Annotated in this window: 770 protein-coding genes, 1 tRNA gene, 5 pseudogenes and 1 riboswitch (2 of these 777 only partly in view); of the genes and pseudogenes, 437 read left to right on the top strand and 339 right to left on the bottom strand. The window is 72.7% G+C overall.

Going from position 1 to position 922,746, the window contains the following annotated elements; translation table 11 throughout:
* The 7 genes from B9W62_RS09070 to B9W62_RS09035 form a co-directional block, all read left to right on the top strand.
* Positions 1-741 carry the 3' portion of a DsbA family protein gene (locus B9W62_RS09070; RefSeq protein WP_087806690.1) on the top strand. 72 nt of this gene lie to the left of the window's left edge, so only the last 741 of its 813 coding nucleotides appear in the window; its start codon lies beyond the left edge, outside the window; its stop codon occupies positions 739-741.
* Positions 738-1,604: a cytochrome c biogenesis CcdA family protein gene (locus B9W62_RS09065; RefSeq protein ID WP_087806689.1), complete on the top strand. Its 867-nt coding sequence runs from the start codon at positions 738-740 to the stop codon at positions 1,602-1,604. Before B9W62_RS09070 ends, B9W62_RS09065 begins: the two co-directional genes overlap by 4 nt.
* 146 nt (positions 1,605-1,750) lie before the next feature.
* Positions 1,751-4,921: an amidohydrolase family protein gene (locus B9W62_RS09060; protein WP_218781984.1), complete on the top strand. Its 3,171-nt coding sequence runs from the start codon at positions 1,751-1,753 to the stop codon at positions 4,919-4,921.
* Positions 4,922-5,002: 81 nt separating this feature from the next.
* Positions 5,003-5,965: a hypothetical protein gene (locus B9W62_RS09055; RefSeq protein ID WP_087806687.1), complete on the top strand. Its 963-nt coding sequence runs from the start codon at positions 5,003-5,005 to the stop codon at positions 5,963-5,965.
* A 190-nt stretch (positions 5,966-6,155) separates the two neighbouring features.
* Positions 6,156-6,668, top strand: coding sequence for an SMI1/KNR4 family protein (locus B9W62_RS09050; RefSeq protein ID WP_087806686.1), 513 nt, complete (start codon positions 6,156-6,158; stop codon positions 6,666-6,668).
* Between the two features lie 636 nt (positions 6,669-7,304).
* A complete protein-coding gene (locus tag B9W62_RS09045; protein WP_087806685.1) occupies positions 7,305-7,823 on the top strand; it encodes a transglycosylase SLT domain-containing protein in 519 nt (172 codons plus the stop codon).
* A 724-nt stretch (positions 7,824-8,547) separates the two neighbouring features.
* Positions 8,548-8,823, top strand: coding sequence for a hypothetical protein (locus B9W62_RS09035; protein WP_087806683.1), 276 nt, complete (start codon positions 8,548-8,550; stop codon positions 8,821-8,823).
* 13 nt (positions 8,824-8,836) lie between these two features.
* On the opposite strand, the gene B9W62_RS09030 is transcribed toward B9W62_RS09035, so the two are convergent.
* From B9W62_RS09030 to B9W62_RS09015, 4 genes are all read right to left on the bottom strand, one after another.
* Entirely contained in the window at positions 8,837-11,110 is a 2,274-nt protein-coding gene (locus B9W62_RS09030) for a UvrD-helicase domain-containing protein (protein ID WP_087806682.1), read from the bottom strand.
* Positions 11,107-18,072, bottom strand: a complete 6,966-nt coding sequence (locus tag B9W62_RS09025) for a DEAD/DEAH box helicase (RefSeq protein ID WP_087806681.1) — start codon at positions 18,070-18,072, stop codon at positions 11,107-11,109. The genes B9W62_RS09030 and B9W62_RS09025 overlap by 4 nt, the downstream gene beginning before the upstream one ends.
* Positions 18,073-18,190: 118 nt before the next feature.
* The gene (locus B9W62_RS09020) at positions 18,191-18,712 is read right to left on the bottom strand and encodes a hypothetical protein (protein WP_256976247.1); all 522 of its coding nucleotides are present in this window, start codon (positions 18,710-18,712) and stop codon (positions 18,191-18,193) included.
* Between the two features lie 113 nt (positions 18,713-18,825).
* Entirely contained in the window at positions 18,826-20,088 is a 1,263-nt protein-coding gene (locus B9W62_RS09015; protein WP_256976246.1) for an AAA family ATPase, read from the bottom strand.
* Positions 20,089-20,336: 248 nt separating this feature from the next.
* Here B9W62_RS09015 and B9W62_RS09010 point away from each other — a divergent pair, with 248 nt between their 5' ends.
* Positions 20,337-21,398: a beta family protein gene (locus B9W62_RS09010; RefSeq protein WP_087806678.1), complete on the top strand. Its 1,062-nt coding sequence runs from the start codon at positions 20,337-20,339 to the stop codon at positions 21,396-21,398.
* 28 nt (positions 21,399-21,426) lie between these two features.
* Here the strand turns inward: B9W62_RS09010 and B9W62_RS09005 are convergent, their stop codons facing one another.
* The 3 genes from B9W62_RS09005 to B9W62_RS08995 form a co-directional block, all read right to left on the bottom strand.
* A complete protein-coding gene (locus tag B9W62_RS09005; RefSeq protein WP_087806677.1) occupies positions 21,427-25,347 on the bottom strand; it encodes a caspase, EACC1-associated type in 3,921 nt (1,306 codons plus the stop codon).
* A 6-nt stretch (positions 25,348-25,353) separates the two neighbouring features.
* Positions 25,354-25,785, bottom strand: coding sequence for an effector-associated constant component EACC1 (locus B9W62_RS09000; RefSeq protein WP_087806676.1), 432 nt, complete (start codon positions 25,783-25,785; stop codon positions 25,354-25,356).
* A 98-nt stretch (positions 25,786-25,883) separates the two neighbouring features.
* Complete coding sequence (locus B9W62_RS08995) at positions 25,884-26,402, bottom strand: ATP-binding protein (RefSeq protein ID WP_373433676.1); 519 nt, start codon at positions 26,400-26,402, stop codon at positions 25,884-25,886.
* 138 nt (positions 26,403-26,540) lie between these two features.
* Here B9W62_RS08995 and B9W62_RS08990 point away from each other — a divergent pair, with 138 nt between their 5' ends.
* Positions 26,541-27,404, top strand: a complete 864-nt coding sequence (locus B9W62_RS08990; protein ID WP_087811828.1) for a helix-turn-helix domain-containing protein — start codon at positions 26,541-26,543, stop codon at positions 27,402-27,404.
* A complete protein-coding gene (locus tag B9W62_RS08985) occupies positions 27,401-27,604 on the top strand; it encodes a DUF397 domain-containing protein (protein WP_087806674.1) in 204 nt (67 codons plus the stop codon). Before B9W62_RS08990 ends, B9W62_RS08985 begins: the two co-directional genes overlap by 4 nt.
* 63 nt (positions 27,605-27,667) lie before the next feature.
* Here the strand turns inward: B9W62_RS08985 and B9W62_RS08980 are convergent, their stop codons facing one another.
* The 4 genes from B9W62_RS08980 to B9W62_RS08965 all read right to left on the bottom strand — a co-directional run bounded on the left by B9W62_RS08980 (position 27,668) and on the right by B9W62_RS08965 (position 38,255).
* Positions 27,668-32,827 (bottom strand): Eco57I restriction-modification methylase domain-containing protein, encoded by a 5,160-nt coding sequence (locus B9W62_RS08980; protein WP_087806673.1) that lies wholly within the window; start codon positions 32,825-32,827, stop codon positions 27,668-27,670.
* Between the two features lie 13 nt (positions 32,828-32,840).
* On the bottom strand, positions 32,841-35,822 hold the full coding sequence (locus B9W62_RS08975) for a DEAD/DEAH box helicase (RefSeq protein WP_087806672.1): 2,982 nt from the start codon (positions 35,820-35,822) through the stop codon (positions 32,841-32,843).
* Positions 35,823-35,908: 86 nt separating this feature from the next.
* Complete coding sequence (locus tag B9W62_RS08970) at positions 35,909-37,288, bottom strand: serine/threonine-protein kinase (protein WP_087806671.1); 1,380 nt, start codon at positions 37,286-37,288, stop codon at positions 35,909-35,911.
* Between the two features lie 280 nt (positions 37,289-37,568).
* The gene (locus B9W62_RS08965; RefSeq protein WP_143665457.1) at positions 37,569-38,255 is read right to left on the bottom strand and encodes a hypothetical protein; all 687 of its coding nucleotides are present in this window, start codon (positions 38,253-38,255) and stop codon (positions 37,569-37,571) included.
* Positions 38,256-38,417: 162 nt separating this feature from the next.
* Here B9W62_RS08965 and B9W62_RS08960 point away from each other — a divergent pair, with 162 nt between their 5' ends.
* From B9W62_RS08960 to B9W62_RS08940, 5 genes are all read left to right on the top strand, one after another.
* A complete protein-coding gene (locus B9W62_RS08960) occupies positions 38,418-40,277 on the top strand; it encodes a DUF4357 domain-containing protein (protein WP_087806669.1) in 1,860 nt (619 codons plus the stop codon).
* On the top strand, positions 40,274-41,479 hold the full coding sequence (locus tag B9W62_RS08955; RefSeq protein WP_087806668.1) for an McrC family protein: 1,206 nt from the start codon (positions 40,274-40,276) through the stop codon (positions 41,477-41,479). Before B9W62_RS08960 ends, B9W62_RS08955 begins: the two co-directional genes overlap by 4 nt.
* Positions 41,480-41,787: 308 nt before the next feature.
* On the top strand, positions 41,788-42,306 hold the full coding sequence (locus B9W62_RS08950) for a VOC family protein (protein WP_143665456.1): 519 nt from the start codon (positions 41,788-41,790) through the stop codon (positions 42,304-42,306).
* A gap of 205 nt (positions 42,307-42,511) precedes the next feature.
* The gene (locus B9W62_RS08945; protein ID WP_143665455.1) at positions 42,512-44,605 is read left to right on the top strand and encodes a DUF262 domain-containing protein; all 2,094 of its coding nucleotides are present in this window, start codon (positions 42,512-42,514) and stop codon (positions 44,603-44,605) included.
* An 80-nt stretch (positions 44,606-44,685) separates the two neighbouring features.
* A complete protein-coding gene (locus tag B9W62_RS08940) occupies positions 44,686-45,471 on the top strand; it encodes an 8-oxoguanine DNA glycosylase OGG fold protein (RefSeq protein ID WP_087806665.1) in 786 nt (261 codons plus the stop codon).
* 309 nt (positions 45,472-45,780) lie between these two features.
* On the opposite strand, the gene B9W62_RS08935 is transcribed toward B9W62_RS08940, so the two are convergent.
* The gene (locus tag B9W62_RS08935) at positions 45,781-47,310 is read right to left on the bottom strand and encodes a helix-turn-helix domain-containing protein (protein WP_003972925.1); all 1,530 of its coding nucleotides are present in this window, start codon (positions 47,308-47,310) and stop codon (positions 45,781-45,783) included.
* An 86-nt stretch (positions 47,311-47,396) separates the two neighbouring features.
* Positions 47,397-47,594 (bottom strand): DUF4236 domain-containing protein, encoded by a 198-nt coding sequence (locus tag B9W62_RS08930; RefSeq protein ID WP_087806664.1) that lies wholly within the window; start codon positions 47,592-47,594, stop codon positions 47,397-47,399.
* 305 nt (positions 47,595-47,899) lie between these two features.
* Between B9W62_RS08930 and acnA the strand changes: the two genes are divergently transcribed.
* On the top strand, positions 47,900-50,617 hold the full coding sequence (gene acnA / locus B9W62_RS08925; protein WP_087806663.1) for an aconitate hydratase AcnA: 2,718 nt from the start codon (positions 47,900-47,902) through the stop codon (positions 50,615-50,617).
* A 69-nt stretch (positions 50,618-50,686) separates the two neighbouring features.
* Here acnA and B9W62_RS08920 read toward each other — a convergent pair whose 3' ends face one another.
* Positions 50,687-51,619 carry an FG-GAP repeat domain-containing protein gene (locus tag B9W62_RS08920; RefSeq protein WP_256976245.1) on the bottom strand — a complete coding sequence of 311 codons (933 nt, stop codon included), beginning with the start codon at positions 51,617-51,619 and terminating at the stop codon, positions 50,687-50,689.
* Positions 51,620-51,850: 231 nt separating this feature from the next.
* On the bottom strand, positions 51,851-55,657 hold the full coding sequence (locus B9W62_RS08915; RefSeq protein WP_087806661.1) for a GH92 family glycosyl hydrolase: 3,807 nt from the start codon (positions 55,655-55,657) through the stop codon (positions 51,851-51,853).
* Positions 55,658-56,084: 427 nt separating this feature from the next.
* On the opposite strand from B9W62_RS08915, the gene ngcE reads away from it, so the two are divergent.
* The 7 genes from ngcE to B9W62_RS08880 all read left to right on the top strand — a co-directional run bounded on the left by ngcE (position 56,085) and on the right by B9W62_RS08880 (position 64,357).
* Positions 56,085-57,533, top strand: a complete 1,449-nt coding sequence (ngcE, locus tag B9W62_RS08910) for an N-acetylglucosamine/diacetylchitobiose ABC transporter substrate-binding protein (protein ID WP_087806660.1) — start codon at positions 56,085-56,087, stop codon at positions 57,531-57,533.
* An 85-nt stretch (positions 57,534-57,618) separates the two neighbouring features.
* Positions 57,619-58,545 carry a carbohydrate ABC transporter permease gene (locus B9W62_RS08905; RefSeq protein WP_087806659.1) on the top strand — a complete coding sequence of 309 codons (927 nt, stop codon included), beginning with the start codon at positions 57,619-57,621 and terminating at the stop codon, positions 58,543-58,545.
* Between the two features lie 3 nt (positions 58,546-58,548).
* A complete protein-coding gene (locus tag B9W62_RS08900; RefSeq protein ID WP_087806658.1) occupies positions 58,549-59,472 on the top strand; it encodes a carbohydrate ABC transporter permease in 924 nt (307 codons plus the stop codon).
* A 193-nt stretch (positions 59,473-59,665) separates the two neighbouring features.
* Positions 59,666-60,877 carry an ROK family transcriptional regulator gene (locus B9W62_RS08895; protein ID WP_087806657.1) on the top strand — a complete coding sequence of 404 codons (1,212 nt, stop codon included), beginning with the start codon at positions 59,666-59,668 and terminating at the stop codon, positions 60,875-60,877.
* 133 nt (positions 60,878-61,010) lie between these two features.
* Entirely contained in the window at positions 61,011-62,114 is a 1,104-nt protein-coding gene (locus B9W62_RS08890) for an ABC transporter substrate-binding protein (protein WP_179235968.1), read from the top strand.
* Positions 62,115-62,276: 162 nt separating this feature from the next.
* Positions 62,277-63,068 carry an ATP-binding cassette domain-containing protein gene (locus B9W62_RS08885; RefSeq protein WP_179235403.1) on the top strand — a complete coding sequence of 264 codons (792 nt, stop codon included), beginning with the start codon at positions 62,277-62,279 and terminating at the stop codon, positions 63,066-63,068.
* Positions 63,065-64,357, top strand: coding sequence for a sugar ABC transporter permease (locus B9W62_RS08880; RefSeq protein ID WP_087806654.1), 1,293 nt, complete (start codon positions 63,065-63,067; stop codon positions 64,355-64,357). The genes B9W62_RS08885 and B9W62_RS08880 overlap by 4 nt, the downstream gene beginning before the upstream one ends.
* Positions 64,358-64,463: 106 nt before the next feature.
* Here the strand turns inward: B9W62_RS08880 and B9W62_RS08875 are convergent, their stop codons facing one another.
* Entirely contained in the window at positions 64,464-65,987 is a 1,524-nt protein-coding gene (locus B9W62_RS08875) for a chitinase (RefSeq protein ID WP_087806653.1), read from the bottom strand.
* Between the two features lie 383 nt (positions 65,988-66,370).
* Between B9W62_RS08875 and dxs (B9W62_RS08865) the strand changes: the two genes are divergently transcribed.
* Both dxs (B9W62_RS08865) and B9W62_RS08860 read left to right on the top strand, forming a co-directional pair.
* A complete protein-coding gene (gene dxs, locus B9W62_RS08865; protein ID WP_087806651.1) occupies positions 66,371-68,299 on the top strand; it encodes a 1-deoxy-D-xylulose-5-phosphate synthase in 1,929 nt (642 codons plus the stop codon).
* A 167-nt stretch (positions 68,300-68,466) separates the two neighbouring features.
* Positions 68,467-69,978, top strand: a complete 1,512-nt coding sequence (locus B9W62_RS08860) for an amino acid permease (RefSeq protein ID WP_087806650.1) — start codon at positions 68,467-68,469, stop codon at positions 69,976-69,978.
* Positions 69,979-70,045: 67 nt separating this feature from the next.
* Here B9W62_RS08860 and B9W62_RS08855 read toward each other — a convergent pair whose 3' ends face one another.
* Positions 70,046-70,423, bottom strand: a complete 378-nt coding sequence (locus B9W62_RS08855; protein WP_087806649.1) for a PIN domain-containing protein — start codon at positions 70,421-70,423, stop codon at positions 70,046-70,048.
* Between the two features lie 109 nt (positions 70,424-70,532).
* On the opposite strand from B9W62_RS08855, the gene B9W62_RS08850 reads away from it, so the two are divergent.
* Positions 70,533-71,558, top strand: a complete 1,026-nt coding sequence (locus tag B9W62_RS08850) for a PLL family lectin (RefSeq protein WP_087806648.1) — start codon at positions 70,533-70,535, stop codon at positions 71,556-71,558.
* Between the two features lie 58 nt (positions 71,559-71,616).
* On the opposite strand, the gene B9W62_RS08845 is transcribed toward B9W62_RS08850, so the two are convergent.
* Entirely contained in the window at positions 71,617-72,726 is a 1,110-nt protein-coding gene (locus B9W62_RS08845; protein WP_373433675.1) for an LCP family protein, read from the bottom strand.
* 333 nt (positions 72,727-73,059) lie between these two features.
* Between B9W62_RS08845 and B9W62_RS08840 the strand changes: the two genes are divergently transcribed.
* The 5 genes from B9W62_RS08840 (at position 73,060) to B9W62_RS08820 (ending at position 83,232) form a co-directional block, all read left to right on the top strand.
* Entirely contained in the window at positions 73,060-74,106 is a 1,047-nt protein-coding gene (locus B9W62_RS08840; RefSeq protein ID WP_256976244.1) for a PLL family lectin, read from the top strand.
* A gap of 296 nt (positions 74,107-74,402) precedes the next feature.
* Positions 74,403-76,193 carry a stealth family protein gene (locus tag B9W62_RS08835; protein ID WP_256976243.1) on the top strand — a complete coding sequence of 597 codons (1,791 nt, stop codon included), beginning with the start codon at positions 74,403-74,405 and terminating at the stop codon, positions 76,191-76,193.
* Positions 76,190-78,943 carry a bifunctional glycosyltransferase/CDP-glycerol:glycerophosphate glycerophosphotransferase gene (locus B9W62_RS08830; protein WP_087806646.1) on the top strand — a complete coding sequence of 918 codons (2,754 nt, stop codon included), beginning with the start codon at positions 76,190-76,192 and terminating at the stop codon, positions 78,941-78,943. Before B9W62_RS08835 ends, B9W62_RS08830 begins: the two co-directional genes overlap by 4 nt.
* A 21-nt stretch (positions 78,944-78,964) precedes the next feature.
* Positions 78,965-80,440 (top strand): glycosyltransferase family 2 protein, encoded by a 1,476-nt coding sequence (locus B9W62_RS08825; RefSeq protein ID WP_087806645.1) that lies wholly within the window; start codon positions 78,965-78,967, stop codon positions 80,438-80,440.
* 50 nt (positions 80,441-80,490) lie between these two features.
* Positions 80,491-83,232: a bifunctional glycosyltransferase/CDP-glycerol:glycerophosphate glycerophosphotransferase gene (locus B9W62_RS08820; protein ID WP_179235402.1), complete on the top strand. Its 2,742-nt coding sequence runs from the start codon at positions 80,491-80,493 to the stop codon at positions 83,230-83,232.
* Between the two features lie 76 nt (positions 83,233-83,308).
* On the opposite strand, the gene B9W62_RS08815 is transcribed toward B9W62_RS08820, so the two are convergent.
* The 5 genes from B9W62_RS08815 to B9W62_RS08795 all read right to left on the bottom strand — a co-directional run bounded on the left by B9W62_RS08815 (position 83,309) and on the right by B9W62_RS08795 (position 90,096).
* Positions 83,309-85,438: a 3-hydroxyacyl-CoA dehydrogenase NAD-binding domain-containing protein gene (locus B9W62_RS08815; protein ID WP_087806643.1), complete on the bottom strand. Its 2,130-nt coding sequence runs from the start codon at positions 85,436-85,438 to the stop codon at positions 83,309-83,311.
* Positions 85,435-86,652 carry a thiolase family protein gene (locus B9W62_RS08810; RefSeq protein WP_087806642.1) on the bottom strand — a complete coding sequence of 406 codons (1,218 nt, stop codon included), beginning with the start codon at positions 86,650-86,652 and terminating at the stop codon, positions 85,435-85,437. Before B9W62_RS08810 ends, B9W62_RS08815 begins: the two co-directional genes overlap by 4 nt.
* Before the next feature lie 297 nt (positions 86,653-86,949).
* Positions 86,950-88,236, bottom strand: coding sequence for a ribonuclease D (locus B9W62_RS08805; RefSeq protein ID WP_179235401.1), 1,287 nt, complete (start codon positions 88,234-88,236; stop codon positions 86,950-86,952).
* 188 nt (positions 88,237-88,424) lie between these two features.
* Positions 88,425-89,087 (bottom strand): response regulator transcription factor, encoded by a 663-nt coding sequence (locus B9W62_RS08800; RefSeq protein ID WP_003972894.1) that lies wholly within the window; start codon positions 89,085-89,087, stop codon positions 88,425-88,427.
* Positions 89,088-89,379: 292 nt separating this feature from the next.
* Positions 89,380-90,096: a DUF3000 domain-containing protein gene (locus B9W62_RS08795; RefSeq protein ID WP_087806640.1), complete on the bottom strand. Its 717-nt coding sequence runs from the start codon at positions 90,094-90,096 to the stop codon at positions 89,380-89,382.
* A gap of 151 nt (positions 90,097-90,247) precedes the next feature.
* Here B9W62_RS08795 and hemE point away from each other — a divergent pair, with 151 nt between their 5' ends.
* Entirely contained in the window at positions 90,248-91,315 is a 1,068-nt protein-coding gene (hemE, locus tag B9W62_RS08790) for a uroporphyrinogen decarboxylase (protein ID WP_087806639.1), read from the top strand.
* Positions 91,316-91,340: 25 nt separating this feature from the next.
* Here hemE and B9W62_RS08785 read toward each other — a convergent pair whose 3' ends face one another.
* A complete protein-coding gene (locus tag B9W62_RS08785) occupies positions 91,341-92,858 on the bottom strand; it encodes a glycoside hydrolase family 3 protein (protein ID WP_087806638.1) in 1,518 nt (505 codons plus the stop codon).
* A gap of 416 nt (positions 92,859-93,274) precedes the next feature.
* Here B9W62_RS08785 and B9W62_RS08780 point away from each other — a divergent pair, with 416 nt between their 5' ends.
* Genes B9W62_RS08780 through B9W62_RS08760 form a run of 5 tightly spaced genes read left to right on the top strand, consistent with a single transcriptional unit; the run spans position 93,275 to position 98,682 of the window.
* Positions 93,275-94,351: a phytanoyl-CoA dioxygenase family protein gene (locus B9W62_RS08780; protein ID WP_087806637.1), complete on the top strand. Its 1,077-nt coding sequence runs from the start codon at positions 93,275-93,277 to the stop codon at positions 94,349-94,351.
* Complete coding sequence (locus B9W62_RS08775) at positions 94,333-95,661, top strand: DUF6271 family protein (RefSeq protein WP_087806636.1); 1,329 nt, start codon at positions 94,333-94,335, stop codon at positions 95,659-95,661. The genes B9W62_RS08780 and B9W62_RS08775 overlap by 19 nt, the downstream gene beginning before the upstream one ends.
* Positions 95,658-96,866 (top strand): type III PLP-dependent enzyme domain-containing protein, encoded by a 1,209-nt coding sequence (locus B9W62_RS08770; RefSeq protein ID WP_087806635.1) that lies wholly within the window; start codon positions 95,658-95,660, stop codon positions 96,864-96,866. The genes B9W62_RS08775 and B9W62_RS08770 overlap by 4 nt, the downstream gene beginning before the upstream one ends.
* Entirely contained in the window at positions 96,859-97,425 is a 567-nt protein-coding gene (locus B9W62_RS08765) for a GNAT family N-acetyltransferase (protein WP_087806634.1), read from the top strand. The genes B9W62_RS08770 and B9W62_RS08765 overlap by 8 nt, the downstream gene beginning before the upstream one ends.
* A 6-nt stretch (positions 97,426-97,431) precedes the next feature.
* Positions 97,432-98,682, top strand: a complete 1,251-nt coding sequence (locus tag B9W62_RS08760; protein WP_087806633.1) for an MFS transporter — start codon at positions 97,432-97,434, stop codon at positions 98,680-98,682.
* A 58-nt stretch (positions 98,683-98,740) separates the two neighbouring features.
* On the opposite strand, the gene B9W62_RS08755 is transcribed toward B9W62_RS08760, so the two are convergent.
* Positions 98,741-99,559: a rhomboid family intramembrane serine protease gene (locus tag B9W62_RS08755; protein ID WP_052837403.1), complete on the bottom strand. Its 819-nt coding sequence runs from the start codon at positions 99,557-99,559 to the stop codon at positions 98,741-98,743.
* 135 nt (positions 99,560-99,694) lie between these two features.
* Between B9W62_RS08755 and B9W62_RS40125 the strand changes: the two genes are divergently transcribed.
* Positions 99,695-100,039: a hypothetical protein gene (locus B9W62_RS40125; RefSeq protein WP_179235400.1), complete on the top strand. Its 345-nt coding sequence runs from the start codon at positions 99,695-99,697 to the stop codon at positions 100,037-100,039.
* Positions 100,040-100,053: 14 nt separating this feature from the next.
* On the opposite strand, the gene B9W62_RS08750 is transcribed toward B9W62_RS40125, so the two are convergent.
* Together B9W62_RS08750 and B9W62_RS08745 are read right to left on the bottom strand one after the other, a co-directional pair.
* On the bottom strand, positions 100,054-101,451 hold the full coding sequence (locus B9W62_RS08750; protein WP_087811825.1) for an FAD-dependent oxidoreductase: 1,398 nt from the start codon (positions 101,449-101,451) through the stop codon (positions 100,054-100,056).
* A 33-nt stretch (positions 101,452-101,484) separates the two neighbouring features.
* Positions 101,485-102,545: pseudogene (locus tag B9W62_RS08745) on the bottom strand (DUF4349 domain-containing protein).
* Between the two features lie 137 nt (positions 102,546-102,682).
* Here B9W62_RS08745 and hemG point away from each other — a divergent pair.
* Positions 102,683-104,167, top strand: a complete 1,485-nt coding sequence (gene hemG / locus B9W62_RS08740) for a protoporphyrinogen oxidase (protein WP_087806631.1) — start codon at positions 102,683-102,685, stop codon at positions 104,165-104,167.
* A 4-nt stretch (positions 104,168-104,171) separates the two neighbouring features.
* Positions 104,172-104,903: a hydrogen peroxide-dependent heme synthase gene (gene hemQ, locus B9W62_RS08735; RefSeq protein WP_003972879.1), complete on the top strand. Its 732-nt coding sequence runs from the start codon at positions 104,172-104,174 to the stop codon at positions 104,901-104,903.
* On the opposite strand, the gene B9W62_RS08730 is transcribed toward hemQ, so the two are convergent.
* The 5 genes from B9W62_RS08730 to B9W62_RS08710 all read right to left on the bottom strand — a co-directional run bounded on the left by B9W62_RS08730 (position 104,904) and on the right by B9W62_RS08710 (position 111,244).
* The gene (locus B9W62_RS08730) at positions 104,904-106,487 is read right to left on the bottom strand and encodes an alpha/beta hydrolase (RefSeq protein ID WP_087806630.1); all 1,584 of its coding nucleotides are present in this window, start codon (positions 106,485-106,487) and stop codon (positions 104,904-104,906) included.
* Positions 106,488-106,611: 124 nt separating this feature from the next.
* Positions 106,612-107,409, bottom strand: a complete 798-nt coding sequence (locus B9W62_RS08725; RefSeq protein ID WP_087806629.1) for a TIGR04222 domain-containing membrane protein — start codon at positions 107,407-107,409, stop codon at positions 106,612-106,614.
* A gap of 111 nt (positions 107,410-107,520) precedes the next feature.
* Complete coding sequence (locus B9W62_RS08720) at positions 107,521-108,741, bottom strand: RNA-guided endonuclease InsQ/TnpB family protein (protein ID WP_087806628.1); 1,221 nt, start codon at positions 108,739-108,741, stop codon at positions 107,521-107,523.
* 296 nt (positions 108,742-109,037) lie between these two features.
* Positions 109,038-110,357 (bottom strand): MbnB/TglH/ChrH family RiPP precursor modification enzyme, encoded by a 1,320-nt coding sequence (locus B9W62_RS08715; RefSeq protein WP_087806627.1) that lies wholly within the window; start codon positions 110,355-110,357, stop codon positions 109,038-109,040.
* Between the two features lie 137 nt (positions 110,358-110,494).
* Entirely contained in the window at positions 110,495-111,244 is a 750-nt protein-coding gene (locus tag B9W62_RS08710) for a peptidyl-tRNA hydrolase (RefSeq protein WP_087806626.1), read from the bottom strand.
* Between the two features lie 44 nt (positions 111,245-111,288).
* Between B9W62_RS08710 and B9W62_RS08705 the strand changes: the two are divergent.
* Both B9W62_RS08705 and B9W62_RS08700 read left to right on the top strand, forming a co-directional pair.
* Positions 111,289-112,175 (top strand): annotated as a pseudogene (locus B9W62_RS08705) (ATP-binding cassette domain-containing protein).
* On the top strand, positions 112,172-112,846 hold the full coding sequence (locus B9W62_RS08700; RefSeq protein WP_087806625.1) for an ABC transporter: 675 nt from the start codon (positions 112,172-112,174) through the stop codon (positions 112,844-112,846). The pseudogene B9W62_RS08705 and the gene B9W62_RS08700 overlap by 4 nt, the downstream one beginning before the upstream one ends.
* Here the strand turns inward: B9W62_RS08700 and B9W62_RS08695 are convergent.
* The 9 genes from B9W62_RS08695 to zapE form a co-directional block, all read right to left on the bottom strand.
* A complete protein-coding gene (locus tag B9W62_RS08695) occupies positions 112,838-113,065 on the bottom strand; it encodes a hypothetical protein (protein WP_087806624.1) in 228 nt (75 codons plus the stop codon). The genes B9W62_RS08700 and B9W62_RS08695 overlap by 9 nt on opposite strands.
* A 17-nt stretch (positions 113,066-113,082) precedes the next feature.
* A complete protein-coding gene (locus tag B9W62_RS08690) occupies positions 113,083-113,967 on the bottom strand; it encodes a polysaccharide deacetylase family protein (protein WP_087806623.1) in 885 nt (294 codons plus the stop codon).
* An 86-nt stretch (positions 113,968-114,053) separates the two neighbouring features.
* Positions 114,054-115,577, bottom strand: coding sequence for an FAD-dependent oxidoreductase (locus tag B9W62_RS08685; RefSeq protein WP_179235399.1), 1,524 nt, complete (start codon positions 115,575-115,577; stop codon positions 114,054-114,056).
* Positions 115,578-115,645: 68 nt separating this feature from the next.
* On the bottom strand, positions 115,646-117,028 hold the full coding sequence (locus B9W62_RS08680; protein WP_087806621.1) for a PhoX family protein: 1,383 nt from the start codon (positions 117,026-117,028) through the stop codon (positions 115,646-115,648).
* 89 nt (positions 117,029-117,117) lie between these two features.
* On the bottom strand, positions 117,118-117,903 hold the full coding sequence (locus B9W62_RS08675; RefSeq protein WP_087806620.1) for a slipin family protein: 786 nt from the start codon (positions 117,901-117,903) through the stop codon (positions 117,118-117,120).
* 145 nt (positions 117,904-118,048) lie between these two features.
* Positions 118,049-119,539: a SulP family inorganic anion transporter gene (locus tag B9W62_RS08670; protein WP_087811824.1), complete on the bottom strand. Its 1,491-nt coding sequence runs from the start codon at positions 119,537-119,539 to the stop codon at positions 118,049-118,051.
* An 8-nt stretch (positions 119,540-119,547) separates the two neighbouring features.
* The gene (locus tag B9W62_RS08665; protein ID WP_087806619.1) at positions 119,548-120,129 is read right to left on the bottom strand and encodes a carbonic anhydrase; all 582 of its coding nucleotides are present in this window, start codon (positions 120,127-120,129) and stop codon (positions 119,548-119,550) included.
* Between the two features lie 88 nt (positions 120,130-120,217).
* On the bottom strand, positions 120,218-120,619 hold the full coding sequence (locus B9W62_RS08660) for a hypothetical protein (RefSeq protein WP_087806618.1): 402 nt from the start codon (positions 120,617-120,619) through the stop codon (positions 120,218-120,220).
* Positions 120,620-120,807: 188 nt separating this feature from the next.
* Positions 120,808-121,920: a cell division protein ZapE gene (gene zapE / locus B9W62_RS08655; protein ID WP_179235398.1), complete on the bottom strand. Its 1,113-nt coding sequence runs from the start codon at positions 121,918-121,920 to the stop codon at positions 120,808-120,810.
* A gap of 552 nt (positions 121,921-122,472) precedes the next feature.
* Here zapE and B9W62_RS08650 point away from each other — a divergent pair.
* The 8 genes from B9W62_RS08650 to B9W62_RS08615 all read left to right on the top strand — a co-directional run bounded on the left by B9W62_RS08650 (position 122,473) and on the right by B9W62_RS08615 (position 129,631).
* Complete coding sequence (locus tag B9W62_RS08650) at positions 122,473-123,273, top strand: pyrimidine reductase family protein (protein ID WP_087806617.1); 801 nt, start codon at positions 122,473-122,475, stop codon at positions 123,271-123,273.
* A gap of 216 nt (positions 123,274-123,489) precedes the next feature.
* A complete protein-coding gene (locus B9W62_RS08645; protein WP_179235397.1) occupies positions 123,490-123,963 on the top strand; it encodes an indole-3-glycerol phosphate synthase in 474 nt (157 codons plus the stop codon).
* Positions 123,964-124,037: 74 nt separating this feature from the next.
* Positions 124,038-125,426, top strand: a complete 1,389-nt coding sequence (gene murC / locus B9W62_RS08640; protein ID WP_087806615.1) for a UDP-N-acetylmuramate--L-alanine ligase — start codon at positions 124,038-124,040, stop codon at positions 125,424-125,426.
* Between the two features lie 13 nt (positions 125,427-125,439).
* Positions 125,440-125,847 carry a peptide-methionine (R)-S-oxide reductase MsrB gene (gene msrB, locus B9W62_RS08635; protein WP_087806614.1) on the top strand — a complete coding sequence of 136 codons (408 nt, stop codon included), beginning with the start codon at positions 125,440-125,442 and terminating at the stop codon, positions 125,845-125,847.
* Positions 125,848-126,076: 229 nt separating this feature from the next.
* Positions 126,077-127,234 (top strand): ABC transporter ATP-binding protein, encoded by a 1,158-nt coding sequence (locus B9W62_RS08630; RefSeq protein WP_179235396.1) that lies wholly within the window; start codon positions 126,077-126,079, stop codon positions 127,232-127,234.
* A complete protein-coding gene (locus B9W62_RS08625; protein WP_087806612.1) occupies positions 127,231-127,932 on the top strand; it encodes an ABC transporter permease in 702 nt (233 codons plus the stop codon). The genes B9W62_RS08630 and B9W62_RS08625 overlap by 4 nt, the downstream gene beginning before the upstream one ends.
* Positions 127,929-128,594 carry an ABC transporter permease gene (locus B9W62_RS08620; protein WP_087806611.1) on the top strand — a complete coding sequence of 222 codons (666 nt, stop codon included), beginning with the start codon at positions 127,929-127,931 and terminating at the stop codon, positions 128,592-128,594. Before B9W62_RS08625 ends, B9W62_RS08620 begins: the two co-directional genes overlap by 4 nt.
* 74 nt (positions 128,595-128,668) lie before the next feature.
* Complete coding sequence (locus tag B9W62_RS08615; protein WP_087806610.1) at positions 128,669-129,631, top strand: ABC transporter substrate-binding protein; 963 nt, start codon at positions 128,669-128,671, stop codon at positions 129,629-129,631.
* 41 nt (positions 129,632-129,672) lie between these two features.
* On the opposite strand, the gene B9W62_RS08610 is transcribed toward B9W62_RS08615, so the two are convergent.
* The 5 genes from B9W62_RS08610 to B9W62_RS08590 form a co-directional block, all read right to left on the bottom strand.
* Entirely contained in the window at positions 129,673-130,284 is a 612-nt protein-coding gene (locus B9W62_RS08610) for a GTP-binding protein (protein WP_164883795.1), read from the bottom strand.
* Entirely contained in the window at positions 130,271-130,630 is a 360-nt protein-coding gene (locus B9W62_RS08605; protein ID WP_059298299.1) for a DUF742 domain-containing protein, read from the bottom strand. Before B9W62_RS08605 ends, B9W62_RS08610 begins: the two co-directional genes overlap by 14 nt.
* A gap of 1 nt (position 130,631) precedes the next feature.
* Positions 130,632-131,051: a roadblock/LC7 domain-containing protein gene (locus tag B9W62_RS08600; protein ID WP_003972853.1), complete on the bottom strand. Its 420-nt coding sequence runs from the start codon at positions 131,049-131,051 to the stop codon at positions 130,632-130,634.
* Positions 131,048-133,765 carry a sensor histidine kinase gene (locus tag B9W62_RS08595; RefSeq protein WP_087806609.1) on the bottom strand — a complete coding sequence of 906 codons (2,718 nt, stop codon included), beginning with the start codon at positions 133,763-133,765 and terminating at the stop codon, positions 131,048-131,050. The genes B9W62_RS08600 and B9W62_RS08595 overlap by 4 nt, the downstream gene beginning before the upstream one ends.
* 71 nt (positions 133,766-133,836) lie before the next feature.
* A complete protein-coding gene (locus B9W62_RS08590) occupies positions 133,837-134,850 on the bottom strand; it encodes a substrate-binding domain-containing protein (protein WP_087806608.1) in 1,014 nt (337 codons plus the stop codon).
* Between the two features lie 456 nt (positions 134,851-135,306).
* On the opposite strand from B9W62_RS08590, the gene B9W62_RS08585 reads away from it, so the two are divergent.
* The 4 genes from B9W62_RS08585 (at position 135,307) to B9W62_RS08570 (ending at position 140,258) form a co-directional block, all read left to right on the top strand.
* The gene (locus B9W62_RS08585) at positions 135,307-135,954 is read left to right on the top strand and encodes a ScbR family autoregulator-binding transcription factor (RefSeq protein ID WP_087806607.1); all 648 of its coding nucleotides are present in this window, start codon (positions 135,307-135,309) and stop codon (positions 135,952-135,954) included.
* Positions 135,955-135,971: 17 nt separating this feature from the next.
* Positions 135,972-137,189 (top strand): damage-control phosphatase ARMT1 family protein, encoded by a 1,218-nt coding sequence (locus B9W62_RS08580; RefSeq protein WP_087806606.1) that lies wholly within the window; start codon positions 135,972-135,974, stop codon positions 137,187-137,189.
* A gap of 148 nt (positions 137,190-137,337) precedes the next feature.
* On the top strand, positions 137,338-139,548 hold the full coding sequence (gene cyc2, locus B9W62_RS08575) for a germacradienol/geosmin synthase Cyc2 (RefSeq protein ID WP_087806605.1): 2,211 nt from the start codon (positions 137,338-137,340) through the stop codon (positions 139,546-139,548).
* Between the two features lie 83 nt (positions 139,549-139,631).
* A complete protein-coding gene (locus B9W62_RS08570; RefSeq protein ID WP_179235395.1) occupies positions 139,632-140,258 on the top strand; it encodes a PDZ domain-containing protein in 627 nt (208 codons plus the stop codon).
* Positions 140,259-140,346: 88 nt separating this feature from the next.
* Here the strand turns inward: B9W62_RS08570 and B9W62_RS08565 are convergent, their stop codons facing one another.
* A complete protein-coding gene (locus B9W62_RS08565) occupies positions 140,347-141,102 on the bottom strand; it encodes a phosphodiesterase (RefSeq protein WP_179235394.1) in 756 nt (251 codons plus the stop codon).
* Between the two features lie 174 nt (positions 141,103-141,276).
* Between B9W62_RS08565 and B9W62_RS08560 the strand changes: the two genes are divergently transcribed.
* Positions 141,277-142,407 (top strand): aminopeptidase P family protein, encoded by a 1,131-nt coding sequence (locus B9W62_RS08560; RefSeq protein ID WP_087806602.1) that lies wholly within the window; start codon positions 141,277-141,279, stop codon positions 142,405-142,407.
* A 55-nt stretch (positions 142,408-142,462) separates the two neighbouring features.
* Positions 142,463-143,407, top strand: a complete 945-nt coding sequence (locus B9W62_RS08555) for an aminoglycoside phosphotransferase family protein (protein ID WP_087806601.1) — start codon at positions 142,463-142,465, stop codon at positions 143,405-143,407.
* Positions 143,408-143,425: 18 nt separating this feature from the next.
* Here the strand turns inward: B9W62_RS08555 and treZ are convergent, their stop codons facing one another.
* A complete protein-coding gene (gene treZ, locus B9W62_RS08550) occupies positions 143,426-145,171 on the bottom strand; it encodes a malto-oligosyltrehalose trehalohydrolase (protein WP_087806600.1) in 1,746 nt (581 codons plus the stop codon).
* A 179-nt stretch (positions 145,172-145,350) separates the two neighbouring features.
* Here treZ and B9W62_RS08545 point away from each other — a divergent pair, with 179 nt between their 5' ends.
* Complete coding sequence (locus B9W62_RS08545) at positions 145,351-145,902, top strand: DUF1707 and FHA domain-containing protein (protein WP_087806599.1); 552 nt, start codon at positions 145,351-145,353, stop codon at positions 145,900-145,902.
* Between the two features lie 238 nt (positions 145,903-146,140).
* Positions 146,141-147,466, top strand: coding sequence for a M14 family zinc carboxypeptidase (locus B9W62_RS08540; RefSeq protein WP_087806598.1), 1,326 nt, complete (start codon positions 146,141-146,143; stop codon positions 147,464-147,466).
* Positions 147,467-147,608: 142 nt separating this feature from the next.
* Here the strand turns inward: B9W62_RS08540 and treY are convergent, their stop codons facing one another.
* Positions 147,609-150,023, bottom strand: a complete 2,415-nt coding sequence (gene treY, locus B9W62_RS08535) for a malto-oligosyltrehalose synthase (protein ID WP_087806597.1) — start codon at positions 150,021-150,023, stop codon at positions 147,609-147,611.
* Between the two features lie 86 nt (positions 150,024-150,109).
* Complete coding sequence (glgX, locus tag B9W62_RS08530) at positions 150,110-152,218, bottom strand: glycogen debranching protein GlgX (RefSeq protein ID WP_087811821.1); 2,109 nt, start codon at positions 152,216-152,218, stop codon at positions 150,110-150,112.
* Positions 152,219-152,611: 393 nt separating this feature from the next.
* On the opposite strand from glgX, the gene B9W62_RS08525 reads away from it, so the two are divergent.
* Both B9W62_RS08525 and B9W62_RS08520 read left to right on the top strand, forming a co-directional pair.
* Positions 152,612-153,859 carry an SAV2148 family HEPN domain-containing protein gene (locus B9W62_RS08525; protein WP_087806596.1) on the top strand — a complete coding sequence of 416 codons (1,248 nt, stop codon included), beginning with the start codon at positions 152,612-152,614 and terminating at the stop codon, positions 153,857-153,859.
* A 115-nt stretch (positions 153,860-153,974) separates the two neighbouring features.
* Positions 153,975-154,706, top strand: coding sequence for a 3'-5' exonuclease (locus B9W62_RS08520; protein WP_087806595.1), 732 nt, complete (start codon positions 153,975-153,977; stop codon positions 154,704-154,706).
* Positions 154,707-154,809: 103 nt separating this feature from the next.
* On the opposite strand, the gene B9W62_RS08515 is transcribed toward B9W62_RS08520, so the two are convergent.
* Complete coding sequence (locus B9W62_RS08515) at positions 154,810-155,676, bottom strand: phosphotransferase enzyme family protein (protein ID WP_087806594.1); 867 nt, start codon at positions 155,674-155,676, stop codon at positions 154,810-154,812.
* Between the two features lie 151 nt (positions 155,677-155,827).
* Between B9W62_RS08515 and B9W62_RS08510 the strand changes: the two genes are divergently transcribed.
* The 5 genes from B9W62_RS08510 (at position 155,828) to B9W62_RS08490 (ending at position 161,362) form a co-directional block, all read left to right on the top strand.
* On the top strand, positions 155,828-156,775 hold the full coding sequence (locus B9W62_RS08510; protein ID WP_087806593.1) for a carbohydrate ABC transporter permease: 948 nt from the start codon (positions 155,828-155,830) through the stop codon (positions 156,773-156,775).
* On the top strand, positions 156,772-157,605 hold the full coding sequence (locus tag B9W62_RS08505; protein WP_087806592.1) for a carbohydrate ABC transporter permease: 834 nt from the start codon (positions 156,772-156,774) through the stop codon (positions 157,603-157,605). The genes B9W62_RS08510 and B9W62_RS08505 overlap by 4 nt, the downstream gene beginning before the upstream one ends.
* On the top strand, positions 157,605-158,897 hold the full coding sequence (locus B9W62_RS08500; protein ID WP_087806591.1) for an ABC transporter substrate-binding protein: 1,293 nt from the start codon (positions 157,605-157,607) through the stop codon (positions 158,895-158,897). Before B9W62_RS08505 ends, B9W62_RS08500 begins: the two co-directional genes overlap by 1 nt.
* Before the next feature lie 429 nt (positions 158,898-159,326).
* A complete protein-coding gene (gene erm(O), locus B9W62_RS08495) occupies positions 159,327-160,109 on the top strand; it encodes a 23S rRNA (adenine(2058)-N(6))-methyltransferase Erm(O) (protein WP_087806590.1) in 783 nt (260 codons plus the stop codon).
* Positions 160,106-161,362 (top strand): glycosyltransferase, encoded by a 1,257-nt coding sequence (locus B9W62_RS08490; protein WP_087806589.1) that lies wholly within the window; start codon positions 160,106-160,108, stop codon positions 161,360-161,362. Before erm(O) ends, B9W62_RS08490 begins: the two co-directional genes overlap by 4 nt.
* Positions 161,363-161,437: 75 nt before the next feature.
* On the opposite strand, the gene B9W62_RS08485 is transcribed toward B9W62_RS08490, so the two are convergent.
* Complete coding sequence (locus B9W62_RS08485) at positions 161,438-163,708, bottom strand: MMPL family transporter (RefSeq protein ID WP_087806588.1); 2,271 nt, start codon at positions 163,706-163,708, stop codon at positions 161,438-161,440.
* Positions 163,709-163,928: 220 nt separating this feature from the next.
* Entirely contained in the window at positions 163,929-166,862 is a 2,934-nt protein-coding gene (locus B9W62_RS08480; protein WP_087806587.1) for an AfsR/SARP family transcriptional regulator, read from the bottom strand.
* 133 nt (positions 166,863-166,995) lie between these two features.
* Between B9W62_RS08480 and B9W62_RS08475 the strand changes: the two genes are divergently transcribed.
* The 4 genes from B9W62_RS08475 to B9W62_RS08460 all read left to right on the top strand — a co-directional run bounded on the left by B9W62_RS08475 (position 166,996) and on the right by B9W62_RS08460 (position 170,883).
* Positions 166,996-168,171: a tryptophan dimethylallyltransferase family protein gene (locus B9W62_RS08475; RefSeq protein WP_256976241.1), complete on the top strand. Its 1,176-nt coding sequence runs from the start codon at positions 166,996-166,998 to the stop codon at positions 168,169-168,171.
* Positions 168,172-168,189: 18 nt separating this feature from the next.
* Entirely contained in the window at positions 168,190-169,620 is a 1,431-nt protein-coding gene (locus B9W62_RS08470) for a tryptophanase (protein ID WP_256976239.1), read from the top strand.
* A gap of 97 nt (positions 169,621-169,717) precedes the next feature.
* Positions 169,718-170,059, top strand: a complete 342-nt coding sequence (locus B9W62_RS08465; protein WP_087806586.1) for a hypothetical protein — start codon at positions 169,718-169,720, stop codon at positions 170,057-170,059.
* Positions 170,060-170,334: 275 nt separating this feature from the next.
* On the top strand, positions 170,335-170,883 hold the full coding sequence (locus B9W62_RS08460; RefSeq protein ID WP_087806585.1) for a DUF1697 domain-containing protein: 549 nt from the start codon (positions 170,335-170,337) through the stop codon (positions 170,881-170,883).
* A 21-nt stretch (positions 170,884-170,904) separates the two neighbouring features.
* Here B9W62_RS08460 and B9W62_RS08455 read toward each other — a convergent pair whose 3' ends face one another.
* From B9W62_RS08455 to B9W62_RS08385, 15 genes are all read right to left on the bottom strand, one after another.
* Complete coding sequence (locus B9W62_RS08455) at positions 170,905-171,651, bottom strand: sirohydrochlorin chelatase (RefSeq protein WP_087806584.1); 747 nt, start codon at positions 171,649-171,651, stop codon at positions 170,905-170,907.
* Between the two features lie 8 nt (positions 171,652-171,659).
* Positions 171,660-172,571, bottom strand: coding sequence for an ABC transporter permease (locus B9W62_RS08450; protein WP_087806583.1), 912 nt, complete (start codon positions 172,569-172,571; stop codon positions 171,660-171,662).
* On the bottom strand, positions 172,558-173,352 hold the full coding sequence (locus B9W62_RS08445) for an ABC transporter ATP-binding protein (RefSeq protein ID WP_087806582.1): 795 nt from the start codon (positions 173,350-173,352) through the stop codon (positions 172,558-172,560). Before B9W62_RS08445 ends, B9W62_RS08450 begins: the two co-directional genes overlap by 14 nt.
* 33 nt (positions 173,353-173,385) lie before the next feature.
* Positions 173,386-174,489 (bottom strand): aliphatic sulfonate ABC transporter substrate-binding protein, encoded by a 1,104-nt coding sequence (locus tag B9W62_RS08440; protein ID WP_087806581.1) that lies wholly within the window; start codon positions 174,487-174,489, stop codon positions 173,386-173,388.
* A gap of 233 nt (positions 174,490-174,722) precedes the next feature.
* Positions 174,723-176,078: a sulfate adenylyltransferase subunit 1 gene (locus B9W62_RS08430; RefSeq protein WP_087806579.1), complete on the bottom strand. Its 1,356-nt coding sequence runs from the start codon at positions 176,076-176,078 to the stop codon at positions 174,723-174,725.
* 2 nt (positions 176,079-176,080) lie between these two features.
* Complete coding sequence (gene cysD, locus B9W62_RS08425) at positions 176,081-177,019, bottom strand: sulfate adenylyltransferase subunit CysD (protein WP_087806578.1); 939 nt, start codon at positions 177,017-177,019, stop codon at positions 176,081-176,083.
* Positions 177,016-177,609: an adenylyl-sulfate kinase gene (cysC, locus tag B9W62_RS08420; RefSeq protein WP_179235393.1), complete on the bottom strand. Its 594-nt coding sequence runs from the start codon at positions 177,607-177,609 to the stop codon at positions 177,016-177,018. Before cysC ends, cysD begins: the two co-directional genes overlap by 4 nt.
* Position 177,610: 1 nt before the next feature.
* On the bottom strand, positions 177,611-178,321 hold the full coding sequence (locus tag B9W62_RS08415; protein ID WP_087806576.1) for a phosphoadenylyl-sulfate reductase: 711 nt from the start codon (positions 178,319-178,321) through the stop codon (positions 177,611-177,613).
* Positions 178,318-178,497: a hypothetical protein gene (locus B9W62_RS08410; RefSeq protein ID WP_059298364.1), complete on the bottom strand. Its 180-nt coding sequence runs from the start codon at positions 178,495-178,497 to the stop codon at positions 178,318-178,320. The genes B9W62_RS08415 and B9W62_RS08410 overlap by 4 nt, the downstream gene beginning before the upstream one ends.
* On the bottom strand, positions 178,494-180,191 hold the full coding sequence (gene sirA, locus B9W62_RS08405; protein ID WP_087806575.1) for a sulfite reductase SirA: 1,698 nt from the start codon (positions 180,189-180,191) through the stop codon (positions 178,494-178,496). Before sirA ends, B9W62_RS08410 begins: the two co-directional genes overlap by 4 nt.
* A 205-nt stretch (positions 180,192-180,396) precedes the next feature.
* Entirely contained in the window at positions 180,397-180,480 is an 84-nt protein-coding gene (locus B9W62_RS41200; protein ID WP_309475039.1) for a putative leader peptide, read from the bottom strand.
* A gap of 150 nt (positions 180,481-180,630) precedes the next feature.
* Complete coding sequence (locus B9W62_RS08400) at positions 180,631-181,203, bottom strand: GNAT family N-acetyltransferase (RefSeq protein WP_087806574.1); 573 nt, start codon at positions 181,201-181,203, stop codon at positions 180,631-180,633.
* An 88-nt stretch (positions 181,204-181,291) separates the two neighbouring features.
* Entirely contained in the window at positions 181,292-182,605 is a 1,314-nt protein-coding gene (locus tag B9W62_RS08395; RefSeq protein ID WP_087806573.1) for a hypothetical protein, read from the bottom strand.
* 194 nt (positions 182,606-182,799) lie between these two features.
* Entirely contained in the window at positions 182,800-184,089 is a 1,290-nt protein-coding gene (locus tag B9W62_RS08390) for a GAF domain-containing protein (protein ID WP_087806572.1), read from the bottom strand.
* Between the two features lie 242 nt (positions 184,090-184,331).
* Positions 184,332-185,975: an acyl-CoA dehydrogenase family protein gene (locus B9W62_RS08385; RefSeq protein ID WP_087806571.1), complete on the bottom strand. Its 1,644-nt coding sequence runs from the start codon at positions 185,973-185,975 to the stop codon at positions 184,332-184,334.
* A 100-nt stretch (positions 185,976-186,075) separates the two neighbouring features.
* Between B9W62_RS08385 and B9W62_RS08380 the strand changes: the two genes are divergently transcribed.
* Entirely contained in the window at positions 186,076-187,245 is a 1,170-nt protein-coding gene (locus B9W62_RS08380; protein WP_179235392.1) for a YihY/virulence factor BrkB family protein, read from the top strand.
* On the opposite strand, the gene B9W62_RS08375 is transcribed toward B9W62_RS08380, so the two are convergent.
* From B9W62_RS08375 to B9W62_RS08355, 5 genes are all read right to left on the bottom strand, one after another.
* Positions 187,242-188,192: an ROK family protein gene (locus B9W62_RS08375; RefSeq protein ID WP_087806569.1), complete on the bottom strand. Its 951-nt coding sequence runs from the start codon at positions 188,190-188,192 to the stop codon at positions 187,242-187,244. The genes B9W62_RS08380 and B9W62_RS08375 overlap by 4 nt on opposite strands.
* Positions 188,189-189,931 carry a dipeptide ABC transporter ATP-binding protein gene (locus B9W62_RS08370; RefSeq protein WP_087806568.1) on the bottom strand — a complete coding sequence of 581 codons (1,743 nt, stop codon included), beginning with the start codon at positions 189,929-189,931 and terminating at the stop codon, positions 188,189-188,191. Before B9W62_RS08370 ends, B9W62_RS08375 begins: the two co-directional genes overlap by 4 nt.
* A complete protein-coding gene (locus B9W62_RS08365; RefSeq protein ID WP_087806567.1) occupies positions 189,928-190,824 on the bottom strand; it encodes an ABC transporter permease in 897 nt (298 codons plus the stop codon). Before B9W62_RS08365 ends, B9W62_RS08370 begins: the two co-directional genes overlap by 4 nt.
* Positions 190,821-191,780, bottom strand: a complete 960-nt coding sequence (locus tag B9W62_RS08360) for an ABC transporter permease (protein WP_087806566.1) — start codon at positions 191,778-191,780, stop codon at positions 190,821-190,823. Before B9W62_RS08360 ends, B9W62_RS08365 begins: the two co-directional genes overlap by 4 nt.
* A 67-nt stretch (positions 191,781-191,847) precedes the next feature.
* Positions 191,848-193,656: a peptide ABC transporter substrate-binding protein gene (locus tag B9W62_RS08355; RefSeq protein WP_087806565.1), complete on the bottom strand. Its 1,809-nt coding sequence runs from the start codon at positions 193,654-193,656 to the stop codon at positions 191,848-191,850.
* 211 nt (positions 193,657-193,867) lie between these two features.
* On the opposite strand from B9W62_RS08355, the gene B9W62_RS08350 reads away from it, so the two are divergent.
* The 6 genes from B9W62_RS08350 to B9W62_RS08320 all read left to right on the top strand — a co-directional run bounded on the left by B9W62_RS08350 (position 193,868) and on the right by B9W62_RS08320 (position 201,082).
* Entirely contained in the window at positions 193,868-195,097 is a 1,230-nt protein-coding gene (locus B9W62_RS08350; RefSeq protein WP_087806564.1) for an ROK family protein, read from the top strand.
* A 46-nt stretch (positions 195,098-195,143) separates the two neighbouring features.
* Positions 195,144-196,715 carry a M81 family metallopeptidase gene (locus tag B9W62_RS08345; RefSeq protein WP_087806563.1) on the top strand — a complete coding sequence of 524 codons (1,572 nt, stop codon included), beginning with the start codon at positions 195,144-195,146 and terminating at the stop codon, positions 196,713-196,715.
* The gene (locus B9W62_RS08340) at positions 196,712-197,482 is read left to right on the top strand and encodes a copper homeostasis protein CutC (protein ID WP_087806562.1); all 771 of its coding nucleotides are present in this window, start codon (positions 196,712-196,714) and stop codon (positions 197,480-197,482) included. The genes B9W62_RS08345 and B9W62_RS08340 overlap by 4 nt, the downstream gene beginning before the upstream one ends.
* Positions 197,483-197,632: 150 nt before the next feature.
* Positions 197,633-199,186, top strand: a complete 1,554-nt coding sequence (locus tag B9W62_RS08335) for an alpha/beta hydrolase (RefSeq protein ID WP_087806561.1) — start codon at positions 197,633-197,635, stop codon at positions 199,184-199,186.
* 89 nt (positions 199,187-199,275) lie between these two features.
* Entirely contained in the window at positions 199,276-200,202 is a 927-nt protein-coding gene (locus B9W62_RS08330; RefSeq protein ID WP_087806560.1) for an AraC family transcriptional regulator, read from the top strand.
* 193 nt (positions 200,203-200,395) lie between these two features.
* A complete protein-coding gene (locus tag B9W62_RS08320; RefSeq protein WP_087806559.1) occupies positions 200,396-201,082 on the top strand; it encodes a helix-turn-helix transcriptional regulator in 687 nt (228 codons plus the stop codon).
* 33 nt (positions 201,083-201,115) lie between these two features.
* On the opposite strand, the gene B9W62_RS08315 is transcribed toward B9W62_RS08320, so the two are convergent.
* Both B9W62_RS08315 and B9W62_RS08310 read right to left on the bottom strand, forming a co-directional pair.
* Positions 201,116-201,298, bottom strand: coding sequence for a hypothetical protein (locus B9W62_RS08315; RefSeq protein ID WP_087806558.1), 183 nt, complete (start codon positions 201,296-201,298; stop codon positions 201,116-201,118).
* Positions 201,299-201,391: 93 nt separating this feature from the next.
* Positions 201,392-201,784 carry a VOC family protein gene (locus tag B9W62_RS08310; protein ID WP_087811819.1) on the bottom strand — a complete coding sequence of 131 codons (393 nt, stop codon included), beginning with the start codon at positions 201,782-201,784 and terminating at the stop codon, positions 201,392-201,394.
* Between the two features lie 123 nt (positions 201,785-201,907).
* Between B9W62_RS08310 and B9W62_RS08305 the strand changes: the two genes are divergently transcribed.
* Complete coding sequence (locus B9W62_RS08305) at positions 201,908-202,237, top strand: hypothetical protein (protein ID WP_087806557.1); 330 nt, start codon at positions 201,908-201,910, stop codon at positions 202,235-202,237.
* Between the two features lie 87 nt (positions 202,238-202,324).
* Here B9W62_RS08305 and B9W62_RS08300 read toward each other — a convergent pair whose 3' ends face one another.
* Together B9W62_RS08300 and B9W62_RS08295 are read right to left on the bottom strand one after the other, a co-directional pair.
* Complete coding sequence (locus tag B9W62_RS08300; RefSeq protein WP_087806556.1) at positions 202,325-202,948, bottom strand: SUKH-4 family immunity protein; 624 nt, start codon at positions 202,946-202,948, stop codon at positions 202,325-202,327.
* A gap of 112 nt (positions 202,949-203,060) precedes the next feature.
* Positions 203,061-203,849 (bottom strand): tetratricopeptide repeat protein, encoded by a 789-nt coding sequence (locus B9W62_RS08295; protein WP_179235962.1) that lies wholly within the window; start codon positions 203,847-203,849, stop codon positions 203,061-203,063.
* A gap of 215 nt (positions 203,850-204,064) precedes the next feature.
* On the opposite strand from B9W62_RS08295, the gene B9W62_RS08290 reads away from it, so the two are divergent.
* Positions 204,065-204,622 (top strand): GNAT family N-acetyltransferase, encoded by a 558-nt coding sequence (locus B9W62_RS08290; RefSeq protein ID WP_087806555.1) that lies wholly within the window; start codon positions 204,065-204,067, stop codon positions 204,620-204,622.
* Positions 204,623-204,785: 163 nt separating this feature from the next.
* Positions 204,786-205,499, top strand: coding sequence for a hypothetical protein (locus B9W62_RS08285; RefSeq protein WP_087806554.1), 714 nt, complete (start codon positions 204,786-204,788; stop codon positions 205,497-205,499).
* 15 nt (positions 205,500-205,514) lie between these two features.
* Here the strand turns inward: B9W62_RS08285 and B9W62_RS08280 are convergent, their stop codons facing one another.
* Entirely contained in the window at positions 205,515-206,153 is a 639-nt protein-coding gene (locus tag B9W62_RS08280; protein WP_087811817.1) for a TetR/AcrR family transcriptional regulator, read from the bottom strand.
* A gap of 65 nt (positions 206,154-206,218) precedes the next feature.
* Here B9W62_RS08280 and B9W62_RS08275 point away from each other — a divergent pair, with 65 nt between their 5' ends.
* On the top strand, positions 206,219-207,097 hold the full coding sequence (locus B9W62_RS08275; protein WP_087806553.1) for an SDR family NAD(P)-dependent oxidoreductase: 879 nt from the start codon (positions 206,219-206,221) through the stop codon (positions 207,095-207,097).
* Between the two features lie 17 nt (positions 207,098-207,114).
* Here B9W62_RS08275 and B9W62_RS08270 read toward each other — a convergent pair whose 3' ends face one another.
* Positions 207,115-207,429: an STAS domain-containing protein gene (locus B9W62_RS08270; RefSeq protein ID WP_087806552.1), complete on the bottom strand. Its 315-nt coding sequence runs from the start codon at positions 207,427-207,429 to the stop codon at positions 207,115-207,117.
* A gap of 150 nt (positions 207,430-207,579) precedes the next feature.
* Between B9W62_RS08270 and B9W62_RS08265 the strand changes: the two genes are divergently transcribed.
* Positions 207,580-209,097 carry a carboxylesterase/lipase family protein gene (locus B9W62_RS08265; RefSeq protein ID WP_087806551.1) on the top strand — a complete coding sequence of 506 codons (1,518 nt, stop codon included), beginning with the start codon at positions 207,580-207,582 and terminating at the stop codon, positions 209,095-209,097.
* Here B9W62_RS08265 and B9W62_RS08260 read toward each other — a convergent pair.
* Together B9W62_RS08260 and B9W62_RS08255 are read right to left on the bottom strand one after the other, a co-directional pair.
* Positions 209,042-209,284, bottom strand: coding sequence for a DUF397 domain-containing protein (locus B9W62_RS08260; RefSeq protein ID WP_087806550.1), 243 nt, complete (start codon positions 209,282-209,284; stop codon positions 209,042-209,044). The genes B9W62_RS08265 and B9W62_RS08260 overlap by 56 nt on opposite strands.
* Complete coding sequence (locus B9W62_RS08255) at positions 209,281-210,099, bottom strand: helix-turn-helix domain-containing protein (RefSeq protein ID WP_179235391.1); 819 nt, start codon at positions 210,097-210,099, stop codon at positions 209,281-209,283. The genes B9W62_RS08260 and B9W62_RS08255 overlap by 4 nt, the downstream gene beginning before the upstream one ends.
* Before the next feature lie 85 nt (positions 210,100-210,184).
* On the opposite strand from B9W62_RS08255, the gene B9W62_RS08250 reads away from it, so the two are divergent.
* Positions 210,185-210,628 carry an ATP-binding protein gene (locus B9W62_RS08250; RefSeq protein ID WP_087806548.1) on the top strand — a complete coding sequence of 148 codons (444 nt, stop codon included), beginning with the start codon at positions 210,185-210,187 and terminating at the stop codon, positions 210,626-210,628.
* A gap of 65 nt (positions 210,629-210,693) precedes the next feature.
* Here B9W62_RS08250 and dacB read toward each other — a convergent pair whose 3' ends face one another.
* From dacB to mmuM, 7 genes are all read right to left on the bottom strand, one after another.
* Positions 210,694-212,049 (bottom strand): D-alanyl-D-alanine carboxypeptidase/D-alanyl-D-alanine endopeptidase, encoded by a 1,356-nt coding sequence (gene dacB / locus B9W62_RS08245; protein ID WP_087806547.1) that lies wholly within the window; start codon positions 212,047-212,049, stop codon positions 210,694-210,696.
* Positions 212,050-212,241: 192 nt separating this feature from the next.
* A complete protein-coding gene (locus tag B9W62_RS08240; RefSeq protein WP_087806546.1) occupies positions 212,242-212,835 on the bottom strand; it encodes a hypothetical protein in 594 nt (197 codons plus the stop codon).
* Positions 212,832-214,172, bottom strand: coding sequence for a DUF58 domain-containing protein (locus B9W62_RS08235; protein ID WP_256976236.1), 1,341 nt, complete (start codon positions 214,170-214,172; stop codon positions 212,832-212,834). Before B9W62_RS08235 ends, B9W62_RS08240 begins: the two co-directional genes overlap by 4 nt.
* Before the next feature lie 56 nt (positions 214,173-214,228).
* Complete coding sequence (locus B9W62_RS08230; protein WP_087806544.1) at positions 214,229-215,227, bottom strand: AAA family ATPase; 999 nt, start codon at positions 215,225-215,227, stop codon at positions 214,229-214,231.
* A complete protein-coding gene (locus tag B9W62_RS08225; RefSeq protein WP_256976235.1) occupies positions 215,224-215,787 on the bottom strand; it encodes a hypothetical protein in 564 nt (187 codons plus the stop codon). The genes B9W62_RS08230 and B9W62_RS08225 overlap by 4 nt, the downstream gene beginning before the upstream one ends.
* Before the next feature lie 32 nt (positions 215,788-215,819).
* Entirely contained in the window at positions 215,820-216,818 is a 999-nt protein-coding gene (locus tag B9W62_RS08220; RefSeq protein ID WP_087806542.1) for a DUF4129 domain-containing protein, read from the bottom strand.
* Positions 216,819-216,885: 67 nt separating this feature from the next.
* Positions 216,886-217,800, bottom strand: coding sequence for a homocysteine S-methyltransferase (mmuM, locus tag B9W62_RS08215; protein ID WP_087806541.1), 915 nt, complete (start codon positions 217,798-217,800; stop codon positions 216,886-216,888).
* 162 nt (positions 217,801-217,962) lie between these two features.
* Here mmuM and B9W62_RS08210 point away from each other — a divergent pair, with 162 nt between their 5' ends.
* The 3 genes from B9W62_RS08210 to B9W62_RS08200 are packed head-to-tail and all read left to right on the top strand — an operon-like array spanning position 217,963 to position 220,624.
* Positions 217,963-218,805 (top strand): CPBP family intramembrane glutamic endopeptidase, encoded by an 843-nt coding sequence (locus B9W62_RS08210; RefSeq protein ID WP_087806540.1) that lies wholly within the window; start codon positions 217,963-217,965, stop codon positions 218,803-218,805.
* Positions 218,802-219,968 carry a sensor histidine kinase gene (locus tag B9W62_RS08205; protein ID WP_087806539.1) on the top strand — a complete coding sequence of 389 codons (1,167 nt, stop codon included), beginning with the start codon at positions 218,802-218,804 and terminating at the stop codon, positions 219,966-219,968. Before B9W62_RS08210 ends, B9W62_RS08205 begins: the two co-directional genes overlap by 4 nt.
* Complete coding sequence (locus B9W62_RS08200; RefSeq protein WP_087806538.1) at positions 219,965-220,624, top strand: response regulator; 660 nt, start codon at positions 219,965-219,967, stop codon at positions 220,622-220,624. The genes B9W62_RS08205 and B9W62_RS08200 overlap by 4 nt, the downstream gene beginning before the upstream one ends.
* 25 nt (positions 220,625-220,649) lie before the next feature.
* Here the strand turns inward: B9W62_RS08200 and B9W62_RS08195 are convergent, their stop codons facing one another.
* Positions 220,650-221,186 (bottom strand): hypothetical protein, encoded by a 537-nt coding sequence (locus B9W62_RS08195; RefSeq protein WP_256976234.1) that lies wholly within the window; start codon positions 221,184-221,186, stop codon positions 220,650-220,652.
* Between the two features lie 107 nt (positions 221,187-221,293).
* Between B9W62_RS08195 and B9W62_RS08190 the strand changes: the two genes are divergently transcribed.
* Together B9W62_RS08190 and B9W62_RS08185 are read left to right on the top strand one after the other, a co-directional pair.
* Positions 221,294-221,818: a hypothetical protein gene (locus B9W62_RS08190; RefSeq protein WP_373433674.1), complete on the top strand. Its 525-nt coding sequence runs from the start codon at positions 221,294-221,296 to the stop codon at positions 221,816-221,818.
* Positions 221,815-222,576 carry an isocitrate lyase/PEP mutase family protein gene (locus B9W62_RS08185; protein ID WP_087806536.1) on the top strand — a complete coding sequence of 254 codons (762 nt, stop codon included), beginning with the start codon at positions 221,815-221,817 and terminating at the stop codon, positions 222,574-222,576. Before B9W62_RS08190 ends, B9W62_RS08185 begins: the two co-directional genes overlap by 4 nt.
* Here B9W62_RS08185 and B9W62_RS08180 read toward each other — a convergent pair.
* The 3 genes from B9W62_RS08180 to B9W62_RS08170 all read right to left on the bottom strand — a co-directional run bounded on the left by B9W62_RS08180 (position 222,573) and on the right by B9W62_RS08170 (position 225,853).
* Positions 222,573-223,988: a purine-cytosine permease family protein gene (locus tag B9W62_RS08180; protein WP_087806535.1), complete on the bottom strand. Its 1,416-nt coding sequence runs from the start codon at positions 223,986-223,988 to the stop codon at positions 222,573-222,575. The two genes, B9W62_RS08185 and B9W62_RS08180, sit on opposite strands and share 4 nt — an antisense overlap.
* A 139-nt stretch (positions 223,989-224,127) precedes the next feature.
* A complete protein-coding gene (locus tag B9W62_RS08175; RefSeq protein WP_087806534.1) occupies positions 224,128-225,243 on the bottom strand; it encodes a BUD32 family EKC/KEOPS complex subunit in 1,116 nt (371 codons plus the stop codon).
* Between the two features lie 40 nt (positions 225,244-225,283).
* Positions 225,284-225,853, bottom strand: coding sequence for a TetR/AcrR family transcriptional regulator (locus tag B9W62_RS08170; RefSeq protein WP_087806533.1), 570 nt, complete (start codon positions 225,851-225,853; stop codon positions 225,284-225,286).
* A gap of 151 nt (positions 225,854-226,004) precedes the next feature.
* On the opposite strand from B9W62_RS08170, the gene B9W62_RS08165 reads away from it, so the two are divergent.
* The 3 genes from B9W62_RS08165 to B9W62_RS08155 all read left to right on the top strand — a co-directional run bounded on the left by B9W62_RS08165 (position 226,005) and on the right by B9W62_RS08155 (position 229,618).
* Entirely contained in the window at positions 226,005-227,717 is a 1,713-nt protein-coding gene (locus B9W62_RS08165; protein ID WP_087806532.1) for a PHP domain-containing protein, read from the top strand.
* Positions 227,714-228,238 carry a hypothetical protein gene (locus tag B9W62_RS08160; protein WP_087806531.1) on the top strand — a complete coding sequence of 175 codons (525 nt, stop codon included), beginning with the start codon at positions 227,714-227,716 and terminating at the stop codon, positions 228,236-228,238. Before B9W62_RS08165 ends, B9W62_RS08160 begins: the two co-directional genes overlap by 4 nt.
* A gap of 117 nt (positions 228,239-228,355) precedes the next feature.
* Positions 228,356-229,618, top strand: coding sequence for an MFS transporter (locus B9W62_RS08155; RefSeq protein ID WP_087806530.1), 1,263 nt, complete (start codon positions 228,356-228,358; stop codon positions 229,616-229,618).
* Positions 229,619-229,634: 16 nt separating this feature from the next.
* Here the strand turns inward: B9W62_RS08155 and aldO are convergent, their stop codons facing one another.
* On the bottom strand, positions 229,635-230,891 hold the full coding sequence (aldO, locus tag B9W62_RS08150; protein ID WP_087806529.1) for an alditol oxidase: 1,257 nt from the start codon (positions 230,889-230,891) through the stop codon (positions 229,635-229,637).
* Positions 230,892-230,997: 106 nt separating this feature from the next.
* On the opposite strand from aldO, the gene B9W62_RS08145 reads away from it, so the two are divergent.
* The 4 genes from B9W62_RS08145 (at position 230,998) to B9W62_RS08130 (ending at position 235,720) form a co-directional block, all read left to right on the top strand.
* Entirely contained in the window at positions 230,998-232,317 is a 1,320-nt protein-coding gene (locus tag B9W62_RS08145) for a radical SAM protein (RefSeq protein ID WP_087806528.1), read from the top strand.
* Between the two features lie 248 nt (positions 232,318-232,565).
* Complete coding sequence (gene rsgA, locus B9W62_RS08140; protein WP_087806527.1) at positions 232,566-233,666, top strand: ribosome small subunit-dependent GTPase A; 1,101 nt, start codon at positions 232,566-232,568, stop codon at positions 233,664-233,666.
* A gap of 21 nt (positions 233,667-233,687) precedes the next feature.
* The gene (locus B9W62_RS08135) at positions 233,688-235,199 is read left to right on the top strand and encodes a DNA-3-methyladenine glycosylase 2 family protein (RefSeq protein WP_373433673.1); all 1,512 of its coding nucleotides are present in this window, start codon (positions 233,688-233,690) and stop codon (positions 235,197-235,199) included.
* Positions 235,196-235,720, top strand: coding sequence for a methylated-DNA--[protein]-cysteine S-methyltransferase (locus B9W62_RS08130; protein ID WP_087806525.1), 525 nt, complete (start codon positions 235,196-235,198; stop codon positions 235,718-235,720). Before B9W62_RS08135 ends, B9W62_RS08130 begins: the two co-directional genes overlap by 4 nt.
* On the opposite strand, the gene B9W62_RS08125 is transcribed toward B9W62_RS08130, so the two are convergent.
* Complete coding sequence (locus B9W62_RS08125) at positions 235,683-236,165, bottom strand: DUF456 domain-containing protein (RefSeq protein WP_087806524.1); 483 nt, start codon at positions 236,163-236,165, stop codon at positions 235,683-235,685. The two genes, B9W62_RS08130 and B9W62_RS08125, sit on opposite strands and share 38 nt — an antisense overlap.
* Before the next feature lie 72 nt (positions 236,166-236,237).
* Positions 236,238-237,221 carry a helix-turn-helix domain-containing protein gene (locus B9W62_RS08120; RefSeq protein ID WP_087806523.1) on the bottom strand — a complete coding sequence of 328 codons (984 nt, stop codon included), beginning with the start codon at positions 237,219-237,221 and terminating at the stop codon, positions 236,238-236,240.
* Positions 237,222-238,399: 1,178 nt separating this feature from the next.
* On the opposite strand from B9W62_RS08120, the gene B9W62_RS41195 reads away from it, so the two are divergent.
* The 3 genes from B9W62_RS41195 (at position 238,400) to B9W62_RS08105 (ending at position 241,777) form a co-directional block, all read left to right on the top strand.
* Positions 238,400-239,464, top strand: a complete 1,065-nt coding sequence (locus B9W62_RS41195; protein WP_373433672.1) for a protein phosphatase 2C domain-containing protein — start codon at positions 238,400-238,402, stop codon at positions 239,462-239,464.
* 28 nt (positions 239,465-239,492) lie between these two features.
* Positions 239,493-241,235, top strand: a complete 1,743-nt coding sequence (locus B9W62_RS08110; RefSeq protein WP_087806521.1) for a pyruvate dehydrogenase — start codon at positions 239,493-239,495, stop codon at positions 241,233-241,235.
* Positions 241,236-241,378: 143 nt separating this feature from the next.
* The gene (locus tag B9W62_RS08105; RefSeq protein ID WP_087811815.1) at positions 241,379-241,777 is read left to right on the top strand and encodes an ATP-binding protein; all 399 of its coding nucleotides are present in this window, start codon (positions 241,379-241,381) and stop codon (positions 241,775-241,777) included.
* 277 nt (positions 241,778-242,054) lie between these two features.
* Here the strand turns inward: B9W62_RS08105 and B9W62_RS08095 are convergent, their stop codons facing one another.
* Together B9W62_RS08095 and B9W62_RS08090 are read right to left on the bottom strand one after the other, a co-directional pair.
* Complete coding sequence (locus tag B9W62_RS08095; protein ID WP_087806520.1) at positions 242,055-243,119, bottom strand: DUF2637 domain-containing protein; 1,065 nt, start codon at positions 243,117-243,119, stop codon at positions 242,055-242,057.
* 256 nt (positions 243,120-243,375) lie between these two features.
* Positions 243,376-244,221 (bottom strand): (2Fe-2S)-binding protein, encoded by an 846-nt coding sequence (locus tag B9W62_RS08090; protein ID WP_087806519.1) that lies wholly within the window; start codon positions 244,219-244,221, stop codon positions 243,376-243,378.
* A 169-nt stretch (positions 244,222-244,390) separates the two neighbouring features.
* Between B9W62_RS08090 and B9W62_RS08085 the strand changes: the two genes are divergently transcribed.
* Entirely contained in the window at positions 244,391-245,224 is an 834-nt protein-coding gene (locus B9W62_RS08085; RefSeq protein ID WP_087806518.1) for a GntR family transcriptional regulator, read from the top strand.
* A 241-nt stretch (positions 245,225-245,465) separates the two neighbouring features.
* Here B9W62_RS08085 and secD read toward each other — a convergent pair whose 3' ends face one another.
* The 4 genes from secD to B9W62_RS08065 all read right to left on the bottom strand — a co-directional run bounded on the left by secD (position 245,466) and on the right by B9W62_RS08065 (position 250,205).
* Positions 245,466-247,907: a protein translocase subunit SecD gene (gene secD, locus B9W62_RS08080; RefSeq protein WP_373433671.1), complete on the bottom strand. Its 2,442-nt coding sequence runs from the start codon at positions 247,905-247,907 to the stop codon at positions 245,466-245,468.
* Positions 247,908-247,989: 82 nt separating this feature from the next.
* Entirely contained in the window at positions 247,990-248,454 is a 465-nt protein-coding gene (locus B9W62_RS08075; RefSeq protein ID WP_179235390.1) for a hypothetical protein, read from the bottom strand.
* Positions 248,455-248,472: 18 nt separating this feature from the next.
* Positions 248,473-249,249 carry a response regulator gene (locus B9W62_RS08070; protein WP_087806517.1) on the bottom strand — a complete coding sequence of 259 codons (777 nt, stop codon included), beginning with the start codon at positions 249,247-249,249 and terminating at the stop codon, positions 248,473-248,475.
* A gap of 8 nt (positions 249,250-249,257) precedes the next feature.
* Positions 249,258-250,205, bottom strand: a complete 948-nt coding sequence (locus B9W62_RS08065) for a HAMP domain-containing sensor histidine kinase (RefSeq protein WP_179235389.1) — start codon at positions 250,203-250,205, stop codon at positions 249,258-249,260.
* Between the two features lie 344 nt (positions 250,206-250,549).
* On the opposite strand from B9W62_RS08065, the gene B9W62_RS08060 reads away from it, so the two are divergent.
* The 4 genes from B9W62_RS08060 (at position 250,550) to B9W62_RS08045 (ending at position 253,164) form a co-directional block, all read left to right on the top strand.
* The gene (locus B9W62_RS08060; RefSeq protein WP_087806516.1) at positions 250,550-250,876 is read left to right on the top strand and encodes a TraR/DksA family transcriptional regulator; all 327 of its coding nucleotides are present in this window, start codon (positions 250,550-250,552) and stop codon (positions 250,874-250,876) included.
* A gap of 82 nt (positions 250,877-250,958) precedes the next feature.
* Positions 250,959-251,363, top strand: a complete 405-nt coding sequence (locus B9W62_RS08055; protein ID WP_373433670.1) for a TraR/DksA family transcriptional regulator — start codon at positions 250,959-250,961, stop codon at positions 251,361-251,363.
* On the top strand, positions 251,360-252,184 hold the full coding sequence (locus tag B9W62_RS08050) for a rod shape-determining protein (protein WP_179235388.1): 825 nt from the start codon (positions 251,360-251,362) through the stop codon (positions 252,182-252,184). The genes B9W62_RS08055 and B9W62_RS08050 overlap by 4 nt, the downstream gene beginning before the upstream one ends.
* Before the next feature lie 335 nt (positions 252,185-252,519).
* The gene (locus tag B9W62_RS08045; protein ID WP_087806514.1) at positions 252,520-253,164 is read left to right on the top strand and encodes an Rv1733c family protein; all 645 of its coding nucleotides are present in this window, start codon (positions 252,520-252,522) and stop codon (positions 253,162-253,164) included.
* A gap of 22 nt (positions 253,165-253,186) precedes the next feature.
* On the opposite strand, the gene B9W62_RS08040 is transcribed toward B9W62_RS08045, so the two are convergent.
* Both B9W62_RS08040 and B9W62_RS08035 read right to left on the bottom strand, forming a co-directional pair.
* Entirely contained in the window at positions 253,187-253,975 is a 789-nt protein-coding gene (locus B9W62_RS08040) for a hypothetical protein (RefSeq protein ID WP_087806513.1), read from the bottom strand.
* A 212-nt stretch (positions 253,976-254,187) separates the two neighbouring features.
* Complete coding sequence (locus tag B9W62_RS08035; protein ID WP_087806512.1) at positions 254,188-255,897, bottom strand: PucR family transcriptional regulator; 1,710 nt, start codon at positions 255,895-255,897, stop codon at positions 254,188-254,190.
* A 403-nt stretch (positions 255,898-256,300) separates the two neighbouring features.
* Between B9W62_RS08035 and B9W62_RS08025 the strand changes: the two genes are divergently transcribed.
* The 5 genes from B9W62_RS08025 (at position 256,301) to B9W62_RS08005 (ending at position 263,119) form a co-directional block, all read left to right on the top strand.
* Entirely contained in the window at positions 256,301-257,191 is an 891-nt protein-coding gene (locus B9W62_RS08025) for an FAD binding domain-containing protein (RefSeq protein WP_087806510.1), read from the top strand.
* Positions 257,191-257,787: a (2Fe-2S)-binding protein gene (locus B9W62_RS08020; RefSeq protein WP_087806509.1), complete on the top strand. Its 597-nt coding sequence runs from the start codon at positions 257,191-257,193 to the stop codon at positions 257,785-257,787. Before B9W62_RS08025 ends, B9W62_RS08020 begins: the two co-directional genes overlap by 1 nt.
* Positions 257,784-260,258, top strand: a complete 2,475-nt coding sequence (locus B9W62_RS08015) for a xanthine dehydrogenase family protein molybdopterin-binding subunit (protein ID WP_087806508.1) — start codon at positions 257,784-257,786, stop codon at positions 260,256-260,258. The genes B9W62_RS08020 and B9W62_RS08015 overlap by 4 nt, the downstream gene beginning before the upstream one ends.
* A 191-nt stretch (positions 260,259-260,449) precedes the next feature.
* Entirely contained in the window at positions 260,450-261,907 is a 1,458-nt protein-coding gene (locus B9W62_RS08010; protein WP_087806507.1) for an NCS2 family permease, read from the top strand.
* Positions 261,908-261,958: 51 nt separating this feature from the next.
* Entirely contained in the window at positions 261,959-263,119 is a 1,161-nt protein-coding gene (locus B9W62_RS08005; RefSeq protein WP_087806506.1) for an XdhC family protein, read from the top strand.
* Between the two features lie 175 nt (positions 263,120-263,294).
* On the opposite strand, the gene B9W62_RS08000 is transcribed toward B9W62_RS08005, so the two are convergent.
* From B9W62_RS08000 to B9W62_RS07985, 4 genes are all read right to left on the bottom strand, one after another.
* The gene (locus B9W62_RS08000) at positions 263,295-263,879 is read right to left on the bottom strand and encodes a hypothetical protein (protein ID WP_087806505.1); all 585 of its coding nucleotides are present in this window, start codon (positions 263,877-263,879) and stop codon (positions 263,295-263,297) included.
* Positions 263,880-264,204: 325 nt separating this feature from the next.
* A complete protein-coding gene (locus tag B9W62_RS07995; protein ID WP_179235387.1) occupies positions 264,205-265,086 on the bottom strand; it encodes an endonuclease/exonuclease/phosphatase family protein in 882 nt (293 codons plus the stop codon).
* An 85-nt stretch (positions 265,087-265,171) separates the two neighbouring features.
* Complete coding sequence (locus tag B9W62_RS07990) at positions 265,172-265,612, bottom strand: SRPBCC family protein (RefSeq protein WP_087806504.1); 441 nt, start codon at positions 265,610-265,612, stop codon at positions 265,172-265,174.
* Positions 265,613-265,633: 21 nt separating this feature from the next.
* Complete coding sequence (locus tag B9W62_RS07985) at positions 265,634-266,464, bottom strand: polysaccharide deacetylase family protein (protein ID WP_256976233.1); 831 nt, start codon at positions 266,462-266,464, stop codon at positions 265,634-265,636.
* A 135-nt stretch (positions 266,465-266,599) separates the two neighbouring features.
* Here B9W62_RS07985 and B9W62_RS07980 point away from each other — a divergent pair, with 135 nt between their 5' ends.
* From B9W62_RS07980 to B9W62_RS07925, 12 genes and pseudogenes are all read left to right on the top strand, one after another.
* The gene (locus B9W62_RS07980) at positions 266,600-267,592 is read left to right on the top strand and encodes an NAD-dependent epimerase/dehydratase family protein (protein ID WP_087806503.1); all 993 of its coding nucleotides are present in this window, start codon (positions 266,600-266,602) and stop codon (positions 267,590-267,592) included.
* Positions 267,593-267,795: 203 nt separating this feature from the next.
* On the top strand, positions 267,796-269,436 hold the full coding sequence (locus B9W62_RS07975) for a carbamoyltransferase family protein (RefSeq protein WP_087806502.1): 1,641 nt from the start codon (positions 267,796-267,798) through the stop codon (positions 269,434-269,436).
* The gene (locus B9W62_RS07970; RefSeq protein WP_087806501.1) at positions 269,433-270,467 is read left to right on the top strand and encodes a glycosyltransferase family 2 protein; all 1,035 of its coding nucleotides are present in this window, start codon (positions 269,433-269,435) and stop codon (positions 270,465-270,467) included. The genes B9W62_RS07975 and B9W62_RS07970 overlap by 4 nt, the downstream gene beginning before the upstream one ends.
* Positions 270,464-271,042 (top strand): annotated as a pseudogene (locus B9W62_RS40120) (D-glycero-alpha-D-manno-heptose-1,7-bisphosphate 7-phosphatase); the annotation flags it as partial. The gene B9W62_RS07970 and the pseudogene B9W62_RS40120, both read left to right, overlap by 4 nt.
* A 335-nt stretch (positions 271,043-271,377) precedes the next feature.
* Positions 271,378-272,367: a glycosyltransferase family 9 protein gene (locus tag B9W62_RS07960; RefSeq protein ID WP_087806499.1), complete on the top strand. Its 990-nt coding sequence runs from the start codon at positions 271,378-271,380 to the stop codon at positions 272,365-272,367.
* Entirely contained in the window at positions 272,364-273,314 is a 951-nt protein-coding gene (locus B9W62_RS07955) for a glycosyltransferase (protein ID WP_087806498.1), read from the top strand. Before B9W62_RS07960 ends, B9W62_RS07955 begins: the two co-directional genes overlap by 4 nt.
* Positions 273,311-274,531: a glycosyltransferase family 4 protein gene (locus tag B9W62_RS07950; protein WP_087806497.1), complete on the top strand. Its 1,221-nt coding sequence runs from the start codon at positions 273,311-273,313 to the stop codon at positions 274,529-274,531. Before B9W62_RS07955 ends, B9W62_RS07950 begins: the two co-directional genes overlap by 4 nt.
* Complete coding sequence (locus B9W62_RS07945; RefSeq protein WP_087806496.1) at positions 274,528-275,169, top strand: D-sedoheptulose-7-phosphate isomerase; 642 nt, start codon at positions 274,528-274,530, stop codon at positions 275,167-275,169. The genes B9W62_RS07950 and B9W62_RS07945 overlap by 4 nt, the downstream gene beginning before the upstream one ends.
* A 17-nt stretch (positions 275,170-275,186) precedes the next feature.
* Positions 275,187-276,557, top strand: coding sequence for a D-glycero-beta-D-manno-heptose 1-phosphate adenylyltransferase (gene rfaE2, locus B9W62_RS07940; protein WP_179235386.1), 1,371 nt, complete (start codon positions 275,187-275,189; stop codon positions 276,555-276,557).
* Positions 276,558-277,042: 485 nt separating this feature from the next.
* The gene (locus tag B9W62_RS07935; protein WP_256976232.1) at positions 277,043-278,278 is read left to right on the top strand and encodes a glycosyltransferase family 9 protein; all 1,236 of its coding nucleotides are present in this window, start codon (positions 277,043-277,045) and stop codon (positions 278,276-278,278) included.
* Positions 278,275-279,210, top strand: a complete 936-nt coding sequence (locus B9W62_RS07930; protein ID WP_087806494.1) for a glycosyltransferase family 2 protein — start codon at positions 278,275-278,277, stop codon at positions 279,208-279,210. The genes B9W62_RS07935 and B9W62_RS07930 overlap by 4 nt, the downstream gene beginning before the upstream one ends.
* Complete coding sequence (locus B9W62_RS07925) at positions 279,207-280,103, top strand: glycosyltransferase family 2 protein (RefSeq protein WP_087806493.1); 897 nt, start codon at positions 279,207-279,209, stop codon at positions 280,101-280,103. Before B9W62_RS07930 ends, B9W62_RS07925 begins: the two co-directional genes overlap by 4 nt.
* 43 nt (positions 280,104-280,146) lie before the next feature.
* Here the strand turns inward: B9W62_RS07925 and B9W62_RS07920 are convergent, their stop codons facing one another.
* From B9W62_RS07920 to B9W62_RS07905, 4 genes are all read right to left on the bottom strand, one after another.
* Positions 280,147-280,455, bottom strand: coding sequence for a DUF3040 domain-containing protein (locus B9W62_RS07920; RefSeq protein ID WP_087806492.1), 309 nt, complete (start codon positions 280,453-280,455; stop codon positions 280,147-280,149).
* Between the two features lie 114 nt (positions 280,456-280,569).
* A complete protein-coding gene (locus tag B9W62_RS07915; RefSeq protein ID WP_256976231.1) occupies positions 280,570-281,574 on the bottom strand; it encodes a polysaccharide pyruvyl transferase family protein in 1,005 nt (334 codons plus the stop codon).
* Positions 281,575-281,720: 146 nt separating this feature from the next.
* Complete coding sequence (locus B9W62_RS07910) at positions 281,721-283,190, bottom strand: tetratricopeptide repeat protein (RefSeq protein ID WP_087806490.1); 1,470 nt, start codon at positions 283,188-283,190, stop codon at positions 281,721-281,723.
* Positions 283,187-283,573 carry a hypothetical protein gene (locus tag B9W62_RS07905; protein WP_087806489.1) on the bottom strand — a complete coding sequence of 129 codons (387 nt, stop codon included), beginning with the start codon at positions 283,571-283,573 and terminating at the stop codon, positions 283,187-283,189. Before B9W62_RS07905 ends, B9W62_RS07910 begins: the two co-directional genes overlap by 4 nt.
* A gap of 367 nt (positions 283,574-283,940) precedes the next feature.
* Here B9W62_RS07905 and B9W62_RS07900 point away from each other — a divergent pair, with 367 nt between their 5' ends.
* On the top strand, positions 283,941-287,756 hold the full coding sequence (locus B9W62_RS07900; protein ID WP_256976230.1) for an nSTAND1 domain-containing NTPase: 3,816 nt from the start codon (positions 283,941-283,943) through the stop codon (positions 287,754-287,756).
* Positions 287,757-287,919: 163 nt separating this feature from the next.
* On the opposite strand, the gene B9W62_RS07895 is transcribed toward B9W62_RS07900, so the two are convergent.
* Genes B9W62_RS07895 through B9W62_RS07885 form a run of 3 tightly spaced genes read right to left on the bottom strand, consistent with a single transcriptional unit; the run spans position 287,920 to position 289,474 of the window.
* On the bottom strand, positions 287,920-288,258 hold the full coding sequence (locus B9W62_RS07895) for a hypothetical protein (protein ID WP_087806487.1): 339 nt from the start codon (positions 288,256-288,258) through the stop codon (positions 287,920-287,922).
* A complete protein-coding gene (locus B9W62_RS07890) occupies positions 288,255-288,941 on the bottom strand; it encodes an Asp23/Gls24 family envelope stress response protein (protein WP_087806486.1) in 687 nt (228 codons plus the stop codon). Before B9W62_RS07890 ends, B9W62_RS07895 begins: the two co-directional genes overlap by 4 nt.
* Entirely contained in the window at positions 288,932-289,474 is a 543-nt protein-coding gene (locus B9W62_RS07885) for an RNA polymerase sigma factor (protein ID WP_087806485.1), read from the bottom strand. Before B9W62_RS07885 ends, B9W62_RS07890 begins: the two co-directional genes overlap by 10 nt.
* Before the next feature lie 173 nt (positions 289,475-289,647).
* On the opposite strand from B9W62_RS07885, the gene B9W62_RS07880 reads away from it, so the two are divergent.
* From B9W62_RS07880 to B9W62_RS07860, 5 genes are all read left to right on the top strand, one after another.
* On the top strand, positions 289,648-290,154 hold the full coding sequence (locus tag B9W62_RS07880) for an Asp23/Gls24 family envelope stress response protein (protein WP_087806484.1): 507 nt from the start codon (positions 289,648-289,650) through the stop codon (positions 290,152-290,154).
* Between the two features lie 77 nt (positions 290,155-290,231).
* Positions 290,232-290,417, top strand: a complete 186-nt coding sequence (locus B9W62_RS07875) for a hypothetical protein (RefSeq protein ID WP_087806483.1) — start codon at positions 290,232-290,234, stop codon at positions 290,415-290,417.
* On the top strand, positions 290,414-291,490 hold the full coding sequence (locus B9W62_RS07870) for a DUF6286 domain-containing protein (RefSeq protein ID WP_087806482.1): 1,077 nt from the start codon (positions 290,414-290,416) through the stop codon (positions 291,488-291,490). The genes B9W62_RS07875 and B9W62_RS07870 overlap by 4 nt, the downstream gene beginning before the upstream one ends.
* On the top strand, positions 291,487-292,068 hold the full coding sequence (locus B9W62_RS07865; protein WP_087806481.1) for a hypothetical protein: 582 nt from the start codon (positions 291,487-291,489) through the stop codon (positions 292,066-292,068). The genes B9W62_RS07870 and B9W62_RS07865 overlap by 4 nt, the downstream gene beginning before the upstream one ends.
* 211 nt (positions 292,069-292,279) lie before the next feature.
* Positions 292,280-293,386 (top strand): winged helix DNA-binding domain-containing protein, encoded by a 1,107-nt coding sequence (locus B9W62_RS07860; RefSeq protein ID WP_087811807.1) that lies wholly within the window; start codon positions 292,280-292,282, stop codon positions 293,384-293,386.
* A 335-nt stretch (positions 293,387-293,721) separates the two neighbouring features.
* On the opposite strand, the gene B9W62_RS07855 is transcribed toward B9W62_RS07860, so the two are convergent.
* Both B9W62_RS07855 and B9W62_RS07850 read right to left on the bottom strand, forming a co-directional pair.
* The gene (locus B9W62_RS07855) at positions 293,722-296,553 is read right to left on the bottom strand and encodes an AAA family ATPase (protein ID WP_087806480.1); all 2,832 of its coding nucleotides are present in this window, start codon (positions 296,551-296,553) and stop codon (positions 293,722-293,724) included.
* Between the two features lie 184 nt (positions 296,554-296,737).
* The gene (locus B9W62_RS07850; protein WP_087806479.1) at positions 296,738-297,568 is read right to left on the bottom strand and encodes a helix-turn-helix transcriptional regulator; all 831 of its coding nucleotides are present in this window, start codon (positions 297,566-297,568) and stop codon (positions 296,738-296,740) included.
* A 124-nt stretch (positions 297,569-297,692) separates the two neighbouring features.
* On the opposite strand from B9W62_RS07850, the gene ibuL reads away from it, so the two are divergent.
* Together ibuL and lbuL are read left to right on the top strand one after the other, a co-directional pair.
* On the top strand, positions 297,693-299,372 hold the full coding sequence (ibuL, locus tag B9W62_RS07845; RefSeq protein WP_087806478.1) for an isobutyrate:CoA ligase IbuL: 1,680 nt from the start codon (positions 297,693-297,695) through the stop codon (positions 299,370-299,372).
* A complete protein-coding gene (gene lbuL, locus B9W62_RS07840) occupies positions 299,369-301,006 on the top strand; it encodes a linear/branched/unsaturated fatty acid:CoA ligase LbuL (protein ID WP_087806477.1) in 1,638 nt (545 codons plus the stop codon). Before ibuL ends, lbuL begins: the two co-directional genes overlap by 4 nt.
* A 6-nt stretch (positions 301,007-301,012) precedes the next feature.
* On the opposite strand, the gene B9W62_RS07835 is transcribed toward lbuL, so the two are convergent.
* From B9W62_RS07835 to B9W62_RS07825, 3 genes are all read right to left on the bottom strand, one after another.
* Positions 301,013-302,059 (bottom strand): hypothetical protein, encoded by a 1,047-nt coding sequence (locus B9W62_RS07835; protein ID WP_087806475.1) that lies wholly within the window; start codon positions 302,057-302,059, stop codon positions 301,013-301,015.
* Positions 302,060-302,090: 31 nt separating this feature from the next.
* Entirely contained in the window at positions 302,091-304,037 is a 1,947-nt protein-coding gene (locus tag B9W62_RS40115; RefSeq protein WP_256976229.1) for a DNA/RNA non-specific endonuclease, read from the bottom strand.
* A gap of 121 nt (positions 304,038-304,158) precedes the next feature.
* A complete protein-coding gene (locus B9W62_RS07825) occupies positions 304,159-307,563 on the bottom strand; it encodes an ALF repeat-containing protein (RefSeq protein ID WP_306426447.1) in 3,405 nt (1,134 codons plus the stop codon).
* A gap of 358 nt (positions 307,564-307,921) precedes the next feature.
* Here B9W62_RS07825 and B9W62_RS07820 point away from each other — a divergent pair, with 358 nt between their 5' ends.
* Together B9W62_RS07820 and B9W62_RS07815 are read left to right on the top strand one after the other, a co-directional pair.
* Complete coding sequence (locus tag B9W62_RS07820) at positions 307,922-308,464, top strand: hypothetical protein (protein WP_256976228.1); 543 nt, start codon at positions 307,922-307,924, stop codon at positions 308,462-308,464.
* A 47-nt stretch (positions 308,465-308,511) separates the two neighbouring features.
* Complete coding sequence (locus B9W62_RS07815; RefSeq protein ID WP_087806471.1) at positions 308,512-310,725, top strand: S1 family peptidase; 2,214 nt, start codon at positions 308,512-308,514, stop codon at positions 310,723-310,725.
* Positions 310,726-310,729: 4 nt separating this feature from the next.
* On the opposite strand, the gene B9W62_RS07810 is transcribed toward B9W62_RS07815, so the two are convergent.
* A complete protein-coding gene (locus B9W62_RS07810) occupies positions 310,730-311,431 on the bottom strand; it encodes a hypothetical protein (protein ID WP_087806469.1) in 702 nt (233 codons plus the stop codon).
* Between the two features lie 147 nt (positions 311,432-311,578).
* Between B9W62_RS07810 and gcl the strand changes: the two genes are divergently transcribed.
* Entirely contained in the window at positions 311,579-313,363 is a 1,785-nt protein-coding gene (gene gcl, locus B9W62_RS07805) for a glyoxylate carboligase (protein WP_087806467.1), read from the top strand.
* Between the two features lie 173 nt (positions 313,364-313,536).
* On the opposite strand, the gene B9W62_RS07800 is transcribed toward gcl, so the two are convergent.
* The 5 genes from B9W62_RS07800 to B9W62_RS07780 form a co-directional block, all read right to left on the bottom strand.
* Positions 313,537-314,193, bottom strand: a complete 657-nt coding sequence (locus tag B9W62_RS07800; protein WP_087806465.1) for a TIGR04222 domain-containing membrane protein — start codon at positions 314,191-314,193, stop codon at positions 313,537-313,539.
* Between the two features lie 69 nt (positions 314,194-314,262).
* Positions 314,263-314,538 (bottom strand): hypothetical protein, encoded by a 276-nt coding sequence (locus B9W62_RS07795; RefSeq protein ID WP_087806463.1) that lies wholly within the window; start codon positions 314,536-314,538, stop codon positions 314,263-314,265.
* A gap of 423 nt (positions 314,539-314,961) precedes the next feature.
* Positions 314,962-316,425, bottom strand: a complete 1,464-nt coding sequence (locus B9W62_RS07790; RefSeq protein ID WP_087806461.1) for a catalase — start codon at positions 316,423-316,425, stop codon at positions 314,962-314,964.
* A 197-nt stretch (positions 316,426-316,622) separates the two neighbouring features.
* Complete coding sequence (locus tag B9W62_RS07785; protein WP_087806459.1) at positions 316,623-317,513, bottom strand: 2-hydroxy-3-oxopropionate reductase; 891 nt, start codon at positions 317,511-317,513, stop codon at positions 316,623-316,625.
* 47 nt (positions 317,514-317,560) lie between these two features.
* Positions 317,561-318,400 (bottom strand): TIM barrel protein, encoded by an 840-nt coding sequence (locus tag B9W62_RS07780; RefSeq protein WP_087806457.1) that lies wholly within the window; start codon positions 318,398-318,400, stop codon positions 317,561-317,563.
* A 142-nt stretch (positions 318,401-318,542) separates the two neighbouring features.
* Here B9W62_RS07780 and B9W62_RS07775 point away from each other — a divergent pair, with 142 nt between their 5' ends.
* The 8 genes from B9W62_RS07775 (at position 318,543) to B9W62_RS07740 (ending at position 325,864) form a co-directional block, all read left to right on the top strand.
* Complete coding sequence (locus B9W62_RS07775; protein WP_373433669.1) at positions 318,543-318,869, top strand: YkoF family thiamine-binding protein; 327 nt, start codon at positions 318,543-318,545, stop codon at positions 318,867-318,869.
* On the top strand, positions 318,866-319,234 hold the full coding sequence (locus B9W62_RS07770; RefSeq protein ID WP_003972719.1) for a helix-turn-helix domain-containing protein: 369 nt from the start codon (positions 318,866-318,868) through the stop codon (positions 319,232-319,234). Before B9W62_RS07775 ends, B9W62_RS07770 begins: the two co-directional genes overlap by 4 nt.
* Before the next feature lie 149 nt (positions 319,235-319,383).
* A complete protein-coding gene (gene uraD / locus B9W62_RS07765; protein ID WP_179235385.1) occupies positions 319,384-319,899 on the top strand; it encodes a 2-oxo-4-hydroxy-4-carboxy-5-ureidoimidazoline decarboxylase in 516 nt (171 codons plus the stop codon).
* On the top strand, positions 319,896-320,297 hold the full coding sequence (uraH, locus tag B9W62_RS07760) for a hydroxyisourate hydrolase (protein ID WP_087806453.1): 402 nt from the start codon (positions 319,896-319,898) through the stop codon (positions 320,295-320,297). The genes uraD and uraH overlap by 4 nt, the downstream gene beginning before the upstream one ends.
* A 7-nt stretch (positions 320,298-320,304) precedes the next feature.
* Positions 320,305-321,240, top strand: coding sequence for a factor-independent urate hydroxylase (pucL, locus tag B9W62_RS07755; protein ID WP_087806451.1), 936 nt, complete (start codon positions 320,305-320,307; stop codon positions 321,238-321,240).
* Positions 321,241-321,304: 64 nt separating this feature from the next.
* Positions 321,305-322,720: a nucleobase:cation symporter-2 family protein gene (locus B9W62_RS07750; RefSeq protein WP_087806449.1), complete on the top strand. Its 1,416-nt coding sequence runs from the start codon at positions 321,305-321,307 to the stop codon at positions 322,718-322,720.
* Between the two features lie 72 nt (positions 322,721-322,792).
* On the top strand, positions 322,793-324,190 hold the full coding sequence (locus B9W62_RS07745; RefSeq protein WP_087806447.1) for an 8-oxoguanine deaminase: 1,398 nt from the start codon (positions 322,793-322,795) through the stop codon (positions 324,188-324,190).
* A 285-nt stretch (positions 324,191-324,475) separates the two neighbouring features.
* Entirely contained in the window at positions 324,476-325,864 is a 1,389-nt protein-coding gene (locus tag B9W62_RS07740) for a nucleobase:cation symporter-2 family protein (protein ID WP_087806445.1), read from the top strand.
* 226 nt (positions 325,865-326,090) lie between these two features.
* On the opposite strand, the gene B9W62_RS07735 is transcribed toward B9W62_RS07740, so the two are convergent.
* A complete protein-coding gene (locus B9W62_RS07735) occupies positions 326,091-327,524 on the bottom strand; it encodes an MFS transporter (protein ID WP_087806443.1) in 1,434 nt (477 codons plus the stop codon).
* Positions 327,525-327,624: 100 nt separating this feature from the next.
* On the opposite strand from B9W62_RS07735, the gene B9W62_RS07730 reads away from it, so the two are divergent.
* Positions 327,625-328,026 (top strand): winged helix-turn-helix transcriptional regulator, encoded by a 402-nt coding sequence (locus tag B9W62_RS07730; protein WP_179235384.1) that lies wholly within the window; start codon positions 327,625-327,627, stop codon positions 328,024-328,026.
* A gap of 16 nt (positions 328,027-328,042) precedes the next feature.
* Here the strand turns inward: B9W62_RS07730 and B9W62_RS07725 are convergent, their stop codons facing one another.
* From B9W62_RS07725 to B9W62_RS07715, 3 genes are read right to left on the bottom strand one after another with little or no spacing between them, the layout of a single operon-like run.
* The gene (locus B9W62_RS07725) at positions 328,043-328,465 is read right to left on the bottom strand and encodes an acyl-CoA thioesterase (protein ID WP_087806439.1); all 423 of its coding nucleotides are present in this window, start codon (positions 328,463-328,465) and stop codon (positions 328,043-328,045) included.
* Positions 328,466-328,521: 56 nt separating this feature from the next.
* A complete protein-coding gene (locus tag B9W62_RS07720) occupies positions 328,522-329,172 on the bottom strand; it encodes a hypothetical protein (RefSeq protein WP_087806437.1) in 651 nt (216 codons plus the stop codon).
* 58 nt (positions 329,173-329,230) lie between these two features.
* Positions 329,231-329,830, bottom strand: coding sequence for a histidine phosphatase family protein (locus B9W62_RS07715; protein WP_087806435.1), 600 nt, complete (start codon positions 329,828-329,830; stop codon positions 329,231-329,233).
* A gap of 105 nt (positions 329,831-329,935) precedes the next feature.
* On the opposite strand from B9W62_RS07715, the gene B9W62_RS07710 reads away from it, so the two are divergent.
* The gene (locus tag B9W62_RS07710) at positions 329,936-330,295 is read left to right on the top strand and encodes a hypothetical protein (RefSeq protein WP_256976227.1); all 360 of its coding nucleotides are present in this window, start codon (positions 329,936-329,938) and stop codon (positions 330,293-330,295) included.
* Between the two features lie 99 nt (positions 330,296-330,394).
* Here the strand turns inward: B9W62_RS07710 and B9W62_RS07705 are convergent, their stop codons facing one another.
* Positions 330,395-331,603, bottom strand: a complete 1,209-nt coding sequence (locus B9W62_RS07705; protein WP_087806434.1) for a pyridoxal phosphate-dependent aminotransferase — start codon at positions 331,601-331,603, stop codon at positions 330,395-330,397.
* An 87-nt stretch (positions 331,604-331,690) separates the two neighbouring features.
* On the opposite strand from B9W62_RS07705, the gene B9W62_RS07700 reads away from it, so the two are divergent.
* Positions 331,691-332,347: a winged helix-turn-helix transcriptional regulator gene (locus B9W62_RS07700; RefSeq protein WP_059300414.1), complete on the top strand. Its 657-nt coding sequence runs from the start codon at positions 331,691-331,693 to the stop codon at positions 332,345-332,347.
* A gap of 42 nt (positions 332,348-332,389) precedes the next feature.
* Here the strand turns inward: B9W62_RS07700 and B9W62_RS07695 are convergent, their stop codons facing one another.
* From B9W62_RS07695 to B9W62_RS07685, 3 genes are all read right to left on the bottom strand, one after another.
* Complete coding sequence (locus B9W62_RS07695) at positions 332,390-333,205, bottom strand: hypothetical protein (protein ID WP_059300413.1); 816 nt, start codon at positions 333,203-333,205, stop codon at positions 332,390-332,392.
* Positions 333,205-334,470 carry a vWA domain-containing protein gene (locus B9W62_RS07690; protein WP_087806432.1) on the bottom strand — a complete coding sequence of 422 codons (1,266 nt, stop codon included), beginning with the start codon at positions 334,468-334,470 and terminating at the stop codon, positions 333,205-333,207. The genes B9W62_RS07695 and B9W62_RS07690 overlap by 1 nt, the downstream gene beginning before the upstream one ends.
* 62 nt (positions 334,471-334,532) lie before the next feature.
* Entirely contained in the window at positions 334,533-336,059 is a 1,527-nt protein-coding gene (locus B9W62_RS07685) for an IucA/IucC family protein (RefSeq protein ID WP_087811804.1), read from the bottom strand.
* Positions 336,060-336,198: 139 nt separating this feature from the next.
* Between B9W62_RS07685 and B9W62_RS07680 the strand changes: the two genes are divergently transcribed.
* Positions 336,199-337,752, top strand: coding sequence for an IucA/IucC family protein (locus B9W62_RS07680; protein ID WP_087806430.1), 1,554 nt, complete (start codon positions 336,199-336,201; stop codon positions 337,750-337,752).
* Between the two features lie 67 nt (positions 337,753-337,819).
* On the top strand, positions 337,820-338,434 hold the full coding sequence (locus B9W62_RS07675; RefSeq protein ID WP_087811803.1) for a TOPRIM nucleotidyl transferase/hydrolase domain-containing protein: 615 nt from the start codon (positions 337,820-337,822) through the stop codon (positions 338,432-338,434).
* A 7-nt stretch (positions 338,435-338,441) separates the two neighbouring features.
* Here the strand turns inward: B9W62_RS07675 and B9W62_RS07670 are convergent, their stop codons facing one another.
* The 3 genes from B9W62_RS07670 to B9W62_RS07660 are packed head-to-tail and all read right to left on the bottom strand — an operon-like array spanning position 338,442 to position 341,647.
* The gene (locus B9W62_RS07670; RefSeq protein WP_059300410.1) at positions 338,442-339,311 is read right to left on the bottom strand and encodes a carbohydrate ABC transporter permease; all 870 of its coding nucleotides are present in this window, start codon (positions 339,309-339,311) and stop codon (positions 338,442-338,444) included.
* Positions 339,308-340,282 carry a carbohydrate ABC transporter permease gene (locus tag B9W62_RS07665; protein ID WP_059300409.1) on the bottom strand — a complete coding sequence of 325 codons (975 nt, stop codon included), beginning with the start codon at positions 340,280-340,282 and terminating at the stop codon, positions 339,308-339,310. The genes B9W62_RS07670 and B9W62_RS07665 overlap by 4 nt, the downstream gene beginning before the upstream one ends.
* A 42-nt stretch (positions 340,283-340,324) precedes the next feature.
* Positions 340,325-341,647, bottom strand: coding sequence for an ABC transporter substrate-binding protein (locus tag B9W62_RS07660; RefSeq protein WP_087806428.1), 1,323 nt, complete (start codon positions 341,645-341,647; stop codon positions 340,325-340,327).
* 271 nt (positions 341,648-341,918) lie between these two features.
* Here B9W62_RS07660 and B9W62_RS07655 point away from each other — a divergent pair, with 271 nt between their 5' ends.
* From B9W62_RS07655 to B9W62_RS07645, 3 genes are all read left to right on the top strand, one after another.
* Positions 341,919-344,381: a glycoside hydrolase family 2 protein gene (locus B9W62_RS07655; RefSeq protein ID WP_087806426.1), complete on the top strand. Its 2,463-nt coding sequence runs from the start codon at positions 341,919-341,921 to the stop codon at positions 344,379-344,381.
* Positions 344,378-345,406, top strand: coding sequence for a LacI family DNA-binding transcriptional regulator (locus tag B9W62_RS07650; protein WP_087806424.1), 1,029 nt, complete (start codon positions 344,378-344,380; stop codon positions 345,404-345,406). Before B9W62_RS07655 ends, B9W62_RS07650 begins: the two co-directional genes overlap by 4 nt.
* A 251-nt stretch (positions 345,407-345,657) precedes the next feature.
* Complete coding sequence (locus tag B9W62_RS07645) at positions 345,658-346,812, top strand: cellulase family glycosylhydrolase (RefSeq protein WP_087806421.1); 1,155 nt, start codon at positions 345,658-345,660, stop codon at positions 346,810-346,812.
* Positions 346,813-346,875: 63 nt separating this feature from the next.
* On the opposite strand, the gene B9W62_RS07640 is transcribed toward B9W62_RS07645, so the two are convergent.
* Together B9W62_RS07640 and B9W62_RS07635 are read right to left on the bottom strand one after the other, a co-directional pair.
* On the bottom strand, positions 346,876-347,121 hold the full coding sequence (locus B9W62_RS07640; protein ID WP_087806419.1) for a DUF397 domain-containing protein: 246 nt from the start codon (positions 347,119-347,121) through the stop codon (positions 346,876-346,878).
* Positions 347,118-347,960, bottom strand: coding sequence for a helix-turn-helix domain-containing protein (locus B9W62_RS07635; RefSeq protein WP_087811802.1), 843 nt, complete (start codon positions 347,958-347,960; stop codon positions 347,118-347,120). Before B9W62_RS07635 ends, B9W62_RS07640 begins: the two co-directional genes overlap by 4 nt.
* Positions 347,961-348,109: 149 nt before the next feature.
* Here B9W62_RS07635 and B9W62_RS07630 point away from each other — a divergent pair, with 149 nt between their 5' ends.
* On the top strand, positions 348,110-348,592 hold the full coding sequence (locus B9W62_RS07630; protein WP_087806417.1) for an ATP-binding protein: 483 nt from the start codon (positions 348,110-348,112) through the stop codon (positions 348,590-348,592).
* A 52-nt stretch (positions 348,593-348,644) separates the two neighbouring features.
* Positions 348,645-349,310: a maleylpyruvate isomerase family mycothiol-dependent enzyme gene (locus B9W62_RS07625; RefSeq protein ID WP_087806415.1), complete on the top strand. Its 666-nt coding sequence runs from the start codon at positions 348,645-348,647 to the stop codon at positions 349,308-349,310.
* 225 nt (positions 349,311-349,535) lie between these two features.
* Here the strand turns inward: B9W62_RS07625 and sigJ are convergent, their stop codons facing one another.
* The 3 genes from sigJ to B9W62_RS07610 all read right to left on the bottom strand — a co-directional run bounded on the left by sigJ (position 349,536) and on the right by B9W62_RS07610 (position 352,366).
* Complete coding sequence (sigJ, locus tag B9W62_RS07620) at positions 349,536-350,504, bottom strand: RNA polymerase sigma factor SigJ (protein WP_087811801.1); 969 nt, start codon at positions 350,502-350,504, stop codon at positions 349,536-349,538.
* 80 nt (positions 350,505-350,584) lie between these two features.
* On the bottom strand, positions 350,585-351,319 hold the full coding sequence (locus tag B9W62_RS07615) for an SDR family oxidoreductase (protein WP_087806413.1): 735 nt from the start codon (positions 351,317-351,319) through the stop codon (positions 350,585-350,587).
* A 171-nt stretch (positions 351,320-351,490) separates the two neighbouring features.
* Positions 351,491-352,366, bottom strand: coding sequence for a ketopantoate reductase family protein (locus B9W62_RS07610; RefSeq protein WP_087806411.1), 876 nt, complete (start codon positions 352,364-352,366; stop codon positions 351,491-351,493).
* Positions 352,367-352,434: 68 nt separating this feature from the next.
* Here B9W62_RS07610 and B9W62_RS07605 point away from each other — a divergent pair, with 68 nt between their 5' ends.
* Both B9W62_RS07605 and B9W62_RS07600 read left to right on the top strand, forming a co-directional pair.
* The gene (locus B9W62_RS07605) at positions 352,435-353,064 is read left to right on the top strand and encodes a TetR/AcrR family transcriptional regulator (RefSeq protein WP_087806409.1); all 630 of its coding nucleotides are present in this window, start codon (positions 352,435-352,437) and stop codon (positions 353,062-353,064) included.
* A 96-nt stretch (positions 353,065-353,160) separates the two neighbouring features.
* Positions 353,161-354,075, top strand: coding sequence for a HipA family kinase (locus B9W62_RS07600; protein WP_059300398.1), 915 nt, complete (start codon positions 353,161-353,163; stop codon positions 354,073-354,075).
* 66 nt (positions 354,076-354,141) lie between these two features.
* Here the strand turns inward: B9W62_RS07600 and aceB are convergent, their stop codons facing one another.
* Together aceB and B9W62_RS07590 are read right to left on the bottom strand one after the other, a co-directional pair.
* Entirely contained in the window at positions 354,142-355,764 is a 1,623-nt protein-coding gene (gene aceB / locus B9W62_RS07595) for a malate synthase A (RefSeq protein WP_087806407.1), read from the bottom strand.
* Positions 355,765-355,948: 184 nt separating this feature from the next.
* Complete coding sequence (locus tag B9W62_RS07590) at positions 355,949-356,572, bottom strand: nucleotidyltransferase family protein (RefSeq protein WP_087806405.1); 624 nt, start codon at positions 356,570-356,572, stop codon at positions 355,949-355,951.
* A gap of 162 nt (positions 356,573-356,734) precedes the next feature.
* Between B9W62_RS07590 and B9W62_RS07585 the strand changes: the two genes are divergently transcribed.
* Positions 356,735-357,049: a DUF5955 family protein gene (locus B9W62_RS07585; protein ID WP_087806404.1), complete on the top strand. Its 315-nt coding sequence runs from the start codon at positions 356,735-356,737 to the stop codon at positions 357,047-357,049.
* 25 nt (positions 357,050-357,074) lie between these two features.
* Here B9W62_RS07585 and allR read toward each other — a convergent pair whose 3' ends face one another.
* Entirely contained in the window at positions 357,075-357,896 is an 822-nt protein-coding gene (allR, locus tag B9W62_RS07580) for an allantoin degradation transcriptional regulator AllR (protein WP_087806402.1), read from the bottom strand.
* A gap of 251 nt (positions 357,897-358,147) precedes the next feature.
* Between allR and allB the strand changes: the two genes are divergently transcribed.
* Together allB and alc are read left to right on the top strand one after the other, a co-directional pair.
* Entirely contained in the window at positions 358,148-359,485 is a 1,338-nt protein-coding gene (gene allB / locus B9W62_RS07575) for an allantoinase AllB (protein WP_087806400.1), read from the top strand.
* A gap of 64 nt (positions 359,486-359,549) precedes the next feature.
* The gene (gene alc, locus B9W62_RS07570) at positions 359,550-360,680 is read left to right on the top strand and encodes an allantoicase (protein ID WP_087806398.1); all 1,131 of its coding nucleotides are present in this window, start codon (positions 359,550-359,552) and stop codon (positions 360,678-360,680) included.
* Between the two features lie 125 nt (positions 360,681-360,805).
* Here alc and B9W62_RS07565 read toward each other — a convergent pair whose 3' ends face one another.
* Positions 360,806-361,588 (bottom strand): SDR family oxidoreductase, encoded by a 783-nt coding sequence (locus B9W62_RS07565; RefSeq protein WP_087806396.1) that lies wholly within the window; start codon positions 361,586-361,588, stop codon positions 360,806-360,808.
* A 176-nt stretch (positions 361,589-361,764) separates the two neighbouring features.
* Between B9W62_RS07565 and B9W62_RS07560 the strand changes: the two genes are divergently transcribed.
* Complete coding sequence (locus B9W62_RS07560) at positions 361,765-362,160, top strand: guanyl-specific ribonuclease (RefSeq protein WP_087806395.1); 396 nt, start codon at positions 361,765-361,767, stop codon at positions 362,158-362,160.
* Between the two features lie 17 nt (positions 362,161-362,177).
* Here the strand turns inward: B9W62_RS07560 and B9W62_RS07555 are convergent, their stop codons facing one another.
* Complete coding sequence (locus tag B9W62_RS07555) at positions 362,178-362,378, bottom strand: hypothetical protein (RefSeq protein ID WP_087806393.1); 201 nt, start codon at positions 362,376-362,378, stop codon at positions 362,178-362,180.
* Positions 362,379-362,548: 170 nt separating this feature from the next.
* Between B9W62_RS07555 and B9W62_RS07550 the strand changes: the two genes are divergently transcribed.
* Together B9W62_RS07550 and B9W62_RS07545 are read left to right on the top strand one after the other, a co-directional pair.
* Positions 362,549-363,817 (top strand): sensor histidine kinase, encoded by a 1,269-nt coding sequence (locus B9W62_RS07550; protein ID WP_179235383.1) that lies wholly within the window; start codon positions 362,549-362,551, stop codon positions 363,815-363,817.
* 84 nt (positions 363,818-363,901) lie between these two features.
* Positions 363,902-364,582, top strand: coding sequence for a response regulator transcription factor (locus B9W62_RS07545; RefSeq protein WP_087806391.1), 681 nt, complete (start codon positions 363,902-363,904; stop codon positions 364,580-364,582).
* 32 nt (positions 364,583-364,614) lie between these two features.
* Here B9W62_RS07545 and B9W62_RS07540 read toward each other — a convergent pair whose 3' ends face one another.
* Positions 364,615-365,628, bottom strand: coding sequence for a Gfo/Idh/MocA family protein (locus B9W62_RS07540; protein WP_087806389.1), 1,014 nt, complete (start codon positions 365,626-365,628; stop codon positions 364,615-364,617).
* Between the two features lie 128 nt (positions 365,629-365,756).
* On the opposite strand from B9W62_RS07540, the gene B9W62_RS07535 reads away from it, so the two are divergent.
* The 13 genes from B9W62_RS07535 (at position 365,757) to B9W62_RS07475 (ending at position 382,271) form a co-directional block, all read left to right on the top strand.
* Positions 365,757-366,494, top strand: a complete 738-nt coding sequence (locus B9W62_RS07535) for a myo-inositol degradation transcriptional regulator (protein ID WP_087811799.1) — start codon at positions 365,757-365,759, stop codon at positions 366,492-366,494.
* Positions 366,495-366,742: 248 nt separating this feature from the next.
* Entirely contained in the window at positions 366,743-367,747 is a 1,005-nt protein-coding gene (locus tag B9W62_RS07530) for a sugar ABC transporter substrate-binding protein (protein WP_087806387.1), read from the top strand.
* Positions 367,744-368,784 (top strand): ABC transporter permease, encoded by a 1,041-nt coding sequence (locus tag B9W62_RS07525; protein ID WP_087806385.1) that lies wholly within the window; start codon positions 367,744-367,746, stop codon positions 368,782-368,784. The genes B9W62_RS07530 and B9W62_RS07525 overlap by 4 nt, the downstream gene beginning before the upstream one ends.
* A complete protein-coding gene (locus B9W62_RS07520; RefSeq protein ID WP_087806383.1) occupies positions 368,781-369,575 on the top strand; it encodes an ATP-binding cassette domain-containing protein in 795 nt (264 codons plus the stop codon). The genes B9W62_RS07525 and B9W62_RS07520 overlap by 4 nt, the downstream gene beginning before the upstream one ends.
* A 114-nt stretch (positions 369,576-369,689) precedes the next feature.
* Positions 369,690-370,838 (top strand): ROK family glucokinase, encoded by a 1,149-nt coding sequence (locus B9W62_RS07515; RefSeq protein ID WP_087806381.1) that lies wholly within the window; start codon positions 369,690-369,692, stop codon positions 370,836-370,838.
* The gene (locus B9W62_RS07510) at positions 370,835-371,416 is read left to right on the top strand and encodes a sugar kinase (RefSeq protein ID WP_107424196.1); all 582 of its coding nucleotides are present in this window, start codon (positions 370,835-370,837) and stop codon (positions 371,414-371,416) included. Before B9W62_RS07515 ends, B9W62_RS07510 begins: the two co-directional genes overlap by 4 nt.
* A gap of 125 nt (positions 371,417-371,541) precedes the next feature.
* Positions 371,542-374,517 carry a DEAD/DEAH box helicase gene (locus B9W62_RS07505; RefSeq protein WP_087806379.1) on the top strand — a complete coding sequence of 992 codons (2,976 nt, stop codon included), beginning with the start codon at positions 371,542-371,544 and terminating at the stop codon, positions 374,515-374,517.
* A 629-nt stretch (positions 374,518-375,146) separates the two neighbouring features.
* Positions 375,147-377,342 carry an SWIM zinc finger family protein gene (locus tag B9W62_RS40635; protein WP_256976225.1) on the top strand — a complete coding sequence of 732 codons (2,196 nt, stop codon included), beginning with the start codon at positions 375,147-375,149 and terminating at the stop codon, positions 377,340-377,342.
* 122 nt (positions 377,343-377,464) lie between these two features.
* Positions 377,465-378,631 (top strand): NAD(P)/FAD-dependent oxidoreductase, encoded by a 1,167-nt coding sequence (locus B9W62_RS07495; protein WP_087806377.1) that lies wholly within the window; start codon positions 377,465-377,467, stop codon positions 378,629-378,631.
* Positions 378,628-378,882, top strand: coding sequence for a (2Fe-2S)-binding protein (locus tag B9W62_RS07490; protein ID WP_087806375.1), 255 nt, complete (start codon positions 378,628-378,630; stop codon positions 378,880-378,882). The genes B9W62_RS07495 and B9W62_RS07490 overlap by 4 nt, the downstream gene beginning before the upstream one ends.
* Positions 378,875-380,374, top strand: coding sequence for an FAD/NAD(P)-dependent oxidoreductase (locus B9W62_RS07485; protein WP_256976224.1), 1,500 nt, complete (start codon positions 378,875-378,877; stop codon positions 380,372-380,374). Before B9W62_RS07490 ends, B9W62_RS07485 begins: the two co-directional genes overlap by 8 nt.
* Positions 380,371-381,267: a dihydrodipicolinate synthase family protein gene (locus tag B9W62_RS07480; RefSeq protein ID WP_087806373.1), complete on the top strand. Its 897-nt coding sequence runs from the start codon at positions 380,371-380,373 to the stop codon at positions 381,265-381,267. Before B9W62_RS07485 ends, B9W62_RS07480 begins: the two co-directional genes overlap by 4 nt.
* A gap of 2 nt (positions 381,268-381,269) precedes the next feature.
* Positions 381,270-382,271: a proline racemase family protein gene (locus B9W62_RS07475; RefSeq protein ID WP_087806371.1), complete on the top strand. Its 1,002-nt coding sequence runs from the start codon at positions 381,270-381,272 to the stop codon at positions 382,269-382,271.
* Here B9W62_RS07475 and B9W62_RS07470 read toward each other — a convergent pair.
* On the bottom strand, positions 382,247-382,960 hold the full coding sequence (locus tag B9W62_RS07470; RefSeq protein ID WP_087806369.1) for a GntR family transcriptional regulator: 714 nt from the start codon (positions 382,958-382,960) through the stop codon (positions 382,247-382,249). The two genes, B9W62_RS07475 and B9W62_RS07470, sit on opposite strands and share 25 nt — an antisense overlap.
* Positions 382,961-383,130: 170 nt before the next feature.
* On the opposite strand from B9W62_RS07470, the gene B9W62_RS07465 reads away from it, so the two are divergent.
* Positions 383,131-384,966, top strand: coding sequence for an ABC transporter ATP-binding protein (locus tag B9W62_RS07465; RefSeq protein ID WP_087806367.1), 1,836 nt, complete (start codon positions 383,131-383,133; stop codon positions 384,964-384,966).
* A gap of 40 nt (positions 384,967-385,006) precedes the next feature.
* Here B9W62_RS07465 and B9W62_RS07460 read toward each other — a convergent pair whose 3' ends face one another.
* The 5 genes from B9W62_RS07460 to B9W62_RS07440 all read right to left on the bottom strand — a co-directional run bounded on the left by B9W62_RS07460 (position 385,007) and on the right by B9W62_RS07440 (position 390,330).
* Positions 385,007-386,833, bottom strand: a complete 1,827-nt coding sequence (locus tag B9W62_RS07460; protein WP_087806365.1) for a glycoside hydrolase family 3 protein — start codon at positions 386,831-386,833, stop codon at positions 385,007-385,009.
* 120 nt (positions 386,834-386,953) lie between these two features.
* Positions 386,954-387,433 (bottom strand): thioesterase family protein, encoded by a 480-nt coding sequence (locus B9W62_RS07455; RefSeq protein ID WP_087806363.1) that lies wholly within the window; start codon positions 387,431-387,433, stop codon positions 386,954-386,956.
* Positions 387,430-388,506, bottom strand: a complete 1,077-nt coding sequence (locus B9W62_RS07450) for a 3-hydroxyacyl-CoA dehydrogenase NAD-binding domain-containing protein (RefSeq protein WP_256976223.1) — start codon at positions 388,504-388,506, stop codon at positions 387,430-387,432. The genes B9W62_RS07455 and B9W62_RS07450 overlap by 4 nt, the downstream gene beginning before the upstream one ends.
* A gap of 28 nt (positions 388,507-388,534) precedes the next feature.
* Complete coding sequence (locus tag B9W62_RS07445) at positions 388,535-389,428, bottom strand: beta-keto acid cleavage family enzyme (protein WP_087806360.1); 894 nt, start codon at positions 389,426-389,428, stop codon at positions 388,535-388,537.
* Between the two features lie 44 nt (positions 389,429-389,472).
* A complete protein-coding gene (locus tag B9W62_RS07440; RefSeq protein WP_087806358.1) occupies positions 389,473-390,330 on the bottom strand; it encodes a TetR/AcrR family transcriptional regulator in 858 nt (285 codons plus the stop codon).
* 233 nt (positions 390,331-390,563) lie between these two features.
* Here B9W62_RS07440 and B9W62_RS40110 point away from each other — a divergent pair, with 233 nt between their 5' ends.
* Complete coding sequence (locus B9W62_RS40110; RefSeq protein WP_179235953.1) at positions 390,564-391,526, top strand: DUF6215 domain-containing protein; 963 nt, start codon at positions 390,564-390,566, stop codon at positions 391,524-391,526.
* A 234-nt stretch (positions 391,527-391,760) separates the two neighbouring features.
* On the opposite strand, the gene B9W62_RS07430 is transcribed toward B9W62_RS40110, so the two are convergent.
* Together B9W62_RS07430 and B9W62_RS07425 are read right to left on the bottom strand one after the other, a co-directional pair.
* A complete protein-coding gene (locus B9W62_RS07430) occupies positions 391,761-392,558 on the bottom strand; it encodes a TauD/TfdA family dioxygenase (protein WP_087806356.1) in 798 nt (265 codons plus the stop codon).
* 45 nt (positions 392,559-392,603) lie between these two features.
* Positions 392,604-393,887, bottom strand: coding sequence for an MFS transporter (locus B9W62_RS07425; protein WP_373433668.1), 1,284 nt, complete (start codon positions 393,885-393,887; stop codon positions 392,604-392,606).
* A 246-nt stretch (positions 393,888-394,133) separates the two neighbouring features.
* Here B9W62_RS07425 and B9W62_RS07420 point away from each other — a divergent pair, with 246 nt between their 5' ends.
* From B9W62_RS07420 to B9W62_RS07390, 7 genes are all read left to right on the top strand, one after another.
* On the top strand, positions 394,134-395,273 hold the full coding sequence (locus tag B9W62_RS07420) for a FecCD family ABC transporter permease (protein WP_087811793.1): 1,140 nt from the start codon (positions 394,134-394,136) through the stop codon (positions 395,271-395,273).
* A gap of 1 nt (position 395,274) precedes the next feature.
* Positions 395,275-396,048, top strand: a complete 774-nt coding sequence (locus tag B9W62_RS07415; RefSeq protein WP_087806354.1) for an ABC transporter ATP-binding protein — start codon at positions 395,275-395,277, stop codon at positions 396,046-396,048.
* 14 nt (positions 396,049-396,062) lie between these two features.
* Entirely contained in the window at positions 396,063-397,073 is a 1,011-nt protein-coding gene (locus B9W62_RS07410; RefSeq protein WP_087806352.1) for an ABC transporter substrate-binding protein, read from the top strand.
* A gap of 87 nt (positions 397,074-397,160) precedes the next feature.
* Positions 397,161-397,913, top strand: a complete 753-nt coding sequence (locus B9W62_RS07405; protein ID WP_087806350.1) for a class I SAM-dependent methyltransferase — start codon at positions 397,161-397,163, stop codon at positions 397,911-397,913.
* A complete protein-coding gene (locus B9W62_RS07400; RefSeq protein WP_087806349.1) occupies positions 397,910-398,719 on the top strand; it encodes a Rossmann-like domain-containing protein in 810 nt (269 codons plus the stop codon). The genes B9W62_RS07405 and B9W62_RS07400 overlap by 4 nt, the downstream gene beginning before the upstream one ends.
* The gene (locus tag B9W62_RS07395) at positions 398,716-399,807 is read left to right on the top strand and encodes a GHMP family kinase ATP-binding protein (protein ID WP_087806347.1); all 1,092 of its coding nucleotides are present in this window, start codon (positions 398,716-398,718) and stop codon (positions 399,805-399,807) included. The genes B9W62_RS07400 and B9W62_RS07395 overlap by 4 nt, the downstream gene beginning before the upstream one ends.
* Complete coding sequence (locus tag B9W62_RS07390; RefSeq protein ID WP_087806345.1) at positions 399,765-400,778, top strand: pyridoxal-phosphate dependent enzyme; 1,014 nt, start codon at positions 399,765-399,767, stop codon at positions 400,776-400,778. The genes B9W62_RS07395 and B9W62_RS07390 overlap by 43 nt, the downstream gene beginning before the upstream one ends.
* A 17-nt stretch (positions 400,779-400,795) precedes the next feature.
* Here the strand turns inward: B9W62_RS07390 and aztA are convergent, their stop codons facing one another.
* The gene (gene aztA, locus B9W62_RS07385; RefSeq protein WP_087806343.1) at positions 400,796-401,539 is read right to left on the bottom strand and encodes a zinc ABC transporter ATP-binding protein AztA; all 744 of its coding nucleotides are present in this window, start codon (positions 401,537-401,539) and stop codon (positions 400,796-400,798) included.
* A 14-nt stretch (positions 401,540-401,553) separates the two neighbouring features.
* Between aztA and aztB the strand changes: the two genes are divergently transcribed.
* From aztB to aztD, 4 genes are all read left to right on the top strand, one after another.
* Positions 401,554-402,450 (top strand): zinc ABC transporter permease AztB, encoded by an 897-nt coding sequence (gene aztB / locus B9W62_RS07380; protein ID WP_087806341.1) that lies wholly within the window; start codon positions 401,554-401,556, stop codon positions 402,448-402,450.
* A gap of 10 nt (positions 402,451-402,460) precedes the next feature.
* Entirely contained in the window at positions 402,461-403,708 is a 1,248-nt protein-coding gene (locus B9W62_RS07375) for a hypothetical protein (protein WP_087806339.1), read from the top strand.
* The gene (gene aztC / locus B9W62_RS07370; RefSeq protein WP_087806337.1) at positions 403,705-404,664 is read left to right on the top strand and encodes a zinc ABC transporter substrate-binding protein AztC; all 960 of its coding nucleotides are present in this window, start codon (positions 403,705-403,707) and stop codon (positions 404,662-404,664) included. The genes B9W62_RS07375 and aztC overlap by 4 nt, the downstream gene beginning before the upstream one ends.
* Before the next feature lie 89 nt (positions 404,665-404,753).
* The gene (aztD, locus tag B9W62_RS07365) at positions 404,754-405,956 is read left to right on the top strand and encodes a zinc metallochaperone AztD (RefSeq protein WP_087806335.1); all 1,203 of its coding nucleotides are present in this window, start codon (positions 404,754-404,756) and stop codon (positions 405,954-405,956) included.
* A 68-nt stretch (positions 405,957-406,024) separates the two neighbouring features.
* On the opposite strand, the gene B9W62_RS07360 is transcribed toward aztD, so the two are convergent.
* From B9W62_RS07360 to B9W62_RS07350, 3 genes are all read right to left on the bottom strand, one after another.
* Positions 406,025-406,486, bottom strand: a complete 462-nt coding sequence (locus B9W62_RS07360) for a Fur family transcriptional regulator (RefSeq protein ID WP_087806333.1) — start codon at positions 406,484-406,486, stop codon at positions 406,025-406,027.
* A 137-nt stretch (positions 406,487-406,623) separates the two neighbouring features.
* Positions 406,624-406,794 carry a 50S ribosomal protein L32 gene (gene rpmF, locus B9W62_RS07355; protein ID WP_087806331.1) on the bottom strand — a complete coding sequence of 57 codons (171 nt, stop codon included), beginning with the start codon at positions 406,792-406,794 and terminating at the stop codon, positions 406,624-406,626.
* A gap of 98 nt (positions 406,795-406,892) precedes the next feature.
* Positions 406,893-407,456: a GrpB family protein gene (locus tag B9W62_RS07350; protein WP_087811792.1), complete on the bottom strand. Its 564-nt coding sequence runs from the start codon at positions 407,454-407,456 to the stop codon at positions 406,893-406,895.
* An 83-nt stretch (positions 407,457-407,539) separates the two neighbouring features.
* On the opposite strand from B9W62_RS07350, the gene B9W62_RS07345 reads away from it, so the two are divergent.
* The 3 genes from B9W62_RS07345 (at position 407,540) to B9W62_RS07335 (ending at position 409,896) form a co-directional block, all read left to right on the top strand.
* Entirely contained in the window at positions 407,540-407,986 is a 447-nt protein-coding gene (locus tag B9W62_RS07345) for a DUF6086 family protein (protein WP_087806329.1), read from the top strand.
* 78 nt (positions 407,987-408,064) lie between these two features.
* Positions 408,065-408,604 (top strand): ArsR/SmtB family transcription factor, encoded by a 540-nt coding sequence (locus B9W62_RS07340; protein ID WP_087806327.1) that lies wholly within the window; start codon positions 408,065-408,067, stop codon positions 408,602-408,604.
* A gap of 17 nt (positions 408,605-408,621) precedes the next feature.
* Entirely contained in the window at positions 408,622-409,896 is a 1,275-nt protein-coding gene (locus tag B9W62_RS07335) for an MFS transporter (protein ID WP_087811791.1), read from the top strand.
* Between the two features lie 37 nt (positions 409,897-409,933).
* Here the strand turns inward: B9W62_RS07335 and B9W62_RS07330 are convergent, their stop codons facing one another.
* Positions 409,934-410,851: an NADP-dependent oxidoreductase gene (locus B9W62_RS07330; RefSeq protein ID WP_087806325.1), complete on the bottom strand. Its 918-nt coding sequence runs from the start codon at positions 410,849-410,851 to the stop codon at positions 409,934-409,936.
* A gap of 40 nt (positions 410,852-410,891) precedes the next feature.
* Complete coding sequence (locus tag B9W62_RS07325; protein WP_087806323.1) at positions 410,892-411,983, bottom strand: alkene reductase; 1,092 nt, start codon at positions 411,981-411,983, stop codon at positions 410,892-410,894.
* Positions 411,984-412,085: 102 nt separating this feature from the next.
* Here B9W62_RS07325 and B9W62_RS07320 point away from each other — a divergent pair, with 102 nt between their 5' ends.
* The 8 genes from B9W62_RS07320 to B9W62_RS07280 all read left to right on the top strand — a co-directional run bounded on the left by B9W62_RS07320 (position 412,086) and on the right by B9W62_RS07280 (position 419,768).
* Positions 412,086-412,562, top strand: a complete 477-nt coding sequence (locus tag B9W62_RS07320) for a MarR family winged helix-turn-helix transcriptional regulator (protein WP_087806321.1) — start codon at positions 412,086-412,088, stop codon at positions 412,560-412,562.
* Positions 412,563-412,854: 292 nt separating this feature from the next.
* The gene (locus B9W62_RS07315; RefSeq protein WP_087806319.1) at positions 412,855-413,577 is read left to right on the top strand and encodes a hypothetical protein; all 723 of its coding nucleotides are present in this window, start codon (positions 412,855-412,857) and stop codon (positions 413,575-413,577) included.
* Between the two features lie 317 nt (positions 413,578-413,894).
* Positions 413,895-414,545 carry a sigma-70 family RNA polymerase sigma factor gene (locus B9W62_RS07310; protein ID WP_087811790.1) on the top strand — a complete coding sequence of 217 codons (651 nt, stop codon included), beginning with the start codon at positions 413,895-413,897 and terminating at the stop codon, positions 414,543-414,545.
* 235 nt (positions 414,546-414,780) lie between these two features.
* The gene (locus B9W62_RS07300) at positions 414,781-415,848 is read left to right on the top strand and encodes a PepSY-associated TM helix domain-containing protein (RefSeq protein ID WP_256976222.1); all 1,068 of its coding nucleotides are present in this window, start codon (positions 414,781-414,783) and stop codon (positions 415,846-415,848) included.
* Entirely contained in the window at positions 415,845-416,504 is a 660-nt protein-coding gene (locus B9W62_RS07295; RefSeq protein WP_087811789.1) for a DUF5134 domain-containing protein, read from the top strand. The genes B9W62_RS07300 and B9W62_RS07295 overlap by 4 nt, the downstream gene beginning before the upstream one ends.
* Before the next feature lie 179 nt (positions 416,505-416,683).
* Positions 416,684-416,938: a hypothetical protein gene (locus B9W62_RS07290; RefSeq protein ID WP_179235381.1), complete on the top strand. Its 255-nt coding sequence runs from the start codon at positions 416,684-416,686 to the stop codon at positions 416,936-416,938.
* On the top strand, positions 416,938-419,262 hold the full coding sequence (locus B9W62_RS07285) for a heavy metal translocating P-type ATPase (RefSeq protein WP_087806315.1): 2,325 nt from the start codon (positions 416,938-416,940) through the stop codon (positions 419,260-419,262). The genes B9W62_RS07290 and B9W62_RS07285 overlap by 1 nt, the downstream gene beginning before the upstream one ends.
* Positions 419,259-419,768 carry a copper chaperone PCu(A)C gene (locus B9W62_RS07280; RefSeq protein WP_087806313.1) on the top strand — a complete coding sequence of 170 codons (510 nt, stop codon included), beginning with the start codon at positions 419,259-419,261 and terminating at the stop codon, positions 419,766-419,768. The genes B9W62_RS07285 and B9W62_RS07280 overlap by 4 nt, the downstream gene beginning before the upstream one ends.
* Positions 419,769-419,845: 77 nt before the next feature.
* Here the strand turns inward: B9W62_RS07280 and B9W62_RS07275 are convergent, their stop codons facing one another.
* From B9W62_RS07275 to B9W62_RS07250, 4 genes are all read right to left on the bottom strand, one after another.
* A complete protein-coding gene (locus B9W62_RS07275) occupies positions 419,846-420,574 on the bottom strand; it encodes an SDR family oxidoreductase (protein WP_087806311.1) in 729 nt (242 codons plus the stop codon).
* 763 nt (positions 420,575-421,337) lie between these two features.
* Positions 421,338-421,763, bottom strand: coding sequence for a class F sortase (locus tag B9W62_RS07260; protein WP_256976220.1), 426 nt, complete (start codon positions 421,761-421,763; stop codon positions 421,338-421,340).
* Between the two features lie 223 nt (positions 421,764-421,986).
* Positions 421,987-422,823 (bottom strand): DUF4397 domain-containing protein, encoded by an 837-nt coding sequence (locus tag B9W62_RS07255; RefSeq protein WP_087806307.1) that lies wholly within the window; start codon positions 422,821-422,823, stop codon positions 421,987-421,989.
* 106 nt (positions 422,824-422,929) lie between these two features.
* Positions 422,930-423,538 carry a sigma-70 family RNA polymerase sigma factor gene (locus B9W62_RS07250; RefSeq protein ID WP_087806305.1) on the bottom strand — a complete coding sequence of 203 codons (609 nt, stop codon included), beginning with the start codon at positions 423,536-423,538 and terminating at the stop codon, positions 422,930-422,932.
* A gap of 162 nt (positions 423,539-423,700) precedes the next feature.
* Between B9W62_RS07250 and B9W62_RS07245 the strand changes: the two genes are divergently transcribed.
* The 5 genes from B9W62_RS07245 (at position 423,701) to B9W62_RS07225 (ending at position 429,989) form a co-directional block, all read left to right on the top strand.
* Positions 423,701-424,720, top strand: coding sequence for a MerR family transcriptional regulator (locus B9W62_RS07245; RefSeq protein WP_087806303.1), 1,020 nt, complete (start codon positions 423,701-423,703; stop codon positions 424,718-424,720).
* Between the two features lie 213 nt (positions 424,721-424,933).
* The gene (locus B9W62_RS07240) at positions 424,934-426,184 is read left to right on the top strand and encodes an NAD(P)/FAD-dependent oxidoreductase (protein ID WP_087806301.1); all 1,251 of its coding nucleotides are present in this window, start codon (positions 424,934-424,936) and stop codon (positions 426,182-426,184) included.
* A 249-nt stretch (positions 426,185-426,433) separates the two neighbouring features.
* On the top strand, positions 426,434-427,651 hold the full coding sequence (locus tag B9W62_RS07235) for a lycopene cyclase family protein (RefSeq protein ID WP_087806299.1): 1,218 nt from the start codon (positions 426,434-426,436) through the stop codon (positions 427,649-427,651).
* The gene (locus B9W62_RS07230; protein ID WP_087806297.1) at positions 427,648-428,424 is read left to right on the top strand and encodes a class I SAM-dependent methyltransferase; all 777 of its coding nucleotides are present in this window, start codon (positions 427,648-427,650) and stop codon (positions 428,422-428,424) included. Before B9W62_RS07235 ends, B9W62_RS07230 begins: the two co-directional genes overlap by 4 nt.
* Positions 428,421-429,989, top strand: a complete 1,569-nt coding sequence (locus B9W62_RS07225; protein WP_087806295.1) for an FAD-dependent oxidoreductase — start codon at positions 428,421-428,423, stop codon at positions 429,987-429,989. The genes B9W62_RS07230 and B9W62_RS07225 overlap by 4 nt, the downstream gene beginning before the upstream one ends.
* Before the next feature lie 22 nt (positions 429,990-430,011).
* On the opposite strand, the gene B9W62_RS07220 is transcribed toward B9W62_RS07225, so the two are convergent.
* From B9W62_RS07220 to B9W62_RS07190, 7 genes and pseudogenes are all read right to left on the bottom strand, one after another.
* On the bottom strand, positions 430,012-431,022 hold the full coding sequence (locus B9W62_RS07220; RefSeq protein ID WP_087806293.1) for a Rieske (2Fe-2S) protein: 1,011 nt from the start codon (positions 431,020-431,022) through the stop codon (positions 430,012-430,014).
* Positions 431,019-432,014 (bottom strand): phytoene/squalene synthase family protein, encoded by a 996-nt coding sequence (locus B9W62_RS07215; RefSeq protein WP_087806291.1) that lies wholly within the window; start codon positions 432,012-432,014, stop codon positions 431,019-431,021. Before B9W62_RS07215 ends, B9W62_RS07220 begins: the two co-directional genes overlap by 4 nt.
* Positions 432,001-433,572 carry a phytoene desaturase family protein gene (gene crtI, locus B9W62_RS07210; protein WP_256976219.1) on the bottom strand — a complete coding sequence of 524 codons (1,572 nt, stop codon included), beginning with the start codon at positions 433,570-433,572 and terminating at the stop codon, positions 432,001-432,003. The genes B9W62_RS07215 and crtI overlap by 14 nt, the downstream gene beginning before the upstream one ends.
* Entirely contained in the window at positions 433,569-434,711 is a 1,143-nt protein-coding gene (locus tag B9W62_RS07205) for a polyprenyl synthetase family protein (RefSeq protein WP_179235380.1), read from the bottom strand. The genes crtI and B9W62_RS07205 overlap by 4 nt, the downstream gene beginning before the upstream one ends.
* Positions 434,712-434,847: 136 nt before the next feature.
* Positions 434,848-436,344 (bottom strand): cryptochrome/photolyase family protein, encoded by a 1,497-nt coding sequence (locus B9W62_RS07200; protein ID WP_087806287.1) that lies wholly within the window; start codon positions 436,342-436,344, stop codon positions 434,848-434,850.
* Between the two features lie 13 nt (positions 436,345-436,357).
* Positions 436,358-437,731, bottom strand: a complete 1,374-nt coding sequence (locus B9W62_RS07195; RefSeq protein ID WP_087806285.1) for a cryptochrome/photolyase family protein — start codon at positions 437,729-437,731, stop codon at positions 436,358-436,360.
* Positions 437,732-437,868: 137 nt separating this feature from the next.
* A pseudogene (locus tag B9W62_RS07190) lies at positions 437,869-438,374 on the bottom strand (NAD(P)H-binding protein); the annotation flags it as partial.
* 590 nt (positions 438,375-438,964) lie between these two features.
* Here B9W62_RS07190 and B9W62_RS07180 point away from each other — a divergent pair.
* Both B9W62_RS07180 and B9W62_RS41190 read left to right on the top strand, forming a co-directional pair.
* Positions 438,965-439,282, top strand: a complete 318-nt coding sequence (locus B9W62_RS07180) for a hypothetical protein (RefSeq protein WP_087806281.1) — start codon at positions 438,965-438,967, stop codon at positions 439,280-439,282.
* A complete protein-coding gene (locus tag B9W62_RS41190; protein WP_107424195.1) occupies positions 439,279-439,806 on the top strand; it encodes a DUF4126 family protein in 528 nt (175 codons plus the stop codon). Before B9W62_RS07180 ends, B9W62_RS41190 begins: the two co-directional genes overlap by 4 nt.
* 33 nt (positions 439,807-439,839) lie before the next feature.
* On the opposite strand, the gene B9W62_RS07175 is transcribed toward B9W62_RS41190, so the two are convergent.
* Positions 439,840-440,103 carry an HU family DNA-binding protein gene (locus B9W62_RS07175; RefSeq protein ID WP_087806279.1) on the bottom strand — a complete coding sequence of 88 codons (264 nt, stop codon included), beginning with the start codon at positions 440,101-440,103 and terminating at the stop codon, positions 439,840-439,842.
* A gap of 229 nt (positions 440,104-440,332) precedes the next feature.
* Here B9W62_RS07175 and B9W62_RS07170 point away from each other — a divergent pair, with 229 nt between their 5' ends.
* The gene (locus B9W62_RS07170) at positions 440,333-440,548 is read left to right on the top strand and encodes a hypothetical protein (RefSeq protein WP_087788979.1); all 216 of its coding nucleotides are present in this window, start codon (positions 440,333-440,335) and stop codon (positions 440,546-440,548) included.
* A gap of 147 nt (positions 440,549-440,695) precedes the next feature.
* On the opposite strand, the gene B9W62_RS07165 is transcribed toward B9W62_RS07170, so the two are convergent.
* The 4 genes from B9W62_RS07165 to B9W62_RS07150 form a co-directional block, all read right to left on the bottom strand.
* The gene (locus B9W62_RS07165) at positions 440,696-441,070 is read right to left on the bottom strand and encodes a thiol-disulfide oxidoreductase DCC family protein (protein WP_373433667.1); all 375 of its coding nucleotides are present in this window, start codon (positions 441,068-441,070) and stop codon (positions 440,696-440,698) included.
* Between the two features lie 266 nt (positions 441,071-441,336).
* Positions 441,337-442,575, bottom strand: a complete 1,239-nt coding sequence (locus B9W62_RS07160; RefSeq protein WP_256976218.1) for a PP2C family protein-serine/threonine phosphatase — start codon at positions 442,573-442,575, stop codon at positions 441,337-441,339.
* A gap of 292 nt (positions 442,576-442,867) precedes the next feature.
* Positions 442,868-443,998, bottom strand: coding sequence for an acetate/propionate family kinase (locus B9W62_RS07155; RefSeq protein WP_087806275.1), 1,131 nt, complete (start codon positions 443,996-443,998; stop codon positions 442,868-442,870).
* 177 nt (positions 443,999-444,175) lie between these two features.
* On the bottom strand, positions 444,176-444,601 hold the full coding sequence (locus tag B9W62_RS07150) for a DUF2267 domain-containing protein (protein ID WP_087806273.1): 426 nt from the start codon (positions 444,599-444,601) through the stop codon (positions 444,176-444,178).
* Between the two features lie 478 nt (positions 444,602-445,079).
* Between B9W62_RS07150 and B9W62_RS07145 the strand changes: the two genes are divergently transcribed.
* Entirely contained in the window at positions 445,080-446,402 is a 1,323-nt protein-coding gene (locus B9W62_RS07145) for a zinc-dependent alcohol dehydrogenase (protein WP_087806271.1), read from the top strand.
* A 381-nt stretch (positions 446,403-446,783) separates the two neighbouring features.
* On the opposite strand, the gene B9W62_RS41185 is transcribed toward B9W62_RS07145, so the two are convergent.
* From B9W62_RS41185 to B9W62_RS07125, 3 genes are all read right to left on the bottom strand, one after another.
* Entirely contained in the window at positions 446,784-447,056 is a 273-nt protein-coding gene (locus B9W62_RS41185; protein WP_087806269.1) for a pyridoxamine 5'-phosphate oxidase family protein, read from the bottom strand.
* 1,134 nt (positions 447,057-448,190) lie between these two features.
* Positions 448,191-448,904: a cation efflux transmembrane domain-containing protein gene (locus B9W62_RS07130; RefSeq protein WP_087811785.1), complete on the bottom strand. Its 714-nt coding sequence runs from the start codon at positions 448,902-448,904 to the stop codon at positions 448,191-448,193.
* Positions 448,904-449,239 (bottom strand): ArsR/SmtB family transcription factor, encoded by a 336-nt coding sequence (locus tag B9W62_RS07125; RefSeq protein ID WP_087806267.1) that lies wholly within the window; start codon positions 449,237-449,239, stop codon positions 448,904-448,906. Before B9W62_RS07125 ends, B9W62_RS07130 begins: the two co-directional genes overlap by 1 nt.
* A 625-nt stretch (positions 449,240-449,864) precedes the next feature.
* Here B9W62_RS07125 and B9W62_RS07120 point away from each other — a divergent pair.
* Positions 449,865-450,899, top strand: a complete 1,035-nt coding sequence (locus tag B9W62_RS07120; protein WP_087806265.1) for a DNA topoisomerase IB — start codon at positions 449,865-449,867, stop codon at positions 450,897-450,899.
* Positions 450,900-451,141: 242 nt separating this feature from the next.
* Positions 451,142-451,345, top strand: a complete 204-nt coding sequence (locus B9W62_RS07115; RefSeq protein ID WP_087788970.1) for a cold-shock protein — start codon at positions 451,142-451,144, stop codon at positions 451,343-451,345.
* A gap of 566 nt (positions 451,346-451,911) precedes the next feature.
* Here the strand turns inward: B9W62_RS07115 and B9W62_RS07105 are convergent.
* Positions 451,912-452,247: a CBS domain-containing protein gene (locus tag B9W62_RS07105; RefSeq protein WP_373433666.1), complete on the bottom strand. Its 336-nt coding sequence runs from the start codon at positions 452,245-452,247 to the stop codon at positions 451,912-451,914.
* Between the two features lie 356 nt (positions 452,248-452,603).
* On the opposite strand from B9W62_RS07105, the gene B9W62_RS07100 reads away from it, so the two are divergent.
* The 7 genes from B9W62_RS07100 to B9W62_RS07075 all read left to right on the top strand — a co-directional run bounded on the left by B9W62_RS07100 (position 452,604) and on the right by B9W62_RS07075 (position 457,984).
* The gene (locus B9W62_RS07100; protein ID WP_087806261.1) at positions 452,604-453,287 is read left to right on the top strand and encodes a haloacid dehalogenase type II; all 684 of its coding nucleotides are present in this window, start codon (positions 452,604-452,606) and stop codon (positions 453,285-453,287) included.
* A 735-nt stretch (positions 453,288-454,022) separates the two neighbouring features.
* A complete protein-coding gene (locus B9W62_RS40620; protein WP_256976217.1) occupies positions 454,023-454,295 on the top strand; it encodes a hypothetical protein in 273 nt (90 codons plus the stop codon).
* Entirely contained in the window at positions 454,292-454,504 is a 213-nt protein-coding gene (locus tag B9W62_RS40615) for a transposase (protein WP_256976216.1), read from the top strand. The genes B9W62_RS40620 and B9W62_RS40615 overlap by 4 nt, the downstream gene beginning before the upstream one ends.
* A gap of 124 nt (positions 454,505-454,628) precedes the next feature.
* Positions 454,629-455,972, top strand: coding sequence for a bifunctional 3-oxoadipate enol-lactonase/4-carboxymuconolactone decarboxylase PcaDC (locus B9W62_RS07090; RefSeq protein ID WP_087806259.1), 1,344 nt, complete (start codon positions 454,629-454,631; stop codon positions 455,970-455,972).
* A gap of 44 nt (positions 455,973-456,016) precedes the next feature.
* On the top strand, positions 456,017-456,652 hold the full coding sequence (locus B9W62_RS07085; RefSeq protein WP_087806257.1) for an MBL fold metallo-hydrolase: 636 nt from the start codon (positions 456,017-456,019) through the stop codon (positions 456,650-456,652).
* 53 nt (positions 456,653-456,705) lie between these two features.
* Positions 456,706-457,485 (top strand): exodeoxyribonuclease III, encoded by a 780-nt coding sequence (locus tag B9W62_RS07080; protein WP_087806255.1) that lies wholly within the window; start codon positions 456,706-456,708, stop codon positions 457,483-457,485.
* A 91-nt stretch (positions 457,486-457,576) separates the two neighbouring features.
* The gene (locus tag B9W62_RS07075) at positions 457,577-457,984 is read left to right on the top strand and encodes a DUF6278 family protein (RefSeq protein ID WP_087806253.1); all 408 of its coding nucleotides are present in this window, start codon (positions 457,577-457,579) and stop codon (positions 457,982-457,984) included.
* Between the two features lie 233 nt (positions 457,985-458,217).
* Here B9W62_RS07075 and B9W62_RS07070 read toward each other — a convergent pair whose 3' ends face one another.
* A complete protein-coding gene (locus B9W62_RS07070) occupies positions 458,218-459,855 on the bottom strand; it encodes an amidase family protein (RefSeq protein WP_087806251.1) in 1,638 nt (545 codons plus the stop codon).
* A gap of 234 nt (positions 459,856-460,089) precedes the next feature.
* Here B9W62_RS07070 and B9W62_RS07065 point away from each other — a divergent pair, with 234 nt between their 5' ends.
* Positions 460,090-460,824, top strand: coding sequence for a lytic polysaccharide monooxygenase (locus tag B9W62_RS07065; RefSeq protein WP_087806249.1), 735 nt, complete (start codon positions 460,090-460,092; stop codon positions 460,822-460,824).
* 222 nt (positions 460,825-461,046) lie between these two features.
* Here the strand turns inward: B9W62_RS07065 and B9W62_RS40610 are convergent, their stop codons facing one another.
* Entirely contained in the window at positions 461,047-461,289 is a 243-nt protein-coding gene (locus B9W62_RS40610) for a hypothetical protein (RefSeq protein ID WP_256976215.1), read from the bottom strand.
* Between the two features lie 15 nt (positions 461,290-461,304).
* Between B9W62_RS40610 and B9W62_RS07055 the strand changes: the two genes are divergently transcribed.
* Both B9W62_RS07055 and B9W62_RS07050 read left to right on the top strand, forming a co-directional pair.
* Positions 461,305-462,111, top strand: a complete 807-nt coding sequence (locus tag B9W62_RS07055) for an SDR family oxidoreductase (RefSeq protein WP_087806247.1) — start codon at positions 461,305-461,307, stop codon at positions 462,109-462,111.
* Between the two features lie 140 nt (positions 462,112-462,251).
* Entirely contained in the window at positions 462,252-464,042 is a 1,791-nt protein-coding gene (locus B9W62_RS07050; protein WP_087806245.1) for a glycoside hydrolase family 35 protein, read from the top strand.
* A gap of 67 nt (positions 464,043-464,109) precedes the next feature.
* On the opposite strand, the gene B9W62_RS07045 is transcribed toward B9W62_RS07050, so the two are convergent.
* Positions 464,110-468,078: an endo-alpha-N-acetylgalactosaminidase family protein gene (locus B9W62_RS07045; RefSeq protein ID WP_256976214.1), complete on the bottom strand. Its 3,969-nt coding sequence runs from the start codon at positions 468,076-468,078 to the stop codon at positions 464,110-464,112.
* 325 nt (positions 468,079-468,403) lie between these two features.
* On the opposite strand from B9W62_RS07045, the gene B9W62_RS07040 reads away from it, so the two are divergent.
* Positions 468,404-469,489: a LacI family DNA-binding transcriptional regulator gene (locus tag B9W62_RS07040; protein WP_087806241.1), complete on the top strand. Its 1,086-nt coding sequence runs from the start codon at positions 468,404-468,406 to the stop codon at positions 469,487-469,489.
* A 76-nt stretch (positions 469,490-469,565) separates the two neighbouring features.
* On the opposite strand, the gene B9W62_RS07035 is transcribed toward B9W62_RS07040, so the two are convergent.
* A complete protein-coding gene (locus B9W62_RS07035; protein WP_087806239.1) occupies positions 469,566-470,153 on the bottom strand; it encodes a TetR/AcrR family transcriptional regulator in 588 nt (195 codons plus the stop codon).
* Positions 470,154-470,231: 78 nt separating this feature from the next.
* Between B9W62_RS07035 and B9W62_RS07030 the strand changes: the two genes are divergently transcribed.
* Entirely contained in the window at positions 470,232-470,930 is a 699-nt protein-coding gene (locus tag B9W62_RS07030) for an alpha/beta hydrolase (RefSeq protein ID WP_087806237.1), read from the top strand.
* Positions 470,931-470,943: 13 nt separating this feature from the next.
* On the opposite strand, the gene B9W62_RS07025 is transcribed toward B9W62_RS07030, so the two are convergent.
* Both B9W62_RS07025 and B9W62_RS07020 read right to left on the bottom strand, forming a co-directional pair.
* Positions 470,944-471,702 (bottom strand): hypothetical protein, encoded by a 759-nt coding sequence (locus B9W62_RS07025; RefSeq protein WP_087806236.1) that lies wholly within the window; start codon positions 471,700-471,702, stop codon positions 470,944-470,946.
* Between the two features lie 210 nt (positions 471,703-471,912).
* Positions 471,913-472,854: a helix-turn-helix transcriptional regulator gene (locus B9W62_RS07020; RefSeq protein WP_087806234.1), complete on the bottom strand. Its 942-nt coding sequence runs from the start codon at positions 472,852-472,854 to the stop codon at positions 471,913-471,915.
* A gap of 141 nt (positions 472,855-472,995) precedes the next feature.
* Here B9W62_RS07020 and B9W62_RS07015 point away from each other — a divergent pair, with 141 nt between their 5' ends.
* Positions 472,996-473,721 carry an SDR family NAD(P)-dependent oxidoreductase gene (locus B9W62_RS07015; RefSeq protein ID WP_087806232.1) on the top strand — a complete coding sequence of 242 codons (726 nt, stop codon included), beginning with the start codon at positions 472,996-472,998 and terminating at the stop codon, positions 473,719-473,721.
* Positions 473,722-473,862: 141 nt separating this feature from the next.
* Positions 473,863-474,006, top strand: coding sequence for a hypothetical protein (locus B9W62_RS07010; RefSeq protein WP_256976213.1), 144 nt, complete (start codon positions 473,863-473,865; stop codon positions 474,004-474,006).
* 56 nt (positions 474,007-474,062) lie between these two features.
* On the opposite strand, the gene B9W62_RS07005 is transcribed toward B9W62_RS07010, so the two are convergent.
* Entirely contained in the window at positions 474,063-474,392 is a 330-nt protein-coding gene (locus tag B9W62_RS07005) for a hypothetical protein (protein ID WP_143665454.1), read from the bottom strand.
* A 373-nt stretch (positions 474,393-474,765) separates the two neighbouring features.
* Between B9W62_RS07005 and B9W62_RS07000 the strand changes: the two genes are divergently transcribed.
* The 3 genes from B9W62_RS07000 to B9W62_RS06990 all read left to right on the top strand — a co-directional run bounded on the left by B9W62_RS07000 (position 474,766) and on the right by B9W62_RS06990 (position 479,051).
* On the top strand, positions 474,766-476,997 hold the full coding sequence (locus B9W62_RS07000) for an MMPL family transporter (RefSeq protein WP_179235379.1): 2,232 nt from the start codon (positions 474,766-474,768) through the stop codon (positions 476,995-476,997).
* A gap of 96 nt (positions 476,998-477,093) precedes the next feature.
* Positions 477,094-478,341, top strand: coding sequence for a sensor histidine kinase (locus B9W62_RS06995; RefSeq protein WP_087806226.1), 1,248 nt, complete (start codon positions 477,094-477,096; stop codon positions 478,339-478,341).
* Positions 478,338-479,051 (top strand): response regulator transcription factor, encoded by a 714-nt coding sequence (locus B9W62_RS06990; protein ID WP_087806224.1) that lies wholly within the window; start codon positions 478,338-478,340, stop codon positions 479,049-479,051. Before B9W62_RS06995 ends, B9W62_RS06990 begins: the two co-directional genes overlap by 4 nt.
* 145 nt (positions 479,052-479,196) lie before the next feature.
* Here the strand turns inward: B9W62_RS06990 and B9W62_RS06985 are convergent, their stop codons facing one another.
* Entirely contained in the window at positions 479,197-479,655 is a 459-nt protein-coding gene (locus B9W62_RS06985) for a winged helix-turn-helix transcriptional regulator (RefSeq protein ID WP_087806222.1), read from the bottom strand.
* 121 nt (positions 479,656-479,776) lie between these two features.
* On the opposite strand from B9W62_RS06985, the gene B9W62_RS06980 reads away from it, so the two are divergent.
* Entirely contained in the window at positions 479,777-480,934 is a 1,158-nt protein-coding gene (locus tag B9W62_RS06980; RefSeq protein ID WP_256976212.1) for an MFS transporter, read from the top strand.
* A 94-nt stretch (positions 480,935-481,028) separates the two neighbouring features.
* Here the strand turns inward: B9W62_RS06980 and B9W62_RS06975 are convergent, their stop codons facing one another.
* The gene (locus tag B9W62_RS06975; protein WP_087806218.1) at positions 481,029-481,754 is read right to left on the bottom strand and encodes a glycoside hydrolase family 11 protein; all 726 of its coding nucleotides are present in this window, start codon (positions 481,752-481,754) and stop codon (positions 481,029-481,031) included.
* Positions 481,755-482,164: 410 nt separating this feature from the next.
* Entirely contained in the window at positions 482,165-482,542 is a 378-nt protein-coding gene (locus B9W62_RS06970; RefSeq protein ID WP_087806217.1) for a hypothetical protein, read from the bottom strand.
* 426 nt (positions 482,543-482,968) lie between these two features.
* Between B9W62_RS06970 and ggt the strand changes: the two genes are divergently transcribed.
* Positions 482,969-484,780, top strand: a complete 1,812-nt coding sequence (gene ggt / locus B9W62_RS06960) for a gamma-glutamyltransferase (protein WP_087806215.1) — start codon at positions 482,969-482,971, stop codon at positions 484,778-484,780.
* Here the strand turns inward: ggt and B9W62_RS06955 are convergent, their stop codons facing one another.
* Positions 484,781-487,309 carry an ATP-dependent Clp protease ATP-binding subunit gene (locus B9W62_RS06955; protein ID WP_087806213.1) on the bottom strand — a complete coding sequence of 843 codons (2,529 nt, stop codon included), beginning with the start codon at positions 487,307-487,309 and terminating at the stop codon, positions 484,781-484,783.
* Positions 487,310-487,460: 151 nt separating this feature from the next.
* The gene (map, locus tag B9W62_RS06950; RefSeq protein WP_087806211.1) at positions 487,461-488,237 is read right to left on the bottom strand and encodes a type I methionyl aminopeptidase; all 777 of its coding nucleotides are present in this window, start codon (positions 488,235-488,237) and stop codon (positions 487,461-487,463) included.
* Between the two features lie 97 nt (positions 488,238-488,334).
* Between map and B9W62_RS06945 the strand changes: the two genes are divergently transcribed.
* From B9W62_RS06945 to B9W62_RS06910, 8 genes are all read left to right on the top strand, one after another.
* Entirely contained in the window at positions 488,335-488,586 is a 252-nt protein-coding gene (locus B9W62_RS06945; RefSeq protein WP_087806210.1) for a helix-turn-helix domain-containing protein, read from the top strand.
* A 156-nt stretch (positions 488,587-488,742) separates the two neighbouring features.
* Entirely contained in the window at positions 488,743-489,585 is an 843-nt protein-coding gene (locus B9W62_RS06940; protein WP_087806208.1) for a nitrilase-related carbon-nitrogen hydrolase, read from the top strand.
* The gene (locus B9W62_RS06935; protein WP_087806206.1) at positions 489,582-490,865 is read left to right on the top strand and encodes an aspartate aminotransferase family protein; all 1,284 of its coding nucleotides are present in this window, start codon (positions 489,582-489,584) and stop codon (positions 490,863-490,865) included. Before B9W62_RS06940 ends, B9W62_RS06935 begins: the two co-directional genes overlap by 4 nt.
* A 64-nt stretch (positions 490,866-490,929) precedes the next feature.
* On the top strand, positions 490,930-492,555 hold the full coding sequence (locus tag B9W62_RS06930) for a PucR family transcriptional regulator (RefSeq protein WP_087806204.1): 1,626 nt from the start codon (positions 490,930-490,932) through the stop codon (positions 492,553-492,555).
* Positions 492,556-492,657: 102 nt separating this feature from the next.
* Positions 492,658-493,500, top strand: coding sequence for a nitrilase-related carbon-nitrogen hydrolase (locus tag B9W62_RS06925; protein ID WP_087806202.1), 843 nt, complete (start codon positions 492,658-492,660; stop codon positions 493,498-493,500).
* Positions 493,501-493,538: 38 nt separating this feature from the next.
* Positions 493,539-494,981 carry a dihydropyrimidinase gene (hydA, locus tag B9W62_RS06920; RefSeq protein WP_087806200.1) on the top strand — a complete coding sequence of 481 codons (1,443 nt, stop codon included), beginning with the start codon at positions 493,539-493,541 and terminating at the stop codon, positions 494,979-494,981.
* Positions 494,982-494,992: 11 nt separating this feature from the next.
* Complete coding sequence (locus tag B9W62_RS06915) at positions 494,993-496,015, top strand: TIGR03842 family LLM class F420-dependent oxidoreductase (protein WP_087806198.1); 1,023 nt, start codon at positions 494,993-494,995, stop codon at positions 496,013-496,015.
* Positions 496,016-496,124: 109 nt separating this feature from the next.
* Complete coding sequence (locus tag B9W62_RS06910; RefSeq protein WP_179235378.1) at positions 496,125-497,678, top strand: NCS1 family nucleobase:cation symporter-1; 1,554 nt, start codon at positions 496,125-496,127, stop codon at positions 497,676-497,678.
* On the opposite strand, the gene B9W62_RS06905 is transcribed toward B9W62_RS06910, so the two are convergent.
* The 3 genes from B9W62_RS06905 to B9W62_RS06895 form a co-directional block, all read right to left on the bottom strand.
* Entirely contained in the window at positions 497,669-498,331 is a 663-nt protein-coding gene (locus B9W62_RS06905) for a hypothetical protein (protein ID WP_087806194.1), read from the bottom strand. The genes B9W62_RS06910 and B9W62_RS06905 overlap by 10 nt on opposite strands.
* A 134-nt stretch (positions 498,332-498,465) precedes the next feature.
* On the bottom strand, positions 498,466-499,293 hold the full coding sequence (locus tag B9W62_RS06900) for a class I SAM-dependent methyltransferase (protein WP_087806192.1): 828 nt from the start codon (positions 499,291-499,293) through the stop codon (positions 498,466-498,468).
* On the bottom strand, positions 499,290-500,303 hold the full coding sequence (locus tag B9W62_RS06895; protein ID WP_087806190.1) for a carboxymuconolactone decarboxylase family protein: 1,014 nt from the start codon (positions 500,301-500,303) through the stop codon (positions 499,290-499,292). The genes B9W62_RS06900 and B9W62_RS06895 overlap by 4 nt, the downstream gene beginning before the upstream one ends.
* Positions 500,304-500,470: 167 nt before the next feature.
* Between B9W62_RS06895 and B9W62_RS06890 the strand changes: the two genes are divergently transcribed.
* Positions 500,471-501,595 (top strand): sensor histidine kinase, encoded by a 1,125-nt coding sequence (locus B9W62_RS06890; protein ID WP_087806188.1) that lies wholly within the window; start codon positions 500,471-500,473, stop codon positions 501,593-501,595.
* Positions 501,592-502,266: a response regulator gene (locus tag B9W62_RS06885; protein WP_087806186.1), complete on the top strand. Its 675-nt coding sequence runs from the start codon at positions 501,592-501,594 to the stop codon at positions 502,264-502,266. Before B9W62_RS06890 ends, B9W62_RS06885 begins: the two co-directional genes overlap by 4 nt.
* 28 nt (positions 502,267-502,294) lie before the next feature.
* On the opposite strand, the gene B9W62_RS06880 is transcribed toward B9W62_RS06885, so the two are convergent.
* Both B9W62_RS06880 and B9W62_RS06875 read right to left on the bottom strand, forming a co-directional pair.
* Positions 502,295-503,359, bottom strand: coding sequence for a lipoate-protein ligase LplAB (locus tag B9W62_RS06880; RefSeq protein WP_087806184.1), 1,065 nt, complete (start codon positions 503,357-503,359; stop codon positions 502,295-502,297).
* Between the two features lie 82 nt (positions 503,360-503,441).
* The gene (locus tag B9W62_RS06875; RefSeq protein ID WP_179235377.1) at positions 503,442-504,410 is read right to left on the bottom strand and encodes a HAMP domain-containing sensor histidine kinase; all 969 of its coding nucleotides are present in this window, start codon (positions 504,408-504,410) and stop codon (positions 503,442-503,444) included.
* A 127-nt stretch (positions 504,411-504,537) separates the two neighbouring features.
* Between B9W62_RS06875 and B9W62_RS06870 the strand changes: the two genes are divergently transcribed.
* From B9W62_RS06870 to B9W62_RS06845, 6 genes are all read left to right on the top strand, one after another.
* Entirely contained in the window at positions 504,538-505,308 is a 771-nt protein-coding gene (locus tag B9W62_RS06870; protein ID WP_087806180.1) for an AraC family transcriptional regulator, read from the top strand.
* Positions 505,309-505,504: 196 nt separating this feature from the next.
* Complete coding sequence (locus B9W62_RS06865; RefSeq protein ID WP_087806178.1) at positions 505,505-506,551, top strand: iron-siderophore ABC transporter substrate-binding protein; 1,047 nt, start codon at positions 505,505-505,507, stop codon at positions 506,549-506,551.
* Between the two features lie 38 nt (positions 506,552-506,589).
* Positions 506,590-507,591, top strand: coding sequence for a FecCD family ABC transporter permease (locus B9W62_RS06860; protein ID WP_087811784.1), 1,002 nt, complete (start codon positions 506,590-506,592; stop codon positions 507,589-507,591).
* Positions 507,592-507,686: 95 nt separating this feature from the next.
* A complete protein-coding gene (locus B9W62_RS06855; protein WP_373433734.1) occupies positions 507,687-508,640 on the top strand; it encodes a FecCD family ABC transporter permease in 954 nt (317 codons plus the stop codon).
* The gene (locus B9W62_RS06850) at positions 508,637-509,503 is read left to right on the top strand and encodes an ABC transporter ATP-binding protein (protein WP_087806174.1); all 867 of its coding nucleotides are present in this window, start codon (positions 508,637-508,639) and stop codon (positions 509,501-509,503) included. The genes B9W62_RS06855 and B9W62_RS06850 overlap by 4 nt, the downstream gene beginning before the upstream one ends.
* On the top strand, positions 509,500-510,867 hold the full coding sequence (locus tag B9W62_RS06845) for an MFS transporter (RefSeq protein ID WP_256976209.1): 1,368 nt from the start codon (positions 509,500-509,502) through the stop codon (positions 510,865-510,867). The genes B9W62_RS06850 and B9W62_RS06845 overlap by 4 nt, the downstream gene beginning before the upstream one ends.
* Positions 510,868-510,944: 77 nt before the next feature.
* Here B9W62_RS06845 and B9W62_RS06840 read toward each other — a convergent pair whose 3' ends face one another.
* Both B9W62_RS06840 and B9W62_RS06835 read right to left on the bottom strand, forming a co-directional pair.
* Positions 510,945-517,853 (bottom strand): glycoside hydrolase domain-containing protein, encoded by a 6,909-nt coding sequence (locus B9W62_RS06840; protein WP_087811783.1) that lies wholly within the window; start codon positions 517,851-517,853, stop codon positions 510,945-510,947.
* Between the two features lie 147 nt (positions 517,854-518,000).
* Positions 518,001-518,843, bottom strand: coding sequence for a helix-turn-helix transcriptional regulator (locus tag B9W62_RS06835; protein ID WP_087806172.1), 843 nt, complete (start codon positions 518,841-518,843; stop codon positions 518,001-518,003).
* Positions 518,844-519,111: 268 nt separating this feature from the next.
* Between B9W62_RS06835 and B9W62_RS06830 the strand changes: the two genes are divergently transcribed.
* From B9W62_RS06830 to B9W62_RS06820, 3 genes are all read left to right on the top strand, one after another.
* A complete protein-coding gene (locus B9W62_RS06830) occupies positions 519,112-520,050 on the top strand; it encodes an SDR family oxidoreductase (RefSeq protein ID WP_087806170.1) in 939 nt (312 codons plus the stop codon).
* Between the two features lie 92 nt (positions 520,051-520,142).
* The gene (locus B9W62_RS06825) at positions 520,143-522,017 is read left to right on the top strand and encodes a gamma-glutamyltransferase family protein (protein WP_087806168.1); all 1,875 of its coding nucleotides are present in this window, start codon (positions 520,143-520,145) and stop codon (positions 522,015-522,017) included.
* Between the two features lie 116 nt (positions 522,018-522,133).
* Positions 522,134-522,979, top strand: a complete 846-nt coding sequence (locus B9W62_RS06820) for an inositol monophosphatase family protein (RefSeq protein ID WP_087806166.1) — start codon at positions 522,134-522,136, stop codon at positions 522,977-522,979.
* Positions 522,980-522,996: 17 nt separating this feature from the next.
* On the opposite strand, the gene B9W62_RS06815 is transcribed toward B9W62_RS06820, so the two are convergent.
* Complete coding sequence (locus B9W62_RS06815) at positions 522,997-523,677, bottom strand: NAD(P)H oxidoreductase (RefSeq protein ID WP_087806164.1); 681 nt, start codon at positions 523,675-523,677, stop codon at positions 522,997-522,999.
* Between the two features lie 105 nt (positions 523,678-523,782).
* On the opposite strand from B9W62_RS06815, the gene B9W62_RS06810 reads away from it, so the two are divergent.
* From B9W62_RS06810 to B9W62_RS06760, 11 genes are all read left to right on the top strand, one after another.
* The gene (locus tag B9W62_RS06810; protein WP_087806162.1) at positions 523,783-524,721 is read left to right on the top strand and encodes an AraC family transcriptional regulator; all 939 of its coding nucleotides are present in this window, start codon (positions 523,783-523,785) and stop codon (positions 524,719-524,721) included.
* 142 nt (positions 524,722-524,863) lie between these two features.
* Positions 524,864-526,273 carry a phytoene desaturase family protein gene (locus B9W62_RS06805; protein WP_087806160.1) on the top strand — a complete coding sequence of 470 codons (1,410 nt, stop codon included), beginning with the start codon at positions 524,864-524,866 and terminating at the stop codon, positions 526,271-526,273.
* On the top strand, positions 526,270-526,779 hold the full coding sequence (locus B9W62_RS06800; RefSeq protein ID WP_087806158.1) for an O-acetyl-ADP-ribose deacetylase: 510 nt from the start codon (positions 526,270-526,272) through the stop codon (positions 526,777-526,779). Before B9W62_RS06805 ends, B9W62_RS06800 begins: the two co-directional genes overlap by 4 nt.
* Before the next feature lie 113 nt (positions 526,780-526,892).
* On the top strand, positions 526,893-527,582 hold the full coding sequence (locus tag B9W62_RS06795) for a hypothetical protein (protein ID WP_087806156.1): 690 nt from the start codon (positions 526,893-526,895) through the stop codon (positions 527,580-527,582).
* A gap of 121 nt (positions 527,583-527,703) precedes the next feature.
* Entirely contained in the window at positions 527,704-529,332 is a 1,629-nt protein-coding gene (locus B9W62_RS06790; protein WP_087806154.1) for an ABC transporter substrate-binding protein, read from the top strand.
* A gap of 32 nt (positions 529,333-529,364) precedes the next feature.
* Positions 529,365-530,333, top strand: coding sequence for an ABC transporter permease (locus B9W62_RS06785; RefSeq protein WP_087811782.1), 969 nt, complete (start codon positions 529,365-529,367; stop codon positions 530,331-530,333).
* A gap of 5 nt (positions 530,334-530,338) precedes the next feature.
* Positions 530,339-531,226 carry an ABC transporter permease gene (locus B9W62_RS06780; RefSeq protein ID WP_087811781.1) on the top strand — a complete coding sequence of 296 codons (888 nt, stop codon included), beginning with the start codon at positions 530,339-530,341 and terminating at the stop codon, positions 531,224-531,226.
* Positions 531,223-532,227 (top strand): ABC transporter ATP-binding protein, encoded by a 1,005-nt coding sequence (locus B9W62_RS06775; RefSeq protein ID WP_087806152.1) that lies wholly within the window; start codon positions 531,223-531,225, stop codon positions 532,225-532,227. The genes B9W62_RS06780 and B9W62_RS06775 overlap by 4 nt, the downstream gene beginning before the upstream one ends.
* Positions 532,220-532,924, top strand: coding sequence for an ABC transporter ATP-binding protein (locus B9W62_RS06770; RefSeq protein ID WP_087806150.1), 705 nt, complete (start codon positions 532,220-532,222; stop codon positions 532,922-532,924). The genes B9W62_RS06775 and B9W62_RS06770 overlap by 8 nt, the downstream gene beginning before the upstream one ends.
* 139 nt (positions 532,925-533,063) lie before the next feature.
* On the top strand, positions 533,064-536,987 hold the full coding sequence (locus tag B9W62_RS06765) for a glycoside hydrolase family 2 TIM barrel-domain containing protein (protein WP_087806148.1): 3,924 nt from the start codon (positions 533,064-533,066) through the stop codon (positions 536,985-536,987).
* 41 nt (positions 536,988-537,028) lie between these two features.
* The gene (locus B9W62_RS06760) at positions 537,029-537,907 is read left to right on the top strand and encodes a DUF72 domain-containing protein (protein WP_087806146.1); all 879 of its coding nucleotides are present in this window, start codon (positions 537,029-537,031) and stop codon (positions 537,905-537,907) included.
* Here B9W62_RS06760 and B9W62_RS06755 read toward each other — a convergent pair.
* Positions 537,888-538,250 (bottom strand): ArsR/SmtB family transcription factor, encoded by a 363-nt coding sequence (locus B9W62_RS06755; protein WP_087806144.1) that lies wholly within the window; start codon positions 538,248-538,250, stop codon positions 537,888-537,890. The genes B9W62_RS06760 and B9W62_RS06755 overlap by 20 nt on opposite strands.
* A gap of 84 nt (positions 538,251-538,334) precedes the next feature.
* On the opposite strand from B9W62_RS06755, the gene B9W62_RS06750 reads away from it, so the two are divergent.
* The 4 genes from B9W62_RS06750 (at position 538,335) to B9W62_RS06735 (ending at position 543,495) form a co-directional block, all read left to right on the top strand.
* Entirely contained in the window at positions 538,335-540,248 is a 1,914-nt protein-coding gene (locus B9W62_RS06750) for a heavy metal translocating P-type ATPase (RefSeq protein WP_179235951.1), read from the top strand.
* Between the two features lie 145 nt (positions 540,249-540,393).
* Entirely contained in the window at positions 540,394-541,866 is a 1,473-nt protein-coding gene (locus B9W62_RS06745; RefSeq protein ID WP_087806142.1) for an AlkA N-terminal domain-containing protein, read from the top strand.
* A gap of 65 nt (positions 541,867-541,931) precedes the next feature.
* Entirely contained in the window at positions 541,932-542,426 is a 495-nt protein-coding gene (locus B9W62_RS06740) for a methylated-DNA--[protein]-cysteine S-methyltransferase (protein WP_087806140.1), read from the top strand.
* A gap of 199 nt (positions 542,427-542,625) precedes the next feature.
* Entirely contained in the window at positions 542,626-543,495 is an 870-nt protein-coding gene (locus tag B9W62_RS06735; protein WP_087806138.1) for an LLM class flavin-dependent oxidoreductase, read from the top strand.
* 34 nt (positions 543,496-543,529) lie between these two features.
* On the opposite strand, the gene B9W62_RS06730 is transcribed toward B9W62_RS06735, so the two are convergent.
* A complete protein-coding gene (locus tag B9W62_RS06730) occupies positions 543,530-544,255 on the bottom strand; it encodes an SIR2 family NAD-dependent protein deacylase (RefSeq protein WP_087806136.1) in 726 nt (241 codons plus the stop codon).
* Positions 544,256-544,295: 40 nt separating this feature from the next.
* Positions 544,296-544,790, bottom strand: a complete 495-nt coding sequence (locus B9W62_RS06725; RefSeq protein WP_087806134.1) for an NUDIX domain-containing protein — start codon at positions 544,788-544,790, stop codon at positions 544,296-544,298.
* 185 nt (positions 544,791-544,975) lie between these two features.
* Here B9W62_RS06725 and B9W62_RS06720 point away from each other — a divergent pair, with 185 nt between their 5' ends.
* A complete protein-coding gene (locus tag B9W62_RS06720) occupies positions 544,976-546,118 on the top strand; it encodes a glycerate kinase (RefSeq protein WP_087806132.1) in 1,143 nt (380 codons plus the stop codon).
* Between the two features lie 238 nt (positions 546,119-546,356).
* Here the strand turns inward: B9W62_RS06720 and pssA are convergent, their stop codons facing one another.
* The 9 genes from pssA to B9W62_RS06675 form a co-directional block, all read right to left on the bottom strand.
* Positions 546,357-547,175: a CDP-diacylglycerol--serine O-phosphatidyltransferase gene (pssA, locus tag B9W62_RS06715; protein ID WP_030178550.1), complete on the bottom strand. Its 819-nt coding sequence runs from the start codon at positions 547,173-547,175 to the stop codon at positions 546,357-546,359.
* 22 nt (positions 547,176-547,197) lie between these two features.
* On the bottom strand, positions 547,198-547,854 hold the full coding sequence (locus B9W62_RS06710) for a phosphatidylserine decarboxylase (protein ID WP_087806130.1): 657 nt from the start codon (positions 547,852-547,854) through the stop codon (positions 547,198-547,200).
* A 170-nt stretch (positions 547,855-548,024) separates the two neighbouring features.
* Positions 548,025-549,230, bottom strand: a complete 1,206-nt coding sequence (locus B9W62_RS06705; RefSeq protein WP_087806128.1) for an acyl-CoA dehydrogenase family protein — start codon at positions 549,228-549,230, stop codon at positions 548,025-548,027.
* Between the two features lie 2 nt (positions 549,231-549,232).
* Entirely contained in the window at positions 549,233-549,745 is a 513-nt protein-coding gene (locus tag B9W62_RS06700; protein WP_087806127.1) for a MaoC family dehydratase, read from the bottom strand.
* A gap of 5 nt (positions 549,746-549,750) precedes the next feature.
* Entirely contained in the window at positions 549,751-550,713 is a 963-nt protein-coding gene (locus tag B9W62_RS06695) for an HpcH/HpaI aldolase/citrate lyase family protein (RefSeq protein WP_087806125.1), read from the bottom strand.
* Positions 550,710-552,737: a protein meaA gene (locus tag B9W62_RS06690; protein WP_087806123.1), complete on the bottom strand. Its 2,028-nt coding sequence runs from the start codon at positions 552,735-552,737 to the stop codon at positions 550,710-550,712. Before B9W62_RS06690 ends, B9W62_RS06695 begins: the two co-directional genes overlap by 4 nt.
* An 18-nt stretch (positions 552,738-552,755) precedes the next feature.
* Complete coding sequence (gene ccrA / locus B9W62_RS06685; RefSeq protein WP_179235949.1) at positions 552,756-554,093, bottom strand: crotonyl-CoA carboxylase/reductase; 1,338 nt, start codon at positions 554,091-554,093, stop codon at positions 552,756-552,758.
* Positions 554,094-554,434: 341 nt separating this feature from the next.
* Complete coding sequence (locus tag B9W62_RS06680; protein ID WP_087811779.1) at positions 554,435-555,250, bottom strand: TetR family transcriptional regulator; 816 nt, start codon at positions 555,248-555,250, stop codon at positions 554,435-554,437.
* A 136-nt stretch (positions 555,251-555,386) separates the two neighbouring features.
* Positions 555,387-557,192 (bottom strand): 3-hydroxyacyl-CoA dehydrogenase family protein, encoded by a 1,806-nt coding sequence (locus B9W62_RS06675; protein WP_087806119.1) that lies wholly within the window; start codon positions 557,190-557,192, stop codon positions 555,387-555,389.
* A gap of 379 nt (positions 557,193-557,571) precedes the next feature.
* On the opposite strand from B9W62_RS06675, the gene B9W62_RS06670 reads away from it, so the two are divergent.
* Positions 557,572-558,165, top strand: a complete 594-nt coding sequence (locus B9W62_RS06670) for an adenylosuccinate lyase (protein WP_087806117.1) — start codon at positions 557,572-557,574, stop codon at positions 558,163-558,165.
* 36 nt (positions 558,166-558,201) lie between these two features.
* On the opposite strand, the gene B9W62_RS06665 is transcribed toward B9W62_RS06670, so the two are convergent.
* The 4 genes from B9W62_RS06665 to B9W62_RS06650 form a co-directional block, all read right to left on the bottom strand.
* Entirely contained in the window at positions 558,202-558,705 is a 504-nt protein-coding gene (locus tag B9W62_RS06665; protein ID WP_179235947.1) for a GNAT family N-acetyltransferase, read from the bottom strand.
* Positions 558,706-558,737: 32 nt separating this feature from the next.
* A complete protein-coding gene (locus B9W62_RS06660) occupies positions 558,738-559,136 on the bottom strand; it encodes a RidA family protein (RefSeq protein ID WP_087806113.1) in 399 nt (132 codons plus the stop codon).
* A gap of 71 nt (positions 559,137-559,207) precedes the next feature.
* Positions 559,208-560,797: an alpha/beta hydrolase gene (locus tag B9W62_RS06655; protein WP_087806111.1), complete on the bottom strand. Its 1,590-nt coding sequence runs from the start codon at positions 560,795-560,797 to the stop codon at positions 559,208-559,210.
* A gap of 211 nt (positions 560,798-561,008) precedes the next feature.
* Entirely contained in the window at positions 561,009-562,055 is a 1,047-nt protein-coding gene (locus B9W62_RS06650; protein WP_087806109.1) for an Rv2578c family radical SAM protein, read from the bottom strand.
* 160 nt (positions 562,056-562,215) lie between these two features.
* On the opposite strand from B9W62_RS06650, the gene B9W62_RS06645 reads away from it, so the two are divergent.
* The 3 genes from B9W62_RS06645 (at position 562,216) to B9W62_RS06635 (ending at position 567,890) form a co-directional block, all read left to right on the top strand.
* The gene (locus B9W62_RS06645; RefSeq protein WP_087806107.1) at positions 562,216-562,659 is read left to right on the top strand and encodes an SRPBCC family protein; all 444 of its coding nucleotides are present in this window, start codon (positions 562,216-562,218) and stop codon (positions 562,657-562,659) included.
* A gap of 150 nt (positions 562,660-562,809) precedes the next feature.
* Positions 562,810-565,257, top strand: coding sequence for an MFS transporter (locus tag B9W62_RS06640; RefSeq protein WP_087806105.1), 2,448 nt, complete (start codon positions 562,810-562,812; stop codon positions 565,255-565,257).
* A gap of 146 nt (positions 565,258-565,403) precedes the next feature.
* The gene (locus B9W62_RS06635; protein WP_179235376.1) at positions 565,404-567,890 is read left to right on the top strand and encodes an ATP-binding SpoIIE family protein phosphatase; all 2,487 of its coding nucleotides are present in this window, start codon (positions 565,404-565,406) and stop codon (positions 567,888-567,890) included.
* A gap of 51 nt (positions 567,891-567,941) precedes the next feature.
* Here B9W62_RS06635 and B9W62_RS06630 read toward each other — a convergent pair whose 3' ends face one another.
* Complete coding sequence (locus tag B9W62_RS06630) at positions 567,942-568,199, bottom strand: hypothetical protein (protein ID WP_087806101.1); 258 nt, start codon at positions 568,197-568,199, stop codon at positions 567,942-567,944.
* A 211-nt stretch (positions 568,200-568,410) separates the two neighbouring features.
* Here B9W62_RS06630 and B9W62_RS06625 point away from each other — a divergent pair, with 211 nt between their 5' ends.
* The 7 genes from B9W62_RS06625 to B9W62_RS06595 all read left to right on the top strand — a co-directional run bounded on the left by B9W62_RS06625 (position 568,411) and on the right by B9W62_RS06595 (position 577,127).
* The gene (locus B9W62_RS06625) at positions 568,411-569,133 is read left to right on the top strand and encodes a class I SAM-dependent methyltransferase (RefSeq protein WP_087806100.1); all 723 of its coding nucleotides are present in this window, start codon (positions 568,411-568,413) and stop codon (positions 569,131-569,133) included.
* Positions 569,134-569,356: 223 nt separating this feature from the next.
* Positions 569,357-570,190, top strand: coding sequence for a M55 family metallopeptidase (locus tag B9W62_RS06620; RefSeq protein ID WP_087806098.1), 834 nt, complete (start codon positions 569,357-569,359; stop codon positions 570,188-570,190).
* Complete coding sequence (locus tag B9W62_RS06615; RefSeq protein WP_087806096.1) at positions 570,183-571,514, top strand: M20/M25/M40 family metallo-hydrolase; 1,332 nt, start codon at positions 570,183-570,185, stop codon at positions 571,512-571,514. Before B9W62_RS06620 ends, B9W62_RS06615 begins: the two co-directional genes overlap by 8 nt.
* A 54-nt stretch (positions 571,515-571,568) precedes the next feature.
* Entirely contained in the window at positions 571,569-573,524 is a 1,956-nt protein-coding gene (locus B9W62_RS06610) for a prolyl oligopeptidase family serine peptidase (protein ID WP_256976207.1), read from the top strand.
* Positions 573,525-573,529: 5 nt separating this feature from the next.
* Complete coding sequence (locus B9W62_RS06605; RefSeq protein ID WP_087811778.1) at positions 573,530-574,462, top strand: S66 peptidase family protein; 933 nt, start codon at positions 573,530-573,532, stop codon at positions 574,460-574,462.
* Between the two features lie 9 nt (positions 574,463-574,471).
* Positions 574,472-575,062, top strand: coding sequence for a GNAT family N-acetyltransferase (locus tag B9W62_RS06600; RefSeq protein WP_087806092.1), 591 nt, complete (start codon positions 574,472-574,474; stop codon positions 575,060-575,062).
* A 70-nt stretch (positions 575,063-575,132) separates the two neighbouring features.
* A complete protein-coding gene (locus tag B9W62_RS06595; protein ID WP_087806090.1) occupies positions 575,133-577,127 on the top strand; it encodes a DUF5107 domain-containing protein in 1,995 nt (664 codons plus the stop codon).
* Positions 577,128-577,163: 36 nt separating this feature from the next.
* On the opposite strand, the gene B9W62_RS06590 is transcribed toward B9W62_RS06595, so the two are convergent.
* Positions 577,164-577,511, bottom strand: coding sequence for a VOC family protein (locus B9W62_RS06590; RefSeq protein WP_087806088.1), 348 nt, complete (start codon positions 577,509-577,511; stop codon positions 577,164-577,166).
* A 96-nt stretch (positions 577,512-577,607) separates the two neighbouring features.
* On the opposite strand from B9W62_RS06590, the gene B9W62_RS06585 reads away from it, so the two are divergent.
* Positions 577,608-578,141, top strand: a complete 534-nt coding sequence (locus tag B9W62_RS06585; protein ID WP_087806086.1) for a phage holin family protein — start codon at positions 577,608-577,610, stop codon at positions 578,139-578,141.
* Between the two features lie 81 nt (positions 578,142-578,222).
* Here B9W62_RS06585 and B9W62_RS06580 read toward each other — a convergent pair whose 3' ends face one another.
* Positions 578,223-579,185, bottom strand: a complete 963-nt coding sequence (locus tag B9W62_RS06580; RefSeq protein ID WP_087806084.1) for an LLM class F420-dependent oxidoreductase — start codon at positions 579,183-579,185, stop codon at positions 578,223-578,225.
* A gap of 180 nt (positions 579,186-579,365) precedes the next feature.
* Here B9W62_RS06580 and B9W62_RS06575 point away from each other — a divergent pair, with 180 nt between their 5' ends.
* The 13 genes from B9W62_RS06575 to B9W62_RS06515 all read left to right on the top strand — a co-directional run bounded on the left by B9W62_RS06575 (position 579,366) and on the right by B9W62_RS06515 (position 589,485).
* Entirely contained in the window at positions 579,366-581,294 is a 1,929-nt protein-coding gene (locus B9W62_RS06575; protein WP_087806082.1) for an NAD(P)/FAD-dependent oxidoreductase, read from the top strand.
* Positions 581,291-583,138, top strand: a complete 1,848-nt coding sequence (locus B9W62_RS06570) for a transketolase (RefSeq protein ID WP_087806080.1) — start codon at positions 581,291-581,293, stop codon at positions 583,136-583,138. The genes B9W62_RS06575 and B9W62_RS06570 overlap by 4 nt, the downstream gene beginning before the upstream one ends.
* 26 nt (positions 583,139-583,164) lie before the next feature.
* Complete coding sequence (ligD, locus tag B9W62_RS06565) at positions 583,165-584,070, top strand: non-homologous end-joining DNA ligase (RefSeq protein ID WP_373433733.1); 906 nt, start codon at positions 583,165-583,167, stop codon at positions 584,068-584,070.
* Positions 584,071-584,135: 65 nt separating this feature from the next.
* On the top strand, positions 584,136-584,501 hold the full coding sequence (locus tag B9W62_RS06560; protein ID WP_087811777.1) for a gas vesicle protein GvpO: 366 nt from the start codon (positions 584,136-584,138) through the stop codon (positions 584,499-584,501).
* Between the two features lie 71 nt (positions 584,502-584,572).
* Positions 584,573-585,010 carry a gas vesicle structural protein GvpA gene (locus B9W62_RS06555; protein ID WP_030178468.1) on the top strand — a complete coding sequence of 146 codons (438 nt, stop codon included), beginning with the start codon at positions 584,573-584,575 and terminating at the stop codon, positions 585,008-585,010.
* A complete protein-coding gene (locus B9W62_RS06550; RefSeq protein WP_087806075.1) occupies positions 585,007-585,780 on the top strand; it encodes a GvpL/GvpF family gas vesicle protein in 774 nt (257 codons plus the stop codon). Before B9W62_RS06555 ends, B9W62_RS06550 begins: the two co-directional genes overlap by 4 nt.
* 4 nt (positions 585,781-585,784) lie before the next feature.
* A complete protein-coding gene (locus B9W62_RS06545) occupies positions 585,785-586,048 on the top strand; it encodes a gas vesicle protein GvpG (protein WP_087811776.1) in 264 nt (87 codons plus the stop codon).
* Positions 586,045-586,767, top strand: a complete 723-nt coding sequence (locus tag B9W62_RS06540; protein WP_087806073.1) for a DNA primase — start codon at positions 586,045-586,047, stop codon at positions 586,765-586,767. Before B9W62_RS06545 ends, B9W62_RS06540 begins: the two co-directional genes overlap by 4 nt.
* Positions 586,764-587,876 carry an SRPBCC family protein gene (locus tag B9W62_RS06535; RefSeq protein ID WP_087806071.1) on the top strand — a complete coding sequence of 371 codons (1,113 nt, stop codon included), beginning with the start codon at positions 586,764-586,766 and terminating at the stop codon, positions 587,874-587,876. The genes B9W62_RS06540 and B9W62_RS06535 overlap by 4 nt, the downstream gene beginning before the upstream one ends.
* On the top strand, positions 587,873-588,199 hold the full coding sequence (locus B9W62_RS06530; RefSeq protein WP_073730590.1) for a gas vesicle protein: 327 nt from the start codon (positions 587,873-587,875) through the stop codon (positions 588,197-588,199). The genes B9W62_RS06535 and B9W62_RS06530 overlap by 4 nt, the downstream gene beginning before the upstream one ends.
* A complete protein-coding gene (locus B9W62_RS06525) occupies positions 588,196-588,990 on the top strand; it encodes a GvpL/GvpF family gas vesicle protein (protein ID WP_087806069.1) in 795 nt (264 codons plus the stop codon). Before B9W62_RS06530 ends, B9W62_RS06525 begins: the two co-directional genes overlap by 4 nt.
* Positions 588,987-589,169 carry a gas vesicle protein gene (locus tag B9W62_RS06520; RefSeq protein ID WP_003972471.1) on the top strand — a complete coding sequence of 61 codons (183 nt, stop codon included), beginning with the start codon at positions 588,987-588,989 and terminating at the stop codon, positions 589,167-589,169. The genes B9W62_RS06525 and B9W62_RS06520 overlap by 4 nt, the downstream gene beginning before the upstream one ends.
* 1 nt (position 589,170) lies before the next feature.
* Entirely contained in the window at positions 589,171-589,485 is a 315-nt protein-coding gene (locus B9W62_RS06515; RefSeq protein WP_087806067.1) for a gas vesicle protein K, read from the top strand.
* A gap of 53 nt (positions 589,486-589,538) precedes the next feature.
* On the opposite strand, the gene B9W62_RS06510 is transcribed toward B9W62_RS06515, so the two are convergent.
* From B9W62_RS06510 to B9W62_RS06500, 3 genes are all read right to left on the bottom strand, one after another.
* A complete protein-coding gene (locus tag B9W62_RS06510) occupies positions 589,539-589,709 on the bottom strand; it encodes a hydrophobic protein (RefSeq protein ID WP_087806065.1) in 171 nt (56 codons plus the stop codon).
* Positions 589,710-589,745: 36 nt separating this feature from the next.
* The gene (locus tag B9W62_RS06505) at positions 589,746-590,585 is read right to left on the bottom strand and encodes a class I SAM-dependent methyltransferase (RefSeq protein WP_087806063.1); all 840 of its coding nucleotides are present in this window, start codon (positions 590,583-590,585) and stop codon (positions 589,746-589,748) included.
* Between the two features lie 142 nt (positions 590,586-590,727).
* Entirely contained in the window at positions 590,728-592,233 is a 1,506-nt protein-coding gene (locus tag B9W62_RS06500; protein WP_087806061.1) for a bifunctional phosphatase PAP2/diacylglycerol kinase family protein, read from the bottom strand.
* A 134-nt stretch (positions 592,234-592,367) separates the two neighbouring features.
* Here B9W62_RS06500 and B9W62_RS06495 point away from each other — a divergent pair, with 134 nt between their 5' ends.
* Positions 592,368-593,987 carry an ABC-F family ATP-binding cassette domain-containing protein gene (locus tag B9W62_RS06495; protein ID WP_087806059.1) on the top strand — a complete coding sequence of 540 codons (1,620 nt, stop codon included), beginning with the start codon at positions 592,368-592,370 and terminating at the stop codon, positions 593,985-593,987.
* Between the two features lie 33 nt (positions 593,988-594,020).
* Here the strand turns inward: B9W62_RS06495 and B9W62_RS06490 are convergent, their stop codons facing one another.
* Positions 594,021-595,142 (bottom strand): baeRF2 domain-containing protein, encoded by a 1,122-nt coding sequence (locus tag B9W62_RS06490; protein ID WP_087806057.1) that lies wholly within the window; start codon positions 595,140-595,142, stop codon positions 594,021-594,023.
* Between the two features lie 62 nt (positions 595,143-595,204).
* On the opposite strand from B9W62_RS06490, the gene B9W62_RS06485 reads away from it, so the two are divergent.
* Positions 595,205-595,483: a DUF6158 family protein gene (locus B9W62_RS06485; protein ID WP_087806056.1), complete on the top strand. Its 279-nt coding sequence runs from the start codon at positions 595,205-595,207 to the stop codon at positions 595,481-595,483.
* A gap of 109 nt (positions 595,484-595,592) precedes the next feature.
* Here B9W62_RS06485 and B9W62_RS06480 read toward each other — a convergent pair whose 3' ends face one another.
* On the bottom strand, positions 595,593-596,135 hold the full coding sequence (locus B9W62_RS06480; protein WP_087806054.1) for a type 1 glutamine amidotransferase domain-containing protein: 543 nt from the start codon (positions 596,133-596,135) through the stop codon (positions 595,593-595,595).
* Positions 596,136-596,159: 24 nt separating this feature from the next.
* Complete coding sequence (locus tag B9W62_RS06475) at positions 596,160-596,558, bottom strand: DUF2795 domain-containing protein (RefSeq protein WP_087806052.1); 399 nt, start codon at positions 596,556-596,558, stop codon at positions 596,160-596,162.
* A 224-nt stretch (positions 596,559-596,782) separates the two neighbouring features.
* Between B9W62_RS06475 and B9W62_RS06470 the strand changes: the two genes are divergently transcribed.
* The 7 genes from B9W62_RS06470 to B9W62_RS06440 all read left to right on the top strand — a co-directional run bounded on the left by B9W62_RS06470 (position 596,783) and on the right by B9W62_RS06440 (position 605,393).
* Positions 596,783-599,173 carry an ATP-binding cassette domain-containing protein gene (locus tag B9W62_RS06470; RefSeq protein ID WP_087806050.1) on the top strand — a complete coding sequence of 797 codons (2,391 nt, stop codon included), beginning with the start codon at positions 596,783-596,785 and terminating at the stop codon, positions 599,171-599,173.
* A 67-nt stretch (positions 599,174-599,240) separates the two neighbouring features.
* Entirely contained in the window at positions 599,241-599,759 is a 519-nt protein-coding gene (locus B9W62_RS06465) for a helix-turn-helix transcriptional regulator (RefSeq protein ID WP_087806048.1), read from the top strand.
* Between the two features lie 5 nt (positions 599,760-599,764).
* Positions 599,765-600,181: a VOC family protein gene (locus B9W62_RS06460; RefSeq protein WP_087811775.1), complete on the top strand. Its 417-nt coding sequence runs from the start codon at positions 599,765-599,767 to the stop codon at positions 600,179-600,181.
* A gap of 289 nt (positions 600,182-600,470) precedes the next feature.
* Complete coding sequence (locus B9W62_RS06455) at positions 600,471-601,271, top strand: RNA polymerase sigma factor SigF (protein ID WP_087806046.1); 801 nt, start codon at positions 600,471-600,473, stop codon at positions 601,269-601,271.
* Between the two features lie 139 nt (positions 601,272-601,410).
* Positions 601,411-602,430, top strand: coding sequence for a hypothetical protein (locus B9W62_RS06450; protein WP_087806044.1), 1,020 nt, complete (start codon positions 601,411-601,413; stop codon positions 602,428-602,430).
* Positions 602,431-603,048: 618 nt separating this feature from the next.
* Positions 603,049-604,365 (top strand): aminotransferase class I/II-fold pyridoxal phosphate-dependent enzyme, encoded by a 1,317-nt coding sequence (locus B9W62_RS06445; protein ID WP_256976206.1) that lies wholly within the window; start codon positions 603,049-603,051, stop codon positions 604,363-604,365.
* Positions 604,362-605,393, top strand: a complete 1,032-nt coding sequence (locus tag B9W62_RS06440) for an MBL fold metallo-hydrolase (RefSeq protein WP_087806040.1) — start codon at positions 604,362-604,364, stop codon at positions 605,391-605,393. Before B9W62_RS06445 ends, B9W62_RS06440 begins: the two co-directional genes overlap by 4 nt.
* 58 nt (positions 605,394-605,451) lie before the next feature.
* Here the strand turns inward: B9W62_RS06440 and B9W62_RS06435 are convergent, their stop codons facing one another.
* Both B9W62_RS06435 and B9W62_RS06430 read right to left on the bottom strand, forming a co-directional pair.
* Positions 605,452-606,078 carry a DedA family protein gene (locus tag B9W62_RS06435; RefSeq protein WP_087806038.1) on the bottom strand — a complete coding sequence of 209 codons (627 nt, stop codon included), beginning with the start codon at positions 606,076-606,078 and terminating at the stop codon, positions 605,452-605,454.
* Complete coding sequence (locus B9W62_RS06430; protein WP_179235375.1) at positions 606,075-606,848, bottom strand: MBL fold metallo-hydrolase; 774 nt, start codon at positions 606,846-606,848, stop codon at positions 606,075-606,077. The genes B9W62_RS06435 and B9W62_RS06430 overlap by 4 nt, the downstream gene beginning before the upstream one ends.
* A gap of 94 nt (positions 606,849-606,942) precedes the next feature.
* Here B9W62_RS06430 and B9W62_RS06425 point away from each other — a divergent pair, with 94 nt between their 5' ends.
* The 6 genes from B9W62_RS06425 (at position 606,943) to B9W62_RS06400 (ending at position 614,571) form a co-directional block, all read left to right on the top strand.
* Positions 606,943-607,344, top strand: a complete 402-nt coding sequence (locus B9W62_RS06425; protein WP_087806036.1) for a hypothetical protein — start codon at positions 606,943-606,945, stop codon at positions 607,342-607,344.
* Between the two features lie 107 nt (positions 607,345-607,451).
* Positions 607,452-609,605 (top strand): phage holin family protein, encoded by a 2,154-nt coding sequence (locus tag B9W62_RS06420; protein WP_087806034.1) that lies wholly within the window; start codon positions 607,452-607,454, stop codon positions 609,603-609,605.
* An 81-nt stretch (positions 609,606-609,686) separates the two neighbouring features.
* Positions 609,687-611,111, top strand: coding sequence for an amino acid permease (locus B9W62_RS06415; RefSeq protein ID WP_087806032.1), 1,425 nt, complete (start codon positions 609,687-609,689; stop codon positions 611,109-611,111).
* 80 nt (positions 611,112-611,191) lie between these two features.
* Positions 611,192-612,253: an ATP-binding protein gene (locus B9W62_RS06410; RefSeq protein ID WP_087806030.1), complete on the top strand. Its 1,062-nt coding sequence runs from the start codon at positions 611,192-611,194 to the stop codon at positions 612,251-612,253.
* On the top strand, positions 612,250-614,058 hold the full coding sequence (locus B9W62_RS06405; RefSeq protein WP_087806028.1) for a vWA domain-containing protein: 1,809 nt from the start codon (positions 612,250-612,252) through the stop codon (positions 614,056-614,058). The genes B9W62_RS06410 and B9W62_RS06405 overlap by 4 nt, the downstream gene beginning before the upstream one ends.
* A gap of 87 nt (positions 614,059-614,145) precedes the next feature.
* Positions 614,146-614,571: an OsmC family protein gene (locus tag B9W62_RS06400; RefSeq protein WP_043377849.1), complete on the top strand. Its 426-nt coding sequence runs from the start codon at positions 614,146-614,148 to the stop codon at positions 614,569-614,571.
* 28 nt (positions 614,572-614,599) lie between these two features.
* Here the strand turns inward: B9W62_RS06400 and narI are convergent, their stop codons facing one another.
* The 6 genes from narI to B9W62_RS06370 all read right to left on the bottom strand — a co-directional run bounded on the left by narI (position 614,600) and on the right by B9W62_RS06370 (position 623,024).
* A complete protein-coding gene (narI, locus tag B9W62_RS06395; RefSeq protein ID WP_087811773.1) occupies positions 614,600-615,322 on the bottom strand; it encodes a respiratory nitrate reductase subunit gamma in 723 nt (240 codons plus the stop codon).
* The gene (gene narJ / locus B9W62_RS06390; protein ID WP_087806026.1) at positions 615,319-615,813 is read right to left on the bottom strand and encodes a nitrate reductase molybdenum cofactor assembly chaperone; all 495 of its coding nucleotides are present in this window, start codon (positions 615,811-615,813) and stop codon (positions 615,319-615,321) included. Before narJ ends, narI begins: the two co-directional genes overlap by 4 nt.
* A 4-nt stretch (positions 615,814-615,817) precedes the next feature.
* Entirely contained in the window at positions 615,818-617,413 is a 1,596-nt protein-coding gene (gene narH, locus B9W62_RS06385; RefSeq protein WP_087806024.1) for a nitrate reductase subunit beta, read from the bottom strand.
* A complete protein-coding gene (locus B9W62_RS06380) occupies positions 617,413-621,108 on the bottom strand; it encodes a nitrate reductase subunit alpha (protein ID WP_087806022.1) in 3,696 nt (1,231 codons plus the stop codon). The genes narH and B9W62_RS06380 overlap by 1 nt, the downstream gene beginning before the upstream one ends.
* Positions 621,109-621,258: 150 nt before the next feature.
* Positions 621,259-622,074: an SAM-dependent methyltransferase gene (locus tag B9W62_RS06375; protein ID WP_087806020.1), complete on the bottom strand. Its 816-nt coding sequence runs from the start codon at positions 622,072-622,074 to the stop codon at positions 621,259-621,261.
* An 86-nt stretch (positions 622,075-622,160) separates the two neighbouring features.
* Positions 622,161-623,024: a helix-turn-helix domain-containing protein gene (locus B9W62_RS06370; protein ID WP_087806018.1), complete on the bottom strand. Its 864-nt coding sequence runs from the start codon at positions 623,022-623,024 to the stop codon at positions 622,161-622,163.
* Between the two features lie 227 nt (positions 623,025-623,251).
* Here B9W62_RS06370 and B9W62_RS06365 point away from each other — a divergent pair, with 227 nt between their 5' ends.
* On the top strand, positions 623,252-623,677 hold the full coding sequence (locus B9W62_RS06365; RefSeq protein WP_087806016.1) for a hypothetical protein: 426 nt from the start codon (positions 623,252-623,254) through the stop codon (positions 623,675-623,677).
* Here the strand turns inward: B9W62_RS06365 and B9W62_RS06360 are convergent.
* Positions 623,659-624,474 carry a helix-turn-helix domain-containing protein gene (locus tag B9W62_RS06360; protein ID WP_087806013.1) on the bottom strand — a complete coding sequence of 272 codons (816 nt, stop codon included), beginning with the start codon at positions 624,472-624,474 and terminating at the stop codon, positions 623,659-623,661. The genes B9W62_RS06365 and B9W62_RS06360 overlap by 19 nt on opposite strands.
* A gap of 102 nt (positions 624,475-624,576) precedes the next feature.
* On the opposite strand from B9W62_RS06360, the gene B9W62_RS06355 reads away from it, so the two are divergent.
* The 3 genes from B9W62_RS06355 to B9W62_RS06345 all read left to right on the top strand — a co-directional run bounded on the left by B9W62_RS06355 (position 624,577) and on the right by B9W62_RS06345 (position 627,599).
* The gene (locus B9W62_RS06355) at positions 624,577-624,882 is read left to right on the top strand and encodes a 4a-hydroxytetrahydrobiopterin dehydratase (RefSeq protein ID WP_087806011.1); all 306 of its coding nucleotides are present in this window, start codon (positions 624,577-624,579) and stop codon (positions 624,880-624,882) included.
* A 4-nt stretch (positions 624,883-624,886) separates the two neighbouring features.
* Positions 624,887-625,627, top strand: coding sequence for a class I SAM-dependent methyltransferase (locus tag B9W62_RS06350; protein ID WP_087806009.1), 741 nt, complete (start codon positions 624,887-624,889; stop codon positions 625,625-625,627).
* Between the two features lie 76 nt (positions 625,628-625,703).
* Complete coding sequence (locus B9W62_RS06345) at positions 625,704-627,599, top strand: rhamnogalacturonan lyase (RefSeq protein WP_087806007.1); 1,896 nt, start codon at positions 625,704-625,706, stop codon at positions 627,597-627,599.
* Between the two features lie 3 nt (positions 627,600-627,602).
* On the opposite strand, the gene B9W62_RS06340 is transcribed toward B9W62_RS06345, so the two are convergent.
* The 3 genes from B9W62_RS06340 to B9W62_RS06325 all read right to left on the bottom strand — a co-directional run bounded on the left by B9W62_RS06340 (position 627,603) and on the right by B9W62_RS06325 (position 634,034).
* Positions 627,603-627,848 (bottom strand): hypothetical protein, encoded by a 246-nt coding sequence (locus tag B9W62_RS06340; protein WP_087806006.1) that lies wholly within the window; start codon positions 627,846-627,848, stop codon positions 627,603-627,605.
* A gap of 359 nt (positions 627,849-628,207) precedes the next feature.
* Positions 628,208-630,859 (bottom strand): xyloglucanase, encoded by a 2,652-nt coding sequence (locus tag B9W62_RS06330; protein ID WP_087806004.1) that lies wholly within the window; start codon positions 630,857-630,859, stop codon positions 628,208-628,210.
* Between the two features lie 253 nt (positions 630,860-631,112).
* Positions 631,113-634,034, bottom strand: coding sequence for a glycoside hydrolase family 48 protein (locus B9W62_RS06325; RefSeq protein WP_087806002.1), 2,922 nt, complete (start codon positions 634,032-634,034; stop codon positions 631,113-631,115).
* 518 nt (positions 634,035-634,552) lie between these two features.
* Between B9W62_RS06325 and B9W62_RS06320 the strand changes: the two genes are divergently transcribed.
* From B9W62_RS06320 to B9W62_RS06310, 3 genes are all read left to right on the top strand, one after another.
* A complete protein-coding gene (locus B9W62_RS06320) occupies positions 634,553-636,292 on the top strand; it encodes a cellulose 1,4-beta-cellobiosidase (protein ID WP_087806000.1) in 1,740 nt (579 codons plus the stop codon).
* Positions 636,293-636,452: 160 nt separating this feature from the next.
* A complete protein-coding gene (locus B9W62_RS06315; protein ID WP_087805998.1) occupies positions 636,453-637,391 on the top strand; it encodes a class I SAM-dependent methyltransferase in 939 nt (312 codons plus the stop codon).
* Positions 637,392-637,474: 83 nt separating this feature from the next.
* Positions 637,475-638,176: an SDR family oxidoreductase gene (locus tag B9W62_RS06310; RefSeq protein WP_087805996.1), complete on the top strand. Its 702-nt coding sequence runs from the start codon at positions 637,475-637,477 to the stop codon at positions 638,174-638,176.
* Between the two features lie 59 nt (positions 638,177-638,235).
* On the opposite strand, the gene B9W62_RS06305 is transcribed toward B9W62_RS06310, so the two are convergent.
* The 3 genes from B9W62_RS06305 to B9W62_RS06295 all read right to left on the bottom strand — a co-directional run bounded on the left by B9W62_RS06305 (position 638,236) and on the right by B9W62_RS06295 (position 642,722).
* Entirely contained in the window at positions 638,236-639,069 is an 834-nt protein-coding gene (locus tag B9W62_RS06305) for an aldo/keto reductase (RefSeq protein ID WP_087805994.1), read from the bottom strand.
* 83 nt (positions 639,070-639,152) lie between these two features.
* The gene (locus tag B9W62_RS06300) at positions 639,153-640,979 is read right to left on the bottom strand and encodes an AMP-dependent synthetase/ligase (RefSeq protein WP_087805993.1); all 1,827 of its coding nucleotides are present in this window, start codon (positions 640,977-640,979) and stop codon (positions 639,153-639,155) included.
* Positions 640,980-641,207: 228 nt separating this feature from the next.
* Positions 641,208-642,722, bottom strand: a complete 1,515-nt coding sequence (locus B9W62_RS06295; RefSeq protein WP_087805992.1) for an MFS transporter — start codon at positions 642,720-642,722, stop codon at positions 641,208-641,210.
* A gap of 117 nt (positions 642,723-642,839) precedes the next feature.
* Here B9W62_RS06295 and B9W62_RS06290 point away from each other — a divergent pair, with 117 nt between their 5' ends.
* A complete protein-coding gene (locus tag B9W62_RS06290) occupies positions 642,840-643,823 on the top strand; it encodes an Lrp/AsnC family transcriptional regulator (protein WP_087805990.1) in 984 nt (327 codons plus the stop codon).
* Here B9W62_RS06290 and B9W62_RS06285 read toward each other — a convergent pair.
* Positions 643,805-644,683: a LysR substrate-binding domain-containing protein gene (locus tag B9W62_RS06285; RefSeq protein WP_087805988.1), complete on the bottom strand. Its 879-nt coding sequence runs from the start codon at positions 644,681-644,683 to the stop codon at positions 643,805-643,807. The genes B9W62_RS06290 and B9W62_RS06285 overlap by 19 nt on opposite strands.
* Positions 644,684-644,875: 192 nt before the next feature.
* Between B9W62_RS06285 and B9W62_RS06280 the strand changes: the two genes are divergently transcribed.
* A complete protein-coding gene (locus B9W62_RS06280; protein ID WP_087805986.1) occupies positions 644,876-645,913 on the top strand; it encodes a bile acid:sodium symporter family protein in 1,038 nt (345 codons plus the stop codon).
* A 25-nt stretch (positions 645,914-645,938) separates the two neighbouring features.
* Here B9W62_RS06280 and B9W62_RS06275 read toward each other — a convergent pair whose 3' ends face one another.
* From B9W62_RS06275 to B9W62_RS06250, 6 genes are all read right to left on the bottom strand, one after another.
* On the bottom strand, positions 645,939-647,828 hold the full coding sequence (locus B9W62_RS06275) for an exo-alpha-sialidase (protein WP_087805984.1): 1,890 nt from the start codon (positions 647,826-647,828) through the stop codon (positions 645,939-645,941).
* A gap of 201 nt (positions 647,829-648,029) precedes the next feature.
* Complete coding sequence (fdhD, locus tag B9W62_RS06270) at positions 648,030-648,878, bottom strand: formate dehydrogenase accessory sulfurtransferase FdhD (RefSeq protein ID WP_087805982.1); 849 nt, start codon at positions 648,876-648,878, stop codon at positions 648,030-648,032.
* 31 nt (positions 648,879-648,909) lie between these two features.
* Complete coding sequence (locus tag B9W62_RS06265; RefSeq protein WP_087805980.1) at positions 648,910-649,770, bottom strand: 2Fe-2S iron-sulfur cluster-binding protein; 861 nt, start codon at positions 649,768-649,770, stop codon at positions 648,910-648,912.
* A complete protein-coding gene (locus B9W62_RS06260; protein WP_179235374.1) occupies positions 649,767-651,716 on the bottom strand; it encodes an NAD(P)H-dependent oxidoreductase subunit E in 1,950 nt (649 codons plus the stop codon). The genes B9W62_RS06265 and B9W62_RS06260 overlap by 4 nt, the downstream gene beginning before the upstream one ends.
* Positions 651,697-653,625, bottom strand: coding sequence for a molybdopterin oxidoreductase family protein (locus tag B9W62_RS06255; RefSeq protein WP_087805978.1), 1,929 nt, complete (start codon positions 653,623-653,625; stop codon positions 651,697-651,699). Before B9W62_RS06255 ends, B9W62_RS06260 begins: the two co-directional genes overlap by 20 nt.
* Complete coding sequence (locus B9W62_RS06250; protein WP_087805976.1) at positions 653,622-654,593, bottom strand: 2-dehydropantoate 2-reductase; 972 nt, start codon at positions 654,591-654,593, stop codon at positions 653,622-653,624. The genes B9W62_RS06255 and B9W62_RS06250 overlap by 4 nt, the downstream gene beginning before the upstream one ends.
* A 220-nt stretch (positions 654,594-654,813) precedes the next feature.
* Between B9W62_RS06250 and B9W62_RS06245 the strand changes: the two genes are divergently transcribed.
* The 19 genes from B9W62_RS06245 to B9W62_RS06160 all read left to right on the top strand — a co-directional run bounded on the left by B9W62_RS06245 (position 654,814) and on the right by B9W62_RS06160 (position 678,793).
* Positions 654,814-656,175 (top strand): OFA family MFS transporter, encoded by a 1,362-nt coding sequence (locus tag B9W62_RS06245; protein WP_087805974.1) that lies wholly within the window; start codon positions 654,814-654,816, stop codon positions 656,173-656,175.
* Positions 656,144-656,296: an MFS transporter small subunit gene (locus B9W62_RS40105; protein WP_171987485.1), complete on the top strand. Its 153-nt coding sequence runs from the start codon at positions 656,144-656,146 to the stop codon at positions 656,294-656,296. The genes B9W62_RS06245 and B9W62_RS40105 overlap by 32 nt, the downstream gene beginning before the upstream one ends.
* A 160-nt stretch (positions 656,297-656,456) precedes the next feature.
* Positions 656,457-657,407, top strand: a complete 951-nt coding sequence (locus tag B9W62_RS06240; RefSeq protein WP_087805972.1) for a beta-ketoacyl-ACP synthase III — start codon at positions 656,457-656,459, stop codon at positions 657,405-657,407.
* A gap of 126 nt (positions 657,408-657,533) precedes the next feature.
* A complete protein-coding gene (locus B9W62_RS06235) occupies positions 657,534-658,211 on the top strand; it encodes a GntR family transcriptional regulator (RefSeq protein WP_087805970.1) in 678 nt (225 codons plus the stop codon).
* 280 nt (positions 658,212-658,491) lie between these two features.
* Positions 658,492-659,673, top strand: coding sequence for an ROK family transcriptional regulator (locus B9W62_RS06230; protein ID WP_087805968.1), 1,182 nt, complete (start codon positions 658,492-658,494; stop codon positions 659,671-659,673).
* A 154-nt stretch (positions 659,674-659,827) separates the two neighbouring features.
* Complete coding sequence (locus tag B9W62_RS06225) at positions 659,828-661,345, top strand: sugar ABC transporter ATP-binding protein (protein ID WP_087805966.1); 1,518 nt, start codon at positions 659,828-659,830, stop codon at positions 661,343-661,345.
* Positions 661,342-662,361 (top strand): ABC transporter permease, encoded by a 1,020-nt coding sequence (locus B9W62_RS06220; protein WP_087805965.1) that lies wholly within the window; start codon positions 661,342-661,344, stop codon positions 662,359-662,361. The genes B9W62_RS06225 and B9W62_RS06220 overlap by 4 nt, the downstream gene beginning before the upstream one ends.
* A gap of 17 nt (positions 662,362-662,378) precedes the next feature.
* A complete protein-coding gene (locus B9W62_RS06215; RefSeq protein ID WP_087805963.1) occupies positions 662,379-663,425 on the top strand; it encodes a substrate-binding domain-containing protein in 1,047 nt (348 codons plus the stop codon).
* Between the two features lie 86 nt (positions 663,426-663,511).
* Positions 663,512-664,804, top strand: coding sequence for a Gfo/Idh/MocA family protein (locus B9W62_RS06210; RefSeq protein WP_087805961.1), 1,293 nt, complete (start codon positions 663,512-663,514; stop codon positions 664,802-664,804).
* A gap of 16 nt (positions 664,805-664,820) precedes the next feature.
* A complete protein-coding gene (locus tag B9W62_RS06205; RefSeq protein ID WP_087805959.1) occupies positions 664,821-665,819 on the top strand; it encodes a sugar phosphate isomerase/epimerase family protein in 999 nt (332 codons plus the stop codon).
* Positions 665,820-666,081: 262 nt separating this feature from the next.
* A complete protein-coding gene (locus B9W62_RS06200) occupies positions 666,082-669,798 on the top strand; it encodes a ThuA domain-containing protein (protein ID WP_087805957.1) in 3,717 nt (1,238 codons plus the stop codon).
* Positions 669,799-669,997: 199 nt separating this feature from the next.
* Positions 669,998-671,233, top strand: coding sequence for an inositol-3-phosphate synthase (locus B9W62_RS06195; protein WP_087805955.1), 1,236 nt, complete (start codon positions 669,998-670,000; stop codon positions 671,231-671,233).
* Positions 671,230-672,330 (top strand): SCO3242 family prenyltransferase, encoded by a 1,101-nt coding sequence (locus tag B9W62_RS06190; protein WP_087805953.1) that lies wholly within the window; start codon positions 671,230-671,232, stop codon positions 672,328-672,330. Before B9W62_RS06195 ends, B9W62_RS06190 begins: the two co-directional genes overlap by 4 nt.
* Positions 672,327-673,292, top strand: coding sequence for a sugar phosphate isomerase/epimerase family protein (locus tag B9W62_RS06185; protein ID WP_256976204.1), 966 nt, complete (start codon positions 672,327-672,329; stop codon positions 673,290-673,292). The genes B9W62_RS06190 and B9W62_RS06185 overlap by 4 nt, the downstream gene beginning before the upstream one ends.
* 13 nt (positions 673,293-673,305) lie before the next feature.
* The gene (locus B9W62_RS06180; RefSeq protein ID WP_087805951.1) at positions 673,306-674,043 is read left to right on the top strand and encodes an EboA domain-containing protein; all 738 of its coding nucleotides are present in this window, start codon (positions 673,306-673,308) and stop codon (positions 674,041-674,043) included.
* Positions 674,043-674,891, top strand: coding sequence for a TatD family hydrolase (locus tag B9W62_RS06175; protein WP_087805949.1), 849 nt, complete (start codon positions 674,043-674,045; stop codon positions 674,889-674,891). The genes B9W62_RS06180 and B9W62_RS06175 overlap by 1 nt, the downstream gene beginning before the upstream one ends.
* Before the next feature lie 3 nt (positions 674,892-674,894).
* Positions 674,895-676,070: a metabolite traffic protein EboE gene (eboE, locus tag B9W62_RS06170; RefSeq protein ID WP_087805947.1), complete on the top strand. Its 1,176-nt coding sequence runs from the start codon at positions 674,895-674,897 to the stop codon at positions 676,068-676,070.
* Positions 676,067-677,464: an alkaline phosphatase family protein gene (locus B9W62_RS06165; RefSeq protein WP_087805945.1), complete on the top strand. Its 1,398-nt coding sequence runs from the start codon at positions 676,067-676,069 to the stop codon at positions 677,462-677,464. Before eboE ends, B9W62_RS06165 begins: the two co-directional genes overlap by 4 nt.
* Positions 677,465-677,578: 114 nt before the next feature.
* A complete protein-coding gene (locus tag B9W62_RS06160; RefSeq protein WP_087805943.1) occupies positions 677,579-678,793 on the top strand; it encodes a sugar phosphate isomerase/epimerase family protein in 1,215 nt (404 codons plus the stop codon).
* Between the two features lie 78 nt (positions 678,794-678,871).
* On the opposite strand, the gene B9W62_RS06155 is transcribed toward B9W62_RS06160, so the two are convergent.
* From B9W62_RS06155 to B9W62_RS06140, 4 genes are all read right to left on the bottom strand, one after another.
* Positions 678,872-680,251, bottom strand: a complete 1,380-nt coding sequence (locus tag B9W62_RS06155; RefSeq protein WP_179235373.1) for an OFA family MFS transporter — start codon at positions 680,249-680,251, stop codon at positions 678,872-678,874.
* A 123-nt stretch (positions 680,252-680,374) separates the two neighbouring features.
* Positions 680,375-682,519, bottom strand: a complete 2,145-nt coding sequence (locus B9W62_RS06150) for an acetate--CoA ligase family protein (protein ID WP_087811770.1) — start codon at positions 682,517-682,519, stop codon at positions 680,375-680,377.
* Positions 682,520-682,523: 4 nt separating this feature from the next.
* Entirely contained in the window at positions 682,524-683,756 is a 1,233-nt protein-coding gene (gene frc / locus B9W62_RS06145; protein WP_087805939.1) for a formyl-CoA transferase, read from the bottom strand.
* Positions 683,757-683,767: 11 nt separating this feature from the next.
* Entirely contained in the window at positions 683,768-685,450 is a 1,683-nt protein-coding gene (locus B9W62_RS06140) for a thiamine pyrophosphate-binding protein (protein ID WP_087811769.1), read from the bottom strand.
* Positions 685,451-685,593: 143 nt separating this feature from the next.
* Here B9W62_RS06140 and sucC point away from each other — a divergent pair, with 143 nt between their 5' ends.
* The 3 genes from sucC to B9W62_RS06125 are packed head-to-tail and all read left to right on the top strand — an operon-like array spanning position 685,594 to position 689,227.
* On the top strand, positions 685,594-686,736 hold the full coding sequence (sucC, locus tag B9W62_RS06135) for an ADP-forming succinate--CoA ligase subunit beta (RefSeq protein ID WP_087805937.1): 1,143 nt from the start codon (positions 685,594-685,596) through the stop codon (positions 686,734-686,736).
* A gap of 14 nt (positions 686,737-686,750) precedes the next feature.
* Positions 686,751-687,668 (top strand): succinate--CoA ligase subunit alpha, encoded by a 918-nt coding sequence (sucD, locus tag B9W62_RS06130; protein ID WP_087805935.1) that lies wholly within the window; start codon positions 686,751-686,753, stop codon positions 687,666-687,668.
* Positions 687,665-689,227, top strand: a complete 1,563-nt coding sequence (locus tag B9W62_RS06125; protein WP_087805932.1) for an aldehyde dehydrogenase family protein — start codon at positions 687,665-687,667, stop codon at positions 689,225-689,227. Before sucD ends, B9W62_RS06125 begins: the two co-directional genes overlap by 4 nt.
* Before the next feature lie 30 nt (positions 689,228-689,257).
* On the opposite strand, the gene B9W62_RS06120 is transcribed toward B9W62_RS06125, so the two are convergent.
* Positions 689,258-690,589, bottom strand: a complete 1,332-nt coding sequence (locus B9W62_RS06120; protein ID WP_087805930.1) for a DUF2254 domain-containing protein — start codon at positions 690,587-690,589, stop codon at positions 689,258-689,260.
* 153 nt (positions 690,590-690,742) lie between these two features.
* Between B9W62_RS06120 and B9W62_RS06115 the strand changes: the two genes are divergently transcribed.
* A tRNA-Leu gene (locus B9W62_RS06115) sits at positions 690,743-690,827 on the top strand.
* Positions 690,828-691,181: 354 nt separating this feature from the next.
* Entirely contained in the window at positions 691,182-693,245 is a 2,064-nt protein-coding gene (fusA, locus tag B9W62_RS06110) for an elongation factor G (protein WP_087805928.1), read from the top strand.
* A gap of 184 nt (positions 693,246-693,429) precedes the next feature.
* Here the strand turns inward: fusA and B9W62_RS06105 are convergent, their stop codons facing one another.
* Positions 693,430-694,458: a LacI family DNA-binding transcriptional regulator gene (locus tag B9W62_RS06105; protein WP_087805926.1), complete on the bottom strand. Its 1,029-nt coding sequence runs from the start codon at positions 694,456-694,458 to the stop codon at positions 693,430-693,432.
* Positions 694,459-694,802: 344 nt separating this feature from the next.
* Here B9W62_RS06105 and B9W62_RS06100 point away from each other — a divergent pair, with 344 nt between their 5' ends.
* The 4 genes from B9W62_RS06100 (at position 694,803) to B9W62_RS06085 (ending at position 700,385) form a co-directional block, all read left to right on the top strand.
* Positions 694,803-696,113 carry an extracellular solute-binding protein gene (locus B9W62_RS06100; RefSeq protein ID WP_087805924.1) on the top strand — a complete coding sequence of 437 codons (1,311 nt, stop codon included), beginning with the start codon at positions 694,803-694,805 and terminating at the stop codon, positions 696,111-696,113.
* Positions 696,110-697,012, top strand: a complete 903-nt coding sequence (locus B9W62_RS06095) for a carbohydrate ABC transporter permease (protein ID WP_087805922.1) — start codon at positions 696,110-696,112, stop codon at positions 697,010-697,012. Before B9W62_RS06100 ends, B9W62_RS06095 begins: the two co-directional genes overlap by 4 nt.
* Before the next feature lies 1 nt (position 697,013).
* Complete coding sequence (locus tag B9W62_RS06090) at positions 697,014-697,910, top strand: carbohydrate ABC transporter permease (RefSeq protein ID WP_087805920.1); 897 nt, start codon at positions 697,014-697,016, stop codon at positions 697,908-697,910.
* An 84-nt stretch (positions 697,911-697,994) separates the two neighbouring features.
* Positions 697,995-700,385, top strand: a complete 2,391-nt coding sequence (locus B9W62_RS06085; RefSeq protein WP_087805918.1) for a beta-xylosidase/alpha-l-arabinosidase — start codon at positions 697,995-697,997, stop codon at positions 700,383-700,385.
* 12 nt (positions 700,386-700,397) lie between these two features.
* Here B9W62_RS06085 and B9W62_RS06080 read toward each other — a convergent pair whose 3' ends face one another.
* The gene (locus B9W62_RS06080; RefSeq protein WP_087805916.1) at positions 700,398-701,585 is read right to left on the bottom strand and encodes a fumarylacetoacetate hydrolase family protein; all 1,188 of its coding nucleotides are present in this window, start codon (positions 701,583-701,585) and stop codon (positions 700,398-700,400) included.
* Between the two features lie 50 nt (positions 701,586-701,635).
* Positions 701,636-703,372, bottom strand: a complete 1,737-nt coding sequence (locus B9W62_RS06075; protein WP_087805914.1) for an IlvD/Edd family dehydratase — start codon at positions 703,370-703,372, stop codon at positions 701,636-701,638.
* 106 nt (positions 703,373-703,478) lie between these two features.
* On the opposite strand from B9W62_RS06075, the gene B9W62_RS06070 reads away from it, so the two are divergent.
* Positions 703,479-704,234: a FadR/GntR family transcriptional regulator gene (locus B9W62_RS06070; protein ID WP_087805912.1), complete on the top strand. Its 756-nt coding sequence runs from the start codon at positions 703,479-703,481 to the stop codon at positions 704,232-704,234.
* A 90-nt stretch (positions 704,235-704,324) separates the two neighbouring features.
* Here B9W62_RS06070 and B9W62_RS06065 read toward each other — a convergent pair whose 3' ends face one another.
* Complete coding sequence (locus tag B9W62_RS06065; RefSeq protein WP_087805910.1) at positions 704,325-706,151, bottom strand: coagulation factor 5/8 type domain-containing protein; 1,827 nt, start codon at positions 706,149-706,151, stop codon at positions 704,325-704,327.
* A 281-nt stretch (positions 706,152-706,432) separates the two neighbouring features.
* Between B9W62_RS06065 and B9W62_RS06060 the strand changes: the two genes are divergently transcribed.
* The 4 genes from B9W62_RS06060 (at position 706,433) to B9W62_RS06045 (ending at position 713,204) form a co-directional block, all read left to right on the top strand.
* Positions 706,433-707,515, top strand: a complete 1,083-nt coding sequence (locus tag B9W62_RS06060; RefSeq protein ID WP_087805908.1) for a DUF1996 domain-containing protein — start codon at positions 706,433-706,435, stop codon at positions 707,513-707,515.
* 153 nt (positions 707,516-707,668) lie between these two features.
* Positions 707,669-709,444: a discoidin domain-containing protein gene (locus tag B9W62_RS06055; protein ID WP_087805906.1), complete on the top strand. Its 1,776-nt coding sequence runs from the start codon at positions 707,669-707,671 to the stop codon at positions 709,442-709,444.
* Between the two features lie 47 nt (positions 709,445-709,491).
* On the top strand, positions 709,492-712,107 hold the full coding sequence (locus tag B9W62_RS06050; RefSeq protein ID WP_087805904.1) for a glycoside hydrolase family 3 C-terminal domain-containing protein: 2,616 nt from the start codon (positions 709,492-709,494) through the stop codon (positions 712,105-712,107).
* Positions 712,108-712,163: 56 nt separating this feature from the next.
* Positions 712,164-713,204, top strand: a complete 1,041-nt coding sequence (locus B9W62_RS06045; RefSeq protein WP_087805902.1) for a LacI family DNA-binding transcriptional regulator — start codon at positions 712,164-712,166, stop codon at positions 713,202-713,204.
* 37 nt (positions 713,205-713,241) lie between these two features.
* Here B9W62_RS06045 and B9W62_RS06040 read toward each other — a convergent pair whose 3' ends face one another.
* Positions 713,242-713,895 carry a TetR/AcrR family transcriptional regulator gene (locus B9W62_RS06040; protein ID WP_087805900.1) on the bottom strand — a complete coding sequence of 218 codons (654 nt, stop codon included), beginning with the start codon at positions 713,893-713,895 and terminating at the stop codon, positions 713,242-713,244.
* Between the two features lie 135 nt (positions 713,896-714,030).
* Here B9W62_RS06040 and B9W62_RS06035 point away from each other — a divergent pair, with 135 nt between their 5' ends.
* Positions 714,031-714,993, top strand: coding sequence for an alpha/beta hydrolase (locus B9W62_RS06035; RefSeq protein ID WP_087811768.1), 963 nt, complete (start codon positions 714,031-714,033; stop codon positions 714,991-714,993).
* A gap of 130 nt (positions 714,994-715,123) precedes the next feature.
* Positions 715,124-715,903: an NAD(P)-binding domain-containing protein gene (locus tag B9W62_RS06030; protein ID WP_087805898.1), complete on the top strand. Its 780-nt coding sequence runs from the start codon at positions 715,124-715,126 to the stop codon at positions 715,901-715,903.
* A gap of 71 nt (positions 715,904-715,974) precedes the next feature.
* On the opposite strand, the gene B9W62_RS06025 is transcribed toward B9W62_RS06030, so the two are convergent.
* Positions 715,975-717,288, bottom strand: coding sequence for an ROK family protein (locus tag B9W62_RS06025; RefSeq protein WP_087805896.1), 1,314 nt, complete (start codon positions 717,286-717,288; stop codon positions 715,975-715,977).
* Between the two features lie 175 nt (positions 717,289-717,463).
* Between B9W62_RS06025 and B9W62_RS06020 the strand changes: the two genes are divergently transcribed.
* The 4 genes from B9W62_RS06020 (at position 717,464) to B9W62_RS06005 (ending at position 722,129) form a co-directional block, all read left to right on the top strand.
* Positions 717,464-718,780 (top strand): extracellular solute-binding protein, encoded by a 1,317-nt coding sequence (locus B9W62_RS06020; RefSeq protein ID WP_087805894.1) that lies wholly within the window; start codon positions 717,464-717,466, stop codon positions 718,778-718,780.
* A gap of 61 nt (positions 718,781-718,841) precedes the next feature.
* Positions 718,842-719,879: a carbohydrate ABC transporter permease gene (locus B9W62_RS06015; protein ID WP_087805892.1), complete on the top strand. Its 1,038-nt coding sequence runs from the start codon at positions 718,842-718,844 to the stop codon at positions 719,877-719,879.
* Between the two features lie 7 nt (positions 719,880-719,886).
* Positions 719,887-720,726, top strand: a complete 840-nt coding sequence (locus B9W62_RS06010; RefSeq protein WP_087805890.1) for a carbohydrate ABC transporter permease — start codon at positions 719,887-719,889, stop codon at positions 720,724-720,726.
* Positions 720,727-720,770: 44 nt separating this feature from the next.
* Complete coding sequence (locus B9W62_RS06005; RefSeq protein WP_087811767.1) at positions 720,771-722,129, top strand: GH1 family beta-glucosidase; 1,359 nt, start codon at positions 720,771-720,773, stop codon at positions 722,127-722,129.
* 62 nt (positions 722,130-722,191) lie between these two features.
* Here the strand turns inward: B9W62_RS06005 and B9W62_RS06000 are convergent, their stop codons facing one another.
* Positions 722,192-723,010 (bottom strand): SAM-dependent methyltransferase, encoded by an 819-nt coding sequence (locus B9W62_RS06000; protein ID WP_179235372.1) that lies wholly within the window; start codon positions 723,008-723,010, stop codon positions 722,192-722,194.
* A gap of 143 nt (positions 723,011-723,153) precedes the next feature.
* Here B9W62_RS06000 and B9W62_RS05995 point away from each other — a divergent pair, with 143 nt between their 5' ends.
* The 4 genes from B9W62_RS05995 to B9W62_RS05980 all read left to right on the top strand — a co-directional run bounded on the left by B9W62_RS05995 (position 723,154) and on the right by B9W62_RS05980 (position 728,463).
* Entirely contained in the window at positions 723,154-723,939 is a 786-nt protein-coding gene (locus B9W62_RS05995; RefSeq protein WP_087805886.1) for an SAM-dependent methyltransferase, read from the top strand.
* Between the two features lie 129 nt (positions 723,940-724,068).
* Positions 724,069-725,709, top strand: a complete 1,641-nt coding sequence (locus B9W62_RS05990; protein ID WP_087805884.1) for a phosphodiester glycosidase family protein — start codon at positions 724,069-724,071, stop codon at positions 725,707-725,709.
* A gap of 201 nt (positions 725,710-725,910) precedes the next feature.
* On the top strand, positions 725,911-726,939 hold the full coding sequence (locus B9W62_RS05985; protein WP_087805882.1) for an alpha/beta hydrolase: 1,029 nt from the start codon (positions 725,911-725,913) through the stop codon (positions 726,937-726,939).
* A gap of 177 nt (positions 726,940-727,116) precedes the next feature.
* Positions 727,117-728,463 carry a M64 family metallopeptidase gene (locus B9W62_RS05980; RefSeq protein WP_256976202.1) on the top strand — a complete coding sequence of 449 codons (1,347 nt, stop codon included), beginning with the start codon at positions 727,117-727,119 and terminating at the stop codon, positions 728,461-728,463.
* Position 728,464: 1 nt separating this feature from the next.
* Here B9W62_RS05980 and B9W62_RS05975 read toward each other — a convergent pair whose 3' ends face one another.
* Together B9W62_RS05975 and B9W62_RS05970 are read right to left on the bottom strand one after the other, a co-directional pair.
* Positions 728,465-729,055, bottom strand: coding sequence for a pyridoxamine 5'-phosphate oxidase family protein (locus tag B9W62_RS05975; protein ID WP_087805880.1), 591 nt, complete (start codon positions 729,053-729,055; stop codon positions 728,465-728,467).
* 92 nt (positions 729,056-729,147) lie between these two features.
* Entirely contained in the window at positions 729,148-729,978 is an 831-nt protein-coding gene (locus B9W62_RS05970) for an alpha/beta fold hydrolase (RefSeq protein ID WP_256976751.1), read from the bottom strand.
* Between the two features lie 195 nt (positions 729,979-730,173).
* Between B9W62_RS05970 and B9W62_RS05965 the strand changes: the two genes are divergently transcribed.
* Positions 730,174-730,587 (top strand): winged helix-turn-helix transcriptional regulator, encoded by a 414-nt coding sequence (locus B9W62_RS05965; RefSeq protein ID WP_087805877.1) that lies wholly within the window; start codon positions 730,174-730,176, stop codon positions 730,585-730,587.
* Between the two features lie 39 nt (positions 730,588-730,626).
* On the opposite strand, the gene B9W62_RS05960 is transcribed toward B9W62_RS05965, so the two are convergent.
* Complete coding sequence (locus B9W62_RS05960) at positions 730,627-731,856, bottom strand: NADH:flavin oxidoreductase/NADH oxidase family protein (protein WP_087805875.1); 1,230 nt, start codon at positions 731,854-731,856, stop codon at positions 730,627-730,629.
* Positions 731,856-732,686, bottom strand: coding sequence for an SDR family NAD(P)-dependent oxidoreductase (locus B9W62_RS05955; protein ID WP_087805873.1), 831 nt, complete (start codon positions 732,684-732,686; stop codon positions 731,856-731,858). The genes B9W62_RS05960 and B9W62_RS05955 overlap by 1 nt, the downstream gene beginning before the upstream one ends.
* A gap of 135 nt (positions 732,687-732,821) precedes the next feature.
* On the opposite strand from B9W62_RS05955, the gene B9W62_RS05950 reads away from it, so the two are divergent.
* Both B9W62_RS05950 and B9W62_RS05945 read left to right on the top strand, forming a co-directional pair.
* Entirely contained in the window at positions 732,822-733,253 is a 432-nt protein-coding gene (locus B9W62_RS05950) for a MarR family winged helix-turn-helix transcriptional regulator (protein ID WP_087805871.1), read from the top strand.
* Positions 733,254-733,491: 238 nt separating this feature from the next.
* Positions 733,492-734,757 carry a PQQ-binding-like beta-propeller repeat protein gene (locus tag B9W62_RS05945; protein ID WP_087805870.1) on the top strand — a complete coding sequence of 422 codons (1,266 nt, stop codon included), beginning with the start codon at positions 733,492-733,494 and terminating at the stop codon, positions 734,755-734,757.
* 1,071 nt (positions 734,758-735,828) lie between these two features.
* Here B9W62_RS05945 and B9W62_RS05935 read toward each other — a convergent pair.
* Complete coding sequence (locus B9W62_RS05935; protein ID WP_087805868.1) at positions 735,829-736,632, bottom strand: hypothetical protein; 804 nt, start codon at positions 736,630-736,632, stop codon at positions 735,829-735,831.
* Between the two features lie 262 nt (positions 736,633-736,894).
* Between B9W62_RS05935 and B9W62_RS40600 the strand changes: the two genes are divergently transcribed.
* Entirely contained in the window at positions 736,895-737,020 is a 126-nt protein-coding gene (locus tag B9W62_RS40600; RefSeq protein WP_256976201.1) for a hypothetical protein, read from the top strand.
* A 561-nt stretch (positions 737,021-737,581) separates the two neighbouring features.
* Here B9W62_RS40600 and B9W62_RS40595 read toward each other — a convergent pair.
* Together B9W62_RS40595 and B9W62_RS05925 are read right to left on the bottom strand one after the other, a co-directional pair.
* Positions 737,582-738,724 carry a hypothetical protein gene (locus tag B9W62_RS40595; RefSeq protein WP_256976200.1) on the bottom strand — a complete coding sequence of 381 codons (1,143 nt, stop codon included), beginning with the start codon at positions 738,722-738,724 and terminating at the stop codon, positions 737,582-737,584.
* Between the two features lie 187 nt (positions 738,725-738,911).
* Positions 738,912-739,361, bottom strand: a complete 450-nt coding sequence (locus tag B9W62_RS05925; protein ID WP_179235371.1) for a nuclear transport factor 2 family protein — start codon at positions 739,359-739,361, stop codon at positions 738,912-738,914.
* 126 nt (positions 739,362-739,487) lie between these two features.
* Between B9W62_RS05925 and B9W62_RS05920 the strand changes: the two genes are divergently transcribed.
* From B9W62_RS05920 to B9W62_RS05895, 6 genes are all read left to right on the top strand, one after another.
* Positions 739,488-741,014: a hypothetical protein gene (locus B9W62_RS05920; RefSeq protein ID WP_087805866.1), complete on the top strand. Its 1,527-nt coding sequence runs from the start codon at positions 739,488-739,490 to the stop codon at positions 741,012-741,014.
* Between the two features lie 466 nt (positions 741,015-741,480).
* Positions 741,481-741,618 carry a hypothetical protein gene (locus B9W62_RS40100; RefSeq protein ID WP_160166093.1) on the top strand — a complete coding sequence of 46 codons (138 nt, stop codon included), beginning with the start codon at positions 741,481-741,483 and terminating at the stop codon, positions 741,616-741,618.
* Positions 741,619-741,940: 322 nt separating this feature from the next.
* Complete coding sequence (locus B9W62_RS05910; protein ID WP_087805862.1) at positions 741,941-742,495, top strand: GNAT family N-acetyltransferase; 555 nt, start codon at positions 741,941-741,943, stop codon at positions 742,493-742,495.
* 122 nt (positions 742,496-742,617) lie between these two features.
* Positions 742,618-744,129, top strand: coding sequence for an ABC transporter substrate-binding protein (locus B9W62_RS05905; RefSeq protein WP_087811764.1), 1,512 nt, complete (start codon positions 742,618-742,620; stop codon positions 744,127-744,129).
* A gap of 15 nt (positions 744,130-744,144) precedes the next feature.
* Positions 744,145-745,938 (top strand): ABC transporter permease subunit, encoded by a 1,794-nt coding sequence (locus B9W62_RS05900; protein ID WP_256976199.1) that lies wholly within the window; start codon positions 744,145-744,147, stop codon positions 745,936-745,938.
* 1 nt (position 745,939) lies between these two features.
* Positions 745,940-747,268 carry an MDR family MFS transporter gene (locus tag B9W62_RS05895; protein WP_256976198.1) on the top strand — a complete coding sequence of 443 codons (1,329 nt, stop codon included), beginning with the start codon at positions 745,940-745,942 and terminating at the stop codon, positions 747,266-747,268.
* Between the two features lie 291 nt (positions 747,269-747,559).
* On the opposite strand, the gene B9W62_RS05890 is transcribed toward B9W62_RS05895, so the two are convergent.
* A complete protein-coding gene (locus B9W62_RS05890) occupies positions 747,560-748,345 on the bottom strand; it encodes a CDP-alcohol phosphatidyltransferase family protein (RefSeq protein WP_087805858.1) in 786 nt (261 codons plus the stop codon).
* Between the two features lie 109 nt (positions 748,346-748,454).
* On the opposite strand from B9W62_RS05890, the gene B9W62_RS40095 reads away from it, so the two are divergent.
* The 5 genes from B9W62_RS40095 (at position 748,455) to B9W62_RS40590 (ending at position 753,260) form a co-directional block, all read left to right on the top strand.
* Positions 748,455-749,465, top strand: coding sequence for a zinc-dependent alcohol dehydrogenase (locus B9W62_RS40095; protein WP_179235370.1), 1,011 nt, complete (start codon positions 748,455-748,457; stop codon positions 749,463-749,465).
* 114 nt (positions 749,466-749,579) lie between these two features.
* Positions 749,580-749,978, top strand: a complete 399-nt coding sequence (locus B9W62_RS05875; RefSeq protein ID WP_087805854.1) for a 6-pyruvoyl trahydropterin synthase family protein — start codon at positions 749,580-749,582, stop codon at positions 749,976-749,978.
* A complete protein-coding gene (locus B9W62_RS05870) occupies positions 749,975-751,198 on the top strand; it encodes a glycosyltransferase family 4 protein (protein ID WP_373433665.1) in 1,224 nt (407 codons plus the stop codon). Before B9W62_RS05875 ends, B9W62_RS05870 begins: the two co-directional genes overlap by 4 nt.
* Positions 751,195-752,106 (top strand): SAM-dependent methyltransferase, encoded by a 912-nt coding sequence (locus B9W62_RS40090; protein WP_179235369.1) that lies wholly within the window; start codon positions 751,195-751,197, stop codon positions 752,104-752,106. Before B9W62_RS05870 ends, B9W62_RS40090 begins: the two co-directional genes overlap by 4 nt.
* Positions 752,103-753,260, top strand: a complete 1,158-nt coding sequence (locus B9W62_RS40590; protein WP_256976197.1) for a lysylphosphatidylglycerol synthase transmembrane domain-containing protein — start codon at positions 752,103-752,105, stop codon at positions 753,258-753,260. The genes B9W62_RS40090 and B9W62_RS40590 overlap by 4 nt, the downstream gene beginning before the upstream one ends.
* Here the strand turns inward: B9W62_RS40590 and B9W62_RS05860 are convergent.
* Positions 753,143-753,856, bottom strand: a pseudogene (locus B9W62_RS05860) (creatininase family protein); the annotation flags it as partial. The gene B9W62_RS40590 and the pseudogene B9W62_RS05860 sit on opposite strands and share 118 nt — an antisense overlap.
* A gap of 53 nt (positions 753,857-753,909) precedes the next feature.
* Here B9W62_RS05860 and ribA point away from each other — a divergent pair.
* Positions 753,910-754,599, top strand: a complete 690-nt coding sequence (ribA, locus tag B9W62_RS05855; RefSeq protein WP_087805850.1) for a GTP cyclohydrolase II — start codon at positions 753,910-753,912, stop codon at positions 754,597-754,599.
* Positions 754,600-754,638: 39 nt separating this feature from the next.
* Here ribA and B9W62_RS05850 read toward each other — a convergent pair whose 3' ends face one another.
* Positions 754,639-755,868, bottom strand: a complete 1,230-nt coding sequence (locus B9W62_RS05850) for a serine hydrolase domain-containing protein (RefSeq protein ID WP_087805848.1) — start codon at positions 755,866-755,868, stop codon at positions 754,639-754,641.
* A gap of 66 nt (positions 755,869-755,934) precedes the next feature.
* Positions 755,935-756,822 carry an NAD(P)-dependent oxidoreductase gene (locus B9W62_RS05845; RefSeq protein ID WP_087805846.1) on the bottom strand — a complete coding sequence of 296 codons (888 nt, stop codon included), beginning with the start codon at positions 756,820-756,822 and terminating at the stop codon, positions 755,935-755,937.
* Positions 756,823-757,099: 277 nt separating this feature from the next.
* Here B9W62_RS05845 and B9W62_RS05840 point away from each other — a divergent pair, with 277 nt between their 5' ends.
* Positions 757,100-757,696 carry a TetR/AcrR family transcriptional regulator gene (locus tag B9W62_RS05840; protein WP_087805844.1) on the top strand — a complete coding sequence of 199 codons (597 nt, stop codon included), beginning with the start codon at positions 757,100-757,102 and terminating at the stop codon, positions 757,694-757,696.
* A 16-nt stretch (positions 757,697-757,712) separates the two neighbouring features.
* Here B9W62_RS05840 and B9W62_RS05835 read toward each other — a convergent pair whose 3' ends face one another.
* The 7 genes from B9W62_RS05835 to tkt all read right to left on the bottom strand — a co-directional run bounded on the left by B9W62_RS05835 (position 757,713) and on the right by tkt (position 767,875).
* Positions 757,713-759,233 (bottom strand): membrane-associated oxidoreductase, encoded by a 1,521-nt coding sequence (locus B9W62_RS05835; RefSeq protein WP_087805842.1) that lies wholly within the window; start codon positions 759,231-759,233, stop codon positions 757,713-757,715.
* A gap of 89 nt (positions 759,234-759,322) precedes the next feature.
* A complete protein-coding gene (gene gnd / locus B9W62_RS05830; RefSeq protein ID WP_087805840.1) occupies positions 759,323-760,204 on the bottom strand; it encodes a phosphogluconate dehydrogenase (NAD(+)-dependent, decarboxylating) in 882 nt (293 codons plus the stop codon).
* Position 760,205: 1 nt separating this feature from the next.
* The gene (gene pgi, locus B9W62_RS05825) at positions 760,206-761,858 is read right to left on the bottom strand and encodes a glucose-6-phosphate isomerase (protein WP_087805838.1); all 1,653 of its coding nucleotides are present in this window, start codon (positions 761,856-761,858) and stop codon (positions 760,206-760,208) included.
* Positions 761,851-762,786, bottom strand: a complete 936-nt coding sequence (opcA, locus tag B9W62_RS05820) for a glucose-6-phosphate dehydrogenase assembly protein OpcA (protein ID WP_087805836.1) — start codon at positions 762,784-762,786, stop codon at positions 761,851-761,853. Before opcA ends, pgi begins: the two co-directional genes overlap by 8 nt.
* Positions 762,783-764,561, bottom strand: coding sequence for a glucose-6-phosphate dehydrogenase (gene zwf / locus B9W62_RS05815; RefSeq protein WP_087805834.1), 1,779 nt, complete (start codon positions 764,559-764,561; stop codon positions 762,783-762,785). Before zwf ends, opcA begins: the two co-directional genes overlap by 4 nt.
* On the bottom strand, positions 764,558-765,703 hold the full coding sequence (gene tal, locus B9W62_RS05810; protein ID WP_087805832.1) for a transaldolase: 1,146 nt from the start codon (positions 765,701-765,703) through the stop codon (positions 764,558-764,560). Before tal ends, zwf begins: the two co-directional genes overlap by 4 nt.
* Positions 765,704-765,766: 63 nt before the next feature.
* Positions 765,767-767,875, bottom strand: coding sequence for a transketolase (gene tkt / locus B9W62_RS05805; protein WP_087805830.1), 2,109 nt, complete (start codon positions 767,873-767,875; stop codon positions 765,767-765,769).
* Between the two features lie 157 nt (positions 767,876-768,032).
* Between tkt and B9W62_RS05800 the strand changes: the two genes are divergently transcribed.
* On the top strand, positions 768,033-768,938 hold the full coding sequence (locus tag B9W62_RS05800) for a helix-turn-helix transcriptional regulator (protein ID WP_087805828.1): 906 nt from the start codon (positions 768,033-768,035) through the stop codon (positions 768,936-768,938).
* A gap of 78 nt (positions 768,939-769,016) precedes the next feature.
* On the opposite strand, the gene B9W62_RS05795 is transcribed toward B9W62_RS05800, so the two are convergent.
* From B9W62_RS05795 to B9W62_RS05775, 5 genes are all read right to left on the bottom strand, one after another.
* Entirely contained in the window at positions 769,017-770,417 is a 1,401-nt protein-coding gene (locus B9W62_RS05795; protein ID WP_087805826.1) for a glycoside hydrolase family 16 protein, read from the bottom strand.
* A gap of 370 nt (positions 770,418-770,787) precedes the next feature.
* Positions 770,788-772,899, bottom strand: coding sequence for an MMPL family transporter (locus B9W62_RS05790; RefSeq protein ID WP_087805824.1), 2,112 nt, complete (start codon positions 772,897-772,899; stop codon positions 770,788-770,790).
* Between the two features lie 135 nt (positions 772,900-773,034).
* Positions 773,035-773,703, bottom strand: a complete 669-nt coding sequence (locus B9W62_RS05785) for a response regulator (RefSeq protein ID WP_087805822.1) — start codon at positions 773,701-773,703, stop codon at positions 773,035-773,037.
* A complete protein-coding gene (locus tag B9W62_RS05780; RefSeq protein ID WP_087805820.1) occupies positions 773,700-774,923 on the bottom strand; it encodes a sensor histidine kinase in 1,224 nt (407 codons plus the stop codon). The genes B9W62_RS05785 and B9W62_RS05780 overlap by 4 nt, the downstream gene beginning before the upstream one ends.
* A 33-nt stretch (positions 774,924-774,956) precedes the next feature.
* Positions 774,957-775,742, bottom strand: coding sequence for an IclR family transcriptional regulator (locus B9W62_RS05775; RefSeq protein ID WP_087805818.1), 786 nt, complete (start codon positions 775,740-775,742; stop codon positions 774,957-774,959).
* Positions 775,743-775,892: 150 nt separating this feature from the next.
* Here B9W62_RS05775 and B9W62_RS05770 point away from each other — a divergent pair, with 150 nt between their 5' ends.
* The gene (locus B9W62_RS05770) at positions 775,893-777,230 is read left to right on the top strand and encodes a 6-phospho-beta-glucosidase (RefSeq protein ID WP_179235368.1); all 1,338 of its coding nucleotides are present in this window, start codon (positions 775,893-775,895) and stop codon (positions 777,228-777,230) included.
* On the opposite strand, the gene B9W62_RS05765 is transcribed toward B9W62_RS05770, so the two are convergent.
* A complete protein-coding gene (locus tag B9W62_RS05765; protein ID WP_087805816.1) occupies positions 777,223-778,365 on the bottom strand; it encodes an ATP-grasp domain-containing protein in 1,143 nt (380 codons plus the stop codon). The two genes, B9W62_RS05770 and B9W62_RS05765, sit on opposite strands and share 8 nt — an antisense overlap.
* Positions 778,366-778,653: 288 nt before the next feature.
* On the opposite strand from B9W62_RS05765, the gene B9W62_RS05760 reads away from it, so the two are divergent.
* Both B9W62_RS05760 and B9W62_RS05755 read left to right on the top strand, forming a co-directional pair.
* Positions 778,654-779,541 carry a metallophosphoesterase family protein gene (locus B9W62_RS05760; RefSeq protein WP_087805814.1) on the top strand — a complete coding sequence of 296 codons (888 nt, stop codon included), beginning with the start codon at positions 778,654-778,656 and terminating at the stop codon, positions 779,539-779,541.
* Positions 779,538-780,218: a 4'-phosphopantetheinyl transferase family protein gene (locus tag B9W62_RS05755; protein ID WP_087805812.1), complete on the top strand. Its 681-nt coding sequence runs from the start codon at positions 779,538-779,540 to the stop codon at positions 780,216-780,218. The genes B9W62_RS05760 and B9W62_RS05755 overlap by 4 nt, the downstream gene beginning before the upstream one ends.
* 28 nt (positions 780,219-780,246) lie before the next feature.
* Here the strand turns inward: B9W62_RS05755 and B9W62_RS05750 are convergent, their stop codons facing one another.
* On the bottom strand, positions 780,247-780,483 hold the full coding sequence (locus tag B9W62_RS05750; protein WP_087805810.1) for a hypothetical protein: 237 nt from the start codon (positions 780,481-780,483) through the stop codon (positions 780,247-780,249).
* Between the two features lie 125 nt (positions 780,484-780,608).
* A complete protein-coding gene (locus B9W62_RS05745; RefSeq protein WP_087805808.1) occupies positions 780,609-781,277 on the bottom strand; it encodes a helix-turn-helix domain-containing protein in 669 nt (222 codons plus the stop codon).
* A 231-nt stretch (positions 781,278-781,508) separates the two neighbouring features.
* Between B9W62_RS05745 and B9W62_RS05740 the strand changes: the two genes are divergently transcribed.
* Positions 781,509-782,168: an MmyB family transcriptional regulator gene (locus B9W62_RS05740; RefSeq protein ID WP_087805806.1), complete on the top strand. Its 660-nt coding sequence runs from the start codon at positions 781,509-781,511 to the stop codon at positions 782,166-782,168.
* A gap of 7 nt (positions 782,169-782,175) precedes the next feature.
* On the opposite strand, the gene B9W62_RS05735 is transcribed toward B9W62_RS05740, so the two are convergent.
* The 7 genes from B9W62_RS05735 to B9W62_RS05705 form a co-directional block, all read right to left on the bottom strand.
* Positions 782,176-782,997 carry an ABC transporter ATP-binding protein gene (locus B9W62_RS05735; protein WP_087805804.1) on the bottom strand — a complete coding sequence of 274 codons (822 nt, stop codon included), beginning with the start codon at positions 782,995-782,997 and terminating at the stop codon, positions 782,176-782,178.
* Between the two features lie 61 nt (positions 782,998-783,058).
* The gene (locus B9W62_RS05730) at positions 783,059-783,838 is read right to left on the bottom strand and encodes an ABC transporter permease (protein WP_087805802.1); all 780 of its coding nucleotides are present in this window, start codon (positions 783,836-783,838) and stop codon (positions 783,059-783,061) included.
* Entirely contained in the window at positions 783,835-784,608 is a 774-nt protein-coding gene (locus B9W62_RS05725) for an ABC transporter permease (protein ID WP_087805800.1), read from the bottom strand. The genes B9W62_RS05730 and B9W62_RS05725 overlap by 4 nt, the downstream gene beginning before the upstream one ends.
* Positions 784,605-785,576: an ABC transporter substrate-binding protein gene (locus B9W62_RS05720; protein ID WP_087805798.1), complete on the bottom strand. Its 972-nt coding sequence runs from the start codon at positions 785,574-785,576 to the stop codon at positions 784,605-784,607. The genes B9W62_RS05725 and B9W62_RS05720 overlap by 4 nt, the downstream gene beginning before the upstream one ends.
* 143 nt (positions 785,577-785,719) lie before the next feature.
* Entirely contained in the window at positions 785,720-786,661 is a 942-nt protein-coding gene (locus B9W62_RS05715) for a PDR/VanB family oxidoreductase (protein WP_087805796.1), read from the bottom strand.
* A complete protein-coding gene (locus B9W62_RS05710) occupies positions 786,658-786,828 on the bottom strand; it encodes a hypothetical protein (RefSeq protein WP_087805795.1) in 171 nt (56 codons plus the stop codon). Before B9W62_RS05710 ends, B9W62_RS05715 begins: the two co-directional genes overlap by 4 nt.
* A complete protein-coding gene (locus B9W62_RS05705; RefSeq protein WP_087805793.1) occupies positions 786,825-787,898 on the bottom strand; it encodes an aromatic ring-hydroxylating oxygenase subunit alpha in 1,074 nt (357 codons plus the stop codon). Before B9W62_RS05705 ends, B9W62_RS05710 begins: the two co-directional genes overlap by 4 nt.
* Positions 787,899-788,123: 225 nt before the next feature.
* Here B9W62_RS05705 and lanKC point away from each other — a divergent pair, with 225 nt between their 5' ends.
* The 4 genes from lanKC to B9W62_RS05685 all read left to right on the top strand — a co-directional run bounded on the left by lanKC (position 788,124) and on the right by B9W62_RS05685 (position 794,773).
* Positions 788,124-790,853: a class III lanthionine synthetase LanKC gene (lanKC, locus tag B9W62_RS05700; RefSeq protein WP_179235367.1), complete on the top strand. Its 2,730-nt coding sequence runs from the start codon at positions 788,124-788,126 to the stop codon at positions 790,851-790,853.
* A gap of 37 nt (positions 790,854-790,890) precedes the next feature.
* A complete protein-coding gene (locus B9W62_RS05695) occupies positions 790,891-791,019 on the top strand; it encodes a mycelium formation morphogenetic lantipeptide SapB (protein WP_003972313.1) in 129 nt (42 codons plus the stop codon).
* 116 nt (positions 791,020-791,135) lie between these two features.
* Positions 791,136-792,941: an ABC transporter ATP-binding protein gene (locus B9W62_RS05690; protein WP_256976195.1), complete on the top strand. Its 1,806-nt coding sequence runs from the start codon at positions 791,136-791,138 to the stop codon at positions 792,939-792,941.
* Positions 792,938-794,773, top strand: a complete 1,836-nt coding sequence (locus B9W62_RS05685; RefSeq protein ID WP_087805787.1) for an ATP-binding cassette domain-containing protein — start codon at positions 792,938-792,940, stop codon at positions 794,771-794,773. Before B9W62_RS05690 ends, B9W62_RS05685 begins: the two co-directional genes overlap by 4 nt.
* 4 nt (positions 794,774-794,777) lie before the next feature.
* On the opposite strand, the gene ramR is transcribed toward B9W62_RS05685, so the two are convergent.
* Positions 794,778-795,386 carry a two-component system response regulator RamR gene (gene ramR / locus B9W62_RS05680; RefSeq protein WP_160166096.1) on the bottom strand — a complete coding sequence of 203 codons (609 nt, stop codon included), beginning with the start codon at positions 795,384-795,386 and terminating at the stop codon, positions 794,778-794,780.
* A 527-nt stretch (positions 795,387-795,913) separates the two neighbouring features.
* On the opposite strand from ramR, the gene B9W62_RS05675 reads away from it, so the two are divergent.
* The 4 genes from B9W62_RS05675 to B9W62_RS05660 all read left to right on the top strand — a co-directional run bounded on the left by B9W62_RS05675 (position 795,914) and on the right by B9W62_RS05660 (position 807,928).
* The gene (locus B9W62_RS05675) at positions 795,914-796,795 is read left to right on the top strand and encodes a DUF4132 domain-containing protein (RefSeq protein WP_087805784.1); all 882 of its coding nucleotides are present in this window, start codon (positions 795,914-795,916) and stop codon (positions 796,793-796,795) included.
* A 40-nt stretch (positions 796,796-796,835) separates the two neighbouring features.
* On the top strand, positions 796,836-801,872 hold the full coding sequence (locus B9W62_RS05670; RefSeq protein ID WP_087805782.1) for a DNA-binding protein: 5,037 nt from the start codon (positions 796,836-796,838) through the stop codon (positions 801,870-801,872).
* A gap of 84 nt (positions 801,873-801,956) precedes the next feature.
* The gene (locus B9W62_RS05665) at positions 801,957-805,685 is read left to right on the top strand and encodes a DUF5682 family protein (RefSeq protein WP_087805780.1); all 3,729 of its coding nucleotides are present in this window, start codon (positions 801,957-801,959) and stop codon (positions 805,683-805,685) included.
* A 764-nt stretch (positions 805,686-806,449) separates the two neighbouring features.
* Positions 806,450-807,928, top strand: a complete 1,479-nt coding sequence (locus tag B9W62_RS05660; protein WP_179235278.1) for a hypothetical protein — start codon at positions 806,450-806,452, stop codon at positions 807,926-807,928.
* 90 nt (positions 807,929-808,018) lie between these two features.
* Here the strand turns inward: B9W62_RS05660 and B9W62_RS05655 are convergent, their stop codons facing one another.
* On the bottom strand, positions 808,019-809,320 hold the full coding sequence (locus tag B9W62_RS05655; RefSeq protein WP_179235366.1) for an MFS transporter: 1,302 nt from the start codon (positions 809,318-809,320) through the stop codon (positions 808,019-808,021).
* A 171-nt stretch (positions 809,321-809,491) separates the two neighbouring features.
* Between B9W62_RS05655 and B9W62_RS05650 the strand changes: the two genes are divergently transcribed.
* Complete coding sequence (locus B9W62_RS05650) at positions 809,492-811,555, top strand: phosphocholine-specific phospholipase C (protein WP_087805776.1); 2,064 nt, start codon at positions 809,492-809,494, stop codon at positions 811,553-811,555.
* Between the two features lie 242 nt (positions 811,556-811,797).
* Here B9W62_RS05650 and B9W62_RS05640 read toward each other — a convergent pair whose 3' ends face one another.
* Both B9W62_RS05640 and B9W62_RS05635 read right to left on the bottom strand, forming a co-directional pair.
* Positions 811,798-812,736 (bottom strand): DMT family protein, encoded by a 939-nt coding sequence (locus B9W62_RS05640; RefSeq protein ID WP_087805772.1) that lies wholly within the window; start codon positions 812,734-812,736, stop codon positions 811,798-811,800.
* On the bottom strand, positions 812,733-813,554 hold the full coding sequence (locus tag B9W62_RS05635) for a phosphatase PAP2 family protein (protein ID WP_087805770.1): 822 nt from the start codon (positions 813,552-813,554) through the stop codon (positions 812,733-812,735). The genes B9W62_RS05640 and B9W62_RS05635 overlap by 4 nt, the downstream gene beginning before the upstream one ends.
* 204 nt (positions 813,555-813,758) lie before the next feature.
* On the opposite strand from B9W62_RS05635, the gene B9W62_RS05630 reads away from it, so the two are divergent.
* Positions 813,759-814,373: a TetR/AcrR family transcriptional regulator gene (locus B9W62_RS05630; RefSeq protein WP_087805768.1), complete on the top strand. Its 615-nt coding sequence runs from the start codon at positions 813,759-813,761 to the stop codon at positions 814,371-814,373.
* A gap of 168 nt (positions 814,374-814,541) precedes the next feature.
* On the opposite strand, the gene B9W62_RS05625 is transcribed toward B9W62_RS05630, so the two are convergent.
* Positions 814,542-815,585, bottom strand: coding sequence for a DUF2510 domain-containing protein (locus B9W62_RS05625; RefSeq protein WP_087805766.1), 1,044 nt, complete (start codon positions 815,583-815,585; stop codon positions 814,542-814,544).
* Positions 815,586-815,848: 263 nt separating this feature from the next.
* Here B9W62_RS05625 and B9W62_RS05620 point away from each other — a divergent pair, with 263 nt between their 5' ends.
* Entirely contained in the window at positions 815,849-818,527 is a 2,679-nt protein-coding gene (locus B9W62_RS05620; RefSeq protein ID WP_087805764.1) for an ATP-binding protein, read from the top strand.
* 28 nt (positions 818,528-818,555) lie between these two features.
* Here B9W62_RS05620 and pcaD read toward each other — a convergent pair whose 3' ends face one another.
* Genes pcaD through B9W62_RS05585 form a run of 7 tightly spaced genes read right to left on the bottom strand, consistent with a single transcriptional unit; the run spans position 818,556 to position 825,079 of the window.
* Positions 818,556-819,683, bottom strand: a complete 1,128-nt coding sequence (pcaD, locus tag B9W62_RS05615; protein ID WP_087805762.1) for a bifunctional 3-oxoadipate enol-lactonase/4-carboxymuconolactone decarboxylase PcaDC — start codon at positions 819,681-819,683, stop codon at positions 818,556-818,558.
* Positions 819,680-821,044, bottom strand: a complete 1,365-nt coding sequence (gene pcaB, locus B9W62_RS05610) for a 3-carboxy-cis,cis-muconate cycloisomerase (RefSeq protein WP_087805760.1) — start codon at positions 821,042-821,044, stop codon at positions 819,680-819,682. The genes pcaD and pcaB overlap by 4 nt, the downstream gene beginning before the upstream one ends.
* Positions 821,041-821,646, bottom strand: a complete 606-nt coding sequence (gene pcaG / locus B9W62_RS05605) for a protocatechuate 3,4-dioxygenase subunit alpha (protein ID WP_087805758.1) — start codon at positions 821,644-821,646, stop codon at positions 821,041-821,043. The genes pcaB and pcaG overlap by 4 nt, the downstream gene beginning before the upstream one ends.
* A gap of 6 nt (positions 821,647-821,652) precedes the next feature.
* On the bottom strand, positions 821,653-822,426 hold the full coding sequence (gene pcaH, locus B9W62_RS05600; protein WP_087805756.1) for a protocatechuate 3,4-dioxygenase subunit beta: 774 nt from the start codon (positions 822,424-822,426) through the stop codon (positions 821,653-821,655).
* An 18-nt stretch (positions 822,427-822,444) separates the two neighbouring features.
* Complete coding sequence (locus B9W62_RS05595; protein ID WP_087805754.1) at positions 822,445-823,647, bottom strand: thiolase family protein; 1,203 nt, start codon at positions 823,645-823,647, stop codon at positions 822,445-822,447.
* The gene (locus B9W62_RS05590; RefSeq protein WP_087805752.1) at positions 823,644-824,297 is read right to left on the bottom strand and encodes a CoA transferase subunit B; all 654 of its coding nucleotides are present in this window, start codon (positions 824,295-824,297) and stop codon (positions 823,644-823,646) included. The genes B9W62_RS05595 and B9W62_RS05590 overlap by 4 nt, the downstream gene beginning before the upstream one ends.
* On the bottom strand, positions 824,297-825,079 hold the full coding sequence (locus B9W62_RS05585; protein WP_087805750.1) for a CoA transferase subunit A: 783 nt from the start codon (positions 825,077-825,079) through the stop codon (positions 824,297-824,299). Before B9W62_RS05585 ends, B9W62_RS05590 begins: the two co-directional genes overlap by 1 nt.
* 208 nt (positions 825,080-825,287) lie before the next feature.
* On the opposite strand from B9W62_RS05585, the gene B9W62_RS05580 reads away from it, so the two are divergent.
* The gene (locus tag B9W62_RS05580; protein ID WP_087805748.1) at positions 825,288-825,752 is read left to right on the top strand and encodes a MarR family winged helix-turn-helix transcriptional regulator; all 465 of its coding nucleotides are present in this window, start codon (positions 825,288-825,290) and stop codon (positions 825,750-825,752) included.
* 32 nt (positions 825,753-825,784) lie between these two features.
* Here B9W62_RS05580 and B9W62_RS05575 read toward each other — a convergent pair whose 3' ends face one another.
* The gene (locus B9W62_RS05575; RefSeq protein WP_087811759.1) at positions 825,785-826,762 is read right to left on the bottom strand and encodes a DUF3048 domain-containing protein; all 978 of its coding nucleotides are present in this window, start codon (positions 826,760-826,762) and stop codon (positions 825,785-825,787) included.
* Positions 826,763-826,973: 211 nt separating this feature from the next.
* Between B9W62_RS05575 and B9W62_RS05570 the strand changes: the two genes are divergently transcribed.
* Complete coding sequence (locus tag B9W62_RS05570; RefSeq protein ID WP_087805746.1) at positions 826,974-828,164, top strand: zinc-dependent alcohol dehydrogenase; 1,191 nt, start codon at positions 826,974-826,976, stop codon at positions 828,162-828,164.
* Between the two features lie 18 nt (positions 828,165-828,182).
* Here the strand turns inward: B9W62_RS05570 and B9W62_RS05565 are convergent, their stop codons facing one another.
* Positions 828,183-829,250 (bottom strand): ATP-dependent DNA ligase, encoded by a 1,068-nt coding sequence (locus B9W62_RS05565; RefSeq protein ID WP_087805744.1) that lies wholly within the window; start codon positions 829,248-829,250, stop codon positions 828,183-828,185.
* Positions 829,251-829,458: 208 nt separating this feature from the next.
* Here B9W62_RS05565 and B9W62_RS05560 point away from each other — a divergent pair, with 208 nt between their 5' ends.
* Together B9W62_RS05560 and ligD (B9W62_RS05555) are read left to right on the top strand one after the other, a co-directional pair.
* Positions 829,459-829,794, top strand: coding sequence for a hypothetical protein (locus B9W62_RS05560; RefSeq protein ID WP_087805742.1), 336 nt, complete (start codon positions 829,459-829,461; stop codon positions 829,792-829,794).
* A gap of 90 nt (positions 829,795-829,884) precedes the next feature.
* The gene (gene ligD, locus B9W62_RS05555; RefSeq protein ID WP_087805740.1) at positions 829,885-830,910 is read left to right on the top strand and encodes a non-homologous end-joining DNA ligase; all 1,026 of its coding nucleotides are present in this window, start codon (positions 829,885-829,887) and stop codon (positions 830,908-830,910) included.
* Positions 830,911-830,926: 16 nt separating this feature from the next.
* Here the strand turns inward: ligD (B9W62_RS05555) and B9W62_RS05550 are convergent, their stop codons facing one another.
* Entirely contained in the window at positions 830,927-833,116 is a 2,190-nt protein-coding gene (locus B9W62_RS05550) for an OmpL47-type beta-barrel domain-containing protein (RefSeq protein ID WP_087805738.1), read from the bottom strand.
* Positions 833,117-833,130: 14 nt separating this feature from the next.
* Positions 833,131-835,608, bottom strand: a complete 2,478-nt coding sequence (locus B9W62_RS05545) for a ThuA domain-containing protein (protein ID WP_179235365.1) — start codon at positions 835,606-835,608, stop codon at positions 833,131-833,133.
* Positions 835,609-835,808: 200 nt separating this feature from the next.
* On the opposite strand from B9W62_RS05545, the gene B9W62_RS05540 reads away from it, so the two are divergent.
* Both B9W62_RS05540 and B9W62_RS05535 read left to right on the top strand, forming a co-directional pair.
* A complete protein-coding gene (locus tag B9W62_RS05540; RefSeq protein WP_087805734.1) occupies positions 835,809-836,849 on the top strand; it encodes a multicopper oxidase domain-containing protein in 1,041 nt (346 codons plus the stop codon).
* 142 nt (positions 836,850-836,991) lie between these two features.
* Positions 836,992-838,050, top strand: a complete 1,059-nt coding sequence (locus tag B9W62_RS05535; protein ID WP_087805732.1) for a LacI family DNA-binding transcriptional regulator — start codon at positions 836,992-836,994, stop codon at positions 838,048-838,050.
* 636 nt (positions 838,051-838,686) lie between these two features.
* Here the strand turns inward: B9W62_RS05535 and B9W62_RS05530 are convergent.
* Positions 838,687-839,472 carry a VOC family protein gene (locus B9W62_RS05530; protein WP_087805730.1) on the bottom strand — a complete coding sequence of 262 codons (786 nt, stop codon included), beginning with the start codon at positions 839,470-839,472 and terminating at the stop codon, positions 838,687-838,689.
* A 191-nt stretch (positions 839,473-839,663) separates the two neighbouring features.
* Here B9W62_RS05530 and B9W62_RS05525 point away from each other — a divergent pair, with 191 nt between their 5' ends.
* On the top strand, positions 839,664-839,909 hold the full coding sequence (locus tag B9W62_RS05525) for a WhiB family transcriptional regulator (protein ID WP_087811758.1): 246 nt from the start codon (positions 839,664-839,666) through the stop codon (positions 839,907-839,909).
* Between the two features lie 178 nt (positions 839,910-840,087).
* Here the strand turns inward: B9W62_RS05525 and B9W62_RS05520 are convergent, their stop codons facing one another.
* The 4 genes from B9W62_RS05520 to B9W62_RS05505 all read right to left on the bottom strand — a co-directional run bounded on the left by B9W62_RS05520 (position 840,088) and on the right by B9W62_RS05505 (position 846,067).
* Positions 840,088-841,062 (bottom strand): acyl-ACP desaturase, encoded by a 975-nt coding sequence (locus B9W62_RS05520; RefSeq protein WP_087805728.1) that lies wholly within the window; start codon positions 841,060-841,062, stop codon positions 840,088-840,090.
* 208 nt (positions 841,063-841,270) lie between these two features.
* Positions 841,271-842,047 carry a dimethylargininase gene (ddaH, locus tag B9W62_RS05515; protein ID WP_087805726.1) on the bottom strand — a complete coding sequence of 259 codons (777 nt, stop codon included), beginning with the start codon at positions 842,045-842,047 and terminating at the stop codon, positions 841,271-841,273.
* 116 nt (positions 842,048-842,163) lie between these two features.
* A complete protein-coding gene (locus B9W62_RS05510; RefSeq protein WP_087805725.1) occupies positions 842,164-844,422 on the bottom strand; it encodes an ATP-binding cassette domain-containing protein in 2,259 nt (752 codons plus the stop codon).
* Between the two features lie 10 nt (positions 844,423-844,432).
* Positions 844,433-846,067, bottom strand: coding sequence for an ABC-F family ATP-binding cassette domain-containing protein (locus B9W62_RS05505; protein WP_087805723.1), 1,635 nt, complete (start codon positions 846,065-846,067; stop codon positions 844,433-844,435).
* A 299-nt stretch (positions 846,068-846,366) separates the two neighbouring features.
* On the opposite strand from B9W62_RS05505, the gene B9W62_RS05500 reads away from it, so the two are divergent.
* Positions 846,367-847,038, top strand: a complete 672-nt coding sequence (locus tag B9W62_RS05500) for a GOLPH3/VPS74 family protein (protein ID WP_087805721.1) — start codon at positions 846,367-846,369, stop codon at positions 847,036-847,038.
* 33 nt (positions 847,039-847,071) lie between these two features.
* Here B9W62_RS05500 and B9W62_RS05495 read toward each other — a convergent pair whose 3' ends face one another.
* Complete coding sequence (locus tag B9W62_RS05495; protein WP_087805720.1) at positions 847,072-847,488, bottom strand: spore wall synthesis regulator SsgD; 417 nt, start codon at positions 847,486-847,488, stop codon at positions 847,072-847,074.
* Between the two features lie 326 nt (positions 847,489-847,814).
* Here B9W62_RS05495 and B9W62_RS05490 point away from each other — a divergent pair, with 326 nt between their 5' ends.
* Positions 847,815-848,861, top strand: coding sequence for a WD40/YVTN/BNR-like repeat-containing protein (locus tag B9W62_RS05490; protein WP_087805718.1), 1,047 nt, complete (start codon positions 847,815-847,817; stop codon positions 848,859-848,861).
* A 72-nt stretch (positions 848,862-848,933) separates the two neighbouring features.
* Positions 848,934-849,263, top strand: a complete 330-nt coding sequence (locus B9W62_RS05485; protein ID WP_087805716.1) for a plasmid stabilization protein — start codon at positions 848,934-848,936, stop codon at positions 849,261-849,263.
* Between the two features lie 10 nt (positions 849,264-849,273).
* Here the strand turns inward: B9W62_RS05485 and B9W62_RS05480 are convergent, their stop codons facing one another.
* Positions 849,274-849,570: a YciI family protein gene (locus tag B9W62_RS05480; protein WP_076977403.1), complete on the bottom strand. Its 297-nt coding sequence runs from the start codon at positions 849,568-849,570 to the stop codon at positions 849,274-849,276.
* A 41-nt stretch (positions 849,571-849,611) separates the two neighbouring features.
* Between B9W62_RS05480 and B9W62_RS05475 the strand changes: the two genes are divergently transcribed.
* Positions 849,612-850,313: an endonuclease V gene (locus tag B9W62_RS05475; RefSeq protein ID WP_087805714.1), complete on the top strand. Its 702-nt coding sequence runs from the start codon at positions 849,612-849,614 to the stop codon at positions 850,311-850,313.
* On the opposite strand, the gene B9W62_RS05470 is transcribed toward B9W62_RS05475, so the two are convergent.
* A complete protein-coding gene (locus tag B9W62_RS05470; protein ID WP_107424191.1) occupies positions 850,301-850,495 on the bottom strand; it encodes a hypothetical protein in 195 nt (64 codons plus the stop codon). The genes B9W62_RS05475 and B9W62_RS05470 overlap by 13 nt on opposite strands.
* A gap of 179 nt (positions 850,496-850,674) precedes the next feature.
* Here B9W62_RS05470 and mmpA point away from each other — a divergent pair, with 179 nt between their 5' ends.
* Positions 850,675-850,821, top strand: a complete 147-nt coding sequence (mmpA, locus tag B9W62_RS05465) for a morphogenic membrane protein MmpA (protein WP_087805712.1) — start codon at positions 850,675-850,677, stop codon at positions 850,819-850,821.
* Between the two features lie 143 nt (positions 850,822-850,964).
* Here the strand turns inward: mmpA and B9W62_RS05460 are convergent, their stop codons facing one another.
* Positions 850,965-852,167: a saccharopine dehydrogenase family protein gene (locus tag B9W62_RS05460; RefSeq protein WP_087805710.1), complete on the bottom strand. Its 1,203-nt coding sequence runs from the start codon at positions 852,165-852,167 to the stop codon at positions 850,965-850,967.
* Between the two features lie 207 nt (positions 852,168-852,374).
* Between B9W62_RS05460 and B9W62_RS05455 the strand changes: the two genes are divergently transcribed.
* The 3 genes from B9W62_RS05455 (at position 852,375) to B9W62_RS05445 (ending at position 857,039) form a co-directional block, all read left to right on the top strand.
* The gene (locus tag B9W62_RS05455) at positions 852,375-853,562 is read left to right on the top strand and encodes a CaiB/BaiF CoA transferase family protein (RefSeq protein WP_087805708.1); all 1,188 of its coding nucleotides are present in this window, start codon (positions 852,375-852,377) and stop codon (positions 853,560-853,562) included.
* Between the two features lie 11 nt (positions 853,563-853,573).
* The gene (locus B9W62_RS05450; RefSeq protein WP_087805707.1) at positions 853,574-854,788 is read left to right on the top strand and encodes an acetyl-CoA C-acetyltransferase; all 1,215 of its coding nucleotides are present in this window, start codon (positions 853,574-853,576) and stop codon (positions 854,786-854,788) included.
* Between the two features lie 70 nt (positions 854,789-854,858).
* The gene (locus B9W62_RS05445; RefSeq protein WP_087811756.1) at positions 854,859-857,039 is read left to right on the top strand and encodes a 3-hydroxyacyl-CoA dehydrogenase NAD-binding domain-containing protein; all 2,181 of its coding nucleotides are present in this window, start codon (positions 854,859-854,861) and stop codon (positions 857,037-857,039) included.
* A 9-nt stretch (positions 857,040-857,048) separates the two neighbouring features.
* Here B9W62_RS05445 and B9W62_RS05440 read toward each other — a convergent pair whose 3' ends face one another.
* Positions 857,049-857,771 carry a MerR family transcriptional regulator gene (locus B9W62_RS05440; protein ID WP_179235364.1) on the bottom strand — a complete coding sequence of 241 codons (723 nt, stop codon included), beginning with the start codon at positions 857,769-857,771 and terminating at the stop codon, positions 857,049-857,051.
* A 231-nt stretch (positions 857,772-858,002) separates the two neighbouring features.
* Between B9W62_RS05440 and B9W62_RS05435 the strand changes: the two genes are divergently transcribed.
* Positions 858,003-859,469, top strand: coding sequence for an amino acid permease (locus B9W62_RS05435; protein WP_087805703.1), 1,467 nt, complete (start codon positions 858,003-858,005; stop codon positions 859,467-859,469).
* Positions 859,470-859,511: 42 nt separating this feature from the next.
* Positions 859,512-859,997 carry a macro domain-containing protein gene (locus B9W62_RS05430; protein WP_087805701.1) on the top strand — a complete coding sequence of 162 codons (486 nt, stop codon included), beginning with the start codon at positions 859,512-859,514 and terminating at the stop codon, positions 859,995-859,997.
* A gap of 12 nt (positions 859,998-860,009) precedes the next feature.
* On the opposite strand, the gene B9W62_RS05425 is transcribed toward B9W62_RS05430, so the two are convergent.
* Positions 860,010-861,506 carry a M1 family metallopeptidase gene (locus B9W62_RS05425; RefSeq protein WP_179235363.1) on the bottom strand — a complete coding sequence of 499 codons (1,497 nt, stop codon included), beginning with the start codon at positions 861,504-861,506 and terminating at the stop codon, positions 860,010-860,012.
* A gap of 431 nt (positions 861,507-861,937) precedes the next feature.
* On the opposite strand from B9W62_RS05425, the gene B9W62_RS05415 reads away from it, so the two are divergent.
* Together B9W62_RS05415 and B9W62_RS05410 are read left to right on the top strand one after the other, a co-directional pair.
* Positions 861,938-863,236 (top strand): M14 family zinc carboxypeptidase, encoded by a 1,299-nt coding sequence (locus B9W62_RS05415; RefSeq protein ID WP_087805695.1) that lies wholly within the window; start codon positions 861,938-861,940, stop codon positions 863,234-863,236.
* Between the two features lie 80 nt (positions 863,237-863,316).
* Entirely contained in the window at positions 863,317-865,053 is a 1,737-nt protein-coding gene (locus B9W62_RS05410; protein ID WP_087805693.1) for a BCCT family transporter, read from the top strand.
* A gap of 33 nt (positions 865,054-865,086) precedes the next feature.
* Here B9W62_RS05410 and B9W62_RS05405 read toward each other — a convergent pair whose 3' ends face one another.
* Positions 865,087-866,049, bottom strand: coding sequence for an FAD-dependent oxidoreductase (locus tag B9W62_RS05405; protein ID WP_087805691.1), 963 nt, complete (start codon positions 866,047-866,049; stop codon positions 865,087-865,089).
* Between the two features lie 66 nt (positions 866,050-866,115).
* Between B9W62_RS05405 and B9W62_RS05400 the strand changes: the two genes are divergently transcribed.
* Both B9W62_RS05400 and B9W62_RS05395 read left to right on the top strand, forming a co-directional pair.
* On the top strand, positions 866,116-867,162 hold the full coding sequence (locus B9W62_RS05400; RefSeq protein WP_087805689.1) for an oxidoreductase: 1,047 nt from the start codon (positions 866,116-866,118) through the stop codon (positions 867,160-867,162).
* A 35-nt stretch (positions 867,163-867,197) separates the two neighbouring features.
* The gene (locus B9W62_RS05395) at positions 867,198-868,844 is read left to right on the top strand and encodes an ABC-F family ATP-binding cassette domain-containing protein (RefSeq protein WP_087805687.1); all 1,647 of its coding nucleotides are present in this window, start codon (positions 867,198-867,200) and stop codon (positions 868,842-868,844) included.
* Positions 868,845-868,963: 119 nt separating this feature from the next.
* Here the strand turns inward: B9W62_RS05395 and B9W62_RS05390 are convergent, their stop codons facing one another.
* The 3 genes from B9W62_RS05390 to B9W62_RS05385 form a co-directional block, all read right to left on the bottom strand.
* Positions 868,964-871,306: a Tex family protein gene (locus B9W62_RS05390; RefSeq protein ID WP_087805685.1), complete on the bottom strand. Its 2,343-nt coding sequence runs from the start codon at positions 871,304-871,306 to the stop codon at positions 868,964-868,966.
* Positions 871,307-871,421: 115 nt separating this feature from the next.
* Positions 871,422-871,553: an LPFR motif small protein gene (locus tag B9W62_RS40580; protein WP_256976191.1), complete on the bottom strand. Its 132-nt coding sequence runs from the start codon at positions 871,551-871,553 to the stop codon at positions 871,422-871,424.
* A 115-nt stretch (positions 871,554-871,668) separates the two neighbouring features.
* On the bottom strand, positions 871,669-872,538 hold the full coding sequence (locus tag B9W62_RS05385; protein ID WP_179235362.1) for an SCO6745 family protein: 870 nt from the start codon (positions 872,536-872,538) through the stop codon (positions 871,669-871,671).
* 114 nt (positions 872,539-872,652) lie between these two features.
* Between B9W62_RS05385 and B9W62_RS05380 the strand changes: the two genes are divergently transcribed.
* The gene (locus B9W62_RS05380) at positions 872,653-873,624 is read left to right on the top strand and encodes a GlxA family transcriptional regulator (RefSeq protein ID WP_087805681.1); all 972 of its coding nucleotides are present in this window, start codon (positions 872,653-872,655) and stop codon (positions 873,622-873,624) included.
* A 47-nt stretch (positions 873,625-873,671) separates the two neighbouring features.
* Complete coding sequence (locus B9W62_RS05375; RefSeq protein ID WP_087805679.1) at positions 873,672-874,307, top strand: DJ-1/PfpI family protein; 636 nt, start codon at positions 873,672-873,674, stop codon at positions 874,305-874,307.
* On the opposite strand, the gene B9W62_RS05370 is transcribed toward B9W62_RS05375, so the two are convergent.
* Positions 874,294-875,049 (bottom strand): enoyl-CoA hydratase/isomerase family protein, encoded by a 756-nt coding sequence (locus B9W62_RS05370; RefSeq protein WP_179235361.1) that lies wholly within the window; start codon positions 875,047-875,049, stop codon positions 874,294-874,296. The two genes, B9W62_RS05375 and B9W62_RS05370, sit on opposite strands and share 14 nt — an antisense overlap.
* A gap of 195 nt (positions 875,050-875,244) precedes the next feature.
* Between B9W62_RS05370 and B9W62_RS05365 the strand changes: the two genes are divergently transcribed.
* Positions 875,245-875,697 carry an ATP-binding protein gene (locus B9W62_RS05365; RefSeq protein WP_164457943.1) on the top strand — a complete coding sequence of 151 codons (453 nt, stop codon included), beginning with the start codon at positions 875,245-875,247 and terminating at the stop codon, positions 875,695-875,697.
* 3 nt (positions 875,698-875,700) lie between these two features.
* Here the strand turns inward: B9W62_RS05365 and idi are convergent, their stop codons facing one another.
* Together idi and B9W62_RS05355 are read right to left on the bottom strand one after the other, a co-directional pair.
* The gene (idi, locus tag B9W62_RS05360; RefSeq protein WP_087805675.1) at positions 875,701-876,294 is read right to left on the bottom strand and encodes an isopentenyl-diphosphate Delta-isomerase; all 594 of its coding nucleotides are present in this window, start codon (positions 876,292-876,294) and stop codon (positions 875,701-875,703) included.
* A gap of 243 nt (positions 876,295-876,537) precedes the next feature.
* Positions 876,538-877,476 (bottom strand): cation diffusion facilitator family transporter, encoded by a 939-nt coding sequence (locus B9W62_RS05355; protein ID WP_087805673.1) that lies wholly within the window; start codon positions 877,474-877,476, stop codon positions 876,538-876,540.
* A 477-nt stretch (positions 877,477-877,953) separates the two neighbouring features.
* Between B9W62_RS05355 and B9W62_RS05345 the strand changes: the two genes are divergently transcribed.
* The 20 genes from B9W62_RS05345 (at position 877,954) to B9W62_RS05250 (ending at position 899,116) form a co-directional block, all read left to right on the top strand.
* The gene (locus tag B9W62_RS05345; protein ID WP_087805670.1) at positions 877,954-879,771 is read left to right on the top strand and encodes a DUF5941 domain-containing protein; all 1,818 of its coding nucleotides are present in this window, start codon (positions 877,954-877,956) and stop codon (positions 879,769-879,771) included.
* Entirely contained in the window at positions 879,768-880,520 is a 753-nt protein-coding gene (locus B9W62_RS05340) for a phosphocholine cytidylyltransferase family protein (protein WP_087805668.1), read from the top strand. The genes B9W62_RS05345 and B9W62_RS05340 overlap by 4 nt, the downstream gene beginning before the upstream one ends.
* Positions 880,508-881,569, top strand: coding sequence for an iron-containing alcohol dehydrogenase family protein (locus tag B9W62_RS05335; RefSeq protein WP_087805666.1), 1,062 nt, complete (start codon positions 880,508-880,510; stop codon positions 881,567-881,569). The genes B9W62_RS05340 and B9W62_RS05335 overlap by 13 nt, the downstream gene beginning before the upstream one ends.
* Positions 881,547-882,326 carry a CDP-alcohol phosphatidyltransferase family protein gene (locus B9W62_RS05330; RefSeq protein ID WP_179235360.1) on the top strand — a complete coding sequence of 260 codons (780 nt, stop codon included), beginning with the start codon at positions 881,547-881,549 and terminating at the stop codon, positions 882,324-882,326. Before B9W62_RS05335 ends, B9W62_RS05330 begins: the two co-directional genes overlap by 23 nt.
* An 8-nt stretch (positions 882,327-882,334) precedes the next feature.
* The gene (locus B9W62_RS05325) at positions 882,335-883,207 is read left to right on the top strand and encodes a glycosyltransferase family 2 protein (RefSeq protein ID WP_087805662.1); all 873 of its coding nucleotides are present in this window, start codon (positions 882,335-882,337) and stop codon (positions 883,205-883,207) included.
* A 98-nt stretch (positions 883,208-883,305) separates the two neighbouring features.
* Entirely contained in the window at positions 883,306-884,235 is a 930-nt protein-coding gene (locus B9W62_RS05320) for an ABC transporter permease (protein WP_087805660.1), read from the top strand.
* The gene (locus tag B9W62_RS05315; protein WP_179235359.1) at positions 884,228-885,016 is read left to right on the top strand and encodes an ABC transporter ATP-binding protein; all 789 of its coding nucleotides are present in this window, start codon (positions 884,228-884,230) and stop codon (positions 885,014-885,016) included. The genes B9W62_RS05320 and B9W62_RS05315 overlap by 8 nt, the downstream gene beginning before the upstream one ends.
* 359 nt (positions 885,017-885,375) lie before the next feature.
* A complete protein-coding gene (hpnC, locus tag B9W62_RS05310) occupies positions 885,376-886,278 on the top strand; it encodes a squalene synthase HpnC (protein ID WP_087805658.1) in 903 nt (300 codons plus the stop codon).
* Complete coding sequence (gene hpnD / locus B9W62_RS05305; RefSeq protein ID WP_373433664.1) at positions 886,275-887,225, top strand: presqualene diphosphate synthase HpnD; 951 nt, start codon at positions 886,275-886,277, stop codon at positions 887,223-887,225. Before hpnC ends, hpnD begins: the two co-directional genes overlap by 4 nt.
* Entirely contained in the window at positions 887,225-887,383 is a 159-nt protein-coding gene (locus tag B9W62_RS40575) for a DUF6380 family protein (RefSeq protein WP_087805656.1), read from the top strand. The genes hpnD and B9W62_RS40575 overlap by 1 nt, the downstream gene beginning before the upstream one ends.
* Positions 887,380-888,816, top strand: coding sequence for a hydroxysqualene dehydroxylase HpnE (hpnE, locus tag B9W62_RS05295; protein ID WP_087805654.1), 1,437 nt, complete (start codon positions 887,380-887,382; stop codon positions 888,814-888,816). The genes B9W62_RS40575 and hpnE overlap by 4 nt, the downstream gene beginning before the upstream one ends.
* Positions 888,817-888,884: 68 nt before the next feature.
* Positions 888,885-889,949, top strand: coding sequence for a polyprenyl synthetase family protein (locus tag B9W62_RS05290; RefSeq protein ID WP_179235941.1), 1,065 nt, complete (start codon positions 888,885-888,887; stop codon positions 889,947-889,949).
* Between the two features lie 114 nt (positions 889,950-890,063).
* Positions 890,064-892,106 carry a squalene--hopene cyclase gene (gene shc, locus B9W62_RS05285; protein WP_087805650.1) on the top strand — a complete coding sequence of 681 codons (2,043 nt, stop codon included), beginning with the start codon at positions 890,064-890,066 and terminating at the stop codon, positions 892,104-892,106.
* Positions 892,106-892,747, top strand: coding sequence for a phosphorylase family protein (locus B9W62_RS05280; protein ID WP_087805648.1), 642 nt, complete (start codon positions 892,106-892,108; stop codon positions 892,745-892,747). The genes shc and B9W62_RS05280 overlap by 1 nt, the downstream gene beginning before the upstream one ends.
* A gap of 6 nt (positions 892,748-892,753) precedes the next feature.
* Positions 892,754-893,776 (top strand): adenosyl-hopene transferase HpnH, encoded by a 1,023-nt coding sequence (gene hpnH, locus B9W62_RS05275; protein ID WP_087805646.1) that lies wholly within the window; start codon positions 892,754-892,756, stop codon positions 893,774-893,776.
* A 4-nt stretch (positions 893,777-893,780) separates the two neighbouring features.
* Positions 893,781-894,935 (top strand): flavodoxin-dependent (E)-4-hydroxy-3-methylbut-2-enyl-diphosphate synthase, encoded by a 1,155-nt coding sequence (gene ispG, locus B9W62_RS05270; RefSeq protein ID WP_087805644.1) that lies wholly within the window; start codon positions 893,781-893,783, stop codon positions 894,933-894,935.
* 25 nt (positions 894,936-894,960) lie between these two features.
* Entirely contained in the window at positions 894,961-896,889 is a 1,929-nt protein-coding gene (gene dxs / locus B9W62_RS05265; RefSeq protein ID WP_087805642.1) for a 1-deoxy-D-xylulose-5-phosphate synthase, read from the top strand.
* Complete coding sequence (locus B9W62_RS05260; RefSeq protein ID WP_087805640.1) at positions 896,890-898,275, top strand: aspartate aminotransferase family protein; 1,386 nt, start codon at positions 896,890-896,892, stop codon at positions 898,273-898,275.
* 98 nt (positions 898,276-898,373) lie between these two features.
* Positions 898,374-899,000, top strand: a complete 627-nt coding sequence (locus B9W62_RS05255; protein ID WP_087805638.1) for a helix-turn-helix domain-containing protein — start codon at positions 898,374-898,376, stop codon at positions 898,998-899,000.
* Positions 898,997-899,116, top strand: a complete 120-nt coding sequence (locus B9W62_RS05250; RefSeq protein ID WP_087805636.1) for a DUF6126 family protein — start codon at positions 898,997-898,999, stop codon at positions 899,114-899,116. The genes B9W62_RS05255 and B9W62_RS05250 overlap by 4 nt, the downstream gene beginning before the upstream one ends.
* Positions 899,117-899,149: 33 nt before the next feature.
* On the opposite strand, the gene B9W62_RS05245 is transcribed toward B9W62_RS05250, so the two are convergent.
* Positions 899,150-899,947 carry a tyrosine-protein phosphatase gene (locus B9W62_RS05245; RefSeq protein ID WP_087805634.1) on the bottom strand — a complete coding sequence of 266 codons (798 nt, stop codon included), beginning with the start codon at positions 899,945-899,947 and terminating at the stop codon, positions 899,150-899,152.
* A gap of 424 nt (positions 899,948-900,371) precedes the next feature.
* Positions 900,372-900,529, top strand: a riboswitch (cyclic di-AMP (ydaO/yuaA leader).
* Positions 900,530-900,533: 4 nt separating this feature from the next.
* Between B9W62_RS05245 and B9W62_RS05240 the strand changes: the two genes are divergently transcribed.
* Positions 900,534-901,481 carry a M23 family metallopeptidase gene (locus tag B9W62_RS05240; RefSeq protein WP_087805632.1) on the top strand — a complete coding sequence of 316 codons (948 nt, stop codon included), beginning with the start codon at positions 900,534-900,536 and terminating at the stop codon, positions 901,479-901,481.
* A 235-nt stretch (positions 901,482-901,716) separates the two neighbouring features.
* Entirely contained in the window at positions 901,717-902,502 is a 786-nt protein-coding gene (locus B9W62_RS05235) for an SGNH/GDSL hydrolase family protein (RefSeq protein ID WP_087805630.1), read from the top strand.
* Between the two features lie 58 nt (positions 902,503-902,560).
* Here the strand turns inward: B9W62_RS05235 and B9W62_RS05230 are convergent, their stop codons facing one another.
* A complete protein-coding gene (locus B9W62_RS05230) occupies positions 902,561-903,181 on the bottom strand; it encodes a TetR/AcrR family transcriptional regulator (protein WP_087805628.1) in 621 nt (206 codons plus the stop codon).
* Positions 903,182-903,333: 152 nt separating this feature from the next.
* Here B9W62_RS05230 and B9W62_RS05225 point away from each other — a divergent pair, with 152 nt between their 5' ends.
* Positions 903,334-904,527 carry an MBL fold metallo-hydrolase gene (locus B9W62_RS05225; RefSeq protein ID WP_179235358.1) on the top strand — a complete coding sequence of 398 codons (1,194 nt, stop codon included), beginning with the start codon at positions 903,334-903,336 and terminating at the stop codon, positions 904,525-904,527.
* Between the two features lie 250 nt (positions 904,528-904,777).
* Here B9W62_RS05225 and B9W62_RS05220 read toward each other — a convergent pair whose 3' ends face one another.
* From B9W62_RS05220 to B9W62_RS05195, 6 genes are read right to left on the bottom strand one after another with little or no spacing between them, the layout of a single operon-like run.
* Positions 904,778-905,749, bottom strand: coding sequence for a fumarylacetoacetate hydrolase family protein (locus tag B9W62_RS05220; protein ID WP_087805626.1), 972 nt, complete (start codon positions 905,747-905,749; stop codon positions 904,778-904,780).
* Positions 905,750-905,794: 45 nt separating this feature from the next.
* Positions 905,795-906,733 (bottom strand): VOC family protein, encoded by a 939-nt coding sequence (locus tag B9W62_RS05215; protein WP_087805624.1) that lies wholly within the window; start codon positions 906,731-906,733, stop codon positions 905,795-905,797.
* Positions 906,730-907,758, bottom strand: coding sequence for an amidohydrolase family protein (locus B9W62_RS05210; protein ID WP_087805622.1), 1,029 nt, complete (start codon positions 907,756-907,758; stop codon positions 906,730-906,732). Before B9W62_RS05210 ends, B9W62_RS05215 begins: the two co-directional genes overlap by 4 nt.
* Positions 907,755-908,885: an FAD-dependent oxidoreductase gene (locus tag B9W62_RS05205; protein WP_087805620.1), complete on the bottom strand. Its 1,131-nt coding sequence runs from the start codon at positions 908,883-908,885 to the stop codon at positions 907,755-907,757. The genes B9W62_RS05210 and B9W62_RS05205 overlap by 4 nt, the downstream gene beginning before the upstream one ends.
* Positions 908,886-908,907: 22 nt before the next feature.
* Positions 908,908-909,870, bottom strand: a complete 963-nt coding sequence (locus B9W62_RS05200) for a cyclase family protein (protein WP_087805618.1) — start codon at positions 909,868-909,870, stop codon at positions 908,908-908,910.
* Positions 909,867-910,868: a fumarylacetoacetate hydrolase family protein gene (locus B9W62_RS05195; RefSeq protein ID WP_087805616.1), complete on the bottom strand. Its 1,002-nt coding sequence runs from the start codon at positions 910,866-910,868 to the stop codon at positions 909,867-909,869. The genes B9W62_RS05200 and B9W62_RS05195 overlap by 4 nt, the downstream gene beginning before the upstream one ends.
* A gap of 133 nt (positions 910,869-911,001) precedes the next feature.
* Here B9W62_RS05195 and B9W62_RS05190 point away from each other — a divergent pair, with 133 nt between their 5' ends.
* Together B9W62_RS05190 and B9W62_RS05185 are read left to right on the top strand one after the other, a co-directional pair.
* Entirely contained in the window at positions 911,002-911,919 is a 918-nt protein-coding gene (locus B9W62_RS05190) for a LysR family transcriptional regulator (RefSeq protein WP_087805614.1), read from the top strand.
* A gap of 206 nt (positions 911,920-912,125) precedes the next feature.
* Positions 912,126-913,331: an oxygenase MpaB family protein gene (locus B9W62_RS05185; RefSeq protein WP_087805613.1), complete on the top strand. Its 1,206-nt coding sequence runs from the start codon at positions 912,126-912,128 to the stop codon at positions 913,329-913,331.
* 30 nt (positions 913,332-913,361) lie between these two features.
* Here the strand turns inward: B9W62_RS05185 and B9W62_RS05180 are convergent, their stop codons facing one another.
* The 4 genes from B9W62_RS05180 to B9W62_RS05165 form a co-directional block, all read right to left on the bottom strand.
* Positions 913,362-914,525, bottom strand: a complete 1,164-nt coding sequence (locus B9W62_RS05180) for a TetR/AcrR family transcriptional regulator (RefSeq protein WP_218781982.1) — start codon at positions 914,523-914,525, stop codon at positions 913,362-913,364.
* A gap of 161 nt (positions 914,526-914,686) precedes the next feature.
* On the bottom strand, positions 914,687-915,778 hold the full coding sequence (locus B9W62_RS05175; RefSeq protein ID WP_087805609.1) for an NAD(P)-dependent alcohol dehydrogenase: 1,092 nt from the start codon (positions 915,776-915,778) through the stop codon (positions 914,687-914,689).
* Positions 915,775-916,242 carry a DUF4334 domain-containing protein gene (locus B9W62_RS05170; protein WP_087805607.1) on the bottom strand — a complete coding sequence of 156 codons (468 nt, stop codon included), beginning with the start codon at positions 916,240-916,242 and terminating at the stop codon, positions 915,775-915,777. Before B9W62_RS05170 ends, B9W62_RS05175 begins: the two co-directional genes overlap by 4 nt.
* 22 nt (positions 916,243-916,264) lie before the next feature.
* Positions 916,265-916,936, bottom strand: a complete 672-nt coding sequence (locus tag B9W62_RS05165) for a TetR/AcrR family transcriptional regulator (protein WP_087805605.1) — start codon at positions 916,934-916,936, stop codon at positions 916,265-916,267.
* Between the two features lie 241 nt (positions 916,937-917,177).
* Between B9W62_RS05165 and B9W62_RS05160 the strand changes: the two genes are divergently transcribed.
* From B9W62_RS05160 to B9W62_RS05140, 5 genes are all read left to right on the top strand, one after another.
* Positions 917,178-918,341, top strand: coding sequence for a CaiB/BaiF CoA transferase family protein (locus B9W62_RS05160; protein ID WP_087805603.1), 1,164 nt, complete (start codon positions 917,178-917,180; stop codon positions 918,339-918,341).
* Positions 918,341-919,366, top strand: coding sequence for an LLM class F420-dependent oxidoreductase (locus B9W62_RS05155; RefSeq protein ID WP_087805601.1), 1,026 nt, complete (start codon positions 918,341-918,343; stop codon positions 919,364-919,366). The genes B9W62_RS05160 and B9W62_RS05155 overlap by 1 nt, the downstream gene beginning before the upstream one ends.
* A complete protein-coding gene (locus B9W62_RS05150) occupies positions 919,363-920,511 on the top strand; it encodes a long-chain specific acyl-CoA dehydrogenase (protein ID WP_087805598.1) in 1,149 nt (382 codons plus the stop codon). The genes B9W62_RS05155 and B9W62_RS05150 overlap by 4 nt, the downstream gene beginning before the upstream one ends.
* A gap of 74 nt (positions 920,512-920,585) precedes the next feature.
* Positions 920,586-921,800, top strand: a complete 1,215-nt coding sequence (locus B9W62_RS05145; protein WP_087805596.1) for an acetyl-CoA C-acetyltransferase — start codon at positions 920,586-920,588, stop codon at positions 921,798-921,800.
* Positions 921,801-921,848: 48 nt separating this feature from the next.
* Positions 921,849-922,746: the start of a 3-hydroxyacyl-CoA dehydrogenase NAD-binding domain-containing protein gene (locus B9W62_RS05140; protein ID WP_087805594.1), read on the top strand. The gene runs 1,286 nt beyond the window's last position; the window shows 898 of its 2,184 coding nt (coding positions 1-898); it begins with the start codon at positions 921,849-921,851; its stop codon lies beyond the right edge, outside the window.

The following is a 922,746-nucleotide window of genomic DNA, read 5'->3' as shown; positions in this document are numbered from 1 at the left end:
AACGCCGCCCGCCGCAACCGCAGGCGGACCGTCGGCGCCGTGGCGGTGCTCGCCGCCGCCGCGGTCACCGCGGTGTTCGCCCTCACGCTCGACGACTCGGGCGACCGCAACGAGAAGGCCGGCGGACCCGCGGCCGTCACCGGCTCCGCCGACCCCGCGCCCGCCGACGAGAGCCTGCTCGCCCTCGCCCGCCGCGACACGTCCGACCCCCTGGCGGTCGGACCCGCCGACGCCCCGGTCGTCCTGATCGAGTACTCCGACTTCCAGTGCCCGTTCTGCGGCCAGTTCGCCCGCACGACCGAGCCCGAGCTGCTGCGCTCGTACGTGGAGAAGGGAATCCTGCGCATCGAGTGGCGCAACTTCCCCATCTTCGGCGAGGAGTCCGAGCGGGCCGCGCTGGCCGGGTGGGCGGCCGGGCAGCAGAAGAAGTTCTGGGAGTTCCACGAGGTCGCCTACAGCAAGCCGCGCGAACGCAACTCCGGTGCGTTCGACGCCGAGCACCTCCTCGCCATGGCCCGTGAGGCGGGCGTCCCCGACCTCGAGCGCTTCCAGGCCGACATGGCGTCCGACCAGGCCCGCGACGCCGTGCTCGAGGACCAGGAAGAGGGCTACCACCTCGGCGTGACCAGCACCCCGGCGTTCCTGGTCAACGGCAAGCCGATCCTGGGCGCCCAGCCCACGGACACCTTCACGTCGGCCGTCGAGACGGCGGCGCGGGCGGCGAAGGCGGGCGGACGATGAGCGAGGCCGGCCTGGCGATGGCCTTCCTCGGCGGACTGCTGGCCCTGCTCAGTCCGTGCAGCGCCCTGCTGCTGCCCGCCTTCTTCGCCTACTCCTTCACCAGCCGCACCCGACTGGTGGCACGCACCGGTCTGTTCTACGTCGGACTGTGCACGACGCTCGTACCGCTCGGCGTGGCCGGCTCGTTCGCCAGCCGCCTCTTCTACGGCCACCGGGACGCCCTGGTGACCGCGGGCGGCTGGACGGTCATCGCCCTGGGCGTGGCCCAGATCGCCGGGGTGGGCTTCGGCTCCCGCCGGATGGCGCAGGCCGCGGGCGGACGCCGTTCGGGTTCGGCGCTGTCGGTCTTCGCCCTGGGTGCGGTGTACGGGCTGGCGGGATTCTGCGCCGGACCGATCCTCGGCTCCATCCTGACCGTGGCCGCCGTGGACGGCGACCCCCTGCACGGCGGGGTCCTCCTCGCCGTCTACGCGCTGGGGATGGCGGTCCCGATGTTCGTACTGGCGCTGCTCTGGGACCGGTTCGACCTGGGCCGCAGGCGCTGGCTGCGGGGCCGGACGTTCCGGCTGGGCCCGGTGCCCCTGCACAGCACCTCGCTCGTCGGAGGCCTGTTCTTCGTCGCGCTCGGGGTGGCCTTCCTGGCCTTCGACGGCACCTCGGCACTGCCGTCGGTGCTGGGCACCGACACCGAGTTCGCCCTGGAGGAACGGCTGTCCGGCATCGGCGCGGCCGTGTCCGACCGGGTACTCCTCCTGACGCTGGCCGGGGCGGCCGCGCTGACCGCCCTGCTGGTGCTGCTCCGCCCGGCCGGCCGACGGGAGGCACCACCACCGCCGGGGAGGGATCCGGCCGGGCGCGAGTAGTGCGGGACCGCGCATGAGCGCTTCGTGCCCTGCGCGAGTCTCATCGGCGGAACTTTCGCTGGAATACCCCTCGACCGGGCATGGCAACTCCTGAAGGATGCGGAGGCGTCCGATGGCGGGGCCCCGTACGGCTGAAGGGACGTGCTGTGAGCGAAGGGTTCTCCGAGGCACTGCCGGAGGAAGCCGAGTCCGGCCCACGGGCGAGGACGTCACCGGTGTCCCGGCGCGGGTTCCTGGCCGGCGCCGGCGCCGCGGTGGCGCTGACGTCCCTGGCCGGGCCGGGTGCCGTCGCCGCCGGTCCCCGCACCGGCGGTACGGGCGACCTGCGGCTGGGCACGGGCACCACGTTCGGCGCGCGGGTCTCGCCCGACGGCCGGTGGATCGCCCACGACCTGCTGGGGGTGCTGTGGGTGATGCCGGCGTCCGGCGGGCCCGCGCGACGGCTGACCAGCGACCTGTTCGACATCGCGCAGCCCGACTGGTCGCCGGACGGCAGCCGGCTGGTCTTCCAGTCCTACCGTGACGGCGTCTTCAACCTCTGGACCGTACGGCCCGACGGCAGTGGACTGCGCCGGCTGACCGAGGGCCCCTTCGACCACCGGGAGCCCCGCTGGTCGCCGGACGGTCGCACGATCGTCTTCTCGGGCGACGCGTCGGGCAGTTACGCGATCCAGACGTACGACGTCGGCAGCGGACGGATCGATGTGCTCGCCGACGGCTCGGGCGAGGAGTACGAGCCGGCCTGGTCGCCGGACGGCAACCAGGTGGCCTTCGTGGTGGACAACACCCGTATCGAGGTGGTGGACCGCACCACGGGCCGGCGCGGCACCCGTCTCACCGTGCCCGCGGGCCAGGTGATCCACCAGCCGGAATGGACTCCGGACGGCGCCGGGCTGGTCCACCACCTGACCCACGACGGGCGGTGCCGGCTGATGACCGGTGACACGCCCCTGGTGGCGGACCAGGAGGCGTTCCCGTTCCGGGTGTCCTGGCTGGATCGCGAACGCTTCCTCTACACCGCGGACGGCCGGATCCACGTGCGGTCGCTCCGCGGCCCGGGTACCCGGACCATCGGCTTCTCCGCCGCCGTGACGACCCGCAGACCGAGGTACACCAGACGCCGGACCGACTTCGAGAGCACCGGGCCGCGGCCCGTGCGCGGCATCGGCAGCCCGGTGCTGTCCCCCGACGGGGAACACATCGCCTTCCGTGCGCTCAACGACCTCTACGTCATGAAGATCGGCCGCGCGCCACGGCCGTTGACCCGCGACCACTGGTGGAAGTGCGACCCCGCCTGGTCGCCCGACGGGAAGCTGCTGGCCTACTCCACGGACCGCGGCGGGACACTCGACCTCTGGATCAGGGACCTCGGCACGGGCCGGGACCGGCAGTTGACCGACCTCGGCACGAGGGCGGCGGTCTCGGCCGCATGGTCGCCCGGCGGAGAGGAGATCGCCTTCCTGGACCAGGACGGCGCGCTGTGGACCGCCGACGTGGCGAGCGGCGACGTGCGTCAGGTCTTCACCGCGACGTTCGAGCCAGGCAGACCCACCTGGTCGCCCGACGGCAGGACGATCGCCCTGGCGGCGGTGAAGCCGTACTCGGCCAGGTTCCGCGAAGGACTCAGCCAGATCCTGCTCGTCGACAGGACCACCGGGCAGGGCAGGTACGTCGAGGCCGTGCCCGGCCGTTCCATCCAGACCCGGGGAGACGACGGACCGGTCTGGTCGCCCGACGGCAGGCACATGGCGTTCGCGGTCGCCAGCGTCCTGTACACCGTGGCGGTCGCCGCGGACGGAACGCCGGTCGGTGAACCCCGGCAGCTCACCGACGAGGTGACCGACGCCCCGTCCTGGAGCGGCGACTCGAAGCACCTCCTCTACCTCAACAACGGCAGACTCCGCCTCGTACCGGCGCAGGGCGGGCGTCCTCGTACCGTCGCCGTGCCGCTGACCTGGACCGCCGTCCGGCCGCCGGCGCGCACCGTCGTCCACGCGGGCCGGATGTGGGACGGCGCGCGCCGGGAGGTCCGGCGCGACGTCGACATCGTCGTCGAAGGACACCGGATCAGGGCCGTGGAGCCGCACGCCGAGAGCCGGGCGGGCAAGCACATCGACGCGCGCGACCGGCTGGTGATGCCCGGACTCGTCGACATGCACCACCACCGGGAGATGCAGGGCTACGCCTACGGCGACCGGCAGGGACGGCTGTGGCTCTCCCTGGGCGTGACCACCACGAGGTCCCCCGGAAGCCCCGCCTACCACATGGTCGAGGAGCGGGAGGCCACCCGGTCCGGCGCCCGGATCGCGCCCCGGTACTTCGCGACGGGCGAGGCGGTCGACGGACCGCGCATCTACTACAACTTCATGCGCCCCACGTTCACCGACGCCCAACTGAAGCTCGAACTGGAACGCGCCGAGGCCCTGGAGTACGACCTCATGAAGTGCTACGTCCGCCTGCCGGTGGCCTGGCACAAGCGGGTGATCGCCTTCGCGCACGGCGTCGGCATCCCCGCCACCTCGCACTACCACTACCCGGCCACGGCCCTCGGCGGCGACGGGATGGAACACACGGGCGCGACCAACCGCTTCGGCTACTCGCGCACCGTGACACCGCTCGGAACGGGCTACTCCGACGTCACCGATCTCTTCGTGGCCTCCGACATGGCCCGCACACCGACCCTCTTCGGCTCGACCACGCTGTACCGGGAGGACAGGTCCCTGGTCGAGGACCGCCGGGTACGGACGCTCAATCCGCCGTGGCGGTTGGCCGCCCTCCAGGAGAGCGCCGACGCCGCGAGCCGGACCGACCAGACCGCGCGGCGGGCGAACCTCCGGGCACAGGTCCGCCAGGCACTCGACGTCTACCGCCGGGGAGGCCGGGTCGTCGCCGGCACCGACGCCCCGATCGACCACGCGGCAGTCAGCCTGCACATGAACCTGCGTGCCATGGTCACCTACGGGTTCACCCCGTACGAGGCGCTGACGACGGCGACCAGCCTGGCGGGCGAGACCCTGCACGAGGACCTCGGCCGGATCGCACCCGGCATGTACGCCGACCTCGCCGTCGTCGACGGTGACCCACTCACCGACATCAAGGACGCCGCCAACGTCGAGCAGGTCCTCGTGTCGGGCACCGCACACACCGTCGACTCCCTGATGCGGCCGTTCGCCGAACCCCCGGCCGCCGGCCTCCGCGAGCCGGACGGGAGCAGCACCGTGCTCCCCCCGGTACCCGAACACCCGGCCAACGGCGGCTTCTGGTGGCACGGGCACGCCTACGTGGAGGAGGCCCGGCACGCCTGCTGCAACGGGTGAGACCCTGTGCGTCCGTTCCTCACGAAGGAACGTCGGCCGTTGGGCAACCGACGCCGGTGAGAGCCGGGCGGAGAGGAACACATGCATCATCTCGACGTCGTCCGACTACTCGGCTTCGACGCCCCCGCACGACCGGAGGACGAGTACGGCCGGGTCGTACCCGAGGACTTCGAGTTCCTGGCCGGGGCTGTACCGGCCGGTGTCTTCGCAGGGTCCGTGCTGCTCGAACGACCCGATGCCGTCCCCGTACGCTCCCTCGAGGAATTCACCCGGCCCACCTCCATGCGCATCGGAGACATGGAGCGATCGCTTCGCAGCCGCGACCAGGGGCTGTGGCTGCCGCTCCATCCGGAACCCGGCGGCATGGTGCCGTGGGGGCGCAGCGCCACCGACGGCGTGCTGCTGTGGGACACCACCGTCGGCGACACCGCGGACTGGACGACCGTCGTCACGGACGACGACTTCCAGCTGTGGCTCGACCTTCCCTTCTCCGCCTCGGAGTCCGTGGGGCGGGCGCTGCTCGGACGTCCCGAGGGGGTTCCCGCGTTCGAGACCGTCGAGGAATACGAATCCGGTTCCTTCTGGAAGGTCGCCGACGACATGCGGGCAACGGCCACGGCGCTGTCGAAACCGGACATCGGCGCGGTGGAGGAGCTCGTCGCCCGGATCCGGAACATCGGTGTTCCGGGCATCCGGCAGTACGCGCGGGAACTCGTCGACGGGGCGGCGGAGAACACGAAGACGCCGGACCTCGTGTGGCCGGAGGACTATCTGGCAGTCATGCGGGAGTTCCCCGGCGGGGTGATCGCCGGAATGCGCGTGTTTCCCGTCGCCGAGGCCGCCCGGCCGACCGAGGACCCGGTGTTTTTGCAGTGGGGCGAACTGGAGGGCAGGGCCTTCGGCTGGCTCGCCCTGACAGCCGACCCGCAGGAGTGGCGCGTCGCCTGGACCGAGCCCGGGGACACCTCGCCGACCCACCTGACGGAGCAGACCTTCGCCTCGTTCCTGCGACGCCGACTGCGGGGCGACGACTCACTGTTCTGAGTGACGATCGTCGGCAGGCGTTTCTCCCAAGGGCCCGTTGAAATGCCGGGCGAACCGATCACCATCTGGAACACTCCGAACGGCTTGAAGCCGTAGGGCGGCTCACCGGATCGAAGCAGTAACAGTGGGTGCAGGCGGCTGTCGACAGTGACGGCCGGCTGCACCCCGCATTTCTGAGAGGTAGGTTTCCATGTGGGTTCAGCGCCTGATCGACCTGACCGGATGGGAGCCGTTGGGTCTCTCCGTCGACTGGGAGGCGGTCGAAGGGGAATTGCAGGTTCCGCTGCCCGCGGACTACAAGGAGCTCTTCGAGGCTTTCGGGGGTGGCACCTTCAGTGAAAGCGTCTACTTTTTCGGGCCCTCGGGCCCCCACGCCTTCGATTTTCTCGCACAGTGGCGGGCCTCCCTCGCGGCAGGGGCAGGCGATGACGTGCAGCCGATCTACTCTCCGGGAGAGAAGGGCGTCATCGTGTGGGCGGCAACCGAATGGGCCGATGAATACGCCTGGCTCGTGGACGCGCAGAATCCTGGCGTTTGTTCCGTTCTGGTGCGCAGTGACGTCGGCGAGTGGCGCACCTATGACATGTCTACTTCTGAATTCCTCTACCGGGTGCTTGCGGATGAGGAATTCAAGCCGTTCGGTATCGCGCACCACAACCTCGACCCTGAATTCGAGCCGGGCCGCTCCCTCCCCGGCAGCTGAGCGGCGACAGAAGAGGAGGGACGTTCGTGCAACCGCAACGTGCGGGCCGCGGACTCAGGGTCGCCGCCTGGGTGCTGATTCCGGTGGGGCTGACGCTGTTGCTCGGAGCCGCCGCCGGGATCACGCGAACCGTACGTACGGCGCGACACGTTCGGTCCGGCAGGACCCCCGTACGACGTGACCGTTCCGGAGGGCCGGCTGTTCCTCCACGCCGGCCTCCAGGGCGATCCCGCAGGGTGACTCCGCCGTCTCGCCGGGTGAGGCGGCTGCCTCCGCAGGGTGACGGGAGACGACCGCCGGGTGACCGGCTCTGTGAGGGCGCGCACAGGGCTCACGTCACACGGGGCCGGGGTTAGTAGACGCCCGAAGGTGCTCACCCGCGGAATCGTCGGCCGTCCGGGCGAGTCGGGCGGTCGGTCTACGAAGCGGCGTAGTAGGTCACGCACTTGTCGCGGCGCCCAAGCGTTCCGCAAGGTGTTCGGCGTACCGGGGAGCCGAGCGCCGGGACCGGACGGGAAGAGCCCGTCCGTGATCCAGACACCGGCCCTGATGACGCGAAGCCGCGTCCAACGCGGACACCGCGTCGCCGACCCCCCGTCGGCCTCCCCATCACGTCCCGAATGGAGAGGTACACCCATGCACGCCATCCTGCGCCGCCCCAGCATCCGCAAGTCCGCCGTGGCCTCCCTCGCCGCCGCGGGCGCCGCCGCCGTCACCCTCACCCTCGCCCCGAGCCCGGCGCACGCCGCCGAACCGGCCAAGGCGTCCACCGCGCAGTCCCAGGCCCAGACCGACAAGATCGAGGCCATAGTCAAGGCCGGTAAGAAGAAGCACGGCAACGACCTCGACGGCTGGATCCGCACCGCCCTGGACGTCATGGACGCGAAGAACATCCCGGGCACCTACGAGGGCCTGCACCGCAACATCATGCGCGAGTCGTCCGGCAACCCGACCGCGCAGAACAACTGGGACGTGAACGCCCAGAACGGCATCCCCTCGAAGGGCCTGCTACAGACGATCCAGCCCACCTTCGACGCCTACCACGTCAAGGGCACCAAGGACTCCATCACCGACCCGGTCGCCAACATCGTCGCCGCCTGCAATTACGCGGCCGACAAGTACGGCTCCATGGACAACGTCGACTCCGCCTACTGACCGGCGGACCCACGAACCGCCTGAGCCCCAGGGACGACCGGTCCCGCGCGGAGGCCGGCGGGGCCCAGGCAGCACGGCGGGGCCGGAGGAACGACAGGTTCCTCCGGCCCCGCCTGCGTGCCGCCCGCAGTCCCGGATCAGCGGAAGTGGGCGCTGCGGGACCTGGTGAGCACGCTGGCACAGTGGATCCGCAGACGGCCGAGCGTGTCGCCCGGAGCCTCTCCGCGGACGAGGACGGGCGGACGTCGGCCCTGTCGCAGGTCTTCCGGTGCGTACTGAAGACTGACCTGAACGCCGCCGAACGGCTCGCCCGCACCATGGCCGACGAGGAGGATCGGGCGGGCGCCCTGCACGCCGTGGCCGCCGAGCTGCGCGATACGGACCCGGAACGGGCCCTGGCCGTCGCACGGCGCATCCCCGAGGACTGCCGGACCCTGACCCCTCGCGCACATCGCCCAGAGCCTGGCCCCCGAGCACCCAGGGCGGGCGGAGCGGCTGTACCAGGAAGCCGAACGGCTGGCGGCCGAAGTCCAGGACGAGGAACACGGCCTCGTGGCCAGGCTGTGGATCGCCGCGGCCCGGGGCTCGGCGGACCCGGAGCGCAGACGGCACGGGCTCCTGGAGTTTCCGAAGGCCGAGTACGTGTCGGGCCTGGTTCTGCTGTCCTCCGGGCTGGTGCGCGCGGCCTGCGCAGGCGCTGGAGCTGCTGGAGGAGTGCGTACGGATGGCCCGCGACCTGCCCGAGGACGACCGGATGTCGGTGCTGGAGGACCTCGTCCTGGTCGGCGCGGAGCTCGATCCGGACTGGGCGGCCCAGGTGGCCCAGGAAGCCTCGGCCCTGAAGGCCGAGTACCGTCACTACGCTCTGCAGCAGCTGGCCGGCACGCTGGTCGACATCGCCCCCGAGGCGGTCCACGCCATCCGCAAGGAGTACGGCGGCAGTACCGAAATCGTCGGCGACGCGTTGGTCACCCTGCTTGCCGGACGGCCGGGGGCCTGAGGAGGCCTCACTCTCAGGACGGCGGCGCCGACGAGGCGACCCACGATTCGTCGAGGAACGGGCTGGGCTTTCCGTGCCAGAAGACGTCCACACTGTCCCGGGCCCGCGTCGCCGCCACGAAGAGCAGGGACCGGGCACGCTGGATCTCGTGCCGGTGGCGGACGGGGTCCCTGTCGCGCAGGCTGTTGACGGCCTCGCGGGGCACGAGTCCGTCCGTCACGCCCGCGATGACCATGCGCTGGTATTCCAGCCCTTTGAACCGGAACATCGTGCCGATGTGCACCCCGGTGGAGCCGTTCGGGCCGTCGGAGCGGATCTCCACCGAGTCGATACCGTGCACCTTTAGCGTGTAGGCCATCTCGGCCGCCATCTGATTCGTCGGCACGCAGATCGCGATCTGCTCGTGCGGGATGGCCATGTCCGAGTCGGCGTCCCACTCCTCGATGAGCGCGGCCACACCTTCCCGCTCGGAAGCCCAGTCCGGGAAGGCGTGCCCCGCCGGAAGCCCTCCACTGAGCACCGACCGGTAGCCGGCCAGCGTTTCCTCGCTGCCGTCGAGGTCGTCGTACGTGGTCTCGCCCAGCACACCGAGGGCGGAACGCAGGATCTGCCGCGTCGTGCGGTAACTGAGGCTCAGCTTCGAGGACCGTCCGCGGATGTTGACACCGAGGCTGCCCAGCGTCACCTGGTTCTTGTAGATGCGCTGGTGGGTGTCGCCGACCAGGAACAGGTCGTCGGCGCCGCGAGGGGCCATCGCACGCAGCATCTTCCAGTGGGCGGGGCGCAGATCCTGCGCTTCGTCCACCACGATGTGCCGGTACCGGTGGCGCAGCCAGCCCCCTGAGCCGTCCTGGAGGTGGATGTTGTCGAGGCCGCCCGCCTCCTCCCGCTGCCGAGCGATGTTCTGGATGCGCTGTTCGCGACCGATCTCCAACCGTGCGGCCCGCTCTGCCACCTGGTCCCAGGTCTGCCGTCCGAGCCGGTCCAGCCGCTGGGTGAAACGCTCGGCGAGCTGCCAGATCTCGGCCCGCTCGGCGCGGCCGATGTTCCTGCCGCGTCCGGCGCGCCGGGCCCTGAAGTAGTCGGTGCGGGTGCCGACGGCCTGGCCGAGGATGACCTGCGTCCATTCGTCGTGCAGGAATTCCGCGTCCCAGCCGTCCTCTCCCAACTCGTCCAGCAGCCCGCGCCATTCGCGCACCGCACGGCTGTCGTCGATTGCCTGCTTGCCGTTGCCCGGTTCCGCCTCGCGGACGACGCGCAGGGCCAGCTGGTCGACGTGGCTCACCTCGACCCGGCTCAGCAGTTCCTCGCCGCCCAGCTCCAGAAGCCGAGCGCGCAGGTCGGCGGCGAGGTTCTTGTTGTACGTGGTGAGGAGGACGGGCTTGTCCCGGCCGGGGGGAAGCTGCCGTACGAGATGCCGTACACGGTGCAGGGCGACGATGGTCTTGCCGGTGCCGGGGCCGCCGCCCACCCGGGCGGGGCCGTTGTAGCGCCGTTCGACCAGTCGGGCCTGGGTGGGGTGGAGGAAGACCTTCCAACGGCCGAAGTCGCCGCTCTCCAGCGCCTCCTTCAAGGCATCGTCGGTGGTGGTGACGACCGTCGCCGGCCGTTGTGCCGCTGCCTCGAAGTCGTCCGGGTCGACCGGTTCGGTGGCGGCCACCGGCCGGGTCACCTGGTCGAGGACGTCGTCGTACGACGCACCGTCGAACAGGGCGAGGAGCACTTCCCCGGTGAGCTGCGGCGCGTACTCGACGAGGCCCAGCAACTGGTCCTCGGTGGCGAGGGTGCGGATGACGGGCAGCAGGGGTTCGGCGACACCGAGGTCCGACAGCTGCTCGTCGGACCAGTCGGCGAACAGGGGCCGTGCCGGCTCGGGCTGCGCCGGCGTGGACGGTTCGGCGCTCGCCGGGGCTTGTGCGGGCGGGGCGGGGAGGCGGCGCAGGACGCTGTCCTCGACCACCTCCAGGTCCACGTACTCGATGCCGCCGGTGACCTGGTTGACGCCGTACGACAGTCGGCTGTAGACGTCCTTGCGGTGCTTGACGGAGACGATCAGCCAGTCGTCGTCGGCGAGCCGCAGCAGCAGCGCCCGGTACTCGTCGTTGACGCGCGCCGACCAGAGTCTGCTGTCTCCCTTGAGCTGCTGAAGTTTCAGTCCGGTGGTGTGGGGGTTGCTCCGGAACTTGTGCTGGAAGTCGAAGAACGCGCCCTTGACCGTGCGGGGGAGTTTGAGGATCTCCTTGTCCGCCTTGTCGAGCAGGCGCAGTGTGACGCCGGAGGTGTTCATCGCTTCGGCTCCCCGTCCCTGATGGTGTCGCTGTCGTGCCGTCGTTCCGTGAGCCGGGCGATCATCGCCGCCCGATCCCATTCGGCGGCGGTGCCTACCGTCCAGCCTGCCGCCGAGAATGCCTTGTCCCGGTCCTGGGCCTCGTAGTCCGGCTCGTTGCCGTCCGCGCGAGGACCGAGGACCACTCCGATCCTGGCAGCGGGCCACGCCAGCTCGGCCTGCCAGCCGTGACCGTCCAGCTCGTAGCCGTCCTGAGGCGAGGGCACCGCGGCGTCGGCCAGTGCGTGGGCCAGCTCCGTGAGTCCCGGCTCCTCCGGGTCGAGGTACTCGATGACCCGGTCCCAGCCGGGGTCCCGCCCCGGTGTGTCGCCGCCGCGTGCCTCGTCCGCGGAGGGTTTCGGCGCGACCGTCTCACCACTGCCCACGGCAGGCACCGCGGGCACCGGGGCGACCCCGACGGGCGCGAGTTCGTCGGTGGGCGAGAGCACCGGCGTACGCGTCGACGTCAGCCAGCCCTCCCCGCCGGTCAGGGCGAGAACCTCGGGAGTGAAGCCGTCGAGCATGCTCGTGGTCAGCTGGGCGCTGTCGCCACCGCCGTGCTCGAGGAACTGCAGCACGTTGCTCCAGTACAGCCAGGCACGCCAGCGACGCTTGTGGGCCGGCTCGTCGGCGAGGGCCGCGTCACCGTCGTCCAGGACGGTGAGCCCCGTCCACACGGGAGGGGTGCGTCTGCCGTCGGCGGCCAGCACCAGACGGCAACCCGACGCGTCGGGACCGCAGAGCAGGCGTACGGGTCCGGTGCCCCCGGCCGGCCTGCCGTCGCGCAGCGCCGCCCTGAGCCCCTCGCCGGCCTCTTCGCCGGTGAGCGCGGCGGCTCGGACCCCGTCCGCTCCGCTGAGCCCGGCGGCGGCCGCCTCAGCTCGCCGCCTCCAGCGCTCCGGGTCGGGAGAGCGCAAATAGGCCAGCAGAAGCCGGGCCGGGTTGACCCACACCGTCTCGGAGAGCTCACCGGGCAGGCCCCGGCCCACGCGGTCGTAGTAGTCGCGGGCCCGTTGCTGTCCGGCCGCGCCGTACGGCTCCCACACGGGGTCTGCGGTGCCCGGTCCCGCGTACCCCGTGTCCTTGATCCGCTGCCGCCACTCCTTCACGTCGTGGTAGGTCAGCTGGAACACGCGAAGGCCCTCCGCCCGGAGCCTGGTGCGCTTCATCGCGTCGTCCGCCAGCCGGTTGTGCTCACGGGTGGCGTGGTACGAGTAGCCGTCGAGGTACAGGGCGACGCGCGGGCCGGGACTGTCCAGCCGTTCGAGGAGTATGTCGGGCCGGGTGCCGTCCAGGGCCCGCTGCTGGGAGACGCGCCAGCTGACGGTGGCCCCGTCGGGGGCTGTGAGTCTCAGGTCGAGGGCGTAGGTACCGGCGGAGGTCGTGTACGTGTCCGCCGCGGCCCTCGACTCGGCCAGTTTCGCCCAGTCCTGGAGAGTGTCGATGAAGAGGATCTCCAGGTCGCTCTCGGCCTGCCGCTGCAGCGGGATGTGACGGGTTGTCGCCACCGGCGAGGTGCGCCACCCCGCACCGTCGGCGCCCAGCAGTTCGTCCAGCATCTGGCGGACCTCGCTGCGGCTGACCTTGTCGTAGTCGGCGGCCGGCACGCGCCGCAGCAGGCACTGGTGGCAGCCGTCGAGTCCCTTCTCGCGGCAGGCGCAGCGCTCGATGACGTCCCGTGCCTTGAGCAGTACGTCCCGGAAGCCGTCGGCGGAGGACAGCCGGTGCAGGTAGCCCGTGCCGCCCGGCAGCCGGTCGTAGACGACGAGGAAGCGCCTCGGCCAGTCCGCGTCCAGGTCGTCCCCGTGGTCGGGCATGGTCGCCTCGGCGATGTCGATGTGGTCGGGATCGCCGCCGTAGCGAGCCGCGATCCCCACGAACAGGGCGGCGGTGAACGACGCGAGCCGCTCCTTTACGCGTGCCACCGAAGCGGGCAGCAGAATGCGTACGGCCTCGGTGGTCAGCTCGTGGGCGAGCAGCAGCGGCACGTCCTGGCCCCTGCCCTGCTGTTCGCCTGCACCGGTGACGGGCCTGCGGACACGGCGGCGCGCGCACCACAACTGATGGTGCTGCGCCGCCGGAGTGCTCGCCGCCAGCGACTCGGTGAGGGCGTGCTGCGGCGTGTCCACCACCGGCCGGCCGTCCGCCGTGGCGCCGCCGCACTCGGTGCAGACGTAGAACGGGTTGAGCCGTACGTCCTGGCCGGCCAGCGGCACCGTGCTGCTGCCGTCCTCGCGGTCCAGCCCGAGGTTCAGTGTCCGGATCGTGGCGTGGCGGGTGAAGTCCACGCCGAACACGGCGCTGTCGTGCCGCCAGGAACCGGGCGCCAGACGGTCGGGGTCGATGTCGACGGTGGTGAGGACCGCGTAGCGCCTGTGATCCCGCTCGTCGCGGTCGTCGCGGACCCGGGCGTCGTCGCGCTTGTCGCGGGACAGGACCCGCCTGGGCCGCAGGACGCGCTGGACGCACCCGGCGTCGGCGATCTCCCGGCCGTGACAGCGCGGGCACGGATCGGTGTTCCGCTCCGCGTTCTGCTCCTCGGTGCGGACATATCCGCAGGCGGGGCAGAGCCGCCACACCGACCAGGCGCGGCGCTCGGGAGTGCCGACGTCCAGGGCGCGCACCACGTGACGGTAGCCGTTGACGTAGAAGCTGTTGCCCGGGGCGAGTTCGGTCAGGGCCGGCTTGCGGGACCGTTCGTAGTCCCGCGTCTCACTGCGGTACACCTTGCGGACGGTGCCCTGCTCGGCGGCTTGGGCCCCGGCGGTGTCGTCCTCCTCGCCCGGGGTCTCCGTCCAGTACAGCGTCGCTTCCAGCCGGGTGGTGGTGTCCGTCAGGCTGTAGTTGGGCAGCAGCCCGAGGTCCACCAAGGTGGCGTGGGCGCTCGACTGGCTCAGCTCCCGCAGCAGGTCGCCGGCGCCCCGCCGCTCGGCGAGCAGTTCGCGCCGCTCCCGGGCCTGCGACTCGTCGGACTGGGCCAGTTGCTCCGCGGCTTCGTCGATCGCCGCGATCCTGCGGCGCAGCTCCTCGCGCCGCCCCGTCCAGTCCTCCTCGGCTTCCTGCAACGCCCGCGCGATCCCGCTGGTCGCGTACGCCCGGAGTTCCTCCGCCGCGTACGCGGAGACGCCCGCACCGTCAGGACCGCCGGAGTCCCGCACGTCGCTGCCGTCGGGGAACAGGGCCAGGAAATCCTCCACCAGTGCCGCCCCGTGCGTTCGCGCGGCGTCGGCGAGGTCCTCGCACCACCCGCTGGTGCCGAACAGGGCGGAGGACAGCCGGGGGAGCGGAGCCAGCACCTCGCCGTCGGAGGTCCGCAGCTCGCCGCGGGCCGCCAGGTCCAGCAGCCGCGCCGTGTACTGGCGGCGCAGGATCTCCACCGCAGACAGGTAGCAGCCCGGCGGAAGGATGGTCCCCGCGATCATCTCGCGCGGTTCGTCCAGGTAGTACAGGTCGCGTGCCTTGCGTCCGCCGAACGTGACGACCAGCGCGTTGCCCGTGCGGCGTCCGGCGCGTCCGGCCCGCTGGACGTAGTTGGCGGGGCCGGCGGGCAGGGAGCCGAGGAGGACGGCGGACAGGTCGCCGATGTCGATGCCGAGTTCCAGCGTCGGGGTGCACGACAGCACGTTGGGGTCGGTGTAGTGCGTACCCGCCTTGAACGCCCTTTCCACGCGCTCCCGTTCGGGGCGGCTGAGCATGCCCGTGTGCTCGGCGGTCACCACGCGGAACGTGCCGCCCGTCAAGTAGAGGCGGCGGTAGTAGTCGCGGGTGTAGTCCCGCTCAGGTACGAGGGGGCCCGATCCGAACCGGGACACCTCGGCCTCGGCCGCAGACCGGTCGGTGTGGGGCGCGGTCAGCCGGCCCTTGCACCGGTAGCGGGGGCACGGATGCCCGTACCAGCGGGTCCGGCGCTCGGGCGCCACGACCTGCTGCCAGCGGCAGTCCTCGCAGGCGACGAAGGCCTTGTTGACGACGGCGTCGTCGAGCAGCCGCACCTCGATGTGGCCCGGCTGCAGCCCGTAGACCCGGGTCTGCCGGTCCCGGGCGGTCCGCACCGAGAGGACGCCCGCGTTGGCGAGAGCGGGCAGCAGTCTGCGCAGGTATTCGGTGGCCCCGGCCGCGTCCAGGTCGAGGCATCTGCGGGTCCAGTCCTGGTACCACCCCAGACGTCCGGTGAGGGAGTCGAACTCGGTCCTGTCCTTCTGCCCGTCCAGCAGGAACCTCGGCGGGGCTACTCCTTCGGGGAAGGCGGGCATGCCGTCCGGCCTGCGCCCGGAGATGAGGTAGCGGTCGGCGCCGGCTTCCTTGATCCACGTGTCGAGCCACCGGTGCCGCACCGCGCCACGCAGCCGCAACCGCTCCAGCAGCCCCCGGACGTACGCGAGATACCGCTCGGGCGTGGGCAGTCCGCCGACCGCCAGCAACTGGCCGGGCAGCGACAGGTGCAGGTCCCGCGCCAGGTCCGTGACCCGCTCCGGGTCCGTCACGGCGACCTCGGCGGCGGCGGTCCGGGTCAGCTCCAGGGTCCGGCCCATGCGGCTGCGCAGCCCGAACTCCATCACCGTCGCGAACGCGAGCCGTTCTCCGATCAGCCGCCAGGTCCGCGCGTCGCCGGTGCCGCGGCCGGACAGCAGCCGGTCGACGCCCGGCTCGTCATGCAGGTCGGGGGGAACGACGGCGGCCAGCGCCTCCGGGTCGTCCACCGAGTCCAGGACGTGGCCGATCAGGTCGTTCAGCGCGGTCGGCGCGCCGGACTCGTCCAGGTTGTGGGCGAGCAGTGAGCGCAGCGAGAACTTGTACGAGGCGTTGGCGACGTATCCCGCCCGGTGTGCCGCGTCCTGCGTGGAGTCGTTGAACAGCAGCGTCTTGCGCTCCTCCGGGACGAGCGCGATGTCACCGCCGGTGAACAGCTGGGTGACCGTCGCGGAGGCGAGGGCCGCCCGGGCCGTGCCGAGGAAACGGATGCTGTTGTCGGTGTGGCAGGCCGGGCAGCGGTCGTCCTTGGCAGCCCGGTCGGCGGCCTTTTTGTCGAGCACCGCCAGCGCGAACCAGGCGTCGACGAGATCTCCGTCGTCGTCCCCGGCGGCCGGCAGTCGGTAGGTGCCCTGCCCGCCGTCCAGCACCACCACCGACAACGGGTCGACGCCACCGTCCGAGGGCCGTGCACCGGTCAGCGCGTCGAGGGCCTGCCGTCGCTCGCGGGCGGTGGCGGAGATGAAGTAGCGCAGGCGCCGCTTGTCCCGGCCCACCCCGGCCCGCCAGATCCGGTCCTGGGCCATCACCAGCTGCTGCGGGTCGGCTTCCGGGGACAGGGCGGCCCACCCCGATCGCCCGCAGTTGCGGCAGTACACGGCGGGCAGGTGCACCTGGGCCGGGCGCGGTGCGGTGTCGGCGCCCGGCAGCGGCGTGCCACTCGCCGACGACGGATAGCCGCCGGACGAGGCGTCCGGGTCTTCGTCACCGGGCGGCGCGGCGTTGAGAGCGGCCCGGCGGGCGGCCGTGCGGTCGTCCTCGTACCAGCGGAACTCGGGGGTGCGGCCCACCCCGCGCAGCACCCGGGTTACGGGCCGCACCCACAGGTGCGCCTCGATGTGCAGCAGGGGCCGGGGCCGGCGCTCGTCGGAGTCCGGGTCGCGGGCGGCCGACAGCAGCGCCACGAACCGGGACAGCGCCTGGAGTACCAGTCTCGGGTTCTCCCGCGCCGTGCGGCCCCAGGAGTAGCCGAACCGGGCGAGCCGGTCCCGCAGCGACCACTCGTCCACCGGATCACCGCTGAGCAGCGACAGCGCACCGTGGGTGAAGTCGTGCCGTTTCAGCAGCCGCCCGACGCGGAACGCGTTCAGGCCGGAGCGGCCCAGCATCCGGGTGGCGAGCGCGTCCAGGTCCAGCAGGTCGGGGCGGGCCTCCACGTCCGGTCCGCCGGACACCGCCACGACCTCCTGGGGGCTCGGCGGTTCCGGCAGTTCGTAGTCGACGGCGCCGGTGAACTCGTCGGCGGTCATCCGCTCCTCGCCGATGACGGCGTCCGCGGGGAACGGCATGCCGAACACCCGAGCCGCGACGTCGAGGATGCCTCCGCCCTCCTCGGCCTCCTTGCCCGGCGCACCCTCACCGAGCGTCGCCGAGGTCGCCACCGGGCAGATCGACCCCAGAGGCCTGCCGGGCCGGGACGCGCCGGTGGCGGCGGCCAGCCGGCGCAGCAGCATCGCCACGTCGGTGCCCTGAGCGCCGTCGTACGTGTGGAACTCGTCCAGGACGACGTACGCGGGCTCGGCGCCGTCCCACAGGCTGCGGTCCTCGCCCCGCTGCAACAGCAGGTCGAGCATCTTGTAGTTGGTGATCAGCACGTCGGGCGGCGAGACGCGCATCTCCTCGCGTCGCGTCATCACCCGCCGGAAGTCGGTGTCGGGTCGGTCGCCGATGTACAGGCCCGCCGTGACCTGGGCGAGCTCCGGCCGTGCCAGGTACTCCCCGATACGCCCGGCCTGGTCGGTGGCGAGCGCGTTCATCGGGTACAACAGAACGGCCTTGATGCCGGCCCGCCCCTCGGCCCTCTGCCGCCGGCAGTGGTCCAGTACGGGGATCAGGAAGGACTCGGTCTTGCCGGACCCGGTGCCGGTGGTCACCAGCGTCGGCTGGGCGGGCCCGTGCAGCGTGGAGAGCCGCGCCCACGCCTTGGCCTGGTGCCGCCACGGGGCGAACCCCGGGAAACCGGCCGACCACTCCAGCTCCCGCTGCCAGCCGTCGTCGGCGAGGTGGAACGGCGTCCTGATCCGCAGGTAGGGCCCGCGGAAGATACCGGTCTCGGGATGCCCGAGGAAGCGTTCGAGCGCGCCGCGGGTGTCTTCGTCGGCGAGGGCGTACGTCGTCGTGAGGTACTGCGTCAAACTGCCGCGGAGCTGCGCGGCGGCGATGGTGGGCTTCACGACGGTCCCCCTTGCGATGCCGGTGCCCTGGTGATCGATACCACCGTATAGGGGATGAGTGACAGCCCCGGTCGGTGAGGGACCGGGGCCCTGGTCCCTTCAGGGGAGTGGCCGTTTCCTACCTGTTCTTCCAGGAGGCCAGCTGGTCCGCGAAGTCTCTGAAGGACCTGTTGTTGCCGGGCGGACGTGCGCTGACCTGGCGCAGTTTCACGGCCTCCTCCATGATCCTCGGGGAGTCGGATTCCCGGTACGGAGGCTTGCCGAGGTGCTTCTTCAGGTGCTCTTTGGGGTTCGCCAGCCTGGTGAGGTCCTTACGGCGATCCTCCTGCCGCATGGACCAGCCGCGTCTCACCTTCGGAAACGCGTCCGGGAAGAGCATCAGCCAGGACTCCATCTCGACGGCGGACAGAGCCAGTGCGCTGCGGCAGGGCAGGGTCTTGCGCAGCTGGGTCGTGATTCTTTCCCGCACCTGGTCGTACGTCTTGTCCGAGACCTCATCCAGGTCGGCGTGGACGACGAAGCCGACAAGCTCCGCGTCGCACCCAGCCGCCATGCGCAGGGCACTGTCGCGCAGTGTCTCGACGCGCGGGCTGAGCTGGAGCAGCGCGGGCGCGAGCTTGATCCTGTCGTTGATCGCCACGACTTTGGGGCACCTGGGGTGGAGGGCGGGTATCAGGTGCTGGAGGACTTCGCGGTCGTTCCTGCTCTCACCGGCGACGACGATGACCGACCGTCGCCCACGCGGGGCGGGGCTCACAGTGCCCCTCCCACCGAACCCGAGAACCAGATGTTGCCCAGGGGTTCGTACTCGGCCGCCTCGACCACTCGACGGGTGTCGGAGGCCTTACGCGCGGGAATCACGGAAGCGCCGCTGGGCCGACGTTCGCAGGGCACGAACTCCTCGGGTTCCAACTCGTTGACGAAGACCGGGGAGTGCGTGGTGACCAGGTACTGGCTCCGCTCGCTCGCCTCTCGGAGGCGTTCGGCCATGAGGCTCAGCGCGTGCGGGTGGATCCCGTGGTCGATCTCCTCGATGCAGGTGAGCAGCGGGGGATTCGGGTCATGGAAGATCGCGAGCATGCACAGGATGCGTACGGTGCCCCAGGACGCCTCCGTCAGACGGGTGCGACCCCGCAGTCCCTCCTCCTCCAACTCCACCGCCGTTCGGTGGGAGGCGAAGTCGGGAGGCGTCACCAGGTGGATGTCGCGGATCTGCGGCACCACCTTCCGGACGTCCTCGAGCAGGAATTCCCAGGCGTCTCCGTCCTCCTGGAGTCCTCTCAGGAAGTCGGCGAGGTTTGCCGCGTTGCTCGCCAGGAAGCGGCCCGATTCACTGATGCCGTACGGCTTACGGGCTTCTCGTACGTCCGGGTCGAACACCCGGATCTGAGACAGATGGCGCCTGACGTTCTCCATGGCGTGTGCCGACGGGAGGCCCTCGGGCAGCGCCTGGCCCCCGTGCAGAGCGGATGCCATCGGCCCGACACTGGCAGGTCCCCAGGTCCGCTCCGCTTCCACGGGACTGTCGAGGGTCAGGAAGCCACTGGTCAGCTCGACAGACGTCTCTGCGTCGTCCACCGGATGCTGGGTGAACCGTTCCTGACGGTACGTCGTGTGCTGCGGCCTTCCACGGTCCGTCGAAGCCAGCCGACGCCGAGAGATGCTCAGTTCGTAGCGGTCCGGAGTCTCCTCCGAGGCGAAGTCGGACCAGATGCCCTCGACGCCGACCGAGATCCGTGACACCGGCTTCGCACCGCCGCGAAACGCCAGAGCCTCGAATCCGCCGCGCTCCCCGAAGGCCGGCTCGATCCCCTTCCGGGTCACGTCCCCCAGGAACTCCAATGCGTGTAACACATTCGACTTGCCCGCCGCGTTGGGCCCGACCATGACGGTCAAAGGCCCGAGCGGCAGCTTCGTGTCGGTCAAGGTGCGGAAGTTGCGCACCGTGAGACCGAGTATGCGGTGGTTCAAGCCTCGCGCCCATCGTGGAACGGCCGGGCGACGACGACCCGGCATCGAACTGGTCGGCGCACGGCGGACGGTCCCTGAGTCAGGCCTGAATGCTGCTCAGTTCTCCCCGTGAGTCGTCCACTTGGTACGTCCGACCACCGAGCATCACGAAGCGTACAACTTGCGTCACACCGTCACCAGGTACTTGCGTACTTCAGCCATCCGGACCGAAAGGGCTCTCTTTCCCGCGGCGTGAGGTTCGCGGACCCTGACGGGAAGGGAAAGCGCGCGGGCAGTGCCGAGGGGGAGCCGCGATGTCCGAACCGCTCTACGTTCCCGTACTGCCGGTCCGCCAGCATGCCCGGATGGCTTACGAGCGCCTCCGGCCCGACATACAGGCGTCGGTCGCGCCGCTCTGGAACCTCCCGCCCTCTCCGGGGACGACTCCGGCGCAGCTCGAGAAGGCCCGCTGGCAGAAGGAACTGCGCCGGGTGAGAGGCGTGCACCGGCGCCATCCGGGCTGGATCGACGCCCCGTTCGCCGAGGCCGCGCAGGCATCGGCACTCGCCGAGATCCTGGCAGAGTGCAGCGCGCTTAACCACCTGCTCCGCCCGGTGACCGGTCCGGAGCGGGGCGAGGTCCAGCAGACAGCCGCGCTGGAGACCGCCCGCCGCTGCGGCTGCGGGGTCGGTGTCCGGGTCCGCATGCCGGGGGAGTGGGACGGAGCTGTCGCCGAGGCCGTCGGGGCCCTGATGGGCCGGGTCGACCGGGAAGTGCCCGTCGATCTGCTGCTGGACCTGGGCGCCGTCCTGCCCGGCCGCCCCGACGCGGGAAAGGAGGCGCTGCGCGCTCTGGACGCCCTCGTGGCACTGGCCTGCGACTGGCGGACCGTCGCCGTACTCGGCGGGGCGTTCCCGCACGTCACCGACGACATGATGCGGTTCGGCGAGCCGCACGAGGAGCCCCGCGCCGACTGGGACGCGTGGCACGAGATACGGGCTGCCCGTCGGGATCGCCTCTCGCGGCTGAGATATGGCGACTACGGAGTGCAGCCTCCCGCAGCGCTGGCCACGGAGCCGGGTAGCGGAGGCCCGCCCTGGGGCGTCCTCCGCTACACCACCGACCGCTCGTTCGTGCTGTGCAAGGTGCTGAACGGAGGGCCGGACCGTACGGTGGGCATCCGAACAGCCGCCCGCCGGATCCGTGACCTGCCGGACTTCCGCACAGCGGTCGCGAGCGCCGGGGAGACATGGTTCCGCGACTGCGCCGACGGGCCCACGACGGACAGCGAGGGCACCGGCACGCACACTCAATGGCTCTGGGCAGGCGGCGTCCAGCACATGACACACGTCGTCCGGTCCCTGCCCGGCACCTGACCGACCCCTGTGCAAGGGCCGTTCCTGCTCAGTCGAACACCGGCGCCAGGAGCTCCTCGTCCGCCAGGACGCGCCACGCGGGAATCCGGATCACGCGGCCCACCGGGCACGTCTTCGCCCCGTGGCCCTCGGACGGAAGCCCGGTCAGGAGGTCGCCCCGCGCGTGGGTCAGCCGCAGGTGCCGTGCCGGGTCGGTACCGGGCGTCGGTCCGAGGTCGATCAGGACCGCCGTGTTCTGCCCGGCCTCGGTGAACAGCAGGTCCACCGGGTGGCCGCCGACCACCGCCGCCCGCTCCAGGTCGGTGATCCCGCGCTCGGCGAGGTACTGCTGGAGCCGGTCGGCGAGTTCCTCGCGGAACCCGGTCGCCGGCGTGGCCGCCACCACCGGCCCCTCGGCCTCGTCGGTGTCCGCCCCCACAAGCGCCGACCGGTCGGCGAGCAGGTTCGGCAGTCCGCTCTGCCCCTGCCAGAACCCGCGCGCCCCCACGGTGATCAGCTGGGACTTCGCCCGGGTCACCGCCACGTTCCACAGGTTGACCTGGCTCGCGACCCAATGGGTCGTCCTCGGCGGGGTGTTGTGCGTGGCCACGGGGCTCAGCACCATCACGTCGCGCTGCCCGCCCTGGAAGGCGTGCACGGTGCCGACCCGGACGCGGTCGTCGTCGCGCCACACCCGCGCCAACGCTTCCTTCTGCGCCCGGAAGGGCGTGACCACACCCACTGTGGCGTCCTGCGGCAGCCGCTCCAGCAGTTCGTCCACCACCCGTCGTACCGCCTCCGCCTCCGCCCGGTTGCGCCAGGACCGCCCGTTGCCACCCAGCGCCGACTCGCCGCGCGGCACGTCGACCCAGCCCAGCGCGGGCGCCGGATCGGCCGCCCCCGCCGGGTCGACGGCCGGGACCTGTCGCCGTACGTCGGTGAGCACCTGCAACTGGCCCGCGTAGCAGTAGCCGTTGACGATGTCGGCGATCCGCGGGTGGCACCGGTAGTGCTCGTCCAGGAGCAGCGCGGAGTCACCGTGCTGCTCGGCAGCGTGGTACGAGGAGTAGACGTGGTAGGTGAGCCGGTGGTGTTCCAGCTGCGCCGCGCTCAGCCCGGCCCGGACCCGCGCCCGCTGTTCCTGCTGGGGTGACACGCCGGGGATGTGCCCCAGCTGCATCGGATCGCCGATGATCAGCGCCCTTCGGGCCCGGAACAGCAGCGGAAGCACCGACGGGATGGAACACTGGCTCGCCTCGTCGATGACGACGAGGTCGAACAGCTTCGGGGTCAGCTCCAGCTGCCGCACCGAGTGCGTGCTGACGGCCCACCCCTTGATGTGCGCCATGAGGTTCTTCTGGCTGCGCTGGAAACCCGAGCGGCTCCGCAGCGCCTGGAGCCGCTGCTGCAGGAGCGCCCGCCCTCGCGTCAGCGCCTCGGCGGACAGTGCCCGCGACAGCTCCGCCGACAGTTCGGATAGCGTGCCCGCCGCCTCCAGCCGTGACCGTCGCAGCCCGTCCTCGTCCCATCCCGTCTGCCGGGGGACGAGCGCCCGCACCTCCCGTTCCACCGCCACTGTGTCCGCCAGCGACTCCAGCAACTCAGCCGGCACCGGCCGCCCGGTCGCCGACTCCGGCCACGACGGCGGGTCCGCCCGGCCCGGCATGTCCGGCCGGTCCTCTTCCGCGCCGGCGGTCGCCGCCGCGACGAGCGCGGCCAGCGCCCGTGCCCGACGCCACGGGCCGAACAGCCACCAAGGGGCACCGGCCACCTTCCGCGCCCGGTCCTCCCAGCGACCCAGGGCGGCCGAACCGTCCTCGCCCGCCGCTGCCCACACCCGTTCGAGGAGCGGCAGCGGCAGTGTCAGCGCTTCCGCCCGTTCCGCCCGGTCCCGGAGCAGCTCCAGCAGGCGCCCCTCCTCGCCGACGTGTCGCGCGGCCTGTGCCCGGAGCCCCTCGGCGGTCTTGCGCGCACTGCGCAACTGCCCGCTCACGGTGACCGAACCGCGTCGCGGCGCCTGGACGGGTTCGCCCACCAGCCCTTCCAGCTTGGCCGCCTCCCGCACCAGCGCCTCGGCGTTGCCCGTGCGCATCAGCAGCCCGGGAGCGATGTCGTCGCAGCGTTCGGCGACGACATCGACGGCCTTGTTGTTCGTCGAGGCGACCAATACGGACTGCCCGGCGGCGACACAGGTGGTGACGACGGCGGTGACGACCTCGCTCTTGCCCGTGCCGGGCGGCCCGGTCGCCACTGTCAGGGGCCGCGTCATCGCCGAGGAGATGACCGACTCCTGGCTCTCGTTGCACGGCCCCGGAGCCACCACGGGCACGGATGTGCCCCGCGCACCGCCCTCGCCGCCGCTCAGTAGCGCGTCCAGGGCGGTGCCGGGGATCTGCCCGGTCCGGGCCGACATCTGCAGCAGGTTGTCCACCAGAGCCTCGGTGGCCTTGGCCTCCACACCCGAGGGCACCAGCAGGACGGCCGCGTTGTGCGCGCCGGGTCGCAGCGCCTGCATCACCGTCCGCTCGCTGAGCGCGGACGGGTCGAGCGGCTCCAGCTCCGGCAGCCCCAGGGTCTCCAGCAACTCCCGTACGGCGCGCAGCATCTGCGCGTCGTTGCCCTCCTGCCAGGACGGCTGCCAGTGTGCGATGAGGTCGGCCGCGTCGCCCGCGTCGAGCAGTTCCGAGACGACACCCGTGTGCAGGGAGGGAACGCCACTGGGCCGGAGCACGTCCCGGCCCTCTTCGTCCGGGGCCAGTTCCATCTGCTGGATGAGCAGCGGCGCCAGCTCCACCGTCGTACGGCGTCCCCGGGCCCCGCCGTCGCGTACCGGCAGGGTGATCGCGGGATAGCCGTACCAGTACTCCGGCTGCGCTTCCGTGTCCCCGTTGCTCGCACCGGCCGACCTGCCCTGCGGCTTGGGTAAGGCCCCGGGAGCGGGAAAGACGGCACCCCGCCCGGACTGGATGGTCTCCTCGCCCTGGCCCAGCAGGAAGTACTTCGAGCCGCGTCCGCTGTCCCGGTCGGGCCGCATGCCGGCCGCCGAGGTAGCGGTGAGGCACTGCGCGTAGTACCGCAGCAGCCGCTCACAGTCGACGCCGTCCCGCGCGTCCAGCGCGGCCAGTTCCCGGGCCTTCAGCAGGGCGGGGGACCTCCGGGCCGCCTCGGCCGCGTCGCGCGGCAGCGTCGGGAGGTGCACCGGGCGGGCCACCGACCGGGCGAAGGGCAGCTGGTTCGTGGCCCTGATCGTGGACTTGGTGGGGCGCTGCTCCTCCGGTACGCCGTCCCGCCTCATCTGCGCGGTCAGGTACTCGAAGAGGTCGTCCGGCGTGATCCAGCCGCTCCCTTTGATCCACCCGTTGCGCAGCCCCTCCACGATTTCCCCGGTGAACCGGGACGTACCGAGGGTGGATCCCTCCGGCGCCATCGCGGACGGGGACTGGAGGGCGTCGGAGGCGGTGATGAAGTACACGCCCGTCGGCCGCAGCAGCGTGCTCGGCGCGGGCCGGGCGCGCTCCTCCGCCGGCCCCTTCGCGGTCCATCCCTGGACGACGGAGCCGCTGGAGCAGCAGTCCAGCAGCACCAGCTTCGAGGCGGCCCGGCACGACTGGAGCATCCGCTCCAGGAACTCCGCCGGGACCGCCGTACCTGGCAGGTCGGCCGGGTCGGTGTCCCGGGTCAGGAAGTACAGCTGGTTGTCGTCCTCGCAGAACTCGCCGTGCCCGCTGAAGTACAGCAGGGCCGTCTCGCTGGGCTGCCGCGCGCCCAGGTACGTCTCGACGGCGTGCAGCATCTCCGCGCGGGTCGGCTCGGCGACCATCGCGCAGTCGTTGTACATGCCGATCTCGGTGTTCTCCAGCACGGCCCGCATGTAGTGCAGATCGGCGCGCACGGGCGGCAGGTCCGGGTACGCGTCACTGTCGTACGTGGACACGCCCACCAGCATGGCGAACCGGTCGTTGTCGGTCATGCGCGTTCAGCCCGCCGCTGGGCTGTCATCAGGGCCCTCGAGATCCGTTCGGCAGGGTGCCTCACCGCCGCCCGCGAGGAACCGCTCGATCCGCTCGTCGTCTTCACGGGCCTCCTTCCCGGTGATGTGCAGGGTCGCCCCGTCCGGCCGCTTCACGACGATCGTCCGCTGCGGCACCCGGGCCAGCCAGATCTGCACTCCGGCGGCGACCAGCGATCCGGCGCTGATCAGCACGCCGATGGTGTCGGCCGTGAGCCCGCCCTTCAGCGACCCGTCGGCCGGCGCGCTCGTGTCCCGCCGGGGAACGTCCAGCGCCGCCCCGGGATCGGCGTCGGCGACCTGGGCGAGCAGCTCCCGCGCTTCCCTGCGCGCCCGCAACGGGTCCTCGTCGACGATGGAGATCCGGTACCCGGTCCGTTCCTCGGGCGTGGTGGTCACAGCGCGTCCCCTCGATCTGCGGTGTGCCTGGTGGAGGCGTGAGCGGACGACGATAGTCGGCGGGACTGACAGCGGGCGCGCGTGTTTCCGAAAACCCGTCAGGCGTTGGCGGGAAAGTGACTGATGGGAGACGGTGCGGGGGCCGCTCCGGGCAGCCGCAGTTCTGCCCACACGGTCTTGCCGGGGCCGTCGACGCGTGGGGTGACCGCCCAACGGGTCGCCAGTTGGGCGACGATGAGAAGGCCCCGTCCTGCCTCCTCGTCGCCGGGTGGCTCCTCGGTGGTGAGCAGTGGTACGCGTTCGGAACGGGTGTCGGTGACGTCGACGCGCAGGGTGTGCGGGCCGCCGGCGGTCTCGGAGAGACGTACGTGGAAGTCCCGCCCCGCGACATGCCCGTGCCGTACGGCGTTGGCGGCCAGCTCCGACGTGATCAGCGACAGCGTCTCGTTGGCGTACCCGGTGTACGGGTGGCCCCAGGAGTCCAGCCGGTGAGAGACGAGACGGCGGGCGAGGCGCGCGCCGCGGGTGGACGACGTGAAGCGCATCGCGAACTCGCGGCTGACAGGGCTGGGTGCCGCCCCCGGTGCGGGGGAAGTTTCGTTGTTCATGTGGTCCACGCTGACGTGCCGGTTTTACCGTGACGAGATACGACGTGCACACGGGCGGTAGCTGTAGGTGACGGGTCGGTGTGTGTAGGCGAGGCGGAGCGTGACGGTCGGTGCGGGGGCGCGTTGGCCGGGGAGGCGGTGCGGAGCATGAGCGAGGTGGCTGGGTTGGCCGAGGAGGAGTCCGGGACGGAGGGGGAGGAGCGGGAGTCGGGGGCGGGCTCCGGGATTCTGCGCGTCTTCGGGCGCCAGTTGAAGAGGTTCCGGGTACGGGCGGGGCTGGAGCGGGCCGAGTTCGGGTCCGCGACGGGCTACTCCGTGTCGACCATCGCCGCGTATGAGCAGGGGCGCCGGGTGCCGCCGCCGAGGTTCATCGACCAGGCGGATGAGGTGCTGGACGCGGGTGGGGTCCTCCAGGAGATGAAGGAGGAGGTTGCGCGGGCGCAGTTTCCGGCGTTCTTTCGGGATGCGGCCAGGTTGGAGGGGGAGGCGGTTGAGCTTCACGTGTACGCGACCAAGGCGGTGCCGGGGCTCTTGCAGTCCGAGGAGTATGCACGCGCGGTGTTCACCATGTGGCGGCCCTTGCTGCCGGACGAGGTCATCGACGAGCGGGTGACGGCTCGTCTCGCCAGGCAGGCGATCTTCGCTCGGTCGCCGCAACCCACCCTCAGCTTCGTCATCGAGGAGGCAGTGCTTCGGAGGCCACTCGGGGGCCGGACGGTCATGTGGGGCCAGCTGGAGCACATCCTGCTCTACGGGCAGCGCCGCAACGTTGAAATCCAGGTGCTGCCAACGGAGCTGGAGGAGCACGCTGGACTTGAGGGCCCCTTCACCTTGATCGAGACGCGGGACGGGCGGAGGATCGCTTACGTGGAGGGATACAAGGACAGTCGCCTGCACACGGAGCGCAAGGCAGTCCGGGAGATCGAGGAGCAGTACGGCATCCTCAGGGCTCAAGCGCTCACCCCGCGCGCATCACTGACCTTCGTCGAGAAGTTGCTGGGAGAACAATGAATGCCGAGAAGACCACTGCCGCCGTGCCTGCGTCGGCCTGGTTCAAGAGCAGCTACAGCACGGGATCGGGCGGCGAGTGCGTCGAGGTCGCCGTCTGTCCCGACACCGTCCACGTACGCGACTCCAAGGACATAGCCCGCGGTGGCCTCGCAGTCGATGCGGCGGCTTGGACGGCGTTCGTCGGCTTCGCTGTCCGGTAGGGCGTTGGGGTCTGCCCCTGGCAAGGCCCCAGGGGCAGACCTGCGTCCGGCAGGGCCGGTCAACTACGCCTGCACGGCTTCACGGGCTGGCGGTGCCCAGCGCCCGGCGGCGACCTCCGCGTCTAGCCGGGCCTGGAAGTGCGCGTGTGCTGCCCTCATCTCGGCCTCTCGGTCGGCCTTGTAGAAGGGGGCCTGGTAGTCCTCTGGGGGAGGGATGCGCTCTGGGTCCTCCAGGTAAGCGAGGAGATCGAGGTAGTCCTGCTTGGTCTGGCCGTGGCCGTACGTGTTGAAGTCGGCCGCGATCTTGCGGCCGCTGGCGTCGAAGTAGGTCGCCGACTCGTAGTCGTATAGCTGCGGGTAGCGGGACCTGAAGATCGCCGCGAGCTGGTCGGCGGTGATGCCGAGCCAGACGGCGACGAGGGCGTCGAGTTCGACCAGGGCGGCTCGGCGTTCGTGCTCGGTGCGGAGCGGGGTGCTGTAATACCAGGTCGGCTTGAGGTCGGCGGCGAGGGGCTTCAGGTGGGGCCAGTTGGGGTTGGCCCAGTCCTCGTAGCCTGCCCAGCGGGGGTCGAAGAGCTCCGTCCAGAGGGCGGCGTAGTGGGTGGTGAGGGCGTTCAGGCGAAGGGTGCGGAGGAGGAGCGCGGGGGCGAGGGGGTGCGTTGGGGCGGGTGCTGGCAGCTGCTTCGCACTAGCTGGAGTGAGATCCGCCCGCCCGGTGGTGCGCAACAGGTAGTCGAGGGGCAAGGATGCCCAGAAGCCCGCGTTAAGGGTGGTCACGTAGTCGTCTTCTAGGGCCATCGACTGCACGGTGTTGATGTGGGCCGGACCTGGCGGGATGAGGGCGGCATGTAGGCAGCGGCTGCTGTCGAAAGGAATCATTCTCCGCCAGGCCACCCGGAAATACGAGGTGGACGGCCTTCCGTGCCAGGAGTCCTGGGCAGCGAGGTACTTCGCCTCGTCGGTGGCCCGCACAAGGTTAGTCACTGGGACTTTCGCCTCGGGCAATTCCGTCGGCACGAGCAAGTCCCAGTCTCTGTTGCTCCGGCAGGGGATCCTCGGTTCCTTCGAGAAGGGAAGCGCTGATGCGAAGTGCGGCCCCTGGAGAATGACATCAGCGAGTTCGGGTACGGCCTGGTTGCCCCAGCGGATGAACCCGTTCTTCCTGGCTCCGGTTTCGTGGAATCCGCCTGAGATCATCGGGTGGTAGTCGCCCAGGCTGCTGCGATAAGCGGACAGCGCTTCGATTGCCCCTTGCTCACCAGCAAGGACCGGGTACAACAGTGGGGCGTGGGCTGCTTCACCCGTCGAGCCCGTCAAGGCCCGCCAACTGGCAAGCAAGGCCGTGTTCACATGCACCACGCGCTCGCGGTGCGGCCGGATGTCCCAGGAGCCGTTGTGCTTGATGCCCGGCGCTGTGCCTCGCCCGTCGTGGGTCAGTGAATCGGGGAGGACCTCTGCGTCGCGGAGCTCACTGAGGTGCAGGAAGTCAGGTTCCTGCGGCGTGCCGTAGATGTGCATCCCGAATTCTGCAGAACGGTTGAGGTCTTCGAACGCCCAGTTCGCCGAGTTCACAAAGTGGGCGTGGACTCGGAGTTGCCGATATGCGGCAGCTCGGATGGTGCCCTCACGCACGCCGCCGAAGTGTGTGTCCGGGTGAATCATGCCCGCGCTGCCCTGCGGTGCGATGTGCTGCCACACCTGAGCCATAAAGGCGCGGTAGAGGTCGCCCTGAGTACCGAGAAGGAGCGGATATGCGCCTGGGCTGCCCAGCACAGCGACAGCCCCCGCAAGGGCGGCCAGCTCGTCGAGGAGAAAACCCTTGCCATTCGCATGCGTGTTCAGCACCTCGTCCTTGCGGAGTCGCCACTCAGCCACGCTCGGCTTCTCCGCCAGCACGAACCAAGGTTCCAACTCTGCCAGAACCAAGTCCTCTTGCCACCTCGGCCTCACCCAAGGCGGATTCCCCACCTGCAAGTCAAACCCACCCCGCGCAAAAACCTGCGCGAACTCCAACTCCCAGTGGAAGAACCCCTGAGCCTTGGCCACATCCCTCGCCGTGGCCGCCCATAGGAACCGGTTCTCCAGCCTATGGAACCGCTCCATGCCCATCCACTCGGGCAACTCCCGCTCGTACACCGACAGGTCGTCCAGCGTCTCGAACGCCGACACCAGCGACTCACTCGGCACGTCCTGCGTCCCCAGCAACGCCTCGGCGAAGTCGAGCCAGTCGTCCAGCCCCGCCAGCGGAATCACCTCTCGGCGCTGCCCCTTGACCTGCTCCGCGCGACGCCCCGTACGGCGGCGCGACACCGAATCCCGCGTCAGAGTCATCTGCTGGGGCTCAGCCGCGAAACCCGGAAGCGCATCCGCCTCCCAGGCCATCAGAACCCCGGAGTCCTCCTCACCGGCCGCAGCCGATACCCCGGCCGCCTCGAACTCCGCCGCCCGCTCCGCCAACGCCTCGGCCCGCGCGTACCGTTCGTCCGTACCGTCCAGCAACGCAGCGCCCTGCACGGGCCAGAACCACAGCGCACACCACGCGTCCATGAGCGTCTTAAGCCGCCAGTACGGCGTGTCCTCGGCATGGAGGTCGGCCAGCACCTCGTCCCGCTGCACCGCGACCTCCGGCCGGCGCAGCCAGTCGTCCTCCGCACCCCACACCGCGATGCGCCGTGAGATGTCCCGCTCCGACAGCTCCAGCCGCCGCACGACCAGCCCCCACAGGTACTCGGCCCGCCGGGCCAGCCCCTGAAGCTTGGCCGTCTGCCTCGCCGTCGGCGATTTACTGATCGCCTTCCGCCACGCACCCAGTGCCTTGGCCGCCTCCGGAGCGAGCGCCTTCGCCTCCTTCTCGGCGGCGACCGCACCCCACTCCTTCGCCGGGAGCAGGAAGTGGTGCACCGAACCCTCGGGCAGCGCCGCACCCCCCACCGCGTCCGCCAGCGCGAACCGCTCCGGAGTGGTCCCCAGCCAGCCGCCCTTCTTCAGGCGGTCAGCGGCGTACACCTCCCGCCGTCCGCCGATCAGCGAGTTGCCGCGCCGCAGGTGCAGGCCGAACCAGGGCGCTTCCATACCGGGGTGCATCGTGTTGAGCCACAGCGACACCTCGGCCAGTTCCACGGCCGTCTCGTTGAGGTCGACGCCGTAGGAGTTGTGCAGGGCGATGTACGCCTTGGCCTTCTGGAGCTCGACGGCGTACTGCTCGGTGTCGATCGACCGGGCCAACTCGCTTTGCCTGCGTCGCAGATACTCCGCGGCGACCTGGTTGATCGCCTCGTTGAGGAACGCACCCGAGCCGAGCGCCGGCTCGCAGATCCGCCAGTTCAGCAGATCCTTCGCCTCGGTCTCCTCGGTGAGCAGTTGCTGGAGGGCCAGCTGCACGGTGACCTTCGTCAGCGACTCCGGCGTGTAGTACGAGGCGGAGGTCTGGCGGTCGCGGCCGGAGAGGCGGTACACGAACGAGCCCGGGGCGTGCCGCACCCGGACGTCCTCGCCGGTGTGCCGGTCCCGGCGCCGTACGAACACCGAGTCCGGATACTCGTCGATCTTCGACTTGGGGACCAGCCAGGAGCCGTCCTTGGGGTCGCCGCCCTTGGCGACCTCGTACAGCTCCTCGCCCGCGATGAAGCCGCTGTACGACATCAGGCCCTCGTACACCGCGCCGAGCTGGTTGATGCCGAGCTGCGCGTACGAGATGAAGCCGCCGCGTTCGCCCCGCTTTCCCCGGGTGATCATCAGGCTGTGCAGCACCTGGTGGAGCGTGGCGTTGCGCAGCCGGGTGTCCAGGTAGCGCACCGACTCGCCCCGGGCCAGGGCCTCGTCGGAGTCGAAGCGCGGGTCGGGCAGGCTGTCGTCGCCGATCAGCCGGATGGCGTCCCGCTCGAACAGCTTGCTGTGCAGCGGCTCGAAGCGCAGGCCGATGTCCTCGCTGGCCTTGGCATCGATGCCGTCCACCGTCGCCTCCACGCCGTGGGTGCGGCGCGGGCGGTAGCCGTCCTGGACCTTGCCGAAGAGCAGGTCCAGGGACTCGTAGAGGTAGAAGCCGTTGCGGGCCGTGTCGCTGATCGGCTCCCGGTCGGCGATCAGTTCGGCGAGTCGGCCGAGGCCGTACCCCTGCTGGTACTCGGGGTAGTCGGCCGGCAGGATGCCCAGCTCGGGGCGGGCCTCGGCGTAGAGGAGGAACAGGATCCGGTAGAGGTAGCGCAGCGACTCCCGGGTCAACTGGCTTCCGAGTTCCGAGAGTTCGCCGACATCCTCGGGGCGCAGGCCCTGCTCGCGCAGACGTTCCAGTACTTCGTTCGCGATGAGTTCGACGCTCTTGCGCAGGCCGTCGCGCAGTTCGCTGGAGACGCCCACCGCGTGCTTCGCGGACTTGCCGACGAGTTCCGCGAGCGGGTTCTCGCCGCCCTCCTCCGGTGTACGCAGCGAGTCCGCGCCGAACAGTGCGGCTACCGTGTCGAGTTCGCCGCCCACCCTGGTGTCGTTGCGCTGGAGTGCGGTGTCGAGGGAGACGCCGAGGGAGCGGCCCTCGCCCCACACCATCCGGTCGGCGAGGACGATCACTCCGCCGCAGAGCAGCAGCACGTACCGGGGAGGCTCCTCGCAGGCGAACAGGAACCTCGCCAGCGTGTCGCCGGTCTCCAGCGAAGGAAGACCGTCGAGGGGCACAGGCTCCAGCAGCCGGCCCCGGCCGTTCTTGTCCAGAGCGGCATCCGGTTCGGCGGCCCAGCCGCAGTCCACCGCGACCAGGCCTTTCTCGGCATGGGCAACCGGGATCTCATGGGTCTGCCCGGCGCGCACCACCGTGAGCGTGCGCGGTTTGGCGTCGTAGCCGAGAGCACGCAGCACCTCTGCGTTGAGCGCCCGCACCCGCTCCCGCCACGTCGAGTCGCCGTAGGTCACCTCTTCCTCGTCGCGTTCCCGAACCACGCGGATGCCGTCCTCGTCCTCGGGGAGGGCGAAGAAGGACCGAGCCCGGAAGTAGTCGCGGCGCAGCGCCCGCAACCCGGCGCGGGGGGTGACCGGCAGCTCGTCGGCGCCGGGCGCCGAAGCGACGAGCGCGTCGGTCTGCGTGGCAGCGGCATCTCCGGCGGGCGGCTTCGCCGCCTCCTCGCGGTCCTTCCACGCCTGCAACAGGCCCGACTTGAGGTCCTTCGGGAGTACCTCGGCCAGATAGTGGGCCGAGAAGTAGTCGCCGCGGTTGACGAGGGAGTCGTACGTCATGGCAGGGCTTCTCTCAGAACCGGGACGGGGACGCGGCCGGGGCGGTGAGGGAGACGAGCGGCGGGCCTTCGTCGCCGTCCCCGCGGTCCGGGTCCGGCACGAGCACCGCGAGGACCCGCAGCAGCGGCCGGCCCGTCGTCAGCAGGGAGTCGGCGAGATCGGCGAGGCGCTCCTTCGTGCGCTCCCCGGCGAGGGTGGGCTGCCGCCAGGTGCCGAGCCGCCGCTTGTACTGCTCGATGGGCTCGCGCAGCGGTTCGTCCCAGGCGTCTCGGTGCGTGTTGAGGAACGCCTCGGCCGTGTCCAGGACGTGGGGGAGGGCCTCGCGCAGAGGCGCGGGATCGCGGTAGCGGCGCTTGTTCGCCATGGTCGGGCCGACACCGCAGCGGCGCAGCAGCGACACCATGTCGTCGTCGACCAGGCCCTCCCGGCTCGCCTTCCGCCAGGTGACGCCCATCCACTTCACGACCGTGGGCCTGCCCAGCTTGTTCGAGTACACGCCCTGCACGAGATAGATGGGCTCCGCCACATTCGCCATGATCATCGGCGCCTCCTGGCGGCCCATCCCGACGAGGACCTTGTCGGTGAGCCACTCGACGACCGGGTGCAGGTCCGTGAGGAGGGAGATCTCCGGCCAGCTCGACGTCGACGACTCCCGGGCGCGCTGGAGGGAGTGTTCGGCGAGGCGGCGGTTGAACGTCACGAGCATGCGCTCGCGCAGCCGCTGCTCGCGAAGGTAGTCGCTCGGGAGCGCCTTCAGACGGTGGACGAGTTCCGTCGGCGGGCGGAACGAGAGCAGCCCCGATTGCTGGTCGCGGTCCAGCTCCAGACGCTCCCGGGCGTCCGGGTACACCTCGCGCAGTGCGTCGTCCAGGAAGTGCGCGGTCGAGTCGAAGAGACGGGGGAGCACGGGGCTCGCGGCGTCCCGGCCGCCCGACGCCTCCGTACCGGAAAGGGGAGTGGAGCCGGTACCTTCCGTGGGGTCCGCCGGTGGCGCTTCCTCGCCGACGGGGCCGAAGAAGTCCGTGAGGAAGTCGTCCAGGCCCGTGTCCTCGCGGTCCGCGCCGGAGCGGCGGGCGTCCAGGGACTCGTCCACGGTCCGGCCGCGCAGCAGGTCCTGGATGAGGGACTTCTCCTCCGCCTCCGCCCGGTACAGACCGGTCACCGCCTCCGCCGTTCCCAGCGAACGGTGGGCCTGGTCCTCCCGCTCCAGCAGCCGCTCGGCGACCACCGTGTCGTCCTTGGCCCCCTCGACCTCGCTGGTCAGGATCAGCGCGCGGAACTCCGGGGGCCTGGCCTGCCCGTAGCGGTCGATACGGCCGTTGCGCTGCTCGATCCGGATCAGCGACCACGGCACGTCGTAGTGCACCAGTTGGTGGCACTGCCGGTGCAGGTTGACGCCTTCGGAGGCGACGTCGCCGGTCACCAGGACCCGTACGGGTGTGTCGGCCAGGCCGAACTCCTCGACACAGGCCATCTGCTGCTCGTCGGAGAGACCACCGTGCATGATCCGGACGCAGTCCCGGGCGGCCCGGCCCTTGAAGCCCAGTGCCGCGGGAAGTACTTCGGCCAGCCACTCCAGGGTCTGCACGCGCTCGGAGAACACCACGACCCGTTCGTCGGAACCGGGCCCCACCCCGATCTCCTCGCGGAGCTGGCGCACGAGCGCGGCGAACTTCGCCGAGTCCGCCTCGGTCAGGTCGGCGGCCAGTTCCGACAGCCGGTGGAGAGCCGCCAGTTCGGCGGCGGTGCCCTGAGGGTCGTCCTTCTTCTCCAGCGTCTTGATGCGCGCTGAGACCGTGGCCCGCAGCGCCGCGTGGGAGGACAGGAACGACTTCAGCAGCGTGTACGGGAAGAGGGGCACCGAACTCACCGAGGTGCCGCCCTCACCGGGCAGCCAGACGGCCGCCAGCTCCTCGAAGATCTTCTCCTCGGCGGGGGTGGCCGGGCAGTGCACGGAGTGGGACGGGCCGCGGTCCGCCCACTGGCCCTTCATCTGCTCCCGCACCTCGGGGCTGATCTTCGTCCGGCGGATGAAGAGATGCTCGATGTCGGCCGCGCGGTAGCTCTCCGGGTCCCGGATGGCCACCGGATCCAGCAGGCCGATCAGCTCCGCGAACGACTTCGCGTCGCCGTTGTGCGGCGTCGCCGACGCGAGGATCAGGGCGTCGGTGCGGGGAGCGAGGGTGCGTGCGAGCTGGTTGCGCAGGGAACCGCGGTTGATCAGGTTGTGCGACTCGTCGATGACGACCGCGTCCCAGCGGATCTGCTCCAGATGGTGCTGGTACTGGTCGGTGTTCTTCAGGGTGTCGATGGAGACGATGACCCGCTTGAAGGAGGTGAAGGGGTTGCGGCCGGCCGGGATCTCCCGCTGGATCCGCTCGATGCCGACCGAGTCCAGCCGCACCAGCGGGATCGCGAACCGCGTCCACAGCTCGTGCTGGAACTGCTCCAGCACGTGCTGCGGGGTGACGACCAGGATGCGCTCGCCCCGGCCGCGCCGGATCAGCTCGGCCAGCGTCAGACCGATCTCCAGGGTCTTGCCGAGGCCCACCACGTCCGCGATCAGCAGGCGCGGGCGGAGGTTGGCGCCGGACAGGGCCAGCTCGGCGGGGCGCCGCTGGTACGGCAGCGGGTCCATCAGGAACGAGTCGGCCAGCGCCAGCCGACGCTCCGACTGGGGCAGCGCGGTCCGACGCAGGACCGCCTCCAGGAATAGCCGGGAGCGCCGGTAGTTCGGCGAGTCGTCCATGACGAGAGCCGTCTCCCGAGGGTCGAGCAGCTCGATGCGGTCCAGGCCGGAGAAGAACACGGCCTCCTGGTCACGGACGAACTCCGACACCCCGACGACCTCGATCCGGGTCCCGTCGTCCTCCGTCGGCATCGAGCTCCTGACCAGCCACTCCTCGTCCCGCACGAGCACCTGGGCACCGGCCGGGTACTGATCCTGGCTTGCCGTGACGCCGCTCTGCTCCGCACTTGACTGGACGGCGGTCACCCGTGGCCTCCTGAGGCGGTTCGGTCGTACATGGTCAGGCCCCCTTCAGGGCCCGCCCATTATCGCGGGTCGCAGGGGCGTACGGGTCAGAAGGGGGTACTGGCCGCGTATGCCTCACGCAACCGCTGCGCGGTGATCCGGGCCTGGGCGGAATGCCGCAGGGAACGCCGTCGGACGCTGCTGTCATCGCCGCCCAGGGTGCCCCGGCCCGCCGGGCGAAGCGAGGGCCGCGCGCTGACCCGCTCCGCCGTTGTGTCCGCCGGCGGCTGCACTGCCGCCGGGGAGGCAGGCGCGTCGTCGGCCGGTGGGGACGCGGGGGTGTCGACGCGGGCGAAGAGCAGTCGCGGATCCGTGGGCGGCGGCACCTGGGCCGACGGCTTCGGGGGCGTGGGCCGGAGCACCTCGGGATCCCGGGGGCCTGGCCGGGACCCGCTCGGCTCCTGCCGGGCCGGTCCGGGCGTTGCCATGCCCGGCTCCTGCCGAGGAGGCAGAGCGTCGACCGGGTCGCCCTTCGTGGCTCGCGTCCGGGCCGCTGACCCCTCCGCAGCCGGGCGGCTCACGGCGAGCAGGTCGTCGAGGACGTGGGCCGGAGCGGCCGTGTAGTTCGTGAGCCTGCGCCGCGCCTGGGCGACCTTCAGCCCCTGTGCCTCGATGAGCGCCCGGCACCGCCGCACGACGTCGTCGAGCGCGGGCCGGTCCTCGGGGCGGTGGGCCAGCATCGCCGTCAGCAGCGGCGCGAGTTCCTCGGGTGCGCCCGAGAGATCCGGCGCGGTCGCGGGATCGACGACCTGGTGGAACAGGAGGTGGATGTTGTCGGCGCGGTAGGGAGCATGGCCCGAGCAAGCGAACAGGAGCACGGCAGCAAGCGCGTACACGTCGACCGCGGGAGTCAGCGGCTTCTCACCGGTCGCCTGCTCGGGCGGCATGCAGGAGGGCGTGCCGACGACCGTGTTGGCCGCGGTCAGGGACACGCTGGACTCCGCGAACACCGCGAGACCGAAGTCGATCACCTTGGGTCCGTTGGGGCCGAGAAGCACGTTGGCGGGCTTGAGATCGCGGTGCAGCAGCCCCTGCTTGTGCACCGTCGCCAGCGCTTCCGCGAGCGTCGCGCCCAGCGAGGCGGTGAGCAGGGCGTCCAGCGGTCCGTGACTGGCCACGTGCCTGCTGAGGTCCAGCCCCTCGACGTACTCGGTCGCCAGCCACGGCGGGTCCGCCTCCGGGTCGGCGTCCAGGAGGGCGGCGATCCGGGCGCCCCACACCGTCTTGAGGATCTCCACCTCCTGCGCAAACCTCAGCCGCGTCTCGGAGTCCACGACGGACGGCTTGATCACCTTCACGGCTGCCGGTTCCCCGCCCGGCGACTCCCCTAGATACACCTGGCCCATGCCGCCCTGCCCGATCCGCCCGAGCAGTTCGTATCCGCCCAGCTCGGCAGGGTCGTCGGGGCTGAGGGGCGCGATGTGCACGTGGATCCTCACAATCGGGACTGGCTGCCGGGGCAGGCGTTCATCGGCACGTTAGACCACTTCGTGCAGGCGACAACGGGCGGCGCCGTGCGGCGGTTGGCACCTCTTCCCGGCGGGGTCCAACCGCGGTCGAGTCACGGTCACTGCTCGCGTCTCCGTCCGCACTCACGGGAGGTACTCCGATGAAGTCGAGATGCTCCGCATCGTCCATCCGAATATAGATCCCAACCCGCTGTTCCGGGCTGTCTTCAAGATCACCGGAGCTGTGTGAGTCCTACTTCTAGCTCAGGTCCCGTCGGCTCTCCGCCAGGCACGTCTGCCACAACGCGTGCGAGCGCTGTGCCTCGAGAAGCGACTCCGCGGCGAACCGACTGTCGGCGAAACCTGCCGCGGCGACCTGCTCCACCACGGTCACCAGGTGCGTGGCCACGCGAACGATTCGCTTCGCGTGTGCGAGTTCCAACTGGGGCCTCAATTGCTCCTCGCGGCCGGCCACCGCGAGGAGGTCCGTGTAGTCGTCGGCTTCGGCATAGGCGGACGGGAGCCTGGGGAGGTCGTCTGCGGTGAGGCGGACGACAACCGCGGGCGTGAACGCGTCCCGCTCCTCCTTTCCCAGCACACGGTTCAGGAGCCGACGGGTTTCATCGGTGCCCCGGACCCGGGCCGCTACCCTCTCCAGCTCCTCGAGCTCCGCTTGGACGTCCGCCACGGACTCTGCGGAGAGATGTACACGCAGCCTGTCCGCGATCTTCCCTCCGGCTACCGAGGCCTTGTCGATCACGGCGTCGCACGCGTCGAGTTCGGCGAAGGCCCGCTCGGCCGTCCGCACCGATGCCCGAACCATCTCAGCCGGGTCACCCTCGAAGCCGCCCACCGCCTGCACGAGTTCTGATACTGACATCCCCAGCGCGGTCGGCAGAGACTCCGCCTGTCGCTTCCCCGTCGCCGCTGTCGTTCCGCTGCGCACTGTTCCCCCCTCATGGCCCACCCTGGTCCGAACAGATCATGAGCGCTGCACGCCATGAAGGGCAATCCGGGCACCGTTCCCTGGCCGGATCGCCTCACGAGGGTGGCCAGGATCGCGGCACGCGTAGATTTCTGCCATCGGCCTGACCGAGTGGGGGAGACGATGACCGACGAGTACCCGGAGTTCTTGCTGCGCCTGCCGCGCAACGGGCCGCTGGCGCGGGGGCGATTGCTCACGGAAAAGGGAACCAATGGCAGCCAGAAGATGGTGGTCCTGGCAGGTTCGCCGGCCCGCCCCGAGGTCGTCCCCTCCTTCCCCCTTCGGATGCCGTCCTCCCATCGGCTGCGCGAAGAGCTGAGAGAACGGGGAACGATCAAGGAGACGACCACCTGGTCCGGGTGGCTGGAGGTCGTCAGTGACGTCGAGTGCAACTCCCCGTCGGCCGCTGCGGAGATCCTTCTCGGTCGCAGTGCCAACGGCTGGCTGGAGTGGAAGACGGCCGACGGCAGACCTCTCGCGGACTTCCTGGAGCAGGCTTCGGCCGGCCCCAGCCGTGCATGGCTCGTCCGCGACCCGATCATCACAAGCGCCGGTCCGGTCGATCAGATCTGGCTCTCCAATAATTGTGTGACGCTCGCCGCGGACCGGCTGAGGCCTGGAGTGACCCCGGGCATCAGCAAGGAACAGTTGCGCGTCATCGTGGACGAGGACTACGAATCGGCGGCCGCGTACAGCCAGAAGCCGCGCTTCGTGGAAGAGTTTCACGCGTTCCTCTCCCGAATGCGTCCGGGGGACACCGTGTGCGTGTTCCCTGACGGTGAGCTTTTCGTGGGAGAGGTCACGGGCGAGGCCGAGCAGGTCACCTCCGGAGACGGCCGGAGTGTTCTGCGCCGGCCGGTGGAGTGGGCGAGCGAGGGCTACCCGTACGACAAGCTCCCGGAGGAGGTTCAGCAGAAGCTGAACACCGGACACGACCTGGTCGATCTCACGGCGGTCAAGGGCATCCTCGACGGCCTCTGGTCCTCCGACGACGAACTCAAGAAGGCGGTTGAGGAGTCAACGGACACGTCCGGCGTCGCGGTTCAGGCCATCGTCGCCCGCCGCGACCTGGCCTTCCCTCAGCCCGACGAGGCGTTGCGCAAGAGGCTGAACGTCCACGACCTCGCGTGGCTGAACGAGGTCCGCGACCTGCTCTGGGAGGAACGTCAGCTGATCTTCTACGGTCCTCCTGGCACGGGCAAGACCTATCTGGCGCAGGAGCTCGCAGAATTCCTCGGCGGTGGCCCCGAGCACGTCAAGCTGATTCAGTTCCATCCCAGTTATGCGTACGAGGACTTCTTCGAGGGGTTCCGGCCCCGGGAGGACCCGGACACTCATGAGGTCGCCTTCCGGTTGACGCCGGGCCCGCTACGAGAACTGGCCGATCAAGCCCGAATGGAGGGAAACCGGCATATTCCGCACTTTCTGATCATCGACGAAATCAACCGCGCCAACCTCGCCAAGGTCTTCGGTGAGCTGTATTTCCTGCTGGAGTACCGAAAAAAGTCGGTCCGACTCACCTACTCGGGTGAGGAGTTCGCACTGCCTCGGAACCTGTTCGTGATCGGCACGATGAACACCGCAGACCGGTCCATCGCACTCGTGGACGCCGCGATGCGGCGGCGGTTCGCTTTCGTCGAGCTCTCACCGAGGGTCGAGCCGACCAGAAGACTGCTGTGGCGCTGGCTGGAAAGCGAGGAGAAAGACACCGGGCCTGCCGATCTGCTTGACGCTCTCAACGCCCGGATCGATGACGCCGACATCCGGATCGGGCCGTCATATTTGATGAAACCAGGCGTCTACCGTGAGGGCGGACTCGAACGCACCTGGCGGACAAAGATCCTCCCATTGTTGGAAGAGCACCACTACGGGGACGGCGTTGACATCGAGAAGCGCTACGGGCTGGCGGCGCTGCGGGCGACCGTTGCCGCGCGCAGAGCGCCGGCGGCGGGCGACAACGAGGGAAGCCCTGACGCCCGGTGACCGACGTTCACCTCGTCGAGCATGGACCGGCACGCATCGTCCCCCTTCCGCACGCGGCGGGGCGGGCCCTGGCAGAGTTGAAGGCCGTGGATGCCACGCCCGACCCCCACGAGCCGGAGCTGTGGCGGCTGAAGGCGGGAAGCAAGGTCGGGGCAGTGACACTCGACGTCCCAGGAGGCGAGACCGTGAGATTGCGGATCACGCCGAAACTGCCCGTTCGGCGTCTGTTCTTCCTCGTCGGTTACAGCCGCGACCCCGGCGGCTGGCGAGACGGAGACGTGGACGTCGGCGGACACGACGAACTGCTGCCCGCCATCGCCCACACCGTCGAACGACAGACGGACCGGGCGCTGCGGCAAGGGCTTCTGCAGGGCTACCGGAACACCGAAGCCACGGAGTTCGTCGTACGTGGTCGGATTCGCGAGGCCGACCAGATCCGGCGCCGGTTCGGTGCGCCGTTCCCCGCCGAGATCGCGTACGACGAGTTCAGCACGGACATCGCCGAGAACCGCATTCTGCGCGCCGCGGTGGAACGCCTCCTACGCGTGGACGGTGTGCCCGGTGCCGTACGGACACGCCTTATGCACCAGCGCGCCAGGCTCGCGGAGGTCACTCCACTGGCGAAGGGGCAGTCGCTCCCCGGCTGGCAGCCGAGTCGTTTGAACGCCCGGTATCACCGCGCTCTCCGCCTGGCGGAACTTGTACTGGCCAATGCATCTGTCGAACATCTGCCGGGCGGGGTGCGGATGAACGGCTTCCTCTTCGATATGAACACGGTCTTCGAGGACTTCGTCTGCGTCGGGCTCCGGGAGGCCCTGAGTGTGTACGGTGGGCACGCTGCGCTGCAGGCCAGTGATGTGTACCTGGATGAAGCCGAGCTCATCCGAATGCGACCGGACCTCATCTGGTACGACGATTCGGGAGCCTCACAGGTCGTGGCCGACGCCAAATACAAGCTGGGCAAGCCACACGGCTATCCCGATGCCGACCTGTACCAAATGTTGGCGTATTCCACTTCCCTGGGCCTCAACAATGGCCACCTGGTGTACGCCAAGGGCAACGCACCGCATGCGGGCCATTTGGTGAGGCACTCGGGGATCGCGCTGCATCAACATGCACTTGATCTTGACCAGCCCTCGTCGACGCTTATAAAAAGCATCCATGCACTGGCCGCACGCATGGTGCGACCTCGATCGGGTTGAACCATCGGTGGGTCGCGCCAGCGGTGCGGTTCAGCCGGCGTCGGTGCTTCCGGCCGGCGAGGCGCTCGGAGCCTCAGCTTACGAAGCAGGTCGGCGAACGCTGTCCGCTCGCGCGGGTCCCGCCGCGGTGAGGCTTGGGGCTCGGTGAGGCCGCTGCGCCGTTGAAGGCCAGGCGCTGCTCGGCGTCCCAGCGAAGGCGGTACGCGTCGACAGAACTAGCCCGCAGCGCAGCGCGCTGCCGGTAACGTCGCCCCATGTCGTCAGCGACGGCCCGAGTGCGGCCGAAGTGTAAGAGGGGGCGCTGAGCCATGGGGAAATCAGCACGGGTGTTGGGCAAAGAGTTTGGCCGGACGGCTCGAGATATGAATGCGCTTCTCAAGGAGTACGGCTATCTGGACGGAAGTCCCGGCGCTTATGGGCTCACCGAGAAGGGCCAGCAGTACGCGAAGGAGCAATACCATTCACGCGGTACGGGCGGCTACGCCCAGTACAACCCGAGCTGGGAAACTCGTACCTGGAGCGAGGAGACGGTAGCGGCGCTTAGGGCCGATATGGAAGCGAATCCCGGTGGCTGCGACGACGCAGGGTCTCCCGCTGAAGAAGACGCCACTTTCGAGCCCGAGCCGATCGTGGACCACAGCGGTAGCGGTGGCGACGATGACCCTCAGCTCAGTTGGAAAGAGTTGGCCATCGGCGGGGCCGTAGTAGTCGCAATTCTCGTCGCTCCTCATGCCAAGCCTTTCTGGAACAGCAAGGTCAAACCTGTTGCGAAGAAGATGCGGGACAAATTGACGAAACAGGAGGCCACCGAGTCCACCGAGTCCTGATGCTCATTCGTGCTTGGCTGCCGAGAGTGGCGACGACCCATGTCGCACGCCGTAGCCGTGCGCGGTTTGCTTCAGGGGCAGCTCGCGTAGGTCGGTGGAGCAGGCGTGCCACTGGTTGCGGGGTTGACGCTAGTCCCTGAATCGGCCGAGAGGACCTCAACGGCAGGTACTTGGCTCGTGTGACCAGTCCCTATTGGAGGACAGTGTGGAAGCGAAATCGATGACCCTGCGCGATCTGTTCGGGCCGGACCGGCGACTCGTCGTGCCGGTCTTTCAGAGGCCGTACGTCTGGACGGAGGACCGGAACTGGCGCCCGCTGTGGGAGGACGTCACTGCTCTGGTCCACCAAAGATTGGCGGATGAGGAAGTTCATCCGCACTTTCTTGGTGCGGTCGTGCTGGATCAGTTGCTGACACTCACGGGGTCGATGCCTGCCAGACAGGTCATCGACGGACAGCAGAGGCTGACAACAGTTCAGGTTCTGCTTGCCGCGGTGCGCGATGTCGCACGGGAGCTCGATGTCCAGGACAGGTACGTACGTGCGCTCGTCAAACTGACCGCCAACGACGACGACATGACCGACGACCCGCATGCTGCCTACAAGGTGTGGCCTACCAACATTGACCGTGATTCGTTCCGCATGGTCATGGACGGTCGGCTCCGGCGGCCGGTCGACGTCGCATTCCTCGCCGATCCAGGCGCCTCGGCGATCGTCCAGGCGTACTGGTTCTTTCGCAACCGCACGGTCGAGTGGGCACAAGAGCTGAACTACGAAAGCAAGCTGGACGAGGGCTTTGATGCCTTGGTGCGCGTGCTTCGTGACAAGTTCGAGTTGGTCGTTATCGATCTCAAGCCCGAGGACAACGCCCAGGTCATCTTCGAGGCTCTGAACGACCGAGGCACCCCGTTGCAGGCCTCCGACCTGGTCAAGAACCTAATCTTCCAGCAGGCGGAGGAGCAAGGGCTCCCGGTGGAGGAGCTGTACAGGGACCTGTGGGCGCAGCTGGAGACGCCTGACTGGCGCAAGGAGGTGCGGCAGGGAAGGCTGAAGAGGCCTCGCCTGGACGTCTTCCTCATGCAGTACCTGACGGGTGAACTAGCCGAGGAGGTGATGGCTCCCGAGCTCTTCCTGACCTTTCGCAGGTACGTCAAGGCCGCTGATACGGGCCTGGTCAATATGATGAGGCGCTTGGTGGACCGGGCAGGTGCCTACCGAAGGCTGACGGCCGAGGAACAGCCGCTGACTCCGGAAGGCCGCTTCCTGCGCACTGTTGGTGTTCTGGACGCCAACACCGTGATGCCCGTGCTCCTGTGGCTGGTGAGCCGTTTCGACGAGGACGACCGGGCCGGCGCGGTGGCCACCCTGGACTCCTACCTGGTGCGACGCACCGTCTGCCGCCTGACGACGAAGAACTACAACCGGCTCTTCTTGGAACTGCTCAAGGAGCTGAAGGCGAAAGACGACCCGTCGGTCGTGACGGACTTCCTGCTCCGACAGGAAACAGACTCCGGGTTCTGGCCCCGCGATCGCGATATCCGGGATGTCTTTCGGTCCCAGCCGTTGTACAAGCAACTCACGCGGACCCGGATGCGGCTGTTGCTGGCCGAGTTGGAGGACTCGCTGTATTCGAGCAAGACCGAGCGGCAGGTTCACAACGGGGAGTTGACGATCGAGCACCTACTGCCTCAGGCCTGGGAGGAACACTGGCCGCTTCCCGAGGGCGGAGGTCGCGGAAGCGCCGAGGCTCATGAGCGCAGGCAGTCCCTCCTCCACACCGTGGGAAATCTGACTCTGCTCACCGGCAGACTGAACACATCGGTTTCCAATGGTCCCTGGGAGCGCAAGAGGAACGACATCCTCGTGCACAGTGCTCTTTCGTTGAACCGTTCCCTGCCTGCTCAGTGGGACGAGGCGAGCATCCTGGCCCGGGCTGACCATCTGTCCGAGGCGTTCTCCCGGCGCTGGCAACGCCCGGATGGGGGCGCGCCCATCTCCTCGGGCGCAGGCTTCCCGGCACCCCGGCTGGGGGCGCGGGAGGCTACCCCCATCGGTAGGCCGGCGACGGTTCAGATGCCCCGGTCCCGGCGCGATGTCGCACGCCACATGCGAGAGGCCTTCTCCGGGCTGCCGGTCGGAAGCGTTCTGACGGTGTCGCAGATAACGGCGGTCCCCACGAGCCAGTACGAGGGCGGGGAGATCAGTCCCGGCGCTGTGGCCGCCAGACTTCGCGCCGACAACGTTCCTGGTATCCGGGCCGTACCTGGTTCCAGCCCACTTTCCGCCCGCAAGATCAGCTGACCGTCCCGCACTCGTGCGGGGGTGCGCTGCCTCGGGACAGAATCCGTCGCGAACTGGTGGAACCAAAGGAGAGGGTTCGAATGGGGTGGCGAGAGGGCGCCGGGGAACTGGACGCGCGGATGCTCAAGCGTCCGCTTCCTTCGGATGCAGTGGGAAAGCTGGGAGCCTGGCTGGCTGAAGACGGGGCGCCGTACGCGGACGGGACCGGCGCGCACGCAGTTCGCTACATCCCGGGGTCCTGGGCCGGCATCCGGCCGTGGCCCTCGGGGTTGGCTGAGCAGGTCGGACGTAAGCCAACTTTGCTGAGCCGGGCGCAGGTGTTGGCGGTGGCCCGGACTGGGGTAGCAACGGCTAGCTGGACCGAGACACTCATCGCCAGCTACGTCTGGGGACAAGGTGACAACGGGTACGGGGCCTACCGGCTGGATGAGATCCTGCGCCCAGGCCCAGTCGAGGCGGTGCTGGCTCAGGCCATTGCGCTGCTGGCCACCGATGGCGCCGTGTCGGGCTACCGCAGGCTGAGCGGCGCGATCGCAGGCCTTGGACCTGCGTTCTTTACCAAGTTCCTCTACTTCGCCGGTGGCGCCGTAGTGGATGTGCCGGGGCCGCGCCCGCTCATCCTCGACCAGCGCATAGCTCGTGTCCTGCGCGCGTACACGACACGACTGGGGGAGGAGATCGGGCTTGAGGAACCCGCGAAGCTCGCTGCCTGGCTGTGGAGTGACGGCGGATGGACCCCGCACCGCTACGACGTGTACCTGACATGGATGCGCGGCGTTACCGACCAGCTGGCCGGGTCCACGCACTGGCCGCTCGCTCCCGACCTACTTGAATTGGCACTGTTCAGCGGCGCATGGACCCCGTAGAAGGCCCCCGGGCCGTCCTCCGTGTCGGCGGGGCCGCGTCGGCCATCCTTTGGGCCCGGGCCCATGACCAATATTTTCGATCGCCCTCACGAGGCGCCTGCCTCCAGGTGGGGCGTGCAAATCTGGGGCTCGAGACGCTTCCGCCGAGTACCGCCCACTGAACGCGCCGCGTGCGCCGGACCACGACGAGACGTCGGTTGGGAGCGCAGGCTCAGGTCAGTGAAGGGTCGTGAAGGTAAGCAGTCGCAGGTCAGATGGCACGCTGCGGTGTTGTGCCCCCTGGGCTCAAGGGGCACAACACCGCACCCGTCAAATGTCCCGGAAGATCTCGATCTGCGCCCCGATCGAGTTCAGCCGCTCCGCGAGGTCCTCGTAACCGCGGTTGATGACGTACACGTTGCGCAGTACCGACGTGCCCTCGGCGGCCATCATCGCCAGGAGGACGACCACGGCGGGGCGCAGGGCGGGCGGGCACATCATCTCGGCGGCGCGCCAGCGGGTGGGGCCCTCGACCAGGACGCGGTGCGGGTCCAGGAGCTGGAGGCGGCCGCCGAGGCGGTTCAGGTCGGTGAGGTAGATGGCGCGGTTGTCGTAGACCCAGTCGTGGATGAGGGTCTGGCCCTGCGCCGAGGCCGCGATGGCCGCGAAGAAGGGGACGTTGTCGATGTTCAGGCCGGGGAAGGGCATCGGGTGGATCTTGTCGATGGGCGCCTCCAGCTTGGAGGGGCGCACCGTCAGGTCCACCAGGCGGGTGCGGCCGTTGTCGGCGAAGTACTCCGGCGTGCGGTCGTGGTCGAGGCCCATCTCCTCCAGGACCGCCAGCTCGATCTCCAGGAACTCGATGGGCACCCGGCGGACCGTCAGCTCCGACTCCGTGACCACGGCGGCGGCCAGCAGGCTCATCGCCTCTACCGGGTCCTCGGAGGGGGAGTAATCCACGTCGGCGTCGATGACCGGCATGCCGTGCACGGTGAGGGTGGTGGTGCCGATGCCCTCGACCCGGACGCCCAGGGCTTCGAGGAAGAAGCAGAGGTCCTGGACCATGTAGTTGGACGAGGCGTTGCGGATGACGGTGACGCCGTCGTGGCGGGCGGCGGCCAGGAGGGCGTTCTCCGTCACCGTGTCGCCGCGCTCGGTCAGGACGATGGGGCGGTCCGGGCGCACCTGGCGGTCGACCACCGCGTGGTAGTGGCCCTCGGTCGCGGCGACGTCCAGGCCGAACCGGCGCAGCGCGATCATGTGCGGCTCGATGGTCCGGGTGCCGAGGTCGCAGCCGCCGGCGTAGGGCAGCCGGAAGCGCTCCATGCGGTGCAGCAGCGGGCCGAGGAACATGATGATGGAGCGGGTGCGGACGGCGGCCTCCGCGTCGATGGCCTCCATGTCCAGCTCGGCCGGCGGCACGATCTCCAGGTCGGTGCCGTCGTTGATCCAGCGGGTGCGCACGCCGATGGAGTTGAGCACCTCCAGGAGGCGGTAGACCTCCTCGATGCGGGCGACCCGGCGCAGCACCGTGCGCCCCTTGTTGAGCAGCGAGGCGCACAGCAGGGCCACGCACGCGTTCTTGCTGGTCTTGACGTCGATGGCGCCGGACAGGCGACGGCCGCCGACGACACGCAGGTGCATCGGACCCGCGTAGCCCAGGGAGACGATCTCGCTGTCCAGCGCTTCGCCGATCCGGGCGATCATCTCAAGGCTGATGTTCTGGTTGCCGCGCTCGATCCGGTTGACAGCGCTCTGACTGGTGTTGAGCGCCTCCGCGAGCTGTGACTGCGTCCAGCCGCGGTGCTGCCGGGCGTCACGGATGAGTCGGCCGATGCGTACGAGGTAATCGTCTGCCATGGGGTTGAGGCTATCTCAGATATGAGATCGCGCCTCTCGGGGGGTCCGTTCGGGTGACGCGACGTCAAGTAACCCCCGGTCACGGCTCAGCGGCGCCTGCTCGTCGTCGTGCGACGCCATCCGAAAGGCCCCGGCAAATCCATCGATGTCGTACGACGTCCGGTACTGCTGCGGGTGTGCCGCGGGCCGCTGCGGCCCCCGGTCGTGATGGACCACGAGCGTTTGTTGATGTTCAGCCGCACTCCGGGGAGGATCCGGAAGCTCTTGCGGAACGTGAGCGGCATCGTGCCCCCTTCCGTGTCGCGCCGGCTCGGTCCGGCATGCGTCGGATACCCCCGTTCGGCGTAGTGATGGCCGCACGGGTCACCCGGAGTGGGGCGCACGCCACACGGCGCCCGGACATGACCGGACCGCCCCCATGTACTAGAGTTATCTCGACATCGAGATATCTGCCGAGGCGTGCCGCAGCCACACGCCGCTGTCGGTCCGACGGTAAGGGTTACCTAACTTAGCCTTACCTTAGCGGATCGGCCAAGAGGGCGTGGCGGCAGGATGCGGTGGTACGCGCACATGAATGAAGGAGACTGTCGTGTCGGCGAACAGCTTCGACGCCCGCAGCACACTGCAGGTGGGCGACGAGTCGTACGAGATCTTCCGGCTGGACAAGGTCGAGGGCTCCGCGCGCCTTCCCTACAGCCTGAAGGTCCTGCTGGAGAACCTGCTCCGCACCGAGGACGGCGCGAACATCACCGCCGACCACATCCGCGCCCTCGGCGGCTGGGACTCGCAGGCCCAGCCGTCGCAGGAGATCCAGTTCACGCCGGCCCGCGTGATCATGCAGGACTTCACCGGCGTGCCCTGTGTCGTCGACCTCGCCACCATGCGTGAGGCCGTCAAGGAGCTGGGCGGCGACCCGAACAAGATCAACCCGCTCTCCCCGGCCGAGATGGTCATCGACCACTCCGTCATCGCGGACAAGTTCGGCACCAACGACGCCTTCCAGCAGAACGTCGACCTGGAGTACGGCCGCAACAAGGAGCGCTACCAGTTCCTGCGCTGGGGCCAGACCGCCTTCGACGACTTCAAGGTCGTGCCGCCCGGCACCGGCATCGTCCACCAGGTGAACATCGAGCACCTGGCCCGCGTCGTCATGACCCGTGACGGCAAGGCCTACCCCGACACCCTGGTCGGCACCGACTCGCACACCACCATGGTCAACGGCCTCGGCGTCCTCGGCTGGGGCGTCGGCGGCATCGAGGCCGAGGCCGCGATGCTCGGCCAGCCGGTCTCCATGCTCATCCCGCGCGTCGTCGGCTTCAAGCTGACCGGTGAGCTGACCCCCGGCACCACCGCCACCGACCTGGTGCTGACCATCACCGAGATGCTGCGCAAGCACGGCGTCGTCGGCAAGTTCGTCGAGTTCTACGGCGAGGGCGTCGCCGCCACGTCGCTGGCCAACCGCGCCACCATCGGCAACATGTCGCCGGAGTTCGGCTCCACCGCCGCCATCTTCCCGGTCGACGACGAGACGCTGAACTACATGCGCCTGACCGGCCGCAGCGACCAGCAGGTCGCCCTGGTCGAGGCGTACGCCAAGCAGCAGGGCCTCTGGCTGGACCCGAAGGCCGAGCCGGACTTCTCCGAGAAGCTGGAGCTCGACCTCTCCACGGTCGTGCCCTCCATCGCCGGCCCGAAGCGCCCGCAGGACCGCATCGTCCTCGCGAACGCCGCCGAGCAGTTCAAGCAGGACGTCCGCAACTACGTGGACAGCGTGGACGAGGCCGGCGTCGAGTCCTTCCCGGCCTCCGACGCCCCGGCCGTCGCCCCCAACGGCGCCCCGTCCAACCCGGTCCCCGTGACCGCCCCCGACGGCACCACCTACGAGCTGGACCACGGTGCGGTGACGGTCGCGGCCATCACCTCCTGCACCAACACCTCCAACCCGTACGTCATGGTCGCCGCCGCCCTGGTGGCCAAGAAGGCGGTCGAGAAGGGCCTGACCCGCAAGCCGTGGGTCAAGACCACCCTCGCCCCGGGCTCCAAGGTCGTCACCGACTACTTCGAGAAGGCGGGCCTGACCCCCTACCTCGACAAGGTCGGCTTCAACCTCGTCGGCTACGGCTGCACCACCTGCATCGGCAACTCCGGCCCGCTGCCGGACGAGGTCTCCAAGGCCGTCAACGACCACGACCTCGCCGTCACCTCGGTGCTCTCCGGCAACCGCAACTTCGAGGGCCGGATCAACCCCGACGTCAAGATGAACTACCTGGCGTCCCCGCCGCTGGTCGTCGCGTACGCGCTCGCGGGCTCCATGAAGGTGGACATCACCAGGGACGCCCTGGGCGCCGACCAGGACGGCAACCCGGTCTTCCTGAAGGACATCTGGCCCTCCGAGGCCGAGGTCAACGACGTCGTCGCCAACGCCATCGGCGAGGACATGTTCGCCAAGTCCTACAGCGACGTCTTCGCGGGCGACGCCCAGTGGCAGGCGCTGTCGATCCCGACCGGCGACACCTTCGAGTGGGACGGCGAGTCCACCTACGTGCGCAAGCCCCCGTACTTCGAGGGCATGGGCATGGAGCCGGCCCCGGTCGAGGACATCTCCGGCGCCCGGGTGCTCGCCAAGCTGGGCGACTCGGTGACCACGGACCACATCTCGCCCGCCGGTGCCATCAAGGCCGACACCCCGGCCGGCAAGTACCTCACGGAGCACGGCGTCCAGCGCCGCGACTTCAACAGCTACGGCTCGCGCCGCGGCAACCACGAGATCATGATCCGCGGCACCTTCGCCAACATCCGCCTGCGCAACCAGATCGCGCCGGGCACCGAGGGCGGCTACACCCGCGACTTCACGCAGGACGGCGGGCCGGTGTCGTTCATCTACGACGCCTCCCGCAACTACATCGAGCAGGGCATCCCGCTCGTCGTCCTGGCCGGCAAGGAGTACGGCTCCGGCTCGTCCCGCGACTGGGCCGCCAAGGGCACCGCGCTCCTCGGCGTCAAGGCAGTCATCGCCGAGTCGTACGAGCGCATCCACCGCTCGAACCTCATCGGCATGGGCGTCCTGCCGCTCCAGTTCCCGGAGGGGCGGACCGCCGAGTCCCTCGGTCTGACCGGCGAGGAGTCCTTCTCCGTCTCCGGCGTGACCGAGCTGAACGACGGCACCACCCCGCGCACGGTGAAGGTCACCACCGACACCGGCGTCGAGTTCGACGCGGTCGTCCGCATCGACACCCCGGGTGAGGCGGACTACTACCGCAACGGCGGCATCCTTCAGTACGTGCTGCGCAGCCTGATCCGCAAGTAGGCGGCGGCCGCACACAAGCCGAGGGCCGCACTCCCGTCGCCGGGAGTGCGGCCCTCGCGTCTGTCCGTCCTAGAACATCAGACGGTACGTGTTCCAGCCACCGCTGCCGATCTTCACGCGGGACTTGAACGGGGAAGCGCCGTTGCCGGTGCCCTTGTACAGGTACAGCGCACCGTTCTTGTCGCGCGCGACGACGTCGGTGATGCCGTCGATGTCGATGTCGCCGACAGAGACGATGTTGTTGTACGTGTTCCAGCCACCGCCGACGCGGGTGCGGGACGTGAACGGCGCCTTGTAGTTGCCGGTGCCCTTGTAGAGCCACAGCACGCCGGACTTGTCCTTGGCGACGATGTCGGCCTTGCCGTCACCGGAGAGGTCGCCCTTGCCGGTGATGTGCGTGTAGGCGTTCCACCCGCCGCCGACCTTGTAGCGCTGGGTCAGCTTGCCGTTGCCGTAGCCCAGGTACAGGTACAGGTAACCGGAGCTGTCGCGGGCGAGCAGGTCGTCGGCGCCGGCGCCGCCCAGGTTGGCGCCGGAGAACAGCTGGTTGTATATCTTCCAGCCGTTGCCGACGAGGGTGTGCTCCTCGGCGTTCCAGGGGGCCCAGTAGAGCTGGCCCTCGGACGTGACGTGCCAGATGCCGTCCGAGAAGCCGTCGGCGTCCTGGTCGACCTGCGTCATGGCGCGGGCCGTCTGCCAGCCGTAGCCGGCGTCCCAGCGAGCGTCCAGCCCACCCTCGAAGTCGGGGTCGTAGCTCCACAGGTCACCCGCGCCGTCCACACCGAACACCGGGTTGATCGGAGCGTCTCCGGGCATGGCGGAGGTGCCGTACTTCTCGCCACCCGACGGCTTCACGTCGAGGTGCGACCGGGAAGCGCTGGCTCCCGGTCCGTCGGCGGCGACGGCGCTGCTCGCACCCGTCGCCACCAGTGCGGCAGTGAGCGCCGCAGCCGTGGCACGCGCCAGGGCGCGACGCGTGTTCAGGCCAGAGCTTTTGGCCACGTGGGTCCTCCATTTGGTCATGCGGAAGGGACCACGAACGGGTAAGTCCGCAAGATCCCGGGATACTTCGTGATCCTTACACATGACGTTCACAGGTCAATCAGATTTACGGTCGGGGACGAGAGCGGTACAGAACAGGTACGCAAGCGCAACGTGGGGCGTACAACCTTTTGCGGGGTACGCCGGTCACCCGGCGTACCCCGCGACGTCATCCTGTGCTCACCTTCGGGTTCAGGCCAGCAGTTCCACCTCCGCCAGCGTGTGCGTGCCGTCCAGGACCAGGCGGTACTTGGCGTACGAGCCCGGGGTCTTCACCGAGAACGCGCGCGTCTGCCGGTCCCAGGCGAAGGATTCGCCGGAGCGCTCGTCCAGCGTCTTCCAGGTGGTGCCGTCGGCCGAGCCCTGGAGCTTCCAGCCGGCCGGTGCCTTGGTGCGGTCCGCCGACGAGGTGAGCGTGTACTGGACCGCCTTGGCGCCCTCGCCGGACACCGGCAGATCCACCGCGGCCACGCTCGCGTCGGTCGCCGAGGTGTTGTCGAACAGCGGGCCCTGGCCCGTGACGGCGTCGGTGCGCGGGGCCGGCACCTCGTCGTCCTTGGTGATCGACGGCGGCGCAGCGTTGTCGCCCGTGCCCCACGAGGAGGGCTTCGCGCCCATGTCGAACTCCAGTACGCCGCCCTTGGCGATCAGCGAGTGGGGGAGCGAAGTGGAGTTCCAGCGCTTGCCGTTGACCTTCAGGCCCTGCACGTAGACGTTCTTCGTGCTGTTCTTCGGCGCCTTGACGACCAGCTCGCGGCCGTTCTCCAGGTGCACCGTCGCCTTCGTGAACAGCGGGGACCCGATGGCGTACTCGCCGCTGCCCATCACCAGGGGGTAGAAGCCGAGCGAGGAGAAGAGGAACCAGGCCGACTGCTCGCCGTTGTCCTCGTCGCCGTGGTAGCCCTGCCCGATGTCGCTGCCGGTGTACAGCCGCTGGAGCACCTCGCGGATGTTCTTCTGCGTCTTGTACGGCTGCCCGGCCGCGTCGTACATGTACAGGGCGTGGTGGGCGACCTGGTTGGAGTGCCCGTACATGCCCATGCGGACGTCGCGTGCCTCGACCATCTCGTGGATGACCCCGCCGTAGGAGCCCTTCAGGTCCGGGGAGGCCGTCTCCGGGGTGGAGAGGTACTCGTCGAGCTTGTCGCCGAGGCCGTCCCGGCCGCCGTACAGGTTGGCCAGGCCCCGGCTGTCCTGCGGGGCGGTGAAGGCGTAGCCCCAGCCGTTGGTCTCCGTGTAGTCGTAGCCCCACACGCGGGGGTCGTACTTCTCGGAGTCCACGCGCCAGTCGCCCTTGTTGTCCTTGCCCTGGAAGAAGCCGGCCTTGGCGTCGAAGAGGTTGACGTAGTCCTGGGCGCGGTTGAGGAAGTACGCGGACTCGTCCTTGTACCGCTTCTCGCCGGTCTCCTTGTAGAGCTTCTCGCCCATCTTCGCGATGCCGTAGTCGTTGAGGTAGCCCTCCAGCGACCACGACAGGCCCTCGTGCGTCTCGGTACCGGCGTAGCCGAGGAACGGCGAGGTCTCCATGCCCTTGCGGCCCACGCCCGAGGACGGCGGCACCACGGTGGCGTTCTTGACCGCCGCGTCGTACGCCGCCTTGGCGTCGAAGTCGACGCCCTTGACGTAGGCGTCGGCGAAGGCCACGTCGGAGGAGGTGCCGGTCATCAGGTCCGCGTAGCCGGGGGAGGACCAGCGCGAGGTCCAGCCGCCGTCCTTGTACTGCTGCACGAAGCCGTCGACCAGCTCACCGGCCTGGGAGGGGGTGAGGAAGGAGTACGCGGGCCAGGCGGTCCGGTACGTGTCCCAGAAGCCGTTGTTGACGTAGACCTTGCCGTCCACGATCTTGGCGCCGGTCTCGGTCGGCGTGTTCTCCTTGACCGCCTTGGAGAACGGGGAGGCGTACTTGTACTTTCCGTCGACCTTCTCGTGGCCCGCGTTCGGGTACAGGTACAGCCGGTAGAGGCCGGAGTACAACGTGGTCAGCTGGTCCTGCGTGGCGCCCTCCACCTCGACCTTGCCGAGGATCTTGTCCCACTGCTTCTGGGCGTCGCGCTTGACCTTGTCGAAGGAGGCGCGCTTCGGGATCTCCTGGCGCAGGTTGTCCTTCGCCTGGTCCACGCTGATCAGCGAGGTGGCGATGCGCATCGTCACGGCGTGGTCCCGGCCCGCGTCGAAGCGCAGGTGGCCCTTGACGCCGCTGGAGTCGCCGCCGGTGACCAAGCTGTCGAACTCGCCGTAGACGAAGAGGCGGGTGGCACCGGCGGAGCCGCCGGACTTGACGTCCGAGTAGCCGGTGAAGGTGCCGTTCTCCTTGTCCAGGGTCAGGCCGGCGTTGTCCTCGACGTTGTCGAAGATGACGCTGGCGTCGTCACCGGGGTAGGTGAAGCGCATCATCGCCGCGTGGTCGGTCGGCGCCATCTCGGCCTTGACGCCGTTCTCGAACCGCACGCCGTAGTAGTACGGCCTGGCCGTCTCGTTCTCGTGCCGGAAGGCCAGCTCGCGGGCGTCCCGGCCGGTGTCCGGGGTGCCGGAGGCGGCCGAGGGCATCACCTGGAAGGTCTGCCGGTCACCCATCCACGGGCTCGGCTCGTGGCTCGCGGAGAACGCCTGCACGGTGGGCAGGTTGTCGTCGTTGTTGCCGCTGGCGTACTCGTAGATCCAGCTGAGCGAACCGGCGTTGGTCACCGGCGTCCAGAAGTTGAAGCCGTGCGGCACGGCGGTCGCGGGGAAGTTGTTGCCGCGCGAGAAGCTGCCGCTGGAGTTGGTGCCGCGGGTGGTGAGCGCGTAGTCCGACAGGTGGGCCTTGGGACGCTCGGGCTTGGCCTGCTCGATCGCCACGTCGTCCAGCCAGCCGCGGAACTTCGCCGGGCCCTTGGGGGAGTCGTACGCCAGCAGGATCCGGTCGACGGTCTTGCCGGCCGCGACCGAACCGATCCCGGACTTCACACTGTTCCACTGGTTCACGTAGAGGATCTTGGCGTCGCCCTGACCGCGCGGCGTCAGCGGGAACCCGTGCTGGTCGGTGGCCTTGAGGTCGCTCAGGTAGGTGCCGTCGGTGAAGGCGAGGTCGACGGAGACGTTCGTGGCGTCGTAGTCGAGGTCGCCGTCGGCCATCGACGGGAAGACCTTGTAGGACAGCTCGCTGCGCCGGTCGACCTTGACGTTCACGTCGAAGACCTTGTTGTACGAGTAGCCCCGGCCGTCCGCGGTGTGCCGGCCCGCGTAGCGCAGCGCGTGGGTGCCGGTGAACCCGGCGTTCGCCTTCGCGGTCGGCGAGCCCACCGGTCCCTCGTCGACGAAGGAGAGCATGTCCTCGGGCGTGGGGACCTCGGTGTCGCTGGTGGCCAGCTGCACGTCGGCGAGCTGGAGCGCGTCGCCGGCCCCGTTGTTCTTGGTGATCTCCAGCCGGAAGTGCTGGAACTCGGCGGTCTCGGCGAGCTCGTAGGTCTTGGTCTGGAACCGCTCGCCGAAGTGCTCCCCGGCGCGGGTGTCCAGCGTCTGCCAGGTCTCGCCGTCCGCCGAGCCCTTCAGCGTCCAGTCCAGCGGGTCGCGTTCGTCGTGGTCGTTGGCCGAGGTGAGCGCGTACTTGGCGATCTTCGTCGGTGCGTCGAGGTCGAACTCGACCCAGCCGGTCGGCGCGAAGGTGAGCCACTTGGTGGCCGGCTCGTTGTCGACGAGGTTCTCCTTCACCTCCCGGCCGCCCGTGTTCTCGGCGCTCGCGCGCACACCGGTGACGTTCTCGGTGACGTTGCCGGGTATGCCGGTGCTGTACCCGCCGTCCACACCGGAGGCCCGCTTGCGGCCGTCCGTGCCGGTGTCCACGGTGTCGGTCCAGTCCGGAGCCGGATCGTCGGTCTCGAAGGACGACGCGAACTCCCGGTCGGCCTTCGCGGGCGCGCCCGGGAGCGCGACCGCCGCCCCCTGAGAACCCACCGCCAAGGCGAAGGCGGTCGTCATGACGACCGCCGGACCCCATCTGTGCCGAACTCTGTACTGCATGTCCTGGCCACCCTCCCTGCGCGCGGGACAACGTTGTCAAATCAACTGCGCAAGGACCAGTAGGGGTCAAGTGGCATGTGATGTCAAGGGTGTTGGATGTGGCGTTCGGGGCTTATGGCAGGTATTCCTCCGGCATGCGGTGCACGGGCCACTCATATTTCCGGGAGGTCTCAACTCGGAAAAGACGTACCGCGAACCTTGCATTCGATCTTGCTCCGCCGACGGAAAGTGGACTATACCTGTCGGCCACCGGGGGATACGGGGGGAACCGCGACGAGGAACCGCCCAAGGCGCCCGAACAGCAGTGACACCATCTGTGAGAGCACAGCAGTACCCGCATTTCCTGCACGACCCAGCGTGACCCGATCGCGGTGCCGGGGAGGATCCGGTTCACCGCCTGAGTCCTGGAGAAGGCGAGGACTTGAGCATGGGATCCACTTCCGCCGAGAACAACGGTACGGGCGTCGGCCGCCGCGATCTGATCAAGCGGTCCGCCGCGCTCGGCCTGATCTCCGTACCCACGATGAGCTTCCTGTCCGCCTGCGCGAGCGGCGGCGGGGACGACCAGGAGAAGGCCGAGGCGGGCGAGAAGTCCGCCAAGAACCCGCTCGCGGTCAACGACAGCGCCCAGATGGAATTCGTCCTCTTCGACGGCGGCTTCGGCAAGGAGTACGCCGAGGACGCCGTGAAGCTGTACGAAAAGGCCTTCCCGAAGGCCAAGGTGAAGTTCTCCGCCACCCAGAAGATCCAGTCCACCCTCCAGCCGCGCTTCAACGGCGGCAACCCGCCGGACCTCGTCGACAACTCCGGCGCCGAGCAGATGGACATGGGCGTCCTGGTCGGCAAGAAGCAGCTCGCCGACCTCACCCCGCTGCTCGACGCCCCGTCCTACGACGACCCGAACAAGAAGGTCCGCGACACGCTGCGCCCCGGCATCGTGGAGATGGGCCAGTTCGACGGCGAACCGGTCTGGATCATGTACTACGCCTACACGGTGTACGGCAACTGGTACTCCCAGAAGGCCCTGGACTCCCTGGACGCGGAGTACCCGAAGACCTGGGACGAGATGCTCGCGGTCTGCGAGAAGGCCAAGAAGAAGGGCATGGCCGGCTGGACCTACGCCGGCAAGTACCCGTACTACATCCCCTTCTCGATGTCCCCGATGATCGCCAAGGTCGGCGGCCGCGAGGTGCTCGACGCGATCGACAACCTGGAGCCCAACGCCTGGAAGCACCCGGCGGTCAAGACGGTCTTCGAGGCCTGGTACGAGCTGTACAAGAAGGGCTACGTCCTCAAGGGCACCCCGGGCCTGGACCACATCCAGTCGCAGACCGCGTGGGCCAAGGGCAAGGCCCTCTTCATCCCCAACGGCTCCTGGGTGGAGAACGAGTCGGCCAAGGTCATCCCCGCCGACTTCGACCTCGCCGTCTCCGCGCCGCCCGGCATCGACGACTCCGACAAGATGCCCTTCGGCACCATGTGGGCGTCCGGCGGCGAGCCCTTCATCGTCCCGGCCAAGGCGGCCAACGGGGCCGGCGGCATGGAGCAGCTGCGCATCATGCTCAGCGAGGGGTCCTCGAAGAACTTCACCAGCAAGGTGAAGTCCCTGAGCGCCTACAACGGCGGCACCGACGGCATCGAGCTGACCCCGGGCCTCAAGTCGGGCGTCGCGGCGCTGGAGCTGGCCGGCGACAACGTGGTGAACCCGCGCATGCAGGACTGGTACGTGCAGCTCCAGAAGGAGAAGATCGGCGTCTCCTGCCTGGGCGAGATGATGGCGGGCCGGATGACCCCGGCCGAGACCATCAAGAAGATCCAGGGCTACGCCGACGAAGCCGCCAAGGACTCGTCGATCAAGCACTACAAGCACCAGTGAGGACGCGTCACCAGGGCCTGTCCGGCGCCACCGCGCCGGGCGGGCCCTGGCGGCGCCACCCGCGCGCAGATCGGGGTCGGTAGCAATGCAGCACGGCAAGTACCGGTTCATCGTGGGGTTCCTGGCGGTTCCCCTGGGACTGTACGCGCTCTTCGTCATCTGGCCGTTCATCCAGTCCATCTACTACTCGTTCACGGACTGGACGGGGCTGAGTCCCGAGTTCAAGATGGTCGGCTTCGACAACTACTCGCGGATGCTCGACGACGACATCTTCTGGAAGTCGTTGCAACACAGCGTGATGTTCGCGCTGTTGGTGCCGCTGGTGACACTCAGCCTGGCGCTCTTCTTCGCCTTCATGATCAACGTCGGCGGACGGCGCCGCCGCGGCGGCCCGGCGATCACCGGTGTGCGCGGCTCCGGCTTCTACAAGATCGTGTACTTCTTCCCGCAGGTCCTGTCCATCGCGATCGTCGCCCTGCTGTTCCAGTTCGCGTACAACCCGGACAGCGGCGCGATCAACTCGCTGCTGCGCGGGATCGGCCTGGACTCCGTCCAGCCGCTGTGGCTCGGCGACCCCAACATCGCCCTGTGGTGCGTGATGGCCGTGCTGGTCTGGTCGACGGTCGGCTTCTTCGTGGTCCTCTTCTCCGCGGGCATGGCCTCCATCCCGGCGGAGCTGTACGAGGCCGCGCTGCTGGACGGCGCGAACCGGGCCAGCACCTTCTTCAAGGTGACCCTGCCGCTGCTGTGGGACACCGTCCAGTCCGGCTGGGTCTACATGGGCATCCTCGCGCTGGGCGCCGAGTCGTTCGCGGTCGTGCAGATCATGACGACCGGACCCGGCGGACCCGACTACTCGACCACCGTCATGGTCCTGTACGTGTACCAGAAGGCGTTCCGTGACGGTCAGGCCGCCTACGCCACCACCATCGGCGTCGCCCTGCTCCTCGTCACGCTGGCCTTCGCCGCCGTCGTGATGCGGCTGGGCCGGCGCGAGCGGCTGGAGTACTGATCAATGAAGACGACCGAGACCCCCGCCCCCGTGCCCGCCGAGCCCGGCACGCCCGTCATCAAGGCCCAGGCCGCCCCCGGCGGACTCAAGGAGGGGAAGAAGGAGGGCACCACCCTCAACGTCTTCTCCCACGGCGTCCTCGTCATCTGGGCGATCATGGTCGGCATGCCGCTGGTGTGGGCGGTGATGACCTCCTTCAAGGACGACGCCTCCATCTTCGGCTCGCCCTGGTCGCTGCCCGACAAGCTGAACTTCGACAACTGGTCGCGGGCCTGGTCCCAGGCCCACATGAGCGACTATTTCCTCAACACCGTTCTGGTGGTGGGCGGTTCCCTCATCGGCACGCTGGTGCTGGGATCCATGGCGGCCTATGTGCTGGCCCGGTTCGAGTTTCCGGGCAACCGGTTCATCTATTACTTGTTCATCGCCGGCATGAGTTTCCCGATCATGCTCGCCCTGGTCCCGTTGTTCTACGTGGTGGACAACATGGGAATGCTGAACACCATCCACGGGCTGATCCTGGTCTACATCGCCTATTCACTGCCCTTCACGGTGTTCTTCCTGACCGGGTTCTTCAGAACCCTGCCCACCTCGGTGGCCGAGGCCGCGTTCGTGGACGGTGCCTCCCACTCGCGGACCTTCTTCCAGGTCATGCTGCCGATGGCCAAGCCCGGCCTGATCAGCGTGGGAATCTTCAACTTCCTGGGCCAGTGGAACCAGTACATGCTGCCGACCGTGCTGAACACGGACCCGGACAAGCACGTCCTCACCCAGGGCCTGGTGCAGCTGGCGGTCAGCCAGGGGTACAAGGGCGACTGGTCGGGCCTGTTCGCCGGCCTGGTCATGGCGATGCTGCCGGTGCTGGCCGCGTACATCATCTTCCAGCGCCAGGTGGTCCAGGGGCTCACGGCGGGCGCCCTGAAGTAGCACACCGCGAACCCGCGCATGCCGCTCCCACAGCCCGGGGGCGGCATGCTCGTGTGTGCGCGGACGACCACGGAGGAGAGCCGGATGCGGTTCAACCTCTTGACGGGAGGTGACCCGAACGGCTCAGCTTAGAGTTCACTAGTTGGACATGGAAGGGGCCTCATCGAAGCGGCCCCGCGCGCAGGAGGTCGTCGTGGAGACTCCGGGGTCGCAGTCGTCGCTGCACCGAGCCAACCTGGAACGCGTCGTACGGGCGGTACGGCTCGCCGGTTCGCTCACGCAGGCGGAGATCGCGAGGACGACGGGCCTGTCCGCGGCCACGGTCTCGAACATCGTCCGGGAACTGAAGGACGGCGGAACCGTCGAGGTCACGCCCACCTCCGCGGGCGGCCGCCGGGCCCGCAGCGTCTCGCTGAGCGGGGACGCCGGCATCGTCATCGGCGTGGACTTCGGCCACACCCACCTGCGCGTCGCCATCGGCAACCTGGCCCACCAGGTGCTCGCCGAGGAGTCCGAGCCGCTGGACGTCGACGCCTCCTCGGACCAGGGCTTCGACCGGGCGGAACAGCTGGTCAGCCGACTGATCGCGGCCACCGGCGTGGACCGCGCCAAGATCGCCGGGGTGGGCCTGGGCGTGCCGGGCCCGATCGACGTGGAGTCCGGGACGCTGGGCTCGACCGCCATCCTGCCCGGCTGGGGCGGCATCCGGCCCGCCGAGGAGCTGCGGGGGCGGCTCGGCGTGCCGGTGCACGTGGACAACGACGCCAACCTCGGCGCCCTGGGCGAGCTGGTCTGGGGCAGCGGCCGGGGAGTGCGGGACCTGGCGTACATCAAGGTCGCCAGCGGCGTCGGCGCCGGTCTGGTGATCAACGGGAAGATCTATCGCGGCCCCGGCGGCACTGCGGGAGAAATCGGTCATATCACCCTCGATGAGGCCGGTCCCGTCTGCCGGTGCGGAAACCGGGGTTGCCTGGAGACCTTCGCGGCAGCACGCTATGTGCTTCCGCTCCTCCAGCCCGGCCACGGCACCGATCTGACGATGGAGGGCGTCGTGCGGCTGGCCCGGGACGGTGATCCCGGTTGCCGTCGGGTGATCGCCGACGTCGGCCGCCACATCGGCAGTGGAGTCGCCAATCTCTGCAACCTGCTCAACCCGAGCCGCGTCGTCCTCGGCGGCGATCTCGCCGAGGCCGGTGAGCTGGTGCTCGGGCCGATAAGGGAGTCCGTCGGGCGCTACGCCATCCCCAGCGCGGCGCGGCAACTCTCGGTGCTTCCCGGGGCCCTCGGGGGCCGTGCGGAGGTGCTCGGGGCGCTCGCCCTCGCCCTCAGCGAGATGGGCGATTCGACGCTCTTGGACGGGTCTGCGACCGGCGCTCTGCCGGCGGCCACGCCTGCCTTCACTTAGAGCACGGATGGCACCGTTGTCATCTCGTTAAGGATTTACTTCTTGACGTCGCACGTGTGGCCGAGTTGACTTCCAGCCACCTCGGCCGCAACGACGCGGCCTCGTCAGGGAGGTTTGTGAAGTGAACACGCGTATGCGTCGTGCCGCCGTTGCCGTTGCCACCACCGCGATGGCCGTCTCGCTCGCCGCCTGTGGCAGCGCCAAGGAGTCCGACGGCGGCAGCGACTCGTCCGACTCGGCGGCGAAGAAGGGCGACGACATCAAGGTCGGTCTGCTCCTTCCCGAGAACCAGACCGCGCGGTACGAGAAGTTCGACAAGCCCATGATCGAGAAGAAGGTCAAGGAGCTCACGAACAACAAGGGCGAGGTCGTCTACGCCAACGCCAAGCAGGACGCCAGCCTTCAGAACCAGCAGGTCGACACGATGGTGACCAACAAGGTCGACGTGCTGATCGTGGACGCGGTGGACTACAAGGCGATCGCGGGCTCGGTCAAGAAGGCCAAGGACGCCGGCATCAAGGTCGTCGCCTTCGACCGCCTGGCGGAGGGCCCCATCGACGCCTACACCTCGTTCGACAACGTCACCGTCGGCAAGACGCAGGGCGAGGCGCTCCTCCAGGCGCTGGGCGACAAGGCCAAGGACGCCCAGATCGTCATGATGAACGGCTCCTCCACCGACCCGAACGCCGCCCAGTTCAAGGAGGGCGCGCACGCCGCCCTCGACGGCAAGGTGAAGGTCGGCCGCGAGTACGACACCAAGGAGTGGAAGCCGGAGAACGCCAACGCCAACATGGAGGGCGCCATCTCCGCCCTCGGCAAGGACAAGATCCAGGGCGTCTACTCCGCCAACGACGGCATGGCGGGCGGCATCATCACCGCCCTGAAGGCCGCCGGCATCTCCAACGTCCCGGTTACCGGCCAGGACGCCGAGCTCGCGGGCGTGCAGCGCATCGTCACCGGTGAGCAGTACATGAGCGTCTTCAAGTCGTACCCGAAGGAGGCCGAGACCGCGGCCGAGATGGCCGTCGCGCTCGCCAAGGGCGAGTCGCTCGACTCCATCGCCAACGACAAGGTCGACTCCGCCACCGCCAAGGGCATCCCCGCGGTCATCGTCCCGGTCGTCTCGCTGACCAAGGACAACATCAAGGAGACCGTCATCAAGGACGGCTTCTACACGATCGACGAGATCTGCACGGACAAGTACAAGGCCGCCTGCGACAAGATCGGCCTCAAGTAAGCGGACCCGCGTCCCGAGCCTGCTGAGCCGCCCGGGACCGGCCGCCCCAGCTCCTCCGGCGCCCCGCACCCATCAGCCCCGCAAGCTACGCGGGGCGCCGGACGGAACACCCCCCCCCAAATACTTCTGTACAACCTCCCGCCGGGTCAGGCGGCGAAGGAGATGGTTCACGTGTCCGCTACGCCCGTGCTGGCGTTGCGCGGGGTCTCCAAGCGATTCGGTGCCGTCCAGGCGCTCACCGAGGTAGAGCTTGAGGTCCACGCCGGTGAGGTGGTCGCCCTGGTGGGCGACAACGGCGCCGGAAAGTCCACGCTGGTCAAGACGATCGCCGGCGTGCACCCCATCGATGAGGGCGCCATCGAGTGGGACGGCAAGGCCGTCTCGATCAACAGGCCGCACGACGCCCAGAACCTCGGCATCGCGACGGTCTACCAGGACCTCGCGCTGTGCGACAACATCGACGTCGTCGGCAACCTCTACCTGGGCCGGGAGGTCCGCCGCCGCGGCGTCCTGGACGAAGTGGAGATGGAGCGCCGCTCCCGCGAGCTCCTCGACACGCTGTCCATCCGCATCCCCAGCGTCCGCATCCCGATCGCCTCCCTCTCCGGCGGTCAGCGCCAGGTCGTGGCGATCGCCCGGTCCATGCTCGGCGAGCCCAAGCTGGTCATCCTGGACGAGCCCACCGCCGCCCTCGGCGTCGAGCAGACCGCGCAGGTCCTCGACCTGGTGGAGCGGCTGCGCGAGCGCGGCCACGCGGTCATCCTCATCAGCCACAACATGGCCGATGTCAAGGCGGTCGCCGACAAGGTCGCCGTCCTGCGCCTCGGGCGCAACAACGGCGTCTTCGAGGTCAAGTCGACCTCGCAGGAAGAGATCATCTCCGCCATCACGGGCGCCACGGAGAACGCCGTGACCCGTCGTGCGGCACGCGCAAATGGGGAGATCAAGAAGTGAGCATCGACAAGACCTCCACCCCCGCCGCGGACGACGCGGTGGAGAACACCGACGCGGCGGCCGCCGCCGTCACGGCCGTCGACCCCCGGCTGCTGGTGCGCGAGCAGGGCTTCGCCGGCTACCTCGGCGAGTTCAAGCGGAAGATGAAGGCCGGTGACCTCGGGTCCATACCGGTCGTCGTCGGTCTGCTGATCATCTGGGCCATCTTCACCAGCCTGAACTCCAACTTCCTCACCGCCGGCAACTTCTCCGACATGTCGGTCGCCATGGTCGGCACCGGCATGATCGCCGTCGGCATCGTCTTCGTGCTGCTGCTCGGCGAGATCGACCTGTCGGTCGGCTCGGTCAGCGGTGTCGCGGGCGCCACCTTCGCGGTGCTGAGCGTCACGCACGGGATGAACGAGTGGCTCGCCCTGCTGCTGGCGATCCTCACCGGTACCGTCGCCGGTGCCATCCACGGCTTCGTCTTCGCCCGCATCGGTGTCCCGGCCTTCGCCGTGACGCTCGCCGGACTGCTGTTCTGGCAGGGCTTCATGCTCCAGATCCTGGGCGACAACGGCACGATCAACCTCGACTCCGACGGCGTCGTGGTGAAGCTGACGAGCTACTACTTCAGCGACGTGGCCGCCGCCTACGGTCTGGCGGTCGTGGTGACCGCGGGCTACTTCCTCTCCGCGTTCTTCGACAACCGCCGCCGCGAGGCCGCCGGGGTGCCGTCCCGGCCGCTGAACGAGATCATCGTGCGCACGGTGCTGCTCGCGATCCTGGCCTTCGCCGTGGCGATCGTCTTCAACCAGTACAAGGGCCTCCCGCTGGCCGTGGTGATCTTCCTGGCGTTCCTGCTGCTCACGGACTTCGTGCTGCGCCGCACCGCCTACGGTCGCAAGATCTTCGCGCTCGGTGGCAGTGTCGAGGCGTCCCGCCGTGCCGGTATCAACGTGGAGCTGGTCCGGATCTCGGTCTTCGCCATCGCCGGCGGCTTCGCGGCGATCGGCGGCCTCTTCGTGGCGTCGAAGATCGCCTCCGCGAACCAGGGCGCGGGCACCGGTGAGTTCCTGATGAACGTCATCGCCGCGGCCGTGATCGGCGGTACGTCCCTGTTCGGCGGCCGCGGCCGCACCTGGGACGCGCTGCTCGGTGTGATGGTCATCGTCTCGATCCAGTACGGCCTCGCCCTGGAGGGCATCGCCTCGCCGGTCCAGTACATGATCACCGGTGGCGTGCTGCTGGCGACCGTCGTCATCGACGCGATCACCCGCAAGACGCAGAAGACGGCCGGCCGCGCGTAACCCGCGCCGAACGGCCGACGACGGTCCGCCCGCCCGGCTGAGCCCCGGGCGGGCGGACCGTTTCCCGTCGGTGCCGCCGCTGTGGGTGCCGTCCCGGCCGGGGCGCTCAGCAGGCGCCGAGGTCCTGCCAGACGCCCCACTGGCCGGTGGTCCCGGGCTCCTCGCCGGTCGTCCACCACTTGGCCTTCCAGGTGTGCCCCTCGTGGGAGACCTGCTGCCCGCCGGTGTAGATCGCGCCCGAGTTCCACGGGGCGGCCGTGCACTGGTTGCCGTTGCCGCCGGTGACGGTCAGCGCGTACGTGGTGCTGTGGCTGCCGGACGGGCTGGTGCCGGTGACGGTGACGGAGTACGTGCCCGAGACCGCCTGGTCGGTGGTGGCGAGGGTGAGCGTCGACTGCCCGCCCGCGGTGACCGAGGCGGGGCTGAAGGACGCGGTGACTCCTGCCGGGACCCCGCTCGCCCTGAGCTGCACCGTCTCCGCCTGACCCGACTTCACCGCGGTCTTCACCGTGGTGGTGGCCGAGGCGCCCGCGGTCACCGTGCCGGAGGCCGGGGTGGCGGAGAGGGAGAAGTCGTTCTCCGGGGCGGTGCTGCCGCTGGTGAAGGGCGCGAAGATGTGCGAGAAGTCCCAGGTGTTCTGCTGGATGCCGGAGCAGTTGTCGGCCGCGCCGCCGCCCGCGCAGCTCCCGTTGTCCCGCTGGAGCGCCCAGAAGGAGAGCGTGTTGATGCCCTGGTCCAGGGCCCAGTCGTAGACCGTGCGGGCGTTGTCCAGGGTGAAGGTCTCCGCCGGTCCGAAGTCGTCGACGCCGATCATCTCGATGACGCCGATCATGTGCCACAGCTCGGCCGAGGACTTGCCCGGGTGGAGCCGGGCCAGCACGTCGTGCAGCCCCTGGGTCGCCGTCTGCGTGTCCCGGGCCATGTCGTGCTGCTGGTTGTCGTAGTAGTCGAACGTCATGAGGTTCACGACGTCGACCCTGGTGCCGTTCGCCACGGCGTTCTCGAGCAGGGCGACCCCGTTGCTCGCCGGGCCGCGGGTGGTCGTGGGCAGCGTGTAGGAGATCTCCAGGTCGCGGCCGTTGTCGGCGGCCCAGTCCTGGACCAGCTTGATGGCCTTGTTGCGGCGGTCGATGCCCGCGGTGTTGTCCAGCGCGTCGATCTCGATGTCCATGTCGAGCCGGCTCACGTCGTAGGTCGTCACGACCTTCTCGTAGGCCGCGGCGATCTGCTGGACGTCGGTGCAGCTGTCGGCGATCTCGGTGCCCGTGGTGTCGGCCGTGTAGCCGCCGAACGAGGGGATGACGTCGCCCCCGTTCGCCTGGATGGTGTCGAAGTCGGCGCCGAAGGCCGACTGCGCGATCGGCATCGACGTGTCGCCGTTCCAGTACGGCGTGCAGGAGCCCGGGGTCGCGGTCTGGAGGAAGGCCATGGTGAGGTGCTTGGCCCCCGACTGCGCGGCCAGCGCGGCCGGGCTCTCGCCGGTCCAGGCCTCGAAGTACGGCGCGAAGACCCGGTCCGGCAGCGGGGTCGCCGCCTCGGCCGTGCCGGTGCCGGACAGCGCGAGGCCCACCGCGGCCACGGTGGTGGCGGCCGCGGTGAGGGCCGCCCGGATGGAACGCATGCGTCTCATGTCAGTCCCGGTGTGTGTGGGGTGGAACGTCGATTCCCGTGCTGTGCTGGGGTGTTGCCGGGTACGGGGATATCGCCGCGGCAACCGGGACCGCAATGGTCTGGACCAGAATGGGACTAGACCAATCCGCCGGGCCGGGCGCCACCGGGCCTGGACACCGTGCGCTCCCCGGACTGGACCACCCGGGTAAAGGTGTCCCCAAGCCGCTGCGCGACGTGCCGGACGACGCGGACGGGGAAGACGAGGTCCGGGAAGACGTAGAACGGCCCGCCCCTGGGTAAGGCCGAACGCGTGACGTACGACGCACCGCCCGGACACGTTCCGCCGGAGCGGAACATTAGACTCGACGAGCCCGGCAACAGCTCTACTGCAAGGAGGCACGGGTGCCGCTGCTGACCCGCATCACGGGACCGCGCGATCTGGACCGGCTCAGCCTGGAAGAGCTGACTCAGCTGGCCGAGGAGATCCGTACCTTCCTCGTCGACGCCGTCTCCAAGACCGGCGGCCACCTCGGCCCCAACCTCGGCGTGGTGGAACTCACCCTCGCCCTGCACCGGGTCTTCGACTCGCCGAAGGACAAGGTGCTCTGGGACACCGGCCACCAGTCCTACGTGCACAAGCTGCTCACCGGCCGCCAGGACTTCTCCAAGCTCAAGATGAAGGGCGGCCTGTCCGGCTACCCCTCGCAAGGAGAGTCCGAGCACGACGTCATCGAGAACAGCCACGCCTCCACGGTCCTCGGCTGGGCCGACGGCATCGCCAAGGCCAACCAGGTCCTCGAGCGCGACGACCACGTGGTCGCCGTCATCGGCGACGGCGCCCTCACCGGCGGCATGGCCTGGGAGGCGCTGAACAACATCGCCGCCGCCAAGGACCGCCCCCTGGTCATCGTCGTCAACGACAACGAGCGCTCCTACGCGCCCACCATCGGCGGCCTCGCCAACCACCTGGCGACCCTGCGCACCACCGACGGCTACGAGCGCTTCCTGGCCCGCACCAAGGAGGTCCTGGAGCGCACCCCGGTCGTCGGGCGCCCCCTCTACGACACCCTGCACGGCGCCAAGAAGGGCCTCAAGGACTTCATCGCCCCGCAGGGCATGTTCGAGGACCTCGGCCTCAAGTACGTCGGCCCGATCGACGGCCACGACCTGGAGGCCCTGGAGTCCGCCCTCACCCGCGCCAAGCGCTTCGGCGGCCCGGTGATCGTGCACTGCCTCACCGAGAAGGGCCGTGGCTACCAGCCCGCCCTCCAGGACGAGGCCGACCGCTTCCACGCCGTCGGCAAGATCCACCCCGACACCGGCCTGCCCATCTCCACCTCCGGCGCCGACTGGACGTCCGTCTTCGGCGACGAGATGCTCAAGCTCGGCAAGGAGCGCGAGGACGTCGTCGCCATCACGGCCGCGATGCTCCAGCCGGTCGGCCTCGACAAGTTCGCCAAGGCCTTCCCGGACCGCGTCTACGACGTCGGGATCGCCGAGCAGCACGGCGCGGTCTCCGCGGCCGGCCTCGCCCACGGCGGGGTGCACCCGGTCTTCGCCGTGTACGCCACCTTCCTCAACCGGGCCTTCGACCAGGTCCTGATGGACGTCGCCCTGCACAAGTGCGGCGTGACGTTCGTGCTGGACCGGGCCGGCGTCACCGGCACCGACGGCGCCTCCCACAACGGCATGTGGGACATGTCGATCCTCCAGGTCGTCCCCGGTCTCAGGCTCGCCGCCCCGCGCGACGCCGACCAGGTCCGCGCCCAGCTGCGCGAGGCCGTCGCGGTGGACGACGCCCCGACCGTGGTCCGCTTCTCCAAGGGCGCGGTCGGCCCCGCGGTCCCCGCCGTCGGCCGGGTCGGCGGCATGGACGTGCTGCGCGCCCCCGGCACGGACACGCCCGACGTGCTCCTGGTCTCCGTCGGCGCCCTCGCGCCGATGTGCCTGGAGATCGCCGACCTGCTGAACAAGCAGGGCATCTCCACCACCGTGGTCGACCCGCGCTGGGTCAAGCCCGTCGACGAGGCCATGGCCCCGCTCGCCGAGCGGCACCGCGTGGTCGTCACCGTCGAGGACAACTCCCGGGTCGGCGGTGTCGGCTCCGCCGTCGCCCAGGCCCTGCGCGACGCCGGCGTCGACGTACCGCTGCGCGACTTCGGCATCCCGCCGCGCTTCCTCGACCACGCCTCCCGCGCCGAGGTGCTGGCCGAGATCGGGCTCACCGCGCCCGATATCGCGCGCCAGGTCACCGGCCTGGTCGCCAAGCTCGACGGCAGGTACGACCGGGCGGGCGCCGAGGTGGACCAGGTGGAGGCCGCGCGCGACTGACACCGCCCGCCGCGGGGCTCCGCAACTCCGCACTGGGCCGGATGGGCCGGTTCCGCCACTCGATGCAGTGGCGGAACCGGCCCATCCGCGTGAAATCGCCTACGCCGGGGCATACGCAGTACGCCCCCTCTCGATCATGTCGAGGACGACAAGCGTGGGAGGTCCCCGTGAGCAACACCCTGTTCAGGACGAAGAAGATCGAGCAGTCCATCCGTGACACGGAGGAACCCGAGCACGCGCTCAAGAAATCCCTGTCCGCGCTGGACCTGACGGTCTTCGGTATCGGTGTCGTCATCGGCACCGGCATCTTCGTACTGACCGGCACCGTCGCCAAGAACAACGCCGGGCCCTCCGTGGCCCTGGCGTTCGTGGTCGCCGGCGTGGTCTGCGCGCTCGCCGCGCTGTGCTACGCCGAGTTCGCCTCCACCGTCCCGGTGGCCGGCTCCGCCTACACCTTCTCCTACGCCTCGCTGGGCGAACTGCCCGCCTGGATCATCGGCTGGGACCTGGTCCTGGAGTTCGCGCTCGGCACGGCGGTGGTGGCCGTCGGCTGGTCGGGCTACATCCGCTCGCTGATGGACAACGCGGGCTGGCACATGCCGGCCGAGCTGGGCGGGCGGGACGGCGCGGACGGGTTCGGCTTCGACATCCTCGCCGCCGCCCTGGTGCTGGTGCTCACCGCCATCCTCGTGCTCGGCATGAAGCTGTCGGCGCGGATCACCTCGCTCGTCGTCGCCATCAAGGTGGCGGTCGTCCTCATCGTGATCATCGCGGGCGCCTTCTTCGTCAAGAGCTCCAACTACGACCCCTTCATCCCGAAGTCGCAGCCCGTCGAGGCGGGCGGGGGACTGCACTCACCACTGATCCAGCTGATGTTCGGCTGGGCCCCGGCCAACTTCGGCGTGATGGGCATCTTCACGGCCGCCTCGGTCGTCTTCTTCGCCTTCATCGGCTTCGACATCGTCGCCACCGCCGCCGAGGAGACCAGGAACCCGCAGCGCGACATGCCCCGCGGCATCCTCGGCTCCCTGATCATCTGCACCATCCTCTACGTCGCGGTCTCGATCGTCGTCACCGGCATGCAGCACTACACCAAGCTGTCCGTCGACGCCCCGCTCGCGGACGCGTTCAAGGCCACCGGACATCCCTTCTTCTCGGGCGTGATCAGCTTCGGCGCGGCCGTCGGCCTGACCACGGTCTGCATGATCCTGCTCCTGGGCCAGAGCCGGGTGTTCTTCGCGATGAGCCGCGACGGACTGCTGCCGCGCTTCTTCTCCCACGTCCACCCGAAGTTCCGCACCCCCTACCGGCCGACCATCCTGCTCGGCGTGGTCATCGCGATCGTGGCCGGCTTCACCAGCCTCAGCGAGCTGGCCGAACTGGTGAACATCGGCACGCTCTTCGCCTTCGTCATCGTCGCGATCAGCGTGATCATCCTGCGCCGGACCCGGCCCGACCTGCCGCGCGCCTTCCGCACCCCGCTGGTCCCGCTGCTGCCCATCGTGTCCGTGGCCGCCTCGCTGTGGCTGATGCTGAACCTGCCCGCCGAGACCTGGGTCCGCTTCGCCATCTGGATGGCGATCGGCTTCGTCGTGTACTTCCTCTACGGCCGCACCCACAGCCGCCTGGCCCGCGGCGAGGAGACACCGGCCGAGACGCCCGCCCCCAAGGGCCCGTAACCCGTCGCAGGGCCGTGTGAGCGGCGCGGCGCGCGCACCGTCGGCCCGGGTGCGCGCGCCGCGGCCGTCACACGGGCCGTACCGTCCTCGGCCCCGCGACCTCCGCGCCCAGCTCCGTCACCCGGTCGCGCAGCCCCCGGTCGGCCGTCACCACCAGCACGGGGCGGTCGCCGGCCGCCCGCGCGACCAGCTCGACGATGCGGTCGTCCCCGCTGCCGGGCGCGGACTCCACCCGCACACCGGTCACGGACTCCACCCCGCGGGCCGCGCCCTCGACGACGAGCACGACCTCCACCGGCCCGGCCCGCCCCGGCACCCCGTCCGCCGCCAGCCGGTCCCGCAACCGCTCCGCGGCCCCGCGCCGGTCCCGCCACCAGCCGTCGGGCACCGAGCCGACCACGTTCGCGGCGTCGACGACCACGAGCAGGGACGCGTTCTCTTCCATCCCGCCAGGGTCGCACGCCCGCTCCGCCGGTCCGCTCCGCCGGCCCGGGCCGAGCGCGAGGGCCGTACCCGACCGACACGGAGCCGACGGCCCCGCTTAGAGTGATGCGGTGATTGGCGACTGGCTTCTCCTCGGCCGCGACGGCCGCCTCAGTGTGTACCTCCCGTCGGGCGACGCCGCCCTGTGGCGCGCCGAACGCGCGCCCGCGGGCCCCTGGGAGGCCCCGCGCCGCATCGGCGGCGACCAGGAACTGCACCCGGGCGGCCTCGCGGCCGGCCGGGGCCCCGACGGCTACGCCCACCTGGTCGCCTGGCGCCCGACCGGCGCCGGCCGCTGTGCCCTGGTGCACACCACGCACTTCCGGCCGCTGCTCGCGCCCCTCGACTGGCAGCCGGCCGGCCACCCCAACAAGCAGGGCGACCGCACCGGAACCCCCGCCGTCGCGGTCGACGCGCAGGGCCGCGCCCATGTCTTCGTCCGCAACGGGGGCGGCGGCATGAGCATGGTGGCCCAGCAGGAGAAGGGCGGCTGGGAGCCCTGGCGGGACCTGAAGGGCCGCGGCGTCCAGGAGTCGCCGGCCGCCGTTACGACCGACTCCGGCCTGGTCCAGCTGTACGCGCCCGTCGAGGGCGGCATCCTGCACTGGAGCCAGGACAAGGCGGGTGCGCGACCGGTGCTGGGGGAGCGTCTCGACGCGGCCGTCCGCCCGGGCACCCTGCGCGCCCTGGCGACCTCCGCGGAGCACACCACGGTCTACTTCACCGACGCCGGCACGGGTGAACTGTGCGCCTGGCGCCCCGGTGGGAAGCCGACCCCCCTGGTGGCCGCCGCCGGCCCCGGCCCCGTGGCCGCCGTCCGCACCGTCATCGACGGCCACGACTGCACGCTGCTCGCCCAGCGTTCGGCCGGCAGCGGCCGCGTCGCCTTCGCCGCGTACCCCACGGAGCTGGAGGAGATGGGCGCGGCCTGGACCGAGTCGGGCCCCGCCCTGCCGGCCGACGCGACCGTCTCCCTCACCCTGGACGCCGACGCCCGCCTGGTGGCGGCGACCCTGTCCCCGTCGTCGGGACAGCTGCTGCTGTCCCGACGGAAGGACGAGGCGGGGCTGGCGATGGGGGCGTGGGAGGCGGTCTGAGGGGGCGGCGTGCGTCAGGGGAGAGGGGCCCTCCCCTGACGGACCGGCCGGCCGAGGGTCAGGACGTCTTGCCGCCCGCGGGCGACTTCTTCGCCGACTCCGGGATGTCCTCGTCGCTGCGGATCGCCTTCCAGAGCGTGGACGCCTGCGGCTCCGCGGCCACCACCCGGTTCGGGTCGATCTTGTCGTACGCCACCGGCAGCATGATGGTCTCCATCGTGGACGGGTCCACGCCGTTCAGACTGCGTCCGAAGTCCGCGAGCGCGGTGAGCGAGGCGAGTTCGGAGTCGGTGGTGAGAGCCGCGGTGAGCGTGTCCGCGATCTTGTACGTCTTGGTCGGGCTGCCCAGGAGATCCTGCTTCTTGATCTCGCTCAGCAGGGCGATCATGAACTCCTGCTGGAGCCCGATCCGCCCGAGGTCGCTGCCGTCACCGACGCCGTGCCGGGTGCGCACGAAGGCCAGCGAGTCCGTGCCGTTCAGCTTGTGCGTGCCGGCCGCCAGGTCGAGCCCGCTGGACTTGTCGTGGATGTCCTGGTCGACGGTGACGGTGACGCCGCCTATCGCGTCCACCAGGCCCTTGAAGCCCGCGAAGTCGATCTCGACGTAGTGGTCCATGCGGACCCCGGACATCTTCTCCACCGTCTTGACCACGCACGCCGGACCGACCTGCGAGTAGACGGAGTTGAACATCACACGCTCGGCCGAGGCCACCTCGGAGCCGTCCGGCTTGGTGCACTCGGGCCGGGTCACCAGGGTGTCACGCGGAATGCTGACGGCGACGGCCTCCTTGCGGCCCTCGGGGATGTGCATCACCAGCGCCGTGTCCGAACGGGCTCCCGCGACCTTGCCGGTGTTCAGTTCGGCGTTGTCGCCCGCGCGCGAGTCGGAGCCGAGGATCAGGATGTTCTGCCCCGAGGTGGGGAGCTTCTCCGGCCGGTCCTTGCCGATGGCGTCATTGATGTCGACGCCGTCGATGTTGCCGTTGAGGTCGCTGTAGAGCCAGTAACCGGTACCGGCCGCGGCGACGACGAGTACGGCCAGGCCGAGCAGGATGTTTCGGCCGGTGCGGCGCTTCTTCTTCCCGTTCTTTCCGGCTCTTCGGCTCCCGCGCCCCTCGCGCGGCGATTGAGGGGCAGGCGGCACGGGGGTGCTCAGGTCGTGGCTCACGGCGGGTCCTCGCAACTCGTGCCCAGAGGGCAGGAGCAGCTGGCCGCTCCCGTGAGGGGCCGGGTCGGTGCTGCTCGGCTGACGCTTGGTTGGCATTGAACTATAGACACCCGATCGAGCACGCGTACGACCCGATGTGCCCGGTGTGCGCCTCGGCAGGGCGCCGGGACACCTGTTCGGTCGTGCGTATGATGTGGCGAATTCTGGAGTCATCTGTGGACACCAGGACCGGCGTAGGAGGGGACGGCACACATGCGCGGCAGAGGTGCGCAGGCGGTGGACCGGGGGACCCGAACCGGTGCCGCGGCCGAGGCGCGGCCTCAGCGCTTGTCCGTGACGTCCGCGGCCACGGGGTCGTGGCTGCTGCGCGGGACCGACGCCCGCCTCAGTGTGTACGCGCCGGTCGAAGGCGGCGTGCACCGCTGGACGGAGACCGCGGTGGGCAGCGCCCGCTTCAGCGGGCCGGACTTCTTCCCCGTCGAAGGGCTGACGTCTCTCGCCGTGGCCCAGGGGGCCAACCGCTACGCGCACTTCATCGGACGCAGGGAGCGGCCCGGCGGTGACGGACCGAAGGCCGATCTGGTCTACGCCGTGCAGTACCAGACGGGGCGGACGCTCGGCGACTGGCGCTCCCTCGGCAACCCCTTCCGCGATCCGAGGGAGGCGGCGAGCCTCGGTGCGCCGGCTGCCGCCGTCGACGGACAGGGCACGGTGCACGTCTTCGTGTCCGGCGGCCCCGGCGGGGTCATGCTGCGGCGCGAGGCCAAGAGCGGGGCCTGGGAGGCATGGAAGGACCTGCGCGGCGGCGCGGTCGCGGGCGGGCTGAGCGCCGCGGCGAGCTCGGCCGGACTGGTCGAACTGCTCGCGCCGGGACACCGCTCGGTCATGCACTGGGTGCAGACGGAACCGCGGGCGGATCTGCGCCGGGCGCAGGACCTCACCCCGGCTCCCGTACCCGGCTCGGCAGCGCTCCTCGAGACCGCGCCCGGGGTGTTCACCGCCTACTGGTCCGAACAGAGCGGGACGGGCGTCTACGCGCAGCGACCCGGTGAGTGGGCCTTCCCTGCCGGCGGGGCACCGGGAGAAGGGTCCCACGCCACGCTCCGCGCCACCGTCGACGGCTACGACTGCACGGTCCTCGCCCACCAGGGGCGGATGGGAACGGCCGTGCTGGGCGTGTGCGGCACCGGTGCCGAGTCCGGTGGGCTGTGGTGGACCGACACCGGGCTGTCCTGCGTCGGTACTCCGGCGCTGGCACTGGACGGGCACGGCCGGATCGTCATGGCGATGGTCGGCGCGGACGGCGCCGTTCTGGTGAACAGGCAGCGGCCGGAGCCGGGACTGGTCCTCTCCGACTGGGACCGCCTGCCCAGCAGTTGAGCGCACGCCTTTACAGCACGTTGCACTGAAAGTCCAGATCGACAAATGGTTGTATCCGTTGCATGTGGTGATCGTCACGCGCCACAGGCTGTCTGTCTGCTGTCTTGATCTGGACTTTTAGGAAACCATTATGTGAAAGTTTGATGGATTGCCGGTGTGTGGCGATCGCGGTCGAATCGGGGGTGATGGGCCCCCGTGTCTGGGAATGCGTGCTTCTTCTAGTCCAAGGCGCCACACGGCGAGGTGTGGATGCCCTTGGGAGGGCAGAGCTGCTGGGTACGGATGGTGGATGCCTCGTGGGTGGCTCGGACAACCCTGAAGCCGGAGCGCTGGTCTCGGCGTACCGGTCTGCGGTCCCGACCGGCGCGAGACGGCGCATCGTCCGCGGGGTGCCGACCCCCGTCCGCAAGGCGGTGAAGTCCTCGCTCACCGCTGCCGACTCCGTACGCTCGGCCGCGGTGGTCTGGGCGATGGGGGGCAAGCGCAACGCCCCCCGGCACAGCCCCGCCCACTCCCGGCGAATCGTCCGGGTGGGCCGTCGCCACATGCGCGCGCTGCTGGTCGAGGGGGCGACGGACTGGGCCGCGCGGGCGCGCAACCTCAACATCGTGGTCTCCGTCCTGGAGGCGGCGGGCATCGACTACTTCTGCGTGCGCGGTACGAACAGCGGGCTGCCCGCCGTCGCCGTCCGCGCCGCCACCCGCCCGCTGGTGGAGGAGATGCTCCGGCTTGCCTTCGACCAGGCCCCGGGCTACGTGGGACCCACCGCCGGCGGCGAGGCCCGCATGGAGCCCGGTGACGAGGAGCGTTCCTGGCGGCAGCTGCGCAACCACAGGGTGCTGAGAGTCGCCTGGTACGTGTGCGACCCGACCCAGCAGCTGGTCTTCGGCGCGGCCAGCGGATGCGACATCGAGATGTGGACGGAGCGGGACGGGGAGCTGCACGCTCCGCGGCCGAACCGGGTCATCGACGCGGTGCCGGTGAGCGCCGCGCGCAAGTCCGCGCCGCAGAGCCTCTTCAGCCCCATACCTCCGGCGTACCGGACCGGGAAGGCCCGGACGCTGGCCGAGTTCGCCGTGCCGCTTCCCGAGGACCACCAGTTCCCCATCGACGTCGTGTACACCTGGGTGGACGACTCGGACCCGGTCTGGCGGTCGTCGCGCGACCGTGCGCGCCGGGGGTTGTCCGCGGGCGGTCTGCACGAGCAGGCGGCGAACGACTCGCGGTTCACCAGCCGTGACGAACTGCGGTACTCACTGCGGTCGCTCCACCAGAACGCGCCCTGGGTACGCAACATCTACCTCGTGACGGCGGGCCAGGTGCCGTCCTGGCTCCAGACGCAGCACGCGAACCTCCGGGTGGTGGACCACCGGGAGATCTTCTCCGAGGCCACCGCCCTGCCGACGTTCAACTCGCACGCCATCGAGAGCCAACTGCACCACATCCCGGGTCTTTCGGAGTGCTTCCTCTACCTGAACGACGACGTGTTCTTCGGCCGGCCGGTCACGCCCGCGACCTTCTTCCACCCGAACGGCATCACCAAGTTCTTCACCTCGCCCGCGTTGATACCGGGAGGTGCCGCCTCCCCGGACGACCTCCCGGTCAACGCCGCCGGGAAGAACAGCCGTTGGCTCATCGCGCAGAAATTCGGGACCGCCATTTCCCAGAAGATGAAGCACACCCCGCACGCGCTGCGCAGGAGTGTGCTGCAGGAGATCGAGGAGACCTTCGTCCAGGAGCACGCCGCCACTCAGCATGCACGCTTCCGCTCGCCCGACGACGTGCCGATCGCCTCCTCGCTGCACCACTACTTCGCGTACCACTCGGCGCGGGCCACGGTAGGGGAGATCCACTACCGGTACATCGACCTCTCGGCGGATCTCGCCGAGCGGCGCCTCAACACGCTGCTCGCCAACCGGAACATGGACACCTTCTGCCTCAACGACACGGTGGAAGCGGCTGACCCGGAAGCTCAGCGGATCATGCTGGAACGTTTCCTCGCGGCCTACTTCCCGGTGCCCAGCCCCTATGAAGTGGCGGACCGCAAGAACGCCATCGAGCCTGCGAGTGAGACCCACCGCGCATGAACGCCTATGACGTCACGCTGGTCGTGCCGGTGTACAACGTGGAGCAGTATCTCCAGGAATGTCTGGATTCCATCGCCGCGCAGACGGTGTTCGAGCGCTGCGAGGTCCTGCTCGTCGACAACGGCAGCACGGACGGCTCCTACCGGCTCTGCGCCGAGTTCGCCCGCCGGCACGCCAACACCACGGTGCTGGTGCGCCGCGGCGGGGGTGCCGGAGCGGCGCGCAACCTCGGGATGGACCGGGCGACCGGCGCTCGCATCACCTTCTGCGACTCCGACGACATCCTGCCGCCCACCGCTCTGGAAAGCATGCTGGAGGCTGCCACCACGACCGGCGCCCAGGTGGTGGTGGGGATGATGGAGACATTCCCCAAGCCGACCAACTGGGCCTGGAAGGGGTATTTCGGCAAGGGCGACCGGACGTTCGCCGGCGTGGCGGAGATGCCCGAACTGGTGCACAGCGCCAGCGCCTGCAACAAACTCTTCGACCTCGCCTACCTGCGCTCCCACGGCATCCGTTTCGCGGAAGGCGTCCACTTCGAGGACGCCTACGTCGGCGTGGCCGCGCTCGTTCTCGCGACCCGCCTCGCCCTGGTCGACCGGTGTGTCTACCAGTACCGCAAGCGCGCCGCGGGCAACTCGACCATGGACGCCATCTGGACGCGGCGGCAGAACTACTGGGACCACCTGCAGTTGGTGGAGTACCTGCACCGGATGGGCGCGGGCCTGCCCCACCTCTCGCGGGCCGTCCTCGACCTCTTCCTGGTCCGCAGCTACCAGGGCTTCGCGCTCCGGGCGCCCGACCTCTTCCAGGGGGCCGAACTGGAGGACATCTACTCGCGGTGCCGTGCGGTCTACCAGGACGTCGAGCCGGACCTGATCCTCAGGGCCACCGCCGACGCCCGCCACCGCGTGGCCTACCTCGCCTTCGCCACCGGGGACTTCGCGCTCTTCGCGGACCGGGCGTCCCGACTGGGCAAGCTCTCCGTGTACGACGGCAGCGCCCATCTCCTCGGACACGTTCCGGACCGGCTGGCCCCGTTGGCACGGGCCACCCCTTTCACCGCCCACCTCGAGCACGTCCGACAGGTGCCGGGCACCGGAGTGCTGAGGCTCTCCGGGCGGTTCGACGTGGGCGGCATGCCCATGGTCCGGCCGCTGGACGGCCACCTGAGCCTGCGGGTACGCGGGAGCCGTCTCAGCGTGCCCGCCATCCAGGTCCGCCGACGGGACATGAGGAACACGCGACCGGACACCGAATGGGGCGGCTTCACCGCGGACCTGCCCCTCGCCGCCCTGCGCCAGGGCGTCCACGACCTGGAGTTCGCCGTCGACGCCGAGGGTGGCCAGGCGGTCACCCCGTGTCTGGTCGCCGCGGGCTACCTGCGCGGGGCACGCCTCGTCGAACACGGCGGGACACGGGTGGTGCCGCACTGGAAGGGGAAGAACCGGGCGATCCTGATGGTCCTCGGGACGGGCCGCCGACTCGGCGGACGCAGCGTGCTGGGGGGTCTCCTCGCCAAGGACGCCAAACACGTACTGCGCCGACGGCCCTTCTGGAAGCAGCGCCTGCTCCGGCTGCTCACGAAGCCGCTGAAGCCACTGCTCCTGGGACGGGACGTCTGGTTGTTCGGTGAGCGGGGCGACACCGCGCAGGACAACGGCTGGCATCTGTTCCGCCACGTGCGCACCGCCGGAAAGCGGCGCGGGGCGTACTACGTGATCCGGGCCGGCAGCCCGGACCGCGCCCACCTGGCCGGGCTCGGACACGTCGTCGCGCACAGTTCCTGGAAGCACAAGCTGCTGATGCTGCACGCGGCGGTGCTGGTCAACGCCTACGACATCGACACGTACATGCTGCCCGACGGCTGGGACCGGACCCGCTACCTCAAGCACCTGAACTGGCGCGTGGGCGCCCGCCGGGTCTTCCTGCAGCACGGAGTGACGGACAAGGACGTCAGCAAGGGCCTGCACCGCAACCGCACGGGGGTCGATCTCATCCTCGCGGTGAGCCGCGACGAGGGGCGGTTCCTGTCGCGGGAACTCGGCTACGAGGGACAGGTGTCGGTCAGCGGTTTCCCCCGCTTCGACGCGCTGACCCCCGGCCGCGGCAGCCGCACGATCCTGTTCATGCCGACGTGGCGCGCCTATCTGACCGTCGCCTCGTACAGCCGTGACGGCGGTGGCCGCGAGGCGCGACAGGCGGCGCGCGACCGGTTCCTGGCCTCCGGCTACCGGGACTTCATGGTCCGCTTCCTGAACAACCCGGACTTGCTGTCCGCCCTCGACCGGTACGACTACACCCTGGAATTCCTGCCGCACTACGAAATGCGCGCGATGGTCGGGGACATGGTGCCGGACCGGAAGCGGATCCGGATACTCGACCAGAACGAGATCAGCGTGCAGGAGGCCATGCGGCGTTGCGATCTCTTCATCACGGACTGGTCGTCGACCGCGTTCGACGTCGCATACCTGGGCACGCCATTGGTCTATGCGCAGTTCGATGCCCATGAATACTGGGACGGGCATTACCAGAAGGGATACTTCGACGCCCGCCGGGACGGATTCGGACCGGTGTGTGAAACCGTCGAAGAGACCGTCGCCGAAGTGGTGCGCTACATGTGGGCGGATTGTGCGCGGGAGCCCGAGTACCTGCGGCGGGCGGAGAAATTCTTCGAGTACCGGGACCAGCAGAACAATGTGAGGGCCTCGGAAGCGATCGACAGCCTCGTTCGGGGTGCGAAGCATTGATGTGGTGTTCCAGGAGGAAATATGTCCCAAGCCAACCGTGACGTGACGGTCGTCGTGCCGTTCCGCGACGTCCAGGACTACTTCGGCGCGTTTCTGGAGTCGGTGGCCGCGCAGACAGCCTTGGCGCGCGCCCATGTGATCCTCGTCGACAACGGCAGCACCGACCAGTCGGTGGCGATCGCCGGCGAGTTCGCCGGCCGGCACGCCAACGTCGACCTGGTCTCCCAGCCCGAGGGCCGGGCCGGGGACGCGCGCAACATGGGCATGGACATGGCCACAACGCCGTACATCGTCTTCTGGGACGCCGACGACATCGTGCCCGAGCGGTCCTTGGAAGTGCTCCGGAACACCATCGTCAAGACCAGGGCCACGGTCGTCGTGGGGCGGGAGAAGCACGTTCCGAAGCCGGTCAAGGCGCCGTGGCACAAGTACTTCGGCAAGAACGTCAAGACGGTGAGCAGTATCGTCGACATTCCCGACCTGATCCACTCGGCGTCCTGCTGGAACAAGATCTTCGACCTCGATCTGCTGCGCTCACAGGGCATCCGGTTCGGTACCGGCACCGCCTTCGAGGACGCCTACGTCTCGCTGCCCGCGCTGCTGCTGTCGGAGCGCATCGCGCTGGTCGACGCTCCCGTCTACGAGTACCGCAGGCGCGGTGACGGCACCTCCGTCATGGACACCATCTGGGACCTTCCGCAGAACTACGCCGACCAGTTGGTGATGCTGGAGTACCTCGCGGCCATGCGTCAGACACTCACGCCGTACCAGCAGGAGACGCTGGAACGGTTTCTGGTCCGCAGCATGCAGGGCTTCCTGCTGAGGGCGCCCCGCGTCTTCGGGGAAGCCGACTGCCGACAGCTCTTCGAGCGCTGCCGCACGCTCTACTGGGGGATCACGTCCGAGCAGTTCGCGCGCAGCACGCACGACACCAGGCACCGGCTCCCGTATCTGGCACTGCACTTCGGGGACTTCGACCTCTTCTACCGTCCGGCGTCGGTCCTCGGACCGGTCTTCGGTCGTGAAGGGGACCTCTACGTCGACTACCCGGGCACGTCGTGGGGGCTGCCGCTGACGAAGGTCACGTCGGTCCCAGCCCGGATCGAGGGTGTCTCCGCGGGCGACGGCGGGACGGCGGTGATCCACGGCCGCTTCTCGGTCAACGGGATCCCCGACGAACTGCTGGCCAAGCTGGAACTGCAGGTCTGGTTCGAACGCAGCGGCAAGACCCTCCAGGCGGTGAACCATGGGCACTCCCACGACCGGCCGGATCAGGCGGGGGCGGCCTTCAGCGTCGCCGTCGACCCCCGGCAGTTCCCCGCCGGCTCCTTCCCCGTGCGTCTGGTGGTGTGCACCCGGGGCAGGGACGTTTCGCGCCCTTGTGCCGTCTCCCCGGCCCTGACCCAGCATCCGCCCGGCAACGGATTCCACGGCCTCGCGCGGATCACCGCCGAGGGCGGCACCGCCCACCTGGTCGTCGAGTCCAGCCAGCACTGACCAACGCCCGCTCCAGAAATGGGGTATTCGTCAGAAAACAGGAGTCATTCGTGTTCGATCCCCTCTACGCCGTCGCCGTCGTCGTCCCCATCTTCAACGTGGAGAGATACCTCCCGGAGTGCCTGGACTCGCTGGCCCGCCAGACGATCTTCGACCGCTGCCAGGTGGTCCTGGTCGACAACGGCAGCAGCGACAGCTCGCCCGCGATCGCGGCGGAGTTCGCAGCGCGGCACCCCAACGTGTGGGCGTTCGTGCATGCGGAGGGAAAGGCCGGTGGGGCCAGAAACGCGGGCATGGACCTGGTCAGCGCCCGCTACATCACCTTCTGCGACTCCGACGACGTACTGCCCGACGACGCCCTGGAAACCATGTGGCGGACAGCGGTCAAGGAGCGGGTGCCGCTCACCATCGGACGGATGGAGACCTTTCCGGAGGAGACCAACTGGCCCTGGCTGCGCTACTTCGGCAAGCAGGTGCAGGTGCATCCCGGAATCGAGAACATCCCGGAGATGATCCACGGTGGAAGTGCCTGCCACAAACTCTTCGACATCGAGTTCATCCGCGCCAACAACATCCGGTTCCGTGAAGGCGTGCACTTCGAGGACGCCTTCTTCTCGGTGCCCGCCATGCTGCTCGCGGATCGCATCGCGATGGTGCCGGCCACGGTGTACAAGTACCGCAAGCGCGCGGCCGAGGACTCCACGATGGACAAGCTGTGGGAGCGCACGGCGAACTACTGGGACCACCTCCTCCTGGAGGAGTACCTGATGACCCTCCGCTCCCGCCTCTCCGGCCACCGGCAGGAGGTCCTCAACCGGTTCCTGGTGCGCAGCTACCAGGGGTTCGCCCTGCGCGCGCCGCAGGTACTGTCCGAGGAGGAGCTGTACCAGCTCTTCCAGCGCGCCCGTGCCGTCTACACACTGGTGACACCCGACGCGGTCCTGGCCTCCACCCACGACGCCCGCCACCGGGTGCCGTTCCTCGCGATGTACATGAACTGGTACGAGCTCTTCGCCCGCCCGGACCAGGCGATCAGCGGTGTGTACGGACGAGGCGGGGACCTCTACCTCGACGTGGCGGTGCCGAGCGCACTGCTTCCGCTCACGAAGATCTCCGCCACCAGCGTGCACGTGGAACGGATCCAGGCGGACCCGGAGTCCGGCGGAGTCCTGGTCGCCGGACGGTTCGTCCTCAACGGTCTCCCGATGGGCCGCCCGATGCGCAACCGACTGCAGCTGTGGGTGGAGAAGAGCGGTCAGATGGTGCCCGCCCAGCAGGTCTGGCGCAGCGACCTCGTGGCCACGCGTGACGACCTCGCCTGGGGCGGCTTCGAGGCGGTCGTCCCGGCAGGCGCGCTCAAGGACGGCGAATTCCCGCTGAAGCTGGTCTTCTGCACCTCCGGCCGAGATGTCTCGCGCCCGTGCATGACCACCACGGCGATGTTGCGCAGCGCCCGGCCGATGAAGGTCGCGGACCGCTGGGTCCTCCCGCTGTCGAAGGGCAAGGACAACGCCGTACTGGTGGTACGGGAGGCGCGGGGCCGGGACGGGGACAAGGACTGGGAGGACTTCCTGGAGGGACTGGACCAGGACCAGAAGAAGCGCAAGGCACCCTTCTGGCGCGCCCGCGCCATCCGGCGGGCCACGCTCCGTTTCTACCGCCGCAAGGAGATCTGGCTGATCGGCGAGCGCCGGGACACCGCGCAGGACAACAGCCTGCACCTGTTCACCTACCTGCGTAAGCACGAGCGCCGCCGCAAGGCCTACTACATCATCGAGAAGGGCAGCGCCGACCGGGCCAAGCTGAAGCGCATGGGGAACGTGGTGGCGCACAGCTCATGGAAGCACAAGCTCCTCATGCTGCACGCTTCCCTGCTCATCAACGCCTACGACATCGATTCGTACATGCTCCCCGACGGCTGGGACCGCACGAAGTACCTCAAGCACCTCAACTGGCGCATCGGAGCCCGGCGGGTCTTCCTCCAGCACGGAGTCACGGACGAGGACGGCAGCAAGGCGCTGCACCGGAACCGGACCGGCGTGGACCTGGTCTTCGCGACCAGTGACCGGGAAGCCCAGTACTTCTCCGAGCACATGCACTACGGCGACCAGGCCAAGGCACTGGGCTTCCCGCGCTTCGACGCCCTCCAGCCGGACCGCGGCCGCAGGCGTGTCCTGCTGATGCCCACCTGGCGCAAGTACTTGACGATCCCGTCCTACCTCCAGCAGGACGGTGCCGACCAGAACGCGGTGGACGAGATCTTCCGGGAGTCGACCTACCGCGAGTTCATGGTGCAGCTGCTCCGCCACCCGAAACTGATGGAGGCGCTGGAACACTACGACTACGTCCTCGACTTCCTTCCGCACTACGAGATGCGGAACATGATCGACGGAGTGGTGCCGGACCACCCCCGGGTGCAGCGCCTGGACCAGACGAAGGTCAGCGTGCAGACGGCGCTGCGCCAGTGCGAGCTGTTCATCACCGACTGGTCCTCGGTCCACTTCGACATGGCCTACCTCGGCACGCCGCTCGTCTACGCCCGGTTCGACCCGGACGAGTACTGGGCGAAGCACGCCAGGAAGGGGTATTTCGAAGCCGCCTACGACGGATTCGGCCCGGTGTGCGGAAACGTCGAGGACGTGGTGACCGAAGTGATCCGGTACCTCAGCAACGGGTGCGTCCGCGAGCCGGAGTACGACTACCGGGCGCGCTCCTTCTTCGCCTTCGCGGACCGCGACAACTGCGCCCGCGCGACGGCCGCGATCGCCGAACTCGCGGCGTCGAACGGGTAGGTCCGGCGCACCGGCGCGCGAACGCGAAGGGCCCCCGCCTCGGGCGGGGGCCCCTCTCAGCCTGCGAGCGACGTGTCTAGGCCGGAACGCTCGCCACGCCCTGCGCCAGGAACCGCTTCCCGGTCACCCGCTCCGAGACGCCCTCGCGGTCCAGGTACGGCGTGATGCCGCCCAGGTGGAAGGGCCAGCCGGCGCCGGTGATCAGGCAGAGGTCGATGTCCTGGGCCTCGGCGACGACGCCCTCGTCGAGCATGAGGCCGATCTCCTGGGCCACGGCGGACAGGACGCGGTCGCGGACCTGCTCCTCGGTCAGGACGGTGTCGCCCTGCTTCAGCAGCGCGGCGACCTCCGGGTCCAGCTCGGGCTTGCCGCTGTCGTAGACGTAGAAGCCGCGCTTGCCCGCCTCGACGACCGCCTTCAGGTTCGGGGAGACCGTGAAGCGCTCGGGGAAGGCCCGGTTGAGGGTCTCCGAGACGTGCAGGCCGATGGCCGGGCCGACCAGCTCCAGGAGGACCAGCGGGGACATCGGCAGGCCGAGCGGCTCCACCGCCTTCTCCGCCACCGGCACCGGGGTGCCCTCGTCGATGACGTTCTGGATCTCGCCCATGAAGCGGGTCAGGATGCGGTTGACGACGAACGCCGGGGCGTCCTTGACCAGGACCGCGGTCTTCTTCAGCTTCTTGGCGACGCCGAACGCCGTGGCCAGCGAGGCCTCGTCGGTCTGCTCGCCGCGGACGATCTCCAGCAGCGGGAGGATCGCGACCGGGTTGAAGAAGTGGAAGCCGACGACCCGCTCGGGGTGCTTGAGCTTCGACGCCATCTCCGAGACGGAGAGGGAGGAGGTGTTCGTCGCGAGGATCGCGTGCGCCGGGGCCACCGCCTCGACCTCGGCGAAGACCTTCTGCTTGACGCCCATCTCCTCGAACACGGCCTCGATGACGAAGTCCGCGTCCGCGAAGCCCTCGGCCTTGTCCAGCACACCGGTGACCAGGGCCTTGAGGCGGTTCGCCTTGTCCTGGTTGACACGGCCCTTGCCGAGCAGCTTGTCGATCTCGGCGTGGACGTAGCCCACACCCTTGTCGACGCGCTCCTGGTCGATGTCGGTCAGGACGACCGGGACCTCCAGGCGGCGCAGGAAGAGCAGCGCGAGCTGGCTGGCCATCAGGCCGGCGCCCACGACGCCCACCTTCGTCACCGGGCGGGCCAGCGACTTGTCCGGGGCGCCCGCGGGGCGCTTGCCGCGCTTCTGCACCAGGTTGAAGGCGTAGATGCCGGAGCGCAGTTCGCCGCCCATGATGAGGTCGGCGAGTGCCTGGTCCTCGGCGTCGTAGCCCTGCTGGAGGTCGCCGTTCTTGGCGGTGGCGATGATGTCCAGGGCGCGGTAGGCGGCCGGGGCGGCGCCGTGCACCTTGCCGTCCGCGATGAACCGGCCGCGCGCGACCGCCTGGTCCCAGGCCTCGCCGCGGTCGATCAGCGGACGCTCGACGGTGATCTCGCCCTTGAGGACGGACGCCGTCCACAGCAGCGACTGCTCCAGGAAGTCCGCGCCCTCGAAGATCGCGTCCGCGATGCCGAGTTCGAAGACCTGCTTGCCCTTGAGCTGCTTGTTCTGGTTGAGGCTGTTCTCGATGATCACCGAGACGGCCTTGTCGGCGCCGATCAGGTTCGGCAGCAGCGTGCAGCCGCCCCAGCCGGGGACCAGGCCGAGGAAGACCTCGGGGAGCGAGAAGGCCGGGAGGGCCGCCGACACCGTGCGGTAGGTGCAGTGCAGGCCGATCTCCACGCCGCCGCCCATGGCCGCGCCGTTGTAGTACGCGAAGGACGGCACCGCGAGGTTCGCCAGGCGCTTGAGGACGTCGTGGCCGCCCTTGCCGATGGCCAGCGCGTCCTCGTGCCGCTTCAGCAGCTCGACGCCCTTGAGGTCGGCGCCGACCGCGAAGATGAACGGCTTGCCGGTGACGCCGACGCCGACGATGTCGCCGTCCGCGGCCTCCTTCTCGACCTGGTCGAGCGCGGCGTCGATGTTCGCCAGCGACTGCGGGCCGAGCGTGGTCGGCTTGGTGTGGTCGTGGCCGTTGTCCAGGGTGATGAGCGCGAAGCGCCCGACACCCAGGGGAAGGTCGAAGTGGCGCACATGGGCGCTGGTGACGACCTCGCCGGGGAACAGCTCGGCCGCACCCTTCAGCAGCTCTGCGGTGGTGCTCACTTGTCCCCCTCGAAGTGCGGGTTCTCCCAGATGACCGTGGCGCCCATGCCGAAGCCGACGCACATGGTCGTCAGGCCGTAGCGGACGTTCGGCTGTTCCTCGAACTGACGGGCCAGCTGCGTCATCAGGCGGACGCCCGACGAGGCCAGCGGGTGGCCGAAGGCGATGGCGCCGCCGTACTGGTTGACGCGCGCGTCGTCGTCGGCGATGCCGTAGTGCTCCAGGAACGCGAGGACCTGGACGGCGAAGGCCTCGTTGATCTCGAACAGGCCGATGTCGGAGATCGACAGGCCCGCCTGCGCGAGTGCCTTCTCGGTGGCCGGGATCGGGCCGTAGCCCATGACCTCCGGCTCGACGCCCGCGAAGGAGTACGCGACCAGGCGCATCTTGACCGGCAGGTCGTTCTCGCGGGCGAAGTCCTCGCTCGCGATGAGGGAGGCGGTCGCGCCGTCGTTCAGACCGGCCGCGTTGCCCGCGGTGACCCGGCCGTGCACGCGGAACGGCGTCTTCAGGCCCGCCAGGTTCTCCAGCGTGGTGCCCGGACGCATCGGCTCGTCGGCGGTGACCAGGCCCCAGCCCGTCTCACCCGCCTCTTCGTTGGTGCGGCGCACCGAGATCGGCACCAGGTCGGCCTGGATCTGGCCGTTGGCGTACGCCTTGGCGGCCTTCTCCTGCGAGCGCACCGCGTACTCGTCGGCGCGCTGCTTGGTGATCGACGGGTAGCGGTCGTGCAGGTTCTCCGCGGTCATGCCCATGAACAGGGCCGACTCGTCGACCAGCTTCTCGCTGACGAACCGCGGGTTCGGGTCGACGCCCTCGCCCATCGGGTGGCGGCCCATGTGCTCGACACCGCCCGCGATCGCGACGTCGTACGCCCCGAAGGCGACCGAGCCGGCCACCGTGGTGACGGCGGTCAGGGCGCCCGCGCACATGCGGTCGATGGAGTAGCCCGGGACCGAGGTGGGCAGGCCCGCCAGGATGCCGGCGGTGCGGCCGATGGTCAGGCCCTGGTCGCCGATCTGCGTGGTCGCGGCGACGGCGACCTCGTCGATCTTCTTGGGGTCGAGACCGGGGTTGCGGCGCAGCAGCTCCCGGATCGCCTTCACGACCAGGTCGTCGGCGCGGGTCTCGTGGTAGATGCCCTTCGGGCCCGCCTTGCCGAACGGGGTGCGGACGCCGTCGACGAAGACGACGTCCCTGACGGTACGAGGCACGATGGCTCTCCTCCAGGGTGCGGGATGGCACTGCTGCGGCACGCATGCACTGAGCGCGCGCTCAGGCCCCATGCTACTTATGAGTAACGTAGCTGCCCAGTCCCCCCGGCGGGAGCGGCGAAGGTCACACCGTCCGTCACACCACCGGAGGAGCCGATACACCACCGGAGCAGCCGATACCCCACCGGAGGACCCGGTCACCCGGTCACCCGGGCGCCCGCTGCGGCGACCGCCCCAGGGAGCACCCCGGGCGCCCCCGGACCGCGCCGCGACCTTGGCCGGAATCCGTCCTTCCCGCTACGCCGCGTCCTGGCTCAGCGCCGCCACCAGCACCGGTGTCACCTGCTCCACCTGCCAGGGCCGGGCCCCGTGTCCGGCCAGCGCCGCGCCCACGGACTCGGCGTCGGCGACCGCGGGCGGTTCCCAGCAGACCCGGCGCACCGTGTCCGGCGTGATCAGGTTCTCCTGGGGCATGCCCAGCCGCTCGGCCAGCGCCGTCACCGCCGCGCGCGCCGCGGTCAGCCGGGCCGCGGCGGCCGGGTCCTTGTCGGCCCAGGCCCGCGGCGGCGGAGGGCCGGTGACCGGCTGGCCGGGCTGCGGCAGCTGCGACTCGGACAGCGCCCTGGCCCGGTCGACCGACTGCTGCCACTGCTCCAGCTGCCGGCGGTTCACCCGCCCGAACCCGTGCAGCGCGGCCAGTGCGTGCGCGTTGGCCGGCAGCGCGAGCGCGGCCTCGACGATGGCCGCGTCCCCGAGCACCTTGCCGGGGGAGACGTCCCGGCGCTGCGCGATCCGGTCCCGGGCCTGCCACAGCTCCCGCACCACGGCGAGCTGACGGCGCCTGCGCACCTTGTGCATGCCGGACGTACGCCGCCACGGGTCCTTGCGCGGCTCGGGCGGCGGGGCCGACGCGATCGCGTGGAACTCCTGCCGGGCCCACTCCAGCTTGCCCTGCCGGTCCAGCTCCTTCTCCAGGGCGTCGCGCAGGTCGACCAGCAGCTCGACGTCGAGCGCGGCGTAGCGCAGCCAGGGCTCGGGCAGCGGGCGCGTCGACCAGTCGACGGCCGAGTGACCCTTCTCCAGGACGAAGCCGAGGACGTTCTCCACCATCGCGCCGAGGCCGACGCGCGGGAACCCGGCGAGCCGCCCGGCCAGCTCGGTGTCGAAGATGCGGGTGGGCAGCATCCCTATTTCCCGCAGGCACGGCAGGTCCTGGGTGGCGGCGTGCAGCACCCATTCCGCGTCGGCGATCGCCGCGCCGAGACCGGAGAGGTCGGGACAGGCCACCGGGTCGATCAGCGCGGAGCCCGCGCCCGCACGGCGCAGCTGCACCAAGTAGGCGCGCTGGCCGTAGCGGTACCCGGAGGCGCGCTCGGCGTCGACGGCGACGGGGCCGCTCCCGGCGGCGAAGGCGGCGGTCACCTCGGCGAGGGCGTCCGCGTCGGCGATCACCGGCGGAATGCCCTCGCGCGGTTCGAGCAAGGGGATCGGCGCCTGACTCACAGAAGATCCGGCGTCGTCCGGAGGGGCGCCTCCGGTGGTTCGCAGTGGACGGTCTGCTGCGGTTTCGTGGGCGTCGGTCACCTGTCAAGGGTATCGGTGGATCGACCGAGCCCGCCGACGGAACGTTCCGTCGGCGGGCTCCGGGGGGTCGTAAACCAGTCAGGTCAGTGAAAGATCCGCTTCACGAGCGTCGGTGGGGAGGGAGGGAGAAGGGGGAGGTGGGGGGAGAAGGGGGAGGGGAGACGGGGGAGGAGGTGGGGGAGCGGGGGTCAGTGGATGATGCCCGTGCGCAGGGCCACCGCGACCATGCCGGCCCGGTCGCCCGTGCCGAGCTTGCGGGCGATGCGGGCCAGGTGGCTCTTGACGGTCAGGGCGGACAGGCCCATCGAGACGCCGATCGCCTTGTTCGACTGGCCCTCCGCGACCAGCCGCAGCACCTCCACCTCGCGGCCGGAGAGCTCGCGGTAGCCGCCCGGGTGGCTCGGGGCGCCCGGGGGGCGGCGGTGCAGGCGGGCGGCGGCGGCGCCGATGGGGGCGGCGCCCGGCCGGGTGGGGAGCCCGACGTTGGTGCGGGTGCCGGTGACGACGTAGCCCTTGACGCCGCCGGCGAGGGCGTTGCGGACGGCGCCGATGTCGTCGGCGGCGGACAGGGCGAGCCCGTTGGGCCAGCCCGCGGCGCGGGTCTCCGACAGCAGGGTCAGGCCGGAGCCGTCGGGGAGGTGGACGTCCGCGACGCAGATGTCGCGGGGGTTGCCGATGCGGGGACGAGCCTCCGCGACGGACGAGGCCTCGATGACATCGCGCACACCGAGCGCCCACAGGTGGCGGGTGACGGTGGATCGGACGCGCGGGTCGGCCACGACCACCATGGCGGTCGGCTTGTTCGGGCGGTAGGCGACCAGGCTTGCAGGCTGCTCGAGGAGAACGGACACCAGGCCTCCTGGGGTGCGGGGACGGGGCCGGCTCATGGGGTTGAAGCCGGGACGAACCGTGCTTTCAAGGTCACAGTCGTCTTCGGCACCGAAGGCGTCCGCCTTTAGAGAATGATCACGATCTGGTGAGTAACAATCCGAGCAATTCGGACACGCTGTCGATCATTCGAAGATCGAACGGTTTCGCACTTTGTCGATACGAGCCCGAAAGTGGCCGTGTCGACAAAGTGACGGAACCTGCTCCAGGCGAGCGGACCCCCTTGTCCGGAACGAGGAACGACGGTCGGTGCGGTCAGCGCGACTGCGGGCCGCGCCGCTGCGGCAGCGTCACGACCGAGGCGTCACCGGCGGCCGCCGGCGGCAGGCCCGCGACCTGGGCCAGCAGATCGCACCACGAGGACAGGTGCGCCGCGGTGTCCGGGACGCCGCCGAGACCCTCCCGCGGCGTCCAGGACGCCCTGATCTCGATCTGCGAGGCGGACGGGCGCGCCGAGAGCCCTCCGAAGTAGTGCGAACTCGCACGCGTGACCGTGCCGCTGGGCTCGCCGTACGTCAGCCCGCGCGCCTGGAGCGCGCCGGTCAGCCAGGACCAGCACACGTCCGGCAGCAGCGGATCCGCCGCCATCTCCGGTTCCAGCTCGGCCCGCACCAGCGTCACCAGGCGGAAGGTCCCGTGCCAGGCGTCGTGCCCGGCCGGGTCGTGCAGCAGCACCAGCCGCCCGTCCGCGAGGTCCTCGTCGCCGTCGACGACCGCGGCCTCCAGCGCGTACGCGTGCGGGGCGAGCCGCTGCGGTGCGCGGGTCGCCTCCACCTCGATCTGCGGCCGCAGCCGCGCGGCCCGCAGCGCCTCCACGGCGGCCGCGAAGGCCGGTGGTGCCGTACTTCCGCCGTTCCCGCCGTTCCCGCCACTTCCGTGGTGACTCCCCTTGTGCCGGGCCTCTTCCTCGGTCCCCTTCGCGTCGTCCATTCCGCCAGCGCCGTCCGACAGTCGTCCCTGAGCCGCAGCCATGCGGGGAACATTAAGCGGAACGGCGGCCCGGCGCAGGGAGGGACACCCGCGTGCGGACGCGATGTCCGGATCACGCGGTCTTGCGGGGGCGCGCGGGAGCCGCCCCACCCGTGGTCCGGTGCCGTTCCGGGGGCATGCGAGACTTGCCGCTGTGAGTGCCAACCAGAGCCCCGCGGGCCAGCCGCCGACCGCCACGTACGACTCCGCGTTCCTCAAGGCGTGCAGGCGTGAGCCGGTGCCGCACACCCCCGTGTGGTTCATGCGGCAGGCCGGGCGCTCACTGCCGGAGTACCTGAAGGCGCGCGAGGGCGTCCCGATGCTCGAGTCCTGCACGCGGCCGGAGCTGGTCGCCGAGATCACCCTCCAGCCGGTGCGCCGGCACGGTGTGGACGCGGCGATCTACTTCAGCGACATCGTCGTCCCGCTCAAGGCCATCGGCATCGACCTCGACATCAAGCCAGGTGTCGGCCCGGTCATCGCGAACCCGATCCGCAGCCGCGCGGACCTGGCGCAGCTGCGCGACCTCACCCCCGAGGACGTCACCTACGTCACCGAGGCCTTCGGCCTGCTCACCCGCGAGCTGGGCGCCACCCCGCTGATCGGCTTCGCGGGCGCGCCGTTCACCCTCGCGAGCTACCTCGTGGAGGGCGGCCCGTCCCGCAACCACGAGCACACCAAGGCCCTCATGTACGGCGACCCGCAGTTGTGGACCGACCTCCTGGACCGCCTGGCCGGCATCACGGCCGTCTTCCTCAAGGTGCAGATCGAGGCGGGCGCGAGCGCCGTCCAGCTCTTCGACTCCTGGGTCGGCGCGCTGTCCCCCGCGGACTACCGCCGCTCGGTGCTGCCCGCCTCCCGCAAGGTCTTCGAGGCCGTGTCCGGGTACGGCGTGCCGCGCATCCACTTCGGCGTCGGCACCGGCGAGCTGCTCGGCCTCCTGGGCGAGGCCGGTGCGGACGTCGTCGGCGTCGACTGGCGCGTCCCGCTGGACGAGGCGGCCCGCCGCGTCGGCCCCGGCAAGGCGCTCCAGGGCAACCTGGACCCGGCGGTCCTCTTCGCCGGCCGGGAGGCGGTCGAGTCCAAGGCCCGCGAGATCCTGGACGCGGCGGCGGGCCTGGAGGGCCACGTCTTCAACCTCGGCCACGGCGTCCTGCCGACCACCGACCCGGACGCGCTGACCCGCCTCGCGGAGTACGTCCACACGCAGACCGCGCGCTGACGCCCTCCGGTTCCGGCGCTCGGGCTCAGCCCGCGGCCACCTCCGTCAGGACCTCCGCCGCGGCCAGCCCCGAGGCGGCGCTCGCGCCGTGGGTGAAGATCTGGGCCGCGGCGGTGGCGGCACCCGGCAGACCCATCTCCACCACGATCGCGTCCGGGCGGGCGGCGGTCAGACCGGTCACGGCACGGCTCATCCAGGCGTGCCGGGCGGCGTCGCGGGCCACGATCACCAGCGGCCGCCCCACGGCAGGTTCGAGGGCGCAGCTCTCCAGCGCCACCGTCCCCTCCTCCAGTTCCTGACCGCGCACCCGTACGGAGGTCGTGCCGGGCAGTCGCTCCGCGAGCGGTCCCGCCACGCCCCACGGGGTCTCCTTGCCGATGGCCATGTTGGTCACCGGGGCCAGCTCGACCACGTGCGGTGCGGCGGTCAGCGGCAGGGCGGCCCGCGCGGCGCCGGTGAGCCGCACGGCACGGCGGGCGGCGACCTGCCCGATGCCCTCCCCGGTCGCGTCCTGCGCGGCCCCGGCCGCCCGCAGCCCGGCCGACCAGCGGGCGAACTCCCGGACCCGGTCCGCCGCCTCGGCCAGCCGCTCCTCGGGCAGCTCCCCGCCCGTCACCGCGGACGTCAGCGCCTTGACCAGGAGCGCGACGGTGGCCTCCTCGGCGCTCTCGCCGCCCACGCAGACGGCGTCCACTCCGGCGGCGACCGCCTTCACGGTGGCGCCGTCGATGCCGTACCGGCGGGTGACGGCGCCCATCTCGATGGCGTCGCTGACGACCAGGCCGTCGAAGCCCAGCTCGTCGCGCAGCAGGCCGTGCAGGATCCGCCGGCTCAGCGTGGCCGGCAGGTCGGGGTCGTAGGCGGGCACCAGCAGGTGGCCGCTCATGACCGCGCGCACGCCGGCCGCGACGGCGGCCCGGAACGGGGGCAGTGCCTGGGCGGCGATCTCGTCGGGCCCGGCCGGGTAGGCGGGCAGGTCGTGGTGGGAGTCGACGGCGACGTCCCCGTGGCCGGGGAAGTGCTTGGCGCAGGCGGCGACACCGGCGGACTGGAGGCCGCGGATCCACGCGGCGGTGTGGCGCGCGACCACCTCGGGGTCCGAGCCGAAGGAGCGCACGCCGATGATCGGGTTGTCCGGGTTGGAGTTGACGTCCGCGCTCGGCGCGTAGTCGAGGCTCACCCCCGCGGTGCGCAGCTGCCGGCCGAGGTCGGCGGCGACCGCCTCGGTCAGCGCCGGGTCGTCGACGGTGCCGAGGGCGAAGTTGCCCGGCCGGGACGATCCGGTGGCGGACTCGATGCGGGTGACGTCGCCCGCCTCCTCGTCGATCGCGACGATCAGGTCGGGGTTCTCGGCGCGCAGTCGGGCGGTCAGGCGGGCGACCTGCTCGGTGGAGACGATGTTGCGGGAGAAGAGCACGACGGAGGCCAGTCCGTCGCCGATGTCGCGCAGGATCCAGTCGGGGGCCTCGGTGCCCACGAAACCCGGCTGAAGAACGGAGAGCGCGAGCCGACGCAACTCGCTGCTGTGCTTGCTGGAGGACATCGGCCGCGCCTTTCGAGTCGTTTCTTGGTATAGACCAAGATGGTGCGCGTTCAGGTTAACCAGACGTGTCAAGAGTGCCCCTCGATGAACTCGGAAGTAACAACTCGACTGGTGGGAAGGGGTGTTGACACCCCGCCTTGGTCTAGTCCATTGTGAGGCGCAAGTTCGGCGAGGGACGGATGTGACACCAGTTTCCGCGCCGGGCACCTGCCGCGGCCGGACTGCCAAGACCGCCGCCGCGGCGACGACTTCCGTACGACGACTTCCGTGACGACCACCCCGGACCTCGCCCCGCTCCCGCCCCGTGCCGCGAGCGGGCCCGCTGCCACCACCCGACCTCATGTGCGACGGCCCGACCACCGTCGTGCACACCGCCGTTGCCCGCACGGGGCGACGGCGAGGATCTGGAGCACCACATGGCGACGCCCGATTCCTACCTCCACCGAGCCCCGTCGGACCTGCCCTACTTCAGCGCGGACGCCGACACCTACCTGGCCCGCACCCAGTTGCGCGACCTCGACAAGACACGTCCGCTGCGGGTGCTGTCCGAGGAGGACTTCGCCCACTGGCAGACGTACGGCTACGTCGTCGTGAAGGAGGCGATACCCGCCGACTCCGCGCGCCGACTGCTCGACTTCGCCTGGGAGTTCCAGGGGCTCGACCCCGAACGCCCCGACACCTGGTACCAGGACCGCGAGTACCGCTCCGACCTGGACCGGGAGCTGCACATCTACGGCTTCGTCGAGGCCTACCACCACCAGCTCATCTGGGACAGCCGCCAGACGCGGCGCGTCTACGACGCCTTCGTCGACGTGTGGGACTGCGAGGAGCTGTGGGTCGCCCTGGACCGGCTCAACCTCAACCCGCCCAACACGGGCAACCGCGACCGCGCCCTGATCGACAAGCCGGACCGCGGCTTCGACATCGACCTGCACTGGGACGTGGACACCACGCTCGGCGTCCTGCCGCAGCGCGTCCAGGGCATCATCGCGCTCAACGACACCAAGCCCGACCACGGCGGCTTCCAGTGCTGCCCCGAGCTGTTCCGCCGCTTCGACCGCTGGAAGGCGCTCCAGCCCGACGGCCGCGACCCCATCCGGCCCGCGATCGACCGCGAGGACATGCCCGTCGTACGGCCCGACCTGGAGGCCGGCGACCTGCTCATCTGGAACGGCCTGCTGGCCCACGGCGTCGCCCCCAACGTCTCCGGCGAGGGCGTGCGCGCCGTGCAGTACCTGTCGATGATGCCCGCGCTGGAGACCCACCGCACCCTGCGCGACTCCCGGATCGACTCCTGGCGGACCCTCGCCACCCCCGACTGGAACGCCACCCTCCTCGGCGACGCCCACCGGCACGAGTCCGAGCGCTACGGCCCCGCCGAACTGACCGAACTCGGCGCCAGGCTGCTGGGCCTGAAGTCCTGGCGCCCCGGCACCGACGCCAGTGACGAGCACGAGGCCACCGGGGACGGCGCATGCGCAGCATCTGCCTGACCCTCCCCACCAACCGGCACTGCCCGGACACCGTCGCGGCCCTCGGCGAGGAAGCCGCCTACGCGGCCGACCACTTCGACATCGATGTCCACCTGCTGGTCCTCGACTCCTGCCCGCCCGTGGACCGCGCCGCCCACGCCGCCGCGTTACGGCGTCTGCCGGCCCACCCCCGGATCACGGCCCACCACCTCGACGAGGCCGCCCAGCGCGACTTCCTGACCCGGGTCACGGCACGCTCCGGCAGCGCCAAACCCGAACTGCTCCTCGACCTGATGCTCCCCGACGGACTGTCCTACGGCGCCTGCACCAACCGCGCCTTCCTGATCGCGGCCGCGCTCGGCTGCGAGTCCGTCCACCGCCGGGACTCCGACAGCCGCTACCAGCGCGTGGACGGCCGTACCGTCTTCCCCGTCCACCACGAACTGCTGTCGCTGGGCGAACGCGCCGCCGACGCCGCGGCGGGCGTCACCGAGCCGGTCGCCCTGCCGGACGGCCTCCGTGAGCGCCGGGTCGCCATGGTCGGCAGCTCCTTCGTGGGCGAACTCTCCGTCGACATCGCGCAGATACGGGACGCCGACCCCGCTGTCTACCACGACGTCGTCTCCCTGTGGGCGCCCGAGGGCTGGTCCGCCGAGCAGAAACGCGCACTGGTCGAGGAGTCCTTCACCGGCGCGGGCACCGAACCCTTCACGGCGGACCACTCCCTGCTGACGGTGGTCGACCCGATGCGCGTGGACATGTGCAACATCGCCTTCCACGGCCCGACGGTCAGCGAACGCGTGCCGCTGCCGCCCGCCCGGGACACCATCGGCAGCGACTACTTCCTCATCCACCTCGTGCACGACGCCCGGCTGCCGGGCGTGCTGCACAACCGGAACATCGTCAACTACTACACCGGGGAACGCCGGACCGGCCCGGGCTTCCTCGCCTACCAGACGCGCTTCGCCAAGTTCCTGCTGTCGATGCTCTACTTCCACCACGTCTACGACCGCATGGCCGAGGCCGGTGACGCCCTGCTGGACGAGCACGGCCGTCTCCGCCCCGACACCGTCGCCGCCCTGGCCCGCGAGAGCACCGGCCTCGACACCGCGGAGAACGTCCGCCGGCTCGACGCCCTCGACACCGCCTACCGCCGACTCGGAGGCCGGTACACCGAGTTCGCCGACCTCCTGGCCGCCCGGCGCGCCCGCCTCCTCGACGAGGCACGCGGCGACATGGCGGACTTCGCGCTGCTCACGGAGGCGTGGGAGTCGATGGTGGCCGAGGCCCGGACCACCCCGCTCGCCCCGGCCGCGGGACAGCCCCGGTGAGCGCGGTGACGGACACGGGCCTCAGCGCACCCCTGGCCGCCGCCCTCGCCGCCGCCACCGAGGACCGGCTGGTGTACGACCTGGCCGGCATCGAGCGGCGCCACGACACGCTGCGGGACGAACTGCCCGGGGTACAGGTGCGGTTCGCGATGAAGGCCTGCCCGGTCGACGAGGTGATCGCCGCCCTCGCCCGCCGGGGCGCCGGCGCCGACGCGGCGAGCCCCGGCGAGGTCGGGCAGGCGCTGCGGGCCGGGGTGCCGGTCGGCCGCGTGCACTACGGCAACACCGTCAAGTCCGACCGGAACATCGCCGAGGCGTACCGGCTGGGCGTGCGCACCTTCGCCACCGACAGCCTCCAGGACGTGGCCGCCCTCGCCGCACACGCCCCCGGCGCCCGCGTGTTCTGCCGGGTGGCGACCGGCGGGGCGGGCGCGGTGTGGGGACTGAGCAACAAGTTCGGCTGCCCGCCCGGCGACGCCGTCCGCGTGCTGGCGGCGGCCGGGGACGCCGGGCTGGTGCCGGCGGGCCTGTCCGTGCACGTCGGCTCCCAGCAGATGACGGGAGAGGCGTGGCACGGCGCCGTCGAGGACCTGGGCGAGGTGCTGCGCGCCCTCGGCCGGCACGGCATCCGCGTCGACCACGTCAACCTCGGCGGCGGTCTGCCCGCGCTCGGCTACCGCGACCGGCGCGGCACCCCCCTCGACCCGCCGCTGGACAAGATCTTCGCGGTGATCCGGGAGGGCATGGACGAGCTGCGCCGGATCCACGGCGGCCCCCTGGAGTTCGTCGTCGAACCCGGGCGGCACCTCGTCGCCGACCACGGCGCGATCCGCGCCCACGTCGCCCGCCTCACCGAGCGCCGCGCGGCGAACGGCGAACGGCGGCACTGGCTCTACCTGAGCTGCGGCAAGTTCAACGGCCTGTACGAGATGGACGCCCTGCAATACCGGCTGGTCTTCCCGGGGCACACCGGCGGTCCGTACGTCCCGGCCGTCGTCGCCGGTCCCACCTGCGACAGCGACGACGCCTACTCCCACGAGGAGGGACTCGTCCCGGTGCCCACGGCGCTGGCCTCGGGCGACCCGGTCTGGGTGCTGTCCAGCGGGGCCTACGCGCCCAGCTACACCACCCAGGGCTTCAACGGCTTCGCCCCGCTCCCGTACGCCTTCGCGGGCCGTGCGGAGGGGAGCGGCGCCGATGACTGAGACCGTGCGCGTCCGCCCCCTCACCGCAGGGGACTGGGACGCGGTCGTGGCGCTGGAGCGGGACGCCTACACGGACCTGGGCCTGTCCGAGGGCCGGGCCGCGCTCCAGTCCAGGGCGGCGGCGTCGCCGGACACCTGCTTCGTCGTGGACGTCGGCGCCCGTACGGCCGGCTACCTGCTCGCGCTGCCCTACCCGCCGCACCGCTACCCGGACCTGACGCGGACCGAAAGGACGGGGGGCGCCTTCGAGCCCGGGAACCTCCACCTCCACGACATCGTCGTCGCACCCGGTCTGCGCCGCCGGGGGCTCGCGCGGCACCTCCTGCACCACCTCACCGCCACCGCGCGCACGCGCGGGGACGAGCGGATGTCCCTGGTCGCCGTCGGCGGGACCGAGCGGTTCTGGTCGGCGCGCGGCTTCGTGGCCGAGCCGGGGGTGGTGCCCGCCGGCGCGTACGGCGGCGGCGCCGTCTACATGTCCAAGCAGGTGGCGGCCGCCCAGACCCGGGCCCGCCCGTCCCTCTCCCCGCCCGCCCCCACCCTGCGCGAAGTGAGCTGATGGCGCGTGACCCGTCTCCACGACCCCTTCCGGCGCGGCCAGCTGGCCATCGCCGCGCTGTTCCTGTCGCTCGGCTTCCAGTACGCCACCTGGGCGGCGCGGATCCCCGCCGTCAAGGCCGACCTCGGCCTGAGCGCGGCCGAGGTGGGGGTGCTCCTGATGGCCGCCGGGGTCGGGGCGGCGGTGTCCTTCCCGGCGGTGGCCTGGCTGATGCGCCGGATGGGCTCGCGGCGGCTCGCCCTGCTGTCCCAGCTGGGCCTGGCGCTGCTGCTGCTCGCCCTGGCGGCGGCGCCGAACTACCCGGTGGCCCTGCTGGTGATGTGCGCCGACGGCGTCCTCGTGGGCTGCCTGAACGTGGCCATGAACGCGCAGGGCGCGGCCCTGGAGGCACGGCACGAACGCAACACGATGGCGCGGCTGCACGCCGTCTTCAGCGCCGGCTCCCTGCTCGCGGCCCTGCTCGCCTCCGGCATGACCGCCGCCACCGGATCGGTCACGGCGCACTTCGGCGTCGCCGTCGTCCTCCTCGCCGCGCTGGGCGTCACGGCACGCACCGGACTGCTCGACGAGGACGCCCCGGCGGACCGGCCGGGCCCCGCCGACGCGGGAGCCGCCGCCGGCGCGGAAGCCCCGGCCGCCGCACCGGCCCCCGCCGCGCCGGAGCCGGCCCGCCGCCGCTGGACCGTCCCCTCGCGCCTGACCCTGTGGATGTGCTGCGCCATGGTCTTCGGCACGGTCGCCGAGGGCGCCATGAACGACTGGTCCGCCCTCTACCTGAAGGACGTCGCCGAGGCGTCGGCGGAACTCGCCCCGCTCGGCATCGCCGTGGTGTCCGGGATGATGGTCGTCGCCCGCCTCTTCGCCGACGGCTGGCGCGGCCGCTGGGGCGACGGACGGGTCGTCCTGCTGGGCAGCGCCGTGGCCGGTACCGGTCTCGCCGTCGCCCTGGTCAGCGGCGGCGTCGCACCGGCGCTCGCCGGGTTCGCCTGCATGGGCCTGGGCATCGCGGCCGTGACCCCCTGCGTCTACGCCGCCGCCGCCCGGCAGGGCTCGGACGCGCTGACGCTGGTCGCCGCCATGGGCACCACGGGGCTGCTGGCCGGCCCGCCGCTCATCGGCTTCATCGCCGGTGCGAGCAGCCTGGCGTGGGGCATGGGCGCCGTGGCCGCCTCGGCGGGCGCCGTCGCGCTGTGCAGCACCCGCATCCGCTGGACCGCCCCGGCCCCCGTCGCGCAGAGCGAGGCGACCCCTGCCTGAGCCCGCCGCCTGAGCCCCCGCCTGAACCCGCCCCGCCCGAGCCCACCCCGCCCGCCGCTCACCACCCGGGCCGCGCCCGCCGCCCGAACAGCAGCCCGCGCGGCTCGGGCGGGGGCGGGGTGCCCCGTCGCAGCGGCCAGGCGATCAGCATGCCGACGACGAAACCGGCGACGTGGGCCACGTACGCCACGGTGCCCGCGTCGGACACAGCCCCACCGGAGGAGTAGACCGCCTGGAGCCCGAACCAGAAGCCCAGCACCAGCCAGGCCGGCAGCCGCAGCGGCAGGAAGATCAGGAAGGGCACCAGCACCCAGACGCGGGCCCTCGGATACAGCACCAGGTAGGCGCCCAGCACCCCGGCGATCGCACCGGACGCGCCGATCAGCGGGGCACCCGAGTCGGCGTTGAGGAGCGCGAAGCCGTAGGTCGCCGCGTAGCCGCAGACGCCGTAGAACAGCAGGAAGGGGACGTGGCCCATCCGGTCCTCGACGTTGTTGCCGAAGATCCACAGGAACAGCATGTTGCCCAGCAGGTGCAGCCAGCCGCCGTGCAGGAACATCGCCGTCAGGACGCTCAGCTCGGGCGACTTGTCGTAGCCGGGCGGCGCGACCACGCAGCCGGGCCCCTGCGGGCCGACCCCGACGGCACCCGTGGGCACCAGGCGGGGCATCCGGTGCTGGAGCAGCTCCTGCGGCACCGCCGCCCAGTGGTCCAGGAACGCCTGGAGGTCGCACATCTGCGCGAGGCTGCCGTCGCCCGTCGCCGACCCGGTCATGCCGGGGGTGAACAGGAACACCAGGACGTTGGCGAGGATCAGGGCGTACGTCACCCACGGGGTGCGGCGCGCCGGGTTCACGTCATGGACGGGGATGACCACGAGACAGTACTGCCCGCCCGGCGGACGGTGAACCGGTCCGCCCCGTTGAACGCCCCCGTCCGTGTGTACGTATGCCCTCTCAACCGCCCGCGGTCCGGGGAAGGCGGGCCGCGGGGACGACGTGAGGAAGTGGCGATGAACGAACGGGTCACACCGGCTCCGGCGATGCACGCCCTGCCCGACGGGGAGGCCGAGGTCGCCCTCGTCCTGCGGCTGCCCTGGGAGGACGTCGCCCGGCTCGGTCAGGAGGCGGGGCGGCTGGCGGCGCAGACGCAGCGCCCGGTGACGCTGGACGAGGCGGTGAGCCACCGGCTGCGGTCCGCGCGGGCCGCGTCGCACGCCAGGCCGGCCGGCGAGCAGCCGCCCGCGGTGAGCGCCCCGGTGCCGGCGACCGGTCCGGCCTCGGTGTCCTCACTGCCGGCGCGGCCCCCGGCCGAGCAGGCACGGCAGGCCATCGACCGCATCAACGGGACGGCCTGACCGGCGGCGGCCCCTCAGCGCCGCCGCTCGACCTCCCGCGCCGCCTTGCGCGCGGCCACCAGCACCGGGTCCCACACCGGTGAGAAGGGCGGCGCGTAGCCGAGGTCCAGGGCGGTCATCTGCTCGACCGTCATCCCGGCCGTGAGGGCCACCGCGGCGATGTCGACCCGCTTGCCCGCGCCCTCACGGCCGACGATCTGCACTCCGAGCAGCCGCCCGGTGCGCCGCTCGGCCAGCATCTTCACGGTCATGGGGGAGGCGTCCGGGTAGTAGCCCGCGCGGCTGGTGGACTCGATGGTCGCCGTCACGAACCGCAGCCCCGCCCGCAGCGCGTCCTTCTCCCTGAGGCCGGTCCGCGCGATCTCCAGGTCGCAGACCTTGCTGACCGCCGTGCCGACCACGCCCGGGAAGGTGGCGTAGCCGCCGCCCACGTTGGTGCCGACGACCTGCCCGTGCTTGTTGGCGTGGGTGCCCAGCGGAATGTGCCGCTCCTGCCCGGAGACCAGGTCGAGCACCTCCACGCAGTCGCCGCCCGCCCAGATGTTCTCGTGGCCGCGCACCCGCATCGCCAGGTCGGTCAGCAGCCCGCCGTGCGCGCCGATCGGCAGCCCCGCCGCCTCGGCGAGCCGCGTCTCGGGCCGTACGCCGATGCCGAGCACCACCACGTCCGCCGGGAACTCGGCGTCCCGCGTGGCCACGGCTCTCACCCGGCCGTCGTCCCCGGTCAGCACCTCGGTGACCTCTGCGTCGTTCACCATGGTGATGCCGAGCCCCTCCATCGCCTCGTGCACCATACGGCCCATGTCCGGGTCCAGCGTCGACATCGGCTCCCGGCCGCGGTTGACGACCGTCACCTCGTAACCGCGGTTGATCAGCGCCTCGGCCATCTCCACGCCGATGTACCCGGCGCCGACGACCACCGCGCGACGGCCGCGCGTGCGGGCCAGCGTGTCGAGCAGCGCCTGCCCGTCGTCCAGCGTCTGCACCCCGTGCACGCCGGGCGCGTCGATGCCCGGCAGCTCCGGCCGGATCGGCCGCGCCCCGGTCCCGATCACGAGCTTGTCGTACGACGTCCAGGACTGAGCCCCGGAATCGACGTCACGCGCGCGGACCCGCCCGCCGGCCACGTCGATCTCGGTGACCTCGGTGCGCGTCCTGAGGTCGATGTCCCGGGCGCGGTGCTCCTCGGGCGTGCGGGCGATCAGCGCGTCCCGTTCCGCCACGTCGCCGCCGACCCAGTACGGGATGCCGCACGCCGAGAACGAGCTGAAGTGACCGCGTTCGAACGCCACGATCTCCAGCTCGTCCGGGCCCCTCAGCCGCCGCGCCTGCGACGCCGCGGACATCCCCGCGGCGTCGCCGCCGACGACGACCAGCCGTTCCCTCGTACCGCGCGTGGCGTCCGTGCTCATGCTCATGCGAACACGCTACGTGGCGGGGATGCGTCAGTCCCGACCGGTGCCCTCCTCGGCGGGTGCCGCCTCCCCGCGCGGCGCCGCGGGCGCCGGTACCGGTACCGGCACCGGCGCCGGGCTCCGGCGGCGCGGCAGCCGGGGGCGTACGACCCGCAGCCACAGCAGCACGAGCAGCGCGGCCACCGCGGCGAACGGCAGCACGGCGCCGAACACCACCGCCACCCAGCGCAGCATCGTCACGAAGGCGTCCCAGCCGCCGGCCAGCGCGTCCAGGAAGCCGGGGTCCTCGTCGTCCTTCTTCTCGACGTGCTCGATCGGGGTCTCCGACAGGGACAGGGTGATGGTGGCCAGACTCGTGCGGTCCTTCAGGGCCGCCTGCCGGGCGAGCAGCGCCTCCAGCTCCGCCTGACGGGTGCTCAGCTCGCCCTCCAGGGTCACCACGTCGCTCAGCTTCGTCGCCCGGTCCATCAGCTCGCGGACCCGGGCCACGCTGGCGCGCTGCGACTTCACCCGGCTGTCCACGTCCACCACCTGGTCGGTGACGTCCTCGGCGGTAGCGTCGCGCTGTAGGAGCTTCCCGGCGCCCTCCAGGTCGTCCAGCACCTCCTCGTACCGCTCCACCGGCACGCGGAGCGTCACCTGGGTCTCCTCGTGGCCCTCCGTGTCGCGGGTGGTGGTCTCGTCGCCGACGTAACCGCCGGCGTTCTCGGTCGCGGTGCGGGCCGCGTCGAGCGCCTTGGGCGTGTCCTTGACCTGGACGCTCAGCGAGACGGTGCGGATGATGTGGGCCGGGGCGAGCTTCGGCGGGGCGCTCGCCCCGGTGCCGTCGGCCCCGGCCTCTCCGGCACCGGGGCGCTCGCCCCGGTGCCGTCGGCCCCGGCCTCTCCGGCAGCCCCCGCCTTGCCGTCGGCCTGCGAACCCGCCGCCCGCGAGTCCTCCCGCGGGGCGGCCGCCTTGGCGCCGGCGCCCGAGTCGGAGCCGGAGTCCGAGGCGCTGCACCCGGTGAGGGCGAGCGCCGTGACCAGCAGCAGGCCGGCCAGGGCGCGGGCGGGCGGCACGGCCCTTCTCGTGGTTGCTCGTCGTGCCTGCATCGTGGGTACCCCCCGGGTCGTAGCGACTGTTGTCCCTACGACGCGCGCGGGGGCTGCCACGACGGCGCGGAACGGTCCCGAAGAGATCACGGTCCGGACTCGCGGGACCCGTCGGTGGCGTCTGAGACGCTGGGGTCATGTGCGCAAGCGAGACCCCAACGGGTGAGTTCCCCCCGGCAGCGGGACCTGGACACGTAGTCGTCGTCGGCGCCGGCATCGCCGGACTGGCCGCCGCCCACCGCCTCCTGGAGGGCGGCGCCCGGGTGACCGTCCTGGAGGCGTCCGGCCGCGTCGGCGGCAAGCTGCTGCCCGGCGAGATCGCCGGCGTACGCGTCGACCTCGGCGCCGAGTCGATGCTGGCCCGCCGCCCCGAGGCCGTCGGCCTGGCCCGCGCGGCCGGACTCGCCGACCGCCTCCAGCCGCCGTCCACCGCCTCGGCCTCCCTGTGGACCCGCGGCGCCCTGCGCCCCATGCCCAAGGGCCACGTCATGGGCGTCCCCGGCACCGCCGCCGCCCTGTCCGGCGTGCTCTCCGAGGAAGGGCTCGCCCGCATCGAGCGCGACGCCGAGCTGCCCCGCACCGAGGTCGGCGACGACGTCGCGGTGGGCGAGTACGTCGCCGCGCGCCTCGGCCGCGAGGTCGTCGACCGCCTCGTCGAGCCGCTCCTGGGCGGCGTCTACGCGGGCGACGCCTACCGCATCTCGCTGCGCTCGGCCGTGCCGCAGCTCTTCGAGGCCGCCCGCACCCACACCTCCCTCACCGAGGCGGTCCGCGCCCTCCAGGGCCGTACCGCCACCTCCCCGCCGAGCGGCCCGGTGTTCATGGGCATCGCGGGCGGCATCGGCACCCTCCCGCCCGCCGTCGCCGAGTCGGTCCGCGCACGCGGCGGCGAGATCGTCACCGGCGCACCCGTCACGGAGCTGCGCCGCACCGCGGCCGAGGGCTGGCGGATCGTCGCCGGGGACCGGGTGCTGCACGCCGACGCGGTCGTCGTCGCCGTCCCCGCCCGCCCCGCCGCCGAGCTGCTGCGCGCCGAGGCGCCCGCCGCCGCGGCCGAGCTGTCCGCGGTCGAGTACGCCTCGATGGCCCTGATCACCCTCGCCTACCGCCGCTCGGACACCGCCGCGCTCCCCGAGGGCAGCGGCTTCCTCGTGCCGCCGGTCGACGGGCACACCATCAAGGCGTCCACCTTCGCCTCCCGCAAGTGGGGCTGGATCGCCGACGAGGACCCGGACCTGGTCGTCCTGCGCACCTCGGTGGGCCGGTACGGCGACACGGAGATCCTCGGCCGCGACGACGACGGCCTCGTCACCGTCTCCCGGCACGACCTCGCGAAGGCCACCGGGCTGACCGCCGAGCCGGTCGCCACCCGCGTCACCCGCTGGCAGGACGGCCTGCCGCAGTACCCCGTCGGCCACCACGCGCGCGTGGCCCGCGTCCGCGAGCACGTCGCGAAGCTCCCCGGCCTCGCGGTGTGCGGCGCGGCGTACGACGGCGTCGGCATCCCGGCCAGCATCGCGAGCGCGTACGCGGCCGTCGACCAGATCCGGGGCGACCTGCGGGGTGTGGAGCAGCTCACGGCCCACCCGGTGCAGAGCCTGCACGGCGGAGCGGGAGAATAGGGCCATGAGTGACGACGCCTCCACCCCCGCGGCCGAGCGCATCCCCAACAAGGGCAAGCTGGCCAAGGACCTCAACGAGGTCATCCGCTACACCCTCTGGTCCGTCTTCAAGCTCAAGGACACCCTCCCCGAGGACCGCGCCGGGTACGCCGACGAGGTCCAGGAGCTGTTCGACCAGCTGGCCGCGAAGGACGTGACGATCCGCGGCACCTACGACCTGTCCGGTCTGCGCGCCGACGCCGACCTGATGATCTGGTGGCACGCCGAGACCGCCGACCAGCTCCAGGAGGCGTACAACCTCTTCCGCCGCACGAAGCTGGGCCGTGCGCTGGAGCCGGTCTGGTCGAACATGGCGCTGCACCGCCCCGCCGAGTTCAACCGCTCGCACATCCCGGCCTTCCTGGCCGACGAGACGCCGCGCAACTACATCAGCGTCTACCCGTTCGTGCGCTCCTACGACTGGTACCTGCTGCCCGACGAGGACCGCCGCCGCATGCTCGCCGACCACGGCAAGATGGCCCGCGGCTACCCGGACGTGCGCGCCAACACGGTCGCCTCCTTCTCGCTGGGCGACTACGAGTGGATCCTCGCCTTCGAGGCCGACGAGCTGCACCGCATCGTCGACCTCATGCGCCACCTGCGCGGCTCCGAGGCGCGTCGCCACGTCCGCGAGGAGATCCCGTTCTACACGGGGCGCCGCAAGGACATCGGCGAGCTGGTCGCCGGGCTCGCCTAGTCAGGCCCTCGGCTCCGGTTCCGGGCGCGGGGCGCACGACGTGTCCCGCGCCGGGAGGCGGTCCTCCAGCAGGTACGCCTCCAGGTGGCCGTTGACGCAGTCGTTCGGGCCGCCCGCGATGCCGTGCGTCCCGGCGTCCCGCTCGGTCACCAGCACCGAGCCCGCCAGTCGCCGCCGCAGCTCCAGCGCGCCCTCGTACGGTGTCGCCGCGTCCCGCTCGGCGGCCAGGACCAGCGTCGGCGGCAGCTCACCCGGCGCGGTGCGCACGTCCAGGGGCTCCTGCCGCGGCGCCCGCCAGTAGGCGCACGGCAGGTTCGTCCACACGTTGTCCCAGGTCTCGAACGGCGCCCTGCGGGCCAGCCGGGTGTTGTCCCGGTCCCAGACCCCGAAGTCGGTCGGCCAGGGCGCGTCGTTGCACTCGACGGCCGTGTACACGGCGTTGGAGTTCTCCGCCCCGGCCGCGCCCTCCGCGGTCCGGGTGCCCGCCTGGTCGATCAGCGGCTGCGGGTCGCCCTCCAGGTATGCCGACAGCGCCTCGGCGCGGTGCGGCCAGTAGTCGTCGTAGTACCCGGCCTTCAGGAACGCCCCCTGCAACTGCGCGGGTCCCACCGTCCCGCCCGCCGGCTCCGCGGCCAGCCGCGCGCTCGCCTCCTCGTAGGCGTCCTGCACCTGCCGCGCCGTGTCCCCGAGCCCGTACACGGCGTCGTGCCCGGCGACCCACTCCTTGAAGTCGTCCCAGCGGTCCTCGAACGCCTCGGACTGGTCCAGGTTGTTGCGGTACCAGACCTGCTCCGGGTCCGGATTCACCACCGCGTCGAACACCATCCGCCGTACGTGCGAGGGGAACAGCTCGGCGTACAGCGCGCCGAGGTAGGTGCCGTACGACGCGCCCATGAACGTGAGCCGCCGCTCGCCCAGCGCGGCGCGGACGACCTCCAGGTCACGGGCGTTGTTGAGGGAGTGGTAGTGCCGCAGCGCGTCCCCGCCCCGTTCCGCGCAGTCGCGGGCGTACGCCTCGGCCTCGGCGGCGCGCTGCTCCTTGTAGGCGTCCGAGGGCCGCGTCGGGGCCGGCCGGGGCCCCTTGAAGAAGTCCCCGGGGTCCTGGCAGGACAGCGGGGCGGAGGGCGCGACCCCGCGCGGGGCGTAGCCGACGAGGTCGTAGGCGGCGGCGATGCGCTTCCACTCGGGCACCATGCCCACCAGCGGGAAGTACAGCCCGGACGCGCCGGGGCCGCCCGGGTTGTAGAGGAGGGCGCCCCGGCCGGGGACCTCGCGCTCGCCGCCGGCCGGGTCCTGGTGGGTGGCCCGCATCCGGCTGACGGTCAGCTCGATCCGCTTCCCGTCCGGGTGGGCATAGTCCAGCGGGACGGACACGGTGCCGCAGCGGATGCCGCCCGGCAGGTCCTCCGCCTTCGGGCACCTGCCGAACTCGATCCCGGCCGCCGCCGCGCGCCGGGCCGCCACGGCGGTACCGTGCGCCTCGGCGGACCCGGGCCCGGCCGGGGGCGCCGACTGGGCCGGAGTGGCGGCGAGGGTGGTCAGCAGCAAGGACCCGGCGGCCGAGTAGAGGGCGGCAGCTCGCATCGCGTATCCCTTCGGTGGCACGGGGAGTGACACAAGGGATGTTTGGGGCACCGGCCGGGCGGGGCAAGCACCGCCCGCGGGTGTCGCCGCCGAGTGCCTCCGTGCGCCCCCGGGGCCGACCGCGTCAGGCCCGGCGCTCCCCGTGGTCCCCGGCGTACTTCTCGCGGTGGGCGAAGGCCGCCCGCAGGTCCGGCTCCCCGATGGCGTGCACGCCGCGCACGGCGACCGAGGTGAGGAAGGTCCGGTCGTCCGCCGTGCCGTCGGCCTGCCGCACGAGGGCGCCGACCAGCCGCTGCCCGGCGGGCGAGGCCCAGCGCGCGTACGGGTGGATCTCCATCCGCGTGATGGCGAGGCACCCGAGCGTCAGGGCGAGCGGCAGCGCGAACCAGAGGGCGATGAGCAGCCGCGGCTCGGTGGCGGGCAGCGGCAGCGCCAGCGCCACCAGCCCGAGCGCGCACACGGTCACCGCGGCGACCCGCACCCGCCGCACCCCGGCCGCGACGCCGCCGGCGCCGCCGTCGGGCACGGCGAGGCCCGCCCCGACCAGCCGGTCGGCCAGGCTCCGTACCGCCTCGGCGGCGGCCGCGGCGGCCCGTACCGGCGCTATCCGCGACTGCCCGCCGGGCCCTATCGCCCCTATCACCGACCGCTCCATGTCGTCCCGGCCGCAGGGGTCGACGACGGTCGCCCAGCCGGTGTGCGCGAGCAGCAGCCGGCGCTGGCGCGCCATCGAGACCAGCGTCAGGTCGGCCACCCGCCGCGGACCGCCGGACAGGAACGCCGCCTCGTACAGCGTCAGCGTGTGCTCAGGAGCCGCGGCACGCGGGTCGACGGCCGCCGCGCGCACGGCCGCCAGACACAGCCGCAGGCAGGCGAGGCCCGCGACGGCCCAGGCCGACAGGAGGAAAAGGACCCAGAACATGCCGTACTTCTATGCCAAAGGCTTTCGCCGCGCCATGCCCTTTTCACATTCCGGGACGCAGTGTTGTGGGTATTTGAATCCTCCCCTCCCTGAAGGGAGGGGATTCCTGGCTCAGGCTGCCTCCTGGAGCGGCGCTCCAGGAGGTCTTCCGCCTTCGGCACCAGCCGGGTTGAGACCAGCCCGGGCGAGCATGACGCGTGCGGAATTCTTGTCCCTGGGGGACGTGGTTCCGCAGGCGGTGCAGGTGTGGGTGCGTTCACCCAGCGGCAGGGCGTGCTTGGCTCTCGCTCCGCACTGCGCGCAGTCCATCGTGGTGTACGCGGGGTGGACCAGGCGGATGTCCCGCCCGTGTTTGCGTCCCATCTCGATCAGAGCGGCCTTGGTGGCGCCGATGGCGGCGTCCGCGGCCTTGCGGGCCATCGTCGACCGGGCCAGGAACTTCGGCCTGAAGTCCTCGACCGCTACGGCATCGTGGTCGCGGACGACCTTCTTGGCCCACTTGCGGCCGGTGTCCGCACGCTGCCTGGCGACCTTCTTGTATGCCTTCGCCCGCAGCCTCTTCGCCTCACGGTAGCCCCTCGATGCGGCCGTCCCCTTCTTGGGCCTGCGGCGGGCCATCATCCGGTCGTAGCGGGTGAGTTTCTCCTTCGCCTTCCCACCGTGCGAGGAGTGCGGCAGGTCGTGCGCGTCGGTTGTCGTCGTCGCCGTCTCTCGCACACCCCAGTCGACACCGAGAACCCGGCCGGTCGCGGGCAGGGGCTGGACCTGGGCGGGGACGACGAACGAGGCGTACCAGTGCCCGAGGCTGTCCTGGTACACGCGTACGGAGGACGGCTCGGCCGGCAACTCCCGCGACCACACCGCCCTCACGACGATGCCGCCCGTCAGATGCAGTCGGCCGTCCTTCAGCCGGAAACCGCGCCGGGTGTAGTTCAGGGTCGCCAGCGACTCACGCCTGGTCTTCCATGTCGGCATCCCGGCCCGGCGCGCCACGGGCTGCCGCTCTGCGATGTCCTTGTGCGCCTTGGCGCGGGAGCGGCCGAAGTTGCGGATGACCTGCTGCTGGGGAACCGAGGAGCCCTCCCGCAGCCACGGCGTACGGGAACGGGCCTCGGTCAGCATCCTGTCCAGCTGCGCCGGGCCGCACGTGGTCTTCTCGCCGGTGGCCCTGTTGTGCAGGTGTACGGCCCTGGACTTGGCGACGCACTCGTTCCACAGCCAGCGGCACCGGCCCCACTCGGCCGCCAGCAGGGCGCGGGCCGCGGACGACACCCGCAGCCGGTACGTGTACCGGGCATGCCCGACCTTTTCATCGGCCCCCGCCTGCGCCATCTCACCCACCTCACGACCTGTGGCCAGGACACCGTGCCGTCCCGAACCCCGCAAAGGACCATACGTACGCCAGCCGCACACACACCCGCCGATCCCATAACCACCACCCCGACCAGCGACTATGGGCACACATGTACGCACTACCTTGGGTACGCCGGGCGCTCCGCGCCGAAGCGGACCACGGCGACGCTCCGCGTCGCACCATCCGGATGTGCTTCCTCCTCGGCGTGGATGCCGGAGCCTCCTTGCAAGAGGGTGATGTCCGTTGGCGATGTCCCCACGCTGCCGAGCGGGATTCAGCGCCGCAGCAGAACGCGCCTGGTCGCACGGGCCAGCCGGACCCCGGGGCGGGCCGACCGCGGCACCGGTCCCGACCGTTCCAGCCACCACTCCCGCAACTCCCGCCGCACCCCCGGGTCCTCGCCCTCCCCCGGTGGCGTCCGCAGTACGTGTTCGACGAAGCCGAGGGCGTCCCGCCGGTAGCCGCCGGTCATCGGACACCCCTGTGCGTAGGCGAGGAAGGCGGGGCGGTACCGGGCGCCCAGGAGCACCGGCAGTTCGGGCGCGACCTTCGCGACCACGTCGGCCCGCTTCCCGGCGAGCGCCCGCGCCTGCACCCCCAGCCGCACCCGGTCGAACCCCTCGGGCGCCGGCGTCCCCGCCACCAGCGCGGACAGCAGTGCGGCCTGCGCCAGCCCGAGCCGCTGCCGTACGGCGTCGTCGGCGCCGGAGGCCGCATCGGTACCGGTGCGCGGGGTGCGGGCGGCCGCTCCGGTCCCGGTGGCCGCCGCCCGGCCCTTCTCCACGGCGGCGCGGATCGCCTCCACCTCACCCCGCAACTCGTCGCCGTCGGGGAAGTTCTCGTCCCGCTCCAGCAGTACGCCCGGCGGCGCGACGCGCGAGGCGAGGTCGGTCAGGATGTCCAGCACCGGCCGCGCGACGGGGTGGGCGTGGCTGTCGTGCCAGACGCCGTCCCGCTCGAAGCCGCCCGCGACGTGGACGTAGGCGATGGCCTCCAGGGGCAGCTCGGCGAGCGCCTCGGCTGGGTCCTCACCCAGGTTGACGTGGTTGGTGTGCAGGTTCGCCACGTCGATCAGCAGCCGCACGCCGGTCCGGTCGGCCAGCTCGTACAGGAACTGCCCCTCCGTCAGCTCCTCGTCCGGCCAGGAGACGAGCGCGGCGATGTTCTCCACGGCCAGCGGCACGGGCAGCGCGTCCTGGGCGATGCGCACGTTCTCGCACAGCACGTCGAGGGCGTCGCGCGTGCGCGGCACGGGCAGCAGGTGCCCCGCCTCCAGCGGCGGCGACGCGGTCAGCGCCCCGCCCGCGCGCACGAAGGCGATGTGCTCGGTGACCAGCGGCGACCCGAGCACCTCGGCCCGCTCGGCCAGCGCCGCCAGCCGCCCCGGGTCCGGCCGGTCCGCGCCGCCGAGACCGAGCGAGACCCCGTGCGGCACGACGGTCACTCCGCGCTCGCGCAGTCGCAGCAGCGAGCCGGGCAGATGCCCGGGACACAGGTTCTCGGACACGGCCTCGACCCACTCGATGCCGGGCATCTCCTCGACGGCGTCCGCGATCTCCGGCCGCCATCCGATGCCGGTGCCCAGTCGTCGCATGGCCGATCCCTCCCTCCGCGTCGTCATGACCGGGGTATCGCCCGTGCGACCGGGCCCCAACCCCGCGGCGAGCGCCTTCAGAGGAACATTTGAGGTTCGCGTGCCACCCCGGGCACCGGCCGGCGCGCCCGCGCCGCCTACGGGCGCGGCCGCCGCAGCGCCGGATGGTCCGCCACCACCGTGCACGAACCCGGTGCGATCTCCGTGAACCCGGCGTCGCGCACCACCGGCAGCCCGCCCGTGGTGAGGCCGGTCCAGCGGGCCGGGTCCGCGGTGCGCACCGACAGCGGGTAGCCCGCCTCGCGCCACGCCGTCCGCTCGCCGTCGGACAGCTCCCACCAGGCGAGCTGCGCGCCGTGGCCCGCCTGCGCCATCGCCTTGCCCGCCGACATGTCGAGGTCCGGGTTGAGCCAGAGCACCGGCGCGGAGGGATCGGCGTCGGCCGGCGGCTCGGGGTCGTCGAGGTCGGTGCCGGAGACCTGGAGGCGGGCCAGGTCCTTGGGCCAGCCGTCCAGGGGGACGGGCGGGAAGACCCGCACCTCGGCGGTCTTGCCGGTGACCGTGATGCCGGGCAGCGCCTCGGCCCGCCGCCACTCCGCGCCCCGGGCCCGCCGCACGACCTTGCGGATGCGGGCGTCCTGCCAGTCCCGCATCGCCCGCGCCCACGCGCCGTCGCCGGTCGACCGCTCGTCGCCGAGCATCACCAGCACGGCCCGGGCCGCGGTCTCCAGCGCGTCGGTACGGGGCGGCGGCGCCGCCCGCTCGATGCGCACCACCAGCGGCAGCACGAACTGCGGCGCGAGGTCGCGGTCCCCGGGCTCCGGACGGAAGGGGCTGTCGGGGACGGGAACGGGGGCGGGGACGGGGGACGTCGGATCGTTGCTCACGTCCTACAGTCTGCCAACCCGCGCGGCTGGGAGAGTATGGCCCCATGCGACGCGAGCTGCGGCTGGACGGTGTGGGACGCCGCTACGGCCTGCGCGGCCCCTGGGTGCTGCGCGGGGTCGAGCTGGGCGTGCCGCCCGGCGCCCTCGTCCGCGTCGAAGGCGCCAACGGCACCGGCAAGTCGACCCTGCTGCGCCTCCTCGCCGGGATCGACGCCCCCACCGAGGGGCGGGTCACCGGCCGTCCGCGCACGGCCTACGTCCCCGAGCGCTTCCCGGCCGCCCTGCCCTTCACCGCCGCGCGGTACCTCACCCACCTCGGCGCCGTCCACGGGCTGTCCCGCCGGGCGGCGACCCGGGCCGCGCGGCAGTGGCTGGAGCGGCTGGGCGCCGCGGGGTACGCCGACACCCCGCTGACCAGGCTGTCCAAGGGCAGCAGCCAGAAGGTGGCGGTGGCGCAGGCGCTGCTCGCCGAGCCGGAGCTGCTGGTCCTCGACGAGGCCTGGACCGGGCTCGACGCCGACGCGCGGGCGGAACTGGAACGGGCGGTGGCCGTGGGGGTACCCCCACGCCCTTCAGGCAGTGGGGGAGGACGGCGGCCGGCGGTGCCGTCGTCTTCGTCGACCACGATCCGGGCCGCCTGGGCGGGGCGAGCGACGCCGTGCACGTCGTGCGCGACGGCACCCTGCACCGCCGTACCGGACCGGAACCGGTACCGGCCGGGCCGCGGGTCGTCGTCCGGGTGCAGGGTCCGCCCGGTGCCGCCCTGCCCGGCGACGTGCGCCGGACGGCCGCGTCGGCGCAGGAGACCGGCCCCGGTTCCCACACGCTCACCGTCCCCGCCTCGCACTCCGACGTCCTGCTGCGCACCCTGCTGACCGCCCGGCCGCCCTGGCACGTGGTGAGCGTGCACGCCCCGGAGGAGCACCGATGACCGCTCTCCTGCGCTACCAGACGGCCCTCCTGCTGCGCTCCCAGCGCTGGCTGCCGCCCGTCGTCCTGTACGCCGCCGCGCTCGGCATCGGGGTGCAGGGCGGCCAGCCCGTGCTCGACTCGCTGGGCTGGGCGGCGGCCGTGCTGCTGCCGGTCGCGGCCTGGCTGGTGCGGATCTGCGTCACGTCCGAGCCGCCCGCCGCGCGGAGTTGCGTGTCGGCGGCGCGGGGCCCGGGGCGGGCCCACCTGGCGGCCGTGCTCGCGGCGCTGGCCGTCGCCGTGGTCCTGGGCGCGGTCGCGACCGTGGTCGTGACGCTGATCAGCGACCCGGTCAGTACCGGTCACGGAACGCGCGTGCCCCCGCTCCCGGCGGCCGGTGCCGGACTGCTCGCCGCGCTGGTGTGCGCCCTGCTCGGCACCGCCGTCGGCGCGCTCACCGCCTGGCCGGTGCTGCGCTCGCCCGGACGCGCGGTCCCCGCCCTGCTGCTGGCGGCCCTGCTGGCGCTGGTGGCGTCGGGGTCCCCGGCGCGGGCGGCGGTCGGCGACCTGGTCGCCGGGTCGAAGTCGGGCGCGGTCCCGCTGCCGCTGCTGCCGCTGGCCGGGGCGGCGGTCATCGCCGTGGCCGCGGTCGCCGCGGCCTGTGCGCTCGGCTCACGCAGGCCGTCAGCCTGAGCAGGCGGTGCGCTGCGCCTCCTGCCACTCGCAGACCGGGCAGAGCGTGATGCCCTTGTACGACTCCGGGTACTCCGTGGGCTCCCGGCACTGCACGCACTCCGCGTACGGCGGGCCGTCGGCCTTCGGCGGCCGGGGCGCGTCGATCAGGCAGTAGCCGCCGGGCTCGCAGCCGGCGCCGTCCGCGCCGTCCGGGTTCTGGCCGTGGTCGCTGTTCATGTCTCCAGCGTAGGACGTCAGGCGTGCCCGTTCGCGGCGCCGATCAGTTCCGAGACCTTCGCGAAGCGGTAGCCCTGGCGGCGCAGCTCCGGCACCACCGCCCGCACCACCTCCTCGGTCACCGGGGCGGCGCTGCGCGTGCAGTGCATGACGACGACCGAACCCGGCCGTACCCCGTCGAGCACCTGCCGGGTCACCGCGTCGGCGTCCGTGGCGAAGGCGTCGCCGCTCACCACGTCCCACTGCACGGCGGTGACCCCGGTGGCCGACAGCTTCTTGAGGGCCGCCTCGTCGTAGCAGCCGCCGGGGAAGCGGAAGTACGGCATCGGGTTCGGCACCCCGGCCTTCTCGAAGGCGGTGTAGGCCCGCTCCAGGTCGGAGCGCATGCGGTCCCCGGACACGGTGGGCAGGCCGTAGCAGTCGTCGGTGTAGGCGTAGTGGCTGTAAGAGTGGTTGGCGATCTCGAACCGAGGGTCCCGGCCGATGGAGCGGGCCTCGTCCGGGTACTCCTCGGCCCAGCGGCCCGTCATGAACACCGTGGCCGGCACCTTCAGCTCCCGCAGCGCCGCGATCAGCCCCGGGTTGTCGAACCGCTCGCCCGACGCCGCCCGCGGCCCCTGGTCGGCGGTCATGTCGGCGTCGAAGGTGAGGGCGACCAGCTTGCCGTCCTCCGCGCCGTCCTTCGCGGCGCCCGTGCGCGGGCCGTGCTCGAAGACGGGGGTCAGGCCCGCCGGGCCGGGCGCGAGGGTGGGCGTGGGCGTCCGGGAGGAGGACGGGGACGGGGACGGGGCGGGGGCCGAGGGCGCCGGGCGGGGGGCCACCTCGGCGCGCGTGGTTCCGCAGGCGGTGAGGGCGGCGCCCAGGACACAGAGCGCGGTGGCACGTCGTACGAGAGAGATCACCGTACGACCGTAGAAGTGGGATGTTCGGTTTGTATGACTACGTCCGTCGACGTGCCGCCGCTCTCACCCGCCCGGTCCAGCCGGTGTCAGATGTCCCGCCGCTCCAGCGGCTTGGTCGCCGGGCCCTCCAGCACCGTGCCGTCCGTGGCGAACCGGGAGCCGTGGCAGGGGCACTCCCAGGCGCGCTCGGCCGCGTTGAAGTCGACCAGGCAGCCCAGGTGGGTGCAGCGCGGCGAGACGGCGTGCAGGGCGCCGGCCTCGTCCCGGTAGACCGCGAGCCGGTCGCCGCCCGCCCGGACCACCGCGCCCTCACCGGGAGGCAGCGCGTCCACCGGCGGCGCGGGCCGCAGCCGGTCGCCGACGAAGTGCCGGGCCACCTCGGCCTGCGTCTTGAGCAGCGCGGGCGCCTCGCGCACCGCCGTGCGCAGCCGGCGCGGGTCGTACAGCCCGCTCCAGGCGCACTCCTCGCCGGTGATCTGCGCGGTGAGCAGCCGGCCCGCCATCATGCCGCCGCTCAGTCCCCAGCCGCCGAAGCCGGTGGCGACGTAGGTGTGGTGCGCGCCCGGGTGCAGCGGACCCGCCATCGGCACGGTGTCGGTCGGGTCGATGTCCTGCGTGGCCCAGGCGTGGGTGCGCTCGACGCCGGGGAAGTGCTCGTCCGCCCAGGCGGCCAGGCGCGCGAAGCGCTCGCGGGTGTCGCCCGTGCCGGGGGTGAAGTGCTCCCCGGTGACGACGAGCAGGCGGCGGCCCGCGTCGTCCAGGGGCGCGGTACGCACCGAGCGGGTGTTGTCCTCCGGCGTGATGTACATGCCGTCGACGTCGCGGTCCGCCTCGATCGTCCCGGCGACGACCAGCTCGCGGCGCGGGGAGAGGCGGGCGAAGAGCAGCGCCCGGTCGAAGATCGGGTAGTGCGTGGCGACCACGACGTCCCGGGCGGTGACCGTCGCCCCCGCCTCGGTCCGCACCCGGCACGGCTCGCCCTCGTCCAGGCCCTGCACGGTGGTGTCCTCGAAGATCCGCCCGCCGTGCGCCTCCAGGTCCGCGGCGAGCGCCCGCAGGTACTTGAGGGGGTGGAACTGGGCCTGCCCGGTCACCTTCACGGCGCCCGCCACCGGGAACGGCAGCCCGGTCTCCGTCACGAACGACGCCGCGAGCCCCGCCTCCTTCGCGGCCGCCGCCTCCGCCCGCACCTCGTCCACCCGGCCGGGGTCGCGGACGTAGGTGTACGCGTCCCGCGTCTCCCAGTCGCAGTCGATGCTCAGCTCCGCGACGATCCCGGCGGCGCGCTCGATCGCCTCGGACTGCGAGCGGGCGTACAGGCGGGCGCCCTCGGGGCCGCGGGTGCGGCGCAGCTTGTCGTAGACCAGGGTGTGCTGGGCGGTCAGCTTGGCGCTGGTGTACCCGGTGACCCCGGCGGCGACCCGCCCGGCCTCCAGCACCGCCACACTCCGCCCGGCCCGCGCCAGCTCCCAGGCCGTGCTGAGCCCGGCGACACCCGCGCCGATCACGGCGACATCGACGTCGAGATCCTCCGCGAGCGCGGGACGGGGCGCACCGCCCGGTGCCGTCTGAAGCCAGTACGAGCCGTTGACCTGCACGTTCTGAGTCATGCGGCCCGGGTACCCCATGGCCGCGGCTTCAGTGACCGGACGGTGCGCCCCGCCGGGAACCCCGGCCGCTACCCGCGCCAGGGACCCGTCACCGCGAAGGTGGTGCCGGGCGTGTAGCAGTTGACGTACATCGTGTCGCCGTCCGGGGAGAAGGTGACACCGGCGAACTCACCCCACTCGGGCTCCTCCTCCGTGCCGATGTTCTGCGCGCCCCGGGCCATGGCGTAGACCTCGCCGCGCCGGGTCACACCGAAGACGTGCTGCGCTCCGTTGCCGTCCTCGCAGACCATGAGACCGCCGCTGGGGGCGAGGCAGATGTTGTCCGGGGACTCGCCGGGCAGCTGCACGTCGGTGTCCGGGCCGAAGACGATCACCAGGGTGAGCCGGCGCCGCTCGGGGTCGTAGCGCCAGATCTGCCCGTAGTGGTCGGCGGCCGAGCCCTCGTCGCTGTGGGCGAAGGACGACACGAAGTACACGCTGCTCCCGCCCCAGTAGCAGCCCTCCAGCTTCTGGGCGTGGGTGATGCCGCCCCGGCCGAAGTCCTGGAAGCGGATCGGCGTCCCGTCGGCCAGCGGGTCGGGGACGTCCACCCACTCGATGCGGTCGAAGGTGGCGCCCGTCTCCTGGATCGAGGAGAGGTCGGGCACGCCCGGCACGCGCATCGCCTGGAGCCTGCCGCCCGCCCGCAGCGAGCCCCGGCCGCCCAGCGGCTTCTCGGGCAGGAAGCGGTAGAAGAGGCCGAACGGCCGCTCGAAGGCGTCCTCCGTCTCGTAGACGACCCCGCGCCGCGGGTCCACGGCGATCGCCTCGTGCTGGAAGCGGCCCATCGCCGTCAGCGGCACCGCGCCGGTGCGGTGCGGGTCGGCCGGGTCGACCTCGAAGATGAAGCCGTGGTCCTTGGTGTAGCCGTTGGTCCCCGCCCGGTCCTCGGTCTCCTCGCAGGTCAGCCAGGTGTGCCAAGGCGTCGGCCCGCCCGCGCAGTTGACCGCCGTACCGGCGATGGCGACCCGCTCGGACAGGACGTGGTTGCGGGAGTCCAGCTCCAGCGCCGTACAGCCGCCCTTGCCCTCCGGGTCGTACGTCAGACCCTCGACGGTGGGGACGGGGACGCGGCCGTCGGCGCGGTTCTCGTGGTTGCGGACGAGGTGGGTGGTGCGGCCGTGTCTGCCGGAGGAACGCCCCGGGAAGGCGGCCATGCCGTCGTGGTTGGACGGCACCGGGCCCTCCCCGGAGCGCAGCCGGTCGCCCTCGCGGGACAGCACCCGGTAGCGGAAGCCCCGGGGCAGGTCGAGCAGGCCGTCGGGGTCGGGGACCAGGGGGCCGTAGCCGGTGCGGCCCAGGGACTGGGCGGCGGCGGTGCCGGCGAAGAGTTCGGACAGGGCGCCGGTGAAGGCGATGCCTGCGCCCAGGGCTCCGGTACGGGCGAGCACCTGGCGGCGGGTTGCGGACATGACGGTGACCTTCCTGCTGGCGGACAGGACTGTGACCCGCCGTGTCTATCACCTGCCAGGAGTCCCGGGAACCACGCGCGTAGCTCGTGTCACCGCCCGACCGGCTGCTCCGGGTGCTCCTGCGCCTTCTCCAGGAAGCGCAGCAGCTCCACGGGGAAGGGCAGCACCAGGGTGGAGTTCTTCTCGGCGGCGACCGCCACGACCGTCTGGAGCAGCCGCAGTTGCAGGGCCGCCGGGGTCTCGGACATCTGCCGGGCCGCCTCCGCGAGCACCTTCGACGCCTGGAGTTCGGCGTCCGCGTTGATCACCCGGGCGCGCCGCTCCCGGTCGGCCTCGGCCTGGCGGGCCATCGAGCGCTTCATGGTGTCCGGCAGCGAGACGTCCTTGATCTCGACCCGGTCGATCTGCACGCCCCAGCCGACCGCGGGGCTGTCGATCATCAGCTCAAGACCCTGGTTCAGCTTCTCGCGGTCGGACAGCAGGTCGTCCAGGTCGCTCTTGCCGATGATGGAGCGCAGCGAGGTCTGGGCCATCTGCGAGACGGCGAACCGGTAGTCCTCGACCCGGACCAGCGCGTTGGCCGCGTCGACGACCTTGAAGTACACCACCGCGTCCACCCGCACCGTGACGTTGTCGCGGGTGATGCCCTCCTGCGCGGGCACGGGCAGCGTGACGATCTGAAGGTTCACCTTGTGCAGCCGGTCCACGAACGGCACGATCATCGTGAACCCGGGACCGCGCACCTCGCCCGCGAGCCGTCCGAGCCGGAAGACCACCCCGCGTTCGTACTGCCGGACGACCCGCGCCGCCGCGGCGACGTAGAGGACGCCCGCGCTGCCGACGGCCGCGGCCGCGGTCAGAAGCTCCTGGACCATGGCGGCCTCCTCACTCGGAGGACGGTTTTTCACCCTTTCTGTCACGATAGGCCCGCCGCCGGGTCCGGGGCCATGCCCGGGACCCGGCGGCGGGCTTCCCGCCACGCGCCGGACTTCCGCGTCGCGGCCTTCCGCACCCCCGCCCCTACACCCCCGCCTTCTCCGGTTCGGTGACCTTCACCGGGTCCGTGCCGGCGGCGCTGTGCCGTTCGGCCCAGTTCTCCAGGGCCGTGCGGCAGGCGTGGTCCAGGTGGTGCAGCCCGGACAGGTCCAGCTCGACCGGGCGGTCCTGCGGCAGCGCCTCCAGGCCCTCCAGGATCTTCGGCAGCCGCAGGAAGGTCGCGTTGCCGGCCAGATGTGCCTGGACGGGGCCCGCGCCCTTGTCGACGATCTCCAGCTTGAGGTGCGAGGCCTCCCAGGCGGTCTTGACCACGGACAGGGCCAGACCGATCAGCACCCCCTCGAACATGTTGACCGCGACGATCGAGACGGCCGTGACCACCAGGATCAGCGCCTCGCCCCGGTGGTCGCGCCACAGCGGCAGGATGCTGCGGAACGGGATCAGCTTCCAGCCCGCGTGCACCAGGATGCCCGCCAGCGCGGGCAGCGGGATCAGGCCCAGCACGGACGGCAGCAGCGCCGCGAACAGCAGCAGCCACGCACCGTGCAGCACCCGGGACGCCTTGGTGCGCGCCCCCGCGGCGACGTTGGCGGAGCTGCGCACGATGACCGCGGTCATCGGCAGTGCGCCGAGGACGCCGCACACGGTGTTGCCCGCGCCCTGCGCCATCAGCTCCTTGTCGTACTCGGTGCGCGGCCCGTCGTGCAGCCGGTCCACCGCCGCGGCGCTGAACAGGCTCTCCGCCGAGGCGATCAGGGTGAAGGCGACGATCGTGCCGAGCAGACCCACGCTCGCCAGCTCGCCGAACGCGTCGGCGCCGGGCGGCTGGATCACGCCCAGCAGGCCGCTCACCTCGACGGTCGCGACCGACAGTCCGAACGCCGCCGTGACGGCCGTGGCCAGACCGACCGCGGCCAGCGCCCCCGGCACGGTCCGCGCCCGCTTCGGCAGCCGCTTCCACAGCACCAGCACCGCGACGGTGCCCGCGCCCAGGGCGAGTGAGGTCAGCGCCTGGCTGCTGCCCAGCGCGTCGGCGGCGGCACCGGGCAGCCCGGTGAGCTTGTCGATGCCGGAGGCGGGGGCCTCGAGACCGGCGGCCGAGTAGAGCTGGCCCGCGATGAGCACCAGGCCGATGCCGGCCAGCATGCCCTCGACGACCGACAGGGAGATCGCCCGGAACCAGCGCCCCAGCCTCAGGGCGCCCATCACGAGCTGGACGATCCCGGTGGCGAGCACGATCACGCCGAGCGCGGGCAGTCCGTACTGGTCGACCGCGCCGAAGACCAGCACGGTCAGCCCGGCGGCCGGGCCGGAGACCTGGAGGCTGCTGCCCGGCAGGAATCCGGTGACCAGACCGCCCACGATGCCGGTGACCAGGCCCAGTTCGGCCGGGACACCGGAGGCGACGGCCACGCCCACGCACAGCGGGAGCGCGACCAGGAACACGACGAGGGACGCGGTGAGGTCCTGCCGCCAGTGCGGGAACCTCCGGTTCCGGCCGGCTATGAGGGACATGCCGGCGCTCACAGGGTCTCGAACGCGTCGGTGTCCGCGCGGTGTGCGCGCACGAGGCCGGTGTGGACCTCGTAGTACCAGCCGTGCAGCCGCAGCCGGCCGTCCGCCAGCCGCTTCTCGACGCACGGGTAGGAGCGCAGCCGCAGCAGCTGCGCCAGTACGTGGTGCTGCACGGCCCCGGCGACCGTCGGGTCGGCGGGATCGCAGGGCTCCGGTTCGTCCGCCGCGTGCGCCAGCCAGTCGCGCACGGCGGGTACGGCGGTCAGGTCGTCACCGCGGACCAGCGCGCCGACGGCGCCGCAGTGCGAGTGGCCGCAGACCACGATGTCGCCGACGCCGAGGACCTCGACGGCGTACTCGACGGTGGCCGCCTCCCCGGAGGGGCGCTCGGAGGCGTAGGGCGGGACGATGTTGCCGGCGGTGCGCAGCTCGAAGAGCTGGCCCGGGCGGGCGCCGGTGATCAGGGCCGGTACGACCCGGGAGTCGGAGCAGGTGATGAACAGGACTTCGGGCGACTGCCCTTCGGCGTGCCCGGCGAACTCCTCAGGGCGCTGTCCGAACGTACGGGCGTTGTCGATGAGGGGCTGCATGATGCGGTTTTCCTCCTGGCGCGCGGTGGGGTGCGCGTCGGACGGGTGGGACAGAGGTGGGGGTTGTGCCGCTGGTCCGTCCGGTCCGTCAGCAGCGGAAGACCTGGAGTGCCGCGGGGGTGTGGTCCGCCGTGGATCTCGGCCGGTGCTCGGTGGCACGGCCGGACGCGACGGCGTCGGGCGCCTCCGGGGCGGTCTGCCGCGCCAGTGGGTGGCGAGGGATACCGGACTGCGGTGCGGCGGTGGTGCGGTGGCGGTCGCGGACGCGCGGCTCGGTGGTCGGCTCGCCCGGGCGGCCGCCCTCGCGGCAGGTGACGCTCTCGTCGTACCGCGCCGTGCCGGAGGGGGTGGTTCCGGGATGGGCGTGGGCCACGGCTTCACCGCTCGTATGCGCGGATGCGAAGGATGCGGTGGGAGCGAAGAACTGGAGCGCGAACAGGACGGGGGCGAGGATCGCGATCACGGTCCGGGCCGCCGTACGTCGGTACACGTGGCCCCCTCCAGGCAGTTCCTGCCGCTGGTATATGCCGGAGAACAGGTCAATGCCCGGCAAACGCATGGTCAATGCGCGGTCAAGAAACACGTTAACCCTGCAAAGGACTTTGCAGGGTTAACGGGGCGTTACGTGCCGGAGAGAGCCTCAAAATGGCGGGTGGGTTGGCGGGAACCGACTGTCTCTCAGGGCGTGTCGACCAGGCGCCCGGCGTCCCGGGCCAGCGCGGTGAGCCGGGAGATCGCCCGGAAGTACTTCTTGCGGTAGCCGCCCTTCAGCATCTCCTCGCTGAACAGCCGGTCGAAGGGCTGCCCGGAGGCCAGGACGGGCACCTCGCGGTCGTAGAGCCGGTCCGCGAGCACCACGAGCCGCAGCGCCGTCGACTGGTCCGGCACCGGACGCACCCCGGTGAGGCACACTGCCGTCAGCCCGTCGGTCAGCGCACCGTAGCGGCTGGGGTGGACGCGGGCGAGGTGGTCGAGGAGGGCCGGGAAGTCGTCCAGGGAGGCGCCCTCGGTGGCCCGCGCGGCACGGGTCACCTGGGCGTCGGAGTACGGCGCGGGGGCCTCGGGCAGACCGCGGTGGCGGTAGTCCTCGCCGTCGATGCGCAGGGCGCGGAAGTGGGCGGACAGGCCCTGGATCTCGCGCAGGAAGTCGGCCGCCGCGAACCGGCCCTCGCCGAGCTTGCCGGGCAGCGTGTTGGAGGTGGCGGCGAGCGCCACGCCGGCCTCCACGAGCCGGGCGAGCAGGCTGGAGACCAGGACGGTGTCGCCGGGGTCGTCCAGCTCGAACTCGTCGATGCACAGCAGGCGGTGACCGGAGAGGGTCTGCACGGTCTGCTGGAAGCCGAGGGCGCCGACCAGGTTGGTCAGCTCCACGAAGGTGCCGAAGGCCTTGCGGGACGGCTCCGCGGGGGTGGCGTGCCACAGGGAGGCCAGCAGGTGGGTCTTGCCGACGCCGTAGCCGCCGTCGAGGTAGACGCCGCGGGGGCCGGCGGGGGCCTTCGGGGCCCTGCCGCGGCCGAGCCCGAAGAAGCCGCGCCGGCCGGTGGCCGCCCCGGGCGCCTCGCCCAGCCCGCCCGCGAAGTCCTCCAGGACCCGGACGGCCTCGCTCTGGCTGGGCTGGTTCGGGTCCGGGATGTACGTGCCGAAGCGGACGGAGTCGAACCGGGGCGGAGGCACCATCTCGGCGACCAGGCGGTCCGCGGGGACACGGGGCTCACGGGCGCACAGCGAGAGCGCGGCCGGAGCCGTCCCGGATATCGGGGCGGGGACGGAGGCGGGGGAGGAGGACGACACGGTACTCAATGGTAGGGCCTGCCCCGGGGGGCCTTGCCGTCACCGGTGCACGGCCCGGGGGTGCGGCGCCCGGGCCCGGGCGGGCGAGCGCCCGGGACGGTCCCGTGCCCGGGGCGGCGGGCCGCGGGCCCGGGACCGTCGCCGGGGCGGCGGCCGCGCGGGCCGGGCCAGGAGGGAACGCGTCACCCGGGAAGGCGTCGCCGAGGTGACCGACGCGGGCCCGGCCCGGCCGGGTGGGCCCTGTCCGGAGCCGCCTCGCACGGGCCGGGGCGAGCGGGGGCGGGGCCGCCGGACGAGTCGGCCGGGACGGGCGGCGCCCCGATGAGCGGCCCGGCCGGGGCCCGGGGCGCGAGGGCGTGCCGCTCGGGCGTGCGGTTCGGGCGCGCGGTTCGGGCCGGCGTGACGTACGCGCCCGCTCCCGCACGGAGCAGGAGCAGCAGGCCCCGGGTCCCGCGCGGTCGCGGGACGGAGTCCGCGGGACGTTCGCGGGCCCGGTCGGCGGGGTCCCGGCCTGTGCGGTGGGGGCGTCGGACCCGTGGAACACTGCACCCCATGCGACGCCTGTTCCCCGTACCCGTACCCCCCGTGTCCGGTCCGCCCGTCGGCCCGGGCGGCTCCGAGGCCGACCGGGAGTGGAGCCTGGCCGAGCTGGCCGCCGCCTACGCGTACCCCGAGCCGGACGGGCGCCGGCGGACGTGGCTGCGGGCCAACATGGTCTCCACCCTCGACGGTGCCGCCCAGCACGACGGCCGCTCCCAGCCCATCTCCAGCGCGGCCGACATGCGTGTCTTCGGCACCCTGCGCGCCCTGGCGGACGTGGTGATCGCCGGCGCCGAGACCGTACGGCAGGAGGGGTACCGCCCGGCACGCGCGCGGGCGGACTTCGCCGAGGCGCGGCGGTCGGCCGGTCAGGCCCCCGTGCCGGCCATCGCGGTGGTCAGCGCGAGCCTGGAGCTGGACTTCTCCCTGCCGCTGTTCACCTCCCCGCTCGTGCCCACCCTGGTCCTGACCGGAGCCGCCGCGGCCCCGGACCGGATCGCGGCCGCCGAGAAGGCCGGGGCCCGGGTGGTGATCGCCGGGGACGGCGTCGGCGTGGACCCGGCCCGTGCCCTCGGCGCGCTCGCGGAGCTGGGGCACACCCGGCTGCTGACGGAGGGCGGCCCCCGGCTGCTGGGGCAGTTCGTCTCGGCCGGTGTGCTCGACGAGCTGTGCCTGACGGTCTCCCCGATGCTGACCGCGGGGGACGCGCAGCGGATCGCGGGCGGACCGGCGGTCGAGGTCCCGCGGCGGTTCGCACTGGTGTCCCTCCTGGAGGAGGAAGGTTTCCTCTTCAGCCGGTACCGGCGCGACTAGGCACGTCCCGGCCCCGGCGGGCGGCGGCGACCGGACAGGGGTTCGGTCGTTACCGCACTTCCGGTAATCGGCGGAATCTCTCGTTCCGTTTAGCTCGCGCCGGGCACACTGATTCCGGCAGTACCCGTGCGATCACGGGGCAGGATGGTTTCCGCAGGGTCTGGTACGGCCTACGGAGGGTGGGCCCGCGGGCCCTCGAAGGAGAAGGGGCGCCTGGTGTTCACAAGCGTTTTGATGATCGAGAAGGCCCTGACGTCCGCCGACGTGGAGTTCGTCACCACCTTGCACGGGGACGAGCAGGTCGGCTTCCACGTGCTGCTCCAGCCGCGCGGCGATCAGGCGGACCGGCTGCTGCGGGCCATCGACGACGTCGCCCTCGGCGAGCTCGACGACGCCGTGAGAGAGGGGGAGACCCCGGAGGGCCAGGAGGCGCAGGGCGTCGGGGAGCGGGCCCTGGAGGTGTCCCTCACGGCCCTGCGCGCGTCCGGCGCCCGGGCCGAGGGCCGGCTGATCGAGGACCACCCGCTGGACGAGCTGAAGGCCCTGGTCATGGAGATCGCGGCCGACGAGGTGATCGTCCTGACCGACCCGCACTACGTGGAGGAGTTCTTCCACCGGGACTGGGCCTCCCGGGCCCGGCACAAGGTCGGCGTGCCGGTCCTGAAACTCTTCTCCCACAGCAAGGCATAGGCTGGTGCCGCGCCCCCGCCGAGGGGGCGCGCCCGGCAACGGACCACCAACGGATCACCCTGGGAGAACAGCGCATGGCACCCGGCCTACCCACCGCCATGGACCGACCGCACTTCATCGGCATCGGCGGCGCCGGAATGTCGGGCATCGCCAAGATCCTCGCCCAGCGCGGCGCCGCGGTGGCGGGCAGCGACGCCAAGGAGTCCGCGACCGCCGACGCGCTGCGCGCGCTGGGCGCCACCGTGCACATCGGGCACGCGGCGGAGCACCTCGCCGACGACGCGAGCTGCGTGGTGGTGTCCTCGGCCATCCGCGAGGACAATCCGGAGCTGGTCCGCGCCGCCGAGCTGGGCATCCCGGTCGTGCACCGCTCCGACGCCCTCGCCGCCCTGATGAACGGCGCGCGGCCGATCGCGGTGGCCGGCACCCACGGCAAGACCACCACCACCTCGATGCTGGCGGTCTCCCTGTCCGAGCTGGGCCTCGACCCCTCGTACGCGATCGGCGGCGACCTGGACGCGCCCGGCTCCAACGCCCTGCACGGCGCCGGGGAGATCTTCGTCGCCGAGGCGGACGAAAGCGACCGCAGCTTCCACACGTACGCCCCCGAGGTCGCCATCGTCCTCAACGTCGAGCTGGACCACCACGCCAACTACGCGTCGATGGACGAGATCTACGAGTCCTTCGAGACCTTCGCCGCGAAGATCGTGCCCGGCGGCACCCTGGTGATCGCGGCCGACCACGAGGGCGCCCGGGAGCTGACGCGCAGGCTGGCCGGTTCGGTGCGGACGGTGACGTACGGGGAGTCCGAGGACGCCGACGTGCGCATCCTGTCCGTCGTCCCGCAGGGCCTCAAGAGCGAGGTCACCGTCGTCATCGACGGCGCCGAGCTGACCTTCGCCGTCTCCGTCCCCGGCCGCCACTACGCCCACAACGCCGTCGCCGCCCTCGCCGCCGGCGCGGCCCTCGGCATCCCCGCCGCCGAGCTGGCCCCCGCGCTGGCCGCCTACACGGGCGTCAAGCGGCGCCTCCAGCTCAAGGGCGAGGCGGCCGGCGTCCAGGTCGTCGACTCCTACGCGCACCACCCCACCGAGATGACCGCCGACCTGGAGGCCATGCGCGCCGCGGTGGGCGACGCCCGCATCCTGGTGCTCTTCCAGCCGCACCTCTTCTCCCGCACCCAGGAGCTGGGCAAGGAGATGGGCCAGGCACTCTCCCTCGCGGACGCCTCGGTCGTCCTCGACATCTACCCGGCCCGCGAGGACCCGGTCCCCGGGGTCACCAGCGACCTGATCATCGAGGCGGCCCGCGCGGCGGGCGCGGACGTCACACCGGTTCACGACAAGGACGCGTCCCCCGCGCTGGTCGCGGGAATGGCGAAGGCCGGTGATCTCGTTCTCACCATGGGCGCGGGCGACGTGACGGACCTCGGACCGCGCATTCTGGACGAGCTGTCGAAGTAAGGGGCTGAGACTCATGTCGTACGACGTCGAGAAGCCGGACGAGCAGTGGCGGGCCGAGCTGGCCCCGGCCGAGTACGCCGTGCTGCGCGAGGCCGCCACCGAGCCGGCCTTCACCGGTGAGTACACCGACACCAAGACCGAGGGTGTCTACTCCTGCCGCGCCTGCGGTGCGGAGCTGTTCACCTCCACCACCAAGTTCGAGTCGCACTGCGGCTGGCCGTCCTTCTACGACCCGAAGGACACCGACGCGGTCGAACTGATCGAGGACCGCTCCCACGGGATGGTGCGCACCGAGGTGCGCTGCGCCCGGTGCGGTTCGCACCTCGGACACGTCTTCGAGGGCGAGGGCTACCAGACCCCGACCGACCAGCGGTACTGCATCAACAGCATCTCGCTGCGGCTGGAGCCGACGGCGGGCTGAGCACCCGACCGGTCCGCGAGCGGCGGCCGGGAGCAGCACGGTGGACACCGTCGCTCCCGGCCGCCGTCGGTCGGTCAGATTTCCGGTGTGAACCCCCGAGCAGCGGGAAGGAGTCGCCCCGGAGCAACGGGGGCCCCGCTGACCAGCCGTCTACACTCGACCGGCGACGGCCCCACCGACCGCGGCCGGAGCGGGCAGCTTCTGCCAGACCCGAAGGGTATTCGGCGTTTTGATACGGATGGACTCAGTCACCAAGCGGTACCCGGACGGCACCGTGGCGGTCGACCGGCTGACGCTGGACATACCCGACCGCGCGATCACGGTCCTCGTCGGACCCTCGGGCTGCGGCAAGACGACCACCCTGCGGATGATCAACAGGATGGTCGAACCCACCGAGGGAACGATCCTGCTCGACGGCGAGGACCTCCAGCAGCGGCCCGTCACCACACTGCGCCGGTCGATGGGGTACGTCATCCAGAACGCCGGGCTCTTCCAGCACCGGACGATCCTCGACAACATCGCCACCGTGCCCCGCATGATCGGCTGGGGGAAGCAGAAGTCCCGCGAGCGGGCCGCCGAGCTGATGGAACGGGTGGGACTCGACACCTCGCTGGCCAAGCGGTACCCGTACCAGCTCTCCGGCGGCCAGCAGCAGCGTGTCGGCGTGGCCCGGGCGCTCGCCGCCGATCCGCCGGTGCTGCTCATGGACGAGCCGTTCTCCGCCGTCGACCCCGTCGTCCGCAAGGGGCTCCAGGACGAACTCCTGCGCATCCAGGACGAACTGGGCAAGACCATCGTCTTCGTCACCCACGACATCGACGAGGCCATCAAGCTCGGCACCATGGTCGCGGTGATGCGCACCGGCGGCCGGCTCGCCCAGTTCGCACCGCCCGCCGAGCTGCTGTCCGACCCCGCGGACGACTTCGTCGAGGACTTCCTCGGCGCCGACCGCGGCATCCGGCGGCTCTCCTTCTTCCCCTCCGCCGCCCTGGAGCTGACCACCGGCCCGGTCGTGCGCGCCGACGCCGGAGCCGAGCAGCTCGCCGCCGCCGCGGACGGAGCCGCCCACCTGCTGGTCACCGACGCGGACGGCCGGCCGCTGGGCTGGGCCGAACCGGGCGACCTGGCCGCGGGCGACCTCGCGGCCGGGCGGCTGCTGTCCTACGGGCGGCCGTTCGTGCCCGGCACCGACTCGCTGCGGGCCGCCCTCGACTGCGCCGTGCTCTCGCCCACCGGCTGGGCGGTCGCCGTGGACGCCGACGGCCGGGTGACCGGCGTCGTCTCCCAGCAGACCATCGCGGAGGCGATCCGCGCCGCGCACGGCGCGGCGGACCCCGGCGACGCGCGGACCGAGGAGCCCGCCGACGTCACGAAGGTCGCCCCGTGAACGGCTTCTTCGACATACCGAGCGACCTCGACAACACTTACTTCGGCCTGATCGGCCTGCATCTGCGCGAGGCGCTGCTGCCGGTCCTGGCCGGACTGCTCGCCGCGCTGCCCCTCGCCCAGCTGTGCGTGCGCTTCCGCTGGCTGTACCCGCCGGTGCTCGGCGTCACGACCGTCTTCTACGCCATCCCGTCGCTGGCCGTCTTCGTGGTTCTCATCGACTACACCGGGCAGACCGAGCTGACCGTGATGATCCCGCTGGCCGTCTACAGCCTGGTGGTGCTCGTCCCGGCGATCGTCGACGGCGTGCGTTCGGTGCCCGAGGAGACCCTGGCCGCGTCCACCGCCATGGGCTTCGGGCCGCTGCGCCGCTATCTCCAGGTGCAGTTGCCGATCGCGGTGCCCGCGATCCTCGCCGGGCTGCGGGTGGCCGTGTCGGCGAGCATCTCCCTGGTCAGCGTCGGCGCCCTCATCGGCAACCAGGGCGCCCTCGGCAACCTGCTCGCGGACGCCCAGAAGTACGGCAGGCCCGAGCTGGCGGTGAACTCCGTCCTCACCACCGCCGTACTGGCCATCCTGTGCGACGCGCTCCTCGTCCTGGCCCGGAACCTGCTGACCCCGTGGATGCCGCGGGGCAAGCGGCAACGCCCGAAGGAAGCCGCCGCGCGGCCCGAGCCGAAGGAGGCGGCGGCCCGGTGAACGTGCTCCACTTCGTCAACGCCTTCTTCAGCGACAGCGCCCACTGGCACGGCTACGACGGCATCCCCGGCCGCCTGCTGGAACACGTCCAGTACACGCTGATGGCCCTCGGCCTCGCCGCCGCCATCGGGCTGCCCGTGGGGCTGCTGACCGGGCACACCGGGCGCGGCGGCAACGCCGTCGCGTTCGTCGCCACCGCGGCCCGCGCCCTGCCCAGCTTCGGACTGCTGGTGCTGATCGCCGTCGCCGTCGGCATCGGCCTGCTGCCCGTGATGATCCCGCTGGTCGTGCTCGCGATCCCGCCGATCCTGGTGACCACCTACGAGGCCGTCCGCTCCGTCGACCCCTCCCCGGTGGACGCCGCGCGCGGCATGGGCATGCACGAGACCGGCATCCTCTTCCGGGTAGAACTGCCCGTCGCCCTGCCGCTGGTCCTCAGCGGGCTGCGCTCGGCCGCCATCCAGGTCGTGTCGACGGCGACCATCGCCGCCTACGTCAGCCTCGGCGGGCTCGGACGCTACATCATCGACGGCCTCTACCAGCGCGACTACGAGAAGGTGGTCGGCGGCGCCACGCTGGTCGCCCTCATGGCACTCGTCACCCTCGCCGTGTTCTGGGCGGCCGGGCGGCTGGCCGTGTCGCCGGGGGTGCGCAGACGATGACCGCGCACCGGGGCGAAGAAACCGTAACCAGGCCGTTCTTGACTGAGCGGCGACCGGATCGTTTGGATCGACGGATGAATTCCACCGCGAAAAGCAGCAGGTCCAGGACTAGGCACACCGGCGCGGCGGCCGTCGCGCTCGCCGCCGCGGCGGCGCTGCTCGCGGGCTGTTCCTCCGACTCCGGCGACACCTCCGACAACCCCCTCGCGGGGGACAAGGCGGAGGCCGGCACCGTCGTCGTCGGCTCGAACAACTTCGCCGAGAGCACACTGCTCGCCGACATCTACGGAGAGGCGCTCAAGGCCAAGGGCCTCAAGGTCACCTACAAGCACAACATCGGCAGCCGCGAGACGACGTACGGCATGATGAAGAACGGCTCCGTCACGGTGCTGCCGGAGTACAACGGCTCGCTGCTCGCCTACCTCGACCCGAAGGCCGAGCAGGGGTCCGTCGAGGCGGTGAACGAGGCGGCGAAGGCCAAGCTCGACAAGAAGCTGACGCTGCTCGAGTCGTCCCCGGCCGAGAACAAGGACTCGGTGAGCGTCAACGCCGAGACCGCGAAGAAGCACGGCCTCACCGCCGAGTCGACCCTCGCGGACCTCAAGGACGTCGCGCCGGAGCTGGTGATCGGCGGCTCGCCCGAGTTCCAGACCCGGCAGCAGGGACTCAAGGGCCTGGAGTCGGTGTACGGGCTGAAGTTCAAGTCGTTCAAGGCGCTCGACGCGGGCGGCCCGCTGACCCAGGCGGCGCTGACCAAGAACGACGTGCAGGCGGCCGACGTCTTCACCACCGACCCGACCATCATCAAGGAGAAGTTCGTCGTCCTGAAGGACCCGGAGAACCTCTTCGGCCACGCGAACGTGACCCCGCTGGTCACCAAGGACGGGCTGGACAAGGAGGGCGTGGCCACGCTCAACGCGGTCTCCGCCAAGCTGGACACCGAGACGCTCCTCGACCTGGACGCGCAGGTCCAGCTGGACAAGAAGGACCCGCTGGACGTCGCCAAGGAGTGGCTGAAGTCCGCGGGCCTCGTCTGACGGACGCCCTACGACGACGCGCTACGACGCGCTACGACGCGCTACGACGCCGCGGCCCCGGTCGCGGCGTCGATCAGCTGGTCGATCAGGGCGATGAGGACGTCCCGGCTGGAGGTCCGCTCCCGCGCGTCGCACAGCAGCACCTGGACGTGCTCCGGCAGCGCGAGGGCCTCGCGGATCTCCGCGGCCGGGTACGGGTGCCGGCCGTGGAAGCCGTTGACGGCGACGACGAACGGAATGCCCCGCCGCTCGAAGAAGTCGATCGCGGCGAAACTCGACTCGGGCCTGCGGACGTCGACCAGGACCACCGCGCCGAGCGCCCCGATCGCCAGGTCGTTCCACATGAACCAGAAGCGCTGCTGACCGGGTGTGCCGAAGAGGTACAGCACCACGTCCCGGCCGATGGTGATCCGGCCGAAGTCCAGGGCCACGGTCGTGGCCCGCTTCTCCTCGATGCCGTTGAGGTCGTCGACGTCCAGGCCGGCCGCGGTCAGCGGTTCCTCGGTGCGCAGCGGGGCGATCTCGCTGACCGACCCGACCATGGTGGTCTTGCCGACGCCGAAACCGCCCGCGATCAGGATCTTCACCGCCTCGGGTGCGGTGGAGCGGGCGGATGCCGTGGGCGTCTCGGCGACGCGCTCAGAGCCGGCCAAGGCCGTCCCTCACTTTCTGCAACAGGTCCAGGTCCTCGGTGGCGCGGGAGACGGGGTGCGGCGGCCTCGCGGTGATACGGCCGGCCTCCAGCAGGTCCGAGAGCAGGATGACGACCACGCTCACCGGCAGGTCGAGACGGGCCGCGATCTCCGCCACGGCGACCGGCCGGGCGCACAGCCGCAGGATCCGCAGGTGCTCGGGCTGCGGACGGGCCGCCCGGGCGGGCTGCGGGTCGAGCGCGGTTACCGTCGTGATGAGGGTGAAGTCGGCGCGGCTGGGCCGGGTCCGGCCGCCGGTCAGGGTGAACGGCCGTACGAGCCGGCCCCCCGCGTCGCCTCCGGTCACGTCACTCGCCGGGTCCCGCGGTGGCCCGCGGTGCCGCGCTCAGGTGCTCGCCGATCTTCTTCACCAGCATGTTCATCTGGTACGCCACCACGCCGACGTCGGCGTTCGGCCCGGTGAGCACGACCAGGTGCGCGCCGGGGCCCGCGGAGGTGAGTATCAGATAGCTGTTGGCCATCTCGATGAGCGCCTGGCGCACCGGGCCGCCCCGGAAGTCCATGCTGACCCCCTTGCTGAGGCTCATCAGGCCCGACGCGGTCGCCGCCAGCCGCTCGGCGTCGTCCCGCAGGAACCCGGTGGACTTGCTGACGACCAGTCCGTCCTCGGAGAGCACCACGGCCTGGTTCACGTCGGCGACCCGCTCCACGAGTCCGGTGAGCAACTGGTCCAGCTCGGTGTGCGTGGCGGGGGAGGGTCGGGTCATCGCGTGTCCTTCGTCGGCGGTCGGCGGTCGGCGGTCGGGTTGGAGGGGGCGGCGGAGGAGAACACGTGCCCGTCGGTGTCGGTGTCGGTGCTGGTGGTGCTGGCGGTGCCGTCCGCGCCGTCCTCGGCGGCGGTTTCGGCTGCGTCGTCGGGGGCTTGGGCCCGCAGGGTGCCGCGCTGGAAACCGGCGAGGGACGAGGCGGCGCGCTCGGCCGTGAAGTCGCCGTAGTCGTCGTCGGACGCGCCCGCCGAGCCGTCCCGGCGGCCCCCCGGGTCCTCGTCGCGCAGCTCGGCGGCGAGGCTGGTCTGCGGCACCCGGCGGGGCAGCGGCGCCAGCCCGCCGTGCCCGCCGGCGGGCCGGTCGGGCGAGGCGCCGGCGGGGTCGCCCAGGGCGCCTGCCGCGACCGCGGACCGGCTCGGGGGCGCGGGCCGGGACGACCGCACGGGCCGCGACGGCCCGTCCGGAGCGCCGGACGCGCCCCCTTCCGGTCCCGAGGCCGCCGCGGACTGTCCGGAGGGGGCGGCCGACGTGGCGGGGGCGGAGGGGTGGGGCGGGCCGGACTGCCCGAACGGGGCGGCAGCGGTGGCCGGGCCGGCCGGGTCGGTCGGGGCGATCGAGGGGGCGGGACCGGCGGGGGCGCCGGGCGCTGCCCGGTCGGCCGAGGTGCGTGCCGTGGTCCCGGCGGCCGCGGCCACCCGGCGGCCCAGCGCGCCGGCCGCCACGAGACCGGTGCCGTCCGCCCCGCCGGCCGGCTCGCGCACCACGATCTCGTGCGGGATCAGCACGATCGCCGTCGTCCCGCCGTACGGCGAGGGGCGCAGCGTGACGGTGATGCCGTGCCGGTGCGCCAGGCGGGCGACGACGAACATGCCGAGCCGCAGGTCGTCGGCGAGCGCCACCACGTCGAACTGCGGAGCCACCGCCAAGTGGGCGTTGAACGAGGCGTAGTCCTCCTCCGACAGGCCGAGCCCGCGGTCCTCGATCTCGACGGCCAGGCCCTTGGCCACCAGCGCCGCCCGCACCCCGACCGGGTTCGGCGCGGGGGAGTACGCCGTGGCGTTGTCGATCAGCTCGGCCAGCAGGTGGATCACGTCGGCGACCGCGGGCGGGGCGAGGGCCACCTCCTCGTCGGCGTGCAGCTCCACCCGCTGGTACTCGGCGACCTCGCCGACCGCGCTGCGCAGGATGTCGACCACCGACACGGGCTCGCGCCAGGTGCGCCGGGGCTGCTCGCCGCTGATGATGACGAGGTTCTCCTCGTAGCGCCGCAACTGGCTCGCCGTGGAGTCCAGTTCGTACAGCCCCTTGAGGATCTCGGGGTCCGTGTGCTCGCGCTCCAGGGTGTCCAGCTTGCTCAGCTGCATGTTGACCAGGTTCTGGCTCTGCCGCGCGATGCCCAGGATGACCTTCTGGAAGCCGCGCCGGGTGTCGGCGAGTTCGACGGCGGTGTGCACGGCGGTGCGCTGCGCCGTGTTGAACGCCTGGGCGACCTGTCCGAGTTCGTCCCGTCCGTAGTCCAGCGGCGGGGTCGCCGACTCCACGTCGACCGTCTCGCCCCGCTCCAGCCGGGCCACCACGTCGGGCAGCCGCTCCTCGGCCAGGCTCAGGGTGGCCAGCCGCAGCCCGCGCAGCCGCCGGGAGAGCGAGCGGGTGATGCGCCAGGACATCACGATGCAGAGCAGCAGGGCGATCAGGCCGCCCGCGCTGAGGGAGGCGGCCGTGATCAGCAGCCCGCGCGCCTCCTGCGCGCTGCGGTCGAGCAGCCCGTCCGTCTGCTGCCGGATGAGCTGCCCGTACTGGGTGCGGATCTTGTCGAAGGCGGTGATCCAGCGCTGTCGTGCGTCCGGCAGGCCGATCCGGGCGTCGCCGTCCCCCGAACGGGCCTCGAGCACCTGGTCCTCGACGTCCTGCATGGACTTCCACTCGGAGCTCGCGAGGATCCGCTCGGTCTGGGTCTTCGCGCTGCCGGTCAGCGAGGGGAGGATCTGGTCCTGCACCAGCCAGCGGCGGGTGTGCACCAGCTGGGCGAACCGGGACCACTGCTCCTGGTCCATCCGGCCGGACGGCCAGGCCAGGGTGAGCTGGGCGTCCTCCTGGGAGGCCAGCTCGGCGGCGTGTTCGAGGGCGACCAGCGGGCCGGCCTGCGAGGTGAGGTCGCCGTCGTCGACCTGGGACAGCTCCTGGAAGGCGTGGATCTGGTCGTCGACGATCGCGGTGTACTGGTCGAGTGCCTGCTCGGCGGTGATGTCGCTGGGGTCGTCCACCTGGTTGCGGTAGTACTCCAGGCTGCCCACCGAGCCGAGTACCGAGTACAGCCGGTCCGAGACGCGCGCGGGAGCACTCTCGATCGCGTCGGACTGGCCGACCAGCTGCGCGACCGCCTCGTCCGTCTTCTTCCGCTGTGCGTCCAGTTCCTCCCGGTCCCCGTCCGGTGCGGCCAGCCAGGCGGCCGACAGACTGCGCTCCCGTTGCAGGGCCAGGGCGGCCTCGGTGCCCATGGCACCGGTGTCGCGGCTCAACTCCGTCTGCGCGCGCAGCCGCAGGCCCTCCGAGAACATCTGGATCGTGGTGACGCCCCACACGGCCGCGAGGGTGACGCCGGGCACCAGGGCCAGGAGGATCAGGGACAGGCGTATGGAGCCGAGGCGGCGGCGGGCACCCGTCCTGCGTGCCGGCTGTGTGCTGCCCGTCTTGCGTGTCTTGCGTGCAGACATCGTCGTCCTAGGCGATCAGCGGGAGAGGGCGGCAGGAGCGCGGAGATGCCGACGGCCGCCGGGCCGTCCGGTCACCGGGTGCCGCCCGCGGCGAACTTCGCGACCGAGTCGGCGTTGGTCCGGGTCACGAACGCGGGACCGGTCAGCACGGGGGCCACCCCGCCGCCGCTGACGTTGCCGTTGGTGCGGTACAGCCACAGCGCGTCCACGGCGAGGTAGCCCTGCAAATACGGCTGCTGGTCCACGGCGAACTGGACGTCACCGCGTTCGACGGCGTCGACCAGGTCGTTGTCGAGGTCGAAGGTGGCCACGTGCGCGGAGCTGCCCGCCTCGTCGACCGACTCGACCGCGGTGAGCGCGAACGCCGCGCCGTTCATGACGACTTCGTCGATGCCGGGGTTCTGACGCAGCCGCGCCGTGACGGCCGCGCCGACCGCCTTCATGTCGGTGCCCTCGACGTAGAGCATCTCGGTCTCGCCCCCGAAGGTCTTCTTCACCCCGGCGCAGCGGGCCTCCAGCGCGACGTTGCCGCGCTCGTGGATGACGCACAGGGCGTGCTTGGCCTTGAGGTCGTCCAGCTTGTCGCCGACGGCCCGGCCCGCGACGCTCTCGTCCTGCCCGAAGTACTCCAGGAGCCCGGTGGAGCGCCAGGCGTCGATACCGGAGTTGAGACCGACCACGGGAATCCCGGCCGCCTTGGCCTCGGCGACCGGCGCCTTCATCGCCTGCGGTTTGGCCAGGGTCACGGCGATGCCGTCGGCCTTGTCGCGGATGGCGTCGCGCACCAAGTCGGCCTGGTCGGCGGTGTCGGCGTCACCTGCGTACGTCAGGTCGACGCCGTCCTTGGCGGCCGCCGCCTCGGCGCCCTTGCGCACCCGGTCCCAGAAGGCGTCGCCCTCACCGCCGTGGGTGACCATGACGATCTTCATCCGGTCGCCGCCGGACCCGCCCGCGGCGTCCGCCGCCGAGCCGTCCTCGTCCCCGCCGAGCGCGGAGCAGCCGGCCACCAGCAGACAGACGGCCGTGGCGAGGGCCACGGTGCGCGGGGTTCCGGGGGAGTGGGTGGGCGGGGGAGCTGTACTCATGGGGGCGGGGGCACCTCGCTGTGCGGCCGAGCAGGAGGAACGGGGCGGGACGGCCCGGAGTCGCGGGTCAGTGCGCCAACCGGGTGATACTCGCCTGGGCGGAGCAAACCGTGTGTGACCGCTGGTAGTCAAGTGACCAGCGAACTGCTGTGAGTTGTCGGTGCCGCATCGTGATGAACGAGGTGGCGAAAGCGGGCGGAAGCGGAATGCCGGGCGGTATGCCGGGTGGTGGGCCCGGTGGTGCGGGCCGTTCCCCGGATTCCTCGGAGTCGACCCGACGGGCGGTTCCGCCGGGCGCTCCCGCCGGGCAGTTGCACCGGGCGCTCCCGCCGGGCGCTCCCGCCGGGCGCTTCCGCCGGGCTCTTCTGACGGGCAGTTAGGTCGTGAGCTATCGTGTGCGGGGGGTAAAAACAGGCGACACGGTCTGTTGAGTTCCAGCCCAGGAGAGTTCAGCCGATGGCGAGGCAGCTACGCGCCGAGCAGACCCGCGCGACGATCGTCGGTGCGGCGGCCGACCTGTTCGACCGGTACGGCTACGAGTCGACCAGCCTGAGCGAGATCGTCGCCCACGCCGGGGTCACCAAGGGCGCCCTGTACTTCCACTTCGCGGCGAAGGAAGACCTCGCGCACGCCATCATGGAGATACAGTCCCGCACTTTGCACCGGCTGGCGAAGGACCTGGACGGGCGGGGGTACTCCTCGCTGGAGGCGCTGATGCGCCTCGCCTTCGGCATGGCGCGGCTCTGCGAGGAGGGGCCGGTGCTGCGGGCGGGGATGCGGCTCGCCACCGCGGGAGTACCGGTGCGGCCCCCGTTGCCGCACCCCTTCACCGAGTGGCGGGAGATGGCGACGTCCCGGCTGCTGAACGCCGTACGGCAGGCCGACGTGCACCCGGACATCGACGTGGGCTCCGTCGCCCACACCCTCGTCAGCTCCGTGGTCGGCACCCGCGTCGTGAGCGGCACCCTCGAACCGGCCGGGCGCCAGCCCCGGCGCCTCGCCGAGCTGTGGTACATCCTGATCCGCGGCATGGTCCCGGTGACCCGGCGCGCCCGCTACCTCACCCTCGTGACCCGCCTGGAACGGGAGACGGGCACGCCCTGACCGGTACGGTGACGGGCATGCCCGACACCCCGTCCGCGCCCGCCCCCGTCATCGTCGGCGACGAGCCCGGCTCCTTCCCGCACGGCGTGCTGGCCGAGCGGCACCCCGCCGTCGTGCGGCAGGTGCGCGACGCCTTCCCCCTCGACCCGCCACGGCGCCGGGCGCTCGACGCGCTGCTCGCGAGCTGCGCCGACGGCGTGGTCGAGCCGCTGCCCGCCGACGCCGACCCCACCGGCCGCGACCGGGACCGCTGGGCGCGGTGGGGCATGGACGCGTACGCCGGCCGCTCCTGGTACGAGGTGCCCTGGCTGTGGGCCGAGAGCCACTTCTACCGCCGGCTCCTGGACGCCGTCGGCTACTTCGGCCCCGGAGCGTGGCAGGGCGTGGACCCCTTCAGGCCCGCCAAGCTCGCCGAACTCGACGCGCCGGAGACGGACGAGGAACTCGCCGCGCTCGACGGCCTCGACACGTTGTCCCCCGAGGAGCGGGCCCGGGCCCTGCTGCACGGCTCGCTCTGGGGCAACCGCGCCGACCTCGGCTTCCGCCTCTCCGACCGGGGCGCCGGCACCGGGGGCGAGGCGGAGGCCCTCGTCGCCGACGACAGCGACGCCCTCTGGTCCCTGCTCCCGGCCTCCGGGACGGGCCCGCGGGACCGGGGGCCGGCCACCCTGTGCCTCGTCGCCGACAACGCCGGCCGCGAACTCGTCCCCGACCTGCTCCTCGTCTCACAGCTCCTCGCCGAGGGCCGCGTCGACCGGGCCGTCCTGCACGTCAAGCCGTACCCGTACTACGTCTCCGACGCCACGCCCGCCGACGTCCTCGACGCCCTGCGCCGGCTCGTGGCCGCGGGCGGCGCGGCGGCGGCCCACGGCGAGCGGCTCTGGACCGCGCTGACCGACGGCCGCGTCACCGTCCGCGCCCACCCCTTCTCCTGCGCCCCGCTGCCGTACGCCGACATGCCCGACGACCTGCGCGAGGACTTCGCCGCGGCCACCGTCACCGTACTCAAGGGCGACCTCAACTACCGGCGTCTGGTGGGCGACCGGTGGTGGCCGCCGACCACTTCCTTCGCGGACGTCACCGCGTACTTCCCCGGCCCCGTCGCGGCCCTGCGCACCCTGAAGTCCGACGTGGTCACCGGACTCGACGCGAGGACCGAGGCCGCGCTGGAGGCGAGCGGCGAGCGGCGCTGGCGGACGAGCGGGACGCACGCCCTGATCCAGGTCAGCTGCTGAGCCGGGGCAGCCGCTGCTCAGCCGGGCAGCCGCCGGGCCTGGTCAGGTGGTGCGGGAGAAGTTCCCGCATTTCGGGTTGATTCACGCGATGGTGTGATCATGTGTCGCCCGGCGGATGTGTCCGGAGGGCCGTGGGTAGTGCCCGGCCATGACGCAACAGCCCTTCCAACTCCCGCACTTCTACCTGCCGCATCCCGCGCGGCTCAACCCGCATCTCGACGAGGCCCGCGCCCACTCGACGACGTGGGCGCGCGAGATGGGCATGCTGGAGGGCTCCGGGGTCTGGGAGCAGTCCGACCTCGACGCCCACGACTACGGCCTGCTCTGCGCCTACACCCACCCCGACTGCGACGGGCCGGCGCTCTCCCTCATCACCGACTGGTACGTGTGGGTCTTCTTCTTCGACGACCACTTCCTGGAGAAGTTCAAACGCAGCCAGGACCGCCTCGCCGGCAAGGCCCACCTGGACCGGCTCCCCCTGTTCATGCCGCTCGACGACGCCGCCGAGGTGCCCGAGCCGGAGAACCCGGTCGAGGCCGGCCTCGCCGACCTGTGGACCCGCACGGTGCCCGCGATGTCGGCCGACTGGCGCCGCCGCTTCGCCGTCGCCACCGAGCACCTGCTCAACGAGTCCATGTGGGAGCTGTCCAACATCAACGAGGGGCGCGTCGCCAACCCCGTCGAGTACATCGAGATGCGCCGCAAGGTCGGCGGCGCCCCCTGGTCCGCCGGGCTCGTGGAGTACGCGACCGCCGAGGTGCCCGCCGCCGTCGCCGGGACCAGGCCGCTCCGGGTGCTCATGGAGACGTTCTCCGACGCCGTGCACCTGCGCAACGACCTGTTCTCCTACCAGCGGGAGGTCGAGGACGAGGGCGAGCTGAGCAACGGGGTGCTGGTCCTGGAGACCTTCTTCGGCTGCACCACCCAGGAGGCCGCCGAGCTGGTCAACGACGTGCTCACCTCGCGGCTGCACCAGTTCGAGCACACCGCGTTCACCGAGGTGCCCGCCGTCGCCCTGGAGAACGGCCTGACCCCGCCCCAGGCCGCCGCCGTCGCCGCGTACACGAAGGGCCTCCAGGACTGGCAGTCCGGCGGCCACGAATGGCACATGCGCTCCAGCCGCTACATGAACAAGGGCGAGCGCCCCCTGGCCGGCTGGCAGGCGCTGACCGGCCCCGGCACCTCCGCCGCCGACGTCGGCGCGCTGCTCGCCGCTGCGGCCGCCCAGCGGGCCCGCCCCTACACCAACGTGCCCTTCCAGAAGGTCGGTCCGTCCGTCATCCCCGACATCCGCATGCCCTACCCGCTGGAGCTGAGCCCGGCCCTGGAGGGTGCCCGGCGGCACCTGTCCGAGTGGTGCGCGAGGATGGGCATCCTCAGCGAGGGCGTCTGGGACGAGGACAAGCTCGAGAGCTGCGACCTGCCCCTGTGCGCCGCCGGTCTCGACCCGGACGCCACCCAGGACCAGCTCGACCTCGCCTCCGGCTGGCTGGCCTTCGGCACCTACGGCGACGACTACTACCCGCTCGTCTACGGCCACCGCCGGGACCTCGCCGCCGCCCGGCTGACCACCGCCCGGCTGTCGGCCTGCATGCCGCTCGACGGCGAGCCCGCCCCGCCGCCGGTCAACGCGATGGAACGCTCCCTGATCGACCTGTGGGTGCGCACGACGGCCGGCATGACGCCCGAGGAGCGGCGCCCGCTGCGGGCGGCCGTCGACACGATGACCGAGGCCTGGGTGTGGGAGCTGTCCAACCAGATCCAGAACCGGGTCCCCGACCCGGTGGACTACCTGGAGATGCGGCGCGCCACCTTCGGCTCCGATCTCACGCTCGGCCTGTGCCGGGCCGGACACGGCCCGGCGGTGCCGCCCGAGGTCTACCGCAGCGGCCCCGTCCGCTCCCTGGAGAACGCGGCGATCGACTACGCCTGCCTGCTCAACGACGTCTTCTCGTACCAGAAGGAGATCGAGTACGAGGGGGAGATCCACAACGCCGTCCTCGTCGTGCAGAACTTCTTCGGCGTCGACTACCCGGCCGCCCTCAACGTGGTGCAGGACCTGATGAACCAGCGCATGCGCCAGTTCGAGCACGTCGTCGCGCACGAACTGCCCGTGGTCTACGACGACTTCCAGCTGTCCGAAGAGGCGCGGACCATCATGCACGGCTACGTCGCCGACCTTCAGAACTGGATGGCCGGGATCCTCAACTGGCACCGGAACGTCCCGCGCTACAAGGCCGAGTACCTGGCGGGCCGCACCCACGGCTTCCTCCCGGACCGGATCCCGGCCGCGCCGGCGCCCACGTCGATCGCCGCGCCCGTCGCCGTGCCGAGGAGCAGTCCCGCCCTGACGCCCTGATGCCCTGACCGATGTTCAGTCTCACTCTTTCGTGGCTCGTCACGCGCCGGTGCGCCGGGTAGAGCACTTGCCGGAGGCGATCCATGGAACAGACAGCGTTGCGTCCCAAGCCGATGCCCGGCCGGGACCCGGGGCCCGGTACCGAGCCCGACAGTGTCCGGCGCCCGCACACCGGGCGCCGGCGCCGCCGGCGGCTCACCACCGTGCTGCTCGGCGTGCTCGCCGTGGCCGTGCTGCTCCTCGCGGGCGTCGGGCTCGGCACGGTGGGCGCCACGGTGATCGGCATGAGCAAGCTGGCCGAGATGCGGCAGCAGGCCGGGGCGGCGGGACCCGGAGGGGCAGGAGGAGCGGGCGGGGGCGCCGGAGCGGCGACGGGCACCCGGGGCGCCCCGGCGCACCCGTCGGCCGGTCCCTCGGCCGGCCCGTCCCCCTCCCCGGCGCCGGCCGGCGCGACCCTCGGTGTGGAGGCCGTGGACGACGAGAAGCCCGGGGCCCGGGTCGTCGGCGTCCACGTGCCGGGGCCCGGGTACACGGCGGGCCTGGTGCGGGGCGACGTGCTGCTGGCGTTCGGCAGGACCCGTGTCGACTCGGCCGCCGACCTCGCACACGCGGTGGCCCGCGCCCGCCCCGGCAAGCGGGTCACGCTCACGGTGCTCCACAGGAGCGGCGGCTACCAGCAGCTGACGGCCGTACCGGGCGTCGTCACCTGATACGGCTGTCGGACGCGCCTGCCGGCACGCGATCCTGCTGTCACGCGAGCCCGACTTCACGCGAGCGCGCCGTCACGCGAGCCCGTCGTCACGCGACCGTGCGGAAGTGGCTGGTGAGCCGTCCGGCGTCGTCCAGCACGTGGAAGGCGAGCCCGACCGGCGCGTCGCGGTCCGCGATCTCCTCGCCCTCCCAGGGCAGCCGCAGCGTCCACGTCACCCCCGGGCCGACCACCAGCGGCCGCCCGGCGAACACCGTGGCGGCGGGCGTGTGGGCGTGACCGGTGATCAGTCCGGCGATCGCGGGCCTGCGTTCCAGCAGCGCGGCGAGGCGCTCGGGGCGGCGCAGGCGGTAGGAGTCGGGCAGGGGGTGGTGCACGGCCGTCGGCGGGTGGTGGAAGGCGAGCAGGGCCGGAACACCGGCGCCGAGTCCGTCGAGCGACTCCTCGATCCAGTCGTACGTCTCCTCGTCCAGGTCGCCCTCGTCGCTGCCCGGGATGCTGGAGTCGCACATCAGGACCGCGCCGCCGTCGAAGACGTGCAGGGCGTTGACCGGGCCGTCGGCGGCGGGACGGCCGAGCAGGGCCTTGCGGTAGGGCGCGCGGCTGTCGTGGTTGCCCGGACAGGTGAGCACGGGGAAGGGCGCGGAGCCGTCGCGCAGCCCCAGGATCCGGGCGGCCTCCTCGTACTCGGCCTCGGTGCCGTGGTCCGCGATGTCCCCGGTGACCAGCAGCGCGTCCACCTGCCCGGGCAGCCGCCACAGCCGGTCGCGCACCCGCTCGGCGCGCTCCGTCGCCCGCGGGCTTGCGTCCAGGTGCAGATCGCTGATGTGCGCGAGTACGAGCACGGTGCCGGCCTCCCTCCGGGCGCCCGGACCGCGGACGCCCCCGATGCTAATGCTTGGAAGGCATCCAATCATTAGTCGCCGGGGTCGCTCCATGCCAATCGGCTCGCGTCGCCCCCGTCCTGGGGGCAGGATGCTGCCCGTGGTCCCTTCACCCTCGCGCCCCGGGAGGCCCGGATGACCGGCAGCAGGCCCGCTGCTTCCTTCACCGCCGACGACTACCGGATGCGCATGGAGCGCGCCACAGCCGCGGCCGCCGACGCCGGGCTGGCCGGGCTGCTGGTGGCGCCGGGCCCCGACCTGGTCTGGCTCACCGGCTACGCGCCCACGGCGGACACCGAACGGCTCACCCTGCTCGTCCTCGCCCCGGGACGCGACCCCGTGCTCGTCGTCCCGGCCCTGGAGGCCCCCGACGCCGCGAAGGCGGCCGGCGCACCCGTCCTGACCCTGCGGGACTGGACCGACGGCAAGGACCCCTATGCCGCCACCGCGGCCCTCCTCGACGGATCCGGACGCCTCGGCATCAGCGACAACGCCTGGGCCCTGCACCTGCTGGCGCTCCAGCGCACCCTGCCCGACACCTCCTACGCCTCCCTCACCGAGGCGCTGCCGATGCTCCGCGCCGTGAAGGACGCGGTCGAGCTGGAGCTGCTGGCGGCGGCGGGCGCGGCCGCGGACGCCGCCTTCGAGGAGATCCGGCAGGTCCGCTTCGGCGGGCGCCGGGAGTCCGAGGTCGCCGCCGACCTCGCCGGACTGCTGCGCCGCTTCGGGCACTCCCAGGTCGACTTCACCATCGTCGCCTCGGGCCCCAACGGCGCCAACCCGCACCACGAGGTCGGCGACCGCGTCATCGAGCACGGCGACATGGTCGTCCTCGACTTCGGCGGCCTCAAGGACGGCTACGGCTCGGACACCTCCCGCACCGTCCACGTCGGCGAGCCCACCGACGAGGAACGCCGGGTGCACGACCTGGTCCGCGAGGCGCAGGAGGCCGGCTTCCGGGCGGTGCGGCCCGGCGCCGCCTGCCAGGACGTCGACCGCGCCGCCCGCGCGGTCATCGCCGGCGCCGGGTACGGCGAGTACTTCATCCACCGCACCGGGCACGGCATCGGCGTCACCACGCACGAGCCGCCGTACATGATCGAGGGCGAGGAGCAGCCCCTGGTGCCCGGCATGTGCTTCTCCGTCGAGCCCGGCGTTTACCTGCCCGGCCGGTTCGGGGTACGCATCGAGGACATCGTCACCGTCACCCCGGACGGCGGCCGACGGCTCAACGACACCACCCGGGAGCTGGTCGTCGTCGAGTGACCGGTGACGGACCTACCCCGAACGCCCCGGCAGACCCGGAGGACGACGGCGCGACATGACCCAGGCACCGACCCCCACCGCGGACACCGTCCGCAGACTGGTCCGCTCCCTGCTCGGCGGCAGCACGGAACCCGACGTCCGGCCGGTCGCCGAGGGCGCCGGGCCCGGCACGTGGTGGGTCGGCACCCGGCACGTCCTGCGGCTGGCCCCCGACCGGGAGGCCGCGGTGCGCGGACGCCGCGAACTGCGGCTGCGCGAACTGGTCCGGCCGTACGTCCCGGTGGCACTGCCGGCCAGCGTGGCGCACGGCGAGTGGGCGCCGGGCCTCACCTACACGCTGGACGCCAAGGTGGCCGGCGGGTCGGGCGAGGACCACGACGTGTCCGCGCTGGGCGAGGCGGACCTCGCGGCGCTGCTCACCGGGCTGCGCGAGGTGCCGGTCCGGCAGGCCGAGACGCTCGGTGTGCCGCGGGCGGCCCCGCGCTCCCTGGAGACCCTGCGGCAGTCCGCCGAGCGCGCCGCCCGCGCCCTGGCCGCCGCCGACGAGTTCGACGCCGCACGGCCGGAGCGGCTCACCCGGGAGGCGGCGGCCCAGCTCGGTGTCCAGCCGGGCGCGGCGGTCCTCGTCCACCGCGGACTGACCGGCGGGCACCTCGTGGTCAGCGCCGACGGGCGGGTGCGCGGCGTCCTCGGCTGGAGCGACGCGGTCCTCGGCGACCCGGCCGAGGACATCGCCGGGCTCGCCCTCTCCGTCGGCTCACCGGCCGCGGTCCGCGCCGCCACCCTCGCCGGATACGGTGCCCGGCCCTGCCTGCGCGGCCTGTGGCTGGCCCGCTGCGACGCGGTCCTGCACCTCGCGGAGGCAGTCGCCGGCCACTCCGGCGAGCCGGTGCCGCCGTCCGTACCCCTGCTCAGGACCCGACTGCGACGCGCCTGGGAACCGATCCTCCTGGAACGCGTGACGGAACTGCGCGACGACGGCCGGGACGACACCGCCTGACGGCCCCGGGCCCCCTGCTCACTCCTGCACCAGCACCACGCTCGACTCGCCCGGCACCCGCAGTATTCCGTTCGCGCCCGGCCCCTCGACCGGTTCCCACGCCGCGAGCACGCGCGCGGGGCGGTTGCCCAGCGGGATCGCCGCCGGTTCGGTGCCCAGGTTGACGGCCACCCGGATGTCCCCGCGCCGGAAGGCCAGCCAGCGCGCCGCGCCGTCGTACGCCACCCTGGTGTCGGCCAGGTCCGGGTCGGTGAGGTCCGGCTGCTCGGCGCGCAGGGCGATCAGCCGCCGGTACCAGTCCAGCACGCGCGCGTGCGGCTCGCGTTCCGGCTCCGACCAGTCGAGGCAGGAACGCTCGCGCGTCGCCGGGTCCTGCGGGTCGGGCACGTCCTCCTCCCGCCAGCCGTGCGCGGCGAACTCCCGCCGCCTGCCGCGCCGTACGGCCTCGGCGAGCTGCGGATCGGTGTGGTCGGTGAAGAACTGCCACGGGGTGCCCGCCGCCCACTCCTCGCCCATGAAGAGCATCGGCGTGAACGGCGCGGTCAGTGTCAGCGTGGCCGCGCAGGCGGCGAGCCCCGGCGAGACCAGGGACGCCAGACGGTCGCCCTGGGCGCGGTTGCCGACCTGGTCGTGGGTCTGGCTGTAGCCGGTCAGCCGGTGCGCGGCGACCCGGCCGCGGTCCAGCGCACGGCCGTGCGAGCGGCCCCGGAAGCTCGAGTAGGTGCCGTCGTGGAAGTACCCCCGGGTCAGCGTCCTGGCGAGCGCCGCCAGCGGATCGCGCGCGAAGTCGGCGTAGTAGCCCTGCGACTCCCCGGTCAGTGCGGCGTGCAGCGCGTGGTGGAAGTCGTCGTTCCACTGCGCGTGCACGCCCAGGCCGCCCTCCGCGCGCGGGGTGATGATCCGCGGGTCGTTCAGATCGGACTCGGCGATCAGGAAGAGCGGCCGGTCCAGATCGGCCGCGAGACCGTCCACGGCGGCCGACAACTGCTCCAGGAAGTGGCACGCGCGCGTGTCGACCAGGGCGTGCACCGCGTCCAGGCGCAGCCCGTCGATCCGGTAGTCCCGCAGCCACGCGAGCGCGCTGTCCACCAGATACGCCCGCACCTCGTCCGAGCCGGGTGCGTCCAGGTTCACGGCGACGCCCCACGGCGTGTGGTGGGTGTCGGTGAAGTACGGGCCGAAGACGGGCAGGTAGTTGCCGGACGGGCCCAGGTGGTTGTGCACCACGTCCAGGACCACGCCGAGGCCCAGCGCGTGCGCCCGGTCGACGAACCGTTTCAACGCCTCGGGCCCGCCGTACGGCTCGTGCACCGCCCACAGCGAGACCCCCTCGTACCCCCAGCCGTGCCGGCCGGGGAAGGGGCACAGCGGCATCAGCTCGACGTGGGTGACGCCCAGTCGCACCAGGTGTTCGAGGCGGTCGGCGGCGGCGTCGAGGGTGCCCTCGGGCGTGTACGTCCCCACGTGCAGCTCGTAGAGGACCGCGCCGGGCAGCGGATGCCCGGCCCACGGGGTCCGCCACGCGTACCGCCCGTGGTCGACCACCGCGCTCAGCCCGTCGGGGCCGTCCGGCTGACGGCGCGAGCGCGGGTCAGGCAGCACCGGTCCGTCGTCCACCGCGAAGCCGTACCGCGAACCGTCCCGGGCCCGGGCCTCACCGCACCACCACCCCGGGCGCTCCGGATCGCGCTCCAGTGCGCGCGTGGCGCCGTCGCACTCCAACGTCACTCGGCCGGCCTGCGGTGCCCACACCTCGAACTGCACGGACGGTTCCCCTTCGTCTGCTCACCGTGATGTAGCAGGTCCATGTTCCAGCACGCGGGGATCATTCCGCCGGGGATTGCCCCCGCCCGTGGCGGGTGTCGTGGCGCTCGCGCGCGCGGGGCGGCCGCCGTTTTCCCGTTTTCTGGACACTCCGGCCCCGCTGACCGACAATCAGCTGCGTGACGTCGTCCTTCGAGTTCCCCACGTACCCCGCGCGGTTGTCCGACGCGGAGCGCGACAAGGCGCTGAACGTGCTCCGGGACGGCGTCGCCATGGGGCGGCTGTCGCACGACACGTTCATCCGCCGGATGGAGCTGGCGCTCGCCGCCCGCCGCCTGGACGAGCTGGCCGCGCTCACCGCCGACCTGCCCACCGAGAGCCGGCTGTCGCGGCTGGTTTTCGGCACCGTCGAGGCGGTGTCCGGGTTCGGCGTACGCCTCGGCCGGGCGTGGCGGGCCGAGCGGCTGCCCAAGCTGCTGCTGCCCCACCCGGGCGCCGGTCATCCCCTGCGCATAGGGCGCGACCCGGCGAGCGGGCTGCGGCTGAGCCACGAGACGGTCTCCCGGGTGCACGCGGAACTCAGCCTCCAGGGCGGCATGTGGGTGCTGCGTGACCTGGGCTCCACCAACGGAACCACGGTCAACGGGCGTCGGGTGATCGGCGCGGCCGTCGTCCGCGAGGGCGACCAGATCGGCTTCGGCGGGATGTCCTTCAGGCTGGCCGCGAACTGACGCCGACCGGCCTCCCCACCGGACCCGGGGCCGGGCGGTCCGGTGCCGACCACGTAGATCCCTGGCCTGCGCCTCACTGGGAGTCGTGGTCGTTTTCGTGGCGCAAATCCCTTTGCTTTTCGTGGTGTTGACGTACCCCGCAAGTCGTGACTGACTGTGCTTACACCGCGCACACCAGGTGAACCGACGGCCCGCTTCATGGAGGTGTGCCCTGCCGCCCCTCCTGCGCTACCCGACCGTGGACGAGCTGGGGGCCCGGGCCGCCGCCTTCGCCGCCCGGCATCCCCGGCACGCCCGGCTGCGCCGCGTCGGCACCTCCCGCGCGGGCACCCCGCTGCTGCTGCTCTCGGTCGGTCACGGCAGCCGCCAGGTCCTCGTCGTCGCCGGACCGCACGCGAACGAGCCCGTGGGCGGCGCCACCGTCCTGCGGCTGGCCGAGCGGGCCGTCGCCGACCCCCGGCTCACCGAGGACGCCGACGCCACCTGGAACCTGCTGCTGTGCGTCGACCCCGACGGCCTGCGCCGCAACGAGGGCTGGCTCACCGGCCCCTACACCCTGGGCCGCTACGCCCGGAACTTCTTCCGGCCCGGCTTCCTGGAACAACCCGAGTGGCTGCCCGACGGCCCCGACCGCGCCACCCTGCCCGAGACCCGCACCCTGGTCGCCCTCCAGGACGAACTGCGGCCCTTCCTGCAATGCTCCCTGCACGGCGTGGACGTCGGCGGCGGCTTCGTCGAGCTGACCCACGACCTGCCGGGCCTCGCCCAGCGCATCGCCCACACCGCGGCCCGGCTCGGCATCCCCCGCGAACTCGGCGCCTACGACACCCTGTACTGGCCCGACCTCGGGCCCGCCGTCTACCGCATCCCGCCGCCCCGCCGCGGCGACCTCACCGCCGCCATCACCGAGGCGGCCGTCGACTCGACGTGGTGCCATCCGCGGCGCCACGGCACGGTCACCGCGGTCGTCGAGGCGCCGATGTGGGCGGTGGCGGCCGTGGCGGACTCCTCGCCCCCGGCCGACCGCGACGGGGTGCTGCGCACCGTGAGCCGCACCCTTCGCCACGACACCCGGCGCCTGCACCGCGTCCTCGCCCGGCTCAGGCCCCATCTCGCCGACGTGCCGGAGGCGGCGCACCTGCTCGCACCGGTCGACGACTACCTGCTGGTCTGCCCCCGGCTCGCCGACGCGTGGGACCCGGACACCGACGACGGGACGGGCCGCTCACTGCCGCCGATGAACACGTCCCACCTGGTCGCCCTGCGGCTGGCCGGACGGCGCCTGTCGCTGCGGACGGCGGGGCTGCTGCACCAGCTGGTCACCCGGACCGGGGGCGATCCGGGGGGCGTCCTGTCCGAGCTGGACCGGCTCGTCGACGAGGGCTGCGCGGACTACCGGGACGGCTGCGCGGCGCGCTGGATCCCGGTGGGGCGGCAGGTGGAGTACCAGACGCGGGTGGTACTGGCCGCGTTCGAGCTGGCCGGGCGGCGGGTCGGCGCCGGCTCCCGCGCGGGCGAGCCCGGCAGGGGTCCCGAGGCCGCGGTACCGATGCACCGCGACTGACGCGCCCAGCCCACCTTCCGCGCGTTCTCGCTGTTGCTGTTGCCGTCCGTGGCTTGCCGTTCCCAAGGCCGCTGCCGTTGCCAAGGCCGTGGTCACGACCGTCACCGCTGCCACGACGGCTGCCGCTGCCTGCGTCGTCGCCCTATGCCGTCTCCGTTGTCTCGACCCGCTCCAGCAGGGCGACCGGCGTGTCCGCGAAGAGGTCCTCCACGCGCGCGTGGTCCGTGAACTGCCGTCCGGGCGCCAGTGTGTCGGCCCACCTGCCGGGCGGTAGCGGCAGCGTCGTGCCGCGCCAGCCCCCCGCCTCCGCCAGCCGCAGTGACAGCCGGGTCACCGCGGTCACCACCCGGCCGGAGCGGACGAACGCCGCACAGTGTGCCGCCGCCGGGCCCTCGGCGGGCAGCGGCTCATACGTCGCGTCCCCGCCGAAGGCGCCGGGCCGCCGGGAACGCAGCGCCAGCGCCGCCCGGGTCACCGCCGCCTTCTCCCCGGCACCCCCGGCCCAGCCCTCGTCCCCGGCGGCGGGGAAGTCCACCGGGCGGCGGTTGTCCGGGTCCACCAGCGCCCGGTACTCGCGCTCGGTGCCCTGGTAGAGGTCCGGTACGCCCGGCATCGTCAGGTGGACCAGGGCGGTGCCGAGGACGTTGGCCCGCACGTGCGGGGCGAGCGCCTCGCGGAGGGCGGCCACCCGCCCGCCGGGCGCGCCGCACGGCCCCGCCGCCAGGAACCGCGCCACCGCCTCCTCGTACGCGGGCTCCTGCTCCGTCCAGCTGGTGTGCGTCCCCGCCTCGCGCACGTGCTTCAGCAGCGCCTCCCGCACGCGTTCCTCGTCCGCCGGGCCCAGACCGAACACCGTCTGCCAGGCCGCCCAGGCCAGCTGCCCGTCCGGCGGCCCCTCGCCCGTGCCGCCGGCCGCCGTGCGGTCCGTGACCTCCGTCAGCACGTCCGCCCACCGCTCGGGGCACTGGGTGAGCACTGCCAGCGCCGCGCGCACGTCGGCGCTGCGCTTGGTGTCGTGGGTCGAGACGACCGTGCCCGTGGCGGGCCAGTCGCGCTGCACGTGCGCGCAGTAGGCGTGGAACTCCCGCGGCGACACGGCCGGCCGGCCGGGGTCACCGCCCACCTCGGTCGCCGACAGCAGCGGCACCCAGCGGTAGAAGGCCGTGTCCTCGACGGACTTGGCACGCAGCGCCGACGCGGTCTGCGCGAACCGCGTCCGGAACTCCGCGTGATCGGGGCCGTCCCCGTACCTCCCCAGCACCAGGCCCCGTACGACGTCCACCGCGCCGGCCTCCTCGGGCACCGTGAAGGCGAGCCGTGCCTCGGCCGCCGCCTCCTCGGTGACGACCGTCGCCGCGTCCACCGAGGTGTACGGCCGGTACACCTCCAGCCGCACCAGCAGCTCCCGCAACGCGGTGTGCAGCGCCCAGGGCGCCCGGTCGCGCAGTGCCGGGTCCGGCGCGGTGGCGCACAGGCGGTGCGCCACCCGGGTCAGCCGGTCCAGCTCGGTGGCCAGCTCGTGCGTGAGCACCTCGTACGCCGCGCGCCGCACCGTCGCCGCCCAGGCGCCGCCCAGGTCCGCCTGCGGGGCGGCGAACCCGCGGTACCGGTCGAGCAGTTCGCCGTACCCGACCGGGTCCGTGAAGAGCCCGTCGACGTGCCGCAGGGCGTCGTAGCCGGTCGTACCGGCGACGGGCCAGGCGGCGGGCAGCCGCTCCCCGTCCGCGAGGATCTTCTCCACCACCGTCCACCGGCCGCCGCTCGCCCGGTGCAGCCGCTCCAGGTAGGCGCCGGGGTCGGCGAGGCCGTCGGGGTGGTCGACGCGCAGTCCGTCGATCACCCCCTCGTGCAGCAGCCGCAGGACCGTGCCGTGCGTGGCCTCGAACACCTCCGGGTCCTCCACGCGCACGCCGATCAGCTCCGAGATGCTGAAGAAGCGCCGGTAGTTCAGCTCGGTGCGGGCCAGCCGCCACCACACCGGGCGGTACCACTGCGCGTCCAGGAGCCGCGGCAGCGGCAGCTGCGCGGTGCCGTCCCGCAGCGGGAAGGCGTGCTCGTGGTAGCGCAGCACGTCGCCGTCCACCCGGAGGTCGCCCAGCACCTCGCCGACCGGGGCGCCCAGCACCGGCAGCAGCAGCCGGCCGTCCTGCGCCTGCCAGTCGATGTCGAACCACCGCGCGTACGGCGACTCGGGCCCCTCGCGCAGCACCTCCCACAGGGCGTGGTTGTGACGCGGCGACATCGCCATGTGGTTGGGCACGATGTCCACCACCAGGCCCAGCCCGTGCTCCCGCGCGGTGCGCGACAGCGCCCGCAGCCCCTCCTCACCGCCCAGTTCCGCGCGCACGCGCGCGTGGTCGACGACGTCGTAGCCGTGGAGCGAGCCCGGGACCGCCTCCAGGACCGGAGACAGGTGCAGGTGCGACACGCCGAGCGAGGCCAGGTACGGCACGGCCGCGGCCGCGGCCTTGAAGGGGAAGGACGGCTGAAGCTGGAGCCGGTAGGTGGCCGAGGGGACGGAGGAGGGGGAGGCGGGGCCGGGTCGCTCAGGTGTCATGGAAACCTACGTACCCGCCCCGCCGCCTTTCCTGTCACCGTCCCCCTGACGGGTGCAGGGGGACGGGCCCGCACGGGCCCGCTGCCCTACACCGGCCGCTGGAGCACCGTCAGGCTCCGGTCCACCAGGGTCAGCCGGTCCCCGGCCTGCACCTTCGGGCCCGTGCCCGCGGGCACCCCCGTCGCCAGGGCGGTGTCGACGACCACCTCCCACTGCCGGCCGTGGTCGACCGGCACCACGAAGTCCAGCGGCTTCGGCGCGGCGTTGAACATCAGCAGGAAGGAGTCGTCGGCGATGCGTTCGCCGCGCGTGCCGGGCTCGGAGATCGCGTTGCCGTTCAGGAACACCGTGAGCGCGGACGCCCGCGCCGAGTTCCAGTCCCGCTGGGTCATCTCCGCGCCCTCCGGGGTGAACCAGGCGATGTCCGACAGCTCGTCGTGGGTGCCCTGCACCGGGCGCCCGTGGAAGAAGCGGCGCCGGCGGAAGACCGGGTGGTCCTTGCGCAGCCACACCATCGCGCGGGTGAACCGCAGCAGGTCGGGGTCGTCCTCGGGCCACGCCACCCACGCCAGCTCGTTGTCCTGGCAGTAGGCGTTGTTGTTGCCCCGCTGGGTGCGGGCGAACTCGTCCCCGTGGCTGATCATCGGGACGCCCTGGGAGAGCAGCAGGGTGGCGATGAAGTTGCGCATCTGCCGCGCCCGCAGCTCCAGCACCGCCGGATCGTCCGTGTCGCCCTCGACGCCGCAGTTCCAGGAGCGGTTGTGGCTCTCGCCGTCCCGGTTGTCCTCGCCGTTGGCGTGGTTGTGCTTGTCGTTGTAGGCCACCATGTCGTGCAGGGTGAAGCCGTCGTGGCAGGTCACGAAGTTGATCGAGGCCAGCGGGCGGCGCCCGTCGTCCTGGTAGAGGTCGGAGGAGCCCGTCAGCCGGGACGCGAACTCGGCCAGCGTGCGCGGCTCGCCGCGCCACAGGTCCCGCACCGTGTCCCGGTACTTGCCGTTCCACTCGGTCCACAGCGGCGGGAAGTTGCCCACCTGGTAGCCGCCCTCGCCGACGTCCCACGGCTCGGCGATCAGCTTCACCTGCGAGACCACCGGGTCCTGCTGCACCAGGTCGAAGAACGACGACAGCCGGTCCACCTCGTGGAACTGCCTCGCCAGGGTGGCCGCGAGGTCGAAGCGGAACCCGTCCACGTGCATCTCGGTGACCCAGTAGCGCAGCGAGTCCATGATCATCTGTAGGACGTGCGGGGACCGCATGAGCAGCGAGTTCCCGGTCCCCGTGGTGTCCATGTAGTAGCGGGGGTCGTCGGCCAGCCGGTAGTACGAGGGGTTGTCCAGCCCCTTGAAGGACAGCGTCGGGCCCAGGTGGTTCCCCTCGGCGGTGTGGTTGTAGACGACGTCCAGGATCACCTCGATCCCGGCCTCGTGCAGCGCCTTGACCGCCGACTTGAACTCCAGCACCTGCTGGCCGCGGTCGCCCCAGGAGGCGTACGCGTTGTGCGGGGCGAAGAATCCGACCGTGTTGTAGCCCCAGTAGTTGGCCAGGTCCATGTCCACCAGGCGGTGGTCGTTGACGAACTGGTGGACCGGCATCAGCTCCAGCGCGGTCACCCCGAGCCCGGTGAGATGCTCGATGAGCGCCGGGTGCGCGAGGGCCGCGTAGGTGCCGCGCAGTTCCTCGGGCAGGCCCGGGTGCCGCATGGTCAGGCCCTTCACATGGGCCTCGTAGATCACCGTGTGGTGGTACTCCGTCCGGGGGCGCCGGTCGTCGCCCCAGTCGAAGTACGGGTTGACCACGACCGACGTCATCGTGTGCGGGGCCGAGTCGAGGTCGTTGCGCCGTTCGGGTTCGCCGAAGTGGTAGCCGTACACCTCCTCGCCCCACTGGACCGCCCCGCTGATCGCACGCGCGTACGGGTCGAGGAGCAGCTTGGCGCTGTTGCAGCGCAGCCCGCGCTCCGGGGCGTACGGGCCGTGTACGCGGTAGCCGTACCGCTGCCCCGGCATCACGCCCGGCACGTACGCGTGCCGTACGAACGCGTCGCTCTCCCGCAGCTCGATCGCGGTCTCCGAGCCGTCGTCGTGCAGCAGACACAGCTCTACTCGGTCGGCGGCCTCCGTGAAGACCGCGAAGTTGGTGCCGGCGCCGTCGTACGTGGCACCCAGTGGATACGCCTCTCCAGGCCAGACCTGCATGAACACGACTCTTTCAGGTGTGGGGCGCCGGTGCGGACGCCTTGGCTCCGAGTCCCCCGGAAGTCTCCCCGAAAGTGAGGCGACCACCGTAGGGGCCTGTCCGGCCGGACAGGCCCTAGCACGTACGTCCTCCTACCCACCCTCCGGCGTTCTGCTCCGGCCGGGCCCCAGGCAGGCACCCGGCCTCCTGCGTCGTACCCCTCCCACGTCACCGCTATGAATCCGCTCACTCCTCGGTGTGAGCGCGGCCGGAACACCTTTGTGGATCAAGGAAGTTGGCAAAACCGGCCCGTCCATCGGGCTGCACCGCGGACCGTCGGCGGAGTACCCTTCCTTGATCGTTGGGACGGGGTGTCCCCGGCAGTGTCCGGGGGAGCGGAAGGCGGTACTCGGGTGGGCTCGGGAGGGCTGGAGCTGCCTCCTGGTGACGACGGTCACCAGGGGAACTCCACGGACGTCCCGCCCGGTGCGGTGTCCCTGGCGCGGCCCATGAACGCGGGCGCGATCGGTCCGGAGCTGGACTGGGACGCCGGGGCCTGGCACGAGGTGCGCACGCGTGCGCAGCGGGCGGGCCGGGCCTACATCTGGCTGAACCTCGTCGAGCAGCGGCTGCGCGCGGTCGTGGCCGCCGTCCTGCGCCCGGTCTACGAACCGGTCCACGGCGACGACTGGGTGGTCGCCGCCGCCGGACCCGCCGGCCAGGAGTGGGTGCAGCGCGCCGTCGCGGTGCGGGAGGTCAGCCGCCGCAAGGGCTATCTGCTCGACCCGGCCGACGACAACGTCCTCAGCTTCCTCACCCTGCCCCAGCTGCGCGAGCTGATGGTGCAGCACTGGCCCTGCTTCGAGCCCTACGTGGACGAGCGCCGCGACGTCGAACTCGCCCTGGACGAGCTGGAGGTCACCCGCAACGTCGTCTCGCGCAACCGGGCGCTGTCCGAGGCGGTCCTGAACCAGGCCGAGCGGGCCTCGGCGCGGCTCCTCGAGGTGCTCGGCGCGGGCAGCGACGTGCCGTCCGCGCGCAGGCTGCCCGTCGACGCGGTGGAGGACCTGGTCGGGGACCGCTACGCCGACGTGGTCGCCGTGCACTCGGACCGGGTGCGGCTGCTGCGCCAGTTCCCCGCCGAGGACCTGTTCGGCAGCGCCCGCCGCGTGGATGCCCTCGGTATCGGTCTCAACCTGCTCGTGCAGAACTTCTCCGGCCGCCGCCTGCTGCGGATGGCCGAGGCCGGCGGCCGGGTGCGGCTGCTCTTCCTGAACCCGGCCTCCAGCGCGATCAAGCGCCGCGAGCGCGAACTGGGCATCAAGCGGGGCGAGCTGAGCCGCGCCGTGGAGATGAACATCCTGCACATGCGCCGGGTGCGGGCCCGGCTGCGGGACCCGGGCGCCTTCGAGATCCAGGTCTTCGACGAGACGCCCCGCTTCACGGCCTACCTCGTCGACGGGGACGGCGCCGACGGCATCGCGGTCGTGCAGTCCTACCTGCGCCGCACGCGGGGCATGGAGGCACCGGTCCTCGTCCTGCGCAACGGGCGCAACGGCGGAAAGGTCGTGAAGTCGGACCGGGTCGACGAAGGCGGACTTTTCCCCACCTATCGCGAGGAGTTCGAGCTGATGTGGGCGGATGCGCGCCCGGTGTCGTGAACGCCTGCCCCGGCAGCGGCGCGGAGGTAAGCGGAATGCGATCCTCTGATTGTCAGTGGCCCGTGGGAAGGTGGAGACCACTGGGGGAAAGCACCACCGAGAAGGGGGACCGCCCATGGGCTGGCACCGGGAGCTGCTGATCGGCTTCGACCTGGAGACGACGGGCACCGATCCGCGCGAGGCGCGCATCGTCACGGGAGCCGTGATCGAGGTCAGGGGCTCGGAGACGCTCGGCCGGCGGGAGTGGCTGGCCGACCCCGGAGTGGAGATCCCGGCGGACGCGGTCGCGGTGCACGGCATCAGCAACGAACGCGCGGCCCGCGAGGGCCTGCCCGCCGACCGGGTCGCGGACGCCATCGCCGAAGTCCTCGTGGACCACTGGAAGGCGGGCGTCCCGGTCGTCGCCTACAACGCGGCCTTCGACCTCACCCTGCTCTCCGCCGAGCTGCGCCGCCACGCGCTGCCGTCGCTGCGCGAGCGCCTGGGCACGGACCCCGCCCCGGTCATCGACCCGTACACCATCGACCGGTCCGTCGACCGCTACCGGCGCGGCAAGCGCAATCTCGAAGCGGTCTGCCGGGAGTACGGCGTGCCGCTCGACGCCGCCCACGACGCGGCGGCCGACGCCCTCGCCGCGGCCCGCCTGGCCGGGGCGATAGCCGGCCGCCACCCCAAGGTCGCGGCCCTCGGCCCGGCGGACCTGCACCGCCGCCAGATCGAGTGGTACGCCGAGTGGGCGGCGGACTTCCAGAGCTTCCTGCGCCGCAAGGGCGACGCCACGGCCGTCGTCGACGGGGCCTGGCCGCTGCGGGAGTTGGCCGGGGAACCGGCCGACGAGCGGGTCTGACCCGGCCGCCGCCACCCGGCCCGCGGCCACCCGGCCCGACGCGACCCCGGGGCAGACCGGCCCGACGCGCACCCAGGGCAGACCGGCCCGACGCGATCCCGGGTCAGAAGGGGTACCAGCGCACCTCGGGGTCCCCGTCCCGCAGCGACGCCACCCTGCGTTCGAACTCGGCCAGTGCCTTGGGGTTGCTCGGCGCGTGCTGGGCCACCCAGGCACAGCTCGCGGTCTCCCGGGCGCCGCGCAGCACCGCGCAGCCGTCCCACTCGCGCACGTCCCAGCCGTAGGCCGCGGTGAAGGCGTCGTGCGCCTCGGCGGGCAGCCCGTAGCGGTCCCGGCTGAGCGCCATCACCACGAGGTCGTGCTCGCGCAGGTCGGCGGAGAAGGTCTCCAGGTCGATCAGGACCGGCCCGTCGGGACCGACGTGCACATTGCGGGGCAGCGCGTCCCCGTGGATGGGACCCGGCGTCAGGTGCGGGGTGAGCGCGGCGGCGGCCGACGCGAAGCCGTCCCGGCGCTCGCGCAGGTACGCGGCGTCCGCCGGGTCGATCACGTCGCCCGCGAGCCGCAGCCACCGTTCCACACCGCCCAGCAGCTCGCGGGGCGGCAGCTCGAAGGAGGAGGGGAGGGACAGCGCGTGGACGAGACGGAGCAGTACCGCCACGTCCCGGGGCTCGGTGGGCCGCACCGGTTCCGGCAGCCGCCGCCACACCGTCACGGGGTGCCCGTCGACGGACAGCGCCGTCGGCTCGGCCGCCCGCACCGCCGGGACGCCCGCCTCCTCCAGCCACAGCGCGACGGCCAGTTCCCGGCGCGCCCGCTCCAGGAGCTCGGCGTCGCGGCCCACCTTGACCGCCAGGTCGCCGGCGGCGAACACCGCGTTCTCGCCGAGGGCCAGCAGCCGCGCCTGCGCCGCCGGGCCGGGCAGCACCCCCGCCGCGGCCAGCACCTCCCGCGCCCGTGCCTCGTCCATCGTCCCGTGCCTCCGTGTCCGTGCGGTTCCCGCCATCCGTCGGCCAGTGTCCCATTCGCACAGGTGGGAGCATGTCCCGGGCCCTTGACGGGACGCGGTCACTTCACGACCATGACCAGGCCCGTCCGAGCCGCGCAAAGGGGTTGATTACGTGACATTGGTGACCGAGCCGAGACGACCGGCGCGCCGTGCGCCCGGCCCGGACGCCCCCCGGGGCGCGCCGGACCACGGCGCCTGGTTCCTGGTACTGCCCGCACTGATCCCGATCCTGGTGCTCAGCGTCGGTCCACTGCTCTACGGCGTCCTGCTGGCCTTCACCGACGCCCAGTCGGGCCGTACGGAGCCCACCCAGTGGATCGGCACCCTGAACTTCCAGGACCTGCTGCACGACACGCTGTTCTGGGAGTCGTTCCGGATCGGCCTGGTGTGGGCCGTCGGGGTGACCGTGCCGCAGTTCCTGCTCGCCCTCGGTCTCGCCCTGCTGCTCAACCAGAACCTCCGGATGCGCTGGCTGGCCCGGGCCCTGGCGATCATCCCGTGGGCGATGCCCGAGGTCGTCGTCGGCATCATGTGGCGGCTGGTCTACAACACGGACGCGGGCATCCTCAACGAAACTCTGCGCGACCTCGGTCTCGGCAACGGCCACGACTGGCTCAGCGGCCTCGGCACCGCCCTGCCCGCCGTCATCGTGGTCGGCGTCTGGGCCGGCATGCCGCAGACGACGGTCGCGCTGCTCGCCGGACTCCAGAACACCCCGCGCGAGCTGCACGAAGCGGCAGCGGTGGACGGCGCGGGAGCCTGGCGCCGCTTCCGCACGGTCACCTGGCCCGCCCTCAGGCCCGTCGCACTCGCCATCACCGCGCTCAACCTCATCTGGAACTTCAACTCCTTCGCCCTGGTCTACGTGCTGACCAACGGCGGCCCCGGCGGCCGCACCCGGCTGCCCATGCTCTTCGCCTACGAAGAGGCCTTCCGCTACGGTCAGTTCGGCTACGCGGCGGCCATGGGCTGCGTCATGGTCGCCGTGATCTCGATCCTGCTGGCGGTCTTCCTCGTCGGCCGGCTCCGGGGCGAAGCCAAGGGAGGTGACCAGGCGTGAGGACCTCGACCGCGGCCCGCACCGGCCAGTACGTCGCACTGCTGGCCTACCTGGTCTTCCTGGCCTTCCCGTTCCTGTGGCTGATCTCCATCGCCTTCAAACCGCCGCGCGAGCTGGCCAGACTGCACCCCACCTGGATCCCGCAGAACCCCACCCTCGACAACTTCCGGCAGGCCTTCGACGAGCAGCCGCTGCTGCGCGCCGGGCTCAACTCGCTGCTCGCCGCGCTCGGCGCCGCCGTGATCGCGGTGCTGATCGCGACCCCGATGGCGTACGTCATGGCCCGCCGCCGCGGGCGGCTCGCCAAGGCGGCCACCGGGTGGGTCGTGGTCAGCCAGGCCTTCCCCTTCGTCCTGCTGATCATCCCGCTGTTCCTGGTCCTCAAGAACCTCGGCCTGATCAACTCCGTTCCCGGGCTCGTCATGGTGTACGTCGTCTGGTCGCTGCCGTTCGCGCTGTGGATGCTCGCCGGATACGTCCGCGCCGTACCGCGCGAGCTGGAGGAGGCGGCCGCGGTCGACGGCGCCGGACGGCTGCGGACCCTGGTCTCGGTGACCGCGCCGCTGCTCGCGCCGGGGATCGTGGCCACGGCTCTGTTCGCCTTCATCACCGCGTGGAACGAGTTCTTCTTCGCCCTGGTCCTGCTGAAGACCCCGGAGAAACAGACCCTGCCCGTGATCCTCACCCACTTCATCGGCGCCGAGGGCGTCGCCGACCTCGGACCGCTCGCCGCGGCGGCCTTCCTCGCCACCCTGCCCTCGCTGCTCGTCTTCGCCCTCATCCAGCGGCGGATCACGGGCGGCATGCTCGCCGGGGCGGTGAAGAGCTGATGACGCGCACGCCCACGAGGATCCTCACCCTGTTCGCCTGTGCCGTCCTGCTGCTCGCGGGCTGCTCGGGCGGCGGCGACGGGGCGGACGACGGCCGGATCACCCTGCGCTTCCAGTCCCTGGCCTGGCAGGACGAGTCCGTGCAGGCCAACAGGGAACTGGTACGGGAGTGGAACGCCACCCACCCGGACGTGCGCGTCGAGTACGTCCAGGGCAGCTGGGACAGCGTCCACGACCAGCTGCTCACCTCCTTCGAGGGCGGCGAGGCGCCCGACATCATCCACGACGCCTCCGACGACCTCGCCGACTTCGCCTACGGCGGCTACCTCGCCGACCTCAGCGAACTGCTGCCCGCGCGGCTGAGGTCGGACATCCCGCGGCACAGCTGGGAGACGGTCACCTTCGGCGACGGCGTCTACGGCGTGCCCTTCCTCCAGGAACCGCGGGTGCTGATCGCCAACGCCACCCTGCTCGAGAAGTCCGGCGTCCGGATCCCGACGCCGGAACACCCCTGGACCTGGGAGGAGTTCCGGCAGGTGACGAAGGAGCTGAGCGGCGACGGCACGTACGGGGTGGCCTGGCCGCTCAAGGAGCCCGTCTCCGCCACGCTCAACCTCTCCCTGTCCACCGGCGGCAAGCTGTTCCACCGGGGCGCCGACGGCAGGGTGACCGTCCGCTTCGAGGAGGGCGACCAGGTGGTGCCCCGCACCATCCACGACCAGGTCGACACCGACCGCAGCGCCTCGCCGACCACCCTGGGCAGCGGCGGCTCCGACACCCTGCCCGGCTTCTTCGCGGGCAAGTACGCGATGGTGCCGCTCGGCTTCTCCTACCGCCAGCAGATCGAGCAGCAGGCACCCGAGGGCTTCGACTGGCGGGTGCTGCCCGCCCCGGCCGGCGCCGACGGGCTCGCCCAGGGGGTCAGCCCGCAGACCCTGTCCGTCGCCGAGGACAGCCCGCACAGGAAGGAGGCCGCCGCGTTCGTCGACTTCCTCCTCCAGCCGGACAACATGGTGCGCCTCGCGCTCGGCGACTGGATGCTGCCCACCGGGGAGCAGGCCCTGAAGGACCCCGCCCTGCACACGGCCGAGCACGGCTGGGCCACCGGCACCGCGCTCGCCGCCCACCTGCGCTCGGCGCCGGCGCAGTCCGTGCGGGGCTACGCCGAGTGGAAGGACAAGGTGGCGACGCCGGCGCTCCAGGAGTACTACAGCGGAGCGATCGGCGCCGACGAACTGCGCCACAGACTGGAGGAGGACGGGAACCTGGTGCTCGCCCGCTACCAGCGCTGAGGGCCGCCACCCGCGGACGGCCGCCCTGCGCTGAGGACCGCCACGCGCGGACGGCCGCCCAGCGCTGAGCCTGTTGCGCGCCGTCGCGTGCTGAGGCCTGTCGCGTGCCCGCCACGCGCTGACGGCCGTCGCGCGAAAACGGTTTGCCCGCCGGGCACCCGCCCGCCTAGCGTCGCCTCCGTGGCAGCTTTCAACGCGATCATCAACTCCGGTCTCGGCCGGGGCTGCACGTACTCCATCAGGATGCGTCGCGGCCCCGGAGCCCTGACCGGCCCGGGGTCCCCCCGCCGCTGACGCGCCCGACGCGTTCCACGCCTCCGACGCGCGCGGCGGGGCTGAGCCTCCGCATTCCCTTTTGCCTTCGTCTTCCGGTCAGGGCCTTCGGCTGCCCTTTTCCCCTCCTGTCACGGAAGACAAGGACCGCAGGCCATGGCCCGCCCCACCCCGCGTGCCCGCACGCTCTCGCAGAACTTCCTCGCCGACCGCGCCACCGCCGCACACGTCGCGCGCCTCGCCGCCCCCGATGGACGGCAGCCGCCCCTGCTGCTCGAGGTGGGCGCGGGCGACGGCGCCCTCACCGAGCCGCTCGCCCGCCGCAGCCGCGAGCTGCACGCCTACGAGATCGACCCCCGGCTCGTCCCCGGGCTCCGCGCCCGTTTCGCCCGCACCCCGCACGTCCACGTGGTCGCCGGTGACTTCCTCGCCGCCCGGCCCCCGCGCACGCCGTTCGCCGTCGCCGGGAACGTGCCCTTCTCACGCACCGCCGACATCGTCGACTGGTGCCTGGCCGCCCCAGGCCTCACCGACGCCACCCTCCTCACCCAGCTCGAGTACGCCCGCAAACGCACCGGCGACTACGGCCGCTGGACCCTCCTCACGGTCCTGACCTGGCCGCGCCACGAGTGGCGGCTGCTGGGCCGGGTGGGCCGGCACCGCTTCCGGCCGGCGCCGCGCGTCGACGCCGGCATCCTCCGCATCGCACGGCGCCGTACCCCGCTGCTCACCGGCGCCGGCGCCCGCCGCACCTGGTCCGACCTGGTCGAGCTGGGCTTCTCGGGCGTCGGCGGCTCGCTGCACGCGTCCCTGCGGCGGACCCACCCGCGGCGCCGGGTGGACGCGGCGTTCCGGGCCGCGCGGCTCGATCCCGGTGTCCTCGTCGGCGAGGTCGCACCCGACCGGTGGCTGCGGCTGCACGAGGAGCTGACGGCATGAAGCGAAAGCAGTTGCACGAGACGTCTCGTCTCGCGTACGGTCGTCGCATGACCAGTCGCCCCGCGCACATCGCCATGTTCTCCATCGCCGCCCACGGCCACGTGAACCCCAGCCTGGAGGTGATCCGCGAGCTCGTCGCGCGAGGACACCGGGTGACCTACGCGATCCCGCCCCTGCTCGCGGACAAGGTCGCCGAGGCTGGCGCCGAACCCAAGCTCTGGAACAGCACGCTGCCCGGCCCCGACGCCGACCCGGAGGCGTGGGGGAGCACCCTGCTGGACAACGTGGAGCCCTTCCTCGACGACGCCATCCAGGCACTCCCGCAGCTCGCCGAGGCGTACGAGGGGGACGAGCCGGACCTGGTCCTGCACGACATCGGCTCCTACACCGCCCGCGTGCTCGGCCGTCGCTGGGACGTGCCCGTGATCTCCCTGTCGCCCTGCATGGTCGCCTGGGAGGGGTACGAGCAGGAGGTCGGCGAGCCCATGTGGGAGGAGCCGCTGAAGACCGAGCGCGGGCAGGCGTACTACGCCCGCTTCCACGCCTGGCTCGAGGAGAACGGGATCACCGACCACCCCGACCCCTTCGTCGGCCGCCCCGACCGCTCCCTGGTGCTGATCCCCAAGGCCCTCCAGCCCAACGCCGACCGGGTGGACGAGAAGACGTACACCTTCGTCGGCGCCTGCCAGGGGGACCGCGCCGCCGAGGGCGACTGGACCCGTCCCGAGGGCGCCGAGAAGGTCGTCCTCGTCTCCCTCGGGTCCGCCTTCACCAAGCAGCCCGCGTTCTACCGGGAGTGCGTGCGGGCCTTCGGCGAGCTGCCCGGCTGGCACACCGTGCTCCAGGTGGGCCGGCACATCGACCCGGCCGAGCTGGGCGACGTACCGGACACCGTGGAAGTGCGCACCTGGGTGCCGCAGTTGGCGATCCTCCAGCAGGCCGACCTGTTCGTCACCCACGCGGGCGCCGGCGGCAGCCAGGAGGGCCTGGCGACGGCCACGCCGATGATCGCCGTACCGCAGGCCGCGGACCAGTTCGGCAACGCCGACATGCTCCAGGGCCTCGGCGTCGCCCGCACGCTCCCGACCGAGGAGGCCACCGCCGAGGCGCTGCGCACCGCCGCCCTTGCCCTGGTCGCCGACCCGGAGGCGGCGCGGCGGCTCAAGGAGATCCAGGCGCAGATGGCCCAGGAGGGCGGCACCCGGCGGGCCGCCGACCTCATCGAGGCCGAACTGGCCGCCGCGCGCGGCTGATTCCCCGCCGCACGCCGTCAGGGCCTGCCGGTTCCCCCGGAACCGGCAGGCCCTGCGGTCGTGGTGGCGCGCCGGTCAGACCCCGACCGGCTTCCCCCGCTCCCCGCGCTCGCTCTCGCCGTCCCGCTCCGGCGACGCGATCGCCTCGGGCGACTCGTCGTGGGTCAGGTCCGGCAGCCGGTGCAGCCACTTCGGCAGATACCAGTTGCGCTCACCGAGCAGCGACATCACGGCCGGCAGCAGCACACCCCGGATGATCGTCGCGTCGATCAGCACCGCCGCCGCCAGGCCCACGCCCATCTGCTTCATCGACTGCATGGACAGCGTGCCGAAGATGGCGAACACCGCGACCATGATGACGGCGGCGCTGGTGACCACCCCCGCGGTGGTGACCACGCCGTGCTGGATCGCGTCCCGGGTGGAACGCCCGCGCAGCCGGGCCTCGCGGATCCGGGAGACCACGAACACGTGGTAGTCCATCGACAGGCCGAACAGGATCACGAAGAGGAACAGCGGCAGCCACGTGATGATGGCGCCCACGCCCTCCGCACCCACCAGCGAGGCGCCCCAGCCGTGCTGGAAGACGGCGACCAGGATGCCGTACGCCGCGCCCACCGACAGCAGGTTGAGCACGATCGAGGTGAGGGCGATCGTCAGCGAGCGGAAGGACAGCAGCATCAGCAGGAAGGCGAAGACCACGACGAAGGCGAAGACCGGCAGGACCGATCCCACGAGCTGGTCGTTGAAGTCCTTGTTGCCCGCCACCTGACCGGTGATCGGCGCCTCGACGCCGTCGACCTTCCCCAGCGTCGCGGGCCGTACGTCGTCGCGCAGCTTGTCCAGGCTCTCGCCCGCCTTGTCCTGGTCGGAGCCGCCGACCAGCGGGACGTACACCAGCGCGACGTTCTGCTCGTCGTGCGTCGTGATGTCCACCGGCCCGCGCGAGGCCCCCGAACTGATGGCCCGCTCCCGGAAGTCGGCGAGCGCCGCCCGCACCTCGGGCGCGTTGATGTCGTCGGCCTTCACGACCACCTCGGCCGGGTCGGAACCGCCGGGAAAGGCCTCGTTGACCCGGTTGTAGGTCTGCACGATGGGCAGCGAGTCGCCGAACTCCTGGTCCAGCGTGAGGTTCTGCGTCTTCATGCCGAGAGCGGGCGCGGCGACGGCCAGCAGCGCGCCGACGGCGACCACGGCGGCCAGCAGGGGCCTGGCCAGGACGCGCTTGAGCACGGCCGTCCAGAACCGGCTGCCCTCACCCGTGCCACCGCTCGGCCGGCGCCGGCGCAGGAACGGCACGCGGCCCTTCTCCACCCGCTCGCCCAGCAGGGACAGCAGCGCCGGAAGGACCGTCACCGAGCCGACCATGGCGACCGCGACCACCATCAGCGAGGCCAGGCCCATCGCCTCGAACTCGGCGATGCCGGTGAACAGCATGCCCGCCATCGCCACGCACACCGTGACACCGGAGACGACGATCGCCCGGCCACTGGTGGCGGCGGCGATCCTGAGCGCCGTCCGCGCGTCCCGTCCGGCGGCGCGCTCCTCGCGCTCCCGGCGCAGGTAGAACAGGCAGTAGTCGACGCCGACGGCCAGACCGACCAGCAGCATCACGGAGTTCGCGGTCTCGCTCATCGGCTGGAAGTGGCTGACCAGGCCCATCAGCCCCATCGTCGCGATGATCGCGGTGATCGCCAGCGCCACCGGAACCAGCGCCGCCACCAGCGCGCCGAACGCGACGAGCAGGATGCCGAGGGCCACCGGCACCGCCGAGTACTCGGCCTTCTTGAAGTCGTCGCCGAACGCGTCGTCGAACGTCTTCATCATGCTGGCGCCGCCGATCTCCTCGATCCGCAGCGACGCGTGCTCCTTCTGGACCCCCTCGACCGCCTTCAGCACCGGCTCGACCCGCTCACCCGCGGTGTCCGCCTCGCCGCGCATGTCGAACTGCACCAGCGCGCTGCGGTTGTCCTTCGAGATCGTCTTCGTGTCGTACGGCGAGGTCACGCCGGTGACCTTCCCGGTGGCCTCCACCGCCGTGACGACCGCGCCGACCGCGGCCCGGAACTCGGCGTCCGTGGCCAACAGATCACCGGACTTCGCCTGGATCAGGACCGTCTCACCGGCCGGTTCGTCGATGCCGGCGTCCTCGACGATCCGCGCGGCGGTGCGGGTCTCGCCGCCCATCTGGTCGCTGTCCTTGACGTCGACCCGGCCGGCGGCCGAACCGAGCCCCATCGCCAGGACCACGAACAACACCCAGATCCCGACGGCGGCCCATCGGTGCCGGGCACTCCAGCCGCCCGCCCGGGCGGCTATGCCCCGCACCCGTGTCTCTCGGTTCCGCATGACCGGCCTGCCCCCTCGTGTGCGGTGCCGGCCCCCTGCCGCCACCTCGCGTTTCGAAGGTATGGCCCGCGTAAGGACGCCGCGTCGTGCTCCTTGGTGACGTGCCGCGGCCCCGCCCTCATCCCTCCGTACCGCCGAACTCACCGCTGAGGAGGACACCGGTCCCTTACATCTACCGGGGTCCGCGCCCGCAGACCGCCGGCCGCGCCGGGCCGGCCGGTCAGGCACCGGGATCCGTGACCTCCTCGGCGCGCGGGTCCCCGCCCGGCTCCGCACTGATGCGCAGCGCGAGGAGCACGCTGTTCTGGGCGGCGCCGTACGCCCGGGCCCGCGCGTACTCCTGGGTGGTCAGGGCCGCACGGACCCGGCGCTCGGCGGCGGCATGGGCGTCGTGGAACGGACGCAGGCCGGTCAGCGCGACGCCGGTGTCCTGCCGCAGCCGGTGCGCCGCACCGAGGAGCCGGGCGGCATCCGTGTACCGGTCCGTCTCGGCGACCGCCCAGGCCAGGGTCTCCACCCCCCAGACGGGGCCCCAGTTGTCGCCGAAGGAGTTCTGCCGGGCGAGGGCGTCGCGCAGCGGGGCCAGGGCCGCGGCCGGATCGCCGTGGCGCAGCTCGACCAGGCCCGCGCACCAGCGGGCCCAGGTGCGGGCCCATGGCGCCCGGCCGGCCTCGGCCTCGGCGGTGTACTCCCCGGCGGCCGCACGGGCCGAGACCGGGTCGCCGAGGAAGGCCTCGGCCATGGCCCACATCATGGTGGCCATGTGGGCGTCACCGCGCCGCCCGTCCCGCAGGAACTGCTCCCGCGCGGCGGCCAGCAGGGGGATCGACGCCGAGGTGCCGTCGACGAGCAGGGCGTGGGCGCCCTCGATGAAGGTGAACGGGGCCACCGCCGGGCCGTCGGAGCCCGCGGCCTGTGCGCGGCACTCGGCCAGGAACCTCTCGGCGGCCGGATTGTCCCCCTGGCACAGCGCGATCCACACCTTCATGGCCAGCGCGCCCACCGTCAGGTCGGGCGGCAGGGCAGGCGCGGCGGCGAGGAGGCGCTCCAGCCAGTAGCGGCCCTCGCCGAGCACACTGCTGAAGAACCAGCAGCGGGTCCGGGCGAGGTCGACGGCGATGGCGACCGCGGTGCCGACGTGCTCGGGCCGGGTGGCGCAGAAGTCCAGCGCGGTGCGCAGATTGGGCAGCTCCTCGCGCAGCCGCAGCAGCCAGTCGACCTCGTCGGGGCCGCACCACTCGGCGCCCGCGCGCAGGGTCATGGCCCGGTAGTGGGCGCCGTGCCGGATGCGCAGCCCGGTCTGCCGGGTCAGCTCGCCCAGCCGCTCGAGACCGTACTGGCGGATGGTCTCCAGCATGCCGTACCGGGCGCGCGGGCCGGTGCTGTCGACCGCGACCAGGGACTTGTTCACCAGCGCGGCGAGCAGGTCCAGGATCTCTTCCCGCTCGACGCCCTCACCCGCGCACACGGCTTCGGCGGCGGACAGGTCGAAGCCGCCGCTGAACACCGACAGGCGCGCCCACAGCAGGCGTTCGCGCGGGGTGCACAGCGTGTGGCTCCAGTCGATGACACCGCGCAGAGTGTGCTGGTAGCGCGTCTCGGTGCCCGGCATGTCGGGGAGGCAGAGCACACGGAAGCGGTCGTCGAGGCGTTCCAGCATCTCCTCGGCCGTCATCGCGCCGAGCCGTACCGCCGCGAGTTCGATGGCGAGGGGGATGCCGTCGAGGCGCCGGCACAGCTGGGCGACGGCGGCGCGGTTGCGGGCGGTGATGGCGAACGCCGGAGCGGACGCGGCGGCGCGCTGCACCAGGAGGCGCGCGGATTCGGAACGCTCCGGGGGCTGCCGGGCGTCGCACCCGGCGTCCGGCTCCGGCAGCGTGAGGCAGGGCACGGTCAGGATGTGCTCGCCGGGTACCCCCAGGCGGTGCCGGCTGGTGGCGAGGACGGTCAGTCCCGGTGCGGCCCGCAGCAACCGCAGGACCAGGCCCGCGACGGCGTCCGCGACGTGTTCGCAGTTGTCCAGGAGGAGGAGCAGCTGCCGGTCGCGCAGGGCGTCCACGAGGGCCTGCGCGGGCGGTCTCGCGGACTGGTCGCGCAGCCCCAGGGCTTCGGCGACGGCGCGGTCGAGCAGGTCCGGCGAGGTGAGCGCCGCGAGGTCGGCGAGATGGACACCGTCCGCGTACGAGGCGGCGAGTTGTGCCGCCGACCGCAGCGCCAGCCGTGTCTTGCCCACGCCGCCCACACCGGTGAGAGTGACCAGCCGGGCCGTCGACAGCAGGGCGCGGACCTGGGCCAGTTGCGCCTCGCGGCCGATGAAGCCGGTCGTCTCGACGGGCAGGGCGGGCCGGCCGGGAGCGGTCGGCGACGCGGCGGCCGCCGCGCCGCCCGGTGGCCGCCCGAGGTCGGGAGCTGCCGCGAGGAGCCGCGCGTGCATGTCCCGCAGCGCGGGACCGGGGGTGACTCCCAGCTCCTCGGTGAGCAGCGCGGTGACCGTGCGGTAGCACTCGAGGGCCTCGCTCTGTCGCTCACAGCGGTAGAGCGCCAGCATGCGCTGGGCCCAGAAGTGCTCACGCAGCGGATGGGCTTCGACCAGCGCCCGCAGCTCCGGCAGGACGTCCGCGGAGCGGCCCGCCGCCAGGTCCGCGTCGATGCGCAGCTCGAGCGCGGCCAGGTGCTGTTCCCGAAGCGTCAGCCGCAGCTCGGGAAAGGCGTCACCCGGCAGGTCGCACAGCGGGTCCCCGCGCCACAGCTCCAGCGCCTGCCGCAGCAGCGCCGCCGCCCGCTCGGCCGTGTTCTGCTCCAGCGCGGTCCGCCCGAGCCGGACGAGCGAGGTGAAGCGGCGCACGTCCAGCGTCTGCGGGTCGGTCTCGATCAGGTAGCCGTGGGGACGGGTCCGTACCGGGCCGGTGTCCGCGGGGCTGCCCAGCGCGCGGCGCAGACGCAGCACGTAGTTCTGAAGGGTGTTGCGGGCGCGGAGCGGAGGCGCGTCGCCCCACAGGCGGTGGACCAGGGCGTCCACGGTCACCACCCGGTCGGCCTCGACCAGCAGGGACGCCAACAGCATCCGCAGCTTGGCGGCGTTGACGTGGACCGGTGCGCCGGACCGACGGACCAGCAGCGGTCCGAGGATCCCGAACTCGTATGTGCTTCTCACTGTTCCCCCGTCGGGCCCTCGCCCGGACACCCCACAGAGTACAACGGTGCGTGACCGATCGGATACCTGCCGTAATGACCTGAGATCGCCGAGTGACCGGCGCGCGACCGGGGCGACGGCCGCGGCGGAGATCGTGGACTTCTTCCCGCGCCGCACCCCGGAGGCCGCCATGAACCCGCCCGCCCCTTCGGGCTATGCCCTTCCCCCGCGCCGGAGCACGGGCGCCGTTCCCGCCGCGCCGACGCTGCGGGAGCATCTGGCCGGGCAGCTTCGGCGACTGCTCGCCGCCGCGGACGTGACCTGCCGCTGGGCGCGGGACGCGGAGCGGCTGCTGCCCGGGCTGCTGGGCCCGGCGGCAGGACGTCCGCTGGGTGCCGGGCCGCTCTCACCGTCCTTCGTCAGCGACGACCACTCGCCGGCCGAGCTGTCCGTGTCGTTCGCCGCCGACGGTGCGCCGACGGTACGGGTGCTGGTCGAGCCGGGCTGCGGCGCCGGGACCTTCGCCGACGGCGGCCGGGCGGGGCTGCGGGCCCTGGACCGGATGGCGAGGTGCTGGGACGTCGACGCGGAGCCCGTCGCCCGGGTCACGGACCTCTTCCTTCCCGCGGCGGCCCGCGGCCCCTTCTCGCTCTGGTGCGCCATGGACCTGCGTCGGACGGGGCCGCCCGGCGTGAAGGTCTACCTCAACCCCGAGGCGCACGGCCGGGACCGCGCCGGCGAGGTCGTCGAAGAGGCGCTGACCCGCTTCGGGTTCCGGTCGGCATGGCCGGCGCTGACGGCGCGGGCCGCGTCCTGGTGCCCGGACCGGGGCAGGCTGTTGTTCTTCGCACTGGACCTCGGCCACTGGCGGGAACCACGGGTGAAGCTGTACATCGCCCATCAGGGTTTCTCCGTCGAGGAAGCGGAAGCCGCGGCCGGGCTGCTGCCCGGCGCGGACCCTCGGCGTGCGGGGGACTTCTGCCGCACGATCGGTGGTGGCACCCGTCGTTTCGACGGTCTGCCCCTGGTCTCCTGCCTGTCCTTCACCCGCCGGGACCGGGAACGTCCCAGCGGACACACCCTGCACGTCCCGGTCCGCGACTACGCCCGCGACGACCGTGTCGCCCGCGACCGGGCCGCCGCCGTACTGGGCGCGCGCGGCGGGGACGTCGCCCTGCTGGACAAGGCACTCGCCGCGATGACGTCCCGTCACCTGTCCGACGGAGTGGGGCTGATCTCCTACGTCTCGCTCGCCCGGAGCACCGGCGGCCCGCCGCGCGTGACGGTCTATCTCTCACCCGAGGCATACGCCGTCCACCCGCCGCACTGAGGAAAGCAGAGCAGCACCATGGAGCCGTACCGCATCAAGGCCGTCGAACCGATTCCCACGACCACCCGCGCACAGCGCGCCAGGGCCCTGGACCGCGTCGGGTACAACCTGTTCGGACTGCGCGCCGAGGAAGTGACGATCGACCTGCTGACGGACTCCGGCACCGGTGCTCTGTCGGCGGCCCAGTGGGCGGCCGCCGCGGCCGGGGACGAGTCGTACGCCGGCTCGCGTTCCTTCCACCGCTTCCGTGCGGCCGTCACGGAACTGACCTCCTACCCGCACGTCCTGCCGGTGCACCAGGGCCGGGCCGCGGAGCGCGTCCTGTTCTCCGCGCTGCTGGTCCCCGGCCGGATCACCCTCAGCAACACCCACTTCGACACCACGCGCGCCAACGTGGAGCTGAGCGGCTGCCAGGCCCGTGACCTGCCCTGTGCGCGGGCGCGGAACCTGCACAGCCCCGAGCCGTTCAAGGGCGACATCGACCTGGACGGCCTGGCGGCTGAACTGCGCGGCCCGGACGCCGCCCGCATCGCCCTGGTGATCATGACGCTCACCAACAACGGCGAGGGCGGCCAGCCCGTGTCCATGGACAACCTGGCCCGCGCCGCCGCCCTCTGCCGGGAGCACGGCGTCCCGCTCTTCCTGGACGCCGCCCGCTTCGCCGAGAACGCCTACCTGGTCACCCAGTGCGAGTCCGGGTACGGCGGCCGCAGTCCGACGGACGTCGCCAAGGAGGCGTTCCGCCTCGCCGACGGCTGCCTGATGAGCGCCAAGAAGGACGGCATCGTCCACATCGGCGGCTTCCTCGGTCTGCGGGACGAGGCACTGGCCCGCCGGTGCGAGCCGATCCTCATCGCCACGGAGGGCTTCCCGACCTACGGCGGACTCGCCGGACGGGACCTGGAGATGATCGTCCAGGGCCTGACCGAGGCCCTGGACCCCCACTACCTCCGCTCCCGGGCCGAAGCGGCCGCCCATCTCGCGGGGCTGTGCCGCGGCGCGGGCGTCCGCCTGGTCGAACCCCCCGGTCTGCACGCCCTCTACCTCGACGCGGGCCACCTCCTCCCGCACATCGCCCCGCACCGCTTCCCGGGGCACGCACTCGCCTGCGCGCTCTACCTGGAGGGCGGTATCCGTTCGGTGGAACTGGGCTCCCTCTACCTCGGCAAGGAGGACGGCAACGGGGACCCGGTCACCACCGCCCCGTACGAGCTGCTGCGCCTCGCGCTTCCGCGCCGGACGTACACCCGGAGCCATCTGGACCACGTCGGACAGACCCTGGAAGCGGTGGTGAAGGACAAGGACAGGGTGCCGGGGTACCGCGTCGTCGAAGACGCCCCGATCCTGCGCCACTTCCGCGCGCGACTGGAACCCGAGCCCGCAGGGCCGGGGACGGACGTCACGACCGGTGAGGCTCCTGAAGACGAAGGACGCGCCGACCACTGGTGAGGGGCCGAAGAGAGACCGACGGCACAGACGGGCAACGGCCGCACCGACCGCACTGCCGACCGCACCGACCGCACAGACTCGGACAGGAAGGCATTCCATGAACACCCGGCACACCACCGCGAAGACCGCCCCCATGACGACCGCCGCCGTACTGACGCTGACACTCCTGGGGACGGTGTTCTCCTCCCCGGCCACCGCCGCGCCACGTCAGGGCGACTTCACCGCGACCGGCGTGAAGATCCACGAGAGCTACAGCACCACCTCGTCCGCCCGGGGGCACGGCAACCCCGGCGACGGGTACACCTGGATGGGCGGACAGGCCAACGCGGAAGCGGTGCCCTGCCCGGACGGCAGCGTCAAGGACCACTGGACGTACGTCCACAACAACCGCACCGGAGTCGAGGGGTACGTCTCCGACTGCTTCATCAGGGAGTACTGACCGCGGGCGGGGCAGCCGGTGACCTGCCCCGCGAAGCCGCTCTCCACCCAGTGGTCCACCAGGTGTCACGGCCGGCCCACACGCGGCGCGACGGCCGGGGAGGGCGCGGAAGCCCGGCGGGGCCGTACTGAAACGTTGTTGATTAAGTCACAGGTGCGGGAAGTGGTTGAACCCCGCACACCGCATCGGAGAGAGTGGCGCGCACGTCCGCCCGGTGCGGACCCGGCCGTCGTGCCCACCCCCACGGGGCACGACGGCCGTTCTATGGTGTGCGGATGACGACGATGTACGCGGCACTGCTCCGCGGGATCAACGTGGGCGGCGGCCGGAAGGTCCCGATGGCCGACCTGCGCGCCCTGCTGACCTCCCTCGGCCACGACGCGGTACGCACCCATCTACAGAGCGGACAGGCCGTCTTCGCCTCCGATCACGGCGACGAGGAGTCGCTGGCCGCGGAGTTGGCCACGGCGGTCGAGGGGCGGTTCGGCTTCCCGGTGGACGTGCTCGTGCGCGACCACGCCTACCTGAAGGGGATCGTCGAGGCGTGCCCCTTCCCCGCCGCCGAGCTGGAGGCCAGGCAGCTGCACGTCACCTACTTCTCCGCCCCGGTCGACGCGGAGCGTTTCGCGGCGATCGACGCACCGGCCTTCCGCCCCGAGGAGTTCCGCCTCGGCGACCGCGCCCTCTACCTCTACGCACCGGACGGGCTGGGCCGCTCCAAGCTCGCCGAGGCTCTCGCCAGGCCCCGGGTCACCAAGGGCCTGATCGCCACCAGCCGTAACTGGAACACGGTCGCCAAACTCGTGGAGCTGACGCGGCCCTGACGCGTCGTCGTCCTCGTCCCCTCAGGCCCCGACCGCCAGCGCCACCGGCATCCGCGCCGCGTCGTACCGCTCCAGCAGGACCCGCGCCACCTCCGGTGCGGGGCCCAGCACGTCCGCCAGTACGTCCGCCTCGGCCGCGCCCCGCGCGATCCGGTCCGGCAGGAACCCGGGCGCCAGGACGTACGGGGCGACGGCGACCCGCGCACAGCCCAGCGCGCGCAGCCGCCGTACCGCGTCCTCGGTGCGCGGAAGGGATGCGGAGGCGAACGCAGGCCGCACGGCGCACCAACCGGTGTGCCGCCACTCCCGCGCGATATCAGCGATCACTGCGATCGCCTCCGGGTCGGAGGACCCCGCCGAGGCCAGCACGACCCCGGTCGAGGACTTGTCGGCGGGTGTGAGACCCGCCTCGTACAGGCGCCGCTCCAGCGCCGACAGGAGCAGGGGAGAGGGACCGAGCACCTCCGCCTGCCGGATCCTGAGCCGCGGCGGTGCCGCCGCCAGGACCGCGGGGATGTCCGCCTTGGCGTGGAAGGCGCGGGTCAGCAGCAGCGGGAGGGCGACCACGTCCCGCACGCCCTCCGTCTCCAGGGACTCCAGCACGCCCCGTACCGAGGGGACGTTGAAGTCCAGGAAGCCGGTCTCCACCCGTACGTCCGGACGCAGCGCCCGCACCCGGCGGACCAGGGCGTGCACGGCCTGGGCGTGCCGCGGGTCGCGGCTGCCGTGGGCGACGACCAGGAGGACGGGGCGGGCCGGTGCGGACATGGTGTGCCTCAGCCCTTCACCAGCAGACCGCGGCTGCGCAGCACCCAGCGCTCCAGCGGGCTGAAGATCAGCAGGTCGATGGCGATGCCGACGACCAGGATGAGCAGGATGGCTTCGAAGACCATGGCCATGTCGCTGGCGTTGCGGCCGTTCTCCAGCAACTGCCCGAGGCCGACGCCCAGGTCGGGGAAGGAGGCGATGATCTCGGCGGCCATCAGCGAGCGCCAGGAGAAGGCCCAGCCCTGCTTGAGACCGGCGACGTAGCCGGGCAGCGCGGCCGGCAGCACGATGTGCCAGGTGCCCTTCAGGCCCGTCGCGCCCAGGGTGCGCCCCGCCCGCAGGAAGATCGGGGAGACCTGGTCGACGCCGGACACCAGGCCGTTGGCGATGGAGGGCACCGCGCCGAGCAGGATGACGGCGTACATCATCGAGTTGTTCAGACCCAGCCAGATCACGGCCGGCGGCACCCAGGCCACCGACGGCAGCGACTGGAGGCCGGACAGGATCGGGCCGATCGCCGCCCGCACGAACTTCACCCGCGCCACCAGCAGCCCCAGCGGGGTGCCGATGATCAGCGCGAAGCAGAAGCCGAGCAGACCGCGCGAGACGCTGGTCCAGATGTAGCCGAGCAGTTCACCCTGGAGCCAGGCCTGGTGCAGCACGTCCCACACGTCGGACGGGGCGGGCAGCTTGGTCGGATCGTCGACGATCTTGAAGGAGACCAGTGCCTGCCAGACCGCCAGCACCAGCAGGACCGCGACGGTGGGCGGCAGGACCTTCTCGACCAGGGTCTGCCGCAGCGGTGTGCGCCCCTGCTGCACCGACTCCAGTGCGTCCAGGCCCGCCTCCAGACCGGCGAGGTCGCCGCCGTCCTTCGCGCCCGGGTCCCGGGCGGGACGCGTCGTGTCAGTGCTGGCCATGTCGGCGGATCTCCCCACGCAGTTCTTCGGTGATCTCGACGGACAGCTCCGCCACGGCGGTGTCCTCGATACGGCGCGGCTGCGGGATGCCCACCGTCCACTCGCGCGCGATGCGCCCGGGACGGGAGGACAGCAGCACCACGCGCTCGGCCAGCCGCACGGCCTCGCGGACGTTGTGCGTCACGAACAGCACGGACACCTGCGTCTCGCGCCAGATGCGGGTCAGCTCGTCGTGCAGCACGTCCCGCGTGATGGCGTCCAGCGCCGCGAACGGCTCGTCCATCAGCAGCAGCTTGCTCTCCTGGGCGAGCGCCCGGGCCATCGCGACCCGCTGGCGCATACCGCCCGACAGCTCGTGCACCCGCTTGCCGTACGCGCCCTTCAGACGGACGAGTTCGAGCAGCTCCTCCGCCTTGTCGCGGCGCTCGGCCTTGGGCACGCCCCGCAGCCGCAGGGCCAGTTCGATGTTCTTGCCCGCGGTCAGCCACGGGAACAGGGCGTGCTCCTGGAACATCAGGGCCGGCCGCCCGTCCGTGCTGATGCCGCCCGCGCTGGGCCTGTCCAGGCCCGCCACCAGGTTCAGCAGCGTGGACTTGCCGCAGCCGGAGGCTCCCAGGAGGGTGACGAACTCGCCGGGCGCGACATCGAGGGTGATGTCGTCCAGGACGAGCTGCTGCCCGGCGGGGCCCGCGAAGGACTTCGAGACGTGCTCGATGCGGGCCGCGTAGTCGGCCGACTCGGTGCCGTCGGCGGCCTTGGCGAGGGTCGTGGTCGTGGCCATGGTCGTCACCTCCTGGGTGGTCGGATCCGGGCTTTACTCGACGCCGAGCCCGGCGTCGTCGACCGCGGGCTTGCCCTTGGCCTTGAGGACCTTGTTCAGCAGCGTCAGGTCGTAGATGCCGTTCAGGTCGGGCCGGTCCAGCAGACCGGCCTTCACGGCGTGCTCCGCCTGGGCGTCGAGGGTGGAGGCCAGCGGGTCGTCGGTGAGCCTGATCGACTCCCAGGCCGGGTCCAGCACGTCGGCGGGCAGTGCCTTGCCGGAGTCCTTCGCCAGCTGCGCGTTCGCCGCGGTCTTCGCCTCGTCCGGGTGGGCCGTGATCCACTCGTTGGTGTCGACCGACGCCTTCAGGACGGCTTCGACCGCCTTCGGGTGCTCCTCGAGGAACTTCTGCGACACGATGATGTTCGTGATCACGAACTTCTTGTCGGGCCACAGCGTGGACTCGTCCAGGAGCACCTTGCCGCCCTCGGCGACCAGCTTGGACGCGGTGGGCTCGGGCACCCAGGCGCCGTCCAGGGAACCGGTCTTGTAGGCGTCCGGGGTGACCTTGTTGTCGCTGCGGACGACCGTCACGTCGCCCTTGCCGCTCTGCGCGTCGACCTTCCAGCCCTGCTCGGCGATCCAGTTGAGGAACGCCACGTCCTGCGTGTTGCCCAGCTGCGGGGTGGCGATGCGCTTGCCCTTGACGTCCTTCAGGGACTTGATCCTGTCCGGGTTCACCACGAGCTTCACGCCGCCCGAGGCCGAACCGCCGATGATGCGCAGGTTCTTGCCGTCGGACTTGGCGTAGCCGTTGACCGCCGGGGACGGGCCGATCCAGCCGATGTCGATGGAGCCGGAGTTCAGCGCCTCGATCTCGGACGGCCCCGCGTTGAAGACCGCGTACTTGGCCTCGGTCGCGCCCAGCGCCTTCTGGAAGAAGCCCTTCTGGTTGGCGACCAGCGGGGTGGCGTGCGTGATGTTGCCGAAGTAGCCGATCCGGACGGAGTCGAGACCGTCGATCTTCTCGGCGCCCTCGGCGACCTTGGCGGTGTCGTCGTCCTTCGCCTGCGAGCCGTAGCCGCAGGCGGCCAGGGTGAGCAGGGGAAGGGCGGCTATGACCGCCAGCGTGCGGCGCAGGGCGGTGGTGGCAGGCACGGGAGGTGTTCCTCTCGTTGGTCCGGCACGCACGCCTGTCGGTGGGTCCGAGGGGTCAGGGCGTGGCCGGGAGGTCGGCAGGTCTTCGGCTGCGGGGGGTGAGGGCGCGCGAGCGGTGCGCGTACGTCAGCGCACACATCGCGCCACTCCGCCCTGCCCGCTGCCCAGGGCGCCGCTGCCGACGCGGCCGCCCTCCTTGGCGAACGTGGAGTAGAAGTCGGGGGAGGACATGCTCAGAAGTCCCACCCGTCGGCGTCGGCCGCGTCCTTGACCGGCTCCGGCGCGGCGAAGGACTCGCCGACCATGCCGGCGGTGAGCGTGGTGCCGTCGCTGGGGTCGATCAGGATGAACGAGCCGGTGCGCCGCGAGTCGGCGTAGGAGTCGGCGGGCAGCGGCTCGGCGGTGCGGACCTTGACGCGGCCGATGTCGTTGGCGACCAGCTGCCCGGGGTGCGGGTGCAGCGACAGGTCGTCCAGCGTGAGCCGGGCCGGGATGTCCTTGACGATCGCCTTGACGGTGCGGGTGCCGTGCTTGAGGAGCACCCGGTGGCCCACGGTGAGCGGCGCGTCGGCGACGTGGCAGACGGTGGCCTCGACGTCCTGGCTGGTGGCCGGGGCGTCCTCGCTGGGCACGATCAGGTCGCCGCGCGAGACGTCGATGTCGTCCTCGAGCAGCAGCGTCACCGACTGCGGGGTCCAGGCGGCGTCGACGGGCTCGCCGAGCACGTCGATGGCGGACACCTTCGAGGTGCGGCCCGAGGGCAGCACGGTGACCTCGTCGCCCACCCGGAAGGTGCCGGCGGCGATCTGGCCCGCGTAGCCGCGGTAGTCGGGGTGCTCGGCGGTCTGCGGCCGGATCACGTACTGCACGGGCAGCCGGGCGTGGCAGTGCGCCAGGTCGTGGCTGACCGGCACGGTCTCCAGGTGTTCCAGCACGGTCGGGCCGCCGTACCAGTCCATGACCGCCGACGCCTCCACCACGTTGTCGCCCGCCAGGGCGGAGATGGGGATCGCGGTGACCTCCGGGACGCCCAGCTCGGTGGCGTACGCCGTGAACTCCTCGGCGATGGCCGCGAACACGGACTCCCGGTAGTCGACCAGGTCCATCTTGTTGACGGCGAGGACGACGTGCGGGACGCGCAGCAGGGCGGCGATCGCGGCGTGCCGGCGGGTCTGCTCGACGACGCCGTTGCGGGCGTCGACCAGGATGACCGTCAGCTCGGCCGTGGAGGCGCCGGTGACCATGTTCCGGGTGTACTGCACGTGGCCCGGTGTGTCGGCCAGGATGAACCGGCGGCGCGGGGTGGCGAAGTAGCGGTAGGCCACGTCGATGGTGATGCCCTGCTCGCGCTCGGCCCTGAGGCCGTCGGTGAGCAGCGCGAGGTCCGGGACGTCCTGGCCGCGGCTCGCGGAGGCCCGCTCGACGGCCTCCAGCTGGTCGGTGAGGACCGACTTGGAGTCGTGCAGCAGCCGGCCGACCAGCGTGGACTTGCCGTCGTCGACCGAGCCGGCGGTGGCGAACCGCAGCAGGGTCGTCTCCGACAGCTGCCAGACCGACAGCGGCTCGACGGGTTCAGTGGTGCTGGTCATGTCTAGAAGTACCCCTCGCGCTTGCGGTCTTCCATCGCGGCCTCGGACATCTTGTCGTCAGCGCGGGTGGCGCCGCGTTCGGTGAGCCGGGTGACGGCGATCTCGGCGATGACCTTCTCGATGCTGTCGGCGTCGGAGTCGACGGCGCCGGTGCAGGACATGTCGCCGACGGTGCGGTAGCGCACGCGTCGCTTCTCGGTCCGCTCGCCGTCCTTGGGGCCGCCCCACTCACCGGCCGTCAGCCACATGCCGGAGCGGGCGAAGACCTCGCGCTCGTGGGCGTAGTAGATCTGCGGCAGCTCGATGCCCTCGCGGGCGATGTACTGCCACACGTCCAGCTCGGTCCAGTTGGAGAGCGGGAAGACGCGGACGTGCTCGCCGGGGGCGTGCCGGCCGTTGTACAGGTTCCACAGCTCGGGGCGCTGGCGGCGCGGGTCCCACTGGGAGAACTCGTCCCGCAGCGAGAACACCCGCTCCTTGGCACGGGCCTTCTCCTCGTCGCGGCGCCCGCCGCCGAAGACCGCGTCGAACTTCTCCGCCTGGATCTTCTCGGTCAGCGGCAGCGTCTGGAGGGGGTTGCGGGTGCCGTCCGGGCGCTCCTTGAGCACCCCGCGGTCGATGTAGTCCTGCACGGAGGCGACGTGCAGGCGCAGCCCGTGCCGCTCGACCGTGCGGTCGCGGTAGTCCAGGACCTCGGGGAAGTTGTGCCCGGTGTCCACGTGCAGCAGGGAGAACGGCACGGCCGCCGGGGCGAACGCCTTCAGCGCCAGGTGCAGCATCAGGATCGAGTCCTTGCCGCCGGAGAAGAGGATCACCGGCCGCTCGAACTCGCCCGCCACCTCGCGGAAGATGTGCACGGCCTCCGATTCGAGGGCGTCGAGGTGGGAGAGGGCGTACGGGCCCGCCGTACCCTCCCGCGCCGCTGCGACGGTCGTCGTCATGCCAGTCCCCTTTCGGTGAGCAGGGCGTGGACCGCCGCGGCGGACTCCTGGACGGTCTGGTCCTGCGACTCGATGCGCAGGTCGGGCTTGACGGGCTCCTCGTACGGGTCGTCCACCCCGGTGAGCCCCGTCAGCTCGCCCGCGGCCTGCTTGGCGTACAGGCCCTTCACGTCGCGCACCGAGCACACCTCGACCGGCGTGGCCACGTGCACCTCGACGTACGCCGTGCCGTTCGCCCCGTGGCGCTCGCGCACCGCGTCGCGGCTGTCCGCGTACGGCGCGATCACCGGAACCAGCGCCGTGACGCCGTTGCGGGCGAGCAGTTCGGCGACGAAGCCGATGCGCTGCACGTTGGTGTGCCGGTCCGCGCGGTCGAAGCCGAGGCCCGCCGAGAGGAACTCGCGGATCTCGTCGCCGTCGAGCAGTTCGACGCGCCGGCCCTCCTCACGCAGGCGGTCGGCCAGCGCGCGGGCGATGGTGGTCTTGCCGGCGCTGGGCAGCCCCGTGAGCCAGACGGTGGCTCCGGTCGTCACGTGGTTCTCCCTGGATGTCGATGGTCCCGACGGCGTCGGTCCGGTGGTGGTCGTCATGTCAGCCGTGCAGTCCACACTCGGTCTTGGAGCGGCCCGCCCAGCGTCCGGCGCGGGCGTCCTCGCCCTCCAGCACACGACGGGTGCAGGGCGCGCAGCCCACGGAGGCATAGCCGTCCATCAGCAACGGGTTGGTGAGGACGCCGTGCTCGGTGACGTACGTTTGCACATCTTCCTGTGACCACTTGGCGATGGGCGAGATCTTCACCTTGCCCCGCTTCTCGTCCCAGCCGACGACCGGCGTGTTCGCCCGGGTCTTGGACTCGTCGCGGCGCAGCCCGGTCGCCCAGGCCTGGTAGCCGGCCAGCCCCTCCTCCAGCGGCTTCACCTTGCGCAGCGCGCAGCACAGGTCGGGGTCGCGGTCGTGCAGCTTCGGCCCGTACTCGGCGTCCTGCTCGGCGACGCTCTGGCGCGGGGTGAGCGTGATGACGTTCACGTCCATCACGGCCTCGACCGCGTCGCGGGTGCCGATGGTCTCCGGGAAGTGGTAGCCGGTGTCGAGGAACACCACGTCGACGCCGGGCAGGGCGCGGGAGGCGAGGTGGGCGACGACGGCGTCCTCCATGGAGGAGGTCACGCAGAAGCGGCTGCCGAACGTCTTCGCCGCCCACCGGAGGATCTCCAGCGCGGTGGCGTCCTCCAGCTCCCGGCCCGCCCGCTCGGCGAGCGCCCTGAGGTCGTCGGTCGTACGTTCTTCCTGAACGGCCGTCATATCCGTTCCCCCTCGGTCGGGTTGGGCTGAAGACCCCGGGCGAGCAGCCCGAGGAACTTCAGCTGGAATGCGCGGTTGCACGCCCCGCATTCCCAGGCGCCGTGGCCCTGCTCACCCGGACGCAGGTCCTCGTCGCCGCAGTAGGGGCAGTAGAAGGGCGCGGCGCGTTCGCTCACGACAGGGCCTCCTCGGAGGCGCGGGCCGCCCAGGTGGCGAAGCGCTCGCCGTCCTCGCGTTCGGCCTGGTAGCGCTGGAGCACGCGCTCCACGTAGTCCGGCAGTTCCTCGGCGGTGACCTTCAGGCCGCGCACCTTGCGGCCGAAGGCCGGCTCCAGGCCGAGGGCGCCGCCCAGGTGCACCTGGTAGCCCTCGACCTGCTCACCGTGCTCGTCGAGCATGAGCTGGCCCTTGAGACCGATGTCCGCGGTCTGGATGCGGGCGCAGGCGTTCGGGCAGCCGTTGAGGTTGATGGTGAGGGGCTCGTCGAAGTCGGGGAGGCGGCGCTCCAGTTCGTCGATGAGCGAGGCGCCGCGCGCCTTGGTCTCGACGATGGCGAGCTTGCAGAACTCGATGCCGGTGCAGGCCATGGTGCCGCGCCGGAAGGTGGAGGGCCGGGCGGTGAGGTCCAGCGCCTCCAGGGACTCGACCAGCGAGTCGACCTGCGCCTCCTCGACGTCGAGGACGATCATCTTCTGCTCGACGGTGGTGCGCACCCGGCCCGAGCCGTGCGCCTCGGCCAGGTCGGCGACCTTGGTCAGGATCGTGCCGTCGACGCGGCCCACGCGCGGGGCGAAACCGACGTAGTAGCGGCCGTCCTTCTGCCGGTGGACGCCGATGTGGTCGCGCCAGCGGCTGGTCGGGTCGGCGGGCGCCGGACCGTCGGTCAGCTTCCGCTTCAGGTACTCGTCCTCCAGCACCTGGCGGAACTTCTCCGCGCCCCAGTCGGCGACCAGGAACTTCAGGCGGGCGCGGTTGCGCAGCCGCCGGTAGCCGTAGTCGCGGAAGATGGAGATGACGCCCTCGTAGACGTCGGGGACGTCGTCGATCGGCACCCAGGCGTTCAGCCGCACGCCCAGCTTGGGGTTGGTGGACAGGCCGCCGCCGACCCACAGGTCGAAGCCCGGGCCGTGCTCGGGGTGCTCCACGCCGACGAAGGCCACGTCGTTGATCTCGTGCACCACGTCGAGGACCGGCGACCCGGAGATCGCGGTCTTGAACTTGCGGGGGAGGTTCGAGTACGCCGGATTGTTCAGGACCCGGCGCTTCATCTCCTCCAGCGCCGGCGTGCCGTCGATGATCTCGTCCTCGGCGATGCCCGCCACCGGGGAGCCGATCATCACGCGGGGCGTGTCGCCGCAGGCGGTCACCGTGGACAGGCCGACGCCCTCCAGGCGGTTCCAGATCTCCGGCACGTCCTCGATGCGGATCCAGTGGTACTGGACGTTCTGCCGGTCGGTGATGTCGGCCGTGCCGCGCGCGAACTCCTGCGAGATCTCACCGATGACGCGCAGCTGAGCCGTGGTCAGCGCGCCGCCGTCGATGCGGACGCGGAGCATGAAGTAGCGGTCGTCCAGCTCCTCCGGTTCGAGGATCGCCGTCTTGCCGCCGTCGATGCCCTGCCGACGCTGGGTGTACAGCCCCCACCAGCGCATCCGGCCGCGCAGGTCACCGGGGTCGATCGAGTCGAAGCCGCGCTTGGAGTAGATCGTCTCAATACGTGTCCGAACGTTGAGACCGTCGTCGTCCTTCTTGGTCTGCTCGTTCCCGTTGAGCGGGGTGAAGTGCCCGGCCGCCCACTGGCCCTCGCCGCGGTGACGGCTCACCTTGCGGCGCGGGGTCGCGGCAGCGGGCTTCGGCGGGGTGGCGGCCATGGTTGACACACGTCCTTCAAGGCAGGATCTGGCGGGGTCGGCGCGCAGCGCCGTCGATGAGGGGTGGCGGTCGGGTGGCGGGTGGGAGGCTCTGACCTGCGCGCATGGCGCATGGCCTACGTAGGGGCATACGTGAGACACGCGTGCGCGTCATTGCGCGGGAGCGAGGTGAATGCGGGGAATCCGGAGGTGCTGGAGGGTGCTCTCAGCGGCCCGGACAGATGGCGCTGGACATGCGGCCGAGGTCGACGTGCCGCCGACTCACCAAGGCAATTCCAGTTCCAGGCATGACGGAAGCGTGGCACGACGATCTGTGACTGGTCCAGCTTAATCCAAAATGTGGACACCCTTGTCTCGTACGGCGAGACAAGGGTGTCGTTGGTCACACGGACGGCGACCCGGTCGGCCGGTCGACCGAAAACAGGCGTGTGGGCACAGGTCAGGCGGGGAAAGCCCCCGGCCACGGCCCCGGAGTGGCCACGTCCGCCTCCTCCTCCACCTTGGTGTCGAACAGCCGGAAGCCGCGGCGCTGGTAGTTGTCCATGGCGTACGCGCCGTCCTTGCTGCACGTGTGCAGCCACACCCGCTTGGTGGTGGCCAGCCCCGGCCAGCGCTCCGCCAGGTCCCAGGCGCGGGCGGTGCCGTAGGAAAGGAGGTGGCCGCCGATGCGCCGGCCGCGGAAGGCCGGGATCAGGCCGAAGTACTCGATCTCCACGACCCCGTCGTCGCCGGGCGTCAGCTCCACGTACCCGGCGGGCGTGCCGCGGTCGTACGCGACCCAGGTCTCCACGCCCGGCCGCTCCAGGTGCTCCCGCCACCGCGCGTGGCTCCAGCCGAGCCGGTCCGTCCAGCGGATGTCGCCGCCCACCGAGGCGTACAGGAAACGGCTGAACTCGGGGGAGGGCACCTCGGCGCGGACGATCCGGACGTCCCCCTCCGGGGCGGCGGCCGGCAGCAGATCGGTGGGCGCTGTCTGCTCCAGGGACCACGTGGTCACGGCGATGTTGGTCATGCCGGTCAGGGAATCATCCGCTCCGCGGATCTGTCGATCCCCGCCCGGTGCGGTCCGCCGCGGCCCGGGACGACGCCCCGGCGGCGCGTCAGTCGAGCGCGTCCTCGATCGACGCCAGCGGCAGCGCGAACAGCATGCGGTCCGACTGGGACCAGACCTCGCCGGTCTGCTCCCAGTACGACATCGAGCCCGCCGGCCCGCTCCAGCATTGCTGGGACCGGTCCGCCCCGCACTCCGCGGCCTCGGCGCCCTCCGTGTCCTGGCGCCACAGGGTCCCGCGTCCGTCCTGTCCGCCGGCCGCGCGTCCCAGGTACCAGTCGGACCGGGCCGCGCCGGGCGCCCGGTGCGACAGCACGCCGCCGACCTCGGCCGCGCCGGTCTCGTACGCCTCGACCGCGTCCACGCGCCCGGCGGAGTCCGCCAGGGGCAGTCCGGAGCGGTCGGGGTCCGTGGCCGTGCGCAGCGCGTAGCGCCACAGCCGGGTGGGCCGGTCGCCGTCCGCGGCCACGTGCTCGGTGGCCACCAGGCTGTCCGGTGCCGTGCCGCGGTCCAGGGAGATCGCGCCGGGGCGGGCCGCGTCGTCGGTGTCGGGGAGCCGGTAGGAGGCGATGGCGGGCAGCACGTACCGGTGGCCGCCCGCCGCCCAGCCGCCGGGCACCCGCCCGACGGCGTCCGCCGCGGTGGTGGCGCGCTGGACCCGCTCGACGTCGTACACGTACAGCGCGTCGCGGTCCCCGGCGGCGGCGGTGACCAGCAGCTTGTCCTGGTACCAGACCATGCCGGTGACGGGGGAGGCGAGCCCCCGGTAGTCGTGGCCGCCGTCGACCGGGACGGCGAGCAGCGCCGAGGTGTAGCCGAGCCGGTCGGGGTCGTCCGCGTCGACGAAGGAGACCCGGGCCAGGCCGCCCTGGGGTGTGCCGTCGTCGCGGGACCAGGCGGAGAGGATGACGCGGTGGGCGCCCCAGCGGCCGTCCTCGTCGGCGTCCCCGGAGGTGGTGACCGCGCCGGGGCGCCAGCCGTCGGTGTCGGCCTCGTCCCAGCAGTAGGCGCGGGTGGCGGCGGGGGAGACCGGCAGTGCCTCGCGCTCCCCGGCCGTGCAGTCGGCGGCGTCGCGCAGCGTGTGGTCGGCCGAGTCGAGGACGGTGTCGACGCCCACCGGGTCGCCCATCGAGGCGGAGAGCCGGTCGAGCCAGGCGGCCGGCACCCGGTGCTCGGCCAGGCGCAGCGCGTCGGTCTCGGCGGCGGAGGTGAGGGGCTTGAGGACGCCGGGGTCGTCGGCGACCGTGGCCTGCGAGGCGCTGATCAGCGTGGCGGCACCGGTCAACGCGAGGGCCGCGCCGGTCAGGGCCCCGCGCAGCGCCCTGCCCCGTCTGCGTCGGCGGTGTCTGCCGCGCTGCTTCATAGAACCTCCACGGACACCGGACCAACTGCGCTCGACGGTGGTCGCGTTGCCCGAGGAGCGGATGGGACGGTCCATCGAGGATGCTACGGCAGACGGACGGTCCGGCGGAGGCAGACGATGCAAATATGCGGAATCAACGCGTCTTTACGGCCATCCGGGGCGCAAGGGACTCCCTAAGCGCCCCGGGCGCCCCGTCACGGCACCCCCGGCGACACCCGCCGCCGCGCCACCGCCGGAGCCGTGGAGTGGGGGAGCAGGTCCCGGAGGTCGGCGGGGAGCAGGATCTCCACCTCCGCGTCCTCGCAGAAACGATACGGCCGGTGTTCCAGGTAGGCCCCGAGGTATCTCCGCACCCGCGACATCTCGGCCCGTACCGTCACCGTGCGGGCCCGGTCGCCGAACATGTCCTCGGCCAGCCCGGCGGCGCTGCGCCCGCCCCGGTGCACCGCCAGCAGGTACAGCAACTCCGCGTGCCGCGGGCTCAGTTCCCGCGCCCAGTCCTCCGCGCCGCCCAGCACCCGGACCGACCAGCGGCGCGGCTGCCCGAGGTCGAGGACGATCCGGGTGGCGCCCTGCGGCACCGGCCCCGCCGCGGCCCGCACCAGCCAGCCCTCGGCCAGCGGCTCCACCGTGCACGCCCCGAACGCGGGCAGCCACCGCGTCCCCGCCTCCGGCGACTTGGGCAGCACCACCCGGTCCAGGTACGGCATCCCCGTCACCGCCGCCGTCCAGCCGTCCCGGTCGGCCACCAGCGCCCGCCCGCCGAGCCGGGCCAGCACCGGCGCCGCCACCGCCCGCAGCCGCTCCAGCGACTGCGTGTGCAGCTCCCGCAGCCGGGCCTCGGCCAGCTTGGCCACCGAGTCCACCCACGCCAGCGTCGCCGGATGCATCGTCTCCAGCGGCCCGCTCACGTCGACCACCCCGAGCAGCCGCCCGCTGCGCGGGTCGGTGATCGGCGCCCCGGCGCAGGTCCAGGTCGCCTGGGACCGCACGAAGTGCTCGGAGGCGAAGACCTGTACGGGTCGCCGGGTCACCGCCGGTGTCCCCACGCCGTTGGTGCCGACCACCTCCTCCCGCCAGTCCGCCCCGAGTTCGAAGCCGAGCCCGTCGGCCCGGCGCAGCACCCGCGCGCTGCCCTCCCGCCACAGCACCCGGCCGTCCTCGTCCGCGACCACCATGATGTGGTGGGCCACGTCGGCGACCGACAGCAACGACTCCCGCAGCACCGGCAGCACGTGCCGCAGTTCGGAGGCCTCGCGCCGCCGACGGATCTCCTCCGGGCCCAGCAGCCCGGAGCGGAAGTCGCGCTCCGGGTCCACTCCGCTGCGCAGCATCCGGTCCCAGGACTGCTCGATCACCGGACGCGGCGCCACCGGAGCCCGCCCGCCCGAGAGTCTCGCGGTGCGGACCTCGCTGAGCATCCGGGCCGCACGCGCCGTGTCGACGGCGGCGAACTGCGTCACGTCCATGGGCGAGAGCGCCACGGGACCTCGTCCTTCCGGAAGTCGAATGTTCGTCTCATAGTGACCGGTTGCCCACGCCGGACGGGCACAGTCCGCACACAGCCGACCGCAAGTTGCAACCCCCTGCAACCCTGGTGGAGGGCGGTGCGGGTGTCCAAACTTGAACCACGCCGTCCCGAGCGGCGTACGCGGCCTGAACAGGCCCGTGTGGCGGGGGTGGTGCCGTGTCGGCGCAGCACCACCCCCGCGCCACGCGGCGGGAATCAGACCTCGGGCCGCGCCCGCTCCACCACCGCCGCCAGGTCCAGCGTCGGCGGCAGCGTGCCGAAGGCCGCGCCCCCGTCGCCGCCCAGCCGCGCGGCGCAGAACGCGTCGGCGACCTCCGGCGGCGCGTACCGCACCAGCAGCGCCCCTTGCAGTACCAGCGCCAGCCGTTCCGCCAGCAGCCGGGCCCGCCCCTCGGCGGCCGCCAGGTCGGCCAGGTCCGTCAGCAGGTCCCGGATCGCCGCGTCCAGCCGGTGATCCGCCCCGCGCGCCGCGCCCACCTCCGTCAGGTACGCGTCCAGCGCCGCCGGTTCGCGCCCCAGCGCCCGCAGCACGTCCAGCGCCTGCACGTTCCCGGCGCCCTCCCAGACCGAGTTCAGCGGCGACTCGCGCACCAGCCGGGGCATCCCGGACTCCTCGACGTACCCGTTGCCGCCCAGGCACTCGGCCGCCTCCACCGCCACCGGCGCGCACCGCTTGGTCACCCAGTACTTGGCCGCGGGCACCGCGAGGCGCAGCAGCGCACGCTCGCCCTCGTCACCGCCCGCGGCGGCGTCGCAGGCGGCCGCCAGCCGCAGGCCGAGCGTCGTGGCCGCCTCCGACTCGATCGCCAGGTCCGCCAGGACGTTGCGCATCAGCGGCTTGTCGGCCAGCTTCCCGCCGAACGCCTCGCGGTATGCGCAGTGGTGCACCGCCTGCGCCACCGCCTGCCGCATCAGGCCCGCCGAGCCCAGCACGCAGTCCAGCCGGGTCGCCGCCACCATGTCGATGATCGTGGGTACCCCGCGCCCCTCCGCGCCGACCCGGCGGGCCCAGGTCCCGGCGAACTCGACCTCGGCGGAGGCGTTGGACCGGTTGCCCAGCTTGTCCTTGAGCCGCTGGATCAGGAACACGTTGCGGGTGCCGTCCGCCAGCACGCGCGGCACCAGGAAGCAGGTCAGCCCCCCGGGGGCCCGCGCCAGCACCAGGAAGCCGTCCGACATCGGCGCCGAGCAGAACCACTTGTGCCCGGTCAGCTCGTAGGTCCCCTCCTCGGCCAGCGGCCGCGCCGACGTGGTGTTCGCCCGTACGTCGCTGCCGCCCTGCTTCTCCGTCATGCCCATCCCGAACAGCACCCCGGCCTTCAGGTGGGCCGGCCGCAGCTCCCGGTCGTAGACCCGGGAGGTCAGCCGGGGCTCCCACTCGGCGGCCAGCTCCGGCTCGGCGCGCAGCGCCGGCACCGCCGCGTGGGTCATCGACAGCGGACAGCAGGTGCCCGCCTCCACCTGGGTCCACATCAGGAACGCGGCCGCGCGCCGCACCTGCCCGCCCGGCCGCGACCAGGCGTCGGTCAGGCCCGCCGAGACGCCCTTGCCGAGCAGCCGGTGCCACGCCGGGTGGAAGTCGACCTCGTCGACGCGGTGGCCGTAGCGGTCGTGGGTGCGCAGGACCGGCGGGTGGTCGCCCGCCTGCGCGCCCCACTCCTGGGTCTGGAACGACCCGCAGCCCCGGCCCAGCCCCGAGAGCTCGGCGAGCGCCTCCTCGCGCGGCCCCGCCGCCAGGTGCCGTCCGACCGCCTCCGTCAGGACCCGGTCGGAGGTGAAGACGTCGTAGCCGGTCAGCGGCGGCGCCTGATTCGTCACGGTGTGGGTACTGCCTGCCATGGACGTGAACCTACCGTGCCGCGGGACCCCGGCGGGCCGGGACGGGGACTGCGGGACTCCGCGGATGAGTGGCACCCCCGGCGCCGGATACCTTTAGGGCGTGCAGCCAGCAAGTGAATCCCCCGAACGGCCCTCGGGCCGGCTCCACCGCGCCCGGGTCCTGTACCGGAACGTCTCCAAACGCAGGACCGCCTGGCTGCTGCTCAAGGACACGGTCAACTCGTGCATGGAGTACCGCATCCTCGGCCTGGCCGCCGAGGCCGCGTTCTTCACCCTGCTCTCGGTGCCGCCCCTGCTGCTGAGCCTGCTCGGGCTGCTCGGCTACGTCGACTCCTGGATCGGCGCCGACACCACCGAGAGCCTGCGCACCAACATCCTGGACGCCTCCCGCGCGGTGCTCTCCGAGAAGGGCGTCAAGCAGATCACGGAGCCGATCCTGGACGACGTGATGAAGGGGGGCCGGCCCGACGTCATCTCCATCGGTTTCCTGTTCGCCCTGTGGTCGGGCTCCCGCGCGGTGAACGTCTTCATCGACACCATCACCGTGATGTACGGCCTCGACGGCGTCCGGGGCATCGTCAGGACCCGCCTGATGGCCTTCCTGCTGTTCATCGTGGCCCTGCTGATCGGGTCGATCGCGCTGCCGCTGATGGTGGCGGGACCGGACGCCGTGGTACGGGTCGTGCCCTGGTCGACGACGGTCGTCCAGGTGCTGTACTGGCCGGTCGTGATCATCCTGTCGGTGGCGTTCCTGACCACGCTGTACCACGTGTCCGTGCCGGTGCGCTCCCCGTGGATCGAGGACGTCCCCGGCGCGCTGGTCGCCCTCGCCATGTGGGTGCTCGGCAGCTTCCTGCTGCGCATCTACCTCACCAGCACCGTCGAGGGCCCCACCATCTACGGCTCCCTGGCCGCGCCCGTCGCCGTGCTGCTGTGGATCGGCGTGTCCGCGTTCGCGGTGCTCGTCGGCGCCGCGGTCAACGCGGCCATCGACCGGGTGTGGCCGGCCGCCGCGACCGCGGCCGCCCGCGAGGCCAACGAGCGGCTGCGCCAGGCCCAGGTCGCCGAGTACGTCGCCCGCACCTCGGCGAACGGCGGGGGCGACCCCGACATGCCCTCCGAGTTCCCCGAGCGCTGGTCCCGTTTCCTGCCCCCCGAGGACGTCACGGCCCGGCTGCGCACCCACCCGAAGACCCCGCCCCCGGCGAACCACACCCACCACCACGACCACGACGACGGCCACGGTCACGGCAAGCCGGAGGCCTCCTAGGACGCCGGTCCGGGGCGGGTCGGGCGGGCGGTCAGCTCGTGGCGTGCCCGGGCCGCCGCGCCCAGCGGCACCGCGTCCGCCCCCAGGGCCGCCCGCAGCAGCTTGACGGGATGGCCGCTGATCGGCGGCTCGGCGGCGAGCGGCTCCTGGATCAGCGGTTCCAGCAGCGGCCAGGCGCCGCTGACGCCGCCCCCGATCACGACCGTGGCGATGTCGACGAGGCCGGCGGTCATCACGATCGCCCGGGCGACACCCGCGCCCGCCGCCGCGTACACGGCGTGCGCGTCGGCGTCCCCGTTCCGGGCCGCCTCGGCCACCTCGCGGGCGGTCAGCTCCCGCCCGGTGCGCTCGCCGTAGCGGGCCCGCAGCGAACGGGCCGAGGCCAGCGTCTCCAGGTGGCCGCGGCCGCCGCAGGTGCACGGCAGGTCGCCGAAGCCGGGGATGTGGCCGATCTCGCCGGCCGCACCGTGCGCTCCGGTGCGCAGCGCGCCCCCCGTCCACAGCGCACCGCCCACTCCGGTGCCCAGGGTCATGCCCAGGACGTCCTCCTCGCCCGCCGCCGCACCGCACGCGATCTCGCCGCGCAGGAACGCGTTGACGTCGTTGTCGAGGAAGGCGGGCACGCCCAGTGCGGTACTCAGGGCGGCGGTCACGGGGAAACCGGCCCAGTCGGTGAACGAGTCGCTCGCCACCAGGACGTGACCGGAGGCCGCGTCGACCACTCCGGCCGCGCCCACCCCCACGGCGGTGAGCCGGCCGGGGGTGCGCGCCCGCACGACGGCGAGCGCGTCGAGGGTCGCGGCGATCATCGCCCGGCCGCCGGAACGGGCCGGAGTGGCCACCTCCGCGCGGTCGAGCACCCTCAGTTCCTCGTCGCAGAGCACCACCTGCGTGGTGGTGCCCCCGATGTCGACCCCGGCGAAGACCGCGGTGTCGGGACCGCTCACCCCTGCTCCTCCGTCCGCCCGGCCGCGAGGGTCGCCAGCCGCTCGGCCCGCCGCCCGCGCTGGACGACGGGGTCGGGCACCGGCACCGCCGCCAGCAGGCGCCGGGTGTAGTCGGTCTCGGGGTGCAGCAGGGTCGCCGACGTGAGCCCCTGCTCCTCGGCCCGCCCCGCCCGCATCACGACCACCCGGCGGGCGAACTGCTGCACCACGGCCAGGTCGTGGGAGACGAAGAGGCAGGCGAAGCCCAGCTCCTCCTGTAGTTCGCCGATCACCTCGAGGACCGCCTCCTGCACACTCACGTCCAGGGCACTGGTGGGTTCGTCCGCCACCAGCAGCCGGGGTTCGAGGACCAGGGCGCGGGCCAGGCTCACCCGCTGGCGCTGGCCGCCGGACAGCTCGCGCGGCGTGCGCCGGGCGACCTCCCGCGGCAGCCTGACCCGGTCGAGGACCGCGGCGACCAGGGACTCCCGTTCCCTGCCGGACAGTCCTCTGCGGTGGATCCGCAGCGGTTCCGCGACGCACTCGCCGACCGTCATACGGGCGTCGAGCGAGGCGACCGGGTCCTGGAGGACGACGCCGATCCCGGCCCGCAGCGCCCGCCTCGTCCGTGCCCGGGTACGGGCCAGGTCGGCGCCGAACAGGGTGACCGAGCCGTCCGTGGGCGCGATCAGGCCGAGCGCCACCCGGGACGCGGTGGACTTGCCGGAGCCGGACTCGCCCACCAGGCCGAGGGTCTCCCCGGGGTGGACGGCGAAGGAGACGCCCTTGAGGGCGTGCACCGCCTGCTTCCCGCGGCCGAAGACCACCGAGACGTCCGTCAGTTCCACCGCCGGCTGTCCGGCGGGCGCGGTGTCCGGAGCGGTGTCCGGCGCGTCGGCCCCGGCTGTCCGCCGCTCGTCGGACCCGGCGGTCTCGGCGACGGACAGCCGCGGTACGGCGGACAGCAGCCGCTTGGTGTAGTCGTGCGAGGGGCGCAGCAGGACGTCCTCGACGGGCCCGGTCTCCACGATGGCGCCCTGGTACATCACCGCGACCCGGTCGGCGAAGTCCGCGACGACCCCCATGTTGTGGGTGACCAGCAGGACACCCGTGCCGGTCTCCGCCGCGAGCCGCCGCAGCAGGTCGAGGATCTCGGCCTGCACGGTCACGTCGAGGGCGGTGGTGGGCTCGTCGGCGATCAGCAGCGCCGGTTCGTTGGCGATGGCCATGGCGATGACGACGCGCTGGCGCTGGCCGCCGGAGAGCTGGAAGGGGTAGGCGCGGGCCCGCTGCTCGGGCTCGGGGATGCCGACGCGGCGGAGCAGTTCGACGGCGCGCGCGGCGGCGTCCGCCGCGGACACCCGGCGGTGGTTGCGGATCACCTCGGCGATCTGCTTGCCGACCCGGGTGAGCGGGTCGAGCGCGGTGGCCGGTTCCTGGAACACCATGGAGACGGTCGATCCGCGCAGCCCGGACAGCCGCTCCTCGTCGGCGCCCACGATGTCCGTGCCGTCCACGACGGCCCTTCCGGTGGCCCGCGCGTTGCCGGACAGCAGCCCCATGGCCGCCAGCGCGACGGTGGACTTGCCCGAGCCCGACTCGCCGACCAGGGCGAGCGTCTCGCCGGGCGCGACGTGCAGGGACACGCCGCGCACGGCCCGCACCGGGCCGGTCTCCGTGGTGAAGACGACGCCCAGGTCGTCCAGGTCGAGGATGTGCCCGCCGAGAGTGTCGGCGGCCGGTCGTCGAACGGCGCTCACGCTCGCCCCCTCACGTCGAATGCGTCCCGGAGTCCGTCTCCGATCGCGTTGAACGCCCACACCACCAGGATGATGGCGAGGCCGGGCGGCACGATCAGCCACCAGTAGCCCGAGTAGGCGGCGGTCATCCCCGTGGAGAGCATGCCGCCCCAGTCGGTGGACGGGGGCTGGACGCCCAGGCCGAGGTAGGAGACGTAGGCCACCAGCAGGATCGCGTCGGCGACCTGGAAGGTGGCCGCCACGATGATGGTCGACACCGAGTTCGGCAGGATGTGCCGGGTGATGGCGCGGGTGTGGCCGCCGCCGATCGCGCGCAGGGTGAGGACGAAGTCCCGGTTCTTCAGCGTCAGGGTCTCCGCCCGCACCAGCCGCGACGGCACGAGCCAGGAGATGAGACCGAGGATGAGGACCAGGCCGGTCAGGTCCGGGGTGGTGATGGCGGAGACCACCAGCAGGATGAACAGGGCGGGGATGGCGATGCCCGCGTCCACCACGCGCATCATGACCGCGTCGATCCAGCCGCCCGCGTAGCCGGCCGCGGCGCCCCACAGGGTGCCGATGACGGTGGCGAGGACACCGGCCGACAGGCCGACGATCAGCGAGACCTTGCCGCCGTACATCAGCCGGCCCAGCTCGTCGTGGCCGACCGCGTCGGTACCGAGCCAGTGGGCGCCGCTGGGCGACTGGTTGACCTGCTGGAGCAGCGTGTGGGTCTGGTCGGTGGAGTAGATCAGCGGGCCGACGAAGCAGAAGAGGACGAAGAAGACCACCACGCCGAGCCCCACCACGGCGAGGCGGTTGCGCAGGAAGCGGCGGACCGCGAGCCGGGTGCCGGAGGCGGCGCGCGCGGGCTTCGCGGCGAGCCCGTCCACGGAGGCGAGGGAACTGCTCATGACCGACCTGCCTTCACTCGGGGGTCGATGACGCGTTGGAGGACGTCGGCCAGGAGGGTGCCGGTCACCGTGGCGATCGAGATGACCAGGACGCAGCCCAGCAGCACGGGATAGTCGGAGGACTGGGCTGCGGTCCAGAACAGCAGGCCCATTCCGGGGTAGTTGAAGAGCTGCTCCACCACCAGCGCGCCGCCGAAGAGGACCGGCACGTAGTAGCCGAGCATGGCCACCACGGGGGTCAGCGAGTTGCGGAAGACGTGCCGGGTCAGGACGGCCCGGGGGCGGGAGCCGCCGGCCCGCGCGGTGCGCACGTAGTCCTCGGAGAGGTTCTCCAGCGTGGCCGAGCGCATGTAGCGGCTGAAGACGGCGACCATCGTGGCCGCGCCGGCCACCACCGGCAGCACCAGTCCCTGGGGCTGGGAGAGCACATCCGAGACACTGTTGCCCTGGGGCGCCTGGGCCGGGAACCAGGGCAGGACCTGGCTGAAGACCAGGACCAGGATCAGGCCCAGGAAGTACACGGGGGTGGAGTAGGCGATGAAGCTGAGCGTGGTGATGACGTAGTCGACCGGCTTGTTGCGGCGCACGGCCTGCCACACGCCGAGCGGCACCGCGACCAGCAGGCCGACGACCGCCGACAGGACGGTCAGCAGCAGCGTCTTCGGCAGCCGTTCGGTGATCAGTTGGGAGACGGGCTCGTTGAGGGTGTACGACATGCCGAAGTCGCCGTGGATCAGCTGGTTCAGGTAGTACACGTACTGAACCGGCAGCGGCTTGTCGAGCCCCTGCTCGTGGTTGAAGGCGGCGATCTGCGAGGCGGTGGCCTGCGGGCCGAGGATGCCGCGGGCGGGGCCCCCGGGCAGGGCGTGCAGCAGGCAGAACACCACGACGGTCACGAGAAGGACCACCGCCAGGGCCTGGAGGACCCGCCTGATCAGGAAGGAGTATGTGCTCATGGGTTTCCGGGTGACTGGGTGCGGACGGGGCAGGGGCAGCTGCGGGTGAGCGGGGCCGGGCGCGGCCTCACTTCGTCCACGCCCACATGGCGGGGTGGAAGTTGGCGAGGGAGTCCTGGGCGAATCCGCCGAGTCCGTCCCTGATCACGGAGACCTGGTAGTCGGGCTCGGGGAGCCAGATGACGGGCAGGTCCTCGGCGAGGGCCTTGCTGTAGTCGAGCATGGCGTCGGGGGACGAGGAGGTGGTGGTCCGGTCGATCAGCTCGTCCACCTCGGGGTTGGAGTAGCTGCCGAAGTTGGAGCCGCCGCCGCTCGCGAACAGCGCGTCACCGCTCGGGTAGGCGGGGAAGTACCAACTGCCCGCGCTGCCGAAGAAGGAGAGCTGCCACTTGCAGGCGGGGTCGTCCTCCTCGCACTGCCCGGTCTGCGAGAGGACCGAGTTGACCGGTGCGGTCTTGATGTCGAAGTCGATGCCGGTCTCCTCGAAGGAGGACTGGAGGGCGCTCATCATGTTGTCCGTCTCCGTGGAGCCGGACTGGGAGAGCACCCGCATCCTGAACTCGGTGCCCTTCTCGACGCCTTCGCCGCAGTGCCCCGCGCCTTCGCCCGGTGAGGTGCACACCATGGTGCCGTCCTGCTCGGTCCAGCCGTGGTCGGTCAGCAGCTTGCGCGCCTCGGCGGTCGAGAACGGGTACGGCTCCGCCTTCTGCTCGCCGGAAAGGAAGGCGGACGCCTGCCCCTGCGGGACGGGGCCGTAGGTGGGTACGGCGGTGCCGTTGTAGAGCACCTTGGCCAGGGTCTTCTGGTCGACGGACATCTGGATGGCCTGCCGGGCGTAGGACTGCCGGAAGACCGCGCCCATCTCGGGGTTGTTGAAGTTGTACGGCATGTACGTGACGGCCCAGCCGGACCACCGCTCGACGTGGTAGCCGAGGTCCGTGAAGGACTTCTTGATCCCCAGGTCGGAGGCCTTGATGTAGCCGTAGTCGACCGTGCCGGCCCGCAGCGCGTTCTCCTCGGCGGCCACGGTGGTGAAGGACAGCAGGTTGATCTGCCGGACGTGGGCCGCGCCCCCGCCGTCGTACTTCTCGTTCTCGATCAGCTCGACCCGGCCGGAGGTGGAGAAGGACTTGAGCGTGTACGGCCCGCTGACCGTCTTCCACAGCGGGTCGCTCGCGTAGTGGGAGATCTTCTTGCCGGCGTCGATCAGGTACGCCCAGACCTTCTTGGCGCCGGCCGGGGTGCGGTCGAGGTCGGAGACGGCCCCCGAGTCGCCGGTCTTGTCCCACACGTGCTGCGGCATCGGGCGGATCATGCTCAGCTCGTTGGCGAGCATCCACTGCCGGTTGTAGGCGCGGTCGAAGTCGAGCGTGAAGTGCCGGTCGTCGATGGTCTCGAAGGACGACCAGACGTCCGGGGCCTTGCCCGGACTGTAGCTGGCCCACGACTTCTTGTTCTCCCTGACCAGGTTGAACCAGAACTCGACGTCCCGGGAGGTGACCGGCTCGCCGTCGCTCCAGTGGCGGTCGGCGAGGGTGATGGTGACGCTCTTGTTGTCCGCGGCGAACTTCGCGTCCGTCGCCAGCGAGTTGTCCTTGTTCCAGCCGATCTCGCCGGTGGAGCCGTCGTAGGCGATCAGGGGCTCCCACAGCACCTGGGATATGGAGGCGTTGTTCGTGTTGAGGTGCCCCGGCGTGCCGATCGGCACGATCCAGTTGGGGGTGAAGTTCGCCGGCAGCGCGTAGTTGATCTCGTTCTTCGAGCCGGAGGGCGCGGACACGCCGCCCGTGCAGCCGCTGAGCAGCACGCCCACGGCCGCGCATGCGCCGACGACGAGCGCCCGGCGTCGGCGTGTCGCTGTGCGAGCAGGGGACATGTATCTCCTCCAGGTGAGTGGCCTGGAGGTCAGCTAACGCCTGACCCGGTGCAGGTGACAAACAAAGTTTCGTAACAACTAAGTATCTCCGGTTCTGAAAAAAGTCCGGGCGCTGTCATAGCCGCGAATTACTGCACTGACCGCCATTCACGGGACGCCGTTTCAGGCGTACTGTCTGCATCGGACCGACCATGGGGAAGTAAGCACGTACATGAATGAAATAAGTACGCGGGGGCGGAAGGCGGCAGGCACCTCGGCGCTGGCGGCGCGGGCCCTCGAACTGATCGCGTCCGGACGGGCGACCTCCCGGGCCCAGCTCGCCGAGCTGCTCGGCGCCGCGGCCTCCAGCGTCTCGGTGGCCGTGGGGCAGCTCGTGGAGCACGGCCTCGTCGCCGAGGAGGGGACCCAGTCCTCCACCGGCGGACGCCCGCGCAAGGTGCTCAGGCTCGGCGGCCAGGACGAGTTCGCCGTCGCCGCCGACCTGGGCGGCAGACACGCCCGCGTCGGAGTCGTCCTGCCGGGCGGCGAGCTGCGCGACGTCTCCACCGTGCCGCTGGTGATCGCCGACGGCCCGGAGGCGGCCCTCTCCCGGCTCGCGGCCACCCTGGAGGAACTGGTCGAACGGCACGGAAGGGCACGGCTGCGCGGCGTCGGCCTCTCCCTGCCCGGCCCGGTCGACACCGCGACGGGAAGCGTCGTGCAGCCCTCCCGCATGCCGGGCTGGAACCGCTTCCCCGTCGAAGCCTGGCTCCGGGAGCGCTTCGCGGTCCCCGCCGTCGCCGACAACGACGCCAACTGCATGGCGGTCGGCGAGCACACCGCCCGCCGGGGACGCCACCAGCAGGTGATCATGGTGAAGATGGGCACCGCGATCGGCGCCGCCGCTCTCGTGGACGGCCGGCTCTACCGCGGCGGCACGGGCGCGGCGGGGGAGATCACCCACATCCGCATCGCCCGCGGCGCCCACATGCCCTGCTCCTGCGGCAACACCGACTGCCTGGAGACGGTCGCCTCCGGCGCCGCCCTCGTCCGGGTGCTGCGCGACGAGGGCGTCGACGTCAGCACCGCCGAGGACGTCGTGCGGCTGGCCACCGACGCGCACCCGGAGGCCAACCGGGCGGTGCGCAGGGCCGGGGACTACCTCGGCCAGGTGCTCGCCGCGAACGTCAACTTCTTCAATCCGGACGCCGTCTACCTGGGCGGCATCCTCTCCACCGTCGAACCGTTCGTCGCCGCCGTCCGCAGCCAGCTCTACGAGAGCTGCCACCCGCTGGTCACCGAGCACCTGGCCATCGAGCGCGCCGTGCTCGGCGCCGACGCCGGCCTCCTGGGCGCCGGGCAGTTCGCCCTCCAGCGGGCCCTGGCCCAGGCCCTGCGCCAGGTCGGCGGCGCTCAGCTGGACCCGGACCGGTTCCCGGCCCCGGCGGCCCCGGCCCCCTGAACCAACGCCCCCGCACCGCCCCGCACCACCGCACGAACGAGGAGCCATGTCGCACCCCAGCACCGCCACCAGCACCGCCACCAGCACGCCCGCCGGCACTCCCGCCGGCGTTCCCTCCCGCCGCCCCGTCGTCGCCATCGCCGGTCTGGGCATCGAGTCGTCCACCTTCTCGCCCGCCCGCACCCGGGCGCCCGCCTTCCACCCCTCCCGCGGCCAGGAGGTCCTGGACCGCTACCCCTTCCTCGCCCCCGGCGAGGAACTGCGCGAGGCGGCCGACTGGCACGGCGCCCTGGTCGGCAAGTCGCTGCCGGGCGGCACCGTCACCGCCGCCGCCTGGGAGGAACTCACCGGGGAACTCCTCACCCGGCTCGCCGCACTGCCCGCGCTGGACGGCCTCTGGTTCGACATCCACGGCGCCATGACCGTCGAGGGCATCGACGACGCCGAGGCCCTGCTCCTGGAGAAGGTGCGCTCCGTCGTCGGCGACGGCGTGATCGTCTCCACCTCCATGGACCTGCACGGCAACGTCTCCCGCGCTCTCGTCCACCGCAGCGACCTGATCACCTGCTACCGGATGGCCCCGCACGAGGACCACATGGAGACCAAGGAACGCGCCGTACGCAACCTGCTGGCGCACCTCGCCTCCGGCGCCCCCCGCCCGCTGAAGGCGTGGGTTCCCGTCCCCGTCCTGCTGGCCGGCGAGCAGACCTCCACCCGGATCGAACCCGCGAAGAGCGTGTACGGCGCCGTTGCCGGGGTCGAGGCGGCGGACGGCGTGATCGACGCGGCGATCTGGGTCGGCTACGCCTGGGCGGACGAGCCCCGCAACCGGGCCGCGGTCGTCGTCACCGGCCACGACGAGCAGGCCGTGTCCGCGGGCGCCGAGGAACTGGCCCGCGGCTTCTGGGCAGCCCGCCACGACTTCGACTTCGTCGCCCCCACCGGCACCTTCGACGCCATCCTGGACGAGGCCCTCGCGGGCGAGCGACGCCCGTACTACGTCAGCGACACCGGCGACAACCCGACCGCGGGCGGTGCCGGTGACGTGACCTGGGGCCTGACGCGGCTGCTGGCCCGCCCCGAGTTCCAGAAGGAGGACGGACCGACCGTCCTGTACGCCTCGGTGCCGGGTCCCGAGGCCGTCCGGCAGGCCGCCGCCGCGGGCGTCGGCGCCACGGTGACGGTGACGGCGGGCGCCGAGGTCGACGACCGGCACGCCGGTCCCGTCACCCTCACCGGCGTCGTGCACGCCGTCCGGCACGGGGACCGCGACGCGCGGACCGAGGCCGTGATACGGGTCGGCAGCGCGTACGTGATCCTCACCGAGCTGCGCAAGCCGTACCACCACGAGCACGACTTCACCGACCTGGACCTCGACCCGCGCGGCGCCGACATCGTCGTCGTGAAGATCGGCTACCTGGAGCCCGAGCTGTTCGCGATGGCCGCCGACTGGAAGATGGCCCTCACCCCGGGCGGCGTCGACCAGGACCTGGTCCGCCTCGGCCACCACCGCATCCGCCGGCCCATGTTCCCCTTCGACCCCGCCATGGCCGACCCGGACCTGTCCGCCCGCCTGATCCCGGCCGCGGACCAGCCCCTGACCGGAGCCGACGAATGAGCACCGACCGTCCCCCGGGCACCTCCTCCCTGGAGATCGCCGTCGTGTCCCCGGCCGGTGCCCGCACCGCCCGCGAGAACGGCGCGGACCGCGTCGAACTGTGCACGGGACTCGAACTGGGCGGCCTGACCCCCTCCACCGCGACGGTCGAGGCGGCCGTCGCGTCCGGGCCGCCCGTCCACGTCCTCGTCCGCTGCCGCCCCGGCGACTTCGTGTACGACGGCGAGGAGGTCGCCCTGATGGCCGCGGAGGTGCGCGCCGCCCTGCGCGCGGGCGCCCACGGCGTCGTCGTCGGAGCGCTGACCCCGGACGGCGCCCTCGACACGCACGCCCTCGCCGCGCTGGTGGGCAGCGCGCGGGACACCGACCCCGCCGCGCAGGTCACGCTCCACCGGGCGGTGGACCAGGCGAGCGACCCGGTGGCCGCCGTCGCGGCGCTGCCGGGACTCGGCATCACCCGCGTCCTGACCTCCGGCGGCGCGCCCACCGCGATCGAGGGCACCGCCGTGCTCACCGCGATGGCCGCCGCGGCCCCCGGCGTCGACGTGGCCGCCGGGGGCGGGGTGCGGCCCGGCGACATCGCCGGCCTGCTGGCGGCGGGCGCCGGCTCGGTGCACCTGTCCGCCAAGTCCCGGGCCACGCCCCGGCGCGCGGCCGGCTGGGTGCCGCTCGGCGCGGGCGGCACCTCCGCCGAGGACGACACCCACTTCGTCACCGACGGCACGGTCGTCGCGGCGGCGAGGCGGGCGCTGGACACGGCGGCCTGAGGGCGGGAGGGTCCGTAACCGGCGCCCGGCGTACTCTGCACCCATTCGACGATCGGTCGATCACGGGCATGCGGGCGCGGGACGGGCGTCCGCGGGCGGGTGTGCGCGGAGTGCGGGGAGCGCGGGGGTGCCGGGGGTGCGGGGGTGTCTATGAGTGACGTGCGTTCGCAACGAGGCGGCAGACCAGGTCTCTCGGTCGGTGTGCGGATCATCAGCGTGGTCGTCCTGGTCGCGATCGGGGCCGTCGGCGCCTGGCTCAAGCACGACGCCTCCGGCCGGAGTGCGCAGCCGCGTACGGAGTTCACCGCGGACAACCCGCCCCCCGGTCTGCCCGCCGGGCTCACCACCGGCCAGCGCCTGAACTGGTCCCGCTGCACCTCGCCGCCGACCGCGCGCACGGCCTACGAATGCGCCGTCATGAAGACTCCCCTCGACTACCGGAAACCGGACGGCAGGACGATCGACGTCGCCCTGATCCGCCGCAAGGCCACCGGCCCGAACGCCCGGCGTATCGGTTCGCTCGTCCTCAACTTCGGCGGTCCCGGCGTGTCCGGCGTGCGCGGACTGCCCGAACGCCTCAATCAGTACAAGCCGCTCCTCGACCGCTACGACCTGGTCTCCTTCGACCCGCGCGGCGTCGGCGCGACCATCCCCGTGCGCTGCGGGAAGACCGCGGACGACACCGGCTTCGACGGGACAGACGCCTGCGCCGAGCACTCCGGGGCGCTCTTGCCGTACATCGGCACCACGCACACCGCGCGCGACCTCGACCTGATGCGCTACCTCCTCGGCGACGAGCGGCTGCACTACTTCGGCGTCTCGTACGGAACGGCGCTCGGCGCGGCCTACGCCCACCTCTACCCGTCGCACGTCGGACGGCTCGTCCTCGAAGCGCCCGTCGATCCGACCGAGGACCTCAGCGAGGAGCAGCTGTCGCAGGTCAAGGCGGTCCAGGCGGCGTTCGACCGGTTCGCCGCGCACTGCGCGGCCCGCATCCGCCACTGCCCGACCGGCGACGGGCCCGAGGAGGCCGCGCGACGCATGGCGCGCCTGTCCGACCGCTTGGCCAAGACGCCCGCCCCGGCAGGCGGCGGAAACAACCTCGACGCCGACGACCTCGCGCACACCGTCAGCGACTATCTCGACCTCGGCACGGACGGCTGGCCGCCGCTCGCCAAGGCCCTCACCGCGCTGATCGACCACAACGACGCCGGTCCGCTGAGCGAGGGCGCGGACGGCACCGGCTCCGCCGACCGCGCGTCGAGTCCGCACGACAGCAGCCGCGCCGCCCTGATCGCGATCACCTGCGCGGACTCCAGCCTGCGCCCCGGCTTCGAACGCCTCGACAGGGACGCGGCCCGCATCGAAGCCGCCTCACCCGTCTTCGGCGAGGCCTGGTCCAACGGCGTCTACCTCTGCTACGACTGGCCGTTCGACGGCGAGCGCGTCAGGCCCCGGGTGAGTGCCGACGGTGCGGCTCCCGTCCTCGTGGTCGGCGGCACCGGAGACCCGACCACCCCGTTTCCCGGCGCCCGCCACATGGCCCGCGCGCTGGGCGACGGGGTCGGCGTGCTCCTGACGGCCGAGGAGGAGGGCCACGGAACATACCCGCAGAACCGCTGCGTCGCGGAGGCGGTGGACACCTACCTCCGCACGGGCCGCACCCCGGCCGCGGGGACGGTGTGCCGGGGCAGCATGTCCTGAGGCCCGTACGTACGGATCCGCCGGGCGGCCGTCAGCCGGAACACCGGGACACCGACACCGGGACACCGGGCCACTGGGACACTGGCACCGTGGACGCACTCGCCGGACTGCTGGAGGGCCCCCGGGCCCGTGGCGCCTTCATGATCCGCGCCTGTTTCGACCCGCCCTGGGCGGTGCGCGTCGAGGATCAGGCGCCGCTGACCGTGATGCTGATGGTCCGCGGCGACGCCTGGATCGTGCCGGACACGGGGGAGCGGCTGCGGCTGCGGGCCGGGGACCTGGCCGTCGCGCGCGGCCCCGACCCGTACGTCTGTGCCGACGACCCCGGCACCGCCCCGCAGGCGGTGATCCTGCCGGGCGGCGCGTGCAGTTACCCCGACGGGCGGCCCCTCAACGGCTCGATGGACCTCGGCGTACGCACCTGGGGCGACCGCGCCGACGGCGAGGCGGTCCTCCTCATCGGCACGTACCTGGTCCGCGGTGAGATCGGCGGCCGGCTCCTCGACGCGCTGCCTCCGCTGCTGTCCCTCACCTCCGAGGATTGGGACAACCCCCTCACACCGCTGCTGATGACGGAGGTGACGCGGGACGAGCCGGGCCAGGAGGTGGTCCTGGACCGGCTCCTGGACCTGCTGGTCATCGCCGCGCTGCGGGCCTGGTTCGCCGGCCCGTCGGCCGAGGCCCCCGCCTGGTACCGGGCCCTGGGCGACCCGGTCGTCGGCCGGGCGCTGCGGCTGCTCCAGGACGACCCGGCGCACCCGTGGACCGTCGCGTCGCTCGCCGCCAAGACCGGGGTGTCCCGTGCCGCGCTCGCCCGCCGCTTCACCGACCTGGTCGGCGAACCGCCCATGGCGTACCTCACCGGCTGGCGCCTCGCCCTGGCCGCCGACCGGCTGCGGGACGGCGAGGACACCCTCGGCGCGATCGCCCGCCGGGTCGGCTACGGCAGCGCATTCGCGCTGTCCGCGGCCTTCAAGCGGGTGTACGGGGTCAGCCCGCAGGAGTACCGGACCTGAGCTGCGGCACACCAGCCGCCCCGGCTGCGGGCAATCGTGCCGCTGGGGCGGCACGGGTGGGCGCAGCGGTACCCCGCGACGCCGGGCAACACATCCCCGCCCCCGCCCGCACCACCCGCCCCGGTCAGCCGGGACGCCCACTTCCACGTACCCTGCCCTGCCGGGGCATGGCGCCGGGGCTAACCTGGCACGCGTGTACGCGGAACGGGCGTCCCGGTTGACCGGTGCCGTGGTGTGGACCAACACCCCGACCGGGTCCGGTCCCGGACGGGTGCTGCCCGACGGCTGCATGGACCTGCTCTGGTACGACGGCCGTCTCCTGGTCGCGGGCCCCGACACCCGCGCCCACGTGACCGGGGGCGCCCCGGGCACCTGGGCCGGCGTCCGCTTCTACCCCGGCACCGCGCCCGCCCTCCTCGGCGTCCCCGCCGACGCACTGCGCGACCGGCGCGTCGACCTCACCGACCTCTGGCCGGCCGGCCGCGCACGGCACCTGACCGCCCGGGTCAACGCGGCCCCCGACCCGGCGACCGGCCTGGAGGACGCCGCGCTGTCCCGCGCCGCCGAGACCGGGCCGCCCGACCCCCTGCTGGTCCGGATCGTCGCCGCCCTCGACGCGGGCCGCCCGGTCGCCGCCACCGCCGACGCCCTCGGCATCGGAGCCCGCACGCTGCACCGCCGCTCGCTGGCCGCCTTCGGCTACGGCCCCAAGACGCTGGCCCGCGTACGGCGGCTGCAACGCGCCCTCACCCTGGCGAGGGACGGCACACCCCTCGCCGAGACGGCCGCCCTGACCGGCTTCGCGGACCAGGCCCACCTGGCCCGGGACGTACGCGACCTGGCGGGCCTGCCGCCCGGCGAACTGCTGCGCGGCCGGTAGGGCGGGTCCGGCGGAGCACGCGGTACGCGGTGATCAGTCGAGGCCCGGCGGAAAGACGTGGTGCGCTCCCCCGGGGACCAGCACCCGCCAGGCCTCGATCCGCCCCGAGCAGTCGGGGAACACCTCGAGCCGGAACCCGGGCTCCCAGCTCACGGTGAGCCCGCCCGCCCCGTCGACCCTCACGCCGTCGACACGGGGGCGGAGTTCGCCGAGCACCCGATTGACCGTGGCGGTCCGGGGCGTGCATGGGCCGAACCCCTCACTGGAGACAACGTCCCGCTCAGCCTGCGACCTCAAGTTTGGTCGAGGTCAAGCCGACGGCGCGAACAGGTCGACGCCGTGGCCGTCCGGGTCGTTGACGACGGCGTACCGCTGTCCCCAGGGGGCGTCCCAGGGCTTGCGCTCGCCCTTGCACCCGGCACCCGTCAGCTCCGCGTAGCAGGCGTCCACCTCCTCGGGCGTGTCGCACAGCAGGGCGAGGGAGTGCCGTCCGCCCCCGGCCGGTGGCTGCCAGCCGGGGGTGAAGGAACGGACGGAGTCCTCGGTGTCCAGGAGCAGCCGGATGCCGCCCGGCAGTGCGGCCTCGGCGTGCGGCTGTCCTTCGGAACCCTCGGGGAACGCGAAGCCGAGCCGGCGGTAGAAGGCCACGGAGGCGGCCATGTCGGAGACGATGAGGCCGATGGCGTTGAATCGTGCGGTCATGGGGCCACCGTAGGCGGGGCGCGCGACCCCGGTCTTGAAGAAAACGGTCACCCGGCCGCCGCGCGCCTCAGATGCTCCTCAAGTCCGTTGTACGGCACGGGGTGTCCCGGCGATCATGGCTGCATGTTCGGACGACTCGCCCCACCGGAACTCAACGTCCTCGTCCTGCGGGACACGGACGTCGTCGCCCACCGCCTCCGTCAGGCGCTCGCCGAGGCGACGCCGGAGGAACGGCCCGGACTGGAGCGCGCCGCCGCCCTGGTCGATCAGGCCGCCGCGGAGCCCGACGCCGCACTGCGCTCCCGCTGGGTGCACGAACGCCTCGCCGCGGCCGGACACGAGGGCCCCGTCGACTCCGTCCGGGCCGTCAAGACCCTGCGCGAGGCGGCCCCGGGACTCAGCCTGCGCCAGGCCGTGAAGCTGACGAAGGACGCCGCCGCCCACCAGCCCTAGTACGGCTTCGTTACGTGGGTGAGCGAGCCGCGGTTGACGGACACCGTTGTCTGCTCGGAGACGTATCGAGGCAGGCCGAGAGGGCGATCACCCGTGGAGCGAGGGGGCTCCCGGACCGGTGCCCCGGAATCGCTGGCCGGCCGCGATCTCCTCGGCGACCACCGACCAGACCGTCTCGTCGTCCTGGAACGGGAGCGGGTCGACGCTGCTCGTTTCCTGACGGATGCGCTCGACTTCGCGCTCAAGGCGCTCGAAGTCGGCTTCCTCGTCACCGTCACCGTCACCGTCACTGAAGGTGAACTCCGCCAGCAGGCGCTGGAAGCGCAGCGTGACCTGGATGAGGCATGAGACGTCCGTGTGGAGTTGTTCCACGGTCTCCTCGTCGGCGTCGAAGGCGTGCACCGCGCCGGAGGCCGGGTCGAGCGCGAGGTGGGCGTTGAGGAGCCAGCCGATGACGGGCCACGCGCCCGAGTCCTGCGGGGCGTTCTCGAAGTCCTCGATGTGGACGACCTCCTGCACGAGGGGCAGCAGGCCGTTGTCCTCGCCGGGTTGACGCAGCAGAAGCGTTCCGGTGGGCACACCGACCCTCTGGAGGAGGCGGGCGCCCGCGCTGTCCCCGGTGGGGGGCGGGAAGGCGCTGGCGGGGATGGACGCGGTCCCGTCCTCGCCGAAGACCTCGGCGAGTTCGCCGCGGGTGACGTCGAAAAGCACTGTCGGGACTCCGAAATCGGTGCGGCGAAGGTGCCGGACCGGAAGCCTACCGGCGGAAGGTGTCTGTCTCGGTGCGCATGTGCAGGACCTCGGGCCGGGGGAGACCCGTGGACTACGGGTGTGTGCCGTCGATGCGCTCGAGGAGCGTTCGGGCTTCGACGGTGCGGCGGTGGTCCGGGCCGAAGGAGGCCAGGCAGGCATCGTGGGCGACCGTGGCCTGACGACGGGCGTCGGGAACGCGCCGCAACCCGAACAGGGCATTGGCGAAGGCCAGTTCGACGGCGCCTGTTTCTGGCAGGCGCTGGGGGTCGGGAAGCGCGCGGTACAGCTCTTCCGCGCCCCGTGCCTCGGCGAGGGCGTCTTCGTGGCGGGCTTGGCCGTTGAGGCTGCGAGCCAGGCCGAGTTTCAGGACCAAGGACATCCGGTCACGCTCGCCATGGGCGGCCAGGGCCTCGCGGGCGAGCGCCTCCGCCTCCTGGTGCCGCCCCTGCGCATTGAGGGCGAAGACCAGTCCGTTTCGGGCGCCCGCTGCCAGGCGTGCCATCTCGGGGCCGGTACCGCGCACCGCGGCCCGGGCGACGGCAGCACATTCCGCCTCGCACTCGGCGTACCGGCCCAGCGAGGTCATCTGCTGGGCGCGGTCCGAGCGCAACTTCAAGGTCAGCCAGTGGTCGGCTCCGAATATCCTGCCGAAGGCGGGCAGCGCTTCGTCGTAGGTGGCGAGAGCCTCGGTGTGGCGGCCCTGGGCACCCGTCGCGATCGCGGCGATGCTCAGTGCCACGGCTCCGTACACGTCGTCGCGTGGCCGCGACCGACTCACGCTCCGGGCTTCGGCTTCCGCCTCGGCGTAACGCCCGGCCTCGTAAAGGGCCTTGGCCTCAGCCACGGGTGTCCCCGTCATTCGTTCGGCGTCGCTTCGGCCGCGCGACCGGAAGAGTCTCATGCCCGGGAGCATACGGATGCCGCACAGGCTGCTCGGCGCGCGGGCGGGTCTGGACCAGGCGATCGATTCCCAGGGGCAGCGCGACTGCCAGGACCGATTGAAGGAGACGCGTGGCGGGCGTTCGCGCGGACAGCGCCGGCTTCAGGGGTGCTGCGGTCGATTACAGTGGCGCGATGTTCGAAGGAAAGCTGGTAGGGCTGCGTGCGCTGCGCTCCGAGGACGCGGAGCATCATCTTCGGTGGCGCAACGACCCGGAGGTGGTGCGCTGGGCCACGGCCGGCGACCCGTCTTTCGGCCCGGTCACGGCGGAGGCGATCGGTCTCGGCTTCGAGACCATGCTGCGTCTGAACCCGAGGGAGTCGGCCGTGTTCACGGTCGAGGACCTGGCGGGCGGAAGCGTGATCGGCATGGCCGATTATCGGGATCTGGACCCGTACTCCGGTGTGGCCACGCTGGGAGTGACCATCGGCGAGCGGGAGTTCTGGGGGCGCGGCCACGGTAGCGACGCGCTGCGGCTGCTCGTGGACCACCTGTTCGGTGCGTATTGCCTCAGCCGGCTGGAGCTGGACACCTGGAGCGGCAACGAGCGTGCCGTGCGCGCCTTCACCAGGCTGGGCTTCCGTGAGGAGGGCCGCCGCCGGTCGGCCGTGCTGCTGGACGGGAAGCGCTACGACAGCGTGCTCTTCGGGATGCTCCGCGAGGAGTGGGCGAACCTTCGCGTGACGGTGTAGATGATCTCCGGGGACTGCCCGCGAACGCGTGAACGAGGATCACTGACCCCTCGGAATTGATCATCCAGGTCACCCAGGTCATCCGGGTCGCCCAGGTCATCCACGTCGTCCAGGTCCGACCGAAGCCGCCCCCGGGGGAACACCTGTACGGCAGGATGGCCGCATGATTCGTCACGCGCGTGTCCTGCCGGTGCTGGTGCTGGCCCCGTTGCTGGTCACCGCCTGCGGTTCCGAGAAGGCGGGCGACCCCGGCCCGTCGGCCGCCGGCTCCGCGCCTGCCTCCGCTTCCGCGCCTGCCTCCGCTTCCGCGCCTGCCTCCGCCTCCGCCGCCGGTCCGGCCGCGGCCCCCGGCACCGGCGAACTCGCCTCCCGCGCCCAGGCGATGGGGGTGGCCCCCGAGCTGGTCTACGTCACCGAGGCCCCCGGCTTCACCCTCGCCCAGCAGTCCGTCGGCGTCCTCGGCGACGACGGCTTCTCCGCCACCTGGGTCGACGGCGAGACCAACGCGCTGCTTCGGCTCGCCGTCGACCGGGGCGCCATCACCGCCGGCACCTGTCCCGAGCAGCCCGTCGGCGACATGTCCGGCGAGCACACCACCTGCGAGCGCGACGGCGGGGCCTGGTACCGCACCGGTGCCGGACGCCACGAGTACGCGCTGCCCGAGGACGGGTACGTCGTGCGCGTGTCCGCCGAGACCGACGCCGTACCGCGCGACGTCCTGCGCGCGGCCGCCCTCGCCGCCCACCGCCCGGACGCCGCCGAGACCGAACGTCTCCTGCCCTCCGCCGAACCGGCGCCCGCCACGCCGGTCGAGCGCGGCGACCTGCCCCCGTTCGGCGACGGGGCCCCCGACAACCACGTGGACGTGGGCGGCTGACCTCGACGGCCCGGTTCAGCCCTCGCTCGGCTCCGAGGGCGGGCGGGCGCCCCGCAGGAACTGCGCGACGGCGGTGTCGACGAGCCCGTCGAGCCGTTCCGCCTCGATCATGCGGCTGTTGACCATGGTGGTGATGCCCTGGACGGTGGCGTAGAGGATGATGCCGACCTCTTCGGGGTCACCCTCCCGCAGTGCGCCGTGTGCCTGGCCCTCCCTGATCAGCTCGGTCATCTGGTCGAACGCGGCGGCGGCCGCCCGCGCGACGTCGTCCGCTCCCGGGCGGTGCTTGCCGGAGTTCATCAGCTCGTAGAGGGCGGGATTCTCCGTCGCGAAGTGCGCGAACGCCGCCACGGCGTCCCGCACCCGCGCCGGGAACGGACGCTCGCCGCCGCCCTGGGCCAGCGCCGTGCGTATGGCGGCGCCCAGGCGGCCGAAGCCGGCCTCGGCGAGAGCGTCGAGCAGCGCCTGGCGATCCGCGAAATGTCGGCGCGGTGCGGCGTGACTGACGCCGATCTCCCTCGCGAGGTCCCGGAGGGAGAGCTGACCGGCGCCGCGTTCCCGCAGGCCGCGCTCCGCCGCGTCGAGGAGGGCGGAGCGGAGATTGCCGTGGTGGTAGGGCCGCTGCGGGGAGGGGTCGGAGGAGGGGTCGGGCATGCGGACCAGCATACCGAGCCAATGTTGCCATTGACTACTGTGTTTCCACTGTCTACATTGACGCCATGTCCGAATCCAGTCCGCCCAAGAAAGAGCTCGTCGTCGTCTCCGGGGCCTCGACGGGCATCGGAGCCGCGACGGCGCGCGCACTCGCCTCGACGGGCCACCACGTCCTCGCCGGCGTACGCACCGACGCCGAGGCCGACGCGATCCGCGCCGCGGGCGTCGAACCGGTCGTCCTCGACATCACCGTGCCCCGGCACATCGACGCGCTCGCGGAGCGCATCGCCGACGACCCCGAGAGACGAGCACTGCGCGCCCTGATCAACAACGCGGGCATCGAAGTCAACGCACCCGTCGAGGTGCTGCCGCTGGCGAAGTGGCGCGAGCAGTTCGAGGTCAACCTCTTCGGACACATCGCCGTCATCCAAAAACTGCTGCCGTTCCTGCGGCGGAGCCGGGGCCGGATCGTCAACATCAGCTCGGTCGGCGGGGTGGCCGCGCTCCCGATCTTCGGTGCGTACGCCGGGACGAAGTTCGCCCTCGAAGCCGCGAGCGACGCCCTGCGCCGGGAGGTCAGGGACCAGGGCGTCCAAGTGGTGGTGGTCCAGCCGGGCGGTGTGCGCACCGACATGGCCGCACACAGCGGGGACGTCTCCCTGAGACTCGCCGACGGGATGAGTCCGGAGCACCAGCGCCTCTACGGCGGCCTGGTCAGATCGACGGTCGCCTCGAACACCGCCTTCCTGAAACGCGCCCTGCCCGCGGCGAAGGCCGGGGCGAGGATCGCCGACGTGGTCACCACCCCCCGGCCGCGCACGCGGTACACCCTCGGCAGGGACGCCGCACTCACCGTCCCCCTCGCCCGCCTGCTCCCCGACCGCCTGATGGACAGGCTGCTCGCGGCCAGTCACCGGTCCCGGCGCCCGGCACGGACCCCCTGACCACGACGACCGGTGCGCTACGCCGTGAAGGCCGCCACCGTGTCAAGCCCGGCCTGCCGCAGCGTCCGGTGGACCGACGGGCGGGCACCCCGCACGGTGAGGGTGACCGGCTCCGGCGTCCGGGTCACCGTCCGCAGCAGCGCGTAGGCGCAGGCCAGGTCGATGTGTTCCAGGCCGCTCATCTCCAGGGTCCAGGCCCCCGGCTCCCGCAGCCGCGGGTCGAGCAGCAGCTCCTCCAGCACGCCCAGGGCCGGGGCGTCCAGGTCCCCGGAAAAGGCCAGCACCACGTGCCGCCCGTCGGCCTCGGCGATCCTCACGGGTGCGTCCGTCACGACAGCCTCCTCGGTGGCGCAGTGCGTACCCGGTGTGCGTCGCCTCCATTGTCCCCCAGCCGCCACGGCAGCGGCGGCCCGGAATAGATCCCGGCGGCCCGGCGCTGTGTCCTGAGCGGTACGAGAGTGCGGCGAAGGGCTGGTGGGCGCATGCGGTCAGGCCAGACGAACCCCGTGGTGAGAACGGTCCACGGTGCGGTACGCGGCAGGTACGAGCACGGAGTCGCGGTGTTCCGCGGCATCCCCTACGCGGCGCCCCCCTTCGGACCGCGCCGGTTCCGTCCACCCCTGCCTCCCGAGCCCTGGGACGGCGTCCGCGACGCCGGCTCCTTCGGCCCCACGGCGCCGAAACCGCCGTACTCCGAGGCATTCGCCCAGTACCTCTCCGACCCGGAGATCCCCGGCGACGACTGCCTCAACCTGAACGTCTGGACCCCCGAGCCCGGCCCCGGCGCCCGCCTGCCAGTCCTGGTCTGGCTGCACGGCGGTGCCCTGACCAGGGGATCCTCCGCCGTACCGGTCTACGACGGCCACACTTTCGCCCGCGACGGCGTGGTCTGCGTGTCGATCAACTACCGGCTGGGTGTGGAGGGCTACGGCCTGTTCCCGGACGCCCCCGCCAACGCCGGACTGCGCGACCAGATCGCCGCCCTCCAGTGGGTGCGGGACTCCATCGCGGCCTTCGGCGGCGACCCGGACCGGGTCACCGTCGCCGGCCAGTCCGCGGGCGCCATCAGCACCGGCGCGCTCCTCGCCGCACCCGCGGCCCAGGGGCTCTTCCGGCGGGCCGTGCTCCAGAGCGGCGCACCCGAGGCCTCCGACCGCGACAAGGTGCGGCGCATGGTCCGCCGCATGGCCTCCCGCCTGAAGATCCCCGCCACCGCCGAGGCATTCGCCGCCGCCGACCGCGGCCAGCTGCTCCGGGTCCAAGCCGAGGTGGGCCGCTTCAGCAGCCCCGTACTGGGCGGTCCCGGCTTCGGCCTCGTCGTCGACGGCGACGTCCTGCCCCGCGACCCGCTGGAGGCGCTCGTCGACGGCGACGCGGCCCCCGGCGTCGACCTCATGATGGGCTGGACCCGCGACGAGTACCGGCTCTGGCTGGTCCCCGGCGGCCTCCTCGAACGCGTCGACCGCCTCGGCGCGGTGGCCCTCGCGGGCGCCCGCGCCCGCTGCCACTGCGGCAACGAGGTGGTCCGCGGCTACCGCGCGGCGCGCCCCGACGCGGGGGCCGCCGAGATCGTGGGCCAGCTCGTCACCGACCACCTGCTGCGCATCCCGATGCACCGCGTCGCCGACGCGCGGCCCGGCTCCTCGCACGTCTACGAGTTCGCCTGGCCGTCCAACCTGCCCGACCTCGGCGCCTGCCACGCCCTGGAACTGGGCTTCGTCTTCGACTCCGGCGACGGCCCCGACGCGCGCAGGCTCGCGGGCGAGGGCGCTCCGCAGGACTTGGCCGACGCGATGCACGGGGCGTGGGTGCGGTTCGTGGAGTACGGCGACCCCGGCTGGGCGCCCTGGGACGCCACGCACCCCGTGCGGGTCTTCGGAGACGGCGACCCGCACACGGCCCACGGTCCGCTCGACGCCGCGTACGACCTGTGGAAGGCCGACGTCACCGAGCCCCGTACGCCCCGAGGAACGCGGCCCAGGCGCCTGGTCCGACGGTGACGTGTCCCTGCGGGGCTTTGGAGTCGCGGATGTGGATGGCGGTGGCTTCGACGGCCACCTCGACGCAGTTGCCGCCCTCGTCGCCGCTGTAGCTGGACCTGTGCCACTCGTAGGCGACTTCGATGCAGTTGCCGCCGTCGCTGCCGCTGTAGCTCGACTTGAACCACCGAAGTGCGGTGCTGCTCATTGCTCTCCCAGGAGACGGTCCAGCAGTTCCCTCGTGTCCTCGGGGGTGAGGGCCTGAGACCGCAGCATCGCACATTTCTGCGTAAGGATCGCCACCTCATCGGCGTCAGCGATGAGGTGGCTGCCGCGCTGATTCTCCGTGTAGGCGAGCCGCTGGTGTTCGGGCGTCTCCAGCAGCACGAATGGGCCGTTCAGCCCCGCGTGACTCGTCCGGTCCTGAGGCAGGACCTGCAACATGAGCCCCGGCAACTCCGAGCACGCGCGCAGGTGCCGCAACTGCTCGCGCCAGACCGTCCGCCCACCGATCGGTGCCCGAACGACGGGTTCCCAGACCACGAAACACGTGATCGGCGGCTCCTTGCCCTGGAGGATCCCCTGCCGCTCGATACGTGCCGCCGCCAGCCGGGCGATCGTGTCCTCGTCGTAGAAGGGCACGCGGCTGCGGAACACCGCCCACGCGTACGCCTCCGTCTGGAGCAGACCCGGCAACACCTGGTTCTCGTACGAGGAGATCGCGATGGCCTCCCGCTCCCGGTCCAGGAACTCCTCCGCCCACAACGGAACCAGGTCCACCTCCGGCATCTTGCTCAGCGCGATGGACAACGCCCCCTTGGTCCCCAGGAGTTCGTCGAGTTGCTCGGCGAGGTCCGGTTTCAGCGGGCGTCGGCCCTGTTCGATCGAGGCGATCTGCTGCTCGCCGATGACGAAGCGCTCACCCAGGGAGCGTTGGGTGTGTCCCGCCGCCTGCCGGTAGAGGGCGAGCAGCGCGCCCACCATCTTCATCGCGGAGGCGTTCCTCCGTGTCGTCGTGCCCATGAGGTCGAACTCCCCACCCGCGCGCGTACGTTCACCAACGCGCACCCGTACAGACCGGCTGTACGGCCATGCGCACTGTCTCATCATGACCACGGAGCGTGATCCTCGTCACGTGAACAACGAAACTCCACCCCCGTCCCCACGTGAGCGCTTCTACCGCCGTGAGCGCCGGTCCGTACCCGCCGCGCGGGCGTTCGCGAGGGAGACGCTCGCCGACTGGGGCGTGCGCGGGCGCGCTGACGACGTGGTGCTGTGCGTCAGCGAACTGGCGACCAACGCCCTGCTGCACGGCGTACCGCCCGGCCGGGGCTTCCTGTTGCGGCTCGGGCTGCTGCCCGGCGGGGACGGTGTACGCGTCGAGGTCCACGACAGCGGGGGCGGCGTACCGGCGGTGCCCCTGGACCCGGACGGGTCGGACGAGGGCGGGCGCGGGCTGCTGCTGGTGTCGGAGCTGGCGGACAAGTGGGGGGTGACGGAGCGGGAGCCCGGCAAGGTCGTGTGGTTCGAGTGCGGGGTCCCGGCGGACTGACGGGGCACACCCGTCTGCCCCCGGGGGCCTTCACCGGATCTCCACGCTCCGTCAGGTGCGACGGGTCAGGCCCAGCAGCCGTTCACCGTCGCGGCGAGGCCGTCCATGGCGTCCTTGATGTCGCTCGGGTCGGCCGTCGAGTTGTTCTCGATGAAGGAGAAGATCCGCCAGTCTCCGTCGTCGGTGCGGGTGACACCGCTCAGGGCGATGGCACCGGTGAGCGTGCCGGTCTTGGCGTGCACCTTGCCGACGGCGCACTCCGAGTTGGGGTCGTCGAAGCGCCCCCACTCCGGGCCGAGGCTGGCCCCGGCCTCGCCCGCGACCGGCAGTCCCTCCAGGATCGAGCCCAGGGCGGGGGACTCCGTGATCGCGTCGAGGAGCTGCGCCAGCGTCGCGGCCGGGATGCGGTCGGCACGGGAGAGGCCGCTGCCGTCGTGCATCTCGAAGTTGTCGAGGGAGATGCCGTACGAGCTGAGCACCTGGCGGACCAGCGCGGTGCCGGCCTCGAAGGTGCCCGGCTTGCCCAGCTCCACGGCGCTCATCCGCAGCAGGGTCTCGGCGATGTTGTTGTCGCTGGTCTTGAGCATCTTCTTGACGATGTCCGACAGCGGCGCCGACTTGTGCTGCGCCACCGGCACGTCGGACTGCTTCGCCGTCGTACGGCCCACCTCGCCGGTGATGGTGACGCCCTGTTCGGCGAGCTTGTTCGCGAAGACCTTGCCCGCGTCGATCGAGGTGTCCTGGACGGCGGCACCGTCGACGACGAGGGAACGGACCGGCGCGATCTCGGTGGGGTAGTAGCCCTCGTTCCAGCCCTCGGCGAGGCTCGGGTCGGCGAACAGGCTGTCGTCCACCCGGACCTGGACGTCGGTCCGGCCCGCCGCCCTGAGCCCGTCGGCGGCGGTCTTGGCCAGCGCGGCGACGTCCTCGCTCGTGAGGGTGCGGTCACCGCCGCCGACGAGGGTGAGGGTGCCCTCGCCGTAGACGACCTTGGTGGTGAACTCGTGGTGCGCGCCCAGCAGCGTCAGGGCCGTGGTGGCCGTGGCGAGCTTGGCGTTGGAGGCCGGCATGAGGGCGGTGGAGCCGTTGTGGTCCCACAGGGCGGTGTCCGAGTCGGCGTCGAGCACGACGCCGCTGACGTCGGTGCCCAGCCGCTCGTCCGCGAGGCGCTCGTTGAGGTTCTTGACCAGCTGCGCGTCGTCGGCGGCGAGGTCGTCGACCGAGATGCCCTGCGGCTTCGCGGCGGCGTCGTCGGCGGCGAAGGCCGAGGTCCCGGCCAGGGTGGCGGAGGCCACGGGCACGGCCATCGCGAGCACGAGGGCCCGGCGTGCGCCGACGCGGCTCACTCTCGCCTTGCGGTGCCTGCGCCGTCCGCCCGGGGTGAAGGTGTGAGTGGGGGTTTCGTCTGGCGTACCAGTCATGAAGTGAAGTCCAAAGATCGGTTACTTCGTTCTGTGGGGGTGAAGCGTTGGGCACGCTACCAGCCGACATATGGAGGGCCGGGACGAAAACTGACGGCATGTGAACGTCTTGCGACCGAAGGGCGGAACGGCTGTCCGAGCGAGGTCGTGACGGGGGTTCCGCTGCTGCCGGACGGGCAGTTCCGTTGCCCTTCAGTTCCCCGGGACGCGGGTCCCCGGGGCATCACCCCGCCACCGGGCGCGCAGCACCGTGCCGCCGGCCACCGCCAGACCCACCACCACCGCGGCGGCGATCACCCGGCCCAGCCCCGAGCCGGTCCCGGTCACCGGTACGGCCGCCGCTGCCGCCACCACACCCGCACCCGCGCAGGCCGCGGCCGCCTCGCCCCACACCCGGGCGGTGCCGCGCCCCCACCGCCAGGGCCAGGTCTCACTGGTCACCAGGTAGGCGACCAGCAGCACGACCACACCGGCGCCCTCCCACCAGGAGGGCTCCTCGAAGGCCGCGATCACCACGACACCCCCGGCCAGCAGCGTCGTCCGGTGGCGCAGCAGCCGGTGGGACCACCCGACGGCCACCGTGGGGCGCCGGTCCAGCGAGGGCGCCGCCCACACCGCGAAGGCGACCGCGCAGACGAAGGGCACCGCGTTCCCGGCCGTCTCCACCGTCGCCCACGGCCGCCACGCCAGTACGACGGCCGCCACCGCGAGCACCCGCACCGGCACCGTGCCGATCCAGTAACCGAGGTACTCCCGCAGGCCGGCCCGCGTGTCCGGCGCCGTCATCGGGCCCGCCCCCGTCCGCCGACCCGCCCCGCCAGCAGCGGTGCCAGCGCCAGATCCAGTGACTCGCCCTCGGTGTGCCGCAGGACCGGCACCCCGCTGTCCCGCAGGGCGAACCGCATGGCGTCGCGCTCCGCCCGCCACAGCCGCAGCCCCAACTCGCCCGCCTCGTCGCCCGGTTCCACCACCGGGTCCCCGCTCGGTATCTCCACGACGACCGGCCGGCGCCCCCGCGCCTGGAGGTCCCGCAGCACCTGAAGGATCCGTGCGTCGCTGAGCGGGGTGAACACGTACACGAGGGCACCCTCCGGCAGCGCGGGCGGCGGGACCCGCTCCAGGCCGTCGCCGCCGAAGGAGCGGTCCTTGCGGACGTCGAGGACGCTCTCCACGATGCGGTAGAACGCCGCGTCACCGGTGCCCGGCGCCAGCCACCGGGTGGTGCCGCCGGTCGAGACGACCCCCACCCGGTCGTGGGTGCGCAGATACGCCCGGGCGAGCCCGGCCGCCGCCCGTACCGTCTCGTCCAGCGACGACAGCCCGGTCACCGGGTCGGCGACGTCCCCGAACGCGTCGATCAGCATCACCGTGTCGGCGGCCCGCTCGGCCGCGAACCGGTGCAGCTGCACCGACCCGCGCCGGGTCGTCGACGGCCAGTGGATGCGCCGCTGCCGCTCCCCGGGGACCCAGGGCCCGACCCCGATGACCTCGACGCCCTCCCCGGACTGCGGCGAGGCGTGCTCGCCGAGCCGCTGCGGCAGGCGTACCGGGATCGGCGTGAACCGGGCCTGCGTGGCGCTCGGGAACACGGACACCTCGGCCGCCTCGACCCGCACGGTGCGGCGCACGGTCCCGCCGGGGTCGTACACGTCGACGTCCACCGGACCGAGCGACCAGCGGCCCCAGCGCAGCGCCGTGTGGCGCAGCGTCACCGTGGACGGACCGACGACGACCTCGTCGAGGCGCAGGCCGGGACCGAGCGTGACGCCGGGGTCCAGGCGCACGGCGTCGCCGTCGTGGGCCACCGCGATGCGGACCGTGACCGTGTCGCCCTCGAAGCAGCGCCCCGGCTCCACGGTCACCGACGTCTCGATGCGGCGGGCGTGGGCACGGGGCAGCGCGAGCGCGAGCAGCACCAGCGGTGCCGCCGCGAGCGCCAGCAGCCACGCCCGGCCGGTGAGCAGCGCGGCGGCCAGCGCCACCGAGGCCACGGTCAGCAGCCGCAGCGTGCGCTCACTGGGACGGAGACCGCCGGGCGGCGGGGGCGGCGGCTGCGTCGGGGAGGTGCGCCCCTCCAGGGCGCGGACCACCGCCGCGCCCGGCCGGGGCGCGGAATCCGGCACGGCAGTCGGTGCCGCTGCCGGTCGCGGTGCGGCCGCCGGTCGCGGTGCGGGCGCGGTCACGACGACACGGCGGCCGTACGCCGCGTCGTGGGCGTACCGACGCCGTCGACGATGTCGCGCAGCACGTCGTCCGTGGACATCTCGCGCACCCACAACTCCGGGCGCAGCGACACCCGGTGGGCCAGCGCGGGCACCGCCAGGTCCTTGACGTCCTCCGGCACGACGTAGTCGCGGCCGTCCAGCACGGCGCGGGCGCGGGCGAGCTGGACCAGGGCGAGTCCGCCGCGCGGCGAGGCGCCGATGCTGATCTGGGGGTGCCCGCGGGTCGCGCCGACGAGCGCGACGGCGTACTCCAGCAGGTCGTCGTCGATCTCCACCCGCTCCACGACGGCCCGCCAGGCCACCACGTCGTCCGGCCCGGCGAGCCTTTCCAGTACGGCCTCGGGCGCGGCCCGGTCGATCCGGGCGCGCAGCATCGCCAGCTCCTCCCCGGCGGTCAGATAGCCCATCCGCACCCGCAGCTGGAACCGGTCGAGCTGGGCCTCGGGCAGCGAGTAGGTGCCCTCGTACTCCACCGGGTTGGCCGTGGCGATCACCAGGAACGGGTCGGCGAGCGGCCGGGTCTCGCCGTCCACCGTCACCTGGGACTCGGCCATCGCCTCCAGCAGCGCGGCCTGGGTCTTCGGCGGCGTCCGGTTGATCTCGTCGGCGAGCAGCAGGTGCGTGAAGACCGGGCCCGGGTGGAACACCATCTCGCCGGTGCGCCGGTCGTACAGCGGTGTTCCGGTGACGTCGGAGGGCAGCAGGTCGGGCGTGAACTGGATGCGGCGGAAGTCCAGGCCGAGCGTGGTGGCGAAGGACCGCGCCAGGAGCGTCTTGCCGAGCCCCGGCAGGTCCTCGACGAGGACGTGGCCGCCGGCCAGCACCCCCAGCATCACGAGTTCGAGGGCGTCCGACTTGCCGACGACGGCACGGCCGATCTCGCGCAGTACGGCACCGGCCTGCTCGCCGACCTGCTCGGCGGTGCGGAGCGGGGGCGTGGAGGGAGTCGTCACGTCGCTGGGTCCTTACCGGTACGGGGGCTGCGGGGGCTGGGGGTACGAGGGTCGCGGGTTCGGGGCGCGCCGAGTGCTTCGAGCCGGTCGACGAGGCGGCGCAGCACGTCGACGGGCACCTCGCCGTCGGGTCCGGTGCCCGGTGGCACGGGGCCGAGCCACGGCCACAGCTCGGGGCCGACCAACTCGGCGGCCCGCTCGGGCTGGTGCTCCAGGGACACGTGGTGGTGCTCGGCGAGCGCGGCGGCGTACAGGCGGCGCAGCTCGGTGCGGAGCACGGCCCGGAAGTAGAGGGCGCCGTCGGGACCGGTGGAGGTGGTCACGTTCCGTCGCCACTCGCCCATGCCGGGCAGCCGGGTCCGCAGCAGCCGCACCTCGTCCCGGTACGCGGGGTCCAGGGCGCCGGCCCCGGCGACGTACCGGGCGGTGAGCAGGGCCACGGCGACGAGCAGCGCCACCAGGGCACCGGCCGCCTCGGTGCCGTCGAGGAGCAGGACGAGCAGGACGCCCGAACCGGCGACCGCGCCGCCGAGCAGCCCGAGCCGGCCCGGCGTCAGCATGTCCTCTCCGGAGCCTGTCCTCGTGGGACGGTTCATCGCCCGGCCTCCGCGGTCCGGTCGCGCGGGACGTCCGGGTTCCCGTCCCGGTCGCCTTCGCGGTCGCCCTCGCGGGCGCCGAGCAAGGACGCGATCTCCTCGAGGGCGTCCGCCGCGGCCGCCCGGTGCGAGGCGTCCATCGGGTGCGAGGAGTAGCGGGCCTCGCGGAAGAGCGCGGTGAGGCGCGGCGCCGCCGAGCCCGGCGCGAACCCGGCGCCGGCGGCGCGGGAGAGCAGGTCGGCGGGGCTGTCGGAGGCGTGCCGCGGCACACCGGACGCGGCGAGGGCGTCCTCCATCGCGGCGTAGCAGGCGATGACGGCCGCCCGGGCATCGGCACCGGTGCCCGCCAGGGCGCGGCGGCCCGAGTGCACGGCGGACAGCAGCAGCCGCGCGTCGTCGTCCTGCGTGGCGGTGCCCGCCAGGCCGGGGCGCTGCGGCACCCTCAGGCCGAACCGGCGCAGGCGCCGCACCACGGCCACCACGACGAGCACGACGGCGACCGCGGCCAGCAGCACGAGCACGAGGTGCAGCGGCAGGGAGGAATGGTCCGTCGAACCGTGCCGCTGCCCGGGCGGCCGGCCGGCGAGGGTCGGCGTGGGCATCGGGTCAGGGGCGAGCGGCGGGGGAGGGCCCGACGTGCTGTCGCCGGTGGAGAAGCGGTGCAGGACCAGGGCCAGGACGCCGACGACACCCGTCGTGGCGAGCAGCAGGGGCGCGGCCGCTTCCCGCAGCCGCTCCTCGCGCGGAGGCAGCGAGAGCCGGTCGGCGCCGAAACGGTGGCGAAGATTCTGGACGACCGTCCAGGCACCGACGGTCCAGGCGACGGACACCCCGATCGTCACGAAGCCCCAGTGGCCGAGCGGACCCCTGCCGGAGTGCAGCAGCCCTTCGGCGGGCCGCAGCGCGAGCGCGGCGACGGCCAGCGCACCGACCACCGCGGCGGCGAGCACCACCCCCGGCGCCGCCCGGTGTCCCGTCCGCTCCCCGTGTGCCACGCCGCCCCCAGCCGAACCCGTCGCCCCCGAACGCCTGTTCACGGCAATCTTGGCACACGCCGCCCGGTCAGCCGCCGGACCCGCTCCGCGCGATCGACGCGATCGTCTCCGGACCCACCCGGCAGCAGCCGCCGACCAGCCGGGCCCCGCGCTCCCGCCAGTCCCGCACCCGCTCCGCCGCGAACGACGAACGCCCGCGCCAGCTCCGGGATCCCGCATCCCACGTCTCGCCGCTGTTGGGATAGGCGACGACCGGTTTGCCGGTGACGCGGGCGGCGGTCTCCACCGCACCCGACACGTCCTCGGGGGCACAGCAGTTGACGCCCACCGCGACCACCTCCGCCGCGTCGGCGGCCAGCGCGAACGCCTCCTCCAGCGGCTGACCGGCACGCGTGCGGCCGCCCGCGACGGTGTACGACAGCCAGGCGGGCACGCCCAGTCCGCGCACCGCCCGCAGCAGGGCCGCCGCCTCGTCGGTGTCCGGGACCGTCTCCAGCGCGAGGACGTCGGGCCGGGCGGCCGCCAGGACCTCCAGGCGGGGCCGGTGGAACCGCTCCAGCTCGCCCGCGCCGAGGCCGTACCGTCCCCGGTACTCCGAGCCGTCCGCGAGCATCGCCCCGTACGGGCCGGCCGACGCCGCCACCCACAGACGGCGCCCCGGGCGGCCCGCCCGGGTCCGGCGGGCGGCCTCCCGCGCCGACTCGACGCCGAGGGCGAGCAGTTCGGCGGCCCGCTCCCGTCCGACGCCGCGCCGGGCGAAGCCCTCGAAGGTGGCCTGGTAGGTGGCGGTGATCGCGACGTCCGCGCCCGCCTCGAAGTAGGCGAGGTGGGCCCGCGTGAGCGCCTCGGGGTCCTCGGCGAGCAGCCGGGCCGACCAGAGCGCGTCGCCCAGGTCGTGCCCGGCGGCCTCCAGCTGGTTGGACAGCCCGCCGTCGAGCACGAGCGGACCGGAGGCGAGGGCGTCGGCGAAGTCGCTGGTCATGCCTCCGAGGCTACGACCGCGCCCCCGCGCTCGGGGGCCTTGTCCCCCGAGCGAGCTACGGACAGGTGTCCACCGTGAGGTGACGATCTCCGGCCGCCGGATCCGTAGCGTCCGGTGCAGCAGCCGGGGCGTCGAAGTCCCGGTCCCGACCGAGGAGTTCCCGTGAGATTTGTCTGGCAGTTCCTGGCCGTGCTGGCGGCCTACGCCGTCGGCGGTGCGGCCATGCAGGCGGTGAAGGACAACGACTGGCTCACCCTGGTCGTCGGACTCACGGCGGCCGCGCTGGTGATCTTCGTGTACGCCTGGGTGGTGCGGCGGACCGAGCGCCGCCAGGCCCTGGACGTGGCCCCGGAGGGCGCCGGCGCCAAGTTCGGCTGGGGCACGCTGATCGGCGCCGGGATGTTCTCGGCCGTCATCGTGAACCTCTTCACCTCCGGGCACTACGAGGTCGACGGACTGGGCTCGGTGCAGGGCGCGATCGGGCTGGTCGGCTTCATGGCCGGTGCCGCCGCGACGGAGGAGGTCGTCTACCGCGGGGTGCTGTTCCGGATCATCGAGGAGCACATCGGCACCTACCTCGCGCTGGGCCTGACCGGCCTGGTGTTCGGGCTCTCGCACCTGCTCAACGAGGACGCCACCCTGTGGGGCGCCGTCGCCATCGCCATCGAGGCCGGCTTCATGCTCGCCGCCGCCTACGCCGCCACCCGCAACCTGTGGCTGACGATCGGCGTGCACTTCGGCTGGAACTTCGCCGCGGGCGGCGTCTTCAGCACCGTCGTCTCCGGCAACGGCACCAGCGAGGGCCTGCTGGACGCCACGATGTCGGGTCCGAAGCTGCTCACCGGCGGCGACTTCGGCCCGGAGGGCAGCGTGTACTCGGTGGGCTTCGGGGTGCTGCTGACGCTGGTGTTCCTGTGGCTGGCGCACCGGCGCGGGAACATCGTGCCGTTCGGTGCCCGACGCCGTGCCGCGGGCGCCGACTCCGCCGCTACACTTCCCCGGTGATCGATCGCCGACGGGTCCTGGAGCGGTGGCGCCGGCTCGACGTCACGGTCCGGGACCTACCGCTCGGAGTGCTGCTCCTCGTCGCCTCGCTCCTGCCGGAGCTCCGCGGTCAGGGCACGGAGATCGGCGGCCTGCCGACCCGTCCCGCCGACGCGCTGGCCGGGGTGGCGGCCGTCCTCCAGTCCATCCCCCTGGCCGTGCGCCGGCGGTGGACACTCCTCTGCCTCGCGCTGGTCTCACTCGGCTTCGCCCTGGACCAACTGCGCGCCTACCACCTCTTCGCGGGCGCCGCGCTCCCCATCGTGCTGATCAACGCGGGCTCCTACCAGGAGAAGTACCGGCGCGCCACGCAGGTCGCCGGCACCCTGGCGTACGTGGCCATGGCCGTCGGGCTGAACGCGCGCGGCGGCGACGAAACACTGGTCGAGTACGTGACGTTCTACCTGATCCTCGCCCTGGCGTGGGGCATCGGGGCGTGGATGCGCTCGGCGCGCGCCGCGGAGGCCGAACGCCGCACCCGGGTCGCCGAGGACGCCCGCAACGCCGAACGCACCCGCATCGCCCGCGAGTTGCACGACGTCGTGACCCACCACGTGACGGCGATGGTCGTGCAGTCGGAGGCGGCCCGCTATCTGACCGCCGCGCCCGAGCGGCTGGACGAGACGCTGGCCGCCGTCAGCGACACCGGCCGCCGCGCCATCACCGACCTGCGGCACCTGCTCGACCTCCTCAACCCCGACCACGGCACCGCCGAGCCCAGGACGCCCCCCGTCGGCCGGGTGCTCACGCTGGTCGAGCAGACGCGCCGGGCCGGGCAGCCGGTGGAGTTCACCGAGGAGGGCACCCCGGCCGCGGCGACCGGCAGCTCCGACCTCGTGGCGTACCGCGTCGTGCAGGAGGCCCTGACCAACGCGCTCAAGTACGACCACGGCGGCAGGACCTCGGTCCTGGTGCGCCACGGAGAACGGGAGATCACGGTGGAAGTCGGCACGGACGGCTCCGGCACGGGCGCCGCGTCCCCCGGCGGCAGCGGGCGGGGGCTGGCCGGCCTGCGGGAGCGGGTCGACGTGCTGGGCGGCGAGTTCAGCGCGGACCGTGCGCGGGACGGCGGCTTCGTCGTTCGGGCCCGGATACCCGGGGGCAGCGGGGGGAGCACGTCATGAGCGCACCGGTCCGGGTCGTGATCTGCGACGACCAGGCACTGATCCGCACCGGTCTGTCGACCATCGTCGACGCCCAGCCCGACCTGGAGGTGGTCGGCGAGTGCGGGGACGGGCAGGCCGGGGTCGACCTGGCCCGCGCACTGCGCCCGGACGTCGTGGTGATGGACATCCGCATGCCGGTGCTCGACGGCCTGGAGGCCACCCGCCTGCTCGCCGGCGCCGGGGTGGAGCACCCCGTCAAGGTGCTCGTGGTGACGACGTTCAACCTCGACGAGTACGTCTACGAGGCGCTGCGCGCGGGCGCCAGCGGCTTCCTGCTCAAGGACGCGCCGCCGGACCGGCTGCTGCACGGCATCCGCACCGTGGCCATGGGCGCGGCCCTGCTCGACCCCGACGTGACGCGCCGCCTCGTCGGCCGGTACGCGGCCCGGATCCGCCCCGCCGAGGGCACCGCGCGGGACATCCCGCTGACTCCCCGGGAGATGGAGGTCCTGCGCCTCATCGCGGACGGCCTGTCCAACAGCGAGATCGCCGCGGCCCTGGTGATCAGCCCCGAGACCGTCAAGACCTTCGTCTCCCGCATCCTCACCAAACTCGACCTGCGCGACCGCGTCCAGGCGGTCGTCTTCGCCTACCGGCACGGGCTGGTGACCTGACCCGCCCGCCGGCCGACCCGGCCGCTCAGCTCCGCAGCCGGCCGCGCATCTGCGAAAGACGCCGGTCGAAGCGGAGGTTGTACCAGGTCAGCCAGCCCAGGAACACGACGGCCAGGCCGAGCATCAGGCTCCCGGCGCGGACCGAACCCGAGGCGAACCACAGGGCCGACGTGCCGAAGAAGATGAGGGCCAGCATCGGGAACGCCCACCAGCGGTTGCGCCGCAGCCGCTGCTGGCGCGAGTCGACCAGCGCCGCCATCTCCCGCCGCCGCTCGGGGTCCCGGGGAGCCGGTCCGCCCTTGAGGATCTGCCGCTCCATGCCGGGCACGTCCGCCGGTTCCGCACCGACCGCTCCCGCGTCGCGCACCCGCCGGCGGCGCACCCACCACACGATCCAGGCGGCGGCCGGCACCGCGCCCACCACGGCCGACGGCCACGCCGACGCGCCGTTCATGAGCAGGCGTATCCCGACGCCCACGACCAGCGCGGTCGCACCGATGGCCCAGAGACCGTCCTGCCACCGCGGCCGCGGCCGCTCGTCGCTTGTGTCTGTGCCCGCCATGTCACCTCTCCTGGGGAAGATGTGGATGTCCGGTGCAGGCCGGATACCCCCGATCCCCCGGAACACTTCGGCCGTGGCCGAAGCAACGGGCCCCTAGCGTTCGGGACATGAGCGACACGCACACCGTCACCACGCCCGCCGACACCGTCACGGCGCCTGCCGACACCGTCTCCGCGCCCGCCGACACTGTCACGGCGCCCGCCGGCGCCGTCACCGGCATGGTCGACCACGTCCTGGCCCTGGCAGCCACCTGGACCCGCTGGGACGGGAGGCCCGCCCACGTCGACGGCCGCGTCTACACCCCGCACAAGGCGGTCCGGCGGGTCGCCGACCACCTGGTGGACCACCTCGCGGAGCTGGAGGCCCGGCTGGCGGGCGAGGAGACGCAGCCCGACCACTGGCACGCCTCCCTGGTCACCACCGACGCGGATCGCGCGCCCTTCACCGCCGAGGACCTCGACGAGGCCCGCAGCCGCCTCACCCGGCTCGCCCGTATCTGGGCCAACCGCCTCGACGCGCTCACCGACGAGCAGCTCGACCACTCGCCCGGCGAGGGCTGGAGCTTCCGCCGACTCGCCGCGCACCTCGCGGAGTCCGTCTACTACGCCGACGCGGTGGGCGACCTGTCGTGACGGTGACCGCCTTCGCCGCCCTGCACCGCGCCGGTGAGCCCCTGCTGCTGCCCTGCGCCTGGGACCACGCCTCCGCGCTCGCCCTCGCGGGGCAGGGCTTTTGCGCCGTCGGCACGACCAGTCTCGGCGTCGCGGCGGCGGCCGGACTGCCCGACGGGGCGTCGGCGACCCGCGACGAGACCCTGCGGCTGGCCCTCACCCTCGGCTCGGCCCCCTTCCTGCTCTCCGTCGACGCGGAGGACGGCTTCAGCGACGACCCGGACGAGGTGGCGGAGTTCGCCCGCGAGCTGGCGGCGGTCGGCGCCGTCGGGATCAACCTGGAGGACGCCCTCGGGCCCGCGGTCCTGCACGCCGAGAAGATCGCCGCGGTCCGCGCGGCCGCCCCCGGCCTGTTCGTCAACGCCCGTACGGACACGTACTGGTCGGGCGACGGCGACCTGGCGGAGACGGTGCGGCGCCTGGAGGCCTACCGCGAGGCCGGTGCCGGCGGCGTCTTCGTCCCCGGGCTCACCGACCCCGCCCGCATCGCCTCCCTCGTCGCCCACTTCGACGTGCCCCTCAACGTCCTGTACTCGCCCGCCGGACCCACCCTGGCCCACCTGGCCGACCTCGGCGTGCGCCGCGTCAGCCTCGGCTCGCTGCTCTACCGGCGGGCACTGGGAGCCGCCCTGGAGACGGTCGCCGGCATCCGGGCGGGCCGGGCCCCGGACGGTCCGGCACCCACGTACGACGAGGTGCGCGCGCTGGTCCGGCTCTAAGGAGCCGGGGCGCCCAACGAAGCAGGGCTGTCCTCCGTCTGCTCGCCGGGCGGCCGGTCACCTGCCCGATCCCGGGCGAGCAGCCAGTACAGGGCGGCGGGCACCACGAGTCCCACGATCCATGAGACGTCCGCGCCGCCGAGCGGTCCGACGAGCGGGCCGGTGTAGAAGGCGGTGGCCAGGAACGGCAGTTGGGCGAGGAGCCCGACCGCGTACACCACGAGCGCGTCCCAGCGCCAGGCGCCGTAGCGGCCGTCCGGGTCGAAGAGGGCGGGGAGGTCGTAGCGTTCGCGGGAGATCAGGTAGTAGTCGACCAGGTTGATCGCGGACCACGGCGTGAAGAACGTCAGCAGGAACAGCAGGAAGTCCTTGAACGAGGTCAGGAAGCTGTCCTTGCCCGCGAGCGCGACGACCGTGCCCGCGACCATGATGAGGCCGATGTAGACGGCCCGGCCGCGCCGCGACAGCTCCCGCTGCCCGCGGAACCCGCTGATCCCCGTCACCATCGACATGAAACCGCCGTACGTGTTGAGGACGTTGACGGTGAGCTTGCCGAGGGCGATCACGAAGTAGAAGAACGAGGCCGCGAGTCCCGCTCCGCCGAGCGAGACCACGTACCCGACCTGGTTGTCGACGAACTTCTCGCCGGCGCTCGCCGCGACGAGCACACCGAACGCCATGGACCACTGCGAGCCGAGCGCGGAGCCCGCGAGCGTCCACCAGAACGTGGCCTTGCCGCTGGTCGTACGCGGCAGGTAGCGCGAGTAGTCGGCGACGTACGGCCCGAAGGCGAGCTGCCAGGAGGCCGACAGCGACACCGCGAGCAGGAACATCGGCAGCGAGAAGTGCGCGTCCGAGAACAGCGCCCCGACGTCGACCCGGTCGAACAGTCGGATGCCCAGGTAGACGAAGGCGAGCGCGCACACCACGCTCGCCACCCGCCCGAGCACGTGGATGACCCGGTAGCCGACGGTCGCCACGACCCCCGTGACGAGCGCGAAGACGATGATGCCCGTCGTGTCTCCGGTGTGCGTGAGCCGCGCCGTGGCCTGGCCGGCGAGCACGGTGCCGCTGGCGAAGAACCCCACGTACATCAGGATCACGAGGAGCAGCGGGACGACCGCGCCCTTCACTCCGAACTGGGCCCTGGACTGGATCATCTGCGGCAGCCCGAGCTTCGGGCCCTGCGCCGAGTGCAGCGCCATGACGGCTCCGCCGAGCACGTTGCCGAGGACGAGCCCGAGCAGCGACCAGACCACGTCGCCGCCGAAGACGACGGCGAGGGCACCGGTGACGACGGCCGTGATGTGCAGGTTCGCGCCGAGCCAGAGCGTGAACTGGTTGAAGGCGGTGCCGTGCCGTTCGCTGTCCGGGACGACGTCGATGGAGTGCTTCTCGACTACCGCTGCCATGGTCAAGGCCCTCCTACTTCTTGATCATCCGAAGGCCGGTCGTCCTGCCGCGGCCCGGCGGCACGAAGACGATCACGCCTCTGCATATAGTCATGCAGAATCCCGGTGCATGAATAACTTGTCAATGCCCCGGCGCACGTCACCGGCCCTTGCCCCGAGCCCGCTCGATCTCGGCGGCCGGAAACGGTGTCCGCTTGCTCTCGGTGAGCAGACGACGGGCGAATTCGCCGAAGACCACGGCAGTGCGGGAATGCCGGTCGATGATCGCGGCGATCTCGCGCGGGACGCCATCGGGCCGGTGGCCTGCGGTCCACTCGCGCAGGAACGCCTCGTGTTCCATAGCGCCGCGCAGGCCGTCGGGCAGGTGGTGGCGGAGCAGATGACTCACCGTGTGGCAGCGGTCATACCCGAGGTGGTCGGAGAGGAACTCCGCCTCGGTCGCCGACAGTTCGAAGCGGGAGCTCAGGGCGAGTCCGAAGTCGACGAAGTACAGCAGTCGGCCGTCGGTCAGGACATTGGCGAAGTGGGCGTCGAAGTGGACCAGTCCGTGCGAGCTCATGAAGGCGGTGCCGCGCGCCAGGGCTTGCTCCACCCACGGGTACGGCGAGTCCTCCCCGCCTTCCGGCGCGGCGGTCCGGTGGTCGTGCAGCCAGTCGGCGAGTGTCCGCGGGACGTGTTCCAGGAAGAGAACCAGGCTGGACGAAGACCGGCCGATGGCCTCCAGCCGTCCCCGTACGGCCGGTGATCCTTCCCAGTGCGCGACCGCCCCGTCGATGCCCCCGAACTCGTCGGCGACCCCCTCGGGAGGGGAGTCGGGAAGGACGCGCCAGTGGTACATCAGCGGAAAGCCCTCGTAATCATTGCCGAGGACCCAGTTGGTGGTCATGACGTGCACGGCCAACTCGCGCCAGGCCCCGAACCCCGCTGAGCCCACCCCGTACTGGTAGAACACCGGCAGTCCGAAGAGGTTCGCCGTCGACCGCGCGTTCTCCGGCCGCAACTCGGTGTCCGTCAGCGGGACCCGCTTCACGAACACCCGCGTGCCGTCGATGTCCAGCTCCGCCGACCTGCCGCCGATGCCGGACCCGAGCGGGTCGGCCGCAGTCACCACCTCGGCGAGCCGGCGGTCACTGAACAGGGACAGGCGCGTGGCTGCGGTCCCGTAGGCGGCGAGCCGCGCGGCGTACCGCGGGTCCGGGTGGTGCGTGGACGACTTCCGGTGTCCGGAACCAGGACTTCGGCGATCTCGCGACACGTTGCCGAGTCTATCCACCGGGACCTGCGGGCCCCGGGGCTCAGGCGCGCGGCCAGTTCTCCAGTGCCACGTGCAGGGCGTCGACCACCTTGTCCCAGGACGCCTGTACGTCGCGCGGGGCGCCGAAGCCGCCGGTGGCCTCCAGGGCGCAGTACCCGTGGAAGGTGGAGCGCAGCAGGCGCACCGCGTCGATGAGGTCGGGCTCGGTCAGGCCGTAGGCGCGCAGCATGCCGTGGGTGATCTCGGCGGTGCGGCGCAGGGCGGGGGAGTCGGCGACGAGGGACTGGTCGATGCGCATCTGGGTGGCGGCGTAACGTCCCGGGTGGCGCAGGGCGTACGCCCGGTAGGCCCCCGCGAAGGCGGCCAGCGCCTCCTTCCCGGCCCGGCCCGCCACCGCGTCGGCGATCTCCTCGATCAGCTCGCCGCCGGCCAGCAGCGCGACCCGCACGCGCAGGTCCTGGAGACCGCGCACGTGCGTGTACAGGCTCGCGTCCTTCACCCCGAAGTGCCGGGCGAGCGCGGAGACGGTGACCGCCTCGAAGCCGGACGCGTCGGCGAGGTCGGCGGCCGCGGCGACGACGCGGTCCGTGGTAAGACCCACTCGGGGCATGGGCCACCTTCCTGCAACCTAGGATTCCTAGGTTTCATGCTAGGTCAGGACGGGCGGCAGGCGCGGAACACCCGCAGGTCGTTCAACGTTCACCTTCCGCGCCGATTCTCCTCGAAGCCGCGCACGGCGGCGGTCTTCGGGAGGAACAGGCATGGGGCACGGACACGGACACACCCACGGTCACCACCACCACGGGCACGCGCACGACCACGCGCACGACACCGCGCCGGCCCTGCCCGCCGCCTTCGACACCAGCGTCCCCGACGAGGCCCTCAGCCCCGAACAGCAGTCGCGCCGCGGCCTGCTGCGCCGCGCCGGTCTGCTCGGCGCCGGACTGGCCGCCGGCACCGTCCTCGCCCAGACCGCCACCGCCGCCCCCGCACGGGCCGCGAGCAACGGCCGCCGCGGCAAGGGCTTCCTCTGGCTGGCCGGCGACCACCACATCCACACCCAGTACAGCAGCGACGGCAAGTACCGCGTCGTCGACCAGGTCCGCCAGGGCGCCCGGCACGGCATGGACTGGCTGGTCATCACCGACCACGGCAGCGCCACCCACGCCAAGATCGGTGTGGAGAAGGTCAACCCCGATATCCGCGAGGCCCGCGACGCCCACGAGGACACCCTCGTCTTCCAGGGCCTGGAGTGGAACATCCCGGCCGCCGAGCACGGCACCGTCTTCGTCCACCCCGGCAAGCACGAGGTCTCCGTCCTCAAGCAGTTCGAGACCGACTACGACGGCAGCGTCAAGGGCGCGGGCGACTCCACCCCCGCCAACGAGGCCCTCGCCATCGCCGGACTCTCCTTCCTCGCCGACCAGGTCAAGCGGCGCAAGGTCAAGGACGCCCTGATGCTCGCCAACCACCCGGCGCGCAAGGGCATCGACTCCCCGCACGAGATCCGCGCCTGGCGCGACGCCACCTCCCGCGGCCACCAGATCGCCGTCGGCTTCGAGGGCGCCCCCGGCCACCAGGCGGGCGGCCTGCCGAAGCCCCTGGGCCCGGGCGGCGCCCGCGGCATCTACGACGGCAGCCCCAGCGCCAACTCCTTCGCCGGCTACCCCCTGGAGAGCTACCGCACCTGGGGCGGCTTCGACTGGATGACCGCCACCGTCGGCGGCCTGTGGGACAGCCTCATCGCCGAGGGCCGCCCCTGGTGGATCACCGCCAACTCCGACTCCCACCAGGTCTACGCCGACACCGGCGCCCGCGGCGGCGGCGACTTCAACGCCAACGGCCGCTACGACGACCCGGTCTACGCCGGGCAGATCGACATCACCCAGAACGACTTCTGGCCCGGCCAGTACAGCCGCACCCATGTCGGCTCCGACGGCTTCTCCTACGCCGCCGTCATGGACGGCATCCGCGCCGGACGCGTCTGGGTCGACCACGGGCAGCTCGTCAGCGGCCTCGACGTCCGGGTCTCCGGCGGCGGCCGCTGGGCCACGCTCGGCGGCGCCCTGCACGTCCGCAAGGGCACCCGGGTCACCCTGTCCGTCGACGTCGCCCTGGCCGGCGGCCCCAACTGGGCGGGCTTCGTCCCGAAGCTGGCCCGCGTGGACGTCATCCAGGGCGACGTGACCGGCCCGGCCGCCGACAAGGACACCTTCACCGCGCCGTCCGCCCGGGTCGTCAAGTCGTACGAGGTCAACAAGGACACCGGCACCGTCCGCCTCACCTACGACCTCGGCCGCGTCGACCGCCCCGTCTACCTCCGCACCCGCGGCACCGACGGCAACCGGTCCGCCGTCGGCGCGCTGGGCGCCAAGGTCGACCCGGCGGGCCCCGCCATCGACGTCGTCGGCGACGCCGACCCGTGGCGCGACCTGTGGTTCTACTCCAACCCGGTCTGGGTTCTGCCCTCGTGACACCGCCCGCCGCGCCGTACGTCCTCGGCGTCGACACCGACACGACGACCCTGCGCGAGGCCGACCACCTGCTCCAGGCGCTGGCGGCCGAACTCGCCCTCCCCGAGGGCGTCTTCGGCTGCACGCACCTGGTGCGGGACGGCCGCCCGCGCGTCGCCCTGTCCCTCGCCGCCGGGGCGGAGCCGGTCCTGCGCACCGCCCGGGACCGGCTCACCGCCCGCGGGTACGAGGTCCGCGACGGCGCCTGGGACGAGAACGGCCGCGCCGTCCTCTTCCCCGGCGCGGCAGCCCTCACCGGCACCCTGACGCTCGCCGAGCTGCTCGCCCGCTCCGCGATCGACCGGGTGACCGTCCTCGGCACCCCGGACCGGCCCGCCCCGGACACCCGGCTGGTCACCCGGGACCACGTCCGCCCGCACTGGCAGGACGGGCGCCTGGTCCTGGCCGCCATGCCCGCGGTCGGCGGCACCCTGGTCCCCTTCGAGGACCCCGACCCCACCCCCTGCTGCGCCGACCACTGACGGGACCGAAACCCCGCTGCGCGGACCCGTGACCGCTCCGTAGGGTGGTCGCGGACTGGCGGCGGGGGACGGGGAGGCGACCGGCATGGCACGGCGACGAGGGACGGCGGCGGGCCGGTGACCCCCGAGGCACGGGACACGGGGCGGGTGGCCGAGCGGTCCGCCGGGGAGAGCCGCCCGTTGTGGCGGCAGCGGGACTTCGGCGTCTTCTGGGCCGCGCAGACCCTCTCCGTCCTCGGCGACTCCTTCGCGCTGATCGCCCTGCCGCTGCTGGTGCTGGAGGCGACCGGGTCGATCGCGCGGATGGGGCTGCTGACCGCCGTCGGCGGCGCGGCGGCCGTCCTCGCCGCCGTGTTCGCCGGAACCGTGGTCGACCGGGTGGACCGCCGCAGGCTGCTCATCGGCTGCGACCTGGTGCGGATGGTCCTGTACGGGCTGATCCCGCTGGTGTGGCTGCTCGGCCCGCGGGTCTGGCTCCTCTACGCCGTCCTGCCCCTGTGCGAGGCCGTCGGCATGTTCTTCGCCGTCGGCTACGTCACCGTAGTGCGCTCCCTGGTCGGCACCGGACAGCTCACCGAGGCCAACGGGCGGCTCAACGCCACCGCCGCCGCGGCCGGTGTCCTCGGGCCGCTGTGCGCCGGGGTGGTGGCCGCCTGGTCCGGCCCGGCCCCCGCCGTCGGTGTGGACGCGGCCAGCTTCGGCGTCTCGGCCGCCCTGGTCGCCCTGGTCCGCTTCCGGCCCCGCCCCGCCGACGACCGGGAGCCGGGCGAACGCCCGGGACTCCGGCAGGACCTGCGCACCGGCGTCGCCTTCCTGCGCCGGCACCCGGTGCTGCGCGCCCTCACCGTCCTGCTGTGCTGCTTCAGCTTCCTCACCCTCGGTCTGAACGACCTGGTGATCTACCACCTCAAGCACGACCTCGGCCACGACGACGGCACGGTCGGCACGGTCATGGCGGTCGGCGCCCTCGGCACCGTCACGGGTGCGCTGCTGGTGGCCCGGGCGCGCCGGCTGCTCGGCTTCGGACGGACCTGGACCGGCGCGGTGGCCGTGTGCGGGCTGGCGTTCGCGGGCCTCGGATGGGCCCGTGACGTGCCCGCCGTCGCCCTGCTCAGCGCCGCCTTCCTGGCCTGTGTCGGCATGGCGGGCACCTGCTCGATGTCCCTGCGGCAGGAGGTGACCCCGGAACACCTGCTCGGCCGGGTCACCTCCGCCTACTGGACCCTCCAGTACTCGGCCGCCCCCATCGGCGCGGCCGTGCTCACCTGGGCGGCGGAGGAGCGCGGCACCACACCGGTTGCCCTGGTGGCCGGAGCCTGCTGCGTCCTGATCGCGGTGGCCGCGCTGTTCACCCCGGTCCGCGGGGCCGGGCGGGCCTGACTCCGCCGGGGCGGACTCAGCCGGCCAGCACCCCGCGCACGAACGCGTTGGTGAACTTCCCCGCCGGGTCCAGCGCCGTGACCAGGGCCCGGAAGTCGCCCAGCCGCGGATACAGCGCGCGCAGTTGGTCCGCCGGGGTCGTGAACACCTTCCCCCAGTGCGGGCGGGCCGCGAACGGGGCGAGCGCCTCCTCCAGCCGCCGCACCACGGGCAGCACCGCCGCCGTGTCCTCGACCCAGGTGAAGTGCGCCGCCACCGTGTCCCGGCCGTACGCCGGGCTCAGCCACTGCGCGTCGGCGGCGACCGTGCGGATCTCGCAGGTCTGGAGCACTGGCGCGAGCGTCTCCCGTATCGCGTCCGTCGCGTGCAGGGCGGCCACCGCGTGCTCCCGGGGCATCAGGTACTCCGACTGCAACTCGGCGCCGCTGCTGGGCGTGAACTCGGCCCGGAAGTGCGGCAGCCGCTCGTGCCAGGGACCCGGCACCCCGAACTGCTCCGTGCAGTTGACCGCGGGCATGCCCGGCACCGGGTGCATCTTCTCGGCGGCCGGCGCCGCGTACGGGAAGGCGTCCAGCGGCTGGTCGGCGCGCCGCTTGAGCCACACCTGCCGGAAACCGGGCGCCCGCCAGTCGGTGAACAGGCTCACGCTGTACGCCGCCGCCATCACCGCCTCGAACGCCGCCGTGTCCAGTCCGGCCAGCGGCAGCTCGGTGAAGACGTGCTGCTCCACCTCGTAGGCCGGCTCCAGGTCGAGTGTGAGCGAGGTCACCACGCCGAGCGCGCCCAGCGAGGTCACCGCCCCGCCGAACCGCTCGTCGCCCCGCGCGATCACCACGGTCGAACCGTCCGCGGTGACCAGCTCCACCTCGCGCACCACCGACGCCAGCGAACCGTTGCCCACCCCGGAGCCGTGCGTGCCGGTCGCCACCGACCCGGCGACCGAGATGTGCGGCAGCGAGGCCATGTTCGGCAGCGCCAGGCCCCGCGCGTGGACCAGCCGGGCCAGCTCCGCGTACCGCACCCCGCCGCCGACCCGCGCCGTACGGGCCGCCGTGTCCACGTCCACCTCGGACGGCAGATCCGCCAGCGACAGCAGGACGCCCCCGTCGCCCGGCTCGGCGATCTCGTTGAAGGAGTGCCCGCTGCCCAGCACCCGCACCCGGGCGCTGTCCGCCACCAGGGCCCGCAGGGCGTCCACGGAGCGCGGTCGCAGCAGCTCCTTGGCCGTGTACGTGATGTTGCCGGCCCAGTTGGTCACCGTGATGTCGCTCATAGCGCGGAAACCTACCCGGCGCGTCTGGAGGGCCCCCGCGCGGGAAGCCTCTCCCGCGGGGGCATACCGTGAGAAGTCGAACGCCGGACCCGGGAGGAGACACGGGATGGACAGCCGTACCGCGCTGGTCGAGGATCTGATGGAGCGGTTCCCGCACGTACCGCGCGAGGCCGTCTTCAAGGAGGACCTGCTGCGCGGCGGTGTCGCCTTCGACCCCTCGGCGCTGAGCGACAACGAGTCGGGCGAGGTCAAGCCGAAGTCGTACTTCATCTTCTCCTTCGACCACGGCACCCTGCCCGAACTGGGCGAGGCCGCGCTGCGCCGCCCGCCCGAGGAGATCATCCTCACCGGCGGCCCCTACGACCTGCGCCGCACCGTCGTCTCGGTCCGCGTGAACCCGGCCTCGCCCTACCGGGTGGCCGCGGACGACGAGGGCGTCCTCGGCCTCTACCTGGACGGCAGGCGGATCGCCGACGTCGGCGTGCCGCCCATGCCCGAGTACTACCGGCACAAGCTCTCCAACGGGAAGTCGGTCATGGAGGTGGCCCCCACCATCCAGTGGGGCTACCTGATCTACCTGACGGCGTTCCGCGTCTGCCAGTACTTCGGCGCCAAGGAGGAGTGCCAGTACTGCGACATCAACCACAACTGGCGCCAGCACAAGGCGGCCGGGCGGCCGTACACGGGCGTCAAGGACGTGGACGAGGTCCTCGAGGCCCTGGAGATCATCGACAAGTACGACACGGCCAAGATCTCCACCGCGTACACGCTCACCGGCGGCGCGATCACCTCCAAGGTCCAGGGCCTGGACGAGGCCGACTTCTACGGCCGGTACGCCAAGGCCATCGAGGAGCACTTCCCCGGCCGCTGGATCGGCAAGGTCGTCGCCCAGGCCCTGCCCAAGGCGGACGTCCAGCGCTTCAAGGACTACGGCGTGCAGATCTACCACCCCAACTTCGAGGTGTGGGACGAGTACCTGTTCAAGATGTACTGCCCCGGCAAGGAGCGCTACGTCGGCCGCGACGAGTGGCACAAGCGCATCCTGGACTCCACCGAGGTCTTCGGCGCCCGCAACGTCATCCCCAACTTCGTCGCGGGCGTGGAGATGGCCGAGCCCTTCGGCTTCAAGACCGTCGACGAGGCCATCGACTCCACCACCGAGGGCCTGCGCTTCTTCATGTCGCACGGCATCACGCCCCGCTTCACCACCTGGTGCCCCGAGCCCACCACCCCGCTGGGCAAGACCAACCCCGACGGCGCCCCGCTGGAGTACCACATCCGCCTGCTCCAGGCCTACCGCCAGACCATGGAGGACTTCGGCCTCTCCTCGCCCCCCGGCTACGGCCCGCCCGGCGCCGGCAACGCGGTCTTCTCGGTCAGCTCCTTCATGGACAGCCTGCCGGCGGACGCGCCCGTGGAGGTGTGAGCGAACGGGGTTCCGGGGTTATTCGGTGGCGCGGCCCTCGGGTGCGCGGCTAAGGTGACCGATGTCCGAGCGGCGGCCCCAGCGGCCGCCGACAGGGGTCTTTTCCGAGGAGGTGTCGACCAATGGCTGTCACTGTGACGGGCGCTGCCCGCATCCAGGAGTCCATCGAGTCCACCTCCGCGGCCACCGGCTGATCTCAGCCGCTCCCTGAGTTCTCGCGCCGGGGCCGCACCCCGAAGGGTCACCCCTTGACTTCCACGTCTTCCAACTCCAGCTACTCCGCCCTGTCCTCCTTCGGCTGGGACGACTTCTGGGCCGACGCGTTCGCGCGGTACGCCGCCGAAGGGCTGCTGCCCGGCCGGGTCGTCCGGGTCGACCGCGGGCAGTGCGACGTCGTCACCGCGGACGGCGTGCTGCGCGCCGACACCGCGTTCGTCACGCCGCACGACCCGCTGCGCGTCGTCTGCACCGGCGACTGGGTCGCCGTCGAACCGGACGGCAACCCGCGCTACGTACGGACGTATCTGCCCCGCCGTACCGCCTTCGTGCGCTCCACCTCCTCCAAGCGGTCCGAGGGGCAGATCCTCGCGGCCAACGTCGACCACGCGATCGTCGCCGTGTCGCTCGCGGTCGAGCTGGACCTCGCCCGGATCGAACGATTCCTCGCCCTCGCCTGGGAGTCCGGGGCGCAGCCCGTGGTCGTCCTCACCAAGGCCGACCTCGTGCCCGACCCGGTGACCCTGGCGTACCTCGTCCAGGACGTGGAGACCGCCGCGCCCGGTGTGCCGGTGCTGTCCGTCAGCGCCGAGCGGGGCGAGGGGCTCGACGTGCTCGCCGCCGTCGTCTCCGGCGGCACGGCCGTGCTGCTCGGCCAGTCCGGCGCCGGCAAGTCCACCCTCGCCAACGCGCTGCTCGGCGAGGACGCCATGGACGTCCAGGCCACCCGCGACGTCGACGGCAAGGGCCGGCACACCACCACCACCCGCAACCTCCTCGCCCTGCCCGGCGGGGGCGTGCTGATCGACACCCCCGGGCTGCGGGGCGTCGGGCTCTTCGACGCGGGCAGCGGGGTGGACCAGGTGTTCGCCGAGATCGCGGAGATGGCCGAGGAGTGCCGGTTCCACGACTGCGCCCACGACAGCGAGCCGGGCTGCGCCGTCCTGGCCGCCATCGACAGCGGCGCGCTGCCCGAGCGGCGGCTGGAGAGCTACCGCAAGCTGATGCGAGAGAACCAGCGCATCGTCGCCAAGACCGACGCCCGGGCACGGGCCGAGATCCGGAAGGAGTTCAAGCGCCGGGGCGCCATCGGCAAGGCGGCCATGGAGGCCAAGCGGGGCGGCCTGCGGTAGCCCGGCGGCCACACCGACGCCATGTCCGATTTCCGCCAGCCCGGTCCTCCGGTCTGGCGGAGACTGGACGGCGTGACACCACAGACAGTGCAGACAGTGCGGACAACGGAGTACGCGGACGCGCACGAGGACGTCCGGTACGAGGCCGTGCGGAGCCGGGACGCCCGGTTCGACGGCGCGTTCTTCTTCGCCGTCGAGACCACCGGCATCTACTGCCGGCCCAGCTGCCCCGCGGTCACCCCGAAGCGGCGCAACGTGCGGTTCTTCGCGACGGCCGCCGCCGCGCAGGGCTCGGGCTTCCGGGCCTGCCGGCGGTGCCGTCCCGACGCCGTGCCGGGCTCCGCGGACTGGAACGTCCGCGCCGACGTCGTCGGCCGGGCCATGCGGCTGATCGGCGACGGCGTCGTCGACCGCGAGGGCGTCGCCGGACTCGCCGTCCGGCTCGGCTACAGCGCCCGCCAGGTGCAGCGGCAGCTCACCGCCGAGGTGGGCGCCGGACCCGTGGCCCTCGCCCGCGCCCAGCGGGCGCACACCGCGCGCGTCCTGCTTCAGACCACCGGCCTGCCGGTCACCGAGATCGCCTTCGCGTCCGGGTTCGCCAGCGTGCGGCAGTTCAACGACACGATCCGCGCCGTGTACGCGGCCACCCCGAGCGAGCTGCGCGCCGCCGCCCCCGCCCGCGACCGGGCCGCCCGGCGCACGGCCACGCCCTCGGCCGGTGTGCCGCTGCGGCTCGCCCACCGGGGGCCCTACCAGTCCGGCCCCGTCTTCGACCTGCTCCAGCGGGAGGCCGTCGCCGGCGTCGAGGAGGTGAGCGGCGACCTGGGCCGCCGCGTCTACCGGCGGACCCTGCGCCTGCCGTACGGCACCGGCATCGTCGCCGTCCAGGAGGCAGCGGGGCGGCCGGGGCGGCAGGGCGGGCCCGGCGCCGGCGGCGGGGGCTGGCTGGAGGCCCGCCTCCACCTCACCGACCTCCGCGACCTGACCACCTCCGTGCAGCGGCTGCGGCGGCTGTTCGACCTCGACGCCGATCCGTACGCCGTCGACGAGCGGCTCGGCGCCGACCCCCGGCTCGCCCCGCTGGTCGCGGCCCGCCCCGGACTGCGCTCACCGGGCACCGCCGACCCCGACGAACTGGCCGTACGGGCCCTGGTGGGGCGCGCGGAGGCCGAGCGGCTCGTTCAGCGGTACGGCAAGGTGCTCGACGCGCCCTGCGGCACCCTCACCCACCTCTTCCCCGAACCGGCGGTCCTCGCCGAAGCCGCGCCGCACGGCACCGCGGGCGCGCTCGCCGCCGCCCTCGCCGACGGCGCCGTACGCCTGGACCCGGGCGCCGACCGGGACGACGCCGAGCGCGCCCTGCTCGCCGTGCCCGGCCTGGACGCCCGTACCGTCGCCGTCGTGCGCACCCGCGCCCTCGGTGACCCGGACGCCGCCCCGCCCGGCGCGGCCGTCCCCGACACCTGGCGCCCCTGGCGCTCGTACGCACTGAACCACCTGCGCGCAGCAGGAGAGTGGGAGAACGACCGATGACGACCACGACGCACTGGTACGAGATGGACAGCTCCGTCGGGCGGCTGCTCCTCACCGCCGCCTCCGACGGCGCCCTCACCTCCCTCTCCGTGCCCGGACAGAAGGGCGGCCGGAGCGTCCAGGAAGGCTGGCTCCACGACCCCGGGCCCTTCCGGGCGGCCGAGGAGCAGCTCGGCGCCTACTTCGCCGGGGAGCTGACGGAGTTCCGGCTGCCGCTGCGTGCCGAGGGCACCGCCTTCCGGGAGCGGGTGTGGGCCGCCCTGGACGACGTGCCCTACGGGGCGACGACGACGTACGGCGAGATCGCCGCACGTATCGGGGCCTCGCGACCCGCGGTCCGCGCCGTCGGGGGTGCGATCGGCGCGAATCCGCTGCTGATCCTGCGCCCCTGCCACCGGGTGATCGGTGCCGACGGCTCCCTGACCGGGTACGCGGGCGGACTGGAACGCAAGACGCGGCTGCTGTCGCTGGAGGGCGCACCGGTCAGCCGGCCAGTACGGCGCCCAGCCACGCTCCGGTGATCAGCAGGCAGGCGAACAGCTCGGTCAGCAGGTCGGCGCCGCCCTGGCGCATCGCCGTCCGCAGCGACGCCATCGCCTCGCCGTGCCGCCCGAGCCGCAGCCGCTCGGCGAGGTAGATGCCGCCCATGAACCCCGGGATCGCGCCGAGCACCGGGACGAGGACGAAGCCGAGGACGGCGCCCGCGCCCGCGTAGGCCGTCAGCCGGCGCATCGCCTCGTCGCGGCGTCTCCTGCGGGTCGGCAGCGCCCAGCGCACCGCCCGGGACAGCAGCAGCACGACGGTGGAGCCGACCAGGACCGCCCACGCGAGCGGCCGCGGATCCTTCAGCGCCCACCACAGGACCCCGGCCCACACCAGCCACGCCCCGGGCACGCCGGGCAGCAGGACGCCGCACAGCCCGAGCAGAATGACCAGGCCGGCCAGCAGGAGGTCCCACGCTCCCATCTGTCCAGGGTGCAGGAGTCCGGCCGGGTCCGCAGAACTCGCGTGCGGCCGGAGCCCGGGAAGGGACTCGGATCAGAGTTTTCTGCCCACCCAGTCCCGTTCGTACGCGTGCCAGCCCAGCTGGAGCCGGGTGGTGACCCCGGTCAGCTCCATCAGGCGCTTCACCCGTCGCTGCACGGTCCGCAGGCCCAGGTCGAGCTGCTTGGCCACGCTCGCGTCGGTCAGTCCGGCGAGCAGCAGGGAGAGGATCTCCAGGTCGGTGTCGTCGGGAGCGTCCGGTCCGTGCTCGGTCACGCCGGACCCGCCCAGACGCAGCGGCAGGGCGTCCCGCCACACGGCCTCGAACAGCCCCGACAGCAGTTCCAGCAGGCCGCTGGAGTGCACCACCAGGGCGGCGGGCTCCGAGGAGTGCGCGGTGAGCGGCACCAGGGCGAGGGAGCGGTCGGCGACGACCAGCTTGGTCGGCACCCGGTCCACGACCCGGACCTGCTCGTCGCGGCCCAGCGCGGTGGTCAGCTCGGTGATGCCGGTCGGCAGGTCCAGGACCGACCGCTCGACCACCACGCGGTAGCGGACCCCGCGCCCGGTGGCCTGTTCCTCCGCGTCGTTCTCCATACCGGTCACGGCGACCGGCCTGTCGGTGACCAGGGCGCACACCTCCTCGCTCGCGCCGAGCTGGAGCTGGAGGAAGCGCTGGGCGACGGCCGCGGCGCCGGTCACCACCTCCACCAGGTCGTGCACCGCGGGCTCGGCCGCCGCCGCCCGGTACTCCTCCGCCAGCAGCGCCGCGGCCAGCTCCGCCCGCTCCAGCTCGTGCCGCTGCTGGGTGAGCAGGGCGCCCAGCGCGACGCCCGGCGGGGCCGCCACCCAGCGTCCCGGGCGGGCCGAGGACTGGGCGGCCAGCCCGGTCTGCTCCAGGCGGCGCAGCGCGCGCTCGGTGTCCCGCTCGCCGAGCGCCAGCCGCCGCGCCAGATCGGGCACGTCGGCCGCGCCCACCGACACCAGCGCCCGGTACGCCGCCTCGTGCGTGTCCTCCAGCCCCAGCACTCCCAGCATCAGGCGTCGCCCCTCCCCGAGAACGATGATCGTCACCAGCCGTGCGGGACGGCCGTGGCGGAAAACGGCCACGGCGCAAACCCGCCTCGGGACATCATCGCCGTACCGCCGGTCACTCTGCCAAGGTGGCGTCGCCGGGCGGTCCTCCCGTGGGGGGTGGGGCCGCTCGGCCACCCCACCTCGCAGGACGGTGCGACGTCGGAGGACTGTTCGACGCGTCCCCCGACACGCCGCCCGGCGCACGCCGGTCCGCCCGAATTTTCCGATGCCCCGTTTTCATCCGGCGCCGTCGGTGGACAATCAGGAGCATGAGTCAGCAGGGGGGAAGGCCCACCGGTCCCACCGGTCCCACCGGTCCTGAGGACGACTGGTGGGGGCAGCTGTACGACGACTCCACCGACGACACCGGCCCCACGGCCGCACCCGATTCCCTGGACGACCGCTTCGCCTCGGCGTCGGGAACGGTGGCCCGCGAAGCGGACCCCGGCGCCGGCCGCGCGACGAACCCACCCGGGTCGGACCCCACCGCGCCCGAACCGGGCCGGCCCTGGTGGTCCCGGCCGCAGTCCTCCACCGTCCCCGGCCCCCGCACCGCGCCACCCGGCGACGACATCCCGCCGGGGCCCACGGGCCCGCCCAAGACCGGCGACCACGCTCCGCCGGGGCCGAGGGCTCCTTGGGAGCCACCGCCCGCGACTCCGACGGGTCCGGTGAGTTTCCCGCCCGGGCCAGGGCCGGGGGCCTCCGGGGGCGCGTCGCCGCTGGGCGGGCGGGCCGGTGCCGGGACGGCCGGGGAGACCTCCGGTGCGGAGGAGACCGCGTCGCCTCAGCGGTCCGGTGGGCGTCGGGGCGGCGTACCGCCCGGTGCTCCCTCCCGCCCCGCGGGCCCGCCGGGGCCGAGGGCTCCTTGGGAGCCGCCGTCCGGGGGGCCGACGGGTCCGGTGAGCTTTCCGCCGGGGCCGCGCCCGGGGTCTGCCGGCGCCGCGTCGCCGGGAGGCCGAGGGGACGGGGCCGTACCGCCCGCGGCGGTCGGGTCCGGGGGCGGTGACGGTGCGCCCGGGGCGTCGCCGGGGCCCGGCGGGCGGCGGCCGGGCCGTGGCCCGCGTGGGCTGACCACCTCGGGGACCGGCGCCGCCGACCTCACCGAACCGCCCGACCCGGGCCCGCCGCCCCGGACCGTGTCCGACCTGCCTCCGCTGCCGCCGCCGTTCCTCCCCACGGCGGACGCCCCGGACGGCGGGCACCGCGACTACGTCGGCAGCGGGCCGCCCACCTACGACGCCGAGCCCACCGCGCTGCCGCCCGCCGATCCCGACGGCCTCGACGGACTGGTCCCGGACACCGTGCTGGAGGGCGCCCGGTACGGGACGTGCACGCTGCGGGCCGTCTCCGTGCGCGGGGACTCCGCGCGCTACCGGGGCGAGCCGCGGCGCGACGCGCTGCTCGTCGCCCGGTTCGGCGCCGGTGAGCAGGCTTTGGTCCTGGTGGCCATGGCGACCGGCGCCCGCGCCACCGCGGGTGCGCACCGGGCGGCCGCCGAGGTGTGCCGGTGGATCGGGCGGGCCGTGGGCCGCAGCCACGCGCGGCTCGCCGAGGACCTGCGGGCCGCCCGGCGCGGCGACCTGAAGTCCGGCCTGCACCGCCTCACCGACCGCAGCCTCGGCCGGCTCCGGGCCGGCGCCGCCGCACAGGGCCTCGCCCCGGACGAGTACGCGGCCACCCTGCGCTGCCTGCTGCTGCCCGCCGACCCCGAGTGCCGCACCCGGGTGTTCTTCGGCGTCGGCGCGGGCGGACTGCTCCGGCTGCGCGACGGCGCCTGGCAGGACATGGAGCCGGACGTCGGCGACGTCGCCGGTGAGCCCGTGCTCGGCTTCGGGTCGGCGCCCAGAGGCGTGTTCGGCGGCCCGCCCGGCGACGCGCCGAGCGAGACGCCCGACGGCGACCGGCTCACCATGGACCTCGGCATCACCACGCCCCCGGGCCCGTACGACGGCCCGCCCGCCGAGCCGTCGCGCGAGCCCTTCCGCTTCCGGGCCTCCGTAGCCCGCCCGGGTGACGTGCTCCTGATGTGCACCGCGGGCCTCGCCGAGCCGCTGCTGAGCGAGCCCGGGCTGGGCGAACTCCTCGCGCGGCGGTGGGCGGGCCGCCCGGCGCCCGGACCGGGGGAGTTCCTCGCCGACAGCGGTGTGCGGGTCAAGGGATACGCGGACGACCGTACGGCCGCCGCCGTTTGGGAGGCGTGAGACCGCGCGCTGTGGCATAGCTGGACCCATGGCCAAACAGAACGTCGCGGAACAGTTCGTCGACATCCTCACCCGTGCCGGGGTCGAGCGCCTCTACGGAGTCGTCGGGGACAGCCTCAACCCCGTCGTGGACGCCGTGCGCCGCCACTCCGGCATCGAATGGGTGCACGTCCGGCACGAGGAGACCGCCGCCTTCGCCGCCGGGGCGGAGGCGCAGATCACCGGAAAGCTCGCCGCGTGCGCCGGCTCCTGCGGACCCGGCAACCTCCACCTCATCAACGGGCTCTACGACGCCCACCGCTCCATGGCCCCCGTCCTCGCCCTGGCCTCCCAGATCCCGTCCAGCGAGATCGGGCTCGGCTTCTTCCAGGAGACCCACCCCGACCAGCTGTTCCGCGAGTGCAGCCACTACAGCGAGCTGATCTCCAGCCCCAAGCAGATGCCCCGGCTGCTCCAGACCGCCATCCAGCACGCCGTCGGCCAGGGCGGTGTCAGCGTCGTCTCGCTGCCCGGCGACATCGCGGACGAGCCCGCCCCGCAGGGTGCCGCCGAGACGGCCCTGGTCACCTCCCGGCCCACCGTCCGCCCCGGCGACGAGGAGATCGACCGGCTGGTGCGGATGATCGACGACGCCGACAAGGTCACCCTGTTCTGCGGCAGCGGAACCGCGGGCGCGCACGCCGAGGTCATGGAGTTCGCGGGGAAGCTCAAGGCACCCGTGGGGCACGCCCTGCGGGGCAAGGAGTTCATCCAGTACGACAACCCGTACGACGTCGGCATGAGCGGGCTGCTCGGCTACGGCGCCGCCTACGAGGCCACCCACGAGTGCGACCTGCTGCTCCTGATCGGCACCGACTTCCCGTACAACGCCTTCCTGCCCGACGACGTGAAGATCGCCCAGATCGACGTCCGGCCCGAGCACCTGGGCCGGCGCTCCAAGCTGGACCTCGCGGTGTGGGGCGACGCCCGGGAGACGCTGCGCTGCCTGATCCCCCGGATCAAGGAGAAGAAGAGCCGCCGCTTCCTCGACCGGATGCTGAAGAAGCACGCCGACGCGCTGGAGGGCGTCGTCAAGGCGTACACCCGCAAGGTCGACAAGCACGTCCCGATCCACCCCGAGTACGTGGCCGCCCTGCTGGACGAAATGGCCGACGACGACGCCGTGTTCACCGTCGACACCGGGATGTGCAACGTCTGGGCCGCCCGCTACATCTCGCCCAACGGCCGCCGCCGCATCATCGGCTCCTTCTCCCACGGCTCGATGGCGAACGCGCTGCCGATGGCGATCGGCGCCCAGTTCACCGACCGGCGCAGGCAGGTCGTGTCGATGTCCGGCGACGGCGGGTTCACCATGCTGATGGGCGACTTCCTCACCCTCGTCCAGCACGACCTGCCGGTGAAGGTCGTCCTCTTCAACAACTCCTCGCTCGGCATGGTGGAGTTGGAGATGCTCGTCGCGGGCCTGCCCTCGCACGGCGTGGCCAACAAGAACCCCGACTTCGCCGCCGTCGCCGAGGCCTGCGGCGCCTTCGGCGTGCGGGTGGAGAAGCCCAAGGACCTGGCCGGGGCGCTGAAGGCGGCGTTCAAGCACAAGGGCCCCGCCCTCGTCGACGTGGTCACCGACCCCAACGCCCTGTCCATCCCGCCGAAGATCAGTGCCGACATGGTCACCGGCTTCGCCCTGTCCGCCTCGAAGATCGTCCTGGACGGCGGCGTCGGACGCATGCTCCAGATGGCCCGCTCGAACCTGCGCAACGTCCCCCGCCCGTGACCGTACGGACAGCCGGTCCAAAACCGGATGACTGGCGAGGGTCCGAACGGGCAAGGCTTTCCCCGTGAAGATGTTCGACCGGAGCGGGACAGACGGGGGGAGCCGACATCAGCGCGCCGACGGGGGACATGAAGGAGCAGACGATGCCACAGCTCAGGCAGCGGCTCGGCCGGGCGGACCTGCGGGCGGTGCCCGAGGCCCGGCGGGCGCTGCGTGAGCTGCTGCGGCACTGGGGCGGGCCCGGGCAGTCGGAGGTCGCCGAGCTGCTCACCAGCGAGCTGGTCACCAACGCGCTCGTGCACACCGAGGAGGGCGCGGTCCTGACCGCGACGGTCGGGCCGCGCGCCCTGCGGGTCGAGGTACGGGACTTCGTGGGCCACGGGCCCCGGCCCCGGCCGCGCGCACCGCGGGAGGAGAGCACCAACGGCAGGGGACTGGTGCTGGTCGAGTCACTCGCCGACGACTGGGGCGTACGGCCCTGCGCGGTGGGCAAGTCGGTCTGGTTCGAACTGGGCGCGGAGGCGGACGCGGAAGCGGCCTGAGGCGCCGGAAACCCGGCGCCTCGGCTCATCCGTACGTCGTGTGCGTCGCGCACCTCGCTCGCGTCGCCGCACCGTGTGCGGGGCGTGCGCCCTAGGGGGTGTCGTTTGGATCTTGCCGGGGTCGCGGGGTCTGGCACGCACATCTGCGGCGTTGTCGTCGGTTGCCAACGCTCCGCGTTGTCGCCCTCCTCCGCCTTGCAGCTGCACGCACCAGACCCCGCTCGGGTCGGCCACAAGGCACCGTCGGCCGCGGCCGGCCTGATCCAAACGACACCCCCTAGCCGAACTGCTGCTCCAGGTCCTTGAGCTTGCGCTCCAGGGAGTCCAGGCGCGGCAGGGCCTGGGTGTCGTCCTCCGCGGTGAGGTCCACGGTCTCCACCGTCATCTGCTCAGACCCGCTCCGCACGGGTTGCAGCGAGGGCCGCCGGCTTCCTGCGGGCAGTTGCTCCGGGGTCGATATGGCAGGCTCCGCGGTGGCGCGTTCCGAGCCCCGCTCGACCTGCTGCACCTCGACCTCGACCTGACGGCCGCCGCGGCCCGGGAAGCCCCGGTGGCCGTGGCCCCGGCTGATCGCCTTGAGCTGCGCCCGCTCCAGGCGCTCCTGCTCGCGGCGCCGCAGCTTCTTCTCCTCCTTCTGGCGCCGGTCGTCGCGCACCTCCTCGACCGCCTCGTCCAGGCTGCGCACACCCTCCAGGAGCATCAGCGACCAGGCGCGGTACGTCTCCCGGGGCGCGCGCAGCCAGCGGACCATGCGGATCTGCGGCAGCGGACGCGGCACCAGGCCCTGTTCGCGCAGGGCGGCCCGGCGGGTCTGCTTCAGAGCCCGGTCGAACAGCACCGCCGCGCTCAGGGACATGCCCGCGAAGAAGTGCGGGGCACCCGCGTGACCCAGACCGCGGGGCGCGTGCACCCAGTTGAACCAGGCCGCGGCGAAGGCGAAGGCCCACACGAGTATCCGCGAGCCGAGCGCCGCGTCACCGTGGCTGGCCTCGCGCACCGCGAGGACGGAGCAGAACATCGCCGCGCCGTCGAGTCCGAACGGGACCAGGTACTGCCAGCCGCCGCTCAGGCCGAGGTTCTGCTCGCCGAAGCCGACCAGACCGTGGAAGGAGAGCGCCGCGGCGACCGCGGCACAGCAGAAGAGCAGGACGTAGGAGAAGGTGCCGTAGAGGGCCTCCTTGCGCCGGCGGCGCTCCTCCATGCGCTCCCACGAGTCGTCGGCGCCCGCGTCCTTCCCCGAGGAACGCTTGCCGCGCGCGAGCACCGCCACCGCCGCCAGCATGCCCAGGAGCAGCACGGCGCCCGGAAGCAGCCAGTTCAGCGATATGTCGGTCAATCTCATCAGGGGTCCCTTGCAGTGGGATAGGGCGTAACGCCCGCCATGGTGGCCCAAACCCAGCGGCCCTCAGGGGGTTTCGGGGCAAGAGGCCGCCAAGGAAGCGCAGAGGGGGTACCCAGGACGGCATTCTGCTCGAACTGCCGCATGAGGGGCGGGAGTTGAGTTCGATTAAGACTACCCGTACGAGTGGTTCGGCGGAAACTCACCGTGACGCGCGGGGGAGTTGTGAAACAACGCCGTGATCTTAGCCGACGGTCGGTCAGCCGGCCGCGGCGAGCAGCCTGCCGACGCGGTCGGCGTCGCAGGTCCGCGGGCAGGTGGCGCAGGTGTCCTCGGGGCGCAGGGTGTAGAACATGCAGCAGCTCGCCCGGTCCCGGGTGTGCAGCGGGGTGCCGTCCGGCCCCTTGAGCTCACGGAAGGCCGCGTCCCCGACGTAGGGCTTGGTGGCGCCCGGCAGCAGCAGTTCCAGCTCGTGCCGCGCCCGCTCCTGCTCGTCGAGCAGGTGGGCGACGTACCACAGGCCCTCCACGACCTCGTCGGTCGCCATCCCCCACAGGGCGCGCCCGCGGCGGCGCATCCGAGGGCCGAATCCGGCCAGGACCGGCTCCAGGTGCTCGGCGACCGCGGCCCGCACCTCGGCGCGCAGCGCCTCCTCGTCGGCGACCACCCGGGCGCCGGGCAGAGCGGCGGCGGGGTCGTCCGGGAGGCAGGCGAACGAGGTGGCGCGCACGGCCATCCGGCCCAGCGGGAGCCCGGCGGCCGTACGGTCGTAGGCCACGTGGGCCGCGGGGTGGCGGGGCACCCGGCGGTGCAGGAACCACGGCACGGTGATCAGCAGGCAGGCGGGCCAGGCGTACCGGTGCAGGCCGAAGCTCGCGATCACGTCCGGCCGGGCCCGCTGTTCGTAGTCCCGCAGCACCTGGGCCTCGTCCCAGGCCAGGAACGCCGCCAGCTCCGCCCCGCCCGCGGCGAGCGAGGCGGCCGTGACCCATCCTTCGCCGCTCGGAACCTCGTCGGCCGCGGTCAGCTCGGTGACGCCCAGCCCCGGGAGGACCTCGGACAGGCGCGCGTAGGCGTCCGTGAAGGCCGTACGGGTGACAGGCATGCGGGACCACCGATCCGCGTCGGGACAACGGGCTGCTTAGAGGTAAGCCTTACCTTACCCAAGAAGCCCGGGATGTGAACTGGCGGGTCGGTGCGCTTATGGTGCTTGACGGACAGGTGACAACCCGCCGTAATGACCCCAAGTACCGACACGTCCCGCAGGAGGACCCGTGAAGCACAGCGCGCAGGGCGCCGCAGGAACGGGTGCGGGGACGGGTGCGGGCGCCGGGCGCATTTGTACGGCCGCGGCGGCGCGGATCCCGGCGCAGCCCGGAGCGCCGGACCTGGCCCGGGGCCGGGCCCTCGGCGGCGGGGAGCCGGACGGCTCGGCGCGCGGCGAGCACACCCACGGCGAGGCACCGGCGCCCCGCCCGCGGGCCCTCGTCCAGCGTTCCTCCGTGCGCGGGCAGATCCTCGACGCCCTGCGCTCCGCGCTGGCCACCGGTGAGCTGCGGCCCGGCGGGGTCTACTCGGCGCCCGTGCTCGGCGAGCGGTTCGGCGTCTCGGCCACTCCGGTACGGGAGGCCATGCAGCAGCTCGCCCTGGAGGGCGCCGTCGAGGTCGTCCCCAACCGCGGCTTCCGCGTCGTCGAGCGGGGCGACCGCGAGCTGGCCGAGCTGGCCGAGGTCCGGGCCCTGATCGAGGCCCCGGTGTGGCTGCGGCTGGCCCGCACGGTTCCCGCCGAGCGCTGGGCAGAGCTGCGCCCCCTCGCCGAGGCCACCGTCCGGGCCGCGTCGTCCGGCTGCCCGGCCACCTACGCCGAGGCCGACCGCGCCTTCCACCGCGCGGTCCTCGCGCTGGCCGGCAACGAACAGCTCGTCCGGATCGCCGCCGACGTGCACCGCCGCGCCCAGTGGCCCCCGGCCGGCTCGCCCTCCGTGCGCGGGCGGGCCGACCTGGTCGCCGACGCCCACGAGCACACCGCACTCCTGGACGCCCTGATCGCCGGTGACCCGGACGTGGTGGGGTCCCTGGTCGAGGGGCACTTCACGGGCGCCGCCTGAGCGGGGACGGTCCGTGGGCCGGGGGCGCCTGCCCCGGCGGTATCGCCTGCCTGGCCGGGCGGTATCGCCTGCCTGGCCGGGCGGCCTGCCCCGGCGGGACCACCTGCCGGAACGCCGTCACGGGGGCGCCCGCCAGGAAGGGGCTTTCGTCGTGGTGGTGTCACCCCGCCGGGGCGGGCGGCACCGCCCCGGCGGGATCACTTGTCGTCAGAGGGTCGCCCGACCGGCGGGGCGCCCGCCGTTACGGGACCTCCTGGCGTTCCGTGCGGCGCGCGGGGGTCTGCTTCGCGGGTTGCCCGGTCTTCCCCGGGCCGCGGCTGTTGCCGCCCTTGCGGGGGCCGGCGCCGCGGCCGTGCAGTTCGACGGCGAGCGGGGAGGCGGTGAAGACCGAGGAGTACGTGCCGACCCCCACACCGATCAGCAGCGCGAGCGCGAAGTCGGTCAGCGAGTCGTCGGCGAGGACCGCCAGCGAGGCGAGGATGAGCACCGCGCCCATGCCCGTGTTGACCGTGCGCGGCAGGGTTTGCAGGATCGCGTCGTTGGTGAGCCGGTCGAAGGGTGTCCTGCGCTCCTTGCCCAGCAGTTCCCGGACGCGGTCGAACAGGACCACCGAGTCGTTGACCGAGTAGCCGATCACGGTCAGCAGCGCCGCCAGGAACACCCCGTCGATCGGCTTGCCCAGCCAGGCGAAGACCCCGACCAGGATGACCACGTCGTGGGCGAGCGCACCGACCGCGGCGGTGCCGAACAGCAGACGGAACCGGGCCGCCAGGTACGCCAGCTGGGCGGCCAGGGCGAGCCCGAGGGCGATCAGGGCGTCCCGGCGCAGTTCCTCGCCGAGGCTCGGGCCGATCAGCTCGTCGCGGACCTTCTCCGTCTCGCCGCCCAGCTCGGCGACGGCCTCGGTGACGGTCGCCGCCTCGGTGTCGGTCAGCTCCTCCGTGCGCACCGTGAGGTCGCCGTCGCCGGAGGACTGGACGACGGCGCGCGGGAAGCCCGCGTCCGCGAGGGCGTCGCGGGCCCGGTCGGGGTCGACCTGGGTGGCGGTGGAGTACTCGATGAGCCGGCCGCCGGTGAACTCGATGCCGAAGTTCAGGCCGCGCACCAGGATCCCGGAACCCGCCACCACGAGGACGACCAGCGAGGCCGCCAGCCAGCGGCGCGGGCGGCGCATCAAGAAGGGGTCGCGGCGCAGCAGGGCGTCACGGACCGGGCCGGTGGACGAGATGCCGGTGATACGGGGACGGCGGAAGACCGCCGGGCGGCTCGCGGCGAACTCGGCGAGCACCCGCGTGATCACCAGGGCGCTGACCATCGACGCGAGCACACCGATGCCGAGGGTGACGCCGAAGCCCTTCACCGGACCGGAGGCCAGGAAGAACAGCAGGGCGGCCGCGATGAGCGTGGTGATGTTGGAGTCGGCGATCGCGCTGAACGCGCTGCGGAAACCGGCGGTCAGCGCGGACCGGGTACTCGGACGGGTCCGGGCCGCCTGTTCCTCGCGGGCCCGTTCGAAGACGAGCACGTTGGCGTCCACCGCCATCCCGATCGCCAGCACGAAGCCCGCGAGGCCCGGCAGGGTCAGGGTCGCGCCGACCGCGGCCAGGGCGGCGTAGGAGATCAGGCCGTAGCAGAGCAGGGCCACGGTCGCGAGGGCACCCATCAGCCGGTAGACGACGATGATGAACAGCGCGGTCAGCGCCGTGCCGATGACGGCGGCCCAGGCCCCGGCCGAGATGGCCTCGTCGCCCAGGGTGGCGCCGATGGTGCGCTGCTCGATCGTCTCGACCGGCACCGGCAGGGCGCCGCCCTTGATGAGCAGGGCCAGTTCGCGGGCCTCGGCGTCGTCGAACGATCCGGTGATCTGCGTGGAGCCGCCGGTGATGCCCGCCCCGCAGGCCACGGACGGGTCGACCTGCGGCGAAGAGATGATCTTGTTGTCGAGCACGATGGCGACCCGGCGCTGCGGGTCGCCGGCCGGATGGCAGGCCGCCTCCCCGGTCACCCGGGCCCAGCGGTCGCTGCCGGCGTCCTTGAAGTCGACGGTGACGTGCCAGCCCGCGCCGCCCTGCTGGTCGAAGCGGGCGTCGGCGCCCTTGACGTCCTGCCCGGTCAGCGTGGCGTCCTTCAACCGCAGGGACTGCCCGGACTCGTCGGGCAGCACCCGCTCGCCGTCCGCGCCGGACGCCTTCTCGTCCTTGCCCTTGCCCTCGGCCCCGTCGGCGGCGTTCTCCGCCGGGCCGAGCACCGAGTGGACGGTGAGCTGCGCGGTGCGGCCCAGCACGTCGGCGGCCTGCTTCGGGTCCTGTACGCCCGGCAGTTCGACGACGACGCGGTTCTCGCCGGAGCGGACGATGGTCGGCTCGGCGACCCCGAGGGCGTCGATGCGGCCGCGCAGTACCTCCACGGTGCGGTCGGTGGCCTCCCGGTCGGCCTCGGTGGTGTCGGTGGACTTGGTCTCCAGCACGATCTGGGTGCCACCGCGCAGGTCGAGCCCGAGGCGGACCGGCATGGTCAGCGCGATGGCGACCGACGCGGCCATCACCGCGAGCGCGACGAGCGCCCGCACGTTCAGCGAACGGGAGCGGGAGCGGGAGCGGGAACGGGACCGCGAACCGGTCCGGGCAGAGGGACGGGTGCGGGCAGAGGGACGGGTGCGGGAAGGGGGACGGGTGCGTTTCAACACGGGCCTCCGGCGGGCATGCCGCGGCGGCGGCCGAGCGCGGCCGCGGCGAAGGAAGGTGACGGATGGTCGGGGGTGCGTCTCAGTCGCCGGAGGAGACGGGCGGCGCCCGGCCGCTGTCGTGACGCGCGCGGCCGGGCGAGACCGGTACCCGACCGGGCCCGGCCGAGGTCCGTGCGTGGGCGCCGGTGACGGCGCCCGCGGCGTGCGCGGTGGTGGCCGCGTGCGGGTCGGGTGCCGCCGGGCGCTCGCCCACCTGGTCGTGGCGGGCCCGGGGCTGGGCGGCGCAGACCGGCGTACAGCCGTCGTCCGCGTGGAGGTCGAGGGCCGGGTGGGGGACGGCCGTGGCGGCGGCCGCCGCGAGGGGACCGCCGGGGCCCACCTGGGCGCCGGCCGCGGGCCAGGCCGGGACCAGGGGCAGCAGAACGGCCAGCAGCACCGTGAGCACCGTCGCGAGGCGGTGGCGCATGAGCAGCCGTTCCCTTCCGGGGTGGGTGAGCGGGCCGGGGCCCGTGGCTCCGGCCGGGGAGTGGGCGGCCAGAGCCACGGGCGGTTCGAAGGGGCGTCAGGGCTCGATGAGCCCGGCGCGGATGGCGTACCGGGTCAGCTCCAGGCGGTCGCGCAGGCCGAGCTTCTGGAGCAGGTTCGCCCGGTGCCGCTGGACCGTCTTGATGCTGATGAAGAGGATCTCGGCGATCTCCTTCGAGGAGTGGCCCTCGGCGACGAGCTTGAGGACCTCCTCCTCGCGCGGGGTGAGGATGTGGTCGGAGGTCTCCTCGCCGTGCCGCACGCGGTCCAGGTAGTTGCGGATGAGCGCCGTCACCGCACCCGGGTACAGGAACGGCTCGTCGCGCATCGCGGCCCGGCAGGCGGCGACGAGGTCCCGGTCGGCGACCGACTTGAGCACGTATCCGCAGGCACCCGACTTCAGCGCCTGGAACAGGTACTGCTCGTTGTCGTGCATCGTCAGCATCAGGATGCGCAGCCCCGGCTTCAGCGCGGCCAGTTCGCGGGCCGCCTGGAGACCGGTGAGGCGGGGCATCGCGATGTCCAGGACCGCGAGGTCCGCCTCGTGGGCCCGCGCCATGTCGATGGCCTCCGCGCCGTCCCCGGCCTCGGCGACCACCTCGAGGTCCGGTTCCCGGTCGAGGATGAGGCGTACACCGCGGCGCACCAGCGCGTGGTCGTCGGCGAGCAGGATGCGGATCTTCGACGGGGCGGACGCCGGGGACGGCAAGCGCGGCTCGCGCGGCTCGTACGAGGACGACGGGTCGTACGAGGAGGACCGGGCGGACCGGGCGGACGGGGCGAACGGGTCGGACGGGGCGGACGGGTCGGACATGGTCAGGGCTACTTCCTGGGAAGGGGTGCGGTGAGCCGGATGCGGGTGCCGGCGCCGGGTGCCGAGGTGATGTCGAGGGCGGCCCCGATGAGCAGGGCCCGTTCCCGCATGCCGCGGATGCCGGCGCCCTCGTGCGCCGCCTCGATGCCGCGGCCGTCGTCGGTGATGGTGAGGGTCACCGCGCCGTCGGCGCGGGCCAGGCCCACCTCCAGGCGCTCGGCGTCCGCGTGGCGGGCGGCGTTGGTCAGGCTCTCCTGCGCCACCCGGTAGAGGACCAGTTCGGTCTCGTGGTCCAGGACCGGCAGGTCGGCGTCGAAACGGCGCACCACCCGCAGGCCGGTGTGGGTGGCGAAGTCGTGCGTCAGCGAGGACAGCGCGCTGATCAGGCCGAGGTCGTCCAGGACGCCGGGCCGCAGCCGGCGCACCAGGCGGCGGACCTCGTCCAGGCTCTCCCGGGTGATCTCCTGCGCCTGGTGCAGCTCGTCGCGCAGCGGCTCGTCGGCGTCGTCCGCGGCACGCCCCAGGACCAGCAGGATCGCCGTCATGCTCTGCCCGACCTCGTCGTGCAGCTCCTGGGCGATGCGGCGCCGCTCCGCCTCCTGGGCGAGCAGGACGCGGGCACTGCTGGTGGCCCGCTCGTTCTCCAGGCGGTCCAGCATGGCGTTGAACGTGCGGATCAGCTCCGGGACCTCGCCGCCGCCGGCCACCGGCAGCCGCTGGCCGGGGCGCAGCAGGTCGACCGTGGTCATCAGCCGGGTGAGCCGCTCCAGCGGCGCCAGGCCCCAGCGCAGCAGGGCGCCGTTGGCCACCAGCATGACACCCATGCCCACCACGAGGACGACGGCCTCGGTCAGCAGGATCGGCACGGAGACGGTCACCGGAGCCCACAGCAGCAGCGCCGTGGCGAAGCCCAGCACCACCGCGTTGAGCCCGAAGATCCGCCAGAACAGGGACACCGGGGGTACGCCTCCTTCGGCGACGTGTTCGTTTTGGTACGCCTCTACTGTCGGTCATCGCGCACCCTCGGTGGGAGCTGCGGCCCAGGTAGCGACCGAGCAAGCGACCAGCGTGCTCCTCCCGGACCCGTCGGGTCGATGGGGCCCGACCCCCATTTCCGGCTCGCGGCATACCCATACGGCCGCCCCGGCGCACCGCGCAGTGGATCCCGCGCCCCCGGGCAAATGGGTCCTGCGCCCGATGGGTTTCCCCGGGCGGCCCGGCCATGGTGGAGGACGACCGGGCCCGATCGGCCCGGCGCTCGGCATACCCGCAGAACCTTCCGAGAAAAGGACCCGTCACCGTGTCGCTCGACGCCTCCCGCATCGAACCCCGCCCCGAGCGGCTGACCGCTCACGAGGCGCGCCAGCGCCTCGAACACGCCCGCAACACCCGCATGACCCAGTTGCAGGCCCTCGACGAGAGCGGCCAGGCGGACGACCAGCTGATGTCCGCGCAGAAGGCCGCGATCGAGCGGGTGCTCAAGGAGATCGACGAGGCCTTCGCCCGGGTCGAGGACGGCACCTACGGCGCCTGCCTGGGCTGCGGCAAGCCCGTCCCGGGGGAGCGCCTGGAGATCCTCCCGTACACCCGGTACTGCGTCGCCTGCCAGCGCCGCGCCGCCACCTGACGGCCGCCGGCTCCGGCTCCGGCCCCGGCCCCGTCCTCGTCTCCGTCCAGAACCGTCCCTCCCGCCCTGCCCAAGGGGTGAAGTGGTGAAGAACCAGATCATCGGCGACCGCGGCACACGTCCGTCGCCCCTGTCGTCCGAGGACCTCGCCGTGCTCCGGGACGACCTCCGGGAGCAGCGGCTGTTCCGTGAGGACCAGCTGCGGCAGATCGCGGCGCTCCCGGCCCGCACCGACGAGCCGGTCCCCGGCCGCGCCGACGAGCCGGTCCGGCGGCGGTCCGCCGCGCAGACCGAGGTCCGGGTCAAGCTGGCGGCCTCGGCGCGCATGGTCCTCGCGGACGTGGAAGCGGCGCTCGACCGCATCGCCGAGGGCCGCTACGGCCGTTGCCAGCTCTGCCGGCGCGCCATCGACCGCGACCGGCTGATGATCGTGCCGCAGGCCCGCTACTGCGCCCGCTGCCAGCAGGTGCGGGAGGCCGGACGATGACCCTGCTCCGGCGGCCCGGCGCCGCCCTGTCCCGGCACCGGCCGTGGCCGCTGTGCCGGCGGTGCGGCGGCGTCGCCCTCGACATGGGCAGCGCCCGCACCCGCGCCTGGGTCGCCGGGCGCGGGATGATCCTCGACGTGCCGACGGTGACCTTCCCCGGCGCGGGCGCGGTGTACCCGATCCAGCGCGGGGCGATCGTCGACACCCGGGGCACGGCCCGGATGCTCGACCGGCTGCTGGGCCACCGGCTGCCCCGCTTCGCCCGTCCGGTGGTGGTGGTGACCGCGCCGGTGCTGGGCGGTCCGGCCTACCGGGCCCGGGCCCGTACGGCCGTGGAGGTGCTGCGCCCGCGCAGTGTGCTGACCGTTCCCAGCGCGCGGGCGGTGGCCCTCGCGGCGGGCGCCGACCTGTCCCGGCCGCTGCTCGTGATGGACAGCGGCGCGCATCTCACGGAGGTGGTGCTCCTCGTGGACGGCGCCGTCTTCGACGCCCGCCGCACCGCGCTGGGCACGGCGGACCTCGACGAGGCGACCCCGCCCGCGCGGATCGGCGAGGCGCTGGCCGACATGACGACCTCGATGCTGCGGCAGGACGGCACGTCCCTCGCGCTCGACGCGCTCGCGCGGGGGCCGCTGCTGGCGGGCGGGGGCGCGCTGCGCCCCGAGATCACCTGCCGGCTCGCCGACCGCCTGCACGTGCCGCTGCGCGCGGTGCCCGCACCGCACACGGCGGCCGTACGGGGCGCCGCGAAGCTCCTGGAGGCCGCGCACACCCACCCGTCGACCACCGGCACGGACCCACCGGACGACCACCCGCACTGACCCGCTGCCGCCGTCGGTACCGGTACCGGCACCGGCGTCTGCCATCGACCGGGCCGGGGGGAGGGGCACCGCTCGCCCCGGTCGCTGATGCCGCGCCGTGACCGGGTGCGGCACCGGACGCCCCACGGGCGTGGTCGGCCGGGCGTCCGTCATCCGCCAGGCCGGCCGGCTGCCCCGGCCGTGACCCGGGTGCCGGGCCCGTTCGCCGCGCCAGGGAACCGCGCCCCGATCCCCCATCCCGTCCCGTCCCCGTCCCGTCCGAACCCGCCCTCGACGCCGTTCGCGGCGCCTGCGGCGGCCGATCCGGCTGCCCCGAGCCAGGAAGGAGGCACACCGTGGCCGGCGAGATCCCGCAGGCTCAGCCACCACCCGCCGAACCCGGTGCCGAGAGCGCCCGACACCCCTACCTGCTGCTGTGGAGGTGGCGGCGCAACCCGCTGCGGCGGCCGAGCGACCGGCTGGGGGCGTGGATCTCGCTGGGGCTCGTGCTCGCCGTGCTGGTGGCGGCCCCGGCGGCGATGTTCGGGGTCGGCGACAGCGCCTACCGGCACTACCGGAGCACCGCCGAGCACGAGGCGCGGAGCCGGGACCACCGTCCCGCGGTCCTGACCCACGACGCCCCGCGCCATCCCGAGCCGGGGTCGGACGAGGCGAAGAAGGCTCGCTACCCGGTCCCGGTCCGCTTCACCGGCCCCGACGGGGTGCGCAGGACCGGGACGACCGAGGTCGAACCGGGGCTGCCGGCCGACAGCACCGTCCTGGTCTGGGTCGACGACGAGGGCCGGATCACCGAGCCGCCGCTGTCCGCGGAGCAGATCCGCAGCCGCACGATGGGCTGGGCGATCCTCGCCTTCCTGGGCGTGGTCCTCACCGGCCTCGCGGCGCACGCCGCCACGAGCCTCGTGCTGCACCGGCGCAACCTCGCCCAGTGGGACGCGGCCTGGGCCGGCACGGCCCCGCGCTGGAGCAGGTTCCCGTGACGCCCGGCCCGGCGCGCCTCCCTCACGCCGTCGCCGCGCCCGCCGCCGGCGGCGTCAACTGCCGCGCCAGCCACGTCGGTACGCCGCCCAGCAGCCGGAACAGCCGCCGCGCCTCCTCCCGCAGCCGGGACGCCTCCGGCTCCGACTCGGCGTCCGCGAGGGAGGCCAGCGCCGGCGCCGTACCGACGAGGTACCCCAGCTCCTCGCGGATGCGCAGCGACTCGGCGAAACCGTGCCGCGCCTCGGCCAGTTCGCCCTCCCGCAGGGCGAGTCCGGCCAGATGCCGCCAGGTGAAGGACTGGAGCAGCGGGTCGGCGTGCGCGGTGGCGCCGGCGTGGGCCCGCCGGTACGCCGCGCGGGCGGCCTGCGGCGAGCGGGTCAGGTTCTCCGCGAGCAGCCCGCGCCGAAAGTCGAGCAGCGCCCGCCCCCCGGCCCCCGGCGCGATCAGCGCCGCCGCCCGTCCCAGTGCCGCCCGCGCCTCGTCGGCCCGGTCGCGCACCCCGTGGACCGTGGCGGCGTACGCGAGCTGCCCCCGTTCGCACGCGGCGGCCCCGCGTTCGTCGTCGGTGTGGGCCAGCGCTTCCGCGGTGCGCAGCGCGTCCTCGGCGTCGGCCCAGCCCTGCTCGGTGTACAGGCACCGCTCCACCAGCAGCGCGGTCCGCTGCAAGGCGGTGTCCGCGGTGACCGGCTCCAGCAGGGCCGCAGCGTCGGCCCAGCAGCCGCGCGAGCGCAACCGCCATACCGCGGTCTGGAGCGGATCGTCACCTTCGGTCGTTCCCCAGCCAGAACCAGCCATGGCGGAATGCGCCACGTCGCCCTCCCCTTAGCACGCCATCGAGCTCTCGAGTGGTGGCCGCATCTCAGCACGGATCCGGCGGCCCGGCCAAGAGGATGGGTGAAACTTTTCACAAAGTCGTGGTCTTCGTGCCGTCGAGGTTTGGAGCCGCCCCGGACCGCCCCGGACCGCCCCGGACCGCCCCGGACCGCTCCGGGCCCCGGCGCGGCCGCGGCGCGCCCCGGGCCTCAGCTCATCCGCAGGGCCAGGAAGAAGTCGAGCTTGTCCTCCAGCCGCGACAGGTCGCGCCCCGTCAACTGCTCGATCCGCCCGACGCGGTAGCGCAGCGTGTTGACGTGCAGGTGCAGCCGGTTCGCACAGCGCGTCCAGGAGCCGTCGCTGTCGAGGAACGCCTCCAGCGTCGGGATCAGCTCGGCGCGGTGGCGGCGGTCGTAGTCCCGCAGCGGATCGAGCAGCCGGGCGGTGAAGGCGCGCCGCACGTCGTCCGGGACGAAGGGGAGCAGCAGCACGTGCGAGGCCAGCTCCTGGTGCCCGGCCGCGCAGACCCGGCCGGGGCGCGCCGCGGCGACCCGGCGCGCGTGCCGGGCCTCCTCCAGCGCCCCGCGCAGGCCTTCCGCCGAGTGCACGGCCGCGCTGACGCCGAGCGTGACCCGCCCGTCCCCGTCCAGACCGGCCGACAGCGGCTCCCGCACGGACTCGAGGAGCGTTTCCGCGAGGACCCCGGCCTCGGAACCGTCGTGCTCGCTGGAGACCGCCGGCAGCGGAACCAGGGCGACCGCCTCCTCGCCGGTGTGCGCCACGGCGATGCGGTCCGACTGCTCGGGTCCGGTGGCGTGCGGGTCGACCAGCATCTCCTCCAGCAGGGTCTGCGCGACCCGGCCGGTCTGCTCGTCGCCGTCCTCCCACTCCACCCGGGCCACCACGACCTGCCAGTGCGGTGCCGCGCCGAGACCCGGCAGCAGCACCGGCGCCGCCACCCGGAGCCGGGCCGCGATCTCGGCCGGCGCGGCGCCCGTCTGGACCAGCTCCAGGACCTCCTGGGCCAGCCGCCGCCGCACCGTGCGCGCCGCGTCCCGCCGGTCCCGTTCGACCGCGATCAGCTGGGTGACGCCGTACAGCAGGTCGAGGCGCTCCTCGGCCCAGTCACCGGCGTCCGCCTCCACCACCAGCAGCCAGTCGGACAGCACCGTCTCGCGCACGTCCCGGCCGGCGCCCGTGCCCTGGGGGGCCCGCGCACCCGGCGGCGTCGCCGGCGGCTGCCCGCGGCCGCGCACCGGGAAGAGGCTGTACGTCGTCGAACCCACGGGCACCCGGTGCGGCGCGCGCCGGCCGGTGCGGGTGGCCGCGAGGTGCTCGGCGGCCAGCTTGGCGCGGACCCCGGCGGTCGGCGCGGGCTCCGCGTCCTTCGGCCCGGCGACCTGCCGTCCGGTGGGGGAGAGCACCCAGGCCCGCAGGTCGAGGTCGGAGCCGAGCAGGTCCAGGACCACGTCGGGGCCGCCGCCCGCCGGTCCCGAGGTCATCATCCGGCGGTGCCGGTCCACCACGGCCGCGAGGTCTCCCGCCCGCTCGCCGGAGACCTGGCGCACGACGTGCTCGGTGATCGTCGCGAAGGCCACCGACTCGTGCACCGCGAACAGCGGCAGCCGGTGCCGCGCGCACGCCGCGACCAGGTCCTCGGGCACACTCCCCAGCTCCGCCTCACCGGCCGCCAGCGCCGCCACCTGGGCCTGCACCAGGAGGCGGACGAACGGTTCGGAGTCGGCGGCGTCCCGGCGCCAGGCCAGGCCGGTGAGCACCAGCTCGCCGCCCGAGAGATAGCGGCTGGGGTCCCGCAGGTCGGTGGTCATCACGCCGCGGACCGTGCGGTCCAGCTCGTCCTCGCCGCCGAGCAGCTCGAGGCCCAGCGCGTCCGTGTCCAGCAGTGCGCGCAGCCGCATTCTCGTCGCCGCCGTTCTTTGTCTCGAAGTGTTCCAGGTCACGCGGCTGTGTCGCCCGATTCCAGAGGAGAACAGGGAGGCAATTGAGCACCTCCGTTCATACGAATCTACAAGATGCCCGCCCTGGCCAGCCAACTCCTTCATGGTTTCTGCGACTGACCCTGGTGGAGCACACGACGGTGTACTGAGGCCATTCCACGTGAACAGCACATGAACGAGCCGGGCCGCGATCCATCGGATTGGCTCGATCTCCACGGCCGTCGCACGCAGACGTCCCGCACCGCAGCCGTCCCGCACGAAGCCGTCCCGCACGCAGCCGTCCCGCACACAGAGACTTCGCACCCAGAGACCCCGCACGCATCCCGCAGACACCGCCGCACGCAGACGAGGAAGAGAGCCGGGCATGGACTTCCTTCGCCCCGCCAGCTGGGAGGAGGCGCTCGCCGCCAAGGCCGAGCACCCCACCGCCGTGCCGATCGCGGGCGGTACCGACGTGATGGTCGAGATCAACTTCGACCACCGCAGGCCCGACGTCCTCATGGACCTGGGCCGCATCGGCGACCTGGCCGAGTGGGAGGTCGGCGAGGACTCCGTACGGCTCGGTGCCTCCGTGCCCTACACCCGCATCATGGAGAACCTGCGCACCGAGCTGCCGGGTCTCGCCCTCGCCTCGCACACGGTCGCCTCCCCGCAGATCCGCAACCGCGGCGGCGTGGGCGGGAACCTCGGCACCGCGTCCCCGGCCGGTGACGCCCACCCGGCGCTGCTCGCCGCCGGCGCCGAGGTCGAGGCCGCGTCGGTGCGCGGGACCCGCCGCATCCCCATCGACGCGTTCTACACCGGCGTGAAGCGCAACGCGCTGGAGCCCGACGAGCTGATCCGCGCCGTGCACATCAGGAAGGCCGACGGGCCGCAGCAGTTCTCCAAGGTCGGCACCCGCAACGCCATGGTCATCGCCGTGTGCGCCTTCGGCCTCGCCCTGCACCCCGGGAGCCGTACGGTCCGCACCGGCATCGGCTCGGCCGCGCCCACCCCGGTCCGGGCGACGGCCGCCGAGGAGTTCCTGAACGCGGCGCTCGACGAGGGCGGCTTCTGGGAGAACGGGAAGACCGTCACCCCGTCGGCGGTCACACGGTTCGCCGACCTGTGCGCCGCCGCCTGCAACCCGATCGACGACGTCCGGGGCACCGCGGACTACCGCCGCCACGCGGTCGGCGTCATGGCCCGCCGCACGCTCACCTGGACCTGGGAGTCGTACCGCGGCGCCCGCCGCACCACGGAAGGAGCCGCGTGATGCGCGTCAACCTCACCGTCAACGGACGTCCGCAGCAGGCCGACGACGTGTGGGAGGGCGAGTCCCTGCTGTACGTGCTGCGCGAGCGGATGGGCCTGCCCGGTTCCAAGAACGCCTGCGAGCAGGGCGAGTGCGGCTCCTGCACCGTCCGCCTGGACGGCGTACCGGTGTGCTCCTGCCTGGTCGCGGCCGGCCAGGCCGAGGGCCGCGAGGTCGTCACCGTCGAGGGCCTGGCGGAGTTCGCCCGGCGCCGCGCCGAGGGCGACACCGCCCGCGGTGTCCGCGGCGGGGCGAACGCGTCGCTGGACGCGGCACGGCGGTGGCAGGCCCGGGGCACCGACTCGCAGACCGGCGAGAACATCGAACTGGCCCCCATCCAGCAGGCGTTCATCGACGCCGGCGCCGTCCAGTGCGGCTTCTGCACACCCGGACTGCTGGTCGCCGCCGACGAGATGCTGGAGCGCGACCCGGACCCGTCCGACGAGGACATCCGCGAGGCGCTGTCGGGCAACCTGTGCCGCTGCACCGGCTACGAGAAGATCATGGACGCGGTCCGCCTGGCCGCGGCCCGCCGGTCCGAGGGGGCCACGACATGACGGCCGTCGGCGCACCCACCGGCCTCACCCAGGGTTCCCGCACCAAGGGCGGCATCGGCGAGTCCACGCTCCGCCCGGACGGCGTCCTCAAGGTCACCGGCGAGTTCGCGTACGCGTCCGACATGTGGCACGAGGACATGCTCTGGGGCCAGATCCTGCGCTCCACCGTCGCGCACGCCGAGATCGTCTCCATCGACACCGGCGAGGCGCTCGCCACCCCCGGCGTGTACGCCGTCATGACGTACGACGACCTGCCCACCAACGTGCGCCACTACGGGCTGGAGATCCGGGACACCCCGGTCCTCGCCCACGGCAAGGTCCGCCACCACGGTGAGCCGGTCGCGATCGTCGCCGCGGACCACCCGGAGACCGCGCGCCGCGCCGCAGCCAAGATCAAGGTGGAGTACCGGGAACTGCCCCTCGTCACCGACGAGGCCTCCGCGACCGCCCCCGGCGCGATCCTCGTCCACGAGCACCGCGACGACCACCACTCGGGCCACGTCCCGCACCCCAACATCGTGCACCGCCAGCCGATCGTGCGCGGCGACGCCGCCGCTGCCGCCGCACGCGCCGACGTGATCGTCACGGGCGACTACCACTTCGGCATGCAGGACCAGGCCTTCCTCGGTCCCGAGTCGGGTCTCGCCGTGCCCGGCGAGGACGGCGGCGTCGACCTCTACATCGCCACCCAGTGGCTCCACTCCGACCTGCGCCAGATCGCCCCCGTGCTCGGCCTGCCCGAGGACAAGGTGCGGATGACGCTGTCCGGCGTCGGCGGCGCCTTCGGCGGACGCGAGGACCTGTCGATGCAGATCCACGCCTGCCTGCTCGCACTGCGCACCGGCAAACCCGTCAAGATCGTCTACAACCGCTTCGAGTCCTTCTTCGGCCACGTCCACCGCCACCCGGCCCGGCTCCACTACGAGCACGGCGCCACCCGGGACGGCCGGCTCACCCACGTGAAGTGCCGCATCGTCCTGGACGGCGGCGCCTACGCCTCAGCCTCCCCGGCGGTCGTCGGCAACGCCGCCTCGCTGTCCGTCGGGCCGTACGTGTGCGAGGACGTGGACATCGAGGCCCTCGCCCTCTACTCCAACAACCCGCCCTGCGGCGCCATGCGGGGCTTCGGCGCGGTCCAGGCGTGCTTCGCCTACGAGGCGCAGATGGACAAGGTGGCGGCCGGACTCGGCCTGGACCCGGTGGAGTTCCGCCGGATCAACGCCATGGAGCAGGGCACGCTCATGCCCACCGGGCAGCCCGTCGACTCCCCGGCTCCGGTCGCCGAACTCCTGCGCCGCGTCAAGGCGATGCCGATGCCGCCGGAGCGCCAGTGGGAGTCCAGCGAGGGCGCCGACCTACGGCAGCTGCCCGGCGGCCTGTCCAACACCACGCACGGCGAGGGTGTCGTACGGGGCGTCGGCTACGCGGTCGGCATCAAGAACGTCGGCTTCTCCGAGGGCTTCGACGACTACTCCACCGCCCGGGTCCGCCTGGAGGTCGCGGGCGGCCGCCCCGTCGTCACCGTGCACACGGCGATGGCGGAGGTCGGCCAGGGCGGCGTCACCGTCCACGCGCAGATCGCCCGCACCGAGCTGGGCGTCGCCCAGGTCACCATCCGGCCCGCCGACACCCGGGTGGGCTCGGCCGGTTCGACGTCGGCCTCCCGGCAGACCTACGTCACCGGCGGCGCCGTGAAGCACGCTTGCGAGCTGGTGCGGGAGAAGGTCCTGGACATCGGCCGCCGCAGGTTCGGCTCCCACCACCCCGCCTGGGCCACCGCCGGACTCCGCCTGGAGGGCGGCAAGGTCGTCACCGACGGCGGCGAGGTCCTCGCCGGCCTCGTGGACGTCCTGGAGGACGAGGCGGTCGAGGTCGAGCGGGAGTGGCGGCACCGGCCGACCGAGCCCTTCGACCCGCGCACCGGACAGGGCAACGGCCACGTCCAGTACTCCTTCGCCGCGCACCGCGCCGTCGTCGAGGTCGACACCGAACTGGGCCTGGTCAAGGTGATCGAACTGGCCTGCGCCCAGGACGTCGGCAAGGCGCTGAACCCGCTCTCCGTGGTCGGCCAGATCCAGGGCGGCACCGTCCAGGGCCTGGGCATCGCGGTGATGGAGGAGATCGTCGTCGACCCCGTGACCGCCAAGGTCAGGAACCCGTCCTTCACGGACTACCTGCTCCCCACGATCCTCGACACGCCGGCCCTACCGGTCGACGTGCTCGAACTCGCCGACGATCACGCGCCCTACGGGCTGCGCGGAGTCGGCGAGGCACCCACCCTGTCGTCCACCCCGGCGGTCCTCGCGGCCATCAGGGACGCGACCGGGCTGGCGCTCGACCGCACGCCGGTACGACCGGAACACCTCACCGGTACGGCTGCGGACCAAGACCCTCCGGGCGGCGCACGGAACGTCACACCTTCCGCGCCGCCCGGAGCACCGACCAAGTCCCGCTCCGCTCGCGGCACTTGACGTACCACCCGCACCACGACCAGTACCACCAGTACCAAATACAAGTACGTGTACCAAGTACCAACCAGGACCAACCAGTACCACCACACATGCGTTCGTCTCGGGCCGTCCCCCGGGTCGTGCATATCCCAAATCCCGCGGCCGCCCCAGCGGCCGGCCGGGTGCACCTATGAACCTTGGGAGACGGCCCCATGACCCAGCAGTCAGTGGAGCCCGAGATCACCGCCGAAGACGCGGGCGCGGGCTCCCGCGTCCCCGGCGGACGGTCTTGGCTCGACCGGTACTTTCACATATCCCACCGGGGATCGACGGTCGCGCGTGAGGTGCGCGGCGGCATCACCACCTTCATGGCGATGGCGTACATCGTCCTGCTCAACCCCGTGATCCTGTCCGGCAAGGACGCGGCGGGGGACACCCTGGGCCAGAAGGCCCTGATCACCGCGACGGCGCTCGCCGCGGCGGTCACCACGCTCCTGATGGGTTTCGTCGGCAAGGTGCCGCTCGCCCTGGCCGCCGGGCTCTCGGTGTCCGGGGTGATCGCCGGGCAGGTCGTCCCGCAGATGACCTGGCCGCAGGCCATGGGCATGTGTGTGATGTACGGCGTGGTGATCATGCTGCTCGTGGTCACCGGGCTCCGCGAGATGATCATGAACGCGATCCCGCTCGCCCTCAAACACGGCATCACCATGGGCATCGGCCTGTTCATCGCCATCATCGGCCTGGTCAAGAGCGGTTTCGTGCACGCGGGCGAGGCGACCCCGCTCACCCTCGGCCCGGCCGGGGAACTGGCGGGCTGGCCGGTCCTGCTCTTCGCGGGCACCCTGCTGCTGATCTTCATGCTCCAGGCGCGCAACATGCCCGGCGCCATCCTGATCGGCATCGTCACCGGCACGATCGTGGCGGCCATCCTCAACGCCACCGGGGTCATCGACCCCAAGCAGTGGGCCAACGGCGCCCCCGAACTGCACGGCAGCGCGGTCTCCATGCCGGACTTCTCGCTCTTCGGCGACCTGGAGTTCGGCGGCTGGGGCGAGGTCGGCGCGATGACGGTCGGCATGATCGTCTTCACGCTGGTGCTCGCCGGGTTCTTCGACGCGATGGCCACCATCATCGGCGTCGGCACCGAGGCGAAGCTCGCCGACGACAAGGGCCGCATGCCGGGCCTGTCCAAGGCGCTGTTCATCGACGGCGCGGGCGGTGCCATCGGCGGCGTGGCGGGCGGCTCCGGCCAGACCGTCTTCGTCGAGTCCGCGACCGGCGTCGGCGAGGGCGCCCGCACCGGGCTCGCCTCGGTCGTCACCGGCGCGTTCTTCGCCGCCTGCCTCTTCTTCACGCCGATCACCGCGATCGTGCCGCAGGAGGTCGCCTCGGCGGCCCTGGTGGTCATCGGCGCGATGATGATGATGAACGCCCGGCACGTGGACTGGGCCGACCGGGCCACCGCGATCCCGGTCTTCCTGACCGTCGTCCTGATGCCGTTCACGTACTCCATCACGGCCGGCGTCGCCGCCGGTGTCATCTCCTACGTCGCCATCAAGGTCGCGCAGGGCAAGGCCCGGGAGATCGGCGCGTTCATGTGGGCCCTGACGGTGATCTTCGTCGTCTACTTCGCCCTCAACCCGATCGAGAGCTGGATGGGCGTGCACTAGCCGCCACGACGGGAACCCTTCACGTACCCGTCGTCCAAGGAGGACCGGAAGATGCTGGACATCGCCGAGGAACTGCACCGGTGGGTCGGGCAGGGGCGCGACTTCGCCGTGGCCACGGTGGTGGCCGTCGGCGGCAGCGCCCCCCGGCCGACCGGCGCCGCCCTCGCGGTGGACGCCGACGGCACGGTGGTCGGCTCGGTCTCCGGCGGGTGCGTGGAGGGAGCCGTGTACGAGCTGTGCCGGCAGGCCCTCCAGGACGGCGAGACCGTCCTGGAGCGCTTCGGGTACAGCGACGAGGACGCCTTCGCCGTGGGCCTGACCTGCGGCGGGGTCATCGACGTCCTCGTCGCCCCGGTACGGACGGGCGACCCCGCCCGCCCGGCCCTGGCCGCGGCCCTCGCCGCCGCCGCGCGCGGAGAGACGGCGGCCGTGGCACGCGTCGTGAGCGGCCCGGCGGCACTGCTGGGCAGCGCGCTCGTCGTCCACGCGGACGGCTCCCGCACCGGCGGCCTCGGCGGTCACCCCGAGCTGGACCGCACGGCCGCCGCCGAGGCCGGCGCCTTCCTGGCCGCGGGGCGCACCGGCACGCTGGAGATCGGCGAGCAGGGCTCGCGCTGCGGCGCACCGCTGACCCTGCTGGTCGAGTCCTCGGTCCCGCCTCCCCGCATGATCGTCTTCGGTGCGATCGACTTCGCCTCGGCACTGACGCGGGTCGGCAGGTTCCTCGGCTACCACGTGACCGTGTGCGACGCCCGCCCCGTCTTCGCCACCCGGGCCCGTTTCCCGGACGCGGACGAGATCGTCGCCGAGTGGCCCCACACGTACCTGGCCCGCACCGCCGTGGACGCCCGCACGGTGCTGTGCGTCCTGACCCACGAGGCCAAGTTCGACATCCCGCTGCTCCGGCTGGCGCTGCGCCTGCCGGTGGCGTACGTCGGTGCGATGGGCTCCCGCCGCACCCACCTGGACCGCGAGGCCCGCCTGCGCGAGGCCGGCGTGAGCGACCGGGAGCTGGCCCGCCTCAGGTCCCCGATCGGCCTCGACCTCGGCGCCCGCACCCCCGAGGAGACGGCCCTGTCCATCGCCGCCGAGATCGTCGCCACCCGCCACGCCGGCACGGGCGCTTCCCTGACCGGCGCCCACACCCCGATCCACCACGACGGCCCCACGGCACCGGCGGCCCCGAGGGGGCGCATCGGGTCGGTGGCGTAGCGGCCCCGGGCCCGGGTGCGGGGTGCGGGCGCCGGAGAGGGCGTGCCCCGCGTCGCGGACACCACGAGCCGACGCCGCGGATACTCGCCGAGGGCGGCTGCGTCCACCCGGCCGGGACCCGTGGTGGTGCTCGCCGTCCCCAGTACCTACGCCCTGCGCGGCTGACCAGCGAGCTTCACGCCTCGACGACGATGGTGCCTATCGTCGATTCGGGGCCGGGCCCGTCCGGACGGTCGACCTTCCACCAGCCCAGCGTTTCCTCGTACTCGGGCTGCGGAACCGCACGTCCTTCCGCGGTCATCAGGCGTCCTTGATACGCCTGGGCGTAACGTGCTCGAACCGAGTAGACGCCGGGTTCGTCGGGGACGACGACGTCACACGACACGTTCACCCACTCCGCTGGACCCGGGTTGTCCTCCGCCAGCGCCTGGACGCGCGTGCCGGGATTGACCACCTTCATTCCGCCCCCGCTGCGCTGCTTGCCGTTCCACACCGATGCCTGGGCCCGGTCCTGGCCCGCCAGACCGACGATCACCTGGTTGACGGCGTTGCCGCATGCCGAGCAGTCGTGCAGCACGTCGAAACTGACCTCGTGCGAACCTCCTGTGCGGACGTGCACCACGTCGGCGCCGCCATCGATCCTCACGTTCCGAATCTTGAACCGGAACCCCGCCCCGCCTCCGTACGCCTCGACCATCTCGGCGCCGGGAGCAGGAGCCGTGCTCCGATGGGCATCGCCGTAACTCATCTTGTCGGTCATACGCCAAGTAAACAGGCGGCGGGATCGTGGAAGCCGAGGTTTTTGGATCATGTGCCGGACCAACTCTGGTGCGAGGTGACCGCAGTCGGCGAACCCGAGACCGCCCGGGCCAAGGATTGCGGCATCAGCCGCGAAGGCCTCCGGTCCCCGCTGGAATCGCAAGCGCCGGTAGGGATTGATCGGGACCAACGACGCCCGAGCAAGCCTTGCCGGCCACCGTGCGGAGAGGGTGGGCGATCCGGACGCCGGTGCCGGTGCCGGTGCCGGTGCCGGGCAGGCCGGCACCGGCGATCCTGCCCCTGCCGGGGGCTCCGAGGGGTCGGTCTCACTCCCGGCCCGGGGTCCTCCTGGGCAGGGACACGTCTGCGACGACCGGGCGGTGGTCGGAGGCCGTGGGCTGTTCCGGGACCGTGGCGGTGTGTACCCGTACGTTCTCGCCCACGGTCACGTAGTCGATCCGCTTCACCGGGGCCTCGGCCGGGTACGTGCCGGGGGTGCCCGTGCCGGCGTCGCGCAGTTCCTTCCACAGCGGCGCCAGCTCGGGTGCCGAGGGCTCGGCGTTGAAGTCGCCCAGGAGGAACTGGCGGGCGCCCGGCAGTTCCGCCCGCTCCCGGGCCATGATCCGCCGGGTGTCGGCGACCTGGGCCTCGCGCACGGCCGGGTCCGCCCGGTAGTCGAGGTGGGTCACGAAGACCTGCACCGGAATCCCGCGCACCTTGAGCGTCACCTCGCCGAATCCGGGCGCGGGGGCCGGTACCGGGTTCTCGTCCTGCGTGGACAGGCGCGTGATCTCGTGGTTCGTCGCGGAACGGACCGGGAAGCGGGACAGCACCGCCACGCCGTACTCGCGCCGGGGCTCACCCGCCGTCACCGGATCCAGGCTGTAGATCGGCGCGAAGGACACCCGCATGCCGAGCCGCCGGGCCAGCTCCCCGGCCACGTCGAGCCCCTGGCTGCGGGCTCCCCAGTGCACGTCGACCTCCTGAAGGCCGATCACGTCCGCGTCGAGGGCGCGCAGCGCGGCGGCCTGCCGGTCGAGGTCGAAGACGCCGTCCGAGCCGGCCCCGGCGTGGATGTTGTAGGTGGCGATGCGCAGCGGGACCGCCTGACCCCGGTCGGCCGCGGATGCGGGCGGTGCCGCCACGGCCAGGGCCAACAGGGCGGCCGTGAGAGACAGTTGGGTGAGGGTGCGCGCTCTGGGAGACATGCCGGCACGGTACGCGGGAAATGGTGTCCGCGCGGCGCGCCGCGCGATCCCGACTGCGAGCCGTCCCCCGCCCGCAACCTCCGGTTCACGGCTCCCGGAGCAGGTGGTCGACCGTGCGGCCGAAGACATGGCGCCCCGCGCCGCCGAGGGGGCCGCCGAAGAGGGGTGGCAGGAACCTGACGTCCAGCTCCTCGCGCCACACGACACGTGCCCGGCCCCCGGGGCCCGTCGAGACCTCGATCTCCGCCCAGCCCCGGACCACCCGGCCGCGTTTGTCCAGCCGGCACCGGCCGGGGGCATCCCCGTGCGGGGGCTGCCAGACCGTCACCTCCATCGGGTCGGCGAAGGCGAGCGGTCCGGCCCCGGTGCGGGCCACGACCACCGTGCCCCGGCGGGTGGGGCCGGGCGGGGCGGTGGTGACCCGGGTCAGCGGCACGGTGTCGCCGTGCCGCTCCCACCGGGTGAGCCGGCGCCAGGCCTCGGCCGGGGTGAGCGGAACGGTGCGTTCGAGCGAGAAGACGGCCACCGGACGATCCTGGCACGTCGGTCAGCGGTAGACCTTGCCCGGCTCGGCCTTCCCCGGGGCCATCAGCTGGGGCACGGTCACGAAGACGTAGCCCCGCTTCTTGAGCGCGTCGATGATCCCGGGCACGGCGGGCACGGTGCCGTCGTAGATGTCGTGCAGCAGGATGATGCCGTCCCGGGACGACTGGTCCAGGACCCGCTCGGTGATCAGGTCGGAGTCGTTCGTCTTGTAGTCCTTGGCGGTCACGCTCCACAGCACCTCGGCCAGCCCCAGCTCGCGGCAGATGTCGTGCACCGTGTCGTCCGTGCGGCCCTGCGGTGGGCGCATCAGCGTGGGGCGCTTGCCCGTGAGGCGCTCTATCTCCTTGTTCGGACGCTCCAGCTCCTCGCGTATCTCGTCCGGTTCGGCGTCCGTGAGGATCTTGTGCGTCCAGGTGTGGCTGGCCACCTCGTGCCCCTCGTCGGACATGCGCCTGACAAGCTCGGGATAGGTGTCGATGTGCCGTTTGCCGAGCAGGAAGAAGGTCGCCGGGACCTGCTTCTCCTTGAGTATGTCGAGCAGCCGGGCGGAGTTCTCGCTCGGTCCGGCGTCGAAGGTCAGCGCGATGCACTTGGCGTGCGCGCAGTCCACGGTGCCGAGCCCGCCCGCCCTGGCCTGGGCGCCGTTCGTGGCGGCCGCCGCGTCGGCCTCGGCCGCGGACGTGTCGGCGGCGTTGCGGACGGAGCTGGGGGAATGTGTCTCCAGCTTCGTGCAGCCGCTCAGCGCGAGGGTCACCGAGGCCGCGGCCGCGAAGGTCGCGAGCACGCGCAACATGGTCCCCGTTTTCGTCATCTTCCTGGTCAGCGAAAGCATGCGAGGACTATACGCCGCGAGTATATACGCGGTTCATAGTGCCCTCTAGAACGGCCGTTCGAGGTAGGTGGGTGGCGGCCGGGCTACTCACACCGACACGCCACGACCCGTGACGGTGAGAGTGAGGAGAAGCCCGTGAGCGAGAGCCCCGGGGCCACCGGCCCCCGAAGCGGACGCGCCTGGCGCCGGGCCCTGGTGACCGGCGGAGCCGGGTTCGTCGGATCCCACCTGTGCGGTCGCCTGCTCGACGCCGGCACCGACGTCGTCTGCCTCGACAACCTGGCCACCGGCTCCCGCGCCAACGTGGCCGACCTGGAACGACGGCGCGGATTCCGGTTCGTCCGGGGCGACGCCACCGACCCGTCGGCCCTGCGCGGCCTGCCCGGCCGGTTCGACCTGGTCCTGCACTTCGCCTGCCCCGCCTCGCCCGCCGACTACCTCCGGCTGCCCCTGCAAACCCTCGATGTCGGCAGCACCGGCACCCGCAACGCCCTGGAGCGGGCCCACGCCGACGGCGCCCGCTTCCTGCTCGCCTCCACCTCCGAGGTCTACGGCGACCCGCTGGAGCACCCGCAGCGCGAGACGTACTGGGGCAACGTCAACCCGGTCGGCCCGCGCAGCGTCTACGACGAGTCCAAGCGCTTCGCCGAGGCGCTGGTCACCGCCCACCGCCAGGTGCACGGCACCGACACCGCCATCGTCCGGATCTTCAACACGTACGGCCCCCGCATGCGCACCGGCGACGGCCGCGCCGTGCCCACCTTCATCGCGCAGGCGCTGGACGGCATGCCGCTCACCGTCGCCGGCGACGGCGGCCAGACCCGCTCCCTGTGCTACGTCGACGACACCGTGGCGGGCGTCCTGGCCCTCGCCGCGTCCGGGGAGACCGGCCCGATGAACATCGGCGGCGACGACGAGATCACCATGCTGGAACTGGCCCGCCGGATCGTCGACCTCACCGGCTCCGGCTCCCGCATCCGCTTCGTCGAACGCCCCGTCGACGACCCCTGCCGACGCAAGCCGGACACCACCCTGGCCCGGGAGCGGCTGGGCTGGCGGCCGAGCGTGAGCTGGAACGAGGGGCTGGAGCGGACCATCGGCTGGTTCGCGCACGCCGTCGCCGCCTGAACGCAGCCCCGGGCGGGTGGATGAACGTAACAGGTCGAACGCGACCCCGGGCACGGCCGAGCGCAGGCCCGGGCGCGGCCGAACGCAGGCCCAAAACAGTCACTAATGGTGACAATTCACCTCATCTCCGGAAGTGACCAGTCTCCAAGTGTTTGAGGCAACCGCCCCGCGGCACCCGCGTCGCCGAGAGAGGAGTCCGCCCCATGCGCATCCTTGGTATCAACGCCCTGTTCCACGACCCGGCCGCCGCGCTCGTCGTCGACGGCCGGACCGTTGCGGCCGCCGAGGAAGAGCGGTTCAGCCGACGCAAGCACGGCAAGCGCCCGCTGCCGTTCTCCGCGTGGGAGGTCCCGGAGCTGTCCGCGCGGTGGTGCCTGGAGCACGCCGGGGTACGGCCCGGCGAACTCGACGCCGTGGCCTACTCCTTCGACCCCAAGCTCGCCCGGCCCGCCCGGGACCTGGGCCTCGACGACCCCTGGGACCCGCTGCGGCTCGAGTACGCCCGCCGGGCCCCCGAGTTCCTCGCCGAGGCGCTCCCCGGGCTCCACCCGGACCAGGTCGTCTTCGTCCCGCACCACGTGGCGCACGCCGCCTCCGCGGGACCGGCCTCGCCGCACCCCGACAACGACGTCCTCGTCCTCGACGGCCGCGGCGAGTCCGCCTCCCACCTGGCCGGCCGCTACCGCGACGGCAAGCTCGACGTCCTCGCCACCCAGGCGCTGCCGCACTCGCTCGGCCTGGTCTACGAGGAACTCACCGAGCACCTCGGCTTCCTGCGCAGCAGCGACGAGTACAAGGTGATGGCCCTCGCCTCCTACGGCACCCCCCGCCACCTCGACCGGCTCCGCGAGCACGTCCACGCCACCGGCGACGGCGGCTTCCGCGCCCACGGCGTCGACTGGGCGGCCCTCGCCCCGCCGCGCGCCAAGTGCGAGGACTGGACGAAGGACCACGCGGACCTGGCCGCGAGCACCCAGGCCGTCCTGGAGGAACTGCTCCTCGAACTCGTCCACTGGCTGCACGGCGAGGCCGGGGGCGAGGCCCTCACCATGGCGGGCGGCGTCGCCCTGAACTGCGTCGCCAACTCGAAGATCGCCGCCCGCGGCCCGTACCGGCACGTGTGGGTGCAGCCCGCCGCCGGTGACGCCGGCACGGCCCTCGGCGCCGCCCTGCACGTGGCCGCCGCCCAGGAGGGCACCGCGCCCGAGCCGATGCCCGGCGCCGACCTCGGCCGCGGCTGGCGCGACGACGAGATCCGCGCCTGGCTGGAGACGGCCGCGATCCCCTACGAGGAGCCCGAGGACATCGCCGAGACCGTCGCCGAGGAACTCGCCCGGGACGGCGTCGTCGCCTGGTTCCAGGGCCGCAGCGAGTTCGGGCCGCGCGCCCTCGGGCACCGCTCCCTGATGGCCCACCCCGGCCGCGCGGAGAACCTCGAACGCCTCAACCACGTCAAGGGCCGCGAGGAGTTCCGCCCCGTCGCGCCCATGGTGCTAGCCGACCGCGCCGCCGACATCTTCACCGGGCCGGTCCCCAGCCCGTACATGCTCTTCGTGCACGACGTCGACCCCGCCTGGCGCGACCGCATCCCCGCCGTCGTCCACGTCGACGGCACCGCCCGCATCCAGACCGTCGAGGAACGCCGCGAGCCGCTCGTCGCGCGGATGCTGGCCGCCTTCGAACGCCGCACCGGACTGCCGGTCGTCGTCAACACCAGCCTCAACACCGCCGGGCGGCCCATGGTCGACGACCCGCGCGACGCACTGGAGTGCTTCGGCTCGGCACCCGTCGACCTGCTGGCCATCGGCCCCTTCGCGGTGCGCCGGGGACGGGCGTTCGCATGAGCACCGCCCCCGGAACCGGCGGCCCGCGCACCGGCTACGCCGTCGTCGTCCCCACCCTCGTGCGCGACACGCTGGCCGACTGCCTGGCCGCGCTGGTCGCCGCGCACGGGCCCGACCCCGACGAGATCGTCCTCGTCGACGACCGGCCCGACCCCGACGCCGACTCCGGCGCGCTGGAGCACGCGCTGACCGTCCTCGGCGACCTGCGCGCACGCACGGTGGTGCTGCGCAGCGGGGGCCGCGGGCCTGCCGCCGCCCGTAACACCGGTGCCCGAGCGGTCACTTCACCCTGGACCGCGTTCCTCGACGACGACGTCCAGGTCGGCCCGCACTGGTGCGACCAGCTGATCCAGGACCTCGCCGAGGCGGCACCCGACACCGGCGCCGTGCAGGGCGTGATCGCCGTACCGCTGCCGGGGGAGCGCCGCCCCACCGACTGGGAGCGCGGCACCGCCGGTCTCGCCCAGGCCCGGTGGATCACGGCCGACATGGCGTACCGCACCGACGTGCTCAAACAGGTCGGCGGCTTCGACGAACGCTTCACCCGCGCCTTCCGCGAGGACGCCGACCTCGCGCTGCGCGTCCTCGACGCGGGCTGGCGCATCCGGCGGGGCCGCCGCACCACCCGCCACCCCGTACGCCCCGCCGCGCGCTGGGTCTCCTTGAAGCAGCAGCGCGGCAACGCTGACGACGCCCTGATGCGGCGGCTGCACGGTCCCGACTGGTGGGCCAAGGCGGTCGCGCCCCGGGGCCGGATCCGGCGCCACGCGGCGATCACCGCCGCCGGTAGCGCCGCCCTCGCCCTCGCGGCGGCCGGACACCCCCGGGCCGCCGCCCTCGCCGGGGCCGGCTGGGCCGCGGGCACCGCCGAGTTCGCCTGGGCCCGCATCGCGCCCGGGCCGCGCACCCGGCACGAGGTCGTCACCATGCTGGCCACCAGCGTGCTCATCCCGCCCGCCGCGACCTGGCACCGGCTCGGCGGACTCTGGCGCCACCGCGCCGCGCCCGCCTGGCGGGAGGTGGCCGCATGAACCCCGCCGACAACCCGGTGAAGGCCGTCCTCTTCGACCGCGACGGCACCCTCGTCCACGACGTCCCCTACAACGGCGACCCGGAGCGGGTCCGCCCCGTCGACGGCGCCCGCGAGGCGGTGGCACTGCTGCGCGCCCGCGGCATCCGCGTCGGCGTCGTCACCAACCAGTCCGGCGTGGCCCGCGGCCTGATCAGCGACGGCGACGTCCGCCGCGTCAACCGCCGTGTCGACGACCTGATCGGCCCCTTCGACGTCTGGGCCGTCTGCCCGCACGGCCCCGACGACGGCTGCCACTGCCGCAAGCCGCAGCCCGGCATGATCCTCTGGGCCGCCGGACGCGTGTGCGCCGGCCCCACCGACTGTGTCGTCGTCGGCGACATCGGCGCGGACATGGAGGCCGCCGAACGCGCCGGCGCCCGCGGCATCCTCGTCCCCAACGACCGCACCCGCCCGGAGGAGACGGCCGCCGCGGCCCACGTCGCCCCGGACCTCCTCACCGCCGTACGGGCCGTCCTCGACGGCCCGCCCACCGGCCGGATCCTGGTGAACGAGCGGCCCATCGAGGCGGCGTACGGCCCGGGCGCCGAGAACGGCCCGCGGACCCCCGCCCCCGCCGACGGCGACCGGTCCGGTCCCGTGGAGACCGCGTCCCCCACGTCTCCGGGGCGAGGCGTCTTCGCCCCGAAGACGCCTCGCCCGGCCCCCGAGGGCCCGCCCGGCGAGGCCGACGCGGACGAGCGCCGTGGCGGACCGGCCGTCGCCCCCGACCGGGGCCGGACAGCGGCTCCGGACACGGCCCGTGGCCCCGGCCGGGGCGAGGACGCCCCCGCGGAGGCCCGCTCGCGCACCGCGCCCGCCGCCGGGGCGGCAGGTAAGCGTGGCGCCGGTGACAGGCGTGGGAGGTCGGCATGAAGGCGCTCGTGACCCGGCTCGACAGCTTCGGCGACGTGCTGCTCGCGGGGCCCGCCGTGCGGGCCGTCGCCGCGCGGGCCGACCACGTGACCCTGCTGTGCGGGTCGCGCGGCGCGCCCGCCGCCCGGCTGCTGCCCGGCGTCGACGAGGTGCTGGTGTGGGAGGCCCCGTGGGGCGGGTTCGAACCGCCCGCGGTGCGGCGGGACGACATCGACGCGCTCGTGGAGCGGATCGACGCCGACACCGCGCTGGTCCTCACCTCCTTCCACCAGTCCCCGCTGCCCACCGCCCTGGTGCTGCGCCTGGCCGGCGTCCGGTACATCGCCGCCGACAGCGTGGACTACCCCGGATCGCTCCTCGACCTGCGCCACCGGCGCGCCCCGCACGCCCACGAGGCCGAGGCCGCGCTCGATCTCGCCGAGGCGGCCGGGTTCCCGGCGCCCGACGACGGACGGCTGCGCGTGCGCACGCCGCCGCGCGCCGACGCCCTCACCGGGCCCGGCCCCTACGTCGTCCTGCACCCCGGCGCCAGCGTCCCCGCCCGCGCCTGGAGCCCCGAGCGCGCCGCCGAGGCGGTACGCGAACTCGCCGCCGCCGGACACCGCGTGCTGGTCACCGGCGGCCCCGGCGAACGCGACCTCACCGCACACGTCGCAGGCCGGCACGGCACCGACCTCGGCGGCCGCACCGACGCCCCCGAGCTGGCCGGCGTCCTCGCGGGCGCCGCCGTCGTCGTCACCGGCAACACCGCACCCGCCCACCTCGCCGCCGCCGTCGGCACCCCCGTCGTCTCCCTGTTCGCCCCCGTCGTACCCGCCGAGCGCTGGCGCCCCTACGGCGTCCCCTACGTCCTGCTGGGCGACCAGGACGCGCCCTGCGCCGACAGCAGGGCCCGGGACTGCCCCGTCCCCGGACACCCCTGCCTCAACACCGTCACGGCCACCGACGTGGCCGCCGCCGTCGAGAAACTGCTGGGGGAGACATGAGGATCCTCATCTGGCACGTGCACGGGTCGTGGACCACGGCCTTCGTACAGGGCCCGCACACCTACCTCGTCCCCGTCACCCCCGACCGCGGCCCCGACGGCCTCGGCCGCGCCCGCACCTGGGACTGGCCCGACACCGTCGTGGAAGTGGCGCCCGAGCGGCTGCGGGACGAGGACGTCGACCTCGTGATCCTCCAGCGCCCGCACGAACTCGACCTGGTCGACCGGTGGCTGGGCCGCCGCCCGCCGCTGGTCTACCTGGAGCACAACGCCCCCGACGGCGACGTGCCCCGCACCCGGCACCCGGCCGCGGACATCCCCGGCGTCACCCTCGTCCACGTCACCCACTTCAACCGGCTGATGTGGGACGCGGGCACCACGCCGGCCACCGTCGTCGAGCACGGTATCGTCGACCCCGGCCACCGCTGGACCGGCGAGCTGGAACGCGCCGCCGTCGTCGTCAACGAGCCGATCCGGCGCGGGCGTACGACGGGAACCGACCTGCTGCCCGCCTTCACCCGGGCCGCTCCGCTCGACGTGTTCGGCATGCGGACCGAGGGACTCGCCGAGCACCTCGGCGTCGACCCCGGCCGCTGCCGGACCCAGGACGTCCCCCAGGGCGAGTTGCACAGCGAGCTGGCCCGCCGCCGCGTCTACGTCCACCCCGTCCGCTGGACCTCCCTCGGCCTGTCCCTGCTGGAGGCCATGCACCTGGGCATGCCCGTGGTCGCCCTCGCCACCACCGAGGTCACCGAGGCTGTGCCGCCCGGCGCCGGGGTGGTGTCCAACCGCATCGACGTACTGACCGACGCCGTACGCGACTTCCTCGCCGATCCCCTGCACGCGCGGGCGGTCGGCGAGGCGGCCCGTGCGGCGGCCCTGGCCCACTACGGGCTGCCCCGCTTCCTGGACGACTGGGAGCGGCTGCTCAAGGAGGTGACCCGATGAGGATCGCCATGGTGTCCGAGCACGCGAGCCCTCTCGCCGCGCTCGGCGGCGTCGACGCCGGTGGACAGAACGTCTACGTGGCCCGTCTCGCCGAGGAGTTGGCGGGGCGCGGCCACGACGTCACGGTCTACACCCGCCGGGACGCCACCGACCTGCCCGACCGGGTGCCCCTGCCCGGCGGCGCGGTCGTCGAACACGTGCCGGCCGGGCCACCCGTGTCCGTCCCCAAGGACGAACTCTTCCCCCACATGCCCGCCTTCGGCGCCCACCTGGCCCGCACCTGGGCCCGGGAGCGGCCCGACGTGGTGCACGCCCACTTCTGGATGTCCGGCATGGCCGCGCAGATCGGCGCGGGCCCGCACGGCATCCCCCTCGTCCAGACCTTCCACGCCCTCGGCACCGTCAAGCGCCGCCACCAGGGCATGCGGGACACCAGCCCCTACGAGCGCATCGGCATCGAACGGCAACTCGGCCGGAGCTGCGAACGGGTCCTGGCCACCTGCACCGACGAGGTCGTGGAACTCGGCGACATGGGCGTCCCGCCCCGGCAGGTCTCCGTCGTCCCCTGCGGTGTGGACGCCGAGCACTTCCACCCCGCCGCCGACACCGGCCGCACCCCCGAACGACGCCTGAGGCACCGGCTGCTCGCCTGCGGACGTCTGGTCCCCCGCAAGGGATACGACCAGGCCATCCGCGCCCTGGCGCACATCCCCGACGCGGAACTCCTCGTCGCCGGCGGCCCCCCGGCCGGCGCCTTGGAGGCCGAACCCGAGGCGCGGCGCCTGACCGGCATCGCCCACCGGGCCGGCGTCGCCGACCGGGTCCGGCTGCTCGGCGCGGTCGACCCGGACGACATGCCCGCCCTGCTCCGCAGCGCCGACCTGGTGCTGTGCACCCCGGTGTACGAACCGTTTGGCATCGTGCCCCTGGAGGCCATGGCGTGCGGCGTACCCGTCCTCGCCACCGACGTCGGCGGCCACCGCGACTCCGTCGCCGACGGCGTCACCGGCCGCCTCGTCACCCCGCAGGACCCGGGGGCCGTCGCGGACGCCGCCCGGGAACTCCTCGCCGACGAACGGCTGCGCCGCCAGTACGGCAGGAACGGCCGCGAACGCGTCCTGCGGCACTACACCTGGGCACGCGTCGCCGACGGCGCGGAACAGGTCTACCGGCTGACCCGCTCCGAGCACGCGCTGTCGACGGAGGTGGCGTCATGACCGTGCACCCGCCCGTCGTCGGGCACTGCGACGAACTCCAGGTGGCGCTCGGGGCGTTCCGCGCCTCCGCCCACGTCACCCAGCGGTGGGGCGACCGGCTCGCGGCGGTACTCAGCGGCGGCGGCCGGCTGCTCGCCGCGGGCAACGGCGGCAGCGCCGCCCAGGCCCAGCACCTGACCGCCGAACTCGTCGGCCGCTACCGCGACGACCGCCCGCCGTTCTCCGCAATCGCCCTGCACGCCGACACCTCCTCCACCACCGCCATCGCCAACGACTACGGCGTCGACGAGGTGTTCGCCCGCCAGGTCCGCGCCCACGGCCGCGACGGCGACGTCCTGATGCTGCTGTCCACGTCCGGCGCCAGCGCCAACCTGCTCTCCGCGGCCGACGCGGCCCGCGCGGCCGGGATGCGGGTCTGGGCGCTCACCGGCTGCGCCCCCAACCCGCTCATGGCGGGCAGCGACGAGTCCCTGTGCGTCGAGGCACCCTCGACGGCCACCGTCCAGGAGATCCACCTGGTCGCCGTCCACATGATCTGCGCGGCCTTCGACGCGGCCCTGGAGCGCGGTGCACGCGGCGCCCGGGCCGCCGGGAGCGCGGGACGCGCGGGACGCGCGGCACAGCGGAAGCGGAGGTGACGCGATCCATGGCTGCCATGGCTGACAGGACACCGCTGGTCGTGGTCGGCGACGCGCTGCTCGACCGGGACCTCACCGGATCCGCCGACCGGCTCGCACCGGACGCGCCGGTCCCGGTCGTCTCGGAGTGCGCCGAGCGGATCCGCCCGGGCGGCGCCGCCCTCGCCGCGTACCTCGCCGCCCGCGACGGCCGCGAGGTCACCCTGATCGCGGGCGTGGGCGACGACCCGGCCGGTCTCGCCCTGCGCGAACTGCTCGCCCCCTGGCTGACCCTGATCCCGCTTCCGCTGACCGGCACGGTGCCGGAGAAGACCCGTGTCCTCGCCCAGGACCGCCCCGTCGTCCGGCTCGACCGGGGCGGCGGCCGGGTCCGCGAGGCCACCGACGAGGCCCGCGACGCGCTGCGCTCCGCCCGCGCCGTCCTCGTCTCCGACTACGGCCGGGGCGCCGCGGACGCCCTGCGCGACGTGCTCGCCGCGCGCCCGCCGCTGGTCTGGGACCCGCACCCGCGCGGCGGGCCGCCGGTCCCCGGCACCCGTCTGGTGACGCCCGCCGAGAAGGAGGCCCACGGCTTCGCGCCCGACCGGGACCACCGGGGCGGCGGACTGCGCGCCGCCGCGCTCGACGCCGCCGCCCTCGTACGGGAGTGGCGGGCGGCCGCGGTGGCGGTGACCCTCGGCCCGCGCGGCGCCCTTCTGACCTACGGCGAACATCCCCTCCTCGTGCCCGCGCCCGCCGCCCACCACGGCGACTCCTGCGGAGCGGGGGACCGGTTCGCGGCGACCGCGGCCGGGCTGCTCGCCGACGGGGCGCTGGTGGGGGAGGCCGTCGAGGGTGCGGTGAGCGCCGCCACGGCCTTCGTCGCCGCGGGCGGCGCGGCCGCCGTACCGCCGGCCGGCTCCGAACGGGCGCTCGCCGCACTCCCCGACACCGACGACCCCGGTGCCCTGGCCACCCGGATCCGCGCCGAACACGGCACGGTCGTCGCCGCGGGCGGCTGCTTCGACCTGCTGCACGCCGGACACGTCGGCCTCCTCCAGGCCGCCCGGCGGCTCGGCGACTGCCTGGTCGTCTGCGTCAACTCCGACGCCTCCGTCCGGCGCCGCAAGGGCGGCGGACGCCCCGTCAACCCCCTCGCCGACCGCGTCCGCGTCCTGCGCGCCCTCGCCTGCGTCGACGCGGTCGCCGTCTTCGACGAGGACACCCCCGAACGCCTCCTCGGCGAACTGCGCCCCGACGTCTGGGTCAAGGGCGGCGACTACGCCGGCGCCGACCTCCCCGAGGCCGCGCTCCTCCAGGAGTGGGGCGGACAGGCGGTCCTCCTGCCCTACCTCGACGGCCGCTCCTCCACCGCCCTGCTGGCCCGCGCGGCGGAGACCCCCCGATGACCCCCGGCCCCCCGGACCGCCCCCGCACCCACCCCCTCACCGGCGCCACGCCGGGCACCCCGCCACCCGCGGCCCCCGTGCACGCCCCGCCACCCGCGGCCCCCGTGAGCTCCCCGCCGGCGCTGCCCTCGCCGACGTACGTGCTCCGCCCACCGGGGCCGCAGTCCGCACGGCACGGCACACGGCCCGCGCCGATCACGGCGTACGACCGTCCACCCGGCGGCCCGGGAGGGCCCGCCCGGGCGACGACGATGACGGGCCCGGCGACCGGCGTCCGGCCGTCCGCCGTCCCGAGAGGGCACACGAACGGCGAGGGGACGATGGCGCCGCCGGCCGGGCCGGTCCACGGAGCGCCGCCCCGGGCGGCGCGCGACGGAATCGGCGGTGCCGGGCGGCGCGGCGGGGACCGGGCCGGAGTCGGCCGGGGGCACGGAGTCCGTGCCGCCCGTGGCGCGACCCCGGCCCGGCCGGCGGACGCTCGTGACATGTCCGCGGACGGCTGGACGGCCGGTGCGGGTGCGGCGACACCGTTGCCTCAGCCCGGGGAGGGCGGCTCCGGGTTCCCCGGGTCGGCCGGCGGGCCGGTCACGGGTGACCCGGTGCATCCGCCGGTCGCCGCGACCGCGCGCCCGGGTGGTGCCGCGGCGGTGCGGGGCGAATCGGACCCCGTGGGCGGCGGGAACGGCGGCGGGGGCGTCCCCCGGGTGCTCGTGCTGCGGGCCCTCGGGCTCGGGGACCTGCTGGCCGGGGTGCCTGCCCTGCGGGCGTTGCGGCGGGCGTATCCCGGGCACGAGCTGGTGCTGGCGGCCCCCGCCGAACTGGCCCCCGTGGCCGCTGCCACCGGTGCCGTGGACCGGGTGCTGCCCGCCGCCGGACCGGGTCGTGCCGTCCCGCGCGGCCTCGACTGGACGGGACCGCCCCCGGACGTCGCCGTCGACCTGCACGGCAACGGGCCGCCCAGTCACCGCCTGCTGAGCCGGCTCGGCCCGCGGCGGCTGCTGGCGTTCGCGCACCCGGAGACCCCCGAGGTGGACGGTCCGCCCTGGTACGCCGAGGAGCACGAGCGCGAGCGGTGGTGCCGGCTGCTGCGTGCGTACGGCATCGACGCCGATCCGGCCGACCTGCGGCTGCCGCGTCCGCCGGCGCCGTCCCCCGCCCCCGGCGCGGTCGTCCTGCACCCGGGCGCCGGTGCCCCTTCCCGCTGCTGGCCAGTGGAGCGGTACGCGGCCGTCGCCGAGGCGCTGCGCGCACGCGGGCGCCGGGTCGTCGTCACCGGGGGAGCGGACGAGGCGGACCTGGTGGCCCGGCTGGCCAAGCTCGCCGGCCTGCCCGACACGGACCTCTTCGGCGGCGGCCTGCCCTACGACCGCCTCTCCGCCCTCGTCGCGGGCGCCCGCGCCGTCGTCAGCGGCGACACCGGCGTCGCCCATCTCGCCGTCGCCCACGCCACGCCCTCCGTGACCCTCTTCGGCCCGGTCCCGCCCAGCCGCTGGGGCCCGCCGCCCCACCCCCGCCACCGCGCCCTGTGGCACCCGGGCCCGGACGGCGACCCGCACGGCCACCGCACCGACCCGGCGCTGCTGCGGATCACCCCCGACGCCGTACTCGGAGCACTCGACGAGCTCGACGCACTCGACGAACTGGACGTACTCGACGAGCTGGACGCACTTGACGCACCCGACGCACCGGACACCCAGGACGCCCCGGAAGAGGGACCATGAACCACCCCGCGCACCACGGCCCCACGGCCATCCGCGAACGGGCCCGCACCGACTCCGCGAAACCCGGCCCCGTCGGCATCGTCATCGCCACCCGGAACCGCCGCGCGAGCCTCGCCGTCACCGTGCGCAACCTGCTCGCCCTGCCCGAGCGGCCCGAGGTCCTCGTCGTCGACAACGCCTCCACCGACGACACCCGCGCCATGCTGGCCCGCGACTTCCCCCAGGTCCGCGTCCTCGCCCTGCCGGTCAACCGCGGTGCCCTCGCCCGTACCCACGGCGTCCGCGCCCTGGACACCCCGTACGTCGGGTTCAGCGACGACGACTCGTGGTGGGCGCCCGGCTCCCTGCGCGCCGCCGCCCGGCACTTCGACGAGCACCCCCGGCTCGGCCTGCTCTCCGCCCGCACCCTCGTCGGCCCCGCCGACGCCGCGGACCCGCTCAACGACCTGCTCGCGCGCTCCCCGCTCGGCACCGCCACCGACCTGCCCGGCACCCAGGTGCTCGGCTTCCTCGGCTGCGCCGCCGTCGCCCGCCGCAGCGCGTACCTCGACGCGGGCGGCTACCACCCGCTGCTGTTCTTCGGCGCCGAGGAGACCCTCCTCGCCTACGACCTCGCGGCCCGCGGCTGGGGCGTCACACACTGCCCGGACGTGGTCGCCCACCACCACCCGCACCCCCGCCCCCGCACCGGCCGCCCGGCCGTCGTACGCCGCAACGAACTCCTCACCGCCTGGCTGCGCCGCCCCCTCCCGCACGCCCTGGCCCGCACCCGCCACCTGGCCGCCGACGCCCGCCGCGACCCGCACGCCCGGCACGCGCTGCGCGAGACGCTCGCCAGGCTGCCCGCCGCGCTGCGCGCCCGCAGGCCCCTGCCACCGCACGTGGAACGCGCCGCCCGGCTCCTCGACGAAGGCGGAGGCGCGGCCTCATGACGGACGCCCGGACCACCGTCGTCGTCATCACCCACAACCGGCGCCCCGAACTCCTGCGCACCCTGGACCGGCTCGCCGAACTGCCCGAGCAGCCCGCGGTGATCGTCACCGACAACGGCTCCACCGACGGCACCGCCACCGCCGTCGCCCGCCACCACCCCGGCGTACGGCTCCTGCGCCCCGGCCGCAACCTGGGCGCCGTCGGCCGCAACCTGGCGGTCCGCCAGGTGACCACCCCCTACGTCGCCTTCTGCGACGACGACTCATGGTGGGCGCCCGGCTCCCTGGCCGGGGCCGCCGACCTGCTCGACCGGTACCCGGCGGTCGGCTCGGTCACCGCCCGCATCCTGGTCGAACCGGACGGCACCGAGGACCCGATCGTCGAGGAGCTGCGCGACTCGCCCGTGCCCCGCCCCGACTGGCTTCCGGGCCCGGCGCTGGGCTCCTTCCTGGCCGCCGCGACCGTCCTGCGCACCGAAGCCTTCCGCGCCGCGGGAGGCTTCCACCCGCGGCTGTGGCTGGGCGGCGAGGAGGAGCTGCTCGCCGCCGACCTCGCCGCCAACGGCTGGTGGCTGACGTACGCCGACGACCTGAGGATCCATCACCAGCCGTCCGGCGTACGGGACTCGACCGCGCGCAGGGCGCAGGGCATCCGCAACACCCTGTGGTTCACCTGGCTGCGCCGCCCGGTCGGCCCCGCCCTGCGCCGCACCCTCCACCTGGCCCGCACCGTCCCCCGCGACACCGCGTCCCTGCGCGCCTTCGCCCAGGCGACGGCCGCCCTGCCGTGGGTGCTGCGCGAACGCCGGGTGCTGCCGCCGGAGGTGGAGGCGCGGCTGCGCTCACTGGAACCGGCCCAGCGCGACTCGACGGCCCGCAGCTACACCGGCTGACCCCCGGCCCGGGAAGCGCGGCACACCGGGCACCGACCCGCTGTCAAGCCGTCGTCCACCGGCACAGCAGCCGGAACACCGCGAACAGGGTCACCGGCCACACTCCGGCGAACGCCCAGATCACGCCGGGCGCGGAGGTGACGATGCCGACGACCATCAGCGTCACCGACACGGCGAGCAGCAGGAGGACGGTCACGGTGTGCGGCCGGTACGCCGCCAGCCGGGCGGGATCGGGGCAGCGGCGGAGCCGCAGCGTGCGCAGGCGGCGGTCGAGGCGGCGGTCGCGCCGCAGCGCCCGTTCGACCTCGTCGAGTATGCGTTGCTCGTGATCGGGGAGCCGGCCGATGGACACGTCTGTCTCCTCCCGGGGGCGGACCGATCCCCGCCGAGTGCCCGTGCCGTGCCGCGGTTAACCGCGCCGCGCACGCCGCCGCCCACCGCGTCACGCACGCCGCCGCCCACCGCGTCACGGACGCCGTCGCCCACCGCGCCGTGGCGAACCGGGCGGGGGCGCCGGCACCGCCCCGGCGCCGCCGTTCTCTCGCCCGCCGTCCGCCGCGGCCCGCAACGCGGCCACCAGGCCGTCCGCCGGGTCCGGGACCGGGTCGGCCGCCCGGAACCCCGCACCGATCCGCGTCGCCTGCGCCCGCCCGTCGGTCAGGCACCAGTGCCACCAGTCCTCCAGCACCCCCTCCGCGGACTCCCCGGTCAGCCGTTCGGCGGCCACCAGCGCCGGCCAGCCGCAGGCGCGGGCCTGCGCCGTCACCTTCGCGCCGCCCTCGACCGGATCCACCGCCAGTACGGGGACACCGGCCCGCAGCGCGAGCACCAGCCCGTGCAGCCGGTCGGTGACGACCAGGTCGAGGCGGGCCAGTACGGCCTCCAGCTGGGCCGGTGTGCCGCACAGCCGCCAGTCGTGCGCGTCGAGCCGGGTCTCCAGCTCCAGCCGGGCACAGTCCCGGCCGGCCAGCCAGCGGGTCAGCCCGGCGGCGACCTCCGCGTGCCGCCGCCGGCTCGCGTACTCGTGCTGGCCGTGGGTGAGCACCACCCCGACGACGGGCACCGCGGGGAGCACCGGAGCGCGGGCCGCGAGGTCCACGCCCGGGTCGGTCCCGGCGGCGTCCCGGGCCAGCACGCGGTGGAAACCGGTGACGGCCGGGGAGTCCGGATCGACCACGGAGACACCGACCGCGATCCGCACACAGTGCGCGAACCGCCGGTGCAGCTCCTCCACCTGCGGCCCGTGCAGCGGCCCGCACACGAACACCAGCCGGGAGTACGCCGTCGGGTCCACGTCGTCGAAGTGCGTGCCGTCGGCGCGGAAACCGGGGCTCCACACGACGTCGTGCGCCAGCCCCGCCTCCCGCAGCACCTGCTCCACCCGCGCCAGCGCCAGCACGTCCCCGGCCGTCGCCTCCCCGTGCAGGAAGCTGAACCAGCCGGTCACCAGAATCGCGTCCCGTGCGTGCACAGTGCCCCCGGGTGCCCCGCCGGTGTCCCGGCAACCCCGCGAGGGCGATCCTCGCGACGGCACCTCCTACGGCCCCCGCGACGGCACCCCCGCGACGGCACCCCCGCGTCGGCGACCGGGCGACGGCGACCGCGCCGGGGGGCCGGTCAGCGCCCGACCACCGGCCCGAAGGCGTCGCGCACGTCCCCGTTCGAGGGCGTGACGGCCATCCGCGACGGCAGCGCGTCGAAGTACCGGAGGATGCCGGGGCAGCTCTCGCCGCCCAGCTGCACCGTGCGGTCGACGACCAGCCTCCCGGTCCGCAGCGCGTAGCCCTTCACCCGGACCGCCAGCTTGTTGAACCTGACACTTCCGATGCTGCCGTTGTGGTCCCGGTACTGGCACGTCTCGACCACGTCCCCGGCCTTCGCCTCCCCGGTGCACACCACCAGGGACGTGTGGGCCGTGTCGGTCCGCCACTCCTCGGGCAGCTTGTCCGTGTACTCGGTGTCGCCGACGAACACGGCGCTGGTCCGGCCCTTGCGGTAGGCGGGGGCCTGGGAGTACTTCGCCGGTTTCCGGCAGTAGCCGGAGTCCATGGAGTCCGCCGCCGCGACCAGCTCGGTGATCCGGTCCAGCTCGATCGCCAGCCCCGCCTTCCTGACCCCCTTGCGGGCGGCGTCCGCGTGGGCGTCGTCCGGGTACTCGTCGAGCAGCCGCTGGTACCGCTCGCGCGCACCCGGCCAGTCCCGCGTGGACATGAAGCCGTCGGCGCAGTCCATCAGCGCCCGGGGGGCTATCCGGGCCGCGGTGGCGGAGGCGGGTCCGGTCAGGTCCCCGGGCCCGGGGGCCCGCTCCCGCAGCCAGTCCGCGACGGTCACGGTCAGACACCCGTCGTCGGTGGGCAGCCGGTCGAGGAAGCGGTCCAGCGTGGCCCGGACGGTCCGTTCGTTGCCGGACTCGCCGAGCACCGCGCCGAGCCGCCGGAAGCCGGTCTCCAGCGAGTCCAGGTCACCGGTCAGCCCGCCGCCGAGATAGCCCCCGGCCGTGTCCAGCCGCTCGCACGCCTCGACCACCGCGTCACCCCGGGCCGCCACCGGCGCGGCGACCAGCCGGTGCCGGAACGCCACCTCGTCCTGAGCGGCCACCGCGGCCCCGCAGTCCCCGTCCGCGCGGGCCTCGGCGACGTCGTCCTCGACCCCGTGCGCGTCGAACCGCACCCACCCGGCGGCCGCGAGGACCGGCACCGTGAGGGCGAGCGCGAGCAGCCGCTGACCGCGCCGGGGCCCCGCCGCCGGATGCCGTCGCGCGAGCCACCCGCCGTGTCCGACGGCCGTCGCCCACCACAGCACCACGAGCAGCTCGCACCACGTCTCGGCGGTCGCGTACGTCAGCCACAGCAGTGCCACGGTGACCACCGCGGCGGCCCAGAACAGCCCCCGGCGCCCCAGGATCAGGTAACCCGCCCCGAGCAGCGAGGCGTTGCCGACGGCCACGGCGAGCGGATCGGGCCGACGCGGCTCCCGGGGGGCCACCCGTCCGCAGTCCGGCCCGGGGTCCCAGGGCCCGGCCGGGCCGGGCTCCGGGAGGACGAAGGGCGGCGGGTCCGGTTCCCGGCGCGGCGGCGGCTCGCTCATCCCGCGAACTCCTCGTCGCCATCCCCGCTGCGGGCGCGCACGTACGCCTCCGCGGCCGGCCGGTACAGCAGGACCACGCCGGGAACGGCGAGCAGCGCGGCCAGCAGCAGCGTGGTGCCGCCGTACAGCGGATCGTCCAGGGCGAACGGCGCGGCGACGACGAGGATCGCCGCGGTCAGACCGCTCACCGCGGTCCGGGCGCCCCGCCGGCCGCGGCCCGCCCGGACCGCGAACCAGAAGCAGACCGCCAGCAGCAGGAGCACCAGGGTCGCCGCGCCCTGCGGGCCGGTCGCCGTCGTCGCGGCGACCAGCGTCCCCAGCATCACCAGTACGACCGCCAGCGTCACGGTCCACGGCCGGCGGGTCGCCGTCTCGGCGGTCATCGGATCACTTCCTTCAGGTGCCCTGTCCGGGCGGGTGGGTGCCTTCTGCGGACGGGGGAACGGGTGCGGGGTGGCACGCCCGTGACGGACCCGGCGGCCGTGCCGCCCCGCACTCCCCCGAGCACCGATTCCACCGCGGAACACCGTTGTTCAGCAGCCCGCACGCGCCCCTGAACAATGCGGCGGGCCCCGCGCGGCGGGCCGGACCCGTGCGGACCTCGCGTGAAGACACGGTGAACTCCCCGTGCGCCACCCCCCGGCGAGCTGCCCGGCGCTTGCCGCCCCTCCCGCGCCTCCCTACCGTGGGCGCCCGGACGGGGACCGAGAGCGACGACGGCGGGGCGGGGCACACGTGGGCGGAAACGGAGTGGGACGCCGGGAGCGGCGACTGGACCCCGCGGCCGGACCGGTGGAGCGGTTCGCCGCCGAACTGCGCGCGCTGCGCGACTCGGTGGGACGGCCGACGTACCGGACGATGGCCGACAAGGTCCCGTTCTCGGTGACCGCCCTGTCCCAGGCGGCCGCCGGACGTCAACTGCCCACCCTCGCGGTGACCCTCGCCTACGTCGACGTCTGCGGCGGCGACCCGGGGGAGTGGGAGCGGCGCTGGCGGGCGGCGAGCGCGGAGGCCGCCGCACTCGCCGGCGCCGACGAGGACGCCCGCCCGCCCTACCGGGGCCTGACCCGCTACGAACCGGACGACGCCGCCCTGTTCTTCGGCCGCGACCGACTGGTGGACCGGCTGGACGCGCTGACCCGCCGCCACCGCTTCACCGCCGTCTTCGGACCCTCGGGCAGCGGCAAGTCCTCCCTGCTGCGGGCCGGTCTGATCCCCCGCCTGCGCACGCCCCGAACGGGCGCCGACGCACCGGCCGCCCCCGCGGCCGTACGCATCCTCACCCCGGGCGTGACGCCGGTGTCCACCCACGCGGACCGGCTCGACCCCGTACCGGACACGGACGCCGACACCTGGCTGATGGTCGACCAGTTCGAGGAGCTGTACACCCTCTGCGCCGACCCGGCCGAGCGGAACGCCTTCGTCGACCGGCTGCTGACCGCCGCCGAACCCGGCAGCCGGCTGCGGGTGGTGGTCGCCGTGCGCGCCGACTTCCTCGGGCGCTGCGCCGAACACCCGGGTCTCACCGCCGCGTTGCAGGACGCGACCCTGCTGGCCGGACCGATGAGCCGGGAGGAGCTGCGGGAGGCCGTCGTCCGGCCGGCCGCCGCGTCCTCCCTGGTCGTCGAACGCGCCCTGACCACCCGGCTGCTCGACGAGGTCGAGGACGCGCCGGGCGGACTGCCGCTGATGTCGCACGCGCTGCTGGAGACCTGGCGGCACCGCTCCGGCCGCACCCTGACCGTGACCGGGTACGAGGCGGCCGGAGGACTGCGCGGCGCCGTCGTCCGCACCGCCGAGGAGGTGTACGGCGAACTCACCGCGCCCCAGGCCGACCTCGCGCGCCGGATCCTGCTGCGGCTCGTCGCCCCGGGGGACGGCACCCCCGACACCCGGCGCCCCGCCGAGCACGCGGAACTCGACCTCGGCGACGCCGACGGCACCCGCGCCGTGCTGGACCGGCTGGTCGCGGCCCGGCTGCTCACCTTCGACGACGGCACCGTGGAACTCGCCCACGAGGCCCTCATCACCGCCTGGCCGCGGCTGCGCGGCTGGATCGACGCCGAACGCGACCGGCTCCGCGTGCACCGCGCCCTGTCCGAGGCCGCCCGCACCTGGCTGGCCCTCGGCCGGGAGAACGCCGCGCTCTACGCGGGCTCACGGCTGGCCGCCGCCCGCGAGGCCTTCGTCCGCGACCCCCGGGACGGGGAACCGGCGCCGGGTGAACTGACGCCGGTGGAACGCGAGTTCCTGACCGCCTCGCTGCACCGGCGGCGGCGTGCGGTGTGGCTCAGGCGCGGCCTGTCGGCCGTCCTCGCCCTGCTGGTGCTGGTCGCCTCGGGCACCGCCGTCGTCGCGCTCAGGGCGCGGGCCACCGCCCAGGCCGAGCGGGACGACGCCGTCTTCGGCCGGATCACCGCGGAGGCCGACCGGCTGCGCGAGACCAACGCCGCCCTCTCCGCCCGGCTGGACGTCGCCGCGCTCGGCATGCGCACCACGCCCGAACTGCGCACCGCGCTCACCACGGACGCGGGCCGGGTGCTGTCCACCCGGCTGCCCGGACACGACGACATCGGCAGCGCCGTGGCCTTCGCCCCGGACGGCCGCACCCTCGCCAGCGGCGGCCACGACGGCACCGTACGGCTGTGGGACACGGCCGGGTCCGGCAAGCGGCTCGGCGAGCCGCTGCGGATCGCCGGCGGTCCGGTGGGCGCGGTGGCGTACGCCCCGGACGGCACCGTGCTGGTGGCGGCCGGGCACGACGGCGGCATCCGGCTCTGGGACACCCGGGACCGCATCCGCCCCCGGCCCCTTGGCCGTGCCCTGGTCAGCCACGCGGGCAAGTCCGTCACCTCCGTCGCCTTCGCCCCCGACGGCCGCACCCTCGCCACCGCGGGCGACGACGGCACCCTGCGCCTGTGGGACCTGAGCGATCCGGCCCGGCCCGCGCCCGCCGGCGCACCGGCCCGCGCCGACGCGCGCAGCGTCCGGGACGTCGCCTTCGCGCCGGACGGCCGCACCCTGGCCACCGCCGGTCACACCGGGACCGTACGGCTGTGGCGCGCGGACGGCGCCGACGGACCGGCCCCGCTCGGCAAGCCCACGCACGCGCACGACGCGGCGGTCTGGTCGGTGGCGTTCTCCCCGGACGGCGACACCCTCGCCACCGCCGGCTACGACGACACGGTGCGCCTGTGGGAGGTGCCGGACACGGACGGCACCGGCTCGGGCGGGTCCGGCTCGGGTGGCGGCCTGCGCCCGCTGGGCGAACCGCTGACCGGGCACACCGCCGCCGTGTGGTCGGTGGAGTTCAGCCCGGACGGCCACACCCTGGCCAGCGCCGCGCAGGACGACACCGTCATCCTGTGGAACGTGGCCAACCCCGCCTACCCGCACCGGATCGGCGAACCGCTGACCGGGCACACCGAGGGCCTGTGGGACCTGGCCTACGGCCCGGACGGCCGCACCCTCGCCACCACCGGCGCCGACCACAGCGTCCGCGTGTGGCACCTGCCGGACAGCGTCCTGACCGACTTCACCAACCCGCTCACCTCCGTGGCCTACGACCCCACGGGCAGGCTGTTCGCCGCCGCCAGCACCGACGACGCGCTGGTCCGGCTCTGGGACGTCGGCCGACCGGGGCCCCCGCGCCCGCTGCCGCGCCCTCTCACCGGCCACCGGGCCCCCGTTCTGACCGCGGCCTTCGCGCCGGACGGCCGGGCCGTCGCGTCCGGCGCCGAGGACGGCACCCTGCGGCTGTGGGACGTCTCCGACCCGGCCCGGCCCCGCCCCGCGGCCACCGTCCCGGACGCCCACCCCGGCGGCGTCCTCACCGTCGCCTTCGCGCCCGACGGCCGCACCCTCGCCACCGGCGGCGTCGACGAGCGGGTCCGCCTGTGGGACGTGCGCGACCCCGACGACGTACGCCCCGTCGGCACGGCGCTGACCGGCCACACCGACTGGGTGGGCTCCGTGGCGTTCTCCACGGACGGGCACACCCTCGCCACCGGCAGCCAGGACAAGACGGCCCGGCTGTGGGACGTGCGCGACCGCGACCGGCCCCGGCCCGTCGGCGAACCCCTGACCGCCCACGGCGACTGGGTCAACGCGGTCGCCTTCGCCCCGAAGGGGCACGTCCTCGCCACCGGCGGCCGGGACCGCACGGTACGGCTCTGGGACGTCACCGACCCCGGCCGGCCCCGCCCGCTGGGCGGCGAGCTGACCGGCCACCGCGGCGGCGTCACCTCGGTCTCCTTCGCGCCGGACGGCCGCACCCTCGCCAGCGGCGGCGAGGACCACGCGGTCCGCCTGTGGGACGTGTCCGACCCCGCCCACGCCGACGCCTTCGGCACCCCGCTCACCGGGCACCTGGACACCGTCACCTCGGTCGCCTTCGCGCCCGGCGGCGACACCCTGGCCTCGGCGGGCAACGACCTGACGGCCAGGATCTGGACCCTGGACACGGACCGGGCACTGAGCCGGGTCTGCGACCGCACCGGCGGCGACCTCACCCCGCCCCGCTGGGCGGAACTCCTGCCCGGCCTGCCCTACCGGCCGACCTGCTGACCGGACGGGCCGCCACCGGCTGCGGGTCGGTGCCTGGCCGGGCGGGCCGGGCGGACTCCCGGCCCGCCCGGCCAGGCACCGACCCGGCCTGCGGTCACCGGCCGCGACGGCACGGCGGTCACCGCGCCGCCCGCCGGGCGAACGGCGGCCTAGGGGCGGTCGTTCAGACCGCGTTGGTCACGGTCACCGTCACCTGGGCGCCGGGCGCCGCTCCGGACAGCGCGGCGGTGACCGCGTCGCGCACCGCGCGGGCCACGGCCAGCGCCCGGTGGCCGCGGCGGACGACGATCTGGACGTCCACCTCCCACGGCCCCGACCCCGAGGCCCGGCTCACCCGCACGCCCGCGGGTGCGCGCCCGGCGGCCGGCGGCGGTCCGGTCCGGGCGGCGGGGCGGAACAGGTCCACGAGGCCCGGCCGCAGGAAGGCGACACCGGGCACGTCGGCGGCGACCCGCGCGACGGTGCCGGCGAGTGCGTCCCGCTCGGTGGCGGCAGTGGTCACGGCTGAGTCCCTTCGTCCGCACCGATCGGGCCCGGGTCCGCCCCCGCCGGGTCCGCCCCGGCCGGGTCCGCCACGTCGGTGATGTGCACGTCCACATGGTCCACCGGCAGCCCCAGGGCGTCGTCCGCCGCCCCGCGCACCCGCCGCCGTACTTCCTCCGCCACGTCGCGCAGCCCCGGCGTGAGCGGTACGACGACCTCCAGCCGCACCCGGACGGGGCCCCGCGAGGGCGAGCCACCCGACTCGGCGGGCCGGATCCGGCAGGAACCGGCCCGCACCCCGGGCACGGTCTCGGCGGCGGCCCGCAACGCCTTGGCGGCCATCGCCTCCCGCACCCACAGATCCTCCTCCCGCTCCCCGAGCGGCAGCGGCCGACCGGGCCGCAGCTCCAGCCGTACGACATCCATGACCCGTTCGGTCAGCGCTCCCGCGTCCCACTCCGGTTCCCGGCCGCCGTCCGCCCCGCGCACCGCGGCGCCGAGCAGGTCCAGCTGCCGCACGGCCGCCGAGCAGTGCGGACAGGCCCGCAGGTGCGGATCGTCCGCGCCGCCCTCCGAGGCCTCCCACACCTCGGACAGCAGCCGCCCGCAGGCCAGCCGCTCGTCCTCGGTGTGCTCGTCCGCGCCGCCGGGTCCGGGACCGGTACCGGCCCCGGGCAGCTCCGCGCCGCTGTTCATCGCCATGCGGTCATCGCCTCCGTCAGGCAGCGTCGTGCGCGGAACACCCGGCCGCGGGCAGCCTCGGGGCTGATCCCGACCGTCTCCGCGATCGTCTCGTACGACTGGCCCTCCAGCTCTCTGAGCACCCAGCAGACCCGCTGCTCCGGGGAGAGCCCGGCCAGTGACCGGCCCAGCGCCACCCCGGCGGCGTGCGACTCGGCGGCCCGGGCGGGGGAGACGGCGTGGTCCGGCGCCGCCGGTTCGGGCACGCTGTCGAGATCGGCCACCGGGCGCCGGGAACGCAGCATGTTCAGGCACCGGTTGACGACGATGCGGTGCATCCAGGTGGCGAAGGCCGACTGCCCCCGGAACTCCGGGAGCCTGCGCCACGCGCTGACGAACGCGTCCTGCACCGCGTCCTCCGCCTCCGCAGGGCTGCCCAGCATGCTCGCCGCGAGCCGCAGCAGCCCGGGCGCGTGCCGCCGCACGAGCGCCTCGAAGGCGTCCTCGTCGCCCTCGGCGGCCCGCACCGCGAGCAGTCCGTCGTCTCCCGGCACACGCGCTCCTTCCCACTTCCCCACTTCGTCGTTCCCGTCCTTGGACACACCGACTGCCCACGGCGTTACGCGAGAACACGGAGAAAAGAAATTCCCGGAACCGCGTAACGCCGGGCGGCCCCCCGTGTCCAACGCCCAGAAGCACCGAACGACCACGGTTGACGGAGGACACCATGACGACGGCAACGCAGACGGGCACGACCGAGAGCAAGTCCGAGAAGAACGGGCGGACCGCGCAGGGCGGTGCGACGACGGTGAGCGGCGGCTCCACCGGCGCCGCCGAACCGGCCGCGACCCGCGGCCGCACCTCCATCGCCGACGTCGTGGTCGTGAAGATCGCGGGCATGGCGGCGCGCGAGATCCCCGGCGTGTACGACATGGGCGGCGGCCTGTCCCGCACCATCGGCGCGGTCCGCGACCGGGTGCCCGGCGGCCGGCCGAACGTCGGCCGCGGCGTCAAGGTCGAGGTCGGCGAGCGGCAGACCGCGATCGACCTGGACCTCGTCGTCGAGTACGGCGTGCCCATCGCCGACCTCGCCCGGGACGTACGGGAGAACGTCATTGACGCGGTCGAGCGGATCTCCGGCCTGGAGGTCGTCGAGGTCAACATCACGGTCAACGACGTGCACCTGCCGGACGACGAGGACCCGGAGCGCCCGGCGGAGGCGCGCGTGGAATGACGGCACGCGGGATGACGGCCCGTGAGCGGTGACGCACGGGCTTGGATCCGGAGCAGGTTTCGAGGCGGAGGTGAATGATGAGCAGAGCGGTGATCGGCATGCTGGTGGGCATGGCGCTGGCCTTCGCCGGGTGGTTCGGCGGCTTCGGCGCGTTCCTGCTGGTGGCCGCGCTGGGCACGGTCGGCGCGGTGCTGGGGCGCCTGGTGGACAACGGCACGGACTGGCGTGAGTTCCTGGCCCCCGGCGACCGGAGGACCCGGTGACGGGCACGCCGGCCGTCGGGGGACCCGCCCGTACGGCACCGGCCGAGCGGGGCCGGACCGTCGTCGCCGAACGTGCCGTGCGCCGGATCGCGGAACGGGCCGCCGCCGAGACCGACCTCGCCGGGCGGCGCGCCCGCGTGACCCACGGCACGGCCACCGTGCACGGACGGCGCGCCGACGTCTCGGTCGACGTGCGGCTTCCGTACCCGGCGGTGCTCGGCGAGGCCGGGGAGCGGGTCCGGAGCCGGTTGTCGGACCGGGTGGCCGAGCTGAGCGGTCTCACGGTGCGGGCGGCGACCGTCCGCGTCCAGTCCCTGTCCCCGGACCGGGCGGCGCCACAGCGGCCCCCGGCCCACGAGAACACCCCGTCCGGCGACCGGGCGGCGCGGCGGCCCTGGTCCGCACGCCGGTTCCCGGCCGCCCTCGTGGCCCTGGTGGCGGCGGCGGCCTGCGCGGCCCTCCTGTACGACGTCCTGTCGGTGCATCTCGCCGGCCGGCGTCCGGCGGGCCTGCGCACCGGGGCGGTCGACTGGCTGGCGACGCACGGCCCGGGGGACGCCGCCGCGGTCGCGGGCGGCGCCGTCGCCGCCGCCCTGGGCGCCTGGCTCCTCTGCCTCGCCCTCACCCCGGGCCTGCGCGGCGTGCTCCCCATGGCGCCGGTGCCGGGGCAGCACGATCAACGGGCCGTGCTGGACCGCGCCGCCGCGGCGGAACTGGTGCGGGACGCCGCGTCGGCCGTCCCCGGCGTGACCCACGTCCGGGTGCGCTGCGGCCGGCGCCGCGTACGGCTGCGGGCCCGCCTGTCCTTCGGCGACCGCACCGCGACCCGGGCCGCGCTGCGCACCACGGCCGCGGCCACCCTCACCACCCTGGGCCTGACCCGCAAGCCCAAGCTCCGGGTCACCCTCCGCCCGACCCCGCACTGGCGCCCACCCGGCACGGAGCCCGCGGCCGGGCGGCCGCCCGTTCCCGGATCGCCGGCGGCCCACCGGCCCCCGCCGTCCGGGGCGGAGGGAAAGGACGTCGGAATCCGCCCCGCACAGGGGCCCGTGGCAAAGGAGAGCGACTCGTGAACCCCTTGCGCAACACGGTCAACCGCCTGGTGCTCGCGTTGACCGGGGCGGCCCTGCTGGCGAGCGGCGGGTGGCTGGCGCTCACCTGGGGCCGGCTCGCCGGGCGACTGCCCGGGTGGTGGCCCGCCCCGGACGCGGGGACGGTGCTGCTGGACCGCGGCGGCCTCGCCGACCTGCGTACGCACGGCTGGTGGACGCCGGTCGTCGTCGCGGGCACGGCGTGCGCGCTGCTGTTGTGCCTCGCCTGGTTCCTCGCCCAGTTCCGCGGCGGCGGACGCCGGCTGCCGCTGGCCGGGCCGTCCCTCACCCTGCGTTCCCGGGCGCTGGCCGACGCCGTCGCCCGGCGCGCGGAGGCGGCCGAGGGCGTCGACCGGGCCCATGTGCACCTGCCCGCCGGGAAGAAGCGCTCCCGGGCCCGGGTACGGGTGCTGCTGGAACCCGGCGCCGCGCCCGGACCGGTCCTGGAACGGCTCACCCGCGGCCCGCTCGACGAGGCCCACGCCTCCCTCGCGCCGCACCCGCTGCGCACCCACGTCCGCATGGGCGTACGGTCCACGCGCGAGCGGCGCGCCCGATGACGGCGTACCCGGGGGCCACGACGACTCCGACCGGGTAGCCGCACTCACCGGCGCTCGGGGCTCGGGGACCAGGGGGACCGCAGGTCGGGGATCGGAATGGAGGACAAGGCCCGGGATGGAAGGCCCGGGACGGAGGACAAGGTCCGGGATGGAGGACAAGGTCCGGGATGGAGGACAGGATCCGTCCTCATTCCCCGCTAGCGTGCACGGCATGACGACCAAGGCAGGAACGACCGCCCCCGTCCTCGGCATCCGGGCCCTCAACCGCGCCACCCTCGCCCGCCAGTTGCTGCTGCGCCGCGCGGCGATGCCGGCCGAGGCCGCCGTCGCACACCTCGTCGGTCTCCAGGCCCAGAACGTGAAGCCGCCGTACTACGCGCTCGCCGCCCGCCTCGACGGCTTCACCCCCGAGGACCTGTCCGCGCCGATGGCCGACCGCCGCCTCGCCAGGCTCGTCACCCTGCGCTCGACGATCCACACCCACACCGCCGACGACTGCCTCACCCTGCGGCCCCTGGTCCAGGCCGCCCGGGAACGCGAGTTGCGGACCTTCCGCAGCGGTCTGGCCGGCGTCGACCTGGACCGGCTCACCCGTCTCTCCCGGGAACTGGTCGAGGCCGAGCCGCGCACCCTGGGGCAGTTGCGCGAGGCACTCGTCGCCGAGTGGCCCGACGCCGACCCGCTGGCCCTGTCCGTCGCCGCCCGCTGCCGGCTCCCGCTCGTCCAGGTGACGCCGCGCGGACTGTGGGGCCGCAGCGGTCAGGTCACGCTCACCACCGCCGAGCGCTGGTTCGGCCGCCCCGCGCGGCCGGCACCCGCACCCGACGACACCGTGCTGCGCTACCTCGCCGCCTTCGGACCCGCGTCGGTGAAGGACATGCAGACCTGGGCGGGCCTGACCCGGCTCCGGGACGCCTTCGAACGGCTCCGTCCCCGCCTCGTCGCCTTCCGCGACCCGGGCGGCACCGAGCTCTTCGACCTCCCCGACGCGCCGCGCCCCGACCCGGACACCCCGGCCCCGCCGCGCTTCCTGCCCGAGTTCGACAACCTGTTGCTCTCCCACGCCGACCGCGCCCGCGTCGTCCCGCCCGAGCACAAGGGTCGTACCTGGAAGAAGAACCAGGCCTACCGCGTCCTGCTCGTCGACGGCTTCGTGGCCGGACTGTGGAAGCTCGAGGACGACGCCCTGGTCGTCGAGGCCTTCGACCGCCCCTCGAAGGCGCGACGGGACGAGATCGCGGCCGAGGGCGGGCGGATGCTCGCGACGATGCACCCCGGGGGCACGTACGACATCCGCTTCGGGACCGTACGGGACTGACATGGAGAGGGGGCGCTGCGGGCCGCTCGTGGAGGCCCGCAGCGCCCCCGGTCTTGCACCTGAGGGATACTCAGGGGGTCGTTCGGCGGCCGGCCGGTCTGGAGCGGGTGGGCCCGGTCATGAGTCTCCTCAGGTGGTTGCCGGTGGGGGGTCGCACGGGCGTGGGGGGTGCACGGGAGTCTCGGGACAGACCCCCGTATGCCCGGGCGAGCGGCACGTGTTCACGCTAGAACCGGCGGTCCGGACCGCCCAATGAGGGAACCCCCTAAGGGCGTCGGGCAGGGAAAACCCTCGGTTTACCGCCGGTAAACCGACGGCCGCCAGGAAGGCCTGTCTCAGTCGGGGCGCCGGCCCGCCGCCAGCCGGACGATGTCGACCCGGGAGCGGATCCCCAGCTTGCGGTAGACCCGGGTCAGGGTCGCCTCGACGGTCTTGACGCTGACGAACAGCCGGGCGGCGATCTCCCGGTTGGTCGCGCCCTCCATCACGAGCGCGGCCACCTGGCGCTCCATCGCGGCGAGCCCCGCCAGACCGTCCGGCTCGGCGGCCGGCACCCGCGGCGGTCCGGCCGCCCGCGCCGCGACCGCCTCCTCCACCCGCCGCAGCCAGGGCAGCGCCCGGCACCGCCGGAACAGCCGCGCCGCCTCGTCGTACGACGCCGACTCCGGGGCCCGGCCCGGCCGTTCGGCGTACAGCTCGGCCAGCGCGAAGACCGCCCGGGCCTCCTCCAGGCCGAACCCCAGCCCGGCCAGACGCTCCCGCGCCGACGTCAACCGGGCCACGGCCGCCCGGTGTTCGCCCCGCGCCGCCCGCACCAGGGCCTCGGACCGGTCGAGGACGGCGAGCACGCTCTGGCGCCCGAGCCGCAGCGCGTGCGCCCGGGCGACCTCGATGACGTCCACGGCCTCGGCCGGCTCCCCGGTGCGCACCAGGGCCTCCGCGAGGTCGCCCTGCCACCGGCCGCGCGCCGGGTCGGTGATGCCCGCGCCGGCCTCCAGCTCCCGCACCCGGCGCAGCGCCCGTACCGCCGCCGCCGCGTCGCCCGCCGCCAGGTGCGCGTGCCCGAGCGCGGCCAGCGCCCGTGACAGGTACACGGCGTCGCCGTCCCCCTCGGCCCGCCGTACCGCTTCCCGCGCCAGCTCCAGGGCCCGGTCGGGCTCGCCGCCCGCGGCCTCGGCGAGCGCGGCCTGCATCGCGCCCGCACCCTCGCCGATGCCCGCGTCGCGCGCCAGGGTCAGGCTCTCCCGGGACAGTTCCAGGGCCCGGCCGCAGTGCCCGGAGTGCATCTCGGTCTCCGCGAGGAAACGCAGGTAGTGGACCTCGCTCTCGGCCATGCCGCGCCGGCGCACCTCGCGCAGCAGCGCGGTGACGGTCGTCCGTGCCTCGGCGAGCCGGTCGCTCATCACCAGCCACCGGAAGCGCGAGGAGCCCGCCCCGTTGTGGTGGCAGGCCACGCGCGGGTCCTGCGGCTCCTCGAGCGCCCGCTGGATGGTCGCCGGGGCGTCCGGATGACCCATCAGCGTCTCCGACTGCGCCTGGAAGGCGAGCGCGAGCAGCTCGGTGCGCCGGTCCCCGGCCCGCGCCGCCAGCCGGGCCGCGTGCGCGGCCTCCTCGCGGCCCTGGGCGAAGTCGCCCTGCACCACCAGGGACCGCCAGGCCAGCTGGTAGTGGACCAGGGCGAGCAGCCGCGGGTCGTCGCCCGCGTCGGCCAGCGCCTGCGGGAAGACGGCGTCGACCTCGCCGATGGCCTGCCCGGCCGCCTCGATCACCGCCATCCAGGCCCGTACCCGCTGGCCGGGCGCGGTGGCCCGGGTCAGCACCTCGCGGGCGACGTCCCGGGCGAGGTCCGGCTCACCCGCGGTGATCGCGTCCTCGGCGGCCGTCAGCCGGCGCTCGTCCGGGCCCGGGGTGCTGTCCGCCGGGGTGTGCCGGGCGGCGAGCAGCCCCAGCGAGGCGGCCACCGACGGCGCGCCGCGGTCCCGGGCCAGCGCCGCGGCCTGGGCCAGCCGGGCCGCCACCCGGGGGTCGGTGCCGGTGGTGGCCAGCGCCAGGTGCCGGGCCCGCTCGATGGGGTCGGAGGCGGCCGTGGACAGCGCCGCGTGCGCGGCCCGCCGCTCCGGCGCGGGGGCCTCGGCGTACAGCGCGGCCGAGATCAGCGGGTGCGCGAACCGTACGGCCGGGCCTTCCGGGTCGGGTGCCAGCAGCCCGAGCGCCGCCGCCTGCGCGGTCTCCGCCTCGGCGTTGCCCCGGCCGGCCGCGTGCAGCAGTGCCGGGGTGGGGCGGGCGCCGGCGCTGGCCACCAGGAGGGTGCGGCGCGCCTCGTCGGACAGCATCTCCAGGCGGGACAGGACCAGGGCGCGCAGCGAGGTCGGCACCGGCAGCGGCTCGCCCGGGCGCGGTGCCGCGGGGCTCTCGGCCAGCGCCCGGCCCAGCTCCAGGGCGAACAGCGGATTGCCGCCGCTGGTGCGGTGGATGTCCCGGACGGTGGAACGGTGCAGGCCCGAGTAGCCGCGTTCGTCGAGCAGCGTCGACACCTGGGCGCGGGTCAGCGGTCCCAGCCGTACCGCGCGGGTGTCCGGCGGCGAGGCGCGCAGATGGCGGTCGTACTCCGCGTCCCGGGTCTCGGGCCCCTCGGTGCGCACCGCGCTCAGCAGCCGTACCGGGGTGTCGCCCAGGCGGCGGGCGGCGAAGCCGAGGAGTTCCGCGCTGGCCGGATCGAGCCACTGGAGGTCGTCGGCGACGACGAGAACGGGCCCCGCGACGGCGAGGGCCCGCAGCGCGGACAGCACGGCCAGGCGCAGGGCGAGGCCGTCGCGCTGGAGGGTGGACTCGCCGCGGCCCGTCAGCGCGGACTCCAGTGCGGTGCGCTGGGCAGTGGGCAGGGTGGGGGAGACCTCGTCGAGGACCTGCCCCAGGAGGTCGGCGAGGGCGAGGAAGGGAAGGTGGGATTCGGACTCGGTGGCCGAGCAGCGCAGCACGGTGTGCGCCGTGGGGGCATATTCCGCAGCCAGGGTGCGCAGGACCGTCGACTTTCCAATTCCGGCGGGCCCGTGCAGCAACACACTGCCGCCCCGGGTGAGTTGCTCACGCGCCGCGCCGAACGACTCCTCCCGCCCGATGACCAGGTCGGAGCGGTGTCCGGCAGCGTCCGCGAAGTCCCGTGGCACGGTGACCGCTCCCCCTCGTGTGTCGTGTCCGGGCCAATGTTAGGCAACGGGGCATTGCATTACGGAGGGACGGCGAGGTGACCCGAATAACAACACCGCACCACCGAAATCAAACACCACCCGGAAATCCCCCGCGCACGGGCCGCTCCTTGCGGCCCGGGCCCGTACACGTCCGCACCGTGGGCTACGGCAGCCACCCCGTCCGGCGGGCGGCCGCGACGGCCTCCGTGCGGGTGCGGGCGCCCAGTTTGCGCATGGCCGAGCGCAGGTAGCTCTTGACGGTCTCCGGGCCCACCCCGAGCCGCTCGGCCGCCTCCCCGTTCGTCGCGCCCCCGGCCACGCAGGCCAGCACGTCCACCTCGCGCGGTGCCAGCCGGGGACCCGGGACGGGACCGTCCCCCGCCACCAGCAGGCCGCACGCGCGCAGCAGCTCGTCCCGCAGCGCCGGGTCGGTGATCCTCGGCGCCAGGGCCCGCAGCGCCGCGTGCGCCTCCCGCACCTGCTCCCAGGCCGTGCCGTGCGCCGGACCGGGCGTGGGCGCGGCCGCCGTCAGCAGCTCGTCCGCCTCGTCCCGCAGCACCAGCGCCTGCTCCGCGTCCCGTGCCGCCGCCACGGCCGCGCTCAGCGTGCGGTCGCCCAGCGGCTGGGCCGAGCGCAGGGCGCCGTACAGCACGCCGCGCACCCGGCGCCGTACGACCACCGGTACGGCCAGCACCGAGCGCAGGCCCTCGGCGGCGACGGGCAGGTCGTACTCGTGGCTGATCTGCCGGGAGACGGTGTAGTCCGTCACGGCGCACGGCCGCGACAGCGCCACCGCCCGGCCGCCGAGCCCGTTGCCGGCCGTCACCGCCAGCGCGCTGAGCGCCGTCGTGGCCGTGCCGCTCAGCTCGCTGATGCGCACCTGGCGCCGTCCGGACTCCACCAGGCCGCCGAAGGCGACGGGCAGCCCGGTCGTGTGCCGCAGCCGCGCCAGCGCGCTGCGGATCTGCGCCGCGTCCGCCGCGTCCACCGCCACTCGTTCCGCCTTCCCTCCTGGGTGTTCCGGGACGCACACCCCCGTTCGGGGGTAGTGAGACCCACATCACGGATTAGACGATGGCACGGAGCCGCCCGGCAAGGTCCGGCACCGAGGAGGACAGATGACGACGGCCACGGAGCTGTTCCGCAGCGCACGGGACTTCCTGCTGGAACACCGCGAGGACTACACCGCCGCCTACGAGGGGTTCCGGTGGCCCCGCCCCGACGCCTTCAACTGGGCGCTGGACTGGTTCGACGTCATCGCCGACGGGAACGGTCGCACCGCCCTGCACATCGTCGAGGAGGACGGCCGCGAGGTCCGGGTCTCCTTCGCCGAGATGTCCGCCCGCTCCAACCGCGTGGCGAACCGCCTGCGGGAATGGGGGGTCGGACCCGAGGACCGCATCCTCGTCATGCTCGGCAACCAGGTGGAGCTGTGGGAGACCGCGCTGGCCGCGATGAAGCTGCGCGCGGTCGTCATCCCGGCGACCACCCTGCTCGGCCCCGCCGACCTGCGCGACCGCGTCGACCGCGGCCGGGTGAAGCACGTCATCGCGCGCGCCGAGGACACCGGCAAGTTCGACGACGTGCCGGGCGACTACACGCGCGTCGCGGTCGGCGGCCCGGACGGAGCGGTACCCGGCTGGCGGGCCTACACGGACGTGCACACGGCTTCCGACGCCTTCGTCCCGGACGGCCCGACCGCCGCCGACGACCCGCTGATGCTGTACTTCACCTCGGGCACCACCGCCCGCCCGAAGCTGGTCGAGCACACCCACGTGTCGTACCCCGTGGGGCACCTGGCGACCATGTACTGGATCGGGCTGAAGCCCGGGGACGTGCACCTGAACATCTCCTCGCCGGGCTGGGCCAAGCACGCCTGGTCGAACCTGTTCGCGCCGTGGAACGCCGAGGCGACCGTCTTCCTGTACAACTACACCCGGTTCGACGCGACCCGGCTGATGGCCGAGATGGACCGGGCCGGGGTCACCACCTTCTGCGCCCCGCCGACCGTGTGGCGGATGCTCATCCAGGCCGACCTGTCCCGGCTCGCCACGCCGCCGCGCGAGGTCGTCGCCGCCGGAGAGCCCCTCAATCCCGAGGTGATCGAGCAGGTGCGCCGCCTGTGGGGGCGGACCGTCCGGGACGGCTTCGGGCAGACCGAGACCGCCGTGCAGGTCTCCAACAGCCCCGGCCAGGTGCTGAAGACCGGCTCGATGGGCCGTCCCAGCCCCGGCTACCGCGTCGAGCTGCTCGACCCGGTGACCGGCGCGCCCGGCGCCGACGAGGGCGAGATCGCCCTGGACCTGTCCGCGCGTCCCGTCGGCCTGATGACCGGCTACCACGGCGACCCCGACCGCACCGCCGAGGCGATGGCCGGCGGCTACTACCGCACCGGCGACATCGGCGCGCGCGACGCGGACGGCTACCTCACCTACGTGGGCCGGGCCGACGACGTGTTCAAGGCCTCCGACTACAAGATCAGTCCCTTCGAGCTGGAGAGCGCGCTGCTGGAGCACGAGGCGGTCGCCGAGGCCGCCGTCGTGCCCGCCCCGGACGAGCTGCGCCTGGCGGTGCCGAAGGCGTACATCGTGCTCGCGGCGGGCTGGGAGCCCGGAGAGGACACCGCGAAGGTCCTCTTCGAGCACTCCCGCCAGACCCTCGCCCCGTACAAGCGGTTGCGCCGCCTGGAGTTCGGCGAGCTGCCCAAGACCGTCTCCGGCAAGATCCGCCGCATCGCACTGCGCGAGGCCACCGCGGCCGGTTCCGCGAACGAGTACCGCGAGGAGGACTTCCGATGACCGAGCCGCAGCAGCTCTCCTACGCCCACGGCACCAGCACCACCCCGCTGCTCGGCGACACCGTCGGCGCCAACCTCCGCCGCGCCGTCGCCGCCCACCCGGACCGCGAGGCCCTCGTCGACGTACCGTCCGGACGGCGCTGGACCTACGCCGAGTTCGGCGCGGCCGTCGACGAGGTGGCGCGGGGACTGCTCGCCAAGGGCGTCACCAGGGGCGACCGGGTCGGGATCTGGGCGGTCAACTGCCCCGAGTGGGTCCTCGTCCAGTACGCCACCGCCCGCATCGGCGTCATCATGGTGAACGTCAACCCGGCTTACCGGGCGCACGAGTTGGAGTACGTCCTCCAGCAGTCCGGCATCACCCTGCTGGTCGCCTCGCTCGCCCACAAGAGCAGCGACTACCGGGCGATCGTGGACCAGGTCCGCGGCCGCTGCCCCGCGCTGCGCGAGACCGTCTACATCGGCGACCCGTCCTGGGACGCGCTCACCGCGGGCGCCGCCTCGGTGCCGCAGGAGCGGGTCGACGCGCTCGCCGCCGAGCTGAGCTGCGACGACCCGGTCAACATCCAGTACACCTCCGGCACCACCGGCTTCCCCAAGGGCGCCACCCTCTCCCACCACAACATCCTCAACAACGGCTACTGGGTGGGCCGCACGGTCGGCTACACGGAGCAGGACCGGGTCTGCCTGCCGGTGCCCTTCTACCACTGCTTCGGCATGGTGATGGGGAATCTCGGCGCCACCTCGCACGGCGCCTGCATCGTCATCCCCGCCCCGTCCTTCGACCCGGCGGCGACGCTGGATGCGGTGCAGCGGGAGCGGTGCACGTCTCTGTACGGCGTCCCGACCATGTTCATCGCGGAGTTGAACCTGCCGGACTTCGCCTCCTGGGACCTCACCTCCCTGCGCACCGGCATCATGGCGGGCTCGCCCTGCCCGGTGGAGGTCATGAAGCGGGTGGTCGCCGAGATGCACATGGAACAGGTCTCCATCTGCTACGGCATGACCGAGACCTCCCCGGTCTCCCTCCAGACCCGCATGGACGACGACCTCGAACACCGCACCGGCACCGTCGGCCGCGTCCTGCCCCACATCGAGGTGAAGGTCGTCGACCCGGTCACCGGCGTGACCCTGCCGCGCGGCGGCTCGGGCGAACTGCGCACCCGCGGCTACAGCGTGATGCTCGGCTACTGGGCGGAGCGCGAGAAGACCGCCGAGGCCATCGACCCGGGCCGCTGGATGCACACCGGGGACCTCGCGGTGATGCGCGAGGACGGGTACGTGGAGATCGTCGGCCGCATCAAGGACATGATCATCCGGGGCGGCGAGAACATCTACCCGCGCGAGGTCGAGGAGTTCCTGTACGGCCACCCGAAGATCGCGGACGTGCAGGTCGTCGGCGTACCGCACGAGCGCTACGGCGAGGAGGTGCTGGCCTGCGTCGTCCCGCGCGACGCCGCCGACCCGCTCACCCTGGAGGAACTGCGCGCCTACTGCGAGGGGCAGCTCGCCCACTACAAGGTGCCCAGCCGCCTCCAGCTCCTCGACTCCTTCCCGATGACCGTCTCGGGGAAGGTGCGCAAGGTGGAGCTGCGGGAGCGGTACGGAGCGCCGCCGGCGCCGGACGCCCGCTGAGGGCGCTCACTGGATCAGTTCGAGGTGCGGGTGGTCCGCGGACACCGGGCAGACGTGGAGCTGGAGGTCGTAGCCGCGGGCCAGGTCGATCCGGGTGTAGTTCGCCGGGGGGACGCCCGGCGGGAGCGGGTCGCGGGCCTGTTCGCCCTCCGGGACCCAGCTCCTGCTGCCGCTGTTCCACTCGGTGGAGGCGATGGTCAGCAGCGGGTCCATCGCGGTGCCGCACACCGCGCAGGCCCGGGGCACCGGATCGGTGAGGCCCCAGCGCGACCAGCCACCGGCCTTCCAGCCGGGGGAGACGGACAGCGCGCCGACGTAGAGGTCCTGCGGGGCGTCGGCGTAGGACGCGTCCGGCGCGGCGGCCTGCCACCTGCCCCAGTCCGCCAGCTCCCGCTGAAGTTCCCCTTCCAGTTCCATGAAGTGGGGGTACTCGACGACCTCCTCCGGGGCGAGCAGACACGGCTGGGGAAGGTAGCCGGGGTACTCGACCGCCGGCGGCTCGGGGGGCGCGTCGAGGACGTCGGCGACCTCCGCGGCGGACCGCCAGACCAGCGCGGTTCGGGGGTGGGCGGTGGCCGGGTGGTCGAAGGGGCACCACAGCACCTGGAGCAGATCGGCCCCGGCCCGGCCGGGCGGCCGCAGCAGGGGAACGTCGCGCGCGTAGAGCTGGGCCACGGGCAGCATGGCGACCGGGCCGCCGGTCCCGGGGAGCCCGGCGTCGGCCAGGTCGTCGGGCGACCGTTCCCCGGCCCTGTCGGCCCCGTCGGCCCCGCCGGCCTCCGGGCCCTGGTGCGGCGCACGGGCCGGGATGCCGCGGTCCGCGCGTTCCTCCGCCAGGTCGAAGGCCGCGTCCACCTGCTCCCACGGGTGCGGTTCGGGGCAGTACGGCCACGGTTCGTCGGCGGGCCACAGGAGTGGCCCGCCGACGGAACTGTCGTGCCAGGAGGGCGACCCGGGGCGGGGATGCAGCCGGGTCGCCGTGCGTGCCAGCGGGGCCAGTCGAGGGAAGAGTGCCGTGACGTCGAGCGGTCGCGGCGGGGTCGTACGACTCATTCCGGCTCCCGGAGGCGCGCGTCGGAGGGGATCAGTTGCCGAGGTTGAGCAACCCCGTGTTGCGCTGGGTGTTGGTGATGTGGACCTCGGGGAACAGCGGCTGCGTGGTGCCGTCCGCCCGCTCGACTGTAGCGCTCATCGTCACCCCCTGAGGAATGGTGCTGGTGCTGTCCACGTAGTCGGGTACGACCTGGTAGAAGATGGCGTCGTTGGGGCCGAACGCCGCGTTCGCCACCGCCGTCTGCGCCGCGAACTCGTAGGTCCGCATGCTGGGCGTCCCGGTGTTCATGCCCACCTGCCAGCAGGGGACGAGGTTGTCCTGTCCGCCGTCCCTCAGACCGCCCTTGCCGCCGAGGATGTTGGCGATCAGGTGGCACCGGGCGAGCTGGGTTCCGGGCGAGTGGACGCGGGCGAACTCCTGGGCGTCCTGCCAGCCGGTGATGTCGCCCTCGGCGGGCGAGCCCTCGACGACGTTCTTGCTGATGCACGCCTGGGCGGTGGTCGCCCGGGTGCCGGCCGGACCGGGCGGGCTGGTCGTCTTGTTCCGGTGCGGGACCGCTTGCGTGGTGTTCCTGATCCAGCCGTCGCTGGAGGGCAGTGCCCCGGTCGGCGCGCTCCGCAGGCAGGCGGCCTGCGGCTCGGCGGTCGAGCCGGTGATCTCCACCTTGAACTCGTCGGCCTCCACCACGCGCTGGCTCGCGAAGCCCTCGAAGAGCTGCGTGTCGGCCGCCTGGACGGAGGCCGACGACGCGTGCACGCGGGCACAGGGCCGGCCGCCGTCGTCGCCGTTCATCGGGTAGACGTCCCAGCCGCCGCTGCTCCAGTTGGGGACGACCTCGGCGCACCGGGCACCGTCGGTCCCTCCCTCATGGGTGGCCGCGAACGGGAACTCGCCGCACGTGTCGTCCGCGACGAGGTCCGTCCTGACCTGGAACGGCTCCGAACCCCCGCTGCCGCAGGTGCGGCTCGTGCGGTCGGCGATGCCGTCCTTCGCCCGGGTCAGCGGCTTGGCCCGCCCCCAGCCGTCGGCCAGGTTCTCCTGCGCCCAGAGGTAACCGGCCGCCGCGGAGCCCGAGCTGGACGCGGCGCTCAGCTTGACGACGGGCATGACGGAGGGCACGACGCAGCCGCGGGCGGGCGTGGTCCCGGACGCGTCCCGGACGTCGTCGTCGCAGCGGATCTCCTCCGGGTTGCTCCAGGAGGCGTTCGGGTCGGTGATCTGCGCGCCGGGGGAGGTGACGAAGAGCTGGTACGACGTGGTGAACCGCAGCTTGGCGCCGGCGGCCGGGGAGGAGGTGTAGGTCACGAAGCCGTTGACGGACTCGCCCTTGACCAGCTCACCCCCGTACCACGGAGCGGTCTTGCTCGCCTTGCAGCCGGCCGAGCACGCGGACCTGAGCTTCGCGGTCAGGGACGTGACGGCCCCGGTCGCGCCGGTCATGGTGACGGTGACGTACTCGTTCCACTTCGGGTTCGCGATGTCGGCGGGCAGCAGGGCGCTGGTCGCGACGTTCAGGGTGCCGGTGCCTATCTCCTTGCCGTTGCCGTCCTTGAGCACGTACAGCACGGTGATGCCGCTGACGCAGTAGCCGAAGCGGCTGTAGGTCCACTGCCCGGGGACCGTGACGGCACAGCTTGCCGAGTTGTCGTCGTCGGCGGCGGTCTGCGCGATCGACCGCGTCGCGGTGCGGGACTGCCGGTCCGGCTGCTTCGCCGGCGCGGCGCTCATGGTGACGCAGGCCTCCACGGCCCCCGCCCGGCGCTCGCGTGACCCGGCGCGGGTGGGCGTGCACTCCTCCGCGGACGACAGCGGGGCGGGCCGGGTCCGGGTGGGTGCGGGAGCGTCGGTCAGGTCGGCCACGTCGATCCGGTCGGCCTGGCGCCCGGAGTGTTCCCGCGCCGTCGGTGTGTCCTGCGCCGGGGCCATGGCCGTGGTGGTGGCGCCCAGGGCCAGGACGGCCAGCAGGGAGACGAGCACGCGCCGGGAGCGCGGTGTTCGAGATACTCGCGGTATTCGAGACGATGGTCTCATCGTAGGACTGTCCTTTCGGGTGTGACGAGCTGTCCGGTGGCGGCCGGTGCGCCCGGCCCGCCGCCGGTCAGAAGAAGTTGGACAGTCCGCCGGTGATCGAGGACACCAGCTCCTTGCCCTCCTCGGCGACCTTGTGCACGACCGGCGCGACCTTCCGGCCGGCCGAGACGACGAGCTTGCCCCGGCCGAAGGTGGCCAGGTTCAGGGCGGTGCCGCCGATGGACTTGACGAACTCACCGCTGGTGAAGCCGTGTTCGAGACCGGTGAACAGGGAGCCCAGCGCGCCGGCGCCGAGGGACACGTAGCCGAAGAACGCGGCCCCGGCCGCCAGCGGCGGGAAGACCAGACTGGCCAGGCCCAGCCCGGCCGCGATGAACCCGGTGGCGATGCTGACCGTGTTCGCGGCGTCGGCCCACCAGCTCGCGTCCGACCACCAGTCCTCCTTCCCGGAACCGGTGCCGTTCGGGTGGACCTCGTCGTTGGTGTCGTTGTCCGCCGGGTCGCGGCCCTCCTCGCGCTCCCGCTGCGCCTTCTCCTTGGCCCGGCGGGCCTCTTCGCGCTGCTCGGCGGCCCGCTTCTGGGCGACGATGGCGCGCGCCTGGCTGGACGCGGCGGCGGCGGCCTTGGCGTCCCGGCCGGCCTCCAGCTCCGACTGGCGGGCGCTGGCGGCCGACGCCTGCGCGCTGTAGGAGGACTGGAGTGCCGAACGGGCGGAGTCGACGGCCTTGTTGGCCGAGTAGTTGGCCGAGCGCGAGGCGCTGCGCGCGGTCGCGGCGGCCGCCTTGGCCGTGCTCGCCGAGGCCTTCGCGTCGGCGGCGGACTTGTCGGCGGCGTCGGCGTTGTCCCTGGCCTGGTCGGCGAAGGTGTCCGCCTGCTTCGCCGAGGCGATGGCCTTGTCGGCCCACTCCTTCGCCTTGTCGGCGGCGTTGCGGGCCTCGGCGGCCGCCTTCGACGCCAGCGCGGCGTCCTCCTGGGCGTGGTGGGCGATCTTTGCGGCGGCGGCGATGGCCCCGCGGATCGCGGCGACGTGGGTGGCGGAGTCGTGGTCCAGCTGCGCCGCCGTGTACTGCACGACCTGGACGAAGTTGCGGCGCATCCAGGTGGGGCCCTCCAGCGCCACCTGGGCGTACGACTTGACGTACTCGCCCCCGTTGGCGAGGGCCGTGGAGGTCGCCACCGCGTCGTCCTCGCGCACCGCCTCCGGGTAGGTGCGGTCGAAGAAGTCGGAGATCGCCTCGGGCGTCCCGGCGTCCAGGGCGTCGTTGGCCGCCTTGATGACCGCCTTGCCGGGGTTGTCGTCGAGGATGCGGGAGATCTGCACCAGGCTGTCGTCCTTCGACGCCCGGATCACCCCCGAGGTCAGGAAGTCGCCCACCGCGGTGGCGCTCTCGCTCTCCAGGGCCGCCTGCGCGGCCTCGGCGATGGCGGGGCTGGAGATCTGGGCGAGGTACAGGACGGTCTCCCGGTCGTCCTGGCCCTGGGCGAGGGCGCGGTCCAGGTCGATCCACGAGTACAGGTCGTCGTCGGTGCCGGCCAGCGCGTACTGGGCGGCCTGCCGCGTCCACGCGCCCTTCGCCTCCAGCAGGCCGGTCGCGGCCCGGCGGCCCAGGGTGGCGGCGAGCGCCAGGTCCCCGGTCTCGAACAGGGCCTTCTCCGCGGCGGCGATCGTCTCCTTGAGTGCCGCGGCGGTCTGCTCGTCCTGGGTGCGTTTGTCGTCGTACTCGGCCTGCTCCTGCGCCTCGATCTCGGCCAGCAGCCGGGCCTCGTCCATCCCCTGGAGCATGTCCTGCTCCAGCCGGGCCAACTCGGCCTCGCGCGCCGCCTTCTCGGTCGCCATGGCCTCCTCCACGGCGGTGGTGGCGTTGTTGGCGGCCTTCACGGCCTCCTCCGCGTGCGCGGTGGACTTGTTGGCGTAGTCGATCGCCTGGCCGGCGTACTTCACGGCCTCGTCGGCCGCGTCGGCCGCCTTGAGCGCGTGCTCGGCGGCCGAGTTGGCGGCGTCACGGGCCTTGCGCGCCGCGGAGGCGGCGGTGTTCGCGAGCGCCTGCGCCGTGGAGGCGGCGTTGGTGGCGCGGTTGGCGGCGGTGGTGGCGATGGCCGCCTGCCGCTTGGCCTCGTTGGCCTCGGCCTGGGAGGCGCCGGCGGCCGCGGCGGCCTGCGCGGCCGCGGTGGCGGCGGCCGCCGAGTTGCGTGCGGCGGAGGCGGCCGAGTTGCCGGCGTTGTAGGCCGCCGCGGACGCGGAGGCCGCGTAGTCGGCCGCCTTGGCGGCGGTCTTGGCCTTGTCGGCGGCGTCGCGGGCGGCGAAGGCGGCGTCCTTGGCCTGCTGGGTCTTGTTGGCGTCCTTGGACGCGGCGATGGCGGCGCTGTACGCGCGCGAGGCGGCGTTGCCGGCCGTCGCGGCGGCCTGGGAGGCGGCCGCGGCCGCCCACGAGGCGCGACGGGAGGCGACCACGGCCGCGTTGGAGGCGCTGATGGCGTCACGGGCGGCGTTCGCGGCGCCCTTGGCGGCACTCGCCGCCTTCCGCGCGGCCGCCGCCGACCTGCGCACGTCGTCCTTGGCGGCGGCGGCCTCCGCGGCGGCCTTCTCCGCGGCCTCCTTGGCCTTCTGGGCGGCGGTCTGGGCCCGCTCCGAGGCCTCGACCGCCAGGTCGGTCTCGGCCTGGGCCTGCTTGCCCTCCCGCTCGACCACGGCGACCAGTTCGGCGATGGTCGCCGACTCCTGGTCCCGGGCCCTGGCTATGTGCTGGCCGGTGTCGAGGAACCACTGGACGTCCGACGCGGTGCCGCTCAGCGCGCGGTCCGCGTACTTCTTCACCTCCGGACCCGCGCCGACCATCATGGCGGACACCAGCACCTGGGCGTCCTCCAGGGCCCCCGTGTACTGCCCTTCGACGAGGAAGTCCTCGAGGGCCTGCTGGGTGTTGGCGTCGAGTGCGGCGGACGCCTCGCGCCGGACCCCCTTGCCGCCGGTGCTCGACACGGTGGAGGTGGCGACGGCCAGGTCCTCCAGCAGGGCGGGCCGGTACCCCTCGCCCAGGAAGGCCGCGACGGCGGCGTCGCCGTTGTCCAGAGCGGCGGACGCCTCGCGACGGGTGCCCTTGCCGGCCCGGAAGATGAGCCGCGAGACGGCGACGCGGTTGTCCTCGGCGACGACCTTCGGGAGCGTTTCGGTGAGGAACGTCCGGATGTCGGCGTCGGTGCCGTAGAGCGCGTAGGCGGCGGCGGCCTTGGTGGCGCGGCCGCCCGTGGACCAGGCCTTGACCACCTTCGCCCGGTCGGTGTCCGGCAGCACGAGCGAGCCGTCCGCGGGGTCCTCCCCGTCGGCCGCGCGGGCGGGCCGCGCCAGTGAGAAGGGGGTGGCCGCCACGGCGGTGGCGGCCGCGACCGCGCCGAGCAGGCGTCTGCGGCTCCAGAACATCGTCTGCATGGGTGAGTTGTCCTCGTCCTCGTGGGTGGGCGGCAAAGAATGCACGCGATGGGCCGTGCCTATTTGAGCGCGCTTCGTTGGGGAAATCAATTGCGAATAAGAGGATGTGAGGAAGCGTCAGGAATGCCCGTTCGGTGACTCGATTGATCTGCACAGTCTCTTCACGTCTCGTCGCACAACCTTTGCAAAACGTGAGAGACGTCACTCGGCCTCCTCAAGTGGCGTCCCGTTTGGGGTAGTTAACTCGGTGGACAGTGATCACCGAGTGGCGTGACATGGTCACAGCGACGGCACCGGGGGTTCAGGAATGGTTATTCCGGCAGTCACGTACCGCGCGATTCTCGTCCCGTAATTTCGGCCGGGCGCGGACGCCCGGCTGTATCTGAATTGATTAAGGATCGGCATGAGAGAAAACGTCGTTGTCGCGGCGAATTCACGAAAGAGAAAGCGGCTCGCCGCGCGCACCCTGATCGCGGCCGCCGCCGCGGGGGCACTGGCGTGGGGCCTGCTCGCGTCCGTGCCCCAGCAGCCGGCCGGCGGCCCCTCGGTCTCCGTCGCCGACGAGGCGCCCGGGTACGCGGTGGAGGACTTCGACTACCCGCAGGCGGACAAGATCGAGGCGGAGCAGAACATCCTGCTCAAGCGGGGCGACGGTCACATCACGCTGGTGGACTGCGCCAGTGGGACGGGGTTCATCGAGGTGCGGGCGCGGCGGACCGCGGACAAGGTCTGCTTCAAGTCGGTGGGCGACTCGGGGTGGCTGACCCTGGAGATCCCCGCGGTGTACTCGATGCGGGGCAACGAGTACGAGACGCAGGTGGACATGACCGTGGGGGACGAGGAGAAGTCCTTCGACCTGGAGAAGAACACCTGGACCCCGGTGGGCGAGAGCGCCGACGAGCAGAACCGTGAGCACCTGCTCGTGGAGATCAGGACCTCCAAGTAGCGCCCAGACGACCGCCTCAGCCGGACCTCCCAGCAAGGAACCCAAGCATGCGACACACCAGACCCGTGCGCCTCGCCGCACTGGCCGCGGCCCTGACCGCGGGAACGCTCGTCCTGTCCGCCGTGCCCGCCTCCGCCGTCACGGGACCCGCCTCCGCCGCCTCCGACACCACGCACGCCTACACGGCGCAGATCGTCGTCGGCGACCACGACCGCGGCTGCTCCGGCGTCCTGGTCGACACCGAATGGCTGCTCACCGCGGCCAGTTGCTTCGCCGACAACCCCGCCGAGAGCCTCGCGGTGCCCGCGGGCAAGCCGGCCCGCACCACCACCGCGACCATCGGCCGCGCCGACCTCACCGGCACCGGCGGCGCCGTCCGTACGGTCGTCGAGCTGGTGCCCCGCACCGACCGCGACCTGGTCCTGGCCCGGCTGAACCGCCCGGTCGCGAACGTCACGCCCCTCGCCCTGGCCGGGGCCGCGCCCACCACGGGCGAGCAGCTGACGCTGGCCGGCTACGGCCGCAGCAAGACCGAGTGGGCGCCGCTGAACCTGCACACCGGGGTCTTCTCGGTGGACGCCTCCGACGCGACCACCGCGACGGTGACGGGCCAGGACGGCGTGGCGGCGTGCATGGGCGACACCGGCGGCCCGCTGGTGCGCACCGTGAACGGCACCAAGCAGCTGGCCGCCCTGAGCAGCCGCTCCTACCAGGGCGGTTGCTTCGGCATCGACGCCGCCGAGACCCGCACCGGCGGCGTGGTCACCCGAGTCGACGACCTGGGCTCCTGGGTGGCGTCCAAGGTCGGCGCCAACCGCATCACCGACTTCAACTGCGACGGCGTCGAGGACATCGCCGTGGCCGACCCCGAGGCGACCGTCGGCGGCGACGCCAAGGCGGGCCTGGTCCGCGTCGTCTACGGCGGCGGCAAGGGCACGGCGCAGATCGACCAGGACCTCGACTGGGTCCCGGGCGGCGGCGAGGCCAACGACCTCTTCGGCCAGGCCATCGACACCGTCGACTACGACGAGGACGGCTGCACGGACCTGGCGGTCGGCACCCCGGGCGAGAACCTGGGCGAGGCCGTGGACGCGGGCATGGCCGACGTCCTGCTCGGCGCCCCCGGCGGCATCGGCACCGGCGCCACCAAGGACGTCCACTTCCAGCAGGCCGCGGGCAACGGCTCCATCAGCGCCTCCACACCGGAGAGCGGCGACCTGATGGGGCAGGCGATGGTCGCGGGCACCACCGCGGCCGGCGAACCCTTCGTCGTCATCGGCGTGCCCGGCGAGGGCCTGAGCGGCGCGGCCGGGGCCGGCGAGGCGTTCTACGTGAGCGGCGGCACCAACGTCTCCGTGCACCAGGACAAGCTGGACGTCCCCGGCGCGGTGGAGGCGAACGACGGCTTCGGCGCCGTGCTGGCCGCCGACGCCAACCACCTCGCCATCGGAGCCCCCGACGAGGCCATCGGCGCCGACGCGGCCGCCGGCAACCTCGTGGTCTTCTCGCACACGCTGAACAGCGAGAAGCGGCCCACCCCGCTGTTCGGTCTCGACCAGGATCTGGACACCGTCTCCGGCGGTGCCGAGGCCGGTGACCGCTTCGGCGCCGCCCTGGCCCTCGCCCCGTACCGCCCGTCGGGCGCGGCGCGTGCCGACGAGTCGATCCTCGCGGTCGGTTCACCGGGCGAGGCCCTGAACGTGAACGGCGTCAGCAAGGCCGGGACGGGCGGCGTCACCACCTTCCGCGTCACCGCCTCGGGCACCTACAACCAGCTCGACGGATACTCCTCCGGCACCGCTGACGACGACGTCTCCGGCACCTCCGAGGCCGGCGACCACTTCGGCTCCACCCTGACGGCGGTCAACACCGCGCCGCGTGCGGTCAGCACCGAGGCGACCATGAAGATGGCCGTCGGCATCCCGGACGAGGCGATCGGCTCGGCGGCCTCCTCCGGCGCCGTGCACGTGTTCTCGATGCTCGGTGCGCCCGGCGCCAACGACAAGTGGATCGAGTCCGGCGACGGCGACGGCGTCCCCGGCGCACCGGGCGCGAACCAGCGCCTCGGCTCCAGCATCCACTTCACCGGCACCCACCTCTACGTGGGCATGCCCTACGGTCCGACCGCCACCGGCGCGCTGTACGCCCTGCCGATGTCCAACGTGACCCTCGGTGAGCCCAATGCCGCGCCCACCGTGTACCAGCCGGGTCAGGGCGGCCTCCCGGCCGCCGGTACGGCCTTCGGGCACGCGGCGAGGTAGCCGCTCAGCCTGATTCCTCCCAGCCGGCCGTGGCGTCCAGCGCCACGGCCGGCGCGTTCGCCGGGCGGGGCACGCCCGACGGATCGAGCACGAACAGCGCGACGTCCAGCCGGTCCGCGCGGACCCGGGCGCCCTCGGCGTACCCGGCGAGCGAGAAGTACACGCCCCGCGCCGACTCCGCCATGGCCGTCAGCCACAGGCACTCCACGTCACGCACCGAGGCCGGGCCCACCGTCGGATCCACCTGGACGACGATGCCGGGCGCGGCCAGGCCGATGCCGGACAGCGGACGCTGGTCGGCACGGCGCACGTCCCGGTGGCCCAGGCCGCGCAGATAGAGGACGGCGGCGGTGACCGCGTCGCGGGCGGTGCGGATCGGCACGGCCCGGTGCGCCGGCACCCGTGACCCCGGGGCGCGCCCGGACCGGCCGGTCGCGGCGGGGTGGACCGGCACGCACAGCACCGTCCCGCAGGGGCAGCCCAGCTCGGGCCGCGGCCACCGGCTCTCGGCCCCGCAGGCCGCACAGCGCACCCCGATCCACTCCTCGTCCCACGCCCGGTGGGTGACCTCGGTCGCGGCCCCGCGCGGGTCCAGCTCCGGGGCGACGGGCGCCCCGCACACACAGGGATACGACGGTGCCGTGTAGCGGTGCCGGCGCCCGCAGGCGGAGCAGCACACCGAGATGGTCTCGGACATGACCCCCATCGTCCTCTCTTGACGGCCCCCGGCCGCCCACTTACATTACTTCCAGATCGTAGAAAACAAATTTCGCTATACGGAAGTTGCTACGGAAGAAGCTCACCGCGGGGCGCGACGGGAGTGCGAATCCGACAGCCGGATCAGGAGTACTCGATGGCTCGTATGACCGCTGCCCGAGCGGCAGTTGAGATCCTCAAGCGCGAGGGCGTCACCGACGCGTTCGGTGTGCCCGGTGCGGCGATCAACCCCTTCTACGCGGCGCTCAAGGCGTCCGGCGGCGTGCAGCACACCCTCGCCCGGCACGTCGAGGGCGCCTCGCACATGGCCGAGGGCTACACCCGCACCCACCCCGGCAACATCGGCGTCTGCATCGGCACCTCCGGTCCGGCCGGCACCGACATGATCACCGGTCTCTACTCGGCGATCGGCGACTCGATCCCGATCCTGTGCATCACCGGCCAGGCGCCGACCGCGGTGATCCACAAGGAGGACTTCCAGGCCGTCGACATCGCCTCCATCGCCAAGCCGGTGACGAAGATGGCGGTCACCGTCCTGGAGGCCGCGCAGGTCCCCGGCGTCTTCCAGCAGGCCTTCCACCTGATGCGCTCCGGCCGTCCCGGCCCGGTCCTGATCGACCTGCCGATCGACGTCCAGACGACCGAAATCGAGTTCGACCCGGAGACCTACGAGCCGCTCCCGGTCTACCGGCCCACCGCCACCCGCGCCCAGGTCGAGAAGGCGATCGGCCTGCTCAACGCCGCCGAGCGGCCGCTGATCGTGGCCGGCGGCGGTGTCATCAACGCCGACGCCGCCGACCTGCTCGTGGAGTTCGCCGAGCTGACCGGCACCCCGGTCGTGCCGACCCTGATGGGCTGGGGCCTGCTGCCCGACGACCACGAGCTGAACGCCGGCATGGTCGGCCTCCAGACCTCGCACCGCTACGGCAACGCGACCTTCCTGGAGTCCGACTTCGTCCTCGGCATCGGCAACCGCTGGGCCAACCGCCACACCGGCAAGCTGGACGTCTACACCGCCGGGCGGAAGTTCGTCCACGTCGACGTCGAGCCGACCCAGATCGGCAAGATCTTCGCCCCGGACTACGGCATCGCCTCCGACGCCAAGGCGGCCCTGAAGCTGTTCGTCGAGGTCGCGCGCGAGCTGAAGGCGGCCGGCAAGCTGCCCGACCGCTCCGCCTGGGCCGCCTCCGCACAGGAGCGCAAGGCCACCCTCCAGCGCCGTACGCACTTCGACGACATCCCGATCAAGCCGCAGCGCGTCTACGAGGAGATGAACAAGGCCTTCGGCCCGGAGACCCGGTACGTCTCCACCATCGGCCTCTCCCAGATCGCCGGCGCCCAGATGCTGCACGTCTACCGCCCGCGGCACTGGATCAACTGCGGTCAGGCCGGCCCGCTCGGCTGGACCGTCCCGGCCGCCCTCGGCGTCGCCAAGGCCGACCCGGACGCCCAGGTCGTGGCGCTCTCCGGCGATTACGACTTCCAGTTCATGCTGGAGGAACTGGCCGTCGGCGCGCAGCACCAGATCCCGTACGTGCACGTCCTGGTCAACAACTCCTACCTGGGCCTGATCCGCCAGGCGCAGCGGGCGTTCGACATCGACTTCCAGGTCAACCTGGAGTTCGAGAACATCAACTCGCCCGAGCTGGGCGTCTACGGCGTCGACCACGTCAAGGTCGCCGAGGGCCTGGGCTGCAAGGCGATCCGGGTGACCGACCCGAACGAGCTGGGCGCGGCCCTGGAGCAGGCCAAGAAGCTGGCCGCCGAGCACCGGGTGCCGGTCGTCGTCGAGGCGATCCTGGAGCGCGTCACGAACATCTCCATGTCGGGCACCAACGACATCTCCAACGTGGTGGAGTTCGAGGAGGTGGCCACGGAGCCGGGGCACGCCCCGACCGCGATCAGGACGCTGAAGGTCTGACGCACCCGGACCCGGTTCCGGTCCCGGACCCGGCGCCGAGAGCCGAGAACGGCCCGTTCCTCTCCTCGGGGGGACGGGCCGTTCTCACGTGTGCGGGGACCCTGTGTGCGGGAACCCCATGTGCGCGGGCCCCATGTGCGCCGGCCCCATGTGTGCGACCCATGTGGCCGCGCTCAGTCCGAGCCGCCGCCACCGCCGCCCCCGGAGCCGCAGCCGCCCCCATGGTCCCCGTGGTGGCCGGTGCCGCCCCAGTCGCCCGAGATCGAGTCCTCGTACTCGTCGCGCCACCTCAGGAACCTGCCCCGGCCCAGGGAGAAGCGCACTCCGTCGGCCGGGGCGCCCGGGGCCGTCAGACCGGTCCGCAGCGCGAAGCGCGGCAGCAGCAGGCGCAGGGCGGCATCGCCGTGCAGGGCGACCGCGAGCAGCGTGTCGTCGTCCGTCAGCCCGTGCCTGACCGCCGGCAGCGGGTGCCGCTCCCGCCAGAACTCCACGCGCCGACGGGCACCGCGGGTCGGCCTGAGCCAGGGGTGGCCGAGCAGCCCGTCCTCGGCCAGCGGAATGCGGGTCAGGGCCACGGCGAGGCGCACGTCCGGGTGCCGGACCAGCTCACGCGCGGTGAGCGGCTCGTGCAGGCAGTCCAGGACCGTCCCCTCGAACGGCCCCAGGCCGTCCGGCTCGGGACCCGCCGCGCACAGCGTCCTGCGCGGGCCGGTCTCGACGGCCCCCAGCAAGTGCAGGGCGACCAGCGCCACCGTGACGGCGGCCGGTGGCCCGCCGCCCAGCAGCGCGATCTGATGCGGCTCCCACCCGATCTCCGTGACACCGTCCACGACCCCACCCCCGTGCGCCCCGTGTTGTGCCGGGGTTGTGCCCGCTGCGGGGGTCTCCTACGCCCGTTCTCAGCCGTGGTGCTCGTGGTGCTCTTGGTGCTCCTGGTGTTCCTGATGTTCGTGCAGCCCCGGCCAGTCCTCCGGGCCGCCGCCCTGCCACTCGACCAGGTCGCTGTCCTCCACGTCGGTCACGTAGAGGTCGGCCAGCCGCAGCAGTTCGGCGACGTCGTCGATGTGCGAGGCGACGCCCAGGGTCTGGGCGCCGGAGGTGACCCGGCGGGAGCCGTCGAGGGCGGGGGAGTGGACGACGATGTGCGGGTGCTCGGGTGGGTGTGCCGTTGCCATGTCTCCAGGCTGCTGCGCCGGAGCGGAATCCGCACCCGGTGAACGCCGGAAAGCGCCGGATGCGGGACCGTCCGCATCCGGCGCTTTCCGGCCGGTGAAGGTTCTTCACGTGGAGTCCGTCCGGCGGCGCGAGGCTGGGCGCGACAGGTCGTTCGCGCCGCCGGACGGGGCTTGCGGGCCTCTCGGAGAGAGGTGTGTGGCTGGGACCGCGGCGGTGCGACGGGCCGGAACGGCTCCTCCCCTCAGGTCGTAGGAGAAACGTCCGTGCCCTTCACCACCGCACTGGCTCGCTGGCCGCCGCGGTCCTCGCCCTGCCCGCGCCGGCACCTGGCGGTCACCCCTCATCCGGGCCGCTTCGGTGCCTGCGCGGGCCGCGCACACGGCCCCGGCCTCCCCGCCGGGTTCCGTGCGCGAGCCGGTGGGTCAGTCCTCGCGCAGGGCGCGGACCGCCTCCGCCACGCGCTTGCCGTACTCGGGGTCGGCCGCGTGGAAGTGTGCGAGGTTCTTCTCCACGACGTCGTTGCGGGAGACCTGGGACAGGCCGCCGGCGAGGTTGGCGACCAGCCGCTGCTTCTCGTCCTCGCTCATCAGCCGGTACAGCACACCGGCCTGCACGAAGGGGTCGTCCTTGGTGTGCAGCGGCGCCTCGTGCGTGCCGGTGTGGCCGGAGACCGGGAGCGGGCCGGCCAGCGGGCGGCCGGTCTCGGCCGGGCCGTCGTAGGAGTTCGGCTCGTAGTTCTTGGCGTACCGGTCCTGCGCGTTGGACGCCATCAGGCCGTCGCGGCCGTAGTTGGCGGCGCCGCCGGGCACGGCCTTCGGGGCGTTCACCGCGAGCTGGGTGTGGTTGACGCCCAGGCGGTAGCGGTGCGCGTCCGCGTAGGCGAACAGCCGGCCCTGGAGCATCTTGTCGGGGGAGGGGCCGATGCCCGGCACGAAGTTGTTCGGGGAGAACGCGGCCTGCTCGACCTCGGCGAAGACGTTGTCCGGGTTGCGGTCCAGCACCAGCCGGCCCACCCGCCTGAGCGGGTAGTCGGCGTGCGGCCACACCTTGGTCACGTCGAACGGGTTGAAGCGGTAGTTCGCCGCCTCGGCCACCGGCATCAGCTGCACGTGCAGCGTCCAGGAGGGGTACACGCCCCGCTCGATCGCCTGCACCAGGTCCGTCTGGTGCGAGGTCGGGTCCTCGCCCGCGAGCTTCGCGGCCTCGTCCGCGGTCAGGCAGCGGATGCCCTGGTCCGTCTTGAAGTGGTACTTGACGAAGAAGGACTCGCCCTTGGCGTTCGTCCACTGGTAGGTGTGCGAGCCGAAGCCGTCCATGTGGCGGTACGACGCCGGGATGCCGCGGTCGCCCATCAGCCAGGTCACCTGGTGCGTGGCCTCGGGGGAGTGCGCCCAGAAGTCGAAGACGTTGTCCGGCTCCTGACGGCCCGTGAACGGATCGCGCTTCTGCGAGTGGATGAAGTCGGGGAACTTGATCGGGTCCTTGATGAAGAACACCGGGGTGTTGTTGCCGACGAGGTCGTAGTTGCCCTCCTCGGTGTAGAACTTCACCGCGAAGCCGCGCGGGTCGCGCACCGCGTCCGCGCCGCCGAGGGAGTCGGCCACGGTGGAGAAGCGCAGGAAGACCTCGGTGCGCCTGCCGACCGTGCTCAGGAAGTCGGCGTGCGTGAAGCCGGTGACGTCGTCGGTCACCTCGAAGTGGCCGTAGGCGCCGGAGCCGCGGGCGTGCACCACGCGCTCCGGGATGCGCTCGCGGTTGAAGCGGGCGAGCTTCTCGATGAGGTGCTGGTCCTGGATCAGGAGGGGGCCGCCGATGCCGGCGGAAGCGGAGTTCTGGTTGTCGGCGACCGGGGCGCCGGACTCGGTGGTGAGCACGCGCTGCGACATCGTGGACCTTCCGTGGCCTTGCAGACGAGGGTTCAGCGGAACCGTTCAGTGGAAACAAGTTTCCGCTTCGTGGAGCCTAGATTTGGGAGAGTGGCACGTCAACAGTTTGTTGAAGTGGGTTCCGGGCGGCGCCGCCGCTCGGGCGCGACAGGACAGGTGTCAGCGACGGCGCCGCCCGGAGGTCTCGGGGAGGCGGGTCAGACCTGGGCGCCGGAGAGGCGCTCCACGGCCCGCAGCAGGGCCGAGTGGTCCAGGCCGCCGTCGCCCTGGGCGCGCAGGGACGCGACCAGCTGGGCGACCACGGCGCCGACCGGCAGGGCGGCACCGACGTTGCGGGCGGCGTCGGTGACGATGCCCATGTCCTTGTGGTGCAGGTCGATGCGGAAGCCCGGCTTGAAGTCGCGGTCCAGGAAGTTGTCCTTCTTCCGCGTCAGCACGGTGGAGCCGGCCAGACCGCCGTTGAGGACGTCCAGGGCGGCCTTCAGGTCCACGCCGGACTTCTCCAGGAAGACCACGGCCTCGGCGCACGCCTGGATGTTCACGGCGACGATCAGCTGGTTGGCGGCCTTCACGGTCTGACCCGAGCCGTGCGGGCCGCACAGCACGATGGTCTTGCCGAGCGCCTCCAGGAGCGGCTTGGCCTCGTCGAAGTCGGCCTGCTCACCGCCGACCATGATGGACAGCACGGCCTCGATCGCGCCGGCCTCGCCGCCGGAGACGGGGGCGTCCAGGACGCGGACGCCCTTGTCCTTCGCCGCCTTCGCGAGGTCCACCGAGGTCTGCGGGGTGATCGAGGACATGTCGATCAGCAGCGCGCCGGACCGCGCGTTCTCCAGGATGCCGTCGGGGCCGTAGGCGATGGCCTCGACCTGCGGCGACGCGGGCACCATGGTGACGATCACGTCGGCGTCGCGCACGGCCTCGGCGATCGAGCCGGCCGCGGTGCCGCCGGCGGCGGACAGGCGGTCCAGCTTCTCCTGCTCCAGCGTGAAGCCGGTGACCTGGTAACCCGCCTTGATCAGGTTCTCGGACATGGGGGAGCCCATGATGCCGAGACCGACCCAGGCGACCTTGGGGAGCGTGCTCATGATGGGTACCTCTCTGGAAAATCTGCGAAGAGTTCTGCGGGTGGCGCTCAGCGGGCCGCGCGGGCCCCGGCCGGCAGCCAGGTGAAGGACTGGGCACTGGGGGCGTCGCCGGGCTTGTACTCCAGGCCGACCCAGCCGTCGTACCCGGCCTTCGCGAGGCGGTCGAGCAGGTCCTCCAGCGGGAGGGAGCCCGTACCGGGGGCGCCGCGGCCCGGGTTGTCGGCGATCTGCACGTGGCCGGTCTTCGCGGCGTACGCGTCGATCACCTGCGGCAGGTCCTCGCCGTTCATGGACAGGTGGTAGAGGTCCATGAGGAACTTGGCGTTGCCGAGCCCGGTGGCCTCGTTGACCTTGTCGACGACCTCGACCGCGGCCGGCGCCGACACCAGCGGGTACAGCGGCGACTCGGGCTTGTTGAGCGCCTCGATCAGCAGGATCGCGCCGATCCGGTCGGCCGCGCGGGCGGCGAGGACCAGGTTCTCCAGCGCCAGCCTGTCCTGCTCGGCCGGGTCCACGCCCTCGACGCGGTTGCCGTACAGGGCGTTGAGCGCCGTGCAGCCGAGCGACTGCGCGAAGTCGGCGGCCACGTCGATGTTGGCGCGGAAGCGGTCCGACTCCTCACCGGGGATCGACAGCGCGCCCCGGTCGGGTCCGGGCAGCCGCCCGGCGTAGAAGTTGAGCCCGGTGAGCTGGACGCCCGCGTCCTCGATCGCCGACTTGAGGGCGTCGAGCTCGGACTGCTCGGGAGTGGGCGAGTCGATCCAGGGCCACCACAGCTCGACCGCGGTGAAGCCGGCCGCGGCGGCGGCCGCGGGGCGCTCCAGGAGCGGGAGTTCCGTGAAGAGGATCGACAGGTTGACGTTGAAGCGCTGGTCTGCGAATCCCATCGGGTGCCGCGCTCCCTTCCGCTTGAGGGTGTGTTTCCGTAATACGGAAGTTCGTTTCTGCTTGATGGAAGGTTGCCCGGGGAGCGCGGCTGTTGTCAAGAGGGGGCGGCGCAAAGCGGTCACCCCGCGTTAGGTTGACCGCGTGCGATTGAGAGTGGAGTTCACGACCGAACCCTTCGACCTCGACGAGGCGCCCGCCCATGCGGTGGTGGCCCGCGAGGTCGTCGAGGCCGCCGAGCTGGACGCGGTCGACGTCGGCCCCTTCGGCAACACCGCCGAGGGCGGCGCCGACCGGGTGCTCACCGCCGTGGACGCGCTGCTGCGCCGCTCCCTGGAGGCCGGCGCCACCCGGATCTCGCTCCAGGTCAACGTGGTCGGAGAGGGCGCCGAAGAAGCAAGCACCGAAGGGGAAAGCGCCGAAGTGGAAGGCGCCGACGGAGCAGGCACCGAAGAGGAGGGCGGGCGGTGACCGGCCCCGCCGAGGAGCCCTTCATCGCGGCGGTCAAGCCCCTGGTCGACGCCATGGGCGGCGAGATGCTGCCGCCGGACGAGGCCGGTCTGGAGGACGTCGTGCTCTCCTGGGAGGGCGCCGACGTCGTCGCCGTGCGCCTGCCCCAGCTCGCCGACTCCCTCGACCACATCCTGGCCGCCATGGAGCGCCGGCAGGGCAGGCCCCTGGCCGACCTGGACCGCCGCACCAAGCAGGAGGTCGTCCGGGCCCTGGAGGCGCGCGGCGCCTTCGCCGTACGGCACGGAGTGGAGACCGTCGCGAGCGCCCTCGGCGTCAGCCGTTTCACCGTGTACAACTACCTCAACCGTGAGAAGGGCACCTGACCTGCACGGTTCCCGCCCACCTCCAGCCGCCGTCCGGTAACCGGGCGGCGGCTTTTCTGACCCCGAATTTTCAACAAACTGTTGACGGCTTGTTTCCGAGGGCGTTAGCTATCGGCACGCCCGCTCAGCACAAGGCCACGGAGGCTCCCGTGACGTCCACTTCCGCGTCGGGCCTGGCCCGTTTCAACGCCCTCGAGGAGACCGCGGCACTCGCGGAACTCCACGAGGCGTGCGCCGCCACGGCGTGGGCCCGGCACCTGCTCGCCGCCCGCCCCTTCGCCACCCCAGAGGACCTGTACGCCGCCAGCGACGCCGCCATGGCCGAGCTGAGTGCGGAGGACCTCGCCGAGGCGATGGCCGGGCATCCGCCGATCGGCCGCCCCAAGCCGGGCGATGCGACCTCGTCCCGCGAACAGGCGGGCATGGCCGGCGCCGCCGAGGAACTCAAGGCGGAGATGCTCGAACTCAACCTGGCCTACCAGGAGAAGTTCGGCCACGTCTTCCTCATCTGCGCCACCGGCCGGACCGGTGAGCAGATGCGCGACGCGGTCAAGGAGCGGATCGGCAACTCGCCCGAGCAGGAACGGGAGATCGTCCGCACCGAACTGGGGAAGATCAACCGCATCCGCCTGACCCGACTCGTCGAACAGGACGCCCGACCATGAGCACCAGCACCACCGCCTCCGTGTCCACGCACATCCTGGACACCAGCGTCGGCCGCCCCGCCGGGGACGTCGCCGTCCGCCTCGCCGCCCGTACGGGCCGCGCGGCGGACTGGCAGGCGCTCGGCGGCTCCGCGACCGACGCCGACGGCCGGTGCAAGGACCTCCCGGCCCTGCCGGAGGGCACCACCCACGTACGGCTCGACTTCGACACCGAGACGTACTTCGCCAAGAAACAAGCCGCGGCCCAGCAGGACGCCCCCGCGCTCCGGGACAGCGAGAACGGCCGGCCCGTGTTCTTCCCCGAGGTCACCATCACCTTCGCGGTGGTGCCCGGCGAGCACTACCACGTTCCGCTGCTGCTCAACCCGTTCGGCTACTCCGTTTACCGAGGGAGCTGACCGAATCATGACCCGTTTCGTCCTGGGACAGAACCAGTACGGCAAGGCGGAGAACCGCGTCGTCAAGATCACGCGCGACGGCGACACGCACCACATCAAGGACCTGAACGTCTCCGTCGCCCTGTCCGGCGACATGGAGGAGGTCCACCGCAGCGGTTCCAACGCCAACGTCCTGCCGACCGACACCACCAAGAACACGGTGTTCGCCTTCGCCAAGGAGCACGGGATCGAGAGCGCCGAGGACCTCGGCGTCAAGCTCGCCCGCCACTTCGTGGACAACAACGAGCCGATCCACCGGGCCCGCATCCGCATCGAGGAGTTCGGCTGGGAGCGGATCGAGACGTCGAAGGGCGGCGCCCGCTTCGTCGGCGCCGACGAGATCGCCCACTCCTTCGTCCGCACCGGCCAGGAGACCCGCGTCGCCGAGATCACCTACGACGGCCACGGCATCCAGGTGCTCTCCGGCTTCAAGGACCTGACCGTCCTGAACTCGACCAACTCCGAGTTCTTCGGCTACCTGAAGGACAAGTACACGACCCTCAAGGAGGACTACGACCGGATCCTCGCCACCACCGTCTCCACCTGGTGGCGGCACAACTGGGACGGCGTCGACTCGCACGCCCCGGACTGGGACCGCTCGTACAACGGCGTGCGCAAGCACGCGCTCCAGGCGTTCGCCGAGACCTACTCGTACTCGCTCCAGCAGACCCTCTTCGAGATGGGTGTGCGGGTGCTCAACTCGCGCGACGAGGTCGACGAGATCCGCTTCTCGATGCCCAACAAGCACCACTTCCGCTCGGACCTGTCGCCCTTCGGGATCGACAACGAGGCCAAGGACGGCGCCGTGTACTACGCCGCCGACCGCCCCTACGGCCTGATCGAGGCCACCATCCTGCGCGACGGCGCCGAGCAACTCATCCCGGTCGACATGACCAACCTCTGACGCGGGACGCGCGCCACCGGCCCGGCCGCTCGGGCCGGCGGCGCGTCACACCGGAGGGAACACCATGGCACAGCCTGCAACGGAGCCGGCGAAAGGCTCAAGTTCCACCCCGTCACCGGAGCACACCGAGGACGCCGTCACGTCCGTGCACCCGGTGGACGAGAAGCTCCACCCCTCGCGGCTCGTCCCCGCCGCGCTCCAGCACATCGCCGCCATGTACGCGGGCGTCGTCACTCCTCCGCTCATCATCGGCCAGGCCTGCGGACTCGACATCGAGGGCCGCACCCGGCTGATCGCGGCCTCGCTGCTGATCGCGGGCGTCGCCACGCTGCTCCAGACTCTCGGCGTCAAGGGCTTCGTCGGCAACCGCCTGCCGTTCGTCAACGCCGCCTCCTCGGCCGGTATCGCGCCCATCCTCGCCATCGTCGAGACCAACGCGAAGGGCAGCCAACTCCCCGCCGTCTACGGCGCGGTGATGGTCGCCGGCGTCTTCTGCCTCGCCGTCGGCCCGTTCTTCGGCCGGCTGCTGCGCTTCTTCCCGCCGCTGGTCACGGGCGTCGTCATCACCCTCATCGGCGTCACGCTGATGCCGGTCCCGGTCGGCTGGGCGCAGGGCGGTGACAAGACCGCCGCCGACTTCGGCTCGATGCGCAACCTCGCGCTCGCCGCGTTCACCCTCGCCGTCATCCTCGTCATCCAGCGCTTCGGCCGGGGCTTCGTCAAGCAAGTGGCCCTGCTCTTCGGCCTGTTGATCGGCACCCTGGCGGCCATCCCCTTCGGCATGGCCGACTTCGGCGCCCTGAGGTCCGCGCCGGTCGCCGCGCTGCCCACGCCCTTCGCCTTCGGCGCCCCCGAGTTCCAGCCCGCGGCCATCCTGTCGCTCTGCATCGTCATGCTGGTCCTGATGACGGAGTCGTCCGCCGGCATGCTCGCCCTCGGCGAGATCTGCGACCGCCGCGCCGACGCCAAGGTCATCACCCGCGGCCTGCGCACCGACGGCCTCGCCACCCTGGTCGGCCCCGTCTTCGGCGGCTTCCCCACCTCCGCCTTCGCCCAGAACGTCGGCGTCGTCTCCCTCACCCGGGTACGCAGCCGCTACGTCGTCGCGGTCGCCGGTGCCACCCTGCTCGTCCTCGGTGCCTTCCCGGTCCTCGGCGCGGTCGTCTCGCTGGTGCCGATGCCGGTGCTCGGCGGCGCGGGCATCGTGCTGTTCGGCTCCATCGCCGTCAGCGGCATCCGTACGCTCTCCGAGGCCGGACTCGACGACAGCTCCAACATCATCCTGGTCGCCGTGGCGCTCGGCGCGGGCATCATCCCGCTCGCCGCGCCGACCTTCTACGCCGAGTTCCCCGCCTGGGCCCAGACCGTGCTGGGCTCCGGCATCAGCGCCGGAGCGATCGTCGCGGTCGCCCTCAACCTGTTCTTCCACCATCTCGGCACCCGGAGCCGCGGCACGGTTCCGGCACTCAAATCCTCCTAGGGTCCTGCCGTGCCCTCCCCGTGGGTACTCGACTCCCCGCCCGCGGGCCCCACCGAAAGGCAAGGAAGCAGCATGGCAGCCATGGCAGCAGCGTCGGCAACCGAACGCACCGTCATCGAGAACTGTGCGATCGCCACCGTGGACGCGGGCGACACCGAGTACGCCGCCGGTCACGTCGTGCTCGCCGGCAACCGCATCGAGTCCGTCGGCGCGGGCGGGGCACCCGAGGACCTGGAGAACGTCGTACGCCGGATCGACGCGACCGGACACCTGGCCACCCCCGGACTGGTCAACACCCACCACCACTTCTACCAGTGGCTCACCCGGGGCCTGGCCACCGACCACAAACTCTTCGACTGGCTGGTCGCCCTGTATCCGACCTGGGCGCGCCTCGACGAGCCGATGGCCCACGCGGCCGCCCAGGGCTCGCTGGCGATGATGGCCCGCGGGGGCGTCACCACCGCCGCCGACCACCACTACATCCACCCGCGGGGCGCCGGCGACCTGTCCGGCGCGATCATCCGCGCCGCCCGCGACATGGGCGTCCGCCTCACCCTCGCCCGCGGCTCCATGGACCGCGGCGAGGCCGACGGCGGGCTGCCGCCCGACTTCGCGGTGGAGAGCCTGGACGACGCGCTCGCCGCCACCGAGGCCACCGTCCGGGAGCACCACGACCCGTCCTTCGACGCGATGACCCAGGTCGCCGTCGCCCCCTGCTCGCCCTTCTCCGTCTCCACCGAACTGATGCGCCAGAGCGCCGAGCTGGCCCGCCGGCTCGGCGTGCGGCTGCACACCCACGGCTCGGAGACCGTGGAGGAGGAGAAGTTCTGCCACGAGCTGTTCGGCATGGGCCCGACCGACTACTTCGAGTCCACCGGCTGGCTCGGCGAGGACGTGTGGATGGCGCACTGCGTCCACATGAACGACTCCGACATCGCCGCCTTCGCCCGCACCGGCACCGGCGTCGCGCACTGCCCGTCCTCCAACGCCCGCCTGGCCGCGGGCATCGCCCGCGTCCCCGACCTGCTCGCCGCCGGCGTCCCGGTCGGCCTCGGCGTCGACGGCACCGCCTCCAACGAGTCCGGCGAACTCCACACCGAACTCCGCAACGCCCTGCTGATCAACCGCCTCGGCGCCCACCGCGAGGCCGCGCTGAACGCCCGCAGGGCGCTGCGCCTGGGCACCGCGGGCGGCGCCCGGGTCCTCGGCCGGTCCGCCGAGACCGGCTCCCTGGAGCCGGGCAAGCTCGCCGACCTGGTGCTGTGGCGGATGGACACCCTCGCCCACTCCTCGATCGCCGACCCGGTGGCCGCCCTGGTCCTGGGCGCCCCCGCCCCGGTCACGGCGTCGTTCGTGAACGGACGGCAGATCGTCGAGGACGGCAGGCTGCTCACGGTCGACGAGGACGCCCTCGCCCGCTCCACCCGGGACGAGGCACGACGCCTGGCGCGCATCGCCGCGCAGGGCTGAGCGCCGCGACGCGCCGAACGCGGCGGCAGGCCGAGCGCCGCGCGACACCCGTACAACTCAACACCACTTGATCTCCGGCCGGGAGGGACGGCTCCCGGCCGGTAACCGTGGACCCGAGCGGGGTCCACGGTGGCCTACTCCGGGGCGTGCGCCCCTGCGCGCACGCCCCGGAGCGGTCGCCCGTTCCCCCGAACGGTCCGTCCCGGTCCCGCACGACCACCACTAGCTCCACCTCCCTGACACCCACGTCAGAGCCGACGTGTAAACGACCGGAGGAACGCCGCCGTGGCCGACCACCCTGTTGACGAGAAACTCCCGCCACTGAAAATGGCGACGACCGGCCTGCAACACGTGGCCGCCATGTACGCCGGGGTCGTCGCCCCGCCCCTGATCGTCGGCGCGGCCATCGGCCTGAGCGCCACCGAGCTGACCTTCCTCACCGGCGCCTGCCTGTTCACCGCGGGCCTGGCGACCTTCCTCCAGACCCTGGGCATCTGGAAGATCGGCGCCCGGCTGCCCTTCGTCAACGGCGTCACCTTCGCCGGTGTCGCCCCGATGACCGCGGTGGTCGCCTCCACCGACGACAAGTCCGACGCGCTGCCGATCATCTTCGGCGCCGTCATCGTCGCCGGACTCCTCGGTTTCGTCGCCGCCCCCTTCTTCAGCAAGGCGATCCGCTTCTTCCCGCCGGTCGTCACCGGCACCGTCATCACCCTGATAGGCATATCCCTGCTGCCGGTCGCCTTCGGCTGGGCACAGGGACCCAGCCCCACCGCGGACGACTTCGGCTCGGCGACCAACCTCGGCCTGGCCGGGATCACCCTCGCCATCGTCCTCGTCCTGCGCCGCTTCACCCGCGGCTTCGTCAAGCAGATCGCCGTACTGCTCGGCCTGATCGCGGGCACGCTCGTCGCGATCCCGTTCGGCGTCACGGACTTCGGCCCGGTCGCGGACGCGGACGTCGTCGGCTTCCCGACGCCGTTCCACTTCGGCGCCCCGCAGTTCCAGATCGCCGCGATCATCTCCATGTGCGTGGTGATGGTGGTCTCGATGACCGAGTCCACGGCCGACATGCTCGCCCTCGGCGAGATCGTGGACCGCCCGGCCGACGAGAAGACCATCGCGGCCGGACTGCGCGCCGACACCCTGGGCTCGGCCCTCAGCCCGGTCTTCAACGGCTTCATGTGCAGCGCCTTCGCCCAGAACATCGGGCTGGTCGCGATGACGAAGATCCGCAGCCGCTACGTCGTCGCGGTCGGCGGCGGCTTCCTCGTCCTGATGGGCCTGTGCCCGATGGCGGCCTCGCTCATCGCCGTCGTCCCGCGCCCGGTGCTGGGCGGCGCCGGCGTGGTCCTCTTCGGCTCGGTCGCGGCCAGCGGCATCCAGACCCTGGTCCGGGCCAGCCTGGACAAGGACAACAACGTCCTGATCGTGGCGGTCTCCCTGGCCGTCGGCATCATCCCGATCGCGGCGCCGGAGTTCTACCACTCGTTCCCGGAGAACGCGCGCATCATCCTCGACTCGGGCATCTCGACCGGCTGTGTGGCCGCCGTCCTGCTCAACCTGGTCTTCAACCACATCGGCGGCCGGGAACGGGACGCGGAGGACGTCACCCACCCGATGGAGGCGGGCGACGAGATCACCGAGTCGTCCCGGGAGGCGGCGATGAAGTGACGCCGGCGTCCCGTGCGGTCTGACCGTCGGACGCGTCCCGGGCGGCACGCCGTGTGCGGGCGTGCCGCCCGGGACGAAGTGTGTGCGCGTGCCGCCCGGGACGAAGTGTGTGCGCGTGTCGCCCGTGACGAAGTGTGTGCGCGTGCCTACCGGAACGATGCGTGTGTGCGTGCCGCCCGGGACGAAGTGTGCGGGCGTGCCGCCCGCGACGGGCTGTCCCGCCCGGTCAATCGCGCGTCCCCGCGCGACGCCGCAGCACGACCGCCGCCAGGACCAGGGCGCCCGTCGCGACCACGGCCGCCACCCGGGACGCCAGTTGGTAGCCCGCGGCCGTGGCCGTCACGGCCGCCGACCCGCCGCCGAGCAGGCCGTCGGTGCGGGCCGCCGCGAGCGCCGACAACGCCGCCAGCCCCAGCGAACCGCCCACCACCTGCGTGGTGTTGAACAACCCGGACGCCAGCCCCGCGTCCTCCTCCCGAGCCCCGGACATCGCCAGCCCCGTCAACGCGGGCATCGCGGCGGCGAAGCCCGCGGCCAGGAGCAGCATCGGCGGCAGTACGTCCGTGAGGTAGCCGCCGTCCACCGGCGCGCGGCTCAGCAGCGCCATCCCGGCGACGATCAGCACCAGCCCGGCCAGCAGCACCCGGTACGCCCCGAACCGGCCGATCGTGCGGGCCGAGAGCCCCAGCATCAGCACACCGATCAGGACCGGAGCCGGCAGGAACGCGGTCCCCGTCGCCAACTCCCCGTAGCCCAGCACGCGCTGGAGGTACAGCGCGCCGATGAACTGGAAGCCGTACATCGTCGCCACCATCAGCACCTGCACGGCGTTCGCCCCCGTCAGCAGCCGCGAGCGGAACAGGCGCAGCCGCAACAGCGGGCGGGCGGCACGCGCCTGCCGCACCGCGAACGCGACGAACAGGGCGAGCGCGGCCATGGAGAGGAACACCGTCGTGACGACGGCCGACCCACCGGAACCGGTGATCGTGTACACCGTCAGCATCAGCGCACCCGTGACCAGGGCCGCCCCGGGGTAGTCCACCCCGCGGCCGGGGCCCGTGCCCTCGTCGGGCGCGAGGACCCGGACCGCCGCCGCCCAGGCGGCCACCCCGATCGGCAGGTTGATCAGAAAGATCCAGTGCCAGCTCAGCGCCTCGGTCAACGCCCCGCCGAGGAAGGTACCGAGCGCCCCGCCCGCCGCGCCGACGGCGCTGAACACCGCGATCGCGCGCGCCCGCTCTCGCGGCTCGGGGAAGAGCGCGACCACCATGCCGAGCACCACGGCCATGGTCATCGCGCCGCCCACCCCCTGGACGGCGCGGGCCGCGACCAGCACCTCCCGCCCGGTGGCCACCCCGCACAGCACGGAGGCCGCCGTGAACAGCGCGAGACCGGCGGTGAACATCCGCTTGCGGCCCACCAGGTCGCCGAGCCGGCCCGCCAGCAGCAGCAGCCCGCCGAACGGGATCAGATACGCGTTGACGACCCACGCGAGGCCCGGCCCCGTGAAGCCGAGGTCGCGCTGGACGGCGGGCATGGCGACCGTGACGATGTTGCCGTCCAGGATCGTCATCAGCGCCCCCGTGCACAGGACGACGAGCGCCGTCCAGCGGGAGTACGTCCGCCCGCGCGCCGCCGGGGACTCGGTCGTGATCGTCATGGTGACGTGGCCTCCGTTTCTCCGCGTGCCCCCTTGGGGCACGTCTTGTAACGGAGGCCATCGTGGATAACGATGAGGACCGGCATAAGGAGGCAGTTCGATGTCCCAGCGGAACACCGGTGTTACCCCGCAGGTCGTGAACGCGCACGCGTGCCCGGTCCGGGAAGTTCTTGACAGGGTGGCGGGGAAGTGGAGCGTGCAGATCCTGGTCGCCGCGGCGCACGGCCCCATCCGCTTCACCGAACTGGAGCGCGGCATCGAGGGCATCAGCCGCCGCATGCTGACCCTGACCCTGCGCAACCTGGAACGCGACGGCCTGGTGACCCGCACCGTCCACCCCACGGTGCCGCCGAAGGTGGAGTACGCCCTGACGCCCGTGGCCCGGGAACTGCACGCGTCGTTGCAGCAGTTGACGGACTGGGCCGAGCGCAACCGGCTGTACGTCGCCGAGGCCCGCGCGGCCTACGACATCGAGCACGACCCGGAGCTGACGGACGCCTGACGCGGCCCCGCCCCGCCTACAGTCCGAACAGGCCCGGCTCCGCCGCCAGTTCCTTGAAACGCTGCCGCGGGTCCGGCACCAGCCTGCGCTCGCGCAGGTCCATCAGACCGCCGAGGCCCTCGACCTCGGCGGCGACCGTGCCGTCCGCCTTGGTGATGAGCTGCCGGATCCGGAAGGTCTTGCCCTCGCCCCACTCGAAGGCGCAGGTCACCGTGACCTCGTCCCCCGCGAGCAGCTCCCGCCGGAACCGGATGGTGGTCTCCAGGGCCACCGGGCCGACCCCGCGGGCGACCAGGTCCGCCTGCCGGATCCCGGCCGCCTGGAGCAGCGACCAGCGGGCGTGCTCGGCGTAGTTGAGGTACACGGACTGGTTCAGGTGGCCCTGGGTGTCGGTCTCGTACCCGCGGACGGTCACCGGGACGGAAAACGGCTCGCTCACCGCTGCTGCCTCTCTTCGCACATCTACGGACGGGACCCGATCCTGACACGCGGACGTCACACCTTCCGCGGGGAGGCCAGCAGATAGCGAGCCCGGGTGCGCGGCTCGGTGTGCTCCCCGACCTGCCAGCCGGCCCGCTCCAGCGTCGCCGCACAGGCCCGCAGCGCGCCGCCGTCCGGCTCGTACACGGCGACGGCCTCCGGCTGCGGTGTCGCCCGCACCCGGTATCCGTCGTCGCCGCCCGGTCCGGCGGGACGGTGCCCGGCCGCCTCCAGGGCCAGCGCGGCGGCCCGCACGAGATGCGACCGCTCCCACGCGCACGGCCGGTCCGTGCTGCCGTCGGGGTGCGTCATCCGGCGCAGCTCCAGCAGCCCCTGCCAGGCGCCGCGCACCTCCCGCAGCCGCGCGGGCCCCGTGTCGCCCGGGGCGGCCTCCTCGCCGCCGACCCGCGCGGCGAACACACCCCCGCTGTCCGGTGCGGCGGGCGCCTCGGAGGGCACCGCCACCGCCTCCGGACCGTCCGTCGCCTCCCGTATCCGGTGCCCGGCCGGGGTCAGGAAGTGGTCGTGCGGCGGGCGCGGATGCCGGAAGGCGAGCCCCCGCTTCACCAGCGCCGCGAGCTGCGCCGGCGTCCCCCGCAACCGCCCGGTGACGGGATCGGCGGCGTCGATGATCCGCCGCTGCGCGGCGGTGGGGGACAGGGCCACGGCGCGGCCCCCCTTCTCTCGTCTTCTCTGGTCGGCTCACCGGTGACGCCTTCGAAGACTACGACGGGGGTCTGACATTCCAGGCGGCGATCACCGGCCGCCCGTGCTCCGTGCCCAGCCGGCACAGCGTGCCCGTGCCCAGCTGGAACAGCGCCCCGTGCGAGGGCGGAAGGCCCAGGTGCCGGGCGGTCAGCACCCGCAGGAAGTGCCCGTGCGCCACCAGCACCACGCACCCCTCGGTGTTGGCGAACGCGGCGTCCACCGTGGCCAGCACCCGGTCGGCCCGCTCACCCACCTGCTCGGGCGTCTCCCCGGGGTGGTCCGGCGGTCCGGGCGCGACCCCGTCCGTGAACAGGAACCAGTCCGGCCGGCTCCGGTGGATCTCGACGGTGGTGATCCCCTCGTAGCCGCCGTAGTCCCACTCGTGCAGGTCCGGTTCGATGCGCACGTCGTGCAGCCCGATCAGCTCGGCCGTCTCCCGCGCCCGCTGGAAGGGGCTGACGAACGCCGCCCCGATCCGGTGCGACCGGATCAACGGCACCAGACTCCGCGCCTGCTCCCGCCCCTTCTCGGTCAGCGGGACGTCCGTCAGCCCGGTGTGCCGACCCGAACGCGACCACTCGGTCTCACCGTGCCGGACCAAAAACAGATCACCCATGGACCTCCGCCTTTCCACCGTGCTCGTCAGCACGGTGTCACATGGGCAGCATGGCCCACGGAACCGACTCGGGCCCCGGCGGGTGCCCGGACCTAGGATTCCTCCGTGCTCATGACACCCTGCGCACCCGCCGTCCGCTGGACGGCCGCCGTGCTGATCACCCTGCTGGCGGCCACGGCGTGCGACGGCACCGGCGCGCGGGCCGCGACGGTCCCCGCCGACCGCGTCACCGGCGCCTGGCAGGCCGGCGACGGCACGGCCCTCACCCTGTCCGCCGACCGCACCTTCACCGCGTCCGGGCTCGACTCGGGCAAGCTCGCCGACACCGGCTGCCCCGGCGGTGACTGGGCCTTCTTCGCCGACGACGGCGACGGTCTGTACATGACCTCGCCGCGGGCCCGGTCGGATCGGAGATCGGCCAGTCCTTCGCCGAGCCGTCCGACGACCCCTGCCGGCTCACGCTGACGGTCGTCGACGACGGCGACGCCCTGTGCGCCACGTCGGACCCGGAGACCCCCTGCGACCTGGGCGTCCGCTTCACCCGGAAGGGCTGAGGCCCGGCCGCTACTGGCGGTAGCCGCTCAGGAAGCGCCCGATCCGGCCGATCGCCGCCTCCAGGTCCTCCGCGTGCGGCAGGGTCAGGATGCGGAAGTGGTCGGGGGAGGGCCAGTTGAAGCCCGTCCCCTGCACCACCTGGATCTTCTCCCGCAGCAGCAGGTCCAGGACGAAGCGCTCGTCGTCGTGGATCTTGTGGACGGCCGGGTCGATCCGCGGGAACGCGTACAGCGCGCCCTTGGGCTTGACGCAGGAGATGCCGGGGATCTCGTTGAGCTTCTCCCAGGCCACGTCCCGCTGTTCGTGCAGCCGTCCGCCGGGGGCCGTCAGCTCGCGGATGGACTGGCGGCCGCCGAGCGCGGCCTGGATGGCGTACTGGGCGGGCGCGTTGGCGCACAGGCGCATGGAGGCCAGCATGGTCAGGCCCTCCAGGTAGTCCTTCGCGTGCTGCTTCGGCCCCGTCACCACCAGCCAGCCGGAGCGGAAGCCCGCCACCCGGTACGTCTTGGACAGGCCGCAGAAGGTCAGCACCACCAGGTCGGGGGCGAGGGACGCGGCCGCGTGGTGCACGGCGTCGTCGTACAGGATCTGGTCGTAGATCTCGTCGGCGAAGACCATCAGGCCGTGCCGGCGGGCGAGGTCGAGGATGCCCTCGACGATCTCCTTGGGGTAGACGGCGCCGGTGGGGTTGTTGGGGTTGATGATGACGACCGCCTTGGTGCGGTCGGTGATCTTCGCTTCCATGTCGGCCAGGTCCGGGTACCACTCCGCCTGCTCGTCGCAGAGGTAGTGCACCGCCTTGCCGCCCGCGAGGGTGGTCACCGCCGTCCAGAGGGGGAAGTCGGGGGCGGGGATCAGGACCTCGTCGCCGTCCTCAAGCAGGGCCTGTACGGCCATGGAGATCAGCTCGGAGACGCCGTTGCCCAGGAAGACGTCGTCCACGTCCACCTCCAGGCCGAGCGCCTGGTAGCGCTGGGCGACGGCCCGGCGGGCGGAGAGGATGCCGCGCGAGTCCGTGTAGCCGTGCGCCCGGGGCAGCATTCGGATCATGTCCTGGACGATCTCCTCGGGCGCCTCGAACCCGAAGAGGGCCGGGTTGCCGGTGTTCAGGCGCAGCACGCTGTGTCCCGCCTCCTCCAGCGCGTTGGCGTGCTCGATGACCGGGCCGCGGATCTCGTAACAGACCTCGCTGAGCTTGTTCGACTGCCGGAACTCCATGCGCGGCTTCCCCTCCGGAATCTGGTGTTGCTTGGTTTTACCAAGTAGCCGCTTGGAAAGTCCAACAACTTGTCTACACTGCGTCGCATGTCACCACGTCCTCGCCGTAGCTACGACCAGTACTGTTCCGCCGCCCGCGCGCTCGACGCCGTCGGCGACCGCTGGACCCTGCTGATCGTCCGGGAGCTGCTCGCCGGGCCGCGGCGCTACACCGACCTGCACGCCGACCTGCCCGGCGTCAGCACGGACGTACTCGCCTCGCGGCTCAAGGACATGGAGCGCGAGGGACTGACGACCAGGCGCCGGCTGCCCCCGCCCGGCGCGGCGTACGTCTACGAGCTCACCGCGCGGGGACGCGGTCTGCTGCCCGTCCTGGAGGCGCTCGGCGCGTGGGGCGCCGGCGAGTTGGGGGAGCGGCGGCCCACCGACGCCGTACGGGCGCACTGGTTCGCCCTGCCCCTGCTGCGCGCCCTGCGGGCGGCCGGGGCGGGGGAGGGGCTGGTCGAAGTCCGGCTGGACGAGGGGGACTTCCACCTGTATGCCGACGCCCGCGCCGAGGGGGAGGACGGTCCCGTGTACGGCGAGGGGCCCGCACCGGGCGAGCCCGACGCCCGGCTCGTGCTGGACGCCGCGACGTGCGCGGCCCTCGGCCGCGGCGAGACGGGCCTGCGGGAGGCGGTGCGGGACGGTCGCGTCCGGGTGACCGGCGACGGCCCGGCGGCCAAGGCGCTGCGGGAGGGGTGAAACGGCAGAAGGCCCGCCGTGGGCGGGCCTTCTGAGGAGCCGTCAGGCGCCCGGCGGCACCCGGGACGGACGTCCCGAACCACGGGTCAGCGCGTAACCGCCGATGCCCGCGAGCGCGGCCAGGACGGCCCCGATCCCGCTCCACACCCAGCGGTCCGACCACCAGCCCGACGACCAGCCGTCCTCCGGCTCGATCGCGGACAGCACGGCACCCCGCTCCTCCTCGTCGTCCTCGGAGGCGCTGCTCGTGCCCGACGTCACCGCGATGCCCGGCACCAGCGGCTCGGCCAGCGAACCGTCCACCGCCGCGGCCCCGCCGATGTCCTTGGAGTCCGCCCGCACCTCGGTGGAGACCGGCACACCGAGATCGGAGGTCGGCACGTTCACCGCCGTCAGGCGGACGTAGTAGGTGCCCGGCAGCGGGTCGTTGGCCCACGGCTCGGTCCAGGCGCGCACGGTGCGCAGGACGCAGGCCAGCTCGACGGAGGAGGCGCCCGCGTCCGCGGTGCGGGCCTGCGCGCCCCACTGGCAGGCCTGGCGGCGGCGCAGCCCGTCGTACACGTCGACCCGCCAGGTCTGGGCGGCGTGCGTCTCGGGCAGCTTCACCGTGGCCTTGACGGTGGGCCGCTGCCCGGCGTCGGCCGGGAACGACCAGTACAGGTAGTCGCCCGCGGCCCCGTTCGCCGTGGCCACCTGCCCCTGCTCGAACTCGGTCGCCGTACGGAAGGACGTGCCCGCGGAGGTCGGCGCGTCAGCGTCCCCCGAAGGGCTCGCGGACGGCGAGGAGTCGGCCGCCGCGGGAGCCGCGGCGAGACCGAGCAGCACCACGGCCGCGCTCAACACTCGGGTGAATCGCATCAGTTGGTCCTCCAGATCGCGAACCGCCAGCGCGAGAGCCAGCCCCACAGCAGACCGGCGACGAAGCCGACCATCACCAGCAGGCCGAGCAGCCACCAGCCGCGCCCGAGGCCGAAGGCGGCCACGTCGTCGGAGTCGCCCGGGCCGTCCACGACGTCGACGGTCAGCTCCAGCGGCAGACCGGGCGTGGTCTTCACGCCGGAGGCCACGGAGAAGGAGTTGGTCACCTGGAGGCACACGGCCTCGGCCGGGGCGTCGTCCTCGTCGCTCTCCGCCTTCGGGTAGCGCAGCCCGGTCGAGAGCGCGTCGGTGCGGCCGTTGCCCGCCGCCTCGCCGCGCACGATCTCCCGGCCGTGCACGGTCACCGCGCGCAGCAGCACCCCGTAGGACGGGTTCACGGCGCGGTCGGCGCCCACGCTCACGGAGGCGCGCAGTTCCTGGCCGGGCTCCACGTCCACCCGGTACCAGCGCTGTTGCCCGAACTCCTCGCGGTCGGTGTACAGCCCCGACTTCAGCGTCGGCGCCTTCGCGCACGCGTCCGCGCCCTCGGTGGCCACCGGCGTCACCACGGGATCGGCCGCCCGGTCCACCAACTGGTTCACCTTGTCGGTCAGTTCGTCGGTGTGCTCGACCGAGGTGTACGTGCCGCCGGTCGCCTCGGCGATGCAGCTGAGCTGCTGCCGCATCTTGGTGTTCGGGACCAGTCCCAGCGTGTCGATGGTCAGCCCGATGCCCTTGGCGGCGATCTCGCGGGCCACCTCGCACGGGTCCAGCGGGGCGCAGGTGTCCTCGCCGTCGCTGATCAGCACGATCCGCTTGGAACCGTTGCCGCCGTCGAGGTCGTCGGCCGCCTTCAGCAGCGCGGGCCCGATCGGCGTCCAGCCGGTCGGCGCCAGGGTCGCCACCGCCGTCTTCGCCTCGGTGCGGTCCAGCGGGCCGACCGGGTAGAGCTGCGCGGTGTCCTTGCAGCCGGTCTTGCGGTCGTCGCCCGGATAGTCCGCACCGAGCGTCCGGATGCCCAGCCGCACCTCTTCCGGCGTCGCGTCGAGCACCTCGTTGAACGCCTGCTTCGCCGCCGCCATGCGCGTACCGCCGTCGATGTCCCGCGTGCGCATCGAACCGCTGACGTCGAGCACGAGGTCGACCTTCGGCGCGTCCTCACCCGGGGGTTCACCGGCGCTCGCCCCGGCCGGGAACGCCATCCCGGCCGCCAGCGCGGCGAGCAGGGCACAGGCACCCGCCGCCAGCCGTGTTCTTGTGATCATCGGCGGATCCTATTGATCAGTGGTGCCGCGCTCCAAAACGAGACCGCGCCGATGCCCCGGCTTCACCTCCACCGCAGCGGATTGGGCAGCTCCGTCCACAGATCGCCCGTGCTCCCCGGCGAAGTCCGCATCACCGTCAGCGCCTTGACCGGCAGCGGCCCCTCGCGCAGGGCCACGACGTCCTCGGTGCGGGGCAGTTCGGGCACCGCCGCCGCCAGGGCCGCCCGCAGGGCCGGACCCGAACCGGCCGTGGCCGCCAGTGCCCCTCCCACCAGCGAGCCGAACAACTTCCGGCGCAGTGCGCGCGGTTCGTCGGTCAGTACCCGCGCGGGCAGGCCGTGGGCCGCGATGCCGTGCCGGGCCAGCCGGGCCGGGGAGACGCGGATGTCGGCCAGGTCGCGGTAGACCAGGCGCAGCGGGTCGCCCTCCGCGGACAGCACGACCAGGAGGTTCTGACCGTGCGCCTCCAGGGCCACGCCCAGCTCCAGCGCGCGCAGCCCGACGGTGAGCGCCAGCCGGGCGAAGCCGGCGAGCCACGCGGGGGAACGCGGCAGTCCGGTGGTCGCCAGCGCGGCCACCGGAACGACGTGCTCGCCCGGCGAGGCGTACACCTCGGGCGCTTCGCGCAGTACGGCGGCCAGGTCGGGGGAGTGGGCGGTGGCCGCGCCCAGCGTGCGGGTCACGTGGAGCAGGCCGTCCAGACGCGCCGCCAACCGCTCCCCGAACGACGACAGATCGGCCGACGCGGCGATCGAGGCGACCGAGATGTCCCGCACCGAGGACGTCAGCCGGGCACTCAGCGCGGTCTTGACGTGCACCGAGCCGGGCACGGCGAGGGTCCGCAGGGACATCAGCGGATGCGCGGCGGGCCCGGCCGCGTACGACTGCTTGAGCACGTGCGCGGCCTGCCAGGGATGCACCGGGACCAGCACCCGCGCCCCGTCCCGCAGCTCCCCGGGCCACACCCCCGTCACCAGGCACTCCGCCACCGGGACCGGCACGAGCCCCAGCTCCACCACCGGCCCGTGCTCGGGCCCGTAGGCGAGCTGCTCCGCCACCGAGAAGCCGGGCCGCGCACGGCAACCGGGGTGGTACGGGTGCCCGTCGACCACCCGCCGCTCCCAGCCCCAGCCGCTGTCCGGCCACTCGTCCGGGTGATTCTCGGGCAGCCCCTCCCGGACCGCCCGCGGCTGTGCCGCACGCGACAGCGCCAAGGACGCCGCACTGTGCCCGAGTTCGGCGGCGAAGGAGGCCGAGTGCGGTACGGCGAGGTCGGTCAGCAGCCGCTCCGGGTCGTCGTACGCGACCTCGTCCAGCCGTACCACCGGCACGTACGCGTCCGTGCGGTACGGGTCGGCGGGCGGACCGCTCAGCCGGCGGCCGTCCCGCAGGCGCAGGACGAGCGCGACTCCGGACCGCTCCCGGCCCTCGATCCACGGCAGCGGTTCGAAGGCGAGGGCACGCCACAGCCGTGACAGCACGGCCGCGCGGGCCGCTGGCCGCTCGGCCGCGAACCGGGCGACCAGAGCGGGACGGACGGCCGCCAGCTCCTCGGCGACCTCGGCCGCCGCACTGGGGGGACGATGCACGGGCAGGCTCCTCGGGTACGGGTCGGAGTACGCGTACGCGTACGCGTACGACGTCACGGCGGAGGACCGACGACTGTCATGACGAGAGACATACTGATCGTCTCCGTCCTCTCCGCCATGGACCGACCGTAGGGAACGAGTGGAACGCGTGGATCTCCTGCCCCCGCCCACCGGCGCCGACGCCCCCCTCCCGGGCAGCGCCGCCGCCCGGGACGACGTGGCGCGCCGAGCCGACGCCCACGCGGCCGTACCGCTGCTGAACTGCCTGCTGCGCGAGGTGGCCGAGCCCCTGCCGGGCCCCGGTGCCCGCCCCGTGTACCGGCTGCCCGGCGGCAGACTGCTGCGGGTGCGCCCGGGACGGCGGCCCGCCGAACCGGAGGTCCGCACGCAGGGCGGGTGGCACCTGGTCGACCACGCCGAACTGGTGAAGCTGGTCGCCGAGGCACTGCGCCGGCACACCGGTGTGCCCAACCACGAACTGCCCACCGAGATGACCGACAGCCGCGACGCGGTGGCCGCCCTGCTGACGGCACGCGCGCGTGCCACCCCGCCCGCGGACCCGTACCTCCGCTCCGAGCAGGCCCTGCTCACCGGCCACACCCACCATCCCGCTCCCAAGGCGCGCGGCGGCGGCCCGCACGCCGGGTGGCTGCCGTACGCGCCCGAGGCACACGCCCGCTTCCCGCTGGTGCTGCTCGCCGTGCGCGAGGACTCCGTCGTCGACGAGGGCGACACCGCCGCCCTGGACGCCCTCGGCAAGGCCCCGCCCGGCTACCGGCTGCTGCCCGCGCACCCCTGGCAGCTGGAGCTGACGGCACCGGCCCTCGCCCCCGCCTTCGCCGACGGCCGGCTCGTCCGGGTGGGTACGACCGGCTTCTTCGCCTGGCCGACGGCCGCGATCCGCACGGTGTACGCGCCCGAATACCTGCCCGGAGCGGACCTCTTCCTGAAGTTCAGCCTCGACGTGCGCGTCACCAACGACATCCGCCGCCTGTGGCGCCACGACCTGATGCGACTGCGCCGCACCGACACCGCCGTCACGGAGGCCTTCGCCTCCGTGGGACCCCCCGCCGCCTGGCTCGGCGACCGCGGCCACCGCACCGCGGACTTCGCCTTCGAGGAACTGGCCGTCGTCGTGCGCGACGGACTGCGCGACCACCTCCTGCCCGGCGCGACCCCGCTCCTGGCCGCCGCCCTCGTGGAGGGCTTCCCCGGCAGCCCGCTGCCCGCCACCGCGGACCCGGCGGCCTGGTGGAAGGCGTACCTCGCCGCCGTCGTGCCGCCCGTCCTGACCGCCTTCGCCGACGACGGCGTCGTCCTGGAGGCGCACCTCCAGAACACCCTGGTCGCCGTGGACGCGACCGGCATGCCGGTGCAGGCCCTGTTCCGGGACGCGGAGGGCGTCAAACTGCTGCCGGACACCCCCCGGGCGGCCGGCTGGGAGCGCCTGGTCTACTGCCTGGTCGTCAACCACCTGTACGAGATCGCCGCCGCCCTCGCCGAACACCACCCCGGCCTCGACCCCTGGCCCGCCGTCCGCCGTGAACTGGCCCGCCACGACCTCCCCGAGATCCCTGCGCTGCTCACCGCCCCCGCCCTCCCCGCCAAGACCAACCTGCTGCTGCGCTGGACCGGCGCGGACGGCGCCGACGCCCGCTACCGCCCCCTGCCCAACCCGCTGCGCGGGGCCTGAGCGGCCACTGGCCGCCGCGCCCGGAAATCCCGTGCCGTTCCACTCCCCGGTGGTGCACACTCGCCGCATGGCGGACATGGACGCGTTCCGGGACGAGATCGCCCGCTGGGCGGCGGGCGGCGCCGGGGACACGGCGGCGGAGCTGGCGGCAGGCCTCGGCCTGCGGACGGCGGTGCTGCTGGAGGGCCCCAGCGACCTCGCGGCCGTCGAGGCCCTGGCCGCCCGAGAGGACCGTGACCTGACCGCCGAGGGCGTGGCCGTGGTGTCCATGGGCGGCGCGATGAGCGTCGGCCGCTACGCCGGTCTGCTCGGCCCGCCCGGCCTCGGCCTGCGCCTGACCGGCCTCTGCGACGCCCGGGAGGAGCCCTTCTACGTCCGCGGCTGGCAGCGGGCGGGCGCCGCCCGCGACTTCCACGTCTGCGTGGCCGACCTGGAGGACGAGATGATCCGGGCGCTGGGCCCGGAGCGGGTCGAGGAGGTCATACGGGCCGAGGACGAACTCCGGCCCTGGCAGACCTTCCTGGCCCAGCCCGCCCAGCACGGCCGCCCCCGGGAACAGCAGCTGCGCCGCTTCCTCAGCACGAAGAAGGGCCGCAAGATCCGCTACGGCAGCCTCCTCGTCGAGGCCCTGGACGGCGGACGGCCACCGGCCCCGCTGGCGGATCTCCTCGCGGGGCTGTGACCGTCGGCTACTTCGTGGCCCCCTGGGCGAAGCCGTTGTAGATGTAGCGCTGGAGGAACAGGAAGATCACCAGCGTCGGCACGATGACGAGGACGGCCCCGGCGGAGATGTTCTCCCAGTGCGCCCCGAAGGGCCCCTTGAACCGGAAGAGGGCGGTCGACATGGTCCCGAGATCCTCGTCCGGCATGTAGAGGAACGGGATGTAGAAGTCGTTGTACGTCGTGATCCCCTTGATGATGACCACGGTCGCGACGGCCGGCTTCAGCAGCGGAAAGATGATCTTCCGGTAGATGGTGAAGGAGTTCGCGCCGTCGAGTCGCGCCGCCTCGTCGAGGGACCGGGGTATGCCGCGGATGAATTGCAGGAAGATGTAGATGGCCACGATGTCGGTGCCCATGTACAGCAGGATCGGCGCCCAGCGGGTGTTGAACAGCCCGAAGCCGTTGACGACCTGGAAGGTGGCGACCTGGGTCGTCACCGCCGGCACCAGCGTGGCGATCAGGAACAGCGCCATGACGAGCTTCTTGAGGCGGAAGTCGAAGCGGTCGATGGCGTACGCGGTCATCGAGCCGATGATCACGGTGCCGGTGATGGAGAACAGCAGGATGAAGGCGGTGTTGCCGAAGGCTTGCAGAAGGTGGCCGTCGGTGAAGGCGGTGGCGTAGTTGGAGAAGTTGAGCCAGTCGTCGGGCGGGGCCAGGGCGCCCTGGCCGTCGGAGACCTCCCCGTAGGACTTCAGCGAGGTCAGGAAGACCACGAGAAGCGGCAGCAGCACCACGGCGGACGCGACGACCAGCGACAGGTACGTCAGGGCGGTGCTGATGCGCGGACGGCCGCGCGGCCGTTCCTGCGGGCGGACGGGGGCCGTGAGGGTCATACGAGGTCCACCTTCTCGTCGGGCACGAGGCGGCGCTGGATCCAGGTGATCAGCAGGATGATCGCCAGCAGCACCACCGCACAGGCCGAGGCCAGGCCGGTCTTGTTGAACTGGAAGGCGTACTTCACCGTCTGGATGACGAACGTCGAGGTCTCCGTCGCGCCGCCGGTCATGATGTACGGGATCTCGAAGACGGAGAGCGAGCCGGAGATCGCCAGGATGACGCTCAGGCTCAGCACCGGCCGGATGCTCGGCGCGATGATGTGCCGGAACTGCTTCCACCGGCCGGCGCCGTCCAGTTGGGCGGCCTCGTACAGCTCGCCGGGGATCGACTGGATCGCGCCGAGGAACAGCACGAAGTTCAGGCCGGTGAACCGCCACACGGACACCCCGGCCATGGAGGTGTTGGCCGACTCGGGACTGCCCAGCCAGGCGTGGTCGGTGCCGGCGCCGAACCAGGAAAGGACCGAGTCGAGGGTGCCGCCGTCCTGGAAGAAGTACAGGAAGACGAAGCCGATCGCGACGCCGTTGATCAGGTACGGGAAGAACAGGATGCCCTTGAACAGGTTCCTGAAGCGCAGGTCGAAGCTGAGGACGGCGGCGAAGTACAGGGCGATGACGATCTGCACGACGGACGCCGCCAGGTAGTAGAAGCTCACCGCGAACACCCGGAGCAGCTCGGGGCGGGTGAAGATCTCGGTGTAGTTCTCCGCGCCGACATAGTCGCGGTCGGGGCTGACACCGTCCCAGTCGGTGAAGCTGTAATAGATCATGTTGCCCACCGGCACGTACGTGAACGTGATCAGCAGGGCCAGCGGTGCCAGCAGGAACAGCCACGGGGTGAGCTTGCGCAGCGGCCGGCCGCGCCACGAGGAGCCGGCCCGTGCGCGATGCCGGGAGGGTCGTTTCCCGGTCCGCCCCGGCCCGGCGGCCGGGGCGGGTGGCGAAGCGGTGGAAGCGGTTCGGGTCATTGCGGAGCCAGGGCCTTTCGTCGTCCGCCGAGGGCGCCGGGGTCAGGAACCGACCGTCTGCCTGGCCGCTGACCAGCGCTTGTTCAGGTCGTCGAAGTAGCCCTCCAGGGACCCGTCCGTGACGCCGCGGGCGATGTCGATGAGCTTCTTGCGGTAGTCCGGCTTGTTGAGCCCGATCTCGGAGGCGTTGTCGATGGCGTTGACGTCGGCCGTCTTCGCCTCGGAACGCTCAATCATCTTGACATCGTTGTCAACGTAGTCCTGGAGTGTCTCCGGCATCCCCTCGGACTTCAGGGCGGAGACGGCGCCCTCCTCGGCCGCGTACCCGGACTTCTCGGTGAACCAGTCGATCCACGCCCGGGCGGCCTCCTTGTGGCCGGAGTGGATGTTGACCGCCTGCTGGTAGTCGGAGACCAGGGTGGCGCAGAACGTGCCGTTCTTCTGGGACGGCACCGGCATGAAGCCGATGTCGTCCGGGTTCTGCCCGGCCGCCTCGGCCGCGTCCCGCATCTGGTTGACCGCCCAGGAGCCGAGCATCATGCTCCCCACCCGGCCCTTGGCCAGGAGGGTCTTGGAACTCTCCCAGTTGGTGGTGGCCGGGTCCTTCTCCGAGAGCTTCTCGTGGACGATGTCGTAGAGCAGCGTGTCGAGGGTGTTGAGGTCGTTGCCCTCGGTCCAGGGTTCGTCCATGGCGGCCAGCTTGTCGGAGGCCTGGCTGTCGCAGCTGATCGAGCCGACGCCGTTGGTCCAGGGACTCTCCAGCGGCCAGCCGTCCTTGAAGTTGGTGTAGTACGGGGTCGCCCCGGTCTTCTCCTTGACGGCCTCGAGGTCGTCGAGGAACTGGCCGGTCGTCGTCGGCCAGTCGGTGATCCCGGCCTTCTTCCACAGTGCCTTGTTGTAGACGAGGCCGTTGGCGGTTCCGAAGGTGGCGATGCCGTAGGTCCTGCCGCCGACGTCCGTCTTGTCGGTGAAGCGGTACTTCGGCTCCATCGACGAGGTCTCGCCGAGCGGGGCGAAGAACTTCGGGTAGTCGCCCTTGGCGACCGCCGACGGGATCAGCAGGACGTCGCCGTAGTCCTCCGTGTTCATCCGGATCTTCACCTCCCCCTCGTAGTCGGTGAGGCCCTCGAACTCGACCTTCACGTCGGGGTAGGTCTTGTTGAACTCGGCGGCGTACTTCTTCATCGTCCCGTCCTCGACCAGGTCGGTGCGATTGGTCAGCACGGTGATGTCCCCCGAGACGCCGTCCGGGTTGACCGGCGCGGCGGCGGTCTCGCCGGCGTCCGCGCCGCCTCCCGCGCCGCACCCCGCGACGGTCAGCATCGTGGTGGCGAGCAGTGCGACGCTCAGCGTCCTCTTCCCCATGTGCCCAGCTCCTTTCCAAGGATCACGGCTCGGGCTCCGGTGTGGTGACGGCGACTATGTCAGCCGCTCGTTAACCGGTAAAGCTCGTGCATCTCTCGCGATATCCAATCGTTACCTCTGGCAGTGCAGGGGGCTTGGTCGAACCATGCCTCGGAGGGGTGGACGTCGGTGCTCTCGTCGGGCGGTCAGGACTAGACCGGTTCACTTCACTGGCGTTAGGTTGAGGCGCGTTGCCCACGACACCGGGTCCGTCCCGCCGAAGGAGCCGTACATGAAGGAAGTCGTCCCGCTCGCCGAGGGCTGGAGCCTCCGCCACAGCGATGACCTGCTGCCCGCCCAGGTCCCCGGCTGCGTCCACACCGATCTGCTCACGGCCGGCCTGATCCCGGACCCCTTCCTCGGCGTCAACGAGTCCGACGTGGCCTGGGTCGGACAGCGGGCCTGGACCTACGTCCGCGACCTGCCGGCCACCCGCACCGATACCGACACCGCCGCGCCCGAGCACGAGCGGACGGACCTGGTCTTCGACGGCCTGGACACCGCCGCGACCGTCACCCTGGACGGGCGGGAACTGGGCCGCACCCGGAACATGCACCGGCGCCACCGCTTCGACGTCACCGGGCGCCACGGGCTGCTGGAGGTGGACTTCGCCTCCGCGTACGACGAGGCGGCCTCGGTGCGGGCACTGACCGGGGAGCGTCCCAACGTCTACCCGGAGCCCTTCCAGTACATCCGCAAGATGGCGTGCGGCTTCGGCTGGGACTGGGGTCCGACCCTGGTGACCGCCGGCATCTGGCGTCCGGTCCGGCTGGAGCGGTGGTCGACGGCCCGGCTGGCCGGCGTACGCCCGCTGGTGACGGTTCACGGCGGCACCGGCCGCGTCGAGCTGCGGGTGGAGGTCGAGCGGACGGCGCAGGGGACGACCCGCCCGCTCGCCGTGCGCGCCACCGTCGGGGACGGCCTCGCCGAGGCGCGCGGCGCGGTGGAGGGGACGCACGCGGTGCTGACCCTTCAGGTGCCCGACGCCGACCTGTGGTGGCCCCGCGGCTACGGCGACCAGCCCCTGTACGACCTGGAACTCTCGCTCGTCGAAGAAGCCGCCGGTCCCGGTGACGAAGAGCGCCCCCTCGACACCTGGCACCGGCGGATCGGCTTCCGGACCGTGGAAGTGGACCGCTCGTCGGACCCGCACGGCACCGGATTCACCCTCGTCGTCAACGGCGAACGCGTCTTCGCACGCGGCGTGAACTGGATCCCCGACGACGTCTTCCCGTCCCGGATCACCCCGGAGCGCTACCGCACCCGGCTGCGTCAGACGGCCGAAGCGGGCGTGGACCTGGTACGGATCTGGGGCGGCGGCATCTACGAGGACGACGCCTTCTACGACGCCTGCGACGAACTGGGCCTCATGGTCTGGCAGGACTTCCTCTTCGCCTGCGCCGCCTACCCGGAGGAGCAGCCGCTGCGCGGTGAGGTCGAGGCCGAGGCCCGCGACAACGTTGTCCGGCTCATGCCGCACCCCTCACTCGTCCTGTGGAACGGCAACAACGAGAACCTCTGGGGCTTCCGCGACTGGGACTGGGAGCCCGAGCTGCGCGGCGACTCCTGGGGCGGCGGCTACTACCTCGACCTGCTCCCGCGGATCGTCGCCGAACTCGACCCCACCCGCCCCTACACCGCGGGCAGCCCCTGGTCCGGCTCATGGGACCACCACCCCAACGACCCGGCCCACGGCACGTACCACTCCTGGGAGGTCTGGAACCGCCGCGACTACGCCGAGTACCGCGACTCGGTGCCCCGGTTCGTGTCGGAGTTCGGCTGGCAGGCGCCGCCCGCGATGGCGACCCTGCGGCGCGCGCTGCCCGGCGAACGGCTGGCGCCCGACTCGCCCGGCATGCTGCACCACCAGAAGGCCGAGGACGGCAACGGCAAGCTCAACCGCGGTGTGGAACGCCACTTCGCACTGCCCGAGGGCGACTTCGACCGCTGGCACTACCTCACCCAGGTCGTGCAGGCCCGCGCGATCGCCACCGGGATCGAGCACTGGCGCTCACACTGGCCGGTCTGCGCGGGCACCGTCGTCTGGCAGATCAACGACTGCTGGCCGGTCAGCTCCTGGTCGGCCATCGACGGCGACGGCCGGCTCAAGCCGCTCTACCACGAGCTGCGCCGGGTCTACGCGGACCGGCTCCTCACGGTGCAGCCGGGTGACGGCCACGGGGGCCCGCCCGTGCTCGCCGTCGTCAACCAGTCCGCCGAACCCTGGCAGGCCCGCGTGACCCTGCGCCGCCTGCGCGCGGACGGCACCGAGGCGGCCGAGCGCGTGATCGACGTGACCGTGCCCGCCCGCTCGGTGCACCGGCGGACCGTGCCGCAGGAACTGGCCCCCGCCCCTCGGTCGGCCAAGGAGTTCCTCGTCGCCGACAGCGAGGATCTGCGCAGCGTGCACTTCTGCGTGACGGACCGGGACTTCGCCTACCCGGTACCGCACTACGACGTGGCCGTGGAGTCCCCGGTGGGATCCGGTACCGGTAATGTCGAGGTCGTGGTAACCGCACACACCCTCGTACGCGACCTCCTCCTCCAGGCCGACCGACTCGGGCCGGACGCGGTCTGCGACACCGGACTGCGCACCCTGCTCCCCGGCGAGCGGCTGCGCCTGCGGGTCACGGGCGCTGCCGAGACCGGGGCCAACGCCGTACGGGCGGCGCTGTTCTGCGTGGAACCGGCGTGAGTACACCGTCCGTCCGCGTCACCATCAAGGACGTCGCCGCGGCCGCCGGTGTGTCCAAGGGCGCCGTGTCCCTGGCCTTCAACGACAAGCCGGGCGTCTCCGACGCCACCCGCGAGCGGATCTTCGCGGTGGCCCGGCAGCTGGGCTGGGCCCCGAACTCCTCGGCCCGCAGCCTGTCGCGTCAGTCCGTCGACACCGTGGGGCTGGCGATCTGCCGCCCCGCGCGGCTGCTGGGCCTCGAGCCGTTCTACATGGAGTTCGTCTCGGGCATCGAGAGCGTGCTGGCCGAACGCGACTGCTCGCTGCTGCTGCGCCTGGTCGGCTCCCTGGAGGAGGAGATCGGGCTCCAGGAACGCTGGTGGCGGGAGCGGCAGGTGGGGGGCTCGATCCTGGTCGACTTCCACCAGGAGGATCCCCGGATCGGCCCGCTCGGGCGGATCGGCCTGCCCGCCGTGGCGGTCGGCCACCCGTCCCTCACCGGTGGGTTCCCGTCGGTGTGGACGGACGACGCCGCCGCCGTTGCGGAGGCGGTGCGCTACCTGGCGGTGCTGGGACACCGGCGCATCGCGCACGTGGGCGGTCCCCGGGGGCTCGGGCACAGCGCGATCCGGACGACGGCGTTCGAACGGACCCTGAGCGAACTCGGGCTCGACCGCGGGCCGCACGTCGAGACGGGCTTCTCGGGCGAGGACGGCGCGCGCGCCACCCGCTCCCTGCTGCTGTCCGCCGAGCGACCCACGGCGATCCTCTACGACAACGACATCATGGCCGTCGCCGGACTCGGCGTCGCCGCCGAGATGGGCGTCTCCGTGCCGGACGACCTGTCGCTGCTCGCCTGGGACGACTCCCAGTTGTGCCGGCTGACCCATCCGACCCTGTCGGCGATGAGTCACGACGTGCACGGCTTCGGCGCGCAGGTGACGCGGGTGCTGTTCGACGTGCTGGCGGGCAAGGACGTGGCGTCCCGGCCGGTGGCGACTCCGTCACTGGTGCCGCGGGCGTCGACGGCGTCGCCTCGTTCGTAGCGGCGGAGCGGCCACCGGGAGGGGCGCGACATCATGTCGCGCCCCCTCTTTTTGCTAAACCGCTAAACGCGCTGACCAGAGCGTGAAGCCCGCGTATCCAGGTCGTTCACCTGCGTCAACTGCCTCTGCCTGACGGATTGACAGGCCCGCCAGGTGTCCCTACGGTCCCTATCGGTTAACCGGTAAATGTCCGCCCCGGGGTACGGGACAACGTTGTCAGGTGCATGTTCGCCCGCCATCGAAGGAGACACATGCGTAAGCCAAGAAGCACGCTGATCACGACCGCGGGGATGGCGTTCGCCGCCGTTCTGGGCCTGCTGTTCGCACTCGCCGGTCCCTCCGCCGGAAGGGCGGAGGCCGCGGCCGGTGGCATCCACGTCAGCAACGGACGTGTCGTCGAGGGCAACGGCAACGCGTTCGTCATGCGCGGGGTCAACCACGCCTACACCTGGTATCCCGACCGCACCGGCTCCATCGCCGACATCGCGGCCAAGGGAGCCAACACCGTCCGCGTCGTGCTCAGCAGCGGTGGCCGCTGGACGAAGACGAGCGCGTCCGAGGTCTCGGCGCTCATCGGCCAGTGCAAGGCCAACAAGGTCATCTGCGTCCTTGAGGTGCACGACACGACCGGCTACGGCGAGGACGGCGCCGCGACCAGCCTGGACCAGGCGGCCGACTACTGGGTCAGTGTGAAGGGCGCGCTGGAGAATCAGGAGGACTACGTCGTCGTCAACATCGGCAACGAACCCTTCGGCAACACCAACTACACCGCGTGGACCGACGCGACCAAGTCGGCCATCGGCAAGCTCCGCGGCGCCGGCCTCGACCACGCCCTGATGGTCGACGCGCCCAACTGGGGCCAGGACTGGTCCGGCACGATGCGGTCCAACGCGGCCTCGGTCTTGGCCTCCGACCCCGACCGCAACACCGTCTTCTCGATCCACATGTACGGGGTCTACGACACCGCCGCCGAGGTGCGGGACTGCCTGAACGCCTTCGTCGGCAACGGACTGCCCATCGTCGTCGGCGAGTTCGGCGACCAGCACAGTGACGGCAATCCCGACGAGGACGCCATCATGGCGACGGCCCAGTCCCTCGGCGTCGGCTACCTCGGCTGGTCCTGGAGCGGCAACGGCGGCGGCGTCGAGTACCTCGACATGGTCAACGGCTTCGACCCGAACTCGCTGACGAGCTGGGGCAACCGCATCTTCTACGGCAGCAACGGCATCGCCGCGACGTCCAGGACGGCCACCGTGTACGGCGGTGGCGGCGGCAGCACGGACGGCACCGCGCCCAACGGCTACCCGTACTGCGTGAACGGCGGTGCGTCCGACCCGGACGGTGACGGGTGGGGCTGGGAGAACAGCCGGTCCTGCGTCGTCCGGGGCAGCGCGGCGGACCACTGACCCGACCGACGGCGACGCCCCGCCCAGGAGTTCCGGGGCGGGGCGTTTCCAGTGGGCGGCCGGTCAGCGGTCGGTCGTGTACGTGAGGAAGCGGGTCCACGCTGTGGGGGAGACGGTGAGCTGGTCGCCGTGCCGGACCTTGGAGTCACGGACGTGGACGGTGTCAGGGCAGGAGGCGACCTCGACGCAGTCGCCCTGACTGCCGCTGCTGTAGCTGGACTTGTGCCACGCCATCGCCACTTCGACGCAGCTGTCGCCTTCGGAGCCGCTGTAACTGCTCTTGAACCAGGCCAGGTCGGACGTGTTCATAGCGCTCCTCGCATTCGCCTCAACAGGCCCACGGAGTCCTCGGGGGTCAGGGCCTGTGAACGCATCTTGGCATAGCGCTGGTGTAGCACGCTGATCTCCTTACGATCGGTGATCAGCCGCCCGTTCTTCTGTCCCTCCGAGTAACCGAACCACTGGTTGTCCGGCGTCTCCGCCAACTGCAACGGGCCGTCCAGCCCTGCATGCACCGGCTGCCGCAGCGGCATCAGTTGCAGCTCCACGTTCCAGTGGCGCTCGATCACGCCGAGCAGGTGGTCGTACAGCTCGCGCGTCACCTCCTCGCCACCGGTGCCGCGCTCCAGGACCGCCTGCTCCACGATGAAGCTGAACGCCGTCGGCGGGTTCCGGCTCGTCGCCAGGAGTTCGTGCCGGGCCATGCGCGCCGCGATCCGGTCGTTCATCTCCTGCTCGGCGGGCAGCGGCGGCACGCTGAACGAGACCGCCCGCGCATACCCTTCCGTCTGCAACAAGCCCGGTACCACCCGGCATTCATAGGTATACAGACTCACCGCCTCCGCCTCGAACCGCGCCCACTGCCGGAACCAGCTGGCCAGCCCCGGTTGCCGCGACAGGTGCCGTGCCGCACCTCGCAGCGCGCCGAACGCGTCGAGGGCTGCCTCCGCGCGCTCCACGAAGTCCACCGGAGGGAACCGCCGCCCCTGCTCGATGGAGGCCACCGTCGGAACCGAGTACCGCACTTGTGGCGCGAACTCCTCCTGGGTCAGCCCCGCCCGTTTGCGGAAGGCCTTGACGACCTCGCCGAACGCCTTGAGGCTGTCCGACGCCTCCGGTTCACCCGCGCCGCCCGTACCGTCCGTCATCCGGGACACCTCCCACCCGTCACGCCCACTCAACGGGCCCATGGTCACGGACGGTTACTCCTACTGTCCACCGTCCGCACCCGTACGCTCACCGTGCGTACCGGTCGCGGATCTGGTGGGACGGCGTCACCCCAGGTGGGATGGGTGGCATGAGACCAGCCTCCACTCCCCGACTCCCGGTCACCGCGCGTGTGTTCGTCCAGCGGTTCAGCTCCACTCCGCGCGGCGTGCGACTGGCCCGGCATCTCGTCGTGCACCGTCTGGACGCGTGGGGCGTCCCGTACGGCTCGGCGCTGTCCGACACGGCGGCGCTGCTCGTCGCGGAGCTGGCGGCGAACGCCGTGACGCACGGGCGGGTGCCGGGGCGGGACATCGAGGTGCTGCTGCGGCTGGACGCGTACACGCTGCGGATCGACGTGTCCGACAGCCGGGGTGAGCGCCGCCCGATGGTCACGGCGGTCACGGCGGCCTCGGAGGCCGAGCACGGGCGGGGGCTGCTGCTCGTGGACGCGCTGGCGGACCGGTGGGGCGTGTTCGACCGCGTACCCGTCGGCAAGACGGTCCGCGCGGAACTGGATCTGCCGCCTCGCGACCAAAGATCCCGCACGGCCGATGACTTCGCGCGGGAATGAGAGTCTCCTTCACGACCCCGGTCCGTGAGATGACGACAGGAGACCTTCCCGCATGACTGATCCGGAGCTGACCGCGGAACGCGGCCAAGGGACGGGCGTCTGGCCCTTGATCCGTACGGAGCGGGCGGCGCTGGCCGCCGATCTCGCGGAGCTGACCGGCGAGCAGTGGGCGACGCCGTCGCTGTGCGCCGGCCTGACGGTGCGCGAGGTGCTGGCACATCTCACGGCGGGCGCGAGCCTCAACACCGTGCGCTGGTTCGCGGGGGTGATCCGCTGCCGGTTCGACTTCGACAAGCAGGTGGCCGTGCGGCTGGCCGAGCAGTTGGGCGCGGATCCGGCCGAGACGCTCGCCCGATTCCGGCGCGTCGTGCCGAGCACCACCAAGCCGCCCCTGCCCGTCATCGCCATGCTGGGCGAGACGCTGGTGCACGGTGAGGACATCCGGCGTCCGCTGGGCATCCGGCACGACTACCCGGTCGACGTCGTCACGCGTGTGGCCGAGTACTACCGGGGCTCGGACCTCGTGGTCGTCGCAAAGAAGCGCATCGAAGGGCTGAGACTGGCCGCGGACGACGGGCCCTTCACCACCGGCTCCGGGCCTGTCGTGTTCGGCCCCACCATGGCCCTGGTGATGGCCATGACCGGACGCGAGACGTACTGCGACGACCTCGAAGGGGACGGTGTGGAACTCCTCCGCGACCGCTGCCGCACGCCGTGAACGCGTCCCCGCTCGGCTGGGAGCTGCTTTGGCGACCATGTGCGGAGCCGGATTGGTAAAGGCCGCAGCGGTTGCGTTTCTTGTACCGCTCTTCGTCGAAGCCGGGTGGACGTCCGCCGTGACACCGTTTGGCTTCGTGCGCGGCCCGCCCCGGCCGGACTTCGCAAAGCGGATCTTCTCCAGCACCGGCCTGGCCTGGGTAGGTCGTCAGTCTGAGACGATCAGTCAGTCGAGTGGCCAATTCGTCAGCTTCATTGGATTCAGCATGAGCCACACGTTCGTGACGCATTCACCACTGACGTCGAATGTGACCATTCCGTATCGGCGCTCTTCGTCTCGAAGAATGTATCCGAGACCGTCAGCTGTTTCGCGTCGTTCAAGGCGGAGGCCGGGCTGTTTGCGCATGACTCCCTGGAACCACCGGGCTACGTGATTCGACCCGTGGATGACCTTAGGTGCGGCATTGACGAAGCCACCGCCGTCTACTCGTAGTTCGACGTCTGGAGCCAACACGCGGAGCAGGTCCTCGATGTCCCCTCCGACAGTTGCGTCACGGAAAGCCCGAACAACCTCATCGTGCTGGTGGGGAGAAACCCGTGCGCGTCTTCCTCGTCGAACGTGACGGCGTGCGGACGTTGCCAATTGTCTTGTCGCTGCCGCTGAACGACCTACGACGCCAGCGATCTCGTCAAACGGGACGCCGAACACGTCATGCAGCACGAACGTCACTCGCTCCGCTGGGGTCATGGCCTCGAGAACCGTCAGTAGTGCCATGCTGACGGCATCATCGAGGGTGACGCGATCGAGCGGATCAGCAGCAAAACTACCGGAGTTCAGTGGCGCCTTCGCTGTGTCTGCAAAAAGGTCGGCCGGAACGGGCTCCGGTAGCCATTGCCCGACGTACATCTCCCGTCGTGCCCGCGCGGAACCCAGCAAGTCGAGTGAGATGCGGCTGGCGACTCGCATCAGCCATGCTGCGGGCACGGCAATGCTGTCGCGTTCCTCGGGCTCGAGGCGGTACCACCTGACATATGTCTCTTGTACGACATCCTCGGCATCGGCCAGGGTGCCCATCATGCGAAAGGCCAGCGACAGCAGGCGATGTCGCTCTGCCATGACTGAATCGAGAGCTGTTGATTCATCACCCTCGGCTCCTCCGAACTCGGCGGATTCCGCAGGAGTGTCTTCCGGCATGGGGGCACCCTTCCCATTGGAGTGCAGCGCCCAGCCCATTGCCTGGCGCTCAGGCGTTCCTCCTCCCTTCACTATCGCATTCAGGCGGTGGGGATCCCTGTAATCGGGTACCGCACAGTGCCTGTCCGGTACGCGCCGCGCGGAACCATGACGTCGGGTGCCCCTTCCGCGTCCACGGTCACCACCTCACGCTCGTCTCCGCGGTCAGCCAGAGTGGCACGGAAGAGGTCGTCGTGGTAAAAGCGGTCGGGTCCGGCGATCTCGACCTCGCTTCCCGGTTCCAGCGTTGTGGCAGCCTCGGCGAGCAGCTCGATGACTTCGTCCAGCTCGACGGGCTGGACGAATGACCTTGGAGCAATAACCTTGCCGTCCACGGTGTGCTGGTCGATGAGGACAGGAATGTAGCTCTGGAACTGGGTGGCCCGAATGATGGTGGCGGGGATCGAAGCGGATCGCACGGCCTTTTCCTGCGCCACCTTGCCGAGGTAGTACCCGACCTCAGACGCGTCCCCTTGCCCAACGCCGACGATGGAGAGCACGATGTGATGACGCACGCCTGCCCGCTCTCCCTCCGCAGTCAGGTTGTTGATCGCTCCCTCGAAGAACGAGATTGCCCCCTCCGCATCAAAGCGGGGGGTGTTGAGGACATTGACGATGGTGTCGACTCCGGCGAGAGCCTCGGTCAGCCCCTTGCCCGAGATGACGTCGATCCCGTCCTCAAGCCCTCCCGAGACCACCTCGATGCCCTTGGCCTCCAGGTTGTCAGCAAGGAGGGACCCCACGCGGCCGCGCCCACCAGCGATGAAAACCTTCATTTTCCGTACTCCGTTCCGGGGCACCAGTCGCTGCCCTCAGCAACATGACGACGCAGGCCGGAAGAATGTGAGGTTGCGACGGCGGAGTCTCGTCGCCCCCTCGCGACCGCCGAAGCCCCGTCATCTGGCTCCGTGCATGATCGGCCGGGCACGTCATCGTTACCGAAACGGTCATGAGGTCAGCGGCTGCCGTCCGCGGAGCTGCTCGGTCAGCCGCTCGAGTTCGGCCGCCGTGGCGGGCGAGGGGTCGTTGAGCCCGCTGTGCACGGCCGTCGGGCTCTTCAGGAAGCGCCGGAGCACGGCCACGAGGAGCCCTTGCGGCAGAGTCCGCAACGCGGCGAACGCGCGCGGTACCGGCGGTGTGTCCATCGCGGCGAGGTTCTGCCCGATGAGGTGGAGCGTGCCGCGGACCGCGTCCGGGTCGTCGGCCAGCGCCACCGGGCCGCCCGCCGCGTGGACCGCCTGTCCGAGCGGCACCTCGAATGCGGCGTGCGTCCTGAGCCAGGCGTCCATCCGCGGCTCGGCCTTGGCGTTGATCCCGGCGGTACGGAAGGTCTCTACGATCCGTTCCAGTCGCGGGGTGGTGCGGCCGTCGGGCTCGCCGATCGGCATCGCGACCCGACGGGTGAGGAAACTGCTCCTGCGGTAGCGGATCACGTCGCCGTCCATCGTGCCGCCCGTCATGGGGAAGCCGAGCAGCACCCGCTCGTGGCCGATCACCGCGCTCAGCGGCTCCGGGCCGGCCGCCCAGTTGAGCAGGAACAGCACGTCGCCTCGAACGCCGGCGAGTGATTCCAGTACCGCGTCCACCTGGTGGGTGCGGACGAAGACGGTGATCAGGTCGTACTCGCCGTCCGGGTGCTCGATCACCGGTACCGGTACCCGCCTGACAGCCGGGCCGTCTCCCTCGGCGAGCCGCACGCCGTGCCGGCGCAGAGCGGTCAGGCGCCCGCCCCGGGCGAGGAGCGAGACGTCATGGCCGGCCTCGTGCATGCGGACGGCGAACAGGCTGCCGCAGACCCCGGCGCCGTACACGAGCAGCTTCATGACAGCCTCTTTCACACGTCCGATTGATTCATACGTTCGTTTCATTCAACATATGTAGAGTCCTGCGTGTGGCGACCCCAGACACCCGCACCCAGCTCCTCGACGCGGCCGAGCACCTCTTCGCCGAGCACGGATACCGCGGCACCTCGATCCGCGCGATCACCAAACTCGCCGGAGCGAACCTCGCCGCCGTCGGCTACCACTTCGGGTCGAAGGCGGAGCTGATGGCCGCGGTCGCCCGCCGCGTGATCGAGCCCATCAACGCGGCCCAGTGCGCAAGGCTCGACTCCTTGCTCGCCCGGACCCCCGACCCATCGGTCAGCGAGCTGGTGGAGGCGTTCGCGGGGCCGCTGTTCGACGAGATGTCGGCCGGCGGCGCGGGCGGCGCCCGGACGTCCCGGCTGATCGTGACGATCCTCAGCGACCCGGCCGAGGAGGCGCGCAGCTGGACCGGCCCGGGCGAGGACACGGTCCGCGAGCGCTACCTCGCGGCCTTCGCGCGCGTCCTGCCCGGCCTCTCCCCGGAGGAGCTGCGGTTCCGGATGCGGGGGATCCTTGCCGTGACGGCCGTCGACCGCCTCGAGGTCCACCAGCAGCCCTCCCCGGGCTGTGCGTCACCGGCCGCGGGCGAGGCGGCCCAGCGATGGGCGATCACGTTCCTGACGGCAGCGATGAGTGCGCCACCGACCCGGACCTGACGACCCAGGACAGACGCCGGCGGCGGGGGAGCGGATGGTCCCGGGACGGCGTGGGTGCCCTCCGCGCTCGGGCGCGTGCGTCCATATGCTCGTCCCATGCTCACCGAAGTCACCGCCACCCGCTACGTCGAGCCCCTGCACTCCGGCGGCTCCGTGCCCGCCGTCGTCGAGGCCGACGATCTCGGCACCTACGTCCTGAAGTTCACCGGCTCCGCGCAGGGCCGCAAGGCGCTGGTCGCCGAGGTGGTCGTGGGGGAGCTGGCCCGGGAGCTGGGGCTGCGGGTGCCGGAGCTGGTGCTGGCGCACTTCGACCCGGCGATCGCGGAGGCCGAGCCGCACCAGGAGGTGCGGGACCTGCTGCACGCCAGCGCGGGGCTCAACCTCGGCATGGACTACCTGTCGGGCGGCGCCGACTTCACGCCCGAGCTGGCCGAGGTGTTCCCGGTGGACGCGCGGGAGGCCGGGCGGGTCGTCTGGCTGGACGCCCTCACCGTGAACGTCGACCGGACGGTGCACAGCTCCAACCTGATGGTCTGGCCCACCCTCGGCACCGCACCGCCGCGCCTGTGGCTGATCGACCACGGCGCGGCCCTCGTCTTCCACCACCGCTGGGGCGCCTCCCCGCCCGAGAAGGCGTACGACTTCCGCCACCACGCCCTCGGTCACTACGCGCCCGACCTCCCGGCCGCCGACGCCGAGCTGGCCCCGAAGGTGACGCGCGAGCTGCTGGGCGAGGTGGTGGGCCGGGTGCCGGAGACCTGGCTGACCTGCGAGGGCGACCTCGACACGCCGGAGAAGGTGCGCGCCGCCTACGTGGACTACCTGCACGCGCGCGTGCGGGCCTCCCGGCAGTGGCTGCCCACCGGCTTCCCGAGCCGCGAGGAACTCGCCGCCGAGAACGCCGCCCGCGCGGCGCGCACCCAGCGGGGGCGGCCCGACTGGCTGAAGCGCGTCCCGGACCTGCACGGCAAGCCGCCCGCTGAGCAGGACTGGTCGGTCCACCTCGGCTGACACACGTCCGCGCCCCCGGTGCCGTGCTGCGGCACCGGGGGCGCGGACCATGGCGCGTGTGCGGCGTCAGCCCTTGAGCTGCTCGTACGCCGGCAGCGTCAGGAAGTCGGCGTAGTCCTCGTCGAGCGACACCGTGAGCAGCAGGTCGTGGGCCTGCTGCCAGTTGCCGGCCGCGAAGGCCTCGTCGCCGATCTCGGCGCGGATGTTCGCCAGCTCCTCGGCGGCGACCTTGCGGGCCAGGTCGGCGGTGACCTGCTCGCCGTTGTCGAGGACGACCTCCGCGTTGATCCACTGCCAGATCTGCGAGCGGGAGATCTCGGCGGTGGCCGCGTCCTCCATCAGGTTGAAGATGGCGACCGCGCCGAGGCCGCGCAGCCAGGCCTCGATGTAGCGGATGCCGACCTGGACGGCGTTGACCAGGCCCGCGTACGTCGGCTTGGCGTCCAGCGAGTCGACGGCGATCAGGTCGGCCGCCTTGACGTCGACGTCCTCGCGCAGGCGGTCCTTCTGGTTCGGCTTGTCGCCGAGGACCTTGTCGAAGGACTCCATGGCGATCGGGACCAGGTCGGGGTGGGCCACCCAGGAGCCGTCGAAGCCGTCGCCCGCCTCGCGGTCCTTGTCGGCGCGGACCTTCTCGAAGGCGACCTTGTTGACCTCGGCGTCGCGGCGGGAGGGGATGAAGGCCGCCATGCCGCCGATCGCGTGCGCGCCGCGCTTGTGGCAGGTGCGGACGAGGAGTTCGGTGTACGCCCGCATGAACGGGGCGGTCATCGTCACCGCGTTGCGGTCCGGGAGGACGAACTTGGCGCCGCCGTCACGGAAGTTCTTGACGATGGAGAACAGGTAGTCCCAGCGCCCCGCGTTCAGCCCGGAGGCGTGGTCGCGCAGCTCGTAGAGGATCTCCTCCATCTCGTACGCGGCCGTGATCGTCTCGATCAGGACGGTGGCGCGCACCGTGCCCTGCGGGATGCCGACGTAGTCCTGCGCGAAGACGAACACCTCGTTCCACAGGCGGGCCTCCAGGTGCGACTCCGTCTTCGGCAGGTAGAAGTACGGGCCCTTGCCGAGGTCCAGCAGACGCTGCGCGTTGTGGAAGAAGTACAGGCCGAAGTCGACCAGGGCGCCGGGGACGGGGCGGCCGTCGACCTGGAGGTGGCGCTCGTCGAGGTGCCAGCCGCGGGGACGCATGACGACCGTCGCCAGCTCGGCGTCCGGGCGCAGGGCGTAGGACTTGCCGGTGCGCTCGTCGGTGAAGTCGATGCTGCGGGTGTAGGCGGAGGCCAGGTTGAGCTGGCCGAGGACCACGTTCTCCCAGGTCGGCGCGGAGGCGTCCTCGAAGTCCGCGAGCCACACCTTCGCGCCCGAGTTGAGCGCGTTGATGGTCATCTTGCGGTCGGTGGGGCCGGTGATCTCGACCCGGCGGTCGTTCAGCGCGGCCGGAGCGGGGGCCACCTTCCAGGAGTCGTCCGCGCGGATCGCGGCGGTCTCGGGGAGGAAGTCGAGCGTGGAGGTGCGGGCGATCTCGGCGCGGCGCTCCGCACGGCGGGCGAGGAGCTCGTCACGCCGGGGCGTGAACCGCCGGTGCAGCTCGGCCACGAAGGCGAGCGCCGCATCGGTGAGGACCTCCTCCTGCCGGGGCAGGGGCTCGGCGTCGACGATGGCCAGCGTGGACGGCGCTGGTGCGGACATGAGCTGTCACTTCCTTCAGCGGTGGCACCGGGTGCCAGAGGGTGCGTATGGGGCATTACGCACTCGCCGTGCAGCGGAGTGCTTCTGGTCAGTGGATAGTAGTTTCCTCATCGTGGAACTTCAATGGTTTGTTGACGTCGAGATTCTCCGGGTCGAGGGAAGGTGGCGCTCGGTGCCATCTCCCTCACTCAAGGTGGACCAGGTCCGCCTCGGTGTCGATGTCGTACGGCCGTGCCACGTCCCCGCACTCGACGAGGGCGATCTCCGCCTCGTGTTCCCTCAGATAGGCGCGGGCACCCCGGTCCCCGGTGGCGGTCGCCGCGGTCCCCGCCCAGTGCGCGGCGCCGAGCAGCACGGGATGGCCGCGCACGCCCCCGTACGCCGCCGAGGCCAGCGACGTCTCGTCCCGGTACGCGGCGCGCACCCGGGCCATCGCCTGCCCGCCGATACCGGGCTGGTCCACCAGGCAGACCAGTGCCGCCCGCGCTCCGGTCCCGGTCAGGGAGTGGAGCCCGGCCCGCAGGGACGAGCCCATGCCCTGTTCCCAGTCGGGGTTGTCCACGAGGACGCAGCCGTCGAGCGCCGCCCGCGCGCGTACGTCCTCGGCGCGCGCCCCCAGGACGACGTGCACGCGCGCGCAGCCGGCTGCCCGCAGTGCGCCGACCGCGTGTTCGACGAGCGGGTGTCCACGATGTTCGAGCAGTGCCTTGGGGCGGCCGCCGAGCCGCCGGCCGCCCCCAGCGGCCAGCAGCAGTCCCGCCACCCGGTCGCCCACCTGGTCTTCTGTCAGGGCCTCGTTGTCGGTCATGCGTCCTGCATACCTGACGGCTCGCCAAACGCCCCGGCGTGCGCGGGGTACACGGAGGCTTTCCGGAGACTGAATTTCGGTCCGCGCGCTGGCGCGTCCGGTGCGGGGTGGCGTTTACTGGCCCGCGCACAACGGGGTGCGAGGGGGAGGGCGGGGAGGGCTGTGTTGCGGAGCTTGGGGCAGAGGCACGTGACCGTCGGCGACGAGGACGTGAGAGTGGTGGCGCTGCGTACCGCGGTGGCGCGGTTGCGCCGCCAACTCGCCCTGCTGCCCGCCGACTTCCCGGACCGCGGCATCGCGGAGGACGAGCTGGCCGACCTCGCCGCGATGGCCGGCCACGGCGTCCCCGAGGCGTCGCGGCTGCGCCGCTCCCTGCTGCTGATAGCCGGTGCCATCGGCTCCGTCAGCGCCCTGAAGCCGGGGCTGACGGAGGTCCGTCACGCGGTGGAACTCTTCGGGGACCCGCCGCGCCGCTGAGCCGCGTGCGCGGGAGGGTGCCGCCTCAGGCGGCCGGGTTGCCGTTCGAACCGTTCGCGCCGTTCGAGGTCAGCAGGGCCTGGGACAGCTCCGCCGCCACCTGCTGGAGCAGGGGCACCATCCGGTCGGTCGCGGCCTCGGTGACGCGGCCCGCGGGACCGGAGATCGAGATGGCCGCGGCGGTGGGGGAGTCCGGCACCGAGACGGCCAGGCAGCGCACCCCGATCTCCTGCTCGTTGTCGTCGATCGCGTAGCCCTGGCGCCGCACGTCCTCGAGCGCCGCGATGAAGCCGTCCGGCGTGGTGATCGTCTTGTCGGTCGCGGCCGGCATGCCGGTACGGCCCAGCAGGGCCCGTACCTCGTCCGCCGGGAAGTCCGCGAGCAGCGCCTTGCCGACGCCCGTGGAGTGCGGCAGGACGCGCCGGCCGACCTCGGTGAACATGCGCATCGAGTGCTTGGACGGCACCTGGGCGACGTACACGATCTCGTCGCCGTCGAGCAGCGCCATGTTCGCCGTCTCGCCGGTCTCCTCGACCAGGCGGGCCAGGTGCGGGCGCGCCCAGGTGCCCAGCAGCCGGGAGGCGGACTCGCCGAGGCGGATCAGGCGGGGGCCGAGCGCGTACCGGCGGTTGGGCTGCTGACGCACGTATCCGCAGGCCACGAGCGTCCGCATCAGGCGGTGGATGGTCGGCAGCGGCAGCCCGCTGCTCGCCGAGAGCTCGCTCAGGCCGACCTCGCCCCCCGCGTCCGCCATCCGTTCGAGCAGGTCGAAGGCGCGCTCCAGGGACTGGACGCCACCGGTGGCGGACCTGGCGGAGTCGGTGGTGCTGGCGCTGGACGTCGGCACGGCACGTTCCTTTCGGGGCTGGCGGGAGGAAAGAAGCGTACCCGGCGGCCGGTTGACTACCGGCTTGTACGTAGCTACGTTCTGCTTGCTGGAATTCTAATTCCGCTTTGTGGAAACGTCCAGGGCTGGGCCGTGGGCATGCCCGCACAAAGGGTGCCTCTTGACGGCACGGAGGCGGGAATGAAGACTCCTGCGACAGGAGACTTCAACAGAACGTTGAAAAACTCGGCGGCAGAAATGAGGGGTTTCGGGTGTCCGGAGCTGAACTGGTGCTGCGCTCGACGCGCGTCATCACCCCCGAGGGGACACGCGCCGCGTCGATCGCGGTGACCGGCGGGAAGATCACGGCGGTCCTGCCGTACGACGCACCCGTCCCGGACGGCGCCCGGCTGGAGGACGTCGGCGACCACGTCGTGCTGCCCGGCCTGGTCGACACCCACGTGCACGTGAACGACCCCGGCCGCACCGAGTGGGAGGGCTTCTGGACCGCCACCCGCGCCGCGGCCGCCGGCGGCATCACCACCCTCGTCGACATGCCGCTCAACTCCATCCCGCCGACCACCACGGTCGGCAACCTGCGCACCAAGCGCGAGGTGGCCGCCGACAAGGCGCACATCGACGTCGGCTTCTGGGGCGGCGCCCTGCCGGACAACGTCAAGGACCTGCGCCCGCTGCACGAGGCCGGCGTCTTCGGCTTCAAGGCGTTCCTGTCGCCGTCCGGCGTGGACGAGTTCCCGCACCTCGACCAGGAGCAGCTCGCCCGGTCCCTGGCGGAGATCGCCGCCTTCGACGGGCTGCTGATCGTGCACGCCGAGGACCCGCACCACCTGGCCGCCGCCCCGCAGCAGGGCGGCCCCAAGTACACCCACTTCCTCGCCAGCCGCCCGCGCGACGCCGAGGACACCGCGATCGCGACCCTGCTCGCGCAGGCCAAGCGCTTCAACGCGCGCGTGCACGTGCTGCACCTGTCCTCCAGCGACGCCCTGCCGATGATCGCCGAGGCCCGCGCCGACGGCGTCCAGGTGACGGTCGAGACCTGCCCGCACTACCTCACCCTCACCGCCGAGGAAGTGCCGGACGGCGCCAGCGAGTTCAAGTGCTGCCCGCCGATCCGCGAGGCCGCCAACCAGGACCTGCTCTGGCAGGCGCTGGCGGACGGCACGATCGACTGCGTCGTCACCGACCACTCCCCCTCCACCGCCGACCTCAAGACCGACGACTTCGCCACCGCCTGGGGCGGCATCGCCGGACTCCAGCTCAGCCTGCCGGCCATGTGGACCGCGGCCCGCGGGCGGGGCCTCGGCCTGGAGGACATCGTGCGCTGGATGTCGGCGCGCACGGCCGCCCTGGTCGGGCTCGACGCGCGCAAGGGCGCCATCGCGCCGGGCCACGACGCGGACTTCGCCGTGCTGGCCCCCGACGAGACCTTCACCGTCGACCCGGCCGCCCTCCAGCACCGCAACCGCGTCACCGCGTACGCGGGCAAGACCCTGTACGGCGTCGTGAAGTCCACCTGGCTGCGCGGCGAGCGCATCGTGGCGGACGGCGCGTTCACCGACCCGAAGGGACAGCTCCTCGACCGGGCCTGACGTGCCCGGGCATTCCCTGAACCCAGTACCCCCCGAACAGCCCCGAAAGGAACACCTGATCACCGTGACGGCCCAGCAGAACACCTCGTTGGCCAGCTTCACCGGCGACGCCCAGCCCTACGGAGGCGGCGACCCGTACGCGGACTACCGCACCGCCGACCTCCCCTTCACCCAGTACGCCAACCTTGCCGACCGGCAGCTCGGCGCGGGTGTCGTCGCCGCCAACGACGAGTTCTTCGCCCAGCGCGAGAACCTGCTGGTGCCCGAGCCCGCCGAGTTCGACCCCGAGCACTTCGGGCACAAGGGCAAGGTCATGGACGGCTGGGAGACCCGCCGGCGCCGCGGTGTCTCGGCCGAGCAGCCCTGGCCCACCGAGGAGGACCACGACTGGGCGCTGATCCGCCTCGGTGCCCCCGGCGTCATCCGCGGCATCGTCGTCGACACCGCCCACTTCCGCGGCAACTACCCGCAGGCCGTCTCCGTCGAGGGCGCCTCGGTCGCGGGCTCCCCCTCCCCGCAGGAACTCCTCGCGGACGACGTGAAGTGGACGACCCTCGTCCCGCGCACCCCGGTCGGCGGCCACGCCGCCAACGGCTTCGCCGTCTCGGCCGAGCAGCGCTTCACCCACCTGCGCCTCAAGCAGCACCCCGACGGCGGCATCGCCCGCCTGCGGGTGTACGGCGAGGTCGTCCCCGACCCCGCCTGGCTCACCGCGCTGGGCACCTTCGACGTGGTCGCCCTGGAGAACGGCGGCCAGGTCGAGGACGCCTCCAACCTCTTCTACTCCCCGGCGACCAACACCATCCAGCCGGGCCGCTCCCGCAAGATGGACGACGGCTGGGAGACCCGCCGCCGCCGCGACAACGGCAACGACTGGATCCAGTACCGCCTGGTGGACCGCTCGCAGATCCGCGCGATCGAGATCGACACGGCGTACCTGAAGGGCAACAGCGCGGGCTGGGCGTCGGTGTCGGTGAAGGACGGTGAGGACGGCGAGTGGCGCGAGGTGCTCCCGCGCACCCGGATGCAGCCCGACACCAACCACCGCTTCGTCCTGCCGGAGGCGGCCGTCGGCACCCACGCGCGCGTGGACATCTTCCCCGACGGCGGCATCTCCCGGCTGCGCCTGTTCGGCTCCCTGACCGAGGACGGCGCCGCCCACCTCGCCGCCCGCCACCAGGAACTGGGCGGCTGACCCACCCACGGACCGCGGCGGCCCACCCGCCGCCGCTCACCGACCCGCGGGGCGCACCGGCCGGACAGCACCGGTGCGCCCCGCGCGCAGGTCCCGGGGCGCCTCGCGCACGTCCCGGGAGCGGGCTACGCCGCGTGACCGCCGTCGACGGCGAACTCGGCACCGGTGACATACGTGGCGGTCGCCAGGTAGGCCACCGTCGACGCCACCTCGTCCGCCGTGCCGAAACGGCCCAGCGCGGTCAGCGCCGCCTGCCCCTGCGCGTAGGGGCCGTCCGCCGGATTCATGTCGGTGTCGATCGGCCCCGGGTGCACGATGTTCGCCGTGATCCCGCGCGGACCCAGCTCCCTGGCCAGCGCCTTGGTCAGCCCGATCAGCGCCGACTTGCTCGTCGCGTAGAGCGTCCCGCCGGGGCCCGGCACCCGCTGGGTCATGCAGGTGCCGACGGTGATGATCCGGCCGCCCTCGGTCATGCGGGCCGCGGCCGCCTGCGAGGCCAGGAAGACGCCGCGGACGTTCACCGCCAGCAGCCGGTCGACGTCGGCGGGGGAGAGGCTCTCCAGCGGGCCGAGCAGACCGAGCCCCACGTTGTTGACCAGCACGTCGAGGCCGCCGCCGAGCGCCGTGGCGGCCCGCTCCACCGCCCCCGCCGCCTCGTCCGCGTCCGCGGAGTCGGCCCGCAGCGCCACCGCCCGGCGCCCCAGCGCCTCGACGGCCCGTACGACGTCCTCGGCCACGTCCTTGCCGTTCACGTAGGTGAGGGCCACGTCCGCGCCCTCCCGGGCCAGCCGCAGCACGGTCGCCGCGCCGATGCCCCGGCTGCCACCGGTCACGAGGGCGGCACGGCCGGCCAGCGGAGCGGCGGTGGAAGCGAGTGGGTTCGAGTGTGTATGCGTGTTCGTGTTCATGGGTCCATCCCAGCGGGACCGCCACGCCCTCGCTGGCGGTGAACGGACGTCGACCTGACCGGTCGGCCGTCCGCGCCGACGGTGATGTGAACACGCCGAAAACACATATGACATCCCGGGAAACTCCACGGTCTTGTCATTGACATGCCACTATCTACGCGCGTCATCATGAGGCCATGCGATTCCCCCCACGCGCCGCTCGGCTCGGCGCAGCAGCCGCAGTCCTGTCCGCCCTCCTCGTGGGCGGCACCGTCTCCGCCACCACGGCCGGCGCCGCCCCCGCGGCGGTCGGCGACATCTGCTACAGCGCCCTGCCCTCCCAGGCGCACGACACGCTCGACCTGATCGAGCAGGGCGGCCCCTACCCGTTCGAGCAGGACGGGACCGTCTTCCAGAACCGGGAGGGCATCCTGCCCAGCCAGTCCTCCGGGTACTACCACGAGTACACGGTGATCACGCCGGGTTCCGACACGCGCGGCGCCCGCCGGATCGTCACCGGTGAGGAGAACCAGGAGGACTACTACACGGCCGACCACTACGCGTCGTTCGACCTCGTCGACTACGGCTGCTGAGACCCGGCCCGCCCGAGTCACCCGGTCTTGCGGCTCTCGGCGGCGGCGAACAGCGCGCCGCCGAGAGCGAGCAGCGCGACGCTCGCGTAGACCTCGTAGCCGTCCAGGAATCCGATCCGCTGCACCAGCCCCAGGTTCCAGTCGGTGAACTCGTGCACCAGGCCCATCGCGCCCTGGAGCACGGCGAGCAGGCCCAGGAACTCCAGCAATTCCTTCATGATCCCGACTCTCGCCCCGCGGTACCCCCACACGCATCGGCCGCGGGGCGAGTCCTGCCCGACGGAAGGCGCCGGGACGCGGGCCCCGGCGCGCCGAAAGTCGCCGGTCGTGCGACTTTGGTCGGCGATCCCCCTCGCCCGGCCGTCCCGGCCCCCGCCCCTGCGTAGATTTGTCGACTGTGAACAGTGACAAGCAGGCCGCGGTGCCCGCGGTGCCCCCGGCCTTCGCGAAGCGGCGCTGGGTCCTGCCGGCGGCGCTGGTCGAGGACCTGTACCCGCAACCCCGGCGGCCCGGCGGCCGGCCCCGGCGCACCGCACGCGACTGGGTCGTCGACTTCGCCTGCTTCCTGCTCGCGGTCACCATCGGCCTGCTGGCCGCCGACGCGCTGGACCAGGAGCCGGACCTCTCACCCGCCATGGCCGTAGCGGACCAGCTGGTCGGGGCGCTGGCCTGCGCCGCCGTCTGGCTCCGGCGCCGCTGGCCGGTCGGGCTGGCCGTGGCCATGGTGCCCGTCTCCCTGGTCTCGGCCACCGCCGGCGGCGCCGTCCTCGCCGCCCTGTTCACGCTCGCCGTGCACCGGCCCTTCCGGTACGTGGCCTGGATCGGCGGCACGAGCCTCGCCGTGACGCCCCTGTACTACTGGATGCGCCCGGAGCCCGGGCTGCCCTTCCTCGCCTCCCTCGCCATCGCCTTCCTGCTCGCCGTCACGGTGCTCGGCTGGGGCATGCTGGTCCGCTCCAAGCGCCAGCTCCTGCTCAGCCTGCGCGACCGCGCCCGGCACGCCGAGGCCGAGGCGCGGCTGCGGGCCGAGCAGGCGCAGCGGCTGGCCCGGGAGGCCATCGCGCGCGAGATGCACGACGTCCTCGCCCACCGGCTGACGCTGCTCAGCGTGCACGCGGGCGCCCTCGAGTTCCGGCCCGACGCACCCCGGGAGGAGGTCGCGCGGGCGGCGGGCGTCATCCGGGAGAGCGCGCACGAGGCCCTCCAGGACCTGCGGCAGATCATCGGCGTCCTGCGGGCGGCGGACTCCGACGACGCCGGCCGCCCCCAGCCGACGCTCGCGGCACTCGACGCGCTGGTCGCCGAGTCCCGTGAGGCGGGCATGAAGGTCACCCTCGCGGACCGCGTGCCCGACCCCGGTGCGGTCCCGGCCGCCGTCGGCCGCACCGCGTACCGCATCGCCCAGGAGGCGCTGACCAACGCGCGCAAGCACGCCCCCGGCACCGAGGTCACCGTCTCGGTCAGCGGGGCACCGGGCGCCGGACTCGCCCTGTCGGTGCGCAACGCCCCGCCCCGGGGCGAGGTGCCGCACGTGCCCGGTTCGGGCCAGGGCCTGATCGGGCTGACCGAGCGGGCCACGCTGGCGGGCGGCACCCTGGAGCACGGCCCGACCCCCGGCGGCGGCTTCGAGGTACGGGCGAGGCTGCCGTGGCGCTGAGCCCGCGGCCCGGCGCCGAGGGCGGCCGGGGACCGTCACCTCGGGGCGAACTCGGCCCGCGCCGACCGTGATTACCTAGGACCCATGACCGCGATCAGACTGCTCCTCGTCGACGACGACCCGCTCGTGCGGGCCGGACTGTCCCTCATGCTGGGCGGCGCCGACGACGTGGAGATCGTCGGCGAGGCCGCCGACGGCGACGAGGTCGGGGCGCTCGTCGACCGCACCCGCCCGGACGTCGTCCTCATGGACATCCGGATGCCGGTGGTGGACGGCCTCACGGCGACCGAGCGGCTGCGGGGCCGGGCGGACGCGCCCCAGGTCGTCGTCCTCACCACCTTCCACGCGGACGAGCAGGTGCTGCGCGCCCTGCGGGCCGGTGCCGCCGGCTTCGTCCTCAAGGACACCCCTCCCGCCGAGATCCTCGACGCGGTGCGCAGGGTCGCGGCCGGCGACCCCGTCCTGTCGCCCGCCGTCACCCGGCGACTGATGGAGCAGGCGGCCGGCACCGCCTCCGACGCGCGGCGAACGCGCGCGCGTGCCCGCGTGGACGTGCTCAACGACCGCGAGCGCGAGGTCGCCGTCGCGGTCGGCCGCGGCATGGCCAACGCCGACATCGCGGCCCACCTCTTCATGAGCGTCGCCACGGTCAAGGCCCACGTCTCCCGCGTCCTGGCCAAGCTCGATCTCGCCAACCGGGTCCAGATCGCCCTGCTGGCGTACGACGCGGGGCTCCTGGACGACTACCAGGACGGCACTCCTTAGGGGCTGTCCGACGGGAACTGTCCAGACAGGCCCTAGGGGACGAGCACCTCGGGGACCTCCGCCAGCCGCACGGGTCGCCGCTCGCGGCGGGAGATGTCGCAGGCCTCCGCGATCCGCAGGGCATGCAGCGCCTCGCGCCCGTCGCAGGGGTTGGCCCGCTCACCGCGCACCACCTGCACGAACGTGTTCAGCTCGGCCTCGTAGGCGGGCCCGAAACGCTCCACGAAGCCGGTCCAGGGCTTGTCCGCGGCCGGTGGTCCGGTCGGCTCGGTGGACGCGATCGGCGTACGGTCGTCCAGGCCCACGACGATCTGGTCCAGCTCCCCGGCCAGCTCCATGCGGACGTCGTACCCCGCCCCGTTCAGCCGCGTCGCCGTCGCCGTCGCCAGCGTGCCGTCGTCCAGCGTGAGCAGCGCGGCGCCCGTGTCCACGTCGTCCGCCGCCCGGAACACCGGCGGACCGGCGTCGGACCCGGCGGCGTACGCGTCGACGACCTCCCGCCCGGTCACCCAGCGCAGGACGTCGAAGTCGTGGATGAGGGTGTCCCGGTAGAGCCCGCCGGACTGCGGCAGGTACGCGGCCGGCGGCGGCGCCTGGTCGCTCGTCACCGCCCGTACGGTGTGCAGCCGGCCGAGCCGCCCCGACCGCACCGCCTCCCGGGCCCCCGCGTAGCCGGTGTCGAAGCGGCGCTGGAAGCCCATCTGGAGGATCGTCCCGGCGGCCTCCACCTCGGCGATCGCCTGCAACGTGCCGGGCAGGTCGAGAGCGATGGGCTTCTCGCAGAACACCGGCAGGCCCGAGCGGGCCGCCCGGCCGATCAGCTCCGCGTGGGCCGGCGTCGCCGTGGTGATCACCACCGCGTCCACGCCCCACTGGAAGATCTCGTCCACTCCCGGTGCCGCCGTCTCGCCCAGCCGGTGGGCCAGGTCCTGGGCCCGGGTGAGGTCGGCGTCCGTGAGGATCAGGGACCCGACGTCGCGGTGGCGGCTGAGCGTGTTGGCGTGAACGGTGCCGATGCGGCCCGTTCCGATGACCCCGATGCGCATGGAATCAAAGTGGGCTCACGGCCGCTCCCTGTCAATGCGTATGTCCGGACAATCGAACTACACAACTTCCCGTCATCTGCGCACGGAGCTACGCTCGGCCCGTGCCGAAACCAGAAGTGGACCCCACCGTGTCGCTGGACCTCAGCGTGGATCGCAGCAGCCCCGTGCCGCTGTACTTCCAGCTGTCGCAGCAGCTGGAGGCGGCGATCGAGCACGGCGCGCTGACCCCCGGCAGCCTGCTGGGCAACGAGATCGAGCTGGCCGCGCGGCTCGGTCTGTCCCGGCCCACCGTCCGCCAGGCCATCCAGTCGCTCGTCGACAAGGGCCTGCTCGTGCGTCGCCGCGGCGTCGGCACCCAGGTCGTGCACAGCAAGGTCCGGCGCCCCCTGGAACTCAGCTCACTCTTCGACGACCTGGAGGCGGCGGGCCAGCGCCCGGCCACGAAGGTCCTGGTCAACACGGTCGTACCGGCCACCGCGGAGATCGCCGCGGCGCTCGGCGTGGCCGAGGACAGCGAAGTGCACCGCATCGAGCGGCTGCGGCTGACGCACGGGGAACCGATGGCGTACCTGTGCAACTACCTGCCGCCCGGCCTCGTCGACCTGGACACCGGGCAGCTGGAGGCCACCGGTCTCTACCGGCTGATGCGTGCCGCCGGGATCACCCTGCACAGCGCCCGGCAGTCCATCGGCGCCCGCGCCGCCACCACCGGTGAGGCGGAGCGGCTCGGCGAGGACGCGGGCGCCCCGCTGCTCACGATGGAGCGCACCACCTTCGACGACACGGGACGCGCGGTCGAGTTCGGCACCCACACCTACCGGCCGTCCCGCTACTCCTTCGAGTTCCAGCTGCTCGTGCGGCCCTGAGCGGCCACGTTCGCAGGCGGCTCCCGTCTCTCGCAGCCGGCTCCCGTCTCTCGCGGGCGGCTCCCCTCGGCGGCTCCCGCCGTGCGGGTTCGTCGCAATGTCCGGACAATGTGACCCTCGGCCGGTCCCCGGAGGCAAAGGCTCCGCTTGTGTGTCGGACAATGGGGCGTTTGGGGTCTCCAGAACCCGGCCGGGGCTGAGACAGGCCCCGCGCGCACAGCACGGCACAGCAAGAAGGGCACGGCCTCGTGGCACGGTTTCGGACATGGGTGGGCATCGCGCTGGCAGGGGCACTCTCGGTGTCCCTGGCCGGTTGCAGCAGCACCGGCGGCAAGCGCGCCGAGGACGCCCGCAAGGCCGCGTCGGCCGAGGGCAGGGCGGCGGTGAACACCCCCCGCTGGACCTTCGCGATGATCACCCACTCGGGCGACGGCGACACCTTCTGGGACATCGTCCAGAGCGGCGCCGAGCAGGCCGCGGTCAAGGACAACATCAACTTCCTCTACTCCCACGACGACGAGGCGCAGCAGCAGGCCCAGCTCGTGAACGCGGCCATCGACAAGAAGGTCGACGGCATCATCGTCACGCTCGCCAAGCCGGACGCGATGAAGTCCGCCCTCGCCCGCGCGCACAAGGCGGGCATCCCGGTGATCACGGTGAACTCCGGCTCCGAGGAGTCCAAGGAGTTCGGCGCCCTCACCCACGTCGGCCAGGACGAGACCATCGCGGGCGAGGCCGTGGGCGAGGAGCTGAACGAGCGGGGCCGCGAGCAGGCGATCTGCGTGCTCCACGAGCAGGGCAACGTCGGCCACGAGCAGCGCTGCGACGGGGTGGAGAAGACCTTCGACGGCAAGGTCCAGCGGCTCTACGTCAACGGCACCAGCATGCCGGACGTGCAGTCCGCCATCGAGGCCAAGCTCCAGACCGACAAGTCCGTCGACGCCGTCGTCACGCTCGGCGCCCCGTACGCCGACACCGCCGTCAAGGCCAAGCAGGGCGCCGGCAGCAAGGCCGAGATCGACACCTTCGACCTCAACGCCAAGGTGGCCGCCGGACTGGCCGACGGCACCCTCGGCTTCGCCGTCGACCAGCAGCCCTACCTCCAGGGCTACGAGGCCGTCGACCTGCTGTGGCTCTACCGGTACAACGCCGACGTCCTCGGCGGCGGCCGTCCGGTGCTCACCGGGCCGCAGATCATCACCAAGGACGACGCCGCCGCGCTGGCCGACTACACGAAGCGGGGCACGCGATGAACGCCACGCAGGTGAAGACGGCTGACGAAAGGATTCTGCGGACCTCTCCGCTGCGGAAACTCCTCGGCCGCCCCGAGCTGGGCTCCGTCGTCGGCGCGATCGCCGTCTTCGTCTTCTTCGCGTTCTTCGCCGACAGCTTTCTGCGTGCCGCCAGCCTCAGCACGGTGCTCTACGCCGCCTCCACCATCGGCATCATGGCCGTCCCGGTGGCGCTGCTGATGATCGGCGGCGAGTTCGACCTGTCCGCGGGCGTCATGGTCACCTCCTCGGCGCTGGTGTCGTCGATGTTCAGCTACCAGATGACCGCGAACGTCTGGGTCGGCGTCGGCGTGTCGCTGCTGGTCACCCTGGCGATCGGCGCCTTCAACGGCTTCATGCTCACCCGCACCAAACTGCCCAGCTTCATCATCACGCTCGGCACGTTCCTCATGCTGACCGGCCTGAACCTGGGCTTCACCAAGCTCGTCGACGGCACCGTCTCCACCAAGTCGATCGCCGACATGGAGGGCTTCCCCTCCGCCCAGGACGTCTTCGCCTCCACGATCACGATCGGCGGCGTCGGCTTCAAGGTGACCATCCTGTGGTGGCTGGCCCTGGTCGTCGTCGCCAGCTGGATCCTGCTGCGCACCCGCGCCGGCAACTGGATCTTCGCGGTCGGCGGCAACAAGGACGCCGCCCGCGCGGTGGGCGTCCCGGTCACCAGGACCAAGATCGGCCTCTACATGGGCGTGGGCCTCGGCGCCTGGATCTCCGGCCAGCACCTGCTCTTCTCCTACGACGTCGTCCAGTCCGGCGAGGGCGTCGGCAACGAGCTGATCTACATCATCGCGGCCGTCATCGGCGGCTGCCTGATCACCGGCGGCTACGGCAGCGCCGTCGGCTCGGCGGTCGGCGCGTTCATCTTCGGCATGACCAGCAAGGGCATCGTCTTCGCCGAGTGGAACCCGGACTGGTTCAAGTTCTTCCTCGGAGCGATGCTGCTCCTCGCGACCCTGCTCAACGCCTGGGTCCGCAAGCGCGCGGAGGCCACCAAGTGACGCAGACCGAAAGCCGTACGGCGCTCGTCGAGCTGTCCGGCGTCAGCAAGAACTACGGCAACGTACGCGCCCTCGAAGGCGTGTCCCTGGAGGTCCGTGCCGGGGAGATCACCTGCGTCCTGGGCGACAACGGCGCGGGCAAGTCCACCCTCATCAAGACCATCTCCGGGCTGCACCAGCACGACGGCGGCACGCTGAGCCTGGACGGCGAGGAGACCCGCCTCTCCTCCCCGCGCGAGGCCCTGGACCGCGGCATCGCCACCGTCTACCAGGACCTCGCCGTCGTCCCCCTCATGCCGGTCTGGCGCAACTTCTTCCTCGGTTCCGAGCCGCGCAAGGGCGTCGCCCCGTTCAAGCGCATGGACGTCGACCACATGCGCCGCACCACCCATGCGGAACTGCTGCGCATGGGTATCGACCTGCGCGACGTCGACCAGCCCATCGGCACCCTCTCGGGCGGCGAGCGCCAGTGCGTGGCGATCGCCCGCGCGGTGTACTTCGGCGCGAAGGTCCTGGTGCTCGACGAACCGACGGCGGCACTGGGGGTGAAGCAGTCGGGTGTGGTCCTCAAATATGTGGCGGCGGCACGCGACCAGGGCCTGGGTGTCGTGCTCATCACCCACAACCCACACCACGCGTACCTGGTGGGGGACCGGTTCGTCCTGCTGAAGCGCGGCACCATGGTGGGCAACCACGAGCGGGAGGACATCACCCTGGACGAGCTGACGAGGCAGATGGCAGGCGGAAACGAGCTCGATGATCTACGCCACGAACTGCAACGCCCCTCTTAGGGGCGCGGGGAACGGCGCGACCAGCCACGACGCACCCGCACCCGGCGACGAACCGTTCCACGCACCCCCCGCCCATTCGGCACCCGGCACAGCCGTGCGGCACAATCGCACCCGATGAGCACCTACCGCGACTTCACCGCCCCCATCGGCTCCCGCCGCGCCCCGGTCCTGCGCACCGTGGGCACCAGGGAACGCCGCTCGCACCTGACGGCGCCCCGCGTGCCCACGGTCGGTATCGACATCGGCGGCACGAAGGTCATGGCGGGCGTCGTCGACGCCGACGGCAACATCCTGGAGAAGCTCCGCACGGAGACCCCGGACAAGTCCAAGAGCCCCAAGGTCGTCGAGGACACGATCGTCGAGCTGGTCCTGGACCTCTCCGACCGGCACGACGTGCACGCCGTGGGCATCGGCGCGGCCGGCTGGGTCGACGCCGACCGCAACCGCGTGCTGTTCGCCCCCCATCTGTCCTGGCGCAACGAACCGCTGCGCGACCGCATCGCCGGCCGGCTCGCGGTCCCCGTCCTGGTGGACAACGACGCCAACACCGCCGCCTGGGCCGAGTGGCGCTTCGGCGCGGGCCGCGGTGAGGACCACCTCGTCATGATCACGCTCGGCACCGGCATCGGCGGCGCGATCCTGGAGGACGGCCAGGTCAAGCGCGGCAAGTACGGCGTCGCCGGGGAGTTCGGCCACATGCAGGTCGTCCCCGGCGGCCACCGCTGCCCGTGCGGCAACCGCGGCTGCTGGGAGCAGTACAGCTCGGGGAACGCCCTGGTCCGGGAGGCCCGCGAGCTGGCCGCCGCCGACTCGCCGGTGGCGTACGGGATCATCGAGCACGTCAAGGGCAGCATCGGCGACATCAGCGGCCCGATGATCACCGAGCTGGCCCGCGAGGGCGACGCCATGTGCGTCGAGCTGCTCCAGGACATCGGGCAGTGGCTCGGCGTCGGCATCGCGAACCTCGCCGCGGCCCTCGACCCGTCCTGCTTCGTCATCGGCGGTGGGGTCAGCGCCGCCGACGACCTCCTGATCGGCCCCGCGCGCGACGCCTTCAAGCGCCAGCTCACCGGCCGCGGCTACCGACCCGAGGCCCGCATCGTCCGCGCCCAGCTCGGCCCCGAGGCCGGTATGGTGGGCGCCGCCGACCTGGCCCGGCTGGTCGCCCGCCGGTTCCGCCGGGCCAAGCGGCGCCGCGTGGAGCGGTACGAGCGCTACGAGCGGTACGCCGAGGCCCGCCGTACGTCCCGGGAGTCGCTGTGACGGAATCCCTGCCCCACCAGCCCGGCCCCCCGGAGCCGACCGGCCCGGCGGCGGAGGGCCGTCGGCACATGATCCGGCGGCGCGCGCTCACCTTGATCACCATCGTGCTGCTCATCGGCGTCCCGGCCGGCTACCTCGCGATCTCCGCGAGCCAGAGCCGCGACAGCGGCAGGGACAAGGAGGCGAAGTACGCGGCGACCGGCATGACCCAGGGCTGGCCCTCAAAGTTGCAGCGCCGCATCTACGAGGTGCCCGTCCCGGTCCCGTCCGAAGAGGTCGCGTACTACGAGACGAACAACTGGCGGACCAGCCGGCTCTACGTCCAGTTCGAGACCACCGATGCCGGCCTCGACGTCTTCCTGGCGGGCCTCGGCGTCGACCGGGACGCGCTGAAGAAGGACCGGATCGCGATCAGCGACCGGGCCCAGCGGGTCACCGGCTGGCAGTTCGGCGGGTCCGGCTCCTGGTGGGGCGTCGTCAACGAGCAGGAGGACCCGGCGCCGACCCAGGACGTCGTCGTGAACATGGAAAATCCGGACTACCCGATGGTCTACGTCGTCTCGCACACCGTTCCGTAGCGTCCGGCGGCCCGGGGGCCCGGCGGCCCGGGGCCCGGCGGCAGGCCGCCGGAGCCGATTGTCAGACCCCGCCCGTAAAGTCGAAGACATCTGATCGGGCAGACGGGCGGGAGGTGACAGGACGTATGGCCGACGTGGCCGTTACGGAGGCAGGGCGGGCCGGGGCGCCGACGGCGTCCGTCCCCGTCCGGCTCGCGGCCGTCTTCCTGCCCGCGCCGCTCCCGCGCGAGGGGCGGATCGCCTTCTGGGACGCCGACGGCGGGCCGGTCGACACCGCCCTCCTCGGCGACGGGCCCACGGACGGCTCGCCCGGAGCCGCAGCGGCGGCCGAGGACACGGGGGGAGCCGGCACCGGGGAGGCGGACGGCGACCGGTCCGGCGGGCCGACGGAGCTGACCGTGGTGCGGCGGCACGGCGCCGGGGTGCGGCGCGGGACCGCGCCCGCCCTGTCGCTGCCGCTCGCCGAGGCGCTGCCGCTGCTGGTGCGGGCCCGGCACGATCCGGCCGCCCACCCGGCCACCGCCTGCTGGGGCGCGGCGGCCCTGCACGCCCTGCGGCTCACCGCGCGCGGCCGGCTGCTGCCCGGCCTGACCGCGACCGGGCACGACGCCTGGCGGGCCGGACCGCTCGACCCCGACGACATCGCACACCTGCGGGCCGTGGCGGCCGCCCTGCCCCCGGAAGGCCACGCGGTCCCGCTCGACGGCCCCGGACCGATCCGGCTGCCGGAGCCGGAAGCACTGGTCCGCGCGTTCCTGGACGCGGTCGCCGACACCCTGCCCCGCACCCCCGCCGCCCCCCATGCCACGGGCCGGCCGTTCGCCGCACGCGGGGCCCAGCGCCTGCCCGACGCCCACGACTGGGCCGCGGAGGTCGCCGCCGGCATGGACGCGGGCGTGCGGATCTCGCTCCGCTTGGACCTGTCGGCGTACGACCTGTTCGACCGGGAGGAGGCCGGCCGTCCAGGAGACGGGGGAGGCGGTGCGGGGGGCGTGCGCAACGCCGGAGCGGCCGTCGTCCAGGTGCACAGCCTCGCCGACCCCACCCTCGTCGCCGACGCGGCGGACCTGTGGTCGGGGACGGCCGACGCGGCGTTCGGGGCCCGCGCGCGCGTGGACACCGCCCTGGCGGTACGGCGCGCGGCCCGGGTCTGGCCGCCGCTGGACCGGCTCACCGAGCAGGACGTGCCCGACGTGCTCGCCCTGTCCGAGGAGGAGGTCACCGACCTGCTCGGGGTGGCGGCCGGGCGGCTCGCCGCCGCCGGGGTCGCCGTGCACTGGCCGCGGGACCTGGCCCAGGACCTCACGGCGACCGCGGTGATCAGGACGGCGCCCGGTTCGGCGACCGACGGCACGGGGTTCTTCGAGAGCGAGGACCTCCTCCAGTTCCGCTGGCAGCTCGCGATCGGCGGCGACCCGCTCACCGAGGCCGAGATGGACACCCTCGCGGAGGCCCACCGTCCCGTCGTCCGGCTCCGGGACCGCTGGGTGCTGGTCGACCCGGCGCTCGTCCGCCGGGCCCGCAAGCGCGAGCTGGGCCTGCTCGACCCGGTCGACGCCCTGTCCGTCGCCCTCACCGGCAGCGCGGAGGCCGACGGCGAGACGGTCGACGTGGTGCCCGTCGGCGCGCTGGCCGCCCTGCGCGACCGGCTGACGGCAGGCGTGCGCCCCGCCGAACCGCCGCCCGGCCTGCACGCCACCCTGCGCGACTACCAGCTGCGCGGCCTCGCCTGGCTCCACCTCATGACCTCGCTCGGCCTTGGCGGCTGCCTCGCCGACGACATGGGCCTCGGCAAGACCGTCACCGTCATCGCCCTGCACCTGAAACGGGCCCGCACCGAACCGACCCTGGTGGTCTGCCCGGCCTCCCTGCTGGGCAACTGGCAGCGGGAGATCGAGCGGTTCGCGCCCGGCGTCCCGGTCCGCCGCTTCCACGGAGCCGACCGCACCCTCGACGACCTGAGCGGCGGCTTCGTCCTCACCACCTACGGCACCATGCGGTCCGCCGCCACGACCCTGGCCGAGCAGCCCTGGGGCATGGTCGTCGCGGACGAGGCGCAGCACGTCAAGAACCCGTACTCGGCGACGGCGAAGGCCCTGCGCACCATCCCGTCCCCGGCGCGGGTGGCCCTGACCGGCACCCCCGTGGAGAACAACCTCTCCGAGCTGTGGGCCCTGCTCGACTGGACCACGCCCGGACTGCTCGGCCCCCTGAAATCCTTCCGCGCCCGGCACGCGCGCGCGGTGGAGAACGGCGAGGACGACCAGGCGGTGGAGCGCCTCGCCCGGCTGATCCGCCCCTTCCTGCTGCGCCGCAGGAAGTCCGACCCGGGCATCGTCCCGGAGCTGCCGCCGAAGACCGAGACGGACCACCCGGTCCCGCTCACCCGCGAGCAGGCCGCGCTGTACGAGGCGGTGGTGCGCGAGTCGATGCTCGCCATCGAGGAGGCCGAGGGCATGGGCCGCCGCGGGCTCGTGCTCAAGCTGCTGACCTCGCTGAAGCAGATCTGCGACCATCCCGCGCTGTTCCTGAAGGAGGAGCACCCGCCGGGCGGCGCCGAACGGATGACCGCCCGCTCGGGCAAACTGGCGCTGCTGGACGAGCTGTTGGACACGGTGCTCGCGGAGGACGGCTCGGCGCTGGTCTTCACGCAGTACGTCGGCATGGCCCGCCTCATCACCGCGCACCTGACCGCCCGGGCGGTCCCGGTCGACCTGCTGCACGGGGGCACGCCGGTGCCGGAGCGCGAGCGGATGGTGGACCGCTTCCAGAGCGGCGCGACCCCCGTCCTCGTCCTGTCCCTGAAGGCCGCCGGCACCGGCCTCAACCTCACCCGTGCCGGTCACGTCGTGCACTTCGACCGCTGGTGGAACCCTGCGGTGGAGGAGCAGGCCACCGACCGGGCGTACCGGATCGGACAGACGCAGCCGGTCCAGGTCCACCGGCTCATCACCGAGGGCACGGTCGAGGACCGCATCGCCGAGATGCTCCAGTCCAAGCGGGCCCTGGCCGACGCGATCCTCGGCTCCGGGGAGTCGGCCCTCACCGAACTGACGGCCCGTGAGCTGTCCGACCTCGTGTCCCTGCGGAGGCCGTCGTGACCCCCCGGCCCGCCGACGAGGCCCGCCGCGCCCTGCGGGAGGCACGGGGGCGAGGCGAGCCGACGAGCGGTGACGGCGACCGCGGGGCGCCGTCACCGCCCCGGTCGTCGTCGCCGTCGTCGCCGGCCCCGGCCGCGGATCCGGCCGCGGGGCGGGAGGGGGTCTCGGAGCAGACGCCGGGGGACCCCACCCCGTCACGCCCCGGGGACATGGCCCGCGCCGCACTGCGTAGCGCGCGCACCGCACGGCATACGGGGGCGGACGACCCCGCAGACGTCCCTGACACGCCACACGACGCCCCCGGCGAGCCCGACGCCGCCAACGCCTCCGACACGCCGCCACCGGGTCCACTCCCGGCCGGTTCGGCGGCCCTGGGAGATCGCGGAGTCCCGGCGGAACCGGTCGCCCCGGTCGCCTCGCCAGACCGAGCCGACCCGACGGGCTCGGAGGACCCTCAGCCCGGCGGGGAGCCGACAGTTCCCGGCGAGAAGACCGCCGGGACCGACGACACGACCGAACCGGACAGCTCGGACGGTTCGGACGGCTTGGACGGTTCGGGCGGTCGAGGTGTTCCCGACGGGCCGTCGTCCCCCGGCTCAGTCGGCGCGCGGTCCGCCCGTCCGGCGGACGTGGCGCGCGAGGCGTTGCGGGCGGCGCGTCGGCAGGCGAAGGCGGACGCGGCGTCCGAAGGCGGGTCCGCCAACAGCGCGGCACCCGCGCGGCGTTCGTCCCGCCCGGCCGGTGGTCAGCGGCCAGCGCGCGGCCCGGCCACCGCCGACGCCCGCGCCCGTGCCGTACGCGACTTCGCCGCGGGCGCCTTCCGGCTGCCCCCGGAGGAGGACCCGGCCGAGGAGGCCCTGCCCGCTGGGGAGTCGGCCGGTGGGCCGGTCGCCGAGGTGCGGGAGGTCGCGCGCCGGGGGTCGGGTTCGTCGCCCGGGGGCGACCGTGCCGCGGCTCGTGCGGTACGGGGCTTTGCGGCGGGCGCCTTCCGGCTGCCCCCGGAGGAGGACCCGGCCGAGGAGGCCCTGCCCGCTGGGGAGTCGGCCGGTGGGCCGGTCGCCGAGGTGCGGGAGGTCGCGCGCCGGGGGTCGGGTTCGTCGCCCGGGGGCGACCGTGCCGTACGGGGTTCCTTCGCGGGCGCCTTCCGGCTGCCCCCGGAGGAGGACCCGGCCGAGGAGGCCCCGCCTGCCCGGGAGTCGGCCGAGGGTTCCGCCACCGAGGGCTCCGCCACCGGAAGCAGTGCCTCGGAGGGCCCGGCGGCCGCCCACCCGGCGCCGGAGCCGTCGCCCGGCGCCGACCACAGTGCCGGAGCCACCGGTGCCGAACGCAGTGCCGGATTCGCCGCCGACGGCGGTCATGTCGGCGGATCCGCCGACGACGGTCGTACCACCGGGGGCGCCCTCGCCCCCGCACGGGCCGGGCACGCGTCGCGTTCGGAAGGGGCGGGGTCCGTCGCCGAGTGGTCGCGGCGTTCGCAGCAGCAGCAGCAGCCGGCGGCGGCGCGCGGCCGGGACGGCTCCGTGTCGGCCGCGCAGCCCCGCGCACCTCGTTCGATGGCTGCCCCGGACCGCGACGGCGACCTCCGCCGCACCTTTGCCGCGTTGCCGCCCCGGGAGGCCGCAGACGAGGGCTTCGCCGGGACCTGGTGGGGAAACGCGTGGGTGACGGCGCTGGAGGAAGGCGCCCTGGACGCCGCCCGGCTGGAGCGCGGGCGCGGCTACGCGGAGCGGGGACACGTCGACGCCATCACCGTGACGCCGGGGCTGGTCCTCGGCTACGTGCAGGGCAGCCGCGCCCGGCCGTACCGCGTCCAGGTGCGGCTGCGGACGCTCGGCGACGCCGACTGGGACCGGTTCCTGGACGCCGCCGTCGAACGGCCCGGGCACATCGCCGCCCTGCTCGACAAGGAACTGCCGCACTCCCTGGCCGATTTGGCCGACCGCGGCGTCCCGCTGCTCCCCGGCCCCGGCGACCTCACCCCGCAGTGCAGCTGCCCCGACTCCGGTCACCCCTGCAAGCACGCCGCCGCCCTCTGCTACCAGACGGCACGTCTGCTCGACGCCGACCCCTTCGTCCTGCTCCTGCTGCGCGGCCGGGGCGAGCGCGCGCTGCTCGACGCCCTGTCCCGGCGGAACGCGGCCCGCGCGGCCCGTGCGGCCCAGGACCGCGGACCGGCGCCCCTGCCCGGCGTCCGGGCCGGTGCGGCCCTGACCCCGCGCGCCCTGCCGCCCCTCCCGCCGCCGCTGCCCGCGCCCCCGCACCCCGAGCAGCCGCCTGCCTACCCGGGCGCACCGGGCGGCCCCGACCCGTTCGCGCTGGACCAGTTGGCCACCGACGCGGCCGCCCGCGCGCACGCCCTGCTCACCACCGGACGGGACCCGGTCGGCGGACTGACGCTGTGGCAGGACGCCGTCCGGCTCGCCGCGGCGCGCCCCGGCTCCGGGCTCACCGCGGGCACCCGCGCGCTCTACGCGTCCCTCGCCTCGGCCGCCGGGCGCGACACGGCGGAGCTGGCGCGGGCCGTCGCCGCCTGGCGGCAGGGCGGACCCGAGGGCCTCGACGTCCTGGAGGAGCCCTGGGACCCGCCGGCCGGCCGGTTCGACCGCGCCCGCCCCCTGCTGCTCGCCGCCGATCTCCCCGCCTTCCGCCCCTGGCGCAACCGCCTCACCCACCCCCGGGGCCATGTCCAGCTCAGACTCGGCCGCGCGGGGCTCTGGTACGCGTACGAGTCGGAGCCCGGCCGCGAGGACTGGTGGCCGCGCGGCACACCCGACCTCGACCCGGTCGGCGCCCTGACCGGCCTCGGCACCCGAGTCGACCTCTGACCCTCCCCGACCGCCCGGGCGCGAAGTCGGCGACGTGGGCGTTGTCTTACGCCTGCCGGATGTATAGCCTCACCCATGGCATGTGACATTGCACAGTGGGATGCGTGCGCGAGGAGGAGCCGTTGACCCGGAAAGTCGTCGTCGTGGGCGCGGGAGTCGTCGGAGCCGCCTGCGCCTTCCACGCCGCCTCGGCGGGCCTGGACGTCACGGTCACCGACCGCGGCCCCGTCGGCGCCGGGACGACGAGCCGCGGAGAGGGCAACGTCCTCCTCTCCGACAAGGAACCCGGCCCCGAACTGGCCCTGGCCCGCCTGAGCCGCACCCTGTGGGACGAGGCCGGCCAGGAGCTGGGCCCCGACACCCTCGAACTCGAGCCCAAGGGCGGCCTGGTCGTCGCGAGCGGCGCCGAGAACCTCGCGACGCTCCGGGAGTTCGCCGCCCGGCAGGAGGCGGCCGGCGTCCGCGTCGAGCGGGTCGACCGGGTGCGGGACCTCGAACCCCACCTCGCACCCGACATCCCCGGCGGTGTCCACTACCCGCAGGACGCACAGGTGCAGCCGGTGCTGGCGGCGGCCGCGCTGCTGCGAGCCGCCCTGCGGCGCGGCGCGCGCTTCCACCAGGGCGAGGTGGCCGGGGCGGTGACCGGCCGGGACGGCCGCGTCACCGGTGTCCGGACGGCCGCAGGTGACGTGCTGCCCGCCGACGCCGTCGTCAACGCCGCCGGGACCTGGGGCGGTGAGGTCGGCCGACGGCTCGGCGCTCCCGTCGAGGTGCTGCCGCGCCGCGGCTTCGTCCTGGTGACCGAACCGCTGCCGCCGATGGTCCGGCACAAGGTCTACTCCGCCGACTACGTGGCCAACGTCGCCTCCTCCGACGCCGGACTGGAGACTTCGTGCGTCGTGGAGGGCACCCGCGGCGGTACCGTCCTCATCGGCGCCAGCCGGGAACGCGTCGGCTTCGACACCACGATGAACACCGCCGTGGTCGCCAGGCTCGCGGCCCAGGCGTGCCGGCTCTTCCCCTTCCTGCGCGGGGTCCATCTGATGCGCGCCTACCGCGGGTTCCGGCCGTACTGCCCGGACCACCTGCCGGTGGTGGGCCCCGACCCGCGCGTGCCGGGCGTCGTCCACGCGTGCGGGCACGAGGGAGCGGGCGTCGGACTGGCCCCCGGAACGGGCGCGCTCGTCACCGCCCACCTGCTCGGCCGGCCCTGGCGCGGTGCCGACCCGGCCGCCCACAGCGGCCTTCTCCCGGACCGTTTCCTCACCCCCGGAGGTGTGCCCCAGTGACCGAGATGATCGTCGACGGCCGGCCCCTGCCGTTCGTCGAGGGACAGACCGTCGCCGCGGCCCTCGTGGCCACGGGCCGCCTCGCCTGGCGCACCACCCGCGTCGGGCACCGCCCGCGTGGCGTCTTCTGCGGCATCGGCGTCTGCTTCGACTGCCTCGTCACCGTCGACGGAGCCCCCGGGCAGCGCGCCTGCCTGGTGCCGGCCCGGCCGGGTATGACCGTCACGACCGGGGAGGGCGACGATGACTGACCCCGCGGACCTGATCGTCGTCGGCGCGGGCCCGGCCGGCCTGGCCGCCGCCGCCACCGCGCTGGCCGGTGGACTGCGCGTCGTACTGCTGGACTCGGGAACCGCCCTCGGCGGTCAGTACTGGCGCCACCCGCCCGAGCACGCCCGAGCGGCCGTACCGACCGACGACCTGCACCACGGACTGGACCGCTACCGCGCCCTGTGCAAGGCGCTGGCCGCACACCGGACGTCGGGCCGGCTCGACCTGCGCCTGGAACACCATGTGTGGTCCGCCGTCCGTGACGGCGACGGGTTCGCCGTCCACGCCGTCGACCGCCACGAGGCACCGCGGGAGACCGCCGTCGTCCTGCGGGCGCCGAGACTCCTGGTCGCCACCGGCGCCTACGACCGCCCACTGCCCTTCCCGGGCTGGGACCTTCCCGGGGTGCTGACCGTCGGCGGACTACAGGCGCTGCTCAAGGGCGGCTCAGTGGCGGCCGGAAGCCGCGTGGCGCTGGGCGGCACCGGCCCGTTCCTGCTGCCGGTCGCCGCCGGTCTCGCGGCGCGCGGCGTCGAGGTCGTCGAGGTGTGCGAGGCGGCCCACCCGCGGGCGTGGCTGCGACACCCCGGCCCGCTGCTGCGCAACCCCGGCAAGTGGGCCGAGGGCGCCGGGTACGCCGCCGCACTCGTACGCCACCGCGTCCCCCTGCGCCCGCGCACGGCGATCGTCGCCGCGGAGGGCGGCGCACGCGTGACCGCGGTACGGATCGCCTCGCTGGCGCCGGACGGCAGCCCGCGGCCGGGCACGGGACGACGCGTCGAGGTCGACGCCGTCGGCGTCGGCTGGGGTTTCGCGCCCCAGCTCGACCTGCTCGTCCCCCTCGGCTGCGCCCTCACCGAGGCGGCCGACGGCAACGCGGCGGTCGCGGTCGACGAGGGCCAGCGCACCACCGTCCCCGGCCTCTACACCGCGGGCGAGACGTGTGGAGTGGGCGGGGCGGCGCTCGCCGTGAACGAGGGCCGGCTGGCCGCGGCGTCCGTCCTCGCCGACTCGCGCGCCACTCGCGTACCGGCGAACAAGCACCTGACCGCCCTGCGTTCGGCGGTGGAGCGACAGCGTGCCTTCGCCCGGGCCATGGCCCTGGCCCATCCGCTTCCTCCCGCCTGGTCCTCGTGGCTGACCGACGAGACGGTCGTGTGCCGCTGTGAGGAGGTGACCGCCGGGACGGTCCGCAGCGCCCACGCCGACGGCGCACACGACCACCGGCAGGTCAAGCAGCTGACCCGGGCCGGGATGGGCTGGTGCCAGGGCCGGATGTGCGGGCCCGCCGTGCACTGCCTCACGGCACGGCGGCGGGCCTACGAGCCCGCGGAACGGCTCGTCGCGACGCCCGTCACCCTCGGGGCGCTCGCCGACCTCGACGAAGTACCGCCGACACCTCAAGTACCGCAGGCACTGCCGACACCGCAGGCGTCGACGGCCAACGGTGTGACCGACAAGGAGTGTTCATGAGCGAGACCCGCAAGCCCTGGCACGGCGTCATCGTCGCGACCGGCCTGCCGTTCCACGACGACCTCTCGGTCGACTTCGCGGCCTACGGCGAGAGCGTCGCCCACCTCGCCGAGCAGGGGATGCACGGCGTCGCACCGAACGGGTCGCTGGGCGAGTACCAGACCCTCACGTACGAGGAGCGCGACCGCGTCGTCGAGACCGCCGTCGCGAACGCACCCGAGGGGTTCACCGTGATGCCGGGCGTCGGCGCGTACGGCGGCCGGGAGGCCGAGCGGCACGCCAGGTTCGCCAAGGACGCGGGCTGCCAGGCCGTCATGTGCCTGCCGCCCAACGCCTACCGCGCCGACGACCGCGCGGTGCTCGAACACTTCGAGCGGGTGGCGTCGGTGGGCCTGCCCGTCACCGCGTACAACAACCCCATCGACACCAAGGTGGACCTGCGCCCCGACCTGCTGGCGAAGCTCCACGCCGAGGGGTTCGTCGTCGGGGTCAAGGAGTTCTCCGGCGACGTCCGGCGCTGCTACGAGATCTCCGAGCTGGCCCCCGGCCTCGACCTCATGATCGGCACCGACGACACCGTCCTCGAGGTCGCCCTCGCCGGCGCCAAGGGCTGGGTCGCCGGGTACCCGCAGGTCTTCCCCCGGGCCTGTCTCGCGCTGTACGAGGCGTCCGTCCGGGGCGATCTGGAGACGGCGCTGCCGCTCTACCGCCAACTGCACCCGGTGCTGCGCTGGGACAGCAAGACGGAGTTCGTCCAGGCCATCAAGCTCGGCCAGGAGATGACCGGCCGCCGCGGTGGTGTCTGCCGCCCGCCGCGACAGCCGCTGGCTCCCGAGACGGAGGCCGTCGTGCGCGCCGCCACCCAGGCCCTGATCGACGCGGGGGTGAACTGACGATGCGCTCGACGGTCTGCTACCACGCCGTCGACTCGCACACCGAGGGCATGCCCACCCGCGTGATCACGGGCGGGGTGGGCGTCCTGCCCGGCGCGACGATGTTCGAGAAGCGGCAGCGGTTCGTCGCCGAACGCGACCACCTGCGCACCCTGCTCATGTGCGAACCGCGCGGCCACGCCTCGATGTCCGGGGCCATCCTCCAGCCGCCCACCCGGCCCGACGCCGACTACGGCGTCCTGTTCATCGAGGTCTCCGGCTGCCTGCCGATGTGCGGGCACGGCACCATCGGGGTCGCGACGGTCCTCGTCGAGACCGGCATGGTCGAGGTGACCGAGCCGGAGACCCTGGTACGGCTCGACACCCCGGCGGGACTGGTCACGGCCCGGGTGCGGGTGCGCGAGGGCCACGCGGAGTCGGTGACCCTGGAGAACGTCGCCTCGTACAGCCACGCACTCGACCAGGTCGTCGACGTCCCCGGGTACGGGGAAGTGCGCTACGACATCGCCTACGGCGGCAACTTCTACGCCTTCGTCCGCACCGACGACCTCGGCATCCCCTTCGAGCGGGCGCACAAGCAGCGGCTGCTCGACGCCGGGCTGGCCGTCATGGACGCGGTCAACAAGCAGAACCCGGTGTCCCACCCGGAGAATCCGGAGATCGACGTGTGCCACCACGTCTACCTCGAGGCTCCCGGATCGACCGCCGAGCACTCACGGCACGCCATGGCGATCCATCCGGGATGGTTCGACAGGTCGCCCTGCGGCACCGGCACCAGCGCGCGGATGGCGCAGCTGCACGCCCGCGGTCTGCTCCCGGCGGGGCGGGACTTCGTCAACGAGTCCTTCATCGGCTCCCGGTTCGTCGGCCGGGTCCTGGGGGAGACGACGGTGGGCGACCGCCCGGCCGTCCTGCCGTCCGTCACCGGCCGCGCCTGGATCACCGGCACCGCGCAGTACCTGCTCGACCCCTCCGACCCCTACCCGGCGGGTTTCACGCTCTGAGCCGCCCCGGGTGCGTCGCCGGTGTCCGCCGCGCCGTCCGCCCACAGCGTGCGGACGTGGGTGAGATGGCGGCGCATGCACTCCTCGGCCTCGCGGGTCCGGCCGGCCACCATCAGGTCCAGCAGCTCGACGTGCTCCTGCGCGGACGCGACCAGCCGCCCGGTCTCGTTCAGGGAGCCCAGACCGAACAGGCGTGAACGCTTGCGCAGGTCGGCCACCACCGCCACGAGGTGGTGGTTGCCGGCCAGCGCCAGCAGTTCGAGATGGAACCGGTGATCGGCCTCGAGGTACTTGAGGACGTCGTGCTCCCGGGCCGCGGTGACGATCTGCTCCGCCAGCGGGCGCAGCGCCTCCAACTGCCCGGCGGTCGCCGTCGCGGTGACGCGTCCCACGGTGGGAACCTCGATCAGGGTCCGGATCTCGGTGAACTCGTCGAGGTCCCGCTCGGTCATCTCGGTGATCCGGAAACCCTTGTTGCGCACCGCCTCGACCAGCCCCTCCCGGGCCAGGTCCAGCATGGCCTCGCGCACCGGAGTGGCGGAGACGCCCAGTTCCGCGGCGAGGGTGGGGGCGGAGTAGACGACACCCGGTCGCAGGTCGCCGGCGATGAGGGCGGCCCGCAGCGCGTCGGCGACCTGATCGCGCAGATGGGTCTGGACGGAGATCGCCTGTGAAGAGAGGTGCGGCATCCGTGCTCCTGCGTCCGTCCAGCCAACGATCCCTCACTATACAATGTCACGTTGCGTAGGCCGTCCGGGTTGACTCCACGATGTCCGGTTATCGACGGTGCGCGGTAATTGCCTGGACCGTGACCCCTGTCCGACGGGAGACTTCCCGCTTCCGAACCTCCGGGAGTGTGATGGGGACAACAGACACGCGAGGGCCGGCGCCGGGCAGGAGCGCGGTCGTCCTGGCGCTGCGCCACTACGGCCGGGAACTGCTGCGACTGCGACGACTGGCCCTGCCCGCGCTGCTGCTGCCGGCCGTGGGCAACATCGGCATCCGCTACGTCGCCCCCCTGCTGATCGCCAAGTTGGCCGGGCAGGCCGCCGAGGGTGACGGTCTCGCCCTCGGCCCGGCTCTGCCGTACGTGCTGGGCTTCGGTGTGACGCTGCTGCTCGCCGAGGCCCTGTGGCGGATCGGGCAGCACTGCCTGAACCGGGTGGACGCCCTCGGCATGGAGCACCTGTACGTGAGCGGCATGGACGAACTCCTCGCCAAGGACGCCGCGTTCTTCCACGACAACTTCGCCGGCTCCCTCACCAAGCGGGTCCTCAGCTACGGCAAGCGCTTCGAGGACTTCGTCGACACCGTGACGTACCGGATCGTGGGCAGTCTCGTGCCCCTGGTCTTCGGTGCCGTGGTGCTGTGGAGCTACGAACCGATGCTCGTCGTCGGCCTGTTCGTGATGATCGCGCTGACGGTGGCGGCCGCGACGCCGCTGATCCGGCGCAGGCAACGGCTCGTCAACGAACGGGAGGCCGCGATCGCCCGGGTCTCCGGCCATGTCGCCGACAGCCTCATGAACATGGAGACCATCCGGGCCTTCGCGGCCGAACGGCGCGAGGCCGGCGAACACCGCAGCCGGGTCGCGGACTCCCGGCGCCTGACCCTGAAGTCCTGGGACTACGGCAACCTGCGCGTCGACACCCTGATCGCGCCCATGTCCGTACTGACCAACGTGCTGGGCCTGCTGGTCGCCCTCGCCTTCGGCGGTCCCGGTCAGGGAGTGGAGGAGGTCGTCGTCGCCTTCACCTACTACTCCAACGCCACCCAGATCATGTTCGAGTTCAACCAGATCTACCGGCGGCTGGAAAGCTCGATGACCGAAGCGGCCCAGTTCACGGAGCTGCTGCTGGACCCGCCCACGGTGCTCGACGCCGACGCGCCCGAACCCCTCGCACCGCGGGACACCGGCATCCGCTTCGAGGCGGTGACCTTCGCCCACACCGGTGCGAAGCCGATCTTCCAGGGACTCGACCTCGACGTGCCCGCGGGCGCCCGGATCGGCCTGGTCGGCAGGTCGGGCGGCGGCAAGACCACGCTCACCCGGCTCCTGCTGCGGATGTCCGGCCTCGACCGCGGACGCATCCTGATCGGCGGTCAGGACATCAGCCGGCTGCGCCAGTCGGACCTGCGCTCGCTGATCGCCTACGTCCCGCAGGAACCCGCCATGTTCCACCGCAGCCTGCGGGACAACATCGCCTTCGCCCGGCCGGGCGCCACCGACGAGGAGATCCACGCGGCCGCCGAGGCCGCGCACGTCACGGAGTTCGCCGGTCAACTCCCCGACGGCTTCGGCACGCTGGTCGGGGAGAGAGGGGTGAAGCTGTCCGGCGGGCAGCGCCAGCGCGTCGCCCTCGCCAGGGCCCTCCTGCGCGACGCCCCGGTACTGCTGCTCGATGAGGCGACCAGCGCGCTGGACTCGGAGAGCGAACTCCTCGTCCAGGACGCCCTGTGGCGGTTGATGGACGGCCGCACGGCCCTGGTGGTCGCCCACCGGCTGAGCACCGTCGCCGGCATGGACCGGCTCGTCGTCCTCGACCGCGGGCGCGTCGTCGAGCAGGGCAGCCACCAGGAACTGCTCGCGACGGACGGTGCCTACGCCAGACTCTGGCAGCACCAGTCCGGCGGCTTCCTCGGCGAGAACACCGGGACCGAGTCGGAGGCGGCCCTGGAACGCCCGGTCGCCTGACGGGCCCGCGGTCACGGACGTGACGGAGCGGGCGGCCGCGTCAGTCGTCGTACGACAGGCCGTGCCCGGACGGGAAGAGGACCCGGGCCGGGTCGTCGGCCCGCTGGACGGGCACGGGCAGTCGTCCGCGCGGATCGACCCGGCCCGCGATCACCCTTGCGGCGGCGCGCAGTTCGACCTCGGTCCAGCAGTAGGAGGCCAGTGAGGCCGGGACGTCGCCGAGGTGGGCGATGTCGTAGGGGTTGCGCACCGCGAGGTGGACGACGGGGACGCCCGTCGCGACCAGCCGGGACACCAGGGTGCGCTGGGCACTGGTGGGGCCGACGTTGTCGGTGGTGACGACCACCGCGTCCCGGCCCCGTGCGGCGGCCACGGCCTCGTCGATCTTCGCGGCGTCGGGCTCCCGTCCGGTGGCGAGGTGGGTGGTGCGGTGGCCCAGCTCCTCGAACGCCCGGGCCAGCTCGGGCACCGTGGTGCGGGTGTCGTCGGTCGGGAAGGCCGGGCTGGCGCCGGTCACCAGCAGCTTGCGCCGCCCGCGGCGCAGCGGGAGCGTCTCGTCCTCGTTGACCAGCAGGGTCGTGGTGCGCTCGGCGATCCGGTCGGCGGCGAGCCGGTGCACGCGGGCGCCGACGACCCGGTCGACCTCCCGCCGGGAGGTGTAGGGGCTGTCGCCGAGCAGGCCGACCTTGTCCTTGAGGCGCAGGATGCGCAGGACCGACTCGTCGAGCCGGTCCTCGGTGATCTCGCCGCCGCGCACGGCGGCCAGGACGCCGTGGTAGGCGACGCCGATGTCCGGCGGGAAGAGAAGCTGGTCGGCACCGGCCTTGAGGGCGAGGACGGGCACGCGGTCGTCGCCGTACTTGGTACGCACTCCCTGCATGTTGAGGGCGTCGGTGACGATGACGCCGTCGAAGCCGAGTTCGTCGCGCAGCACGCCCTGGAGGATCGCGGGCGACAGGGTGGCCGGGTCGTTGCTCGGGTCGAGCGCGGGGACCTGGAGGTGCGCGGTCATGATCGAGTCGACGCCGGCGGCGATCGCGGCCCTGAAGGGCGGGGCGTCGACGCGCTCCCACTCCTCGCGGGTATGGGTGATCACCGGCAGTCCGGTGTGGCTGTCCTGTCCGGTGTCCCCGTGGCCCGGGAAGTGCTTGGCGCAGGCCACCACGCCGGCCCGCTGGTAGCCCGTCACCTGGGCCGCCACCATGCGACCGACCTCGCGGGCGTCGGCGCCGAAGGAACGGACGTTGATGATGGGGTTGGCCGGATTGACGTTGACGTCGGCGACGGGGGCGAAGTTCTGCCGGATGCCCAGGGCGGCGAGTTCGGTGCCCGAGATCAGTCCGGCGGTGCGCGCGTCGGACAGCGAGCGGCCCGCGCCCAGCGCCATCGCGCCCGGCAGCTGGGTGGCGCCGCTGCCGATGCGGACGTTGACCCCGTGCTCCTGGTCGATGGAGATCAGGGACGGGACGGGGGTGGGCAGCGCCAGCGACGCCCGCTGCACACCGTCCGACAGGTCCGCGATCTGGCGGGGGTCCTGGATGTTGTTCGTCCAGCCGGAGAAGTAGATGACACCGCCGATGTGGTACTTCGCGATCAGCTCGGCCACGGTGCGGACGCCGAGCTCCCGGAGATTGCGCTCCTGGTCGAACTGGCTGGGAGAAGTCGCCGACGTGCCGTAGAAGTACGGGACGAACAGCTGGCCGATCTTCGCCTCGACGCTCATCCTGGAGATGATCTTCTTGAGGCGGTGGTCGCGCCCGTGCGCCGCCGCGGGGGTGGCCGCCACCCCCACGGCGCCCGCCGTGCTCGCGGCGACCACGGTCGCGGAGGCGAGAACGGTCCGTCTGGACAGACTCCGGTCCTGCATGCGGACATGCTCCTTCCAGCCTTGCTCGTCAAGGGAGTTGAAGGAAACTTGAAGGACTCCGAACAGCGGGAAACGTAGCCTGCGCGTCACGGGCGGGCAAGAGGTCTAGACAAAATAGGTCTAGGCCACGGCAGGGATCGAGCGGCCCGCCCAGTCCGGGGCCGCCTCGGTCAGCTCCGTGAGGCGGCGCCGTACCGCGTCCGGGAAACCGGCGGCGCGGCCCGTCCCCCGGTCGACGTGGACCCCGAGCAGCTCCGTCGTCGCCACCGGGACCGCGTCGGGCGCCGGCTCCGAGGCCGGCGCGGACACCACGTACATCTCGTGCGCGAAGCGCACCTTGCGTGCCGCGGCGCCCAGCACCCGGGTGCGGACGGCCAGATGGGAGTCCACGGGCACTTCCCGCAGGAAGCGGACGTGGGACTCCACCGTGTAGAGGGAGCAGCCGGTGGACTCGCGGTAACCGGAGCCCAGACCCGTCCCGTGCATCAGCGCGTCCGTGGCGTGGCCGAAGACGAGGACGTAGAAGGCCTCACTCATATGACCGTTGTAGTCGATCCACTCCGGACGGACCGCGCTGCGGAACAGGGGAAGCGCCGTCATCGGGAGCCCTCCCCGCGGTCCAGGCGGCCCGTCGCGCGCAGCACGTCGACGACACCCCGGTCGCGTTCGGCCACCAGGTCCGCGAGGGAACGGCCGTCCGCCGCCTCGTCGCAGCCCGCCACCACGGCGTCGTACAGCGCCTTGTCCAGTTCCGGCGCTTCGAGGCGCGTCCACGGCGACTTCAGGGACGGTCCGAAGTGGTCCAGCATGTGCGCCATACCGCCCTCGCCGCCGGCCAGCGCGAAGGTCAGCATCGGCCCCATAACCGCCCAGCGCAGCCCGGGGCCCTCGGTGATCGACCGGTCGATGTCCCGGACCGTCGCCTCGCCGCTCGCGACCATGTGCAGCGCCTCGCGCCACAGGGCCTCCTGGAGGCGGTTGGCGATGAAGCCGGGTACCTCGCCGTCCATCGTGATGACGGACTTGCCCGCGATCTCGTAGAAGCGGGAGGCCCAGGCGACCGCGGCCGCGTCGGTGCGTTCGCCGCCGACGACCTCGACGAGCGGTATGAGGTAGGGCGGGTTGAACGGATGGCCGACGACCAGGCGGGACGGGTCCGCGGCCGTCGTCTGCATGTCGGTCATCGGATAGCCGGAGGTGGACGAGGCGATGACGACGCCGGGAGGTGTCGCCGCGTCCAGACGGGCCAGCAGATCACGCTTGAGGTCGAGCTTCTCGGGCGCGCTCTCCTGGACGAACTCGGCGTCCGCGACGGCCTGTTCGAGAGTGTCGGTGACGGTGAGCCGGTCGGTCGACGCGCCCTCGGCGAGGCCGAGCGAGGTGAGCGTCGGCCACGCCGAGTCGACCAAGCGGCGCAGCTTCCGCCCGGCGTCGGGGGCCGGGTCCCAGGCGGTCACGTCGTAGCCGCGGGCCAGGAAGTGGGCGACCCAGCCGCCGCCGATGACTCCGGCACCGACGCAGGCGACACGCCGGACGTTCTCGGGCGCGACCGGACCGGGGGAGGCCGGAGCGAGGGAGGCCGGACCGGGGGACGCAGGATCGAGGGAGGTCGGCTCGGGGAACGCAGGATCGAGGGTGGACGGCTCGGGGGAGGTCGGCTCGGGTGTGTTCATGAAAGGGATCCTTCGTCGTCGCGGGGGGCTACTTGCGCGGCTTGAGGCCGAGGGTGGCGCGGGCCTCGTCGGGGGTCGCGACGCGTGCGCCGATCGACTCGGTCAGGGTCACGGCCCGCTCGACGAGCTGGGCGTTGGTCGCCTTGTTGCCCTTGCCGAGATACAGGTTGTCCTCCAGGCCCACCCGGACGTGGCCGCCGAGCAGGATCGACTGCGCCACCCACGGCATCTGCATCCGGCCGAGCGCGAAGCTCGCCCAACGCGCGCCCTCCGGCAGCATGTTGACCATCGACTGGAGCACCCCGGGGTCCGCGGGCGCGCCCCACGGGATGCCCATGCACAGCTGGAACACGGTCGGGTCGTCGAGCAGGCCCTCCGCGAGCAGTTGCTTGGCGAACCAGAGCTGACCCGTGTCGAAGATCTCCAGCTCGGGCCGCACACCCAGCTCCTGGATGCGCCGCGCGCCCGCGCGCAGCATGTCGGGCGTGGAGACGTAGAGGTTCGAGCCGTCGCCGAAGTTGAGCGAACCGCAGTCCAGCGTGCAGATGTCGGGCAGCAGGTCCTCGACGTGCGGCAGGCGTTCCAGACCGCCGACGAGGTCGGTGCCGGGGAGGTGGGTGAGCGGGTCGTCCGGGTCGATGACCAGGTCGCCGCCCATGCCGGCGGTGAGGTTGATGACGACGTCGGTGCCGGTCTCCTTGACGCGCTCGACGACCTCCCGGTACAGCTTCGGATCGCGGGACGGATCACCGGTCTCCGGGTCGCGCACGTGGATGTGGACGACGGCCGCTCCGGCGGCGGCGGCCTCCACGGCGTTCCGGGCTATCTGCTCCGGCGTGACGGGGACGTGCGGACTCTTGCGGACGGTGTCGCCGGCGCCGGTGAGCGCGCAGGTGATGATGACGTTCTCGTTCATGGGCATGCGGGAGCCTCCCGAAGGCTTGCCGGGCATCCTGCCGCTCCGGACTACGGAGCCAGGATCGTGTCGGTGACGTGGGTGGTCAGGGCCGCGTGCATCGCGTCCGCGGCCGCGGCGGACGACGGCCCGCCCACCGAGAGGACGTGCGTCGCCAGCCCGTCGATCAGCGCGGTGAGCGTCAGTGCCGCCGCCTGCGGATCGAGCCCGGCGCGGAACACGCCCTGGCCGACCCCTCGGCGTACGACGTCGGCGACGGTCTCCCGCCACTGCCGGTAGTACTCGGAGTGGAGCCGGCCCACCGCGGTGGAGCGCGCGGCCTCGGCCCACAGGTCGAGCCACACCGCCCACTGGCGGCGCTGCTGCGCGGTGCGCGGCGTCTGTAGCGCGATCAGCTGGCGCAGCTCCGCCGCCGCGTCGTCCGCCTCGGCGAGACGGGCGGCACGGCGCGCGGTGTCCTCGTCCATGCACCAGCGCACGGCCGCCTCCAGGAGTTCGGCGCGGCCGGGGAAGTGGTAGTGGATCGCGGCACTGCTGGTGGCGCAGGCGCGGGCGATGTCGGCGACCCGCACCGCGTGGAAGCCGTGCTCCGCGATCAGCCGGACCGTCTCGCGGACGATCTGGAGCGCTCGCCCGCCCTCGACCCCGACGGTCGGCGCCGCGGCCTTCTCGCGGGACCGGGTGCCGAGCAGCCAGCCGGCGTCCACCCGGCCCTCGTCGGCGATCCGCGCCAGCTCCGCGGCCGTGAAGCGGCGGGTGCCGCTCAGCGAACGCGACAGCTTGGACGGATCCATGACGACACGGCGCGCGAACTCGCGCTGGCTGACGCCCGCCGCCGCGATGACCTCGCGGACGCGGGCGGCGGTGTCGGCGGTCGGTGAGCCGTCGGGGACGTCGTCGGTTTCCACGGGGCACGACCCTAGACAGGTGTTGCGGAAAACTCAACAGCTGTGAAGAGATAACTGCATGCTGGTAAGGCTCATTGAGGTCCTGACTGGCGTGCCAGTCAGCTGCTCAACGGAAGCGCGCCGACGAGTGGGTGGGAATGGTCCCGCGGGCCCCGTTCATCACGGTTGAGTACCGGGCCGGAATTATGGCTTCCGTCACAGCAGATGTGATCTTGGCCTGGTGGGATCGCCGGATGCTCGGTTTCCTCGTCCGCCTGCTGCCCTTCTGGGTCCGCGAGCCCCTGCTCATCCTGGTCGGGTCCGTCTTCGGCGTGCGCATCATGTACCTCGCCCACCGGGACGGCGAATGGGTGGCGGCCGCGATCGGCCTGGTGTTCCTGGTGTTCACCGCGGTCCGCGTCCACACGGTGGCCCGCGCCCTGCGGGCCCGCCGCGCCCCCGCCCCGGCGGCCGCTCCGGTGGCCGCTCCGGTGGTCGCTCCGGTCGCTACGGCCGCCGCGGAGAAGGAACCCAACGCGTGGGGCCAGGCGTTCGCGGCCGTGGCCGTCTTCGCGGCACTCGGAGCCGCGCTGTGGCTCGGCCCGCACCTGGTGCCCTCCGACGACGACGGCGCACCGCAAGCCGTCTCGTGTGCCGGCGGGGAGGACGAGGAACTGCCGGGCGCGTACCGGAAGACGCCCCGGGCGGTCACCGGCGAGGATCTGTGCGACGCGCTCAACAGACCCGACCTGGCCCAACTCCTCGGAACCCCCGCGGAGACCGCGACCGCGGTGTCCGGTACCAGCAACACGCTGGCCGACGGGAAGGTGGCCCAGCCGGAGGCCGAGGTCCAGTTCGACACGTACACCGTGAACGTCTCGGTCATGTACAACAAGCTTTCCATCGCCCAGTACGTCGAGCTGATGGAGTACGGCGAGGAGACGGACGTCAAGACGCTCTCCGTCCTCGGCCGGCCCGCGGTCCTCGCCTCGGACCACCTGATGAAGATCGAGATCAACTTCGGAGGCGGCGCTTCGGGCGGCCCGGTCGAACAGGGCCCCTTGGCGCGAACCCTGTCCGTGGCCCTCGACGCGAAGGACCGGGGCGGCTACTACGACATCACCGTGTGGAGCACGTCCGGAGCCTTTCCGGAGGACGGTGCCCTGCTGGACATCGCCGAGAAGGTGCTTCCGACCATCCCGGATCGCACCGTCTGAGACGCCGGCGCGGACGGACGGGCATGCTCGTCCCGGCCCTGCCACGCGGCGACCGTGAAGCACAGCGCCACGGCTGCCAGGAGCAGTTGGACCGCGCGCTTCACCGGGCCGAAACCGACTCGTGGCCGAGCCGAACGGGGCCTCAGCGAGGTCCGGCACGCCGTGCCCACGTTCGACACGCACTCGGAGGCGGGCACGTCAGGGACCGCGTGATCCCCGCCGCAGCCCCGTGCCTCAGCCCGCGTCGGCGCTGCGGGCGGTGAGGATGCGGACGGTCCGTTCGCCGGTGTGGCCGTCCCGTCCGTGCCAGCAGCGGTAGTTGTCGAGGACCAGGATGTCGCCCTCGTCGAGCCGAAAACGCGGCAGCGACGGTTCGACGCCGTGCACGGCGTCGTTCAGGCGGGCGAGCTGGGTGCGGATGTGGTCCGTGTCTGGGTCGCGGTGCAGCGGCACGGCTCCGTCCGTGCGCCGCACGACGCGCCGCCCGGTTCGGGTGAACTCGACGTGCCGCCCGACCCGGGGACGCGCCGGCAGCCCGCGCAGGTCCGCCCACGCGCCGTAGAGATCGACGTCGGAGCCGTGGAGGAAGGTGTGGAGAGCGGGGTCGGTGGCGGCGAGGGCGTCGACGAAGGCGTAGGCGTCCAGCGCGAAGGAGTCACCCCCGCGGAGCGCCGGCCGCACGCACTGGACGAGGACGTGGTCCTCGTCGGGGTGCCGACGCCGGTGGGGTACTCCGCCGATGTCGACGACGAGGTCGAAGCTGTCCGCGTGCAGGTGGACGGCGCCCCCGTCGTGCGAGGTGCGGACGCGGTGCGGGTACACCTCCCGCAGGCGGTGGCCGATGACCTGGGCCGCGGCGACGACCAGGGCGTCGGACGTGTTCGCGTGACCGGTGAGCGTCACCGCCCCGTCGCGCAGGAGCAGTTCGCGGGCCGCCCCCGCCCGTTCGCGGGGGACGCGGGTGGGGGAGACGCCTGGGCCGCAGGCGGCGGTGTTCCCCTGTGGACGGTGCGAGTCGGCGGGTGTGTGCATGACTCCAGATTGCCTCCGTCAGGGGTGAGCTCCTCGGTACGGCCGTCACGGCGTGGTGCCGCGCCCTCGTGGGACCGAGAAGGCGCGGGCGCCGGGCGCCAGGGCGGCGGTCGCGGGCGCCGCGAAGCAGACGAGCGCGCAGCCCGTGAGGACCGCCGTCGCGCCGAAGGCGTCGATGGCCGGGGCGATGAGGGCGAGTCCGAGCGGGGCGAGGCCGTAGGACAGCAGGAAGTCCAGGGAGGAGACCCGGGCCAGTTTGTCCGGCGCGACTTCGCGCTGGGCGGCGGTGAACCAGGGCACGTTGAACAGTTCGATGCCGATGCCCGCGACGGCGTAGGCGGCCATCACGACGACCGGGTGCACGGGGAACACCAGGCTGAGCGGTGCGAAGCCGTAGGCGGCCAGGCCGGTCAGGGCGGCCCAGCCGGGGGAGCGCGGGCGCCAGCGGGCCATGAGCAGCGCACCGCCCAGCGCTCCCGCGGTGTAGGCGGTCATCGCACCCGCGAGCACCACCTCGGTGCCGTACTCGTCCCTGCTGACCAGGGGAAGGGCGACGCCGGTCGCCGAGTAGCCGGTGGCTATCACGGCCGTCAGCGCGCCGAGGCCGGCGAGGAACCAGGGGTGCCTGCGCGCCTCGCGGACCCCCGCCGCGAACTCGGCCAGGAAGGAGGCTCTGACCGCCCCGGCCGCAGGCTCCGGCGTCCCTTCCGCGGCCCCGGGCCGTGCGCCGGTCACGGGTGCGCAGGCCGCGACCAGCCAGAGCAGCCCGATGCCCAGCAGCAGGGCCCAGGTGTCCAGGAAGACGGCGAGCAGCGCGGCCGATGAGGGGCCGACGAGCGTGGTGACCCGTACCGCGAGGGTCATCGCGGCGTTGGCCTGCTGCCTGCGCCCGGCGTCGACCACTTCGGCGGTGAGGGCTTGGTAGGCGGGGCGGCAGGCGCCCTGGCCGGCCCCCGCCACCGCGGCGGCGGCCGCCATCAGCAGCACCGAACGCCCCAGCCCCGCGGCGATCACCGGGGCCGCGGCCGCGGAGGCGAGTCCCGCCCACAGCACGACGCCCCGGCGGGAGTGCCGGTCGGCCAGGACCCCGGCCACGGGCACCGCGGCGAGGAACCCGACGGTGCGCGCCGCCAGGAGCAGACCGAGGTCGGTGGCGGCCAGGGTCCGCTCGAAGACGGCGAGGCCGAGGACGAAGGGCAGGGCCCAGGTGGCCAGGCCCGATGCGGTGGCGCCGGTCCAAAGGCGCAGGAAGGCCAGGTCGAGCAGGATCGAGGGCTGCTTCACGGGAGGGGACTCGGCGGCGGTCGGAGGGGCGGAGGGAGTGGGCACGAGGGAGTGCTCCTGTCCTGTCGGCGGCGACGGATCGCACGCGTACCGGCAGCAACTGCTTGGTCCAGCAGTCAGGTTGTGCGACGGGACCGGCCGTGGCACCGGGCGGGCAGCGCGACGCGGCAACACACTATCGCAGTGATAATCATTTCCATTAGAGTGCTACCGGTCGTCGTCCTGCGAGGGGTTTCGGGTTCCGTACATGAACATGCGTTCCATTGGTGAGGGAAGGTGAAGGTGCCGCACATACCTCCGCCCGCGGCCTCCGTGTCCGCGGCCGACGGGGACACGGTGGGCCCGGTCGAGACGGCGGCGCCCCGGCCCGCAGCGGCTGCGCGGGGCCGGCTCGCGTCCCGCAGAGCACTGCTGCTCGGCTGCACGGCGCTGGCCGCCCTCCTGCTCGTGTCCGTCGTCGTCGCCATCGGCCTCGGTCCCGCCGTCGTCGCCCCGGGGGAGACCGCCCGCCATCTGTGGGCGGCTCTCAGCGGCGGGCGCATCGGCCCCGACGAGGTGACGACGTATCAGATCATCTGGCAGATCCGCACGCCGCGCGTGCTGCTGGCGGCACTGGTGGGGGCCGGGCTCAGCGCGGTCGGAGTGGCGATCCAGGCCATGGTCCGCAACGCGCTGGCCGACCCCTTCGTCCTCGGGGTCTCCTCGGGCGCGTCCGTGGGTGCCGTCGGGGTCACCGTCACGGGAGGGCTCGCGGTACTCGGCATCCACGCCGTCTCCGTCGGCGCCTTCGTCGGCGCACTCGTCGCCTCGCTCCTGGTGTACGCGGCCTCCTCCAGCAGGGGCACGCTGTCACCGCTGCGCCTCGTGCTGACCGGCGTGGCCATGTCGCTGGGCTTTCAGGCCGTGATGAGCCTGATGATCTACTTCGCGCCGGACAGCGAGGCGACGAGCATGGTCCTGTACTGGACCATGGGCAGCTTCGGTGCGGCGACCTGGGGCGCGTTGCCCGTCGTCTCCGTCGTGGTGCTGGCCGGACTCGCGGTCCTGTACCGGTACGGGCGGGCACTCGACGTCCTCTCCCTGGGCGACGAGACGGCCGCGAGCCTCGGCTTCGACCCCGACCGGTATCGCAAGGTGCTGCTGGTGCTCGTGTCACTCGTCACGGGCGTCATGGTCGCCGTCAGCGGCGCCATCGCCTTCGTCGGCCTCGTCATGCCGCACGTGGTGCGGATCGTCGTCGGTGCCACGCACGCCCGCGTGCTCGCCGTGGCCCCACTGGTCGGAGCGATCTTCATGGTGTGGGTCGACCTGGCGGCACGGACCCTGGTGGCCCCGCGCGAGCTGCCACTCGGGGTCATCACCGCGCTGGTGGGGGTGCCCGTCTTCATCGCCCTCATGCGGCGCAGGGGCTACACCTTCGGAGGCCGCTGACATGGACCTGAGACTCGATGGACTCACCGTGGTGACGGACGGCCGGAGTCTCGTCCGCGGGCTCTCTCTGGAGGTCCCGGACGGGCAGGTCGTGGGGCTCGTGGGGCCCAACGGGAGCGGCAAGTCCACCGCGCTGCGGTGCGTGTACCGGGCGCTGCGGCCCAGCTCCGGAACCGTCTGGGTGGGGGAGCGGGACCTGACACGGCTCGCGCTGCGCGACAGCGCCCGCACGATCGCGGCCATGACCCAGGACGGTGGCGTCGACTTCGACTTCACGGTCGAGGAGGTCGTCGCCCTCGGGCGCGCGCCCCACCTGCGCGGGAACCAGGCGCTCAGCGGCCGGGAACGCGACCTGTGCGAGCGGGCGATGGACCGGCTCGACATCCGGCACCTCGCGCACCGGGGCGTGCTCACGCTGTCGGGCGGTGAGCGCCAGCGCGTCCTGCTGGCCCGCGCGCTCGTCCAGGAACCGCGGATCCTCGTCCTCGACGAACCGACCAACCACCTCGACGTCCGCCACCAGGTCGAGCTGCTCTCGCTCCTGAGCGGGTCCGGACTCACCGTCCTCGTCGTCCTGCACGACCTCAACCTCGCCGCCGCGGCCTGCGACCGGCTCGGCGTCCTCTCCCAAGGCCGCCTGGTCGCCTCCGGCACACCCGTGGACGTACTCACGGCAGAGCTCATCGGTGACGTCTTCGGCGTCACGGCCAGCGTCGTCCCCCACCCGCTGACCGGCGATCCCCAGCTCCTGTACTCGCTCAACCCCACCCGCTGAAAGGCTGCTCACGCATGCGTACAACCCGAACCCCCGCCGCCGTCCGCCGGCCCGCCGCGCTCGGCTCCGCCCTGGCGGCGGCCCTGGTGCTCGGCGGATGCGGCGCCGAGGTCGAGTCGGACGCCAAGGAGTCCGACAAGGTCACCGTCAGGCGTTGCGGCGAACCCGTCGAGTACACGGTGCCCGAGCGGGCCGTCGCCTACGAAGGCGGCAGCGCGGACAAGCTGTTCGCCCTCGGCCTGACGGAGCACGTGCACGGCTATGTGATGCCGCCCGCGAACCCGCCGGTGAGCGAGTCCCCCTGGGCGTCCGAGTACGCGAAGGTGAAGATGCTCAGCGACGACCTCCTGAACAAGGAGGTGGTGGTCGAGGCCAAGTCCGACTTCGTGGTGGCCGGCTGGAACTCCGGCTTCAAGGACGAGCGGGGCATCACGCCCGAGATCCTGGACAAGCTCGGCATCCAGAGCTTCATGCACACCGAGAGCTGCTTCAACTACCCGGGGCACCCCGAGAGGATGAGCCCCTTCGAGGCGCTCTACACCGACCTCGAACGCCTCGGCGAGATCTTCCGGGTCGAGGAGAAGGCCACGGACGTCGTCGACGGGTTGAAGAAGCGCGTGGCCGCGGTCGAGGACAGGGCGCCGCAGGGCGATCCGGTGCCCGTCTTCCTCTACGACTCCGGCACCGACCAGCCGTTCACCGCCGGCAACCAGGTGCCCCCCAACGACATCATCAAGGCGGCCGGCGGCAGGAACGTCTTCGACGGCCTCGACGAGCGCTGGACCCAGGTCAACTGGGAATCCGTCGCCGAGGCCGAGCCCGAAGTCGTCGTCATCCTCGACTACGGCGACCAGCCCGCCCAGAAGAAGATCGACTTCCTGCGGAAGTCCCCCCACACCAAGGGACTTCCGGCCGTGCGCAACGACCACTTCTTCATCCTCGACTACAACGAGGGCATCAGCGGGCCCCGCAACATCGACGGCCTGGAGAAGTTCGCCACCTACCTGCGCGGACTCGAGGGCTGAGCCACCGCCGGCCACCCCGCCGTGCCCGGCGTATCCGCCGTGCCCGCCGTACTCGGCGTATCCGTCGTACCGACAAGGAAAGGACCCATGGACCGCCACGCGACCGGCCAGGCCCTCGTCGAGCAGTTGCCCCCGCCCCTGCCCGCCGACCGGATCATCGCCCTCAACCAGCCCAAGGCGGACCTGCACACCACCCGTTCCTACGAGTGGAACGGCTGGACGTTCGACGTGCCGCCCGGCGTCTTCATACCCGGCTGGACCAGCCGCCTGATCCACGAGCGGGTGCGCGACGGGCGGATCGAGACCCGCGGCCTGCGGTACGCCGCCATGGGCGTCGGCCTGGGCGTCGAGGCGGTGGCGGCAGGCGTCCGGGGCGCTCGGGAGATCCACGCGCTCGACGTCCACCCGGAGAGTGTGGCCGCAGCCACCGGTCACTACCGCCGCCTGGTCGGCGAACGCCCGGGCACCACGTTCCTGCCCGCGGTGAGCGACGTCTTCGACGCCTTCCCCCAGGACGTCCGACTGGACGTCGTCACCTTCAACCCGCCCGCCGTCAGCCAGACCGTCAGCGACGACCCCGACGTCGTCCGCAACGTCTGCGTGGGAGCGCCGCTGCTGGCGAAGTTCTTCGCCCAGATCGCGGAGAAGGACCTGCTGGCCCCCGGCGGCGAGATCCACGTCATCGCCTCGAACACCGCGGACCTGCGGGCCCTGGTCCAGCACGCCCTGGACCACGGGCTCAGCCCCCGCATCGACCACCTCCAGGACTGGCAGGACGGCGTGCTGACCTTCCTCTTCCGCATCACCCACGACACCCCCCGCACCGGAGGACGGCGATGAAGCCCACCGCGGAACTCCTGGCCGGCGTCCTGGCGGGCGAGCACGGGCCCCGCCCCGCCGACCTCGTGGCCACCAGCGTGTTCTGGGTGCACCACGGCACCCGGCTGGCCGGCGGGAACACCACCTACCTCAACCAGTACGTCCTGGTCCGCCTGGGCGACTCCTTCGGCGGCTGTGCCTTCGAGGCCGGCGAGGTCGACCCGTCCCTGTGCCGCGACGCCTCCGGTGCCACCCTCGACACGCTGCTGGGCGAGGTGCCCCGGCCCCTGCGGATCGCCGCGCTCGACGCCTACCTCGGCTCGGTCCGCCCGCACCGGGAGGCGACCGAGGCCGAGCCGGTCACCCTGCCCGCCGGGACACCCGAGACCCGGGCACTGGCCCGGGACGCGGCCATCGCCGGACTCCTCGACATCGACGCCGGGGCCAAGGTCGGTCTGATCGGGGTGGTCAACCCGCTCGTCGCCGCGATCCGCGAGCGCGGCGGCGACCCCCTGCTCTGCGACCTCAACCTGCGCACCACCCAGTGGGGCGACCCGGTCACCGACGACATGCACGAGGTCCTCGACACCGCCGACGCCGTCGTGGCCACCGGCATGACCCTCGGCAACGGCAGCTTCGACACCGTCCTGGCCCGCTGCCGCGAACGCGGCGTGCCCCTGGTGGTCTACGCGCAGTCCGGCAGCGCCGTGGCGCGCGCCTTCCTCGGACGGGGCGTGACCGCTCTGTCCGCGGAGCCCTTCCCCTTCTCCCAGTTCAGCGCCGAACCCACCACCCTGTACCGCTACCGGGTGGCGGCCGGCGCATGACGGCCACCACCCGCCCGCCGGAGGCCGCCACCCGGGGCACGACGACCACCACCCCCGGCGCCGAGGGCACGGAACGCGGCGCGCAGGGCACCGCCCACGGCGCGAAGACCACCGCCCCCGGCGCGGAGGGCACCGGACGTGCCGCCTGCCACCACGGCGAGATCCTGCAAGGCGTCTTCCTCGACGAGCGGCGTCGTCCCGTCCACGGGCTGGTCACGCTGCCGATGAACGGACCCGGCAGCACCGCCAGGTTCGCGCACCGGCCGGGCAGCCCGCCGGACGAGGTGACGGTGACACCGGCCGGCCGGACCAAGGCACGGGCGGCGGCCGTCCTCGCCGTACGGGAGTGCGCGGCACACCATGGCGCGAAGCCGTGCGGCGGGGAACTGACCCTCACCGGGGACCTCCCCGTCGGCCTCGGCATGGGCTCCTCCACCAGCGACGTCATCGCCACCGTGCGGGCGGTCGCCGACGCGTGGGGCGTGCCGCTGCCGTCCGAGACGATCGCCCGGATCGCGGTGCGCGCCGAAGGCGCCAGCGACCCCCTGATGCACGGCTCACGCCCCCTGCTCTTCGCCCAGCGCGAGGGCCGGGTCCTCGAAGCGCTGGGCTCCGCACTGCCACCCGCCGTGGTGGTCGGGTGCACGCTCGCGGGCGGCGCGCCGGTCGACACCCTCGCCCTCCCCGCCCTCCACCACCACGACGACGACCTCACCGCCTACGCACACCTGCGCGGGATGCTCCGCCGCGCGGTGACCACCGCCGACACCGCGCTGCTCGGCCGGGTCAGCACCGCCAGCGCCCGCCTGCGCCAACGCGTCCTGCGCCACCGGGAGTTCCCCACCCTGACCGCCATCGCCGACGGCACCGGCGCCGTCGGCGTGCAGATCGCCCACAGCGGCAACGTCGTCGGCATCCTCTTCGACCCCCACGCTCCCGGCCTGCACCACGGACTGCGCCGGTGCACCCGCGCCCTGGAGCGCGCGGGCATCGCACCGACCCGGACCTTCACCACCTTCGCGTCCCCCATCAGCGAGGAGTTCCCGTGGACGAACACATCTCGGACGCCATCGGCCGCCCGGACCTGATACGCCTCGACGACGGCCTCCTGTGCCTCCGCTTCGAGACCATGAAGGTCGTCTCCGCCCTCGCCGCCGTACGCCACCTGCTCGACACCGGAGCCGTACGACGCGGGGACACCCTCGTCGACAGTTCCAGCGGCATCTACGCCTACGCCCTCGCCCTGGCCTGCCACCGCTACGGCATGCGCTGCCACATCGTCGGCTCCACCACCGTCGACCACAGCCTGCGCACCCAACTCGACATACTGGGCGCCCACTTGGAGCGGATGCCGCCCAGCAGCAGCCTCGAACTCGACCAGAACCGCCGTGTCGCGCGTGTCCGCGAGATCCTGCGCGAGCATCCCGACTACCACTGGATGCGCCAGTACCACGACGACATCCACTACCTCGGCTACGAAGCCGTCGCCGAACGGATCCACGACCTCATCGGCGGCGAGGGCCTCACCTTCGTCGGAGGAGTGGGCTCCGGGGCCTCCACCGGCGCCCTCACCCACTACCTGAGGAAACGCTCCGTCGACGTACGGCTCGTGGGCGTCCAGCCGTACGGGAGCGTCACCTTCGGCAGCGAGCACGTCGCCGACCCGGAGATCATCATCGCCGGCATCGGCAGCTCCATCCCCTTCGGCAACGTCCGCCACGACCTCTACGACGTCCTGCACTGGCTCGCCTTCGACGCCGCCCTCGCCGGCAGCGTCGACCTGCTGCGCCGGCACGCCGTGTTCGCGGGCCTGTCGACCGGAGCCGCCTATCTCGCCGCCCGGTGGGAACGCCGTGAAGAGCCCGGCCGTACGGCGCTGTTCATCGCCGCCGACACCGGTCACCGGTACGTCGACACCGTGTTCGCCCGGCACCGCGACGCCGCCCCGATCGATGCCCTGGCCCCGCGGCCGGTGCGCGGCAGGGACGAACTGGCCCTGCCGTGGTCCCGCATGAGCTGGAACGGTTCACCCGGGCCGGAGGGAGCGGTCTTCGGATAGCGAGGGCGCCGGCCGCCTCACGAGGGCTGCCAGACACGGGACAGGGCTGCCGGGGTGAGCACCCGATCGGGCGGGCCCTGTCCCACCAGCCGTCCGTCGCGCAGGAGCAGACAGGCGTCGGCCGAGCGCGCGGCCTCCAGGTCGTGCGTGGCCTGGACGACGGTCGTGCCGTCGGCGACCAGGTCCGTCAGCAGCGCCGTGATGCGCTCCCGGGCCTCGGGGTCGAGCCCGGTGGTCGGCTCGTCCAGGAGCAGCAGGTCGGACTGCTGGGCCAAGCCCTGGGCGATCAGGACGCGTTGGCGTTGCCCGCCGGACAGCTCGCCGAGCTGGCGGGCGGCGAGGTCCTCGACGCCCAGCCGTTCCATGGCGGAGTCGACCACGGTGCGGTCCTGCCGGGTCAGCCGTCGCCACAGGCCCCGTTCGTTCCAGCGGCCCATCTCCACGGTCTGCCGGGCCGTGAGGGGGAGCGCGTCGCCGACGGCGCCGCGCTGCGGGACGAAGGCCGGCGGACGGCCCTCCCCGTAACGCAGCTGCCCGGATGTGGCATCGATCACGCCGGCGAGGACGCCGAGCAGGGTGGACTTCCCGCTGCCGTTCGGCCCGACGAGTGCCGTCATCGCCAAGGCCGGTATGTGCGCGGTCAGTTGGCGCAGGACCGGACGGCCGGAGTAGCCCGCCTCCAGATCGCTGAACCGGACGCGTTCGTTCCGTGGGTCGTCGCCCGACGAAAGCGGTGGGTGTTTTTTGAACATGATTGTCATTGTAGGGTCTGCGTATGGAGTGGTTGACGGCCCCCTTCGAGGTGGCCTTTGTGCAGCGGGCCCTGTGGGCCGGAATCCTGGTGTCGGCGATCTGCGCCCTCGCGGGGACGTGGGTGGTGCTGAGGGGGATGGCCTTCCTCGGTGACGCCATGTCCCACGGACTCCTGCCGGGCGTCGCGGTCGCCGCACTGCTCGGAGGCAACCTGCTGGTGGGCGCCGTGGTGAGCGCGGCCGTGATGACGGCCGGTGTCTCCGCCCTCGGCCGCACGCCGAGGCTGTCCCAGGACACCGGCATCGGCCTGCTGTTCGTCGGCATGCTGTCCCTCGGCGTCATCATCGTGTCGCGCTCTCAGTCGTTCGCCGTGGACCTCACCGGGTTCCTCTTCGGTGACGTCCTCGCGGTACGCGAGAGCGACCTGGTCCTGCTCGGGGCGGCACTGCTGCTGGCGCTGGTCGTCGCGGCGGTGGGTCACCGGGCCTTCCTGGCGCTCGCGTTCGACGACCGCAAGGCCGAAACGCTCGGCCTGCGCCCCCGTCTCGCCCACACCGTGCTGCTCGGCCTGCTGGCCCTGGCCATCGTGGCCTCGTTCCACATCGTGGGAACGCTGCTCGTCCTCGGCCTGCTCATCGCCCCACCGGCGGCGGCGCTGCCCTGGGCGCGGAGCGTGCGCGGTGTCATGGTCCTCGCCGCGGTCCTCGGTGGCGCCGCCACCTTCGGCGGCCTGCTCCTGTCCTGGCATCTGGGCACCGCGGCCGGTGCGACCGTCTCGGCCCTCGCCGTCAGCCTCTTCTTCCTGTCCCACCTGGCGTCCGGAGTCCGGCACCGACGTCGCGCACGCCGCGACGGTCCGCCCGCCCGTGCCGCCGCGTTCACCGCGAACACCCCCACGCCCCGACCGAACGAAACCTGAGGCGATCTCGTTGCTCGTCCGAAGCAGAACCAGGCCCCTGATACCGGCGGCACTCCTGTCCGCGGTCCTGCTGACCGCGGGATGCGCGGGCCAGGAGGACGCCGCGTCCAGTTCCGAGAGCCCTTCCTCCGCCGCCACCGCCACCCCCCACGGCTACGTCGAGGGCGCCGCCGAGGCCGCCGAGCAGCAGTCCCGGCTCCTTCTCGGCGACGCGGCGAACGGCGACACACGAGTGCTGGACCTGATCACCGGCAAGGTCCACGACACGGCGCGCAGAGCCGGTGTCACCGAACTCACCACGGACGGCCGTTTCGGCTACTTCCACGGCGCGGACGAGACCCACGTCCTCGACAGCGGCGCGTGGATGGTCGACCACGGAGACCACGTGCACTACTACCGCGCGAAGATCCAGGAGGTGGGCGAACTCCCGGGCGGCGCCGGCACGCGCGTCCGCAGCGACGCGGGCGCCACCGTCGTCACGGCAGCGGACGGCAAGGCGGACGTCCACGCCCGTGCCGATCTGGAGAAGGGCACCCTCGGCACCCCCACCCGGCTCCCCGGCACCTATGCCGGACCCGTCGTGCCGTACGCGGAACACCTGATCGCCCTCACGCGCGACGGCGACGCTCCCGCGAAGGTCGCCGTGCTCGACCGGTCCGGCAAGCGCGTCGCCGCTCCCGAGTCCGCGTGCGAGGACCCGCGGGGCGACGCGGTCACCCGGCGGGGGGTCGTCCTCGGCTGTGCCGACGGCGCTCTCCTCGTCCGGGAGGACGACGGCACCTTCACCGCCGAGAAGATCGCGTACGGCGAGGACGTGCCGCGGAAGGAGCGGGCCGCGCGGTTCCGGCACCGTCCGGGCAGCAGCACGCTCACCGCGGCCGCGGGCGCGAACGCCGTCTGGGTCCTGGATGTCACGAAGAGGTCCTGGACGCGGGTGGAGACCGGCCCCGTGGTCGCCGCGAACACCGCGGGCGAGGGCTCTCCGCTGCTGGTCCTGGAGACCGACGGAGCCCTGCACGGCTACGACATCACCACCGGCAAGGAGACCGCGGTCACCGGACGTCTGCTGACGGACGTCCCCGAGGCGGCCACCGGCGAAGCCTCGGCACCGGTGATCGAGGTCGACCGCAGCCGGGCCTACCTCAACGACCCCGCGGGCAAGCGCGTGTACGAGATCGACTACAACGACTCCCTCCGCGTCGCCCGCACCTTCGACCTGGACGTCCGTCCGTCCCTGATGGCCGAGACGGGCCGATGAGCGCGCGCGTGCGGGCGGCGCGGCTGCGCGCCCTGCTGCTCACCCTGGTCGCCTTCTTCGTCGTCGCCACCGCGACCGGTTGCGCGGGCGGCGGCGACGAGCGGCCCACCGTGGTGGTGACGACCAACATCCTCGGTGACATCACCCGGGAGATCGTCGGGGACGAGGCGGACGTCAGCGTCCTGATGAAACCCAACGCCGACCCGCACTCCTTCGGCCTGTCGGCCGTGCAGGCCGCCGAGTTGGAGAACGCGGACCTGGTCGTCTACAACGGCCTGGGCCTGGAGGAGAACGTACTGCGGCACGTGGAGGCGGCCCGCGCGTCCGGTGTGGCCACCTTCGCGGCCGGCGAGGCGGCCGATCCCCTCACCTTCCACGCGGGCGAGGAGGGCGGTCCCGACGACGGGGCCGGCGAGCCGGACCCGCACTTCTGGACCGACCCCGACCGTGTGCGCAAGGCGGCCGGCCTGATCGCCGACCAGGTCGTGGAACACGTCGACGGCGTCAACGAGACGGCGGTCCGGGACAACGCCGAACGCTACGACGGCCAACTCGACGACCTCACCGCCTGGATGGAGAAGTCCTTCGCCGCCGTCCCCGAGGACCGCCGCGCCCTGGTGACCAACCACCACGTCTTCGGCTACCTGGCCGACCGCTTCGGCTTCCGCGTGATCGGCGCGGTCATCCCCAGCGGCACCACCCTCGCCTCACCCAGCTCCTCCGACCTGCGCTCCCTCACCCAGGCCATGGAGCAGGCCAACGTGCGCACCGTCTTCGCCGACTCCTCCCGGCCCAGCCGGCTCGCCGAGGTCCTGCGCCAGGAGATGGGCGGTGACGTGGACGTCGTCCCGCTGTACTCCGAGTCGCTGACCGAGCAGGGCAAGGGCGCCGGCACCTACCTGGAGATGATGCGCGCCAACACCTCGGCCATGGCCGAGGGCCTCACCGGCGACTGACCCGCTTTCTCCAAGGGCCGGTGACACCGGTCACCGGCCGTTCCACCCCACAACCCCGTGCCCTCAGGGCCGGAGAGGACTCACCCACGATGAACAGGTCGACACGCGCCAGAACGCTCACCGGCACGGCCCTCGCCCTGACGGTCTCCATGGCGCTGACCGCCTGCGGCGGCAGCGACGACGCCTCGTCCGACGCCGAGCCGCAGCAGCAGGCGAAGAGCAGTGGGGCCGCCGCGGTCGGCGATCCGCTGGTCGCCTCCTACGACGGGGGACTGTACGTCCTCGACGGCAAGACCCTGAAGCTCGCGAAGACGATCGAGCTGCCCGGCTTCAACCGGGTCAACCCGGCGGGCGACGAGGACCACGTCGTCATCTCCACGGACAGCGGCTTCCGCGTGTTCGACGCGGCCCGGCAGACCTTCACGGACGCCGAGTTCAAGGGATCCAAGCCCGGCCACGTCGTGCGGCACGGTGGCAGGACGGTCCTCTTCACCGACGGCACGGGCGAGGTCAACGTCTTCGATCCCGCGGACCTGGCCGGCGGGAAGCAGCCGCAGGGCCGGACCTTCACCTCCGCCGAACCCCACCACGGCGTCGCCATCGAACTGGCCGGCGGCGAACTCGTCACCACCCTGGGCACCGAGGAGAAGCGCACCGGCGCGATCGTCCTGGACCAGAACGACAAGGAGATCGCGCGCGCCGAGAACTGCCCGGGTGTCCACGGCGAGGCCGCCGCCCAGGGCGAGGTGGTCGGTCTCGGCTGCGAGGACGGCGTACTGCTCTACAAGGACGGCAAGTTCACCAAGGTGGACGCCCCCGGCGACTACGCCCGCACCGGCAACCAGGCCGGCAGCGACGCCTCCCCGGTGCTCCTGGGCGACTTCAAGACCGACCCCGAGGCGGAACTGGAGCGGCCAACCCGCATATCGCTGATCGACACCCGCACGGCGAAGATGAAGCTGGTCGACCTCGGCACCAGCTACTCCTTCCGCTCGCTGGCCCGCGGGCCGCACGGCGAGGCCCTCGTGCTCGGCACCAACGGTGTCCTCCACGTCATCGACCCGGAGACCGGAAGGGTGGACCGGAAGATCGAAGCGGTCGGCGACTGGACGGAGCCCCTGGACTGGCAGCAGCCCAGGCCCACCCTGTTCGTCCGTGACCACACGGCGTACGTCTCCGAGCCGGGCAAGCGCCAAGTGCACGCCTTCGACCTGGACTCGGGGGAGAAGCTCACCTCCGTGACGCTGCCGAAGGGCACCAACGAACTGTCCGGGACGGTGGCGGGTCACTAGACCGGCCCGCTCCCGGCACTGCCCGCGCGGCGCCCACCGGCCTCCAGGGCCGGTGGGCGCCGCGCGGTTCAGGCGTGCCGCTCGGCGGAGTCCGGGGCGCTGCGTGCGAAGCGGCACGGATCGCAGACGCCGGTCAGCTCCACCGTGTGCTCGACCTCGGTGAAGCCCATGCCTTCGGCGACGTTCTCCGCCCAGCGTTCGACCACGCCGGCCTCGACCTCCCGGCTGAGGCCGCAGTCGCGGCAGACCAGATAGTGCCGGTGCCCGTCGGCCGGGCGCGGCCGGTAGAGGCGCTCCCCGCTCTTGTCCCGCACCACGTCGAGCTGCCCGGAGCGGTCCAGGGCGTGCAGAGTCCGGTACACCGTGGTCAGACCGATGGTGATGCCGTCGGCCTCCAGGGCCTCGTACAGCTCCTGGGCGGAAGTGAAGCCGGATCGCCGGTGCAGGGCGTTCATCACGGCCTTCCGCTGGCGCGTCGGGCGCAACGGGGCCGGCAGCCGCGGTGCCGATGACTCACTCAGTCTGCCCATGGCCCGCGGAGGCTGGTCGGGTGGGTACGGGCCTCGGCCTTGTCGTCCATGAGTGGCCTCTCTGACACAGGTGTGCGTCGGGCCGGACGGTGCCGTGGCTGCGACCACCGTCCGGCCCGGGTTTCAGTGCCCCGACGTCAGCCTTCGGGGCGGAGCATCCCGCGCTCGTACGCCTTGGCCAGCCGCTGCGGAACGAGGTGCGCCACACCGTCCACCGTGACCGTCACCAGCTGCGGCGTCGTGGCCTTCCACTGCGCGCGCCGGTGCCGGGTGTTGCTGCGCGACATCTTGCGTTTGGGCACGGCCATGGGGACCTCCGGGTGCGATCGACGAACGAGCCAGAGGATATCTGAAAATGGATGTCATTACGAGATTGATGTCGCCGTCTACACGGCGGTGGCCGGCGTCATGAGCGAGCTGTCCTGGCCCGGTTCTTGATCGCTCGGATGACGTCGCTCTTGGCGTCGGCATAGTCGTTCATGTCGTCCCACCGCCGGCTGAGCAGGGTTCGTTTGACGCTCTCGTACAGGGCGCGGTCGTCCGCGTGGGTACGCAAATGGTCACGGAGGAGGAGGTATTCGTGCACCGCCGCGTCCCCCCGCTCGTAGACGTGCACATGCACGTCGCGAGCGGGCGTGCGCACGAGGCGATGCCCCGGCTCGCGAACCCGCAGTTCGTAGCCGGCGGCCAGCAGCGCGTCGAGGTAGTCCTCCTCCGCCGTGATGTCGGGCACCGCGACGACGATGTCCACGATCGGCTTGGCGGCCAGTCCCGGTACCGACGTGGAGCCGATGTGCTCGACATCGACGTCCGCTCCCGCCAACGCGCCCAGGATCCGCCGCCGGTGACGCAGGTAGACCTCCGCCCACCGGGCGTCGTAGCTCCTGAGGCCGACCTTCAGCGCTTCCGGCCCACCGATGATCTCGACCGTCGTGACGTCCGGCCGACGAGGCCCACTGCTGTTCTTCACCCATGCGTCCTTGGTCCGGAGTTCGATGCCCGCCCGCACGATCTTCTACCCTGTGCCGCGGCGGCGCGAGGAGGGGATCGGCGATGAGCATGTACTTCGGCATCGATGGCGAGACGCTGTGGAACCCGTCGAACGGTGCCGGCCGCCTCTTCCTGCGGCAGCTCGAGGTCTTCGAGGCCGAGGTCGATCTGCCCTCGGGAATCGGCCAGGGCACGTACTGGGGCGACCCGGACACGCTCGAGGTCGATCGGGCCGCGTACGCGGACTTCGTGCACGCCCTGGTCGCCCGGCACTGCCGGACGGGGCACTCCGTGATCCTCGCCCTCTCGGAGGGGTTCGTGGCGACGGCCGTTGCGCTCGCGCGGCGCGCGGGCATCGACGTGGAGATGCCCGGACCGTCGTCCGGTGACCCGTGCGGTGGCGTCAAACGCGACGTGCAGGTTCCCGGCAACCCCCGGGCCGGGGCGGCGGACATCGCCACCGCGCTGGACGCGCGGGCGCGGGAGATGGACCGCTGGATGGCCCGCTGATCCGTTGCGCCACAACGGCCCCTTGTCGGCCCGGCGTTCCCCTTGCGCAATGGTCAAGAATCGTTGACCATTGCGGGCATGCCTACTGACGAGCTCCCCGAGACGTTTCACGTCACCACGGAAGAGCAACTGCGCGCGGTCTCCAGCCTCACCCGCCACCGGATCATGGCCGTGCTCCGCTTCGAGCCGGCGACGATCACGCAGATCGCCGAGCGGGTGGGCCTGGCGAAGGGGAGTTCCAGCTATCACGTGCGGCTGCTGGAGCGGGCCGGCCTGGTGAAGGTGGTGCGGACGCGGAAGGTGCGGGGTGTCACCGAGCGGTATTACGCGATGGCCGCGCGGTCGATCGTGCTGCCGGACCCGGGCGAGGGAGGGCCGGACGTGCTGATGCGGCATGCGGTGGCGGACCTGGAGGCGTCGCCGTCGGAGGGCGAGCGGCACGTTCGGATGGCGCATCTGCGGCTCACCGAGGAGCAGTTCGCACAGCTGGGGGCGCGGCTGGAGGCCCTGGCGGACGAGTACCGGGAACTGTCCGATCCCTCGCTGCCGGACGCGTCCCTCGTCTTCGCACTGTTCCGCCCGGCGCCGGGCGAGCAGGCCGAAAACGGCGCCAAGTGAGCACGCGGGTCCGGAAGTTGCCGACGGGGTTCGGCCGGCTGTGGACTGCGCAGACGGTGTCCTCGCTGGGTGACGGGGTGTCGCACGCCGCGCTGCCGCTGCTCGCGCTGACCTTGACGCGGGACCCGATGGCGCTCGCCGTCGTCACGGCCGCCGGCACGCTGCCGTGGCTGCTCTTCGGGGTGCTCGGTGGTGCTCTGGTGGACCGCTGGGACCGTCGGCGCACGCTGTGGGCCATGGACGCGGCGCGTGCGGTGCTGCTGGTGATACCGGCGGCAGCGGCCCTGCTCGACGTGCTGAGCATTCCGCTGCTCGCGGCCGTAGCCTTCCTGCTCGGCCTCGGCGGACTGTTCTTCGACACGGCCGCCACGGCCTATCTGCCGGATCTGCTCGGCCGCGACCCCGCGCTCCTGGAGCGGGCCAACTCCCGCCTGCGCGGGGCCCAGACCGCCATGTCCGGCTTCGCGGGGCCGCCTGCGGGCAGCGCCCTGCTCGCGCTCGGGCGGGCGGTTCCCCTGCTCGCCGACGCCGTGTCGTTCCTCCTCTCCGCACTGCTCGTACGGTCGCTTCCCGACCTGCCCCGACCCGTGCCGGAGACCCGCGAATCGCTGCTTCGGCAGGCGCGGGCCGGGGCCGCGTACGTCTTCCGGGACCGGTTGCTGCTCGGGCTCGCGCTGCGACCCGCGGTCGGGAACGTCGCCTTCCTCGCGGTGGAGACCGTACTCGCCCTCTTCGCGCACGACCGCCTCGGCATCGACACCTACGGCTACGGACTGCTCCTCACGGCGGAGGCCACCGGCGGTCTGCTCGGTGCAGCCATCGCCTCCCGCCTCGGTCGACGACTCGGCACCGGCACCGCGCTGACCTGCACGGCCGCCGCCGAAGGGCTTGCCGTCCTGGGCCTGGCCGCGGCTCCGAACCCGTACGTGGCCGGGACGGCGCTCGCCGTCTGCGGGGCCGGCATGGGCGCCACGATGGTGCTCGGCCCCTCCCTGCGGCAGGCGATCGTCCCGGCCCGCCTCATGGGCCGGGTCGCCTCCACCTCCCGCATGCTCGCCATGTGCGCCGCCCCCGTCGGGGCCTTCCTCGGCGGCTGGCTGGCCGCCGCGTACGACATCCGCACCCCGCTCTACGCGGCCGCCGTCCTCCTGCTGGCGATGACGGCCGTCACGGCATCCATGACCAGCAACCGCCGGGTCGAAGCGGCGCTGCGCGCCGCCGACCCGGCCGGCGGTCCGGATCACACGCCGTCCAGGGATCCGGCCCGGGAGAGCGCACCCGACGTGCGGTGACGCCTGCCGCGAAGCCGCCGGAACGACGCCACGAGGCTCACGAGGAGGGCCCGGTGACGAGGAGTTTGCCGCGGAGGTGACCCGCTTCGCTGCGGGCCAGGGCCCGGTCGAGTTCCTCGAAGGGGTACACGGTGTCGATCTCGGCGGTGAAGGTGCCCCTGGCGGCCTGTTCCAGCACGGCGCCGACGGTCTCGGCGGTGAGCCGGGTCGGGTCGCCGCCCGCCACGATCGCGCCTCGCGCGCCGGCCGCGAAGTCGACGATCGTCACGATGCGTTCGGCGGGGATCAGCCCCTCGACGCGGGCGACGAAGTCCTGTCCGGCGGTGTCGATCGCGCCGTCGACACCGTCCGGGGCGGCGGCGCGCAGGTCGGCGGACAGGGTGTCGCCGTAGCCGGCCGGTACGGCGCCCAGGTGCCGCAGGTAGTCGTGGTTGGCGGCGCTCGCCGTGCCGATCACGCGGTGGCCCGCGGCGGTCAGGAGCTGGGTGACGGCGCTGCCGACGGCTCCGGCGGCCCCGTTGACGACGAGGGTCGACGCCGGAGCCGGGCCGAGCAGGCCGATCACCCGCTGGGCGGTCTCGGCGGAGGTGACGAGGGCTGCCGCGAGCCGCGGGTCGAGTCCTTCGGGAAGCTTCGCGATGCGCTCGCGGCGGGTGACCGCGACGGCGGCGAAGGCGCCCGAGTCCGCGAAGCCGGCCACCGGGTCGCCGGCGGCGAGGTCCTCGACGCCGTCGCCGACCTCCAGGACGGTGCCCGCGATGTCGCTGCCGATGACGACGGGCAGCGGCAGCGGCAGCATCTCGGCGAGGTATCCGTTGCGGATCTTCCAGTCGAGCGGATTGACGGCGATGTGCTCGACGCGGACCTTGACCTGACCCGGTCCGGCCTCGGGTTCGGCCACCTCGGTCGGGGTCATTCCGTCGGGCCCGTAGGTGTTGAGGGTGTAGGCGCGCATGGTCGTGTTCCTTCCTGTGGGGTGCTCGGCGGGGCGAAGGTCAGAGCGTCGGCAGGCTGCCGTCGAGCGCCGGGTAGTCGGTGTAGCCGTGCCGGTCGCCGCCGTAGGCCCGGCTCAGGTCGGGCTCTGCGAGCGCGGCACCGGTCGCGAGCCGGGTGACCAGGTCGGGGTTGGAGATGAACAGCCGCGCGAAGGAGACGGCGTCGGCCTGGCCGCCGTCGACGAGGCCGAGCCGGCGGGACGGTCCGGCGGTGTCGGCGTCCGCGGGGTTGAGGATGAGCGTGCCCGACCACGCGGCCCGCAGCTCGGGTGTCAGAGCGGGATCCCCGGCCTCGACCAGGTGGAGGTAGGCGAGGTTGAGGGTGTCGAGCGCGGCGACCAGGCGCGGGTAGAGCGTGGCGTGGTCGTCCTCGACGGTGTCGCCCAGGCCGTTGGCCGGGGAGAGCCGGATACCGGTGCGTTCGGCGCCGACGGCCGCCGCGACGGCCCGGGCCACCTCCAGAGCCAGCCGCATCCGGTTCTCCGGCGAGCCGCCCCAGCGGTCGGTGCGCAGGTTGGCGTTGGTGGCCAGGAACTGGTGGAGCAGGTAGCCGTTCGCGCCGTGGATCTCGACGCCGTCGAACCCGGCGTCGACGGCGTTGCGGGCCGCGGCCGCGAAGTCGGCGATCGTCTCGGCGATCTGGGCCTCGGTCAGCCCGTCCGGGACGACGTGGTCCTGCGGACCGGTCGGTGTGAAGACCTGTCCCGCCGCCTTCACCGGCGACGGGCCGACCGGGGTGAGCGCGCCGTGCCCGGCGGCCTCCGTCGTACTCGGGTGACCGATGCGGCCGGTGTGCATGAGCTGGGCGACGATCGTGCCGCCCGCGGCGTGCACGGCGCCGGTGACCTTTTGCCACGCGGCGACCTGCTCGTCCGAGTGCAGGCCGGGCGTGGCGGGATAGCCCTGTCCGATCACGGAGGGCTGGACGCCCTCGGTGATGACCAGGCCGGCGCTCGCACGCTGCGCGTAGTAGGTCGCCGTGTCGGCGGTGGGCAGCGTGCCGTCGGCGCGGCTGCGGGTCATCGGGGCCATGACGATGCGGTTGCGCAGCTTGAGGATTCCTGCGGTCGTGGGGTCGAAAGCGGTGGACATGGTGGTTCTCCCGAGGATCGGAACGATCGGATACTTAGCCGAACAACTAAAGCGTAGACCGTCTTCCTTAGCCGGACAACTTTCCGGGAGTACCATCACGACATGCGAGATCACGACATGCGAGAACAGCCGAGGGAGCAGCCCACGCCCACCGGTGCGGGCCCGGTCAGCCACGCGATCTTCCGGGTGGCCCGACTCCACCGGGCGCTCGCGGGCCGCCTGCTGCGGGACACCGGCCTGCACCCGGGGCAGGAACTCATTCTGATGGCGCTCTGGGACCACGGCCCGCAGCGGCAGGTCGACCTGGTCGCGGCGGTCGAAACGGACGCCCCGACGATGGCGCGCAGCATCGCCCGACTGGAGAAGTCCGGCCTCGTCCACCGCAGCACCTCCCCCCACGACCGGCGAGCGATGATCGTCGAGGCCACGGAGGCCAGCCTCGCGCTGCGCGCGAAGGTCGCCGGAGCCTGGGCGGAACTGGAGCGCCTGACCACCACCGGCCTCGACGCGGCCCGGCAGGCCGAGATCCTGGCCGACCTCGACCTGCTGGAATCCGTACTCACGAAGGCCGGTCACTGAGCTCCGCGCCGGGGTGGCTCAGGCGGACGCCTTCCATTCGCGCCGTCGACTCCTCGTCGCAGTCCACGCCGCGCGCTCCCCGGCCGCCGCACCCGGCCCCTGCCGCCCGGCCCGCTCCGTCGGTTCCGTCGTCGCGGACACACCTCCTTGCGTGCGGGCCGTCGGATACAACTGGGCCGCAGTTCCCCGCAGTTGACGTGACATGAATCACCGGTGAGGCGTCGAGTCGCGGGCCCGGGAACTTCTCGTACTCCTTCAAGACGGTGCACCGGAAATGCAAGGATGAGCCGCCATGAGTGCTGGGTGGTGTCTCCGCACGACGAGGGCCGCGGTGTTCGCGGCCGTCTGCGTGCTGCTCGCCGCCCTGGGACACGTCACGATGTCGGACACCTCCGTGCCGTGGTGGTCGCTCGCCGTCGCCCTGGTGGTCTGCGCCGGGGCCGCCTGGTGCCTGGCCGGCCGGGAGCGCGGGCTGTTCCCCGTCTCCTTCGCCGTGGTGGCGGTCCAGTCGGCACTGCACGGGTGGTTCTCCTACGCACAGGCAGTGTCGACGCCGCCCCTGCGGACGGGCGGCGCGGCTGACGGCATGCCCGCCGGCCACCATGCGGCCCTCTCGGCCCATACCGGTCAGGTGATCCACTCCATGCCCCCCGGCGAATCCGCCATGGGCGCGACGGATGCCATGGACCACGCGACGGGGCTCGGCCACATGATGAGCGGCCACATGATGAGTGGCCAGACGTCCGCCACGGGCATGCTCGCCGCCCACCTGCTGGCCGCCTGCCTGACCGGTCTGTGGCTCGCGCACGGCGAACGGGCGGCCTTCCGCATTCTGCGGGCCGTCGTCGGGCGGCTGGCCGCCCCGCTGCGACTGCTCCTCGCCCTTCCCGTGACTCCGTGGCGTCCGCGCGTCGTCCTCAGCCGTGGCCGCACGGAGGACCACGAACCGCGCCGGTTGTCCCTGGTGTACGCGATCACTTCCCGGGGCCCGCCCGTGGGGACCGCTGTCGGCTGAGACAGCAGGTTCCCCGACACCGACCCGGGCGTCCCGCTCCCGGCCGGCTTCGGGCATCGGGGGTGCGCCGAGGTACGCGCGTGCTCCCGCCCCCCTTCCCTCACCGGACCGCCGTGTGCCCCGCGCCGCCCGGTCCGGCCTCCGGACGCCCGCGCGCCGGCCGTCCGGCCCCGCGAAAGGGACACCAGGTGATCAGTCCAGCTCTGACTGCCGCATGCGACAGAACCCGCCCACCCGCGGGAACGCCCGAGGAACGGATGCCCGGGGACCGGATGCCCGAGGGCCGGATGCCCGAGGGCCGGATGCCCGAGGACCGGATGCCCGAGGACCGGACGTCCAAGGGCCGGACGTCCAAGGGCCGGACGCCTGGGGATCGGACGTCCGAGGACCGGGCGCCCGCCGACGAGCTGATCACGACCTGGGCGCTCACCGCCCGCGGCGGCGATCCGGAAGCCGCCGAACGATTCGTCCGCGCCCTTCATCGGGACGTCCGGCGCTTCGTCGGATACCTCGGCGTCGACCCGCAGGCCGCCGACGACCTCGCCCAGGACACGTTTCTGCGGGCCCTGGGCAGCCTGCACCGCTTCGAGGGCCGTTCCTCCGCCCGGGTCTGGCTGCTGTCCATCGCCCGCCGAGCGGTGATCGACAGTCACCGGCGCGCGTCGGTGCGACCGCGTCTCGCCGACACCGACGACTGGCAGGACGCCGCCGAACGCGCCCAGGAGCGCGGTCTGCCCGGCTTCGACGACGGCATCGCTCTCGCCGAGCTGCTGCACGCGCTGCCCGTCGAGCGCCGCGAGGCATTCGTCCTCACCCAACTCCTCGGCCTCCCTTACGCGGAGGCGGCCGAACTCAGTGGCTGCCCGGTGGGGACGGTCCGGTCGAGGGTCGCCCGGGCCCGTGCCGCGCTGGTGGAGTTGGTGCGGGACGCGGAACGGCCCGGCCCCGAGAGGGCGGCCCCGGCCTGACCGTGGCCCGGTCGACCGGCATCCCCGGTGCCGGTGTTCGCAGGCCGGGTGCCAGGATGGGGCGCCATGCCGGTCGGAGGGTTTCTGCGTGTGCTGCGGGCCGCGGTGTTCGCCGCCGTCTGCGTGGTGCTCGCCGCCCTCGGACACGTGCTGATGTCGGGGGAGGGGCTGCCCTGGGGGGTGCTCCTCTCCGGCGCCTCGGCCGTCGGGGCCGTGGGCTGGGCCTTCGGAGCCCATGAACGGCGCCGCCGGCGACACGCTGACGGCGTTCGTAGACCCGTACGACCGCGAGGTGCTGGGGACTCTGGAGACCTTCGGCCAGTGGCTGCCGGCGCGGGCGTGGCTCGACGACCTCCACCGGAACCTGCACCTGGGAGAGTTCGGCCGCAACTACAGCGAACTCGCCGCCAGCTGGCTGTGGGTGGAGGTGCTCGGCGGCCTCGCACTGTGGGCCGGCACCCCACGCAACCGGCAGCGGTTGCGACGTCTGGTGGTGCCGGGCGGCGGCGCCAAGGGGCGGCGACGCACGATGTCCTGGCACGGCGCGGTGGGGCTGTGGGCCTCGATCGGCCTGCTCGGCCTGTCGGCGACCGGCCTGACCTGGTCCGGCCACGCGGGCACGAGCATCGGGCAGGTCCAGGACGCCCTGGGCGGCTCCACACCCGCGGTCTCCACCGCGCTTCCCGCGGCCGGCGGCGGAAGGGAAAGCGCCGACGGCGGCGGAAGGGAAGGCGCCGACGGGACGAAGGACGTCGGCATCGACGCGGCCGTGGCCTCCGCGCACGACGCCGGACTGCGCGGCGTGCTGGTCGTCACCCCGCCCGCCGACGCCGGCACCGCGTACGTCGTGAAGGAGAACACCCGCTCCTGGCCCGTACGGCAGGACTCGGTGGCGGTCGCCCCGGCCACCGGAGAGGTGACCCAGACCCAGCGTTTCGACGACTTCCCCGTGCTCGCCAAGCTGACCAGCTGGGGCATCAACGCTCACATGGGCCTGCTGTTCGGCCTGGTCAACCAGATCGTCCTGGCGCTGCTCGCGATCGGGCTGATCGCGATGATCCTGTGGGGGTACCGCATGTGGTGGCTGCGCCGCCCGACCCGGAGCGAGGGCCTCGCGCTCGGCCGTGCGCCCGCGCGCGGCGCCTGGCGGCGCATACCGGGGCGCGTCCTGGCCCCCGCCGTGGTGCTCGCCGCGGTCGTCGGCTACTACCTGCCCCTGTTCGGGCTGCCGTTGCTGGTGTTCCTCGTCGTGGACGTGACCGTGGGCGTGGTGCGGCGCCGCAGGGCGGGGGCCGCCGCATGATCGCCGCGAGCGGACTGCGCTGGATCCTGACGCTGATGTTCGCCGCACCCGTCCTGTACGGGTTGTGGCGGCTGGCCCTGCCCGGCACGGGCCTCACCGGGCGGGTGGGCCACGTGCTGCACGCCGCGATGGGTGTCCTCATGATCGCGATGGCCTGGCCGTGGGGGATGGACCTGGCGGTGGCACCGCAGGTCGTACTGTTCACGGCGGGTGCGGTGTGGTTCGTGGGGGCCTCCCTGATCCGGCCCGGTGGGCGCTCCAGGACCGGAGCGGTGGCGGCCGCCTGGCCGCACGCCCTGATGATGGGGGCCATGGCCTGGATGGTCGAGGCGATGGCGGCCTCGGGTTCGGCGGCGGGGCACGGAGGCGGGGGCCACGCCGGGCACGAGGGGCATGCCGCGGCCGGTTCGGGACTCGCCGCCATGAGCCTCACCGAGACGGGACCGAGCGTGGCGTCCGCCCTGCTCGCCGTGGCCCTGACGGCGATCGGCCTGGTCTGGCTCGCCCGGGCCTTCGACCTCGCCCGGGTACAGGTGCCGGCGCCCGCGGGCGGTCCCGCACCGGCCGGTGCGAACACCACAGCCGCCGCACTCGACCCGGCCTGCCACGCCGTGATGGCCCTGGGCATGGCGGTGATGTTCGCCCTGTTCGTCTAGGGAGTGACCGGGCAGCGTCCGCTCCAAGGCACTCCGGCCCCGTCCGGTGACAGGCGTCACATGCAACCCGGGGGAACTGAAGTGCCGGCGCGTCCGACTCCTGTACCGGTGCGGCTCGGTCCGGTGGCAGCCGTGCGAGGCGCGAGGCGCGAGACGCGAGCGATCGGGAGAGTCGACAGATGGCGCAGACACGGCGATCCGCATCCGGTGCGCCGGACGGCCCGGTGCGGCGGCTCTTGCCTCCTCCCGCCCTGTGCGGGTTCCTCGTGCTGCTGCTCCTGGTGTTCGCCGCCTCCTACGCCGTCGGCCGGGGCATCGGCCCCGTCGCACCCGGCATGCACGGTCCCGGGATCACCCAGGACGGCCATGAGGGTGGCGGCACGGACTCGGAGGACGGCGGCATGGGCGGCATGAACCACGGAGGCGGGCACTGATGGCCGGCGGACCGGCGTCCGTACGGGAGGTGACCGACCTCGCGGTCGGCGGCATGACCTGCGCGGCCTGCGTGAAACGGGTGGAGAAGAAGCTGGCCGGGCTCGACGGCGTCAGCGCGAGCGTGAACCTCGCCACCGGGCGGGCCCGGGTGCACCATCCGCCCGAGGTGCTCCCGGAGCAGCTCGTCGCCGCCGTCGAGCGGGCCGGATACACCGCCGCGCCGCCCGAACCGCCCGCAGAGCGGCGCGGCGGGAGCGGCAACAGGGGCGGGAGCGGCCACGGCGACGGGAGCGGCGACGACACGGACACGGAGGCGCAGCGGGAACGCAACCGGCTGGCGGTCACGGCCCTGCTCGCCGTCCCCGTGCTGGTCCTGTCGATGGTCCCCGCCTGGCAGTTCCGCAACTGGCAGTGGCTGTGCTTCGTGCTCGCCGCGCCCGTCGTGGTCTGGGGCGCCCGGCCCTTCCACCAGCGGGCGGCGCGGGCGCTGCGCCACTCGGCGTCGACCATGGACACGCTGGTGTCGCTGGGGGTCGTGGCCTCCTTCGCCTGGTCCACCTACGCCCTGTTCCTCGGCGGCGCCGGCGACCCGGGCATGCGGATGCCCTTCAGCCTGGTGCCGGCGGCGTCGGACGGCGTCGCCCACATCTACCTCGAGGCCGCGGTCGGCGTCCCCCTGTTCGTCCTGGCGGGCCGGCACCTGGAGGCACGGGCCCGTCGTGGCACCGGAGCGGCCCTGCGCTCCCTGGCGGAACTGGCGGTCAAGGAGGTCGCCGTACGTGACGACGCGGGGGAGCGTCTCGTCGCGATCGACGCTCTCCGGGTGGGCCAGGTCTTCGTCGTACGGCCCGGGGAACGCGTGGCCACCGACGGCACGGTCGCCGAAGGCAGTTCGGCCGTCGACCTCTCCCTGGTCACCGGGGAGAGCGAGCCGGCCGAGGTGGGGTTTGGCGCCGCCGTGATCGGCGGTTCGGTGAACGTCGGCGGCCTGCTGGCGGTACGGGCCACCGCGGTCGGCGCCGACACCCGACTGGCCCGCATCACCCACCTGGTGACCGAGGCGCAAGCCGGCAAGGCACGGGCACAGCGCCTGGCCGACCAGGTCGCCGGCGTCTTCGTGCCGGTCGTGCTCACCCTGGCCGCGACGGTCCTCGGCTTCTGGCTGGGCGCGGGCGCCGACCCGCAGGCCGCGATCACCGCGTCCGTCGCCGTCCTGGTCGTCGCCTGTCCCTGCGCCCTCGGCCTCGCCACCCCGACCGCCCTGATGGCCGCCACCGGACGCGGCGCCCGACTGGGCGTCCTGGTCAGTGGTCCGCGGGCCCTTGAGGGACTCCAGCACGTCGACGCGGTGCTGCTCGACAAGACCGGCACCCTGACCTCGGGGCACATGAGCGTCGCCCGGATCACGGCCGCGCCCCGAGGCATCGGCGAGGAACAGGCGATGAGGCTCGCGGGCGCGGTGGAGCGGGGCTCGGAGCACCCGTTGGGACAAGCCGTCACGGCCCACGCCCGGGGCGCCGCGCCGGCCGGGACGCTGCCGGACGTGACCGGCTTCGCCGCTCTGCCGGGACGCGGCGTGCGCGGCGAGGTCGAGGGACGCCTGGTGGAGGTACTGGCCCCGGACGACGACCTGCCCGCACCGCTGGCCGAGGCGCTGACCGCCGCGGAGGCGGCCGCCCACACAGCCGTCGTGGTCCGCGTCGACGGGGTGACCGAAGCGCTCGTCGAGGTCGGAGACGTACTGCGGCCGGGCAGCTACCGGGCCGTGGACCGGCTGCGCCGCCTGGGCGTACGGCCGGTGCTGGCCACCGGGGACCGGGAGGCACCCGCCCGCGCCGTCGCCGCCGCCCTGCGCATCGACGACGTACACGCCCGCTGCACCCCCGAGGACAAGGCCCGCCTCGTCCGCCGACTACAGGACGAGGGCTGCCGGGTGGCCGTCGTCGGCGACGGCGTCAACGACGCCGCCGCCCTGGCCGGAGCCGACCTCGGCATCGCCATGGGCACCGGCACCGATGCGGCGATCGGAGCCGCCGACGTCACCCTGGTCCGCGGGGACATCGACGCCCTCGCGGACGCCGTCCGCCTCTCCCGCAGCACGCTGGCCACCATCCGCGTCAATCTGCTGTGGGCCTTCGGCTACAACGCCGTGACGGTGCCCCTGGCCGCGGTCGGTCTGCTCACCCCGATGCCGGCCGCCGCCGCGATGTCCGTCAGCTCGCTGCTGGTGGTCGGCAACAGCCTGCGGCTGCGCGCCTGGCAGCCGTCACCGGCCCGCACGCGTCGGTCCGCCACGCCCGCCCGCGGGAGGAGCCTTCGATGACGTCCGCCACCTGGACGCCCACCCGGCGCCGCCTCGCGGACACCGCGCCGGCCGCTCTGGCGCCGGTCTGCGCCTGCGTACTGGCCCTGGGCGGTCTCGCGGTCTGGACCGCCACGGGCAACGCCGGCACCCCCGCCCGCATCGGCGTCACCGACGCGCGGCTCTTCCTCCCGTCCCGGGGAGTCCCGGAGACGGCGGCGTTCTTCAGGATCACCAACACCGGGGGCGCCCGGGACCGGCTGATGGAGGTGACGTCGTCCGACGTCACCGACGGCATCGCCCTCAGCACCCATCGGATGACCGCCGGCGGAGCCGCCTACCGCCGGCCCGTGGAGTCACTGCCCGTCCCCGCCGACGGCACCCTCGACATGTCACCGCACAGCAGCGACGTGACCGTCCCGGCCGCGGCACGCTGGGAGACGGGCGACCTGGTGCCCTTCACCCTCCACTTCGAACACAGCGGGCCCGTGGAGGTTTTGGCGGTGGTCGTCCGGCCCGGTTCCTGACGCCGCCGCCGCGACGCGGGAGCCGCCGTGAGACGCGGCCCGGCCCCAGCCGTCGTGCGGCCGCGGGCGAGCGTGGGTCACAGCTGTTCGAAGTGGAACGCCTTGATGAAGCAGTCGCGGGGCTGGGCGACGGCGAAGAGGACGCACTCCACGAGGGACTGGGACGTGAGGGCGTCCTCGGCTCCGCGCGGCGCGGTCTCCCACTCCTCGGAAAGCGGATCGGCGTTGACGAAGTCGGGCGGGTAGAGCGAGATCACCCGCACTCCTTGCGGTCGCAGGCGCTTGGAGAGGATCTCGGTGAACCCTGCCTGGGCGCTCTTGGCCGCGTAGAAGGCGTCGTGCGCGTCGGACCGGTGGTGGCCCGGCGTTCCGCATGCGGAGACCATCGTCACGACATCCGGCTTGGCCGAGTTGAGCAAGAGGGGCAGGAAGCTCTTCGTGGTCAGCACCGTGCCGGTGGCGCCGGAGGCGAGGGTGTCGACGACGTCGGCGTCGGTCGCGGACAGCAGGTCCGGCCCGGCCAGGTAGCGAGAGCCGTTGTTGACGAGTACGTCGACACGGTCCGTGTGATCCGCGACGCCGGAGGCGAAGTCGCGGATCGAGGCGGGATCCGTCAGGTCGCACGCGTAGGCGTGCACCCGCTGGTGTCCGCGGTCGCGGATCTCGTCGCGGACTCGCTGGGCGGCGGCGAGCCGGCGCGCCGAGAGGAAGACCTCGGCGCCGAGGTCCGCGAGGCGGATGGCCAGGGTACGTCCGAAGTCCCGGCCGGCGGCCGTGACGACGACGCGGTGGTTGTCCCATCTCATGGTGTCGCCCCAGGTTCTCTTTGATCGGAGGGGTGCGGTGCATCGCGGCGGCACGGGCGGCCCGGTACCGGACGGATGACGCCGCCGCCGACCACCACGACGCCTGGAAGCCGGACGAAAGCCAGCCCTACGCTATCGGTCATGGCCACTCACACACGGTCGTTCACGATCAACCATGATGTCGAAGTGCCCAGCCCCGGCGCGGGCGAGGTCTGGACCGTCGGCGCTGTCATCCTCAACCGGGAGGGTCGTGCCTTCGCCCAGAAGCGGCTCGGACCCCCGGAGCTCTTCCAGGCCCGCGACCAGCCCGGATCCGCAACCACCGGACGAGAAGGACTCCGGTGGCCAGAGCCAGTGCGAAGAAGCCCTCGCGGGCCCCGGAGCCGACCGTCCGTAGGCTCCGGACACCGCGCTTCCCCTCAGGTGCAGGCCGACCTGCAGGGTGCTCTCCGGGGTGCGGGAGCCTGTCGGCACGACGGAACACCTCCTGCGTGACGCGCTGCCACACGCGCTCGGGCGGAGCCGCCGGCAGGTCCCCCGCCCGCGCACCACGCGCGGCGGCCACCACGCGGGTCGTCTCGGCGAGTTCACCGCGACAGCGCGGGCACGACGCGACATGCCGCAGGGCGTCGGCGTCCTCGGCGCCGCTCACATGACCGAGTGCCAGTTCCACCAGGTGGGACGGCTCCACGTGACCCACTGCGCTCTCCTGTGTCTCGGGCTTCCTGGTCTCTGCGCGCGCAGCCGCCGGCGCGTGCGGCTGTCACTCGGGCAGCGGCTCAGCGGTGACGACGAGGTTGGCGAGGTAGCCTCCGCGCTCGGGTTCGAACGGCGGCGCACATGTGATCAGTGTGAGGACGGGGTCGCCCGTCCGGCGGAACACGGAGGGCGGCAGCTCGTCCTTGGGCACGGTGGTGCGCGAGACGACGCGGTAGGCGACCGGCGCGGCCGCCGCTCGCCGCACCTCGACGCGGTCACCACGTTGTATGTCGTAAAGTGCGGCGAACTCGCCGAGGGCGCCCGTCTCGCTGTCCACGTGTCCGACGAGTACGGCCGATCCCTCGCGGCCCCCGGGGGCCGGGCCGTAGCGGTACCAGCCGGCCACGGCGGGGCCCTCGGGGACGGTCATGGCCCCCCGCTCGGTCACGCCCACCGGCCGTACACGGGCCTCCAGGCCCACGGCTCGCACCTCGACACGCTCGGGCGGCGCTGCCGCAGCGGCGTCGGACCGCGACTGTGTACTGCTGAGCAACGGGGCCGCCGCCGCCGCCGGCTGCTGCTGCGCAGCTTGCGAGGGCGCGGGCCCGAAGTCGGGCGGGGCCGGGGCGGTTGCCGACGGCCCGCCCGAAACGGCGAGGACGGTGGCCAGAGCGGCAGCCGCCGTCGCCAGTCCGGTCAGCCGTCGCGCGGCCTCACCCACGTCGGCCGGAGACCTGGCGGGCCAGCAGCACGCCGGTCAGCGTGACCGCTCCGGCCGCGGCGGCCCACGCCAGCCACTGGTCGGGGGAGTTCGGCGTGACGGCGGCGCCGCTGCCGCCCGCGTGGACCGCGTTGGGCCTCGATTCCATGCCGCTGAACGTCTGGGTGGCGAGAGCCAGGTTCTTGTCGTCGGCGCTGCCCCAGGCGTAGAGGACGTTGCTCGTGCCCTCCTTGAGGCCGAGGTCGGCCGGTCCGATGGCCACGGTGTCCGTGCCGGCGAGGACGACATCGGCGTTCACGGTGCCCGCGTCGACGGCTGCGGTGCCCTCGTCGGGGTTCGTCAGGCCGGTGAAGACGGGCTGCCCGCCCGCCCGCACGTCCACGGCCGGTGCGGCCGCGACATGGCGGACCGTCAGGCGGGCCTTGCCGGCGTCCACCTTCGAGACGTCGTTGGTGAACGCCGTCAGCTCGGGCTTGCCCCCGGCGGAGAGGTGGGCGGCGACCGTGGCGTTGCCGCCTTCGGGTACCTTCACCTGCTTCTCCAGGGCGGGCTTGCCCTCGGGGCCCTGGCCGGCTTCGAAGACCTGGATGTCGTAGGTCCCGGCGTCGAGGGACTGCGGGTCGGTCACCGTGCCGGGCTTGAAGTCGCCGATCAGTTCGTCGCCGTTGGCGTAGACGTCGACCGTCATGCCGGGGATGCCGTGAAAGACGGACACCATGGCTTGGTCCTGTGCCTGGTCGGGGGCCGCAATGGCGGGTGCGGTCACCCCGAGTGCCAGGGCGCAGGCCCCGGTGGAGGCGGCGACGGCGACGGTGGTCCGGGAGGTCATGGGGATCATCCCTTCAAAGGGAGGCTTTGCCTGCTGTGGGTCTCACATGGGTTTCGCCGGTGGGCGGTGCCGTGGATGCGCCCGGGGCGTCACTGCTCCGCCCCGGTCAGATGCCCGTGCCGTGCACGTCGGCCCGGTCGACGGCCGCGCGCAACCGATGCAGGCCGCGACGGGCGTGGCTCTTCACCGTGCCCAGGGGGACACCGGTGCGCTCAGCGATCTGGGCCTGCGTCAGATCCTCGTAGAAGGCCAGACACAGCACCTCCCGCTGAGCGTGCGGCAACCGGGACAGGGCCTCCACGAGCAGCACCCGGTCGAGAACCTCGTCCGGTGCCTGCTGGACGAACCGGGTCGGTGTCGCGTCCTGAGCAGCCGACTCGACCAGGGCCAGACGCCGTGTCCTGGCCGCCAGCGCGTCGACGATCTTGCGGCGCGTGATCCCGACCAGCCACGCGCCGAGCGCGCCCCGCTCGGGACGGAAGCCGTGCCGACCGCGCCAGGCTCCGACAAAGACCTGCTGGGTCACGTCCTCGGCCTCGTACGTGTCACCGAGGGACCGGGTGGCCATCGTGTGCACGAGTGCTCCCCAGCGGCGGTAGATGACCGCGAACGCTTCCTCGTCGGCGCAGGCGAGGCCACGAGCCAGTTCCTCCTCGTGCCGCGTTTCCTCCACGGGCGGGACGAGCGTCGCGGTCCGTCGTGTGTCCGTGTTCATGGCCGTTCCTCCTGCCGTGCGTCGTACGGGGACGGAACGGGCCGTCCGCCGAACGGCGGGTCCGCCGGTCTGCCCTGCGCGGCTGCCGTGCGCTCTGCTCCAGTTTTCGAGGCTGAAACGACGCAGGCAACATGCGTCGTTTGTGCGTCGTACGGTGGAGGCGTGAGCACACAGAGGGAAAGCGGCGAGGACCGGTTCGGCGACGGCGACGGCGACCGGCAGGAAGGCGGGCTGACCACCGGAGAGGTGGCGCGGCGACTGGGGGTGGCGCCCACCACGGTCCGTACGTGGGACCGCCGGTACGGGCTCGGGCCGGACGCCCACACGGACGGCCGGCACCGGCGCTGGACGGCTGCGGACGTGGCGAGGCTGGAACGGATGTGCGCGCTGACGGCGACCGGGCTGCCACCGGCCGAGGCGGCACGGCTGGCGCGCAGCGAGGAGCCGTCGGCGGCTCCGTCTCGAAGCGCCGCCGGGCCACCACCGGCGTCGTCGCCCGCGCGCCGGAGCCGGGCGGGTAGCGGCCTGCGACTGGGCGACGCACGTCAGGAGTGCAGGGGAATCGCCAGGGCCGCCCTGCGCCTGGACGCCGCCGTCCTGGACGAACTGCTGCTCGCCGCGATCACCGAACACGGACTGGTCGCCGCCTGGACCGAGGTGATCGTGCCGACGCTCCAGGCCGTCGGCCGCAAGTGGGAGACGTCGGGCGAGAAGTACGTCGAGGTAGAGCACTTCCTGTCCTGGCACGTCTCCGGGGCGCTTCGGCGCGCCGCGCCCCGCACGGTCGCGGACCGTCCCGGCGCCACCACGGTGCTCGCCTGTGTGCCGGGGGAGAACCACACCCTGCCGTTGGAGGTCCTGTCGGCGGCACTGACCGAGCGAGGTGTTCCGGTGCGGATGTTCGGCGGTGCCCTGCCGGTCGAGTCGCTCGTCGCGGCGGTGCGCAGGACCGGGCCGGCCGCCGTGGGACTGTGGGCACAGTCGCGCACCACCGCCAGCAGGCCGCTGGCCCAGCACGTGGCCGCGATGGAGTGGGGAGTGCGCGGCGCCCGTCGCAGGCCGGTCGTGCTGACCCTGGGCCCCGGCTGGGCGGGACGGACGGTCGCCGGTCTGGCGCGTCCGTCGGGGCTCGCCGAAGCGGTCGCCGTTCTGGAGCCGTTGGTGTCGGCGCAGTTCTCGTGAGGTGTTGTCGTCCCGGGACTCTCGGTCGTGGCGCCGGGGTGTCGGCCGGGGGACGTGGTCCGCTGGACAGGTGGCCACGCCCGGCCGACGGGTGCCGGCGCCGCGTTCCGGCACCGGTCTGTGCCGGGCGGTTGCGGGTACTGGCCGAGACGGAGGCCGGGCGGACTATTTCGGCTCCGGGGGCCACGTGTACGGCGTCGACCGAGGAGACGTATGAGCGACGAACATCGCCGGGCACCGGACGCAGTCGTCGTCGGTGCAGGTCTGGCCGGCCTGGCGTGCGCCCTGGATCTGTGCCGGGCCGGATGGCGGGTGGCCCTGCTGGAGGCGTCCGACGGTGTGGGCGGCCGGATGCGCACGGACCGGCGGGACGGGTTCCTCCTCGACCGGGGTTTCCAGGTGTTCAACACCTCGTATCCGCAGGTGAAGCGGCGCCTCGACCTGAGGAGCCTGCGCCTGCGGCCGTTCACCGCCGGTGTGATCGCGCATACGTCGACCGGACTGGTCCGCCTCACCGATCCGACCAGGGAACCCGGTGCGGCAGGGGCACTCCTGCCGGGCCGGATCCTGTCGGCCCGTGATCTGGCCGCGCTGGCGGCACTCACCGCACGGGACGCCGTTCTGCCCGTGTCCACGACCAGACGGCGCCCGGATCGCCCCACCTCGGCGGCCCTGTCCAGAGCGGGGCTGTCGGACGCCGTGATCTCCGACGTCCTGCGGCCGTTCCTGTCCGGCGTCTTCCTGGAGGACCGGCTGGAGACCTCCGCCCGGTTCTTCCACCTGGTCTGGCGCAGCATGGTCCGCGGATCGCTGTGCCTGCCGGCGGAGGGCGTCGGCGCCGTGCCCGCCCGGCTCGCCGACGGTCTGCCCGACGGCGTCCTGCGCCTCGGTACGCCCGTCGCCGAGATCACGGACGCCGGGGTCCTGCTCGGGGACGGGACCGAGGTGCCGGCCCGGGTCGTCGTGGTGGCGACGGACCCGGCGACCGCGGCCCGCCTGCTGCCGGGCCTGACCGTCCCGGACACCCGCACCGTGACCACCTACTACCACGCCACCGACAGGGCACCGATGGCCGAGCCGACCCTGATGGTGGACAGCACCGGAGCGGTTCTCAACACCTGCGTCCTCAGCGAGGTCGCGCCCACCTACGCTCCGCCCGGCACCGCACTGGTCTCCACCTCCGTACTGGGCACGGACCCGCCCGACAGGGGGCGGACGGTGCTCCGGCGTCTGGCCGAGCTGTACGGCACCGACACGAGCGACTGGCATCAGGTCGCGGCCCGCACGATCGAGGGCGCGTTGCCCGCGATGCTCCCGCCCTGGCCGCTCAGCCGCAGCACTCGGCTAGGCCCGGGCAGGTACGTGTGCGGGGACCACCGGGCGACCGGTTCGGTGCAGGGCGCCCTGGCCTCCGGAGCGCGCGCCGCGCGAGAGGCGTCCGCCGACCAGGGGCCGGAGAGATGAGGCGCGAGCGAGCCGTGAGGTGCGCATCCGCACACTGCCCCGCTGCGGAAGCAGTGACGATCGATTCTATTTGTTGTCCGTGTCCGTGTGCGGGGGAGTGAGCGTGGAGCTGAGTCAGGCCCGAGTACCGGTGGCCGGTGCCACCGGCGTGCCGGGTGGTGCGATCACCGCCGAAGCAGCCGCCCGAGGCGCGAGGGTTGCCCTGCGCCCGGGCCCGGCCGGAACGCCCCTCGCCGAACGGCGGGCAGGGTGACACCCCGCTCCACCGAGGTCTCCGACGTCATCGTCGTCGGTGGCGGCGCGGCCGGTCTCGGCCTCGCGCACCGGCTGACGGAGACCGGGGCCGCCACCGTGACCGTGATCGAGCCGCCGGACGGCCCGCTGCGTCCCGCGGAGCGGACCTGGTGCTACTGGGGCGAGGGTGCCGACGGCCTCGACGAGGTCGTCGGCGCCTCGTGGTCCCGGCTGCGCCTGCACGGCGCCGACGGCCGGCCGGTCACCGTCGACCCGGCCCCGTTCAGCTACCGCATGGTGCGCTCCACCGACTTCGAACGGCTGATCCACGGTCGCCTGGCTCGTTCGGACGGGGGGCGTCTCCTGCGTGCGACGGTGGGATCGGTGAAGGGTGTGCCCGGGGGCGCGGAGGTCCGCTGCACCCTGCCGGGGGGCTGGTCCCTGACGTTGCGTGCCCGGCGCGTGTTCGACTCGCGGCCGTTGCGCGCCCTGCCGCCCGCCCGGACGCAGCTGCTCCAGCACTTCCGCGGCTGGTTCGTCCGCACGGGCAGCGCGCGGTTCGATCCCGCCGTCGCCGATCTGATGGACTTCCGCGTGCCCCAGCCGGCGCACGGGCTCGCCTTCGGTTACGTTCTGCCGCTCACGCCGGACCGGGCACTCGTGGAGTACACCGAGTTCTCCCGCGACGTGCTGTCCACCGAGGCGTACGAGTCGGCGCTCGGTCACTACTGCCGCGACGTCCTCGGGCTCGGCGCGCTCACCGTGGAGCGGGCCGAGCAAGGGGTCATCCCCATGACCGACGCCCGCTTTCCGCGGCGCGTCGGGGCTGCCGTGTTCCGTATCGGTGCAGCGGGCGGCGCCACCCGTCCCGCCACGGGCTACACCTTCGCGGCGATGCAACGGCAGAGCAGGGCCGTCGCCGCCGCGCTGCGCGACGGGCACGGCACCGTCCTGCCCGCTCCCCACGGACGGCGGGCGCTGGCCATGGACGCGATACTGCTGCGCGCCCTGGACACCGGACGGATCGACGGGCCCGACTTCTTCACCGGGTTGTTCCGCCGCGTCCCCGCCGAGCGCCTGCTGCGCTTCCTCGACGGCGCCACCTCACTCCGCGAGGAGTGGGGCATCGGACTGCGCACCCCGGTCCGGCCGATGCTCCGCACGGCGGCCGAACTACCCTTCCTGCCCCGCCGCTCCCGGCGCACCGCGAGAAACGGAGACGACCACCGATGAGCCTCCTGCGCGACCACGACCTGGCCCGCGCCTTCGACCACGCCTCCCACAGCTACGACCGTCTCACCTCCCTCAACCCCGGCTACCGCACCGGCCTGCTGCGCTCGGCCCGCCGCCTGCGCCTGCCCGACGATGGAGCGGGACTGCACCTCCTCGACCTCGGATGCGGCACCGGCGCCTCCACCCGGGCCCTGCTCAGGGCCGCGCCCCGGGCCCGGATCACCGCTGTGGACGCCTCCGCGGGCATGCTCCGCCGCGCACTGGCGAAGCCGTGGCCCGTACGGGTGCGCTTCCTGCACCTGACCGCCGAGGAGGTCGCGACGGCCGGCGAGGGCCCCTTCGACGCGGTCTTCGCCGCCTACCTGTTCCGCAACGTCACCGACCCGGACGCGGTCCTCGGCAGCGTCCGGACCCTGCTGCGACCGGGCGGGCGGCTCGCCGTCCACGAGTACAGTCTCAGCGGCGCGCTCAGGCACCGGGCCCTGTGGTCGGCGGTGTGCCGGGGCGTCGTCGTCCCGGCGGGCACGCTGACCGGCGACCGCGCCCTCTACCGACACCTGCGGCACAGTGTCGCCGTCTTCGACACCGCGCCCTCTTTCGCCGACCGGCTGACGAGAGCGGGCTTCACCGGGGTGCGCGTCGCCCCGGTCGCCGGATGGCAGACGGGCATCGTGCACACCTTCGTCGCCCGAGGCGGCCCGACCCCGGCGAATACCGCCCCGGCAACATCGACGCCGGCCTCCTCGTCCCCGGGAAGGGAGCACGCTCAGTGACCACCCGCCGCACCGATCCCGCCCGAAGGGGCCGCGACCGCAAGGCAGAGGTTCTGCTGCCCGCACCCGGCAGGAGCCGGTTCCAGCCCGGGGAAGGGCCGACCGTCGCGGTGATCGGCGGCGGAATCGCCGGTCTCGCCGCGGCCACCCTGCTCGCCGAACGCGGCGCCCGCGTGACCCTGTACGAGAAGGAGGCATCGCTCGGCGGACGGCTCTCCGGATGGCCCACCCGGCTGGCGGACGGCTCCCCGGTCACCATGACCCGCGGTTTCCACGCCTTCTTCCGCCAGTACTACAACCTCCGCGGCCTGCTCCGCCGCACCGACCCCGCCCTCGCGCGGCTCACCCCGCTGCCCGACTACCCCCTGCGGCACAGCGGCGGCCTGACCGACAGTTTCGCCCGTGTCCCGAGGACCCCGCCCCTCAGCGCGCTCGGATTCGTCGCCCTCAGCCCCACCTTCGGCTGGCGGGACCTCGCCGCCATGGACGCCCGAGCCGCACTACCGCTCCTCGACGTGCGGGTGCCCGAGGTCTACGAACGCTTCGACGAGTTCAGCGCCACCGGCTTCCTGGAGGGCGTCCGCTTCCCGGAAGCCGCGCACCATCTGGCCTTCGAGGTGTTCTCGCGCAGCTTCTTCGCCGACCCGCGCGAACTGTCCGCCGCCGAACTGCTGCTGATGTTCCACATCTACTTCCTCGGTTCGGCCGAGGGCCTGCTCTTCGACGTGCCGAGCGAACCCTTCCCCCAGGCGCTCTGGGACCCGCTCGCCGGCTACCTCCAGCGCCTCGGGGCGGACATCCGCACCGGTACGCCCGTGCACGGCGTGCTGCCCGCCGGCGACGCGGGAGCGGACGTGCTGACCGACACCGGCACGGGACGCCACCAGGCGGTGGTGCTCGCCCTCGACCCCGGAGGACTGCGCCGGGTCGTCGGGGCGTCACCCGGCCTGGGCACCTCCGGCTGGCGCGAGGACCTCGCCGCCCTGCGCACCGCACCGCCGTTCCTCGTCTCCCGGCTCTGGCTCGACCGGCCGGTCCGCGCCGACCGCCCGGGGTTCCTCGGCACCAGCGGCTACGGCGGGCTGGACAACATCAGCGTCCTGGAACGCTACGAGGGCGAGGCCGCCCGCTGGGCCGAGCGGACCGGCGGTTCGGTGGTGGAGCTGCACGCGTACGCCGTGGACACGGGTGCCGAACGGAAGGAGACGCAGGACATGCTCGTCGACCGGCTGCACGAGGTGTACCCGGAGACCCGCCGGGCGCGCGTCGTCGACGCCCGGCACGAGTGGCGCTCCGACTGCCCGCTCTTCCCGGTCGGTTCGTACCACCGGCGCCCCACCGTACGCACCCCCCACCCCTGGCTGACCCTGGCCGGCGACGCCATCCGCTGCGACCTGCCCGTCGCCCTCATGGAACGGGCCGCCACCACCGGTTTCCTGGCGGCGAACGCGCTGCTCGCCGACCGGGGCGTACGCGGCCAGGTGCTGTGGACCGTCCCCCGCGCGGGACGTTCCTCCGTCCTCCGGGCGCTCGGAGCCGTCGCCGGACGCCGCTCCTCCCCCTGACCGGTGCCCGTCGGGCGTACGGTCAGCCGGGGAACCGCCCGGTGCTGCGCAGTGCCCACCGGCGTTCGGCGTAGGCCAGGTCGTCGCGCCACAGGCGCCCGGCCGTATGGAGCATCAACGGGCGCAGCACGGGGGCGGCGGCCCGCGCGAGGGCGAAGCCGGGCCGATCCGAAGCGGCGATCGTCGCCTCGACCACGGCGGTGCGCGGATGTGCGTGGCCCGCTCCTGTGAGCGGGGTCGCGTGCGTCTCCACCACGGACGTGGCCCCCTCTCCGTCGGTGATGCGCATGACGACCGTGCGCGGCTCCGGCGCGGTGAACTCGGCCCGTACCGGGACCACCAGGCGCCCGGCCACCCGGAAGGAGACGTCGACGACGAAGGCGTCGTCCTCCTCGCCCTGCGGCTCCCGTGACACCGTCAGGTCGACGAACGAGTACGGGTGGAACCACGAGCCGTGCCACGGGTCGAGCCGGTTGGCCACCACGTCCTGCGGTTCGCACCGCCCCACCGCCGTGAACACCGCGTCCACCCCGCTGCCCGTCGCGGGCCGCACGGGCACCGCAGGCCGGTCGGTCGGCTCCTCGCCGCCCACCTGGTCCAGCCGTACCCAGACCAGCACCCCGTCGTCGTGAACCGGGAACGGGTCCCAGCCGGGGGACGGAGAACCGTCCAGGGCGAGGCCGTGCCAGTGGCAGACGAGCGTGCCGCAGGCGACCCGGCTGTCGCGCAGGGGAGCGCCCAGGTGCGGGCAGACACCCGGCCCCGCGCGCAGGTCGCCGGTGTCCGAGCGCCACAGCACGATCTCCACGCCGCCGACCGTCCTGCCGTACGGGCGGCCGTCCGCGCGCACGTTCCGGGAGGCGCCGAGCACGAACCAGTTTCCGGACGGACGGGCGGACGCCCGCTTGAGCGCGTCGGCGATGAGTGCCGGTCGGGCCTGACGCCAGGTCGGGGTCTGCGCCGCCCAGTCCGGGCCGGGACGCCGGAGCCGCAACGGTGGGGTCCAGCGCTGCCTGCCCGTTCGCTCACTCACCGCACCGGTTCCTTCCGTTCGACTGCCGGACCACCCGCCGTCGCCTTCCGACTCGGGGCGTGAGCCCGCCACCGGGCGCCGGCCACGCGCAGCACACCCGTCGCGGCCGTGGCCGCGCGACGCCGACGGGACACCACCGCACGACGATGCAGCACGGTGTACTCCTGCTCCGCGATCGCGTCGAGAATGCCGCCGTAGAGGGTGAAAGCGGCGCGGATGCAGGGACGCACCCGTGGATCGAGCATGGCGATGCCCGGCTCCGCCGTCCGGTACACCTCCCGCGTCATGGCCTCCGCGGCGACGAGGGCCGCGCGGATCCGCGGATCGGTGCGGCCGGTGTGGCGGCTCCACTCCAGCAGCGGCCTGTCCACACCGTGCGCGGCCAGCAGATCGCCGGGCAGGTAGACGCGGCCCCGGTCGAGGTCCTCACCCACGTCCCGCAGGAAGTTGGTCAGCTGGAACGCCACACCGAGCGCTGCCGCGTGCGGTGCCGCCTCCTCCCGGACCGTGACCGTACCGAGGACCGGCAGCATCTGCAGACCGATCACCGCGGCCGAACCGTGCACGTACCCTTGCAGGTCGGCGTAGGTCGGATAGTCCGTGACGGTCAGGTCGGCACGCATCGAGGACATGAAATCGGCGAAGAGGACGGGCTCGATGGCGTACCGGGTGGCGGTGTCGGCCACGGCCCGGACCACCGGTTCGTCGCCGCCGCCGGAGCGCAGCCCGCTCATGAGGTCGCTCTCCAGACGGCGGAGCAGCCGGTCGCGCTCCTCGGGTGCCAGGGTGCGGTCGAGGTCGTCGACGATGTCGTCCGCCCAGCGGGCGAAGCCGTACAGGGCGTGCACGGCGGAACGGCGTTCGAGCGGCAGCAGGCGGGTGGCCAGGAAGTAGGTCTTGCCGTGGCGGGCGTTGAGTCGTCGGCACCGGGTGTAGGCGGTGCGCAGCGCGGGATCGGTGATCCCGGCCGCGTCCAGCTCACGCCGCGTCATCGGCACCTGCCGAGGCCGGGACGGAGGGTTCGTCGGCCGCGGCCGGGGGCGTACGCGCTCCCACGGGACGAGCGACGCTGCCGCCGGTTACGCGGGCGGCAGCGAGCTTGCCGCTGATGAGCACCGTCGGCACGCCGACGCCCGGAGTCGTACCGCATCCCGCCAGTACCACGTTCTCCACCTCCCGTACGAGGTTGCGCGGGCGGAACGGCCCGGTCTGGGCGAAGGTGTGGGCCACCGAGAAGGGGCTGCCGGCCGCATGGCCCTGCGCCGTCCAGTCGAGCGGGGTCACCAGGAGTTCCTCCTCGATGCTGTCCGTGAAGCCGTCCAGGCCCCGGCGTTCCAGTTCGCCGGCCAGGCGGTCGCGGTAGCGGGGGCCGAGATCCCGCCAGGTGGCGGCCGAGGGGCCGACCGTCGTGTTCGGGCAGGGGGCGAGGACGTAGTGGAGATGCCGCCCCGGCGGCGCCAGGTCGGGATCATGCGACGTGGGGCGGGTGATCAGCAGCGACGGGTCGCTCATCAGCTCGCCCGTGCGGGTCAGCTCGTCGAAGGTGCGCTCCCAGGCGGCGCCGAAGGAGATGGTGTGGTGGGCGAGGTGCGGCCAGGTGCGGTCGGTGCCCGCGTGCAGGATCACGGCGGACGGTGAGTGGCGCAGCCGGGCCGGCCTCCGGGGCGTCCGTTCCAGCAGTCGGTAGGCGGCGGGCAACTCGCACGTGAGCACCACCGCGTCGCACGGGATGCGCTCGCCGGAGGTCAGGTGGACGGCCCGCACGCGGCCCGACGAGCGTTCCAGCGTGCTCACCTCGGCCCGCCAGCGCAGGTCGGCACCGGCGTCCGCCGCCGCGTCGGCCATGGCGCGGGGGAGTGCGTGCATGCCGCCCTTGGGGAACCAGACGCCGGCCACGGTGTCCATGTACGCGATCACCGCGTAGGCCGCGAGCGCGCGGGCCGGGGCGACCCCGGCGTACAGCGCCTGGAAGGAGAAGACGCGGCGCAGGCGGTCGTCGGACAGGAAGCGGCCGATGCGGCCGTCCAGCCGCCCGAAACCGCCCAGCGCCGCCAGCCGGGCCAGATCCGGGTGCAGCAGCTGGGCGGGCGAGTCGAAGTTCGTGTCGATGAAACGGCGCATCTGCGCCCGGTACAGACGCTCCAGCCACTGCCGCAGATCGCGGTAGCCGGCCGCCTGCGCCGGTCCGGCGAAGCGGCGCACCTCCGCCTCCATCGCCTCGCCGTCGGTGTGCACGTCGAGCGAGGAACCGTCCGCGAAGCACGCCCGGTAGGCGGGGTGCAGAGCCGTCAGCTCGACGCGGCGGTGGAGGCTGTCCCCGACGGCGGCGAACGCCTCGTCCGCCAGGTGCGGCATGGTCAGCACCGTGGGGCCGGTGTCCAGCTCGTAGCCGCCCCGTCGTACCCGGCCGGCCCGGCCGCCGGGGCCGGCGTCCCGTTCGACCAGGGTGACCCGGCGGCCCGCACCCAGCAGATGCAGGGCACAGGCCAGGCCGGACAGCCCGGCGCCCACCACGACGACGTGGTCGGTCGGACCCGGCACCCTCTTCACGCGACCTCCTCGGCACGACGCGGGCGCACGCCGGTGGCGTGTTGGACCAGTGTCGAGAACTCGTCCTGTACGGCCGGGGGCGCGCCGGTGCGCACGAAGTGACCGAGGCTCATGTCCGTCAGCTCCTCGATCCTCGCCTCCACGAGATCCCTGGCACCGGTGCGTTGCAAGGCCGCCCGCACGCGTTGTACGGCGTGCTCGGACCGCGGGACGGCATCCGGGGCCAGTCGCGCGGCGGCCTGGTGATCGTCGGCGGCGTCGGCGAGTTGCAGGGCTACGGCGAGGAGGTAGGTGAGCTTGCGGGAGCGCAGGTCGTCGTCGGTCGGTTTGCCGGTCAGTGCCGGGTCGCCGAAGGCACCCAGGAGGTCGTCGCGGAGCTGGAAGGCCAGTCCGGCGCACCGGCCCGCCGCCCGCAGCGCGTCCACCACCTGCGCGTCGGCACCGGCCAGCGACGCGCCCAGCGCAAGCGGCCGGGCGACCGTGTACAAGGCACTCTTCAACGTGGCGATGGCCAGCGCCTCGTCCACTCCGGACGAACGCGCGGCCTGGGCGCGCAGGTCCAGGTACTGTCCGGCGACCATCTCGGTGCGCATCGCCCGCCATTCCCCGAGCAGGAGAGAGCCGTGCGGCGTGCCGAGCGCGGTCTCCGTCAGCAGGTCGTCCGCCCAGGCCAGCGCCAGGTCACCGGCGAGCACGGCGGCCGACGTGCCGAACGCCTCCGCGGAGCCGTGCATGCCCGAGGCCCAGTGTGCCCGGGCGAGTTCGACGTGCAGGGCGGGGGCACCCCTGCGCTGCACGGACCCGTCCATCACGTCGTCGTGTACGAGGGCGCACGCCTGGAGCAGTTCGAGGGCGGCTCCCGTACGCAGGACGGCGCCGGTGTCGCCCGAGCCGCCCGCGGCGCGCCAGCCGCAGTGGGTGAACGCCGTACGCAGCCGTTTGCCGCCCCGCCCGACCAGGGCGATCAGGCGGTCGGCCAGCTCCCGGGCGAAGACGGGATCGATGGCAAGGGAATGCCGGAGTCGTTCGTCGAGTACCCGCTCGAGGACGGTGCCGACGGCGTTCGCGGCGTCGGGCACGGTGAGAGGGGCGTCGACGCGTCCGGCCGGTGGGGCCACCGTCGGCGGCAGTCCGGGCATGCACAACCCCTTCTCACGTTTGGTTATCCGCACGACACTGTTTCCGCCGGGTGCCCTGTCACGGATGCAGTGATTCCTGTCCGGTTCCACACCGCTTGCCGACCGGCGTCACCTCAGTGGCCCAACGGCACGGTACTCATGGCGGTGTGTCACCTCGTGCGCGTTCCTGCTCGCGTACCTCCGTGAGGTCGCTGAGCCGGTCGAGTTGCCGTACCGGCTGGGCGATGCGCTGGTTGCCGGCGAGCCGGTCCCGGTGCCGGTCGAGGAAGGCCCAGTAGCCGGCGGTGTACGGGCACGCGCGCTCGCCGGTGCGGTCGCCGGGCCGGTAGGCGCAGGGACCGCACAGGTCGCTCATGCGCTTGATGTAGGCGCCGCCCGAGGTGTAGGGCTTGGTCGTCATCCGGCCGCCGTCGGCGTACTGGGACATGCCGACGACGTTGGGGAGCATGACCCAGTCGTAGCCGTCCACGAAGCAGCGGTGGAACCAGTCCGTGACGGCGGCGGGGTCCCAGCCGCGCTGGAGTGCGTGACTGCCCAGGATCATCAGCCGGGGGATGTGGTGCGTCCATCCGGTGTCGCGCACCTGGGAGAGGACGGTGTGCAGGCAGTTCGCCCGGACGGCGTCCGCGTCCAGGTCGTTCCACCAGTCGGGCAGCGGGGTGGTGTGCCGGAGCGTGTTGGAGCGCCGGTAGTCCTCGCCGAAGTACCAGTACAGCTGCCAGACGTACTCGCGCCAGCCGGCGACCTGACGCACGAAGCCCTCCACGCTGTTCAGCGGCGCCCGGCCCTCGCGCCACGCCCGCTCGGCCGTCTCGACGCATTCGGCGGGGTCGAGCAGGCCGAGGTTCAGGGAGGAGGAGAGCAGGCTGTGGCTCATGACGGGGTCGGCGGCGAGCATGGCGTCCTCGTACGGGCCGAAGGTGGCGAGCCGGTGCTCGACGAAGCGCCGCAGCGCCCGCCGCGCCTCCGCCCGGGTCGCGGGGAACAGGCGGGGTCCGTCCCGCCCGACGAAGGAGACGTCCCCGTCGCGCTCCCAGCGGTCGAGGTCGTGGCGGACCTCGTCGTCGATGTCGTCCTCGCGGGGCCGGTAGGGACGGCCGACCTGCAGGGAAGTGGTGTCGCGGGGCGGGGGTTCCCGGTTGTCGTGGTCCAGGTTCCACTGGCCTCCCGCGGGTTGCCCGCCGTCCATGAGCAGGTCGTGGCCACGCCGGACCCAGTGATAGAAGTCCTCCTGCCGCAGGCGCTTGCCGCCGTGGTCGTCCGCCCATGCGGTGAAGTCGGCCATCGGCACCAGGAAGCCCCGAGCGGGGCCCACCGCCACCCGGGGAAGGGCGCGAACCAGGCGCAGCGCGGCGTGTGAAGTGGGGTGGTGGAGGCCGACCCGGCGCCCGCGTGCCGCCCGGTCGAGGCCGTCGCGGTAGGTGTCGGCCCGCACGTAGGTGACGCGGTCGCCCAGTTCGGCCGCGCGGTGGCGCATGGCGGACAGCACGAGATGTGCCTTTGCGCGGTGGAAGCGGCGTCGTCGGAAGACGGAGCGTGCCTCGATCATGAGCAAGGGAGTGTCGTGCCCGGGGCCTTCGTCGCCCGGGGTGAGGAAGTGGGGGCCGAGTTGGTCGCCGAAAAGCCAGTGCACGACGGGTGCCTCCTCAGTCGCGGCCGCGGGCGTGCTTGAAGCGCGCGAGCCCGTCGGCGAGGTCGATGACCGGTTCCGGATAGTCGAGCGCGTCGCGTTGCCCGGCCGGGAGGCGCCAGGGCTCGTGCACCCTTTTGCCGTCCACGCCGGTGAGTTCGGGGACCCAGCGGCGTACGTAGGTACCGTCCGGGTCGAACCGCCTGGCCTGGACGAGGGGGTTCAGGACGCGGTGGGGGCGCGTGTCGGTGCCGGTGCCCGCGACCCACTGCCAGTTGAGCTGGTTGTTGACGACGTCGCCGTCCACGAGGAGGTCCAGGAAGTGCCGGGCGCCGATCCGCCAGTCCACGTACAGCGTCTTGGTCAGGAAGCTCGCCGCCAGCAGCCGCGCGCGGTTGTGCATCCAGCCCTCGTGGCGCAGCTGGCGCATCGCCGCGTCGACGACCGGATATCCCGTGCGCCCCTCCCGCCACGCCGCGATGTCCTCGGCCGCCTCGTCCTCGCCCCGCCACCGGTCGTGGCGGGTGCGGTAGTCCTTCCCCGACGCCGAAGGCCGTGCCGCCATCACCTGGTGATGGAAGTCCCGCCAGCACACCTGGCGCACGAACGCCTCCGCGCCCGGCCCCCCGCGCTCGCGGGACCTGTGCACGAGCTCCGCCGGGGACAGCACGCCGAAGTGGAGATACGGCGACAGCCTGGACGTGGCATCGCCGGCGAGGTCGTCGTGCCGGTCCGCGTAACGGGACAGTCCGGACCGCGACCACCGCGAGAACCGGTCACGCCCAGCCGTTTCTCCTCCGGCCGGAAGGCCGGGCGAGGTGCCGGAGACGTCGGCACGCTCGGGCAGCGGTTCGCCGCGCACCCCGTCGGGGACGCGGACGGTGCGCGGCGCCCGGAGAGGCTGGCGCAGCGACTCCTGGGACCAGCGGCGGAAGTAAGGGGTGAACACGGCGAAGTGGTCGGAGCCGGAGGGGGTCACCGCTCCCGGCGCGAGGGCGGTGAGCACCGCCTCGTGCACGCGCAGCGCCACGTCGCTGTCGTCGAGCTCCTTGCGCAGCCGCTCCTCACGGTGCCGGGCGTACGCCGTGACGCCGGCGGCCATGTGCACCTCGCCCGCCCCGCACTCGGCGGCGACCGCGCGGACCTCCCGGGCGACCGGCCCCGCGCGGACCACGAGGCGGCCACCGCGGCGGCGCAATGAGGCGTCGAGGTCGTTCAGGCAGTCCGCGAGGAAGGCCCGCCGGTTGGGTGCGTCGAAGTGGGCCGTGCGGATGCCGGGATCGAGTACGAACAACGGCACGACCTCGTCCGCCGCCTTCAGCGCGGCGTGCATCGGTGGATGGTCGTGCAGACGCAGGTCCGAGGTGAACAGGACGACCGCGACGGTCATGGCCTCACTCCTGACGCAGTGGTACGGGGACGGTGCCTGGTGCTCCGTGCTCAGTGCTCCGTGCTTCGGCGGGGACGGCGACGTCGGATGCGTCGGGAGGAGTTCGCCGGGAGTTCCGTGGACGGAGGCGGACAACCCGGGACCGTTGTCACCAGGCCGACCCAGTGGCCGGACGACCGCGGGGGCGAGGACCGGTACCGGCACGATGCCCCGCCGTCGGAGCCCTGCGACGTCGGCGAAGCGGCGCATCAATTCGCGGTAGGTGGGCATGTCCGCTCCGCCGACGTCGAAGGCCCGGTCCACGTCGTCCGGCATGGTGGCGGACCCGACCAGGTAGCGCAACACGTCGCGGACTCCGATGGGGTGGGTGCGCACCCGAACCGAGGGCGTGCACCAGGCAGTACGCGACGTCGGCACCACGCATGGCGTCGGCGACCGAACGCGGGTCGGGCACGTCTCCCTGAACGCTCTCCGCGTCCGCCGCCCAGGGCTGGTCGCGGAGGTTGGCGGATGAGCGGGCCAGACACCGCACCCGGTGACCGGACTCCAGCAGCTCCGGCACCAGGTGCGCACCGACGTACCCGGACGCGCCGGTCACCGGACAGTGCAGGCCCTCCGCGTACCGCCGACCGGTCACCGCCACTGTCCTGCCCCTTCCGGCTCGCTCCACCGCACACTGTCCTACCGAGATCATGACGCCCACAGCATCGGCACGCCCGTCGCGACGAGGCGGCCCGCGTGGAGGTACCCGACCGTGACGTAGAGAGCACTGCCCGCGGCTACACGATGACGTTGGCCCGCCTCCGCGAAAGACTCGGATCCGTCCGGCTGCCGTACCTCACCGAGGATCACGTCGAGACGTGGGTGCGACGGACGCCCCATGGACGGTTGTGTGGCACCGTGCGGCCATTTCCGTGGGTGGTCGGGCGCGGTGGCTCACAGCTGCCTCCCGACGCCGCCCTGAAGTGGTCGGAGGACGGAGCCGGGCTCGACTACAACCGGCCTCCGCGACTGCGCCCGGCGGAGCGCAAGACGCGGCGGTGCTCCGCGGGGCAGCGGGTTCCCGTACGGCCGGACGACGACGGTGACGCCGCGCAGACCGGGCTTGGGGTCGTCCTCTGCACGTCCCGGGTCACGGCCTTGATCGGGTGGGAGTCGGTTCACTCGCGCTGGGGCGAACCGTGAGCGGGCCGTGCACGATTGGGGTGCCCCGGTCGGGGAACCCGGCGCAGCATGATCCAGAGCATGGTGCACGGTGGCGCGGCGGGTGTCGCCTCTACGACCGTACGCAACGCTGTGACCTACGCCGACACGGTCCGACGGGGACGGTCCGCCCGCGAGGTGCCTGCCCAGGTCGTGGCGCGGCTCGCCGCGGAGGAGGCGGTGCATCCGGGGACGGTCAGGGACAACCGGCTCACCGGCCCGGGCGCCCTGTCGGCCATCGCTGTCGGCTGCGGGGCCGGAGCCACCGTCTCCATGCCGCGGCGCACGGGCGCCCGGATGCCCGTGTGGCTGAGCGGCCTCGTCACCGCGGTGGAGCACCGCTCATGAACCCGGCGGCGGAGACCCTGATCAGAGTGGGGCTGATCGGCGCGGCTACTGGTCTGCGCAGTCAGTGGGGAGTCGCGGCGCTGTCCTGGAGTACCCCGCCGGCCGCGGGACGGCCACTGCCCTCGGCGCTCCTGACAGGCCCGTGGGCCCGTGCTCTCACCTGCTTCACCACGGCAGCGGAGTTCGTCGCCGACAAAGCGCCGTCCACCCCCAGTCGGCTGAGCGCTCAGGGCATGGGGCCTCGGGTTGTGCTTGGCGCGCTCGCCGGCGCAGCACTCGCACAGCGTCGTGGGGCACTCCCGCCGTTCACGGCCGTGGCCACGGGTGTCTCGACGGCCGTGGCCGGCGCGTTCGCCGGCGCGCGTTGGCGCGGAGCAGCAAGCTCACCGGGCTGGTCTGTCGCAGTCGCGGCCGCCGCCGAGGATCTCCTGGCCGCGGGGCTGGCCTGGGCGGCATGCACCTCCTCTGTGCGACGCCCGCTCCCGGCGGGTGACGATGAGCACGGCACGAAACCCTCGAGGTAGCCTCGGTTCGGCAGCCGAGCGGCGGCGGTTCGTTCATCCTGTCTTGTTCTGCAGGAACTCGGTAAGCGCTGTGCCCGGGCGGAACGTGGCTGTCCCACCGTCCATGCGGAAGCTGCCGAAACTGCCCAGAGAGACGTTCTCGCGCCTGTTCAGCGCCTCGGCGATCGAGCCGGGGTGCTCCACAGTGCCGAAGAGGAGGTCGAACACCCGCTCCACGTCGGTGGACGTGAGTGGTGCGTCCTTGCCTCCGTTCGCCGCGGTGTTGATGGTTTCCTCGGCGAGTTGCTTCTTGTCCATGTGTCCTGCCCGAGCGTTGATCGTAAAGGGGACGTGTGACGCCACGATGGCCGCAGTCGGCGGTTGGTGCATCTTCTGACCGGCGCACGGATGGAGTCGGTGGTGCATCGGCCTCACTGGGTGTCGCCCCTTGACACGTCCTTTGACCGTTTGGCGGCGCGTGGCTCGCCGGGCGGCCGCAGTGCGGATGGAATGAGGGGAAACCCCCACGTCTGAAGGTGAGTCGGTCATGCTGGTCAAGAAGCTCCACGAGTCCGGAATCCGAGCCGAGCACGCTTACGCGGCCGGCTTCGTTTCCATCGGGTTGTCAGTGGTCACCTGGTGCACTTCCCTGCGCGTGGAGAAGAAGGGAGAAGAACGCGCCGACCGTTGGGGCATCTTCGTCGGGGAATGGGCTCCGACCTTCTTCGCGATCGGTCTGGCCTTGTCGACGTACGAAAAGTGAACCTCCCCGGCCCGGCCTTCTGTTCACGAGGCACTGCTGCGCCCGCGCGGGCTGCTGTGGCGAACGCTTGCGGAACACGCCGCCGTGCGGACGGTGCGCCCGTCCGGGTCCGTGACGGTCCGGCCGGCCGAGGCGCCGGTGCCGCGTTCACGTGTGACGTGTACGCGCTTTGGAACGGGAGCACGCGTCGGTCGTCCCCGGTAGCCGCGAGCGGTTGTCTGCCACGAGCCGGTAGACGCCGTGCGCGACCCGGCGTACCGGCTTCACCATGAGCAGGGCCCCGAGCAGGCTCCATCCGCCGCCCGCGCTCAGGAGAAGCTTCGACACAGCGTCTGCGCCGCCGTAGACCGTCCCAGCCGGTGTCACCCACAGTGCCTCGCGCTGAGCACGCTGTCGCGTCACGCCGATGCCTCGCAGGTCGGCTCGCTGCCAGGCGACGCTTTCACAATGGGGACTCACGTTCCGTTCGATCCATCGCACTGCCGTGGTGCAGAAGCCGCAGTCGCCGTCGAAGAGGAGCATGGGCACCGTCCGCACGCCGTCGTGGCGTCCCGCTGTGCTCCTGTCGGGCATCCGGCCGGTCCTCTCGTGGTGGGCCGGGCAGCGCCGCGTTCGTGCGTGGCGCACACGCCACGTGCTGGTGAGCAGGGGTGCGGCGTCGTCAGTGCCTGGCATCCGTTGTGGCGCTCGACGAGTTCCCAGCCGGCGCGGTCGCAAACTGTCTGCCAGCGGTCCGGTGGTCCCTCGCCCCTCCGGCATCCGGGCCGCTGAGGGGTGCGTCATCCGCGTCAGGACCGTCCGGGCGGCGGAACCGGCGGAGGCGCCGCGCTGAGCTGAGTGTTGCGGCTGGGACCGTGCCACTCCACGCACACGACCGTGGCGTCGTCGTTGAGTCGCCCGTCGTGGTGGTGCAGGACAGCGCGCATGAGGCGGCGCAGAGTCTCCGGGACAGGGAAGCCGTCGGCGTGGTGGCGGATGATGAAGTCGGTGAACCGGGTGAGGCCGAACTCTTGGCCCTGTTTGTCGCGGGCCTCGGTGATGCCGTCGGTGTACAGCAGGATCCGGTCACCGGGCTCGAGCTGTTCCCGGCACAGCGTCGCGGTGGTTTCCAACCCGGCGCCGAGCGGATGCGCGGGTGGGCAGTGCAGAACGGTCGTCCAGCGTCCGGCCCGGATGAGGACCGGCGGGTGATGGCCTCGATTGATCCAGGTCAGCAGCCCGGTCGAGGTGTTGAGCTCGGCCAGCGTGGCGGTGACGAACGTTTCGTGTGCGAAGTGCTCGAGGAGGATCTCCTCCACCCGTTCTCCGAGGGCGACCAGATCCGTTCCTTGCCGGCGCTGGTTGCGGCAGGCGGCCACCACGAGGTTGGCGGCCAGCCCGGCGTGACTGTTGTGACCCATGGCGTCGAAGATGCCGAGATGCACTCGGCCGTCGGCGATCGCATAGTCGAAGGCATCTCCACCGATCTCATAGGCCGGCTCCATGGCCGCGGAAATCACCACGTCCTTGTTGGCGAACGAACGCGGAGGCATCAGATTCCATTGCAGTTCCGCCGCCACGTTCATCGCCTGCGTGCGTGCGAGCCGTGCGGCCGCGTCACTGCTGGGTCGTTTGCTGACCACCAGCAGGCCCACCAGGGAGGCGACCGCCTGAAGCTGTTCGAGATCGGCGTCATCGGTCAGACTTCCGCACAGCAGGCCCAGCCGCTCGGTACCGTCCAGTATCGGTATCCACCAGCGATCCTGCTCGCCGTTCGCGAACAGTTGGGGCCGGATGCTGGTGTAGGCCCGCCCCGGCAGTGTGCCTTCGACGGCGTAGACCTCGCCGCCACCCGCTGCGCTGAGCCCCTTCCCGGTGACTTCCCGCAGGATCTCCTGGCGTAGATCGGCCAGGTAGATCCGTACATCGTGCATGCCTGCCTGTTCGGTGTACCGGGCGACCAGGGAAGGAAGCTCGTCGAAGGCGGCCAGGTGGCTGTCGCGGAGCAGCTCGGTGAGCATTCTCGACGTGCGCTCGGACGTGTTCATAGTGGCCACCTCTTCCAGCAGCAGGAGAGCCTTCGTCGGCCAGTTCCAGCATCGCAGGCTGCGGCACCAGTGTCGGCACGACGGTGTGGCTCGGAACCGGCCTGTCGCCGGGCCTGCTGTCAACGGCGAGCAACGCGATTCTTCCCGCGAGAGGGGCAGCGACGTCGTCGAGGACGGTGCCGGTCGCGACCGTCTTCAGGACGGGCGACGAGGAAGACGCTCGCCGACGACACCGAGTACGGCCTGCCCGGCGGCCTGTACTACCGGTATCGACCCCCGGAACGGCTCCCTGTCACGCCTGGTGCTGCCGCAGCAGGGTCCGCGTCTCGCGGTCGACCTGCCGCCCCTCACCCGTGGGCACGACGACCACCGGGACGGCGGCTCCCGGTGCGCTGACCACGGTCGGGCGGTCCACGGTCGCACCTTCGGGCACCTGCAGCCCGCTCGTCAGACCGAGCGTGGTGAGCCGCGCGCACACCTCCTCGCGAACCTCGGGCTGGTCCTCGCCGATCTCCCCGGTGAAGACCAGGGCGTCCAGCCGGTCGAGGGAAGCGGCCATCGCGGCGATGCCACGGCGACAGTGGTGGGTGAAGACGTCCAACGCGAAGCCGGCGCGCTCGTCGCCCCCGGCACGAGCGCGTACGAGGTCGCGGGTGTCGTCCGACGTGCCGGAGAGCGCGAGTAGACCGCCCCCCTGGTTCAGCGCGGTGTCGACCTCCTCGGCGGACAGGTGGTGCCTGGTCTGCAGCCACGTCAGCGCGCCGGGATCGATGCTGCCGCTCCGGTGGGCCATGACCAGCCCCTCCAGCGGAGTGAACCCCATGGTGGTGTCGACACTGCGGCCGTCGCGCACCGCGCAGGCGGAACAGCCGCCACCGAGGTGGGCGATCACCACCTGCAATCGTTCGGGGCGTCGGCCCAGGAGCTCAGCAGCCCGGCCGAGTGCCCACGAGTAGGACAGACCATGGAACCCGTAACGGCGCAGCCCGTACCGCTCGCGCCACGCCCCGGGCACCGCGTACTCCCGGGCGGCGGCGGGCAGGCCGGCGTGGAAGGCGGTGTCCAGGCAAGCGGCGTGCGGGATGTCCGGGAGCAGGTCCCGGGCGGCGTCCAGCACGGTGAGCGCGGGCGGGACGTGGAGCGGCGCCATGTCGGCCGCCCCGTCCAGGGCGTCGCGTACGTGATCGTCCACCAGCAGATGCTCCCGCAGCGCCGGGCCGCCGTGGACGACGCGGTGGCCGACAGCCACGGGTGCCGGAGCCTCATGCAGCAGTTGCCGCAGCAGACCGACGGCATGGTCGCCGGGTGCGGAGGAACTGTCGCGTTCGGCGAGGACGCCGAGGTCGTCGTCGAACACGGTCAGGTGCAGGCTCGACGATCCGGCATCGACCACCAGGACGGCCCCGAAAGGTTCCTCAAACACGGCATCCTCCTACTGATCAGGATGGAGCGTCATGCCCGCGGTGACGTCGAGGAAGGCAGCACCGTGACGCCTGCGGCGGGAGCCACGCCGTACGGCGGTGGACGCGGCGGGCAGCACGCAGCGGTGGCCGCCCAAGTCGAGGAGCCGGACTCACCGTCGGTCACAGGGCGCCGGTCTTCAGCCACTCTCGTCCACGGCGCGGCTTGCGGGCAGAAGTTCGCGGATGTCCGCGGGCAGCACACCGGCCATTTTCTCTGTCAACTCCGGAGTGAGGGCGGCGTCGAGTACCTCCAGGACGCCTGCGGCCTCTCGTATGGCCGTCTCCTCGTCCGTTGCCGCGCGGCCTGCGATGCGGCCGGCGAACACGGTGAGGTCGAACCGCTCACCCGAGGTGGATCCGTGGCCGTCGGCGGCAGAATCCGTCCTCTGGCGTACGGAGGCGGCGAGGGTCGGCGGGAGCTGGGCGGCCATGTGGTTCGCGAGTGCGGACGGCAGTCGTTCGGCCAGTGTCTCCAGTACGGCCCGTGTCGCCCGTTCGGCCGAACCCCGGTCCGGCAACTGAGCAAGAGCCTGCACTTTTCCTGTCATCTCGTCGTGCTGCATGAGGTTGCTTCCTTCCCTCACGGTGCGTCGGTACCGGGGAAGCCGGCGGGGGCAACGAGCGGGTACCCGACGTGATGTCGCTACACGACCGTCCGCCGGAAACCGACGGTCCGCGTGGCGGTCCCGACGGTCGTCCGCGAGCGCCAGAACGTGAAGCGCAGAAGGCAGGGGGAGGCTGACGTGGCGGACGGCCGGTTGGGGCTGGACGAGGTGCTCGCGGCGGCGGAGAACGCCGCGCCGGTCACAGGAGGTGCTGGAGGGGTTCGGTCGCTGGGCCCCGTGGACGTGGGCGGACACCGAAATCGCGACGGGCAGGTGACTGCCACCGCGGTTGCGTCGCCGCCGTTTCGGCTCCACCGGGCAGGAAACTCCGACCAGAGGCCGAAGTCCGCAAAATCGAGGACACCGGGTAGCCCCGCCCCGACCACCGAACGTCTGGGCGGACTCCTCGTCGGCAAGCCACGAAGGGAGCATTCCGATGAAGGCCGTTGTCTGGAAGGGACTGGGGGACATCGGTCTCGAGGACGTGCCCGAACCGAAGATCAAGGATCCGTACGACGCCATCGTGCGCATCACGACCTCCGCCATCTGCGGTACCGACCTCCACTTCGTCCGCGGCACCATGCCCGGCATGCAGGAGGGACGGATTCTCGGCCACGAGGCGGTCGGCGTGGTGGAGGAGGTGGGTTCCGGAGTGCGCAACCTGCGCCCCGGCGACCGCGTGGTGGTGCCCTCGACAGTGGCGTGCGGTGTGTGCAGTTACTGCCGCGCGGGCTACTACGCCCAGTGCGACAACGCCAACCCCGGGGGGCGGCTGGCAGGCACCGTCTTCTTCGGCGGGCCGCAGGCCGCGGGCGGGCTGGACGGGCTGCAGGCCGAGTACGCCCGAATCCCCTTCGCCCATGTCGGGCTGGTGCCGCTGCCGGACACCGTGGACGACGCGCAGGCGATCCTGCTCTCGGACATCTACCCCACCTCCTGGTTCGGAGCCAGGCTGGCCGAGGTCGGCGACGGCGACACCGTCGCGATCGTCGGGGCCGGCGCCGTCGGGCAGGCCGCCATCGCCTGCGCCCGCCTGCAGGGGGCCGGGCGGATCATCGTCGTCGACGGCGTCGGCGACCGCCTGGACATGGCCCGTAGCCAGCATGCGGAAACCGTCGACTTCAATGCTGAGGACCCGGTCGAGGCGGTGCGTGAGCTGACCGGCGGCATCGGCGTGGACCGGGTGATCGAGGCCGTGGGCGTGGACGCACAGAAGCCGTCCCACGGGCCCGCCGCGGACGCCGCGGCCCAGCAGGCCGAGGAGTTCGGCCACGAGCGGTCGGAGGCCGCGCCGGAGCAGAACCCGGACGGCGCGACGTGGGTGCCGGGTGACGCCCCGACGCTGGCGGCGCGCTGGGCGGTGCAGATGGTGGCGAAGGCCGGCACGGTCGGCACCATCGGTGTCTATCCGCCGCAGGTGCAGCACTACCCCTTCGGCGAGGCGTTCATGAAGAACCTGACCCTGCGGATGGGCAACTGCAACCACCGGCGCTATGTACCGCCTCTGGTCTCGCTGGTCGCCTCGGGAAGCCTCGACCCCACCCCCCTCGTCACCCGCTGGGGCGGCACTGCGAACGCCGTCGAGGCGTACCGCCGCTTCGACCGGCGGGAGGCGGGTTGGACCAAGGTGGTCCTCGGCGTCTCGGAGGACGGAACGGTCGCTCCCGGCCTCGGCGAAGCGGCGGGCACCGGCGCGGCCACCACCGCCGGCTCGCCGGGCCCCACGGCGGCCGAGGCGACTCAGGAAGCGGGATCATGAAGCGGTGTGCCGCCCCGGGTGAGATCGGGCGCCGAAGCGAGGGATGGCCTGCCTCGGCGGCGGCGACGACGACGGTGGTCCTTCAGCGCCCGTGAGCAGAAGAGGCGTCAAGCGATTTCGCGATGCCGGACAGCGGGCCAGGAACTCGGTCTGCGGCTCATGGAGTGGGCCTCCGACGGCGAGCTGCCTCACCTCGTCGTCCTCGCGCTGCCCCCGCGGTGGCGTGCCGGTGGCCGCCGAAGTCGCCAGGGTCCTGGGCATGCCCCGGGACGTGCTCGTGGCGCGGAAGGCCGGTCTTCCCGGCCGGCCGGAGACGGGCATCGACGGGTCGTGGACGACGACCCACCCGTGTTCGCCTGCTCGACATCGACCCTGGGCATGTCAGCGACGACCTGATGTTCCGCATGACAGGCACTCTGCAGCTGAGTCGTAGACGGTGATTGCCACCTCCGGACGTGCTGCGATGTTCCGTGAATGCCGGCTGTCGGGCGAGGACACCCACAGAACCCGGTGTGGTCCGTCGGCGGCGACGAACACCGGGCTGGCCCATGGCCGACCCTCGCCGTCCGCGGTGTCGAGGACGAGGTAGTGATGCTGTGCCGGCAGCTGCGGGACCGTTTCCCACCTCGTCAGTCCTCCGGTTCGTTGTGACATCGGGGCAGTCCTGGAGCGCCGGCATCCTCGCCACCACCGGGGGGTTTGCCAACAATCCTTCAGCCGGGGTGAAGATGGGGGATGGAACGGCAGGACATCGAGGTGTTTCTGCCAGACGGCGATCGCGCGAGCGATTGTCACCGGCCACGGCGCCACGGGTGAGCTCCGCCTCGGCTACATGTCCGCCGCCGTTGCCCGGCGCGTCCTGCCGCTGCCCGTTGCCGGACCGGATCTCACACGCGCTGGCGCGCAGGACGCGTTCGGCTCCTCACTCAATGAGGATCATCGCTTGGTTCGTTCTCCAGGCACTCGGGCCGGTGGCGAGCACGTCGACGCCTTCTCGACCCCCTGGTCCTCGGGGACTCGTCCGCCAGGCCGGTGGCCAGCAGCAGACGGCGCGCTCGCGCGATGCTCCCGTCGTCGGCGACGATCTCGATCGTCGCCGACGCGCTCCGCGGAGACGACCGACGCCCGTGCCGTGCGCGCGCCGAAGCGGGCGGCCTCTGCGTGGGCGAGTGAATCGACAGCGACGCTGTCACCGTGCGGCCTCACCTCGTGAACGTGCTGGCACCGCAGTACGCCGACGGTTCGAAGCGGCGGGCGATCCCGGCACGAGAAATCCGGCGCCTGGCCCCGGATGTGCTCGCGCTCCGGGAGGGGACCCACGGGGACGCGGGAATGTTCGTCGAAGAAGGCTGGCACGTCAGTCCCTCGGCGGCATGAGCACCTGCTTCCAAGACGCATGGTCGACCATGCACCCCGACGAACCAGGGCCCACCTTCACCTCGGGCAATCCACTCGTGGGCCGCATCTCATCCTGTCGGCGGGTCCTCGTTCAACCCGTGGGCGGCGTGCAGGCGAGTGACCATCACGGCTTGGTCGCCGACCTGACGCTTCCCGACCACCCTCCCGGCCGGTGGGCCGGCACATCCACGCGTCTCAGCACGTCGGAGGGCCACGGAAGTTGAGCCAGGGCCCGAGCGACCCTTCGGCATGCACCCCCGCACCGGCTCACGCGTGGGAGTACGCCCAGAACAGCTGGGCCGAATGCCTCGAAGCCGTCCAGGATGTCGACGGCCCGCAGGTTGTGAGCCTGCGGGCCTGTCGGATCCCGGCGCCTGACCGATGCGGGGCTCAGTTGCAGCAGTCGCAGCCCGGGCGGCACCCGCAACCGTCGGTCTCGGCACTCACGGGACCGACGGCCGGGGCGGCCGGGACCGCGCAGCAGCCCTTGCCCTGCCAGGCGTCACGGCCTTCCTTCACCGCGACCGCCGCGATGACGAGGGCGGCGATCGGGTCGGCCCAGGACCAGCCGAAGATGCTGTTGGCGAGGAGGCCGACGAGCAGGACCGCAGACAGATAGGTGCACAGCAGTGTCTGCTTGGAGTCCGCGACCGCGGAGGCGGAGCCGAGTTCGCGGCCCGCGCGGCGCTGGGCGGCGGACAGGAACGGCATCACGGCCAGAGACAGGGCAGCGAGCACGATGCCGACCATGGAGTGCCCGGCTTCGCCGTCGCCGGCCAGGGCTCGGACGGACTCGATGGCGACATACGCGGCGAGGGCGAAGAAGGAGACGGCGATGATCCGCAGGGTGGTCTTCTCCCGGGCCTCACGGACGGCGTAGTCGCGGGCGGAGAACTGCCAGGCGACCGCCGCGGCGGAGGAGACCTCGATGACAGAGTCGAGCCCGAAGCCGATCAGAGCAGTCGACGACGCTGTCGTCCCGGCGGTCAGCGCGACGACTGCCTCGATCACGTTGTAGGTGATCGTCGCGGCTACGAGGAGTCGTATGCGCCGGGTCAGGACATCACGCCGGGCCGGCGACGGGCTGAGGGACAGCGCGGTCATCAGCAGCACCCCTTCTCGTCGGGGGCCGCACAAGTGCGGTCGGTCTCGACGGCCACCACCGCGTTCCGCAGGTCGTCCAGCGCGTGACCGAGGCGTTCGTCGGCGAGTTCGTAGCGAGTGCGGCGGCCTTCCGGCACGGCCACGACCAATCCACAGTCCCGCAGACACGCGAGGTGATTCGAAAGCCGGGTCCGGGAGACCCCGAGTTCCTCGGCAAGGTCGGCGGGATGGGCAGGGGCTGTGCGCAGAGCGAGCAGGATGCGGCAGCGGATGGGGTCGGCCAGCGCACGGCCGAACCTGGCCAGCACCTCGACCTCGGGGGCGACGGTCAGCATGGAGCGAGAGTACACGCAAACCTGAATCCATGGAAACGTGAATAGCTTCCCCGTCTCGTCAGGGCATGGTGCAGGGGCGGAACACTGGCTGACCAGCAGTCGGGCGAAGAGGGCCGGGAAGGTGCGGGGATCCGGCCCGGACGCCGTTTCCGCCGACCTGTGCCGATCGTCCCCCGAGGGCGGCAGGCGGGCCAAGGCGGCGGACTCGACGACGAGCGTTCGCTTGCGGATCCCTATCCCTGGTACGAACCCCTCCGCAGCACTCACCGTGCCCGGTAGGACCCGCTCCCGTGCCCGGCTCTCCCCACCGGGATGCCCCCCGGCTTCTCGTCGCTCCGCACCTGGGAATACCTGTCTACGTTCGGTCAAGCGCAGTGACAACGTCACCTCGCCTCCCTCGCCCATGTGCGCGTGCGGCCTCCCAGATGACTCGTGCTCAAGGCCCGACGAGTACCCGGACCCCACGGTCCCGTCCGCCGATGGGATTGCGGCCCGGCTCCCCTCGAAAGCCGGGATACGGGGTAGAAGGAGGGAGGCGCATGTGTCGGCTGAGTCGTGGTCGGCAGGTCGTGCACGGTACGAACCGGAACTTCTCTCGCGGCTCGTTGCGTTCAAGGAGGTCGGAGTGCGTCTTCACCACAGCCGTCCCACTGATCGCGGGTACCGCCGCCTGCGCCACGGGCGCGGTTTCCGTTACCTCGACGCTCACGGTGAGCCGCTGCGCGATGCCGAAGAGCTGGCCCGTATCCGGGAGCTGGTCATCCCGCCGGCCTGGCGGGACGTGTGGATCTGCACCCGGTGCAACGGACATCTGCAGGCCGTCGGCACCGACGCCGCCGGACGGCGTCAATACTTGTACCACTCGCAGTTCCGTGCCGAGCAGGAGCAGGCCAAACACGAGCACGTGCTGGATGTCGCCGAGTCCCTGCCCGCGGCACGGGAGGTCGTCGAGGGGCATCTGCACGACCGCGGGCTGACGCGGCAGAGGGTCCTCGCCACCGCGGTGCGCCTGCTCGACCTCGGCTTCTTCCGCATCGGCAGCGACCGCTACACCGAAGTGAACAACAGCTACGGTCTCACCACGCTCCTGCGAGAGCACTCCAGCTGCCAGGCCGGCGAGATCCTGTTCGCCTACACCGGCAAGCACGGCAAGGAGATCATCCAGACCATCGCCGATCCCGCGGCTCGCCGCAGCCTCACCGCGCTCCTGCGCCGCCGCGGCGGCGGTGAACGGCTCCTGGCCTACTGGGACCGGCGTGCCTGGCACGATGTGAGCGGTCATGACGTCAACGCCTACCTCAAGGAGCTGACCGGTCTCGACATCACCGCCAAGGACTTCCGGACCTGGCACGCCACCGTCCTGGCCGCCGTCGCGCTGGCCGTCTCGCAATCCGTCGCACGCACCGAGACCGCCCGGCGCCGTGCCATCGCCAGGGCGGTGCGTGAGGTGTCCGGCTATCTCGGCAACACACCGGCCGTCTGCCGGGCCTCCTACATCAACCCGCGAGTGATCGAGCTGTACGAGGAAGGCGTGACGGTCGCATCCGCGCTGCCCCGTCTCGGCGACGAGGGCGCGTACGGCATCCCCGCGACCCAGGGACCCGGCGAGCGGGCCGTCCTGCATATGCTCCGCAACGGACCTGCGCCCGAGGGGGAGTAGAAGTGGACGAGGCTGTCGCGACCGTACGGGAATCACGGCAGCCGGCCCCCAGACCGAGTCGGACCCGGTGACGGAGTCCTTCGGAAGGCAGTCATGAGCGGAGCCGTCGGGCGGCGGTGTCGTCAGCCGGATAAGCGAGGCTGCTCGGGGTACAACGGATGTGGCTCCTGCTGCCGGGAGCTGGAGCGTGCCCGGATCATGGGCTGTTTCCGTGGATGAACGATGAACGAAGGATCGACAGTATGGCCAGCGGTACCGTCAAGTGGTTCAACTCCGAAAAGGGCTTCGGCTTCATCGAACAGGACGGTGGAGGCCCGGACGTCTTCGCGCACTACTCCGAGATCCAGGGCAGCGGGTACCGCGAGCTGACGGAGGGCGAGCACGTGACGTTCGAGATCGGGCAGGGACAGAAGGGCCCGCAGGCACAGAACATCGTCCGGGGCTGACCGGACGCCACGAAACGGCGAGGCGGTCGCCGCACAGCGGCAGCCGCCTCGCCGTCTCAGTGCGTGGATCACTCGTCCGCGCCCGGTCTCGGGCCGTCGTGTCGTTGGGCTGGGCGGGTCGCTGGCGGCACCCGTCCGATGTCGCCGGCCAGGGCCGCTGCCGTGAGGGTGGCCCGGCCCAGCGCGGGGGCCGCGGCGCCCAGGCGGCGTACCCGGCGGGGAAGCGTGGTGCAGAGGAGGAGAGCATCACCCACGTCCGAGGCGATGCGCACGGCGGCGGCCGTGGCCAGTGCCGGACCGCCGGGGCGAGGAGCATCACCAGGCCTTCGGCGGGGTCTCGCGACGCCAGGGGGCGGACGGCCATGGCGGCGTGCGGTCCGACGTCACCGTGCGCATCGACCAGGCCCGAGGGGCGGGCCAGCAGGCCCGGTCGGCCGGCCGTCACAACTCCGTAGGCGCACATGGCCGCCCCGAGCAGCCTCAGCAGTCCTGTTCGCACCGTCAGCACCTGGCGACACTTCGCCGCGCAGAAGTGTCGGATGTGGTTGTCCGGGACGTGGCCGGTCTCAGCCTCGGACTCCGTCTGCCGCAAGTACGGCGTGACGGTCATGGGGATGGGCGGTGCCGGCGAAGTCCGGGGTGAAGACTGAGCCGCGGTAGGCAGCGAGGTCGCCCAAGGCGACGATTCCCACCGGCCTCCCACTGCCGACGACCGGCAGGCAGCGCAAGGTTCTGCTTCGCATCAGACACACGGCCCGGTCGACGACCTCCTCGGGTGCGACGGCCGTCAACCCGCTCCTGCACGCCTCCGCGCGGCCGGAGACATCACCGCCTTCGGCGAGGACGCGCACGGTCAGGTCCCGGTCGGTGACCAGACCGCGGAGCCGGCCGTTCTTGGTCACCAGGACCGCGCTGATGCCGTGGTCTGGCATGTCTCACACCGACGAAGCCGGTCGAACTCTTCCCAGCTCTACCACCGCTCTGCACCGGATCTGGCACGGCGAGCGGGTCGTAGCCGTTTGTCGCGCGTGGCGGTTCCGAGACCGGGCAAGGAGGGCTACCCGGCTGATCGTGCTGGTTCCGTGCTCCGCGCCCCGGGAGTCGGCGTTCCGGTCCCGATGAGGATGCGAATCGGGTCCGCGCGCATCCAGCCTGCCGACCAGGGCGTCGACGCGTTGGCGAAGTGGTACGGGAGGCCGGTCCCGGCTGGTGCGTGCAGGCTGACAAGTGATGTCGGAATGGATGAGGGAAGGCCTCGATGACTTCCAGTGTCCGCGCGTTGGTGTTCGACGTGAACGAGACCCTGAGCGACCTCAATGGTCTCGGTCCGCGACTTGAGGAGGTCGGGGCCTCACCGGGTCTGGTGGCCGAGTGGTTTGCGGGTGTGCTCCGCGACGGGTTCGCGCTGACCGCGGCCGGAGGTTACGCCGAGTTCACCCAAGTGGCTGCCGAACGCCTGCGAGTCATGCTGGAGGAACGGCTCGACCACACCAGGGACGCGCATACGGATGCTCAGTACGTCGTCGAGGGAATCCCGGGGTTACCCACCCACGACGACGTGTGCGAGGGCATCCGCGAGCTGTATGAAGCAGGGCTGCCCTTGTTCGCGATGACCAACGGGTCGGCCGCATCCGCCGAGACCTTTCTACGTGGGGCCGGTCTCCTCGACCGGTTCCGGGCAGTGCTCTCCGTCGAGGAACCCCGTGTGTGGAAACCGGCACGGGCCGCATACCAGTACGCGGCACATCGCATGGGATACAAGGTCCAAGAGCTGATGATGGTTTCCGTACACCCCTGGGACATCGACGGTGCTCGGCGCGCTGGTCTGTCCACAGCCTGGTTGCGCCGTGCGGCTCCGGCCTACCCCGAGTTCCTGGGTGTGCCCGACCTGATCGTGCAGGCCCTGCCCCACCTTGCCGCGCTCCTGCCGCGGCAGGAGTGAGAGGAACACCTTCTCGGCCAACGCCCACAGCGGCATCGACGTGACCATCGCCAAAACCTTCGACGGGGAAGAATTGACGGGCTTTCCCCGGTGCTCGGTAGCGGCAACTGCTGGGAGGCCCGGATTTCGCCACTACCCGCAGCAGTCCCGTTGCACAGTGCTGTCCTGCACGGGGTCTTACTCATGAGATTTCTGACCGAAGTGTCCAGTCACGGACCTGTCGACTGCCGTTGCGGGATGCTGCCTGCCACCGAGCCACAGGGCGTTTCCCCATAGGGGCCTTGCCGACGATCAGGCGCCGTCACAGTTCAGACCGCCCGCGCAGGCCGGTGCCATCCACTCAGCACGTCACTACGCGGGAGGCGAACCATCATGACGACCCGGCAGCGCAGCACCTCCTCCAGCACGGATCCGCCCGTTCGGCGCGAGGTTGTGCTGGGCGTGGACACGCACGGCGAGATGCATGTCGCCGCGGTGATCTCCCCACTCGGGAAAATCTCGGGCACCGAGTCCTTTCCGGCCACGGCGGCCGGCTACCGGCAGTTGCTTGTCTGGGCCCGCAAGCGGGGGACGGTACGCCGAGCCGGCGTGGAGGGCACGAGTACCTCGGCACGGGTCTGTCCTGCTACCTGCCGACTCAGCACGTCCAGGTGTTTGAGGTGACCGGCCCGACCGATCGGCCCGCCGTCTGCTCGGCAAGTCGGATCCGCTCGAGCTCAGACCGCCACGCGGTCCGTGCTCAGCGGTCGTGCCCGGGCCCGGGCCAAGTCCGGCGACGGGCCGGCGCACAGCGCCCGGATCTTCGACGGTGGGGGAGACGAGGACGCGCCGAGCCAGGCCACTCACCTGACGCTGCGCATGCTTGCCGAGCGCATCGGACAGCTCACCGCTCAGATCAACGGGCTCAACCAGCGCCTGACCCGGCTCGTCGAACACCACGCCCCGCAGCTGCTCGAACCGGTGAGCATAGGCCCAGACAGCGCCGTCACTCTCCTGATCACCATGTGAGACAACCTCGAGCGGCTGAACACCGAGGCGTTCTTTGCCGCCCCGGAGTCAGCCCCATCGAGTACTCCTCCGGTCGGCGAAGAAGGCGCAGGCTCAACTACGGCAGCGACCGGCAGGCGAACGCCGCCCTGCACCGCATCGTCTTCACCCGGCTGCGCCACGACCCGCGCACCCAGGCGTACTACGACGCCGCACGCAGGAGGGCATGACCCGCCGTGAGATCATCCGATGCCTCAAGCGGTCCGCGGCCCGCGAGGTCTTCAATCTGGTCAGACCGGTGTCCCGCACCCCCGCGTTTTAGGGGCGTCCGTGATACGTGAGAGGGTCTGGGGCGTGAGTGAGACAGCACCGAACACCCTGCAATACCGCTTTGACGGGCCAGAAGACGCTCCGGTTCTGATCCTTGGTCCCTCACTGGGCACCACCTGGCACATGTGGGACCGGCAGGTGCCCGAGCTGGCTCAGCAGTGGCGGGTCTTCCGCTTCGACCTGCCCGGGCACGGCGGCGCCCCGGCCCACCCGGCGGGGTCCGTCGCCGACATCACCACGCGTCTGCTGGCCACCCTCGACGGACTCGGCGTGCAGCGCTTCGGGTACGCCGGATGCGCGTTCGGCGGCGCCGTCGGCATCGAGTTGGCGCTGCGCCACCCCGAGCGCCTGGCCTCCTTGGCGCTGATCGCCGCCTCGCCCCGGTTCGGCACCGCCGACGAGTTCCGCCAGCGCGGCGTGATCGTGCGCACCAACGGGCTCGACCCGATCGCCCGCAGCTCCCCGGAGCGCTGGTTCACCGGCGGGTACGCGGCCGCCCAGCCCGCGATCACCGAGTGGGCCGTGCAGATGGTCAGGACCACCGACCCCGGCTGCTACATCTCCGCCTGCGAGGCACTCGCCGCGTTCGACGTCCGCGGCGAGCTCGGCCGGGTCGGCGTCCCGACCCTGGTCCTCGTCGGCTCGGACGACCAGGTCACCGGCCCCGCCGAGGCCCGCACCCTGGTCGCCGGCATCCCCGACGCCCGGCTCGCGGTCGTCCCGGGCGCCTCCCACCTGGTCCCGGTCGAGCAGCCCGCCGCCGTCACCGACCTGCTCGTACGGCACTTCACCACCGCCTGGCAGGCCGCCCCCGACGCCACCTCCACCGGCCAGATCCCCGTCCCGGTCCACCCCGCCGCCCACCCGGTGCCGGTCGCCGGGCCCGTCGCCGCGCCCGTCCAGCCGGGGCCGGCCCAGCCGCCGCAGAGCGCGCCCATCGCCGCGATCGCCCCGGCGCCCGCCGTGCCGCCGCAGGCACAAGGGCGGCCCGATCCGTACGACGCGGGGCTCAAGGTGCGCCGCGAGGTCCTCGGCGACGGGCACGTCGACCAGGCGCTCGCGCAGGCGGACGAGTTCTCCGGGGACTTCCAGGAGTTCCTCACCCGGTACGCGTGGGGGGAGATCTGGGACCGGCCGGGGCTCGACCGGCGCTCGCGCAGCTGTGTCACCCTCACCGCCCTCGTCGCCGGCGGCCATGTGGACCAGCTGGCGCCCCACCTCAGGGCCGCCCTGCGCAACGGCCTCACCCCGGGCGAGATCAAGGAAGTACTGCTCCAGGCGGCCGTCTACTGCGGCGTGCCGGCCGCGAACGGTGCCTTCCGGGTGGCCCAGCAGGTCATCCGGGAGGAGACGACACCGCCCGAGTGAGTCCCGTGGGCCGGGAGCGGCGGCGCGGCGGCAGGATGGGGAGCATGAAGCTCACCAAGAAGTCGCACGCCTGTGTCCGCCTGGAAAAGGACGGGCAGACGCTCGTCCTGGACCCGGGCGGGTTCAGCGAGGAGGACGCCGCCCTCGGCGCGGACGCGATCCTCGTCACCCACGAGCACCCGGACCACTTCGACGAGCCGCGGCTGCGCGCCGCCATGGAGGACAACCCGGCCGCGGCGATCTGGACGCTGAAGTCGGTCGCCGAGAAGATCTCGGCGGCCTTCCCGGGCCGTGTCCACACCGTCGGCCACGGCGACACCTTCACCGCCGCCGGTTTCGACGTACAGGTCCACGGGGAGCTGCACGCGGTGATCCACCCGGACATCCCGCGCGTCACCAACGTCGGCTTCCTCGTGGACGGCGGCAAGGTCTTCCACCCCGGCGACGCCCTGACCGTCCCCGGCCACCCGGTGGAAACGCTGATGCTGCCGGTGATGGCCCCGTGGAACAAGATCGCCGAGGTGATCGAGTACGTGCGTGAGGTCCGACCGCGGCGGGCCTACGACATCCATGACGCGCTCCTCACCGACCTCGCCCGCCCGATCTACGACCGTCAGATCGGCGAGCTGGGCGGCTCCGAGCACCTGCGGCTGACCCCCGGCGAGGCGGCACGGCTCTGAGGCGCCGCCCCGGGCGGGACCGGTTGTCAGTCCCGCCCGGTAGGTTGTGGAGCATGCGCATCGCGACCTGGAACGTGAACTCGATCACCGCCCGCCTGCCGAGGCTCCTCGCCTGGCTGGAGAGCAGCGGCACCGACGTGCTGTGCCTCCAGGAGGCCAAGGTCGCCGAGGCGCAGTTCCCCTTCGACGAGCTGCGCGAGGCGGGCTACGAGGCGGCGGTCCACGCCACCGGCCGGTGGAACGGGGTGGCGGTGCTCTCCCGCGTCGGCCTCGACGACGTGGTCAAGGGCCTGCCCGGCGACCCGGGCTACGAGGGCGTCCAGGAGCCCCGCGCGATCTCCGCCACCTGCGGACCGGCCCGCGTCTGGTCGGTGTACGTGCCCAACGGCCGCGAGGTGGACCACCCCCACTACGCCTACAAGCTCCAGTGGTTCGAGGCACTGCGCGCCGCCGTCGAGGGCGACGCCTCCGGCAGCCGCCCCTTCGCCGTGATGGGGGACTACAACGTCGCGCCGACGGACGACGACGTCTACGACCGGTCGGCCTTCGAAGGCGCCACCCACGTCACCCCGGCCGAGCGCGCCGCCCTCGCCTCCCTGCGCGGCACCGGTCTGTCCGACGTCGTCCCGCGGCCCCTCAAGTACGACCACCCCTTCACGTACTGGGACTACCGCCAGCTCTGCTTCCCCAAGAACCGCGGCATGCGCATCGACCTGGTGTACGGCAACGAGCCCTTCGCCAAGGCGGTCACCGACTCCTACGTCGACCGGGAGGAGCGCAAGGGCAAGGGCGCCTCGGACCACGCGCCGGTCGTGGTGGACCTGGACCTCTAGCCACGCGCACGGGACCCGCGGGCGTACCCACCACGCAGCCTCTTGGCGTGCCCTGTGGTGCACATGGCGGTACGAATGACAGTCTGGAGGTATGAACTTCCCCTTCCTGGGCAAGCGGCGCGAAGATCCCCGGGCGCACGACGCGGAGGGCATCGGCGAGCTGCTCGCCGACTGTGATCTGCTGCGCTCGCAGGCGCTGCGGGAGGGGGTCGGGCTCGACGACTCCGTGCTCTCGCTGGAGCAGCTCGACCAGGTGCTGCCCCGGTGGCGCAGCGACGAGGAGATCATGGCCTGGCTCGGGAACGACGCCGGTCTGTACCTCGGCACCGTGATCGTGCGCACCGTGCCCGGTGCCGCCTGGACCATCCGGTCCGACGGGCAGCCGGTCGTCCGGCTCGCATCCGGCCGCGAGTTCGACGTGGTGGCGAGCGGTCACGCATGGGCGGAGGACGGCGTTCCCGAACTCTCGCAGTTGTACGGCGAGGTCGCCGAAGCGTGAAGTCCTGGCCCCACTTCCGGCGTAAATAGGGGTAATGATCGAAAGGTGCGTGTCGGCGGTATTCGTGCCGTTTGTCTCGATACGTTGCACGGGTCGGAGGGACGCGAACGCACGGGGGACCTACGCAGGGTGCAGCCGGAGATCACTGCTCGCGGGCGAGGAGAAGGTCAGCTGCATACCGGCGAGCGACCTCGTCGAGGCGCCGCTCGACGACGTGGCGCTCGCCGGTCGGCTCAGCGGGAGGTGCCGGACGGTGTCGAAGGCAGGTACCGGGGCGCCCGCCAGGCGTCCAGCCGGTGCTCCACCGCCGCACCCAGGGAGAGCAGTTCGGCGTCCTGGAGGTCGCCCGCCATCAGGAGCAGCCCGACCGGCAGTTCACCGACGAAGCCGGCCGGTACGGACAGGGAGGGGTACCCGGCGACGGCGGCCGGGGTGGAGGACGGGATCACGTCGTTGTCGCCGCGCGCGCAGTCGGTGGTCCAGGCGGGCGGGTTGGCCGGGGAGGCGATGGCGTCCAGGTCGTGTGCGGCCATGACCTCGTCGATGGACCGGCGGGACAGGTCCGTCAACTCCGCGCGCATCGCCAGGTACTCCGGATCGGTGGTGGACGGCGCGGCCAGCGCCTGTTCGAACAGCTCCTGCCCGGCGAAGCAGGTCTGCTCCCGCGGGTGCGTGCGATTGAACTCGATCAGTTCGGCCAGGTCCTGCGGCCCTTCGCGGGTGGGCAGGTAGGCGTCGATGTCCCGGTGGAACTCGCTCAGCAGAGCCGGGAACTCGAGTTCGGCCAGCCGCTCCTGGTACGGCATGCTCACCTCGACGACCTCGGCCCCCGCGTCGGTCAGCCGCTCGGCCGTACGGGTCATGAGGGCGTCCACCTCGGCGCCGAGCGACGGGAGCCGCCACAGGCCGATGCGCTTGCCGCGCAGGCCACCCGGCCGGCCGGCCGCGTCCATGAGGCCCGCGTTCATGAGGCCCGCGTCCGTGCGGCTCGGAGTGCCGTGGGTGCGGACGGTGTCACGGCCGCCGAGCACGGCGAGGGTGAGCGCGGCGTCGATCACGTTGCGGGCCATGGGTCCCGCGGTGTCCTGCTCGGCGGAGATCGGTACGACGCCCGACTGGCTGACCACTCCGAGGCTGGGCTTGAGGCCGACCACGCCGTTCATCCCGGCGGGGCACACGATGGAGCCGTCCGTCTCGGTGCCGATCGCCACCTGGGCCAGCGACGCGGCGAGCGCCGCGGCCGAACCGGAGGACGAACCGCAGGGGTTGCGGTCCAGGACGTACGGGTTGTTCGTCTGTCCGCCCACCGCCGACCACCCCGACGTGGGCTTGGCCGCACGGAAGTTGGCCCACTCGGACAGGTTGGTCTTGCCGAGGATCACCGCGCCGGCCGCCCGTAGCTTCCCGACCAGCTCGGCGTCGGTGTCCGGTGGGCTGCCGGCCAGCGCCAGCGATCCGGCGGTGGTGGGCATGTCGCGGGTGTTCACATTGTCCTTGAGCAGGACGGGGATGCCGTCCAGCGGCCCACGGGACTTGCCGAGGCGGTGCCGCAGGTCGCTGGCGGCCGCCTGGCGCAGGGCCGTGGGGCTCGTGCGCAGCACCGCGTTGATCCTCGGGTCGACGGCCTTGATCCGCCGCAGGTAGGCCAGGGTCAGCCGGAGCGAGGACAGCGACCCGCGGTTCATGCGGGCCTGTAGTTCGGGGATGGTCACCGTGTCGAGGTCGACTCCGCCGACCAGCGTCGACTCGGCGGGTCGCGCCGCGTCGCCGGGTCCGGATTCGGCGGCCCCGGCCCGTTGACCGGGTGCCGCCGCGACGAGAGGGACCACGACCAGGATTGCGGTCAGGGCCGCCAGGCTTCTCTTCTTCATGCCGGACAGCCCACTACACCGGCCCGTCCGGCACAAGAGGCTCCTCGGCCGGGGCAGTTGACGCGCGCACCAGGGTGCGGTGGGGCGGTGTGCGACCCCTTGACGGAGCCCCGCCCTTCGCTAAGGTCTAGACCTGCACGCGTAGGTCTAGACCTGCGTTGCGGGTTGCCTCATCGGCAACGTCGTGAGCCGGGGCAGGCTGATTCGACGTGGACCGAAGGGAAAAGTGATGTCATGGGCATGAAAAGGAAGCTGGCCGCGGCCGTGGGGGCGCTGGTCGCTCCCGTGGTGGCCCTGAGTCTGCCGGCGCCGACGGCGAGCGCCCACGGCTGGGTGGTCTCGCCGGGGAGCCGACAGGACCAGTGTGCCAACCGCGTGGTGCAGTGCGGCCAGATCAAGTGGGAGCCGGCGAGCGTCGAGGGCCCGAAGGGGCTGCGCAATTGCAGTGGCGGGGACGCCCGGTGGGCCGACCTGGACGACGACGCCAAGGGCTGGCGGGTCACCCCGATCGGGACCACGCACACCTTCACCTGGACCATCGAGGCACGGCACGCCACCAGCAACTGGCAGTACTTCATCGGTGACCGGAAGATCGCCCAGTTCGACGGGCACGGCGCACTGCCGCCCGCCTCGGTCAGCCACCAGCTGGACTTCGGCGGGATCACCGGGCGGCAGAAGGTGCTCGCGGTCTGGAACATCGCGGACACCGCCAACGCCTTCTACGCCTGCATCGACGTCAACATCGGTGGCGGGGACGACGGCGGCGGTGACGACGGAGGCGGCGACGGCGGTGGCGGCGACCAGCCGGGCGACTGCGTCGCGGGAGCCTGGAACGCCGGGAGCGTCTACAACGGCGGCGAAACCGTCTCCCACGACGGCCACACCTGGCGTGCCAAGTGGTGGGTGACCGGCGAGGAGCCCGGTACCACCGGCGAGTGGGGTGTCTGGGAGGACCTCGGCGCCTGCTGAACCGAGTCCGACCGGCCGGCGCACGCACCCGGAAGGTGCGTGCGCCGGCCGGCGCCGTCGTGGGCGGGCCCGGACCGGTCCGCACCTCAGAGCCTTCTGACACCGCGCCGTTGGCGTCCGGCCGGTGGTGTGCGGTCACCGGTCCCGTGAAGGAGCGTCATAGAAGGAAGTTCCCGGCGCGGGTGAGTGGCGACGGGCGCGTGACGGGAAGTGGCCGACGGGTCAGACGTGGTCCCGGGCGCGCCCCTCGAGCTCCTCGATGCCGTGGTTGAACTCGACCATCAGAGTGAGGAACTGCTGGGTGCGCTCCTCGTCCCAGCCCGCCGCCTCGATCAGCCGCGCGGCCCCGCCCGGCGGGGCCGTGAAGCTCCGCTGAACCCCGTCCCGCCAGCCCTCCCCACCCCCCCTACTCCTCCCCGCCCCCAACTCCTCCCCGCTGCTCCCCCGTACCCCACCGAGAACCATCAGGAGAAGACCATCATGGGAACCATCGCCGTCACCGGGGCCGCGTCCGGCATGGGCGCCTCGATCGCCGACCGGCTCACCGCACAGGGGCACCGCGTCATCGGTGTCGATCTGCGCGGCACCGAGGTGGAGGCCGACCTCGGCACCCCGGCGGGCCGGACCGCCGCGGCGGCCGATATCACCCGGCTGTGCGAAGGGCGGCTCGACGGCTTCGTGCCGTTCGCCGGGATCTCGGGCGGAGCGGGCCGGCCCGCGAGCCTCCTCGTCTCCGTCAACTACTTCGGTGCCGTCGGACTGCTGGAGGGGCTGCGGCCGGCGCTGGCCGCCGCGGGGGAGTCCTCCGTGGTGCTCGCCTCCTCCAACTCCACCACCACGCAGCCGGGCTGGGACCCGGGGCTGGCCGAGACCTGCCTGGCGGGCGACGAGGAGGCGGCCCGGGCGCTCGCGGACGCCGGGGCCGACGAGGGAGGCGTCCTCACCTACCCGGCCACCAAGGCCGCGATCGCCTACTACACCCGCACCCGTGCGTCCGACTACATCGCGGACGGCATTCGCCTCAACGCCATCGCGCCGGGCTTCATCGACACGCCGATGACCCGGGCGGGCCGGAAGGACCCGCGGATCGCCGCCGGTATCGAGGCGTTCCTCCGGTCCGTGCCGGCGGGCCGGGCGGGCACGCCCGAGGAGGTCGCGGAACTGGTCGTCTTCCTGCTGTCCGCCAAGTCGGGTTACTGCGTCGGCACGGTGATGTTCTGCGACGGAGGCCTGGAGGCCGAGCTGCGCGGCCCGGACTGGCCCAAGGTGCTTACGCCGCAAGGGTGAGACAGCCGGTGGTGATATCGCTGTCAGTCGCCTGCCCCCTGCTCGGCCCACAGGCGTTGGCATCGATAACATGATCTGCCATAGTCGCAGCTACCGATGGCCGGTCCGGGTTCCCGTGCCACCGCTGTCAAGGAGGCACTGTGCAGCGATCCGCCGCCCTCACGTACGCCGACGGCACCCTCCTGCGCGACGGGCAACCGCACCGCCTCCTGTCGGGCTCGCTGCACTACTTCCGGGTCCACCCCGAGCAGTGGGCCGACCGGCTGCGACGGCTGGCCGCCCTCGGACTGAACACGGTCGACACCTACGTCCCGTGGAACTTCCACGAACCCACCGAGGGCGACGTCCGCTTCGACGGCCCGCGCGACCTGGCCCGCTTCCTCCGGCTCGCCCAGGACGAGGGGCTGGACGTCGTCGTCCGGCCGGGTCCGTACATCTGCGCCGAGTGGGACAACGGCGGCCTGCCCGCCTGGCTGACCGGCACCCCCGGCATGCGGCTGCGTACGTCCCACGGACCCTTCCTCGAAGCGGTCGACCGGTGGTTCGACGAGCTGATTCCCCGGGTCGCCGAGCTCCAGGCCGGCCGGAGCGGACCGGTCGTGGCCGTGCAGATCGAGAACGAGTACGGCAGCTACGGCGACGACCACTCCTACGTGCGCCACATCCGCGACGCCCTCGTCGCCCGGGGCATCACCGAACTGCTCTACACCGCGGACGGACCGACCCCGCTGATGCAGGACGGCGGAGCCCTGTCCGGCGAACTGGCGGCGGCGACCTTCGGCTCCCGTCCCGCCGAGGCCGCGGCGCTGCTGCGCTCGCGCCGGTCCGGGGAGCCCTTCTTCTGCGCCGAGTTCTGGAACGGCTGGTTCGACCACTGGGGGGAGAAGCACCACGTCCGGTCGGCGGCGAGCGCGGCCGGGGACCTCGGCGGCATCCTCGACGAGGGCGGCTCCGTGAGCCTCTACATGGCGCACGGCGGCACCAACTTCGGGCTGTGGGCGGGCGCCAACCACGACGGCGGCGGTTTCCGGCCCACCGTCACCAGCTACGACTCGGACGCCCCCGTCGCCGAGAACGGTGCCCTGACCCCGAAGTTCTTCGCCCTGCGGGACCGACTGACCGCGCTCGACGGCGCCGCACCCCGGCGCCCGCTGCCCCCCGACCCGCCGCTGCTGGCCCCCCGTGACCTGCCGGTCACCCGGCGGGCCGCCCTGCTCGACGCGTTGCGCGCGGCCGCGCAGCCGGTGGCCGCTCCGCTGCCGCTGAGCTTCGAGGAACTGTCCCTGGCCTCCGGCCTGGTGCTCTACGAGGCCGCCCCGCTGCTGCCCCCGGGGGACCACGAAGTCACCGTCACGGGTCTGCACGACCGCGCCCAGGTGTTCGTCGACGACGCACCCGTCGCCGTACTGGACCGCGAGAGCGCCTCGTTCACCGTCTCCGGTTCCGCGGCGCCGGTCCGGCTGGCGCTGCTGGTGGAGAACCAGGGCCGGATCAACTACGGCCCGCTGCTCGGCCAGGGCAAGGGCATCCTCGGCGGTGTGCGGGTGGAGCGGCGGCTGGTGCACGGCTGGACGATGCGTCCGCTGCCGCTCGACGCGTGGACGTGGCAGGACACGGACCGCGCCGCCGCGGCGGTCCCGCCGGACGGCCGGGCGGGCTTCGCCGGGGCCGTGCTGTCCGTGGACGAGCCCGCGGACGCCTTCGTCGCGCTGCCCGGATTCGGCAAGGGGTTCCTGTGGGTCAACGGGACCCTGCTGGGCCGCTACTGGGAGATCGGGCCGCAGAGCACGCTCTACGTGCCCGGCCCGCTGCTGCACCCAGGCGACAACACCCTGACGGTGCTGGAACTGGAGCACTTCGGCGACCGGATCGCCCTGCGCGAGCGGCCCGAGCTGGGACCGCCGGAGGAGTACGTGGAGACGTTCGACTGACCTCCGCCCCGCCACCTCGCGCGCCGGCGGCCCGCCCCGGGTGGGGGCGGGCCGCCGGCACGACCGGTCAGTGGGCGTCGGCGGGCCGTTCGCCCGGCGGGTAGCCCGTCGGCAGGTCCACCGGCACGCCGTACACGCGCATCTCCGCGGCGGCCGCGTACGGCTGTCCGTTGAGCGCGTTCAGGGCGGTGAACCGCACGTGGGAGGCGCGCACCCGGTCGAAGGAGATCCGCTGCGTCTGCGGGACGTCCTTCAGCGTGCCCTCCGCCACCGTCGTCCACTTCTCGCCGTCCTGGGACACCGCGACCTCGTACCCGGCGACGCGTCCGTTCTGGCCGCCGCTCTGCCGGCCCAGGTACCCGAAGCCGTCGATGTCCGCGGCGCCGTCCAGCTCCAGCGCCACCCAGTGCGGATACGGGGCCTGCGAGGCGGTGTAGTCGGTGTGCCAGATGGTGCCGGCGTCACCGTCGAGCACGTTGGCCACCGGGCCCTCGCCGGAGCCGGAGGAGCCGTTCTCCGAGTCGGCGGTCGCGGACATCGAACCGGGCGAGAGCACCGGTTCGTCGGTCACCGAGGCCCGGGCGTCCGCCGACACGGTCCTGGTCTCCCCGGCATGGGCGTACGTGGCGCTCACCTGCCAGACGGGGGAGGTGCCGGCCGGGTCGGCCGGCGGCGTCAGCAGCCACGTGGTGCGCACGCTCGCGCCCGGCTCGACGCGCTCGAAGAGGTTGCCGTCCTTCTCCTTCACCTCCGCCTTCCAGCCCTCGGGCAGCCCCTGGAAGCCGACGCCGACGTTCTCGACGGCCGCCGACTCGTGGTTGGTGAACGTCGTGACGTACGCGCCGGGCACACCGGGGCTCAGCTCGGCGCCGGACGCGGAGGTGACACCGGCACAGGCGGCCCCGGTCCCGGCCTCGCCCAGGTCGGTCACGGTGAAGTCGTCGAGCACGAGATCCGTGCCCCGCGCGCTGCCGAGTTTGCGCAGCCCGACCCAGGTGTCCCCGCAGCCCGCCACGATCTCGCGGGAGTACGTCGCCGTGTCCAGGGCGGGCGCAAGGACGTCACGGGTGATGTCCCGCGCACTCGTCTTCCCGTCGGCGACCCGGTCCGCTCCGGTGACCCAGGCCCACTGGTCCTCGACGTTGGTCTGGTACGAGAAGGACACGCGGTACTTGTGGCCCTCCTCGAACGGCACCGTGGCGGGGGTCGTGCGGTGGACCAGTCCCGTGTTCTCCGCGTGGGACTTCAGCGAGTGCCGCCCGGCGAGCACGTCGTCGACGGCCCTGCCCTTCAACGTGCCGCTGTCGTAGGGGGAGTAGGTGTTTTTCCACTCCTTCTGGCTGTAGGGCGCGTGCAGGTCGCTGACGCTGGTGCGGGGGTCGGTGACGCCGCCGGCGTCGCCCTTGACGAAGGGCCCCCAGCCCGGCTGGTTGCCCTCGAAGTCGTCGTGCGCGATCACCGTGCCGTCCGTGCCGCGGGGGAGCGGTGCGGTGGTGTCCGCCATGACGCGTACGTCGTCCAGGACGACCGCGGCGTCACCCGCGACGGCCCCCAGCTCCACGGTGACCTGGCCGCCGGGCGGTGCCGTGAAGGAGACGGCGGCCCGCTGGGAGTAGGTGTCGCGCTTCTCGTCGGACGCCATCCTGTTCAGGGCCGGCGTGGTGTCGAAGGTCTTCGGCTCCGTGTCCTTGCCGCCGCGCACCCGCAGCGTCGTGGCCCGGCGCTCGCCCGGGCCGATCTCGACGTCCGCGGCGAGCGTGTACCGCTTGCCCGGGGTGAGGCCGCGGACCCGCTGCGAGACGCCCGAGGCACCGTCGCCCAGGCGGGCCACGTTGTCGCCGTTGGCGGCCCGGACGACCTCGGCGCCGCCCCGCGCGTTCCAGTCGCCGAGGTCCCCGCCGTTGAAGCCGGGGTCGGACAGTCCGGTGTACTGGCCGTAGTGGGCGTCGCGGTGCGGCGCCCGGCCGCCGTTCGGCACGAGGACGTAGGGCTGCCCCTTCTCGGCGGTGAGCGTCACCCGCCCGTCGTGGGCCGTCACCCGGGTCTTCTTCGCCCGGCCCTGGTCGGTGAGTGCGTAGAGGGTGAAGTCCTCGTCGCCCGCGAACCGTTCGGTCAGTCCGAAGGTGTGCTCGCCGCCGGACGCGCTGTAGAAGTACATCTTGTCGGCGTCGACGGGGGAGGAGGTGCCGTCGGCCTTCCCGGCGTTCTGCCAGGGCAGCAGGTAGGTGTCGCCCCTGAGGACCTCGGTGCCGTCCATGGAGATCCGCCGTTCACCGTCGACGGACCGCACGCTCACCCCGTCGGTGAGCCGGGCGGACCTGCCGCGGTCCCAGTCCAGCACCTGGAAGTGCTGGAGGAACTTGGTCGGCAGGTTGTCGGTCCAGATGTTGCGGTAGAAGGCGTTCCAGTCGTCCTGGCCGGTCCAGCCCTCGAACTCGACGACGCTCGCGCCGCCGAGCAGCGGGTCGACGTTCCACACGTCGCGGTCGGAGTTGGCGATGAACCGGACGATGTCCGAGTTGATGCCCTTGTTGGTGGCGCCGCCGTAGTTCTTGTCGGCGGCCCAGTGCGACCACAGCGAGCTGCCCTCGAACTTGTACGCCCACTCGGTGGCGACCTCGAAGCCCATCCCGCGCAGCTCGGCGGCCAGACCGTCGGCCAGCCAGCCGCTGGAGTAGTAGGCGTCGATGTAGACGGTCCTGATGCCCGGTGCCTCCTCGCGCAGCCGCTTGAAGCGGTCGAGGACGGCGCCGGTGCCCAGGTCCTCGCGCTGGTCGATGTGGTAGGCCTGGTTGAGCCAGTCCCAGCCGTTCGGCTGCCCCTCGACCATGTCCTGGCTGAACGTCCTGGCCTGCGCGTAGGCCTCGGTGGCGTTGACGTGCACGGCGAAGTCCGCGTTGTAGTCGGCGCCGGTTGCGGTGAGGCGGTTCAGGTCCTTCCAGCCGCCCGCGCGGACGTTCTCGTTGCCGCCGTAGTCGGGGTGGGCGGAGTCGTGGCCCTCGCTCGCGTACCCCTTCTCCAGCACCCACTGCCCGAGGTCGTCGGTGGCCATGGAGATGCGCTTGGTGTTGTCCAGCGTCTTCAGGAACGGGTTGGTGGCCTGGCTCGCGAAGTTGAACGGGATGCGCTGGACGACGCGTTCGGGCACCCGGTCGGCGCCGAGCGGGCGGCGCATGTGCTCCCGGTGCGCGATGGCGCCGTCCTGCCAGTCGACCGTGCCGTCCCCGTTGGCGTCGGCGGCGAGGACCACGGTCGCCCGGGGCAGCTCGTAGGTGTCGACCCGCGGGTCGCTCGCGCCCTCCGGATGGTACGTGTACGTGCCGACCGACAGCTCCGCCCGGCGCCGCCCTTCCCCCGCGTCGACGATGCGGGACCGCAGGCGGGTGTTCCCGTTGGTGTTGTCGTCCTGCGGCGAGTCCTCGGTCGCGTTGGTGATGACACCCGCGGACAGCTGCGCGTTGCCGACGAACGCGTACGGGGTGCCCACGGGCTCCTTGTCCGGGACGGTGTCACCGGTGACGGGGATGAAGCGGTCGGCGGTCGTGGTCGAGTCCGTGGAGATCTTCGTGCGGGCGAGGTTGGCGCCCGGGTCGTCGGAGTCGACGGAGACGAGGGACTGGCCGGGGATCGCCAGGGTGCGCACGCCCGACGCGGCCTCGCCCGAGATCCTCTCGACGGCGAAGACGACCGTCGTGTCCCCGGTCACCGTGATGGTGGAGGTGATCGTGAGACCGGGCAGGTCCTCGAAGGCGGAGGTGTAGGTCGCCCTGCTGCCCTCCGCCTTCATGGTGGTGGTGGCGCGGTGGGCCTGGCCGTTGACGGTGAAGCTGTCCAGCGCCGTCGCCTGCCCGCCGAGACCGCGCCGGCCCAGCCGGTAGGACATGATCTGGGGGAACTCCTTGGCCACGGTGACGGTCAGTGCGCCCCGTCTCAGTTCCTCCGGTGTCCCCGCCGCGGGCGCCGGTGCCGGGACGGTCTGGGCCGCGTCCGCGGGCACGGCGGCCGTCGACAGCAGACCGGCGGTCAGGCCCAGCACCGCGACGAGGGCACCGGGGCGCGGCAGTCGTCCACGTCCCGGTGGGGCGGTCGGTGGGGCGCTCGGTGGGGAGGACGACGAGGATGTCGGGCTGTGCGCTCCGGCCGCTCGCTTCGGTGTGATCGCTGTCATCTCGTTGCCGCTCGCCCTTCTCTGTGTCGACAGAGGCGTCTACGGAGAAACTTGATCCACGCGAGGTCCGCGTTGGCGGGAACTATGGCAGAGGATGTTATCGATGCCAATGGGTCGCGTCTGGCTAGACTCCGGGGCGGGACCCGTACCCGCGCAGGAGGCCCGGGCCGCGGTCTTCGTGGAGAGGCGAGCGATGTCATCGGAAACGCCGGCAGCCGACCGGACGCCCGTGCGCGGGCGGACGGCCGACGACGGTGGCGCCCGGCCGCCCGGCATGGCCGACGTGGCGCGGCTCGCCGGGGTCTCCGCCCAGACGGTGTCCCGCACCCTGGCCGGTCACCCCAACGTCCAGCACGGGACCCGCGCCAAGGTGCTCGCCGCGGTCGAGGAGCTCGGCTACCGGAAGAACAACGCGGCGCGGATGCTGTCGTCGGGGCGCAGCCGGACGATCGGCGTCGTGACGCTGCGGACCACCTTCTACTCCCGCGCGAACCTGCTCTTCGGCATCGAGGCGGCGGCACGCGAGGCGGGGTACGCGGTGTCCACCGCCGCCACGGCGTCCCTGGACACCGCGGCCATCGAGGGCGCGCTGTCCCGGCTGGCGGAGCAGGACGTCGAGGGGGTCGTCCTCTCGGTGCCGCTGGTGCACGTGAGCCCGAGGATCGAGCGGCTCACCCGCTCGGTGCCGACCGTCACCGTCGACGGATCGAGGACACCGGCCACCGAGGTCGTCGCCGTGGACCAGACCCTGGCGGGTCGCCTGGCGACCCGGCATCTGATCGAGCTGGGCCACGAGACCGTGTGGCACGTGTCCGGCCCCCAGGAGTGGCTCGACGCCGCCAGCCGGTGCGCCGGCTGGCGCGACACCCTGGAGGAGGCGGGGCTGTCCGTGCCGCCGGTGCTGGAAGGAGACTGGACACCCGCCTCCGGGTACCGCAACGGGCTGGTCCTGGGCCGGATCCCCGACGTCACCGCGGTGTTCGTGGCCAGCGACGAGATGGCCTTCGGGGTGATCCGGGCCCTGCACGAGGCCGGGCGCAGGGTGCCGCAGGACGTCTCCGTCGTCGGGGTGGACGACATCGCGCTCGCCGAGTACTGCTCGCCCTCGCTCACCACGGTGGCCCAGCCGTTCGCCGAGATGGGTGCCCTCGCCGTCGCCCACCTGCTGCGGCACATCGCGGACCCGGGCGCGGCGCCGGAACCCGCCTCCGTCGAGCCCGTGCTGGTCGTGCGCGCCAGTACGGCGGCGGTCGGCGGCGCGGCGGGGCGCCGGTCCTGACCCCCACCGGCCCGCAGCCGGCCCGCGGTCGGCCCGAGCTCCGGCCCCGGGCCCGCCGCCCGTGGAGAGCCTGCGTTCAGGCCCGGTGGCACTCCCCGTCCTGCGCGGGAGTTCGGGCGACGAGGACCAGCGCGGCGAGGAAGTCCTCGAAGGCCCGGTCGGCTCGCGCGACGTCACCGGTGGTCTCGATGTCCATGATGAGACCGCGGACCACCGCCAGTACGAGGGTGGCGAGTTCAGGACGGCCGATGCTGCGCATGCCGTCCTCGAACGGTTGCAGCCAGTCCGTGGTGGACTCGCGGCGGAAGCCCGGCCACAACCGCTGCTCGGCGTTCTCGCGGAGTTTGCCGAACATGGTGAGGTACGGCCGGCCCGCCGGGCCGGTCATGACCCGCCAAGCTCGTCGCAGCGTGCTCGGATAGGGCTCTTCTGGCCGCGGGGCGACCAGTTCGCCGAAGAAGTCGCGCTGGCGTCGCCGTGCCCGTCTCAGGGTCTCCCGCAGCAACGCGTCCCGGGTCCCGAAGTGGTAGATGAGCATCCGGGCCGAGGTGCCGGAGGCCTCCGCCAGCGGCTCGAGGCGGTCGGGAAGCCCGTGCACGAGCGCGTGGTCGACGCAGGCGTCGAGGATGCGGTCGCGGATCTCGGGCTGCTTGTGTCGACCCATCGCCGCACTTTTTCACGTAACGGGAGCTACGTCTACCGTTGATCGTGGCGCTTGGAGCTCGCAATCAAGGAGGAAGAGATGCGCGTGGTGTTCGTGCACGGGGCCTGTGTGCGTGACGGGTCGTGGTGGTGGCACCTGGCGGCCTCGGCGCTGCGCGAGCACGGTGTCGGCAGCGCTGCCCCGGCACTGCCGAGCTGCGGCGAGGGGGACCGGCCGGCCGGGCCGGAGGGTCCCGGACTGCCCGAGGACGTCGCCGCGGTGCGCGCGGTCCTGACCGAGGGGGACGAGCCGACCGTGGTCGTGGCGCACAGCTACGGCGGAATCGTCGCAGCCGAGGCGGCGGCGGGTGTGGAGGCGGTGCGGCACATGGTGCTGGTGTCGAGCTATCTGCCCGAGCCCGGCGAGTCCCTGTCGACGTTCGGCGCCGACGTACCCCCGCCGTTCCTGGACTTCGACCCCGACGGCGGCACCTTCGGCGCCCGGCCCGAGCTGTTCGCCGAGACGTTCGTCCAGGACTGCCCGCCGGACCTGGCCCGCGAAGCGGCCGCCCTGCTCGCCCGGCAGACGCTGGCCGTGACCCGGCAGCCCGTCCGTGCGGCGGCCTGGCACGACGTGTCCACGACGTATGTGGTGTGCACCGAGGACCGCGGCACCCCGGTGGCCGCGCAGCGTGCGTTCTCCCGCCGTGCCGGCGACGTCGTCGAGGTGGCGGCGGGCCACCACCCGTTCCTGTCGCAGCCGCAGGCCGTCGCCGACATCGTCCGGCGCCTGGCGTGACCGCACCGGGCGCTCAGGCCCGGTGCGAGGCGCGGGAGGCCGGTGCCGGCGTCGGCAGGGGGCTGGTCGCCGCCCGGGTGACGTCGCCGACCAGCTCGACCACGTCCGGGCCGTACGCCTGGGAGTTGACGACCTTGAGCAGCAGCACGAAGGAGTTGTTGCCGTGCTTGCGGGCCAGCTTCTCGTGGTGCCGGGCCAGGTAGCGGGTGGCGGCCTGGTTGGTGATCGCGCGCTGGCCGCAGAAGAGGAAGGCGGGCCGGGCCTCGCGCCGGTCCCCGGCGGTGAGGCGGGCCAGCAGTACGTACTCCGTGACACCCGCCTCCAGCCGGTAGCGCTCGCCGCCGATCTGGAAGGCGCCCCGGTCCGGTCCGGGCTCCGGGTCGACGTTCATCCGCACCCCGGGCAGCATCGCCGCCATGTGGGCGACCATGCGCCGGTTCGAACCGGGGCCGCCCACACAGAACTCCGTGCGCTCGCCGAAGCCCTGGGCGACCATGTCCTGGGTGACCACTTGGGCGTGCGCGCCGCAGTCCTTGATCAAGGCGGACAGCTCGAGCAGGGCGAAGACGTCGAAGCGGTGGACGGCCGGTTCGGAGGCGGCGGGGTCCCGGTTGACGACGAGCAGCGACTCGGAGCTGTCGGGCAGTCCGAAGAACGCCTGCTTGCGCCTCAGTTTCCGCTTCCACAGATAGGTGCGGACGAACCAGCCCAGCGTGGCGCTGATGCCCGCCGCGACCACACCCAGGACGATGTTGCGTACGTCGTCGGTCATGGGCGGGCATGTTAGCGGGCGTCGGCGTATCCGTGTTCGACGGGAGCAACGACGCCAGCGCTTCCGGGACCACCGGGGCCCGACGACCGCACGGCCCCGGCCGCGCATCCGAGGCGGAACCATCGTCGCCGTAGTCCTGTCTGCTGGCGGTGGGCCTCGGCTGCCCCGGGTGTTCCTGCCGTGGGCGGTGGCGGCAGCGGCCCCGTACGGCTATGCGGCATCCGTTTCACGAGCAGCGGTCGCGGCATAGTCGGTCGGGGTCCGGCCGTAGTACTGGCGGAAGGCGCGGGCGAAGTGGCCGCTGTCGGCGAACTGCCAGCGGGCGGCTATCTCCGTGACGGTCATGCGCCGGTGCGGTGCGACGAGCGCGCGGCATGCCTCCTCGAGGCGGCGGCGCCGGATGTAGGCGCTCAGCGGTCGGCCTTCCCTGGCGAAGGCCCGTTGGAGGGTACGCGGGGAGACGTTCAGCTCCCGGGCGACAGCCGAGGCGGACAGGGCGGGGTCGGTGAGCCGGCGGTCGGCCAGGTCTCGCGCGGCTTGGGCCAGGGCCGGCGACAACAGGGGCTCCACGTCGTCCAGGCCGCCCCCCGCGGCGGCGCGGGCCAACTCGGTCAGGGTGCTGCGGGCGGCGTCGACCCCGGCCGGCCCGAGACGGTCCAGCGTCCGGCCCACCATGGCGGCGTGCGCCGTCAGCAGCCGCACCTCGGCGGTGCCGGCCGGACCGGAAGCCGGCCGGCCCCGTCGGGGCCGCACCTCTGCGGCGGGCAGCACGAGTACCTGCACGACGGTGCGCGGCGCCGCGGAGAAGTGGGACAGCCGTCCCGTCTGCACCAGCAGGCGGCCGGCCGGTGCCGTGTGCTCGGCTCCGCCCGGTTCGCCGAACCGCCAGGCCCCTCGGTGGACGATCCACAGGCGTACGTGATCGTCGGCCCCGACCCGTCGGCCCACCGTCCGCAGGGCGGCCGCGGTCTCGAAGCGGTTGAACATCATGTCCCGCACCCGGAACCCGCGGGACCGCACCGAGAAGCCGGACACGGTCGTCCGGCCGAAGGGCGCCAGCGCGAAGGGCTCGCCCATCCGGCTCCGCCACTCGTGTGCGAACACGCTGAAGGCGTTCGCGCCGCTGACGTCAGCCGAGAAAGTGCCGCTCATCGTTGTCGCAAATCTCCCGTTCGGGCTGACGCACCGGTCCAAGGCGCCGAGACCGCACGCTTCCTACCGTTGTTCCGGCATACGACGAAGATCCGACATCCGTGGTCCGGAATGTCGATACAAGGGTAACGAGGTGGCGCATTGAGCACGCTCGCGATCGTGGGCGCAGGCCCGCAACTGGGGCGCGCGATCGGCCGGCGGTTCGCCGCCGAGGGGGTCGACGTGGCGCTGATCGCCCGCAGCCGCGCGACGCTGCGGGCCGTGGCCGACGAGTTGACCGACACGGGCGTGCGGGCCGAGGTGTTCCCCGCCGACGTGACCGACCGTCCCGCTCTGCACGCCGCGCTCACCGCAGCCGAGGAGCGGCTGGGACCGATCGACATACTCGAGTACTCGCCCGCGCCGTCCCCGGCCGACCTGCGCCGGGCGCCGCTGGTCGGGGCCACGGAGGTCACCGTCGAGTCGGTTCTGGCCCAGCTGGACCTCTATCTGCTCGGGGGCGTGGCGGCGGTGCAGCACGTCCTGCCGGGCATGCTGGAGCGCGGCACGGGGACGATCCTGGTCAGCAGCGGGGCGGGGTCGGGGCCGGTGATCGCCCCGCACGTGGCGAACGTCCAGATCGCCACCGGCGGGATGCGCAACTGGATCCTCAACCTGCACGCGGCGCTCTCGGGTTCCGGCGTCTACGCCGCGCACGTGGCGATCGCCGCCTACATCGGCCAAGGGGGCCACGCCTCCCAGCCGCAGACGATCGCCGACGCCTACTGGCGGCTGCACACCGGGCGCACCGAAGCCGAGCTGGTCATCCAGGATCTGCCGGACGACTACCTGGACCGGGGACTGGCCGACAAGTTCGTCGAGCCGTGAGGCGCCCACGGCTGCGCGGCCGAAGCAGGCCGCGTCGTCCGCGCCGGCCGGCGCTTCTGCTCTTCGGAAGGCCCGCTCCAGCACCGGCTCACCGAACTCGCCCCCGCACACGGTCACTCGGTCCGGCAGGGGCGGGCCTCGGTGTTCGAGCTGTTCCGCACGTATCTCGGCGACCAGGGGAGCGTGGGTGACTGGGACGGGTTCTGCCGCGCGGCCGGCGCCTCGGCGTCTCCGATGGCGCGGTCCTTCGTGGCGGACGGGATCCCGCAGCACCTGAAGGAGTAGTTCCTCGGCCGGCCGGTGGGGAGAAGAGGAAGGTCCTGCCTCGCGGCGGCGGCTCCTCAGAGCGTGCCCTCCTCCAAGGCCCGCTCCAGGTCGACGTCGGTGCAGAACAGCCGTACCTTCGCCGACACCGTCACCTTCTCCACGGCCGCCTCGACCCGCGCCCGGAACTCCGGCTCCCAACGGGAGACGCCCGAGATGACGACCGGGAAACGTCCCGTCCGCCCCAACACCACGAATCTCCCGGCACGTTCCGACGTCGAGACCGACACTTCGTGCTGAAGGCCGTCGTCGTCGACGACGCCCTGCACTGCTCGCCTCGCCTCGTCGGCCTGCTCGCGTGAGGAAAGGCCGCTGACGTCCAACTCGATGCGTATGTTCACGGACATGGCGCTCACCCTAAGAGGTCCTGGCGAAGCCGTTGGACGTGGCGGTGGGTGATCGGGCAGACGGCGATGCCGAGGAACGCTTCGTGGATGTCGTCGTGTCGTTCCCAGCGGGACGCGCAGGCCGCGGATGCCGCCGAAGCCGTGGAGCCAGGCGATCGTGCGCTCGACGACGCGGTGGAGGATGCCCGGGCCGGTGCCGTGTGGCTCGCCGCGCGACCTGAGGCCGACCCGCTCTCGTCCCCGGGTGGGACCCGCGGAGGGCGTAGTACTGCGGATTCAGTACCGCGCAGTGTCGGCAGCGGGACGACGACAGGACACCCCCCTCTTCAGGAGGCTGGAGGCACCTTCGAGACCCGGATGTGGAGACCTCCCCGTGGCTGCTTTTCTGTATCGAATGGGCCGCTTGGCCTTCAGGCGACGCTGGACCGTCGCCCTTGTCTGGGCCGCCGTGCTGGCCGCCGTAGGACTCGCCGGCATGACCGCGCCGGAGGCGGAGGAGGAACCCTTCTCCATGCCGGGGATCGAGTCGCAGGAAGCCTTCGACCTGATGGAGGAGCGGTTCCCCGGCGCCGCCGCCGACGGCGCCACCGCCCGCGTCGTCTTCGTCTCGCCGAACGGAGAGAAGGTCACCGCCGCCGAGAACAAGAAGGCCGTCGAGGCGGCGATAGCCGAACTCGCGGACGGCACGCAGGTCGCGAGCACCGTCGATCCGTACGAGTCCGGCGCGGTCAGCGAGGACGGCTCCACCGCGTACACGACCGTGACCTACAAGGTCGACGCCGCCGGCCTCACCGACGCCAGCCGCGGCCATCTGGACGAGTCGCTCGAGCACGCCCGTGACTCCGGGCTCACCGTCGAGGCAGGCGGCGACGCCATGGAGGACATGGGCGGACCCAGCGGCACCGCCGAGGCGATCGGCGTCTCCGTCGCCGCCGTCGTCCTGCTGATCACCTTCGGTTCACTGGCCGCCGCCGGACTCCCGCTGCTCACCGCGCTCATCGGCGTCGGCATCAGCCTGTTCGCCATCACGGCCCTGGCCGGTCCGCTGGGCCTGGCCGACACCACCAGCACCGTGGCGATCATGCTGGGCCTGGCCGTCGGCATCGACTACGCCCTGTTCATCGTCTCCCGCTACCGCGAGGAGCGCGCCAAGGGGCGGACCGCCCAGGAGGCCGTCGCCCTCGCCACCGGCACCGCGGGCTCCGCCGTGGTCTTCGCCGGGCTCACCGTCGTGATCGCGCTCGCCGGCCTCTCCGTCGTCGGTATCCCGATGCTGACGGAGATGGGTCTGGGCGCGGCGGGCGCGGTCGTCGTCGGCGTGCTCATCGCGCTGACCCTGGTCCCGGCCCTCCTCGGTTTCTGGCCCGACGCCATCCTGACCCGCAAGGACCGCAAGGACCGCAAGGACCGCAAGGCCCGCCGAGCGGGCGGTACGCCGCGGGAGACGCGCAAGGTCAACGGCGGCACCCGCTGGGCGAGTTTCGTGCTGCGCCGCCCGCTGCCCGTGCTGCTCGCGGCCGTCGCGGGCCTCGGCGCCCTGGCGCTGCCGATGACCGACCTTCAGCTCGGTATGCCCGGCGATGAGGCCAAGTCCACGCAGACCACCCAGCGGCGGGCCTACGACGCGCTCGCCGAGGGCTTCGGGCCCGGCTTCAACGGGCCGTTGACCGTGGTCGTGGACGCCAGGGACGCCGACGACCCGAAGGCCGCGGCCGAGACCGTTTCCGAGCGGATCGGCGGCACCGAGGGCGTGGTGTCGGTCTCCCCGGCGCAGTTCAACGAATCCGGTGACACGGCCGTCTTCTCCGTCGTCCCCACCACCGCGCCGACCGGCCAGGAGACCAAGGACCTGGTCAACACCATCCGCGGCGACCGGCCCGGCATCGAGTCCGAGGCCGGGGCGACCTTCGAGGTCACCGGCACTACCGCGATGAACATCGACGTCTCCGAGAAGGTGCAGTCCGCCCTGGTGCCGTACCTGCTCGTGGTGGTCGGGCTCGCCGTGATCCTGCTGCTGGTGGTCTTCCGCTCGATCCTCATCCCGCTGAAGGCGGCCGCCGGCTTCCTGCTCTCGGTGCTCGCCTCGCTCGGCGCGGTGGTCGTGGTCTTCCAGCAGGGCCACGGCGCCGATCTGCTGGGCGTGGAGACCACCGGTCCCATCATGAGCCTGATGCCGATCTTCCTGGTCGGTATCGTCTTCGGCCTCGCGATGGACTACGAGGTCTTCCTGGTCTCGCGGATGCGCGAGGCGTACGTCCACGGCGAGCGGCCCGCCCAGGCCGTGACCTCCGGCTTCCAGCACAGCGCCCGGGTCGTCGTGGCCGCCGCGCTGATCATGATCGCGGTGTTCTCCGGGTTCATCGGGGACAGCGACGCCATGATCAAGATGATCGGCTTCGGCCTCGCCTCGGCCGTCCTGCTCGACGCCTTCGTGGTCCGGATGGCGATCGTCCCGGCCGTCCTCGCCCTGCTCGGCGAGCGGGCCTGGTGGCTGCCGAAGTGGCTGGACCGGATCCTGCCCCGGGTCGACGTGGAGGGCGAGGCCCTGACCCGCCCGACCGGCCCCGAGGCGGAGCCGGCCGAGAAGGACCTCGCCCGCACCTGACCCTGGTGCGCAGGAGCCGCCCGGCGTCGTCCCCGCGATCCGGGCGGTTTCGCATCGTTCACCATTGGTGCCAGACCCTCACCGAGAGAGCCCACCATGAACAGCAGCCTGGAGCGCTACACCGAGCGCGTGGAACAGTACGCGTCGCGCTTCTCGCACTTTCCCCGCTTCGTGGACGTGACGATGGTGCTGGCCCTCATCGGCTGCGCCTTCTTCGGCACCCAGCTCAGCCTCCCCGGCGTCGACCGCCCGGACACGGGGAAGTCGCTGGAGGTCCTGCTCGGCCTGTCCTGCTTCGTCCTGCTGAAGTACCGCACGCACACCCGCACGGTCGTGGTCGTGGTCGCCGGTGTCACCATCGCCGCGATCGCGCGCGGTTACCTGCTCACCCCGATGCTGCTGGCCCCGCTGCTCGCCGCGATGTACTGGCTGGCCGTCCTGTGCGACCGCCGGACCGTCCGCCGGTACGCGCTCGTCGCCACGGTGGCCCTGCTGACCGTGAACCTGTTCTCCGACGGCATGCGCGACCTCTCTCCCGTCCTGACCGTGATCGGCCCGGTGTTCTGGATGGCCCTGCCGCTCGTCGGCGGCAGCCTGGCCCGGCTGCGCGGCGACTACCTGGAAGCGGTCAAGTCCCGCGCCGAGCACGCCGAACGCACCCGGGAGGAGGAGGCCCGGCTGCGGGTGACCGAGGAGCGCATGCGCATCGCCCGCGAGTTGCACGACGTCGTGGCCCACCACCTGGCCCTCGCCAACGCCCAGGCCGGCACCGCCGCCCACCTCTCGCGCAGCAACCCCGAGCAAGGCCGGAAGATCCTCGACGACCTCACCGGCACCACCTCCGCGGCGTTGCGCGAGCTCAAGGCCACCCTGGGCCTGCTGCGCCAGGACGACCGGCCCGAGGGCGAGGGCCTGGAACCGGCGCCGGGGCTCGCCCGCCTTCCCGAGCTGATCGACTCCTACCGCTCGGCGGGTCTGGAAGTCGTCGTCCACCAGTCGGGTGTGCGCCGCCCGCTGACGCCGGGCGTGGACCTGACCGCGTACCGGATCGTGCAGGAAGCCCTCACCAACGTCGCCAAGCATGCCCCCGAACGTGCCGCCCGCGTCGGCTTCACCTACGCCGGCTCCCGGCTGCTCATCACCGTCAGCAATGACGGCCCGGCCACCGCCACCGCCACCGCCGACAACGCGGCGTCCGGCGGTTTCGGGTTGCGGGGCATGCGGGAGCGCGCCCAGTCCATCGGCGGCGACCTGTGCGCGGGCCCCCGCCCCGAGGGCGGCTTCGAGGTCACCACCGCGCTGCCGCTGCAACCGTCCGCCGCCGTCGAAGGAGAGTCTCCATGACCGTGAAGGTGCTGCTCGCGGACGACCAGGCCCTGCTGCGGGCCACGTTCCGTATCCTGATCGACTCCTGCCCGGACCTGGAGGTCGTGGGGGAGGCGTCCGACGGCGCGGAGGCGCTGGAACTGGCCCGTACCCACCACCCCGACGTCGTGCTCATGGACATCCGCATGCCCGGGACGGACGGTCTGTCCGGCACCGCGGGAATCTGCGCCGATCCGGAGCTGGCGGCCACCCGGGTGCTGATCCTGACCACCTTCGAGACCGAGGACTACGTCGCTCAGGCACTGCGGGCCGGGGCCAGCGGCTTCCTCGGCAAGGACGTCACCGCGGACGCCCTGCTGGCCGGCATCCGTACGGTGGCCTCCGGGGAGGCGCTGCTCTCCCCCAACGCCACCCGCACCCTGATCTCCCGCTTCCTCACCTCCCCGGCCCCCGGCACCCATCTGGTGCCCCCGGAACGACTCGCCGACCTCACCGGAAGGGAACGGGAAGTGATGGCGCTGGCGGCCGAGGGCGGGTCCAACGCGGAGATCGCCGAGTTGCTGGTGGTCAGCCCGCTGACGGTACGGACGCACATCCACCGCGCGATGACGAAACTCAACGCCCGCGACCGGGCACAGCTCGTCGTCATCGCGTATCAGTCGGGGCTGGTGCGGGCGGGAGGGGACAACGGGGCCCCGCCGGGGCACAGGAGCTCCCCCACACCCTGATGGGGATTCCCGGCTGACGGAACGTCGGCGCCGGACCACTGCGGGCCGGAAGGCCGTCGCACGACAGCCGCCCCGGCACCGACGGCGGTGGTGCGGGTCCGCGATGTCGCCACCCGCCGGGAGAGCCACAAGGGCTCCCCTGCGGTCAGCGCTCGTGCAGCACAGAGGTCGTATCGACGTCCACGGGCCTGCCGTGCGCGTCGGTAGGACGGAGCTCGGGGAGCGGGAGACCGCTTTCGTCCACGAGAACCGAGTGGGCTTCGGATGGTGCGAAGGCGTGCCGCTCGCCCCACTGGCGTGCGGCCACGATGACGGCGAAGAGGTCTCGGCCCGCCTCCGTGAGGACGTAGTGCTGTCGCCGCCCCGTCGGGGCGGTCTGCCGCTCGAGGATTCCTCGTTCGACCAAGCGGTGCAGGCGGTCGGTGAGGATGTTCCGCGCGATACCGGTGCGGTGCTGGAAGTCGGTGAACGCTCGCGCACCGTCCATCGCGTCGCGAACGACCAGCAGGCTCCAACGGTCTCCGACCAGGTCGAGCGTGCGCGCGACGGGGCAGGAGGCGTCGGTCCAGGACATTCCCTCGGCACTGGGCGTGGTGCGAGCCATGACTCCTCCTGAAGAGTTGCGAATCGAGACCAGTCTGCCGTACCTTCATTTTGGTTGCAAAGTGCTACTCATTGGGGGTGGGTCGGTGGGTCTCACGTCTGGCCGTAGGACGCTGCTTGCCGTGATCTGCGCGGTCGCGGTCGCGACGATCTATGCGGCGCAGCCCGTACTGGCCCAGATCGGCGGTGACCTGGGCCTGCCGGAAGCCGACCTGGGCTGGATCGTCACCACGGGGCAGCTCGGCTACCTGATCGGTTTGGCCCTTCTCGTCCCTCTGGGGGACATGTGCGACCGGCGCACGCTCATCGCCGGACACCTTCTCCTCGCCGCGGTCGGCATGACTCTGGCGGCGGTCGCCGCCCAGCCGTGGCTCCTGCTTGCCGGGGTGGCCCTCGCCGGTCTGTTCGCGGTCGTCGTTCAGACCACGGTCGCCTTCGCCGCCGACCTGTCCACGGCGGCGGAACGCGGCCGCACGCTCGGCGCCGTGACCTCAGGTGTCGTCATCGGCATTCTCGGAGCGCGCCTGCTCGCCGGCGGTCTCGCCGCCCTCTGGGGCTGGCGAAGCGTCTACGTGGTACTCGCCGTGCTCCTCCTCGCGCTCTCCGGCTCCGTGCTGAGGCTCCTGCCGTCCGACCCGCGCGACGGCCAGACCACGTACGGCGCGGTGCTGATCTCGCTGGGGCGCCTGTTCCGCGAGCGCCTGTTCGTTTCGCGCGGACTGATCACGTTCTTCCTGTTCGCTTCCTTCGGCACGCTGTGGAGCGGCCTGGCCCTGCCGCTCGCAGCCGAACCATGGCAGCTGAACACGGCCCAGATCGGTCTCTTCGGGGTCGCCGGACTCGCCGGGGCGCTGGGCGCCTCCCGAGCCGGGCAGGGGGCCGACGCGGGCCGCGCCAGCGCCGTCACCGGCGGCGCGCTCGCGCTCCTGGCCGCCTCATGGCTGGCGACCGGACAAGCGTCCTGGTCGCTCTGGCCGGTCGTTGTCGGCGTGATCGTTCTCGACTTCGCGGTTCAGGCAGTACACGTCAGCAACCAACACCTGCTCACGACCGCATACTCACAGCAGACCAGCAGTGTCATCGGCGGCAACATGATCTTCTACTCCCTCGGCTCTGCCGTCGGAGCAACCAGCACCACCGCGGTGTACTCGGCCGCGGGCTGGGCTGGATCCAGCCTGCTCGGCGCCGCCTTCGCCCTCTGCGCACTCCTTGCCTGGGCCGTCGACCGGCAGGCGGCCGCCGACACGCGACGAGACGAGAGCGTCGCCAACAGCGTCTGAGTACCCAAGTCCTCGCCGTCGGTGCGCAGTCGGCGACGGTTGCGGGCCCCGCCCAGTAGACGGGGCCCGCAACCCGCCGTCCAGCGGACAGAGATCAGCCGCTGACCGTGATGTTCGAGCTGCCACTGCTCTGATAGCCCTCGGTGGCCATGATCATGTAGTACTTGAACTGACCCATGTTCATGCCCGCGCGTGCCCAGGCGTCGAAGTGGTTGCCGGTGGTGATGACGCCGGAGCCGCTGGTCACCTTCGACTGCCGGACGCTCCAGTACTGCTGGAAGGTCTTGGTGCCTTCCACGGAGGGGGCGTTGTACCGGGTCGTCTGGTAGATGTCGTAGGTGCCGCCGTCGCTGGAGACGGTGCCCTTGTACGTACCGGTGGGCCGGTAGCTGCCCCAGTTGTCGACGATGTAGTACTCCACCAGCGGGTTCGAGGTCCAGCCGTAGAGGCAGCCGTAGCCGTTGCCCGACGGGTTGAAGTAGCCGTTGTAGCGGACCGTCCTGCGTCCGCCGGTGCTCCAGCCCTTGCCGGCGACGAAGTTGCCGCAGTTGGTCCACCGGGTGCTGTAGCTGCCGCCGCCGTTGAGCGTCATGGAAACGGAGCCGCCGCCGTCGGTCCAGAACGAGTAGTACATGCCGTCGGTGCCGGTCTGGTTGGTGGTGATGGTGGTGGCGGCGCTCGCGGTGCCGGGCAGCAGCAGCCCGGACGCGGTAGCGAGCGCGAGGGTGCCGACGCCACCGAGGAAGCCTCGTCGGCCGATTCCGTTGACGGGGGCGGGATTCTGCCTGGTCCGGTCCTGCTGTGTGCCGTCCTGCTGCATGCGTGCTCCCGATGAAGGCGGGTGGGGGGCGAGCGACTTCTGCCGCCCGCTGCCTTGCACGAACCACTGCGGGGGCCTCCCGGTCGTCACGCCGTGACAACCGGTCGCCGTGCCCGGCCACATGACGCGAACGGGCCGACGGCTGCCCTGTCGTTCAGTGGCCACAGCTTTCGCAAGTCGCCATGTCACTGTCAATAGTTTCGACTGACTTTCGGAAACTTCACCATCATGGATGGAAGGCCTCGCGAACACTAACCCGCTGGTCAAGGCGCCTCTCGCCTGAAGCGTCGTGAGAGGCGAGATGAGGAGCGAGGGGCACGGCACGCAATCGCATGTACGGCCTGCGAAACTTTCGATGGCCTGAGGATGCGTGAGCCCATCAACGAGAAGGACGGCGACGGAAGGACGGCTCAGGCGGTGGACGGCTCGATGTCACCCGCGAAGACGATGACCTGGTCGATGAGGCTCCGTCGCAGATGGACGACGTCCGTTCCCGCCAGGCGGGGGCCTCCGTCAGGTGTGGTGAAGACCCACTGGTACCGAGCCCATTCGTCAGGCATGTCCACCGCCGAGCAGCGCACCATGGTGCCGGTCCCCGCCGGGTGGCGCCGGATGTCCAGCACGAACCGCTCGACCTCCGCGATTCCCTCGCTGCGGCCCAACGGTCCCCAGAAGACCACGTCTGAGGTGAGAGCCTGGGAGAGCAGGCCGGTCACATAGTTGTCGTCCGAGGCGTTGAACGCGGAGATGAACGTGTCGATCGCGGAGCGGGCAATTTCTTCATGCATGCCCCAGTAATACCAGCCGCTTCGCCTGCGCCCGCCCCGCGAGACCACTCCCCGTCACGGCCGATCCTCCCGGTCACAGCACTGAGCGTTGCCCCGTGAATGATCTACGGCATGCCGGTTGACCGGCCTTGGTTCCGGTCGGCCGGCGGGGGTGAGGTTGGGCAGGGGGGGGCGATGCCGAGCATGGCGTGGTGGACGCCGTCGCCCTTGAGGCGGCAGTCGCGGAGGACCTTTCAGGTCTCAGCCCCCGTCGGAAGGGTGGCGAAGACGTCGAAGCGGTGGACGGCCGGTCCCGAGGCGGCGGTGTGCGGGCGCGCGGTACGCGCTCGGCACGCGCGCAGCGCGCGCTCGACACGCCCCCGGTGGTCCTGACGCGGGCATGACGATCAACTAAGCTGCCCGAACGGCCTTTCCCTGGAGGTGCGGATGCGTCGCCCTGTCGCGCGGAATCTGACGGTCCTGGCGGTTTCGGCCGCCGTGGTGGTGTCGGTGGGGGCGGCCGCGCCACCCACGTCCCAGAGCAGGCCCGCGCCTCCCAAGACCCCGCTCGCCGTCGGGTACGGCGGCGCGGTCTCCAGCGTCGACCGGGACGCCTCCGCCGCCGGCATCGAGGTGCTCCGCAAGGGCGGCAACGCCGTCGACGCGGCCGTGGCCACCGCCGCCGCGCTCGGCGTCACCGAGCCCTACTCCGCCGGAGTGGGAGGCGGCGGCTACTTCGTCTACTACGACGCCAAGTCCCGCACCGTGCGCACCATCGACGGCCGCGAGACCGCCCCGCTCACCGCCGACGAGAAGCTCTTCACGGAGAACGGCAAGCCGCTCGCCTTCGCCGACGCCGTCACCAGCGGTCTGGCCGTCGGCACCCCGGGCACCCCCGCCACCTGGCAGACGGCCCTCGACCGGTGGGGCAGCCGCAGCCTCTCCTCCGTGCTGAAGCCCGCCGAGCACCTGGCCCGGCACGGTTTCACCGTCGACGAGACCTTCCGCTCCCAGACCGCCTCCAACGAGCAGCGGTTCCGCTACTTCCCGGACACCGCCGAGCTGTTCCTGCCGGGCGGCGAACTCCCCGTCGTGGGCTCCACGTTCAAGAACCCCGACCTGGCGCGCACCTACCGGGAGCTGGCCCGCGAGGGCGTCGGCGCGATCTACCACGGCGAACTCGGCGAGGACATCGTCGACACCGTCAACAAGCCGCCCGTCGACCCGGAATCCGGCTGGAACGCCCGCCCCGGCGACCTGTCCGCCAAGGACCTCGCGGCCTACGAGGCCAAGCTCCAGGCACCGACGAGGACTTCCTACCGGGGCCTGGGCGTCTACTCCATCGCGCCCTCCTCCTCCGGCGGCACCACGGTCGGCGAGGCCCTCAACATCCTGGAACGCAGCGACCTCTCCACCGCGGACAAGGCCGGCTACCTGCACCGCTACATCGAGGCCAGCCGCATCGCGTTCGCCGACCGCGGGCGCTGGGTCGGCGACCCCGCCTTCGAGGACGTACCGGCGAAGGAACTGCTCTCGCAGCGGTACGCCGACTCGCGCGCGTGCCTGATCAAGGACGACGCGGTGCTCACCAGCCCGCTCGCCCCCGGCGACCCGAGGCACCCGGCCGACTGCGCCGGCGGCGGCACGGCGGCGCCGACGACCTACGAGGGCGAGAACACCACGCACCTCACGACGGCCGACAAGTGGGGCAACGTCGTCGCCTACACGCTCACCATCGAGCAGACCGGCGGCAGCGGCATCACCGTGCCGGGGCGCGGCTTCCTGCTCAACAACGAGCTGACGGACTTCTCCTTCGCCCCCGCCAACCCGGCCGTGCACGACCCGAACCTGCCCGGCCCCGGCAAGCGCCCCCGCTCCTCGATCGCCCCGACGATCGTCCTGGACCGGCACCACAAGCCGGTGGTGGCCCTCGGCTCGCCCGGCGGCGCCACCATCATCACCACCGTGCTCCAGACCCTCACCGGCTTCCTCGACCGCGGACTCCCGCTCGTCGACGCGATCGCCGCGCCGCGCGCCAGCCAGCGCAACGCCGCCCAGACCGAGCTGGAACCCGGGCTCTACGACAGCGGCGTACGGGCGGAACTGGAGGCCCTCGGGCACTCCTTCAAGCCCAACCCCGAGATCGGCGCCGCGACCGCCGTACAGCGACTGGCGAACGGCAAGTGGCTGGCCGCCGCCGAGAAGGAACGGCGCGGCGGCGGCTCCGCGATGGTCGTCGAACCGGTACGGCAGAGGTAGTCAGAGTTCGGGGACGGGCCGCTCGGGCGTGCGGAACGCCAGCCGCCCGTCCTCGACGTCGACCGTCACCCGGCCGCCCTCGGCGACCCGGCCGTCGAGCAGCAGCCGGGACAGCTCGTTGTCCACCTCGCGCTGGATGGTGCGGCGCAGCGGGCGGGCGCCGTACTCGGGCTGGTAGCCGCGCTCGGCGAGCCAGTCCACGGCCGCGTCGGTGAAGTCGACGGTGATGCCCTGCGCGCGCACCATGCGGCGGGTCTGCTCCAGGAGCAGGCTGGTGATCTGCCGCAGCTGCTCGCCGCTGAGCTGGCGGAACACCACGATCTCGTCGACGCGGTTGAGGAACTCGGGCCGGAAGTGCTCCCGCAGCGGACGCAGCACCTGCTCGCGCCGGGCCTCCTCGTCCGCCTCCGCGCCGCCCGAGCCGAAGCCGATCCCGGCGCCGCGCCGCGTGATCACGTCGGAGCCCAGGTTGCTGGTCATCACGACGACCGTGTTGGAGAAGTCCACCGTCCGGCCCTGCGAGTCGGTCAGCCGCCCGTCGTCCAGGACCTGGAGCAGGATGTTGAAGACGTCCGGGTGCGCCTTCTCCACCTCGTCGAGCAGCAGCAGCGAGTACGGGTGCCGGCGCACCACCTCGGTGAGCTGACCGGCCTCCTCGTGCCCGACGTAGCCGGGCGGCGCGCCGACCAGCCGGCTGACCGTGTGGCGCTCCTGGTACTCGCTCATGTCGAGGCGGACCATCCGGTCCTCGCTGCCGAACAGGGCCTCGGCCAGCGCCCGGGCCAGCTCGGTCTTGCCGACGCCGGTCGGGCCGAGGAAGAGGAAGCTGCCGATGGGCCGGTCGGGGCTGGACAGCCCGGCGCGCGAGCGCAGCACGGCGTCGGAGACGACCCGTACGGCCTCTTCCTGGCCGACGACCCGCTCGTGCAGGTGGGACTCCAGGCCCAGCAGGCGGTCCTTCTCCTCCTGGGTGAGGCTGCTGACCGGGATGCCGGTCTGCCGGGACACCACCTCGGCGATGGACTCGGTGTCCACGACCAGGTCGAGGCCCTCGTCGGCCTGGCCGTCGCCGGTGGCCTCGGTGATGCGCTGTTTCAGCCCGACGATCCGGTCCCGCAGCTGGGTCGCCTGCTCGTACTGCTCGTCCGCGACCGCCTGGTCCTTGTCCCTCACCAGCTGGTCGACCTCGCGCTCCAGGGCCCGCACGTCGGTGCCCTTGGTGCGCGCCCGCAGCCGCACGCGGGCGCCCGCCTGGTCGATCAGGTCGATGGCCTTGTCGGGCAGCCGCCGGTCGGTGAGGTAGCGGTCGGACATCTCCACGGCCGCGACCAGCGCCTCGTCGGTGTAGCGGACCTGGTGGTGGGCCTCGTAGCGGTCGCGCAGTCCGCGCAGGATCTCGATCGCGTCGGCGGTGGTGGGCTCCGGCACCAGGATCGGCTGGAAGCGGCGGGCGAGGGCCGCGTCCTTCTCGATCCTGCGGTACTCCTCCAGCGTCGTGGCGCCCACGATGTGCAGCTCGCCGCGGGCCAGGGCCGGCTTGAGGATGTTCCCGGCGTCCATCGACCCGCCCTCGCCGCCCCCGCCGGCGCCGACGACGGTGTGCAGCTCGTCGATGAAGATGATCAGCTCGTCGGAGTGGGCGCGGATCTCGCCCACGATGTTGTTCATCCGCTCCTCGAAGTCACCCCGGTAGCGGGTGCCCGCGACCACGCCGGTCAGGTCCAGGGCGACCACCCGGCGCCCGATCAGCACGTCGGGCACGTCGCCGTCGGTGATGCGCTGCGCGAGTCCCTCCACGATCGCGGTCTTGCCGACGCCGGCGTCGCCGATCAGGACGGGGTTGTTCTTGCCGCGCCGGGAGAGCACCTCGACGGTCTGCTCGATCTCCTCCTCGCGCCCGATCACCGGGTCGATCCGGCCCTGCTGGGCCAGATCGGTGAGGTCGCGGCCGTACTTGTCGAGGGTCGGCGTGTTCGTGGTCCGCGCGCTCTCGGTACGGCCCTTCGCGGCCTCCGGCGTCTCCGTGGGCAGGTTCGAGGGCGCGAACCGGGCCGCGTTCAGGATGTGCCCGGCGGCCGAGTCCGGGTTGGCGGCCAGGGCGCTGAGCACGTGCTCCGGGCCGATGTACCCGGTGCCGGTGGAGCGGGCCAGTTCGTGCGCGTCCAGCAGGGCGCGTTTGACGGCCGGGGTGAGCGAGAGCGACGTGGGCGGCGGGACCTCGCCCGGCGGGTGCTGCACCGGGCCGGTCCGCTCGTCGATCTGCGAGGCCAGTGAGTCGGGGTCGGCACCGGCCCGGCTGAGCAGCCCCCGGGTCGGCTCGGTGGAGAGCGCGGCCCGCAGCAGGTGCTCGGTGTCCAGGTCCCGGCTGCCGTGCTCGGCGGCGTACTGGGCGGCGCCGCGCACCAGCTCCCGCGCGGGCTGGCTGAGCAGCCGGCCGATGTCGATCTGCCGGGGCCTGGGCCCGCCGAAGAAGCGTGCCAGGAACTCCGCGAACGGATCGCCCTCCGGGCCCATGTAGCCGCTGGTCATCGTGTACGACCTCCGCTGCATCGCTGATCGACGTGCCGGGGCCGGGTAACCCGGCAGGCATGCGGTCATGCCCAACATGACACGTTCTGTTCCGGCGGGCATGCCGGGAACCGGGGCGGGCGGAGGGCCCCCGCCCCGGTCGCGCGGTCCCTCAGAGGCCGTCCCTCGACGTCAGGACGCGCGGGCCGCTGTCCGTGATCGCCACCGTGTGCTCCACGTGGGCCGCACGGGAGCCGTCGTTGGTGCGCAGGGTCCAGCCGTCGGGGGCCGCGTGGTAGTCGTCGCGGCCGCCGGCGGTCAGCATGGGCTCGATGGCCAGGACCATGCCGTGCCGCAGCGGGAGCCCGCGTCCGGGACGGCCCTCGTTGGGCACGCCCGGGTCCTCGTGCATGTGCCGGCCGATGCCGTGGCCGCCGAAGTCCTCCATGATCCCGTAGCCGCCGGCCCGGCACACCGTGCCGATGGCGTGGGCGATGTCGCCGATGCGGTTGCCGACGACGGCCGCGCCGATGCCCGCCTCCAGTGCCCGCTCGGCGGTCTCGATCAGTGTGACGTCGGCCGGGCGCGGGGTGCCCACCACGAAGCTGAGCGCCGAGTCGCCCGCCCAGCCGTCCAGGAGGGCGCCGCAGTCGATGGAGACCAGGTCCCCGTCGCGCAGCCGGTAGCCGTCCGGGATGCCGTGCACGATCGCGTCGTTCACCGACGCGCAGATGACGCCCGGGAAGGGCGTCGGCGCGAAGGAGGGCCGGTACCCGAGGAAGGGCGAGCCCGCGCCCGCCTCCCGCAGCACCTCGTGCGCCACCGCGTCCAGCTCCAGCAGGGACACGCCCACGTCCGCGGCCCGCCGTGCGGCGGTCAGGGCGCGCGCGACGACCTGTCCGGCCGCGTGCATGGCGTCGATCGATGTGTCCGTCTTCAGTTCCACCATGCCAATTACTATACCGGTATTTGAATTGGGTTCGCACCGCGGCAGCGGGTCGGTCGCGAGGGGGACCGGTACGGGAAGCCGGTATTAGAATGACGACATGGTACGCACCCCTCTGACCCCCGAAGAGCGCGAGCGCGGCGAGCAGCTCGGGCGCCTGCTGCGCGCGGCCCGCGGTGAGCGGAGCATGACGGCGGTGGCCGCCCAGGCCGGAATCTCCGCCGAGACCCTGCGCAAGATCGAGACCGGCCGGGCGCCCACCCCGGCGTTCTTCACGGTGGCCGCGCTGGCCGCCGCGCTGGGGCTGTCCATGGACGAGCTGGTGGGCAGGTGCGCGCCCGTGCCGGCCTGAGGCGGCGGCACTCACCCACAGGAGTGCGAAACACGATCGACACCGCGCCTTGACGACGATGGTCTTGGCAAGCCCCCGCGGCCAGGCTTACGTTCGTCCCTCTACGGCCTGCTCTACGGGCGTAGAGGCTCTGACGTCGTGTCGAAGGAGCAGCTCATGGCCAACGTCGTACGTGCCGCTCTCGTCCAGGCCACCTGGACCGGCGACACCGAGTCCATGGTGGCGAAACACGAGGAGCACGCCCGCGAGGCCGCCCGGCGGGGCGCGCAGGTCATTGGGTTCCAGGAAGTCTTCAACGCGCCCTACTTCTGCCAGGTCCAGGACCCCGAGCACTACCGCTGGGCCGAGCCGGTGCCCGACGGCCCCACCCTCCGCCGCATGCAGGCGCTGGCCCGCGAGACCGGCATGGTGCTCGTCGTCCCCGTCTTCGAGGTCGAGCAGTCCGGCTTCTACTACAACACCGCGGCCGTGATCGACGCCGACGGCACCGTCCTCGGCACCTACCGCAAGCACCACATCCCGCAGGTCAAGGGCTTCTGGGAGAAGTTCTACTTCCGCCCCGGCAATCTCGGCTGGCCCGTCTTCGACACCGCCGTCGGCAAGGTCGGCGTCTACATCTGCTACGACCGGCACTTCCCCGAGGGCTGGCGCCAACTCGGCCTCGGCGGCGCCCAGCTGGTGTACAACCCGTCCGCCACCCACCGCGGCCTCTCCGCCCACCTGTGGCAGCTCGAACAGCCCGCCGCGGCCGTCGCCAACGAGTACTTCGTCGCCGCCATCAACCGCGTCGGCGTCGAGGAGTACGGCGACAACGACTTCTACGGCACGTCGTACTTCGTGGACCCGCGCGGGCAGTTCGTCGGCGAGCGGGCCAGCGACACCAAGGAGGAGCTGGTCGTCCGCGACCTGGACTTCGACCTCATCGACGAGGTCCGGCAGCAGTGGGCCTTCTACCGCGACCGCCGGCCCGACGCCTACGAGGGGCTGGTGCGCCCGTGACCCGCGACCTCTTCGCCCGCCACCGCGCCGTCCTGCCCGACTGGCTCGCCCTCTACTACGAGGACCCGCTGGAGATCACCCACGGCGAGGGCCGGCACGTCTGGGACGCCGCGGGCCGCAAGTACCTCGACTTCTTCGGCGGCATCCTCACCACGATGACCGCGCACGCCCTGCCCGAGGTCACCAAGGCCGTCGCCGAGCAGGCCGGGCGGATCATCCACTCCTCGACCCTCTACCTCAACCGCCCGATGGTCGAACTCGCCGAACGCGTCGCCCAGCTGTCCGGCATCCCCGACGCCCGCGTCTTCTTCACCACCTCCGGCACCGAGGCCAACGACACCGCCCTGCTGCTCGCCACCGCCCACCGGGGCAGCAACACGATCCTGGCCATGCGCAACAGCTACCACGGCCGCTCCTTCAGCTCCGTCGGCATCACCGGCAACCGCGGCTGGTCCCCGACCTCCCTCTCCCCGCTCCAGACCCTCTACGTCCACGGCGGCGTCCGCACCCGCGGCCCCTACGCGCACCTGGACGACCGGGAGTTCATCGACGCCTGCGTCGACGACCTGAAGGACCTCCTCGGCCACACCCGCGCCCCCGCCGCGCTGATCGCCGAACCCGTGCAGGGCGTCGGCGGCTTCACCTCCCCGCCGGACGGCCTGTACGCCGCCTTCCGCGAGGTGCTGCACGAACGCGGCATCCTGTGGATCGCCGACGAGGTGCAGACCGGCTGGGGGCGCACCGGCGAGCACTTCTGGGGCTGGCAGGCACACGGCAGGAGCGGTCCGCCGGACATCGTCACCTTCGCCAAGGGCATCGGCAACGGCACGTCGATCGGCGGTGTCATCGCCCGCGCCGAGATCATGAACTGCCTGGACGCCAACAGCATCTCCACCTTCGGCGGCACCCAACTCACCATGGCGGCCGGTCTCGCCAACCTCAACCACCTCCTGGAACACGATCTCCAGGGCAACGCGCGGCGCGTCGGCGGACTGCTCATCGAACGGCTGCGGGCCGTCGCCGCCCAGGTGCCGCACGTACGGGAGGTGCGCGGACGCGGGCTGATGATCGGCGTCGAGCTGACCCGGCCGGGCACCGACGAGGCCGCCCCCGAGGCGGCGTCCGCCGTCCTGGAGGAGGCCCGCGCCGGCGGGCTGCTCGTCGGCAAGGGCGGCGGCCACAGCACCAGCGTCCTGCGCATCGCCCCGCCGATGTCCCTCACCGTCGCGGAGGCCGAGGAGGGCGCCGCGATCCTCGAACGCGCCCTGCGGAGCCTCTGAGAACGCGCGCCGCGCCGCGCACCCGACCGCCGCGTTCCGCGTCCCGAGCCCAGGAGGCGCCGCCATGACCACCACCCCGGAGACCTCGGCCCGGCAGCCCCGGGAGCCCTGGGAACCGGCCCTGTCGGTCCGTCAGGTCCTCGGCCTCGAACGGGTGCAGGCCGGACAGCCCGAGGTGGTGGCCGGCGCCCACCGGCTCGACCGGCCGGTGCGCTGGGTGCACGTCGCCGAGGCCGCCGACGTCGGCGTGATGCTCAGCGGCGGCGAGATGGTCCTCACCACCGGCGTGCTGCTCGCCGGTGACGAGGACAAACAGGGCGAGTACGTCCGCTCCCTGGACCGTGCGGAGGCCGCGGCCGTCGTGCTCGGCCTCGGCCGTGCCTTCCCCGCCCCGCCCGAGGTGATGCGCAGGGCGGCCGAGCGCTGCGGGCTGCCCATGGTCGTGCTGCACCGGCCCTTCCCCTTCGCCGAACTCACCGAGGAGGTGCAGTCCCGGCTGCTGCGGCGCAAGTACGCCGCCGTCAGCCTCTCCGAGGCGGTCCGCACGGAGCTGACCGGCCTGATCACCGCGGGTGCCCCGGTGCAGCGCCTGCTCGACGAGGTGGCCCGGCACGCGGGCTGCCCGGTCGTCGTCACCAACCTCGCCCACCGCGTCCTCGCCACGGCGGGGGAGCGGGCGGCCGTCGACGACGTGCTGCGGGACTGGGAACGCATCGCCCGCCAGGCCGGTGCCGGGTCCGCCGACGGCTGGATCCGCGCCGAACTGGGCTGCCGCGGGGAGCGCTGGGGCCGGCTGGTGCTGTGCGGCTACGGCGGCGACCGGGCCGCCGGACGGCTGCTCGCCGACCGCGCGGCCGAGGCCCTCGTCCTGCACCGCATGCTCGCCGGCGACGGCACCCACGCAGGCGTGGGCGCGGGCACCCGGGACGCGTGGGACTCGTGGGAGGAGCAGTCCGCGCGGAGCCTGCTCACCGACCTGGTCACCGGGGCCGTACCGGCGCGGCAGCTGCTGCCCCGGGCGCGTGCCGCCGGACTGCCCGTCAACCGGCGCGTCTTCGTCCCCCTCGTCGTCCGCGAGCGGGAGCCCGACCGGCCCGCCCGGGTGCTGCGGCGCCTCGGCCTGCCCGGCATCGCCGCCCGGCTCGCCGACGACCACGTGGCCGTCCTGCTCAGCCTCGCCCCCGACCAGGACGCCCGGGCGCTCACCGCCCACTTCGCGACCCGGCTGCGCGCGGAACCGGACGCCTCCCACACCGTGGTCGCGGCGGCGGACGCCCGCGCCGACTGGAGCGACGTCCCCGCCGGACTGCGCGAGGCCCAGCACGTCGCCGACGCCGTCGCCGACTCCGCGACCGCGCTGGACCCGCCGCCCGTCGTGCGGCTGCGCGACATCCATCTGCGCGGCCTGGTGCGGCTGCTGCGCGACGACCCGCACGTGCAGTCCTTCGCCGAACGCGAGCTGGACGGACTGCTGCGCGGCCCCGACCAGGACCTGCTGCCCGTCCTGCGCACCTACCTCGCCACCGGCCGCAACAAGTCCCGCACCGCCCAGCTCCACCACGTCTCCCGGCCCGCCCTCTACCGGCGCCTGGAAGCCATACAGGGCCGCCTCGGCGTCGACCTCGACGACTTCGAGCAGGCCGCCTCCGTCCACATCGCGCTCCTCGCCCACGACGCGCAACAGGGGTGACACCGTGCAATGCCCGACCCTCGCAGACGTGACACCGTGCCACTCATTCCGGCCGGCCGCCGTCCCTAGTCTCGCCGTACACCGAGCGAGTGGAGGCCGAAGATGAGCCGAGTGATCCGTGCCGCGCTCTTCCAGACCGCCTGGACGGGCGACAAGGAATCGATGATCCAGGTCCACGAGCAGGCGGTGCGCGACGCCGCCGCCCAGGGCGCCCAGGTCATGTGCTTCCAGGAGCTGTTCTACGGACCGTACTTCTGCCAGGTCCAGGACCCCGCGTTCTACGCCTACGCCGAGAGCGTCCCCGACGGCCCGATCGTGGAGCGCTTCCAGCGGCTCGCCCGCGAGCACGGCATCGTCCTGGTGCTCCCCATGTACGAGGAGGAACAGCCCGGCGTCCTCTACAACACCGCCGCCGTCATCGACGCCGACGGCTCCTACCTCGGCAAGTACCGCAAGACGCACATCCCCCAGGTCCGCGGCTTCTGGGAGAAGTTCTACTTCCGCCCCGGCAACAGCGGCTGGCCGGTCTTCGACACCGCCGTCGGCAAGGTCGGCGTCTACATCTGCTACGACCGGCACTTCCCCGAGGGCTGGCGGGCGCTGGGCCTCGAAGGCGCCGAGATCGTCTTCAACCCGTCGGCCACCTCCCGCGGCCTGTCCGGCTACCTGTGGCAGCTGGAGCAGCCCGCGGCCGCCGTCGCCAACGAGTACTTCGTCGGCGCCATCAACCGGGTCGGCGTCGAGGAGCTGGGCGACAACGACTTCTACGGCACCTCCTACTTCGTCGACCCCGAGGCGCAGTTCGTCGGCGAGGTCGCGAGCGACAAGGAGACCGAACTCGTCGTCCGCGACCTCGACCTGGGCAAGCTGCGCGAGGTCCGCGACCGCTGGCAGTTCTACCGCGACCGCGCGCCGGGCGCGTACTCCCCGCTGACCGCGCCCTGACCTGCCCGCCGGGGCCCCTGACAGGAGGGAACAGCAGCATGAGCAGCCGTACCGTCATCCGCGGTGGCCTCGTCGTCACCGCGTCCGACGAGATCCACGCCGACGTCCTGATCCAGGACGGCCGGGTCGCCGCGCTCGCCGCGACCGGCACCCCGGCGGCCGAGGCGTTCACGGCCGAGCGAAGCGAGATGGGGGCACCCCCGCCCGAAGGGTGGGGGAGGGTGATCGACGCGAGCGGGAAGTACGTCATCCCGGGCGGTGTCGACGGGCACACCCACATGGAGATGCCCTTCGGCGGCACCTACGCCGCCGACACCTTCGAGACCGGCACCCGCGCCGCCGCCTGGGGCGGCACGACCACCATCGTCGACTTCGCCATCCAGAGCGTCGGCCGCTCGCTGCGCTCGGGCCTGGACGCCTGGCACGCCAAGGCCGAGGGCAACTGCGCGATCGACTACGCCTTCCACATGATCGTCTCCGACGTCAACGAGAAGACGCTCAAGGAGATGGACCTGCTGGTGGAGGAGGGCGTGACCTCCTTCAAGCAGTTCATGGCCTACCCCGGAGTCTTCTACTCCGACGACGGCCAGATCCTGCGCGCCATGCAGCGCGCCGCCGAGAACGGCGGCCTGATCATGATGCACGCCGAGAACGGCATCGCCATCGACGTGCTGGTCGAGCAGGCCCTCGCCCGCGGGGAGACCGACCCGCGTTTCCACGGCGAGGTCCGCAAGGCCCTCCTGGAGGCCGAGGCCACCCACCGCGCCATCAGGCTCGCGCAGGTGGCCGGGGCGCCCCTGTACGTCGTGCACGTCTCCGCGACGGAGGCGGTCGCCGAGCTGACCCGCGCCCGCGACGAAGGTCTCCCCGTCTTCGGCGAGACCTGCCCCCAGTACCTGTTCCTGTCCACCGACAACCTCGCCGAGCCCGGCTTCGAGGGCGCCAAGTACGTGTGCAGCACGCCGCTCAGGCCCCAGGAGTACCAGGCGGCGCTGTGGCGGGGCCTGCGCACCAACGACCTCCAGGTGGTCTCCACCGACCACTGCCCCTTCTGCTTCAGCGGACAGAAGGAGCTGGGCCGGGGCGACTTCTCCAAGATCCCCAACGGGATGCCGGGCGTCGAGAACCGCATGGACCTGCTCCACCAGGCCGTCGTCGACGGGCACATCAGCCGCCGCCGCTGGATCGAGATCGCCTGCGCCACCCCGGCCCGGATGTTCGGCCTGTACCCGAAGAAGGGCACCATCGCGCCCGGCGCGGACGCCGACATCGTCGTCTACGACCCGCACGCCGAGCAGGTCATCTCCGCCGAGACCCACCACATGAACGTCGACTACTCGGCGTACGAGGGGCGGCGGATCACCGGCCGGGTGGAGACCGTGCTCTCGCGCGGCGAACCGGTCGTCACCGAGCGGGAGTACACCGGGCGCAAGGGCCACGGCGTCTACACCCCGCGCGCCACCTGTCAGTACCTGAACTAGGAGTGGTGCCCATGGACTTCGGACTCGTCCTGCAGACCGACCCGCCGGCCTTCCGCGTCGTGGAGCTGATGCAGCGGGCCGAGCGCAACGGCTTCAGCCACGGCTGGACCTTCGACTCCGCCGTGCTGTGGCAGGAACCGTTCGTGATCTACAGCCAGGTCCTGTCCCGCACCAGCACGCTGAAGATCGGCCCGATGGTCACCAACCCGGGCACCCGCACCTGGGAGGTGACCGCCTCCACCTTCGCCACCCTCAACGACATGTTCGGCAACCGCACCGTCTGCGGCATCGGCCGCGGCGACTCCGCGATGCGGGTCGCGGGACGCAAGCCCAACACCCTCGCCCGCATCAGCGAAGCCATCAAGGTCATCCGCGCGCTGGGCAGGGGAGAGGAGGCCGACCTCGGCGGCGGCACCGTGGTCCGGTTCCCCTGGATCAAGCCCGGCGCCGAAGTCCCCGTGTGGATGGCCGCGTACGGCCCCAAGGCCCTGAAGATGACCGGCGAGGAGGCCGACGGCTTCATCCTCCAGCTCGCCGACCTCTACCTGACCGAGTACATGGTCAAGGCCGTCCGGGACGCCGCCGCGGCCGCCGGACGCGACCCCTCCGAGGTGACGGTCTGCGTCGCCGCCCCCGCCTACGTCACCGCCGACGACTCCGCCGAGGCACTCGCCCACGCCCGCGAGCAGTGCCGCTGGTTCGGCGGCATGGTCGGCAACCACGTCGCCGACCTGGTGGCCAAGTACGGCGCCCACACCGGGGCCGTGCCCGACGAACTCACCGACTACATCAAGGCCCGCGAGGGCTACGACTACGCCCACCACGGGCGCAGCGGCAACCCCGACACCCAGTTCGTGCCGGACGAGATCGTCGACCGGTTCTGCCTGATCGGGCCGGTCGAGAAGCACATCGAGAAGCTGACCGCCCTGCGCGCCCTCGGCGTCGACCAGTTCGCGCTGTACGACATGCACGACGCGCAGGAAGCCGTGATCGACACCTACGGCACGCGGATCATCCCGGCCGTCAACGCCTGACCTCGACCTCCCCTCTCCCCCTCGGGAGAGGGGCCCAGGGCGCACCCGCGCACCCCCCTCGGCACCGCCCGCACGGCCTCTCCCTCCCCAGCCCATGATTGGCCTGCCCATGACCGACACCGCGCCCACGGCCATACCGCCGACCACCCAAGTCACCCTCCCCGACGGCCGCGTGGAGCTCGCCCCGGGCTCCCCGCCGCCGAGCGGTCCCTACGCCAACGAGGACCTGCTGCCCGTCCCCGTCGAGGGGCGCACCTGGACCACGTACAACTTCTCCGCCCTGTGGGTCGGCATGGCCCACAACACGGCCTCCTGGACCCTCGCCTCCGGTCTCATCGCGGTCGGCATGGACTGGAAGCAGGCGGTGTTCACCATCGCCGTGGCCAACCTGATCGTCCTCGCTCCGATGCTGCTCACCGGGCACGCCGGGCCCAGGTACGGCATCCCCTTCCCGGTGTTCGCCCGCGCCTCCTTCGGCATCCGGGGCGCCAACCTGCCTGCCGTCGTACGGGCGTTGGTGGCCTGCGGCTGGTTCGGCATCCAGACCTGGATCGGCGGCGAGGCGATCTACTTCCTGGCCGGCAAGCTGATCGGCGACGGCTGGACGAACGCGGGGACCTTCGGCGGCCACGCCTGGACGATGTGGCTGTCGTTCGCGATCTTCTGGGCGCTCCAGGTCGCCATCATCTACCGCGGCATGGAGACCATCCGCCGCTTCGAGAACTGGGCGGCGCCCTTCGTCCTGGTCGGCGCCTTCGTGATGCTGTGGTGGATGGCCGACAAGGCGGGCGGCTTCGGCCCGCTCTTCGACCAGCCGTCCAAGCTGGGCTGGGGCGGCGACTTCTGGAAGCTGTTCTGGCCGTCCCTGATGGGCATGATCGGCTTCTGGTCCACGCTGTCCCTCAACATCCCGGACTTCACCCGCTACGGGAAGAGCCAGAAGGCCCAGACCCGCGGCCAGGCCCTCGGCCTTCCCACGACGATGACCCTGTTCGCCTTCCTCTCCGTGATGGTCACCTCAGGCAGCCAGGCGGTGTACGGGGAGCCGATCTGGGACCCGGTGAAGCTCGCCGCGAAGACGGACAACGTGGTGGGCCTGCTCTTCGCCCTCGTCACCGTCCTGGTGGCGACCCTGTCCGTGAACATCGCGGCCAACCTGGTCTCACCGGCCTTCGACTTCTCCAACGTCGCCCCGCGCAAGGTGAGTTTCCGGGCGGGCGCGCTCATCACGTCCGTCCTGGCGGTGCTGATCTTCCCCTGGAAGCTGTACTCCGACCCGCAGGGCTACATCTTCACCTGGCTCGGCCTGGTCGGCGGACTGCTCGGCACGGTGGCCGGCATCCTCATCGCCGACTACTGGATCCTGCGCCGCGCCCGTCTGCACCTCGTCGACCTCTACCGCCGGGGCGGACGCTACTGGTACAGCGGCGGCTGGAACTGGCGCGCGGTGCTCGCCTTCGCCGTCGGCGGCGTCCTGGCCATCGGCGGCGCCGACTTCCACCCGCTGATCGACGGCCGCCCCGTACCCTTCCTCGAACCGCTGGCCGACTACGGCTGGGCGGTGGGCCTGGGCACGTCCCTGGTCCTCTACCTGGCCCTGATGCTGCTCCCCGCGACCCGGCCGGCTGCGGGGGCGGACGGCTACCGGACCGGTCAGCCCTGACCGTCCCGCAAGGCGGCCACCGCCTCCTTGGCCGCCTTGATGGCACCCTTGTTGATCTCGGTCGTGCCGGGGGCCTTCTTCGACTCGAAGTCGCTGCCGTTGTACGTGATCATCACCAGGGCGTTGGCCGCGCGGACCAGTACGGTGCCCTCGCGGGTCTGCTGCTTGTCCTCGGTGGTGAGGTTGACGACGGAGTAGGCGCTGTCGCCGAGGCCCGGGACGGCGCCGCCGCCGCTGCGGTCGGCGACCCGTTCCTTGTACGACTTCTGCGCCGCCTCGTCCGTCTCCATCACCTCGAACGAGACGTCGAGCCAGCGGTAGTCGTAGCCCTTGAGCGCGTTCCAGGAACAGGTGCGGCGCACCGCGGTGTCCGTGGACGGGATCTCCTTGCCGGCCGCCTTGGCACCCGGCACCAGCGAGGTGACCGTCTTCCCGGCCAGGGCCCCGCACGGTGCCGGGGCGGCGGCGTAGGTCTTCGTCGCCGCCTGGGTCGCCGGTGCGGAGGCCGACCTGTTCGTGGTGTCGGGCGGCGTCCCGTCCTTCGCGGCCGGTGACGTGTCCGGCCCGGACGACATGGCCCAGCCCGCCGTGGCGAGCACGGCGACCGGCGCCAGACGGGCGGTCAGGGCGAGCGGCAGAGGAAGAGAACGCACGGCGCACTTCTCGTGGGGGACGGTGCGGAGGGTGCCCGCACTGCGGACGGGACGCCAGTGTCACACGAGTGCCCGTGGGGCGGAAGGCCGAACTCGGTCCGTGGCCGCGCGGTGACGCAGACGAACGGGCGCCGTCAGGGCCGTACGGCCGTCACCAGCCACACGCCGGCCCGCATCCGCACCCCGGTGTCCGTGGCGTGGGGGAGCAGCGCCGCCTCCAGCTCGGCGAGCCGGCCGGCGGGCAGCGGGCGGCCCGGGTAGCGGGACAGCAGGAAGTCCACGGCGTCCCCCACGTCACGGCCCCACACCGCCTCCACGGTGACCGGGGCCACCGCCACCTCCCGGTACCCGGCCCCGGCGAGGATCGCGCGGACGCGTTCGGGGGCGGAGAGCGAGGCCATCGCGGACTGCGCGGCGAGCGCCTCGGGACCGGGCTCCTCGTCGACGAGGCGGGCGAACAGGCCCAGCGCGCGGGCCTCTTCCGAGTGCTCGCCGGGCGGCTGCGGGCAGACGAAGGCGAGCCGGCCGCCCGGCCGCAGGGCCCGCGCCAGATTGCGGAAGGCGGCGGTGTGGTCCGCGAAGAACATCACGCCGCCCCGGCTGACGACCACGTCGTAGCCCTCCGCCGGGAACGGGTGCACCTGCGCGTCGGCGCACTCGTAGGCCGCGTTCGCGACACCCTCGGCGGCGGTGCTCGCGCGGGCCCGCTCCAGCAGCGGCGCGGAGATGTCGACGCCGACCGCGTGCCCGGGGGCGGCGAGCCCGGCCGCGATGCGGGTCGTCGCGCCGGCGCCGCAGCCGACGTCGAGAACGCGGTCGCCGGGAGCGACGGCCGCCGCGTCGAACAGGGCGTCGTTCACCCCGGCCAGCATCGCGTCGTAGCGGGCCTGGTGGGTGGCCCAGTGGGTGCCGACGGGGCCGTTCCAGACCTCGGCCTGGCGGGGGTTGACGACGAGGGTCATGAGGTCTCCCGAGGGGTGGGGCGAGCGGCCGGTGCGGTCAGGGCGGTCTCGATGCGGTCCACCGCGGCGAACGCGCCGTGCGCGACGAGGTGGACCAGGCAGTGGTCGGTGTGCTCGGGGCGGCGCCACGCCGCGACGTCCGCGTCCGTGATCCGGTACGGCGCGAGCGCGGCCAGCAGCGCCAGTCGTGCGCCGGGCCGCTCCCGCCGGTCGGGGAACGGGTCGGGAGTGAGCGGCGGGTGCGCGCCGTCCCAGTCGCGCAACGTGGTCCGCACCAGGTCCTGGTCGTCGGCGTCGAGCAGGCCGGCGCCCATCGGGGCGGTGGCGCCCAGTGCCGCGTAGGCCGGGCCGACCGGAGTCCCCGCCGCCCACGCCGGCCCCCGGCCGGGGTCGTCCAGCAGGGGCAGGGAAGCGCCGGGCACGGGGGTGCGGCGCACGGTGCGCGACAGCGAACGGCCCGCCAGGCTCCGCACCGGGCGCAGGCGCTGCGCGTCGGCCGGGAGCAGGTTCTCGGTCACCAGGGACGACACGACGCGGTTGATGAAGTGGAAGGCCAGCACGGTGCCGAGATAGCCGGGAGCCTCCTCGGGCGGGAAGGGGAACGGCTCCCGCGCGGCGCCCGGGATCCGGGTGCGCCGCGCCCAGTCGAGCACGCGCGCGTGCCGCTCGTCCGCCGGCTCCCGCCCCCGGGCCAGCCGCTCGGCCAGGGCGTGGTCGCCGGTGGCGTGCAGCAGCATGGTGTGCGCGTCCACGCAGAACCGGCACTTGTTGGCCTGCGACACCCCGAAGGCGGCGACCTCCTTGCCGGTGCGGTCGCCCGGCCCGGCGAGCAGGGACTCGCGCATCAGCGCCCAGGCCGGGGCGACGAGCGCGGGGGCCGAGGACAGGACCACGAACGGGGCGGGTTCGGGGATGCCGAAGTCCCGCGCGGCCTGTGCGTAGACCTCGGCGACGTGTCCGGTGGCCGCCTTCGGCGGCAGCGGTTCGGTGTGACGGAAGGGTGTGGGCATGGGCAGCAGCCTGCGCCGTGGGGGCGTGCGGCGTCGTCGTACGGCCGGATGCGTTCGGCGCTGCGCCACCGGTGCCGGGCCGGGCGGCCGACTACTTCGCCGGGAGTAGTCCGAACGTTGTCCACAGGGCCGACGCGGCGGTCCGCCAGGACGCATAGGGTGCCGCCATGAGTGGGCGTCGGATCGATCGCGGACGGCTCGCCGACCTGGTCCTCGCGACCGTGGTCGGCGCCCTCGGCACGGCGGTCGCCGCGTTCGACGACGGCACCACGGCACTCGACCACGTGCTCGTCGTCCTCGCCTCGGCGGCGCTCGCCCTCCACCGCTCCGCCCCGCGCGCCGTGCTGGCCGTCGCCACCGTCCTCGGCACGGCGTACGTCGTGCACGCACACCCCGGTCCGCTGTCCGCGCTGCCCGTCCTGGGCGCCGTGCACACCGCGGCCCGGGTCGGCCACCGGGCGGTCGCGGCGGCGGGCAGCGCCGTGTTCCTGGCCGGATACGTGGCCACCGGCCCCGGCACGCAGAACGTCGCCGAGCGGGCCGGGCTGCTCGCCGGCTGGTTCCTGTGCGCCGTCGTGACCGGGCTCGCCGACCGGAACTGGCAGGCGTACCTGCGCCAGACCGAACAGCGTGCCCTGGAGGCGGAGCGCACCAGGGAGGAGGCGGCCCTGCGCCGCGCCGGGGAGGAACGGCTGCGGATCGCCCGCGAGTTGCACGACTCGCTGACGCACAGCATCTCCATCGTCAAACTCCAGGCCGGTGTCGCCGTCCACCTGGCCCGCAAACGCGGCGACGAGGTGCCGCCCGCGCTGCTCGCCATCCAGGAGGCCAGCGGCGAGGCGATGCGCGAACTGCGCTCCGCGCTCCAGGTGTTGCGGGCCGACGAACCCACCGGCACCCCGGCCCTGCTCGTCGAGCGGGCCCGCGCGGCCGGACTCGCCGTCGACCTGACCGTCACCGGGGACGAGCGTCCGCTGCCCCGGCCACTCGACCGCGCCGCCTACCGCATCGTGCAGGAGGCCCTCACCAACGCGGCCCGGCACGCCGGACCGGCGAAGGTGCGGGTCCGCATCGACTACGGCACGCCGCACACCCGGGAATCCACGGGGGAGTTGACCATAGAGGTGGACGACGACGGAGCCGCCGACCCGGCCCGCCCGCCGACTCCGGGCACCGGCCTGACCGGCATGCACGAACGGGTGAGCGCCCTCGGCGGCACCCTGCGCGCCGCCCCGCGCGCGGAGGGCGGCTTCTCGGTGCGCGCACGGCTCCCGCTGGGGGAGACGGCATGAGCGGCGTCGTCCGGGTCGTGCTCGTCGACGACCAGGCGCTGATGCGGGCCGGATTCCGGGCGCTGCTCGACGCCGAGGACGGCATCGAGGTGGTCGGCGAGGCCGCCGACGGGGAGCAGGGCGTGGCGCTGGTGCGGGCCCAGGTGCCCGACGTGGCGCTGGTCGACGTGCAGATGCCGGTGATGTCGGGCATCGAGGCGACCCGCCGCATCGCCGCCGACCCGGCCCTCGCCGCCGTACGCGTCGTCATCCTCACCAACTACGGACTGGACGAGTACGTCTTCGAGGCGCTGCGGGCCGGAGCCAGCGGCTTCCTCCTCAAGGACACCGAGCCCGCCGACCTGCTCCAGGCCATCGACGTGGTGGCGCACGGCGAGGCGCTGCTCTCCCCGTCGGTCACCCGCACCCTGATCGGCGAGTTCGTCGCCCGGCCCCCGGACCGGACCACCGCGCCCGGCCTGGACTCCCTCACCCGCCGGGAACGCGAGGTCACCGCGCTTGCCGCGCGCGGCCTGAGCAACGAGGAGATCGCCGCCCACATGGTGATCAGCCCGCTGACCGCCAAGACGCACATCAGCCGCGCGATGACCAAGCTGGGCGCCCGCGACCGCGCCCAACTCGTCGTCTTCGCCTACGAGTCGGGCCTGGTCGCGGTGCGCCGCACCGGCTAGGGGAGGAGGTACGGGTGCCGGGGAGGCGTCACGGCACCCGGGCGGTCCACTCGGCGGAGGAGAACTTCTCGCGCGCCAGCTCGGTGGCCCGGGCCGCCTCCTCGTCCGTCACCTTGCCCTGGGTCAGCCCGTACCGCCCGGCGAAGGAGGAGATCATCCGCTCGATCACGGCCTCGCGCGCCAGCCCGGTCTGCCGGCGCAGCGGGTCCACCCGCTTCTTCGCGGACCGCGTGCCCTTGTCGGACATCTTCTCCCGCCCGATCCGCAGCACCTCGAGCATCTTGTCCGCGTCGATGTCGTACGACATGGTCACGTGGTGCAGTACGGCGCCGGGACCGCCCCCGGGGCCCACGACGCGCTTCTGCGCGGCGCCCGCGATCTTTCCCTGGTCGGTGGCGATGTCGTTCAGCGGCTGGTACCAGGCGCGGATGCCCATCTCGCCGAGCGCGCCGAGCACCCAGTCGTCGAGGTAGGCGTAGCTGTCCTGGAAGGAGAGGCCCTGCACCAGCGCCTCCGGCACGGACAGGGAGTAGGTGATCGTGTTGCCGGGCTCCACGAACATCGCGCCGCCGCCGGAGATCCGGCGCACCACCTCGATGCCGTGCCGGGCGGCGCCCTCGGGGTCCACCTCGTTGCGCAGCGACTGGAAACTGCCGATGATCACCGCCGGGGCGCCCCACTCCCACACCCTGAGCGTCGGCGGACGCCGGCCCGCCGCGACCTCGGCGGTCAGCACCTCGTCGAGGGCCATGTGCAGCGCGGGGGCCTGGGGGCTCTCGTGGATGAGCTGCCAGTCGTAGTCCGTCCAGTCCGTGGCGTGCGCCAGCGCGCGGCGCACGGCGATGCCGACGCCCTCCGAGGTCAGCCCGTACATGACGGTGCCCTCGGGCAGGGCCGCGTCGATCCGCGCGGCGAGTCCCGCCGCGTCGGTGTCCGCCGGGGCACCCTCCAGGGCGCCGTTCACGGCGTCCAGCGCCTCGTCCGGTTCCAGGAAGAAGTCGCCCGCCACGCGCACGTGCCGCAGCACGCCCTGCTCCGCCTCCACGTCCACGACGACCAGCTTGCCGCCGGGGATCTTGTACTCACCGTGCACTGTTCCGCCTCCGTTCCGCATCCGGCGACAACAGCGGACCCCGCCGGTGTGTTCCCGCGCAGCCCCGCACCGGTGCGGTCGGTCACCCGGTCCGGGCGGCCACCCGGTCGGCGACGGGCACGGTCAGCCGCACCTCGGTGCCGCCCCCGCGCGCCGGGCCGACGACGAGGTCGGCCCCGATCAGCAGCGCCCGCTCCCGCATGCCGCGGATCCCGGCACCCTCGGCGCCCTCGCCCGAGCCGTCGAAGCCCCGGCCGTCGTCCCGCACCCGGAGCTGCACGGCGTCGCCCGCCCGCTCGAGGGTGAGCCGCACCAGGCGGCCGCCGGAGTGCCGGGCCGCGTTGGTCAGGCCCTCCTGGGCCACCCGGTAGAGCACCAGGTCCGCGTTGTCGCCGAGGGCGGGCAGGCCGACGGCGATGTCGTGGCGCACGGTCAGCGAGGGCCCGGTGAACTCGTCCGACAGCGACCTCAGGGCGCTGGTCAGGCCCAGCTCCTCCAGGACCCCGGGAAGCAGGCGGCGGGCGATGCGGCGGATCTCGTCCAGGCTGGCCCGGGTCGTCTCCTGCACCTGCGCGAGCTGCTCGCGCACCTCGTCGGGCGCCTGGTCCGCGACCCGCTTGAGGTCCAGCAGCACGGCGGCGAGGGTCTGCCCCACCTCGTCGTACAGCTCCTGGGCGACCCGGTGCCGTTCCGACTCCTGCGCGCTCAGCGTGCGGGCGGCGCTCTGGGCGCGCTCGGCCTCCAGCCGGTCGAGCATGGTGTTGAACGTGGTGATCAGCGCGGCGATCTCGCCGTCGCCGTCGGCCTTCGGACGGACCCGGGGCCGCAGCAGGTCGGTCGTGGTCATGGCGTGCGCGAGCCGGCGCAGCGGCCCGAGGCCGATCCGCAGCAGCAGGACGTTGGCGACCAGGATCACCACCAGGCCCGCCGTGAGGATCGCGGCTTCGGTGAGCAGGACGGGCGTCGACACGGTGACCGGTCCCAGCAGCAACGCGGTCGCGGCGATCAGCACGACCGAGTTGAACAGCGAGATTCTCCAGAACAAGGGCACCGCAGCAGCGTCGGCGACGCACGGCGCGGGCGTCCATCGGTTCGCACACCCATTTCCGGCCCGCACGGGCACGCAGCCACCGCAGGCAGGACGGGACCGGTGGCCCCCGCCGGTTAGCCTGGGCCGCATGCGTGTCACCAGGGAACTTCCGGCGCTCGCCGCCGGCGCGGTGGACGTCTCCTTCGTGATCAAGGCGTACGAGGAGGTCGTCGCCGCCGACACGGCCTGGAACGAGCACTCCCACCCGTGGCACGAACTGCTCTGGAACGCGCAGGGCGCGTCGACCGCCGTGGTCGGGTCCCAGGTCTGGTGCATCACACCGACGCTCGGTCTGTGGATGCCCGCCGGGCAACTGCACTCGGCCTCCGCCGTCGCCGGCACCTCCTACCGCGCCCACTTCTTCCGGCACGGCACGGTCTCGGCACTGCCCGACGAGCCGGTGGCCGTGGACATCACCCCGCTGCTCAGGCTGCTCCTCGACCGGCTGGGGGAGCCGGACCTGCCGCCGCGCTCCCGGGACGTCACCGAGGCCATGGTGCTCGACGTCCTGCGGCCCTCGCCCAGGGCGCTGCTGGTGCAGCTGCCCACGTCCGCGCTGCTGCGGCCGATCGTGGACGCGGTCCGCTCCGACCCCTCCGACCAGCGCACCCTGACCGGCTGGGCCACCGCCCTCGGTTGCAGCGCGCGCACCCTGACCCGCGCCTTCCGGACCGAGACGGGCACCAGCTTCGCCCGCTGGGTCGCCTCGGTACGCGCCCAGCACGCCGTGCACCTGCTGGCGCGCGGGTTCGAGGTCGACGTGGTGGCCGACGCGGTGGGCTACCGCTCGGCGAGCGCCTTCGGAGCGGCCTTCCGGCGGACGACGGGGACCACTCCGGGCCGGTTCCGGGCGCGCTGAGGGCGGTCGGACGCGGGGGTCGTGTCCCGATCGCTACAAGGGCTGTCGGGAAGGCTCGATTGATCCGGGTGCGTCGGCTCCCTAATCTGTGCGGGTGAGTGAAGGTAAGCCTTACCTAACTCACGCGGTGCGGCCCTTGCCGTCGGCTCCGCATGCCTCCCCCGTGCCCAACTCCCCGAAAGTGAATACCGGGTCGATGAGAACACCCCGCCTTCGCGTACTCGCCCTCGCGGCGGCCCTCCTGCTCGGCCTCACCGCGTGCGGCGGCCAGGACGACGACACCACGTCCGACGGCAGCGCCGCCGCGGCCGGCGCCCCCGGGCAGTTCCCCGTGACGATCGAGCACGCGCTCGGCACCACCGTCGTCCCCGACAAGCCGAAGCGCGTCGCCACCGTCAACTGGGCCAACGACGAGGTGCCGCTCGCCCTCGGCGTCGTCCCCGTCGGCATGGCCAAGGCCAACTTCGGCGACGACGACGGGGACGGCGTACTGCCCTGGACGGAGAAGCGGCTCAAGGAACTCGACGCCAAGACACCGGTGCTGTTCGACGAGACCGACGGAATCGACTTCGAGGCCGTCGCCGACACCAGGCCCGACGTCATCCTCGCCGCGTACTCCGGGCTGACCGCGCAGGACTACGAGACCCTCAGCGAGATCGCCCCCGTGGTGGCCTACCCCGAGGCCGCCTGGGCGACCCCGTGGCGGGACATCATCCGGCTGAACAGCAAGGCCATCGGCCTCGCCGACGAGGGCGACGAGCTGATCGGCGACCTGGAGGGGCGGATCACCGAGACGGCCGCCAAGTACCCCCAGATCAAGGGCAAGTCGGCGATGTTCATGACCCACGTGTCCTCCAAGGACGTCAGTGAGGTCGGCTTCTACACCACCCACGACACCCGCACCCAGTTCTTCACCGACCTGGGCATGAAGATTCCGGCCAGCGTCTCGGGGCCGTCGAAGGACACCAAGAAGTTCGTGCTCACCAAGAGCGCCGAGCGCATCGACGACTTCAACGACGTCGACATCGTCACCGGCTACGGCGACGACAAGGGCGAACTCCTGGCCGCCCTCGAGAACGACCCGCTCACCTCCAAGCTGACCGCCGTCAAGCAGGGCTCGATCTACCTGCTGCCCGGCAGCTCCCCGCTGGCGACCGCCGCCAACCCCACGCCGCTGTCCATCCCGTACGTCCTCGACGACTACGTGAAGGCGCTCGCCGCGGCCGCGGACAAGGCCGCGTGAGCGCCACCGGGACCCTGCGCGCGCCGAACGCCCTCCCGATGCGGCGTTCGGCGCGCGTGCGCGTGATCTGGCTCCTCGTCCTCGCCGCGGTCCTGCTCGTCGTCATGACCGCCTCCCTCGCCCTCGGCTCCCGCGACGTCGCCTGGTCCGACGTGTGGGCGGCGCTCGGCGGAGCCGACCACACCCTGGAGCAGGCGGCCGTCGCCAAGCGCGTCCCGCGCACCCTCCTGGCCGTCGTCGTGGGCGCCGCCCTGGGGCTGTCCGGCACCGTCATGCAGGGCGTCACCCGCAACCCGCTCGCCGACCCCGGCATCCTCGGCGTCAACATGGGCGCCTCCCTGGCCGTGGTCACCGCCATCGCCCACTTCCAGCTCGCGTCGGCGTCCGGGTACATCTGGGTCGCGATGGGCGGGGCCGCCCTGACCGCCGGATTCGTGTACGCCGTCGGCTCACTGGGCCGCGGCGGCGCCACCCCGCTGAAGCTGGCCCTGGCCGGTGCCGCCATCTCGGCCGCGCTCGCCTCCCTGGTCAGCGCGGTCGTCCTGCCGCGCAGCGACATCTCCGACACCTTCCGGCTGTGGCAGATCGGCGGCGTCGGCGGCGCCTCCTACGGGCAGCTCGGCAGCGTCGCGCCCTTCCTCGCCGTCGGGTTCGTGCTCTGCCTCGCCAGTGCCCGCGCCCTCAACTCCCTGGCCCTGGGCGACGACCTCGCGGCCGGGCTCGGCGAACGGGTCGCCCTCGTACGGGCCGTCGCGGCGCTCGGCGCGGTCGTGCTGTGCGGCGCGTCCACCGCCGTCGCCGGACCGATCGCCTTCGTCGGCCTCCTGGTGCCGCACACCTGCCGCCTCCTGGCAGGCGTCGACCACCGCTGGCTGCTGCCGCTGTCCGCACTGAGCGGTGCGGTCCTGCTGACGGCGGCGGACGTGGTGGGGCGGGTCGTGGCACGGCCCGCCGAGATCGACGTCGGCATCCTGACCGCGATCCTCGGTGCCCCGTTCTTCATCCACATCGTCCGCCGACAGAAGGTCAGATCCCTGTGAGCGCCCCCGCCGTCGACGCCCCGCCCACGCTGCGGACCGTCACCCGCACCCGCGTCCGCGGCGCCCTGCGGCGCCGGCTCCTCGTCCTGGTCCTGATGGTCCTCGTCGCCGCCGCGTTCGTCACCTCCCTCATGGCCGGACACACCTTCTACCCGGCCCACGACGTGCTGCGCGTCGTCATGGGGGAGGACGTGCCGGGCGCCTCCTTCACCGTGGGGAGACTGCGGCTGCCGCGCGCGGTGCTCGCGCTGAGCGCCGGATTCGGCTTCGGCCTCGCCGGCGTCACCTTCCAGACCATGCTCCGCAACCCGCTCGCCAGCCCCGACATCATCGGCATCAGCGCGGGCGCGAGCACCGCCGCGGCCATCGCCATCGTGATCTTCTCGCTGGGCGGCACCGAGGTGTCGGTCGTGGCGATCGCCGCCGCACTCGGGGTGGCGCTGCTGGTCTACACCCTCGCCTTCCGCGACGGGGTGGCCGGCACCCGGCTCATCCTCATCGGCATCGGCGTCGCCGCCCTGCTCGACAGCGTCACCTCCTACGTCCTGTCGCAGGCCGGGCAGTGGGACCTCCAGGAGGCGATGCGCTGGCTCACCGGCAGCCTCAACGGCACCACCTGGGACGAGACCGTGCCCACCGTCCTCGCGGTGCTCGTACTCGGCCCGGTGCTGCTGTCCCAGGCCCGCAACCTCAGCGCGCTGAGCCTCGGCGACGACACGGCCTCCGCGCTCGGCGTGCGCGTCGAACGCACCCGCGTCGTCGTGATCGTCGCCGCCGTCGGGCTGATCGCGTTCGCGACGGCCGCCGCCGGGCCGATCGCCTTCGTCGCCTTCCTCTCCGGCCCGATCGCCGCCCGGCTGGTCGGCACCGGCGGCTCCCTGCTGGTCCCCGCGTCACTGGTCGGCGCCCTGCTCGTCCTCGTCGCCGACTTCACCGGCCAGTACGCCTTCGACACCCGCTACCCCGTGGGCGTCGTCACCGGCGTCCTCGGCGCGCCCTACCTCGTCTACCTGATCGTCCGCACCAACCGGGCCGGAGGCTCACTGTGACCGCGTCCCACACCCTGTCCACCGAGGACCTCACCCTCGGCTACGGCGACCGCGTCGTCATCGAGGGCCTCGACCTGACCCTCGCGGCCGGGCGGATCACGGTCATCGTCGGCGCCAACGCCTGCGGCAAGTCGACGCTGCTGCGCTCCATGTCCCGGCTGCTCGTCCCGCGCGCCGGACGCGTCGTCCTGGACGGCAAGGAGGTGCACCGCACCCCGGCCAAGGAACTCGCCCGCACCCTGGGCCTGTTGCCCCAGTCGCCGGTCACCCCCGAGGGCATCACCGTCCTCGACCTGGTCGGCCGGGGCCGCCACCCGCACCAACGCGCCTTCTCCCGCTGGACGGCGCAGGACGACGCGGCCGTCGCCGCCGCGCTGGAGGCCACCCACACCACCGACCTGATGGACCGCGCCGTCGACGAACTCTCCGGCGGCCAGCGCCAGCGGGTGTGGATCGCCATGGCGCTGGCCCAGCAGACCGACCTGCTGCTGCTCGACGAACCCACCACGTTCCTCGACATCAGCCACCAGATCGAGGTCCTCGACCTGCTCACCGACCTCAACCGGTCGCGCGGCACCACCATCGTCATGGTCCTGCACGACCTCAACCTCGCCGCCCGCTACGCCGACCGGCTCATCGCCCTGGCGTCCGGCGCGCTGCACGCGGCCGGCACCACCGCCGAGGTGATGACCGAGGACACGGTCCGGACCGTCTACGGCATGGAGAGCCGCGTCATCGAGGACCCCGTCTCCGGCAGGCCCCTCGTCCTGCCGATCGGACGCCACCACACGACGGCCGCAGCGACCGCGGGCAACACCCCCTCGGCCGCCGCCGGCGCCGGACACCACGGAACAAGGCCATGACCCCGAAGCTCACCGCCCTGCTGCCCGACCTCGCGCCCTGGCGGTCCTCCCGCGACTTCCGCCTCCTGTGGGTGCAGGGGCTGGTCACCTACCTCGGCAGTGTGATGGCGCTGATCGCGCTGCCGCTCCAGATCAAGGAGCTGACCGGCTCCCCGCTGGCCGTCGGCGTCATGGGCGCCGTCGAACTCGTCCCCCTGGTGGTCTTCGGGCTCTACGGCGGGGCGCTCGCCGACGCCGTGGACCGGCGCAGGGTCATCGTGCTCACCGAGGCGGGCCTGGGCCTCCTGGCCGCCGTCCTGCTCGTGAACGCGCTGCTGCCCAGCCCCGCGCTCTGGCCGCTGTACGTGGTCGCGGGCGGGGTCGCCGCACTCGCCGGACTGCAACGCCCCGCGCTGGACTCCCTGCTGGCCCGGATCGTGCCGCACGGCCAACTGGCCGCCGCCGCGGCCCTGAACGCCCTGCGCTGGCAGGCCGGCACCATCGCCGGACCCGCGCTGGCCGGCCTCGTGGTCGCCTACGCGGGCAACGTCCCCGCGTACGCCACCACCGTGGTCTGCTTCTGCGTCTCGGTCCTGATGTGCCGCCGGCTCTCGCCGGTGCCGCCCGTCGAGCACGCGGCCAAGCCGTCCCTGCGCGGTATCGCCGAGGGCGCCCGGTACGCCTGGTCGAGACCCGTCCTGCTGGGCACCTACGCGATCGACCTGGCGGCGATGCTCTTCGCCTTCCCGAACACCATATTCCCCTTCCTCGCCGACGAACTCGACGCCGACTGGTCGCTCGGCCTGATGTACTCGGCGGGAGCCGTCGGCTCGCTGGTGGTCAGCCTGACCAGCGGCTGGGTGTCCCGGACCCGGCGCCACGGCCTGCTGGTGGTGTTCGGCGCGGCCGGCTGGGGCCTGGCCATCGCGGCGGCCGGCTGGACCGCGCAGGTCTGGCTGGTGCTGGCCTGCCTGGCGCTGGCGGGCGCCGGGGACATGCTGAGCGGCCTGGGCCGCACCACCATCTGGAACCAGACCATCCCCGACCGGCTGCGCGGCCGGCTCGCGGGCATCGAGGTCCTCTCCTACAGCATCGGACCGCAGCTCGGCCAGGTCCGCGCCGGCGCGATGGCCGGCTGGACCGGCGCCCGCCCCGCGGTCTGGACCGGCGGGGTGGCCTGTGTCGCGGCCGTGGGGCTGCTCACCGCCGCGCTGCCCGCGCTCGTCGGATACGACGCCCGCACCGACGAGGACGCCCTGCGCCGGGCCGAGGAAGGCAACGGACCCCACGCCGGTGAAGGCGAAGGACCCCGGGCCGAGGAAGGCAACGGACCCCACGCCGGTGAAGGCGAAGGACCCCGGGCCGAGGCGCCGACGCCGACGTGAGAACGGCGGACCGCCGCCGTCACGGAACAAGGCCGTGACGGCGGCGGTCCACATCGATCCGCTCCGGGCAACCGGGCTCACTTCAGGGCGTGTTCCCACTCCCGTGCCGGCGACCAGAGACCGCCACCGCCGGGTGCCGTCCCACTACCGGGTGCCGTGCCGCGGCCGGTGTCCCAGCCCCCGCCCGCCCCGTGCGGGTGCTGCCGGTCCGCAGGCCGGAACCCGACCGTGTAGGTGCGGGTGAACGCGCCGTTGGCCGAGGTCACCGTGATGGTGCGGGCGGTGAACCCGCGCTGGGACGACGAGACCGTGGAGCTGCCCACCGTCACCTTCACCCGCGCGCCCGGCGCGGCCGTCACGGCACCGACGGCCGGGATCCGCTTGTTCCTCGGCCAGTCCACGACGTACGTGGACACCCCGGGATCGAACCCGTCGAGCGCGACGCCCCCCACGGTGAGCGCGGCGGCGTCCGCGACGCTCGCCTTCGTGGCGTCGGGGGAGTTGGTCACCGTGACCGACCCGTCGGCGTTCACCACCACGTCGGCCGCCATCGCCGCCGCCAGGTTGATCCGCTGCCAGGCCGGCCCGCCGGACGCGGTGAGGTCGAGCGGGTACCCCGAGTCCGTCGCGGTCTGCTCCAGGACCTGGGTGCGCTGCTCGGCGGTGAGGTCCGGGAAGGCGGTGATCAGCAGGGCCGCCGCGTCCGACGGCGCGTCGAGGGTCTGCCCCGCCTTCCCGGTCCGCGAGAACCCGTAGGTCAGGCGCTGCGTGTACCGGTCGACCTGCTGCGCCTGGCTCAGCCCGGCGTAGGGCTCGCCCGCGCAGTCCGTGAGGGTGTCGCCGTAGCCCTCCTCCTCGCACCGCGCGAGCAGTACGTTCTCGATCTCGGTGTGGGCCTGCCGCAGCAGCTTCTCGAACTCGGGGTCCGCCCAGCGGTGCGCCACCGTGGCCTGCGCGGTGACGCGGCCGCCCATGACGTCGAGCGGGTAGTGGAACCCGAGGACGACGCGGTTGTCCCCGTACTCCGAGGTGCGCGCGAGGATCGACGGCGCCAGGTCGGGCAGCAGCGTGGCGAGGATGGTCCCGGCCTCGTAGCCGCCGTAGGTGTGACCGCTCGGGTACGAGCCCTGGCCCGCGAGGCCGCTGTACGAGCTGTCCTCGGACTCGTAGACCGCGCCGCCGTCCCCGGCGAAGCCGAGCCGTACGTACGGGCGCAGGTACTGGTAGTGGTTCTTCGCCGCGTCGTGGGTGTCGAGGTTCTCGGTGACGCGGGAGAACAGCGCGCCGGTCTTGGGCAGCCGGCCCTCCTTCAGGGCCACGCTGTACAGCGGGCCCAGCCGGGAGCCGAGGCCGTCGGCCATCGTGACGGTGGCGCTGTTGGACGCGTCCACCTCGGCCCGGTCGACCTGCTCGCGCGTCGCCGCGTTGTTGATGCCGACGGTGATCCTGTCGTTCTCGGCGGTGAGTGAAGTGCCTCCGGCCCACTTCTCGTTGGCGCCGAGGGTGCCGGGGCCGAGGTCGTCGAAGCCGTCGAGGAGCCGGTTGAAGTAGTCGCTCCCGTCATCGGTCGCGGGCCACGAGTCCGACGCGTAGGCGGCGTCGAGCACGTCGTCCGGGAAGGGGGACGGCTCGTAGTCCGCCGGGTCGGCGGCGGTGGCGGCCGGGGTCGCGGCCGCCGTGCCGGGGCCGTCGGAGCTGCCGGCCGCGGTCACCGCGGTCACGGTGGCGGTGTGGGCCTTCGCCCGGCCCGTCGTGGTGAGCAGCGCGGTGTCCGCGGTGCCGGACACGTGCGCGGTGGTTCCGTCGTCGAGGGCCACCGTGTAGCCGACGATCGGGAAGCCGCCGTCGCCGGCGGACCGCCAGCTCACCCGGACCCGCTCGCCGTCGGTGACCACGCCCGTGACGGCCGGCGCCTGCGGCCTGGCGTCACCCGTGACGGCGGGCTGCGTCGCCGCGCTCCAGGGGGAGTCGCCGAGGGCGTTCACCGCCCGGACCCGCGCCGTGTACGACGTGCCGTCCTTCAGCCCGGTGAACACCGTGCTCCGGGCGGCCGGATCGGCGATCTCGACCTGGCGGCCGCCGCTGAGCGTGACCTCGTACCCGGTGACCGGCGAACCGCCGTCGTCCCCGGGTGCGGACCAGGTGACCTTCACACCTGTGCCGGACGAGGTCGCGGACACCGCGCCGGGCGCGGCCGGCACCGTCCTGCGCTTCGTGGTGAGCGCGGCCCTGGCGCGGTCGAGGGCCGCGTACCGTTCGCCGAGGGCGCGGTCGGTGGCCGAGTCGTCCGCCAGCGCCGTCTTCGCCGCGGTGAGCGCCGTGGTGAACGCACGCCACGAGGCTTCCGTGTACCGCTCGTCGGCCAGGGCGGACGCGGTGCCGACCAGGTTCTCCAGCCGGAGTCTCGGCAGCGGCACCAGCTGGTTCGCGGCCAGGGTGAGGCTCCGGGTCCGCAGGTCGGCCTCCAGCTGCGTCGCGTCCGCCGCGCCGAGGAGGGCGCGGGCGGCGGCGAGTTCGCGCCGGAACACCCCGAAGTCGATCGTGCCGTACCGGTCCGCGTCCTCGGCGAGGCCCGCGTACTGGTCGACCGCCTTCCGCAGCGTGGCGAGGTCCGTCTGAGCGGGCGGCTCGACGTGGTCGAAGGTGACCCGGCCGAGGTTGGCGACGTACGGGTGCGAGGAGTCCGCGTTCGTCGTCAGCCGCAGGTGCACGGCGTGCGTGCCGGTGATCCCCTTGGGCAGGGTCAGGCTGGTCGTCCCGCCCGACGACCACGCGCTGCCGGTCACTGGCAGGGGCACGGTCGCGTACGGCGTACCGGGGGCGTCCGCGTCGAAGGAGTCCAGGTACAGCTGGACGGCGGAACCCGTGCCGCAGCGGGCGGAGTTGTTGACGTAGGTGAAGGTGACGGTGTTCTTGGGCGAGTCGCCGAAGTCGATGTCGCCGTAGTCGAGCCAGGCGCCGTCGTAGGTGCCGCCCAGGCTGGTGGCGGAGCCCGCGTCGCTCCAGGTGGCCGGCTCGCTCTTGAGCCCGCCGCCGCTGTTGCCCTTGAAGGCCGTGGCGTCGAACACCACCGGGGCGTCCGCCTGGCGCGTCAGGGCGAGCGAGTACACGTTGGCGACGTAGGGCTGCGCGTCGGTCTGGGTACTGGAGACGAAGACGGCGAACACGTCCTGGGCCCCGCCGAAGGTGTCCGGGTCGAGCCGTACGCTCGTGGTGGCCACGGTCCCCCAGCCCGAGCCGGTGTAGTCGAGGGGGATCTCGACGGCCGTCGGGCCGTCCTTCGCGCCCAGGCGCAGTTCGATGTGCGAGTCCGACGCCGCGCGGGAGCGGGGCTTGTCGTAGCCGACGGTGACGGTGTCGGCGCCGGCACCGAGGTCGGTGTCCCGCCACTGGGCCCACGCGCCGTTCGTCACGTTCTCGAACAGGCCGCCGGAGAGCTTCAGCGGGAGCGAACCGTCACCGGTCGCGGTGGTGTTCGCCGCGGTCAGCGTGGCGAGGGTGGTGATCGGGGAGGCCGACGGGGCGTCCTGGGGCGAGAACTGGTACCAGTCGAAGTTCGACACCCATTGCCGCCCCGAGGGGGCGTGGAAGACGAAGGTCGCGCTCGACGCGTCCAGCAGCGCCTGAGGGTCGGTGACGGCCGCCCGGACGGTGGTGTAGTACTGCCAGCCGCCGGTCCCCGGCAGGGACACGGTGGCGACGACGGGCCCCTCGGCGTCCCCGGCGTGGATGGCCACGCTGCTCGGCTCCGCCGTCGTGGCCTGCGCGTTGGCGTAGCGCACCGAGACGCTCCGCGGGGCGACCCCGCCGAAGTCGAGGTTCGTGTACTGCTCCCAGGCGCCCTCGGTGACGCCGCCGAGGTCGCCGTCCGAGTAGTACGCCTCCTTCACGAGGCTGGGGCCCTCCATCCGGTCGGGGTCCTCGGCCTGGAGCACGGCGTAACCGCCCTCGTCCAGGGTGAGCGCGTCCGCGGCCGAGCGCAGCGCGTCGTGCGCGGCCATCAGCGTGCCGGTCGGGGAGGCGGGGTCCGCGAGGGCGGTCCGCGCGCGTTCCAGGGCCGTGCGGAAGATGCCGTAGGAGCCGTCGGAGTAGTTGCCCGCGCGCACCAGGGACGCCTCGTCGGCGAGGGCGGCGAGGCTTCCCCGGTGCACCGCGGCGGCCGAGACGCGCAGCGGGTCGGTCACGGACACGCCGGTGCCGGTCACCGTGGAGGCGGGGATGCCGTGCGGGAAGGCCCGGTCGCCGAAGGTGATGCCGAACCGCGCGTCGGTCCTGGTGGTGCCGGTGAGCTTCAGCGAGGCCGTGCGCCTGCCGGTGACCCTGAGATCGGCCTCGACGCCGTCCGGGAGTCCGGTCACGCCCGCCGCGCCGCTCCGGGTGAGACTGGTCCCCTTGCGCGCGGCGAACGAGGCCCGGCCGGACAGCCGCAGCTCGACGCTGTCCCCGACGGTGCCGTCGGCGGCGGTGTCCACGGTCTCCGGGCGGGCGGAGACGACGGTCGTACCCTTGCCCGGCCCGGTGCCGCCGTCACCGTCGTCGCCCGAGTCGGTGTTCAGCGAGTACGCGGGCTCGGTGCGCGAACCCCAGGACGACGGCTTGGAGCCCATGTCGAACGTCAGGGTGCCGCCGGCGACGATCTGCGCGTAGTCGAGCCACGTGTTGGAGAACCGCTTGCCGTTGAGTGCCGCGCTCTGCACGTAGTAGTTCGTCGGCGAGACCCCGTCGGCCTCGACGGTGAACTCGGCGCCGTTGGCGTAGGTGATCGTCGTGGAGTCGAAGAACGGGCTGCCGATCTGGAACTGGCTGGAGCCCGCGGTCACCGGGAAGAGCCCGAGGGCGGCGGCGACGAACATGGTCGACATGGTGCCGGCGTCGTTGTCCATGGTCGGCAGGAAGCCGTCCGGGGCCAGTTCGTAGACCTTGGTCTTCACCGGCGGCCGGAACTCGCCGCCGGAGCTGGGCGCTTCGTTCGTGGAGCCGGTCGCGATGTACCGGTTCCAGGTCTCGCCGGTGTAGATGGCGCGCACCCACTTCTGGGTCAGGCTCGGCTCGCCGACGTAGTTGAAGAGGTAGGGGGCCTGGAGGTCGATCTCGTTGGCGTTGGAGTGCAGCATGGTCGAGCCGTCGTCGGCGTCGGAATCCTCGCCGAACATGTGCCGGATCGCGGCCCGGCCGGCCTTCTGACCGCCCATGGCCTCGATGAGGCCGCCCATGTCGTACGCGTCGTACCAGTGGTACTGCCACAGGGTGCCCTGGTAGAGCCTGGCCTCCTCGAACTTCTCGTAGTCGACGCCCTGCCAGTCGCCCGCGCCGTCGCGCGGGGTGAGCAGACCGACCTCGGTGCCGTCGGCCGCGGTCCAGGCGCCGGGCTTGACCAGGTGGTCGATCGCCATCGTCGCCTGCTCGCGCAGCTTCTCCGCGTCCGCGTCCTCGCCGAGCGCGTCGGCGATGACGGACAGCGCCCACTGGTCGTAGCCGCGCTGCACCGTCGTCCCGGGGTCACCGGTGACGTAGCCCTGCCGCAACTGCGTCCCCGTGTAGTACCCGGTGTACGACTTCAGCGCCGGGTACGCCTCGTCGAGCCGGTCGAAGTCCTTGAACCCCTTGGACAGCGCGTCGGCGATCACCACCGCCGAGCGCTCCCAGCGCACGGTCGGCACCGAGTGGGTGAGGCTGCCCGGGCTCTTGCCCGAGGCGTGCGCGTCGGCGAAGAGGACGACCGCGGACTGCACCATGTCCCGGTAGGCCGCCGGGTCGATGTACGCCTCCACGGAGTACTTGCGGAAGTCGTCCCAGGTGGACCAGCCGTCGTAGTACGTGAAGCCGTTGGCCTGGTGCACCGCGCCGTCGACGCCGCGGTAGGTGCCGCTGGTGCTGGTGGCGTTCACCGGCAGCGCGTACATGCGGTACAGGTGCGTGTAGAACTGCTTGGTGAGCGTCGAGTCCGGGTCGGCCTTCTTCGAGGCCTGCACCGCGACGGCGCCGAGCGTGCTGTTCCAGTCCGCCTTCGTCCGCGCGCGCACGTCCGCGAAGCTGCGGCCCGCCACCTCGTTGTGCTGGTCGGTCGCGGCCTGTTCGGCGCTGATCGGCGACAGCGTGACGCGCAGTTCGATGTCGTCGCCGTCGGCCTCGTCGAAGCCGAGCACGGCGCCCGTGTCGGTGCCGTCCTGCGCGGTCGCGTCGCTCAGCGTGCCGTCGTCGCCCCAACTGCGCAGCGAGGTCACGGGGACGTTCGTGGTGGCGTAGTAGTACAGGCGGTACGAGGCGCCGTTGAAGGACCCGGCGACGAGCCCGCTGATCGCGGTCGTGCCGTCCTTCAGCTTCGTCGTCTCCAGGGTCGAGCGGGTGCGGCTCGTGAAGTTGTTGGCGAGGTCGAGGACGAGCTGGGGCCTGGCTCCGTCGGGGAAGCCGTACCGCTCGAGCGCCGTGCGGGTCGTCGCGGTCATCTCGGCGTCGATGGTCCCGGCGGGGGAGCCGAGTCCCACCCGGTAGGAGCCGGGCGACGCCGACTCGTCGTCGTGGCTGTAGGGGTGCGCGTAGGTGCTCGCGGCCGGGCGCGCGTCGTACTGCTGCGAGGTCGGCACGACCAGCAGGTCGCCGCCGCCGCCCGAACCGCCCACGCCGTCCAGGTTCGTGGCGGTGAACCCGGCGATGTGGTCCTCGTTGTAGTCGTACCCCGAGTGGTTGCGGCCCGGGGTCGTCATCGGGTTGACCTTGGCAAGGCTGTGCGGTGCCTGGGCGCCGGGGAGGTCGTTGCCGTCGTCGCCCGCGGTGGACACGAAGGGGTCGACGAGCTTCGTGTAGTCCGTCCCGCCGGACGCCGCACCGGCCGCGGTGGAGGGCTTGGCGACGGGTGCGGCGACGGCGGTGCCGCCGCCCGTCAGCGCGGCCAGGCCGAGCGCGCCGGCGAGCACCGCGGCGACCGTGGTCCGCAGGGCTCGGGGGCCGGACGGCCGTATCGGCGGTCTCTTGGATCTGTCAGGCATGACGAGCACGGGCCCTTTCCCTTTGGACAACGTTGTCAGTCGACACCCGAGGCGTGCGTCCCGGGCAAACGCCTCCGCCATCACATAGGGAGAAGTCATACAACGGGGAAACGGAGTTCGTACAGAGCCTTCGCGTACGCGGTGCGGTCAGCCGACCGGCTGGGCGCCGATGACGGACAGCAGACGCAGCTTGTCGTGGCTCTCGGTGCCGGGGGTGGCGGTGTAGACGAGCAGGAGGTGCGACTGGTCGGGGTCGAGCAGCGTCTGGCAGTCCAGCTCGAGGTGGCCGACCTGGGGATGGCGGAAGCGTTTGACCCGGCCGGGGCGGACGCCCACCTCGTGCGTGTCCCACAGGGCGCGGAACTCCTCGCTGCGCTCCAGGAGGAGGTCGGCGTAGTGGGCGGCCCGGGAGCCGGGACCCCGCAGGGTGACGACCTGGCGCAGTCCGGAGGCGAACATGCGGGAGAGCAGGGCGTGTTCCTGAGGCGCGTACAGGGCGCGGGTGGCCGGCAGGGTGAACCAGCGGAAGCCGATGCTGCGTTCCGGTCCGGTGAAGGCGGTGGTGTCGCCGGTGAGGGCCACGCCGAGCGGTGTCTGACGCAGGGTCTCCCCGAGTTCGGTGACGATCTCGGCGGGGGTGTCGGCCAGGCGGTCGAGGATACGCAGCAGACCCGGACCGACGTGCTCGCCGGCCGAGCCGCGCACGGGCGGGTTGTGCCCGGCCAGGCGGAACAGGTGGTCCCGCTCGTCCAGGGACAGGTGCAGACCCTGCGCGATCGAGGCGGCCATCTGGGCCGAGGGCTGCGGGCCGCGCTCCCGTTCCAGGCGCGCGTAGTAGTCGGTCGACATGTGGCACAGCGCCGCGACCTCCTCGCGCCGCAGGCCACTGGTCCTGCGGCGCGGACCCCGCGGGAGTCCGACGTCCTCGGGCTGCAACAGTTCCCGCCGGCGCCGCAGGAACGCGGCGAGCCCGCTCCGGTCGATCTCCATCAGTCCCTCTCCTCATGTGCCGCTTCCCCACCCTTTCTATCGCCGCCACGGCGGCGCAGCCACGGATCGCCGATCCCCCCTTACGGCGCCCGGAGCGTCCGCAGACTGCCGGAAAACCGGCCCCGACCTGCGGAAAGGACACGGGGCAGCCTTGCCCTCGGCCGCGCGATCAGGGGATCGGCAGTCCCTGCATCCCGTCGCCGGATCCGGTCACTGTGGAAGTGACGACACGACGAGGGAAGCAACGACACCCCCCAGGAGCCAGCTCATGCCACGTACCGACTTCGACATCACCGTCCCCGATCTGACCGGCCGGCGCGCGGTCGTCACCGGTGCGAGCGACGGCCTCGGGCTCGGCATCGCCACCCGCCTCGCCGCCGCCGGCGCGGAGGTGCTCCTGCCGGTCCGCAACCCGCGCAAGGGCGAGGCGGCGCTCGACGCGATCCGGGCGCGGGTACCCGGCGCGGAGGTCTCCCTGCGCACGCTCGACCTGTCCTCGCTCACCTCCGTGGCGCAGCTGGGCGAGACCCTGCTGGCGGAGGACCGCCCGATCCACCTGCTCGTCAACAACGCCGGTGTCATGACGCCGCCCGCGCGGCAGACGACCGCGGACGGGTTCGAGTTGCAGTTCGGCACCAACCACCTCGGCCACTTCGCCCTCGTCGCCCGCCTGCTGCCGCTGCTGCGGGCCGGCCGGGCGCGGGTGACCTCGCAGATCAGCGTCGCGGCCAACCGGAACGCGGTCAACTGGGAGGACCTGAACTGGGAACGCTCCTACGACGGCATGCGCGCCTACAGCCAGTCGAAGATCGCGTTCGGCCTCTTCGGCCTGGAACTCGACCGCCGCAGCGCCGCCGGTGACTGGGGCATCACCAGCAACCTGTGCCACCCGGGCGTCGCCCCCACCAGCCTGCTCGCCGCCCGCCCCGAAGTCGGCCGCGCCCGGGACACCCCGGGCTTACGGATCATCCGCGTCCTGTCCGCCCGCGGCATCCTCCTCGGCACGGTCCGCACCGCGCAGCTGCCCGCGCTGTACGCCGCCACGTCGCCGCAGGCCGAACGCGGAGCGTTCTACGGCCCCGGCGGCCCGGGACGGCTGGGCGGCCCGCCCGCGCCGCAGAAGCTCTACAGCCGCCTGCGGAGCGCCGACGACGCCCGCCGGATCTGGGCACGCTCCGAGGAACTGACCGGACTGCGCTGCGCGTGACGGCGGGGCGGCACCGCGGAGCACGGCATTCCCCCGCGGCCGTTTCTGATGTTGGATGGACCGACCGGAGTACCCGAACACCGAGGTCGCCCATGCCGTTCACGACTCGTCCCACCCTCCAGGGCACCTTCGGCATGGTGTCCTCCACCCACTGGCTGGCCTCGCAGTCGGCCATGGCGGTGCTGGAGGACGGGGGCAACGCCTACGACGCCGCCGTGGCCGGAGCCTTCGTGCTGCACGTCGTCGAGCCGCACCTCAACGGACCCGCCGGAGAAGTACCGATCCTGCTCGCGCCGGCGGGCGGCGAGGTGCGGGTGCTGTGCGGACAGGGCGTGGCACCGGCCGGGGCCACGGTCGCGCACTACAAGGGGCTCGGACTGGACCTCGTGCCCGGCACCGGACCGCTCGCCGCGGCCGTGCCCGGCGCCTTCGACGCCTGGCTGCTCCTGCTGCGCGACCACGGCACCAGGTCACTGGCGGACGTGCTGAAGTACGCCGTCGGCTACGCCGAGCACGGCCACGCCCCCGTGGAGCGCGTCGCGGAGACCGTCGAGACCGTCCGGGAGCTGTTCGAGACGGAGTGGACGTCCTCCGCCGACGTCTACCTCCCGGACGGCCGCCCGCCCCGCCCCGGCGAGCTGCTGCGCAACCCGGCCCTCGCCGCCACCTGGAAGCGGCTGCTGGCCGAGGCGTCCGACGCGGCGGGCCGGGACGCGGGCCGGGACGGGAGCCGGCAGGGAATCCGGGAGGCGGAGATCGACGCGGCGCGGGAGATCTGGCGCTCCGGTTTCATCGCCGAGGCCCTCGTACGGCAGGCCGGCCGGCCCACCCTGGACACCAGCGGCGAACGCCACACCGGCACCCTGACCGCCGCCGACCTCGCCGGCTGGTCCGCCCACTACGAGGCCCCGGCGACGTACGACTGGAACGGCTGGACCCTGTGCAAGGCCGGCCCCTGGAGCCAGGGCCCCGTCCTGCTCCAGCAGTTGGCGCTGCTCCCGCCCGAACTGCCCGCCTACGGTTGCGCGGACTACGTCCACCTGCTGGTCGAGGGCTGCAAGCTGGCCATGGCCGACCGGGAGGCCTGGTACGGCGACGCCGACGGCGCGGACCGGGTACCGCTCGACGACCTGCTGTCGCCGCGGTACAACGCGGAGCGGCGCCGACTCGTGGGCGACAAGGCGTCCTTCGAACTGCGGCCCGGCGCACCCGGCGGGCGCACCCCGCGGCTCGGCGCGCACGCCCTCGTCGCGGCCGTGGAGGGCGAGGGCCTGGACGCCCTCGGGGTCGGCGAGCCGACGGTCGCCAAGAGTCCGGCGTCCCCGGTGCCGGGGGAGCCGGACGTCGCCGCCGACGGGGGGACCCGCGGCGACACCTGCCACCTCGACATCGTGGACCGCTGGGGCAACATGGTCTCGGCCACGCCCAGCGGCGGCTGGCTCCAGTCCAACCCCGTCGTGCCCGAACTGGGCTTCCCGCTCGGCACCCGGCTCCAGATGACCTGGCTGGAGGAGGGCCTGCCCAACTCGCTCACGCCGGGCCGCCGCCCGCGCACCACGCTCACCCCGTCCCTCGCCCTGCGCGACGGGGTGCCGGTCATGGCCTTCGGGACCCCCGGCGGCGACCAGCAGGACCAGTGGCAGACGCACTTCTTCCTGGCCGTGGCGCTGCGGTCACGGGTACGCGGCGGACTCGACCTCCAGGGCGCGATCGACGCCCCGAACTGGCACCACGACAGCTTCCCCGGGTCCTTCTTCCCGCGCGGCATGCGGGCGGGCTCCGTCACCGTGGAGTCCCGGATGCCGGCGGAGGTGGTCGAGGAGCTGCGGCGGCGCGGGCACGACGTGACGGTGGGCGAGGCCTGGTCGGAGGGCCGGCTGTGCGCCGTCGCGCGGGACCCGGAGACGGGGGTGCTGTCGGCGGCGGCCAACCCGCGCGGCATGCAGGGGTACGCGGTCGGCCGCTGAGCGCCCACCGGCCAGCGCCGGCGCCCACCGGTGCCCGCACCGGGTGTTCGTCGCGATTCCACCCGGAGTACACCACCCGGGCGGGGATTGTCAGTGGTGCGTGCTCTCATGGAGTCATGATCGAGAACAACGAAACCATCGACGAGTTTCTCGCCCGTTACACCGACGACGTGGAGGAGGCCGTCCGCAAGGCTGCCGCGCAGGAGATCATGCCCCGCTGGCGCCGGCTGGCGGCGCACGAGGTCGACCAGAAGGCCGGCCCGCACGACCTGGTGACGGACGCCGACCGCAAGGCCGAGCTGTATCTCACCGACGTGCTGGCCCGCCTGCTGCCGGGCTCCGTGGTGGTCGGCGAGGAGGCGGTGCACGCGAACCCCGCGTCGTACGGGGCGATAGGCGGCGAGGCGCCGGTGTGGATCGTCGACCCGGTCGACGGGACCCGGCAGTTCGTGCGCGGCGAGGAGGGCTTCTGCACACTGGTCGCGCTGGCCCACCACGGCGTCGTGCACGCCTCCTGGACCTACGCCCCCGCCGACGACCGGCTCGCCACGGCCGTACGGGGCGGGGGCGCCTTCCTGGACGGCGAGCGGCTGTACGCGGGACCGCCCGAGCCCGGCCGCGAGCTGCGGGTGGCCACGTCCCACCCGGACTACATGACGGACGAGCAGAAGCGCGACCTGCTCGCCCTGCGCACCCCGGGCGTGGCGCCCCGTCCCTGCGGCTCGGCCGGGCTTGAGTACCTGGCCGTCGCCCGCGGCGAGTTGGACGCCACCGTCTTCTCCTGGGAGGCGGCGTGGGACCACGCGGCCGGTCTCCTCCTGGTCGAGGAGGCGGGCGGCACCCACCTGACCCGCACGGGCGAGCCGTTCCGCATCACCGGGGGCAACGAACTGCCGTTCACGGCCGCCCGCGACGCGGCCACGGCCCGCCGGGTGGTGGCCCTGCTGGCAGGGGAGGCCTGACCTGACCCCCGGCGCCGTCAGGCAGTCACTCCCTCCGCGGCGAGGAACTTCTCCACGAACTCCCGCGCACGGCGGTCGAAGTCCGCGTACTGCGCCTCCCGCTCGGCGCCCGTGACCGCGTCGCCGACCAGCAGGTTGCCCGCGGCGTCCACGCGCTGCGGGCGCTCCTCGGCGTCGGTGAGCAGGCCGACGGTCGAGTGGGCGAAGCCGCAGTAGTAGGCGATGCCCTCGTTGAGACCGGCCTCCAGGTGCGCGTGCATCCCCTCGGTGATCGGATCGTCGGCGGTGGCACCGGCCAGGCCCAGCCACAGCATGCGCTTGCCCGCGAGGCGCGGCTTGCTGCGGCCGTAGGCGAAGCCGTAGTTCCACACGCGGTCGATCCACCCCTTGAGGATGGCCGGCACACTCTGCCAGTACACCGGGAAGACGGCGACGACCACATCGGCGTCGAGGACCCGCCGCATATGGGCCTGCGCCTCGTCCGAGTAGGCCTTCTCCCGGTCGCCCCAGTCCGGCTGGTCCGCCGCGTTCATCCGCGGGTCGAAGCCCTCGGCGTGCAGGTCGAGCAGGTCGACGCGGTATCCGGCGGCCTCCAGCCGTTCGGCGCCGCGGCGGGCGGTGTGCGCGGTGAGCGAGTCGGCGCGGTGGTGCGCGACGACCACGAGGGCGGTCCTGGCCTTGCTGCTGTGCTGCGTCACGGGGTCTCCCGGCTGGTCTCGGTTCGGTGCGACGAGCCCAGTACAGTCCCGGCCGCGTAGATGATCCATGGGAGAAACTCTGGGGAACATGCGTCATCGTCTACGATGGCCGGCGTGGACCCCCTGAGTTCCCTGCTGGGCGGCATCCGGGCCGAGGGCTCGGTCGTCACGCACGCCGTACTGACGGCGCCCTGGACCGTCCGCTTCAGCGACGAGGCGCCGCTCACCATGGTCAGCGTGCTGCGCGGCGGCGGCACCCTGCTGCTGCCCGACGGGACCCGGCGGGCGGTCGGCGCGGGCGACACGGCCGTCGTGCGCGGCCCCGAGCCGTTCCTCCTCGCGGACCGGCCCACCACGGTCGACCGCCCGCACGCCGAGTACGAGATCGCGTGCTTCACGGACGCCGAGTGCACCGCGGAGGAACTCGGCGGCATCCGCTGGGGCACCGACCCGGACGGGGCGACCGCGCTGATCGTGGGCGCCTACCGCGCCTCGGGCCACCGCCACGAACGGCTCCTGCGCGCCCTGCCGCAGATCCTGGTCGTCACCGAGGACGCCGAGGTCTGCGCCTGGCTGGAGACGGCCGCGGCCGACGCCGCCCGCCTCTCGGCCGGCTCCCAGGCGCTCATGGACCGGCTCCTCGACTGGGCCCTGGTGTGCACGCTGCGCACCTGGTTCGACCGGGCGGGTGCCGACGCCCCGGGCTGGTACCGCGGTCTGGCCGACCCGGTCCTCGGCCCCGCGCTGCACGCCTTCCACAGCCGGCCCGCCCAGTCCTGGACGGTGGCCTCGCTCGCCGGTCGGGCGGGCGTCTCGCGGGCCCTGTTCGCCAAGCGCTTCACCGAGCTGATGGGCCGCCCGCCCCTCGCCTACCTCACCGAGTGCCGGATGGCCGACGCCGAAGTGCTGCTGACCGACACCGACCTCAGCATCGCGCGGATCGCCAGGTCCGTCGGCTATGCCGACGCCTTCGGCTTCAGTGCCGCCTTCAAACGCCACAAGGGCCTCAGCCCCAGCACCTTCCGCGCCGCGGCGGCCGCCTGAACCCCCGGCGTCCCCGCGCCGAGGGCCGGGCGCGGCACCCGGCGCGCGGCCTCGCCCACTCGCGCCCGTGCGCCGTCGGACCGCGGGCATATCCTGATCCCCAGTGGCCATCGGCAGACGAAGGGGTCCGAAGGTGCCGTCGATGCTCGATGCGGTCGTAGTGGGTGCGGGGCCGAACGGACTGACCGCGGCCGTGGAGCTGGCCCGCCGCGGCTTCTCGGTCGCCGTGTTCGAGGCGCGGGGCACCGTGGGCGGCGGCGCGCGCACGGAGGAGCTGACGCTGCCCGGCTTCCGGCACGACCCGTGCTCGGCCGCGCACCCGCTCGGCATCAACTCCCCGGCCTTCCGCCACCTGCCGCTCCAGCGGTACGGCCTCGAGTGGCTGCACCCCGCGCTGCCCATGGCGCACCCCTTCCTCGACGGCTCGGCCGCCGTGCTGTCCCGCTCGGTCGGCGAGACGGCCGCCTCCTTCGGGCCGCGCGACGCCGGTGCGTACCGCAGGCTGGTCGAGCGCTTCCTGCCCAGGTGGGACACCCTGGCCCGGGACTTCATGTCGCTGCCGCTGACCGCGCTGCCCCGCGACCCGGTCACCCTCGCCCGCTTCGGACTGGTCGGCCTGCCCCCGTCGACGTGGCTGATGCGCCGCTTCCGTGACGAGAAGGCCAAGACCCTCTTCGCCGGGCTCGTCGCCCACGTGATGGCACCCCTCGGCGGCTTCGCGACCGGCGCCATAGGCCTGGTCTTCGCGCTGGCCGCGCACGCCCGCGGCTGGCCCGTGGCCCGCGGCGGCTCCCAGTCCATCTCCGACGCCCTGGCCGCGTACCTGAAGGACCTCGGCGGCACCGTCCACACCGACTACGAGGTCAAGCGCCTGGACGACCTGCCGCCCGCGCGGGCGTACGTCTTCGACACCTCGCCCACGGCCCTGGCCCGCATCGCCGGACTCGGCAACCACTACGCGAACTACCGTTACGGCCCCGGCGTCTTCAAGCTCGACTACGCGCTGGACGGCCCCGTCCCGTGGACGGCCGAGGCGCCGCGCGGCGCGGGCACCGTGCAGATCGGCGCCGACAGCGCGGAGATCGGCGCCGCCCTGGACGCCGCCTCCGGCACCGAGCGCGCGCCCGAGCGGCCGTTCCTCATCACCGTGCAGCCCAGCGTCGTCGACCCCGGCCGCGCCCCGGCCGGCAAGCACGTCTTCTGGGCCTACGGCCACGTCCCCAACGGCTGGACCGGCGACCTCACCGACGCCGTCGAACGCCAACTGGAGCGCTTCGCCCCGGGGTTCCGCGACCGCGTGCTCGCCCGCGCCACCGCCGGTCCGCCCGAACTCGCCGCCCGCAACGCCAACTACGTCGGCGGCGACATCGCCTCCGGCGCGGTCTCCGGCCTGCAACTCCTCCTGCGCCCCAAGCTGTCCCTGTTCCCGTACTCGACCCCGCACCCGGCCGTGTTCATCTGCTCGTCGGCCACCCCGCCCGGCCCCGGCGTCCACGGCATGTCGGGCCACAACGCGGCGAAGGCCGTCTGGCGGCGGCTGAGGCAGACATGACCGGCATCACCCTGCTCCAGGGCGACATCACCCGCGAGAGCGCCGACGCCATCGTGAACGCCGCCAACTCCTCCCTCCTCGGCGGAGGCGGCGTCGACGGCGCCGTCCACCGGCGCGGCGGCCCCGCGATCCTGGCGGAGTGCCGCAGGCTGCGCGCGGGGCACCTCGGCAAGGGCCTGCCCACCGGCCGTGCGGTCGCCACCACCGCGGGAGACCTGGACGCGCGCTGGGTGATCCACACGGTCGGTCCGGTCTGGTCGGCCACCGAGGACCGCTCCGACCTCCTCGCCTCCTGCTACCGCGAATCCCTGCGCGTCGCCGACGAGTTGGGCGCCCGCACGGTCGCCTTCCCCGCCATCTCCGCCGGCGTCTACCGCTGGCCGCTGGGCGACGCCGCCCGCATCGCCGTGGAGACGGTACGAGCCACACGGACATCGGCCACCGAGGTCCGCTTCGTCCTCTACGACGATCGGGCGTACGAGGCGTTCGCGACGCGGGCGGGCTGAGCGCCGCGCGTCTGCGCGCGCCGGTGCTCGGGCCGATTGTTCAGCAGGCCGCTCCGGCACGCTGAACAATCCCCCACGGGATAGTTTCGCCGGCGACCGAGAGGAGCCGCACCGTGGGATGGATCAAGGACAGGCTGTTCCGAGGCAGGACCGCCGGCGCCAGGACCGCCGGTGCCAGGACCGCAGGCGCCAGGACCGCCGGCCTCTGCGACTGCTGCAACGACCCGCTCGAGCGCACGCACGCCTACTACCTCCCGACGCGGGACGTAGGGCTGTCCCAGGCCTACTGGGAATCGGCCTTCACACTGAGCAAGGGCATGATCGACCTGCTCGACGAGCAGGAGCGACTGCGGTACTTCGGCGAGCACCTGCGCCTCACGGCGGGTCAGCGCAATCCGTGGAGCGTCTGCGAGAGCTGCGGCGAGTTCTTCGTCTTCGACCGCGACACGGCGCGGGACCACGCGGTGCACGACTCCCGGCCGTCCGGGAACGGCGCGGTGGACCCGTCCGGCTGCGTGCTGTTCGCCGCCGCGGCCTGGGAGCACGTCTTCGGGCGCTGGCCGGCCAACGTGACACCGCATGCCGTCGTCGACAGCTGCGACCTCTGCCGCAGGAACATCCATTCCCAAGCCTTCTCCTTCACCGTTCCCCCCTCGCGCATGGCGGACTTCCTCGCCGCGGGAGTCGTCGACGGCCCGTCGGTGTCCGCGGCCGGCCCCGGCAAGGACCAGTGGGAAATGTGCCAGCCCTGCATGGGCCGGCTCGTCGCCCGGTGCCACCGAGCGGGCATCGGCACGGCATGAGGCCGTGCCCGGGCCGTTGACTCCGCGAGCCGTCGTCGCGGCTCCGCTCTCCCACCTGGCTTGACGCTTTATTGCCAGTGATGTGCAATAGCCGCGCATCGACAACAAGCGTGGGGGAGACATGACAGCCCGTCGGACCCGTTGGACCCGTCGGACCGATCGGAGGCTTCCGATACGGAGTGCCGCCGCCGTGATCGCGTTCGCCGCCGGTGCGACCGCCTGCTCCGCCCCCTCGGACGGAGGGAAGGACGACGACGCCGAGGCGGCCGGATCCGTCGTGATCGGGGTCGCCTCGGAACCGGACACCCTCAGCCCGCTGCTCGGCTACGGCAAGGACGGCAACTCCAAGATCTTCGACGGGCTGCTCGCCCGTGACACCGACCTGGAGCTGAAGCCCGCGCTCGCCACCGCGCTGCCGAAGGTCACCGACGGCGGCCGGACGTACACGTACACCCTGCGCGACGGCGTGAAGTTCAGCGACGGCGAACCGCTCACCGCCCAGGACGTGGTGTACACCTACCGCACCGTCCTCGACGAGAAGACCAACAACACCGCGCGCAGCGAACTCGACGCCGTCCAGGGAGTCCGCGCGAGCGGGGACGACACCGTCGTCTTCACGCTCAAGTACCCCTACGCGCCCTTCGCCGCCCGCACCGTCCTGCCCATCGTCCCCGAGCACATCGCGGGCAAGCAGGACCCCAACACCGGCGCCTTCAACACCGAGCCGGTCGGTACCGGGCCCTACGTGCTCACCCACTGGAGCAAGGGCGAGAAGCTCGGCTTCAAGGCCAACCCGCACTACTGGGGCGGCAAGCCCGCGGTGAAGTCGTTCACCATGGCCGTCATCCCCGACGACAACGTCCGCGCCACCCGGCTGCGCTCCGGCGACCTCGACGGCGCCGTCCTGCCGCCCAACCTCGCCGCCACGTTCCGGGAGGACGACGGACGGCGGACGTACCGCGCCAGGTCCTACGACTTCCGGGCCGTCACCCTGCCCACCTCCGGCAAGGTGACCGGCGACCGCGCGATCCGCCGGGCCCTGGACGCCGCCGTGGACCGGCAGGCCATGGTCGACAAGATCCTCGACGGCGCGGGCCGGCCGGCGTACGGACCGCTGCCCGTGGACGACCCCTGGTACGAGGGCGGCATCGAGCGCGCGCACGACCTCGCCGGGGCGAAGCGCGTCCTGGACGAGGCCGGCTGGGAGCCCGGCTCCGGCGGCATCCGCGCCAAGGACGGACGGCGCGCCTCCTTCACCCTCTACTACCCCTCCGGCGACAAGGTCCGCCAGGACCACGCGCTCGCCTACGCCTCCGACGCCAAGAAGGCCGGCATCGAGGTCAAGGTGGAGGGCGCCACCTGGGAGGTCATCGAGCCGCGGATGAAGTCCGACGCCGTCCTCGCGGGCTTCGGCAGCGTCGGCGACCCCGACTTCGGCCTCTACACCCTGCTGCACTCCTCGCTCGCCGGCGACGGCTTCAACAACATGGCGCACTACGACAACCCGGCCGTGGACGAGGCGCTCGACACCGGGCGCCGCAGCCAGGACCCGAAGGTCCGCGCCGCCGCCTACGACAAGATCCAGCAGGCCCTCGTGGGGGACCCCGGCTACACCTTCCTCACCCACATCGACCACCTCTACGTCCTCGCCGACCGCTGGGAGGGTCTGACCACCCAACTGGAGCCGCACGAGCACGGCTTCGCCAGCGGACCCTGGTGGAACATCCAGGACTGGCGGCCCAAGAAGTGACCGGTACCGTCCGGCGGCTGCCCTGGGGCGCGATGGCACGGCTGGCGGGGCGGCGGGCGCTGTTCGCCGTCCCCGTCGTCCTCGTCGTCACCTTCGGCGTGTTCGCCATCGCCGCCGCCTCGCCCTTCGACCCCGTCAAGGCGTACGCCGGCACCGCCGCGCTCGGCGCCGACCAGGAGACCCTGGACCGGCTGCGGGAGAACCTCGGGGTGGACGAGTCCTTCGTCGTCCGCTGGTGGCACTGGCTGACCTCCGCGCTCACCGGCGACCTCGGCCACTCCAGCGTGCTGCGGCAGCCGGTGACGCAGGTCATCGGGGAGCGGCTCGCCTGGTCCGCGCTGCTGTGCGCCGTCGCCTTCGCCGTGGCCGTGGCCGTGGGCACGCTCCTCGGCGTGCTGGCCGCCCGCCGGCCCGGCTCGATGCTGGACCGGGCGGTCACCTCCCTCGCGTACACCCTGGAGGCGGCGCCGGTCTTCTGGATCGCGCTGCTCGCCGTGTGGCTGTTCGCCCTCCAGTGGGACGTGCTCCCCGCCGGCGGTCTGACCGACACCGCCAGCGAACAGGTCACCCCGGGGCAGGTCGCGGGACACATCGTGCTGCCCGCCGGTGTGCTCGCCGTCTCCCAACTGCCCTGGTTCACCCTGTACGTGCGCCAGGGCGTCGCCGACGCCCTCGCCGAGGACCCGGTGCGCGGCGCGCGGGCCCGCGGCCTGGGGGAGGGCACCGTCCTGCTCGGACACGCCCTGCGCTCGGGGCTGCTGCCCGTCCTCACCCTGATCGGCTCCCGCGTCCCCGAACTCATCACTGGCGCCCTGCTGGTGGAGAGCGTCTTCAGCTGGCCCGGCATCGCCGCCGCCACCGTCGAGGCCGCCACCGCCGTCGACTTCCCGCTGCTCGCGGCCCTGACCGTCCTCGCGACCGCCGCCGTACTCGCCGGAAACCTGCTGGCCGACCTGCTCTACGGACTCTTCGACCCGAGGGTGAAGCTCAGTGAGATGTGAAGTCCATGGCTGACGTCGCCGCCGGGAAGACCGGCACCGGGTGGCGCTCCCGCGGCGCCGACCGCCGCTCCACCCGCACCCTGCGCCTGCGCACCTCCGCCGTGCTGCTGACCGCGACCGTGCTCGCCGTACTGCTCGTGCCGCCGCTGGTGCAGCTCGACCAGCAGGCCGTCGACCTGGCCGCCAAGCTGGAGGCCCCCGGCTGGGCCCACCCGTTCGGCACCGACGACGTCGGCCGCGACCTGCTGCTGCGCTGCGTGTACGGCCTGCGCGTCTCGCTGCTCGTCGGGGTGGCGGCCGCGCTGACCGCGACGGTCGTCGGCACCGCCGTGGGCGCCACCGCCGGGGCGCTCGGCGGCTGGGTCGACCGGGGCGTGATGCGGGTCGTCGACACCCTCTCCTCCGTACCCCACCTGCTGCTGGGCATCTTCATCGTCGCGATGTTCCGGCCCGGCGTCTGGCCGGTGGTCGCCTCCGTCGCGCTCACCCACTGGCTGTCCACCGCGCGCATCGTCCGCGCCGAGGTGCTGTCCCTGCGCGCCCGTCCGCACATCGACGCGGCCGTCTCGGGCGGCGCGTCCCGGTGGCGGGTGACGGTGCGGCACCTGCTGCCGGGCGTGCTGCCGCAGGCCGCGCTGGCCGCCGTACTGATGGTGCCGCACGCCATGTGGCACGAGTCGGCACTGTCCTTCCTCGGCCTCGGCCTGCCCACCCACACCGCGAGCCTCGGCAACCTGATCCAGGAGGCCCGGGGTTCGCTGCTCGCCGGGCAGTGGTGGCCGACCCTGTTCCCGGGCCTGTTCATCATCGTGCCCACCCTCGCCGTCGCCGGGCTCGCCGGTGCCTGGCGGGAGCGGATCAACCCCCGCCGCCGATCGGAGCTGATGCTGTGACCGAGCGAGCCCCCGTCCTGTCGGTACGCGGTCTGTCGGTGCGCTTCCTGATGCCGGGCGGGCGCCGGGTCGCCGCCGTCACCGACGCCCACTTCGACGTGGCGGCCGGCGAATGCCTGGCCCTGATCGGCGAGAGCGGCTGCGGCAAGTCCGTCCTCGCCTCCGCCCTGCTCGGGCTGCTGCCCGGCAACGCGCAGACCGCGGGCCGCGCGTTCCTCGGCGACCTGGACCTGCTCGCCGCCGACGAGCGGACCTTCGCCCGCACGGTGCGGGGCCGGCTGATCGGCCTCGTCCCGCAGAGTCCGGCCGCCCACCTCACCCCGGTCCGCACCATCCGCGCGCAACTGGAGGAGACGGTCGCGGAACTCACCCCGGCGCGCGGCGGCCGCAAGGCCCTGCGGGCGGCCGCCGAGGCCGCCGCCGAGCGCGCCGCGTTCCCGGTGGACCACCTCGACCACCACCCGCACGAACTCTCCGGCGGCCTCGCCCAACGCGCCGCCACCGCCCTCGCCCTGGTCGGGGACGCCCCCCTGCTGCTCGCCGACGAACCGACCACCGGACTCGACCGGGACCTGGTGGACCACACGGTCGACGAGCTACGGCGACATGTCGACAATGTCGACGGCGGGGGTGCCCGGCCCGACGATGCCCGCGCCCTGCTGATGATCACCCACGACCTGGCCGCCGCCGAGCGCATCGCCGACCGCGTCGCCGTGATGTACGCCGGCCGCATCGTCGAACTCGCCGACGCCGCCGCGTTCTTCGGCACCCCCGGACCGCGCCACCCCTACAGCCGCGGCCTGCTCGACGCGCTGCCCGACCGTGCCTTCGCCCCCATCCCCGGCCTGCCGCCCGAACTCGGCGCCCTCCCCGACGGCTGCGCCTTCGCCGCCCGCTGCGACCGGACGACCGACGCCTGCGCCGCCCTGCCCCCGCTGCGCGGCCAGGTGGCCTGCCACCACCCGCACGCCGTACTCACGAAGGCCGCCGACCGTGCTTGAACTGCACACCGTCACCGCCGGATACGACCGGAACGCGCCCGTGTTCCGGGACGTCTCCCTGTCCGTCGCGCCGGGGGAGGCGGTCGGACTGCTCGGCCCCAGCGGCTGCGGCAAGTCCACCCTCGCTCGCGTCGCCGCCCTGCTGCACCGGCCCGACGCCGGCACGCTGCACCTTGACGGCACCCCCGTACGGCGCTGGCGGCACCGCGCCCCGAGGGAGCAGCGCACCGCCTTCGGCGTCGTCTTCCAGCAGGCCCGCCTCTCCGCGGACCCCCGGCTCGCGCTGGCCGACCTGATCGCCGAACCGCTGCGCGCCACCGGCCGCCGGGACGAGGCCGCAGGCCGGGTCGCCGAACTGGCCGCCACCGTGGGACTGACCGCCGACCTGCTGACCAGGCGCCCGCACGAGGTCAGCGACGGCCAGTTGCAGCGCGCCTGCCTGGCACGCGCCCTGGTGCTGCGCCCGCGCTGGCTGGTGTGCGACGAGATGACGGCGATGCTCGACGCCTCGACCACGGCCGCCCTGGTCCGGGTCGTGGAGGAGTACCGGGCCGGGACCGGGGCGGGACTGCTGGCCGTCGGCCACGACCGCGTCCTGCTGGACCGCTGGTGCGGGCGCACCGTCGACTGGGCGACCCTGACGACCCCGGCACCGACCCCTTCACCAGGAACGAACAAAGTCCGACGGGGTAATTGATTCGGTTGTGTTCGGGTTCTAGGGTGACCCGTGACTCAGTAGTCGCCGCGTCACCGGCAGTTGTGATCCACCCCCACGGCAACTGCTTCCACAGCACCGTGCGTTGAGCCGCCCCCGAAGCCCACGGAAGGCCACGGTCATGCCGCACTCGCCCGTGTCACCCGCCGAATCCCCGGCCCGCCCGCCCAGCCGCCCCCGCCCGGTCGTCAGCCGCCGCCGTCTCCTGGAGGGCGGCGCCGCCGTCTTCGGTGCCCTCGCCCTGTCCGCGTCGCCCGCCGCCGCGCGGGCGGCCGGACACCGGACGGCCGCCGACGGGACCCCGGAGTGGAACGACTTCGGCGTCTTCCGGCTCGGCACCGAACCGCCGCACGCCACGCTCACGCCGTACGCGGACGTCCGGCAGGCCCTCGCCGGCGACCGTGCCCGCTCGCCCTACCGGCTGAGCCTGGACGGCAGCTGGAAGTTCGCCTACGCCGACCGCCCCGAGGACCGGGACGCCGACTTCCACCGCACCGACGTGGACGACCGGGACTGGGAGACCATCCCGGTCCCCTCCGTGTGGCAGCTGCACGGCCACGACTTCCCCATCTACCTGAACATCACCTACCCGTACTGGGGCCCCAACGGCCTCGGCGAGGAACCGCAGCCGCCCGCCGCGCCGACCCGCTACAACCCGGTCGGCCAGTACCGGCGCACCTTCACCGTCCCCCGCGACTGGACGGGCCGCCGCACCTTCCTCCACTTCGAGGGCGTCAAGTCCGCGCACTACGTGTGGATCAACGGCGAACCGGTCGGGTACGACGAGGACTCCTACACGCCGTCCGAGTACGACATCACCGAACACCTCAAGCCGGGCACCAACCAGATCGCCGTCGAGGTCTACCGCTACTCGGACGGCGACTGGATGGAGGACCAGGACATGATCCGGGTGAGCGGCATCTTCCGCTCGGTCCACCTCTACTCCACCCCGGCCGTGCACCTGCGCGACTTCAAGCTGGACACCCCGCTCGACGCCACCTACACCGGCGGCGAACTGGCCGTCACCGCGAGCGTGCGGGCGTACGGCGCGGGCGGCACCGGGCGCTACACCGTCGAGACCCAGCTCTACGACGCGCGCGGCCACGCCGTCTGGTCCCGGCCGCTGGAGCAGCCCGTCGACGTGGGCACGGCGCGCGCCGGCGAGGACGTCACCGTACGGGCCGCGAAGGCCGTGCCGAAGCCGAGGCTCTGGTCGGCCGAGCACCCGAACCTCTACACGGCCGTCCTGCGCCTGCGGGACCCCGCGGGCAAGGTGACCGAGACCGTCTCCCACCGGGTCGGCTTCCGCGAGTTCGCGCTCAAGGACGGGCTGATGCGGATCAACGGCGAGCCGGTGTCCTTCCGCGGCACCAACCGCCACGAGATGCACCCCTCCCGCGGCACCGCCCTCACCCGCGAGGACATGGTCGAGGACATCAGGATCATCAAGCGGATGAACATGAACAGCGTCCGCACCTCGCACTACCCGAACAACCCGTACTGGCTGGAACTGGCCGACGAGTACGGCCTCTACCTCGTCGACGAGACCAACCTGGAGACCCACGGCATCCGCGACGAGTACCCCGGCGACCACCCCGACTGGACCGCCGCCTGCGTGGTGCGCGCCCAGAACATGGTGCACCGCGACAAGAACCACGCCTCGGTCGTCATCTGGTCGCTGGGCAACGAGGCGGGCGGCGGCTCCACCTTCACCGCCATGCACGACTGGATCCGCTCCTACGACGACACCCGCGTCATCCAGTACGAGGGCGACGACCGCCCCGGCGTCAGCGACATCCGCTCGGAGATGTACGACAGCCCGCAGCGCGTCGAGCAGCGCGCCAAGGACACCTCCGACACGCGGCCGTACGTCATGATCGAGTACGCCCACTCGATGGGCAACTCCACCGGCAACTTCAAGAAGTACTGGGACATCGTCCGCCGGTACGACGTGCTCCAGGGCGGCTGGATCTGGGACTTCGTCGACCAGTCCCTCTACGAGCCGGTGCCCGCCCGCACGCTCCTCACCGAGGCCGGGCCCGCCGGGCTGCGCGGCGAGATCCTCGCCACCCGCGGCACCCTCGACCGCGACAAGGGCCTGTCCGGCATCACCGTCTTCGAGCGCGACGACAGCCTCGACCTCACGGGTTCACTGACCCTGGAGGCCTGGGTCACCCCGCACGTGACGGGCTACCACCAGCCGATCCTCGCCAAGGGCGACACCCAGTACGCGCTCAAGCAGAACGGCCGGACCCTGGAGTTCTTCATCCACTCCGAAGGCCAGTGGATCACCGCGACGTGGACCGTGCCGGACGACTGGACCGGCCGCGAGCACCACCTCGCGGGCGTCTTCGACGCCGACGCCGGGACCCTGACCCTCTACGTCGACGGCGTCGAACGGGCCACCCGCACCACCGACCGGCGCCCCAGCAGCAACACCGCGCCCCTCGCGCTCGCCACCGACGCCGACAACCAGGTGCGGGAGTTCAGCGGCACCATCCGCCGCGCCCGCGTCTACGCCCGCGCCCTCGGCGCCGCCGAACTGGCCTCCGACGGCCGCGGTCCCGGCGACGACGGCGTGCGGTTCTGGTTCGACGCCGCCACCGTGCAGACCTCGACGCGGCGGCCCCGCGACAAGACGTTCCTCGCCTACGGCGGCGACTGGGGCGACAACCCCAACGACGGCGCCTTCGTCGCCGACGGCATCGTCACCGCCGACCGCGGCCACACCGGCAAGGCCGCCGAGGTCAAGCGCATCTACCAGGCGATCAACGCCACCCGCACCGCGGGCGGCGGCCCCGGTGCCGTCACCCTCACCAACGAGTACCTCTTCACCCGGCTCCGCGAGTTCGACGGCCACTGGGAACTCGTCGCCGACGGCGAGGTCGTACGGCGCGGGAGGCTGACCCGGGACCAACTGGACGTGGCCCCGCGCTCCAGCAAGGACATCACCGTCCCCGTACGCCTGCCGGACCGCCCCGATGCCGGCACCGAGTACTTCCTGCACCTCTTCTTCACCACCAAGGAATCCACCCCGTGGGCCAAGGCGGGCTTCGAGGTGGCCCGGCAGCAGCTCCCCGTCGAGGCCGGCGCCCCCGCCGTGACCCCGGTCCGCCTGGCGAGCGTCCCGGCCCTGCGCCACGAGGACCGCGACCGGGACGTCGCGGTCACCGGCAAGGGCTTCTCGGTCACCGTCGACAAGCGCACCGGCACCATCACCTCCTACGAGGCGAAGGGCACCCGGCTGATCACCTCCGGACCGGTGCCCAACTTCTGGCGCGCGCCCACCGACAACGACAAGGGCAACGGCCAGCACACCCGCAACCAGACCTGGCGCGACGCCGGCGCCCGCCGCGAGGTCACCGACGTCGCCGTGCGCGCGCTCGGCGACCGGGCCGTCGAGATCAAGGTCACCGGCACGCTGCCCACCTCGGTGGAGTCCGCGTACAGCACCACCTACACGGTGTTCGGCAACGGCGAGATCAAGGTCGACAACACCCTGCGCCCGGGCGCCGCGAGCCTGCCGTACCTCCCCGAGGTCGGCACGATGCTGTTCCTGCCGCGCCGCCTGGAGCGCGTGCACTGGTACGGCCGCGGTCCCGAGGAGAACCACTGGGACCGCAACGACGGCACGGACGTCGGCCTCTACTCCGGGACCGTCGCCGAGCAGTGGACGCCGTACATCCGGCCGCAGGAGAACGGGAACAAGACCGACGTCCGCTGGATCGCCCTGACCGACCGGCACGGAGTCGGCCTGCTCGCCTCCGGCGAACCCCTGCTGGAGGCCAACGCCTCCTTCTTCACACCGGAGGACCTGTCGGCCGGCGTGCGGCACGACTACCAGCTCACCCCGAGGGACGAGGTCGTCCTGCGCCTGAACCACCGGCAGATGGGCGTCGGCGGCGACAACAGCTGGGGCGCGCACACCCACGACGAGTTCAAGCTCTTCGCCGACCGGGACTACGCGTACACCTACCGGCTGCGCCCGCTCACCGACGTGCGGGACGCGACGCGCGCCTCGCGGCGGCCGACGGCGACGGAGTAGCCGGGGGATGAACGGGGGAGCCCGGGGTACTCCGGGCTCCCATGGGTGAGGTTCTGGTCGGCGCGTGTTCGTGGACGGACCGGCAGCTCCTGGCGAGCGGCTGGTACCCGCGCGGGCGCCGGGACGCGGAGGGGCGGCTGCGGCACTACGCCTCGCGGCTGCCCGTCGTCGAAGCGGACGCCGGGTACTACGCGTTGCCGAGCCGGCGCACCAGCGAGCTGTGGGTGGAGCGCACACCGGACGGCTTCCGCTTCGACGTCAAGGCGTTCTCCCTGCTGACCGGCCACCCCACGCGCCCGGAGGCCCTGCCCGCGGACCTGCGCGGAACCGACCCCGGCCCGCTGCGGCGCGGGCGGGCGGGTGCGGGCCTGCTGGACGAGGTGTGGGGGCGCTTCGCCGAGGCGGTCGAGCCGCTGCGCAAGGCCGGGCGGCTCGGCACCGTGCTGTTCCAGTTCCCGCCGTGGTTCGCGCCGGGCGACCCGGCCGAGGCGACGCTCGAAGCGTGCGCCCTGCGTACCGAGGGGTGGCCGCTCGCCGTGGAGTTCCGCCATCCGGGGTGGTGGGAGCCGGAGCGTGCGGAGGCCACCCACACACTGCTGTCCGCTCTGGGCGCGTCGGCCGTCGGCACCGACATGGCCCAGCGGCTGCCCGGTTCCCTGCCGGCCATCGCGCCGGTCACCCGGCCCGCCCTCGCCGTCGTACGGTTCCACGGCCGCAGCGCGGCCTGGGGGAGGGGCAGCAAGGAGGACCGCTTCCGGTACGACTACGACGTGAGGGAACTCGCCGCCTGGGTACCCCGGTTGCGGCGCGCCGCCCGGCAGACGGACGAGCTGCACGTGCTGTTCAACAACTGCTGCGCGGACGCCGCCGTACGCGCCGCCGAGACCATGCGGCGGCTGCTCACTCGGCCGTGTCGCTGATCCCCAGCCGCAGGTGCTCCACGTGGTAGACGGCCTGGTCGAGCAGCCCGGCGACATGGTCGTCGTGCAGGGCGTACACCACCGAACGGCCCCGGCGCTCACCGACCACCAGACCCAGATTGCGCAGCAGCCGCAGCTGGTGCGAGCAGGCCGACTGCTCCATGCCGACCTCCGCCGCCAACTCGGTGGCGGGCAGCGGGCCTTCGCGCAGCCGGGCGAGGATCAGCAGCCGGGACGGGGTGGACAGGGCCTGGAGGGTGGTGGCGACCTTCGCGACGTTGTCCGCGTCCAGGCGCACCCGCTCGGCGGCGTCCTGCGCGGTGTCGGCGGCTCCGTGACCCATGCGGTCATCTTACGCATTCCCCGGACGGCTCCCCGGAGGCACATGAACGGATGAACGAATGAATGAGTCTTCATGTGTTCCTGTATGGTGTGCCGCGTGTCCACCACCCTCGCCCCCGCTCCGCAGGCCGCGCCCGCCACCGCGGCGCCGCCCCGCCGCCGCACCCGCGTCCTCGCCCTGCCCGAGGCCCGCTGGGCGCTCGTCTCCCTCGTCGCCTTCCTCCTGGCCCTGCCCCTCGACCTCGGCGGCGCCCCCGCCTGGACCCACGGCCCGCTGTACGCCGTCGCCTACGCCGCCGGCGGCTGGGAGCCCGCCCTCGAAGGACTGCGGGCGCTGCGCGAGAAGACCCTCGACGTCGACCTGCTGATGATCGTGGCGGCGCTCGGCGCGGCCGCCATCGGGCAGGTGCTCGACGGCGCCCTGCTGATCGTCATCTTCGCCACCTCCGGCGCCCTGGAGGCCCTGGCCACCGCCCGCACCGCCGACTCCGTGCGCGGCCTGCTCGACCTCGCGCCCAGTACCGCGACCCGCCTGCGAGAAGGCGGCGAGGAGACCGTCCCGACCGCCGACCTCGCCGTCGGCGACCTGGTCCTGGTCCGGCCGGGGGAGCGGATCGGCGCCGACGGCACCGTCGTCGAGGGCACCGGAGAGGTCGACCAGGCCACCATCACCGGCGAGTCCCTGCCCGTCCTCAAGCGCACCGGCGACGACGTCTTCGCCGGCACCCTCAACGGCACCGGGGCCCTGCGCGTCCGCGTCGGACGCGACCCGGCCGACTCCGTCATCGCCAGGATCGTCACCCTGGTCGAGGAGGCGTCCCGCACCAAGGCGCCGACCCAGCTGTTCATCGAGAAGATCGAACAGCGCTACTCGGTCGGCGTGGTCGTCGCCACCCTCGCGGTCTTCGGCATCCCCCTCGCCCTCGGTGCCGACCTCACGGACGCCCTGCTGCGCGCCATGACCTTCATGATCGTCGCCTCGCCGTGCGCGGTCGTCCTGGCGACCATGCCGCCGCTGCTCTCGGCCATCGCCAACGCGGGCCGGCACGGAGTCCTGGTCAAGTCGGCGGTCGCCATGGAACGACTCGGCGAGATCGACACCGCCGCCCTCGACAAGACCGGCACGCTGACCGAGGGCACCCCCGAGGTGACCGCCGTAACCCCCGCAGCCGGCGCCGGGGTCGACGAGGACGCCCTCCTCGCCCTCGCCGCCGCGGCCGAGCACCCCAGCGAGCACCCGCTGGCCCGCGCGATCGTGGCCGCCGCCCGCGTCCGGCACCTGCCCCTCGCGCCCGCCCAGGACTTCACGGCGGCTCCCGGCCGCGGCGTGACGGCCGTGATCGACGGCCGCACGGTGCACGTCGGCCGCGCCGAGACGCCCGAGGGCGCCGAGACCACCGTCCACGTCACCCGCGACGGCACCCTCCTGGGCACCCTCGCCCTCACCGACCGCGTCCGCGCCGACGCCGCCCCGGCCACCGCCGCGCTCACCGCCCTCACCGGCACCGCCCCCGCCCTGCTCACCGGCGACCACCCGGCCGCCGCCGCCCGCGTGGCCGACGCGACCGGCATCACCGACGTCCGCGCCGGCCTGCTGCCCGAGGACAAGGTCGAGGCCGTACGGGAACGGGAGCGGGCCGGGCGCAAGGTGCTCTTCGTCGGCGACGGCGTCAACGACGCCCCCGCGCTGGCCGCCGCGCACGCCGGGGTCGCCATGGGCCGGGCCGGCTCCGACCTCGCCCTGGAGACCGCCGACGCCGTCGTCGTCCGCGACGAGCTGACGGCCGTGCCCGCCGTCGTACGGCTCTCCCGGCGCGCACGACGGCTGGTCGTCCAGAACCTGGTTGTCGCCGGTGTCTTCATCACCGTTCTCGTCCTGTGGGACCTGATCGGCCACCTGCCGCTGCCGCTCGGTGTCGCGGGCCACGAGGGCTCGACCGTGCTGGTCGGCCTGAACGGCCTGCGGCTGCTGCGCGAGTCGGCCTGGCGACCGGAGTAGTCCGCGGGACCCCGGCACGCGGGGTGATCCGCGGGAGCCCGGCACGCGAGGTGATCCGCGGGACCCCAGCAAGCGGCACGTCCATGTCGGATTCCCGCCAGCCCCCGCCCGGCCGGTGCACCATCCTGGACTCATGCAGACGGGAATGCACACCGACACCGAGCGCTGCGTGCGCGCCGTCCAGTCGAAGGACGCGCGGTTCGACGGCTGGTTCTTCACGGCCGTCCTGACGACCCGCATCTACTGCCGGCCCAGCTGCCCGGTGGTGCCGCCCAAGCCCGAGAACATGACCTTCTACCCGAGCGCGGCGGCCTGCCAGCAGGCCGGGTTCCGGGCGTGCAAGCGGTGCCGCCCGGACACCAGCCCCGGCTCGCCCGAGTGGAACCTGCGCGCCGACCTCACGGCCCGCGCCATGCGCCTGATCGCCGACGGCGTCGTGGACCGCGAGGGCGTACCCGGCCTCGCCGCCCGCCTCGGCTACAGCACCCGGCAGGTCGAACGCCAGCTCCTCGCCGAACTCGGCGCGGGCCCCCTCGCGCTCGCCCGGGCCCAGCGCGCCCAGACCGCCCGGCTGCTGATCGAGACCACCCCGCTGCCCATGGCGGACATCGCCTTCGCGGCCGGCTTCTCCTCCATCCGGACCTTCAACGACACCGTCCGCGAGGTCTACGCCCTCGCCCCGAGCGAACTGCGCACCCGCGCCCCCAAGAGCCGCCCGACGCCCACCGCCCCCGGCGCCCTGTCGCTCCGCCTCCCCTTCCGCAACCCGCTCAACCCCGACAACCTCTTCGGACACCTCGCCGCCACCGCCGTACCCGGCGTGGAGGAGTGGCGGGACGGCGCGTACCGGCGCACCCTGCGCCTCCCGTACGGTCACGGCATCGTGGCCCTCACCCCGCACCCCGACCACATCGCCTGCCGCCTCACCCTGAGCGACCTGCGCGACCTGACCGTCGCCATCAGCCGCTGCCGGCGCCTGCTCGACCTGGACGCCGACCCGACGGCGATCGACGACCAGCTGCGCGCCGACCCGCTGCTCGCGCCGCTCGTCGACAAGGCCCCCGGGCGGCGCGTCCCGCGCACGGTGGACGAGGCGGAGTTCGCCGTCCGCGCCGTGCTCGGCCAGCAGGTCTCCACCGCCGCCGCCCGCACCCACGCCGCCCGCCTGGTCACCGCGCACGGTGATCCGCTGGACGACCCCGAGGGCGGCCTGACCCACCTCTTCCCGTCCACCGGAGCACTGGCGGCGGTGGACCCGGAGACCCTGGCGATGCCCAGGACCCGCCGCACCACCTTCACCACCCTGGTCGCCCGCCTGTCCGACGGGTCGGTCAACCTGGGCGTCGAGTCCGACTGGGCCGAGACCCGCGCCCGGCTCCTCGACCTGCCCGGCTTCGGCCCATGGACCGCCGACGTCATCGCCATGCGCGCCCTCGGCGACCCCGACGCCTTCCTCCCCACCGACCTCGGCATCCGCCGCGCCGCCGCCGAACTGGGCCTGCCCTCCACCCCGGCCGCGCTCACCGCCCGCGCGGCGGCCTGGCGGCCCTGGCGCGCGTACGCCGTCCAGTACCTGTGGGCGACCGACGACCACCCGATCAACTTCCTGCCCGTATGAGCCCCATGAGCCCTGAGAGTCCTATGAGCCCGTTCGAGCCCGTCCGAGGAGCCGGAGCGAAACCCGTGAAACAGCACACCGTGATCGACAGCCCCTACGGCGCCCTCACCCTCGTCGCCGAGGACGGCGCCCTGTGCGGCCTCTACATGACCGACCAGCGCCACCGCCCGCCGGAGGAGACCTTCGGCGCCCGCGACGAACGCCCCTTCGCCGAGACCGAGGAGCAGCTGGAGGCCTACTTCGGCGGCGAACTGAAGGACTTCACCGTCGGCCTGCGGCTGAACGGCACCGCGTTCCAGCGCACCGTCTGGGCGCAGCTCCAGAAGATCCCCTACGGCGAGACCCGCACCTACGGCGAGCTCGCCGCGGCCCTCGGCAACCCGGCCGCCTCCCGCGCGGTGGGCCTCGCCAACGGCCGCAACCCGATCGGCATCATCGTCCCCTGCCACCGCGTCATCGGCGCGAGCGGCGGCCTCACCGGCTACGGCGGCGGCCTGGAGCGCAAGCAGCGGCTGCTGGACTTCGAACGGGGAGCGGCGGGACCGGAGGCCCTGTTCTAGGCCTGCCGCGAGGTTCCCGGCGCGTGAGCGAGGCGGAAACGCGTTGCCCGCGCGCCGCGGGGCCCGTTACGCTCGCCGGACTTCGAAGACCACGCTCTCCCGAACGATGCCGCAGATGGGGAGCAGGCCCGCGCACAGCAGCCCGGGGCCACGGAGGGGAGGCGCCACTTTTCGGCATGCCCTCCGGAGGACCCCACCCATGCATTCCACGCACCGCCCGCACATCGGCCTCGGCCTGCCCGTCGACGACCCCGCCCTGCTGCCGGCCTGGGCCCGGCGCGCCGACGCGCTCCCCTTCAGAACGCTCGGCCTGCTCGACCGGCTCGTCTACGACAACCCCGAACCCCTGATCACCCTCGCGACCCTCGCGGGCGCCACCTCCCGCATCCGCCTCCAGACCGAGGTGCTGATCGCCCCCGTCCACAACACCGCGCTGCTCGCCAAGCAGACCGCCACCCTCGACCGCCTGTCGGACGGCCGCTTCACGCTCGGCATCGGCGTCGGCGGGCGGGCCGACGACTGCCTCGCCGCCGGCATCGACCTGCACCGCCGGGGCCGCCGCCTCGACGAGCAGATGACCCTCCTGCGCCGCACCTGGGACGGCGAGCCCTACGGCCGCGACGTCGGCCCCGTCGGACCCCGCCCCGCCACCCCCGGCGGGCCGCGGGTGCTGTTCGGCGGCTTCGCCCCGGCCGCCCTGGAACGCGTCGGCCGGTTCGGCGACGGCTTCCTCGGCGCCGCGCTGCCCGCCGCGCACATGAGCGGACTGTTCCGCCAGGTCGAGGCGGTCTGGCAGAAGCACGACCGCCCGGGCCGGCCGCGCCTGGTCGCCCAGGCGAGCGTGGCCCTCGGCCCCGACGACACGGTGGAGCGGGCCCGGCAGAACCTCCGCGACTACTACGCCTTCACCGGACGCGCCGAGTACATGACCAAGGGCCTGCTCACCACCGCACGGGAGATCCGCGCCGCCGTCGACGCCTTCCGGGACATCGGCGCCGACGAGGTCGTGCTCTACTGCTGGACCTCGGACCCCGACCAGGTCGACCGCCTCGCCGACGCCGTGTTCTGACGGGCCTGCGGCTTTCGGCTCCCGCCGCCGCGGCTCAGCCCAGCCCGCGCAGCAGCTCGGGCAGGGCTGAGCCGATCGGCTCCCGGATCACTTCGTCGGCAAGCTCGTCGTACGGCGTCGGCTCCGCGTTGACGACGACCAGCCGAGCCCCGTGCTCGACGGCGACGCCGGCCAGCCCGGCGGCGGGCTCCACCCGGAGACTGGTGCCGACGGCGACGAACACCTGGCACGCCTTGCTGATGGCGGCCGCCTCGCCCAGCACCACCGGGTCGAGGCGCTCGCCGAACATCACGGTCGCCGGCTTCAGAATGCCGCCGCACTCCAGACACGGCGGGTCGGCCTCACCGGCCTCGATCCGGGCCAGCGCGTCCGCCATCGGCCCCCGGGCCCCGCAGCCGGTGCACACACAGGCGCGCGCGGTGCCGTGCAGTTCGAGGACCTTGCGGGCACAGACCCCGGCGAGCTGGTGCAGACCGTCCACGTTCTGCGTGATCACACGGACCGGCACCCCGCGCCGCTCCAGGTCCGCCACCGCACGGTGCGCCGTGTTCGGCTCGGCGTGCAGCGCCGCGGTGTCGCGCCGCATCAGCCAGGAGCGCCGCCTGATCTCCGGATCGGCCATGTAGTACTCGTACGTCACGAGCTTCTCGGCCTCCGGGTCGCGCCGCCACAGTCCGTTCGGACCGCGGTAGTCGGGGATACCGGAGTCGGTGGAGACGCCGGCACCGCTGAGGATGGCGACGAGGGGCTTGCCGGTCATGCGGTCGAGGGTAGGGCGCCGGGGTGCGGCCGGCGAACGGTTATCGGTCGACCCGCACGCCGTCCTCCAGCTCGGCCGTGCCGGAACCGTCCGCCAGGACGTCAAGCGCGGCCAGCACCCGGCCGTGCAGGGAACCGAGCAGGTGGGCGCCGAGTTCCCCGCGCGGCACCAGCCGCCAGGACAGCAGCTCCTCCTCCTGTAGCCGGATCGCCTTCAGGTCGTCCTCCGACAGCACCCCGCCGTCGTACAGGTACGCCACGATCGGCGGCCGGCCCGCCCCGTTCGACCAGTCCACCGCGAGCAGCCGGCCGATCCGCGCGTCGAGACCGATCTCCTCCAGGGTCTCCCGCCACGCGCCCCGCCGCGGGGTCTCCCCGGCGTCGGACTCGATGGTCCCGCCCGGCAGCGTCCACCCCTCGCGATAGTTGGGCTCGACGAGCAGCACCCGCCCCCCGGCGTCCCGGAAGACCGCGGCGGCACCGGCGAGGACGCGGGGCAGACCGGCGATGTAGGTGGCGTAATCAGCAGTGGTCATCCCGGAAGCCTAACGAGCCCGGCCCCCCGGCCCGGCGCACTCCGGCGGCGGGCGCACCGCGGGTTCCACGGTGTGGGCAGGGCATGACGGCGCGGGCGTCCTCCGGTTAGGGTCGCAGCGGCGCGACTGCCTTGACGTGCGCAAGGCTCGAACAGCAAGGGGAGAGCAAGGTGGCTGACGCTGCTGTGGACGGGACCCGACGGGTCCTCGTCGCCGCGGACAAGTTCAAGGGCTCGCTGACGGCCGTCGAGGTCGCCGAGCGCGTCACGGCCGGACTGCGCCGCGTCGTGCCGGACGTCCTGGTCGAGGCGCTGCCCGTCGCCGACGGCGGCGACGGCACGGTGGCCGCCGCGGTCGCGGCCGGATTCGAGCGCCGGGAGGCACGGGTCGCCGGCCCCCTCGGCGCGGAGGTGACGGCGGCGTACGCGCTGCGCGGCGAGACCGCCGTCGTGGAGATGGCCGAGGCCAGCGGCCTCCAGCGGCTCCCGGAGGGCGTCCTGGCACCGCTGACGTCGTCCACGTACGGCTCCGGCGAGCTGCTGCGGGCCGCGCTGGACGCGGGGGCGCGGACGATCGTGTTCGGGGTCGGCGGCAGCGCCACCACGGACGGCGGCGCCGGGATGCTGGCCGCGCTGGGCGCGCGGTTCCTGGACGGGGACGGCGAGCCGGTCGCGGCCGGCGGGGGCGGCCTCGCGGGCCTGGCCTCGGCCGACCTGTCGGGCCTCGACCCCCGCCTGTCCGACGTGGCGCTGGTGCTCGCCAGCGATGTCGACAATCCGCTGACCGGACCGAAGGGTGCCCCGGCGGTCTACGGGCCGCAGAAGGGTGCCTCCCCGGACGACGTGACGGCCCTGGACGCGGCCCTCGCGCACTTCGCGAAGGTGCTGGGGCGGACGGAGGGCGTGGGCGCGCGGGCCGCCGAGTACGCCGCGTCCCCGGGTGCGGGGGCGGCGGGCGGCATCGGGTTCGGCGCGATGCTGCTGGGCGCGCGGTTCCGGCCCGGCATCGAGGTGATGCTGGACGTGCTGGGCTTCGCGCCGGCGCTGGAGCGGGCGGACCTGGTGATCACCGGGGAGGGCTCGCTGGACGAGCAGACCCTGCACGGGAAGGCACCGGCGGGTGTCGCCGCGGCGGCCCGGGCCGAGGGCAAGGAGGTCGTCGCGGTGTGCGGGCGCCTCGCGCTGCCGGCGGAGGTGCTGGGGCGGGCCGGGATCCGGCGGGCGTATCCGCTGACGGATGTCGAGCCGGACGTCGCGAAGTGCATCGCGGATGCGGGGCCGATTCTGGAGCGGGTGGCGGAGGCCATCGCGCGGGACTTCCTGGCCTAGGGGAGTCCCGCCCCCGCCGCCCCTTCCCGTTCCCGACCCCGGGGGCTTCGCCCCCGGGCCCCCGTTTCGGCCCTGAACGGGCCTCGTCCTCAAACGCCGGACGGGCTGAGGGGCGCGGGCACCCTTTCAACCCACTGAGCCGGGCGGTGGGTGGGCATTGGCCCCCGGGCCGACGCCGGGCACGCACAAACGGAAGGGCCCCGAACCCAACCCGGGGTTCGGGGCCCTCAAGACGCCGTCACGGCAACTGCGCCGCCCGCGCCTCCCGCCGATTGTCACGGAAGTTGTTCACCCGGCGAGCGGTGGCGAACAGCGGGATCACCGCCCCCATCACCAACTGCAACGCACACCCCGTTTGCAGCAGCAGCTGCCCGCTCGGCGCGTCGAACGCCCAGCCGGCCAGCAGCCCCATCGACAGGACGATCCACGACAGCATCGCCACCGCGAGGCGCCCCCGCGGCTTCGGGTACTCGACCCGGCTCACCATCAGCCAGGCCGTGCCGAGGATCGCCAGCAGCGTCGCCACGAACGGCAGCTCGAGCAGCACGATCGACACCACCGTCAGCGCGCCGAACGGTGACGGCATGCCCTGGAACGTGCCGTCCTTGACCGTGACGCAGGAGAACCGCGCGAGCCGCAGCACCACCGCCAGCAGCACCACGATCGCCCCCACCGCCGCCACGCGCTGGTAGGCGTCGTCCGCGACCATGCCGTAGACGAGGACGAAGTACGCCGGCGCGAGGCCGAAGCTGATCAGGTCGGAGAGGTTGTCCAGCTCCGCGCCCATGGGCGACGACCGCAGCTTGCGCGCCACCAGGCCGTCGAACAGGTCGAAGATCGCCGCGCACAGCATCAGGATGACCGCGGTGGCCGCGCTGTGCCGGGCCATGCCCGACTCGTCGCTGCCCATGAGGTGCGGGATGAGGATGCCGGTGGTGGTGAAGTACACCGCCATGAAGCCGCACGTGGCGTTGCCGAGCGTGAGCGTGTCCGCTATCGACAGGCGGAGCGAGAGCGGCATCTCCTCCTCGTCGTCCACCTCGTCGGCCTCCGGCACCCATCCGGCCTGGGTCTGCGGATCAACCACGGTCAATTCGAGTCACCCCAGCCACCGTCTTCTGACCCACCTCGACATCCACCTCGACACCCTCCGGCAGGTACAGGTCGACGCGGGAGCCGAAGCGGATCAGACCGACCCGCTCGCCCTGCTCGACCTTGGTGCCCTGCGGCACGTACGGAACGATGCGGCGGGCCACCGCGCCGGCGATCTGGATCATCTCGATGTCGCCGAGCTCGGTGTCGAAGTGCCACACGACGCGCTCGTTGTTCTCGCTCTCCTTGTTGAAAGCGGGAACGAAGCCGCCCGGCACGTGCTCGACCGACGTCACCGTGCCCGCCAGCGGGGCGCGGTTGACGTGGACGTTGAGCGGGCTCATGAAGATCGCGACGCGGGTACGGCCGTCCTTCCACGGCATGATGCTCTGCACCACACCGTCGGCGGGCGAGATGACCCGGCCCTGGGTGATCTCGCGCTCGGGGTCGCGGAAGAACCACAGCATCCCCGCCGCGAGCGCGGTGGCGGGGACGGCGACGGCCTTGGCGGCGCCGGAACGGCGGGCCCGCAGGAGGCTGACGGCTGCGGTGGCGACGGTCGGCAGAAGCCACGGCGATGCTCCGCGCGCGAGGCGTACGCCGGCGAGGCTGTCGCGAGGTGCAGAGGTTTGGCTGTGGGGCATGGATGACCTTCGTAGCGGATGATGCCGCGCTATGACGGGGGACGGCGGCTTTCCGGCGATCGTAGCGGCTCCGCGCCGCAACTGGGTAAGCCAGGAAGCCGAGTCGGCGGCCGAACACTGCCTACGGGGTGTGACCTTCTTCTCCAAGAAAACACCCCGTATCCGGACATCTAACCCTGGAATCGATACTCTTCGAGCAGTCGGCGGCCGATGATCATTTTCTGGATCTCGGCGGTGCCTTCACCGATGAGCAGCATCGGCGCCTCGCGGTAGAGGCGCTCGATCTCGTACTCCTTGGAGAAGCCGTACCCGCCGTGGATCCGGAAGGCGTCCTCCACGACCTCCTTGCAGTACTCGGAGGCGAGGTACTTGGCCATCCCCGCTTCCAGGTCGTTTCGTTCGCCCGAATCCTTTTTGCGCGCAGCGTTCACCATCATCGCATGCGCCGCCTCCACCTTGGTAGCCATCTCCGCGAGCTTGAACTGGATGGCCTGGTGCTGGGCGATCTGCTTGCCGAAAGTGTGACGCTGCTGGGCGTACTGGACACCGAGTTCGAAGGCACGCTGAGCGACGCCGCAGCCACGGGCCGCCACGTTGACGCGGCCGACCTCGACGCCGTCCATCATTTGGTAAAAACCTCGGCCGGTGACGCCGCCGAGCACCCGATTGGCCGGAATGCGCAGGCCGTCCATGATGAGCTCGGTGGTGTCGACGCCCTTGTAGCCCATCTTGTCGATCTTCCCGGGGATGGTCAGGCCCGGGCGGACCTCGCCGAAACCGGGCTCCTTCTCCACCAGGAAGGTCGTCATCGACTTGTGCGGGGCCGTGCCGTCCGGGTGACCCTCGTCACTCTTCACCAGTACGGCCACCAGCGACGACGTACCGCCGTTCGTCAGCCACATCTTCTGGCCGTTCAGGACGTACTCCTCGCCGTCCTTGACCGCCTTCGAGGTGATCGCCGAGACGTCGGAGCCCAGCGCCGGCTCGGACATCGAGAAGGCGCCCCGGATGTCGCCCGCGGCCATACGCGGCAGGAAGTGGTCCTTCTGCTCCTGCGTGCCGTGCTGCTTGAGCATGTACGCCACGATGAAGTGCGTGTTGACGATGCCGGACACCGACATCCAGCCGCGGGCGATCTCCTCCACGCACAGGGCGTAGGTCAGGAGCGACTCGCCCAGGCCCCCGTACTCCTCGGGAATCATCAGGCCGAACAGGCCGAGTTCCTTCAGCCCGTCCACGATGTCCTGCGGGTACTCGTCCCGGTGCTCCAGTTCGGTGGCGACCGGGATGATCTCCTTGTCCACGAAGTCCCGGACGGTGGAGAGGATCTCCCGCTGGACGTCCGTGAGGCCGTGGGTCTGGGCGAGACGGCTCATCTCTACTTCCCCTGTTCCTTCAGCTCGGGCCGGCCGGGCTGTTCGCCGCCGCGCTCCTTGACGTACGTCTCGGTCGGCACCATCACCTTGCGGCGGAAGACGCAGACGAGGGTGCCGTCCTGCTTGTAGCCCTTGGTCTCGACGTGGACGATGCCGCGGTCGCTCTTCGACTTCGACGGCCACTTGTCGAGCACCGTCGTCTGCCCGTAGAGCGTGTCGCCGTGGAAGGTCGGGGCCACGTGCTTGAGCGACTCGATCTCCAGGTTGGCGATCGCCTTGCCGGAGACGTCCGGGACGGACATGCCGAGCAGGAGCGAGTAGATGTAGTTGCCCACCACCACGTTCTTGCCGAAGTCCGTCGTCTTCTCGGCGTAGTTGGTGTCCATGTGGAGCGGGTGATGGTTCATGGTGAGGAGGCAGAACAGGTGGTCGTCGTACTCCGTGACCGTCTTCCCGGGCCAGTGCTTGTACACCGCCCCGACCTCGAACTCCTCGTAGGTGCGTCCGAACTGCATCGCCCTCAGCCCTCCGGGATCTCGAACTTCGACGTACGCTCCATGCCGGCCGCGCGTCCCTTGCCGGAGACGACCAGCGCCATCTTGCGGCTGGCCTCGTCGATCATCTCGTCGCCGAGCATCGCCGAGCCCTTCTTGCCGCCCGCCTCGGACGTGTAGTAGTCGTACGCGTCCAGGATCAGCTCGGCGTGGTCGTAGTCCTCCTGGGAGGGCGAGAAGATCTCGTTGGACGCCTCGACCTGGCCGGGGTGCAGCACCCACTTGCCGTCGAAGCCGAGAGCGGCGGCGCGCTGCGCGACCTCGCGGTAGCCGTCGACGTTGCGGATCTGGAGGTAGGGTCCGTCGATCGCCTGGAGGTTGTTGGCGCGGGCGGCCATCAGGATCTTCATCAGGATGTAGTGGTAGGCGTCCGCCGGGTAGCCGGGCGGCTGCTCGCCCACGACCAGGGACTTCATGTTGATGGACGCCATGAAGTCGGCCGGGCCGAAGATGATGGTCTCCACGCGCGGGCTGGCCTGGGCGATCTCGTTGACGTTGTTGAGGCCCTGCGCGTTCTCGATCTGCGCCTCGATGCCGATCCGGCCGACCTCGAAGCCCATCGTCTTCTCGATCTGGGTGAGGAGGAGGTCGAGGGCGACGACCTGCTGGGCGTCCTGGACCTTGGGGAGCATGATGCAGTCCAGGTTCGGGCCCGCGCCCTCCACCACCGTCACGACGTCGCGGTACGTCCACTCGGTCGTCCAGTCGTTGACGCGCACGACGCGGGTCTTGCCGGTCCAGTCGCCCTCGTTGAGGAACTTGACGATGGTGTGCCGCGCCTCGGGCTTGGCGAGCGGCGCACAGGCGTCCTCCAGGTCGAGGAAGACCTGGTCCGCCGGGAGGCCCTGGGCCTTCTCCAGGAAGCGCGGGTTGCTCCCGGGGACCGCCAGGCAGGAACGCCGGGGGCGGAGACGGTTGACCGTGGTCATGCGGGGACCTCCAAGGGGTCGAGCTTGTTCGCGTTCCGGATCTCGTCGACGATCCGGCCGATGATGCCGGTGATGTCGAAGTCCTTCGGGGTGAAGACCGCGGCCACTCCCGCGGCCCGCAGTTCCTCGGCGTCACCGTTCGGGATGATGCCACCGGCGATCACCGGTATATCCGTGGCACCGGCCACACGGAGCCGTTCGAGCACGTCCGGCACCAGTTGCGCGTGCGAGCCGGAGAGGATGGACAGGCCCACCGCGTGCACGTCCTCGGCGAGGGCGGCGTCCACGATCTGCTCGGGGGTGAGCCGGATGCCCTGGTAGACCACCTCGAACCCGGCGTCGCGGGCGCGCACGGCGATCTGCTCGGCGCCGTTGGAGTGGCCGTCCAGGCCGGGCTTGCCGACCAGGAAGCGGAGCTTGCCGACCTCCATCTCCTTGGCCGTCAGCTCCACCTTGCGGCGCACTTCGGAGAGGGCCGAGCCCTCCTCGGCGGTGACCGCGACCGGCGCCGAGGACACGCCGGTCGGCGCGCGGAACTCGCCGAACACCTCGCGCAGCGCCCCCGCCCACTCGCCGGTCGTGGCGCCGGCCCGGGCGCACTCCAGCGTGGCCTCCATGAGGTTGCCGGTGCCGCGGGCGGCCTCCTTCAGCTTCTCCAGCGCCTTGCAGGGGCGCGGGTGGTTGAAGGGCGGCTGGTACCGCGTGTCGCGCCAGTTCTCCAAGGAGGCGATCACGCGGGCCTCCACCGCCGGGTCGACCGTCTGGATCGCGGTGTCCAGGTCGGCGGTCAGCGGGTTGGGTTCGGTGCCCTCGAAGGCGTTGACACCGATGATCTTCTCCTCGCCGGACTCGATCCGGGCCCGGCGCTCGGCGTGCGAGGCGACCAGCTGGGACTTGAGGTAGCCGGACTCCACGGCGGCCATCGCGCCGCCCATCTCCTGGATGCGGTCGATCTCCGCGAAGGCCGCCTCGACCAGCTCGTCGACCTTCGCCTCGACCACCTTCGAGCCCTCGAAGAGGTCCTCGTACTCCAGCAGGTCGCTCTCGTGCGCCAGCACTTGCTGGATGCGCAGCGACCACTGCTGGTCCCAGGGGCGCGGCAGGCCGAGTGCCTCGTTCCAGGCCGGCAACTGCACGGCACGCGCGCGTGCGTCCTTGGAGAGGGTCACGGCCAGCATCTCCAGCACGATCCGCTGGACGTTGTTCTCCGGCTGCGCCTCGGTCAGGCCCAGGGAGTTGACCTGGACGCCGTAGCGGAAGCGGCGGTGCTTGGGGTTCTCGATGCCGTAGCGCTCGCGGGTGACGCGGTCCCAGATGCGGCCGAAGGCGCGCATCTTGCACATCTCCTCGACGAAGCGGACGCCCGCGTTGACGAAGAAGGAGATGCGGCCGACCACGTCGCCCATGCGCTCCTGCGGCACCTGACCGCTGTCGCGCACCGCGTCGAGGACGGCGATCGCCGTGGACATCGCGTACGCGATCTCCTGCACCGGCGTGGCGCCCGCCTCCTGGAGGTGGTAGCTACAGATGTTGATCGGGTTCCACTTGGGCAGGTGGGACACCGTGTACGCGATCATGTCCGTCGTCAGGCGGAGCGACGGTCCCGGCGGGAAGACGTGCGTCCCCCGGGACAGGTACTCCTTGACGATGTCGTTCTGGGTCGTGCCCTGGAGCTCGGTGAGGTCCGCGCCCTGCTCCTCCGCGACGACCTGGTAGAGCGCCAGCAGCCACATGGCCGTGGCGTTGATGGTCATCGAGGTGTTCATCTGCTCCAGCGGGATGTCCTGGAACAGCCGGCGCATGTCACCGAGGTGCGCGACCGGCACGCCGACCCGGCCGACCTCGCCGCGGGCGAGGACGTGGTCGGAGTCGTACCCGGTCTGGGTCGGCAGGTCGAAGGCGACCGACAGACCCGTCTGGCCCTTGGCGAGGTTGCGCCGGTACAGCTCGTTGGACGCCTCGGCCGTGGAGTGACCGGCGTAGGTGCGCATGAGCCACGGCCGGTCCTTCTGGCGCTCAGTCATGTGTGGCCTCCGCCGCCCTCAGATGTTCCGGAAGCGGTTGATGGCGTCGAGGTGCTGCGCGCGCTTCTCGTGGTCGCGCACGCCCAGTCCCTCCTCGGGCGCCAGGCACAGGACGCCGACCTTGCCCTGGTGGGCGTTGCGGTGGACGTCGTGGGCGGCCTGACCGGTGTCCTCCAGGGAGTACACCTTGGACAGGGTCGGGTGGATCTTGCCCTTGGCGATGAGGCGGTTGGCCTCCCAGGCCTCGCGGTAGTTGGCGAAGTGGGAGCCGATGATGCGCTTCAGGGACATCCACAGGTAGCGGTTGTCGTACTCGTGCATGTAGCCCGAGGTCGAGGCGCAGGTGGTGATGGTGCCGCCCTTGCGGGTGACGAAGACGGAGGCGCCGAAGGTCTCGCGGCCGGGGTGCTCGAAGACGATGTCGATGTCCTCGCCGCCGGTCAGTTCGCGGATGCGCTTGCCGAAGCGCTTCCACTCCTTCGGGTCCTGGGTGTTCTCGTCCTTCCAGAACCGGTAGCCCTCGGCGCTGCGGTCGATGATCGCGTCGGCGCCCATCGACCGGCAGATGTCCGCCTTCTGCTCGCTGGAGACGACGCAGATCGGGTTCGCGCCGCCGGCGAGGGCGAACTGGGTGGCGTAGGAGCCGAGTCCGCCGCTGGCGCCCCAGATGAGCACGTTGTCGCCCTGCTTCATGCCGGCGCCGTTGCGGGAGACCAGCTGCCGGTACGCGGTGGAGTTGACCAGCCCGGGGGCGGCGGCCTCCTCCCAGCTGAGGTGGTCCGGCTTCGGCATCAGCTGGTTGGACTTGACCAGCGCGATCTCGGCGAGGCCGCCGAAGTTGGTCTCGAAGCCCCAGATGCGCTGCTCGGGGTCGAGCATCGTGTCGTTGTGGCCGTCGGAGGACTCCAGCTCGACGGAGAGGCAGTGCGCGACGACCTCGTCGCCCGCCTGCCAGGCGTTCACGCCCGGACCGGTGCGCAGGACGACGCCGGCCAGGTCGGAGCCGATGACGTGGTACGGCAGGTCGTGGCGCTTGGCGAGGTCGCTGACCCTGCCGTAGCGCTCCAGGAACCCGAAGGTGGACAGCGGCTCGAAGATCGAGGTCCACACCGAGTTGTAGTTGACCGAGGAGGCCATGACGGCCACCAGGGCCTCGCCGGGGCCCAGCTCGGGCACCGGGACGTCGTCCAGGTGGATCGACTTGCGGGGGTCCTTGTCGCGGGTCTCGAGGCCCGCGAACATCTCGGTCTCGTCCTTGTGCACGGTGATCGCGCGGTACGACTCGGGGAGCGGCAGTGCGGCGATGTCGGCCGGCGTGGAGTCGGGCGACTGGATCGCGTCCAGGATGTCCTTCACGGTCACGGTGTTGCCTCCGGCGGTGAGCGCCCTGAGGGAGGGGCGCTGAGGGGTACGTCGGTGCTGCTGAAGTGAGGGTGTGTGCCTGTGACGCAGGCGTTCGGACGCGCAGGGGATGAGGTGCGGGGACAGCCCGAACACCTTCAACGTATGACACCGCGTGTCACCTCGCAAGGCACTGAGTGCCAGAAACTGTTCTCAGATGAATTCTTTACACGACAGATGAGCGATGATCGATCGAATCGTCTCTCACCAGTGGTGGAAAAGGGGCGCCGACATGCAAAAACGGCCACCCGGTGGGTGGCCGTCGTCACAGCGCGGAGCAGCGCCGAGGGGGGCGGTCAGCGCTCCTTGAGCGCCTGCTCGATGGTGCGCATGACCTCGTGCAGCGGCGCGTCGGTGCGCGCCACCGTCACCAGCACCTCGCCCTGCACGGAGGCCGAGGAGGCGGCCGGCCGCCCGGTGGAGGCGGTGCCGCGCCCCGCCCCGATGCCGGTGCCGAAGGTCTTCCGCACGATCGCGAAGGCGTGGTCCAGCTCGGCCTCCACGTCGCCCTGCCCGTCGGCCCGCAACCAGCGCCGCAGCACGTGGTTGTGCGCGGTGACCACGGCGGACGCCGCGACCTCCGCGAGCAGCGGGTCGTCGTTGGCGTCGTCGTCGTGGGCGTGCTCGTCGAAGTGGCCCAGCAGGTAGCGGGTGAACAGCCGCTCGTAACGGGCCACCGACGCGATCTCCGCCTCGCGCAGGGTGGGCACCTCACGCGTCAGCTTGTAGCGGGCCACCGAGATCTCCGGCCGGGCCGCGTACATCTTCATGACCTCTTTGATGCCGCGGCACACCGTGTCCAGCGGGTGCTCGTGCGCGGGCGCCGCGTTGAGCACCGCCTCGGCCCGCACCAGGGTGTCGTCGTGGTCCGGGAAGATCGCCTCCTCCTTGGAGCGGAAGTGGCGGAAGAAGGTGCGGCGGGCCACCCCGGCCTGGGCCGCGATCTCGTCGACGGTGGTCGCCTCGTACCCCTTGGTCGCGAACAGCTCCATCGCCGCCGCCGCCAGTTCCCGGCGCATTTTGAGCCGCTGGGCGGCGGCTCGGTTGCCGGCCGCGCTCTCCGGCGCGTCGGACGTGGCTGAGGTACGTGAGGACTTGGCGGGCTGGGACATGACCCGAACGTACTGCATGCGGGCGCAATCATGCGCGTGACCGGGGATTCCCCCGCCCGCACGGGGCGGGGGAGACCCGGCCGGATCGAGCAGCCCGCCCCAGTCCTCCTCGGGCCTGAACCAGTCGCCCGGTCGCTCAGCGGCGGGCATGCTCGCGGAAACCGCGGCCCGTCTTGCGGCCGAGGCAGCCCGCGGCCACCAGGTGCTCGAGCAGCGGTGCGGGCGCCAGTCCCGGGTCGCGGAACTCCCGGTGCAGGACCTTCTCGATGGCCAGCGACACGTCGAGTCCGACCACGTCGAGCAGCTCGAACGGGCCCATCGGGTAGCCGCCGCCCAGCTTCATCGCGGCGTCGATGTCGTCGAGGGTCGCGTAGTGCTCCTGCACCATCTTGACCGCGTTGTTGAGGTACGGGAACAGCAGCGCGTTCACGATGAACCCGGCCCGGTCGCCGCAGTCCACGGCGTGCTTGCGCACCGTGGCGCAGACCTCGTGGACGGTGGCGTGCACGTCGTCGGCGGTCAGCACCGTGCGGACCACCTCGACCAGCTTCATCGCCGGGGCCGGGTTGAAGAAGTGCATCCCGATCACGTCCTGCGAGCGCGAGGTGGCGCGGGCGCAGGCGACGACCGGCAGCGAGGACGTGGTGGTGGCCAGCACCGCGCCGGGCTTGCAGACCTTGTCCAGCGTGGCGAACAGCTGCCGCTTGACCTCCAGGTCCTCGGCGACGGCCTCCACGGCCAGGTCGACGCCGGCGAAGTCGTCGTACGTGCCCGTCGGCGTGATCAACTCCAGCGTCCGTGACGCCGCCTCGGCGGTCATGCGCCCCTTGTCGACCGACCGGGACAGGGACGTGCCGATCCGGGCCTTGGCCGTCTGCGCCTTCTCCGCGCTGCGGGCGGCCAGCACGACCTCGTACCCGGCCTTGGCGAACACCTCGGCGATGCCGGACGCCATGGTGCCCGAACCCGCCACGCCCACCGCCCGCACCGGCCGCCCGGCGACCGCGGTGTGGTCCGCGGCCGGGGTCAGCGCGTCCGGCACCACGACCGCGCTGCCGGGCGCCTCGTAGGTGTAGAAGCCGCGCCCCGCCTTGCGTCCCGTCAGGCCCGCCTCGCTGAGCTGCCTGAGGATCGGCGCGGGAGCGTGCAGCCGGTCCCGGGAGGCGGCGTACATGGCCTCCAGGACCGTGCGCGCGGTGTCCACGCCCACCAGGTCGAGCAGGGCCAGCGGCCCCATCGGCAGGCCGCAGCCGAGGCGCATCGCGGCGTCGATGTCCTCGCGGGAGGCGTAGTTCGCCTCGTACATCGCGGCGGCCTGGTTGAGGTAGCCGAACAGCAGCCCGTCCGCGACGAAACCGGGCCGGTCCCCGACCGCGACCGGCTCCTTGCCGAGGTCCAGGGCCAGGTCGGTGACGGCCGTGACGGCGGCGGGCGCGGTCAGCACCGAGGAGACGACCTCGACCAGCTTCATGGCCGGCGCCGGGTTGAAGAAGTGCAGGCCGAGCACCCGCTCCGGGCGGGCCGAGTCGGCGGCCAGACGCGTGACGGACAGCGCGTTGGTGCCGGTCGCCAGGATCGCCTCCGGGCGCACGATCCCGTCCAGCTCCCGGAAGACCCGCTGCTTGATCTCGTACGACTCCGGGACCACCTCGATCACCAGGTCGGCGTCGGCGGCGGCCCGCAGGTCGGTGGAGGTGCGGACGCGGGCCAGGGCGGCGCCGCGCTCCTGCTCGGTCAGGCGCCCGCGCTCGACGGCACGGGCGGTGGAGGACTCCAGCGCGGCGACCGCCTTGACGGCCTGCGCCTCACTGACGTCGATGCCGACGACCTCGCGGCCGGCCCCGGCCAGGACCTCGGCGATGCCGGTGCCCATCGTGCCGAGGCCGACGACGGCGATCGTCCGGAGCGGGGACAGAGGAGTGTCGGACAGGGGAGTGGCCATCGCGGGACTCCAGGAATGAGGGTGACGACGGGAACACGCCCGGGTACGCCGCGGGGCGTACCGGGTGCGTGAGAAGGAGAGGGAAGGGAGTGCGGGTGCTGCCGGGCCGATTCGCGCACACGCCCGGTGCCGTCGCGGAGGGCGCGCGCGCCCGCCCGGCGGCCTGTGACCGGCCCTGTCCCGAGGCCGAGTCCTGATGCGGTACCCGAGGTACCGGACCGACTGCCCTCCCGGTGGCTGCGTCACCAAACCACCGTGAGGAGTTGCTGCGGGTGATGACCCGCTCGTCTGAGGTTAACCCGCGGGTAACGAGCGCGCCAGCCCCCGGCGTTCGTGATGTAGGTCCCACGCCCGGTGTGACGCCCCTAACCTCGGTGTCATGGACGAAGAGTTGCGAGCGCTCACGGAGCGCTTACGGGCCGAGGCGGCGGCGACGGGCGCTCCGGGGGCGCGGACGGTGTACGACCGGCTCGCGGCGACCGGCGACCTCGACGAACTGGCCGACGTGCTCACCGAGCCCGGACACCCGCTGTGGGCCCGGGAACTGGCCGCGTTCCGGCTCGGGGTGGCGGGGGACCGGCGGGCCTTCGAGTCACTGGTACTGCTGCTCAACCACCGCGACCCGCCGCGCTGCGCCTCGGCCGCCCACGCCCTGGCCCGCCTGGACGACCCGCGCACCGCCCGCGCGGCGGCGGCCCTCGCCACCAACGAACTGCGCGTCGCCTACGCCCTGCACCCGGTGCGGCTACTGGTCGAGCTGCGGGCCCCGGAGTCGGTGCCCGCGCTGATCACCACGCTGGAGCGGCGGCTGCGCCCGCACGACCCCTACCGGCGCGTCGCGCTCGCCTGCGTCGAGGGCCTCGGCCACCTCGGCGACAAGCGTGCCGCACCCGTCCTGAACGACGCCCTGGCCCACCCGGTGCTGGCCGAGGCGGCGGTGCGGGCGCTGGCGCGCATCCCGGGGCAGCGGTGAGCGGCGGCGGGCGAAGGGCGGGGCGGTGACGTCCCGTCAGCCGTTCAGCGGCCGGGCGTAGCGCACCTCGGGCACCGCGACGCCGTCCACCTCGAAGGGCTCCTCGGCGCCGTCGGGTCGGAAGCCCGCCCGCTCGTAGAACCGCCGGGCGCGGGCGTTGCCCTCGAGCACCCACAGGAGCATGCGCGGGTGCCCGGCGCTCTCGCACCGGCGCACCGACTCCTGCGTCAGGGTCCGCCCGACGCCCGTGCCGAGCCGTCCGGCGTCGACGTAGAGGGCGTACAGCTCCGCGTCCGCGGTGCGCACCTCGCCGTCCCGGTAGGGGCCGTGGCAGGCCCAGCCGACGACCGCGCCGTCCTCGTCCTCGGCGACCAGGTTCACCACGCCCTCCGGCGCCCGGGCGAACAGGGCGCGACGCCGCTCCGCGTCGGCGGCGGGGTCCATCGCGTCGAGGTACGGCTGCGGCATCAGGCCCCGGTAGGCGCTCTGCCAGCCCCGGACGCGGATCAGGGCCACGCGGTCGCAGTCCGCGAGGACCATCTCCCGCACCCGCACCGGCTTGTGCGGACCGTTCACGGCGCCACGACCGCGAACGCCTCGATCTCCATCAGGAACTCCGGCCGGACCAGCGCGGCCACCTGCACCGCCGACGCGGCCGGCAGCCGGTCGTCGGGTATGTGCTCGGCGCGGGCCGCGCGGATCGCGCCCATGTGGGCCATGTCCGTGACGAAGTAGGTCAGCTTCACCACGTCGTCGAAGGTCGCTCCGGCCGAGGCCAGGCACCGGCGCAGGTTCTCGAAGACCCGGCGGGCCTGGGCCGCGGGGTCGCCCTCGCCGACCACCTTGCCGTCCTCGTCCAGGGCGAGCTGCCCGGAGACGGCCACGAACCGCCCGGTGCCGAGGACGACATGGGTGTACTGCGCGGCGGGCGCGACGCCCTCGGGGGCGGGGATCCTGGTCAGCTCACTCATGCGTCCATGGTGGACCACGGCACTGACAACGCCCCCACGGGGCGGGGGCGAAGCGGACGGCGAGCGGACGGCTAGCCGCGGAAGCCGAGCAGCGCGTGCAGGGTCGAACCGCGCGAGGACGTGGACGCGGCCTTGGACTCCAGCGGCTTCGGGTCCGGCAGCGCCGGGCACACCGCGTCCGCCTCGCCACCGCCGCCGCGCGGCACGGTGCCGTCGGTCAGATAGGCGGCCAGGTGCTCGTCCAGGCAGTCGTTGCCGCTCAGGGTGATCCCGTGGTTGCCGCCGCCCTCCTCGACGACCAGGGCGGAGTCGCGCAGCAGCCGGTGCGCGCTGACGCCGCCCTCGTACGGGGTGGCCGCGTCGCCGGTCGCCTGGAACATCAGGACGGGCGGCAGGTCGCCGTTGGCGACGTCCACCGGCTGCCCGGACCCGGTGGGCCAGAACGCGCACGGCGCGTTGTACCAGGCGTTGTTCCAGACCATGAACGGTGCCTTCGGGTACAGGTCCCAGCTGTCGTCGCGCCACTGGTCCCAGTCCCGCGGCCAGGCGGCGTCGCGGCACTGCACCGCGGTGTAGACGCTGTAGCCGTTGTCCCCGGAGGCGTCCGGGGCCCCGAAGTTCTCGTACGCCTCGACCAGCGGGCCGGTGTCCTCGTCGTTCGCGTACGCGGCGAACGCCTCGGCCAGGTAGGGCCAGTAGCCGTTGTAGTACCCGCCGGGCATGTAGGTGTCCTCCAGCTCGGAGGCGCCCACCTTCCCTCCGGCGGGCCGCTTCGCCAGCGCCGCCCGCATGGCGTACCAGGCGGCCTCGACCCGCTCGGGGTCGGTGCCCAGACCGTAGGCGGCGTCGTGCTCGGCGATCCAGGCCATGAAGGCCCGGTGGCGGTCGTTGAAGGCGAGGTCCTGGTTGAGGTTGGCCTCGTACCAGACGTCGTCCGGACCGACGACGGAGTCCAGGACCAGCCGCCGCACCCGCTGCGGGTAGAGCTTGGCGTAGACGGCGCCCAGGTAGGTGCCGTACGAGTAGCCGAAGTAGTTGAGCTTCTCCGAGCCGAGCGCCGCGCGGATCGCGTCGACGTCCCGCGCCGCGTCGACCGTGTCGATGTACGGCAGCACGTCCGCGTACTTCTCGCCGCAGGCGTCGGCGAAGGCCTTCGCGCGCGCGAGGTTGGCCTGCTCGACGTCCGGCGTGTCCGGCAGCGAGTCCGGCCGCACCGGGTCGAAGTGGCCCGGCAGACAGTCCAGCGCGGGAGTGCTCCTGCCCACGCCGCGCGGGTCGAAGCCGATGACGTCGTACTGGGCGGCCACCTTCGCGGGCAGGGACGACGCCACGAAGCCGGCGAGCGTCAGCCCGCTGCCGCCGGGGCCGCCGGGATTCACCAGCAGCGGGCCCTGGTACGTCTCGGCGGTGTGCGGGACGCGGGAGAGCGCCAGCGTGATCTGCCGCCCGCGCGGACGCGCGTGGTCGAGCGGTACCTCCAGCGTCGCGCACTGGAGCGTCGGGTAGTCCTCCGTGGCGCACTTCTCCCAGTGCGGGCCCGCCGCGGGCGCCGCGGACGCGGGGTGCGCGGGCCGTGGCGCGCTCGCGCTGGCGGGGACGGCGGTGACGGCCCCGGCGGCGATGACGGCGGCGCCGCACAGCACGGCTGCGCGTTGTCTCATGGCGTTCTCCCACGACTCCCAGGACGGAGGGGCTGCGGTCCGCGCGGGTCGCGGTCCTCGCCGGATCGTCCCGGGGAGCGCCTTCGGAAGAACGAGTCCTGTCCCTACTTGACCCGATCGGGTCGGAAGATGCCCTCCAATGCGCCTACTCGGACTTCTTCGACTGCGCCCGCTCGGACTTCCCCGACCGGGACTCGTGTCCCGAAGGCGCTCAGAGGAGCGACAGCTGCACCGGCTCGGTGGTCGCGGGTCCGGCCGGCCGCGAGGGCGCCGGCTCCGCGATCCGCCGGGGCATCCCCGCGCGCGCGGGTCCGATGCCGTACTCGCGGGCCAGGTCGTGCACCTGGCGCGTGATCCGGCGCTGGTACCACTTCGGGGCGTAGGCACCGTCCGCGTACAGCCGCTCGTAGCGGCGGACCAGGTGCGGGTGGTGCCGGCCGAGCCAGTCCATGAACCACTCGCGGGCACCCGGACGCAGGTGCAGCACCAGCGGTGTCACCGAGGTGGCGCCGGCGGCGGCGACGGCCCGCACGGTGGCCCTCAGCTGGGCCGGCTCGTCGCCGAGGAAGGGGATGACCGGGGCCATCAGCACCCCGCAGCCGATGCCGCGTTCGCCGAGGGCCCTGACCACCTCCAGCCGCCGCTCCGGTGCTGGGGTGCCCGGCTCCACGGTGCGCCACAGCTCCGCGTCGGTGAAACCGACCGAGACCGATATCCCCACGTCCGTCACCCGGGCCGCCCGGGTCAGCAGGTCCAGGTCGCGCAGGATCAGCGTGCCCTTGGTGAGGATCGAGAAGGGGTTCGCCCGCTCGGTGAGGGCCTCGATGATGCCCGGCATCAGCCGGTAGCGGCCCTCCGCGCGCTGGTAGCAGTCGACGTTGGTGCCCATCGCCACGTGCTCGCCCTGCCAGCGGCGCGAGGCCAGCTGGCGGCGCAGCAGCTCGGGCGCGTTCACCTTGACCACGATCTGGGAGTCGAAGCCGAGCCCGGTGTCGAGGTCGAGGTAGCTGTGCGTCTTGCGGGCGAAGCAGTACACGCACGCGTGCGTGCAGCCCCGGTAGGGGTTCACCGTCCACTCGAACGGCATGCGCGAGGCCCCCGGCACCCGGTTCAGGATCGAGCGGGCCCGCACCTCGTGGAAGGTGACGCCGCGGAACTCGGGCGAGTCGAAGGTGCGGGTGGTGACGGCGTCCGCGCCGAACAGCGCGGTGTCCGCCGCCCGGGCGTGGTCGGAGTCCGTGAGGTTCTCCCAGCGCATTGAGGCCTCCTCGGTAGCACTGTTCGACACAATAGAACACTTGTTCCCTTGATCGTGCGGGCGTGTCGCGCGGGGCGGCTTCGCGCCCCCCGATTTGGTGGCCGGGCGGCGGGGTGGTTGGCTTGCCCCGAACCCGAGAACCAGGCCCTGGAGGAACCCGATGGCGCAGGTCGAGGCGACGACGGAGCGGATCGTCGCAGCGGACGCGGAGACGGTGTTCGACACCCTCGCCGACTACAGCGGCACCCGCGAGAAGCTGCTGCCCGAGCACTTCAGCGAGTACGAGGTCCGGGAGGGCGGCGACGGCGAGGGCACCCTCGTGCACTGGAAGCTCCAGGCCACCAGCAAGCGCGTCCGCGACTGCCTGCTGGAGGTCACCGAGCCGGCCGACGGAGAACTGGTCGAGAAGGACCGCAACTCCTCCATGGTCACCACCTGGCGGGTCACCCCGGCGGGCGAGGGCAAGTCCCGGGTCGTCGTGGTCACCACCTGGCAGGGCGCGGGCGGCGTCGGCGGCTTCTTCGAGAAGACCTTCGCCCCCAAGGGCCTCGCCCGGATCTACGACGCGCTGCTCGCCAAGCTCGCCGCCGAGGTCGAGAAGTAGCCAAAGCGCAGCCGCAGGGCGGCCGTTGGCCGCCTCACCGGTTCGAGTGATCTCCGCGCGAACCCGCCGTACGTCCGTAACTCGTCGCACTTGTTCGCAGTTGTCGCCTCAGGCGGCAAATGTGAGCAAGTGTGACGAGGGGAGCGGTACGTGGGCGGGATCACTCTGGTGCAGGACCCGGTAAGGGATTCCGCACAGGACGAACCGGTCGTCGCGGACCGGGTGCCCCCGCAGGCGCCCGGTGCCGGGCCGGACGGGGAGCAGACGGCCGGGCTGAGCCCGCGCCGGGTGCGGCTGGTCTTCGTCGGGCTGATGCTGGCCCTGCTGCTCGCCGCCCTGGAGCAGATGATCGTCGCGACGGCGCTGCCGAAGATCGTCGGTGAGCTGCACGGCTTGGACAAGATGTCCTGGGCGATCACCGCGTACCTGCTCACCTCGACCGTCGGTCTGCCCATCTACGGCAAGCTCGGCGACCTCTTCGGCCGCAAGGGCGTCTTCCAGTTCGCCATCCTGGTCTTCGTCGTCGGCTCCGCGCTCGCCGGACGCGCGCAGACCATGGACCAGCTGATCGCCTTCCGCGCGGTGCAGGGCGTCGGCGCCGGCGGCCTGATGATCGGCGTGCAGGCGATCATCGCGGACATCGTGCCGCCCCGCGAACGCGGCCGGTACATGGGCCTGATCGGCGCCGCCTTCGGACTCGCCTCCGTCGCGGGCCCGCTGCTCGGCGGCTACTTCACCGACCACCTCTCCTGGCGCTGGTGCTTCTACATCAACGTGCCCTTCGGCCTGGTCACCATGGCCGTCGTCGCCGTCGTCCTCAAGCTGCCCCGGCCGCGGGTCAAGCCCCGCCTGGACATCCTCGGCGCCCTGCTGCTCGCCGCCGCCTCCACCTGCCTGGTCCTGCTCACCAGTTGGGGCGGCACCGAGTACGCGTGGGGCTCGAAGGTCATTCTGGGCCTCGCCGCCGGTGCGGTCGCGGCCACCCTGCTCTTCCTGGTCGCCGAGCACTTCGCGCCCGAACCGCTGATCCCGCTGCGCCTGTTCCGGGACTCCATCTTCAACGTCACCGCCCTGGTCGGACTCGTCGTCGGTGTCGCCCTGTTCGGCGCCGCCAGCTACCTGCCGACCTTCCTGCAAATGGTCGACGGTGCCAGCGCCACCGAGTCCGGCCTGCTGATGCTGCCGATGATGGGCGGTGTCGTCGTCGCCTCGATCCTCTCCGGACAGCTCATCAGCCGCACCGGCCACTACCGCGGCCACCCGATCCTCGGCAGCGCGCTGTCCGTCCTCGGCATGTGGCTGCTCTCCCGCCTCGACGCCGACACGTCCCGGCTGCACTACAGCATCTGGATGGCCGTCCTCGGAGCCGGTATCGGCATGGTGATGCCGGTCCTGGTCCTCGCCGTGCAGAACTCCGTGCGCCCCACCGACCTGGGCACCGCCACCAGCGCCAACAACTACTTCCGGCAGATCGGCGGGAGCGTCGGCGCGGCCGTCTTCGGCACCCTCTTCGCCGGCCGGCTCACCGACGCCCTGGCCGACCGGATCCCCGCCGAGGCGGGGGCCGGGCTCCCCGACGCCGAGGCCATCACCCCACAGCTCGTCCACTCCCTGCCCCCGGCGCTGCGCGACGCCTACATCGGGGCGTACGCCGACGCCATGCCGCGGATCTTCCTCTACCTGGTGCCGGTGCTCGTCCTCGGGCTCGTCATCGCCCTCTTCCTCAAGGAGAAACCCCTGGTGTCCCACAACGCCCCCGTCACGGACCCGGAGACCGCGCAGCACGTACCGCAGGCACCGCAGGCGGCCCAGGTGCCACCGGCCCGGTCGCCCTACGCCGGCGGCATCCCCGTCTGCGGCACGGTGCAGCACCCCGACGGCACCGTCGTGCCCCGCGCGGCACTCACCCTCATCGATGTCGGGGGGCAGCAGATCGGCCGGGGCGCCAGCGGCGACGACGGACGGTACGCGCTGGCCACGCCCGGTTCCGGGGCGTACGTCCTGATCGCCGCGGCCGGCGGGCACCAGCCGCAGGCGGTCTCGGTGACCGTCGGCGAACGCCCGGTGGAGCTGGACGTGGTCCTCGGCGGCGCCGGACGCCTGGCCGGCAGCGTCATGACCGCCGACGGCAGCCCGGTGCGCGACGCGACCGTCACCCTCACCAACGTCCACGGCGAGGTCGTCGCCACCACCCGCAGCGGCCGCGAGGGCGGCTACGTCATCACGGAACTGGTCGCGGGCGAGTACACCCTCGCCGCCAGCGCCCCCGCCTTCCGCCCCGCCGCGCTGCCGGTCAGCGTCCAGGCCGCCCGGGAGACCCGGCAGGACGTCGAGCTGGCCGGCGGCGCCGTGCTGCGCGGCACGGTCCGGGCCGGCGGCGGACGGGTCGTGGAGGACGCGCGCGTCACGCTCCTCGACGCGGCGGGCAACGTGGTGGACACCCTGACCACCGGTCCCGACGGCACGTTCCGGTTCGTGGACCTGTCCTCCGGCGAGTACACCGTCATCGCGGCCGGATACCCGCCGGTCGCGACCGTCCTCCAGGTGGCCGGTGGCGGCCGGACCGAACGCGACCTGCAACTCGGGCACGAGGACTGAGACCCGCCCACCGGCGCGCGGGCGCGCGCCGGTGTGTTCGCGCGCCACCAATTCCCCCGTTGCCGCACATGGTCACCGGCCACCCCCGTACGGTGGTGACGGCGACACAGATCTTGCGGAGCCGTGGGCAGAGAGGGCCTGACGCCATGGACCATGGCACCGAGCGGGACGCACCTCCCGGCCACCGTGCCGGACCCGACACCGTGCCGGCCGACCCCGTGACGGGCCGTGTCCCGCTGGCCGTCGTCGTGGTGGACCGCGACGGACTGGTCTCCCACTGGAGCCGGGGCGCACGGCGGTTGTTCGCCCTGCCCAAGGAAGAGGCGATCGGGCGGCCCGCCGCCGACCTGCTCCCCGTCTCGGGCGTGCTCCCCGGGGACGCGGCGGAGGACGACGATCCGGCCCACGCGCCGTACCCGGACCACGACGGCCTCGGGCCCGGCCTGGAGTCCTCCCTCGACGGGCGGCTCTCCTACCCCGCGGCGGGCCGCGCCCGGCTGACCGTGCCGGCCGACGACCGGGTGGACGTGCTCTGGTGGGCCTACCCCCTGGTGGGTCCCGGACCGGAGCGGCTGCTCGTGCTGGCCGCCGACGCGGACGGGCTGCGCCGGGACTACGCCGACGGGAGCGCGGGGCCGGCCGTCGTCGAGCGGATCGCGCCCGGCTTCGCCCTGCACACCGACTTCCCCGGCGCCGACGAACTCGCCCGCCGCCTCCCCGAGATCCTGCCCAGCATGAGCGTCGGCGAGAGCGCCCGCATCGTCGCGCAGGTCCTCGAACTGGGCTACCCCGTCCTGGAGTTCAGCCAGAACGACCGGGTGCCCGTCACCCCCGACTGGGGCGTTCCCCGGCGGGCCGAGCGCCGGGCACGCCGCGAGCGGGCCGCGCGGGCACTGGCGGCGGGCGAACCGGTGCCGGACGAACTGCGGGACGAGGCCGAGGACCTGGAGTACGCGGCGGTCCGCGAACGCCTGGAGTTCCTCAACGAGGTCAGCGGCGCGATCGGCACCTCGCTGGACCTGGCACGGACCATCGTCGAGGTCAGCCGGGCGGTCGTCCCCCGCTTCACCGACGTCGCCGGCACCTATCTGCGCGAACAGGTCGTCGCGGGCGAGGGCTTCCCCGACGGCGTGCCCGACACGACGACCATGTGGCACCGGGTCGCCCTCGAGCACACCGACGAACCCGGCCGCTGGGACGACGTCGTACCGGTCGGCGAGGCCATGCCCTTCCCGGCGCACACCCCCTTCTTCCAGTGCATGACCAGTGGTGAGCCGGTCCTGGTGCCGCGCATCACGGAGGAGATGGGCCATGCCATCGCCTCCCAGTTCGAGAAGCGGGACATCCGGCCGCTCATCACGGGCCGCTCGATGCTGCTGGTGCCGCTCAAGGCACGCCAGGTCGTCCTCGGCTTCATGATCCTGCTCCGGCACCCGGAGCGGCCCGTGTTCAACGACATGGACCGCGTCACCGGCGCCGAACTCGCCGCCCGCGCGGGCCTCGTCCTCGACAACGCGCGCATGTACACCCACCAGGAGAACGTCGCCGAGACGCTCCAGGACAGCATGCTCCCGCACATTCCCGCGCGCCTGGCGGGCTGCGACATCGCCACCCGCTACCTGCCGGGGACGCTGCTCGGGCGGGTCGGCGGCGACTGGTTCGACGCGGTCAGGCTGCCGGGCGCGTGCACCGCCCTCGTCGTCGGCGACGTCATGGGGCACGGCCTGGGCTCGGCCGCGATGATGGGCCAGTTGCGCACCGCCGTCCAGACCATGGCCGGCCTCGACCTGCCGCCCGCCCAGCTCCTGCGCAACCTCGACGACCTCGCCCAGCGGCTCGGCGACACCCACCTCGCGACCTGCCTGTACGCCGTGTACGACCCGGTCGCCGGCGAACTGCACCTCGCCAACGCCGGTCACATCCCGCCGGTCCTGGTCCGTGCCGAGGACGGCGCCAGCGAGCTGATCGACCTGCCGACGGGAGCGCCGATCGGCGTCGGCGGGGTGCCCTTCGAGTCGGTGCGCGTGCCGGTGGCGCCCGGCGACCGGCTGGTGATGTGCACCGACGGTCTGGTGGAGGTGCGGGGTGAGGACATCGGCGTCGGCCTCGCCACCCTCTGCGAGTCCGCCGCCCACCCGGCCGCGTCCATGGACGACGCCTGCGACACCATCATCCGCGCCCTGGGCACCCGGGGCGGCCGCAAGGACGACGTCGCCCTGCTGATGGCCCGGCTGACCGGCATCGAGCCCGACGCCGTCGCCGAATGGAGCCTCTCCCGCGACCCGGCCGAGGTGGGCCGCGCCCGCGCGGCGGTCCGCGAGCAACTCCACGACTGGGGGCTGCCGAAGCTGGCCGGCCCCGCCGGGCTGATGGTCAGCGAGCTCGTCACCAACGCCGTGCGGCACTCCCACGCCCGACCCGTCGAACTGCGCCTGGTGCGCGCCGACACGCTGCTGTGCGAGGTGGACGACGACGACCACGACCTGCCGGCGCTGAAGAGCGCGGGCCCCGAGGACGAGACCGGGCGCGGCCTGCGCGTGGTCAGCACCCTCGCTCGCGCCTGGGGCGCCAGCCGCACCAACGCGGGCAAGACGGTGTGGTTCGAGCTGACGCTGCCCGCCCGGTACCGCTGACGCCGGGGCGCCGCCGCGAGGCGGGTGCTCGCGGGCGGGCGCTCCGCCGTCCTAGGCGGCGTCGCGGCGGCGCGCCGCCCTGCGCTGAAGGGACTCGCGCCGGGCACGCAGCTCCCGCTGGCGACGTCGGCTCTTCCTGCCCCGCGCGGCCCGCGCACGGGCACGGGCATCCCTGAGCCTGGTGTGGTCGAGCCTGGTCAGGTACCACATGAGACCGCAGAACAGGGCCAGGAGCAGCACGCCGAGGACGGCGGCGACGGCCGGCGGCATGTCCGCGACCTCGATGTCCCGGTACTTTCCGACACCCACCGCGGACCCCCTCGCTCCCGTTGCCGCCCGCGTCGTCCCGCGCCCGGCCGCCGCCGCAATGTACCGGATCGGCCCGCGGACCGAATCCGCCCGGCGCGAACGGCCGGTGAAGGAATGCGCCCGGCGCTTGTGGCCGTGCGCCGGGCGCGATACACCGTACGGACCCGCCGTCGCCGGCGGGCCGTACGTCGTCGCACCTGGGGAGACGGGCATGAGCGTGACGAGTCGGTACCGGGACGCCTGGGAGGGCTTCTGGAGTGAGGCCTCCGGAGACCGGGGGGCGGTGTTCTGGGACGCGGAGCCCACCCTGACCGCCGGTCGCCACCTGGCCCACTTCGAACCGCACCTGACCGATCCCGCCCTGCCGTTGATCGACCTGGGCTGCGGCAACGGCACCCAGACCCGCTACTTCGCCGAACGCTTCCCGTACGTGGTCGGCGCCGACCTCTCCGCCGCCGCCCTCGGCCACGCCCGCAGCGCCGACCCGGCCGGACTGGCCGCGTACCGGCAGTTCGACGCCGCCGACAAGGCCGAGGCGGAGACACTGCACACGGAGCTGGGCGACGCGAACGTATACGTCCGGGGCGTCCTGCACCAGTGCGAGCCCGACGACCGGCAGCCCCTGGCCGACGCCCTCGCCGCGCTCCTCGGCGAACGCGGCCGCGCCTTCCTGGTCGAGCCCTCCCAGGAGGCCAAGACCGTCCTGGCGGGCCTGGCCCAGGGGCCCGCGGGACCGCCCGCCAAACTAGCCCCCGTCCTCCGCCACGGCCTGACCCCGGCCGCCGTACCCGACGAGGCGGTGCCGGAGTACCTCGGGGCGGCCGGACTGACCGTCCTGGCGAGCGGTGAACTCCCCCTGGTCACCACGGAGTACACCTCGGACGGTACGCGCGTAGAACTGCCGTCGACGTGGGTGGTGGCGGGCGTCGCCTAGCGTCGGGGCGGTGGACTCGAAGCACCGGCCCGCGCCCCGGGCGAGACGCCCCGGGCCGGCGGCGGTGCTCGGCGCCCTGGTGCCGCACGGTCGGTGGAGCTGATGGGCGCACTCCCGGGAAAGCGCAGATGGTAGGCCGTACGGAGTCCTTTAGTGGTCCAGACCACCGGTGGTTATCCACAGGCCTGGCAGAGGTGGCCGGGCAGCGCGTACGGTGCGAGCCATGAAGATCCTCATCAGTGCCGACATGGAAGGTGCCACCGGCGTCACCTGGCCGGCCGACGTGCTGCCGGGCACGCCGCAGTGGGAGCGGTGCCGGTCGATGTTCACCTCGGACGTGAACGCGGCCGTGCTGGGCTTCTTCGACGGCGGCGCCGACGAGGTGCTGGTCAACGAGGCGCACTGGACCATGCGCAACCTGCTCCTGGAGCGGCTCGACGAGCGCACGGAGATGCTCACCGGGCGGCACAAGGCGCTGTCCATGGTGGAGGGCGTCCAGCACGGCGACGTGGACGGCATCGCGTTCATCGGGTACCACGCGGGCGCCGGCATGGAGGGCGTCCTCGCGCACACCTACCTCGCCAACCAGCTCACCGGCGTCTGGCTGAACGACGTACGGGCCAGTGAGGGTCTGCTCAACGCACACGTGGTCGCCGAATACGGAGTGCCCGTGGTGCTGTTCACCGGAGACGACGTGGCCTGCGAGGACGCGCTCGGGTACGCGCCCGAGGCGCGCAAGGTCGCGGTCAAGGACCATGTGTCGCGGTACGCGGCCGTGTGCCGCACCCCGGCCAGGACCGCCGCCGACATCCGCGCCGCCGCCAAGGAGGCCACCGCGCTCGCGGTGCGGCACGAACCCGTGAGCGGCGGTCCCTTCACCCTCGCCCTGGAGTTCGACGCCGAGCACCTGGCGGCGGCCGCGACCGTGGTGCCCGGTGTGGCGCAGGTCGGGGAGCGGAAGGTCGCGTACACCCACGACACGATGTTCGAGGCGATCCGGACGTTCAAGGCGGTCACCACGATCGCCTCGGCCGCGGTGGAGGAGCAGTATGGCTGAGCACACGGGGACCGGACCGGACACCGGCGAGCAGGCGCTGGACGAGGTCGTCCGGTTCACCTCCGAGCTGATCCGGATCGACACCACCAACCGGGGCGGCGGCGACTGCCGGGAGCGGCCGGCCGCCGAGTACGCCGCCGCGCGGCTCGCCGAGGCCGGGATCGAACCCACGCTGCTGGAGCGCACCCCGGGCCGTACCAACGTCGTGGCCCGCATCGAGGGCACCGACCCGTCGGCCGACGCGCTGCTGGTCCACGGTCACCTCGACGTGGTGCCCGCCGAGGCCGCCGACTGGAGCGTGCACCCGTTCTCCGGGGAGATCCGCGACGGCGTCGTCTGGGGGCGCGGCGCGGTCGACATGAAGAACATGGACGCGATGATCCTCGCGGTCGTCCGCGACTGGGCCCGGCGGGGCGTGCGGCCCCGGCGGGACGTGGTGCTCGCGTTCACCGCGGACGAGGAGGCCAGCGCCGAGGACGGCTCCGGATTCCTCGCCGACCGGCACGCCGCCCTGTTCGAGGGCTGCACCGAGGGCGTCAGCGAGTCCGGGGCGTTCACCTTCCACGACGGGTCCGGGCGGCAGTTCTACCCCATCGCCGCCGGCGAGCGCGGTACGGGCTGGCTCAAGCTCACCGCCCGCGGCCGGGCCGGGCACGGTTCGAAGGTGAACCGGGAGAACGCGGTCACCCGGCTCGCCGCCGCCATCACCCGCATCGGCGACCACGCGTGGCCGCTGCGCCTGACCCCGACCGTGCGCGCGGCGCTGACCGAGATCGCCGCCGTCTACGGCATCGAGACCGACCTGAGCGACGTCGACGCCCTGTTGGACAAGCTCGGCGAGGCGGGCAAGCTGGTCGAATCCACCGTCCGCAACAGCAGCAACCCGACCATGCTGGACGCCGGGTACAAGGTCAACGTCATCCCGGGAGAGGCCGTCGCCCACGTCGACGGGCGGTTCCTGTACGGCGCCGAGGACGAGTTCCGCAGCACCATGGACCGGCTCACCGGGCCGGACGTGGACTGGGAGTTCGTCCACCGCGAGGTCGCCCTCCAGGCGCCGGTGGACGCGCCGACGTACGCCCGGATGCGCGCGGCGGTGGAGGAGTTCGCGCCCGAGGGGCACGTCGTGCCGTACTGCATGTCCGGCGGCACGGACGCCAAGCAGTTCTCCCGGCTCGGCATCACCGGATACGGCTTCGCGCCGCTGAAGCTGCCCGAGGGCTTCGACTACCAGGCCCTCTTCCACGGCGTGGACGAACGGGTCCCGGTCGAGGCACTGCACTTCGGAGTCCGGGTCCTGGACCGCTTCCTGCGCACGGCGTAAAGACCCGGGCACCGCCCGGACGAGCAAGCACCTGGAGGAGAAGTGGGGGAGTCAGTGCCGACTCTTTCGTACGGATCGTGGCCCTCTCCCGTCGACGCGGCCCTCGCCGCCGCGCACGACGGACGGCCCGACGACGTCGGCTTCGTCGGTGACGAGACGTGGTGGACCGCGCCCCGGCCCACCGAGGGCGGGCGGCGCACCCTGGTGCGGCGGCACGCCGACGGCACCGAGGAACCGGTGCTGCCCGCACCGTGGAACGTGCGCAGCCGCGTCATCGAGTACGGCGGCCGGCCGTGGGGAGCGGTCACGACCGACGCCGGTCCCCTGGTGGTCTTCGTGAACTTCGCCGACCAGCGGCTTTACGCCTTCACGCCCGGCGACGGCGAGCCGCGCCCCCTGACGCCGCTCTCCCCGGTGGGCGGCGGACTGCGCTGGATCGAGCCGGACCCGCGCCCCGAGCGCGGCGAGGTGTGGTGCGTCCTGGAGGAGTTCACCGGCGAGGGGCCCACCGACGTCCGCCGCGTCCTCGTGGCCGTGCCGCTGGACGGCTCCGCGGCGGACGACCGGGGCGCGGTGCGCGAACTCGCCCCCGAACGGCACCGCTTCGTCACCGGACCCCGCCTCTCGCCCGACGGGCGCCGCGCCGCCTGGCTCGCCTGGGACCACCCGCGCATGCCCTGGGACGGCACCGAGCTGATCGTCGCCGACGTCGGCACCGAGGGCACCTTCCAGGACGCCCATACCGTCGCCGGCGGGCCCGAGGAGTCCATCGCCCAGGCGGACTGGGCCCCGGACGGCACCCTGCTGTACGCCTCCGACCGCACCGGCTGGTGGAACCTCTACCGCGACGGGCAGCCGCTGTGCGCCCGTGAGGAGGAGTTCGGCGGGCCGCTGTGGAAGCTCGGGCAGCGCTGGTTCGCGCCCCTGGACAGCGGCCTCGTCGCGGTCCTGCACGGCCGGGGCGCCGCCGTCCTCGGCATACTCGACCCCGAGACCGGCGACGTCGTCGACGCCGCGGGCCCCTGGACCGAGTTCGCGCCCACCCTCGCCGCGCACGGCGAGCGGGTCGCCGGTGTCGGCGCCGGCGCGCACAGCGGCTACGAGGTGGTGGAGCTGGACGCCCGCACCGGCCGCGCCCGGGTGGTCGGAGCCCCGCACGAGGACGCCGTCGACCCGGCGTACTACCCGCGGCCGCGGGTCCGCACCTTCACGGGCCCGGGCGGCCGCGAGATCCACGCCCACCTCTACCCGCCGCACCACCCGGACTGCCGCGCCCCGGAAGGTGAGCTGCCGCCCTACGTCATCTGGGCGCACGGCGGTCCCACCAGCCGGTCCCCGCTCGTCCTCGACCTGGAGATCGCCTACTTCACCTCCCGCGGCATCGGCGTCGCCGAGGTCAACTACGGAGGTTCCAGCGGCCACGGCCGGGAGTACCGCAACCGGCTGCGCGAACAGTGGGGCGTCGTCGACGTCGAGGACTGCGCGGCCGTCGCGCTCGCCCTCGCCGAGGAGGGCACCGCCGACCGGGAGCGGCTCGCCGTGCGCGGCGGCAGCGCGGGCGGGTGGACGTCCGCCGCGTCGCTGGCCGGCACCGACGTCTACGCCTGCGGCACGATCATCTACCCCATCCTCGACCTGACCGGCTGGGGCACCGGCGAGACCCACGACTTCGAGTCCCAGTACCTGGAGAGCCTGATCGGCCCGTACGCCGAGGTCCCGGACCGCTACACCGAGCGGTCGCCCGCCGAGCACGCCGGAAGCGTCACCGCCCCGTTCCTGCTGCTCCAGGGCCTGGACGACGTGATCTGCCCGCCCGTGCAGTGCGAGCGGTTCCTCGAGCGCATGGCCGGCCGCGGTGTGCCGCACGCCTACCTCACCTTCGAGGGCGAGGGACACGGATTCCGCCGCGCGGAGACCATGGTGCGCGCCCTGGAGGCCGAGCTGTCCCTCTACGCCCAGGTCTTCGGGCTGACCCCGCCCGGCGTCCCCACGCTGGAGCTGACCCGGTGAGCCGGGTGGCGGAGCTGGTCCGGCCGGCCCGGCTCGCCCCCGGCGCCCGGGTGGCCGTCGTCGCGCCCAGCGGGCCGGTGCCCGAGGAGCGGCTCCAGGCGGGCCTGGACGTGCTGCGCGGCTGGGACCTCGACCCGGTCGTGGCGCCCCACGTCCTGGACCGGCACGGCACCTTCGACTACCTCGCGGGCACCGACGCCGACCGGGCCGCCGACCTCCAGGCCGCCTGGTGCGACCCGGCCGTGGACGCGGTGCTGTGCGCCCGCGGCGGGTACGGCGCCCAGCGCATGGCCGACCTGCTCGACTGGGAGGCGATGCGCGCGGCCGGTCCCAAGGTGTTCGTCGGCTTCAGTGACATCACCGCACTGCACGAGGCGTTCGCCGGCCGCCTCGGCCTGGTCACGCTGCACGGGCCGATGGCGGCCGGGATCGACTTCGTCAAGAACGCCCGGGCGCAGGAGCACCTGCGGGCCACCCTGTTCGAGCCGGAGACGGTCCGGGTGATCAGCTCGGGCGGCACCCCGTTGGTGCCCGGCCGGGCCCGCGGTGTCACCCTGGGCGGCTGCCTGGCCCTGCTCGCCGCCGACCTGGGCACGCCGCACGCCCGGCCCTCCGCCCGCGGCGGGCTGCTGTGCCTGGAGGACGTGGGGGAGGAGGCGTACCGCGTCGACCGCTACCTCACGCAGTTGCTCCGCGCCGGCTGGCTCGACGGCGTCGGCGGCGTGCTGCTCGGCTCGTGGGAGGAGTGCGGGCCCTACGAGCGGCTGCGGCCCCTGCTGGCCGACCGGCTCGGCGGGCTCGGCGTGCCGGTCGTCGAGGACTTCGGATTCGGACACTGCGAGGGGGCGCTGACCGTCCCGTTCGGCGTGCGGGCGGAACTGGACGCCGACGCGGGCACCTTGACGCTGGAGGCGCCCGCACTGCGCCGGCCGTCGTAGGCTGCCCCCATGCCGCACACCCCGTCCCGCCACCTCGCCGAGGGCCCGCGCGTGGGCATCCGGTACTTCACCTACGCGGACGGTGCCGAGTTCACCGAACGGGCCCGTCAGAGCAAGGACCTGCACCACCCCTGGCTCTTCCCGCCGGACAGCGCCCAGGCGTACGAGGCCTACGCGGGCCGGCTCATCGAGGACCCCGCCAAGGCCGGTTTCCTGGTGTGCGAGAAGGGCCCGGAGGCGGCGGACGGGGCTCGCGGCCCGGTACCGGACGGCGGCTCCATCGCCGGGTTCGTGAACATCAACAACATCGTCGAGGGCGGCTTCCGCAGCGGCGCGCTCGGCTACGGCGCCTTCGCGCACGCGGCGGGCCGCGGACTGATGCGCGAAGGGCTCGGCCTGGTGGTGCGCCACGCGTTCGGGCCGATGCGGCTGCACCGGCTGGAGATCAACGTCCAGCCGGGCAACGCCGCCTCGATCGCGCTGGCCCGCGCCTGCGGATTCCACCTGGAGGGCTTCTCGCCGAGGATGCTCTACATCGACGGTGCCTGGCGCGACCACCAGCGGTGGGCGATCACCGCCGAGACCGTGACGCAAACGTGAGACACGTCGCCCCGTCCCGGCCGACGGAGCCCCTGTTCACCGCGCCGGGGAGCCGCTTCCATAGGGAACCGTGACGACGATCCGACGCGAGGTACTGACCCTGCCCGCCGCGCCGCTGGGGCCGGACAACCCCCTGCCGCCGCTGCGCCCCCTGGACGAGGCCCACCGCATCGACGACCGGGACCGGGCGGACCTGCCGCGCGACATGGCCCGTCAGGTCGACTACGAGCCACTGCGCAGCCTGCTGCCCGTCCAGGTCCGGGACGGCTACGACCGGGAACGCGCACCGGGCGAGCTGGACGCCCTCGTCATCGAGAACGACCGCCTGAAGGCCACCGTCCTGCCGGCCCTCGGCGGCCGCATCGCCTCCCTCCACCACAAGCCCACCGACCGCGAACTCCTCTACGTCAACCCGGTCCTCCAGCCCGCCAACTTCGCCCTCAACGGCGCCTGGTTCTCCGGCGGCATCGAATGGAACATCGGCGCCACCGGCCACACCACCCTGTCCTGCTCACCCGTGCACGCCGCCCGCGTCCCCGCGCCCGACGGCGGGGAGATGCTGCGCCTGTGGGAGTGGGAGCGGCTGCGCGACCTGCCCTTCCAGGTCGACCTGTGGCTGCCGGACGGCTCGGACTTCCTCTACGTCGGCGCCCGCATCCGCAACCCGCACGAGCGCCCGGCGCCCACCTACTGGTGGTCCAACATCGCCGTCCCCGAGGACCGCCGCGTCCTCGCCCCCGCCGACGAGGCCTGGCTCCCCCACTGCCCTAAAGGCGTGGGAGGTACCCCCATCGGTTACGAGCGCAGGCTGCGCCGGGTGCCCGTGCCGGAGTACGACGGCGTCGACCGCACGTACCCGCCGAACAGCACGTACGCCGCCGACTACTTCTACGAGGTGCCGGACGGCCGGCGCCGCTGGATCGCCGCACTCGACGAGCACGGCCACGGGCTGGTGCAGACCTCGACCGACGCGCTGCGCGGCCGCAAGCTGTTCGTGTGGGGCACCGGGCCCGGCGGCCGCCGCTGGCAGGAGTGGCTCACCGAACCCGGCACCGGCGGCTACTGCGAGATCCAGGCGGGGCTCGTCCGCACCCAGCTCGAACACGTCAAGCTGGAGGCGGAGAGCGAGGTGTCCTGGCTGGAGGCGTACGGACCGCTGGAGGCCGCGCCGGACGGCGACTGGCCCACCGTGCTGCGCCGGGCCGAGGACCGGCTGGAGGCCGCCCTGCCGCGGGCCGACGTCGACGCCGCCTACGACGCCTGGCGGCCGTACGCCGACACCGAGCCCGGCGAGCGCCTGGCCACCGGGTCGGGCTGGGGCGCGCTGGAAGTGCTGCGGGCCGGCTGGAAGCTGCCCGGCACCCCCTTCGACGAGGACACCCTCGGCGAGGAACAGCGGCCCTGGCTGCACCTGCTGCGCGCCGGATCCCTGCCCGAACCCGAACCCCACGCGCCGCCCGGCGGCACGCTGGTCGCCCGCCCCTGGCGGGACATGCTGGAGACCACGGCCGCCACCCCCCTCGCCGAGTACCACCTCGGAGTCGCCCAGTGGCACGGCGACGACCGGGCGCAGGCGGTGCGCAGCTGGGAACGCGGGCTCACGTCCGCCGTCGACCGCTGGCCCCTGCTGCGCTGCCTCGCCGTCGCCGACCAGGAGGACGGCCACCGCGAGCGCGCCGCCGACCGGTACGCGCAGGCCTTCGACGACCTGTGCGCACGCCGGACCGAGGCGGCGGAAGGGGACCGGGAGTGGACGACCGTCACCGCGGCGCTCGGCCGGGAGGCGATCGGGGCGCTGCTCGCGGTGGGACGCACCGCGGACGCCCGGACCGTGTGGGGGCGGCTGGACCCCGAAACCCGGGCCCGCGGCCGGTTCCGGCTGACCGAGGGCGAGTTGCTGGCCGCGGAGGGCCGGCCCGAGGAGGCGCGGGCCGTGTTCGACGAGAACTTCGAGGTCGCCGACCTGAGGGAGGGCGCCGACAGCATCGGCCTGCTGTGGGCGAGGCTGGACGACGCACCGCTGCCGGCCCGCTACGACTTCCGGATGCGGCCGGGCGGGGAGTGAGCCCCGCCGGGCCTCGGGGCGTCGGGGGAGGGGGCGCTACTGCTGCCGGTCCACGTACTCGTAGATCACCCCGTCCGGATGGCGGGCGATCAGATTGCGGCCCCCCGGCGTCGCGACCGGGCCGGCGATGATGTCGGCGCCCAGGGAGCTGAGGACGCGATGGGTCTCCACGACGTCCGACACGGCGACCGTCGCGGCCACCTTGCGCAACACCTCGAGCTGGGACTCGGGCCCGCTCATCAGCAGGAAGCAGCCGATGGCGGCGACCTGGACGCCGCCGCGTTCGAAACGAAGGGCCTCGCCGCCGGCCAGACCCTCGTAGAAGGGGATCGCCTTGTCCAGGTCGTCGACGTAGATGCGCAGTGTGGCTCCCAGAATGTCCATACGGACGAGCCTAGTTGGAACGGCCGACCGCCCACTCCCGGTCCGGCCGTCCGGCAGCCCGGCCATGGAAGCCGGGCCCGCGGGTACCCGCAACGCATGGAACGCATGGATCACTTGGAACACCTGGACAGGCAACTGGTCGACGAACTGGCGCAGGTGGCACGCGAGACCGTGCGCGACGAACTGCGCGAACAGACCCGCAGGCAGCGCCGCAAGGCCGCGTTGTACGCCGCGTCCGGCACCGCCGCCCTGTACGCGGGCGCCGCCGTCGCGCTGGCCGTGGGACTGGCACTCGCCCTCGTGCTGCCCGGCTGGGCCGCCGCGCTGATCACGGCCGCCCTCCTGGGCGTCGCGGCCCACCTGCTGCGCGGCGCGGCCCGCCCGCACGCCTCCGGGCCGGGCTCCGCCCACGGCACCGGGCACGAGCACGTCGTCGGCGGCGGGGCGCCCGGCGGGCCCCCGAGCGGCCTCGGCGGTGTGCCGTACCCGCCGATGCCGCCCGTAGCGCCCGGCGGTGCGGGCGGAGCGACCGGCGCACCGGGCGCGGGCACGCCCGCACCGGGCGGCACCGGACCGGCGGCCCCGCGCCAGGACGACATCGACCCCGAAGCCCGACGCGAGCGCGGCTGACCGGCCGCGGACAGGGGTACGCTCCGCACGGACTGTGCATCCGTGCGGAGCGTACCCCTGTCCTTCCGGCCGGGACGCGCGTCAGGCGCTCCGCGGGAGCTGCGGCAGCACCTTGGTGCGGTAGAGGTCGAAGAAGCCGCGCAGGTCCGGGCCGATCTGGTTGACGTAGACGCGGTCGAAACCGGCGTCGGCGAACTGCTTCAGCTCCGCGACGTGCTCGTCGACATCGGCGCCGCACACCCGGTTGTCGCGGACCATGTCCTCGGTGACCAGGGTCTGCGCCTGCTCGAAGTGGATCGGCGAGGGCAGCACCTGGCCCAGCTCGCCGGGCAGCTGTTCGTTGGCCCACAGCCGGTGCACGGTGCGCACCGCGGCGTCCTTGTCGGTGTCGTAGCAGACCTTGGTGCCCCCGCTGACCAGCTTCCCGCCGCCCCCGCCCTTGCGGTACTGCTCCACCATCGAGGCGTCCGGCATCATCGTGATGTAGCCGTCGCCGACCCGGGCCGCCAGCTTCGTCGCCGCCGGGCCGAAGCCCGAGATGTCGATGGGGACCGGCTCGTCGGGCACCGTGTACAGGCGGGCGTTCTCCACCGTGTAGTGGGTGCCGTGGTGGTTGACCTCCTCGCCGGTGAGCAGCCGCCGGATGATCAGGATGGCCTCCTCCAGCATCTCCAGGCGTACGTGCGCGGCCGGCCAGGCGTCGCCGAAGATGTGCTCGTTCAGCGCCTCGCCGGTGCCGACGCCCAGCCGGAAGCGGCCGTCCGTCATCACCGCGCTGGTCGCCGCGGCCTGCGCCACCACCGCCGGGTGGATGCGCACCGTCGGGCAGGTCACCGCCGTCTCGATCGGCAGGGACACGGCGTCGGACAGTGCGCCGATCACCGACCACACGAACGGACTCTGGCCCTGTTCGCCGTTCCAGGGGTGGTAGTGGTCGGAGATCCACAGTGCCTGGAAACCGGCCTGCTCGGCCATCCGGGCCTGCTCGATCAGCTCGGCGGGACCGTACTGCTCGCACGAGAGGAAATAGCCGTACTCGGGCATGGGGGGTTGCCTCCGGACAGGGAGCGGGTGGGTCCGGGGCCGGGTACCCGGGCGGGGGGCCGGAAACCGGCGGTATGGCGGCTTCCTGGCCCGTGCGCCACCGCCGCGCGGACGTTTGGGCGCCCCCGCCAAGGGGACGCGGAAGGCTCACGAGGTACGCGACAGCCCGGAGGCGAAACCGTGAGCCGACCCCGCATCGTGATCGTCGGTGCCGGCTTCGCCGGGTACCGGACGGCCCGCACCCTGTCCCGGCTCACCCGGCACCAGGCCGACATCACCCTGCTCAACCCGACCGACTACTTCCTCTACCTGCCCCTGCTGCCCCAGGTCGCCGCCGGAATCCTGGAACCGCGCCGGGTCAGCGTCTCCCTGTCGGGCACGCTGCCGCACGTACGGCTGGTGCTCGGAGAGGCCGACGGCATCGACCTCGACGGGCACACCGTGCGCTACACCGGCCCGGAGGGCGAGGAGGGCACCCTGCCCTTCGACCGGCTGGTGCTCGCCGCGGGCAGCGTCAACAAGCTGCTGCCCATCCCCGGTGTCGCCGAGCACGCCCACGGCTTCCGCGGCCTGCCGGAGGCGCTCTACCTGCGCGACCACGTGACCCGGCAGGTGGAGCTGGCCGCGGCGGCCGACGACCGGGCGGAGTGCGCCGCGCGGTGCACTTTCGTCGTGGTCGGCGCGGGCTACACCGGCACCGAGGTCGCCGCGCACGGCGCGATGTACACCGACGCGCAGGTGCGCAAGCACCCGATGCGCACCGGCATGCGGCCCCGCTGGATGCTGCTCGACGTGGCCCCCCGGGTCCTGCCCGAGATGGACGAACGGCTCTCCCGCACCGCCGAGCGGGTCCTGCGGCAGCGGGGCGTCGACGTGCGGATGGGGACCTCCGTGAAGGAGGCCACGCACGACGGGGTCGTGCTGACCGACGGGTCCACCGTCGACACCCGCACCCTGGTGTGGTGCGTGGGGGTGCGGCCCGACCCGCTGGTGGAGGCCCTGGGGCTGCCCATGGAACGCGGCCGGCTGCTCGTCGACCCCCACCTCCAGGTGCCGGGCCGGCCGGAGCTGTTCGCGTGCGGTGACGTGGCCGCGGTGCCCGACCTGAACCAGCCGGGCCAGTACACGCCGATGACCGCGCAGCACGCCTGGCGGCACGGCAAGGTCTGCGCCCAGAACGTCGCCGCGTCGCTCGGCATCGGGGAGCGGCGGGCCTACCGCCACCGTGACATGGGGTTCGTCGTGGACCTCGGCGGCGCCAAGGCCGCCGCCAACCCGCTCGGCCTGCCGATGTCCGGTCCGGCGGCGGGTGCGGTCACCCGCGGCTACCACCTCGCCGCGATGCCGGGCAACCGCGTGCGGGTCGCCGCCGACTGGCTCCTCGACGCGGTGCTGCCCCGGCAGGCCGTGCAACTGGGTCTCGTACGGTCCTGGTCCGTGCCGCTGGAGTCGTCGTCGCCCGAGGTCGCGCGGGTACCGGGGCGTCCGGACCGGACCGGGAAGGACGCGGGCCCCACCGGCCAGCGCCCCGACGGCGAGCAGACGAAGCACCGGCCGGGTGGCGAGTCCACGAGAAACCGGCCGGGTGGCGAACCCGAGAAGGGCCGGCCGGGCGCCGAGTCCGCCACGAATCAGCCTGGCGGCGAGCCCGCGAAGAACCAGCCGGGCGGCGAGCCCGCGAAGAACCAGCCGGGCGCCGAGCCCGCGAAGGCGCAACCCAGCGGCGAGCCGGCCAAGAATCAACCCGGCGGCGAGCCCGCCAAGAACCAACCGGGCGGCGAGTCCGCCGGAGGCCGGTCGCACGGTGGGCGGGCCAAGGGGGGCCAGTCCGGTTCGCCCCGTGCGTCCGGCAAGCCGCGCCGCGCCGCCGAGGCCGCCGGGCCGCGCCCCGCCCGAGGAGGCTCGGGCAAGCCCGGCAAGGCGTCCCGCGCCGCCGGAGCGGGCTCCGCCGGGAAGCGGCCCACCGCCCCGTCCGGACCGAGCCGGTCCGCCGGTCCGCCCGCCGACCCCGGTCCCGAACCCCCGGCGCACCAGCCGCCCCCCGGACCCGACATCGCCCCCGGCCCCGTCAAGCGCACCGACGGCCGCGCCGCGGAAGGAGACTCATGAACACCGGTGAACTCGTCGACCTCGGCCAGCAGTTGCGCGTCGACAGCGTACGGGCGTCCGCCGCCGCGGGCTCCGGGCACCCGACGTCGTCGATGTCCGCCGCGGACCTGATGGCCGTACTCCTGGCCAACCACCTCCGCTACGACTTCGAGCGCCCCGCCCACCCCGGCAACGACCGCTTCGTGCTCTCCAAGGGACACGCCTCGCCCCTGCTCTACTCCGCCTTCAAGGCGGCCGGTGCCATCGACGACGAGGAACTGCTCACCTTCCGCAAGCTGGGCAGCCGTCTGGAGGGGCACCCCACGCCGCAGCGGCTGCCGTGGGTCGAGACGGCCACCGGCTCGCTCGGCCAGGGGCTGCCCGTGGGCGTCGGCATCGCGCTGGCCGGCAAGCGGCTCGACCACGCCGACTACCGCGTGTGGGTGCTGTGCGGCGACAGCGAGCTGGCCGAGGGATCGGTGTGGGAGGCCGCCGAGCACGCCGGGTACGAGCACCTCGACAACCTCACCGTGATCGTCGACGTCAACCGGCTCGGCCAGCGCGGCCAGACCCGGCACGGCCACGACCTCGACGCGTACGCACGCCGGTTCCGCGCCTTCGAGTGGCACACGATCGAGGTCGACGGCCACGACGTCGACGCCGTCGACCGGGCCTACGGCGAGGCCCTGTCCACCAAGGGCCAGCCCACCGCGATCATCGCCCGCACCCTCAAGGGCAAGGGCGTGAGGGCCGTGGAGGACCGCGAGGGACAGCACGGCAAGCCGCTGCCCGAGGCCGAGGAGGCGATCGCCGAACTCGGCGGCCCCCGTGACATCACCGTGCGGGTGCACGCGCCCGAGGACGCCCGGGCGCTGCACTCGGCGGGCACCGGACAGACCGAGCTGCCCCGCTACGAAACGGGCGACGAGATCGCCACCCGCAACGCCTTCGGGGAGGCACTCGCCGCGGTCGGCACCGCACGCGGAGACGTCGTCGCCCTCGACGGCGAGGTCGGCGACTCCACCCGGGCCGAGTTCTTCGCCAAGGAACACCCCGAGCGCTACTTCGAGTGCTACATCGCCGAGCAGCAGATGGTCGCCGCCGCGGTCGGGATGGCGGCGCGCGGCCGGGTGCCGTTCGCCACCACCTTCGCGGCCTTCCTCACCCGCGCCTACGACTTCGTGCGGATGGCCTCGATCAGCGGTTCCGGGATCAACCTCGTCGGCTCCCACGCGGGCGTCGCCATCGGCCAGGACGGGCCCAGCCAGATGGGCCTGGAGGACCTGGCGATGATGCGGGCCGTCCACGGCTCGACCGTGCTGTACCCGTGCGACGCCAACCAGACCGCGCGCCTGGTCGCCGAGATGGCCGGCCTGGAGGGCATCCGCTACCTGCGCACCTCGCGCGGCGAGAGCAAGGTGATCTACGGCCCCGACGAGGAGTTCCCCGTCGGCGGCAGCAAGGTGCTGCGCTCCTCCGACGCCGACCGGCTCACCGTCGTCGCGGCCGGCGTCACCCTGCACGAGGCGCTCGCCGCTGCCGACGCCCTGGAGGCCGACGGCATCCCGGTCCGGGTGATCGACCTGTACTCGGTCAAGCCCGTCGACCGGGCCACCCTGCGCGCGGCCGCCGAGGAGACCGGCTGCCTGGTGACCGTGGAGGACCACCGCCGGGAGGGCGGCATCGGCGACGCCGTGCTGGACGCGTTCACGGACGGACGGCCCGTGCCCCGGCTGGTGCGGCTCGCGGTCACGACGATGCCGGGCTCCGCGACCCCGGCGGAGGAACTGCACGCGGCCGGGATCGACGCCGAGTCCATCGAGGCGACCGCCCGGATGCTGGTGGAGCAGGCGATCGTGCCGTGAGCGGGAGCGGCGACGGCACCCGCACCGTGCGGGCCGGACGGCACACGGTGGAGGTGCACCGGCCGGACAAGGTGCTGTTCCCGGCCGGTGACGGCGGCGCCGAGGAGTACACCAAGGGCGATCTCGTCGACTACCACCGTGCCGTCGCCCCGTTCATGCTGCCGCACCTGCGAGGCCGTCCGCTGATGCTGGAACGGCACCCGGACGGGATCGACGGACCGCGCTTCATGCAGAAGAACACTCCGGAGCACTACCCGGAGTGGATCGACCGCGTCGAGGTCGGCAAGGAGGGCGGCACCGTCTGCCACACCGTCTGCGACGACTCCGCCACCCTCGTCTACCTCGCCGACCAGGCCGCGCTCACCCTGCACCGCTGGCTGTCCCGAGCCGGCCGGGTCGACCGGCCGGACCGCATGGTCTTCGACCTCGACCCGTCCGGAGACGACTTCGAGGCGGTGCGGGCAGCCGCCCGGCTGCTGCACGAGCTGCTCGACGAGCTGAGGCTGCCCTCGGCACCGATGACCACCGGATCACGCGGACTGCACATCGTCGTCCCCCTGGACGGCCGCCAGGACTTCGACGACGTGCGCGAGTTCGCGCGGGCCGTCGCCGACGTCCTGGCCGCGGCCCACCCCGACCGGCTGACCACCGCCGCCCGCAAGAAGGACCGCGGCGACCGGCTCTACCTGGACATCCAGCGCAACGCCTACGCCCAGACCGCGGTCGCCCCCTTCACCGTGCGGGCCCGCCCCGGCGCCCCCGTGGCCACGCCCATCTCCTGGGACCAGGTGGACGACCCCGCCCTGCACGCCCGCCGCTGGACCGTCGCGGACGCCGTCGAGCAGGCCCGCACCCGGCCCTGGGCCGGGCTCACCGACCATCCCCGGGCCCTGGGTCCCGCCCGGCGGCGCCTGAACGCCTTGCACGGCTGAGCGGACTGCGCAACCCGGCGAGGTTTGGCGAACACACATGCGGCCACACGGAGGGGGAGGTGGCCATGTCGAACACGAAAAGCACATCCGACTCGCAAGACTCACAACAGAGTTCACGAAAGACCCATACATCTCAGAAGTCACAATCGTCACAGGAGTCGCGCCGTCCCAAGCCGATGGAGGTTCTGCGCGAGGCGCGCGCCCAGCTCGCGGAGCTCACCGGTATGACCGCCGAGTCCGTGTCGTCCTTCGAGCGGACGGACGAGGGCTGGGCCCTGGAGGTCGAGGTCCTGGAACTGGAGCGGGTGCCCGACACCATGAGCCTGATGGCGAGCTACCAGGTGGAACTGGACGACGAGGGGCAGCTCACGGGCTACCGGCGCGTACGTCGCTACGAGCGCGGCCGGGCCGACTCCCGCGGCGGCCGCTAGGCCGGCGCACGGCGCCCATCCTCACCAGCGAACACCACCCACACCACCGACAAGATGGAGGAACAGCAGGCATGACTGTCGTACCGGCACAACAGACCGGCGGCGGAGGCGGCAGCAGCGGCCTCTACGACGTGCTCGAGCTTGTTCTGGACAGGGGGCTCGTCATCGACGCCTTCGTGCGCGTCTCCCTGGTCGGCATCGAGATCCTGAAGATCGACGTCCGTGTCGTCGTCGCCAGCGTGGACACCTATCTGCGCTTCGCCGAGGCCTGCAACCGGCTCGACCTGGAGGCCGGGCCGCGCAAGGACCCGGGGCTGCCCGACCTGGTCGGCGAGATGACCGAGTCCGGCGCCCGCGGCAAGTCCAAGGGGGCGCTGTCCGGCGCCGCCGAGACCATCTCCGACGCGTTCAAGCAGGCCCGCGACGAGGGCGGCTCCGAGCGGGAGACCTCGTCGCGTCCGCGCGCCCGCAAGGCCGCCCCCTCGCGCCGTAAGGAGGAGCAGGAGTGAGTACCTACGTCTACGGCATCACCGCCGCCACGCATCCCTCGCTCCCCGAGGGCACGGACGGGGTCGGTGATCCGCCGCGCGAGGTGCGGATCCTCAAGGAGGGCGAGCTGGCGGCCGTCGTCAGTGACGCGCCCGAGGGACTGCGCCCCAAGCGCAGGGAACTGCTCGCCCACCAGAACGTGCTGAGCGAGATCGGTGCGGACGGCTGTGTGCTGCCCATGCGCTTCGGCAGCGTCGCCCCCGACGACCAGGCGGTCACCGGGGTCCTCGCCGAGCGCGCCGAGCACTACGCGGAACGCCTGGGGGCGCTGGACGGCCGGGTCGAGTACAACATCAAGGCCAACCACGTCGAAGAGGCCGTACTGCACCACGTGATGGCCGAGAACCCCGAGATCCGCGCCCTCGCCGAGTCCAACCGGCAGGCGGGCGGCGGGACCTACGAGACGAAGATCCGGCTCGGCGAGATGGTCGCGGCCGCGGTCAAGGGCAAGGAGGCCGAGGACGCCACCGCCCTCGAGCGCGCCCTGGAGAGCGCCGCCGACGCCGTCAGCGTGGGCCCCGAGTCCACCGGCTGGCTGGCGAACGTCTCGTTCCTGGTGAAGCGGGAGGCGGCCGACGAGTTCCTGGCCGCCGTCGAGCGGGCCCGCGGTGCCATGCCGCACCTGGAGGTCCGCGTGAACGGTCCGCTGCCGCCGTACAGCTTCGTCGAGCCCGGCCCGGCCGAGCCCGCGGGCACGGCGGCCGGCGGTGCGGACGCCGGAGCGGGGTGACGGCATGGGACTGATCTCGGAGGTCCTGCTGCTGCCGCTCGCACCGGTGCGCGGCAGCGCCTGGGCCATCAGGCAGGTGCTGGACGAGGCCGAGCGGATCTACTACGACCCCGCCACGGTGAGGGCCGAACTTGCCCGTCTGGAAGAGCAGTTGGAGGCCGGTGAGATCACGGAGGAGGAGTTCGACCGACAGGAGGACGAGCTTCTTGACCGGCTGGAGATCGCTACGCGCACGAGCGCGGGATTGGGCAACGGGACGGCACCATGAATCGAGTGGGACTGGGCCTCGCGATAGGGGCCGGCTACCTGCTGGGACGCACGAAGAAGCTGAAACTGGCGGTCGCCGTGGGCACCATGGTGGCCGGCAAGAAGATGAACCTCACCCCGAAGGGCATCGCCGAACTGGTCTCCGGACAACTGCAGAACAACCCGCAGTTCAAGGAGATCGGCGACCAGCTCCGCACGGACCTGAGGGGTGTGGGCAAGGCGGCCTCCGGGGCCATGGTCGAGCGGCAGATCGACGCGCTCGCCGACCGGCTGCACGGGCGCACCGCCGAGGTGCGCGACCAGCTCTCCGGCGTGGCGTCCCGGGCACCCGGCGTCGGATCCGACGACTCCCGCGACCGCGACCGTGACTCCGAGGACTCGGAGGACTCGGAGTACGAGGACGACGGCAGGCGTGAGGAGCCCGAGGAGCGCGAGGAGTACCAGGACGCCGACGAGCCCGAGCAGGCCGAACAGGACGAGGAGCCGGACGAGCGGCGCGCGCCCCGGCGCGAGCGGCCCGCGAAGAAGGCCCCGCCCGAGGCGCGCAAGGCGGCCGGGAAGGCGCCCGCGAAGAAGGCAGCGGCCAAGGCTCCCGCGAAGAAGGCGGCGGCGAAGCGGGCCCAGCCCGCCAAGAAGGCGGCCGGAAAGAAGACGGCAGGGGCCAGGAGCGCCGCTCGCGGTGCCACTGCCCGGCAGTCGAAGGGCGGTGGTGAGCGATGAGCGACACCCTGGGGTCCGCGGCCTCCTCGGCGGGCAAGGCCGCCAAGAAGAACCCGCTGGCCGACGTGGCGCAGAGCGAGGCGGCCGACCGGCTGAAGGCCGAGGTGCAGGACTACCTCGCCGCCCAGGCCACCCGGCTGCTGACCGGCGTCGGCACCAAGCTCGGCCAGACCACCGGCAAGCTCAACGACATCGCCGAGGGCAACAGCCCGGGATTCGCCAAGCTCGCCCTCGACGGCGGACGCAAGCTCGCCGAGGGCAAGAGTCCGATGCGGGCCGCCTTCGAGGTCGGCGCGGGCAAGGTGAAGGACAACGTGGTCGGCGCCTTCAAGAACCTCACCGGCGGCAAGGGCCGCAAGAAGGGCGGCGGGGGGCAGAAGCCGACCGTCATCATCGAGTACGTCGACGTCGGCGTACCGCTGCGCACCGCCTACGACCAGTGGACCCAGTACCAGGACTTCAGCACCTTCGCCAAGGGCGTCAAGAGCGCGAACCGCGCCGACGACACGTCCTCGGACTGGCAGCTGAAGGTCTTCTGGTCCAACCGCAGCTGGAAGGCGACGACCACCGAGCAGGTGCCCGACGACCGGATCTCCTGGACGTCCGAGGGCGCCAAGGGCTCGACCAAGGGTGTCGTCAGCTTCCACGAGCTGGCCGACAGCCTGACCCGCGTGGTCCTGGTCATCGAGTACTACCCGAAGGGCCTGTTCGAGAAGACCGGCAACATCTGGCGCGCCCAGGGCCGCCGGGCCCGGCTCGACCTCAAGAACTACGTCCGCCACATCACCTTCAAGGGCGAGGCGGACGACGGCTGGCGCGGCGAGATCCGCGACGGCGAGGTGGTCCGCAGCCACGAGGACGCGGTCGCGGAGGAGGAGCAGCAGCGCCGGGACGACGAGGAGTCCGAGGCCGAGTACGAGGAGCAGCCCGAGGACGCCTACGAGGAGGAGTCCGAGGACGCCTACGAGGAGGAACCGGAGGACGCCTACGAGGAGGAACCCGAGGGCGGGTACGAGGAGGCCGAGGGGGACAAGGAAGCCGGGGAGGACGAGTACGCGTCCCGTGACGAGTACGAGTACGAGGACGCCGAGGGCGGGAGCCGTCGATGACCACCCCCAGCCGGCTGCCCGATCCCTACGGCCAGGGACAGAGCGCCAACCTCGCCGACATCCTGGAGCGGGTGCTCGACAAGGGAGTCGTGATCGCGGGCGACATCAAGATCAACCTGCTCGACATCGAGTTGCTGACCATCAAGCTGCGACTCGTCGTCGCCTCCGTCGACAAGGCCAAGGAGATGGGCATCGACTGGTGGGAGAGCGACCCCGCACTGTCCTCGCGCGCCCGGCACGACGAGCTCACCCGGGAGAACGCGGCGCTCCGCGAACGCCTGCGCGAGCTGGACCCGGGCCGCGTACCGAGGGAGGCGCCGTGACCGGACTGCGCTACGTCTACGCCGTCTGCCGGCCCTTCGGCGCGGCCCTCCAGGCCCAGCTCGCCGGGGTGTCGGGCGACCCGCCCCGGCTGCTGTCGCACGGCGACCTGGTCGCCGTCGTCAGCCATGTGCCCGAGGCCGACTTCGGCGAGGAGGCGCTGCGCGCCCACCTGGAGGACCTGGACTGGCTGACCGCCACCGCCCGCGCCCACCAGCAGGTGGTCGACGCGCTCACCGCCGTCACCACCCCGCTGCCGCTGCGGCTCGCCACCGTCTTCCGCGACGACAGCGGCGTACGCGTCATGCTGGAGGAGCGCGAGGCGGCCTTCCGGCGCACGCTCGACCGGCTGGACGGCAGGGTGGAGTGGGGCGTGAAGGTGTTCGTCGAGGCGGACCCGGCGCGGCAGGCGGAGTCCGAGTGGCCGGCCGCCTCGGCCCCGGCCGCGCCCAAGCCGGTGTCGGGCCGGGACTACCTGCGGCAGCGGCGCCGGCAGACCCGGGCGAACGAGGACCTGTGGAGCAGGGCCGAGGAGTTCGCCACCGGGCTGCACACGAGGCTGTCCGACCGGGCCGACGACGCACGCCTGCACGCCCCGCAGAACCCCCGCCTTTCCGGTGCCGCAGGACGGAACGTTCTCAATGCCGCCTATCTGGTGGCCAGGGACACATCCGAGGAATTCGTCGAAATGGTGGACCGTACGAAGGACGACGCCCCCGGAATTCGCGTGGAACTCACCGGCCCGTGGGCGGCCTATTCCTTCGCCGGAGAAGCAGAGGGGGAGGGCTCGTGACCGTCGTGGAGCGCCGGGAGATCGCCCTGGTGGACCTGCTCGACCGGCTGCTGGCCGGCGGAGTCGTCATCACCGGCGACGTCACGCTGCGCATCGCGGACGTCGACCTGGTCCGCATCGACCTGAACGCGCTGATCAGCTCGGTCAACCGCAACGTGCCCTCACCGTTCGGGGACTGACGTGAGCGAACACCCCGAGCCCGCAGGGCCCGCCGAGCCCCCCAAGCGCCGCCTCGACCTCGATCCCGACACCGTCGAGCGCGACCTGATCAAGCTGGTGCTGACCGTCGTCGAACTGCTGCGCCAGCTCATGGAGCGCCAGGCGCTGCGCCGTGTCGACGAGGGCGACCTGAGCGAGGACCAGGAGGAGCGGATCGGCCTCACGCTGATGCTCCTCGACGACCGCATGACCGAACTGCGGGACCGCTACGGACTGCGGCCCGAGGACCTGAACCTGGACCTCGGGCCGCTGGGACCGCTGCTGCCCCGGGAGTGAGTACTCCCGGGGCAGCACGGCCTCGTCATCTGTTGTCCGTCGTCACCGGTCGTTCACCACCGGTACCAGCGGCTCCTGCCGCCGCCGGCCGTCGTCCCGCGGGCCAGGAAACCGATCACCCACAGGACCAGAACCGCCAGAGCGATCCACCAGAGAACCTTCACCGCGAATCCGACACCGAAAAGGATGATCGCGAGAAGCAGTACGAGCAGAAGCGGAACCATAATGTTGAACCTCCTGTCGTACTGGTTTCCCGAATTTCACCGGACAGGCGTCGGTGATGCTTCCTTTCGGCACAGAATTTCTCCGTGCAGGACGCTGAACCAGCTTTCCGGGTGCCGTCCCCACTCCCGCCACGCCGCCGAGACGGCGCGCAGCTGCCCGGGCGTCGCATGGCCGCCCTCGGTGGCGCGCTCCGCGTACGCCGACGCCAGGGTGCGGTCCGCCCACAGGCCGCTCCACCACTCCCGCTCCTCGGGCGTGGCGAAGGTCCAGGTGGCGGAGGTCGCCGTGATGTCCGTGAACCCCGCCCGGAGCGCCCAGGCCTTCAGCCGGCGCCCGGCGTCGGGTTCGCCCCCGTTGGCGCGGGCCACCCGGTGGTACAGGTCCAGCCAGTCGTCCATGCCCGGGGACGCGGGGTACCAGGTCATGGCGCCGTAGTCGGAGTCGCGGACGGCGATGATGCCGTTCGGCCGCGCGACCCGCCTCATCTCGCGCAGCGCCCCCACCGGGTCGCCCACGTGCTGGAGCACCTGGTGGGCGTGGACCACGCAGAAGGTGTCGTCCGGGTAGTCCAGCGCGTGCACGTCCGCGACCGCGAAGTCGGTGTTGCCGAGCCCGCGCCCGGCGGCCGTGGCCCGGGCCTGCTCCACGATCTCCGGCGACCGGTCCACGCCGGTGACGTGGCCCTGCGGAACCAGCTCCGCCAGGTCGGCGGTGATGGTGCCCGGCCCGCAGCCGACGTCCAGGATCCGCATGTGGGGCCGCAGGGATCCGAGCAGGTAGGCGGCGGAGTTCTCGGCGGTGCGCCAGGTGTGTGAGCGCAGCACCGACTCGTGGTGCCCGTGCGTGTAGACGGCGGTCTCGTGCGGCTTCGGCATGGTGGATCCCCTCTCCCGACAGTGCGCTCACGGTACGCCCGCCAGCCGCATGGTGAGATACACGTATTGCCATGTGGACTGACGAGCCGTCAGGCAGGGGTCGGCCGGGACGGAGGGGATCGGGGGTCCGGCGGGAGCGGGTTCAGGAGAGCAGTCCGCCACCGGGCATCGGCCGGTACACCGTGAGCGCCTCGGGCAGCTTCTCCAGCGTCAGGTCGCCCTCCGTCTCGGTCAGCTCACCGTCGAACGCCATCAGCGTGCCGGGCGCGACACCCGACAGGCGCAGCCGGGGCACCTGCACCGCCGCGTGCGCGGGCGAGCGGGTCAGCGGTCCCGCGAGCGCCGCGGACAGCAGCCGCAGGGCCGGCCGGCGCCCCCCGTGCACCACCCGTACGTCCAACTGCCCGTCCGCCAGGTCCAGCCGGCGCCCCGAGGCGAGTCCCCGGCGGTGGTACGTGCCGTTGCCCGCGAACAGCATCCACAGCGGACGCCTGCGGCCGCGCACCTCGGCCTCCAGCGGATGCCGGTCGGCGCGCAGCACCCGCACGGCCGCCAGCACCCCGGCCGGCCAGCCCCCGATCCGGGACGACCAGCGCTCCCGCTCGTTGACCAGCTCCGGGTACACGCCGAGGCTGAAGGTGTTCAGGAAGACGCCGCGCCGCCCGCCGGAGGCGAACCGGCCCACGTCCACCCGCACCCCCTCGCCCCGCTCCAGCGCCCCGCACAGGTCCCGTACGTCCTCCACGCCCAGGTCGTAGGCGAAGTGGTTGAGCGTGCCGCCGGGCAGGACCGCCAGCGGCAGGCCGTGGCGGAGCGCGATCTCGGCGGCGGCGTTCACGGTGCCGTCGCCGCCGCACACGCCGAGCACCCGGGCGCGGCCGGCCGCCTTCTCCAGCTCCGCCCGGACGTCGCCGGGCTCGCACTCCACGACCTCGGCGTCGGGCAGCGCGTCGCACAGGGCCCGCACCCGGTCCGAGGTGCCCGAGCCGATGTTGGCCACCATGACCAGTCCCTCGCCCCCCGGCAGAGCCGGCACCTCGGCACGCGGCCGGGCCGGCGGGGTGTGCTGGGCCCGAGTCGGCACCATGCCCCGTACGGCGAACGCGGCCCCCGCCCCGAGCGCGGCACCGGCCAGGACGTCGCTCGGGAAGTGGACGCCCGTGTAGACCCGGGACAGGGCGACCGCGGCGGCCACCGGGGCGACCGCCGCACCCCACGCCGGGGACTCCAGCGCCACCCCAGTCGCGAACGCGGCGGCCGAGGCCGCGTGCCCCGAGGGGAAGGACGTCGTGATCGGCTGCCGCTTCAGCTGCCGGACCAGCGGCACCGGGTCCAGTACCGGGCGGGGCCGGCGCACCGAGCGCTTGCCGAGGGTGTTGATCGTCAGCGAGGCCAGACCCAGCGAGGCGATCCCCCGGGCCGCCGCACGGCGCGCCCTCGGCGTGCGCGACGCGGCCAGGGCGGCGGCCGCGGCGAACCACAGCACCCCGTGGTTGGCGCTGCGGCTCAACCGGGGCAGCAGCGGGTCGGCGCCGGGCCAGGTGCGGGCGGCGACGGCCTCGAACACCCGCTGGTCCAGCCGCAGGAAGCCGTTGCGGAGGGGGTGCGGGCCGGGCGTGGTGGCGGTGAGGTCTACGTCGGGGCTCATGGGTCCCGCCTACCCTGCGGACGGCGTTTCCTGCCGGTGCCCCGCCCGTGTCCCGCCTCACGTGCCGACGGCGCGGGTGCGGCGGACGAAAAGGGTTTGCCCGGAGCGTGGCCGGAGCCGCAGAATCCGGTGCCATGGGTCACCTCGAAGCCGCGCACCTGGAGTACTACCTCCCCGACGGGAGGGCACTCCTCGGCGACGTCTCCTTCCGCGTGGGGGAGGGGGCCGTCGTGGCCCTCGTCGGACCCAACGGCGCGGGCAAGACCACCCTGCTGCGCCTGCTGGCCGGCGAGCTGAAGTCGCACGGGGGCTCCGTCACCGTTACCGGCGGCCTCGGTGTCATGCGCCAGTTCGTCGGCTCCGTGCGGGACGAGACGACCGTGCGCGACCTGCTGGTGTCCGTGGCGCAGCCCCGGATCCGCGAGGCCGCGCGCGCCGTCGACGCCGCCGAGCACGCGATCATGACGGTGGACGACGAGGCCGCCCAGCTGGCGTACGCGCAGGCCCTCGCCGACTGGGCCGAGGCGCGCGGGTACGAGGCGGAGACGCTGTGGGACATCTGCACCACCGCCGCGCTAGGGGTGCCGTACGAGAAGGCCCAGTGGCGGCAGGTGAGCACGCTCTCCGGCGGTGAGCAGAAACGCCTGGTCCTGGAGGCCCTGCTGCGCGGCACCGACGAGGTGCTCCTGCTCGACGAGCCGGACAACTACCTCGACGTGCCCGGCAAGCGCTGGCTGGAGGAGCGGCTCGCCGAGACCCGCAAGACCGTGCTCTTCGTCTCCCACGACCGCGAACTGCTGGCCCGCGCCGCGCAGAAGATCGTCTCCGTGGAGCCCGGCCCCGCCGGCGCCGACGCCTGGGTGCACGGCGGCGGCTTCGCCACCTTCCACGAGGCCCGCCGGGAGCGCTTCGCCCGCTTCGAGGAACTGCGCCGCCGCTGGGACGAGAAGCACGCCCAGCTGAAGAAGCTGGTGCTGACACTGCGTCAGGCCGCCGAGAACAGCGCGGACCTCGCGTCCCGCTACCGCGCCGCCCAGACCCGGCTGCGCAAGTTCGAGGAGGCCGGACCGCCGCCCGAGCCGCCGCGCGAGCAGGACATCAGGATGCGCCTGAAGGGCGGCCGCACCGGCATCCGCGCCGTCACCTGCGAGCGACTGGAACTCACCGGCCTGATGAAACCCTTCGACCTGGAGGTCTTCTACGGCGAACGGGTCGCCGTCCTCGGCTCCAACGGCTCCGGCAAGTCGCACTTCCTGCGGCTGCTGGCCGGCGACGACGTGGCGCACACCGGGGACTGGAAGCTCGGGGCGCGCGTGGTACCCGGCCACTTCGCGCAGACCCACGCCCACCCCGAGCTGCTGGGCCGCACCCTCCTGGACATCCTGTGGACCGAGCACGCCCAGGACCGGGGCGCCGCCATGTCCCGGCTGCGCCGCTACGAGCTGACCCAGCAGGCCGAGCGGGCCTTCGACCGGCTCTCCGGCGGCCAGCAGGCCCGCTTCCAGATCCTGCTGCTCGAACTCCAGGGCGTCACCGCCCTGCTCCTCGACGAGCCCACCGACAACCTGGACCTGGAATCGGCGGAAGCCCTCCAGGAGGGCCTGGAGGGCTTCGAGGGCACGGTCCTCGCGGTCACCCACGACCGCTGGTTCGCCCGCTCCTTCGACCGGTACCTGGTCTTCGGCAGCGACGGGCGGGTGCGCGAGACGGCCCAGCCGGTCTGGGACGAACGCCGGGTGGAGCGGGCCCGCTAGCGCCGGTACGACCGGAGCCGGGGCCCGTCTCGGTCACTTCCAGCGCAGCAGCGCCCCCAGACCGCCCACCGGCGCCTTCCGGGCGGTCTCCGGCGGCAGCACCGGCGTCACCGAGATCGCGGGGGCGCCGGTCATCACCGCCGAGCGCAGCAGGGCGTCGTCCGCGCGGGCCGACCAGGAGTTCTGCTCGCCGAGCGTCTTCAGCTCCGTACGGCGCACCGCCACCTGGTCGGCGTCCTCGCCGATCCACACCTCGCGGTGCGTGTCGGGGGCGTCCGGGATGACCAGCAGCTCGTCGATGCGGTGCTCCCGGGCGGCCTCCACCAGCGCGGGCACGCCCTCCGCCGCGCCGGCCCGGCCCTCCTCGTCCGGCGACCGGGCGGCCAGGAACCGGTCCAGGTCCTCCCGGGCGCGCGCACGGACGTGATCCTCGCGCAGTCCTTCCACCTCGTCGTCCAGCAGCCTGCTGCCGGCGCCGCGCGAGGCCTCGGCGACGCGCTCCTGAAGGCGGCTCGGCAGCCGCTCGTGCACCGAGCGCCGCTCCCGGTCGTCACCCACCAGGATCAGCAGGTCGGCGCCCGTCTCCTCCTGGCACACGGCGAGCGCGTCCGCGATCTCCGCCGCGTTGTGCTCCCAGGTGTTCTCCACCCGGAGCTGGAAGTGGCGCTCCGACCAGTCCGCGCTGCTCGTGCGGTGCACCGGCCACTGCCTGCCGGTCACGCCGCCCGCGTCCGAGCTGCCCAGCGCGCTGCGCAGCTCGAAGTCGGCGCCCTTGCGGTCGATGTACGCCACCACGCACACCGGGTCCTCGCCGGCCAGGTCGAGCAGCGGCGTGACGTGCGGCAGCGGGGCCCAGTCGGCGGTGGTCCCGCCGTACGGGGGCCGGGCCAGCGGCGGATCGAGGACCACCTGTCCGGCACACGCGAACAGGGCCCGCCCGTGCGGATCGGTGGCGTGCCGCAGCTCGTCCACCGCCTCCCGCACCGCCTGGCAGGTGGCGTCGTCCGCGCCCTGCTCCGCCAGCTGCCGGGCCACCGCGGCGGCCGTCAGCCCGCGCTCGTGGGCAGTGTCCTCCGTGTGGCGGGAGAGGTCGACGTAGACGGAGGCCCAGGGTCCCTGGTGCTCGTAGAGGGGGTGCAGAAACGCGAGATCCATGTGGCTGCCCTCCCGGGGGCCGCTCGGGGGTGGTAGTGCTCCGGGGCGGGTACCCGGGACGCATGAACGAACACGACACGCGGGACGACACCATGACCGGAGTGGACCCGGGCCGCCTGGACGACCAGCAGCTGATGAAGGAACTGGAGACCATCCACCGCACCCGCCACGACACCCTGCTGTACGGGTCGAACGACGCGCTGCGGGCCCACAACGACCGCATGGCCGGGCTGGAGGGCGAGTGGCTGCGCCGCAACCCCCGGCGCCCGGTGGCCGCGGGCCGCACCCGGGAGGGCGCCAGGGAACGCGGCTGCGGCCAGGCCGCCGCCCCCGGTGGCTGACGGCGACGACGACGGCGACGGCAACGACGGCAACGACGGCGGCCGAGCACGGTGACGGGCCACCGGTGGTCCGCCACCGGTGGCCCGCCTCACGTGTTCCGGGCCGTTCCTATCCGCCCGCCTTGGCGAACTCCGCCAGGTAGGTCTCGCAGAACGCCTTCAGGTCGTCCGGCTTGCGGCTGGTGATCAGGGTGTTGTTCCCCGCGTCGCAGACCTTGACCTGTTCGTCGACCCAGGTGGCGCCCGCGTTGCGCAGGTCCGTTTGCAGACTGGGCCACGAGGTCATGGTGCGGCCGCGCACCACGTCCGCCTCCACGAGCGTCCACGGCGCGTGGCAGATGGCGGCCACCGGGCGGCCCTGCGTGAAGAAGTCCTTGACGAAGGCCACGGCCTTCTCGTCCGTCCGCAGGAAGTCCGGGTTGGCCACCCCGCCGGGCAGGACCAGCCCGCCGAAGGAGTCGGCGGACGCGTCGCCCACCACCTCGTCGACCGGGAACCTGTCCGCCTTGTCGAGGTGGTCGAAGCCCTGGACCTCGCCGGACTGCGTGGAGACGAGCACGGGCTCGTGCCCGGCGTCCTTCGCCGCCCGCCACGGCTCGGTCAGTTCCACCTGCTCCACGCCCTCGGGCGCGGTCAGAAATGCGATGCGCATGAAGTTTCTGATCCCTTCTGGCGCCTACGCGCCCTGCGGACCGGACCGGCCACTCTCGGTGAGGGCCACCGCCAGCTCCTGGACGTTGTCGTACCGCGCCTTGTGCGGCAGCCGGTCCAGCCCCTCGACGAGGGCGTCCGGCGCGTTGCCGCGGCGCAGTGCGCGGGTCAGTTCCCGCGGCCCCGCGGGGAAGCTGCCCCGCGTCAGGTTCCGGGCCAGTTCGAGCCGAAGGGCCTCCAGGTACGTCGGTCCGCGGCCCGGTGTCACGGGTCCGTAGGCGACGTCCGGATCGTCCTCGGCGGCCGGTTCCGGATCGTTCCACTCCTCGCTGCGGGTGGGGTGCCCGGACCTGAGCAGGCCTTGCAGTTCGTGCTTCATCTCGTCGTCGCGGTGGACGCTCATCCGGTCGCTGCCTCGCTGCATGTCTCCCTCCAGATCCTTAAGGGGACAGATCCTTAAGGGGTGCCGACCGCGTACCCGGACACCGCGGACCGACACGGATTCATCCGGACGGGTCCGCTCTGATTTCCGCGGCCCGGGAGCGGATCAGTAATCGAGAAGCGCGGGCCGCCGGGCGCCCTCTAGCGTGTGACCACCGAGGCACTGAGGGCGTCACCTTCACCGAGCCCCCGACAGATGGAGACACGATGAGCAGCGCCAAGAGGCCGGGCACGCAGGGACCCGGGTCGCACGTCGCCGACAGCCACGATCTGATCCGTGTGCACGGCGCCCGCGAGAACAACCTCAAGGACGTCAGCATCGACCTTCCCAAGCGCCGGCTGACGGTGTTCACCGGAGTCTCCGGCTCGGGCAAGAGCTCGCTGGTGTTCAACACCATCGCCGCCGAGTCGCAGCGGCTGATCAACGAGACCTACAGCGCGTTCGTGCAGGGCTTCATGCCCACGCTCGCCCGTCCCGAGGTGGACGTCCTGGACGGCCTCACCACCGCGATCATCGTGGACCAGCAGCGGATGGGCGCCGACCCCCGCTCCACCGTCGGCACCGCCACCGACGTCAACGCGATGCTGCGCATCCTCTTCAGCCGCCTCGGCGATCCGCACATCGGCCCGCCCAGCGCGTATTCCTTCAACACCGCCTCGGTCCGGGCCAGCGGCGCGATCACCGTCGAGCGGGGCAACAAGAAGGCGGTGAAGGCCACCTTCCAGCGCACCGGCGGCATGTGCACGAACTGCGAGGGCCGCGGCACCGTCTCCGACATCGACCTCACCCAGCTCTACGACGACTCCAAGTCGCTCGCCGAGGGCGCCTTCACCATCCCCGGCTGGAAGTCCGACAGCCAGTGGACCGTGCAGGTGTACGCCCAGTCCGGCTTCGTCGACCCGGACAAGCCGATCCGCGAGTACACCGAGAAGGAGCTGCGGGACTTCCTGTACGGCGAGCCGGTCAAGGTGAAGGTCAACGGCGTCAACCTCACCTACGAAGGGCTCATCCCGAAGATCCAGAAGTCCTTCCTGTCCAAGGACAAGGAGGCGATGCAGCCGCACATCAGGGCCTTCGTGGAGCGGGCCGTCACCTTCACCACCTGTCCCGAGTGCGAGGGCACCCGGCTCAGCGAGGGCGCCCGCTCGTCGCGGATCGGCAAGATCAGCATCGCCGACGCCTGCGCAATGGAGATCCGGGACCTGGCCGACTGGGTCCGGGAGCTGACCGAGCCCTCGGTGGCGCCGCTGCTCACCGCGCTGCGGGACACCCTCGACTCCTTCGTCGAGATCGGCCTCGGCTACCTCTCCCTCGACCGGCCCGCGGGCACCCTGTCCGGCGGTGAGGCGCAGCGCGTCAAGATGATCCGCCACCTCGGCTCCTCGCTCACCGACACCACGTACGTCTTCGACGAGCCCACCGTCGGACTGCATCCCCACGACATCCAGCGCATGAACGACCTGCTGCTGCGGCTGCGCGACAAGGGCAACACGGTCCTCGTCGTCGAGCACAAGCCGGAGGCGATCGCGATCGCCGACCACGTGGTGGACCTCGGCCCCGGCGCCGGCGCTCAGGGCGGCACCGTCTGCTTCGAGGGCACCGTGGCGGAACTGCGCGCCTCCGACACCGTCACCGGCCGCCACCTCGACGACCGCGCCACGCTCAAGGAGTCGGTCCGCAAGCCCACCGGGGCCCTGGAGATCCGCGACGCGCGGAGACACAACCTCCAGGGCGTGGACGTCGACGTCCCGCTCGGCGTGCTCTGCGTGGTCACCGGCGTGGCCGGGTCCGGCAAGAGCTCCCTGATCCACGGCTCGGTCCCGGCCGGCGCCGACGTCGTGTCGGTCGACCAGAGCCCCATCAAGGGCTCGCGGCGCAGCAACCCCGCGACCTACACCGGACTGCTCGACCCGATCCGCAAGGCCTTCGCCAAGGCCAACGGCGTGAAGCCGGCCCTGTTCAGCGCCAACTCCGAGGGCGCCTGCCCCACCTGCAACGGCGCCGGTGTCATCTACACCGACCTGGCCATGATGGCGGGTGTCGCCACCCCGTGCGAGGACTGCGAGGGCAAGCGGTTCCAGCCCGCCGTGCTGGAGTACCGCTTCGGCGGCCGGGACATCAGCGAGGTGCTCGCGATGTCCGTGGACCGGGCCGAGGAGTTCTTCGGCTCCGGCGAGGCACGCACCCCGGCCGCGCACAAGATCCTCCAGCGGCTCTCCGACGTCGGCCTCGGCTACCTCACCCTCGGCCAGCCGCTGACCACCCTGTCCGGCGGCGAGCGGCAGCGGCTCAAGCTGGCCACCCACATGGGCGAGAAGGGCGGCGTGTACGTCCTCGACGAGCCCACCACGGGACTGCACCTCGCCGACGTCGAGCAGTTGCTCGGCCTGCTCGACCGCCTCGTCGACGCCGGGAAGTCGGTCATCGTCATCGAGCACCACCAGGCCGTCATGGCGCACGCCGACTGGATCATCGACCTCGGCCCCGGCGCCGGGCACGACGGCGGCCGGGTCGTCTTCGAGGGCACCCCCGCCGACCTTGTCGCCGACCGCTCCACCCTCACCGGCGAGCACCTCGCCGCCTACGTCGGCGCCTGACCGTGCCGAGGGCCCACGGCGCCGGTACGGCTACCGGCGGTGTCCGGCGCTGTGGGATCGTGGTCGGGTGACGACGCTGGAGGACTTGGCCCGGCTGCGCCGGGCCCGCGACCTGATGGACCGCGAGTACGCCGAGCCGCTCGACGTGCCGGCGCTGGCCCGCGTCGCCCTCATGTCGGCGGGCCACTTCTCCCGCAGCTTCCGCGCCGCCTACGGGGAGACGCCCTACAGCTACCTGATGACACGCCGCATCGAGCGCGCCATGGCGCTGCTGCGGCGCGGCGACATGAGCGTCACCGAGGTCTGCTTCGCGGTCGGCTGTACCTCGCTGGGGTCGTTCAGCTCGCGGTTCACGGAACTGGTCGGCGAGAGCCCGAGCGCCTACCGGGAGCGCGACCACACCGACGGCGCCGCCCTCCCGGCCTGCGTCGCCAAGGTCTACACCCGGCCGGTCAGAAACGGTCAGCCGGTCGGGAACGGTCAGCCGGTCGGGGCGGGCGAGCCGGTCGGGACCGGTCAGCCGGTCGGGGCGGGCGAGTCGGTCAGGAACGGAGAAGCGACGTCCGCGCCGCCGACCGTAGCGTGACGCGCATGGACATCAACCTCTCGCAGTGCTTCATCGCGGTCGACGACCACGACCAGGCGCTCGCCTTCTACCGGGACCTGCTCGGCATGGAGGTCCGCAACGACGTCGGGTACGCGGACATGCGCTGGGTGACCCTCGGCTCCCCGGCACAGCCCGACGTGGACATCGTCCTCGAGCCCCCGCTCGCGGACCCCAACGCCCCGGCCGCCGACCGGCAGGCGATGGCCGACCTGCTGGCCAAGGGCCACCTGCGCGGCGTCATCCTCGCCACCGACGACGTCGACGCCGCCTTCGAGCACCTCCGCGCCGCGGGCGCCGAGGTCCTCCAGGAACCGGTCGACCAGCCCTACGGTGTCCGCGACTGCGCCTTCCGCGACCCGGCCGGCAACATGGTGCGCCTGAAGCAGCCGCGCAAGGGCTGAGAAACCCGGGGTTTGCCGCGGGGGACAGGGGGCATGCGCAAGGTCAGTGCTTCGGACAGGAGGCACGTCCGTGGGAGCGGCGCGACGCCGCCACGGATGCGTCCGTCCGGTGCCGGACGCCCTCCCACGGTGACCGCCCGACCAAGGGCCTTGTCGTCGCACCGGTTCCGCCCGCCCCCGCGGGCCCGAGGTTCCCGCAACCCCGGACGCCTGCGGGCGGGCCGTACCGACCGGACCGCCGTCCGGCGTGACGACGGGACCCCGCGCTCCGAGGGAGTTGCGACGCACCATGCCGATCCACGCCAGTGTGAAGCACCCGCACGACGACGCCCCCGACACCGCCGGCGCCTTCCGCCGACTCGTCACCCTTCCCGACGGCCCCGAGCGCGACGCGCTCCGCGACCGGATCGTCGAGGCGTGGCTGCCCATGGCCGAACGGCTGGCGGGACGGTTCCGCAGCCGCGGCGAGAGCTTCGAGGACCTGCGCCAGGTCGCGGCCCTCGGCCTGGTCAAGGCCGTCGACCGCTACGACCCCGAGCGCGGCAACGCCTTCGAGAGCTACGCCGTACCGACCATCACCGGCGAGATCAAGCGCCACTTCCGCGACCACATGTGGACCCTCCACGTGCCGCGCCGGGTCCAGGAACTGCGCAACCGCGTGCGCTTCGCCGGCCAGGACCTGTCGCAGACCATCCCGGGCCGCAGGCCCACCGTCGCCGAGATCGCCGAGCGCGCCGACCTGAGCGAGGAGGACGTCCGGGTCGGCCTCGAGGCCCTGGAGAGCTTCACGGCCCTGTCCCTGGACGCCGAACTCCCGGGCAGCGAGGACGGCTACTCGCTGGGCGACGCGCTCGGGGCCCCCGACCCCGCCCTCGACACGGTCGTCGACCGCGAGGCCGTCAAGGACCGGCTGGCCGCCCTGCCCCCGCGCGAGCGCGCCATCCTCTACATGCGCTTCTTCGACGACATGACCCAGAGCCGCATCGCCGAGCAGCTCGGCATCTCCCAGATGCACGTCTCCCGCCTGATCACCCGCTGCTGCGACCGGGTGCGGGAGCAGGTGCTGCGGGACCCGGGTCCCGGAGCGTGAAACCTCGGGCTCACCCGCCCGGACGCCCCCTTCGCGCGAACGGAGCACGGTGACGGGCGCCTCCCCGCCGGGCGGGCTGTGATGGCCGAGGGGCGCGAGTGCAGTGCCCCGCAAGCCGTCGCTCGAAGGAGCCCGTCCCATGCGCCGCACCGCCCGCGCTCTGTCCGTCGCCGTGCTGGCCGGCGCCGCCCTCGGTCTCTCCGCGGGGTACGGCGCGGCCGACCCGGGTGTCCCGCCGCCCCCCGCCGACGTGGGGGAGCCCGCCGCCCCGCCGTCCGTCGACGACCCGGCAGCCGTGCCCCCGCCGTCCGCCGAGGAGGCCGTCCCGCCGCCCGCCGGACAGGCCGCCGCACAGGTCAGCCCGGCGCGGGCCGCACCCGGCGACACCGTCACCGTCTCGGTCTCGTGCGGCCCGACTGGCGGGGCCGCCGCGCCCGCGAGCCTCGATGCCACCTCGGCCGCCTTCGAGGAGGGCACCGTCGAGTTGCGCAAGGTGGCGGACGACGGAGGGACGGCGTCCGGACCGGCCTATCGGGGCACCGCCCGCATAGCCGCCGCCGGGGACTTCGCGGCCGAGCCGGGCGCGCGGGGCACGGAGGGCTCGACGGACACCGGGGGCGCCGCGGACACCGGGGGCGCCGCGGGCACCGAGGGCACCGAGGGCACCGAGGACTCGGCGGAGACCGAGGACTGGGCCGGGACGGAGGACGCCGCCGGGGTCGCGGAGGACTGGACCGTCGACGGCGCCTGCCCGGACGCCTCGGGCGGCGAGGGCGGCGACCCCTGGAGCGCGACCATGAGCGTGCCGGAGGAGAGCGGTGCCGGTGCCGGTGCCGCTACCGGAACCGGCACCGGCACCGGCCAGTCGGCGTGCCAGGAGACCCCCGCCCCGCGCGCGGGGACCTCGACGCACGGCACCCCCTGCGCCCCCACCAAGCCCGCCTGCCCCGAAACCACCGCCTCGCGAGGTGAGCCCGCCACGCGGGACGCGGCCTGCGCCGGTGGGACGGCGGAGCACGGGGTCCAGGCCGGTACCGGCGGGACCTTCGGAGACTCGGTGCCCGCGCTGGTCGCCGGTGGCGTCCTGATCGCGGGCGCGTGCGGTGCGGCCGCGCACCGGCTGCGGCTGCGCCTGCGCGGCGAGGACGGCGAGCGCTGACGCCGCGTGGCTCCGGCCCTGCTGTGACACGCGCGACCGGAGCCGGGGCCATGGCGGGGCGGCACGATGGGTACTGGATCAACGAGCGGCGAGCCGGCCGGGCCCCGCCGGACCAGAGCGCGACGGAGCCAGGACCGACGGGCCGTGGACCAACGACCCGAGGATCAACGAGGCGAGGACGGACGCACCAGGGGCGACAGGCCGAGGCCCGACGCCCCAGGCCCTCGCCGCACCAGGGCGAGACGGGACACGGCCGGGTGGGACCCAGGTACGAGTGAGGCGGAGCACGGCCCGACGGACAGACGTAACGGCGACGGAATCAGGGAACGGGACGGACGGGGAACGGCGACGGAGCGGGGGAGCGGCACGGACGAGAGCGGCGACGGAGACACGGAACGGCAAGGACACCGAAACGTCGGCGGATCCACCGAACGGCACGGACGGAGCACCGGGACGGAGACCCCAACGGCACGGACCAGGGCGGCGACGGAGCCACCGAACGGCACGGACGAGAGCGGCGACGGAGACACGGAACGGCGAGGACACCGAAACGTCGGGCACGGACACCGAAACGGCCACGGAGACACACCGAACGGCACGGACCGCGCGGAGGTACGCATGCGGCGCACGGACCCCGGGGGCCTGGCAGCCACAGGACCCGCAGGCCACGACCCCGGCGGCGGGGCCGGTGCGGGGCACGGCCCCGTGGGCCACGGTCCCGTCCGCTACGGCCCGCACTTCCCCGACGACGGGCTTCCGGTGCTGCCCGAACTGTCCGCCGTACTCGCCGCCGCCGCGGGCCGCGCACGCGGGGAACCGGCCGGCGGCGGCCCCGCCCTCCTGGACGCCGCGAGCGTCTACTGGGACCGGCGCGGCCTGACCACCGAGCCCGCCCACCTCGCCGCCGCCCCCGGCGCGGGCGCCCTGCTGCTCGCGCTGACCGCCGCGCTGGACGGCGACGTGCTGGTGCCCCGTCCCTGCGCCGCCTGGTGGGCACCGTACGCACGGCTGCTGGGCAGGCCCGTCTTCCACGTCCCGACACCGGCCGAGTCCGGCGGCGTGCCCGACCCGTACGCCCTGCTGGAGACCGTCCGCCGGGTCCGTGCCGAGGGCGGCGATCCCCGCCTGCTCGTGCTGTCCGTCGCCGACGACCCGACCGGCACCGTCGCGCCGCCCGAGCTGCTGCACGAGACGGTCGAGGCCGCGGCGGGCGAGGGCCTGCACCTGGTCAGCGACGAGACCTGGCGCGACACCCTGCACGACCCGCACGCCACCGTCGTCCTCAGCCCCGCCGAGATGCTGCCCGAACGGGTCACCGTCGTCACCGACCTGGCGGGCGCGCTGCTGCCGCCGGCCTGGCCGGCCGCCGTCGCCCGCTTCCCCGCCTCCGCCGCCGGGAACGGCCTGCACGCGCGCGTGCTCGACGTGCTCACCGCGCTCGGCGCCCGCGTCGCGGCCCCGGTCGCCGCCGCGGCCGGGTACGCGCTCGGCGAACCCGAGCCGGTCGTCGCCCACCGGGCGGCCGTCGTGCGCCTGCACGCGCGCGTGGCCGCCGCCGCGCACGCGGCCCTGGTCGCCGCGGGCGCCACCGCCCGGCCCCCGCAGGCGGGCCGCCACCTGTATGCCGACCTCGGCCCGCTGCGCGACGCGCTCGGCGCCGAGGGCGTCGGCGACGCGCAGGAACTGGAGGACTTCCTCACCGCCCGGCTCGGCATGCCCGCCCCCGGCGGCCACCGCTTCGGCGACGAACTGTCCGCCCTGCGGTTCCGGCTCGCCACCGGACCCCTGCTCGACGCGGGCACCGACGAGCGGCGGGCGGAATGCCTCCTGTCCTCGGACCCGTTGGAACTGCCACACGTGCACCGCGCGTTGACCGGTCTGAAGTCGGTCTTCGACGGTCTCCGCGACGCTCAGCGATGGGAGCCCCCTCGATGACGCAGCAGCCCCGGTCGACCACGAGCACCCCCGCCTCCGCCAAGGACAGCGCCGCCCACCCGCCGCTCGCCGAGCCCCGGCCGCCGGCCGAACGCCGGGTGTGGCCGCGTACCTTCCACGACCGCCTGACCGCGCCCCTGCCCGGTCTGAAGGCCTTCGCCCGATTCGCCCGCGAGGGGGCAGTCAGACCCGGCCCCGCCGGACTCGCCGACATCCCGCGGCTGCCCTACGCCCCCGGCCCGCTGCCCCGCGTGGACGCGCGCACCGTCGCCGTCACCTGGGCAGGACACGCCAGCTGGGTGGTGCGGATCGGCGGCCTCACCGTGCTCACCGACCCGGTCTGGTCCCGCCGGATCCTCGGCACCCCGCCGCGGGTCACCCCCGTCGGCGTCGCGTGGAGCGCCCTGCCCCGCGTCGACGCGGTCGTCATCAGCCACAACCACTACGACCACCTGGACGCGCCCACGCTGCGCAGGCTCCCGCGCGACACCCCGGTCCTCGTGCCCGCCGGTCTCGGCCGCTGGTTCCACCGCCGCCGCTTCACCCGGGTCACCGAGCTGGACTGGTGGGAGGCGACCGAGGTGGGCGGGGTGCGGTTCGACTTCGTCCCGGCCCACCACTGGTCCAAGCGCACCCTGACCGACACCTGCCGCACCCTGTGGGGCGGCTGGGTCCTCACCGACGCCGACGCCCGGCGCGTCTACTTCGCCGGCGACACCGGATACGGCCACTGGTTCAGCCGCATCGGCCGCCGCTACCCCGGCATCGACCTCGCGCTGCTCCCCATCGGTGCCTACGACCCCCGCTGGTGGCTCAGCGACGTGCACTGCGACCCGGAGGAGGCGGTGCGGGCCGCCCAGGACGTCGGCGCGCGGTACATGGCGCCGATGCACTGGGGCACGTTCGTCCTGTCCGCGGAACCCGTACTGGAACCCCTCACCCGGGTACGCGCCGCCTGGCAGCAGGCGGGCCTGCCCAGGGACCACCTCTGGGACCTCCCGATCGGCGCCTCCCGCGTGCTGCACTGACGCTCCCGGCCTCCGCCCCCGTCCCGCCCCCCCCGGTACCCCGCCGGCCGCCGGAGGCCTACGCCTTCGCCGGCCCCCGGAAGCGCCGCCACAGCCCCGGCGCCACGCTGACCAGCACGGTCAGGGCGATCGCCGCGGCCACGCCCTCCCAGGGCTTGCTGAACAGGGCGCCGCTGAGGACGCCGATCAGCTGGTACGTCACCGCCCAGGCCAGGCAGGCCGGCAGGTTGCCCCTGGCGAAGCGGCGCAGCGGCCACTCGGCCAGCAGACAGGCCAGCATCACCGGGATCCGGCCGGCCGGCACCAGCCGGGAGAGCACGAGCACCGCGACGTCGTGCTCGGCCAGCTTGTCCTGCGCCTGCTCCAGCCGGTCCTCGGGCGCCCGGGAGCGGATCGCCTCCAGCCAGCGCGAGCCGTTCTTCGAACCCACCCCGCGCCGGCCCAGCCAGTACAGCGCCATGTCCCCGCAGAAGGCGGCCAGCGACGCCGTCGCGAAGACCATCAGCATGGCGAACGGCAGCGTCTGGTGCATCGCCACCACCGCCGCCGAACTCACCAGCGCCCCCGTGGGCACCACCGGCACCAGCGCCCCGATCAGCACCAGCAGGAACAGCGACGGATAGCCGAGCGCCTGCTGCGTCGGCTCCGTCGGTATGTCCAGTGTCGCGGCCGCCAGCCAGCTCACCGCGCGACCTCCACCCGCACACTCTCGCCGTGCCCCAGCAGGTGCACCGCCACGCCCGGCGCGCGCAGCTCCGACAGGCGCACGAACTCCTCGCCCGGCGTGTGGAACTCGTGGGGGCGCACGGCGTCCATCCCGATCGGCCAGTACGTGCCGTAGTGCACCGGCACCGCCGTGCGCGGCGCCAGCCGGGCCAGCGCCTCGGCCGCCCGCCCCGCGTCCAGGTGCTCCGCGCCCAGGTAGGGGCCCCAGCCGCCCACCGGCAGCAGCGCCACGTCGACCGGCCCGACCTCCTGCTCCATGCCGTCGAACAGCCCGGTGTCCCCGGCGAAGTACGTCCGCGCCTCGCCCTCGACGACATAGCCGAGCGCGGGGGCGCGGTGCCGTCCGACCGGCAGCCGCCGCCCGTCGTGCCGCGCGGGGACCGCCCGTATCCGCAGGTCACCGACGGTCGTCTCGTCACCCGGCGCCACCTCGGTCAGCTCCAGGTGCCGGAGCCGGCGCAGTCCGGGCACCGCCCGTCGTGCGCCCCGGGGCACGAGCAGGCGCGTGCCCGGCGCGAGCCGCGCGAGCGACGGCACATGCAGGTGGTCGGCGTGCAGATGGGAGACCAGCGCCACATCCGCGCGCCACGCCTCGGGCGGCGGCACCGCGCCCCGCCTGCGGCGCAGATGGGCGAGCCGGCGGACGAACAGGGGATCGGTGAGCACGCGCATGCCCGAATCCTCGACCGTGCAGGTGGCGTGACCCCACCACGTGAGCTCCACCGGCACTCCTTTGCCTCCTTCGCGCGACTCCCCGAAGCCTACGTCCAGGAGTAGGGTCGGCGGCGAAAACGGGAGGTGACGGGAGGTGAGGGGGGACACCATGGGGCCGGTGCGGGTGACGGCGATCGCGAGTCTGACGCCATTGGAACAGCTGGACGACGACCCCTTCCTGGTCGACTCTCGCAGCCAGCACGCCATGTGCGCCCACTGGGCCGCCGAGCACGGCTACGTCGTCGCCAGACAACTGCTGGTGCGGGGCCTGCGGCACGACCACGACGCCCTGTGGGACGGAGTGCGCCCCGGCCAGGACCTGTTCGTGGCGCCCAGCCGCCGGGTGCTGGAGAGCGCGCTGTCCTCCGTCGACGACTTCGCCGCGGAGTGCGCGCGGCGCGGCGTGCGGGTCGAGACCGTCGGCCACGCCGAACCGTCCTACGACGCCCGGATGAAGGCGTGCGTGCACCGCAGGCTGTCGATGCCGACGGCCGGGTACGACGGCCGCTGAGCGCCGTCGCGCGGGTGTGAACCGGACCCGGGGGGACAAACGGGCACTCCGGAGCGTTGTGGCAGGGTGGGGAAGGCCCGCACGGACGACGGGCCGGGACGTGAGGTGTGCGGAGCGTGGGTGGAGGGCGTTGGCGCCGGGTCGCCAGTCAGATCGGGCGGAGTGTCACGGTGTGGGCCGTCTCCACCGTCACCATGCTCGTGCTCGCCGGGATCCTGCCCGACTTCCGGCTCCAGTCGCCCGACGGGGACAGCGCGACCGACATCGCCATGACCGCCGCGGTCGGCGCCGGTGCCTTCGGCCTGCTGTCCGCCCTGGTCTGGCCGCTCATGGTCCGCCTGCTGCTCCTGGTGCCGGCCCTCGTCCTCGGCCTGCTGGTCTTCTTCCTCAACGGCGGGCTGCTGCTCCTCGCGATCGACGTCAACCCGGCCGGGCGCGGCGGCGTCGCCCCCGAGACGGCGGTCGTGGTGGCCGCCGTCATGTCCGCCGTCGCCTCCGCCACCGGCGGCGCCCTGGCCGTGCGCGACGACGACGCCTACCGCCGCCGCCTGTACCGCCTCGCCGACCGCCGCCGCCGATCCGGCCCGCCCTGCCCGGCCGGCCCCGGCACGGTCTTCCTCCAGCTGGACGGCGTCGGCCACGACGTCCTGCGGGACGCCGTCGACCGCGGCGCCATGCCCACCGTCGCCCGCTGGCTCGGCCGTGACGGCGCCTCGGCGACCCACCGGCTCGCCGAGTGGCGCACCGACTGGTCCAGCCAGACCGGCGCCAGCCAGCTCGGCATCCTGCACGGCAGCAACCACGACGTCCCCGCCTTCCGCTGGTACGAGAAGGACAGCGGCGAGGTCATGGTCTGCAACCGCCCGACCAGCGCCGCCGAACTCCAGTACCGCGCCGTCCGGCGCACCGGCGACGGCGGACTGCTCAGCCTCGACGGCGCCAGCCGCGGCAACCTGTTCGGCGGCGGCGCCGACGAACAGGCCCTCGTGCTGTCCATAGCCACCCGCCGCCGCAGCCGCGAGACCCGCTCCAGATCCGGCTACTTCGCCTACTTCTCCGACCCCGCCAACGCCGTGCGCACCGCGATGTCCTTCGTCGCCGAGGTGTGCCGGGAGATCGGCCAGTCCACCCGCGCCCGCGTCCACAAGGTCCGCCCGCGCGTCTCCCGCGGCGGTCTCTACCCCTTCGTGCGCGCCTTCGCGACCGTCGTCGAACGCGACGTCGTCGTCGCCGCGGTCATGGGCGACATGCTCGCCGGCCGCACCGCCGTCTACGCGGACCTGGTGGCCTACGACGAGGTCGCCCACCACTCCGGTCCGGGCGGCCGGGACGCCGCCAAGGTCCTCCAGAGGCTCGACCGGTCCCTCGCCCTGATCGAGAAGGTCGCCGAGCACGCCCCCCGCTCGTACCGGATCGTGGTCCTCTCCGACCACGGCCAGAGCCCCGGCGAGACCTTCCGCGCCCGCTACGGCCTGACCCTCGCCGACCTGGTGCGGGCCGGCTGCGGGCTGCCCGTGCCGCGCAGCGCCCGGCGCACCCGCAGCGGCGCCGAGGCGCGCAACACCGTACGGGCCGCCCTGCACCGTCCCGTCGAGGAGGGCGCCGAGCAGCAGCGGCCCGCCGACACCCCCACCGGGCGCCGCTCCGAGCCGATCGTGCTGGCCTCCGGCAACCTCGGCCTGGTCTCCTTCCCGGACGTGCCGCACCGGATGACCCGGGAGGAGATCGACGCCCGCCACCCCGCCCTGCTGCCGACCCTCGCCAACCACCCCGGCGTCGGCTTCCTGCTGGTGCGCAGCGAGGAGCACGGCGGTGTCGTGCTCGGCGCGCGCGGCGCCGAGGTGCCCCTGGACCGGCTCGACCAGGATCCCGGGCCGCTCGCCCCCTTCGGTCCCGGCGCCGCCGACGCCGTACGCCGCACGCACTCCTTCCCGCACACCGCCGACATCATGGTCAACTCCTTCCACGACCCGGCCGACGGCGAGGTCCTCGCCTTCGAGGAGCAGATCGGCTCGCACGGCGGGCTCGGCGGCGCCCAGTCGCGCGCCTTCCTGCTGTCGCCGGTCGTCCTGTCCGCGCCGGTCGCCGAGGACGCGGAGATCGTCGGCGCGGAACACGTCCACCGGGTGCTGCGCCGCTGGCTGCGCGAGTCGAACGGCCCGCAGGTGCCCGTGGACCCGGTGGACGATTCGCGGCCGAACGTCGCGGACGGCGCACCTTTTCCCGTCGTGGACGGGTACGTACAGGACAAAAGCGCCTGATTTGGAGCGGTGCCGGACCGTGCCCGACCATGGGCGCGTCCGGCGATCCCGGACCCCGTTCCATGAGAGGCGCACCACCCCATGCACGTCACCGGGACCGTCCCCCCACCGGCTCCGGAACCGCAGGCGACCCCCGCGGCCCCCGACCCCACCGCTCCCGCCGACCCCACCCCCGGCAACGGCAGGCACGCCCGCCGCTTCGGGCTGCCCGTCGCCACCGCCCTGGTCATGGGCAACATCATCGGCGGCGGCATCTTCCTGCTCCCGGCCTCCGTCGCGCCCTTCGGCACCATCAGCCTGCTCGCCTTCGGCGTCCTCACCGTCGGCGCCATCGCGCTCGCCCTGGTCTTCGGCCGCCTCGCCGCCCGCGATCCGCGCACCGGCGGCCCCTACGTCTACGCCCGCGGGGCCTTCGGCGACTTCGCCGGGTTCCTCGCCGCCTGGGCGTACTGGATCACCACCTGGGTGTCCAACGCGGCCCTCGCCGTCGCCGCCGTCGGCTACCTCGACGTCCTGATCCCGGTGAACGACCACCGCTGGACCGCGTGCCTGGCCGCCCTCGTCATCCAGTGGCTGCCCGCCCTCGCCAACTTCGCCGGCACCCGGTGGGTCGGCGCCGTCCAGCTGGTCTCCACCGTGCTGAAGTTCGCGCCGCTGCTGCTCGTCGCCGTCGGCGGGCTGTTCTTCTTCGACGCCGACAACCTCGGCCCGTTCAACGCGAGCGGCTCCAGCGGCATCGGCGCGGTCTCCGCCGCCGCCGCGATCCTGCTCTTCTCCTACCTCGGCGTGGAGTCCGCCGCCGTCAGCGCCGGCGAGGTCGAGAACCCCCGCCGTACCGTCGGCCGGGCCACGGTCATCGGCACCGCGGGCGCCGCCCTCGTCTACCTGCTCGGCACCCTCGCGGTCTTCGGCACCGTCGCCCACGACCGCCTGGTCACCTCGGACGCCCCCTTCTCGGACGCCGTGAACGCCATGTTCGGCGGCGCCTGGGGCGGCTGGGCCGTCGCCCTGGCCGCCCTGGTCTCGATGACCGGCTGCCTCAACGGCTGGACCCTGCTCAGTGCCCAGACCCCGTACGCGGCGGCCCGGGACGGCCTCTTCCCGGCCGCCTTCGCCCGCAGGCGGCGCGGGGTGCCCACCGTCGGCGTCGGCGTCACCGTCGTCCTCGCCTCGCTGCTCACCGTCTACAACTACACGTCCGGCTCGGCGAAGGTCTTCGAGGTCCTCGTCCTCGTCACCACCTTCACCGCCACCGTGCCGTACCTGCTGGCCACGGCCGCCCAGATCTTCCACCTGGTCTGCGGACAGGGCGAGAAGGTCGACCGGGCACGCCTGGTGCGGGACGGCATCGTCGCGTCCGTCGCGGCGGCCTTCTCCCTGTGGCTGGTCGCGGGCGCCGGGTACGCGGCGGTCTACCAGGGCGTGCTGTTCCTCTTCGCGGGCGTGCTCGTGTACGCGGTGATGGCGGCCCGCAGGCGGCGCGCGGAGACGTCCACCGCCCCGTAATTCGGCTGCGCGGCACCCCGGCGGGCACGCACACTGGGCCGGTCACCTCCCGACCCCCTCACCCGCCGAGGAGCCCCTGCGTGCAGGCAGCCGTCACCGTCACTCCCGCCCGTCTGCCGGAACTGCTGCTCGGCCTCGCCACCGTGCGGCCGGTGTTCCTGTGGGGCGCACCCGGCATCGGCAAGTCCTCCCTGGTGCGGAACTTCGCCGACTCGCTGGGCCTGGAGTGCGTGAGCCTGCTCGGCACGCAGCTCGCGCCGGAGGACCTGATCGGCGTCCCGCAGATCCGCGACGGCCGGTCGGTGTTCTGTCCGCCGGAGTCCATCGCCCGCGACGAGCCGTACTGCCTCTTCCTGGACGAGCTGAACGCGGCCACCCCGGACGTGCAGAAGGCGTTCTACTCGCTGATCCTCGACCGCCGCATCGGGAACTACGAACTCCCCAAGGGCTCCCTCGTCATCGGCGCCGGAAACCGCGCCACCGACAACGCGCTGGCCCGCCCCATCGCCTCCGCGCTGGTCAACCGACTCACCCACGTCCACCTGGACGCCTCCGCGAAGGACTGGCTGGTGTGGGCCGGCGAGAACGGCATCCACCCGTGGATCACCGACCACCTCACCGACCGCCCCGACCACCTGTGGTCCAAGCCGCCCAAGACCGAGGAGCCGTTCTCCACCCCGCGCTCCTGGCACATGCTCTCCGACGCCCTGCACTCCTTCGGGCAGGACCTCGACGAGGAGACCCTGAAGGTCCTCGCGCACGGCACCCTCACCCCGGCCCACGCGACCGCCTTCTGCGGCTACGTCAAGATCGTCCGCAGCCGGTTCGGCATCGAGGCGATCCTCAAGGGCGAGGCCCGCTGGCCCAGCCGCCTCCAGGACCGCGACCTGCTCTACTACCTCGCCGAGTCCTTCCGCGGCCGCCTGGTCAAGGAACTGCCCGCGAGCAAGGAGCACATGTCGGCGAACGGCCGGCAGACCGCGTACCGCGCCAAGTCGCTGCTCGTCCAGCTCGCCGAGATCTCCGTCGAGGTCGCCCAGAGCGTCATCGCCTCCGACGCCGACGGCAACCCGCTGCTGCCCGCCTGGTTCCTGGTCGAGGCCGCCCGCGACATGCCCCGGCTGGTCGAGGCCCGCCGGTGAGCCGCGCCCGCAAGCAGAAGCAGCAGCAGAAGAAGAAGGACCCGGCAGCCGAGGACTGCGCCAAGGGCGTGCAGCTGGTGTGGGCCAACCCGGCGCTCGCGGCCCTGGAGGTCAAGCTGTGCCGGGAGGAGGAGTGCGAGGTCGCGCCCCGCCACGGACTCGCCCGCGTCAGCTCCAACGGCCGGGTCCACCTGAACCCCACCCGCCACGCCGAACCCGCCGACTGGGCCTGGGCCATCGCCCACGCCCTGATCCACCTCGGCTTCGGTCACGTACCCGCCGCCACCGGCGAACGCGTCCAGCCCGACCGCTACGACCTCGCCGCCCGCTGCACCGTCGTCAACCGCTTCCTCCAGACCTTCCCCGTCGGCCGCACCCCCGACCACCTGCCGCCGACGTACCCCGACGGAGACGAGGAGCGCATCGCCGCCGCCTGGCGCCGCGAGGGCGGCATCCCCGCCGCCTACGAGCACTGCGGCACCGCGGGCGGCGACCCCGACCAGCTGCTCTCCTCCTGGGACGGCTGGAACCTCCAGGTCCCCGACTGGCAGCTCGCCTTCGCCCACGCCCTGACCCGCACCATGTCCACCGCCCTCGACCTCGCGGGCGGCCGCCGCGACGCCATGCTCGGCGGCCCCACCCGGCTCCAGCCCTGGCAGCAGGCCCTGAGCTGGTTCGTCTCGTCCTACCCGCTGCTCGGCGGCATCGCCTCCGGCATCACCCTCGTCGCCGACGCCGAACTGGCCCGCGCCCACGGCATCTCCGTCGCCGCCGTCAACGCCGAGGCGGGCGAGATCTACGTCAACCCCCTGCGCCGCTACGACGACGAGGAATGGCGCTTCATCCTCGCCCACGAGATGCTGCACGCCGCCCTGCGCCACGGCGACCGATGCGGCACCCGCGACCCGTACCTGTTCAATGTGGCCTGCGACTACGTCGTCAACGGCTGGCTCGTCGAGATGCAGGTCGGCACCATGCCCGAGGGACTGCTGCACGACCCGGAGCTGGCCGGGCTCGCCGCCGAGGAGGTCTACGACCGCATCACCGTGGACCTGCGCCGCATGCGCCGCCTGTCCACCCCGCGCGGCAAGGGCGTCGGGGACGTCCTCGGCGGCCCGCTCGGCCCGCCCCGCGACTACGTCGACCTCGACGGCTTCTACCGCCGGGGCCTGACCCAGGGCCTCGACCTGCACCAGCAGCAGGGACGCGGCTTCCTGCCCGGCGGCCTGGTCCAGGAGATCCGCACCCTCAGCCACCCGCCGCTGCCCTGGGACGCCCGCCTCGCCCGCTGGTTCGACGAGTACGTGCCCCGCCCCGAGCCGGTCCGGTCCTACGCCCGCCCCTCGCGGCGTCAGGCAGCCACCCCCGACATCCCGCGCGCGGGACGGTACTTCCCCCCGGAGGAGATCGCCCGCTGCACCTTCGGCGTCGTCCTGGACACGTCCGGCTCCATGGACCGCACCCTGCTCGGCAAGGCGCTCGGCGCCATCGCCTCCTACGCCGGGGCCCGCGACGTGCCCGCCGCCCGCGTCGTGTTCTGCGACGCCGCGCCGCACGACGCCGGGTACCTGCCCGTGACGGACATCGCCGGACGCGTCCGGGTGCACGGCCGCGGCGGCACCGTCCTCCAGCCCGGCGTCGACCTGCTGCTGCGCGCCGAGGACTTCCCGCCCACCGCGCCGGTCCTCGTCATCACCGACGGCTGGTGCGACGTCCTGCGGGTGCGGCGCGAGCACGCCTACCTGATCCCCCAGGGCGCGCGGCTGCCGTTCACCGCCCGAGGGCCGGTCTTCCGGGTGAGCTGAGCCGGAGTGTGATCGGATGGGGGTGGGAACCCCGGACACGGGGCTCCCACCACCCCGGTACAGCAAGAGAATTCGAGAGGACCCGCCGTGGCAACCACGCGCTCCGCACACACCGTCTGGGAAGGCAACCTGCTCGAGGGCAACGGTGTCGTCACCTTCGACTCGTCCGGCATCGGCGAGCAGCCGGTGTCGTGGCCGTCGCGCGCCGAGCAGGCGAACGGCAAGACCAGCCCGGAAGAGCTGATCGCCGCCGCCCACTCCAGCTGCTTCTCCATGGCGCTGTCGCACGGCCTGGCCGGCGCCGGCACCCCGCCTACCAAGCTCACCACCTCCGCGGACGTCACCTTCCAGCCGGGTGAGGGCATCAAGGGCATCCACCTCACCGTGGAGGGCACCGTCCCCGGCCTCGACAACGACGCGTTCGTCGCCGCCGCCGAGGACGCCAAGAAGAACTGCCCGGTCAGCCAGGCCCTGACGGGCACGACCATCACCCTGACGGCCAAGCTGGCCTAGTCGGCCAGTCGGCCAGTCGGACAGGGCGCTAGGAGCCCGCGCGCTCCCAGCCCCGCCGGTCCGGGCGCGGCCCCAGCTGCCTGGGGTCGCGCGACCGGTAGACCACGTACGGGCGGGTCAGGTACTGGAGCGGCGCGCTGAACATGTGCACCAGGCGGGTGTAGGGCACCAGGGCGATCAGCACCATCCCGACCACCGCGTGCACGTGGTACAGCACCGGGACGTCCGCCATCAGCTCCGTCCTCGGGTTCAGCGTGAACAGGCTGCGCGACCAAGGGGCGATGGTGCTCCGGTAGTCGTAGCCGTCGCCCGAGGTGTCGGACAGCTTGGCGATCATGCCGAGGAGCAGCGCGCCGAGCAGGAAGACGTACATGAGCTTGTCGTTGGCCGTGGTGGCCCGGAAGACCGGAGCGTTGGTGCGGCGCCGGTAGATCAGGATGCCGATCCCGGCTACCGCGAGGACCCCGGAGACCGTGCCGCCGTAGAGCGAGAACAGGTGGTACGCGTGCTCGCTGATGCCGATCGACTGCGTCCAGGACGCCGGGATGAACAGGCCGATCAGATGGCCGGCGAGGACGAACAGGATGCCGTAGTGGAAGACCGGCGAGGCGATGTTGAGCAGCTTGGACTCGTAGACCTGCGAGGAGCGGGTCGTCCAGCCGAAGCGGTCGTAGCGGTGCCGCCAGACGAGGCCCGCGATCAGCAGCGCGAAGGCGGCGTAGGGCAGCACGCCCCACAGGAAGACGTTCATCGGCGGGCTCCGGTCGGTGCGGGCGGCAGGGTGGCGCACACGGCGTCCAGGACGCACGCGTAGGGCGTGCCGAAGGCGGTGAGCCGGGAGCGCAGCTGCTCCAGGGCGTCGCGGTGCTCGGTGAGCATCTCCATGTCCCCGGTGCGCGAGACGAATTCCAGGACCGCGGGCAGGAAGTCCGGCAGCTCCTCGCCGGTGAACTCCAGGCCGTGCGCGCGGTACAGCTCCTTGAAGCGGACCAGGGACATGCCGCGGTTGCGGGTGTCGCCGTCGGTCCACCAGCTCAGGTACAGACTGTGCCGGTTCCTGAAGTCGAAGACCTCGACGTAGTGCGCCTGGAGAGCGCCCTGCCCGGTCGCCGCCGCGTGGTCGGTGAAGCCGCGCAGCTGCGGCGCCGCCTCGCGCAGCAGCGGCAGCCGGGCGCGGAAGTCGTCGTCGGGATACGTCAGACAGAGCGCCGCCGCCTGGTAGAGCACCTCGAAGCCGGGCATCGGATCAGACCTCCCTCTCGTCGTCCGCGGTCTGCCGCCTGCGCAGGATGTGGAAGTTCTCCACCGGCACCAGCGGCAGCCGCTTGCGTCCCGAGTCCTGGCCGAACGGCCCGTCACCGCCCATGCCCGGGCCGCCGTCGGTGTCCAGGCTGCACGTGTCGGGCAGCGCGGACGCCTCCAGGCGGTGCGCGTCCCCGACGGCCGCCGTCGGGATCACGTACCGCTCCTCGTACTTGGCGATCGCCAGCAGCCGGTACATCTCCTCGACCTCGGCCGGACTCATGCCCACGCCCGCGCACACGGCCGGGTCGGGCTCCTCGCCGAGATTGACCGACCGCATGTGGGCGCGCATCGCCGCCAGCTTCTCCAGCGACGCCCGCACCGGCCCCGTGTCACCGGCCGTGAACAGCTCGGCCAGGTACTCCAGCGGGATGCGCAGCGTGTCGATCGCACCGAACAGGTTGTCCGCGTCCTCGCCGTCGTGCCCGGTCTCCGTCAGTGCGTCGACGACCGGGGACAGCGGCGGGATGTACCAGACCATCGGCATGGTGCGGTACTCCGGGTGCAGGGGCAGCGCGACCCTGTACTTGCTCACCAGCGCGTGCACGGGGGAGCGGCGGGCCGCCTCGATCCAGTCGAACGGGATCCCCGCCTCCTCGGCGGCCCGCCGCACCCCGGGGTCTTCCGGGTCGAGGAAGACGCCCAACTGAGCCTCGTACAGGTCGTGTTCGTTCGGCGTCTCGGCGGCCTCGGTCACCTTGTCGGCGTCGTAGAGGACGACCCCCAGGTACCTGAGCCGCCCGACGCAGGTCTCCGAGCAGACGGTGGGCTGGCCCACCTCGATGCGCGGATAGCAGAAGGTGCACTTCTCCGCCTTGCCGGTGCGGTGGTTGAAGTACACCTTCTTGTACGGGCATCCGGTCACGCACATCCGCCAGCCCCGGCAGCGGTCCTGGTCGACCAGGACGATGCCGTCCTCCGCGCGCTTGTACATCGCCCCCGACGGGCACGACGCCACGCACGACGGGTTCAGGCAGTGCTCGCAGATGCGCGGCAGGTAGAACATGAACGTCTCTTCGTACGCGAACCGCACTTTCTCCGAGGCCTGCCGACGGGTGCGCTCCACCATCGGGTCCAGATCGCCGTAGGCGGGCGCGCCGCCCAGGCTGTCGTCCCAGTTCGAGGACCAGCCGATCTTCATCGGCTTGCCGTCGAGCTGCGAGACGGGCCGGGCGACCGGGTAGTCGGTGCCGAGCGGGGCGTCGGTGAGGTTCTTGTAGTCGTACGTCCAGGGCTCGTAGTAGTCCTTGATCTCCGGGAGCCGCGGGTTGGAGAAGATCCCGGCGAGCTTCTTGAACCGGCCGCCCGCCTTCAGCTTCAGCGCGCCCCGCCGGTTCAGCTCCCAGCCGCCCCGCCACTTCTCCTGGTCCTCGTAGCGGCGCGGGTAGCCCTGTCCGGGGCGGGTCTCCACGTTGTTGAACCAGACGTACTCCATGCCCCGCCGGTTGGTCCACGCCTGCTTGCAGGTGACCGAACAGGTGTGGCAGCCGATGCACTTGTCGAGGTTCATGACCATCGCGACCTGGGCCATCGGGCGCATCAGTACTCGACCTCCTGAGAGCGGCGCCGGATGACCGTCACCTCGTCGCGCTGGTTGCCCGTCGGGCCCAGGTAGTTGAACGCCCAGGACAACTGGGCGTAGCCGCCGATGAGATGGGTCGGTTTGAGCAGCAGTCGGGTGAGCGAGTTGTGGACGCCGCCGCGTTTCCCGGTCGTCTCGGTGAGTGGCACGTTGACCGTGCGTTCCTGCGCGTGGTGCATGAAGACCGTGCCGGGCGGCATGCGGTGCGAGACGATCGCGCGGGCCACGACGACGCCGTTGCGGTTGACCGCCTCGATCCAGTCGTCGTCGGCGACCCCGATCGCCGCCGCGTCCTCGGCCGACATCCAGATGGTCTGGCCGCCCCGGGACAGCGCCAGCATGAACAGGTTGTCCTGGTACTCGGAGTGGATGGACCACTTGTTGTGCGGGGTCAGGTAGCGGACCGTCACCTCGCGGTCCCCGTCGGGTCCGAGCCGCGGTTCGCCGAACAGCCGGTGCATGTCCAGCGGCGGCCGGTACACGGGCAGCGCCTCGCCCAGCTCGTGCATCCAGTCGTGGTCGACGAAGAAGTGCTGCCGGCCGGTGAGGGTGTGCCAGGGCTTGAGGTGCTCGGTGTTGAGCGTGAACGCGGTGTAGCGCCGCCCGCCCGCCTCGCTCCCGGACCACTCCGGCGAGGTGATCACCGGCACGGGCGCCGCCTGGGTGTCGGCGTAGGTGACCCGCTTGCCCTCGTGCTCGGCGGCCAGGTGGGCCATCTCCTGCCCGGTCTTCGCCTCCAGCGTGTGGAAGCCCTGGGTGGCCAGCCGGCCGTTGGTGGTGCCGGACAGCGCCAGGATGGTGTTGGCCGCCTTGACCGCCGTGTCCAGTGCCGGACGCCCGTCGGCCGGGCCGCCGCGCACCGTGCCGTTCAGGTCGCGCAGCCGCGCCACCTCCTGGTCCGGCTTCAGGGTGATGCCCTTGGCGGGCAGGCCCTTGGCCTCGACCAGCGGGCCCAGCGCCGCGAACTTCGCCCCGATCGCCGGGTAGTCGCGCTCCACGACGACGAGGTTCGGCATGGTCTTCCCCGGCTCCGGTTCGCACTCCCCGCGTCGCCAGTCCCGTACGACACCGCCCGGCTGGGCGATCTCGCCCGGGGTGTCGTGCTGGAGCGGGGCCGCCACCAGGTCCTTGCGGACCCCTAGGTGGCCCTCGGCCAGCTCGCTCAGCTTCTCCGCGAGGAGCTTGAAGGTGTCGAAGTCGGTGCGGGCCTGCCACGGCGGGTCCACCGCCGGGGAGAAGGCGTGCACATAGGGGTGCATGTCCGTGCTGGACAGGTCGTGCTTCTCGTACCAGGTCGCGGCGGGCAGCACCACGTCGGACAGCAGCGTGGACGAGGTGTGCCGGAAGTCCAGCGAGAGGAGCAGGTCCAGCTTCCCCTCGGGCGCCTCGTCGTGCCAGACCACGTCCCGGGGGCGCTCGCCGGGCGCCGCCTCCTCGGCCCGCAACGAGGACTGGGTGCCGAGCAGGTGCTTGGTGAAGTACTCGGCGCCCTTGCCGGAGGAACCGAGCAGGTTGGCCCGCCACAGCGTCACGATCCGCGGCCAGTTCCCGGGTGCGTCCGGGTCCTCGCCCGCGAACTTGAGTGTGCCCGCCCGCAGTTCGGCCACCGCGTTCGCGACCGGGTCGCCGAAGGTCTCGCCCAGCTCCAGCGGGTTGCGGTCGAAGGTCGGGTACGAGGGCATCCAGCCGGTGCGCGCCGACAGCGCGAGGCAGTCCGCGCCCGCCATCCCGGCCAGCCGCCCCTCGCCCAGCGGCGAGGCCAGCACGTCGGCGCGGAACCGGTCGTAGCGCCACTGGTCGGTGTGCAGGTACCAGTACCCGGTGCCGATCGCCTGGCGCGGCGGGCGCGACCAGTCCGACGCGGCGGCGAGCGACGCCCAGCCGGTCACCGGACGGCACTTCTCCTGGCCCACGTAGTGCGCCCAGCCGCCGCCGTTGCGGCCCTGGCAGCCGGTGAGCTGGAGCAGCGCCAGGAAGCCCCGGTAGATCGTCTCGGAGTGGAACCAGTGGTTGGTGCCCGCGCCCATCAGGATCATGCAGCGGCCCTTGGACCGCTCCGCCGTCCGCGCGAACTCCCGGGCGATGCGGACGCAGGCCGCCGCCGGGACCGAGGTGTGCGTCTCCTGCCAGGCCGGGGTGGCCGGCGCGGCGGCGTCCTCGTACGACGCCGGCCAGTCGCCCGGCAGGTCCGGCCGGGCCACGCCGTACTGGGCCAGCATCAGGTCGAAGACCGTCGTCACCAGCGGCCCGGTCGCGCCGCCGAGGCGCGTCGCCGGCACCCCGCGGCGCAACACCTCGCCGCGCCCCTGCCCGTGCGGGCCGCCCTCGGTGTCGAAGCGGGGGAGCAGCACCTCCACACCCGAGGCCATCTCGTGGCCGTGCAGGCTCAGCCGGGGGCGTACGTCGCCCAGGTCCAGGTTCCACCTTCCCTGGTCGGCCTCGTTCCAGCGGAAGCCGAGCGAGCCGTTCGGGACCACCGCGCGGCCCGTCGCCTCGTCCAGCACGACCGTCTTCCAGCGGGCGTCGTCGCCGCCCTGCCCCAGGTCGGCGGCGCGCAGGAACTTGTCCGGGACGTACGCCCCGTCCCGTTCGGTCAGCGTCACCAGGAACGGCAGGTCGGTGAAGCGCCGTACGTAGTCGTCGAAGAACGGGGTGACGCGGTCGACGAAGAACTCCTTGAGCACCACGTGCCCCATCGCCATCGCCAGCGCGGCGTCCGTCCCGGGGTGCGGGTGCAGCCACTGGTCGGCGAACTTGGTGTTGTCGGCGTAGTCGGGCGAGACCACGACCACCTTCTGGCCCCGGTAGCGGGCCTCCGCCATCCAGTGCGCGTCCGGCGTGCGGGTCACCGGCACGTTGGTGCCCCACATGATGAGATACGCGGCGTCCCACCAGTCGCCCGACTCCGGCACGTCCGTCTGGTCGCCGAAGACCTGCGGGGAGGCCACGGGCAGATCGGCGTACCAGTCGTAGAACGACAGCATCGGGGCGCCGATCAGCGAGTGGAAGCGGGCGCCCGCCGCGTGCGACACCATCGACATCGCGGGGATGGGGGAGAAGCCCGCGATGCGGTCGGGGCCGTGGGTGCGGATCGTGTGCACGTGCGCGGCGGCGATCATCTCGACCGTCTCGTCCCAGCTCGCCCGGACCAGGCCGCCCTTGCCGCGTGCCCGCTGGTAGCGGCCGCGCCGCTCCGGGTCGCCCTGGATGTCGGCCCACGCCAGCACCGGGTCGGTCAGCCGCGCCTTCGCCTCCCGGTACATCTCCAGGAGCACCCCGCGCACGTACGGGTAGCGCACCCGGGTGGGGGAGTAGGTGTACCAGGAGAAGGCGGCGCCACGGGGGCAGCCGCGCGGCTCGTACTCGGGGCGGTCGGGGCCGACCGACGGATAGTCCGTGGCCTGGGTCTCCCAGGTGATGATGCCGTCCTTGACGAACACGTTCCACCGGCACGAACCCGTGCAGTTCACGCCGTGCGTCGACGTCACGACCTTGTCGTGGCTCCAGCGGTCCCGGTAGAAGGCGTCCGACTCCCGCCCGCCGACCAGCCCGATGCTGTGCAGGTCGGGTGCGGCGGTACCCGGCCGGAAGAACCGTCCCGCGCGCAGCAGCGCCGCGCCCGGCTCGGTGGGCGGTGTCCGCGTGTCGGTCACGTGCGCTCCCTTGCTCACCCGGTGCCGGGTGCTCGCCAGGCCCTGGTTCACGAACCTAGGGCCGGGCGCGGGAGCGCACCCGTTCGCGGCGCCCGTACGGGTCAGGCGGCGACGGGAGGCGAGCGGGCGTCGGCCGCCCGGACGCCGGGGTCAGGGCTTGCGCGCCACCCCGGCGTACACCGGCACGATGCCCTCCGTCTGGGCCGCCACGTCCTCGGGGTCCGGCCGCCAGCCGGTGACCGGGATGATGCCGGGGCCCAGCAGCTCCAGGCCGTCGAAGAAGCGCGCGAACTCGGGCAGCGAGCGCGGGTGGAACGGTGTGCCGCCGCGCGCGAACAGCTCCGCGGCCCTGCCCACCGCCTCCGGGTTCAGGTCGGGCGTGACCTGCGAGAGGACCAGGAAGCTGCCCGGCGCCAGGACGTCCGCGTAGCGCTTGAGCAGGCCGTACACGTCGTCGCCTTCGGCCGTGTCACCGAGGTAGTGCGTCAGGGCCACCAGCGACAGGGCCACCGGCCGGTCGAAGTCCAGGGACTCGCCGGCCAGCCGCAGGATCCGGTCGGGGTCCCGGACGTCCGCGTGGACGTAGGCGGTGGTGCCCTCCGCCGAGCCGTGCAGCAGCGCCTCCGCGTGCCGGAGGACGATCGGGTCGTTGTCGGCGTAGACGATCCGCGACTCGGGCGCCACCGCCTGGGCCACCTGGTGCAGGTTGGGCTCGGTGGGGATGCCGGTGCCTATGTCCAGGAACTGGCGGATCCCGGCCTCGGCGAGGGTACGGACCGCCCGGTGCATGAACCGCCGGTTCGCGCGCGCCCCGCGCACCGCCGTGCTGTCCGCCGCGAGGATCCGGCGGGCCAGCTCCTCGTCCACCGGGTAGTTGTCCTTGCCGCCCAGCCACCAGTCGTAGACCCGGGCCGGGTGCGGCCGGCTGGTGTCGAGGGGCGCGGAGGCGGGCTCGGGTCCGGTCATGCGGTGTCGTCTCCTCAGAGCTGCGTGGGCTGCCTGGACTGCCCGGGCCGCGTGGGCCGCCCGGGCCGCGTGCGGGTCGTCGCCGGTCAGAACTTCTCGCGGTACTCGCGCAGGATCTTCTCGGTGCGCTGGGTCGAGGCGGCGCGCGCCGTCATGTGGTCCAGGACCTCCAGGTGCGCCGAGACCTCGGTGCGGGAGTCCAGGTACAGGGCGCCCGTCAGGTACTCGGTGAAGACCATGTCGGGCAGCTCCGGCTCCGCGAACCGGAACAGGGTGAACGGCGCGTACGTACCGGGGTGCGGCCCGTCCTCGAACTCGGCGACCTGGAGCGTCACCCGGTCCCGGCCGGCGAACTCCAGCAGCTTGTCCAGCTGCTCGCGCATCACCCGGCCGTGGATGCTCACCGGCCGCTTCAGCACCGTCTCGTCCATCACGACCCACAGGTGGGGCGGGTCCGGGCGGTCGAGGAGCCGCTGCCGCTCCATGCGCAGGGACACGTGCCGCTCCACCGCGTCCGCGCCCGCGTTGCCGATCGTCCCGGCCTCCAGGACCGAGCGCGCGTAGTCCTCGGTCTGGAGCAGCCCGGGGACGAAGTGCGGCTCGTAGGAGCGGACGATCCGCGCGGCGCCCTCCAGGCTCACGTACAGGCTGAACCAGTCCGGCAGCACGTCGTGGTACCGCTGCCACCAGCCCGGCTGGTTCGCCTCCTCGGCGAGCGCGACGAACGCCGCGACCTCGTCACCGGCGACCCCGTACGCCGTCAGCAGTATCTGGACGTACGGTATTTTCAGCGCGACCTCGGCCATCTCCATGCGCCGCACCGTCGCCGGGGCCACCCGGAGCACCTTGGCGGCCTCCTCGCGCTTGAGGCCCGCCGTCTCCCGCAGTTCCTGCAGCCGCCTGCCCAGGACCACCTGGCCCACGGTGGGTGCGGCCCGCCGCTCGCTCACGCCACGCCTCCCCAACGCGCCCAAGTCTCACCGCAGTCTGTCATGTTCCTCTGTCAGTCTCACAGGGGTGTTCGTGGATCATTCATGGACCGGACGCATTACCCGGCGGGTAATCGACGGTGCCCGCGCCGGGCGGGATCGTGGAGCCACCGGGTTCCGGTCCGGCGCACTCCGGACCGGGACCCGGCCCATCCCAGCATGTCCGACCCGACGGAGGCTGACTCGTCATGTCCACACACCAGCTTGCCGCGCTCGCCCGTACGGCCGAACCGCGGCTGATGCTCCGCCGCTTCCTCGCCCTCGACGCGGTGGTGACCGCCACCAACGCACTCGCCTACCTCGCACTCTCCGGCCCGCTCGGCCGCTGGTTCGGCGCCGGCTCCGGACTGCTCCTCGCCGTCGGCGCGTTCCTCGCGGTGTACGCCGGGTGCGTGGGCCTGCTGGCCGCCCGCCCGAAGCCCCCGGCGCTCGCCGTCCGGGCCGTCGTCGAGACCAACCTGGCCTGGGCGGCCGTCAGCTTCGTGGCGCTCGCCCTGTGGCTCACGCCCACCACGGCCGGAGCGGTGTGGACGGTGCTCCAGGCACTTGTCGTCACCGGCTTCGCCCTGCTCCAGTACGGCGCCCTGCGGCAGGATCAGGGCAGCAGCGTGTGAAGGTACTTGACCGTCGCCGGGTCGGCCGGGAGCAGCGTCTCGATGGCCAGCTCGGCGACCGTCACGTCCATCGGGGTGTTGAAGGTGGAGATGGACGAGATGAACGACAGGACGTGGCCCTCGTGCTCGATCTGCATCGGCAGCGCGAAGTACGGCACCGGCTCGTCCGGCTCACGGCCCGACGCCGTCGCCGGTACCGGATACGCCGCCACCTCGTCGTACAGCTCCCGCAGCGGCTGGGAGCGGTGCAGGGCGATCTGCCGCTCCATCTGCTCCAGCAGATGCCCGCGCCACTCGCGCAGATTGCGGATGCGCGGCGCCAGGCCCTGCGGGTGCAGCGTCAGCCGGATCGCGTTCAGCGGCGGCGCGAGCAGGTGCTCCGCGACCCCGTCCATCAGCATCGCGATCCCCCGGTTGGCCGCCAGCACCCGGTACGTCGCGTCCACGACCAGCGCCGGATACGGCTCGTAGCCCCGGATCAGCCGCTCCATGCCCTCGCGCAGGGCGCCGAGCGCGGGGTCGTCCAGCGGGGTCTCCGGGTAGTGCGGGGCGTAACCGGCCGCGAGCAGCAGCGCGTTGCGCTCCCGCACGGGGACGTCCAGGTGCTCGGCGAGGCGCAGCACCATCTCCTCGCTCGGCCTGGAACGGCCCGTCTCGACGAAGCTGATGTGCCGGGCGGAGGAGTCGGCGCGCAGCGCCAGCTCCAGCTGGCTGACCCGTCGCCGCTCCCGCCAGGCACGCAGCATCGGTCCCACGCCCCGGTCGGTGGCGGGGGTACCGGACATGAGTGCGGTCATACCTCGAACGGTAGTCGACGGCGGGCCGCGCCGGTGCGGTCGCGCTGTGGCACGCTGAGGTGAACCCGCCCGTCGAGCACCACCAGCGAAGGAGCGCAGCACATGCCCGTCGAACCGCTGTCGCCGCAGGAGATCGAGGAGCGGCTGGCCGCCCTGCCCGGCTGGTCCCTCGACGCCGGCCGCCTCACCCGCTCCTACCGGCTCGGCTCCCACTTCGCGGCGACCGCGATGGTCGTCCACATCGCCCAGGTGCAGGAGGAGCTGGACCACCATTCCGACCTCACCCTCGGCTACCACACGGTCTCCCTCGCGGTGCACACCCACAGCGCGGGTGGCGCCGTCACCGAGAAGGACGTCGAGCTCGCCCGCAGGGTGGAGGACCTGGCCGCCGGTCACGGGGCACACTGACGGTGTGCTCGACTACGACAAGGAAGCGGAACGGTACGACGACTCCCGCGGCGGCGAGCCCCGGGCCGCGGCGGCCGCCGAAGCCGTACTGAGCCTGGTGCCGCGGCAGGCCCGCCGACTGCTCGACGTGGCCTGCGGCACCGGCATCGTCACCCGGCGGATCGTCGCCGGACGGGACGGCCTGCGGGTGGTGGGCGTCGACCTCGCCCCCGCCATGGCCCGCCGCGCCGCGGCCCGGCTGCCCGGCGCCGTCGTGCTCGCCGACAGCCGCCGACTCCCCTTCGAGGACGGCGAGTTCGACGCGGTCGCCAGCGTGTGGCTGCTGCACCTGGCCGGCGGCGCCGAGAACGTGCGGGCGATCGTCGCCGAGTGCGCGCGCGTGCTGCGGCCCGGCGGCACCTACGTGACCACGGTCGACAAGGGCGCCTCGCACAACGTGGGAAGCGACATCGACGCCGTGCTCGCCGCCCGCCCGCCCAGCACCGCGCACGACGCCGCCCACCTGGTCGAGCAGTACGCCCGCGACCACGGCCTGGTCCCCGCGGGCACGGCCCGCTTCACCGGCCACGGCCAGGGCCGCAGCCCCCGCCGGACCGTCGCCGACCTGCGGCGCGGCTGGTTCGTGACGCTGCCGCCGGGTGAGCCGCTCGCCGAGGACTTCGCCGCGCGGCTGGCCGCCCTGCCGGACCAGGACCGGCCCCGGCCCGACCCCGTCTTCACCCTCGCGGCGTTCACGAAGTCGTAGGCCGAGGGCGGCAACCCGGCTGCCCCGGGCGGCGACTGAGAGGCGGCATCCGTCCGTCCTCCAGGAGGTTCGTCCCGTGAGGCACCCCCACACCGGTTCCCCCGCACCCCGCACGCACCGCAGACGCCCACTGGCCCTGGCCGCGGCCCTCGCCGCCGCCGGACTGGTGGGCGCCGGCCTGACGACCCTGGCCCCCGGCACCGCCGAGGCCGCCACGGCACGCCAGGTCGAGGCCCTGGACCGGGGCGTCGTCAGCGTCCACACCGGCGACGGCAACCTGGTCGGCTGGCGCTGGCTGGGCACCGACCCGGACGGCGTCGCGTTCAACGTCTACCGGGCCGGCACGAAGGTCAACTCCAGCCCGGTCACCGGCTCCACCACCTTCTTCCACGCCGGCGCCCCCTCCCACGCCGACTACACCGTCCGCGCGGTCGTGAACGGCACGGAGCAGGGCGACTCCGTCCACGCGATCCAGTTCCGCGCCGGCTACAAGGACGTGCCGATCAGCCCACCGGCCGGCGGCACCACCCCCGACGGCGTCTCCTACACCTACGAGGCCAACGACGCCTCCGTCGGCGACCTCGACGGCGACGGCGCGCTCGACCTCGTCCTCAAGTGGCAGCCGACCAACGCCAAGGACAACTCCCAGTCCGGCTACACCGGCAACACGGTCGTCGACGGCATCAGGCTCGACGGCACCCGCCTGTGGCGCGTCGACCTGGGCCGCAACATCCGCTCCGGCGCGCACTACACCCAGTTCCAGGTGTACGACTACGACGGCGACGGCGTGGCCGAGGTCGCCATGAAGACCGCCGACGGCACCCGGGACGGCACCGGCGCGGTCATCGGCAGCTCTTCCGCCGACCACCGCAACTCCAGCGGCTACATCCTGTCCGGCCCCGAGTACCTCACCATGTTCAACGGCCGGACCGGCAAGGCGATGGGCACCGTGGACTACGTCCCCGCCCGCGGCTCGGTCTCCTCCTGGGGCGACTCCTACGGCAACCGCGTCGACCGCTTCCTGGCGGGCACGGCGTACCTGGACGGCTCGCGCCCCTCCGTGATCATGGCGCGCGGCTACTACACGCGTACGGTGATCGCGGCCTGGGACTGGCGGAACGGGCAGTTCACCCGCCGCTGGACCTTCGACACCAACTCCTCCACCAACAGCGGCAAGGGCTACGACGGCCAGGGCAACCACCAGCTCTCCGTCGCGGACGTCGACGACGACGGCAGGGACGAGATCGTCTACGGCGCGATGGCCGTCGACGACAACGGCTACGCCCTGTGGACCACGAGGAACGGCCACGGCGACGCCATGCACGTCGGCGACCTCGACCCGTCCCGCGCGGGCCTGGAGGAGTTCAAGGTCGACGAGGATTCCTCGAAGCCCTCCTCCTGGATGGCGGACGCCCGCACGGGCCAGATCCTCTGGTCCACCGGCGCGAGCGGCGACAACGGCCGCGGCGTCTCCGGGGACATCTGGTCCGGCAGCGCGGGCGCCGAGTCCTGGTCGTCCGCCGAGAGCGGCATCCGCGACCCCAAGGGCACTGTCGTCAACAGCCGCAAGCCCGCCAGCGCCAACTTCCTGTCCTGGTGGGACGGCGACCCCGTCCGTGAACTCCTCGACGGCACCCACGTCGACAAGTACGGCACCTCGGGTGACACCCGCCTGCTCACCGGCTCCGGCGTCGCCTCCAACAACGGCACCAAGGCCACCCCGGTCCTGGCCGGCGACATCCTCGGCGACTGGCGCGAGGAGGTCGTCTGGCGCACCTCGAACAACACGGCCCTGCGCATCTACTCCACCCCCTACGACACGGACACGCGCATCACGACCCTCCTCCACGACACCCAGTACCGCACCGCACTGGCCTGGCAGAACACCGCGTACAACCAGCCCCCGCACCCGAGCTTCTTCCTCGGAAGCGGGATGCCGACGGCCCCGCGGCCGTCGGTCTACACGCCCTGACCCTCACGCGGCCTCGTCCACCGGCGGGGGCTTCCCGCCGGTGACCACCGTCCTGACCCACCTCTGCGTCAGCCGCGTCCGGGAGGCGAGCACCTCGACGGGCACGCCCCGCCGGTACGCGGCGCGCAGAGCGGCGTTGCGCCAGTGTTCGAGTCTTCTCTTCGCGGCCCGGTCCGTGACCGTCCGGTGCAGCAGCACCGCAAGTCCGACCAGCAGCCGCCCCGCCGGTCCCTCCCAGGTGCGTGCCATGCAGTCCCCCCAGTCCTCGCCACCACTCCCGCCCACTCAACGGTCGAAGAAGGGCGGCAGCGCCACAAGGGCGTGAAACGGGCACATGGGGCACAGGCGCGTGAGGGAGCGCCGTCGGCACGCGCCCTCACGGACGGTCGCGTCGGCCCGCGACCTGACCGGTCGAACGGACCCACCCGACGATCATGGACACAATTTCAGCACCGACTTCACACCGCCGCCCATGCCGGCCTACGGGCTCCTCGCCGGCCGGTCGATCAGCGTGCCCTGGGGCTGCGAACTCCCCAAAGGCGAGAAGCTGATCCAGATCGAGGTCGCCCCCGACTTCGACTCGGAGACGGCGATCTTCACCGGCTCCGTCACACAGCGGGCGGGCACGCGCGTCCGGCGACGGCGAACCCTTCCGGTTCCGCGTTGGTCCCCGACCAGCTCCCGGTGAACCCGAAGCCGACCGAGGCACCGGGGGCCACACCGGCGTTCCAGCCGACGTTCCGCGCCGTCACCGACGCACCGGACTGCGTGTGGCCGGCGTTCCACACCTGGGTGACCTTCTGACCGCCGGGGAACGACCAGTCGAGGGACCAGCCGTTCCAGGCCGAAGTGCCGGTGTTGGTGAGCCGGACGTCCGCCTGGAAACCGCCCGGCCACTCATTGGTGACCGTGTACGTCACCTCGCAGGCGCCGGGGCCCGGTCCGGGGTCGGTGCCGCCGCCGTCCGAGGTGTCGCCGTAGACCACGCCCCGGCCGTTGGTCGCCACGTACACCCGGCCGTAGACCCGCGGGTCGCCGGTGATGGCGGCGCCGGTCCAGCCCCACTGGTGGGCGTCGTCGTTGACGCGCGTCCAGGTCGCGCCCTCGTCGGTGGAGCGGAAGATGCCGCGCACCCCGCCGATCTCGGCGCTGGTGAACAGGGTCTGGTAGGACGCGCCCGGGGCCGCCTTGCCGAAGCCGACGGTGTCCGCCGCGTCGACACCCGGCAGCTTGGTGAAGGTGTCGCCGCCGTCCGTCGAGTGCCACAGGCCGTACGGGCCGTCGGCCGCCCCGCCCGCCAGCCAGACGTCGCCCTCCCCGCCCGGCAGCGCCTTGAAGCGGACGCTGTCACCGGCGGGCAGCCCGGTCGCCGCCGACGCGGTGAAGGTCGCGCCGCCGTCCGTACTGACGTAGAACGTCCCGGACTTGAAGCCGTAGAAGGTCGCGGGGTCCACCCGGTCCGATTCGACGATCGCGCCCGCCGGGATGCCGGTCGACGCCTGCCAGGACGTACCGAAGCCGGTCGTGTACTGCACGCCGGCGCCCTCGGGGCTCCACACGAAGCGGCTGCCGTCCGCGCCCGCCGCGACCGTGCCGCCGCCGCTCACCCCGGACGGGTCGGTGCCGCCGAACCAGTTGGCGCCGTTGTCCGTGGAGAACGCGATGTGCGGACCGGAGTCGAGATGGCCCGCGCGGACCACGACGTCCGGCTTCGCCTCCGCGAAGTCCAGGCTCGTCGTCGAGGTGAAGTTCGGCGAGGTGTACATCATCGACGGGACCTCGGTCAGGCTGGTGTGCCGGAAGCCGCCGACGTCACCCAGGGCGCTGAGCAGCGGGGCGCCGGACGGGGGAGAGGCCAGGTCGTTGACGGCCGTCTCCTCCAGGCCCCGCACCATCGGCTCGACGGCGAACGTGCCGCCCTCGTCGTCCCAGTTCGTCAGGTTCTCCGTGCCGTAGATCGTGGCACCCGTGCCGTACATCATCCGGTCCGAGTCGAACGGATCGATCTCCAGCGCCTCCGTCATCCAGCCCAGCTTCGGCGTCTGCTCGGGCGGGGCCGGGTCCGCGCCCCAGGTGAGCCACGGGGACGACGACACGTCCATCGTGTAGCGGTTCTCCCGGTCCGGGTACGACGTGTAGCTCCACGCCTGGGACCACGTCGCGCCGCTGTCCGTCGAGCGGAAGATCTGCGTGTCCGGCCACCACGAGCTGTACGCGGTCGCCATCACCGTCCCCGGGCGCTGCCGGTCGACGGTCAGGCCGCTGAAGCCGTAGTAGGTGTCCGCCTCCGCGGCCGGGCTGATGTCCGTCCAGGTCCCGGTCGCCGTCGCGTACCGGTACAGCCGGCCCTTGCCGCCGTCGTACGGGCCGCCCGTGTCGCTGTACGCCAGGTACAGGTAGCCGTTCTCGGCGTCCAGCACGCCCTTGTGGGCCAGGTGGCCCGTGGGCTGCCCGGCGAGCCGCTCCCAGGTCGCGCCCGCGTCGGTCGAGCGGTAGACCGCGTTCTCCTTGTCCGCGACCCCGACGTAGACGGTCCCCGTCGCCGCGCCCGCGCCGCCGCCCGTGGACTCGTCGAAGGTGACCCAGGTGATGCCCTGGTTGTCGGACGCGTAGCCGGACGTGTCGCCCGGGTCCTGCGCGTAGTTCCCGGGGTTGGGGAAGGCCGTCACCTCGGACCAGGTGACGCCCGCGTCGGTGGACCGCCACAGGCCGTGGCCGCTGGGCGCGCCCAGGTACAGCACGTCGTTGTCGTGCGGGTCGACGGCCAGCCGCTCGCCCATGCCGCGGCCCGGCATGTTGCCGCCCAGCTTGAACGGCAGGTCCGTCTTCTCCCAGCTCGCGCCCCGGTCGGCGGAGCGCAGCACCGCGCCGTTCGTCGGGTCCCAGTCGTTGGTGTACGTGCCGACCGCCGCGTACACCCGGTCGGGGTCGACGGAGTCGGAGGCGACGCTGACCACGCCCGTGTGGCCCCAGTCGTCCCAGCCGACGTGGTCCAGGAGCGGCGTCCAGGTGTGGGACTCCTCCTGCCAGCGGTAGGCGCCGCCGATGTCGGTGCGGGCGTAAACCAGGTCCTTCTCGGCCCGGTTGAAGACGATGCCGGGGACGAAGCCGCCGCCGTCGACGCGGGCGTTCTTCCAGGTGTAGCTGTCGGCGGCGGCCGCCGCCTTCGGGGTCTCCGCGGCCAGCGCGCCGGGCGGGCTGCCCGCGAGCAGCCCGGCCGCGAGGGCCAGCAGCACGGTGAGGATCCGGGTTCTTCGCACGGTGGGGAACCGTCCTTCCGTCAGGAACAGAACACATGCGAGGACCGGGCGGCCCCAGGCGTGGGCAGGGGCCGCCCGGTCGGTTGGTCCCGTCGTCCGGTGACGAGACCGAGCACGCGGAGCCGTCAAGCGCCCCGAGGAAAGAAGCGGTGCCCACCACGCCCCTGAAAGGGGCGCGGGGAACTGCGCGACCAGCCACACTCGGCCCGCAGCCGAAATCGAACCGCCCAACCAGCGGAGCGCTTCGCGGGGGCTATTCCAGTAGCTCCGCGTACGAACCCATGGCGAGGGCTATGTCCGCCTGGGCCCAGAACCGGTGGTACGTGAACGTGGGCGCGGCACCGCCCTGGAGATAGCTCTCGATCTTCGACCAGGCCGGGTCGTCCTGGTAGAAGGAGCGGATCGAGGCGAAGGTCGACGACGCGTCGACCGTGTCGCCGTTCGGCATGGTGCCGCTCCAGCCGCTCGGGACGTAGATCCCGTCGTCGAAGCGGTTGTAGTCGGCGCGGGTCTCCGGGACGGCGATGCCGAGCGCGTCCTGGTTGTTCTCCCACATGCCGTCGAGCAGCGCCTTGGCGGTCGAGGCCGCCTCCGTGTCGCCCGAGCGGTCGGCGTAGTACGTCAGGGTCTTGGCGTACGCCGCCGCCACACCGACGTCGTTGGTGTAGTCCGCGACCTCGACGTGCAGGTCGCCGTTGTCACCCGGGGACGCGGCGTTCCAGGTGTCGGGCTGCCCCGACCACTGGAGCGTCGAGGGGATCCGGAAGGTGCCGTCCGGGTTGACGGTCGTCTCCGACAGCGCCCAGTCGACCCACTCGTCCAGGACCTCCTTGGCACCGGCGTCACCGCTCTGCTGGTAGTACTCGGCGACCCGCTCCATGGACCACGCCTGGAAGCCGAACCACTGGTTGGACGGCGGGTCGTGGTACACCGGCTTCTCGTCGTAGTACATGCCGTAGAAGGTCGGCGTACCGGCCGGCGGCGTCGCGTACCGGCCCGCCCAGCTGTTGGTGGCGCCGCCCGCGATGGCACCCTCGTCGGACTGGAGCCAGCGGTAGAACTCCACCTGCCGGTCCAGGGACTTCGCCCAGTCCGACTGGCCCGTCGCCGACTTCGGCTTCAGGTCGGCGTCGGTGCTCAGCGCGTACGCGGCCAGCGGGTTCTGGTAGCCGCCGTGGGTGTGGCTGGAGCCGATGCGCCAGGCCCAGCCCGCCGAGGTGTCCACCGCGCCGCCCCAGGCGTAGTACCAGGACAGCAGGTACATCGAGGAGTCCTTGCCGCTGCCGGCGGGGCAGCTCGACGGCCCCACACAGTCGCCGACCTTCTTGAAGTACTTGTCGAACATGGCGTAGCGCAGGTAGTCGCCCATCTTCGCGGCCTTGTCCAGCGTCGCGGAGATCTCGTCGCTCCTGCCCTGCTCCCCGGCCCAGATGTCCGCCCAGTACGCGGCCTGCACGGCGCGCGCGTCGGCGTCGGGGGCGTTGGTGAACTTCCACTGCTTGGCGTAGGAGGCGTCACCGGTGAACAGGTCCAGGTAGCCGTTCTTCCCGCCGTACTTGAAGGCGTCGCAGGTCGGCTGCGGCACTGTCTCCCACACCGACTCCTGCGCGCCGCGCTGGAAGGTGTTGATGTAGGACGGGCCGGTGTCCGAGGGGCCCGCCTCGCACTTGCCGGGCGAGTTGCCGTAGCCGTAGGTGTTGTCGACGTCCTGGAGCCAGTGCATGCCGTACACGTCGTCCGTGCCGTACGCCGACTTCAGCTCACCGGCGATCGGGTCCGCGCCCACCGAGACGGTGCCGTCCAGCGGCGCCGGGTACTCGTTCGGCGTGTCGAGCTCCGGCGCGTACGTCGCCGGCTTGGAGGCGTTGTAGGAGGAGTTGGTCGGCTGGTCGGCGTGGGTGGGGATCATGTACGTCTCCATGATCTCCCAGGCGTTGTTGAACCGGGTCCAGTCGCCGGTCACCTTGCCGTACATGGCCTGGAGCCACAGCAGGTAGCTGTACGCCTCCGACGTGGTCTCGTGGCCGTGGTCGGGCGCCTCGACGATGAGGGTCTCCACCGAGTGGTAGGGGATGCCCTCGGGCGAGAAGTAGCCGTTCGCCGGGTCGGTGATCTTGCCGTACAGCTCCAGGAAGCGGGCGTCGTAGTCCTTCGCCGCCGCCAGCTGGGTCACGGTGACCGCCGCCTTGCCGTGGCCGGGTGCGGTCGACTCGAAGACGGCCGACCCGCTGCCGGAGGCGTCCGCCGAGACGGTCACCTCCTGGGCGGTGTCCCAGTTCGACGGCGTGAAGGTGAGGCTCGCGCCGCCGGTCAGCGTCAGACCCGTGTTGCCGCTCGCGCGGGAGGTCGTGACGGTCACGTTCGCCGTCGGCTGCTCCGACAGCTTGACCTCGTACGTCCCCGACTCGCCCTGCTGCACGCCCAGTTGGCCCGGCGAGGCGACCACGGTCGGTCCGGCGGCCACCGTGACGCCGACCGGCGTCGAGTCCGCGGAGGCGCCCATGCTGTCGTAGGCCTTCGCCACCAGGGAATGACTGCCCACGGTCAAGCCAGTGGCCGAGTACGTGTAGGGCGAGCTGGTGTCGGTGCCCAGCAGCGTGGCGTCGTCGTAGAACTCCACCTTGCTGATGGTGGCGCCGTCGGCGGCGGCCGCCGTGGCCGCCAGCGGCACGGCCTCGTCCCGCGCGTACACGGCGCCCGCCTCGGGGCTGGTCAGCACGGTGATCGGCGGCTGGTGCGCGCCCACGCAGGAGGTGCCGTTGACCGCGAAGCCGGTCGGTGCGGCGTTGCTGCCGCTGTACGTGAACTGTCCGCCGGTGGAGACGGCGGCCCCGGCGGCGATCCGCGCGTTGTACGACGCGTTCTTCACGGTGACGTTCTGCCCGGACTGGGACCAGCTGCCGTTCCAGCCGTTGGCCAGCTTCTGGTTGCCCGCGTAGGAATACGTCAGCGTCCAGCCGTCGATGGCGTCCGTGCCACGGTTGGTCAGCGTCAGCTCCGCGGTGAAGCCGGCGCCCCAGTCGTTGGTCTTGTAGTCCACGCTGCACTGGAGTGCGGCCGCCTGGGCCGGAGTCGAACCTGTGCCCAGCATCGTGAGGGGAAGTGCGAGGGCCGCCAGTGCGGCGGTCCACCAGCGCCGCGCGGCGCGGCGACCGGGTCTGTGTCTCGGGTGCATGGTGCTGGTTCCTCCTTGCGGCTCGGGGAGGGTGGGGGAGGAGCAACAAGCCTTGAACCAGTGGGAGCGCTCCCATAGTGGGGAGGGTGCCTGGCGCGGTCAAGATGTGTGAACAGTCGAAAAGATTCGACAGGTTCGACGGGGAGAAAGTCGGTAACTCCTCTGTTCTTTACCGTCACTTGGCGCTACCTTCGCTGCACCAGTGGGAGCGGTTCCACCAGTCGACGCGTCCGTCACGGCGCGCCCGAACTGCAAGGAGTCGCTCATGCGCCACCCCCCGCTCCACCTTCCGCGTTCAGGACTTTTAGCCGTTGCCGCAGCCGTGGCCGCTACCCGTCCGACGCCCCACCGGCCCGTGTGCCGGTTCGCTCACCCCCCGGGCCGCTCCGCCGTGCCCGCGGGCCGTTCCTGACCTCCGATCACGACGGCACCCCCATGCCGATCGGCAGCGGGCCGCGCCGACGAAAGCGCTGCCCGGGACGACAGCAGCACCCCCACGAAAGAAGGAACCCGCACTCATGACCCGTACCAGAACCGCGATGCTCGCCGCCCTGACCCTGGTCGCCGGCGCCTCCGGCACGGCACTGGCCGCCCATTCCGCGAGCGCCGGAGCCGCGGCCGCCGCCTGCACCGTCGACTACCAGGTGCAGAACGACTGGGGAAGCGGATTCACCGCTGCCGTGACCGTCACCAACAACGGTGCCGCCACGTCCAACTGGTCGCTGGGATGGACCTACGCCGGCAGCCAGAAGGTCACCAACAGCTGGAACGCGAAGGTCACTCAGAGCGGCTCCGCCGTCACCGCGGCCAACGAGTCCTACAACGGCACCCTGTCCACCGGCGGTTCGGCGAGCTTCGGCTTCCAGGGCACCTACAGCGGCAGCAACGCGATCCCGGCCACCTTCACCCTGAACGGCGTGACCTGCAACGTCGACGGCGGGACCGACCCCACGGACCCGCCCACCGATCCGACCGACCCGCCGACCGACCCCACCGGCCCGGGCGACCGGGTGGACAACCCCTATGACGGCGCCCAGGTCTACGTGAACCCCGAGTGGTCCGCGCACGCCGCCGCCGAACCCGGCGGTGACCGCATCGCCGACCAGCCGACCGGCGTGTGGCTCGACCGGATCGCCGCCATCGAGGGCGCGAACGGCGGCATGGGCCTGCGCGACCACCTGGACGCCGCGCTGGAGCAGAAGGGCTCCGGCGAGATGGTCGTCCAGCTCGTCATCTACAACCTGCCGGGACGCGACTGCTCCGCCCTCGCCTCCAACGGCGAGCTGGGCCCGACGGAGATCGACCGGTACAAGACCGAGTACATCGACCCGATCGCCGAGATCCTCTCCGACTCGAAGTACGCGGACCTCCGGATCGTCACCACGGTCGAGATCGACTCGCTGCCCAACCTGATCACCAACGTCTCCGGGCGGCCCACCGTCACGGAGAACTGCGACGTGATGAAGGCCAACGGCAACTACCAGAAGGGCGTGGGCTACGCCCTGAACAAGCTCGCCGACGCCGGCAACGTCTACAACTACGTCGACGCCGGCCACCACGGCTGGCTCGGCTGGGACACCAACTTCGGCCCCTCCGCCGAGATCTTCAAGACCGCCGCCACCACCGAGGGCGCGACCCTCGACGACGTGCACGGCTTCATCGTCAACACCGCCAACTACAGCGCCCTGAAGGAGGAGAACTTCAAGATCACGGACTCGGTGAACGGAACCTCCGTGCGCCAGTCCGACTGGGTCGACTGGAACCAGTACACCGACGAGCTGTCCTACGCCCAGGCCATGCGCGACAAGCTGGTCTCGATCGGCTTCGACAGCAACCTCGGCATGCTGATCGACACCTCCCGCAACGGCTGGGGCGGCGCCGACCGGCCCGCCGGACCGGGTGCGACGACCGACGTGAACTCCTACGTGGACGGCGGGCGCTACGACCGCCGCATCCACCTCGGCAACTGGTGCAACCAGTCCGGCGCCGGCCTCGGCGAACGCCCGCAGGCCAGCCCCGCCGCCGGGATCGACGCGTACGTGTGGATGAAGCCCCCGGGCGAGTCCGACGGCTCCAGCAAGCTGATCGACAACCCGGACGGCAAGGGCTTCGACCGGATGTGCGACCCCACCTACACGGGCAACGAGCGCAACGGCAACAACATGTCGGGTGCCCTGCCCGACGCCCCGATCTCCGGGGCCTGGTTCTCCGCGCAGTTCCAGGAGCTCATGAAGAACGCCTACCCGCCCCTGTCGTGAGCGGGTTCCCGCGCATGCCACGCGGGTGAACCGCCGGGGTCCGGTCCTTGCGGGCCGGGCCCCGGCGGCCGCCTCTTTTTTGCGGGAGCGGCAACATCGGTTGCACCCGGCCGGTGAGTCGTCGCACGCTGGCGGCATCGCGAACGGGAGGCTGACCGGCATGGCGCACGACCACCACCACGACACACACGGCCCCGCCCACCAGCAGGAACACGGGCACGGACACGGACACGGAAACGGGCACACACACGATCACGCCGACGTCGACTGGGCCGAGATGGCCCCGCACCTGGAGGCGCAGGCCGAGCTGTACACGCCGTTGTACCGGCAGGCCATGACCTGGCTGGCCCGGGAGGTGACCGAGCCCGGCCTGGTCGTCGACGTCGGCAGCGGGCCCGGCGTCGTCTCCTGCCTGTTCGCCGACACCTTCCCCGGCGCCCGCGTCGTCGCCGCCGACGGTGCCGCACCGCTGCTCGAGCGGGCCCGCGCCCGTGCCGAGCGACTCGGGTTCGGCGACCGCTTCGGCACGCTCGCCGGGGACCTGCCCGGGGCCCTGTCCGAGCTGGACTACCCGGCCGACCTGATGTGGGCCAGTCAGAGCCTGCACCACCTGCCCGACCAGCGGGCGGCCCTCGCCGCGCTCGGCGGGCACCTCGCACCCGGCGGCACCCTGGCGATCCTGGAGGGCGGCCTGCCCGCCCGCTTCCTGCCCCGCGACATCGGGATCGGGCGCCCGGGGCTCCAGGCCAGGATCCGCGCCGTGGAGGAGGACGCGTTCGCCGAGATGCGTGCCGACCTGCCGGACTCCGTGGCCGAGGCCGAGGACTGGGCCGCGATGCTGACGGCCGCCGGGCTGAAGCACACCGGCACCCGCAGCTTCCTCCTGGACCTGCCCGCGCCCGTCTCCGACGCGGCCCGCGACTACGTCACCACGTCACTGTCCCGGCTGCGCGAGCGGATCGGCGAGCGCCTGGACGCCGAGGACCGCGCGACCCTGGACCGGCTGCTCGACCCCGCCGACGAGGCGGGCGTGCACCGCCGCCAGGACCTGTTCGTCCTCGTGGCGCACACCGTCTACACGGCGGTACGGCCGGTCTGAGCCCGGCCCTTGACTTCGAGAGCGCTCCAAGTGATGGACTCCCCGCTGTCCGTGAGAGAAGCAGGACAGACACAGGGGGACTCATGACCGACACACCGGTCACGCTCATCACCGGCGGCGGCAGCGGCATCGGAGCCGCCGTCGCCCGGCGGCTGCTGGACGCCGGGCAGCGGGTTGCCGTCACGGGACGCGGGGAGGAGAGGCTGCGGGCGTTCAGCGCGGAGCTGGGCGACCCGGCGGGTCTGCTGACGCTCCGGGGAAGCGCCGCCGAGCACACCCAGGTGGTCTCCGCCGTCGAGGCCACGCTCAAGGAGTTCGGCCGTATCGACACGGTCGTCGCCAACGCCGGTTTCGCCACCCACGACTCGGTCGCCGAGGGCGACCCCGCGGGCTGGACCGAGATGGTGCTGACCAACGTACTGGGCCCGGCCCTGCTGATCAGGGCCTCCATCGACGCGCTCAAGGCGACCCGCGGACGGATCGTGCTGGTGGGCAGCGTCGCGGGCTTCGTGAACACCCCGGGCAACATCTACGGCGCCACCAAGTGGGCGGTGACCGGGCTCGCCGAGAACACCCGGCGCGAGGTGACGCAGTGGGGCGTGGGCGTGACCCTGATCGCGCCCGGCCGGGTGGAGACCCCCTTCTGGGACGGCACCGGCGGACTGCCGCCCGGCGAGCTGCTCACCGCCGGCCAGATCGCCGACTCGGTCGTCTGGGCCATGACCCAGCCCGCCGGGGTCGACGTCAACACCGTGGTCGTACGGCCGCTGGGGCAGCCCAACTGACGACGGACGCAGGGGCCCGGCCACGCACGCGGCCGGGCCCCTCCGTCCGGGCGCACCGCTCAGGAGTTGACGTCCGCCGGGTCCGAGCCCAGGCGCCGGTCCTCGTTCAGCGCGCTGATCGCCGCGAGGTCCTCGGTGTCCAGGGAGAAGCCGAACACGTCGATGTTCTCCTTGATCCGGGACGGCGTCACGGACTTCGGAATCACCACGTTCCCCAGCTGGAGGTGCCAGCGCAGCACGACCTGGGCCGGGGTGCGCCCGTGCTTCTGGGCGATCGCGACGATCGCCGGGATGTCCAGGATGCCCTTGCCGGAGCCGAGCGGGGACCAGGCCTCGGTGGCGATGCCCTGCTCCGCGTGCACCTCGCGGGCGGCGTGCTGCTGGAGGTGCGGGTGCAGCTCGATCTGGTTGACGGCCGGGATCACCGAGGTCTCGGCGGTCAGCCGCTCCAGGTGCTCCGGCAGGAAGTTCGACACGCCGATGGCGCGGACCCGCCCGTCGGCCAGCAGCTTCTCGAACGCCTTGTAGGTGTCGACGTACCTCTCCTTGGCCGGCACGGGCCAGTGGATCAGGTACAGGTCGAGGTACTCCAGGCCGAGCTTCGCCATCGAGGTGTCGAAGGCGCGGAGGGTGGAGTCGTACCCCTGGTCGCTGTTCCAGAGCTTGGTGGTGACGAAGAGGTCCTCGCGGGCCAGACCGGAGGCGGCGATCGCCCTGCCGGTGCCCTCTTCATTGCCGTAGATCGCCGCTGTGTCGATGCTGCGGTACCCGGCCTCCAGGGCCAGGGCGACGGCGGTCTGCGCCTCGTCGTCCGGCACCTGCCAGACGCCGAAGCCCAGCTGGGGCATCTCGACGCCGTTGTTCAGGATGATCGGGGGGACCTTGCTGCTCACGAGCTCTTGATCCTTCGGTTGTGGTCAGGTGGTACTCATATCGTCAACGATCACGAGCCCGGACGCATTCCTGACCGTGGAACTCACGCTGTGTAAAGGGCCTCGACCTCGGTGCCGTAGGCGTTCTCGATGGCCTTGCGCTTCAGCTTCAGCGAGGGGGTCAGCAGCCCGTGCTCCTCGGTGAACGGCTGGGCGAGGATGCGGAAGGTGCGGATCGACTCGGCCTGCGACACCAGCGTGTTGGCCGCGACGACCGCGCGCCGCACCTCCGTCTCCAGGTCGGCGTCGTGCACCAGGTCGGCCGGGGGCATCCGCGGCTTGTTGCGCATCGTCAGCCAGTGCTCGACCGCCTCCTGGTCGAGGGTGATGAGGGCGGCCACGTAGGGCCGGTCGTTGCCGACGACGATGCACTGGTTGACCAGCGGGTGGTCCCGCACCCGCTCCTCGAGGAGTCCCGGGGAGACGCTCTTGCCGCCGGAGGTCACCAGGATCTCCTTTTTGCGGCCGGTGATGGTGAGGTAGCCGTCCTCGTCCAGGGCGCCCAGGTCTCCGGTGGCCAGCCAGCCGTCGTGCAGGGTCTCGTCGGTGGCCTTGGGGTTGTTCAGGTAGCCCTCGAAGACGTTCTCGCCGTTGAGCCAGATCTCGCCGTCGTCCGCGATGTGCACGGTCATGCCCGGTATCGGCTGCCCGACGGTGCCGTAGCGGGTGCGCTCGGGCGGGTTGGCGGTGGCGGCCGCCGTGGACTCGGTCAGGCCGTAGCCCTCGTAGATCTGCACGCCCGCGCCCGCGAAGAACAGCCCGAGGCGCCGGTCCATCGCCGAGCCGCCCGACATCGCGTTGCGGATGCGCCCGCCCATCGCGGCCCGGACCTTGGAGTAGACGACCTTGTCGAAGAACTGGTGCTGCATCCGCAGGCCCGCCGACGGGCCGGGGCCGTCGCCCCAGGCCTTCGCCTCCACCGCCTCCGCGTACTTCACGGCCACGTCGACGGCCTTCTCGAAGGGACCGGCCTTCCCCTCCTTCTCGGCCTTGCGCCGCGCCGCGTTGAACACCTTCTCGAAGATGTACGGCACCGCCAGGATGAAGGTCGGCCGGAAGGCGGCCAGGTCGGGCAGCAGGGCCGCGGCGTTCAGCTGCGGCTGGTGGCCGAAGCGGACCCGGCCGCGGATCGCCGCGACCTCCACCATCCGCCCGAAGACGTGCGCGAGCGGAAGGAAGAGCAGCGTCGCCGCCTCGTCGCCCCGCTTGGAGTGGAACACCGGCTCCCAGCGCTCGATGACGGTGTCCGCCTCGTACATGAAGTTGCCGTGGGTCAGCACGCAGCCCTTGGGGCGGCCGGTGGTGCCCGAGGTGTAGATGACGGTGGCCACCGAGTCCGGGGTGACCGCCTTGCGGTGCCGGTGGACCACCTCGTCGTCGAGGTGCGCGCCCGCGTCGTACAGCTCCTGGACGGCGCCGGAGTCCAGCTGCCACAGGCCGCGCAGGTGCGGCAGCCGGTCGATGACGGTGGCGATCGTCATCGCGTGGTCCTCGTGCTCCACGACCGCGGCCGTCACCTCGGCGTCGTAGAGCATCCACATGCACTGCTCCGCCGAGGAGGTCGGGTAGATCGGCACCACCTGGGCGCCGATCGTCCACAGGGCGAAGTCGAACAGGGTCCACTCGTAGCGGGTGCGGGACATGATGGCGACCCGGTCGCCGAAGCGGATGCCCTGGGCCAGCAGCCCCTTGGCGAGGGCCAGCACCTCGTCGCGGAAGGCGCCGGCGGTGACGTCCCGCCACTGCCCGGCGTCGTCCTTGCGGCCGAGCGCGATGTGCCGGGGATCCTCCCGGGCATGCTCGAAGACGACGTCGGCCAGACCGCCCACCGGTGGTGCCAGCGCCAACGGAGGACTGGTGAACTCGCGCAAACCCCGCTCCCCGCTTTTCGATCCCCGCTTTTCGATGACGCCCCCCGCACAGCGCGGTGAAAGCTACCCCACCCGGCGCGGGGACGGGAGGGGCGTCAAATTCGAACAGGGCTCATGTTCGCGCTGGTCAGCGAGAGGAAATGCGCTCACATGGGGAGTGGTCGGACAGATTCCTGACGGTTGAGTAAGGTTCGGTGCCGTAATCTCCACCGAATCTGTACGACCCGCTTACCGCCGGTACGGGGGTGCCGGAACGGCCTCCTCCTCTTTCAGCGCGGGCGGCGCGGAATCCGTCACACCGGCGTCCCGGCCCCCGCGTTCGGCCCTGACCAGGACGAGTACCAGCACCCCGGCGACGGCCGCGACCGCGCCCGCGGCCACCGCGGCCGCGTTCAGCCCGGAGGCGAACGAGGTCCGCAGCGCGTGCTCGCCGAACACGCCCCGCAGGGCGCCCGCCGCACCGCCCGCCAGGCCGTGCGCCGCGTCGTGCGGCAGCGAGTCCTGCATCCGCGAGGTCAGCACCGTGCCGAACACGGCGATGCCGAGCGCGTACCCGAGCTGCCGGAAGGTGTTGACCGCGCCCCCGGCCATGCCGGACCGCTCCGCCGGGACCGCCGCCAGCGCCGCGCCCGCGATCCCGGGCGAGACCAGCCCCGTCCCGACCCCGACCAGGAGCAGCCCCGGCACCAGGGCGGACGCCGTGGAGCCCGCGTCCAGGAACGCCATGCAGAACTGCCCCGCCGCGATCAGCAGCAGCCCGCCCCCGATGGTCAGCCGCGCCGGCACCCCGTGCAGCAGCCGCCCGCCCGCCGCGGCCACCACGAACGACGCCAGCGACAGCCACACGAACACCAGACCGCCCCGCACCGGGCTCATCCCCAGCATCGTCTGGAGCCATATGGAGGTGTACGCCATCACGCCGAAGGCCGCCGCGTTGAAGGCCAGCCCGCCCAGCATGACGCCCGAGAACGCGGGCCGCAGGAACAGCCGCGGGTCCAGCAGCGGATCGGCGACCCGGCGCTCCACGGCGACGAACGCGCCCAGCGCGAGCGCCGCGAGCCCGAAGGAGGCGAGTGTGCCGCCCTCCGTCCAGCCGTGCGTCCCGGCCCGCACCGCCCCGTACGTCAGCGCCCCGGCGAAGGCCGCGAAGAGCGCGGTCCCCGCCCAGTCCACCCGGCGCCCGGCCGCCCCGCGGGACTCCGGCACCACGCGCAGCGTCAGCCAGACCGCCACCACGCTCACCGGCAGGTTCACCCAGAAGATCCAGCGCCAGCCCGGACCGTCGGTGAGCAGTCCGCCCAGCACCGGGCCCACGGCCGCCGCCGCCCCGCTGACCGCGCCCCACACCCCGAGCGCCATCGACCGCCGGCGCCCCTGGTAGACCGAGCCGAGCAGCGGCAGCGTGGTGGCGAACATCGCCGCCGCGCCCACCCCTTGCAGCCCGCGCGCGGCGACCAGCATCCCGGGTCCGGTGGCCAGCCCGCACAGCAGCGACGCCACCGCGAACAGCACCACGCCCGCCACGTGCACCCGGCGCCGTCCCAGGACGTCGGCCGCGGCGCCGAGTCCCAGCAGCAGCGCGGCCAGCGCCAGCGCGTAGCCGTCCATCACCCATTGCAGATCGCTCAACGACGCGTGCAGCCCCCGGGCCATGTCCGGCAGCGCGACGACCGCGATCGTCACGTCCAGCAACAGCATGAACGTCCCCAGGCACACCGCCGTGAGCGGTCCCCATGTACGCATGTTCCGTCTTCTCTCCCGTGTCGTATGTCCTTGCCTGCCTCCGTACGATGGTTCGCGCCCGGCCGATCGCATCGGTTCACGGCGACCATGTGACGGAAGCCGACAGGAAAGGCCGCCATGCGGATGGAATCCGACTCCTTCGACGAACTCGACCTGGGGCTTCTCGACGCGCTGGAAGTGAACGGCCGCGCGTCCTTCAGCCGCATCGGGGCGGTACTCGGCGTCTCCGACCAGACCGTCGCCCGCCGATACCGCAGGCTGTGCGCCGAGGGCGGGCTGCGGGTGGTCGCCGTCCGGGACGCCCAGCGGCTCGGCCAGGACCACTGGACGCTGCGGCTGCGCTGCGTGCCGGACAGTTCCGCGGCCATCGCGGACGCCCTCGCGAAGCGGCCGGACACCAACTGGATCGGGGTGGCCAGCGGCGGCACGGAGGTCATCCTCGGAACCCGGCCGCGTAGCCCCGGCGCCCGCGACGACCTGCTCCTCGGCAAGTTGCCGCGCACGCCGCGCGTGCTGGAGATCCACGCCCACCAGATGCTGCACCGCTTCTACGGCGGCCCGAGCGGCTGGCTCCGCAAGTTCGGCGTGCTCAGCGACGAGCAGGTGGCGGCCTTGCGAACCGAGCCGGATCCCGCCCGGCAGGGACCGGCCCGCATCGACCCCGAGGACGAGCCGTTGCTCGCCGTCCTGGAACGGGACGGCCGGGCCACCTACCCCGAACTCCAACGCGCCACCGGTCGCTCCGAGTCCGCCGTCAAACGCCGCCTCGCCGCGCTGCTCGCCTCCGGTGCCGTCTACATCGACGTCGAGTACGACCCCGACATCCTCGGCTACCGCACCGACGCCGCCCTGTGGATCACCACCAGCCCCGCCGCCCTCCACCGGGTCGGTGAGGCCCTCGCCGCCCACGACGAGATCGCCCACGTGGCCGCGACGGCCGGGCCGTCCAACATCATCGCCACCGCCGTCGTCCGCAGCACCGCCGACCTCTACGCCTACCTGAGCGGACCGCTCGGCCACTTGGAGGGCGTCCAGCACCTGGAGGCGTCCCCGCTCCTGCGTCGCGTCAAGCGGTTGACGTATCAGAGGCCCGTGCGCTGAGGCCGGTGCAGGCGGTCGCCACCCGCCAGGATCGCCGCCGCCAACGCGTCGGCCGCGCCCTGCGCCGACGGGCGGCGCCGGCCGTGCACCAGCACGAAGTCGACGCCGCCCAGCTCGGGCAGCCCGGCCCGGTCCGGCACCCGGACAAGACCGGGCGGGACGAGACCGCGCGAGTGGGCCATCACGCCCAGGCCCGCACGGGCGGCGGCGATCAGGCCGTTCAGGCTGCCGCTGGTGCACGCCACGTGCCAGGCCCGGCCCTGGCGTTGCAGGGCGTCCAGCGCCAGCGCGCGGGTGATGCCGGGCGGCGGATAGACGATGAGCGGCACCGGGCGGTCCGGGTCCAGACGCAGCCGCGGCGCCCCGATCCACACCAGCCGGTCGCTCCACACGGGCTCGCCTCGCGGGTCCTCGGGCCGCCGCTTGGCCAGCACCAGATCCAGTTTCCCGGCCGCCAGCCGCTCGTGCAGGGTGCCCGACAGCTCCACCGTCAGCTCCAGGTCGACCTCCGGATGGTGGTGCCGGAAGCCCTCCAGGATCTCCGGCAGCCGGGTCAGCACGAAGTCCTCGGAGGCCCCGAACCGCAGCCGCCCGCGCAGTCGGGTGCCCGTGAAGAAGGCCGCCGCCTGCTCGTGCACCTCCAGGATCCGGCGCGCGAACCCGAGCATCGCCTCCCCGTCCTCCGTCAGCTCCACGGAGTGCGTGTCGCGGCTGAACAGCTGCCGCCCGGTGGCGTCCTCCAGGCGCCGCACGTGCTGGCTGACCGTCGACTGACGCAGCCCGAGCCGCCGGGCGGCCTGCGTGAAGCTCAGCGTCTGGGCCACCGACAGGAAGGTGCGCAGGTGGGAGGGGTCGTACATGCCGCCAGACTACCGGTGGTCATCGCGGATCACGATGACAGTCAGAGCGGTATACCGGATTCCCGATCGCCGGACGGGGGAGCAGGATGGAGCGGGGACCCGTGACCCCGTCGAACGAGCAGTACGAGCAAGCAGCAAGCAGTACGAACAAGCAGCGAGCAGTACGAGTAAGCAGCGAGCAAGTGGAGCACCGTGAAACGCCTGCGTTGGCCGCGTTGGATGCCGATCGACCCGTACATCCTGCTGCTGCTCGGCACGGTGGGCCTCGCGGCGCTGCTGCCGGCCCGCGGCACGGGCGCGGACGTCGCCTCCGGCGCCTCGACCGGCGCGATCGCGTTCCTCTTCTTCCTCTACGGCGCCCGGCTGTCCACCCGTGAGGCCATGGACGGCGTACGGCACTGGCGGCTCCACGTCACCGTGCTGGCCTGCACCTTCGTGGTCTTCCCGCTGCTCGGCCTGGCGTCGCGCGGTCTGGTGCCGGTGCTCCTGACCGATCCCCTCTACCAGGGCCTGCTCTTCCTCACCCTGGTCCCGTCGACCATCCAGTCCTCGATCGCCTTCACCTCCCTCGCCCGCGGCAACGTGCCCGCCGCCATCTGCGCCGGGTCCTTCTCCTCGCTGGTCGGCATCGTCGTCACCCCGCTGCTGGCCGCCGCCCTGCTGGGCAGCGGCGGCGGAGGGTTCTCCGCCGACTCGGTGGTGGAGATCGTGCTGCACCTGCTGGTGCCCTTCGTGGCCGGGCAACTGCTGCGCCGGTGGATCGGTGGCTTCGTCGCCCGGCACAAGAAGGTGCTCGGGCTCGTCGACCGCGGCTCGATCCTCCTGGTCGTCTACACCGCGTTCAGCGAGGGCATGGTCGAGGGCATCTGGCACCAGGTGAGCCCGGCGCGGCTGGCCGGGCTGCTGGCCGTCCAGGCGGTGCTCCTGGCGGTGATGCTGGCCCTGACCTGGTACGGGGCGAAGGGGCTCGGCTTCGGGCGCGAGGACCGGATCGCGATCCAGTTCGCCGGGTCCAAGAAGTCGCTCGCCGCCGGACTGCCCATGGCCAGCGTGCTGTTCGGCGCCCAGGCCTCGCTGGCGGTGCTGCCGCTGATGCTCTTCCACCAGATGCAGCTGATGGTGTGCGCGGTCATCGCCAAACGCCGGTCGCGCGACCCGGAGGCGCTCCCGGCCGAGCGGGACGCCGCCCCGGTGCGCGCCGCGGTCGGCACCGGCGGCCGTTCCGCCTGAGGCGACCGCACCCGCGCGGTGCCGGTCAGCCGCCCGTGTCCGCCCCGGCCGCCCCGTCCACCCGGTCCAGGGGCAGGTGCAGGACGGTGCTCGCGAGGGCGGCGGGCGGCGCACCGGCGGCGATCTCCGCGTCCGTCAGGGCCCGGTTCCACACCCGCACGTCGTCGACGGCGCCGGTGAAGCGGGCCCGTCCGTCCATCCGCTCACCGACGTGCACGCCGAAGGGCGAGTTCCGGCTGACCGAACCCGGCACGTCCGCCGCCTCCGCCGTCGCCGAACCGTCGAGGAACAGCGTGAGCCGGCCCCCGCCGCGGCGCAGCGCCAGATGGTGCCACTGGCCGTCGTTGCGGGCCCCGTCGGCGCGTACCCACGCCGAGCGCGGCGCCGCCGCGCCGTCGCGCGCGGTGATCAGCCCCTGCACCCTTCCGTCGCCGGGCTGGGCGCGCAGCCACACCTGGGGCTGCGTCGTGCCGACACCGCCCATCCACAGCAGCGGCTGCTCCCCGCCGGACGCCGAGTAGCGGAACCACAGCGACGCCGTGAAGTCCCCCTCCCCGAGCGCCAGCCGCTCGTCGTAGGGCAGCCGTACGGCGTCGTCGGCGCCGTCGAAGGCCAGCGCGCCGCCCACCGCGCCGTCCGTGGTCCCGGCACCGCCGAGCACGGCCGCGGGCGCGGCACCGGGCGCCAGGTCGGGGGTGGTGGGATCGGCGGCCCGGCGGGGCGCGAGCCAGTCCTCGGTGAAGCGGGCGAAGCGGATCTCGTCCCGGGCGTCCGACGCCCCGCCCTCGTACAGCAGGCCCACGGTGCCGTCGTCGGCGGACACCAGGTCCGAGTAGCCCGACCAGTCCCGGGTGACGACCGTGCCGCGGTCCACGCCGTCCCAGGTCGCGCCGCCGTCCCAGGAGGAGCGGACCGTCATCGTCCGGCGGCGGTCGGGGTCGGCCGGTACGGACAGCAGGGTGCGGTCGCCGAGGCGCAGCACCGCGCCCTGCACCTGCGGGGCGTACAGGTCGGGCAGCGTCCGGAAGGGGGCCGCGAAGGTGTCGCCGCCGTCCAGGCTGAGCGCCTGGGTACGGTGGCCGAGGTCGGTGCCGTTCTCCTCCCGGCCGCTGACCAGGAGCGCACCGTCGGCGCGTTCGGTGAGGGTCAGTTCGGAGGGCTTCTGCCGGAAGGTGCCGTCGGCGGCGACGGGCCAGGTGTCGGTGGCGCCGGTCCTCCAGTGCTCGCCGCCGTCGTCACTGACCACCAGCGCCGCGTGATGGGCGGTGACCCGGGTGCCGTCCCAGGTCTCGGCGTTGACTCCGACGACGAGCCGGCCGGGGTGGGCGCCGCCGGTGAGCTGAACACCGTGCACGGGGCCGGTGGCGTACCAGGAGTTCCAGTCGGGCGGCAGGATCTCGGCGCTCAGGTCGCGGGGCGCCGACCAGGTGCGGCCGTCGTCGTCGCTGTGCTGGAGGTGCGGCGTGCGGGCGCAGGGCACCGCGCAGTTGGCGCCGTCCGCGCGGCCCGCGTTGTACGTCTCCAGCAGCAGGACGCGCCCGGTGGCACGGTCGACGACCGGGGCCGGATTGCCGTGGGTGTCGCCGCCGCCGTCGTTGACGACCTTGAGCGGGCCCCAGGTGCGTCCGCCGTCGGTGGAGCGCTTGAGGACGATGTCGATGTCGCCGGCGTCCCCGCAGTCGAGGACGCGGCCCTCGGCGAAGGCGAGCAGGGTGCCGTCCGTGGTGCGCACGATCGCCGGGATGCGGAAGCAGGCGTACCCGCCGGGGTCGCGGGCCGCGTCGAAGAGCACCTGCTCCTCGAAGGCGGGCGCACGGTGCTCGGGCCGCGCGTGTGCCGGGACGGGGGAGGACACGGCGAGCGCGCAGGACGTGGCGAGCGCGAACCAGAAGGGACGGCGGGTGCGAGGGGGCATGGCGCGGTCTGCCCTTCGGGCGGCTGGTGGGAGGGGGACCCTTTCGTCCGGACATCAGTACAAGAGACGTCCGGTGTCCGCGGGGACCGCGCCGTCCCCCGCGTGTCGGACACCGAGGCGGTCGAGGCGGGGCCCCCGGGGCGCAGGGGGCGCTCCCCGCCCGGCAGGGGCCCCGCCGCCGTGCAGCGGGGAGGGGTGGGGTCAGCCCTGGGCGGCCGCGGCCCGCAGCGCGACCCGGCCCTCACCCGCGTACACGTTCATGGAGCTGCCGCGCAGGAAACCCACCAGCGTCAGCCCGGTCTCGGCGGCCAGGTCCACGGCCAGCGAGGACGGCGCCGACACCGCGGCCAGCACCGGGATGCCGGCCATCACGGCCTTCTGCGCCAGCTCGAAGGAGGCCCGGCCCGACACCAGCAGCACGGACCGGGACAGCGGCAGGTCCCCGTTCTGTAGGGCGCGTCCCACCAGCTTGTCGACCGCGTTGTGCCGGCCCACGTCCTCCCGTACGTCCACCAGCTCGCCGTCCTCGGTGAACAGCGCCGCCGCGTGCAGCCCGCCCGTGCGGTCGAAGACCCGCTGGGAGGCGCGCAACCGGTCGGGGAGGCCCGCGAGGAGTTCCGGGGTGAGGCGGACCGGGGGCGTGTCGGCGACGGGCCAGCGGGCCGTCGTACGCACCGCGTCCAGGCTGGCCTTGCCGCACAGGCCGCAGGAGGAGGTGGTGTAGACGTTCCGCTCCAGCGTGATGTCGGGGATCCGCACGCCGGGGGCGGTCTTCACGTCGACCACGTTGTAGGTGTTGGAGCCGTCGACGGTGGCGCCCGCGCAGTACACGATGTTCTGGAGGTCGCCCTGCTCGGCCAGCACGCCCTCGCTCACCAGGAAGCCCGCCGCCAGCGCGAAGTCGTCGCCCGGGGTGCGCATCGTGATGGCGAGCGGTTTGCCGTTCAGCCGGATCTCCAGCGGTTCCTCGGCGACGAGCGTGTCCGGGCGGGTGGAGACCGCCCCGTCCCTGATGCGGATGACCTTGCGTCGTTCCGTGACTCGTCCCATGTCGTGCCCCTTGCGCCGGTCGGTGTGCCGGTCAGTCCCGGTTCTGTACGTGCTGGTAGCCGAAGCGGCCCTTGATGCAGAGATTGCCGTGGGTCACCGGGTTGTCGTGCGGTGAGGTGACCTTGACGATCTCATTGTCCTGCACATGGAGCGTGAGATTGCAGCCCACTCCGCAGTACGCGCACACCGTCGTCGTCTCGGTCTGCCGCTCCTCGTCCCAGGTGCCCGCCGCCCGCATGTCGAACTCCGACTTGAAGGACAGGGCACCGGTGGGGCACACCTCGATGCAGTTGCCGCAGTAGACGCACCCCGAGTCGGTCAGCGGGCCGTCGTGCTCGACCGAGATCCGGGCGTCGAAGCCGCGGCCGGAGACGGAGATGGCGAAGCTGTTCTGCCACTGGTCGCCGCAGGCGTCCACGCACTTGTAGCAGAGGATGCACTTGCCGTAGTCGCGCACGTAGAGGTCGTTGTCGACCCGTGGTTCCTCCTCGACGCGCGCCGCGTCCGGACCGAAGCGGTCGGGCTTGGCCTCGTACTCCTTGATCCACTGGGCGACCGAGGGGGTGGTGGACAGGTCGACCGAGGAGGCGAGGAGTTCGAGGACGACCTTGCGGCTGTGCCGGGCGCGCTCGGTGTCCGTGCGCACCACCATGCCGGGCTCCGCCGTGCGCGAGCAGGCGGGCGCGAGGGTTCTGGCGCCCTCGACGTCCACCACGCAGACCCGGCAGGCGTTCTTCGGCGTGAGCGTGTCGCCCTCGCACAGGGTCGGGACGTCCTTCCCGGCGGCCCGGCAGGCGTCGAGGATCGTGGACCCTTCGGGGACCCGGGCCTCCTGCCCGTCGAGGGTGAACTCCACCAGGCGGCGCGGCACTCCGAGCGGTATCGCGGTCATTCGTACGCCCCCAGACGGTCGATGGCGGATTCCACGGCGTTCCACGCGGTCTGCCCGAGACCGCAGATCGAGGCGTCCCGCATCGTGCGGCCGACCTCGCGGAGCAGGGCGATGTCGTCGGCCGCCGCGGCACCCGTGCGGTCGGCGATCCGGTGCAGCGCCTCCTCCTGGCGCACGGTTCCGACCCGGCACGGCACGCACTGACCGCACGACTCGTCGCGGAAGAACTCGGCGATCCGCAGGAGGAGCCGGGGAAGCGGGACCGTGTCGTCGAAGGCCATGACGACGCCGGAGCCCAGGGTCGTGCCCGCCTCGCGGGTGCCTTCGAAGGTGAGCGGGATGTCGAGTTCGTCCGGGCGGACGAAACCCCCGGCCGCGCCGCCGAGCAGGACCGCGCGGAGGTTGTCGCGGACCCCGGCGAGGGTGAGCAGCTCGCCGAGCGTGGCACCGAAGGGGAGTTCGTAGACGCCGGGGCGGGCCACCGTGCCGGACACGCAGAACAGCTTGGGGCCCGTGGACGTCGGCGTGCCGATCGCGGCGTAGGCCTGGGCCCCCATGGTGAGGATGGGGAGGACGTTGACCAGCGTCTCGACGTTGTTCTCCACCGTGGGTTTGCCGAACAGCCCCTTCTCGACCGGGAACGGCGGCTTGGAGCGGGGCTCGCCGCGGTGGCCCTCGATGGAGTTGAACAGGGCCGTCTCCTCGCCGCAGATGTACGCGCCCGCGCCGCGCCGGATCTCGATGTCGAAGGCGTAGCCCTGACCGAGGACGTCGTCGCCGAGCAGGCCGCGGGTGCGGGCCTGCTCGATGGCGTGGGTGAGGCGGGCCAGCGCGCGGGGGTACTCGCCGCGGAGGTAGAGAAAGCCCCGGTGGGCGCCGGTCGCGTAGGCCGCGATCGTCATGGCCTCGACCAGGGCGTACGGGTCGCCCTCCATCAGGACGCGGTCCTTGAAGGTGCCCGGTTCGGATTCGTCGGCGTTGCAGACCAGGTAGTGCGGGTGGTCGGGCTGGGCGGCCGTCGCCTGCCACTTGCGGCCGGTGGGGAAGGCGGCGCCGCCGCGGCCGACCAGGCCGGCGTCGGTGACCTCGCGGATGACGGCGGCGGGGCCGAGGGCGAAGGCGCGGCGCAGGGCGGTGTAGCCGCCGTGGGCGCGGTAGTCGTCCAGGGAGGTGGGGTCGGTGGTGCCGATGCGGTGGAGGAGGGTGAGGGTGGGGGTGCCGGTCTGGGGGACGGCGGTTTCGGGGGCGGGTTCGGTGGGGGCGGTTTCGGGGGCGGTGGCCGCCGCGATCGCTTGGTCGGGGGTTGCGGGGGCGCATACCGCCGTCGCGTGGAGGGTGTTTCGCCCCCGCCGCCCCTTCCCTGTCCCGTCCCCGGGGGCTGCCGCCCCCGGACCCCCGCTTTCGGCCTGGACGGCCTCGTCCTCAAGCTCCCCCAGAGGGGGTACCCCCAGACGGGCTGGGTGGCCCGCCCGGATCGTCAAGGTTGCCGGGGCCCGTTCGCACAGGCCCAGGCAGGGAGATCGCTCGACCTTCACGCCGCTCTGCGGGCCCAGGCGTGCCTCCACGGTCGCGCACAGCTCACTCGCGCCCGCCGCCGTGCACGCCAGGTCGGTGCAGACGTGCAGGACCGTGGCCGGGCGGGGGCGGACCGAGAACATGGCGTAGAAGGTGGCCACCCCGTACGCCTCGGCCGGGGGGACGGTCAGGCGGCGGCACACGTAGTCCAGGGCGCCCTCGCTGATCCAGCCGACCCGGTCGTTGAGCGCGTGCAGGGCCGGCAGGAGCTGGTCGCGGCGGTCCCGGGCCTCCCGGCCGCCTCGCGCCCACCTGAGGTCCGCATCGGAGCGGTCCGCGCCCTCCCAGGAGGACTCGGGCGGGCCGAGCAGGGCGTCGACGGCCGCGCGTTCCTCGTCCGTGGGCTTGCTGTCACCGAAGCGCAGGTCCACCGGTGCTCACCTTCTCGATCCGGATCGCCGAGGCCTTGAACTCCGCCGTACCGGCGATGGGACAGTTCGCCTCGATGGTCAGCTGGTTGGTGTCCACCTCGTCGGGAAAGTGGAAGCTCATGAAGGCCAGGCCCGGACGCAGCGCCGGGTCGACCCAGACGGGGGCCAGCAGCGAGCCGCGCCGGGAGGTGACCCGGACCTCCTCGCCGACCACCACCCCGTAGCGTTCGGCGTCCTCCGGGCAGAGCTCGACGGACTCGCCGCGGCGCAGCGGGGAGGCGTAGCCGCCGCTCTGCACCCCCGTGTTGTACGAGTCGAGACGGCGTCCCGTGGTCAGCCGGATCGGGTACTGCTCGTCGGTGAGGTCCACGGGCGGGTCGTGCCGGACGAGGCCGAAGGGGGCCCGGCGGCCGCGGTCGGCCGGGTCCGGTGCCCACAACCTCCCGTGCAGGTACGTCGGTTCCAGTTCCTCCGTGCTCGGGCACGGCCACTGGATGCCCTGGTGCTCGTCCAGGCGGGCGTACGTCATCCCGTGGTGGTCGGGGGAGAGGGAGCGCAGCTCGTTCCAGACCGCCTCCGCGTCGGCGTACTTCCAGTCGTGGCCGAGGCGGGCCGCGAGGTCGCAGAGGATGTCGATGTCCTCGCGGGCCTCTCCGGGCGGGGTCACGGCCCTGCGCACCCGTTGGACGCGCCGCTCGCTGTTGGTGGTGGTGCCCTCCGTCTCCGCCCAGCCCGCCGTCGCCGGGAGGACCACGTCGGCCAGTTCGGCGGTCTTCGTGAGGAAGATGTCCTGGACCACCAGGAAGTCCAGTGCGCGCAGGCGGCGTACCGCCTGGTCGGAGTCCGCCTCCGACTGGGCCGGGTTCTCGCCGATGCAGTAGACGGCGCGGAGCGAGCCGTCGTCCATGGCCTCGAACATCTCCGTCAGGGTGAGGCCGTGGCGCGGCTCGACCACCGTGTCCCACGCCGTCTCGAACTTCCGGCGGACCTCCGGGTCGAGGACGTCCTGGAAGCCGGGCAGCCGGTTGGGGATGGCGCCCATGTCACCGCCGCCCTGCACGTTGTTCTGGCCGCGCAGGGGCTGGAGGCCGGAGCCGTAGCGGCCGACGTGACCGGTGAGCAGGGAGAGGTTGATCAGGGCGCGGACGTTGTCCGTGCCGTTGTGGTGTTCGGTGATGCCGAGCGTCCAGCACAGCTGGGCGCGCTCGGCACGGGCGTAGGCGTGCGCCAGCTCGCGGATGGCGGCGGCCGGTACGCCGGTCACCTTCTCGGCGAGGGAGAGGGTCCAGGGCTCGACCAGGGCCCTGTAGTCGTCGTAGCCCGTCGTCGCGCGCGCGATGAACGCCTCGTTGGCCAGGCCCGCGTGGATGATCTCGCGGCCGACCGCGTGCGCCAGCGCGATGTCCGTGCCGACGTTCGGGCCGAGCCAGCTCTCCGCCCACTCGGCGGTCGAGGTGCGGCGCGGGTCCACCGCGTACAGGCGGGCGCCGCCCCGGATGCCCTTCAGCACGTGCTGGAAGAAGATCGGGTGCGCGAAGCGGGCGTTGGAGCCCCACATCACGATGACGTCGGTGTGCTCGATCTCCTCGTAGGAGGAGGTGCCGCCGCCCGAGCCGAAGGCGGCCGACAGGCCCGCGACGCTCGGCGCGTGGCAGGTGCGGTTGCAGGAGTCGACGTTGTGGGTGCCCATGACCACCCGGGCGAACTTCTGCGCCACGTAGTTCATCTCGTTGGTCGCCCGCGCGCACGAGAACATCCCGAACGCGCCGCGTGCCGCCGTCAGGCCCCGGGCCGTGCGGTCCAGGGCCTCCTCCCAGGTGGCCCGGCGGAAGGGCTCGTCGCGCGAGTCCCGGACCAGGGGATGGGTGAGGCGGGTGTAGGTCTTGGGGGTGCGGTCGCGTTTCCTCATGCGGCGCTCCTCAGCGCGAGCAGGTCCGACAGGGCGTGCACGGTGCGCAGGGTGGGCACCGGGACCCCGGTGATCTCCGCCAGCTCGACGACGGCCGCGAGTAGCACGTCGAGTTCGAGCGGCTTGCCGCGCTCCAGGTCCTGGAGCGTGGAGGTGCGGTGGTCGCCGACCCGTTCGGCGCCCGCGATCCGGCGTTCGATGGAAACGCCGACCTCGCAGCCGAGGGCTCCGGCGACCGCCAGCGTCTCGGCCATCATGGTCTCGATGACCTCGCGGGTGCCGCCGTGCCGGCACATCTGGCGCATGGTGGCCCGGGCCAGGGCGCTGATCGGGTTGAAGGAGATGTTGCCCAGCAGCTTCAGCCAGATGTCGCTCCGCAGGTCCGGCTCGACCGGGCACTTCAGACCGCCCGAGCGCATCGCCTCGCTGAGCGCCAGGCACCGCGGCGAGATCTCCCGGCCGGGCTCGCCGATCGAGAACCGGGTGCCTTCCACGTGCCGTACGACGCCCGGCTGTTCCAGTTCGGTGGCCGCGTACACCACGCAGCCGACGGCCCGTTCGGGCGCGAGCACCGCACTGACCGCGCCGGCCGGGTCCACGCTTTCGAGACGGCGCCCGTCCCAGGGACCGCCGTGCCGGTGGAAGTACCACCAGGGGATGCCGTTCTGGGCGGCCACGACCGCCGTGCTCTCGTGCAGCAGCGGCTCGATCAGCGGCCCGCACGCCGCGTACGAGTTGGCCTTCAGACCCAGGAACACGTAGTCGACCGGGCCGACTTCGGCCGGGTCGTCGGTGGCGCGCGGATGCGCGGTGAAGTCGCCGCGCGGGCTGCGCACCCGTACCCCGTACTGCCTCATGGCCGCCAGGTGCGGTCCACGGGCGATGAGATGCACGTCGGCGCCCGCACGGTGGAGCGCGGCGCCGACGTAGGCGCCGATCGCCCCGGCGCCGAGGACTGCGACTTTCATGGCGGGGGAGCTCCGTTCGGTCGAGGGATACCGAGGAACCGGGAAGAGATCAGTCGAGAAGTCTCGATGATGTCGACGAAATATTGTCTACAGTATGGAGGTTGGGGCGGCAAGGCTTTGTGCAGCAGTGGTGGTGGTCCGTAGTCGTGTGATCGGCTTTTGTAGTTGTCTGCTCAACAGTCTTCTCAAGCGCTTTCCGGATGCCTACGGTTGGGGACCCATGAGTCCCCCCGTCGCACCCCCGGGCTGGAGCCGCTGGCTCGTCCCCCCGGCCGCTCTCTCGGTCCACCTCTCCATCGGCCAGGCCTACGCCTGGTCCGTGTTCAAACCGCCCCTGGAATCCGCGCTCGGCCTCAGCGGCACGCAGAGCGCGCTGCCCTTCCAGCTCGGCATCGTCATGCTCGGTCTCTCGGCCGCGTTCGGCGGCACGCTCGTCGAACGGCACGGGCCACGCTGGGCGATGACCGTCGCCCTGGTCTGCTTCTCCTCCGGCTTCCTGCTCTCCGCGCTCGGCGCGGCGGTGGAGCAGTACTGGCTGATCGTCCTCGGCTACGGCTTCGTCGGCGGGATCGGCCTCGGCATCGGCTACATCTCGCCCGTCTCGACGCTGATCAAGTGGTTCCCGGACCGGCCGGGCATGGCCACCGGCATCGCCATCATGGGCTTCGGCGGCGGCGCCCTGATCGCCTCGCCCTGGTCGGCGCAGATGCTGAAGTCCTTCGGCACCGACAACTCGGGGATCGCCCTCGCCTTCCTCGTGCACGGACTGACGTACGCCGTCTTCATGCTCCTCGGCGTGCTGCTGGTCCGGGTGCCGAGGCCCAAGGAGCGGGCGGACGGCCGCCCCGCCCCGCTCGAAGGGGTCCAGGTCTCGGCGCGTTCGGCGCTGCGCACGCCGCAGTTCTGGCTGCTGTGGCTGGTGCTCTGCATGAACGTCACGGCCGGCATCGGCATCCTGGAGAAGGCCGCGCCGATGATCACGGACTTCTTCGCGGACACGTCCACCCCGGTGTCGGCGACCGCGGCGGCCGGCTTCGTGGCCCTGCTGTCGGCGGCCAACATGGCGGGCCGAATCGGCTGGTCCTCGACCTCCGACCTGATCGGACGCAAGAACATCTACCGCGTCTACCTCGGTGCCGGCGCGTTGATGTACACCCTGATCGCGCTGTTCGGCGACTCCTCCAAACCGCTGTTCGTGCTGTGCGCGCTGGTCGTCCTCTCCTTCTACGGCGGCGGCTTCGCCACGGCCCCGGCCTACCTCAAGGACCTCTTCGGCACCTACCAGGTCGGCGCGATCCACGGGCGGCTGCTCACCGCCTGGTCGCTGGCCGGGGTCCTCGGGCCGCTGATCGTGAACTGGATCGCCGATCACCAGGAGGAGGCGGGGCGGCACGGCTCGGACCTCTACGGCACCTCGTTCCTCATCATGATCGGGCTGCTGGTCGTCGGCTTCGTCGCCAACGAACTCGTCCGGCCCGTCCACGCCCGGCACCACGAGCCCACGGCCACCGTTGCCGCGACCACCGTCCCCGCGCCGAAGGAGGGCAACGATGTCACCCGACAGCAGCCAGAGTCCGCCTGAGGCCGCCGAGGTGCCCGACCGGCGGCCGCTGATCGCCTTCACCTGGCTCTGGGTGGGCGCGCCGCTCGCCTACGGGCTGTACGAACTCGTGCGGAAGGCGACCCAGCTCTTCACCGGGTGAGCGCGGACACCGGCGACCGGGACGGCCCGGGGCGGCAGAGGATGCTGACCGAAGCCGACAACCCGGGCGCCGGTTTCCTGTCGTATCACCTGCCGTCGTACCCGTCGGTCACTGATCACACTGGTGGATCCCGTACCCCGAGGCAGCGAGGACTCCACCCATGCACCACGGCTCCCGCATCACCGCCGTCGGCCACTACCAGCCCGCCCGGATCCTCACCAACGAAGACCTGGCGGGCATGGTCGACACCAGCGACGAGTGGATCAGGAGCCGGGTGGGCATTCGTTCGCGCCGGATCGCCGGACCCGACGAGCCGGTCGACGAGCTGGCCGGCCACGCCGCCGCGAAGGCGCTCGCGGCGGCCGGGCTGACCCCCGCCGACGTGGACCTGGTCGTGGTCGCCACCTCCACCGCGATCGACCGCTCCCCGAACACCGCCGCCCGCGTCGCGGCCCGCCTCGGCATGCCCGGCCCCGCCGCGCTGGACCTCAACGTCGTGTGCGCGGGCTTCACCCACGCCCTGGCAACCGCCGACCACGCGGTACGGGCCGGCTCGTCGAGCCGGGCGCTGGTCGTCGGCGCGGACAAGATGTCCGAGGTCGTCGACTGGACCGACCGCACCACCTGCGTGCTGGTCGGCGACGGGGCGGGGGCCGCCGTCGTGGAGGCCTGCGCGCCGGGCGAGGAGGCGGGGATCGGTCCCGTGCTGTGGGGCTCGGTGCCCGAGATGGGCAACGCCGTCCGCATCGAGGGGACGCCGCCGCGGTTCGCGCAGGAGGGACAGAGCGTCTACCGCTGGGCCACCACCCGGCTGCCCGCCATCGCGCGCCAGGCCTGCGAGCGGTCCGGCCTCGAGCCCGCCGACCTCGCCGCGGTCGTCCTGCACCAGGCCAACCTGCGCATCGTCGAACCCCTCGCCGCGAAGATCGGCGCCGTCAACGCCGTGGTCGCCCGCGACGTCGTCGAGTCGGGCAACACCTCCGCGGCGAGCATCCCGCTGGCGCTCTCCAAGCTGGTGGAACGGGGCGAGATCACCACCGGCGACCCGGTGCTCCTGTTCGGCTTCGGCGGCAACCTCTCCTACGCCGGACAGGTCGTCCGCTGCCCCTGAAGGCCCGTGCGGCCCTGATGTGACGTGCCCTACACCCCGGTCCCCGGCAGGAGCGCGCCGTAGACTGTAGACGAAAGACAATCAATACTTCGCGTACTGGTTGTTCCGGCCGTCGAGGGGGGACCGATGTTGTCCGCAGGACTGCCGCAGGGCGCGGTGCCCAGGCTCGAACGGCCCGGCCCGCTGCGGGACCGGGTCTACGAGGCGCTGCTCGAACTCATCACCACCCGGGCCCTCCAGCCCGGCCAGCACCTCGTCGAGAGCGAACTGGCCGGTCATCTCGGGGTGTCGAGGCAGCCGGTGCGCGAGGCACTGCAACGGCTCAACACCGAGGGCTGGGTCGATCTGCGTCCCGCGCAGGGCGCCTTCGTGCACGAGCCGACCGAGGAGGAGGCGGACCAGCTCCTGACGGTGCGTACGCTCCTGGAGGCCGAGGCGGCCCGGCTCGCCGCGGCCAACGCCTCCACGGCCGGCATCGCCGCGCTGGAGGAGCTGTGCGAGGAGGGGGAGCGGGCCGTCGCCGCCGAGGACGTGGACGCCACCGTCGCCGTCAACGCCCGCTTCCACGGCAAGGTCATGGAGCTGGCGGGCAACGCCGTCCTGGCCGAGCTGGCCGCGCAGGTCGACCGGAGGGTGCGCTGGTACTACACGCCGGTCGCCCGGCAGCGCGGCCGCCAGTCCTGGATCGAGCACCGCAAGCTGATCGCGGCCATCACCGAACGGGACGAGCAGGCGGCGACCCGGCTGATGCGCGAGCACACGGAACACACCCGCCGCTCCTACCACGCGCGAGAGAAGTCCTGAGAGGCCACAGCGCCCCAGGTCAGAGCCCGTTCGCAGAGTGTTCACCGGCCGCCCGGCCACCGTGCCGGGCGGCCTCGTCGGGTCCGGGGCCGTCGGACGCCGCGCCGGTCTTTGTCCACTCAGAGGAGAAAGTTCGCAGCAATTCGTGCGTGACTTCTTCCCACACCCGGCGCCCACTGCTACGTTCCCTCCGAAAGCACGCCACGACAGCACGTCAGGAACGTGGCCGGAAACCGGCGGACTCAAGGCCGATTGAGGCGGGGAGGGGCTCGTGAGACGCATGACCGCACGACCCGCTAACGCCCACCAAGCGCGACTGCTCCAGCTGTTGCGCGACGGCGGGCCCAACTCCCGCGCCCAGCTGGGCGACCAGGTCGACCTCTCCAGGTCCAAGCTGGCCGTCGAGGTGGACCGGCTGCTGGAGACCGGTCTCGTCGTGGCCGACGGACTCGCCGCCTCGCGCGGCGGGCGCCGCAGCCACAACGTCCGCCTCAACCCCGAACTGCGCTTCCTCGGCGTCGACATCGGCGCGACCTCGGTCGACGTCGCCGTCACCAACGCCGAACTGGAGATCCTCGGGCACATCAACCAGCCCATGGACGTGCGCGAAGGCCCGGTCGCGGTCTTCGAGCAGGTGCTGTCCATGGCCGCCAAGCTGCGCGCCTCCGGGCTCGCGGAAGGCTTCGACGGCGCCGGCATCGGCGTCCCGGGGCCGGTCCGCTTCCCCGAGGGCGTGCCGGTGGCTCCGCCGATCATGCCGGGCTGGGACGGCTTCCCCGTCCGGGAGGCGCTCAGCCAGGAGCTCGGCTGCCCGGTCATGGTCGACAACGACGTGAACCTGATGGCGCTGGGGGAGCAGCACGCGGGCGTCGCCCGCACTCAGCACGACTTCCTCGTCGTCAAGATCGGTACCGGCATCGGCTGCGGCATCGTCGTCGGCGGGGAGGTCTACCGCGGGACCACGGGCAGCGCGGGCGACATCGGGCACATCCAGGCGGTGCCCGAGGGACGCCAGTGCGCCTGCGGCAACCGCGGCTGCCTGGAGGCCCACTTCAGCGGCGCGGCCCTGGCCCGCGACGCCACGGAGGCCGCCCAGCAGGGCCAGTCGGCCGAGCTCGCGAACCGGCTGGAGGCGAACGGGGGCCTCAGCGCCGCCGACGTCGCCGCCGCGGCCGCCGCGGGTGACGCCACCGCGCTGGACCTGATCAGGGAGGGCGGCCGCAGCACCGGCCAGGTCATCGCCGGCCTGGTCAGCTTCTTCAACCCGGGCCTGGTGGTGATCGGCGGCGGGGTGACCGGCCTCGGCCACAACCTGCTCGCCGCGATCCGCACCCAGGTCTACCGCCAGTCGCTGCCCCTGGCGACCGGCAACCTGCCCATCGTCCTCGGGGAGCTGGGACCCACCGCCGGAGTCATCGGCGCGGCCCGGCTGATCAGCGACCACCTGTTCTCACCCGCGTAGCCACCGTTCGGTACCCGAGCACCACCCAGCACAGCGCTCTACTCAGCCCTGCCCTGCTCCGCACCGTCACGTCCTGTTCGTCACGTCCCGTTCCGCCACGCCCTGCTCTGCTCTGCCCTGACACCGGCCCGCACGCCCGCCGAGGGGACCTCACATGGCACCAGAACCACCGCTGCTCAGCATGTCCGGCATCACCAAGTCGTTCCCCGGAGTCCGGGCCCTCGACGGCGTCGACCTCGACGTCCAGGCCGGCGAGGTGCACTGCCTCCTCGGCCAGAACGGCGCCGGGAAGTCCACCCTCATCAAGGTGCTGGCCGGCGCCCACCAGCCCGACACCGGCACCATCCGCTGGCGCGGCGAGGAGGTCACCCTGCGCTCGCCCATCGCGGCCATGCGCCTGGGCATCGCCACCATCTACCAGGAACTCGACCTGGTCGAGCACCTGTCGGTCGCCGAGAACGTCCACCTCGGACACGAGCCGACCGCCGCCGGCTTCGTCGTCCGGGGCAAGGCGGCCAAGGCGTCCACGGCCGCGCTGCTCAAGCGGCTCGGGCACCCCGAGGTCGACCCGGGGCGGCTGGTCGGCGACCTGTCGGCGGCGCAGCAGCAGATCGTGTCGATGGCACGGGCGCTGTCCCACGACGTACGGCTGATCGTGATGGACGAGCCGTCCGCCGCGCTCGACCCGGACGAGGTCGACAACCTCTTCCGCATCGTCGCCGACCTCACCGCCGACGGAGTCGCCGTCGTCTACATCTCGCACCGCCTGGAGGAGATCCGCCGCATCGGCGACCGGGTCACCGTCCTCAAGGACGGCCGGGCGGTGGCCCGCGGTCTGCCCGCCGAGTCCACGCCCACCCGCGAGGTGGTGGCGCTGATGACGGGACGCAACGTCGAGTACGTCTTCCCGGAGCGGCCCACCGCGCCGCCCGCGGGCGAACCCGTGCTGAGCGTGAGGGGACTGGCCCGGCAGGGCGAGTTCGCCCCGCTCGACCTGGAGGTGCGCCCCGGCGAGATCGTCGGCCTCGCGGGGCTCGTCGGCTCCGGCCGCTCCGAGATCCTGGAGACGGTCTACGGCGCCCGCAAGGCGAGCGCCGGCCAGGTCCTCGTCGACGGGCGCCCGCTGCGGCCGGGCAGCGTGCGCGCCGCCGTGCGCGCCGGACTCGGACTCGCCCCCGAGGAACGCAAGGCCCAGGCCCTGCTGATGCTGGAGTCCGTCACCCGCAACGTGTCGGTCTCCGCCATGTCCCGCTTCTCGCGCGGCGGCTGGATCGACCGCGGCGCCGAACTCGGCGCGGCCCGCAAGGCCACCCAAGAGCTGTCGCTGCGGCCCGACAACCCGTCCGTGCCCGTGCGCACCCTGTCCGGCGGCAACCAGCAGAAGGCGGTGCTCGCCCGCTGGCTGCTGCGCGGCTGCCGGGTCCTGCTGCTCGACGAACCCACCCGCGGCGTCGACGTCGGCGCCCGCGCCGAGCTGTACGCCGTCATCCGGCGTCTGGCCGACGAGGGCCTGGCCGTACTGCTGGTCTCCAGCGAGGTGCCCGAGGTACTGGGCCTCGCCGACCGCGTACTGGTACTGCGCGAGGGCCGCGTCGTGCACGAGGCCCCCGCCCGCGAACTCGACGAACCCCGCGTACTCGACCTCGTGATGGAAGGAAGTCCGGCGTCATGACGCAGCACGTGTCCCCGCCGCGGGACGGCACCGGCAAGGCGGCACCCCTGGACGGTCCGCCCGCCTGGCGGGTCCGGTTCGGCCGCGCCGACGTCCGCACCCTCACCCTGCTCGGCGTGCTCGCCGTACTGGTCCTCATCGGCGGCATCACCCAGCCCGACTCGTTCCTCGACACCAACAACCTCCAGCTGGTGCTCACCCAGGCGTCCGTCATCGGCGTCGTGACCGTCGGCATGACCTTCGTCATCGTCTCCGGCGGCATCGACCTGTCGGTCGGCGCGATCGTCGCCCTCTCCTCGGTGTGGGCGACCACGGTGGCCACCCAGGAGTACGGTTTCGCCGGCATCCTCTTCACGGCGATCGTGGTCGGCGTCGGCTGCGGCCTGGTCAACGGCCTGCTCATCTCCTTCGGCGGGATGGTGCCGTTCATCGCCACCCTCGCCATGCTGGCCTCGGCGCGCGGACTCGCGCTCCAGATCACCGACGGCCGCACCCAGGTCGTCACCGTCCCGAGCGTCCTCGACCTCGCCGAGCGCGACTCGTACGTGCTCGGCATACCGCCGCTGGTCCTGGTCTTCGCGGCCGTCACCGTCGTCGGCTGGCTGGTCCTGAACCGGACCACCTTCGGCCGCCGCACCGTCGCCGTCGGCGGCAACGCCGAGGCCGCCCGGCTGGCCGGCATCGACGTCCGCCGCCAGCGCCTCTACCTCTACCTGCTGTCCGGGCTGTGCTGCGGCATCGCCGCCTTCCTCCTGGTGGCCCTCGCCGGCTCCGGCCAGAACACCAACGGCAACCTCTACGAACTCGACGCCATCGCCGCCGCGATCATCGGCGGCACCCTGCTGACCGGCGGCCGGGGCCACATCATCGGCTCCGTGCTGGGCGTCCTGATCTTCACCACCATCACCAACATCTTCGCCCTGAACAACCTGCAGACCGACGTGCAGCAGATCGCCAAGGGCGCGATCATCGTCGCCGCCGTGCTGGTCCAGCGCCGTACCGCAAGCACGCATTGAGGAAAGGGTTCACCGTCATGACGAAGCTCACGAGTCGCAGAGGGCTGCTCTTCGGGGCCGCCGCCGTGTCCGCCGGTGCCGTCCTCGCCGGGTGCACCAGCAACGACCCCGACAGCGGCGACGACAAGGCCGCCGCGGACACGCAGCCGGCCGCCGACGACAAGCCCGGCAAGCCGGTCACCATCGGCTACGCCGGCCCGCAGGCCGACCACGGCTGGCTCAACGCCGTCAACGACCAGGCCAAGAAGCGCGCCGAGAAGTACTCCGAGATCACCATGGAGATCACCGAGGGCTCCAACGACACCGCGCAGCAGATCGGCCAGATCGAGACCCTCATCAACAAGAAGGTCGACGTCCTGGTCATCCTGCCGGCCGACGGCAAGGCCCTCACCCAGATCGGCCTGAAGGCGATGCGGGCCGGCATCCCCGTCATCAACCTGGACCGCATCTTCAACAGCCCCCAGGCCTACCGCTGCTGGGTCGGCGGCGACAACTACGGCATGGGTCTCAACGCCGCCCACTACATCGGCGAGAAGCTCAAGGACAAGCCGAACGCCAAGGTCATAGAGCTGGCCGGCATCGACAACCTGGAACTGACCCAGCAGCGCACCCAGGGCTTCGACGACGGACTGAAGAACTACCCGAACATCAAGAAGGTGGCCCGCCAGGCCGCCGAGTTCACGGTCGAGTCCGGCCAGTCCAAGATGGCCCAGCTGCTCCAGGCCCAGTCGGACTTCGACGCCCTGTGGAACCACGACGACGACCAGGGCGTGGGTGCCCTGCGCGCCATCGAGCAGGCCGGACGCGACGACTTCCTGATGGTCGGCGGCGCGGGCGCGCTCTCCGCCTTCCAGGCCATCAAGGCCGACAGCGGCGTGCTGAAGGCGACGGTGCTCTACCCGCCGACCATGGCCGCCTCCGCGATCGACCTGGCCCGCGCCCTCGGGCAGGGCAAGGGCGTCAGCGGTCTCGCCGAGTTCGAGATCCCCTCGACCGTCACCTGCTACTCGGCCGTCGTCGACAAGGACAACGTCGACCAGTACATGTCCACGGGCTTCAAGTGAGGGCTGCCGCTCCGGCAGCGGCCTGACCAGCCGCCGCCGGAGCGGGGCCCACCCCACCGCGCCACCACGACGAGGAGGACATCCGCATGGGACAGCCGCAGCAGCCCGAGGGGGCCGGCGCCGACGAGGCAGCCGCCGGGACCGACAGCGGGACCGATACCGGGACCGACGCCGGGGCCGGGGCGGCGACGGGGGCGTCCGCGACCAGACCGCCCCTGCGCGTCGGCATGGTCGGCTACGCCTTCATGGGGGCCGCCCACTCCCAGGGCTGGCGCACCGCCGGCCGGGTCTTCGACCTGCCGCTGAACCCGGTGCTGGCCGCGATCTGCGGGCGGGACGCCGACGCCGTCCGCCTCGCGGCCGACCGGCACGGCTGGGCGAGCACCGAGACCGACTGGCGGACCCTGGTCGAACGGGACGACATCGACCTCGTCGACATCTGCACCCCCGGCGACAGCCACGCCGAGATCGCGCTGGCCGCGCTCGCCGCCGGGAAACACGTCCTGTGCGAGAAGCCGCTGGCCAACACCGTCGAGGAGGCGCAGGAGATGACCCGCGCCGCCGAGGAGGCCGGGGCACGCGGGCAGCTGGCGATGGTCGGCTTCAACTACCGCCGGGTGCCGGCCACCGCGCTGGCCCGCCGGATGGTCGCCGAGGGCCGGGTCGGCCGGCTGCGGCACCTGCGGGTGACCTACCTCCAGGACTGGCTGGTCGACCCCAAGGCCCCGCTCACCTGGCGGCTGCGCAAGGAGCTGGCCGGGTCGGGGGCGCTCGGCGACCTCGGCGCCCACATCGTCGACCTCGCCCAGTACCTGTCGGGGGAGCGGATCGCGGGCGTCTCCGCCCTCACCGAGACCTTCGTACGGGAACGCCCGCTGCCCGCCGGCGCCCCCCGGGGCCTGTCCGCGGGCTCCGCCGACGGGGTGACGGGGCAGGTCACCGTGGACGACGCCGCCGTGTTCACCGGCCGCCTCACCTCCGGCGCCCTGGTCTCCTTCGAGGCCACCCGGTACGCCACCGGCCGCAAGAACGCCCTGCGCATCGAACTCAACGGCGAGCGCGGCTCCCTCGCCTTCGACCTGGAACGGCTCAACGAGCTGGAGTACCACGACGGCACGGAACCGGGGGAGCACGCGGGCTTCCGCCGCATCCTCGTCACCGAACCCGAGCACCCCTACCTGGAGGCCTGGTGGCCGCCGGGCCACGGCCTCGGCTACGAGCACACCTTCGTGCACCAGGCGCGCGACCTCGTGCACGCCCTCGCCGAGGGCCGCGGGCCCGAACCCTCCTTCGCGGACGGGCTCCAGGTGCAGCGCGTGCTCGCCGCCGTGGAGGAGAGCGCCGAGAAGAACTCCGTCTACACCCCGATCGCCCCCTGAGGAGGCCGGCAGCGCCATGCCACGCAACTTCACACTCTTCACCGGACAGTGGGCGGACCTGCCGCTGGAGGAGGTCTGCCGCCTCGCCCGCGACTTCGGCTACGACGGCCTGGAACTCGCCTGCTGGGGCGACCACTTCGAGGTCGACAAGGCCCTCGCCGACCCCTCCTACGTGGACTCCCGGCACCAGCTGCTCGACAAGTACGGTCTCAAGTGCTGGGCCATCTCCAACCACCTGGTCGGCCAGGCCGTCTGCGACGCCATCATCGACGAGCGCCACGAGGCGATCCTGCCCGCCCGCATCTGGGGCGACGGCGACGCCGAAGGCGTGCGGCAGCGCGCCGCGGCCGAGATCAAGGACACCGCGCGGGCCGCCGCCCGTCTCGGGGTCGACACGGTCATCGGCTTCACCGGCTCGGCGATCTGGCACCTGGTGGCGATGTTCCCGCCTGCCCCGGAGTCGATGATCGAGCGCGGCTACCAGGACTTCGCGGACCGCTGGAACCCGATCCTGGACGTCTTCGACGCCGAGGGCGTGCGGTTCGCGCACGAGGTGCACCCCAGCGAGATCGCCTACGACTACTGGACCACCCAACGCGCCCTGGAGGCGGTCGACCACCGGCCCGCGTTCGGCCTGAACTTCGACCCCTCCCACTTCGTGTGGCAGGACCTCGACCCGGTCGGCTTCCTGTGGGACTTCCGCGACCGCATCTACCACGTCGACTGCAAGGAGGCCCGCAAGCGCCTCGACGGCCGCAACGGACGGCTCGGCTCCCACCTGCCGTGGGGCGACCCGCGGCGCGGCTGGGACTTCGTGTCCGCCGGACACGGCGACGTCCCCTGGGAGGACGTGTTCCGCATGCTGCGCTCCATCGACTACCAGGGACCCGTCTCCGTCGAGTGGGAGGACGCCGGCATGGACCGGGTGCAGGGCGCGCCCGAGGCCCTGAGCCGCCTCAAGGCCTTCGACTTCGAACCGCCCACCGCGTCCTTCGACGCCGCGTTCAACAGCTGAGCCGCACGCCCGGCGCAGGTCGGGACGGGGGCCGGAGACAACCGCCGGTCCCCGGTCGGGGCTGCCCGAATCCCGCTTTGTCCTGAGTTGGGTAAAAGTTCAACGAGTCCTGACCCAAGGGGTGTTGGCCCCGGAAGAACGCGGTTACCGTCCCTGAAGTGTTCAGGACACTCACGCCTCCGGGGTGACGGCGCACCCCGGCGCCCGCATCGCACGTCTTCGCACCCATCCCGTACGGCCCACCCGTTCCCGGAGGGACTTCGTGCACAGAACCAGACTCAACGGCACCACGACCGCGAGGCGCCCCAGGCTTCGCACCACCCTCGCCCTCTTCACCGGCCTGCTGCTGGCCGTGGGCACCCCGGCGACCGTCGCCGGCGCGCACCCCGGCCACCCGGAGCACGACGAGACGGCGGCCGCCGCCGAGGGGCAGTTCCAGCAGGTACCGCTCGCCAAGGGCGAGCCCGAGATGGGCGAGCCGATGTCGCTCGCGGTGCTCCCGGACCGCAGCGTCCTGCACACCGCCCGCGACGGCACACTGCGCCTGACCGACCAGGGCGGCGTCACCAAGGTCGCCGGCAAGATCCCCGTCTACAACCACGACGAGGAGGGCCTCCAGGGCGTCGGCATCGACCCGGACTTCGAGAAGAACCGGGCGATCTACCTCTACTACGCCCCGCCGCTGGACACCCCAGCGGGCGACGCCCCGGAGAACGGCACCGCCGAGGACTTCAAGCCCTTCGACGGCGTCAACCGCCTCTCCCGCTTCGTCCTGAACGCCAACGGCACGCTGGACATGGCCAGCGAGAAGAAGGTCCTGGACGTCGCGGCCTCCCGCGGCACCTGCTGCCACGTCGGCGGCGACATCGCCTTCGACGCCGAGGGCAACCTCTACCTCTCCACCGGCGACGACACCAACCCGTTCGCCTCCGACGGCTACACGCCGATCGACGAGCGCGCCGACCGCAACCCGGCCTTCGACGCCCGCCGCAGCGCCGGCAACACCAACGACCTGCGCGGCAAGCTGCTGCGCATCAAGGTCGCCGAGGACGGCTCGTACACCGTCCCGGAGGGCAACCTCTTCGAGCCCGGAACCGAGAAGACCCGGCCCGAGATCTACGCGATGGGCTTCCGCAACCCGTTCCGGATCAGCGTCGACAAGAAGACCGGCACGGTCTACGTCGGCGACTACGGCCCCGACGCCGGCGCCGCCGACCCGAAGCGCGGCCCCGCCGGACAGGTCGAGTTCGCCAAGGTCACCAAGGCCGCCAACTTCGGCTGGCCCTTCTGCACCGGTGACAACGACCCGTACGTCGACTACGACTTCGCCACCAAGACCTCCGGCGAGACCTTCGACTGCGCGGCCCCGAAGAACACCTCGCCGCACAACACCGGTCTCACCGACCTGCCGCCCGCGCAGGCCGCCTGGATCCCCTACGACGACGACTCCGTGCCCGAGTTCGGCAGCGGCTCCGAGTCCCCGATGGGCGGCCCGGTCTACCGCTACGACCCCGAGCTCGAGTCCAGCGTCAAGTTCCCCGAGGAGTACGACGGGGACTTCTTCGCCGGCGAGTTCGGCCGCCGCTGGATCAAGCGGATCGAGCAGACCGAGGACGGCGCGGTCGCGAAGATCAACGACTTCCCGTGGACCGGCACCCAGATCATGGACATGGAGTTCGGCCCCGACGGCGCGCTCTACGTCCTCGACTACGGCCTGTCCTGGTTCCAGGGCGACAAGGACTCCGCCCTGTACCGGATCGAGAACGCCGCGGACGGCTTCTCCCCGATCGCCGAGGTGAGCGCCAACAAGACCTCCGGCGCGGCCGGACTGAAGGTCGCCTTCACCGCCACCGCCAAGGACGCCGACTCCCCGGACCTCACCTACAGCTGGGACTTCGGCGACGGCACCAAGGGCGAGGGGCTCACGCCCACCCACAAGTACAAGAAGGTCGGCACCTACACCGCGACCTTCACCGCCAAGGACCCCGAGGGCAACACCGGCAACGCCAGTGTCCGCATCGTGGTCGGCAACACCGAGCCCAAGGTGGTCATCGAGACCCCCGGCAACGGCACCCTGCTGCCCATGGGCGAGCCCATCCCCTTCAAGGTGAAGGTCACCGACCCCGAGGAGACGATCGACTGCTCCAAGGTCAAGGTCGCCTACAGCCTCGGCCACGACTCCCACGCCCACGAGCTGACCAGCGAAATGGGCTGTGAGGGCACCCTCAACCCGCCGCCGGGCGACGGCGGCCACGACCCCAACGCCAACATCTACGGCGTCGTCGGCGCCAGCTACACCGACGGCGGGGCGAACGGCCAGGAGGCCCTGACCGGCACCGCCCGCACCGTGATCCAGCCCCCGCACCGCCAGGCCGAGCACTTCACCACCCAGCAGGGCGTGTCGCCGATCGACAAGACCGGCGCCAACGGCGGCAAGACCGTCGGCGACATCAACGACGGCGACTGGATCTCCTTCACCCCCTACAAGTTCGACGGGCAGAAGAAGCTGACCGTACGGGCCTCCTCCGGCGGCGCCGGCGGCTACGTCGAGCTGCGCACCGGTTCGCCCACCGGCCCGCTGCACGGCTCCGCGTACATCCCGCCGACCGGCAGCTGGGAGACCTTCCAGAACGTCGACGTGCCGCTGCGGGCCCTGCCCAAGAAGACCACCGACATCTACCTGGTCTTCAAGGGCGGCGAGGGCGCGCTGTTCGACATCGACGACTTCGAGTTCTCCAAGGAGCCGTTCAAGGCCGGCAAGAAGGTCCTGGTCTTCTCCAAGACCGCGGGCTTCCGCCACGACTCCATCCCGGCGGGCATCGCCGCCCTGAAGGAGCTGGGCACCCCGGCCGGCATCTCGGTCACCGCGACCGAGGAGGCCGGGCAGTTCACCACCGCCAACCTCGCCAAGTACGACGCGGTCGCCTTCCTGTCCACCACCGGTGACGTACTCAACGCCGACCAGCAGAAGGCGTTCGAGAACTACGTCAAGAACGGCGGCGGCTACATGGGCATCCACGCCGCCGCCGACACCGAGTACGACTGGGAGTTCTACGGCGGCCTCGTCGGCGCCTACTTCCACTCGCACCCGGCCATCCAGAAGGCCACCGTCCGCGTCGAGGACCACGACCACCCGGCCACCGCGCACCTCGACGACACCTGGGAGCACACCGACGAGCTGTACAACTACCGCACCAACCCGCGCGAGCAGGCCAAGGTCCTCGCCACCCTCGACGAGACCACCTACGAGGGCGGGAACATGAAGGGCGACCACCCGATCGCCTGGTGCCAGAACTACGGCGGCGGCCGCTCCTTCTACACCGGCCTCGGCCACACCAAGGAGTCCTACGCGGACGAGACCTTCCGCGGCCACCTGCTCGGCGGCATGCAGTACGCCACCGGCCAGGTCAAGGCGGACTGCAAGCCGGCCAAGGGCTACCGGGACATCTTCAACGGCCAGACCCTGGACGGCTGGAAGCAGGCCGGCCCCGGCAAGTTCAACGTCAAGGACGGCGTCCTGGAGTCCGAGGGCGGCATGGGCCTGCTCTGGTACCAGGCCAAGGAACTGAAGTCGTACTCCCTCAAGCTCGACTGGAAGATGCGGGGCGACGACAACTCCGGTGTCTTCGTGGGCTTCCCGGCCTCCGACGACCCCTGGTCCGCCGTCAACAAGGGCTACGAGATCCAGATCGACGCCACGGACGCCGTGGACCGCACCACCGGTGCGATCTACACCTTCAAGGCGGCGAACATCAAGGCCCGTGACCAGGTTCTGCGGCCGCCCGGCCAGTGGAACTCCTACGAGATCAAGGTCCAGGGCGAACGCCTCCAGGTGTTCCTCAACGGAGTCAAGATCAACGACTTCACCAACAAGGACCCCGAGCGGAGCCTGACCGACGGCTACATCGGACTCCAGAACCACGGCGCCGACGACCAGGTCTCCTTCCGCAACATCCAGCTCAAGGAACTGCCCTCCTAGGGCGAACGCGCCCCTGAGGGGTGCCTCCCGAGAGAGGCGCCCCTGAGGGGCAACCGGAACGGCGGCGGGCGGAGGACGCCGGACCTCCGCCCGCCGTCACCCCGCACGGAACACCCCCGGCCGTATCACCACGGGCTCTACCACGCCCGGCCGTACCACCGCTCGTGTGTGCTCGACGCGCTCGACAAGGAGGCTGCCCATGTCCGCGTCCCCCTCTGCTTCCTCCCGTGGCTCCCGTACCGGTGTCTGGCTGATCGGAGCCCGTGGTTCCGTCGCCACCACGGTGGTGGCGGGCTGCGCCGCCGTGACCGCGGGACTGCACCCCCCGACCGGCATGGTCACCGAGACCCCCGACTTCGCCGACGCGGGACTCCCCGCGCTCACCTCCCTCGTCTTCGGCGGTCACGACACCGTGGACTGCCCCCTGCCCAAGCGGGCGGAGGCCCTGGCCGCGGGGGGCGTGCTGCCGCACGGACTGCCCTCGGCCGTGGGCGCCGAGCTGGCCGCGGCCGACCGCGAGATCCGCCCCGGCGGCCCGCTGCCCGGCGACACCCGCGACGAGGAGGAGCTGATCACCGCGTTCGCCGCGGACATCACCGACTTCGCCCGACGCACGGGTGTGGACCGGACGGTGGTCGTGAACGTGGCCTCCACCGAACCCGCGCCCACCGGGGGTGCCCTCCCCGCCAGCTCCCTGTACGCGGCGGCCGCCCTGCGCGCCGGCTGCCCGTACGTCAACTTCACCCCGTCGACCGGCCTGCACCACCCGGCGCTGTCCGCACCGGCCGAGGCGAGCGGCCTGCCCTACGCCGGCCGTGACGGCAAGACCGGGCAGACCCTGCTGCGCTCGGTGCTGGGCCCGATGTTCGCGCAGCGGGCGCTGGCGGTGCGCGCCTGGTCGGGCACGAACCTGCTGGGCGGCGGGGACGGCGCCGCGCTGGCCGACCCGGCCGCCGCGGCGGCGAAGAACGCCGGCAAGGAACGCGTGCTGGCCGACACCCTCGGCGCCCCCGTCGAGGGCGAGGTCCACATCGACGACGTGCCCGCGCTCGGCGACTGGAAGACCGCCTGGGACCACGTCGCCTTCGACGGCTTCCTCGGCGCCCGCATGATCCTCCAGACCACCTGGCAGGGCTGTGACTCGTCCCTGGCCGCGCCGCTCGTCCTCGACCTGGCCCGCCTGGTCGCCCGCGCCCACGAGCGGGGCGTGTCCGGTCCCCTGGGCGAACTGGGCTTCTTCTTCAAGGATCCGGTGGGGAACGGCCCGTCGGCCCTGGCCGAGCAGTACACGGAGCTGAAACGCTTCGCCGGACGGCTGCGGGACGACGCGGACGGTGCCGCCACCGACGGGGGCGGCGCCGACGGTGGGGAGAACGGTGACGCCGCTGCCGTCCGGTCCGACGGCCGCGGCGTCGAAGGCGGGGCCGGGCGATGAGCCGCGCCGTCGCCGCGGCGCGGGACACGCCCGGACCGTCGGGAGCCTCCGCCGCGGCGTCGCGGACCCCGGCCGGAGCGTCGGGGGTGCCGGGAGCGGCCTCCGGAACCACCGGGCCGCCGCTCGCGACCGCCGAAGCGTCCCCGCGCTCCGCGCGCCTCGGCGCCTGGGCCGAACTCCTGCGCCTGCCCGCGCTGTTCACCGTCCCCGGCGACGCCCTGGCCGGCGCGGCGGCGGCCGGTGCGCGCCCCGGACCCCGCACCCTGCTGGCCATCGGCTCCTCCCTGTGCCTGTACGAGGCCGGCATGGCCCTCAACGACTGGGCCGACCGCGCGGAGGACGCCGCGGAACGCCCGCACCGCCCCCTCCCGTCCGGCCGTATCCGCCCCGCCGCCGCGCTGACGGCCGCCGGGGTCCTCACCGGCGCCGGGCTGGCGCTGGCGGCCGGCGCCGGACGCCCCGCCCTCGCGGTCGCCGCGCCCCTCGCCGCCACCGTCTGGGCCTACGACCTCGCTCTGAAGCACACCCCGGCCGGTCCCGCGGCCATGGCGGCGGCCCGCGGGCTGGACCTGCTCCTGGGCGCGGCCGCGACCGGCGGCGGCACCCGGGCCGCGCTGCCCTCCGCAGCGCTGCTCGGCAGCCACACGCTCGCGGTCACGGCTGTCTCCCGCCGGGAGACCACCGGCGGTTCCGTGCGGGCACCGCTGGCCGCCCTCGCGACGACGGGGGCGCTGACCGGCCTGGTCGCCCGCCGCCGCACCCGACTCCCGGCAGGCCGGCGGGCAGCAGCCGCCCCCGGCCTGTCGGGCTCCACCCCGGCACCCACCGCCACCGCCGCCCTCACGGCCGCCCTGGGCGCCGTCTACGCCGCGACGGCCGCCCGCCCCTACTTCCACGCCGCGCTCAACCCCTCACCCCCGCTCACGCAACGCGCCGTGGGCGGCGGCATCCGGGCCACCGTCCCGCTCCAGGCCGCGCTCGCCGCCCGCTCCGGTGCGTCCGGCGCGGTGGCCACGTCGCTCCTGGTGGCGGCCCTCGCCCCGGCCGGCCGGCTGTTCGCGAGGAGGTCCGCCATGAGGAAGGTGAGCATCACATGAGCCGCAACCAGAACCACGGACGGGCGGACCGGAGGACCGACCGCGGATCCAACCCGACCGTGGACGGCACCGCCGGGTCCCCGCTCCGCTTCGGTTACGGCACCAACGGCCTCGCCGACCTCCGCCTCGACGACGCCCTCGCCCTCCTCGCCGACCTCGGCTACGACGGCGTCGGCCTGACGCTCGACCACATGCACCTCGACCCGCTCGCCGACGACCTCGCCGCCCGCACCCGACGGGTCGCCCGGCGCCTGGACGCGCTCGGTCTCGGCGTCACCGTGGAGACGGGCGCCCGCTACGTGCTCGACCCGCGCCGCAAGCACGGCCCCTCCCTGCTCGACCCCGACCCGGACGACCGCGCCCGCCGCGCCGGCCTTCTCGTCCGCGCCGTCGAGGTCGCCGCCGACCTCGGTGCCCACGCCGTGCACTGCTTCAGCGGCGTGACACCCGCGGGCACGGACCCGGACACGGCGTGGAAGCGGCTGACCGAGTCCCTCACCCCGGTCCTGGACGCCGCCGCCACCGCGGGCATCCCCCTCGCCGTGGAGCCCGAACCGGGGCACCTGCTCTCCTCCCTCGCCGACTTCCACACCCTGCGCCGCATGCTCGGCGACCCCGAACTCCTCGGGCTCACCCTGGACATCGGCCACTGCCAGTGCCTCGAACCGCTCCCTCCCGCCGACTGCGTGCGCGCCGCCGCCCCCTGGCTGCGCCACGTGCAGATCGAGGACATGCGCCGCGGCGTCCACGAACACCTCCCCTTCGGCGACGGCGAGATCGACTTCCCGCCCGTCCTGGAGGCCCTCGCCGCCACCGGCTACCAGGGCCTGACCGTCGTCGAACTGCCCCGCCACTCCCACGCCGGCCCCCACTTCGCCGAACGCTCCCTCCCGTTCCTGCGCCGCGCCGCGCCGGCGCCGGGACGCACCAACCGCTCGGGCGAGCCCTCCGCCACCCACTGAAGGGAGCCACACCATGACGCAGCCACACGCCACCCACGTCACCCCCGACACCCAGGACGCGGATGGCACCCCCGCCGGGCAGGACACCCAGGGCACCACCCCCGCCCACGTCCCGCCCGCCGACCTGCGCGCCGCCCTCACCGCACAGCTCGGCGGCGCCGCCCGCGCCTGGCTGGACCAGGCCCTGGACGAGGCCGCCGCCCACCCCGGCACGCACGGCCCCATCTCGGTGTGGGAACTGCGCCTCGCCGAGGCCGGCCGCCGCTGCGGACCCGCCCACGCCGACGCCGCCCGCGTCCTCGTCCTGCACGCCGCCCGCGCCGGCACGGACGCCCTGACCCGGGTCTACTCCCAGGGCACCGCCGACGAACGCCGCGCCGTCCTGCACGCCCTGCCCCACCTGGTGCCGGGCCCTGACGCCCTGCCGCTCGTCGAGGACGCCCTGCGCACCAACGACACCCGGCTCGTCGCCGCCGCCCTCGGCCCGTACGCCGCCCGGCACCTCGACGCCCACCAGTGGCGGCACGCCGTACTGAAGTGCCTGTTTACCGGCGTCCCCCTCGGCAGTGTGGCGGACCTCGCGCGCCGGGCCCACGGCGACGACGAACTCGCCCGGATGCTCGCCGACTACGCCGCCGAACGCACCGCCGCGGACCGCACCGTCCCCGAAGACCTGCACCGCGTCCTGGCCCTGACCGAGTCCGGACGCCCCGCGCCCGGCACGGCCGACCCCCACGGCAAGGAGTCCTGATGCGCATCTTCGACCCCCACATCCACATGACCTCCCGCACCACCGACGACTACGAGGCCATGTACGCGGCCGGCGTCCGCGCCCTCGTCGAACCGTCCTTCTGGCTCGGCCAGCCCCGCACCTCCCCGGACTCCTTCCGCGACTACTTCGACGCCCTGCTCGGCTGGGAGCCCTTCCGCGCCGCCCAGTACGGCATCGCCCACCACTGCACCATCGCCCTCAATCCCAAGGAGGCCAACGACCCCCGGTGCCTGCCCGTCCTGGACGAGCTGCCCCGCTATCTCGTCAAGGACCGGGTGGTGGCGGTCGGCGAGATCGGCTACGACTCGATGACGCCCGCCGAGGACACCGCCCTGGCCACCCAGCTCCAGCTCGCCGCCGACCACGGCCTGCCCGCCCTCGTGCACACCCCGCACCGCGACAAGCTCGCCGGCCTGCGCCGCACCCTGGACGCGGTCCGGGAGTCCGCCCTGCCGACCGAGCGGGTCCTGGTCGACCACCTCAACGAGACCACCGTCAAGGAGGCCAAGGACAGCGGCGCCTGGCTCGGCTTCTCGGTCTATCCGGACACCAAGATGGACGAGGCCCGGATGGTCGCCCTGCTGCGCGAGTACGGCCCGGAACAGGTGCTGGTGAACTCCGCGGCGGACTGGGGCAGGAGCGACCCGCTCAAAACCCGCAAGGTCGGCGACCTGATGCTCGCCGAGGGCTTCACCGAGGACGACGTGGACCGGGTGCTGTGGCGCAACCCCGTCGCCTTCTACGGGCTCAGCGGACGCCTGGAACTCGACGTGGCCTCCGGCGAGGCCACGCACGAGGGCAACTCCATCCTGCGCGGCGGGGAGTGAGCCATGCGCTTCCGGCACCCCGACGGCTCCACCGTCCACCTCGCCTACTGCACCAACGTCCACCCCGCCGAGACCCTGGACGGCGTCCTCGCCCAGCTCCGCGACCACTGCGAGCCGGTCCGCAAACGCCTGGGCCGCGACCGCCTCGGCATCGGGCTGTGGCTCGCCCGTGACGCCGCCCACGCCCTGGTCACCGACCCGGCGGCGCTGCGCGGCCTGCGCACCGAACTCGACCGGCGCGGCCTGGAGGTCGTCACCCTCAACGGCTTCCCCTATCAGGGCTTCGGCGCCGAGGAGGTCAAGTACCGCGTCTACAAGCCGGACTGGGCCGACCCCGAACGCCTCGAGCACACCACCTCCCTGGCCCGTCTCCTCGCCGGACTGCTGCCCGACGACGTCACGGACGGCAGCATCTCCACCCTGCCGCTCGCCTGGCGCACCGCGTACGACGAAACCCGCGCCGACAAGGCACGCGGCGCCCTCGTCACCCTCGCCGAACGCCTCGACGCGCTCCAGGACCTGACCGGCCGCTCCATCCGCATCGGCCTGGAGCCGGAACCCGGCTGCGTCGTCGAGACCACCCACGACGCCCTGGCCCCGCTGACCGCGATCGCCCACGACCGCATCGGCGTCTGCGTCGACACCTGCCACCTCGCCACCTCCTTCGAAGATCCGCACGCCGCTCTGGACGCCCTCGCGGCCGCCCGCGTGCCCGTCGTCAAGTCCCAGCTGTCCGCCGCGCTGCACGCCGAACACCCCGCCGACCCCGCGGTCCGCGAAGCCCTGGCCGCCTTCGCCGAGCCGCGCTTCCTGCACCAGACCCGCACCACCACCCCCTCCGGCGGCCTGCACGGCACCGACGACCTCGACGAGGCCCTCGCGGACGGCGGCCCCCTGCCCCGCACCGCGCCCTGGCGCGCCCACTTCCACGTCCCCCTGCACGCGGCCCCCGCCGCGCCCCTCACCTCCACCCTCCCGGTACTCAAGACCGCGCTGACCCGGCTCGTCGGCGGCCCGCACCCCCTCACCCGCCACCTTGAGGTCGAGACCTACACCTGGCAGGCCCTCCCGCCCGAGCTGCGGCCCCGCGCCCGCGCCCAGCTCACCGACGGCATCGCCGCCGAGCTGACCCTCGCCCGCGACCTGTTGACGGACCTCGGCCTGAAGGAACTGCCATGACCCCACCCACCCCCTCCGAGGGACCCACCCCCCTCCTGGTCCTGGACGTCGTCGGTCTCACCCCCCGTCTCCTCGACCACATGCCCCACCTCAAGCAGCTCGGCCAGTCCGGCTCCCGCGCGGCGCTCGGCACCGTCCTGCCTGCCGTCACCTGCGCCGCCCAGTCCACCTTCCTGACCGGCACCATGCCCTCCGAGCACGGCATCGTCGGCAACGGCTGGTACTTCCGCGAACTCGGCGACGTCCTGCTGTGGCGCCAGCACAACGGACTCGTCACCGGCGACCGGCTCTGGGACGCGGCCCGCCGCGCCCACCCCGGCTACACCGTCGCCAACATCTGCTGGTGGTACGCCATGGGCGCCGACACCGACTTCACCGTCACCCCCCGTCCCGTCTACTACGCCGACGGCCGCAAGGAACCCGACTGCTACACCAGGCCCCCGGCCCTGCACGACGAACTCACCGACAAACTGGGCACCTTCCCGCTCTTCCACTTCTGGGGGCCCGGCGCCGACCTGGTCTCCAGCCAGTGGATCATCGACGCCACCCGGCACATCATGGCCACCCGGCATCCCGACCTGACCCTCTGCTACCTCCCTCACCTCGACTACGACCTACAGCGCTTCGGCCCCGACGACCCGCGCTCCCTGAAGGCAGCCGCCGACCTCGACGCGGCGCTGGCCCCGCTGCTCGACGACGCCCGCGCCGAGGGCCGCACCGTCGTCGCGCTGTCCGAGTACGGCATCACCCCCGTCAGCCGGCCCGTGGACATCAACCGCGCCCTGCGCCGCGCCGGACTGCTCGAGGTGCACACCCAGGACGGCATGGAGTACCTCGACCCGATGGCCTCCCGCGCCTTCGCGGTCGCCGACCACCAGGTCGCCCACGTGTACGTCCGCCGCCCCGAGGACCTCGACGCGACCCGTGCCGCCCTGGAGGGGCTGCCCGGCATCGAGCAACTCCTCGACGACGAGGGCAAGAAGGCCCAGCACCTCGACCACCCCCGCGCCGGCGAACTGGTCGCCGTCGCGGAGCCGGACGCCTGGTTCACGTACTACTACTGGCTCGACGACGACCGCGCGCCCGACTTCGCGCAGCTCGTCGAGATCCACCGCAAACCCGGCTACGACCCGGTCGAGCTGTTCATGGACCCGCTCGACCCCTACGTCAAGGTCAAGGCGGCCGGCGCCCTGGCCCGCAAGAAGCTCGGCATGCGCTACCGCATGGCGGTCGTGCCCCTGGACCCCTCACCTATTCGAGGCAGCCACGGCCGCCTCCCCGCGAGCGACGACGACGGTCCGCTCCTCATCTGCTCCACCCCCCGCGCTGTCGGAGACCGCGTCGCGGCCACCGACGTGAAACAACTCCTGCTCCGGCTGGCCGGACTCGGCTGACGCACCACCCGGTGCGCCGGCCGCATCCGACTACTGAGAGTGAAACACACGGCACTGACAACGGCCCGCCCGAGCCGCATCGGCGCAGGCCACGACCCCAGAAGGCAGGCACCCGTGACCCCGTTCACCGATCCCTCCCGCAGTGACGCCGGCACCGACCCGTCCGCCGACGGCCCGGGCGAGAGCCTGCGCCGCTCCCTCGGCGTGAACCGGCGCCGCTTCCTCAGCACCTGCACCGCGGTGGCGGCCGGTGCCGTCGCGGCCCCCGTCTTCGGCGCCTCCCCGGCCCTCGCCCACGGCCGGGACAGAGACCACGACTACGGCCACGACCACGGCCACGGCCACGGGCAGATCCTCGTCCCGGCGCACAAGCGCGGCATCATCCTCTACACCGTCCGTGACGCCACCGCCCGCGACCCGCTCGCCTCCGACCTGCCCTCCGGCTTCCGCGAGGTGTTCAAGCAGCTCTCCCGGCACGGCTACCGCCAGGTGGAGTTCGCCGGATACAACCAGCACGCCAACGCGCCCGGCGGCGCCAGCCTGGAGTCCGTCCAGGGCGCCCGGCTGCTGCGCTCCTGGCTCGACGACTACGGGCTGCGCGCCCAGGGCAACCACGGCTTCATCCCGTCCTCCTGGCCCCTGACCACGGCGGACAAGGACACCTTCAAGAAGCACCTGGAGATCGCCAACATCCTCGGCATGGACCACATGGGCACCGGCGGCGACCCCACCGGCAGCTCCTACCGCGCCGACTGGGACGTGGCCGCCGACAAGTGGAACGCCCTCGGCGCGATCGCCCACCGGGAGGGCATCAAGCTCTACACCCACAACCACGACAGCGCCTACGGCTTCCTGCTCGACGGCGGGCCGCTGGACGACCAGGGCCGGCCCACCCGCAGCTCGGGCATCCGGAAGCTGGAGTACTTCCTCAAGGTCACCGACCCGAGGGTCGTCTGGCTGGAGATGGACATCTTCTGGGCGCACGTCGCCCAGTACAAGTTCCACGAGTACACCGCCCACGACGGCACCACCCGGAAGAACGTCTTCGACCCGGCCGGACTGGTCGCCCGCAACAACCGGCGCTACCCGCTCTTCCACGCCAAGGACGGCGTCGTCAGCACGACCAACGGCATGGGCTACGACATGGTGCCCTTCGGTACGGGCGTCATCGACTACACGACGTTCTTCTCCCGCGTCGGGCAGCGGAACTACCACAACCCGATGGTCGAGGACGACAACTCCCCGAGCGCCACCGACCCCGCGCAGTCGCTGCGCGAGGCCAAGATCAGCTACGACGGTCTGGCCGCCCTGCGCAAGCGGCGCCACTGACCCGCGACACGGACCGGGCGGCCCCTTCCGCGTACCGCGGGAGGGGCCGCCCGGTCCGTGCGAGGAAGCGCCGCAGGATCATCCCTCGCCCAGCGGCCGGGGGTTGGGAGTGACGCGCTTGTTCTTCGGGCGCCCCGGAGGCGTCAGGAACAGAGCCACGAACCCGGCGAAGATCGAGATGCTGCCCGCCAGGCTGAAGGCGCCGTTGTAGCCCCAGACGCCGACGACCACGGACCCCATGCCCGCACCGAGGCCGGAGACGAGCTTGGAGCTGTAGACCATCCCGTAGTTGGTGGCGTTGTTGTTCTCGCCGAAGTAGTCCGCCGTCAGCGCCGCGAACATCGGGAAGATGGCACCGCCGCCGAAACCGGAGACGGCGGAGAAGACCAGGAACAACGGCAGGTTCTTGATCTCGGCCGACCAGATGATGCCGAACTGGGCGAGGCCGAGGATCGCGCACACGTAGAGCAGGCACTGCTTGCGACCGTACAGGTCGGAGAGCCAGCCGATGACGCCGCGACCGGTGCCGTTGACGATCGCCTTCAGCGACATGGCGGCGGCCACGATCCCGGCCGCGAAGCCCGCCTCCTCGCCGATGTCGACCTGGAAGGCGATGCCGAAGATGTTCACGCCGGAGGTGCAGGCGAGACAGAACCACATCAGGGCCACCCGGCCGGTCCTCCACGCCTCCATCGGGGAGTACTGCTTGACGGCGGGCGGGTTCTTCTCCAGCGAACGCCGGGCCCGCGGGTCGGCCGGCGGGTTCAGCGGGTCGATGGCGGCCGGCCACCAGTTCTTCGGCGGGTCCCGGAAGTAGAAGCCGGCGATCGCCACCATCGCCGCGAGGAAGACACCCGCGGCAACGAGCACCCAGCGGAAGTTGGAGGTGTCCATGTAGCCGTGGAAGATGAAGACGAACGGCACCGAACCGTAGGCGAAACCGCCGTTGACGAAGCCGGTCTTCCCGCCCCGGCGCTCCGGATACCACTTGCCGACCATGTTGACGCAGGTCGCGTACACCATGCCGGCGCCCATGCCGCTGAACACGCCGAAGCCGATGAAGGCGAGGGAGACGTGCGGCGCGAACGCCAGCGACAGGTAACCCAGCAGCGTGCCGGCCGAACCCAGCATCATCGCCCAGCGCGCCGGCAGCTTGCCGCTCTCGCGCAGCCGTCCCGCCGGGAAGGCGACCGCGGCCTGGCAGAACACCCAGGCGGTCATCATCCAGTAGATGCTGCCGCTGGACCAGTGGTGGGCCTCGTGCAGCGTGTCCTCGGCGGACGCGAACGCGTACTCGGCGGAGGAGATGCCCATCATCCCGATCCAGGGCAGGATCACCATCCACTTGCGCTTGCGCCCCATGATGTCGATGTCGGACTCGCCCACGCGGTAGACGCGTCCGTTCCTGTCGGTCACCTCCTGGTAGGCGGCGACCCGTGTGACATCGGTGGTTGTCATGTCGTTTGCACCCCTAGCGTCGAAAGATCTGGCCAGCGCCCCCTGTCCCATGCCTTTCGTGCGCGCGCGGGTCCCCGGGGCCGGCCGACGCGCACCCGTCGGCCGGCCCCTCGCCGTCTCACGTCATGAACCGCCCCCCAACAAGCCCGCGGCCCGCGCCCACCGGTACTTGGCGCCCAGCACCGCCACCGGCTTCTCGGTCGTGTACGGATACGCCACGACCCCGCGCTCGAAGAGGTACTGGCAGGCCTCCTCCACCTCCACGTCACCCGCGAGGGAGGCCACCACGGGCTTCTCGACGCCGCGTTCGCGGAACTCGGCCACCACGCGCGCGGTGAGTTCGGCGAACACCATGGGCGGCGTGACGATGGTGTGCCAGTAGCCGAGGACGAGCGCGTGGATCCGCGGGTCCTCCAGACCGAGCCGGATCGTCGCCTCGTACGTCGACGGCGGCTCGCCCCCGGTGATGTCCACCGGGTTGCCCGCCGCACCGAACGGCGGGATGAAGGCGCGGAACGCCGTGTCCAGGTCGGGCGGTATCTCCATCAGCGACAGCCCGTTGTCCGTCACCGCGTCGGAGAGCAGCACCCCGCTGCCGCCGGCGCCGGTGATGATGACCACGTTGTCGCCGCGGGGAGCGGGGAGCACCGGCAACGCGCGCGCGTACTCCAGCATCTCGTTCAGCCCGGGCGCCCGGATGACACCGGCCTGCCGCAGGACGTCGTCGTACACGGCGTCGTCCCCGGCGAGCGCCCCGGTGTGCGACCCGGCCGCCTTGGCGCCCGCGGCCGTACGGCCCGCCTTGAGCACCACGACCGGCTTCCTCGGCACGGTCGCCCGCGCCGCCTCGACGAAGGCGCGGCCGTCCTTGAGGTCCTCCAGGTGCATGGCGATGCAGTCGGTGTGCGGGTCCTCGCCGAACCAGGTCAGCAAGTCGTCCTCGTCCAGGTCCGACTTGTTGCCCAGCCCGACGATCGCCGACACGCCGGTCTTCGTGGTCCGCGCGAAGCCCAGGATCGCCATGCCGATGCCGCCCGACTGCGAGGTCAGCGCGACGCCGCCCTTGACGTCGTACGGCGTGCAGAACGTGGCGCACAGGTCCTGCCAGGTGGAGTAGTAGCCGTAGATGTTCGGGCCGAGCAGCCGGATGCCGTGCCGTTCGGCGACCGCCACGATCTCGTCCTGGAGGGCCTGCTCACCGGTCTCGGCGAAACCGGAGGGGATGAGCACGGCGTTGGGGATCCGCTTGCGTCCCACCTCCTCCAGGGCCGCCGCCACGAACCGCGCGGGGATCGCGAAGACCGCCACATCCACCTCACCGGGAACGTCGGTGACACTCTTGTACGCCTTGCGGCCCAAGATGTCATCGGCCTTCGGGTTCACCGGGTGGATCTCGCCCGCGAAACCGCCGTCGACGAGGTTGCGCATCACCGAGTTGCCGATCTTCCCCGGCTCGCCCGACGCGCCGATCACCGCCACCGAAGAGGGCTGCATCAGGCGGCGCATCGAGGTGAGGATCTCCTCGCGCGTGTACCGGCGCCGCTCCTTCGGCGTGTCGGTCGCCAGGATCACCCTGATGTCGGCGGCGACCGCCCCCTCGGGCGTGGCGATCACCGGGTTGAGGTCCACCTCGGCGATCTCCGGGAAGTCGGCGACCAGTTCGGAGACCCGGCGGATCTGCTCCGCCACCGCCCACCGGTCCACCCCGGCCTGCCCGCGCACCCCGCGCAGCACCTCGGCCGCCCGGATCGAGTCCAGCATGGACAGCGCCTCGTCCGGGTCCACGGGCGCGAGCCGGAACGTGACGTCCTTCAGCACCTCGACCAGCACCCCGCCGAGCCCGAACGCGACGACCTTCCCGAACGTCGGGTCGGTGACCGCCCCGACGATGACCTCCTGCCCCTGCGGCAGCAGCTCCTGGATCTGGACCCCTTCGATCCGCGCGGAGGCGTCGTACGCGCGCGCGTTGTCGACGATCCGGCAGAACGCCGCCCGCACGTCCGCAGCGCCCTCGACCCCGACGACCACGCCGCCGGCGTCGGTCTTGTGCAGGATGTCCGGCGAGACGATCTTCATCACCACCGGTCCGCCGAACCGGGCCGCGCACGCCACCGCCTCGTCCACGTCCCGCGCCAGCTCCTCGCCCGGCACGGCGATCCCGTAGGCGTCCGCGAGCACCTTGCCCTCGGGCGCGGTGAGCGCGGTGCGCCCCGCCGCCCGCACGGCGTCCAGGAGGCCGCGCACCCGCGCCCGGCGGTCCTCGGCCATCACGTCAGATCACCCCGCTCGACTTGAGCAGCCGCAGTTCCTCGTCGCCGAGGCCCAGCTCACCGACGTAGACCTCTTCGTTGTGCTCGCCGAGCAGCGGCGAACTGGTCACCCGCACCGGGGAGTCCGAGAGCTTGAGCGGGCTGCCCACGGTCACGAACTCGCCCCGCTCGGGATGGGGGACGGTGACGACCATCTCGTTGGCGACCAGGGAGTCGTCCTCGATGATCTCCTTGGTGGACAGGATCGGCCCGCACGGGATGTTGTGGGCGTTCAGCCGCTCCAGCACCTCCCACTTGGGCAGCGTGGACGACCACTCCTCGATGAGCTGGAACATCTTGTTCAGCTTCGGCAGCCGCGCCCGCGGCGTCGCCCACTCGGGGTCGTCGGCCAGCTCGGGCCTGCCGATCAGCTCACTGAGCGGCTGCCAGCCGACCGGCTGGACGATGACGTACACGTAGTCGTTCGGACCGCCCGGGGCGCACTTGACCGCCCAGCCCGGCTGCCCGCCGCCGGAGGCGTTCCCGGACCTGGGAACCTCGTCGCCGAAGTCCTCGTTGGGATATTCGGCGAGTGGACCATGGCTCAGGCGCTGCTGGTCGCGCAGCTTCACCCGGCAGAGGTTGAGCACCGCGTGCTGCATGGCCACGTTCACCCGCTGACCGCGTCCGGTGTGCTCCCGCTGGTAGAGGGCGGCGAGGATGCCCGCCACGACGTGGACGCCCGTGCCCGAGTCCCCGATCTGGGCCCCCGTCGCCAGCGGCGGCCCGTCCTCGAAACCGGTGGTGGACATCGATCCGCCCATGGCCTGCGCGACGACCTCGTACGCCTTGAACGCGGTGTACGGGCCCTCGCCGAACCCTTTGATGGAGGCGTAGACGATCCGTGGATTGATCTCCTTGATGCGGTCCCAGGTGAAGCCCATCCGGTCCACCGCGCCCGGGCCGAAGTTCTCGACCATGACGTCCGAGCGCCGGATCAGCTCAGTGAGGATCTCCTTGCCGCGTTCGGTCTTGGTGTTGAGGGTGATGCTGCGCTTGTTGCAGTTGAGCATCGTGAAGTAGAGGGAGTCGACGTCCGGCAGATCGCGCAGCTGGCTCCGCGTGATGTCGCCGTGCGGCGCCTCCAGCTTCACGACGTCCGCGCCGAGCCAGGCGAGCAGCTGGGTCGCCGAGGGCCCGGACTGCACATGCGTCATGTCCAGGACGCGGATGCCCTCAAGAGCCTTCGCTGTCATGGGACTTCACCTCACTTGTACATCGTCTGGTTCATGGTTCCGGGGGCGTACGCGTCCGGGTCCACCCAGACGTTGATCAGGGACGGCTTGCCGGACTCGCGGGCCCGGCGCAGCGCGGGGCCGATGTCGGCGGGGTCGCGGACCTCCTCGCCGTGGCCGCCCAGCATCCGGGCGAACTCGTCGTAGGGCACGTCGCCGAGGGTGTTGCCGACCCGTTCGCGCTCCTTGCCGTACTTGGCGGCCTGGCCGTAGCGGATCTGGTTCATCGAGGAGTTGTTGCCGACGATGCCGACGAAGGGGAGGTCGTAGCGGACGAGGGTCTCGAAGTCCCAGCCGGTGAGCGAGAAGGCGCCGTCGCCGAAGAGGGCGACGACCTCCTTGTCGGGCCGCGCCTGCTTGGCGGCCAGCACGAAGGGGACGCCGACGCCGAGCGTGCCGAGCGGTCCCGGGTCCATCCAGTGGCCGGGTGACTTGGGCTGCACGACCTGGCCGGAGAAGGTGACGATGTCGCCGCCGTCGCCGATGTAGACCGAGTCCTCGGTGAGGAAGTCGTTGATCTCGCTGACCAGCCGGTACGGGTGGATGGGGGAGGCGTCCGACCTGAGCTGCGGCAGCCGCTTGTCCAGCGCCGTCTGCTCGGCCGCGCGCAGCTCGTCCAGCCACTCCTTGCGCTTGGACGCGCCGCCGTTGAGCCGGCCCGACGCGGCCTCGGTGACCGACTTCAGGACCAGCCCCGCGTCGCCGACGATGCCGAGGTCGATGTCGCGGTTCTTGCCGACGGTGCGGTAGTCGAGGTCGATCTGCACGACGGTCGCGTCGGGGGAGAGCCGCTTGCCGTAGCCCATGCGGAAGTCGAAGGGCGTGCCGACGATGACGATGACGTCGGCGTTGGAGAAGGCGTAGCGGCGCGAGAGCTGGAAGTGGTGCGGGTCGCCGGGCGGCAGGGTGCCGCGGCCGGCGCCGTTCATGTACGCCGGGACGTTGAGCGTGCGGACCAGTTCGGCGGCGGCCCCGGTGGCGCGCGTCGTCCACACCTGGCTGCCCAGCAGAACGGCCGGCTTCTCGGCGTGCACCAGCAGGTCGGCGAGCTTCTCGACGGCCTCGGGGTCCCCGGCCGACCGGGTGGAGGCGCGGTAGGCCCCGGCCTGCGGCACCCGCGCCTTCTCCACCGGCACCTTGGCGTCCAGCACGTCGCGCGGGATCTCCAGGAAGGACGGCCCGGGCGCACCGTGGTAGCACTCGCGGAACGCCATCGAGACCATGTCGGCGGCGCGCGCGGTGTCCGGTACGGTCGCCGCGAACTTGGTGATCGGCGTCATCATGTCGACGTGCGGCAGGTCCTGGAGGGACCCCATCTTGTGCTGGGTGTGCGCGCCCTGACCGCCGATCAGCAGCATGGGCGACTCGGCTCGGAAGGCGTTGGCGACCCCGGTGACGGCGTCGGTGGTGCCCGGTCCCGCGGTGACCACCGCGCAGCCCGGCTTGCCGGTGATACGGGCGTATCCGTCGGCGGCGTGTGCGGCGACCTGCTCGTGGCGTACGTCGACGACCTCGATGCCCTCGTCGACGCAGCCGTCGTAGATGTCGATGATGTGGCCGCCGCACAGCGTGTAGATGCGGTCGACCCCCTCGGCCTTGAGTGCCTTGGCAACGAGGTGGCCGCCGGAGATGACGTCCTGGGTGTCGTCGGGCATGGCGAAGTCCTGTCCCTTCACGAGGGGTTGGGGCGCTCTCGCGGTACATTGCATACAGTCGACGAATACTGTATGAAGCTTGTTATCCCGCATCCGGTGGGTGGTGTCCAGGGGGCGTGCGGCACTTTCAGTCAGGAGCCGAAATGGACCTGTACGAACACCAGGCAAGGGAACTCTTCAAGGAACACGGGATCGTGGTGCCGAGGGCCGAGGTCACCGACTCGCCCGGGCGGGCCCGGGAGATCGCCCGAACACTCGGCGGACGCGCCGTCGTCAAGGCGCAGGTGAAGACCGGCGGGCGCGGCAAGGCGGGCGGCGTGCGGCTCGCCGCCGACCCCGCCGAGGCCGAGGAAGCGGCGCGGCACATCCTCGGCATGGACATCAAGGGACACACGGTCGGCACCGTCATGCTGGCCGAACCCTGCGACATCGAGCGGGAGTTCTACGTCTCCTACGTCCTCGACCGCACGACCGGGGGCTTCCTCGCCATCGCCTCCGCGGAGGGCGGCATGGAGATCGAGGAGGTCGCCGCCCGGCGGCCCGAGGCCGTGGCACGCATCCCCGTCGACCCCGCCACGGGCGTGCACACGGCCACCGCGGTACGCATCGCCGACGCCGCGGGGCTGCCCCCGCAGACCGTCGACACCCTGGTGCGGCTGTGGAAGGTCCTGGTCCGCGAGGACGCCCTCCTCGTCGAGGTCAACCCGCTGGTCAGGACGGTCGAGGGCCGGATCGTGGCCCTCGACGGCAAGGTCACCCTCGACGACAACGCCCTCTTCCGCCAGTCCCGCTGGGGCGAGGAACGGCCCACGTCCGACGACTCCCTGGAGGCGCGCGCCGGTGCCAAGGGCCTCAACTACGTCAAGCTGGACGGCGAGGTCGGCGTCATCGGCAACGGTGCCGGACTGGTCATGTCGACCCTCGACGTGGTCGCGGGCTGCGGCGCCCGACCCGCCAACTTCCTGGACATCGGCGGCGGGGCCTCCGCCCGGGTCATGGCCGACGGACTGTCGGTCGTCCTGTCCGACCCCGACGTGAAGTCCGTCCTCGTCAACGTCTTCGGCGGCATCACCGCCTGCGACGCGGTCGCCGACGGCATCGTCCGGGCCCTGGACGAGGTCCGGCCGACCAAGCCGCTCGTCGTCCGCCTCGACGGCAACAACGCCGCCCGCGGCCGGGCCCTCCTGGACGCACGCGCGCACCCGCTGGTCGAACAGGCCACCACCATGGACGGCGCCGCCCGCCGTGCCGCCCGACTCGCCACCGCGGCATCCACCGCCGGATAAGGAGACAGGACGACATGGCGATCTACCTCACCCAGGAGAGCAAGGTCCTCGTCCAGGGCATGACCGGCGCCGAGGGCATGAAGCACACCCGCCGCATGCTGGCCGCCGGCACCGACGTCGTCGGCGGCGTCAACCCGCGCAAGGCCGGCCGCACCGTCGACCTCGACGGCCGTGCCGTACCCGTCTTCGGGTCGGTCCGCGAGGGCATCGAGCGCACGGGCGCCGACGTCACCGTGGTCTTCGTGCCGCCCGCCTTCGCCAAGGCGGCGGTCGTGGAGGCCGCCGACGCCGGCATCGGCCTCGCGGTCGTCATCACCGAGGGCATCCCGGTGCACGACTCCGTCGCCCTCACCGCCCACGCCCGGACCAGGGGCACCCGCGTCATCGGCCCCAACTGCCCCGGCCTGATCACCCCCGGCCGGTCCAACGCCGGAATCATCCCGCCCGACATCACCAAGCCCGGCCGCATCGGCCTGGTCTCCAAGTCGGGCACGCTCACCTACCAGCTCATGTACGAACTGCGCGACATCGGCTTCTCCACCTGCGTCGGCATCGGCGGCGACCCGGTCGTCGGCACCAGCCACATCGACTGCCTCACCGCCTTCGAGGACGACCCCGACACCGAACTGGTCGTCCTCATCGGCGAGATCGGCGGCGACGCGGAGGAACGCGCGGCGGCCCACATCCGCGAGCACGTCACCAAACCCGTCGTCGCCTACATCGCCGGCTTCACCGCACCCGAGGGCAGGACCATGGGCCACGCCGGCGCCATCGTGTCCGGCTCCTCGGGTACGGCGCGGGCGAAGAAGGAGGCGCTGGAGGCGGCGGGCGTACGGGTCGGGAGCACACCGACCGAGACGGCACGGCACGTACTCGCCGTACTCGACGGAGCGGTGCGCGACAGCGCGGTGCGCGACGGAGCCCGCGCATGACGGCGGCCGGCGCGCAGGGCGCCGAAGCCCTCACCCTGAAGTCCGGCACCTCCTGGGCAAACGCCTGGCGGCGCTGCCGCACCGTCGCGCCCGAAGCGTTCCGCGACGACCGCGTGCTCAACCTCTGGGACGCCGGCTGGCGGGCGGACGGCCGGGTCCTGCCGGCCACCAGCCCGGTCGACGGCACCCCGATCGCCGGCCCGCCCCGGATCGACGCCGCCACCGCCCAGCACGCCGTACGCGCCTCGCTCGACCAGCACCGGGCCTGGCGCCACATTCCGCCGCCCGAGCGCCGCGCCCGCGTCGCCGCCACCCTCGACGCCCTCGCCCAGCACCGCGACCTGCTCGCGCTGCTGCTGGTCTGGGAGATCGGCAAACCCTGGCGGTCGGCGCGGGCCGACGTCGACCGCGCCGTCGACGGCGTGCGCTGGTACGTCGACGGCATCGACACCATGCTCGACGGACGGGCCCCGCTGGACGGCCCGGTCTCCAACATCGCCAGCTGGAACTACCCGATGAGCGTGCTCGTCCACGCCCTGCTGGTCCAGGCCCTGGCGGGCAACGCGGTCATCGCCAAGACCCCGACCGACGGCGGCGTCGCCTGCCTGACCCTGGCCTGCGCGCTCGCCGCCCGCGAGGGACTGCCCGTCACCCTCGTCAGCGGCAGCGGCGGCGAGCTGTCCCAGGCGCTGGTGCGCGCGCCCGAGATCGGCTGCGTCTCCTTCGTCGGCGGCCGGGACACGGGCGCCGCCGTCGCCACCGCCGTCGCCGACCTCGGCAAGCGGCACATCCTCGAACAGGAAGGACTCAACACCTGGGGCATCTGGAACTTCACCGACTGGGACGCGCTCACGCGCGTGGTCCCGAAACTCTTCGACTACGGCAAGCAACGCTGCACCGCCTACCCGCGGTTCGTCGTCCAGCGGCACCTGTTCGACGCGTTCCTCGCGGCGTACCTCCCAGCCGTGCGCACCCTGCGCGTCGGCCACCCGCTCGCCGTCGCCGCACCGGGCGACCCGTACCCGGCGCTGGACTTCGGCCCGGTGATCAACGCCGCCAAGGCCAAGGAACTCCACGACCAGGTCGCCGAGGCCGTCGACCGCGGCGCCGTCCCGCTGCACCGCGGCAACGCCGCCGACGCCCGCCTGCTGCCCGGCCAGGACACCTCGGCCTACGTCCAGCCGGTCACCCTGCTCAACCCGCCCCGGTCCTCGCCGCTGCACCACGCGGAACCCTTCGGCCCGGTCGACACCATCGTCCTGGTCGACACCGAGGCCGAGCTGCTCGCCGCGATGAACGCCTCCAACGGCGCGCTGGTCGCCACGCTGTCCACGGACGACCCGGCGACGTACGACAGGCTGGCGCCGCAGATCCGCGCGTTCAAGGTCGGCCACGGGGTGCCGCGCTCCCGCGGGGACCGCGACGAGCTGTTCGGCGGACACGGGGCGTCCTGGCGCGGCGCCTTCGTGGGCGGCGAGCTGCTGGTGCGCGCCGTGACGCACGGCCCGGCGGGGGAGCGGCTGCCGGGCAACTTCCCCGACCACCACCTCATGCCGTAAGGGGGCGAAGGGCGGCTGGTCCCGGGGCGGTCAGCCGATGCCCTGGCGGTCCGGCCGCAGGGCGAAGGCCCGGTCCGCCGGGGTCGGCGCGGTCCGCTCGACGGCCTGCCGCAGCAGTTCGCGCTGGCGCGACAGCGGTTCGCGCCGCTCCGGCGGCACGAGCCGCAGCAGGTCGTCGAGCCCCGCCACCAGACGCCGTGTGACCTGCGGCGACCCCACGGAGCAGGCCCGGACCTCGGCGAACCCCAGGTCCACCAGCTCCGCCCAGCCCGGCACGGGCTGCACCAGCCGGACCACGCCGCGCCGGTCCCGGTGCAGTACGGCGTCCAGCGGCCGCCGGGACAGCGTGGCCAGGATCTGCACGACCCGGTCCAGCGCCTGCACGGCGGTCGTCGGATCGTTCACCGCCGGGGACAGCGCGCGCAGTCCGATGTCGGAGAGCTGGCGCAGCCCGAACGCCAGGTCCTGGTGGAAGGTGCGTTCCACCCCCACGGACAGGGTGTACCGCAGCGCCCGGCGCGGCGGGGCCGCCCCGCCGTGCACGGCCAGCACCGGGGTGCCCGGCACCAGGAAGTCGCCGATCCGCGGGACCAGCCGCAGCACCACCCCGTGCCCTCTGGCCACCCGCACCAACCGGGCGACGTGCACGTCCCGCAGCACACCGCCCTGCCCGTCGTGGGCGACCCACGCCGTCACGGGCCCGAGGTCGGGCGCCCCGCCACCGTCCGCCGGCACGGGCATCAGCGCCGCCACCCGGAGGGACTCGGCGGCGATACGGGCGATCACATGGCTGACCCGCATCAGTCGCAGGGTGGCGTTCACGTACATCACGAAGAGCAGCAGGCTCAGCGCGACCATGAGCAGGGTGAGCACCGACTGCACCAGCGGGACGGCGGTGGCGGTGCGGGGATCGGCGTTGCTGTCGTAGCTGGTCAGGACGAGCAGCGTCAGCACGAAGGTGGCGAGGAAGACGGCGAAGGTCGCCTTGGTGATCCGGCTGCGGACGAAGAGCCGCACCACCCGCGGGGTGAACTGTCCGCTCGCCATCTGCACCGCGACCAGCGAAATGCTGAACACCACACCGATGAAGGTCATCATCGCCGAGCCGACCGCCGAGACCACCGTCTTCGCGTCGTCGGCGAAGCGCAGCAGCTCGGCGAGCGTGTCGTAGTCGCCGTCGTCCTGTAGCGAACGGACGAGCGCCGCGTCGAGCTCCTGGGCCACCAGCCAGACGACGAAGACGCCCACCATGGCCGCGGTGGGCGCGAACCAGAACGTGTCCCGCAGATGCTCCCTGAGCGGCGACAACGCCCGCGGCCGCCGCCGCGGAAGCGGGCCCTGCGTAACCATCCAGTCACTCATGGTGCGACCCTAGGCCCCGCCGAGCCGCCGGTCCCGGACCGCCGCTCAGGGGAACGGTGGGGGAAGGAAACGCAGGTGAAAGGCACCGCGAAAGCTTGGTATGGTTGTCCATGTCGCCGCGGGGGAGCACCTCCGCACCGCGACAGACACCTGGTCCGGGTGGCGGAATGGCAGACGCGCTAGCTTGAGGTGCTAGTGCCCTTTATCGGGCGTGGGGGTTCAAGTCCCCCCTCGGACACACAAGATCGAACAGAGATGCCGGCCGGGAGATGTCCCGGCCGGCATCTCTCGTTCTGTCTCGCCGGCCGCCGAAAATACGGTGCGGCTCCGATCCCGGCCTCCCTACACTCACCGTGACACCGAGACCGAGTGAGGGGAGCAGGGCCGTGCGCATCCGCACCGCACCCGTCGTTCCCCCGTCCCGGCACGAGGTGATCCTGGTGTCTTCGGCCGTCCGGTGCCCGCTGCGCGGCCGGCACCGGATGCCCGCGACGCACGTCTGACAGCCGACGTCCCTGGCCGGGAGCGTCCGGCACGTGCGTCGGGGGAGATCGCGCTGCCCTTCTCCGGTTCCTCCGAAAGGCTTCGGGCCATGCGCGCCAACCCGCTGACCACCGTTCGCAACCTGGGCATCCTCGCCCACGTCGACGCGGGCAAGACCACCGTCACCGAGCGGATCCTCTTCACCACCGGTACCACCCACAAGCGCGGCGAGGTCCACGACGGCACCACCGTCACCGACTTCGACCCGCAGGAACGCGACCGCGGCATCACCATCTTCGCCGCGGCCGTCAGCTGCACCTGGGCGGACCACCGGATCAACCTCATCGACACCCCGGGGCACGTCGACTTCGCCGACGAGGTCGAACGCTCCCTGCGCGTGCTGGACGGCGCGGTCGCCGTGTTCGACGCGGTGGCGGGAGTGGAACCGCAGAGCGAGTCCGTGTGGCGGCAGGCCGACCGGCACGGCGTACCCAGGATCGCGTTCGTCAACAAGATGGACCGGGCGGGCGCCGACCTCGACACCGCCGTCGCCTCCATCCGCGAGCGACTGCACCCCGTACCCCTGGTCGTGCAGCTGCCCATCGGCGCGGAGGACGGTTTCACCGGCGTCGTCGACCTGCCGCGCATGCGCGCCCTCGTATGGGCCGACGGCGCGGACACGGCCGAGGAGGGGCCGGTGCCCGACACCCTGCGCGAGGAGGCGGCACGCAGGCGGCGGCTGCTGGAGGAAGCGGTCGCCGAACGCCACCCGGCCGCGCTGGAGGAGTTCTGCGACCGGGAGACGCTCACCGCGGCCACCCTCACCGAAGCCTTGCGCGACCTGACGCGCACCGGCGACGGCGTGGTCGTGCTGTGCGGCTCGGCCTACCGCAACCGCGGCGTCGAACCGCTGCTGGACGCCGTGGTGGCGTACCTGCCCTCGCCGCTGGACGTGCCCGCGGTGCGCGGCACCCACGACGGCACGGAGCGGGAACGGCCCGCCGACCCGGCGGCACCGATGGCGGCACTGGCGTTCAAGGTGAACGCCACCCCGACGGGACGACTGACGTACCTGAGGGTCTACTCGGGCACGATCGAGAAGGGAGACGCCGTGTGGGACGCGGGTACGCGCCGCACCGAGCGCGTCGGCCGCATCCTGCGGGTCCGGGCCGACCGGCACGACCCGCTGGAGCGCGCGGTCGCCGGGGACATCGTCGCCGTGGTCGGGCTGAAGTCGGCCCGCGCCGGCTCGACCCTGTGCGCGCCGGACGCCCCGCTGCTCCTGGAACCCCCGGGCGGGCCCGAGCCCGTCGTGCACGTGGCGGTGGAGGCCCGGCGCGCCACCGACACCGACCGGCTGGCCTCGGCGCTCGCCCGGCTGACCGAGGAGGACCCCTCACTGGCCGTGCGGACCGACCCGGAGACGGGGCAGACCGTGCTGTCGGGCATGGGTGAACTGCACCTGGAGGTCGCCATGGAACGCGTACGGCGCGAGCACGGCCTCGAGGTCTCCGTGGGGCGCCCCGGCGTGGCCTACCGCGAGACGGTCGGCGAAGGGGTCGTCGACTTCGTGTACCGGCACGTCAAACAGGACGGCGGCGCCGGTCAGTTCGCGCACGTCGTGCTCGACGTGGAACCGTGGGAGCGGGACACCGAGGGCGGCGACGGGTTCGTGTTCCGGTCGGCCGTCGTCGGCGGGCGCGTGCCGCAGGAGTACGTCCGGGCCGTCGAGGCGGGCTGCCGGGACGCCCTCGCCGAGGGCCCGCTCGGCGGGCACCCGGTGACCGGCCTGAGGGTCACGCTCACCGACGGCCAGACCCATGTGAAGGACTCCTCGGACACGGCCTTCCGCACCGCCGGCCGGTTCGGTCTCCGCGACGCCCTGCGCGCCTCGGCGATGGTTCTGCTCGAACCGGTCGTGGAGGTCACCGTCACCGTGCCCGAGGACGGGCTCGGCGGCGTGCTCGGCGACCTCGCCGCGCGCCGCGGCCGGGTCACCGGCTCCGACACGCGGGGCGGTGCGGCGGTGGTCACGGCCACGGTCCCGCTGGCCGAGCTGTTCGGCTACGCGACCCGGCTGCGCAGCCGCACCCAGGGCCGCGGCACCTTCACCGCCCGGCCCACCGGTTACGCGCCGGCACCGGTCGCGACGGCCGGCACGACCACGCGGTAGGCGCGGCGCGGCACCTTCACGGCCCGGGCCCGTGGCGCGGCACCTTCACGCCCCGGGCCCGCGGCGCGCCACCCACACGCCCACGGCATGCGGCGCGGCACCCTTACGCCCCCGGGCACGAGGGCGCCGCGCCCTGGGCTCCCGTGCGGCGTCGGTCTTCGAGGCCCGGCCCCGTCCGCCCCGGCTACCCGTGCTCCGGAGTCGCCGCGCGGGGCGGCGCCGTAGAGGCGCGCACCACGAGTTCGGTGGCGAGCTCGATGTGGTGGGAATCGACCCGCTCACCGTTGGCGAGCCTCAGGGCGGTGCGCAGGGCGGCACCGCCCATCTCCCGCAGGGGCTGGCGGACGGTGGTGAGGGGCGGCGACGCCATCCGGGCCAGGCTCGTGTCGTCGAAACCCACCACACTCAGGTCCTCCGGGACGCGCAGACCCCGGGCACGGGCGGCCTCGACGACGCCGACGGCGATCTCGTCGTTGCCCGCGAAGACCGCGGTGGGTGGCTCCTCCAGGTCCAGCAGTGCCGCGGCTCCGAGCAGTCCGCTCTCGTAGGTGAACTCTCCCGGCCGGGTGTGGGCCTCGGGTACGGGCACGCCGCCCGCCTCCATGGCGGCGCGGAAGCCGTGCAGGCGTGCCTGGTTGCACACGGCCATGGCGGGTCCGCCGAGATAGGCGACCCGGCGGTGACCGAGGGAGAGCAGGTGCTGGGTCGCGGCCAGGCCGCCCGCGAAGTTGGTGGCCCCGACACTGTGGATCCGGCTGTCCGGCAGGTGCAACGGGTCCAGCACCACCAGCGGCAGCCCGGAGCGGGCCAGTTCGTTCAGGTGCGCCGCGGTGTACACGCTGGTGATCGCGATGACGGCACGACGCCCGGCCGACACCAGGTTCCGGGCCCAGTGCGGGGCAGCGGACGCCTTGCTGACCACCACCGAGGCCCCCGACTCGGAGGCCGCATCGACGATCCCTTCCAGGGTCTCGGCCACGTACGACTTCAGTCCGCCCCTGAACTGCACCTCGATGGTGGGGCTTTCCCCCGCGTCCGTGTGCCGGAACACGGGAGCGAGGTAGGCGTGCTCGTGCAGCAGTTCCTGTACCCGGGTGCGGGTGCCCGGAGCCACGTCACCGCGGCCGTTGACCACCTTGGACACCGTCGCCACGGACACCCCGGCCGCTCGTGCGATGTCCGCCAACGTGGTGCGCCTCGCGTCCGGTCGCATCGGTTCCCTCCCACGGGTACGTCCACCGTGTGGTGAGTCGCCGCTCGGGCGGCAACGCGGGTGGAACCGGTCAACAGTACGGCAACGCGACTCGTGTCACCTCACCTTCTCTGTCCAGTAGTCATGCCTTTCGAAACCCTTTCGGAGTTGTCGGGGCTCCTCGATGGTCGGCGAAGCCCAGTCGTAGCAACGGTTCTTGAAGCGGGAGAACGCTTCCGCACATGCCTTGACACCCTGTCAGTCTGCTCCCTAACTTGCATGAGCAGAGCTCGGAGAAGGCGATTTCGAAAACCTTTCACCACGAGTCACGAGAAGCCGACGGCTCTCGGGTGCGGAGAAAAGACATGGCGCTCTCCCGACGTACTCTCCTAGGCCTGGCCGCCGGTGTGCCGGTCTCCGCGGCGCTGGCGGCCTGCGGCTCGTCCGGACCCGGCACGAGCGGTGGCGGAGCCACGTACTGGTACCTGAACGGCCAACCGCAGGAAGGAGTCCGGGCCGGTGCGGTGGACGCCTTCAACAAGGCCCATCCGGACGGCCAAATCAAGGACACCACGTTCCAGAACGACGCCTACAAGACCAAGATCAAGACAGCCATCGGCGCGGGGCAGGCGCCCACCGTCATCTGGGGCTGGGGCGGCGGGACACTGCGCACCTACGCGGAAGCCGGCCAGGTCGACGACCTCACCTCGTGGTTCGACGAGCATCCCGAGGTCAAGAAGGCGCGGTTCCCGTCGTCCTTCGGCGCGGCGACCGTGGACGGCAAGATCTACGCGGTCCCGTGCGACGCCGTGCAGCCGATCGTCCTCTACTACAACAAGAGGGTCTTCGAGAAGGTCGGCGCGGAGCCGCCGGAGTCATGGGACGACATCATGGCGCTGGTGCCCCGGTTCAACGCGAAGGGCATAGCGCCGTTCTCCCTCGGTGGTCAGTCCCGGTGGACGAACATGATGTGGCTGGAGTTCCTGTTCGACCGCATCGGCGGTCCCGAGGTGTTCCAGGCCGTCATCGAGGGCGAGAAGGACGCCTGGTCGCACCCGGACGCCATCACCGCGCTGACCAGGGTGCAGGAACTGGTCGAGGCCGACGGGTTCATCAAGGGCTTCTCGTCCATCACCGCGGACTCCAACGCGGACCAGGCACTGCTCTACACCGACAAGGCCGCGATGATGCTGCACGGCGCGTGGTCGTACGGCATCCAGCAGGCCGACGGCGGCGACTTCGTCCCCAGCGGCGGCCTCGGCTACATGAACTTCCCGCCCGTCGACGGCGGCAAGGGCGATCCGGGCAACGCGGTCGGCAACCCCGCCCAGTACCTCTCCCTCTCCGCCAAGGCCACCGAGGAGGAGAAGAAGATCGCCAAGGAGTTCTTCGCGACCGGCGTCCTCCAGGACGCCGAGGTGCAGGCGTGGATCGACAACGGGTCCGTACCGGTCCGGGTCGGCACGGAGAAGCTCCTGGCCGCCTCCAAGAGCGCCGACTTCCTCCAGCTCAACTACGGCATCGCCAGCAAGGCCAAGACGTTCGTGCAGTCCTGGGACCAGGCCCTCAGCCCGACGGCCGCCGAGACGCTGCTGGACAACGTCGCCAAGCTGTTCCAGTTGTCCGTCTCGCCGCAGCAGTTCGCCGGCAACCTCAACGCGGTCATCGGCACATGAGCCCACACACGGGCCACGCGCCCGGCCGCCCACCGCGCAGCATCCTGCCGTGGCTGGCGACGCCGGCGCTGGTGGTCTTCGTCGGCTTCGCGGTGGTGCCGCTCGTCGGTGTCTTCGTGCTGAGCTTCACCACCTGGGACGGGATCGGCACCATCCACGGCTCGGGGCTGGACAGTTGGCGCGCGGTGCTCACCGACCCCGGGCTGCCGCACGCCCTGTGGGTGACGTTCCTGGTGATGGCCGTGTCCTGGGCCGTTCAGACGCCGCTGAGCATCCTGCTCGGCACGTTCCTGGCGGGCCGCCAGCGGTACCGCGCGGTGCTGGGCGTGGTCTACTTCATCCCCCTGATGCTCAGCTCCGCCGCCATCGCGATCGCCTACAAGGCGCTGCTGGACCCCAACTTCGGGCTCGGGGCGGGGCTGGGGCTCCCGCTGCTGGTCCAGGACTGGCTGGGGCGGCCGGGGCTCGCGTTCGGGGTCGTCGTCTTCGTCGTCTCCTGGCAGTTCGTCCCGTTCCATTCCCTGATCTACCAGGGCGGCGTCCAGCAGATCCCCAAGTCGCTCTACGAGGCGGCACAGCTGGACGGGGCGGGACGGATCCGGCAGTTCTTCAGCATCACCCTGCCCCAGCTGAAGTACACCGTCATCACCTCGTCCACGCTGATGGTGGTGGGGTCGCTGACCTTCTTCGACCTCATCTTCGTGCTGACCGAGGGCGGTCCCGGGGACGCCACCCGGGTGCTCGCACTGGACATGTACAAGCGGGGATTCCAGGCCAGCCTGATGGGACCGGCCAGCGCCATCGCGGTCATCCTGGTCCTGGTGGGTCTGGCCCTCGCGCTGCTGCTGCGCAGGCTCGGGGGCCGGGACGCCGGCGCGAGCCAACTCGAGGGGGCCTGAGGTGACCACCACACTGCCCGAGGCACGTCGGCCGGCCGAGGCCGCCGACCGCGACCGGCCGCACCGCGCGTCCCGGGTGACCGGCCGGCGCAACTGGGCCGGCGGCCTGGCGGGATGGCTCTGGCTGGTCGTCGTCGCCGTGCCCCTGTACTGGACCCTCATCACCAGCCTCAAGGCCCAGAGCCGCTACTACGCCGAGAACCCGCTGGTGCCTCCGGCCGATCCGACGCTGGACAACTACCGGCTGGTCATCGAGTCCGACTTCCTCCGCTACTTCGCGAACAGTGTCGTGGTCACGGTCGGCGCCGTGGTGCCGGCGGTCGTGTTCTCCTTCATGGCGGCCTACGCGATCGTCCGAGGCCGGCGCATGCGGGTACTGCGCGCGATGAACGGCCTGTTCCTCATGGGCCTCGCCATCCCGCTTCAGGCGACCGTGATCCCCGTCTACCTGATCATCATCAAGCTCCAGTTGTACGACAGCCTGCTGGCGTTGATCCTGCCGTCCATCGCCTTCGCCATCCCGCTGTCGGTGCTGGTGCTGGCCAACTTCGTCCGGGACGTGCCCAACGAACTGTTCGACTCGATGCGGGTCGACGGCGCCACCGAATGGACGACGATGTGGCGGCTGGCGGCACCGCTCACCCGACCGGCCGTACTCACCGTGACCATCTTCAACGCGCTGACCATCTGGAACGGATTCCTGCTGCCACTGGTGCTCACCCAGAGCCCGCAGCGCCGGACCCTGCCGCTCGCACTGTGGACCTTCCAGGGCCAGTACGGGGTCAACGTCCCCGCCGTCCTGGCCGCCGTCGTCCTCACCACCCTGCCCGTCCTGATCCTGTACGCGTTCGGCCGCCGCCAGTTGCTGAGCGGTCTGACCGCCGGATTCAGCCGCTGACCGATGCCGGCGCGGTGCCCGGCACCCGCCGTCTACCTGTTCGCCCGTCATGCCCTGGATGGGCCTGCCGGGCGTGGGAGGAAAGTGAACGCCAACGTGGCCGAAGAGAACACCACCACCGCCCCGCTCTGGAACGACACCACCGCTTCCGTCGCCGCGCGCGTCGATGCGCTCGTCGCCGCGATGACGCTCGCCGAGAAGACCGCCCAGCTGTACGGAGTCTGGGTGGGCGCCTCCGACGCAGGCGACGAGGTGGCCCCGCACCAGCACGACATGGAGGAGGCCGTGGATCTCGACGCTCTCCTGCCCACCGGGCTGGGCCAGCTGACCCGGCCCTTCGGCACGGTCCCGGTCGACCCGGCGCTGGGGGCCCTCTCCCTGGCCCGCACCCAGGCCCGGATCGCCTCCGGGAACCGCTTCGGCATTCCCGCGCTCGCTCACGACGAGTGCCTGGCCGGCTTCGCCGCCTGGGGCGCGACCGCCTACCCGGTCCCGCTGTCCTGGGGCGCCACGTTCGACCCGGACCTGGTCGAGCGCATGGCCGCCGCCATCGGCCGCGACATGCGCGCCGTCGGCGTCCACCAGGGACTCGCCCCCGTCCTGGACGTGGTGCGCGACGCACGCTGGGGCCGGGTCGAGGAGACCATCGGCGAGGACCCGTACCTCGTCGGCACCGTCGGTACGGCCTACGTGCGCGGTCTGGAGTCGGCCGGGATCGTCGCCACCCTCAAGCACTTCGCCGGTTACTCGGCCTCGCGCGCCGGCCGCAACCTCGCGCCCTCCTCCGTGGGCCCCCGCGAGCGGGCGGACGTCCTGCTGCCCCCGTTCGAGATGGCGATACGCGAAGGCGGCGCCCGGTCGGTGATGAACGCGTACACGGACACCGACGGCATCCCCTCCGCGGCCGACGAGGACCTGCTCACCGGGCTGCTGCGCGACACCTGGGGCTTCGACGGCACCGTCGTCGCCGACTACTTCGCCATCGCCTTCCTCAAGACCCTGCACGGCGTGGCGGCCGACTGGGCCGGCGCCGCCGCACTGGCACTGGGAGCCGGCGTCGACGTGGAGCTGCCCAACGTCAAGACGTACGGCGCTCCCCTGGCCGAGGCCGTCGCCGCCGGACGCGTCCCGGAGGCCCTGGTGGACCGCGCCGTTCGCCGGACACTCGCGCAGAAGGCGCGACTCGGCATGCTCGACCCGGACTGGAACCCGGTGCCGGCCGCACTGGCAGGGGCCGATCTCGACCAACCGGAAGCCCTGCGGGGCCGGATCGACCTGGACGGCCCGGAGAACCGGCGACTGGCCCGCACGATCGCTCAGGAGGCCGTGGTCCTGCTGAGCAACGACGGCACCCTGCCGCTCGCCCGGCCTCGCCGCATCGCCCTGCTCGGACCCAACGCCGACGAGCCCACCGCCGTACTCGGCTGCTACTCCTTCCCCCAGCACATCGGCGTCCGCCACCCCGGGACCCCGCACGGCATCGCGCTGCCGACGCTGCGCGACACCCTCGCTGCGGAGTTCCCCGAGGCCGAGATCACGCTCTCCCGAGGCACCGGCATCGACGACGGGGAGCTCACCGGCATCCCGGAGGCCGCACGGGCGGCACGCGCGGCCGACATCGCCGTCGTGGTGCTCGGGGACCGCGCCGGGCTCTTCGGGCGGGGCACCAGCGGTGAGGGGTGCGACACCGAGACGCTGGCGCTGCCGGGGGCGCAGCAACAGCTGCTCGACGCGCTGCTCGACCAGGAGACCCCCGTGGTCGCCGTGCTGCTCGCGGGACGGCCGTACGCACTCGGCCGTGCCGTGGGGGAGTGCGCCGCGATCGTGCAGTCCTTCTTCCCGGGGGAGGAGGGCACGCACGCGATCGCCGGTGTGCTCAGTGGCCGCGTCAATCCCTCCGGGCGGCTGCCGGTCGGCGTGCCGAGCGGACCCGGTGGGCAGCCGGCCACCTACCTCGGCGCGCGGCTCGCCCACGCCGGCACGGTGTCGAACGTCGACCCGACGCCCGCGTTCGCCTTCGGCCACGGCCTGTCCTACACGCGCTTCGAGTGGACAGACCTGACGGTCGACGTGCGGGAGGCGCCGACGGACGGCGAGTTCCGTCTCGCCTTCACCGTCCGCAACACGGGCGAGCGGCCCGGGACCGAGGTCGTCCAGCTGTATCTGCACGACCCCGTCGCCTCCGTCGTCCAGCCGGTGCAGCGCCTCGTCGGCCACGCCCGGGTCGACCTGGAGCCGGGCGAGGCCGGACGTCTGCGGGCCACGGTCCCGGCCGACCTCGCCTCCTTCACCGGACGCGACGGCCGGCGCGTGGTCGAACCGGGCGAGCTGGAACTGCGGTTGGCGGCCTCCAGCGCGGATCACCGCCTCGTCGCCGGGGTCACGCTGACCGGGGCCGCACGGTACCCGGACCACACGCGGCGCCTGCGGTCGGTGATCGTCCGGGAGTGGGACCGTCCGCCGGGGGCCGCATGACGCCCCGGTGGCTCACAGCACGCCGCGCCGGGCGAGGCTGCGCGTCAGCGCGCGTACGCCGAACGTCCACGGCGCGGCCTGCTCGCTGGTGACGACGGTGTTGAGCAGCGTGCCGAGGCGCGGGCTGGAGATGCGCACCACGTCGCCGTGCTCGTGGGTGAAGCCCGACCCCGGTGCCCCGCGGTCGTCGGTGGGGGCGAACAGCGTCCCGGTGAACAGCACGAAGCCGTCGGGGTACTGGTGGTGCGGGCCGTGCGTGGCGGCCACCAGGTCCAGGACGTCGCGGCTGATCTCGCGCATGGAGCTGCTGCCGTGCAGTGTGTAGCCCTCCGGTCCGTCGACCCGCAGGCCGACGTCGAGCCCGCGGACGGTGTCGAGGTCGAAGCCGTCGTCGAACAGGCGGATGAACGGGCCGATCGCGCACGAGGCGTTGTTGTCCTTGGCACGGCCCAGCAGCAGCGCGCTGCGTCCCTCGACGTCACGGAGGTTGACGTCGTTGCCGAGCGTCGCGCCGCGGACGCGGCCGCGCGAGTCCACGACGAGGACGACCTCGGGCTCGGGGTTGTTCCACACCGAGGCGCCGAGCACTCCGATGTCGGCGCCGACGCCGACCGCGGACAGGACCGGCGCCTTGGTGAAGACCTCCGGGTCCGGCCCGATGCCCACCTCCAGGTAGGGCGACCACAGTCCCTCGGCGACGAGCAGTTCCCTCGCCCTGTCCGCCTCGGGCGATCCGGGACGGACACCGTCGAGCGCGCCGCCCACCGCCCGCTCGACCCGGGCCCGCACCAGGGCGGCCCGCGCCGGATCGCCGCCCGTGCGCTCCTCGATGACGCGTTCCAGCAGGCTCCGCGCGAAGGTCACGCCGGCGGCCTTGATCACCTGTAGGTCGACGGGCGCGAGCAGACGGGGAACGTCACGACGGCCGGGGGGTGCCTCGAGCAGTTCGTCCAGGTGCCAGACGCGTCCTCCGCCGGCCTCCCGGACGACGGCCGCCGCGTCGTCGCGTTCCATGAGGTCGCAGACGGTGGGAACGACGTCCGTCAGGTCGACGACACGCTCCCCGCGCACCGCGGCCACACACGGCCCGTCCCATTCCGGGGCGTGGACGCGTGCGACGAGCGCTGCGCGGTCGGCGTCCTCCGGCAGGACACAGGAGCTGGTGAGGACCGGACGGGGGTGCGCTGCTGCCGATTCCACGATCGATGCTCTCCTGGGTTCGGGGGAGTGCGGTGGCCCGGGGGCCGCGCTCAGTGGGAGTCGCGGGGGACGCCGTGTCCACGGCTTCCGCGCAGGAAACCGAAGTCGGCGCCCCGGTCGGCCTGTTCCACGTGCTGCGTGTAGAGCCAGGTGTAGCCGCCGGCGTACTGCTCGGCCGATGCCCTCCACGACTGCCGGCGCCGGGCGAGCTCGGCGTCGTCCACGTCCAGGTGCAGGGTGCGGTTCGGGACGTCGAGGACGACGGGGTCGCCGTCGCGCACCAGGGCGAGGGGTCCGCCGACGGCGGCCTCGGGTGCCACGTGCAGGACCACCGTCCCGTACCCCGTGCCGCTCATCCGGCCGTCGCAGACCCGCACCATGTCCGTGACGCCGGCCTTCAGCAGCTTGGCGGGGAGCGGCACGTTGGAGACCTCGGGCATACCGGGGTACCCCTTGGGACCGGCGTTGCGGATGACGACGACGGTGTTCTCGTCGACGTCGAGTTCCGGGTCGTCGGCCACCTCGTGGTAGGCCTCCGGGGAGTCGAAGACGCGCGCGGGGCCGCGGTGGGTGAGCAGGTGGGGCGACGCGGCGGACTGCTTGATCACGGCCCCGTCGGGGCACAGGTTGCCGCGGAGGACGGCGATGCCGGTGCCGGCCGGCTGGAAGGGGGCGTCGAGCGGGGTGATGACGTCGGAGCCGACGCGCTCGGCGTGCGCGGTGTTGTCGGCGACGGTGCGTCCGGTGACCGTGATCTGGTCGCCGTGCAGCAGCTCGCCCTTGAGCAGCTCGGCCAGGACGGCCGGCAGGCCGCCCGCGTAGCAGAAGTCCTCCATGAGGTACGTGCCGCTGGGCATCAGGTTGACCAGCGTCGGCACCGCGCGGGCCAGCTCGTCGAAGTCGGACAGGCTCAGCTCGACGCCGACGCGGCCCGCGAGGGCGGTGAGGTGGATGACGGCGTTCGTGGAGCCGCCGACGGCCGCGTTGACCCGGACGGCGTTCTCGAACGCCTCCCGGGTCAGGATCCGCGAGGGGCGCAGCTCCTCCTCCACCATGCCGACGATGCGCCGCCCGGCCGCCTGCGCGGTCTCCATCCGGCGGGAGTCGACCGCGGGCCAGGCCGCGGAGCCGGGCAGCTGCATGCCGAGCGCCTCCGCGACGCAGGCCATCGTCGAGGCGGTCCCCATCGTCATGCAGTGCCCGTTCGAGCGGGCCATGCAGCCCTCCGCGAAGAAGCACTCCTCCTCCGTCATCCGGCCGGCCTTGAGGTCCTCCTCGAACTTCCACACGTGGGTGCCCGACCCCACGTCCTGGCCCCGGTACTTGCCGTTGAGCATTGGCCCGCCGGTGACCATCACGGCGGGCAGGTCGACGCTGGCGGCGCCCATGAGCATGGCCGGGGTCGTCTTGTCACAGCCGGACAGCAGCACGACCCCGTCGAGCGGGTTGGCCCGGATCAGCTCCTCGACCTCCATCGCCATCAGGTTGCGGTACAGCATGGCGGTGGGGCGCATCAGGGTCTCGCCGGTGGCCATGGTGGGGAACTGCAACGGCAGCCCGCCCGCCTGCCACACGCCGCGTTTGACGGCTTCGGCGACGTGGGTCAGATGGGCGTTGCACGGGGCGAGTTCGGAGGCACTGGTCGCGATGCCGATGACGGGGCGCCCGTCGAACACCTCGTGCCCGAGTCCCTGGTTGCGCATCCAGGAGCGGTAGATCATCCCGCCGCGGCCCTGTGCGCCGAACCAGGCCTGGCTGCGTCGGCTCGTCCTCTGCCCGTCGGTCATGCGGTCACTCCCGTCGGCTGTGGCGTCGTCCGTCTCACGAAGGGGCGTGCTCGGGTGAGGGCCGGCGAGCCGTACCCTGTGCCACAATCATTAAATGATTCGATGAATGGCGTCCAGGGGGCGGGCAGAGATCGTGGAACACTTCCCGACCACGCACCAGCGAGTGGTCGACGAACTGGGGCGGCGCGTGGTGGGCGGCGTCTGGACCCCGGGGGACCCGCTGCCCGTCGAGGACGCGCTCGCGGCCGAACTCGGCGTCAGCCGCGGGGTGGTGCGAGAAGCGGTCAAGGCGCTGATGGCCAAGGGGATGCTGCGCGTACGGCCGCGCACCGGCACCCGGGTGCTGCCTGCGGACCACTGGAACCATCTCGACCGGGACGTCCTGCGCTGGAAGCAGGACGGGGACGCCGCGTCCCTGCTGCGCGACACGGGTGAACTGCGTCTGATCGTCGAGCCCAAGGCGGCCCGGCTCGCCGCCCACCGGGCCGGACCCGACGACCTGCGCGTCCTGCACGAGGCGCTGGCCGCCATGGAGGCCGCGGCGGCGGCACCCGGCCGCAGCGGCTACGTCGAGGCCGACATCGCCTTCCACCGGGCCCTGCTCGCCGCCAGCGGCAACCGTCTCCTCGGCTCACTCGGCCGGGCCGTCGAGATCGCCCTGGAGCACAGCTTTCTGATCAGCACGCAGACCCCGGGAGCGGTGGAGGCGTCGTTGCCGGGGCACCGCGCCATCGTGCGGGCCGTCGAGGCCCGCGACCCCGCGGCCGCGGCCGAGGCCGCGCTGGCCCTGATCGAAGCCGCCGAACGGGAGATCGCCCAGTCACCGGGGGTGCCGAACGCGTCCCCGGGCGACGCCGGATGACCCGCCGCCACCGGGACCCGCGCACTCCACGGCACGGCCGCCCCCGCCTGCCCGGGCACCCCCGCTCGGGGGCACCCGGGGCAGCACGGCTCAGGGGTACTGCACGACCTTCGACGGCACGGTGTCCGTCCCCGACGTGGGCGAACCCGTGTCGTTGATGACGCACTCGTACTGTCCGTTGCCGCCGAGCGACACGACGAGCAGGCCGTGGAAGCGCACGCCGGAACGGTTCGGCGCGGCGAAGCCGTGGTGCTGCACGATGGACGGGTTCACGTTGTAGTAGCAGTAGCTGCCCAGGCCCCAGCCCTCGTGCTCGGCGACGTCGTCGCCGACCTTGTAGGCGGCGTAGCCCTTGACCGAGCCGTTCTGGATCGCGGCCTGGTCGGGGGCGTCGTACGCCTTCTCGTTCTGGAAGAAGACCGTGCGGCCGCGTTCGCCGTTCCACTGCACGTCGTACTTGTTGAAGTGCTCAACGAACAGGCCGGTGATCAGCACGTCGTCGCCGTTGACGACGACGCCGTAGTCGGCGCGGTTGGTCTCCCAGCCGACGCCGTCGCCGTGGTCGGCGCGCCACACCCAGGTGTGGTCGACGATCGTGTGCCGGCTGTTGACGACCAGGCTGGTGGTCGCCTTGCCGGGACCCGCACCGCCGATCCGGACGAACACGTCCTGCACGGTGGTCGGATTGGCCGAGTGGTCCGCGGACGCGCCCTCGGGCCCGACCTCCAGCAGGGTCGCGGAGTTGACCGGACCGGCGTCCACGAGGAACCCGGCCAGCCGTACGCCGTCCACGTCGGCGACCTTCAGTGCGGTGACGCCGCCCTCGGGGATGAGGGTGGCGTAGCCGAGGCCCAGGACGACCGTGCCCGCGCGGTTCACCTCGACGGTCCGGTCGAGGTGGTAGATCCCCGGCGTCAGCAGCAGGTGCAGGCCCTCCTCCAGCGCCTGGTTGAGGGTGGCCGCCGAGTCGGCGGGCTTGGCCACGTAGAACTGCGTCAGCGGGAGCGAGGTGCCGCGCGGTGTGCCGTTGCCCCAGGAGACGCCGCGGGCGTCGGTGCGCTTCTCCGGCAGGAAGACGCGGTACTCGGCGCCGTCGAGGTACAGGAACGGCTTCTCACGGGAGACGGGCGTCGTCTCCAGCGTCGTGTACGGCGGCTCGGGGAAGCTCTGCGCGGGCGCGCCCTCCACACCGGAGAACACCATGTTCCACACGGCGTTGAGCCAGCCGCCGACCGAGCTGTCGCGGGTGTACCACTGCTGCTGGGAGTACGGGCCCACCGTGCCGTCGATCCGGCTGTCGGCGATGTAGCCGCCGCTGGCCCAGCCGTAGCCGTCGGGGGCGAGGTTGAGGCCGCCGCGCACGTGCATCCGCCGGAAGGGCGCCGCCTGCGAGACCGCCCAGCGGTTGGTGCCGCTGACCGGGACCAGGGCGAGGTTCTCCGCCGAACGCCAGAAGTTCTGCGTGGCGTTGCCGTCGAACCAGCCGGCGTCGACCGTGACGTCGCCGTTGATGGTGGTGTCGTCGGGGGAGAGGCCGAGGCCCGCGATGGAGGTGTAGAAGCCGAGCTGGGCGTTGAGGCCGCTGTAGGTGCCGGGCTTGAACAGCAGCGCGTAGCGGCCGGTGCCGAACTGGGCGGACTCCTGCTGCTTGAAGATCTCGTCCAGTCTGCCCTGGATGTTCGCCGTGGACGGGTCGAAGACGATGACGTTCGGCCCGAGGTCGCCACCGCCGGGCAGCGCGCGGGGGCTGCCCGCGGGACCGGCGCCGGCGGAGGCGGTGGTGGCGGGGGCCGCGGCGGCGGATCCGGCGCCCGCCAGCGAGGCCAGCACGGGCGCCGCGGCGGCCGCCCCAAGGAGGCTGCGGCGGCGCACGCCGGAGGGCTCGGGTGTGGGGGAGGGCGTGGGGGAAGAGGGCATGCGGGCGGCTCTCCTTGTTCGGGAAGTGAACGAAGTGGGGGTGGGGGAGCGCTCTCTGGGTGTGCATGCTTCATCCGCCCGCCACGGGACGTCAAGAGTTGCGACCGTTTCTTGTGCGCCGCGTTCAACAAGTAGGGACGCGCCCTGTGTTGGTCCGCGCCGCGGTTCCTCCTGCCGCATCCCTTGACACCCTCCCCTCGCGCCCTCAACACTCCGAGTCGGGAGAGCGCTCTCCGAGAACTGCTCCGACCGTCTCAGCCCGACCTTCCCAGGAGGTCTCCATGCCACGGAGATCGAAAGTTCTGTCCGGCACCCTCGTCGCGAGCGCGTTACTGATGACGTCGATCGGCATCGGTACCGTCGCCGCCAACGCGGACGCCCCCGCCGCCCCCGCCCCGGCCTCCGCCGCGCACACCGGGCACACCATGGCGGTCTCGACCGCCTCCTCGCCCGAGGACCCGGACGGCGACGGCTACATCCCCGCGAACCCGCCGGTCACCGGTGTCACCCCGTCCACGAAGGAGCCGCCGCACCGCTACTTCCACGAGTTCCAGGCCAACTGCGGGGTCAGCCACACCGCGCCCGACGACCCCATCGTCTACGCCCAGCAGCCCGGGAAGTCGCACGACCACACCTTCATGGGCAACACGACGACCAACGCGTACAGCACCACCGCCTCGCTCGACGCCGGGTCCACCACCTGTCTGGCGCCCGGCGACCGCTCGGGCTACTGGATGCCGACCATGTACGACGGCGACCGCCCGGTGCTCCCGGTCGGCCCGCAGACCATCTACTACAAGGCCGGCGTCACCGACTACACCAGCGTGCGCCCCTTCCCGAAGGGCCTGCGCTACGTCGTCGCCAGCCCCATGCAGAGCGCGCAGGAGTTCCGCGACCACCCCGGCTTCGTCGAGGGCTGGGAGTGCGGCGACAGCTTCTTCAACGTCGACTTCCCGGCCGACTGCCCGGACCGCCAGGACGTCCAGGTCAACATCCGCTTCCAGGCCCCCAGTTGTTGGGACGGCAAGAACCTGGACACGCCGGACCACAAGAGCCACATGGCGTATCCGGTGGTCAACCCGGGGACCAACAACAACATCTGCCCGGCCGACCACCCGGTGGCCCTGCCGATGATCGAGTTCAAGATGGCCTTCCCGGTCAACGGCGACCTCTCCCGGGTACGGCTGGCCAGTGGCGCGAGCTACTCGTTCCACTACGACTTCTTCAACGCCTGGGACGAGCCGACCCTCGCCGCCATGGTCGGCCACTGCATCGTCGGCGGGTTGCAGTGCGACGCGCGCGGCTACGACCAGACCCACCCCGAGGCCGGAGCGGCGCTCAACGAGGACTACGAACTGCCCTGATCCGGCCCTACTTTGCCCCTCCGCACCTCCTCGTACCGGCCCGGCCGTCCATGCCCCGCCACGGCCGGGCCACCCCCCCATACCCCGCGGACGTGGACACCCGCAGACGTGGGCCCCCGCAGACGCGGCCCCCCGCAGACCGGAGACAACCCGATGAGCCGACCCCACACCCCCACCCCCACTCGCAGACTCACCCCCGTGCGCAGAATCACCGCCCCCCTGACCGCCGGCCTGCTCACCCTCGGCGCGCTCACCGAGCTGCCCGCCGCGCAGGCGCACGCCGCCGGCAGCGTCGTGAAGGTCACCGGCAACCAGGGCAACTGGCAACTGACCGTGGACGGCAGTCCTTACACGGTCAAGGGCCTCACCTGGGGGCCGTCCCCCGCCGACGCCGACCGGTACCTGCCCGACCTGGCGTCCATGGGGGTCAACACCATCCGCACCTGGGGCACCGACGCGAGCAGCCGCCCGCTCCTCGACTCCGCCGCCGCCCACGGCGTCAAGGTCATCGCGGGCTTCTGGCTCCAGCCGGGCGGCGGCCCGGGCAGTGGCGGCTGCGTCAACTACCTGACCGACACCGCGTACAAGGACCAGATGCTGGCCGAGTTCCCGCGCTGGGTCCAGGAGTACAAGGACCACCCGGGCGTCCTGATGTGGAACGTCGGCAACGAGTCGGTGCTCGGCCTGCAGAACTGCTACAGCGGCGACGAACTGGAGCGCCAGCGCGACGCCTACACCACCTTCGTCAACGACGTCGCCAAGAAGATCCACGCCGTCGACCCGAACCACCCGGTCACCTCCACCGACGCCTGGGTCGGCGCCTGGCCCTACTACCAGAAGAACGCCCCCGACCTGGACCTGTACGCCGTCAACTCCTACGACGCCGTCTGCGACGTGCGGGCCGCCTGGGAGCAGGGCGGCTACACCAAGCCGTACATCGTCACCGAGTCCGGACCGGCCGGCGAGTGGGAGGTGCCGGACGACGCCAACGGCGTGCCGAAGGAGCCCACCGACCAGGCCAAGGCGCAGGGCTACACCGACGCCTGGAACTGCGTCACCGGGCACCGCGGCGTCGCCCTGGGCGCGACCCTGTTCCACTACGGCACCGAGTACGACTTCGGCGGCATCTGGTTCAACCTGCTGCCCGCGGGCCAGAAGCGGCTGTCGTACTACGCCGTGAAGCGGGCCTACGGCGGCGACACCTCGCACGACAACACCCCGCCCGCCGTCTCCGGCTTCGGCGTCGAGGGCGGCGCGGGCCAGGTGCAGGCGGGCAAGGACCTGGTCCTCACCGTGCGCGCCACCGATCCGGACGGCGACCCGATCGCGTACGAGGTGCAGGCCAACAGCAACTACATCGACCAGGGCAAGCAGCTGACCACGCTTCCCGCCACCGACCTCGGCGGCGGGCGCCTCAAGGTCACCGCCCCCGACCGGCCGGGCGTCTGGAAGCTGTACGTCAAGGCCACCGACGGCAAGGGCAACGTCGGCGTCGAGACACTCTCGGCGCGGGTCGTGCCGCCCGCCGTGGACGGCACGAACGTCGCCCTCGGCAAACCGGCCACCGCGTCGTCCTTCCAGCCCAGCTACGGCGACTGCCCCTGCACCGCCGCCAACGCCGTGGACGGCAACCCGAACACGCGGTGGGCCAGCGACTGGAGCGACCCGCAGTGGGTCCAGGTCGACCTCGGCGCGCGCACCGCGTTCCGGCACGTCCAGCTGTACTGGGAGGCCTCCTACGCCAAGGCCTACACCGTCCAGACCTCCGACGACGGACAGAACTGGCGGACCGTGTCCACGGTGACCGACGGCAATGGCGGTGTCGACACCCTCGACGCGTCCGGCACCGGCCGCTACGTCCGGGTCAACGGCACCGCACGCGGCACGGGATACGGCTACTCGCTGTACGAGTTCGGCGTCTACAGCTGACACCGACGCACGTACGGCGGGCACGACACAGGGGAGGGGAGACCCGGGTGGGGACGAGCGACGAAGAGATCGACCGGCTGCTCGGCAAACTGACACCACGCGCCCGCGCGCTGCTGCTGAGCGGCGCCACGACCTGGCGCACGCGGCCGGAACCGGCCGTGGGCCTGCGGGAGTTGGTGATGTCGGACGGTCCGGCGGGCGTACGGGGCGAGGCCTGGGACGAGCGGGACACCTCCGTCCTGCTGCCCTCCGCCTCGGCGCTCGCCGCCACCTGGGACGAGGCCCTGGTCGAAGGCCTCGGCGGCGTGCTCGCCGCCGAGGCCCGGCGCAAGGGCGTGGACGTCCTCCTCGCCCCCACGCTCAACCTGCACCGCAGCCCGCTGGGCGGCCGGCACTTCGAGTGCCTCTCCGAGGACCCCGAGCTGACCGGCCGCATCGGCGCCGCGCTGGTCCGCGGCATCCAGGCCCACGGTGTGGCCGCCACCGCCAAGCACTACGTGGCCAACGACTCCGAGACCGACCGGCTCACCGTCGACGTGCGGGTGGGGGAGCGGGCGCTGCGGGAGGTCTACCTCGCGCCCTTCGAGGCGGCGGTCGCCGCGGGGGTCCGGCTCGTCATGGCGGGGTACAACGCGGTCAACGGCACGACCATGACCGCGAACGCCCTGCTCAGCGATCCACTGAAGAGCGAGTGGGGCTTCGACGGCGTCGTCGTCTCCGACTGGGGCGCGGTGCGCGCCACGCTCGACACCGCCCGCGCCGGTCTCGACCTGGCCATGCCGGGGCCCGACGGCCCCTGGGGCGAGGCGCTGGCACGCGCGGTGGCCGACGGCGACGTGCTCGAGGCGGCCGTCGACGACAAGGCGCGACGCCTGCTGCGCCTCGCGGCATGGCTGGGCGCGCTGGGCGAGTGCGCCGGGCCCCGGGCGGGGGCCCCGGGCGGGGCGTCCAGCGCGCAGGGCCCGCCTCTGGATCCGCCTGCACTGCCCGGCGCGGAGGGCTTCCCGAGCGGGGTTGCGGCGCCCGGCGTGGAGGGGTCCCCGAGCAGGGGACCCGCGCGCGGTGCGGAACCGTCCGCCTCGCAACCACCCGCCCCGGATCCGTCACGCACCCGCGACGTCCGGGCCCTGGCCCGCCGCGCCGTCGCCGCCGGTACCGTCCTGCTGGCCAACAGGGACGTCCTGCCGCTCGACCCCGAGCGCCTCGAAACGGTCGCCGTGATCGGCGCGCACGCCGTGCGGACCCGTACCCAGGGCGGCGGCAGCGCCGGCGTCTTCCCGCAGGGCGAGGTGTCCGTCCTGGACGGCGTCCGGGACGCGCTGCGCGGCCGGGCCCGCGCCGTCCACGTCCCCGGCCCCCGGCCGGACGGCCCCGCGCCCCCACTGGACGAGGGCATCTGCACCGACCCGCGCTCCGGCCTGCCCGGCGTGCTGCTGCGGATGCTGGACGCGGACGGCCGCGAGCTGTACGCCGAACGGCGCCGCGGCGGGCGTCTGCTGGAGCCCCGTCTGGTGCCGGGCGCGCACACCGTCGAGATCCGCGCCCGGCTCGGCGCGCGCACCGGGGGTTCCTGGACCCTCGGCGTGGCCGGTTTCGGCCGGATGAGCCTGGCCCTGGACGGACGCACCCTGCTGGAGGGCGACTTCCCGCCCCCCACCGACGACCCGGCGGTGGTGCACGTCAACCCGCCCGCCCAGTACGCCCGTGCCGACCTCGCCGCCGACCGGGACGCCCTGCTGGTGGCCCGCCGCGAACTGGCCCCCGGCACCGGGCGGGCCACCGTCGTCGTCGCGGCGCCACCCGCCCCGGACGTGACCGCGTCGCTCTCCGAGGCCGCCCGCGCGGCGGGAGCGGCGGACGCCGCCATCGTGGTCGTCGGGACCACCGAGCACGGGGAGTCGGAGGGCTACGACCGTACGAGCCTGGCGCTCGGCGGTCCCCAGGACGCGCTGGTCCGCGCCGTCGCGGCCGCCAACCCGCGCACCGTCGCCGTCGTCAACAGCGGTGGTCCGGTCGAGCTGCCCTGGCGGGAGGAGGCGGGCGCGGTGCTGCTGGCCTGGTTCCCCGGGCAGGAGGGCGGCGCCGGTCTGGCCGACGTGCTCTTCGGCCGTACCGAGCCGGGCGGACGGCTGCCCACCACCTGGCCGGCCGTCCTCGCCGACGCACCCGTCATCCGCACCCGCCCGGACGGCGACGGCCGCCTCGCCTACGACGAGGGCCTGCACCTCGGCTACCGGGGCTGGCTGCGCCACCACCGCACGCCCGCCTACTGGTTCGGCCACGGGCTCGGCTACACCACGTGGACGTACGAGGCGCTGACCGCCCCGCCGGTGACCCGCGCGGGCGACGACCTCACCGTGCGCGTGCGGGTGCGCAACACCGGTGCGCGGGAGGGCCGGGAGGTCGTGCAGGTGTACCTGGCCCGGCCCGCGTCGGCGCTGGACCGTCCCGTCCGGTGGCTCGCCGGGTACGCGGCGGTGCGGGCGCGCCCGGGAGAGACGGTGACGGCGACCGTACGGGTCCCGGCGCGGTCGCTGTCCCACTGGTCGGTGGCGGAGCACGCCTGGCGCACCGAGCCGGGGCCCTGCCGTCTACAGGCCGGGAGGTCGGCGGGGGACCTGCCGCTGGTCGCGGACCTGGAGGTGGTAGCGCCTGCGGCGTGAGACGGCGGCGGAGAGCGCTCTACCAAGCGCCGGACCCCGCCGGTTAGGGTGCGGGCATGAGCAGACAGGCCCCGACCCTGGAGGACGTGGCCCGGGAGGCCGGCGTCTCCCGGGCCACCGTCTCGCGCGTCGTCAACGGCGTCCGCAACGTGGACCCGGCCATCCAGGACCTGGTCCGCCGGGCCATCGAACGGACCGGGTACGCGCCCAACCAGGCCGCAAGGCAGCTGGTCACCCGGCGCACGACGACCGTCGCCCTGGTCGTCTCGGGCGCGGGCGACGCCTCGGACACGGAGCAGAACGCCTTCGCCACCCGGGTGTTCGCCGACCCCTTCTTCGGCCGGGTCGTCGGCGGGGTGGTCGCGCATCTGCGGCCGCGCGGGATGCATCCGGTGCTGATGTTCGCCGAGACGCCCGAGGCCCGGCAGGAGGTCGTGGCCTACCTCAGGCAGGGCGGGGCGGACGGCGCCCTGGTGGTGTCCACGCACCCCGACGACCCGCTGCCCGCGCTGCTCGCCGGCGCCGGACTGCCGGCGGTGCTCTTCGCCCGTCCGGGCCGCCCGGTGCCGCTCAGCTACGTCGACCTGGCCCACCGCGAGGGCGGGCGGCTCGCCGCCGAGCACCTGCTGGAGCGGGGATGCCGCCGGATAGCCACCGTCACCGGTCCGCTGGCGGTCGCGGCGAGCCAGGAACGCCTGGCCGGCTTCCGGGACGCCCTCGCCCGGCACGGGCACCCGTATGTGCCGGTGGCCGAGGGCGGCTTCACCGTGGACAGCGGCATGGCCGCGATGACGTCGCTGCTCGCCGAACACCCCGACACGGACGGTGTGTTCACCGCGAACGACCTGATGGCCCAGGGTGCCGTCCAGGTGCTGCGCGACCACGGGCGCCGGGTGCCGCGGGACGTCGCGGTCGTCGGCTTCGACGACTCCAGCGTGGCCGTCACCTGCCGGCCCCGGCTGACCACCGTACGGCAGCCGGTGGAGGAGATGGCGGCCACGATGGCCCGCCTGCTCGACGAGCACATCAAGGGCGCGCGCACCGAACCCACGTCGGTCATCTTCGACCCGGAACTGGTGGTACGGGACTCGGCGTAGCGCCGGGGCCCGCGTGGAGGCCCCGCGCCGAGGGCGGTCAGGGAAGCGCGGCCTCGATGTCGGCGAGGTGGGCGGCGAGGATCTCCTCGAAGGCGGCGACCCGGTCCGCACCGAGCGGGCGGATCTCGCGGGCGAAGTGGGCGAGGGCGGGGAAGCGCTCGGGATCGGCGCCCAGCACCGCGACCCGGAACTGCTCCATGCCCTGCTCGTACTCCTCGGCGCCCACGCCACCGAATGCGCCTTCGGCGGTGATCAGCGAAGCGATCAGGACCACGAACCGGTGATAGCGCGCCGGAATCTCGTGGTCGGGCAGCCCCGAGGCGCGCAGACTCTGAAGCACCTCTTCCATCATCAGCCGGGAACCCGTGCCACCCGATCCGTGGCGGCCCCAGACCGCCGCGAGTTGCGGCTGCTGCCCGAAGGCGTCACGCAGGCGCAGGGCCACGGCGATGAGACGCTGCTTCCAGTCGCCCGCGGGCCGGTAGCCGTCCATGGCGGACAGCAGGATTCGGTCGGCGACCGCGCGCAGCAACTCGGTCTTGTTGCGGAAGTGCCGGTAGAGGCTGGAGGAGTCCGTCCCCAGCGCGGCGGCCAGCTTGCGCACGCTGAACGTCTCGGCGTCGCCCGCGAGCAGCAGTTCCGCCGCCGCATCCAGGATCTGCTCGGTCGACCAACGCCTGCGGCCTGCCATCTCGCCCCTCTCGTCGTTCCCGTCCGGACCAGGCTAGCTTATGCACTTGCCATTGCACGCACTGCGTGCATACTGAGGACACATGCTTGCCGGAAGAACGGGGCGGCAAGGAAAACGAGGGGGAGAGGCGTGGACATGCGCGAGACCACTGCTGTGACACGGCCGCCGCAGCCGGACTTCGAGGCGATCACGACCGAGGAGTTGATCGCCTACCGCGAGGCGGAGAACCGCTACCGGGCGTCCGGCGCGGCGCGGGCGATCCTCGGTGAACCGGATCCCGGAGCCGCGATCGCGTGGCAGGACGTCGCGCTGCCCGGCCGCGACCTCCCGGTCCGGGTGTACCGGCCGGTGCCGACGGGCGACGGCGAGACCGCCGGCCAGAACGGCCTGCCGCTCGTGGTCCACGTGCACGGCGGCAGCTTCGTCGGCACGGCGGCGCAGTGCGACTGGACCAACAGCCACCTCGCCGTCCGGCTGCCCGCGGTCGTCGTCTCGGTCGAGCACCGCCTCGTCGCTCCGGGGAGCCCGCTCGCGGATGCCGCCGACGACGGCTGGGACGTGCTGCGGCACGTGCTGGGAGACGCCGCGCGGTGGGGAGTCGACCCGGAGCGCACGGCCGTCTTCGGCGAGAGCTTCGGCGGGCTGATCAGCGCACTGACCGTGATCCGGGCCCGGGACGCCGGCCTGCGACTCAAGGCGCAGGTGCTGGTCAATCCCGCCGTCGACATGACCCCGGCGATGTACGACTACCCCTCCATCGCCGAACACGCGGACACCCCGACCCTCGCCATGCCCCAACTCAGGCTCCTCGAGCGGCTCGCCGCCCCGCCGGGGACCGACGCCCGCGCCTTCTCGCCGCTGTACGCGGAGGACCTGAGCGGGCTCGCCCCCGCACTGATCGTGGTGCCGACCCATGACCCGCTCGCCGATCACGGACGCCGTTACGCCGACCGGCTGCGCGCGGCCGGGACGCCCGTACGGCTCGACGAACATGTGGGAGCGGGGCACGCGTTCCTCACGCTGCCCGGTGTGGAACCGCGGGCCGCGGCGGCCCGGGCCGGGATCCACGCGTTCCTCCGCGCGGCTCTGACGGCGTGACAGCAGAACGGCATGCGGCACCAGCGACGGCACCGGGCCGGGTCCGGACGCCACTCTGCCCGGCGGGCCTCCCGGCCGTCACCCTGTTGCAGAGGCGGCCGCGACCGGAACGGCATCGGAAGAGGGCACAGTGAAGAGCATCGGCATCATCGGGGTGGGCGAGATCGGCAGGGCCATCGTGACGGGTCTGCATCACGGCGGCGACGCCGCGCCGGAGGTGTTCCTCTCCCCACGGGGAGCCCGCACGGCCGCGGAGCTGTCCGAGCGCCACGAGGGCGTACACGTGTGCGCCGACAACCAGGAGGTGGTGGACCGCTCCGAGATCGTGGCCCTCGCCGTGCGCCGCGAACAGTGGCGCGAGGCCCTGGCCGGAGTGCACGTGGGCGGCGACCGAATCGTGGTCAACGTGATGGCGGGCGTGGGCAACGACGAGCTGAGCGAGACCCTGGGCACCGGCGCCGCGCTGGTCCGGGCCATCCCCCTGCCCACCATCCGCGAACGCCGCTCCGTCACGGTGGTGCACCCCTCGCACCCGGAGGTGAACTCCTTCTTCGCCCGGCTCGGCAGAGCGCTCCCCGTCGCGGACGAGGCCGCCTTCGACGTCCTCTCCGCGCTGACCGGGACGCTGACCACGCACTATGCCTACCTCGCCACGCTCGCCTCGTGGGCCACCCGCCACGGCATCGCCCCCGACGACGCGGACCGCTACGTCCGCGGGCTCTTCGAGGGCGTCGGCTGCTCCCTGGGCGACGAGTCCCGCTCCCTGGACCGGCTCGCCGCCGACCACGAGACGCCGAACGGGAACAACGAACGGATCCGCACCACCTGGTTCGACCCGGCCAACGCGCGGGCGCTCACGACGGCACTCGACGGCCTGCTCGCCCACCTCAAACCGCCGCGGCGGTCCTGACGGCGGGCCGCACCGCACGCACGGCGGCCGTCGGGGACAGCCAGCGGCCCGGCGCGACGGCGCGGCGCGCCCTACCGCCCCGCCAGCCGCCCCCCGAGCGCGGCCCGCCACGCCGGGGCCGGCGTGGGGGAGTCGACCGGCAGACGCCGACCGCCGCGGGCGAAGAACGCGGCCAGCGGCAGGATCGCCGCGCCCACCGTCACCGCGTCGGGACCGAGCCGGCCCAGTGAGATGCCCACCCGTCCGGCGGGGTGCCGCAGGGCGTGGGCCAGCGTGTGCGCCCGTACCGACTCCAGGAACGCCGGGCCCAGTTGGAGTCCGGCCCAGCCGCCCACCAGGATCCGCTCGGGCTGGAAGAGGTTGACCAGGTCGGCCAGCCCCGCGCCCAGGTACTCGGCGGTCTCCGCGAGCACCCGCGCCGCCACCGGGTCGGGTGCGCCCCCGTCCCCGGGACGGGCCGCGGTCAGCATCGCGGTCAGCGCGGCCTCCTCGTCGGCGCCGGGCGGCGGCGCACCGCCCGCCTCCCGCCACCGCGCGAGCAGCGCCTCCGCACCGGCGTACGCCTCCAGGCACCCCCGCGCACCGCACCGGCACCGGCGCCCCCGCACCCGTACCGTCAGATGCCCCCACTCCACCGCCCGCCCCCGCTCCACGTCGTCGGTGACGACGCACGCGCCGACCCCGGAGCCGAAGAGCACGACCACGGCGTTGTGCGCGCCGCGTCCGCCGCCGAACCACATCTCGGCCTGGCCCAGCGTCCTGGCGCCGTTCTCGATGAACAGCGGTACGTGCGGGGGAAGCCGCTCCGAGCCGCGCAGCAGCGCCTCCAGCGGGACCGCGTCCCAGCCGACGGTCTGCCCGTGCACCAGGGCGCCGTCGGCCGTGCGCTCGACGATCCCGGGGACCCCGATGCCGACGCCCAGCAGCTCGCCGCGGTCCTGTGCCCGGCCGTCGGCGACATCGGCGCCGAGCACCTCCGCGACCCCGTCGAGGATGTGCCCGGCGACCACGCCGACGTCGTAGGAGCGCGACCCGTGGCCCGGCAACGCGCGCTCCGTCCGGGCCAGTTCGGACATCGACAGGTCGAACAGCTCCACCCGCACCCGGGTCTCGCCGACGTCGACCCCGACGAGGCGCCCCCGGTCCGCCACGACCCGGACGAGGGTGCGCGGCCGGCCGCCGTCCGCGCCGAGGCTGCCCGCCTCCTCCACCAGCCCGTCGGCCATCAGCTCCGCGACCACGGTGCTGACGGAACCCGAACTCAGGCCCGCCGCCGAACCCAGCGCGAGCCGGCTCATCGGCCCGTCGAAATACAACCGTTGCAGAACGGCGCTGCGGCTCTCCCGCCGCAGGTCACGGACCGTACGCCCGCCGTGCCTGGCCATCCGGACCCTTCCTTCCGTGCCCTCGCGCCACCGCCAACCCTGCGCGAGACCTTGACGAGTCTTTCTCTCGGGGTTTAACTCACGTCCTAAATTAAGCCATGAGGAGCTTCGGAAGGAAAACGCCGAAGCCCGCCGTCGGAACTCCCGACCGACTCCCGGAAGGAACCCAGGAGCCATGCGCAGCATCCGAGCCGCGGCCGTAGGCGCCGTCACCATGTCTCTCGCACTCGCCGCCACGGCCTGCGGAGGAGGCTCCTCCTCGGGCGGCGGATCCAACGACTCGCCGAAGGAACTCACCTACTGGGCCTCCAACCAGGGCGCCAGCGTCGAGGTCGACAAGAAGGTCCTCCAGCCCGAACTCGACAAGTTCGAGAAGGAGACCGGCATCAAGGTCAAGCTGGAGGTCGTGCCCTGGTCCGACCTGCTGAACCGCATCCTCACCGCCACCACCTCGGGACAGGGCCCCGATGTCCTGAACATCGGCAACACCTGGAGCGCCTCCCTCCAGGCCACCGGCGCACTGCTGCCCTGGGACGCGAAGAACTTCGAGAAGATCGGCGGCAAGGACCGCTTCGTCGACTCGGCGCTCGGCTCCACCGGTGTCGAGGGCCAGGACCCCGCCGCGGTCCCGCTGTACTCGATGGCGTACGCGCTCTACTACAACAAGCAGATGTTCGCCGACGCGGGCATCACCAAGCCCCCGGCCACCTGGGACGAGCTGGTCGCGACCGGCAAGAAGATCTCCAAGGACGGCAAGTGGGGCCTGGGCGCCGAGGGTTCCAACCTGTCCAACAACATCCACCAGGTCTTCGTCCTCGCCAAGCAGCACGGCGCCGACTTCTTCACCGCCGACGGCAAGCCCGACTTCACCTCCGACGGCGCCGTCGCCGCCGTCAAGCAGTACGTCGACCTGATGGCCCAGGACAAGGTCGTCGCGCCCGGCAACGCCGAGTACGCGCAGAACCAGTCCCTCAGCGACTTCGCCAAGGGCAAGACGGCGATGGTGCTGTGGCAGACCGCCTCCGCCACCTTCAAGACCATGGGCATGAAGGACAACGAGTGGGGCGTCGCCCCCGCCCCCGTCCCCTCCGGCGCCCCCGGCGCCGGAAAGGCCACCAACTCCATGGTCGCCGGCATCAACATGGCCGTCTTCAAGAACAGCGACAACATCGACGGCGCCACCGACTTCGTGAAGTTCATGACCAGCGACGCCGAGCAGAAGCTGCTCAACAAGGCGTACGGCTCCATCCCGCCGGTCAAGGCCGCCCAGTCCGACCCGGCGTTCAACACCCAGGGCACCGCCGTCCTGCGCGAGACCCTCGCCACCAGCGCCGCGGCCCTGCCCCAGGTGCCGGACGAGTCGCAGTTCGAGACCGCGGTCGGCACCGCCGTCAAGGAACTGTTCGCCGACGCCGCGAACGGACGCGAGGTGACCACCGAGTCCGTCAAGGAGAAGCTCGCCAAGGCACAGCAGCAGATGCCCAACAAGTGAGCGCCCCGACTCTCGACTTCGAACCCGCCCCACCGACTCCGACACGGACACGGACCTCGCCATGACCACCACGACCGCCTCGGCGCAGCCCGGCGAGCGGACGGTCGGCAAGAGCTCCCCCGGGACGGCGCGCGGACCCCGCCGCCGTCCCGGGCGGATCCGCCGCATCGGCCTGCCCTACCTGCTGCTCCTGCCGGCCCTGCTCCTCGAACTCCTCGTCCACCTGGTGCCGATGGTCATCGGCATCGTGATGAGCTTCAAGGAACTCACCCAGTTCTACATCCGCGACTGGACCACCGCCCCGTGGACCGGCCTCGACAACTTCACCATGTCGGTGGACTTCGACGCCCCCGTCGGCGAGGCGCTGCTCCACTCCTTCCTCGTCACCTGCGCCTTCACGGTGCTCTCCGTCGGCCTGTGCTGGCTGATCGGCACCGCCGCCGCGATCTGCATGCAGGACACCTTCCGCGGCCGTGGCCTGCTCCGCGCGATCTTCCTGGTGCCGTACGCCCTGCCGGTCTACGCGGCCGTCATCACCTGGGCGTTCATGTTCCAGCACGACAACGGCCTGGTGAACCACGTCCTGCACGACCAATTGGGCCTCACCGACAAGCCCTCCTTCTGGCTGATCGGCGACAACAGTTTCATCGCCCTGCTCGTGGTGTCGGTGTGGAAGGGCTGGCCGTTCGCCTTCCTCATCGTCATGGCCGGCCTCCAGAACATCCCCAAGGAGCTGTACGAGGCCGCCGCCCTGGACGGCGCCGGCGTCTGGCAGCAGATCCGCCGCATCACCCTGCCGTCGCTGCGCCCCGTCAACCAGGTCCTGGTCCTGGTGCTGTTCCTGTGGACGTTCAACGACTTCAACACACCGTTCGTCCTGTTCGGCAAGGCCGCGCCGGAGGCCGCCGACCTGATCTCCATCCACATCTACCAGTCGTCCTTCGTCACTTGGAACTTCGGCACCGGCTCCGCGATGTCGGTCCTGCTGCTGCTCTTCCTGCTGCTGGTGACGGGCGTGTACCTGTTCGTGACCTCCCGGGCCACCAGGACCCCGCGGACGTCACGGAAGCACGAGGAAAGGAAGCCGGCCGATGTCTAGGTCCCCGATGGCGGCGCCGCGCTCCTTCACCTGGACCCGCCGCGTCTTCCTCACCCTGCTCACCGGCTTCGTGCTGCTGCCGGTGTACGTCATGGTGTCCAGCTCGCTGAAACCGCTCGAGGACGTCTCCAGCCAGTTCCACTGGCTGCCGAGCAACCTCACCGTCCGCCCCTACATCGACATCTGGTCGACGGTCCCGCTGGCGAAGTACTTCGTGAACTCGCTGATCGTGGCCGGCGCGGCGACCGTCTGCTCCGTCGTGATCGCGGTCTTCGCCGCCTACACCGTCAGCCGCTACGAGTTCCGCGGCAAGCGCGTCTTCTCGGTGACCGTCCTGTCCACGCAGATGTTCCCGGGCATCCTCTTCCTGCTGCCCCTCTTCCTGATCTACGTCAACATCGGCAACGCCACCGGCATCGCCCTGTTCGGCTCCCGCGGCGGCCTCATCCTCACCTACCTGACCTTCTCCCTGCCCTTCTCCATCTGGATGCTGATCGGGTACTTCGACTCGGTCCCCCGCGACCTGGACGAGGCGGCCCTGGTGGACGGCTGCGGGCCGCTGCGCGCCCTGTTCAAGGTCGTCGTGCCCGCCGCGATCCCCGGCATCGTCGCCGTCGCCGTCTACGCCTTCATGACCGCCTGGGGCGAGGTCCTGTTCGCCTCCGTCATGACCAACGACGCCACCCGCACCCTCGCGGTCGGGCTCCAGGGCTACTCCACGCAGAACGACGTGTACTGGAACCAGATCATGGCCGCCTCGCTGGTCGTCAGCGTCCCCGTGGTCGCGGGCTTCCTGCTCCTCCAGCGCTACCTGGTGGCGGGCCTGACGGCCGGAGCCGTCAAGTGACCGGCACGCCCCAGCACTCCCACCCCCACCCCGAAAGGACCTTCGTGACCATCGACTTCGCCGCACTCCCGGACGACTTCCTGTGGGGCACGGCCACATCGGCGTACCAGATCGAGGGAGCCGTGGCGGAGGACGGACGTTCGCCGTCGATCTGGGACACCTTCTCGCACACCCCCGGGAAGATCGACAACAACGACCACGGCGACGTCGCCTGCGACCACTACCACCGCACCCAGGAGGACATCGAGCTGATGCGGAGGCTGGGCACCAACGCCTACCGCCTCTCCGTCGCCTGGCCGCGTGTCCTGCCCGGCGGCGACGGCCCGGTCAACGCCAAGGGCCTCGCCTTCTACGACCGGCTCGTCGACGACCTGCTGGCGGCCGGGATCACCCCGTCCGTCACCCTCTACCACTGGGACCTGCCGCAGGTGCTCCAGGACCGGGGCGGCTGGCCCGAACGCGAGACCGCCGAGCACTTCGCCGCGTACGCCGCCGTCGTCGCCGAACGCCTCGGCGACCGCGTCGGCCACTGGGCCACCCTCAACGAGCCGCTGTGCTCGGCCTGGATCGGCCACCTGGAGGGCAAGATGGCCCCCGGCTGGACCGACCTGACGGCGGCCGTCCGCGCCTCCTACCACCTGCTGCTCGGCCACGGCCTGGCGATGGAGGCCATCCGCGCGGCGGCCCCCGGCGCCCAGGTGGGCATCGTCAACAACCTCTCCACCATCCACGCCGCCACCGACCGCGACGAGGACCTGGCCGCCGCCCGCCGCATGGACGGCCACACCAACCGCTGGTGGCTGGACCCGGTCCACGGCCGCGGCTTCCCCGAGGACATGCGCGAGCTGTACGGGGTCGAACTCCCCGAACGCCCCGGCGACATGAAGCTCATCGGCGCCGAACTGGACTGGCTGGGCCTGAACTACTACTTCCCCCAGACCGTCGCCGACGACCCCGCCGGACCCGCACCGCACGTCCGCACCGTCCGCCGCGTCGGCGTCCCGCGCACCGGCATGGACTGGGAGATCGACGCCGGCGGCATCGAGGACCTGCTGCTGCGCCTGACCGAGGAGTACGGGGTACGCAAGCTGTACGTCACCGAGAACGGCTCCTCCTTCCCCGACACGGTCCGCCCCGACGGCACCATCGACGACCCCGAGCGCCAGGAGTACCTGACGGCCCACCTCGCGGCCTGCGCCTCCGCCGCCCGCAAGGGAGCCCCGCTGGCGGGCTACTTCGCCTGGTCGCTGCTGGACAACTTCGAGTGGGCGTACGGCTACGACAAGCGCTTCGGCCTGGTCCACGTCGACTACGCGACCCAGGTCCGCACCATCAAGGGCAGCGGACACCACTACGCCGACATCATCGGCCGGGCCCGGGGGAGGGAGCGCAAGGCCGCCTGAGACCCCGTGGTGGGCGCGCACGCGGGAGTCCGCGCCCACCGCGGCTCCCCGTCCCTCGGGCGTCAGGCGCCCTTGCGCGCCACTCCGCCGTAGATGCCGATCGGCGGGGCGTCGGGGCGCCGGGCCTCCTCGGGGCGCCAGTCGGTGACCCGCACCAGCCCCGGCTCCACCATCGAGAAGTCGCCGAACAGGTCGAGGACCGCCGCGTGCGACCGCAGGTTCAGGGATGCGGTGGCCTTGCTGTAGACGGCCGCCGCGTCCTCCCGCCGGTCCTCGTGGACGTCGCCCGTCGCGTGCGACAGGACCAGGTAGGAGCCGTCCGGCAGCGCGTCGCGCAGCGTGGCGACGATGCCCGCCGGGTCCTCGGCTGCGGCGACGAAGTGCACGACGGCCACCAGCAGCAGCGCCACCGGCCGGTCGAAGTCGATGACCGCCCGCACCTCGGGATGGTCGAGGATCGCGCGGGGATCCCGCAGGTCGGCCAGGACCACGGCGGTGTCCGGGTCGTCCGACAGGGCCCGGGAATGGGTGGCGACGATGGGGTCGTTGTCGACGTACGCGACCCGGGTCCCGGGGGCGAGGGACCGCGCGATCTGGTGCACGTTGGGTTCGGTGGGCAGGCCCGTGCCCACGTCGAGGATCTGACGGACGCCGCCCTCGGCCACCACGTGCCGCACCGCGCGGTGCATGAAGTGCCGGTTGGCGAGGACCCCTTCGCGCACCTCGGGCGCCGCCTTCATGAACTGCTCGGCGGCCCGCTGGTCGACCTCGTAGTTGTCCTTCCCGCCGAGGAAGTAGTCGTACATCCGGGCGGGGTGGGGCCTGCTGGTGTCGATCCGGTCGGGGTGGGCGGCGTTCTCGCCACCGCTCAGGGAGGTCATGCTGGCTGACTCCGTCCTCAACTCGCGGGCCACCCACGGGACAAGCGCGCTGAACACCTGGTGAGTGGCTGCCGAGTGCCTGTCGGAACATCATCATAGGGTGGCGTCCTGACGGTGCCGTCCCGCGTACGGAGGAGTGTCCTGTGACCGCCGGTATACCCAGACCCCACATCGACACGAGCAAGCCGCACCCCGCCCGCGTCTACGACTGGCTGCTGGGCGGCAAGGACAACTACCCCGTCGACCAGCGGGTCGGCGAGACCCTCCCCGCTCAGGCACGGGGCAACGCGGCCAGGAACCGGGCGTTCATGCACCGCGCGGCGGCCTGGCTGGCGAAGAACGGCGTCGACCAGTTCCTGGACATCGGCACCGGCATCCCCACCGAACCCAACCTGCACCAGATCGTGCAGGCGATCCGCCCGGCCGCCCGAGTCGTCTACGCGGACAACGACCCGATCGTCCTCCGGCACGCGGAGGCGCTGCTGACCAGCAACCCGGAGGGCGTCACGGACTTCCTCCACGCGGACGTACGGCAGCCCGGGACGATCCTCGAACGGGCCCGACAGACCCTGGACTTCGACCGCCCGATCGCCCTCTCCCTCGTCGCGCTCCTGCACTTCCTGCCCGACGACGAGGACCCGTACGGTCTCGTGCGCACCCTCGTGGACGCGCTCCCCTCCGGCAGCTTCCTGCTCCTCTCGCACGGTACCGCCGACCAGCACCCGGAACTGAGGCAGGAGACCGAGGCCGCGTACAAGAAGGGTGCCATCCCGCTGCGGATGCGCACCCGGAGCGAGGTGGAGCCCTTCTTCGCCGGGCTGGAACTCGTCGCCCCCGGCCTGGTGTTCGCCACCGAGTGGTACCAGGAGGAGCCGGCGCCGGCGCGGGAACGCAGCGGCTTCTACGTGGGCGTCGCGCGGGTGCCCTGAGCGGAGCGAACCGTACGCGGAGGGCGGCCCGCCGCCACCCGGCCGCCTTGACGTGAGCCGGAACCGGCCGATACTTGTGCGCAGCATGGGTCGGTCGGTGTCCGTGGTCGGCGCGAGGCGGGACGACAGATGAAGAAGAGACTGTGGGCCACGGGTGCCGTTCTCGGCGTCCTCACGACGTGGGCCGCGCTCCCACCGTCCGCCGAGGCGTCCCCGCACCCGGGCGGACACCCCTCGGCGCATCGGCACGCACTGCCCCTGGGCCCCGCCGGCCTCCCGGAGACGCGCACCACGACCACCCTCCAGCCGGGCGTCACCCTGACCCGCATCGTGCGCGGGACCGCCCAGGACCCGGCGCTCCACTGGACCGTCGAGGTGTCCATCCCGGGCGGCGACACCTCCCCCGACCCCGATGCGCCGCCGACGGCGCTGAAGGACCGGGCGAGCGCCGACGAACTCACCGCCGACCTACGACGGGACGGCTTCGATGCCCGGGCGGAGGAGGTGAGGACGCCCGGAACGGCCGACTACCGGGGCGGCACCCTCGGCTGGCGGGTCCGCATCGGCACGTTCGACTCGCAGACCGCCGCGACGGCCGAACGCACCCGCCTGCGAGCGGCCGGCCACACCGGCTCGGCCGTCTACACCGGCTGGGACGGGGAGGCGACGGACCGCGGCCCGTGGCACGTCGACGTACTCACCATCGACCCGCGCACCTTCCGCGGCACCCTCGGCGCGTCGTACGGCCCGGACCTGGAGGGCCGTGAGACGACCACCGCACTCTCGGCGTCCGCCACCGCGACCGCCGCGGTCAACGCCGGCTTCTTCGTCCTCGACCCCAAGGCGGGCGCACCGGGCGACCCGGCCGGAGTGGGCGTCTACGACGGACGCCTTCTGAGCGAACCGGTCGCCGGGCGCCCCGGACTCGTCGTCCACGACAACGGCCGCCGCACGGAGATCACCCGCCTCACCTGGCAGGGCCGGATCACCGGCCGCGGCTCGTCCCTCCCCCTCGACGGCGTCAACCGCGTACCCGGCCTGATCAGGAACTGCGGCGGCGGAGCGGGCGACACCCCGACGCCGCTCCCGCTGCACGACGTCACGTGCACCGACCCCGACGAGTTGGTCACCTTCACCCCCGAATACGGCGCCCGCACACCCGGGGGCGAGGGCGTGGAAGCCGTGCTGGACGCCCACGACCGGGTCGTGGAACTGCGCTCACCGCGCGGCGGGACCATCCCGCCGGGCGGCAGCTCCGTCCAGGCGACGGGCGAACGCGTCGCCGGCCTGACCGCCCTGGCGCGGGTGGGCGACCACCTGGGCGTGAGCACGACCCTGCTGGACACCCGCGGTCGCCGGATCACCCCGTCCCCCCGCACCGACATCGTCAACGGTGGCCCGGAACTGGTCCGCGACGGCCGTATCCACGTCACCCCCGCCACCGACGGCATGGTGCACCCCGGCGATCCGAGCTGGTACTACGGCTGGGTCCACAAACGCAATCCGCGCACCCTGGCCGGGGTGGACGCCGCGGGCCGCACCGTCCTCGTCACCGCCGACGGACGCGGCACGGGCTCCCTCGGACTCAGCATCGGCGAGAGCGCCGAGGTCGCGAAGTCACTCGGCCTGCGTGACGCGGTCAACCTGGACGGCGGAGGCTCGACGACGATGGTGGCCGAGGGCGCCGTACTCAACTCCCCCTCGGACGCCGCGGGAGAACGCCCGGTCGGCGACGCGCTGCTGATTCTGCCGCACCGACACGGCACCTGACGGCACTTGACGACACCTGACGCGCCACCTGACGCCGCCTGACACGCCACCCGACCTGACCCGTCCCCACCCGACCCGTCCCCGACCCGCCAGGGCCGACCGTCGTACGAGCCACCGCCCCCTAACCGAAGCACCGCCCGCCCGCACCACCGCACCACCGCACCACTGCGCGACCAACAGCAACCCAGCCAGGGAGCCGCCGTGTTCGCGAACGTGCCCCATGTCCTCACCCCGCTGCGAGCCAGACTCCTCCTGGTCCTCGCCGTACTGCTGGCCGTCCTGGCACCGACCGCCCCCGGGGCCGTGGCCGCCGGGAAGCCGGAGACCGGTGCCGCCCGACCCGGCGCGGAGGTCGTCGCCGTCACCCGGGTCGCGGACCGGCAGGTCGACCTGTCGGTCCGCTCGACGGCCCTGGGCGGCCGCACGGTCGACGTCCGCCTGCTCACCCCGGACGGCTGGAACCCGTACGACCGGCGCCACCGGCGGCACTGGCCCACCCTCTGGCTCCTGCACGGCTGCTGCGGCGACTACACCTCGTGGACGAGCATGACGGACGTGGCGCAGACGGACAGCCTGCGCGACGTCCTGGTCGTGATGCCGGAGGCGGGCTGGAACGGCTGGTACAGCGACTGGTGGAACCACGGGCAGGGCGGCGACCCGGCCTGGGAGACGTTCCACACCAAGGAACTGCGCCACCTCCTGGAACGCGACTGGGGCGCGGGAAGCAACCGCGTCGTCGCCGGCCTGTCCATGGGCGGCCAGGGCGCCCTGCTCTACGCCGCCAGACACCCCGGGATGTTCAAGGCGACGGCGGCCTTCTCCGGTTCCGCCCATCCGCTCCTCAACGAGGAGTCGATCGACCGCATCATGGGCTTCTTCGCCGGCCAGGGCAACGACCCGCTCCGCGTCTGGGGCGACCCGGTCGCCCAACGCCGGATCTGGCAGGCGCACGATCCCTTCCACCTCGCCGCGCGACTGAGGTCGATCCCGGTCTACCTCTCCTGCGGCGACGGCACCACCGGCCCCCTGGACCCACCGGGCGCCACCAGCGCCCTGGAGGCCGACTTCAACCGCCAGAACCAGGCGCTCGCGGCAGAACTGAAGCGGGTGGGCGCGAGGCACGTCACCACCCACTTCTACGGCCCGGGTACGCACGGCTGGGCCTACTGGGAGCGGGAGTTGCACGCGTCGCTGCCGATGCTGCTGGGGGCGCTGAAGACCGGCGCCTGACCGGAGTCGCCGACGCCTGACCCGAGTCGCCCGCTGCGGGGCCGGACACGGTCCCGCAGCCCAACACCCCTTGCCAGAAGCTCTGTCGGCCCCTAACTTAAGTGCGCGGTTAACTCCAATTACGTTCTCAGTTACATCATTCGTCGTTCGGTCGGGGAGAGCTTCGTGCACATAGGCATGCGTAGATCCGCGGCGGCAGCCGTCCTCGCCCTCTCCGTCTCCCTGGCCGCGGTGCACACCGCGGGTGCCGCCGACGCGCCGACACCCGGCACCGGCTCGTACGTCGACGTCGAGTACTTCCCGGAGCCGGCCGGCGAGGGAGCACGGACCAGCGTCCCGACGGACAGCCCGCACACGCAACGGGCCCGGCCGGCCGCGTCCGACTCCCGGCAACGCGGCAGCGCCACCGACTCCGAGGACGGAGAGGTCGTCCCGCTCGCCGAGACCGGCCCGACCGCCGACCGCCTCGACGTCACCATCATCGGCGACGGCTACACCGCGGCGGAGCAGGACGACTTCCTCGAGGACGCCCGCACGAAGTGGGACGAGGTCACCGACATCGACCCGTACAAGAGCTACGAGGGCCTCTTCAACGTCTGGGCGGTGCAGGCCGTCTCCGAGGACTCCGGCGTCACCGGCGACCCGACCCGGGAGGTCGTCAGGAACACCGCGCTCGGCTCGTACTTCTGGTGCGGCGACACGGAGCGCCTGATCTGTGTCGACCTCGACAGGACGAAGACCTACGCGGACAAGGCCCCCGCGACCGACCTCGTCATCGTGGTCTCCAACTCCGCCAAGTACGGCGGCGCGGGCTACTCCGGTCTCGCGGCGGACTACGGCTACGACGGCGTCTCCACGCTCTCCTCCGACAACGACCGCTCCACCCTGATCGCCGCCCACGAGATGGCCCACTCCATAGGCCTCCTGGCGGACGAGTACCAGTACGCGGGCTACGGCGACTACCCGCACCCGGAACCGGCGTACCCCAACGCCTCGACGCTGACCGCGGATCGCATGGCCGCACAGCACACCAAGTGGGCGGCATGGCTCGGCGAGCCCGACCCGAGCGGTGGAGTGGTGGGCACCTTCGAGGGCGCCGACTACTACGAATACGGGGTCTACCGTCCCACGGAGAACTCCATCATGCGCTCGCTGAACACCGACCGGTTCAACCTCCCGGGCCGCGAGGCGATGATCGCGGGCTTCTACCGCTCCGCCAACGCCCTCACCCCGCTGCGGAACACCGCCGTCAAGGCCACCCGCTTCACCCGGCTCTCCGTCGAACTCGCCGACCTGGGCCCGGGCACGGGACTCTCCCGTCCGCAGCTCCGCTGGTACGTCGACGGACGCGAGGCGCGACAGGCCCGCGGCAGGACGTCGGTCCTTCCGGCGGCCCTCGGCGTCCCGTCCGACCGGCGCACCCACCGGGTGACCGCCACGGTGGTCGACACGACGACCGCCGTCCGCAGCCGCGCCGTACGGGACCTCACGTCCAACTCGGCGACCTGGACGGTGAGTCGGTGACTCAGAAGCTCCACCGCGTGTGGCTGTAGACCCCGTCGTCCCGGCCGAACCCGTACGCGGTGACCGGGGCCACCGCGAACAGCACATCGTCCGAGCGCCGAATGGCGTCCCCGATGCCGTGGAAGGTGCCTTCGGCCGAGGTGATGTGCGCCCCGTACTTCGCCTCGAACGCCGCGATCACCTCCTCCAGCACCGCGGGGTCGCCGACCGGTTCGGCCTCGCCCTCGACGACGAGGTCGAACCCCTCGGTGAGCGAGTTCCCGCCCGTGAGCAGCGCGCAGTGCGCATCGCGCGCGAGATTCCGGGCCTTCTGCTCGCCCGGTCCCGTGGAGAAATACAGCACACCGTCGTGCCACGCCGCGATCACCGGCGTGATGTGCGGCCCGCCGCCGGGCCGCATCGTGACCGCCCAGTAGATCTCGGCCGCCTCCGTCCGCCGCCGGGCCTCGGCCCACTCGGTGGCGGTGACGTCCGCGGCGCCGGGACGGGGATGGAGTGCGGAGCTGTAGCGGGCGTCGAGCTCGGTCGTCGGCCGCTCGGTCCTGGGCCGGTCGGTCGTGGGCTGCTCGGCGGCAGGTCGTTGCACGGACATGGGGGGCTCCTTGCTCTCTTGTCCGTTACGACTGCCGGCCGGGCCGGAAATCATCGGTGGGCCGGACGGGCGTATGTCCGACGCCGCGATCCTCAACCCCTGGCGGGCGAGCCGTCGGCACCGGGCCTCGGGTCGAGGAACGGTTCGAGCAGGCCGAGCAGCGCAGCGGGACGGTGCAGCGGGATGATGTGCCCGCAGTCCTCGATCACGTGGCCGACGAGGTGATCGGCGACCGGACGCAGCTGCCGTTCGAGGGCCCGGCCCACCGGACGAGCGCCGACGGCCATCGTCGGGACGGTCAACCGCCCGCCGGCGACGGCGCCCGCGATCTGCTCGCCGCTCGCGGGCAGCGCCCGGTAGTACGAGAAGGCGCAGCGCAGGGCGTCGGTCCCGGTGTACGCCCGTACGAAGGCGTCCCGGACAGCGGGATCGACACCCTCGCCGAGGGACCCGGCGCCCAGGAACCAGTCGACGTACTGGGCCTCGTGCCCGGTCAGCACCGTCTCCGCGAGACCGGGCACCGCATGGAAGCCGAACCACCAGGGCGGCCCCTGCGCGAGGAATTCCTCCGCCCCCGGCAGTCCGCCCAGCAGTGATTCCATGACGACGAGCCGACTGACGAGGTCCGGCCGGCGCATGGCGAGCAGGAACGCGGGCGGGGTTCCGGCATCGATGCCGACGACGGCCGCCGAGGGCACTCCGAGGGCGTCCAGCAGTGCTTCCGCATCGCACGCGAGCGTGCCCGCGTCGTAGCCGTCCGCCGCACGCGTGCTGGCCCCCGCACCTCGCAGGTCCGGCGCGATCACCCGGTGGCGTGAGGCGAGGGGCCCCATGACGCGGGTCCACAGCTGCCAGGTGTGCGGGAAGCCGTGCAGCAGGAGCACGGCGGGGCCCTCGCCGTACAGGGCCACGTTGATGTCGATGCCGTTGACCGCGACCCGCCGGAGTTCGACGTCGTCGAGGGGACGGGGATCGGAAGGGCGGGGCCGGGGCGAGGTGACGGGTGCGGGCACGGGGAATCCCCTTGTCGGAGCGGTTACCAATGGTGACAACAAAACGGTAGGTAACTATGCTGGCGTAGCCAAGACCGCACTTCTGCCACAGGTGGTGAGCCGCAGGTGACCTCCTCCTCGACGTCGAGGGCGTCGCGATCCCCGGACGGTGCTCGGGGAGACCTGTTCGACCCGCAGTGCCCCACCCGTCGCCTCCTCGACCGGATCGGCACCAAGTGGACGTCCATGGCCGTCAAGGTGCTGGCCGAGGCATCCCCGGAGGAGGTGCGGTTCGCCGAACTGCAGCGCAGGATGCCCGGCATCTCGCAGAAGATGCTGTCGGCCACCCTCCAGGGCCTCACCCGCGACGGCCTGGTCGGCCGCAGGGTCGAGGCCACCGTCCCGCCGCGCGTGTACTACCGGCTCACCCCGCTCGGCCTGACCCTGGAGGAACCGCTGGCCGCACTCCGTGAGTGGGCCGAGACACACATGGGCGAGGTGGACCGCGCCAACCGGCGGAGCGAGGGGTACCGGGCATGAACGGGGCGCGCCGTACCGCGTGCTCCCCGGGACGCGTCCTCACGCGGTCCGACGCCACGCGAGGTAGCCGCGTCGCCGCCGTCCGCGGACGAGCCGTTCGAGGACCAGGGCGACGGCGGGGGAGTAGGGCGGCCTGGACGACTTGCCATGGCCCAGACGGGCGAGCCGGCGCGAGGTGAGGGCCTGAAGGGCCGCGGCGGCCAGCGTCTTGTTCCGCACCCGGGTGCGGGGCGGTTCGGCCCGTGCGTCGCGCCCGGCGAGCCACTGCCCGGGCAGGGCGGGGTCGATCGCCAGCGCCGTGGCCAGCCCCACCACGTCGACCCCGGAGTCGATCACCTGCTGGGCGACCGCGCGCCGCCGAATGCCGCCGGTCAGCATCAGGGGTAGCGGCGAGGAGGCGAGGAGCTGTTCGGCGAGTGCGAGGAAGTACGCCTCGCGGGCAAGGGCGCGGCCGTCGGCCGGAAAGCCGGCGGTGGCCAGGCTCTCGATGCTGCCGCCGGACAGCTCGACCAGGTCCGCCCCCGCGTCGGCGAGCATTTTGATCACGTCCCGCGCGTCATCGGTGTCGAAGCCGCCGCGCTGGAAGTCGGCCGAGTTCAGCTTGACGGCGACCGCGAAGCCCGCACCGGCCCGCTCGCGGACCGCGCCCACGACGTCGAGCAGCAGCCGGGCGCGGTCGGGGAGGCCGCCGCCCCAGCGGTCGTCGCGCCGGTTCACCAAGGGCGAGAGGAACTGGGAGAGGAGGTAGCCGTGCGCGGCGTGGATCTCGACTCCGTCGAAGCCGGCCTCCCGCGCCCGCCGCGCGGTCACGGCGAACCGCTCCACGGTCTCGTCGATCTCCAGGGCGGTCATGGCACGGGGTGTGGGGTACATGCCGGACAGCCCGCCCACGTCGATCGGCACCGCGGACGGCGCCCAGGTGGTGCGGGCGAGATCCTTGGGGACGACGCGCCCCGGGTGGTTGATCTGCATCCAGACCTGCCCACCCGCGGATTGCCCGGCCGCCGCCCAGTCCCGAAAGGGGGCCAGCGGTGTGTCCCGCTCCAGCACGACGTCGCCGGGCTGGGCGACCGCCCGCCGGTCGATCATGACGTGGCCGGTGATCAGAAGCCCGGCGCCTCCCGCCGCCAGACGGCGGTAGAGCGCGGTGAGCGCGTCACCGGGCAGTTGCCCCGGCGCGGCCAGCAACTCCTCCGTCGCCGCCTTCGCGATCCTGTTGGGCAGCACGGCACCGCTGCGCAGCCGCAGCGGCTCGCTCAGCAGGGTCATCACCGCTCCTGTGCGGCGGCGGGGTCGAGATCGCCGGCCTGGTGGAATCCCAGCCGGCGGTTGAGGGTGCCGGTGAGGCGCGTGACCGTGGTGCGGGGAAGCACTCGCGAGGCCCAGACGCCGGCGCGCTGGGACGCACGCCCGGGAAAGGAGACGGCCCGGCCCCGGGCGAAGTCGTCGAGCGTCCTGGCGGCCACATCGGCGGGGTCGTCCGTGAACTTCGGATTCATGGACGCGGTCGTACGGTCGAAGAACCCGGTGGCGGTGGCTCCCGGGTGGGCCGCCATCACCCGTACACCGGTGCCGCGGACCTCCTCGGCGACCGCCTCGGTGAACGAGAGCACGAACGCCTTGGTCGCGGCGTAGCTCGCCTGGTACGGCATGGGCTGGAAGGCGGCGGTGGAGGCGATGTTGACGATGCCGCCGCGGCCGCGCTCGACCATGCGGGCACCCAGCAGGTGGACCAGTCCGACCAGCGCGGTGACGTTCACGTCGACGGACCGCAGGTTGGGCGTGAGGGGACGGCTGAAGAAGGGCCCCACGGCCCCCATCCCGGCGTTGTTGACCAGGAGATCCACATCCAGACCGAGCTCGTCGACGGCATCGACGACCCGCTGCGGCGCCTGCCGGTCCGACAGGTCCGCGGCGATCACGTCGACGCGGACGGAATGCGTGGTCCGGATCTCGTCGGCGAGGGCGTGCAGCGCGTCGGCCGAGCGGGCGACCAAGATCAAGTGCGCGCCCCGGGAGGCGAGTTCGCGTGCGTAGGCCTCGCCGATCCCCTTCGACGCGCCGGTGACCAGGGCGGTGGTGTTCGTGTATGCGTGCATGGGTGAGCGCTTCCTGTGCGACGGGAAGAAGACATGGAACGGCCCGCGAAGGATCGACCAGATGCTTCGAGTCTCGAACCAATTGACTCCAACATACACTTCGAGCCTCGAAGTAAATAGGCGTACGATGCGTCCATGACGCGAAGCACCCTCGAGGCGGCGGTGGCGGCGAACCACGAGCTGTTCATGCGGACCAGCGACCGGATCGAGGCCGTCCTGGCGGAGCACGGCCTGACCCACGCGACCGCCCAGGCCCTCTGGGCCATCGACCCGGACCAGGCACCGCCCTCGATGAAGACCCTGGCCGGCCGCCTGTACTGCAACGCGCCCAACCTCAGCTTCGTCATGAACCAACTCACCGACCGCGGCCTCGTCGAACGCTCCCCGGACCCCGCAGACCGCCGCTCACGCGTCGTGGCCCTGACGGAGGACGGGCGCCGGGTGCGCTCCGCGGTCATCGACGCCACGCTGGCGCTGACCCCGTTCACACGGCTGGGGGCCGACGAGCTGCGCCAGCTGGTGGACCTCCTGGGGAAGGCCCTCGCTCCGGCTGCTGAGGAAGGCTGAGGAAGCCTGAGGAGGCCTGAGCCCACGCGGGACGGCCGCCCGCGACACCGTCGTGAGTTGATCGGCGACGAGTTGTCTCGATTGCTTCACGGTGCTGTCGCGGTTGGGATCTGACGGTGTGAGCGTGCGGGGGAGCCCGGCTAACGTTCCTGGTCGCAGAGGCGTACGTCAGTGTGTTCGGTACGGCGTGGGCCTTCCTGGCGGATTCCTGCACCGACCAATCACGGGGGTACGGCACATGACCATGCGAGACGTCACGTCGGACGGCAGAACACCTGCGGTGTCCGGCTTCCCCTCCCGGCGACGTGTACTGCGGTGGGCAGGCGGCGGTCTGACTCTGGCGGCGCTGACCGCCGGTACGGTGGGCTGCGAAGACGACGCCGTGGACGTCGAGGACCCGGGTAACGCCGGCGGTGACGAGCCGGGCGGTGGCAAGGAGGCCGACGCCGACGGGAACGGGAACGGGCAGGCTCCCGAACCGCTCTGGACCAAGCCGACCTCGGCCGAGACCTACGGCGACAACGACGAGCTGGTGGCCGCGGGCGGCGTCGTCATCGCCAGCGGCAGTCCACTGGCCGCCCTCGACGCCGCGACCGGCGAGCAGAAGTGGTCCCTGCCGGGCGGTGCGGTCCCCGGCGCACCCCTGCTGCTCAGCGAGGACACCCTGTACCTGGCCAGCAGCGAGTACGACGGCTCCGTCATCGGCTACGACCCGGCCTCCGGCAAGGAGACCTGGCGCAGCCGGCTGGGCAAGGAGTACCGGCAGCCGCGGCCGATCGCGGTGGACGGCGAGCAGGTGTACGTCATCGCCGAGATCCTCGAGGACGACGGCTCGTCCAAGACCAACGTCATCGCCGCGCTCAACAGCTCCACGGGCAGGGTCGCCTGGAAGGAACAGCGTGATGTCGGCACCGAGCAGAACGGCATCCACGCCGCCGTCCGGGGCCGACACCTCGTCTACACCGACTTCAAGAAGAACCTCACCGTGCGCGACACCGCCGGGGGCGGGCAGGTCTGGACGCACAAGACGACCAAGACGAACTACGGCTTCTTCACCGTCCACCAGGACCTGGTCATCGTCCCCCAGGGGAGCGCCCTCCAGGCGTTCAACCTGGCCGACGGCAAGGAGAAGTGGACCCTGGAAGCGTCGGACGGGGCGCTCTTCAGGGAACCGGCGGTACTGGAGGACGTCCTCTACGTCGCCGACAGCGTCAGGGTGATGCGGGCCATAGACCCGCGCACCGGCAAGCAGCTCTGGAAGTCCGAGGCCCTGGCGGACGCGGGCCTCCAGGTGCTGCGGCAGTACGTCAAGGCGGGCGACACCCTCTACGGCGCCACGGACCTGGACAAGCAGGGCGGCATCATCGCCATGGACGCGAGCACCGGCGCGGTGCGCTGGACGTTCAACGACAAGACAGGCGACTACCACGCCTGGCTGGTGGCCACCGACGGCAAGCGCGTCTTCGCCCTGCACGGGAAGAAGCTGCACGCGCTGCCGGTGTGAGACGCGGGCAGGATCCCTTGGAAAGCCCCGCCCAGCACCGGGCGGGGCACCGAGAGGGGTGCCAACTGGCCATCACCGAGCTGTCGGTCACCCTCATCAGCGAAAACCCTGACCCCCCCGCGCAACGACCTGCGCAACCTCGACGAGACGGTGCAGAGCGTCCGCGAGGTCGGCCTCATCACCCCGATCGCCGTCGCCACGGTCGACGCCTACCTGCGCAACCGGTCGGACCGGGCAGGCGACCTCGACGACGGGGCGCAGTACATCGTCGTCGACAGCCGGCCAAGCGGCTGGGCATCCGCAGAACACCATCTCCAGCAAGCTGTCCCTGCTGAAGGTCGCTCCCGAGCTGCAGAAGGACCTGGTGACCGGGGCGCGGAAGGTGGAGCGCGTCGGCAACCTCGGCAATCTGTGCGCCGAGGAGCAGCGGGCCAAGGCTGACGAACGGGCGGAAGCGACCCGGAAGAAGGCGGAGGCGCGGAACCGGCAGGTCGTCGAGCGCTCAGGGAGCCCCGCCGATCATCACGGCGTGATACTCCCGGAGACGCCCGCCGACCATGCCACCACTTCGCCGGTTACGGCGTCGGCCACTTCACCGGTGCCAACGCCTCGGCCCAGCGCGCCCGCACTGCCCACCGAGCGCGAGCAGGTGGGCTCCGAGGCCATCCCGGAGCCGCGTGCCGGGGCAGGAGAGCTCGGCCCGCGAACGCAGAAACGGCGGAGCCGAAGCAGCCGAACCGACTCCCCGGCGACGACGCCTTCTACTGCGTTCACCATCTGCACAAGAAGATGACGCCCGAGACGTCCGTCCAAGGGACCCGGGTGTGCATGGACATCCTGCGAGACCAGCGCCCAGAGCAGTACAAGGCCCTGCTTGCGGAGCTGATGGCCCAGCAGGTAGCCCTACTCGACGGTCACAGCAGCCAGGTGCACAACGCGGCCTCCAGCCCGGACGGAGCCACTACGCGCCCAGGGAAAAGGTGGGGGAGTGGGCCGCGGGTCGGTGCCCGGCCCACGGCGTCCAGGCCATGGGAGACGGTCTTCAGTCGCCAGGACCCTCTCCGCACTTCGTCAGTACGCCCCGATCGACCAGAAGACTCCCACCTCGTCATCGGTCACTGCGATCAGGCCCAGTTCCTCGAAGAGGCAGAGGCCGTCGACGTACTCGGAGGTGAGGAAGCGGTGGGATTCGGTGCCCTGAAGGCCCGCCGCGAGGAAGTCCGCACCCGGGTCGGAGGCGGCGGTCTTCGCGTTGGTCCAGTAGCGCGCGGCGGGGCCGTAGCGGCCGAGCAGGGTACGGGCGTCCGCCAGCACGGAGTCCCGGTTCGGGCGGGCGCGGACGGGAGCGGGTTCCGACTGCCATTCCTCGGCCATGATCGCGAGCGCGGCGACCGCGGCCTCCGCCTTCAGGGGGTACAGACGGCTGGGCAGCACTGACGCGTCCGGAGGGTCGAAAGGGTACGCAGGTACCGCGTGACGGGCAGTGTCGGTGCATTCCCAGCTCAGCCGGATCCAGCCTCGGGGGTCGGGGACCGACCGGTGCAGCACGGCGCGGACGTCGTGCGCCCAGTCCTCGTACCGCCGAGGGCCAGTGGCGACGAAGACGTTCGTGTCGTCGAGCAGCCGCAACGCCGCCGCGTTCCACGGGCACCGGCGGGAGCGGAACTCCGCCAGCAGGCTGCCGACCTGACGGAGGAAGGCGTCGTTCGGCTCACGGGGGAGGCTCTGGAGCTGGGCGAGAGCCCAGCGGGCGAGTTCGCCTCCTTCGCTTGCTGCGGGGCGGAGCGGTCCCGGCGGGGGGTCTGTTCTGCCCCACAGAGCCGCCAAGTACGCATCGAGCAGATCCAGAGCGGCCCGGTCGGAGGGAGGGGTCATCTCGCCACCCTATGGGGCTTCTTCGAACACACCGATCGAGGTGATCGGCTGTGCTTCCGCCTGGGCAGGGATCCGCGCCCCCCGTCCGCGTGGATTTGCGATCTGTTGGTCATCCACAGCCCACGGCCGGCGTGGGATCAAAGTGGGACCCTCGCGGAAAGCCGCGGCCTCCGCACCGGGGGGTCCGCCCGAGCACGGCCGACCGCTGAAAACGGGAACCCCGGGCCCCGGCAGAGGCGTACTTGAGCCGTACGCGGCCCTGTTGCGCCACACCGAAGCGGCACTGCGCCGATTGACCTCCACCCCCGAACGCACGAACGACGCCGAGCAACTCGTCCTCGTGGCCGCCCACGCGGCCGCGATCTGGACGGTTCTCTTCGGAAGTTGAGCATGCAGTGAATAGTGAGCTTTCCTGGTAGAACCTGGCAGGGGGCATGGGTCACCGATGGACTTCGCGGACCGAGTGCATCGGCGCCTGTGACCGGCCAACGCAAGGGAAACGTACGCGAAGGCACGGAAGGCCTGGATGTGGTTCTGCGCGACGCAGGGGTTTCCCGAACTGGAGGCCACACGCGGTGCGGAGGTGGGCCGAGAGGACCAGGCGCAAGTGCGGACGACGCTGGATGCGGCAGCCGTGGAACTACTGAAGGCCGGGGGAGCGGCGCGGCCGGGGCCAGGTCCCCGCGGCCGAGCCAGGTCCCCGACCTGTACCGGGTGGCGAGGGCCTGCCAAGACACCCTTGCCGGCGCCCCGGGACACGGCACTCGTCCTGACCGGCTTCCACTACGCCTCGCGTGCCCAGGACTCCGGCTTGGCGATTCGCTTCATCCGCCTCGACGGGATGCCACCTCATGGCCAACCGCCTTGGCAGCGACATGACCAAAGCCACCAAGCAGGCTGTCGTGAACATCGACCCGCGTTTGGCGCGGGGCCGGGATCTCGCAGTCGCTCAGTCCCGACTGCACCGCTTCTGAAGCTCCGTGAGGATCGCCTTCTCACGGGAGTTGAGGTCACCGTCCACGGTGGCCACCCGATGCGCCGCATCGACGACGTCGCTGAGGTCGCCCGGCTCGGCGTCCACCCGCTTCCACACCTCGGCGGGGTCGACGTCGACGACCTGCGCGAACCTCTCGTCGACCACCTCGTGCCTCTCCCGGACCGACCTCACCAGGTGCCGCATCAGCAGCGCCTCGTCGTCGGCGATCTTGGCCTTCGCGTTCGCCCTGATGACGAGCCACGCGACCCACAGCATCAGCTGCGGGTGCCGACTGCGCTCGCTGATCCCTGCGGCGAGTTCGATCACCCGCGCCTCGTTGCGGAAGACGGCCCGCGCATGCCGGCCGGCGACGAGCGTGGTGTAGCGGTTCAGCAGGACGGAGAGGGGGACGCCGACCAGCGGGATGCCGATCTTGATGACGTTGCGTTGCAGGAGGTGCTTTCCGACGACGGGCAGCGCCCTTCCGGCGGCGAGTACGGATTTCGAGTAGAAGCGCTTGATCAGTGGCCGCATCATGACCGGGACCGCCTTGGACACGGTCTTGTTGGCCACTTCGCCGCTCTTGATGGTGAGGGCCACGCGGATGAGCTTCCACAGGTCGTCCGGGTCGTGCACGTCGAGTGGGACCCGGTAGAGCACGGCGATGTCGTAGGCCAGGCGGAGCTGGAGCTGGGTGACGAACGCGACGTCGACCGTCACGGTCGCCACGGCCGCGGGGACTGTCGCCGGTGAGGCACCCCCGAGACTTCCGATGGTGGCGGCGACGGCTGCCGTGTAGGCGCCGGCGGAGAGCCCGCCTTCGAGCGCGGCGTACCGGGCCGCCATCTTGATCCGCTGGTCCACGATGACATCCGCGGGCACACCCGCGTACCGGTCCTGGAAGTACTGCCAGTCGACCTTCTCGGTGTACGTGTTCATGGCGTGAGCGGCGAGCTTGGTGAACCAGCCGCCCGACTTGATGTCGTCCCCGCTCAGCCCCTTCACGAAGTCCTTGATCGCGGCCTGCTCCTGCTCGACGACCTTCCGGTCGGCGGCGTCGTCGGCTTGCTCGGTGTCGGTGTCGGTGTCGGCAGCGTGCGTCGGCGCGTCTTTCACGGTGAGTCGTCCCCCCAGAATGTTCCGCGGTCGACCTGGCTGCCGGGTGCGTGCCCCGGCCCGCCGTCTCCGCGCGTTGCTTTGGCGAGCGGCACGACAGCCACTCGACGTCCTCCCCTTGAGGTGAAACCTTAACGGGCGAGGGCAGCGAGTGGACGCCGCTTTCGGCGCCGACCAGGAGGCTTCCTCAGTCTGTCGGGGTCGGCACGGCGCAGGCGTCGGCGATGGCCCGCGTGTCCCAGTAGAACGGCCGGACCTCGGTGATCCGCCCGTCCTTGACCGTGATCGTCTGCACGATGGGGAAGTCGAGTTCACGGCCGGTCGCGCGAGCGCGGGCATGGACCTGGGTGAGTACGACAGCGGTCGCACCGGTGGCGAGGAACTGCTGCTCCACCATGTCGAACGACTCCCACACCTCTCCCATCCTGAGGAAGAACCGCGCCATGCCCTCGTGCCCTCGCCACGTGCCCCCGTACGGCAGAGCGGCTGCCTGGTGCAGTTCGACGTTTCGCGCGAAGAAGGGGGCGAGCAGATCGAACGAGGCCTCACCGGGGCCTCCGGCCGCCAGGTACTCCGCCTCAGCCGCGTACATGCCGGTGAGAACCGTCGCTGATTCCGTAAGGGATGACATCGTCATGGCACCAGCTTGCGCACCGCGACACGAGGGCGCTGGCGGCGATCGGACATCGTTGTGCGACGGCGTTCGACCCCTCCGCAATCCGCCCCACATGCCTGGTCAGGGGGTGGTGCTACTTTCCGCGGCATGACCGATCGCGCGCTACGGCTGCTGCGGCAGGACCGCCGCCTGGCCGAACTGACCGCCTTCCCCTTCGACTTCGACCTGGACCGCGCGGCGCACGGCCATGGAGAGGAGGTCCGTCTCGCCTCGGGCGGTCCATTGGAGACGGTGGCCGGGGACGACACCGGCGGTACGTACTTCGTGTGCGCGGACGGCTCGGTGCTCTACGCCGATTCGGACGGCGCCGCGGGGATCATCGGGTCCAGCGTCGACGAGGCCCTGGAACTCATGATCGGCCTGCCCTGCTGGCGCGACTGCCTGCTGCTGTCGCCCGACGACGGTGAGGAGAAGATCCTTGCGTACGTCACGGAGACCGAGGAAGGGATCCGTGAGCACTACGGAATCGACGAGAAGCGGGCCGAACTCCGCGCGGCGCTGGGCTTTCCGGAACGTTCCCCGGTCGTGCTGGTGAGCAGACTGCGTGCCGCGCTGCTGCGCACCGAACCGGACTTCGTCCTGCTCAACGCGGATGAGGGGTGTGCGTACGAGTTGTTGGGCCCGGCCGGGCCTCCAGTGTGGGAGCGTGTGCTCGCGGCGGGCCGTGCCGATCTCGCCCGTCTGCGGGACGGTGACCGCACGGCTTGGCGTGCAGTCGCCGATGACCCGGTCCGGCGCCGGGCCACCCTGCGGGCCGCGCAGTTCGACCGTGGCGAGAGCGATCTGCCGCTGCTGCGGCATCTGCTGCGGCACGAGACGCGGTCGTCGATGACGGACGAACTGCGGCTGGCGGCCGTGTTGGTGGGGCTGCATGGGGATACGGGAGATCTTCCGCTGCTGCTCGACGTCCGCGAGACGGACTTCGACACGGCGTGCGGGCTGAGCGGTATGCCCGAACCGGGTTCGAGCGCGGACGAGTTGCGCGCGTGGGCGCGGGAGCTCGACGCCTCGATGTTCGGAACCGACCCGTCGGACGAGCCGGTCTCCACCTGGGCCGACCTGGCGCGGGACCAGGGGATGACGGAGCTCGCGCGGGTGACGCTGATCCGCGAACTCGACAGCATCGTCATGGACCAGAGCAGACTCCGCCGCCCCGATGCGCCCCGCGCCCTGTCCACGGCTCCGCTGAGCGGACTCTCGTGGGACTTCGAGGAACTCGGCGACCTTACCCAGGCGCTGCGCGCCCAGCGCCTGTACGCCGCCCTTCAGGAGCGGGCATGGGACCGGGCCTCGGCCCGGCACACCCTCGCCCGCCTGGCGCGGGAGGCGGGCCGGCTGTCGGAGGCGGTGGACAGCCTGACCGCCGTGCGCGAGGCCCTGGCCACCCCGGGCGACGATTCACTGCGCCACTGGCAGCGGGTCAACTTCGGTCGCTTCATCGCCGAGGAGCACTACCGGCTCACGCTCGCCTTGGCCGACGCGGGCCGCACCGAGGAGGCTCGTGCCCTCCTCACCGCCGCCGACGCCGTACTCGACGAACTCTCCCGCAGCGCCGCCGACGGCGTTGGGGAGCTCGCCGAGCGGGCCGCTGCACGCGTGCGGGAGGTTGATTGAGGAAGTCGGTACCGCGTCCGGTTAAGTGCCGACGTATCGCGCGAACCACCGAGGCATTCGTGATGCAGAGGTCCCAACTCTCGTGCTGTCGAACTCCCGCAGCACGACCTTCAGCTCATTTCCTGTGTACCTCGCGAGGTTTCACGTCAAAGACCTGAAGGTCCGTCCCGTCCAGGGCCAGTAGCTCCAGGGTGCCGATCCCGGTACCGGCGGGGTCGCCGCCCTGAACTGCTACAAGAAGCTGGCGAAAGGTGCCACGAGGGACAACCTCTCAGTCATGAATTCAGCAGGTTATATGATTATCGGCTCGAAAATGTTGCGCCGTTTCGGGCATCACACCAGCGTGATCTCATAGATAGCACCGCGGCACGATTCCTCGGCGGTCTCCCATCTCGAGTACCCGGGTCCTGAGATGAGGGACGAGGCCCTGGCCCTCTGCCAGGAACATCGAGAGGAGAAGTCGCATATGCGCGAGAAGAGGGGGTGGCGCAAGTTCCGCGCGGGCTGCGTCATCGTGGCGGGTGTCATGACGGCCACCTACTGGACGCTGCGCACCATGCAGGCGGGAATCGACCTGTACGGGGCCGTCGGCCCCTGGGCGTGACGGCCCAGGAAACCGACGGCCGACCGAAACGGTGGGGTCCCGGACGGGAGGGATGCCGGAAGGGGCCCCGCTGCGGAACGGTTCACGGGGACGGGCGGACGGACGACGTCCACGTCGCCATTGGGTCGGCCGAGTGCAGGCTCGCTCAGCTCTCCGAGCCGCCGGACACCTTGGCGCACGCAGCGCCCTGTAGTTACCGGGATGGAGCCGGTCGGGACATCCATGTCCCGCGGCCCTCCATGCCTGCCGGAGGCTGCACCACGGTGCCGCTGTCCGTACCCCGTCTGATCTGGGCGAACACCTTGCTGCATATGATGTGCAAGTGCGCACCACCGACTACACCATCAGGACCGCCACCCCCGCCGACGTAGCCCCCGCTCGAGCCGTCATGCTCGACACCGTCTACCGCGACTTCGGGACCGGCTACGTCCCCCGCTGGCACGGCGACATCGTCGACCCGGCCGGGGCCTATCTGACCCCCGCCCGGCACACCCTGCTCGTCGCTGTCGCCGCGGACGGCGAGGTCGTCGGTACCGGGGCCCTGGACTCCCGGGGGCCCGCGCACCCCCCGAACCCCGTGCACGTCGCCGAGCGGTATCCCTCCGGGGTGACCGCGCAGCTGCGGCGGGTGTACGTGCGGCCCGAGCACCGGCGGCACGGGATCGCGCGTCGGCTTGTCGACGAGTTGCTGGCGTTCGCCTCGGCCGACGGCGGGTATCGGGCCGTCTATCTGCACACCGACCCCGCCGTCACCGGGGCCGAGCCCTTCTGGCGGTCGTTGGCCAAGGTGGTGCACGACGAGCGGGAGGACGCCGGGGGCGGGCAGGGCATCGTGCACTTCGATGTGCCCCTGGCGGGACGGCCCGAGGCCCGGTAGGCGTGAAAATCGTTTCCATGTAGGCTCCCCGTGCGATTCGTGCCAACGCCTACCCGCCGTCCGCCGCACTCCTGACCGACGAACTCCACGTGTCCGTCCCGAACCTGATCGATCCGAGGACCATGCGCTCCCACCGCCGCTCCCGGCTGCTCGCCCCCTTCCTGCTCGTCCCGCTGATGGCAGGCTGTTTCGCATCCGGAGGCGGCGACGACTCCGGATCCGGCGGCAAGGACGGTGACGGTGACGGCGCCCGTCTCCGGGTCGCCCTCGCCTTCCCGCCCGCCGAGAACCTGTCGCCCTACGGTGCCGACGCCACGCTGCTCAGCCGCCTCGGCGTCACCGAGGGGCTCACCGCGCTGGACGCCAACGGGTCCGCCGCCCCCGCGCTCGCCGAGTCCTGGCGCCGCGACGGGGAGAAGACCTGGGAGTTCACCCTGCGCGACGCCACCTTCCAGGACGGTGGGGAAGTGACCCCCGCCGCCGTGGCCGAGTCCCTCGCGCACGCCACCGACGCCGAGCCCGCGCCCGCCGCCCTCGCCGGTGTCGACCTCCGCGCCGAGGCGAGCGGTGACCGCGTGGTCCGGGTCACCACCGCCGAGCCCGACCCCGTGCTGCCGCTGCGGCTCTCCAGCCCCAGCCTCGCGATCCTCTCCAAGGGCGCGTACGCGAAGAGCGAGCGCGTCGACCCCGTCGGCCACGCCACCGGGCCCTTCGAGCTGACCGAGGTCAACGGCGCCACCTCCGCCTCCCTCGACCGGTTCGACGACTACTGGGGCGGCCGCGCCCAGGCCTCCGGCATCGACGCCCGCTTCATCGCCGACGGCACCGCCCGCGCCAACGCCCTGCGGACCGGCGAACTCGACATCGCCGAGGCCGTGCCCGTCGCCCAGGCGGCCTCCCTGGACAAGAAGACCCGGCGCGACACCGCCACCACCCGGACCACCAGCCTGCTGCTCAACGCCTCGTCCGGGACCTTCGAGGACGCCGGACTGCGCGCCGCCGCCCGGGGCGCGCTCGACACCTCGGTCTTCGCCGAGGACGTGTACGAGGGGTACGCCGACCCGGCCGCCGGCGTTTACGGTCCCGCCGTCACCTGGGCGGAAGGGAAGCGGACCGCGCCCGTCGGGCGGGCGGCGGCCAAGAAGGCCGGCGGTGCCACCGTCCACCTCGCCACCTACGACAACCGGCCCGAGCTGCCCGAGGTCGCCCAGGTGGTCAAGCAGCAGCTGGAGAAGGCCGGGTTCACCGTCAAGCTCACCGTGCGGGAGTACTCGCGGCTCGAAGGCGATGCCCTCGACGGGAAGTTCGACGCCTTCGTGCTCGCCCGGAACACCCTCCTCGACACCGGTGACCCCGTCGCCGTCCTCGCCAGCGACTACACCTGCGACGGCGGCTTCAACATCGCCCAGCTCTGCGACAAGGGCGTCGACCGTGCCGTCGCCGGCGCCGAGAAGATCGCCGACACCGCGAAGCGACAGGACGCGGCCATGGCCGCCGAGGCCCGCATCCTCGGCAGCGACGCCGTCGTGCCGCTCGTGCACCAGCGCATCATCACCGGCGTCGCCGACTCCGTGCAGGGCGTGATCCTCGACCCGTACGAGCGCACCCTCGTCGGCACCGGCACCCGGCGCTGAACCGTGTGGCAGCGGGTGGCCGGCGCCGGATGGCGGATATTCGTCGCGGTCGGGCTGGTGTGCGGGGTCGGGCTGCTGCCCTGGCTCACCAGCACCGACCCCGCGTACACCGTCCTCAAGGCGCGGTCCGCCGAGCGGGAGCCCACGCCCGAGGTGCTCGCCGACATCCGGCGGCAGCTTGGGATCGACGGCGGGCCCCTGCACGTCCTCACCGACTGGCTGGCCGGGCTGGTGCGCGGGGACGCCGGGCAGTCGTGGATCTCCGGCGGTGACGTACTTCCCGACGTGCTCCAAGCGCTCGGTGCCTCGCTGCTGCTCATGGGTGTCGCACTGCTCGTCGCCGTTCTCACCGCCTCGGTGATCTGCGCGCGCACCCTGCGGCTCGGGGCCCGGCGGCGGCTCGGCGGGCGGCGCGGGGGCGGGAGCCTGTCCGCCGTCCTCGCCTCGCTGCCCGAGTTCCTCGTCGCCTCCGTCCTCGCCACCGTCGTCGGGGTGCAGCTGGGGTGGCTGCCCGCCCTGGGTTGGTACGGGCCGCAGTGGACCGTGCTGCCCGCGCTCGCCCTCGGGCTGCCCGCGGGCGCCGTGCTGGGGCGGCTGCTCGACGATCTGCTGCCCGGCGCCTTCGGTGAGCCGTGGGCGCTGGCCGCCGCGGCCCGTGGGCTGACCGGGCGGTCCATCGCCCGCCAGGCCCTGCGGCGGTGCGTGCCCGCGTTGCTGCCCAACCTTGGGCTGTTCGTCGTCGGGCTGACGGGCGGGGCCGTCGCCGTCGAGCAGGTGTTCGACATTCCGGGGCTCGGGCGCACCACCCTTCAGGCCGCCCTCGCGCAGGACCTGCCCGTCCTCCAGGCCGGGACCCTCGCCCTCGTCCTGCTCGCCGCGCTCGCCACCGGCGCCACGCGCGTCGCCGCCCGGCTGCTCACCGGGCCCGCGCTGCGCGACGGCGCCCTGTCCTCGCTGCACCGGCCCACCCCGCCCGCCGGGCGAGTACTGCCGCTCCTCTACGGCGCCCTCCTGCTCGCCGTCGTGGCGTTCGGGCTCGTCCGCGATCCGCTCGCCCTCGACACGGGGCAGCGGCTGCGGGCGCCCTCCCTCGACCATCCCTTCGGCACCGACGCCCTCGGGCGCGACCTGCTCGCCCGGGTCGGCCACGGGGCGCTGGACACGCTGCTCCTCGCCGCCGCCATCAGCGCCGCCGCCCTGCTCGTGGGCGTACTGCTAGGGCTCGTGCCGCGAGTCTCCGCGCCGCTCGTCGACACGGTCAACGCCGTGCCGCCGGTGCTCGTCGCGCTGCTCGTCACCGCCGTCGCCGGGAGCGGGGCGGCCACCCCCGCGCTCGCCGTGGGCGCCGTCGCCTGGGCGCCGCTCGCCGCGCACACCTCCTCCCTACTGCGCCAGGAGCGCGCCACGCTGCACATCACCGCCACCAAGGGGCTGGGCGCCGGGCGGGTCCATCTGCTGCGGTACGAGCTGCTGCCTGCCGTGGTGCCGCCGGTCCTGCGGCACGCCCTGCTGCGGCTGCCGGGTGTCGCCCTCGCGCTCGCCTCGCTCGGCTTCCTCGGCCTCGGCGCCCAGCCGCCGTCCCCCGAGTGGGGCCTGCTCCTCGCCGAGAACCAGCCCTACGCCGAGCGCGCCCCCTGGGCCGTCCTCGCCCCCGCCGCCGTACTCGCCCTGCTGGGCGCGCTGGCCGTCAGCACCGCGGGCGGGCTGCGCCGACGGCCGGCGAAACCGGTCCCCGGCAAGACCGGGGCGGCCGGGCCCGAGCGGCGGTCCATGGCCGGGACGGAGCGCGAACCGGCCGGAGTCCGCTGACATGACCACCGACTCCGCCTACAACTCCGCGTCCAGCTCCAACGCTGAGTCCGCCTCCGCTTCCGAGTCCGCCGCCGACTCCGCCTCCAGCGGGCGGTTCAGGCGGGCGCCAGGCCGTCGTGCCGTCCCGCCCACCCGGCTCTCCCCGTTGCTCCGGCTGCTCATCCTCACCCAACTCGCCTTCAACGTCGGCTTCTTCGCCGTGCTGCCCTTCCTCTCCGAGCACCTCGGGCAGTCCGTCGGCATGGCGGGATGGCTGGTCGGGTTCGTGCTCGGGCTGCGGACCTTCAGCCAGCAAGGGCTGTTCGTGGTCGGCGGGGCGCTCGCCGACCGGTACGGCATCCGGCCCGTCGTACTCGCCGGGTGCGCGCTGCGGATCGCCGGATTCGCCTGGCTCGGGTTCGCCGAGCGGACCTGGGCCGTCGTCGGTGCCGTGCTGCTGATCGGGTTCGCCGCCGCGCTGTTCTCGCCGGCCGTCGAGTCCGAGGTCGCCCGGCAGGCCGTCGTGTGGGAGGAGGCAGGGGGCGGGGACCGGACGCGGGTGCTCGCGCTGTTCACCGTCGCCGGGCAGGCCGGTGCCTTCGTCGGGCCGCTGCTGGGGGCGCTGCTGCTCGCCGTCGACTTCCGTACGGCCTGCCTCGCCGGGGCCGGGGTCTTCGTGCTGGTCCTCGGCGGGCACGCGTGGCTGCTGCCGCAGCGCATCCCCGGCCGGGTCCAGGTCCGGATGAAGGGCGGGGCGCGGCTGGTACTGCGCAACCGGCGCTTCCTCGCGCTGTGCTGCGCCTACGGTGCCTACCTCCTTGCCTACAACCAGCTCTACCTCGCCCTGCCCGCCGAGGTGGAGCGGGCCGCCGGTTCGCAGGCGCCGCTGGCCTGGTTGTTCGCCCTGTCGTCGCTGCTGGTGGTGACCGCGCAGTTGCCGGTGACCCGGTGGGCGGGGGAGCGACTGGCGCCGCGCCGGTCGATGGTGGCGGGGCTGGTGCTCATCGCCGTCGGGTTCGCCGTGGTCGGGCTCGCGCGGCCCGCGGGGTGGACGGGGACGGGTGGGCTGGTGCCCGCCGCCGGGTTCGTCGTCCTCCTCACCCTCGGGCAGATGCTCGTCGCACCCGTCGCCCGCGCCTGGGTGCCGGACCTCGCGGAGGAAGGGCGGCTCGGGCTGTACACCGGGGCGCTGTCCTCGGTCTCCGGGATCGTGGTGCTGGCCGGCAGCTCGGCGACCGGCCTGCTGCTGGACACGGGGCTGCCGGTCGCGGTGCCGTGGCTGGTGCTGGCCGCCGTACCGCTCGTGGCGGTGGGGACGCTGCCCGGGCGGCGGTGCCCAGCGCCCTGACCCGTCCAGCGGAGTTCCCGCCACCCGGGAGACCGGCCGCTGACGACAGGGCCTGGCGTCGCAGCGTGGCCACCGTCTCGTCGAAGAGGCGCTCGGGATCCTCCGCGCCGCCGGAGCGGTACCACGCGTCGACGCCCGCGTCGAAGCAGGCCAGGGCGCGGTAGGCCTTCGTGTTTCACCCGCCGCCGCACCGTCCTGATCGGCGGGCTGATCTCGGCGCGTTCCTCGGGGCCGGTCGGCGCGGCGGCCTGGCCGGGCCCGCCGGTACGGCGCGCGAGGAGCCGTACGGACTCAGCGGGCGACGAGTTCCCGCATCGCCGCGGCGGGCGCCGAGGGGACCCGCGACCGGCGCCACAGCCACCGCACGTCCCGTCCGAACGACCACACCAGCAGGGCGAGTGCCACCGCCGCCACCCCGGCGTTGGCCGTGCGCGGCAGGAGATCCGCTCCCGCCAGGAGCAGCAGCACGCCCTGGAGCGCGGCCACCGTCTTGCGGGCCGTGCTCGGCGGCAGCGGGGCGGTCAGCCACGGCCACACCCGGGCCGCCGCCACGAACACGTACCGCATGGCGCCGATCAGCAGCACCCAGGGGCCCAGGTCCATCGCGACGTACACGCTGAGCACCAGGATGAGGAACGCGTCGACCTCCATGTCGAAACGCGCGCCCAGCGGTGTGGACGTGCCGGTGCGGCGGGCGACCTTGCCGTCCACCCCGTCCAGGATCAGGGCCACGGCGGTGAGGCCGACGAGGAGGGAGACGGGCGGCGCGTCGCGGAAGGAGTCGGCGACCAGGGCGGTGACCCCGCCGACCAGGGTGGCCCGCCCGAGGGTGACCCGGTTGGCCGGGCCGAACACCGGCAGCCGGGAGCGGTGCAGGGCCCGGGAGAGCACCGCCCAGCTCGCGAACGCGAACGCCAGGCCGGTCAGCCAGCCCGCCGTGCCCATGCCGAGCGCGGTGCCGAGCAGCGCCAGGAGCAGGAGCTGGGCGCCCGCCCCCACCGCCGTCTCCTGCTGAACGGACCTCGCGGAACAGGCGTCGTACGCGCCGTCCGTGTGGTTCAGGTTGATCAGGGCCACCGAACATCCTCCGGCCGTGTGACAGAGTCGATCAACGCCGCTACCTTGTGCGCGGCTTGTGCATCCCTCGGTACGTGAGTGGCTTCCCGATCGTTCAGGAGGACTTCCGATGACACGCATGGCACGTGCCTTCTGGCTCGAAGCGCCGGGGCGGGGCGCGATCCGCGAGGTGGAGCTGCCGCTACCGGGCGCGGACGAGGTGCTCGTGCGCTCCCTCTTCAGCGGGGTCAGCCGTGGCACCGAGACCCTCGTCTTCGGCGGCCGGGTGCCCGAGAACCAGTACACGGCCATGCGCGCGCCGTTCCAGGACGGCGACTTCCCCGGGCCGGTGAAGTACGGCTACCTCAACGTGGGTGTGGTGGAGGAGGGGCCGGAGCGACTCGTCGGGCGCACCGTGTTCTGTCTCCATCCGCACCAGACGCGGTACGTCGTCCCGGCCGCCGCGGTCACCCCCGTGCCCGCGGAGGTCCCCGCCGGCCGGGCCGTGCTGGCCGGCACCGTCGAGACCGCCGTCAACGCCCTGTGGGACGCGTCGCCGCTGGTCGGCGACCGGGTCACCGTGGTCGGCGGCGGCATGGTCGGCTGCTCGGTCGCCGCCCTCCTCGCCCGGTTCCCCGGTGTCCGCGTCGAGTTGGTCGACGCCGACCCGGCCCGCGCGGAGGTCGCCGAGGCGCTCGGCGCCGGTTTCGCCTCCCCGGGCGAGGCCGCCGGGGACCGCGATCTCGTCGTGCACGCCAGCGCGACGGAGGCGGGACTCGCCCGGTCACTGGAGCTGCTGCGGCCCGAGGGCACCGTCGTCGAACTGAGCTGGTACGGCGACCGGCGCGTCGCCCTGCCGCTCGGTGAGGCCTTCCACTCCCGGCGCCTGACCCTGCGCGGCAGCCAGGTCGGCACCGTCTCCCCGGCCCGCGCCGCCACCCGCACCTACGCCGACCGGCTCGCCCTCGCCCTCGAGCTGCTCGCCGACCCGGCCCTCGACGCACTCGTCACCGGGGAGTCCGCGTTCGCCGAACTGCCGGACGTGATGCCGCGATTGGCCTCCGGCGAGATCCCCGCACTGTGCCACCGGATCCGCTACGACGGGGAGGACACCGCAACGGGCGCCCGCAGTACTGCCTGACCTTGCGGAAAGACGTACGGGCGACTGAACGGGGGAAGGTACCCGACCGTAATAGACGGCACCCCGCGCAGCGACCGGCGGGGGCCAGACGCGCCACACCTGGAGGGTCGTCCGTTGTTCAGCATCACCGTCCGCGATCACATCATGATCGCCCACAGCTTCCGCGGCGACGTGTTCGGGCCCGCGCAACGACTGCACGGAGCCACGTTCCTGGTGGACGCCACGTTCCGGCGCGAGCAGCTGGACGAGGACAACATCGTCGTCGACATCGGCCTGGCCACCCAGGAGCTGGGTGCCGTCGTGGGCGCACTGAACTACCGCAACCTCGACAACGAACCCGACTTCGCCGGTGTCAACACCTCCACGGAGTTCCTCGCCAAGGTCGTCGCCGACCGGCTCGCCGAGCGCGTGCACAAGGGGGCCCTCGGCGAGGGCGCCAGGGGCCTGGCCGGGCTCACCGTCACCCTGCACGAGTCGCACGTCGCCTGGGCGAGTTACGAGCGTGCGCTGTGACCGGCACGTCGGTGGAGGCGACGACCGGCGCCTCTGCCGGCCGGACCCGGCTCGCCCACATCCCCGCACAGCTGTCCGGGGCCGTCGCCGCCCCGGCCCCGAGGAACGGGGGGATCGTCCCCATGTCCCTGCGCTCCGTGCACTTCGTCATGCCGGGCGGCGTCGACGATCCGGCCGCGCCCAGCGGCGGCAACGCCTACGACCGGCGGGTGCGGCTCGACCTGCCCGGCTTCGGCTGGCGGGTACGGGGGCTGCCCGTGCCCGGCGCCTGGCCCCGGCCGGACGACGCGGCCCGCGCCGAACTCGCCCGCCTGCTGCGGCGGTTGCCGGACGGCGCCGTCGTCCTCCTCGACGGCCTGGTCGCCTGCGGGGTGCCGGAGGTCGTCGTCCCGGAGGCCGAGCGGCTGCGCATGGCCGTCCTCGTCCACCTCCCGCTCGGCGACGAGACGGGCCTCGATCCCGCCGTGGCGGCCGACCTGGACGCCCGCGAGCGCACGGTGCTGCGTGCCGTCCCGGCCGTCGTCGCCACCAGCGACTGGGCGGTGCGGCGCCTCGTCTCCCACCACGGCCTCGACCCCGGCCGCGTGCACGTCGCCGCCCCCGGCGCCGACATCGCACCCCTCGCGCCCGGCACCGACGGCGTCTCCCGGCTGGTGTGCGTCGCCGCACTCACTCCGCGCAAGGGCCAGCACCGGCTGGTGGAGGCGCTGGCGGCCGTGGCCGACCTGCCGTGGAGCTGCGTGTGCGTCGGCGGGCTCGGACAGGACCCGCGGTACGTCGGCCGGCTGCGGTCGCTGATCGCGCGGCACGGTCTGGAGGAGCGGCTGGTGCTCGCCGGACCGCGGGCCGGTGCCGAACTGGACGCCGTCTACGCCTCCGCCGACCTGATGGTGCTCACCTCGTACGCCGAGACCTACGGCATGGCGGTGACCGAGGCCCTCGCGCGCGGCATCCCCGTGCTGGCCACGGACGTCGGCGGGCTCCCCGAAGCGGTCGGACGCGCCCCCGACGGCGGGGTGCCCGGCATCCTCGTCCCGCCGGAGGATCCCGGTGCCCTCGCCGCGGAGCTGCGCGGCTGGTTCGGCGAGGCGGACGTACGGCGCCGGCTGAAGGCGGCCGCCCGCGGTCGCCGCGCCGCCCTGAACGGCTGGGCGAGCACGGCCCAGAGCCTGGCCGGCGTACTGCGCGGGCTGCCGGGCGACCCGAGGAGGGCGGCATGAGCACGGGGAAGTCGCCCGCACCGACCGGAGGCACCGTCCGGCTCCGTGAGGCGTCGGTGGGAGTGCGGGCCGACGACCCTCCGCGCTACGCGCCCGAGTGGCTGCGGCTGCGGGAGCCCGCGGACGCCGCCGCGCGGGCGCGGGACCTGCTCGATCCGTTGCGGATCAGGCTCGCCAACCTGCCGGGGCGGGCGGACGGACTGGTGGTGCACGACGTGGGCTGCGGCACCGGGTCGATGGGGCGCTGGCTCGCCCCGCTGCTCGACGGCGCCCAGCACTGGGTGCTGCACGACCGGGACCCCTACCTCCTGCACTTCGCGGCCGTCGCCGCCCCGCGCACCGCCGCCGACGGCAGCCGGGTCACCGTAGAGACGCGGCGCGGAGACCTCGCCCGCCTCACCCCGGAGACACTGACCGGCGCCGCGCTGGTGACGGCGTCCGCGCTGCTGGACGTCCTCACCCCCGAGGAGGTCGGCACCCTCGCCGCCGCCTGTGCCGCGGCGGGCTGTCCGGCGCTGCTGACCCTCTCCGTCGCCGGGCGGGTCGACCTCACCCCGGCACACCCGCTGGACGCCGAGATCACCGAGGCGTTCAACGCCCACCAGCGCCGTACCGGCATGCTCGGTCCCGACGCGGTCGACGCGGCGGCCGAGGCCTTCGCCGGGCACGGCGCCACCGTACGGACGCACTCCAGCCCCTGGCGGCTCGGCCCCGACGAGGCCGAACTGACCGCCCAGTGGCTGCGGGGCTGGGTCGGTGCGGCCGTCGAGCAGCGCCCGGAACTGCGGGAGCGGGCCGACCGGTACCTGGCCGAGCGCCTCGCGGCCTGCGCGGCCGGGGAGTTGCACGCCGTCGTCCACCACACCGACCTGCTGGCGCTGTGCCGGCCGACGGGCGGGGCCCCGTGAGCGCACCGACGCTGCCGACCGCACCGGCCGTACCGGCGCGGGACCTGCCGGCGCCGCCCCGGCCGGACCCCACCGTCGGCGCCCCGGCACCCCGCCGCCGCGCCCTGCGCGCCCACCTCGGCACGCTCGCCGGCACCGCCGTCCTCGCCGTGCTCCTGTGGCGGCTGGGGACCGGCGCCCTCCTGGACGGGCTGCGCCGGATCGACGGGCCCACGGTGCTGGCGGCCCTGGGGATCGGGCTGGTCACCACGGTGTTCAGCGCCTGGCGCTGGGCCCTGGTGGCCCGGGGCCTGCGCATCCGGCTGCCGCTCGCGGCGGCCGTCGCCGACTACTACCGCGCCCTGTTCCTCAACGCGGCGCTGCCCGGCGGCGTCCTGGGCGACGTGCACCGCGCGGTGCGGCACGGGCGGAGCGCCGGGGACCTGGGGCGCGGTGTGCGCGCCGTCGTCCTCGAACGGGCCGCCGGGCAGCTCGCGTTGACCGGAGTCGGGGTCGCGGTACTGCTCACCATGCCGTCCCCGGTGCTGGCCGAGGCCCGGCGGATCGCACCGCCCGCGGCGCTGGCCCTGCTCGGCGCGCTCGCCGTGACCCTCGCCCTGCACCTGAACCGGGCGCCCGCCCGCCGGGGCCGGGCCCTGCGGACGGCGCTCGCCGAGGCACGGGCCGGGCTGCTGTCCCGGCGCAACCTGCCGGGCGTCGCCCTCTCCTCCGTCGTCGTGCTCGCCGGGCACCTCGCGATGTTCGTGCTCGCCGCCCGGGTCGCCGGCAGCGCGGCCTCCGTCGCCGCGCTCACCCCGCTGGCCGTGCTGGCGCTGCTCGCCATGGGGCTGCCGCTGAACGTGGGCGGCTGGGGACCCCGGGAGGGCGTCACCGCCTGGGCGTTCGGCGCGGCGGGGCTCGGTGCGGGCACCGGGCTCGGCGTGGCGGTGGTGTACGGCGTGCTCAGCCTCGTGGCGAGCCTGCCCGGCGCCGTCGTCCTCGTCGCCCGCCGGCACGCCGTACGCTATGCGGGCTCCTCGCCGGATATGGCGGCCGTCCCCGCCGTCAGCAGTGCGAAACAATCCGCGAAGGAATCCGCGAGGCTCGCCAGCAGTTCCTTCCCCTTTTCCGCCGATCCCAGTGAAGGGCGCCCGATGACACCGGAATCGGTGTAGGCGGACATACCGAGGGAGAGCAGATGACGCCGGTCGTCCGCCGTGAAATCGGCCGCCTCGTAACCGGGCCGGACCAATTCGGGGTGCGCGTGCAGAAGAATGGAGGTCTCGATTTCCCCCGCATGCATGTCGGTGAGCAGCGAGGTGACCACCCCCGCCCGCTGCCGTGCCGTCTCCCAGTCCTCCGCGGCCGGGAACAGCGCCATCCGCTCAGCGCGTGCGGAGGCTTCCTGGACGACGTTGCCCAGGACGTAGTTGCCGCCGTGTCCGTTGACCACGACCAGGGCCTCGACACCCGAGCGGCGCAGGGAGTCCGCTATGTCCCGCACCACCGCGTGCAGGGTCACGGCGGAGATGCTGACGGTCCCGGGCCAGTCCGCGTGCTCGTGCGAGCACCCGATCGTCACCGGCGGCAGCAGGTGCACCGGGTACGCGGCGGCCAGCTCCCGGGCGACGGCGCACGCGACGAGCGTGTCGGTCGCCAGCGGCAGGTGCGGGCCGTGCTGTTCGTAACTCCCGACCGGCAGTACCGCGACCTTGGAACCGCGTTCGCGCACGGTGTCGGTCGTGTCCGTCGGCACCAGTGAAACATCCATTCCCGCACGGCCTTTCATCCCGGTTGAGCAACCTGTTGAGGAACGCGAGAATCATGACAGAAAAAATCGGTGTACTCGGCAAGAAGGCATCGCAGCTGTCGCAGCGACCGCAAGGGCCGCAACGCACGGACGTGGAACGCGTCGTGGTCACACCGCTTCCCACCGTGTACGGGGAATTCCGGGCCTTCGGTTATTTCGACCACGAACGCGGTGACGAGCAAGTGGCCCTGGTCCACGGAGATCCGGGCGCCGAGGGCGTGCTCACCCGGCTCCACTCGGAGTGCCTGACCGGCGACGCCTTCGGCTCCCAGCACTGCGAGTGCGGCGCCCAACTGGCCTCCGCGCTGCGGCAGGTGGCCGACGCGGGCAGCGGGGTGGTGGTCTATCTGCGCGGCCACGAGGGGCGCGGTATCGGCCTGCTGGCCAAGCTGCGCGCGATGGCGTTGCAGGCGGAGGGCCTGGACACGGTGGAGGCGAACCTCGCCCTCGGCCTGCCGGTGGACGCCCGGGACTACGGCGTCGCCGCCCGGATCCTCGACGACCTCGGGGTGCGGTCCGTGCGGCTGATGTCCAACAACCCGCGCAAGCGGGAGGCGTTGGTGCGGCACGGCATCCAGGTCGCCGAGCAGGTGCCGCTGCTGATCCCGCCGTGCGAGTCCAACATCACCTACCTGCGCACCAAGCGCGAACGGCTCGACCACCACCTGCCCCACCTGGACGCCGTGGCGCACCTGTCGTCCTGACCGTGCCGGGGGACCGGGCTCCGCCGGGGCGGCGCCGGATCAGTCCACGAGGGCGTCGTGCACGAGCCGCTTCAGATCCGGGTAGACCGTGTGCGAGGCCCTCGGCCGCACCTGGGTCATGAACTGCACCGTCAGATCACGGCCCGGATCGACCCAGAACGTGGTGGTCGCCACGCCGCTCCAGCCGTACGTGCCCGGCCCGGAGGGCGAGCGTGTGCGGCTCGGATCGGTCACCACGGAGACGCCGAGACCGAAGCCGACACCGTCGTTGCCCGGCTCGTCGTGCGCCGGGCGGCTGCCGAAGGACCGCAGGTCGGCGCCGCCCGGGAGGTGGTTGCGGGTCATGAGATCGACCGTCGCCGGGTCGAGCAGCCGCACCCCGTCGAGTTCGCCGCGGCGCCGCAGCAGTTCCGCGAAGCGGTGCACGTCGTACGCGGACGAGACCAGGCCGCCGCTGCCCGACAGGAACCGCGGCCGGCCCCGCAGCGGCAGCCCGGGGACCGGGGCGATGCCGCCGTCCTCCGTCTCGCCGTACAGCTCGGCCAGGCGGCCGGCCTGCGCGTCGGTGACGTGGAACCCGGTGTCCGTCATGCCCAGCGGCCCGAAGATCCGCTCGGCGCAGAACACGTCGAGGGGCTGCCCGGACACCACCTCGACCAGCCGGCCCAGCACGTTGCTGGCCACCGAGTAGTTCCACTCGGTGCCCGGTTCGAATTGCAGGGGCAGGCTCGCGTACAGGTCGACCGTCTCGGTCAGGTCCGCGCCCGGCAGCACCGAGGACTCCAGCCCGGCCGCCCGGTACAGCGCGTCGACGGGGTGGGCGTGGTAGAAGCCGAACGTCAGCCCGGCGGTGTGGGTCATCAGGTGCCGGACGCGCACCGGACCGGCGGCGGGCCGGGTCACGACGTCCTCGCCGGTCCCCCCGGCGTACACCCGCGGCTCGGCGAAGGCCGGCAGATGGCGGTCCACCGGGTCGTCCAGCGACAGCCGGCCCTCCTCCACCAGGGTCAGCGCGGCCACGGACGTGACGGGCTTGGTCATGGAGTAGATCCGCCACAGCGTGCCGGCGGTCACCGGCAGCCCGGCCGCGACGTCCCGCAGCCCGTGCACCGTCAGATGGGCGACGCGTCCGCCCCGCGCGAGGGCCACCAGGAACCCGGGCAGCCGGCCCTCCTCGACCTGCCGGGCGAAGTGCAGGTCGAGCCGGTCGAGCGCCCCGGGGTCCAGCCCGGCCGCACTCGCGTCGACCTCCTGCCGCAGCGGTGGCATCGCCATCGTTCTCCTTGATCGTTCGACTGACGGGTCCGGCATACCCCGCGCGGTGCGCGCCGGAACTCACGATCGGCCGAGTTCCGCGGTGCGCGCCTCCAACGCACGGAGCACCGCCACCATGTCCTCGCCCCCGTGCCCCAGGGACACCGCCTCCTCGAACAGGGCGTGCGAGGCGTCGAGCAGGGGGGAGGCGAGGCCGGTGGCGCGGGCCGCCTCGGCGATCAGGCGGTTGTTCTTCAGCACGTCCGACGCCGCCGCCTGCGCCGTGAAGTCGCCGTCCAGCAGTTTGGGCGCCTTCATGCGGGAGACGGCACTGGCCATCGGGCCGGCGTCGAGGACGTCGAGGAACCGGCGCCGGTCGAGGCCGTGGCGTTCGGCGAAGTGGAAGGCCTCGGTCAAACCGGTGACCAGGGTGATCAGGAAGAGGTTCACGGCCAGCTTGGTCAGCAGCGCGTTCGGTGCCGGACCGCAGACGAAGGTGTCCCGGCACAGCGGGGCCAGCACCGGACGCACCCGGGCCACGGCACTCTCCTCCCCGGCGAGCATCGCCACCAGTGCGCCGGTCTCCGCCGGGATCCGCGAACCGGACACCGGAGCCTCCACGTACCACCCGCCGGCGGCCCGGATGTCGGCCTCCAGACCCCGCGAGTACTCGGGCGAGGTGGTGCCCATGTGGACGACGGTGTGCCGGGCGACCCGGGCGGGGAACTCCCGGGTGCCGCGCGCCAGCACGGCGTCGATCGCCGGGCCGTCGGCCAGCATGAGGATCACGGTGTCCGCCCGGTCGAAGACCTCGGCGGGGCCGCCCGCCACCCGGGCGCCGGCGGCGCGCAGCGGAGCGGCCCGGGAGGGGGTGCGGTTGTGCACCACGAGGGGGGTGCCCGCGTGGGCCAGGCGCAGTGCCATCGGCTGACCCATGATGCCGAGACCGATGAAGCCGACGAGCCGCATGACGCACCGTCCGTACGAGAGGCGCACGCCCGCGTGCGGACGCGCCGGAAGCCGAAGGGAGAGGGAAGCGGAGAGAGAAATGGAGAGAGAAGCGGAGAGAGAAATGGAGGAGGGGGAAACGGAGAGGGACAACGGAGAGGGGATTGAAGCAGGAGTTATGACGGCCGTCATAGTAGCCCGGATCATGACGCCCGTCATAGAGTCGGCGCGGCAGGTGACAGGTGACAGGTGACCGGGTGACCAGGTGACCAGGTGACGGTACGGCGAGGGAGCGGCGATGGCGGCGTCCGGGCGAGGGCCGCGGGAGCGGATGGTCTTCAGCGCCGCCCAGCTCATCCGGCGGCACGGGGTGGAGGCCACGGGCATGCGGGACGTCGCCGCCCACGCCGGGGCGCCCCGGGGCTCGCTCCAGCACTACTTCCCGGGCGGCAAGGAACAGCTCGTCGGTGAGGCCCTCCAGTGGGCGGGGCGGTACGCCGCCGACCGCGTCGCACGCTTCCTGCGGGGCCTGGACCGTCCGACGCCGAGCGGGCTGTTCACCGCGATGGTGCGGCAGTGGACCGACGAGTACGAGGCGTCCGGCTTCGCCGCGGGCTGTCCCGTGGCGGCGGCGACGGCGGACTGCGCCGAGAGTTCCGAGACCACACGGAAGGCGGCCGCCGCCGCCTTCGCCGCCTGGACGCGGCCGGTCGCCCAGGCGCTGGCCGGCATGGGCGTGCCCGAGGCGCGGTCCGGACCGCTGGCCACATTGATGATCAGCTCCCTCGAAGGAGCGATCCTCGTCGCCCGGGCGGAACGCGATGTACGGGCCCTGACGACCGTCGCCCGCGAACTCGGCCCGCTCCTGGACGCCGCCGCCCCCGCGGCCGTCTGATCCGCGGCGTGCCGGATCACTGGCGGCTGACCGTGCGGGTCAGGCCGGTGAGCACCGTCGTGGCCAGGATCCAGCCCGTGACGATCAGGACGTAGGACAGCGTCTGGTACCAGCCCTCGGGCGCGAAGGCGTTCTCCTGGCCGAAGGAGATCACCGGCAGCAGCAGGTCCAGCGTGTAGAAGACCGGGTCGAAGCCGGGGGCCTCCGCCGGCTTGAGCGCCGGCGGATGGTGCAGCCCGTACGCGACCGAGCCGACCGCCAGCAGCGACAGCAGCCAGCCGCCCGCGCGCAGCGGACGGAAGCCGTACCCGACCGCGATGTCCTGGACGTGCCCCCACAAGCGGCCGTACCAGGCCAGGGTGCGCCGGCGCCGCCGCTGCTTGGCGAGCTGGACGAGGCGGGCCGCGTCGTCGTCACCGATCCGCCGGTAGGCGGCGGTCAACTGCTCGTAGGTGAAAGGGAGGTAGCCGTCGCCCTTCTCCAGCATCGGCAGCCGCCGCTCGGCGGGTTCGTGCGGGATGAGCGAGGTATAGGTGAGGTCGTTGAGCTGGACCCAGTCCGGCACCACCTCCGGTTGCAGGAACAGCACGTCCACCTGCGCGCGGCGCAGATTGAGCGTCCCCTGGACCGCCGGGCCCTCCCGCAGCCAGAGTTCGCCGATCACGCAACTGCTGGCGCGCAGCGCGGTGTCCCCGGCGTTGGCCAGCCGGGCGTGCGTCAGGTCCAGCCGGCCGGGTATCCGGGCGCCGCGCAGCTCCAGGCGGCCCCGGACGTCCGCGCGCCGCAGCAGCACGTCGGCCTCGGCGGCGAGCGTCTCGGCGTGCACGGCGGTGCCGCCCGGCCGGTCCAGGACCGCGTCGTTGAGGTTGACCGTGCCGGCCACCCGGGCGCCGGTGAGCCGGACCTCGCCGCCCGCGCGCAGTCCCGGCGCCCACAGATCGGCGCCCAGCACCGCCTGGTTCAGCTGGAGCACCGGCCACTCGCTGTTCGGCGTCTCGATGCGGGTGCTCTCCAGGTACAGACTGCCGGTGACCTCCGCCCCCGCGAGCCGCACCGTGTCGCTGAACCGGGCCCGGGTCAGCCGCAGGACGCCCTCCACCCGGACCGCGTGCGAGATCAGCCCCGGCAGTACGGATTCGCTGAGGTTCAGCTCGCGCAGCCGGGCTCCGTAGAACCTCGGTGCCTCGTCGAAGTGGCAGTGCCGCAGCCGCACGGGGTGGTCGACCGTCGCGTATTGCAGGTCCAGCCTGCCGGTGACGCGGGCGCCGGCCAGGCTGAGCGCCGCGACCCGGCCGTCCTCCCGGGGGCCGTCCAGGAGCAGGGACCGCAGCACGCTCGCGCGCACGGTCCGCTCGGGGCCCCAGGTGCCCCCCTCGGCGGGGTCGTCGGAGCCCGCGGCGGAGGAGTCCGCAGCGGAAGAGTCCGCGGCGGAGGAGTCCGCGGCGGAAGAGCCCGCGGTACGGAAGTCCACGTCGGTGCCCGAGGCGAATGCCCGCCAAAGACGCGACTCGGCCGGTGTCAGGTCGTTGATCTCCATCAGGGAGGGACTCTGACCCGAACCGGCCGATCACGTCAACGCGCTTTCCGGACCGTCCACTTCTTCCCGGGCCGCCGCGTTCCGGGCGGTTACTTCTTGGTGGACTCCACCGCGTGCCCGCCGAACTGGTTGCGCAGCGCGGCGACCATCTTCATCTGCGGCGAGTCGTCCTGCCGGGACGCGAACCGGGCGAAGAGGGAGGCGGTGATCGCGGGCAGCGGCACGGCGTTGTCGATGGCCGCCTCCACGGTCCAGCGGCCCTCGCCGGAGTCCTCCGCGTACCCGCGCAGCTTCTCCAGGTGGTGGTCCTCGTCGAGGGCGTTGACGGCCAGGTCCAGGAGCCAGGACCGGATGACGGTGCCCTCCTGCCAGGAGCGGAAGACCTCGCGGACGTTGTCCACGGAGTCGACCTTCTCCAGCAGCTCCCAGCCCTCGGCGTAGGCCTGCATCATGGCGTACTCGATGCCGTTGTGGACCATCTTGGCGAAGTGCCCGGCGCCGACCCGGCCCGCGTGGACGTAGCCGTAGGGGCCGTCCGGCTTGAGCGCGTCGAAGACCGGCTTGAGGTCCTCGACGGTCTCCTTGTCCCCGCCGACCATCAGGGCGTAGCCGTTCTTCAGGCCCCACACGCCGCCGGACACACCGGCGTCGACGAAGTTGATGCCGCGCTTGCCCAGCTCCTCGGCGTGCTTCTCGTCGTCCGTCCAGCGGGAGTTGCCGCCGTCGATGACGGTGTCGCCGGGCTTGAGCAGCGTCGCCAGCTGGTCGATGACGTGCTGGGTGGCGCCGCCGGCCGGCACCATCACCCAGACCGCGCGCGGCCGCTCCAGCTGGTCGACCAGCTCGACCAGGCTGTCCACGTCGGCCCGCTCGGGGTTGGTGTCGTATCCGACGACGGTGTGGCCGGCGTTGCGCAGGCGCTCGCGCATGTTGCCGCCCATCTTGCCGAGACCAACAAGACCGATCTGCATGTCAGTGCACTTCCTTCAGTTCACGGTAGGCGGCCACCAGCGCGGCCGTGGACGGGTCGAGGCCGGGCACGTCGGCGCCCTCGGTGAGGGCGGGTTCGACGCGCTTGGCGAGCACCTTGCCGAGTTCGACGCCCCACTGGTCGAAGGAGTCGATGTTCCAGATCGCGCCCTGGACGAACACCTTGTGCTCGTACAGCGCGATGAGCTGGCCCAGCACCGACGGGGTCAGCTCGGCGGCCAGGATCGTCGTGGTGGGGTGGTTGCCGCGGAAGGTCTTGTGCGGGACCAGTTCCTCCGGCACTCCCTCGGCGCGTACCTCGTCCGGGGTCTTGCCGAAGGCCAGGGCCTGGGTCTGGGCGAAGAAGTTGGCCATCAGCAGGTCGTGCTGGGCCTTGAGTTCGTCGCTCAGCTCGCCCACGGGCCGGGCGAAGCCGATGAAGTCCGCCGGGATCAGCTTCGTGCCCTGGTGGATCAGCTGGTAGTAGGCGTGCTGCCCGTTGGTGCCCGGCGTGCCCCACACCACCGGCCCCGTCTGCCACTGCACCGGGTTCCCGTCCCGGTCCACGGACTTGCCGTTGGACTCCATGTCCAACTGCTGGAGATACGCGGTGAACTTCGACAGGTAGTGCGAGTACGGCAGCACCGCGTGCGACTGCGCGTCCAGGAAGTCGCCGTACCAGACGCCCAGGAGGCCGAGGAGCAGCGGCGCGTTGGCCGGGGCCTCGGCGTTGCGGAAGTGCTCGTCGACGATGCGGAAGCCGTCGAGCATCTCGCGGAAGCGGTCCGGGCCGATGGCGATCATCAGGGAGAGCCCGATGGCCGAGTCGAAGGAGTACCGGCCGCCGACCCAGTCCCAGAACTCGAACATGTTGGCCGTGTCGATGCCGAAGCCGGAGACCTTCTCGGCATTCGTCGACAGCGCCACGAAGTGCTTGGCCACCGCCTTCTCGTCGCCCCCGAGGCCGTCCAGCAGCCAGGAGCGCGCCGAGGTGGCGTTGGTGATCGTCTCGATGGTGGTGAAGGTCTTGGAGGCGATGATGAACAGCGTCTCGGCCGGGTCGAGGTCGCGGACCGCCTCGTGCAGGTCGGCGCCGTCCACGTTGGACACGAAACGGAGGGTGAGGGAGCGGTCGGTGAAGGCCCGCAGCGCCTCGTAGGCCATCGCGGGGCCGAGGTCGGAGCCGCCGATGCCGATGTTGACGACGTTCCTGATGCGCTTGCCGGTGTGGCCGGTCCACTCGCCGGAGCGGACCCGGTCGGCGAAGCCGGCCATCTTGTCGAGTACGGCGTGCACCTTCGGGACGACGTTCTCGCCGTCGACCTCGATCACCGCGTCCCTGGGGGCGCGCAGCGCGGTGTGCAGCACGGCCCGGTCCTCGGTGATGTTGATGCGCTCACCGCGGAACATCGCGTCGCGCAGCCCGAACACGTCGGTGGCGGTGGCCAGCTCCTGGAGCAGGGCCAGCGTCTCGTCGGTGACCAGGTGCTTCGAGTAGTCGATGCGCAGGTCGCCGACGCGCACGACGTACCGCTCCGCCCGGCCGGGGTCCTCGTCGAACAGCTCGCGCAGGTCCGGACGGGGCAGCGCGCCCTTGCGGTGGTCCGCGAGCGCGGTCCACTCCGGACGCTGGTTGAGCTTGGTGGTGTCAGACATGGACAGGGGTCTCCTTGCCGGCCTCGCCGCGCAGGGCGATGGCGTACATCTCGTCGGCGTCGAGGCGCCTGAGCTCCTCGGCGATGAGTTCGGAGGTGGGGCGCACCTTCAGGGCCACCGAGCGCGAGGGCTGACCGGGCAGGGTCATCGTGGCGAGCGGGCCCTCCGGCCGGTCGACGACGATCTCGCCGCCCGCCGTGCCGAGCCGGACCGCCGTGACGACCGGCCCGTCGGTGACCACGCGCTCCACCCGGACGCCCAGGCGGGCCTCCAGCCAGCGGGCCAGCAGCTCGGCCGCCGGGTTGTCCGCCTCGGCCTCCACGACCGCGGAGGTCACCGGCACCCGGGCCTGGTCCAGGGCCGCGGCCAGCATCGAGCGCCACAGCGTCAGCCGGGTCCAGGCCAGATCGGTGTCGCCGGGCGCGTAGGCGCGCACCCGGCGCTCCAGGACCTCCATCGGCCGCTCGACCGTGTACAGGTCGGTGATCCGGCGCTGGGCCAGCGCGCCCAGCGGGTCCTTCGCGGGGTTGTCCGGCGCCTGGACCGGCCACCACACGACGACCGGCGCGTCCGGCAGCAGCAGCGGCAGCACCACCGAATCGGCGTGCTCGGACACCTCCCCGTACATGCGCAGCACGACGGTCTCGCCGGTCCCGGCCTCGGAGCCGACCCGGACCTCGGCGTCGAGGTGCGAGCGGGTGCGGTCGCGCAGGTTGCGGGGGTGGCGCTTGATGACGACCAGGGTGCGCGAGGGGTGCTCGTGCGAGGCCTCCTCGGCGGCCTTGATCGCGTCGTAGGCGTTCTCCTCGTCGGTGACGATGACCAGCGTGAGCACCATGCCCACGGCCGGGGTGCCGATGGCCCGACGGCCCTGCACCAACGCCTTGTTGATCTTGCTTGCCGTGGTGTCGGTCAGGTCGATCCTCATGGCCTGCGCCAGCTCCGTCCGTCTCGTGCGAGCATCTCGTCGGCTTCCCGCGGTCCCCAGCCGCCCGACGCGTACTGCGCCGGCTTGTCGTGCGAGGCCCAGTACTCCTCGATCGGGTCGAGGATCCGCCAGGACTCTTCCACCTCCTGGTGGCGCGGGAACAGGTTGGCGTCCCCCAGAAGGACGTCCAGGATCAGCCGTTCGTACGCCTCCGGGCTGGACTCGGTGAAGGACTCGCCGTAGGCGAAGTCCATCGACACGTCGCGGATCTCCATCGACGTGCCCGGCACCTTGGAGCCGAACCGCACCGTCATGCCCTCGTCGGGCTGGACGCGGATGACGATCGCGTTCTCGCCCAGCTCCTCCGTCGCGGTGGAGTCGAAGGGGGAGTGCGGGGCCCGCTGGAAGACCACCGCGATCTCGGTGACCCGGCGGCCCAGGCGCTTGCCGGTGCGCAGGTAGAAGGGCACCCCGGCCCAGCGGCGGTTGTCGATGCCCAGCTTGATCGCCGCGTAGGTGTCGGTGGTGGAGGCCGGGTCGATGCCCTCCTCCTCCAGGTAGCCGGGCACCTGCGCGCCGCCCTGCCAGCCGCCCGCGTACTGCCCGCGTACGGTGTGGTCGCCCAGGTCGTCGGGCAGCCGCACGGCGCGCAGCACCTTCAGCTTCTCGGTGAGCAGCGACCGCGCGTCGAAGGCGGCCGGCTCCTCCATGGCGGTCAGCGCCATCAGCTGGAGCAGGTGGTTCTGGATGACGTCACGGGCGGCGCCGATGCCGTCGTAGTAGCCGGCCCGGCCGCCGATGCCGATGTCCTCGGCCATGGTGATCTGCACGTGGTCCACGTAGGACCGGTTCCAGATCGGCTCGTACATCTGGTTGGCGAAGCGCAGCGCCAGGATGTTCTGGACGGTCTCCTTGCCCAGGTAGTGGTCGATGCGGAAGACCTGCTCCGGGTCGAAGACCTCGTGCACCAGCGCGTTCAGGTCGCGGGCGCTGTCCAGGTCGTGGCCGAACGGCTTCTCGATGACCGCGCGGCGCCAGGAGCCCTCCGGTGCGTCGGTCAGCCCGTGCTTCTTGAGCTGCTGGACCACCTTCGGGAAGAACTTCGGCGGCACCGAGAGGTAGAAGGCGTAGTTGCCGCTGGTGCCGCGGGAGGCGTCCAGCTCCTCGACGGCCTTGCGCAGCTGTTCGAACGCGTGGTCGTCGTCGAAGTCGCCGGGGATGAAGCGCATGCCCTCGGAGAGCTGCTGCCAGACCTCCTCGCGGAACGGGGTGCGCGCGTGCTCCCTGACCGCGTCGTGCACGACCTCGGCGAAGTCCTGGTCCTCCCAGTCCCGGCGGGCGAAGCCGACCAGCGAGAAGCCCGGCGGCAGCAGGCCGCGGTTGGCCAGGTCGTACACGGCGGGCATCAGCTTGCGGCGGGACAGGTCACCGGTGACGCCGAAGATGACCAGCCCGGACGGTCCCGCGATCCGGGGCAGCCGGCGGTCCTGGGGATCGCGCAGCGGGTTGCTCCAGTCGAGCGGTGCCACCGGCTCGACGGCCTCCGCGTCCGCGCCCTTGCCCTTCGTCCCCTTGGCGGCGCGGGACGTCCCGGTCTTCTTCGCGCTCCGGGGAGCCTTCGACGGTCCGGCCGCCTTCGCCGCGCCGGCGGCGCGGGCCTCCTCGGCCGCCTCGGCGTGCAGCGGTCCCGCCGCCTCCCGGGCCGTCCGGGCCTCCTTGGCTTCCTTCGTCGCCTTGGTCTCCTGGGCCGCCCCAGCGGGAAGCTCCTCGCTCATTCCCCGTCAACTCCCTTGCTGTCGAGGGACTTCGTCACGGCGGCGAGCAGGTCGTCCCAGGCCGCCTCGAACTTCGCCACGCCCTCTCGCTCCAACTGCTCCACCACCTCGTCGTACGACACGCCGAGCCGCTCCACCGCCGCGAGGTCGGCCCGGGCCTGGGCGTACCCGCCGGTGACCGTGTCGCCCCGGACCTCGCCGTGATCGGCGGCGGCGTCCAGGGTGGCCTCCGGCATCGTGTTCACGGTGCCGGGAGCGACCAGCTCCTCCACGTACAGGGTGTCCCGGAATGCCGGGTCCTTCACACCGGTGGACGCCCACAGGGGGCGCTGGGGGTTGGCGCGGGCCCCGGCCAGGGCGGTGAAGCGGTCGCCCGCGAAGACGTTCTCGTACGCCTCGTAGGCCAGTCGCGCGTTGGCCAGTGCCGCCCTTCCGCGCAGGCCGAGCGCCTCGTCGGTGCCCAGCAGGGACAGGCGCTTGTCGATCTCGCTGTCCACGCGGGAGACGAAGAAGGACGCGACCGAGTGGATGCCGGCCAGGTCGATCCCGGCCGTCTGCGCCTTCTCCAGACCGGCGAGGTAGGCGTCCATGACCTCGCGGTAGCGCTCCAGGGAGAAGATCAGCGTGACGTTGACGCTGATGCCGGCGCCGATGACCTCGGTGATCGCCGGGAGCCCGGCCTTCGTCGCCGGGATCTTGATCATCACGTTGGGGCGGTCGACCAGCCAGGCCAGCTGACGCGCCTCGGCGACCGTCGCCGCCGTGTCGTGGGCCAGGCGCGGGTCGACCTCGATGGAGACCCGGCCGTCGCGCCCGCCGGTGGCGTCGTACACCCCGCGCAGCACGTCGGCGGCGGCGCGGACGTCGGCGGTGGTCATCATGCGGACCGCCTCGTCGACGGTGACGCCGCGCGTCGCCAGGTCGGCGAGCTGCTCCTCGTAGCCCTCGCCGGAGCCTATGGCGGCCTGGAAGATGGACGGGTTGGTGGTGACGCCGACGACGTTCCTCGTCCTGATCAGCTCGGCGAGGTTGCCGGACTCGATCCGCCGCCGCGACAGGTCGTCGAGCCAGACGGACACGCCCTGATCGGCCAGGCGCTGTAGTGCTCCCGCGGTGGCGGTTGCTTCGGTCACAGTGATCATCTTCTCTTTCTGCCCTCGGGACGAGGTCGAAACGGGTCCGGTCCGGGATGGGATCCGGTGGGATCAGCCGCGGGCCGCGGCCAGGGATTCCCTGGCGGCGGCGGCCACGTGCCCGGCGGTGAAGCCGAACTCGGTGAACAGGGTCTTGGCGTCGGCGGAGGCGCCGAAGTGCTCCAGGGAGACGATGCGGCCCGCGTCCCCGACGTACCGGTGCCAGGTCAGGCCGATCCCGGCCTCCACGGCCACCCGGGCCCGCACGGACGGCGGCAGCACGCTCTCGCGGTAGGCGCGGGGCTGCTCCTCGAACCACTCCACGGACGGCATCGACACCACCCGGGTGGCGGTGCCCTCGGCCTCCAGCGCCTCCCGGGCCGCCATCGCGAGCTGCACCTCGGAGCCGGTGGCGATCAGTACGACGTCCGGGGTGCCGGAGGCGGCGTCGGCGAGGACGTACCCGCCGCGCGCCGCGTCCGGGTTCGGCGCGTAGGCCGGCACGCCCTGGCGGGTGAGGGCGAGGCCGTGCGGCGCCGGGTGGGTGGAGTGGCGGCGGAGGATCTCCGCCCACACGGTCGCGGTCTCGTTGGCGTCGGCCGGGCGGACGACGTTGAGACCGGGGATGGCGCGCAGGGCGGCCAGGTGCTCCACCGGCTGGTGCGTCGGGCCGTCCTCGCCGAGTCCGATCGAGTCGTGCGTCCACACGTACGTCACCGGCAGCTGCATCAGCGCGGACATGCGCACCGCGTTGCGCATGTAGTCGGAGAAGACCAGGAAGGTGCCGCCGTAGATCCGGGTGTTGCCGTGCAGGGCGATGCCGTTCATCTCCGCGGCCATGGAGAACTCGCGGATGCCGAAGTGCACGGTGCGGCCGTACGGGTCGGCCCCGGGCAGCGGGTTGCCCTCGGGCAGGAAGGAGCTGGTCTTGTCGATGGTGGTGTTGTTGGAGCCGGCCAGGTCGGCGGAGCCGCCCCACAGCTCGGGCAGCACCGGGCCGAGCGCCTGGAGGACCTTGCCCGAGGCGGCCCGGGTGGCGACCGCCTTGCCGGTCTCGAACACCGGCAGGGCGTCCTCCCAGCCCTCGGGCAGACGCCCCGCGACCACGCGGTCGAACAGCGCCGCGCGCTCGGGGGCGGCGTCGCGCCAGGCGGCGATCCGCTTGTCCCAGGCGGCGTGCGCCTCGGCGCCGCGGTCCAGGGCCCGGCGGGTGTGGGCCAGCACGTCGCCGGCGACCTCGAAGGACCGCTCCGGGTCGAAGCCGAGGACGCGCTTGGTGGCGGCGACCTCCTCGGCGCCGAGGGCGGAGCCGTGGGAGGCCTCGGTGTTCCGCGCGTTCGGGGCGGGCCAGGCGATGACGGTGCGCATCGCGATGATGGACGGGCGGCCGGTCTCGGCCTTCGCAGCCGTCAGCGCCGCGTGCAGCGCGTGCACGTCCACGTCGCCGCTCTCGGCGGGTTCGATGCGCTGTGTGTGCCAGCCGTACGCCTCGTAGCGTTGCAGCACGTCCTCGGAGAACGCGGTCACGGTGTCGCCCTCGATCGAGATGTGGTTGTCGTCGTAGAGGAAGACCAGATTGCCGAGCTTCTGGTGACCGGCCATCGACGACGCCTCGGCGGAGACGCCCTCCTGGAGGTCGCCGTCGGAGACGATCGCCCAGATCGTGTGGTCGAAGGGCGACTCGCCCTCGGGGGCCTCGGGGTCGAACAGGCCGCGCTCGTAGCGGGCGGCCATCGCCATGCCCACCGCGTTGGCCACGCCCTGGCCCAGCGGCCCGGTGGTGGTCTCCACGCCCGCCGTGTGCCCGTACTCGGGGTGGCCCGGCGTCTTGGAGCCGTGCGTGCGGAAGGCCTTGAGGTCGTCCAGCCCGACCTCGTACCCGGCGAGGAAGAGCTGGGTGTAGAGGGTCAGCGAGGTGTGGCCGGGGGAGAGGACGAAGCGGTCACGGCCGGTCCACTCGGGATCGGCGGGGTCGTGTCGCATCACCTTCTGAAAGATCGTGTACGCCGCGGGGGCCAGGGCCATCGCCGTGCCCGGGTGGCCGTTCCCCACCTTCTCCACGGCGTCCGCCGCGAGAACCCGGGCGGTGTCGACGGCACGCCGGTCGAGTTCGGTCCATTCGAAGCGGTCCGCGCTGTCCACTGTCGGTTCCACTGCCTGCTTGCTCGACTGCGTGCTCATCTTCAAGAAGTCCTCGATCGGAGCGGGGTAGCTGGTCTGACGCGTTCAAACTTAAAAGTCTGACTTTTGAGAGTGAAGGTCGGAGTGTGCCAGCCTGTGGTGAAACTGGGACACGCCCCGACCGCGGGGCGCACGGGCGGGACGGTGCGAGAAGGACATGGCAAACGAAAGACACCAAGGCGGCGGCGACGGGATCAGAACGTTCCCCTTCCCGGTCGATCTCAGCCTCCTCGGAGTCGGCGTGCAGGTCGGGCCCATGGGACCCGGGAGCACGTGGCACGCGCACGCCCCCCTGAACCGGGTGCACCGCATCGACTTCCACACCGTCATGCTCTTCACCGGCGGCCCGGTCCTTCACATGATCGACTTCGCCGAGTACGAGGCGGCGGCGGGCGATCTGCTCTGGATCCGTCCCGGCCAGGTCCACCGCTTCGCGCCCGAGGGCGAGTACCGCGGAACGGTGCTGACCATGCAGCCCGGCTTCCTGCCCCGCGCCACCGTGGAGGCCACCGGTCTCTACCGCTACGACCTGCCACCGCTGCTCCACCCCGACCGGGCGCGGCTCGCCGCCCTGACGGCGGCGCTCGACCAGCTGCGGCGCGAGTACGAGGACGCGACCACGCTCCCGCTGAGCCTGCACACCGCCGTACTGCGCCACACGCTCTCCGCGTTCCTGCTGCGCCTCGCGCATCTCGCGGCCAGCTCCGCACACGCGGCGCGGCAGGGACGGGCGGACGCGCCGGGGGACAGCACCTTCACCCTCTTCCGGGACGCGGTCGAGCGGGGCTTCGCCACCAACCACAGCGTCAGCGCCTACGCCGACGCGCTCGGTTACTCCCGCCGCACCCTGGTCCGCGCGGTGCGCGCCGCCACCGGCCAGACGCCCAAGGGGTTCATCGACAAGCGCGTCGTCCTGGAGGCCAAGCGGCTGCTCGCCCACACCGAGATGCCGATCGGCCGGGTCGGCGCGGCGGTCGGCTTCCCGGACGCGGCGAACTTCTCCAAGTTCTTCCAGCAGCACACCGACCAGACGCCCGCGGCCTTCCGGGCCGAGCTGCGCTGAGCGGCTCCGCCCGGCACGACGAAGGGGCCCCACGGCGCGTGGAGCCCCTTCGCCCTCCTGCGGGGGGCCGGTCGCCGCTCAGCGGCCGAAGCTGAACCAGTTCACGTTGACGAAGTCGGCGCTCTGGCCGCTGGTGAAGGTCAGGTAGACGTCGTGGGTGCCCGTCACCGAGGCGATGTTCGCCGGGATCGTCCGCCACGACTGCCAGCCGCCCGTGTTGCCCACGGCGAAGCTGCCGATCGGCGTGCCGGTACGGCTGTCCAGGCGCACCTCGACCAGGCCGCTGACCCCGGCGGCGGCACCGCTGGCCACCCGGGCCTTGAACTGGGTCGCCGCGCTCGACCCGAACTCGACGCCCTTGTACTGGACCCAGTCGCCGTTCGCGAGGGCGCCGAGGTTGCTCCCGCCGCCCGAGTCCGAGCTGCCCTCGGTCATCGTGCCGGACTGGCCGTCGTACGACTCGGCCTCGATGGCGCTGTACGCGTCGCGGTCACCGCCGGTCGGCGGCGGCGTGGTACCGCTCCCACCGGCCGACAGCACCTGGACGTAGTCCACGAGCATGGAGTGGCCGGGCTGGGTGCCGCCGTCCGGGCCGCCGCCGAAGGCGTCCGGGAAGCCGCCGCCCATCGCGACGTTCAGGATGATGAAGTAGCCGTGGTTGGTGGCGTTCGCCCAGGTCGTCGCGTCGACCTGGTTGGCGCGGACGGTGTGGAAGTTGTTGCCGTCGACGGAGAAGCGGATCTCCTCGACGCTCGTCGAGCGGTCCCACTCCACCCGGTAGGTGTGGAAGCCCGCCTGGCAGGTGGCGCCGGGACACGGGGTGTTGCCGCCGATGCCGCTGGTCTCGTTGCAGGGGCCGCCGGGCGAGGTGCCGCAGTGCAGCGTGGACCACACCGTGTTGAGGCCCTGGGTGTTCTCCATGATGTCGATCTCGCCGACACCGGGCCAGTTCCAGTAGTTGCCCCGGTAGGGCGAGCCGAGCATCCAGAACGCCGGCCAGTAGCCCTTGGCCGCCGCCCCGGTGACGTTCGGGACCTGGATGCGGGCCTCCACGCGCAGCGTGCCGCCGGCCGGGGGCTCGAAGTCGGCGCGCTTGGTCTCGATGCGGCCCGAGGTCCAGTTGCCCGCGCCGTCGCGCCGCGGGGTGATGCGCAGGTTTCCGCTGCCGTCCAGCGAGACGTTGTCCGGGGACGAGGTCATCGTCTCGATCTCGCCGGTGCCCCAGTTGGCCGGGCCGCCGGGGTACGAGGTGCCGGTGTCGTACTGCCAGTTCGCGGTGTTCACGCCGGAGCCGGCCGCGCCGTCGAAGTCGTCGGCGAAGACCTGGGTCCAGCCGGACGGGGGCGGTGGGACGGCCGCGCCCGCCGACGGGCCCGTGACGGTCGTGGCCGCCGCGGCGAGGCCGAGCGTGCCGACGACGGCCACCAGCGCCCGGCGCAGCGGCCGGCGTCTGGGCGGGTTCCCGGATGTCTGACTCATGTGGGGGTTCGCCTCTCGATGCGGGAGTGGGAAGCGGTACGCCCCGAGCGCGCTCCGCGGGGAGACGTTTGAGAGCGCTCTCAGAGTGCGGCCAATGTGCTCCGGGTCGCCGCCGCCGTCAAGAGGTGAAGCCGAGAAAGTCCTTGCGGCGCCGGGGAGTTCAGTCCGTGAACGTCGTGAACGTCACGAAAGGTGCCGGGCGAGGGCGGGCGTCCGGCCCGCGCGCCCCGGCCGTGGCCCTCCCCACCCCCGCCGGGGAGGGCCACGGCCGGCCGGTCCGCTCCGGGTGTCGCGGGCCTCGTGGCCGGTGACCGCGCCGCGGCCCGTCGCCGGGTCCCGCGACTCGCCGCCGGCCGGCGCGTCCGGTGCCTCAGCGCGCCGCGGGCTGCGGCCGAGCCGGGACGGGGGCCTCCTCGCGCACCCCGAACCGGTCGTGTGCCCGGCGCAGCGGCTTCGGGGCCCACCAGGCGCGCCGGCCCAGCAGCGCCATCGTGGCCGGCACCAGCAGCATCCGGACCACCGTGGCGTCGATCAGCACCGCCAGGGTGAGGCCGAGCCCGATCTGAAGGATCGGCGAGAAGCCGCCCGTCATGAAGGCGCCGAACACCACCGCGAGGAGCAGCGCGGCGCAGGTCACCACCCGGCCGGACCGGCGCAGGCCGGTCACCACGGCCTCCCGGTCGTCGCCGGTCAGCTCCCGGGCCTCGCGCATCCGGGCCAGGATGAACAGCTCGTAGTCCATGGCCAGTCCGAAGGCGATGGCGATGATCAGCGGTGGCGCCGTCAGGCTCAGCGCGCCCAGCCCCTCGGCACCGATCAGCCCGGCCAGATGGCCGTCCTGGAACACCCAGACCACCGCACCCAGCGCGGCTCCGAGACTGAGCAGCGTGGTCGCGACGGTGCGCAGCGGCAGCAGCACCGACCCGGTGAACGCGAACAGCAGCACGAAGATCCCGGCCAGCACGGTCAGCGCCGCCCACGGTGCCCGGTCGGCGAGCATCTGCCGGAAGTCCACCAGCTGGGCCGCGCTGCCGGTGACCTGGACGGGTGCGTCGCCGCGCACCTCCCGTACCCGCTCGACCAGTTCGGTGGCCGCCGGGCCGTCGGCCGGTCCGCCCGGGGGCAGTTCCAGCACGGTGGTGCCGCCGGGCAGGTCACGGGCGGCGGTGCCCGGAGCGAGGGCGCGGATCCGGTCGGCCGTCGCGGTGTCGGTGCCGGGCCGCAGGACCACCGTGACCGGTGAGACGCCGGTACCCGGCGGGAAGTGCGCCTCGATCGCGTCGTACAGCTGCCGTGCCTCGGTGTCCTTGGGGAGCTGCCGCGCGTCCCCGAGGTTGATGGTCAGGCCGCCGACCGGCAGGGCCAGCACCAGCAGGGCCGGGACGGCCACCGCCAGGACGGCCACGCGCCGCCGGGCGGCGAAGCGGGCGATGCGGGCGAAGAGCCGGCCCTCCTCCTCCGGCCGCGCCTTCGCCGGGGGGATCCGGCCGCCGAACCGGGCCAGCAGCGCGGGCAGCAGCGTCAGCGCCGCCAGCATGTCGACGACGACCACCGCGGCCACCGCGAGCCCCATGCTGCGCAGGAACGTACTCGGGAAGACCAGCAGCCCGGCCAGGCTCACGGCCACCGTCAGACCGGAGAACAGCACGGTCCGCCCGGCCGCCGCGACCGTACGGTGCACGGCCTCCACCACGTCCGGGGTGTGCCGCCGCTCCTCGCGGAAGCGCACCAGCATCAGCAGGGCGTAGTCCACCGCCAGACCGAGTCCCAGCATCGTCGTGACCTGGATCGCGTACACGGAGATGTCCGTGAACTGGCTGAAGCCGAACAGCGCGAGGAACGCGCCCGCGATCCCGGCGACCGCCACCAGCAACGGCAGCCCGGCGGCACGCAGCCCTCCGAACACCACGAGCAGCAGGACCAGCACGACCGGAAGCGAGATCAGCTCGGCCTGCTTCACGTCCTCCTGGGCGCGCTCGCCGAGCTGCTGACCCAGCAGCGGTCCGCCGCTGACGTGGACCCCGGACACCTCGCTCCCGGTGATCCCGTGCAATCGGTCGGCCGCGTCGTCCACCGCGGCCTCCTCGGCGCCGTCGTCGAGGCCGCCGTCCAGGGCGACGGGGACGACCAGGGCCCGTCCGTCCTCGGCGACCAGCCCGGGTGTGGTGTAGGGGTCGGGCACCTCGGCGACGCCCGCGACCTCCCGCAGATCGGCCACGGCCCGCCGCACCTCGGCGCGCACGGCGGGGTCCGCGACGGCGGCGGCCTCGACCACGCCGGTGATCGAGGCGCCCGCCGGGTCCAGGCCGTCCAGGTGTTCGGCGGCGATCTGCGACTCGGTGCCCGGGACGTCGGGCACGTCGTCGGAGAGCTTCCCGAAGACACCCGTGCCGAGGCCGAAGCCGAGCAGCAGGAACAGGCCCCACAGGAGGAGCACGGTCAGGGGGCGGCGGGTCGCCGCCCGGGCGAGTGTGGACAGCACGGTCCCTCCCGGCGATCGGATTCAGGTCTTGCTCCGTCGCCACCAGGGTCGGGGCCGCCGGGGGTGCGCCGGATCGCCCGGGGGAGCGGTTCGGGGCCTCGCCCGCACGGGGGAGAACGCCCGCCGCCTCACCCGTCAGGGGGAGCCGGGAGCCACCAGACCCGTCTCGTACGCGCAGATCACCGCCTGCACCCGGTCCCTGAGACCGAGCTTGCTCAGCACGTTGCTGACATGCGTCTTGACGGTGTGCTCGCTCACGAACAGGGTCGTGGCGATCTCGGAGTTGGACAGTCCCCGCGCCAGCAGCCGCAGCGTCTCCACCTCGCGCGCGGTCAGCACCTCCAGACGCTCCGGGGTGACCTCGGCCGTGGCCTCCTCACGGCGGCGCCGCACGATGTCCGCGACCAGCCGGCGCGTCACCGCCGGGGCCAGCAGCGAGTCGCCGGCCGCGACCACCCGCACCGCGTGCACCAGGTCGTCCCGGCGCACGTCCTTGAGCAGGAAGCCGCTGGCACCCGCGTACAGGGCCTCGTACACGTACTCGTCGAGGTCGAAGGTGGTCAGCATGACGACCTTGCAGGCGGAGCCCGCGCACACCCGCCGGGCCGCGTCGAGACCGTCCATGACCGGCATGCGGATGTCCAGGAGCAGCACGTCCGGCGTGTGCCGCTCGACCGCGGCGACCGCCTCCGCGCCGTCCCCGGCCTCCGCGACCACCTCGATGTCGGGCTGCGCCTCGAGGATCATGCTGAACCCGCTGCGCACCAGCTCCTGGTCGTCGGCGACCACCACCCGGACACTCACCCGAGCGCCGCCCGCCGGCCGGCCGCGACGGGCAGGCGTACGTGGACCCGGAAGCCGCCGTCGGGTCCGGCGCCGGTGACGGCCCCGCCCCCGCAGGCGGCGGCCCGCTCCCGGATGCCGATCAGCCCGTGTCCGCCGCCGCCCGGGGCCGCGGGGCCTCGTCCGTCGTCCGTCACCGTCAGGGTCACCTCGTCCTCCGCCCAGTCGAGTACGACCGTCGCGCAGGAAGCGTACGCGTGCTTGACCGTGTTGGTGAGGGCCTCCTGCGCGATGCGGTAGACGGCGACCTCGCTGTCCGGGGGCAGCGGGCTCGGTGTGCCGGACACGCGCAACTCCACGATGAGACCGGTCGATTCACCGACCCGGCGGACCAGTCCCGGCAGCGCGGCCAGGCCCGGCTGGGGCAGCCGCCGCGGCCCGGACTCCCGCTCCTCCTCCTGCTTGAGCACCCCGAGGATGCGGCGCAGTTGGGTCATCGCGTCCCGGCCGGTGGTCGCGATCGCGTCGAAGGCGGCCTCGGCGCGCGCCGGATCACTGCGCACGACGACCGGCCCGGCCTCGGCCTGCACCACCATCAGGCTCACCGCGTGCGCCAGGATGTCGTGCATGTCGCGGGCGATACGGGCCCGTTCCTGCGCCGTGGCCCGCGCGGTGTCGGCCGCCCGCTCACGCTCCAGCCGCCGCGCCCGGTCCTCCAGCTCCGCGGTGTAGGCGCGCTGGGTCCGGGTGAGCGAGCCGAGCGCGTACGCGCACACGATGCTCAGCAACTGGAAGGCGTACTCGAACGGTTCGGCGTCCTCCCGGTGGCTGATGGTGGTGGCGACCCCGACCAGCCAGCCCGCCAGCATCATCCGCCGCTGCCAGGGCCGGGCCAGTGCGGCCAGCGTGTACAGGACGACGAAGCCGCCGTACATCAGGTCGGGCGGCGGCGCGTGGTACAGCGCCTGGACCGGGGTGGCCACCGACACGGCACAGGCCGTAGCGAAGGGCGCGGCATGCCGCCACACCAGCGGCACGGCGGTCGCGGCGCCGAGCAGCCAGCCCTGCCAGGACAGGGGGTCGTCGCCCTCGTCGGGGAACAGCCACTGCAACGAGACGGCGAACAGCACCAGCCCGGCGACCGCGGCGTCCACGGCGTACGGATTGGTCGTACGCAGCCGCGCCAGGACGGGGGCGAGCGGGGAGGGAGACGGGGAGGACAGCGGGGACCGGGCGGACATGGGCGGCTCCTCGGGGCAAGGACCGTCCCAGTATCAACAGGTGCGCGGGGGGCGGTCCTCACCGGTGAGAGGGATATCCGGGCGCCAGCCCAGGGCCCGTGAGATGCCGCGGGCCGCCAGCCGGACCGCCGGGACCAGCGTCGGCACCCGGGCGTCGGCGTGCGGCACGACCACCGACACGGCCGCCGTCACGGTGCCGTCCGGGCCGTGCACCGGGGCGGCGACCGAGAGGGCGTCGTCGGTGATCTGACGGTCGCTCACCGCCGCCCCGGTGCGCCGCACCTCGGCCAGCATCCGGCGCAGCCGGTCCGGATCGGTGATCGTGTACGGGGTGAAGGAGGCCAGCGGACCGGCGCGGTAGGCCTCCTGGAACTCCGGTTCGCCGTGGGCCAGCAGGGCGAGCCCGACCCCGGTGGCGTGCAGCGGCCAGCGGGCGCCGACGCGGATGTGCACGCCGACCGACGACCGCGCCGCCAGCCACTCGATGTAGACCACCTCGCCGCCGTCCCGCACCGCCAGCTGCACGTTCTCGTGGGTCGCCTCGTACAGGTCCTCCAGGTACGGCCACGCGACCTGCCGCAGCGCGAGACCGCGCGGGGCGAGCGCGGCGATCTCCCACAGCCGCAGCCCGACGTGGTAGACGCCCGACTCGTCCCGCTCCAGCGCACCCCACCGGGTCAGGGCGCCCACCAGCCGGTGCGCGGTGGTCAGGCTCAGCCCGGCCCGCCGGCTGATGTCCGTCAGGGACAGCGCCGGGTGCCCGTGGTCGAACGCGGCGAGCACGGAGAGCAGCCGCTCGGGGGCGGTGGGGGCGGTCACCGGGCCGAGGGTAGGTGCCCGCCCGGCCCCTGGACAGGGGCAAGGGCCGCTGGACCCAGGCACAGGAGAGATGCACGCGCGGGAGCACCCGCCCGTGCCATGATCGGCGCCGGACACAAGTGCGGCCGCGGGCGGCGGAAGGGTGCGGACGTGAGGCTGACGATGCTGGGCGGCGGCGGATTCCGGGTGCCGCTCGTGTACGGGGCGCTCCTCGGGGACCGCGCCGAGGGGCGGGTGACCGAGGTCGTCCTGCACGACCTCGACCCGGCCCGGCTGACGGCGGTGGCCCGGGTGCTGGCGGAGCAGGCGGCCGGGGTGCCCGACGCGCCGGCGGTCACCGCCACGACCGACCTCGACGAGGCGCTGCGCGGCGCCGACTTCGTGTTCTCCGCGATCCGCGTCGGCGGCCTCCAGGGACGCGCCGACGACGAACGGGTGGCGCTCGCCGAGGGCGTCCTCGGCCAGGAGACGGTCGGCGCGGGCGGCATCGCGTACGGGCTGCGGACCGTCCCGGTGGCCGTGGACATCGCCCGCCGGGTGGCCCGGCTGGCGCCGGACGCCTGGGTCATCAACTTCACCAACCCGGCGGGACTGGTCACCGAGGCCATGTCCCGGCACCTCGGCGACCGGGTCGTCGGCATCTGCGACTCGCCGGTCGGGCTCGGCCGCCGCGTCGCCCGCGTGCTGGGCGCCGACCCGGACGACGCCTTCGTCGACTACGTCGGCCTCAACCACCTCGGCTGGCTGCGCGGCCTGCGCGTCGGCGGACGCGACCGGCTCCCGCGGCTGCTGGCCGACCCGGCGCTGCTGGGCTCCTTCGAGGAGGGCCGGCTCTTCGGCCCCGAGTGGCTGCGCTCCCTCGGCGCCGTCCCCAACGAGTACCTGCACTACTACTACTTCAACCGGGAGACCGTCCGCGCCTACCAGGAGGCCGAGCGCACCCGCGGCGCGTTCCTGCGCGACCAGCAGGCCCGCTTCTACGACGAGATGCGCCGCCCCGACGCCCCGGCCCTGGCCACCTGGGACCGCACCCGCGCCGAGCGCGAGGCCACCTACATGGCCGAGAACCGGGAGACGGCGGGCGCGGGCGAACGCGAGGCCGAAGACCTGTCCGGCGGCTACGAGAAGGTGGCGCTGGCCCTGATGCGGGCCGTCGCCCGCGACGAACGCGCCACCCTGATCCTCAACGTCCGCAACCGCGGCACGCTGTCCGTCCTCGACCCCGACGCGGTGATCGAGGTCCCCTGCCTGGTCGACGCGAACGGCGCCCACCCGATGACCGCCGCCCCGCTGCCGGACCACGCCACCGGTCTGGTCTGCGCGGTCAAGGCCGTCGAGCGCGACGTGCTGACCGCGGCCGAGACCGGCTCCCGCGCGGCCGCGGTACGCGCCTTCGCCCTGCACCCCCTGGTCGACTCGGTGGACGTCGCCCACCGTCTCGTCGACGGCTACCGGGCGGTGCACCCGGGCCTGGCCTACCTCAGGTGAGCCCCACCGGCGCGGACGCCGCCGGTGCCTGCGCCGGTCCCGCCGCCGGTGCCTGCGCGGCGGCCGCCGGGGCCGGTACGGCGGGCAGGTCGGTGCGCTGGTGGGGCACGGACACCGGGCGCAGCGGACGCGGCCCCGACACCACCGCGTAGTCCTGGCCCAGGAACGGCGGCTCCAGCTCACCCGGGTCGTCGCCCAGGGCCAGCCGGACCGCCGCCCACGGCACGTTGACGCCGCACAGCGCCAGCTGGTGCAGCCCGCCGGCCGGGCGGGTGTTGACGTCCATCAGGACGGGCCGGTCGCCGTACATCCGGAACTGCACGTTGGACAGGTGGTGCAGCCCGAACGCCTCGGCGATCCGCCGCGCCGGGGCCAGCCACTGCTCGTGCAGGGTGAACCCGCGGCGGCGGCCGTTCTTGGTGCGGCCCACGGCGAGGCGGACCCGGTTGTCGGGACCGGTGAGGCAGTCCACCGAGACCTCGGGCTGCTCCAGGCGCGGCATCACCAGCCAGTCCACCTGCTCCTCGGCCGCCCGCAGCGCCTCGACGACCAGGGGCAGCGGCACGGACGGGCTCGGGAAGCCGCTCAGGTGGGTGAGGGAGAAGGGGTCCCGGGTGACCGTCCGGAAGCCCACGCCGCCCGCGCCGGACGCCGGCTTGAAGCACGCCCGGTGGCCGCCCGCCTCCAGTTCCTCCACCGCGAGGACCAGTTCGTCGGCCGTGCGCACCCGCCACCACGGCGGCACCGGCACGCCGATCGCCCGGACCGCCTCGTAGGCGATCACCTTGTCCCGGAAGAGGGCCACCGCCTCCGGCGGCGGCGCCAGCAGCGCCGTACCGGCCGCCTCGAACTCGGCGCGGTGCGCCACGAGGGCCGACTGGTGCAGCCGGGGCACGAACACGTCGATGCCGCGCCGCGCGCACTGGTCCAGCGCGTACTCGACGTACCCGGCGGGGGACAGGCCCTCCGGCTCCAGGTCGGCGGTGTCCGCGGCGGCCAGCACGGGGGAGTCCGGGTCGCCGTGCGTGGCATGGATCTCGACGGCCCGGTCGGCGGGATTTCTCCGCAGCTGATCCATGAAGAAGACGTTCTCCGCGTACGTGCGGTTGAGCCAGACGCGTACGGGAGAAGCCATGCAAGCCGCCTTCCGGGGTTCGCGGGCAGGCCGAAGCGGGCCGTGCCCGGCCAGGGGTTTGGAGGGACACCGAGCCGCCGCTCTGCGCGAAAGGAGAGTCGTCGCGGTGGTGTTGGGGCGATCATAGGGGTACGCGCCGCCCCGGGCGCAACGCGCGTCACACGGATGCGCCGGACCGGCCGTCCCGGGGCCCCCGGGCCCCGGCGCGGCGGGGCCCGGAGGCCGCCTTGTGACCGGGGCGGGGATGTGATCTCGTGGCGTCGGACGCGTGTCTGGAAGGGGTGGGGGATGACGTCGAGGGCCGGCGCTCCGGGGAAGCTGTGGGCCATCAGCGATCTGCACATCGGATACAAGGAGAACCGGACCCTGGTCGAGCGGATGCGCCCCGAGTCCGACGACGACTGGCTCCTGGTGGCCGGCGACGTGGCGGAGACCGTCGCCGACATCCGCTGGGCGCTCGGCACCCTCGCGGACCGCTTCCGCCGGGTCGTCTGGGTCCCGGGCAACCACGAACTGTGGACGCATCCCAAGGACGCGGTCGCCCTGCGCGGCGTCGCCCGCTACCGGCACCTCGTCGAGATGTGCCGGGAACTGGGCGTGACCACCCCCGAGGACCCGTACCCGGTGTGGGAGGGCGCGGGCGGCCCGGCGGTCGTCGCGCCGCTCTTCCTGCTGTACGACTACTCGTTCCTGCCCGCGGGCTGCGCGAACAAGGCCGAGGGACTGGAGTACGCGCACGGCACCGGCGTCGTGTGCAGCGACGAGTACCTGCTGCACCCCGACCCCTATCCCAGCCGTGAGGCGTGGTGCCGGGCCCGGGTCGAGGAGACCGGGCGCAGGCTCGCCGAGATCCCCGCGGACCTGCCGATCATCCCCGTCAACCACTATCCGCTGCACCGGCATCCCACCGACGTCCTGTGGTACCCCGAGTTCGCCATGTGGTGCGGCACCGCGCTGACCGCCGACTGGCACCGCAGGTTCCGGGTCGACACCATGGTCTACGGGCACCTGCACATCCCGCGCACCACCTGGCACGAGGGGGTCCGCTTCGAGGAGGTGTCGGTGGGCTATCCCCGCGAGTGGCGCAAGCGGTCCGGGCCGCCGGGGCGACTGCGCCGCATCCTGCCGTCGGAACAGGCGCCCGCGGCGCCTTCTCGCCAGGAGGTGTCCCGTTGATCGAGGACCTGCTGCCCGACACGGTCGTCACCGTGGAGGCGTTCGGACACGACGACGCCGGCCACCTGCCCCTCTACCCCGAGGAGGAGGAGCTCGTCGCGCGGGCGGTCGCCAAGCGGCGCCGGGAGTTCACCGTGGTGCGGTCCTGCGCCCGCCGGGCCATGGAGAAGCTCGGCGTACCCGCGCAGCCCGTGCTGACCGGGGAGCGCGGGGCCCCGCGCTGGCCGGACGGTCTCACCGGCAGCATGACCCACTGCGACGGCTACTGCGCCGCCGCCCTGGTCCGCGTGACCGACCTGGCCTCCCTCGGCATCGACGCCGAACCCGACGGACCGCTCCCGGACGGCGTCCTCAAGACCATCGCTCTGTCCTCCGAGACGGCCCGACTGCGGCGGCTGGACGAGGCGCGGCCCGACGTCCACTGGGACCGGCTGCTGTTCAGCGCGAAGGAGTCGGTCTACAAGGCGTGGTTCCCCCTCACCGGGAAGTGGCTGGACTTCGCCGAGGCGGACATCGAGATCTCCGTGGACCCGGCCGACCCGCGCCGCGGCACGCTGCACGCCGCGCTCCTGGTGCCCGGACCGACCGTGGGGGGCAGGCGCCTGAGCCACTTCGACGGCCGCTGGACCGCCCGGGAGGGCCTGGTCACCACGGCCGTCGCGGTCCCGCGCACCTGAGGGGTCACCAGACGCCGCCCGCCTCCCCTCAGGGCCGCGGGCACCAGTCCCGCAACAGCCGGAAGAACGCCTCCTCGTTCCCCGTCAGTCCCGCCGCCCGCAGGGCCTCCTCCGCCTCGGCCAGCACGGAGGGCGGGACGACGGGCGGCCGGGGAGGCCCGTCCGGACCCGCCCCGGCGTCGAAACCGGCCCGTACGGTGTGCAGGAGCCGCAAGTAGGCCTGGACGGCGGTGCGCTCGTGGTCGGTCAGTACGGCGGTGGTCATCGGTCGGCTCTCCCCACAACGACGTCAGCGGTCACGCGCCCCCGCACGGCGGCGGCACCCTCCCAGCTTGCCGCCCACCACTGACAATCCCGTCCGCAGGCCGGGCCCCCGTGGGCCCCGTGCCGTTACGACTCGGGCCGCTTGACGCTCTCCAGGAGCATGTCCAGCCACTCGGCGACCTTGTCGCGGTGCTGGTCCGTGGGCAGTTGCGCGGCCCGCCAGGCGATGCCGCGCACGCCGTGGTCCTGGAGCAGCCGCTCCAGCGGGTCGTCGGCGGCGGCCGCCGCCTCCCGCTCCCGGTCGGCGAGTTGCTGGAGCAGTTCCTGCTCGGTGCGCTGGAGGGCACCGGCGAGCGCTTCGGGGTCCTCGGCGGTGAGGAATCCGGCGTGCACCCCGAAGAAGCGCTGAATGGCGTCGCAGTGCTCCATGGTGGGGCGCCGGTCGCCGTTGATGAGGGCGCCGGCCTGCTGCCGGGACATCCCGGCGCCGTCGGCGATCTCCTGCTGGGTGTACTTGCGGCCGTTCGGCTTCAGCCGGGTGCGGCGCAGCAGGTCCAGGCGCTGCACGAACCTGGTCTGGACATCGGGCTCACCCGCCGGCCGGCCGCCGAGCAGGGCCCCGACGACGGACTCGGGGACGCCGCTGGCGGCGGAGAGCCGGCCCACGTCGAAGACCTCGGTGTGCGGCACGCCGAGCCGGTCCGCGAGCGCGCCGACCCGGGCGACGACGGCGGTCGGCGTGGTGGTCGGCGTAGGGGTCGGCATGACGCCCTGACCTTCGAAGCCACCCGTCACCGACAGCTCTCCTACGTCTCTCAGGCCGCACAGGCTTCTCACAAGCAGTTGCCGTGAACTTCCCGGAGAGTAGCCTGCCGCTCGAACTCACATCCAGGCATCGCCACAACTGTGGCCTATTTCAGCCGTCAACAGGCACGAAATGCCACGATAGTTGACACGCCTCGCGTCGGGGCGCCAGGATGCGGGACGCCGCGAGAAGGCCGCATAGGCAAGAGGGGTGACCTCCCGATGGCATTTCAGGCAGGAGGGCAGCGGTCGGCGCCGCGGCCCACCCCCGCGACCCCCGAGGCCCAGGCCTATCTCCAGGACTACACCGCGCTCCTCGAGGCCGTGCCCTTCCCGTCTCTCGTCGTCGACCACCGCTGGGACGTGGTGCTGGCCAACGGCGCCTTCCGGACACTCTTCCAGGGCGCCGGACCGCACCCGACGGCCATGCCCGACGACAACTTCCTCAGGTTCGTCCTCTTCCACCCGGACGCCGCCACGGTCCTCGGCGAGCACGAGTCGAGCTGGTGCCTGCCCATGCTGGCGCACTTCGCCGCCACTCTGGAGCGGTACGGTCACGACCCCGGACTACAGGCCGTCCGCCGGGACATCGCCCAGGACCCGATCATGGAGGCCGCCTACCGCCAGGGCCTGCCGCACTGGGTCCGCGCCGTCGGCGCCCGCGCCGTCGAACACGACGGGGCGGTACGGCCGCTGCACCACCCCGACCCGCGCCGGGGCACCACCGAGTGCCGGGTCGTGGTCGAAACGCCGGGGGCGCTCCAGGAGCTGGGCTACACCCGGCTGACGCTGGTCCTGCGCGAGCCGCGCCGCACCGGGCAGCGCCCGCCGCGCGCCCGCCGCGCCGCCGCCCACCTGAGGGTCGTCCCCGTCGCCGAGTGACCCGGGGTCAGTGCGGCGGAGGGGTGTCCGCCCCCTGCGGCTCCTTGAACGGGGATCGGGCCGCCCCGCGCTTCGCCGCCTGGATCTGCTCGTACACGCGGGTGCGCAGCTCCGCGAAGCGCGGCGCCACCCGGGTGTGCACCTGGTCCCGCCCGTCCGGCAGATCGACCCGGAGCTGCTCGCGTACGACGGTGGGCGAGGCGGACAGCACGATCACCCGCTGCCCCAGGTACACGGCCTCGTCGATGTCGTGGGTGACGAACAGGACCGTGATGCCCCGCTCCCGCCACAGCGCCCGCACCAGGTCCTCCAGGTCGGCGCGGGTCTGGGCGTCCACCGCCGCGAAGGGCTCGTCCATCAGCAGCACCTCGGGCTCGTACGCCAGCGCCCGCGCGATGGCCACCCGCTGCTGCATACCGCCGGACAGCTGCCACGGGTAGGCCCCCGCGGCGTCCGCGAGCCCGACCGACGCCAGGGCGTCCGCGACCAGCTCCCGGCGCCGCCCCTTGGCCAGGTCCTTCCGCTTCAGGGGCAGTTCGACGTTCTCGCCGACCCGCATCCACGGGAACAGGCTGCGTCCGTACTCCTGGAAGACGAACGCCATCCCGGGCGGCGGACCGGTCACCCTGCGGCCGGCCAGGAACACCTCGCCCGCCGTCGGTTCGAGCAGCCCGCCCACGCACTTCAGCAGCGTCGTCTTGCCGCAGCCCGACGGACCGACCAGGCAGACCAGTTCACCGGCCGCCACCGAGAAGGTCAGATCGCGCACCGCCTCGACCCGCCGCCCCGAACCCTCGTACACCTTCCGCAGGCCGCGTACGTCGAGCATGGACCGCCCTTTCACCGAGCACGAGTCACGGAACGCGCGTCACGCGCCGTCGGGCACGGCATCACCGTGACCGCCGGGAGGCGGCGCGCAGGCCGTGGTACCAGCCGAGCGCCCGCCGCTCGACCAGCTGGAAGAGGACCGACAGCACGAAGCCGAGCAGACCGAGCAGCAGGATGCCGGTCCACATGTCGGGGATCGCGAAGGAACGCTGGAACTGCACGACGGTGAAGCCCAGCCCGTTGCTGGCGGCGAACATCTCGCTGATCACCATGAGGATGATGCCGACGGACAGCGCCTGGCGCAGCCCCGCGAAGATCTGCGGACTCGCCGAGGGCAGCACCACGTGCCGCAGCCGCGCCGCGCCCGTGATGCCGTAGGAGCGGGCCGTCTCGGCCGTCACCGCGTCCACCGCCCGCACCCCCTCGACCGTGTTGAGCAGCACCGGCCAGACACATCCGCTCGCGATGACGACGACCTTCATCGTGTCGCCGATGCCCGCGAACAGCATGATCACCGGTACCAGCACCGGCGGCGGCACCGCCCGCAGGAACTCCAGCACCGGCTCGCACACCGCCCGCACCCGCCGGTAGGAGCCGATCAGCGTGCCGAGCGCGACACCGACGGCGCCCGCCAGCGCGTAGCCGGCGGCGAGCCGCAGCACGCTGGGCAGCACGTCACCGCGCCACCGCTCGCCGGTCCACACGTCGGGGAAGGCCGACACGATCGTCCCGAGCGGCGGCCAGTACACGTCCTCGCTGCCCGACGAGGCAACCCACCAGACGGCCACGAGCACCACCGGCAGGGCGAGCACGAACACCAGCCGCAGCAGCAGGCGCCTCACACCGCCACCTCCCCGCGCACCGACTGGTGCCAGGCCAGCGCCCGCCGCTCCACCGACCGCGCGCCGACGTTGATCAGCAGGCCCAGCAGACCGGTGACGACGATCAGCGCGTACATCTCGGGCACGGCCTGCGAGGTCTGCGCCACGGCGATCCGGGCACCCAGCCCCGGCGCCCCGACGACCAGTTCGGCGGTGACGGCGAGGATCAGCGCCACGGCCGCCGCCAGCCGCACCCCGGTCATGACGTACGGCAACGCGGTCGGCCACAGCACGTACCGGATCCGCGCCCAGGCGCCCAGGCCGTACGAGCGTGCCGTCTCCTCGGCGACCGGATCGACGTCCCGCACGCCGTACAGGACCTGGATCAGCACCTGCCAGAAGGAGGCGTACACGACCAGGAGCAGCACCGACCGCAGTTCGGTGCCGAACAGCAGCACCGCCAGCGGGATCAGCGCGACCGACGGGATGGGGCGCAGGAACTCGATCGTGGACGCCGTCGCCTCGCGCAGGTACGGCACCACGGACAGCAGCACGCCCACGACGATCCCCGCGCCGACCGCCACGGCCAGACCGAGCGCCCAGCCGGTGAGGGTGTCGCCCAGCGCGGTCCAGAAGGCGCCGTCCGCGACCTCCGTGCCGAGCGCGTCGGCGATGCGGCTGGTGGGCGGGAAGTACTCCTCCTCGACCAGGCCGAGCCGCGGCACCGCCTCGCCCAGGGCGAGGAAGCCCGCGAGCCCGGCCGCGCCCAGTGCGGCGTCGGCGCCCCTCACGGCAGCAGCTCGTCCAGGTCCGGCGCCCGCTTGAACAGCCCGTCGGCCTCGCCGAGCCTCGCCAGCTCCTCGACACCCGCGCGGTTGGGCTCGGCCGGCCACTTCGGCAGCGTCACCTTCGCCAGCACGTCCGCCGGGATCTTCGTGTACGTGGTGACGATCTCGCGGACCTCGTCGGGGTGCGCGTCGGCGTACGCGAGGGACTCGGCGGTGGCCGCCTGGAACTTCTTCACCACCTCCGGCTGCTCCCGCGCGTACGTGGCCGAGGTGAAGTACATGGCGACGGTGAGGTCGGGCGCCACGTCGATCATGGGGGAGGCGATCTCCCGGCCGCCCCGGCTCTTGATCGTGGCCAGCGCCGGCTCCACCACCATCGCCGCGTCGATCCGCCCGGCGTCGAGCGCGGCCGGCATCTGGTCGAAGGCCAGCTCCACCAGCTCGACCTCGTCGGGGTCGCCGCCCGCCTTGCGCACCGAGGCCCGTACCGCGGTCTCGTTGATGTTCTTCAGCGTGTTGATGGCGACCTTCTTGCCCGCCAGCTCCTTCGGCGACCGGATCGGGCTGTCCCCCTTCACGGTGAGCGCCTCGAAGTCCTTGCCCACCTCGCCGGTCGAGGCGATGCCGTTGGCCACCGCCTTCACCGGCACGCCGTTCGACTGGGCGATCAGCAGGGACGTCATGTTGCTGAAGCCGAACTCGAACTGGCCGCTGACCACGCCCGGCACGATCGCCGCGCCGCCCTGCGCACTGGAGAAGGACAACTTCAGGCCCTGCTTCTCGAAGAACCCCTTCTTCTGACCCAGGTACAGGGGCGCGACGTCGACGATGGGGATGAGGCCCACCTCGACCTCGGTGGTGCTCCCGGAGGAGCCGGACCCGTCCGACCCCCCGGAGTCGTCGGACGAGCCGCACGCCGTCGCGGCGGCCAGGACGGACACGGCCGTGAGGCCGACGAACAGACGACGCATGACTCCCCCTGGAGGAACGTGCTCAGTGGACGTGCTCAGTGGGAACGTGCTCAGCGGGAACGTAGGGCCGGCGCGGAGTCGTGGTCAATGCTCTTGCCGAGATGGGCCGTTGAGGATTCAACCGAGGGTGTGGCGCCGCTCTGTCACAGGTCCAGCACCAGCCGGCGGCCGCGGCACCGCGACACACAGATGAGCATCGTCTCCCCGGCGGCCCGCTCCTCCTCGGTGAGCACCGAGTCCCGGTGCTCGGGATCGCCCTCGACGACCTCGGTCTCGCAGGTCCCGCAGGTGCCCTCCGTGCAGGAGTAGAGCACCTCGACGCCTGCTCCGCGGACCGCGTCCAGGACCGAGACGCCGGGGGGCACGACGACCGTACGGCCGCTGCGCGCGAGGACGACGTCGAACTCCGCCTCCGCCGGGGCGTCCCCGTCGGCCTCCTTCGGACGGAACCGCTCCACCCGCAGGCTCCCGGCCGGGCACCGCGCCTCGACGGCGTCCAGCAGCGGGCCGGGCCCGCAGCAGTAGACGAGGGTGTCCGGGGCCAAGCCGTCGAGCACGGGCCCGAGGTCGAGCAGCCCCGACTCGTCCTCCGGGACGATCGTGACCCGGTCCCCGAACCGCGCCACCTCCTGCGTGAACGCCATCGCGGCCCGGGTCCGCCCGCCGTACAGCAGGGTCCACTCGGCGCCCGCCTCCTCGGCGGCGGCCAGCATCGGCAGGACGGGGGTGATGCCGATGCCGCCGGCGACGAATCGGTAGCGGGGCGCGGACTCCAGCCGGAAGTTGTTGCGCGGGCCGCGCACCCGGACCTCGTCCCCGGCCCGCAACTCCCCGTGGACGTAGGCCGAGCCGCCCCGCCCCTCCCGCTCGCGCAGCACCGCGATCCGCCACTGCGCCCGGTCGGCCGGGTCGCCGCACAGCGAGTACTGCCGCTCCAGGCCCGGACCGAGGACCACGTCGACGTGGGCGCCGGGCTCCCAGGCCGGGAGCGGTTCGCCCATCGGGTGGCGCAGGGTGAGGACGAGCACGCCGTCGGCCGCGGTCTCCCGGCGGGCGACGACGAGTTCGGCTTCGTACCGGGTCATGAACCGTCCCCGGGCAGGTGGTGTCCCCGCGGGTGGGCGAGCATCCAGTCCCACATCGCGACGGGGTCCTCGGCGGTGTGCTCGGCGCCGCAGTGGCAGGTGCCGCGCAGGACGTCGGTGCCGGGCAGCCAGTCGACGCGGTAGACCTCGCCGGTGCGCCCGCTCACCGGGCCGCCCGCGGTCCGGCGCCGGCGCCCTCCTCGACCAGCCGGGCCAGGATGCGGCGCGCGGCCAGGCCGCCGGTGTCGATGTTGATGCTCAGCTCCTGGTAACCGGTGCGCTCACCGCCGAGCGTGCGCTGGAGCAGGGTGAGCGCGTCGACGTCCTGCATGACGACCGTGCGGTTGTTCTTGTACAGGAACTCGGTGACCTCGGCGTCGTCCGTCGCCCAGTCCCGGGAGACCGCCCAGAAGTCGTACACCTTGCCGTCGCCCGACGGCGTGATGGCGTAGGTGATCTCGGTGTGGAAGCCGTCCGGATCGCTGCCGTCGGGCGCGGGCACCACACCGGTCGGCGCGACCCTGCTGTGCAGCAGGTACAGGCAGGGCGCGTGGTACTCGATGTCCTGCCACCGGTCGATGCGCCCGCCGATCCCCGTCGACCTGGCGTAGAACGGCGGGCACTCGGCGTCGTCCATGTGCCGGCTCACCCGGACGATCCCGGCGCCCTCGTCGACCTCGGTGGTGATCGGCGTCTCGGCGACCTCGGGCGTGCCGATGTAACCGCCGTGCAGATACGTCTCGTGGGACAGGTCGAGGAGGTTGTCGACCAGCAGCCCGTAGTCCGCGTCGATCGGCTCCATGCCCCGGACCGTGACCCAGCCCGGCGCGTCCAGGTGCCGGGCCCGCGGCACCGCCTCCGGGTCGGCCAGCGCCGGGTCGCCGATCCACACCCACACCAGGGAGTCCCGTTCGGCCACCGGGTAGGAGGCGACCCGGGCGGTGCGCGGGATCCGCTTCTGACCCGGCACGTACACACAGGTGCCGGTCGTGTCGTAGGTGAACCCGTGGTATCCGCACACGATCCGGTCCCCGTCCAGCCGCGTCGGCGCCTCGGACAGCGGGTAGCGGCGGTGCACACAGCGGTCGTGCAGGACGACCGGGCTTCCGTCCCCCTCGGCGCGGTAGAGCACGAGCGGTTCACCGAGCACCGTGCGGCCCAGCAACTCGCGCCCCACCTCGTGACTGTAGGCGGCGACGTACCACTGGTTCCTGGCGAAGGCGGTCATGTGCGGCATGCGCGGCTCCCGTCGTCCTCGACGTCGTGTGGTCACACCTTCGCCATGCCGTCCCGCCCCGGCAACAGCACTTCCGCCAGGCGGAATTCTCCCGCTCCGGGAGTCCCGCCGCCGCGAAGTTACCTGTGCGTTCCGCACCTCGGAGTGGTGACAGCCGCAACTGTCCGAGGCGGTACGCCGCGTGACAGCGTCGTCTCCGTCAGCCACCGGTGGGAGGGAGCAGGCGTGAACAAGGGCTACGCCGTGTACTGCGACGCGGACCCGTACTTCTACGACGCCCCGCACCGCACGGCCGACCGGACCGGAGCCGCGCGCTCCCGGTATGCCGCCGCCTCCTCGCCCGTACCGCAGGGGTGGCAGCGCCACGAGAGCGGGGACTGGCTCGCGCTGCGTCCGGCCGAGGCCGACCTGCCCGCCCAGGGGTGGAAGATCCATGTCTCCGCCTGCCTCGACAACGCGGAGGGCGTGCTCGACCGGGTGTGGCGGCACTGCGTCGGCGGCGGTACGGCCTTCAAGTTCGTGCCCAGCCGCTACCTGCTGCACCAGCGCAACGCCAAGTACGCGGACCGGGCCGGCAGCGGCAAGTTCGTCACCGTGTACCCGGCCAACGAGGCGGAGTTCGAACGGCTCGTGGGAGAGCTGTCCGAGCTGCTGGCCGGCGAGCCCGGCCCGCACATCCTGAGCGACCTGCGGATCGGCGACGGGCCCGTGCACGTCCGCTACGGCGGCTTCACCCGGCGCGACTGCTACGACGCGGACGGGGAACTGCGGCCGGCCGTGTCAGGACCCGACGGTGTGCTGGTGCCCGACCTGCGCGGTCCGGTCTTCCGCGTCCCGGAGTGGGTCGACCCGCCCGCCTTCCTGCGCCCGCACCTCGACGCCCGCTCCGCGGTGACCGTGACCGGCATGCCGTACGCCGTCGAGTCGGCGCTGCACTTCTCCAACGGAGGCGGCGTCTACCTCGCCCGCGACACCCGCACCGGTGCGCGGGTCGTCCTCAAGGAGGCCCGTCCGCACGCCGGGCTGGCGGCCGACGGCGCCGACGCCGTGACCCGGCTGCACCGTGAACGCCGGGCGCTGGAGCGGCTGTCGGGACTCGACTGCACGCCGGAGGTGCTCGACCACCTCACCGTCGGGGAGCACCACTTCCTCGTCCTGGAGCACATCGACGGCAAGCCGCTCAACACGTTCTTCGCCCGCCGGCACCCGCTCATCGAGGCCGACCCGGGCGAGCGGAGACTGGCCGAGTACACGGACTGGGCCCTCGACGTCCACGCGCGGGTGGAACGCGCCGTCGCCGAGGTCCACGCCCGGGGTGTGGTCTTCAACGACCTGCACCTGTTCAACATCATGGTCCGGGACGACGACAGCGTCGCCCTGCTGGACTTCGAGGCCGCCCACCACGTCGACGAGGCGGGACGGCAGATCGTGGCGAACCCGGGGTTCGTGGCGCCCGCCGACCGGCGTGGGGTGGCGGTGGACCGGTACGCGCTGGCGTGTCTGCGGCTCGCGCTGTTCCTCCCGCTCACCAGTCTGCTGGCCGTCGACCGGCACAAGGCGGCGCACCTCGCGGAGGTGGTGGCGGAGCAGTTCCCGGTGGACCGGGCCTTCCTGGACGCGGCGGTCGACGAGATCACGCGGGTCGACGGGGGCACGCGGGTCGACGGGAGTACGCGGGTCGACGGGAGCACGCGCAGCGACGAGGTCGCGCACCTCGACGTGACCGTGCCCCTCGACGGGGCCGCGCGCGTCCACCGCGCTCCGGCGGCGGGGCGGCCCGGCGCGCCGGTGGCGCCCGTCCGGCCCGACGACTGGCCGCGCAGCCGGGACTCCATGGCGGCGGCGATCCGCGCCTCCGCGACGCCCTCCCGCACGGACCGCCTCTTCCCCGGTGACATCGCGCAGTTCGCCACGGCGGGCGGCGGGCTGGCCTTCGCCCACGGTGCGGCGGGGGTGCTGTACGCCCTGGCCGAGAGCGGGGCCGGGCAGGACGAGGACGGCGAGCAGTGGCTGCTGGAGCGGACCAAGCGACCGCCGTCGGGCATGCCGCTCGGTTTCCACGACGGGCTCGCCGGACTCGCCTGGACCCTGGAGCGCCTCGGTCACCGCGACCGCGCCCTCGACCTCGCCGAACTCCTCCTCGACCAGCCGCTCGACCACCTGGGCCCGGACCTGCACGGCGGCACCGCCGGTCTCGGCCTGGCCCTGGAGTCGCTGGCCGCCACCACCGGTCAGGCCGCGCTCCACTCGGCGGCGCTGCACTGCGCCGAACTGGCCGCCGACGGCCTGCGGGGCGAGGGCGGGCCGGCCGGCCGCGCCGGCCGCGGCCGCGCCCGTGCCGGGCTGCTGTACGGCGGCGCGGGGCGGGCCCTGCTCTTCCTCCGGCTCTTCGAACGCACCCGGGACTCCGCCCTTCTCGACCTCGCCCGCGACGCGCTGCGCCAGGACCTGGCCCGCTGCGTCCGCGGCGCGGGCGGCGCGCTTCAGGTCGACGAGGGCTGGCGCACCATGCCCTACCTGGGCGCCGGCAGCGTGGGCATCGGCATGGTGCTCGACGACTACCTGGCCCACCGGGCGGACGAGGAGTTCGCACGGGCCGCCGACGAGATCGTGGCCGCGGCCCAGGCGATGTTCTACGCCCAGCCCGGGCTCTACCGGGGCGTGGCCGGAATGGTCCTGCACCTCGGCCGCACCACGGCCACGGCGCCCGGTACCGGGCCGCGGGCCGTACGGCGCCAACTTCACGCCCTGTCCTGGCACGCCATGTCCTACCGCGACCGGCTCGCCTTCCCCGGCGAGCAGATGATGCGCCTGTCCATGGACCTCTCCACCGGAACGGCCGGATGCCTGCTCGCCGTCGCCTCCGTCCTCGGCGACGCGCCCGCCGGACTGCCGTTCCTGCCGCCGCCGCGCCGGAGCGGCGGCCCCCCGACTCGGCCCCACCAGGAGCCGTGAGAAAAGCACACCCCTTGCCGAACGAAAGGAATGCGTCATGAACCTGTTCGACCTGCAGTCGATGGAGACCCCCAAGGAAGAGGCGATGGGGGACGTCGAGACCGGCAGCCGCGCGAGCCTCCTGCTCTGCGGCGACAGCAGCCTGAGCATCACCACCTGTAACTGACACAGGGGTTGACGGCCACGGCGACGTGGTGAGTCACGTCGCCGGGCGCGGGCGCCCCGGGTTCCGGCCCGGGGCGCCGACGCCTGCCCGCGCACGACGTACGGAGGTTCTCACCGGTGCGAAAGAGCAGGCCCGTGCCGCCGCGGGCGCCGGGGCGCGCCCTGGAAACCCTGGTCCTGCTGTGCTCGGCCGCGGCGGCCTTGGCGGCGGTGGCCCAGCCCCTGGCCCTCGGCCGCACCCTGGATCTGCTCCTGCGCGACGGCGACGCCGGATGGTGGCTCCCGCTGAGCGCCGGACTGCTCCTGGGTGAACTGCTGCTGGACAGCGCGACCTCGCTGTTCACCGGCCGCTGCAACGCCACCTGGGCGGCGTCGGTCCGCACCCGCGCCCTGCGCGGTCTGCTGCGCACCGCCCCCGACCACGCGCGGCCGTACCCGCCGGGCGACATCGGGACCCGTCTGACCCTCAACGCCGCCGACGCGGGCGGCGCTCCGGCGGCCCGCGCGGCGCTGGCCGCCTCACTGATCACCCCGCTGGGCGCCCTGGTGGCGCTGGCGCTCGTCGACGTGTGGGTGGCGCTCTGCGTGCTGACCGGTCTGCCCGCCCTGGCGCTGCTGCTGCGTTCCTTCGCCCGCGACACCGGCGCCACCGTCGCCGCCTACCAGCGCACCCAGTCCCTGATCGCCTCCCGGCTGCTGGAAGCCCTGGAGGGCGCGGACACGATCGGCGCCGCGGGAACCGGCGAACGGGAGCGGGCCCGGGTCCTGGCACCGCTGGCGGAACTGGCCGCCCAGGGCCGCCACATGTGGGCGCTGCACGGACGGGCGCTCGGCCGGAGCGGTGTCCTGGTCCCGCTGCTGACGCTGGCCGCCACCGCCGTCGGCGGGCTGCGGCTGGCGGCCGGCGAACTGAGCGTGGGGGACCTGCTCGCCGTCGGCCGGTACGCGCAGCTCACGGCCGGCGTCGGCGCGGCGGCGTCCCTGCTCGGGGCGATCGTCCGGGCCCGTGAGGCACGGCGCCGGACCCGGGAGCTGGAACGGATGCCCGCGACGGCGTACGGCACGAGGCGGCTGCCTGCGAACGGTCCGGGAGAGCTGCGACTGTGCGGGGTGCGCGTGCTGCGCGGCGGCAGGGAGGTGCTGCGCGCCGACGGCGTGCGGGTGCCGGGCGGCAGCACGGTCGCGGTGGTCGGCCGCAGCGGGGCGGGCAAGTCCGTCCTGGCGGCCGTCGCGGGACGGCTGATCGACCCCGACGAGGGACATGTCCTGCTGGACGGCGTCCGGCTCGACCGCTTGACGCACGAGGCGCTGCGCACCGAGGTGGCGTACGCCTTCGAACGCCCCGTACTGGGGGAGGGCACGGTCGCGGAGGCGATCGCCACCGGGGCGCGGCGGCCGTCGCGTGAGCGGGTACGCCAAGCCGCCCGGGCGGCGGGCGCCGACGGCTTCGTACGCCGGTTGCCGCACGGCTACGACACCCCGCTGCCGAGGGCACCCCTCTCGGGTGGGGAACACCAGCGGCTCGGACTGGCGCGGGCCTTCGCGCACGCCGGGCGGCTGCTGGTGCTGGACGACGCCACGTCCAGTCTGGACACCGCCACGGAGCACGAGGTGGACCTGGCGCTGCGTCGCTCGGTGCGGCCGGGGACCAGGCTCGTGGTGGCGCACCGCCCGTCGGTCGCGGACCGGGCCGACCTGGTGCTCTGGCTGGAGGACGGACGGGTGCGCGCCGTCGGAACCCATCGCGAGCTGTGGCACACGGCCGGGTACCGGGAGGTCTTCGGCGCCGGCGCGGCAGCCGATACTGATGCCGGTCCGGGTCCGGGTCCGGGTCCGGGTCCCGGTCCCGGTGGCGGTGGCGGTGTCGGCGGCAGTGGCCCGGGGACCGTACGGCGTCCCGAGCCCGAAGAGGCGCGCCCGTGACGTCCGCCGAGGCCGGGGCGCTGCGCCGCCTCGCACCGCCGGCCCGCCGCTTCCTCGCCCACCGCAAGGGAGTGCTGGTACGGCTCGCGCTCTGGTCGCTGGCCGAGTCGGGGCAGGCCTTCCTGGCCGGCCACGCGGTCGCGCGCTCCGTCGACGAGGGGTTCCTCGCCGGTGATCCGCGCCGGGGACTGCTGTGGCTCGGGGTCGCGCTGGTCGCCGTACTGTCCGGCGCCCGGGTCGTCCGGGGTGTGTTCGCGCAGCTCGCCGGGGTGACGGAGCCGCTGCGCGACGGCCTGGTGCGGCGTGCGGTCGACCGGTCCATGGCCAGGGCGGCGCCGGGCGGCCCCGGTGGGACGGACCGCGCGGCCGTCTCACGGCTGACGAACCAGGTCGAGATCGCCCGGGACAGCTTCGCCGGCCTCGTCCTCTCCCTGCGGTCCTTCGTCTTCACCGCCGCCGGCGCACTGCTCGGCCTGCTGTCCCTGCACCCGGCCCTGCTCCTGGTGGTGCTGCCCCCGCTGGCGGCCGGGCTCGCGCTGTTCCTGGTCACGCTGCGGCCCATGGCGGCCGCCCAGCGCCGGGCCCTGGCGGCCGACGAGGCGTTGGGCGAGCACGCGGCGAGCGCGCGTGCGGCGTTGCGGGATCTCGCCGCCTGCGGGACCGGGCCCGGGGTGGAGCAGCGCGGCGCGGACCTGGTCGCCGACGCCGCCGCGGCGGCCCGGACGCTGGCCGGATGGGCGGCGGTGCGCACGGCGGCGCTCGGCGTCGCGGGCCACCTGCCCGTGCTGGCGCTGCTGGTGGCGGTGGAGTGGCTGCGCGGGCGAGGGGTGAGCGTGGGGGCGCTGCTGGGCGCGTTCACCTACCTCGTCCAGTCCCTGCTGCCCGCCCTGCACACCCTGATGACCGCGCTGGGCGCGGCGGGGTCCCGGCTGCTGGTCGTCCTCGACCGGATCCTCGGCCCGGAGCCGGAGCCGGAGTCGGAGTCGGAGCCGGAGTCGGAGCCGGAGTCGGAGTTGGGGTCGGGGCCGGGGCCGGAGTTGGGGTCGGTGCCGGAGTCGCGGGCGCGGCTGAGCACCGCGAGCGCACCGGGGGCGACGGCTTTCGCCGCGCACACCGCCGCGCCCCCGGCGGTCGAGCTGCGGGCCGTCACCCTGTCCTACGGCGTCCGCGCCGAGCCCGTGCTCGACACGCTCGACCTGCGCGTCGCGCCGGGTGAACACCTGGCCGTCGTGGGACCGAGCGGCATCGGGAAGTCGACCCTCACCCGCCTCGTCGCGGGAACGCTCGCGCCGAGCCGCGGCGAGGTACGCGTGGCCGGCCGCCCGGTGACGGGGCGCCCCGCCGTCGAGCTCGCCGCGCTCCGGGTGCTGGTCCCGCAGGACGCCTACGTGTTCTCCGGCACCGTCGGCGACAACCTCGCGTACCTGAGGACGGACGCGTGCCGGGCCGAACTCGACGCGGCCGTCGGGGTGTTCGGTCTCGCTCCCCTGGTCGAGCGGCTGGGCGGGCTGGACGGCACGGTGCGCCCCGCCGAGCTCTCGCCGGGGGAGCGGCAACTGGTCGCGCTGGTCCGCGCGTACCTGTCGCCCGCCCCGCTGCTGCTGCTCGACGAGGCCACCTGCCATCTCGACCCGGCCTCCGAGGCCCGCGCGGAGGAGGCCCTCGCCGGGCGGCCCGGAACCCTGGTCGTAGTGGCGCACCGGCTGTCCTCGGCGGTCCGTGCCCACCGGACACTGGTGCTGGACGGCGTACGGGCGCAGTGCGGAACGCACGCCGAACTGCTGGGCCGTTCGCCCCTCTACCGAGACCTGACGGGACACTGGAACTCGTGACGCGTCAGGTCCAGCCGGCGCTCTGGACGATGCGGATCGCGTCGACGCGGTTGCGGGCACCCACCTTCCGGACCGCCGTGGCCAAGTAGTTGCGGACCGTCCCCCGGGACAGGTGCAGACGCGCCGCGATCTCGGCGATCGGCGCCCCCTGCGAAGCCAGGGCCAGCACGCCCAGTTCCCTCGTGGTCAGCGGCATCTCCGCGCCCTTCAGCAGGGCCACGGTGAGCGTCTCGTCCAGGAAGCGTTCGCCCTGGGCGACCGTGTGCACGGCGGTGATCAGCCGATGGGCCGGGGCGTTCTTGTCGACCAGCCCGAGGGCGCCCCCGTCGAAGGCCCGGCGCAGCACTCCCGGCCGCTTGGCTGTCGCCAGGACCACGAGCCGGTCCCCGTACCGGGCCCGTAGACGTCCGGCGCCTGCGACTTCCGGCCCCGTCAGGCACTCTCCGTCCACGACACAGACGTCGGCGGGCAATGCCGCACCCGGCTCCGGACCGTCGGCGTCGAGGCAGTGCGAGGTCACGTCCAGCGTGTCGTCGGATCTGAGCAGTTGCACCAGTGCCGACCGCAGCAGTTTCTCGTCGTGCACCACGGCAATACGAACCATCTCCCCCACCCCTTGTCAGCGGCGGCCCCGTTCGGGCCGCCGGGCTCCGCGCGCCCCCGCGCCATCGGGCCATGTGCCCCCATCCGGGACGGCGGAACACGACGCGTACGCACGTGCGAACCGCATCGGAGGCAATTCGCCGTCGTCAGAGGCTTGTCGGGGGACGATCGAGACGGGTGCGGCAGCGAAGAAGGGCGGATAACACACCAATCCGCCGGACGACTTCGGCCCGTGTGTGAACCGACGAGAGTCCGCCGTCCTCGCGTCGCGGCCCCTGGCGTCCTGGCCAGGGCGGTTTCCGCCGCCCGTGGCCGGCCGCGCGCGCCGCCCGGGCCCGATCGGCCCGAGGTCCTGGCGATACCGGGCCCGGCCGAAAGCCGCCGCTGTCCAATCTGGCGCGAAAGGCACCGCGCGGACGGCTCCCGAGGCTGTCGGTGGGTGCCCCTAGTCTTTGGCCAACGCCACAGCGGAGTGTGCCGATTCAAGGGCCCGGGGTGCTGTGCCGTGTACCTAGTACTGGGAGAGGCGAAGAGCTGATGGGTTGGCTGGCAGCGGGCGACACGTACGAAGTCGCCCTGGTCGAGGGCCGGGTGGTGGCGCGGTCCACCGCGGCGGCGGGGACGGCTTCGGAGGGGAAGCGGGAGCGGACGCTGCCCGCGGAGATACGGGACCGCCCCGAGGTGGTCGAACTCCAGCGCTTCGCCGAGTGGCTGGACCGGCACGCCGCCGAGTGCGCGGCGCAGGTCGGCACCTGGATGGTGTCCTCGCTCCCGGTGCCGACCGGGCTGCTCGCCCGGGTGTGGCCCGACGAGGCGTGGCAGACGGCGCTGCGTGACATCGTCGTGGTCGGCGAGGCGCCCGACGAGGTCGGCTTCCTGCGCGACGCGGACGAGTCGGACGGGCTGCGGGTGGTGAACCTGGACGGCGAGACCGTCCGCCTGAACCCCCGCACGGTCACCATGCCCCACCCGGTGCTCCTCCCCGATCTGGAGGAACTGCGCACCTTCGCCGCCGAGTTGGGCGTGGTGCAGGGCGTGGAGCAGATCCACCGGGCCACCTGGACGGCTCCCGGGGCGGGTGAGGACGGCGGCACCGACGTGGTCACCGAGTTCGCGGGCGCCGAGTACCGCTCGTGGTTCCACCTGTCCGCCCGCGCCACGTCCCTCGGCTACCGGATCTCCGGGAGCCGCATCGTCGACCGCGTCCGGGACGCCGGTCGCGTCTTCACCGCCTCCGTCGGCATGAGCGACCCCTATACCGAGGAGAAGGCCTGGACCGGCGGCCTCAGCTGGAGTCACGGGGACGGGTACCGGAGTCTTCCGCTGCACGAGGTCGGCCCCGTCGCCTACTCCGAGGGCATGCGGATGGCAGCCGCCCTGCACGCCGGCCGCACCGTGCCCACGGACGGCGCCGAGTGAACGCCACAGCGACACGCATACCCATGAAAGGCACGCGATCATGAGCGACGGCACGACACGGCACGAGGCGGCGGAAGAGGTGGCGGAGCTGCTGCGCGCCGGAGCCGTACTGCCGCCCGGCACCACCGGGGGAGGCGACCGGGCCGTGCCCGTGTTCACCCGGGCCTACCGGCATCCGGGCCTCGACGACCGGATCGTCGTACGCCTGACGCCCGCCGACCCGTCCGGCACCGAGCCCGCCGCGGGAGACGCCGCAGACGGGGGCGGAGGCGGATTCCTCGGACTGCTGCCCGTGGGCGAGCCGGTCGAGGTCGGCGTCGGACAGCACCGGGCCATGGGCTTCCCCGAGTGGGTGCTGGTCCGCCACCCCTCCGACGGCCATCTCGCGATGTCGCTCGTCGAGGAGATGAACAAGGTCGCGCGGACGGTGCGTACCCGGGCGAAGCGGGCCCGCGCCGCCTACGAGTCGATCGGCGAGCGCCTCGCGGGCTCCGTGCCCCACTTCCTGCCCACCTTCTACGAGGAGGCCGGCCGGGTGTTCCTGGCCGCCGGCGAGAAGGCGTACGCCTCCCAGATGTTCGTCAACGCGCGCAAGGCCGAGACGGCCCACGCCCTGCCGTTCGACGAGGCCCGCATGGACGCGGTGTTCCTGGAGTTCGCGCTCGCCGACGCCATGCCGACCAAAGTGCTCTCCAGTTATGCCAAGGGACTCTCGTCCCGGGTGCCGGCCGCCACCGCCTTCCGGCACCTGCGCGGCCTCTTCGTCCGGCTCGCCGCGCACGGCGTGGCACCGTCGAGCCCCGGCGCGGGTGACCTGCGAAAGCTGGCGAAGGCCGTCGCGGGCAAGGGAGCCCTCGCCGAGGAGATGGCGTACCTGCGCGAGGTGCTGCCGCTGCCCGGCACCCTCAAGGCACCGCCCGGCTGGTGGAAGGCCCACCGGGCCGCCCTGCTGGAACTGACCCGGCGGGAACCCGCCGCCCGCGGCACCCTGCTCGGACTGCTCCCCTCCGAGTGGGAGCACGAGGAGCTCGGGCAGTGGCTCGACCTGCTGGAGAAGACCGGTGCCACCGAGGGACTGTGCGACGCCACGCTGCCCGCCGAGGCCCGGTCGCCCGACGGCACCGCCGGCTGGACCCGCAGGTTCCTCGCCCTGTGCCGCACCCACGAGCGGCACATCGCGCCCTCCGAGCTGTACCCCCTCCTCGACCGCATGGCCGATGCCCTCCGCGCCGAACTGAACGACGAGAACGGTACGTTGCGGCCGCCCGTCGGCGACGTCAACCTCCTCGACCAGCTCCTCGCCCTGGACGTCCCGGTCGGGACCCCCGAGGACCGCCCGTGGCTCAACCTCCAGGAGTGGGCGGCCCGCGACGGACGGCGCGACCTCCTCGCCCTGGCGGCCGACACCCGCTTCCGGGAAGTCTTCCGCAGCGGCTGCCCCACCTACGAGCGCGAGGGCATCGACAAGCGCACCGTGGCCCGGCTGGCCGAGTCACCGGGCGGCCGCCCGATGCTCGCCGAGTGGGTGGCCGGGGTCAGCCGCGGGTACCTCACCGGCGGACTGGGCGACTTCGCCCTCAACAGCGGTCCGTTCGAGACGCTGGGATGGCTGCCGGGCGAGATCCTGGCGACCGCCGAGCAGGAGGTGCGGGACGCGCTGGGCACCGGCATGGCGCCCGTGCTCGCCCGCGCCCTGCGCGACGGGATCGTCGACGAACTGGGCTGGCCCGCCTGGGACGAGGCGATCGGCTCGGCCGCGTCCCCGGAGCGGGTCCGCGAGACGCGCGTGGCCGAGGCCTGGCCGCACCTCGTCGTCCTCGACGGCACGCACGTCCGGGTGCTCGGCCCGCAGGGCACTGTTCTCCGTCACGAACTGCGCCTCCCGGACGAGGGGGGCCCGGGCCGCCCCGACGTCCGGTACGTGGACGGCGGACTGCTCGTCTCCTGGTACGCGTCCGGCCCGTCCACCTCGTACGGCTACTGGTACCACCCCGACACCGGCATCTCGCCGACGACGGAACTCGACGGTGACGTGCGCTCCTCCTACACCTGCCACGTGGACGGGAAGGGCGGGACGAACGGCATGCCGTCCGTCACCCTTCCGCTCCCCGGGGGCGGCAGGACCAGCGGCCGCGGAGTGCTACGGCCGGGGGACACCCACGTCCCGTGGCGGCGACAGGTGATCAGCGACGGCACGTCGTACTGGCTCTGGGTCGACGACTGGTCCGCCGAGCGGAACAGTGGCTGGCACGCCTATGAACCGGCCGACGACACGGTGGGGGAGCGCGGCGCGCCGGACTGGTTCACCGAAGGGCTGCGTGCCGCGCCCGAGGGCAGCACCCTCGGCGCCGCCTGGCTGCTGCCCGCCCCGTCCGCCGAGCCGGGCCCGATGTGCGCCCCGGTGGACGGGCTGCTCGGCTGGCGGGTGATCGTCCGGCCCGACGGCTCGCGGCAAGGAGAGGACCTGGCCGGCCACACGGTCGTCGTACCGTGGCGCGTGGGCGGGAACCCGGAGAACGCGCTGGTCTTCCCCGGCACCGACCGGGTCGTCACCGTGATGCGATGGTCGAGCGCCCTCCAACTGCGGGACTCCGAGCAGGCGGTGCTCGCCCACTTCAAGGGTGATCAGACAGCCGGCCCCTTCTCCGCGGGCACCCCCCTGCTGCCGCCCCTGCGCTACTGGCACCTGCTCGTGCCCCGCGACCCGCAGGGCTCCGCGGCGCTCCGCCGGGTCGGCGACGACCTCGCGACGGAGCTGCTGGCGGCGGCCGTGGCCGAGACGGCCGGGGACGAGGCGGCGGACCGGGAGGCGGTGCTCGCACCCGTCCGCACCCTGTTCCCGGAGGTCGGCCACGAGGCGCTGCTCCGGGGCATCAGCGGCGTGGCGCGCTACGCCGCCGAGCAGCAGCGCGTCCTGGACGGGCTGCTCGCCCGGCTGGACTCGGCGGTCCAGGGCGAGAGCCCGGAGGAACCGCGACCCGCGCTCGGCGACCGCCTGCTCGCCTCGGCGCTCAACGGCGCCGGCCTGACCGAACGCGACGCGCGTGGGTACTACGACTTCCGGCACGACCTCTTCGATCTGCCGCGGCTCCTCTCCCGGTCGATGAAGGGCGAGGCCGAACCGGCCCCCGCCGGCATCCTGCACCTGTCGCTCGACAAACGGGCGCCGTTGGAGCACCTGAACGCGGTGGCCCTGCCCGAGCTGCCCGCCGTACTGGCGCTGAGGGCCGCCTCGCAGGCCACCGTGACGGAGCACCGCGAGGCCCTGGACACCTTCCTCGGCGAACTCGACGCGCACGGGCTGACGGAGCTGGACCCCGGCCACTGGCGCCGCGTCCACCTGGCCTTCGACCCCGCCACGTTCGACGGGCCGGGCGGAACGCACGGGTACACCCGGGGGACCGTGCTCGACCTGGAGGGCGGGGAGTTCCTCGTCTTCCCCGACGACTGGTACCAGTTCGTCCGCGAGTACGGACCCCACGAGGTCAAGGGCAAGCACTATGGCGCGGTCCACCACGACCCGTCCGGCCGCTTCGAGACACCGGCCCCCTACACGCCGGTGTCCTGGGAGCCGTTCGTGCCGGAGCCGACCCGGGCCCCCGGCTGGGTCGCCGCCTTCCGCGCCGAACTGGCCGAGCGCGGCCCCGCGCCCTGGCGCCCCGAGGCCGCCGAGGAGTTCGCCCGGCGCACCGGCGTCACCCCGACCACGGCCCGGCTCGTGCTCGCCGGGACGCCGCAGATCGACGACAAGCGCGCGAGCCTGCCGGCCGCGACCCTGAAGGCCATCGGGGTGAAGTCGGCCGACGCCCGCGTGGCCAAGGACGAGCTGAGGTCCCTCGACAGCGCCGCCCTGCGGGCCGTGGTGGCGGCACTGCTGCCCACCGAACCGTCCCGGCTCTGGACGCACGGCCCCGACACCGCCCGCGCGGCCGAGGTCTGGAACGAGCGGCTGGGCAGACGCACCCCGCTGCCCGAAGACGTGCTGCATGACGCCGTCCGCACCGTCGAACCCGTCGGCTGGGCACCCGCCGACGCCCTGCGGGGGTTCGTGGACCTGGCCACCGAGCCCCGGCTGACGCAGGACCTGACCTGGAGCTTCGGCCGCTACTACCTGGAGACCGCCGAGCAGGCGCCGCGCTTCGACAGCTCGGTCCTCAAGGGGTCGGTGGCCCTGGCCGCGTGGCTCGCCCACCGGCTCCCGTCCGGCGACCCGATCCGGGCCACCCTGCCCGGCGTACTGACCGCACTGCGCGAGCGACTGGCCCACCCCGGCCTGCTGCTCGCCCTCGACCGGCGCGGGATCGACTGGGAGGCGTTCCGGCGGGCCGCCGGAGACCCCGCGGAGACCGGCGACGACTTCGAACGCCACGGCGCGGTCGTCCTGGGCACCGGGCGGACGGAACCGCTTCCCGCCATCCGGCCGGCGCTGCTGGACGCCGCCGGTCACGATCCCCACCTGGCGGCGCTGTACACCGGTGAGCGGCCGAACGCCCAGGAGACCGCGCTGCGCCTGGTCCACGACCGGTCGTTCGCCGAACTGCTCGCCGACCCCGGCAACCCCCTGGCGGGCGAGCGCGACGCGGACGGGCTGTGGTGGCCCCAGGACCCCGCCCGCTCCGTGCCCGACCTGGTCGGCGAGGCCGCCAAGCGGTACGGCGTCGGCGAGGACGCGGCCGTCCTGTACCTGATGCTGCTCGCCATGCCGGACCCCACCGACCGCAACACCGCACGCTGGACCGGCTGGGGCGGGCAGCGCGGCGGCACCGCCCGGCTGCGTGCCGCCCGGGCCGAACTCGCCGCCACCGACCTCGTGGTCGAGGGCAGCCGCGCCAAGGCCGGACGCTCGCTGTTCCTGCCCGGCGGCTGGACCCAGCCCGGCAACCCGCACCTGCCGCTGGAGCGGTGGAAGCTGCCGATGTACGACCTGCTGGAAGGGGAGGCACCCGTCCTCGGAGTCGTCGTGCCCACCCGGCCCGTCGCCGCGGTGTACCGGGAGGCCTGGCAGCGCGTCCAGGACGGGGACGGACCGCGCCTGGAGGAACTGGAGGTGCCGCGACCGAGGAAGCGCCGCCGCTGACACGCGCGGCACGGGGACGGCCGCGGCACGCGGCCGTCCCCGCCCGTCACCCGCCCTCTCCCTTCCCCGCACGCACCTGGACCCATGACCGCACGCGAAGAGACCGTCGCTCGGCCGCCCGCGCCCGCGCCCGCGCCCGCCGCCCGTACGCAGCCGTTTCTGATCGGCGTGCGCCACCACAGTCCCGCACTGGCCCTGGCCGTCCCCCGGCTGCTCGACGCGGCGAACGCGGAGGTGGTCTGCGTGGAACTGCCGGCCGACTTCCAGCCGTGGCTGCCGTACCTCGCCGACCGGCGGACCGTGGCGCCGGTGGCCCTGAGCGGTACGTACGAGGACGGGCGCCTGCACTTCTACCCGCTCGCCGACTTCTCGCCGGAACTGGCCGCGATCCGCTGGGCACGGGACCGGGGCGCGGAGGTGGTCTGCTGCGACCTGCCGCTGGCGCACCGGGGATGGTCCTGCGGGCCGCCGGACGAAACCCGTGTCGAGGTCGACGCGCTGTGGGAGCGCACCGTCGAGGCACTGGCGCCCGGCAGTGCCCCCGAGGCGGTGCGCCGCGCCGCCCTCGCCTTCGGGCGGGCGCTGCGCGAGGACACCGCGGCCCACGGCGGGATCGCGACCGGTGACCTGGCCCGCGAGGCACACATGCGCCGGGTCCTCGCCGAGGTGGGTCAGCGCCGGGTCGCGGCGGTGGTCGGCGCGTTCCACGCACCCGCCCTGGCCGGCCCGGGCGAGCGGGCCAAGTCCGCGGAGGCTGAGACCGATGCGGGTGCGGGTGCGGGTGCGGGTGCGGGTGCGCTCGCCGATGCCGATGCCGATGCCGATGCCGATGCCGATGCCGGTGGCGATGGCGATGGTGATGGTGATGCCGAGACCGGGGCCTCCACGGACCTGGCCGCGGCCTCGGGGCCGGGGACGCCGGGCGGCCACGACTCCCCGGTCGTCACGTCCCTCGTGCCCTACGCCTTCGCCCTGCTGGACCCCCGCTCCGGCTACCCGGCCGGCATCCGCGACCCGCGCTGGCAGCAGGCGGTGCTCGACGCCGGCGGCGACCCCGCCCGTATCCGTGACGCCGCCGCCCGGTTCCTCACCGAACTGTGCCGGGAGATCCGCGCGTCCGGCGACACGGCGGGCACCGGCGAGGCCGTCGAGACCCTGCGACTGGCCTGCGACCTCGGCACCCTGCGCGGACTGCCCGCACCCGGCCGCGCGGAACTGCTGGAGGCGGTGACGTCCGTACTCGGCCGGGGCCGTGCCCCCGACCGGGAACTGGACGCCGTTCTCGTCGGCTCGGGCCGCGGCCGGCTCGCACCCGGCACGCCCCGCTCCGGCCTCGGACCCTGGGTGGAGGCGGAACTGGCCGCGCTGCGGCTGCCCGGACCGGCCGCCCCGGACAGCCGGGACCTCCGGTTCACGCCGCTGCGCTCCGACCTCGACGCCCGGCGCGAGATCCTGCTCCAGCGCCTGCGGGAATGCGGGGTGGGCTACGCGGAGCCCGTCGAGGTGACCGCGGCCGGGGAGGGCAGCGCCCTCACCACCCGGTGGCGGGCCGCATGGACCCCGTCGGTCGCCGCCCGCCTCGACCTCGTCGGCGTCCGGGGCGTCACCGCCGCCCAGGCGGCCGACGGCACCCTCCGGGAGAACCACCGCAGGGCGGCCGAGGGCGGCCGGGTCACCCCGGCCCGGGTCGTCGCACTGCTGGGCGCCGCGGCCCGGTGCGCGCTCACCGACCTGCTCCAGGACGGCCTCACGGAGGCCGAGCGCGTTCTGCCGGGCTCCGCCTCTCTTCCCGAACTGCTCGATGCCCTGGACCTGTTGGAGTCCCTGCGCCGACGGCACCTGCCCGGCACCACCGCACGCGTCCGGGCCCGGGCTGCGCGGCTCACCGACCTCCTGATGGAAGCCGCCCTCCGCGTGCTGCCGGGACTGGCCGGCAGCGACGAGACCCGGGACGCCGTCGCCGTCGTCACCCTCGCCGTCCGCAGCGCCGAGGACCGGCTCGGCCTGCGGCTCGACGGCGAGCTGTACGCGCTCTCCCGCACCGGCTCCCCGCTCCTCCAGGGCGCGGCCCAGGCCGCCCGCGTCCTGCTGGACCTCGGCGGCTCGGACATGCTGGGCGCGAGGCTCGCCGGCTGGGTGGACACCGCGACGGGACCGGACGGCCGGCACCGGCTGGAACGCCGACTCACCGGGGTGCTCGTCGCGGCCGGACCACTGGTCGAGTCCGCGTCCACCGCACTGGGCCCGCTCTTCGAGCGCGTGGAGACCATGAGCGACCGCGACTTCCTCGACCGGCTGTACGCCTTGCGCGGCGGCTTCCGGGCGCTCACGGCGGAGGGACGGAGCCGCGTGTTCGCGGTCGTCTCCGGCCGCCTGGGCACCCGGCCCGACCTCCGCCTGCCCGCGCCGCCCGCACTGGTCGGGCGGTGGGCCGCGGCCGACGACGAGGGACACGCCCTGCTGCGGGACCTGGGCCTGGCGGGCCTGGTGCGCGCCCCGGCACCGGAATGCGCCGGGGCGACCTCGGATTCCGCGCCGCCGACGGAGCGTCCCGCCGCCGAGGCCCTGCCCGCCGCCGATGCCCCGCGGCTCGGCCCCGCGGACCGCTGGCGGCTGCTGCTGGGCCGTGACACCCGGCGACTCCCGACTGCCCTGTGGCCGTACGTCCGCGCCCTCGACGAACTGTTCGGGCGGGAGGGCGACGGAGCGGGAGAGGAGAGCGGGGGGACGGGGGAGAGCCGTGCCGGCGGAGGCGGCGGCGAGCCGGAACCCGGCGCGAGCGCACCCACCGCAGACGGAGACGGAGACGGAGACGGGGGCGGGGGCGGGGGCGGGGGCGGCGACCGGACCGGCGGCCGGTCGCGGGGCTACCCCAGCGTCCGGCACTGGGCCGAGGACCTCCAGGCCCTCTTCGGCGCGGAGATCAGGGAGGAAGTCCTCGCGCGTGCCGTCGCCGACGGACGTACGGACGCCGTCGACCTCCTCGACGCGGCCACCGCGCGCCCCTCCGTGGAACTGCTGTCCACCGTGCTGTCGTTGGCCAGGGGGATGCCCGAACAGCGGCTGGCCGCGCTGCGGCCGCTCGTGAAACGGCTGGTCGAGGAACTCACCCGGGAACTCGCCACCCGAGTACGCCCCACGCTCACCGGCCTGACCACCCCGCTCCCCACCCGGCGCCCCGGCGGCCCGCTCGACCTGCCCCGCACGCTGCGGGCCAACCTCGCGCACACCCGCAGGCGGGCGGACGGGCGGGTCGAGGTCGTCCCCGAACGGCCGGTGTTCAAGACACGTACCGCGCGGCGGAACGACTGGCGGCTGATCCTCGTCGTCGACGTCTCCGCCTCCATGGAGGACTCCGTGGTCTGGGCGGCGCTCACCGCCGCGGTCCTGGGCGGGGCGCCCATGCTCTCCACCCACTTCCTCACCTTCAGCACCCAGGTCGCCGACCTCAGCGGCCTGGTCGCCGACCCCCTCTCCCTGCTCCTCGAGGTGCGGATCGGCGGCGGCACCCACATCGCGGCCGGCCTCGCCCACGCCCGTTCCCTGGTGAAGGTGCCGGACCGGACCCTGGTGGTCGTCGTCAGCGACTTCGAGGAGGGTGCCGCGGTCGAGGGGCTGCTGGCCCAGGCGGAAGCCCTGGTGTCCGCCGGCGTCCGACTGCTGGGCTGCGCCGCGCTCGACGCCGGGGGAGCGCCCCGCTACTCCGTGCCGGTCGCCCGCCGACTCGCCGCCGCCGGGATGCCGGTGGCCGCGCTCAGCCCGCTCGCGCTGGCCCGCTGGGTCGGCGAACAGGTCCGAGGAGCCTCCCGATGACCCCGCCCCACCGGGACACCCGTGCCCCGCTCCCACCGGTCGCACCGGAGGTGTTCGCCGCCGCGGTGGAGAGCCTGACCACCCGGCTGCGCCGCAGACTCGACCCGGCCGTCGAATCGCTGGCCACCACGCCCGTCGACGTCGCCGAGGACGGCACGTACGGCATCCGCTGCGGCACCGACGCGCGGGTGACCCTGGCCCCCGGCCCGTCCGGCACGATCACCTCCCCGGACCAGGCCCGTTGCACCTGCCTGCTGTCCCCGCGCTGCCTCCACCGCGCCGCGGTCCTGGGCGCGTGCCCGATCGCCGACGCGAGCCCGCCCCGGGAACCGGCCCCGAAACCCGACCCACCGGCCGCCTCCAACCCGCCTCCCGAGCAGACCCCGCCCGCCGCAGCCGCCCCGTCCGCCGGTCCGGCCCCGTCCGCGGCGCCAGACCCGTCCGCCGTTCCCGTCCCGCCTGCCGGGGACGCTCGGTCCTCCGAAGGTGTTTCGTCCGTTGGACCTGTTCCGTCCGTCGGGCTGGCCTCGTCCTCCCACGCTGCTCCGTCCGCCGGTCCGGGCACGTCTCCCGAGCGGGCCCCGTCCGTCGCAGCCGTCCCGCCTGCCGGGCACGCTCGATCCGCCGGGGGTGTTTCATCCGCTGGACCTGGTCCGTCCGCCGGGTCGGCCTCGTCCTCCGACGCAGCTCTCCCCGCCGAACCGGGCCCCTCCGCCGCAGGCGCAGCCTCGCCCGCCGGAGCCGTCGCCAGCGCCGTGCGTTCGGTGCCCATCGCGGGATCGGTTCCTCCCGCCGTCCCGGGCCGATCGGTTCCTCCCGCCGACCCGGGCCGCCCGTCCGCCGCGCAGGTCCGGGCCGCCGGCGGGCTCTGGACGGCCGCCTCAGCCGTCCTGGCGGCCGGAGCCGTCGCCGCGGGCGCGGTCCCGCAGGCCGAGTTGGTCCGGGCCGCGTACACGGCCCGCCTGGCCGGACTGCACCGTGCGGAGGGCGCGGCCGTCGGGGTCCTACGCCACCTGCGCGAGACGCGTGACCCGCAGGGCGCCCACAGGGCCCACCGGGCGGACGAACTGGTCGCCGCCCTGCGTGAACTGCTCCTCGTCAGCCACCTGCTGAAGGCGGCCGACCCCGACCCCGGGCTGATCGGCGGCGTCCCCCGCAACCACCACCCCGACGGACCCCTGCGCCTTTACGGCGTCTGCCGCGAACCGGTGGTCGGACCGGGTGACTCGGGCGGCGTCGTCACCCATCTCGTCGACGACACCGGCCGCTGGTACAGCCTCCGCGACGTCGGACCCGGAGGCCCGGCGCGAGCCCGCCGCGCCGGGACCGCCCACGTCGCCCTCCGGTCCTTCCTGAGCGACCACGAGCGGCTGTCCCGGGGCGGTCTGATCGTCACCGGTGCCGTCGTCGCCCCGGACGGCCGCCTGCTCCCGGAGCGCGGCGTCCGGGCCACCTTCGCCGCCGGACGCCCCTGGGCCGGCGCCGTGCCCGCGACCGCCGCCCCCGGCCGGCTCGGGTCCGGGTTCGCCCCGCCGCTGACCGGGTGCGACGTGCGGATCGTCGCCGCCGACGGCGACGAGGTGCTGGTCCGCGTCCGCACCGCCGACGTCCCCGGGCCGACCGTCCGGCTGGCACCGGCGTACCGGCACCCCGCCCTCGCCCACACCGCCAACCTCCGGCGACTGGGCGCGTGTCCGGGGCTGGAGGTACGGGTCCTCGGCCGGGTCGACCCCGGCCGGGTCACGACCCTGCGACCCGTGGCCGTCGGCCCGGTGCCCGGCGCCGCGAGGACCCTGCGGCTGCCGGAGGCGTGGCGGGACCGCGCCGACCTCGGCTACGACCTGCTGGCCGACGCGCACTTCCCGGCCGGGGCTCCCTGCCCGCCCCCAGCCCGGATCACCGCGGCCGACGTACCACCCGCCGACGCCCGCCCGGTCGACTCGCCGCTGCGGCGGGTGCGCGACCTGGTCGAACTGGCGGCCACGGGAGGACGCCGCGCCGCCGCGGAACCCGCGCGGGACGGCGACCGCGCCGCTCACGTCGCCGCCCTGCGCCGCGGCGGATTCGCCACCGGCGCGGATCTGTTCGCCGCGCTCGGCGCCGTGGCCGCCCGCCGTCCCCGGGACGCCTTCGGCCGCCCGGCCGGGGACGACCGGGACCAGTACGCGGCCCAGTGGCTGGCCACCGCCGTCTACCTCACCGGCACGGAAGCGGCCCTGGCCCGCGGCCTCTGGCACCGGTGAGCCGGAAGCCCGGCGGGGTGACCCGGGGCGGTCCGGCGGCAGGGCCCGGTGCGAGGCCGGGGTGCGAGGCCCCGGTGCGACGCCCAGGCGTCAGCGCTCCAGCTCCTTGTGCGCCGTCTCCGGCAGCCGCAGGTACACCAGCGAGGACAGCAGGCACAGCACGGCGACGTACCAGGGGAAGATCCCGGCGTGGCCCAGGTCCTTGAAGAGCGTGCCCACGTACGGTGCCGTCCCGCCGAACAGCGCCACCGTGAGCGAGTAGGGGAAGCCGATCCCGGCCGCCCGCACCCGCGGCGGGAACACCTCGGCGTTGACCGCGGCGCTGATGGAGGTGAAGCCGGTCAGCAGGACCATCCCGGCGCACTGCACGAGCAGCAGCACGGCGAAGGAGTCCCGCAGGGAGTGCAGCAGCGGCACGCTCAGCAGCGCGAAGCCCACGCCGAAGAAGAGCAGCAGGGGTCGGCGCCCGAACCGGTCGGAGAGCAGTCCGCCGAGCGGCTGGAGCAGCCCGAAGAAGGCCAGCGAGATCGTCCCCGCGAGCAGCGCGTCCGACTTGGCGACGCCCGCGTTCAGTTCGGCGTACGTCGGCAGGTACGACGTCCAGGTGTAGTAGGCGATGGTGCCGCCCGCCGTGATGCCGCAGATCAGCAGGGACTCGCGCGGATGGCGGCGCAGCGCCTCGAAGAGCGCGGGGCGCGGCGCCCGCTGCTGCGCGCTGCTGCGGGTCTCCTGCGCGCCCTGCCGGATCCAGAAGCCGACCAGGCTGAGGACGGCGCCGAAGACGAAGGGCACCCGCCATCCCCAGCCGTTCATCCGGTCCTCGCTCAACGTGTCCACCAGCAGCGTCGCGATCCCGGAGGCCACCAACTGCCCGGCCGTGGTCGAGACGTACTGGAAACTGGAGAACAGCCCGCGCCGGCCCGGCCCCGCCGACTCCACCAGGAAGGTCGTCGACGCCGCGAACTCGCCGCCCACCGACAGCCCCTGGAGCAGCCGCGCCAGGACCAGGACCACCGGGGCCAGTACCCCGGCCGCCGCGTACGTCGGGGTCAGCCCGACCAGCAGACTGCTGCCGCCCATCAGCAGGATGGTGACCGTCAGCGCGGCGCGCCGCCCGCGCCGGTCCGCGATCGCGCCCATCAGCAGCCCGCCGACCGGCCGCATGAAGAAGCCCACGGCGAACACGGCGAACGTCGACAGCAGCGGCACCAGCGAGTTGTCCGCGCTCTCGGGGAAGACCTGGTCCGCGATGTAGGTGGCCAGGAAGGTGTAGGCGTACCAGTCGTACCACTCCACCGCGTTGCCCACCGAGGCGGCGAGCAACTGGCGTACGGGCCGTCGGGTGGGGGCTGCCGGTGCTTCCGTGTGCATGCCTGTCATGATCGCGACCATCCCCGGGAGGCAGGCCCGGCACACCTCGCGTACCGGTGACTTTCACACCAGCGCCACCGGACCCTTCCCTGACGTTTGCTGCTCCTGGAACACTCCTTTCGCGCGCATTCCGTCATCACCCGGCACCGTCCCGCCGGTTGAACCCCCCCAAGGCGAGAGGTCCCTCACCCCATGGCCGAAGTGAACCGGCGCCGATTCCTCCAACTCGCGGGCGCCACCTCGGCGTTCAGTGCCCTGTCCGCGAGCATCGACCGGGCCGCCGCGCTCCCGGCGAACCACCGCTCCGGGTCGATCGAGGACGTCGAGCACATCGTCGTCCTGATGCAGGAGAACCGTTCGTTCGACCACTACTTCGGCAGGCTGCGAGGTGTCCGCGGCTTCGGCGACCCGCACCCGGTGCGGCTGGACGACGGCAGGTCGGTGTGGCACCAGCGCAAGGGCGACGGCACGGAGGTGCTGCCGTTCCACCCGGAGGCCGACGACCTCGGCATGCAGTTCCTCGAGGGGCTCCCGCACGGCTGGTCCGACGGCCAGGACGCCTACCACAACGCCAAGTACGACCGCTGGCTGCCCGCCAAGGGCACCACCACCATGGCGTACCTCACCCGTGAGGACATCCCCTTCCACTACGCGCTCGCCGACACCTTCACCGTCTGCGACGCCTACCACTGCTCCTTCATCGGCTCCACCGACCCCAACCGCTACTACCTGTGGTCCGGGCACACCGGCAACGACGGCGAGGGCGGCGGCCCGGTCCTCGGCAACGACGAACTCGGCTACGACTGGACGACGTACCCCGAGCGCCTGGAGGCGGCCGGCGTCTCCTGGAAGATCTACCAGGACATCGGCGACGGCCTCGACGCGGCCGGGCACTGGGGCTGGATCGACGACGCCTACCGCGGCAACTACGGCGACAACTCCCTGCTGTACTTCAACAAGTACCGGGGCGCCAAGCCCGGCGACCCCCTGTACGACAAGGCCCGCACCGGCACCGACGCGAAGAGCGGCGAGGGCTACTTCGACCGGCTGCGCGCCGACGTCAAGGCGGGCACGCTGCCGAAGATCTCCTGGATAGCCGCCCCGGAGGCCTTCTCCGAGCACTCCAACTGGCCGTCGAACTACGGCGCCTGGTACATCTCCCAGGTCCTGGACGCGCTCACCTCCAACCCGGCGGTGTGGGCGAAGACCGCCCTGTTCATCACGTACGACGAGAACGACGGCTTCTTCGACCACGTGGTGCCGCCGCTGCCGCCGAAGTCCGCCGCACAGGGCCGCTCCACCGTCGACGTCTCCCTGGACGTCTTCGAGGGCAGCGCCACCCACCGCGAGGGCTTCTACGGACTGGGCCCGCGCGTGCCCATGCTGGTCGTCTCGCCGTGGAGCAAGGGCGGCTTCGTCTGCTCCGAGACCCTCGACCACACCTCGGTGATCCGCTTCATGGAGCGCCGCTTCGGCGTCCACGAACCGAACATCTCACCGTGGCGGCGCGCCGTCTGCGGCGACCTGACCTCCGCCTTCGACTTCTCCCGCACGGACAGCCGCCCGGCCCGCCTGCCGGACACCGACGCCTACGAGCCGCCGGACCGCGAACGCCACCCCGACTACCGTCCGACGCCGCCCGCGGACCCCGGCATGCCCCGGCAGGAACGCGGGGCGCGCCCCACCCGCCCGCTGCGCTACGAGCCGTACGCGGACGGTGCCGTGGACACGGCGGCCGGGAAGTTCACCCTGACCCTCGCCTCCGGCGCCCGGGCCGGCGCCGCCTTCCTCGTCACCTCCGGCAACCGCACCGACGGCCCCTGGACGTACACCACCGAGGCCGGCAAGACCCTCGCGGACACCTGGAACTCGGCGTACTCCGGCGGCTCCTACGACCTGACCGTGCACGGCCCGGCCGGCTTCCTGCGGGTCTTCCGGGGTGCCAACGAGGCCGCCGGGCCCGCCGGGCCCGAGGCCACCGCGCGGCACCGCGGCGAGGACCTCCGGCTCACCCTGACCAACACCGGGACCCGCACGGCCCGGCTCCGGATCGCCAACGCCTACGACGGCCGCACCCGGACCCTCACCGTGCGCCCCGGTGCCACCGCGCACCACACCGTCGACCTCGCGCGCAGCCGCCGCTGGTACGACGTGACGGTCACCTCCGACACCGACCCCGCCTTCGTGCGCCGCTTCGCCGGGCACGTGGAGAACGGGCGGCCGGGAACCAGCGACCCGGCGATCATCACGGACTGAGGCGGCGCCGCGACGCGGAGCTAGGGGGTGTCGTTTGGATCGTGCCGGGGTCGCGGGGTCTGGCACGCACATCTGCGGCGTTGTCGTCGGTTGCCAACTCCCCCACGCTCGGCTTCGCTCGCGCGGGGGGACCCCCATCGCGTTGTCGCCCTCCTCCGCCTTGCAGCTGCACGCACCAGACCCCGCTCGGGTCGGCCACAAGGCACCGCCGGCCGCGGCCGGCCTGATCCAAACGACACCCCCTAGAGCGGCGTGAGGTGTCCCGGCCCCGGTTGCCGGGGCACCAGCCCCGCCGGGGCCGGCCCCTCCGGCTCCGGGTCGGCGAGCACCGGAGCCGCGGGCTCGTGCCGCCCCGGAGCCGGGGCCGGGGCCGCCCGGCTCAGCTGGACCACTCCCCACGCGGCCAGCACCGCACCGGTCAGGGCGAGGAGCACGCCGCCCGCGCCGCCCCTGAGCCGCTCGCCGAGCAGGGAGAGCCCGATCACCGCGGCGGCCACCGGGTTGGCCAGGGTCACCACCGCCAGCGGAGCGCCGAGACCGCCGCGGTAGGCCGTCTGGGACAGCAGCAGTCCGCCCGTCGCGAAGGCGGCCACCAGCACGGCCACGCCGATCACCTGGACGCTCAGCAGCGGCCCCGACCGGTCGGTGACGGCCACCGTCACGGTCTGGGTGAGCGCCGAGGCGACACCGGACGCGATGCCGGACGCCGTCGCGTGCCGCAGCCCCGGCCGGGCACCGGGCCTCGACAGCACGCCGATCAGCGCCGCCGTGGCGCCGGACACGGTCAGCGCCTCCGGCACGCTCAGCACGTCGTCCGGTGCCGGACCCGACGCGGTCAGCAGCAGCGCGCCGAGACCCAGCAGCGTCAGTCCGGTGCCCCGCCACTCGATCGCGCTCACCCTGCGGCCCGCCAGCCGCGCCCCCAGGGGCACCGCCGCGACCAGGGTGAGCGCGCCGAGCGGCTGGACCACGGTGAGGGGACCGTACTTGAGCGCCACCACGTGCAGCAGTGCGGCCGAGGCGTTGAGCGCGACCGCCCACCACCAGGCGCCGGAGGCCAGCAGCCGCAGCGGACCGGCGTCGGAGGCGCGTGAGGCCAGCCGCTCCTGGGCGACGGCCGCGGCGGCGTAGGCGCACGCCGACACGAGCGACAGCAGGACGGCGACGAGGGCGGCGTTCACCGGCCCGCCCCGACCAGCTCGGGCCGCTCGGCCGAGGACCGGCGCCGGACCTCGGCCCGCCGGTGGGGCAGCCCGCACCGGGTCCGCTCCCGCGGCCGTGACCGCGGCAGCCGCAGTACCGCCAGCGCCAGGCCGAGCAGCGCCGTGGCCGCGATCACGTCGAGCCAGTAGTGGTTCGCGGTGCCCACGATGACCAGCAGCGTCACCAGCGGGTGCAGCAGCCACAGCCAGCGCCACCGGGTCCGCGTCGCGGCGATCAGGCCGATGGCCAGCATCAGGGCCCAGCCGAAGTGCAGCGAGGGCATCGCCGCGAACTGGTTCGACAGGGCGTCGGTGCGCGGCGGCCCGTACACCGAGGGGCCGAAGAGCCGGGCCGTGTCGATCAGGCCGGTGGCCCCCAGCATGCGCGGCGGGGCCAGCGGAAAGAGGAGGTGCAGCACCAGCGCGGCGCCGGTCACGGCGGCCAGGACCCGGCGGGCCCAGACGTAGTGCGCGGGCCGGCGCAGGTAGAGCCAGACCAGGAAGGCCAGGGTGGCCGGGAAGTGCACGGCGGCGTAGTACGTGTTCGCGACGTGCACCAGCGTGTCGCCGTGCAGGAGCAGCGACTGGACCGTGCCCTCGTCGGGCAGCCGGAGCACCCGCTCCCAGTCCCACACGTGGTGGGCGTTGCGGAACGCCTCGGTGGTGTGCCCGGTGGCCAGTTGGCGGCCGAACTTGTAGACGAGGAAGAGCCCGGCCACGAGCAGGAGCTCACGGACGAGCGGTGGGCGCGCGGGCGCGTCCGGCCCCGCTGGTGCAGGCTCGCTGCGGGCATTCATCCCCCGGCCCCTTCGCTGACGGTGGTGCGTGTGGCTCATCGGGTACGGGGGCGTGTGACGGTTCTCATCGATACGACCTCGTTCCGATACGCCAGTGTACCGATACGGTGCTGTACCGGTACACTGGCGTATCGATAGACATTCGACACACCGGGTGCGGGACCGAGCAGCGGTTCCGTGCGCGAGCGGGAAGGAGCGGAGCCGATGACGTCGCAGGACGCGTACCGGCCGGAATCGGTCGGCACCTCGCGCCGCTCCAAGCTCACGCCGGAACGTGAGCAGGAGTTCTTCGACGCCGTGCTCGACCAGCTCCGCTCCTGCGGCTACGACGCCGTCACCATGGAGGGCATCGCGGCCAGCACCCGGTGTAGCAAGTCCACGCTCTACCGGCAGTGGAAGACCAAGCCCCAGTTCGTGGCCGCCGCGCTGCGCTCCAGCCGCCGGGTCCGCTTCACCGACATCGACACCGGGTCGCTCGCCGACGACCTGCGCCAGGCGGCCGCGGCCGCGGGCGAGGGGGCGGGCAAGGACACCGGGCTGCTCCAGGCGCTCGGCCACGCGGTCATGGAGGACCCGGAGCTGAAGTGCGCGCTGCGCGAGGCGCTCGTCGAACCGGAGATCGCCGCGCTGCGGGCGATCCTCGCGCGCGGTGTGGCACGGGGCGAGGTGCCGGCCGGGCACCCGGCGCTGGAGTACGTGCCCGCGCAGCTCTTCGGCATGCTGCGGATGCGGCCCGTCCTGGAGGGCGAGCAGGCGGACGCGGCGTACCTGGTCCGGTTCGTGGAGGCCGTCGTGCTGCCGGCGCTCGGCCTCCCCTGAGACTCAGGCCGCCGTCCACGGGATGACTGGACGGCGGCCTGCCCGCGCCGCACCGTGGGGACGGGGGCGGCGCGCACCCCCGGCCGGGCGGGGCACCCTTTGAGCGGAAGGGCGCCCCACCCGGCCGACGGTTTTCCGGCGGCACCTTCGCAGCCGCCGCCGGACCGGTCAGACGTCCTGGCCGCTGCCCCCGCCCCCGGCCGAGGTGTCCACCTCGATGCCCTTGGTTATCTCGTCGATGACCGACTGCTCCTGGTCCGTGTCGACCCCGAAGCGGACGACGACGATGCGCGAGGAATCGGCCGGCGAGGGGAAGGCCAGCGACTCGACGTAGCCGTCGGAGCCCTTGGCGGTGACCGCCTTCCAGCGGACCAGGTAGCCCTTCTGCCCGGCGACCGTGACCGCCTTGGAGGCCAGCTCGTCGTGCGAGGTGATCCCGCCGTAGGACTCGCCGCCGTACGACTCCTCGGCGTTCGCCTCGATGTCGGCCTTCGCGACCTCCTCCGCGGTGTCGCCCTTGGTCTTCAGCAGCATCGCGGGGGCCGAGTAGGCGCCGCCCTTCGTGCAGGACTTGGAGGTGTCGCCGGGGCACTTGTAGGCGTCGTCCGACGTCACCTGCGCGCCGACTTGCAGCTCCTGCCCCGACCAGCCGTCCGGGATGGGCAGGCTGATCCCGCTGAGGGCGTCCGTCACCGAGCCGCTGTCGACCGTGGGCGGCTCCGACTCGCCGGGGGAGTCCGGCGCGGGCGACCCGCCGTCCTCGCCGCCGGCGCCGCCGCCCGAGTCGCCGAAGGGGTCGTTCCGGTCGCCGGGCCCACCGCGGTCCTGGCGCGAGGAGCCCGCGCTGTCGCCGCCCGAGCCGTCGTCGGTCAGCGCGTACACCCCGACCCCGATGCCGGCCAGCACCGCCACGGCCGCCGCGACGGCTATCCCGGCCCGCAGCCGCCGCCGACGCGCGGACGGCGGCTGGACGGGAACACCGGGATACCCCGGGTGCACCGGATACCCCGGGTGCGCGGGATACGGCCCGGCGGCGGTGTCCTGCGCCGGCGGCCCGGCCGGCGGCTGCGCGGGCGGGGCCGCCGCGGCGCCCGCTCCGGCGGGGCGCACCTGGTCGGTCCACGCCGTGCCGTCCCACCAGCGCTCGGTGGCGGGACCGTCATTCTTCTGTCCGGGGTCCGGGTACCACCCGGGAGGAGTCGCCTGCGTCATGTGCCCACCGTATGAGGCGTCGGTGAAAGCCGGATGAGAGGCCCGGTCGCACGCTTCTCCGCGGGCGGCCGCGCGCCGCGCGCCGCGCGAGGTTGACGGGCGGCCGGCCGCACCGCCGCTGATGACGGGCCGGGCGCGTCGTTCACGCTTTACCGCATGTCACCCGTCACGGCAACTGGTCGGCGGAGCGCCCACCACTTGCGCGATCGGAGGGCTAGGCTCAGGCTCTGTACGTCATTCGGGCGACTCGGGGAGGTAGCGGGATGACGGAGGTACGGCGGGCGGGCGCCGTCCCACCCTCCCTCTGGGAGCGCGACGAGGAAGTCGCCACCCTCACGCGCGCGGTGGACACCCTGTGCGCGGACCGCTCGTCCCCCGGCATGCTGCTGGAGGCCCGCGGCGAGGCCGGGGTCGGCAAGACGGCGCTGCTCGCCGAGGCCCGCCGGATCGCCGAGGCGAGGGGCTGCACCGTCTGGTCGGCGCGCGGCGGCGAGACCCTCAGGTCCGTCCCCTTCAACGTGGTGCGCCAACTGCTCCAGCCGGCACTGGTGTCGATGCTCCCCGAGGAGGCCCGCGAGTACCTCGGCGACTGGTACGACATCGCCGGCCCCGCCCTCGGCATAGCGGACCCCGGCGAGCGGCAGGCCGACCCGCAGGGCGTGTGCGACGGACTGGTCGCCGCCGTACGCCGGCTCGCCCGCCGGGAGTGGCCGCTGGTGCTGCTGCTCGACGACGCCCACTGGGCCGACCAGGAGACCCTGCGCTGGCTGGCCGCGCTGGCCGAACGGCTCGACGAGACCTCCGTCCTGGTCGTCATCGCCCGCCGCCCGGGCGACGTCAGCGGCGACAGCGCCCGGCACCTGGAGGCGGCCACCGCCGTCGGCCGGCCCCTCGCCCCGCTGAACGCCCTCACCCCGGAGGCGACGGCCGGACTCACCCGCGCCACGCTGGGCGCACACGCCGAGGCCGCCTTCTGCCGCGAAGTGTGGGCCGTCACCGGCGGCAACCCCTACGAAACCGTCGAACTCCTCGCCAAGGTCCAGGACAGCGAACTGCAACCCGTCGAGGCGGAGGCCGCCGAACTGCGTGCCCTGAACCGCACCGCCCGCGGCGGCGGTCTCGTCGCCCGCCTGGAGCAACTCGGCGTCGACTCCACCCGGTTCGCCTGGGCCGCGGCCATCCTCGGCGGCGGCATCACCGTCGACATGGTGGCCCGGCTCGCCACCCTGGACCCCGCCGACGCCGCCCGCTGCGCCGAACTGCTCAGGGGCGCCCGGATCCTGTCCGTGCCCGACGCCGGCGCCGGGCAACCGGGCGCCGGCGACCTGGAGTTCGTCCACCCGCTGATCGCCACCGCCGTCTACAACTCCATCCCCGACGCGCTGCGCACGGCGATGCACGGCATAGCGGCCCAGCTGGTCGCCGACTCCGGGCTCGGCGCGGCCGCCGCCTCCCGGCACCTGCTCAAGGTGCACCCCGACGACGACCAGGACGTCGTGGCCCAGCTGCGCGAGGCCGCCCGCGAACACCTCGCCGTCGGAGCCCCCGACGCGGCCCGGCGCTGCCTCGAACGAGCGCTGCGGGAACCGCCGTTGCCGGAGTCCCACGCCCGCGTGCTGTTCGAACTGGGCTGCGCCACGCTCCTCACCGCGCCCGCCACCACCATCGGCCACCTGCGCACCGCGCTCGCCATGCCGGGCCTGGAGGGCGAGCAGCGGGTGGACGCCGTCTTCCGGCTCTCCCAGGCCCTGCTCCACAACGACCAGCTGGAGGAGGCCGTCCGCACCGTCGAGGCGGAGGCCGCCCGCAACCCCGACCCCTCGGCGCGGCTGCGGCTCCAGGCCGCCCAGTACATGTGGGAGGGCATCCACGCGGGCGAGACCTCCTCGCCGCACCGCTCCGCCCGCCTGGCCGAACTCGCCGCCACCTGCACCGGCCGCGACAACGCCGAGCGCGCCCTGCTCATCCTGCGCGGCTTCGACGCCATGACTCACGGCGAGAGCGCCGAGGAGGTCGCCGAACTGTGCGACCGCGCCCTCGTCAACGGCCGCCTCGCCCCCGGACTCGGCTGGACCGACACCGAGTGGGGCCTGGAACTGCCCATGATGCTGGCCAGCTCCTACGCCTACACCGACCGGCTCGACCGCGCCGAGGCACTGTTCACCGAGGCCCTGCGCGCCTACGAGAGCGCCGGCTGGAGCGGCGGCCACCTCTCCCTCGCACACGCCTACGTCGGTCTCGGCCACCGCAGGCGGGGCCGCCTCAGGGAGGCCGAGCAGTCGCTGCGCGAGTCACTGCGCATCGCCGAACGCGTCGGCCGCGGGCTGCCGCTGTACTGGTCGGCGACCTGCAACCTGATCGACACCCTGCTCGCCCGCGGCCATGTCGAGGAGGCCGGGACCGTCGCCGAGCAGTACGGCTTCGCACCGCCGTACCCGTCGACGATCGTCCTGCCCGACCCCCGCCCGGTGCGTGCCCGGCTGCTGCTGGCCACCGGCCGCACCAAGGAGGGGATCAACGAACTGGAGGCCGCCGAGAAGGCCGCCGCCGCACGCGGCCGGCACAACCCGGTGGTCGTCCCCTGGGCGACCGAACTGGCCCGGGCGCTGGCCGGCGAGGATCCCGGCCGCGCCGCCCAACTGGCCACCGACGCCCGCCGCCAGGCCGAACGCTTCGGCACGGACACGGCGATAGGAGAGGCCCTGCGCTGCGCCGCCGCACTGGAGACGGGCCAGCGCGCGGTCCGGCTCGCCGCCCAGGCCGTCACCTACCTGGAGGCCTCGCCCTGCCAGTACGAGCACGCCGCCGCCCGCGTGGAGTACGGCATCGCGGCCCGCTCGGCGGCCGAGCTGAACCGGGGTCTGGCGCTGGCCGAATCCTGCGGCGCCGACGGGCTCGCGGCCCGCGCCCGTCAGGCCCTGGCGGCCGGGCACGCGGGCTGAGGCAGCGCCGGAGCACGCCGAGGGGCCGCTACCGCGCGGCGTCGCCCGCCTCCTCGGCCAGTACCCGCTGGGCCGTCGCGAACGCCGAGTTCGCCGCCGGCACCCCGCAGTACACCGCCGTCTGGAGCAGCACCGCCCCGATCTCGTCCGCCGTCAGCCCGTTGCGCCGCGCGGCCCGCACATGCATGGCCAGCTCCTCGTAGTGGCCGTGCGCGACCAGTGCCGTCAGGGTGACCATGCTGCGTTCGCGGCGCGAGAGCGTCTCGTCGGTCCAGATCTCGCCCCACGCGTAGCGCGAGATGAAGTCCTGGAAGCGGGCGGTGAACGGCGTCTGCCGCCCCTGCGCCCGGTCCACGTGCGCGTCGCCCAGCACCTCGCGCCGTACCGCCATGCCGCGCCGGGCCGTGCCGTCGAAGTGCGCCCGCAGCGCCGCCAGCACCGCCTCGGGCCGCTCGGCCGGCGCCAGGTGCGAGGCGCCCGGGAGCTCCGTCAGCGTCGCGCCCGGCACCGCGTCGGCGATCTCCCGCAGGTGCGCGGGCGGCGTCGCCGGGTCCTCGCGTCCCGCGATCAGCAGCGTCGGCGCGGAGATCTCACCGAGCCGGTCCCGCAGGTCGAAGGCGGCCAGCGCGTCGCAGCAGGCCGCGTACGCGCCCGGGTCGGCGTCCCGGTGGTCGCGGACCAGCCGCGGCACGGTGAACCCCGGGGTGAACCACCGCGCGTCCGCGCTCTCCGCCAGCCGTGCCAGGCCCTCCTCGCGCACCCGCGCCGCCCGCTCCCGCCACGGCCGCGCGCCGTTGAAGTGCGCCGACGAGCAGATCACCGCCAGCGACGACACACGCTCCGGACGGTGCACGGCGAGGTGCAGCCCCACCGCTCCGCCCAGGGACACCCCGGCGTAGGCGAACCGCTCCACCCCGAGCGAGTCGGCGAGCGCGAGCACCAGATCGGCCAGGTCGCCGACGGTGGCGCCGGGGCCGATCAGATCGGCCGGCGAACCTCCGTGCCCCGGCAGGTCCCAGCGGATCACCCGGTGTCCGACGGACAGTTCGGGGGCCACCGCGTCCCACAGCGCGTACGAGGTGCCCAGCGAGGGCCCGAGCAGCAGCGGGGGAGCGGATGCGGAGCCTTCGGACAGATGGTTGAGCAGGGTCGTCAACGTCGCTCCAGAGCACGGTCGGTGAGGGCGGCAGCCGCCCCCGTGTAACGGGCGGGGTCGGTCAGGCCGGCCAGGTCGAGGTCCCGCAGCTCCGGTACGCCGGCGAGCAGCTCGCCCAGGCTCCGGTCCTCGGCGTAGCCGCGCGCCGCCAGTTCGGTGAGCAGTTCCTTGGCGCGGGCCCGCCCGAGCACCGGCGCCAGCTCCGCCGAGAGCCGCTCCGACACGATCAGCCCGTGGGTGAGCCCGAGGTGCGCCCGCATCACGTCCGGGCGCACCCGCAGCCCCTCGGCCAGCTCCGCGGCGTCCCGGGCGGCACCGCCGGTCAGCCGCAGCAGGTCCCGCAGCGGCTCCCACTCGGCGTGCCAGGCCCCGGCCGGCCGCTCGTCCTCGGCGGCCAGCGAGCCGTACAGCGTGGCCGCGAGCTGCGGTGCGCGCCGGGCGGCCGCCGCGATCAGCGTGGACCGCACCGGGTTGGCCTTGTGCGGCATCGCTGACGAGCCGCCCCCGCTGCCCTCGGCGACTTCGCCGATCTCGGTCCGGGACAGCGTCAGCACGTCCACGGCGATCTTCCCGAGCGCCCCGGCGGCGAAGGCGAGCGCGCCGGCCAGGTCGGCTACCGGAGTGCGCAGGGCGTGCCAGGGCAACGCGGGTGCGCGCAGCCCGAGTTCACGCGCGTAGGCCGTCGGCAGCGCGGTCGGGTCCGGCGCGCCGTACGCCCCGAAGGCGGCCAGGGTGCCCGCCGCACCGCCGAGCTGGACGGGCAGCGCGTCCCGCACCGCCGTGATCCGGTCCCGCGCGTCCAGCACCAGCGCGCGCCATCCGGCCGCCTTCAGTCCGAAGGCCGTCGGCACGGCGTGCTGGGTGAGTGTCCGGCCCGGCATCGGCGTGTCCCGGTGCTCGGCGGCCAGCCGGGCCAGCGCCGCTTCCGTACGGGCGAGGTCGGGCAGCAGCAGGTCCAGGGTGCGGGCGGCGACCAGCATCGCCGCCGTGTCCAGGATGTCCTGGCTGGTCGCACCCCGGTGCACGTACGGCCCGTACGCCTCGCCGACCGCCCGCGTCAGGTCGGCCACCAGGGGGATGACCGGGTTCCCGCCGCCCCGGGCCCGCTCGGCCAGGGAGCGCGCGTCGAAGGCGCCGGGGTCCGCCGCGGCGGCGCTCACCGCGTTCGCCGCCTCGGCCGGGGCGAGCCCCAGCGCGGCCTGGGCACGGGTCAGCGCCGCCTCCGCGTCGAGCAGGGCCCGCAGATACGCGCGGTCACCGGTCGCCGAGGCGGCCGGCGAGCCGGTCCACCCGGGGGCGAGCAGGCTCGTGTCGGCGCCGGTGTCGCTCCCGGCGGGGTCGGGGACGGCGGGTGATGTCACTGGAACTCCAGGAAGACCGTTTCGCCCTCGCCCTGAAGGCGGATGTCGAAACGGTACGTCCCGCGGCCCTCGTCCCCGGCGACCAGCGTGTCGCGGCGCTCGGCCGGCACCCGGGCCAGCAGCGGGTCGGCCGCGAGCACCGCCTCGTCGCCCGGCAGGTAGATCCGGGTGAACAGGTGCACGAGCAGGCCGCGCGCGAACACGCACACACTCAGGTACGGCGCGCTCCGCCCGCGCCCGCCCGGTCGCAGCGTCCGCGCGTACCAGTGGCCGTTCGCGTCGGTCTGGATGCGTCCGAAGCCGGTGAACTCCACGCCGTTGCGGCCCAGGAAGCCGCCGGAGGCGGGGTCGCGCCGCATCGAGCCGTCGGCGGTCGGTACCCGGCCCTCGGGGTCCGGACCCCACAGCTCCAGCAGGGCGTCGGGCAGCGGATTGCCTTCGCCGTCGTACACGTACCCGTGCACGGTGACCGTGTCCGGGTGTCCGGCGGGCGCGATGTCCTCGCCGCCGCGGAAGGGCAGGGCGTACCCGTAGAAGGGGCCGACCGTGTGCGACGGCGTGGGCGGCACCTGCTCCGGTCCGCTGGTGTCGATCTTCGTCATGGCGGGTCAGCGTCCTTCTTCGATCCAGGTGGCGTTCGGGCCGTCGAGCACGATGTCCCAGTGGTAGCCGAGCGAGAACTCCGGCACGGACAGACTGTGGTCGTACGTCGCGATCAGCCGCTGGCGGGCGGCGTCGTCCGTCACCGACTGCAAGATCGGGTCATACGGGAACAGCGGGTCGTTCGGGAAGTACATCTGCGTGACCAGGCGCTGTGTGAACGCCGAGCCGAACACGGAGAAGTGGATGTGCGCCGGGCGCCAGGCGCCCACGTGGTTGCGCCACGGGTAGGGGCCGGGCTGCACGGTCGTGAAGCGGTAGAAGCCGTCGTCGTCGGAGAGGGTGCGGCCCACGCCGGTGAAGTTCGGGTCCAGCGGCGCGTCGTGCTGCTCGCGCTGATGGGCGTACCGCCCGGCCGAGTTGGCCTGCCAGATCTCCACGAGCTGCCCGCGCACGGGCCTGCCGTCCCGGTCGAGGAGGCGGCCGGAGACGGTGATGCGCTCGCCGACCGGCTCCCCGGTGTGCTGCCGGGTCAGGTCGTTGTCGATCTCGGTGATGTCCCGCTCGCCGAAGGCGGGCGAGGACAGCTCCACCAGCTCCGGGTCCTTGGTGACGTCGATGGCGATCGGCGGCTGCTTCGGGTGCCGCAGCACCGAGGAGCGGTACGGGGCGTAGTCGCGGCGCGGATGGTGCTCGACGGGGCCGCCGCCGGCGACCCGCTTCTCGTAGGCGGCGTGTTCGGCCGCGATCTCCGCGTCGATGTCGTGCTGGGTGAGAGTCATAGGGGATCCCGGGGGTGACTAGCGGTCGAGGACCAGGGCGAGGCCCTGGCCGACGCCGATGCAGAGGGTGGCGACGCCGGTGCCGCCACCCTTGCGGGCGAGCTGGTGGGCGACGGTGCCGGCGAGGCGGGCGCCCGACGCGCCGAGCGGGTGGCCGAGGGCGATGGCGCCGCCCTGCGGGTTGAGGACCGCGGGGTCGAACTCGGGCCACTCGGCGACGCAGCCCAGCACCTGGGCGGCGAACGCCTCGTTGAGTTCGAGCACGTCCAGGTCGGCGAAGCTCCGGCCGGCCTTGGCGAGCGCGCGGTTCACGGCCTCGACGGGGGCGAGCCCGAAGTACTGCGGGTCGGTCGCCGAGACGCCGGTCGCGGAGACCCGGGCGAGCGGCTCGCGTCCGGTGGCCCGCAGACCCTCCTCGTCGACCAGGAGCAGCGCCGCGGCGCCGTCGTTGAGCGGGGAGGCGTTCCCCGCGGTCACCGTGCCGTCGGTCTCCCTGAAGGACGGCCTGAGCCTGGCCATCGCCTCCAGGGACGCGTCCGCGCGTACGCACTCGTCGGCGGCGAAGTCCACCGGGTCGCCCTTGCGGCGCGGCACCGGGACGGCGGTGATCTCGGCGTCGAACAGGCCGTCGGCCTGGGCGCGGGCCGCCTTCCCGTGCGAGGCGAGGGCGTACGCGTCCTGCTGCTCGCGGGTGATCTGGTGCTTGTCCGCGATCAGCTCCGCCGACTCGCCGAGCGGGATGGTCCACTGCGGGTCCATCGCCGGGTTGACCATGCGCCAGCCCAGGGTGGTCGAGTACATCTCGGTGTGCCCGGCCGGGAAGGGCCGGTCCGACTTGGGCAGTACGTACGGCGCCCGGGTCATCGACTCCACGCCGCCCGCGAGCGCGACCGAGGCGTCGCCGACCGCGATGGCGCGGGCGGCCTGGATCACCGCTTCGAGCCCGGAGGCGCACAGCCGGTTCACCGTGACGCCGGGGACGGTGGTGGGCAGGCCGGCCAGGAGGGCGGCCATGCGGGCGACGTTGCGGTTCTCCTCGCCCGCGCCGTTGGCGTTCCCGAAGTACACGTCGTCGATCCGGGACGGGTCCAGGTCGGGAGTGCGGCCGAGGAGTGCACGGATCGCGTGCGCGGCCAGGTCGTCCGGGCGCACGCCCGCCAGACCCCCGTTGTACTTGCCGAACGGGGTGCGCACCGCGTCGACGAGGTAGACGTCCCTCACTTCAGTCCCTCCGCGCTCTTCGCGACGACGAGCTTGGCATCGGTCTTGGCGACGACCTCGTCGACGTCGACGCCCGGGGCGGTCTCCACCAGGACCAGGCCGTCGTCGGTGACGTCGAGGACGCCAAGGTCGGTGATGACGCGGTCGACGCACGCCTTGCCGGTGAGCGGCAGGGCGCACTCCGCGAGGATCTTGGGCGAGCCGTCCTTGGCGGTGTGGGTCATCACCACGATGACGGTGCGGGCGCCGTGGACGAGGTCCATCGCGCCGCCGATCCCGGTGATCATCTTGCCCGGGATCGCCCAGTTCGCCAGGTCGCCGGAGGCGGAGACCTGCATCGCGCCGAGCACCGCCACGTCGATGTGCCCGCCGCGGATCATGCCGAAGGACAGGGCCGAGTCGAAGAAGGCGGCGCCCGGCCGGACCGTGACCGTCTCCTTGCCCGCGTTGATCAGGTCGGGGTCCACCTCGGCCTCGGTCGGGTACCGGCCGGTGCCCAGGATGCCGTTCTCCGACTCCAGGGTGACCTCGACGCCCTCGGGGAGGTAGTTCGGGATCAGGGTGGGCAGACCGATGCCGAGATTGACGTACTGGCCGTCGCGCAGCTCCAGCGCGGCCCGCGCGGCCATCTGTTCACGCGTCCAGGACATCAGGAACCCACCGTCCCACGCGCCGCGGGCGCGGAAGTCGTACGCCGCTCTATCTTCTTGTCGGTGGCCTGCTCGGGGGTGAGGGCCACCACCCGCTGGACGAAGATCCCCGGCAGGTGCACCGCGTCCGGGTCGATCTCGCCGGGCTCGACCAGCTCCTCCACCTCGGCGACCGTCACCCGTCCGGCCATCGCGGCCAGCGGGTTGAAGTTCCGGGACGACTTGGCGAAGACCAGGTTGCCGTGCCGGTCGCCCTTCGCCGCGCGGACCAGCGCGAAGTCCGTACGGATGCCGCGCTCCAGCACGTACTCCGTCCCGTCGAACTCGCGGACCTCCTTCGGCGGCGAGGCCAGCGCGACGCCGCCGGACCCGTCGTAGCGCCACGGCAGCCCGCCGTCGGCGACCTGGGTGCCGACCCCGGCGGGGGTGTAGAAGGCGGGGATGCCCGCGCCGCCGGCCCGCAGCCGCTCGGCCAGGGTGCCCTGGGGGATCATCTCGACCTCCAGCTCCCCGCCGAGGTACTGGCGAGCGAACTCCTTGTTCGCGCCGATGTAGGACCCGGTCACCCGGGCGATGCGCCCGGCGGCCAGCAGGACGGCCAGCCCGGAGTCCATCGCCCCGCAGTTGTTGGAGACCACCGACAGTCCGCCGGTCCCGCGCTCGTACAGCGCCTCGATCAGCACGTTCGGCACACCGCTCAGCCCGAAACCGCCCACCGCGAGCGACGCGCCGTCGGCCACGTCGGCCACCGCCGCACCGGCCGTGGCCACCACCTTGTCCATCCGAGAAGCCCCATCTCTTCCGCGCGCCCTGGAGAAGATAGTCAGGGCACTGAGTATTTCGGCGAGGTTGCCCACACGCTGCCACCGGACGGCCGGGGCGTCAAGACCCACAAAATACGAGGTAGATCGTGTATGGCGTTCTTGGATGGCCGCGCTCCGCGCCATGTATCGTCAGTGCACCGATGAAAGTGACCAGGGGAGCGCACGCATGGCAGCGGTCGATCTGACCACCCACCCCGGCCATCTGGCCCGGCGGCTGCAGCAGGCGCACTACCTGCTGTGGAACACGATGGTTTCCGAGGAGACCACCTCGCCGCAGTACGCCGTCCTCAACGCCCTGGTCGCCGAGCCGGGCCTGGACCAGCGCACCGTGGGGGCGCGGGTGGGCCTGGACCGGTCCACCATCGCCGAGGTGGTCAGCCGGCTCGGCCGCCGCGGGCTGCTCGACAAGGTCCGCGACCCGCAGGACGGCCGCAGGTCGCTGCTCCGGCTCACCGACGAGGGCCAGCGCGTCCACCGCCGACTGGGCGTCCGGGTCGCCCGTATGAACCAGGTGTTCCTCGCCCCGCTCGCCGCGGACGAGCAGGCGGTCTTCATCGACCTCATGCGCCGGGTCGCGGACGCCGCGGAAGGGCTCCGCAACCCGGCGGAGCCGACGGCGGCACCGGGCTGACCGGGGACTTCACTCCGTCGGGATCGCCCGGCTCAGGAGTGTCCGGCGAAGACCACCCACACCTGGCCCTCGGCGAAGTTCAGCGGCTCGCCGTCCTCGCCGGTGAAGGTCGTGCCGTCCGCGGCCGCCCCGCGCTTCCAGGTCGCGTCGTAGGCGCGCCCGTCGCGCAGCACCTCCGCCTCCCCGGAGCCCACCGACTCGACGTACGGCGAGTTGCTGCCGCGGAAGTCGCGGAAGTCCGACTCGCGCACCTTCACGTGTTGCACGACGACCGTGGCCGGGCCCAGCCGCCCGCCGTCCGCCGTGCGGGCCGGGGAGCCGTCCATGGAGACCAGCCACCGGTCCCGGCTGTCGGACCAGGTGAAGGTGAAGCTCGCCGAGGGGTAGCGCACCGTGTGCGTGGACTCCGCGCGCCCGCCCGCCGGGGCCTTGCCGTAGGTGAAACCGGTGGTCAGGGCCGCGGGGCCCGAGGGCTTCCGGAGCAGCTCGCCCGGCCGCAGGTAGAGGTTGTGCGGGGCCTGCCGGTCCCCGGCGCGGACGTAGGCGTCGGAGTCCTCGCCCGGCGGCTCCGCGCGCAGGGGCGCCTTGTCGATGAGCGGCAGGAGCTTGCTCTGCGCGCCGGAGAACGCCAGCACCGGCCGGTCGAACTGGCCGAGCAGCTCCAGGTCGGACTCGCGGGCGCTGCGCACCGGCCCGACCGACGCGGGCAGCTCGGTGGCGTAGATCGCCATCAGCCGGCTCAGTCCGGCCTCCACCGGCTCGGCGTAGACGACGTCCGCGGCCTCCAGGCCCCTCTGCGGGCGGGCCTCGCGCACGTTGTCGACCTTCACGGCGAGCACCGGCCCGGAAGCGCGGGCGGCACTGTGCGACCGCTCCGGTCGCGGCGCGTGCGACGCCCGTCCGTCGTCCTTCGCGCCGGGCCCCGCCGTGCAGCCCGCCGCGGCCAGTGAGACCGCCACCGCCGCCGTCAGCAGGGCGGCGCACCGCCCCCTGCGCGTTCCTCTTCGCATCCCGGCCATCCGTCCACCCATCCCGTGTCATTGATTGTGCGCTTCTTGAAGCATTTAGTGCCATACCTGACTGAATCCGATACGGCACACGGTACGAGGCAGATAATCCGCTGTTCGGCCGAAAAGACCGCCGGGTTCGGCGACGGGAGCCGCGGGGTACCCGGCCGCCACGCAGAACCGACGCGCACGGCGACGGAGGGAGCGCGGGGCGATGAAGGCAGTGACATGGCAGGGCAAGCGGGACGTGCGGGTCGAGGACGTGCCGGACCCGAGGATCGAGGAGCCGACCGACGCGGTCATCCGCGTCACCTCCTCCGGGCTGTGCGGCTCCGACCTGCACCTCTACGAAGTGCTCACGCCGTTCATGACACCGGGCGACATCCTCGGCCACGAGCCCATGGGCATCGTGGAGGAGGTCGGCCCCGAGGTGACCAACCTGAAGCCCGGCGACCGGGTCGTGGTGCCGTTCCAGATCGCGTGCGGACACTGCTACATGTGCGACACCGGGCTGCCGACCCAGTGCGAAACCACCCAGGTCACCGGCGAGGGCATGGGCGCGCCGCTGTTCGGCTACACCCGCCTGTACGGCGCGGTGCCCGGCGGCCAGGCCGAGTACCTGCGCGTGCCGCAGGCCCAGTACGGCCCCATCAAGGTGCCCGAGGGCCCGGCCGACGACCGCTTCGTCTACCTCTCCGACGTGCTGCCCACCGCCTGGCAGGCGGTCGAGTACGCGTCCGTCCCGCAGGGCGGCAGCGTCGCCGTGCTGGGCCTCGGCCCGATCGGCGACATGGCCTGCCGGATCGCCCGGCTCAAGGGAGTCGACAAGGTGTTCGGCGTGGATCTCGTGCCGGAGCGGCTGGAGCGGGCCCGCGAGCGGGGCGTGGAGACGTTCGACCTGCGGTCCTTCGACAACGAGAAGGAGCTCGTCGCCGCGATCCAGGACCGGACGGACGGCCGCGGCCCCGACGCCGTGATCGACGCGGTCGGCACCGAGGCGCACGGCGGCGCCGTGGCCAAGCTGGTGCAGCAGACCGCCGCGGTAATGCCCCGGGCCATCGGCGGGCCCCTGGCGGAGAGGTTCAGCGTCGACCGGCTCGCCGCCCTCTACACCGCGATCGACCTGGTGCGCCGCGGCGGCACCATCTCGCTGTCCGGCGTGTACGGCGGCATGGCCGACCCGATGCCGATGCTCACCCTGTTCGACAAGCAGGTCCAGCTGCGGATGGGCCAGGCCAACGTACGCCGCTGGAGCGACGAGATCGTGCCGTACCTGACCGACCAGGACCCGCTCGGTGTGGACGGCTTCGCCACCCACCGGGTGCCGCTGGCGGACGCGCCGCACGCCTACGAGATGTTCCAGAAGAAGCAGGACGGCGCGGTCAAGGTGCTGATGAAGCCGTAGGAGACCGGGGGCGGTGCGTCAGGGCCCGCCGAGGATCTCCGCCAGGTCGTAGCGGACCGGCTCCTCCAACTGCGCGTACGTGCAGCTCTCGGGGGTCCGGTCCGGGCGCCAGCGGCGGAAGCGGGCCGTGTGCCTAAAGCGCGCCCCGTTCTCCATGTGGTCGTAGGCCACCTCGACGACCCGCTCGGGGCGCAGCGGCACCCAGGACAGGTCCTTCTTGCCCGACCAGCGGCTCGGCGCGCCCGGCAGCCGCGCCGACTCGTGCGCGGCCTCCTCGGCCCAGGCGGCCCACGGATGCCCCCGGGCGTCGTCCATGCGCAGCGGCGCCAGCTCCTCCACCAGCTCGGCCCGGCGCTTCATGGTGAAGGCGGCACTCACCCCCACGTGCTGGAGCACGCCCCGGTCGTCGTACAGGCCGAGCAGCAGCGAGCCGACCACGGGCCCGCTCTTGTGGAAGCGGTACCCGGCGACGACGACGTCCGCCGTCCGCTCGTGCTTGATCTTGTACATGGCCCGCTCGTCCTGCCGGTAGCGCAGATCGAGCGGTTTGGCGACGACGCCGTCGAGTCCCGCCCCCTCGTACTGCTCGAACCACCGCCGGGCCACCTCGATGTCGTCCGTCGCCGGCGCCACGTGCACCGGCGGCGTCACCCCCGACAGCGCCCGCACCAGCAGCGCCCGCCGGTCGGCCAGCCCCACGTCGAGCAGGGACGCGTCGTCCAGGGCCAGCAGGTCGAAGGCCACCAGCGAGGCCGGCGTGCGCTCCGCCAGCGTCCGCACCCGCGAGTCCGCCGGATGGATCCGCTCGGTGAGCGCGTCGAAGTCCAGATGCCCGTCCCGCGCGATCACGATCTCCCCGTCCACCACGCACCGCTCGGGCAACCGCTCCCGCAGCGCCGTCACCAGCTCCGGGAAGTACCTGGTCAACGGCTTGCCCGTACGACTCCCCAGCTCCACCTCGTCCCCGTCCCGAAACACGATCGCCCGAAACCCGTCCCACTTCGCCTCGTAGTGCATCCCCGGCGGAATCTTCGCCACGGACTTGGCAAGCATCGGCTTCACGGGCGGCATGACGGGGAGGTCCATGGTCCGATTCTGTGCACCGCCGGTGGCACTCCGCCTGTCGAGCCCGACGCCGGAAGTGCCCGTCAGGGAGCGGACGCGGCTCGTGCGGCTCGGTCGGAGCGGCCTTCTCGGCCCGTTCACTCAAACGGGTCCATCCCGTCGAACCGCCGGACAGTACGACACCGTGACATCACACTTCCTAGACGCTGTCGACACTGAGGGAGAACCCGTGGCCAGTCCCTACATCAACGCCCCGCTCACGCCGACCCGCCCGCGTATATATACGTCGATCCTGGCCAAGGTGGTGTGGACGCTCGTCCCGATCGTCACCCTGGGGCTCGCCGCCGCCGTTCCGTTCGTCGTGGCCGCGGTCAAAGGCGTCGTGAAGCCCTGGCTGGCGGGGGTGTACATCGTGGGGGACGCCGTCTTCTCCGCCGCCATGGCGATCAGCCCCGGCGCCGACGACACCAATCCCGTCCCAGGATTCCTCATGGTCCTGCTGATCATCACCGCTGCCACGCACACCGCACTCCTCGACAACGAGAGGATCAGCATCGGCAAATAGGCACCCGGCGGCCGCGCAGGCCGTGGTCTGCGTGCCCCCTCCCCGAGTTCCGATATGCGGAGCGGTAACGCTGCGCCTACCGTGGCTCGCATGGCGGAAGCGGTGGAGCTGGAGGCGGGTGGGCGGAGTGTGCGGCTGTCCAGCCCGGGGAAGGTGTTCTTCCCGGAGCACGGGTACACCAAGCTGGACGTGGCCCGCTACTACCAGGCCGTCGCCCCCGGCATCCTGCGTGCGCTGCGCGAGAGGCCCACCACGCTTCAGCGCTACCCGGACGGCATCGACGGCGAGTGGTTCTACCAGAAGCGCGCGCCCAAGGGCATGCCCGACTGGATTCCGACCGCGCACATCACCTTCCCCAGCGGACGCAGCGCCGACGAGATGTGTCCCACCGAGGAGGCGGCCGTGCTGTGGGCCGCCCAGTACGGCACCCTCACCTTCCACCCCTGGCCGGTGCGCCGGGACGACGTCGACCACCCCGACGAACTGCGCATCGACCTCGATCCGCAGCCCGGGACGGATTACGACGACGCCGCCCGCGCGGCCCACGAACTGCGCGCGGTGCTGGAGGAGTTCGGCGGTCTGCGCGGCTGGCCCAAGACGTCCGGCGGGCGCGGCATCCACGTCTTCGTGCCGATCGAGCCGCGCTGGACCTTCACCCAGGTGCGGCGCGCCGCGATCGCCGTCGGCCGTGAGATGGAACGGCGGATGCCCGAGCGGGTCACCATCAAGTGGTGGAAGGAGGAGCGCGGCGAGCGCATCTTCATCGACTACAACCAGACCGCCCGCGACCGCACCATCGCCTCCGCCTACTCCGTGCGGCCCCGCCCGCACGCGCCCGTCTCCGCCCCGCTGACCTGGGACGAGGTGGGGGTCGCGCACCCGCGGGACTTCGACATCACGACCATGCCCGCGCGCTTCGCCGAACTCGGCGACGTGCACGCGGGCATGGACGACACGAGGTACTCCCTCGACGCGCTGCTGGAGCTGGCGACGAAGGACGAGCACGACCACGGGCTCGGTGATCTGCCGTACCCGCCCGAGTATCCGAAGATGCCGGGCGAGCCGAGCCGGGTCCAGCCCAGCCGGGCCAGGAAGAAGGCTCCCGGCCCGGACTGAGCCACGACGCGGACCCCTAGAGGTCCTTGATCCGGACGTCGCGGTACGAGATCACGTCCGACGTGCTGTGCACCTGAAGTCCGACGTAGCCGGAGGCGAACCGCCGCCCGTCCGTGCCCGGGTCGTCCGAGCGCTCGGGGTAGAAGGTCTGCCCGCCGAAGTTGTCGAACTCGTTGATCAGCACACCGTTGCGGTAGATCGAGTAGTGCTGGTCCACCACCCGGATCTCGTAGTCGTTCCAGGTGCCCTTCTCGGTGACGCCCGCGCCGGCCAGGCCGACCCGGTCGAAGCCGTAGACGGAACCGGACTTGTACATGTCGCCGGTGGGGCTGTCGAACGCCTGGATCTCGTGCCCGTACTTGATGGCGACCCACTCCGGACGCGACTCCTCCGGGTGGTCGTGCACCTGCGGGAAGCGCACGAAGACGCCGCCGTTGGTGTTGGTGGTGCCCGCCGCGTCGTCACGCCACTGGAGCTTCAGCGAGAAGTCGCCGTACTTGCGCTCCGGGAACCAGAGCATGCCCATGCCGGGCGTGCTGGTGCTGGACGTGATCGACCCGTCCGGGTTCAGCCCGAACGAACCGCCGCCCACCTGCTCCCACTTGGCGAAGGACTCCTGGCTGCCGTCGAGGATCGTGCGGTAGCCCTCGGTCTGGCCGGGCTGACCGATCTTCGACTGCTTGGCGGCCTTGTTGATCGCCCGGTACTCCCGCTTGTCGACGACGCCCTCGTCCAGGAGGCCGTCCATGACCTCACGGACGTGCTTGAGGAACAGCGCCTGGGACGTCCACTCCTTCTCGTCCTCGATCATCTCGTTGATCCGGCACCGGTTGTTGGTGACCCGGTTCGGCACCCCCGAGTCGACCGTGCCGACGATCACCGTCTGGCGCTCGTCGTACTCCGGGCAGGGCGGCGGCGGCACCTGGCCCGACACCACCGTGAAGCTCACGGTCAGCGGCTCGGAGGTGTTGCCCGCCTTGTCGCTCGCCCGGTACGCCACGGTGTGCCGGCCCACGCGGTCCACGACCACCGGGGCGGTGTACGCCAGGTAGGGCCCGGCGTCCAGCGAGTACTCCACACCGGCGACACCGGAACCGCCCTCGTCCGCGGCGTTCACGGTCACCTTCGCGCTGCCGACGTAGGCGCCGTCGGAGTTCTTGGTGCCGTCCACGGTCGCGCCGGTCACCGGCGGGGTGGTGTCCTGCGGGGGAGCGGCGACCACGGTGAAGGCGACGCTCTTCTCCGCGGCGACGTTGCCCGCCTTGTCGGTGGCCCGGTAGCGCACGGTGTGCTCGCCGACCGCGTGCACCATGACCGGCGCCGTGTACGCCGTCCAGGCGCCGTCGCCGACCGCGTACTCGATGGTGTTGACCCCGGAACCGGTGTCGGAGGCGGTGACGGTCACCGTCGCCATGTCGATGTACGCGCCGTCCGGGTTCTTCTCACCGCTCACCGTCGCCGAGGTCTCCGGCGCGGTCGTGTCGTCGGTGTCGGGCGCGGCCACCGCGAAGGTGACGCTCTTCTCCTCGGCCGCGTTGCCCGCCTTGTCGAACGCCCGGTAGCGCACGACGTGTTCACCGACCTGGTCGACGACGACCGGCGTGGTGTACGGCTGCCAGGCGCCGTCGGCACCGAGCGCGTACTCGATCCGCTCCACGCCCGAGCCGCCCTCGTCGGTGGCGGCGATGCTCACGGTCGCCGAACCGACGTACGCGCCGTCGGCGTTCTGCGTGCCGCCCACGTCGGCCGAGGTGGCGGGTGCCGTGGTGTCCTCGCCGCCACCGCCCTCGGTGACCACGAGTACGCCCGTCATCTGGCCGTGGCCCGGGATCGTGCAGTGGTACATGTACTTGCCGGGGGTGAGGGTGACCTCGGCGGTGTGCTTGCCGCCCTCGGAGTCGTTCGGGTTGGCCAGGATGTTCAGCTGGACGTCCTGGTTGTACGCGGGGTCGCTGGTCATGAACGTCAGCGTGTGCGGCATGCCGGTGGTGTTGCCGGTGGCCTCACTGTTCTCGAAGACGATCGTGGCCGGACCGGCCACCGCCGTCTCCGGCGCCGACGTGTACTTGGTGATGTCGTCACCGGCCGTCCAGGTGAGCACCTGGTCGGCGGCGGCCGCGGCGGGTGCCTTCGCGGGCTGCCCGGAGGCGGACGTCGCCTGTAGTCCGAGCACCATCAGCAGGCCGGCCAGCAGCGCGGCCCACATTCTTCGTTGGCGTATCACTCGCTCCCCCTCGCCAGCTGTCCGGCGGCCGGCGTCGGGCCGCCGCCCTCGTAGGTGACCCGCCACAGGGCCGACTTGGAGTCCGAGGTGAAGAAGCCGCGGCCGTAGTCCAGGACGTACAGCGCGCCGTCCGGACCGAACTTCCAGCCCATCAGGTTCTTGATGCCGTCGTTGCCGATCGGCACGATCTTCTTCAGGGACTCCGAGTGCACCGGCAGACCGCCGTCGCCCTGCGTCTTCGGGTCCATCAGCACCGCGTTGCGCGGCTGGTCGGCGTCGTAGAAGTCACCGACGAACCACTTGCCGTCCCAGTACGCGGGCCACTTGGTGTCACTGGTGCTGTCGGCGTCGTAGCGGTAGAGCGGGCCGTTCATCGCGGCCTGGCCGCCGCCCTTGAGCCAGGGCAGCCGGTAGGTGGCCTCGTCCTGCTTGTACGACGGGACGCCGTTCTCGTCGCGCGGGTAGTCGGGGCCGCCGCCCTGCGGCGAGTACCAGATGTTGTTGCCGGTCACCGGCGGCAGGTTGACCAGGCCGTCGTTGTTCGGCGACTCGTTCTTCGGGTGGTCGCAGTCGTACCAGCCCAGCGGCTTCGACGGGTCCGGCAGGTTCCGGTCCCGGTACGGCTGCTTGTTGCCCATGCAGTACGGCCAGCCGCGGTTGCTCGCCTTGGTGATGGTGGCGAACGTGTCGTACTTGGCCGGACCCCACGTCGGCGACGGTGCACCGGCGTCCGGGCCGACCCAGCCCGCGTACAGGGTGTCGGTCTTCTTGTCGACGGAGATGCGCGCCGGGTTGCGGACGCCCATCACGTAGATCTCGCCGCGCGTCTTGCCGCCGCCCTCGGCGGTCTCCTTGCCGGTGAAGAGGTTGCCCTCCGGGAGCGTGTACGTCCCGTCCGGCTCCGGGTGGATGCGCAGGATCTTGCCGTTGAGGTTGTTGGTGTTTCCGGCGGTGCGGCGCGCGTCGGCGAAGGACACGCCCTTGAAGTTGGGCTGCGGGTTGTTGCCGGAGTAACCGTCGCTGAAACCACTGGAGTTGTTGTCACCGGTGGCGATGTACAGGTTCCCCTTGGAGTCCCAGGCCAGCCCGCCGCCCGCGTGGCAGCAGCTGTGGATCTGCACCGGCCACTTCAGCAGCACCTTCTCGCTGCCCAGGTCCAGCTTGTTGGTGGCCTTGTCGAGGGTGAAGCGGGAGACCCTCCGCTCGGCCATGTGGGTGTCCCGGTTGATCTGGGAGTGCGGGGTGTAGTGCAGGTACACCCACCCGTTCTCCTCGAACCCCGGGTCCAGTTCGATGCCGAGCAGGCCCTCCTCGACCTTGGTCAGCTCGTCGCCGCCGCCCTTGTTGCCGAAGACGGTCAGCGCACCGGCCAGGGTGACCTTGTCGGTCTTCGGGTCCCAGACGTGGATCTCGCCCGTGCCCTTGCCGACGTTCGGGTCGTTCCAGTCGGTCACCACGGGGTGCGAGGAGTCCGTGCCGCCGCGGCCGATGTAGAAGACGCGGCCGTCGGGGGCGGTGACCAGGCCGTGCGGTTCGCCGATCTGGTCGTTCTGGCCGGGCTGGTTGGGGTCGGTGAGCCGTTCGGCCTTGTAGTTGGCGTTGATGGTCGCCTTGCAGTCGGCCTGCGACAGCCGGGTCGTCCACATCAGGGCGCCGCGCAGATGGGTGCGGAAGTCGGTCTCGTCGTACGACGAGACCGTGCCGCCCATGCCGGTGTAGAAGGACCGGCCGCCGTCGTAGTCACGGCACCAACTGACCGGATGGTCCGCCCCGTTGGCACTCGTCCCGGGCGCGTACGTCGACTCGCGCACCCGGGCCACGGTGTGGACCTCACCGGACGGGTTCTTCTGCCAGTTCAGCCACTCGTCGGGGCGCTTCCACTCCAGCGGCAGGTCCTTGGTGGCCGGATGCCGCCGGTCACCGACCTCGACCGTGGCCCGCTGGACCTTGGTCGGACTGCCCGCGGCCGGACGGGCGCCGACCAGACCGGTGAACCAGTCCGAGTACGGTTCCGCGCGGGCCGCGTCGTGGACGCCGACGAACCCGCCGCCGGCCTCCATGTACGCTTCCAGGCCGGCCTCCTGAGCGGGTGTCAGCACGTCGCCGCCGCCGGTCAGGAACACGACCGCGTTGAAGCGGCCGAGCTTCTTCTCGTTGGTGAAGACGTTGGCGTTGTCCGTGGCCTCGACCGAGAACTGCTCCTTGGCAGGCCCGGAGAGACCGATCCGCTCGATGGCCGCGATACCGGCGTTCACCACCGGTGACTCGTCCCCGGCGGCGGCGGAACCGTAGAAGATCAGCACCCGTACGTTGGCGCCGCCCGGTGGCGACTTGATCGACATCGTTGTCAGGGATGGGTCCGGCGCCGGACGTGCGCTGGCGGCAGGGCCAGCCAGCAGTCCCGCGGCGACGAAAGCGGCGGTGGCGCACGCCGTCCAGCCTCTTCTTCTCGCGCTCAACCCTCTTAAGGGCATGGGCACCTCCTCGGTCACGGCAGCAGCGCCAAGGAAGCTAGACCTCTTTGCGCGGTACGCCAATAGGTATGACCGCAATCGAACGAACTTTGTCCTGAGTGTGGATAAACACGGCGGCAACCGGTACGGTCCCACAGGCTCATCACAGCCAATCAGGTCCTGGGTCTGCGCACATTCCGTATCGGCGTGGGGAGTTCGGCATGGACAGGCGAGGCTTCAACCGACGGGTACTGCTGGGCGGCGCGGCTGCCGCGACATCGTTGTCCATCGCCCCGGAGGTCGCGGGCGCGGCCCCCGCGGCCAAGGGGATCACCGCGAAGACGGCGCCGGCCGGGGGCGAGGTGAGACACCTCAAGATGTACGCCGAGAAGCTGGCGGACGGCCAGATGGGCTACGGCTTCGAGAAGGGCAAGGCGACCGTCCCGGGCCCGCTCATCGAGCTCAACGAGGGCGACACGGTGCACATCGAGTTCACCAACACCATGGACGTGCGGGCGAGTCTGCACGTCCACGGCCTGGACTACGAGATCTCCAGCGACGGCACCGCGATGAACAAGAGCGACGTCGAGCCCGGGGGCACCCGCACCTACACCTGGCGCACCCACAAGCCCGGACGCCGCGACGACGGCACCTGGCGGCCGGGCAGCGCGGGCTACTGGCACTACCACGACCACGTGGTCGGCACCGAGCACGGCACCGGGGGCATCCGCAACGGCCTGTACGGCCCCGTGATCGTGCGCCGCAAGGGCGACGTGCTGCCGGACGCCACGCACACGATCGTCTTCAACGACATGACCATCAACAACCGCAAGCCGCACACCGGCCCGGACCTCGAGGCCACCGTCGGCGACCGCGTCGAGATCGTCATGATCACACACGGCGAGTACTACCACACGTTCCACATGCACGGTCACCGCTGGGCGGACAACCGCACCGGCATCCTCACCGGACCCGACGACCCGAGCCGGGTCATCGACAACAAGATCACCGGCCCGGCGGACTCCTTCGGCTTCCAGATCATCGCGGGGGAAGGGGTCGGCGCGGGGGCGTGGATGTACCACTGCCACGTGCAGAGCCACTCCGACATGGGAATGGTGGGAATGTTCCTGGTGAAGAAGCCGGACGGCACGATCCCCGGGTACGAACCGCACGAGCACGGCGGGGCGACCGCGAAGAGCGGGGAGAGCGCCGCGAGCGCGGAGCCGACGGGCGAGGCGGCCGCGCACGAACACCACCACTGAGGCGACGACGGCCGGACGGCCGGTGATCGCACCGGCCTCCCGCCCACGGACGCTCCGGGTCCCGGGAGCGTCCCGGGAGCGCCCCCTCCCGGCCCACGGCCTGCCGCTATCCTGAGCCGCAGCCGCCGAGGAGGAGCCGCCCGTGACCGAGACCGCGCCGCGCCCCACGCTCGAGGCCGTGGCCGAGCGCGCCGGGGTCTCGCGGGCCACCGTGTCCCGTGTGGTCAACGGTGCCCACGGGGTGCGGGACGCGCTGGCCGAGCGGGTCCGGCGCGCGGTGGAGGAACTCGGGTACGTGCCCAACCACGCCGCCCGCTCCCTGGTGACCCGGCGGCACCAGGCCGTCGCCGTCGTCGCCGCGGAACCGGAGACACGGGTCTTCGCCGACCCCTACTTCGCCCAGCAACTGCGCGGCATCAGCAAGGAACTGACGGCCCAGGACAACCAGCTCGTGCTGCTGCTCACCGAGGGCCGCGAGGACCACGCCCGCGTCGGGCGCTACCTGGCCGGCGGGCACGTGGACGGTGCCCTCGTCTTCTCGCTGCACCTGCACGACCCGCTGCCCGGCCTGGTCCGCAGCGCCGGCGTGCCGACCGTCTTCGGCGGGCGCCCCGACTGGGACGACGGGCGGGACGACGTGGTCTACGTGGACAGCGACAACCGCGGCGGCGCCCGTTCGGCCGTCCAGCACCTGGCCGGGCTCGGCCGTACCCGCATCGCGCACATCACCGGCCCGCTCGACCAGACCTCGGCCGCGGACCGGCTCGCGGGCTTCCGCGACATCCGGGCGGGCGCCGACCCCGGACTGGTCGCGCGGGGGGACTTCACCGCGGGCGGCGGGGAGCGGGCGATGCGGGAACTGCTCGACCGGTGCCCCGGCCTGGACGCCGTGTTCGCGGCCAACGACCTCACCGCGGCGGGCGCCCTGCGGGTGCTGCGCGAGCGCGGGCGGCGGGTGCCGGACGACGTGGCGGTGGTGGGCTTCGACGACATGCTGCCCGTCGCCGAACAGACCGACCCGCCGCTGACCACCGTCCGCCAGGACATCGAGGGCATGGGTCGGCTGATGGCCCGCCTGCTGCTGCGCGGCCTGGACCGGGGGACACCCGACGACGCGGCACCCGACGACGCGGAGGCCCCGGCCCCCGCCCCGCCCGGCGTGATCCTGCCGACCACCCTGGTCCACCGCGCCACGGCCTGAGCCGGCCGCGCCGCGGCGTTGCCCCGGACGGCATCCGGGCTCGGAGACGGGACCCGCCCACTTCGCCGCGGCGTTGCCCCGTCCCGCCCCTGCCCGGAGACGGGACCCGCCCGCCCGTGACCCCGGACGCCGGGACGGCCGCGTACGACCGTGACTACCGGGTGTCTTGCGGCGGGCCCCCGCATGGTCTCCCGCGTCGCCGGGCGGGCCCGGGTGGGGCGGGCACCCGGGCAGGCCCCGGGCGGGCCCGGCGTGTGCGCAGGCACCGACCGGGCAGGGGAGGGACGTGTCGGGTACGTGAACCCGGGATGCCGGGGCCGCTGCGCGAGTCGGGCGGCCGGGGCGTCGGGGGCGTCTGCGTGTGCGGGGCGGCCGTGGGCGCCTCGGGGACGTCTGCGATAGCTGGGCGGCCGGGGTCTCGGGGACGTCTGCGATAGCTGGGCGGCCGGGGTCTCGGGGACGTCTGCGATGGCGGGGCGGCTGGGGGCCTCGGGGCCGCCTTCATGAGTGGGGCGGCCGGGGCCTCGGGTGCCCCGCGGCAGAGGCGTGACCGGCGGGGGGCCGGTGGAGCCCGGGAAGGCGGGCCCCGTGCGGGCGTCGGGCGGCGCGCCCCTGTGCCCGCCCCCGTGCCCTGCCCTACCCCTGGCGCGGTGCCGGCCTGAGGATCGCGAAGCGGGCGCCGTACGGGTCGGCCAGGCGGGCGACGCGGCCGACTCCCTCGATGTCCGTGGCGGGCACCAGTACCGTGCCGCCCAGCTCCGTGGTCCGGGCGACCGCGGTGTCCGCGTCGTCGACCGCGAGGTACGGCAGCCACCCGGCGTCCGTGTCCGCCGGGTCCTCGGCGAGCGGCACCATGCCGCCGAACATGGCCTCCTCGCCCTCTCCGGCCGGATTGACGCAGGTGTAGGAGCCGTCGGGGAAGGAGACGCCGGAAGTCTCCAGGCCGAGCACCGCACGGTAGTACGCGGCGGCGGCCGCGATGTCCGCCGTGTGCAGCTCGACCCAGCACAGCGCGCCCGTCTCGCCGGCCACGTCCAGTCCGCCGCGCCGCCCCGGCTGCCAGATGCCGAACGGCACCCCGGCCCGGTCGGCGAGGATCGCCATCGTGCCCTGGTCCATGACGTCCATCGGCTGCACGAGGACACCGCCGTGCGCCTGCTCGGAGGCCCTGGCCGCGGCGTGGGTGTCCGGCGCGTGGAAGTACACGGTCCAGGACGGCGGGCCCTGCTCCTCGGTCGTACCCATGCCGCCGGCCACGATCCGGCCGTCCAGCTCGAAGAAGCCGTACCCCCCGGCCTCCGGCCCCGCCGACCGGAACCGCCAGCCGAAGAGGCCGCCGTAGAAGGACGTGGCGCCGTCGAGATCCGGGGTGCCGACGTCGAGCCAGTTCGGCGCGCCGGTGACGAAACGGGTGGTGAGCATGATCGCCCTCCTCGGAAGGGTCCCGTTGCCTGCTCTTCCGAGTCTTCCACCGACCACCGGCAACCGCTTCCGCGCGCCGCCGTGCGCCGCCGTGCCCGGCGGAGGACGATCTGATCGGCTGGGGGTGGGGGACGCGCGGCGTTGATACCGCGTTGATCGAACGTTTTTCGCCGCCCGGCACGCTGCTGCGCATGCACATCGAGACGACCACGACGCCCGACCTCAGCTGGCAGGAGGACGCGTTGTGCGCGCAGACCGGGGGAGACTTCTTCTTCCCCGAGCCCGGCAGCTCCGTACGGGACGCGAAGCGGATCTGCGCCCTGTGCCCGATCCGCTCGTCCTGCCTGGAGTTCGCGCTGAGCAACGACGAGCGCTTCGGCGTCTGGGGCGGCCTGTCGGAGAAGGAGCGGCTGGCCCTGCGGCGCACCACTCCCTGAACTCCACCCACCGCACCCCGAGCGCGCGCCCGCCGTGACGCACTGTGCCGGCACCGGCACCGGCACCGGCACGGCGGCGCTCGGCGGGCGCGGGGACTGGCCCGCGCCCTGGTGGGACCTGTCGCGCGAGCTGCGCCGCCACCCGGTCCCCGAGGTACGCGACGCGGCCCGGGGGCGGTCAGCCTGCCGCGCGGGCCGCCATCCGGGCCTTGCGCGCCGCCAGCTTCTCGTCGAACTTGGCGGCCTCGGCGTCCAGCCCGCCCATGTACAGTCCCAGTTCCTCCTGGGCCGCCTGCCCGTCGGGGCCGAGGCCGTCGATCTCCATGATCTTCAGGAAGCGCAGCACGGGCTGGATCACGTCGTCGTGGTGGATGCGCAGGTTGTAGACCTCGCCGATCGCCATCTGCGCGGCCGCACGCTCGAAGCCGGGCATGCCGTGACCGGGCATCCGGAAGTTGACGACCACGTCCCGGACCGCCTGCATCGTCAGGTCGGGTGCCAGTTCGAAGGCCGCCTTGAGCAGGTTCCGGTAGAAGACCATGTGCAGGTTCTCGTCGGTCGCGATGCGGGCCAGCATGCGGTCGCAGACCGGGTCGCCGGACTGGTGGCCCGTGTTGCGGTGCGAGATGCGGGTGGCCAGCTCCTGGAAGGCCACGTAGGCCACCGAGTGCAGCATCGAGTGCCGGTTGTCCGACTCGAAGCCCTCACTCATGTGGGCCATGCGGAACTGCTCCAGCTTGTCCGGGTCGACCGCGCGCGAGGCGAGCAGGTAGTCGCGCATCACGATGCCGTGCCGGCCCTCCTCCGCGGTCCAGCGGTGCACCCAGGTGCCCCAGGCGCCGTCGCGGCCGAAGAGGCTGGCGATCTCGTGGTGGTAGCTGGGGAGGTTGTCCTCCGTCAGGAGGTTCACCACGAGGGCGATCCGGCCGATCTCGGTGACCTTGGACTGACCCTTCTCCCAGGCCTCGCCGTCCTCGAAGAACCCGGGGAAGTTGCGGCCGTCGCTCCAGGGCACGTACTCGTGCGGCATCCAGTCCTTGGTGACCTTCAGGTGCCGGTTGAGTTCGGTCTCGACCACTTCCTCCAGCGCGTACAGCAGCCGGGCGTCGGTCCATTCGGCGGAACTGCCGAGGTGCGGGGAGACGATCGTCACGAATAACTCCAGGGGGACGTACGACAGTGCGGTGCGGCCGGCGAGCGGTGCCGGGGAACCTACGGGATCGTAGGCTACGAAACCGTAGGTTACGAGACCGTAGGTTAAACGCACTGTAAAGGTCGCTGATCAGCCACCGTCCGGCGGTACCCCGCGAGGCCCCGAGACCCGCAGGTCCAGGGCCGTACGGACGCCCGGTGCACCGCGCTCAGGCGTACAGCTCCCGCAGCCGGACCGAGAGGCACGTCACACAGCCCTCGAGTTTCTCGAACTCCCCGATGTCGACGAGCACCGGCTCGTGACCGAGGTCGGCGAGCAGCTCCGCCGTCTTCGGCGCGCTCGCCGCCATCAGCAGCTTGCTCCCGCCGAGCAGCACCACGTGCGCCCCCGACTCCTCCGGCACCGGCAGGAACCGGGGGAACAGCGAGGGCACGTCCGTCATCGGGATGTGCCCGAGCACCGTCCCGTCCGGCAGCGCGGTGACCGCCGACTTCAGGTGCAGCACCTTGCTCACCGGCACCGCGACCACCCGCGCGCCCAGCGGCTCGAACGCCGCCCGCAACTGCTGGACACCGGCCGCGTTGGTGCGCCCGCCGCGACCCACGTAGATCGTGTCACCGACCTTCAGGACGTCGCCGCCCTCCAGGGTGCCCGGCTCCCAGACCCAGTTGACCGAGCAGCCGAGCCGGGCCACGGCCTCCTCGACGCCGGCCGTCTCCGCGCGCCGCGACTCGGCGCCGGGCCGCGTGATCAGCGCGACGTTGCGGTACACGACGACCGCGTCCTCGACGAAGACCGAGTCCGGGCAGTCGTCCGCCGGGTCCACCTCCAGCGTCTCCCAGCCGTGCGCTCCGAGTGCCTCGACGTAGGCGTCCCACTGCTCCAGGGCCAGGGCCTGATCGACCTTCTCCCGCTCGATGTGCGTCACCAGCCCCTCGGCGAGCCGGGAGCTGGGGCGGCGGACGAGGGCCTTCTTGCTGGGCACGCGGAACCTTTCGCATCGGCGTGGACCTGCGCCTGTCGGGCGCCGGCGGGAAGGCGCCCGTGACGGGGCGCCGGTTCGCCATCATGCAGCGGGGACCTGTGCGGACGGAACCCCCGTCAGCCCCTCGTAGCCCTCCTGAGATGCTCAGCGGTGCTGGAGCCGCGGACCGCGAGCAGTTCGCGCGGAGTGCCCTCGAAGATCACCCGGCCGCCGTCCCGTCCCCCGTCCGGACCGAGGTCGATCACCCGGTCGGCGTGCGCCACCACGTCCAGGTTGTGCTCGACCACCACGACCGTGTTGCCGGTGTCCACCAGCCGGTCCAGCAGGGCGAGCAGCCCCTCCACGTCCGACATGTGCAGTCCGGTGGTCGGCTCGTCCAGTACGTAGACGGCGCCGGTGCGGTGCAGCCTGGTGGCCAGTTTGATCCGCTGGCGTTCGCCGCCGGAGAGCGTGGACAGCGGCTGCCCGAGGGTGAGGTAGGTGAGGCCGACGTCGCGCAGGGTGCGCAGCCGACGGCGTACGCCGGTGTCGGAGAAGAAGCCGAGGGCCTGGCCGGCGGTCATCGCCAGCACGTCGGCGACGGACCGGCCGTCGACGGTCAGCCGCAGCACCTCCTCCCGGAAGCGCCGCCCCTCGCAGTCGTGGCAGGTGGTCGTGACCGGGTCCATGAAGGCGAGGTCGGTGTGGATGATCCCGCGCCCCTCGCAGGTGCCGCAGGCCCCTGCCGAGTTGAAGCTGAAGAACCCCGGCTCGGCACCGGTCTCCCGCGCGAAGACCTTCCGCACCGTGTCCATGATCCCGAGGTACGTCGCCGGGGTGGAGCGGGCCGAGATGCCGATGGCCGACTGGTCGACGACCACGGCGTTCGGGTGGGCGGCGGTCAGCTCCGCGACCAGCGTGCTCTTGCCCGACCCGGCGACCCCGGTGACCGCGGTGAGCACCCCGGTCGCGAACGCCACCGTCACCTCCCGCAGGTTGTGCCGGTCGGCGCCCTTGACCCACAGCTCGCCGGTCGCCGTCCGTACGGTGTCCTTCACCGCCGTACGCCGCCGCAGGCACCGCCCGGTGAGGGTGTCCGACGCGGCCAGTTCCTCCGGAGTCCCCTCGAACACCACCAGGCCGCCGTCGGCACCGGCCCGCGGCCCCATGTCGACGACGTGGTCGGCCAGCGCGACGACGTCCGGGTCGTGCTCGACCACCAGCACGGTGTTGCCCTTGTCGCGCAGCCGCAGCAGCAGGTCGCCCAGGCGCCCGACGTCCCGCGGGTGCAGTCCGACGCTGGGCTCGTCGAAGATGTACGTCATCCCGGTCAGGCTGGACCCGAGGTGCCGCACGGTCTTCAGCCGCTGCCCCTCGCCGCCGGACAGGGTGGCGGTCTCCCGGTCCAGGCTGAGATAGCCGAGACCGATCGCCTCCACCCGCTCCAGGGCGGCCACCGCGGCCGTGGCGACGGGCAGGGCCACCGGGTCGGTGATCCGGCGCAGCACGGCGATCAGATCGGTGATCTGCATCCGCGAGCAGTCGGCGATGGAGTGCCCCTCGATCCGGGTCGCGAGCGCGGCCGCGTTCAGCCGGGCCCCGCCGCAGTCGGGGCAGCGGGCCTCGACCAGGAAGCCGCGCACGAGGTCCCGGGTCTTCTCGCTCATGCCGGACAGGTCCCGCTTGAGGTACAGCCGTTCGAACCGGTCGGCGAGCCCCTCGTAGTCGGTGCTCCACGTTCCGCCCGAGCCGCTGACGGTGACCTTGCTGCCGGGCCGCCCGCGCATCAGGAAGGCGCGCTCGGCCGCCGTGAAGTCGCCGACCGGCTTGCCGGTGTCCAGCTCCCGCGTGTTGGTGTAGGTCCGCCCCTGCCAGGTCCCGGCCGCGAACGGCGGGAAGCGGACCGCGCCGCCGGCCAGCGACCTGGCCGGGTCCAGGATCCGCTCCCAGTCGGGCTGCACCCGGCGGCCCAGGCCGTCGCAGCCGGGGCACATGCCCGACGGGTCGTTGAACGAGTACGCCGTGGCCCCTCCGGCGCTGGGGGTGCCGTGCCGGGAGAACAGCACCCGCAGCACCGAGTGGATGTCGGTCATCGTGCCGACCGTGGACCGCGAGTGGCCGCCGACCGGCCGCTGGTCGACGACGATCGCGGGGGTCAGGCCCTCCAGGGCGTCCGCGTGCGGCCGCTCGTACTTGGGCAGCCGGTTGCGCACGAACCACGTGAACGTCTCGTTCAGCTGGCGCTGCGACTCCACCGCGATCGTGTCGAACACGACCGACGACTTCCCCGATCCCGAAACGCCGGTGAACACGGTCAGCCGGCCCTTCGGGATGCGGAGTGTGACGTCCTGGAGGTTGTTCTCCCTGGCCCCGGTGATGCTGATGAACTCGCTCATGCGAGGGACGCTAGGCGGGATACCCGACAGCTTCTGGCGTGATTTCCCGCAGTTCTCCCTCCTCGAACAGCAGCCAGCGCGTGATGCCGAGCGACTCCAGGAACGGCAGGTCGTGGCTGGCCACGATCAGCGCCCCCTCGTACGCCTCCAGCGCGCTGGTGAGCTGCCGTACGCTCGCCAGGTCCAGGTTGTTGGTCGGCTCGTCCAGCATCAGCAGCTGCGGCGCGGGCTCGGCCAGCATCAGCGCCGCCAGCGCCGCCCGGAAGCGCTCGCCGCCGGAGAGCGTGGCGGCCTGCTGGTCGGCGCGGGCGCCCCGGAACAGGAAGCGTGCCAGCCGCGCCCGGATCCGGTTGTTGGTGGCGCCCGGCGCGAACCGGGCCACGTTCTCGGCGACGCTCAGCCCGTCGTCCAGGACGTCCAGGCGCTGCGGCAGGAACCGCAGCGGCACGTGCGCCGTCGCCTCGCCCGCCACCGGCGCCAGCTCCCCGGCGACGGTGCGCAGCAGCGTGGTCTTGCCCGCGCCGTTGCGCCCGACCAGCGCGACCCGTTCGGGGCCGTGCAGATCGAGGCCGCCCCTCACGCGGGCGCCGTACACCAGCTCCAGCTCCCGCACGGTGAGCACGGTCCGGCCCGGCGGCACGGCCGTGTACGGCAGGTCGACGCGGATCTCGTCGTCGTCCCGTACGGCCTCCACCGCGTCGTCGAGCCGTTCCTTCGCCTCGGCGAGCTTCTCCTCGTGCATGATGCGGTACTTGCCGGCCGACTGCTGCGCCGTGCGGGCACGCAGCTTCATCACGGCCCGGGGCTCGCGCTTGGTGTCGTACATCTTCTGTCCGTAGCGCCTGCGACGGGCCAGCACGACCTGCGCGTCGGCCAGTTCGCGCTTCTGCTTGCGCAGATCGGACTCGGCGACCCGCACCATCCGCTCGGCCGCCTCCTGCTCCACGGCCAGCGCCTCCTCGTACGCGGTGAAATCGCCGCCGTACCAGGTGACCGAGCCGGAGCGCAGGTCGGCGATCTGGTCGACCCGTTCCAGCAGCTCGCGGTCGTGGCTGACCACGACCAGCACACCCGGCCAGGACTCGACGGCCGCGTACAGCCGCCGGCGGGCGTAGACGTCGAGGTTGTTGGTGGGCTCGTCCAGGAGCAGGACGTCGGGCCGGCGCAGCAGCAGCGCGGCCAGCCGCAGCAGTACCGACTCGCCGCCCGAGACCTCGCCGACGGTGCGGTCCAGGCCCACGTGGCCGAGGCCCAGCTCGCCGAGCGTGGCGAGGGCGCGCTCCTCGACGTCCCAGTCGTCGCCGACGGTCTCGAAGCGCTCCGCGCTCACGTCGCCCGCCTCGATGGCGTGCAGCGCGGCCCGCCGCGCGTCGATGCCGAGCGCCTCGTCGACCCGCAGCGCGGTGTCGAGCGTGACGTTCTGCGGCAGGTAGCCCACCTCGCCGGACACCCGGACGGTGCCGTCGGCCGGGGTGAGCCGTCCGGCGATCAGCTTCAACAGGGTTGACTTCCCGGCGCCGTTGACGCCGACGAGCCCGGTCCTGCCGGGGCCGAAGGCGACGTCGAGCCCCTCGAAGACGGTGGTGCCGTCGGGCCAGGCGAAGGACAGGGACGTACAGGCGAGAGAAGTGGGGGAGTGTGACATACGGGTCTCCGCGGTTGCTCGAAGCGGTCAGGGGCAAACGCGTATCGAGACACCGGAAGCGGGCGGCCACCGTCGGACGAGGGGAGGGCATGAGGGAAGCCCTGCTCCGTCAGAGGCTCGGACGGCTCGAACGCCGAGGTCGCACGCGGCGCACACACGTGAGATACGTGTGAGGCGGTGTCTCAGGACCTCAGACGAGCAACGTCCTTCTCCAATCGGTGGCAACAGAAGCGGTACCGAACATAAAGAGAGACCGGTTGGCCCGTCAACGCATTTACGCGGAACCCGAGGAGGCCCCCGTGCCCAACGGCTCGCTCTCACTGCCGGCCCGGCTCTGCCTGCTGGCCTGGGACCCCGCGGGGTCCACCGCCACCGACACCGCCCGGGTCCAGCACCTGGTGCGCGCCGGTGCGCTCACCGAGCTGGCCCAGCACGGTCTGCTCACCGACGACGAGGGCATCGCCACCCCCGCCGACCTGGACTCCCGCACCGGGGACGCCGTCCTCGACGGGCTCCTCGAACTCGTCCGCGAGTCGCTGCCGCACCGGTGGCGCACCTGGGTGCGGCTGCACGCCCGGGTCACCTTCGACGCCGTACGGGAGCAGTTGGTGGCCGAGGGGTACCTGCGGGCCGAGAAGAGGCGCGTGCTCGGCGTGTTCCCGTCCGTGGAGTACGTGCTCGCGCGCGAGGCCGTGGCGCGGGCGCTGCGCGAGGATGCGCGCCAGGTCGTCGAGGGGCCGCAGGCGGCCGGTGAGGTGTCCGAGCGGGACGCGGCCCTGGCCGCGCTGGCGGCCGCCGCCGGACTGGGTGTGCCCAGGGACTCGGTGAGCGGCGTGCGCGGACGGGAGCGGATCACGGAGCTGACTCGCCGGTGCGCGAGCGCGGCACCCGGCATGCGGAAGATCGTGGGCGAGGTGTGGGACGCGGTGAGCGACGAGGGCGCGCGGTCACCGGTGTCCGCGCGCGGCTGAGCGCCGTCCGTCGCCGCGCGACCGGGGGCGAGGTCAGCAGCCCTCGCGCATCAGCTCCGCCAGGTCGTGGTCCAGGTCCAGCTGAAGGTGCTCCAGACCCACCGGCACCAGCTCGCCGGCGGCGTGCAGGAACCGGCGCAGCTCGCCCGAGCGGACGTGGATCACGGCGGTGCCCTCGGGCGCGTGGAACTCCAGCACGGTGCGGTCGTACCCGTACGGACGCACCCGGACGTCGCCGTGGCCGTTCGGCTCCCGCATCCCGGCGATGAGCAGCTCGCGGGAGAAGGTCCAGCAGACCTCCACGCCCTCCAGGGTGGCCGGGGCCGGGAAGGTCATGCGGACGGCGAACGGGTCGGCGCGGTCGTAGTGCAGGGTCGCGGGAATGTTCGGCATGCGCGGCGCGGCGGCGACGAGACGCGCCTCGACGGGCTGATCGATGACGGTGGACAACGCCTTGCTCCCTCGTGACGGCTGGACGGGCTTCGCGGGTGGTACGGGCCGGGCACTGGAAGAGACGTCGGAATCAGCCCATCCGTGCACACGACGAGCGAGTGACCTCTGTCACCGCGTTCATGCCCCGCGGGCCCCAGGAGTGACACGCCTCTCCTCCCGTGTCCCGCAGGGCACTTGCGGCACGCCCGCACCGAGCGCCCGGGCGGTCGCGGCCCTCTGGACGGCGCGCGGACCGTGGGCTAGCTTCGCCCGCCATGAGGCGCTTGGGAAGCACGCGACGCACGGTACGGTCCGTTCGAGCCGGCGGCAGGCGTACGGGGCGGGTGGCGCTCGCGGGAGCGGTCTGCGCGGCGGCGCTGGCCGCGCTGACCGCCGTACCCGCCCAGGCGCACCCGCGGCCGCAGTGGGACGTGAAGGACACCGGGGTCTCGGACGTCCGGTTCCGCGGTCTCGCCGCCGTCAGCCGGCACACCGCCTGGGCGGCCGGCACCGGGGGCACGGTCCTGCGGACCACCGACGGCGGCGGCACCTGGCGCGACGTCTCCCCGTCCGGCGCCGGTGAACTGGAGTTCCGGGACATCGAGGCCTTCGACGCCCGCCGGGCCGTGGCCCTGTCCATCGGCGAGGGCGAGGCGTCCCGCGTCTACCGCACCGACGACGGCGGGGCGACCTGGACCGAGTCCTTCCGCAACACCGACGCGCGGGCCTTCTACGACTGCCTCACCTTCTTCGACCGCCGGCACGGCCTCGCCATGAGCGACCCGGTGGACGGGAAGTTCCGCATCCTGTCGACCAGCGACGGCGGCCGCTCCTGGAAGGTGCTGCCCGCCGCGGGCATGCCGGCCGCGCAGGACGGCGAGGCCGGGTTCGCGGCGAGCGGCCAGTGCCTGGTCTCCGCCGGGCCGAGGGACGTGTGGCTGGCCACCGGCGGGGCCGCACGCGCGCGTGTGCTGCACTCCGCCGACCGCGGGCTCACCTGGACTGCCACCGACGCCCCGATCCCGGCCGGCGACCCCGCCCGCGGTGTCTTCGCCCTCGCCTTCCGCGACCGCGCCCACGGCCTCGCCGTCGGCGGCGACTACCGCCCCGAGCAGGCCTCCCCGCGGGCCGCCGCCCGGACCGCCGACGCCGGCCGCACCTGGCGCCCCGCCGACCGCCCGCCGCCCGCCTACCGCTCCGGCGTCGCCTGGCTCCCGCACAGCCGCTCCGCCGCCCTCGCCGTCGGCCCCACCGGCACCGATCTCACCACGGACGGCGGCCACACCTGGCGCACCGTCGACACCGGGTCCTACGACACCGTGGACTGCACCCCGGACCTGGGCTGTTGGGCCGCGGGCGAGCAGGGCCGGATCGCCCGGCTGGAGCGCTGACACCGGGCGGGCGGGGGTGTTTGTCCGTAACGTGGGTAACCGTTCGCTGAACGTGAGAGGAAGTGAGCGGACATGCCGAGCGGTTCCAGCTCCAAGCGGGAGCGGCAGTACGAGCACATCAAGAAGAGCGCGAAGGACCGCGGCGAGAGTACCGGCCGCGCCAAGGAGATCGCGGCGCGGACGGTGAACAAGGAGCGCGCGCAGTCCGGCGAGTCCAAGACCGCCAGCCGCACCTCGACGCAGGACATGTCGCCGAGCAAGCGCGGCGGCCGGCGCTCCGGGAACCGCCAGGGACCCCAGGGGCCCACCTACGACCAGCTGTACGAGGAGGCCAAGCGCCGCGGCGTCCACGGCCGTTCGAGCATGAAGAAGGGCGAGCTGCGCCAGGCGCTCGGCAAGTGAGCCGCCGTCCTCAGCCGAGCGTCTCCCGGTAGCGCTCCAGCGCGGGCGCCGTCTTCGTGGCGACGAACTCGGTGACGCGGTACTCGCACACGCCCGCCCGGACGAACGGGTCGCCCGCGGTGATCTCCTCGATCCGCGCACGGTCCCCCGCGACGGCGAGGATCACCCCGCCGTCGCGGGGTTCCTTGCGCCCGGACGCCAGGAACACGCCCTGCTCGTACAGCCCGTCGAGCCAGACCACATGGTCCGGCAGCACGGCGTCGACGGCGTCGAGCGGGGCGGTGTAGGACAGTTCCAGTACGAACATGATCGCGAGCCTACCCGGGCTCCCGTAGGCTTGCGGCCACGATGACCACCGTGACCGTCCAGATCCCCGCCGACTGGCCCGCGACCGAGGAGCGGGCCCGCGCCGTCCAGGACGAACTGCGCGCTCGCGTGGTGCTCGACGAGCCCGGGCCCCCGCCCGGCACCGGCCGGGTGACCGGCGTGGACGTCGCCTACGACGACGAACGCGACGTCGTCGCGGCGGCGGCCGTCGTGCTGGACGCCGCGACCCTCGCCGTCGTCGCCGAGGCCACGGCCGTCGGGCGGATCTCCTTCCCCTACGTGCCCGGTCTGCTGGCCTTCCGGGAGATCCCGACCGTGCTCGCCGCCCTGGCGGCGCTGCCCTGCGCGCCCGGCCTGGTCGTGTGCGACGGGTACGGCCTGGCCCACCCGCGCCGCTTCGGCCTCGCGAGCCACCTGGGCGTCCTCACCGGCCTGCCCACGATCGGCGTGGCCAAGAACCCGTTCACCTTCACGTACGACGCCCCGGACACACGGCGCGGCAGTACGTCCCCACTGCTCGCCGGCGCCGAGGAGGTCGGGCGTGCGGTGCGCACCCGTGACGCCGTGAAGCCGGTCTTCGTCTCCATCGGGCACCGGGTGGACCTGGCCAACGCCTGCGCCCACACCCTGGCCCTGACGCCCGCCTACCGGCTGCCGGAGACCACCCGCAGGGCCGACGCCCTGTGCCGCGCGGCCCTGCGGGACGCCGCCTACCCGGCCTGATCCTCGACGCTCCAGCGGCCCACCTCCCGGTACGCCGAGTCGTAGATCGCCGAGCCGTCGCCGGCCCGCAGTGCGTAGTGCTTCAGGTTGCCGCCCCAGTACCGCAGGATCCGCTGTAGTTCGCCGGCGGGGTCCTCGGCGAGCGCGCCCTCGTCCATGGTGACTTCGAGAAGGAACTTCATGCCTTCAAGCGTTTCATTGAACTCCTTTTTGGCACTTTGCCGCGCAGGCCGCCCGGTCGCGTCGGGGCAGGTGCCGTGAAGGTGCCGGGAAAGTCTCAAATCGGCCGGTCCGGAGGCTCAGGTGGATCTGAGTATCCGTACGGATGTGCCGCCGCCCGCGGCCCCGGCAGGGTGGACGCATGACGACACACCGCGCACCCGAGTACTCGGCCCAGCCCGGCCGGCCCGTCGAGCGGGCCGTGGTCGCCGGGCTGGTGCTGGCCGTGGGCGCGGGGCTGGCCTGGATCGGCGGGATGATCTACACGATCGCCGGTTGGGCCGGATAGGCCCCGGGCCCTCCGGGCCTGCCGGGCTCACCGGATCTGCCGGGCTCACCGGATCTGCCGGGCCCTCGCGACCTGCTGGACCTGCCGAACCCGCGGGATGCGCCGGATCCGCGGGGCAGCTGTACGCCTCCCGGAGCGGCCGCTCAGCGGGTCGCGGCGACCCGGAAGCCGATGCCCGCCGCCCGCAGCCGCTCGGTCAGCGCGTCGCCCATCGCCACGGCCGTGGTGACCTGCCCGGCCGTCGGCGGCAGGGGGTCGAGGGCGAGGCAGAGCGCCGCCTCGGCGAACATCTTGGCGGTCTCGTCGTACCCGGGGTCGCCGCCCACGACCTCGGTGAACACCGTGCGGCCGCCGCCCTCGCCCACGAAGCGGACCGAGAACCAGCTCTTCGCCCGCCGCTCGGCGCTCGGTCCCTCGCCCGGCGCGAGCCGCCCGGACAGCCAGCGCCGCGCGGGCGGCACCTGGGCCGCCGCCAGCAGCGCGCCCACGGCCGCCACCCCGCCCACCGCGACGGGCAGCCGCCGTACGGCCGCGTAGTGGCGGTAGCGGAAGTCCGGGCCATAGCGGTCCAGGGCCTTCGCGGAGCGGCGCACGATCTGCGCGTCCACGGTCGGCAGTGGCACCGCCCACGCCCCCACCTCCCCGGCGAACCGGGGCGCCCCGGTGGGCGTCACCACGCGGCGGCCGACCAGCCGGGGCTCGTGCCGCCGGCGTTCCAGCGCGGCGGCCCGCAGCGCCCGGCCGCGCGCGAACTGGCCCAGCGCGGAGGCGAACGTTCCGCCCGAGAACGTGGCACCGACCCGCACGAAGCCGTCCACCCTCAGCGGCACGCCCTCCGGGAGATGCCGCACGGTGAAGTACACGCCGAGGTCGTGCGGGACGGAGTCGAAGCCGCAGGCGTGCACCAGGCGGGCGCCGGTCTCCCGCGCGCGGGCGTCGTGGCGGACGTAGGCCAGGTCCACGAACTCGGGCTCCCCGGTGAGGTCGAGGTAGTCCGTGCCGGCCTCCGCGCACGCGGCGACCAGCGCGTCGCCGTACCGGACGTAGGGGCCGACCGTCGTGGCCAGCACCCGCGCCTGCGCGGCGAGTCCGCGCAGCGAGGCCGGATCGGACACGTCCGCGAGCAGCACGCCGATGCCGGCCGCGCTGTCCGCCGCGCTGTCCGCCACGGCGGTCAGCCGGTCGCGCAGGCGGCGCAGCTTCTCTCCGTCGCGGCCGGCGATCGCCCAGCGCAGTCCCTCCGGTGCGTGCGCGGCGAGGTACTCCGCCGTCAGTTCGCCGACGAACCCCGTCGCCCCGAACAGCACGATGTCGTACGGCCGGTCGGCCGCTTTCAGCCTGCTCATGACATCCCTTCGTCACCCGTCGGCAACCCCTGGGTCCGCAGCACGCGCCGTTGCCGGTGGCTGAGGCTAGCGTGAGGATCGCGCGACCCGGAGCGGAGCCTGCACCATAATTGGCTAAGCGCTTGCTCGCCCGGGTCTTGTGCCCAGTGGAACACGTTCTTAGCATCACTGGTGTTACATCGGTTGTGTCACAGAGCTGGGGGCTGGATGTCGGAAGCGAAGACGCCGACGCGGACGCCGGGCACCGAGGGCCCGCTCGCCGGCGTGCGCGTGGTCGAGCTGGCCGGTATCGGTCCCGGGCCCTTCGCCGCCATGCTCCTGGCCGACCTGGGCGCCGACGTCGTGCGCGTCGACCGCCCCGGCGGGCCCGGCCTCGGGATCGACCCGGCCCACGACGTCACCAACCGCAACAAGCGCTCCGTGGTCGTCGACCTCAAGGCAGCGGACGGCCCGGCCCGCGTCCTCGACCTCGCCGCGCGCGCGGACGTCCTGATCGAGGGCTACCGCCCCGGCGTCGCCGAACGGCTCGGCGTCGGCCCCCGGGACTGCCACGCCCGCAACCCGCGCCTCGTCTACGGCCGGATGACCGGCTGGGGCCAGGAAGGCCCGCTCGCCGATCGCGCCGGGCACGACATCGGGTACATCGCGCTCACCGGCACCCTCGGCATGATCGGCGGTCCCGACGCGCCCCCGGCCGTCCCCGCCAACCTCCTCGGCGACTACGCGGGCGGCTCCCTCTACCTGGTCGTCGGCATCCTCGCCGCCCTGCACCACGCGCGCGAGAGCGGCACCGGGCAGGTCGTGGACGCCGCCATCGTCGACGGCACCGCCCACCTCTCCACGATGATCCACGGCATGCTCGCCGCCGGAAGCTGGCAGGACCGGCGCGGCGCCAACCTCCTCGACGGCGGCTGCCCCTTCTACGGCACCTACGAGACCGCCGACGGCCGGTACATGGCGGTCGGTGCGCTCGAACCGCAGTTCTACGCCGAGTTCATGCGGCTGCTGGGCATCCCCGACCTGGCACCGGCCCGCGACGACCTGGCCCGCTGGCCCGAACTGCGCGAGGCCGTCGCCGCCCGGTTCAAGTCCCGTACCCGCGACGAATGGACGGCCGTCTTCGCCGACTCCGACGCCTGTACGGCCCCGGTCCTGTCGCTGCGCGAGGCCCCGCACCACCCGCACCTGGCCGCCCGCGCCACCTTCACCGAGCACGACGGCATCACCCAGCCGGCCCCCGCTCCCCGCTTCTCCGCCACGCCCACCGCCGTCCGCACCGGGCCCGCCCTGCCCGGCGCCGGCACCGAAGCCGTCGTCCGCGACTGGGGGCTGGCCCCCGACTGGGCCCCGCCCCCGGCCTCCCGCCCCGATCCCGCAGTGCACAACCCTCAGTGAAAGGCCTGCCAGTGAGCACCGAAGCGTACGTGTACGACGCGATCCGCACCCCGCGCGGACGCGGCAAGGCGAACGGCGCCCTGCACGGCACGAAGCCGATCGACCTGGTGGTCGGCCTCATCAAGGAGATCCGGGCCCGTTTCCCCGACCTGGACCCGGCGGCGGTGGACGATGTCGTGCTCGGTGTCGTCGGTCCGGTCGGCGACCAGGGCTCCGACATCGCGCGTATCGCGGCGATCGCGGCCGGGCTGCCGGACACGGTGGCCGGCGTGCAGGAGAACCGCTTCTGTGCCTCGGGCCTGGAGGCCGTCAACATGGCCGCCATGAAGGTGCGCTCCGGCTGGGAGGACCTGGTCCTCGCGGGTGGCGTCGAGTCCATGTCCCGCGTCCCGATGGCCTCGGACGGCGGCGCCTGGTTCAACGACCCGATGACGAACCTCGCCACCAACTTCGTCCCGCAGGGCATCGGGGCCGACCTGATCGCGACGATCGAGGGTTTCTCGCGCCGTGACGTGGACGAGTACGCGGCGCTGTCCCAGGAGCGTGCGGCCACCGCCTGGAAGGAGGGCCGTTTCGAGCGGTCCGTCGTGCCGGTGCGCGACCGCGCCGGTCTCACGGTCCTCGACCACGACGAGCACCCGCGCCCCGGGACCACCGCGGACTCCCTCGGCAAGCTCAAGCCGTCCTTCGCGGACATCGGTGAGCTGGGCGGTTTCGACGCGGTGGCGTTGCAGAAGTACCACTGGGTGGAGAAGATCGACCACGTCCACCACGCGGGCAACTCCTCCGGCATCGTCGACGGCGCCTCCCTGGTCGCCATCGGCTCCAAGGAGGTCGGTGACCGCTACGGTCTGCGGCCGCGCGCCCGGATCGTCTCCGCCGCCGTCTCCGGCTCCGAGCCCACCATCATGCTCACCGGGCCTGCCCCGGCCACCCGCAAGGCGCTGGCCAAGGCGGGGCTGACCGTCGACGACATCGATCTGGTCGAGATCAACGAGGCGTTCGCGGCGGTGGTGCTGCGGTTCGTGAAGGACATGGGCCTGTCGCTGGACAAGGTCAACGTCAACGGCGGCGCCATCGCGCTCGGTCACCCCCTCGGCGCCACCGGCGCGATGATCCTCGGCACCCTCGTCGACGAACTGGAGCGCCAGGACAAGCGCTACGGCCTCGCCACCCTGTGCGTGGGCGGCGGCATGGGCATCGCCACCATCGTCGAGCGCATCTGACCCCCTCCCGACGGATACGACGGCCACGACGGCCATGACGGCCTCGACGGATCACCTGGAGCACACCCTCATGAGCACCGAGCCCACCACCATCCGCTGGGAGCAGGACGACACCGGTGTCGTCACCCTCGTCCTCGACGACCCCGACCAGTCCGCGAACACCATGAACCAGGCGTTCCGCGACTCCCTGGCGGCGATCACCGACCGCCTGGAGGCCGAGAAGGACTCCATCCGCGGCGTCATCGTCACCTCCGCCAAGAAGACCTTCTTCGCCGGCGGCGACCTGCGCGACCTCATCCGCGTCACCCCGGAGACGGCTCAGGACCTCTTCGACGGCGGCATGGCCATCAAGCGCAACCTGCGCCGCATCGAGACCCTCGGCAAGCCCGTCGTCGCCGCCATGAACGGCGCGGCCCTCGGCGGCGGTTACGAGATCGCCCTGGCCTGCCACCACCGCGTCGCCCTCGACGCCCCCGGCTCCAAGATCGGCTGCCCCGAGGTCACCCTCGGCCTGCTCCCCGGGGGCGGCGGCGTCGTCCGCACCGTCCGGATGCTGGGCATCACGGACGCCCTCCTGAAGGTCCTCCTCCAGGGCACCCAGTACAACCCGCGCCGCGCCCGGGAGAACGGCCTGGTCGACGAGGTCGCCGACAGCCGCGAGGACATGCTCGCCAAGGCCCGCGCCTTCATCGACGCCCACCCGGAGTCGGCTCAGCCCTGGGACCGGCCCGGCTACCGCATCCCCGGCGGCACTCCGGCCCACCCGAAGTTCGCGGCCAACCTGCCCGCCTTCCCCGCCAACCTGCGCAAGCAGACGAACGGTGCCCCGTACCCGGCGCCGCGCAACATCATGGCCGCCGCCGTCGAGGGCTCCCAGGTCGACTTCGAGACCGCCCAGGTCATCGAGGCCCGCTACTTCGTCGAGCTGGCCGCCGGTCAGACCTCGAAGAACATGATCCAGGCGTTCTTCTTCGATCTCCAGGCGGTCAACTCGGGTGCGAACCGTCCCAAGGGCGTCGAGCCGAGGAAGGTCACGAAGGTGGCCGTGCTGGGTGCGGGGATGATGGGTGCGGGCATCGCCTACTCGTGTGCCCGCGCCGGCATCGACGTGGTGCTGAAAGACGTTTCGCTGGAGTCGGCGGTCAAGGGCAAGGCGTACTCGGAGAAGCTGTGCGCGAAGGCCGTCGCGAAGGGCCGGACCAGCCGGGAGAAGGCCGACGCGCTCCTCGCCCGGATCACGCCGACCGCCGAGGTGGCCGATCTCGCGGGCTGTGACGCGGTGATCGAGGCGGTGTTCGAGGACACCTCGCTCAAGCACAAGGTGTTCCAGGAGATCGAGCACGTCGTCGCCCCCGACGCGCTGCTGTGCTCCAACACCTCCACGCTGCCCATCACGGCGCTGGCCGAGGGCGTCGAGCGGCAGGGCGACTTCATCGGGCTGCACTTCTTCTCACCCGTGGACCGGATGCCGCTGGTGGAGATCATCAAGGGCGAGCGGACCGGGGAGGAGGCGCTGGCACGCGCGTTCGATCTGGTGCGGCAGATCAGCAAGACGCCGATCGTGGTGAACGACTCGCGGGGCTTCTTCACCTCCCGGGTCATCGGCCACTTCATCAACGAGGGCGTCGCGATGGTCGGCGAGGGCATCGAGCCCGCCTCGGTGGAGCAGGCGGCGGCCCAGGCCGGCTACCCGGCGAAGGTGCTGTCCCTGATGGACGAGCTGACGCTGACCCTGCCCCGGAAGATCCGCGAGGAGACGAAGCGGGCCGTGGAGGAGGCGGGCGGTACCTGGACGGCGCATCCCGCCGAGGCGCTCATCGACCGCATGGTCGACGAGTTCGGCCGCCCGGGACGCAGTGGTGGTGCCGGGTTCTACGCGTACGGCGAGGACGGCAGGCGGGCCGGGCTGTGGCCGGGGCTGCGCGAGCACTTCACCAAGCCGGGCTATGAGATCCCGTTCGTCGACATGCAGGAGCGGATGCTCTTCGCGGAGGCGCTGGACACGGTCAGGCTCCTGGAGGAGGGGGTGCTGACGTCCGTGGCCGACGCCAACGTCGGGTCGATCTTCGGCATCGGCTTCCCGGGCTGGACCGGTGGCGTCCTGCAATACATCAACGGCTACGACGGGGGCCTGCCCGGCTTCGTCGCCCGTGCCCGCGAACTGGCCGACCGCTACGGCGACCGCTTCACGCCGCCCGCCCTGCTGGTGGAGAAGGCGGACAAGGGGGAGGTCTTCACGGACGGCCGCTGAGCCGCCGGATCACTCACCCGCCTCCTTGTCGAGCCACTCCCGCAGCTCCGCGCGCAGCGACCGCTGGAACGTGGTCAGCAGTGCCTGCACCACCAGCGGGTGCATGTGGGCGGACAGCGACCGCACGTCCGGCGCGTCGCGTTCGGCGACCGCGTCGCGCAGCAGCCGCGACAGGTCCCGCGCGGCGGCGCGGGAGTGCTCCAGGAGCGCGGTGCGGGCGGCGAGGACCGTCTCGGGGGAGAAGGGCACGTCGAGCAGCTCGACGCCGAGCCGGAGCAGCGCGGCGTCGACGCGGTAGCCGTCGCCGTCGGGCACCGCGACGTCCATCGCCCCCAGCCGGTCCACCTCCTCGTCGGTGAGCGGTCGCCCCGCCCGCCTGCCCAGCTCCTGGCGGGTGACCCGCTCCACCGTCTCCGGCGCCCAGGAGGCCACCACCGCGCGGTGCAGCGCCAGGTCGCGGGCGCTCAGATCCGACGGCAGCTGCCCCAGGTACCGCTCGATCGCGGCCAGCGTCATGCCCTGGTGCTGCAACTCCTCGATCAGCGCCAGCCGCGCCAGGTGCTCCCCGTCGTAGCGTCCCACCCGGCGCGGGCCGATCACGGGCGGCGGCAGCAGCCCCTTGGTGCCGTAGAAGCGGACCGTGCGCACCGTGACGCCGGCCCGCGCGGCCAGCTCGTCGATCGTGAGGGTCTGCGCCCCGCCGTCGGCTGCCTCGGTGTCGCTCGTCGTCATGTGCAGCAGTATCGCTGTCCCACCAATGCTGTGACACCTCTTGTGCACCGGGTGGAGACCGGCGGCGGATCATGTGAGAAGTCACGCTGTGTGACACATGACACCGCATGTCTACGCAGCGTCGTGGGAAGGTGCTGCCTTGGTCTGTGCCGCGAGGGTGGTGCGGGCCTTGTCACTGTACGGACGACCCGGGCACATCCCGCCCGGGCGCACCAGAGAGTGGAACCACCCGTGAGCAAGGACGCCGTCGCCACGGCACAGGCCGCCGCCCACCCACAGGCGGCCGAACGACCCGCGGACGCGGGCGACGCCGGCTACAGCAAGGACCTCAAGGCCCGCCACGTCAACATGATCGCCATCGGCGGCGCGATCGGCACCGGCCTCTTCCTCGGCGCCGGCGGGCGTCTGCGCGACGCCGGACCGGCGCTCGCGATCGCCTACCTCGTCGCCGGAGTCTTCGCCTTCTTCGTCGTCAAGGCCCTCGGTGAGCTGGTCCTCTACCGGCCCTCCTCCGGTTCCTTCGTGTCGTACGCGCGCGAGTTCCTCGGTGAGAAGGGCGCCTACGTCGCCGGCTGGATGTACTTCCTGAACTGGTCGACGACCGGGATCGCCGACATCACCGCGATCGCGCTGTACACGCACTACTGGAGCATGTTCACGAGCATCCCCCAATGGGTGCTGGCCCTGGTCGCCCTCGCGGTGGTCCTGGCCGTGAACCTGATCTCGGTGAAGATCTTCGGCGAGATGGAGTTCTGGTTCGCGATCGTCAAGGTCGCCACCCTCGTCGGCTTCATGCTGATCGGCATCTTCCTGCTCGCTACCCAGCACGAGGTGAGCGGGCAGACCCCGGGCATGGGCATGATCACCGACCACGGCGGCGTCGTCCCGCACGGCGTGATGCCCGTGGTCCTCGTCATGCAGGGCGTGATCTTCTCCTACGCGGCCCTGGAACTGGTCGGCGTCGCCGCGGGCGAGACCGCCGAGCCGCACAAGATCGTTCCCCGCGCGGTGAACTCGATCATGTGGCGGGTGGCCCTGTTCTACGTCGGCTCGGTCGTCCTCCTGGCCCTGCTGCTGCCCAGTTCGCTCTACTCGGGTGACGAGAGCCCCTTCGTCACCGTGCTGTCGGGGATCGGGGTCCCGGCCGCCGGTGACGTGATGAACCTCGTCGTCCTCACCGCCGCGATGTCGTCGCTCAACTCCGGCCTGTATTCCACCGGCCGCATCCTGCGCTCCATGGCGATGGCCGGGTCCGCGCCCCGGTTCACCGGCGTGATGAGCCGCAGCCAGGTCCCCTACGGCGGCATCCTGCTGACCTGCGCCGTGTGCGTCCTCGGCGTCGGTCTGAACTACCTGGTGCCGAGCAAGGCCTTCGAGATCGTGCTGAACGTGGCCTCCCTGGGCATCATCAGCACGTGGGTGATCATCATGATCTGCCACCTGGTGTTCGTCCGCCGGGCGCGTGCGGGCCTGGTCGAACGGCCGAGCTTCCGGCTGCCCGGCAGCCCCGTCACGGAGATCGTCACGATCGCCTTCCTGCTGGCGGTCATCGGCCTGATGTGGAACGACGAGGAGGTCGGCCGCAAGACCGTGCTGCTGGTGCCCGTCATCGCGGTGATGCTGGTGGCCGGCTGGTTCGGCGTCCGGCGCCGGGTCGCGCACCAGGCCGGGCAGGAGCCGGCGACGCCGAAGGAGTAGCGACCCGGGGCCACTGTCAGTGGTGGCCCGTACGGTGGCGTCATGTCGGAGATCGAATACGTCCGGGGTGACGCCACCGCGCCGTCGGTCAAGGGCGTCAAGATGATCGCCCACGTGTGCAACGACCTCGGTGGCTGGGGCAAGGGCTTCGTCCTTGCCGTCTCCCGCCGCTGGCCGCAGCCGGAGGCGGCGTACCGCGCCTGGCACCGCGACCGGGCGGCCAACGACTTCGGTCTCGGAGCGGTCCAGTTCGTCCAGGTCGAGCCGTACGTGTGGGTGGCCAACATGATCGGCCAGCACGGCACGAGGACCGGCAGCAAGGGCGTCCCGGTGCGCTACGAGGCCATCGGCACCGCTCTCGGCCGCGTCGCCGACAGGGCCGCCGAGCTGGACGCGTCCGTGCACATGCCCCGCATAGGCTGCGGCCTGGCAGGCGGTAAGTGGTCCCGCGTGGAGCCGCTCATATCCGACCGCCTCGCCCGGCGCGGCATCCCCGTGACCGTCTACGACCACGGGGACACCGCCTAGGCCGTCCGCGGCTCAGTGCTCGTGCACGCCGTTCGTCGCGGCGATCTTCCGCCAGGAACGGGGCTGCACGGGCGGCGTCGCGGGGGCCTTCGCGAGGGACCGGGTGCTCGCCGCCGGGGCGTCCGGCTTCGACGGCTGGAACAGCCACGTGTCGAACAGCGCCGCGAGCGGCTTGCCCGACACCTCCTCGGCGTACCGCTGGAAGTCCGCGACGGACGCGTTGCCGTGGGCGTACCTCGCGGGCCAGCCCTTCAGCACGGTGAAGAAGGCGTCGTCCCCGATCTCGTTGCGCAGCACCTGCACGGCCAGCGCGCCCCGGTCGTAGACGGCGCCGTCGAACTGGTTCTCCGGGCCCGGGTCACCTGGCTTCACCGTCCAGAACGCGTCGTCGGCCGGGTGCGAGGCGTACGTGTAGTCGGCCAGTTCCTGCGCCGTGCCCTCGCCCTCGTGCTCGGACCACAGCCACTGGGCGTACCGCGCGAAGCCCTCGTTGATCCAGATGTCCTTCCAGCCGCGCACCGAGACCAGGTCGCCGTACCACTGGTGGGCCAGCTCGTGCACGACGACGGACACGTTCGACCCGTTCGCGAACTGCCGCGGGCTGTAGAACGGCCGGGTCTGCGTCTCCAGCGCGTACCCGGTGGTGGTGTTCGGCACGTAGCCGCCGAGCGCGTCGAACGGATACGGCCCGAAGTACTCGCTCAGCCAGTCCGCGACCTCCCCGGTCCGCTCCACGCTGGCCCGCGCCGCGCCGTCGTTGGCGCCCAGGTCCCTGCTGTAGGCGTTGACGACCGGGATGCCGCCCTCGGTGGTGCCGGTGGTGAGGTCGAACGTCCCCACCGCCAGCGTGGCGAGGTACGTGGCCTGCGGCTGGTCCGAGCGCCAGTTCCAGCGCGTCCAGCCGAGCCGCGAACTCGTCGACTGGAGCGTGCCGTTGGAGATCGCCTGGGTGCCGTCCGGCACCTGCACCGACACGTCGTAGGTGGCCTTGTCCAGCGGGTGGTCGTTGCTGGGGAACCACCAGGCCGCGGCCTCGGGCTCGTTCGCGGCGACGCCGCCGTCCGGGGTGCGGTGCCAACTGGTGAAGCCGAACGCCTGCTTCGAGGACGGCACACCGCTGTAGCGGACGACGACGGTGAGGGGTGTGCCCTTGTCCAACGGCTTCCGCGGGGTGATCTCCAGCTCCTGCTCGCCCGAGGTCGTGAACGAGGCCTTGGCGCCGTTCACCCGCACCTCGCCGACGTCCAGCAGGAAGTCCAGGTTGAACCGCGACAGGTCCGCGGTGGTGCGGGCCAGGATCGTCGCCGTCCCCTCCAGCCGGTCCGTGGCCGGCTGGTACTTCAGGCGCAGGTCGTAGTGCGAGACGTCGTAGCCGCCGTTGCCGTAGGCCGGGTAGTAGGGGTCGCCGATGCCCGGAGCGCCGGGGGAGTGGGCCGCCGCCGACGCCGGGATCGCCAGCATGAGGGAGGCGGCGCCCAGTGCGCCCGGCACGATGATTCTGCGGTGCACGAAAGCTCCAAGTCGTAGGGGCACGAGATCCGTTCGGAACCTGTTCGGAGCCTATTCAGCCCCTGTGCCCACCGTCATGTCCACGGCCACTCCTGTCACACGATCGCCATCCGGCCGTCATGGGCCGCTCCCGGCCCTCTTATGCGCGGGAGTGGGCCGATGTACCGTCCGCGCATGCCGATACGCATGCGCCTCACTCTCGGGAGACCGCTCGCGACGGCGGCCCCGGCCCGGTTGTCCGCCGTGCGCGTCGACCGGGGCCCCGTCGGCCCGCGTGCCGACACGCCGACACCCGCCTTGGACCGCCCCCGCACGTCGGCCCGCGTACCGTTCGTCGGCGGCACCGCCGCGACCAGGGCCACCACCGGTCCGGGCACCGCCGGTCCGGCACCCGCGCCGCACCCCACGCACCGTGTCCCGAAGGGAGGCCGATGAACCGCCTGCGCACCCTGACCGCGACCACCGCGGCCCTCGCCGCGTCCCTGCTGGTCCCGTCCCTCCTCACCGCACCCGCCCACGCCGACGGCACCGCGCACCACCCGCCCCGCACCGGCTTCGAGCGGACGAACGGCGCCCGCTGGACCACCCAGCCGGAGGAACAGGACCTGCTGGCCGCCGCCGACCGGGCGAGCGACCGCGTCGCCCTCGACCGCATCGGCACCACGAAGCAGAACCGCCCCCTTCAGCTCGTGACCATCGGCAGACCCTCCGCCGCCAGCAAGGTCCTCCTCGTGTGCAGCCAGCACGGCGACGAACCCTCCGGCCGCGAGGCCTGCCTGACCACCGTGCGGGACCTCGCGTACGCCACCGACCGCGCGACCCGGCGCTTCCTCGACCGCACCACCGTGCTCGTGCTGCCCACCGCCAACCCCGACGGCCGGGCCGCCGACACCCGCGGCAACGGCGACGGCGTCGACGTCAACCGCGACCACCTGGCCCTGGCGACGGCGGAGGCCCGCGCCCTGGCCGCCGTCGTCCGCGACGAGCGCCCCGACGTCATCTACGACCTGCACGAGTACGGCGCCACACCCCCGTACTACGACAAGGACCTCTTCGACCTCTGGCCCCGCAACCTCAACACCGCCGCACCGGTCCACGACGAGGCCCGCACCCTGTCCGGCGCGTACGTCCGCCCCGCCGCCGAGCACGCCGGGTACTCGACCGGCACGTACGGCATCTGGACCGACCCCGTAACCGGCGACCCGGTCAAGCAGACCGCCGGCGACGGCCAGGAACGCATCCTGCGCAACATGTCCGGCGTGAAGCACGCGGTCGGCCTGCTCATCGAGAGCCGCGTCGACGCCCTCACCGACGCCGAGCGCGACGACCCGGCCCTCAACCACCGGCGCCGGGTGGACTCCCAGCTCGCCGCCCTGGACGGCATGTTCCGCTTCGCGGACCGGCGGCGCGGAAGCGTCGAGGCGGCCACGGGCGCCGCGCGCCGCGCGGGACTGGCCGATTCCGGACCCGTGTACCTGGGCGGCGCGGACAACGACCCGGCCGAGGACTCCGAGGTCCTCCGGGACCCGCCCTGCGGCTACCGGCTGACTGCCGCCCAGTACCGGGACGTCGGGGACGAACTCGCTCTGCACGGTGTACGAGTGCGCCCGACCGGGGAGAAGGGCGCCTACGTACCGCTGCGCCAGTCACAGCGTGCCCTGGTGCCACTGCTCCTGGACGAGCGCGCGACGTACCACGTGACCGCGGGCCGACCGGACACCCGCTGCTGAGGAGGTGAGTTCCGCGTCTTACGTGGTAAGGGCGTAGCGGTGGAGTATTTTCGGCCTGATCGACTGGAAAGGTGCCGCCTGTGACGCAGGACCGACCAAGCGACAAGGAAGAGCACGAAAGAGGCACGCTTCCGGGTTCGGAAGCGGGCCTGCCGGGGCAGGAGCACCGGCCCCGGACCGACCGCGTCGTCTTCGGCGTCACGGCCGTCCTGACCCTGGCGTTCGTCATCTGGGGCGCCGCCGCCACCGACTCGCTGGAGGACGTCTCCAGCAGCATGCTCGGTGGCCTGCTGCACAACGGCGGCTGGGCGTTCACGCTGGCCGCCTCCGGTTTCGTGGTCTTCGCCCTCTGGCTCGCGGCCAGCCGCTACGGCCGTATCCACCTGGGGGCCGAGGGCGAGGAACCCGAGTTCAAGACGGTGTCCTGGGTCGCCATGATGTTCAGCGCCGGCATGGGCATCGGCCTGATGTTCTACGGCGTGAGCGAGCCGCTCGCGCACTACACCACGCCCCCGCCCGGCACCAGCCCGGCCGACTCCGGCGACCGCATGGCCACGGCCATGGCCACCACCCTGTTCCACTGGACGCTCCACCCGTGGGCGATCTACGCCGTGGTCGGACTCGGCATCGCCTACAGCACCTTCCGCAGGCGCCGCAGGCAGACCATAAGCGCCGTGTTCACCCCGCTCATCGGCGAGAAGCACGCCAACGGCGCCGGCGGCCGGGTCATCGACATCCTGGCCATCATCGCGACGATCTTCGGCTCCGCCGCCTCACTCGGCCTCGGCGCCCTCCAGATCGGCTCCGGCATGGAGAAGCTCGACTGGATGGACAAGGTCAGCACCGGACTCCTCGTCGGCATCATCGCGGTGCTGACGGTGGCGTTCGTGGCCTCCGCGATCTCCGGCGTGGAGAAGGGCATCCAGTGGCTGTCCAACACCAACATGGTGCTGGCCCTGCTGCTCGCCGTCTTCGTGTTCGTCGCGGGCCCGACGATCCTCATCCTCGACCTGCTGCCGACCTCAATCTTCGCCTACCTCGGCGAGCTGCCCCAGATGGCCGGCCGCACCGAGATCAGCGGCGGCAAGGAGGTCGCGGACTGGCTGGGCAGCTGGACCGTCTTCTACTGGGCGTGGTGGATCTCCTGGACGCCCTTCGTCGGCATGTTCATCGCCCGCATCAGCCGGGGCCGGACGATCCGCCAGTTCATCGGCGGCGTCATCCTGGTGCCCAGCACGGTCAGCCTGATCTGGTTCGCGATCTTCGGCGGCTCGGCCATGCGGTTGCAGGAGCAGAACCGGCTGGGTGACGACTCGACCCCGGAGGGGCAGCTCTTCGGCGTGCTCCAGGAGTACCCCATCGCCACCGCCAGCAGCCTGCTGGTGATGATCCTCGTCGGCATCTTCTTCGTCTCGGGCGCCGACGCGGCCTCCATCGTGATGGGCACGCTCTCGCAGAAGGGCGCGCTCGAACCCAGCCGCTGGGTGGTCGTCGTCTGGGGCGTGGTGACCGGCGCCGTCGCGGCCATCATGCTGCTGATCGGCAGTGGCGAGGCGGACGCGCTCACCGGTCTGCAAAACCTCACGATCCTCGCGGCGGCGCCGTTCGTCATCGTGATGATCTTCATGTGCGTCGCGCTCATGCGCGATCTGCGCCGCGACCCGCTCATGGTGCGCGGCGAGATGGCCAACGAAGCCGTCGAACTGGCCGTCATCGAGGGTCACAAGCAGTACGAGGGCGAATTCGAGATCCGGATCGGCCCCGGCCCCGGCACGGACGTGGAGGGCGACCCGATCGGCAAGCACCACGAGGTCTGACCCCCGAGGGGCCGGCCGACCGGACCACGCGCGTCAGGAGGCGAGCCGGGCCGCCTCCTGCGCGCACCCCCAGGCCACGGTGACGCCCGCGCCGCCGTGGCCGTAGTTGTGCACCAGCAGCCGCCCGTCCGGCAGCGTCCCGCGCTCCAGCCGCACCGCGTCCCGGGCCGGCCGCAGCCCCACCAGGTGCGCGAGCACCCGCGCCCCGGCGATCTCGGGACGCAGGGCCGCGCACCGCCGCACGATGGCCGCCGCGACCGCCGGGTCCGGCTCGGTCGACCAGGCGTCCTCCTCGGCCGTCCCGCCCAGCAGGAGCCGCCCCGGCTGCGGAAGGAAGTACGTCGTCTCCCCGGAGTCCGCGTCGGCCGAGACCATCCAGTTGTCGATGCCGGGGTTCTCCACGACGACCAGTTGCCCGCGCACCGGCCGCACCGCCGCGTCCGGCACCAGGTCCCGGGCGCCCAGGCCGGTGCAGTTCACCACGACCGGTGCGTCCGCCTCGGCCAGGTCGGTCACCGCACGGTCCTCCACCGTGCCGCCCGCGGCCACCAGCCGCTCCCGCAGCCACGGCAGATGAGTCGACATGTCGATGAGCGGCAGCCGCGCCCACAACCCCGTCCCGTCGTACTCGGCGGCGCTCGCCGCACGCAGCCCCGGCAGCCGGGCCGCCGCCCACCCGTCCACCTCGTCCAGGCCGGTCTCGCCGAGCACCCCTTCGAGCATGCGTACGCCGGTCTGCTCGGGCCGGGCGGCCAACTCCTCGTAGACGTCCAGGGAACGCAGCGCCCAGGCCTGCGCCAGCGCGACCGGCTCGATCCGGTACGGCCACCACAGCCCGCCCGCGACCACCGAGGTGGTCCGCTCCGCGGGCTCCCGCGTCCACACCCGTACCCGCCTGCCCCGCTCGGCGAGGACGACCGCCGTCGTCAGCCCGATCACCCCGCCGCCGACCACGACGACTTCGCCATCCCGCTCGCCATCCAGTTCGGTTTCCACACCAGGACGTTAACCGAACGACCCGCACCGTGCTCCAAGCGGTTCCGCCCCGGGAATACTCACCGCATGGCTGCCGAGTACGCGACCTTCGGACTGGCCCCGGCGACGCGCGCCGGCCACGTCCACACCGACGGCGACTTCCAGGTCCACCGCGACTTCATGGACTTCGTCGTCGACGGACGCCCCCTCCTGTTCCGCCTCTGCGACCTGGACGCGGTCTCCCCGCTCGCCTCCGACGTACCGCCCGCCATCTTCACCGCACAGGTCCGCGGCCTGCTCCTGGAGACCGACGCGCCGCTGCCCGGCGGCCGGTACGTCATCTACGGCTGCCCCGAGTGCGCGGACCTGGCCTGCGGCGCGGTGACCGCCGTGATCCTGCGGGACGGCGACGACTTCGTCTGGCGGGACTTCGCCTGGCAGACCTCGGAACACGCCGACCTGGAGCTGAACGGCTACCACGGCATCGGCCCCTACCGCTTCCCCGGCGCCGTATACCGCGCGGCCCTCGCCCCCCTGCTCGACGGCGCCCCGCGCCCCCGCCGCCGGGTCCTGCTCATCGGCGCCCGCGTCGCCCTGCTCGCCCGGCTCGCCGCCGCGCTGCGCACCATCGGCATCGGCGCCGACATCACCCAGGACGCCCGCGACGTGCCGGCCGACGAACTGCGGACCTACGGCGCCGTCGCCTTCGGCCGCACGGTCACCGAGACCCGGCGCGCGTCCGTACGCCGGGCCTTCGCCGACGCCGGCGTGGACGTCGCCCACGTCGACGGCCTGGCCCCGGTCGTCCCCGTACTCGTCGCCCAGATCGAACACGCCCTGGACCGCGGCCCGGCCGAACGCCACCGCCTGACCCGCCTGACGGCGACCACCGCCGCCGCGGACGTCGAGGTCACCTCGCCCTGCCGGGTACGCCTCACCGCGTACCGGCTCGACCGCCTCCACCGCACCCACGTCCACGAGATCTTCGACGGCCTGCTGGAACCGGGCGGCCACCGTGTCGCCCTGGACGCGGGCGCGGTGAAGGGGGAGGCGTACGTGGTGGCGCGCACGCCGGGAAGCGTGCTGGTGACGGCGGTGGCGAGGGGCGGACCGGGGCCGGGGGAACCCGGCTGATCGGGCGCGGGAGCGGGGCTAAAATCGACGGTCTGATGACTGCCACCCTCGTCGCCAAGAACCTCGCCGCCGGCCACGGCGACCGCTCCCTGTTCACCGGGCTCGACCTCGTCGTCGCACCCGGCGACGTCATCGGTCTCGTCGGGGCCAACGGCGCGGGCAAGTCCACCCTCCTGCGGATGCTCGCCGGGCTGACCGTGCCGGAGGAGGGCGAGCTGCGCCTGTCCCCGCCCACCGCCACCGTCGGCCACCTCCCGCAGGAGCCGGAGCGCCGCCCCGGCGAGAGCGTGCGGGAGTTCCTGGCCCGCCGCACCGGCGTCACCGACGCCCAGCACGCCATGGACGAGGCCACCCAGGCCCTGGTCGACGGCGCACCCGGCGCCGACGACGCCTACGCGACCGCTCTGGAGCGCTGGCTGGCCCTGGGCGGCGCCGACCTCGACGACCGGGCGGAGGAGACCGCCGAAGCGCTGGGCCTGACCGTCGACCTGGACCAGCCGATGACCTCGCTGTCCGGAGGCCAGGCGGCGCGGGCCGGACTTGCCTCCCTCCTCCTCTCCCGCTACGACGTCTTCCTCCTCGACGAGCCGACCAACGACCTCGACCTGGACGGCCTGGAGCGCCTCGAACGCTTCGTCACCGGCCTGCGCGCCGGCACCGTCGTCGTCAGCCACGACCGCGAGTTCCTCACCCGCACCGTCACCAAGGTCCTCGAACTCGACCTCGCGCAGCGGCAGATCAACCTCTACGGCGGCGGCTACGAGGCGTACCTGGAAGAACGCGAGGTGGCCCGCCGGCACGCCCGCGACGACTACGAGGAGTACGCCGACAAGCGGGCCTCCCTCCAGGACCGGGCCCAGACGCAGCGCGCCTGGATGGACAAGGGCGTCAAGAACGCCCGGCGCAAGGCGGGCAACGACAACGACAAGATCGGCCGCAAGTTCCGCAGCGAGGCCAGCGAGAAGCAGGCCGCCAAGGCCCGCCAGACCCAGCGCATGATCGAACGCCTCGAGGTCGTCGAGGAGCCGCGCAAGGAATGGGACCTGCGCATGGAGATCGCCTCGGCGCCCCGCTCCGGCGCGGTCGTGGCCACCCTGCGCGACGCCGAGGTCCGGCGCGGCGACTTCGTCCTCGGCCCGGTCTCCCTCCAGATCGACTGGGCGGACCGGGTGGCGGTGACCGGAGCCAACGGCGCGGGCAAGTCCACGCTGCTCGGCGCCCTCCTCGGCCGTGTCCCCCTCGATGCCGGGCACGCGGCACTGGGCTCCGGTGTCCTGCTCGGCGAGGTCGACCAGGCCCGCAAGCTGTTCCACGGCCCCGAGGTCCTGCTCGACGCCTTCCGCGCGGCGGTCCCGGACATGGACCCGGCGGAGATCCGCACCCTCCTGGCCAAGTTCGCCCTCAAGGCCGACCACGTCGTCCGCCCGGCGGCGACCCTCTCACCCGGCGAGCGCACCCGAGCCGCCCTCGCCCTCCTCCAGGGCAAGGGCGTCAACCTCCTGGTCCTGGACGAGCCGACCAACCACCTCGACCTCCCGGCCATCGAGCAGCTCGAATCGGCCCTGGACGCCTACGAGGGCACCCTCCTCCTGATCACCCACGACCGCCGCATGCTCAACGCGGTACGGGTAACCCGCCGCCTGGAGGTAACGGACGGCAAGGTGGTGGAGGCGACCGCCTAACTGCGGGCAGTCGCCAGCCGCCCAGCTGCGGGCAATCGTGCCGCAGGGCGGCACGGGTGGGCGCAGCGGCACCCCGTACCGCCGGGCCGGGCACCCGCCCCCGCCCCACCGCCGGAGGCCTACGCCAACCCGGCCCGCCGCAACGCATCCGCCATCGCCCCGCTGGACGGCGCAGGCGCCGACGAAGGCCGCCCCTTACCGCCCCCGGAGCCACCCTGCCGCTGCTGCCGCTGCCGGGGCGGCTTCCCGCCCCGCTCCTTCTTCGGCTCCCCCTGCGGAGCAGCCTCGTCGTCCAGCCGCAGCGTCAACGAGATCCGCTTCCGCGGAATGTCGACGTCCATGACCTTCACCTTCACGATGTCCCCGGGCTTCACCACGTCCCGCGGATCCTTCACGAACGTCTTCGACATGGCCGACACGTGCACCAGCCCGTCCTGGTGCACACCGACGTCCACGAACGCCCCGAACGCGGCGACGTTGGTGACGACCCCCTCCAGCACCATCCCGGACGCCAGGTCGGAGATCTTCTCCACGCCCTCCTTGAAGGTGGCCGTCTTGAAGGCGGGCCGCGGGTCGCGCCCCGGCTTCTCCAGCTCCCGCAGGATGTCCGTGACCGTGGGCAGACCGAACGTCTCGTCCACGAACTGGTCCGGCCTCAGCGACCGCAGCACCGACGTGTTGCCGATCAGTCCGGCCACCTCCTGCCCGGCGGTCTTCACCATCCGCCGCACCACGGGGTACGCCTCGGGGTGCACGCTGGACGCGTCCAGCGGGTCGTCGCCGCCCCGGATCCGCAGGAAGCCCGCGCACTGCTCGTACGCCTTGGGACCGAGCCGCGACACCTTCTTCAGCGCGGTCCGCGACGTGAACGGCCCGTTCGCGTCGCGGTGCGCCACGATGTTCTCGGCGAGCCCCGACGTGATGCCGGAGACCCGGGCGAGCAGCGGCGCGGAAGCCGTGTTGACGTCCACCCCCACGCCGTTCACACAGTCCTCGACCACCGCGTCCAGCGAGCGCGACAGCTTCACCTCGGACAGGTCGTGCTGGTACTGCCCGACGCCGATCGACTTCGGGTCGATCTTCACCAGCTCGGCCAGCGGATCCTGCAACCGCCGCGCGATCGACACGGCGCCGCGCAGCGAGACGTCCATGTCCGGCAGTTCCTGGGAGCCGAAGGCCGAGGCCGAGTACACGGAGGCGCCCGCCTCGGACACCATCACCTTGGTCAGCTGCAACTCGGGGTGCTTGGCGATGAGTTCACCGGCGAGCTTGTCGGTTTCGCGGGAGGCCGTGCCGTTGCCGATGGCGATCAGGTCGACCGTGTGCTCCTTAGCCAGCCGCGCCAGCTTGGCGATCGCCTCGTCCCACCGGTTGGCGGGGACGTGCGGGTGGATCACGTCCGTGGCCACGACCTTGCCGGTCGCGTCGACCACGGCGACCTTCACCCCGGTACGGAAACCGGGGTCGAGGCCGAGTGTCGCCCGGGTGCCCGCCGGTGCGGCCAGCAGCAGGTCGCGGAGGTTCGCGGCGAACACGTTCACCGCCTCGTCCTCGGCGGCCGTGCGCAGCCGCAGCCGCAGGTCGATGCCGAGGTGCACCAGGATGCGGGTGCGCCAGGCCCAGCGGACGGTGTCGCCCAGCCACTTGTCCCCCGGCCGGCCGCGGTCGGCGATCCCGAACCGGCTCGCGACGATCGCCTCGTACGACGACGGGCCCTCGGTGGGCTCCTCGGGCTCCAGCACGAGGTCGAGCACGTCCTCCTTCTCGCCGCGCAGCATCGCGAGGACGCGGTGCGAGGGCAGCTCGGTGAACGGCTCGGCGAAGTCGAAGTAGTCGGCGAACTTCGCGCCGGCCTCCTCCTTGCCGTCCTTGACCTTGGCGGCGAGCCGCCCGCGCGTCCACATCCGCTCGCGCAGCTCGCCGATCAGGTCGGCGTCCTCGGAGAACTTCTCCGTGAGGATCGAGCGCGCGCCGTCCAGGGCGGCCTGCGGATCGGCCACGCCCTTGTCGGCGTCGACGAACGCGGCCGCGGCGGCCGTCGGGTCCACCGACGCATCGGCGAGCAGGCCCTCGGCCAGCGGCTCGAGGCCCGCCTCGCGCGCGATCTGCGCCTTCGTCCGCCGCTTCGGCTTGAACGGCAGGTAGATGTCCTCCAGGCGCGCCTTGGTCTCCGCCCCGCGGATGCGCGCCTCCAGCTCCTCCGTGAGCTTGCCCTGCTCGCGCACCGAGTCCAGGATCGCCGTGCGCCGCTCCTCCAGCTCCCGCAGATAGCGCAGCCGTTCCTCGAGCGTGCGCAACTGCGCGTCGTCGAGCATCTCGGTCGCTTCCTTGCGGTAGCGGGCGATGAAGGGCACCGTCGAACCGCCGTCGAGCAGCTCGACCGCGGCCTTCACCTGCCGCTCGCGCACGCCGAGCTCTTCGGCGATCCTGCTTTCGATGGACCCTACGTCGGGTGTCGTCACGATCCCGTACCGCCTTCTCACTGAGGTTGCGCGGCAATTGTGGCAGGCGGGACCGACAATCGGGGAGCAGGGCACCGTCCCGGCCGGTCGGAACCGGCGGGGGAGGCGGCCGCAATCAGACCCGGCGGCCCCTGGTGGAGGACGAGGCCCCGCCGAAGAGCCGGGCCAGGGCCCGGAACGGAAGCGTCACCACGGTGGCGACTGCGCCACCGATCTGGCGCAGTACGTCTGCGATGGCACGGAACACGAGTTACCCCTTTCGTCTCCCGACCACTGCGGCCGGGAGACTTACGGGTACCTCCGCAACGGCCTCGCATGCCTGTTCGTACGTCTTGTGCGTGCCCGGGCGTGTCGCCGGCGGGTCAGCGCCCGGCGAGCAGGTCCGCCGGGAAGGCGCCCGCACCGAGCGCCGTGCGCGCGAAGGCCGCCCCCAGTTCCGTCAGGCGCGCCACGCCCTCCGCTCCCAGGTGCGCGTAGGGGGCCGCGTCCAGGCGGTCCGTCTCGCGTTCGACGTCCTCGCGCAGGGCCGTGCCCTGCTCGGTCAGCCCGCCGGCCGCGTCGATCAGTCCCCGCTCGCGCAGCCGGCCGACGGCCGCGTCCCACTCCTCCCGGGTCCAGCCCCGGGTGCTGAAGATCCACTTCGGTGCCATGCCCTTGCCGGTCGCCGTGTGCGTCACCAGCGCCTCCAGGCCGTCCAGACCCGCGGTCAGCAGCGTGGCGAGGTGGCCGTCGCCGCGGTGCTCGCGCAGCAGTGTCGCGGCGTGCCAGAGCGCCAGGTGCGGCGCGTCGGGCACCGGCAGGTCCGCGTGGGCCGAGTAGAGCGGGCGGCCACTGCGCGTGCAGCCCTCGGCGGCGCGCAGGGCCAGCTCGGCGGCCTCCGCCATCCCGGCCGAGGTCACGGCCTCCTCGCCCAGCAGACGGCGCAGCGTCGCGTCCACGGCGCGCACACGTGCCGCCAGCGCCTGCTCCGGCGTGACCTTCTCCCACACGGCCGGCACGTGCCGGGCGACGAGGTCGTGGTTGTAGTTGTAGAACGCCGCCGTCACGGCACCGGCGCCGACCGGACCCAGCGCGGCGGCGCGCGCCGCGAAGTTCACGGCCGGGGCCTCGGTGACCCCGAGGGCGCCCAGTTCCCGGCCCAGGTCGGGCGAGAAGTAGTGCGTGGAGTGCAGCGAGTTGAGCGCGTTGTGGCAGCGGCGGCCCGCGCGCGGGTCGATGGCGGAAGTTGTCATGCCACGCACGTTACCAACCGCTCAGTACGTACTCGAGGCCCGCGGTGCGCATGGCAGGAAAGGAGGGATTCTCGTCATTGCGGCCGTACGGCGGCGGGGCGAACAATCGACGGCATGGCGCAGCGAACCGGCCGAACCGTACTGGTCCTCCTCTTCGACGACGTCCAGAGCCTCGACGTCACCGGCCCCGTGGAGGTCTTCGCGGGCGCCGAGACGCACACGCCGGGCACGTACCGCATCCGCACGGCGTCGCTGGACGGGGCTCCCGTGCGCACGTCCAGCGGGCTGACCGTCGTACCGGACCAGGCGCTCACCGGCGACCTGCCGGAGCCGGACACCCTGGTGGTCCCCGGCGGCCAGGGCTCGCGGAATCCCGACCCGCGACTGATCGCCTGGCTGAGCGAGCGCGGCCCCGGCGTCCGGCGCCTCGTCTCCGTCTGCACCGGCGCGATCCTGCTGGCCCGGGCGGGACTGCTGGACGGCCGCCGCGTCACCACCCACTGGGCCTACAGCGACCGGCTCGCCCGCGACCACCCGGCCGTGGACGTCGACCCCGACCCCATCTACGTCCGGGACGGGCACGTGGCCACGTCCGCCGGCGTCACCTCCGGCATCGACCTCGCCCTCGCCCTGGTGGAGGAGGACCTGGGCCGCGACGTCGCCCTGACCGTCGCCCGGCACCTGGTGGTCTTCCTGCGCAGACCCGGCAACCAGGCCCAGTTCAGCGCCCAGCTCGCCGCACAGACCGCGCGCAGGGAGCCGCTGCGCCGGCTCCAGCACTGGATCACCGAGCATCCCGGCGCCGACCTGAGCGTCGAGTCCCTCGCCGCCCGGGCCAGCCTCTCGCCGCGCCACTTCGCCCGCGCGTTCCAGGCCGAGACCGGCACCACGCCCGGACGGTACGTCGACCGGGTCCGCCTGGAACACGCCCGCCGGCTCCTGGAGGACACCGGCGACGGCGTCGAGGAGGTCTCCCGCGCCAGCGGCTACGGCACCCCCGAGGCCATGCGCCGCGCCTTCGTCAAGGCCCTCGGCAGCTCGCCGGCGGAGTACCGCCGCCGCTTCAGGCCCGCGCCGGTGCGCTGAAGCCCGGACCCGCACCACCGTCACCGACCGATCCCGGGAGGAAACACGTGCAGATCGCCATCGTCCTGTTCGACCGCTTCACCGCTCTCGACGCCCTGGGCCCGTACGAGACCCTCGGCCGTCTCCCGGACGCGGAGACCGTCTTCGTGGCCGAACGCACCGGCCCCGTGCGCACCGACACCGGAGACCTCGCCCTCACCGCCGACCGGACGCTGGCCGACGTACCCGGCCCCGACATCGTCGTCGTCCCCGGCGGCCCCGGCCAGACGCCGCAGATGGAGAACGAGACCCTGCTGGACTGGCTGCGCACCGCCGACGCCACCAGCACCTGGACCACGTCCGTGTGCACGGGCTCCCTGCTGCTCGCCGCCGCCGGACTGCTGGAAGGGCGCCGCGCCACCTCGCACTGGCTGGCGCTGGACTTCCTGAAGCGGTTCGGCGTCGAGCCCACCGGGGAACGGGTCGTCACCGACGGCAAGTACGTCACCGCGGCCGGGGTCTCCTCCGGCATCGACATGGGGCTGACCCTGCTCGGCCGGATCGCCGGCGACGAGCACGCCCAGGCCGTGCAGCTGCTGACCGAGTACGACCCGCAGCCGCCCTACGACGCCGGGTCCCCGGCCAAGGCGCCCGCGCACCTCGTCGAGGAGTTCCGCGGCCAAAGCCGGTTCACCCCGGCGTAGACCCGTTCCAGCCGAACCGCGGCTGCCTGCGCTCCAGGAAGGCGGCGACCCCCTCCGCGGTGTCGCCGCTGCGCCGCGCCTGCGCCGTCCAGTGGGCGTCGCGGTCCGTACGCCCGTTCGCGAACTCCTTCGCTGCGGCCTGCGTCAGCAGGGAGCGGGACGCCAGCAGCCGGGTGAACTCCGACACCCGCGCGTCCAGCTCGCCCACCGGCAGCACCTCGTCCACCAGACCGGTGCGCAGCGCCCGTGCCGCGTCGATCAACTCACCGCTGAACAGCAGGTACTTCGCGGTGGCGGGCCCGGTCAACGCCACCAGCCGACGGGTGGCGGACGCTGTGTACACGACCCCCAGCTTGGCCGGGGTCACGCCGAACAGCGCCGTCTCCTCGGCGAACCGCAGGTCGCAGGCGGCCGCCAACTGCGCCCCGCCGCCCACGCAGTGCCCCCGGATCGCCGCCAGCGTCGGCTTGGGGAACGCGGCGAGGGCCTCCTCGGCCCGCACCGCCAGCTCCTGCGCCTCCTCCGCCGACTCGCGCAGGGTCGAGATGTCCGCCCCGGCGCAGAAAGTCCCGCCCTCGCCGGTGAGCACCAGCGCCCGCACCCCGGCATCGGCGGCCAGGTCGTCGAGGACGCGGGGCAGCGCCCGCCACATCGCGACCGTCATGGCGTTGCGCTTGGCCGGGTGGTGGACGACGACGGTGGCGACCGAGTCGGCGACCCGGCGCAGCAGCTGCGGCTCCATGGACCGGATGCTATCCACCGGCCCCCGCACCGCGAACGCTCGGGCAGGCGGAACAGGAACGGTCCCGTGTCATGCGTCAACGATCAGAAATCGCTCGATACATGCTGACTTGTGTTCAGTCCTCCGGTGCGGCGCGACGCGTTACCAACACTCAGGGGTGTGGTGACAATCGAGCCCAGGGGTGGCGACCGGACGATGGACGAGACCGGGCCCACCGGGCCGCTGCCGTACGAAGGTGTCTGGCGGTTCACCGCCCCCGCCGTGGACGCCTCGGTGCCGCAGGCCCGGCACGCCGTGCGCGACCTGCTGACCCGCCAGGGCGTGCCGGTCTCCGACGACGTGACCCAGGCCCTGCTGCTGATCGTCTCGGAGCTGGTCACGAACGCGGTCCGGCACGCGGCCGTGCTCTCGCCGGTGCTCGCCGTGGAGGTCGCCGTCGGACCCGAGTGGGTGCGGGTGGCCGTGGAGGACGACCACCCCTACCGCCCGACCGCCCTGGAGGCCGACCACGGCCGCACCGGCGGCCGCGGCCTGCTCCTGGTCCGTGAGATCACCCGGGAGGCGGGCGGTGCCTGCGACGTGGCCCACACCGCGAGCGGCGGCAAGGTGATCTGGGCCGCCCTGCCGCTCAAGCACGCCGCGCGTTAGGAGTCACCAGCCCGCGGACGGGCCCGTCAGCTCCCGGACGGCCGGGCGGGCCGCGTCCAGCACCGTCATGAACCACGCCGAGAAGGTGTCCTTCGCATGCCGCCCGGTCAGCTCCGCCGGGGACACGAAGGCCGTACCCGCCACCTCCTCCGGGTCCGGGCGCGGCTCGGCCTGGACCAGGCCGACGAAGAGATGGTTGTACTCCTGCTCGACCAGCCCGGAGGCCGGGTCCGGGTGGTTGTAGCGCACCGTGCCCGCCTCGGCGAGCAGGGACGGCGACACCCCCAGCTCCTCGTACGTCCGCCGGGCCGCCGCGGCGAACGGCGCCTCACCGGGGTAGGGGTGACCGCAGCAGGTGTTCGACCAGACGCCGGGGGAGTGGTACTTGCCCAGGGCGCGCTGCTGGATCAGCAGCCGTCCCCGCTCGTCGAAGAGGAACACGGAGAAGGCACGGTGCAGTCGCCCCGGCGGCTGGTGCGCGGAGAGCTTCTCCGCGGTGCCGATCGTCACGCCGTTCTCGTCGACCAGTTCCAGCAAAATGGCGTCTGCGGTGCCGTTCGACGAGCTGGGCGTCGCGGTGGCAGGAGTGATCGGCATACCCATCCTTCACATCGGTCCTCGCGCCCCAAGTGTGCCGTACGAATCCGGCACTCTCGGCACTTCCCGGCCCACCCGCATGTCCCGCGTGCCCGCGCCGGCACCGGGGCGGCCGGTCGGACACCGAGCAGGGGTCCGATCAGTGATCGTTCCCGGGGCCGCGCCCGGGGAACCCTGCCGGTGGAGCGATCGGCGGCGCGTGCCGGTGCGCACGCGCCCCCTCGTCCGCCGAGCCGCCCCGGTTCAGTGGCACAGCCGGGTCTCGTGCTCCGCGTGACCGCTGGGCTCCAGCTGGAAGGTGCAGTGCTCCACGTCGAAGTGGTCTCCCAGGCAGCCCTGCAATTCGTGGAGCATCTTCTCGTGGCCGATCGCGCTCAGCGCCTCGCCGTCCACCACCACGTGCGCCGACAGCACCGGCATGCCCGAGGTGATGGTCCAGGCATGCAGGTCGTGCACGTCCTCGACCCCGTCGAGGGCGAGTATGTGGGTGCGCACCTCGGCGATGTCCACGCCCTTGGGCGCCGCCTCGAGGAGCACGTCCAGGGTCTCGCGCAGCAGGCGCCAGGTGCGCGGCACGATCATCAGACCGATGAGCAGCGACGCGATCGGGTCGGCCGGCTGCCAGCCCGTGCCCAGGATCACCAGCGCCGAGACGATCACCGCCAGGGAGCCCAGCGCGTCCGCGGCCACCTCCAGGAAGGCGCCGCGCACGTTGAGGCTCTCCTTCTGCCCGCGCATCAGCAGCGACAGCGACACCATGTTCGCCACCAGGCCGATCGCGCCGAAGACCACGGTCGGGCCGCCCGCCGTGTCGGCCGGCGTGACGAACCGGTCGATCGCCTCGTACAGGACGTAACCGCCGACCCCGAGCAGCAGCAGACAGTTGGCCAGGGCGGCGAGGATCTCGGCGCGGGCGTAACCGAAGGTGCGGCGGTCGCTCGGCGGGCGGCTCGCGAAGTGGACGGCCAGCAGGGCCATGCCGAGCCCCAGGGCGTCGGTCGCCATGTGCGCGGCGTCGGCGATCAGCGCGAGCGAGTCGGCGACCAGCCCGCCGACGATCTCGACGACCATGACGGTGAGGGTGATCGCCAGCGCCACCCGCAGCCTGCCCCGGTAGGCGGCCGTAGCCGTCCCGCCGGCGTGCCCCCCGTGCGCGTGACCGTGATCGTGCCCAGCCCCCATGAGAAAGCCGCCTCCCTGTGCGTCCCGGCGCCCGGTGACCCGGTGCCCGCAGGACAGTCAACTACGGGTAGGGGGTATCGGGCAACGCGGCACTGAACACCGTTGTCATGTGCCCTGACCTGCGAAAACGTTCCGCAGGTCAGGGCTGTGGAGGGCATTCGGAAGCGCAGCCTCCGCCAGATGGCGCACCGGGGTGCCGAAGGCCGCTCTGACCCTGCGCGCACGACCGCCGACCCTGTGCGATGTCCGCGATGCCCGGTCTGGGGGCGCGGTTTGTGGGGCGGGCCCCGCATCCACGATGATGATCGCGGCAAAGGCGGGAGCAAGCGGCGTCGACCGACCGTGAAACGGGCGGTGAACACGGCGTTCCCGGCATCCGATAACCTCTGCCGACATGCCGCCCGGGTGCCCCAGGCACGGGCGCTCCACCATGCACAGGCCCGGCGTCCCGACGCCGGCACCAGGGAGTGAGTTCGGTTGCCGACCGCCATCCTCACCGGTCAGCCGGTCCCCGGTTCGTCGATCGAGAGCGAGCTGCGGTCCCTGGGCTTCGACGTGCACCTCGCCTCCGGCGCCGCCGACACCGAGACCCTCCTGGCCCGCGCCCCCGGCGAGGAGCGGGTCGCCGTGGTCGACGCCCGCTTCGTGGGCCACCCGCACGCCCTGCGCCTCGGCCTCACCGACCCCCGCTTCCCGCTCGCCGCGATCCCGGGCGCCGTGACCGCGCAGCCGGCCGCCCGCCAGGCACTGACCCGCGCGATGGCCCGAGAGAATTCCGCGGGCGGCGGCACCGCGCTGGCCGTGGACAGCCTCGCCGACCGGATCACCGCCGCCCTCGACGCCGACGGCGCCGACGTGCACCGCCCCGAGCTGGGCCGCCTCGTCGCCGCCGTCCCCGCCGACCCGCAGGCCCGCAACGAGGCACGGCAGGCCGTCGCCGCCGTCGACGACGAGGCCGTACGCCTGAAGTCGGCGGTCAAGGCCCGCGACGGCTTCGTCACCACGTTCCTCATCAGCCCCTACTCCCGCTACATCGCCCGCTGGTGCGCGCGGCGCGGGCTGACGCCCAACCAGGTCACCACCGCCTCGCTGATCACCGCGCTGATAGCGGCGGGCTGCGCCGCCACCGGCACCCGCGCCGGCTTCGTCGCCGCCGGCGTGCTGCTCATCGCCTCCTTCGTCCTCGACTGCACCGACGGACAGCTCGCCCGCTACTCCCTCCAGTACTCCACGCTCGGCGCCTGGCTCGACGCCACCTTCGACCGCGCCAAGGAGTACGCCTACTACGCGGGCCTCGCCCTCGGGGCCGCCCGCGGCGGCGACGACGTGTGGGCCCTGGCGCTGGGCGCGATGGTCCTCCAGACCTGCCGGCACGTCGTGGACTTCTCCTTCAACGAGGCCAACCACGACGCCACCGCCAACACGAGCCCCACCGCCGCCCTCTCCGACAAGCTCGACAGTGTCGGCTGGACGGTCTGGGTGCGCCGCATGATCGTGCTGCCCATCGGTGAACGCTGGGCCATGATCGCCGTGCTGACCGCGCTCACCACGCCCCGGATCACCTTCTACGCGCTGCTGATCGGCTGCGCGTTCTCCGCGACGTACACCACCGCGGGCCGCGTGCTGCGCTCGCTGACCCGCAGGGCCACCCGCACCGACCGCGCGGCGACGGCGCTGGCCGACCTCGCCGACTCGGGACCGCTGGCCGAGGCCGCCGCCAGGGGCCTGCGCGGCTCCGCCCGCCGGCTGCCCGCGATCACCGCCCCCGCCGTCGCGCTCCTCGGCGGAGCCGCCGTCGTCGCCACCGCCGCGCTCACCGACTTCGGCGGCCCCTGGCCGCTGGTCGCCGCGCTCGTGTACGTGCTGACCTCCGCCGTCGCCGTCGCCCGCCCCCTCAAGGGCGCCCTCGACTGGCTGGTCCCGCCGTTCTTCCGGGCCGCCGAGTACCTCACCGTCCTGGTACTGGCCGCGAAAGCGGACGTGAACGGGGCCCTTCCGGCGGCTTTCGGGCTGGTGTCCGCGGTCGCCTACCATCACTACGACACGGTCTACCGCATCCGCGGCGACGCGGGCGCACCGCCGCAGTGGCTGGTGCGGACGGTCGGGGGGCACGAGGGCCGCACGCTGGTGATCTGCGCGCTGGCCGTGCTGCTCACCGCCTCACAGTTCAAGCTCGCGCTCACGGTTCTCGCCGTGGCCGTGGCACTCGTGGTGCTCGTCGAGAGCATCCGCTTCTGGGTCGCCGCCCACAAGGTCGGCGCACCCGCCGTACACGACGAAGGAGAACCCGCATGATCGGCCTCGTGCTGGCGGCCGGCGCCGGCCGGCGTCTGCGCCCCTACACCGACACCCTGCCCAAGGCACTGGTGCCGGTCGGCCCCGAGGGGGCGGAGGACACCATCACGGTCCTCGACCTGACCCTGGCGAACTTCGCCGAGGTCGGCCTGACCGAGGTCGGGATCATCGTCGGCTACCGCAAGGAAGCCGTGTACGACCGCAAGGAGGAGCTGGAGCGCAAGTACGGCGTCAAGCTCACCCTGATCGACAACGACAAGGCCGAGGAGTGGAACAACGCCTACTCCCTGTGGTGCGGCCGTGACGCCCTCAAGGACGGCGTGATCCTCGCCAACGGCGACACCGTGCACCCGGTCTCCGTCGAGAAGACCCTGCTTGCCGCCCGCGGCGACGGCAAGAAGATCATCCTCGCCCTCGACACGGTGAAGAACCTCGCCGAGGAGGAGATGAAGGTCGTCGTCGACCCCGACAAGGGTGTCCAGCGCATCACCAAGCTGATGGACCCGGCCGAGGCGACCGGCGAGTACATCGGCGTCACCCTCATCGAGGGCGAGGCCGCCGCCGACCTGGCCGACGCGCTGAAGACCACCTTCGAGCGCGACCCGCAGCTGTACTACGAGGACGGCTACCAGGAGCTGGTCAACCGCGGCTTCAAGGTCGACGTGGCGCCGATCGGCGACGTCAAGTGGGTTGAGATCGACAACCACGACGACCTCGCCAAGGGCAGGGAGATCGCGTGCCAGTACTGACGAGGCTCATCCCGTCGCCGGTCGTCGTCGACATCCGCGCGGGTGCCCTCGACGACCTGGGGGGTGTGCTCGCCGACGAGCGCGTCTCCCACTCCGGCAAGCTCGCCGTCGCCGTCAGCGGCGGCTCCGGCGCCCGGCTGCGCGACCGCGTCGCCCCGTCCCTGCCCGGCGCCGACTGGTACGAGGTCGGCGGCGGCACCCTGGACGACGCCATCAAGCTGGCCGGTGCCATGAAGGGCGGCCACTACGACGCGGTCGTCGGCCTCGGCGGCGGCAAGATCATCGACTGCGCCAAGTTCGCGGCGGCACGCATCGGCCTCCCGCTGGTCGCCGTGCCGACCAACCTCGCGCACGACGGTCTGTGCTCCCCGGTCGCCACCCTCGACAACGACGCGGGCCGCGGCTCCTACGGTGTGCCGAACCCGATCGCCGTCGTCATCGACCTGGACGTCATCCGCGCGGCCCCGGCCCGCTTCGTGCGCGCCGGCATCGGCGACGCCGTCTCCAACGTCTCCGCGATCGCGGACTGGGAGCTGGCCAACCGCGTCAAGGGCGAGCGGATCGACGGCCTGGCCGCCGCGATGGCCCGCCAGGCCGGCGAGGCCGTGCTCCGGCACCCCGGCGGCATCGGCGACAACGAGTTCCTCCAGGTGCTGGCCGAGGCGCTGGTGCTCAGCGGCATCGCCATGTCGGTCTCCGGCGACTCGCGGCCGTCCTCGGGCGCCTGCCACGAGATCAACCACGCCTTCGACCTGCTCTACCCCGAGCGCGCGGCCGCCCACGGCGAGCAGTGCGGCCTGGGCGCGGCCTTCGCGATGTACCTGCGCGGGGCCCACGAGGAGTCCGCCCACATGGCCGAGGTGCTGCGGCGGCACGGGCTGCCGGTGCTGCCCAAGGAGATCGGGTTCACGCCCGAGGAGTTCTTCCGGGCCGTCGAGTTCGCCCCCCAGACCCGCCCCGGCCGTTACACGATCCTCGAGCACCTCGACCTGAAAACCGACCAGATCAAGGACTTGTACGCCGACTATGTCAAGGCCATCGGTAGCTGAACTACGCCCGGTCGTCCATCCCGCGGGAGTCAAGGACCGGCGCAGCGGTGAGCACTGGGCGGGACGCCTCTACATGCGCGAGGTCTCGCTGCGGATCGACCGCTACCTGGTGAACACCAGGATCACGCCCAACCAGCTCACGTACCTGATGACCGTCTGCGGCGTGCTCGCGGCCCCCGCGCTGCTCGTGCCGGGCATCTGGGGCGCCGTGCTCGGCGTGGTCGCCGTCCAGCTGTACCTGCTGCTGGACTGCGTCGACGGCGAGATCGCCCGCTGGAAGAAGCAGTACTCACTCGGCGGCGTCTACCTGGACCGGGTCGGCGCCTATCTCACCGACGCCGCCGTCCTGGTCGGCCTCGGCCTGCGTGCCGCCGACGTCTTCGGCACCGGCCGGATCGACTGGCTGTGGGCCTTCCTCGGCACCCTGGCCGCGCTCGGCGCCATCCTGATCAAGGCCGAGACCGACCTGGTGGGCGTCGCCCGCCACCAGGCCGGGATGGAGCCCGTGAAGGAGGCCGCCTCCGAGATCCGCTCCTCCGGCATGGCGCTGGCCCGCCGGGCCGCCGGGGCGCTCAAGTTCCACCGGCTGATCCTCGGCATCGAGGCGTCCCTGCTGATCCTGGTCCTCGCGATCGTCGACCAGGCGCGCGGCGACCTGTTCTTCACCCGCCTCGGCACCGCCGTACTCGCCGGGATCGCGCTGTTGCAGACCCTGCTGCACCTGGTGTCCGTCCTCGCCTCCAGCAGGCTGAAGTGAGCGCGCCCATGAAGGTCGGCGCCGTCGTCATCACCATGGGCAACCGCCCCGAGGAGCTGCGCGCCCTGCTCGACTCGGTCGCCAAGCAGGACGGCGACCCGGTCCAGGTCGTCGTGGTCGGCAACGGCTCGCCCGTCCCGGAGGTGCCGGACGGCGTGCGCACCGTCGAGCTGCCCGAGAACCTTGGCATCCCCGGCGGACGCAACGTCGGCATCGAGGCCTTCGGGCCCGGCGGCAGCGAGGTCGACGTCCTGCTCTTCCTCGACGACGACGGCCTGCTCGCCCGCACCGACACCGCCGAGCTGTGCCGCGAGGCCTTCGCGGCCGACGACGCGCTGGGCATCATCAGCTTCCGCATCGCCGACCCGGACACCGGCGAGACCCAGCGCCGGCACGTCCCGCGGCTGCGCGCCTCCGACCCGATGCGCTCCTCGCGGGTCACCACCTTCCTCGGCGGCGCCAACGCGGTGCGCACCCGTGTCCTCACCCAGGTCGGCGGGCTGCCCGACGCGTTCTTCTACGCCCACGAGGAGACCGACCTGGCCTGGCGGGCCCTGGACGCGGGCTGGATGATCGACTACCGGTCCGACATGGTGCTCAACCACCCCACGACCGCGCCGTCCCGGCACGCGGTCTACCACCGCATGGTCGCCCGCAACCGCGTCTGGCTCGCCCGCCGCAACCTCCCCGCGCTGCTGGTCCCGGTCTACCTCGGCGTCTGGATGCTGCTCACCCTGCTGCGCCGGCCGTCGCGACCTGCCCTGAAGGCCTGGTTCGGCGGCTTCCGCGAGGGCTGGGCCACCCCGTGCGGTCCCCGCCGGCCCATGCGGTGGCGTACGGTGTGGCGCCTGACCCGGCTGGGCCGCCCCCCGGTGATCTGACAAGCTCGTACCCGAGAGCGTTCCGGCCCCGACCGGGGCCACCAGGTCCATGCCAGGCCCGCGCGGCCGAGCATTCTCGAAGACGAAAGTTTCCACCAGTGAGTGAGACAACGCACGACGGCACGGTCGCCATGACCAAGCCCGTGTCGCCCGACGAGGGCCTCACACCGGCCCGGCTCGCCGCCAAGTACGGGCTGTCCGTGAGCGGTGCCAGACCTTCCCTCGTGGAGTACGTCCGCCAGCTCTGGGGGCGGCGGCACTTCATCCTCGCCTTCTCCCAGGCGAAGCTGACCGCCCAGTACAGCCAGGCCAAGCTCGGCCAGCTGTGGCAGGTGGCCACCCCGCTGCTGAACGCGTTCGTCTACTTCGCGATCTTCGGTCTGATCCTGAACGCGGGCAAGGGCATGCCCAAGGACGTCTACATCCCGTTCCTGGTGACGGGTGTGTTCGTCTTCACCTTCACCCAGTCCTCCGCGATGGCGGGCGTGCGCGCCATCTCCGGCAACCTCGGGCTGGTGCGGGCGCTGCACTTCCCGCGCGCCTCGCTGCCCGTCTCGTTCGCGCTCCAGCAGCTCCAGCAGCTGCTGGCCTCGATGATCGTCCTGTTCGCGGTGGTCATCGGCTTCGGCAGCTACCCCTCGCTGTCCTGGCTGCTGGTCGTGCCGGCGCTCGTCCTGCAATTCCTGTTCAACGTGGGCCTGGCGCTCATCGTGGCCCGCATGGGGGCCAAGACGCCGGACCTCGCCCAGCTGATGCCGTTCATCATGCGGACCTGGATGTACGCGTCGGGCGTGATGTTCTCCATCCCGATCATGCTGGAGGACAAGCCGGCCTGGCTCGCGGACGTGCTCCAGTGGAACCCGGCCGCCGTCTACATGGACCTGATCCGCTTCGCGCTGATCGACGGGTACGGCTCCGAGAACCTGCCGCCGCACGTGTGGGCGGTCGCGCTCGGCTGGGCCGTGGTCCTCGCCGTGGGCGGCTTCGTGTACTTCTGGAAGGCGGAGGAGAGGTACGGCCGTGGCTGAGCAGCAGCAGGACCAGCGGGTGCCGACGGTCATCGCGGACGAACTGCACATCGTCTACCGCGTCAACGGCGCCAGGACCGGCAAGGGCAGCGCCACCGCGGCCCTCAGCCGCATACTCAAGAGGGGCTCCGACGACGCGGCGCGGGGCGTGCGCAAGGTGCACGCCGTGCGCGGGGTCTCCTTCACCGCCTACCGGGGCGAGGCCATCGGCCTGATCGGCTCCAACGGCTCCGGCAAGTCGACGCTGCTGCGGGCCATCGCCGGCCTGCTGCCGGCCGAGCGCGGCAAGGTCTACACCGACGGCCAGCCCTCCCTGCTCGGGGTGAACGCGGCCCTGATGAACGACCTGACCGGCGAGCGCAACGTCATCCTCGGCGGCCTGGCCATGGGCATGAGCCGCGAGCAGATCAAGGAGCGCTACCAGGACATCGTCGACTTCTCGGGCATCAACGAGAAGGGCGACTTCATCACCCTGCCGATGCGCACCTACTCCTCCGGCATGGCCGCCCGGCTGCGGTTCTCCATCGCCGCTGCCAAGGACCACGACGTCCTGATGATCGACGAGGCGCTGGCCACCGGCGACCGCAAGTTCCAGACCCGCTCCGAGGAACGCATCCGGGAACTGAAGAAGAAGGCCGGCACCATCTTCCTGGTCAGCCACAACAACAAGTCCATCCGCGACACCTGCAACCGGGTCCTGTGGCTGGAGCGCGGCGAGCTGCGCATGGACGGCCCGACCGACGAGGTGCTCAAGGAGTACGAGAAGTTCACGGGCAAGTAGCCCGACACGCCGAGGCCTCGCCGGAACTGTTCCGGCGAGGCCCCGCGTCTGCAAAGGAAACGTCAACTCCTGGCGTTCTCAGGAATCTTGAAGTCAATCGGTGTGTTGTTGTGATGCAGCATGCCCCCCGACGGACGCCCGTGAGTTGTACAACGTAAGCTGTACCGGTCCCGAAACGCGGCACATGGGGCGATAATGCCCGACACCCTCGACCGGGCCTGCCGCGCGGGTGGCAGGGCGGCGTGTCCGAAATAGTGTGTATTGGGTCGGCAGTGTAGAACGGGAGATGTGACGGCAATGGCGACGGAAACTCCCCAGCTCCGCGAAGCGTGCGCCGTCCCCGCCCAGGGAAGCCCGCGATGACGGCCACCGGCACGGCGCACGCCGTCGACCCGGAGCGCGGCACCCTCGCCAAGGCCGCCGACGAGAACTTCCCCGTCGCCCCCTTCTTCCTGCCCCGCGCCTGGCGCACCGACCTCATGGCGGTGTACGGCTTCGCCCGCCTCGTCGACGACATCGGCGACGGCGACCTCGCCCCGGGCGGAGCGGACGCCCGCCTCCTCGGCGTCCCCGCGGAGCGCGCCGACGACCGCCTGCTGATGCTGGACGCCTTCGAGGAGGACCTGCGCAGGGTCTTCGACGGCACCCCCCGCCATCCGCTGCTGCGCCGTCTGGTGCCCACCGTGCGTCGCCGCGCGCTGACCCCCGAGCCCTTCCTCGGCCTGATCGCCGCCAACCGCCAGGACCAACTCGTCGCGCGGTACGAGACCTACGACGACCTCCTCGCCTACTGCGAGCTGTCCGCCAACCCGGTCGGCCGCCTCGTCCTGGCCGTCACCGGCACCTCGACGCCCGAACGGATCCGCCGCTCCGACGAGATCTGCACCGCCCTCCAGATCGTCGAGCACCTCCAGGACGTCGCCGAGGACCTCGCACGGGACCGGATCTACCTGCCCGCCGAGGACATGAAACGTTTCCACGTCCAGGAGACGGACCTCGCCGCGCCCACCGCCAACGCGTCCGTGCGCGCCCTGATCGCCTACGAGGCCGCGCGCGCCCGCGACCTGCTGAATGAAGGAGCCCCCCTGGTGGGTAGCGTCCACGGCAGGCTGCGACTGCTCCTCGCGGGCTTCGTGGCGGGTGGAAGGGCGGCGCTCCGCGCCATCGCGGCGGCGGATCACGACGTACTTCCCGGCCCGCCCAAGTCAGGCAAGGTCCACTTGCTGCGCGAGGCGGGCGTGGTCCTGCGAGGAGAGGGGTGATCGAGTCCGTGGAGTCGTCAGCGAACATGCCGGCACCGGTGCTCGCCGCCTACAGCTACTGCGAGGCCGTCACCGGCCAGCAGGCACGTAACTTCGCCTACGGCATCCGGCTGCTGCCCACGCCGAAGCGGCGGGCGATGTCCGCGCTGTACGCGTTCTCGCGCCGGGTCGACGACATCGGTGACGGGACGCTGGCGGACGACGTCAAGGTCGCCCGGCTGGACGAGACCCGGGGCGTGCTCGCCCGGATCCAGGACGGCGCGGTCGACGAGGACGACACCGACCCGGTCGCGGTCGCCCTCGCGCACGCGGCCCGGCAGTTCCCGATCCCGCTCGGCGGCCTGGACGAGCTGATCGACGGCGTCCAGATGGACCTGCGCGGCGAGACCTACGAGACCTGGGACGACCTGAAGGTCTACTGCCGCTGTGTGGCGGGCGCCATCGGACGCCTCTCGCTGGGCGTCTTCGGCACCGAACCGGGGGCGCGCGGCGCCGAGCGCGCGCCCGAGTACGCCGACACGCTCGGGCTCGCACTCCAGCTCACCAACATCCTGCGCGACGTCCGGGAGGACGCCGAGGGCGGGCGCACCTACCTGCCCGCCGACGACCTCGCCAAGTTCGGCTGCTCGGCCGGCTTCCACGGACCGACACCACCCGAGGGCTCCGACTTCGCGGGCCTCGTGCACTTCGAAGTGCGTCGGGCCCGCGCCCTTTTCGCCGAGGGCTACCGGCTGCTGCCCATGCTCGACCGGCGCAGCGGCGCCTGTGTGGCCGCCATGGCCGGCATCTACCGCCGCCTCCTGGACCGCATCGAGCGCGACCCCGAGGCCGTGCTGCGCGGCCGGGTCTCCCTGCCCGGACGCGAGAAGGCCTACGTCGCCGTGCGCGGCCTGTCCGGCCTCGACACCCGGCACGTCACCCGGCGGACCGTCAGGAGGCGCGCCTGATGGACACACCGGGCACACTCGACACCCAGGACCCGCGCGACACCACCGGCGGACGGCGCCGGGCAACCCTCCGGTGGCGGTCGGCGTCCCTGACTGAGACGGTCGGCCGTACGCCGTTCACACACCGTGGCGACCGGACAGGGAGGGGCGCACCATGACGCAGGGCAACGGCACGCGCGAGGGCGGACCACTCGCGGACGCCCCCGCCCTCGGCCCCGGCGGGCATGCCGTCGTGGTCGGCGGCGGACTCGCGGGAGTCACCAGCGCGCTCGCACTCGCCGACGCCGGCGTGCGCGTCACCCTGCTCGAAGGGCGCCCGCGGCTGGGCGGGCTCGCCTTCTCCTTCCAGCGCGGCGACCTCACCGTCGACAACGGCCAGCACGTGTACCTGCGCTGCTGCACCGCCTACCGGTGGTTCCTCGACCGGATCGGCGCAGCGGCGCTCGCGCCCGTGCAGGACCGCCTCGACGTGCCCGTGGTCGACCTGGCGCGGCCCGAGGGCAACCGGCTCGGCAGACTGCGGCGCGACGCGCTGCCCGTGCCCCTGCACCTGGGACGCAGCCTGGCGACCTATCCGCACCTCTCCCTCGCCGAACGCGCCTCGGTGGGGCGTGCCGCGCTCGCGCTCAAGGGGCTCGACCTCGCCGATCCGACCCTGGACACCCAGGACTTCGGCAGCTGGCTGGCCGCGCACGGCCAGTCGGCGCGTGCCGTCGAGGCCCTGTGGGACCTGGTCGGGGTCGCCACCCTCAACGCGGTCGCGGGCGACGCCTCGCTGGCGCTCGCCGCGATGGTGTTCAAGACCGGTCTGCTGTCCGACCCGGGAGCGGCCGACATCGGGTGGGCCCGCGTCCCGCTGGGCGAACTGCACGACCGGCTGGCCCGCAAGGCGCTCGACTCCGCGGGCGTCCGTACCGAGGTCCGTACACGCGTCACCTCCGTCTCTGTAAACGAGAACGGCGGCTGGAGCGTTCAGGTTCCCGGCGAGACGCTCGAAGCGGACGCGGTCGTCCTCGCCGTACCCCAGCGCGAGGCCCACGACCTGCTGCCCCTCGGTGCGCTGGACACCCCGGAAAATCTTCTGCGGATCGACACCGCGCCGATCCTCAACATCCACGTGATCTACGACCGCGAGGTGCTCGCCGCACCGTTCCTCACCGCCCTCGGCACCCCGGTGCAGTGGGTGTTCGACCGTACCGAGGCCTCCGGACTGAAGGAGGGGCAGTACCTGGCGCTGTCCCAGTCGACCGCGCAGCACGAGATCGACGAACCGGTGGCCGTGCTGCGCGAGCGGTACCTGCCGGAACTGGAACGACTGCTGCCGCGCACCCGGGGTGCCGAGGTGAAGGACTTCTTCGTGACCAGGGAGCGCACCGCGACGTTCGCCCCCGCCCCCGGCGTCGGCCGTCTGAGGCCCGGCGCCCGCACCAAGGCACCCGGCTTCTACCTGGCCGGAGCGTGGACCGCCACCGGGTGGCCCGCGACCATGGAGAGTGCGGTTCGCAGCGGTGTCGCAGCGGCGGCCGCCGCGCTCGGCACCCCGGGCCGGTCCCGCGGCCTCCTTCCGGATTTCTTCGAGGAGGCGGCGTGAAAGCCGATCCGCGCGGGGCCGACCCCCGCACTCCCGGCACCGCAACTGGAGGAAAGACTGTGCCCACTGTGCCCCCGGCCGCGAAGGCCGATCGACGGACCACGGTGGACGTGACCGCGCTTCTGGAGCGCGGCCGGACCCTGGCCACGCCGGTCCTGCGGGCGGCGGTCGACCGACTGGCCCCTCCCATGGACACCGTCGCCGCCTACCACTTCGGCTGGATCGACGCCCAGGGCAACCCCGCCGACGGCGACGGCGGCAAGGCCGTGCGCCCCGCGCTCGCCGTGCTCTCCGCCGAGGTCACCGGCGCCGCGCCCGAGGTCGGCGTGCCCGGCGCGGTGGCCGTGGAACTGGTCCACAACTTCTCCCTCCTGCACGACGACCTGATGGACGGCGACGAGCAGCGCCGCCACCGCGACACCGTCTGGAAGGTGCACGGCCCCGCCCAGGCCATCCTGGTCGGCGACGCCCTGTTCGCCCTGGCCAACGAGGTGCTGCTCGAACCGGGCACCGTCGAGTCCGGGCGGGCCACCCGCCGCCTGACCAAGGCCAGCCGCTCCCTGATCGACGGCCAGGCCCAGGACATGTCCTACGAGCACCGCGACCGCGTCAGCGTCGAGGAGTGCCTGGAGATGGAGGGCAACAAGACGGGTGCCCTGCTCGCCTCCGCCAGTTCCATCGGCGCGGTGCTCGGCGGCGCCGACGAGCGCACCGCCGACACCCTGGAGAAGTACGGCTACCACCTGGGCCTCGCCTTCCAGGCCGTCGACGACCTGCTCGGCATCTGGGGCGACCCGGACGCCACCGGCAAGCAGACCTGGAGCGACCTGCGCCAGCGCAAGAAGTCGCTGCCGGTCGTCGCCGCCCTCGCGGCCGGCGGGTCCGCCTCCGAGCGGCTCGGCGAGATCCTCGCCGCCGACGCCAAGGCCAGTGACTTCGCGAACTTCTCCGAGGAGGAGTTCGCGGCCCGCGCCGCCCTCATCGAGGAAGCGGGCGGACGGGAGTGGACCGCCGACGAGGCGCGTCGCCAGCACACCATCGCCATCGAAGCCCTCGACGCCGTCGACATGCCCGACCGGGTGCGGGAGATGTTCACGGCGCTCGCGGACTTCGTCGTCGTACGAAAGAGATGATCATTATCGGTCGAATAGCCCTCGCGTAGTCGCCGGCCGGTGTCGTGGAGACACGAGCACCGGCCGACGGCGGACCCAGCAGACGCACCACGCACACTGCACGAAGGGGAAGCCATGACAGCGACGACCGACGGAAGCACCGGGGCCTCCCTGAGGCCCCTGGCAGCCTCGGCCAGCGACACCGACATCACGATCCCCGCCGCGGCGGCCGGGGTACCCGAAGCCGCCGCACGCGCCACCCGGCGCGCCACCGACTTCCTGCTCGCCAAGCAGGACGCCCAGGGCTGGTGGAAGGGCGACCTCGAGACGAACGTCACGATGGACGCCGAGGACCTGCTCCTGCGTCAGTTCCTGGGCATCCAGGACGAGGAGACCACCCGCGCCGCCGCCCTGTTCATCCGCGGCGAGCAGCGCGAGGACGGCACCTGGGCCACCTTCTACGGCGGCCCCGGCGAGCTGTCCACCACCATCGAGGCCTACGTCGCCCTCCGCCTGGCCGGCGACTCACCCGACGCGCCCCACATGGCGCGGGCCGCCGAGTGGATCAGGTCCCGCGGCGGCATCGCCTCCGCCCGCGTCTTCACCCGGATCTGGCTGGCCCTGTTCGGCTGGTGGAAGTGGGACGACCTGCCCGAACTCCCGCCGGAGCTCATCTACTTCCCCACCTGGGTCCCGCTCAACATCTACGACTTCGGCTGCTGGGCCCGGCAGACCATCGTGCCGCTCACCATCGTCTCCGCGAAGCGGCCGGTGCGCCCCGCGCCCTTCCCGCTGGACGAACTGCACACGGACCCGGCCCGGCCCAACCCGCCGCGCCCCCTGGCACCCGCGGCCAGTTGGGACGGCGCCTTCCAGCGCATCGACAAGGCCCTGCACGCCTACCGCAAGGTCGCCCCGCGCCGCCTGCGCAAGGCCGCGATGAACAGCGCCGCCCGCTGGATCATCGAGCGGCAGGAGAACGACGGCTGCTGGGGCGGCATCCAGCCCCCGGCCGTCTACTCGGTCATCGCCCTCTACCTGCTCGGCTACGACCTCGAACACCCCGTGATGCGCGCGGGACTGGAGTCGCTGGACCGTTTCGCCGTGTGGCGCGAGGACGGCGCCCGGATGATCGAGGCCTGCCAGTCCCCGGTGTGGGACACCTGCCTGGCCACCATCGCGCTGGCCGACGCGGGCGTGCCCGAGGACCACCCGCAGCTGGTGAAGGCCTCCGACTGGATGCTCGGCGAGCAGATCGTGCGCCCCGGCGACTGGTCGGTGAAGCGCCCCGGACTCCCGCCCGGCGGCTGGGCGTTCGAGTTCCACAACGACAACTACCCCGACATCGACGACACCGCCGAGGTGGTCCTCGCGCTGCGCCGGGTCAAGCACCACGACCCGGAGCGGGTGGAGAAGGCCATCGGCCGCGGGGTGCGCTGGAACCTCGGCATGCAGTCGAAGAACGGCGCCTGGGGCGCCTTCGACGTCGACAACACCAGCGCCTTCCCCAACCGGCTGCCGTTCTGCGACTTCGGCGAGGTCATCGACCCGCCGTCCGCGGACGTCACCGCGCACGTCGTGGAGATGCTCGCCGTCGAGGGCCTCGCCCACGACCCGCGCACCCGCCGCGGCATCCAGTGGCTGCTCGACGCCCAGGAGGCGGACGGCTCGTGGTTCGGCCGCTGGGGCGTCAACTACGTCTACGGCACCGGTTCCGTGATCCCCGCGCTGACCGCCGCCGGGCTGCCCACCTCGCACCCGGCCATCCGCCGGGCGGTGCGCTGGCTGGAGTCCGTCCAGAACGAGGACGGCGGCTGGGGCGAGGACCTGCGCTCCTACCGCTACGTCCGGGAGTGGAGCGGCCGGGGGGCCTCGACCGCCTCGCAGACCGGCTGGGCGCTGATGGCCCTGCTGGCGGCGGGGGAGCGGGACTCCAAGGCCGTGGAGCGCGGCATCGCGTGGCTCGCGGCCACCCAGCGGGAGGACGGCTCCTGGGACGAGCCCTACTTCACCGGCACCGGCTTCCCGTGGGACTTCTCCATCAACTACAACCTCTACCGCCAGGTCTTCCCGCTGACCGCGCTCGGCCGCTACGTCCACGGAGAGCCCTTCGCCAAGAAGTCCCGCGCGGCCGAGGCCCCCGCCGAAGCCGCCCCGGCCGAGGTGAAGGGCAGCTGATGACCCCGCGGACCGGCCCGTCCCCGCTGCTGATCGCCTGCGCGCTCGGCATCGAGCACCTCGCCCTGCGCACCGGCGACCGCAGTGGCGCCGGCGGGCCGGTCACCGTCCTGCGCACCGGCATGGGCCCGAAGGCGGCCGAACGGTCGGTCACCCGGGTCCTCGCCGACCCGGCGCTCGAGTCCGCCGCCGTGCTCGCCACCGGCTTCTGCGCGGGACTCGCGCCCGGCATGCACCCCGGTGACCTCGTCGTCGCCGAGGAGACCCGGGACCCCCGCTCCACCGTCCCCTGCGTCTCGACCGACCGGCTCGTCAAGGAACTCGCGCGAGCCGTCCCCGGGCGCACCGTCCACACCGGGCCGCTGACCGGCTCGGACCACGTCGTCCGCGGCCCCGAACGCGCCGACCTGCTCGCGACCGGCGCGATCGCCGTGGACATGGAGTCCGCGGCCACGCTCCTGAGCGCCGTCCGCACGGGCCCGCGCCCGGTTGCGGCCGTCCGGGTGGTCGTGGACGCTCCAGAACACGAACTCGTCCGGATCGGCACCGTGCGCGGTGGAATATCGGCTTTCCGCGTTCTTCGATCCGTTCTTCCCGCATTTTTCGAATGGCACCGTTCTTTGTTGCTCCCCCGGAGGTGAGCCCAGATGGCCATGCCCCTGCGCCAGTCCATCAAGGTCGCTACATACCTGGCCGAACAGAAGATTCGCCGACGGGACAAGTTCCCGCTCATCGTGGAGCTGGAGCCGCTCTTCGCCTGCAACCTGAAGTGCGAGGGGTGCGGGAAGATCCAGCACCCCGCCGGCGTGCTCAAGCAGCGCATGCCCGTCGCGCAGGCCGTGGGGGCGGTGCTCGAATCGGGCGCGCCGATGGTCTCCATCGCCGGCGGCGAACCCCTGATGCACCCCCAGATCGACGAGATCGTGCGGCAGTTGGTGGCCAAGCGGAAGTACGTCTTCCTCTGCACCAACGCGCTGCTCATGCGCAAGAAGATGGACAAGTTCACGCCCTCGCCGTACTTCGCCTTCGCGGTGCACATCGACGGACTGCGTGAGCGGCACGACGAGTCCGTGGCCAAGGAGGGCGTCTTCGACGAGGCCGTGGAGGCCATCAAGGAGGCCAAGCGGCGCGGCTTCCGGGTGACCACCAACTCGACCTTCTTCAACACCGACACCCCGCAGACCATCGTCGAGGTGCTCAACTTCCTCAACGACGACCTCAAGGTCGACGAGATGATGATCTCGCCCGCCTACGCCTACGAGAAGGCGCCCGACCAGGAGCACTTCCTGGGCGTGGAGCAGACCCGCGAGCTGTTCAGGAAGGCGTTCTCCGGCGGCAACCGCGCCCGCTGGCGGCTCAACCACTCCCCGCTGTTCCTCGACTTCCTCGAGGGCAAGGTCGACTTCCCGTGCACCGCCTGGGCGATCCCGAACTACTCGCTCTTCGGCTGGCAGCGCCCCTGCTACCTGATGAGCGACGGCTACGTCCCGACGTACCGGGAGCTGATCGAGAAGACCGACTGGGACAAGTACGGCCGCGGCAAGGACCCGCGCTGCGACAACTGCATGGCGCACTGCGGCTACGAGCCCACCGCCGTCCTGGCCACCATGGGCTCGCTCAAGGAGTCCCTGCGCGCCATGCGTGAGACCGTCTCCTCGAACCGGGAGTGACGCAATGACCGCCATCCCCTTGGGGCTCCCCGGGGTACCGGTCCGGCCGATCGCCGAGCGGCGCGTGTCGCGGCGGATCCAGGTCGGGCCGGTGGCGGTCGGGGGCGGGGCTCCGGTGTCGGTGCAGTCGATGACGACCACCCGTACCTCCGACATCGGGGCCACGCTCCAGCAGATCGCCGAGCTGACGGCGTCGGGCTGCCAGATCGTGCGGGTGGCCTGCCCCACGCAGGACGATGCCGACGCGCTGCCCGTGATCGCGAGGAAGTCGCAGATCCCGGTGATCGCGGACATCCACTTCCAGCCCAAGTACGTCTTCGCCGCGATCGAGGCGGGCTGCGCGGCGGTCCGGGTGAACCCGGGCAACATCAAGCAGTTCGACGACAAGGTCAAGGAGATCGCGAAGGCGGCCCGCGACCACGGCACGCCGATCCGCATCGGCGTGAACGCGGGATCGCTGGACCGGCGCCTGCTCCAGAAGTACGGCAGGGCGACCCCCGAGGCGCTGGCGGAGTCCGCGCTGTGGGAGGCGTCGCTCTTCGAGGAGCACGACTTCCGGGACATCAAGATCTCGGTGAAGCACAACGACCCGGTCGTGATGGTCGAGGCCTACCGCCAGCTCGCCGCCCAGTGCGACTACCCGCTGCACCTGGGGGTGACGGAGGCGGGCCCGGCGTTCCAGGGCACCATCAAGTCGGCGGTCGCCTTCGGCGCGCTGCTCTCCCAGGGCATCGGGGACACCATCCGGGTGTCGCTGAGCGCCCCGCCGGTCGAGGAGATCAAGGTCGGCATCCAGATCCTCCAGTCGCTGGGGCTCAGGGAACGCCGGCTGGAGATCGTCTCCTGCCCGTCCTGCGGCCGCGCCCAGGTCGACGTGTACAAGCTGGCCGAGGAGGTCACTGCCGGTCTGGAGGGCATGGAGGTGCCGCTGCGCGTCGCCGTCATGGGCTGTGTCGTCAACGGCCCCGGCGAGGCCAGGGAGGCCGACCTCGGGGTCGCCTCCGGCAACGGCAAGGGGCAGATCTTCGTCAGGGGCGAGGTCGTCAAGACCGTCCCCGAGTCGAAGATCGTGGAGACCCTCATCGAGGAGGCGATGAGGATCGCGGAGCAGATGGAGAAGGACGGCGCCTCGGGGGAGCCGGCCGTCACCGTGAGCTGAAACGCGGACCGAAGGGGGCCCGAGCGTGACGATTCTGGAGAACATCCGGGGACCACGCGACCTGAAGGCGCTGACCGAGGCGGAACTCGGTGAACTGTCCGAAGAGATACGTGACTTCCTGGTGCACGCGGTCGCCCGCACCGGCGGTCACCTCGGACCCAACCTCGGCGTGGTGGAACTCACCGTCGCCCTGCACCGGGTCTTCGAGTCGCCGGACGACCGCATCCTGTGGGACACCGGCCACCAGAGCTACGTGCACAAACTGCTGACCGGACGTCAGGACTTCTCCAAACTCCGGAGCAAGGGCGGCCTGTCCGGCTACCCCTCGCGCGAGGAGTCCGAGCACGACGTCATCGAGAACAGCCACGCCTCCACCGTCCTGGGCTGGGCCGACGGCCTCGCCAAGGCCCGCCAGGTGCAGGGGGAGCGCAGCCATGTCGTCGCCGTCATCGGTGACGGCGCGCTCACCGGCGGCATGGCCTGGGAAGCGCTGAACAACATCGCCGCGGCCAGGGACCGACCGCTGATCATCGTCGTCAACGACAACGAACGCTCGTACGCCCCGACCATCGGCGGTCTCGCCAACCACCTGGCGACCCTGCGCACCACCGACGGCTACGAGCGCGCCCTGGCCTGGGGCAAGGACGTGCTCCAGCGCACCCCCGTGGTCGGCAACACCGTCTACGAGGCCTTGCACGGCGCCAAGAAGGGCTTCAAGGACGCCTTCGCGCCGCAGGGGCTCTTCGAGGACCTCGGGCTGAAGTACCTCGGCCCGATCGACGGGCACGACATCGGCGCCGTCGAGTCGGCGCTGCGCCGCGCCAAACGCTTCCACGGCCCGGTCCTGGTGCACTGCCTCACCGAGAAGGGCCGCGGCTACGAACCCGCCCTGCGCGACGAGGAGGACCACTTCCACACCGTCGGCGTGATGGACCCGCTCACCTGCGAGCCGCTGAGCCCGTCGGGCGGGCCCTCCTGGACCTCCGTGTTCGGCGAGGAGATCGTCCGGATCGGCGAGGAGCGCGAGGACGTGGTGGCGATCACCGCGGCCATGCTGCACCCGGTCGGCCTGGCGCCCTTCGCCGCGCGCTTCCCCGACCGGGTCTGGGACGTCGGCATCGCCGAGCAGCACGCCGCCGTGTCCGCCGCCGGCCTCGCGACCGGCGGACTGCACCCGGTCGTCGCCGTCTACGCCACCTTCCTCAACCGCGCCTTCGACCAGCTCCTGATGGACGTGGCCCTGCACCGCTGCGGCGTCACCTTCGTCCTGGACCGGGCCGGCGTCACCGGCGTCGACGGGGCCTCCCACAACGGCATGTGGGACATGTCCGTCCTCCAGGTCGTCCCCGGGCTGCGCATCGCCGCCCCGCGCGACGCCGACCAGCTGCGCGCCCAGCTGCGCGAGGCGGTCGCGGTGGACGACGCGCCGACACTGCTGCGCTTCCCGAAGGAGTCCGTCGGTCCCGCCGTACCCGCCGTGGACCGGATCGGCGGCCTGGACGTCCTGCACGCCGCGGACCGGCCCGAGGTGCTGCTCGTGGCGGTGGGCGTGATGGCGCCCGTCTGCCTCGGGGCCGCCGAGCTCCTGGAGGCCCGCGGCATCGGCTGCACCGTCGTCGACCCGCGCTGGGTCAAGCCCGTCGACCCGGCGCTGGCACCGCTCGCTGCCCGGCACCGGCTGGTGGCCGTCGTCGAGGACAACAGCCGCGCCGCCGGCGTCGGTTCCGCGGTGGCGCTGGCGCTCGGCGACGCCGAGGTCGACGTCCCCGTACGCCGCTTCGGCATCCCCGAGCAGTTCCTCGGGCACGCCAAGCGCGCCGAGGTGCTCGCGGACATCGGCCTCACCCCCGTCGACGTCGCCGGCCGGATCGGCGCCAGCCTGGCCCTCGCCGAACCGGCAGTGGAAGAGTCCGGCGACGCACCGATCGTCATGCCAGCGCAAGGAGATAACTGAATGACCAAGGAGTTCGACCTCGCCGCGCTCTTGGCCGAGCGCGGGGCCGAGCGGTACGAGCTGCACGCCAAGCACCTCAACCACCAGCTGCCGCGCATGCTGCACACCATCGGCTTCGACAAGGTCTACGAGCGGGCCGAGGGCGCGCACTTCTGGGACGCGGACGGCAACGACTACCTGGACATGCTCGCCGGGTTCGCGGTCATGGGCCTGGGACGGCACCACCCCGTCGTCCGCAAGGCGCTGCACGACGTACTCGACGCCTCGCTCGCCGACCTGACCCGCTTCGACTGCCCGCCGCTGCCCGGGCTGCTGGCCGAGAAGCTGCTCTCCTACAGCCCGCACCTGGACCGCGTCTTCTTCGGCAACAGCGGCACCGAGGCCGTCGAGACCGCCCTGAAGTTCGCCCGGTACGCGACCGGCAGGCAGCGGATCCTCTACTGCACGCACGCCTTCCACGGACTGACCGCCGGCTCCCTCTCCGTCAACGGCGAGGACGGCTTCCGCAAGGGCTTCGCGCCCCTGCTGCCCGACACCGCCGTCCCGCTCGGCGACCTGGACGCCCTGGCGCGCGAGCTGAAGAAGGGCGACGTGGCCGCCCTCATCGTGGAGCCGGTCCAGGGCAAGGGCGTGCACGAGGCCCCGCCCGGCTACCTGCTCGCCGCTCAGGAACTGCTGCACCGGCACAAGGCGCTGCTGATCGCCGACGAGGTGCAGACGGGCCTCGGCCGTACCGGCAAGTTCTACGCCTACCAGCACTCCGACGGGGTGGAGCCCGATCTGGTCTGCGTGGCCAAGGCGCTCTCCGGCGGCTACGTCCCGGTCGGCGCCACCCTGGGCAAGGACTGGATCTTCCAGAAGGTGTACTCCTCGATGGACCGCGTGCAGGTCCACTCGGCGAGTTTCGGGTCCAACGCGCAGGCCATGGCCGCCGGGCTCGCGGTGCTGTCGGTCATGGAGAACGAGCAGATCGTGGCGAACGCCGCCGCGGTGGGGGAGCGGCTGAAGTCCCGGCTCGCCGGGCTGGTGGACCGGTACGAGCTGCTCGCCGACGTCCGGGGCCGCGGGCTGATGATCGGCATCGAGTTCGGCCGCCCGCAGTCCCTGAAGCTGCGCAGCCGCTGGACGATGCTGCAAGCCGCGCGGAAGGGGCTGTTCGCGCAGATGGTGGTCGTGCCGCTGTTGCAGCGGCACCGGATCCTGACCCAGGTGTCCGGCGACCACCTGGAAGTGATCAAGCTGATCCCGCCGCTGATCATCGACACCGCCGACGCCGACCGGTTCGTCGACGCCTTCACGGACGTGATGGAGGACGCGCACCACGGCGGTGGCCTGATGTGGGACTTCGGCAAGACCCTGGTCAAGCAGGCGGTGGCCAACCGCTGAGTCCGGCCCGGCCCGGCCGTCCGTGCGGCGGACCGCCGGGCCTTTGCCCGTGAGGCAAGAAATTTGCCTGGTGGGCAAGGTTCGGGCTGAATGGAGGCATGAGCGCCTCCGAGACCGGTCCCGCCGGGGGGACCGTCGCCGCCGTCGCGCCGCAGCTGCGTGAGCTGCGGCGACGGGCCGCCCTCACCCTGGAGACCGCGGCCCGTGCCGCGGGACTCTCGCCCGCCCACCTGTCCCGGCTGGAGACCGGGCAGCGCCAGCCCTCGCTGCCGATGCTGCTCTCCCTCGCCCGCGTCTACGGTACGACCGTCGCCGAGCTGCTGGGGGAGACGGCCGCCGACCGGGACGCCGTCGTGCGCGCCGCCGACATGGAACCCACGAGCGCGGGCGGCTGGACGTACTACCGGGCCGGAGCGCCGGGCCGCGGCATGCACGCCCTGCGCGTCCAGGTGCCGTACGGCTCCCAGGGCGACGTCGTGCGGGTGCACCCCGGTGAGGAGTGGCTCCACGTCCTCAGGGGCCGGTTGCGGCTGCGCCTCGGCGACACCGAGCACCGGCTCACCGTGGGGGACGGCGCGCACTTCGACTCGATGACCCCGCACCGGATCGCCGCCCAGGACCCCGACGGGGTCGAGCTGCTCTTCGTCCACACCCTGCTGCAAAGCCCGGCGGCCGCCCTGTGCCTCGGCCCGGCCGCCGGCCCGAACCCCGGAGAGATGCCATGAGTACCATGCAGGAGAAGTTCCCGCGCGCCCTGTGGGTGCGGCTGATCATCTACATCGCCCTGGGGCACGTCTTCGGCGGCTTCCTCTACCTGCTGTTCGAGGTCGGCGCCAAATAGCGCCGTCCGCGGGCGGGTGCCGGGTGCCCCGGCTCAGTCCAGCATCCGCTCGCGCAGCCGCTCCCGGGTCCCGGCGGTGAGCCGCAGCCCCTTCTCCAGGTACGCGTCGACGCCGCCCCACGTCTCCTCGATGGTCTCGAAGGCCGCCGCCAGGTACTCGGCGCGCGCGTCGAACAGGGGGCTGAGCAGCTCCATGACCTCGGGGGAGTAGGCCGCGGCCGCGGAGCCGCTGCGGCGCACCTTGTAGCGGCGGTGCGCGGCGTTCGACTTCAGGTAGTCCTCGACGACGGCCTCGCGCTCGACCCCCAGGGCGAGCAGCGTGACGGCGATGGACAGGCCCGCACGGTCCTTTCCGGCCGCGCAGTGCATCAGCGCGGGGACGCTGTCCTCGGCGAGCGCGTGCAGGATGCGGGAGTGCTCCGCCGTGCGCTCCGTGACGATCGAGCGGTAGGAGTCGATCATCCGCTGGGCGCCCTTGCCGTCGGCGAGGATTCCGTGCAGCTGGTCGAGGTCCCCGTCGCGGACCATCTTCCAGAACTCGGCGCCGTCGGCCGGATCGCTCAGCGGCAGGTTCACATTGCGCACGCCGGGCAGCTCGACGTCCGGCCCCTCGAGCTTCTGGTCGGCCGCGTTGCGGAAGTCGAAGATCGTGTGCAGGCCCAGCGAGGCCAGGAACGCGGTGTCCTCGCCGGTGGCGTGCGCCAGGTGGCCGCTGCGGAACAGCACCCCGGGGCGCACCCGCCGGCCGTCCACGGTCGGCAGTCCGCCCACGTCCCGGAAGTTGCGCACTCCGGTCAGCTCGGGCTCGGTCGACGGGACCTGCTGCGTCACGGGGGCTCCTCCCAGTCCACGCCGCCGCCGCTGCTCGCCGGCGGGCGTCCCACGACGATACGGCATGACCCGCGCGCGAAATCATGCTCCGAGGGATAGTGCGAGCCGATAAGAGCCTTCTGTCCGAATTGGTGCCTTCATAACAACTGGGCCTGAAATGGCGGAGGGTGGGTGAGGGGCGCGTGAGCAGCGTCATATCCGTGACCGTGTGTTGCCCGTCATGTTCACGTAATTCAGCTGTTTCTCAAGGCCTTTAAGGAAAAACGGCGCGACGGAAATCGACGCAGGGTTACCGGTAATTCCCGTAAAGGATCAATCGGAACACCGGACGGAGGAACCTCTCGCTTGTCCCTGCGCGTCCTGGTCCCTTACGTTCACCACCGATCCGGACGGACGCCTAATCCTGCCGCCGACCGGAGCCCGCACTCATCCACCACCCGTACACGGCAGGAGCGGGGGACCCACAGGTAGAACTGCCTGTTCCGGTTCCCGGAACGGCTTGGGGTAAAGCCGCGTTTCGGCGCGGCCGGGCATCTCCAGCCCGCACCCGACAGCTCACCTCGCAGGCGCCGGAGAGGAATTCGCCATGCCCGCGAAGGGTAAGCACCGCCGTACCAGGGCCATGCGCCTGACCCGCGCCATCGCCGTCGCCGGAACCGGTGGCGCCGCGCTCGCACTCCCGCTGATGGGTGCCGCCGCCGCCAACGCCGCTCCCGCGCACTCCGTTTCCGAGCAGGCCACGCAGTCCGTTCCGGCGGCGGCCAAGAAGGCCGCCGCCGAGAAGAACTCCGACTCGCGCACCTACACCGTGAAGAGCGGTGACTACCTTTCGAAGATCGCCGACGAGCAGCACGTCGACGGTGGCTGGAAGAAGCTCTACGCGGACAACCGCGAGGCCGTCGGTTCCGACCCGTCGCTGATCCACCCCGGTCTCGAGCTGTCGATCGGCGCCCAGGCCGCCAAGTCCGCGGCGCCGTCCTCCGCGCAGTCGGACAAGCCCGCGCAGAAGTCCGCCGAGAAGCCGGCCGCCGAGAAGCCGGCCAAGAAGTCGACGGACGCCGAGAAGGCCTCCTCCTCGGACTCCTCCGCCTCCTCGAACACCGGGACCCAGTCCGCGGGCACCACCAGCGGCTACACCTCCCCCGTCGTGGGCGGCACCGTCGGTACCCCGTACCACCAGTCCGGCAGCATGTGGTCCAGCGGCTACCACACCGGCACCGACTTCGTCGTCCCGACCGGCACCTCCCTGAAGGCCGTCGGCGCGGGCACCGTCGTCTCCGCCGGCTGGGGCGGCGCGTACGGCAACCAGGTCGTCATCCAGCTCGCCGACGGCCACTACGCCCAGTACGCCCACCTCTCCTCGCTCTCCGTCTCCGCCGGTCAGTCGGTGACGGCGGGTCAGCAGGTCGGCCTCTCCGGTGCCACCGGTAACGTGACCGGCCCGCACCTGCACTTCGAGATCCGCACCACGCCGGACTACGGCTCGGACATCGACCCGATCGCGTTCCTGCGCTCGCACGGCGTCTCCGTCTGACGACCGGACCCGCGCAGCCTCCGCGCCCCGAAGGCCGGACCCCGATCCCCGGGTCCGGCCTTCGGCGTGTCCGGCGTCCGGCGTATCCGTTCCCCGATGTATTCCGGAATTGACGAACACTTTAGGCGTGGCCTTTCTCACCGCCCGTCAACCCCTTCCTACGGTCGCGTAGGTCACATTCCAAGGTGAATCATGGGCGGATGTGGCAGACGATTCGAAGAGTGACAGCAGAGCAGTGATCGGGTCGTACGTGGCGGTGGGGGACAGCTTCACCGAGGGCGTCGGCGACCCCGGCCCGGACGGGGCGTTCGTCGGCTGGGCGGACCGGCTCGCCGTACTGCTCGCGGACCGGCGCCCCGAGGGCGACTTCACGTACACGAACCTCGCCGTGCGCGGCAGGCTCCTCGACCAGATCGTGGCGGAACAGGTCCCGCGGGTCGTCGCCTGCGCGCCGGACCTGGTCTCGTTCGCGGCCGGCGGCAACGACATCATCCGGCCCGGCACCGATCCCGACGAGGTCGCCGAGCGCTTCGAACTGGCGGTGGCCGCGCTGACCGCCGCGGCCGGCACCGTCCTGGTGACCACCGGCTTCGACACCCGCGGGGTGCCCGTCCTCAAGCACCTGCGGGGCAAGATCGCCACGTACAACGGGCACGTCCGCGCCATCGCCGACCGCTACGGCTGCCCCGTGCTCGACCTGTGGTCGCTCAGGAGCGTCCAGGACCGCAGGGCGTGGGACGCCGACCGGCTGCACCTGTCGCCGGAGGGCCACACCCGGGTGGCACTGCGCGCGGGACAGGCCCTCGGCCTGCGCGTCCCGGCCGAACCGGACCAGCCGTGGCCGCCCCTGCCGCCGCGCGGCACGCTCGACGTCCGGCGCGACGACGTGCACTGGACCCGCGAGTACCTGGTGCCGTGGATCGGGCGCCGGCTGCGCGGCGAGTCCTCGGGCGACCACGTGACGGCCAAGGGCACCCTGTCCCCGGACGACATCAAGACGCGGATCGCCGCGGTGGCCTGACGGCGGGGAGCGGACGGACCGCGTGCATGCCGCACGGGGTACGGCGGACGGACGGGCGTCAGCGCCGCGTGGGCGCCAGGGCCGCTCGCTCCAGGCCCAGTTCCCGGGCCAGCGCCTCGTCCACCCACTCCTGCGCCCGGGCCCGCGACACCGTGCCCGTGTACGACGTGAGCTGCACCGCCAGCCCGTCCAGCAACGCCGTCAGCCGCAGCGCCGCGGCGTCCGGCTCGGGGCAGGAGAACTCACCGGCGGCCACGCCCTCGGCGATGACCCCGGCGATCGCCGCCTTCCACTGGCGGTCCAGCTCGCGGGTGACCTCCCGCAGCGCGGGCTCGCGGGGCGCCGCCGCCCAGCCCTCGATCCACAGCCGCCAGCCCTTGGCCGGACCGGTCGGCGCGTACCACCGCACGGCCGCCCGCAGGCGGCGCAACGCCGACGTACGGCGGGCGAGCAGCCCCCGCAGATGGGCGAGATCGTCCTCGGCGGCATGGGTGAACGCGGCCGCCACCAGGCGCTCCTTCGTGGAGAAGTGATAGAGCACCAGGGCGTTGCTGACGCCGAGCGCAGCGGCCACGTCGGCGATCCGCAGTGCCGCCACGCCCCGCGCCGATATCTGCTCGATGGCGGCGCCCAGCAGCTCCTCGCGCCGCTCCGCCACGCTCAACCGGACTCTCCCCACGCACGTCACCCTATACAGGCGCCCGGACGTGCGGTGACGCTCCCGCCGGTCGCGGTGGACCGGGGGGAACACGGATGTGACATCCGTCGTTCGAGGTGACGTAGGACGAGACGACCATCATGAGAGCCTGAACCACTCCACCTGGAGGTACCGTGGCCGCTTTCCGTTCCCCGAGTTCCGGGCTCAGCGTGCCGCGGCCCGCGGCCTTCGGCGTGGACCCGAGCGGTGAGCGCATGGCGCGCATCCGCAGATCGCCGCACTTCCGCGACGGCGTCTTCCAGAACCCCGGCGGCACCGCCCGGACCCGGCCCTCCGGATCGGCCGCCGAATTCGCCAAGATCTACTTCAACAAGGAGGCGAGGCAGCGCCGGTCCCCGCAGGGACCGATTCCAGTGCACGCCACCACCCTGGCCGACCTCGCCCGGCCGGCCGCCACCGGCCTCCGGCTGACCTGGATGGGCCACTCCAGCGTGCTCGCCGAGATCGACGGGCAGCGCGTGCTCTTCGACCCGGTGTGGGGCGAGCGCTGCTCCCCGTTCGCCTTCGCCGGCCCCAGGCGCCTGCACCCGGTGCCGCTGCCGCTCGCCGCCCTGGGCCCGGTCGACGTCGTCGTCATCTCCCACGACCACTACGACCACCTGGACATGCCGACGATCAAGGCGCTGGCCGGCACGGACACCGTGTTCGCCGTGCCGCTCGGCGTCGGCGGCCACCTCGAACACTGGGGGGTCTCCCCCGACCGGCTGCGCGAGCTGGACTGGCACGAGTCGACGCGCGTCGGCGGCCTCACCCTCACCGCCACCCCGGCCCGGCACTTCTGCGGACGCGGGCTGCGCAACACCCAGCACACCCTCTGGGCGTCCTGGGTCGTCGCCGGTGCCGAGCACCGCGTCTACCACAGCGGGGACACCGGCTACTTCGACGGCTTCCGCGACATCGGCGCCGCGCACGGCCCGTTCGACGCCACGATGATCCAGCTCGGGGCGTACGCGGAGTTCTGGCCGGACATCCACATGACCCCCGAGGAGGGGGTCCGGGCCCACCTCGACCTCCAGGGCGGCCGGCCGCACGGCGCCCTGCTGCCGATCCACTGGGGCACCTTCAACCTGGCGCCGCACGCGTGGGCGGAGCCGGGGGAGTGGACGCGGGACGCGGCCGAGGAGGCCGGTCAGGCGGTGGCGTTCCCCAGGCCGGGGGAGCCGTTCGAGCCGGCGGGGAAGCTGCCGGTGGAGGCGTGGTGGCGGGCGGTGTCGCAGCCGATCGCGCATCCGTGGCGCCGTCTCCGGAGCACTGAGGGTCTGGCTGAGGCGAGCAGGGGTGATCTCGACCTCGCTGGGGAGCGGTGAGATCGGTCGGGGACAAGACGGGGGAGATGGTGCGGATGCCGGAGTGCCCAGGAGGAGTGACGGTGGGGGCCGGTGGGGTCTGATGGTCCGCGGACCGGCACGCCCGCATCTGCTCCGCCGCCGGCGGTACCAGATGCCGGGGTAGGTGTGCGGGTGCGCGAAGACCGTCCGCCGGTGGCATCCCGGAGAGACACGAGAGCTCGTCCGCCGGGTCGGAGGGCCGGTCGTCGCGAACTGGCACCGGCGTCGCTCACCGCCGCTCCCGGGTACGGCGCCGGCCCGTCGGCAGGGGGACGGGGGCGACGCCGGGGACCACGGTGCTGGTCAGCGTGCCGATGCCCTCGACCGTGAGGGAGACCGAGTCGCCCGGTTTCAGCGGCGGCGGGGACTGCTCGCCTCGCAGCCCCCACAGTTCGGCCAGGCAGCCGCCGTTGCCGCAGGTGCCGGAGCCCAGGACGTCGCCGGGGACGACGCGGGTGCCCCGGGAGGCGTAGGCGGTCATCTCCTCGAAGGTCCAGCTCATGTGGGACAGCAGGTCCTCGCCCACCTTCTCCCCGTTGACCTCGGCGGTCAGGGCCAGGCGCAGGAAGCCGTCGGCGTCCCGGTACGGCTCCAGTTCGTCGGCCGTGACGAGGTACGGGCCGAGGGTGGTGGCGGTGTCCTTGCCCTTGCAGGGGCCGAGGCCCACCTTCATCTCCGCGCCCTGGAGGTCTCGCGCCGACCAGTCGTTGAACACGGTGTAGCCGACGATGTGGTCGCGGGCCCGCTCGGGCGTGAGATCGCGGCCCTCCCGCCCGATCACCGCGCCCACCTCCAGCTCGAAGTCCAGCACGGCGGAGCCGGGCGGCATCGGGATGTCCTCCCGGTGGCCGTAGACCGCGTGCGGGTTGGTGAAGTAGAAGGTCGGCGCCGCGTACCACTGTGCGGGGACGCCGGTGACGCCGTCGACGGATTTGCGTACGCCTTCGACATGTTCCTCGAAGGTGACGAAGTCCCGTATGGACGCGGGCCGTACCGGTGCGAGCAGCCGTACCTCGCAGACATGCGGACCGGACGGTGAGCCGAGTGCCTCGTGCCCCGCGGCCAGGAGACCGGGCAGGCCGTCGGTCTCCGTCAGCAGGGTGGACAGGGAGGAGACGCCCGGCAGGGGGTGCAGGGCGCCGTCGTCCTGGACGACAGCCACCCTCCGGCGTTGGTGGTGCTCGTAGGAGGCGAAACGCATGAGGGAACTCCAGGAGGGCGGGGCCGGGGAGCGGATCGGAGCGGATCAGACCGGCGGGGCGACGAAGACGCCGCGGTCGGGGTCGTTGAACGACTCCTTGGCGACGAGTTCGTTCATGGGGTTGGCGGTGCCCCACTGGTCGGTGACCTCGGGCCGGGAGAAGTCGTAGACGTGGGGGTGCCAGGTGTCCTCGTCCAGGCACTCCAGCTCGGTGGTGTACTCGACGGTGTTGCCGTGCGGGTCCAGGAAGTAGGTGAAGGTGTTGTCGCCCGCCATGTGCCGGCCCGGTCCCCAGATCTTCCGGAATCCGGCCCGCATGACGCGTCCGGAGCCGCGCATGTACTCGTCGATGCCGCGCATCTCGAAGGAGACGTGGTGCAGGGCGGTGTGCGGGCCCTGGGCGATGGCCATGGAGTGGTGCTGGTTGCTGATCCGCATGAAGTGCATGACCTCGCCCATGTGCGGCGAGCCGAGCGTGTCGGAGAGGGCGAAGCCCAGATGGCGCTCGTACCACTCCCGCGTGCGGTTGAGGTCGGGCGAGTTGAGGACCACGTGGCTCAGCTTGACCGGGATGGACTCCTTCTCCTCGATCTTGCGGTGCCGCCTGACCTCGACGTCGGCCGAGACCTCGATGGTGCGGCCGTCGACGTCGAAGAAGCGGAAGCCGTATCCGCCGCCGGGGGTGCCGACCTTGCCCGGCCGGGAGATCAACTGCACTCCGCCCGCGAGCAGTCGCTCGGCGAGGGTGTCCACGTCGGCCGCGGACGCGGCACCGTAGGAGACCAGGTCGAGGCGCTTCTCGCCCGCCTTGCGGAGCCGGACGACGTACTGCTCCGGGGAGCCCTCGGCGGCCAGGAAGGAGATGCCGGAGTCCTCGGCGACCTTGGTCAGGCCCCAGACGCCGGCGTAGAAGTCGAGCTGCTTGTCGTAGTCGGGCACGGCGAGGTCGACGTGCCGCAGATGGGTGAGCAGACGTGCGCTCATGGTGTCGGTTCCTTCCGGAGGAGGTCCGCCGCGTTGCCGCCGCGGACGGCGTGGAAGTCGGCCTCGGGGAGGCCGGCGGCGCGCAGGGCGCCCATCGGGTCCTCGGTGCCCATGTCGAAGGGGAAGTCGGAGCCGAGCAGCACCCGGTCAACACCGGCGACCCGGACCAGTTCGCGCAGCACGCCCGGGCCGTGGACGAGCGAGTCGAAGTACAGGCGTTTCAGGTAGCTGCTGGGCGGGTGGGCGCAGCCGGCGCCCGCGTCGGTGCGGGCCGACCAGGCGTGGTCGGAGCGGCCGATGTGGGTCGGCAGGTAGCCGCCGCCGTGCGCGGCGAGCAGCCGCAGTCCCGGGTGCCGGTCCAGGACACCCGAGAAGATCAGGTGGGAGAGGGCGACGGCGTTCTCGGTGGGCTGGCCGACGGTGTTGGACAGGTACCACCGGTCCAGGCGCTCGTCGAGGGTGCAGCCGAAGGGGTGCAGGAAGAGCAGTGCGCCCGTCTCCTCGGCCCGGGACCACAAGGGTTCGTAGGCCGCGTCGGAGAGTTCGCGTCCGGGGGCGTGGCTGGAGATCTCCACGCCGAGCAGCCCCTGTGCGAGGGCGTGGTCGAGCGCGTCGACCGCGAGCGCCGGGTGCTGGAGCGGCGCCAGGCCCAGTCCGCGCAGCCGGTCGGGGGCGGCCGCACAGTGCGCGGCGGTGGCCTCGTTGGCGAGTCGGCAGACCTTCTCCGCGGTCGTCTCGTCGGCCCAGTAGTGGTAGTGCGAGGGGGAGGGGCTGACCAGCTGCACGTCCACGCCCTGGGCGTCCATCGCCGCCAGCCGTACGGTCACGTCGGTCAGCCGGGGGAAGCGCTCGCGGACCATGGGCCCGCTGACGGCGAGTGCGGCCGGGCCGTTGCGGCGGGCGTCCAGGGCCCGCGCCTCGGCGAGCCCCGGCGCACCCTCCACCAGCGCCTCGACCTCCGGCAGCAGGACGTGGGCGTGCACGTCCACGGTGGGGGCGGGCGCCCCGCGCTCCGGCGCGGTCACGGCAGCTCCCGCAGCATGGTCATGGTGCGGGCCATCAGACCGGGCAGGTCGGCGTCGCGGACGCCGTCGAGCTGCCACTGCCCGATCTGGACGGACGCCTCCACGACCGGGCGGACCCGGGCCATCCGCCGCTCGTAGTACGCCTGGAACAGCGCGTCGTCCCAGTCGTCGGTCCCGGTCAGCAGCTGGGCGAGCACCCACGCGTCCTCCAGGGACAGCGCGGCGCCCTGGGCGAGGGTGGGCGGGCAGCAGTGGGCGGCGTCGCCGACCAGGACGACGCGGCCGCGGTGCCAGGACCCCTCGACCAGCATGCGGTCGAACCAGGTGTAGTTGACCTTCGCCGGGTCGGTGATCCGCGCGGTGATCTCCGGCCAGAACCCGCCGTAGGCGCGGGCCAGGCGCCGCATCTCCTCGGCGTACGACTCGGGAGGCAGAGCGGCGCGGTCGCGGTTGGCCTCGACGACGTACGCGTAGAGCGTCGTCTCGCCGGTGGGGCAGTATCCGGCGATGTAGGCGGGGCCGCCGTAGGCGAGGTCGGTGCGGGTCACGCCCGCCGGGCGCGGGGCGGCGACGCGCCAGATGGCCATGCCGGTGGGCTCCGGCTCGTCCGTGATGCCGATCGCGCGGCGGGTGGCGGAGCCGAGGCCGTCGGCGGCGACGACCAGGTCGTAGCGGGCGTCGGTGCCGTCGCTGACACGTACGGTGACGCCGTCGGCGTCCTGGACCCGGATCTCGGCGGTGGTGCCGAGGCGGACGGTGGCGCCGCCGTCGCGGACGGCGTCGATGAGGATCCGCTGGAGCTGCGGGCGTTGCATGCCGACGGTGGCGGGCAGGTCGTCGCCGCCGGTGCGCAGGTCGTCCTGGGTGTGCAGGACGGTGCCGTCGGGGGCGGTGATGCCGACCGAACCGAAGCCGAAGCCGGAGGCCTCGACCCGCTCCCAGACGCCCAGTTCGCGCAGGACGCGCAGGGCGTTGCCCTGGAGGGTGATGCCGGAGCCGGCGGTGGCGTTCCAGTCGTCCTTGGCCTCGACCAGGTCCACCGTGAGGCCGGCGCGGCGCAGCAGGACCGTGACGGCGCAGCCGGCCGCACCGCCGCCGATCACCAGGACCTTACGGGTTTCGCTCATGGGAACTCCCTTGTTCCTTCGCCTACTTGACGGCGATCGGGTTGACGGGCGAGCCGACCGCGCCGGTGATGGGCAGGGGCGCCGCGGTGAGCCAGAAGTCGTACCGGCCGTCGGCGGCGCAGTCCTCGGCGAGCGCCTCCAGGTCCCACATCTCACCGATCAGCAGGCCGAGGTGCGGGATGGCGACCTGGTGCAGCGGCTGGAAGGCGTGCTCGAACTCGTTCGGGCGGACCTCGAACCCCCACGTGTCGGTGGCGATCGCGGCGATCTCGCTGCCGTGCAGCCAGCCTGCCGCGGTGAACGACAGGCCGGGCGCGGGACCTCCCGCGTACTCGCCCCACCCCTCGCGCCGGACCCGGGCCAGCTGCCCGGTGCGCACCAGCACGATGTCACCGCGGCCCACGGTCACGCCCTGGGCCGCGGCGGTCGCCGTCAGGTGCTCCCCGGTGATCGCGAAGCCGTCCGGCAGCTCACCGCCCTCGCCGACCGCGCGGCCGGCGTCCAGCAGCACACCGCGCCCGGCGACGTGTGCGGCCATGTGCTCGACGCCGGTGACCAGGTCGCCGTCGGAGGTGACGACCTGCTCCGCCGGGCGTCCGTTCCACGCCTTGCCGTGGTCGAAGATGTGCCCGAGCCCGTCCCACTGGGTGGAGCACTGCAACGGCATGGCGATCACGTCGTCGGCGCCGCCGATGCCGTGCGGGAAGCCCTGGTTGCCGAGCGCCGCGTCCGTGCCCGTGTCGAGCATGGTGTGCACCGGGTTGGTGCGCCGCCGCCAGCCCTTCTGCGGGCCGTTCATGTCGAAACGCTGCGAGAGGGAGAAGCTGACGCCCCGCCGGACCAGGGCGGCACCCTCGCGGCGCTTGGCCTCGCCGAGGAAGTTGAGGGTGCCGAGCACGTCGTCCTCGCCCCAGCGGCCCCAGTTGGAGTACGCCTCGGCGGCCCGGGCTATCGACCCCTCGGGGTCGGTGCGGTCCAGCGTCATCGGGCCGCCTCCGCCACGCACCGGGTGCGCTGGGCGCCGAGCCCGGTGATCGAGGCGTCCATGACGTCGCCGTCGCGCAGCAGCCGGCCCCAGTGCATGCCGTTGCCGGCGGGTGAGCCGGTGAGGACCAGGTCGCCGGGGAGCAGCCGGGCGCTCTGCGAGGCGTAGGAGACCATCCGCGCCACGTCGAAGATCATGTCCTTGGTCGACTCGTCCTGCATGGTCTGGCCGTTGAGTTTCAGCGTCAGACGCAGGTCGCCGGGGTCCCCGACCGAGCCCGCCGGCACGATCCAGGGACCGAGCGGGGTGAACCCGGGCGCGTTCTTGCTGCGCAGCCAGTCGGTGCCGATCTGCGGCATGTCCCGGCGGAAGACGGTGGCCCGGTCGGTGAGGTCGTTGGCGATCGTGTAGCCGGCGACGTGGTCGAGGGCCTGATCGGCGGACACCCGGTGGGCGGGGCGGCCGATCACCGCCGCCAACTCCAGTTCCCAGTCGGGCTTCTCGGCCCACGCGGGCAGCACGACGTCGTCGTAGGGACCGGTGACGGCGCTCGGCAGGCCGATGAACACGTACGGCAGGTCCTCGGCGGCCCGCCGGTCCATGATCTCCGCGGCCTCCGCGCGCCGCTCCTCCTCCGGCCGGTCGTCACCCGGGGCCCGGTGGGCGACGTGCAGATCGATCACGTGCTGCCGGTAGTTGGCGCCCGACTGGAACACCTGCCGCGGCTCCACCGGCGCGTGCACCCGGAAGTCCGCGAGCGGCCGACGAGCCCGGTCGGCGTCGCCGGCCAGCTCCCGCAGCCGAGGCAGTGCCGCCTCCCAGCTCTCCAGCAGTGTCCGGGTGGTCAGCTGCCCGTCCGCGAACGCGGTGCGCAGATCGAGCACCCGGGCGTCGGCGGTGACCAGGGCGGGGAAAGCGGGGCCCTCGGGGGCGGAAAGGGTGGCCAGGGCGAAGGGTCCGGCGAAGAGATCGGACGCGGCTTCGGGTTTCACGGACATGTCCTCCTGATTGCGGTGGCACTAATCTGGACCCGCCCCTCGCGATCACGGAAATCGATTCTGTGGATGACTGTCATCCAGGAGGCGAATTCCAGCAGGTCGTAGCCGGACAGCCAGGGAAGTCGAAGTCGCCGTGAATCTCAGTCGCCTGGACCTCAATCTCGTCGTCGCCCTGCGCGCCCTCCTCGAAGAGCGCAACGTCACCCGCGCCGGGCAGCGCGTGGGCCTCAGCCAGCCCGCGATGAGCGCGGCCCTGTCCCGGCTGCGCCGCCACTTCGACGACGACCTGCTCGCCCGCGTCGGCGGACACTACGAACTCACCGCCCTCGGCCAGGTCCTCCTGGACCGCACCGCCACGGCGTACGACGTGCTGGAGCGCCTCTTCGCCAGTCAGGCCGACTTCGACCCCGCCACGGAGCAGCGGGAGTTCACACTGATCGCCTCCGACTACGCGGTCGCGGTCTTCGGCGCGGAGCTGGCCCGGGTCCTGCACGAGGAGGCCCCGGGCATCCGGCTGCGCTTCGCGCAGACCCCCACCACGGTGGTGGACGCCACGGACACGCTGCTCAGCACCTCCGACGGCCTTCTCATGCCGCACGGGGTCATCAGCGACTTCCCCGCCACCGACCTGTACGGGGACCGCTGGGTCTTCCTCGTCGCCGACGGCCATCCGAGCATCGGCGACCGTCTCACCCGCCAGGACCTCGCCCGGCTGCCCTGGGTCACCTACCAGCGCACCTACGACGCCCCGGCCGTGCGCCAGCTCGGCATGCTGGGCATCGAGCCCCGGGTCGAGGTCTCCGTCGACAGCTTCCAGATCATCCCGCTGCTGGTGGCCGGCACCCGGCGCATCGCCCTCGTCCAGGCCCGCCTCGCCCGGCTCCTGGCGCCGCTCGCCGGCGTGCGCGTGGTGGAGCCGCCGTACGAGGCGGTGCCGTTGCGCGAGGCCATGTGGTGGCACCCCGTGCACACCCACGACGCGGCCCACATCTGGCTGCGCGAGACCGCCGCCCGCGTCGGCAGAGGCATGGCCGACCAGCCCGAGGAGTGAGCGGCCGGCCGCAGCGCGCCTTCCTCCGACAGCCGGACGGCCCTCTCCCATGAACCCCGGCCGCCCCCATTGCCCACCGTCACTCGCCTCGCTATGTTAATGAGAAATCACATCACTCGGCAGGGCTCAGGATGTGGTGGTCACGCAACTGACGTGTGGAAACGGCTGACAGAACCGTCTGACCCCCAGGGAAGCGGGTTAAGTCAATGGAGAATCTCAGCAGGCGAGGAGTCCTGTCCCTCGGTGTCGCGCTCGGGCTCGTGGGCGTGGCGGACAGCGCGAAGGCATGGGCGTGGCCGTCGGCCGGCTCGGTGGCCGGCGGTGGCACGGGTGCCGATCCGGAGTACGTGTGGGACGACGCCACGGACCCCCTGATGGCCACGCTGCTCAAGAACGGCAGCGTCCCGGCGATCAACACCGCGATGGCGGGGTGGGTGAACAACGGCGACCCGCTGCCCAGTGGTCTGCCGGCCGCCCTCACCGCACATCTGCGCCAGGTCAACCGGCTGCCCTCCTGGGCCGACCAGGCGAAGCTGACCCGCGCGGCCGACTTCAACCGGCGCCGGGACACCTACCTGTTCATGCTGTACGGCCTCGGCAGCGGCATCATGAGCACCGTGATCCCGCGCGAGGCCAGGAGCGTCTACTGGTCGGCGGGCGGCGCCGACATGCAGGACCGCGCGGCCAAGACGTTCACGTTCGGCTACGACCTCTCCCAGCTGCGGGCCTTCGAGCCGACGGGACAGTTCGTCGTCACCGCGAACAAGACCCGGCTGGTGCACGCCGCGGTGCGGCACCTGCTGCCGCAGTCGCCGCACTGGACGTCCGGCGCCGACCAGGACATCCCGATCAGTGCCGCCGACATCCTCGTCACGTTCCACAGCCTGGGCACCTACGTGCACTCCAAGCTGACCGCGTGGAAGATCCCCTTCCCGGCCGCGGACCAGGAGGCGTTCCTGCACTCCTGGCAGGTCGCCCTCCACCTGCTCGGCGTGCCGGACGAGTACATACCGAAGTCCTGGGCCGCCGCGCACGCACAGTCGGAGCAGGTGCTCACCCCGATCCTCACCCCGACGACCGAGGGCATCGAGCTGGCCGAGGAACTGCTCGGCCTGACCGCGCAGATCGACCTCGGCGTCACCCGCGGGTTCCTGAACGAGTTCGTGCGCTACGTCCTCAGCGACGAGGTCGGCGACTGGCTGGGGCTGCGCCGCGACCCCGTGGCGGCGGCCCTGGTCCGTACCGCGTGGCCGGCGTACATCAAGTTCCGCGAGGGACTGTCGCCCCTCATGCCCGGCACGTTCTACATGGTCGACCAGTTCATCCGCGCCCTGGCCATGCTGTTCCTCAACAAGGGCTCCTCCGGGACCACCACCCCGATCACCATTCCCACCGGGAACCGGCCGGGCTGAATCACCGGTCCGCGCGGTGCCGGCGTCCGCTCACAGCCCCAGGGCACCGACGACCAGCGCGGTCACGGCGTCCCGGTGGTCGGGGCCGTCCTGCCACCGCAGTCTGCGCCCGGCCTCGACCACCACGCCGAACCCCGCGTGCACCAGCACCCGTGCCTGGCGCGGGTCCAACTCCGGGCGGGCCAGCCGCAACTGCTGCTCCCAGACGGCGATGTGTTCCCGCTGCGCGAGGACCAGCGGCCGGCGCAGATCCGCCGGGAGCCCGGCCAGCTCGGCTTCGGCGACGCTGTTCAGCGCGGTGTGCTCGAAGCAGTAGGCCACGTACGTCGCCGCCAGCGCGACCACGGCCTCGCGCGGGCCGGCCACGTCGGCGAGGCTCCGCTCCACCCACTGGGCCAGCAGCCCCGCCGCTTGCAGACAGGCCGCCGCGAGGATGTCGACCTTGCCGGGATAGTGCCGGTAGAGCGCCGACGGGGCCAGCCCCACCTCCCGGGCGATCTGCCCGTTCGTGACGTTCGCGAACCCGTCCCGGGCGAACAGCGGGACGGCGGCCGCGAGGATCTCCGCCCGCCGGGTACGCGGCACCGGCTGGGCGGGCGGCTCGACCGGGCGCGCTTCCCCGCGGACCGCGGCGGGACCGGTGGCGGCCACGCGCAGCGCGGACGCCGACAGCAGGCTCTCGGCCCGCCGCCCGGCGATCGAGGTGCGGTGCATCGTGAGGGAACCGATCGCGCCGAGGGCGGCCACGGCCCGCAGGCGCCCGTCGGCCGGCGGGTACTCGCGCCGCACCGCCTCGTCGACCCGCCCGACCACGCGTCCGAACTTCGCCTTGAGCTGTCTGCGGTCCTCACGGTTGAGGTACCGGGCCTCCCACCGGTACACGCCGCCCGACGCGCGATGTGCGACGGTGACCCGGGTGGCCGCGGTGAGCACGTCCGCCAGGGGCGCCCCGGGCGGCACCTCGTCGAGCGCCGCGACGAGTCCGTCCACCATGACGTCGGCGCACTCGGCGAAGAGCGCGTACTTGTTCGGGAAGTGCCGGTACAGGGCCGCCGCGGTGATCCCCACGCCGGCGGCGATCTCCTCCATGGACGCCTTGTGGTAGCCGCGCTCGCTGAAGACCCGGCCCGCCGCCTCGACGATGAGCTGCTTGCGGTTGCGGGGCCGGGCGGCCGTGGTCGGATCGGCGGTCACCGGTGGACGGGCCGGTGCGGGGGCGGGACCATGCGGTTCAGTCAATCACACCGCGCCCGGACGGCCAGGGCCCTCGCGGCCCGGACCGCCCGCTCCGCCGGGCCGGATCGCCCGCTCCGCCGGCCCGGACCGCCCGCTCCGCCCGCCCCGCCGGGCCGGGTTCAGCCGAAGGTGAGGACCGGCTTGACCGCGCTTCCGTCGCGCATGGCGGCCACGGCGGCGCCGATCTCCTCGAAGGCGAACGTGGTGATCAGCCGGTCCACCGGAAAGAGCCCGCGCCGGTGCAGATCGATCAGCTCGGGCAGGAAGCGGGCGGGGTCGGAGTCGCCCTCCAGCACCCCGTGGAGGCGGACCCCCTTGGTCATCAGGCGCATCATGTCGAACGTCACCTCACCGCCGAGGCCGAGGCAGGCGAGCGCACCGCGCGGGCGCAGTGCGGCGACGGCACGGGCGAGCATCTCGGGCCGGCCCGTGGTGTCCACGACGTGGTGCGCCCCGCCGTCGGTGAGCCCGCGCACCGACGCGACGAGAGAGTCGTCCGGGGGCAGGGCGGCGCGGGCGCCGAGTGCGACGGCCAGGTCCCGCCGGGAGGCGACCGGGTCGACGGCCACCACCGGATCGCAGCCCACCGCCACCGCGGCCATCAGCGCACTCAGCCCCACCCCGCCGGCCCCGAGCACCACGAGCGAGGTTCCCGGCTCGGGGCGCAGCCGGTTGAGCACGGTCCCCGCGCCCGTCTGACCTCCGCAGCCCAGGGGTGCGGCGAGCGTCGCGGGCAGATCGGCGGGCACCTTGACCAGGCCGCGCTCGTGGACCACGGCGTACGTGGCGAAGCTGGACTGTCCGAAGAAGCCGCCGTACAGCGGGGCGCCGTCGAGGCGGAGCGGGGTCGTGCCGTCCCCGCGCCCGCCGGAGAGGTTGAGGCCCCGCGCCGCGTCGCAGTACGCGGGATGCCCCGCGGCGCACTGCCCGCACGCGCCGCAGCTGGCGAACGTGAGGCAGACGGCGTCCCCCGGCACGACACCGGTCACCTCCGCGCCCACCGCCTCGACCCGGCCGGCGCCCTCGTGGCCGAAGACCATGGGGGTGAGCTGCCGGGGCCAGCCGGCCTGGATCCCCAGGTCCGTGTGACACACCCCCACCGCCGCCATCCTGACCAGTACCTCGCGCGGCCGCGGGTCCTCCAGCTCCACCTCCCGGAGGATGAACGGGGCGCCCGGCTCGCGGACGACCGCGGCACGGGCACGCCTCACGCGCGCTCCAGGAAGAAGTAGTAGTAAGGACCCTGCGCGGATACGCCCTTGCCGTTCATGATGCCCATGAGGGTGGTGTCGTCGACCCGTTTGAAGTGGTCGAGCACCGGCCGGCCGTCGTAGACCATCGTGGCCGTCGACTCGCCGCGGAACTCCACCGTCCACAGGCTGGCCTCGCCCTTGCCCAGCTCCACGTTGGAGTACAGCCCGCCCGCCGGGTCCCGGCACATCAGCGGCTTGGCGTCGTGCACCGAGGCGAACGTCTTGCCGTACCAGCCCGCCTTCGCCAGCTCGCCGTTGAGCGGGTGGCCGGTGTCGAACTCGCCGCCCTTCCACTCGCCGAGGATCTCCTCGGGCCGGACGGTGTCCAGCACCGCCCAGACGTCGTCCAGTTCGGCCGCCTCCACCCGGCCCTTCGTCTCGCGCAGCGCCTGGAAGCGGGTACGGGCCTGGAGCGGGTCCATGAGGGGCGTCCTCTCGTCGATGTCATCGGGAGCTGTACGACGCCGGGTCCCGCGGCGCGGCGGAGGGCAGGGAATGCCCCACGGTGCCCAGGCTCAGCAGGACGTGGCGTTCGGCGACCTGTTCCGCGGTGAGGGGCCCGTCGGGGCGGAACCAGTTGGCGACGCCCTGGCACATGATCAGGACCGCGCGGACGGCGTCGGCGGGGATCTCGGTGGTGAACACGCCCTCGGCGCGGCCGGCTTCGACCGTGTCGAGCAGCATGTGCTGGAGATAGTCGCGCAGGGCCACGTAGCGGGCCCGGTTGGCGGGCTCCAGACTGCGTATCTCGGTGTCCAGGAAGGCCAGCGACCTGCGGTGGGCCATGTAGAGCACGATCGACTCGACCATGCCGCAGAACCGCGCCAGCGGGGCGGGCCCCGCCTCCGCGGCGGCGGCCCGGCACCGGTCCAGGACGTCCTTGATGGACGTCTCCAGCAGGGTGGCCAGCAGAGCCTGCTTGTTCGCGTAGTGGTAGTAGAGCGCGGGCACGGTGACACCGACCCGGCCTGCGATGTTGCGGACCGAAGTGCCGTGGTAGCCGTGCTCGTTGAAGGCCTCCATGGCGTGCACCAGGATCGGGTGCAGGTCCAGCGGTCCGTAGGAACGCCAGTGCCGCGCCGTGGCCGTGCTGTCCTGGCTCTGCTCAGTGCTCAACAACGTCTCCTCGGAATCAGTGCCCACCTCCGGAGCTTAGCGATCGATAAGCGATCGCGGGAGAGGAGCGGCGGATCCGCGGGGCAAGTGTGCGGCTTGGACTCCTCCGTCCGTCAAGTACCGGGGAAACTGCCGTCGTTCAGGGCGTTGACCGATCGACGGGACGCTTCTACGTTCTTAGCGAACGCTCAGTAAGGTCCCGGTCGCGCGGCGGCGAGCCCGCGCCCCGAGAGAGGAACCCATGAGCCACCACCCCCCTGATCCCCCCGGCCGCGACAGCGCCGGTCCGCTGGACGGCGTGCGCGTGGTCGAGCTGGCCGGCATCGGTCCCGGCCCGTTCGCCGCGATGCTGCTCGGCGACCTGGGCGCCGACGTGGTGCGCGTCGACCGCCCCACGCCAGGCCCGCTCGCCGGCGACCCCGCGCACGACGTGACCAACCGCAACAAGCGCTCGGTCCTGGTCGACCTCAAGGCCCCCGGCGGACCGGAGACCGTACGGGCCCTGGCCGCACGCGCCGACATCCTGGTGGAGGGATACCGCCCGGGGGTCGCGGAGCGGCTCGGGGTCGGGCCCGAGGAGTGCATGGCCGCCAACCCCGCCCTGGTGTACGGCCGGATGACGGGCTGGGGCCAGCGGGGGCCGCTCGCGTCCCGGGCCGGACACGACATCGGCTACATCGCCACGGCCGGCGCCCTCTCCATGGTCGGGACGGCGGACGGACCGCCCGCCGTCCCCGCCAACCTGCTCGGCGACTACGCGGGCGGCTCCCTCTACCTGACCACCGGCGTGCTGGCCGCGCTGCTCACCGCCCGCACCACCGGCCGCGGCCAGGTGGTGGACGCCGCGATCGTCGACGGCACGGCCCACCTCACTTCGCTCTTCTGGGGCATGCTCGCCGCGGGGACCTGGCACGAGGCCCGCGGGACCAACCTGCTCGACGGAGGCTGCCCCTACTACCGCGCGTACGAGACCGGCGACGGCGGCTGGATGGCGGTCGGCGCCCTGGAACCGCGCTTCTACACCACTTTCGTCACCCTGCTGGGCCTGGCCGGAAACGACCTGCCGGACCGCTCGGACCCGCGCAACTGGCCCGAACTCCAGGCTCTGTTCACCGCCCGCTTCACGACCGCGACCCGCGACGAGTGGACGGTCGTCTTCGAGGGCACCGACGCCTGCGTCGCCCCCGTCCTGTCCCTGCGCGAGGCGGCGGCCCACCCGCACCTGACCGGCCGCGGCACCTACACCGAGGCACACGGCGTCACCCAGCCCGCGCCCGCGCCCCGCTTCTCCGCCACCCCCGGCACCCTGCGCCTGCCGCCCGCCGTCCCCGGCGCGCACACCGCCGACGTGGCCCGCGACTGGGACCTGCCGCACCTGTCCGCACCCCCGAAGGGCCGCCGCTGATGGAACTGTCCTCACCGCTGACGTACTCGGGCGATCCCCGTGCGGCCGCGGACCGGGCCGCCGCCCTGGAGTCCGCGGGACTCGACGCCGTCTGGGTGGCCGAGGCGTACGGCTTCGACTCCCCGACGGTCATGGGCTACCTGGCCGCGAGGACCGAGCGCATGCGCATCGGCTCGGCCGTCCTGAACGTCTACTCGCGCAGCCCCGCCCTGATCGCCCAGACCGCCGCCGGACTCGACGCCCTCACCGGCGGCCGGGCCCTCCTCGGCATCGGCGCCTCCGGGCCGCAGGTCGTCGAGGGCTGGCACGGCCGCCGCTACGACCGTCCCCTCGGCCGCACCCGCGAGGTCATCGAGCTGTCGCGGCGGATCTGGCGCCGCGAGGTGATCGAGCACCACGGCATCACCGACCTGCCCCTGCCGCCCGAGAAGGGCGGCACCCTCGGCAAACCCCTCAAACTGCTCACCCACCCGGTGCGCGACACGATCCCGGTGTACGTCGCCGCGCTCGGCCCGGCCAACGTCCGGATGTCCGCGGAACTGGCCGACGGCTGGCTGCCGTTCCTCTACGCCCCCGAACACGCCGCCACGGTGTGGGGTCCGTCCCTGGCCGAGGGCGCCGCCCAGCGCGATCCCGCGCTCGGACCGCTGGCGGTCGTCGCGGGCGGCCTGCTCGCCATCGACGACGACGCCGAAGCGGTCCGCGACCTGATGCGCCCCACCGTCGCCCTGTACGTCGGCGGCATGGGCGCCCCGGGCCGCAACTTCTACCACGACCTGATCTGTTCCTACGGCTACGAGGCCGCCGCGGCCACCGTCCAGGAGCACTACCTCGCGGGCCGCAAAAAGGAAGCGGAGGCCGCCGTCCCCGCCGCACTGCTGGAACAGATCTGCCTGGCCGGCCCCGAGGGCCACGTCCGCGAACGCGTCGAGGCGTTCCGCGAGTCGGGCGTGACGATGCTCAACGTCACGCCCGTCGGAGCGGATCCCGCCCGGCTGATCGAACGAGTGAGGGGTTGGCTGTGACCTTCGGACGAGACCTCTACGGCCCCGAGCACGAGGCCTTCCGGGACACCGTGCGCGCCTTCCTCGCCAAGGAGGTGGTCCCGCACCACGAACGCTGGGAACGCAACGGCGTCGTCGACCGCGAGGTGTGGTGCGCGGCGGGCCGCCAGGGCCTGCTGGGCCTGGCCGTGGACGAGGAGTACGGCGGCGGCGGCACCGACGACTTCCGCCACAGCGCCGTCCTCATCGAGGAGTTCGCCCGCGCCGGCGCCTCCGGACTGGCCCTGAGCCTGCACAACGACATCGTGGGCCCCTACCTCACCCGGCTCGCCACCGAGGAGCAGAAGCGGCGATGGCTGCCCGGTTTCGTCTCCGGAGACATCGTCACCGCCATCGCCATGACCGAACCCGGCGCCGGTTCCGACCTCCAGGGCATCCGCACCACGGCCACCGACCGCGGCGACCACTACCTGCTCAACGGCTCGAAGACCTTCATCTCCAACGGCATCCTCGCCGACCTCGTCGTCGTGGTCGCCCGCACCACGCCCGAGGGCGGCAGCGCCGGGCAGAGCCTGCTCGTCGTCGAACGCGGCACGGACGGCTTCGAACGCGGCCGCAACCTCGCGAAGATCGGCCAGAAGGCCCAGGACACCGCCGAATTGTTCTTCACCGACGTACGCGTCCCCAAGGAGAACCTGCTCGGCGAGGAGAACCGCGCCTTCACCTACCTGATGGGCAACCTCGCCCAGGAGCGGCTGGCCATCGCGGTCGGCGCCGCCGCGGCGGCCGAGGAGATCCTCGCCATCACCACGCGGTACGTGAAGGAGCGCGAGGCCTTCGGCCGGCCACTGGCGGGGCTCCAGCACGTCCGCTTCGAGATCGCCGAGATGGCCACCGAGGCGGCGGTCACCCGCACCTTCCTCGACCGCTGTGTCACCGAGCACGTCGCGGGCCGGCTCGACCCCGTGCACGCCTCGATGGCCAAGTGGTGGGCCACCGAACTCCAGAAGCGGGTCGTCGACCGCTGCCTGCAACTGCACGGCGGGTACGGCTACATGAGCGAGTACCGGGTGGCGCGGGCGTACCTCGACGGGCGCGTCCAGACCATCTACGGCGGCACCACCGAGATCATGAAGGAGATCATCGGCCGCTCCCTCCTGGGTTGAGCCGCCGACCGTCCCACCGTTGCCCGTGCCGCGACCGCGCGGCCTGCCACACACCCACTGGGAGGACCCCCGAGGTGAGCACCGAAGCGTATGTGTACGACGCGATCCGCACTCCGCGCGGACGCGGCAAGGCGAACGGCGCCCTGCACGGCACGAAGCCGATCGACCTGGTGGTCGGCCTCATCCAGGAGATCCGGGCCCGTTTCCCAGACCTGGACCCGGCGGCCGTGGACGATGTCGTGCTCGGTGTCGTCGGTCCGGTCGGTGACCAGGGCTCCGACATCGCGCGTATCGCGGCGATCGCGGCCGGGTTGCCGGACACGGTGGCCGGTGTGCAGGAGAACCGCTTCTGTGCCTCGGGTCTTGAGGCCGTCAACATGGCGGCCATGAAGGTCCGTTCGGGCTGGGAGGACCTGGTCCTCGCCGGGGGTGTGGAGTCCATGTCCCGCGTCCCGATGGGCAGCGACGGCGGGGCCTGGGCGCAGGACCCGCGCACCAACCACGACACCGGCTTCGTCCCGCAGGGCATCGGGGCCGACCTGATCGCGACGATCGAGGGTTTCTCGCGCCGTGACGTGGACGAGTACGCGGCGCTGTCCCAGGAGCGTGCGGCCACCGCCTGGAAGGAGGGCCGTTTCGAGCGGTCCGTCGTGCCGGTGCGCGACCGCGCCGGTCTCACGGTCCTCGACCACGACGAGCACCCGCGCCCCGGGACCACCGCGGACTCCCTCGGCAAGCTCAAGCCGTCCTTCGCGGACATCGGTGAGCTGGGCGGTTTCGACGCGGTGGCGTTGCAGAAGTACCACTGGGTGGAGAAGATCGACCACGTCCACCACGCGGGCAACTCCTCCGGCATCGTCGACGGCGCCTCCCTGGTCGCCATCGGCAGCCGGGCCGCCGGTGAACGCAACGGCCTCGTCCCACGGGCCCGGATCGTCTCCGCCGCCGTCTCGGGCGCCGACCCGACCATCATGCTCACCGGCCCCGCTCCCGCCTCCCGCAAGGCGCTGGCCAAGGCGGGGCTGACCGTCGACGACATCGACCTGGTCGAGATCAACGAGGCGTTCGCGGCGGTGGTGCTGCGGTTCGTGAAGGACATGGGCCTGTCGCTGGACAAGGTCAACGTGAACGGCGGCGCGATCGCGCTCGGTCATCCGCTCGGTGCGACCGGGGCGATGATCCACGGCACCCTCGTCGACGAGCTGGAGCGCCAGGACAAGCGTTACGGCCTCGCGACCCTGTGCGTGGGCGGCGGCATGGGCATCGCCACCGTCATCGAGCGCGTCTGAATCTCACGCGACCGCCGCCCCCCCAAGACCTCACTGGAGACGTCACCCATGCACACCACCGCACGGCCCTCCACCATCCGCTGGGAGGAATCCGAGGACCGCGTCGTCACCCTCGTCCTGGACGATCCGAGCCAGTCGGCCAACACCATGAACGCCGCGTTCATCGACTCGCTGGACGTTGTCGCGCAGCGGCTCGCGGAGCGCCGTGCCGACATCCGCGGCGTCGTCGTCACCTCGGCCAAGAGGAGTTTCTTCGCGGGCGGCGACCTGCGCGACCTGATCTCCGTGACCCCCGAGACCGCGCAGGGGTCCTTCGAGGCCGGTATGCGGGTCAAGCGCTCACTGCGTGTCCTGGAGAGCCTGGGCAGGCCGGTCGTCGCCGCGATCAACGGAGCTGCGCTGGGCGGCGGTTACGAGATCGCGCTGGCCTGCCACCATCGCGTGGTCCTCGACACCCCGGCCGCCCGGGTCGGGCTGCCCGAAGTCACCCTGGGCCTGCTGCCCGGCGGCGGGGGAGTGACGCGCACCGTCCGGATGTTCGGCGTCGTGGACGCGCTGCGCACCGTCCTCCTGGAAGGCACCCAGTACGGGCCGGCCGACGCCCTGGAAGCCGGACTGGTCGACGAGATCGCCGCCGACCGTGACGAACTCCTCGCCAGGGCCCGCGCCTTCATCGACGCCCACCCGGAGTCGGCTCAGCCCTGGGACCGGCCCGGTCACCGCATCCCCGGCGGCACTCCGTCCCACCCGAAGCTCGCGGCCAACCTGCCCGCCCTGCCCGCGCTGCTCAGGAAACGGACAGGCGGTGCCCCCTGTCCGGCACCGCGCAACATCGTGGCCGCCGCCGTGGAGACCGCCCAGGTCGACCTGGACACGGCCTTCGTCGTGGAGGCCCGGCACCTGACGGAACTCGTCACCGGTCAGATCACCAAGAACATGATCCAGG

Source organism: Streptomyces sp. CS113 (assembly GCF_002188365.1).
GTDB classification, from domain to species: domain Bacteria; phylum Actinomycetota; class Actinomycetes; order Streptomycetales; family Streptomycetaceae; genus Streptomyces; species Streptomyces tendae.
Note: the sequence above shows the minus strand (reverse complement) of the source record. Positions and strands in the feature narration are given on the sequence as shown.

What these genes read in the sequence shown, in the direction of transcription:
- B9W62_RS09065 (WP_087806689.1), top strand. Translation starts at nt 738, where the DNA reads ATGAGCGAGGCCGGCCTGGCGATGGCCTTCCTCGGCGGACTGCTGGCC.
- B9W62_RS09055 (WP_087806687.1), top strand. Translation starts at nt 5,003, where the DNA reads ATGCATCATCTCGACGTCGTCCGACTACTCGGCTTCGACGCCCCCGCA.
- B9W62_RS09050 (WP_087806686.1), top strand. Translation starts at nt 6,156, where the DNA reads ATGTGGGTTCAGCGCCTGATCGACCTGACCGGATGGGAGCCGTTGGGT.
- B9W62_RS09045 (WP_087806685.1), top strand. Translation starts at nt 7,305, where the DNA reads ATGCACGCCATCCTGCGCCGCCCCAGCATCCGCAAGTCCGCCGTGGCC.
- B9W62_RS09035 (WP_087806683.1), top strand. Translation starts at nt 8,548, where the DNA reads ATGGCCCGCGACCTGCCCGAGGACGACCGGATGTCGGTGCTGGAGGAC.
- B9W62_RS09030 (WP_087806682.1), bottom strand. Translation starts at nt 11,110, where the DNA reads ATGAACACCTCCGGCGTCACACTGCGCCTGCTCGACAAGGCGGACAAG.
- B9W62_RS09015 (WP_256976246.1), bottom strand. Translation starts at nt 20,088, where the DNA reads ATGCCGGGTCGTCGTCGCCCGGCCGTTCCACGATGGGCGCGAGGCTTG.
- B9W62_RS09010 (WP_087806678.1), top strand. Translation starts at nt 20,337, where the DNA reads ATGTCCGAACCGCTCTACGTTCCCGTACTGCCGGTCCGCCAGCATGCC.
- B9W62_RS09005 (WP_087806677.1), bottom strand. Translation starts at nt 25,347, where the DNA reads ATGACCGACAACGACCGGTTCGCCATGCTGGTGGGCGTGTCCACGTAC.
- B9W62_RS08990 (WP_087811828.1), top strand. Translation starts at nt 26,541, where the DNA reads ATGAGCGAGGTGGCTGGGTTGGCCGAGGAGGAGTCCGGGACGGAGGGG.
- B9W62_RS08985 (WP_087806674.1), top strand. Translation starts at nt 27,401, where the DNA reads ATGAATGCCGAGAAGACCACTGCCGCCGTGCCTGCGTCGGCCTGGTTC.
- B9W62_RS08980 (WP_087806673.1), bottom strand. Translation starts at nt 32,827, where the DNA reads ATGACGTACGACTCCCTCGTCAACCGCGGCGACTACTTCTCGGCCCAC.
- B9W62_RS08960 (WP_087806669.1), top strand. Translation starts at nt 38,418, where the DNA reads ATGACCGACGAGTACCCGGAGTTCTTGCTGCGCCTGCCGCGCAACGGG.
- B9W62_RS08950 (WP_143665456.1), top strand. Translation starts at nt 41,788, where the DNA reads ATGGGGAAATCAGCACGGGTGTTGGGCAAAGAGTTTGGCCGGACGGCT.
- B9W62_RS08940 (WP_087806665.1), top strand. Translation starts at nt 44,686, where the DNA reads ATGGGGTGGCGAGAGGGCGCCGGGGAACTGGACGCGCGGATGCTCAAG.
- B9W62_RS08935 (WP_003972925.1), bottom strand. Translation starts at nt 47,310, where the DNA reads ATGGCAGACGATTACCTCGTACGCATCGGCCGACTCATCCGTGACGCC.
- B9W62_RS08930 (WP_087806664.1), bottom strand. Translation starts at nt 47,594, where the DNA reads ATGCCGCTCACGTTCCGCAAGAGCTTCCGGATCCTCCCCGGAGTGCGG.
- B9W62_RS08915 (WP_087806661.1), bottom strand. Translation starts at nt 55,657, where the DNA reads ATGCAGTACAGAGTTCGGCACAGATGGGGTCCGGCGGTCGTCATGACG.
- ngcE (WP_087806660.1), top strand. Translation starts at nt 56,085, where the DNA reads ATGGGATCCACTTCCGCCGAGAACAACGGTACGGGCGTCGGCCGCCGC.
- B9W62_RS08905 (WP_087806659.1), top strand. Translation starts at nt 57,619, where the DNA reads ATGCAGCACGGCAAGTACCGGTTCATCGTGGGGTTCCTGGCGGTTCCC.
- B9W62_RS08900 (WP_087806658.1), top strand. Translation starts at nt 58,549, where the DNA reads ATGAAGACGACCGAGACCCCCGCCCCCGTGCCCGCCGAGCCCGGCACG.
- B9W62_RS08890 (WP_179235968.1), top strand. Translation starts at nt 61,011, where the DNA reads ATGCGTCGTGCCGCCGTTGCCGTTGCCACCACCGCGATGGCCGTCTCG.
- B9W62_RS08885 (WP_179235403.1), top strand. Translation starts at nt 62,277, where the DNA reads ATGGTTCACGTGTCCGCTACGCCCGTGCTGGCGTTGCGCGGGGTCTCC.
- B9W62_RS08875 (WP_087806653.1), bottom strand. Translation starts at nt 65,987, where the DNA reads ATGAGACGCATGCGTTCCATCCGGGCGGCCCTCACCGCGGCCGCCACC.
- B9W62_RS08855 (WP_087806649.1), bottom strand. Translation starts at nt 70,423, where the DNA reads ATGGAAGAGAACGCGTCCCTGCTCGTGGTCGTCGACGCCGCGAACGTG.
- B9W62_RS08830 (WP_087806646.1), top strand. Translation starts at nt 76,190, where the DNA reads ATGAACGCCTATGACGTCACGCTGGTCGTGCCGGTGTACAACGTGGAG.
- B9W62_RS08825 (WP_087806645.1), top strand. Translation starts at nt 78,965, where the DNA reads ATGTCCCAAGCCAACCGTGACGTGACGGTCGTCGTGCCGTTCCGCGAC.
- B9W62_RS08795 (WP_087806640.1), bottom strand. Translation starts at nt 90,096, where the DNA reads ATGGCTGCGGCTCAGGGACGACTGTCGGACGGCGCTGGCGGAATGGAC.
- B9W62_RS08785 (WP_087806638.1), bottom strand. Translation starts at nt 92,858, where the DNA reads ATGTCCTCCAGCAAGCACAGCAGCGAGTTGCGTCGGCTCGCGCTCTCC.
- B9W62_RS08780 (WP_087806637.1), top strand. Translation starts at nt 93,275, where the DNA reads ATGGCGACGCCCGATTCCTACCTCCACCGAGCCCCGTCGGACCTGCCC.
- B9W62_RS08775 (WP_087806636.1), top strand. Translation starts at nt 94,333, where the DNA reads ATGCGCAGCATCTGCCTGACCCTCCCCACCAACCGGCACTGCCCGGAC.
- B9W62_RS08765 (WP_087806634.1), top strand. Translation starts at nt 96,859, where the DNA reads ATGACTGAGACCGTGCGCGTCCGCCCCCTCACCGCAGGGGACTGGGAC.
- B9W62_RS40125 (WP_179235400.1), top strand. Translation starts at nt 99,695, where the DNA reads ATGAACGAACGGGTCACACCGGCTCCGGCGATGCACGCCCTGCCCGAC.
- B9W62_RS08750 (WP_087811825.1), bottom strand. Translation starts at nt 101,451, where the DNA reads ATGAGCACGGACGCCACGCGCGGTACGAGGGAACGGCTGGTCGTCGTC.
- hemG (WP_087806631.1), top strand. Translation starts at nt 102,683, where the DNA reads ATGTGCGCAAGCGAGACCCCAACGGGTGAGTTCCCCCCGGCAGCGGGA.
- hemQ (WP_003972879.1), top strand. Translation starts at nt 104,172, where the DNA reads ATGAGTGACGACGCCTCCACCCCCGCGGCCGAGCGCATCCCCAACAAG.
- B9W62_RS08730 (WP_087806630.1), bottom strand. Translation starts at nt 106,487, where the DNA reads ATGCGAGCTGCCGCCCTCTACTCGGCCGCCGGGTCCTTGCTGCTGACC.
- B9W62_RS08725 (WP_087806629.1), bottom strand. Translation starts at nt 107,409, where the DNA reads ATGTTCTGGGTCCTTTTCCTCCTGTCGGCCTGGGCCGTCGCGGGCCTC.
- B9W62_RS08720 (WP_087806628.1), bottom strand. Translation starts at nt 108,741, where the DNA reads ATGGCGCAGGCGGGGGCCGATGAAAAGGTCGGGCATGCCCGGTACACG.
- B9W62_RS08715 (WP_087806627.1), bottom strand. Translation starts at nt 110,357, where the DNA reads ATGCGACGACTGGGCACCGGCATCGGATGGCGGCCGGAGATCGCGGAC.
- B9W62_RS08700 (WP_087806625.1), top strand. Translation starts at nt 112,172, where the DNA reads ATGACCGCTCTCCTGCGCTACCAGACGGCCCTCCTGCTGCGCTCCCAG.
- B9W62_RS08695 (WP_087806624.1), bottom strand. Translation starts at nt 113,065, where the DNA reads ATGAACAGCGACCACGGCCAGAACCCGGACGGCGCGGACGGCGCCGGC.
- B9W62_RS08685 (WP_179235399.1), bottom strand. Translation starts at nt 115,577, where the DNA reads ATGACTCAGAACGTGCAGGTCAACGGCTCGTACTGGCTTCAGACGGCA.
- B9W62_RS08680 (WP_087806621.1), bottom strand. Translation starts at nt 117,028, where the DNA reads ATGTCCGCAACCCGCCGCCAGGTGCTCGCCCGTACCGGAGCCCTGGGC.
- B9W62_RS08675 (WP_087806620.1), bottom strand. Translation starts at nt 117,903, where the DNA reads ATGGTCCAGGAGCTTCTGACCGCGGCCGCGGCCGTCGGCAGCGCGGGC.
- B9W62_RS08670 (WP_087811824.1), bottom strand. Translation starts at nt 119,539, where the DNA reads ATGTCCCTCATAGCCGGCCGGAACCGGAGGTTCCCGCACTGGCGGCAG.
- B9W62_RS08665 (WP_087806619.1), bottom strand. Translation starts at nt 120,129, where the DNA reads ATGCAGCCCCTCATCGACAACGCCCGTACGTTCGGACAGCGCCCTGAG.
- B9W62_RS08650 (WP_087806617.1), top strand. Translation starts at nt 122,473, where the DNA reads ATGCGACGCCTGTTCCCCGTACCCGTACCCCCCGTGTCCGGTCCGCCC.
- murC (WP_087806615.1), top strand. Translation starts at nt 124,038, where the DNA reads ATGGCACCCGGCCTACCCACCGCCATGGACCGACCGCACTTCATCGGC.
- msrB (WP_087806614.1), top strand. Translation starts at nt 125,440, where the DNA reads ATGTCGTACGACGTCGAGAAGCCGGACGAGCAGTGGCGGGCCGAGCTG.
- B9W62_RS08615 (WP_087806610.1), top strand. Translation starts at nt 128,669, where the DNA reads ATGAATTCCACCGCGAAAAGCAGCAGGTCCAGGACTAGGCACACCGGC.
- B9W62_RS08600 (WP_003972853.1), bottom strand. Translation starts at nt 131,051, where the DNA reads ATGACCCGACCCTCCCCCGCCACGCACACCGAGCTGGACCAGTTGCTC.
- B9W62_RS08595 (WP_087806609.1), bottom strand. Translation starts at nt 133,765, where the DNA reads ATGTCTGCACGCAAGACACGCAAGACGGGCAGCACACAGCCGGCACGC.
- B9W62_RS08590 (WP_087806608.1), bottom strand. Translation starts at nt 134,850, where the DNA reads ATGAGTACAGCTCCCCCGCCCACCCACTCCCCCGGAACCCCGCGCACC.
- B9W62_RS08585 (WP_087806607.1), top strand. Translation starts at nt 135,307, where the DNA reads ATGGCGAGGCAGCTACGCGCCGAGCAGACCCGCGCGACGATCGTCGGT.
- B9W62_RS08580 (WP_087806606.1), top strand. Translation starts at nt 135,972, where the DNA reads ATGCCCGACACCCCGTCCGCGCCCGCCCCCGTCATCGTCGGCGACGAG.
- cyc2 (WP_087806605.1), top strand. Translation starts at nt 137,338, where the DNA reads ATGACGCAACAGCCCTTCCAACTCCCGCACTTCTACCTGCCGCATCCC.
- B9W62_RS08570 (WP_179235395.1), top strand. Translation starts at nt 139,632, where the DNA reads ATGGAACAGACAGCGTTGCGTCCCAAGCCGATGCCCGGCCGGGACCCG.
- B9W62_RS08560 (WP_087806602.1), top strand. Translation starts at nt 141,277, where the DNA reads ATGACCGGCAGCAGGCCCGCTGCTTCCTTCACCGCCGACGACTACCGG.
- B9W62_RS08555 (WP_087806601.1), top strand. Translation starts at nt 142,463, where the DNA reads ATGACCCAGGCACCGACCCCCACCGCGGACACCGTCCGCAGACTGGTC.
- treY (WP_087806597.1), bottom strand. Translation starts at nt 150,023, where the DNA reads ATGACACCTGAGCGACCCGGCCCCGCCTCCCCCTCCTCCGTCCCCTCG.
- glgX (WP_087811821.1), bottom strand. Translation starts at nt 152,218, where the DNA reads ATGCAGGTCTGGCCTGGAGAGGCGTATCCACTGGGTGCCACGTACGAC.
- B9W62_RS08520 (WP_087806595.1), top strand. Translation starts at nt 153,975, where the DNA reads ATGGGCTGGCACCGGGAGCTGCTGATCGGCTTCGACCTGGAGACGACG.
- B9W62_RS08515 (WP_087806594.1), bottom strand. Translation starts at nt 155,676, where the DNA reads ATGGACGAGGCACGGGCGCGGGAGGTGCTGGCCGCGGCGGGGGTGCTG.
- B9W62_RS08500 (WP_087806591.1), top strand. Translation starts at nt 157,605, where the DNA reads ATGACGCGCACGCCCACGAGGATCCTCACCCTGTTCGCCTGTGCCGTC.
- B9W62_RS08490 (WP_087806589.1), top strand. Translation starts at nt 160,106, where the DNA reads ATGAAGCGAAAGCAGTTGCACGAGACGTCTCGTCTCGCGTACGGTCGT.
- B9W62_RS08485 (WP_087806588.1), bottom strand. Translation starts at nt 163,708, where the DNA reads ATGCGGAACCGAGAGACACGGGTGCGGGGCATAGCCGCCCGGGCGGGC.
- B9W62_RS08470 (WP_256976239.1), top strand. Translation starts at nt 168,190, where the DNA reads ATGGAGCCGTACCGCATCAAGGCCGTCGAACCGATTCCCACGACCACC.
- B9W62_RS08465 (WP_087806586.1), top strand. Translation starts at nt 169,718, where the DNA reads ATGAACACCCGGCACACCACCGCGAAGACCGCCCCCATGACGACCGCC.
- B9W62_RS08460 (WP_087806585.1), top strand. Translation starts at nt 170,335, where the DNA reads ATGACGACGATGTACGCGGCACTGCTCCGCGGGATCAACGTGGGCGGC.
- B9W62_RS08455 (WP_087806584.1), bottom strand. Translation starts at nt 171,651, where the DNA reads ATGTCCGCACCGGCCCGCCCCGTCCTCCTGGTCGTCGCCCACGGCAGC.
- B9W62_RS08450 (WP_087806583.1), bottom strand. Translation starts at nt 172,571, where the DNA reads ATGGCCAGCACTGACACGACGCGTCCCGCCCGGGACCCGGGCGCGAAG.
- B9W62_RS08445 (WP_087806582.1), bottom strand. Translation starts at nt 173,352, where the DNA reads ATGGCCACGACCACGACCCTCGCCAAGGCCGCCGACGGCACCGAGTCG.
- B9W62_RS08430 (WP_087806579.1), bottom strand. Translation starts at nt 176,078, where the DNA reads ATGACCAGCACCACTGAACCCGTCGAGCCGCTGTCGGTCTGGCAGCTG.
- cysD (WP_087806578.1), bottom strand. Translation starts at nt 177,019, where the DNA reads ATGACGACGACCGTCGCAGCGGCGCGGGAGGGTACGGCGGGCCCGTAC.
- cysC (WP_179235393.1), bottom strand. Translation starts at nt 177,609, where the DNA reads ATGACGACCACCACCGGACCGACGCCGTCGGGACCATCGACATCCAGG.
- B9W62_RS08415 (WP_087806576.1), bottom strand. Translation starts at nt 178,321, where the DNA reads ATGACGGCCGTTCAGGAAGAACGTACGACCGACGACCTCAGGGCGCTC.
- sirA (WP_087806575.1), bottom strand. Translation starts at nt 180,191, where the DNA reads ATGGCCGCCACCCCGCCGAAGCCCGCTGCCGCGACCCCGCGCCGCAAG.
- B9W62_RS41200 (WP_309475039.1), bottom strand. Translation starts at nt 180,480, where the DNA reads ATGCCTGGAACTGGAATTGCCTTGGTGAGTCGGCGGCACGTCGACCTC.
- B9W62_RS08400 (WP_087806574.1), bottom strand. Translation starts at nt 181,203, where the DNA reads ATGACCAACATCGCCGTGACCACGTGGTCCCTGGAGCAGACAGCGCCC.
- B9W62_RS08395 (WP_087806573.1), bottom strand. Translation starts at nt 182,605, where the DNA reads ATGAAGCAGCGCGGCAGACACCGCCGACGCAGACGGGGCAGGGCGCTG.
- B9W62_RS08385 (WP_087806571.1), bottom strand. Translation starts at nt 185,975, where the DNA reads ATGGCAGGCAGTACCCACACCGTGACGAATCAGGCGCCGCCGCTGACC.
- B9W62_RS08365 (WP_087806567.1), bottom strand. Translation starts at nt 190,824, where the DNA reads ATGAGCAGTTCCCTCGCCTCCGTGGACGGGCTCGCCGCGAAGCCCGCG.
- B9W62_RS08360 (WP_087806566.1), bottom strand. Translation starts at nt 191,780, where the DNA reads ATGAGCACATACTCCTTCCTGATCAGGCGGGTCCTCCAGGCCCTGGCG.
- B9W62_RS08355 (WP_087806565.1), bottom strand. Translation starts at nt 193,656, where the DNA reads ATGTCCCCTGCTCGCACAGCGACACGCCGACGCCGGGCGCTCGTCGTC.
- B9W62_RS08350 (WP_087806564.1), top strand. Translation starts at nt 193,868, where the DNA reads ATGAATGAAATAAGTACGCGGGGGCGGAAGGCGGCAGGCACCTCGGCG.
- B9W62_RS08345 (WP_087806563.1), top strand. Translation starts at nt 195,144, where the DNA reads ATGTCGCACCCCAGCACCGCCACCAGCACCGCCACCAGCACGCCCGCC.
- B9W62_RS08340 (WP_087806562.1), top strand. Translation starts at nt 196,712, where the DNA reads ATGAGCACCGACCGTCCCCCGGGCACCTCCTCCCTGGAGATCGCCGTC.
- B9W62_RS08335 (WP_087806561.1), top strand. Translation starts at nt 197,633, where the DNA reads ATGAGTGACGTGCGTTCGCAACGAGGCGGCAGACCAGGTCTCTCGGTC.
- B9W62_RS08310 (WP_087811819.1), bottom strand. Translation starts at nt 201,784, where the DNA reads ATGACCGCACGATTCAACGCCATCGGCCTCATCGTCTCCGACATGGCC.
- B9W62_RS08305 (WP_087806557.1), top strand. Translation starts at nt 201,908, where the DNA reads ATGTTCGGACGACTCGCCCCACCGGAACTCAACGTCCTCGTCCTGCGG.
- B9W62_RS08295 (WP_179235962.1), bottom strand. Translation starts at nt 203,849, where the DNA reads ATGACGGGGACACCCGTGGCTGAGGCCAAGGCCCTTTACGAGGCCGGG.
- B9W62_RS08290 (WP_087806555.1), top strand. Translation starts at nt 204,065, where the DNA reads ATGTTCGAAGGAAAGCTGGTAGGGCTGCGTGCGCTGCGCTCCGAGGAC.
- B9W62_RS08285 (WP_087806554.1), top strand. Translation starts at nt 204,786, where the DNA reads ATGATTCGTCACGCGCGTGTCCTGCCGGTGCTGGTGCTGGCCCCGTTG.
- B9W62_RS08280 (WP_087811817.1), bottom strand. Translation starts at nt 206,153, where the DNA reads ATGCCCGACCCCTCCTCCGACCCCTCCCCGCAGCGGCCCTACCACCAC.
- B9W62_RS08275 (WP_087806553.1), top strand. Translation starts at nt 206,219, where the DNA reads ATGTCCGAATCCAGTCCGCCCAAGAAAGAGCTCGTCGTCGTCTCCGGG.
- B9W62_RS08265 (WP_087806551.1), top strand. Translation starts at nt 207,580, where the DNA reads ATGCGGTCAGGCCAGACGAACCCCGTGGTGAGAACGGTCCACGGTGCG.
- B9W62_RS08260 (WP_087806550.1), bottom strand. Translation starts at nt 209,284, where the DNA reads ATGAGCAGCACCGCACTTCGGTGGTTCAAGTCGAGCTACAGCGGCAGC.
- B9W62_RS08255 (WP_179235391.1), bottom strand. Translation starts at nt 210,099, where the DNA reads ATGGGCACGACGACACGGAGGAACGCCTCCGCGATGAAGATGGTGGGC.
- B9W62_RS08250 (WP_087806548.1), top strand. Translation starts at nt 210,185, where the DNA reads ATGACCACGGAGCGTGATCCTCGTCACGTGAACAACGAAACTCCACCC.
- dacB (WP_087806547.1), bottom strand. Translation starts at nt 212,049, where the DNA reads ATGACTGGTACGCCAGACGAAACCCCCACTCACACCTTCACCCCGGGC.
- B9W62_RS08240 (WP_087806546.1), bottom strand. Translation starts at nt 212,835, where the DNA reads ATGACGGCGCCGGACACGCGGGCCGGCCTGCGGGAGTACCTCGGTTAC.
- B9W62_RS08225 (WP_256976235.1), bottom strand. Translation starts at nt 215,787, where the DNA reads ATGCTGACGCCGGGCCGGCTCGGGCTGCTCGGCGGCGCGGTCGCCGGT.
- mmuM (WP_087806541.1), bottom strand. Translation starts at nt 217,800, where the DNA reads ATGACCAGCGACTTCGCCGACGCCCTCGCCTCCGGTCCGCTCGTGCTC.
- B9W62_RS08200 (WP_087806538.1), top strand. Translation starts at nt 219,965, where the DNA reads ATGAGCGCACCGGTCCGGGTCGTGATCTGCGACGACCAGGCACTGATC.
- B9W62_RS08195 (WP_256976234.1), bottom strand. Translation starts at nt 221,186, where the DNA reads ATGGCGGGCACAGACACAAGCGACGAGCGGCCGCGGCCGCGGTGGCAG.
- B9W62_RS08190 (WP_373433674.1), top strand. Translation starts at nt 221,294, where the DNA reads ATGAGCGACACGCACACCGTCACCACGCCCGCCGACACCGTCACGGCG.
- B9W62_RS08180 (WP_087806535.1), bottom strand. Translation starts at nt 223,988, where the DNA reads ATGGCAGCGGTAGTCGAGAAGCACTCCATCGACGTCGTCCCGGACAGC.
- B9W62_RS08170 (WP_087806533.1), bottom strand. Translation starts at nt 225,853, where the DNA reads ATGCCCCGAGTGGGTCTTACCACGGACCGCGTCGTCGCCGCGGCCGCC.
- B9W62_RS08165 (WP_087806532.1), top strand. Translation starts at nt 226,005, where the DNA reads ATGGGGCACGGACACGGACACACCCACGGTCACCACCACCACGGGCAC.
- aldO (WP_087806529.1), bottom strand. Translation starts at nt 230,891, where the DNA reads ATGAGCGACATCACGGTGACCAACTGGGCCGGCAACATCACGTACACG.
- B9W62_RS08145 (WP_087806528.1), top strand. Translation starts at nt 230,998, where the DNA reads ATGGACAGCCGTACCGCGCTGGTCGAGGATCTGATGGAGCGGTTCCCG.
- B9W62_RS08135 (WP_373433673.1), top strand. Translation starts at nt 233,688, where the DNA reads ATGTCCGATTTCCGCCAGCCCGGTCCTCCGGTCTGGCGGAGACTGGAC.
- B9W62_RS08130 (WP_087806525.1), top strand. Translation starts at nt 235,196, where the DNA reads ATGACGACCACGACGCACTGGTACGAGATGGACAGCTCCGTCGGGCGG.
- B9W62_RS08125 (WP_087806524.1), bottom strand. Translation starts at nt 236,165, where the DNA reads ATGGGAGCGTGGGACCTCCTGCTGGCCGGCCTGGTCATTCTGCTCGGG.
- B9W62_RS08120 (WP_087806523.1), bottom strand. Translation starts at nt 237,221, where the DNA reads ATGCTGGGAGTGCTGGGGCTGGAGGACACGCACGAGGCGGCGTACCGG.
- B9W62_RS08110 (WP_087806521.1), top strand. Translation starts at nt 239,493, where the DNA reads ATGGCCAAACAGAACGTCGCGGAACAGTTCGTCGACATCCTCACCCGT.
- B9W62_RS08105 (WP_087811815.1), top strand. Translation starts at nt 241,379, where the DNA reads ATGCCACAGCTCAGGCAGCGGCTCGGCCGGGCGGACCTGCGGGCGGTG.
- B9W62_RS08095 (WP_087806520.1), bottom strand. Translation starts at nt 243,119, where the DNA reads ATGAGATTGACCGACATATCGCTGAACTGGCTGCTTCCGGGCGCCGTG.
- B9W62_RS08090 (WP_087806519.1), bottom strand. Translation starts at nt 244,221, where the DNA reads ATGCCTGTCACCCGTACGGCCTTCACGGACGCCTACGCGCGCCTGTCC.
- B9W62_RS08070 (WP_087806517.1), bottom strand. Translation starts at nt 249,249, where the DNA reads ATGTCCGACCCGTCCGCCCCGTCCGACCCGTTCGCCCCGTCCGCCCGG.
- B9W62_RS08050 (WP_179235388.1), top strand. Translation starts at nt 251,360, where the DNA reads ATGACCCTGCTCCGGCGGCCCGGCGCCGCCCTGTCCCGGCACCGGCCG.
- B9W62_RS08035 (WP_087806512.1), bottom strand. Translation starts at nt 255,897, where the DNA reads ATGCGGCTGCGCGCACTGCTGGACACGGACGCGCTGGGCCTCGAGCTG.
- B9W62_RS08025 (WP_087806510.1), top strand. Translation starts at nt 256,301, where the DNA reads ATGGACTTCCTTCGCCCCGCCAGCTGGGAGGAGGCGCTCGCCGCCAAG.
- B9W62_RS08020 (WP_087806509.1), top strand. Translation starts at nt 257,191, where the DNA reads ATGCGCGTCAACCTCACCGTCAACGGACGTCCGCAGCAGGCCGACGAC.
- B9W62_RS08015 (WP_087806508.1), top strand. Translation starts at nt 257,784, where the DNA reads ATGACGGCCGTCGGCGCACCCACCGGCCTCACCCAGGGTTCCCGCACC.
- B9W62_RS08010 (WP_087806507.1), top strand. Translation starts at nt 260,450, where the DNA reads ATGACCCAGCAGTCAGTGGAGCCCGAGATCACCGCCGAAGACGCGGGC.
- B9W62_RS08005 (WP_087806506.1), top strand. Translation starts at nt 261,959, where the DNA reads ATGCTGGACATCGCCGAGGAACTGCACCGGTGGGTCGGGCAGGGGCGC.
- B9W62_RS08000 (WP_087806505.1), bottom strand. Translation starts at nt 263,879, where the DNA reads ATGACCGACAAGATGAGTTACGGCGATGCCCATCGGAGCACGGCTCCT.
- B9W62_RS07995 (WP_179235387.1), bottom strand. Translation starts at nt 265,086, where the DNA reads ATGTCTCCCAGAGCGCGCACCCTCACCCAACTGTCTCTCACGGCCGCC.
- B9W62_RS07985 (WP_256976233.1), bottom strand. Translation starts at nt 266,464, where the DNA reads ATGCTTTCGCTGACCAGGAAGATGACGAAAACGGGGACCATGTTGCGC.
- B9W62_RS07975 (WP_087806502.1), top strand. Translation starts at nt 267,796, where the DNA reads ATGCGCATCCTTGGTATCAACGCCCTGTTCCACGACCCGGCCGCCGCG.
- B9W62_RS07970 (WP_087806501.1), top strand. Translation starts at nt 269,433, where the DNA reads ATGAGCACCGCCCCCGGAACCGGCGGCCCGCGCACCGGCTACGCCGTC.
- B9W62_RS07960 (WP_087806499.1), top strand. Translation starts at nt 271,378, where the DNA reads ATGAAGGCGCTCGTGACCCGGCTCGACAGCTTCGGCGACGTGCTGCTC.
- B9W62_RS07955 (WP_087806498.1), top strand. Translation starts at nt 272,364, where the DNA reads ATGAGGATCCTCATCTGGCACGTGCACGGGTCGTGGACCACGGCCTTC.
- B9W62_RS07950 (WP_087806497.1), top strand. Translation starts at nt 273,311, where the DNA reads ATGAGGATCGCCATGGTGTCCGAGCACGCGAGCCCTCTCGCCGCGCTC.
- B9W62_RS07945 (WP_087806496.1), top strand. Translation starts at nt 274,528, where the DNA reads ATGACCGTGCACCCGCCCGTCGTCGGGCACTGCGACGAACTCCAGGTG.
- rfaE2 (WP_179235386.1), top strand. Translation starts at nt 275,187, where the DNA reads ATGGCTGACAGGACACCGCTGGTCGTGGTCGGCGACGCGCTGCTCGAC.
- B9W62_RS07935 (WP_256976232.1), top strand. Translation starts at nt 277,043, where the DNA reads ATGTCCGCGGACGGCTGGACGGCCGGTGCGGGTGCGGCGACACCGTTG.
- B9W62_RS07930 (WP_087806494.1), top strand. Translation starts at nt 278,275, where the DNA reads ATGAACCACCCCGCGCACCACGGCCCCACGGCCATCCGCGAACGGGCC.
- B9W62_RS07925 (WP_087806493.1), top strand. Translation starts at nt 279,207, where the DNA reads ATGACGGACGCCCGGACCACCGTCGTCGTCATCACCCACAACCGGCGC.
- B9W62_RS07910 (WP_087806490.1), bottom strand. Translation starts at nt 283,190, where the DNA reads ATGAGCGAGCCGCCGCCGCGCCGGGAACCGGACCCGCCGCCCTTCGTC.
- B9W62_RS07905 (WP_087806489.1), bottom strand. Translation starts at nt 283,573, where the DNA reads ATGACCGCCGAGACGGCGACCCGCCGGCCGTGGACCGTGACGCTGGCG.
- B9W62_RS07890 (WP_087806486.1), bottom strand. Translation starts at nt 288,941, where the DNA reads ATGGCGATGAACAGCGGCGCGGAGCTGCCCGGGGCCGGTACCGGTCCC.
- B9W62_RS07880 (WP_087806484.1), top strand. Translation starts at nt 289,648, where the DNA reads ATGACGACGGCAACGCAGACGGGCACGACCGAGAGCAAGTCCGAGAAG.
- B9W62_RS07875 (WP_087806483.1), top strand. Translation starts at nt 290,232, where the DNA reads ATGAGCAGAGCGGTGATCGGCATGCTGGTGGGCATGGCGCTGGCCTTC.
- B9W62_RS07860 (WP_087811807.1), top strand. Translation starts at nt 292,280, where the DNA reads ATGACGACCAAGGCAGGAACGACCGCCCCCGTCCTCGGCATCCGGGCC.
- ibuL (WP_087806478.1), top strand. Translation starts at nt 297,693, where the DNA reads ATGACGACGGCCACGGAGCTGTTCCGCAGCGCACGGGACTTCCTGCTG.
- lbuL (WP_087806477.1), top strand. Translation starts at nt 299,369, where the DNA reads ATGACCGAGCCGCAGCAGCTCTCCTACGCCCACGGCACCAGCACCACC.
- B9W62_RS07835 (WP_087806475.1), bottom strand. Translation starts at nt 302,059, where the DNA reads ATGAGTCGTACGACCCCGCCGCGACCGCTCGACGTCACGGCACTCTTC.
- B9W62_RS07820 (WP_256976228.1), top strand. Translation starts at nt 307,922, where the DNA reads ATGAGAGAAAACGTCGTTGTCGCGGCGAATTCACGAAAGAGAAAGCGG.
- B9W62_RS07815 (WP_087806471.1), top strand. Translation starts at nt 308,512, where the DNA reads ATGCGACACACCAGACCCGTGCGCCTCGCCGCACTGGCCGCGGCCCTG.
- B9W62_RS07810 (WP_087806469.1), bottom strand. Translation starts at nt 311,431, where the DNA reads ATGGGGGTCATGTCCGAGACCATCTCGGTGTGCTGCTCCGCCTGCGGG.
- gcl (WP_087806467.1), top strand. Translation starts at nt 311,579, where the DNA reads ATGGCTCGTATGACCGCTGCCCGAGCGGCAGTTGAGATCCTCAAGCGC.
- B9W62_RS07795 (WP_087806463.1), bottom strand. Translation starts at nt 314,538, where the DNA reads ATGGCAACGGCACACCCACCCGAGCACCCGCACATCGTCGTCCACTCC.
- B9W62_RS07790 (WP_087806461.1), bottom strand. Translation starts at nt 316,425, where the DNA reads ATGTCGCAGCGCGTGCTCACCACCGAGTCCGGCGCCCCGGTCGCCGAC.
- B9W62_RS07785 (WP_087806459.1), bottom strand. Translation starts at nt 317,513, where the DNA reads ATGAGCACGCTCCCCAAGGTCGCCTGGGTCGGTCTCGGCATCATGGGC.
- B9W62_RS07780 (WP_087806457.1), bottom strand. Translation starts at nt 318,400, where the DNA reads ATGGGATTCGCAGACCAGCGCTTCAACGTCAACCTGTCGATCCTCTTC.
- uraH (WP_087806453.1), top strand. Translation starts at nt 319,896, where the DNA reads ATGAGCACCAGCACCACCGCCTCCGTGTCCACGCACATCCTGGACACC.
- pucL (WP_087806451.1), top strand. Translation starts at nt 320,305, where the DNA reads ATGACCCGTTTCGTCCTGGGACAGAACCAGTACGGCAAGGCGGAGAAC.
- B9W62_RS07750 (WP_087806449.1), top strand. Translation starts at nt 321,305, where the DNA reads ATGGCACAGCCTGCAACGGAGCCGGCGAAAGGCTCAAGTTCCACCCCG.
- B9W62_RS07745 (WP_087806447.1), top strand. Translation starts at nt 322,793, where the DNA reads ATGGCAGCCATGGCAGCAGCGTCGGCAACCGAACGCACCGTCATCGAG.
- B9W62_RS07735 (WP_087806443.1), bottom strand. Translation starts at nt 327,524, where the DNA reads ATGACGATCACGACCGAGTCCCCGGCGGCGCGCGGGCGGACGTACTCC.
- B9W62_RS07730 (WP_179235384.1), top strand. Translation starts at nt 327,625, where the DNA reads ATGTCCCAGCGGAACACCGGTGTTACCCCGCAGGTCGTGAACGCGCAC.
- B9W62_RS07715 (WP_087806435.1), bottom strand. Translation starts at nt 329,830, where the DNA reads ATGGGTGATCTGTTTTTGGTCCGGCACGGTGAGACCGAGTGGTCGCGT.
- B9W62_RS07705 (WP_087806434.1), bottom strand. Translation starts at nt 331,603, where the DNA reads ATGGAGTTCCGGCAGTCGAACAAGCTCAGCGAGGTCTGTTACGAGATC.
- B9W62_RS07700 (WP_059300414.1), top strand. Translation starts at nt 331,691, where the DNA reads ATGTCACCACGTCCTCGCCGTAGCTACGACCAGTACTGTTCCGCCGCC.
- B9W62_RS07695 (WP_059300413.1), bottom strand. Translation starts at nt 333,205, where the DNA reads ATGCGATTCACCCGAGTGTTGAGCGCGGCCGTGGTGCTGCTCGGTCTC.
- B9W62_RS07690 (WP_087806432.1), bottom strand. Translation starts at nt 334,470, where the DNA reads ATGATCACAAGAACACGGCTGGCGGCGGGTGCCTGTGCCCTGCTCGCC.
- B9W62_RS07675 (WP_087811803.1), top strand. Translation starts at nt 337,820, where the DNA reads ATGGCGGACATGGACGCGTTCCGGGACGAGATCGCCCGCTGGGCGGCG.
- B9W62_RS07670 (WP_059300410.1), bottom strand. Translation starts at nt 339,311, where the DNA reads ATGACCCTCACGGCCCCCGTCCGCCCGCAGGAACGGCCGCGCGGCCGT.
- B9W62_RS07665 (WP_059300409.1), bottom strand. Translation starts at nt 340,282, where the DNA reads ATGACCCGAACCGCTTCCACCGCTTCGCCACCCGCCCCGGCCGCCGGG.
- B9W62_RS07660 (WP_087806428.1), bottom strand. Translation starts at nt 341,647, where the DNA reads ATGGGGAAGAGGACGCTGAGCGTCGCACTGCTCGCCACCACGATGCTG.
- B9W62_RS07655 (WP_087806426.1), top strand. Translation starts at nt 341,919, where the DNA reads ATGAAGGAAGTCGTCCCGCTCGCCGAGGGCTGGAGCCTCCGCCACAGC.
- B9W62_RS07645 (WP_087806421.1), top strand. Translation starts at nt 345,658, where the DNA reads ATGCGTAAGCCAAGAAGCACGCTGATCACGACCGCGGGGATGGCGTTC.
- B9W62_RS07640 (WP_087806419.1), bottom strand. Translation starts at nt 347,121, where the DNA reads ATGAACACGTCCGACCTGGCCTGGTTCAAGAGCAGTTACAGCGGCTCC.
- B9W62_RS07635 (WP_087811802.1), bottom strand. Translation starts at nt 347,960, where the DNA reads ATGACGGACGGTACGGGCGGCGCGGGTGAACCGGAGGCGTCGGACAGC.
- B9W62_RS07630 (WP_087806417.1), top strand. Translation starts at nt 348,110, where the DNA reads ATGAGACCAGCCTCCACTCCCCGACTCCCGGTCACCGCGCGTGTGTTC.
- B9W62_RS07625 (WP_087806415.1), top strand. Translation starts at nt 348,645, where the DNA reads ATGACTGATCCGGAGCTGACCGCGGAACGCGGCCAAGGGACGGGCGTC.
- sigJ (WP_087811801.1), bottom strand. Translation starts at nt 350,504, where the DNA reads ATGCCGGAAGACACTCCTGCGGAATCCGCCGAGTTCGGAGGAGCCGAG.
- B9W62_RS07615 (WP_087806413.1), bottom strand. Translation starts at nt 351,319, where the DNA reads ATGAAGGTTTTCATCGCTGGTGGGCGCGGCCGCGTGGGGTCCCTCCTT.
- B9W62_RS07610 (WP_087806411.1), bottom strand. Translation starts at nt 352,366, where the DNA reads ATGAAGCTGCTCGTGTACGGCGCCGGGGTCTGCGGCAGCCTGTTCGCC.
- B9W62_RS07600 (WP_059300398.1), top strand. Translation starts at nt 353,161, where the DNA reads ATGCTCACCGAAGTCACCGCCACCCGCTACGTCGAGCCCCTGCACTCC.
- aceB (WP_087806407.1), bottom strand. Translation starts at nt 355,764, where the DNA reads ATGTCCGCACCAGCGCCGTCCACGCTGGCCATCGTCGACGCCGAGCCC.
- B9W62_RS07590 (WP_087806405.1), bottom strand. Translation starts at nt 356,572, where the DNA reads ATGACCGACAACGAGGCCCTGACAGAAGACCAGGTGGGCGACCGGGTG.
- B9W62_RS07565 (WP_087806396.1), bottom strand. Translation starts at nt 361,588, where the DNA reads ATGAACACGAACACGCATACACACTCGAACCCACTCGCTTCCACCGCC.
- B9W62_RS07560 (WP_087806395.1), top strand. Translation starts at nt 361,765, where the DNA reads ATGCGATTCCCCCCACGCGCCGCTCGGCTCGGCGCAGCAGCCGCAGTC.
- B9W62_RS07555 (WP_087806393.1), bottom strand. Translation starts at nt 362,378, where the DNA reads ATGAAGGAATTGCTGGAGTTCCTGGGCCTGCTCGCCGTGCTCCAGGGC.
- B9W62_RS07545 (WP_087806391.1), top strand. Translation starts at nt 363,902, where the DNA reads ATGACCGCGATCAGACTGCTCCTCGTCGACGACGACCCGCTCGTGCGG.
- B9W62_RS07540 (WP_087806389.1), bottom strand. Translation starts at nt 365,628, where the DNA reads ATGCGCATCGGGGTCATCGGAACGGGCCGCATCGGCACCGTTCACGCC.
- B9W62_RS07525 (WP_087806385.1), top strand. Translation starts at nt 367,744, where the DNA reads ATGAACGCCACGCAGGTGAAGACGGCTGACGAAAGGATTCTGCGGACC.
- B9W62_RS07515 (WP_087806381.1), top strand. Translation starts at nt 369,690, where the DNA reads ATGAGCACCTACCGCGACTTCACCGCCCCCATCGGCTCCCGCCGCGCC.
- B9W62_RS07505 (WP_087806379.1), top strand. Translation starts at nt 371,542, where the DNA reads ATGGCCGACGTGGCCGTTACGGAGGCAGGGCGGGCCGGGGCGCCGACG.
- B9W62_RS07485 (WP_256976224.1), top strand. Translation starts at nt 378,875, where the DNA reads ATGACTGACCCCGCGGACCTGATCGTCGTCGGCGCGGGCCCGGCCGGC.
- B9W62_RS07480 (WP_087806373.1), top strand. Translation starts at nt 380,371, where the DNA reads ATGAGCGAGACCCGCAAGCCCTGGCACGGCGTCATCGTCGCGACCGGC.
- B9W62_RS07475 (WP_087806371.1), top strand. Translation starts at nt 381,270, where the DNA reads ATGCGCTCGACGGTCTGCTACCACGCCGTCGACTCGCACACCGAGGGC.
- B9W62_RS07470 (WP_087806369.1), bottom strand. Translation starts at nt 382,960, where the DNA reads ATGCCGCACCTCTCTTCACAGGCGATCTCCGTCCAGACCCATCTGCGC.
- B9W62_RS07465 (WP_087806367.1), top strand. Translation starts at nt 383,131, where the DNA reads ATGGGGACAACAGACACGCGAGGGCCGGCGCCGGGCAGGAGCGCGGTC.
- B9W62_RS07460 (WP_087806365.1), bottom strand. Translation starts at nt 386,833, where the DNA reads ATGCAGGACCGGAGTCTGTCCAGACGGACCGTTCTCGCCTCCGCGACC.
- B9W62_RS07455 (WP_087806363.1), bottom strand. Translation starts at nt 387,433, where the DNA reads ATGACGGCGCTTCCCCTGTTCCGCAGCGCGGTCCGTCCGGAGTGGATC.
- B9W62_RS07450 (WP_256976223.1), bottom strand. Translation starts at nt 388,506, where the DNA reads ATGAACACACCCGAGCCGACCTCCCCCGAGCCGTCCACCCTCGATCCT.
- B9W62_RS07445 (WP_087806360.1), bottom strand. Translation starts at nt 389,428, where the DNA reads ATGCCCATGAACGAGAACGTCATCATCACCTGCGCGCTCACCGGCGCC.
- B9W62_RS40110 (WP_179235953.1), top strand. Translation starts at nt 390,564, where the DNA reads ATGCTCGGTTTCCTCGTCCGCCTGCTGCCCTTCTGGGTCCGCGAGCCC.
- B9W62_RS07430 (WP_087806356.1), bottom strand. Translation starts at nt 392,558, where the DNA reads ATGCACACACCCGCCGACTCGCACCGTCCACAGGGGAACACCGCCGCC.
- B9W62_RS07415 (WP_087806354.1), top strand. Translation starts at nt 395,275, where the DNA reads ATGGACCTGAGACTCGATGGACTCACCGTGGTGACGGACGGCCGGAGT.
- B9W62_RS07410 (WP_087806352.1), top strand. Translation starts at nt 396,063, where the DNA reads ATGCGTACAACCCGAACCCCCGCCGCCGTCCGCCGGCCCGCCGCGCTC.
- B9W62_RS07405 (WP_087806350.1), top strand. Translation starts at nt 397,161, where the DNA reads ATGGACCGCCACGCGACCGGCCAGGCCCTCGTCGAGCAGTTGCCCCCG.
- B9W62_RS07400 (WP_087806349.1), top strand. Translation starts at nt 397,910, where the DNA reads ATGAAGCCCACCGCGGAACTCCTGGCCGGCGTCCTGGCGGGCGAGCAC.
- B9W62_RS07395 (WP_087806347.1), top strand. Translation starts at nt 398,716, where the DNA reads ATGACGGCCACCACCCGCCCGCCGGAGGCCGCCACCCGGGGCACGACG.
- aztA (WP_087806343.1), bottom strand. Translation starts at nt 401,539, where the DNA reads ATGACAATCATGTTCAAAAAACACCCACCGCTTTCGTCGGGCGACGAC.
- aztB (WP_087806341.1), top strand. Translation starts at nt 401,554, where the DNA reads ATGGAGTGGTTGACGGCCCCCTTCGAGGTGGCCTTTGTGCAGCGGGCC.
- aztC (WP_087806337.1), top strand. Translation starts at nt 403,705, where the DNA reads ATGAGCGCGCGCGTGCGGGCGGCGCGGCTGCGCGCCCTGCTGCTCACC.
- aztD (WP_087806335.1), top strand. Translation starts at nt 404,754, where the DNA reads ATGAACAGGTCGACACGCGCCAGAACGCTCACCGGCACGGCCCTCGCC.
- B9W62_RS07360 (WP_087806333.1), bottom strand. Translation starts at nt 406,486, where the DNA reads ATGGGCAGACTGAGTGAGTCATCGGCACCGCGGCTGCCGGCCCCGTTG.
- rpmF (WP_087806331.1), bottom strand. Translation starts at nt 406,794, where the DNA reads ATGGCCGTGCCCAAACGCAAGATGTCGCGCAGCAACACCCGGCACCGG.
- B9W62_RS07345 (WP_087806329.1), top strand. Translation starts at nt 407,540, where the DNA reads ATGAGCATGTACTTCGGCATCGATGGCGAGACGCTGTGGAACCCGTCG.
- B9W62_RS07340 (WP_087806327.1), top strand. Translation starts at nt 408,065, where the DNA reads ATGCCTACTGACGAGCTCCCCGAGACGTTTCACGTCACCACGGAAGAG.
- B9W62_RS07330 (WP_087806325.1), bottom strand. Translation starts at nt 410,851, where the DNA reads ATGCGCGCCTACACCCTCAACACCTACGGGCCCGACGGAATGACCCCG.
- B9W62_RS07325 (WP_087806323.1), bottom strand. Translation starts at nt 411,983, where the DNA reads ATGTCCACCGCTTTCGACCCCACGACCGCAGGAATCCTCAAGCTGCGC.
- B9W62_RS07320 (WP_087806321.1), top strand. Translation starts at nt 412,086, where the DNA reads ATGCGAGATCACGACATGCGAGAACAGCCGAGGGAGCAGCCCACGCCC.
- B9W62_RS07315 (WP_087806319.1), top strand. Translation starts at nt 412,855, where the DNA reads ATGAGTGCTGGGTGGTGTCTCCGCACGACGAGGGCCGCGGTGTTCGCG.
- B9W62_RS07310 (WP_087811790.1), top strand. Translation starts at nt 413,895, where the DNA reads ATGCCCGAGGACCGGACGTCCAAGGGCCGGACGTCCAAGGGCCGGACG.
- B9W62_RS07300 (WP_256976222.1), top strand. Translation starts at nt 414,781, where the DNA reads ATGAACGGCGCCGCCGGCGACACGCTGACGGCGTTCGTAGACCCGTAC.
- B9W62_RS07295 (WP_087811789.1), top strand. Translation starts at nt 415,845, where the DNA reads ATGATCGCCGCGAGCGGACTGCGCTGGATCCTGACGCTGATGTTCGCC.
- B9W62_RS07290 (WP_179235381.1), top strand. Translation starts at nt 416,684, where the DNA reads ATGGCGCAGACACGGCGATCCGCATCCGGTGCGCCGGACGGCCCGGTG.
- B9W62_RS07285 (WP_087806315.1), top strand. Translation starts at nt 416,938, where the DNA reads ATGGCCGGCGGACCGGCGTCCGTACGGGAGGTGACCGACCTCGCGGTC.
- B9W62_RS07280 (WP_087806313.1), top strand. Translation starts at nt 419,259, where the DNA reads ATGACGTCCGCCACCTGGACGCCCACCCGGCGCCGCCTCGCGGACACC.
- B9W62_RS07275 (WP_087806311.1), bottom strand. Translation starts at nt 420,574, where the DNA reads ATGAGATGGGACAACCACCGCGTCGTCGTCACGGCCGCCGGCCGGGAC.
- B9W62_RS07255 (WP_087806307.1), bottom strand. Translation starts at nt 422,823, where the DNA reads ATGACCTCCCGGACCACCGTCGCCGTCGCCGCCTCCACCGGGGCCTGC.
- B9W62_RS07250 (WP_087806305.1), bottom strand. Translation starts at nt 423,538, where the DNA reads ATGAACACGGACACACGACGGACCGCGACGCTCGTCCCGCCCGTGGAG.
- B9W62_RS07240 (WP_087806301.1), top strand. Translation starts at nt 424,934, where the DNA reads ATGAGCGACGAACATCGCCGGGCACCGGACGCAGTCGTCGTCGGTGCA.
- B9W62_RS07230 (WP_087806297.1), top strand. Translation starts at nt 427,648, where the DNA reads ATGAGCCTCCTGCGCGACCACGACCTGGCCCGCGCCTTCGACCACGCC.
- B9W62_RS07215 (WP_087806291.1), bottom strand. Translation starts at nt 432,014, where the DNA reads ATGACGCGGCGTGAGCTGGACGCGGCCGGGATCACCGATCCCGCGCTG.
- B9W62_RS07205 (WP_179235380.1), bottom strand. Translation starts at nt 434,711, where the DNA reads ATGCCCGGACTGCCGCCGACGGTGGCCCCACCGGCCGGACGCGTCGAC.
- B9W62_RS07195 (WP_087806285.1), bottom strand. Translation starts at nt 437,731, where the DNA reads ATGACCGTCGCGGTCGTCCTGTTCACCTCGGACCTGCGTCTGCACGAC.
- B9W62_RS07180 (WP_087806281.1), top strand. Translation starts at nt 438,965, where the DNA reads ATGATCCAGAGCATGGTGCACGGTGGCGCGGCGGGTGTCGCCTCTACG.
- B9W62_RS41190 (WP_107424195.1), top strand. Translation starts at nt 439,279, where the DNA reads ATGAACCCGGCGGCGGAGACCCTGATCAGAGTGGGGCTGATCGGCGCG.
- B9W62_RS07175 (WP_087806279.1), bottom strand. Translation starts at nt 440,103, where the DNA reads ATGGACAAGAAGCAACTCGCCGAGGAAACCATCAACACCGCGGCGAAC.
- B9W62_RS07170 (WP_087788979.1), top strand. Translation starts at nt 440,333, where the DNA reads ATGCTGGTCAAGAAGCTCCACGAGTCCGGAATCCGAGCCGAGCACGCT.
- B9W62_RS07165 (WP_373433667.1), bottom strand. Translation starts at nt 441,070, where the DNA reads ATGCTCCTCTTCGACGGCGACTGCGGCTTCTGCACCACGGCAGTGCGA.
- B9W62_RS07160 (WP_256976218.1), bottom strand. Translation starts at nt 442,575, where the DNA reads ATGAACACGTCCGAGCGCACGTCGAGAATGCTCACCGAGCTGCTCCGC.
- B9W62_RS07150 (WP_087806273.1), bottom strand. Translation starts at nt 444,601, where the DNA reads ATGCAGCACGACGAGATGACAGGAAAAGTGCAGGCTCTTGCTCAGTTG.
- B9W62_RS07145 (WP_087806271.1), top strand. Translation starts at nt 445,080, where the DNA reads ATGAAGGCCGTTGTCTGGAAGGGACTGGGGGACATCGGTCTCGAGGAC.
- B9W62_RS41185 (WP_087806269.1), bottom strand. Translation starts at nt 447,056, where the DNA reads ATGTCACAACGAACCGGAGGACTGACGAGGTGGGAAACGGTCCCGCAG.
- B9W62_RS07130 (WP_087811785.1), bottom strand. Translation starts at nt 448,904, where the DNA reads ATGACCGCGCTGTCCCTCAGCCCGTCGCCGGCCCGGCGTGATGTCCTG.
- B9W62_RS07125 (WP_087806267.1), bottom strand. Translation starts at nt 449,239, where the DNA reads ATGCTGACCGTCGCCCCCGAGGTCGAGGTGCTGGCCAGGTTCGGCCGT.
- B9W62_RS07115 (WP_087788970.1), top strand. Translation starts at nt 451,142, where the DNA reads ATGGCCAGCGGTACCGTCAAGTGGTTCAACTCCGAAAAGGGCTTCGGC.
- B9W62_RS07100 (WP_087806261.1), top strand. Translation starts at nt 452,604, where the DNA reads ATGACTTCCAGTGTCCGCGCGTTGGTGTTCGACGTGAACGAGACCCTG.
- B9W62_RS07085 (WP_087806257.1), top strand. Translation starts at nt 456,017, where the DNA reads ATGAAGCTCACCAAGAAGTCGCACGCCTGTGTCCGCCTGGAAAAGGAC.
- B9W62_RS07080 (WP_087806255.1), top strand. Translation starts at nt 456,706, where the DNA reads ATGCGCATCGCGACCTGGAACGTGAACTCGATCACCGCCCGCCTGCCG.
- B9W62_RS07075 (WP_087806253.1), top strand. Translation starts at nt 457,577, where the DNA reads ATGAACTTCCCCTTCCTGGGCAAGCGGCGCGAAGATCCCCGGGCGCAC.
- B9W62_RS07070 (WP_087806251.1), bottom strand. Translation starts at nt 459,855, where the DNA reads ATGAAGAAGAGAAGCCTGGCGGCCCTGACCGCAATCCTGGTCGTGGTC.
- B9W62_RS07065 (WP_087806249.1), top strand. Translation starts at nt 460,090, where the DNA reads ATGGGCATGAAAAGGAAGCTGGCCGCGGCCGTGGGGGCGCTGGTCGCT.
- B9W62_RS40610 (WP_256976215.1), bottom strand. Translation starts at nt 461,289, where the DNA reads ATGGTTCTCGGTGGGGTACGGGGGAGCAGCGGGGAGGAGTTGGGGGCG.
- B9W62_RS07055 (WP_087806247.1), top strand. Translation starts at nt 461,305, where the DNA reads ATGGGAACCATCGCCGTCACCGGGGCCGCGTCCGGCATGGGCGCCTCG.
- B9W62_RS07040 (WP_087806241.1), top strand. Translation starts at nt 468,404, where the DNA reads ATGTCATCGGAAACGCCGGCAGCCGACCGGACGCCCGTGCGCGGGCGG.
- B9W62_RS07035 (WP_087806239.1), bottom strand. Translation starts at nt 470,153, where the DNA reads ATGGGTCGACACAAGCAGCCCGAGATCCGCGACCGCATCCTCGACGCC.
- B9W62_RS07030 (WP_087806237.1), top strand. Translation starts at nt 470,232, where the DNA reads ATGCGCGTGGTGTTCGTGCACGGGGCCTGTGTGCGTGACGGGTCGTGG.
- B9W62_RS07025 (WP_087806236.1), bottom strand. Translation starts at nt 471,702, where the DNA reads ATGACCGACGACGTACGCAACATCGTCCTGGGTGTGGTCGCGGCGGGC.
- B9W62_RS07020 (WP_087806234.1), bottom strand. Translation starts at nt 472,854, where the DNA reads ATGAGCGGCACTTTCTCGGCTGACGTCAGCGGCGCGAACGCCTTCAGC.
- B9W62_RS07005 (WP_143665454.1), bottom strand. Translation starts at nt 474,392, where the DNA reads ATGTCCGTGAACATACGCATCGAGTTGGACGTCAGCGGCCTTTCCTCA.
- B9W62_RS06995 (WP_087806226.1), top strand. Translation starts at nt 477,094, where the DNA reads ATGAACAGCAGCCTGGAGCGCTACACCGAGCGCGTGGAACAGTACGCG.
- B9W62_RS06990 (WP_087806224.1), top strand. Translation starts at nt 478,338, where the DNA reads ATGACCGTGAAGGTGCTGCTCGCGGACGACCAGGCCCTGCTGCGGGCC.
- B9W62_RS06985 (WP_087806222.1), bottom strand. Translation starts at nt 479,655, where the DNA reads ATGGCTCGCACCACGCCCAGTGCCGAGGGAATGTCCTGGACCGACGCC.
- B9W62_RS06975 (WP_087806218.1), bottom strand. Translation starts at nt 481,754, where the DNA reads ATGCAGCAGGACGGCACACAGCAGGACCGGACCAGGCAGAATCCCGCC.
- B9W62_RS06970 (WP_087806217.1), bottom strand. Translation starts at nt 482,542, where the DNA reads ATGCATGAAGAAATTGCCCGCTCCGCGATCGACACGTTCATCTCCGCG.
- ggt (WP_087806215.1), top strand. Translation starts at nt 482,969, where the DNA reads ATGCGTCGCCCTGTCGCGCGGAATCTGACGGTCCTGGCGGTTTCGGCC.
- B9W62_RS06955 (WP_087806213.1), bottom strand. Translation starts at nt 487,309, where the DNA reads ATGACCAGCGGCTACATGGGCCCGGAGGGCGATCCGTTCGCGGAGTTC.
- map (WP_087806211.1), bottom strand. Translation starts at nt 488,237, where the DNA reads ATGGTGGAACTGAAGACGGACACATCGATCGACGCCATGCACGCGGCC.
- B9W62_RS06945 (WP_087806210.1), top strand. Translation starts at nt 488,335, where the DNA reads ATGGTACGCACCCCTCTGACCCCCGAAGAGCGCGAGCGCGGCGAGCAG.
- B9W62_RS06940 (WP_087806208.1), top strand. Translation starts at nt 488,743, where the DNA reads ATGGCCAACGTCGTACGTGCCGCTCTCGTCCAGGCCACCTGGACCGGC.
- B9W62_RS06930 (WP_087806204.1), top strand. Translation starts at nt 490,930, where the DNA reads ATGACCACCACCCCGGAGACCTCGGCCCGGCAGCCCCGGGAGCCCTGG.
- B9W62_RS06925 (WP_087806202.1), top strand. Translation starts at nt 492,658, where the DNA reads ATGAGCCGAGTGATCCGTGCCGCGCTCTTCCAGACCGCCTGGACGGGC.
- hydA (WP_087806200.1), top strand. Translation starts at nt 493,539, where the DNA reads ATGAGCAGCCGTACCGTCATCCGCGGTGGCCTCGTCGTCACCGCGTCC.
- B9W62_RS06915 (WP_087806198.1), top strand. Translation starts at nt 494,993, where the DNA reads ATGGACTTCGGACTCGTCCTGCAGACCGACCCGCCGGCCTTCCGCGTC.
- B9W62_RS06910 (WP_179235378.1), top strand. Translation starts at nt 496,125, where the DNA reads ATGACCGACACCGCGCCCACGGCCATACCGCCGACCACCCAAGTCACC.
- B9W62_RS06900 (WP_087806192.1), bottom strand. Translation starts at nt 499,293, where the DNA reads ATGACCCTCGTCGTCAACCCCCGCCAGGCCGAGGTCTGGAACGGCCCC.
- B9W62_RS06895 (WP_087806190.1), bottom strand. Translation starts at nt 500,303, where the DNA reads ATGCCCACACCCTTCCGTCACACCGAACCGCTGCCGCCGAAGGCGGCC.
- B9W62_RS06890 (WP_087806188.1), top strand. Translation starts at nt 500,471, where the DNA reads ATGAGTGGGCGTCGGATCGATCGCGGACGGCTCGCCGACCTGGTCCTC.
- B9W62_RS06885 (WP_087806186.1), top strand. Translation starts at nt 501,592, where the DNA reads ATGAGCGGCGTCGTCCGGGTCGTGCTCGTCGACGACCAGGCGCTGATG.
- B9W62_RS06870 (WP_087806180.1), top strand. Translation starts at nt 504,538, where the DNA reads ATGCGTGTCACCAGGGAACTTCCGGCGCTCGCCGCCGGCGCGGTGGAC.
- B9W62_RS06865 (WP_087806178.1), top strand. Translation starts at nt 505,505, where the DNA reads ATGAGAACACCCCGCCTTCGCGTACTCGCCCTCGCGGCGGCCCTCCTG.
- B9W62_RS06860 (WP_087811784.1), top strand. Translation starts at nt 506,590, where the DNA reads ATGCGGCGTTCGGCGCGCGTGCGCGTGATCTGGCTCCTCGTCCTCGCC.
- B9W62_RS06855 (WP_373433734.1), top strand. Translation starts at nt 507,687, where the DNA reads ATGGTCCTCGTCGCCGCCGCGTTCGTCACCTCCCTCATGGCCGGACAC.
- B9W62_RS06845 (WP_256976209.1), top strand. Translation starts at nt 509,500, where the DNA reads ATGACCCCGAAGCTCACCGCCCTGCTGCCCGACCTCGCGCCCTGGCGG.
- B9W62_RS06840 (WP_087811783.1), bottom strand. Translation starts at nt 517,853, where the DNA reads ATGCCTGACAGATCCAAGAGACCGCCGATACGGCCGTCCGGCCCCCGA.
- B9W62_RS06835 (WP_087806172.1), bottom strand. Translation starts at nt 518,843, where the DNA reads ATGGAGATCGACCGGAGCGGGCTCGCCGCGTTCCTGCGGCGCCGGCGG.
- B9W62_RS06830 (WP_087806170.1), top strand. Translation starts at nt 519,112, where the DNA reads ATGCCACGTACCGACTTCGACATCACCGTCCCCGATCTGACCGGCCGG.
- B9W62_RS06825 (WP_087806168.1), top strand. Translation starts at nt 520,143, where the DNA reads ATGCCGTTCACGACTCGTCCCACCCTCCAGGGCACCTTCGGCATGGTG.
- B9W62_RS06820 (WP_087806166.1), top strand. Translation starts at nt 522,134, where the DNA reads ATGATCGAGAACAACGAAACCATCGACGAGTTTCTCGCCCGTTACACC.
- B9W62_RS06810 (WP_087806162.1), top strand. Translation starts at nt 523,783, where the DNA reads ATGGCCGGCGTGGACCCCCTGAGTTCCCTGCTGGGCGGCATCCGGGCC.
- B9W62_RS06805 (WP_087806160.1), top strand. Translation starts at nt 524,864, where the DNA reads ATGCTCGATGCGGTCGTAGTGGGTGCGGGGCCGAACGGACTGACCGCG.
- B9W62_RS06800 (WP_087806158.1), top strand. Translation starts at nt 526,270, where the DNA reads ATGACCGGCATCACCCTGCTCCAGGGCGACATCACCCGCGAGAGCGCC.
- B9W62_RS06790 (WP_087806154.1), top strand. Translation starts at nt 527,704, where the DNA reads ATGACAGCCCGTCGGACCCGTTGGACCCGTCGGACCGATCGGAGGCTT.
- B9W62_RS06785 (WP_087811782.1), top strand. Translation starts at nt 529,365, where the DNA reads ATGGCACGGCTGGCGGGGCGGCGGGCGCTGTTCGCCGTCCCCGTCGTC.
- B9W62_RS06780 (WP_087811781.1), top strand. Translation starts at nt 530,339, where the DNA reads ATGGCTGACGTCGCCGCCGGGAAGACCGGCACCGGGTGGCGCTCCCGC.
- B9W62_RS06765 (WP_087806148.1), top strand. Translation starts at nt 533,064, where the DNA reads ATGCCGCACTCGCCCGTGTCACCCGCCGAATCCCCGGCCCGCCCGCCC.
- B9W62_RS06760 (WP_087806146.1), top strand. Translation starts at nt 537,029, where the DNA reads ATGGGTGAGGTTCTGGTCGGCGCGTGTTCGTGGACGGACCGGCAGCTC.
- B9W62_RS06755 (WP_087806144.1), bottom strand. Translation starts at nt 538,250, where the DNA reads ATGGGTCACGGAGCCGCCGACACCGCGCAGGACGCCGCCGAGCGGGTG.
- B9W62_RS06750 (WP_179235951.1), top strand. Translation starts at nt 538,335, where the DNA reads ATGGTGTGCCGCGTGTCCACCACCCTCGCCCCCGCTCCGCAGGCCGCG.
- B9W62_RS06745 (WP_087806142.1), top strand. Translation starts at nt 540,394, where the DNA reads ATGCACACCGACACCGAGCGCTGCGTGCGCGCCGTCCAGTCGAAGGAC.
- B9W62_RS06735 (WP_087806138.1), top strand. Translation starts at nt 542,626, where the DNA reads ATGCATTCCACGCACCGCCCGCACATCGGCCTCGGCCTGCCCGTCGAC.
- B9W62_RS06730 (WP_087806136.1), bottom strand. Translation starts at nt 544,255, where the DNA reads ATGACCGGCAAGCCCCTCGTCGCCATCCTCAGCGGTGCCGGCGTCTCC.
- B9W62_RS06725 (WP_087806134.1), bottom strand. Translation starts at nt 544,790, where the DNA reads ATGACCACTGCTGATTACGCCACCTACATCGCCGGTCTGCCCCGCGTC.
- B9W62_RS06710 (WP_087806130.1), bottom strand. Translation starts at nt 547,854, where the DNA reads ATGCCCCACAGCCAAACCTCTGCACCTCGCGACAGCCTCGCCGGCGTA.
- B9W62_RS06705 (WP_087806128.1), bottom strand. Translation starts at nt 549,230, where the DNA reads ATGAGCCGTCTCGCCCAGACCCACGGCCTCACGGACGTCCAGCGGGAG.
- B9W62_RS06700 (WP_087806127.1), bottom strand. Translation starts at nt 549,745, where the DNA reads ATGCAGTTCGGACGCACCTACGAGGAGTTCGAGGTCGGGGCGGTGTAC.
- B9W62_RS06695 (WP_087806125.1), bottom strand. Translation starts at nt 550,713, where the DNA reads ATGACCACGGTCAACCGTCTCCGCCCCCGGCGTTCCTGCCTGGCGGTC.
- B9W62_RS06690 (WP_087806123.1), bottom strand. Translation starts at nt 552,737, where the DNA reads ATGACTGAGCGCCAGAAGGACCGGCCGTGGCTCATGCGCACCTACGCC.
- B9W62_RS06680 (WP_087811779.1), bottom strand. Translation starts at nt 555,250, where the DNA reads ATGTCCCAGCCCGCCAAGTCCTCACGTACCTCAGCCACGTCCGACGCG.
- B9W62_RS06675 (WP_087806119.1), bottom strand. Translation starts at nt 557,192, where the DNA reads ATGGCCACTCCCCTGTCCGACACTCCTCTGTCCCCGCTCCGGACGATC.
- B9W62_RS06670 (WP_087806117.1), top strand. Translation starts at nt 557,572, where the DNA reads ATGGACGAAGAGTTGCGAGCGCTCACGGAGCGCTTACGGGCCGAGGCG.
- B9W62_RS06665 (WP_179235947.1), bottom strand. Translation starts at nt 558,705, where the DNA reads ATGGTCCTCGCGGACTGCGACCGCGTGGCCCTGATCCGCGTCCGGGGC.
- B9W62_RS06660 (WP_087806113.1), bottom strand. Translation starts at nt 559,136, where the DNA reads ATGAGTGAGCTGACCAGGATCCCCGCCCCCGAGGGCGTCGCGCCCGCC.
- B9W62_RS06655 (WP_087806111.1), bottom strand. Translation starts at nt 560,797, where the DNA reads ATGAGACAACGCGCAGCCGTGCTGTGCGGCGCCGCCGTCATCGCCGCC.
- B9W62_RS06650 (WP_087806109.1), bottom strand. Translation starts at nt 562,055, where the DNA reads ATGCGCTGGGAGAACCTCACGGACTCCGACCACGCCCGGGCGGCGGAC.
- B9W62_RS06645 (WP_087806107.1), top strand. Translation starts at nt 562,216, where the DNA reads ATGGCGCAGGTCGAGGCGACGACGGAGCGGATCGTCGCAGCGGACGCG.
- B9W62_RS06635 (WP_179235376.1), top strand. Translation starts at nt 565,404, where the DNA reads ATGGACCATGGCACCGAGCGGGACGCACCTCCCGGCCACCGTGCCGGA.
- B9W62_RS06625 (WP_087806100.1), top strand. Translation starts at nt 568,411, where the DNA reads ATGAGCGTGACGAGTCGGTACCGGGACGCCTGGGAGGGCTTCTGGAGT.
- B9W62_RS06620 (WP_087806098.1), top strand. Translation starts at nt 569,357, where the DNA reads ATGAAGATCCTCATCAGTGCCGACATGGAAGGTGCCACCGGCGTCACC.
- B9W62_RS06615 (WP_087806096.1), top strand. Translation starts at nt 570,183, where the DNA reads ATGGCTGAGCACACGGGGACCGGACCGGACACCGGCGAGCAGGCGCTG.
- B9W62_RS06600 (WP_087806092.1), top strand. Translation starts at nt 574,472, where the DNA reads ATGCCGCACACCCCGTCCCGCCACCTCGCCGAGGGCCCGCGCGTGGGC.
- B9W62_RS06590 (WP_087806088.1), bottom strand. Translation starts at nt 577,511, where the DNA reads ATGGACATTCTGGGAGCCACACTGCGCATCTACGTCGACGACCTGGAC.
- B9W62_RS06585 (WP_087806086.1), top strand. Translation starts at nt 577,608, where the DNA reads ATGGAACGCATGGATCACTTGGAACACCTGGACAGGCAACTGGTCGAC.
- B9W62_RS06580 (WP_087806084.1), bottom strand. Translation starts at nt 579,185, where the DNA reads ATGCCCGAGTACGGCTATTTCCTCTCGTGCGAGCAGTACGGTCCCGCC.
- B9W62_RS06570 (WP_087806080.1), top strand. Translation starts at nt 581,291, where the DNA reads ATGAACACCGGTGAACTCGTCGACCTCGGCCAGCAGTTGCGCGTCGAC.
- B9W62_RS06560 (WP_087811777.1), top strand. Translation starts at nt 584,136, where the DNA reads ATGTCGAACACGAAAAGCACATCCGACTCGCAAGACTCACAACAGAGT.
- B9W62_RS06555 (WP_030178468.1), top strand. Translation starts at nt 584,573, where the DNA reads ATGACTGTCGTACCGGCACAACAGACCGGCGGCGGAGGCGGCAGCAGC.
- B9W62_RS06545 (WP_087811776.1), top strand. Translation starts at nt 585,785, where the DNA reads ATGGGACTGATCTCGGAGGTCCTGCTGCTGCCGCTCGCACCGGTGCGC.
- B9W62_RS06540 (WP_087806073.1), top strand. Translation starts at nt 586,045, where the DNA reads ATGAATCGAGTGGGACTGGGCCTCGCGATAGGGGCCGGCTACCTGCTG.
- B9W62_RS06535 (WP_087806071.1), top strand. Translation starts at nt 586,764, where the DNA reads ATGAGCGACACCCTGGGGTCCGCGGCCTCCTCGGCGGGCAAGGCCGCC.
- B9W62_RS06530 (WP_073730590.1), top strand. Translation starts at nt 587,873, where the DNA reads ATGACCACCCCCAGCCGGCTGCCCGATCCCTACGGCCAGGGACAGAGC.
- B9W62_RS06510 (WP_087806065.1), bottom strand. Translation starts at nt 589,709, where the DNA reads ATGGTTCCGCTTCTGCTCGTACTGCTTCTCGCGATCATCCTTTTCGGT.
- B9W62_RS06505 (WP_087806063.1), bottom strand. Translation starts at nt 590,585, where the DNA reads ATGCCGAAGCCGCACGAGACCGCCGTCTACACGCACGGGCACCACGAG.
- B9W62_RS06500 (WP_087806061.1), bottom strand. Translation starts at nt 592,233, where the DNA reads ATGAGCCCCGACGTAGACCTCACCGCCACCACGCCCGGCCCGCACCCC.
- B9W62_RS06495 (WP_087806059.1), top strand. Translation starts at nt 592,368, where the DNA reads ATGGGTCACCTCGAAGCCGCGCACCTGGAGTACTACCTCCCCGACGGG.
- B9W62_RS06490 (WP_087806057.1), bottom strand. Translation starts at nt 595,142, where the DNA reads ATGGATCTCGCGTTTCTGCACCCCCTCTACGAGCACCAGGGACCCTGG.
- B9W62_RS06485 (WP_087806056.1), top strand. Translation starts at nt 595,205, where the DNA reads ATGAACGAACACGACACGCGGGACGACACCATGACCGGAGTGGACCCG.
- B9W62_RS06480 (WP_087806054.1), bottom strand. Translation starts at nt 596,135, where the DNA reads ATGCGCATCGCATTTCTGACCGCGCCCGAGGGCGTGGAGCAGGTGGAA.
- B9W62_RS06475 (WP_087806052.1), bottom strand. Translation starts at nt 596,558, where the DNA reads ATGCAGCGAGGCAGCGACCGGATGAGCGTCCACCGCGACGACGAGATG.
- B9W62_RS06470 (WP_087806050.1), top strand. Translation starts at nt 596,783, where the DNA reads ATGAGCAGCGCCAAGAGGCCGGGCACGCAGGGACCCGGGTCGCACGTC.
- B9W62_RS06460 (WP_087811775.1), top strand. Translation starts at nt 599,765, where the DNA reads ATGGACATCAACCTCTCGCAGTGCTTCATCGCGGTCGACGACCACGAC.
- B9W62_RS06455 (WP_087806046.1), top strand. Translation starts at nt 600,471, where the DNA reads ATGCCGATCCACGCCAGTGTGAAGCACCCGCACGACGACGCCCCCGAC.
- B9W62_RS06450 (WP_087806044.1), top strand. Translation starts at nt 601,411, where the DNA reads ATGCGCCGCACCGCCCGCGCTCTGTCCGTCGCCGTGCTGGCCGGCGCC.
- B9W62_RS06445 (WP_256976206.1), top strand. Translation starts at nt 603,049, where the DNA reads ATGCGGCGCACGGACCCCGGGGGCCTGGCAGCCACAGGACCCGCAGGC.
- B9W62_RS06440 (WP_087806040.1), top strand. Translation starts at nt 604,362, where the DNA reads ATGACGCAGCAGCCCCGGTCGACCACGAGCACCCCCGCCTCCGCCAAG.
- B9W62_RS06425 (WP_087806036.1), top strand. Translation starts at nt 606,943, where the DNA reads ATGGGGCCGGTGCGGGTGACGGCGATCGCGAGTCTGACGCCATTGGAA.
- B9W62_RS06415 (WP_087806032.1), top strand. Translation starts at nt 609,687, where the DNA reads ATGCACGTCACCGGGACCGTCCCCCCACCGGCTCCGGAACCGCAGGCG.
- narI (WP_087811773.1), bottom strand. Translation starts at nt 615,322, where the DNA reads ATGAACGTCTTCCTGTGGGGCGTGCTGCCCTACGCCGCCTTCGCGCTG.
- narJ (WP_087806026.1), bottom strand. Translation starts at nt 615,813, where the DNA reads ATGCCCGGCTTCGAGGTGCTCTACCAGGCGGCGGCGCTCTGTCTGACG.
- narH (WP_087806024.1), bottom strand. Translation starts at nt 617,413, where the DNA reads ATGCGCCCGATGGCCCAGGTCGCGATGGTCATGAACCTCGACAAGTGC.
- B9W62_RS06375 (WP_087806020.1), bottom strand. Translation starts at nt 622,074, where the DNA reads ATGACCGGACCCGAGCCCGCCTCCGCGCCCCTCGACACCAGCCGGCCG.
- B9W62_RS06365 (WP_087806016.1), top strand. Translation starts at nt 623,252, where the DNA reads ATGTCCACACACCAGCTTGCCGCGCTCGCCCGTACGGCCGAACCGCGG.
- B9W62_RS06360 (WP_087806013.1), bottom strand. Translation starts at nt 624,474, where the DNA reads ATGACCGCACTCATGTCCGGTACCCCCGCCACCGACCGGGGCGTGGGA.
- B9W62_RS06355 (WP_087806011.1), top strand. Translation starts at nt 624,577, where the DNA reads ATGCCCGTCGAACCGCTGTCGCCGCAGGAGATCGAGGAGCGGCTGGCC.
- B9W62_RS06340 (WP_087806006.1), bottom strand. Translation starts at nt 627,848, where the DNA reads ATGGCACGCACCTGGGAGGGACCGGCGGGGCGGCTGCTGGTCGGACTT.
- B9W62_RS06325 (WP_087806002.1), bottom strand. Translation starts at nt 634,034, where the DNA reads ATGCACCCGAGACACAGACCCGGTCGCCGCGCCGCGCGGCGCTGGTGG.
- B9W62_RS06320 (WP_087806000.1), top strand. Translation starts at nt 634,553, where the DNA reads ATGACCCGTACCAGAACCGCGATGCTCGCCGCCCTGACCCTGGTCGCC.
- B9W62_RS06315 (WP_087805998.1), top strand. Translation starts at nt 636,453, where the DNA reads ATGGCGCACGACCACCACCACGACACACACGGCCCCGCCCACCAGCAG.
- B9W62_RS06310 (WP_087805996.1), top strand. Translation starts at nt 637,475, where the DNA reads ATGACCGACACACCGGTCACGCTCATCACCGGCGGCGGCAGCGGCATC.
- B9W62_RS06295 (WP_087805992.1), bottom strand. Translation starts at nt 642,722, where the DNA reads ATGCGTACATGGGGACCGCTCACGGCGGTGTGCCTGGGGACGTTCATG.
- B9W62_RS06290 (WP_087805990.1), top strand. Translation starts at nt 642,840, where the DNA reads ATGCGGATGGAATCCGACTCCTTCGACGAACTCGACCTGGGGCTTCTC.
- B9W62_RS06285 (WP_087805988.1), bottom strand. Translation starts at nt 644,683, where the DNA reads ATGTACGACCCCTCCCACCTGCGCACCTTCCTGTCGGTGGCCCAGACG.
- B9W62_RS06275 (WP_087805984.1), bottom strand. Translation starts at nt 647,828, where the DNA reads ATGCCCCCTCGCACCCGCCGTCCCTTCTGGTTCGCGCTCGCCACGTCC.
- fdhD (WP_087805982.1), bottom strand. Translation starts at nt 648,878, where the DNA reads ATGGGACGAGTCACGGAACGACGCAAGGTCATCCGCATCAGGGACGGG.
- B9W62_RS06265 (WP_087805980.1), bottom strand. Translation starts at nt 649,770, where the DNA reads ATGACCGCGATACCGCTCGGAGTGCCGCGCCGCCTGGTGGAGTTCACC.
- B9W62_RS06255 (WP_087805978.1), bottom strand. Translation starts at nt 653,625, where the DNA reads ATGAGGAAACGCGACCGCACCCCCAAGACCTACACCCGCCTCACCCAT.
- B9W62_RS06250 (WP_087805976.1), bottom strand. Translation starts at nt 654,593, where the DNA reads ATGAAAGTCGCAGTCCTCGGCGCCGGGGCGATCGGCGCCTACGTCGGC.
- B9W62_RS06245 (WP_087805974.1), top strand. Translation starts at nt 654,814, where the DNA reads ATGAGTCCCCCCGTCGCACCCCCGGGCTGGAGCCGCTGGCTCGTCCCC.
- B9W62_RS40105 (WP_171987485.1), top strand. Translation starts at nt 656,144, where the DNA reads ATGTCACCCGACAGCAGCCAGAGTCCGCCTGAGGCCGCCGAGGTGCCC.
- B9W62_RS06240 (WP_087805972.1), top strand. Translation starts at nt 656,457, where the DNA reads ATGCACCACGGCTCCCGCATCACCGCCGTCGGCCACTACCAGCCCGCC.
- B9W62_RS06235 (WP_087805970.1), top strand. Translation starts at nt 657,534, where the DNA reads ATGTTGTCCGCAGGACTGCCGCAGGGCGCGGTGCCCAGGCTCGAACGG.
- B9W62_RS06230 (WP_087805968.1), top strand. Translation starts at nt 658,492, where the DNA reads ATGACCGCACGACCCGCTAACGCCCACCAAGCGCGACTGCTCCAGCTG.
- B9W62_RS06225 (WP_087805966.1), top strand. Translation starts at nt 659,828, where the DNA reads ATGGCACCAGAACCACCGCTGCTCAGCATGTCCGGCATCACCAAGTCG.
- B9W62_RS06220 (WP_087805965.1), top strand. Translation starts at nt 661,342, where the DNA reads ATGACGCAGCACGTGTCCCCGCCGCGGGACGGCACCGGCAAGGCGGCA.
- B9W62_RS06215 (WP_087805963.1), top strand. Translation starts at nt 662,379, where the DNA reads ATGACGAAGCTCACGAGTCGCAGAGGGCTGCTCTTCGGGGCCGCCGCC.
- B9W62_RS06210 (WP_087805961.1), top strand. Translation starts at nt 663,512, where the DNA reads ATGGGACAGCCGCAGCAGCCCGAGGGGGCCGGCGCCGACGAGGCAGCC.
- B9W62_RS06205 (WP_087805959.1), top strand. Translation starts at nt 664,821, where the DNA reads ATGCCACGCAACTTCACACTCTTCACCGGACAGTGGGCGGACCTGCCG.
- B9W62_RS06195 (WP_087805955.1), top strand. Translation starts at nt 669,998, where the DNA reads ATGTCCGCGTCCCCCTCTGCTTCCTCCCGTGGCTCCCGTACCGGTGTC.
- B9W62_RS06190 (WP_087805953.1), top strand. Translation starts at nt 671,230, where the DNA reads ATGAGCCGCGCCGTCGCCGCGGCGCGGGACACGCCCGGACCGTCGGGA.
- B9W62_RS06185 (WP_256976204.1), top strand. Translation starts at nt 672,327, where the DNA reads ATGAGCCGCAACCAGAACCACGGACGGGCGGACCGGAGGACCGACCGC.
- B9W62_RS06180 (WP_087805951.1), top strand. Translation starts at nt 673,306, where the DNA reads ATGACGCAGCCACACGCCACCCACGTCACCCCCGACACCCAGGACGCG.
- B9W62_RS06175 (WP_087805949.1), top strand. Translation starts at nt 674,043, where the DNA reads ATGCGCATCTTCGACCCCCACATCCACATGACCTCCCGCACCACCGAC.
- eboE (WP_087805947.1), top strand. Translation starts at nt 674,895, where the DNA reads ATGCGCTTCCGGCACCCCGACGGCTCCACCGTCCACCTCGCCTACTGC.
- B9W62_RS06165 (WP_087805945.1), top strand. Translation starts at nt 676,067, where the DNA reads ATGACCCCACCCACCCCCTCCGAGGGACCCACCCCCCTCCTGGTCCTG.
- B9W62_RS06155 (WP_179235373.1), bottom strand. Translation starts at nt 680,251, where the DNA reads ATGACAACCACCGATGTCACACGGGTCGCCGCCTACCAGGAGGTGACC.
- B9W62_RS06150 (WP_087811770.1), bottom strand. Translation starts at nt 682,519, where the DNA reads ATGGCCGAGGACCGCCGGGCGCGGGTGCGCGGCCTCCTGGACGCCGTG.
- frc (WP_087805939.1), bottom strand. Translation starts at nt 683,756, where the DNA reads ATGACAGCGAAGGCTCTTGAGGGCATCCGCGTCCTGGACATGACGCAT.
- B9W62_RS06140 (WP_087811769.1), bottom strand. Translation starts at nt 685,450, where the DNA reads ATGCCCGACGACACCCAGGACGTCATCTCCGGCGGCCACCTCGTTGCC.
- sucC (WP_087805937.1), top strand. Translation starts at nt 685,594, where the DNA reads ATGGACCTGTACGAACACCAGGCAAGGGAACTCTTCAAGGAACACGGG.
- sucD (WP_087805935.1), top strand. Translation starts at nt 686,751, where the DNA reads ATGGCGATCTACCTCACCCAGGAGAGCAAGGTCCTCGTCCAGGGCATG.
- B9W62_RS06125 (WP_087805932.1), top strand. Translation starts at nt 687,665, where the DNA reads ATGACGGCGGCCGGCGCGCAGGGCGCCGAAGCCCTCACCCTGAAGTCC.
- B9W62_RS06120 (WP_087805930.1), bottom strand. Translation starts at nt 690,589, where the DNA reads ATGAGTGACTGGATGGTTACGCAGGGCCCGCTTCCGCGGCGGCGGCCG.
- fusA (WP_087805928.1), top strand. Translation starts at nt 691,182, where the DNA reads ATGCGCGCCAACCCGCTGACCACCGTTCGCAACCTGGGCATCCTCGCC.
- B9W62_RS06105 (WP_087805926.1), bottom strand. Translation starts at nt 694,458, where the DNA reads ATGCGACCGGACGCGAGGCGCACCACGTTGGCGGACATCGCACGAGCG.
- B9W62_RS06100 (WP_087805924.1), top strand. Translation starts at nt 694,803, where the DNA reads ATGGCGCTCTCCCGACGTACTCTCCTAGGCCTGGCCGCCGGTGTGCCG.
- B9W62_RS06095 (WP_087805922.1), top strand. Translation starts at nt 696,110, where the DNA reads ATGAGCCCACACACGGGCCACGCGCCCGGCCGCCCACCGCGCAGCATC.
- B9W62_RS06075 (WP_087805914.1), bottom strand. Translation starts at nt 703,372, where the DNA reads ATGACCGACGGGCAGAGGACGAGCCGACGCAGCCAGGCCTGGTTCGGC.
- B9W62_RS06070 (WP_087805912.1), top strand. Translation starts at nt 703,479, where the DNA reads ATGGCGTCCAGGGGGCGGGCAGAGATCGTGGAACACTTCCCGACCACG.
- B9W62_RS06065 (WP_087805910.1), bottom strand. Translation starts at nt 706,151, where the DNA reads ATGCCCTCTTCCCCCACGCCCTCCCCCACACCCGAGCCCTCCGGCGTG.
- B9W62_RS06060 (WP_087805908.1), top strand. Translation starts at nt 706,433, where the DNA reads ATGCCACGGAGATCGAAAGTTCTGTCCGGCACCCTCGTCGCGAGCGCG.
- B9W62_RS06055 (WP_087805906.1), top strand. Translation starts at nt 707,669, where the DNA reads ATGAGCCGACCCCACACCCCCACCCCCACTCGCAGACTCACCCCCGTG.
- B9W62_RS06045 (WP_087805902.1), top strand. Translation starts at nt 712,164, where the DNA reads ATGAGCAGACAGGCCCCGACCCTGGAGGACGTGGCCCGGGAGGCCGGC.
- B9W62_RS06040 (WP_087805900.1), bottom strand. Translation starts at nt 713,895, where the DNA reads ATGGCAGGCCGCAGGCGTTGGTCGACCGAGCAGATCCTGGATGCGGCG.
- B9W62_RS06035 (WP_087811768.1), top strand. Translation starts at nt 714,031, where the DNA reads ATGCGCGAGACCACTGCTGTGACACGGCCGCCGCAGCCGGACTTCGAG.
- B9W62_RS06025 (WP_087805896.1), bottom strand. Translation starts at nt 717,288, where the DNA reads ATGGCCAGGCACGGCGGGCGTACGGTCCGTGACCTGCGGCGGGAGAGC.
- B9W62_RS06020 (WP_087805894.1), top strand. Translation starts at nt 717,464, where the DNA reads ATGCGCAGCATCCGAGCCGCGGCCGTAGGCGCCGTCACCATGTCTCTC.
- B9W62_RS06015 (WP_087805892.1), top strand. Translation starts at nt 718,842, where the DNA reads ATGACCACCACGACCGCCTCGGCGCAGCCCGGCGAGCGGACGGTCGGC.
- B9W62_RS06010 (WP_087805890.1), top strand. Translation starts at nt 719,887, where the DNA reads ATGGCGGCGCCGCGCTCCTTCACCTGGACCCGCCGCGTCTTCCTCACC.
- B9W62_RS06000 (WP_179235372.1), bottom strand. Translation starts at nt 723,010, where the DNA reads ATGACCTCCCTGAGCGGTGGCGAGAACGCCGCCCACCCCGACCGGATC.
- B9W62_RS05990 (WP_087805884.1), top strand. Translation starts at nt 724,069, where the DNA reads ATGAAGAAGAGACTGTGGGCCACGGGTGCCGTTCTCGGCGTCCTCACG.
- B9W62_RS05980 (WP_256976202.1), top strand. Translation starts at nt 727,117, where the DNA reads ATGCGTAGATCCGCGGCGGCAGCCGTCCTCGCCCTCTCCGTCTCCCTG.
- B9W62_RS05975 (WP_087805880.1), bottom strand. Translation starts at nt 729,055, where the DNA reads ATGTCCGTGCAACGACCTGCCGCCGAGCAGCCCACGACCGACCGGCCC.
- B9W62_RS05960 (WP_087805875.1), bottom strand. Translation starts at nt 731,856, where the DNA reads ATGACCCTGCTGAGCGAGCCGCTGCGGCTGCGCAGCGGTGCCGTGCTG.
- B9W62_RS05955 (WP_087805873.1), bottom strand. Translation starts at nt 732,686, where the DNA reads ATGCACGCATACACGAACACCACCGCCCTGGTCACCGGCGCGTCGAAG.
- B9W62_RS05950 (WP_087805871.1), top strand. Translation starts at nt 732,822, where the DNA reads ATGACGCGAAGCACCCTCGAGGCGGCGGTGGCGGCGAACCACGAGCTG.
- B9W62_RS05945 (WP_087805870.1), top strand. Translation starts at nt 733,492, where the DNA reads ATGACCATGCGAGACGTCACGTCGGACGGCAGAACACCTGCGGTGTCC.
- B9W62_RS05935 (WP_087805868.1), bottom strand. Translation starts at nt 736,632, where the DNA reads ATGACCCCTCCCTCCGACCGGGCCGCTCTGGATCTGCTCGATGCGTAC.
- B9W62_RS05925 (WP_179235371.1), bottom strand. Translation starts at nt 739,361, where the DNA reads ATGACGATGTCATCCCTTACGGAATCAGCGACGGTTCTCACCGGCATG.
- B9W62_RS05920 (WP_087805866.1), top strand. Translation starts at nt 739,488, where the DNA reads ATGACCGATCGCGCGCTACGGCTGCTGCGGCAGGACCGCCGCCTGGCC.
- B9W62_RS40100 (WP_160166093.1), top strand. Translation starts at nt 741,481, where the DNA reads ATGCGCGAGAAGAGGGGGTGGCGCAAGTTCCGCGCGGGCTGCGTCATC.
- B9W62_RS05905 (WP_087811764.1), top strand. Translation starts at nt 742,618, where the DNA reads ATGCGCTCCCACCGCCGCTCCCGGCTGCTCGCCCCCTTCCTGCTCGTC.
- B9W62_RS05895 (WP_256976198.1), top strand. Translation starts at nt 745,940, where the DNA reads ATGACCACCGACTCCGCCTACAACTCCGCGTCCAGCTCCAACGCTGAG.
- B9W62_RS40095 (WP_179235370.1), top strand. Translation starts at nt 748,455, where the DNA reads ATGACACGCATGGCACGTGCCTTCTGGCTCGAAGCGCCGGGGCGGGGC.
- B9W62_RS40090 (WP_179235369.1), top strand. Translation starts at nt 751,195, where the DNA reads ATGAGCACGGGGAAGTCGCCCGCACCGACCGGAGGCACCGTCCGGCTC.
- ribA (WP_087805850.1), top strand. Translation starts at nt 753,910, where the DNA reads ATGACAGAAAAAATCGGTGTACTCGGCAAGAAGGCATCGCAGCTGTCG.
- B9W62_RS05850 (WP_087805848.1), bottom strand. Translation starts at nt 755,868, where the DNA reads ATGCCACCGCTGCGGCAGGAGGTCGACGCGAGTGCGGCCGGGCTGGAC.
- B9W62_RS05845 (WP_087805846.1), bottom strand. Translation starts at nt 756,822, where the DNA reads ATGCGGCTCGTCGGCTTCATCGGTCTCGGCATCATGGGTCAGCCGATG.
- B9W62_RS05840 (WP_087805844.1), top strand. Translation starts at nt 757,100, where the DNA reads ATGGCGGCGTCCGGGCGAGGGCCGCGGGAGCGGATGGTCTTCAGCGCC.
- B9W62_RS05835 (WP_087805842.1), bottom strand. Translation starts at nt 759,233, where the DNA reads ATGGAGATCAACGACCTGACACCGGCCGAGTCGCGTCTTTGGCGGGCA.
- gnd (WP_087805840.1), bottom strand. Translation starts at nt 760,204, where the DNA reads ATGCAGATCGGTCTTGTTGGTCTCGGCAAGATGGGCGGCAACATGCGC.
- pgi (WP_087805838.1), bottom strand. Translation starts at nt 761,858, where the DNA reads ATGTCTGACACCACCAAGCTCAACCAGCGTCCGGAGTGGACCGCGCTC.
- opcA (WP_087805836.1), bottom strand. Translation starts at nt 762,786, where the DNA reads ATGAGGATCGACCTGACCGACACCACGGCAAGCAAGATCAACAAGGCG.
- zwf (WP_087805834.1), bottom strand. Translation starts at nt 764,561, where the DNA reads ATGAGCGAGGAGCTTCCCGCTGGGGCGGCCCAGGAGACCAAGGCGACG.
- tal (WP_087805832.1), bottom strand. Translation starts at nt 765,703, where the DNA reads ATGATCACTGTGACCGAAGCAACCGCCACCGCGGGAGCACTACAGCGC.
- tkt (WP_087805830.1), bottom strand. Translation starts at nt 767,875, where the DNA reads ATGAGCACGCAGTCGAGCAAGCAGGCAGTGGAACCGACAGTGGACAGC.
- B9W62_RS05800 (WP_087805828.1), top strand. Translation starts at nt 768,033, where the DNA reads ATGGCAAACGAAAGACACCAAGGCGGCGGCGACGGGATCAGAACGTTC.
- B9W62_RS05795 (WP_087805826.1), bottom strand. Translation starts at nt 770,417, where the DNA reads ATGAGTCAGACATCCGGGAACCCGCCCAGACGCCGGCCGCTGCGCCGG.
- B9W62_RS05780 (WP_087805820.1), bottom strand. Translation starts at nt 774,923, where the DNA reads ATGTCCGCCCGGTCCCCGCTGTCCTCCCCGTCTCCCTCCCCGCTCGCC.
- B9W62_RS05765 (WP_087805816.1), bottom strand. Translation starts at nt 778,365, where the DNA reads ATGGCTTCTCCCGTACGCGTCTGGCTCAACCGCACGTACGCGGAGAAC.
- B9W62_RS05760 (WP_087805814.1), top strand. Translation starts at nt 778,654, where the DNA reads ATGACGTCGAGGGCCGGCGCTCCGGGGAAGCTGTGGGCCATCAGCGAT.
- B9W62_RS05750 (WP_087805810.1), bottom strand. Translation starts at nt 780,483, where the DNA reads ATGACCACCGCCGTACTGACCGACCACGAGCGCACCGCCGTCCAGGCC.
- B9W62_RS05740 (WP_087805806.1), top strand. Translation starts at nt 781,509, where the DNA reads ATGGCATTTCAGGCAGGAGGGCAGCGGTCGGCGCCGCGGCCCACCCCC.
- B9W62_RS05735 (WP_087805804.1), bottom strand. Translation starts at nt 782,997, where the DNA reads ATGCTCGACGTACGCGGCCTGCGGAAGGTGTACGAGGGTTCGGGGCGG.
- B9W62_RS05720 (WP_087805798.1), bottom strand. Translation starts at nt 785,576, where the DNA reads ATGCGTCGTCTGTTCGTCGGCCTCACGGCCGTGTCCGTCCTGGCCGCC.
- B9W62_RS05715 (WP_087805796.1), bottom strand. Translation starts at nt 786,661, where the DNA reads ATGACCCGGTACGAAGCCGAACTCGTCGTCGCCCGCCGGGAGACCGCG.
- B9W62_RS05705 (WP_087805793.1), bottom strand. Translation starts at nt 787,898, where the DNA reads ATGCCGCACATGACCGCCTTCGCCAGGAACCAGTGGTACGTCGCCGCC.
- B9W62_RS05695 (WP_003972313.1), top strand. Translation starts at nt 790,891, where the DNA reads ATGAACCTGTTCGACCTGCAGTCGATGGAGACCCCCAAGGAAGAGGCG.
- B9W62_RS05675 (WP_087805784.1), top strand. Translation starts at nt 795,914, where the DNA reads ATGGGTTGGCTGGCAGCGGGCGACACGTACGAAGTCGCCCTGGTCGAG.
- B9W62_RS05670 (WP_087805782.1), top strand. Translation starts at nt 796,836, where the DNA reads ATGAGCGACGGCACGACACGGCACGAGGCGGCGGAAGAGGTGGCGGAG.
- B9W62_RS05665 (WP_087805780.1), top strand. Translation starts at nt 801,957, where the DNA reads ATGACCGCACGCGAAGAGACCGTCGCTCGGCCGCCCGCGCCCGCGCCC.
- B9W62_RS05655 (WP_179235366.1), bottom strand. Translation starts at nt 809,320, where the DNA reads ATGGTCGCGATCATGACAGGCATGCACACGGAAGCACCGGCAGCCCCC.
- B9W62_RS05650 (WP_087805776.1), top strand. Translation starts at nt 809,492, where the DNA reads ATGGCCGAAGTGAACCGGCGCCGATTCCTCCAACTCGCGGGCGCCACC.
- B9W62_RS05635 (WP_087805770.1), bottom strand. Translation starts at nt 813,554, where the DNA reads ATGAATGCCCGCAGCGAGCCTGCACCAGCGGGGCCGGACGCGCCCGCG.
- B9W62_RS05630 (WP_087805768.1), top strand. Translation starts at nt 813,759, where the DNA reads ATGACGTCGCAGGACGCGTACCGGCCGGAATCGGTCGGCACCTCGCGC.
- B9W62_RS05625 (WP_087805766.1), bottom strand. Translation starts at nt 815,585, where the DNA reads ATGACGCAGGCGACTCCTCCCGGGTGGTACCCGGACCCCGGACAGAAG.
- B9W62_RS05620 (WP_087805764.1), top strand. Translation starts at nt 815,849, where the DNA reads ATGACGGAGGTACGGCGGGCGGGCGCCGTCCCACCCTCCCTCTGGGAG.
- pcaG (WP_087805758.1), bottom strand. Translation starts at nt 821,646, where the DNA reads ATGACGAAGATCGACACCAGCGGACCGGAGCAGGTGCCGCCCACGCCG.
- pcaH (WP_087805756.1), bottom strand. Translation starts at nt 822,426, where the DNA reads ATGACTCTCACCCAGCACGACATCGACGCGGAGATCGCGGCCGAACAC.
- B9W62_RS05590 (WP_087805752.1), bottom strand. Translation starts at nt 824,297, where the DNA reads ATGTCCTGGACGCGTGAACAGATGGCCGCGCGGGCCGCGCTGGAGCTG.
- B9W62_RS05585 (WP_087805750.1), bottom strand. Translation starts at nt 825,079, where the DNA reads ATGGACAAGGTGGTGGCCACGGCCGGTGCGGCGGTGGCCGACGTGGCC.
- B9W62_RS05580 (WP_087805748.1), top strand. Translation starts at nt 825,288, where the DNA reads ATGGCAGCGGTCGATCTGACCACCCACCCCGGCCATCTGGCCCGGCGG.
- B9W62_RS05575 (WP_087811759.1), bottom strand. Translation starts at nt 826,762, where the DNA reads ATGCGAAGAGGAACGCGCAGGGGGCGGTGCGCCGCCCTGCTGACGGCG.
- B9W62_RS05570 (WP_087805746.1), top strand. Translation starts at nt 826,974, where the DNA reads ATGAAGGCAGTGACATGGCAGGGCAAGCGGGACGTGCGGGTCGAGGAC.
- B9W62_RS05565 (WP_087805744.1), bottom strand. Translation starts at nt 829,250, where the DNA reads ATGGACCTCCCCGTCATGCCGCCCGTGAAGCCGATGCTTGCCAAGTCC.
- ligD (WP_087805740.1), top strand. Translation starts at nt 829,885, where the DNA reads ATGGCGGAAGCGGTGGAGCTGGAGGCGGGTGGGCGGAGTGTGCGGCTG.
- B9W62_RS05550 (WP_087805738.1), bottom strand. Translation starts at nt 833,116, where the DNA reads ATGTGGGCCGCGCTGCTGGCCGGCCTGCTGATGGTGCTCGGACTACAG.
- B9W62_RS05545 (WP_179235365.1), bottom strand. Translation starts at nt 835,608, where the DNA reads ATGCCCTTAAGAGGGTTGAGCGCGAGAAGAAGAGGCTGGACGGCGTGC.
- B9W62_RS05540 (WP_087805734.1), top strand. Translation starts at nt 835,809, where the DNA reads ATGGACAGGCGAGGCTTCAACCGACGGGTACTGCTGGGCGGCGCGGCT.
- B9W62_RS05530 (WP_087805730.1), bottom strand. Translation starts at nt 839,472, where the DNA reads ATGCTCACCACCCGTTTCGTCACCGGCGCGCCGAACTGGCTCGACGTC.
- B9W62_RS05525 (WP_087811758.1), top strand. Translation starts at nt 839,664, where the DNA reads ATGCACATCGAGACGACCACGACGCCCGACCTCAGCTGGCAGGAGGAC.
- B9W62_RS05510 (WP_087805725.1), bottom strand. Translation starts at nt 844,422, where the DNA reads ATGAGCGAGTTCATCAGCATCACCGGGGCCAGGGAGAACAACCTCCAG.
- B9W62_RS05505 (WP_087805723.1), bottom strand. Translation starts at nt 846,067, where the DNA reads ATGTCACACTCCCCCACTTCTCTCGCCTGTACGTCCCTGTCCTTCGCC.
- B9W62_RS05485 (WP_087805716.1), top strand. Translation starts at nt 848,934, where the DNA reads ATGCCGAGCGGTTCCAGCTCCAAGCGGGAGCGGCAGTACGAGCACATC.
- B9W62_RS05480 (WP_076977403.1), bottom strand. Translation starts at nt 849,570, where the DNA reads ATGTTCGTACTGGAACTGTCCTACACCGCCCCGCTCGACGCCGTCGAC.
- B9W62_RS05475 (WP_087805714.1), top strand. Translation starts at nt 849,612, where the DNA reads ATGACCACCGTGACCGTCCAGATCCCCGCCGACTGGCCCGCGACCGAG.
- B9W62_RS05470 (WP_107424191.1), bottom strand. Translation starts at nt 850,495, where the DNA reads ATGAAGTTCCTTCTCGAAGTCACCATGGACGAGGGCGCGCTCGCCGAG.
- mmpA (WP_087805712.1), top strand. Translation starts at nt 850,675, where the DNA reads ATGACGACACACCGCGCACCCGAGTACTCGGCCCAGCCCGGCCGGCCC.
- B9W62_RS05460 (WP_087805710.1), bottom strand. Translation starts at nt 852,167, where the DNA reads ATGAGCAGGCTGAAAGCGGCCGACCGGCCGTACGACATCGTGCTGTTC.
- B9W62_RS05455 (WP_087805708.1), top strand. Translation starts at nt 852,375, where the DNA reads ATGTCGGAAGCGAAGACGCCGACGCGGACGCCGGGCACCGAGGGCCCG.
- B9W62_RS05445 (WP_087811756.1), top strand. Translation starts at nt 854,859, where the DNA reads ATGAGCACCGAGCCCACCACCATCCGCTGGGAGCAGGACGACACCGGT.
- B9W62_RS05440 (WP_179235364.1), bottom strand. Translation starts at nt 857,771, where the DNA reads ATGACGACGAGCGACACCGAGGCAGCCGACGGCGGGGCGCAGACCCTC.
- B9W62_RS05430 (WP_087805701.1), top strand. Translation starts at nt 859,512, where the DNA reads ATGTCGGAGATCGAATACGTCCGGGGTGACGCCACCGCGCCGTCGGTC.
- B9W62_RS05415 (WP_087805695.1), top strand. Translation starts at nt 861,938, where the DNA reads ATGAACCGCCTGCGCACCCTGACCGCGACCACCGCGGCCCTCGCCGCG.
- B9W62_RS05400 (WP_087805689.1), top strand. Translation starts at nt 866,116, where the DNA reads ATGGCTGCCGAGTACGCGACCTTCGGACTGGCCCCGGCGACGCGCGCC.
- B9W62_RS05395 (WP_087805687.1), top strand. Translation starts at nt 867,198, where the DNA reads ATGACTGCCACCCTCGTCGCCAAGAACCTCGCCGCCGGCCACGGCGAC.
- B9W62_RS05385 (WP_179235362.1), bottom strand. Translation starts at nt 872,538, where the DNA reads ATGACAACTTCCGCCATCGACCCGCGCGCGGGCCGCCGCTGCCACAAC.
- B9W62_RS05380 (WP_087805681.1), top strand. Translation starts at nt 872,653, where the DNA reads ATGGCGCAGCGAACCGGCCGAACCGTACTGGTCCTCCTCTTCGACGAC.
- B9W62_RS05370 (WP_179235361.1), bottom strand. Translation starts at nt 875,049, where the DNA reads ATGGAGCCGCAGCTGCTGCGCCGGGTCGCCGACTCGGTCGCCACCGTC.
- B9W62_RS05365 (WP_164457943.1), top strand. Translation starts at nt 875,245, where the DNA reads ATGGACGAGACCGGGCCCACCGGGCCGCTGCCGTACGAAGGTGTCTGG.
- idi (WP_087805675.1), bottom strand. Translation starts at nt 876,294, where the DNA reads ATGCCGATCACTCCTGCCACCGCGACGCCCAGCTCGTCGAACGGCACC.
- B9W62_RS05355 (WP_087805673.1), bottom strand. Translation starts at nt 877,476, where the DNA reads ATGGGGGCTGGGCACGATCACGGTCACGCGCACGGGGGGCACGCCGGC.
- B9W62_RS05340 (WP_087805668.1), top strand. Translation starts at nt 879,768, where the DNA reads ATGATCGGCCTCGTGCTGGCGGCCGGCGCCGGCCGGCGTCTGCGCCCC.
- B9W62_RS05330 (WP_179235360.1), top strand. Translation starts at nt 881,547, where the DNA reads ATGTCAAGGCCATCGGTAGCTGAACTACGCCCGGTCGTCCATCCCGCG.
- B9W62_RS05325 (WP_087805662.1), top strand. Translation starts at nt 882,335, where the DNA reads ATGAAGGTCGGCGCCGTCGTCATCACCATGGGCAACCGCCCCGAGGAG.
- hpnC (WP_087805658.1), top strand. Translation starts at nt 885,376, where the DNA reads ATGACGGCCACCGGCACGGCGCACGCCGTCGACCCGGAGCGCGGCACC.
- B9W62_RS40575 (WP_087805656.1), top strand. Translation starts at nt 887,225, where the DNA reads ATGGACACACCGGGCACACTCGACACCCAGGACCCGCGCGACACCACC.
- hpnE (WP_087805654.1), top strand. Translation starts at nt 887,380, where the DNA reads ATGACGCAGGGCAACGGCACGCGCGAGGGCGGACCACTCGCGGACGCC.
- shc (WP_087805650.1), top strand. Translation starts at nt 890,064, where the DNA reads ATGACAGCGACGACCGACGGAAGCACCGGGGCCTCCCTGAGGCCCCTG.
- B9W62_RS05280 (WP_087805648.1), top strand. Translation starts at nt 892,106, where the DNA reads ATGACCCCGCGGACCGGCCCGTCCCCGCTGCTGATCGCCTGCGCGCTC.
- hpnH (WP_087805646.1), top strand. Translation starts at nt 892,754, where the DNA reads ATGGCCATGCCCCTGCGCCAGTCCATCAAGGTCGCTACATACCTGGCC.
- ispG (WP_087805644.1), top strand. Translation starts at nt 893,781, where the DNA reads ATGACCGCCATCCCCTTGGGGCTCCCCGGGGTACCGGTCCGGCCGATC.
- B9W62_RS05260 (WP_087805640.1), top strand. Translation starts at nt 896,890, where the DNA reads ATGACCAAGGAGTTCGACCTCGCCGCGCTCTTGGCCGAGCGCGGGGCC.
- B9W62_RS05255 (WP_087805638.1), top strand. Translation starts at nt 898,374, where the DNA reads ATGAGCGCCTCCGAGACCGGTCCCGCCGGGGGGACCGTCGCCGCCGTC.
- B9W62_RS05250 (WP_087805636.1), top strand. Translation starts at nt 898,997, where the DNA reads ATGAGTACCATGCAGGAGAAGTTCCCGCGCGCCCTGTGGGTGCGGCTG.
- B9W62_RS05240 (WP_087805632.1), top strand. Translation starts at nt 900,534, where the DNA reads ATGCCCGCGAAGGGTAAGCACCGCCGTACCAGGGCCATGCGCCTGACC.
- B9W62_RS05220 (WP_087805626.1), bottom strand. Translation starts at nt 905,749, where the DNA reads ATGCGTTTCGCCTCCTACGAGCACCACCAACGCCGGAGGGTGGCTGTC.
- B9W62_RS05215 (WP_087805624.1), bottom strand. Translation starts at nt 906,733, where the DNA reads ATGAGCGCACGTCTGCTCACCCATCTGCGGCACGTCGACCTCGCCGTG.
- B9W62_RS05205 (WP_087805620.1), bottom strand. Translation starts at nt 908,885, where the DNA reads ATGAGCGAAACCCGTAAGGTCCTGGTGATCGGCGGCGGTGCGGCCGGC.
- B9W62_RS05200 (WP_087805618.1), bottom strand. Translation starts at nt 909,870, where the DNA reads ATGACGCTGGACCGCACCGACCCCGAGGGGTCGATAGCCCGGGCCGCC.
- B9W62_RS05195 (WP_087805616.1), bottom strand. Translation starts at nt 910,868, where the DNA reads ATGTCCGTGAAACCCGAAGCCGCGTCCGATCTCTTCGCCGGACCCTTC.
- B9W62_RS05185 (WP_087805613.1), top strand. Translation starts at nt 912,126, where the DNA reads ATGGAGAATCTCAGCAGGCGAGGAGTCCTGTCCCTCGGTGTCGCGCTC.
- B9W62_RS05170 (WP_087805607.1), bottom strand. Translation starts at nt 916,242, where the DNA reads ATGGACCCGCTCCAGGCCCGTACCCGCTTCCAGGCGCTGCGCGAGACG.
- B9W62_RS05160 (WP_087805603.1), top strand. Translation starts at nt 917,178, where the DNA reads ATGAGCCACCACCCCCCTGATCCCCCCGGCCGCGACAGCGCCGGTCCG.
- B9W62_RS05155 (WP_087805601.1), top strand. Translation starts at nt 918,341, where the DNA reads ATGGAACTGTCCTCACCGCTGACGTACTCGGGCGATCCCCGTGCGGCC.